We start from the raw sequence: 915,946 nt of genomic DNA on the forward strand, positions 1-915,946 counted from the left end.
GACTGCGTCGAGGTTGCGGCTGCGCCCGGCGCCGTGCACGTCCGTGACTCCAAGGACCTGTCCGTACCGGCGCTCGCCTTCGGGCAGGGTGCCTGGGCGGGTTTCGTTACGTACGCGGCCGAGCGCTGACCCTGCGAGCACCCACCCCCGCCGGTCGGCTGATGCCTGGGCGGGGGCGCGGTGCTGTCAGAGTAAGGCAACCGCAGACTTCGCTACCTCGGCACCCCCAAGAACGACACCTAGACCCTGACTCAGGCGACACCATGAAGCACGGAGGGCGGCCCGCCACCGGCGGCCCGCCCCCACAGCAAGAATTTCAGTGATCTTCTAGACGTCGAATTCGCCGTCGCGCGCCCCGAGGGCGAAGGCCGTCCACTCTGCTTCGTTGAATCGCAAGGGTGGATCATCTGGGCAGGCGGCATTCCGCACGGCTGCCGCTCCGCCGGGGAGGTGAGCGATCTCGACTCGGTCGTGCGGGTCACTTCCTGGCGCCCCCTTCCACTCCACGTCGCTCAGATCGAGCGCGTAGAGGTCGTCCTTCGGGCCGGGGTCGATGCTCATGTCAGAGGTCGCCCTCCGCCACCGCGCTGACGAACTCCTGCCAGACGGACGGAGCGAAGGCGTGTGCACCGAGCGCGCGGTTCTTGCTGTCGCCGACAGCAACTGCACCGTCGGCGGTCATCTGTCGCTCGACGCAGGTCCCCCCGTTGTCGCCGCTGTAGGAGGACTTCATCCACGCGTCCTCAGGGAGGTTGTGCCGCATCATTCTGGTGTACCTGCCTCAAGTTCTCTTCTTCAGATCCCGCGCTGCCTGCGAGATCAGGTCCATGGACTGCCGCGACGGTAGGGCAGCCGCTCGAAGGTCGTCAAAGGCCAGCTTGTACCGCTCAACGGGGCCATCTTCCTCCAGATAGAGGGCGCCGTCGAGGTAGTCCAGGTTGACCACGTCCAGGTCCATCGGGTCGGGGTACGTGTACAGGCTGAACGCGCCGTCGAGGCCCGCGTGCCAGCCCTGGCCGAAGGGGATGATCTGGATCGTCAGCTTGGGCGGATTGCTGACTTCGGTGAGCCTCTGGAGCTGCTCGGCCATCACCGCGGGACCGCCGATGTGCCGGAGCAGGTGCAGCAGTGGCACGTTTGGCTCAGGGAGGTCTGGGCCCTGGACGAAGTCTCCGAGGCCGTTGAGCAGGCCAGCCCCGCACTCGCGCGGCACATGGACACGCTGTGTGTGAAGGCGGGGCTTCCGGAGGCCCGACAGGTACGCCGGACCCTCATGTCGGTGATCCGGTACGTCCAGCGGATGACCGGCCGGGCGACACCGAACGGGCTCTTCGCCGGGGTCGCGCCGGCTGAGTTCGCGGAACAGTCCCAGGCCGAGTGGGGCCCGTGGCACAAGGCGGTGGCACGGCCGGACGCCGCATGGATGAATGGCTTGATCAGCGGCCTGGAGGCGTGCCCTGACCTTCTGCGCAGGCTGCCGGTCGTCGCCACGAATACGGCGTTCGTGCGAGGAGGTCGGCTGGTCGTCCCCTATCCGCCGCGCGCGGACAGTACGGGCAAGCCGACGGCGGAGGTGTCGCTCAGGTTCACCGCTGCGGTGCGAACAGCCCTGGACGCCGCCCGATCCCCGATCACGTACGGCCTGCTGGCCGACAAGGTGAAGGCCGAGTTCCCCGACGTGCAGGTTGATCGGGTCATGAACCTCTTGACCAACCTGATGCGAAACGGGGCACTCGTCAGCAGCCTGCACGCGCCCGCCGCCACACTCGACGTCCTCGACCACCTCGTACGGCAACTGGACGATGTCAACGCCCACGAGGTGCCGTCCGTTGCTGCCCGGCTGGGTGACTTACGAGCAGTACGGGACGGCATGGCCCAGCACAACCGCGCTCTCACGCCGGAGGACGGGCGACGCCTGCGCCGCGGGTTGCGACGGAAGATGATGGAGATCGTCGACACTGATCACCCGCTGGCGGTGGATCTCAAGGTGGACTGCTCCCTCGTGCTGCCCGACGCGGTAGCACGCGAGGCCGAGCGGGCGGCCACCGTACTGGCGCGTCTGTCGCCGGCGCCCTTCGGCACACCAGGCTGGAAGGAGTACCACACCCGCTTCTTCGAGAAATACGGAATCGGCTCCCTGGTGCCGCTGAGGGACGTCGTGGACCCGGATGTCGGCCTTGGATTCCCCGCCGGATTCATGGACAGCGAGACGGAATCGCGCGAGGCACTGACGCAGCGGGAACAGCGGCTTCTAGCACTTGCGCAGGCTGCCGCCCTTGATGGCCGCGACGAGATGGAGCTCGACGAGGAGCTGATCACCGAGCTTGAGATCGGCGAACAGGACCGCGTGCAGTTGCCGCCGCATCTGGAGCTCTCTTTCCGGATCAACGCCGCTTCCGCGGACGGCCTTGATTACGGCGAGTTCACGCTCTCCGCGATCCGCCCCTCTCGCGGTATCGGCACCGTGGCCGGCCGGTTCCTTGCGCTCCTTGAGTCCGACGACCAGGCCCGGGCCGCCGCCCTCCTGAAACGGCTTCCGGTCAACGCGTCGGGTGCGCTGCCCGTACAGGTCTCCTTTCCTCCGCTCGATCGGACAAATGCCCACGTCACGCGTGTGCCCGAGCTGCTTCCGGCCGTGGTCGCCATCGCCGAACACCGAACCGCGGACGAGCACACCATCGACCTGAACGACCTTGCGGTGGGCTGTGACCGCCGCAGGCAGTACCTCGCTTCCCTCTCACGGCGGTGCCTGGTGGAGCCGCACACCGTGCACGCTCTTGACCTACGCGCCCACACGCCGCCCCTGGCGCGGTTCCTGGTGGAGATCAGCCACGCTCAGTCCGCGATCGTCACCGCGTTCCACTGGGGGGCCGCCACGGTCCTTCCCTACTTGCCCCGCGTGCGCCATGGCCGTGCGATTCTCGCGCCGGGCCGCTGGCTGCTGCGCGCTGCGGACGTGTCAGGCGAGAGCGCTTCGTGGGAGGAATGGCACGCGAGCCTGAACGAATGGTGCGCTCGCCGACGGGTGCCGAAGGCCGTAGCGCTGACCGAAGGCGATCAGGTTCTTCCCCTGGACCTGTCCGAGAGCGCCCATCGCGCGGTGCTGCGTGCCCACCTCGCCCGGGCCGAGACCGCTGTGCTGACGGAAACCCTCGCTACCGGCGGCTGGTTCGCCGGCCGCGCTCACGAGATCGTCGTTCCCATGACGGTCCGACGAGCCCCGCAGTGGCCGACCGTGGCCCCCGTAACCGTCAACCGCCTGCTCACCCGCGACCACGGACACCTTCCGGGCGCCGGCCCGTGGCTCCTGGCCAAGCTGTACGGCCATCCGGAGCGTCACGCCGAGATCCTTTCCCGGCACCTCCCTGACCTGCTCGCCGAGTGGGAGACGCCACCGCCGTGGTGGTTCATGCGCTACCGCGACCCCCGACCGCACCTTCGCCTGCGCGTCGCCGTCCCGGAATCCGGTGACGTGGGACAGGTCGTCTCGCGGATCAGCGGCTGGACGGCGCGACTGCGCCGTTCCGGGCTGCTCAACGACATGCAGTTCGCCACGACCTACCCCGAGACCGGCCGGTGGGGAACGGGGCCGCTCATGTGTCTGGCGGAGAACGTGTTCACCGCAGACTCCCGGGCTGTTGTCGTGCAGCTCTCCCAGTCGGGCCGTCCCAATCCACGCTCCTTGGCCGCCGCGAACTTCGTGTCCCTCGCCGCGGCCTTCACCGGCAGCGTGACCGAAGCCATGGACTGGTTGACCATGTACGGGAAGATCACCGATCCGCGACCGCTCGACCGGCGCGTCCTTGCCGAAGCAGTCCGTCTGGCCGACCCCACCGAGGGGTGGGTGGCCCTGCGGAGCCACGCGGGCGGGGAAGCCATCACCGCGGCCTGGGCGGAGCGTGACCAGGCCATCGCGCGCTACCGGACTCGACTGCACGAATCCGATCTCGATCCACATCTCGTGCTCGACTCGCTCCTGCACGCCCACCACATCCGGGCCGTCGGCATCGACAAGGACGACGAGCGCATGTGCGTGCGACTGGCTCGCGCCGCAGCTCTGGCCTGGACAGCACGGAGGGGGAACGGCCATGGAACAGCGTGAGACCGCTCGGCGCGCCGCCGCAGTGATCGCCGACCGGCTCGCCTCGCCGGAGGACATGCGCGGCATCGATCTCAAGCAGGGCTGGTGGCCGCAGTCCCTCGCGCACGGCGCCGTCGGCGTGGCTCTTCTGCACATCGAGCGCGCCCGCGCCGAGGAGGGACCATGGCAGCGCGCCCACGACTGGCTCGCCTGCGCCGCCGCGGGCGGAGCCGTCGGCGGCCCTGACGCCCACCTCTACTACGGTGCCCCCGCACTCGCCTTCGCCTTGCATTTGGCGGCGGACCGGCCCGGACGGTACGCCCGCGCACGGGCCACGCTCGACACCCACGTGACCGCGCTGATCCGCCAGCGACTCCAGGCGGCACACGCCCGCATGGACTGTGGCCGCGAGTTCCCCGAGCTGGCCGAGTTCGACACGATCCGCGGACTGAGCGGCCTCGGCGCTCTACTCCTGCACCGCGACACGGACCCCACCCTGATGAAGGACATCCTCACCTACCTCGTGCGGCTGACGGAGCCGATTAAGTACGACGGTGAAGTCCTACCCGGCTGGTGGAGCCATCTCGGCCCCTCCGGTAAACGGTCCCCCGACTACCCCAAGGGCCACGGCAACAACGGAGTCGCCCACGGCATCACCGGCCCACTTGCCGTACTCGCCCTGGCCGCTCAGCGCGGCATCACGGTTCGTGGCCACGAGGAGGCGATCGAGCGCATCCTGTCCTGGCTGGACGGCTGGCGGCAGAACGGCGAAGCCGGACCGTGGTGGCCGTACTGGATCACCCGTGACCAACTCCGAACCGGACAACCCGGTCCCGGCCCATCCCGCCCCTCCTGGTGCTACGGCACCGCTGGATTCGCCCGCGCTCAGCAGCTCACGGCAATAGCCACAGGAGATCACGACCGCCGCCGTGCGGCCGAAACCGCACTGCTCCAGGCCATGACCGATCCCGGCCAGCGTGCGGCCACCACGGACCTGTCCCTGTGCCACGGCTTCGCCGGATTGACGCACATCACGCAACTCGCCGCCGCTGACGCGATCATCCCCGGCCTTGCCGAGTGCCTGCCCGACCTCCTCGCGCCGATCACCGACATGACGCCCGACCATCTCGTCAGCGCACTGCGCGGCCCGGTCGACGGCGGAGACATCGGACTTCTCGAAGGTGCCGCGGGCACGGCCCTTGCCCTCCACTCCTTCTCTGCCGGTAGCCCCTCCCTGTCGGGCTGGGACACCTGCTTCCTGATCGCCTGAACTGGAGAGTCACGCATGAAACGGGACGAATGGCCGCAGCGCATCCTCAGCTTCCCAGGTTGGGGCGAGGCGGAGGCCGCGGTTGTTGAGCACCTGCTCCCGGTGCTGGCCGCGAACGACGCCGAGATGACCCACTGGTCGTTCCTGCGAAAGGCCCCCGTCTGGCGCCTGCGCTACCACCCCGCCGGTCCGGCTGCGGCCAAGCGCTTGGACCTTGCGCTGGACGAACTGGTTGCCGCCCGCGTGCTCAGCGCCTGGACTCCGGGAATCTACGAACCGGAGGAGACAGCGTTCGGCGGCCCGGCCGCCATGGACGCCGCGCACGTCCACTTCCACGAGGACAGTCGGCACATCCTTGAGCACCTCGCCCGCCAGCGGTCGGGCAGTCCCGACCCCCTCGGCCGGCGCGAGCTGGCCGTCCTGACCCTCAGCACGGCCATGCGGGCTGCCGGTCTGGACTGGTACGAACAGGGCGACGTGTGGGCGAGGATCGCGGTGCAGCGCGACGGGGGCACCACTCCCTCCCCGCGGCTGAAGGCCGCCGTTCACCGGTTGATGACCGTGGACGTCAGCCCGTCCTGCAACCTCGTCCGCGACGGCCGCCTTGTGGCCCTGAGTGGCTGGATGAACGCCTTCGACACTCTTGGCCGCCGTCTGGCCGACCTCAACCGCCGGGGGGAGCTAGTACGTGGACTGCGCGCCGTCCTCGCACACCACGCCATCTTCCACTTCAACCGCCTGGGCCTCTCCCGTGCAGACCAGCACACCCTGTCAACACTCGCGAAAGAGGTAGTCATGGGAACGAGCGACAGCGTCGCGTCCACCCCCGACACGGCGTCGCCCACCGCTACGGTCGGCGACGTGAACAGTGACACCATCGAAGTCAGCGATGCCGACCGTCTCCGTGCCCAGCTCATTGACCGCCTGGTCGAGAGCGGCTCGGTGCGCACCTCCCGCGTGGAGGACGCCATGCGCACGGTGCCGCGGCACGTCTTCGTGCCCGACGCCCCGCTGGAGAAGGCGTACGGGAACGCGCCGGTCAACATCAAGTACGACGAGAGCGGCACGTCCATCAGCTGTGCCTCCCAGCCCGATATCGTCGGCATGATGCTCGAACAGCTCGAAGTGGAGCCGGGATACCGGGTGCTCGAACTCGGGGCCGGCACCGGCTTCAACGCCGGACTTCTCGGCTACCTCGTCGGGGACAAGGGCCATGTCACGACGATCGACGTGGACGACGACCTCGTGGAAGGTGCCCGCGCCGGGCTCGTCGCCGCTGGCATCGACAACGTCGAGGTGATCCTCGGGGACGGGGCACTCGGCCACGCCGACAACGCGCCCTACGACCGCATCGTGGCCACAGTCGGTGCCCACGGTGTGCCGCACGCCTGGCTCGACCAACTCGCCCCTGGAGGACGACTCCTCACCCCGCTTCGCCTCCGTGGCAGCGTCTCGCGCTCTATTGCCTTCGAGCGGGCCGATGGCGGGGCATGGCGGAGCATCGGCTCCGAGATGAACACCTTCATGCCGCTCAGGCAGGGCATCGCGGACGACGCGCGTCGCTTCGTGAAGCTGACGGACGACGGCTCGGTGACCCTCGTGACCAACGGTGACCAGGCTGTGGATGTCGAGGGCCTGGCCGGCGTGCTCACGCAGCCGCGCACCGAGGCGTGGACCGGCGTGAACTTCCGCGGGCCGGAGTCGGCCGAGTGGATGGAGTTGTGGCTGACCTGCACCATGCCGAACGGGCTCAGCCGGATGCCCGCCACGCGAGAGGCCATCGACCGCGGCGTGGTCACTGCTCCGTACGCCAGCTCGACCGCCACCTTCGAGGGCGGCACGCTCACGTACCTGACCCGCCGTACGGCCACCGAGAAGGCGCCGGACGGCGCCACGCTGTACGAGTTCGGTGTCATTGGCCATGGCCCCGACGCCGCATCGCTGGCCGACAGAGTCGTACAGCAGGTCCGCGTGTGGGACCGCGACTTCCGGGGACACGACGTGGTGTTCGAGATCCAGCCCCTCGACGCCGCACCCTCCACGACCGAGGCCGGCCGCTTCGCCTTCGACAACGCACTCAACCGCATGATCATCGAGTGGCAGTGAGATGGACGCCAGCCGGATAGCGCGGCGGTTCCCGTTGGTACCTCGGCCGCGGCCCGCGTGCCTGCCGCTTGCCGAGCGGGTACAGGAGATTCACGATCTCGCTCGGAGCGCGGAGCAGAACGGTGACCTCGGCACCTGTGCCGCGGCGCTGAACCGGGCAGCTTTGATCGCCAGCGACTGTGGATTACCCGACCTGGCCCGTGATCTGTGTTGGCGTCACGCGGAGATCTTCCTGCGCGCCCAGCCCCTGGGCGCGCAGGAAGCACGGTACGCACTGGAACCCCTCGTCAACCTTGCCCGGCTGAACATCCGAGACGGCGACGGTGAAGGCGCCTACCAGTTGCTCGACGCCCTGAACCAGGCGGTGAAGCGACAGTCGGACGTGGTGATCGACGGGCGCACCATCTCCTTCCGGGACCTGACCACGACGGCCGAAGACCGGCGAACGGTCTGCCAGTGGCTCTGGACGGTGCTGCTGGGCGACGGCACGCGCGCTCTCGTCGCGGCCAACCAGTGGGAACGCGTACGGGCACACGCCGTGCAGCACAAGGGGATCGGCCGCCGCCTCTTCGACGGCCGCCAGGTGGAGATCGTGTCACTCTGCCTCGGGGGCGACCCGACATCGGCGCTCCGGACTCTGGAGGAGAGCACGCCAGGCGAAACCTGGGAACGGCCCGTTGCCGAGTGCCTCGCGCTGCTGTGCCTTGCGACGGTCGGAGAGCCACCGGCAGAGGCGGCCTCGAAGGCGGCGGCGGAATACCTGAATCTCGAAGCGACCTCCGAGCTGGTCGTGTTCCGCACGCGCGTCGGGCTCACGGTGCTCGACCTCTGCCCGGATACCGGTCGCGCCGAGATCGCCCGCCGCCTCGTTCGCGATGCGGTGGCCTCCGGTGACGGATACGTTGCCCGGGAGGTGCTCGCGCACACGGTTTGCCCCGAGCGGATGAGCGAGAGAGACCGCTGCCTGCTGTCCGAGGCCGTCTCGACCGCTGGCCTGGGAGGCGGGAGTATGCCGTCCGCGCTGAAACGGAAACTCTTGGACGCCGTGCAAGTCGGTGGCGCAGCGGCGGAGCGAGTCATGCAGAAGCACAGCGCGTTGTGATTGGTCGAGATACCGGTCACCTCGGCACGGCGCCCTCTCAGCTCAGGTGTCGGGGCGGGCACCCGAGCTCAGCTGCGTGCAGGAGGAATCCTCGCTGCGCCGCCCGGTCGGGGGTGTGACGGTTTGGCGCCGGCAGCTCGAAAACTTGCTGCGATTGGGCGAGTCGCCCTTCGTGGACATCCAGGTGATGCCGACGTCCCGGTGGGTCCACCCAGGAACGGGGGGACGGATTCAGGTGCTTAAGTTCGCTGATGGGACGGCGATCGGCCGTGCGGACGACGAGTTCGTGGGAAGGCCGACCGCGCAACCCGAGCAGCTTCGTATCCTAAAGCTACGGTTCGGCATCATCCGGGCTCGGGCTCTGACGCCGGAGGAGTCCCTGGCCTTCGTTAAGCAAGTGCGGAGAGAAACATGATGCACAGGTCAAGTGCCGGGACAGCCTTCGAGCTGGAGTGGTTCAAGAGCAGTTACAGCAGCGGCAGCGAGGGGGACTCCTGCGTTGAGGTCGCGGCTGCGCCGGGCGCCGTGCATGTCCGTGACTCCAAGGACCTGTCCGTACCTGCGCTCGCTTTCGGGCAGGGCGCCTGGGCGGGTTTCGTCTCGTACGCGGCCGAGCGCTGAGCCGGTCGTAAGTGCGTCCGGCGCGGCGGCAGCCGCGCCGGCTCGACGCTCACCGGGTGCCGTGCGAGAATCGCACGTATGGCTAGCATCGACGCACGCGTGCTTGGTGAGCGCATCCGAGATGCCCGCAAGCGTGCGGGTATGAGCCAAGAAGACCTCGGGCAAGCTGTGGGCCTTGAGCGCACGGTGGTGAACAAGATCGAGGGAGGCGTCCGCCGGGTCACGGCTCTCGAGATGGCGGACATCGCCGGCGCACTCGGCGTTCGTATGTTCACGTTCTTCGAAGATCCCGTTCCGGCGCTGGTCTCCCATAGATCGAGTCAGGGTCTCGATACGGTCGACTCCCAGATTGACGCGCTCCTTGCGAACCTCGCCGGTGAAGTCGAGTTCGTCGATTCGTTGGGCGTCCAAGAACTCGGCCTTGATACTGTTGAGGCCGTCACCCGAGCCGGCATCACGCCCCCCTCCACCAACTCCGAGGCCGAAGCGCTCGCCGCGAAGGCGCGGGCGCTGATGGAGCTTTCGGAGGATGAACCGATCTGTCGGCTCTCGGACAGCGTTGCCACGCTTGGGCTCTTGGCCTTTTCCCGCAATATCGGAAAGGACACGGCCGACGCCGGGACGATCCTGCTGCGCCGTGGTGGCGTCAGTCTCGTCAACAGCCACATGAAAGTCGGGCGCAGGCGATTGGCGCTTGCGCACGAACTCGGCCACTACCTCGTTGCCGACGACTACACCATCGATTGGCGCGTGTCCTGGCACTCTGCCAGTGACGCCCCGATGGAGTCGCGTTTCGATCGCTTTGCGCGTGCTCTTTTGCTGCCTCGGTCCGCTGTCCGCCGAGAGTGGCAGAAGAAGGTCGAACAGTACGAGGTGCGTAACGCCGCCATTCTGTTGGCGAGCGAATTTCGTGTCGACATGGCCACACTGGCGACGCGGCTCAGAGAGCTGGACCTTGCGGACGGGGAGACGAGCAGTGCGGTGCGTGAATTCCGTACAACCCAGACCGACATCGTCGAGCTGAATCTGAAGGTTCCCATCGAGGAGCTGGAAGGCACGTCGATTCCCCGTGGTTTCGCACGTGCGGTGCTGCGGTTGGTGCGCGACGAGCGGATCAGTCGTGACCGGGCTCTGGAACTACTGCAGGGGACTTTTGACGACTCGGATCTGCCGCGTAATCGCGTGCGCCGTGCCGATGAGATCTGGCGGTTCGTGTCGTGACGGTGCCCGAGGACGCCTGGGTTTTCGACACAGGCCCCTTGCGCCACTTCGCTGCCCAGGGGTGGCTGGGGGTCTTACGGTTCCTCGCAGGGGAGCGGCCCGTGTACATTCCGCCCACCGTCAAGCGCGAGCTCTACAATGCCGCCGACCAGGTGCCTGCCGTTCGGCAGGTGGTCGAAGCCGACTGGATTCACGTTCATTCGGTAGACTCCATGGCATACACGGCCGCATTTTCTCGCTACTACGACCGGCTGGTCGCCGGTGGTAAGAATGTGGGCGAGTGCGAGGTTCTCGCCATGGGAAAGATCTACGGTTGCGAAATCGTGCTGGATGATGCCGCGCCGCGCCGGATCGCGGACGAGGAGGGGATTCGAGTCACAGCGACGGTCCCCATTCTGTGCGATGCGATCCGCGAAAAGAAACTGACGACAGTCATGGTCGAAGAGCTCGCCGATAATCTCCTTGAGGGAGATTACTTTCTGCCTTTCGGGCCGGGAGGCTTTCGGCAGCACGTGCTGGAGCACAGCCTCCTGGACTACGACGAGCTCTGAACGGCACGCTTCGGGCCACGGGCAGCAGAGCGGTCCATCACGCCCCCGGCCGGTCCGCCGGTCCCAGCGACGCATCCCTGATCCCGCGCAGCACCTCCGTGCCGATCTCCGTCAGGCGGGCCGGGGCCGGGGGCGTCGCGCCCAGGCCGATCGCGTAGCCCGTGCGGCCGTTCACCGACCGTACGCGGGGCCAGGCGCGGCAGTCCGGGGCGCCCGCCTCCGCCAGGGCGGCGGTCAGGGCCAGGAGGCGTCCGCGTAGGCGGCCCTCCTCGGGCGGGGCGGCCGACGCCAGGGCCCAGGCGGCGTGCTCCGTGAGCGGGGGCGGGGCGCAGAGTGCGTCCGGGTCCTCCGTGTCCAGGAGCTCCCACGCCCGGAACAGCTCCGCCGTGAGGAGGTCCCGGAAGGCCGGGGAGACCTGCGTCGTGCAGGAGCGGACCGGCGCGGTCGGCGTGTACACCGTGAGCGGGTCACCGGTCGCCGGGCCCTCGCCCACCGGTTCGCGCCAGTCCCACGCCGCCCACATCGCGAAGAAGTCCCGCAGGCCGCCGCCGCCCTCGCACACCGTGCGGGCCGCGAGCACCGCCCAGGCGATGCCCGGCAGGCCGCCGCACGGGGCGGAGTCCAGGCCCCTGGCCGCCGCCCACTCCTTGACCTCCCGCGCGAGCGCGGTGAACGCCTCCCGGTACGGGCCCGTCGCCCCGATCACCGCCTCCGCGTCGCTCACCGCGCTGAGCGCGAGCGCCGCCGCCTCGCTCAGCTCCGCGCGCCGCGCCACCGCCTCGGCCGGCGGCACGGGCCCCGTCGCCACGGTGACCAGGTCCACCCGCAGGCCGTCCACGTACCACCGCAGCCCCGGCACCCGCGCGCCCGTCACCTCGCGCAGGCCCCGCGCCTCCGGGAACGCGGCGGCGAGCCGTTCCCGTACGCCCGTGACGTCGGGGAGCGCCGCCACCAGGTCCAGGTCCGCGCCGGGGCGTGCGCAGCCCATGCGCCGGGAGCCCACGACGTGCACGCGCGCCCCTGGCAGGGCCGCCGCCACCCGGTCCGCGACCTCCTCGGCGGCCACGGCGGGCGGGCCCAGCTCCACCCGTACCCCGTAGTGGTCGGAGATCCACACCCCGCCGGGGCCCGCACGGTCCCCCGTCAGGGTCGCCGTACGCGCCCGAAGCCGGTCCGTGCGCAGCAGGACGCGGTCCAGGCGGGAGACCCGGCCCGAGAAGGACGAGATCGCGGCGAGGGGGTTGGCCGACGGGTCGAAGGTGGGCGTGCGGTCGGCCGGGCCGTGGACCTCCGTCCAGGCGTCCGTCATCGCGAGGCGCGACTGCGGGCGGTCGCCGCCGTCGTTGAAGTCGCCCACGAGCACGAGTTCGCCCGGCACCGCCGCCAACCCCGTGGCCAGATCGGCCAGTTCGGTGTCGCGGCGGGCAGCCCCCGCCGGGGAGTGGTCGCTGCTGAGATGGGTGACGGCCACCGTCACCGACCCGTCGCCCGTCTCCACGGCGACCGCCGCGACCGCCTTGTGCGGGCCCAGGACGTGCACGGCGGCCTCGCTCACCGGCAGCCGGCTGAGCAGCAGCAGCCCGTGGTCCGGCACGTCGTGCCCGGAGGGGTCGGCCGCGAGCGTGTAGTGGGCCCGTACCCAGCCGCAGCCCAGCAGCAGGGTGAGAAGCGCGGGCTCCACCTCCTGGAGCGCGATCACGTCGGCGTCCGCCGCGCGCAGCGCCTCCAGGAGAAGGGGGCGGCGCCGGGCGGTGTCGATGCGGTCGCTGTCGTAGCGGTCCCAGAGGGTGTTCCAGGTGAGGACCGTCAGCGGGCCGGCCGTTCCCGGCCCGGCTGCGGGCGCCGGTTCCCAGGCGCCCGTCGCGGGGGAGTACGCGTGCGGCGTCCGGGCCGTGAAGTAGGGGGACGGCAGGCGGCGCGCCTCCCGTATCCGGCCGGCCTCCGTCGCGTCGACGCGGTCCGTGCCGGTGGCCCGGTCCCACACCACCTCGCCGTCCGCCTCGAAGAACAGGACCCGGTGCCAGGGGATCTCGCCCCCTGGCGTGAACCGGTCCAGCGGCACCCGCTTCGGCTCCCGGCCGCGCTGCGCCACGCCCAGCACGAAGCGCGCCGGGTCGAAGCGGGCGTCCCAGCGGACCCGGTGGTAGATCTCCTCGCTCGTACGCATCAGGCCCAGTCCTCCACGGTTCCGCTGGTGCCGATGTACCAGGTGCGGTGCGCCTGGCCGGGGTAGGGCGGGACGAACCGGTGCAGCTGCGACGCCAGCACCTGCGGCGGCACGGGGTGCTCCCGGCGCCCGTTGCGCGCGGCCAGCTCCGCCTCGTCGATCCAGGCCACGGCGTGGGTGACCAGGGCGTCCCGGCGGTGGGCGACCGCGTGCGCCAGGGAGCGCTGGTGCGGGTTGAGCGAGGTGGCGTCCCAGACCACCGTCGCGCCGGGGACGAGGGCCGCGTCCAGCCGGTCCAGGCCCTCGCGCAGCACGTCACCGTTGGCGCCCTGGTCGGCGCGCGAGGCCCGCGCCTCGCGCAGATCATCCAGCGAGATGTACGTGGCGACGCCCGGCAGCGCGCGGCCGAAGGTGCTCTTGCCGCTGCCGGACGGACCGGCCAGCTGCACCAGGCGCGGGAAGTCCCCGGACCGCCACCGCCAGGTCGCGGCGACGGCCTCATCGGCGGTGGAGATCCGCCCGGCGGCGTACGCGTCCCGTGCCTGTGCCAGACAGCGCGCGGCGGCCTCGGGCCCGAGACCGGCGAACGCCTCCCGCAGCCCTTCGGGCTCCCGCACCTCCTCCGCGTGCAGGGCCGACCACTCGACCTGCTCCCGCGCCCCGGGGGTGTCCGCCAGCGCGCCGGACACCGCGTGCAGTACGGACAGGTCGGCGGCGAGCGCCATCCGGGCCAGCCCGGCGCGCCGCTCCTCGTCCGGGTAGGGGCGGTGGAGCGCCGGGTACAGCCCGACGAGGTCCGCGACGCGGCGGGCGAGCGGCAGGCCGAGGGGGCCGGCGAGGAGCGGGGCGAGGGCGGTGCGCCGGGTGGTGTGCAGCAGCGCGGCCAGGACCCCGGCGAGGCGGTGGTCCCCGGTGAGGCCGAGGGTGTCGAGGGCGTCGGCGGCGGCGAGGACCTGCTCCGGCGGGGCGTGCGGGGGTCCGTCGTGCTTGGGCGCGTCTGTAGGGCCGAGGCCCACCGCCGCGCGCAGGGCGCCCGCGTCGACCGGGGCCCCGGACCGTACGGCCCACAGCGCGGCCGTAGGGGCGAGCCCGTTCTCGACGACTTCCGCGTGCATCCAGTGCGTATCGGTCACCACGTGCCCCGGCCGCACCCACTTGCCGACGACGCGCCCGAACAACGCGGCCGGGAAGCCGGCGGCCGGCCGCACGACGTACCCCTCCTGCCGCCCCGTATCCGGCTTCAGCGCGCGCAGCGCCTTCGCGTCGAACACCCCGCGCCACAGCACGGGCGGCGCGGGGACGCCCAGGGAACGCAGGAACCCCACGGTCTCGTCCCAGCCCAGACAACGGTCGCCGTCCCACACGGAGAACCCGTAGAAGTGGCTCTCCAGCGCGTCGTACGCGAGGGAGTGCCGGGCGAACATGTTCTCCCCGCAGATCCGCCACCCCCGCGGCACCCGGGGACCGATCCGCGCCTGGAGGGCCTTCACCCACGTACGCGAGGGATGGTGCGCCGAATCCAGCGAACGGGCATGCAGCCCGTCCGCGTACAGCGTGGTGTTCTCCCCGTCCAACTTCTCCGTGACGACGACCTCGGTCCCGGCGAGCGCCGGGAGATCCGTCATCCGCACATCATCGGAGGAAGCACCGGGCGACCAGGGAAGATGAGGAGTCCGTGGATAGTGAATCCGCATGCTCCCCGCCCCCGTACCGTCGCCGCCTCCGGCCGGAAACTGTAGGGGCGGGAGCCCGTCCGTACGACCGATTAACGCGCACGTCAGTGCGGCAGCGCCACTCCGAACGCGTCACCGTCGCTGCCGGCCGAAAAGCCGAGGTCGCCCTCGCCGAGGGCGGTGGCCGCTTCCAGGGTGCCGGGCCGGACCTTGAGCACAGTAACGGTGCCGGCCGCGTTGCCGGGGGCGCCGACCAGCGGTTCGACGCGGCCGTTGCCGTCGGTGTCCAGGGCGCCTACCGTCCAGCCGAAGTGGTCGTGCGCGGCTATGACGCCAGGCACCTTGTCGGTGTCCTGGTCGATCCAGAGCGCGCCCTTGGTGGTGAGGCCGCCGGTCGCGTTGCCGAAAAGGACCATCGAGGCGCCGGCGCCGGTCGCGGAGTTGAGCGCCTCACTGCGCATGCCGACGACGAGGTCGTCCGTGCCGTCGCCGTCGAAGTCGCCCGCGGCCAGGCCGGACGCGAAGTAGTCCTCCATCTCGGGGGCGCCGGAGATACCGGGGGAGTCCTGGTCGAAGAGCTTCACGCGGCTGGTGGCGGACAGGCCCTGGGAGCTGCCGTAGAAGATCGCGAGGCGTCCGGCCGCGCCCTTTCCACCGACCTGCTCGTCGGACACGCCGACGGCGACATCCGCGTAGTCGTCGTCGTTGAAGTGGCCCACCGCCAGCGCGCTGCCCGCGAACTCGCCGATGCCGTCCACACTGCCGGAGTCGACGAATCCGCCGGCCGCCGGGGCGCCGCTCTTGAACGGGCCGTACAGGATGTGGAGCGAGCCCCGGTCGGAGCTGCCGGATATCTGTTCGCCGATGGTGGCGGAGATCAGGTCGCCGACACCATCGCCGTTGACGTCCGTCACGGCGAGCTGTTCACCGAAGCGGTCCCCCTTCTCGGGGACGCCGGGGACGTTGGCCGTGCCCTGGTCGATCTCGATGGTGTTCTTGGCGTTGAGGCCGGTGGACGTGCCGAACATGATCTTCACGGTGCCGGCGTTGGCCAGGCCGCCCGCGTTGTCGAGGGGCTGGCCGATGGCGAGGTCGCAGTAGCCGTCGTCGTTGATGTCTCCGGTGGCCAGGGAGTAGGCGAATATCTCGTCCTTGGCGACGGCACCTGGGTAGGAATCGGTGTCCTCGCTGAACACCTCGGTCGTGGAGTTGTAGATTCCGCCGGAGCTGCCGTAGTGGACTGTCAGCATTCCGGCGCCTTCGACATCCCCGAGGGCCTCCGTCGGTGAAGCCACCACGAGGTCGGCGTAGCCGTTGTTGTCGAAGTCGCAACTGGCCACCGACTGACCGAAGGCGTCGTCGGCTTCCGGGTCGCCCGATACGCCCGGAGACGCCTGGTCGATACGGACCGCGCTGTGGGAGGGCCCGGTGGACGTGCCGTTGGCGATGACGACCGAACCCGCCCCCGCGTGGCCCGACACGGTGTTCCCGGGCATGCCGATGACGAGGTCCGGCTTGCCGTCGCCGTTGAAGTCGTAGGGCTTGGCCGCATGACCGGAGCCGGCCGTGAGGGCGATCGTCAGGGCGGGAAACGGGGTTTCGCCCTCAGGGCGAAAGGCCGCCCGCATGATCGGGTAGGCTGGTCGGAGTGCGGTGCGAGAACCAAGCTCCGTACGCGTGCTGATCGAGAACCAAGACAGCACACGCACCTCCAAGCTTTGCCATGCCGAACCGGGCAGGTTTCGTCCCGGCTGGTGTTGAGCGTGGAAGACCTGCCGGGTCGCCGACCCGGCAGGCGGCGTGAGCCAGGAATCCCCCTGCTTCAGCTGGGGGAGGATTCAATTAACGTGTACGCCGCCGAGGGGTCTCCCTGATCTTCGGCGGGCCCGGCACCCCGCTTCCGGCCGATCGCTCCCCACGGGGGGCGGTCGGTTCTCGGTTTGAGGGAGTTCCGGGCCCAGCCGCCCCCGTCCGCATGCGGTCTTCCGGCACCCCCTCCGGTGGCGTTCCTCGCGCGCCGCCGCCCTGACGGCCGGCAGCGTGTTCCTGGCGCTCGGCGCGACTCTGCTGCCGGCCCCCGCCCTGACGCCGGTCGCGCGCGCCGCCGACGCCGCGGCGCCCTGGCCCGACACCGAGGCTCCCACCCAGCGCACCGGGACCGCGGCGGGCCGCGACCACGAGGTCGGCGCCGACCGCACCGACGCCACCGGCCGCAACGACCTCGACCCGGTGGACCTGGAGGCGGGCAAGGGCGCCCTGCCGCTGCACGACGGCGGCAACGGGTTCGCGACGGTCGAGCCGGAGGTGGCGCAGACCGCCCTCGAACCGGGAACCGAGACCGCCGACGCGGACGGCGCGACCGGCTACGACCCGGACAAGAGCATCGAGATACCCGCCGAACGGACGGCCACGTCCAAGGAGTTCGGCAACCCCGACGGCACCCGCACCACCCGGGTCTACACCGAGCCCGTGCACTACGAGGACGCCACCGGAACCTGGCAGGACATCGACACCTCGCTGGTTCCGGCCGACGAGGCCAAGGGCGTTCCCGAGGCCGCGAAGACGGACGGCGACCGGCTCGCCGCCGCCTCCGACGACACCGGACTCACCCTCGCCCCACAGGGCGACGACCCGGCCCTGGCCCGGCTGACCCTGGACGAGGGGAAGCACGCGGTCGGCTTCGGGCTCGACGGAGCGTCGGACACCACCGCACAGGTCGACGGCGACACCGCGCACTACGCCGGAATCCGGCCGGGCGCGGACGTGACCCTTCAGGCGACGCACGGCGCGGTCAAGGAGACCATCGTCCTCGACTCGTCCGACGCGCCGCACGTCTGGACGTTCCCGCTCGACCTCGACGGGCTCACCCCCTCCCTGGACGAGCACGGCGCGGTCCTCCTGAAGGACGCGGACGGCGCCGCCCAGGCCATCATCCCCAAGGGCTGGATGGAGGACTCCTCGCACGATCCGGAGACCGGCGGCCCCGCCCTCTCCGGCGACGTCGACTACGCCCTCACCGAGCAGGACGGCCACTGGTCGCTGAAGGTCGAACTGGACGACGCGTGGCTGGACGCGCCGGAGCGCGTCTACCCGGTCAAGGTCGACCCGAGCGTGGACGACATCGACAGCAACGGCGACGCCTTCGTCCAGAACTCCTGGCCGGACAGCAACTTCGCCGGCGACGACGAGCTGAAGATCGGCAGCTACGACGCGGGCACCAGCCGTGCCATGAGCCTGATGCGGTTCAACAACGTCACCAGCAAGCTCAAGCACCGGTACATCCTCAACGCGGACCTCGGCCTGTTCAACGTCTGGTCGTCCAGTTGCAGCGCCCAGAAGATGACCGTCAACCAGGTCACCGGCTCATGGAGTTCCACCACGGTCACCTGGAACAACCGCCCGGCGAGCTTCGACCACCTGATCGCCACCGACTCGTTCGCGTACGGCGAGAACTGCGGCGGCTCCAAGTGGCGGACCATCGACCTCGGCAACAAGGGCGTCGACCTCGTCCAGGGCTGGGTCGACGGCTCCATCACCAACAACGGGCTCGCGATCTGGGCCGACTTCGAGAGCTCCGGCCCCTGGAAGCGCTTCGGCAGCGCCAACTCCGCCAACAAGCCGTACCTCAGCGTCACCCACAGCGCCTACGGCGCGCAGTACACCGTCGGGTCGCAGACCGCCCCGCTGACCGGCGGCCAGAGCGGTGAAGTGGACGTCACCGTCAAGAACCTCGGTGACTTCACCTGGGAGCCGCAAGGCTGGAACGAGGTCCGCCTCGGCACCCGCGTCCGCAACTACAGCACCGGCGCCCTCATGGAACAGAAGGCGTTCACCCGCTTCGACGAGCGCCTGACACCGGGCGACGACGCCACCCTGAGCGCCCGCATACCCCCGCTTCCCCCGGGGAAGTACAAGCTCAACTTCGACGTACAGCGGCTGCGCGACCAGAAGTGGTTCTCCACCGAGAGCGTTCCCGTCGCCACCGTCGCCGTCACCTCCCAGGACGTCGGTCCCCGCGTCACCGATGTCTACCCGCACCCCGGCGGGCAGGTCGGCAGCCTCACCCCGACCCTGTTCATGGACACCGAGACCGTCGACCACTACCCGGCCGGCGCCGCGATCGACCACTACTTCGAGGTCTGCTCCGGTACGGCGGACGAGCCCACGGACTGCGTCAACTCCGGCTGGCGGACCAAGCGGACATGGAACGTCCCCGCGTCCCGGCTGACCTGGGGCAAGCAGTACATCTGGCGCGTCAAGGCCCGTGAGAACGGCCTGGCGACCGCGCTCAGCCCCTTCTACACCTTCACCACCGCCGTCGAGCAGCCCGCGATCACCTCGCACCTCGGCGACCAGGGACCGGCCGGCGACGGCCGCGAGGTCGACCCCGGCATCGGCAACTACACCACCACCGACACCGACGCGACCGTCGCCACGACCGGCCCCGGCCTGACCGTGGCCCGTACCTACAACAGCCGCGACCCGCGCTCCGACAACGCCTTCGGGGCCGGCTGGACCACCCGCTACGACATGCGGATCGCACCCGACGAAGACGGCACCGGCAACGTCGTCGCCACCCTGCCCACAGGCCGCCAGGTCCGCTTCGGCAAGAACCCCGACGGCAGCTACGCACCCCCGTACGGCAGCTTCTCCACCCTCACCTCGGTCTCCGGAGGCGGCTGGAAGCTGACCGACAAGGACCAGACCTCGTACGTCTTCGACGGCGACGGGCGCCTCACCCGGGTCACCGACTACCGCGACCGCGCGCAGACGCTCACGTACAACACCTCCGGCGAGCTGACCACAGTCACCGCGACCGGCGGGCGCGCCCTGCACCTCACGTGGACCGGCGGCCACGTCAGGACGGTCACCACCGACGCCCCGGCGACCGGCACCGACCCGCTGACCTGGACGTACACCTACGACAGCGACCGGCTGACCCAGGTCTGCGGCCCGGAGGACACCACCGGGCACTGCACCGTCTACAGCTACGGCGACGGCTCGCACCACCGCACCGTGGTCCACGACGCCGGACCGTTCTCCTATTGGCGCCTCGACGAGAAGGAGGGCGCCACCGACGCCGCGAGCGACCTGCCGCTCGACCGCGACGAGCACGCCGCCACCTACCGGGACGTGCGGCTCGGCACCGCCGGCGCGCTCGCGGGGAGCGCGGACACGGCCGTCACCTTCAACGGCACCACGTCCTACGTGCAGCTGCCGGACCAGCTGATCTCCGACACCCCCTACCTCACCGCCGAACTGTGGTTCCGCACCACCGGCAGCGGTGTCCTGCTCAGCTACCAGGACCACACCCTCGAAGAGGCCACCGCCGGCAAGAACACCCCCGCCCTCTACGTCGGAACCGACGGAAAGCTGCGCGGCGAGTTCTGGAACGGCAAGGCCGCTCCCATCACCTCGGCCACGACCGTCAACGACGGCACCTGGCATCACGCGGCCCTCACCGCCGCAGGCAACACCCAGACGCTGTACCTCGACGGCAAGAAGGCCGGCAGCCTCAGCGGCGACATCACCCAGTACGACCAGCGCTTCGTCTACCTCGGCGCCGGCTACTGGAACAACTGGCCCGCCACCACCGGCACCATCGGCCACCTCACCGGCGACATCGACGAGGCGGCCGTCTACAGCCGCCCCCTCGGCGCTAGCACCGTCGCCCAGCACCACGCCGCCGCCGAGGTCGCCCAGCAGCTCACCGGGGTGACCCTGCCCAGCGGGCGCGTGCACTCGGCGGTCGCGTACGACACCGTGCACGACCGGGTGTCCTCCTACACGGACGCGGACGGCGGCACGTACACGCTCTCCGACCTCGCGGCGACCGGGACCGACGCCAAGCCCGCCACCGACGACCAGGACGCCGTCGCCGGGACCACCACCCTCACTGTCACGGTCACCGACCCCGACAAGCGCGCGTCCGCCTACACCTACGACCCGCTCCAGGGCAACCGCCTCATCAGCCAGAAGGACGCGGCGGGCCACACCGGCACCTTCGCCTACGACACCGGCGGCTTCCTGGCCGCCACCACCGGCCCCGACGGCACCGTCACCCGCTTCGGCAACGACGAGCGCGGCAACAAGATCTCCCAGACAACCTGCCGGGACGCCGCCGACGAGGCCACCTGCCATACCTCGTACTACACCTACTACCTGAACGCGGACGACCCGCTCGACCCCCGGAACGACCAGCTCACCGCCGTCCGCGACGCCCGCTCGGCGAACGCGTCCGACAACGCGTACAGGACGACGTACGGCTACGACAGCCACGGCGACCGGACCTCCACCACCACCCCGGCCACCCCGGACTTCCCCTCCGGCCGCACCGAGTCCTTCACCTTCACCGACGGCACCGAGAGCGCGGCCGGTGGCGGCACGGTCCCGGCCGGCCTGCTCGCCACCAGCACCGACGTGCGTGGCGGGGTGACCGAGCGGACCTACACCGCAGCGGGTGACCTGGCCGAGGTGACCGACCCGAAGGGTGTCGCCACCGCGTACTCCTACGACGCCCTGGGGCGCGAGACCCGCAGCACGGTGGTCTCGGACGCCTACCCGGACGGCGTGAGCACGACCACGGTCTACGACGGGGAATCCCGTCCGGCCACGGTCACCGGACCGGTCACCACCAACGAGGTCACCGGTGCCGACCAGCGGGCGCGCACCACCTACACCTACGACGAGGACGGCCGGGTCCTGACGGAGTCGGTGGCCGACCTCCTCGGCGGCGCCGCCACCCGCACCACCACGCGCACCTACAACGCCCACGGCCGCGCCGCCACCCTCACCGGACCCGAGGGCGGCCGGGAGACGTACGCGTACGACACCTACGGCCACCAGACCAGCCGTACGATGCCCGGCCGGGGCACGTTCCGGTACACGTACACCGCGCTCGGTCAGCTGGCGACGATGACGCTCGCCGGCTACACGGGCGACCCGAACGACCCGTCCACCGCGCAGGACGTGGTGCTCGACTCCTACGCGTACGACCCGGCGGGCCGGATCGCCGAACACACCGACGCGATGGGCCGTACCACCCGCACCACGTACTACGACGACGGCCTCCAGGCCCAGATGGTCCTGGTCGGCTTCCACGACCCGAACGGCTCCACCCGCGACCTCGTGCTGAGCGACCGCACGTACGACGCGGCGGGCAACCTGGTCGGCGAGACCACCGGCAACGGCAAGGTCACCACGGCGTACGAGATCGACGCCGCCGGCCGCACCACCGCGGCGGTCCTGGACCCGTCGGGCCTGGCGCGCCGCATCGCGTACACGTACGACCCCGCGGGTGACGTGCTCACCGAGACCCACACGGGAGCGGGCGGCACTCGGACCGAGAAGGTCACCCTGAACCGAGACGTCACCGGCGCGGTCACCCGGCAGACGGTCGAGAACGGCGCCGACGACCTGGTCACCACGTACACGGTCGACGACCGGGGGCTGGCGGTCTCGGAGACCTCCCCGCGCGGCAACGCCGCAGGCGCCGACCCGGCCGCGTACACCACGCACTACACCTACGACGCCCTCGGTCGCCTGACCGGGACGCGTGCGGCCCCGGTAACCGCCGAGACCCGGCAGTCCGCGGCGGCGACCGTGCGCCCGACCATCACCGTCGGTTACAACGCCTTCGGCGAGACGGCAGACGTCCGCGACCCGGCCGGCCTCGTCACGCACACCGCGTACGACCGCCTGGGCCGCGCGACCGGCATCACCCTGCCGTCCTATACCCCGGCGGGTGCCACCACCGCGCTGACCAGCAAGGTCTCCCGCAGCTACAACGAGGCGGGCGACCTGGAGAGCGAGACCGACGCCCTCGGCAAGGTCACGACGTACACCTACGACCAGCTGGGCAACCTCGCCAAGGTGGAAGAACCCGCCCCCGAGGACGGCGCGGCCAACCCGGTCTCCACGTTCACCTATGACCTGCTGGGCGAGCAGCTGTCGGCCACCGGTCCGACCGGTGCCCGCACCGAGGCGACGTACGACGAGCTCGGCCGCCAGGTCACGGCCACGGAGATCGAACGCCACCCGGCCCAGGGTGTGTTCACCACAACCCTCGGCTACGACGACGCCGGCAACCTGCGGTCGACGAAGAGCCCGACCGGCCTGACGGCGACCGGGACGTACAACACGGCGGGCGACCCGCTCACCGCCACGGACACCGCGGGCGGTGTCACGGCCTACGGCTACGGCCCCACCGGCCTGCCCGTGACGGTGACGACCCCGCAGGGACGGACCACCCGCACGACGTACGACACGGCGGGCCGGACGACCGGGGTCACGGACGAGGACAGCGCGGGTACCGTCCTGCGGACGTCGAGTTCCACCTACGACGCGGACGGCAACCCGACCGAGGTCACGGACGCGCTGGGCCACACGGTCACGCAGACGTTCGACGCACTGGGCCGCCTCACCCGGCTGGTCGAGCCGGTCGACGCCGACACGGCGGTCACGACGACGTACGGCTACGACGCGACCGGTCACCGCACTCGCCTCACCGACGGCCGGGGCAACACGACCTGGTACGGCTTCACCAGCCACGGCTCGCTGGAGTCGGTGGTGGAGCCGTCCACCACCGCCCACCCGCAGGCGGCGGACCGCACCTGGACCACGGTGTACGACGCGGCCGACCGGCCGGTGAAGGAGCTCCAGCCGGGCGGTGTGACGGTGCAGCGCACCTTCGACGCGCTGGGCCGGCTGACCAGGGCCACGGGCTCCGGCGGCGAGGCGGCCACCACCCCGGACACCTTCGGCTATGACGCGGCCGGTCGCCTTGTTTCGGCGAGCGCGCCCGGCGGCACGGACACCTTCACCTACGACGACCGCGGTGACCTGCTGTCGGCGGACGGCCCCTCCGGCACGGCGTCCTTCGCCTACGACGAGGAGAGCCGCCTCACCACCCGCACGGACGCCGCAGGCCGGGCCGTCTTCGGCTACGACACGGCCGGCCGTCTGAAGACGGCAGCGGACCCGCTGACGCGGTCGACGGTGAAGTACGGCTACGACAGCGCCTCGCGCCTGACGTCGGTGGCGTACGGCTCCACGGGCGCGACCCGCTCGCTGGCCTACGACGTCCTGGACCGCCCGGCCTCGGACGAGGTGAAGTCCCCGGCCGGAACCACGACCGCGTCGACGGCCTACACCTACGACAAGGCGTCCCGCCTCACCGGGAAGACGACAACGGGCACGGCCGGCGCGGGCACCCAGTCCTACGGCTACGACTGGGCGGGCCGCATCACCAGCTGGACCGGTGTCAGCGGCGCGGTGACCGACTACACCTGGGACGCGGCGGGCAACCGCACCGGCGCGGGCGGCATCACAGCGACGTATGACGAGCGCAACCGGCTGCTGACGGCCGGGGACACGACGTACACGTACTCGGCGCGCGGCACCCGCACCGGCAGCACGGACGGGAGCGGTACGCACGCGGCGACGTTCGACGCGATGGGCCGGATGATCTCCGCGGACGGCACGGCGTACGCGTACGACGCGCTGGACCGTCTGGTCACCCAGGGCGGTCAGCGTCTGATCTACGGCGACCAGTCCAACAACCCCGTCGCCACGGCCGCGGGCCTGGTCTTCCGCGACCCTGCGGGCGAGGCGGTGTCCTCGGCCGCCGCCGACGGCACGGACGCGAGCGTGCTGCTGTCGGACGCGCTGCACGGCGACGTGACGGCTTCGGTGGACGCGGCCACGGGTGCTGTGGGCGGCTCGACGGGCTACTCCCCGTTCGGCGAGCTCACGGCGCGGTCGGGCACGGCAGCCCCGCTCGGCTACCAGGGCGAGTACACCGACCCGGACACCGGGCAGGTGAACATGCACGCCCGCTGGTACGACCCGGCCAACGGCGGCTTCACCTCCCGTGACTCCTGGACGCTGAACCCGGTGCCGTCCATCAACGCGAACCGGTACGGATACGGCGGCGGTGACCCGCTGACCAACACGGACCCGAGCGGACACGATGTGTGTGTGTTCGGCCACTGCGTCGACACCGACTGGATCAGCAAGGGCATCGACGAGGCCGAGCGCTATGCCAACACCGCAGGGCACGCGGCGACGAAGTACGGCAGCCGCGTACTGAAGTTCGGTACGAGGGCGCTGGGCGTCGTCGGACTCATCGTGGGCATCGTCTGGGATGCGACTCCCGTGGGTGACGACTCGTGCACGGCTGTCTTCGGGCACGAGTGCGGCAGCCAGCCGAGCACCGAGGGTAATCGTCAGCCGACGTTGTCATCTGGCTGCGGCTGGTACTGCTCTCCCCTCACGGGCGTCAAAGGCACCGGACCCACCGCCGGTGGACCTGGTGTCGGCGGGCAGGGCCCGGTCGGCCCGCCCCCGCCGCCGCCCCCGCCGCCGTGGGACAAGCTGATCGAGGACGCGCTGTCCCACAAGACGGCACGACCCTCCAGCAGTGCGACGACGGACAAGGGGCACCAGGAGTTCGTCGACGACTCCTTCACCAACGTGGTCAAGGACCTGGATGGCTTTACCGAAGGGTCTCTTAACGACTATTTCGACCTGCTTGGACTGAGTGGCGACTGCACGGGCGGCGGCCTCGGCTTTCAGTGCTCCAGTTACGGCAACCTCCTTGACCCCGATACCGGACTCGCCTACTGCAACCCTGCGACAGGACCAGCCGCCGGCAACACCTGCACGCCACTGCCCGCTGTCGGGGTCGGCTCTCCTGGGACGCAGAACAGGTCAGGCCCTCCGCACAAGACAGATGCACAGTTGCAGGCTGACGCTGACGCAATCCATGAAACATGGCGGACGCGGTATGGAGACCGTGCCTACAACGGAACGACTGTCACCACAGGCGTCCTTGATGGCGAGCTGGTATATGCGGTGAACAGGAGCAAGATCAACCCTGACGCAACGGACTTGGCTGAAAAGCAGCTTGGATACCGGCGAGTATTTGGAGTGCGACTCAAAGGGCCCAATCGAACTGATGCCGAGCAACTGCTGCTCAATGCGGTTGACCTGGGTGAGGTAGGCTCAAGCGGGCGCGTAGCGACGTCACGCGTACCGTGTGGGCCAAAGCGCCAGGACTGTGCTGGCAGGCTCGGCAGTCAGAAGTACAAGAACGTTCGAGTAGTTGGCCGCTGGGGCGTTGGAACTGGCCCGTGAAGTCAAAAGGCAGAATATGTATCTGTGGACTCAAGAGATGCGTTCATACCAGGGGCGGCTGCAGGATATCCTCCCTGCTGAAAGGTTGGTCATTGCCGTATCCGTGATGGATTGGACTCTGGAAAAGATGGGCCCAATGCAGCCTGGAGTGGTGAGGGATTACGTCAGCGTGAGCATGCGCGCTGCTCATGAGTGCGTTCGCTCAGGGGCTGAAGAGTTGGTGCTTTCTGATGAAATTCTTGACTCTTGGAATGACGTTGACGACCAGGCGGATGAGCCCGGTGCGACTCATTTCATGTCTGCCATTCTCGGGTGTGCGGATGCGCCTGAGGGGCTCTCGGGTGAAGTGCTGTATGGGGTTCTTGGTTTCTGCTACGAGGCGGTACGCGAAAGATTCGAAGAGCAGTTCGGGGTGGGGTTGGGGGCTGAGCTGAGTAGCCCTCAGTGTGGCGAAGCAATCGCATTTCAGAAATCAAGAATTGCGTACTTCCTTGCAGGGTGACCAGCGCGACAGAGGCGTGGCTGAGAGCCGAGAGCTGTGTCTCCGGCAGGGAAAGCTGACCAGCCACGACATCCAGCGTGCGGAGGTGCTTGTCTCCACGAGTTTGTGGGTCAGCACTGGAGGTCCCTGTGAGTATCGAGCGCCTGGCCCGTGACGCCGGGCTCGCCGCTCCCCGTCGCTACCGGGTGGACTGGGGCCGCGCCGAGGCGGCCGTGGGGACGTCGCTGCCGGCGGACTACAAGGAGTACGTGTACTGGTTCGGCCCCGGCGGCTTCGACGACTACTTGTTCGTCTGCGTGCCCGGCGTCGAGAACAGCAACACGGAGCTGGCGGCCCGCCTCGCCGCAGCGCACGAGGGTGCCCGAGTACGTGCTCAGCTCACCGGTGCGGCGCCTCGTGTGCCGTTGTTCCCGGAACCGGGCGGATGGCTGCCCTGGGGTTTCACCACGGGCAGTGACAGCCTGTACTGGGTCACGTCCGAGGGAGCCCCCGATCGCTGGACCATCGCGGGCCGCCCGGGCCGTGGGTCGGACCTCGCCTTCTTCGACGGGGGCTTCACCGCGTTCCTGCACACCTTCGTCCAGGACACCGTGGAGATGCCGTTCATCGCCGAGGCCGAGGGTGACGTCCCGGTTCCGTTCCAACCGGGCACCGGAGCGTGGCTTGAGGGCGGCGCGGGCACTCGCTCGGAGGCGTACGGCCTCTTCGAGTAGGCCCGGGAGCGGAATCCTGAGCGGGCGGGGCCATCGGACTCGCGGAGGGCGGCCCTGAGCCGCGGCCCTATTACCGCTCCAGCTTGAAGCGGCTTCTGACGACCGCGAGCATCTGGTGGTGTGCTTCCCAACCGGGCTGATCCATGAGGGGCACGGTGACGAAGACCTGTGAGCCGGTGACGTCGCAGACGCTCACCTCCGTGCACCCGCTCCCGTTCTCCTCCATCGGGCCGATCATGATTCGCGGGGAGCGCCCGCTTTCCAGCCAGGTGGCCTTCTCCCCGGCCGCGACAGACTCCACGACCTCGGCCCAACGGTCGAGGTCGTACGCGTTGATGTGTACGCATGGACCGCACGGTTGCCGCGGCCGCCGGTGAGCGGCCCGCCGGTCTCGGCCAAGTCGCTCACGTGATCAAGCATCGCCTCAAGAAGCTCTGGTAACGGCCGGACGCGATCGGAGGCCGTTTCGTGGCACCGGCTCGCACCGCTGGGCGATTTCCCCATACCGGGCGCCGGCTGCGACGATGTGCGGTCGGTAGGGAACGATATGGCCCACGCCGACTTACGAAAGCGAGCAACGTCATGATGGCACCGGCCCCGGTGGACCTGATCCACCTCGCCGATCCCGACGGCGACCGCTGCGTTGTGCGTGTCGCGGGGCGGTACCAGCCGGGCGTGCTGACCGGCCACGACATCTTGCGTGCGGAGGTTCTCGTCTCCACGAGTTTCGTGGACGCCCGGCTCGACCTCTACCTCTTCCACGACGACCTGGACTCCTGGGAGCAGCAGTTGTCCGATTTGGGGCCGGGCAGGACCGCCGGAATCGGCGGAGAGCGTGGCCTGAACCTGGAAATTCACGTACACGAGGACGGCGAACTGTCGATCCAGATCACCGACCCGGACCGCCTCTGGACTGTTCTGGGGACTCGGCCCCGGGAAGACTGGAGGGCGGAGCATCGCAAGAGTCTGGAACACGTCCGGAAGACCTGGCCCCGCGAAGTCATCGAGACGTCCCCCGGCGCCTATGAGTGGAACCCCGACCGCAAGCGCTGAGTCGTGAGAGCCGATCAATATCAACGGTCGACTCGGCATCGGCCACCCCGGAACCGAGCGAGGAAATCTCGGATACGACATCAGAGCGACCGTGGGAGCGTGGCAAGGTGCGCCGGACGGAGAAGGTCGCCACCATCCGTGTCGCTCGTCGGTCCAGGCGGCAGCCATCCGGGGACGGGATGCGGTGGGAGGCCGAGCGACACGTCGGCCTCCCACCAGTCCTGGACGATCTGCAGGCCTTCGACGATGCCGGCGTTCTCAGCGTCAACGCTGAAAGGGCTCAGTGCTGGTCGAAGACGTAGCCGTGCCCGTCACTGTCTGGGCAGGTGAAGACCCGGAAGTCGCCCCACCTGCCCACCGTGATTCCAGTGGTGTCGTCACTGGCCACGGTGAAGAGCAGACGGCACGGGGCGCCGCAGGTATGGCACGGGACTTCGCAAGGGTCTGTGAGGTGCCAGGTGGGCCATCCGCCGAACTTGATCCCGGCCACCCGGGTGATGACATCGCCTTCACCCCCAGTTGCCTCAGCGTATTTCTCGACAGACTTGACGAGTTCCCCGTCCGGCAGGGCCTGTGGGTAGGGGAAGTCGACGAGAGGCACCGCGGTGAGCGCGCACCGTACCGGGGTGTACCCGTAGTCCGGTTCCTCCTGCCGTACTGGCAGCGGGGGCGACCCGAGTACGCGCGTGACGTCGGCGCTGCTGCGCCAGCGGATCTCGACGACCGGGCTGACATCGGCATGCGGAGCGGGGGGATCCCAGTGCACGTTGGGACACCACAGAAGCTGAAACACATCCTTGCCCTCGGGCCACCAGTCACCCGGTGCGTCCCGCCGGTACACCTGCACCACCGCCACCATGGCCGTCGCCGGCGCCCCGGAACCGGACTTCTCGTCCGGGATGTCGCAGTGCGGCCAGGGCTCATCGGCAGGCCAGAGCAACGGTCCGCCCACAGAACTCTGGTGAACCGTCGGCTCCCCCGGTTCGGGGGCCAGTACCACCGCAGGCCGTGCGTACGGCGCGAGTCCGGGAACAGCCGCGACGATCTCCTCCGTCGAGGGCCTGGTGTTGTACGGCAGATCCATGGCCGGAGAGTAGCCCGCCCCTCCGACAATGAGCCATATCCGGACTCGGCCGTGCATCGATTCGATCGCGAGTTCGACGCGGTTACGGACACAGCGGGAGCGGTGACGACAATGTCCGGTGATCTTGTGCGGCCCCGTGCCGTCCCGTACTTACCGTGAAAAAGCGAACCCGTGAGCACCGTCCCGCCCCCCAAGCACCCCGACGACAGACCCGGTGACGGCCGGGAGCCGTCCTCCATCTCCGACGCGCAGTGGGAGGCGTTCCAGCGGGAGGCCGCGGAGGGTGGGGGGCAGGTGCCCAAGGAGCCTTCCGCGCGGGCGCGGATGGTGACGCGCCGGCTGCGTGAGCAGGACGAGGCGGCGGCCGGCCGCAGGCGGTGGTGGCAGCGGCGGAAGCGGACTCCGGAGCCGGCGCTTCCGCCGGGCTGGCGCACCGGCCCCGCCCGGCAGGAGACGCGGCGCGGCCCGTTGCGGACCGTGCGCACGGTGCTCGTGCTGGCGCTCGTCGCGGGGGTGACCCTGGTCGTCGTACGGCCGTCGCTCCTGCTGGACCGGCTCCCCGGCCACCACGCCGAGGCCGCCGCGACCGACGCCCCGCCGCTGCCCGCCGAGACGGCGCGGCCGTCCGCCGCCCCGGCGGTCCGGACCGGCCTGCCCACCCGCGCCCACCCCTTCCGCGGCTCGCCCGCCGAGCGGTGGGCCTCCGGGGCCGATGCCATCGAGCTGCCCGAGGCGAAGGCCACGGGCGGGATGAGCAAGGCCGACGTCGCGCTCGCCCTGCGCCTGACGAAGGAGTTCCTGGTCGCCACCAATCTGGACCCGGCCGTGCTGAGCGGCGGGCGGCCCGCCGCCGCGCTGGCCCTGCTCGACCCGAAGCAGCCCGAGATACTGCCGGACCTGCGGCGCGCCCTGCGCGACCCGGACGAGAAGCACGACCCGCTGGACCTGGTGAGCCGCTTCGACCCGGCCGAGGTGGCCCTGGCCGGTGACGTGGTCCGGGTGCGGGGGCGGATGACGTTCGCGGCGGGGGAGCAGCCGGGCGAGGTCCGGGTGCACGCCGACTACACCTTCGTCTACCCGCTGGTCCGGGCGGGCACGGACGGGGACGCGGACGACGTGGTGAGCCGCACGATCATCCGCCGGGACCTGACGACCTCACTGCTGGACCCGGGCAGGTGGCGGGCGACGCCGGGCAAGCTCACCCTCCACCGCTACGACAGCGAGTTCGGCAACAGCGCGTGCGACGTGTACGACGGCTACTACCACCCGGCGTTCCGCGACGGCGCGCCCACCGGAGCCCCCGCCACCGGGCCCGCCAAGGACCCGTACGACCGCAGCCGGCGCCTGTCCGCGACGGACGACGGCAGCTGCTGGAAGGCGAGCCGCACCTGATCGGGCGGCCGGTTCACGGCGCCCCGAAGCGTGCCTGCGTTTGAGCACCCACCCGGCCGGGGTAAGATCCCGGCCCGATTGGCCAGGCTCGTGACGCGTGTGGCACACTAGCCAGGTTGCTCGGTTGAGTGTCAATGCTGCGCGCCTCCCGCCGGGAGGACCGGAAGCGAGTCCCACAGTACTCGTCGGCCCCATGCGGGCCGGACGTACGGGAATCTTCCGGGAAGCGTAAGTGGGGCACCGGCCAGGCACCCGGTGGGGATTCGCCCCCGGCAGCGTGGTCTTCGGCCCGCACCCCCTTGGTTGGGAAATCCTTCGGGACTTCTACGTAGAGGGGATGCGACACGCCCGACCGCGTGGGTCGGAGACGGAGTTACCGAACCCCGGGTTCCAGAGCGTGAATACGAGAGACAGGACTACTAGTAGCCATGGCGGGACAGAAGATCCGCATCCGGCTCAAGGCCTACGACCACGAGGTCATCGACTCCTCGGCGAAGAAGATCGTCGAGACGGTGACCCGCACTGGTGCGTCGGTCGCGGGCCCGGTGCCGCTGCCCACTGAGAAGAACGTGTACTGCGTCATCAAGTCGCCGCACAAGTACAAGGACTCGCGCGAGCACTTCGAGATGCGCACGCACAAGCGCCTCATCGACATCCTCGACCCCACGCCGAAGACGGTTGACTCGCTCATGCGTCTCGACCTGCCGGCGGGCGTCGACATCGAGATCAAGCTCTGAGGTGACGCGCGAGATGGCTAAGAACATTAAGGGCGTCCTGGGCGAGAAGCTCGGCATGACCCAGGTCTGGGACGAGAACAACCGGGTCGTCCCGGTGACCGTCGTCAAGGCCGGGCCCTGCGTCGTCACCCAGGTCCGCACCAACGACAGCGACGGCTACGAGTCGGTCCAGATCGCCTTCGGCGAGATCGACCCGCGCAAGGTGAACAAGCCCCTCAAGGGTCACTTCGCCAAGGCCGACGTCACCCCGCGCCGCCACCTGGTGGAGCTCCGCACCCCGGACGCGTCCGAGTACACGCTCGGCCAGGAGATCACCGCCGAGGTGTTCGAGTCCGGCGTCAAGGTCGACGTCACCGGCAAGAGCAAGGGCAAGGGCTTCGCCGGCGTCATGAAGCGCCACAACTTCCGGGGCCTCGGCGCCGGTCACGGCGTGCAGCGCAAGCACCGTTCCCCCGGTTCGATCGGTGGCTGCGCCACCCCTGGGCGTGTCTTCAAGGGCATGCGCATGGCCGGTCGGATGGGTAACGAGCGCGTCACCACCCAGAACCTGACCATCCACGCGGTTGACGCGGAGAAGGGTCTGCTGCTCATCAAGGGCGCGGTCCCCGGTCCGAACGGCGGCCTCGTCCTGGTCCGTACCGCGGCCAAGGGGGCTTGAGGTAATGAGCACCATTGACATCCTTTCGCCGGCAGGCGACAAGGCCGGTACCGTCGAGCTCCCCGCGGAGATCTTCGACGCGAAGACCAGCGTTCCGCTGATCCACCAGGTCGTCGTCGCACAGCTGGCAGCTGCCCGTCAGGGCACGCACAAGACCAAGTCCCGTGGCGAGGTCCGCGGTGGTGGGCGCAAGCCGTACCGCCAGAAGGGCACCGGCCGCGCGCGCCAGGGCTCGACCCGCGCGCCGCAGTTCGTCGGCGGTGGCGTCGTCCACGGCCCGCAGCCGCGTGACTACTCCCAGCGCACCCCGAAGAAGATGAAGGCCGCCGCCCTCCGCGGTGCCCTCTCCGACCGGGCGCGTCACTCCCGCATCCACGTCGTCACCGGCGTGGTCGAGGGTGGGATCTCCACGAAGGCCGCCAAGACGCTGTTCGGCAAGATCTCGGAGCGCAAGAACCTGCTCCTGGTCGTCGACCGCAACGACGAGGCCGCGTGGCTCTCCGCACGCAACCTGCCCCAGGTGCACATCCTGGAGCCGGGCCAGCTGAACACGTACGACGTGATCGTCTCTGACGACGTGGTCTTCACCCAGGCCGCCTTCGAGTCCTTCGTGTCTGGCCCCCAGACCGCTGAGACCGAAGGGAGCGACGCCTGATGAGCGAGGCGACCGTTACCAGCAAGACCTACGACGACCCGCGCGACGTTCTCGTCAAGCCGGTTGTCTCGGAGAAGAGCTACGCGCTGCTCGACGAGAACAAGTACACGTTCATCGTCGCGCCGGGCTCCAACAAGACCCAGATCAAGCAGGCCGTCGAGGCGGTCTTCTCGGTCAAGGTCACCGGGGTCAACACGATCAACCGCCAGGGCAAGCGCAAGCGCACCCGCACCGGTTTCGGCAAGCGCGCGGACACCAAGCGCGCCATCGTGACCCTCGCTGAGGGCGACCGTATCGACATCTTCGGCGGCCCGACCTCCTAGTGAGGCCGAGTCGTCCAGGATCCGGGAATCTTCCGAGGACTGAGACATAATGGGTATCCGCAAGTACAAGCCGACGACCCCGGGCCGTCGTGGCTCCAGCGTCGCCGACTTTGTCGAGATCACGCGGTCCACGCCGGAGAAGTCGCTGGTCCGCCCCCTGCACAACAAGGGCGGCCGTAACAACACCGGTCGTGTGACCGTTCGCCACCAGGGCGGTGGCCACAAGCGCGCCTACCGCGTGATCGACTTCCGTCGTCACGACAAGGACGGCGTGCCGGCCAAGGTCGCGCACATCGAGTACGACCCCAACCGCACCGCGCGCATCGCGCTCCTGCACTACGCGGACGGCGAGAAGCGCTACATCATCGCGCCGCGTGGCCTGGCGCAGGGCGACCGTGTCGAGAACGGCCCCGCCGCCGACATCAAGCCCGGCAACAACCTGGCGCTGCGCAACATCCCGGTCGGTACGACGATCCACGCCATCGAGCTGCGGCCCGGCGGCGGCGCGAAGTTCGCCCGCTCCGCGGGTGCCTCCGTGCAGCTGCTGGCGAAGGAGGGCACCATGGCCCACCTTCGTATGCCGTCGGGTGAGATCCGCCTGGTCGACGCCCGCTGCCGCGCCACCATCGGCGAGGTCGGCAACGCCGAGCAGTCGAACATCAACTGGGGCAAGGCCGGCCGCATGCGGTGGAAGGGCGTCCGCCCGACCGTCCGCGGTGTCGTCATGAACCCGGTCGACCACCCGCACGGTGGTGGTGAGGGCAAGACCTCCGGTGGCCGTCACCCGGTTTCGCCGTGGGGTAAGAAGGAAGGTCGTACTCGTTCGCCCAAGAAGGCGTCGAACAAGTACATCGTCCGCCGCCGCAAGACGAACAAGAAGCGCTAGGAGCGGGTTTAGATGCCGCGCAGTCTCAAGAAGGGGCCCTTCGTCGACGGCCACCTCGCCAAGAAGGTGGACGCACAGAACGAGGCAGGCACCAAGAACGTCATCAAGACCTGGTCCCGTCGCTCGATGATCGTCCCGGCCATGCTGGGTCACACCATCGCGGTGCACAACGGCAAGATCCACGTCCCGGTGTTCGTCACCGAGTCGATGGTCGGCCACAAGCTCGGCGAGTTCTCGCCGACTCGCACCTTCCGCGGCCACGTCAAGGACGACCGGAAGTCGAAGCGCCGCTAACGCGGGGTGACTGACTATGACTTACACCGAAGGGACAACCATGGAAGCCAGGGCCCAGGCGCGGTACATCCGCGTCACGCCCATGAAGGCCCGCCGCGTGGTGGACCTCATCCGTGGCATGGATGCCACGGAGGCTCAGGCGGTCCTGCGTTTCGCCCCGCAGGCCGCGAGCGTGCCGGTCGGCAAGGTGCTGGACAGCGCCATTGCCAACGCCGCACACAACTACGACCACACCGACGCCTCTTCGCTGGTCATCAGCGAGGCGTACGTGGACGAGGGTCCGACCCTGAAGCGGTTCCGTCCGCGCGCCCAGGGCCGCGCCTACCGGATCCGTAAGCGGACCAGCCACATCACCGTGGTCGTCAGCAGCAAGGAAGGAACCCGGTAATGGGCCAGAAGGTAAACCCGCACGGGTTCCGGCTCGGCATCACCACGGACTTCAAGTCCCGCTGGTACGCCGACAAGCTGTACAAGGACTACGTCAAGGAAGACGTCGCCATTCGTCGCATGATGACGAAGGGCATGGAGCGCGCCGGCATCTCGAAGGTTGAGATCGAGCGCACCCGCGACCGCGTCCGCGTCGACATCCACACCGCTCGTCCGGGCATCGTCATCGGCCGCCGCGGCGCCGAGGCCGACCGCATCCGCGGCGAGCTGGAGAAGCTGACCGGCAAGCAGGTCCAGCTGAACATCCTCGAGGTCAAGAACCCCGAGACGGACGCTCAGCTGGTGGCCCAGGCCGTCGCCGAGCAGCTGTCCTCCCGCGTCTCCTTCCGCCGTGCCATGCGCAAGAGCATGCAGAGCACGATGAAGGCCGGCGCCAAGGGCATCAAGGTCCAGTGCGGTGGCCGCCTCGGCGGCGCCGAGATGTCCCGCTCGGAGTTCTACCGCGAGGGCCGTGTGCCCCTGCACACGCTCCGCGCGAACGTCGACTACGGCTTCTTCGAGGCCAAGACGACCTTCGGCCGCATCGGCGTGAAGGTCTGGATCTACAAGGGCGACGTCAAGAACATCGCCGAGGTCCGCGCCGAGAACGCCGCCGCCCGTGCGGGCAACCGCCCGGCCCGTGGCGGCGCCGACCGCCCGGCCGGCCGCGGTGGCCGCGGTGGCGAGCGTGGCGGCCGCGGCCGCAAGCCGCAGCAGTCGGCTCCGGCCGCCGAGGCCCCCAAGGCCGAGGCGACCGCCGCTGCTCCGGCTGCTGAGAGCACCGGAACGGAGGCCTGACCGAAATGCTGATCCCCCGTAGGGTCAAGCACCGCAAGCAGCACCACCCGAAGCGCAGCGGTATGTCCAAGGGTGGCACGCAGGTTGCGTTCGGCGAGTACGGCATCCAGGCGCTGACCCCGGCCTACGTGACGAACCGTCAGATCGAGTCCGCTCGTATCGCCATGACGCGTCACATCAAGCGTGGCGGCAAGGTCTGGATCAACATCTACCCGGACCGTCCCCTGACGAAGAAGCCGGCCGAGACCCGCATGGGTTCCGGTAAGGGTTCGCCGGAGTGGTGGATCGCCAACGTCAAGCCCGGACGCGTCATGTTCGAGCTGTCGTACCCCAACGAGAAGATCGCCCGTGAGGCGCTGACCCGTGCGGCCCACAAGCTGCCGATGAAGTGCCGGATCGTCAAGCGCGAGGCAGGTGAAGCGTGATGTCGGCCGGTACCAAGGCGTCCGAGCTGCGCGAGCTGGGCAACGAGGAGCTCCTCAACAAGCTCCGCGAGGCCAAGGAAGAGCTGTTCAACCTCCGCTTCCAGGCGGCGACGGGCCAGCTCGAGAACCACGGTCGGCTCAAGTCCGTCCGTAAGGACATCGCCCGGATCTACACCCTGATGCGCGAGCGCGAGCTGGGCATCGAAACGGTGGAGAGCGTCTGATGAGCGAGAACACTGTGACTGAGAGCAAGACCGCCGAGCGCGGCTTCCGCAAGACCCGTGAGGGCCTCGTCGTCAGCGACAAGATGGACAAGACCGTCGTCGTCGCCGTCGAGGACCGCGTGAAGCACGCCCTGTACGGCAAGGTCATCCGCCGTACGAACAAGCTCAAGGCCCACGACGAGCAGAACGCCGCCGGTGTCGGCGACCGCGTCCTCCTGATGGAGACCCGGCCGCTGTCCGCCACGAAGCGGTGGCGCATCGTCGAGATCCTCGAGAAGGCCAAGTAATTCCTGAGGGGACTTCCCCTCGGGTCAGTTCCGCCAGGCTCGGCAGGGGTTCCCGTCAAGGGACCCCTGCCGGGAACCGGCAGACGATCAGGAGATAGACGTGATCCAGCAGGAGTCGCGACTGCGTGTCGCCGACAACACGGGTGCGAAGGAAATTCTCACCATCCGTGTTCTCGGTGGCTCGGGTCGCCGCTACGCGGGCATCGGTGACGTCATCGTCGCCACCGTCAAGGACGCGATCCCCGGTGGCAACGTGAAGAAGGGTGACGTCGTCAAGGCCGTCATCGTTCGCACCGTCAAGGAGCGTCGTCGCCAGGATGGCTCGTACATCCGCTTCGACGAGAACGCCGCCGTCATTCTGAAGAACGACGGCGACCCCCGCGGCACCCGTATCTTCGGCCCGGTGGGCCGTGAGCTGCGCGAGAAGAAGTTCATGAAGATCATCTCGCTCGCGCCGGAGGTGCTGTAAGCATGAAGATCAAGAAGGGTGACCTGGTCCAGGTCATCACCGGCAAGGACAAGGGCAAGCAGGGCAAGGTCATCGTGGCCTACCCGGCTCAGGACCGCGTCCTCGTCGAGGGTGTCAACCGGGTCAAGAAGCACACCAAGGCCGGCCAGACCGCTCGCGGTTCGCAGACCGGTGGCATTGTGACGACCGAGGCCCCCGTCCACGTCAGCAACGTGCAGCTGGTTGTTGAGAAGGACGGCAAGAAGGTCGTTACTCGCGTCGGCTACCGCTTTGACGACGAGGGCAACAAGATCCGTGTTGCCAAGCGCACCGGTGAGGACATCTGATGACTACCACCACCGCGCCGCGTCTCAAGACGCGCTACCGCGAGGAAATCGCCGGCAAGCTGCGTGAGGAGTTCTCCTACGAGAACGTCATGCAGATCCCCGGTCTCGTCAAGATCGTGGTCAACATGGGTGTGGGCGACGCCGCCCGCGACTCCAAGCTGATCGACGGTGCCGTCAAGGACCTCACCACGATCACCGGTCAGAAGCCGGCCGTCACCAAGGCCCGCAAGTCGATCGCGCAGTTCAAGCTGCGCGAGGGGCAGCCGATCGGCTGCCACGTCACCCTCCGCGGTGACCGCATGTGGGAGTTCCTGGACCGTACGCTGTCGCTCGCGCTTCCGCGTATCCGTGACTTCCGCGGCCTGTCGCCGAAGCAGTTCGACGGCCGTGGCAACTACACCTTCGGTCTCACGGAGCAGGTCATGTTCCACGAGATCGACCAGGACAAGATCGACCGGGTCCGGGGCATGGACATCACCGTGGTCACCACGGCGACCAACGACGACGAGGGTCGTGCCCTTCTTCGTCACCTCGGCTTCCCGTTCAAGGAGAACTGACCGTGGCGAAGAAGGCTCTGATCGCTAAGGCCGCCCGCAAGCCGAAGTTCGGCGTCCGCGGGTACACCCGCTGCCAGCGCTGCGGCCGGCCCCACTCCGTCTACCGCAAGTTCGGCCTGTGCCGCGTGTGCCTTCGTGAGATGGCTCACCGCGGCGAGCTGCCGGGCGTGACCAAGAGCTCCTGGTAATTCTCCTTCGCCCCTTGGGCGTTGGGAATCACCGGAGACTCTCGGTAAGCATCTGGTCGGCAGGAGCCCGGCTCCGCATGCCGTAGGCTTGCAGGGTTGGGCGCCTGCCGCCCATGACCGACTTACTACGCCGTAGGTCCCCGCACCGCACCCGTCCCGCCTCTGAGCGGGGAGAGGGATGGCGCATACAGGAAACCCCGGCGAGAGAGGCCGAAGGCCAACTCATGACCATGACTGATCCCATCGCAGACATGCTCACGCGTCTGCGCAACGCGAACTCGGCGTATCACGACGACGTCGTGATGCCGCACAGCAAGATCAAGTCGCACATCGCGGAGATCCTCCAGCAGGAGGGCTTCATCACCGGCTGGAAGGTCGAGGACGCCGAGGTCGGCAAGAACCTCGTCCTCCAGCTGAAGTTCGGCCCGAACCGCGAGCGCTCGATCGCCGGCATCAAGCGCATTTCGAAGCCGGGTCTGCGTGTCTACGCAAAGTCCACCAACCTGCCGAAGGTCCTCGGCGGCCTGGGCGTGGCGATCATCTCCACGTCCCACGGTCTCCTGACCGGCCAGCAGGCTCAGAAGAAGGGCGTAGGTGGGGAAGTCCTCGCCTACGTCTGGTAGTCGGGAACGGAGGAACAGCTCATGTCGCGAATCGGCAAGCTCCCCATCCAGGTTCCCGCCGGTGTGGACGTCACCATCGATGGCCGTACGGTCAGCGTGAAGGGCCCCAAGGGCACCCTGACGCACACCGTCGCGGCGCCCATCGAGGTCACCAAGGGTGAGGACGGCGTCCTGAACGTCGTCCGCCCGAACGACGAGCGTCAGAACAAGGCCCTGCACGGCCTGTCCCGCACGCTGGTGGCGAACATGATCACCGGTGTGACCCAGGGATACATCAAGGCGCTCGAGATCAGCGGTGTCGGTTACCGCGTCCAGGCGAAGGGCTCCAACCTGGAGTTCGCCCTGGGCTACAGCCACCCGATCCTGATCGAGGCCCCGGAGGGCATCACCTTCAAGGTGGAGACCCCCACGAAGTTCAGCGTCGAGGGCATCGACAAGCAGAAGGTCGGCGAGACCGCGGCCAAGATCCGCAAGCTGCGGAAGCCTGACCCGTACAAGGCCAAGGGCGTCAAGTACGCCGGCGAGGTCATCCGCCGCAAGGTCGGAAAGGCTGGTAAGTAGCCATGGCATACGGCGTGAAGATCGCCAAGGGCGACGCGTACAAGCGCGCGGCTCGCAAGCGGCGCCACATCCGCGTCCGCAAGCACATCTCCGGCTCGCCGGAGCGTCCGCGCCTGGTCGTGACCCGTTCGAACCGTCACATGGTGGCTCAGGTCATCGACGACATCGCGGGCCACACGCTCGCGTCGGCGTCGACCCTGGACGTCTCCATCCGTGGCGGCGAGGGCGACAAGAGCAGCCAGGCCAAGCAGGTCGGCGCCCTGGTCGCCGAGCGTGCCAAGGCCGCAGGCGTCGAGGCCGTCGTGTTTGACCGCGGTGGTAACCAGTACGCCGGGCGGATTGCCGCTCTGGCTGACGCCGCCCGTGAAGCCGGGCTGAAGTTCTAGCCCCGGTTCCTACGCACAGCGGACGTAACAGAGAGAGGTAAATCCAATGGCTGGACCCCAGCGCCGCGGAAGCGGTGCCGGTGGCGGCGAGCGGCGGGACCGGAAGGGCCGTGACGGCGGCGCTGCCGCCGCCGAGAAGACCGCGTACGTCGAGCGCGTCGTCGCGATCAACCGAGTCGCCAAGGTTGTGAAGGGTGGTCGTCGCTTCAGCTTCACCGCGCTGGTCGTGGTGGGCGACGGTGACGGCACCGTAGGTGTCGGTTACGGCAAGGCCAAGGAAGTTCCCGCGGCCATCGCCAAGGGCGTGGAAGAGGCCAAGAAGAACTTCTTCAAGGTCCCGCGCATCCAGGGCACCATCCCTCACCCGATCCAGGGTGAGAAGGCCGCGGGCGTCGTCCTGCTCAAGCCGGCTTCCCCCGGTACCGGTGTGATCGCCGGTGGCCCGGTGCGTGCCGTCCTCGAGTGCGCCGGCGTCCACGACATCCTGTCGAAGTCGCTCGGGTCCTCGAACCCGATCAACATCGTGCACGCGACCGTGGCGGCCCTTCGTGGCCTGCAGCGTCCCGAGGAGATCGCGGCCCGCCGCGGTCTGCCCCTCGAGGACGTCGCCCCCGCGGCCCTGCTTCGTGCGCGTGCGGGAGCGGGTGCGTAATGGCTCGCCTCAAGATCACGCAGACGAAGTCGTACATCGGCAGCAAGCAGAACCACCGCGACACCCTGCGTTCGCTCGGGCTCAAGCGCCTGCACGACGTGGTTGTCAAGGAGGACCGTCCCGAGTTCCGCGGCATGGTGCACACCGTCCGCCACCTCGTGACGGTTGAGGAGGTCGACTGACATGGCGGAGAACAAGCCGCTGAAGGCCCATGACCTCCGGCCCGCCCCGGGCGCCAAGACCGCCAAGACCCGTGTGGGCCGTGGTGAGGCGTCCAAGGGTAAGACCGCCGGTCGTGGCACCAAGGGCACCAAGGCCCGCTACCAGGTTCCGGAGCGCTTCGAGGGTGGGCAGATGCCCCTCCACATGCGCCTCCCGAAGCTCAAGGGCTTCAAGAACCCGTTCCGCACGGAGTACCAGGTCGTGAACCTGGACAAGCTCGCGACGCTCTACCCCGAGGGTGGAGAGGTCACGGTGGCCGACCTGGTCGCCAAGGGCGCCGTGCGCAACAACCACCTCGTCAAGGTCCTCGGACAGGGCGAGATCTCCGTGGCGCTGCAGGTTTCGGTTGACGCCGTCTCCGGCTCCGCCAAGGAGAAGATCACCGCCGCCGGCGGTACCGTCACCGAGCTCGTCTGAGACAACTCGGACACATCGGTGTACTGAACATCCGACCGGGGATGCCCTCTCAAATGGGGCATCCCCGGTTGGTCGTTCCTAGGGGGGCGGGTGCGCCGGTAAGGTGGCGTCCGTTGCTGTGGTAACCCCTGGGCGTTCGCCGTCCGGGGACTTTGATTGTTACGTATCCGTCGATCCTCAAGACCGTCACCTCTACGCTCTGCGCGGGGGTCGCAGGAGGCACCGTGCTCACCGGCTTCGCCCGGGCGTTCAAGACGCCCGACCTGCGCAAGAAGCTGCTCTTCACACTCGGCATCGTCGTGCTCTACCGGCTCGGGGCGCACATCCCCGTACCCGGCGTGAGTTACGAGAACGTCCAGACCTGTGTCGATCAGGCAAGCAAGGGCAACAACAGCCTCTTCGGCCTCGTGAACATGTTCAGCGGTGGTGCGCTGCTGCAGATCACGATCTTCGCGCTCGGCATCATGCCCTACATCACGGCCAGCATCATTCTCCAGCTGCTGACCGTGGTCATTCCCCGACTCGAGGCGCTCAAGAAGGAGGGGCAGTCCGGCCAGGCCAAGATCACGCAGTACACGCGTTATCTGACCGTCGCGCTCGCCATCCTCCAGGGCACCGGCCTGGTGGCCACCGCCCGCAGCGGCGCGCTGTTCAGCGGCTGCCCGGTCGCCGACCAGATCGTCCCGAACGACTCGCTCTTCACGACCATCGTGATGGTCGTCACCATGACCGCGGGCACCGCCGTCGTGATGTGGCTCGGTGAGGTCATCACCGACCGCGGCATCGGCAACGGCATGTCGATCCTGATGTTCATCTCGATCGCCGCCACCTTCCCGTCCGCCCTCTGGGCCATCAAGACCAGCGGCAAGCTCGCCGACGGCTGGATCGAATTCGCCACGGTGATCCTCGTCGGCTTCGTGATGGTCGCCCTCGTCGTCTTCGTCGAGCAGGCCCAGCGCCGTGTCCCGGTCCAGTACGCGAAGCGCATGATCGGGCGCCGTTCCTACGGCGGTACATCGACGTACATCCCGCTCAAGGTGAACCAGGCGGGTGTGATCCCCGTCATCTTCGCCTCGTCGCTGCTCTACATCCCGGCCCTGATCGTCCAGTTCTCGAACTCCACGTCCGGCTGGGCGATCTGGATCCAGGACCACCTGGTCAGGGGCAATCACCCGTACTACATCACCCTGTACTTCCTCCTGATCGTCTTCTTCGCGTTCTTCTACGTGGCGATTTCCTTCAACCCCGAGGAAGTGGCCGACAACATGAAGAAGTATGGTGGCTTCATTCCGGGTATCCGGGCTGGTCGACCTACTGCCGAGTACCTGAGCTACGTGCTCAACAGGATCACTTGGCCGGGCTCGCTGTACCTGGGGCTGATCGCTCTTGTGCCGACGATGGCGTTGGCAGGATTCAACGGTGCTGACCAGAACTTCCCGTTCGGCGGGACGAGCATCCTCATCATCGTGGGTGTGGGTCTGGAGACCGTGAAGCAGATTGAGAGTCAGCTCCAGCAGCGCAATTACGAAGGGTTCCTCCGCTGATGCGAATCGTCCTCGTCGGCCCGCCGGGTGCCGGCAAGGGAACGCAGGCCGCGTACCTTGCCAAGAACCTGTCGATTCCGCACATCTCCACGGGCGACCTCTTCCGCGCCAACATCAGCCAGGGCACTGACCTTGGCAAGCAGGCCCGCGCCTACATGGACGCGGGGCAGCTGGTGCCGGACGAGGTGACGATCGGGATGGCCAAGGACCGCATGTCCCAGCCGGACGCGGTCAACGGCTTCCTGCTCGACGGCTTCCCGCGCAACGTGGGTCAGGCCGAAGCCCTGGACGTGATGCTCAAGGACGAGGGCGTGAAGCTGGACGCCGTGCTCGACCTGGAGGTCCCCGAGGACGAGGTCGTCAAGCGGATCGCGGGTCGCCGCATCTGCCGCAACGACAGCGCGCACGTCTTCCACGCCACGTACAACCCGCCGAAGACCGAGGGTGTCTGCGACATCTGCGGCGGCGAGCTGTACCAGCGCGAGGACGACAGCGAGGACACGGTCCGTACCCGGCTGGAGGTCTACCACACGCAGACCGAGCCGATCATCGACTACTACCGGTCCCAGGACCTCGTGGTCACCATCTCCGCGCTCGGCAAGGTCACCGATGTGACCGACCGGGCCATGGAGGCGCTGAAGAAGTCCGCAGAGGACTGAGCAGCCCCCCGTAGTACCGCAGTACGAGCCGGCCGCGGCGTCCTCGGACGCCGCGGCCGACTGCGTGCCGCCGCGTATCGTGGACTATCCGTCCCCCGTCACCGCCCTACCGGAAAGGCGCCGCAGCATGGTGCAGATCAAGACCCCCGAGCAGATCGCCAAGATGCGTGAGGCGGGGCTGGTGGTCGCTGCCATCCACGCGGCGACCCGCGAGGCCGCGGTCCCCGGCGCCACCACCCGCGATCTGGACCAGGTCGCCCGCAAGGTGATCGCCGACCACGGGGCGAAGTCGAACTTCCTGGGGTACGGCGGGTTCCCCGCGACCATCTGCACCTCGGTGAACGAGGTCGTCGTCCACGGCATCCCGGACGACGACACGGTCCTCAAGGACGGCGACATCATCTCCATCGACGCCGGCGCCATCGTGGACGGCTGGCACGGCGACGCCGCGTACACGGCCTTCGTCGGTACGGGGCACGCCCCGGAGCTGATCGAGTTGTCCCGGGTGACCGAGGAGTCGATGTGGGCCGGCATCGCCGCGATGAAGGTCAACAACCGGCTGGTGGACATCTCCAAGGCGATCGAGTCCTACATCCGCCGCCAGCCCCGCCCGGCCACCGGCAAGTACGGGATCATCGAGGACTACGGCGGGCACGGCATCGGCACCGAGATGCACATGGACCCGCACCTGCTGAACTACGTCTCCCGCAAGCGCGGCAAGGGCATCAAGCTGGTGCCCGGTGTCTGCCTGGCGATCGAGCCCATGGTGTCCCTCGGCACGGCCCGTACGGAGGTGCTGGAGGACGAGTGGACGGTCATCACGACGGACGGCACCTGGTCCTCGCACTGGGAGCACTCCATCGCGCTCACGGAGGAGGGCCCGCTCGTCCTCACCGCCCCGGACTGCGGCCGCGAGAAGCTCGCGCAGTACGGCGTCCAGGCCGCCCCGGACCCTTCCCCAAGGTCTTAAGGACCAGGGGAGACCCCATTGCTGAGCCGCAGGCCGATCCGCTCCGATCGGACGCGATCCGTTCCGGTCGGGAGGTCTAAGGATCTCCTCCGGTGGGCAAACTTGACGGATTCGCCTTTGGCAGTCCGCTGACGTAGACTGACTCGTCGGCTCTCGTGCATCCGTGTGTCCGCATGCGGCGGAGCGAGAGACGATCAAGGTAGCCGATTCGAAAGGCGAAGCGTGGCCAAGAAGCAAGGTGCCATCGAAATTGAGGGCACCGTGATCGAGTCCCTCCCGAACGCCATGTTCAAGGTGGAGCTCCAGAACGGTCACAAGGTCCTCGCGCACATCAGCGGCAAGATGCGTATGCACTACATCCGCATCCTTCCGGATGACCGGGTCGTCGTGGAGCTCTCTCCGTACGACCTGACGCGTGGCCGGATCGTCTACCGCTACAAGTAGATCTTGCCGCCGCCCGCCTCCGCGCGGCGTCGGCACTGACCCGGAGAACCTGACATCCCATGAAGGTCAAGCCGAGCGTCAAGAAGATCTGCGACAAGTGCAAGGTGATCCGCCGTCACGGCCGGGTCATGGTCATCTGCGACAACCTGCGCCACAAGCAGCGCCAGGGCTGACGCACGACCCCCTGCATCTCGCAGTTCTTCGCGCGACGCACGTAACACGTACATACGCAGAACCCGTCCAAGCCACGGCTGACGGCACCTCCGGCGGGGGCCGGGGACCCGGACGTACCACCTCTCCCAGCGAGGGGTCGGCGGTCGGGAGTGGTTCTGCGGAAGACCCCCGACTTAACAACTGGAGCCATTGAATGGCACGCGTTTCAGGTGTTGACATCCCGCGCGAAAAGCGCGTGGAGGTTGCCCTCACCTACGTCTTCGGCATCGGGCGCACCCGGTCCAAGGAGATCCTCGCCACCACCGGCGTGAACCCGAACACCCGCGTTCGCGACCTGGCCGAAGAGGACCTGGTCAAGATCCGCGAGTACGTGGACGCCAACCTCCGCACCGAGGGTGACCTCCGCCGCGAGATCCAGGCCGACATCCGCCGCAAGGTCGAGATCGGCTGCTACCAGGGTCTGCGTCACCGCCGTGGCCTCCCGGTCCACGGTCAGCGCACCAGCACCAACGCCCGTACCCGCAAGGGTCCGCGTCGCGCGATCGCCGGCAAGAAGAAGCCGGGCAAGAAGTAGTCCTCAGCGGACGCACTGCGAGCGACCGGAATCCCGGGCCTCAGCAGCAACCAGCGGTCTTCGCTGTAGGACCGATCACCTCCCCTCTCCATCTGGAGTCAAGACATGCCCCCCAAGGGTCGTCAGGGCGCAGCCAAGAAGGTGCGTCGCAAGGAAAAGAAGAACGTCGCTCACGGCCACGCGCACATCAAGAGCACGTTCAACAACACGATCGTCTCGATCACGGACCCCACGGGCAACGTGATCTCCTGGGCCTCCGCCGGCCACGTCGGCTTCAAGGGCTCGCGCAAGTCCACCCCCTTCGCCGCGCAGATGGCCGCCGAGTCGGCCGCCCGCCGCGCGCAGGAGCACGGCATGCGCAAGGTCGACGTCTTCGTCAAGGGTCCCGGCTCCGGCCGTGAGACCGCGATCCGCTCCCTCCAGGCCACCGGCCTCGAGGTCGGCTCGATCCAGGACGTCACCCCGACGCCGCACAACGGCTGCCGTCCGCCGAAGCGTCGCCGCGTCTGATCCGGCACGGCCGGTGACGGCCGTACGGCAGTAGCGTGGGTACGGGCGGTATGCCCCCTGCGGGGGTGTACCGCCCGTATCCTTGTTTCATCTGTCGGGTGTCAAATAGTGGGCGCCCACGACTGAAGGATTCACATCATGCTGATCGCTCAGCGTCCGTCGCTGACCGAAGAGGTCGTCGACGAGTTCCGCTCGCGGTTCGTCATCGAGCCGCTGGAGCCCGGCTTCGGCTACACGCTCGGCAACTCCCTGCGCCGCACGCTCCTCTCCTCGATCCCGGGTGCCGCCGTCACGAGCATCCGCATCGACGGTGTCCTGCACGAGTTCACCACCGTGCCGGGCGTCAAGGAGGACGTCACCGACCTCATCCTCAACATCAAGCAGCTGGTCGTCTCCTCGGAGCACGACGAGCCGGTCGTGATGTACCTGCGCAAGCAGGGCCCCGGCCTGGTCACCGCCGCGGACATCGCTCCGCCGGCCGGTGTCGAGGTGCACAACCCGGACCTGGTCCTGGCCACGCTGAACGGCAAGGGCAAGCTGGAGATGGAGCTGACCGTCGAGCGCGGTCGCGGCTACGTCTCCGCCGTCCAGAACAAGCAGGTGGGCCAGGAGATCGGCCGTATCCCGGTCGACTCCATCTACTCGCCGGTGCTCAAGGTCACGTACAAGGTCGAGGCGACCCGTGTCGAGCAGCGCACCGACTTCGACAAGCTGATCGTCGACGTCGAGACCAAGCAGGCCATGCGCCCGCGCGACGCCATGGCGTCGGCCGGTAAGACCCTGGTCGAGCTGTTCGGTCTGGCCCGCGAGCTCAACATCGACGCCGAGGGCATCGACATGGGCCCGTCGCCGACGGACGCCGCGCTCGCGGCGGACCTGGCGCTGCCGATCGAGGAGCTGGAGCTCACGGTCCGCTCGTACAACTGCCTCAAGCGCGAGGGCATCCACTCGGTGGGCGAGCTGGTGGCCCGCTCCGAGGCGGACCTGCTCGACATCCGCAACTTCGGTGCGAAGTCGATCGACGAGGTCAAGGCGAAGCTGGCCGGTATGGGCCTCGCGCTCAAGGACTCGCCTCCCGGCTTCGACCCGACCGCCGCCGCCGACGCCTTCGGCGCCGACGACGACGCGGACGCCGGTTTCGCGGAGACCGAGCAGTACTGAGTCGCCTCCCGGCTGGGGTGCGCCCTGTTGGCAGGGGCGCCCCGGTCCGGGCGAGGGCTTCTGTCCTCAATCGCCGGACGGACTTGATTTTCGGGCTGAGGCCCGCATGTCGAGTGCGGAGGCCGACTCGCGAGAGTCGGCACGGCGGACAGCACATACTTCCGCGCGGCGGCCGCCGCGCGGGAACTGACACCGGTACCTGATACGGCCGGTGCAGCACACAAGGAGAAAACCCATGCCGAAGCCCGCCAAGGGTGCCCGTCTGGGCGGCAGCGCCGCGCACGAGAAGCTTCTTCTCAACAACCTCGCGAAGTCGCTGTTCGAGCACGGCCGCATCACCACGACCGAGGCCAAGGCCCGCCGCCTGCGTCCGGTCGCGGAGCGTTTCATCACCAAGGCGAAGAAGGGCGACATCCACAACCGTCGCCTGGTGCTGCAGTCGATCACGGACAAGGGCGTCGTCCACACGCTCTTCACCGAGATCGCCCCGCGGTACGAGAACCGCCCCGGTGGCTACACCCGCATCACCAAGATCGGCAACCGTCGTGGCGACAACGCCCCGATGGCCGTCATCGAGCTGGTCGAGGCGCTGACCGTGGCGCAGCAGGCCACCGGTGAGGCCGAGGCCGCCACCAAGCGTGCGGTCAAGGAAGACGCGGCCAAGAAGGACGAGACCCCGGTCGAGTCCGTCGAGGACGCGGCTCCGGTCGAGGACGCGAAGGACGCCTGAGCGTTCCGGAACCACTGAACGGGTCCGCACCACCCTCCGGGGCGGTGCGGGCCCGTTCGGCTTGTACGGGATCTTGAGAGGATGCGCTGGTGAGTGACGAGGTGGAGCCCGGATTCGTCCGGGTGCGGCTGGACCTGGCCTACGACGGCAAGGACTTCTCCGGCTGGGCGAAGCAGACCGCCCGGCGCACGGTCCAGGGCGAGATCGAGGACGCGCTGCGGACCGTGACCCGGTCCCCGCGCACGTACGACCTGACGGTGGCGGGCCGCACCGACGCCGGGGTGCACGCCCGCGGCCAGGTCGCCCATGTGGACCTGCCGGCCGGGGTGTGGACCGAGCACGAGGAGAAGCTGCTGCGGCGGCTCGCCGGGCGGATGGCGCCCGACGTCCGGGTCTGGCGGATCGCGGCGGCCCCGGCCGGGTTCAACGCCCGGTTCTCCGCCTTGTGGCGCCGGTACGCCTACCGTGTCTCCGACCGGCCCGGCGGGGCCGACCCGCTGCTGCGCGGCCATGTCCTCTGGCACGACCGCCCGCTGGACGTGGCCGCGATGAACGCCGCCGCCGCCCGGATGACCGGGGAGCACGACTTCGCCGCGTACTGCAAGAAGCGCGAGGGCGCGACGACCATCCGCACGCTCCAGCGGCTGCACTGGGTACGCGACGGGGCCAGCGGGATCATCACCGGCACCGTGCAGGCGGACGCCTTCTGCCACAACATGGTGCGCGCCCTCGTCGGCGCGATGCTCTTCGTGGGCGACGGCCGCCGCCCCGACCCGTGGCCGGCCGAGGTGCTGGCGGCCGGGGTGCGCGACCCCGGCGTCCACGTGGTGCGCCCGCACGGGCTGACCCTGGAGGAGGTCGCGTACCCGGAGGACGGGCTGCTGGCCGCGCGGGCGGTGGAGGCCCGCAACGTGCGCAGCCTGCCCGGGGCCGGCTGCTGCTGAGCGGGCGCCCTACGTGGTGGTGAGGTTCGCGGCGGCCGACGCCTGGACCTCGCCCCGGTGGCGGATCTGCCGGAACGTGTGGTCCGTGAGGTCGTCGCCGGTGCGGTACACGTCCTGGTCGGCCTTGGTGACGTTCCGGCCGTCCGTGAAGCCGCCGACCGTGAAGTACGCGTACCGGCCGTACGAGTTCGCGGTGCGGCGGCAGATCACGCCGTCGCGGCAGAACACCGGGACGCCGGAGCCGCTGAGCGAGGCCAGCCCGCCGCTCGCCTGCCGGGCGGTCCGCTTGGCCTGCGCCTCGGTGTCGAAGACCGCGACGCCCACGGTGACCGCCACGCCGTCCTTGCTGTACGTGGCCCGGATGACCTGGTCGCAGCCGTTGTTCCGGAGGATCGAGCCGAGGGCGCCCTGGGTGGTGGCGGCGCAGTTCTCGGTGCGGTGGGTGGCGCCCCGGGTGTACGTACGGTCGCCGGCGGTCAGCTTCGCGTCGGGGAAGAACGCCCGCACGTCGACCGGCAGCCGGTCCTTCGTGACGTCGGAGACGTAGTCCCTGGGGTCCGGAGGGGGCGGCGGAGCCACCGAGGAGAAGGACGGCTCGGGCGCGGGGATCTCGCTGGGCAGGTCGCTCGCGGTCGGCAGCTCGCTCGTGTGCTTCCCGGCGGTGGCGTCGGAGCCGTTCCCGTCGGCCGCGATGACGGCAAGCGCCACGGCCGCGGCGACGGCTGCGGTGGCCACCGCGCCCCCGCCGATGAACAGCCACCTGCGCCGCCTGGCCCGAGCCGCGGAGGCGTCGGCGAGCGCCTCCCAGTCGGGCGTTCCGCCGTTCCCCGGCCCCGCGGACCCCCAGGGCGAGGGCCCCCCATCCCCAAAGCTCATGCCGCGCATCCTAGTGCCCCTCCCGGCAAGCTTTGCCCCGTCGCGCCGCCCAGCACGCACGCTCGCCGCGTTGGCCGAAAGCCCTGGTAGCTCCTTCCCCAAGCTCTTGACGAGCAGGGGAGACCCCATCCAAGGGCTCTCGGCCGCCTTGCGATCGCACGCACTGGACGACGCTCCTTGCGGGGCAAACATTGCCGGTCGCGGCACTGGACGCCCGGTAATCCGGTTGGGTCAACGCTTCGGTGGCCGTGACAATGCTGTGCATGGGACATCTCGAAGCGGGCCATCTTGAGTACTACCTTCCGGACGGGCGGGTGCTGCTCGGCGATGCCTCGTTCCGGGTGGCCGACGGGGCCGTCGTCGCGCTCGTGGGCGCGAACGGCGCCGGCAAGACCACGCTGCTGCGGCTGCTGGCCGGAGAGCTCCAGCCGCACGGCGGCACCGTCTCGGTGAGCGGCGGGCTCGGCGTGATGCGGCAGTTCGTCGGCTCGGTGCGCGACGAGCGCACGGTCCGCGATTTGCTGGTCTCCGTCGCGCAGCCCCGCATCCGGGAGGCCGCGCTCGCCGTGGACCGCGCCGAGGAGCGCATCCTCACCGTGGACGACGAGGCCGCGCAGATGGCGTACGCGCAGGCGCTGAGCGACTGGGCGGAGGCGCGCGGCTACGAGGCCGAGACCCTGTGGGACATGTGCACGATGGCGGCCCTGGGCGTCCCGTACGAGAAGGCGCAGTGGCGCGAGGTGCGCACGCTCTCCGGCGGCGAGCAGAAACGGCTCGTCCTGGAGGCGCTGCTGCGCGGCCCCGACGAGGTGCTGCTGCTCGACGAGCCGGACAACTATCTCGACGTCCCCGGCAAGCGGTGGCTGGAGGAGCGGCTCAAGGAGACCCGTAAGACGGTCCTGTTCGTCTCCCACGACCGGGAGCTGCTGTCGCGCGCCGCGCAGAAGATCGTCAGCGTGGAGCCGGGCCCGGCCGGCAGCGACGTCTGGGTGCACGGCGCGGGCTTCGACACGTACCACCAGGCCCGCAAGGAGCGGTTCGCCCGCTTCGAGGAGCTGCTACGTCGCTGGGAGGAGGAGCACAAGCGGCTCAAGGCCCTCGTGCACCGGCTGCGCCAGCAGGCCGCGATCAGCCCCGACATGGCCAGCCGGTACCACGCGATGCAGACCAGGTTCCGCAAGTTCGAGGAGGCGGGCCCGCCGCCGGAGCCGCCGCGCGAGCAGGACATCCGGATGCGGCTGCGCGGCGGCCGGACCGGGGTGCGCGCGGTGACCTGCGCCGGGCTGGAGCTGACCGGCCTGATGAAGCCGTTCGACCTGGAGGTCTTCTACGGGGAACGGGTCGCGGTGCTCGGCTCCAACGGCTCCGGCAAGTCGCACTTCCTGCGGCTCCTCGCGGGCGAGCCCGTCGCGCACACGGGGGAGTGGAAGCTCGGCGCCCGGGTGGTCCCCGGCCACTTCGCGCAGACCCACGCGCACCCGGAGCTGCTGGGCCGCACGCTGGTGGACATCCTGTGGACCGAGCACGCCAAGGACCGGGGCGGGGCGATGTCCGTGCTGCGCCGCTACGAGCTGGAGCGGCAGGGGGACCAGGCGTTCGAGAAGCTGTCGGGCGGCCAGCAGGCCCGGTTCCAGATCCTGCTCCTGGAGCTGTCCGGCACGACCGCGCTGCTCCTCGACGAGCCCACGGACAACCTTGACCTGGAGTCGGCGGAGGCGTTGCAGGACGGTCTGGAGGCGTACGAGGGCACGGTGCTCGCGGTGACGCACGACCGCTGGTTCGCGAAGAGCTTCGACCGCTATCTGGTCTTCGGCTCGGACGGGGTCGTCCGGGAGACCTCGGAGCCGGTGTGGGACGAGCGGCGGGTCGAGCGGGCCCGGTGAGGGGGAGCGGCGGGGGCGCGTTTTGACCCGTCCGGGGCGATGCGGGTAGGGTCGAGGACTGTTATGCGTATGGGCAGTGTCGTTTGGATGCGAGAAGCCCGTACGTAAGTTCTCTGGAGCAGTTACCAGTGGCTCGCATACGGGCATCGCCCCGGCATTGTGCGCCCCAGCTGCATGATCGCTTCAGAGGTGTCGTGTGTCTGGACCCCATCCACTGAAGAAGCGAAGGCTACGAAGTGCGTACGTACAGCCCCAAGCCCGGCGATGTGACCCGCCAGTGGCACGTCATTGACGCGCAGGACGTCGTCCTGGGCCGTCTCGCCACCACGGCTGCGAACCTCCTCCGAGGCAAGCACAAGGCGATCTACGCCCCCCACATGGACATGGGCGACTTCGTCATCATCATCAACGCCGACAAGGTTCACCTGTCCGGCAACAAGCGCACCCAGAAGATGGCCTACCGCCACTCCGGCTTCCCGGGCGGTCTGCGTTCGGTGCGTTACGACGACCTCCTGGCGAACAACCCGGAGAAGGCCGTCGAGAAGGCCATCAAGGGCATGATCCCCAAGAACTCCCTGGGCCGTCAGATGATCTCGAAGCTGAAGGTCTACGCGGGCGACCAGCACCCGCACGCTGCGCAGCAGCCGGTCCCGTACGAGATCACCCAGGTCGCGCAGTAGTTCCGGCCTCCCCCCAAGACATAAAGAAAGATCTGAGGAGAATCGTGGCCGAGACCACTGTAGACACCGTCGAGGGCACCGACGGCGACGAGAACTACGCCGAGGTGACCACCTTCGAGTCGGAGGTCCCCGTCGAGGGCGAGTACACCTCCGAGTCGCTCGCCGGCCGCTTCGGCGACCCGCAGCCCGCCGCCGGCCTGGGCCGCCGCAAGAACGCGATCGCCCGCGTCCGGATCGTCCCCGGCACCGGCAAGTGGAAGATCAACGGTCGCACCCTGGAGAGCTACTTCCCCAACAAGGTGCACCAGCAGGAAGTCAACGAGCCCTTCAAGGTGCTTGAGCTGGACGGCCGCTACGACGTCATCGCCCGTATCGCGGGTGGCGGCGTCTCGGGTCAGGCCGGTGCCCTGCGCCTCGGTGTCGCCCGCGCGCTGAACGAGGCGGACGTGGACAACAACCGTCCGACCCTGAAGAAGGCCGGCTTCCTCTCCCGCGACGACCGTGCGGTCGAGCGCAAGAAGGCCGGTCTCAAGAAGGCCCGCAAGGCCCCGCAGTACAGCAAGCGCTAAACCGCCTGCTCACCCGCGTTACACGTTCGCCCCGACGGCACACCTCGTGCTGCCGGGGCGTTCGTTTATCGACATCCTCGGGCATATAACGACATAAGGCGTTCATAGGCTTGTTGGTTGCTTGATCTGACTTTTGCGTTTCGGAGCACTTTCGGAGGACAACAGTGGGACGACTCTTCGGCACGGACGGCGTGCGTGGCGTCGCCAATGCGGACCTGACGGCCGAGCTCGCGCTCGGGCTCTCGGTGGCCGCGGCGCACGTACTGGCCGAGGCGGGTACTTTCGAGGGCCATCGGCCCACGGCCGTGGTGGGCCGTGACCCGCGCGCGTCCGGAGAGTTCCTGGAGGCGGCGGTCGTGGCCGGCCTCGCGAGCGCGGGCGTCGACGTACTGCGCGTCGGCGTGCTGCCGACCCCCGCGGTGGCGTACCTGACCGGCTCGCTGGGCGCGGACCTCGGGGTCATGCTCTCCGCCAGCCACAACGCGATGCCGGACAACGGTGTCAAGTTCTTCGCCCGCGGCGGCCAGAAACTGGCCGACGAGCTGGAGGACCGCATCGAGTCGGTGTACGAGCAGCACCGCACCGGTGCGCCGTGGTCCCGGCCCACCGGCGCCGGCGTCGGCCGCGTCACCGACTACGCGGAGGGCTTCGACCGGTACGTCGCCCACCTCATCGGCGTCCTGCCCAACCGGCTCGACGGCCTCAAGGTCGTCCTGGACGAGGCGCACGGCGCCGCCGCCCGCGTCTCGCCGGAGGCGTTCGCCCGCGCCGGGGCCGAGGTCGTCACGATCGGCACCGACCCGGACGGGCTGAACATCAACGACGGCTGCGGCTCCACCCACCTGGAGCTCCTGCGCGCCGCCGTCGTCGAGCACGGCGCGGACCTCGGCATCGCGCACGACGGCGACGCCGACCGCTGCCTGGCCGTCGACGCGACGGGCGCCGAGGTCGACGGCGACCAGATCCTCGCCGTGCTGGCCCTCGCCATGCGCGAGGCCGGCCGGCTGCGCGGGGACACCGTGGTCGGCACCGTGATGTCGAACCTCGGCTTCAAGCTCGCCATGGAGCGCGAGGGCATCCAGCTCGTCCAGACCGCCGTCGGCGACCGCTACGTCCTGGAGTCGATGAAGGCCGAGGGCTACGCGCTGGGCGGCGAGCAGTCCGGCCACGTCATCGTCCTGGACCACGCCACGACCGGCGACGGCACCCTGACCGGCCTGATGCTGGCCGCCAGGGTCGCCGCGACGGGCCGCAGCCTCGCGGAGCTGGCCGGCGTCATGGAGCGGCTGCCGCAGGTCCTGGTCAACGTCCCGGACGTGGACAAGTCCCGCGTGCACACCTCGCAGGAGGTCGCCGCGGCCGTCGCCCAGGCGGAGCGGGAACTGGGCGCCACCGGCCGCGTCCTGCTGCGTCCCTCGGGCACGGAGCCGCTGGTACGGGTCATGGTCGAGGCGGCGGACATCGAGCAGGCCCGCGCGGTGGCGGGCCGGCTGGCGGACGTGGTGAAGTCGGCGCTGGGCTGAGCGGTTGGCGGTTGGCGGTTGGCGGTTAGCGGGGGTGGGCCGGGTCCGGGTCTCCCCCGTCCGCGTCGCGCTCGCGCCTCAGCGCGTCCAGGATGCGGGCCAGGTCGCCGGGGGCGGCGGCCAGCCTGACCGGCTCACCGGCGTCGTCGATCTCGGCGATGTGCCAGCCGCGGGGCGCGAGGTCGCCGTCGCTGCCCCGGGCCCGCCGCACGTCCACCACGGTCAGGTGTTCCGCCGGGATGCGGTGGGCGGCGAAGCGGCCGGGACCGGGGTGCGGGGTCACGGCGGGCGGGCCGCCACCGATGACGACATGGGTGCCGTACAGGTTCGGGTTGTACGCGGTGTGCTCCAGGAACCGGGCGGACAGGAAGTGGTCGCGCCCGTCCGGTGCGACGACGGGGGTCTCGCCGGGGGCGCGGAGGCGGGTGGCGCGCCAGGCCAGGACGAACGCGACCGCGCTGCCCGCCGTGCCCGCCGCCGCCCAGACCACGGTGCCGGGCGAGCCCGGCGGGTCCGTGGGGCGCAGGGCGCACAGCGGCAGCAGCCACGCGGCCGTCAGGGCGAACGCTCCCGCGAACGGCAGGGCCGAGGGCAGCAGCTCGTCGTCCCGCAGCCGGCGCCCGCGCCTGCGGATCAGCAGCAGCGACCCCGCGTACCCCGCGCCGAGCGCGCAGGCGGCGGAGAAGACGGCCACCTCACCGGGGCCGGTCAGGTGGTCGCGCCACACGTGCCGCTCGCCGGTGACCGTACGCGGCCGGCCGTGCCAGAACACCAGCTCGACCTTCTCGCCCGAGCGGAACGCGGAGGCGTCGTCCTGGGCGACCGCCAGCCGGTGCAGGGGCTCGTCCCCGGTGAAGTACAGATAGCTGCTGCCCCTGCCCCCGTTGACGTCCGTCCGCTCGATGACCCCGGTGAACGTGGTCAGGCACGTGCGGCGGTCACCGGCCGGGGTGGCGTCGGTGCAGGGCACGGCCGCCCGCCAGGCGCGCTGCTCCGCCGCGGCGTCCGCCACGTAGGTGGCCGCGACGGCCGAGGCGGTGAGCAGCAGCGCGCACACGATCCAGGTGACGACGGGCCGGCGCCCCGCCGCCCGGTGCGTGATGACGGGCGCCTCGCCGTCCGGCGCGGGGCTCCCGTACCGGCGGTGCAGGGCGCGCAGCGCCTCCAGCTCCGCGTCGAACCGGGCGAGGTCGGTGCCGCTGATCGGCAGCGGCAGCCGGAACGACCGCCCGTTCTCCAGCAGCACGCTGACCCGGTGGATGTCGTGGTTCCTGCCGGGCTGGATGTCGCGGCGCAGCTCCGCGACGCGGGACCACGGCACCGAACGGCGGCGCAGCAGGGTTCGGGAGCGCAGCCCGTACGCGCCGGCGGTGAGCCGGGCGGTGGCCGGATACAGGAAGATCGGCCCCATCAGCGCGATCACCACGCACAGCCAGAACACGACGGCGGGTGCCTGCGGCCACTGCCGTACGAGCAGCACGGCCAGGACCGCCGCGACGGCACACACCCCCGTACCCCACCACGACACGTTCCGCGCGGGAACGCGGTGGATCACTTCCCCTGGTTCGGACATGGCCGCATCGTGTCAGCGCCCCGGCGTCCGGTGCTTGTGGGGGTTACGGCAGTCCGGACGCCCCCGATCCTGCCGGTACGTCACCCGGGGCTGCCGTTCGCCGCCGCCGGGGGCTCCTTGGCGCGCCGGCGGCGCTGGGCCGCGTGCCACAGCGCCTTCTGCGTGATCAGCGTCAGCGTGCCGGCCAGCACGATGCCGCCGAGGTTCTCCGCGAGCTGGCGCGCCGAGCCGGACATCTGGGTGTAGTCGCTGTAGCTGAAGGCCACCGCCGCGTTGGCCGCGGCCGGTACGGTCGTCACCGAGATGGCGACCCCGATCAGTGCGCCGGACTTCGACGAGGTGAGCGAGAGCGTGCCGGCGATGCCCGCCAGGAACGCCACGACGAACGACAGCCAGTCCGGCTGCCAGACGAACGAGGTGTTGGGCCGGTCGGCCTCGATCATGCTCTCCCGGAACAGCCCGAGCAGGTCCATCAGCCAGGAGAAGCCGGCGGTCAGCGCCATGGCCGCCGCGAAGCCGCCGACCAGCGCCCACAGCGAGCGCCACACCAGGTGCGGGGCACGCTGGACCAGGGCGGTGGAGATCCCGGCCAGCGGCCCGAACTCGGGGCCGACCGCCATCGCGCCCACGATGAGGATCGCGTTGTCGAGCATCACACCGCAGGCCGCGAGCATGGTGGCGACGGCGAGGAACGCCAGGTAGGTGACGCTGAACGTGGACTCCTCGTGGGTCGCCTCGGACAGCTCCTCCCACAGCACCGCGTCCGCGCCCTCGCCGGGCGCCTCCTCCTCGGCCCGGTCGGCGCAGGCGGAGAGCGTGAGGTCCAGGCCGTTCACCGTGATCGCCCCGTACCGGTCGACGCCGAGCCGCCGCAGCGCCCCGATCAGCTCGTCGCCCGCCTCGCGCGCCACATCGCACAGCACCACGTCACCGGACGGGTCGCGGGCCACGCCGGGCAGCACGGCGAGATGGGCGGTGCCGGGCGTCCGCTCCAGCAGGCGCACCACCTCGTCCGTACGGTCGGCGGGCACGATGAGGCGCAGATGCAGCACGGAGCACCCTTCCAGGAGCCGGACCCAGGGGTCAGAGCTTGCGCAGGGACAGCCGCTGGACCTTGTGGTCGGGCCCCTTGCGCAGCACCAGCGTGGCACGTCCGCGGGTCGGCGCCACGTTCTCCACGAGGTTCGGCCGGTTGATGGTCCGCCACATGGTGGCCGCGTACTCCATCGCCTCCGCCTCGGAGACCTGGGTGTACTTGCGGAAGTACGAGGACGGGTCCTGGAACGCGGTCTCGCGCAGCTTGCGGAACCGGTTGAGGTACCAGGTCTCGATGTCCTCCGGCCGGGCGTCCACGTACACGCTGAAGTCGAAGTAGTCGGCGAGCCCGACCCTGGTGCGGCCGTCCTTGCCGGGGAGGGCGGGCTGCAGGACGTTGAGCCCCTCGACGATCAGGATGTCCGGCCGCCGTACGGTGAGCCGCTCACCGGGCACGATGTCGTAGATCAGGTGCGAGTAGACGGGGGCGGTCACCTCGTCCTTGCCCGCCTTGATGTCGGCGACGAAACGGGTGAGGGCGCGCCGGTCGTACGACTCCGGGAACCCTTTGCGCGACATCAGACCGCGCGCCCGGAGCTCCTCCATGGGCAGCAGGAACCCGTCGGTGGTCACCAGCTCCACCCGGGGGTGCTCCGGCCAGCGCGCGAGCAGTGCCCGCAGGATGCGCGCGGTGGTGGACTTGCCCACGGCGACACTGCCCGCGACCCCTATGACGAACGGCGTCCCGCGCTGCGCGCCCTGCCCGTTCCCGGCGTCCCCGAGGAAGGTGTTGAGCGCCCCGCGCAGCCCGGAGGTGGCCTGCACGTACAGGTTCAGCAACCGGGACAGCGGCAGATAGACGTCCCGCACCTCGTCGAGGTCGATGACGTCCCCGAGCCCGCGCAGCCGCTCGACCTCCTCGGCGGTCAACGGCAACGGCGTCCGGTCGCGCAGCGCGCTCCACTCCGCCCGCGAGAGATCCACGTACGGCGTCGCCGCCTGCTCGGCGCGTCGGCCCGTACTCCGTGTCGGCGAGGTGATCACGCCTACATTGTCGCGGGAGACGCCGCCCCACGGAGGGTGGGCTCGGTCACGTGGCGGGACGGTGTCAGCCGAAAGCCTTGATGCTCTCCCAGCCGCCGTAGATCACGGTCTTCGCCGCAGGGTTCGTGTTGGTGGCGGACGGGTGGTAGACCTTCACCGATCCGTCCGCGGTGAACCGCGCCCACAGGTCCGGGATGCGGTCGCCGTTGACGTCCGGGATGCCCATCACGATGTCGATCTTGGCGCCGGTCCACCCGGTGCCGTACGAGGTGTCCTTCCCCTCGCGGGAGGCGGCGCCCGTCTTCAGGGAATTCAGGTCCACGCTGCCGGAGACGGTGCCGGCCTTGCCGTGCCGGATGTACATGTTCCCGTTGGACGTGTTCCGCCACAGGAGGTCGGGAGTGCCGTCCAGATCGATGTCGGCGACGTTGATGATGTCGCGCGGCTCCCACGCGGTGGCGCTCAGCCGGACCGCTTCCTGGAAGGTGCCCCCGGTGTAGCCGAGCAGCACCCAGAGGGCGTCGCCGGTGCGCAGGAAGACCTCGGGACGGCGGTCGCCGGTGACATCGCCGACGGCCTTGAGCTGAACCCAGCTCGCCGGGTCGGGGGCGTCGGCGGGCAGCCGGACCTCCAGGCGCTTGTCGACGTCGAAGCTGCCGTAGCCGTCGCCGGGGTAGAGCCAGAACCCGCCGTCCGGGGTGCGGGCGAACAGGTCGGTGACGCCGTCACCCGGGTACGCGTCGGCGTAGTGGGTGATCAGTGCGGCCTTGCCGGTGGCGGGGTCGTACCAGTGGCCGGTGGGATTCAGCTGCCCGTCCGAGGTGTAGCCGGCGGCGAGGGAGGTGTAGAGCTCGCCGCCGGACAGGCCGGGGTAGGAGCGCAGGTTGCCGCTCGGGTTGATGGTGAGCAGGTCGGCGCGTCCGTCACCGCTGAGGTCGCCCGGAGCGTCCTCGGTGTCCCGCGGCGGAACGTAGAAGACGTAGTCGGCGTACTCCTTCGACTTGTTGCCGACCGCGTCGTACGCGTAGACGCGCATGCTGTTGGGCCCGGCGCTGGGCGGGGCGAGGGTGAGGGTCAGTACGCCGACGGGGTTGCCCGCCTCGTCCGTGGCGGCGGTGGCGGCCTTGTCGGTGTAGTCGGCCCCGGTGAGCGTGTAGGAGAACTTCACGGCGCCGGGCGAACTGAAGGTGAAGACGCCGGGCGTGCCGAACTTCTTCTCGGACCAGGTGAGACCGTCCGGCGTGGCCTGGGGGAAGTCCACGCTGGTCACGTCGGGTGCGGGCGGCGCGGAGCCGTCCACGGTGAACTGGCAGGGCTGGTCGCCGGGCGGGAAGTAGGTGGAGACGGCGCCCTCGCTGTCCTCCGACCGGACGTCCCACTTGTAGGTGGTCTTGTCGGCGAGGCTGCTGGAGGGGATCGTCAGCGTCGCCTTGCCGCTGCTGTTGGGGGTGACCAGGGTTCCGGCGGGGGCGGTGGCTCCCGACTTCCACCAGCGGAAGCGCAGCTTGGAGAGGTTCTTGTCCGGGTCGGTCGCGGTCGCCGACAGCACGATGTTCGTCTTGGCGACGGCCCGGCTGGCCGGGGTGACCAGGCAGGCGCCGCCCGGAGTGGTGGTGCCGCCGGTCGGCTCGCTGGGCTTGCGGTTGTAGTCCACCTCCAGGGCGGCCGACGTGGCGCGGAACTTGCGCCAGGTGTAGGCGCTCGTCTCGGTGTTGGCCCGCATCCCCAGGGTGAGGGTCGAAGAGCCGGTGTCGGCCGCGTGCTGGGCACCGGCCTTCACGTTCCACAGGACGTAGTCGTCGGAGCAGGAGCTGTTGTAGCCGTGGGCGAACGACTGGGACTGGAGCAGCGACGACCAGCTCGGCTGCTTGTTCCACGTGGTGCCGGAGGAGATGGCTCCGGTGCGGTAGAGGTGGAACTGCCGGGCTTCGCAGGACCACGCGTGGTTGTTGAGGATCTTGAAGCTCGCCTTGGTGATGGTGGCGCCCTTCAGACCGCTGGAGAAGCCCATCGTCCAGAACGAACGTGCCAGACCCTTGGTGTCGCTCTCGTAACCGACGCGGGCGTCCGAGGTGCCGGAGCTGAAGTTGGTGCCGTTGTAGAAACTGGAGTTCGGGTACGGCTTGTAGGCGACGGTCCAGGACTTCCAGGCGGGCTTGATCGACGGGTCGATGAACAGCGGGTAGCGGACGTCGTCGCTCTGCAGCAGACCGGTGCCGGCCACGTCCAGACTGAGGCGCACCCCGTTGTCGGCATCGTCCAGGTCCGTCTGCAACAGGCTGCTGCGCGCGCCGGGTTCGATGCCGCTCAGCCCGGACAGCGCGAGTACGTCCCCGGCGGTGCCGGTGGCGGTGTGTACTGCGGTGCCCGGTTCCAGCTCGGGGTCCTGTCCCGATGAGTCCCAGGCGAACGGAGTGGGCACGGAACCGATCTCCCTGCCCTTCTTCGAGTCCAGCACCCGGACGGTGTCGGTCGTGGGGTTGTGCTCGAAGTACGCGGTGTCGGAGCGCAGCCCGAAGGTGAGGGTCCTCAGCTCCTCGTTCCGCGCGGCCTCGGGTGTCTTGACGACGAGCAGTTGGGCGAAGCCGCCCTCCTCACGGGCGACCAGCAGCATGTCGACGCCGGGGAAGACCTCCTGGTAGAGCGCGCGGGGGCCGTCGAGCACCGGTTCGGGCAGCGGCGCGGGCCAGGTGTAGGCCACGGTGTGACCCTCCAGCTCGACCTCGGCCAGGACACTGTCCCCGGCTGCGGGCGTGTCCCGGCGGAAGCCGCGGTCGGCGCGCTCGGGACGGCTTCCGGCCGCGAAGCGGACCGGTGTCACCGCGTTCGCCGGGGTGATGCCGTCCTTGGTGCGGTGCAGAGTCGTGTCGATCCGGGCCCATTCCCCGTCGGCGTTCTTCGCCCGTTGCGGGGTGGCGTGGATCTGCCGGCGCATCTTTCCGTCGGGCAGCGCCCAGGTGAGCGTGGTGGCGGTGGTGGCCGCCTCGACCAGGACCTTCTTGCCGGTGCGGCGGGCCGCGTCGATGGCCTCCGCCTCGGTGCGCGGGTGGTCTCCGGCCTGTGCCGCCTCAGTGCCGGGCCCTCCGGTCCGGGGCGCGGCGTTCCCGCCGCCGGGCCAGCCGGTGAGCAGGGGCAGCAGGGACGCGGTGAGCGCGGCCACGAGCAGGCCGAGGGTGACGGACAGCCGGGTGCGGCTGCGCACGAACGGTCTGAGCGGGCGTGGCACGGTCACGAGCTTCTCCGAGGGGGCCGGACGGATGGGCGGGGCGATATGTCGGGAACCCGCCCCCGGCGAGTGCGGGTACAGGCGCCCGCACGATCGCATGTGATCAGGTCAACCACCTAGAAGTAAAAACTTATTAGTTCGTGATCAATATGCAGTGTGACGGGCGAGAGGGAGGAGTTCGGGCGCGACCTGCCGGTTCCGTGGGGGGAATCGCTCCGGAGTGATGTGATACAGGGGGGGAAGATCCCTTTCGGCTCGTTGGGTGGGTTCAAGATCGATTCGCGCTGTGGCCGGAGTCACAGCTGACGCGTGTCGGTCACTCTGCGTGTCTTGATCATTTTCTGTAGTTCCTGTGAAGATTCCCGGCGCGCGCGCCCACATCGGGGCGCTGCTTGGCGTTCCCAATGACCGCCGTCCTTTGCCCGAGGTGGGAGTCGACGCATGCGTGCAGCAGGTCCGGGGTCCTGGTGGGAGCCCCGCCGACCGGCCTTGTCCGAAAGAAGCCGACGGAGACGTCGGCATCTCCGTACGACAGTGGTCGTCTCGTTGGCGTCGGCACTGACCTGGGGGACCCTCACGCTGGAGGCCGCGGCCCTTCCGCCGAAGCCCCGTGAGGAAATGGCCGTCCAGCTCCCCGACCTGCCCGAGAGCGCGCGGACGGACCAGGACGACAGCGCGGAGAAGCATCTGACGACCGCGCCCGAGCAGGTGACCACCCCCTACACACCGCAGGCGGTGGAGGAGTGGTCGCCGGGTGTGGGCACCGCGGACCTGACGGACGTGCAGCCGGGGCAGACGGTCCCGGTCGAGAACGTACCGACGATCTCGCTCGGCGTGCCCGAGGAAGGCGATGCGGCGGCGCTGGCGGGTGAGTGGACCGTCGACCTGAAGGCACCGGCGGACTCGCAGGCCGCCGAGGTCGACGGGCTGCTGATGGAGATCACCCCGCCGGCCACCGCCGACCCGGAGGCCGAGGTCACCGTCGGGGTCGACTACACCTCGTTCGCCGACCTGTACGGCCCCCAGGCCGCCGACCGGTTCGGCGTCGTCCTGCTGCCCAACTGCGTGGTCGACGCGCCCACCGAAGGCGAGTGCGCACCCGAGGCACCGGCCCAGGAACCGGCGGCCGGCACGACCGCCTCGGCGCAGCCGCTGGCCAGCGAGATCGAGGTGGTCCGCCCGAAGACCACCGCCAAGCTGCTCGCCGCCGCGGAGAAGCAGGGGGAGACCCTGCGGACCCGCAGGGTGGTCTCCGCCTCGGTGCCGGTGTCCGAACTCCTGGGCTCCGGCGCAGGTTCCAAGGCGTCCGGCGCCATGCGGGCCGCCGCGTCGGAGGGGACCGGCTCCCGCGCCGTGGGCGTGCTGGACACCGGAGCCTCGGCGGCCGGCGACTTCACGGCCACCCCGCTCCAGTCGTCCGGCTCCTGGGCGGCCGGTTCGTCCTCCGGGGCCTTCACCTACGGCTACCAGGTGCAGGTGCCCGAGGCGGCCGGCGGCCTGACCCCGCAGGTGGCTCTGTCCTACTCCTCCCAGTCGGTGGACGGCCGGACGTCGGCCACCAACAACCAGGCGTCCTGGATCGGCGACGGCTGGGACTACAACGCCGGCTCCATCACCCGCAGCTACGCCTCCTGCCGTCAGGACGCCAAGAAGGCGGGCGCCAACAACGCCTCCCACAAGACGGGCGACCTGTGCTGGGGATCGGACAACGCGACCCTGACGCTCGGCGGAACGACGACGGAACTGGTCTGGGACGCGGACCAGGAGAAGTGGTTCACCGCCAATGGTGACGGCTCCCGCGTCCAGGTCGTCAAGGACACGTCCAAGGACAACAAGGACGCCGACGGCGAGTACTGGATCGTCACCACCCGCGACGGCACCAAGTACCACTTCGGCCTGAATCACCTGCCGGGCTGGTCCACGGGCAAGCCGGTCACCAACTCGACCCTGACCGTCCCGGTGTTCGGCAACCACTCGGGCGAGCCCTGCTACAAGGCCGGCGACTGGAAGGGCTCCGAGTGCAAGCAGGCGTGGCGGTGGAACCTCGACTACGTCGAGGACGTCCACGGCAACGCCATGTCCCTGTGGTGGAAGAAGGACGCCAACTACTACGCCCGGAACTTCAACTGGAAGGCTCCGGTCTCGTACGACCGCGACGGCTACCTCCTGCACATCGACTACGGCCAGCGCAAGGACACCCTCTTCTCCGCACAGGCTCCCGGCCGCGTCGCCTTCGAGGTCGATGAGCGGTGCTACGCCGAGGGCTCCCTCACCTGCAGCCCGGAGAACTTCGCCTCCAAGGACCCGGGCAAGTACCGCATCTGGTACGACACCCCGGCCGACCTGCGGTGCACCGCCGGCAAGATGTGCTGGAACGCCGCGCCTTCGTTCTGGTCCACGAAGCGCCTGGACTCGATCCGGACCTTCGCGCAGCGCCGCACCGACACCACCGCCCGTCAGCTGGTGGACCACTACCGGCTCAAGCAGTCCTTCCCCTTCCTGCGGACCGGCCCGAACACCGCGCTGTGGCTGGAGACCATCACCCGCACCGGATACGCCCGCAACGGGGAGACCGATGCGAAGGTGCAGCTGAACCCGGTCCGGTTCGAAGCCAACGCGGACGACATGCCCAACCGCGTCATGCGGGGCGACAACGACCCGCGGCCCGGCTTCTCCCGCCTGCGCATCGGCCGCGTGATCAACGAGTACGGCGGCGAGACCGTCGTCAGCTACAAGCAGCCCGCGGGACAGTGCGCCACCGGCCAGGACCTGCCCGGCAAGTCCGACAAGGCCGCCCTGAAGAGCAACACGCGCCTGTGCTACCCCGTCTTCTGGCATCCGGACCCGGAGAAGGAGGACATCGACTGGTTCCACAAGTACGTGGTCCAGGAGGTCGAGGAACTCCCCAACGTCGCCGGTGCCTACTCGACCAGCACCAAGTACACGTACGGCACCGCCGGCTGGAAGATGGCCGAGCAGGAGTTCACCAAGAAGTCCACACGGACGTACTCCCGGTTCGCCGGTTTCGACCGGACCACCGTGATCACGGGTGCCGACGACAAGGCGATCGGCAGCAAGAGGACCAAGGCCGTCACCCGGTTCTTCCGGGGCATGGGCGACGACGTGGCGGTCAAGGACATCACCGGCGCGCACATCGCGTACGACCGTGAGCCGTTCGCCGGCCGCATAGCCGAGGAACTCACCTACGCCGAGGCCACCGACGCCGACACCGCCTGGAAGACCCGGTCCGTCACGGTTCCGGAGGCCACCGAACTGGCCTCCCGCACCCGGGGCGACGGTCTCGACCCGCTGAAGGCATGGCGGGTCACCGAGCCCCGCCAGCTGGCCTACAGCAAGGACGGCCAGGGGACCGTCCACACCTCGGAGACGAAGACCACCTACGAGTCCACGTACGGCCTGCCGGTCCGGATCGAGACGCTGGAGGACGCGGCCGACCCCGGCCTCGTCGGAGACGTCTCCTGCACCGACCTGTCCTACGTCCACCGCACGGACAAGAACCTCATCGGGCTGACCAAGCAGACACTCAGCTCCGCCACCTCCTGTTCCGCGGCCGACTTCACCGACCTCGGCTCGCTCGCCTCCGGTTCGCGCACCGCCTACGACGGCGGTGAGTACGGCGCCGCGCTCGGCGGCTCCACCCGGGGCCTGGTGACCCGGACCTGGTCGCTGAAGGCGGACGGGTCCGGCTTCCAGCCCGACGGCACGGTCGGGTTCGACTCCCTGGGCCGGGTGGTGAAGACCACCGACCCGGACGGCAAGTCGTCCACCACGTCCTACGCGATGACGAACGGCCAGACCTTCGGCGTCACCGAGACCAACTCCCTGGGCCACAGCTCCGTCCAGGAGATCGAGCCCGGCCGCTCCACCGCGACCAGGAGCACCGACGCGAACGGGCACGTCACCCGATTCGTGTTCGACGCCCTGGGCCGGATCGTCGAGGCATGGGCACCCGGCCGCACTCCGGAGTCGTCCGCGGTGCCGGACTTCGCCGCCGAGTACCACATCTCCAAGAACGACCCGGAGGAGGAGGACCGGTTCCCGCCCTACGTCGTCACCAGGAGCCGCGGGCACAAGGACCGAATAGAGACCTCCGTCACGCTCTACGACGGCCTCGGCCGCGAACGCCAGTCGCAGAAGGAGGCGACCGGCGGCGGACGGCTGATCACCGACACGCTGTACAACAGCTCGGGCGAGGTCTGGCAGACCAACAACGCCTACCTGGCCACCGGCAAGCCGAGCGGCCGGCTCTTCACCCCGCTCGCCGACACCGCCGTACCGAACGCGACCCGCTACACCTACGACGGCCTCGGCCGCGTGGTGACCGAACTGCCGATCCTCAACGGCAGCGAGATGCCGGCCCGTTCCACCCGCTACGAGTACGGCGCGGACTGGTCCACGGTCATCAACCCCTCCGGTGCGTCCTCCTACCGCGTCCGGTCCGACTCGATGGGCCGCACCACCCAGGTCGACACCTTCACCGACGCCGAACGGACCGAGTACACCTCGGTGAAGTACGAGTTCGACGACCGCGGCCTGCTCACGAAGGCGTACAGCGCGCAGAACCCCAAGCGGAGCTGGACCTGGACGTACGACGGACGCGGCCGGATGGTCTCCGCCACCGACCCCGACGCCGGTACCACCACCACGACGTACGACCACCGCGACCGCCCCGTCACCACGACCGACGCCCGCGGGGTCACCGTCTGGACCAAGTACGACGAGCTGTCCCGCCCCACCGAGCAGCGCCTCGGCGGCGCCACCGGCGAGCTGCTCACCCGGAGCACGTACGACACCGCGCCCGGCGGCAAGGGCCTGCCGGCCACCGCCGCCCGGATCACGGACGGCCAGGAGTACACGATGTCGGTCGGCGGGTACACCGCCGACTACCAGCCGCGTTCCACCACCCTGTCCCTGCCGGACACCCTCGCCACCACCTGGGGCCTGCGGAAGTCCTACACCTCCACGTACAACTACAGCGACACCGGTCTGCTGCTGGACGGCACCATCCCCGCGGCGGGGGCGTTCGACAGCGAGAAGCTCGTCGTCCGCTACAACGAGGACGGGCTGCCGCTCTCGGTCTCCGGCAAGGACTGGTACGGCTCCGAGGCCAAGTACTCCCCGTACGGCCAGCTGCTGCGCGCCACGCTGGGCGCCCAGCCGCACCGGGTGTGGGCGCTCGCCGGCTTCGACGACGCCTCCGGCGCCCTCACCGACCAGCAGGTGTACCGGGAGCAGAACGGCGACACCTCCCTCGTCGCCGGCAAGCTCGCCTCCCACCGTTCCTACTCGTACGACGACGCGGGCAACGTCACCGGCATCCGGGAGCGTTCGACCGGCATCCAGGAACGCCAGTGCTTCACCTATGACCCGATCGGTCAGCTGACCGAGGCGTGGACCTCCGCCGACCTCGGCAGCTGCGCCGACGGCCCGGTCAAGGCGGGCGGCGCACTCAACGTGACGGCCGGCCCGGACGACTCCGGCTACTGGCAGAGCTACGAGTACGACCTGCTCGGTAACCGGACGAAGCTCACCGAGAAGGACCTCACCGGCGCCACCGCCAAGGACGCGGTGACGACGTACGGCTACGGGAAGGCGGACGGCTCCCAGCCGCACACCCTGACCAAGGTGACCAAGAAGTACACCGCACCGTCCGGTGCCCAGGTCACGGCCGAGGCGGAGCGGCTCTACGAGCTCACGGGCGCGACCAAGCAGGTCAGTTCTCTGGAGAACGGCGACACCCAGGACATCAGCTGGACCTGGGACGGCCAGGTGGAGCGCCTCACCGGCCAGGGCAGCGGGGGCAAGACCTCCTACGTCGGCCTCGGCGGCAAGTGTCTCGACCTGAACGGCGGAAAGCCGGAGGAGAACCGGCCGGTCAACCTGTACTCCTGCAACGGAGCGGCTTCCCAGAAGTGGTCCTTCCAGGTGGAGCCGGGGCAGCCCGACCCGGACCTGGGCACGCTCACCTTCCACGGCGACACGTGGTGCGTCGCGCCGGCCGCGTCCGCGGCGGGGGCCGGTATGCGGATCAACGCGTGCGACGGTTCCGCCGGCCAGAAGATCAAGCGCAACGCGACGGGTCAGCTGGTGCACGTCGCCACCGGCCTGTGCGTCGCGGTCCAGGACGGTTCCACCGCCAACAGCGCCTCCACCGTCCTCACCACCTGCGCGGCCGGCTCGGCGGCGCAGAAGTGGGAGGCACAGAACGAGACCCGGTACATCTACGGCCCGGACGGCAGCCGTCTGCTGACCGTGCAGGGCAAGCAGGCCACGCTGCACCTGGCGGAGACCGAGGTCACCACGCAGGCGGCCGGCAAGCTGGTCTCCACGCAGCGCAACTACGGCGCCCCCGGCGGCAGCGTGGTGCGGCAGCAGTACGGCTACCAGACGACCAGCACGCTGGTCGCGGAGGTCGGTGACCACCAGGGCAGTACCTATGCCGAGGTCGCCATGACCGACGGGATGCCCGTGCGGGTCCGCAAGCAGGACCCGTTCGGCAACGAGCGCGGTGCCGCCGCCTCCGGTACCGGTCCGCGCACCCGGGCCGGCTTTCTGGGCACGTCCCCGGACGACGCCTCCGGCTACACCCAGCTGGGCGCCCGCATGTACGACCCGGCCGTCGGACGGTTCCTGTCGGCGGACCCGGTGCTGGACATCGCGGACCCGCTGCAGGCCAACGGGTACGCCTACGCCCACAACAACCCGGTCACGCTCTCCGACCCGACGGGTCTGGCGGTCTCCCTGACGGCCTCGGAGACGAAGGCGGCCTTGGCCGGCGTTGGGCTGACGGAGGCGCAGGTCTCCCAGGCACGGGCGATCATGGATCAGAGCATCACGTCTGTGATCCTTTCGGTCGCCTGGGATCAACTGGGTGAACTCATCGGCAAGGATGATGCATTGGGCTGCTTCGGGGGGAGCGTGAAATCCTGCATCAGCCTCGTCATCGGCGCGACTCCCGTGGGCAAACTCGGCCGCATTCCGTCCGCAATCAAGGCCATACACAAGACCGCCAAGGCTATCCAGGCGCTCAACAGGGCCAAGAAGAAGGCCGAAAAGGTGATTGCCGCGGCCAGAGCTGCGGAGAGGAAGGCGATCGCCGCAAAGAAGGCGGCGATCGAGAAGGTGAAGAAGGCGGCGCAGGCCGCGAAGAAGAAGGCGGCGGAGAAGAAGCAGACAACCAGTAACAAGGCCGTCAACGAGACCAAGAAAACCGGTAACCCGGTTCAGAAGCGGGCTCAGGCTGATTCGGCTCCGAAGGTCGCTTCGACATCGGCCACCCACAAGAGCTCCGCCGGCGGCAAGGCGGGTTCCGGGAAACCTGGTGGCTCGGCCGGTGGTTCCTCACGGAGCAAGGGTGGCAGCAGCGGAGATGGCGGCGCCGGCAAGGCGAGTCGTGGCAGTGATGAGGGATCAAGCCTGTCCCGCCCTAGCGGGCGTCCCGATAATGAGGAAGTTTTCGCCGGGCATGGTGACTGGTCGTTGAGGGACGGCTGGACGAGAATTCCCGAAAATACCTCTCTGGCTGTGTACGGGGAAAAGGGGTACACGATCAGTGATTACACCGGTTTCCGAGTGGAGGTGGGAGATCCCTCGGTTTTGCCCACCCGGGTCTACGGTCCGGGGGAGTGGGTAAGGAATTACCAGCTTCATCCAGTCTCTCCGGACCTTGTGGTACACAGTGCATCCACTACTGTGGACGCCAGAACGTCGCTGTCCGGTCTCCTGCGTCCAGGCATGGGCAGGGTGCATTGGGCGGCTTGCTTGGGAAGCAAGAGGCCATCGTGACCTACTATCGCGACCTGTCGCCGTACACGTATTCAGAATCTGTAATTCCGAATCGCAATGCCGGTTGGCTCGGATGGGGGCGCCCCTTCCGGAGAGGGGAGCTCCCTGGAGGGTTCCTCGAATCACTGGGGCGTCATGTGTTGATTCCGAGGGGTAAAACAAGGGGGTTCCACTCCTGTCGCCATTACGGGTGTCTCCGTAAAAGCAAGAACGGCCTCTTGGCTGAAATCGGTGGCGCATCTGTCGCGCTGGGAAGTGCTGAGATTCATGTTTTCGTCGAGAGTGGGGAATGTTTCGCTTCGCCCGACCTCATCTATCATTACGTGGAGAAGCACGGATACCTGCCTCCTGACGACTTCGTCAGAGCTATCACGAATGGATTGTCTGCGGCTGCGAAGCGCAGCGTAGCGACCAGGCTGCGGTCCATTGCGTTTGATGCGTCGAGGGTTGAGGATCGCGTTGATGCGGTAGCGGATCTCTTTGCTTGGGTGCCGGAGCGCGCGGCGGAACTGGCGACAGAGCTGATTGAGTTGCCAGAGTGCGATCCGTACGCGCGTGTGAAGTTTAAGGATTTGCTTGAGCACCGACGATGAGTTGGGAGGGGCCCAGACCGGCGGTGCTGCGTCGTGCTGTCCTGCTCCGGCGCGGTCCAGCACTTCGTCCCACGTCCGAGACTTTGCCGTGCGAGGCAATCGCTTCGGCGCTGCTCTTCGGGCGGGGACCGATCAGGCCGGTGGGGCCGGACGTCAATGTAGACGGTGGCGGTGACGCCGATCTGGGCGTGGCCGAGGAGCTCCTTGATCACGGCGAGTACGACTCCCTGCTCCGGGAACAGGTAGCCGGTGGAGTGCCTGATCCGGTCGAAGCGCTCGCCGACGGCACGGGGCGGGGCTCTTCAGGAGGTCCTCGGTGAGATTTGGGAGACGGACGCGGGCGCCTGCCTGTTCAGGGTGGCGGCAGGCTTGGTGGGCCAGGATTCTTCGGGGTGCTGGATGGGCCGGAAAGTCGTGTCTTCCCCAGGGAAGATCGGCACGCCGGATGACGGCCGGGTGTGGCCAGACGTTGTCCGGTGGCATGGGGCTGTCGGACTCGGGTTCGAGGAAGATCACGTACTGGGCTGGCCGCCAGGCTTCGGCGTAGTTGCGTGACGTCCGGTTCCTGGCGATCTGTCAGGCGGCAGTGCAACTTGAACGTGACAGGAGCGGACTTCCAAGATCATGGAGTTCTCCCCGCCCCGTGATCCGAGTGGAAGACCGTGCCTGCCGACGCTTGTCGGCCGCGTTCTTGCGGGTGGTGCCGTGCGTCCGCCGTCGATGGCGCGCGTGCAGCCCTGGCCCGAGCTGACCCGAGGCACGGCCACCCTCCCCGTTCTTCCCCCTGCCACCGGCCGTACCGGGGGCAGGGGGGAAGACCACATACTGGTGGGGCCGCCGCACCGGGGGTTCGGGTGGGGCGGGGTGTCATTCATCCACGCAGCGACGAGGTACGTATGAGATCAGGCAGAACCGGCGCCGTGGCCGCGCTCGTGGGGGCGCTGGCCCTCTCGGCGCTCACGGCGCCGACGGCGCGGGCCGCCGGCACGGGGGTCGAGGTGTCGCGGATCGTCATCAACGGGGGGAAGCCCATCGTGGCGGGCGCCATGATGAAGGAGGAGCCGACGGTCACGTTCCGGATCACCCTTCCTCCCGGCTACACCACGGACGACCCCTTCGCGTACGACGGGGAGCCGTTCCTCTACCGCAGGAGCACGCCGGCCAGAGGCTACGACGAGGACGGGCTCCGGATGGGGCTCTACACCTGCTACGAGACGGCCCGCCGGATCGCGGACTGCGAGGGAACCCTCTCGCTCGACCACTTCCAGTACCGGCTGACCTCCAACAGCGACGCGACGACGTGGAAGATCGGCGTCATGAAGCGCCTCTGGAAGAGCAGCGGCGGGCTCCTGGCCGAGGAGTACCGGGACACGTCGGAGCGCGTCCAGGTCAAGCGCCACGCCAAGGCCACCGTCGACGCCGGGCCGGAGCCGGTGAAGAAGGGGAAGCCGGTCACCGTGACCGGAAGCCTCAAGCGGGCGGACTGGGTGAAGCACACGTACACCGGGGTCGCGGACGCCACGGTCCGGTTGCAGTTCCGGCCGAAGGGGACCACCTCGTACCACACCGTGAAGACGGTGCGGTCCAGCTCCACGGGCGCGCTGAAGGCCACCGTCACGGCGACGTTCGACGGTGACTGGCGGTGGAACTTCGCGGGCTGGTCCACCACGGGCGGCGCCGTGTCGTCCGGCGACTACGTCGATGTGAGCGGCGCCGGCGGGATCGTCCGGAAGATGAGCGCCCACCGGAGCCGGTGACGCGGTACGGCGAAGGGCCGGGCGCCCCCTCGGGGTGCCCGGCCTTCCGTGTGCCGTGGGGTCAGTCCGTGCCGGACTCCATCGCGGCGCGGTCCAGCATCTCGTCCTTGTCCGAGACCTCGCCGCGCGAGGCGATCGCCTCGGCGCCGCCCTCCGGGAGGGAGCCGATCAGGCCGGTGGCGGCGGCCTGGGCCGCGCCGATCGCCGGGCTGGCGTTGCCGATCATGCCCAGGCCCGCGTACTGCTCCAGCTTGGCGCGGGAGTCGGCGATGTCCAGGTTGCGCATGGTGAGCTGGCCGATGCGGTCCACCGGGCCGAACGCGGAGTCCTCGGTGCGCTCCATCGACAGCTTGTCCGGGTGGTAGCTGAACGCCGGGCCCGTCGTGTCGAGGATCGAGTAGTCCTCGCCGCGCCGCAGCCGCAGGGTGACCTCGCCGGTGACGGCCGTGCCGACCCAGCGCTGGATCGACTCGCGGACCATCAGCGCCTGCGGGTCCAGCCAGCGGCCCTCGTACATCAGCCGGCCCAGGCGGCGGCCCTCGTTGTGGTACTGGGCGAGGGTGTCCTCGTTGTGGATCGCGTTGACCAGGCGCTCGTACGCGGCGTGCAGCAGGGCCATGCCCGGCGCCTCGTAGATGCCCCGGCTCTTGGCCTCGATGATCCGGTTCTCGATCTGGTCGGACATGCCCATGCCGTGCCGGCCGCCGATGGCGTTCGCCTTCATGACCAGGTCGACGGCGGTCTCGAACTTCTCGCCGTTGATCGTGATCGGCCGGCCCTGGTCGAAGCCGATCGTGACGTCCTCGGTCTCGATCTCGACCGACGGGTCCCAGAACCGCACGCCCATGATCGGGTCGACGGTCTCGACGCCCGTGTTCAGGTGCTCCAGCGTCTTGGCCTCGTGTGTGGCGCCCCAGATGTTGGCGTCGGTGGAGTACGCCTTCTCCGTGCTGTCCCGGTAGGGCAGGCCGTGGGCGACCAGCCACTCCGACATCTCCTTGCGGCCACCCAGTTCCGTCACGAACTCGGAGTCCAGCCAGGGCTTGTAGATGCGCAGGTGCGGGTTGGCCAGCAGGCCGTAGCGGTAGAACCGCTCGATGTCGTTGCCCTTGTACGTCGAGCCGTCGCCCCAGATCTGGACGTCGTCCTCCAGCATCGCCCGGACCAGCAGCGTGCCGGTGACCGCGCGGCCGAGCGGCGTCGTGTTGAAGTACGCCCGGCCGCCCGAGCGGATGTGGAACGCCCCGCACGTCAGCGCGGCCAGGCCCTCCTCGACGAGCGCGGCGCGGCAGTCCACCAGCCGGGCCAGCTCGGCGCCGTACGCCTGGGCGCGACCCGGCACCGACGCGATGTCGGGCTCGTCGTACTGGCCGATGTCGGCGGTGTAGGTGCACGGGACGGCACCCTTGTCGCGCATCCACGCGACCGCGACCGAGGTGTCGAGGCCGCCCGAGAAGGCGATGCCGACGCGTTCGCCGGTGGGCAGGGAGGTGAGGACCTTAGACATAGGAAGAGTATGCATGTTTGCGCATGGTCATGCAACGTCGATCGAGGAACCCGGCGGAAGAGACTCCTGGGAATACCCCTGGGGGGTATATGGTTGTGCTTGCGCGGACCGGGACACCCGTCCCCGTAACCGCTCGCACCTACGGAGGGAATCGCGATGGACCACGCACACGGACCGCACGGCCACCACGCCGGGCACGCGGGCCACGGCGAGCACGCGGGCCATGGCGAGCACGTCGACCATGGCGGGCACGGGCACCACCACGGACACGGGCCCGTCTCCTGGCGCATGGCCGCGCAGGCCACCCTCCACTGCCTCACCGGCTGCGCCATCGGCGAGATCCTCGGCATGGTGATCGGCACCGCCGCCGGGCTCCACAACGGCGCCACCGTCGCCCTCTCCGTCGCCCTGGCCTTCGTCTTCGGTTACGCGCTCACCATGCGCGGCGTCCTGAAGGCGGACGTTCCGCTGAAGCAGGCCCTCAAGGTGGCGCTCGCCGCCGACACCCTGTCGATCGCCGTCATGGAGATCATCGACAACACCGTCATGGTGACGATCCCCGGCGCGATGGACGCGGGCCTGTCCAGCGTCCTGTTCTGGGCCGCGCTCGCCGGCTCGCTGGCCCTCGCCTTCGTGATCACCACACCGTTCAACCGCTGGATGATCGGCCGGGGCAAGGGCCACGCCGTGGTGCACGCCTACCACTGACGGGCGTACGGGCTCCGAGGCGTACGGGCTCACTTCCGCCAGAACAGGTGGTGCGTCACCCCGCTCGGGCTCGGTACGACATCCAGGTGGAACCGGTCGCGCAGCTCGTCCGGGGACTCCCAGAGCCGCAGCCCCGACCCCAGCTCCACCGGCGACACCGCCACGTGCAGGGTGTCCACCAGATCCGCGTCCAGGAACTCCCGGACGGTCGTCACCCCGCCCCCGAGGCGGACGTCCTTGCCCCGCGCCGCCTCACGCGCCCGGGCGAGGACGTCGGCCGGTTCGCCGGACACGAAGTGGAACGTGGTGTCGGAGAGCGTGATCGAGGGGCGCTCGTGGTGGGTGAGGACGAACACCGGGGTGTGGAACGGCGGCTCGTCGCCCCACCAGCCCTGCCACTCGTGGTCCGTCCACGGCCCGCGCTGGGGGCCGAACTTGTTGCGGCCCATGATCTCGGCGCCGATGTTGTGCGAGAAGTCCCGCGTCATGTAGTCGTCCAGGCCCCGGCTGCCGCCCGGCTCCGTCCGGTTGGGCCAGCTCGCCGTCGCCCCGGCCCAGGCGAACATCTTCCCCGGATCGACGTGCCCGAAGGGCCGTTCCAGGGTCTGGTCCTCGCCGGCGGCGACACCGTCCGCCGAGACGTTGAAGTTCTGCACCCGTAGCAACTGAGCCATGGGATTCCTTCCGGTCTTCCGCTGGTGACGAACTTCCGCTGATGACGAAAGGATGACGCACCGGGCGCCCCGCTGCGATCCGTCCGGCGTACGGGCGGCGGCTCAGATCCAGAGCTGCGCCTTCATCAGCAGATGGCCGTGCAGCAGCGTGAGGTCCGGGTGCGGCGGGCTGCCTCGCCGGGTGGCCAGGTAGAAGGTGTTCAGCGGCGGGATCTCCGGCTCGATGAGCGGGGTGATGCCGCCGTTCGCCAGCTCCTCCGCGCACAGATACGTCGGCAGGACCGAGATGCCGGCGGACGACTTCACCGCCGCGAGCGCCCCGCGCAGATCCGGGATGACCAGGGCGGGCGGGGTCGTCAGGGAGCGGTCGAAGACGGTGTGCCAGTAGCGCCGGATGATCGGCAGGGACTCCGCGTAACTGATCATCGGGATGTCGCCCAGGACGTCCGGGCCGTCCGTCTCCAGCCGCGTCAGCGGCAGGCGGGCGGCCAGTTCGGCGGAGGCGACGAGCACGAACTCCTCGTCCACCAGCGGAGTCGCCGTCACCCGGCGGCCGCGCGGGCGGACGGTCGAGATGACCAGGTCGAACTCGTCGTCCTCCAGGCGCTCCAGCAGGTCGTCGGAGAGACCGAAGGTGAAGTTCAGCCGCATCCCGTCCGACGCGAGGTCGCTGATGGCGGGGATCACGCGGGTCGTCGTCAGCTCGACGGGGCCGGCCACGGTCAGCGGGCGGGCGGCCGGGTCGTCGCCGAAGGCCCGGTCCACGGCGTGGGTCAGCAGGTCGATGGGGCCCTGGACCTCGCGGATCAGGCCGTCCGCGGCCTGCGTGGGCTGTGCGCCGTGGGGGAGCCGTTCGAAGAGCGGGCGGCCCATCGCCTGCTCCAGGTTGCGGATCTGATGGGTCACCGCGGGCTGGGAGAGACCGAGCTGCTGGGCCGCCTTGGTGAAGGAACCGAGTCGGTAGACGGCGACGAACGTGCGCACCCAGCCAAGTTGTACGGACAAGCCATCCCCCCGGAAGCTCTGTCCCGGTCCGGCGCGACCCGAACCGGCGGTGAGCCCGACCCTACGCGATCAGGTGATGACCGTCAGGTCCGACGGCGGCGCCCGGGGCCGCTTCCGGCGGGCCCGCACCCGCGGCGTGGACGGGTGCCCGCCGCGGACTCCGGGGTTCCGGGTCCGGGCGGCACCCGCCCATGGGGCGCACGGTCAGCGGGCGGCGAGCTGCTCGACGACCAGCTCGGCGACGCGCGCGGCGGAGGCCGGGTTCTGACCGGTCACCAGACGCCGGTCGGCCACCGCGTGCGGGGCGAAGTTGTCGGTCTTGGTGATCTTCGCGCCGCGCTCGGCGAGGGTGCTCTCCAGCAGGAAGGGGACGACGCCGGTCAGGCCCACCGCCTCCTCCTCCTCGTTGGTGAAGGCCGAGACCTGCTTGCCGTCCACGAGGTAGCTGCCGTCGGAGAGCTTGATGTTCACCAGGCCGGCCGGGCCGTGGCAGACGGCGGCGACCGCGCCGCCCTGCTCGTAGATCGCGGCGGCCAGCGAGGCCAGCTCCTCGGACCCGGGGAAGTCCCACATCGTGCCGTGGCCGCCCGCGAAGTAGATCGCGTCGTACTCGGACGCCTTCACCTCACCGGCGGCGGGCGTCGCGGCCAGCGCCTTCGAGGTCTCCGGGTCGGCGAGGAAGTCGCCGACGACGGTGTCGTCGGGGTTGATGCCGTCCTGCGGGGCGGCGCCGCCGCGCACGGAGACGTACTCGATCTCGTAACCGGCCTTGCGGAAAACCGCCGCCGGGTGGGCAACCTCGGGCACGTAGAAGCCGGTCTTACGGCCGGTCGCGCCGAGTTCGTCGTGACTGGTGAGGGCGAACAGAACCTTCGTGGACATGGCGGAATCTCCCGAACGGGGTCATGGATGAGGGGCAGGTCTCCGGCGGCGGCCGCAGGGGCCGCACGGGACGGCGCATGGGGCGGGACGTGCGTCCCGGTGGCCGGCCGCATTGCTGTGTTCCGGACACCCAGAAATTTAGGCACCGGGCGGACCCCCGGCAAATAGACGAAGTCATGACCCGCATAAGCATGCCTATAGGCCCATTGAAATCCACCCCTTCTTCTTGCGGGAAGAACGGGGGAGTGGGTTATGGTCTCCCTTCTGTACCCCCCGACGGCATCGGCCGCAGAGAAACAACAGCTCTCCGGCGAAAGTGAGGCAAAGGTGCCCACACATTCCTTGAAAGGGCTCATCGTCCTCAGCAGCACCGAGCGTCTGCCCGGTGGCCGGTCCGCCGGGTTCTGGCTCCCGGAGGCCGCCTACCCGTGGCGGGCGCTGCTGGCCGGCGGATGGGACTTCGAGTTCACCAGCACCCGGTCCGGCCGCCCGCCCGCGGGCGGGATCGACCGGTCCGACCCACCGCAGCGCATGTTCCTGGAGGACCCGGTCGTCCAGGAGCGCCTGGAGCACACCCGGACCCCCGACCTGCTCACCCCGGAGGACTACGGCATCGTCTTCGTCGCCGGCGGGCACGGCGCGATCATCGACCTGCCCGGCGACGAACGGCTGACCGCCTTCCTCGCCGCCTACTGGGCGAGCCGGGAGACCGCCGTGATCGCGGCCGTCTGCCACGGCGTTGCCGCCCTCCTGGACGTACCGGGCCCGGACGGCGCCCCGCTCGTCGCCGGGCGCCGGATGACCGGCTTCACCCGGGACGAGGAGCGGGCGGTCGGCCTGGACCAGGTCGTGCCGTACTTCCTCGGCGACGCGCTGACCGAGCGCGGGGCGCTGTACGAGGCGGGCGAGCCGTTCCGCAGCCATGTGGTGGCCGACGGCGCGCTGCTCACCGGCCAGAATCCCGCGTCGGCCGCCGATCTGGCCCGCCGGGCGGTGGAGCTGGCCTCGGGCCGGCCGCTGCCCCGGCACTGGCTCCGCCGCTCGGCCCCGGTCACCCGGTAGGGGCGCGGGAGTGGACCCGGCCGCTCGAACGCCACGTGAACCCCCTTCGAAATCCGGTCGAACATGGCTGGAAAAGTCCCCGGTAATTTGTTCCGGGGGCTTTCGTGATGGGGCGGAAAATGGCCATTACTGAAGTCTGTGGAGCGGTTTCAGGACGCCATAGAAGATCTTATTCCGGCAAGGCTTCACGCTATTGGCGGGGAACTGTTGACACGTGATCTTCTGAGGTTGCGTGGCGCCTTCACGAAAAGCGTGCGGGGTCTGTGCAGGAATTGAGGAGAATACTATGAGTGTTACGGTCGTGGCCCGCTGGATCGCCGGTGAGGGTCACGCTGACCGCATCGAGGAACTGCTCGCCGACATCGCCGAGAAGAGCCTCGCGGAACCCGGATGCCTGGCGTACAGCGGCTACCGGGCGGCCGGCGGCGAGCGTGAATTCGTGCTCGTCGAGGAGTACGCGGACGCCGGGGCGCTGGAGCGCCACCAGGCGTCGGAGCACTACCGCGAACTGGTCCTGGGCGCGGTGGTCCCGCTGCTCACGGAGCGGCACGTGGGCCGCTACACGGCACTGCGGGCCGCCTGAATCCGGCCCCGGCACGGCCGTAACGCCGGGGCCGCCGGAAATATGGTTGAGGCCGCAAACAATATGGTCGAGGCGGCAAGCGATTTGTCCGGGCGCGCGGCCGGGGTTTCCCGGTCGGGCGTTTTGCGCGGGCGGCGGCCGGGAACGCCCGCGCAAATCCCGGACCGGGTCAAAGGCGCCCCGCCGCGGCCGCCCGGACCGCCTTGCGATGACACGCGCGGTAGAACGCCAGCGCCGGGCCGGACAGCCCGGAGCTGTCCGGGAAGACCGTCTCGAACTCCGGACCGCCGGCGCGTACGGCGTCCGCGTACGCACCCGTCAGGCTCGCGAAATAGCCGAGGTTGCGGTCGAGCAGCGCCGGGTCCGTCGTACCGCCGTGGGAGGGGAGCACCTGCTCCGGCGCCAGCGACCGCAGGAGTTCCAGCGAGGCGACGAGCTGCGCCGCCGACGACGCGTCGCCCTCCCAGAGTTCGGGCAGCGGGTCCTCGGCGGCGTCCCCGGCCAGACACACGCGCAGTTGCGGAATCCAGACGGCGATGTGGTCCGGGGTGTGGCCGGGAGTGTGCAGCAGCTCCAGGGTCAGATCCCCGCCGTCCAGGGTCAGCGAGGTGTCGAAGGTGACGGTCGGGGCGACGAGCCGCACCCGGTCGAAGCGGTCGTCCGCCGCGCGCTTGTCGCGCCAGGTGTCCCGCGCCCGGGCCGAACGGACGCGGGCGGCGGCCGAGCGGTGGCCGATGATCGGCGCCCGCCCCTCGACGGCCGCGTTCCCCCAGACGTGGTCCCAGTCGGCATGCGTGTTGACGACCAGGAGCGGCCGCCCCCCGGTCTCGTCCGCGATCAGTTCCAGGGCGCGTGCGCACAGTTCGGGCGTGGCGAGCGTGTCGACCAGGGCGACGAACCGTTCCGTGCGGACGACGAAGGCGTCCACCTCGTCCGCCACGCGCAGCGCGAAGATCCGGGGATCGACACCGGGCAGGAGGTGCCGGTGGACCTCGGGGCGGGCCGGGGACGTCATCCCGGGGCCCCGATGCGATGGGAGCGCACCGTGTCCAGATGGCCCTTGAGGTACCGCATGAAGGGCGTGCCGCCGGTGCCCACCGCGGTGGAGTTGGCGGCGGACCGCTGCGCCTGCTTGTGCACGTACATCGCCGCGTACCGCAGATGCAGCTCGCGGAAGTCGGCCATGGCCGTGACGCACGCGTCGTAGGCGTCGACCGCGCCGGCCGGCCGGTGGCGCAGCAGGAAGCCCCGCAGATCGACCCGTGGCCCCACCTTCTCGATGAACGCCCGGTGCCCCGGCGGGATGTACGCGCGCAGCGCGTGCATGTACGCGGCGAGCGGGTCGTCGTCGCCGGCCAGCCCGAGGACCTCGTCCAGGAACGGGATGATGGCACTCTGCGCACCGGTCTCGCCGCCGAACCGCTGCGGTCTGCCGCCGTAGGCGTCCACCCCCTCGTAGACGATTCCGTCCGGCAGCGCCGGATTGTTGTCCCAGCCGAAGAGGTAACTGCGCACACGGTTGTAGTAGATGTACGGGTCGCAGCGCTCCGGCATCCGGGCGAGCGTGCCGGACATCACGCCCAGCCCCGCGGCGATCTCGCCCAGCGCCCGCGTGAGGGCGTCGCCGTCGTCGTCGAGGACGGCGTCCTGCGCGGCGAGCGACGCGCGCAGCACCGGTGCGGCGGCCGCCTCGATCGCGACGTGGACGAGGACGAACCAGTCGTCGTCCATCCCGCCGAGGAAGCCCTGGAGCCGGTGGATGTTGCCGAGTTCGATGCGCGGATCGTCGGTGAGCCGGCCCCAGTTGTGCAACTGCTGGGTGGCGTACGAGAGAACCGGCGGCCGGCCCAGCAGACCGGCCGCACAGTGCCAGGGCACCGCGATGTTCGCCGGAACGGCACCGGCCGGGACGTCGCCGCCGAAGATGTACGCGTGTCCGAAGTAGGACAGCAGCAGCATCGCCCGTTCGCGCTCGGCCTGACCGGTCAGCGTCGCGGGGTCGAGCGGGGCGACATCGCTCAGCAACTCCCGCGCCCGGCCCGCCGCCAGGTGCTTCGGCAGCACCGCGCCGATCTCGTCCCACTCGGCGAACCGGCCCGGCAGCCGGGTCAGCGGAGCGGCGTCGGGCAGAAAGCCGTTGCTCTCGCTGACGCCGTACTCCCGCGGCGACACCCTGCTGCCCATGCCGTGCTCCCACCTTCCGGGACCGGTGCCCCCGCGGCCCGGTGAGCCGTCGTTCCGAAGCGCCGAACGCCGAAGCTACCCTCGGCATGGACCTCCACCAATGGCCAATAGAAGGCAGATCGAAGATGCCACCTGTGGAACGGCCGTTACCCGGCCCGCGGGCCAAACCCCATCTGGCCGTGCCCGTCGCCCTCGACCGCGACGGCGCCCGTCCGCTCGTGGCGCAGCTCGTCGAGGCGCTGCGTGAAGCGGTGCTCTCCGGACTGTTGCCGGCCGGTGAACGGCTGCCCTCGACCCGTACGCTCGCCCAGGACCTCGCCGTGTCCCGCACGGTGACCGCCGAGGCGTACACCCGGCTGGAGGCCGAAGGGCTCCTGGCGGGCCGCTCCGGCTCCGGCACCTACGTCGCGCGGCTCAACCGGGCGGCCCGGCGGACGGGCACCGCACCGGCGGCCCCGGCCCCGGCCGCGCCCGACCCGGCGCAGGCGCCGCCGCGCCCCGCGTTCGCCCTGCGCACCGGCGAGACCGGGCCGGTGCACGAGGGCAGCGACGGCTGGGCCCGCGCCTGGCGGGCGACGGCCCGCACAGCGGCCCCGACCCGCTACCAGGACGCGGCCGGGCTGCCGCGACTGCGCACCGCGATCGCCGACCACCTGGCCCGGACCCGCGGCCTGGTCTGCGCCCCCGACGACATCGTGGTGACCAGCGGCACGACGCAGTCCATGGACCTGGTGCTCCGTACGCTGCTGCGCGCGGGCGACACCGTCGGCTGCGAGGACCCCGGCCATCCGGTGGTCCGCTCCCTCATCCGGGTCCACGGTCTCGAAGCCGCACCGGTGCCGGTCGACGACGACGGCGCACGGGTCGATGTGCTGGCCGGCCGCGCCCACGCGCCCCGGCTGATGCATGTCACGCCCTCGCACCAGTTCCCGCTGGGGGTGCGGATGAGCGTCGGCAGACGGCTCGACCTCGTCATGTGGGCGCGCGAGCACCGCTCCTGGATCGTCGAGGACGACTACGACAGCGAGTACCGTTACAACGGGCCGCCGCTGCCGTCGCTGGCCGGACTCGACCGGGAGCGGGTCATCTACCTCGGTACCCTGTCCAAGGTCCTCACCCCGGCCCTGCGCTGCGGATACCTGGTGGCACCGGGCGGACTGCCCCGGCGCATCGCGGAGTTGAAGGACATCGTGGACGGCCCGCTCAGCTGGCCGGTGCAGCACACCGTGCTGCGGATGCTCACCACCGGCGCGCTGGAACGGCGCGTCCGGCGGACCCGGCTGCACTACGCACGCGCCAGGACCGTACTGCGGGAGGCACTGGAGCCGGTCGCCGACCTGGTGACGCCGACCGGTCTGGAGGCCGGGCTGCACGCCGTACTGCTGCTGGCGGACGGCCTCGACGGCGCGCGGGTGGCGCGCCGGGCCGCCGAACTCGGCGTGGAGGTCGCCCCGCTGTCCGCCTTCCGGCACGGCCCGTCCCCCACCGAGGGACTGGTGGTCGGGTACGGCGGCCTCACCCCGGATGATCTCGCCGAAGCGGCCGCGCTGCTCGTCCGGGCGATCGCCGAACACCGCCCGTAGCCCGGCGGTGTCCGTGTGCGGACTTGTCCTCACACGGACACGGAGAGTGTTGGACTGCGGCGATCGGGGTCCTCCAGACTTCCGTGCAGGGAGTTCTCTCGTATACGAGGCGAGGTCCCGTGCCGGGCACCGCCAGCCCGGAAGCGGGAGGCGCCTCAGCCCTTCGCCGGCCGACCGGGGCGCGCCGCCGTTGCCCGTCGCCCATGTCGTCGGCCCCTCCGGGGCCCTACGGAGTCCTCCGCGCCAGCGCTTCAGACCTCTTCACGACAAAGGATCGTCACCGTGTCGAATTTGACCGTGCCCACGGCCCCCGAGCTGACTCCGCGCGCCGCCGACGGGGTGCCGTGCCTGGAGCTCACGGACACCGAGCGGACCCGGGTCCAGGACATCGCGGACCACGTGCTGGACACCGAGCCCGGCCTGCCGCTGGAGCAGCGGCTCGACCAGCTCTCCCTTCTCGCCCACGAGCTGCCGGCGCGGGTACGGGCCACCTTCGGTCAATTCCGCCTCACCGGACGCCCGTTCGGCGGCTTCGTGATATCGAACCTGCCGATCGACGAGGCCGAGGCCGGCCCCACCCCGCTCAGCTACACGGACGTGCCGGACAGCCGGGAGGCCCAGCGGGCCGCCGCGTCCCTGCTGCTGCTCGGCTCGCTCCTGGGCGACCCGGTCTCCTACCTCACCCAGCAGCGCGGCCGGATGGTCCTCGACCTCTTCCCGATCGCCGGCCACGAGAACGAGCAGCTGGGCTCCAGCTCCACGGTCAACCTGGAGTGGCACAACGAGGACGCCTTCCACCCGCTGCGCGCGGACTGGATCATGCTCATCGGGCTGCGGAACCACGACAAGGTGCCCACCACCTTCGCCCCCGTCCAGGAGGTCGAACTCGACGACCGGACCCGCGAGGTGCTCTTCCAGGAGCGGTTCGTGATCCTGCCGGACGAGTCGCACACCGCGAGCTTCAACGCCGGCACCACCGGCGTCGAGGAGGGCGACTGGGTCGCGGAGGCGTTCCGCAAGATCGCCGAGATGAACGAGGAGCCCCGCCGCACCTCGGTGCTCTCCGGGAACCCGGACTCGCCCTTCATCTGCATCGACCCCGCGTTCATGCCGCGCGACCTCGACCCGGAGGCGGCCGCCGCCCTGGACGCCGTCGTCAAGGGCATCGACGCCAAGCTGCGCGACGTCTCGCTCGCTCCGGGCGAGATGCTGATCGTCGACAACAAGCGGGCCGTGCACGGCCGTCGCCCGTTCGCCGCCCGCTACGACGGGACGGACCGCTGGCTGCGCCGCATCAACGTGATGGCCGACCTGCGCAAGGCGGAGGGACGCCGCTACTCCGACCACGGCCGGGCCCTGGTCTGATCCCGCTTCCGGCCGGCCGGAACCCTCCTTCCGGCCGGCCCCGCTCCGCCCGCCGACCCGCACCACGGTTCAACACGAGAAGGAACGTCACATGTCAGACTCGCTCCCCGGCACCGGTGAACGGCGTACCAGGGTCCTCATCGTCGAGCCGGTCTCCTCGGGCACCAGAATGGTCGAGGACGCCCATCGGCTCGGGTTCGAGGTCGTCGTGGCCAGCGCCGGGGTGGACGACCGCAGTCTGCCGCCCGGGTTCGAGGGGTTCGTGGACACCCTGCTCACCGTCGACACCAACGACGAACGGGCGCTGGCGGACGCGGTGACGGCCTTCCACGCCGCACACCCGCTGGACGCGCTCGTGCCGGGTGCGGAGTTCTACATCCCGGCCGTGACCCGCCTGGTGCACCGCCTCGGCCTGCCGGGCCTGCCGCTGGAAGCCGTCGACCTCGTCCGCAACAAGGCCCTGATGCGGGAGCGGACCGCCGCGGCCGGGCTGCGGGTGCCGCGGCACGTCCGGGCCGGGACGCCCGAGGAGGTCGAGCGGGCCGCCGCGACCATCGGCTTCCCGTGTGTGATCAAGCCGGTCGAGTCCTCGGGCAGCATCCACGTCCGCCGCGCCGACACGGCCGGCGAACTGCGCGCGGCCTTCGAGGAACTGGCCGGCGACCGCCGGCTGGACCTGGGCTTCGCCATGGACACCCGGGTCGTCGTCGAGGAGTACGTGACCGGCCCCGAGTTCAGCGCCGACGGCTATGTGCACGACGGCGAGGTCGTGGTCCTCTCGGTGACCCGCAAACTCCTCGGCCCGGAACCGTACTTCGTGGAGCTGGGGCACATCGTCCCGTCCGCCGTCCCGGCCCCCGTCCTGGACCGGATCACGGAGTACGTGCGGGGCGTCACCGAGGCCGTCCGCATCACCTCCGGCCCGTTCCACTGCGAACTCCGGCTGCCCGGCGACGAACCGGTACTGATCGAGATCGCCGCCCGGCTGCCCGGCGACCGGATCACCGAACTGGTCCAGCTCTCCACCGGGACCTCGATGTCACGGGTGATGCTCGCCGCCTACCTGGGCCGGACGCCGGAGGAACTGCGCGCGGAGGTCGGACGGCAGGTGAAGTGCGCGGGCATCCGCTACTTCACCGCCCCCGGACTGACCAGCTACACCGAGCTGAAGGGCTGGGACGAGGTCGCCGCGCGCCCCGAGGTGACGGAGACCGGCGTGGTGATCGGTCCGGGCGAGGAGATCCCGCCCCTGCACGACTTCCGCGGCCGCATCGGGTACGCGCTGTTCGCGGCCGACTCGCCGGAACAGGCGCGGGAGATCTGGCAGAGCCTCGGCGAGACGGTGGTCCCCGTCTTGTAGACGGCCCCCCGAGCCCCACTTCCTCACGGAGCCTTCATGACCCCCCTCCCCTCGCGCCCGGCCGGTGCCGTGCACCGCTACTACGCGCTGCGCGCGGTCGGCTGGATGACCGACCAGCTCATCCAGTTCCTGCTGCCCGTGCTCGCCTACCAGGCCACCGGCGAACTCTCCTGGTCCGGGCTCGTCCTGGCCGCCCAGTGGGTGCCCCGGCTGCTGTCGCTGCCGGTCGCCGGGCATCTCGCCGACCGGTATCCCGAGCAGCGCATCTACCGGGCCAACGACCTCGTGCGGGTGGGGCTCGGCGTGGTGGCGGCCGTGCTCACCGTGGTCCTGGAGAGCCATGCCTTCGCCGTCGTGATCGTCTTCGCCCTGCTGGCCGGGATCTGCTGCGAGCAGGTCCTCGTGGCGGGCGAGAAGCTGGCGGGCACGCTCGTGGCGCCGGAGGACATGCACCGGGCGCAGAGCGTGCTGAGCGGGATCGAGCAGGGCACGCTGCTGCTGGCTCCCGTCGTCGGCGGGGCCCTGCTGCTGACCGGCCCGCTGCCGATCGTGGTGGTGGTCGCGAGCCTGTTCGGGGTGAGCCTGCTGCTCAGCCTCGGCCTGCCGCGCGCGGAACGGACCGCCGCGGCAGGCCCGGTCCCGGTCCCGGTCCTCGCCCCGGACCCGGTTCCGGGCGAGGGGAAGGGCGGGGGCAGGGGTTCCGCGGCGCGCCGGCTGCTGGGGGACTCGGTGACCGGAATCCGCAACGTGGTGCGGATTCCGGTGCTCAGGACCATCGTCCTGGCCACCATGTGCGTCAACATCATGCTGGGCCTGATCCAGGGCGTGGCCCCCGCCCTCGCGGACCGCTACGGCCACAACGAGGGCGCGCTGGGCCTCGTGTACTCGGCCGCCGGGCTGGTGGCCATGGTGACGCTGACCGCGGCGCCCCGGCTGATCCGGAGCTTCGGCTTCCTGGCGGTGGCCGCCGTCAGCACGGTGGTGCAGGGCGTCGTCTTCATCGCGCTGGGCCCCACCACCGGATTCCTCTTCTTCGCCGCCCTGGTCGCGGTGTTCATGGCGGGTGACAGCGTGTTCAGCGTCGTCATCCGCACGCTGCGGCTGCGGGTCGTGGTCAGCGAGGAGTTCGGGCGTACGGTCGCCGCCGTTTCCCTGCTGAACTTCCTGTCGCTGCCCCTGGCCGGTGGACTGCTCGCGGTGACCGGCCACGCGGTGCCGCTCGTGGTGCTCATCCCGGTGGTCGGCGCGGCGGCGATGGCCTGCCTCGCGGTGCTGATGGTGCGGCTCAAGCGGTACATGGCCGCCGAGCCGGCTCTGTACGCGACCGAGCGGCCCGCCGTCGAGGCGGACGGGCCGGACCGGGCCGCACATCCCGCCATGTGAGTTCATAGGCTGTTTTGGTTGCGAAATTATGTACCGATCCTCGAATATGGATGCGGCGTGACCGGGGTCGTGTTCAAGCGACTACTCTGCGTCACTCTCGCTGCGGCGTGCGGACGCCGGGCGATCTTCGTCGACCACGAAGTGGGGGAATGGCTCAAATGAGTACTGGGCAAAGTCTAGTGACTGCAGTGCGTGAAGGCGGCCGGGATGTTGCGGCGATGAACGGCGGTCCCGGCGGCGTCATCGTTCTCGGCGACCTGATCTGGGGCTGAGCCAACGGCCTCTCACGGCCTGCATATCTATGCAGGCCGTGAGGGCTGGGCGCGGCCTGTCACAGTTCGCCGACCTCACGGTCGGAGCCGGCCGCGGACAGCTCCCGCACATGGCGGACCAGTCCGCCGAGCGTGGGGTTCTCGACCACCGCGAGCATCGAGAGCGGGACGTCCAGCTCCTCCGAGAGGACCGTGACCATCCGCATCGCCAGGAGCGACGAGGCGCCCAGCGAGAAGAAGTTGTCGTCGTCCTCGATCCGCAGGCCGGGCTCTGCGAACAGATCACGCCAGACCGCCGAGATCCGTTCGCGGACCTCCTCGTGCGTCGTCTCGGCGGTGAGGGGCGGCAGGGGGTGTGCGGGCATCGAAGAGCCTTTCTCGTCACGTCCGTTGTTCAGCCGAGTCGTTCGGCGTTGTGCGTGTGGAGCTGGTCCGCGAAGTGCGCCGCGGAGTCGAAGGGGCGGCTGCGGAAGGAGTCGATCTGCGCGACGACGTCCTCCTCCTTCTTGTTCTGGCCGAACTTGAAGATGGCGTCGATCCGGTCGATGGGCAGCTCGAAGGCGACGATCATCGTGCGGAACCGCTCCACCAGCTCGCGCGGCACCCGGTCCAGCGTCCAGGGCTCCTTCGGCAGCCGGCGGGCCTCCTCCGCCGCGATCAGGTCCTCCAGCTGCCGGAACTCCTCCTCCGGGTCCAGGAGCCGGGGCCGCCCGTAGACGTGCACCGCCGCGTAGTTCCAGGTGGGGAAGTGCGTCTCGGTCGCGTAGTCGTCGGGGCAGATGTACGCGTGCGGCCCGACGAACGCGGCCATCACCTCGGCGCCCTCCGCGAGGACCGGCACCACCGGATTGACCTTGGCCAGATGGGCGCGGAGCCGGCCGCGCGAGCCCTGCCCCCTGTCGAGCACGAAGGGGATGTGCGTGCCGTGCGGCCTGCCGTCCACCGTCGCGGTGAGCATGCCGAAGGGGTGGGCCTCGATCAGCCCGTGCTGCTGGGCGAGTTCCTCGGAACGGTACAGCTCAGGTGCGTACATGGATGATCCTCGGGAGATGGGGCGGCTCAGCGGGGGCAGAGCCAGCGGGCCAGGGTGCCGGCGCCGTACCCGGTGGCACCCGCGTTGTAGTAGCCGTCGATCCTGGGGGACCACGCCGGTTCGGTGATCTCCAGATGGGCCCAGCCGGACGCCGGGGCGAACCGGCGCAGGAAGGCGGCGGCCGTGGCGGCGTCCCCGCTCTCCGGCCCGGCGGCCCGCAGATTGGCGAACGGCGCCCACAACTCGTCGTCGTACTCGTCGACCAGCGGGAGCCGCCACAGCAGTTCCCCCGCACCGCGACCGGCCGCGACGAGATCCGCCGCGAGCGCGTCGTGGGTGCTCCACAGCCCGGCCGCCTTCGGGCCGAGGGCCGCCGCGACGGGCAGGCCGAGCGCGGAGACGCTGACCGTACGGGCCGCCCCCAGCCGCTTGGCCAGATGCAGGGCGTCCGCCAGCAGCAGCCGGCCGTGCGCGTCCTCGTGGTTGACCTCGACCGTGGCGCCGGAGGCCGTCGTGACCAGGTCACCCACCCGCAGCGCGCCCGGCCCCGCGGCCTTCGCCGTCGCCGGGATCAGCAGCTGGACCTCCGTCCGGCCACCGAGCGCGGCCAGCGCCGCCGCCGCGCCGAGCACCGCACCGGCGCCCGCCATGTACTTCTTCGCACCCTGGACCGCGCCGCCGGACCGGAGCACACCCCGGTCGTCATGGGTCAGGCCCAGGCCGATCAGGGCGACGGGCGGACCTTCCGGGGCGGCGGGCCGGTAGCCCAGCCGGATGAACCGCGCCGGGTCCGCGCTGCCGGCCGCCGCGGCGGCGAAGCCGGTCAGCCCCTGCTCGGCGCCCTGGTCCGCGTCCCACACGTCGAGCGAGAACCGGTCGTCGGCGGCGGCGATCGCCGCCGCCTCACGGGCCAGCCGCTCGGGGGTGATCAGATTGGCCGGCGCGGCCACCAGCTCGCGGGCCAGCACCACGGCGTCGGTGAACACCCCGGCGCGGCGCAGCAGGTCCTCCGGCGCCGCACAGCCGAGCAGTTCGGCGCTCTCCGGCTCCCTCGGCAGGTCGGAGCCGTAGTCCGCGCGGAACCGGTCGGGCAGCACGTTCCACCGGCCGCAGTGGACGGCCAGGCTCAGCCCCTCCACGAGGTGCTCGACGATCTCCTCCCCGCCGGCCCGCCAGGACGCGAGCGCCACCGCCACCCGCCGGTTGGGTCCGGTGGTCAGGGTCCGGGCCAGGGCGGCGCCGGCCCGCCGCGCGGTGTGCGGCGTCACCTCGTCGCGCCGGCCCAGACCGATCAGCACCAGACGCTCGCACCGGCCCGGCACCCCGGGCCCCGTCACCAGCTCGTCGCGGGCCGCGCCGAACGAGTCGTACGCGAGCAGCCGGGCGACGGCCCCGCCGAGCGCGGCGTCGACACCGCTCAGCCACGGTTGGTCCGCCGGTGCCCCGCCCTCGTCGTACACGCCCAGGGCGAGCACGTCACCGGTCCAGTCGCCGGGCGCCGTCTCACAGGTCGTCAGTTTCATGGTTCCTCCCCGGAGACGGAGTTCAGGCGCGGGTGATGCGCAGGCCGGCCAGGTACAGCACGTCGAGTCCGGTCTTCAGGAAGAGGTCGAGCGCCTCCTCGGGCCGTTCGACGATCGGCTCCCCGGGGCCGTTGAGGGAGGTGTTCATCACCACGGGCACGCCCGTCCGGCGGTGGAAGGCGGCGATCGCCGCGTGGTAGCCGCCTGCCGAGGCGTCCACGGTCTGGATACGCGCGGTGCCGTCCACATGGGTCACGGCGGGTATCCCCGTCTGCCGCACCGTCGCGTTGAACAGCATGTACGGGGAGGGCAGCGGCACGTCCCCGAACCAGTCCGCCGCGTGCTCGGCGAGCACCGCGGGGGCGAACGGCCGCCACGCCTCACGGCTCTTGACCCGGTTCACCCGCGGCCAGTTCTCCGCGTTGCGCGGGTCGGCCAGGATCGACCGGTGGCCGAGCGCCCGCGGCCCCGCCTCGCTGCCCCCGTCGAACCAGGCCACCACGCGGTCGGCGACCAGATCGTCCGCCACCCGCTCCGCGACCGCCTCGCCGCCGCCCGGGTCCTCGACCGCGATCCGGTCGCCGGCGGCGGCGATCGCCGCGGCGATGCCCGCGGCCGTGGGGGGCGTGCCGAGGTAGGGCGAGGGGAAACGGCCGCCGTCGGCCGCGGCCGGGACCGGATGGTCGAGGATCGAGTGGTGGACGGCGAGCGCCGCGCCGATCGCGATGCCGCCGTCGTCGCAGGCGGGTTCGACGAAGACGCGCCGGAAGGGCCCCTCCTGGGCGATCTGGGTGTTGGACGGGCAGTTGAGCGCGGTGCCGCCGGACATGCAGAGCGCGGGCACCGCGAGGCCGGCCGCGCCCAGCGAGGCGTGCAGCGTACGCACCGCCTCCATCCGCACCTCCTCGAAGAGCTTCTGGGTGCTGGCCGCCACATCGGCGTTGACCGGGGCGGTCGCCTGCTCCGGGTCGCCGTACGGGGCGAGGTCGTACCCCATGCGCTCGGCCTCCCGGCGGCAGTGCCGCAGCCAGGCCGTCGCCACGTCCATCGGGAAGCGTTCGCGCAGGTCGGCGTGGTTGCCCAGGAACCGGGACGAGTAGAAGCGCGGGCGCCCGTAGGCGGCCAGGCCCATCAGCTTCCCGGCCGGGCCGACCAGGCCGAGGCCCAGCGCGGCGCCCACCCGGTCGTACAGGCCGCCCAGGCCCAGGTGGTGCGGGGCGAGCGGGTACAGCGCCTGCTCCCGGCCCAGGTAGAACATGCCGCTGTGGTAGCTCTCGCCCTCGGCGTAGCCGTCGTGCGTGAACACCGCGGCCTCCCGGAACCCGGAGGCGTAGTACACGCTCCCCGCGTGCGCCAGGTGGTGGTGGACGGCGTATCCGGGGATCGTGGTCCCGTCGAGCGTCACCCGCACCGGCAGGTGGAAGCCGTACCGGTTCCGCTCGTCGGCCGACACGGGCGTGGCCGCCAGCTCCGCGAGACCGCGGGTGCCCGCCCACTCGGGCACGGTGACGTAGTCGTCGACCCACGGGACGAACGGCACGTCCGCCCGGCTCAGCGTCGTGTGCTCCGGGTACAGGCGCGCGTAGGAGCGGCCCAGCCAGGTCGCGGACAGGCCGGGGTCGTAGAGGAAGTCGAGCAGGGTGCCGCCGCCCCGCCGTCCGGCCGCGCCGGGCTCCTCCTCCAGCAGCGTGCAGGGCCGGCCGAACGGGTCGTCCGCCGCGTAGGCGACGGACAGCGCCGCCGGGTCGTCGACGATCAGCTCCACCCCCTGGGTCGAGCAGACCGCGACCGCGTCCACCTCGTCGGCCCGCAGGCCGGCCCCGTCCAGGGCCCGGCGCACGGTGGCCACGTCGAGGGTGGCCGCGTGCTTGACCCGGGTGTGCCGCTCCCGCAGCACGTAGGAGACGACGGCCCCGTCACGAAGGACGGAGACGGCCGCGTCGTGGCCGAAATGAAGACCTAGGACGATCATCGAATCTCCAAGTGCTGCGCCCGGACGGGCGCGTCGATCGGTCTGCGAGAGGGGGTCGCCCCAGGGGGACGCGGTCACTTCAGGGTCAGTCCGCCGCCGCCGAGCCAGGTGTCGAGCGGCTCCCGCGCCGAGATCTCGGACGGCGGGTGGAAGGCGAGGCCCCGGCTCGCGGCCAGGGCGTCCACCCCCTGCGAGCCCGTCACGAACGGCATGCCGCCGGCGAGTTCCAGGGCCCGGTCGGTCGCCTCCGCGATGGCCCGCTGGGCGGTGTGGCGCACGAGCAGGGACCGGCCGAGCAGATCGTCGTCGCACCGGCCCTCGTCCACCTCCCGGGCCAGCGCCTCCAGGGCGGCGCACACCGTCTCCAGCGGGGCCAGCGCGGCCACCCGGTCGCCCGGGGTGCCGCGCTGCGCGGTGTGGAGCCGCTCCACCTGGCCGGTGGCGATGCCGAGGTAGGACGCGGTGATGAGCAGCTGGAACCAGAGCAGGTTGGAGGTGAAGCGGCCGGGCGAGAGCGCCGGGTCACCGATCGGGATGATCATGGAGTCCGGTACGAAGACCTCGTCGAGGAGCACCGCGTCGGTCTGGGTGGCGCGCAGCACCCGGTTGCGCCAGAACGGCTCACGCCGGATTCCGGGCGCGTCCGCCGGGATCACCAGCATCAGGAGCGGGCTCTCCGGGGCGCTGTCGTCCGGCGCGGTCGCCGTCAGCGTGAGCAGGCCCATGGAACGGGTCAGGGAGCACGGGCGTTTGGTGCCCGACACCGTCAGCCCTCCGTCGGCGGCGGCGACCCGGATGCCGGGCGTGAACAGGCTCCGGCCCACCTGGCCCTCCGCGCCGCAGGAGGCGACGAGATGCCGCTGCTCCGCGACCTCCCGGAGCACGGCGTCCGCGTCCGCGCCGAGCGCGGCGGCCAGCCAGGCGACCTTGTAGTGGTGCATGGTCGTCGCGACGGCCAGCGCCGGGGCGCGGGTCCCGACCGCCCGCTGGAGGCGTACGCCGTCGCGGCAGCCGAGCCCGGCGCCCCCCAGCTCCCGGGGGACGAACAGGTTGCCGCCGCCGGCCCGGCGGAACGCCTCGATCACGTCGCCCTCCGGGTCCTCGGCGCCGTCGATGCCCAGTTCGGCGAGCCATCCGTCGAAGCCGGGAAGGTGGGCTTCGAGCAGGGCGCGCTCGGCGGACAGTGTTCTCATTCCCGTGCTCCTCTCGGGCGGTCGGTGGTGGGGGCGGCGGCGCACAGGGCGCCGATCCGCCGGGCCAGCCGGGCGGCGGCCGCGGCGCGCACCACCGAGAAGTGGTCCTCGTCGACGGTGAGTACGGGGCCGGGGTCCGCCACGACCTCGTCGAGCGGCAGCAGTCCGGGGAAGGCGTGGCGCGAGGTCCGTCCGGCGCGGATCGACAGCCGGGGCGGCGGCCCGTCCGGTGCGGGCGGTTCCGCTGCCGGGCCGGGGTGCCAGGCGACCGGCGTGTGGCGCTCCAGGATCTCCGCGTTGTTGCGGTAGACGGCGAACAGCCGGGACAGCTCCGCCGGTTCGAGGGCCCTCCCGATGAGTCCCTGGGCGAACAGGGCGTCGTGGGCGGCGAGCAGCCGCTCCTCGTCGGACGCGTCCGGGCCCGCGTCCGGGAGCCGTGCGGCGAGGTCGCCCCGGCCGAGCAGATCGCCGAAGAATCCGGCGAGCCGGACGCCGGCGGCGGGCGCGCAGCCGTCCGGGCGCCCGACGAAGGAGTCGATCGTGGTCAGGGAGGCCACCGGCCGCCCCTCCCGCTCCAGGAGCACCGCCGTGTGCAGGGCCACGGTCCCGCCGAGCGACCAGCCCACCAGATGCAGCGGCCCGTCCGGCAGGCGCTCGGCGAGCGTGTGCGCGTAGTGCTTCGCCATGGCGTCGAGGCTGCTCGCGGGCTCCTCCGCGCCGTGCAGCCCGGCCGCCCGCAGGCCGTGCAGCGAGATCCGCGGGGCGAGTTCCGGGTCGGCCGTCATGGCGGAGACGGCCTCCTCGTAGCAGAGGACGTCGCCGCCGACCGGGTGGACGAACACCACGTGCTGCCCGCCGTCGCCGCCGAGGCCGACCAGCGGTCCGGTGTCGTCGCCCGTCGCTGTGCCGTCCCCGGCGGTGAGCAGGGCGGCCTGGGCGCGTACGGTTCTGCTCCGGAAGAGCGAGGCCAGCGGGAGCCGGCGCCCGAAGGCCGTCTCGATGGAGCGGAACAGCCGTACGGCGGTCAGCGAACTGCCGCCCAGCGTGAAGAAGTCGTCGGTGACGCCGCTCGCGGCCGGGCCCAGGAGGTCCTGCCACAGGGCGAGCAGCCGGGCCTCCACCGGCGATCCGGGGCGCTGCGCGCCGCCGCCCGCAGCGTCCGGCGCCCCGGCTGCCGGGGCCGCGCGCACCGTGTCGGCGAGCAGGGCCAGGAGCGCCTTGCGGTCCACCTTGCCGTTGCCGCTCAGCGGGAGTCCGGGCACCTCGACGACGGTGGCGGGCACCATGTACGGGGGCAGGGCGTCGCCGAGTTCCCGCAGCAGCCCCGGTGCGTCGGGCGCGATCCGGGCCCTCTGCGGGGCGGCGGCCGGCTCGTCGCGGGTGATGAACGCCGCCAGGTACGGCTGGCTGTGCGAGGTGTCGACCAGCGCGACGGAGGACCCCACCCCCGCGAGGCCGGACAACTGGGCCTCGATCTCGCCCAGTTCGACGCGGTAGCCGTTGATCTTGACCTGGTGGTCGGCCCGTCCGAGGAATTCCAGGATGCCGCCCGGCCGGTACCGGGCGCGGTCGCCCGTCCGGTAGAGCCGCTCACCGGTCACGGGGTGCCGCGGGAACGAGGCGGCGGTCCGTTCGGGCTCGCCGAGGTAGCCGGTGGCCAGGCCGGCGCCGCCGATGTAGAGGTCGCCGGGCACCCAGTCCGGGACGTCGGCCATGTTCCGGTCCAGGACGTGCATGGTCTGGTTGGCCAGCGGGGTCCCGTACGGCACGCTCTGCCATCCGGCGGGGACGCCGGTCACGGGGTACCAGTTCGACCAGATCGACGCCTCGGTGGCGCCGCCCATCGCGATGACCTGGGCGCCGGGGCAGTACGCGGCCAGCCGGTCCAGCAGCGGCAGCGGAACCCAGTCGCCGCTGAGCATGACCAGCCGCAGGGAGGCGAGGAGTTCGCGGGCCTGCTCGCCGAGGTACTCCAGGGTCAGGGCGAGCAGGGCGGGCACCGAGTTCCACACGGTCACGCCGTGGCGCCGTACGCACTCGCCCCAGGACTGCGGGTCCGGCACGGCGCTCTGCGGCGGGCACACCACGCTGCCGCCGCAGCCGAGCACGGCGAACTGGTCGAAGACCGACAGGTCGAAGGCGAGCGAGGAGACCGCGAGCACCTTGTCGTCGGGCGTCAGGGAGAACCGTTCGGCGAGGTCGCACAGGGTGTTGACGGCGGCCCGGTGCGGGATGACGACCCCCTTGGGGGTGCCGGTCGACCCGGAGGTGTAGATGACGTACGCGCTCCGGTCCAGGCTGCCGCCAGCCGGCGGCTCGGCGGCGCCGGGGAGCGGGGGCGCGGGTTCGCCGGGGGCGTCCGGACCGGGGGAGCGGCCGATGACGACCTGGTGCACCCCCTCGGGCAGCTCGCCCGGTGTCCCGAGTTCCGCCCCGGTGACCAGTGCGCGGGCGCCGCTGTGCCGCAGCACTGTGCGGACCCGCGCGTCGGGCCAGTGCGGGTCGATCGGTACGTACGCGCCTCCGGCGCGCAGCACCGCGAGGACGGCCACCGACTGCGCCCGGCCCCGGGGCACCCGTACGCCGACCAGCTCGGGCCGGTCCGGGTTCCGGCCGATGCCCAGCTCCCGCAGCCGGTCCGCGAGCGCGGCCGAGGCCGCGTCGAGTCCGGCCCGGCTCAGCGTGCCCTCGCCGTCGTGCACGGCGGGGGCTTCCGGCAGGGTGCGGCAGGAGCGCAGGGCGAAGGAGTGCAGCTCGCCGGTGGGCAGCGGCGTCGCCGTGTCGTTGGCCCGTACCCGGCCGGCCAGCTGGGCGGCCGGCAGCGGGACCGGGCCGGTGGCCGCCCACTCCGCGCCGTCGTCGGCCAGGGCCCGCAGCCGCCTGCGGTGGTAGGCCGCCAACTCCTCGATCAGGCCGGGCGGGTAGGCGCTCTCGGCGTGGTCGAGGTTGCAGACCAGCTCCCCGTCCTCCTCGTACACCTGGTGGTCGAGGAGGATCTGCGGCGTGCTGATGGAGCTGTGCACCAGTTCGGCGCCGGGCAGGGGCAGCAGGAAGCCGCCGGGGGCGCCGTCGACCAGGTCGAGCCCGCTGGTGAAGACCACGGGGGCCGGGCTGCCGGTCTCCGCCCGGCGCTTCTGGAGGGAGCGGCTGACCTCGACGCCGGAGACCTCCAGCGCGGACAGGTCGGCGTACAGGCCGCCCTGCAGTCGGCGGCACCGGTCGGCGAAGGAGAGCCCGGCCTCGTCCGGCCCGTAGCCGACGAGCACCGTGGTGCTGGCGTTGCCCCAGACGCGCGGCAGCTCCGGATGGCTTCCGGGGCGGTGCGCGGCCAGAACGGTGACGGCGCCGGCGGCCCCGTCGGACCACCGGTGCAGGGCTTCGGTGAACAGCGCGAACAGGGCGCTGCCCACCGGGAGCCCGGCGGCCGCGGCGTGGGCCCGGAAGCGGGCCCAGGACGGGGCGTCGAGGCGGGTGGACAGCCGGCGCAGCGGTGCGCCCGGACAGGGGTCGGCGGTCGGATCGGCGGCGGGGTCGGCGGCGGGCCGGGCCGGCAGGGCGGGGGCCGGCGGGAGCATGTCCGCCCTGCGCTCCCAGTAGCGCAGCGCGGAGTGGTGCGCACCGGAGGCGCGGCGCTCCTCCAGGCCCCGTACGTAGTCGCGGAAGGTGAGGCCCAGCGTGTCGGGGAGGTAGTCGGGCTCGACGCAGCACCGGGCCAGCTCGGTGAAGAACAACTGGGTGGTGACGCCGTCGAAGGCGATCAGCCGCAGGGCGATCTGGATGCGGGCGGTGCCGTCCGGCAGCAGCACGTGGCGGAGCAGGAAGGGGCGACCCTCGGCGTACGGGGGCAGATCGCCGGCCAGCCGTTCGCGCAACGCCAGGAGCTCCGCCCGCGCCGCCTCGCCGGACAGGCCGGTCAGGTCGTGGCGGTCGACCAGGCCCGGTTCCTCACCGCCGGCCGGGACCGGCAGGATGCGCTGGGTGCCGTTCTCGAACACCGCGAGGCGCAGCGCCCCGTGGGCCCGGCGCAGCAGGGTCAGGGCCGCGTGCAGCGTGTCGGCGTCCGGGAACGTCCCGGCGGCGAAGGCGTACTCGTGGACGAACACGGCGGGCGCCGGGTGGTCGTAGAAGTCCTGCTCGCCGATGAGATAGGCCTGTTGCAGATCGGTCAGGGGGAAGGCGGCGCCGGCCGAACCGGGGTCGGCGGCGAAGTGCCAGGAGTCCTCGGCGCGGGAGTCCGGGGCGCCGGGGCCCCGCGGCGCGCCGTCCGGTTCGCCCAGCAGCCCGATCAGGGCGTCGCGGCAGGCGCGCACCGATCGGCGCAGCTCCTCGGTGAGCGCGCCGGGCGGAGCGGAATAGCGGAGCGCTCCGTCCTCCAGGCGCAGGACGATTCCGGCGGCGTGCAACTCGTCGCGGACAGCCGCTGCCGCGGAGCGGGGTGAGCCCGGCATATTTCTTCTCCATAAACCGTCGGGGAACGATTGAATGCTGCTGCTCCGAAGAGGGGCTGTACAGGTTCGGAGCGTGTCCGTATGCGGTCACGTCCGCTGCCGGAATATCGATCGATTTCCACGTCCCCGCCGTGCCGGGCGGCCCGTGCTAGCATCCCGCCATGTCGATCGTCGAATTCAATGGAATGCGGGTGCGGCGCCCCGAACCCGACGACCATCCACGGGTGTTGAAGGTGCTCGACCGATGGTGGGGAGAGTTCGAGGGGAGTACCGGAAGTGTGCAGCGGGCGCTGCTCCTGCCGCGTCTTTACTTTCAGCATTTCACCACGGGGAGTTTCCTTGTGGAGCGGGACGGAGAATTGACCGGATTCCTTGTCGGCTTCCTGTCCCAGACGCGACCGGACGAGAGTTACATTCATTTTGTCGGCGTCGCTCCCGAGGAGCAGGGCCGCGGGCTCGGCACATTCCTCTACGAGCGGTTCTTCGCCTACGGCAGGGCTCACGGGCGCAGCGTGGTGCGTGCGATCACCTCGTCCGCGAACACGGGGTCGTTCGCCTTTCACACCCGGATGGGATTCACCGCGGAAGCGGGCCCGAAGGAGGTCGAGGGGCGGCCCGTCCAGCCGGACTACGACGGACCCGGTCTCGACCGGGTCTCCTTCGTCCGCCCCCTCTGAGGTCAGCCGCGCGCATCGGGGCGGACCATGCCGAGGATCGCGGTGTCGTACCGGACGCCCTTCACGTCCTCGTAGGCGCGCAGCACCCCCTCCGGGACGAAACCGGCCGCTTCCATGGCGCGGCGGCCGCGGGTGTTGCCGCTGAGGCACAGGGCCGCGATCCGCACCAGGCCCAGCTCGCCGAAGCCCCACGCGGTCATCAGGGCCATCGCCCGGCGGCCGATGCCCCGGCCGCGCGCGTCGGCCGCCAGCCAGATGCCGAGTTCGCCCCGCCGCTGCGGCAGGTCCAGGTCGTGCAGCCCGACCCAGCCGAGCACCCGGGTGCCGTCCGCGCGGTCGGTCACGATCAGGTCCACGGTGCCGGCCGCCTGCTGGGCGGCCATCCAGTCGCGGGCGTGCTCGGTCGTGAAGGGGGAGGGGAACGGCGTCCAGCGGGCCACCTCCGGATCGTCACCGGCGCGGGCCACGGCCGGCGCGTCCGCCGCCCGCAGGGGCCGCAGCCACACGACGCCGTCGGTCAGCCCGGCGGCCGGGGTGGGGAGGCGGTCCGGTGCCGGGGCACGGTCGGGAGCCATCTGCAGTTCCTGCCTTCGACGGGGCGAGCCACGGTCCGGGGGACGACAGCGCCCATCAAAGGGAGCGGCCGGGCCGGTGTCCATACCCGGCCCACTGGCCGGGAGAGGCCAGTGCCGTGACCGGACAGCGGGAGCGGTGACCGATGTCCGCTCACAGGTCCGCGGGGCCGCCGGGGGACGTCTCGACGAGTTCCAGCATGGCGGCCCTGACCCCTGCCTCGAACCGGCTCCGGGCGCCGATCTTCTCCAGGATCACGGTGGTCATCCGGCGCAGCGTACGGGTGGAGATGCCCAGGGCGCGGGCCACCGACTCGTCGGTGTACCCGGCCGCCAGCATCCGCAGCACGGCCCTCTCCCGGTCCGACAGATCCACCTCCTGGACGGCGCTCTCCCCCCTCGGCACGGCCCGGCCGTGCAGCCAGCAGTGCTCGAAGACCTGGCGCAGCAGCCAGCAGATCTCCTGCCCCCGGATCTCCAGCGCGGACAGCTGTGAGCCGGTGGCGGGCGCGGAGACGTAGGCGAGCACCCCGTCGACGAGGATCAGCCGGAAGGGCAGCGCCGGGGTCAGCCGGACATGGCACCCGAGATCCTCCAGCGCCTCCAGATGCGCCCGCGCGCTCGGCACCTTGTTCATGGCCTCCAGATGGAGCGAGCGCATGACGACGCCCCGTTCCAGCGCCGCGCGGTTGCGGTCCATGCTGTCCTCCAGGACCGTACGCGGCAGCGGCGAGCCCGGATGCATGCTGAGGATCTCCTGCTGCGCCGTCACCGAGACCCCGTTCAGGGCGGTGGCTATGGGTTCCTGACCCGTGAGCAGCTTGACCTGGGTGTCGGTGTCGGCCTGGGCCTGGAGCCGCATCATCTTGGAGCCGAGCGCGGTGAGCGTGGTGCGCCTCTCGTGCACGGAGGCCATCCAGCTCCTGGCGTCGTCCTCCTCCATCGCGAGCAGCCTGGCGACGGCGACCGCCGGCTCGACCGTCGTGGGGCGCGCCGCCTTGTCGCGGGTCGTCCGCAGCAGCCCGGCCTCCAGCAGCAGGTGCTGGGCCAGTTCCAGGTCGATCCGGGAGAACCCGAGACCGCGCCGGGCGCTCTCCGGCGTCCAGTCGGGGTGGTCGAGCATGAAGCGGAACAGCTCCTGCGCCTTCCCCTGCGCCGTGCCCTGTGCGTCCATGCGCCCGTGTCTCCCCGCGGTCGGCTTCGCTGTGCCCCCTCGAATGCTAAATCGCGGCCCGCCTCCCCGGTATGGGGTGTCCGGATGGGGCCAAGTCACGGGGTGGCCAGCGCGAACCCCTGTGACCCGGCCCCCGCCCGTGGCAGCTTGAGCCGGGCCCGGCCGACCCCCGATCCGCCGAGGTCCGCAGCGCGGCGGACCCGCCGGCCGGCCTGCCGCGGTGCCGGGTTCCCCCGGGCCACCCGTCGGTGACCGGGCGTCAGAAGAGGAGTATCCCGTGCCAGAAGTCCAGAGCTTCGCCATGCCGATGACCGATTCGGCGGACCTCGTGGTGGACGGCGGCCGGACCACGCGCCCCGGTACGGCGCACCGGGTGACCGTGCCCGGCGACAAGTCGGTGAGCCACCGGGCCCTGCTCGCGGCCCTGCTGCCCGGCGCGCCCGCGACCCTCACGGTGCGGGGCGCCAACACGGGCGGTGCGGTGCGCGCGCTGCTCCCCGCGATGCGCGCCCTCGGCCTCGGCGTCGGCACCGAGGGCGACGCGCTCGTGGTCCGGCGGCCCGCGGCGCCCCGGCCGCAGCCCGTACGGCCCCACCCGGACATCGACGCCTGGCCGCAGGACGTTCCGTATCTCCAGACGGAGGGGTCGAGCGCCGCCGCCCGCCTGCTGATCGGCGTACTGGCGGGCACCGGCACGCACGCCGTCGTCGACGGCGACGAGGTGCTGCGGCACCGGCCCATGGACTGGCTGGTGGACCCGCTGGCCGAACTCGGCGCGGACCTCACCTACCTCGGCGAGCCCGGCCGGCTGCCGGTACGGATCGCGGGCCCGGTGAGCCGCCCCGGCACGGTCGACCTGCGTGTCGGCAGCGCCCAGGCCCGCTCCGCCGTGGTGCTCGCCGCGGTGGCGGCCGGACTGCCGGTGACGGTCCGGCACCCGGTCAGGTCGCGGGACCACACCGAGCGGATGCTCGCCGCGTTCGGCGAGGGCCTGACCTCGACCGAACACGAAGTCGTCTGCGCGGGCCGGGGATACACCGTGCCCGCCGTCATCGACATCCCCGCCGACCCGTCGCTCGCCGCCTACCCCGTCGCCGCCCATCTGCTCTGGGGCGACGGCGGCACGCTCCGGGTGCCGCGGGTCTGCCTCAACCCGACCCGGCTCGGCTTCTTCGACGTGCTGCGCGCCGCCGGGGCCGACCTCTCCTACGAGGACCGGGGCACCACCGCCGGCGGGGAGCCGGTCGGCACCGTCGTCGCGCGCGGCGGACTGGCCGCGGTGACCTCCGTACGGGTCGACAGCCCGGCCCTGCTGCACGCACTGATCGACGAGGTCCCCCTGCTGGCCGCGGTCGCCGCCACCCTCCCCGGCGACTCGTGGATCGGCTGCGCCGGGGAACTGCGCTTCAAGGAGACCGACCGGCTCGCCACCACGGCCCGGATGGCCGAGGCGTTCGGGGCCACCGTCGACCTGGCCGGCGACGGACTCACCGTCCGGGGCGGCTCGGCGCTCGGCGCCGGTCCCGTACCCGGCTTCGAGGACCACCGGATCGCCATGGCGGCCGCGACCCTCGCCACGGGCCTGCCCGGCCGCACCACCGTCTCCGGCGGCGCCTGCCACCGCACGTCGTTTCCCGACTTCGCCGATGTGCAGCGTGCCGTCGGCGCCAGGATCTGCGAGGACAGCAACCGATGACGGAAGTGAAGGCCCCCGCCCCCGAGGCTCGCTCCACCGGCACCGTGCTCGGACCCGAGTTCGCCACCGGCAGCGGCCCCTGGCTCTACACCGAGGACGGCACCGCCTGGTTCGACGGCACGTCGGGCAGCGGCGCGGCGACCCTCGGCCACCAGCACCCCGCGGTCACCGGGGCCGCCGCCCGGCAGCTCGGCCGGCTCACCCACACCGGCTGCAAACTCGGCTCCGACGCCCGCGCCCGGATGGTCCGCGCCCTCGGCCGGATCAGCCCGTACGAGGACCCGGCCGTCCTGCCCACCACGACCGGCGCCGAGGCGGTCGAGTCCGCGCTGAAGATCGCCCGCGCGGTCACCGGGCACCGCGCCGTCGTCGCCTTCCGGCACGGCTACCACGGCAAGACCGCGGGGGCGCTCGCGCTGACCTGGCGGGACGCGTTCAAGACGTACAGCGGCCTGCCGTCCGGCTCCGTGGTGCGCGCGGAACTGCCCGACCCGCGCCGGCCCGGCCCGGACGACGCCCGCGACTTCGCGGCGGCCCTGTCCGCCGCGCTCGACGAGGCCGACCTGCTGGGCGGGACGGCCGCGGTCGTCCTGGAACCGGTCCAGGTCACCGAGGGCGTGCTCGTGGTGGCGCCGGCCCTGCTCGACGAGATCGCCCGGCAGGCGCACCGCCGGGGCGCGCTGCTCGTCCTGGACGAGATCTACACGGGCCTGGGCCGCGCCGGCCGGATGTTCGCCGCCGAGACGATGACCGAGCGGCCCGACCTGACCCTGCTCGGCAAGACCCTGGGCAACGGCTTCCCGGTCGCCGCCGTCGTGGGCGAGCGGCACGTCGTCGACGCCCTGCCCGCCGGGGTGCAGACCTCCACCTTCTCGGGCCACCCGGTCTCCTGCGCCGCGGCGGCCGCCGTGCTCGACACCGCGGCCGAGGTCGACCTGCCGGGCCGGGCCCGTGCCCTCGGCGCCCGGCTGCGGACCGACCTGGACGCGCTGGCCGGCCGCCACCCGTGGATGGACGCCGTCCGCACCGCGGGCGCGCTCGCCGCCTTCGACTGCGTACGCGACGGCCGGCCGGACCCGGCGCGGGCCCGCGCGGTGCTGAGGGCGGCCCTGGACGGGCGGCTGCTGCTGTTCGGCGGCGGCCCGGAGGACGCCACCGTCAAGATCGTCCCGCCCGCGCTGCTCGACGAAGACGCGTACCGACACCTCATGAACGGCCTGGCAGCCGCGGTCACCGCGGCCGACTCCTGTAGCGAGGAATCCCTGTGACGTTCCAGCAATTGCAGAAGGACGTACTCGACCTCGACCTCTGTACCGTGTGCGGGGCCTGCCAACTCGCCTGCCCGGCCGCGGTCATCGGCTTCGACGGGCTCGCCCCGGTGCTCACCGCCGCGTCCTGGACCGACACCGACTGCGGCGACTGCGCCGACTGCCTCGACGTCTGCCCCGGCGCCGACCCCGCCACCCCCGCCGCCGAGGAGCGGCTGTTCGGCCGCACCCGCACCCCCGGGGAGCGCTGGACCGGCATCTTCTCCGAGGTGGTCGCGGGACACTCCCTCGACCCCGACGTGTTCGAGGCGTCCGCCAGCGGCGGCACCCTCACCGCGCTCCTGCAGACCGCGATGGTCGCACTTGACGTGGACGTCACCCTCTCCATGGGCCGGGACCCGGACGAGCCGTGGCGCGCCGCCCCCGCACTGATATGGGACCCCGCCCGGCTGACCGAGACCGCCCAGTCCACCTACCAGCTGGCGCCCTACCTGGGCGCGCTGCGCCGGGTGATGGACGAGGAGCCGGACGCCAGGGTCGCGCTCACCGGTGTGGCCTGCCACATCCAGGCCCTGCGCAAGCTCCAGGCGATGGACACCGCGGCGGGCCGCTGGGCCCGCGACCACGTCGTGCTGGCCATCGAGCCCGCCTGCTCCTCCAGCACCCGCCCCGAGGGCACCGCCGCCGTCATCCGCGACCGGGCCGAAGTGCCCCTGGACTCGGTGGTACGGCTGCGCTACCGGGAGGGCGAGTACCCGGGCGACATCAGGATCGGTACGGACGACGGGGCCGAGCACCGGGTCGCCTTCTGGCAGGCCGTCAGGGACTTCGCCGGCAACAAGACGTACCGCTGTCTGTCCTGCGGCGACTGGATGTCGGGCCTGGCCGACGTCAGCGTCAGCGACGGCGACCCCAACATCTTCGCCGCCAGCGTGGGCGGCGGTGAACAGCCCAAGCACGGGCGGGCGTTCATCCGCACCGAGGCCGGCGCCCGGGCCGTCGCCGAGGGACTGGCCCGGGGGCTGCTCACCCACAGCCCTGTCGACCTCACCGGCCTCAACCTCGGACTGGAGCGCAAGCGCAACCGGCGCGCCTCGTACGAGAGATCGGGCAGGCCCACCCCGATGGGCCCCATCCCCGGCTTCCGCGAGGACCTGGAGATCGTCCCCGACGAGCGCTGGATCGCCGCCCCGGCCGCCCCCGCCGCCTCAGCCGCCCCCGCCGCCTCAGCCGCCCCCGCCGTCACCGAGGAGCGGCGATGACCGCCCCGCCCGCCGCCCGCGCGCTGCGCACCCGGCGCCTGGTCGCCGGCGGCGCCCCGCTCCCCGTGCTGGAGGAGGCCGACTGCCCCGCGCCCGGCCCCGGTGAGCTGCGCGTCCGCGCCTCCTGGAGCCTGGTCAGCCCCGGCACCGAACTGCACTACCTGGACCGCTCCGCGCGCACCGGCGAACGCTTCCCGCTCGGCTACTGCTCCGCCGGGGTCGTGGAGGCCGCCGGCCCCGACGCGCCCGGCTTCGCCCCCGGCGACCGGGTCATCGCGATGGGCTGGGGCGAGGCCGTGCACGCCGGGGTGATCACCGCCGGGTACCGGCTCTGCCGGAAGGTCCCGGACGGGCTCGACCTCGCGGACGCCGTCGTGGCCAACCTGGCCGCCACCGCCGTCCACGCCGTCGACCGCGCCGGACTCGCCCCCGGCGACGAGGTCGCCGTGGTCGGGGCGGGCATCGTCGGCCAGCTCGTCGCCCAGACCGCCGCCGCCCTCGGCAACCGGGTCACCCTCCTCGACCTGCGCCCGGACCGGCTGCGGGAGGCCGCCGCGCTCGGTGTCGAGGTCGCCGAGGCCGCCCCGTTCCTGGCCACCACCCGCACCTCCGCCGAGGGCGGCCGCTGTGTGCTGCTGTGCGGCACCGGCGACGCCGACGAGACCGTCGCCGCGGCGGTCCGCTGGGCCGGCCGGGCCCCCGGACGGCCCCGGCTGGTCGGCGTCGGCCGGTTCACGGCCCGCGTCGAGTTCAGCGTCGAGCTGGGCAACCTCGACATCCGGTACGCGGCCCGCTGCGGCGCCGGATACCGCGACGCCTCGTACGCGCGCGGCCTTGCCGACGTCACCGCGCCGGACGGCGAGGGCACCGTCACCGAGAACCTCCAGCGCGCCCTGGACCTGATCGTCGACGGCGGCATCCGGCCGGCGGCCATGAACCTGCCGCGCTTCCCGCTGGAACGGGCCGGCGAGGCGTACGCCCAGCTGCGCGCGAGGCCCGCCCACCCCGCGGTCCTCTTCTCCCACCGCACCGGCGACCGACCAGAGGAGCACCGCGCACCGTGACCACCGCAACGCCGTCCGGCGCGCCGGACACCGGCCACCGCCCGTTCCCCGCGGCCGAGCGGGCCGGCACCCTGGTCCACCGCTTCCTGGAGACCGCCGCCGCGCACCCCGGCCGGGAGGCGGTGGTGACCCCCGGCACCCGGTGGACGTACCGGGAGACCGAGCGGCTGTCCGCCCGCGTGGCCGCCGGGCTCGCCGGGGCGGGCCTGCGCCCCGGCCAACGGGTCGCCCTGCTCTTCTCGCACGGCGCCGAGATGATCGCCGCCCTCCTCGGAGTGCTGCGGGCCGGCCTGTCGTACGTGCCGCTGGACGCCGCCTACCCCGAACCGCGGCTCGCGTACATGGCCCGCGACTCCGGGGCCGCCGCCCTCGTCACCCTCCGCGCGAGCCTGCCGGCGGCGACGGCGCTCGCCGGGGGCCGGCCCGTGCTCGCGTACGAGGACCTGGCGCGCCACGACGCGGCCGGCCCCGAGGTCCGCGCGACGCCGGACGGCGAGGCGTACGTCCTCTACACCTCGGGCTCCACCGGCCGCCCCAAGCCCGTCACCCAGGTGCACCGCAACGTGCTGCACCACACCCGGGTCTGGACGGACGGCCTGCGGATCGGGCCCGGTGACCGGCTGACCCTCCAGTCCGCCTACAGCTGGGACTCCGCCGTCCAGGACACCTTCGCCGCCCTGCTCAACGGCGCAGCCCTCTACCCCGTCGACCTCAAGTCGCTCGGCGTGGCCGGACTGCTGGAGTGGATGGCGCGCGAACACCTCACCGTCTACCACTCGACGCTGCCCGTCTTCCGGGCCCTCGTACGGGCGATGGAGTCGCGCGGCACCGCCCTCCCCGCCATGCGCATGCTCGCGCTCGGCGGCGACACCCTCCACCTCGCCGACCTCGACGCCTGCCGGCGCGCCTTCGGACCGCACTGCCTGGTCGCCGGCGCCTACGGCTCCACCGAGTGCTCCTGCGCGCTGCTGCGCGTCGCGGACGCCGGCTACCGCCCGCCCACCGGCGTCTTCCCGCTCGGCCTGCCCGTCACGGGCACCACCGTCCACCTCCGGGACACCGAGGGCCGGACCGTGGAGGGGCCCGGCGAGGGCGAGATCGTCGTCGTCAGCCCCTACCTCGCGCCCGGCGCCGCCGCCCCCGACCTGTCGTATCGCACCGGCGACCTCGCCCGGCGGCTGGACGACGGCACCCTGCTGCTCATCGGACGCGTCGACTTCCAGGTCAAGATCTCCGGCATCCGGGTCGAGACCGGCGAGGTGGAGAGCGTCCTCAAGGACCTGCCGCAGATCCGGGAGGCCGTCGTCATGCCGTACACCGACCGGCTCGGCGAACGCCAGCTGGCGGCCCACCTGGTGGCCGCGCCCGGCACCCGGCCCCGCCCCGCCGCACTGCGGTCAGCCCTGCGCGGCATCCTCCCGGACCACGCCGTCCCCACCGCGTACGTCCTGCTCGACGAACTGCCGCTCACCGCCAACCACAAGATCGACCGCAGGGCGCTGCCCGACCCGCTGACCGCCGCGCAGCCGGCCGCGGGGCCCGGCCCGCACCCCGGCGGCTCCCTCGAACGCGCCATCGCCGACGCCTGGTACGAGGCGATCGGCATCGCGGACGCCGGCCCCGACGACAACTTCTTCGACCTCGGGGGCACCTCGCTGCGCATGGCGGCCGTCCACGAACGGCTGACCAGGACCGTCGCCCCCGGACTGCGGATGACCGACCTGTACCGGGCCCCGACCGTACGGAGCCTGGCCCGGCTGATCCGGCGGGCCGCCGGCCCCGCGGGGCCGGGCGGCGAGGACGCCGCCGCCGGCACGGCACGCGGCGCCCGCCGCCGCACGGTCCGCCGCCCGCGCCGCCCCGAGACCACCGCCCCCCACTCCCTGACACTCCCGCCCCCCGGCGGGGACCGAACCCTGGCCCCTGGAGGGACCCGTGACTGACCGCGCGTACGACGACTCAGCCCTCGATGGCCGGATTGCCGTCGTGGGCCTGGACTGCCGACTGCCGGGCGCCCGTGACCACACGGAGTTCTGGCGGGACCTGCTGGCCGGCACCGAGCGGATCGCCGACGTGGACGAGGACACGCTGAGCGCCGCCGGAGTCCCCCCGGAGTCGGCCGCCGACCCCCGCTACGTGCGCCGCGCCTCGACCGTCGAGGACGCCGACCTGTTCGACGCGTCGTTCTTCTACCTCAGCGCCCGCGAGGCCGAGCGGATGGACCCGCAGCTGCGGATGTTCCTGCAGTGCTCCTGGGCCGCGCTCGAACACAGCGGCCACGACTCGGAGCAGTACCCCGGCCGCATCGGGGTCTTCGCCGGCGCGCTCAACAGCACCTACCTCCTCAACAACGTGCTCACGGGGGAGAAGGGCTTCAACGGGTCGATCCGGCGGATGCGCCAGGACCTGCCCACCCTGATGGGCAACGACCCCAACTACCTCGCCACCCGCGTCTCCTACCACCTCAACCTCACCGGCCCCAGCATCTCGGTGCAGACGGCCTGCTCGACCTCCCTGGTCGCGGTGCACACCGCCGTCCAGAGCCTGCTGTCCCAGGAGTGCGACGTCGCGCTGGCGGGCGGCGTCGCCCTGCGCTTCCCGCAGGAGGCGGGATACCTCCACGAGGCCGACGGCATCGCCTCCGCCTCCGGCACGGTCCGGCCCTTCGACGCCGGGGCCGACGGCACCGTCTTCGGCAACGGGGCCGGTGTGGTGGTCCTCAAGCGGCTGTCCGACGCGCTCGCGGACGGCGACACGATCTGGGCGGTGGTCCGGGGCTCCGCCGTGGGCAACGACGGCGCCGACCGGGCCGGTTACGCGGCGCCCGGCGTCTCCGGGCAGGCCGCCGTCCTCGCCGAGGCGCTGGCCGTGGCCGGCGTGGACCCCGCCGACGTCAGCTACCTGGAGGCGCACGGCACCGGCACCCGGATGGGCGACCCGATCGAACTGGCCGCCGCGGCCCAGGCGTACGACGCCGAGGGCGCCCCGCCGCTCACCATCGGCTCGGTCAAGGCCAACCTGGGCCACCTCAGCGTGGCCGCGGGCGTCACCGCGTTCATCAAGTGCGTCCTGATGCTCCACCACCGCACCCTCGTACCGACCCCCCACTTCACCGCCTGGAACCCGGAGTGCGCCGTCGAGGGCACCCGCTTCCGCGTCGGCACCGCCGCCGAACCCTGGGAGGGCGACGGCCCCCTGCGCTGCGCCGTCACCTCCACCGGCATGGGCGGCACCACCGCCCACGTCGTCCTGGAGGAGGCCCCGCCCACCGGCACCCGGCCCCGCGCCGGCGCCGCGCCCGTGGTGGTGCTGCCGGTCTCGGCGAAATCACCGGCCGCGCTGCAAGCCGCCCGTACCGCCCTCGCCGACCACCTGGAGGCCACCGCCCCCGCCGAGCCGGGCGAGTGGGGCGACACCGGGCTCGACGACACGGCGTACACCCTCGCCACCGCCCGCCGCACCTTCAACTACCGGACCGTCGTCACCGCCCCGGACCGCGCCACCGCCGTACAGGCCCTGCGCAGCGGCGACCCGCGCCACAGCCACCAGGACTCCGGGCAGCCCGCCAACCGCCCCGTCGTCCTGCTGTTCCCCGGCCAGGGCACCCAGCACCCCGCCATGGGCCAGGGCTGGTACGAGCACCTGCCGGTCTTCCGCGCCGCCCTGGACGAGTGCGCCGAACTGCTCCTGCCCCACCTGGGGCTCGACCTGCGGGACGTGCTCTACCCGGCGCTGCGCGGGACCGGCGGCGCGTCCGGCGCCCCCAGCCTGGACCGCACCCTGCTCACCCAGCCCGCCCTGTTCGCCGTCGAGTACGCGCTCGCCCGGCAGTGGCAGGAGTGGGGCGTGCGCCCCGCCGCCCTCGTCGGCCACAGCGTCGGCGAGTACGTCGCCGCCACCCTGGCCGGGGTCTTCCGGCTGCCGGACGCCCTGCGGGTGATCGCCGAACGCGGCCGTCTGGTGGACGCGCTGCCCGGCGGCGTGATGGCCGCCGTCATGCTGCCGCCCGGCGAACTGGCCGCCTACCTCGGCGACGACGTCGCGCTGGCCGCGGTCAACGAGCCCGCCGTCTGCACCGTCGCCGGGACCAGGGAGGCGGTCCGCGAGCTGACCGCCCGGCTCACCGCCGACGGCGTCGCCCACCGCAAGGTCGTCACTTCCCACGCCTTCCACTCGCCGATGATGGACCCCGCCGTCGAACCGCTCACCGAACTGCTGCGCGGCATCGAACTGAACCGCCCCCGCATTCCGTTCCTGTCCAACCGGACCGGAACCTGGATACGGGACGAGGAGGCCACCGACCCCGCCTACTGGGGCGCCCACCTCCGCGACACCGTCCGGTTCGCCGACTGCCTCGCCACCCTGCTCGCCGACGACGACCACGTCTTCCTCGAAGCCGGCCCCGGCCAGACCCTGGCCACCTTCACCCGCCGCCACCCGGACCGCGAGACCGGCATACCGGTCATCACCTCCGCCGCGCGCGGCCGCGACGCCGGCGCCGACCTCACCGCGGTGCACGCCGCGCTCGGCCGGCTCTGGGCGGCGGGCCTGCCGGTGGACTGGGCGGGCCTCCACGCGGGCCGGGGCAGCGGCCGGGTACCGCTGCCCACCTACCCCTTCGAGGGCACCCGCTACTGGATCGAACCCGGCTCCGACACGCTGACCGCCGCGACCGGCCGGAGCGCCGCCGCCCCGGCCGGGAAGCTGCCGCTGGACGACTGGCTCTCGGCGCCCGTGTGGCGCCCGGCCGTCGGCACCCCGGACACCGGGGCCCGGCCGCTCACCGACCCCGTCCTCCTCTTCGCCGACCCGGACGGCACCGCCGAGCGCCTGAGCGCCCACGCCTTCGCCGGCGAGGTGCTCACGGTGCGCGCGGGCGACGCGTACGGCCGCGACGGCGACACCTGGACGGTGCGGCCCGACTCCGAGGAGGACCACGGCCGCCTCGTCGCCGACCTGCTCGCCGAGGACCGGCTGCCCGGCCACCTGGTGCACGCCTGGTCCACCGGCGCACTCCCGCCCGAGCCCGGCGTCGAGCGCTTCGAGCAGGCCCAGCGGGCCGGCCTCTACAGCCTGATCGCCCTCGTCAAGGCGCTGAGCGAGTACGGCGTGACCCGCCCCGTCCAGCTCGACCTGGTGAGCGCCGGAGCGTACGCGGTCAGCACCGCCGAGCCCGAACCGGCCGCCGAACTGGTCACCCTGGCCGTGGCCGCCCGGGTCATCGGCCAGGAGCACGGCAACATCGGCGCCCGCCACTTCGACCTGCCCGCCCGGCCCGACGAGCGGTCGCTGCGCACCCTCGCCGCCGAACTGGGCTCCTTCCGGCGCCCGGAGGTGGCCGTCACCCTGCGCGGCGCCACCCGCTGGGTCACCGAGATGGCCCGCGTCCGCGCGGACTGGAGCGCCCCGGCCGCGTCCCGGCTGAAGGACGGCGGCGTCTACCTGATCACCGGCGGGCTCGGTGAGATCGGCTCCACCATCGCGGCCTGGCTGCACCGCGAGTGCGGCGCCCGGCTCGCCCTGCTGACGCGCGAGGCGCTGCCCGCGCGGGCGGCCTGGGACGCCTGGCTGGAGGAGCATCCGCACGACGACGAGACGGCGCTGCGGATCAAGCGGCTGCGCGCCCTGGAGGCCGCCGGGGCCGCCCCCTTCCTCGTCAACGCCGACGTCGCGGACGCGGACGGGCTGCGTACCGCCGTCGAGAAGGTGAAGGCCCAGTTCGGCGGGCTCGACGGGGTGGTCCACGCGGCGGGCCTGCCGAGCGAGCAGTGGGACCGCGCCATCACCGCGGCCAGCGTCGAGCAGTGCCAGTGGCACTTCGTGTCCAAGGCGCACGGCCAGATCGCCCTGGAGAAGGTCCTCGCCGACCACCCCGTCGACTTCTGCCTCATGCTCTCCTCCCTCGCCGGGGTGCTCGGCGGTCTGCGGCTGCTCGGCTACGGCGCCGCCAACCACTTCATGGACGCGGCGGCCGAACGCGCCAACCGGGGCCTGGACCGCACCGTGTGGATCAGCGCCGCCTGGGACGTGTGGCAGCACCACCAGGACGAGAAGCGGGCCCTGTCGGCCATCGGACGCAGCATGGACGACAAGGCCATCCAGCCGGACGAGGGTCTGGAGACCATCCGCCGGCTCCTGACGCTGCGCGACGTCTCCCATGTCGCCGTCTCCACCTGGGACATCGACCACCGGCTCGACCAGTGGGTGCGCGACGAACGCATCGCCACACCGGTGGCCGGCGTCCCCGCGGGCGAGGCCGGCCCGGACGCCGCGGCCGGTGACCTCACCGACCAGGTGGCCCGGCTGGTGCGCGACGCGCTGGGCGCCGAGGAGATGCCGCTCGACGGCGACATCTTCGAGTTCGGCGGCGACTCGCTGCTGATCGTCCGGCTGCTCTCGAACGTGCGCGAGCAGTTCTCCGTCGAGGTGTCGCTGGCCGACGTGCTCGGCGACCCCACCCCGCGGGCGCTGGCCGGCCTGGTCGACGACCGGCTCCGGGCCACCGCCGCCACCGACGACGACGTCGCGCTGCTGGCCCGCGAGCTGGACGGGCTCGACCCGGCCGAACTCGAACGGCTGCTCGCGGCGGCCGAGAACGACCCGGCCGCGAACCCCCAGGCCGGGACCTCTCAGGAACAGGAGCGCTGACGGTGGACTTCAGTCTGATCTTCTTCTCGGGCGACGAGAAGAACAAGTACCGGTTCGTCCTGGACGCGGCCAAGTACGTCGACGAGAACGGCTTCACCGCCATCTGGACCCCGGAACGGCACTTCCACCGGTTCGGCGGCCTCTACCCGAACCCCTCGGTGCTCGGAGCCGGCCTCGCCATGGCCACCCAGCGCCTCCAGATCCGGGCCGGCAGCGTCATCCTCCCGCTGCACAGCCCGATCCGGGTCGCCGAGGAGTGGTCCGTGGTGGACAACCTCTCCCGAGGCCGGGCCGGCATCGCCCTGGCCACCGGCTTCAGCCCGGTCGACTTCGCCATCAACCCGGCCGGCTGGGAGGACCGGCGCCGGCGCACCTTCGACGCCGTCACCACCCTGCGCGAACTCTGGGAGGGGGCGCCGGTCTACGTCCAGGACGGCCTGGGCAACCACGTCGAGATCGAGCTGCACCCGCAGCCCGTCCAGCCCGAACTGCCCATCTGGCTCACCTGCACCAAGAGCCCGGAGACCTTCGAGGCCGCCGGCCGGCTCGGCTGCAACGTGCTGACCGCCCTCATCGACATGACCAACGAGGAGCTGGAGGACAAGCTCGCGCTGTACTTCAAGACCCTCCAGGAGCACGGGCACGACCCGGACGGCGTCACCGTCACGCTGATGCTGCACACGTTCATCGGCACCGACCTCGACGAGGTCCGCGAGACCGTCCGCGAACCCTTCAGCGACTACCTGCGCTCCTTCTTCACCGTCATCGACTCGCAGAAGAAGAACCTGGCGCCGGGCGCCGGCGTGCGGGACATGACACAGAGCGACCAGGACCAGCTGATCGAGTTCGCCTTCGACAAGTACTTCGGGAAGGGGGCGCTCCTCGGCACCCCGGACTCCTGCGGAGCCGTCGTCGACCGGTTCAAGGGGATGGGCGTCACCGAGATCGCCTGCCTCATCGACTTCGGCGTCGACGAGGACCTCGTCGTGGAGAGCCTCAGCCACCTCAACGAGCTGCGCGGGCGGTACGCATGAGTGACACGCTCGCCACCCGCCTCGCCGCCCTCAGCCCGGAACAACGCGCCCGGCTCCGCGCCGCCCTGCCGGGACAGCGGCCCGACACCGGCGAACCGACCCCCGGACAGCTCCGGCTGTGGCAGGTGCACCACCAGGTGGACGGCCGCCCGGTCGACGTGGTGTGCCAGGCCGTCCGGTTCACCGGCGCACCCGTCGACCTCGACCTCCTGGCCGCACGGATACGCGGCTTCGCGGCCGCCCACGAGGCCCTGCGCACCACCTTCGAGACCTCCGGCGACGGCACGGGTACGGTGCGCCGCGTCGTCCACCGGGAACTCGCCCCCCGCCTCTCCCGCATCCGCTGCGCCGACGAGGCCGAGGCCCACGCCGCCGCCGTACGCCTCGCGGCGGAACCGTTCGACCCGGCCACCGGGCCGCTGCTGCGCGTGGCCCTGGCCGAGGGCCCCGCGCCCGACCTGGCCTGGATGCTCGTCGCGGTGCACAACCTGGTCTTCGACGCCTGGTCGTTCGAGCTGCTGCTGGACGAACTGGCCGGCGAGACGGACCCGGCCGCGCCCGCCGGGCCCCGCCCGTTCAGCGCCTTCGTCCGGGACCAGGCGGACTGGCTGCGGAGCCCCGGGGGCCGGGCCGGCGCGGCGCACTGGGCGGCCGAGACCGCCGGCGCCCCCGGCCCGCTGCCGACGGACCGGCCCCGCGGCGGGCCGGCCCGCCGCGCCGGCGCACGGATCGGGTTCAGCCTTCCCGCGCCCGTCGCCGACGCCGTGGCCGCGTCCGCGCAACGGGAGGCGGCCACCGCCTACGCGGGCTGGCTGGCCGTCGCCTGGGCCGCCCTCGCGGAGTTCGGCGGCAGCGAGGACGTCCTGCTCGGCACCTTCACCACCGGCCGCAACCGGCCGGGCACCGACACCGTGGTGGGCTATCTGCTCAACGTCCTGCCGGTACGGCTGCGGGACGGCGGCACCGGATCGCACCGCGACCGGGTCCGCGCGGTACGCACCGCCACCCGCGCCGGCCTCGAACACGCCTCGTACCCCGGCGAACTGATCGACGCCGGCCGGCGCGTCCCCGGTACGCATCCGCTGTTCGACGCCGTCTTCGTCTTCGACAACCTCGGGGCCGACGAGCGGCGCGTCCAGGGCGCCCGGGTCACCACCGCCGACCTCGACAAGGGCACCGCGCGGTTCGACCTGACCCTCGCCGTCTACCCCGGCCCGGACGGGGTCACCGGCTGGCTGGAGTACGACACCGCCCTCTACGACGAGGCCACCGTGCGCCGGCTCGCCGAGCGGTTCACGGCGCTGGCGCACCTCGCGGCACAGGAGGCGGATCAGTGATCACCCCACGGTTGTGCGCCCCGGCGTACGAACTCGGCGAGTGCGCCGAGCCGGTGACGGGACTGCCCGAGCTGGTGGCCGACCCCGCGATCGCGGCCGAACTCACCGCGCCCGCGGCCGGGTTCGACACCTACCGATGGTCGGACGCCGGCATCACCGAGCTGATGGCCCTCGCCGCCGGCCGCACGCTCGCCGAGGCCCGGGTGCCGGGCGGCGACATCGACATGGTCCTCCTGGCGACGGACTCGCTGCCGCGGGACCGCACCGCCCACCGGGACGTCGCCGAACTCCTCGACGAGACGGGCATCGACCGGGCGACCGTGCTCACCGCGGGGCTCATGGACTGTGCCACGGCCATGGTCGCGGTGGGCACCGCCGCGTCGTACGTGCGCGACGGAACGGCCCGCAACGTCCTGGTCGTCACCGGCGACCTCGCGGACCGGGCGACGGGCGGGCAGCGCGTCGTGGCGGGCGGCGCGGCCATCGCCAGCGACGCCGCCGCGTCCGTCCTGGTGTCCGCCGACGCGCCCGGCCTCCCGGTCCGGGGCATGGCCCACCACTCGGCACCCGAACTGAACCTGGGCAGCGGGCCGCAGCAACAGCTGCTGTCCCGGATCAGGGCGCACCGCGAGCTGTTCGCGCGCCTCGCGGACCGCTGCCCGTCCGGCCTCGGCACCGTACGAGGTGTCCTGCCCAGCAACTTCGCCCGCAACGTCCTGCGGCTCTACCTCTCCGAGGTGGGCCTCGGCGGCGACGTGCTGTCGCTCGGCAACGTCGGCCGGATCGGCCACTGCCTCGGCAGCGACCCGCTGATCAACCTCGCGGACCGGCTCGCGCAGGACAAGGACGCCCCGGACGGGGCGGGCGACGACGACTCGCTCGTCCTGTTCGGCGCGGGCGTCTCGCACCTGGCGGCCGTCCTGCTCGGGGCGCGTCCGCTGCCCCGGCGGGCGGAAGGGGCCTCGTGAGGACCACCGGTGTGGAACCGGCGGCGGTCACCGCGTCCGAACTGCGCGCGGCGGCCCGCTGTCTGCCCGCTGGGGTCACGGTGGTGACCAGCGGCAGCGGCTCCTCGGTGCACGGCATGACGGTGAGTTCCTTCACCACGCTGTCGCTCGCCCCGCCCCTCGCGTCGTTCTCCGTCAAGGAGGGCGCCCGCATCCGGGGCCTCATCGAGGAGTCCGGCGCGTTCGTCGTCAACGTACTGGCGGCCGAACAGGCCCCGGTGGCGCGGTGGTTCGCCGACCCCGAACGGCCCATGGGCGCGGGCGGCTTCGCCCGCGCGGCCGGGCCGGCGGACGCGCCGTTCGCCGTCGGGTTCGTCCTGGCCGGCGCCATCGGCTACTTCACCTGCCGGCTCGTGCGGTTCGTCGAGGCGGGCGACCACGTCATCGCGATCGGCGCGGTGGAGCGCTGCGGAACCCTCCGGGACGCCCCGCCCCTGGTGTTCGAGGGCGGTGCGTTCCGCACGGTGAGACCCGTCCCGCCGGACTGACCCCCGGCGCCCGTCCCCCCTGTCAGCCGTGCCCGCCGGGTCCTCCCGGCGGGCACGGACCCCGTCCCCTAGGAAAGCCATGACCCAGCACCTCGACAAAGAACTCACCCGGGACGAACCCTCGCCCCGGTCCACCCCGCTCCCCGAGGCCCCCGCCGCCGGGGCGCCGGTCGCCCTCTCCCGCCGGGACCGGCTGGTCCTCTTCGTGCTGTGCGCCGCGCAGTTCATGATCGCGCTCGACTTCTCGGTACTGAACGTGGCCCTGCCGAACCTCGGTACGGACCTCGGCCTCGGCCAGTCCGAACTGCAGTGGGCGGTCACCGCGTTCGCCCTGCCCTCCGGCGGATTCCTGCTGCTGTTCGGACGGATGGGCGACCTGTACGGCCGCCGGAAGCTGTTCCTGGCCGGACTCGCCCTGTTCGGCGCGGCCTCGGTGCTCACCACCTTCGCCTGGGACCCGGCCTCCTTCCTCGCCGGGCGGGCCCTGCAGGGCGTCGGCGCGGCGGCGATCGTCCCGACCGCCATGTCGCTGCTCACCACCACGTTCCCCGAGGGCCCGCTGCGGGACCGGGCGCTGGGCATCAACGGCACGCTGCTCTCGCTCGGCTTCACCGTCGGCATGGTGCTGGGCGGCGTTCTGACCGACACCCTCGGCTGGCGCTCGACGATGGCCCTGCTCGCGCTGTTCGCCGTGATCGTCCTGCCGCTGGCCCCCTCGCTGCTCAGCGAGTCCCGGCGGCCCGAGCGGCCCCGCCTGGACGTGCCGGGCGCCGTCACCGTCACCGGTGGTCTGCTCGCCCTGATCTACGCCCTGTCGACGGCGGCCGACCGGGGCTTCGGCGGCGCCGACGTGATCGTGGCGCTGATCGCGGGCGTGGTGCTGCTGGCGGTGTTCGCGGTGGTCGAGTCCCGGACCGCCGAGCCGCTGATCTCGCTGCCGATGCTGAGGCGCCGCACGGTGGCCTGGGGCAACCTGGGCGGCCTGGTCACCTTCGCGATGATGAGCACCGTCGTCTTCGCCATGACCCTGTACTTCCAGGAGGTGCTGGAGCTCTCCGCGTTCCAGACGGGTCTGGTCTTCGGGTTCCAGGGCACGGCCGCCGCGGTCTCGGGCGCCTTCGTGCCGAAGGTCCTCGGCCTGCTGGGAGCCCGCTGGACCCTGGTCGTGTCCCTCGTCGTGCAGGGCCTCTCGGTGGCGGGGCTGCTGGTCGTCGGCACCGAGAGCTGGAGCGTGTGGCCGGCGGCCGTCTGCCTCGCGCTGGCCTGTGTGTGCAACCTCGGCGCGATCGTCGCCTACGGGCTGACGGTGACCTCCGGTGTGCCCGACGAGGAACAGGGGCTCGCGACCGGCCTGGTGACCTCCACCCAGCAGGTCGGCATCACCGTGGGCATCCCGCTGCTCGGCGTCGTCGCGACCACGACCTCGGACCGGCTGGCGGGCGTCCACACCGTGCTGGCGATCGACGCGGCGGTCGTGCTGGTCACCGCGGCCCTGGTCGCCGTCGGCCTGAGCGGCGGCCGGACGGCGGGACGCGGCCGGTAGCCGTACGGTCCGGCGGCCGGCGGGCACCCTGGGACGGCGGGCGGCACCACCGGGAGCCCTGGTGGTGCCGCCCCCGCGCGCTCAGGCCGCCAGGAGCGTGGCGACCGCCTCGCCGAGACCGCGCGCCGACGCCGGGTTCTGGCCGGTCACCAGGCGCCCGCTGACCACCACGTGCGCCTCCCGGTCCGGCGCGCAGCTGTAGACGGCGCCCCGCTCCTCCAGCGCGCTCTGCAGGGAGAACGGCACCACGGTGTCCAGCCCGCGCGCGGCCTCGCCCTCGTCGGAGAACGAGGTGACCCGGTGCCCATCGACCAGGTGGCGTCCGTCGCTCAGCCGCAGGTCCACCAGGGCGGCCGGGCCGTGGCACAGGGCGGCCAGCACACCGCCCCGCTCGTGCACCGTGCGGGCGATCTCCGTCAGCGCCGGGTGGCCCCGGAAGTCCCACATGGTGCCGTGGCCGCCGACGAAGTACACGGCGTCGTACCGGCCGGGGTCCACCTCCTCCGGACGCGGCGCCCGCTCGATGAGCGAGCCGCCCTCCGGGTGGGAGAGAAAGGCCGCGTGGTCCGCGTCGGCCGGATCGTGGCCGATCATGGGCGGCATGCCGCCGGCCACCGAGACGAACTCCACCCGGTGGCCCGCCTTCCGCAGGATCTCCCAGGGCTCGAACGTCTCGCCCAGATGGAAGCCGGTCGGCCGGCCCGTCGTGCCGAGTTCGCCGTGACTGGTGAGGACGAACAGCGCCGTCCTGCCGGTGGTGTGCTTCATGTCGCCTCCATGCGTACCGAATCGTCGAAGGATGGGGAAGGGGTAGCGGCGGCGCGGCTCACGGCCTGCGCCAGCTTCTGCCGTCGCGCGCCAGCAGCGCGTCCGCCTCGGCGGGCCCCCAGCTGCCCGCCGCGTACGGGACGGGCGCGCCCCGTCCCGCCCAGTGCCGCTCGACCGGGTCGAGGATCTCCCAGCACCGCTCGACCTCGGCGGAACACGGGAAGAGACCGGCGTCCCCGAGCAGTACGTCGAGGATGAGCCGTTCGTACGCCTGCGGGCTGGACTCGGCGAAGGAGTCCCCGTACGCGAAGTCCATCGACACCTCGCGGATGTCCATCGCCGGGCCGGGGGCCTTGGAGCCGAAGCGGACCGTCACGCCCTCCTCGGGCTGGACATGCACCACGATCGCGTTCTGCCCGAGCCCGGCCGTGGCCGCGGGCGCGAACGGGGAGTGCGGGGCGCGCCGGAAGACGACGGCGACCTCGGTGACACGTCGGCCCAGCCGCTTGCCGGCCCGCAGATAGAACGGCACCCCCGCCCAGCGCCGCGTCGCCACTTCGAGCCGGAGCGCCGCATAGGTGTCGGTCCGCGAGTCCGGAGCGACCCCGGCCTCCTCCCGGTAGCCGGGGACCGGCTCACCGCCCGGCCGGCCCGCCGTGTACTGGCCGCGCACGGTCGCGGCGGACAGATCGGCGGGCAGCCGTACGGCCCTGAGCACCTTCAGCTTCTCCGCGGTCAGCGCCGCGGGCTCGAAGGCGGCCGGCTCCTCCATCGCGGTGAGCGCCAGGAGTTGGAGCAGGTGGTTCTGGACGACATCGCGGGCGGCGCCGATGCCGTCGTAGTAGCCGGCCCGGCCGCCGATGCCGATGTCCTCGGCCATCGTGATCTGCACATGGTCCACGTAACCGCGGTTCCAGATCGGCTCGAACATCGTGTTGGCGAAGCGCAGCGCCAGGATGTTCTGGACCGTCTCCTTGCCCAGGTAGTGGTCGATGCGGAAGACCTGCTCCGGGGCGAACGCCTCGTGCACGACGGCGTCCAGCGCACGCGCCGACGCCAGGTCGTGGCCGAACGGCTTTTCGATGACCGCCCGCCGCCAGGACCCCGCCGGCGGCCGGGCCAGGCCGTGCTTCCCCAACTGCCGTACGACGGTCCCGAACAGCTTCGGCGGTACGGAGAGGTAGAAGGCGAAGTTGCCCGCGGCCCCGCGCAGTTCGCCGGTCTCCTTGGCCAGCAGCTCGAACACGTCGTCGTCGGCGAGGTCTCCCTGGACGAACGTCATCGACCGCGCGAGCCGCTCCCACACCTCCTCCCGGAACGGGGTGCGGGCGTGCCGCACGACCGACTCGCGCAGCAGCCCGGTGACGTCCTCGCCCTCCTGCCGGGGCAGGGCGACCCCGACCAGGGCGAACCCCGGCGGCAGCAGCCCGCGGTGGGCCAGGTCGTACACCGCGGGCAGCAGCTTCTTGCGGGACAGGTCCCCGGTGACACCGAAGACGACCAGCCCCGAGGGCCCCGCCGCCCGTGCGGCGGGGCGGCCCGGTCGGGGCAGTGTGCGCGCCGTTCCCAGTTCCCCCGTCATGGTCTCAGCGGGCGATCGTGGCGCGGAGGACGTTGGGGTCGTGCGCCGTGAAGTACGCGGCGCTGGTGACGGTGACCCGCCGGCCGCGCACCGTCACCGCGGTCGGGCTGGACAGGCCGTCGGAGCCGTTCAGCACGGTGGTGCGGGTGGTGCGCCACCTGCCGGGCGTGATCCGCGTCAGGGTGTCGGCCTTGATGTCGGTGACGTACACCTCGTCGCCCCGGCCGGTGAACGCGAAGTCGTCCACCGCGCCGAGACCGCCGAGCACCTGCCGCGCGGTTCCGGCCCGGCCGTCGTGGCGGACCGGGACGCGCAGCAGGGTGCCGGCGTCCAGGTTGGAGACCCAGACGGCGCCGTCGTGCAGCCGCAGCCCGTTCGCGCCCAGGAACCCGGCGGGCGCGAACTCCGGGCCGGACGCCCAGCGTTCGGCGCCGCCGCCCCGCAGGCCGACGGTCCAGATCGCGGAGCCGGTCGAGTCGGCCACGTACAGCCGCCGGTGCCGTTCGTCGAGGGCGACGCCGTTGAGCAGGCTGGTCGCGGGGAGGGCGGCGATCCGGACCGCCCTGCCGTGCCGGGGGACGCGCCAGATGCCGGTGTGCTCGGCGGTGCCGGTGCTCAGGGCCACGTACAGGGTGCCGTCGTGGGCGCGGGCGATCCCGGCGGCGAAGGTCTTGCTGTGCAGGACGGGCGTGTCGCCGTCCGCCGGTACCGGGAGCTGGGCGAGGACCCGGACCCGGCCGGTGCGCGAGACCTCGGCGACCTGGCCGGTCAGCGCGAAGGTGACGGCGGAGCCGCCCGAGGGGAGCGCGACGAGGTTCTCCGGCTGCTGCCCGCCGGCCAGGTCGAGGGGGGTGAGGACGGTCCGGTCGTGGTGGTGGCGGTGGTGGCCGTCGTGGGCGACGGCCTGGGCGGGCAGGCCCGTCACGGCCGAAGCGGCGAGCGGCAGGGCGAGCAGCGGAACGAGGACACGGCGGGTGCGCATGGCAAGGGACTCCTTGGAAGCGGGTGGGTACGGAGTTCGTACGGGTGTTACGGGTGTTACGGGCGGGGCGCGTGGGGCCGGCCGGCGGTGGCCACCGCGCGGGCGGCCAGGAGGACCGCGACGCAGAAGATCCCCAGCGTCGTGCGGTAGCCCGCGTACGCGGCGACGAGCTGGCCCGCCGACGCCCCGACGAACAGCAGGAAGGTGTTGAAGGCGACGGCGGTGCCCGCCGAGGCCGGGGCGATCCGGTGCAGCAGGCCCACCAGGCTGGGGACGGTGAGCCCGATCCCGGCGACGAAGACGACGCTCCCCAGCACCGGCAGCGCCAGGGCCCCGGTCAGCTGGGCGGTCAGCAGCCCGGTCGCCGCCGTCAGGAACCCGGCGACCGCCAGGAATCCGGGGCCCCGGCCGGCCGCGAGGCGGTGGGCCACCGGCGCCACGAGGAGGCCGGCCGCGCCGATCGCCTGCACGGCCAGGACCTGGCCGCCGCCCAGGCCGTGGGCGTCCGCGAGGTGCCGGTTGAGCACCGCGTACAGCGCCACGAAGCTCCCGAACACCGTGAGCGCCGAGGCGAAGACGGCGACGGCACGGCGGTCGCGCAGCAGGGCCCGCAGCACGCTCAGCGTGGAGCCGAAGGAGACCGAGGCGTCGGCCACCGGCGGGCGCAGCAGGGCCCGCAGCCCGAGGGCCGCGCCCGCGTACAGGACCGCGGCCGGCCAGAACACGGCCTGCCAGGGGGCGTGCCCCGCGACGCCCTGGCCGAGCACCTGGCCGGCGATGCCGGAGCCGAGCAGCCCGGTCGTCAGCACCGACAGGGCCAGCGGGCGCCGGGCGTCGCCCGCGGTGCGCGCGGCGTAGGCGAGCGCCACCGGGGCGAAGGAGGCGGCGGCCAGACCCTGGGCCGCGCGCAGCGCCAGGAACCAGCCGTAGCCGGGGGCGAGGCACAGGGCCGCCGTGGTCAGGGCCGTCGCGACCGTTCCGTGGACGAGGACCGGGCGGTGGCCGACGCGGTCGGCGAGCGGGCCGAACAGCAGGAAGCCGAGCGCGTAGCAGAGCGAGAAGCAGCTCCCGGCCCAGGCGGCGGCCCCGGCGTCCACGCCGAAGGCGTCCTGGAAGGGACCGGCCATCGGGATGGCGAGGTAGAGCTGGGCCGGTACGGCCACCGCGAGCACGGTCAGCAGACCGAGCTGGGCGGGGAAGGGGGCGCCGGGCAGGTCGGCGGCCGGTCCGCGACCGGTCCGGACGGCGAGCGGCGAGGGAGGCGCGGACATGGCTGTCTCTCCAGTCGGAAGGGGCGGGACGGGGCGGGTGGCAGGGGCGGACGCACGAGGACGGGGCCTCGCCCGCGGGTGCGGGCGGGGCCCCGTCCTTCACCGCGGGGGTGCGGGCGGCTCAGACCCCGGCGGGGACGAGGCCGGCCAGGCCGTCCAGGTGCAGCGGGGACACGCCCCACTCCCGGGCCTGCGCGCGGTGCTCGGGGGTCTGGTAGCCCCACTGGGCCCACCGGGACACGGCGCCGGTGCGGGCGACGCGGACCGCGTTGGTGAGGTTGTCGTCGACGAAGGTGACGTCCTTCAGCGCGACGCCCCACCGGTCGCTGATCTCCCGGACCGCCTCCGCCTTGCGGCCGCACTCGCCGTACACCGCCGCGACGGTGTCGTCCAGGCCGTGCCGGCCGAGGATCGCGTGCACCGAACCCTCGTCCTTGGCGGTGACGATCACGACCGACCCGCTGTGCCGGCGCAGCAGCTCCGGAACGCCCGGGTACAGCGTGTGCAGGTCCAGCCAGAAGTCGGACTCCCGGGTGCGGAACCACTCCCGCGCCGCGTTGGCCGCGTCGGTGAACTTCCGTACGTAGGACGAGGGGAGGGCCTCGTACAGCCGGTCGAAGTCGGCCTGGCCGCGCAGCGTGGCCGCCTCGGGGAGGTGGGCGGTCACGAAGTGGTCCAGGGTCCGCGCGTAGTCCCGCACGGTACGGAACCGCTCGACGAACTCGCGGGGGAGGAGGCGCAGTTGCTCCGGACCGGTGAGGGTGCGGTCGTGCGGGTGGATGCCGAGCCAGGTGACCAGCGCGCATTCCTCCAGGGCGTCGCAGATGACGCCGTCGAAGTCGAGCGCGAGGAAGGAGGGCCGCCCGGCCATCACACGGCCTGCTTCTCGGCGGCGAGCTTCTCGGCGGTCTCGAACACGGACCGCATGAACGCGCCCATGTAGCCGTAGTACGAACAGGTGATGATGTTGCCGTCCACGATGACGTCGCTGTCGACCACGTCGGCGCCGGCGTTGATGACGTCGTCGCGCAGGCCGATGTAGGCGCACGCCTTGCGGCCCTTGAGCACACCGGCGCTGACCATGATCCAGGGGCCGTGGCAGAGGCCGGCGACGACCTTGCCCGCGCGGTCCATGCCGGCGACGAAGTCGAGGACGTTGCGGTCCTGGCGGACCCGGTCCGGGGCCTCGTGGCCACCGGTGAGTATGACGACGTCGTACTGGTCGACCGCGAGGTCCTCGAAGGCGATCAGCGGACGGGCGGTCTTGTCCATCGGCAGCGGGATGCCGTACTTGCCGTTGACCGGGTCGGCGTTCTTGGTGGCGACGTCCACGTTCCAGCCCTCCTCCATGAGGCGGTAGTACGTGAAGACGACGTCGTGGTCCTGGAAGCCGGGGCCGGTGATGATGACCGCGTTGCCGGACATGGGAACTCCTTGGGTGTGAAGGTTCAGCCTCGATCCACCGCGTGAATTCTGATCTTCGGTATCGGGCGGGCTCGGGGTGATCTTTCGGGGTGCGGGCAGCGCGATGGGCCGGGTGGCCGTCCGGTGCGGGGTCTCCGAGGTTCTTCCAGGTCGTGGGCGGTCAGGTCGAGCGTGTGGTTCAGGTGAGCATGCGCTGGCCGGTGGCTGTCCACAGGTCGGTGAAGTCGTCGGCCCGGCGCCAGCGTTCGGGCAGGTGGAGGGTGACGCGGCGGGCGCCGGTGGCGATCCGGGCGGGGATGTTGATCAGGTGGCGTCGGATGGTGCCGGTCCTCGCCCTGGCGTGGAAGGCGGAGGCGAGGTGGCCGCTGGCGCGGGTGAGGTTGTAGGCGGTGGCTGCGAGGGTGAGCCAGGCGGCGTTCGCGGTGAACTTCCCCGACGGCAGGTGGGCGAGCGCGGAGTTTTCCAGGTCGGCGAAGACCTGCTCGATGACGGCGTGTTCGCGGTGCATGGGTTCGGCCTGGGCCAGGACGAAGGGGCTGTCGGTGAAGATGACGTGGTGACGCCAGACGCCGAAGAGCTGGGCCTGCCCCTCGGGCACGCTCTTGGGGTTCAGGCGCTTCACCCGGCGCACGATCAGCCGGGCGGTGGTGTGGAACGCCTTCTTCTTGCTGGTGAACGCGGTGAAGGGGACCTCGGCGATCTCCGCGTCGGAGATCCAGCGTTCCTCGTCGGCGTCCCAGACGGCGGCGGCGTACTTGATCGGTGTCCAGGCGTCCTCGGGAACGGTGGCGATGGCCTCGCGGATCTTCTTCCTGACCGCGACCGCGAGCGAGAACCGTGCGCCGGCCTTGCGGCAGACGTCGACGACCTTGTGGGAGAAGTACGCGGAGTCGGCGCGGACGATGATCTGTGCGGTGATGCCCATCGCCCGCACCACCGCAAGGGCCTCGCGCAGCAGACGTGCCGCACCCTTGCCGGAACCCGCCGAGCCCTTGCGCAGCCTGGTGGCCACGATCACCGGCGCGCAGGTGCCCGTCTTGACGGTGACGATCTGGAAGTGCAGGCCGCGCTGTTTGGTGTAGCCGAAGGAGGCGCCCTGCTTGGCCGGGCCGTAGACCTGCTTGACCTTGGAGTCGATGTCGACGAACACCACCTCGTCCGCGGTGGGGACCAGGCCGGTGTGCGCGGCGAGATTGCACGTGAACGCCCGGGCGGCGGACTCCAGTTGGCGTACGTGCCCCCAGGTGAACGCGCGCAGGAACGTGCCCAGCGTGGACGGGGCACGCACCCCGCCGAACAACCGGGCCAGCCCACCATGACGCAGCACATCCAGGTCATCGATGCTGTCCGCCCCGGCCACCATCCCGCCCACGATCGACAGCGCCTTCGCGTCGGCGGCCGTCCCGGCACCGTTCTTGGCGCCGGTGAGCTTCACCTTCTCGGCCACCAGGGCGGGCAGGCCGCACCGCTCGGCCAGCCGGATCGTGGGGATGAGCCCGGCATGCGCGATCAGGTCGGGGTCGTCGAACGCGGCGAACAGCGCCGCCGGACTGTGGAAGACTTTCACTTACGAGGTGCCTTGCTTCGTGGGACTGATGAGAGCCTAGGAACTCCCATCATCCCAGGTCAGCAGGCACCTCTTCTTATTTCCTCGTCCACAGACCCACTATCGCGCGGTGGATCCAGGTTCAGATGTTCTTGGCGGGTTCAGATGTTCTTGCTGATGCAGAGGTACTGCTTGTCGGTCTGGGGCCTGCGCCGGTCGTCGGGGTGGCCGGTCAGGATTTCGCAGTCGCTGCGGACCACTCCGGAAATATGCAGGGGGATATAGAAAAGGTCCCTCTCCTGCGGCCGGTAGAAGATGTCCATTCCGGTTCGCAGGTCGAATCGGAATCGCCGGTCCGGGGTCTGTGCGCGCATTTTCGCGTGGGGGAGCGAGTGGACCTTCCGCATTTTGTGCCGGGGCTCCTCGATGGCGGAGCTCTCGTAGGCGGTGCCGGCCCGGTTGTAGTCGTCGTGCAGCCGGATCAGGTCGAACTTGTTGCGCGGGACCTCGACCTCGATCAGCTCCAGCGGCTCGGTGCCGGTCGAGCGCGTCCCGTGGAACGCGCCGGGCGCGATGCGCAGGATCGTGCCCTCGGTGACCGGGATCTCCTCGCGGTCGAGGCCACTGGTGACGCCCTCGCCGCCCAGGCACAGCAGGTACGTCAGCTTGCGCGGGTGGACGTGGACCGAGGTGCTGTGGCCGCCGTCGATGTGGAGCGACCAGAAGTCGAAGAAGTCGTCCACGTAGGCCCGGTACTCGTAGCCCCAGGGCTTGGGGATCACCTCGTCCAGGTGCTCGTCCTGGTCGAACTGCTCGTTGGCCGGGCGGGCCCCGTCGCGCAGCAACCGGGTCAGCTTCGCGATATCGGCCCGGCCCGCGTCGACGCGTACGGGCATGAAATCGGCTCTCGGGGAGAGCTTTCCGGGCAGAGTTTCGATGCCCTCGGTGACGGTCATGTGATCCCCCTGTGGCTTGAATTCACCTTCTCGACTTCCGGGGTGTTTACCTCCCCGGCGTCTTCCCAGACTCAATCAGCGAGGGCCGGGGATGCTCAAATAGAAGTATCTTGAAGTCCCATAACCGCATTTTTGGCGCCTGGTCAGAGGCGTTCTCCGGGGCCTGCGGAGAGCGTGCCGGATTCGGAAGGTTCTGTTCCTCTGCGGTTCCGTTGACCTTCTTTTGACGTGGGCATGGGGTGAGGGGGCCGGTGGTGCGGGAGGGGGCGGCCGCCACCGGTCCTGGCTGGATGCGCAGTCGCCGCGCTGGGCTTGAAATAAGAGGCACTTCTGCGACTATGCGAAGAACAGGGGCTGATCTTCGGAAAGGGACCGGTATGTGCGGAATCGTGGGATACGTCGGCGGGCAGTCGGCGCAGGACGTCGTCGTGGCCGGCCTCAAACGGCTGGAGTACCGGGGCTACGACTCCGCCGGGATCGCCGTCCTCGCCGACGGCGGGCTGGCCGCCGCCAAGAAGGCCGGCAAGCTCGTCAACCTGGAGAAGGAGCTGAGCGAGCACCCGCTGCCCGCCGGCCACGCCGGCATCGGCCACACCCGCTGGGCCACCCACGGCGGCCCCACCGACACCAACGCCCACCCGCACCTCGACAACGCCGGCACCGTCGCCGTCGTCCACAACGGGATCATCGAGAACTTCGCCGCCCTGCGCGCCGAACTCCGCGACCGCGGCCACGACCTGCGCTCCGAGACCGACACCGAGACCGTCGCCCACCTCCTCGCCGAGGCGTACAGCCGCAGCGGCGATCCCGCCGAGGCGATGCGCCAGGTCTGCCGCCGCCTCGAAGGCGCGTTCACCCTGGTCGCCGTCTTCGCCGACGCGCCCGACACCGTCGTCGGCGCCCGGCGCAACTCACCGCTCGTCGTCGGCGTCGGCGACGGGGAGTCCTTCCTCGCCTCCGACGTCGCCGCGTTCATCGAGCACACCCGGTCCGCGATCGAACTCGGCCAGGACCAGGTCGTGGCGGCCCGCCGGGACACCGTCCTGGTCACCGGCTTCGACGGCGCGCCCGCCGAGGTCCGCGAGTACCACGTGGACTGGGACGCCTCGGCCGCCGAGAAGAGCGGCTACGCCTCCTTCATGCTCAAGGAGATCGCCGAACAGCCCAAGGCCGTCACCGACACCCTCCTCGGCCGCATCGACCCCGTGGGCACCCTCCACCTGGACGAGGTGCGCATCACGCGCGGCGAACTCCGCGAGGTCGACAAGGTGGTCATCGTCGCCTGCGGGACCGCCTTCCACGCCGGAATGATCGCCAAGTACGCCATCGAGCACTGGACCCGCATCCCCTGCGAGACCGAACTGGCCAGCGAGTTCCGCTACCGCGACCCGATCCTGGACCCGCACACCCTGGTCGTCGCCATCTCCCAGTCCGGCGAGACCATGGACACCCTGATGGCCCTGCGGCACGCCCGCGAACAGGGCGCCAAGGTGCTCGCCATCTGCAACACCAACGGCTCCACCATCCCCCGCGAGTCCGACGCCGTCCTCTACACCCACGCGGGCCCCGAGGTCGCCGTCGCCTCCACCAAGGCATTCCTCACCCAGCTCGTCGCCTGCTACCTCGTCGCCCTCTACCTGGGCCAGGTGCGCGGCACCAAGTGGGGCGACGAGATCCGCGCCGTCATCCGGCAGCTCTCCGAGATCTCCGGCTCCGTCGAACGGGTCCTGGCCACCATGGAACCCGTCCGCGAACTGGCCCGCTCCCTCGCCGGCCACGACACCGTCCTCTTCGTCGGCCGGCACGTCGGCTACCCGGTCGCCCTGGAGGGCGCGCTCAAGCTCAAGGAACTCGCGTACATGCACGCCGAGGGGTTCGCCGCAGGCGAGCTCAAGCACGGACCGATCGCCCTCATCGAGGACGGCCTGCCCGTCGTCGTCGTGGTGCCGTCCCCGGCCGGACGCTCCGTCCTGCACGGCAAGATCGTGTCCAACATCCAGGAGATCCGCGCCCGCGGCGCCCGCACCGTCGTCATCGCCGAGGAGGGCGACGACGAGGTCGTCCCGTACGCCGACCACCTCATCCGCATCCCCGCAACGCCTACGCTGCTTCAGCCGCTGGTCGCCACCGTGCCGTTGCAGGTCTTCGCCTGCGAACTGGCGACGGCCCGCGGCAACGAGGTCGACCAGCCGCGCAACCTGGCCAAGTCGGTCACCGTGGAATGAGACGAGCAACGAGGGTGGGAACGTGATCATCGGGGTCGGGATCGACGTGGCGGAGATCCAGCGGTTCGACGCGGCGCTGGAGCGCACGCCGCAGCTCGCGGCGCGCCTCTTCGTCGACCGGGAACTGCTGCTGCCCGGCGGCGAGCGGCGCGGCGTCGCCTCGCTCGCCGCCCGGTTCGCCGCCAAGGAGGCACTCGCCAAGGCACTCGGCGCCCCCCGGGGACTGCTGTGGACCGACGCCGAGGTGTACGTCGAGGAGAGCGGCCAACCCCGGCTGCGGGTACGCGGCACGGTGGCGGCCCGCGCCGCCGAACTGGGTGTGAAGCACTGGCACGTGTCGCTCAGTCACGACGCCGGCGTCGCCTCGGCCGTCGTGATCGCGGAGGGCTGAGCGGCCCCGGCCCGGCCGGGCGCCCGCGGCGGACACCGCATACGTTGGGAGGCATGCGTACCGCCTACAGCGTCTCCACCGTACGGGCCGCCGAACAGGCCCTGATGGCACGGCTTCCCGAAGGCGCGCTGATGCAGCGCGCCGCCGCCGGGCTCGCCGCCGCCTGCGCCGGACTGCTGCGCCGGGCCGGCCGGGTGTACGGCTCCCGCGTCGTCCTCCTCGTCGGCACCGGCGACAACGGCGGCGACGCCCTGTACGCCGGCGCCCGGCTCGCCCGGCGCGGCGCCGGCGTGGTCGCCGTCCGGGTCGTCCCCGGCCGCGCCCACGAGGGCGGCAGCGCGGCCCTGCGCGCCGCGGGCGGACACCTCGTCGACGGCGAGGAGAGCACCGTCCACGAGGACTGGGCCGGGCGCATCGACCTCGTCGTGGACGCCGTCACCGGCATCGGCGGACGCGGCGGACTGCGCCCCGGCGCCGCCGCGCTCGTCCGCCGGTACACCGCGCACGGCGCGCCCGTCCTCGCCGTGGACCTGCCCAGCGGGGTCGAGGCCGACACCGGCGAGGTCACCGGCGACGCGGTGCGCGCCGACGTCACCGTCACCTTCGGCGCCTACAAGCCGGCGCTCCTGGTGGACCCGGCCGCCGAACGGGCCGGCGCGCTCAGCCTCGTCGACATCGGACTCGGCCCGGAACTCCCCGCGGTGCCCGACCTGGAGTCCCTCCAGTACGCCGACCTCGCCGCGCTGCTGCCGGTGCCCGCCGCCGAGAGCGACAAGTACCGGCGCGGCGTCGTCGGCATCGCCGCCGGATCGGCCCGCTATCCGGGCGCCGCCGTCCTCGCCGTCTCCGGGGCGCTGCGCGGCGGTGCGGGCGCCGTCCGCTACGCGGGCCCCGGCGCCGACGCGGTCATCGCCCGGCACCCGGAGACCCTGGTCCACCCCGGCCGCCCCTCCGGAGCCGGACGCGTACAGGCGTGGGTCGTCGGACCCGGGCTCGGCGACGGCACCGACGCGGTGGACGCCGTCGCCGACGTGCTGGCCACCGATGTGCCGGTGCTGGTCGACGCGGACGGGCTGCGGCTCCTCGACCCGGCCGTCGTCCGGGGCCGGGACGCGCCCACCGTCCTGACCCCGCACGCCGGGGAGGCCGCCGCGCTGCTCGGCACGGCCCGCGAGGAGGTGGAGGCGGGGCGGCTCGCCGCCGTACGGGAACTCGCCGCCCGGTTCGGCGCCACCGTGCTGCTCAAGGGCTCCACCACCCTGATCGCCTCGGACGCCCCGCACACCCCGGTCCGGGTCAACCCGACCGGCACCCCCTGGCTCGCCACCGCGGGCAGCGGCGACGTGCTCTCCGGGCTGACCGGCTCCCTGCTGGCCGCCGGACTCGCCCCGCTCGACGCCGCGTCCGCCGGGGCCCATCTGCACGGGCTCGCCGCCCGCCGCGCGGCGGACGGCTCCCCGCTCGCCGCGCTGGACGTCGCCGACGCGATCCCCGCGGCATGGCGGGACGTCCGGGCCTGAGCGATCCTGGGGGCAGCATCCGCACACGAGAGGTGACCGACCGTGAGCAGCAGCGGTGAGATCCGTGTCCACCGGGTCTACGACGAGGTGGAGGACGACGACGGCACCCGGGTCCTGATCGACCGGCTCTGGCCGCGCGGGGTGTCCAAGGAACACGCCGCGATCGACCGCTGGCTCAAGGACCTCACCCCCACCGCCGAACTGCGGTCCTGGTACCACGAGGACCGCTCCGGCACCCGCTACGACGACTTCGTCGAGCGCTACCGCGCCGAACTGGCCGGACCCGCGCAGTCGGCGGCCGTGGACGAGCTGGCCGGCCTGTACCGCGAGGGCGGCCCGGTGACTCTCGTCACGGCCGTCAAGGACATCGAACGCAGCCATGTGCCGGTGCTCGTGGAGCATCTGGACCACGAGCTGCACCACCGCTGACCCGGCCCGCGACCGGCCCGCCCAGCCCCGCCACGGCCGCCGCGCGGCACGGCGGTGAGAGACTGGGCGCGATATGAACGAGACAGCGCCCCAGCAAGCCCGTGCCGAGATCGACCTTGCCGCACTCCGCGCCAACGTGCGCGAACTGCGTGCCCGGACGGCCGGGGCGCACCTCATGGCCGTGGTCAAGGCCGACGCCTACGGCCACGGAGCCGTCCCCTGCGCCCGCGCCGCACAGGCGGCCGGCGCCACCTGGCTCGGCACCGCGACCCCGCAGGAGGCCCTCGCCCTGCGCGCGGCCGGGCTCGGCGGCCGGATGCTGTGCTGGCTCTGGACGCCCGGCGGGCCCTGGCGCGAGGCGATCGAGGCCGACGTGGACGTGTCGGTGAGCGGCCGGTGGGCGCTGCGCGAGGCCGCCGGGGCCGCCCTCGCCGCCGGCCGGCCCGCCCGAATCCACCTCAAGGCCGACACCGGACTCGGCCGGGCCGGCTGCCGGCCCGCCGACTGGCCGGAACTGATCGCCGCCGCCCTGGCCGCCGAACGCGCCGGGACCGTCCGCGTCACCGGCCTGTGGTCCCACTTCGCCTGCGCCGACGAGCCGGGCCACCCCTCGATCACCGCCCAGCTGACCACCTTCCGGGACATGGTGGCGTACGCCGAGAAGGCCGGCGTCGAGCCCGAGGTGCGGCACATCGCCAACTCCCCGGCCACCCTCACGCTTCCCGAGTCCCACTTCGACCTGGTGCGCACCGGGATCGCCATGTACGGCATCTCGCCCAGCCCCGAGCTGGGCACCTCCGCCGACCTCGGACTGCGGCCCGTGATGACGCTCGCCGCGCCCGTCGCCCTGGTCAAGCACGTCCCGGCCGGGCACGGCGTCAGCTACGGCCACCACTACACGACCCCCCGCCCGACCACCCTCGGCCTGGTGCCCCTCGGGTACGCCGACGGCGTCCCGCGCCACGCCTCCGGCCGGGGCCCGGTCCTGATCGGCGGGGTACGGCGGACGGTCGCGGGCCGGGTCGCCATGGACCAGTTCGTCGTCGACCTGGACGGCGACGAGCCGGCCCCCGGCACCCAGGCGGTGCTGTTCGGCCCCGGCGACCGGGGCGAGCCGAGCGCCGAGGACTGGGCACGGGCCGCCGGCACCATCGCGTACGAGATCGTCACCCGGATCGGCGGCCGGGTGCCGCGCGTCCACCTCGGCGCGACACCCGAGGGCGCCGCGGCCGGCGGCGCGCTGCGGACGACGGGGAGCGCGGCGCGGTGAGCGGGGCCGGCGAGGCGATGGCCGCGGCCGGTCCGGCCGCTGGCTGGCGCCGGGCGGGAATCGCGGGCGCCGCCATAGGCGTGCTCGCCGCCGGAGCGGCCGCCGGGGTCGCGGTGGAGCGGCTGACGGTCGGCCGGAGCATGCGCAGGCGGGCCAGGCTGGCCCTGGACGCCACCGCCCCGTACGGCTCGCTGCGCGGCCGGCCCGGCCACGCCACCGCCGACGACGGCACCGAGCTGTACTACGAGGTCGACGAGGTGGACCCGGCCGGGGGCGCATCGGGCCCGGGGGACACCGCCGGCGCGGACCCCCGCAGACGGCGCCTCTTCGGGCGCAAGGCGCCCGCCCCCGTCACCGTCGTGTTCAGCCACGGCTACTGCCTGGGCCAGGACTCCTGGCACTTCCAGCGCGCCGCCCTGCGCGGGCTCGTGCGCACCGTCCACTGGGACCAGCGCAGCCACGGCCGCTCCGAACGCGGGCGCGCCCAGGCCGCCGCCGGAGGCGGGGTGCCCGTGGGCATCGACCAGCTCGGGCGCGACCTGAAGGCCGTCATCGACGCGGCGGCGCCCGAGGGCCCGCTCGTCCTCGTCGGCCACTCCATGGGCGGCATGACGATCATGGCGCTGGCCGAGCGGTACCCGGAGCTGATCCGGGACCGGGTCGCCGCCGTCGCCCTCGTCGGTACGTCGAGCGGCCGGCTGGACGAGGTCAGCTTCGGGCTGCCCGTCGCCGGCATGAAGGCGGTGCGGCGGGTGCTGCCCGGCGTGCTGCGGGCGCTGGGCTCGCAGCCGGAGCTGGTGGAACGGGGGCGCCGGGCGACCGCCGACCTGTTCGCCGGACTGATCAAGCGGTACTCCTTCGGCTCGAAGGACGTGGACCCGGCCGTCGCCCGGTTCGCGGAACGGCTCATCGAGTCGACCCCGATCGACGTCGTCGCGGAGTTCTACCCGGCCTTCGCGGAGCACGACAAGAGCGCGGCGCTGGCCCTCTTCCGCGACATCCCGGTCCTCGTCCTGGCCGGGGACAAGGACCTGGTGACGCCCGGCTCGCACAGCGAGGCCATCGCGGACCGGCTGCCCGACGCGGAGCTGGTCATCGTGCCGGACGCCGGGCACCTGGTGATGCTGGAGCACCCGGAGACGGTGACCGACCGCCTCGCCGACCTGCTGGTGCGGGCGGGCGCGGTGCCGGAGATCCGCTGACGTTCCCGGAGATCCGCCGGCATTCCCGGGGCCCCGGAATCCTCTAACGTTTCGGGCATGGAAGCAGCGCAGAACAGCCCGGCGGCCGGCGAGGCCGCCGCGTACCGGAACATCCCCGGCGCCGTCAGTATCGAGCTGGCCGTCGACTCCCCCGAACAGATGCGGGCCCTGGGCCGCCGGCTCGCCGCCGTGCTGCGCCCCGGCGACCTGGTCATGCTCACCGGCGAGCTGGGCGCCGGCAAGACGACCCTGACCCGGGGGCTCGGCGAGGGCCTGGGCGTGCGCGGCGCGGTGACCTCCCCGACCTTCGTGATCGCCCGGGTGCACCCCCCGCTCTCCGGCGGGCCCGCGCTGGTCCATGTGGACGCCTACCGGCTGGGCGGCGGGCTCGACGAGATGGAGGACCTGGACCTGGACGTCTCGCTGGCGGACTCGGTGGTCGTGGTCGAGTGGGGCGACGGGAAGGTCGAGGAGCTGTCGGACGACCGGCTCCAGGTGTTCATCGACCGCGCCGTCGGGGACACCGACGACGAGCGGCGCGCGGTGACGCTGGTGGGCGTGGGGGCGCGCTGGGCGGGGCTGCGCAACGAATCCTGGGCGCCCTGGGGCTGACACCGTTGTTTCCGACGCGGTGTCGGGAAAATGTTGCGCGGAACGGGGCAGGCGTGGTGACATGGAGGAAGAGAGCGTAGTTAGGTGTACCTAACCACGCCCCACCGGAGCTCCAGGAGGCTTCCATGCCGACGTCCGAGCGCGAAGCGCGGCCGCCGCGTGCGGCGGTACCGATGAGCGTCCTGCTGGCGGCCGGAGCGGCGGCCAACGCGGTGTCCACACCGCCGGTGGTGCCGCAGCCGGCGGACCGGCGCACGGCGAAAGCCGGACGAGCGCCCCGCTCGGGCCCGTCCGGCGACTGACCGCAGGGCCCCTACGGGACGACGACCACCTTCACGCCCACCGTGGCGAACCGCCACACCGCGTCGCCGTCCTCGCGGGACATGCGCACGCCGCCCGTCTTCACGGTCGGGTCCGGCTCCTCCATGGAGCCGTCCGTCGCGGCGCTGAAGCCGATCGTCACATCGTTCACCGTGGCGAACCGCACGACGTGCTCGATCGGCACCCCGTCCGAACCCTTCACGCTGCCGGACCGCGAGGTCACCGAGAACGTGCCGGGCACCGCGCTCACCGGGCTCGGCATCACCCGGAACGTGGCGGTGGCCCGGTTCTTCGCGTCCACCAGCCACACCCGGCGGTCCGCCAGCGCGTAGACGACGCGCTTGCCGGTGCCGGAGCCGGCCGGGACGGCGAGCGGGTCCTTCTTCGGCGCGGGCGCGGTGTGCTCGCCGGCCGGGGCCGACGCGCTGGCGGACGCCTCCGGCTTCGTGGCCAGGTCGTCCGGCACATTCGCGGACGCCTGGTAGGCCAGGAAACCGACCACCGCGACGGCCGCCGCGGTGAGCGCGGCCACGAATCCCGAGCTGCCCCTTGCCACCGTGCGTGCCTCTTTCGCCGTCGTCCGCCCATCAGGCGCGTGCCATAAGTCGTACAAGCGTTTACACGTACTCCGCGTACACCCGGTGACGGTAGCAGCCGGGGCCGCCCGGACCGGGACGCCGTACGGGGCACGGGGTGGGCCGCGCCGGAGCCGTAGGCTGTTTGCGTGCTCTTGCTCGCTATGGATACCGCCACCCCCGCCGTCACCGTCGCCCTGCACGACGGAACCCGAGTCCTCGCCGAATCCGTGCGGGTCGACGCCCGCAGGCACGGGGAGCTGCTGCTGCCCGCCGTGGACCGGGTCCTCGCCGTCTCCGGGGTGAAACTCGACGCCGTGACGGACGTGGTCGTGGGCGTCGGCCCCGGCCCGTACACCGGACTGCGCGTCGGCCTGGTCACGGCGGCCACCTTCGGCTCCGCGCTCTCCGTGCCCGTGCACGGCCTGTGCACGCTGGACGGCCTCGCGTACGCCGCCGGGCTCGCCGGCCTGGAAGGCCCCTTCGCCGTCGCCACGGACGCCCGCCGCAAGGAGGTCTACTGGGCGCGCTACGAGGACGGCCGCACCCGGACCGCCGGCCCTTCGGTCGACCGGCCCGCCGACATCGCGGAACAGCTCGCGGGCCTCCCGGTCGTCGGCGCGGGCGCGGTGCTCTATCCGGAGGCGTTCCCGGACGCGCGCGGCCCGGAACACCTTGCCGCGGGTGCCCTCGCGGGCCTCGCCGCCGAACGCCTCGCGGCCGGCGCGGAACTGCTGCCGCCGCAGCCGCTCTACCTGCGCAGGCCCGACGCGCAGGTCCCGAAGAACTACAAGGTGGTCACCCCGAAGTGACCGCCACGACCGCCGTGCTGCGCGAGATGCGCTGGTGGGACATCGATCCGGTGCTCGCCCTGGAACACGAGCTGTTCCCGGACGACGCCTGGTCGGCCGGCATGTTCTGGTCCGAGCTGGCGTACGCCCGCGGACCGGCCGCGACCCGCCGCTACGTGGTCGCGGAGGACCCGGCCACCGGCCGGCTCGTCGGCTACGCGGGCCTCGCCGCCGCCGGCGACCTCGCCGACGTACAGACCATCGCCGTCGCCCGCGACCACTGGGGCACCGGCCTCGGCGCCGAGCTGCTGACCGACCTGCTCCGGCACGCCACCGCCTTCGAGTGCGCCGAGGTGCTGCTGGAGGTCCGCGTCGACAACACCCGCGCCCAGAAGCTGTACGAACGCTTCGGCTTCGAACCGATCGGCTTCCGGCGCGGCTACTACCAGCCGGGCAACATCGACGCGCTCGTCATGCGCCTCCACGTACACGAAGAAGCAGAAGAAAACGGGACCCACTGATGGCTGACGAACCCCTCGTACTCGGCATCGAGACCTCCTGCGACGAAACCGGGGTCGGCATCGTCCGGGGCACCACGCTCCTCGCGGACGCCGTCGCCTCCAGCGTCGACACGCACGCCAGGTTCGGCGGCGTCGTCCCCGAGATCGCCTCGCGCGCGCACCTGGAGGCGATGGTCCCCACCATCGAGCGCGCCCTGAAGGAGGCCGGTGTCACCGGCCGCGACCTCGACGGCATCGCCGTCACCGCCGGGCCCGGCCTCGCGGGCGCCCTGCTCGTCGGCGTCTCCGCCGCCAAGGCGTACGCGTACGCGCTGAACAAGCCGCTCTACGGGGTCAACCACCTGGCCTCCCACATCTGCGTCGACCAGCTGGAACACGGCCCGCTCCCCGAGCCCACCATGGCGCTCCTGGTCAGCGGCGGGCACTCCTCGCTGCTTCTCGCGCCCGACATCACCAACGACGTACGGCCCCTCGGCGCGACCATCGACGACGCGGCCGGCGAGGCGTTCGACAAGATCGCCCGCGTGCTGGACCTCGGCTTCCCCGGCGGCCCGGTCATCGACCGGCTCGCCCGCGAGGGCGACCCGGCCGCCATCGCCTTCCCGCGCGGTCTGACCGGCTCCCGCGACCCCGCCTACGACTTCTCCTTCTCCGGCCTGAAGACCTCCGTCGCCCGCTGGATCGAGGCCAAGCGGGCGGCCGGCGAGGAGGTGCCGGTACGGGACGTGGCCGCGTCCTTCCAGGAGGCCGTGGTGGACGTGCTCACCCGCAAGGCCGTCCGCGCCTGCAAGGACGAGGGCGTCGACCACCTGATGATCGGCGGCGGCGTCGCGGCCAACTCCCGGCTGCGCGCGCTCGCCGAGGAACGGTGCGAGCGGGCCGGCATCCGGCTGCGGGTGCCCCGCCCGAAGCTGTGTACCGACAACGGGGCGATGGTCGCCGCGCTCGGCGCCGAGATGGTCGCCCGCAACCGGCCCGCCTCCGACCTGGAGCTGTCCGCCGACTCCTCCCTCCCGGTCACCGAGACCCACGTACCGGGCGCCCACACCCACGGGCACGGTCATGCGCACGACCACGACCACGTGCACGAGATCAGCAAGGACAACCTCTACTCATGAGCACCCCGGTCACCGCCCTGATGTGGGAGGCCCGCGCCGCCGAGGGGCGGGGCGGGGACCTGCTCGACTGGGCCCGCGCCCGCGCCGCCGAGCTGCCCCGCCCCCCGCTCCGCAGTGAACTGCTGCGCGCCCCGCAGGACCGGGTCCTGGTCATCACCTGGTGGCGGGCCGGTTACGCCGACGAGCTGCCGGAGCTGCCCGAGCCGGACGCGGCCCTGGTCACCCGCGCGGTCCACCGCTGGCGCTTCGAATCGCTGGGAGGCGCCGACACCCCGGCCGGGCGATGAGTTCCGGCCGTCCGCGCGGTCTACCCTTCACGGCACTTCGCCCCGTAGGTGCCCCCGTGTGAGGAGTGGACCATGCAGAAGGTCACCACGTTCCTGTGGTTCGAGAAGGACCAGGTCGAGGAGGCGGCCGACTACTACGTCTCCGTCATCGGCGGCGACTCGCGCGTCCTGGACGTCACCCGATGGACCGCCGCCGCCCCCGGCGAGGAGGGCCGGGCGATGACCGTGCGCTTCCGGCTGGACGGCGCGGAGTACGTCGCGTTCGACGGCGGGCCCGAGTTCCCGTTCACCGAGGCCGTCTCGCTCTCCGTGGAGTGCGAGTCGCAGGAGGAGGCGGACCGGCTCTGGTCCACGCTGTCCTCCGGCGGCGGCCAGGAGGGCCAGTGCGGCTGGCTCAAGGACCGGTACGGCCTCTCCTGGCAGATCGTCCCGCCGGGTCTCGGCGAGGCCCTGACCGACTCGGACCCGGAGAAGGCGGCCCGCGCCATGAAGGCGATGCTCGGCATGAAGCGCCTGGACATCGAGGCCATCCGCAACGCCTGAGCCCTGCCGCCCGCCTCCGGGTTGGTCCGGTCGGGGGACCGGCGGGGCCCGGCGGCGGTGTCGGCCAGGAAGCCTTTTGTCGTACTGGCAGTATCCGGCGCCATGCAGCCAGTACGACAAAAGGAAAAATTGACCATGAATGGTCGTGAACCGGGCACGGCGGCGGACGGGCGGCAGCGGCGGAGGCGGGGGCTCCTGCGGCGACGACCGGGCTACGCGGTCCTGGCCGGGCTCCTGGTCGCCGCCGCCGCGTCCGGCTGCGCGGCCGGTGACCAGGGCGCGGGCGCCGCCCCCGGGGCCGGGCTCCGCGCCGGACAGGCGGGCGCCCCGGCGGAACCGGCCGCCGGAGCCCTCGGCACCCGCGCCGAGCGGGCACACCGGGCGAAGCTCGCCCAGGCCGCCCGCGCGGTCGCGGCCAGGAAGTGGGGCCTGGTGGGCACCCCGCTGGCGGCCCCGGCCCCGCCGGCCGAGAAGCCGCACCTGACCACCCGCGAGGGCTTCGAGGTCGAGGGCCAGAACGACTCGCTGCCGCCGGTCTTCACCCGCGTCCCCACCAAGGACAAGGTCGTCTTCCTGACGATGGACGACGGGGACGACAAGGACCCCGAGCTGCTGCGGATGATGTCGGAGCTGAACATCCCGTACAGCGCCTTCCTCAGCGACTACCTGGTGCGCGACGACTACGCGTACTTCAAGGACGCCCAGGCGCGCGGGGTCGCGCTCAACAACCACACCCTCAACCACCGCTATCTGCCGGGCCTTTCCTACGAGGAGCAGAAGCACGAGATCTGTGGCCAGCAGGACGTCATCGAGAAGCGGTTCGGCAAGCGGCCCCGGATCTTCCGGCCGCCATTCGGCAACTACAACACCGACACCCTGAAGATCGCCGAGTCCTGCGGCATCACCGCCGTACCGCTGTGGGAGGCGGAGGCGTTCCCCGATCACATGGAGTGGCGCGAGGGCGAGGCGAAGCTGCACCCCGGCGACATCATCCTCACCCACTTCCGGGGCGAGAAGGAGTGGCAGGGCAGCATGCCCGACCTGATCCGGTCCGTGATGAAGGTCGTCACCGACCAGGGGTTCGCGGTGGCGCGCCTGGAGGACTACGTATAGGAGCGCTCCAGGCCCCGCCGGGACCCTGCCGGGACCCCGCCCGGACCCCGGTATCCGCCACGAGGGGCGTGAATTGGCACTCCGCTTGACCGAGTGCTAATCACGGTCATAGTCTCAGTGCTGGCACTCCCCACTGGAGAGTGCCAGCAGTACTGTGCGACCGGCAGGTCCGGCACCCGCGACGACGGGCTCACCTGGTCGCCATCCCAAAGACTGTTAAACCCCGTGAGATCTCCGAAGGGGGAGACCGGATCGTGTCGACCGCCAGCTCCAAGGTTGCGATCAAGCCGCTCGAGGACCGCATCGTGGTCCAGCCGCTCGACGCCGAGCAGACCACGGCCTCCGGCCTGGTCATTCCGGACACGGCGAAGGAGAAGCCCCAGGAGGGCGTCGTCCTGGCCGTGGGACCGGGCCGCTTCGAGAACGGCGAGCGCCTGCCGCTCGACGTCAAGACCGGCGATGTCGTGCTGTACAGCAAGTACGGCGGCACCGAGGTGAAGTACAACGGCGAGGAGTACCTCGTCCTCTCGGCTCGCGACGTGCTCGCGATCATCGAGAAGTAATTCACCCACGTTTGCTTCTGTTCTGCGCCCCTGGCCCCGTGCGAGATAACCAGCCGGGAGGCTGGGGGCGCAGTGCTTGTTCTTGAGAGGACAGTTCAGCTCCATGGCGAAGATCCTGAAGTTCGACGAGGACGCCCGTCGCGCCCTCGAGCGCGGCGTCAACAAGCTTGCCGACACGGTGAAGGTGACGATCGGCCCCAAGGGCCGCAACGTCGTCATCGACAAGAAGTTCGGTGCCCCCACCATCACCAACGACGGTGTCACCATCGCCCGCGAGGTCGAACTCGACGACCCGTACGAGAACCTCGGCGCGCAGCTGGTGAAGGAGGTGGCGACCAAGACCAACGACGTGGCCGGTGACGGCACCACCACCGCCACCGTCCTGGCCCAGGCGCTCGTGCGCGAGGGTCTGCGCAACGTCGCCGCCGGCGCCTCCCCGGCCGCCCTGAAGAAGGGCATCGACGCCGCGGTCAAGGCCGTGTCCGAGGAGCTCCTCGCGACCGCCCGCCCGATCGACGACAAGTCCGACATCGCCGCCGTCGCCGCGCTCTCCGCGCAGGACGCCCAGGTCGGCGAGCTGATCGCGGACGCCATGGACAAGGTGGGCAAGGACGGTGTCATCACCGTCGAGGAGTCCAACACCTTCGGCCTGGACCTCGACTTCACCGAGGGCATGGCCTTCGACAAGGGCTACCTGTCCCCGTACATGGTGACCGACCAGGAGCGTATGGAGGCCGTCCTCGACGACCCGTACATCCTGATCCACCAGGGCAAGATCGGCTCCATCCAGGAGCTGCTGCCGCTCCTGGAGAAGGTCATCCAGGCCGGTGGCTCCAAGCCGCTGCTGATCATCGCCGAGGACGTCGAGGGCGAGGCCCTGTCCACGCTGGTCGTCAACAAGATCCGCGGCACGTTCAACGCCGTCGCCGTCAAGGCGCCGGGCTTCGGCGACCGCCGCAAGGCCATGCTCGGCGACATCGCCACCCTCACCGGTGCGACCGTCATCGCCGAGGAGGTCGGCCTCAAGCTCGACCAGGCCGGTCTGGACGTGCTGGGCACCGCCCGCCGCGTGACCGTCACCAAGGACGACACCACCATCGTCGACGGCGGCGGCAAGTCCAACGAGGTCGCCGGCCGCGTCAACCAGATCAAGGCCGAGATCGAGGCCACGGACTCCGACTGGGACCGCGAGAAGCTCCAGGAGCGCCTGGCGAAGCTGGCCGGCGGTGTCTGCGTGATCCGCGTCGGTGCCGCCACCGAGGTCGAGCTCAAGGAGAAGAAGCACCGTCTGGAGGACGCCATCTCCGCGACCCGCGCCGCGGTCGAGGAGGGCATCGTCTCCGGTGGTGGCTCCGCCATCGTCCACGCCGTCAAGGTCCTGGAGGACAACCTCGGCAAGACCGGCGACGAGGCCACCGGTGTCGCCGTCGTCCGCCGCGCCGCCGTCGAGCCGCTGCGCTGGATCGCCGAGAACGCCGGCCTCGAGGGCTACGTCATCACCTCGAAGGTCGCCGAGCTGGACAAGGGCCAGGGCTTCAACGCCGCCACCGGCGAGTACGGCGACCTGGTGAAGGCCGGCGTCATCGACCCGGTCAAGGTCACCCGCTCCGCCCTGGAGAACGCCGCCTCCATCGCCTCGCTGCTGCTCACGACCGAGACCCTGGTCGTCGAGAAGCCGGCCGAGGAGGAGCCGGAGGCCGCGGGCCACGGCCACGGTCACAGCCACTGACGCACGGCTGACCGCGTGAAGCGGTGAAGGCCCGGTCCCCCACGCGGGGGACCGGGCCTTCACATGTGTACGGAAGCCCTAGGCGGAGCGGCCGAGATCCGCCGGGCGCACCGGCTCGGCGAACGGCAGGCCGTGCGCGTACCGCTCCAGTTCGTCCAGGGCGTGATCGGTCATCCGGTGCAGCTCGTTGCCGAGGGAGCCCGCCACATGCGGGGTGAGCAGCACATTCGGCAGCTCGTAGAACGGCGAGTCCGCGGGCGGCACCTCGGGGTCGGTCACATCCAGTACGGCGTGCAGCCGGCCCGGTACGACCTCGCGGAGCAGGGCCGCCTCGTCGATCAGCGAGCCGCGGGCCGTGTTGATGAGCGTGGACCCGGTCCGCATCAGGGCCAGTTGGCGGGCGCCGATCATATGGCGGGTGGCGGGGAGCTGGGGGGCGTGCACCGAGACGACGTCGGCGCGGGCGCACAGCTCGTCCAGCCCGACCCGCTCGACGCCCAGCCGCGCCGCCTCCTCCTCGCCGACGAACGGGTCGTACAGCAGGACCCGCAGGTCGAAGGGGCGGAGCAGCTCGATGACGCGGCGGCCGATGCGGGAGGCGCCGACGATGCCCGCGGTGCGGTGGTAGTTGCCGGCCCCGTCCAGCTCGGCGCGCCAGTCGTGGTCGGCGCGCACCTCGCGGTAGACGTGCGCGGAGTGCGGGACGCGTTTGTTGGCGAGCAGGATGGTGGCCAGGGTGTACTCGGCGACGGGCAGGGCGTTGGCCCCGGCCGCCGAGGAGACGGCGATGCCGCGGTCCCAGCAGGCGTCGGTGATGTGGTGCTTGACCGAGCCCGCCGCGTGGACGACGGCCCTGAGCCGGGGCGCGGCGGCGAGGACCTGCGGGGTGAGCGGGGTCGCGCCCCAGCATGTCAGCAGCACGTCGGCCTCGGCGAGGGCGGCGGCGACGCGCGGGTCGGGGGCGGCCAGGTCGTGGGCGACGAGGGCCGGGTCCGTACGGGCGAGGGCGGTGAGCCGGTCGCGGTGGCGCTGCTCGAACAGGCGCTCGTAGATGTCCGGGCCCATCGCGAGCAGGACCGAAGGACGGGGATCGGGGGTGGGCTGCATGGTGGTGGAGGCTCCCTCGGGTGAGCGGTGGGCTACTTGACGCTGCCGGCGGTGAGTCCGGCCTTCCAGTGCCGCTGCAGGGAGACGAAGGCGACGATCAGGGGGATGACGGCGAGGAGCGACCCGGTGACCACGAGCGGGTAGAAGCCGGGCTCGCTGTGGGTGTTGGTGTTCCAGGAGTACAGACCGAGGCTCAGCGGGAACAGCTCGCGGTCCGACAGCATCACCAGCGGAAGGAAGAAGTTGTTCCAGATCGCGGTGAACTGGAAGAGGAAGACGGTCACGAACCCCGGCATCATCATCGGCAGCCCGATGGAGAAGAAGGTGCGCAGCTCGCCGGCCCCGTCGATGCGCGCGGCCTCCAGCGCCTCGCCCGGAATGTATCCGGCGGCGAAGACCCGTGCGAGGTAGACGCCGAAGGGGTTCACCAGGACCGGGATCAGCACCGACCAGTAGGTGTTGACGATGCCCAGCTTGCTGGCCAGCAGGTACATGGGCAGGGCCAGGGCCGTCGTCGGGACGAGCACCCCGAGCAGGACGAGGCCGAAGAGCTTCTCCTTGCCCCGGAACTCGTATTTGTCGAAGGCGTATCCGGCGGCGACGCAGATCAGGGAGCAGACGGCGGCGCCCACGCCGGCGTACAGCAGGCTGTTGCCGTACCAGCGGAAGTAGACGCCGTCCCCGTACGAGGCGATGTCCGAGAGGTTCTTGGAGAGGTCGAAGCCCTTGAAGGAGAAGGTGTCCCCGGCGAGCAGCGAGCCGGTGTCCTTGGTGGCGGCGGTGACCAGCCAGACGAGCGGGAAGAGCATGTAGAGGACGGCCAGGAGCAGTGCTCCGTTGACGGCCGCCTTGGACAGCCAGGGGTTGTTCCTGCGCGGCGCGGAGGTGCTCATGCGTCCGCCCCCTTCCGGCCGGTGAGGCGGGTGACGACGAAGGACAGCAGCGCGGCGGCGAGCGCCAGGAGGACGGAGGCGGCGGCCGCGAGTCCGAAGTCGTTGCGGGAGAAGGCCGCGGTGTAGGCGTACATGTTCGGTGTCCAGGAGGAGGAGACGGCGGACCCGGAGCCGGTGTTGAGGATCAGGGGCTCGGTGAACAGCTGGAGCGAGCCGATGATCGTGAAGAGCACGACCATCAGGACCGAGGTGCGGATCAGCGGGAGCTTGATGCTGAGCGCGATGCGCCGGCCGCTCGCCCCGTCCACGGTGGCCGCCTCCAGCACGGAGCGGTCGATGGCCTGGAGCGCGGCGTAGAAGATGACCATGTTGTAGCCGAGCCATTCCCACAGCGCGATGTTGACGACGGACGGCAGCGCGCCGGAAGGCGAGAAGAAGTCGAAGCCGATTCCGCCGGAGTGCATGGCGGAGACGACGGGGCTCAGGCCCGGCGTGTAGAGGTACAGCCAGATCATCGCGGCGATGATGCCGGGCACGGCGTGCGGCAGGAACAGCGCGAGCTGGAAGAAGCGCTTGGCGCGGGCGAGCGCCGAGTCCAGCAGCAGCGCCAGTGCCAGGGCCCCGCCGACCATCAGCGGGATGTAGATGACGCAGTAGCCGATGAGGACGAGGAAGCCGTCGCGGAAGACCCGGTCACCCAGCGCCGCCGCGTAGTTGCCGAGCCCCGTGAAGACCGTCTCGGAGCCGCCGAAGCCGAGCCCCGACTGCTGTTCGGTGAAGAGGCTGAGCCAGACCGCGTAACCGATCGGGATCAGCATCACGACGGTGAACAGGACGAAGAACGGGGTCAGCAGGGTCGCGGCGGCGCGGGTGCGGGCCTTCATCCGGTCAGCCCTCGACCTTCAGGCCGCGCTTGGTCAGCTCCGCGACGGTCGCGTCGTGGGCGGCCTTCACCGCGTCGGGGATGGTGGTGCCGCCCCCGGCGACCTTGCCGAACTGGTCCTTCAGGACGGTGTTGGTGGTGCCCATCGAGGGGCCCCAGGTCCAGCCCTGCCGGATGGCGGAGCCGCCGTCCTCGAAGACCCGGTAGATGTCCTGGCCGCCGTAGAACCCGGTGTCGAACGCCTTCTTCGCGGCCGGGCGCAGCGCGAGCGCGGCCGGGAACGCGCTGGAGGTGCCGGAGGAGATACGGGCCTCGATGCCCTTCTCCGTGGTGGTCATCCAAGTGGCGAACTCGACGGCGGCGGCGGCCTTCTCGCTGTTCTTCGGCACGGCGAAGGTGGTGCCGCCGAGCATGCCGCCGGCCGGCTCGCCGTCCCAGGTCGGGATCGGGGCGACGGCCCACTTGCCGCTCTGCTCGGGCAGGGTGCCGCCCAGGACGCCGCCGCCCCAGGAGGCGCCGAGGTAGCCGATGGTGCCGCCGGTCTTGAGGGAGTTGGTCCAGGCGGGCGAGAAGGAGGTGTCGGAGCGGACCAGGCCGTCCTTCACCAGGCCCTGCCAGTAGTCGGCGACCTTGACGGTGGCGGCGTCGGTGGTGTCGACCTTCCAGGTGTCGCCGTCGGCCTTGAACCACTGGGCGCCGGCCTGCCAGACCATCGCCTCGAAGGTGGTCGGGTCGTCCGGGAAGAAGGTACCGATGCGGGCCTTGGCGTCGGCCTTCTTGACCTTCTCGGCGGCCTTGCGGAACTCGTCCCAGGTGGTGGGTACCGCGATGTCGTACTTGGTGAACAGGTCCTTGCGGTAGAAGAACGCCTGCGGCGCGGCGTCGAAGGGCACCGCCCAGCTCTTGCCGCCGAGGGTCGTCTGCTCGATCGCCTGCGGGAGGAACTTCTTCTTCACGTCGTCGGTCAGGTACGTCCCGATGTCCTGGAAGCCGCCCTGGCTGACGAACTCGGGGAGCTGCGGGTACTCGACGGAGACCAGGTCGGGGGCGTTGCCCGCCTTGATCGCGTTGGAGATCTTGGCGTAGCCGCCGGCGTTGCCGGACGGGGTCTCCTCGAACTTCACGCGGATGTTCTTCTGCGAGGCGTTGAACGCGTCCACGACCTCCTTGGTGCCCTTGGCCCAGCCCCAGAAGGTGATGGTCACCGGCTTGGCGGCGGTGCCGGTGCCGCCGCCGGACGAGTCGTCGCCGCTGCCGCCGCACGCCGTGACGACGGCGAGGGCGGTGACGGCTCCGGCTATGGAAAGAGTCGTTCTGCTCCAACTGCGATGCACGGCGAAGCTCCTGGGATCGGCGGCGACATTGACGTTGGGCGAGATCCTTGGCGCCGCGCTGTCCGAAGTCAAGAGCGAAAGATTGAATGATCGAGAAAAGATCAGAACGTTATCGAGTGGTCGAAGCCCGCACCCGCAGCCGGGGGAGCAGTGCCAGATGCCGCCCCGGCTCGTCGTCGTCCCGCCCGGCGCCGAGCCGGGTGAGCAGCAACTCCGTTGCGTGGCGCCCGATATGGCGCTTGGGCGGGCTGACCGCGGTCAGCGGTATGTCGCCGAGCGCGGCCACCTCGTCGTCGTACGCGATCACCGCCAGGTCCTCCGGGACGCGTACCCCCAGGTCGGACAGGCGCTGCACCAGATGGATCGCGTCCACGTCGTTGTGCACCAGCGCGGCCGTGGCCCGGCCGGAGACCACCGCCTCGCGCACCTCCCGCACCGCCGCGTCGAAGCGCTCCGGGTCGACCTCGGGGCCGGACGTGCCGATCATCGGCGGCGCGTCCGTGCGCCCCAGCACGGCCAGGGCGTCCTCGTAGCCGGAGCGCACCGCCAGCGCGGTCGGGCTGTCGGCGCGGGCGACGAGCAGCGGGGTGCCGTGGCCCAGGCCGACCAGATGGCGCACGGCGAGCAGCACCCCGTGCCGGTGGTCGGAGCAGACCCGGTCCAGGCCGTCCAGCGGCGAGCCCGGCTCCGGGGTGCGCTCCAGGAGCACGGCGGGCACCGGCAGCGCGGCCATCCAGTCCCCGTACGCCGCCTGGTCCCCGGCCCCCCGCCAGGCCGGGGCGATCAGCAGCCCGTCCGCCCCGGCGGCCAGCAGCCCCTCGGCGCGCGCCCGGTCCTCCTCCGGGCGGTAGTCGGAGATCCGCAGCACCAGCCGGGCCCCCGCCCGGTCCGCGGCCTCGTGCGCACCCCGGATGACCTCGGCGAAGTAGTACGTGGCCGAGGGGGCGATCAGACCTATCACCGGGCCGCCCGCCGGATCGGGCGCGGCCGGGCCGGACGCGGACGCGGGCCAGGAGACCGACCCGTGCACCCGGTCGAGCAGCCCGCGTTCGGCCAGCGCCTCGACATCGCGGCGTGCCGTGACGGGGGAGACCCCGAGCAGGCCGGCGAGATCCGAGACACGGGCCGAACCGCGCTCCCGCACCAGGGCCAGCAGTCGGTCGTGACGTTCAGCAGCACTCTCGCGCACGGCGGCAGTCCCCTTGCAAATCGCGATGTGATGGCTCGGCTGGCCAGACCTTATTACGCCGTGATCGATTGTCGGAAGTTTCGATCATTCGATACGCACGTCTTGACGTTCGATCGCTCCCCGGTCGAGGATTTCCGGCGACGCCGAAGTCCGCCTCCAGGGGAGCATCATGCCCAAGACGACCCCGTACCCGGCCCGCACCCGTGCCGACTGGGAGCGGACGGCCGACCAACTGCTGTGCGCGGTACGCCCCTACGCCTCGCCCCGGCACGGCCGCATCGACCTCCCGGGACCCCGCCCCAGCTGGTCCGGACCCGCGTCGGACGGCCTGGAAGGCTACGCCCGCACCTGGCTGCTCGCCGCCCTGCGCGTCGCCGGGGCCCGCGGCGACGACCCGCACGGCCACCTCGACCGCTACGCCGGAGGACTCGCCGCCGGCACCTGTGCCCCGGCCGGCGGCCCGGACGCCTGGCCGGACATGGCCGGCACCCGCCAGGCCGTCGTGGAGTCCGCCTCCGTCGCCCTCGGGCTGCGCCTCACCCGCCCCTGGCTCTGGGACACCCTCGACGACACCACCCGGCAGCGCGCCGCGGAATGGCTGCTGCCCGCCCTCGGCCCGTCCCCGGTGAACAACAACTGGTGGCTCTTCGGCCTCACCGTCGCCGGCTTCCTCCAGGACGCCGGCATCGAGACCGACCGGGCCCGGCACACCATCGACCGCGCCCTGGAACGGATCGAGGACTGGTACCTGGGCGACGGCTGGTACAGCGACGGCCCCAACCGCTCCTTCGACCACTACAACGCCTGGGCGATGCACCTCTACCCCGTCCTGCACGCCCACCTCGCCGGCGACCGCGACCTCCTGGACCGCTACGGCCCCCGGCTGCACCGCCATCTCGCCGACTACACCCGCATGTTCGGCGCGGACGGCGCGCCCATGCCGTTCGGCCGCTCCCTCACCTACCGGTTCGCCGCGGCCGCCGCCCCCTGGCTCGGCGCGCTGACCGGCCACACCCCGCTCGCCCCCGGCGCCACCCGCCGCCTCGCCTCCGCCACCCTCGGCCACTTCCTGGACCGGGGCGCCACCGACGCGAACGGCCTGCTCACCCTCGGCTGGCACGGCCCCTACGAGCCCCTGCTCCAGAGCTACTCCGGGCCCGCCTCCCCGTACTGGGCGTCCAAGGGCTTCCTCGGACTGCTGATGCCCGCGGACCACCCCGTCTGGACGGCCCCCGAGGAACCGCTGCCCGTCGAGCGGGAGGACGCCGTGACCCTCCTCGGCCCGACCGGCATGCTGCTCCAGTCCACCGCCGCGGACGGCCTGGTCCGGCTCCACAACCACGGCTCGAACCACGTGGGCGACGACGAGGACCCCGGCTACGCCCGCTTCGCGTACTCCACCCGCACCGGCCCCACCCACGGCGGCGCCGCACGCGACAACCACTTCGCGCTGCTCCTCGACGCCGGGCCCACCACCCGCCGCACCGCCGAACCCCGCACCGCGGGACCCGGCGCCGCCGTCTCCGCGCACACCCCGCACCCCGGCGTCCGGGTCGTCTCCGCCACCCTCGCCCACGGCCGCGCCGAGGTCCGCGCGCACCTGGTCGTCGGCGCGCCCGAGGGCACCCCCGTACGCCAGACCGGCTGGGCCACGGACGACCCGGCGCTCACCGCGCAGCTCCACCCGGTGCACGGCTACGGCGGCGCCGCGCACCGGTTCCCCGGCGGGTCCACGATGTTCGGCGAGACCTCCGGACTCCTCGCGGTGGACGGCGTCACCACCGGGGAGCGGTCCCTGTTCGTGGCCCTGGCCTCGCTCACCGGGGAGCCGGACCCGGACCCCGTCACCGCCCTCGCGGACGTGCGCGTCCAGGGCCCCGACGAGATCCGGGTGACCTGGCAGGACGGCACGACCGCCGTCCTCCGTGTCCCGGCGGAGTCCTGAGCGGACCGCGCCGGGACATCCCGCGCCGGGACATCCCGCGCCGGTACACCCGGCGCCGTCCTACTGGGGGCCGTACTTGCGGCCCGTACGCGAGCTGATCCCGCCCAGCAGGCCGCGCGGTGCCAGCTTCGCGGCGCCCATCAGGGCCTTGTAGCGCGGGTCCGGGATCGACACCGTCTTCCCGCGCGCCAGGTCGGCGAGCGCCGCGCTCACCAGCTTGTCCGCGTCGAGCCACATCCAGCCGGGGATGTTGTCCGTGCCCATCCCGGCCCGCTGGTGGAACTCCGTACGCACGAAGCCCGGACACAGCGCCATCAGCCGCACGCCCGACCCGGCCAGGTCCTTCGCCGCGCCCTGGCTGAACTGCACCACCCACGCCTTGGACGCCCCGTAGGTGCCGCGCGGCAGGAACGCGGCGACCGAGGCCACGTTGACGATGCCGCCCCTGCCGCGCTCGCGCATGGCGGGCGCGGCGGCGGAGGTCAGCCGCAGCACCGCCTCGCAGTGCACCTTCAGCATGGCCAGCTCGTCGGCCATCGGGACCTCCAGATAGCGGCCCCTGTTGCCGAACCCGGCGTTGTTCACCAGGAGATCGACCGGCTGTCTGCGGTCGCCGAGACGCTTCTCGACCGCGCCGATGCCCTTGTCCTCGGACAGGTCCGCCCGCAGCACCTCCGCCTCGATGCCGTGCCGGTCGTGCAGTTCGGTCGCCTGCTCGCGCAGCCGGTCCGCGTCCCGTGCCACCAGGACCAGGTCGTACCCGTCGGCGGCGAGCCGCCGGGCGAAGGCGGCACCGATGCCCGCCGTCGCGCCCGTGATCAGTGCAGTCGTCATACGCGGCACGGTAGAGCATCGGAATCCGGCCGTCCCCGGCCCCCGGCGCCGCTTCCGGAGCCGGGCGCCCGCGCCCCCGGAGCCCCCGCGTCAGGAGGCGGGGAGCCGCGCCTCGTACGCGCGCGCCTTGCGCAGCGACTCGGGGTGCAGGGCGGCCCCGGCCGGCAGCAGCAGCGGCAGCAGGTCGCGCCGCGTCGTCACCGCCCTGAACTGCAGCTCCACCGTCACCTCGTGGTCCGGCCGGTACACGATCTCGACCGGGTCGCCCGCCCGCACGGTGCCCGGCGCGACGACCCGGAGGTACGCCCCCGGCGCCGCCGCGCGGGTGAACCGCCGGACCCAGCGCTCCTCGCCCAGATGACCGGCGAACGTACGGCACGGAATCCGGCCACTGGTCACCTCCAGGACCAGGCCGTCGCCGATCCGCCAGCGCTCACCGATCAGCGCGGTGCTCACCGCCAGCCCGGCCGTGGTCAGGTTCTCGCCGAACGAGCCGTTGGGCAGCGGCCGGCCCAGCTCCCGCTCCCAGGCGTCCAGGTCCTCGCGTGCGAAGACGTAGACGGCCTGGTCGGAGCCGCCGTGATGGCGCAGATCGCACACCGCGTCCCCGGCGAGACCGCTGCCGCCCTCGCCCTTCGGACCCGGGTCGGCGACCCGGACCGGCCCGTCGACGGGCCGCTTGTCGATCCCCGTCCGGCCACCCGGCGCATCGGTGTAGGAGACCGGAGCGGGACGCCCCGCGTTCACGGTCAGCACAGTCATCGCGGTCATACCGGAACGCTACCCAAGGCCCGCCCAAAGTCGCTTGCGAATCATTCGCGAATGCCCCAAGTGACGCTTATGCTTGAAAGGTGATCGAAGCCCGCCACCTCCGCGTCCTGCGCGCCGTGTCAGCCACCGGCTCCTTCTCCGCCGCCGCCCGTGAACTCGGCTGCACCCAGCCCGCCGTCAGCCAGCAGATGAAGGCCCTGGAGTCCTCCGCCGGGACCACCCTGCTCATCCGCACCGGCCGCGAGATGCGGCTGACCGAGGCGGGCGAGGCGCTCGTGTGGCACGCCTCCGGCATCCTGGCCGGGCTCACCGCCGCCGAGGAGGAGGTCGCCGCGATCGCCGGGCTGCGGGCCGGCCGGGTCCGCCTGGTCTCGTTCCCCAGCGGCAGTTCCTCGCTGGTGCCCGGCGCCCTCGCCGCGCTCAGGGCCGCGCACCCCGGCACCCGCGTCTCGCTGGTGGAGGCCGAACCGCCCCGGTCCGTGGAGATGCTGCGCGCCGGCGACTGCGACATCGCGCTCGCCTTCCGTTACGGCGATCCGGGCGCCGAGTGGGACGACCTGGTGGTGCGCCCGCTGCTCACGGACCGGCTGACCGGGCTCGTCCCCGAGGGGCACGCGCTGGCGGGCCGGGACGCCGTGGGCATCTCCGAACTCGCCGGCGAGTCCTGGATCGCCGGGTGCCCCCGGTGCCGCGGGCAGCTGGTGGAGGTGTGCGAGGAGTCCGGGTTCACGCCGCGCATCGACTTCGCCACCGACGACTACCCGGCGGTGATCGGCCTGGTCGGCGCGGGCCTGGGCGTGGCGGTGCTGCCGGCGCTGGCGATCGAGTCGGTACGGCCGCGGGGCGCCGTGACCGTCACGGTGGAGCCGGCCATCGAGCGCGAGATCGTGGCGCTGACCCTGCCCGACCTGGCGCGGGTGCCGGCGGTGGCGGCCACCCTGGACCGGCTCGCCCTGGCGGCCGCGCGCTGAGGGGCGCGCACTGGGGGGCGCGCGCTGGCGGCGCGTCGGCTGCCCGGTGCGGGGCGGGCGTTTGAAGAAACGTTTCTGTGCTGTGGTGCGGCGGCGTGGGCCGTCAGTCGTGCCCGTGCGGGGAGGCGGGGGCCGCCGCCGTGATGAGCCGGTTGCGGGCGCGTCCCATCAGCTCCTCGCGCTCGTCCTCGGTCAGGCCGCCCCACACTCCGTAGGGCTCGCGGACGGCCAGGGCGTGGGCCGCGCACTCGGCGCGTACCGGGCAGCGCATGCACACCTCCTTCGCGGAGGTCTCGCGGGCGCTGCGGGCGGCGCCGCGTTCCCCCTCGGGGTGGAAGAAGAGCGAGCTGTCGACCCCGCGGCAGGCCGCGAGCAGCTGCCAGTCCCACAGATCGGCGTTGGGTCCGGGAAGGCGGGAGAAATCGGCCATTGCTTGTCCCCTCGAAACCGTGATGAGTCGATGACCGCGTACAAGACCGTACATCTACGGTGCTAGTAGATGTAAATATGACTGATTGCGAATCTAGCCACAGACACCACTAAAAGGGAAGAAATCCCGCTAAATGGGGCACTCGCTACGCCAAAATTTCGGTTGACGGCTGGACGACCCGTGGCGCTCTGCTCCGTGAACGCTTCCTCACGTAGAGTGCCGAACTCGCTCTTCCCACCCGTAACTCTTTCGAGTGACCGTCGTTGAACGTGCGGAGGCGGTTGACAGAAAGAGCGATCGGGCAGGTGTCCGAGAGCGTCAACCGCACAGGTGACGACTTGTAACAGCCTGGAGGCTCAAGGTGACGCGCATCAGCTGCGGAGGGCGGTCATGACTTCCGTCCTCGTCTGCGACGACTCCCCGCTTGCCCGAGAAGCGCTCCGTCGCGCGGTCGCGACCGTGCCCGGCGTCGAGCGTGTGACGACGGCCGCCAACGGCGAGGAAGTCCTCCGCCGCTGGGGCGCCGACCGTTCGGATCTGATTCTCATGGACGTACGCATGCCCGGACTCGGGGGGGTGGAGACGGTCAGGCGGCTGCTTTCCGCCGACCCCGGCGCCCGGATCATCATGCTGACCGTCGCCGAGGACCTCGACGGCGTCGCGCTCGCGGTCGCCGCCGGCGCCCGCGGCTATCTCCACAAGGACGCCTCGCGGGCCGAGCTGCGCGCGACCGTCACCCAGGCGCTGGCCGACCCGACGTGGCGGCTCGCCCCGCGTCGGCTGCGGTCGGCCGAGATGGGTGCGGCGCCGACGCTCACCGCCCGCGAGATCCAGGTCCTCGAAGGGATGAGCCACGGCCGCTCCAACGCGGAGATCGGCCGTGAGCTCTTCCTCTCCGAGGACACGGTGAAGACACACGCACGGCGGCTCTTCAAGAAGCTCGGCGCGTCGGACCGGGCGCACGCGGTGGCCCTCGGCTTCCGCTGGGGACTGGTCCGCTGACGACACGCCCAGGGGCCCGGCGGCCCCTGGGCGGGGGGTGCGGCGCGAGCCGTACCCCGCCGATCCGGCGGTATGTGACGCTTCCCGGCCGATGCCGCATCCTTGAGACGTGGAGTTCCTCGGGAACGATTCGGTCGCGCGGAAGGGGAGGGCGCAGGACATGACTTCCGGCGCACCCGCTCATAACGCTTCGGTGCACAACTACGGAGGCGGTGCCACGGACGACAAGGGGCCGGGGCACCATGGTTCGATGCGCGACGACGGAACGACGGTGATCGGTGCCCTGGTGCACCGAGCCGTCGAGGGCGACGCGCAGGCCACCCACGATCTGCTGGCCCACGTCCACCCACTCGCCCTGCGCTACTGCCGGTCCCGGCTCAGCCGGCTCCCCGGTGATGCCCGTCACTTCGTCGAGGACCTCGCCCAGGAGGTCTGCGTCGCCGTGCTCATGGCGCTGCCGCGCTACAAGGACACCGGCAGGCCCTTCGAGGCATTCGTCTTCGCCATCGCCGGGCACAAGGTGGCCGATCTCCAGCGCGCCGCGATGCGCCATCCGGGATCGACCGCCGTGCCCTCCGACGAGATGCCGGAACGGCCCGACGACTCCCTGGGCCCCGAGGAGCGGGCGCTGCTCAGCAGCGACGCGGCCTGGGCCAAGAAGCTCCTGGCCAACCTCCCGGAGAACCAGCGCGAGCTGCTCGTGCTGCGCGTCGCCGTGGGGCTGACCGCCGAGGAGACCGGACAGATGCTCGGCATGTCGCCGGGCGCCGTCCGGGTCGCCCAGCACCGGGCCCTGAGCAGGCTGCGCGCCCTCGCGGAGCAGTGAGCCGCGCGCTGCCGTAGGAAGCTACAGAAACCGCGGGTGATCTTGCTCGTGGAATGAGACGCCTCCCGAGGCCGTTAGCATGGACATCCGCACCGATCAAGGCCATTTGGGGAAGGTGTCATGACTGCAAACGTCGACGGAGTGCCCGAGAAATTCGCGACGCTCGGGCTGACATACGACGACGTGCTGCTGCTGCCGGGCGCATCGGAAGTGCTGCCCAACGCGGTCGACACCTCGACGCTCATCTCGCGCAACGTACGGGTGAACATCCCGCTGCTCTCCGCCGCCATGGACAAGGTGACGGAAGCCCGCATGGCCATCGCCATGGCCCGGCAGGGCGGCGTCGGCGTGCTCCACCGCAACCTCTCGGTCGAGGACCAGGTCAACCAGGTCGACCTCGTCAAGCGCTCCGAGTCCGGCATGGTCACCGACCCGATCACGGTCGGCCCGGACGCCACGCTCGGCGACGCCGACGCCCTCTGCGCCAAGTTCCGCATCAGCGGCGTCCCGGTCACCGACCAGGCGGGCAAGCTGCTCGGCATCGTCACCAACCGCGACATGGCCTTCGAGTCGGACCGCTCGCGCCAGGTGCGCGAGGTCATGACCCCGATGCCGCTGGTCACCGGCCGGGTCGGCATCTCCGGCGTGGACGCCATGGAGCTGCTGCGCCGCCACAAGATCGAGAAGCTCCCCCTGGTGGACGAGGCGGGCCTGCTCAAGGGCCTCATCACCGTCAAGGACTTCAAGAAGGCCGAGCAGTACCCGAACGCCGCCAAGGACGCGGACGGCCGGCTGCTCGTCGGCGCGGCCGTGGGCGCCAGCCCGGAGGCGCTCGACCGCGCCCAGGCGCTGGCCGAGGCCGGCGTGGACTTCCTGATCGTGGACACCTCGCACGGCCACAACAGCAACGCCCTGAACTGGATGTCCAAGATCAAGGCGGCCGTCGGCGTCGACGTGATCGGCGGCAACGTCGCCACCCGCGACGGCGCGCAGGCCCTGATCGACGCCGGCGTGGACGGCGTCAAGGTCGGCGTCGGCCCCGGCTCCATCTGCACCACCCGCGTGGTCGCCGGCATCGGCGTCCCGCAGGTCACCGCGATCTACGAGGCGGCGCTGGCCGCCCGCGCGGCGGGCGTCCCGGTCATCGGCGACGGCGGCCTCCAGTACTCCGGCGACATCGGCAAGGCGCTCGCCGCCGGCGCCGACAGCGTGATGCTGGGCTCGCTCCTGGCGGGCTGCGAGGAGTCGCCGGGCGAGCTGCTCTTCATCAACGGCAAGCAGTTCAAGTCGTACCGCGGCATGGGCTCGCTGGGCGCGATGCAGTCCCGCGGCCAGGGCCGCTCCTACTCCAAGGACCGGTACTTCCAGGCCGAGGTGGCCTCCGACGACAAGCTCGTCCCCGAGGGCATCGAGGGCCAGGTCCCGTACCGCGGCCCCCTCGCCAACGTGCTGCACCAGCTGGTGGGCGGTCTGCGCCAGACCATGGGCTACGTGGGCGCCGCGACGGTGAGCGAGATGGAGAGCAAGGGCCGCTTCGTCCGGATCACCTCGGCGGGTCTCAAGGAGAGCCACCCGCACGACATCCAGATGACGGTGGAAGCACCGAACTACAGCAGGAAGTAACGCGACAGCACAGGTGAGGGGCGGTCCGGGGTTCCCGGAGCCGCCCCTCCTTGGCGTGTCGGGGATACTGGACAGCGCAGACGCAGAGGGAAAGGCCACATCATCGTGACTGAGATCGAGATCGGGCGCGGCAAGCGCGGCCGCCGGGCATACGCATTCGACGACATCGCCGTCGTCCCGAGCCGCCGCACCCGCGACCCGAAGGAGGTCTCGATCGCCTGGCAGATCGACGCCTACCGCTTCGAGCTGCCGTTCCTGGCAGCCCCGATGGACTCGGTGGTGTCTCCGCAGCACGCCATCCGCATCGGCGAGCTGGGCGGTCTCGGCGTGCTCAACCTCGAAGGGCTGTGGACGCGCTACGAGGACCCGCAGCCGCTGCTCGACGAGATCGCCGAGATGCCGGCCGCGACCGCGACCCGCCGCCTCCAGGAGATCTACGCCGCGCCCATCCAGGCCGACCTGATCGGGCAGCGCATCAAGGAGGTCCGCGACTCCGGCGTCGTCACCGCCGCCGCGCTCTCCCCGCAGCGCACCGCCCAGTTCTCCAAGGCCGTCGTGGACGCCGGCGTGGACATCTTCGTCATCCGGGGCACCACGGTCTCCGCCGAGCACGTCTCGGGCGCGGCCGAGCCGCTGAACCTCAAGCAGTTCATCTACGAGCTGGACGTGCCGGTGATCGTCGGCGGCTGCGCCACGTACACCGCCGCCCTGCACCTGATGCGGACCGGCGCGGCCGGTGTCCTCGTCGGCTTCGGCGGCGGCGCCGCGCACACCACGCGCAACGTGTTCGGCATCCAGGTCCCGATGGCGACCGCCGTCGCCGACGTGGCCGGTGCCCGCCGCGACTACATGGACGAGTCCGGCGGCCGGTACGTGCACGTCATCGCGGACGGCGGCGTCGGCTGGTCCGGCGACCTGCCGAAGGCGATCGCCTGCGGCGCGGACGCCGTGATGATGGGCTCCCCGCTGGCCCGCGCCACGGACGCGCCGGGCCGCGGCCGGCACTGGGGCATGGAGGCCGTCCACGAGGACGTGCCGCGCGGCAAGCTGGTGGACCTCGGCACGGTCGGCACCACGGAGGAGGTCCTCACCGGCCCCGCGCACACCCCGGACGGCGCGATGAACATCTTCGGCGCCCTGCGCCGCGCGATGGCCACGACGGGCTACAGCGAGCTGAAGGAGTTCCAGCGCGTCGAGGTGACGGTCGCCGACTCCCAGCACCGCCGCTGAACCCCCCGTACACCCGGAAGGGCCCGGACCGCGACAAGCGGTCCGGGCCCTTCGGCGTTCCGGGGTTACGAGCCCTTGCGCGCACCGCCGACCGCGCCCAGCGCGCCGAGCGCCAGGAAGAGGTACGTCTTGCCGTCGGCCCCCTCGTTCCATGCCTTGGTGAGCACGTCGAAGTGGTCGAAGAAGACGCTGGTCACCGACTGGTCGACCATGTCCGAGAAGACGACCGCGATGCCCAGGAGCTGGCCGAGGTAGACGGCGCCGACCGACAGCAGGGCGCTGACCACGGTCATGACCGGGTTGGCGCCGCCGGACTTGCGCGCGCAGAAGCCGACGAGGAAGCCGACACCGACGGCGAGGTAGCCGATCTGGTGCTCGAAGTTGCCGAGGATGAGGCCGTAGACGATCGCGCCGACGAGGCCCGCCCCGACGGCGGCCACCAGACCGAGCCCGAAGTTGTTGCCGCGGGCCGGCGGGGCCGGGGGGAACGGGGTCGGGGCGCCGAAGGGGGCGCCGGGCTGCTGGCCGGCGAACGGATTGCCGCCCTGGGGCTGACCGCCGTAGGGCTGGTTCGGCGGTGGTACGGACTGGCTCATGCTGGGTTCTCCCCCTGGGGACGTCTACGCACTGCTGTGCGAGGAGTGACGCCGCAGGCTAGCAGCAGGCTCCGACATCGGCCCACCGGAATCCTTGGGGGAACTGGGCTGACAGCCCGTCATCAGAGCCGGTGGGCGGCTCCGGCGGGGGTCGCGCCACGGGTGTCGAGGAGGAGTTGCGCCTTCACGGCGAGGCCCTGGAGGTCGTACGTACGGTGGTGCTGGAGCAGCACCGTGAGGTCCGCGCCGGCCGCCGCCTCGTAGAGCGAGTCGGCGCGCGGCACCGACCGCTCGCGTACCCGCCAGTCCGGGACGTGCGGGTCGTGGAAGCGGATCTGGGCGCCCATGTCCAGGAGCCGGTTGGCGATCTCGCGGGCGGGGGACGCCTCCTGGTCGGCCAGGTCGGGCTTGTAGGTGACCCCGAGGAGGAGAATCCGGGCGCCCCGGACGGCCTTGCCGTGCTCGTTGAGGAGGGTGGCGCAGCGCTGGATCACGTACTGGGGCATGCGGCCGTTGATCTCCTGGGCCAGCGAGACCATCCGCAGCGGGGTGCCGGGGACGCGGCCGGGGTCCATCGCGGCGCCATGGCCGCCGACGCCGGGGCCGGGCCGGAAGGGCTCGAAGCCGAAGGGCTTGGTCTCGGCGCACCGGATGACGTCCCAGAGGTCGACGCCCAGGTCGTGGCAGAGCACCGCCATCTCGTTGACCAGGGCGATGTTGACATGCCGGAAGTTGGTCTCCAGGACCTTCGTCATCTCGGCCTCGCGGGTGCCGCGCGCCCGGACCACCTTGTCGGTGAGCCGGCCGTAGAAGGCGGCGGCCGACTCGGTGCAGGCGGGGGTGAGGCCGCCGATGACCTTGGGGGTGTTGGCGTAGACATGGGTGCGGTTGCCGGGGTCGAGCCGGCCGGGGGAGTGCGCGAGGTGGAAGTCGCGCCCGCCGCGCAGCCCCGAGCCCTGCTCCAGGATCGGCAGCAGGAAGTTCTCGGTGGTGCCGGGCGGCACGGCCGACTCCAGGAGCACGGTGGTGTGCGGGCGCAGCCGGACGGCCAGGGCGCGGGCGGCGTCGGCGACGGCACTCAGATCGAGGGCGCCGTCGGGGCCGGGCGGCGTCGGCGCGCAGATCACGGCGGTGCGGACCCGGCCCAGCTCGGCCTGGTCGGTGGTGGGCCGGAAGCCCCCGGAGAGCATGCGGCGGACGTCGGACGCCGGCAGCGATCCCTCGACCGGGGCGCGCCCCGCCGCGACCTCCGCGAAGGCGCGCGGGTCGGTGTCGTAGCCGATGGTCTGGATTCCGGCGTGGACGGCGGCCTGGGCGAGGGGCAGGCCGAGGTGACCGAGTCCGATGACGGCGAGGTCTGCAGGCACGTGGGTGGCCGTCCTTCCCTTAAGACCAAAAGACAGAAAGCGCAACCGCTGTGGACAGCGCTATGTCAGGTTAGGCGTAAATATGACCTGTATGTCGCATTGTCGGGCCGTTGTCGTCCGGGTGTTGTCCACAGGCGGTGGCTGAAGTCGCGCGGCGCGGACAGAATCGACCTGTGGGCACGGGCGCCGAACGAACGATCGGGGCCGTATTCCGTGCCGGACCACCCCGATCCACCGGGAGGCAGCAGTGAGGACAGCGACACTGGGACCTGCGGAGCGCGCCGAGGCGCTCGCCGCCATGGCCGAGCGCGAACTGGACGTGCTGGTCGTGGGGGCGGGCGTGGTCGGCGCCGGGACGGCGCTGGACGCGGTCACCCGAGGGCTCTCCACCGGCCTGGTCGAGGCCCGTGACTGGGCGTCGGGCACATCGAGCAGGTCGAGCAAGCTGATCCACGGCGGGCTGCGCTATCTGGAGATGCTCGACTTCGCCCTCGTACGGGAGGCGCTCAAGGAGCGCGGACTGCTGCTCGAACGGCTCGCGCCCCACCTGGTGAAGCCGGTGCCCTTCCTCTACCCCTTGCAGCACAAGGGCTGGGAGCGGCTGTACGCCGGTTCCGGCGTCGCGCTGTACGACGCGATGTCGGTCTCCTCCGGGCACGGCCGGGGCCTGCCGGTGCACCGCCATCTCTCCCGCCGCCGCGCCCTGCGGGTCGCCCCGGCCCTGAAGCGCGACGCCCTGGTGGGCGCCCTGCAGTACTACGACGCCCAGATGGACGACGCCCGCTACGTGGCCACGCTGGTGCGCACCGCCGCCGCGTACGGCGCGCGGGTGGCGAACCGGGCGCGGGTGACCGGCTTCCTCCGGGAGGGCGAACGCGTCGTCGGCGCCCGCGTGGAGGACGCCGAGGCGGGCGGCACCTACGAGGTCAGGGCCAAACAGGTGGTCAACGCAACCGGTGTCTGGACGGACGACACCCAGTCCCTCATCGGCGAGCGCGGCCAGTTCCACGTCCGCGCCTCCAAGGGCATCCACCTGGTCGTCCCCAAGGACCGCATCCACTCCTCCACCGGCCTGATCCTGCGCACCGAGAAGTCCGTGCTCTTCGTCATCCCCTGGGGCCGGCACTGGATCGTCGGCACCACGGACACCGACTGGGATCTGGACAAGACGCACCCGGCCGCCTCCAGCGCCGACATCGACTACCTCCTGGAGCATGTGAACTCCGTGCTGGCGACGCCCCTGACCAGGGACGACGTCGAGGGCGTGTACGCGGGCCTGCGGCCCCTGCTGGCCGGTGAGTCGGACGCCACCAGCAAGCTGTCCCGGGAGCACACCGTCGCCCACCCGGTCCCCGGCCTCGTCGTCGTCGCCGGCGGCAAGTACACGACGTACCGAGTCATGGCCAAGGACGCCGTGGACGAGGCGGTGCACGGCCTCGACCAGCGCGTCGCCGCCTGTGTCACCGAGGACGTGCCGCTGCTGGGCGCCGAGGGCTACCGCGCCCTGTGGAACGCGCGGGCCAGGACCGCCGCCCGCACCGGCCTCCACGTCGCCCGGGTGGAGCATCTGCTCAACCGGTACGGCTCCATGACGGAACAGATCCTGGAGCTGATCGTCGCCGACCCGGCCCTGGGCGAGCCGCTGCCCGCCGCCGACGACTACCTCAAGGCCGAGATCGTCTACGCCGCGTCCCACGAGGGGGCGCGCCATCTGGACGACGTGCTGACCCGGCGCACCCGGATCTCCATCGAGACCTTCGACCGGGGCACCCGCTCCGCCCGGCTCTGCGCGGAGCTGATGGCGCCGGTGCTGGGCTGGGACGCCGGCCAGATCGACCGGGAGGTCGCGCACTACGAGAAGCGGGTGGAGGCCGAACGCGAGTCGCAGCGCCAGCCGGACGACCTGACGGCCGACGCGGCACGGCTGGGGGCGCCCGACATCGCGCCGCTGTGACGGGCCGGTGCGCCGGCCGGGCCCTGTCCCCGCAGCACCGCCGGCCGCTCAGCGCGGGCAGAACTCCGCTTCCAGCAGCCCGGATTCCAGGACGTCCGCCCCGGTCAGGGTGTCCGTGTCCACGCGGAAGGTCAGGGTGTGGCGGCCGTCGCGGGTGGCGGCGGTGCGGACGTAACTGCCCGCGATGCGCCCGTTGTGGCCCCAGACGGTGACCCCGCAGGACAGCCGCTCGGGGTAGACGCCTAGGCCGTACACCCCGTGCGTGGCGGTGGTGTCCAGCAGGGCGGCCAGTTGAGCCGGTTTCAGCAGCCGGCCGCCCAGCAGCGCCGCGTAGAAGCGGTTGAGGTCGAAGAGCGTGGAGATCAGCTCGCCCGCGGCACCGGCGATCCGGGGGTCCAGCTCGGTGACGTCGGTGAGCCGGCCGTCCCCCGTGCGGGAGTAGGCCCGGCCGTGCGGTGCGGGCAGGGTGGTGCGGCTGCCGGGTAGCGAGGTGCCGGTGAGACGGAGGGGGTCGATGAGGCGGCGGATCTCCGTCGCGTAGTCGTGGCCGGTGACCCGGCCGACGACGAGACCCAGCAGGGCGTAGTCGGTGTTGGAGTACGCGTAGGTGCCCGGCGCGGCCGCCGGCCGGTGGGCCGTCGCGGTGCGGACGGCGGCCAGGGCGGAGAGGGGGCGGGCGGTGACGTCGTCGGTGTAGTCGTACAGACCGCTGGTGTGGTCCAGCAGGGCGCGCAGGGTGATGCGGCGTCCGTCGTTGCCGTGCCCCCGGACCAGCCCCGGCAGGAAGCGCTCGACCGGGTCCGTCAGCCGCAGCCGTCCCTCCCCGGCGAGTTGGAGGACGACGGCGGCGACGAACGACTTGGTGACACTGCCTGCCCGGAACCGGTCCGCGTACCGGATGCCGGGCCCCGTCGAACGGTAGGTGTCGTGGGGCGAACGCGCCGGATCGTGGGCCAGCAGCGCGGCGTCGGGGGCCCCGCCCCGCGCCGTGAACCGGGGGAGGTAGGACATGGCGGGGGTGAGGTGTGATTCGCTGGGCACGCGCGCCGTTCCGAGGCCGCACAGAGCCAGCACCACCAGGGCGGCGAGCAGCGACCTCGGCATCGGCATGACGGTATGTCCCTTCGTCGGGGACATCATGGCGGAGCGTGGACCCGGCACCGGGAGCGGTCTCGGGGTGAGGGACAATGAACGCTCTGCCAGGGCGGGTTGATCGCAGAGGGGACGCATGTCGGAGGCGGAGCAGGCACGGGAGCCCCAAGGGGACAAGGGTGGACGTCTCCTCGCGGGGCGCTACCGGCTCGGGGAGGTGCTCGGCCGGGGCGGTATGGGCACGGTCTGGCGTGCCGCCGACGAGACGCTGGGCCGCACGGTCGCGGTCAAGGAACTGCGGTTCCCCTCGGCCATCGACGAGGACGAGAAGCGCCGTCTCATCACGCGTACGCTGCGCGAGGCCAAGGCGATCGCCCGCATCCGCAACAACGGCGCGGTCACCGTCTACGACGTGGTCGACGAGGACGACCGGCCGTGGATCGTGATGGAACTGATCGAGGGCAAGTCGCTGGCCGAGGCGATCCGCGAGGACGGCGTCCTGCCGCCCAAGCGGGTGGCCGAGATCGGCCTCGCCCTCCTCGACGTGCTGCGCTCCGCGCACCGCGAGGGCATCCTGCACCGCGATGTGAAGCCGTCCAACGTGCTGATCGCCGAGGACGGCCGGGTCGTGCTCACCGACTTCGGCATCGCCCAGGTCGAGGGCGACCCCTCGGTCACCTCCACCGGCATGCTCGTCGGCGCCCCCTCGTACATCTCGCCGGAGCGGGCGCGCGGCCACAAGCCCGGCCCGCCCGCCGACCTCTGGTCGCTGGGCGGCCTGCTGTACGCGAGCGTCGAGGGCTGCCCGCCGTACGACAAGGGCTCCGCCATCGCGACCCTGACCGCCGTGATGACCGAGCCGCTGGACCCGCCGAAGAACGCCGGGCCGCTGGAGGAGGTCATCTACGGGCTGCTCGCCCGCGACCCCCAGCAGCGGCTCGACGACGCGGGCGCGCGCGCCCTGCTCAACGACGTGATCAGCTCCTTCGAGCAGCCGGAGCGCCCCGTTCCGGCCCCCGCCGACGCCACCCGAGTCATGGCGCTGCCCAAGGGCGGCGCGGCGTCCGGCGAGGCCGGCGACGGCACCCGCGACCGGCTGCGCGGCGCGCTGCGCTCCGCGCGGAGCGCCCGGGCGACACCCGTGGCCGCGCCCGTCGCGGCGCCGCCCGTCCCGTCCCGGCCCGCCGCGGCCCCCGCAGCCGTGACGCCGTCCGGGGCCGTGCCCCCGCAGCGCCCGGCCTCCTCGCCGGTCGCCCCGCAGCGCGCCTCGCTCACGGACGTGGTGCCGCGCCGCACCCTGGCGATCATCGCGGCCGTCATCGTGCTCGCCGTCCTCGGCACGGTGCTGGCGCTCACCCTCGGCGGCGGCGACGAGCCCGCCGGCGACAAGGGCGCGAAGAACCCCGGCGCGTCCGCCCCCGCCGAGGCGTCGGGCGACGGCACCGCCACCTCCGCCGAGACCCCGCAGGGCGGCAGCGGCAAGGAGCAGGGCGGCGACGAACCGGGCAAGGGCAAGGGCAAGGACGACGACGAGCAGGGCGAGGACGGCAAGAAGGGCGACAAGGGCGACGACGACGTGCCCGCCGGCTATCACACGGTCACCAACAAGCGCTTCCACTTCTCCATCGCCATGCCCAAGGGCTTCCGCTTCGACACCACGTCGGGCCAGGGCGCCGGAGCCATCTACAACGTGGACGGCGGCTTTCCCCGCCTCCAGGTCGACTACACCTCCTCGCCCAGCGGCGATGCTGCCGCCGCGTGGAACTCGGCGCGGGGCGGGGTCGCCGCCACCAGCAACCGCTACCACCACCTGGGCATCCAGAAGGTGCAGTACAACGGCTACCCGACCGTCGCCGACTGGCAGTTCGAGCGCACCCAGCAGGGCCGGCGCGTCCGGGTGCTCAACCGGGGGTTCAAGGTCGACGACGACCACGGCTACGCGATCATGATCAGCTGCAAGGCCGACGAGTGGGACGGCAAGGAGTGCCGGACGCTCCGCAAGACCGCGTTCGGTTCGTTCGAGCCGAAGGACTGACGGGCCGTCGGCGGGGTTCCGGGGCGGCCGGGTGGCCGGGATGCGCCGACCCTGCCGCGCGGTGGCCGCTCGCCACGTATGGTGAGAGACCGGAGACCGTACGCAGCCGAAACAGACAGTCGATCGCACTGCGGGCGACTGCGATTGACAGATTCGTCGCGGATTCCGTGACCGGGGGACAGCGCGCTCTGGGGAGGCGTCGTGGACGACTACGCGGGTCGGGTGCTCGCCGACCGCTACCGCCTTCCGCTGCCCTCGTCCGACGCGTACGAACTCGTCGAGACACGGGCCTTCGACACCTACAGCGGGCAGGAGGTGCTGGTCCGTCAGGTGCCGCTGCCCGAGGTGGTGGACGCCGAGTTCGTGGAGGGCGACGGCGGGCCGGTGCCCCCGCCGCGCGGCGGACGTGCGGTGCGGGGAGCCCAGGACCCGGCCGTGCGGCGGGCCATCGAGGCCGCGCAGTCGGCGGCCCGGGTGCCCGACCATCCGCGCCTCGACCAGGTCTTCGACGTGTTCGCGGAGGCCGGTTCGCTCTGGATAGTGAGCGAGCTGGTGGCCGCCCGCCCGCTGGCGGCGCTGCTCACGGAGCGCCCGCTCACCCCGTACCGGGCCGCCGAGATCGGCTCCGACGTGCTCACCGCGCTCCGCGTCCTGCACGCGCACGGCTGGATCCACCGCAACATCACCGTGCGCACGGTGCTCGTCTGCGACGACGGCCGCGTCGTCCTGACCGGCCTGGCCGCCGGCGCGGCGGAGGAGGCGCTCTGCGGCTACGACACGGTGCCGCGCGACGACGACGAGGACGAGCCGGACGGCCCCGACACGGGGCCGCTGCCCGCCTCCCGCGGCCCCGCCGCGATCGAGTCCGGCGCGTACGAGTCGGACGCGCACGGCTCCGGTGCGTATGGCTCCGGCGCGATCGAGTCCGGTGCGTACGGGGACGAGGCCCGGCCGGTGCCGCCCGCCGGGCTGTCCGCCCCCGGTGCCGACGAGGCCGCGCGCGCGAGGGCCGGCGCGATCGCCGCGTACCGCGCGGGCACCCGTGCGGCGGCCGCCGCCCGCCTCGGCCAGGAGGACCGCGAGAGCGCTGAGCAGGACCGCCGCGCGCTGCCGCGGCCCCCGGCCGGGGACTACCGCGACGGGCCCGACACCGCGCCCCTGCCCGGCGGGCCGGTCGGCGGCCACGAGGACGAGGCGCCCGGCCCCCGGGGCGCCCGCCCGCCCGGCCCGGACGCCGAGTACGGCGCCCCCGCGCCGCCGCGCCCCCGGCCCGAACTGCCGCAGCTGCCCGGCGGCTGGGTCCGCGACCCCGACGCGCCGGACCCGTACGACGGCCCCTCGCCGTACGACGGCCCCTCGCCGTACGACAGCGTGCTGCCGCCGTACGACGCCCGCTACGACGACGAGGACGACGGCGACGAGGACGACGACGGCGGGCCGCCGCCGCGCCGGCTGCACCTCACCGGGACCTGGGACGACGGCCCCGCCGCCGGCCGGCCCGTACCGGCGGGCGGCTCCCGCGACGACGCGCTGCGCGCCGACGCCGCCCGCCGTGCCGTCGCCCCCTACGCGCGCCCCGAGCCCCCGGCCCGCGGCCGGGACGGCTACGGTGACGCCCCCTACGACGAGGACGCCCACGAGGCACCGGCCCCCCGCCGCGCCTCCTCCGGCGGCTGGGACGACGACGAGGACGACGAGGGCGGCTACCGGGGCCCCGTCACCGCGCTCGCCGCCGAACGGGCGCGCCAGGCGCGGATCGCCGTCGTCGGCGCGGTCACCGAGCGCTGGGCGCCCGAGCAGGCCGGCCCCGTCCACGGCAACTGGCAGCTCGCCCCGCCCATCGGCCCCGCCACCGACCTCTGGGCGCTGGGCGCGCTGCTCTACCGCGCCGTGCAGGGGCACGCGCCCTACCCGGAGGACAGCCCGTCCGAGCTGGTCCAGATGGTCTGCGGCGAGCCGCCCGCCTTCGCCGAGGAGTGCGGCCCGCTGCGCCCGGTCGTCGAGTCGCTGCTCCGTCAGGACCCCACCGAGCGGCCGGACGTCGAGGAACTGAGCGGCTGGCTGCGCTCCCTCGTCCGCTCGGCCCCCGAACCGGAGGCCGGGCTCGACGTCGTCACGATTCCCGCCGACGACAACGGGCGGCTGCCCGTCGTCCGCAGGCGCGGCGAGCTGGTCCGCAGACGGCGGGCCCGGCGCGCCGCCGCGGCGCGGAACCGGCACCGCGACGACCTGGACGACCTGGACCGCACGGCCGTCACCCACCACGAGCCCCGGATCAAGGCGTCGCGCGCGCCCCGCGCCCCGCGCGAACCGCGCGCGCTGCGCCAGGGCGGCGAGCCGCGCCGGCTGGGCCGGACGCTGCTCGTGCTGATCCTGCTGGCGCTCGTCGGGACGATCGCGTACGCCGTGCTGTTCATGCCGAAGGACGGCGAGGACGGCACGTCCGGGGCCGCCCCCGCCGGTACGGCCGCCGCCACGCCCCCGGCCTCCGCGACGCCCGACCCCGCGCCGAGCGCGTCCGACGCGAAGAACCCGGCACCGGCCAAGCCCTCGGGGGCGCAGAAGCCGCAGACCAGCCGGTCCGCCGCCGCGCTCGCCCCCGGTTACACGCTCCGCAAGGACGCCGAGGGCTTCGAGGTCGGCCTGCCCCGCGGCTGGCAGCGCAGCCCGGCCAACGCGGAGCGTCAGATCCGCTACGGCAGCGACGGGTTCAGCGTGCTCATCGTGCCCGGCCGGGACAGCGCGAAGGCCAACGGCAGCGATCCGCTCGACTACCAGCGGGACAAGGAGCCGGAGCTGAAACCGTTCCGCGACTCCAGCTGGTCGTCGGCGAGTGGGCTGCGCCGTACGGACGTCGGCCGACAGGCCATGGCGGAGGGCCAGTTCACCTGGCAGGACGCCAACGGCCGCGAGGTGTACGTGCGCAACCTCGTGATGCTCGTCGACGGGCGCTACCACATCCTCCAGGTCATCGGCCCGGAGGACGAGCGCGACCGGGTCACCGAGATCTACCAACAGGCCAGCGTCTCCTACCGCGTGACGGGCTGACGCACGGGATCTGCATCACAGTGCGGTCTCGTGGGCGATGCGAGGTTCCGTGGCCGCGCGTCCCCTCCGTAACCTGTCTGCGAGGCAACGGGGGCGGGGACGACAAGTGGATCGATCACAGGGCACGGAAGCGGGGCTGCTGCTGGCCGGAAGGTACCGGCTGGCCGAGGTCCTGGGGCGCGGCGGCATGGGCAAGGTCTGGCGGGCCCACGACGAGGTGCTGCACCGCACGGTCGCCGTCAAGGAGCTGACCGCCGGTCTCTACGTGTCCGAGTCGGACCGGACCGTGCTGCACGCCCGGACCCAGAAGGAGGCCCGCGCGGCGGCCCGGATCACCCACCCCGGCGTCGTCACCGTGCACGACGTCGTGGAGTACGACAACCGCCCCTGGATCGTCATGCAGTACGTGGACGGCCCCTCCCTGGCCGACCGCGCGAAGGAGTCCGGCGAGGTCGAGGCGCGCGAGGCGGCCCGGATAGGGCTGCACGTGCTGGGCGCGCTCAGCGCCGCGCACGGGGCGGGGGTCCTGCACCGCGATGTGAAGCCCGGCAACGTCCTGCTCGCCCGTGACGGCCGGGTGCTGCTCACCGACTTCGGGATCGCCGCGATCGAGGGCGACTCCACCATCACCCGGACCGGCGAACTCGTCGGCTCCATCGACTATCTGGCGCCGGAGCGGGTCAAGGGCGGCGATCCGGGCCCCGCGTCCGACCTGTGGTCGCTGGGCGCAACGCTGTACACGGCGGTCGAGGGGCGTTCGCCGTTCCGCCGGACGTCCCCCATCTCCACGATGCAGGCCGTCGTCACGGAGGAACCGCCGCCGCCCACCAGGGCCGGGGCGCTCGCCCCCGTCATCACCGCGCTGCTGCGCAAGGAGCCGGAGGACCGCCCCACGGCGGCGGAGACCGAGCGGATGCTCCTGGAGGCGATGGAGGGCCGCACCCCGCGGGCCGCCCAGGCATACGTCCCGACCCAGCACATGTCCGAGGAGATGCTGCGCGCCGCCCCGGACGGGATACCCGGCGGCACGGCCCCGCTGCCCCGGCCCGTTCCCGCCGGACCGCCCGCGTCCGCCCCGGCGCCCCGCGGCGGACGGACCCGGTGGCGCACCCGGCTCCTGGTCGTCGCCCTGGCCGCGCTCCTCGGCAGCGCCGTGAGCATCGGCGCGGTCATGTACGCGAACCGCACCGAGGCCGCCGGAACCTCGACCGCCGGGACGAGCGGCGGCCCGGCCCCGCAGGGCACCCGCACCGGGAAGCCCGCCGACCCCGGGCCGACCCCGACCCCCACGCCGTCCCCCACCGGCTCGCCGTCCGCGGACCCGGGGGCGCCGAATGTGCCGGACGGCTGGCGCCGGGTCGAGGACCCCGCCGGGTTCAGCGTGTTCCTGCCGGAGGGCTGGGAGCGCGAGATGAACGGCACCAACATCGACTACTCGCCGGACGGCGGCGTGCACTACTTCCGGGTCAGCATCGATCCGTCCCCCGACTACGACAACTCCTACGACCACATGGTGGACATGGAGCGGCAGCTGAGCAGCCGGCTGCCCGAGTACCGGCGGGTGGAGCTGAACAGCAACATCTACCGCGACGTCCCCGGCGCGATCTGGGAGTTCACCTGGACCGAGAAGAGCGGCGAGGCGCGGCACGCCATCGACCAGATGTACTTCGCGAAGGAGGGCGGCCCGGAGTACGCGCTCTATATGACGGGCCCGGCGGACGACTGGGACGAGACCCTCGACCGGTTCCGGGCGATCCTGCGCAGCTGGCGCCCCCCGGTCGAGCAATAGCCCCTGATCAGGGCTTATGCCGCCAGTGATCACTGGCTGAGTCGCTGCGGGGGCGGCGGGCGGCCGGGGGAGTACCCGAAAAGCTGTTACCCACGGGTACCCAAAGCCTTCCGGCCGACGTACTCTCGCCCTCATGACGGACTCGCAGGCCCCCACGTCCCCCGCCGCCGCTGTCGGCACCAACCCCGTGGCCGCCGCCCCCGCGGGCGTGCGCACGGCCGCCGATGTCGTGACGCCCGAGGTGATCGCCCAGCTGACGCGCGGCGTCACCGGCTCCGGCCGCACCGCCAACCACACGCCGTTCACCGGCGAGAAGCTGGCCGACCTGCCGGAGTCCACCCCCGAGGACGTGGCCGACGCGTTCGCCCGCGCCCGTGCCGCCCAGCCCGCCTGGGCCGCCCTGCCGGTCCGGACCAGGGCCGCCGTCCTCCTGCGCTTCCACGACCTGGTCATCAGTCGCCAGTCCGAGGTGCTCGACCTCATCCAGCTGGAGACCGGCAAGGCCCGGCTGCACGCCCACGAGGAGGTCCAGGCGGTCGCCGTCGCCGCCCGGCACTACGGCCGCAGGGCCGGCGCCTATCTGCGGCCGAAGCGCCACACCGGCGTCGTGCCGACCCTCACCAAGGTCACCGAGCTGCGCCAGCCGCGCGGGGTCGTCGGCCAGATCGCCCCCTGGAACTACCCCCTCGAACTGTCCGTCGGCGACGCGCTGCCCGCCTTCGTCTCCGGCAACGCCGTCGTGATGAAGCCCGACACCGAGACCGCCCTGACCGCCCTGTGGGCCCGCGACCTGCTGATCGAGGCGGGGCTGCCGTCCGAGGTGTTCCAGGTCGTCCTCGGCGAGGGACCGGTCGTCGGCCCCGAGGTCGTCAAGCACGCCGACTACGTCTCCTTCACCGGCTCCACCCGCACCGGCCGCGAGGTCGCGCAGGGCGCGGCGGCCCGGCTCGTCGGCGTCTCGCTGGAACTCGGCGGCAAGAACGCCATGCTCGTCCTGGCGGACGCCGACGTGGAGAAGGCCGCCGCCGGCGCCGTCCGCGCCTGCTTCTCCTCGGCCGGCCAGCTCTGCATCTCCATCGAGCGGCTGTACGTCCACGAGTCGGTGGCCGACGCCTTCCTGGAGCGGTTCGCCGCCCGGACGCGCGCGATGCGGCTCGGCAGCTCCCTCGCGTACGGCGCCGACATGGGCTCGCTGGTGAGCGAACGGCAGCTGGAGACCGTCACCCGGCACATCGCCGAGGCCGTCGAGAAGGGCGCCACCCTGGTGGCCGGCGGGGTCGCCCGCCCCGACATCGGGCCGCTCTTCCACGAGCCGACGATCCTGGAGGGCGTCGAGGCGCCGATGGCCGTCTGCTCCGAGGAGACCTTCGGCCCGGTCGTCTCCGTCTACCGCTTCCGCGACGAGGACGAGGTCGTGGAGCTGGCCAACGCCACCCCGTACGGCCTCAACTCCAGCGTCTGGACCAGGGACGGCCGGCGCGGCCACCGCATCGCCGCCCGGCTGCGCACCGGCACCGTCAACATCAACGAGGGGTACGCCCCCGCCTACGGCAGCGTGCAGTCCCCGATGGGCGGCATGAAGGACTCCGGTCTCGGCCGCCGCCACGGCTCCGAGGGCATCCTCAAGTACACCGAGGCCCAGACCGTCGCCCAGCAGCGGCTCATCCCGCTCGCCCCGTCGTTCGGGATGGACGACGAGAAGTACGCGGCGTTCATGAGCCGCAGCCTCAAGGCGATGAAGGCGTTCCGGCTGCGCTGACGGCCCCCGCGCCACGCGCCCCGCACCACTTCTGTCCTTTTCGTACCGAGGAGTGCCATGTCCCAGGACAGCCCTGCCCAGAACCAGGACCGGCCGGCCGGTGCGGCCGACGACGACGCCGCGTACGACTACGACGTGCTCGTCGTCGGTTCGGGCTTCGGCGGCGCCGTCTCGGCGCTGCGGCTGACGGAGAAGGGGTACCGGGTCGGCGTCCTGGAGGCGGGCCGCCGCTTCACGCCCGGCACCCTGCCCAAGAACTCCTGGGACCTGAAGAACTACCTCTGGGCCCCCGCCCTCGGCCTCTTCGGCATCCAGCGCGTGCACCTGCTCGGCAAGGTGATGGTGCTCGCCGGCGCCGGGGTCGGCGGCGGCTCGCTCAACTACGCCAACACGCTGTACGTGCCGCCCGCCCCGTTCTTCCGGGACCGGCAGTGGGCGCACATCACGGACTGGCAGGCCGAGCTGAAGCCGTACTACGACCAGGCCGAGCGGATGCTCGGGGTCCGGCTCAACCCCACGACGACCCCCTCCGACGTCCACCTCAAGGCGGCCGCCGAGGCCATGGGCGTCGGCGACACCTTCCACCTGGCCCCGGTCGGAGTCTTCTTCGGTGACGGCCGGGACGCGGACGGCGCCGTACGCGCCGAGCCCGGCGGCACGGTCCCCGACCCGTACTTCGGCGGCGCGGGCCCGTCCCGCAAGGCATGCACCGAGTGCGGCGAGTGCATGACGGGCTGCCGCCACGGCGCCAAGAACACCCTCAACGAGAACTACCTCCACCTCGCCGAGAAGGCCGGCGCGGTCATCCACCCCATGACCTCCGTCGTCGCCGTCACCGAGCACCGCGACGGCGGCTTCCACGTCGCCACCGTGCCCACCGACAAGCGCCGCAAGGCGAAGCCCGCCACCCTGCGCGCCCGCCAGGTGGTCGTCGCGGCGGGCACGTACGGCACCCAGACCCTGCTCCACACCATGCGGGACAAGGGGCTGCTGCCGAGGATCTCCGCCCGGCTCGGGGAACTGACCCGGACCAACTCCGAGGGCCTGGTCGGCGCCCAGACCTCCGACCGCCGCTACCGCAGGAAGCACGGCACGAAGCCCGACTTCACCCGGGGCGTCGCCATCACCTCGTCCATCCACCCCGACGAGAACACCCACATCGAGCCCGTCCGCTACGGCAAGGGCTCCAACGCCATGGGCGGCCTCACCATCCTCCAGGTCCCGTTCAGCAGCCACCGGGTCCTCGCCTGGTTCGGCAACCTGGCCAAGCACCCCACGCTCGCCCTGCGCTCCCTGTCCAACCGGCGCTGGTCGGAGCGGGTCATCATCGGGCTCGTCATGCAGTCCCTCGACAACTCCCTCACCGCGTACCGCAAGCCGCGCGGCCTCGGCAAGGGCCTGCTCACCGCCCGCCAGGGCCACGGCGCGCCCAACCCCACGCAGATAGCCGAGGCGACACAGGGCGCCTCGCTGCTCGCCGAGGAGATCAACGGCTTCCCCGGCTCCAACATCGGTGAGCTGATGGGCACCCCGCTCACCGCCCACTTCCTCGGCGGCTGCCCGATCGGCGCCGGCCCGGACGAGGGCGTCATCGACCCGTACCACCGGCTGTTCGGGCACCCCGGCATCTCCGTCGTGGACGGCTCGGCGGTCTCCGCGAACCTCGGCGTCAACCCGTCGCTGACGATCACCGCCCAGGCGGAGCGGGCCATGTCGTTCTGGCCCAACAAGGGCGAGCCGGACCCGCGCCCGGCGCAGGGCGAGGCGTACGAGCGGCTGCCGGCGGTGGAGCCGCAGGCACCGGCGGTCCCGAAGGAGGCGTTCGGCGCGCTGCGGCTGCCGTTCCTGGGGATGCCGGCGATGCCGCCGAAGAAGGCGGAGACGGCCTGAGAACAGCAGAAGGGGCTGCACCCCCCTCCCAGTGCAGCCCCTCACGCTGTAACCGGCCGTCGTAGAAGAACCGACAACCGGTGTTCCGCATGCATGACCTGCCGGACCCCCCGATGGTTGTCCTCGTACTCACGAAATCCTTATGTGAGGTGGATCACTTCGAACGTCATGGCGTCCTTGTGCTCGATCCGTGATCTGAATTCGGGCAACTTTTCCCGGGTGCCCCCGGTCGTACCCGCTGTCGCCGCCCCAGCGGCCACACAGCTCCCGACGACCCCGAAGGCCCCGAGATGAGAAGCACGATTCCGTTCCGCCGTGCGATGGGCGTCCTGGCTTCGGCCGGTCTGCTGGCCGCCGGAACGCTCACGACGGCCGGTCCCGCGCACGCCGCCGGCCCCGAGTTCACGATCGGCGGCCCCGCCGAGACTGCCCTGCATCCGTACCCGGCGACGGGCGCCCCGCAGAAGGCGAGCCTCGCCCTCACGCTCACCAACCCGTCCGAGGACGAGGAGAACGGCGCCTACCAGGGCGAGTACACCGTGCGCTTCGACTTCGGCGGGCTGGCGGGCGTCGCGGACGTGGCCTTCGGCGAGGACGGCAGCCTGGACTGCGAGCGGACCGGGACCACCGCCGTCTGCCACGACTACGGGATCTGGCCGGGCGTCAGCACCCTCGCCGACCTGGAGGTCACCGCCGCCAAGGGCAGCGAGGACGGCGACAGCGGCACCATCGAGGTCACCGCCGAGGCGGCGGGCGCCACCTTCCGGCCGTTCACCGCGCGGGTCTCCGTCGGCGGGCCCGACCTGTCGATGAAGCGGCTGCCGTTCCGGACGGAGCTGAAGCCGGGCGACAGCCGGCCGGTGCCCATCTCGTTCACCAACCACGGCACCCGCGCCGCCCGGGGCGTCCTGCTCACGCTGCGCAACACGCGCGGCCTCGCGTTCACGCAGCGGTACCAGAACTGCGAGTACAGCGAGGACGAGGGAGGCATGGGCAGCCCCGGCGTCTGGACCACCGCCCTGTGCTCCTTCCCCGGCAGCTACGAGCCCGGCACCACGTACACGCTGGCCGAACCGCCCGTCCTGCGCGCCACCGGCCACGCGCTGTACGACTCCCTCCTGTACCGGATCAACGAGGACGGCACCGACGCCCGCGCCGCGCAGCGGGCCGGCGCCCGCTTCAGCCCCGGCAACGGCGCGGCCCTGGTCCTGCGCAAGGCGCCCACGCCCCGCTCGGGCGACCTGGAGCCCGGCGACAACCAGCAGGAGGCCGACTTCCGCACCGCCAACACCGCCGACTTCGCGGCCTACGGCGACCGCGCCGCGGGCAAGGCGGGCGACACCGTCGACGTGACCCTGGGCTTCCGCAACCGGGGCCCCGCCTGGATCGGTCACATCCGCTCCGGCGAGGACGTCGCCACCGTCGACTTCACCGTCCCGCACGGCTCGTACGTCGTCTCCAAGCCGGACGTCTGCCGGGGCGTGACCGCGCAGGGCGGATACCGCGAGAACCAGGCGAAGGCCCCGCGCTACTTCTGCTCCACGCCCATGTCCGTCCTGGAGGACGCCGACTTCGCGCTGCCCTTCCGGCTGAAGATCGTCACGGCCGACCCCGGCTCGACCGGCGCGGTCGTCGTCCGCAACATCCACCTCCAGGCCCCCGAGCTGCCCTTCGACCCGAAGCCCGCCAACAACAAGGCGTACGTGGAGCTGAACGGCGAGGAATCCGGCACGACCGGCGGAACCTCCGGCTCCGGTTCTGGCTCCGGTTCCGGCGGTACGGCGGCCACCGGCGGCTCCGGCTCCGCCGGGGCCACGGGCTCCACCGGCGGCGCCTCCTCGTCGGCCGGGGGCGGCACCTCCGGCACGTCGGGCGCCTCGGGCACGGCGGGCTCCGGCGGTTCGGACGGCGCGCTCGCCTCCACCGGCACCCTCGCGCTCGCGGCCTCCGGCGCGGCGCTGGCCGTGCTGCTCGCGGGCGGCGTCCTGTTCGCGACGGCCCGGCGGCGCGCGACGCGCTGAGCCGTGCCCGTACACGCGCCGAGCCGGTACACGTACGCGCGCGAAGGCGCCGTACGCGTGCACGCGTGAAGGAACGGCCGGCTCCGGGCGTCCCCGGAGCCGGCCGTTCCGGGAGAGACCTGGCGGTCCCTCCGAGTGACCGGACTGCTGTCCCCTGCCGACCGGTCACGCACGCCGGTGCGCGGTCCCACGACGTACACGCGGTACGCCACGCACCCCGGCGGAGCCACGCGTGGTTTCCATCGGGAGCCGCCCCTGGCTGGCACGGACACCGGGACCAACGAAGCCGCGCCGGAGCCGGTCACGCGCCGTACGGGTGAGACCGCGCCCGAACTGGGATACGTCCGTACAGCCCGGCGGGAGCGGCGGGGTGTCAGACCCGGCCCCGGCACAGCTCCAGGAGCGTCATCGCCAGCGGGGTGCCCGGCTTGCCCAGCGCGTCCCGGTAGCGGGTCAGGATCTCCATCTCGCGGGACAGGTTGACCCGGCGGCCGCCCGAGGAGATCCGGGCCTCCTGGATCACCGCCGAGACGGCCATCCGCTCCTGGACGAGCCCGATGATCCGGTCGTCGAGAGCGTCGACGCGCTCACGGGCGTCCCCGATCAGGGACGCGGCCTCGTCGGTGCGGGCGCCGGTCGCCTCGGTGGTGGTCGCGGTGGCGGGGGTGGTGCTGCTGCTCATGTCGGTCTCCCGGTGGGTGCGGCGCCCCCCGGGCCGGGCCCGGAACGCCAGAACGCCCCCGGGCCATGTGGCCCAGGGGCGCCTGGAACGTTGCTTGTCAGTTGCTCAAGCAGCACGACCATGGCAGCCGGCGGGCCGGATGCCATAGGTAAAGACGAAGATCGTGTGCTGACGCATGGGGACAGTATGGACCCATCCCGGCGCTGCCCCGCGCCGGGCCCGGATCGTGAGACGCCGCACATCGCCGGGACGGGACGCGCGGCCGTCCCCAGCACGGCCGGAACGTCCCGCTCCGGCCGCCGGTCCCCGCCCGCGGCCCGGCGAGACCCGCCGCCGGCCGCCGGTAGAATCGGGAGGACCGACCCCTCTCCACCGCCGGAAGGCCGCCCCGTGCCAGCAGCACCCCCCGCCGCCCCCGACACCGCCACCGACGTGGTTCTCGTTGTCGACTTCGGCGCGCAGTACGCCCAGCTCATCGCCCGCCGCGTCCGTGAGGCGCGGGTCTACAGCGAGATCGTCCCGTCCACCATGCCGGTGGCCGAGATGCTGGCGAAGAACCCCCGCGCGATCATCCTGTCCGGCGGCCCCTCGTCGGTCTACGCCGAGGGCGCGCCCTCGCTCGACCGCGCGCTGTTCGAGGCCGGGGTCCCCGTCTTCGGCATGTGCTACGGCTTCCAGCTGATGGCCACGGCGCTCGGCGGCACCGTGGACGACAACGGCGCCCGCGAGTACGGGCGTACCCCGCTCGCCGTCTCCCAGACCGGCTCCACGCTCTTCGCGGGCACCCCGGCCGAGCAGTCGGTGTGGATGTCGCACGGCGACGCCTGCTCCGCCGCCCCCGAGGGCTTCACCGTCACCGCGTCCACGGACGTCGTCCCGGTCGCCGCCTTCGAGAACGACGAGAAGCGGCTCTACGGCGTCCAGTACCACCCGGAGGTCATGCACTCCACGCACGGCCAGCAGGTCCTGGAGCACTTCCTGTACCGGGGCGCGGGCATCGAGCCCACCTGGACCACGGGCAACGTGATCGAGGAGCAGGTCGCCGCGATCCGCGCCCAGGTCGGGGACAAGCGCGCGATCTGCGGCCTGTCCGGCGGCGTGGACTCCGCCGTGGCCGCCGCCCTCGTGCAGAAGGCCATCGGCTCCCAGCTCACCTGCGTCTACGTGGACCACGGCCTGATGCGCAAGGGCGAGACCGCCCAGGTGGAGAAGGACTTCGTCGCCGCGACCGGCGCGAAGCTGAAGGTGGTCGACGCGGAGAAGCGCTTCCTCGACGCCCTGGCCGGCGTGTCCGACCCGGAGCAGAAGCGGAAGATCATCGGCCGCGAGTTCATCCGCGTCTTCGAGCAGGCCCAGCTGGAGATCCTCCAGGAGGACGGCCCCGAGGTCGCCTTTCTCGTCCAGGGCACGCTCTACCCCGACGTGGTGGAGTCCGGCGGCGGCACCGGCACCGCCAACATCAAGTCCCACCACAACGTGGGCGGCCTCCCCGAGGACATCGAGTTCCAGCTCGTCGAGCCGCTGCGCCAGCTGTTCAAGGACGAGGTCCGGATGGTCGGCCAGGAGCTGGGCCTGCCGGACGAGATCGTCCAGCGCCAGCCCTTCCCCGGCCCCGGCCTCGGCATCCGCATCGTCGGCGAGGTCACCAAGGAGCGGCTGGACCTGCTGCGCGAGGCCGACGCCATCGCCCGCGAGGAGCTGACCGCGGCCGGCCTGGACCGCGACATCTGGCAGTGCCCGGTGGTCCTGCTCGCGGACGTCCGCAGCGTCGGCGTCCAGGGCGACGGCCGCACCTACGGCCACCCGATCGTGCTGCGCCCGGTCTCCTCCGAGGACGCCATGACCGCCGACTGGTCGCGGCTGCCGTACGAGACGCTGGCCAAGATCTCCACCCGCATCACCAACGAGGTCGCCGAGGTCAACCGCGTGGTGCTCGACGTGACGAGCAAGCCGCCGGGGACCATCGAGTGGGAGTGACCCTCCCCGGGCTCCATGGGCCCGCAGACCCCGACGATGCCGCCGTCCCCGTGTGTGGGGCGGCGGCATCGCCGCGTCCGGGGCGGAAAACGCGTGGCGGGCGGGGCGTCGCCCCTGGCAGGCTCCGCCCGCATGTCGTCCGACGAGATCCGCGCCCTGATGTCCGCCGCCCGCAACGACCGCCTGACCTGGAACACCCCGCTCTGCGACGAGCACGCCGCCCGGCTCGTCGCCGCCTGCGCGCCGGAACCCGGCGCCCGGATCGCGGACCTCGGCAGCGGCTGGGGCGAGTTGCTGATGCGCCTGGTCGAGTCGGCGCCCGGCAGTACGGGGGACGGCGTCGAGACCGACCCGGAGGCGGTCGCGCGCGGCCGGGCCCTGGCGCGGGAGCGGGGCCTCGCGGAGCGCGTACGGTTCCACGGGGTGCCGGCCGCCGAGTGGCCGGGGGAGGACTACGACCTGGCCGTGTCCATCGGCGCCTCGCACGCCTGGCCCGGCGGCACCACCGAGGCGCTGGCCGCACTGCGGGCCGCCGTACGGCCGGGGGGCCGGGTGCTGTTCGGCGAGGGCTTCTGGGAACGGGAGCCGGACGAACGCGCCCTGGCCGGACTCGGCGCCCGGCCGGACGACTTCGGCTCGCTGCTCGAACTGATCCGGCACGCCGAGGCGGCCGGACTCCGCCCGCTCCAGGTGACCGTCGCCGACCAACGGGAATGGGACCTCTTCGAATCGCACGCCAACATCGGCCTCGGCGAACGCTGGGCCCTGGCCCACCCGGACCACCCCCTGCGCGACGGCGTCGTCGCCGCCGTCGACGAACGGCGCACCGGCTACTACGGCGGCTACCGGGGCACCCTCGGACTCGCCTATCTCGTCCTCGGCGCCTGACCGCCTTCGAACAGGCGGGCGAAGACGCCCCTCCGGTGCGCCCCGATGCGGCAACCTTCCGTCCCGTACGGCACAATTCGCAGCGATCACAGACGAGTTGGCCGGCCGATGGCGGCAACAGGGGCGGGGAAGGGCGGCGTTCTCGGTGGCGTTGGACGAGGCACGACAGGGCGCGCACGGCGGGGGCTGCACATGCGGCGACTGCCCGCACGGGGCGCGCCAGGGACACCGGCGCGCGGTGGCCGCCTTCCTGGCCAAGCGGGACGAGTTCGCGGCCGGCCAGGGGCTGCCCGCCGGGGTCGCCCGGTCGGCGTCGGCGACCCGGCAATGGGTCTCCGACGAGCTGACGGAGTCCGCCCGCGAGGTGGCCGACCGGGGCCGCGAGGCCGGTGACGCCTGGCTGTACCGGGTGTGGCAGCGCACCCTGGTGATCGTCTGGGGCGGCCTCGCCGTGCTGACCGTCGCCGAGGCCGCCACCGCGATCGGCGCCGGCTGGACCCACGCCCGCACCGCCGGACTCCTCGCCGGTCTGGTCACCGCGGCGCTGCTGACCGTCGCCGCCCATGTGCACCGCGCCCGCGGCGGCCTCCTCGCCCCGCTCATCGGCGAGGACAACCGGCTCTCCACCTCCCGCGCCGTCGCCGCGTCCTGGGTGCTGCTCGCCGTTTTCTCCGTGCTCGTCCTCGCCCTCCAGCTGGCCGCCGCCTCCGGGCACGAGCGCCGCGACGAGCTGATCGAGGGCCTGGACCTGGCCCGCGGCGCGGGCATCGTCTCCGTCCTGGCCCTGGTGTGCGCGGTCGCGGTGGCCGTGCGCCGGGTGGTGAGCGTACGGGTGCTGTCCGGCCGGCTCCAGAAGCTGCGCGCCGACCGGCCGCGCGCGGCGGACCTGCTCACCGACGACTCGGGGCGCGGCACCTTCACGGACGTGCAGTACGTCCTCGTGTCCACGGTCGCCGTGGTGTTCGCCGCGGTCCGCCTGGCCCGCAGGCCCGAGCAGCTGCCCGACCTGCCGTGGGGCCTGGCGCTCCTGGTGGCCGTGTCGGCGGCCGTCTACTTCACCGGCAAGTACGGCGAGGGCGGCCGGCCCGTCGTGCTCTCGGTCGTCCGGTCCCGCGAGGCGGGCGACCTGGACGCGCCGATCCGGACCGGCGACGACATCGAGATCCGGGGCGCCGGATTCGTGCCGCCGGGCGCGGGCGCCCCGGACCGGCTGGCCCGCGTCGTCGTACGGATCGGCACCGTGCACGTCCACGTCCCGCTGGTCCCGGTGAACGGAGGCTTCGCCAACCCCTCCGACACCCTGCTCACCGTGCCCGTGCCGGTCGAGGTGGAACCGGGCCTCGTCGAGGTCCAGGTCGTCACGGCCGCCGGCACGGAGTCCAACAGCATCTCCATCGACGTGACCGACTGAATCCACTGTCTCCTCCTGCCTCCTGCCTCCTGCCTCCTCCCTCCTGCCTCCTGCCTCCTCCGGCCGGTACTTCCTCCGGTGAACGCGGACCGCGCTGAACACTTCCGCCCGGTTCGTACGTAAGGTCGGGTGACGGGCCGCACGGCCCGGTGACAGCGGCCGGCGGGCCGCGACGGCACGGCCGCGGAAGGCGGGAGCAGCATGTACGGGTACGGCGGCGGTAACGGGCGGGGCCGGGGCCTCGGCGAGGCCAGGAGCCTGCGGGACCTGGCGCGGGAGCACGCCCTGCTGCCCCTGCGGATCTTCCTCGGCGTCACCTTCCTCTACGCGGGGCTCGACAAGCTCACCGACAGCGCCTTCTTCCACGCCGCCGGACCGGGGTCGATCGGCGACCAGATGCACGCGGTCCGCGACGCCGCCGCGATCCCCGGCCTCGTCGACCTGGCGCTGAACGCCCCCGCCGGCTTCGGCTACGCCATCGCCCTCGGCGAGCTGGCGGTGGGCATCGGCACCCTGCTCGGCCTGTGGTCCCGGATCGCCGCGCTCGGCGGGGCCCTGATCTCGCTGAGCCTGTGGCTGACGGTCAGCTGGCAGATCTCGCCGTACTACCTGGGCAACGACCTCGTCTACCTCATGGCGTGGCTGCCGCTGCTGCTGGCCGGGGCGCCGTCGTTCTCCCTGGACGCGCTTCTCGCGGCGCGGCGGCGGCGTATCCGGTAGCCGATCAGGGTGACGCAGGCGGCGGTCGCCAGGCCGCCGCACAGCACCGCGACGAAGAACTGCGGCGGGGCGTCCCACAGCTCCGCCGCGTCCGCCGTGTACCCGGCGGCCAGGGCCAGCATCACCAGGCCCGTGACCGCCCGGCCCGGCCGGAACTCATGACGCGGCACGGTTGACCTCCACCTGTCCGTAGTCCACTTCCAGATCCAGTTCGATCGTGCCGCCCGGGGCGCTGCCCTTGACCGGCGGGATCGTCCGGCGCTGGTCCTGCGTGGCGCGGATGTCCAGATCGCCCTTGTGCCGTCCGTCGATCAGCACCAGCGCCCCGACCTTCGTGCGCGCGTGCACCCGGACCGTGACCTCCGGCGGGACGTGCACCAGGACCCGGCCGGCCCGCGCCTCCACCCGGGTCCGCACGGTGTCGCCCTTCGGCACCGTGATCCCGGTCAGATCCAGCTCGGCTTGCCCGGAGCCGACCGCGTAACGCGGCTGGACGGCGGCGGCGGTCGCCGGGCGCCACTCCTCGCGCACCCAGTGCGTGCTGATGTCCTTGGGCAGCGCGGAGGCTCCCGCCAGCAGCCCGGCCGTGATCACCGCGAGCAGCAGCGTGCCGAAGCCGGTCCGTCCGACGAACGCGCTGAGCAGCATCGCCAGGCCGAACACCGCGAGGGCGGCGGCGAACCCGATCTGCAGGCTCGTGCCCAGCGGCTGTGAGTCCCAGCTCAGCCCCGTACCGAGGCCGCCCGCCACCAGGGCGACCAGGAACGCCACACCGGCGATGGACCGCGGACCCCGCACCTCCCGCGACCGGGGCGGCGGCGGCCGGAACGGCGCGTCGGGCGTCGCCCCGCGCGGCTCCCCCGAGAGCACCGCGTCATGCGGCCCCCACATGTAACCGATCGCCACCTTGCCCGTGGACCCGTCCTTGACGATCGGGTCCCGCCACCAGGACGGCCACGACAGCGTCGGCGGCGCCTTCACCTCCGGCGGCGCGTCCGACGCCGCCTGCGCCGCGGCCTGGTGCAGCGGGTCCTCCGGACCGGCCTTCTTGCGCGCCTGCGTCCAGATGGAGAGGCCCAGGACCGCGAGCGACAGCATCGCGGAGAAGGCGAGCGTCCCCCCGTTGCCCAGCATCGACAGGAACAGACCGCAGCCGATCAGCGCCAGCAGCACCGCGCTCAGCGAGGCCAGCTCGACCCGGCCCGACAGCAGCCGGCGCGCCTCGTTCTCGTCCTCGCCCTCCACCGGTATCAGCAGCCAGGCGAAGCCGTAGAAGATCAGCCCGAAGCCACCGGTCGCGGAGAGCACTCCGAGCACGATCCGGAAGATCACCGGATCGACGTCGCAGTACCGGCCGAGACCGCCGCACACCCCGGCCACCACCTTGTGCCGCGGGCTGCGGTGCAGGCGCGGAGCGGGGGCGGAGGGCGGTGCGGCGCCGGGCGGCGCGTCCTGGGGAACGGTCATGGCTCCATGGTGACGGGCCCCGGCCCGCTCCGGCACCCGCCCCGACCCTGGCCGGTCCCTGATATTGATCCACCCGGATCTCAGGGGCGCCGGAACCCTGCCCCGCCTGCTGCCCCGGGCGTCCCCCGGGCGTCTCAGGGTCGAAGTGGGGGCCGACCCTGATGCCGCCACCCGGACGGACATGTGACGATCGGGTCATGCCAGCCGCCACCACCCGAGCCGCAAGCTCCCACGCCCCCGACCCGGAGGAGCCCCCGCTGCGCAAGCTGTACCGCAGCGCCGACGGGCGGCTGCTCGGCGGAGTGGCGCGCGGGCTCGCCGGACATCTCGGACTCCCGGTCGTCTGGCTGCGCTTCGTTTTCCTCGGGCTGTTCTTCGCGGACGGCCTCGGCGCCCTGCTCTACGCGGTGTTCTGGATCGTCGTCCCGCTCGGCGTCGGCGGGGTCGACGGACCCCGGTCCGTCTTCGAAACCGCCCCCGACGGCACCCGCAGGCTCCGCAAACCCGACAAGGGCCAGATCTTCGCCCTCATCGCGCTGTTCATCGGCGCCGCCGTCTTCGTCGGCAACGTCGACATGGGCAGCAAGGCCGACCGCTACATCTGGCCCAGCCTCCTCATCGGCGCCGGCTCCGTCCTGGTGTGGCGCCAGGCCGACAACGCCCGCCGCGCCCGCTGGATGGAGGTCGGCCGCCGCCCCCGCGTGCTGCAAGTGGCCCGCGCCCTGGCCGGGGTCGCCCTGGTCGGCCTCGGCCTCGCCGTCTTCATGGTCGTCCGCGGCTCCGCCGCCCAGCTGGGCAACGTCATCACCGCGGCCATCGCCGTGCTCACCGGTATCGCCCTGCTCGCCGGCCCCTACCTCGTCCGCATGACCCAGGACCTCTCCGAGGAACGGCTCATGCGCATCCGGGCCCAGGAGCGCGCCGAGGTCGCCGCCCACGTCCACGACTCCGTGCTGCACACCCTCACCCTGATCCAGCGCAACGCCGACGACGCCGGAGAGGTCCGCAGACTCGCCCGCGCCCAGGAGCGCGAGCTGCGCAACTGGCTCTACAACCCCGAGGGCACCGGCAAGGACGAGGACGACGAACCGGAGACCCTGGCCGAGGCCGTCAAGCGGGCCGCCGCCGAGGTCGAGGACAAGCACGGCGTCCCGCTGGAGGTCGTCGTGGTCGGCGACTGCCCGCTGGACGAGAAGCTGTCCGCGCAGATGCAGGCCGCGCGCGAGGCGATGGTCAACGCCGCCAAGTACGGTGGCGAGGGCGGCGCCGTCCAGGTCTACGCGGAGGTCGAGGGCCGCACGGTCTTCGTCTCCGTGCGCGACCGGGGCCCGGGATTCGACCTGGACGCCGTACCGGGGGACAGAATGGGTGTACGGGAATCGATCATCGGCCGGATGCAGCGCAACGGCGGCACCGCCCGGCTGCGCTCGGTGCCCGGCGGGGGCACCGAGGTCGAGCTTGAGATGGAGAGGACGAGCGATGAACGGGACCAGTGAGGCGACCGGGGGCGGGCAGGACCCGGAGCGCCGGGTGCGGGTCGTCCTCGTCGACGACCACCGGATGTTCCGCACCGGCGTACAGGCCGAGATCGGCCGCACCGAGGAGACCGGCGTCGAGGTCGTCGGCGAGGCGGCCGACGTCGACCAGGCGGTCACGGTCATCACGGCCACCCGCCCCGAGGTCGTCCTCCTCGACGTCCACCTCCCCGGCGGCGGCGGCGTCGAGGTGCTGCGCCGCTGCGCGCCCCTGATGAGCGCCGCCGAGGACCCGGTGCGCTTCCTCGCCCTGTCCGTGTCGGACGCCGCCGAGGACGTCATCGGGGTCATCCGGGGCGGGGCCCGCGGCTACGTCACCAAGACCATCACGGGCGCCGACCTGGTGGACTCCGTCTTCCGGGTCCAGGACGGCGACGCGGTGTTCTCGCCCCGCCTGGCCGGGTTCGTCCTCGACGCCTTCGCGTCCACGGACGCGCCCCCGGTCGACGAGGACCTCGACCGGCTGACCCAGCGCGAGCGCGAGGTCCTGCGGCTGATCGCGCGGGGCTACGCGTACAAGGAGATCGCCAAGCAGCTGTTCATCTCGGTCAAGACGGTCGAGTCGCACGTCTCGGCGGTGCTGCGCAAGCTCCAGCTCTCCAACCGCCACGAACTCACCCGCTGGGCGACGGCACGACGGCTGGTCTAGGGCAGGGCCTGCGGCCGGGGCGGACGACGGTGACCTACGCGGGGGCGCCTTCCGGGTCGAGCGAGATGTTCAGCTTCTCGCCGACCCTGCGGTAGCCGATGGACGCGTAGATGCGCTCCACATCGGCGTCGCCCGGCTCCAGCCACACCACCCGGCAGCCCCGCTCGAACGCGGTGCGCGTCAGGTGGGCGGAGAGCGCCGCCCCGATGCCCCGGCGGCGGAACCCGGCGCCGACCGCGAGTCCGGCGAGTTCGCTGAGTCCGTCCACCGGGACCGAGCAGCCGCCCGCGCCCGCCGGGGTGCTGCCGACCGTCGCGAGCGCGGCGACCCCGCCGCCCGCCGCCGCGTTCCGCAGCCACTCCGCCGTGCCGTCCTCGGGCTCGCCCTCCCCGCCGTAGCCGAGGTGCTGGACGAGCGCGGCCGCCGCGAACTCCGCGTCGGTCGCCGGCTCCGCGACGACCAGGTCCACGACGGGCTTCGGCTCCACCAGGTCGCCGGGCGCGCAGGCCAGGATCGGGGCACGGTTCTCGACGGTGAACCCGGCCGCCAGCAGGGCCGGTTCGACGGCGGGAGCCCAGCCGGGCAGGAACTCGAACCGGGGCATCCGGTCCCGCTCACGGAACGCCGCTATGAGCGCGTCGAGTTCGTCAGGCGTCGGCTCCGCGTCCCGGTCCGGGATCGCGTAGTTGGCGTACTTGAGCGACCAGTTCGGGTTGTAGCGGATCACGAACGGCCCGACGCGGACATGGTCCGGGGAGCGCAGCGTGAGCGTGCGGGCATGGGTCTGGACGTCGGCGTCCATGGGCATGTGCGGTCGTCCTTCGGGCCGTTGCGGTCGGAGGCGGGGAGCCTACGCCACCCTGGTCGCCCCCGCGAAGGGCATCTCGTCGATCGGCGCGACGCGGACCGGGGCTCCGGGACGCGGCGCGTGGATCATCTGCCCGTTCCCGATGTACAGGCCGACATGGCTGATGCCGGAGTAGAAGAAGACCAGGTCCCCCGGTGCCAGCTGGGAGCGCGAGATCCGCTGACCGGCGTTGATCTGGGTGTAGGTGGTCCGGGGGAGCGAGACACCGGCGGAGCGCCAGGCGGCCTGGGTGAGCCCGGAGCAGTCGAAGGAGTTGGGCCCGGTGGCTCCCCAGACGTACGGCTTGCCCAGCGCGCCGTACGCGAAGGCGACCGCCTGCGCGGCGCGCGGGTTGGGTGCGCTGACGGCACCGCGCGGGGTGCCGCGGTCGGCGCGGGCCGGGCCGCGGCCGGCGTCGGCCGACTCGTAGGAGGCGCGCTCGGCCGGGGTGAGGCGGGCGAGCAGCCGGCGGGCCTCGGCGAGCTTGGCCCGCACGGTCGAGCGGTGCTTCTCCAGCGCGGCCTGCCGGTCGGCCAGCTCGGTCAGCTTGCCGGCCGCCTCGGCGCGTACCTGGGCGATCTCCGCGACCTGGCGCTGCACGGAGCGAACCTCGGTGGCCCGGCGCTCACCGGCCCGCTCCGCGTACGTGGCGCGGCGCAGGTACTGGTCCGGGTCGGAGGAGAGCGCGAGCCGCAGCGACGGGTCGAGCCCGGCGGAACGGTACTGCGCGGCGGCGTAGGCGCCGAGTACGTCGCGGGCGGCGTTGAGGCGCTCGGTCCTGCGGGCGGCCTCGTCGCGCAGGGCGTCGACCGACTTGGCGGCGGCGGCCGCCTCGGTCTTCGCGCCGTTGTACTTCTCGGTGGCGACCTCCGCCTCCCGGTACAGCCGGTCCACCTGGGCCTTGACCTGCGCCGCGGTGGGGGCGGGGTCGGCGTGCGCGGCTCCCGGCAGCACGGCGGCCGTCGCGGCCCCGGCGAAGGCGAGGGTCGCCGCGGTGCGTGCCGCGGAGGCGGTGGTGAAACGCTGCCTGGGTTTGCGATGCGCTGCCACGAGGGCGGGCGTCCTTCCGTGCGACTGCCCGGCGGGGTATACCGGCGGGCTCCTTCGGTGGTCCGGCGAGGACACTGCCTGGGCCTGCCACCGGGAATGGACGCTAATCCGAGGACACGGGCCGGAGTCGTAATGGCGGCTATTGCCCTCTCTTGGCGTGGCATTGTTGCCGAACGGCCGTGAATGACCGGAAGTGATCGGTGTAATTGCCGCAGATGCAGGCAAAAAGTGCATTCATCATTCAAGCGGTGAGTTATCCACACCCTGCCCGTGAGGGGCCGGGAGTGCCGCGGCTATGGTGCGGCACATGCGCGTACTCATCGATCTCGTCGTCGCCCTGCACATCATCGGCATCGCCGCCCTGCTCGGCGGGTTCCTCGGCCAGATGAAGGCGTTGAAGACCGGCACCGCCCGGTTCGTCCCCGGCATGCTGCACGGCGCGCTGACCATGCTGGTCACCGGCGTCGCCCTGGTCGGCCTCCACCAGGCCGAGGACCACTCGGTGAACAACATCAAGATAGGCGTCAAGCTGCTGATCCTGGTCGTCATCCTGGCGCTGGTCTACGTGAAGCGGGACGAGGAGAAGGTGGACAAGGGCTTCTTCGGGGCGGTCGGCGCCCTGACCCTCGCCAACATCTTCATCGCCACGCTCTGGACCTGACGGACGGCGGCCGCCCGGCACCGGGCCGGTCCCGCACGGACCGGCCCGTCGACCTCGTCCGCCCCGGTCAGGCCGGGCGCACGCTGCCGTAGATCGGCATGTAGTAGATCGACTCCTCGCGCACGTTCGCACCGGGCTTCGGCGCGTGGATCATCATCCCGTCGCCCTTGTAGATCCCGACGTGGCTGATGTCGTCGTAGAAGAACACCAGGTCACCGGGCTGGAGGTCGGCCGTGGCGACCCGGGTGCCGATGTTCACCTGGTCCCAGGTGGTGCGCGGGATGTCCACGCCCGCCGCCTTCCAGGCCGCCTGCGTCAGCCCCGAGCAGTCGTACGAGGCGGGCCCGGTCGCGCCCCAGACGTACGGTTTGCCGATCTGGGCGCGGGCGAACGCGAGGACCTTCTCCGCCTTCGTGGAGGTGCTGCTGCTGGAGTCCGCGCCGGACCCGGAACCCGTGCCCGAACCCGTCTCCGTACCCGATCCCGACCCCGTACCGCTCCCGTCCGACTTCGCGGCCTCGCGCGCGGCCTCCTCCCGGGCGGCGGCCTGCTTCTTCGCCAGCTCCTCCGCCTTCCGCCTGGCCTCCGCCTCCTTCTTGCGCTCCAGTTCCGCCAGGCGCGCCTTCTCCTCGGCGGTCAGCTTCGACAGCAGCGTCCGCGCCGCGGTCAGCTTCTTCCGGACGTCCTCCTTGCTGGTGCGCAGCGCCGTCTGCGACTCGGTCAGCGTCTCCAGGCTCTTCACCGCCTCGGCCCGCTGCTCGGACGTCTTCGCCTGCTGCGTACGGAAGTCCGTGACCGCCTGCTGCTGGCGCTCGGCCATCCGGTCCATGAGGTGCGTCTGGTCGAAGAACGACTGCGGGTCGTCGGCCAGGAAGAAGGTCGCGGTCGGCGCGAGGGCGCCGTTGCGGTACTGGGCGGCGGCGTAGTTGCCGAGCGTCCTGCGGGCGTCGTTCAGCTCGGCCGTGCGCTTGGCCACGTCGTCGAGCAGCGCGTCGACGCGGTTGCGCTGCTTGTCCGTGGCCTCCTTGGCCCGGTTGTACTTCTGGGTCGCGGTGCCCGCCTGCCGGTAGAGGTCGTCGACCCTCTTCTGCACTTCCTCGATGCTCGGCCGGGACGGCGCCGGGGCGGCCAGCGCGCTCTGCGAGGACAACAGGGTGACCGAGGCCAGCGCGGCCGAGGTGAGCCCCACGGCGGGAACGGTGGAGCGGACACGGTTACGCGGTTTGCGATGCGACGCCAAGGCCGGCATCTCCTTCCGTGGACCGCCTACCGGGTGAGGGCCTGTCCGGCGGATCATGGCCGGGGTCGCGACGCCTGGCACGGCACCTCGCCGCGTTGCCGAACCGCCCCGATAGCTCCGCTATCGCGACGCTCCGGCGCCTTGCGATGCACCGCACCAGACGCCGCGCCCTGTCCGACCCTGATCCGCCGGACAGGCCCTTGCTGTCGGGTTCGGGCGAAAGCGGAAGGTTGCCCTACGGTCCGGTGGGGGCGGACCGATTCACCCCGGTCATGCGTCTGGGTCCCCGGTTCCGGGCGGGCCCGGATTCGGCGCGGGGCCCGCTCGGCGTGGGTCGCCACTGGGGGTACGGGCCGTCCGAACGAGCACGCTAGCCAACGGGAGGGGCCGCTGTGAAGGTTGGTGTTCGATATGCCCGATACATTTTCGTGACCTTTCCGGAGCGGGGTCGGCTGTCAGTCGGGCGCCTTAGACTCGGACAGCGATGAGCAGCCTCTTTGACGACAGTTTCCTGGCCGGCCTCCAGCACGAGGAGGAAGGGCCCCCGCCGCCCCCCGAGGACTCCGCACCCGAAGCGGTGCCGGAGGACCTCTTCGCGGGCGTGTTCGACGGGCCCCCGCCGGCGCGCGACGCGTACTACCGCGACGGCGCGCACCGCCCCGTCATCGACCCCGAGGCCCTGCTCGACGGGCTGAACACCGAGCAGCGCGCCGCCGTGGTGCACTCCGGATCGCCGCTGCTCATCGTCGCCGGCGCCGGCTCCGGCAAGACCCGTGTGCTCACCCACCGCATCGCCCACCTGCTGGCCGAGCGGGGTGTGCACCCCGGCCAGATCCTGGCCATCACCTTCACCAACAAGGCCGCCGGCGAGATGAAGGAGCGCGTCGAGCAGCTGGTCGGGCCGCGCGCCCACGCCATGTGGGTCATGACCTTCCACAGCGCCTGCGTCCGCATCCTGCGCCGCGAGTCCAAGAAGCTCGGCTTCACCTCCTCGTTCTCGATCTACGACGCCGCCGACTCCAAGCGGCTGATGGCCCTGGTCTGCCGCGATCTGGAGCTGGACCCCAAGCGCTACCCGCCGAAGTCCTTCACCGCCAAGGTCTCCAACCTCAAGAACGAACTGATCGACGAGGAGACCTTCGCCGGGCAGGCGGGAGGGGGCACCTCCCATTCGAGCGAAGCCGAGAATGGGGGAGGGTTCGAGAAGACGCTGGCCCAGGCGTACGCGATGTACCAGGCCCGGCTGCGCGAGGCCAACGCGCTGGACTTCGACGACATCATCATGACGACGGTCCACCTCCTCCAGGCCTTCCCCGACGTCGCCGAGCACTACCGCCGCCGCTTCCGGCACGTCCTGGTCGACGAGTACCAGGACACCAACCACGCCCAGTACACCCTCGTGCGCGAGCTGGTCGGCCCGGCCGGCCCCGAGGACGCCCCCGCCGAACTGTGCGTCGTGGGCGACGCCGACCAGTCGATCTACGCGTTCCGGGGCGCGACCATCCGCAACATCCTCCAGTTCGAGGAGGACTACCCGGACGCGACGACGATCCTGCTGGAGCAGAACTACCGCTCCACCCAGACGATCCTCTCCGCCGCCAACGCCGTCATCGAGCGCAACGAGAGCCGCCGCCCCAAGAACCTCTGGACCAACGCCGGCACCGGCGCCCGCATCACCGGCTACGTCGCGGACACCGAGCACGACGAGGCGCAGTTCGTCGCCGAGGAGATCGACCGGCTCACCGACGCGGGCGACGCCAAGGCCGGAGACGTCGCCGTCTTCTACCGGACGAACGCCCAGTCCCGTGTCTTCGAGGAGATCTTCATCCGCGTCGGCCTGCCCTACAAGGTCGTCGGCGGCGTGCGCTTCTACGAGCGCAAGGAGGTCCGGGACGTCCTCGCCTATCTGCGCGTCCTCGCCAACCCCGAGGACACCGTCCCGCTGCGCCGCATCCTCAACGTGCCCAAGCGCGGCATCGGTGAACGCGCCGAGGCGATGATCGACGCCCTCTCGCTGCGCGAGAGGATCACCTTCCCGCAGGCGCTGCGCCGCGTGGACGAGGCGTACGGCATGGCCGCCCGCTCCGCCAACGCCGTCAAGCGGTTCAACACGCTGATGGAGGAGCTGCGCACGGTCGTGGAGTCCGGCGCGGGCCCGGCCGTCGTGCTGGAGGCGGTCCTGGAGCGTACGGGCTACCTCGCCGAGCTCCAGGCGTCCACCGACCCCCAGGACGAGACCCGCATCGAGAACCTCCAGGAGCTGGCCGCCGTCGCCCTCGAATTCGAGCAGGACCGGAGCGAGGAGGAGGGCACCGGCACGCTCGCCGAGTTCCTGGAGCAGGTCGCGCTCGTCGCCGACTCCGACCAGATCCCCGACGAGGACACCGACGGCTCCGGCGTCATCACGCTGATGACCCTGCACACCGCCAAGGGCCTGGAGTTCCCGGTCGTCTTCCTGACCGGCATGGAGGACGGCGTCTTCCCGCACATGCGGGCGCTCGGCCAGGTCAAGGAGCTGGAGGAGGAGCGCCGCCTCGCCTACGTCGGCATCACGCGCGCCCGCGAGCGGCTGTACCTCACCCGGGCCGCCATGCGCAGCGCCTGGGGACAGCCCTCGTACAACCCGCCGTCCCGCTTCCTGGAGGAGATCCCGGAGCAGCACCTGGACTGGAAGCGCAAGGGCCCGATGGCCGCCCCGGCCGGCCCCACCTCGGGCATCACCTCGTCGCTCTCCGCCTCCCGCGCCCGCTCCGGCCCGTCCGGCTTCGCGACCCGGCGGACCTCCGACAAGCCGACGATCACCCTGGTGGCGGGCGACCGGGTCACGCACGACCAGTTCGGCCTGGGCACGGTGACGACGGTCGAGGGCATCGGCGATCAGGCGAAGGCCACGGTCGACTTCGGCGACGGCCGACCGAAGAAGCTGCTCCTGCGGTACGCGCCCGTGCAGAAGCTCTGAGAGACGCGCAACGGCCGGAGCCCCCGAGGCTCCGGCCGTTCCCGGTCCCGACGGGCCCGGTGGTGCTCAGTTCGGGTTCACGCCGTGGCTGCGCAGCCACGGCAGCGGGTCGATCGCCGCGCCGCCGCCGGGCCGCACCTCGAAGTGCATGTGTGGGCCCGTGGAGTTCCCGGAGTCGCCGGAGTACGCGATGACATCGCCGGCCTTGACGTGGCCCGAGCGGATACGGGTGCTGCTGAGGTGGCAGTACCAGGTCTCCGTGCCGTCGGCCATGGTCACGATGGCCATGTTGCCGTAGGCGCTGTTGTACTGCGTACGGACCGTGCCGTCCGTCGCGGCCATCACCGGCGTGCCGTACTGGACCGGGAAGTCGATGCCCGTGTGCACGGACATCCAGTTGACGCCCGCCTGCCCGAAGTACGCGCTCAGCCCGTGCTGCTTGACCGGCATCACGAACTTGGGGCGCATGGCCTCCTTGCGGGCGGCCTCCTCCTCGCGCTTCTTCTTCTCGGCCGCCTGCCGCGCCTTCAGGTCGATGCGCTCCTGGGTGCGGCTCGCGCGGTCCGCGAAGTTCTCCGCGTCGGCGCTGAGGTTGGCGAGCTGGGTGTCCAGCTTGTTGTTGGCCACGGCCGGTTTGACCGCGTCGGCGGCGGCCATCGTCGTGGTCGAGTCCTTCTTCGCCTCGTCGCCGCCCATGCCGCTCACCGAGGCGGCGGCGATCCCGGCCACGCTCATCACACAGGCGGAGGGAACGGCGACGGTCAGGAGTGCGGAGCGCTTCGCGGGGGAACGCCTGCGGCTGCGGCCCGCGCTCCGGGGAGCGGGGCGGGCGGCGGGACGGTGGTCACCGGCCGGGCGCGTACCGTCTGCGGCGTCGAGAGCGTCGGGGGCGTCGAGAGTGTCGGCGGCTTCCAGAGCGTCGTGCGGGTCGTGCGTGGTGTCGTCGGCCGGTTCCGGGTGGCTTCCGGCCTCCTCGCCGCTCCCACCGGCGACGCGGTAGGGCTCGTACGGGTCGTAGTCACCGGAGCCGGGCGCGTAGGTCTCGTAGCCGCTCTCGTACGTCTCCGCCGGGGGATGCTGTTCGGCTTCGTTCGACACGACCGGATTTTGCACATTTTGCTCATCGTGTCCGGGCGTGGCGCCGGTGTTCCAGGCGGTGGCGTCGTACACGCCGGTGTCGTACGAGGCGGTGTCGTCGGACGGCCAGGCGGTGCCGGCGGTCCAGGTGGTGGTGTCCCACCGGCCGGAGGTCTCCGGGGCGCCGCCCTGGGACGGGATGCCGGGGGCGTAGCCCTCGCTCGGCAGCCAGGTCGTCGTGGTGTCGTACTGCGCCGATCCGTCGTACCGGGCGGCGTCGTAGGGGGCCGCGTCGTACTGCGGGTGCTGCTGCGCCTGGTCGGCGTAGGCCGGATACGCCCCGGACTCGTCGAACCCGCCGGTCCCGAGGGTCTGGTGGGCGCCCGTGTCCCACTGCGTGGTGTCGTACGCGCCGTATCCGGCCGCACCGCCCGTGTACGGGATGCCGTGGCCCTGCGAGGTGTCGTACGAGGCGTCGTAGCCGCCGTCGTAGCCGGTGCCCGTGCTGTTGCCGTCGCCGTTGCCGGGGAGGGAACCGAAGAGCGGGTCCGTCTCGAAGCTGCCCGTGGCGTCCAGGGTGCCGGTGGCGTAGCCGTCGTATCCGGCATACCCGGCGTGGGGGTGCTGGTCGTTCACCAACTTCTCTCTCGCCTCGGCAGCAGGACCAGTGCCCGGAACGTGGGGGCTCCGGGGGTGAGCAGTGGCCGCGACTGTACCCGGCGGTATCCGCCGTCGACAATCTTCGACGGCTCCCGGACGCATGGGAAAACGGGCAATCGGCCGTCTTTCGGCAGCGGGCGTACGCAGCCTTGGCCCTATGTTCGAAATTTGTTCGGTTTAACTGGGGGGCTTCCGGGAGGCCCGTATCACCACGCCGTGCGGCTGCCGGCGTGGTGATACGGCGACCCCGATGCGGGTCCTCGGGCCCCCGGCCCCGCACGGCGCACGCGCCGCGGGCTCCGGGACCGGTGCCCGTGAGCAACGTCCCAGGTGTGATTTCCCCCTCCCGGTCCACCGCGAAACGGCGGCTTGCGGGATGCTGTGGATAACGTTCGTTCACATCCCCGGCCCTTCAGGCACGGGAGACGCAGGTGGAGGCAGTGATGGGTGTGACCGGTCCGATCCGCGTGGTGGTGGCCAAGCCGGGCCTCGACGGCCATGACCGCGGGGCGAAGGTGATCGCGCGGGCGCTGCGCGACGCCGGTATGGAGGTCATCTACACGGGGCTGCACCAGACGCCCGAGCAGATCGTGGACACGGCGATCCAGGAGGACGCCGACGCGATCGGTCTCTCGATCCTCTCGGGCGCGCACAACACGCTCTTCGCGAAGGTCATCGAGCTGCTGAAGGAGCGCGAGGCGGCGGACATCAAGGTCTTCGGCGGCGGCATCATCCCGGAGGCGGACATCGCCCCGCTGAAGGACCAGGGCGTCGCGGAGATCTTCACCCCCGGCGCGACGACGACCGCGATCGTCGACTGGGTCAATGCCAACGTCCGCCACCCGGCCGAGGCGTAGCCCACCACGCCACCACGGCCTGCGGCGGATCACGCGACCGGGCCGCCCGCCCCGCCCCGCTCCGGCGGACCGGGGCACGGGGCGGCCCGCGCGCTCAGCCGGCCGGGCGCCAGGACAGCTCGCTGTCCATCGTGGCGCGCAGGCGCAGCGTCGAGACCAGGCGCTGGAACGCCTCCGACCAGTAGCCGTTCGCGCCCGGGGAGGCGTCCGCCGGCTCGTCCGGGGTGGTCGTCAGGACCTCCAGGCGGCTCGCTTCGGCCGGGTCCAGGCAGCGTTCGGCCAGGCCCATCACGCCGCTGAAGCTCCACGGGTAACTGCCCGCGTCCCTGGCTATGTCGAGGGCGTCCACGACGGCCCGCCCCAACGGCCGCGCCCACGGGACCGGGCACACCCCCAGCAGCTGGAACGCCTCCGACAACCCGTGCGCGGCGACGAAATCCGCCACCCAGGCCGCCCGCTCGTCCGGCGGCAGCACCGCGAGCAGCTTCGACCGCTCGGCCAGCGAGGCCGTGCCGGGGCCGTTCGACGGGGGCGTCGCCGGTGAACCGAGCAGCGCCCGCGCCCACACCGCCTCACGCTGCCGCACGGCGGCCCGGCACCAGGCCGCGTGCAGCTCCTCGCCCCAGCCGTCCGCCACCGGCAGCGCCACGATCTCCTCCGCGCCGCGCCCGCCGAACCGCACCGGCCACACGGACAGCGGCGACGCCTCCACCAACTGGCCGAGCCACCAGGACCGTTCGCCCCGGCCGGACGGCGGCAGGGCCACCACTCCGTCACGCTGCATCGCCTCGTCGCACTCGTGCGGCGCCTCCACCGCGACGAAGGGCTCGTCGCCGGTGAGGCCGGGGCTCACACACGTCAGCGCGCGCTCCGCCATCCGGCCGGCGAGCGCGGAACCGGGCAGCGCGGACAGCAACTCGGCGGCCGTCGCCCGGACATTGCGGCTGCGGTCGGCCAGCGCCTCCTCCAGGAACTCCTCGTCCGCCCCGGACAGCCCGGTGCGCAGCGAGTCGACGAACATCAGCCGGTCCTCGGCCCGTTCCGTCCGCCATGTGGTGGCCAGCAGCGCGCGGGCGGCGTCCGCGTCATGCGCCCGTACGACGCCGAGCAGCGCGATGCGCTCCGCGAACAGGCCCTCTTCCCACAGCTTGCGGACCGCCTCCGTGTCCTGCGGGGACGGCAGCAGGGCGCTCCCGGACGCGCCGCGCAGCGCGAACTTCCACTCCGGGTTCAGCCCGGCCAGCCACAGGCCGCGCGGCCCGGCGAACTGCAGGGTCTGCGGGCGCAGATCGGTACGGGCACGGGCCGCGTCCAGCAGGGCGGGGAGCGCGGAGTCCGGCGCCCGGTAGCCGTGCTCGTTGGCGGTGGCCAGCCACTGCGGGATCAGCTCCGTGAGGTCCGGGGCGGCTCCGCGCCGGCCGCCGGAACCCGCGGCCCGGTCCGCCAGGAGCTGCGTCAGCCGGTTGCGGGCGGCCTCCGGCAGGGGCGGCCGGGGATCGTCGGGCGCCGGGGCGGGGCGGGGGGACGCGGCGGCGGGCAGCAGCCCGGCCCGGCGCCGCACGGTGTGCAGCGCGGCGGCGTCCAGCACGGCCGACGCCGTACCGTCCGGGCCGCCGCCGGACACGCCCGCGGGCGGGCGCCGGTCCGTACCGAGCAGGGCCGTCGTGACCAGCTCCTCCCACGGCAGCCCCGCCGGTGCGCCACCCGGCCCGCCGGAATCGGAAACGGAATCGGAAACGGAGGCGGAAACGGAGACCGGAGCGGGGGACGGGGACACGGGTTCGGTGGGTGTCGCGGCCGTGGTCGGGTGGGACATTGCTCCTCCTCGGGAGGCGTACTGCGAAGTCGTCGGCAGGCGTACGGTGAGTCGTCGAGAGGCGACCGCGAGGGCGTCGGCAGGCGTACGGCGAAGGTCAGATGAGCGCCACGGTCTCGGCGGGCGTGTGCGCCCCCGCCGCCGCGGGCCAGGCCGCGAGCGGGTCGAAGCCGCGGTGGCCGCACTCGCCGAAGACGATGAGCGGGGCCCCGCCCGAGACCGCGGCGAGCTTCCAGAGCGCCGGCCGGTTCAGCGCGGCGGCGGCGACCGGCAGGGCCTCCCGGCCCTCCGTGTCCACCAGCTGCCAGCCGTCCGGGGCCGGCACGGGTATGACCTCGCGCAGCGTCACCGGCCAGGACTCCAGCCAGGGGTCCTCGGTCAGGGCCCGCCCGTACGCGGCGACCGCATCGGCGACCGTGCCCCCCGGTGGCGGAGGCGCCGCGTCCGCCGAGATGCCGAAGCCCTCGCCCAGCTCGGCGCGCAGCTGCCCGGCCCCCGGATAGGGCGTCAGCCCGGCCTCGATCGTCGTGCCCACGGGCAGGGCCAGGGCGGGGGAGCGGCCGGCCGCCCCGTAGGACAGCAGCAGCGCCGTGCGGCCCGACTCCTCCCCGTACAGCCAGATGCGGCGGGCGACGATCCGCCCCTCGTGCGTGTCGTACTGGGCGAGGACCAGCCAGCGGTCGTGGACCGGCGGGCCCTCCGGGGAGGCCGGCAAACCGACCCGCGTACGCACCGTGGCCGCCAGGGTGGGCGGCAGCCGGTCGCGGCCCAGCCACGCCGCGTCCAGCAGATGCAGCAGCGCGCACTCCTCCAGCAGCCGCACCGGCCAGCCGGGCCCGGACGCCGGGACCGCGCCCAGCTCCCGCACCCGGGCCGCGAGCCCGGGCGCCTGCGCGTCCACCATGCGGGCCGCCGTCTCCTCCCACAGCCCGTACCCCGACTGCTCGGCCGCGGCCAGCCCCCCGCGCAGCAGATCGGTCAGCCGCTGCTCCAACTCCCGCGCACCGCCGCCGATCCGCTCGGCCCGCTTCTCCGCCCGCTTGCGCGCGGCCTCCGGATCGGCGGGACCGCCCGACGCGCCGTCCGCCCCGGCGGGCCGCGCCTTGGCCTCCGCACGGGCACGCCGGCCGTCCAGCCACTCCCGCGCCCAGTCCGGCGGCGTCCCGGCCGGCACCGCGGCGTCGTCGGACGCGTGGAGCAGCAGCAGGCCCAGCGCGTGCTTGCACGGGAACTTCCGGCTCGGGCAACTGCACCGGTACGCGGGCCCGGTGGTGTCCACCACCGTCCGGTACGGCTTGCTTCCGCTGCCCTTGCACAGCCCCCACACCGCACCCGTCCCGTCCGCCCCGGTCTCCGACCAGGAACCGGACGCGCAGAGCTTGTTCCCCGCCTTGCGTGAGGCGTCGTCAGGAGCCAGGGCCAGGACCTGCTCCACCGTCCAGCGCGCGGCCGAGGCAGCGGCTCCCAAGGGTTCTCCCCCGTCAGTCAGCAGCATGCCAACGACGTTAGGACGCCCCACTGACAATCGCCCTGACCTGCGCAAAGGCCGATTGTCAGTGCCATGGTGCACGGTGGAACCACATCCGGCCGACCGATCCGTCGACCGATCCGGAGGGGGAGATCCATGACCGTGTCCGAAACCACCGAAGCAAGCTCCGGCGAGGCCCTGCGCCCGCACGCCGAGGACGCCTTCGCCGACGAACTCAAGGCGCTCGCCGCCGCCGACGACCGCCCCAGGCCCGAGCGCTGGCGGCTGTCCCCGTGGGCCGTCGCCCTGTACCTGCTCGGCGGGACGCTGCCCGACGGCACCGTCATCACACCCAAGTACGTGGGCCCGCGCCGCCTCGTCGAGGTCGCCGTCACCACGCTCGCCACCGACCGCGCGCTGCTCCTCCTCGGCGTCCCCGGCACCGCCAAGACCTGGGTCTCCGAACATCTGGCGGCCGCCGTCAGCGGCGACTCCACGCTGCTCGTGCAGGGCACGGCGGGCACCCCGGAGGAAGCCGTCCGCTACGGGTGGAACTACGCGCAGCTGCTCGCCCACGGCCCCAGCCGCGACGCGCTGGTGCCCAGCCCGCTGATGCGCGCCATGTCCCGGGGCATGACCGCCCGCATCGAGGAACTGACCCGCATCCCCGCCGATGTGCAGGACTCGCTGATCACGATCCTCTCGGAGAAGACCCTGCCCCTGCCCGAACTGGGCCAGGAGGTCCAGGCCGTGCGCGGGTTCAACGTCATCGCCACCGCCAACGACCGCGACCGCGGCGTCAACGAGCTGTCGAGCGCCCTGCGCCGCCGGTTCAACACCGTCGTCCTGCCGCTGCCCGCGACACCCGACGCGGAGGTGGACATCGTCTCCCGCCGCGTCGACCAGGTCGGCCGCTCGCTCGACCTGCCGCCCGCCCCGGACGGCCTCGCCGAGATCCGCCGCGTCGTCACCGTCTTCCGCGAACTGCGCGACGGAATCACCGCCGACGGCCGCACCAAGCTCAAGTCCCCCTCGGGCACGCTGTCCACGGCCGAGGCCATCTCCGTCGTCACCAACGGCCTCGCCCTCGCCGCCCACTTCGGCGACGGCGTGCTGCGCCCCGCGGACGTCGCGGCCGGCATCATCGGCGCCGTCGTCCGCGACCCGGCGGCGGACCGGGTCATCTGGCAGGAGTACCTGGAGACCGTGGTGCGCGAGCGGGACGGCTGGAAGGACTTCTACCGCGCCTGCCGGGAGGCGTCCGCATGACCGTCACCCGTGCGACGGGGCCGCTGCTGCTGGGCGTCCGGCACCACGGCCCCGGCTCGGCCCGCGCCGTCCGTGCAGCCCTCGACGCGGCGAACCCGCAGGCCGTGCTCATCGAGGGCCCGCCCGAGGCCGACGCGCTGCTCCCGCTCGCCGCCGACGAGGAGATGCGGCCCCCGGTCGCCCTCCTCGCCCACGCGGTGGACGACCCAGGACGGGCGGCGTTCTGGCCGTTCGCCGAGTTCTCGCCCGAGTGGATCGCGATCCGCTGGGCCCTCGCCCACGACGTGCCCGTCCGCTTCATCGACCTGCCCGCCGCGCACTCGCTGGCCATGGAGGAGCCGGACCGGGAAGCCGCCGCGACCGACCGGGACGGCGCCGACGGGGACGGGGAGACCGGCGAACAGCCCGCCCCCGCCCCCGAGCCCGTCACCGCCCCCGTCGACCCCATCCGGGTGCTCGCCGAGACCGCCGGATACGACGACCCCGAGCGCTGGTGGGAGGACGTCGTCGAGCACCGCGTACCCGGCGGCGACGAGGCGGCGGGAGCGCTCGACGCGTTCGCCGCCCTCGGCGAGGCGATGACCGCGCTGCGCGAGGCGTACGGCGACGGCGGACACCCCAGGGACGCCGTGCGCGAGGCGTACATGCGCCTCCAGCTGCGGACCGCCGCCAAGGAGTTCGGCGACGACTTCGCCGTGGTCTGCGGCGCCTGGCACGTCCCCGCCCTGCGCACGCGCACCACGCTCACCGCCGACCGGGCCCTGCTCAAGGGCCTGCCCAAGGTCAAGGCCGAACTGACCTGGGTGCCCTGGAACCACCGCAGGCTCGCCCGGCACAGCGGCTACGGCGCCGGCATCGAGTCGCCCGGCTGGTACGAGCACCTGTTCACCGCGCGGGACCGCCCCATCGAGCGCTGGATGACGAAGGTCGCCGGACTCCTGCGCGACGAGGACCGGTTCGTCTCGTCCGCCCACGTCATCGAGGCCGTCCGGCTCGCCGAGACCCTCGCCGCCATGCGCGGCCGGCCGCTCGCCGGGCTCAGCGAGACGACCGACGCCGTCCGGGCCGTCATGTGCGACGGCTCCGACATCCCGCTCGCCCTCGTCCACGACCGCCTCGTCGTCGGCACCACGCTCGGCGAGGTCCCCGACACCGCCCCCGCCGTCCCCCTCCAGCGCGACCTCACCCGCCTCCAGCGCACCCTGCGCCTCAAGCCGGAGGCGGGCGACCGGGACATCGAGCTGGACCTGCGCAAGGACACCGACGCAGCCCGCAGCCGCCTGCTGCACCGGCTGCGCCTCCTCGGCGTCGGCTGGGGCGAACCGGGCACCGGCCGCAACGGCACCGGCACCTTCCGGGAGAGCTGGCGGCTGCGCTGGGAGCCCGAGCTGTACGTCCGCGTCGCGGAAGCCGGCGTCTGGGGCACCACCGTGCTCTCCGCCGCCACCGCCCGCGCCGAGTCGGACGCCCTGGCCGCCACCGCCCTCGCCGAGGTCACCGCGCTGGCCGAGCGCTGCCTGCTCGCCGACCTGCCGGACGCCCTGCCCGTCGTGATGCGGGCCCTCGCGGACCGGGCCGCGCTCGACTCCGACGTCGGCCACCTCGCGGACGCCCTGCCCGCCCTGGCCCGCACCCTGCGCTACGGCGACGTCCGCGCCACGGACACCACCGCCCTCGCCGGGGTCGCGGCCGGCCTCGCGGAACGGATCTGCGTCGGCCTGCCGCCCGCCTGCACCGGACTGGACGCCGAGGGCGCGGAGGCGCTGCGCCGCCAGGTGGACGGCGTGCACACCGCGATCGGCCTGCTCGCCGGCACCGTCCCGTCGAGCGCGGACGGCCTGCGGACGCGGTGGCGCGCCGTCCTCCACAAGCTCACCCTCCGGGACACGGTGGCGGGCGTCATCCGGGGCCGGGCCGCCCGCCTCCTCCTGGACGACGGCCACCTCGACCACGACGCCGCCGCCCGGCTGATGGGCCTCGCCCTCTCACCGGGCACCCCGCCGGCCGACGCCGCCGCCTGGATCGAGGGCTTCGTCGGCGGCGCGGCGGGCGGCGGCATGCTCCTCGTCCACGACGAACGGCTGCTCGCCCTGGTCGACTCCTGGCTCACCGGCGTGCCCGCCGACACCTTCAACGACGTACTGCCGCTCCTGCGCCGTACGTTCTCGGCCTACGAATCCGGCGTCCGGCGCACCCTGGGCGACCTCGTGCGGCGCGGCCCGGTCGCGGGCCACCCGGCGGGGACCGGCTCCCCGGCGGGCGCGGCGGCGACGATGCCCGGATTCGCCCCGGTCCTGGACACCGCCCGCGCCGACGCGGTGGTCCCGGTCCTGCGCCTGCTGCTCGGCCTGGACGAGCGCCCCGCGCCCGGCGCCCCCGCCCACCACGACGACCCGCACCTGGGGGAGACGGCATGACCACGACCACCGACACCCCGGCCACCGACGCCGCGCGGGACGAGCGGCTGCGCCGCTGGCGCATGGTCCTCGGCGCCGACAGCGAGGAGAGCACCGGCCGCCGGCTCACCGGCCGCGACGCCGCGATGGACCAGGCCCTCACCGCCCTCTACGGCAGCGGCGGACGCGAAGGGGGCCGCAACAACGGGGGCCGTTCCGCCGGACTCGGCGGCTCCGCGCCCTCCGTGGCCCGCTGGCTCGGCGACATCCGGACGTACTTCCCCAGCTCCGTCGTCCAGGTCATGCAGCGCGACGCCATCGACCGCCTCGGCCTCTCCGCGCTCCTGCTCGAACCGGAGATGCTGGAGGCCGTCGAGGCCGACGTACACCTCGTCGGCACCCTGCTCTCGCTCAACAAGGCCATGCCCGAGACGACGAAGGAGACCGCGCGCGCCGTGGTCCGCAAGGTCGTCGAGCAGCTGGAGAAGCGGCTCACCACCCGCACCCGCGCCACGCTCACGGGCGCGCTCGACCGGTCCGCCAAGGTCAGCCGCCCCCGCCACCACGACATCGACTGGGACCGCACCATCCGGGCCAACCTCAAGAACTACCTGGAGCTGCCCGGCCAGGACGGCGCCGGCACGGTCGTACCCGAACGGCTCATCGGCTACGGACGGGCCGCGCAGTCGGTGAAGAAGGACGTCATCCTCTGCATCGACCAGTCGGGCTCGATGGCCGCCTCCGTCGTCTACGCGTCGGTGTTCGGCGCCGTGCTCGCCTCGATGCGCGCCCTGCGCACCCGGCTCGTCGTCTTCGACACGTCGGTCGTCGACCTCACCGACCAGCTGGACGACCCCGTGGACGTCCTGTTCGGCACCCAGCTCGGCGGCGGCACCGACATCAACCGCGCCCTGGCCTACTGCCAGTCCCGGATCACCCGGCCGGCCGAAACCGTCGTCGTGCTCATCAGCGACCTCTACGAGGGCGGCATCCGCAACGAGATGCTGAAGCGGGTCGCGGCGATGAAGGCGTCCGGGGTGCAGTTCGTGACCCTGCTCGCCCTGTCCGACGAGGGCGCCCCGGCCTACGACCGCGACCACGCCGCGGCCCTGTCCGCGCTGGGCGCCCCGGCCTTCGCCTGCACCCCGGACCTCTTCCCCGACGTGATGGCCGCCGCGATCGAGAAGCGGCCCCTGCCGATACCCGACAAGGAGCCCGTATGACCCGCGGCCCACGGCCCCACCAGGGCGGATCTGTGACCGTAATCACCGTCCCGGTGTGATCTGCGATTTAGGGTCACGCGGGGCGCGGGGATAACCTGCGAGATGGACATGCCGCGTATTCGGTCACCGTGTGCGCTTTCCCAGTGACACCGCAGTCACGTTGCCCCTCGCGGCACGCCCACGCAGAAAACCAACCGCGAGACCATTGATAAGGGACGGACGCGCGTGGACCTGTTCGAGTACCAGGCGAGGGACCTCTTCGCCAAGCACGGTGTACCGGTGCTGGCCGGTGAAGTCATCGACACGCCTGAGGCAGCCCGCGAGGCGACCGAGCGGCTGGGCGGCAAGTCGGTCGTCAAGGCCCAGGTGAAGGTCGGCGGCCGCGGCAAGGCCGGCGGTGTGAAGCTGGCGGCCGACCCCGACGAGGCGGTCGCCCGCGCGACCGACATCCTCGGCATGGACATCAAGGGCCACACGGTCCACAAGGTGATGATCGCCGAGCTGTCCCCGGAGATCGATTCGGAGTACTACGTCTCCTACCTCCTGGACCGCACCAACCGCACCTTCCTGGCCATGGCCTCGGTGCAGGGCGGCATGGACATCGAGGAGGTCGCGGAGAAGACCCCCGAGGCCCTCGCCAAGGTCCCGGTCAACGCCGTCGACGGCGTCACGATCGAGAAGGCCCGCGAGATCGTCGCCCAGGCGAAGTTCCCGGCCGACGTGGCCGAGAAGGTCGCCGAGACCCTGGTCACCCTGTGGGACACCTTCGTCGCCGAGGACGCCCTCCTCGTCGAGGTCAACCCGCTGGTGAAGACCAAGGACGGCCGCATCCTGGCCCTGGACGGCAAGGTCTCGCTCGACGAGAACGCCGACTTCCGCCAGCCCGACCACGAGGCTCTCGAGGACAAGGCCGCGGCCAACCCGCTCGAGGCCGCCGCCAAGGCCAAGAACCTCAACTACGTCAAGCTCGACGGCGAGGTCGGCATCATCGGCAACGGCGCCGGTCTGGTCATGTCGACCCTGGACGTCGTCGCGTACGCCGGTGAGAAGCACGGCAACGTGAAGCCGGCCAACTTCCTCGACATCGGTGGCGGCGCCTCCGCCGAGGTCATGGCCAACGGCCTGGAGATCATCCTCGGCGACTCGGACGTCAAGTCCGTCTTCGTCAACGTCTTCGGCGGCATCACCGCCTGCGACGAGGTCGCCAACGGCATCGTCCAGGCCCTCGAACTGCTCAAGTCGAAGGGCGAGGACGTCTCCAAGCCGCTCGTCGTGCGGCTCGACGGCAACAACGCGGAGCTGGGTCGCAAGATCCTCTCCGACGCGAACCACCCGCTCGTTCAGCGCGTGGACACCATGGACGGCGCGGCCGACAAGGCCGCCGAGCTCGCCGCGGCTGCGAAGTAAGGAAGAGGGACTCAGACCACCATGGCTATCTTCCTCACCAAGGACAGCAAGGTCATCGTCCAGGGGATGACCGGCGCCACGGGCATGAAGCACACGAAGCTCATGCTGGGTGACGGCACCAACATCGTCGGCGGTGTGAACCCGCGCAAGGCCGGCACGACCGTCGACTTCGACGGCACCGAGGTACCCGTGTTCGGGACCGTCGCCGAGGCGATGGAGAAGACCGGCGCCGACGTGTCCGTCCTCTTCGTGCCGCCGGCCTTCGCGAAGGCCGCCGTCATCGAGGCGATCGACGCCGAGATCCCGCTCGCCGTCGTGATCACCGAGGGCATCGCCGTCCACGACTCGGCCGCCTTCTGGGCGTACGCCGGCTCCAAGGGCAACAAGACCCGGATCATCGGTCCGAACTGCCCCGGCCTGATCACCCCCGGCCAGTCCAACGCCGGCATCATCCCGGGCGACATCACCAAGCCCGGCCGCATCGGCCTCGTGTCCAAGTCCGGCACGCTGACCTACCAGATGATGTACGAGCTGCGCGACATCGGCTTCTCGTCCGCCGTCGGCATCGGTGGCGACCCGGTCATCGGCACCACGCACATCGACGCCCTCGCGGCGTTCGAGGCGGACCCCGACACCGACCTGATCGTCATGATCGGCGAGATCGGCGGCGACGCCGAGGAGCGTGCGGCCGACTTCATCAAGGCCAACGTCACCAAGCCGGTCGTCGGCTACGTCGCGGGCTTCACCGCCCCCGAGGGCAAGACCATGGGCCACGCCGGCGCCATCGTCTCCGGCTCCTCCGGCACCGCCGCGGCGAAGAAGGAGGCCCTTGAGGCCGCCGGTGTGAAGGTCGGCAAGACCCCGACCGAGACCGCCAAGCTGGCGCGCGAGATCCTCGGCGCCTGACGCGGGCCGCCGCGCGTCCGCGCGGCAGCGCGTCACCGCACATACGACGCGGGCCCGTCCCCCAGCCGGGGGGCGGGCCCGCGTCGTCGTACGCCGGTCGGCTCAGCCCGCCTCGGGGATCAGCCGGGCCGGACCGTGGAACAGCTCGTCCCCGAGCTTCTTGCGCAGCTTCACGTCCTGCGGCGACAGCTTCTGCGGACCGCCGACCGGGGGCACCCCGCCGACCTTCTGGGCCGGTGCGGGCGGCGTCTCGTACTTGCGGGGCGCCGTCGCCAGCGTGATCAGCGTCAGTCCGACGATCAGCACCGTGAACGCGATGGCCGTCCTGGCCCACAACTGCGCCTTGCGCTCACTGCCCGTACGGATCAGTTCCGGCACGGGCAGCGGGGCGGCGGGGCCGCTGCGGGCGAGCGTGCCCAGCTGCTCGTGGATCAGCTCCGGCTCCGACACCTCGGGCAGCCGCTCGGCGAGGGCCGCCCGCGCGGTCAGCAGCCGCCCGGCCGCCGCCCGGGTGCTCGCCTCGGTCTCCGCCGCGGTCTCCGGCAGCCCCAGCCCCACGCCGTCGTGCAGCACCAGCGTGCGGCGGTACGCGGGCGGCAGGGCCAGCAGCGCGTCGAGCAGCGCACGGGGGACGGGCGCCTCCGGCGGCGGGTCGAGCCGCCGGTGCTCCCGGTTGAGCCGGCGCCACGGGGAGACCGCGTACTCGTACGCCGCCGCCCGCACCCAGCCCACCGGGTCGCGGTCCACCGCGACCTCCGGCCAGCGCTCCCAGGCCAGCTCGAACGCCTTCGCCACGGCGGTACGGGAGAGCGCCCGGCGCCCGGTGAGCAGATACGTCTGCCGGAGGAGGGGCGCGGCGGAGTACCGGTACAGCGCGTCGAACGCCTCGGCGGGGCCGGTGTCGGCGGGGTCGTCTCCGGCGGGGCCGTCCGGAACATCCGGCTCCACCACGGGCGCGGGCTGCGACTCCACCACGTGTCCCGGCTCCGGCGACGCCACCGACTCCGGCGTTACGGGCTCCGGCTTCGGCGGCTCCACCGGCTTCGGCGGCTCCGGCGGGGTGGCGACCGGGGCGGCCACAGGAGCGGCGACCGGGGCGGCCACCGGGGCTGTCACCGGGGCGGCGGGGGCTGCTTCGGCCGGGCCGAGCAGCAGGCGGGCGTACGCCTCCCGTTTGCGCCCCCGGGGGTTGGTCCGGCCGGTCTCCCAGGCGCGTACCGTCGCCCGGGTGACGCCCACGGCCGCCGCCACCTGGTCCTCCGTCAGCGACTTCGCCTCGCGCAGTCTCCGCCGCTCCTTCGGCGAGGGGAGCGGCGGCGCGGCGGCGGTTTCGGACGTGCTCTGCGTCATGAGGGCCGCCCAGACGACCCGCACCGGGTGAAAAAGTACATAAACGTATATTGATCGACACCCCGGCTGTTCGCCCGTTACACGGATTGAGCGCGTGTCGTTGGGAGCATGGCCGCGTGACCCAAGTGACCGAACGCAGCCCGTCGTTGTTACCTCCGCAGCAGGCGGGGCCAACCGTGCTGGTCGCGGCAGCGCTGCGCGGCGCGATCGCGGCCGGGCTCGGGCTGGGCTCCCTCGCCGTTCTCGTCGCCGCGCTCTGGATCAGCTCCCCGGCACCGGACAGCGGCCCCGGCGAGGCGTTCCACGCGGCGGCCGCGCTGTGGCTGCTGGCGCACGGCGCCGAACTGGTCAGGACCGCGACGCTGACCGGCGCCCCGGCGCCCATGGGGGTCGTTCCGCTGCTGCTCGCCGTGCTGCCGGTGTGGCTGGTGCACCGGGCGGCCAGGGACGTCCTCGAACCCGACGAGGGGCGCGTGGCCCCGTCGCCCGGCGCCGCGTTCGCCCTGGTGACGGGCGGATACCTGCTGGTCGGCGGGGCGGTCGCGCTCTATGCGCGGGACACCTCGCTGTCCGCCCGCCCGCTCTCGCTGCTCCTGCCCGCCGCGCTCGTCGTCGCGGCGGCAGCGGCGGCCGGGGTGTGGACGGCCTGCGGGCACCCGCTGGGCCCGCCGCCGTCCTGGGCGCCGGTACGGCTGCACGAGGCGATGGCGCGCACCCGGTTCCTGCGGCGCGCCGACGCGGTGGGCCGGTCGGCGGCGGCGGGCACGGCGGTGCTGCTGGGCGGCGGGGCGCTGGTCGTGGCGTCGGCGCTGGTCTGGCACGGCGGCCCGGCGCAGGACTCGTTCCTGCGGCTCGCCGACGACTGGGGCGGCCGGGTCGCCGTACTCCTGCTGGCGCTGGGCCTGGTGCCCAACGCGGCGGTGTGGGGTGCGGCGTACGGGCTCGGCCCGGGCTTCGCGCTCGGTACGGCGTCCACGGTCACCCCGCTCGCCTTCACCGGCCCGCCGGCCGTTCCGGACTTCCCGCTGCTGGCCGCGATGCCGGCCCAGGGTCCGGGTACCCCGCTGAACTGGGCGGCCGGGGCGGTTCCGGTGGCGGCCGCGCTGGCCGTCGCCCGGTTCGCGGTGGGCCGGGCGACGCCTCGGGACGGCGTACGCGAGGAGGCGTGGGGCGCGGGGGAGACCGCGCTCACCGCCGCGCTGGGGGCGCTGGGCTGCGGGGTCGGCGCCGCGGTGCTGGCGGCGGCGTCCGGGGGCCCGCTCGGCACGCACGCCCTGGCGGTCTTCGGCCCGGTGTGGTGGCTCACCGGCGCGGCGGCCGTGGCGTGGACGACCGTCATCGGCGTCCCGGCGGCCCTGCTGCTGCGGGCCTGGCGGCTGCGCGGCCGTACGCGGGAGGAGGACGGCGCTCCGGACACGGAGGACGCCCGGAAGCCCGGCGAGGCCCGTAAGACCAGGAAGGCGGCCGCACCCACGCCCGCACCCGAAGCCGCACCCGCGCCCGTACTTGCCCCCGTACCCGTACCCGCGCCCGCGACGGCGCCCGCGCCCACCGGGCCGACGGTCCCCGAGCCCCCCGAGGCTCCCCGCCGCCGCTGGTGGTCCCGCACCGGCCGCCGCGCAGCCGAGGAGGCCGCACCCCAGCCCGAGGGAACGCCCGCGCCCGCCCTCGTACCGCCGTTCGCCGGCGGGGCGGAGGCGGACCTCGACGCGTACGACTTCCTGCCGACCGACCCCTGGCACGCGCGGACCCTGGCCGCCGGTCCGGACGACGCCGGGCCGAAGGCTCCCTAGAGCATCGACGGCGGCCTCAGTGCTTGACGCCGAAGAACGGCTCCAGCGGCTTCGGCAGCAGGTCGTTGCAGGCCAGCTGGCCCGACTTGGTGAGTGCGTCGTTCACGCAGGTGTAGTAGTCGCGGTAGACCATCTGCACGGTGAACGTCGTCGCGACGATCACCAGCGCGACCACGCCCGTCACCAGACCGCTGACCGCGGCCGTGGTCTGCTGCCGGCCGCCGCGCTGTGCGGCCCGCGGGTTCGGCGCGGCCGGCCCGCCCTGCCCGGCGGCGGGCCCCCAGGCCCCGGTCCCCGGCCCCGGCGCCGGTGCCCCGGCAGCGCCCGGCGCACCAGCACCCGCGCCCGCTGCCGCGCCCGGTGTGCCCGCGGCCCCGCCCGGCGTACCCGGCACCGGCTCCTTCGGCCTGGCCCGCAGCGCGCTGACCGCCCAGTACGTGGCGAGCGCGCCGAGCAGCAGGGCGATCTCCGAGAAGTCGAAGATCGCGAAGAAGAAGGCCCACATGCCGGAGAGCAGCGCATAGCGGGCGCGCCGCTGCATGGGGTCGGTCGGGTCCCAGCGGGGGCCGGCCGGGGCGCCGTCCGGGCCGCCCCTGCCGTTCGGTCCGCCGGGCCCGGCGGGACGGCCACCGAAGGGGCCGTTCGCGCGGCCGGGCTGCCGGCTGCTCCACTGGCTGCCCCACACGGGCTTGTCGTCGGAGGAGGACCCGCCCTCGGGTCGGTCGCCGCCGCCGTCGCCGGACGGGTGGCGCGGCTGCCAGGGCTGGTCCGGCCGGCCCTCGGGCGGCGGCGCGAAGGGGTTGTCGTCGCCCTGCGGCCCGCCGGCGGAATCGGAGGAGCCGGAGGAGGAGGACGAAGACGAGGAGGAGCGCTCGCGCATCAGCAGGGTGGTCCGCTCGGGCAGCGGCTGGCGGAAGGCGGTGCGGCGGCGTCGGTCCGGCATGTGGTGAACGTCTTCCCCATCTCGTCGTTTCCGCCCGGCGGACGGTTCGCTGCCCCTGACGCTACCTTCCGGCGCGGAGGGGCCGAAAGCGGGGAGCGCGGGGGAGCGCGCCCCGATCCGCGCCGCCGGGCGTGCGGGGCTCGCTCCCCCTGTCGGACGAGGGGGCGGCGAGGTGCCGGTATCGTTGCTGACGGTCGGCCCGTTCGTAGAGTTCCCCGTATCAGGGAGCGCGCCTCTTTCGTAGGACCGTACACATCGCATGCCGTCGCCCCGGTGCCGTGGTGGCGCGGACCGGCCGATTCGAACCGCTCGCACGCGAGAAAGGGCCCAGCCGTGGCCTCCCCGCTTCCCTCCGCCGCCCCGGCCCGTGTGGTCGTCCTGGTCTCCGGTTCCGGAACGAACCTTCAGGCCCTGCTCGACACGATCGGCGACGACCCCGAGGGCTTCGGCGCCCGGGTCGTCGCGGTCGGCGCCGACCGCGACGGCATCGCAGGACTGGACCGGGCCGAGCGCGCCGGGCTCCCCACCTTCACGTGCCGCGTCAAGGACCACGCCACGCGCGCGGAGTGGGACGCGGCGCTGGCGGAGGCCGTCGCCGCGCACCGGCCGGACCTGGTCGTGTCCGCCGGGTTCATGAAGATCGTGGGCAAGGAGTTCCTCGCCCGGTTCGGCGGCCGGTTCATCAACACCCACCCCGCCCTGCTGCCCAGCTTTCCCGGTGCCCACGGCGTGCGTGACGCGCTCGCGTACGGCGTGAAGGTGACCGGGTGCACCGTCCACTTCGTCGACGACGGCGTCGACACCGGTCCGATCATCGCGCAGGGCGTGGTCGAGGTGACCGAAGAGGACACCCCGGAGGGCGAAGCGGCCCTCCACGAACGCATCAAGGAAGTCGAGCGCAAGCTGCTCGTCGAGGCCGTGGGGCGGCTCGCCCGCGACGGCTATCGCATTGAGGGACGAAAGGTTCATCTCGGTCATGTCGGTGAATAAGCCCATCCGTCGCGCCCTGGTCAGCGTCTACGACAAGACGGGGCTCGAAGACCTCGCCCGCGGTCTGCACGAGGCGGGTGTCGAGCTGGTCTCCACCGGCTCCACCGCCGGCCGGATCGCCGCCGCCGGTGTCCCGGTCACCAAGGTCGAGGAGCTGACCGGCTTCCCCGAGTGCCTCGACGGCCGCGTCAAGACGCTGCACCCCCGCGTCCACGCCGGCATCCTCGCCGACCTGCGCCTGGACGCCCACCGCGAGCAGCTGGCCGAACTGGGCGTCGAGCCGTTCGACCTGGTGGTCGTCAACCTCTACCCGTTCAAGGAGACCGTCGCCTCCGGCGCCACCCCGGACGAGTGCGTCGAGCAGATCGACATCGGCGGCCCTTCGATGGTCCGCGCCGCCGCCAAGAACCACCCGTCCGTGGCCGTCGTCACCAGCCCGGAGCGTTACGCCGACGTGCTCGCCGCCGTCGCGGCGGGCGGCTTCGACCTGACCGCCCGCAAGCGGCTCGCCGCCGAGGCGTTCCAGCACACCGCCGCCTACGACGTGGCCGTCGCCGGCTGGTTCGCCGCCGACTACGCCGCCGCCGACGACTCCGGCTTCCCGGACTTCCTCGGTACGACGTACGAGCGCCAGGACGTCCTGCGCTACGGCGAGAACCCGCACCAGCCCGCCGCGCTCTACACCTCCGGCACCGGCGGCCTGGCCGGCGCCGAGCAGCTGCACGGCAAGGCGATGTCGTACAACAACTACACGGACACCGACGCCGCCCGGCGCGCCGCGTACGACCACGACGAGCCCTGCGTCGCGATCATCAAGCACGCCAACCCCTGCGGCATCGCGATCGCCGACGACGTCGCGACCGCGCACCGCAACGCCCACGCCTGCGACCCGCTGTCGGCGTTCGGCGGCGTCATCGCCGTCAACCGTCCGGTGACCGTCGAGATGGCCGGGCAGGTCGCGGAGATCTTCACCGAGGTCATCGTGGCCCCGGCGTACGAGGACGGCGCCGTCGAGATCCTGTCCCGCAAGAAGAACATCCGCGTGCTGCGCTGCCCCGAGGCCCCGTCCGCCGGGGTCGAGGTCAAGCCGATCGACGGCGGCGCGCTGCTCCAGGTCGCCGACCGCCTCCAGGCGGACGGCGACGACCCGGCCAACTGGACGCTCGCCACGGGCGAGGCGCTCTCCGCCGACGAGCTGCGCGAGCTGGCCTTCGCCTGGAAGGCGTGCCGCGCGGTCAAGTCCAACGCCATCCTGCTCGCCAAGGACGGTGCCTCGGTCGGCGTCGGCATGGGCCAGGTCAACCGCGTGGACTCCGCGAAGCTCGCCGTCGAGCGCGCCGGCGAGGAGCGGGCGGCCGGTTCGTACGCGGCGTCCGACGCGTTCTTCCCCTTCCCGGACGGGCTGGAGATCCTGACCGCCGCCGGTGTCAGGGCCGTGGCCCAGCCGGGCGGTTCGGTCCGCGACGAGCTGGTCGTCGAGGCCGCGAAGAAGGCCGGCGTGACGATGTACTTCACCGGCACCCGGCACTTCTTCCACTGAGTCGGCACTGAGCCCGCACTGAGCCGGCCGGGGCCTGCCGAAGGCCCCGGACCCGGACCCGGTCCCGGTCCCGGTACGGCCGAGGGCCGTAACCCCACGCGATCCGCGTGCGGTTACGGCCCTCGGGTCCGTATGAGGGGAGGTCAGCCGACGCGCACCACGACGGTGGAGCAGACCTTGTCCGCGAACGTCTGGTTCTTGGAGTCCCACAGCGGCCACAGCCAGCCGATGTAGCAGGCGATGCTGTCCAGGAAGTGCGCGATCTGGCGGACGAAGGCCATGCCGAAGCCGAGCGGACGGCCGTCCTGCTCGCGCAGCAGGCTGATGCCGAGGGCCTTCTTGCCGATCCACTGACCGGTCGTGCCCTCCTTGTACAGCTTGAAGAGCATGCCGCCGACGAACACGAGGATGCCGAGGCCCATGATCGCGGCGCCGGCGCCGCCGCCCACGCCGCCGCCGATGCCCAGCAGGACGGCGTACGGGATACCGAGCACGATGATGTCGACCAGGTACGCGCCGACGCGGCGCCCCCAGCTGGCCAGCGGCGGACGGGCGCCGTAACCGGCCTGGCCGTAGTCGCCACCGGGGACCGGCGGGGCCTGCGGGTAGCCGTAGCCCTGCTGCGGCACGCCCTGCGGGGCCTGCGGATAACCGGGCTGCTGCTGCCCGTAGGGGTTGTTCGGGTTCGGGTCGCCGAAGCTCATGTGGCGTTCCTCCAACAGACGTACTGGGGACGGGTGCGGCCGCGCGGAGGAAAGAAAACGTCAGCGGTCAAGCCCCCCGGTGCACTGCTGCGGCACAGCGGCCTTCATCGTTATAAGCGGACAGTAAGTTTGTCCAGTCACGACCGGAGAAGTTGTCCAAGTGCAACCTTGCGTCCACGCCGGAGACCTGATTGGTCCGAGGGCGGGGTCATCCGCGAGTATGGAGCCATGACTGCCCAGATTCTCGATGGCAAGGCGACCGCAGCCGCGATCAAGTCCGATCTGACCGCCCGCGTGGCGGCCCTCAAGGCCCGGGGCGTCACGCCCGGCCTGGGCACCCTGCTGGTCGGGGACGATCCGGGCAGCCGGTGGTACGTGAACGGCAAGCACAAGGACTGCGCCCAGGTCGGCATCGGCTCCATCCAGCGCGAACTGCCCGACACCGCGACGCAGGAGGACATCGAGCAGGTCGTCCGCGAGCTGAACGAGGACCCCGCCTGCACCGGTTACATCGTGCAGCTTCCCCTCCCCAAGGGCATCGACACCAACCGCGTCCTGGAACTGATGGACCCGGCCAAGGACGCGGACGGGCTCCACCCCATGAACCTCGGCCGCCTCGTGCTCAACGAGACCGGCCCGCTGCCCTGCACCCCGCAGGGCGTCGTCCAGCTGCTGCGCCACCACGGCGTCGAGATCAACGGGGCGCACGTCGTGGTCGTCGGACGCGGCGTCACCATCGGCCGGTCCATCCCGCTGCTGCTCACCCGCAAGTCGGAGAACGCCACGGTGACGCAGTGCCACACCGGTACGCGCGACCTGGCCGCCCACCTGAAGCAGGCCGACATCATCGTCGCCGCCGCGGGCGTGCCGCACATCATCAAGCCGGAGCACGTGAAGCCGGGCGCCGCCGTGCTCGACGTGGGCGTCAGCCGCGACGAGAACGGCAAGATCGTCGGCGACGTCCACCCGGGCGTGACCGAGGTCGCGGCCTGGATCTCGCCGAACCCCGGCGGGGTCGGCCCGATGACCCGTGCCCAGCTCCTCGTCAACGTGGTCGAGGCCGCCGAGCGCGACGCCGACGCCGTCTCCGCCGGCTGACCGGGCCCGGGAGGAACCCCATGGGTGCGACGAGCCCGGCCGACGGTTCCGGTTCCACCGAGGAGGCCGTGCCCCCGCGGACGGCCCCCGCCACCGCGCCCGACCCCGGCGGCTCCTCCGCCGCCGGGACCCGGCGCGGACGGCGCTTCTCGCTGACCCGCGACACCGCGCGCCCCGAGGGCGGCGGCCGGGCGGCCGGCGGGGACGCGCCCGCCCCGGCCCGGCAGTGGCCGCTGCTCGCCGTGCTCTGCGTGGCCGCCGCCGGACTGCTCGTCGTGGCGGCCGACCCCTTCCACGAGGCGTTCCGCGTCGGCACGATCCTGATCGGCGCGGCACTCATCGGGGGCGCGGTGCTGCGCCTCGTCGTCCGTTCGGTGGGCATGCTCGCGGTGCGGTCCCGCTTCACCGACCTGGTCACGTACGGGCTGCTGGGCACCCTGATCGTGCTGCTCGCGCTGCTCGCCCAGCCCCGGCCGTGGCTGGACATCCCGTTCCTGGAGGACGCGGTCCACTTCACGATCCGCTGACCGGGCGGGGCCGCGGACCGTACGCCGCGAGCGGCCCGCGCCGAGGAGCCGGTGTCCGTCCCCTCCCCCGAGAAGGGACGGACACCGGAGCGGGGCGGGGGCAACCCGGAGCGGACTCCGGCGTGGCGTTCGAGCGGCCCTTGCCCCGGCCTGCGTCCAGCCTTGTGGACGCGCTCCCGCGATTCAATGGACGACTGTTCGCTGTGGCACGGAAGTGACCATTCCGCCACTGTGTGATCGTCGGGCAACGGGGGCCGGGCGGCCGCGGGCTTCCGGGTCGGATAGCCTGGCAGGCGGATATCTCTTCACATCAAGATTCAAGGGGATGTCCGCACAGGGGCCAGGTGCCCGGACGCCAGCTGTCTAACGGAGATCGTCATGACCCGCACTCCCGTGAATGTCACCGTGACCGGCGCAGCCGGCCAGATCGGCTACGCGCTGCTCTTCCGCATCGCCTCCGGCCACCTGCTCGGCCCGGACGTTCCGGTCAACCTGCGACTCCTGGAGATCCCCCAGGGCCTGAAGGCCGCCGAGGGCACCGCGATGGAGCTCGACGACTGCGCCTTCCCGCTGCTGCGCGGCATCGAGATCACCGACGACGCCAACGTCGGCTTCGACGGCGCCAACGTGGCCCTGCTCGTCGGCGCCCGCCCCCGCACCAAGGGCATGGAGCGCGGCGACCTGCTCTCCGCCAACGGCGGCATCTTCAAGCCGCAGGGCAAGGCCATCAACGACAACGCCGCGGACGACATCAAGGTCCTCGTCGTCGGCAACCCGGCCAACACCAACGCGCTCATCGCGCAGGCCGCCGCCCCGGACGTCCCGGCGGAGCGCTTCACCGCGATGACCCGGCTGGACCACAACCGCGCGATCTCGCAGCTGGCCGCCAAGACCGGCGCCGCCGTCTCCGACATCAAGAAGCTGACGATCTGGGGCAACCACTCCGCCACCCAGTACCCGGACATCTTCCACGCCGAGGTCGCCGGCAAGAACGCCGCCGAGCTGGTGAACGACGAGGCGTGGCTGGCCGACGCCTTCATCCCGACCGTCGCCAAGCGCGGCGCCGCGATCATCGAGGCCCGTGGCGCGTCCTCCGCCGCCTCCGCCGCCAACGCCGCCATCGACCACGTGTACACCTGGGTCAACGGCACCGCCGAGGGCGACTGGACCTCCATGGGCATCCCGTCCGACGGCTCCTACGGCGTGCCCGAGGGCATCATCTCGTCCTTCCCGGTCACCACCGAGAACGGCACCTACAAGATCGTCCAGGGCCTGGACATCAACGCGTTCTCCCGTGCGCGCATCGACGCCTCCGTCAAGGAACTGGCCGAGGAGCGCGACGCCGTCCGCGAGCTCGGCCTCATCTGATCCACGCACCACACACCGCGCCCCCGGCAGCCGTCGTGCTGCCGGGGGCGCGGTGCGTACGCGGTCAGAGCCGGCGCAGCCCGCCGGCGATCTCCCGGACCGCCGCGTCCGCCCGGCGCTGGAGGCCGGGGCCGAAGGTGATCCGCGTCGCCCCCAGCTCACCCAGGCGGCGCGGCCCCGGCCCGTCCGGGCGGGCCAGGGCGTTCACCGGCAGCCCCGGCAGGGCACCGGCCAGCAGCCCGAACACCGCCTCCGGGGCGAGGATCGGATACAGGCAGTCCGCGCCCGCCTCCGCGTACAGCCGCGCCCGGCGCAGGGTCTCCGCCTCCGGGTCCGTCCCGTCCGGGACGCCCGTCACGAAGGTGTCGATCCTGGCGTTGACGAACAGCGCGTCCCCGGCGGCCGCCCGGACCGCGGCCAGCCGGTCCGCCTGCCGCTCCGCCGCCACCAGGACGCCGTCCACGGTGTCCTCCAGGTTGCAGCCGACCGCGCCCGCGGCGAGCAGCCGCTCCACCAGCTCCCCGGCCGGCAGCCCGTACCCGGCCTCGATGTCGGCGGAGACCGGTACGGACACGGCCCGGACGATCCGGGCCACCGCCGCGAACATCTCACCGGCGGGCGTCGAGCCGTCCTCGTAGCCGAGGGACGCGGCGACCCCCGCGCTCGGCGTGGCGAGCGCGGGGAAGCCGGCGTCCGCGAAGGCGCGGGCGCTCGCGGCGTCCCACGGTCCGGGCAGGACCAGCGGGTCGCCGGGGGCGCGGCCGCGGTGCAGGGCCCGCAGGCCGGACGCGGTCACGGCGGTGCTCAGCGGAAGTCGCCGGGCGTGTAGTGGCCCGGCACCATGCGGGTGGACACGGCGAACCGGTTCCACGCGTTGATGGTGATGATCGCGGCGATGAGGTGGGCCAGCTCCTCCTCACCGAAGTGCTTCGCGGCCCGGTCGTACACCTCGTCCGGGACGAAGCCGTCCGTCAGGACGGTCACCGCCTCGGTCAGCTCGATCGCCGCGATCTCCTTCGGCGTGTAGAAGTGCCGCGCCTCCTCCCAGGCGCTGAGCTGGACGATCCGCTGCACCGACTCGCCCGCCGCGAGCGCGTCCTTGGTGTGCATGTCCAGGCAGAACGCGCAGTGGTTGAGCTGCGAGGAGCGGATCTTCACCAGCTCGGCGATCACCGGGTCGACGCCCCGGCGGGAGGCGGCCTCAAGGCGGGCCATCGCCTTGTAGACCTCGGGGGCGTGCTCCGACCAGACCATGCGGGGGGTGTGCTCGGCGCAGTACTCGGACGTGGTGGTGCTGTTCTCGTTCGTCGTCATGCCCTCGAGCCTATGAGGCAATGGCGCAGCTGTATGGTCCATTTCCATGACAGAAGCCCGGGCCACTTTCGGTGCCGACCTGCACATCGACCCGACCGGCTCCACCGGGCTGCGGGCCGGCCTCATGCATGCCCTGCGCGAGGCCGTGCGTACCGGCCGGCTGGCCCCCGGCACCCGGCTGCCGTCGTCCCGCACCCTCGCGGCCGACCTCGGCATCGCCCGCAACACCGTCGCCGACGCCTACGCGGAACTGGTCGCCGAGGGCTGGCTCACCGCCCGGCAGGGCTCCGGGACCAGGGTGGCGCGGCGCGCCGAACCGCGGCTGCCGGAGTCCAGGGCGCCGCGCTCCCGGCCGCCGCGCACCGCGCCCGCGTACAGCCTGATGCCGGGCACCCCGGACCTGGCGACCTTCCCGCGCGCCGAATGGCTCAAGGCCGCCCGCCGCGCCCTGTCCGACGCCCCGCACGACGCCTTCGGCTACGGCGACCCGCGCGGCCGCGTCGAGCTGCGCACCGTCCTGGCCGAGTACCTGGCGCGGGCGCGCGGGGTGTACGCCGCCCCGGACCGGATCATCGTCTGCGCCGGGTTCGTGCACGGACTGATGCTGCTCGGCAAGGTGCTGCGGGGTCGCCGGGTGCGGGAGGTGGCCGTCGAGTCGTACGGGCTGGAGATCCACACCCGGCTGCTCACCGAGGCCGGGCTGCGCATCCCGTGCCTGCCGCTGGACCACCTCGGCAGCCGCACCGGTGAACTGCACACCCTGCGCAACGCGGGCGCGGTCCTGCTCACCCCCGCGCACCAGTTCCCGACCGGCGTACCGCTGCACCCGGACCGGCGGGCGGCGGCGATCGACTGGGCGCGCTCCACCGGCGGGCTGATCCTGGAGGACGACTACGACGGCGAGTTCCGCTACGACCGCCAGCCGGTCGGCGCCCTGCAGGGCCTGGACCCGGAGCGCGTCGTGTACCTGGGCACGTCCAGCAAGTCCCTGGCGCCGGGGCTGCGGCTCGGCTGGATGGTGGTGCCGCGCGCGCTGGCCGCCGAGGTCGCCGAGGCCAAGGGGGCGAGCGACTGGGCGCCCAGCGCGCTGGACCAGCTGACGCTCGCGGAGTTCATGGCGTCGGGCGCGTACGACCGGCATGTGCGCTCCATGCGGCTGCGCTACCGCAACCGCCGTGACCAGCTCGTGGCGGCGCTGGCCGAACGGGCGCCGGGGATCAGGGTCAGCGGCATCGCCGCCGGGCTGCACGCCGTCCTCGAACTGCCGGAGGGCACCGAGGCCGAGGTGATCCGGGCGGCGGCCTGGCAGGGCCTCGCGGTCGAGGGCCTGTCCTGGTTCCGCCACCCGGACGCCGGACTGCGGCGCGAGGCGCTGGTCATCGGCTACGGCACCCCGACCGACAGCGCCTGGAAGGGCACGCTGGAGGCGCTGCTGCGGGTGCTGACCTGATGAGCCGCCGCCGCGGGTGCCGGCCCGGCGGGGGTCAGCCGCCCAGGACCTCGCGCAGCCGGTCCAGGCCCCAGTCCAGGTCGTCCTTGCTGATCACCAGCGGCGGGGCGATCCGGATCGTGGAACCGTGGGTGTCCTTCACCAGCACCCGGCGCTCCAGCAGCCGTTCGGAGATCTCCCGGCCCGTGCCCAGGGCCGGTTCGATGTCCACACCCGCCCACAGCCCGCGCCCGCGTACCTCGCGCACCGCGCCCTGGCCGACCAGCAGCCCCAGCTCGTGGTGGAGGTGGTCGCCCAGCTCGGCGGCGCGCTGCTGGTACTCGCCGGTGTTCAGCATCGCGATGACCTCCAGCGCCACCGCGCAGGCGAGCGGGTTCCCGCCGAACGTCGAGCCGTGCTCACCGGGCCGGAACACACCGAGCACCGCCGCCGAGGACACCACGGCCGACACCGGCACCACACCGCCGCCGAGTGCCTTGCCCAGCAGATACACGTCCGGGACGACGCCCTCGTGCTCGCAGGCGAAGGTCTTCCCCGTCCGGCCCAGACCGGACTGGATCTCGTCCGCGACGAACAGCACGTTCCGCTCGCGGGTCAGCTCCCGGACCCCGGCGAGATAGCCCGGCGGCGGCACCAGCACGCCCGCCTCGCCCTGGATCGGCTCGATGAGCACCGCCACGGTGTTCTCGGTCATGGCGTCGCGCATCGCGGTGAGGTCCCCGTACGGCACGATCTCGAAACCGGGGGTGTACGGGCCGAAGTCGGCGCGGGCCTCCTGGTCCGTGGAGAAGCTGACGATCGTCGTCGTCCGGCCGTGGAAGTTGTCGGCGGCGACGATGATCTTCGCCATGCCGTCCGGGACGCCCTTGACCTGGTAGCCCCACTTGCGGGCGGTCTTCACGGCCGTCTCCACGGCCTCCGCCCCGGTGTTCATCGGCAGCACCATCTCCATGCCGCACAGCTCCGCCAGACGCGTGCAGAAGTCGGCGAACCGGTCGTGGTGGAAGGCCCGAGAGGTGAGCGTCACACGCTCCAGCTGCGCCCGCGCCGCGTCGATCAGACGGCGGTTGTTGTGGCCGAAGTTGAGCGCCGAGTAGCCGGCCAGCATGTCCAGATGGCGCCGGCCCTCGACATCGGTCATCCAGGCGCCGTCGGCCGTGGCGACGACGACGGGCAGCGGGTGGTAGTTGTGCGCGCTGTGCGCCTCGGCGGAGGCGATGGCGTTGTCCGTGGTCGACACGGGATCTCCGTTCGTCGTGCGGTGGGAGCAGAGGTTGGCCCCACTTTGTATCGTCGGTCGGTTCTCCCGCGGGGAAACCTTCACTTCGCGGCGTGCCCGCGTTTTCCGCTGCGGGGCGTGGGCCGGTGCCCGGGCCTCCCGTAGTCCGAGACCGAAAGACCTCTTGTACCTACGGGCTGCGCGGGTAGCGTTACTTCACGCTACCGATGGGGATGCGGATGCAAAGGGGGATACATGTCGTTCAGGGAGGACGGGGCGCGGCTCAAGGCGGATGCCGTGCCTCGCGAGGAGGTGGCTCCGATGCGGCTTGCCTCTGCCGAGCCCGGACCCCTCACCGCTTGGAGCACGACGGGAACGGATTTAGGGCTGGCGGACGGGCCGATACGGACCAAGGCATCCGGAATTCGTGCTGCGAGCTCCGAAGCCAATGAGAAGTCGAAGCTCGACGACGCGGAAGCGGTGGGGAAGCTGCACTCCGGCTGGTTCGCCGGCGCCGCGAGCAACGACTGCGTGGCCGCCTGGCAGAGGCATCTGCACGGACTCGGCGAGCTTGTCGAGGACGCTGCCGCTGCCTTGACCAAGGCGATGGACAGCCAGATCGGCGAGGACGTATCCCTTGCCCAGCGGCTCAGGGCCCAGGCCGACTGGCTGGAGGATGCCTGATGGTTTCCGTGAGCGAACTGAGCAGCGCCCGACCCGGTAAGTGGCGAGATGCCGCCGACGACGCGATCGCCGCCGCGAAGCAGTGCGAAGGCATCAGTTCCTACGCCCGGGACGAAGTCGCTTCCACTCTCGGGCAGTGCTGGGTGGGGGACACCGGGCGCGCGGCACGCGGCCGTTTCGTGAAGCACGCCGACGACTACGAGGCGGCGTCCATGGCGCTGCGCGCCATGGCAAGGGCCTACGACGGCCTTGCCGACGACATCACCGACGCACAACGGGACCTGACCGGCGCCCTCGACTACGCCCGCACCCATGAGCTGAAGGTCGACGACAGCGGGCGGGTGCAACTGACCAGGACCGTGGCCGTACCGCCAGGCAGCACGGAGCACCTGGAACCACTGCGGTACGCCCAGGGCATCATCGACGACGCCCTGGCGAAGGCGAGCCGTGCCGATGTCGATGCGGCGCGGGCCCTGCGGACCGTCGAAGGGCTCACGGACATCGCCGACCCCGAGCTCGTCAAGGAGGCGCTCGACGGTGACAGCCCGTTGAGCATCGCGCTGCGTCTGGCCGGTGGAACGGACGGACTGCACCCGGTCAACGTGTCACCCGCCCAGTTGGCCGCGGTGGACAGAGCCGCCCGCGAGACGGGCATGAGCAGAAAACTGCTGCTCGCCATCCTCTGGCAGGAGCAGCAGTGGTACCAGAACCACGACCCCGGCCTGCGAGGGCCGCTCAGCTCGTTCGGCCGGTTCTTCGACTGGTCCCTTCAGCAGACCGTCAAGCCGGACAAGTCGCTCGGCATCACGCACATGAAGCTGGAGACCGCGAGGGCCGTCATCGCGGACAATCGGGGAGCGTTCACGCTCTCGGACGACACATATCTCGGGGACCTCGACGACTCCCAGCTCACCAAGTACATCGAGGAGAATCCCGATGAGGACGTCCGGCTGAGCGCCTATTACCTCATGGGGCTGCGGGACCAGCCCTACGGCGCTCGGACCGACAAGCAGCTGTTCACGCTCTATGCCGCGGACACCCCGGACGTCCGGGAGCGGAACGAGCAGTACGGTGACGAGTCCGGAGCGCGAGGGGGCGACATCAAGGTCCGGGGGGAGAACTGGGACAGGCTCGAGCCCCACCTCGACGATGCGATGGCCTGGGAGGCGCTGAGCGACGAAGAGCGTGCCAGGGCGATCCGGCAACTGGAGTCGGACACACCCGCCGGACACCATGTTTCCATCGAGCCGGTCTACGCGGCGGGCGCTCCCACGACAGGGACCGGCAGCGGTGACCCGGAACCGGGGACGCCGTCACCCGCACCCGGACCGGCGCCCACACCCCCTGGGAGCGACTGAGTACATGAAGAAGGCGAGCTTCATCTCCGTGGCCCTCGTCCTTGCCACCACCCTCACTTCATGCGGGTTGGTGAATACGGACAGTAGGCGCTCTCCCGTTCCGATGCCCAGCAATGTTCCCACCGGGCCGGTGTTCGCCACCGCGGTCGACGTGATAGAGGCGATGGGGGAGGGCGGGCTCGAGTGCAGGCTTCTCCGTCGCGTGCGGAGCAGCTTCGGCTCGAGAGCCGACTGCGTCGCTGAAATCATGGGCACGGAGGTGGAGAACGTGATCCACGTACTCGACCCCGTGCGGTTCAGCCGTGATGACATCGGCGATTCCATTGCCGCAGGGCGCGAGGTGTTCAGACATACGATTGTGGCTGCGGGCAACTGGTATATCTGGGTCACGTACGCCATGTTCGCCCCGCAGGTCGCCAAGGCCCTCCACGGTGTCGTCCTGCCCCCCACGGAACTGGGACAGCCGACGCCTCCCGGAGCCGGGTGAGCAGATGAAGAAGACGAGCCTTGTTCTCGCGGCCCTCGTCCTCGCCGCCGGCCTCACTGCCTGTGGGCCGTCGGAGACGAACAGTTCCCGTCCCCGCGTTCCGATGCCCAGCAGTGTTCCCACCGGGCCGGTGTTCGCTACGGCGGACGATGTGATGGAGGCGATGGGGGAGGGTGGGCTCGAGTGCAGGCTTCTCCGTCGTGCGCGGGCCAACTTCGGCTCGGGGCTCGACTGCGTCGCCGAAATCATGGGCACGGAGGTGGAGAACGAGATCCACGTACTCGACCCTGCCAGATTCAGCCGTGACGACATCGGAAACTCCATCGCCGGCAGGCGCGAGGTGTACGGACACACCATCGTGGCTGCGGGCAACTGGTACGTCTGGGTCAGGTACGCCATGTTCGCCCCGCAGGTCGCCAAGGCCCTCCATGGTGTCGTCCTGCCCCCCACGGACCGGGGGCGGCGGACCTGAGAACCGCGGACCGCGCCATGTCCCCGAGCCCCCGCACGGCTTCCTCGGGTCTTTCCTCCACCGGTTGCCCGAGAAGGGCCCGGCACCTGAGACAATGAGCCCATGGCCTCTGAACGTCCCCGTGTGCTCTCCGGAATCCAGCCCACCTCCGGCTCGTTCCACCTCGGCAACTATCTCGGCGCGGTCCGCCAGTGGGTGGCGCTGCAGGAGTCCCACGACGCCTTCTACATGGTGGTCGACCTGCACGCCATCACCGTCGCCCAGGACCCGGCGCAGCTGCGTGCCAACACCCGGCTCGCCGTCGCCCAGCTGCTCGCTGCCGGGCTCGACCCCGAGCGCTGCACGCTGTTCGTCCAGAGCCATGTCCCGGAGCACGCGCAGCTCGGCTGGGTGATGAACTGCCTGGCCGGGTTCGGCGAGGCCTCCCGGATGACGCAGTTCAAGGACAAGTCCGCCCGGCACGGCGCCGACCGCACCACGGTCGGCCTGTTCACGTACCCGATGCTGATGGTCGCCGACATCCTGCTCTACCAGGCCGACGAGGTCCCGGTGGGCGAGGACCAGCGCCAGCACCTGGAGCTGACCCGCAACCTCGCGGAGCGGTTCAACACCACCTACGGCGACACGTTCACCGTCCCGGACCCGTACATCCTCAAGGAGACGGCGAAGATCTACGACCTCCAGGACCCGTCGTCCAAGATGAGCAAGTCGACGGCGAACCCGAAGGGCCTGATCAACCTCCTGGACGACCCGAAGGCCACCGCCAAGAAGGTGAAGAGCGCCGTCACCGACACGGACACGGTGATCCGCTTCGACCGCGCCGAGAAGCCGGGCATCAGCAACCTGCTGAGCATCTACTCCACGCTCACCGGTGCGCCGGTGCCGGAGCTGGAGCAGAAGTACGAGGGCAAGGGCTACGGTGCGCTGAAGACGGACCTCGCCGAGGTGATGGTCGACTTCGTCACACCCTTCCGCACCCGCGCCCAGGAGTACCTGGACGACACCGAGACGATGGACGCCATCCTGGCCGAGGGCGCCGAGAAGGCGCGGGCCGTGGCCGCCGAGACCCTGGCGCTGGCCTACGACCGGATGGGCCTTGTGCCCGCGAAGCACTGAGTCCAAGGACCCTGGCGGCGAGGCGGGCGCAGGCGGCACACTTGCGGCGTGAAGCCTGCGGCCGTCCGTGGCTGAAACAGACCATCGAGGAGTGAAGGAGAACGACGTGGGGACCGTAACGCTCGGCGTTTCGATCGCGGTCCCGGAGCCCTACGGCAGCCTGCTCCAGGAGCGGCGCGCGAGCTTCGGGGACCCTGCCGCACACGGCATTCCCACCCACGTCACCCTCTTGCCGCCGACCGCGGCCGAGGCGGCCGAGCTGCCCGCCGTCGAGGCACATCTGGCATCGGTCGCGACCGGCGGCCGCCCCTTCCCGATGCGGCTGTCCGGCACGGGCACCTTCCGGCCGCTCTCCCCGGTCGTCTTCGTCCAGGTCGTCGAGGGCGCGTCCGCCTGCGCCTGGCTCCAGAAGCGGGTCCGGGACGCCTCCGGGCCCCTGGTGCGCGAGCTGCAGTTCCCGTACCACCCGCACGTCACGGTCGCCCACGACATCCCCGAGGAGGCGATGGACCGGGCCTACGCGGAGCTCGCCGACTACGAGGCGTCCTGGATCTGCGGCTCCTTCGCGCTGTACGAACAGGGCGCGGACCGCGTCTGGCGCAAGATCAACGAGTTCCCGTTCGGGGCGGGCGGCATCAACCCGGCCGTCCCCGCCCAGAGCGGCAGCTCCCTGGACGCCCCCTCCCTCCACCCGTAGGCGGGGGCGGCGGCCCCGCTCAGACCGGCAGGCGCCGGAACAGCGGGCGCGGCAGATGGCGCAGCGCCGACATCACCGCGCGCAGCGCCCCCGGCACCCACACCGTCTCCGAGCGCCGCCGCAGCCCCGTCACGATCGCGTCGGCCACCGCGCCCGGCGTCGTCACCAGCGGTGTCCGGGTGAACGGGACCGCCGCCAGCGGACCGCCCGCGCTCCGTACCGCCGCCGCGTCCGGCACCACCGGGCCGGGGCGCACCACCATCACATGCACCCCCGTGCCGTGCAGCGCGTCGCCCAGGCCCTGCGTGAACACGTCCAGGCCCGCCTTGCTCGACCCGTAGATGAAGTCCGCGCGGCGGGCCCGCTCACCGGCCACCGAGGACAGCACCACCAGCGAGCCGTGCCCCTGCGCCTGGAGCGCCCCGGCGCACACCAGACCGGCCGAGACCGCGCCCGTGTAGTTCGTCTGCGCCACCCGGACCGCGGCCGGCGGCTCCTCCTCGTCCCGCTCCTGGTCGCCCGGGATGCCGAAGGCGAGCAGCACCATGTCGATGTCGCCCTCGGCGAAGACCTTCCCCAGGACCGTCTCGTGGGACTCGGTGTCCAGCGCGTCGAACGCCACGGTCTGTACGTACGCCCCCCGGTGGCGCAGGTCCTCCGCCGCGGCCTCCAGGGCGGGCGACGGCCGGCCGGCCAGCCAGACCGTGCGGGTGCGGTGGGCGATCAGACGGCGTGCCGTGGCGAGCCCGATCTCCGACGTGCCGCCGAGGACGAGCAGGGACTGCGGGGCACCGAAGGCATCCTTCACGGGAACGCTCCTTGCAGAGGGGAAGAGGGATCTACAGCGACAGCCGGCGGGACAGGTCCGAGCGGAACGCCCCGGTCGGGTCCAGCCCGGCCCGCAGCGCCCGGAAGTCGGGCAGCCTCGGGTACATCGCGGCGAGCACGTCGGGGCGCAGCCGGGAGTCCTCCGTCAGCGACACCCGGCCGCCCGCCGCCGCCACCTCCTCGTCCAGCGAGTCGAGGAAGCGGGGGAGCCCCGGCAGCCCGGCCGGCAGGTCGAGCGCGAGGTTCCAGCCGGGCGCCGGGAAGGACAGCCAGCCGGGACCGCCCTCGCCGCAGTGCCGGAGCACGGCCCGGAACGAGGGGCAGCGGCTGCGGACGATCCGGCCGACGATCCGGCGCAGCGTGTCCTCGTGGCCGTGCCCGACCAGGAACGCGTAGTGCACGCGGCCGCCGGTGGGGGAGACCCTGTCGCGGTGCGGGGCGGCGTCCAGGGCGCGGAAGAAGGCGCTCAGCGGCCGCAGTTCGCCGGTGCGGTTGCGGGGCGCCGAGCGGTGGCCGAGTTCGCCCAGCGCGGTGGCGGACAGCCGGCCCAGCAGGCGGGACAGGAACGGGAGCCCGGCGGGCGCGCGGTGGGCCGGGCGGAGCGCGAGGGCGGTGCGCCGGGCGGACGCCGGGAGCGCGTCCAGCGGAACGTGGTCCGCGCGGACCAGGACGCCCCTGCCGGTGGCCCGGCCGCGGGCGGACAGGTCGAGCCGGGCGTACTCGTACGGGCGGTGGCCGCCGCGCGCCATCCGGGCCAGCAGCTCGTCGAGCCCGGCCGCCCGCTCGGTGTCGACCGCCAGCAGGGCTGTGGAGACGGGACGGAGGCGGAGCGTCGCCGCGAGGATCACCCCGGTCAGGCCCAGACCGCCCGCGGTGGCGTCGAACAGCGGGCTGCCGGGGCGCACCGTGCGCGCCTCGCCGTCCGCCGTGAGCAGGGTGAACTCCGTGACGTGACGGGTGAAGGAGCCGGCCGCGCGATGGTTGTCGCCGTGGGCGTCGGAGCCGATCGCGCCGCCCACCGTGACGTACCGGCCGCCCGGCACCACCGGGAGGAACCAGCCGAGCGGCAGCATCACCTCGCGCAGCCGGCTCAGGGTCGTACCCGCGTCGCACACCACCAGACCCGCCGCCGCGTCGATCGCCCGGACCCGGTTCAGCGCGGTCATGTCGAGCACCGAACCCCCGGCGTTCTGCGCCGCGTCGCCATGGGTCCGGCCCAGCCCGCGGGCGATCGAGCCGCGCGGCCCGCACCCCAGTACCGTCGCCGCGGCCTCCTCGTAACTGCGCGGGCGGAAACGGAGGGCGGTCGTCGGGGCGGTGCGGCCCCAGCCGGTCAGGGACACGGTGTCGACAGACATGGGGGTGACCGTATCGTCCGGGATAACACCTTTGAGGGATTTGTTACAGCGCTCACCGAAATGGGTGATTGAGCGGCCGTCATCTCCTCCATCCCGTACCGGGTTTCGGTTTTCGCGGGCCGGAAGGGTAGTCGTGACACATGGACTGGCTGAAGAAACTCCCCGTCATCGGGCCGCTCGTCTCCCGGCTGACGCTGACGCACGCGTGGCGCAGTTACGAGACGCTCACGCGGGTCCATTGGACCAGGCTCGCCGCGGCGATCACGTTCACCAGCTTCCTCGCGCTCTTCCCGCTGATCGCGGTCGGCGCGGCGATCGGGGCGGCGCTGCTCACCGACAAGCAGCTGAACAGCATCGAGGCCAAGATCGCCGAGCAGGTGCCCGGCATCTCCGACCAGCTCGGCATCGACAACCTCGTCGCCCACGCGGGCACGATCGGTCTGGTGGCCGGTGCGCTGCTGCTGTTCACCGGCATCGGCTGGATCGGCTCGATGCGGGACTGCCTGCGCGCGGTCTGGGAGCGGGACGACCTCGACGAGGGCAATCCGGTCGTCCGCAAGCTCACGGACGCCGTGCTGCTGTTCGGCCTGGGCGGCGCGGCCCTGGTGACCCTCGCCATCTCCTCGGTCGGTTCCGTGGCGGTGGGCTGGGTCGCCGATCTGCTGCACATCCCGGAGAACGGCGCGGGCGGGGTGCTGCTGCGGATCGCGGCCCTGCTGGTGGCGGTGGCCGCCGACTTCCTGCTGTTGCTCTATCTGCTGACCCTGCTGCCCGGCGTCGAACCGCCGCGCCGCCGCCTGATGGTGGCGGCCCTGCTCGGCGCGGTCGGGTTCGAACTGCTCAAGCTGTTGCTCGGCAGCTATATGAAGGGCGTCGCGTCCAAGAGCATGTACGGCGCCTTCGGGGTGCCGATCGCCCTGCTGTTGTGGATCAACTTCACGGCGAAGCTGCTGCTGTTCTGCGCCGCCTGGACGGCGACGCCCGGCAAGGAGGACGACCCGGCGGCGGTCGCGGAGGGCGACGACGCGGAGGAGGGGGGCTCCACGGTCGCCGCCCGGCGCGTCACGGGCGGGGGCGGCGGCGCATCAGGTCCGGCAGCGGCCAGCGCCGGTTGACCAGGAAGACCCCGCCGGCCAGCAGGACCAGCACTCCGCCGACGATGCCCAGGGCGATCCCGACGCCGCTGGAGCCGTCGGTGGTGGCCGCCGACCGGGCCGCCCGGTCCGGTCCGTGCCCGCCCTTGTTCCCGGCCCGGGTGTCCGCCTCGGCGCCCTTGCCGTTCCCGGCGGTGTCGCTGCCGGAGCCCACGACCGCGGACTTCGGCGGGACCAGCTCGCCCACCGGGGTGACCTTGCCGCTCGCGGCGAACCCCCAGTCGAGGAGCCGGGCCGCCTCCTTGTAGACCGCGTGCGTCTCGTCGGACGACGGGTTCATGACGGTGACCAGGAGGACCCGGCCGTCGCGCTCGGCGACCCCGGTGAAGGTGTTGCCGGCGTGCGTCGTGTAGCCGTTCTTGACGCCCGCGATGCCCTTGTACGGGGTGACGCCGTCGGCCCCGGTGAGCAGCCGGTTGGTGTTCTGGATGCCGAAGGTCTCCCGCTTCTTGCCCTTCTTCTTCTCACCGGGGAACTGGGCGGTGGCCGTCGAGCAGTACTCCCGGAAGTCCTCGTTCTGGAGTCCGTGACGGGCGAACAGCGAGAGGTCGTACGCGCTGGAGACCTGCTGGGGCGCGTCGTAGCCGTCCGGCGAGACCACGTGGGTGTCCAGCGCCTGGAGCTCGTCGGCCCGTGCCTGCATGGCCTGGACGGTCTTCGGGATGCCGCCGTACATCGCCGACAGGACGTGCACCGCGTCGTTCCCCGAGCGGAGGAAGACCCCGAGCCACAGGTCGTGGACCGTGTAGCTGTGGTCCTCCTTGATCCCCACCAGGCTGCTGCCCTCGCCCATGCCGGCGAGGTCCTCGTCCTTGACCGTGTACTCCAGCGTCTTCGGCAGGAGCGCCGGGTCCGCCAGCAGGGTGTCCGCGAAGAGCATCTTCAGCGTGGAGGCCGGGGGCAGCCGCCAGTGCGCGTTGTGCGCGGCCAGCACCTGGCCGCTCTCCGCGTCCGAGACCATCCACGAGCGGCCCGTCAGCTTCTTCGGCAGCACCGGGGCTCCGGGGCCGAGGTTGACCTGGGTGCCGGCCCGTCCCAGCTGCGCGCCGCCGATCTGCGACATGCTCGACGGGGGCTTGGGCGCGTCGTCGTCGTCCGCCGACGCGGGCGTCACGACGAACACGGACAGCAGAGCGGCAGAGGTGACCGCGAGCGCGGCCTTCTTGAGAGCTGGCACGGTCGAAAACGTACATGCAGTTGATATGAATATCGGCACCGATGGCCCAACCCGCCGGACGCGTCGCCGGGACGGACCACCCCGCACGAGCCGCCCGGAGCGGGACGGCGATACTGAGTCCATGAAGCTCAGCCGCCCCGTCTCCTGGTTCCTGCTCGCCTTCGGGGCGTGGTCGTGGATCATCTGGGTCACCTTCGTCAAAAACCTGTGGAAGGACGGCAGCGGCCTCGCCTTCGACGACGCCGGTGACCCGACCGCGTACTTCTGGGTGCATCTGCTGCTCGCCATCACGTCCTTTCTCCTGGGGACGGCCGTGGGCTGGATCGGGTTCCGGGGCGTCAGGGCACTGCGCGCCGAGAAGGCTTGAAAACGACGGTCCCCCTCCGGGGTTGAACCGGTCGCTACACGGACGAACAGGACAGGGGAGCGGACGTGCGGGTCGTGGGGTTCGTTCTGGTGATGCTCGCGGTGCTCGCACTGCTCGTGGCCGCGCACCGCTATGCGTGGCGCCGGCTCGTCGGTGACACCACGGCACCCGGCAGTCCGTGGCGCCGGGCCGGCACCGTCGCCGCGTACGTGCTGCCGCTGCTCACCGTCGGCGCCCTGGCCTCGGGACGCGTGGGCGCGCCCTTCCCGCTCCAGCAGATCCTGGCCTGGCCCGGCTTCCTGTGGCCGGCCGTCCTGCTGTACGTGACGCCGGCACTGCTGGTGGGCGAGGTCGTGCGGCCGCTGCTGCACCGGCGGCTCGCCCGCCGGGAGGGCCGCGGCGAGGCGCCCGCGCCCGAGGCCGGGACGCCCGCGCCCGAGATATCCGAAACGCCGGAGGCCGAGGCCGCGCCCGAACCCGCCGCCCCCGCACCCGCCCCCGTCTCCCCCTCGCGGCGGCTCTTCGTGGCGCGGGCCGTCGGGGGCGCCGCGGCCGTCGCCGGGCTCGGGACCGTGGGCTACGGCATGCACGGCGTGCTGAGCGGACCCAAGGTGAAGCGGGTCACCGTGCCGCTCGCCCGGCTGCCCAGGTCCGCGCACGGTTTCCGGATCGCCGTCGTCAGCGATATTCACCTGGGCCCGATCCTGGGACGGGCCCATACCCAGCGGATCGTGGACGCGGTGAACGCGACCCAGCCCGATCTCATCGCCGTCGTCGGTGATCTGGTCGACGGATCGGTCGCGGATCTCGGCCCGGCCGCCGAACCGCTCGCCCGGCTGCGCGCCCGGCACGGCGCGTTCTTTGTCACCGGCAATCACGAGTACTATGCCGGCGCCGCCCAATGGGTTGATCATGTAAGGGAATTGGGGCTGCACCCGCTGGAGAACGCGCGGGTGGAGACCGGCGGTTTCGATCTGGCCGGTGTCAATGACATCGCAGGTGAGAGCGAAGGGCAGGGTCCCGATTTCGCGCGGGCCCTCGGCGACCGCGATTCCGCCCGCGCGGTCGTGCTCATGGCACACCAGCCGGTGGTCGTCCACGAGGCCGTCGAGCACGGCGTGGACCTGCAGCTATCGGGCCACACCCACGGCGGCCAGCTGTGGCCGGGCAACTACGTCGCGGAGCTGTCCAACCCCACCGTCGCCGGGCTGGAACGGTACGGCGACACCCAGCTCTACGTCACGCGCGGCGCCGGTGCCTGGGGGCCGCCCGTACGCGTCGGCGCGCCCTCCGACATCACTGTCGTGCAGCTCGCCTCCCGGCAGGCGTAATCACCCTAGTACCCCTCCGGAATAGCGGATCAGTGACCGGTGGTGAACCCTCTGTATTCACTTGTATCGGCAGAAGGTTTCGACTGACGAACAATTGACTATGAGGTTCCGATCTCCCCTTCCCGATGTGAAAGTCGTGTGATTGGCTGAACGCGAACGTGCGGTGATCTGCGCATCTGAAGCGCGACACCGAGGTGGGGCAGTTAAGGGAGAGCACGTCAATGCGGTCGATCCGGCTACGGATTCTCGCGATTCTCGCGGTTTTGGTCATCGCAGGCGTGGTCGCCTGGCAACTGCTTCCCTCGGAGGAGGGCAGCTCCGACCCGGTCGTGGTCGGTACGACCGACACGGTGACCTCGCTCGACCCGGCGGGCGCCTACGACGCCGGTTCCTGGGCGATCTACAGCAACCTGTACCAGTCCCTGATGACCTTCAAGTCCGGGGCGATCGTGCCCGAGCCGGACGCGGCGGAGAGCTGCGGCTTCATCGGCGGCAAGCTCCAGACGTACCAGTGCAAGCTCCGTGACGACCTGACGTTCTCGGACGGCGAGAAGATCACCGCCGAGGACGTCAAGTACTCGTTCGACCGGATGATGGGGATCAAGACGGACGTCGGTCCGTGGGTCCTCTTCCCCAGCCTGAAGAACGTGGTCACCGAGGGCCGGACCATCACCTTCAACCTCTCCTCGCGTGACGCGACCTTCCCGCAGAAGATCGCCACGGGCGCCGGGGCGATCGTCCAGAAGGACTCCTATCCCAAGGACAAGCTGCGCGACGACGACAAGGTGACGGGCTCCGGACCGTACGTCCTGAAGTCGTACGAGCCCGGCGTGAAGGTCGAACTCGTGCCGAACTCGCACTACAAGGGCGCCCTCAAGAAGACCGGCGGCCCGGTCACCGTGCGCTACTACAAGCAGTCCGAGGACCTGCTCACGGCCTGGAAGTCCGGCCGGGTGGACGTCACCCACCGGCAGTTGCCGCCGTCCACGCTCGCCGGGCTGAACCCGGGCGACTCGGCGCAGCGCGTCACCGAGGCCGACAGCGCCGAGATCCGCAACCTCGTCTTCAACGTCCGTGAGGACTCCCCGCTCGCCGACCGCAGGGTCCGTCAGGCCATCGCGGCCGTCATCGACCGGGGCCCACTGGTGAGCGACATCTACAAGGGCACCGTCGAACCGCTCTACTCGCTGATCCCGCAGGGCTTCATCGGGCACAGCACCCCGTTCTTCGACGCCTACCCGTCGCCCGACCCCAAGCGCGCCCAGACCCTGGTGCAGGAAGCCGGCGTCCAGACGCCGCTGGCCGTCACCTTCGCCTACCGCGAGGGTAAGGAGGCCGGCAAGGAGGCCAAGGAGATCAAGCGCCAGCTGGAGGCGACCGGGCTGTTCAAGGTCAACACCAAGGCCGTGGAGTGGACGCGGTTCCAGAAGGGCTACGCCAAGGGCGAGTACGACATGTACACCGTCGGCTGGCTCCCCGACTACCCGGACCCCGACACCTTCAGCCAGCCGCTCGTCGGCCGCGACAACAGCCTCCACAACGGCTACACCAGCAAGAAGATGGACCAGCTGATCGACAACACGCTCCGGTTCAGCGACCGCAGCCGGGCGGCGGCCGACTTCAAGGCGCTCCAGAAGCTCGTCGGCGAGGACGTCCCGCTGGTCCCGCTGTGGCAGAAGAAGGACTACGTCGTCGCCAAGGCCGAGGTCTCCGGCTCGCAGTACCTCTCGGACGGCACCAGCCTGTGGCGCCTGTGGGAGCTGGGCTGGATCTGATCCGGCCCCGGCCGGTTCCGGCCGACGCGGACGCCCCGGCGCGGGCGGCCTACCCGGCCGCCCGCGCCGGGGCGTCCGCCCTTTCCGGCAGGAACTCCTCCAGCACCTCGTGCACCTGGTGCACCAGCGGCCGCACCACCCGGAACCGGGACAGCGCGATGATCCGGGCGGCGATCGGCACGGTGAGCGCGACCAGGCGGCGGCTCCGCTCGGCGCGCTCCGTCCGGTCGTACACCCAGAACAGCACCAGGCCCATGTGCATGAGCCACATCAACTGCGGGAGCAGCGGGGCGAGATCCGGGTCCGTCCGGGTGGTGGAGCCGGACAGGCAGCGCTCGTGGAGGGCGACGACCGCCTCCCGCGCGGGCAGCGACTCCGGTGAGAACGGGCTGAGCGGGCTGTCCGGGTCGGCGGCGTTCCTGAAGAACTGGGTGGCGAACGGACGGTACGGCTCCGCCACGTCCAGCCAGCTCAGCAGCACCCCGCGCAGCCGCGCCGCGAGGTCCGTCCCGCTCTCCAGGACCGGCCGCACCGCCGCCGCGTGCTCACCGGCGAGCCGGTCGTAGAAGCCCTGGACCAGGTGTTCCTTGGACGAGAAGTAGTAGTAGGCGTTGCCCACCGAGACGCCGGCCTCCTGGGCGATGGCCCGCATCGTCGTCCGGTCGTAGCCGCGTTCCCGGAAGAGCCGGAGGGCGGTCTCGAGGATCAGGGAGCGCGTCTGCTCGCTCTTGGGGGCCTTGACCGTCTTCACGTCCTTCGCTTCCTTCACCACGGCCCCGAGCGTATCCGGGCCGCCACCCCCGCCCGGTCGCGGGCTTTCGCTTCCGGGCGGTCAAGGGCGCCCGCGTACGCTGGGGCGCATGCAGCGACGCGACTGGACCGACGGACACGTCGAGCGGTGGAGCCCCGTGCTGCCCGACCTCGATCCGGAGGTCGAGGGCGCGGTGACCAGGATGAAGAAGCTCTCCGTCCATCTGCGCCGGGTGCGCGAGCAGTCGCTCCTCGACCTCGACCTGCACCGCCAGGAGTTCGACACGCTGCACAAGCTCGCCGGACGCGGGGGCACGGCCGCCCCCTCCGAACTGGCCGCCGACCTCGACCTCGCCCCCGCCTCCGTCACCGGCCGGCTCGACTCCCTGGAGCGCCGCGGCTTCGTCCGCCGCACCCCCTCCACCACGGACCGGCGGCGCGTGGACGTGGAGCTGACCGACGAGGGCCGGGCGATCTGGCGCGTCGCGATGGACTCCCTCGGGCACGAGGAGGAACGGCTGCTCGGCGTCCTGGACAAGGCCGAGCGGGCCCTGCTCAACGACATGCTGCGGCGCGTGATGGTGGCCGCCGAGTCCCGCGACGCCGACTGGGACTGACTCAGCCCTTTGAGCCGTCCTTCGCCGAGCCGTCCCTCTCCGGGCGTCCCTCGGCCAGTTGCCGGGCCAGTTCCTCGCGGACCCCGTCCACGCCCTGCTCCAGCAGCCCGGCCACCGCCGCGTTCCAGTGCTCCGCGGCCTGCTCCACCGCGTCCCGGAACCCCCGCCGCACCTGCCCGCCGGCCAGCAGCAGGGCGACCGCCGCGACCGGGCGCAGCAGCCACCGCCCCCGCACCGAGGCGGCCGCCTCGACCAGCCAGCGGCCGTCCCCGGCGTCGCGCGGCCGCAGATGGAGCCGCGCCTCGCCCAGCGGATGCCGCAACCGGGCCGTGGCCGGGGCACGCGCGGCGGGCGGGGCGCCCGGCGGCAGCGCCGCCGCCGACCACCACGCGCCCAGCTCGATCCGCGCCCGCCCGGACCCCCGACGAAGCGCCCCCGAGCCCTCCGGGCCCCACATCCGGCCGCGCGCCTCGAAGAGCCTGGGCCGGTCGGGCGCGGCCAGCCGCAGCGTCAGCCGGGCGTTGAGGTCCGGCGCGCCGATCGCCTGCTCCACCTCGACGGCGGCGGTGCGCCGCCACTCCCGTACGCGCAGCGCCATCCGCTCCGCGTCACCGGGCCCGCCGATCTCGTACCGCGCCCCCGCCCTGAGATGGCGTCCCTTCACCAGCCGCAGGTCCGGGACCGGCTGCCCGTCCGGCATGAGGACGGTCGTGCCGCGCGCCCGGGTCGACTCGGCCACGTCGCAGAGGAGCGAGGCGAGTGCGTCGACCAGCTCGGGGCCCACGGCCAAGACGGTGACGGAGTGGCGGAGGACGGCCATCGGCTGCGCCCCTCAGATGCTCAGCGAGCGGGCGGTGCCGACTCGCACGAAGCCCGTCGTCCGCACCCTGATGTCGTCCATGGACAGCACCGGCGTAGTTCTCCGCTCTCGTCCGGACCGCGCACCCCCGTGCGCGGGAAGCCCCGCACGACCGTACCCTCCCGGCCCGCGCGGGTCGGCAAGAGGCCCCGCCTCCCGCGGAGTTCGCACTCCGCGGGGGACGGGGCCCCGGCTGCCGCAGGCCGCGGCGGACGGATCAGAAGCGACGCGTGATCAGCGCGCGCTTGACCTCCTGGATCGCCTTGGTGACCTCGATGCCACGCGGGCAGGCGTCCGTGCAGTTGAAGGTGGTGCGGCAACGCCACACACCGTCACGGTCGTTGAGGATCTCCAGGCGCTGCTCGCCGCCCTCGTCGCGCGAGTCGAAGATGAAGCGGTGGGCGTTGACGATCGCCGCCGGGCCGAAGTACTGGCCGTCGTTCCAGAACACCGGGCACGAGGACGTGCACGCGGCGCACAGGATGCACTTGGTGGTGTCGTCGAAGCGCTCGCGGTCCTCGGGCGACTGCAGGCGCTCGCGGGTCGGCTCGTTCCCCTTGGTGATGAGGAAGGGCATGACGTCGCGGTACGCCTGGAAGAACGGGTCCATGTCGACCACGAGGTCCTTGAGGACCGTGAGGCCCTTGATGGCCTCGATCATGATCGGCTTCTCCGGACTGATGTCCTTGATCAGCGTCTTGCAGGCGAGCCTGTTCTTGCCGTTGATCCGCATGGCGTCCGAACCGCAGATGCCGTGCGCGCAGGACCGGCGGAACGTGAGTGTCCCGTCCTGGTCCCACTTGATCTTGTGGAGGGCGTCGAGGACGCGCTCCTTCGGGTCGATCTCCAGCTGGAAGTCCTGCCACTGGGCCTCGTCGGAGACCTCCGGGTTGAACCGCCGGATGCGGAACGTGACCGTGATGTCGGGCGAGTCCGCGAAGCCCGGCTCGGGCTCCGGCGCCTTGTCGGCCTTGTCCAGGGTGGGTGTAGCCATCAGTACTTACGCTCCATCGGCTGGTAGCGGGTCTGGACGACCGGCTTGTAGTCCAGCCGGATCGACTCGGTGCCGTCCTCGGCGACCTCGCGGTACGCCATGGTGTGGCGCATGAAGTTGACGTCGTCGCGGTTCGGGAAGTCCTCGCGGTAGTGACCGCCGCGCGACTCCTTGCGGGCCAGCGCCGAGGTGGCCATGACCTCGGCGAGGTCGAGCAGGTTGCCCAGCTCGATGGCCTCCAGCAGGTCCGTGTTGAACCGCTTGCCCTTGTCCTGGATGGACACGTCCAGGTAGCGCTTGCGCAGCTCCCCGATCTTGTCGACCGCGGTCTTGATCGTCTGCTCGGTGCGGAACACCATCACGTTGGCGTCCATGCACTCCTGGAGCTCCTGGCGGAGCGCGGCGACGCGCTCGGTGCCCGTGGAGTTCCGCAGCCGCTCGACCTGGTCGACGACGGCCTGCGCCGGGTTCTCGGGAAGCTCGACGAAGTCGCTCTTCTCGGAGTACTCGGCGGCGGCGATGCCCGCACGGCGTCCGAAGACGTTGATGTCGAGCAGCGAGTTGGTGCCCAGGCGGTTGGCGCCGTGCACCGAGACGCAGGCGACCTCGCCGGCGGCGTACAGGCCGGGCACGACGGTGGTGTTGTCGGCCAGCACCTCGCCCTCGACGTTGGTCGGGATGCCGCCCATGGCGTAGTGCGCGGTCGGCTGGATCGGGATCGGGTCCGTGTAGGGCTCGATGCCCAGGTACGTACGCGCGAACTCGGTGATGTCCGGGAGCTTGGCGTCCAGCTGCTCCGGCGGCAGGTGCGTCAGGTCGAGGTAGACGTGGTCGCCCTCGGGACCGCAGCCGCGGCCCTCGCGGATCTCCGTGTAGATGGAGCGCGAGACGACGTCGCGCGAGGCGAGGTCCTTCATGACGGGGGCGTACTTCTCCATGAAGCGCTCGCCGTCCTTGTTGCGGAGGATGCCGCCCTCACCGCGGGCGCCCTCCGTCAGCAGGATGCCCATGCGCCAGATGCCCGTCGGGTGGAACTGGAAGAACTCCATGTCCTCCAGCGGCAGGCCCCGGCGGTAGCAGGCGGCCTGGCCGTCACCGGTCAGGGTGTGCGCGTTCGACGTCACCTTGAAGAACTTGCCGGTGCCGCCCGAGGCGTAGATGACCGACTTGGCCTGGAAGACGTGGATCTCGCCGGTGGCCAGCTCGTACGCGACGACGCCGGCCGACTTCTTCACGCCGTTCTGCTCGACGACCAGCTGGTCCAGGACGTAGAACTCGTTGAAGAACTCCACGCCCTCCTTGACGCAGTTCTGGTACAGCGTCTGGAGGATCATGTGGCCGGTGCGGTCGCCCGAGTAGCAGGCACGGCGGACCGGGGCCTCGCCGTGGTTGCGGGAGTGCCCGCCGAACCGGCGCTGGTCGATGCGGCCCTCGGGCGTACGCCCGAACGGCAGGCCCATCTTCTCCAGGTCGAGGACGGCGTCGATGGCCTCCTTCGCCAGGATCTCGGCGGCGTCCTGGTCGACCAGGTAGTCACCGCCCTTGATCGTGTCGAAGGTGTGCCACTCCCAGTTGTCCTCCTCCACGTTGGCCAGCGCGGCGGCCATGCCGCCCTGCGCGGCGCCCGTGTGGGAGCGGGTGGGGTAGAGCTTGGTCAGCACGGCGGTGCGGCTGCGCTTGGTCGACTCGATGGCCGCGCGCATACCGGCTCCGCCGGCGCCGACGATGACGGTGTCGTACTTGTGGATCTGCATGGTTTACCTCTGGTCCTTCGGGCCCGGCGCCTAGCGGATGTTCGGGTCGAAGGTGAAGATCACCAGCGTGCCCAGCAGGACGGTGAACACCGTGGCGGTGTACAGCAGCATCTTCAGCCAGAAGCGGGTGTTGTCCCGTTCGGCGTAGTCGTTGATGACCGTACGCAGACCGTTGGCGCCGTGCAGCATGGCGAGCCACAGCATCGCCAGGTCCCAGACCTGCCAGAACGGCGAGGCCCAGCGGCCGGCCACGAAGGCGAAGCCGATCTTGGAGACGCCGCCGTCCAGCACCAGCTGGATCAGCAGGTGGCCGATGACCAGGACGACCAGCACGATGCCCGACAGGCGCATGAAGAGCCAGGCGTACATCTCGAAGTTGGTGCGCGAGCCCTTGGGGGTCTTGCCGGTCCGCTTGCGCGGCGGCTCGATGACGGGGGCCGGGTTGTCGACGTCGTAGAGGGAGACGCCTTCGACGGCGCCGATCGCGGAAGTCTCGGTGGACATGTGCCTCAGCTCCCGAAGAGTTCACGGACGGCGTGGCCGAGGACGGGGTACAGCGCCCCCAGCATCAGCACGATCCAGATGCCCAGCACGGTCCAGAGCATCTGCTTCTGGACGCGCGGGCCCTTGGCCCAGAAGTCCACGGCGATGATGCGCAGGCCGTTCAGCGCGTGGAAGAGAATCGCGGCCACCAGGCCGTATTCGAGGAGCGCGACGATGGGCGTCTTGTACGTGGCCACGACGTCGTCGTAGGCCTCGGGGGAGACGCGGACGAGGGCGGTGTCCAGGACATGCACGAACAGGAAGAAGAAGATGAGGACACCGGTGACTCGATGAGCCACCCAGGACCACATGCCTTCCCGGCCGCGGTACAGCGTTCCAGCCGGCACGGAAAAACCCTCCGGGAGCGGGGATCGGGGTCGGCCGGCTTGACTGTCGGTCTGACCCGGCCGGGTACGGTCCACCGGCCCCGGCCATCGTAGCGACGCTTTGTCGGTTCGATCGCGCGGGGCCCTCCGGTGTGATCAAAGTGGCAACGAAACAGGCACGGACGGGCTATGGACAGACCGCCGCGACCCCGTCGACCCGCTGTACGCCGGGGTTTCCGGGGCGCTCGCCCGGACGGCAACCCGTTATCGACTCGATACCAAAGCGATCAGCCGGCCCCGGGCGAGTCGCCGCATCTCGTCCGCCGCGACCGCCCGTTCCCGGTCCTCCTCGTGCCCGAGGCGGGCCCGGATACCGGCCAGCACCTGGTCCGGATGCTCCTCGGGGGCGTAGTCGTCCAGACAGATCACGAAGACGTGGCCGAACTTGCGTTCGTACTCCGCATGGGCGGCGGCCAGCGCCAGATGGGCGGAGCGCGGCGCGTCCGCCCGCAGCCCCGGCGACACCTCGGCGGCCAGCGCCGCGGCGTACCCGGCGGGGGAGAGGTCGTAGGCCGCCTCGTCGGCCGCCGCGAGCAGCGACTCCAGATCCGGGTAGGGGCGGTGTGCGGCCAGCCGGCGCGCCCAGACCCGGCTGCCGAAGCACTCCAGCAGAACGGCCTCCGCCTGCCGGACGGGCGCGGTGTTGAAACGGAGCAGCCCCCGGGCGGACGCGGCGGAGGCGCGCTTCTGCACGGGCACGGCGGTGCGCCGGGCGGGCCGGGGCGGCTGCTCGGGAAGGCCGGCGTGGGACTCGCTGGACCTGGACAGCGTGGGCTCCTGGGATCAACGGCATCGGTGAACCTGGACGGGGGAGAGATACGGGGGAGAGGGGGAGGGGGCGGGGAACCAGGCGGATGCGTGGGGCGAAAGGAGTGACGAATGGGGCTCAACGCTAGCGAGGCGGGGAAACGGCCGGGCGACGAATGCGCGAATTTCACCCGGACGGGAGAGTTTCGTGATGCCTGATGGGCGAACTTCCGGCAAAAATGCCCGACTATCGCCCCACATCCGCCCTGTTTCTCTTGACTTCTGACCTGTTTCCCCTTGAATCCGGAGGTTTCTGACCGATGTCGCCCTCACGCGGTGCCCTCGCGGCCGGCGCTGCCCTCACGGCGGCGGCCGCGGTCACCGTCACCGTGCTCGTCTGGCCCGAGGGCTCCGGCGGGCGGGGGGCGTCCGACGCCTCGCGCCCGCCCGCCACGTCCTCCCTGGCCCCCTCCCCCTCCCCCTCCTCCTCCCCGACTCCGTCGCCGACCCGGAGCTACCCGCTCTCGAAGGCGCCCCGCACCATTCCCGCCGTACGGGAGCACACCGCCGCCCGCGGCCCCGGCTGGCGGCCCGGAAAGGACAGCGCGGTGGTCGTCGCGGAGGGCAGCGGCGGGCTCGCCGACGAGGGCAGGCTGCTGGCCGGCGAGCTGCGGATCGACTACCGGGGCGAGGTGCCCGCCCGCGCCGGGGACGTCGAGCTGGCCCTGACCCCGAAGGCGTCCGGCGGGCCCGAGTCGTACACCCTGCGCACCGCCGACGGGCGCGTCAGGATCAGCGGACCCGGCGAGGCGGGCGTCTTCTACGGCACCCGCACGCTCAAGCAGTCGGTGCGCGCCGACGGCTCGATGCCCGAGGGCGTGGTGCGCGACCGGCCCGCCAAGCCGCAGCGCGGCCTCAACCTGGACATCGCCCGCAAGCACTACTCCGCGTCCTGGATCGAGGACCGGCTGCGCGAGATGGCCGACCTCAAGCTCAACCAGCTCGGGCTGCACTTCTCCGACGACCAGGCGTTCCGCGTCGAGTCCGACACCCACCCCGAGGTGGTCTCGCCCGACCATCTGACCAAGGCACAGGTACGGCACATGGTGGCGCTCGCCCGCCGGCTGCACATCGAGATCGTCCCGGAGATCGACTCGCCCGGCCACCTCGGCGCGGTGCTGCGCGCCCACCCCGACCTCCAGCTCCACAACGTCTCCGGCGTCGCGTCGACCGGCTCGCTGGACATCTCGAAGCCGGGCGCGGCCAAGCTGATCGACGAGCTGCTGGGCGAGTACACCGAACTGTTCGGCGGCGCGTTCTGGCATCTGGGCGGCGACGAGTACCGGGCGCTGATGGCGAGCGATCCGGCCGCCTCCTATCCGCAGCTCCAGCGCGCGGCCGTCCGGAAGTACGGTGCCGGCTCCGGCATCGCCGACCTCGCCACCGGCTGGCTCAACGACCGGGCCGACGTGGTCCGCGAGCACGACATGCGCCCCAAGGCGTGGAACGACGGACAGTTCCGGGACAGCAGGGTCCGCGCCGACAAGGACATCGAGGTCGAGTACTGGACGGGCAAGGAGTACGGCGCACGCCCGCCGGAGCAGTACCTCCGCGAGGGCCGCAAGCTCCTGAACCTCAACGACGAGTACCTGTACTACGTGCTCGGCCAGCCCAACGCCTTCGTCTACCCGACCGGCAAGCGCATCTACGAGCAGTGGACCCCTCTCGTCCTGCGCGGCACCACCCCGGTCCCGGCCCGTTACTCCGACCAGATCCTCGGCGGCCGCTTCGCCGTCTGGGGCGACCTGCCGAACGCCCAGACCCCCGCCCAGGTCGCGGCGGGCATCCGGATGCCGCTGCGGGCGACGGCCCAGAAACTGTGGGTACCGGGCGAGCCGAAAGCGAGCTGGGCACGGTTCACGGCCCTGGCCAAGGAGATCGACGCGGGGTGAGAGCCCCCTCGGGGCACCGCCGACCATGGACAACGCGGCCTGCGGACCACTACGGTCCGGTGGCCGCGCCGTCCGGGGAGGGGGCGCGCACCGGCGCCGTGCCGATGCCGGCACCGGATCGCCTACCTCATGGGGGTTCCTTTTCATGCCCAGTACGCTGCGTTCACCGGTGGGCCTCGGCACGGCGGTGTGCGTACTGCTCGGTGCGGTGGCCGTCACGGACGTGCTGTCGATCGCCGCCGGTGTCCACAGCCGCGTGCTGCTCGCGGACGGGTTGGACGACGGCTTCCTCGCGGTCGACGAGCGGGCCTGGACGCTCGCCGACAACATGTACGGCTCCGCCGGCGCCCTCCAGGGCATCGCCCTGCTGGCGACGGGCATCGTCTTCCTCGTGTGGCTGCGCCGGGTCCGGCGCAACGCCGAGGTGTTCGACCCGTACGCCCACTCGTTGCGGCCCGGCTGGGCGATCGGCGCGTGGTTCGTTCCCATCGCCAACCTCTGGCTGCCGTACCGGGTGGCGACCGGCGTCTGGACCGCGAGCGTCCCGGCCGACACCCTCGCGCGCCGGGCCGCCGCCCCGCGCGGGGTGCTGAACGCCTGGTGGACGGCGCTGGTCGCGACGCAGATTCTCGGCAGGGCCGCCGGCGGCTACTACGACCGCGCGGAGAGCGGGGACGAGATCATCCGCGGGCTCGACCTGGTCATGGCCGCGAACGCGCTGGACATCGCCGCGGCCGTCGTGGCGATCCTGTTCGTCCGCAGGCTGACGGCGATGCAGGACCTGCGCGCGAGGGCCGGCGGATTCCCCGCCCAGGAGACTCCGCCGCGTGTGCAGTGGGGCCGCGCGCACTGAGGCCACGTGCGCCCCGGTGGCGTTAATCAGCCAGTGGTAGTGACGCTTTTCGGCCAGTTGGCGCTGAATGGATAACAGGAAGCGCTGTGCCCTCCTGTGCCCCGGCATGGGTACGGGAGGGCCGACAGGAGATGTCGATGAGCCTGCTCGAACTGATCGCCGCGGCCGACGAGCGGGGGCTCGCCGCCAGTGCGGCCGCCTGCCTCGAACGCTGTCTGCCCCAGCCCGCGCCGGGCGCCGACCCCGACCCGCTGCGCCCGCTGTGGGCCGGATGCGCCGATCCGCGGCTCTGGCCCGACCGGCTCGCCGAGGCCCGCACCGCGCTGGACACCCTCGCGGACCCCGGCGAGGCCGTGCGGCGCGTCCGGGAGCTGCTCGCCGCCGCCCCCGCCGACCGGGCCGGTGAGGCGCTGCGGGCATGGGCCGACGCCTGTTCGGTGCTGGCGCTGGAGGTCCACCTCGGCCACGACGCGGCCGCCCCCGCCGCGACGGACCCGGTGGCCCGCTGCCGGGCGGGCGACCCCTCGGGGGCCGGACCGCTGCTGGCCGGCGAGGCGGCCCGGCAGGTCCTGATCCTGGAGATGCTGGCCGGAATCGACGAGACCGCCCCGGCGGGCGCCGGGCTGCGCCAGGTGATCGACGTCTCGGCGGAGGGCCAGCGAGTGCTCCGCGCGGCGGCCGCCCGCCGGGCCCGCGTACGCGGCTGAGCCGGACCCCCGATCGCCCGAGAGCGGCGCGCGGCTCACGGGCCGCGAGTGACGAGGACGACCGGGGCCGCCACCCCCCACAGGAGAGGCCCCGGTCGTCTTCCGCGGGGCCGCAGGACGACCCCGTATTCATCTCAGCGCCGTGGGTGCGTTTTCTGTCACACCGTCGTCAGCAGACTGAATGTTGCAGGTTGTACAAGTCATGGACGCGGCGCACGCCGAGGACGTAGCGTGCTGAATCGCGCAGGGTGGCGCGGGCAGTGGTGACCAGCTGCGATTCAGACAGCAGGGCAGGGTTGAGGTAGTTGCTGGGGGACGACGCGGGGCTTACTGCCGCGGTGCTCGCGGCACAGCACGGGGACGAGGACGCCTTCCGTACTGTGTACCGCGCTGTGCAGCCGCGGCTGCTGGGCTACATAAGAACGCTGGTGGGGGAACCGGACGCCGAGGACGTGGCGTCCGAGTCGTGGCTGCAGATAGCCCGCGACTTCGACCGGTTCAGCGGGGATGCCGACCGATTCCGGGGCTGGGCGGCGCGGATAGCCCGCAACCGTGCCCTGGACCATCTGCGGATGCGCGGCAGACGGCCCGCCATCGGCGGCGACGAGACGGAGCTGTCCGACAAGCCGGCCGTCTCCGACACCGCCGACGAGGCGATGGAGGCCCTGGCGACCGGCCGCACCATGTCGCTCATCGCCCAGCTGCCGCAGGACCAGGCCGAGGCCGTCGTGCTCCGCGTGGTCGTCGGGCTCGACGCGAAGAGCGCCGCCCAGACGCTCGGCAAACGGCCCGGCGCGGTCCGCACCGCCGCCCACCGGGGACTGAAACGGCTCGCCGAACTGCTGCGGGCCGACAGCGGGGGCGACCGCCCGGACGGCACCGAGGGACTGCCCGTCCCCGGCCCGGCCCCGGACGGCGGCCCGCGCGACGGGGTGCGGATACCCGAGGGCGGCGGCCCGCCCGAGGAGGCGCGGGCCTCGCGCACCGCGGCGGAGGACGACCCTCCGTGCCGTGCCGCACCCCGCCGCCCCGCCGGCCCCGAGGCCCCGCCGGCCTCCTTCCGGGACCGCCCCCCGCGCACCGGCCTGGTGGCTCCCGCCGGTGTGACGCATTCGCGTCTGTGGACGCAGAAGGACATGTGATGGCCGACGAGCAGTACGCATGGCTTGACAAGGAAGCGGCGGAGAAATTGCTCCGCGGCGACCCGGTCGTCCTTGCCGAAGGCCGTCCCCGTCAGGACGCCGAACGCCTGGCCGCCGCCCTGGACGCGGTGTCCCGCGCCGCCCTTCCCGCCGCCGGGCAACTCCACGGCGAGGCCGCCGCGCTGGCCGCCTTCCGCGCCGCGCCCCGCCGCCCCCGCCCGGCCACCGCCCACGCGGCCGACGGCGATGACTCCGGCACCGCCGTGCTCGCCCCCGTCCACCTGGGCCGGGCCCCCGCCACCGGGACCGCGAGGCCGCGCGGCCACCGCCCGTACCGCTGGAGCCGGCCCCTGCGCTTCGGCCTCGCCGCATCGCTGGCCTGCTGCGCCATAGGAGGGGTGGCCGTCGCCGCCGGGTCCGGTGTGCTGCCGGTGCCCTTCGGCCGGCACGACCCGGCCCCCGCCACCTCGGTCTCGGCCGCCGCCTCCCCGGAGGAACTCGGCTCCGGCGCCGTCGCCGGCGGGCGGACCACCGCCCCCACCCCGCCCGGAACGCCGACCCCGGACGCCCCGTCCCCCGGCAGCGGCACCGGCGACGACACCGCCGGCCCCGACGACGACACACCCCGGGCCGGGCACGACGGCGAGGACGGCACACAGGACACCGGCAGCACGGGCGACGGCGACGGCGGCGGCCCCTCCGGCGGCGACGGCCGGGAGTCCGGCACCGACACCGCCGGCGACAACCCCGGCAAGGGCTCCAAGGACCCGGGTCGGGGCAACGGCAGGTCCGGCTCCAACGGCGGCGCGACCGGCTGGTACGCCAAGACGGTCGCCGCCTGCCGCGACTACCGCGCCGGCCGCATCGACGACGAGCGCCGCGACCGCCTCGAAGCCCTGGCCAAGGGCGCCCGCAACCTGGACCGGTTCTGCGACCGGATGCTCGGCGACCAGGACGGGCAGGGCGCCCGTGAGAACGGCGGCCCGGCCGGCCGGGGGGACGACGACCAGGGCGACGAAGCCTCGGCCCCGCTGCCCTCGATCCGGTTCACCGAATCGCTCGGCCCCTCCACCGCGGCGATCGCCCCGGACCCGGTGCGGACCGGCGAAGGAGCCTCCTCCGAGACCCCCCGGCCCACCGCCGCGGCGGACGCCCGCTGACCATGCCTACCGGTCGGTGTGACGTTTTCCGGCCGGTTGACGCTGTACGGAATGAGCCGACTGGTCATCGGCAGCGCCGGAGCCGGGGTTCCCCCCGTACCTGCGGCTCGGCGCACATGGCGCGGGCGGGGCACGTTCCCCCGGTCCCGTCCGCGCCCCAATCCCCGGCGGGCCGCCCCGCGCCCGCCCGCTACTTGTAAACGACTACTTGTAGACGACGACCTTGTCGCCCGTGCGGACCTGGGCGAAGAGGGCCGCGATCTTCTTCTCGTCACGTACGTTCACACAGCCGTGCGAGGCCCCGTTGTACCCGCGGGCCGCGAAGTCCGACGAGTAGTGCACGGCCTGGCCGCCGCTGAAGAACATCGCGTACGGCATGGGCGTGTGGTAGATCGACGACACATGGTGGCGCGACTTCCAGAACACCGAGAACGTCCCCTCGCGGGTCGGCGTGTACTGCGAGCCGAACCGCACGTCCATGGACGAGACGACCTCGCCGTCGATCATCCAGGACAGCGTCCGGCTGTTCTTGCTGATGCACAGCACCCGCCCCGTCATGCACCGCTTGTCCGGCTTCGCCACCGGGCGGGTGGTCGGCGGCTTCAGCTCGGCGGCGGTCGGCCGGCGCGTCATCCCGAGCAGCTTCCGCCAGGTGAGGGTGTCCGTGCTGCCGGTCTGCGACAGGCCCCGCTCGGCCTGGAAGGACCGCACCGACGCGGCCGTGACGGAGCCGTAGTAGCCGGTGGGGTTGCGGTCGAAGTGACCTATCTGACGGAGCCTGGCCTGCAGTTCGCGCACCTGCTCGCCCTGCGACCCGTTCCGCATCAGGACCGTGCCCTGCGGATCGGCGGCCGGGGTGGTGCGGGTCGCGCTCGGCTCCGGGGACGGCCGCACCGACGCGCGCGCCGACTCCTCCGGCCGCGCCGTCGCGGACGGGCTCGGGGAGACGTCGCCCGGCTCGGCGTCGTCGCTCGGCCGTACGGTGGGCGAGTCGCTGCTCGCCGGTGCGGAGGGGGCGGCCGACGCGGCCCCGGCCGCCGGCTGCTCCTTGCAGCCCGCGGTCACGGCGGCCAGCGCCACCACGGCCACGGCGATCGTCGCCCGGCCGCCCCGCAGTGCGTGACCGCGCCGTGTCCTGCCCGTGCCTGTCATCCCGACCCCCTGCGTCCTCTGCTCGTGCGGCCTCGACTCCTGTGCGCGCGTATCTCATGGGACGGGTTCCCGCTCCGCCCGGTTGCCGAATCCCCGCGGTCGAGAGGAAAGCGTGACCTCCGCGCGTTCCGGGGGTCGCGGACGCGTGCGACACTCCGTTCCATGCTGGGTGTCACCGACCTTCCGACCTATCTCGCCGGCCTCGCGCTGATCGTCCTGTTGCCCGGCCCGAACTCGCTCTACGTGCTGTCCGTCGCCGCCCGGCGCGGTATACGGACCGGTTACGCGGCCGCCGCCGGCGTATGGACCGGGGACACCGTCCTGATGACGCTGTCCGCGCTCGGCGCCTCGTCGCTGCTGCGGACGACACCGCTGCTGTTCGCCGTCGTCAAGTACGCGGGCGCCGGCTATCTCACCTGGATGGCCATCGGCATGCTGCGGGCCGCCCTGGCGATGTGGCGCGAACGGCACCGCAGGGTCGCCGAGATCACCGGCGGGACGGACGGGACGGCGAACCGCACGGCGGACGGGGCGGGCGCGGTGCCGACCGTCGCGGCCATGGAACGGCCGTACCGGCGGGCGCTGGTGGTCAGCCTGGTCAACCCGAAGGCGATCCTGTTCCTGATCTCGTTCTTCGTGCAGTTCGTGGACCCCGGATACGCCTACCCGGCGCTGTCCTTCCTGCTCCTGGGCACCCTGCTCCAGATCGCCAGCTTCCTCTACCTCTCGGTGCTGATCTTCGGTGGCACCCGGCTCTCCGCCGCGTTCCGCCGGCGCAGGCGGCTCTCGGCGGGCGCCACCTCGGCGGCCGGAGTGCTGTTCCTCGGCTTCGCCGCGAAGCTGTCGCTCAGCAGCGTCTGACCGCCGGGACCGGGTCACCCCGCCCGCAGATACGCCGAGGTGGAGACCCGCCCCAGCAGCCGCAGCCGGGACGCGCCGCCCGCCAGATGTGCGTCCAGCGCCTCCTGGACCCCCGGCCACGCCGCGTCCCCGTAGTCGTCGAGCACCACCACACCGCCCGGAGCCGCGATCTCCTCGACCCACTCCAGATCGGCGGCCACCCCGGGCCCGGAGTGGTCGCCGTCCACCACGATCACCCCGTACGACCGGTCCCCGGCCTCGGCCCGGACCTCCGGCGCGCTGGAGAAGCCCCGGACGATCCGCGGGTGATGCGTCGTGCCGCCGCCCGTCAGCGCCAGGTTGGCGCGCACCACGTCCTCGCGCACCGGAGTGCCCGTCGGGTCGGCGGGCTGCGCGGTGCCCGGCTGGAGCTGCGAACCGGCCAGCGGGTCCACGATCGTCAGCTCCGGCTCGATGCCCGCCCGGTGCGTCATCCGGGTCAGCGCCGCGGCGAACAGCCCGTACAGCGTGCCGATCTCCAGGATGCGGCCGTTCGGCGGGGCCAGCAGCGGTACGGTCGCCAGCTTGCCGCACACATTGGTCGTGGAACCGGCCAGCCGCCCCACGCCGAGCGCCTCCAGCGCCACCACCGTCCGGTAGGCGGCCACCACGCTCCGGCGCGCCGCCGCCCCGTCCCCGGCCAGCGCCGCCACCTGGCCGACCAGCCGGTCCAGCTCGGCGGGCGGCGGCATGCGGTGCGCGCCGCGCCCGGTGCCGTCCAGCAGCAGTTCCACGGCGTACCGGGCACGCCGCTCGTCCTCGTACTCCCGTCGCAGCGCGGCCAGTTCCCCGCGCAGGGGCGCGGCGGCGCGCTCCACGCGCGACTGGATGCGGCGGTCGACGAGGGCGGCGGCGGGGCGCAGGGCCCGCTTCGCCAAGCGGTTGTTCAGCAGGGAGGCCATGGCTGGGAACGTACGCGGGAGCCCGGTCCCGCTCCCACCACGCGGAGATGAAGTCTCGGTGTCGCCCGGGCCACGCGCGGAATCCGTGCGCCGCCGCGCGGTTACGGGGCGGGCCGGCCGGGAAGCGCCCCGGTCACCCGGCCCTGCCCCGCCGCCGGCGTCCCAACCCTCCCCACCGTCCCGCCGCACCCACCGCGAGCAGCCCCGCCAGCGCCACCGCCCCCGCGAGCGAACCCGCCTTCAGGCCGGGCGGGCGGTAGGAGCAGTCCAGCACCGGCCGGTCGCCGCTCACCGGCACCGCGACCAGGCCCAGGTACGAGTCGGCCGGGTGGCCCGCGCAGCTCCAGCCGGCGATCCGGGGCGCGGAGAGCACCGCCAGCCCCCGTGTGTGCGGCGGGAGTTCGGCCCGTACCCCGCTCCCCGTGACCGAAACCGTCGTCGCCCCCGTCCGTTTCAGGCCGGCCACCGCGGCGGCCAGCCGGTCCCGGTCCAGGCAGCCGACCGCGTCGTGCGGGACCGCCCCCGCCCTGGCCACCCGCAGCGTCACGGACAGGCTTCCGCCCCCCTCGCCCAGGCTCCGCATCCCGGCCCGGCGCCCCGGCAGCTCGCCCCGGAAGTCCACCTCGTCGGCGGCCGTGCCCAGGCGGGCGTGGGCGAACAGGTCCGGCGCCCACAGGAACACCTCGCTGCCCGCCGGGCAGACCGCGCCCAGGGTGTATCCGCCGGGCCCCACCGCGTAGTCGTGCGCGCCCCGGTCGCGCGCGGCGCCGCCGCCCACCCGGCGCAGCGTGGTCGCCGGGACGGTGTACACGGACGCGCCGAGCAGCTGTTCCTGGTTCCGGAACGGCGAACGCCCGTACCGCTTCTTCCCGGCACCGGCCGGCCGTACCGTCACCAGCGGCGGCGCGTCCTCGCGGACCACCGTGACCGGGCGGTCGTCGGGGAGGTTCCAGCCCTGGTGCGGGTCGCGCGGCATGCGGACGCGGGCGCCCACGGCGAACACCGCGTCGGTCACCGGATTGTCCAGGTCGTGGAGGGCCCGCCCGTTCGACGTCCAGCCCGCGCCCAGCGCGGAGAGGGTGCGGGTCAGCACGTCCGGGGTGTGGCTGCTGTAGTACGCGCCGCCCTGGCCGCCGGTCAGGAGCGGATCGTTGGCGGTGCTCTGCTCCAGGCCGGGATCGGTCCGGTAGCGCGGCCAGCCGTCCGCGCGGGCCACCGCCGCCGACTGGAGCCGCTGGCGCTCACCCCAGGGCGCGTAGTCGTCCAGCCGGTTGAGCCGCTGCCGGTCCGCGTACGCGGTGGTCGCCGCGGCCTGCCCGGCCTGCGCCCCGATCAGCAGCAACGCCGCCAGCACCGCGAACCGGCCGCGCCGGGCGAGCACCAGAGCCCCGGCCGCGGCCGCCAGGCCCGCCGCGAGAAGCGGATACGTCCATACGGTGACCAGTTCGCCGGCGGCGGCCCCGGCGGCGACCGGCACCAGCACCGCGACCCCGCCCAGCAGGGCCCGCCGGTCCGGCCAGCCGGAGGCGACCGCCAGCCAGGCGGCGATCACCAGCAGCCCGGACAGCACGAACGTCTGGCGGTACGGGCTGCCGTTGGGCGTCGCGAAGGCATGCCACAGCAGATGTGTCGGCCCCCACTGGAACGACAGCGCGACGCCCGCCACGAGCCCCGCCCACACCAGCCGCTCGGTCCGCCGCACCCCCCGGTGGAAGACCAGGGCCGCCGCCAGGAGCAGCGCCCCGGTGCCCAGGAACACCGCCGGGGTGAAGAAGCCGTACGTGGCCGGCAGCAGCCGGGCCGCCACGTCGGACCAGTCCGCCGGGGCGAACGTCCGCGTCCAGCCCGGATAGGCGTGCCGCGTCCCCAGGTACACCGGCACCAGGACCGGCGCGGCGAGCCCGGCCCCGAGCAGCACCGCGCGCACCGCGCGCCCCAGCCCCCGTACCCGCTCCCGGCCCGTCGTGTCGTCGAGCAGCAGCCGTACAGCGAGCACCAGCGCGGCGCCCAGCGTGGCCATGTACGCGGTGTAGAAGTTCGACACCCAGGCGAGCGTCACCAGCAGCACGCCCAGGACGGGCCGCCGCCCCGTGCGCGCCCACTCGCCGGCCAGGCACAGCAGCGGGAAGGCGATCAGCCCGTCCAGCCACATCGGGTTGTAGACGGCCTCGATCACCGACCACCCGCACAGCGCGTAAGAAGCCCCCAGCACCGCCGCCGCCCACCTCCGGCCGCGCCCCCGGCGCAGTGCGGTGAGCAGCCAGGTCATCGCGGCCGCCGCCGCCCCCGTCTTGGCCAGGGTGACCGCGTAGACCGCCAGGTCGATCCGGTCGTGCGGGAAGACGCCGACGAGCAGGGCGAACGGGCTGCTCAGATACGTCCCGAAGTCCGGCAGGAAGCCCGTGCCGTAGCCGGACTGCCAGTTCAGCAGCAGCCCGCCGTCCGCCCGGCCGTGCAGCAGGTCCTGGAGCCGGGCGTGGAACGGCACGAACTGGTTGCCCAGGTCGTTGACGCTGCGGGTGTGCGGGCCGAAGGGGTAGCTGCGGGCGACCGCGTCCCCGGCACAGACGGTGAGGGCGGCGAGCAGGGCGGCCAGGGCGGACGCCAGGACACGCGGCGGCCCCGGTATCGGAAGCTTCCTCATGGCGTCGGGCGCGGCGGTCAGCCGGCCGCCGCCCGCTTCAGGACACGGGCCCGGCGCGCGAGCCGGCGGACGGTCGCGTTGCGCGGAATGAACGTGAGCTGCGCGGGAATGGCTCCGGGCAGCCCGAGCGCGGTCAGCCGGCGCCGCTTGAAGTAGCGCCGCACGCTGTCGTGATGGGCGCTCAGATAGCGCTCGGCGGCCGGGCGCATGGCGGCCTGGAGCTGCGGCTGCATCGCGTAGCCGACCGCCCCGACGAGCCCGGCGACCCCGCGCCCGATCTCGTCGGCCGGGGGCATCGACCAGCCGGTCACCGCGGCCGGGTCCGCCAGATCGGGCAGCAGCGCGTCCACGACGGTCACCGGGACGCGGTTGCTGTTCTGGTACGGGCTGAGCTGTTGCAGCAGCGGCCCGGTGCCCAGGCGGGCGACCGGCAGTCCGTAGAACGAGGCGGCGGTCAGCAGCGCGGTGGAGAAGCAGCCGACGACGAGCGCCGGGCGCATCGACTCGAACAGCGTCTCGGCCAGGACCGGGCTGTCGGCCACGGTGAGCGTCGCGCCGAGCCGTTCCGCCTCCTCCTCCAGGGCGCGCGTCCAGTGGGCGGGCGCGCTGGGATGCGGCTTGAAGACGATCCGGGTGTGGCCGAGGGCGACCACGCCGCGCACCATGTCCGCGTGCAGCTCCTCCTCCTGGCCGGGCGTCAGGATGCCCAGCGTGGACAAGTACTGTCCGAGCAGCAGCGCGGGGCCGGGCCCTTCCGCGGGCACGCCCGGCACCGCGGCGGCCACCGGATCGGTCAGTTCGCCCAGCACCTTCAGGAACACGTCGGTGGGGACGATCTCCGGCTCCACCCCGAACTCCGTGAGCAGCAGCGGCTTCAGACCGGGCACCAGGTCCAGGTGGAGCAGCCGGCGGATGCGGGTGCCGACGAGCTGGTCGAGCCGGCTGCGGGTCGGCCCGTAGCTCATCAGCCCGTCCGCGTACACATGGAGCGGGCTGTCCCCGAACACGGTCGCCAGGGCCTGGGCCGGGTTGGCCTGGATGGACTCGCAGGCCAGCTCCACGGGCGCGTCCCCGAGGTCCCAGGCGCTGCGCACCGCCCGCTCCCACAGCGGGGCGTCCTGATCCCGGGGCGACCAGCCGGCCGGGTGGAACGGGCTGATGAAGTCGTTCCACGAGCACACCCGGTCGAACTCCGCCGCCAAGGCGTCGAAACCGGGCCTGCGGTGCAGCGGGGTGCCCAACTCGGGGGTGGGCGAGGTGTCGCTGACGACGAGGATGCGCCGGTGCTCGGAGCGCGGCCCGAACATGCCGCTGCGCAGGGCCGCGACGAGCGTGGCGGCGGCGTACTGCGTGCACGCCGAGAAGATCTGGGTGGTGGACCGGCCGGCCGGCGCGGTGTACGTGCTGCCGGGCATCAGGCCGCGACCTCCCGCGAGACGGGACGGCGGCGCACCCGGCGCAGCCGGTCCGCACGGCGCTCGCCCAGCGAATTCAGCGTTTCCGCGAGAATGTCCTGGGGCATGCGCCGCAGAGAAGCCGCACTCATCGAGCGCAATTTCCTGGCCACTGCTGGTTCGAACCTTTCAATGGATTCCAAATGGTGCGCCATCACCGCGCAATACGTACGCACCGCCTTCGGCATCAGCTTCGCCGCCTCCGGGTCCGCGGCCGTTTCCGCGAGTACCCGGTCGAACGCGCGGATGAAATCGAGCTGGCGCACGTCGCCGATCTGGGTCAGCGAGGAGGCGACCCCGCGCCGGTAGAACACCCCCGGCAGTCCGACCGCCGCGAAAGAATCGGCCTCCCGGTGCAGCCGCCAGATCCACGGCCGGTCCTCCGCCGTGCGCAGCCCGTCCACGAACCGCAGCAGCCCCGAGTCCGCGAGCCTGCGGTGATAGGCGCCGGCCCAGGCGTACGCGTAGTCCACCGGCGTCGAGCGGTCGGCCGGCAGGATCGCCTCGCGCGGGCTGACCACGGTGTTCCGCAGCCCGAACGGGACGCGGTGGACCGTGCGCGCCCGGTTGGTGAACTGCACATGGTCCGTACGGACGAAGTCGCAGCCCAGCGCCGTGATCGAGGCCAGCAGCCGCTCGTAGTGACCGGGCACGACCCAGTCGTCGCCGTCCAGGAACGTCAGATACTCGCCGCGCGCCGCGTCGATGCCCGTGTTGCGCGCGGTGGCCAGACCGCCGTTCCGCTCGTGCGCGACGAGCACGGCACCGGGCAGCTCGCGCTCGGCGCGCCGCAGGATGTCCAGCGTCCCGTCGGACGAACAGTCGTCGACGAGGATGAATTCGACCCCCTCACGGGCATTGGCCCGCAGACTTCTCAGAGTGTCGGGGGCATAGGCCCGAACGTTGTAGAACGGCACGATGACGGAGAGCTTGACCACGCCGTACACGCTAGGCGCCGGTCCGGCATTTACCCTGGCGCCGATGGGTACGCCAGGTGAACGAAGAATGTCGGGACAATGAACCGGCCCGCCCAACCGCCCGGGAAGACCCATTTCGGCAGCTGATTCGCCAGGTGTCGGCAGGCTGTTAACCCGCTGTTGCCGTCACGTTGGGCCGCGAATCGGGATGCCTTCCTAAATTCGGAGACGTGCCACGACGTACCGAAAAGACGACCGCTCTCAGAGCAGCCGTGATCGCCGACTCCGACACCCGGTGGAAATGGGGCGCGCTCACCGCGCGCCGCCTCACCGCCCCCGTGTCCGGGACACCCGCCCAGCGGGTCGAGATCAGCGGACTGCTGCTGCGCGGCCGCGCGACGCCGACCCCCCGCCAGCTCGCCGAGGTCGGCGACGTGGGGATCTCCGGCGACCGGGTGCGCGAGGTCACCGCCACCGAATTCCTGCGCGACGTACGGGACGAGGGATACGACGTCGTCGTCCTCGCCCTCGTCGGCGGCGCCGTCCAGGCCATGCTGCACGGCATCGCCGCACTCCGGCTGCCCGCCCGGCCCGTCCTCGTCACCGGCTACGTCGGCGTCGTCTACGAGAAGCTCACCGACGGGCTCCTGCTCCGGCACGGCGCCGACGTCGTCCTCGCCAACTCCCGCCACGACGCGCAGCGCTTCCGCGCCGTGTACGAGGGCGTCGGCGCCGACGCGTCGGCCGTCACCGAAGCCGCGCTCCCGTTCCTCGGCGGCGACCCCTACCGCCCCGAACCCGGCCGCGACACCCTGGTGTTCGCCGCCCAGCCCTCCGTGCCCGAGAACCGCGCCGACCGCACCTACCTGCTGCGCAGGCTCGTCGAGCACGCCCGGCTGCACCCCGGCCGCGAAGTCCTCCTCAAACTGCGCTCCAAGCCCGGCGAACACACCACGCACATCGAGGAACACCCCTACCAGCGGCTCGCCGAACGGCTGCCCGGCGGCCTCCCGCCCAACTTCCGCCTGGTGTACGGGCACATGGGCGAGGTCCTGGACCGCACCGACCTGCTGGTCACCGTGTCCTCCACGGCCGCCCTGGAGTCCCTGCACCGCCGCATCCCCACCGCCGTCCTCACCGACCTCGGGGTCCGCGAGGCGCTCGGCAACCACCACTTCACCGGGTCCGGCCTGCTCACCTCCTTCGACCACCTGGACGCCGGTGCCCGGCCCCGCCCCGACCCCGGCTGGCTGGCCGGCCAGGGCGTCGCCGCGGACGGCGGCTACGCCACGGCCTACGACACCGCCCGCGCCCGCGTCACCGCACTGCTGGCCCGCGGCCGCCTTCCCGACCCGGCGCCCTACTACACCCCGGCCACCGCCCCCGGCTACCTCCCCGGCGTCCTCGCCCGCCACCACCTGGGCCCCGACGGCCACCCGCTGCCCGGCGCCGACGCGCCCCGCGAGGCCGGCCGGGTCAGGACCGCGGTCCGCGAGGCCGTCCGCGACGCGGCCCGGGGCGCGTACCGGCACGGCGTCCAGCGCGTCGCCCCGGTCGTCCGGCGGATGGGCGAGCTGTGAAGACCACCGACACCACACTCACCGGAGCACCGATGAAGCAACCCACCGTGCTCGCCGTCATCCCCGCACGCGGCGGCTCCAAGGGCGTACCGGCCAAGAACCTCGCACCGGTCGGCGGCGTCCCGCTCGTCGCCCGCGCCGTCCGCGCCTGCCTGGCGTCCGGCGAGGTCACCGACGTCGTCGTGACGACCGACGCCCCCGCCGTCGCCGAGGCCGCCCGCACCGCGGCCGAAGCCCTCGGCGAGAGCGCCCGGCTGCACTGCGTCCAGCGCCCCGAGGACATCGCCGGCGACACCGCGACCAGCGAAGCCGCCGTCCTGCACGCCCTCGACGCCTACGAGGCCATGAGCGGCCGCACCGCGGACGTCGTCCTGCTCGTCCAGTGCACCAGCCCCTTCCTCGCCCGCGAGGACATCGACGGGGTCGCCGCGGCCGTCGCCCGCGAAGGCGCCGACACCGCCGTCACCGTCGCCCCCTTCCACGGCTTCCTGTGGCGCGACGGCACCGCCCTGGAGGACCACAACTACGGCGTCAACCACGACAAACGGGTCCGCCCGCGCCGCCAGGACCGCCCCGAGGACCTGCTGGAGACCGGCGCCGCCTACGCCATGGACGCCGCCGGATTCCGCACCCACCGCCACCGCTTCTTCGGCCACACCGCGCTGGTGCGCACCGACCCGGCCCGCGTCCTGGAGATCGACGACCCGCACGACCTGGCCCGCGCCCGCGCGCTCGCCCCCCTCGTGGACCGGGCCCCGCTGCCCACCCGCGAGGACATCGACGCCGTCGTCCTCGACTTCGACGGCACCCAGACCGACGACCGGGTCCTCGTCGACTCCGAGGGCCGCGAGACCGTCGCCGTGCACCGGGGCGACGGACTCGGCATCGCCGCCCTGCGCCGGGCCGGCATCCCGCTGCTCATCCTGTCCACCGAGCAGAACCCCGTCGTCGCCGCCCGCGCCCGCAAACTGCGCGTCCCCGTACTGCACGGCGTGGACCGCAAGAACCTCGCGCTCAAGCAGTGGTGCGACGAGCAGTCCCTGGCGCCCGAACGCGTCATGTACGTCGGCAACGACGTCAACGACCTCCCCTGCTTCGCGCTCGCCGGCTGGCCCGTCGCCGTCGCGAGCGCCCACGACTCGGTCCGCGCGGCGGCCCGCGCCGTGACGACCACCCCCGGCGGCTTCGGCGCCGTCCGCGAGATCGCGGCCTGGCTCCTGGGCCCCACCCTCAACACGACCCCCACCAAGTAAGGAACACCTCATGAGCACCTCCCGCCTGCGCACCCTCGGCAACCGCACCGCCGGACCCGGCAACCCCGTCTACATCACCGGCGAGATCGGCATCAACCACAACGGCGACCTCGACAAGGCCCTCGCCCTCATCGACGTGGCCGCCGAAGCCGGCTGCGACGCCGTCAAGTTCCAGAAGCGCACCCCGGAGATCTGCACCCCCCGCGACCAGTGGGACATCGAGCGCGACACCCCCTGGGGCCGCATGACCTACATCGACTACCGCCACCGCGTCGAGTTCGGCGAGACCGAGTACCTGGCCATCTCCGAGCACTGCGCCGAGCGCGGCATCGACTGGTTCGCCTCCCCGTGGGACACCGAGGCCGTCGCCTTCCTGGAGAAGTTCGACGTCCCCGCCCACAAGGTCGCCTCCGCCTCGCTCACCGACGACGAACTGCTGCGCGCCCTGCGCGCCACCGGCCGCACGGTCATCCTCTCCACCGGCATGTCCACCCCGCGCCAGATCCGGCACGCCGTCGAGGTCCTCGGCTCCGACAACATCCTGCTCTGCCACGCCACCTCGACGTACCCGGCCAAGGCCGAGGAGCTGAACCTGCGGGTCATCCAGACCCTCCAGCAGGAGTACCCCAACGTCCCGATCGGCTACAGCGGCCACGAGACGGGCCTGCAGACCACCCTCGCCGCCGTCGCCCTCGGCGCCGCGTTCGTCGAGCGCCACATCACCCTGGACCGCGCCATGTGGGGCTCCGACCAGGCCGCCTCCGTCGAGCCGCAGGGCCTGACCCGCCTCGTCCGCGACATCCGCACCATCGAGGCGTCCCTCGGCGACGGCGTCAAGAAGGTGTACGAGTCGGAGCTCGGCCCGATGAAGAAGCTCCGCCGGGTCACGGGCGTCGTGGCGGAGAGCGACGCGGCGGCCCCGGCCGCCGAGCCGGTCGCGGTCTGACGGGCCGGCCGGTGAACCTCGCCTTCGTCGAGAGCCCGGTCCAGCTCCTGAACGTCCTGGAGTGGGCCGTCACCGAGGGAGGCGGCGGGCGCGTCCTCACGGACGTCACCGTCGTCGTCCTCCCCCCGGTCGACCCGATGTCGCGCGGCCAGCTGCGCCGGATGGCGGAGCTGGCCCGCGACGAGGGCATGACCGTGCGCTGGCAGGAGGCGCGCGGCGACTCGGGCACCCCCGTCAAGTCGCTGCGCGCCCTCACCCGGCTCATCCGCACCGCCGACCACATCGTCATCGGAGACCCGTTCTCGCGGTACGTACAGCTGCTGCTCTCGTTCGTACGGCCCCGCCGCCTCACCGTGGTGGACGACGGCACCGCCACCATGGAGTTCGTCGCCCAGCTCACCCGCGGCGAGCGGCTGGTCCGCTGGCACCGGCGCGGCGGGCGCGGCCCCCGCGACCTGGCGCTGGCCCCGGTGGCGGCCACCGCCCGGCGCCGCTTCACGCCGTCCCCGGCGCGCGAGGTCGAGCTGTTCACCGCCATGCCGGTGATCCCGCCGCCGGGCGTCGTCCTCATCCCGAACACCTTCGCCTGGACCCGGTCCCGCTTCGGCCCCCCGTCGCTGACCAAGGGCGCGGACCTGGTCGGCACCTCGCTGGTCGAGACGGGCGTGGTGGACCGGGCCCGCTATCTGGAGGCGGTCGGCGCCCTCGCCCGTACGCACGGCGCCACCCGCTACTTCGCCCACCGCCGCGAGTCCACCGAGAAACTGCACGCGCTGGAGGCGGCCACCGGCCTGGAGATCGTCCGGCCCGACCTCCCGCTGGAACTCATCGCCCGCCGCGGCCCCATCGGCCGCACGGTCCTGAGCTTCCCCTCGACGGTCGTCCACACCCTGCCGCTCGCGCTGACCGGCACCGAGGTGAAGGTCGCGGTCTGCGACATCGCCCCGGAGTGGCTGCGCGAAACCGCATCGCCGCGCGCCCAGGGCTTCCTGGCCGGCGTCACCGAAACGGCCCGCGACGCACAGCGGCTGGCCCCCTGGCGGGTCACCGCCGTGACGGGGGAGGCGTAGGGAGGAGCCGCGACGCGCGGGGGGCGTCCGGTCGAGCACGGCGCCGGCGCGAGGCGAGCGCGGCAGTTTACCCATCACAGCCGCGCCCCACACGCCGGGACGCGGCCAAAGAATCCCCTAAGTGGCTGAAGATTTCTTGTTTCATGGTCAGTTGAGGAGGGAAGAGGCATACCCTTCAACAGGTGAGCCAGTTGATCTGCCCCGAGTCCGCCGCCGGCCCGTCCCAGGACGGAACCCTGCCCGGTGCACTGCCCGACGCCCTGCGCGCCGAGCTGATCGCCTTCCGCAGGGACCTGCACATGCACCCCGAACTGGGCAACCAGGAGTTCCGCACCACCGCGGCCCTCAAGGCCCGGCTGGAGCAGGCCGGGCTCGCCCCGAAGGTGCTCGCCTCCGGGACCGGGCTCATGTGTGACGTCGGCACCCCCGGGGAAGACACCCGGCCCATGCTCGCGCTGCGCGCCGACATCGACGCGCTCCCCATCCCGGACAGCAAGACCGGGGTGCCCTACCGCTCCACCGTGCCCGACCGGGCCCACGCCTGCGGGCACGACATCCACACCACCGCCGTCCTCGGCGCCGGGATCGTCCTCGCCGAGCTGGACCGGCAGGGGCTGCTGCCCAACCCGGTGCGGCTGATCTTCCAGCCGGCCGAGGAGGTGCTGCCCGGCGGCGCGCCCGACGCCATCGCGTCCGGGGTCCTGGAGGGCGTCGGCCGCATCATCGGCGTCCACTGCGACCCCAAGGTGGACGTCGGCCGGATCGGGCTGCGGGTCGGCGCGATCACCTCCGCCTGCGACCGCCTCGAACTCGCCCTGGACGGGCCCGGCGGCCACACCGCCCGCCCGCACCTGACCACGGACCTGGTCACCGCCGCCGCCAAGATCGTCACCGAGGTGCCCGCCCTGCTGGCCCGGCGCGTCGACGCCCGCTCCGGCCTCGCGGTCACCTGGGGGCGCCTGGAGGCCGGCCACGCCTGCAACGTCATCCCGCAGCACGCCGAGCTGTCCGGAACCGTGCGCTGCCTCGACCTCGCCGCGTGGCGCGAGGCGCCCGACCTGGTGCACGCCGCGATCGACGAGATCGCCGGCCTGCACCGTGCCAAGACGGTGATCGACTACGTCCGGGGCGTGCCGCCCGTGGTCAACGACGCCGCGTCCATCGACCTCCTGGCCGGCGCGATGACCGCCCGCCGCGGCGCGTACGCCATCGAGGACACCGAGCAGAGCCTGGGCGGCGAGGACTTCTCCTGGTACCTGGAGCACGTCTCGGGCGCCATGGCGCGGCTCGGGGTCCGTACCCCGGGGGACACCCGCGGACTCGACCTCCACCGCGGCAACTTCGACGCGGACGAGGAGGCGATCACGGTGGCGGCCGAACTGTTCACCGCCTCCGCGCTGCTCTACGTCAACCAGCCGTAACCGGACAGGTCGCCCGGGGGATGCCCCTCGTTCGCGACGATCCGATAACGGCTTCCGTACAGGGCTTTATCTGACATCTACGCGCGTTACGATCGCCGCGAAACCAGCGCCGGAAGAGGCGCTTCGGTCAGGTTTGAAGGAGCCTTCCCTTGCGCCGGGTATCCAAGATCAGCGCCGCGATCGCCGTCACCGCGGCCCTCGCGCTCACCGCCACCGCGTGTGGCGAGTCGTCCGACGAGAGTTCCGGCTCGGACGACGGCAAGATGAAGATCGGCATGGCCTACGACGTCGGCGGCCGTGGCGACAACTCGTTCAACGACTCCGCCGCGCGCGGCCTGGACAAGGCCAAGGCCGAGTTCGGCGCCGAGACCAAGGAGCTGACCGCCAAGACCGGCGAGAGCTCCGCCGACCGCGACCAGCGCCTCCAGTCGCTCGCCGAGGGCGGCTACAACCCGGTCATCGCCATCGGCTTCGCGTACAAGGAGTCGGTCGACAAGATCGCGCCCAAGTACCCGAACATCTCCTTCGGCCTGGTCGACTCGGTCTCCGACGTCAAGAACGTCGACAACATCGTCTTCACCGAGGAGCAGGGCTCCTACCTCGCCGGTGTCGCGGCGGCGCTGAAGTCCAAGGACGGCAAGGTCGGCTTCATCGGCGGTGTGGACCTCCCGCTGATCAAGAAGTTCGCCGCCGGCTTCCGCCAGGGCGTCCTGGACACCAAGCCCAAGGCCACGGTGCAGATCCAGTACCTGTCCACCGGCTCGGACCTCTCCGGCTTCGGCAGCCCCGGCACGGGCAAGGCCGCCGCCAAGGGCATGCTCGACAAGGGCATCGACGTCATCTTCGCCGCCGCGGGCGGCTCCGGCGCCGGCTCGATCGAGGCCGTCGCGGGCAAGAAGGGCGCCTGGTCCATCGGCGTCGACTCCGACCAGGCCCTGGACCCGGCCCTGGCGAAGTACAAGGACACGATCCTGACCTCGGTCGTCAAGAACGTCGACTCCGGCGTCTACGACCTGGTCAAGTCGGTCAAGGACGGCAAGCCGATCACCGGCACCCAGACGTACTCGCTGGCCAAGGGCGGCGTCAGCCTGACCCCCACGGGTGACCACCTCAAGGACATCCAGGCCCAGCTCGACGAGGCGAAGAAGAAGATCGTCGACGGCACCATCAAGGTCAAGACCACGACCTGATCCCCACGTCGAGATCGGGGCCCGGCGAGCGGCTTCGGCCGCCCGTTCCGGGCCCCGATTCACGTACCCCCGGCGGGGCGAGGGCCACCTGTGATCAGGTGGCCAACGATTCGGCGACGCTACGCGCGTAGCGTCGGGACTGGAACCGGCCGGGCGCGATACGTTTTCCACCCCCCGCCTCCCCGTCCCCACCGCCCCCGCCCTCCGCTCCTGCCAAGGAGAGTGCGCCATCAACGCGTCCAGCAGTTCCAACGCCGTGGAGCTCCGCGGTATCACCAAGCGATTCCCCGGAGTCGTGGCCAACCACGACATCGACATCACCGTGCGCCGCGGCACCGTCCACGCCCTCGTCGGCGAGAACGGCGCCGGCAAGTCCACTCTGATGAAGATCCTGTACGGCATGCAGAAGCCGGACGAGGGCACCATCGCGGTGGACGGCGAACAGGCCGTGTTCTCCAACCCGGGCGACGCCATCGCCCGCGGCATCGGCATGGTGCACCAGCACTTCATGCTCGCCGACTACCTCACCGTCCTGGAGAACGTCGTCCTCGGCTCCGAGAAGCTGTACGGCATCGGGGACCGGGCCCGCGCCAGGATCAAGGAGATCTCCGACGCGTACGGCCTCGGCGTCCGCCCGGACGCCATGGTCGAGGACCTCGGCGTCGCCGACCGCCAGCGCGTGGAGATCCTCAAGGTCCTCTACCGGGGCGCCCGCACCCTGATCCTCGACGAGCCCACCGCCGTCCTCGTGCCCCAGGAGGTCGACGCCCTCTTCGACAACCTGCGCGAGCTCAAGGCCGAGGGCCTGACCGTCATCTTCATCTCGCACAAGCTGGGCGAGGTCCTGTCGGTCGCCGACGAGATCACCGTCATCCGGCGCGGCACCACCGTCGGCACCGCCGACCCCCGCAACACCACGACCAAGCAGCTCGCCGAGCTGATGGTCGGCAGCGAACTGCCGTCCCCCGAGACCCGCGAGTCGACGGTCACCGACGTCCCCATGCTCACCGTCGACGGCCTGCGGCTCACCGCGACCGACCCGGACGGCGCCGTGCGCGCCGTCCTCGACGGCATCACCTTCACCATCCACAAGGGCGAGGTCCTGGGCATCGCCGGCGTCGAGGGCAACGGCCAGTCCGAACTGGTCGACGCCATCATGGGCATGCGCTCCCCGGACGAGGGCGCCCTCACCCTGGACGGCACGGACATCTCCCGCACCCCGACGCGCAAGCGCCGCGAGGGCGGCATGGCCGTCATCCCCGAGGACCGCCACCGGCACGGACTCCTCCTGGAGGCCCCCCTCTGGGAGAACCGCATCCTCGGCCACGTCACGGAACGCCCCAACAGCAGGGGCGCCTTCCTCGACATCAAGGCCGCCCGCACCGACACCGAGCGGATCGTGCGCGACTACGACGTACGCACCCCCGGCATCGACGTCACCGCGGCCTCCCTCTCCGGCGGCAACCAGCAGAAGCTGATCGTCGGCCGCGAGATGAGCCACGCGCCCAAGCTCCTGATCGCCGCGCACCCCACCCGGGGCGTCGACGTCGGCGCGCAGGCGCAGATCTGGGACCAGATCCGCGAGGCGCGCGTCGAGGGCCTCGCGGTGCTGCTGATCTCCGCCGACCTGGACGAGCTGATCGGGCTCTCCGACACCCTGCGCGTCATGTACCGCGGCCGCCTGGTCGCGGACGCGGACCCGGCGACCATCACCCCCGAGGAGCTGGGCTCGGCGATGACGGGCGCGGCCGGCGGCCACCTCGAAGCGCCGGAGGAGGGCGGGACCGCCGCCGCCACGGACGACGACACCGACCCCCGCGAAGGGGGAGAGGACCGATGAAGAAGATCGACAAGGAGCGGCTGCTCCTGGGGATCGCGGCCCCCGTACTCGCGATCGTGGTCGCCTTCCTGGTGACGGCACTCGTGCTCGCCGCCACCGGCAAGGAGCCGTTCAACGCCTTCGGCATCATGTTCGACTACGGGCTGAAGTCGGACAGCCAGGTCTACATCCTGAACAAGGCGACGACGTACTACCTCGCGGGCCTCGCGGTGGCCGTCGGCTTCCGGATGAACCTCTTCAACATCGGCGTCGACGGGCAGTACCGCCTCGCCGCCTTCTTCGCCGCCGCGCTCGGCGGCGCGCTGACCCTGCCCGGCGCCCTCCAGATCCCGCTGATCATCCTCACCGCGATGATCGTCGGCGCCATGTGGGCCGGCATCGCCGGTCTGCTCAAGGTCACCCGCGGCGTCAGCGAGGTCGTCTCCACGATCATGCTGAACTCCATCGCGACCGCGGTCATCGGCTATCTGCTCCAGCAGAACCGCCTCGGCCACCTCGACGAGGCCGGCACCAAGATCTCCACCAAGCCGCTGCCCGAGTCCTCGCACTTCTTCGAGTTCCCGACGACGCCCACGCCCATCTGGGGCTTCATCGTCGTCGCCGTCGCCGCCGGCATCGCGTACTGGTTCACCCTCTCGCGCACCCGCTTCGGCTTCGACCTGCGCACGGTCGGCCAGTCCGGCTCCGCCGCCGAGGCCAGCGGCGTCAACGTCCGCCGCATGGTCATCACCTCGATGCTCATCTCCGGCGGCGTCGCCGGCCTCATCGGCATGCCGACGCTGCTCAACGACAGCCACGAGTTCAGCGGCGACTTCCCCATCGGCATCGGTTTCACCGGCATCGCCATCGCCCTCCTGGGCCGCAACCACCCCATCGGCATCGCGCTCGGCGCGCTGCTCTGGGGCTTCCTGGAGCGCGGCACCGGAAAGCTGGAGTTCGAGGGGTACGACAAGGAGATCGTCGGCGTGATCCAGGGCGTCATCGTCCTGTGCGTCGTCATCGCCTACGAGGTCGTCCGCCGCTACGGACTCAAGCGCCAGCAGAGCAAGGTCGGCGCGGAACTCGCCGCACAGGCCGCCCGTAACTCCGACCAGCAGGAGGTGTCGGCGTGACCGCCACGGCGACTTCCACCCCGCCCCCGGCGGCCCCCAAGGTCTCCGGCGGCAAGAGCGGCCGTTCCCGCCTCTCCTTCCCCGTACTCCTGCTGATCATCGCGGGCGTCCTGCTCGCGCTGTCCGCCGTACGCGCCATCACCGGCGCCCAGGACGTCACGTCCGCGGGCCAGATCAGCGCCGCCCTCGCCATGGCCGTACCGATCGGCCTCGCCGGTCTCGGCGGCCTGTGGTCCGAACGCGCCGGCGTGGTCAACATCGGCCTCGAAGGCATGATGATCCTCGGCACCTTCTTCGGTGCCTGGGCCGGCTGGCAGACCAGCCCCTGGATCGGTGTGCTCGCCGGTGTCATCGGCGGCATGCTCGGTGGTCTGCTGCACGCCGTCGCCACCATCACCTTCGGCGTCGACCACATCATCTCCGGCATCGCGATCAACATCCTGGCCCTCGGTTTCACCACCTACTTCGCCAAGCTCTGGTTCAACAGCGGCGAGGCGGCGGCCAAGGGCGGCTCCCCGAAGCAGTCCCCGCCGGCCGACGAGATCACCTCGGTGACCATCCCCGGCCTCTCCGACGCACTGCACTCCATCGAGAAGCACCACTGGTTCTTCGTCTCCGACCTGGCGGGCATCCTCGGCGGCCTGGTCACCAACCTCTCGCTGCTGACGGTCCTGGCCGTCGTCCTGTTCGTCGCGACCTTCTTCGTCCTGTGGAAGACCGCGTTCGGCCTGCGGCTGCGCTCCTGCGGCGAGAACCCGGTCGCCGCCGAATCGCTCGGCGTCAACGTCTACCTGTACAAGTACGCCGCGGTGATCGTCTCCGGCGGCCTCGCCGGACTCGGCGGCGCCTTCCTCTCGCTGGTCACCTCGCACATCTACAACGAGGGCCAGACCGGCGGACGCGGTTACATCGGTCTCGCCGCGATGATCTTCGGCAACTGGCGCCCCGGCGGACTCGCCATGGGCGCGGGCCTGTTCGGCTTCGCCGACGCGCTCCAGCTGCGCAACGGCGGCCAGTCCGTCCACGCGCTGCTCCTGCTGCTGTTCGTGGTCCTCGTCGGCATCGCCGGCTGGAAGCTCTACCGCAAGAGCTACACCCAGGGCGTCGTCAGCGCCGTCGTCGCGGCCGTCGTCCTGGTCTGGTACCTCGGTACGGACAGCGTGCCCACCGAGTTCGTCAGCGCCACCCCGTACATCGTCACACTGCTCGTCCTCTCCCTCTCCGCACAGCGGTTGCGGATGCCCAAGGCGGACGGCATGCGCTACCGCAAGGGCCAGGGCAAGTGACCGCCGCGGCCTTCACCGACGCCGACTGGGAGGCCCTGCGGGCCGCCGCGCGGGACGCCATGTCCCGCGCGTACGCCCCCTACTCCGGCTACCCGGTCGGCGTCGCCGCCCGCGTCGACGACGGCCGCACGATCACCGGCTGCAACGTCGAGAACGCCTCGTACGGGATCGGGCTGTGCGCCGAGTGCGGCCTGGTCTCCCAGCTGCACGCCACCGGCGGCGGCCGGCTCACCCACTTCACCTGCGTGGACGGGGCGGGCGAGATCCTGGTCCCGTGCGGCCGGTGCAGGCAGCTGCTGTACGAGTTCGGCGGCCCGGAAATGCTCCTGGAGACCCCGGACGGCCTCCGCACCCTGGACGAGATGCTGCCGCAGGCCTTCGGCCCGGCCCACCTCGGCTGAACCACCGCCGGGTGGACCCGCACAACGGGTCCACCCGGCAGCTCTTTCTCCCTCTATGCGCGTAGAGTCAGCCACTCACGCGTTTGTACGAACCGGCCGGAAGGACGCCTCACCATGGACGCCATCTCCGTCATCCGCACCAAGCGGGACCGCGGCGAGCTGACACCCGAGCAGATCGACTGGGTCATCGACGCGTACACCCGCGGCGAGGTCGCCGACGAGCAGATGTCCGCGCTGGCCATGGCGATCCTGCTGAACGGCATGAACCGTACGGAGATCGCCCGCTGGACCGCCGCGATGATCGCCTCCGGCGAACGCATGGACTTCGCCGAGCTCTCCCGCCCCACCACGGACAAACACTCCACGGGCGGCGTCGGCGACAAGATCACCCTCCCGCTCGCCCCGCTCGTCGCCGCCTGCGGCGCGGCCGTGCCCCAGCTCAGCGGCCGCGGCCTCGGCCACACCGGCGGCACGCTGGACAAGCTGGAGTCCATCCCCGGCTGGCGCGCCCACCTCTCCAACGCCGAGATGCTGGACGTCCTCGACACCACCGGCGCCGTCATCTGCGCCGCCGGCGACGGCCTGGCCCCCGCCGACAAGAAGCTGTACGCGCTGCGCGACGTCACCGGCACCGTCGAGGCGATCCCGCTCATCGCCAGCTCGATCATGTCCAAGAAGATCGCCGAGGGCACCGGCGCCCTCGTCCTGGACGTCAAGGTCGGCTCCGGCGCCTTCATGAAGAACCTCGACGACGCCCGCGAGCTGGCCTCCACCATGGTCGCCCTCGGCACCGACAGCGGCGTCCGCACGGTCGCCCTGCTCACCGACATGTCCACCCCGCTCGGCCTCACCGCGGGCAACGCCCTGGAGGTCCGCGAGTCCGTCGAGGTCCTGGCCGGCGGCGGCCCCAAGGACGTCGTCGACCTCACCCTGGCCCTCGCCCGCGAGATGCTGGACGCGGCCGGGCTCAAGGACGCCGACCCGGAGAAGGCCCTCACCGACGGCTCCGCGATGGACGTCTGGCGCCGGATGATCTCCGCCCAGGGCGGCGACCCGGACGCCCCGCTGCCGGTCGCCCGCGAGCAGCATGTCATCAAGGCGTCCGCCTCCGGCGTGCTGACCCGCCTGGACGCGTACGACATCGGCGTCGCCGCCTGGCGCCTGGGCGCGGGCCGCGCCCGCAAGGAGGACCCGGTGCAGGCCGGCGCGGGCATCGAGCTGCACGCCAAGCCCGGCGACGAGGTCACCGCCGGTCAGCCGCTGCTGACGCTGCACACGGACACCCCGGAGAAGTTCGACTACGCCCTCAAGGCGCTCCCGGACGCGTACGACATCGAACCGGCCGGCACCCCGTTCACGGCGACCCCGGTGGTGCGGGAACGTATCGCCTGACCTGCGCCTTCCCCGTACGGGTGAACGGGACCGGTGGACTGCCCCCGGTCCCGTTCGGCATGCTGGACTCGGTGACGCACCAATACGAGGAGAGACCGCCATGAGCGCACTCACCGTCGATCCCGCGCCGGGCCAGGGACAGGGCCAGGAGTGGGACGACCTCGTCCGGATCTGGGAGGAGACGGACGCGCCGGAGGGCTGCAAGGTGGAGATCATCGAGGGGATCGTCACTGTGTCGCCGCCACCGTCCAAGGACCACAACACCACTGCGGAGCTGCTCCAGCGCAGGCTCTACTCCGTGATCCCGCAGGACTGGGGTATTTATCAAACCCTGGGCGTCTCGGTCCCCGGACGGGCCGGGCTCTACATCCCCGACCTCGTGGTCGTCCCGCGGGCCGTGGCGACCGGGCCGGGCAACCGCGTCCCCGCGGAGGAAGCGCTGCTGGTCGTCGAGATCACGTCGCAGGCCAACGCCAACCACGACCGCATCGGCAAGGTGCACGGCTACGCGAAGGCGGGCGTCGAGCTGTTCCTCCTGCTGGACCCCTGGCACTCGGGCCGTCCCACCGCCACGCTGTACGGGGAGCCCCGGAGCGGTACGTACCGGCAGCTGGCCACGGTCGAGTACGGCGAGAAGCTGACCCTCCCCGATCCGTTCGGCCTGGACCTGGACACGGGGATCTTCCCGGCCGGCTGAGGAGCCCGCAGGAGCCCGCGGGGCTGCGGGCGCGGCGAGTCGCCCCGAGTCCGGGCGATGGACTCGGGCGATGAGTTCCGGCGATGAGTTTTCGATGCGGCCTGGGTCTGTCAGGGTATGGAAGCCCCGCGCCCGGCCGCGCTCGTCCTCTCCGGCCGCCTCACCCGCGCCGCCGGCCCGCGCCTGTGCGCCGAGCTGGAGGCCCTGCTCGCGGCGACCCCGGCCGCGGTCACGGCGGTCGACTGCGACCTGAGCGGGCTCGTCCACCCGGACCTGACCACGGTCGAGGTCCTGGCCCGCCTCTCCCTGACCGCCCGGAGGACGGGCAACCGCCGCCTGCGGCTACGGGGGACACCCCCGGAACTGGGGGCGTTGCTCAACCTGGTGGGGCTGGGGGACGTGGTGGGGGACGGGCGGCCGTGAAGCGGGCGCCGCCCGGCCCGCGCACCTTACGCCGCGTCCGCCTCCAGGCGGTCCGGGAGGCCGAACAGCGGGAACCAGCGGGGCGTGTCCAGGAAGCAGTGCATGCCCGTGATCGCGCCGTCCGAGATGTCGATGACCTGGACCGCCCACGGGACGAAGCCGGGGCCCTCCGGGTTCGGCTTGTAGTGGGCGAAGGCCGGGGTGCCGTTGGCGGAGGTCGCGACGAGACGGGAGCCGGCGCAGCCCGCGCCGATGGAGGTCATGAAGCCGGTGATGTCGTCGTGGCCCCGGAGCCAGAGGTCGAACGGCGGCATCGTCATCACCGCGTCCTCGTGGAGGAGGGCGGTCAGCGCCTTCATGTCGTAGCCCTCGAACGCCGCCACGTACCGCTCCAGGAGCTTGGCCTGCTCCTCGTCCAGCGGGTTCGCCGCGTCGGCGGCCACGGTCTCGTGGTCGGTGAGCGTCGCCCGTGCGCGCTGGAGGGCGCTGTTGACCGAGGCGACCGAGGTGTCGAGCAGCTCCGCCACCTCGGCGGCCTTCCACGCCAGCACCTCGCGCAGGATCAGCACGGCCCGCTGCTTCGGCGGCAGATGCTGGAGCGCGGCGACGAACGCGAGCCGCACCGACTCGCGCGCCACCGCCGCCTCCGCCGGGTCCTCAATCGTCGGCAGGATGCGGCCGTCCGGCATCGGCTCCAGCCAGGTGTTCTCCGGCAGCGGGTTGAGCGCGGCCTGCGCGAGCGGCGTCGGCCCCGACAGATCCACCGGCCGCGCCCGCTTCCTGCCCGCGTTCAGCATGTCGAGGCACACGTTTGTCGCGATGCGGTACAGCCAGGAGCGCAGCGAGGACCGGCCCTCGAACTTGTCGAAGTTGCGCCAGGCCCGGACCAGCGTGTCCTGGACCGCGTCCTCCGCCTCGAAGGCCGAGCCGAGCATCCGGTAGCAGTACCCGGTCAGCTCGACCCGGTGTCCCTCCAGCCGGCTGTCGAGGTCGTCGGCCGCCCCGGAGCCGGACCCCGCGGCCGCCGCCGCTGTCAGTTCACCCATCGCCCGTTCCACCCCTGTCGCGCTGTGACACCGCTCACTTCACCCAGCACTTCGGAAGCTACCGCAGGCCACTGACAACGGGGGCGGGAAGGGCGGAAACCGGTCAGGTCCCCGGCTTGCGGCCGTACACGTAGACGTCGTCGCCGTTCCTCAACAGGTTCCAGTATGACTTCGCGTCGGCGGTACGCATGTTGACGCAGCCGTGCGACCCCGGCGGGTTCCACATCTTCACGCCGACCGCGTGGAACGCCTGCCCGCCGTCGAAGAACTGCGAGTACGGCATGGCCACGTGGTAGATCGACGACACATGGTTCTTGTGGCGCCAGTAGATCTTCTTCGAGCCCGTCCGGGTCTCGTACTTGTCCCGCCCGGTCCGCACCGGAACCGGCCCGAACTTCAGCTTCTTGCCGTCCTGGATCCAGCTGAGCTGCCGCGTCAGGTCGACGCAGGCGATCCGCCCCTTGTTCGTGGGGCACTTCTTGGCCTTGTTCGGGTTCTTCCCGGCGGCCTTCTGCGCGGTGAGCGTCTGCATCGTCCGCCAGGTGACCGGTCCCGCATAACCGATGGCCGGAGTGACACCGTATTTGTTCTGGAACGACCGGATCGCCTTGCAGTCGGCCGACGACTGCTTGCCGTCCACCTTCAGGTGCAGGTACTTCTCGACCTGCTTCTGGTACGGCCCCTTCGACTTCGTGCAGGACGCCGCCTGCGCGCTGCCGCCCGTACCGATGACGAACGCCGGTATCGCGGTCAGCGCCGCGACGGACAGCACCAGCCCCCGCCGCACCCGTACGCCCCCGGCACTCCGAATGTTCCGCATGTTCTCCCCCACTCCCATGTACGCCAACTCCCCTTCGCGCGCACTGCGGTGATTCCGCCTGCTAGATGCGCGAAGGGGAGAGGTTGGTTGTGCGCCGAATGTCTCAGTTCTGTACGGACGCCACGGGGGAGAGCCGCAGCCGTTCGGCACGGGCGGCGCGCGTCCCGTACAGCGTGATGGTGACGACGCCGAGTACGGCGAACAGCCCCAGCGCCACCGTGCCCGCCCAGCCGCCGGCGTGGAAGGCGACCGCGCCCAGCGTGCCGCCCGCGCTGGAGCCCAGGTAGTACGCCGACTGGTACAGGGCCGACGCCTGCGCACGCCCCGTGGTCGCCGTACGGCTGACCGCCGAGGAGGCGACCGCGTGCCCCGCGAAGAACCCGGCCGTGATCAGCACCAGGCCGAGCAGGACGGCGGCCAACCGGTCCGCCAGCGAGAGCAGCAGACCCGCCGCCGTGGTCGACACGGCCAGGTACAGCGCGCCCCGGCGCCCGAGCCGCGCCACCAGCCGACCGGCCGCCGCGGAGGAGACCGTACCCACGAGGTAGACCAGGAAGATCGACCCGACGATGCCCTGCGGCAGGTTGAACGGCGCCTCCACGAGCCGGTAGCCGATGACCGTGTACACCGCGCCGAACACCGTCATGAACAGCGCGCCGATCGCGTACAGCCTGCGCAGCAGCGGGTCGGCGAGGTGCGAACCCACCGTCCTGGCCAGGGCCTTCGGGTTCAGCGTGCCCGGAGTGAAGTGCCGGGCGGGCGGGATCATGAAGTGGAAGACGACCGCGCACACCACGGCCAGCAGCCCGACCGCGCCGAGCGCCGCCCGCCAGCCCCACAACTGCGCGACCCAGCCGGTGAGGATGCGGCCGGTCATCCCGCCGATGCTGTTGCCGGCCACGAACAGTCCGATCGCGGCGACGAGCGCCTTGGGCCGCACCTCTTCCGCCAGATACGCCATCGCCGACGCGGGCAGCCCGGCGAGCGCGGCACCCTGTACGGCGCGCAGCGCGATCAGCCAGCCGAGCGAGGGCGCGAACGGCACGAACAGCCCGACCGTCACCGCGATCACCAGCGAGGCGGTCATCATCTGCCGCCGCCCGAACCGCTCCGACAACGCGCTCAGCGGCAGCACGCACAGCGCCAGCGCGCCGGTCGCCGCGGAGACCGTCCAGCTCGCCTGCCCGGCCGTGGCGCCGAAGGACGCGGACACGGCGGGCAGCAGCGCCTGCGTGGAGTAGAGGAGTGCGAACGTCGCGACACCGGCGGCGAAGAGGGCGAAGCTCATCCGGCGGTAGCCGGGGCGGCCGGGTTCGAGCCGGTCGGTGGTGTCGGTGACGGGGGACGGCTGGGTCGAGGCGGCCACGGTGAGGGTGACCGCCCCGGTACTGGCAGGAGGCATGCGACGAACGTAGGTCGGCCCCCCTTCATGCGTCCAATGCACAAACGGCGAATAATCAATCCCATGGCGCATCAGCACAGCTCACAGCCTCGGCTGTCACCGAGCAGTTACGAAGAAGACATCCGCGCGGTCCTCGCGCCGCGCCTCGCGTACTTCGCGGCGGTCGCCCGCCACGAGCACGTCACGCGCGCCGCGCAGGAACTGGGCGTCCCGCAGTCCACGCTGTCGCGCGCCATGGTCCGGCTGGAGGACGACCTGGGCGTCGCCCTGTTCGCCCGCAAGGGCCGCACCGTCTCCCTCACCCCGGCCGGCCGCACCTTCCTCGGCTCCGCCGAACGCGCCCTCGCCGAGGTGGAGAAGGCCGCCGAATCGGTACGCGCCGACGCGGACCCGGCCGCCGGCAAGGTGGCCTTCGGCTTCCTCCACACGATGGGCTCCGAAACCGTTCCGGCCCTGATCCGTGCCTTCCGGGCCGATCATCCCCGGGTCCGCTTCCAGCTCGTCCAGAACTACGGCGAGGCCATGATCGAACGCCTCCGCGCCGGCGGCCTCGACCTCTGCCTCACCTCCCCGGTCCCGGACGCCCCCGACCTCGTCACCCGCCGCCTGGACGAACAGCGCCTGCGCCTGGTCGTCCCCGAGGACCACCGCCTCGCCACCCGCCGCCGCATCCGCCTCGCCGAAGCGTCCGACGAAACCTTCGTCACCCTCGAACCCGGCTACGGCCTCCGCCGCATCACGGACGACCTCTGCGCCGAAGCCGGCTTCACCCCACGCGTCGCCTTCGAGGGCGAGGAGGCGGAAACCCTGCGCGGCCTGGTCGCGGCGGGCCTCGGCGTGGCCCTCCTGCCCCCACCCGCGGTGGCCCGCCCCGGCGTGGTCGAACTGACGGTGACGGCCCCGAGGGCAGCCCGCGAGATCGGCGTGGCCTGGCTGGACGGCCACCCGGACACACCCCCGGTGGCGGCATTCAAACGGTTCCTCCTGAGCCGCCGGGGAAACCTGCTGCCGGACTGAGGGGCGATGCCCTGCGGACGTGCCGGAATGCAGAGCGGCCCCAGCATTACCGTGATGATGCCGGGGCCATCCCCGCGGGTGCGGGGAGCAACTGAACCGCAGCTGATCCGCGACGGAATCGCCGGGGCCATCCCCGCTGTCGCGAGGAGTCTTGGGACCTACCTGTTCGATCCGAGTATGCCTCGCGTGAAGGCTCGGACGAGGCGGCCTCCTCGACCGCTTGCCTGCGTTCCGCAGCTAATCGGGGATCCTGGACACGGATGACGGCGTTGTCGCAGGTCACTGGGTTCCGGCCTGGTGGAACAACCGGAATCTCCTAGTAACACGTTCTGCGCGACTTCCCTGTATTGACCTGTGGTGTTGCTGTTAAGGTCTGGAACCATGTACGTACGGGCGACGACGCGGAAGAACAAGGACGGCTCGTCCGTGCGCTATCTGCAGCTGGCGCACAACCAGTGGGACGCTGCCGCCGGCACCTCGCGCCCGCAGGTCCTGCACAACTTCGGCCGCGAGGACCGTCTGGACCGGGCGGCCATCGAGCGGCTGGTCACCTCGCTGACCAAGCTGCTCGAGCCGGCTGCCGCACTGCGGGCCACATCCGGCTCGGAGCTGACGTTCCTGGCCTCCCGCCCGATGGGCGGCGCCCACGCCCTGGACGGCTTGTGGCACCGCATCGGGATCGACACGGTGATGAAGAAGCTCCTCAAGGGCCGCCGCCTGGACCCGGCCGCGGAGCGGGTGCTGTTCGCGCTGGTCGCCAACCGGGCCCTGGCCCCGAGTTCCAAGCTTGCCGCGACTCGCTGGATCGAGCACGACAGCCACATCCCCGGCCTGCCCGCCACCAGCGAGGACGCCTGCTACCGGGCGATGGACTGGCTGCTGACCATCGAAGACAAGCTTGCCGAAGAGGTCTACTGGTCCGTCGCCGACCTCCTCAACCTCGAAGTCGACCTGCTGTTCTTCGACACCACCAGCACCTACTTCGAGACCGGCGAGCCCGACACCCCCGCCGCCCGCGACGAGCACGGACGCCTCCTTCACCCGCAGACCGACCCGGACGCCCAGCCAGACAACCACGATCACGACGGCGACGGCGACGGCGACGGCGACGGCGACGGCGAGGAGAACGTGAAGTCGTTCCGGGCGTACGGCAAGAGCAAGGACCACCGCCCGGATCTTCCACAGGTCGTCATCGGCATGGCGGTCACCCGCACCGGCATCCCGATCCGCGTCTGGTCCTGGCCGGGGAACACCGGGGACTCCGCGCTGATCCGCCAGGTCCGCGAGGACCTGCGGGAATGGAAACTGACCCGGGTTGTCTGGGTCGCCGACCGCGGCTTCGCCTCCGAGAAGAACCGCCGCTTCCTGCAGCGAGCCGGCGGCCACTACATCCTGGGCGAGAAGATCCGCTCCGGCTCACCCGCCGCCCAAGCCGCCCTCTCCCGGCAGGGACGCTATGCTCACGTCGCCGACAACATGCAGGTCAAGCAGGTCCAACTCGACGACACCGCCGACCGGTTCGTGATCTGCCACAACCCCGAACAGGCCAAACGCGACGCCGCGATCCGCAGCGACCTCCTCGCCCAGCTCGGCGAGACGATCGCCGACACCGACAAGCTGAGCGCGACCAAGCGCGCCGAACTGCGCGGCCGGCTGTCCACCAAGCCCGGCCTGAACCGGTTCCTGCGCGTCACCCCGAAGGGGCTGCTGCGGATCGACAAGGCGGCGATCAAGGCCGAGGAGCGCCTGGACGGCAAGTTCCTCCTGCGCTGCAGCGACCCGCACCTGTCCCCGGAAGACATCGCGACCGGCTACAAACAGTTGCTGGAAGTGGAACGCGGCTGGCGCGACATGAAGACGATCATCGATCTGCGGCCCGTCTACCACCGCAAGGAAGACCGGATACGCGCCCATGTCCTGCTCTGCTGGCTCACGTTGCTCCTGATCCGCATCGCCGAGACCACCTGCGGCGACACCTGGCTGAACCTGCGCGAGGAACTCGAACGCATCCACGTCGGCACCTTCACCGGCCCCGCCGGGACCTTCCGCCAGCGCACCGAGACCAGCCCCACCCAGCGCGACATCCTCGCCAAGCTCAAGATCCCCGAGCCCAAGCGCATCATCACCCTGGAACCCGGCACACCCGCCTGACCTGCATGAACGCTCCCGCCTAGACACACGCCGATCCGGCGTGCGCTCTGGCATATCCGCAGGTCAACCCCCAGATTCGTGTACTAGAGCGCCACCTCAGCTGCGGAACTCAGGGCTTGGCGAGGAGAGGATGCCCAGCAGCACGCAGGTGCCGAGTAATTGTGCTACTTCACTGACGGGCACACCCGCCAGTGTCAGGACCGTGCCGGGTACGGCGAGGAGTCCTACCGTCGCGGCCCGGGACAGAAGGAGGTAGGAGTGCACGAAGTGCTCTTCGCCTTCCGCCCGTTGAGTGGGGACTACCTGACTGACGTTCACTGGACTCTGCCTATCTGCTTTGAGGGGCGCATGACGCGCATCGGTATGAGCCGAGGATAGACCCCTGGCTAAGGACAGCTACGGAATCGCCGTTGCCTTCATTTCTCTTGACTCGATCGTGCACAAAAGTTGGCAGGAAGCCGCTGCCGACGACTTGCCATGTCGACTCGTCCAGCACCCGCTCGGTGTCGGACGCTCCCACGCACAGGCAACCTCGGGTTGGGAGTATGACCGTAGGGGCGAACGAGGGGAAAACGAGCCTTCATTTGGGTGAGTTGATCGGTGCGCTGCCCGCCAGGGCTGATGAGCGGGTGATCCGCCAGTACCGCAGCCGGCTCGGAGGTCGGTCGTACGGCCAGTCCATCTGAAGCGCCGCGATCATCTCTTCGGCACCACCCCGGGCGCCGATCTTGTCGAGCCCGAATCTCTCGATTCCACGTACCACGGTCCGTTCGCGCCTCGATCGAGCGGCGTCTTCGTACGGTGGTGCCTCGATCCATGCAGGTCTGGAGAGGCCGTTCCATGTGATCGAGAATGCCTTCCACCGACTCGACCCGAAGGCCAACGGCGCGGGGCGTTGATTCCGGGAGCGGCATACGTGCGACCGTAGTACCAGGGCAACCCGAACATGCGTCTGGAGAGCTTACGTATGCGGGAGGGGCGGTTGCCGCTCCTCGGGTGTACTTGCGCTGGGCTGGATTCAGCTCACATTGACCAGTTCTGGGTGCTGACCGCAGAGCTCGGCAGCGGTGGCATGTCGGGATGGATGCAACGACGGCCCCCGCCAAGTGGCGAGGGCCGGTTGTCCGGGGGGATCACCCGTGGTTCTTGGCGAACTCCACGAGGCCGGTGAACCCGGCGGAAGAGAGGCTCAGGCGCGGGCCGTTCGGGTTCTTGCTGTCGCGGACCAGGAACTCGCCCGTCGCGTACGCGTGGTCGGGCGCCCACTCGATGCACTGGCCCTCGCCGGCGCTGTAGGTGCTCTTGGCCCAGCGCACGGACTGAGGGGCGGGTGTGCTGCTCATTTGGCGTGATCCTCCATGATCTTGCGAATCAGGGCCAGCGACTCGTCCTCGGACAGTGCCGCCATACGGAGCCGGTCCAAGGCGTCAATGGCTGTCGTCACCACGCTAGACGTGTCGTCGACCTGCCCGCCATGGGTGGGGCTCTCTGAGTAGACGGCGTGTGGTGCGCCGTTCAACGAGAGCAGCGTAAACGGCAAGTGGCTGGGAGCGGCACCGGCTTTGTACGGGAGCACTTGAACTGTGACGTGGGGTGATGCCATTTGTACGGCCAGGTGTTCAAGCTGCGCGATCATGACCGATGGGCTACCAATGCACGCTCGTAGGACGGCCTCGTGGATCACGACCCACAGAACCGGTGGGTTGGGACGCTCTATGACGGCCTGTCGCCTCATGCGCAGTTCCACCCGCTCCTTGATCTGCTCCTCCGTCTCGCGTGGGAAGGCGGCGCGGATGACGGCGGCGGCGTACTCCGGAGTCTGCAACAAGCCCATGAGGAACGTGCACGAGTAGTCCGTGATCCCGCTCGCGGACTCCTCAAGGGCGATGTACGGGATGAACCACTCGGGGTGCCCCCGCTTGCTCAGCCTGGTGCGGAGGCGCAGATACGTGCCCGGCGTTCCCGCCACGCGGTCCATGGCCACCGCGAATGCCTCCGACGCGAGCGCGACGCCGTTCTCGACCTTGCTGACCTGGGCCTGCTGGTAGTGGAGCTGGTCCGCGAACTCCGTCTGGGACAGCGCCAGCGCCTCCCGCACCGCCCGGACTTCCTCACCGAAGTAGGCCGCGCCGTTCGAGGGCTCCCGATCCTGCTCCGCCTGTTCGCTCATCTGTTCAACTCCCCGCGTCGGCTTCTGTGTTGGAGTGCCCACAGGCGTGTCGAGCGTACGCGCACAAACGCCGCTGCGTGAGTGATTCATTACACAGAGCACATGATTCGCGGAGGCCCCGGTGATGAGCGTGGCAGCCCCAAGGGGTTGTCCCTGCGAGTGTGGGGAGCAGAGCTGGGACACGCACCTTGACGCGCTCGTGTGGGGAGCAGCCCCACGCATGCCGGGAGCAGAACGTGTTCGGCCCGCTGCCCAAGACGTTCATGAGGACATCCCCCGAGCGGGGGGAGCAGCCGGCGGTGCGCAGGGTGTCGTCCGGCCGGTCGGGACCATCCCCGCGCGTGCGGGGAGCAGGTGGGGAGGGTCGAGCTCGGGCTCGGATGGTCGGGACCATCCCCGCGCGTGCGGGGAGCAGTACTCCGCGAGCACGCGGACCTTCGCCAGGCAGGGACCATCCCCGCGCGTGCGGGGAGCAGCAGCACTGCGACCGTTCCGTGGACGCCGGCCGGGGACCATCCCCGCGCGTGCGGGGAGCAGGAAATCGTGAAGACCTCGGACGCCTCCGACGGGGGACCATCCCCGCGCGTGCGGGGAGCAGGCCGCCGACCAGATCGCCTTGCGCCCCGACGAGGGACCATCCCCGCGCGTGCGGGGAGCAGGCATCTCGGGGTCACGCGGCGTCCCTCCTCTGCGGACCATCCCCGCGCGTGCGGGGAGCAGTCTCGGCACGCGGGAGTAGGCCATGGGATTCCGGGACCATCCCCGCGCGTGCGGGGAGCAGTTGGCCCCAGGGATCGTCATGGGCATCGGCGGCGGACCATCCCCGCGCGTGCGGGGAGCAGCGATTCCGCCCGTGCGCCGACTGCCACACCCCGGGACCATCCCCGCGCGTGCGGGGAGCAGGAATTCCCTGTCCGGAAAACTGGACACGCTCTGGGACCATCCCCGCGCGTGCGGGGAGCAGACGGAGTACAAGGAAGCTCTCGCGGACAAGGCGGGACCATCCCCGCGCGTGCGGGGAGCAGGGGCGGTCGCACTCCTGGCAGCGGGGGCCGGAGGGACCATCCCCGCGCGTGCGGGGAGCAGGAAGTTCCGGCGCGGGCCGACTCGGGCGGTGACGGACCATCCCCGCGCGTGCGGGGAGCAGTCTGCTGCCACGCCGGCCCGGAGCCTTTTGCCGGGACCATCCCCGCGCGTGCGGGGAGCAGTGGACGCAGTTTTGGAACGTGTCGAGTTGGCGAGGACCATCCCCGCGCGTGCGGGGAGCAGATGATCTGCGCCCAGGACCAGTCGCGGGTGTAGGGACCATCCCCGCGCGTGCGGGGAGCAGCTTGGCGTGGTCGACGCTGCGCGGGTCCAGCCGGGACCATCCCCGCGCGTGCGGGGAGCAGGACGACCTCGCCGCCGACGTGGTCGCCGCCCGGGGACCATCCCCGCGCGTGCGGGGAGCAGGAGTCCGGCCTTCTCGCCTGCGCACCGGCCACGGGACCATCCCCGCGCGTGCGGGGAGCAGGGCACGAACGCCGGGCTGATCGAGTCGAGCGTGGGACCATCCCCGCGCGTGCGGGGAGCAGCCCGTGCGGACCATGAGCATCTTGATCGTCTCGGGACCATCCCCGCGCGTGCGGGGAGCAGCGGCCTGCACAACCAGTTCGCGTCCTGGGCCGAGGGACCATCCCCGCGCGTGCGGGGAGCAGAAGAGCGCGTACTACGCCAAGGCGCGGTGGCTGGGACCATCCCCGCGCGTGCGGGGAGCAGGCATGCCGCCGGACGTCGTCGACCGGCAGCTCGGGACCATCCCCGCGCGTGCGGGGAGCAGGCGGCCCGTGGTGCGGACGACGACATCAGGACGGGACCATCCCCGCGCGTGCGGGGAGCAGTTGGGGTCCTTCTTGTATTCCCACGACCGCGCGGGACCATCCCCGCGCGTGCGGGGAGCAGTTGGGGTCCTTCTTGTATTCCCACGACCGCGCGGGACCATCCCCGCGCGTGCGGGGAGCAGTCGTCGAACGTCTGCTCGTCCTCGGCCGTCAAGGGACCATCCCCGCGCGTGCGGGGAGCAGGCGGCCCGTGGTGCGGACGACGACATCAGGACGGGACCATCCCCGCGCGTGCGGGGAGCAGAGTTCCTTGGCGAGGATGCGACCCTCGGTCAAGGGACCATCCCCGCGCGTGCGGGGAGCAGACTCCGTGACCTGCGACTTTATCCGGTGGGGAGGCGGTTTTTGACCACTTTCATTGAACCCGACATAACGGACCTTGCCTGGTTGCTGGTTGGAGTCGTGCGCAAGGTGGCGGGGTGCTCTGGCGGTTGGCTACCCCTCGTGAGGTCCACTTGCTCCAGCATCCGTCAAATTGGCTCAACTTTCATCCTGTGAGCGTCTCTTCCCCTTCTGTATCAATGGCCCATGACCACCGCAAGCCGTCCCACCTCCCGCCCCGGTCTCCACGTCACGCTCTCCGCCCCCACCCGCACCGTGTGGGCCAAGCATGACCGGGACTCGGCGGGGTGGCGGCACATGGAGGACAGCGCGGCCGTCGCCGGCCTGTTGTGGGACTCGTGGTTGCCGGCCGGCGTGCGGCGGGTCATCAGCGCCTCGCTCCCCGGAGGGGAGGACGACGGGCGGCGGCTTGCCGTTTGGTTGGCAGGGGCGCACGACATCGGGAAGGCAACGCCCGCCTTCCCCTCCCCGCGTCGGCTTTTGTGTTGGAGTGCCCACAGGCGTGTCGAGCGTACGCGTACAAACGCCGCTGCGTGAGTGGTTCATTACACAGAGCGCATGACTCGCGGAGGTGCCTGGTGATGATCGTGGCGGCCTCTGCGGGCTCGGCCGGGCGTCATCGGCGTGGACGTCGCCGACCTGGTGCGGGAGTAAGACCCTGGCCACCGTCGAGCGCCGCAGGCATTGAAGGCGGGCGGCGATCAACGGGATTCGATGTCCTGCTGGGGCGAATCGGGTCGGTCGGGGCGGGGTTTCGTACGACCCGCACTTCGTGCACCTCGCAGTACGCTTCGCCGTCGTGCTCGAACGAGACGAGGTGATCGTTTCCGATGGGGCAGAAGATCATCGGCGCGCCGCCCGCCAGGCGCGTCCGAGCCTTGTGGAGGACGTACAGGCCACGCCGGCCCGACAGGTGGGGCAGGCAACGGTGTGGCCGAGCCAGGTGCGGTACGCCGCATCGCCGACCGTCTTCCTGGGTCTCGTCTGTGCCGTCATGCTCGATCCTTTCGGCAGCTGGGGCAGCAGCGGGGGAACCAGTGCACGGAGGAACCGGGGACGATCTGGCGAGGCCCGAGATCGTGGGCGGCCGTGATGGTCAGCGAGGCGGCGCACCAGACACAGGCCGCTCCGCGCTGCTGCGCGTCCGACAACGAGACGGGATTCGGGAGAAGTAACTCAGTAGTGGTCATGGGCCGTCCCGGCTGTCGGTAGTCAGTGATCTGACGGTACGAACAGCCGAGACGCAGCAGGGGCACAGTCTGTGCCCCCTCGCTCACACAGCGATCACGCAGAGAGCAGGCCGAGCTTCACCGCCAGTCCGGCCGCCCGCTGCCGCCGTGCTGGCGCCTTGGCCTCTGCCTCTTCCAATACGATCCTCTTGGCGTGGCCGTTGTACTTAATGGTCTCGGGGGCTGACGCGTGCGCCTGCTCCAGCGTGGCCAGCGCGACGTCGGGCTGCCTGTCCAGGTGGTACGCCCTGGCCTCCTCGATCCGGTGCCGGGCGCGGCGCGGCCGCGACGGGATGGTGACGGCGTCCGAAGCCGCAGCTTGCCGTACGGACTCTCCGCCGGCGTGCAGTTCGACCGCCACCGTGACCGCGTGCGCCCCCATGACCGCCCGGGAGAAGCTGGTGACCGGGTGGAAGTACCTCTCAGGCAGGCGCCGGGCGATTGCGTCGGCTTGGTCCCAGTAACGCCAGGCCGTACCGCTTGCGCCACGCCGGGCCGCAGTGAGGCCGCTCTCGCAGCGCAGCGCGCCGACGACGGCCAGGACATCGTCGTCGGCGTCCGGCAGCATCGGCTCCAGGTAGGCGAGCGCCTCACGCGTCACCGCGTCCGCGGCGTCGTAGTGTGCCGCCCCGGCCTCGCGGTGGGCTTGGGCGGTCAGCCATGCGGCAACCCCGATCGCGCGCGGGTCCTCACTCTCCTGCGCGGCAACCATGCCGCGCTCGGCAACCCGCCACAGCAGGGCGGGATCTGGCTGGTAGGCGAGGAAGAACTGAGCGAGGGCATACGTCTGCGCGAGGGCGGCCTGAGCCGATCGCCGCTGGGCGGCTCGGTCGCTCTGCCGTACGGCCAGTTGAGCGTCCTGGATCAGGCCGGGTAGGAGGCCGCCGAGGACCTCTCGGTGGTTTGGTGCGGAGTGCCGGGCCGCCCACGCCCGACTGATCCGGGCCTCGATGTGCGCCGTCGGTGGTGCGGGCGAGTCCGAGGTGAGGGCGAAGGCGTCCACCGCAGACGCAACGGCAGCCAGCCGCGGGTGCCCCGGGCCGGTGAACAGCGCGGCTCGCACACCGACCTGGTCCCCGGTCAGGTCCGAGAGATCCCGCACACGGAGAACCTCAGCCAGGTGCAGGAGCACATCGAGCTTTGGTGTCTTGAGCCGACCGGACTCCAGCCCCTTCACCCACGACCCGGACCGTCCCATCAGCCCGCCGAGCGCCTCGCGGGTCAGGCCCCGGCGGGTGCGAAGGATCTGCAGGCGATGTCCGAATGGGATCGGGTTGGCGTACGGGTCCGGGGTAGCATCAAATCGCATGGCCTTGCCCCTCTCTGAACAGCTTCGACACCTGTCAGGGTATGAGGCAGGGCCCTATCTGTGTGCGCCGTCACATGATCCAGACACAGAACTGCGCCCCGCCGCCGACCGGAGCCGGCGAGGGGCATTAAGTTCACGGGGGCGGCTGCGGGCCGAGAACGTCCCTGCGGCTGCGGCGAGCAGGAAGCCGAGCCGGCCGTCGCTGTGCACCACCAGGGAACATCCCCGCGCGTGCGGGGAGCAGGCCGCTTCCGAGCCGGCCTCCGCATCAAGCGCGGGACCATCCCCGCGTGTGCGGGGAGTAGGTCTACGAGTTCTTCGCCCGGGAACGCCGCCGGGGAACATTCCCGCGCGTGCGGGGAGCAGGCCTCCGACCTGAACGTGAAGCGCCGCGCGAAGGGACCATCCCCGCGCGTGCGGGGAGCAGAGCGCGGTGAGCGGGCGGCCGCGCACCAGGGCGGGACCATCCCCGCGCGTGCGGGGAGCAGTCGGACTCATTGTCCGGCGACACGATGCCGGTGGGACCATCCCCGCGCGTGCGGGGAGCAGAAGACGATCCGCGAGTCCACCCCGGTCATGCAGGGACCATCCCCGCGCGTGCGGGGAGCAGCGGCGGGAACACAGCTGGCTGTTGCTGCCTCCGGGACCATCCCCGCGCGTGCGGGGAGCAGAACCGGCTGCGGCGCGAGTGCGGGTGCAGCCGGGGACCATTCCCCGCGCGTGCGGGGAGCAGCTCACCGCGGCGAGCGCCGCGGACCGCGAGGAGGGACCATCCCCGCGCGTGCGGGGAGCAGACGAACGTGCGGGTCGGGGTGGGACCATCCCCGCGCGTGCGGGGAGCAGAACGATGGGATATCCGGAGAAGCGCGGTGACTAGGACCATCCCCGCGCGTGCGGGGAGCAGTCAGGGTCTGCCACATGGTGTTCTCCTCCGTCGGGACCATCCCCGCGCGTGCGGGGAGCAGGGGATACAGGCCGGGGCGATGCCGCTGCTGCCGGGACCATCCCCGCGCGTGCGGGGAGCAGTCCTTCTTCGCCTGCCGCCACTGACGGCCTGCGGGACCATCCCCGCGCGTGCGGGGAGCAGGCCCTGGCCCTGCTTGACGTCGAGCCGAGTGAGGGGACCATCCCCGCGCGTGCGGGGAGCAGACGGAGTCCACTGCGTCCTTCAGACGCAGGGTGGGACCATCCCCGCGCGTGCGGGGAGCAGCCGGCGATGGCCCGGTGATCCGTGCCCGCGACGGGACCATCCCCGCGCGTGCGGGGAGCAGACACCCTGCCTAGACAACGCACCACTTGGTGCGGGACCATCCCCGCGCGTGCGGGGAGCAGCGGGCTCGGGCGGGGTCTCGGCTCCGGCCGGCGGGACCATCCCCGCGCGTGCGGGGAGCAGCTTCGAGCGCTGCTCGGCGTTGTACGCCTGGCGGGACCATCCCCGCGCGTGCGGGGAGCAGCGGATCGCGTACGCGGGGAGGGTGTGCGTCGGGGGACCATCCCCGCGCGTGCGGGGAGCAGCACCCCCTCGACGAGGCGGCCGAGGGGTGGGCGGGACCATCCCCGCGCGTGCGGGGAGCAGCTCGCGCCCCGGAGAGAGGCCGTCGTCGGGGAGGGACCATCCCCGCGCGTGCGGGGAGCAGTCGACGGCATGCCCGTCCTGGCCGAGGCGTTCGGGACCATCCCCGCGCGTGCGGGGAGCAGCAGTTCGCGCAGTCGCCGAGCCACCTGTTCTGGGGACCATCCCCGCGCGTGCGGGGAGCAGCAGTACAACAATTGGCGCCAAAGCGATCCCGCGGGACCATCCCCGCGCGTGCGGGGAGCAGATGTACGGGTTCGACTCGACCCCGTACGACCAGGGACCATCCCCGCGCGTGCGGGGAGCAGAGGGACCAGTGGACGGCGTCAAGGATCAGCGTGGGACCATCCCCGCGCGTGCGGGGAGCAGCGCATGATCGACCTGCCCGAGGGTGTCCCGATGGGACCATCCCCGCGCGTGCGGGGAGCAGCTCACGAAGACCGGCGGGTTCGAGCAGCGCCTGGGACCATCCCCGCGCGTGCGGGGAGCAGGCTTTGTGACCTGCGACTTTATCCGGTGGGGAGGCGGTTTTTGACCACTTTCATTGAAACCGACATAACGGACCCTGCCCGGTTGCTGGTTGGAGTCGTGCGCAAGGTGGCTGGGGACTGTAGCGGTTGGTTACCCCTCGTGAGGTCCACTTGCTCCAACATCCCTCAAAATGACTCAACTTTCATCCTATGAGCATCTCCTCCTCTTCTCCTCCTGTATTAATGGCCCATGGCCACCGCAAGTCGTCCCACCTCCCGCCCCGGTCTCCACGTCAGGCTCTCCGCCCCCACTCGCACCGTGTGGGCCAAGCACGACCGGGACTCCGAGGGGTGGCTGCCCCTGTGGCGGCACATGGAGGACAGCGCGGCCGTCGCCGGCCTGTTGTGGGACTCGTGGTTGCCGGGCAGTGTTCGGGCGGTCGTCAGCGCTTCCCTCCCCGGAGGGGAGGACGACGGGCGGCGGCTTGCCGTTTGGTTGGCCGGGGCGCACGACATCGGGAAGGCCACGCCCGCCTTCGCCTGCCAGGTCGAGCAACTCGCCGCCCGTATGCGGGATGCCGGGCTGGAGATGCGCTCCGCCAAGGCGCTCGGTCCCGACCGCAGGATCGCCCCGCACGGGCTCGCCGGCCAGGCGTTGCTGGGGGAGTGGCTGCGTGAGCGGCACGGGTGGACCAAGACGCAGGCTGGGCAGTTCACCGTGGTCGTCGGCGGGCATCACGGCGTACCGCCCGAGCGCGGGCAGATCACCGCGCTGAGCGGGCACGGGCACCTGTTACGCACCCCGGGCCCCAGCCGGGACGCCTGGCAGCGCGTGCAGGGCGAACTGCTCGACGCCTGCGCCGACGAGTACCGCGTACGGGACCGGCTGGACGCCTGGCGGGACGTGCGATTGCCGCAGACCGCACAGGTGTTGCTCACATCGCTCGTGATCGTCGCCGACTGGATCGCCAGCAACGCCGACCTCTTCCCGTACTTCCCGCAGGACGTCGCTCGCAGCGGCGAGGAGCGGGTGGCCGCCGCCTGGCGCGGGCTCGACCTGCCCGCCCCCTGGTCCCCGCCGGACCCCACCGAGGACGCTCAGCAGCTCATCGGGACACGGTTCGGGCTGCCGGAGGGGGCGAAGGCCCGCCCCGTGCAGGAGGCCGCCGTCGAGCTGGCCCGAGCCATGGAGCGGCCGGGACTGATGGTGATCGAGGCGCCCATGGGAGAGGGCAAGACCGAGGCCGCTCTCGCCGTCACCGAGATATTCGCGGCCCGCTCCGGTGCCGGTGGCGTGTTCTTCGCCCTTCCCACCATGGCCACCGGCAATGCCATGTTTCCCCGCCTCCTGGAGTGGATAAAACGGCTTCCGTCCACCCGGGACGCCGAGCACTCCGTCCTCCTCGCCCACTCCAAGGCCGCGCTGAACGAACGCTTCGCCGACCTCATGCGCGACAGTGGTCAGCGCATCGCCGCCGTCGATCTCGATGCTCAGGAGGTGCGGCGCGTCGCCCCTGCCGGGCTCGTCGCGCACGCCTGGCTGCGCGGGCGCAAGAAGGCCATGCTGGCGTCGTTCGTCGCCGGAACCATCGATCAGCTTCTGTTCGCCGGCCTGAAGAGCCGCCACCTGGCGATGCGTCATCTCGCCGTGGCGGGGAAGGTCGTCGTCATCGACGAGGCGCACGCGTACGACACGTACATGAGCGTCTACCTGGACCGGGTGCTGTCCTGGCTCGGCGCGTACGGGGTGCCGGTGGTGATTCTCTCCGCGACTCTTCCCGCCCGCAGACGACGTGAACTGGTCGAGGCGTACGCGGGGACGACCGGTACGCCGGAGGCGTTCGAGGGCGTGGCCGAGGCCACCGCCTACCCGTTGCTCACCGCCGTCACACACAACGGTTCGCCGGTCATGCGTGGTCCCGGTGCCTCCGGCCGCGGCACGGACGTCGTGCTGGAACCGTTCGACGACGACACGGACGCCGTCGTCGGGCGTCTCGCCCACGAACTGGACGGCGGTGGCTGCGCGCTCGTCGTACGCAACACCGTTGCCCGCGTGCTGGAGACGGCGAAGGCGCTCCGCGCCCGGTTCGGGGACGAGAACGTGACCGTCGCGCACTCCCGCTTCATCGACGTCGACCGGGCCGCCAAGGACGCCGACCTCCTCAAGCGCTTCGGGCCGCCCGGTACGGCGCAAGGGCGCCCGCCCGGGCCGCACATCGTCGTGGCCAGCCAGGTCGCGGAGCAGTCCCTCGACGTGGACTTCGATCTGCTGGTCACCGACCTCTGCCCGGTCGACCTCCTGCTCCAGCGCATGGGCCGCCTGCACCGCCACCAGCGCGGCGAGGGCCAGCGGGACCGCCCCGAGCGGCTTCGCCGCGCGCGGTGTCTGGTCACCGGCGCCGACTGGCAGCCCGAGGTGCCCGTGCCCGTACGGGGATCGGTCGCCGTGTACGGGGCGTACACGCTGCTGCGGTCGGCCGCAGTGCTGCTCCCGCACTTCGAGCAGGGCGAGGAACGTCCCGTACGGCTGCCCGACGACATCTGCCCGCTCGTCCAGGGCGCGTACGCGGACGACACCGAGGCGCCGGCGGGGTGGACGGACGCGATGGCCGACGCTCTTGAGCGTCACGAGGACCACCTCGCCGACCAGGCCGAGCGTGCGGCCGTGTTCCGGCTGGGGAAGGTGGGCACGGCGGGCAGGCCGCTGTTCGGATGGGTCGCCGCAGGGGTGGGCGACACCGACGACAGCCCGGCCGGGCGTGCCCAGGTCCGCGACACCAGGGACGGACTGGAGGTCCTGGTGGTGCGGCGACGGGCCGACGGGTCGCTGACCACGGTGCCGTGGCTCGCGCCGGACCGGAACGGCAAGCCGCTCGGGGGCCTGGAACTGCCCCTCGACCAGCTGCCGCCCCGGCGCACCGCACGGGCGGCGGCGAGCTGCGGGCTGAGACTGCCCACGCAGTTCTCGTACGGGGACGTCATGGACCGGGCCATCTCCGAGCTGGAGCAACTCTGGGTGCCCGCCTGGCAGGTGAAGGAGAGTTCCTGGCTCGCCGGCCAGCTGATTCTGGTGCTGGACGAGGATTGTCAGACCCACCTGGCAGGCTTCTCCTTGAGCTACAGCCAGTGCGACGGCCTTGAGGTGACCCGTGACTGAGACAGATGAGAACGCGGCCCGCGCGCTGTCGTTCGACCTCACCTCGGAGCCATGGATTCCGGTTCTGCGCCTGAACGGCGAGCACGCGGAGCTGTCACTGCGGCAGGTGTTCGGCGAGGCCCATCGGCTGCGGCGGATCGTCGGGGACCTGCCCACCCAGGAGTTCGTGCTGTTACGGCTGCTGCTCGCCATCGCGCACGACGCGCTGGACGGACCACGCGACGTGGAGCACTGGGCGGAACTACGGGCCGACGAGGCCCCCTTCGCGCCCATCGGCGGCTACCTCGACGAGCATCGCGACCGCTTCGACCTCTTCCACGCCCGTACGCCGTTCTTCCAGGTGGCCGGCTTGCACACGGCGAAGGGTGAAGTCTTCTCCCTGAACCGCATCGTGGCGGACGTGCCCAACGGCGCGCCGTTCTTCAGCTCGCGGATGCCGGGCGCGGAGCGGCTGACGTACGCGGAGGCCGCCCGCTGGACCGTGCACGCCCACGCGTACGACACCTCCGGCATCAAGACCGGCGTCGTGGGCGACGACCGGACCAAGGGCGGCAGGGTCTACCCGCTGGGCGTCGGCTGGGCGGGCAACCTGGGAGGCGTCTTCGCGGAAGGCCCCACCCTGCGGGACACCCTGCTGCTCAACATGGTGGCGCCCGCCGACACCGAGGGCCTCAGCGACTGGGACGCCGGCGACGACCTTCCCGCTTGGCGGCGCGACCCCTGCGGGCCGGGGGCCCAGCCCGTACGCCGCCCCACCGGCGTCCGCGACCTCTACACCTGGCAGACCCGCCGCATTCTGCTGCACGCGGACGGCGACGGTGTGCATGGCGTGGTCCTCGGCTACGGCGATCCGCTCAACGCCCGCAACAAGCACGGCTGCGAGCCGATGACCGCCTGGCGGCGCAGCAAGGCGCAGGAGAAGAAGCACGGCGAGGCGACCGCCTACATGCCGCGCGAGCACGACCCGACCCGCTCGGCCTGGCGGGGGCTCGAATCCCTCATCGCCAACAGAGGCGCGCCCTCGCAGGGGGCGGAAGCGGCGAACTACCTGCCGCCCCGGCTCTTCGAATGGATCGCGCGGCTGGTGACGGACGGCGAGCTGGACGAGCGCTTTCTGATCAGGGCACGGATCATCGGCGCCCAGTACGGGACGCAGCAGTCGGTGATCGACGAAGTCGTGGACGACCACGTGGCCATGGCGGTGGTCCTGCTCCACGCGCGCAGGAGCGAATACGCGGAGCAGGCGATCAGCGCCGTGAAGGACGCCGAGGAGGCCGTCACCGCGCTCGGGGACCTCGCGACGAACCTCGCCCGCGCCGCCCGGACCGAGAGCGACGGCCCCAGACTCACGGCACGCGACCAGGGCTTTCACGTCCTCGGTACGCACTACCGGACCTGGCTCGCCGCCCTGGACGGCAGCACGGACCCGTACGAATCACGTGCCGAGTGGCAGCGCCAGGTGCACCGCATCGTGTCCCGGCTGGGTGAGGACCTCATCGACCGGGCCGGCGATTCCGCGTGGCAGGGCGTGCTCATCACGGTCAAGTCGCGAACGGAATGGCTGAACGCCGGCCTGGCCGGCAACTGGTTCCGCCACCGCCTCGACACCTGCCTGGGCCATCCCCGGGATTCCGATCGATCCACGACGGACACCGGCGGCGAACCGGAGGCCGTCGCGCCCGCCGCTGCCGCGCCTGCCACCGAGGGACACGCATGACGACGACCACCACCCCCGCTCTGCTCACGCCCCGCAAGCAGGTCGAACAGCTTGCCGGTTCACTCATCGCCGGGTACCAGCGCGGGTACTTGGCGGACGAGCCGAGCGCAGTCGCCGCTCTCGCCCGGCTGCGCAGAGGCGCCGGCCAGAAGCCGGAACGCGTGCCCGACCTGTGGAATCTCATCGACACCTCGTCCCTGCACGCTCCCGACGAGGGCGCCCGGGAGCTGAGCGATCCCGAACTGGAACGCGCGGAGAACGCCCTCCACACCGCCCTCACGCTGTGGGCACTGCACCAGCAGTCCCGCAGGGAGGCGGGAATGCACGGACAGGGAAGCCGTGGAAGGCCTCGCGGGCTCGGAGCCGCCGTGCGCCGCATGATGAAGCCGGGCGAGATCGACGACCCGCTGCGCAAGCGGCTGGTCCGGGCCGGTACCGCGCCCGACCTGACCGTCCTCGCTCAACGCCTGAGAGACATCGTCCTCCTGCTGCGGCGCGAACGGTTCGCCCTCGACTACGCGCTGCTCGCCGGGCAGCTCTACACCTGGCAGTGGCCGGACGGCCCCGACCGGGTACGCAGGGAATGGGGGCGGTCCTTCCACGCCTGGCAGGCGGAGAACGCTGACGACGGCCAGGAACCCGGTGGCGACGCCACGGCGGACGACTGACGCGTCCACGGCGCCCCGCACTCCCCGAACGACCGGCATTCCGCCGTCCCGGCCTCGGCAGCCCCACACATCAGCCCGTACGACAAGGACGTCTCGTGAACCGCTTCTACCTCGATGTACACGCCCTGCAGACCGTTCCACCGAGCAATCTGAACCGGGACGACACCGGTTCCCCCAAATCCTCGGTGTACGGCGGCGTGCCCCGCGCCCGCGTCTCCAGCCAGGCGTGGAAGAAGGCCACCCGCGACTACTTCGAGGCGAAGAACCTTCTCGACCCGAGCGAACTGGGCGTCCGCACCAAGAAGGTCGTCGAGGTACTGGCCGCCCGCATCATCGAGCGGGACGACACCATCGAGGAGTCCGAAGCCCTGGAACTGGCGGCCGCCGTCATCGCGGCCACGGGGCTCAAGATCGAGGTCCCCAAGCGCAAGAGCGCCGCCAAGAAGTCGGCGGCGGCCGAGGACGCCGGTGACGAGGAGACGCAGGCAGAGGTGGCCCAGGCCAAGTACCTCGTCTTCCTCAGCGCACGACAGCTGGACGGGCTGGCCGGGTTGGCCATCGAGGGCGCCGCCGACATCGCGGCGTTCCTGAAGGCCAAGGAGAACAAGGACAAGGTGAAGAAGGCCGCGGACACCCGTCATTCGGTCGACATCGCCCTGTTCGGCCGCATGGTCGCGGACGCCACCGACTTCAACGTGGACGCGGCGGTGCAGGTCGCCCACGCCATCAGCGTCCACCGCGTCGACAACGAGTCCGACTACTACACGGCGGTCGACGACAAGAACGACGACTCGGAGCCGGGGGCCGGGATGATCGGCACCGTCGACTTCAACTCCGCCACGCTCTACCGCTACGCCGCCCTCGGCATCCACCAACTGGCCGCCAACCTGGGCGAAGGGCTCCAGGAGGACGAGCCCGGGGCCACCCCGGTGCGCCGGGCCGCCGAAGCGTTCGTACGGGGCTTCGTCGAATCCCTGCCCACCGGGAAGATCAACACGTTCGGCCACCACACCCTGCCCGACGCCGTCGTCGTCAAACTCCGCACCACCCGCCCCATCAGCTTCGTCGCGGCGTTCGAGGAGCCGGTGCGGGGGGACCTCGGCGGCCACATGTCCGAGGCGTGCGCGCGCCTCGCGGAGTACATCCCCGACGTGGAGCGGGCGTACGGCGACGCGGACTCCACCCTCACCTGGGTGCTCCGCGTCGGCCCGAACACCCGCGAGCTCGCGGAGATCGGGACCGAGTCCGCCAACATCGGCGAACTCGTCGCCTCCGTGGGACAGGCCGTCGCCGAGCGCCTGGAGAAGCCCGAGTGAGCGTGCTGACCATGCGGCTCGCGGGCCCCCTGCAGTCCTGGGGATCGTCCGCCCGCTTCGTTCGCCGCACCACCGAACCGGCACCGACCAAAAGCGGGGTGATCGGCCTGCTCGCGGCGGCGGCCGGCATCGAACGAGGCGACGACGACGCCCTGAGCACCCTGTCCCACCTGCGGTTCGGGGTCCGGATCGACCAACCCGGCAGCCGCGTGCGGGACTTCCAGACGGCCCACCACGGCGTCACGGGTGACTCGATGCCACTGTCCGAACGCTTCTACCTCGCCGACGCGGTGTTCGTGGCGGCGGTCGCGGGCGAGGCCGACCTCCTGGCCCGCCTGTACGCGGCCTTGCGAGCCCCCGCCTACCCGCCGTTCCTCGGCCGCCGCTCCTGCCCGCCCGCGCAGCCGGTGGAGCTGGGCGTACGCGACGGCGATTCGCCGCACCGGGCGCTGGCCGACGAGCCGTGGCAGGCCGCCGCGTGGTACCGCCGGAGGTTCCGGAAGGACGCGACGGTATCGCTCACCGTGCTGCGTGAGGCGGAGGAGCAGGAGGAGGACGCGGACCACCAGCGCGACCAGCCGCTCAGCTTCTCCGCCGCACAACGCCGGCACGCCCTGCGCACCGTGGTCAGCCGAACGGTTACCGTCCCCAACCCGGACGCCGTGCCCCGGCAGCCCGTACGTCCTCGGCACGAGCCGTTCGACGCCCTGGAGGAGGAGAGCGTCCGATGTTCCTGACCCGCTTCCGCATCAACACCGCGCGCACGGGTGCCCGGCGACTGCTGTCCTCGCCCCAGACGCTCCACGCGGCCGTCATGGCATCGTTCCCCGACCTCCTCCCCACAGCGGCCACCACGCCGGACGGCCCGCGAGTGCTGTGGCGCCTCGACCAGAACGCGCGGGCCGAAGTGCTGCTGTACGTGGTCGGCCCCGACAAGCCGGACCTGACCCATCTCGTGGAGCAGGCCGGCTGGCCCGCACTCGCGGAACCCGGATCACCGGGGTGGCAGACCCGGCCGTACGGTCCGTTCCTCGACCGCCTGGCGGCCGGCCAGCGATGGGCGTTCCGGCTGACCGCCAACCCCGTCCACCACATACGCCGAAAGCCCGACGAGCCGCGCAAACGCACGGCACACATCACCCCCTTCCACCAGACCGGGTGGCTCGTCTCCCGCCAGGAGAGCTGCGGATTCCGGATCGTGGAGAAGCCGCAGGACGAGCGACTGCTGCCCTCCGGGACCACCCACCAGGGCCACGAGCACGCCGGCGACCGGTACCGGCTGACGGTCGGCGACCGCAGGGGCCTCGCGTTCGACAAGGAGCGCGGCGCGGCACGGAGCGACGGGAAGCGGGCCGGCCGCGTCAGCATCGCGACCGTGACGTACGACGGCCACCTGGAGGTGGCGGACCCGGACGCGCTGCGCCGGGCGCTCACTCACGGCATCGGCAAGGCGAAGGCGTACGGCTGCGGCCTGCTGACGCTGGCCCCGCTCGACGAAAGAGGCTGAGCCCGTGGCGACGGTCTCCCAGCGCGGCGCCCTCACACCCCGCCACCTCACCCGCACCGGCGACCGGCTGTCCTTCATCTACCTGGAACGCTGCGTGGTGCACCGGGACGCGAACGCCATCACCGCCGAGGACGCGGAGGGCACCACGCACATCCCGTCCGCGACGATCGGCACCCTGCTCCTGGGGCCCGGCACCCGGATCACGCACCAGGCGATGAGCGTGCTGGGCGAGACCGGCGCCGCCGTGGCCTGGGTCGGCGAGCAGGGCGTGCGCTACTACGCGGGCGGCCGGGCACTGACCCGGTCGTCCGCACTCGCGGAGGCGCAGGCGGTCCAATGGGCCAACGCGCGCAGCCGCCTGTCCGTGGCCCGCGCGATGTACCGGCTGCGCTTCCCCGACGAGGACCCGGACGGCCTCACCCGCAAAGGGCTCCTGGGCCATGAGGGCCGCCGGGTCAAGGACTGCTACCGGGCCGAGGCGGCTCGTACGGGCATCCGCTGGCGGGGACGCAAGTACGTCCCCGGCGACTTCACCGCAGGCGACGCGGTCAACCAGGCGATCACCGCGGCGGCCCAGTGCATGTACGGGGTGGCCCACGCGGTGGTCTCATCGCTCGGCTGCAGCCCCGCCCTCGGCTTCGTCCACTCCGGCCACGAGCTCTCCTTCGTCCTCGACATCGCCGACCTGTACAAGACGGAGATCGGCATCCCGTTGGCCTTCGACGTGGCCGCGGAGAGCGAGGAGGACGTGGCGTCCCGGACCCGCAGGGCCCTGCGCGACCGCATCAACGAGACATCGCTGCTGGATCGGTGCGTGGACGACATCAAGGGCCTGCTGCTCCCCGAAGGCGCCGGCGCCGCCGCCGACCGGGACGTGGTCACGCTCCAGAGCGACGGCGGCGAAGTGGTCGCCGCAGGCCGCAACTACGGCGGGCCCGACGCCTACGAGGCCGAGGAGACGTCCTGGTGACGGTGATCGTGCTCACCAACTGCCCGGCCGGCCTCCGGGGCTTCCTCACCCGCTGGCTCCTGGAGATCTCGGCGGGCGTCTTCATCGGCAACCCCTCGGCGCGGGTCCGCGACGTGCTGTGGGCGGAGGTGCGGGAGTACGCGGACCAGGGCCGCGCCCTGCTGGCCCACACCACCGACAACGAGCAGGGCTTCACCTTCCTCACCCACGACCACAAGTGGCACCCCGCCGACCACGAGGGCCTGACGCTGATCCGCCGACCGAGCGAGGGCGCGCGGCGGTCGAGCCCTCCCGAGAGCCCGAAGCCGGGCTGGAGCAGGGCGGCGAAGCGGCGGCGGTTCGGGCGGGGGTGAGGAGGCGGTCCCCCGACCGTGCCCTACGTGCTCAGTGACTTTCCGAAGCCCACGGCCAGAGGCATGCGCAGGCCCAGTGGGGGCGGAGCCGCCAGGGCGTCGGTCAGGGGGCGGGCGTAGGGGTGGCCGAAGAGGGTGCCGCGGATGAAGTCGGCGGCCAGTGCCGTTACCTCCGAGCGGTGCTGGCGCAGGGCGTGGCCGTCCGAGTGGACCTCGAAGCGGCAGGTGTCGCGGTGGATCTTCTTGGCTCGCTGGGCCAGACGGAACGACAACTCCGGCTCGCAGCGGGCGTCGTTGGTGCCGTGGACCAGCAGGACCGGGCGGCCCACCAGGTGCTTGACCGGTTCCGGGTCGGCGGACGGGTCGCCCGGCAACCAGGGGGCCAGGGCCAGGACCGCGCCGACCGAGGGATGGCCGCCCGCCCGCAGGGCCGCGCGGGCGCCCATGCCGTGGCCGGCCAGGCAGACGGGGACATCCCCGTAGCGGCGTACGGTCTCCTCCACCGCCCACTCCGCGTCCGCCGCGAGCTGCGCGGCGTCCTCGTTCCAGCCGCGACAGCGGTAGCGCACCACATGGGCGGCGAGGCCGTCGCCGCGCCCCGCGTGCGCCAGTGCGCGGGCCAGCGGGAGCAGGCGGGCGTGGGAGAGGGAGGAGGGGCGGCGGTTCGAGTGGGGTTCGCCGTCCGGGAGCAGCAGGACCACGCCGCCGACCGTTGTTGTTCCGGCCGCCGCTCCGACGGCCCGTCCCAGCCTTGCCGCAGGCTGGGGGAGTGCGCGCTGTGCCATGGCGTAACAGTGTCAGACACCGGGGTGTACGCCACCCCTGTTCGCGGTGTCTGTTACGTGCGGGCTCCGCAGGGGCCCCGCCCGGACGCGCCCTTCCCGCCCCGCGTATCCGTTATGCAACGACAAGCGCGCTCTACGCGCGTAGGCGTTAGAGTGCGTGAATGATGAGCCCCACCCTCAACGTGCCCGGCCGGGACCAGATCCGGCGGGCCCCCAAGGTCCTTCTGCACGACCACCTCGACGGCGGGCTGCGACCCGGCACGATCGTCGATCTCGCCGCCGCGGTCGGTTACGACGCCCTTCCCGAGACCGAGCCCGACAAACTCGGCATCTGGTTCCGGGAGGCCGCCGACTCCGGATCGCTGGAGCGGTACCTGGAGACGTTCGCCCACACCTGCGCCGTCATGCAGACCCGTGACGCGCTGTTCCGGGTCGCCGCCGAGTGCGCCGAGGACCTGGCGGCCGACGGTGTCGTCTACGCCGAGGTGCGGTACGCCCCCGAGCAGCACCTGGAGGCCGGGCTGACCCTCGAAGAGGTCGTCGAGGCCGTCAACGAGGGGTTCCGCGAGGGCGAGCGGCGGGCCAGGCAGGACGGCAACCGCATCCGCGTCGGCGCCCTGCTCACCGCCATGCGGCACGCCGCGCGGTCCCTGGAGATCGCCGAACTCGCCAACCGCTACCGCGACCAGGGCGTCGCCGGGTTCGACATCGCGGGCGCCGAGGCCGGCTTCCCGCCCACCCGGCACCTGGACGCGTTCGAGTACCTCAAGCGCGAGAACAACCACTTCACGATCCACGCGGGCGAGGCGTTCGGGCTGCCGTCCATCTGGCAGGCCATCCAGTGGTGCGGTGCCGACCGGCTCGGGCACGGGGTCCGCATCATCGACGACATCGAGGTCGCCGAGGACGGCTCGGTGAAGCTGGGCCGGCTCGCCTCGTACGTACGGGACAAGCGCATCCCGCTGGAGATGTGCCCGACCTCCAACCTGCAGACCGGGGCGGCCACCTCGTACGCCGAGCACCCCATCGGGCTGCTGCGCAAGCTGCACTTCCGGGCCACCGTCAACACGGACAACCGGCTGATGAGCGGTACCAGCATGAGTCGCGAATTCGAGAAGCTGACCGAGACTTTCGGATACACGCTCGACGACATGCAATGGTTCACCGTCAACGCGATGAAGTCGGCGTTCATTCCTTTCGATGAACGTCTCGCGATGATCAACGACGTCATCAAGCCCGGATATGCCGAGCTCAAGTCCGAATGGCTTTTCGAGCAGACCGCTGCGACCAGCGTGTCTTCCTCGCTCGCCGGTTGACGAAACGGCAAGGGAAACGGCCGGGGAAAGGTTTTCCCGGCCGTTTTCCCGGGGGGGGCGATGTTTGCGGAGCGGGGCGACGGATGACTACGTTGCGAAGCCGCTCACATCCCCTTCCCCAAGGATGAATGTCATATGAAGCAGTCTGCTGCCCGGACTCTCGGCGTCGCCGCACTCGGTGCCGCCTTCGCCGCTGCCGCCGCCGGCACCGCCTCGGCCTCCGTGCTGCCGCTGGACACCGTGACCAGCGTGGTGCCCGTCGCCGGGGCCGTGGCCGACGCCACCTCGACGCTGCCGGTCCAGGACACCGCCGACCAGCTCCTCGGCACCAGCCAGACGAAGGTCCTGGGCGACGCCGCCACCCCGGTCAAGGGCCTCCTCGGCGGCCTGCCCGCCGGTGGGGTGACCGCCAACGGCCTGACCGCCAACGGTGTGCCGCTCGGCCGCTGATCCGGCAGCAGCCGCAGCACGCCTGTGGGCGGGCCCCCCGGTCGGGGCCCGCCCACGGTCATGTCCGCCGGACGATCACCAGGCGGTCGCCGACGACGACGGCCGCTCCTGGGGCAGCAGCAGCCACAGCGCCAGATAGAGCAGGAACTGCGGTCCCGGCAGCAGACACGAGACCAGGAAGACGACACGCATCGTCGTCGCCGACGTGCCGAAGCGCTTCGCCAGCGCCGCGCACACTCCACCGATCATGCGTCCGTCACGGGGGCGGGCAAGTGCGGCCATGGTGAGCTCCTTCGCGAAACGTTGCGGGGAGCAGTCCGTCGTGCTCCCGATGCATCCATCGTCGCGCGACGAACAGGGGCAAAGCGTCGCTCTACGGGGCCATCCCGACCCTGGAAATCGTCGGGGTCGAACCCTGAGCCGCCTCGTGCCCGGCCCGCGCCACCACCCGGCGCTCCTGCCCGGCGCGCCGGCGCAGCCGGGCCCGGCCCGCCGGCACCACCAGGACGTGCGCCAGCGCGACGCCCGCCGTGTTCAGGAACAGCGAGTCGACGTCCACGACCTGCCCCGGCACCCCGGTCTGCCCCAGCTCGATGGCCAGCGAGATCAGCGAGCCCGCCGCCACCGTACGGGCCAGCGACAGCCACGGGGACACGTACAGACGGCCCTCGGCCATCGGGAGCAGCACCCCCAGCGGCGCCAGCAGCAGCAGCGCCCCGCCGATCTGGCGGAACGCGGCGGCCGGGCCGAGGGACAGGTCGGCCTTGATGCCGGCGAGCGGCGAGAAGTTGGCGGCGGTCACCCACGGCACGTCCAGCGGGCGCAGAGTGAGCCACCCGACGATCAGCAGATGCGCGAGGAGCAGCGACACCCCTGCCGCGCGGAAACGGATGACGGCCTGGCCGTCCGTACTGTGACGCACGAAGCCCTAGACGCGGACGGCGGCAGGATCGGTTCCGCAGCCCCCGGGGAGACCTGCCTCACGGCGTTCCCCGCGCCGCCACCGCGAAACCCGCGCCCCTTACGGCGTTCCCACCATGTCCGGCATCTCCTTCGGGCTCGCCTTCGTCTCCGCCGTGCACAGATAGCCCCGCGCCGGATAGTCGCCCGGCCCGCCCAGCGTCACCATCTCGTCGGACGTCAGCGACTCGTGCTCCGTGAAGGTGCAGACGATCTGGGCCAGCGCCTCCGCCGACAGGTCCTCCGGCTGCACGCTGAGCCGCAGCACCCCCTTCGCGTCGCCCGCGCGTGGACCCGACACACGGAGCCCCTCGGGGACGTTCGTGGAGAACCCCGCCTGCCGCTCGTCCGCCGTGGGCGGCCTGCGCAGCTCGTCCAGCAGCCCGGCCGCGGTGCCCAGCCGGTCCCCGCGCGCCTCCTGGACCTGCGCCGCGCGGTCCACCGCCACCAGCTGCGAGGCGCACACCAGGTAGATCTCCACCGGGATGCCCCGCCCGGTTTGCGCCGCGTCCGAGGCGGGCATCGCGCACGGCACCCGGGACGGAGCGGCACCGGCGTCCACCGGCACCGAGGTCGTACGGATGCCGCAGCCCGTCGCCAGTGCGGCACAGAGTGCGGCACCTGCCAGGGCGGCGGCGGTTCGAAGCCCCCGGCGTTCGCTGCGCCTCACGTCGAGTCGTCCTCCTGGTGGTCCGGTATCGGTGCGTCGTGATCGCCGGCGGTACGGCTCGGCGCCCCTGCGTCGCGCGGCAGCCGCAGGACGAAGACCGCGCCGTCCCCGTCCGGCGAATTGTGCGCGGTGATGTCGCCGTTGTGGATGTGCGCGTTCTCCACGGCGATGGACAGCCCGAGCCCGCTGCCGTCCGAGCGCGGCCGGGAGGCGCTGGCCTTGTAGAAGCGGTCGAAGACGTGCGGCAGGACGTCCTCGGGGATGCCGGGCCCGTGGTCGCGGACCTCGATGACCAGCTCCTCGCCCTCGATGCGCACCGACACCCGCACCGGCGAACCGCCGTGCTTGAGCGCGTTGCCGATCAGGTTGGCCAGGATCACGTCGAGCCGGCGCGGATCGAGGCGGACCATCGTGCCGCGCTCGGCGTCCAGCTCCACCGCGTCCAGCCACGCACGGGCGTCGATGCAGGCGGTCACCTGGTCGGCCACGTCCACGGTGTCCAGGACCAGCCGGGCCGTGCCCGCGTCGAAGCGGGTGACCTCCATCAGGTTCTCGACCAGGTTGTTCAGCCGCCGGGTCTCGCTGACCACCAGGTTCACGGCGGGCGCGATCATCGGATCGAGGCTGTCGACCTCGTCCTCCAGCACCTCCGTGACCGCGGTGAGCGCCGTCAGCGGGGTGCGCAGCTCGTGCGACATGTCGGCGACGAAGCGGCGGCTCGCCTCCTCGCGCGCGCTCATGTCGGCGACCTTCTTCTCCAGCGAACTGGCCGTCCTGTTGAACGTGCGCGACAGATCGGCGAGTTCATCGGTGCCGGACACGTCGAGCCGGGTGTCGAGCTTGCCCTCGCCCAGCTTGCGGGCCGCGTCCCCGAGCCGCTGCACCGGCCGCAGCACGGTCGTCGCCGCCGCCTGCGCCAGCAGCGCCGAGCCGACCAGGGCGAGCGCCGTGGCGATGCCCAGCGACCAGGCGAGCGAGGAGAGGTCCTGACGCTCCTGGTCGAGCGACTTCAGCATGTAACCGGTCGGCCCGCCGCCGATGATCTTCGTACCGGCGACAAGATACGGCGTGCCGCGTATGGAGGTGCGCTGCCAGAACAGGTGGTACTCGTACTTGTTGCCCGCCTTGACCGGCTGCTTGCGGTTCACCTGCTCCTGGAGGGACAGCGGAACGTTGCTGCGGGTGAAGGTGTCCAGGTCGGAGTTGCCGACGATGGGCTTGCCCGGCTCGCGCTCGTCGATCAGCAGCACGCTGTAACCGGGGCTGCTGCTCGCCATCTGCACGGCGGCCGCTTGCAGGTCCTCCTTGGTGGGACGCAGCGGCAGCGAGGCGGCGCGCGTCTGCATCTCCTGACGGAAGTCCCCGAGCGCCGCGTCCTGCGTACGCGTCAGCACCGCCTCGCGGTTCAGCCAGTACGCGATCCCGGAGGCCGACGCGGCGGCGGTCAGGGCGACCAGCGCGAAGACGATGACGAGCCGCAGCCGCAGGCTGGTCCAGCGGAGCCCGGCGCGCAGACCCCGCCGCACAGCCGTGCTCACTGCGGAGAGTCCAGCCGGTATCCCACGCCCCGTACGGTACGGATCAGGGTCGGCGACGACGGAATGTCCTCGACCTTGGCGCGCAGGCGCTGGACACAGGCGTCCACCAGCCGGGAGTCGCCCAGGTAGTCGTGCTCCCAGACCAGACGCAGCAACTGCTGCCGGGACAGGGCCTGGCCGGGCCGGCGGCTCAGTTCGAGCAGGAGGCGCAGCTCGGTCGGGGTGAGCTGGAGGTCCTCGCCGTTCTTGGTGACGGTCATCGCGGAACGGTCGATCACCACGTTCCCGAACGTCGCGGAGTCGGTCGACTCCCGTTCGCCGCGGCGCAGCACCGCGCGGATACGGGCGTCGAGCACCCGCCCCTGTACGGGCTTGACCACGTAGTCGTCGGCGCCGGACTCCAGCCCGACCACGACGTCGATGTCGTCGCTGCGCGCGGTCAGCAGGATGATCGGCAGCTGGTCGGTACGGCGGATGCGGCGGCACACCTCGAAACCGTCGATTCCGGGCAGCATCACGTCCAGCACGACCAGGTCGGGGCGCTGCTCGCGCAGCAGGTTGAGGCCGTCCTCTCCCGTCGCCGCGGTGGCCACACGGTGGCCCTGGCGTGACAGCGAGAGTTCGAGGGCCGTGCGGATGGCGTCGTCGTCCTCGATCAGCAACAGGAAAGGCACTTGGTCATTCTGACCCATGGGGCGCCCCGGTTCGACAGTCGGTCCCCCCTGATACATGCCCCATACGTCCCTCATGCATCGGGAAACAAGGGTTCGTGCCGCCGCGGGGCCCTGTGACAGGCCTGTGACAGTCGGCGGACAGGGCCATGAAACTGCCCCGGCAAGCTCATTGGCACAGGGAACGGACGGACTCCACCGATGGGGGGCGCGGGATGAACGCAACTCACAGCATCAACGCGAGCGCAGTTGTCACGCGTCTGCACGATGTCGGTCGGAGCACGGAGAAGTCCGGCGCCGCAGTGAACGGACGGGGGTGCGTTCGAGGCGCCGGGCGTCAGCACACGTCATTCATGACGGTGGTTGACGCGGGGGGAAGCGCGTACGGGGAGGACTCGGGGGAGCGGAAGGCACCGGTCAGGTCCGAGGACGCCGAAGCGGCGTTCACGGCCTACGTCCGGGAGCGCCGCGCCTCCCTGTACGCCACCGCCTATCACCTGACCGGCGACCGCTTCGAGGCCGAGGACCTGCTCCAGAGCGCCCTCTTCTCGACGTACCGGGCCTGGGACCGCATCAGCGACAAGGCCGCGGTCGGCGGTTATCTGCGCCGCACGATGACCAACCTGCACATCAGCGCCTGGCGCAGGCGCAAGCTGAACGAATACCCGACCGAGGAGCTGCCGGAGACGGTGGGCGACACGGACGCGATGCGCGGTACGGAGCTGCGCGCCGTGCTCTGGCAGGCGCTGGCGCGACTGCCGGAACTGCAGCGCACGATGCTCGTCCTGCGCTACTACGAGGGCCGTACGGACCCCGAGATCGCGTCCATCCTCGACATCAGTGTCGGCACGGTGAAGTCGAGCATCTGGCGGTCGCTCCGCCGACTGCGCGAGGACGAGGTCCTCAGCTTCGGCCGTGACCAGGAGGAGTCCTTCGGCGAGCTGGTGGCCTGAAGGCTGGGGGGAAACGGGGGCGCCACCGTCTCGGGGGAGTCGGCGGCGCGAACAACGGGGGAGAGAACGGGGGCCCGGGGGGATACGGGGGACAACGGGGTACGGGGGAAAGCTGCGGGGTCGGACGGGCCGGGGGGGCCTGTCCGGCCCTGCGGCGTTTCTGTTGGGCACTCTGCTCAGGCATGCCGACCGGCTAGCTCAAGGCCCGGCTCGTCTCCATGGCGGCCGAACAGGGGCTTGCGATCATTGCGGTCGACCCCGCTTACACCTCGCGGTGGGGTGGGCAGCACTGGCAGAAGCCGCTGACTACGCCCCGCCGGAAGATGTCCCGTCACGATGCCGCCGGCATCGCGATCGGGCGACGCGCCCTCGGACACCCGATCCGGGATGGGGCATCCCCTGCTCGAACGAAGCTGATTCCCGGACCACGGACACGATCCGTGCCGCCGGAGACGGCGAGAACGCGGGCGACCAGGACACCCAAAACCGTTCGGGATGTCCGCAGCGAACAGGAATGGGTCCAAGACTCACTCCTGCGCACTGAATAGAAACGGTCCTGTCCGGCCCCGCGGAGCATTGTCTGCAAGCCCCTCCGGCGATTGACTTCAGCGGGGGACTTCACTCAGTTGCGCAGGTGGGCCAGCACGTCCTTCACCGGTAGGTCGTACTGGTCCTTGTCCCGTTCCCAGTGGCCCATCACGGTGGCCGTTGCGTCAGCCAGATCGGTCGGCAAGTCGGCCGCGCGGAGGGTGTCCGCGATCTCGCCCATCTCCGGTGCCCAGCGCCAGGCACGAGCGGCCACGCTTGGCAGGTACTCGGGGTCCGACAGGATCGCGGAGACCATGACCTCGGCCTCGGCCGTGAGCTGGTTGCCGACCCCGTGGGCGTCCGCGAGGGCGTGGGCGACGCCGGCGAGGGTGCGGGCGGCCTTCTGGTAGCTGGCAAAGGCCATCTTCAGGGCGGACGCGGAGCCGATGGTGTCGCCCGCCCGGCGCACGTGCACGGCAGTGTCGGCGAACAGCGACTCCACTTGGTCGACAGCCGAGCTGTCCCCGGCGAGGTAGAGGCGGGCCGAGCGCCCGTCGCGCGGCGGGGGACCGAAGATCGCGCCGTCGACGACTGCGGAGCCTGGGTGGATCTTCTCGGCGATGCGCTGCATGCGCTGGGGACTGATGGCGTTGGCGTCGACGTACACCCCGCAGAAGTTGTGCGCGGCCACGGTCGCCGCCACATCTTCCCCCGCCTGCGGCGGGCAGACGGAGAGGACGACCGCACTCCGGGACAGTGCCTCCGGGAGAGAGCCGCAGACCGTGGCTCCGGCCTTCTTCGCACGGCTGTGGGTGGCTTCGCTGCGGCCCTCCGGTACCCACAGCACCTCGTGGCCGGCGGCGACGGCCTGGGCGGCGACGGCGGCGCCCATGGAGCCGGGGTGCAAGAGGGTCACGGTGGTCACGGGCTGCCTCCTGGCGGGAGCTCGGCGATGGTGTGTTCCTGATGAGCAATGATCGACTCCCGCATACCGACCGCGACAGGGGAGCCCGCTCCAGGGTGCAGGGCAAGTCGACGGCTGAAGTGGCTGATGCGACGGTTGACGCTTTCCGTGCGGCGCCGGGCGCTGGTGTAGAGGACCTCCTGGATCTGCGTTGCGGCACCGTCGAGGTCGCCGCGGCCGAGGCGGGCCATGGCGAGGTCCATACGGGCCAGGGACATCTCACCGAGCCGTCGGCGCTCGGGCGGTGCGGCCTCGAACATCTCCACGGACTCGTCGGCACGGGCTTCGGCGTCGCTGAGGTGCTGGGGGCCGGCGAGCCAGAGGTGGGTGCTGCTGGCGTAGAAAAGCTGCTTCTCCGGGGGAAAGGCCATCATGCCGCCGGGCAGCTCGTCGGCATCGGTGAGCCGCTCGCGCAGCCGGTCGGCAGCGGAGAGGGCGCCGAGAGCGTCGTCTGCCCTGCCCAGCTGGCCGTAAGCGCGGGCTTTGATGCTCTCCAGCCGAATATGAGCCGTTCCGGATTCGGGGGTGAAGCCGCTGCCGGACTCGGTAAAACGTACGGCGTCGGCCGGGCGGCCGTCCCAGTACGAGATGAGTGCCTGGAGCCCGCGTACCCAGGCGCACAGACCGTTGTGACCCGCCTGTTCACCGAAGAGAAAGGCCGCGCGGGCCTGGGTCTCTGCCGCGTCGTAACGGCCCAGATCGAAGCTGGCGTTGGCCAGCACGCCGCACAGGACGCCTGCGCCGACGTACAGGTCGCGGGTGTACTTCGGCGGCTGGCGGCCTTCGAGGAGTTCGAAGGCGCGGTCGCGCAGGGCACGCACCTCGTGAAACAAGGGCCCCACGGGCCGGTTGGGGTACGAGTCGACGATGCGGCGGATGTCGGCTTCCATCTGTTCCAGCGTGTGCGGTCCCACGTTGCTGCTTTCTGCCTGGGCCGCGAACCGTGCCGACTCGGTGGCCGCCATCGTTACCACATCCTTAAGGCCGTACTCGGACGATTCCAGTGAATTGCCTCGGCTCGCGCCGGACCGTGGGGCCTCGGGCTGTGGCCCGGACGGTGCGGGGCCGAGGAGGCGGGTGGCGGGGATACCGGGGAACATGAACTCCAGGACCCGGCGCGCGACGGTCTGAGGAGTGCGGACCTCGCCGTGCGCGTACCGGAAGAACTGCCGCTTCTCGATCGTCGCGGTCGCGATCGAGGGCGGACCTTCCAGCTCGGCCAGCTGCCGGGCCGCCTGCTCATAGCGCCTCTTGAAGACCTGGTGGTCCTGCCAGCCGCGCTGGTTGATCAGGGTCTGGAAGAGGGTCTTCCCTGTTGCGTGCACGGCGTCTCCCCGGTGTCGGCGCCCGCTTCACCACCCACGCTAGACATCAATCAGTGGCCGATGAAGCCAAGTTCGCCGGAAAACGCTGCCGTGCGGCGATTAGACATCGGTTGGGCACGAAAGGGCTGCGTCAGACATCGCCCAGGGTCTCGTTCAGGCACGGGCAACGGAGAACACTGCTCTTCGCCCAGCGGTTCGTCTTCTCCGCTTCGGAGGCTTCGCCGCCGTGGTCTCGCACGCCTTGGCAGTTCAGGAGGCCCGCTCATGGCAGCGCACCACCAGCTTTCGTTCCCCGTCATCGATACCAAGCACGCTGTCCGTGAAACGCGCCACCGCCTCGTTGCCGCGGTCAGCGCGTGGGACATACGGCTCGGTGAGGAGCGGCTGGGCGGCACCGAGCCGGTCGTCGCCGTTCACGACACGGAGCCGTCCCTTCCCCGGGCGACCCCCGCCGGACCGCAGGCCGAGTCCGGGCGCGGACTGCTGTTGGTCGCCGAGTACGCCGATCGCTGCGGAACCGAGCCGACGGCGACCGGCAAGCGCTGCTGGGCCGTGTTCGATCTTTCCCCGTCATCCAACTCCGAGGAGGGTGCCATGACTCCGGCACCGGCTGTGCCCACCCCGTCCACCCGCGCCATCGACCGGTTCACCGGCCCGTGGGAGTTCCTGTCGAACTACTCGGCCGCCATGGTCCGGCTCGACGGGATCGAATACCCCACGGTCGAGCACGCCTACCAGGCCGCCAAGACCCTCGACCTTTCCATCCGTGCCCGGATTGCTGGAGAGCCGGACCCGGACGAGGCCAAGCGCCTGGGCCGGCGCCACGCCGACCGCCCCGACTGGGAGGAGGCGAAGGTGGCCGTGATGCGTTCGTTGGTCGAGCAGAAGTTCCAGGACGCGGAGCTGCGCGAGAGGCTACTTGCGACGGGCACGGCTGAGCTGGTGGAGGGCAACGACTGGGGCGATGAGTTCTGGGGTGTGTGCGCCGGGCACGGTCAGAACACGATGGGGCTGATCCTCATGGCGTTACGCGAGCAGGCCCGGCGGGAGACCTCGGAGTCCCACGAGGCGTGCGACGCGCGGACGACCGACCTTTCCGGCACTCTCGGCTGCGCCGCCCAGGCCCGTATCCCCACCGCCCATGGCATGTTCACCGCCTGGGGATACCGCAATGTGCTGGAGGGCGGGGAGCAGCTGGCGCTCACCCTCGGCCGAGTCCGGGGCGCCGAGCGGGTGCTCGTACGGGTGCACTCGGAGTGTCTGACCGGCGAGGCCCTCGGCTCACTGCGGTGCGACTGCGGGCCGCAGCTGGACGCGGCCATGGCCGCGGTGGCCGCCGAGGGCGTCGGGGTGATCCTCTACCTGCGCGGACACGAGGGCCGGGGGATCGGGCTGCTGGCGAAGCTGCGGGCTTACGCGCTCCAGGACGCCGGGTTCGACACGGTCGACGCCAACGCCTCGATGGGTCTGCCGGAGGATGCCCGTGACTACCGGGTCGCTGCCCGGGTGCTGGCGGATCTCGGTGTGCGGTCGGTACGGCTGCTGTCCAACAACCCGGACAAGGTCGAGGCCCTCACCGCACTCGGCGTCGACGTGGCCGAGCGGCTGCCATTGCTGGTGGACGCCAATATCCACAGCCTGGAGTACCTGCGCACGAAGCGGGATCGCATGGGTCACGACCTGCCGGGACTGCCCGAGGTGACGGATCTGGTCGGCGCGGAGTTCGCGTCGTGACCGCGCCACAGGACTTCCGCCTGACGAGCGGATCCGGCGAAGCGGCCCCGCTATGGGAGCGGTGCGGACATGCCCCGCTCGAAGTACTGGTCGAGGTCCCGATGCCTTCGGCCACGGTCCGTCTCGCCGCGCCAGGACGGCCGAGCTGGATCGGCCGGGGCGAAACCTGGAGGCACGCGCCGGCCCGGCACGCGTTGGCCGCCCTTGCCGACACGAACCAGGCTGCAGGGCCTGTCCGTTTGCTTCTGGCCGAGCGTGGTCATCGACGCGTCCTGGCGATCCTGGGCGAGGCCGACGTCTCACATCCCTGGGTGGTGACCGGCTGGCTCGGCTGGCCCGACACCAAGCCCATCGGCAGCCAAGGGCTTCGGATCCGAGAAGCGCTCGCGGCCCGCAGCAACGACTACTGGACGCTGGACCTGGCCGCCCGTGCCGTCGGATTCGGCCCCATGGACGTGGCTCATGCCCTGCCGTTGCCTTGGTGGGCGGGCATCAGCGTGGTGATCCCGGCCCGTGGAGTCCACGAAGTCCTGCCAGGCGTCCTGCACGCGCTCGCCGACGCCGCTGCCCGCCTCCCGGCCGGCACCCCGTGGGAGGCGATCGTTGTCGACGACGCCAGCGACCCGCTGCTCAGCCTTCCGTCCGGGCTGCCCCGCCAGATCCGTCTGGTCCGCTCCGACACTCAGCTCCACTGTGGCGGCGCCCGCAACCACGGCCTGGCCCGCAGCCGCCACGGCCTGATCCTCTTCTGCGACGCGGATACCCACCTCGCACCCGACTACCTGACCGAGCACGTCGCCCGCCACCTACTCGCCCCGAACCTGATCACCGTCTCACTGCGCGACCACGTCCCCGCCCACCTGCCCGTCCCGGCTCGGGCACCGGACGGCAGCCGCGACTCCCGCGTCTCCGCGCACTACAAGCCGGGGCGCCTCGGCCTCGCCCCCGTGCCTGAGCCGGTCACCGTCCACCCGATCCGGCAGACGCGCGGCTTCCGGGACCTCGGCAATGGCCGACGCCTCGGCCCGGTGGACCTGCCCTTCATGGTCAAGGGCAACAACCTGGCCCTGCCCGCCGCGACGGCACGCTCCATCGGCTTCCCGCCCGACTTCGCCGGCTGGGGACCAGAGGATGTGTGTTTCGCCGCCAAGGCCATCGCCCGAGGCTCGTACGTCGTGCCGGTGCTGTCCACCGGGGTGTTCCACCGCGAGCACCCGCCTCGCTCGGGTAGCGCCGCCCGCCGGGACGCCGAACTCGCCGCCAACCTCCACCGCTACGCCCACCACCTGGACGGACGCGCCGCGCTGCCCTGGCAGGCGCCGAATCCGGTCGAGGCGAGCCGATGACCTTCGACGTCACGGACGCCTGGCACCCCACCGTCAACCCGTCTGCGCGTATGCCCGTCCACCACCATCGTCACCCCGTGGTCCTCGGCCACGGCGACGGACTCCTCAACGAGTTCCCGCGCCATCGCGGCGGCACCACCATCCGCCTCCCGCGCGTCCGGGACGGGCGCCTCCACGTCGTGGAACTGGGCGGCGACAGCGTCTTCGCCCCGTGGTGGCTCCCGGCCTCCGAGCCCGACGCCGTACGGCACATCACCCATGTGTACGAGGCGGCGCTACGGCACCCGGAGCCGACGAGAGCGGAGCACCGGGTATTCGCCGGCGTACGAGACGACTTCGCAGCACGGTGCGCGGAAGGCAGCAACGGCCTCACCATCGGCGAGGCGCTGTGGCAGGCCACCGACGCCCTCCACCGCAGACTCACCCCGTCCCTGCCTCGCCTGACGCTCACCAGCCTCACCCGCTCCGACGCACGGCACACGCTGGCCCGGGCGCTCGGACACGTGCCCGGCGGGTTGCTCACTGCTCTCGTGCGCTGGGCCGAGCAGGAGCGGCGGCCGATGTGGCCACTGCTCGCTGTGGCCATCAGCCCCGAGGGCGTGCCGCTGCGCGTTCGTCTCCACGCCTTGGACGGTCGCTTGGACCTGTCGCCCCTGCCGACGACCAGCGACGCCCGCCCCCCGGGACGACCCGTCCCGCTCGGCGAGGACGAACTGATCAACCTCCTCGACGCCGGCCGACTGGTTCCCGGCTCCCGCCTGACCGCGCTCGCGGAAGTGTCCCTGCACCTTGTCGGCACCCCCGTGCGCCACTTCGGCAACACATACGGCGCCTTCGACATCGCGAGCACCCTGCTTGCTGCTCCGGAGGCGGCGGCCATCCCTTGCTGCCCGGACGACGAGGACTCCTGGCACTACGCCGACCTGCCGCACGGCGACGACCACCGCTACCCGCTCCACCTCGTCGAGCTGGCCGCCTGCACGACCGAGGCCCACGCCGCCGCCGAGGCGCTCATCAGCGCTTCGCTGGCCAAGGGCGGCCCCATCCCCCTGGAGCTGAAGGGAGGAGACCTGGATGCGACCGTACGCTCTGGAGGGGCTGGACTGCTCCGGTAAGAAGACGATCGCCGCCCTGGTTCAAGAACACCTGCGCGAGCAGGGGCTGGACACGCGGCTAGTGATCGGCCCCCTCCTCGGAGGCGGACTCGGGCGCCTCGACGCCCGGCTCGCCAACATCACCGCCGCCGTCCCCAGAAACACCCCGACCGATCTCCTTCGCCGCGGGCTGTACGTGGCCGAGCCCGCGCTCGATGGGTTCCTGTTCCGCCCCGGGCCGGTCCCGGTTCTGAAGGCCAGCACCCACTTTCGTGCCTGGGCCCGCGCCGCGGTCGAGAACGACCGGTGGATGGCCCGCGGCTACCGCTACACCCGCGCCGCCCACCTCCGGTACGCGGGAGCCACCCTCCTCCATACCGACTTCGGTACTCGCCTGGCCCGGCACCGGGCCGATGTTGCCGCCGGCCGCACCACCAAGGTCGAGCGCCGTCGGTTCCTCGGACCGGACCCCACGGCCTTTGCCGCCTGGCACGCCACTCTCGACCGCCTCATGTCTGCGCAGGTTCCGCACCTGCTGTGTCTGGACAGCACCGACGCGGACCCCCACGAACTCGCCGCGAAGATCGCTTCGCACGCGGCCTCGTGTTGGGAGGCCCGCCGGTGAGGTCAGCCGCGCAGCAGGCCGGCCAGGTAGGCAGCGTCCGGCCCGTCGCACACATGGACCAGGTTCCGCAGCAAGTACTCGCCGGGCTTGCGGTCCAGGAGCATGTGCCGGACGTACGTCTTCCACCACTGAAGCACGCACGGGTCCTGCCGTCCGGACAGCAGCCACACCTCCACAGGATCGGAGGCCAGGTAGTCCACGAGATCGGCGCGAACCCGCTCGAACTCCACCGTGGTGGTGGCCCCGCCGTACACCGCCTCGACTCCGCCCTCACCCAGCACGACTCGCCGCTCGGCCTCCACTTCGAACCCCAGCAGGCGAACGGCCCGCCGTACGACGCCACGGGTCTGCTCCGGCCCGTCCGCCAGCAACCGCCCTGCCTGCCGGAGCCGTTCGGCAGCGGCATCGGGAGTCACCACCGCGCCCCTGAACGCTTCCTCGGTTTGCGCCCGTTCAGCAATCTGGGTGGCGGCCCGCCGCGCGCTCGTACGCCACGGCTCGACCAGGCCCTCCGGGCCCTCACCAGCGCACTGGGCCGCCAGAGCCGCGTAGAAACCAGCAGCACGGTGACCGCGCACCGTGCTGTGCGGACCGTCGAGTGCGTCAGGCTTGCAGAACAACACAGGCATGCCCAGGACTTCACACCGAACTCCACCGCCGGGCAAGCCGTTTCCGAGAACTCGACCCACCACCAGGAGAAACCCCGTGGTCTCCTTCCGCTGGATCACCGCCCCCCTGCCCGAGGACATCCCCGTCCGCCAGGTGTACGGCTTCTGCTTCGACGACACCGGCCGCGTACTGCTCCGCGAGGACGCCGGCCGCTACGGCCTGCCCGGCGGCAAGCCGGAACGCGGCGAGAACGCCCCGGCCGTCCTCGCCCGCGAGTGCCGCGAGGAAAGCCAGATCACCATCGGTGAGCCGGTCTACCTCGGCTACCAGGAGGTCACCGAGGACGGGCTGCCGCCGTACGCCCAGCTCCGCCTGGCCGTCCGGATCACCGACTTCCTCCCGCGCGAGCCCGACCCCGACACAGGCCGCACCTACGGCCGACTGATCGCCCCGCTCAACAAGGCCCCGGCGCTTCTCGACTGGGGCATCGACGGACTCCTCCAGTCCGCCGCCGCTGTCCAGGCCGCATACCAGCTCGGCCTCGACCCGGCAGCGGTCCGCGAGGATACCTGGCGCAACTGACCCACCCACCCGAGGAACCCAGGGAGCCCCGATGCGATGGCAGTTCCATTACCCCAAGCGCACAAGCTTCTACCCGCCCGACTACGACAACCCCGGACTCGGCGGCTGCGAAGCCTCCCTGGTCCTCCTCACCCGTGCCCTCGCCGCGCGAGGCCACGACGTCGAGGTCTTCAACTGCTGCTACCACCCCGGCACTTACGACGGCGTGACCTGGCGCATGACCTGGGAACTCGACACCATCCCTGCCCCTGACGTAGCCGTCGCGGTCCGCTTCGACGAGGCCCTGTGGCCCGCCGACTCCAAGGCCGCACACCACCTCTTCTGGATGCTCGACGACCGAGCTCGGGGCCCGGCCGCCTTTGCCGACACCTTCCGCGACCGGGGCGGCCAGGTCGTCCTCGCTTCCCATGCCATGCGGCAGCGGGTCCAGGCGGCTGCCGTGGACATTCCCACCCACCTGATTCCGCTCCCCGTCGAGACCGAGCGCTACAGCCGTCCCCTCACCGGTCGCGGCCCCATCTGTCTCTTCGCCAGCATGCCCAACCGCGGCCTCGACGCAGCCCTCGCCCTCTGGCCACGCATCCGCGCCGCCGTCCCCGACGCCGAACTCTGGGTCACCAGCGGCTGGCAGCTCTGGGGCTTCACCAACTCCGAGTCCGACGACCGCTGGCACCAGATCCTCGGTGGTCGCCCCCTCCCCGACGGCGTCCGCCTACTCGGCACCCGCCCCCGCGCCGAACTGATCGAGATCCAGCAACAGGCCGCCGTCACCCTCTACCCCTGCCGATTCCCGGAGATGTTCTGCCTCTCGGCCGCCGAATCCGCCGCAGCCGGCACCCCCGTCATCACCAGCCCTATCGACGCCCTCACCGAACGCGTCCACCACAACCAGACCGGCATCCTCATCGAAGGCGACATCGACGAACCCGGCACCCAGTACGCCTTCGCCACCGCTGCCATCGGCCTCCTGACCGACCCCACCCGTCGCGCCGCCATGGCCCGCGCAGGCCGGGCAGACGCCGTGCGCCTTGCCCCGGACAGTGTCGCGGTGGCCTGGGAGAGCTTGATCACCTCCAGGACGTAGCAGTCCTTGAGTGGTGATGACCTCTCGCGCAGCATGGCCACTCGGTGACATGCGTGCGTCTGCACCGTACGAGCCCTCACCCGAACGACATGCGGTTCGTCTCGATGCCCCCAGTAGAGGTAGAGCGGGGTGGAAAGAATGGTGCGCCGAAACTACTGCGCGGCCGGGGTGCGGCGCCGGCCCGCGGCGGCTGCGGCCAGTCGGCCCAGTGCCTCCCGCTTCGCGCAGGGATGCGCCCCCAGCGCCGCATGGCGGGCCACGATGCGGCGTTCGGTACGCATCAGGCGCCAGCCCCGCCGCAGCAGGAACGGCACCGATTTGCGGCTCTCGCGCAGATCGCGCAGCAGACGGCGCCGGAACGTCGTCGAGGGGCGCCCGCGCAGGCAGAGCGCGTCGGCCAGCAGCCCTTGCGCCTGGCAGCGGTCGATGATGTCCGCCGCGAAGATGCCCTCCGCCACGAAGAGCGGGGTGCGCCCGATGTGCAGCGTCTCGTGCCCGGTGCGGGAACTGGTGGAGATGTCGTACACCGGGACATCGGCGCTGCCGCCGTCGCAGAGTTCCCCGATCGCGGCGACGGCCGCGTCCGCGTCCCAGGAGTCCGGGGAGTCCCAGTCGATGTCCGTACTGCCGGGGACGAGCGGCAGGGTGGGGTCGCCGGCCTCCTTGTAGAAGTCGTCGAGCCGCAGCACCGGAAGACCGGTACGGGCCGCCAGGGACGACTTGCCGGACCCGGAGGGACCGGTCAGCAGGACAACACGGGTCGGAAGCGCTTGGGAACTCACAGAACACGAGTTTGAGGCATTGACCCGCACAGGGGACCCCCGGAGGTCCTGTTGGTATCGCGCATCACATCTCAACTACTCTGTGCGCTCGGACGATTACCCGGTCGATGGTTTCATCGGCCCGATCAGGTGGGAAATCCATGGCACGTCACGCACTGTCCAAGTCCCGGCGCCGCACCCTGCTGCGGGCGGGGCTGACCGTCACCGCGGTGGGAGCCGCGCTCGGCGCCGGGGGTGCGGCGGCCCAGGCGGCCCCGCTGCCCGTCGTCCAGGACGCCGGCACCGACGCCGTCCTCGGGGAGGCCACCGGGGCGGTCGGCGGCGCGGTCACCGGGGCCCTGGGGCACGCCGTGGGGAACAGCGTCGCGCCCGTGACCCATCTGCGGCTCGACCCGCTGGCCGGCACCGGAACGGACCCGCTGGACAACGCGGTGGGCACCCAGGTCGCCGACTTCAAGCCGCTGTCCACCGCCCTGGTCACCGACCCGCTCACCAGCGGCGGCGCCATCAAGGACCTGCCCCTGGTCGGCCCGGTCGTGGACGGCCTGCACCACTGACGGCACCGTGCGGCACGGCGTACGGCCCGTTTCCCGGTCACGACGCGGGGAAACGGGCCGTACACGCGTCCGTCAGTACGAGGAGCCCGAGGCGCCCAGCGCGCCCGTGGGGTGCCACACCGTCTTGGTCTCCAGGAAGGCGGTCAGCCGGTGCGTCCCGGGATCGGCCGTCCAGTCGACGCCGTCGCCGTCCCCTTCCACAACCTGCGGGCGTGAAACCCGCTTCAGGTTGTCGGCCGCCGCGATCTCCAGCTCCTTCGCCAGGGCCGCGTCCGCGCCCGTGAGGTCGATGCCGTTCACGTCCTGGTGGGCGGCGAGCGGCGCGGCGATCTCCGCCGTCCTCCCCGACAGGACGTTGACCACACCGCCCGGCAGGTCCGAGGTGGCCAGCACCTCGCCCAGCGACAGGGCGGGCAGCGGGGACTTCGCGGAGGCCACCACGACCACCGTGTTACCGGTCGCGATCACCGGAGCCACCACCGAGACCAGCCCCAGGAACGACGACTCCTGCGGGGCGAGAACCGTCACCACGCCCGTCGGCTCGGGCGTCGACAGGTTGAAGAACGGGCCCGCGACCGGGTTCGCCCCGCCCACCACCTGGGCCACCTTGTCCGTCCAGCCCGCGTACCAGACCCAGCGGTCCACCGCCGCGTCCACGACGGCCGCCGCCTTGGACTTCGACAGGCCCTCCGCCTCGGCCACCTCCCGGACGAACTGCTCGCGGCGGCCCTCCAGCATCTCCGCGACGCGGTAGAGGACCTGGCCGCGGTTGTACGCGGTCGCCCCCGACCAGCCGCCGAACGCCTTGCGGGCGGCCACGACCGCGTCCCGCGCGTCCTTGCGGGACGACTGGGGCGCGTTCGCCAGCCACCTGCCCTTCGAGTCCGTCACCTCGTACACCCGGCCGCTCTCGGAACGGGGAAACTTGCCCCCGACGTACAGCTTGTAGGTCTTGAAGACGCTCAGACGGTTATCGGACATCGAGGTACGCCTCCAGGCCGTGGCGGCCGCCTTCGCGGCCGAAGCCCGACTCCTTGTAACCGCCGAACGGCGAGGTCGGGTCGAACTTGTTGAACGTGTTGGCCCAGACGACGCCCGCCCGGAGCTTGTTCGCCACCGCGAGGATGCGCGAGCCCTTCTCCGTCCAGATGCCGGCCGACAGGCCGTACTGGCTGTTGTTCGCCTTGGCGACCGCCTCGTCCGGCGTACGGAACGACAGCACGGACAGGACCGGGCCGAAGATCTCGTCGCGGGCGATCGTGTGCGCCTGGGTGACGTTGGTGAACAGCGTCGGGGCGAACCAGTAACCCGCCGAGGGCAGTTCGCACGGGGCCGACCAGCGCTCCGCGCCCTCCGCCTCGCCCGTCTCGGTGAGCGCGGTGATCCGGGCCAGCTGCTCCGCGGAGTTGATCGCGCCGATGTCGGTGTTCTTGTCCAGCGGGTCGCCGAGGCGCAGCGTGGTCAGCCGGCGCTTGAGGGCGTCCAGCAGCTCGTCCTGGACGGATTCCTGCACCAGCAGCCGCGAGCCCGCGCAGCACACCTGGCCCTGGTTGAAGAAGATGCCGGTCACGATGCCCTCGACGGCCTGGTCGATCGGGGCGTCGTCGAAGACGATGTTGGCGCCCTTGCCGCCCAGCTCCAGCGTGACCCGCTTGTCCGTCCCCGCGACCTGGCGCGCGATGGCCTTGCCGACGGCGGTCGAGCCGGTGAAGGCCACCTTGTTCACGTCGGGGTGCGAGACGAGCGCCTCGCCGGCGTCGCCGTACCCCGTCAGGATGTTCACGACACCCCTGGGCAGGCCCGCCTGGCGGCAGATGTCCGCGAAGAACAGCGCGGACAGGGGCGTCGTCTCGGCGGGCTTGAGGACCACCGTGTTGCCCGTGGCGAGTGCCGGGGCGATCTTCCACGCCAGCATCAGCAGCGGGAAGTTCCACGGGATGACCTGGCCGGCCACGCCCAGCGGGCGCGGGTTCGGCCCGAAGCCGGCGTGATCCAGCTTGTCGGCCCAGCCCGCGTAGTAGAAGAAGTGCGCGGCGACCAGCGGCAGGTCCGCGTCGCGGGTCTCCCTGATCGGCTTGCCGTTGTCCAGCGTCTCCAGGACGGCCAACTCACGGCTGCGCTCCTGGATGATCCGGGCGATCCGGAACAGATACTTGGCGCGCTCGGAGCCGGGCAGCGCCGACCACTTCTCGAACGCCCCGCGCGCCGCCTTCACGGCCCGGTCCACGTCCTCGGCGCCGGCCCGCGCGACCTCGGACAGCACCTCCTCGCTGCTCGGCGAGACCGTCTTGAAGACCTTGCCGTCCGCCGCGTCGGTGAACTCACCGTCGATGAACAGGCCGTACGAAGGGGCGATGTCGACGACGGAACGGGACTCCGGCGCCGGTGCGTACTCGAATGCGGATGCCATGGGTATCAGTCCACCGTCACGTAATCGGGGCCGGAGTAACGGCCGGTGCTGAGCTTCTGGCGCTGCATCAGCAGATCGTTCAGCAGGCTGGAGGCGCCGAAGCGGAACCAGTGGTTGTCCAGCCAGTCCTCGCCCGCCGTCTCGTTGACCAGCACGAGGAACTTGACCGCGTCCTTCGAGGTGCGGATGCCGCCGGCCGGCTTCACCCCGACCTGGACACCGGTCTGCGCCCGGAAGTCGCGCACCGCCTCCAGCATCAGCAGCGTGTTCGCCGGCGTGGCGTTGGTCGCGACCTTGCCGGTCGACGTCTTGATGAAGTCCGCGCCCGCCAGCATCCCGAGCCAGGAGGCCCGCCGGATGTTGTCGTACGTGGACAGCTCACCGGTCTCGAAGATCACCTTGAGCCGGGCGGAGCCGCACTCCGCCTTCACGGCGAGGATCTCCTCGTACACCTTCAGATAGCGGCCGGCCAGGAACGCGCCCCGGTCGATCACCATGTCGATCTCGTCGGCACCGGCCGCCACGGCGTCCCGGACGTCCGCGAGCTTCACGTCGAGCGCGGCGCGGCCGGCGGGGAAGGCCGTCGCGACGGACGCCACCTTGACGCCGGAGCCGGCCAGGGCGGCGGCCGCGGTGGCCGCCATGTCGGGGTAGACGCAGACCGCGGCGGTGCGCGGGGTCGTGCGGTCGGTGGGATCGGGGTTGACGGCCTTGGCGGCGAGCGCCCGGACCTTGCCGGGGGTGTCCGCGCCTTCCAGCGTCGTCAGGTCGATCATCGAGATGGCGAGGTCGATGGCGTACGCCTTGGCCGTCGTCTTGATCGACCTGGTTCCGAGGGCGGCGGCGCGCGCTTCGAGGCCGACCGCGTCGACGCCGGGCAGCCCGTGCAGGAAGCGGCGCAGCGCACTGTCGGACGCCGTCGCGTCGGCGAATGCGGGGAGGGTGGTGGGCATGGTCACCAGATGAGCATATCTACGCGCGTAGCGACCTGTACAGGGGCCCAGGTCATCGCCGCCTTCCGCACCGCCCCGCCGCGCCCCCGCGACGCGTCAGGCACAATCGGCCTCATGACGAGCCCCACGCCTCCCGACGAGCCCACCTACGCCGACCGGACCTTCCGGTCGCCCGCCGGGCCGGCCACGGGAGTCCTGCTCCTCGCGCTCCTCTGCTGGATCGGCGGCGACGCCGTCTTCCGGGGCGAGGGACGTGTGCCGTGGATGGCGCTCGCCGGGCTGCTGACCGCGGTGCCGCTGATCGTCGCCTTCACACTGCGCCCGGTGGTGTCCGTCAACGACCGGCGCATCCGCGTCCGCAACCCGTTCCGCACGATCACGCTGCCGTGGACCGACGTCGCCGACGTACGGGCCGGGTATTCGAGCGAGCTGTTCACCCAGGACGGCAAGAAGTACCAGCTGTGGGCCGTGCCCGTGTCGCTGCGGCAGCGCAAGAAGGCCGCCCGGCAGCAGTCCCGGCAGGCCGTGGACGATCCTTACCGCCGTACTTCTGTTACCACCGACGTACGAAACTCCAAGTCGCGTACCGCGCCCGCCGACCAGACCGTGGCCGATCTGCGCGAGCTGGCCGAGCGCGCGGGCGACAAGCGGCTGGACGGCGACCCCGCGGCGTCGGTGCGCTGGGCGTACGAGGTCATCGCGCCGTGCGTCGTGGGCGCGGTGCTGCTGGTGGTCCTCGGCGCGACCGGCTGATCCGGGGACGGGCCCGGCCCCCGCCCCCGTCGCCGCCGTCGTCAGATGCCGGCGGCGGTCGCCAGGTCGCGCTTGATGCCGTTCAGCAGCTCGGTGGCCCTGGTCCGGGCCGCGGGCAGCTCGTCGGCCGCGCCGACCGGCACCACGACCTCCAGATAGCACTTCAGCTTCGGCTCCGTGCCGCTCGGGCGGACGATCACCCGGGCGCCGTCGAGCCCGTAGCGCAGCCCGTCGGTCGGCGGCAGCCGGTCCGAGCCGCGCGACAGGTCCTCCGCCGACGTGACCGGCAGCCCCGCCAGGGCGGCCGGCGGCCGCTCCCGCAGCCGGCGCATGGCGTCCGCGATGACCGACAGGTCCTCCACCCGCACCGACAGCTGGTCCGTGGCGTGCAGCCCGTGCTCCAGCGCGAGGTCGTCCAGCAGGTCGGGGAGCGTACGGCCCTGCTCCTTGAGTACCGAGGCCAGCTCGGCGACGAGCAGCGCGGCCGTGATGCCGTCCTTGTCGCGGACGCCCTCCGGGTCCACGCAGTAGCCGAGCGCCTCCTCGTACCCGTATCGCAGCCCCTCCACACGGGCGATCCACTTGAAGCCCGTCAGGGTCTCCTCGTACCCCAGGCCCGCCTTCCCGGCGATGCGGCCCAGCAGCGAGGACGAGACGATCGACTCCGCGAAGACGCCGGTGGCGCCCCGGCGCACCAGGTGGGCGGCGAGCAGCGCGCCGACCTCGTCGCCCCGCAGCATCCGCCAGCCGCCGTCCACCGAGGCGTCCGGGACGGCGACGGCGCAGCGGTCGGCGTCCGGGTCGTTCGCGATGACGATGTCGGGGTTCGCGCGGCGCGCGGTGGTGAACGCGAGGTCCATCGCGCCGGGCTCCTCCGGATTGGGGAAGGCCACGGTGGGGAAGGCGGGGTCCGGCTCGGCCTGCTCCGCCACGAGCACCGGGGCGGGGAAGCCGGCCCGGTCGAACGCGGCGGTCAGCACGGAGGTGCCGACGCCGTGCATCGCGGTGTACACGACGCGGGCGGTACGGGGCGACGCGGCGTCGAGCACGGCGTCCGTACGGGCCAGATAGGCGTCCAGGACCTCCTCGCCCAGGGTCTCCCAGCCGGATTCGGGGCGCGGGACGCCGTCCAGCGGGCCGACCGCCGCGATGCCGGCGGCGATCTCGCCGTCCGCCGGCGGCACGATCTGCGAGCCGTCGCCGAGGTAGACCTTGTAGCCGTTGTCGCGGGGCGGGTTGTGGCTGGCGGTCACCTCGACGCCGGCGACGGCGCCGAGATGCCGTATGGCGTACGCGAGGACCGGGGTCGGCAGCGGGCGGGGGAGCACCGCCGCGCGCAGCCCGGCGCCGACCATCACCGCCGCCGTGTCACGGGCGAAGTCGGCGGACTTGTAGCGGGCGTCGTAGCCGATGACGACGAGGCCGTCCGGGTGCCCCTGGGCTTTCAGGTACGCGGCGAGGCCGGCGGCGGCGCGGATGACCACGGAGCGGTTCATGCGCATGGGGCCGGCGCCGAGTTCGCCCCGCAGTCCGGCGGTGCCGAACTGGAGGGTGCCGGCGAAGCGGGGGGCCAGCTCGTCGGTGTCCCGGGCGTCGATGAGCTTGGCGAGCTCGTCGCGGGTGTCGGGGTCGGGGTCCTCCGCGAGCCAGGCGCGGGCGCGGGCGAGGAGGTCCGGGGGCGTGGTCACGGTGGTCGCCTTTCGGGGTGGGGGCGCGGGGCGCTGCGCTGTGCGGTGGGTGGGTGGGGGCGGGTGGGGGTGGGCGCCTGCGGCGGGCCTGTTCCCCACCCCGCCCCTTCCCGAAACCGGGGCGCTGCCCCGGACCCCGCGCCTCAAACGCCGGCGGGGCTGGGGTTCGCGGGGCGCTGCCCCGGACGCCGGGCCTCAAACGCCGGGAAGTGGGTCCCGGCCTCGGTCAGATGCGGGCCAGGACCCGGGCCAGCAGGGTGCCCATGCGGGTTGCGGAGTCGCGGCCGGCCTGGAGGACCTCCTCGTGGTTCAGCGGTTCGCCGCTGAGGCCCGCCGCCAGGTTGGTGACCAGGGAGATGCCGAGGACCTCGGCCCCCGCCTCGCGGGCCGCGATGGCCTCCAGGACCGTGGACATGCCGACGAGGTCGCCGCCCATCACGCGGACCATGCCGATCTCGGCCGGCGTCTCGTAGTGCGGGCCGGGGAACTGGACGTACACCCCCTCTTCGAGGGTCGCGTCGACCTCCTTGCACAGGGCCCGGAGCCGGGGCGAGTACAGGTCGGTCAGGTCCACGAAGTTCGCCCCGACGATCGGGGACGCCGCCGTGAGGTTGATGTGGTCGCTGATCAGGACCGGCTGGCCGGGGCGCATCCCCTCGCGCAGCCCGCCGCAGCCGTTCGTCAGGACCACGGTCCGACACCCCGCGGCGACGGCCGTCCGCACCCCGTGGGCGACGGCGCCCACGCCGCGGCCCTCGTAGAAGTGCGTACGGCCCAGGAACACCAGGGCCCGCTTGTCGCCGATGACGTGCGAGCGGACCGTGCCGCCGTGGCCCTCCACGGCGGGGGCGGGGAACCCGGGCAGCGCGGTCACCGGGAACTCCGCTTCCGGAACGCCGAGCGAGGCGGCGGCGGGCGCCCAGCCCGAGCCCATCACGAGGGCGACGTCGTGAGTCTCGGCACCGGTCAGCTCGCGCAGGCGGGCGGCGGCGTCGGCGGCGGCCGCATACGGGTCGCCCTGGATGTGGTCCGGAATAACTGATGCGTTCACGCGGACGAGCGTAACCGCTGAACCCCTACGCGCGTAGATGCCCCTGTACAGAGTCTTGCGACATTTGTTCGTGCGTTCCGACAACCCGCGGCCGGGTCCGGGGACAAAGGGGCAGGTCGCCGCCGTTTCCACGGCGGCCACGGCCGCTCCGCTCAGCAGGGACGCTTGCGGAGTTCCATCACATAATCGTGCGGCGCGCCCGCCGACTCGGCCGCGTCCGCGATCTCGCCGAGGTAGCGGGCGGACGGCAGGCCGCCCTCGTAACCGTTCAGCACATAGATCCAGGCCGGCTCCTCGCCGTCCAGCGTGTGCACCCGGATGCGCATGCGGCGGTAGATGTCCAGGCCGACGCCCTCCCAGCGGTCCATGGAGTCCTCGTCCATGGGGGCCAGGTCGTAGAGGGCGACGAACACCTGCGAGCGGGGCGCCTCCACCACCGTGGCCAGCGCTCCCTCCCAGCCCATCTGCTCCCCGCCGAAGGTCAGCCGCCAGCCGTTCAGCCAGCCGGTGCCGCGCAGCGGTGAGTGCGGGGCGCGGCGCGTCATCAGCCGCGCGTCGAGGTTGCCGGCGTACGCGGCGTAGAGCGACATGTGATCGAGGGTACGGGAGTACGGGGCGTGGGCGGCGGGTTCCCGAGCGGAAGGGCCCGCACACACGGGTGGAATCAGGGGGTGGGGCGTGGCGGCGGACTCGGCGGCCGTGACCGTGCGCCGTGCGCTCCGGCGCACGTATGGAGGGCCCCGGGGAGAAGCACCTTGGCGCGTGCGGGACAATGAAGTACGTACTGCATCCACCGGGGCGATCCCCCGGACCCCGGCCGGGGAAGCAGACGGCCGTGGGACGAGAAACGCGAGGCGGACTTTTCGTGACCCGGATCGTGATCATCGGCGGCGGACCCGGCGGGTACGAGGCGGCACTGGTGGGCGCCCAGCTGGGCGCGGAGGTGACCGTCGTCGACTGCGACGGTCTCGGCGGCGCGTCCGTCCTCACCGACTGCGTGCCCTCCAAGACCCTGATCGCGACGGCCGAGGTGATGACCACCTTCGACTCCTCGTACGAGGAGCTGGGCATCATCGTCGCGGACGACACCCCGCACATCGAGCAGGCCGCCCGTGTGGTCGGCGTCGATCTGGGGAAGGTCAACCGGCGCGTGAAGCGCCTGGCGCTCGCCCAGTCCCACGACATCACCGCCTCCGTCACCCGGGCCGGCGCCCGGGTGATGCGCGGGCGCGGCCGGCTGGAAGGCCTGCAGGCCGCGGACGGCTCCCGCAAGGTCGTCGTCACGTCGGCGGACGGCACGGAGGAGACCCTCACCGCGGACGCCGTGCTGATCGCGACCGGCGGCCACCCGAGGGAGATCCCCGACGCCCAGCCGGACGGCGAGCGCATCCTCAACTGGACCCAGGTCTACGACCTCGACGAGCTGCCGCAGGAACTCATCGTCGTCGGTTCGGGTGTGACGGGCGCCGAGTTCGCCGGCGCCTACCAGGCCCTCGGCTCGCGCGTCACGCTCGTCTCGTCCCGCGACCGGGTGCTGCCCGGCGAGGACCCCGACGCCGCCGCCGTCCTGGAGGACGTCTTCCGGCGGCGCGGCATGAACGTCATGGCCCGCTCCCGCGCGCAGGCCGCCAAGCGCGTCGGCGACCGGGTCGAGGTGACCCTCGCCGACGGCCGGGTCATCTCCGGCACGCACTGCCTGATGGCCGTCGGCGCCATCCCGAACACCGCGGGCATGGGCCTGGAGGAGGCCGGCGTCCGGCTCAAGGACTCCGGACACATCCGCACCGACAAGGTCTCGCGCACCAGCGCGCCCGGCGTCTACGCGGCCGGTGACGTCACCGGCATCTTCGCCCTCGCCTCGGTCGCCGCCATGCAGGGCCGTATCGCGATGTACCACTTCCTGGGCGACGCGGTGGCCCCGCTGAACCTCAAGACGGTCTCCTCGAACGTCTTCACCGACCCGGAGATCGCCACCGTCGGGTACACCCAGGCCGACATCGACGCAGGCAAGATCGAGGCGCGCGTCGTCAAGCTGCCGCTGCTGCGCAACCCGCGCGCCAAGATGCAGGGCATCCGGGACGGCTTCGTCAAGATCTTCTGCCGCCCCGGCACCGGCATCGTGGTCGGCGGCTGTGTCGTCGCCCCGCGCGCGAGCGAACTGATCCATCCGATCTCGATCGCGGTCGACAACAATCTGACGGTCGAGCAGATCGCGAACGCCTTCACCGTGTACCCGTCCCTGTCGGGATCGATCGCTGAGGTCGCCCGCCAGCTGCACAGCCGCAAGCGCACGGGCGAGGCGTGACGAACGGCGGGACGCCGCCCGCCGGGCGGCACCCCGCCGGAGACCCCCGGAGAACACCCGCTGATCGCCGAGTGACAACCAGATGACTGCGTATACCACTTGGCGACCGGCTGTGTGTACAACTTCTGCTATTCGGCGCAAACTGCTGAAAACTCTCGTCCGGTCACGTTACTGTCAGTTTCGTGTTCGCTGCAGAACGTCGTCAGTTGATCCTCGAAATGGTGCGCGCCAACGGGGCGGTATCGCTCCGTGAGCTCGCCCGCGTCGTCCAGACCTCCGAAGTGACCGTACGGCGGGACGTGCGGGCGCTGGAGGCAGAAGGACTCCTCGACCGCCGGCACGGCGGTGCGGTATTGCCGGGCGGTTTCACGCGGGAGTCCGGCTTTCCGCAGAAATCCCATCTCGCCACCGCGGAGAAGACGGCCATCGCCGAACTGGCCGCCGGCCTCGTCGAGGAGGGCGAGGCCATCGTCGTCGGCGCCGGTACGACCACGCAGGAGCTGGCCCGCCGGCTCGCGCGCGTCCCCGGCCTGACCGTCGTCACCAACTCCCTGCTCGTCGCGCAGGCGCTGGCCCACGCGAACCGGGTGGAGGTGGTGATGACCGGGGGCACCCTGCGCGGGTCCAACTACGCCCTCGTCGGCAGCGGGGCCGAGCAGTCCCTCCAGGGGCTGCGGGTCTCCCGTGCGTTCCTGTCCGGGAGCGGGCTCACCGCCGAGCGCGGGCTCTCCACGTCCAACATGCTCTCCGCGAGCGTGGACCGGGCGCTGGTGCAGGCGGCGGCGGAGGTCGTGGTCCTCGCGGACCACACCAAGCTCGGCTCCGACACGATGTTCCAGACCGTGCCGACCGACCTCATCACCCATCTGGTGACGGACGAGCCCGCCGCGCACGACGACCGTGCGGCGGCGGAGTTGCAGGCCCTGGCGGACCAGGGCGTGCGGATCGCCGTCGCGGGCGGAGGGGCCGCGTCGGCGGCCCCGGCCGCCGGGGACGCGGGCGCGTCGGCGCGGGGTGCGCGGCGCGAGATGCCGCTGCCCGGCCAGCGGCGCACGCAGGGGCAGGGGTTGCGCGGTGTGCCCGGGGCGCCTTCGGCGCCGTTGGGCGAGGTGGAGCGGGACCGGGCGGCGCGGGTCGCGGACCTGCGGCGGCGCTAGCACGGGGGTGCGTCCGGGGGCGTCGCCCCCGGACCCCCGCTCCTCAGCCGCAGTCGCCTGCGGGGTTCGGGGCGCGTAGGCCCGTCAGGGTCAGTTGCAGGAGACGGTCTGCCAGGTCCGGGTCGTCCGGGGACTGTTCCGCTGCCAGCGCGATCGCGTTCGTCAGCTGCATCAGGTCGTCGATCGAGACGTCCGCGCGGACCGTGCCGCTCGACTGGGCGCGGCTCAGCAGCACCGAACCCGCCTCGCGCAGCGGAGTGTTGCACCGGGCCAGGGCCGAACTCTCGTCCCGGCACGTGGACATCAGGGCCTGCGCCAGTCCGCGGTACTCACCCGCATGAGTGACGATCGCACCCAGCCACTCCACCAGCGCGGCGCACGGCCGCTCCGCCCCGGCCAGTTCGCGGGAGCGGGTGATCAGCGCCGTCACCGCCTCCTGGAAGACCGCGCTCATCAGCGCGTGCCGGGTCGGGAAATGCCGGTAGAGCGTGCCGATGCCCACTCCGGCGCGCCGTGCGACGTCCTCCAGGGACGCGTCGGTGCCGTGTTCCGCGAAGGCGGTACGCGCCTCCGCCAGCAGCCGGCCGTAGTTGCGGCGCGCGTCGGCACGCATGGGCCGGGCCGGCGCCCCTGTCGTGCTCATCGCCATGGTGCGGTCCCTCCTGTCTCCCCGGTCTCCAGCATGCCATCGAGCGGAGGGTGGCCGTCCCCGAATGCACCGGTGCCCCGGTCACGTCCGACGACGCGACCGGGGCACCCGGGGACGGGCCCCGCGTCAGTCCTTGATCTCGCAGATGACGGCGCCGGAGGAGATCGAGCTGCCGACCTCGGCGGCCAGACCCTTCACCGTGCCGGAGCGGTGCGCGTTCAGCGGCTGCTCCATCTTCATGGCCTCCAGGACGACGATCAGGTCGCCCTCCTTGACCTCCTGGCCCTCCTCCACGGCGATCTTCACGATCGTGCCCTGCATCGGGGAGGCGAGGGTGTCGCCGGAGACGGCGGAGCCGGACTTCTTGGCCGCGCGGCGCTTGGGCTTGGCGCCCGCCGCGAGGCCGGTACGGGCCAGGCTCATGCCGAGCGAGGAGGGCAGCGAGACCTCCAGGCGCTTGCCGCCGACCTCGACGACCACCGTCTCGCGGCCGGCCTCGTCGTCGGCCTCCGCCTCGGCGGGCGCGGCGAACGGCTTGATCTCGTTGACGAACTCCGTCTCGATCCAGCGGGTGTGGACGTGGAACGGGTCGGCGGTGAACGCCGGGTCCGTCACGACCGCGCGGTGGAACGGGACGGCCGTCGCCATGCCCTCGATGGTGAACTCCGCCAGGGCGCGGGCGGCACGCTGGAGCGCCTGCTCACGCGTCGCACCCGTGACGATCAGCTTCGCCAGCAGCGAGTCCCAGGCGGGGCCGATGACCGAGCCGGACTCCACACCGGCGTCCAGGCGCACGCCCGGACCGGTCGGCGGGTCGAACTTCGTGACGGTGCCGGGGGCCGGCAGGAAGCCCCGGCCGGGGTCCTCGCCGTTGATCCGGAACTCGAAGGAGTGGCCGCGCGAGGCGGGGTCGTCGTAACCCAGCTCCTCGCCGTCGGCGATCCGGAACATCTCGCGGACCAGGTCGATGCCGGAGACCTCCTCGGTCACCGGGTGCTCCACCTGGAGGCGCGTGTTGACCTCCAGGAAGGAGATCGTGCCGTCCATGCCGACCAGGAACTCGACCGTGCCGGCGCCGACGTAGCCGGCCTCCTTGAGGATCGCCTTGGACGCCGCGTACAGCTCGGCGTTCTGCGCGTCGGAGAGGAAGGGGGCCGGGGCCTCCTCGACGAGCTTCTGGTGGCGGCGCTGGAGCGAGCAGTCACGGGTCGAGACGACGACCACGTTGCCGTGGGTGTCGGCCAGGCACTGGGTCTCCACGTGGCGCGGCTTGTCGAGGTAGCGCTCGACGAAGCACTCCCCGCGCCCGAACGCGGCGACCGCCTCGCGGACCGCGGAGTCGTACAGCTCCGGGATCTCCTCCAGCGTGCGGGCGACCTTGAGGCCGCGGCCGCCACCGCCGAAGGCGGCCTTGATCGCGATCGGCAGGCCGTGCTCCTCGGCGAAGGCGACGACCTCCTCGGAGCCCGAGACCGGGTCCGGGGTGCCCGCGACGAGCGGGGCGCCGGCGCGCTGGGCGATGTGGCGGGCGGCGACCTTGTCACCGAGGTCCCGGATCGCCTGCGGCGGCGGGCCGATCCACGTCAGGCCGGCGTCCAGCACGGCCTGGGCGAACTCGGCGTTCTCCGAGAGGAAGCCGTAACCGGGGTGGATCGCGTCCGCCCCGGAGTCCTTCGCGGCCTGAAGCACCTTGGCGATGTCCAGGTAACTGGCCGCCGGGGTGTCACCGCCCAGAGCGAATGCCTCGTCGGCCGCGCGGACATGCAGAGCGTCACGGTCCGGGTCGGCGTAGACGGCCACGCTCCCGATACCGGCGTCCCGGCAGGCCCGAGCAACACGGACAGCAATTTCGCCACGGTTGGCGATGAGCACCTTGCGCACGATGGCTCCCTCCTTGAAACAAGCTGAGTTTAGGGACAACCGACACGGTCCTACGACCCGTCCCCAATGGTGAGCTTGCCCACACGGAGTGTGATTCGAGGCGTGCTCGAGTCGTGAAATCCCTTGTGCCACCACGGTACGCCGGGTTCTGAAACCGCACAGTAGCGACCAGGTGTGGCCCAGGTCTCTATCGGCACGGGCAGCGACTTACGGTGATTCTTTGTGGAGTTCCCACTAAGGGGTGAGCAATTCTTTGCCCGCCGCGCGAAAGCCCGGACGCATAGGGGTGCACCGGGGTTCCGCACGACTCTTGTCGTGGCCATTACTCGTTAGTAAGGTCCGCGCTGTCGGACGTACTGCTGGTAACAGGGGGTGAGCTTCGTGGTGCGCAGACCGGCGGCCTTTCTGGCCGCCCTCGCGCTGGTCGTGGAAGCCGTGGGCATCGCGGTCGTCCACCTGGTCCTGGGCACGGTCGTGAAGAACCAGGAGATGTCCCTGGCCGGTTCCGACCCCGACCTGATGTCCAAGGGCACCTGGGCGCTCGGCGGTGTCTCCGGGCTGTTCCTGCTGCTGTGCGCCGTGCTCCTGCTCCTTGCGGGCGCGCGCGACCGGGCTCCTGGACGTCTCGCCCGTATCGCGCTGATCTGCTGCGCCGTCCTGCACGGGGTCCTCGGCGCGCTGACGGTCGGACTCGTCGGCTGGGCCGCGTTCGCCTGGATGATGGTGATGCTCGGGCTCATCGTGCTCGCGCTGGTGGCGTACGGCCCCCGGACCGCCGCGCCGGACGCCGGATCGGCCGCCGGGGCGAAGACCGGTCCCGGCCCGGAGCCCGAACAGCCGCCCGCACCCGCCCCGGCCTGAACCCGCGGGCGCCCCCGCTCAGGCCCAGAGATCGGTGACCGAGATCCCCAGCTCGCCCAGCAGGTGGCGCAGCAGCGGCAGCGACAGCCCGATGACGTTGCCCGGGTCGCCGTCGATGGACTCCACGAACGGCGCCGACCGCCCGTCCAGGGTGAACGCGCCCGCCACGTGCAGCGGTTCGCCGGAGGCCACGTAGGCGGCGATCTCCGCGTCGCTCGGCTCGCCGAAGCGGACCGTGGTGGACGCCGTCCGCGACACCGTCCGGCCGGTCGCGGTGTCCGTCAGGCTGTGCCCCGTGCGCAGCACCCCGGCGCGCCCGCGCATCGACTTCCAGCGGGCGACGGCCTCCTCGGCGTCGGCGGGCTTGCCGAGCGCCTCGCCGTCCAGCTCCAGCACCGAGTCGCAGCCGATGACCAAAGCGCCGGCGGCCTCGGGAAGGGCGGCGACGACGGCCGCCTTGGCCTCGGCGAGCACCAGGGCGAGCCCGGCGGGGGTGGCGGCGGTCAGGGCGTCCTCGTCGACGCCGCTGACGATGACCTCCGGCCGGAAGCCCGCCTGGCGCAGCAGGCCGAGGCGGGCGGGGGAGGCGGAGGCGAGGACGAGGCGGCGGGGTGCGGTCATGGCCGCCATCGTACGGAGACGGCCGGACGCGGGGGCGCCGGACCCGGCGAGGCCGGTCGCGGTCTCAGCGCGTACCCAGCACGAACATGGCGACGACCATCGCCAGCGCCAGCAGCAGACCGGCTCGGCGCATCATGTCCACCGCGTCGCGGAGTTCCTTGGGGGGCTTGTTCTCGGGGTCGGACCAGAGCATGACGCGATCCTCGCGGGCGGGCGTCGGGCGGCGCCTGAGTACGCGTACTCAACCACCGCCCCACGCGTCACCAGCGGCTATGCGGGCCAGTACGTACGGGCCCAGGCGCGCGGGCCCGGCAGCGGGCGGACGCGCCGGGCCAGCCGGCTCGGGTGCGACCAGCCGGCGGGCGGCTGGGGTGGGCCGGACGACACGGCGGACGCGGCCGCCGCCCGGGCCCGGACCACCGCGAGCGCGGCGGCCAGCTCCTCCGGGGTCGGGTTGCCCCGTACGACCTTGATCATGGCCAGGACCCTTTCTGGAGGGGATGTTTTCTAGAGGGGGATGTTGCCGTGCTTCTTGGGCGGCAGCGCCTCGCGCTTGGTACGGAGCTGGCGCAGCCCCTTCACGATGTGGGCCCGGGTGTCGGACGGCATGATCACCGCGTCCACGTACCCGCGCTCGGCGGCCACGTACGGGTTCAGCAGCGCGTCCTCGTAGTCCGCGATCAGCTCCGCGCGCGTCGCCTCCTGATCCTCGGCGGCGGCGATCGTACGGCGGTGCAGGATGTTGACCGCGCCCTGCGCGCCCATGACGGCGATCTGCGCGGTCGGCCAGGCGAGGTTGATGTCGGCGCCCAGGTGCTTGGAGCCCATCACGTCGTACGCGCCGCCGAACGCCTTGCGCGTGATCACCGTGATCAGCGGGACGGTCGCCTCCGCGTACGCGAAGATCAGCTTGGCGCCGCGCCGGATGATGCCGCCGTACTCCTGGTCGACGCCCGGCAGGAAGCCCGGCACGTCCACGAAGGTCAGCACCGGCACGTTGAACGCGTCGCAGGTGCGGACGAAACGGGCCGCCTTCTCACTGGCGTTGATGTCCAGACAGCCGGCGAACTGCATCGGCTGGTTGGCGACGACGCCCACGGGGTAGCCCTCGACGCGGCCGAACCCGGTGATGATGTTCGGCGCGAACAGGGCCTGGGTCTCCAGGAACTCGCCGTCGTCCAGCACGTGCTCGATCGCGGTGTGCATGTCGTACGGCTGGTTCGCCGAGTCCGGGATGAGGGCGTCCAGCTCGCGGTCCTCGTCGGTGACCGCCAGGTCCGCCTCCTCCGGGAAGGCCGGGGCCTCGGAGAGGTTGTTCGACGGCAGGTAGGACAGCAGCGACTTGACGTACTCGATGGCGTCCTTCTCGTCGCCCGCCATGTGGTGCGCCACCCCGGAGGTGGTGTTGTGCGTACGGGCGCCGCCCAGTTCCTCGAAGCCGACGTCCTCGCCGGTCACCGTCTTGATGACGTCGGGCCCCGTGATGAACATGTGCGACGTCCGGTCGACCATCACCGTGAAGTCCGTGATCGCGGGGGAGTACACCGCGCCGCCCGCGCACGGGCCGACGATCAGCGAGATCTGCGGGACCACACCCGAGGCGTGCACATTGCGCCGGAAGATCTCCGCGAAGAGCCCCAGCGCCGCCACGCCCTCCTGGATGCGGGCGCCGCCGCCGTCGTTGATGCCGATGACCGGGCAGCCGGTCTTCAGCGCGAAGTCCATCACCTTGACGATCTTCTCACCGTAGACCTCGCCCAGCGAGCCGCCGAAGATCGTGAAGTCCTGCGAGTACACGCAGACGGGACGGCCGTCCACCGTGCCGTAGCCGGTGACGACGCCGTCCCCGTACGGCCGGTTCTTCTCGATGCCGAAGTTCGTCGACCGGTGCCGGGCGAACTCGTCGAGCTCCACGAAGGAACCCTCGTCGAGCAGCAGGCCGACGCGCTCGCGCGCCGTCAGCTTGCCCTTGGCGTGCTGCTTCTCCACCGCGCGCGCCGATCCCGCGTGGGTGGCCTCGCCGATGCGGCGCTGGAGGTCCGCGAGCTTGCCCGCGGTCGTGTGGAGGTCGATCTCTTCCGGCTCGGACATCGGGTGGCGGCTCCCTGCCTGGTCACGGGGACGACTGTGCCGCTGATCCGCTGGGGAACGCCCCGCCGACCAACAGCTACTGAGCCGTAGCGTATCGGCGCGGATACCGTTCGGCAGTGCGTCGTTTGACACACCTAGGGTGGCTTGCATGACACCTTCGGATGCGCCACGGAGCCGTTGGTCGGACCTGGACCGGCCACCCCTCAACGTCCCCGCCCTGCGCCGCGGACTGCTGCGGGAGGGCTCGCTGTGGACCGCCCTCGACGTGGTCGACTCCACCGGCTCCACCAACACCGACCTCGCCGCCCGCGCGGCCGGGCTCGCCGAGGGCACGGTCCTCGTCGCCGAGGAGCAGACCGCCGGACGCGGCCGCCTGGAGCGCAGCTGGACCGCCCCGGCCCGCTCCGGCCTGTTCTTCTCCGTGTACCTGACCCCGAAGGGCGTACCGCCCGAACGGTGGGGCTGGCTGCCGCTGCTCACCGGCGTCGCCGCCGCCACCGGGCTGGCCCGCGCCGCGGGCGTGGACATGGCGCTGAAGTGGCCCAACGACCTGCTGGTCACGGTCGGGGGCGAGGAGCGCAAGACCGGCGGCATCCTCGCCGAGCGCGCCGGTGACGGCGTCGTCATCGGCATCGGCCTCAACGTCTCGCTGCGCGCCGACGAACTGCCTGCCCCCACCGCCGCGTCCCTCGCCCTGGCCGGCGCGGTCTCCACCGACCGCGAGACGCTGCTGCGCGGCGTCCTGCGCTCCCTGGAGCACTGGTACGGGCGCTGGCGCGACGCGAACGGCGACCCGCGCGCGAGCGGGGTGCAGGAGGCGTACGCGGCGGGCTGCGCGACCCTCGGCAAGGCGGTACGGGCCCAGCTCCCCGGCGACCGGGTGCTCACCGGCGAGGCGGTGGCCGTGGACGGCGACGGGCGGCTGGTCCTGGCCACCGGGGACGGGCTGCGCGAGCCGGTCTCGGCGGGCGACATCGTGCACCTGCGGGGAGCCGGGGGCGGCCTGACCTGAGCGGGTCCGGGGGTCCGGCCCTGGGGTGGTCACGTGACCGCCTCCGGCCCCGGACCTGCCCGTGCGGACGTGAGGTAGGGCACACCTGCCGTATCGTTGAGGTGATCCACCGACGGACAGATCGGCAGGGCAGTGCGCAGGGAACGGGCAGGAGGCGGCTGGTGACCGTCGACGACACGACCTCCGGCGATGGTGCGCAGCATTCGTCGGACCCCTCGGTGCACACCACCCCGCACCACGAAGTCGACCACACGGCCGAACCGACCGACGATCCCCTGGCGATCCGGCTGGAACAGCTGATCCTGGGCGCCGACCGGCGGTACACGCCCTTCCAGGCGGCCCGCACGGCCGGCGTCTCGATGGACCTGGCCTCCCGCTTCTGGCGGGCCATGGGCTTCGCGGACATCGGGCAGGCCAAGGCGCTCACCGAGGCGGACGTGCTGGCCCTGCGGCGGCTCTCCGGTCTCGTCGAGGCGGGGCTGCTCAGCGAGCCGATGGCGATCCAGGTGGCCCGCTCGACCGGGCAGACCACCGCCCGGCTGGCCGAATGGCAGATCGATTCCTTCCTGGAGGGCCTGACCGAGCCCCCCGAGCCCGGCATGACCCGCACCGAGGTCACCTACCCGCTGGTCGAACTGCTCCTGCCCGAGCTGGAGGAGTTCCTGGTGTACGTGTGGCGGCGCCAGCTCGCCGCCGCCACCGGCCGGGTCGTGCAGGCGGCGGACGACGAGGAGATGGTCGACCGGCGCCTGGCCGTCGGCTTCGCGGACCTCGTCGGCTTCACCCGGCTCACCCGCCGGCTGGAGGAGGAGGAGCTCGGCGAGCTGGTCGAGTCCTTCGAGACCACCTGCGCCGACCTCGTCGCCGCGCACGGCGGCCGGCTGATCAAGACCCTCGGCGACGAGGTCCTGTTCGCCGCCGACGACGCGGGCACCGCGGCCGAGATCGCGCTGCGGCTCATCGAGGCGATGACCGCCGACGAGACCATGCCCGCGCTGCGGGTCGGCATCGCCTTCGGCACGGTCACCACCCGGATGGGCGACGTCTTCGGCACCACGGTGAACCTCGCCAGCCGGCTGACCTCGATAGCCCCGAAGGACGCGGTCCTGGTCGACGGGGCGTTCGCCGAGGAGCTGACGCGTACCGGGGACGCCCCGGTCTCGGAGGCGCGGGCCGCCGAGGAGGCCGCGGCGGCGGCCGAGCGCGCCGCGAAGGAGGGCCCGGACGCGGAACCGGCCCCGGTGCCGAAGTACCGCTACGGGCTCCAGCCGATGTGGCAGCGCCCGGTGCGCGGCCTCGGCGTGGTCGAACCCTGGCTACTGGCCCGCCGCGGCACGTCCTGACCCGTCCCGGCCGCTTCCCGACCCGTCCCGGACCCCGTCCCCGACCCGTTTCGGACACCCTTTCGGGGCTGAGCCCTAGGATTCCTGCGGTAACGCTCGTTAACCGACAGGGGTGCAAGCATGACCGTCACGTCCGAGCAGCGGTACGGGGAGTTCGTCGTCGTGCGGGTCCACGAGGGCCTGGAGCACGTCGCCGAGCTGGTTCTCGACCGGCCGAAGGCCATGAACGCGGTGTCCACGGACATGGCCCGCTCGATCGCCGCCGCCTGCGACGCGCTCGCCGCCGACCGGGACGTACGGGTGACCGTGCTGACCTCCAGCCATGAACGGGCCTTCTGCGTGGGCGCCGACCTCAAGGAGCGCAACTCCTTCACCGACGCCGACCTGGTGCGCCAGCGGCCCACCGCGCGCGCCGCCTACACCGGGGTGCTGGAGCTGCCGATGCCGACGATCGCCGCGGTGCACGGCTTCGCGCTCGGCGGCGGCTTCGAGCTGGCGCTGTCCTGCGATCTGATCGTCGCCGACGCGACCGCCGTGGTGGGGCTGCCCGAGGTCTCCGTCGGCGTCATTCCGGGCGGCGGCGGCACCCAGCTGCTGCCCCGCCGGGTCGGTGCCGCCCGCGCCGCCGAGCTGATCTTCGCCGCCCGCCGGGTGGAGGCCGCCGAGGCGCGGGAGCTGGGCCTGGTGGACGAGCTGGTGGCGGTCGGCGAGGACCGGGCCGAGGCGCTGGCCCTGGCCGGCCGGATCGCGGGCAACTCGCCGGTGGGGCTGCGGGCGGCCAAGCGGGCGCTGCGGCTCGGGTACGGGCTCGACCTGCGGGCCGGCCTGGAGGTCGAGGACTCCGCGTGGCGGTCGGTGGCCTTCTCCGGGGACCGGGCGGAGGGCGTGGCCGCGTTCAACGAGAAGCGGAAGCCGAACTGGCTCGGGGAGTGACCCCGGGTGCCCGTCCGTAGCGGAAATGGTCACCCTCCGGAGTCGTCGGGTGATCACTTCGTGCATACCGCCCTAAACTGGCACAATGGGTGGTGACGACGCGCGGCTGCGGGCCGTGGTTTCGCTGGCGCAGACGATGGCCGCGGCGCACACCCCCCGGGGGTGCTGGCGAGCGGCGGCCCTGGGGGCCTGCGAGGCGCTGGGCGGCAGCTTCGCCGCGCTCTCGGTCTGGGAGCGCGGCCGGGGCAGGCTCAGGGTGCTGGTCAACGCGGGCGAGCGGGCCGACGGCGAGGAGGAGTTCCCCGACGAGGAGGTCTACCCCGTCCACCGGTTCCCGGAGATCACCGAGTTCCTGCACGAGCGGTGGGCCGGGGGCGGCGAGCCGGACGCCTGGGTGGAGACCGCGGCGGGACCGGAGCCCGGCGACGGCGGCGCGCACGGGTACGGGCCCGGCTACTGCCACCAGCGCGTGGCGGCCCTGCGCCGGCGCGGCCGGGGCTGCTGCGTGGTCGCGCCGATCGTGCTGCACGGGCGGGCCTGGGGCGAGCTGTACGTGGCGCGGCCGGTGGGCGCGCCGGTGTTCGGCCGGGCGGACGCCGACTTCGCGACGGTGCTGGCCGCGGTGGTGGCCGCCGGGCTCGCCCAGACCGAGCGCCTCGAAGAGGTCCGCAAGCTCGCGTTCACCGATCCGCTGACCGGGCTGGCCAACCGCAGGGCCGTGGACCTGCGGCTGGACGAGGCGCTGGAGCGGCACCGGGCGGACGGCGCGGTGGTCAGCCTGGTGGTGTGCGACCTGAACGGGCTGAAGCGGGTCAACGACACCCACGGCCATGCGGTCGGCGACCGGCTGCTGGAACGATTCGGCTCAGTGCTCTCCCGGTGCGGGGCCATACTGCCCGGCGCGCTGGCGGCCCGGCTCGGCGGCGACGAGTTCTGCCTGCTGGCCGCCGGACCGGAGGCGGACGAGGTGGTCGCCGTCGCCACCGAACTGTGCGAGCGCGCGGCCGGACTCGAACTCGGCAACGGGGTCGCCTGCGGGATGGCGTCCACCGGCGACCCCATCGGCCCCGACGTCTCGGCCCGGCGGCTGTTCCGGCTGGCGGACGCGGCCCAGTACCGGGCGAAGGCGGCCCGCTCCGCCCGCCCGGTGGTGGCGGGGCGCGACGGGGAGGTCATCCGGCTCGCCGACTCGCCGCCGAAGCCCCCGCACGACCGCCGCAGGCTGCGCGGCAGCCACCCCGAGGCATGACGTCCGGGCCGGCGTCCGGCGTAACCCGGGCCGGCTTCCCGCGTAATCCGGGCCGGTTTCCGGCGTAAGGGGCCGACCCGCCGACCACTGGTGACATGAAGGGTTTCAGTCCGTACGCTGCTGAATATGGATATGCACACAGTCGTGCTGGGGACGTCCGGCACCACCGCCCGGGACGTCGTCGCCGTGGCCCGCGGCAACGCCCGTGTCGAGCTCTCCGGCGACGCGGTGGAGGCCCTGGCCGCCGCCCGCGAGATCGTGGACGCGCTCGCCGCCAAGCCCGAGCCGGTCTACGGCGTCTCCACCGGTTTCGGCGCCCTGGCCACCCGCCACATCAGCCCGGACCTGCGCGCCCGGCTCCAGCGCAACATCGTCCGCTCGCACGCCGCCGGCATGGGCCCGCGCGTCGAGCGCGAGGTCGTGCGGGCGCTGATGTTCCTGCGGCTGAAGACGGTCGCCTCCGGCCACACCGGCGTACGGCCCGAGGTCGCGCAGACCATGGCCGACGTCCTCAACGCCGGGATCACGCCCGTCGTCCACGAGTACGGCTCGCTCGGCTGCTCCGGCGACCTGGCGCCCCTGTCGCACTGCGCGCTGACGCTGATGGGCGAGGGCGACGCGGAGGGCCCGGACGGCACCGTACGCCCCGCCGGGGAACTCCTCGCCGCCCACGGCATCACCCCGGTCGAGCTGCGCGAGAAGGAGGGCCTGGCCCTCCTCAACGGCACCGACGGCATGCTCGGCATGCTGATCATGGCCCTCGCCGACCTGCGGGCGCTCTACACCTCCGCCGACATCACCGCGGCCCTCAGCCTGGAGGCCCTGCTCGGCACCGACCGGGTCCTCGCCCCCGAGCTGCACGCCATCCGCCCGCACCCCGGCCAGGGCGCCAGCGCCGACAACATGCTGCGGGTCCTCGCGGGCTCGGGGCTCACCGGTCACCACCAGGACGACGCGCCGCGCGTCCAGGACGCCTACTCGGTGCGCTGCGCACCGCAGGTCAACGGGGCGGGCCGGGACACCCTCGCGTACGCCGCGACCGTCGCCGACCGCGAGCTGGCCGCAGCCGTGGACAACCCGGTGGTCCTTCCGGACGGGCGGGTGGAGTCCAACGGGAACTTCCACGGGGCGCCCGTCGCGTACGTCCTGGACTTCCTGGCCATCGCCGCCGCCGACCTCGGCTCGATCACCGAGCGCCGCACCGACCGGCTGCTCGACAAGAACCGCTCGCACGGGCTGCCGCCCTTCCTGGCCGACGACGCGGGCGTGGACTCCGGCCTGATGATCGCCCAGTACACCCAGGCAGCCCTCGTCAGCGAGATGAAGCGGCTCGCCGTTCCGGCCTCCGCCGACTCCATCCCGTCCTCCGCGATGCAGGAGGACCACGTCTCCATGGGCTGGTCGGCCGCGCGCAAGCTGCGCACCGCCGTGGACAACCTCGCCCGGATCGTCGCCGTCGAGCTGTACGCCGCCACCCGCGCCGTCGAGCTGCGCGCCCAGCAGGGCCTCACCCCGGCCCCGGCCACCCGCGCCGCCATCGAGGCGCTGCGCGCGGCGGGCGTGGAGGGCCCCGGACCGGACCGCTTCCTGGCGCCGGACCTGGCCGCCACCGACGCCTTCGTACGGGCGGGCGGGCTGATCGCCGCCGTGGAGCCGGTCACCGGTCCGCTGGCCTGACCGTCACAGGGCGGGGCGCGGGCCCGTCCGGCGCGCGGAGTACGCCACCAGGCCGGCGCCCATGCCCAGGAAGGCCGTGCCGCCGAGCAGATACGGCGTGGAGTCCGGGCCCCCGCCCGTCTCGGCGAGCGCGGCGGACCCCGGGACGTCACCGCTCGCCGCGGCACCGCCGGCCGCGCCGGAGGCGGCGCCCGTATCGTCCGAGGCGTTGGCCGAGGGGACGAACCACAGGGCGCACAGCAGCGCCCCGGCGGTGATGGCGGTCAGGAGCGGGCGGCGGGCGATGGCCACGGAATCGGTCCCCCTTGCGTCGACCGGGAATACGGATCGCCGCCGATGCTAGTGAGTACCGGGGGGCGCGCGGAAGGCGTGGAGGGAGCGTTCGGGAAGCCGGCCGGGCGTCCCGCACAATGGGAGGGAGGCCGACGGCTGCGGTGCCGCCGAACGGCGGGCCGGAGCTGCGGGAAAAAGGCCCCGCCGCCCCCGGCGGGCCGGAGCGCGGACCGGCGCCGATCCCTGCCGCGGACGCGGGAACCACCGCCCCCGGTACGGCGTCGATGAGTGGTGTTCCCCACACATTCGACGCACGTGGAACGGGAATCCCGTACAAGGGGTTCTTGGAACATTGACGGGGATTCGCCGCTGGGCGGCCTTGTCCGGGGTTTTCGGGGAATTCGGCAACGATGGAGAAGCGTGTGATGAGGGACAGCAAGCGGCGCAAGGGCCTGGTGGCCGCGTCCGCACTGCTCGGCGGCGTACTGGTGCTCTCGGCCTGTAACGACGACGGCGGCAGCGGCGACACGGGCGGTCCCAGCCCCGCGAGCTCGAAGTCCCAGGCGGCCGACGTGGACAAGGCGGCGGCCGAGGAGACCTCCGAGGCGCAGATAGCCATCTCGCCCAAGAACGGCGCGACCAACGCGAGCATCAACAACGCCGCCAAGGTCACCGTCACCAAGGGCAAGCTGACGTCCGTCGTCATGACCACCAAGGACGGGAAGAGCGTCCGGGGCACCATGGCCGCGGACGGCACCAGCTGGCAGCCCGACGGCCAGCTGGAGCGCTCGACCACGTACCGGATCAGCGCCACGGCCAAGGACGCCAAGAACCGCGAGGCGCACGAGAACTCCTCCTTCACCACCGTCTCGCCCGCCAACAGCTTCATCGGGAACTTCACCCCCGAGGACGGCTCCACGGTCGGCGTCGGCATGCCGGTCTCGATCAACTTCAACAAGCCGATCACCGACACCAAGGCCGTCCAGAACGGCATCCAGGTGACCTCCAGCAGCGGCCAGGAAGTCGTCGGCCACTGGTTCAACTCCCAGCGCCTCGACCTGCGCCCCCAGGAGTACTGGCAGGCCGGCTCCACGGTCACGCTGAAGCTGTCCCTGGACGGCGTCGAGGGCGCGGACGGCGTCTACGGAGTCCAGCAGAAGACGGTCACCTTCAAGGTCGGCCGCAGCCAGGTCTCCACCGTGGACGCCAAGACCCACATGATGACCGTCACCCGCGACGGCAAGACCATCAAGACGATCCCGATCTCCGCGGGCTCGCCCGAGAACCCCACGTACAACGGCCAGATGGTGATCTCCGAGAAGTACAAGGAGACCCGGATGAACGGCGCCACCGTCGGCTTCACGGACGACGACGGCAAGGGCGAGTACGACATCAAGGACGTGCCGCACGCCATGCGGCTGTCCACGTCGGGCACCTTCATCCACGGCAACTACTGGGGCAAGGGCATCTTCGGCAAGGCCAACACCAGCCACGGCTGCGTGGGCCTCGCCGACGTCAAGGGCGCCGGTGACGCCAACCAGCCCGGCGCCTGGTTCTACAACAACTCGCTGATCGGTGACGTCGTCATCGTCAAGAACTCCCCGGACAAGACGATCCAGCCCTCCAACGGCCTCAACGGCTGGAACATGAGCTGGGCCGAGTGGACGGCGGGCTCCGCCGCCTGACCGGCCGGCGCGCCGCGCCCCCCCCACCCCGTACGCCGAAGGCGGCGGCACCACGACCGGTGCCGCCGCCTTCGGCGTACACGCGCGCCCCGCCCACCGCCGCCCCGGCCATGACCTCACGGGTAATCGACGCCCCCGGCGCCCCCCGGCAGCATGGAACCCATCAGCCGAACGGACCGCCGTACGAACCGGAGGGCACGCCATGACCGCCTACGCCATCGCGCATCTGTACCCCCAGTACCCCCAGGGCCGCCCCGACGCCGAGGTCATCGACTACATCGACCGCATCCAGCCGACCATGGACCCCTACGGCGGCCGGTTCCTCGTCCACAACAGCCCGGTCGAGGTGATCGAGGGCGAGTGGCCCGGCGGGGTCGTCGTCCTCCGCTTCCCCGGTATGGCCGAGGCGCGTGCCTGGTACGGCTCACCGGCCTACCAGGAGCTGGTCCCGCTGCGGACCCGGAGCATGGCCGGTGACGTGGTGTTCGTCGAGGGCGTGGCGCCGGACTACGACCCCTCCGCGACGGCCGCCGCGCTGCGGGCGGCGGCGGCCGGGGTCACCCCGGTGGAGTAGCGCGCGGGGGCGCTCGCCGCCGTCCGGGACCTCACAGTCGAGGCCGGGCGACTGTGAGGTTCACCACTTCGGGGGGTTCGCCGGCAGGGCACCAACCCGGCCAATCATGCCCGGATACGGCCTCGCACAAGGCCGTTGGCCGGGTCGGAGGCATCCGCACGCGGGATCACCATGTGGATGGCAGGGGCCGGAGGGCCGACCCACTGGGAGAATCGATACGCCACGACGGTCCTGTACGCCGCAGTCGCGAGACGGTAAGCGCGATGTTCCGGCGACGCCCTCAATGGGGAGGGGGGACCTGGCGCCCCTCGGGACGGGGGCGCCCCGCGTATGAGACGACCCATGGAAGGTCTTGATCAGATGTCGGTCACCCCTGACTCCGCCACCTCCCACACCGCCGAGCACCGCATCATCGAGCCGCTGTACGCCGAGATCCTCCGCCGCAACCAGGGCGAGAAGGAGTTCCACCAGGCGGTCCGGGAGGTCCTGGAGACCCTCGGCCCGGTGCTGGCCCAGCGGCCGGAGTTCGTGGACGCCCGGATCATCGAGCGCATATGCGAGCCGGAGCGCCAGCTCATCTTCCGGGTGCCGTGGGCGGACGACTCGGGCGACATCCACGTCAACCGCGGCTTCCGCGTCGAGTTCTCCAGCTCGCTCGGCCCCTACAAGGGCGGGCTGCGCTTCCACCCCTCGGTCAACCTCGGCATCGTGAAGTTCCTCGGCTTCGAGCAGATCTTCAAGAACGCCCTCACCGGCATGCCCATCGGCGGCGGCAAGGGCGGCGCGGACTTCGACCCGAAGGGCCGCTCGGACGCCGAGATCATGCGGTTCTGCCAGTCCTTCATGACCGAGCTGCACCGCCACCTCGGCGAGTACACCGACGTCCCCGCCGGTGACATCGGGGTCGGCGGCCGCGAGATCGGCTATCTCTTCGGCCAGTACAAGCGGATCACCAACCGCTACGAGTCCGGCGTCCTCACCGGCAAGGGCCTCGGCTGGGGCGGCGCCCTCGTCCGCACCGAGGCGACCGGCTACGGCTGCGTCATGTTCACCGAGGAGATGCTCCGCAGCCGCGGCGAGTCCCTCGACGGCCAGCGCATCGCCGTCTCCGGCTCCGGCAACGTGGCGATCTACGCCATCGAGAAGGCCCAGCAGCTCGGCGCGACCGTCGTCACCGCCTCCGACTCCGGCGGCTACGTCGTCGACGACAAGGGCATCGACCTCGACCTGCTCAAGGAGATCAAGGAGCAGCGCCGCGGCCGCATCTCCGAGTACGCCGAGCGGCGCGGCGCCCACGTGAAGTACGTCGAGGGCGCCGGCGTCTGGAACGTCCCCGTGGACGTGGCGCTGCCCTGCGCCACCCAGAACGAGCTGCACGAGGCCGACGCGCTCACCCTGGTGCGCAACGGCGTCAAGGCCGTCGCCGAGGGCGCCAACATGCCCACCACCCCCGAGGCCGTCCGCGTCTTCCAGGACGCCGGAGTGGCCTTCGCGCCCGGCAAGGCGGCCAACGCGGGCGGCGTGGCCACCAGCGCCCTGGAGATGCAGCAGAACGCCTCGCGCGACTCGTGGACCTTCGCCCACACCGAGCAGCGCCTGGCGGAGATCATGCGCCACATCCACAACTCCTGCTTCACCACCGCGGAGAAGTACGGCAGCCCCGGCAACTACGTCGTCGGCGCCAACATCGCCGGCTTCGAGCTGGTCGCGGACGCGATGCTGGCCCAGGGCCTGATCTGACCGGGTCGCACGACGCGCACAACGGCCGGGAGAGCGCCTCTCCCGGCCGTTGCGCCGTTCTTCCACGCGGTACGGCGGTCAGCCCTCGGCGCGGGTCACGCCCACCGGGCAGGACACGCCCGTGCCGCCGATGCCGCAGTAGCCGGCCGGGTTCTTGTCCAGGTACTGCTGGTGGCCCGGCTCGGCGGGCCAGAACGTACGCCCCTCGGCCGGCAGGATCTCCGTGGTGATCTCGCCGTGCCCGGCGGCCGTGAGCACCCGCTGGTACGCCTCGCGGGAGGCCGCCGCGGCCGCCGCCTGCTCGGGGGAGTGGGTGTAGAGGGCGGAACGGTACTGCGTACCGACGTCGTTGCCCTGGCGGAAGCCCTGGGTCGGGTCGTGCGACTCCCAGAACAGCTTCAGCAGCTCGCCGTAGGAGACGACGGACGGGTCGAACACGACCCGGACCGCCTCCGTGTGCCCGGTCAGGCCCGAGCAGACCTCCTCGTACGCGGGATTCTCCGTGTAGCCGCCCTGGTAGCCGGCGAGCGTCGTCCAGACGCCGTCCGTCTGCCAGAACTTGCGCTCGGCGCCCCAGAAACAGCCCAGCGCGAAGTCCGCGACCGCCAGCCCCTCGGGGTAGGGGCCGAGCAGCGGGTTGCCGAGCACGGTGTGCCGGGACGGCACGGTGAACTCGGGGACGGGACGGCCGCGCAGGGCCTCCTCGCGGGTGGGGAGCTGCGGGGTGCGGCGGTGCGGGAACATGCGGGGGCTCCTCCTGGGTCGGCGTGCTGTCCGTACAACGCGCCGGGCGCGCCGCGGATTCCGGCGCCTCGGGTCAGGGCCTGTCCTCGCCCCGCTCGGCGGCGTCCACGTAGGCGGCGGCGCGCTTGCGGGCCTTGAACCAGAAGTAGAGGCCGAGGCCGATCAGAACCAGCGGTATCAGGCGTGCCACGGTGCATCTGTCCTTGCTGTGGAGTGCGGGACGGCGGGAAGTGCGGGACGGCGGGGAGTGCGGGACGGCGGGGAGTGCGGGACGAGGGGAGTGCGGGACGGGGCTCCACCGTCGCACAGACGCCGCCGATCCGGGAGGGCCCCGGCCGCCGGACACCCCCTAGCGCGGCAGCGTCGCCGGGCTGCCGCCGTTCGCCTCGTAGCCCGCGACCGCCAGCGCCCGGTACACCGTGTACTCGGCGGCCGGGTCCTCGCTCGCCGTCCACGGCAGCGCGCCGACATAGCCGTCGATGTGCACCACCTGGTGCACCGCCTCCGCCCAGCGCTCCATCCGCACCAGGAACAGCACCAGCAGATGGCGCACCTGCGCGAGCATCGGGTCGTCCGGCCGCGCCGCGTGCACCGCGAACATCGCGCCCTCCACGGCCCGCGTCACCACCTGGCTCTCGTAGAAGCCGCGCACCAGATTCACCTCGGGCAGATGCTCGTAGACCGCGAACAGCGGCAGCGCGGCCAGCAGCGAACCCTGCGGGGCGCGGGCCGCGGCGGCCGTCGCGAAGTGGTCCGCGTCCTCGCGCGAACCGTGCCACCGCTCGCTCCAGAAGTGCAGCGCCGCGATGTGCGCGCCCATGTGCGCCGGCGCCCGGTCGATGATCTTCGCCCAGAGCCGGTCGAACTCCTCGGCCCGGTAGCCCAGTCCGCGGGCCACCGCCAGCTCCGTGATGTACGGCACCGGGTCGCCGGGCGACAGCAGGGCCGCCTCGCCGATCACCGTACGGGCCTCGTCCAGGAGAATCCGGAAGTCGTCCGTACCCGCCGTGGACGAGCGCCACGCCTGCTGCACCAGGAACTCCGCGTGCACCGCCGCCGCGCCCGCGTCCTTCGGCGCCTCGGCCCGCCACTTGCGCAGCCACGCCCCGCCGGCGCCCGGCCGCGCCAGCAGCTCCAGCGACGCCGCCCCGGCGAACGCCTGGACCCGCTGCCGGCGCAGCTCGCCCTCCTTCGGCGTCCCGGCCAGCAGCTGGGACGCGGCCCGCCACTCCTGCGTCCCCTGCACGACCTCCAGCACGTCGATCAGGTCCCGGTCCGGGCCCGGCGTCCGCACGTCCAGCTCCTCCTGGCGCGCGAAGCCGTAGTCCTGCGGATCGGCGGCGTCGGGCGAGCCGGGAGCGGCCAGCCGGATGCCGCCCCCGCGCCGGCGCATCACATAGGGGCCGAGGACGGCGGCCAGCAGGCACAGCGCGAGCAGGAACAACAGAATCTCCATACCCCCATTGTCCCCGGACGGCAGGGTGGACCGTCAGCCCCCTCGTGAGGAACTACGCTCGCTCCATGAGCGACCAGCACAGCTTCGAAACCCGTGCGATCCACGCGGGGAACACCGCCGACCCCCTCACCGGCGCGGTTGTTCCGCCCATCTACCAGGTGTCCACGTACAAGCAGGACGGCGTGGGCGGGCTGCGCGGCGGCTACGAGTACAGCCGCAGCGCCAACCCGACCCGTACCGCCCTGGAGGAGAACCTCGCCGCCCTGGAGGGCGGCCGGCGCGGACTCGCCTTCGCCTCCGGCCTCGCCGCCGAGGACTGCCTGCTCCGTACGCTGCTGACCCCCGGCGACCACGTGGTCATCCCGAACGACGCCTACGGCGGCACCTTCCGGCTGTTCTCGAAGGTCGCGGCCCGCTGGGGCGTCGAGTTCTCCGTCGCCGACACCTCCGACGTGGCGGCGGTCCGGGCCGCGATCACCCCGCGCACCAAGGCGGTCTGGGTGGAGACCCCGTCCAACCCGCTGCTCGGCATCACCGACATCGAGGCCGTCGCCCAGGTCGCCCGCACCGCGGGGGTCCGCCTCGTCGTCGACAACACCTTCGCCAGCCCCTACCTCCAGCAGCCCCTGGCGCTCGGCGCCGACGTCGTGGTGCACTCCACCACCAAGTACATGGGCGGCCACTCCGACGTCGTCGGCGGCGCGCTGATCACCGACGACCAGGACCTGGCCGACGAGCTGGTGTTCCACCAGAACGCCATGGGCGCGGTCGCCGGGCCCTTCGACGCCTGGCTGGTGCTGCGCGGCATCAAGACGCTCGCCGTCCGCATGGACCGCCACAGCGAGAACGCCACCAAGGTCGCCGAGCTGCTGACCCGGCACCCCAAGGTCACCCAGGTCCTCTACCCCGGCCTGCCCGAGCACCGGGGCCACGAGATCGCGGCCAAGCAGATGCGCGCCTTCGGCGGCATGGTGTCCTTCCGCGTCGAGGGCGGCGAGCAGGCGGCCGTCGAGGTCTGCGACCGGGCGAAGCTGTTCACCCTGGGCGAGTCCCTGGGCGGCGTCGAATCGCTCCTGGAGCACCCCGGCCGCATGACGCACGCCTCGGCGGCCGGCTCCCCGCTGGAGGTCCCGGCCGACCTGGTCCGCCTCTCCGTGGGCATCGAGAACGCCGACGACCTGCTCGCCGACCTCACCCAGGCGCTCGGCTGAGCCACCAGGAGGGGCCGGTCCGCGCCGGCCCCTTCACCAGCCCGCCGGCGTCGTCGTCGCGGGCGGCGCCTCCCACGGCCGGGCCACCAGCGCCCACACCGTGAACGCCGCCACCCCGGCGACCAGCAGCAGCAGGCCCAGCCGGCGCAGCAGCCTCCGGCGCCGCAGCAGCCGGCCGCCCCGCCGGGCAGCCCGCGCCGCCAGCTCGGCGGGCACCTGCGGACGCGGGCCCTCCAGCATCCGCCGCACCTGCTCCTCGCGGCGCCCGGCGCCGCTCACGGCGCGGCCCCCGGGAGCCGGCCGGCCCCCCGGCGCGGGGCCGGGTTCCGGGTGCCGCACATCGTGGCCACCGAGCGGTTGCAGACGGCGCGCACCCGGTCCCGCCCGAGCCCGAGCAGGGCCGCCGTCTGCTCCTCCGGCACCCCCTCGTACAGCCGCAGCACCAGGACGAGGCGCTCCTGCGGGGTCAGCCGGTCCAGCAGGCCGCCGCGCGGGCGATGGTGGCGCCACGCCGCACGGGCGAACCGGGCCGCCAGATCCTGCCGGGTGCGGTTGTACGGGTCCTCCCCGCGCAGCCGCTCCCAGTCGGCGAACGTCCGGGCCAGCGAGGCCGTCAGCAGGCGCCGGGCACGCGGATTGGCGCCCGGCCCGTCCGCAGGTTCGGCCGTCAGCAGCGTGGCCGTGTGCAGCAGACGGCCGGCCGCGCCCGCGACGAACGCATCGAAGCCGTGGGCGCGGCTGCGCTCCCGGCCCGCCTGGAACTCCCGCACCCGCTCATCCGAACGCGCGCCGGGCTCCCGGTCAACCCCCGGCGCCCGGCGGCCCTTCAGCCCGCCTGCGTCGTCTGGTGCGCCGCCTGACGGGCGGCCAGCGCGCCGTTGAACCGGGTGAGCAGCGCGCAGAAGGTGTCCCGCTCCTCCTCGGTCCAGCCGTCCGTCACCTGCGACATCAACTCCCGCCGCGAACTGCGGACCTCGTCGAGCCGGGCCTGGCCGCGCGGCGAGAGCTGGAGCACGACCGCCCGGCCGTCCTCCGGATGCGAAGTCCGCTTCACCAGACCGGTGTCCACCAGCGGCGCCACCTGCCGGGTCACCGTCGAGGAGTCGATCCCCATCCCGGCCGCCAGCGCCTTGACGCCCATCGGCCCTTCCAGGTCCAGCCGGTTCAGCAGCAGATACGCCGCCCGGTCCATGGAGTTGCGCACCTGGCCCACCCCGCCGAGCCGGGTCTGCTCGGCGCGGCGGGCGAAGACCGCCACCTGGTGCTGGAGTGTGTCGAGGACGTGCTCGGGACCCGGATTTTCCGGGGCGGCGCCCCGGGAAGGAGACGAGACAGTCGTCATGTCCTGTGGGGGCATGGCCGGGGGCTCTCTTCGTATGTGACGGATGGGTGGGGGACAGAGTACGCGGCCACGGGGCAACGTGTACCAGTGCTGCACAAACCTGCGGACTTCGGCGCAGGGCGCCCGGTCGAGCGGCGGCCGGGGCCCCCGGGAGCTGCAAGACTTGCGGTATGAACTTCCCGTCGCCCGGCAGCTTTCCCCCGGTGATCCTCGACGACGTACGGGGTGCGCAGAAGATGCTCTCCGGGGTCTCCAGGGTCACGCCGCTGGAGGGCAGCCGTCATCTGTCCGGTCTGGTGGGCGCGCCCGTCCTGTTCAAGTGCGAGAACCTTCAGCGGACGGGCTCGTTCAAACTGCGCGGCGCCTACGTACGCATCTCCGGGCTCACCCCGGTCGAACGCGCCGCGGGCGTCGTCGCCGCGAGCGCCGGGAACCACGCGCAGGGCGTCGCGCTCGCCTCCGCGCTCCTGGGCGTACGCGCCACGGTCTTCATGCCGGTCGGGGCGCCGCTGCCGAAGGTCGCCGCCACCCGCGAGTACGGGGCGCGGGTGCGCCTGCACGGCACCGTCGTGGACGAGACCCTGGCCGCCGCCCAGGAGTACGCGCGCGAGACCGGGGCCGTGTTCATCCACCCCTTCGACCACGCCGACATCATCGCCGGACAGGGCACCGTCGGCCTGGAGATCCTGGACCAGTGCCCCGAGGTCCGCACCATCGTCGTCGGGGTCGGCGGCGGCGGGCTCGCGGCCGGGATCGCCGTCGCGGTCAAGGCGGTCCGGCCCGACGTGCGGATCGTCGGTGTACAGGCGGCCGGCGCCGCCTGCTACCCGCCCTCGCTGGCGGCCGACCGCCCCGTCTCCATCGGCTCCCTCCAGACCATGGCGGACGGCATCAAGGTCGGCCGCCCCGGCGACGTGCCGTTCGGCCTGGTCCGGGACCTGGTGGACGAGGTCCGCACGGTCTCCGAGGACCAGCTCTCCAGCGCCCTGCTGCTCTGCCTGGAGCGGGCCAAGATGGTCGTCGAACCCGCCGGGGCCAGCCCGGTCGCCGCCCTGCTCGCGGACCCGAAGGCGTTCCACGGACCCGTCGTCGCGCTGCTCTCCGGCGGCAATGTGGACCCGCTGCTGATGCAGCGCATCCTCACCCACGGCATGGCGGCGGCCGGCCGCTACCTCAGCCTGCGGCTGCGCCTCACGGACCGGCCGGGCGCGCTCGCCACGCTGCTGGGCGTGCTGTCGGTGGCCGACGCCAACGTCCTGGACGTGGGCCACGCCCGTACCGAACCCCGGCTCGGCCTCACCGAGGCGGAGGTGGAGCTGCACCTGGAGACCAAGGGCCCCGAGCACTGCGAGGACGTGAAGGCGGCGCTGCGGGACGCCGGGTACCGGGTGATGGGCTGAACGCGCGCGGTCGGCTTGTGTGTTTTACCGGGCATCGCACCACCGGGAAACCTAGGATCTGGGGTCTGAGAGGTAGCCAACCGAACGCACTGGGGGAATCCCATATGCCAGGCGCCATCCATGCCGAAGGGCTCGTCAAGACCTTCGGAGACGTGCGAGCCCTGGGCGGCGTCGACCTCGACGTGCCGGAAGGCACCGTCCTCGGACTCCTCGGCCCCAACGGGGCCGGCAAGACGACCGCCGTACGCGTCCTGACGACCCTGCTGCGGCCCGACAGCGGCAGCGCCTCCGTCGCCGGGATCGACGTGCTGAAGCGGCCCAACGAGGTGCGGCGCTCCATCGGGCTGTCCGGCCAGTTCGCCGCCGTCGACGAATACCTCACCGGCCGCGAGAACCTGCGGATGGTCGGCCAGCTCTACCAGATGAGCGGGCGCGCGGCGAAGGCGCGGGCGGGCGAGCTGCTGGACCGGTTCAACCTGGCCGACGCGGCGGACCGCCCCGCCAAGACGTACTCCGGCGGCATGCGGCGCCGCCTCGACCTCGCGGCGGCGCTCGTCGTCTCCCCGCCGGTCATGTTCATGGACGAGCCGACGACCGGCCTCGACCCGCGCAACCGCCAGCAGCTCTGGGAGGTCATCGAGGAACTGGTGGCCGGCGGCACGACGCTGCTGCTGACCACGCAGTACCTGGAGGAGGCGGACCACCTCGCCCACGACATCTGCGTCATCGACCACGGCCGGGTCATCGCCCGGGGCACCTCCGACCAGCTCAAGGCCCGCACCGGCGGCGAGCGCGTCGAGGTCGTCGTGCACCACCCCGACCAGATCGAACCGGCCCGCGCGGTCCTGGCCCGCGTCGGCAAGGGCGAGACCGCCGTCCTCCCGCACATGCGCAAGCTGACGGTCCCGGTCGACGGCGGTGCCAAGCTCCTCGCCGAGGTCATCCGCGACCTGGACGCGCGCGGCGTGGAGATCGACGACATCGGGCTGCGCCGCCCCACCCTCGACGACGTGTTCATCTCCCTCACCGGGCACGCTGCCGAACAGGAGAAGACCGAAGCCGAGACCCCCGAATCGGAGACGGAGAAATGAGCGCCCACAGCGAAACCGCCCCCACGAGCGCCCCCCGCCCGGGCGGCGGCATCGGCCAGTCGGCCCGCGACTCGCTGATCATCGGCAAGCGCAACCTCATCCGCATGACCCGGATCCCGAATCGTCTTCGCTCAGGTGGATTTCAGTTCAACTCGGTGGGACGTCATGACCTGCGCGTGAGCGCCACGACGAAGGGGACGCAGTGAGCAGCGCAGCGGACAGTCTGGTCATCGCCCGCAGGAACCTCATTCGGATGTCACGGATTCCAGAGATGCTGCTCTTTGGGGTCATTCAGCCAGTCATGTTCGTGGTGCTGTTCACCTACGTCTTCGGCGGCTCGATGAGCGTCGGGGGCACGACCGACCCGGACGTCTACAAGAACTTTCTGATGGCCGGCATCTTCGCGCAGACCGTCACCTTCGCCACTGCGGGGTCGGCTGCCGGGATCGCCGACGACATGCAGAAGGGCCTCGTCGACCGCTTCAGGTCCCTCCCGATGGCGCGGGGCGCGGTGCTCACCGGCCGGACCGTCGCCGACCTCGTACAGACGTGCATCACCCTGCTCGTCCTGGCGATCGTCGCGCTGATCGTAGGCTGGCGCACGGGCTCGGCGGAGCCGACCAACGCCGGCCGGGTCCTCGCCGCCTTCGGGCTGCTGCTTCTGTTGGGGTACGCCTTCACCTGGATCGGCGCCCTGATCGGCTTGTCCGTGCGTACCCCGGAGGCCGCGACCTCGGGCGGGATCATCTGGCTGTTCCCGGTGACGTTCATCTCGAACGCGTTCGTGGACACCGGGATGATGACGCCCTGGCTCCGGCACGTAGCGGACTGGAACCCGTTCAGCGCCACCGTGCAGGCGTGCCGCGTGCTCTTTGGTAACCCGGGCGTCTCGCAGTCCTCGGCTTGGCCGATGCAACACCCCGTGTGGGCGTCGATCATCTGGTCCGTGGTGATCATCGCAGTGTTCCGCACCCTGGCCGTTCGGAAGTACCGCAAGGCCGACAGCTAGTAGGGGTCGTACAGCCGACAGGCCCGGAGTCAGGACGTTCATCCTGCTCCGGGTCTTTCGTTCATAGGGGGCCCATTTTCTTCGAAACGCGACCGAACATATGTTCTTATCGGGTCGGGGTGGTCGCTGGTCGGCAGGCCTCCTGGGTGGGGCGCAGAAAAGTGGAATATTAATTCCGACCAGGGTGTCGGGCAACGTCGCTCTATTAGATGGCCGTCGCCATGTCTTTGAGTGTCGGTGACGTCGTTTCCTGCGGGGCGAGTTGCAGGGGTCTCGGCTTCGCCCGCGGCTTGCGTGGTCGTCGTTCTTCGGGGAAGAGCGAGAGGCTGATCGTGTGGGTGACCTTGGTGGTGGCGGGCTCGTCCGGTTTGAGGGTGCGGTATCCGGTGGTGCTGCGTTTGGTGGCGCGGGGTGCGGCACGTCCGGGGCGGGGACGGACGGCCTCGCGGGTCAGGTCGGCCTGGATGTCACGGATCCTGGCGGCCAGTTGCCGAGGGGGGAAAGTCCGCGCCGACGGAACGTCGGGCGGCGGCGAGGGTGTTCTTGAAGCTGATGTGCGAGACGGGGAGGTTCGCGTGGTGGGCGGCGTCCACGGCCAGGTCGTGTACGGCCTGGTAGACGCAGAGCATGGCCCACAGTTCCTGCTCGACCATGGCGGGACTGTTGGACCGGAGGGTCGCGGTGCGTCCTCCCCGCTGTTCGATCTTGATGTGCTTGAAGATCGTCTCGCTGGTCCAGCGGGCGGTGTACAGCTCTGCCAGCTCTGCGGCGGGTGCCGCCTCGGGGTCCAGGAGCGTGGTGATCAGGCAGAACAGCTCCGAGGTCTCCTCACTGTCGCCGTCCGCGCCGATCGTGGTGGTGACCACGGTGTACTCCACGGCGCGCACGGTGATCCGGGCGCCGCGCGGCCCGTTCAGGCGGGTGAGGAAGGTGCCGTCGGCCAGAACCTCATGCGGCCGCAGGGTGAAGGAATCCGAGACCCGCCACAGGAGTTCGGCCCCGGTGACCGCGGCTGCCCGCCACAGCTCATAGGCTGGAAAGCCCCGGTCGGCCATCAACAGGATGCCTTCCCGCAGGTGCACCAGGAGGCGGGCGGCCAAGGTGCGCTCGCCGACGGCGAAGGAGTCGAAGACCGCACCGATCAACGCCTTCGTGCCGCACTCCACCAGCGCGAGGAGCCTCACCTGCGGGTACGGTCCAGGCCGATTTCCGTTGGAGGCACGGGTGTAGGCGGCAGCGTTCGCCTCGCTGTCAGGAACGTCCAGCAGTGTGCCGTCCATGGAGGTCAGCCGCAGCCCGCGCCAGAAAGCCCCCGGCGTGGCCGCAGTGCCGGTGCAACCGGCGACCCGGTCGAAGAGCAGTCGCAGCGGCCCCGCACCCAGCCGGGCCCGCGCCGTTGTCAGAGACCCCGTGCGCGCCGGACGCCACACCTCCCGCGCCCGGCGCGGCCAGTGCTCCACCAACTCCCGCAGCACCAGGCCGTATCCGTCACCGCTGAACAGCCACATCGTCAGGACGAAATACACCATCAGCCGGGCCGGCAACGACCGGGTCCGCTCCTCGCGCGCCCCCGCCTCATCGACCACGAAGTCGACCAGCTCGGGCGTGAACGTACGCGACAGCACCCCCATCCGGACCCGCTCCGGGTACGTCTCACCAACTATGTGATCTCTCGGCACAAGACCGAGACTCTACGCGATCATGAACTAAGCGAGCGACGTTGGGGTGTCGGGTGTGTTCCTAGAGGTTGTCCCGTAAATGATCTGAGACGTGCAGGATGACCTGCTTGTTTGCCTGTCATCCGGTGAGGGTGAGGTTGTGCAGGCGGGCGATGCCGAGCATGGCGTGGTGGACGCCGTCGCCTTTGAGGCGGCAGTCGCGGAGGATCTTCCAGCTCTTCATGCGGGCGAAGGTGTGCTCGACGCGGGCCCGGACCCTGCGGTGGGAGGCGTTGTGCTCCTCCTTCCAGGGCGGTAGTTCCTCGTCCTTGTGCCGGCGGTAGTGCGGGATGGTCAGCCCGGTGCCCCGGTAGCCGCCGTCGGCGATCACCGTGGGGGTGGTGCCGACGGCGGCCTTCGTACCGGAGTCCTGCCAGGCCCGGCAGTCGTTGCGGTTGCCGGGCAGCGGTCGGCCGACGGCGACCACGAGGCGGGTGTCGGCGTCGATGACGACCTGGTGGTTGGTGGAGTAGCGGTAGTTCTTGCTGGAGGCGGCCACGGTCCGGTCGCGGGTGGGGACCAGCGTGCCGTCCACGATGAGCACGGCCTCCTTGCGGAACCGCCGCCGGGGATGGAGGGCGAGAGCCGGCCCGAGGTGGGCGACGATCCGGTCGGCCGCCGACTTCGATACGCCGAAGAGCGGGGCGAGTTGACGCACGGTGAGGTTGGTGCGCCAGTACGCGGCCACCAGCAGCACCCGGTCCTCCAACGGCAGCGACCACGGCCGGCCCCTGCGGACCGGGTCGGCCCCCTCGCGCCGCAGCGCGGTGACCAGCTTGCTGAACTGCCGAGGGCTCAGCCCGGTGAACGGGCCTATCCAGGAGGGCTCCGACGCCGTGATCACACCAGCCACAGCAAGATCATCTCACCTCTGGCCAGCAGTTACGGGACAACCTCTAGGGCGGGGTACTTGAACTCTGCACCAATCTTCTCAGGGGGCGCTTACGCCTGAACACCACCGAAGGAAGACTGGCCGGACAGGAACAGTCACAGGCGCCGCACCACTGGCGTTCGAGATGTCCTGGCTAGCTGTGGCGGGAATCCGCGGACCGCAGCATGACGACGTTCAGTCGCCGAGCGTCAGCCTTGACGATGCCTCGATCTCGGATCAGTGTGCGGACCGCGCTGCCCCCGATGCCGACGAGACCGCCGTCCCGGCCACAGTCGTTGTCGAGCAGGGGGACGCGATCGTCCAGCCCGCTCAGACCCCGGCGGTGCGTCCACCCGTGGCCCCGGACGCGGACGGCGAGAACCTGGAAGCGCAGACAGCCGCCAAGCCCGCAAGCCGGACGCCGGGCACTCCGGCGTCCGGCAAGGGCGCCTCGATGAAGGCCGAACCCAGGTCCGGACCGAAGCACAAGGCTGCGGCGAAGCCGAAGGCTACGCCCGGCGCCCCGGGAAAGGACCGGAACGTCGTGGTCGTACAGGGTGGCGGTGGAGGCGACAAGCCCCGCAGGGACAAGCCTGGCGCACTGGACCACCTGGACGAGTCCCTCAATGTCTGAACCTCTTCTTCGGGCCGTCCGCGTACTCCTTCGAGCTGCCCCTATCCGATTCCGGATGCCGAGCCTTACGTCGAGGTCGGCACGACTCCGCAACCTGACAAGTTCGAACAGCTCCTGCCGTTCGAGCTGCCCGTGGAGCCGAGTCAGGCCGCGGTGTAGGCAACGGTCATGTGAAGTCCCCTTCAACTGCACCTTGAAGGGGACTTCGCCATGCCGCGCCAGGGCATACGCTGATGTAGAGGTGATTCGATGTCGTCGCTGTCTGAGAACATCCGTAACCATCGCCGCCGGGTGGGCCTGAGCCAGGAAGGGCTCGCCGAAGAAGCCGGGCTGTCCGTTGGTGTCGTCCGCAAGGTGGAGCAGGGCGGCAACGTCCAGGTCGAGACGCTTCACATGCTCGCGCGCGCTCTGGGCACCACCACGTCCAGCCTCTTCGCGACCGAGGCGCCCGACCCGATCCATGCGAGCACAGGCGATGGCCCGAAACTGTCTGAGTTGCGCCGTGCACTCATGCCGCCGGTCGGGCTGCGAGAGGTGATCGTCGAGGAGGACCAGGCGCCGACCCTCTCCTCGATCCAGCGGGACATCGACGACAGCCATGCCTTCTATCACGCCGACCATTACGACAGCGTGGCCAAGAAGCTCCCTGCCATCCTTCGTTCCGCCGAGGCTGCCGTCTCCCTCGCCGAGGAAGGCAAGGCTCGCGAGAAGGCCATCGTCGTACGCGCCAGCGCCTTCCTGCTGGCCGGCAAGTACCTGACGCAGGTCAGGCGCTACGACATGGCGTATCACGCCCTCTCCCTGGGCATCAGGGACGCCCGCGAGACGGACAAGAAGCACATCGCCGCTACTGGCGTCGTCGGCATGGCCTGGCTGCTCCTTCGGCAGGACCGGTTCGACGAGGCTGAGCGCCTGGCCACCGTCACGGCCGAGGAGATCGAGCCGCGCATGTCATCAGCCACGGCCGGCGAGCTGGCTCTGTGGGGTGAGCTGCTTCAGCGGGTGGCTTCCTCTGCTATCCGGAACAACCGGCCCGACATCGCGAAGCAGGCCCGGCGCATGACGGCCACGGCTGCCAGCGCGCTGGACGTAGAACACGTCAACTTCCGTGAGCACTGGACCACGTTCGGCCCGGTGACGGCGGAGGCGAAGGCGATCGAAGACCTGTCCCTGGTGGGGGACTTCCGCGGAGTGCTTCGCAAAGCGGATGACGGTCCGGTCGGCTCGAAGGGGCTGAAGAGGTTCGGCCGGCCGAGCGCGAACAACTGGGACCGTCACCGCCTGGACGTTGCCAGGGCTCACGCGAAGCTCGGCTCCCACCAGGACGCGATGGACGAGCTGAGCACCATCAAGAACGCGTCCCCGGAGTGGCTGCGGCATCAGGCGATGGCCCGGTACATCATGACGGACATCCTCGAACGTCGTAAGCGCACGCTGACTCAGGACATGCGCGATATGGCCGTTCACCTGGGCGTAGCCGGGTAACTACCACGGTCCATGGCACTTCCGGACGTCCCGTCAGCAAACTGCTACGGGGCGTGCCTGGCCGGGTTTCGCTACCCTTTGTAACTTCGTCGTTATGGCGAGCAACCAGCAAGCCGAGCCCCGCATCGAGATCGGCTCGGTCATGAGAGACACGGAGACCGGCCGCATCGGGATCGTTCAGCGCTCTCCAGAGGGTCCGTTCCGCTTACACGCGCTGTCCAGTGACACTCACTGGGAGCCCGACCCGGACGACCTTCGACCGCTGACCCGCGCGGAGATGCTCAGCGCCCGCGTCGCGGTCGCCAACTTCTGGTCCAGGAACCGAGTATGAGCCCGGTCAGTGTCGTCGTCCGGCATGTCACGTGGACCCTCACTCCGGACCGGGAGCCGGACGCCGAGCCGGTCACGTACAAGCTCGGTTGCGCCGTCTGCCCCGAGGCGCCTGAGCCCTCGCAGGACTGGGTGAACCCGCCCCTGGCGTACCTGCAGGAACGCCGAGCCCGGAGCGCACTAGTGATCTAGCGGCTGATGGCCCGAGCGGCCGGCCCGATCCTCGCCCTGACGATCGCGGGCTCGGTCGGCTTCGTCCTCGTGGTCGGCTACCAAGCCCCCCGCCCCGGTCGTATCGAAACCCTGGACAGGTCGAGTGGTGACCGGGGCGGGTTGCAAGTCCCCATCAGTGACAGAGACGGGAGTAAGAGTAATGGCGAACTTGTACGAGCAGCAGGTTTCCGGCCCGTATGCCTCCTTCTGCGCGGGCGGTACGGACAACGACGGCAACATGGAGAGCTGCCTCACCCTCGCCGAGCTGGCGGGCGGCGGGTACTCCCTCGGCGACAGCAAGCCCGAGGGTGCCGGCCGCGAACTGCGCATGACGGCCGAGGAGATCACCACGTTCGCGAGGGGCTGGCTCGCCCAGAACGCCTCCGCCTGACGCTCCACGGGGCCCGCGCAGCCAGCTCGGGCCCCGCCATCGTTCGACTCACACAAGGAGCGCCAGATGCCGCTTGCTGACCTGGTCGACAACGTCCCTCAGATCCTGGAGGAGTGGCCCACGCAGCCGCTCCTCTTCCGCAGGAACCCGCACGACTTCACGAAGCTGCTGACGATCGACGAGGTCAACAGCCTCGTGGATCATGAGTGCCTAGCTGCCCGCAACGTCGTCCTGATCAAGGACGGCAAGGTCATGGAGCGGTACACCTACATCGACGGCGAGATGCCGCGCCCTGGGGCAGTCCGGGCGCATCTGAACGACGGGGGTACGATCTCCGTCCGGCAGCTCCAGACGGTCAAGCCGTCGCTCCGGGTCCTCCAGGAGCAGATCCAGGAAGAGACCGGCTGCCTCGCGCACGTGAACGCGTACATGACGCCGGCGGGCTCGCAGGGGCTGAAGTACCACTACGACCCGTACGTCACGCTCATCGTGCAGCTTGCCGGGCGGAAGACGTGGCCGTTGCATCGACCGTTCGTGAAGAACCCGATGAGGGAACACGGAAACTTCCTGGAGCGGGGCTTCACGTCCGACGAGCGGCACTTTCTGGCCAACACGAAGCCGGTCCACTCGTTCACCCTGGAGCCCGGCGATGTGTTCTGGCTGCCCCGCGGCTATGTCCACGCGCCTTACACGGAGGGCGACGAGACATCGCTCCACCTGACCTTCGCCCTGAAGGAGCGAACCTTCCACTGGCTTGCCGAGCGTATGGCGGAAGAGATCCTCGCCCAGGCCATCGTCGACCCCGCGCTCCGAGCCGAGATCACGCCCGCCGCACTGCTGTCCGCCCCGGACTCGGCCATCGAGTGGACGCGTAACTATCTCCTCGGAGCCCTGTTACTCCAGAATTCCGAAGAAGTGGCCGAACTTGCACGGAAGGCGGCCACAAGTGCAGCACGATGACGAGCCCCGGCACGACCACTCTGCCGCCGTGACGCAGCACTGGCACGCCTACTCGTACACCGGTCGGTCCTATTCGGACGGCCTGATCCGGCGCGGGGAGGTGCCATCCAACTATCCCCCCATCGAGATCAAGAACTGGCTCACCCGGCCGGCGGACCACGTCATGAACACGTTCCATGACGTCGAGAAGGCGATGACCTGGCTCGAAGAGGAGCTGTCGCAAAACCCCCACGTCGAGGAAGCGCTCTTCCCTCTCGCGGATCGCCTCCAGTACTCACGGGACACGCTCGACCAGACGGCCGGCAACGATGTGGTCCACGGGTACTACTCGAAGGCCCAGCAGTACATCTCGCGGGCCCTGATCGCCTGCCCGCGCGAGGGCTTCCCGATCTGCCCGTACGGGATCGCGTAGACCGGCTGAGCGCACACGAGAGCCCCCTAACCTGCGGTTAGGGGGCTCTCGTCACGCCAGCGCAAAAACGCACAGGCGCCCGTTCGTCGCCCTGTGCTACCTTGGATAGAGAAAGAACCCCCGCACAGTTGCGGGGGTTTCGGTGCACTTGGTATGCAACCGCCCGGTGCGCCCAAAGGCTTGACTGGCCCTCCTCTGAGCGGGGGCCGCACCACCCGCCACGCCCGAGCTTGTTGAAGGTTGCCAACAAGGCTCGACCCGAGGATTTCTCGACTCCCGCCAGGTCGCGATTCCTCAACCACCAACCGGTGGCTCAGGTCGAGTCTGTTGATCCGCAGGTTCACCGGCCACCTCCCTTACCTATGGAGGAAGAAGCACGGTGACTGCCAACCAGAAGAAGGCGTTTGCGATCATCGCCGACGTCATGTTCTCCATCCTCGTCGGGATCATCTGCGCGTTCTCTGTCGCTGCTCTTGGCGCATCAGCGCTGGGAAGCGTCTCGGCCGGGGGCGGGGCGTTCGGCCTTATCTGCGGGCTCGGCCTGGTGATCATCGGCATGTTCCACTTCACTGACGATCAGTCGGCGCCCCCCGTAGGTCCGCAGCAGGGGGCGCCGACGAGATGACTACCGGACCGGGCAGGCGCCCGACGCACAGTCCTCGTGCGTGGAGTCCTCGATCGCGGTCAGCTCGTAGGAGTCGAACTCTTCCTCGGTGATCCGCTCGTACGGACTCTGCGGACGGGCGCCTCCGGCATCAGGGGCGTCCCCTTGAGGGCCGGCAGCCATGACTCGACGATCTTCGGGTCGAAGCCCAGCTCCTCGACCTCGGCGACGAGCTTCTCCTTGGTCGGGAAGGCCACGACGTAGGTGTTGCCCGACTGGTCGTACACACACGACTCGACCGCGCAGCCCTGCGCCTCGAAGTCGCGGATGGTCTTGGTCTGTGCCGGGTCCGGCATCGAGAACCGGACGCGGCGGATGAAGTGGCGGGCGTAGATCGGGTGGATGCCCCTCGGTCACGCCCGGCAGCTTGGCGATGGATCCGGTCGGCGCCACGGTGGTGATATTGGCCGGCTCGGCTATCAGCAGCCCGAAAACGTACGTGTGCGGGCCTCTTTGTGGACCACGTCGCGCGGGGCATTCGAACACCGGACGCCCTGCTTGGCGCGGAATGCGTTATTCCGAAAGAGCGCTCACAGGCTGGAGCGCTACTTGTTGTTTTCCGTCTTACGGTAGTCCGTGTGCTCGTCAGCGTTCTTGCGCGTGGTTGCCTTTGAGTATCTGCTTCCAGCAGCATGACGATCGGGTACGGCCGACGGTGCTCCTTTTTCACGGCCCATGGAATGAGCTCGTCGTCCCGTGCGATCCGGCGGTCCATGCCTTCGCGATACCAGAAGTCGCCCCACATGGAGGGTCCGGTGTCGATTCCGTACTTACGCTTGTACTCCTCGGTCATCTCCTGATAAGTCCAGCCCTCTTCGAGCCATCTGATGACCGCATCCTTGTCCTGGATCTTGCGTACCCCGTGTCCTCTCCTTTCCTGAGCGTTCTACCGCAGGCATGCTTCCGGTGGCCCACGAACGCACCACTTACACTTCGTTTGTGTTTCGACCCTGTCAACTCTGCACACTTGCGGCAGTAGTGCTCGCTACAGAATCACACCGGAGCCCCGATGAAGATCACCGCTTGTGACCTCGACGAGCAGACCCCGGCGAAGACCTGCACCATCATGATCGAGGGTGATGCACCTGCGGACCGGGATCTCCGCGAGACGCACGCCGCGCCGATCGAGGAGCTAAACCAACAGGTGAAGGAGGAAGGAAGGCCGCCGGGCGCCGAAGATCACGACGCTGGAAGGAATCGAAGCCCAGAAGCAACCCGAGGCCGAGGCAGACTCGTTACTCATGCGGCAATGAACGACTTACACTCACAGTTACACAGTGCGGCGTAAGGAGATTGTGATAATGGCACTAATTGCTCTTCCCTGGCAGAATCTGCAGCAGAGTGCCATCCGGGTCGCGATCTACTTACGCGTTTCCACGACTCAGCAGCTCGAAGGCTATGGACTGAAGGTGCAGGAGGAGCAGTGCCGTAACTGGCTCGCCGCCTCCCTCAGTCATGTACCCCACCTCGTGGCCGATGTCTACGTGGACGGCGGCGTGTCAGGCAAGCCTGCCAGGCGCGAAGACCTCGACCGAATGACTAACGACATCATGGCCGGCGAGGTCGACCTGGTGATTGTCGGCAAGCTGGACCGCATCGGCCGGACCATGAAGAACATCCATCGCTGGGTTTATGACGTCAGCGACAGGGGCAACGTCGCTCTATTAGATGGCCGTCGCCATGTCTTTGAGTGTCGGTGACGTCGTTTCCTGCGGGGCGAGTTGCAGGGGTCTCGGCTTCGCCCGCGGCTTGCGTGGTCGTCGTTCTTCGGGGAAGAGCGAGAGGCTGATCGTGTGGGTGACCTTGGTGGTGGCGGGCTCGTCCGGTTTGAGGGTGCGGTATCCGGTGGTGCTGCGTTTGGTGGCGCGGGGTGCGGCACGTCCGGGGCGGGGACGGACGGCCTCGCGGGTCAGGTCGGCCTGGATGTCACGGATCCTGGCGGCCAGTTGCCGAGGGGGGAAAGTCCGCGCCGACGGAACGTCGGGCGGCGGCGAGGGTGTTCTTGAAGCTGATGTGCGAGACGGGGAGGTTCGCGTGGTGGGCGGCGTCCACGGCCAGGTCGTGTACGGCCTGGTAGACGCAGAGCATGGCCCACAGTTCCTGCTCGACCATGGCGGGACTGTTGGACCGGAGGGTCGCGGTGCGTCCTCCCCGCTGTTCGATCTTGATGTGCTTGAAGATCGTCTCGCTGGTCCAGCGGGCGGTGTACAGCTCTGCCAGCTCTGCGGCGGGTGCCGCCTCGGGGTCCAGGAGCGTGGTGATCAGGCAGAACAGCTCCGAGGTCTCCTCACTGTCGCCGTCCGCGCCGATCGTGGTGGTGACCACGGTGTACTCCACGGCGCGCACGGTGATCCGGGCGCCGCGCGGCCCGTTCAGGCGGGTGAGGAAGGTGCCGTCGGCCAGAACCTCATGCGGCCGCAGGGTGAAGGAATCCGAGACCCGCCACAGGAGTTCGGCCCCGGTGACCGCGGCTGCCCGCCACAGCTCATAGGCTGGAAAGCCCCGGTCGGCCATCAACAGGATGCCTTCCCGCAGGTGCACCAGGAGGCGGGCGGCCAAGGTGCGCTCGCCGACGGCGAAGGAGTCGAAGACCGCACCGATCAACGCCTTCGTGCCGCACTCCACCAGCGCGAGGAGCCTCACCTGCGGGTACGGTCCAGGCCGATTTCCGTTGGAGGCACGGGTGTAGGCGGCAGCGTTCGCCTCGCTGTCAGGAACGTCCAGCAGTGTGCCGTCCATGGAGGTCAGCCGCAGCCCGCGCCAGAAAGCCCCCGGCGTGGCCGCAGTGCCGGTGCAACCGGCGACCCGGTCGAAGAGCAGTCGCAGCGGCCCCGCACCCAGCCGGGCCCGCGCCGTTGTCAGAGACCCCGTGCGCGCCGGACGCCACACCTCCCGCGCCCGGCGCGGCCAGTGCTCCACCAACTCCCGCAGCACCAGGCCGTATCCGTCACCGCTGAACAGCCACATCGTCAGGACGAAATACACCATCAGCCGGGCCGGCAACGACCGGGTCCGCTCCTCGCGCGCCCCCGCCTCATCGACCACGAAGTCGACCAGCTCGGGCGTGAACGTACGCGACAGCACCCCCATCCGGACCCGCTCCGGGTACGTCTCACCAACTATGTGATCTCTCGGCACAAGACCGAGACTCTACGCGATCATGAACTAAGCGAGCGACGTTGGCGACAGGGGAGTCCGGATCGTTACGGCAGACGGCCGCATCGATTCAAACGACGACACGTTTGGTGTGCAGCTCTCTCTGCTCGCCTACATGGCCGAGGTCGAGCACGCCTTGATTCTTGAGCGGACCATGGGTGGCCGGAGGCAGAAGATCGCGGCCGGTGGTTGGCCATTGGGTGAGCCGCCCTTCGGCTTGACGCTCGCCGAGGATGGCGAGCCCATCCTGAATCCGGTCGAGGTCAAACAGGTCGAGGCCTTCGCTGACTACGTCCTTGACTCTCCTGAGTCCGTGACGCGCGAGGAGGCGGCTCGCCACCTGAATTCGAAGGGCTACCTGAGCCGTCAGGGCAGGCCCTGGGAGGGCGGCAACCTCGTCCGCCGAATCCGGGCCAGCCTGAAGGGCTACGTCGAGTTCAACTTCGACGGCGAGAACGAGGACGGTGAGGAGATCGCCACCACTTTCCGTATCGACGTGCCCAAGGCTCTGCCGGATGATCGCTCGGAAGCCGTGCTCGCCTGGCTGGAGCGCACATCCCGCCTGCGGAGCGCGGCAGTCTCCCAGTACATGCTGACCAACCGCCTGATCTCCGTGTGCGGAGCCCACCGGACCGGCACGTTCGTGTCAGAGGGACGCTCGAAGAACACAGCCGGCCGCTACTACCGGTGCATGGCCGGCAAGCCAGGCGTCCCGCTCGACGAGCGGCACGAGGACTGCTGGGAGCTTCCGGCCGATGCCCTCGAAGGGGCCGTCTGGTCCGAGATCGAGGGCCTGCTGAACAGCAAGAGCAAGCTGCAAGAGCTGGTCGAGGGCCGGCTGGGAAGCATCCCTGACCGCGCAGCGTCCTACCGTCGTCGCATCGCAGAGCTCGACATGCAGATCGAGAGAATGCGCACGGCTCGTAAGAAGAAGATCGCCCTGCTCCTGGCCTGCGTGGACGACGCCGACCAAGAAGACGCCGTGCTCGTTGAGGAACTGCAAACGGAGCTGAAGGCGCAGGAGGCCGAGCTGGTGGTGGAGAGGGGGCGCGTGACCGAGTGGCTTGAGGAGGCGGAGGCCCGGGAGGAGGTGGCTTCCAGTCTGCTCACGGCCGTGTGGGACATCGGCACCGAGCGCGACTTCACCCTCACGCAGAAGCTGGACCTGCTGGACCTGCTCGACATCCGCGTGCACATCACCGACAAGGGAGTGCCTCGGCACAAGGGTCTAGCCGACCCGATCACCGAGTGGCACCGCGAGACCGGAACCTCGGTGCCCGCGGGGCTGACGGGCGAGATGTGGGATCGGGTCAAGGGCATCCTGTCGGGCACACGCCAGTGGACGGACGTACGCGGGGCCTTCGACGTGATGCTGGAGAAGCTGCGCACAGGGAAGCCGTGGAATGAGTACAGCGGGTCCGAGAGGATCGGCGGCCGGGGCTACGCGACGCTGTACAGGCGAGTACGTCATTGGCACAGCTCGGGAGAGTACCAGGCCGCCCTGGAGGCACTGCAGGGCTTCGAGGCCGTGCCTGTGCCGCCCTCCTACCAGCTCCCGCACATGCTGGTGACCAGCGCGGTTGACCCCGAGTTCACAGCTTCCGGGGTGCGGACGGAGAGGCCAATTATTGCGTCGATCCAGGTGAACGCGTAGCCGAGCAGGAGGAGCGGTCCCAGGACACGGAGGAGCTCCGGCCGCGCGGTGCGGTCGGAGCTCCTTGCTGTCCGGTGCGGGCGGTCAGCCGGTGTACGGCTTCGCCGACAGGATCTTCACCGTGGCGGTCTTGCCGTTCGGCAGCTCGTACTCGGCGCTCTCGCCCATCTTCTTGCCGTTCACGCCCATGCCGAGCGGCGACTGCGGCGAGTAGGTCTCGATGTCGCCGCTGGCGTACTCGCGCGAGGCCAGGAGGAAGGTCGTCGTGTCGTCCTCATCGCCGTCGAAGGCGATCGTCACGACCATGCCGGGCTCGACCACGCCGTCGTCGGCCGGCGCCTCGCCGACCTTCGCGTGCTCCAGGAGCTGGGTCAGCTGGCGCACCCGGAGCTCCATCTTGCCCTGCTCCTCCTTGGCCGCGTGGTACCCGCCGTTCTCGCGCAGGTCCCCCTCCTCACGGGCCGCCGCGATCTTGACGGCGATCTCCGTGCGCGCGGGACCAGACAGGTACTCCAGCTCGGCCTTGAGCTGGTTGTACGCCTCCTGCGTGAGCCAGGTGACGTTTTCGCTGGTCTGAGTCACAGGGTGCTCCTCGTCGGTACTGGGAATACAAAGCAACGCCCTACCCGCAAGCATGCGCGCTCACGGGTGGGCGAAACCACGAGCCTAACAATTCACCGGGAAAAGGGGGAGAAGGTTAAAGTCGCGACCGAAGAAAACGCAGGTCAGAGCCTGTCAACTGAGGTTACGACGGGCGCGCTGCGGTCAACGCGACGCTCCGCCGTCCTCCGAGCAGCCCAGCAGCTCGACCGCGGTCGCCCGGGACGTCGTGCGCAGGGTCAGGATCTCGTCGACGCGGGAGGAGTCCCCGTCGAAGCGGAAGTCCTTGCGGGCCACGTCCGCACCGTCCTCGCGCTGCGCGCGCAGCGAGCAGTAGCCCTTGGCGCCGACGTCCTTGCGGACCTCCAGATGGATCTCGACCTTCTCGTCCGAGACCACCTTGAACTTGATCACCTCGGCGCTCAGGCCCTTGCCGGCCACATAGCCGTAGCCGATCCAGCCGATCACGCCCAGCAGCACGGCGCCCAGCACCGCACCGATGACCTTGAGCCTGCGGTCCGCGCGCTGGTCCGCGGAGCGGCCGTAGCGGTTCTCGGGAAGCGCCTCGCGCACCGCCGTCATGATCGTTCCTCCCGTGCCGGGGATCGAGGAATTTTCCATCCCCCGGTTCGGTCACTATAGAAGTCGCACAACGCGACCAATCACTGAGGATCGAGTCTTGACTGAGCAGCTTCGACTGATGGCCGTACACGCTCACCCCGACGACGAGTCGAGCAAGGGCGCGGCCACCATGGCCAAGTATGTGTCCGAGGGGGTGGACGTGCTGGTCGTGACCTGCACGGGCGGCGAGCGCGGCTCCATCCTCAACCCGAAACTCCAGGGCGACGCCTACATCGAGGAGAACATCCACGAGGTGCGCCGCAAGGAGATGGACGAGGCCCGCGAGATCCTGGGCGTCGAGCAGGAGTGGCTCGGCTTCGTCGACTCCGGCCTGCCCGAGGGCGACCCGCTGCCGCCGCTGCCCGAGGGGTGCTTCGCCCTGGAGGACGAGACCGTCGCGGCCGGCCGCCTCGTCGCCAGGATCCGCGCCTTCCGGCCGCAGGTCATCACCACGTACGACGAGAACGGGGGCTACCCGCACCCCGACCACATCATGACCCACACCATCTCGATGATCGCCTTCGAGGGCGCGGCGGACACCGAGAAGTTCCCCGAGGCGGAGTTCGGCCCCGCCTGGACGCCGCAGAAGCTCTACTACAACCAGGGCTTCAACCGGCCGCGCACGGTCGCGCTGCACGAGGCGCTGCTCGCCCGCGGCATGGAGTCCCCCTACGGGGAGTGGCTGGAGCGCTGGAAGGAGTTCGGCCGCGCCGAGCGCACCCTGACCACGCACATCCCGTGCGCGGAGTTCTTCGAGATCCGCGACAAGGCGCTGATCGCGCACGCCACGCAGATCGACCCGGACGGCGGCTGGTTCCGCGTCCCGATGGACATCCAGCGGGAGGTCTGGCCCACCGAGGAGTACGAGCTGGCGAAGTCTCTGGTCGATACCTCCCTCCCCGAGAGCGACCTCTTCGCGGGCATCCGCGACAATGCCTGATATGTACGCGACTCAGGCACTGACGAACCTCGTCCCGCTCGCCGAGGAACTCGACAAGAACAAGGTGACCCCCGGGGTCCTCGGCTTCATCGTCTTCGCGGTCCTCGCCGTGGGCGTGTGGCTGCTCATGAAGTCGATGAACCGGCACATGGGGCGGGTCGACTTCGAGGAGGCGCCGCAGGAGCCGGCGCCGGCCGAGCCGGCCGCGCCGGTGTCCGCGAAGCAGAAGTAGGCGCGACCACGCGGACGCGGGGCGCTTCGGCCGGGCGGGGCGCTTCGGCCGCGCCCCGCCCGCAGGCCCGTCCCGGCACCGGGCCTCAGAGCGTGACGCCCATGATCTCCCGCGTCCGGCGGGACGGCAGCAGCCCCAGCGTCCACGCCTGCCAGTCCGCCTCCAGGTCCACCCCGCGCTCCAGGACCACCCCGTAGGCGTCCGCGCAGTCGTTCACCTTGGGGTCCCTGGCCGGATGCGCCGCCGCCCGCAGCTCCGCCAGCTCCTGCCGCGCCACCACCGTGCCCACCTCGACCCCGCCGGGCGAGGCGTACGGCAGCAATGTGCAGCGCAGGAAGCGCGCCCAGTCCGCGCCCCGCGCGTCCCCGTACGACTCGAACAGCCCGGCCGCCTCGCCGCACAGCTCCAGGGCCTGCCGCGCCCGCTGGTTGCCCGCGTCGATCAGCGCGAGGTCCAGGCAGGTCCACGCCTCGCCATGGGCGACCCCGATCCGCCGGAAGTTCGCCCGCGCGTCCACCAGCAGCTGCCGGGCGAACCCGGAATTGCGCAGGTTGCCCGTCTGCGCGGCCCGCTGGTCGCGGCTGACGCGCCCCGAGTGCTGCCGGGCGCACGCCAGCCCGTAGACGTCCCGCATCCGGGAGAACATCGTCCGGGCCCGCTCCAGTTGCCGGACCGCGTCCACGGTGTCCCCGGACTCCTCCAGCGCCTGCCCCAGGTAGTAGAGCGTCCACGCCTCGCCGCGCGCGTCCTCGTTGTCGCGGTGGCGGGCCAGCGCCCCGGTCAGCCGCTCCACCGCCGGGCCCGCCTCGCCCGCCAGCAGCAGGGCCCGCGCCAGCTGGGTCGTCGCCCACGCCGTGCCGCGCTCGTCGTGCGTGCGCCCGTACAGGTCGAGGGCGGTGCCCAGGGCGGCCCCGGCCCGCTCCCGGTCGTCCAGCCGCAGCCACACCTGGCCCAGCTGGAACCACGTCCACGCCTCCCCGTGCAGCGACTCGCCCTCGCGGTGCAGGACGAGCGCGGTGTCCAGCAGCGCCACCGCTTCGGCCAGGTTGCCCCGGTCCCGCTCCACGGCCGCCAGCGCGTGCGCCGACCAGGCCCGGTCCGCGTCCTGCCCGGCCGCCGACTGGAGCCCCATCGCCTCGCGCAGCCGGGCCGCCGCCTCCGTGAGGTCGCCCTGGTGGTGCAGGGTGATCCCCAGCGAGCACAGCGCCAGCGCCGTACCCGAGTCGTTGTGCGCCTCCCGGTACAGCCCCACGACGGACGACAGCGTGGTGCGGGCCTTGTCCAGCTCGCCGAGCTGCCGGGCCGCGATCCCCGTACGCCACCGCACCGACCGCTCCAGCAGCCCCTGGTCGACCGCCTGCGTCAGCTCGCTGATCTCGCCCAGCCGGTACAGGTCGCCGCGCAGCAGGCAGTAGTCGCACAGCGCGCCCAGCAGCGCCAGCACCGCGCCCTGGTCCACGCCCTCGGCATGGCGCAGCGCGGAGGTGATGAAGCTCGACTCCTCGTCCAGCCAGCGCAGGGCCGCGTCCAGGGAGCCGAAGCCGTGCGAGCCGAACTGCCCGGCGCGGGTGGACATCTTCCCGTCCACCATCCGGATCACCGCACCGGCCAGATCCGCGTAGTTCGCGATCAGCCGCTCCTGCGCCGCCGCCCGCTCCGCCGGGTCCTCCTCGTCGCGCAGCCGGGCCAGCGCGAAGCCGCGTACCAGGTCGTGCAGCCGGTAGCGGGAGCCGCGCACATGATCGACGAGCCCCGCCCCGGCCAGAGCCGTCAGCAGCCGACCCGCCTCCTGCTCGTCGGTGGCCAGCAGCGCGGCGGCCGCCGCCGCGCCCAGGCTCGCCCGCCCGGCCAGCGCCAGCCGCCGCAGCAGCCGCCCGGCCTGCTCGGACTGGTCGGTGTAGCGCAGCCACAGAGCCCGCTCCACCGGTTCCACCGGCCCGTACGCGGCGAGATCGGCGGCCAGCGTGCCCGCCGTACGCGCCCCCAGCGAGGAACCGGCGATCCGCAGCGCCAGCGGCAGGCCGCCGCACAGCTCCGTGATCGCCTCGCTCGCCGGCCGGTCGTACGGGCCCGGCTCCGCCTCCTGCGACACCGCGCGCAGCAGCTCCTCCGCACCGGCCGGATCGAGCGCCCCCACCTCCAGCCGGTGCACCCGGGCCGGCAGCGAGCCGGGCAGGTCGAGCGGTTCGCGGGCGGTGACCAGGACCAGGCTGTCGGAGCGCTCCGGGACCAGGGCCGCGACCTGCTCCGCGTCCCGCGCGTCGTCCAGGACCACGGTCACCGGGGTGCCGGTCAGATGCCGGTGGTACAGCTCGCCGAGCCGGCGCAGCTGCTGCTCGTCGGACGCGCTGTCCCGGAACAGCAGCTGCTCGCGCGGGGCGCCCAGCCGGTTCAGCAGATGCAGCAGCGCGTCCCGCGTCGACAGCGGCGTCCCGCCCTCGGTGCCGCCGCGCAGATCCACCACGCACGCGCCCCGGAACTGGTCCTTCAGCTAGTGCGCCGCCCGCACGGCCAGCGTGGTGCGCCCGGAGCCCGGCGGGCCGTGCAGCACGACCACGGTCGGCTTCGTCTCCGTGGCCGCGCGGGCCGCCTGCACCCACTGGCCGATCCGGGCCAGCTCGGCCCGCCGCCCCGCGAACAGGCCCTCCGCCGCCGGCAGGTGCCCGAACGACTGGTCGAGCAGCGCGCGCGTCCGGGCGGCGGCGCTGCGGTCGCCCCCGCGCAGATACGCGGTACGGGCCTTGGCGGCCTTCTTCGCCGGGGCACGCGTGGCGGCGGCGAGCATTCGCCGCCGGTCCAGGAACGGCCGTATGCCCCGCACGTCCAGAGCCGTCAGCCACTGCAGCCGCAACTGCTCGGGCCGGCCGGGCGCGTCCTCGGCGGGCCGGGCGGACGGGCGCTGCCGGGTGGAGGCCCTGGCGGCGGTCGTGGTGGCGCCCGCCACGGCGACGACCGCCCCCGCGCCGAGCGCGAGCCCGGACTCCGTGCCGAGCGCCACATCGGCGCCGAAGGCCGCGACGGCGGCGACCCCGGTGACCAGTAACGGCGTCACCAGGCTCTCCCGGCGCAGCCGTCGGCCCTCCGCCGAGGCATCGAGCGCGCTCACGTACGCGGTGTACTCCGCCTCCGCCGCGGCCGCGATCGAGTCGAAGGCGGCGCGCGCCCGGTTCAGCAGCAGCGCCTCGTCCGTACGGCGGCCGGTGCGCCGCGCCTCCTCCTCCACGGCCCGTGCCAGCAGCCGTTCGGCATCCGCCCGGTGAGTGTCCCGTATCCGCATCCGCGTTCCCCTCCGGCTCCGGTGCCACGGCCCCGGCCCGCGTTCCCCGGTCCGCCGCGAGGTACCAGTGTCCTTCGTACGGCGTCCCGGCGCGAGGGAACGGGCGCGGCCCACCGGCGCGAACGCCGGTGGGCCGCAGGGGTGTTGGGTCAGTGCATCCAGCGGGAGCAGTCGTTGACCCACTTGTGCGACCGGATGTTGTTGTTCATGGTGTAGCCGTTGCTGAACGTGTTCCGGGACAGGTCGTCCACGAAGAACTCGCCCGGTGCCAGGCAGTTGTAGCCGCCCTCGTAGTTCTGCAGCCAGAAGAACTTCACGACGTCGAGGTCGCCGGTGTAGCCGGCGTTCATCACGGAGGACGCCTTGTCGCTGTCGTTCTCGAAGCCGCCGCCCGCCGTGTCCCAGTTGGCGTCGTTGCCGGCGGCGCTGCCCAGCTTGTTGTAGCAGTAGGTGGAGTCGTAGGCGTACATGTTGCCGTTGCGGCCCGGCCAGATGTCGTTGCAGTGGTTGGAGGCCGCGGCCGACGCGGACGACTGCGCGGACGCCTGCGCGGCCGTGGCGGGGACGACGAGTCCGGCGGCGGCCAGACCGAGTGCGGCAATGGACATGCCCAGCTTTCGCATGGTTCGCTCCTGTGTGTCTGCCTCGTCGGAGGCGTGCTGATCCACGGCCGGACGCCGTGGAGGTCTGTGGGTGGGGTGGGGGCGGGGCGGTGGGGCGGCTCGGTCAGGCGCGCGGGCCCGTGATGCGTTCCGCGCGGGCGTACGCCCGGCGCTCCAGCCGCCGGTGGGTGTCGATCAACTCGCGGTAACGGGCGGGCAGCCGGTCGCGGTAGTACGCCTCGCGCTCCCGCGCCACGGTCGCCAGCGCGCTGCTGCGGGCGCACCGCGCCTCCGCCACCGCGACGCGCTTCTCCGCCGCGAACGCCTCGCCCTCCGGCAGTTCCGCGGCCTGCCGTGCCACGGCCTCGCGCGCGGCGGGCGGATCGGCGTACGGGTGCCCGGCCCGGTCCATGCAGCGCGCCCAGTCCCTGAGCGCGGCGGTGAACTCGGGGTCGCGGGTGATCCGGGGCACGTAAAGGCCCTGGAGATTGCTGACGGCCTTGTCGGCGCGGAACCAGGCGGCCGGGTCCCCGTACAGCTTCTTCTCGGCCTCCGCCGAGCAGCCGCCGATCCGCTTGCTGATCTTCCCGGTGCCCTGCGGCGTGGGGATCTCGGCCGTCAGGACCGGGGTGTCGGGGCCGCCGCCCAGCGCCTCGTCGTAGGCGGCGCGGCGCCGCTGCGAGAGCTTCGCCCGGTACGTGCCATTCGGGTTGGCGCGCCGCGCCCGGTCGGCCTTCTCCTCGATGCGGCTGCCGTAGCCGTGCTCGGCGGCCCATGCGGTGTCGTCGTTGACGTACCCGGCGAGCCGGCTCTTCTCCAGGGTGAGCAGACTTCCCGGCCAGTACCGGAAGCCGTGCCGTCCCATGCAGCGCGCGGTGAGCGCCTGGAGGGCGTCGGAGATCCGCAGTTCCTCGGCGCGGGTGGCGTCCCGCTCCGGTCCGGCCGCCGGCGCCGTTCGCGCCGGGCCGGAGGAGCCGTTCCCCGCGCCCCCGGTCGCGGCGGCCGATACGGCCACCGCGACCACGCACGCGGCGATGAACCCCCGTTTCATGCCACCACCCCCCGTTGCCGTGCCGCCCCCCGGCGGCACACCCCTACCTTCCCGCCGGGGCGGTGGCGGCGGTACCTCGTACGTCAGAGGGTGCAGTTCTTCGCCCAGGTGTGGGACTGCACGCGGTCGGGAAAGGCGAGGTTGTAGCGCTGCCCGCGGCCGATGCAGCCGATCCGGTCGCGCAGTCCGTCCCGGACGAAGTAGGTGACGGCGACATAGCCGTTGGGATCGGCGATCCCGTTGTTGAAGATCGAGGCCGGAGCCCGCTCCGCGGCCCAGGCGCAGTCGTTCTCCCCGTCCGCCCAGTCGGAGTCGTCGCCCTCCCAGGCGCATATCTCCCCGCGGCCGTCCTTCTCCGGGAAGAAGCAGACGAAGCCGGGTTCGCAGCGGTCGTACCCGCTCGCGCCGGCGCTCTGCACGGGCGTACCGGGCTCCGACGCGCCCCCGCCGGGGCTCGCGGTGGTACCGGTGCCCGGCGCGTCCTCGCCGGGGCCGGCCGCGGCCCGTTCGTCCGGCCGGGCCGCCGGGGCTTCCTCCCAGGGCGCCCACGCCCCGAGGCCGGCCCCCGCCAGCGCGACGGCGGCGACGGCCGCCAGGCCCGCCCGGAGCAGCGGCCGGCCCGAGCGGCGGCGGCCCGGACCGCGGCCCTCCGCCACCGCCGTCACGCGCCGCAGCAGCGACGCCGCGTCGTGCGGGGCCCGCTCCGCGTGGGTGCGGGCCGGGCAGTCCCGTACGATCTCCCGCCACGTGGCGGGGAGTTCGTCCGCCGGACGCAGCTCCTCCTCGCCGCGCGCATAGCGCACGGCCGCGTCCCGGCGGGCGGTCGGCGTGCCGCCGGGCAGCGGGTGGGAACCGGTCAGGACGAGGTGGGCCAGCACCCCGAACGCCCAGATGTCGGCGGTCCTGCGGATCTGCATGCCCCGCTCGCCGACCTCGGACCACAGCAGCTCGGGCGGGGTGTAGTCGGCGGTCGAGAACGCGGGGGAGTAGGCGTGGGTGCCCTCCAGCTCGGCGGCCATGTTGAAGTCCCCGAGCCGGGCCGTGCCGTCCTTCATCAGGAGTACGTTGCCCGGCTTGAGATCGCCGTGCACCCAGCCCGCCTCGTGCAGCTGGCGCAGGCCCTCGCAGACCTGGACGAGCAGGGCGGGGCCCTCCTCGGGCGGACCGTCCGCCCGCAGCAGCGCGTCCAGCGAGCTGCGCGCCTCCTCCAGGACGAGGACGGTGGCGCCGTCGAGTTCGGGGTGGCCCGGGTCGTCCACGGTCAGCGCGTCGTGCATCCGGATCAGCCGGGGCGACCGGAGCCGGCGCAGCAACGCCACCTCGCGCTCGGCCAGTTCGTGCAGGTGACGCAACTGGCGGGGCGTGTGCGTACCGGTCGGCAGGAACTTCAGCGCGGCGCGCGGCGGTTGCGCCCCGGGGATCTCGTGCCGGGCCGCGTACACATTGCCGAAGGCCCCCGCGCCGAGCGGCTTCTCGACGATCCACGGCCCGACGCGGTAGCCGGGCGGCACGGAGGCGACGCCGTACGGCTGCCGCCCGCTCACCGCAGCGCGCCCTTCGCGGCGGGGCGCAGCGCGTCGAGGTCGTCCTCACGCACCAGGTCGAAGCGGAGCGCCAGCGCGACGAGGGTGTCCTTCTTGCCGTTGAGCCGGGGCCCGGACTCGCAGGACTCCGGCCCCGGTTTCAGACACAGCTTGACCGCGAGATAGTCGATGTTCCACTGCACGGCCGCCCGGTTGGCGGCCGGCCACACCGGGCGCAGCCGCTCCACGACCTGGTCGACGGTCGGCAGCGGCGCGTACGGTTCGCCGCGCAGCCGGGGCTCGCACAGCGCGGCCAGCACGGTGAAGTACCGCTTGGACCGGTCGAGCGGGAAGGCGAGCGCGGTCGCCTCCCCGTCCCGGCGCCCGGCCTCGTCCGGGGCGGCGTAGTCGTGCCGGGGCGCCCAGACGTCGAAGCTGACCAGCTCGTGGCCGGCCGGCAGGACGACCCGGGCGAACTCGAATGCGACGGGCGCCGCCAGCCTGCCGGGCGCCACCTTGATGTGTTCCCCGGCGCCCTCCGGGTTCTCGACGGCGTAGGTCGCCGTGCGGCTGAGATTGCTGAGCGACCAGTAGGTGTCCGTGGCGGTGATCTCCCCGGCGGCGCGCGAGACGCCCTCGTGCGGGATGCCCAGATACGCGCCGGCCGGCGCCCCGTCGGCCGCCTCCCGCCCGAACCGCAGCGTCTCACCGGGCGCCAGCCGGACCTTGTCGCGGGGCGCCATGCCGGGCCCCGGTACCACGACGACGGTGTACATGGACGAATTCCTTCCCCCGATGCGAGCCATGCGCCGCCAGGCTAGGAACTCCGGATAAATGTCCGCATGACGCGCAGACGGAACGGTGTCGGGAGCGAGCGGGGTCGGGCCGCGACCGGCGTCAGGCGGCGCCGTCCAGTGGCCGTTCGGCCGAGGGCGTCAGATGGGCGAGGCACAGGGAGGGGCCGACGAACGGCTCCAGGCGGTCGACCCGGAGGGGCGCACGTACCTCTTCCAGGGCCCCCCGCATGAGGCCGAGATGCAGGGAGCACACGATGTCCCGGTGCTCCCGCGCGATCTCCAGGAACGGGCAGTGGCGCAGCGGGACGACGACATCCGGCTCGCTCCCCTCCACGGGACCGGGCGCGAACCCGGCCTCGTCGAGCACGCGCGTCAGCCGGCCGATCGCCTCCTCGGCGGTGAGCCGCTGCGCGGGGGCGGGGGTGTCGGCGAGATAGCGGCCCCACGCCTCGCCCGTGCCGGCGGCGGCCTGCGCGGGCTGCTCCAGGCTCTCCGCCGCCAGGCCCGTCAGCATGTGCGCGAGCAGCTGGTAGCTGCGGCGGTCCGTGGTGGTCCGGGTCGCGGTGGCCCGGTACACGGCACGGGGCCGGCCGGGCCGGCCGAGCGCCTCGCTGTCGCGCTCGGCGAGCCCTTCGCCGACGAGGGTGTCCAGGTGGAACCGTACGGTGTTGGAGTGCAGCCCGGTGCTCTCGGCGATCTCCCGCACCCCCACGGGACCGGGAGCGGAGCGCAGGACGCCCAGGACATGGCCCCGGCTCTCGCCCACGGCGCCGGAGCCGCTCCCGGCCGGATCGCGGAACATCGACTCACTCATTCGGTCAATTTTACCCAGCGTGTGTCGGACAAACGAGGTCGTCACTCGTCGTCATCGAGGTCGTCGAGCCGGGCCGGCCAGGTGGTGAGCCGGTCCACCGGGACCTCGAAGTCGGGGTTCAGGTCGACGAAGTACCGCAGCTCACCGGCGAGCCAGGTGAGGTTCACGGATTGCGCGCCCCGGTTCGCCCGGAGCGTCTCCAGGGCTTGGTCGATCATGACCGCCGCCCGGCCCCGGAGTGCGCCGACGCCAGGGCCGACTCGGGGTGGGGACGGATCTGCATGCCCGGCCGGCGGCGGTGCACGGTGACATAGGTGAGGCCCTCGGGCCCCGCCGTGATGCTCCGCGTCGAACCGTGCGGCAGCCATGCGAGCGCCCCCTCGGCGAGGGACAGCTTCTCCTGCGGCGTGTGCATCGTGCCCTCACCGCCGACGACCAGGACCAGGACGTCGAGGTCGGGCTCGGCGTGGCTGCCGATGTGCTCCCCGGCCGGCAGCCGGACCAGGTTGGCGTCGAGCTGCCGCCCGGACTCGGCCAGCTTCCACAGCACACCGGAGGCGTCGGGGGTGCGGGCGGGGGCGTGTACGTCGCAGAGGAGCCGGGCGGCGGGGGCGGAGGTGTGCATCGGCTCGTGGGCCGGGTCGTGCGGCCGGGTCTCAGGCACTCGCGGCCACCCGCGTGATGCGGACCTGCCACTGCTCGGGCCCGGACTCGACGTACTCCCAGGTGAACGCGTCGGGGTGGGTGGCCTCGAACTCCCGGCGCAGCGGCTTGGGGTCGTGGTTGTTGACCAGGACGAAGGACTCCCCGTCCGCGAGTCGGGCGAAGCGGGTGAAGATGCGGGGGTGGCGGCGGCCGTGCGGGATCTCGCGGACGTCGACGACCGCCGAGTCCGCCGGCCGGCCGCCCTCCAGGACGGTGGTGAAGTCCTCGGCGAGCGCGGGCAGATCGACGCCCGGCAGGGTCCGGAGCGCGGGCAGCAATACGTCGCGCTCGGCGCCCAGGAGCACCGCGAGCCCGCCGCCGAGCGTACGGAGGGCACGCTCACGCCCGGTCCCGTCGCCTGCGGAGGCCAGCGCGTCGAGCTGCCCCTGGACCACCGCGACCTGGGCGCGCAGCGCGCGGACGGTCAGCCGGGTCCCGGCCGCGCCGGACGCAGCCGCGTACAGCGACAGATCGGCGGCCTCCAGATAGCGGCGCAGCTGCTCGACGAGCGGGGCGGCGGACTCCGCCTGCGACGCGTCCACCGCTTCGAGCCGCTCCAGCAACTGCCCCTGGGCGTGCTCGACGACACCTTGCGCCTGCACGTCCGGGTCCGTGCCGGTCGCCTGGATGAAGACCTCTGCGGCAGGTGACATGGGTGGCACTCCTTCGTCGTCGGACTGAGCACGGTCCGTGCTGCACGGAATTATTACATGCGCCCTCGTAAAAACCGGCGAAAGCGTGCGCCGGGTGGCCACCCCGCCCGGAACGGGCCTCTTTATTACCTGTACCGTTCGTAGAAACGAGACGTAGTCCGGACGCAGAGGAGAGGCGCGTTTCCATGAACGCCACGTCGGCCGCGATCGCGGGTGCCCTGACCTTCCTGTGGCTCGGGATGGTGCTGGCGATCTCCTTCCTGGAGGCGCCGCTGAAGTTCCGCGCCCCGGGAGTGACCATCCCCATCGGACTGGGCATCGGCCGCATGGTCTTCCGCGCACTGAACCGCGCCGAGGTCGCCCTGACCGCCGCCATCGCCGTAACGGTCGCCCTGGGCGACCCGCCCACCCCGGTGATCGCCCTCACCGCCGCCGTGGCACTCCTGCTCACCGTCCAACTGGCCGCCGTCCGCCGCCCCCTGAACCGAAGGTCGGACCGCGTCCTGGCGGGCGAAGACCTCCCCCGCTCCCGGGGCCACCTCTACTACGTGGCCTTCGAAGTGACAAAGGTGGCCGCCCTCCTGGCCCTGGGCATCACCCTGACAACGGCATAACGGGGGCCTGCCTGCGGGTCGGGCGGAGTATCGACGCCCCGTTCACGAGGTGTGTCCGCTCCCGCGGTGTTCTCGGACGGCCATGACGGCGCAGAGAAGGGTGAAGGCGATGCACGCGTAGATCAGCGGGTTCACGAACGCCGGGACGAAGCTGTAGGTGCCTCCCCCGTCCCAGTGGCAGGTGGCGGTCAGCGGGAAGGAGCCCTCCTCGAACCAGTCGGCGTTCCGGGGCGGGCGGACGGCTTCGTGGCCGCAGCCCTTGGCGAAGTCGACGAAGGCGACGAACCAGAGGAGCCCGACCGCGTAGACGACGATCGAGCCTCCTGCGGAGAACAGAAGACCGGCGGCCCAGCGGCTTCCTCGGCGCCAGAGGCCCAGCCCTCGTCCGACGAGCACGACCGGCGCGACGAGGGCCACCAGGATCACGGCGGCGACGAAGTTCAGCATGATGTCTCCCTACCGGACCGCTACGCGCTCTCCAGCTCGGCATCGCAGGGGTCACCTGGATGCCCAGAGGCCCCTGGCTGCGGACATGCCTCAGCCCGCAGGCATCGGAGGCGCCGGGGGCGCGGACGATTCCTCGTCGCTCACAGGGCCCCGAGTTCGACCGTGACAGGGAAGGGCGCGGTGGCCTTCACTGTGCCGGTGAACATCTCACCGTCCCTGTATGCCCTGGTGGCGGGGTCGAGGACGTAGGTGTAGATGATCGGGACGCCGGTGGCGGTCTGCTCGATGCGCCAGTAGAAGGGGATGCCGGCCTTGGCGTACTGGTCCACCTTCACGACCCGGTCCGTGGTCTCCGACCCCGGGGACACGACCTCGACGACCAGGAGCACGTGTTCGGGGCGGGTGGGTGTGAGGTCGATGGTCTCCGCCCGGTAGACGGTGACGTCAGGGCGGCGGTTGGTGAGGGGGACGTCCTGCAGGCGGACGTCGAAGTCAGTGTCGGCGTTCCAGTCCGGGCCCGCGGCGGCGTCCAGGGCGTTTGCCAGGATTCGGGCCAGCCGGTTGTGGCGCTTGGAGGCGCTCGGGCTCACGACGACCATCCCGTCCACGATCTCGATCCCGGCGCACTGTTCCTCGGACCAGGAGTCGTACTGCTCCGCGCTGATCTGCGTATGCATCCACGCGGGCGCCACCATCTCGGCGGTCATGGAGCACCTCCCTCGAGGAACCTCGGCGATCCGGGTGCCGCTGGGACTCAGCGTACTGTGCGGCCGGCGGCGCCGGTGCGATCCCGCGCGGGCGCCCTTGGCCGGGGGCGGCGTTGTGAGAGGCTGGCGCGTATGAACCGGTTGGCTGGTGTGACCTCGCCGTATCTGCTTCAGCATGCTGACAATCCGGTCGACTGGTGGCCCTGGTCGCCCGAGGCGTTCGAGGAGGCGCGGCGGCGGGACGTGCCCGTGCTGCTCAGCGTGGGGTACTCGTCGTGCCACTGGTGTCACGTCATGGCGCACGAGTCGTTCGAGGACGAGGCGACCGCCGCGTACATGAACGAGCACTTCGTGTCCGTGAAGGTGGACCGCGAGGAGCGGCCCGATGTGGACGCCGTGTACATGGAGGCCGTGCAGGCGGCCACCGGGCACGGGGGGTGGCCGATGACCGTGTTCCTGACGGCCGACGCCGAGCCGTTCTACTTCGGGACCTACTTCCCGCCCGAGTCGCGGCACGGGATGCCGTCCTTCCGGCAGGTGCTGGAAGGGGTCACCGCCGCCTGGACCGGGCGGCGCGACGAGGTCGGGGAGGTCGCCGGGCGCATCGTGCGGGACCTGTCCGAGCGGAGCCTGGCCCACGGCGGCGACGGGCCGCCCGGCGAGTCGGAATTGGCGCAGGCGCTGCTCGGGCTGACCCGGGAGTACGACGAGCAGCGCGGCGGGTTCGGCGGGGCGCCCAAGTTCCCGCCGTCCATGGCGCTGGAGTTCCTGCTGCGCCACCATGCCCGCACCGGGGCCGACGGCGCTCTCCAGATGGTCGTCGGCACCTGCGAGGCGATGGCCCGCGGCGGGATCTACGACCAGCTCGGCGGCGGGTTCGCCCGGTATGCCGTCGACCGCGAATGGGTCGTCCCCCACTTCGAGAAGATGCTCTACGACAACGCGCTCCTGTGCCGCGTGTACGCCCATCTCTGGCGCGTCACCGGGTCGGATCTCGCCCGCCGGGTCGCCCTGGAGACGGCCGACTTCATGGTGCGCGAGCTGCGGACCCCCGAGGGCGGGTTCGCCTCCGCGCTCGACGCCGACAGCGAGGACGCCACCGGCAAGCACGTCGAGGGCGCGTACTACGTGTGGACGCCGGCCCAGTTGCGCGAGGTCCTGGGCGAGGAGGACGCCGCCTTCGCCGCCGCGTACTACGGCGTGACCGACGAGGGCACCTTCGAGGAGGGCGCCTCGGTCCTCCAGCTGCCCGGCGACGCGGGAGATCCCGGAGACCCCGGTGACGGCAGTGACGGCAGTGACTCCCGCGCCGCCCGCGTACGCGAGCGGCTCCTCGCCGCGCGTGACGCTCGCCCTCGCCCGGGCCGGGACGACAAGGTGGTCGCCGCCTGGAACGGCCTCGCCGTCGCCGCGCTCGCCGAGACCGGTGCCTACTTCGACCGGCCCGACCTCGTCGAGCGCGCCACCGAGGCCGCCGACCTGCTGGTCCGGGTGCACATGGGCCCCGTCGCCCGGCTCGTCCGCACCTCGAAGGACGGGCGCGCCGGAGAGCACGCCGGGGTGCTGGAGGACTACGGGGACGTCGCCGAGGGCTTCCTCGCCCTGGCCGCCGTCACCGGCGAGGGGGCCTGGCTGGAGTTCGCCGGGTTCCTGCTGGACATCGTGCTCCAGCACTTCCGGGGCGAGGGCGGCCAGTTGTACGACACGGCCGACGACGCCGAGCAGCTCATCCGGCGCCCCCAGGACCCCACCGACAGCGCGACCCCGGCCGGCTGGACGGCCGCCGCCGGGGCGCTCCTCTCGTACGCCGCGCACACCGGCTCCGAACCCCACCGCACCGCCGCCGAGGAGGCGCTGGGCGTCGTCAAGGCGCTGGGCCCGCGCGCCCCGCGCTTCATCGGCTGGGGGCTCGCGGTGGCCGAGGCGCTGCTCGACGGCCCCCGCGAGGTGGCGGTCGCCGGACCGGTCGGCGGCGAGCTGCACCGTACGGCCCTGCTGGGCCGGGCCCCCGGCGCGGTCGTCGCGGCCGGCGAGCCGGGCGGCGCGGAGTTCCCGCTGCTCGCGGACCGTCCGCTGAAGGACGGTGCGCCGACGGCGTACGTCTGCCGCCACTTCGTGTGCGACGCCCCGACGACGGACCCGGGCGCCCTGGCCCACGCGCTGGGCGGGACGCCGTAACGGCCGGGCGGGCCGCGGCTCTCACAGCCGCAGCCCGCCCTCCAGCGTGCCCAGCGCCTCGTTCACCAGCGCAGGCAGGTCGCCCTGCTGGCCCCGGTCCGCCCAGTACAGCGTCGCCTCGCGCAGGGCTCCCAGGACCGCCGCGACGAATACCCGGACGCGCAGGTCGTCCGGGGCGCGGCCGGTGCGGTCGGCCAGGACCCGGGCCAGGGTCTTCGCGGTGTCCGACATCGTCTCGGTCATCCGGGCGCGGACCGCGGGGACCTCGGCCATCAGGCGGGTGCGGCGGCGCAGTTCCCCGTCGTCGGCGAGAAACGTGGTCAGCGCCTCGCGCATCATCAGCCGGACCGATTCGAGCGGCGGCTCGTCGGCCGGGCGCGCCCGGAGCAGGGCCTCCATGACCGGGTCGTATTCGTCGGTGAGGACGATGTCCTCCTTCGACGCGAAGTAGCGGAACACCGTGCTCGGCGAGACCTCGGCCGCCTCCGCGATCTGCTCGATGGTGGTGGCCTCGTAGCCCCGCTCGTCGATCAGGCGGTACGTCGCCTGCCGGATCGCCACCCGCGTCCGGTACTTCTTGCGCTCGCGCAGCCCCATGGGCGCGGGGTGGGACGGGGGACGGGACATGGCGGTCATGGGCCCATTGTCCGGTACCGCCCGCCGCCACGACCGGGCCGGACGTACGGGGCCGGAGGCAGCCGGCCGGCCGCGTCAGCTGTGGTTGTACGCCACCAGCGAGATGCCGACGTAGTGCACCACGAAGGCGGCCAGGGTCAGCGAGTGGAAGACCTCGTGGAAGCCGAACCAGCGCGGCGACGGGTTCGGCTTCTTGATGCCGTAGATGACGCCGCCCGCGCTGTACAGCACGCCGCCGACGACGACCAGCACCAGCACCGCGATCCCGCCGGTCCGCATGAAGTCCGGCAGGAAGAAGACCGCCGCCCAGCCCATCGCGATGTAGCAGGGGGTGTACAGCCAGCGCGGCGCGCCGACCCAGAAGACCCGGAACGCGATACCCGCCAGGGCCGCCGCCCACACCGCCCACAGCAGCGGAGTACCCGTGGACTCGGGGAGCAGCAGCAGGGTCAGCGGCGTGTACGTGCCCGCGATGATCAGGAAGATGTTGGCGTGGTCGAGCCGGCGCAGGACGGCCTCGCCGCGCGGCCCCCACGTACCCCGGTGGTACACGGCGCTCACGCCGAACAGCAGGCACGCCGTCAGAACGTAGATCGCACAGGCGATCCGGCCCCGCGTGCTGTCCGAGAGGGCGACCAGGAACAGACCCGCTATGACGACGGCGGGAAACATCCCGGCATGCAGCCAGCCGCGCATCCGGGGCTTGAGCGGGGCGTCGGCGAGCGTGGCCGGGCGAGGACCGGCGGTGTCGGGTGCGGCGGCGGCAGCAGTCATTTCCGCATCGTACCTACGCCGCCGTAGGTACCCGATATGGACCGGGGTACGTGCGGATGCTCACATGGGCGGCCCTCTGGACATATGGGCGCGAGCGGCGGATGATCAAATGAGTGCGGTCGGCACCGGATGAGCGCCAGGGGAATTCGAAGGGGTACACGCATCCGGGTCGCAGCCCCCACGGGGCACCAGGGCACAAGAGCACCAACCGAACACACCCTCACCAAGGAGCGATCGTGGCGCGCGACATCGCGGCTCCCCTCACTGTTCCCACCAACCACCAGGAGCTGATCTCCTGGGTGGACGAGATCGCGGCACTGACCGAACCGGACCGGGTGGTCTGGTGCGACGGTTCCGAGGCCGAATACGAGCGCCTGTGCGGGGAGCTCGTCGCCAAGGGCACGTTCACCAAGCTCGACGAGATCAAACGCCCGAACTCCTACTACGCGGCCTCCGACCCGAGCGACGTCGCCCGCGTCGAGACCCGTACGTTCATCTGCTCCGCGAAGGAGGAGGACGCCGGCCCCACGAACCACTGGAAGGACCCCGCCGAGATGCGGGAGATCTTCACGGGGGAGCGGGGTGTCTTCCGCGGCTCGATGCGCGGGCGCACGATGTACGTCGTCCCGTTCTGCATGGGCCCGCTCGGCTCGCCGCTCTCCGCGATGGGCGTGGAGATCACGGACTCGGCATACGTCGCCGTCTCGATGCGTACGATGACGCGCATGGGTAGCGCCGTGCTCGAAGAGCTCGGCGAGGATGGCGACTTCGTCAAGGCCGTCCACACCCTCGGCGCCCCGCTGGCCGAGGGCCAGGAGGACGTCCCCTGGCCCTGCAACGAGACCAAGTACATCTCGCACTTCCCCGAGGACCGCGAGATCTGGTCGTACGGCTCCGGCTACGGCGGCAACGCCCTGCTCGGCAAGAAGTGCTACGCGCTGCGCATCGCCTCCGTCATGGCCCGCGACGAGGGCTGGCTCGCGGAGCACATGCTGATCCTCAAGCTCACGCCGCCGCGCGGTGAGTCGAAGTACATCGCGGCCGCGTTCCCGAGCGCCTGCGGCAAGACGAACCTCGCCATGCTGGAGCCCACGATCTCCGGCTGGACCGTGGAGACCATCGGTGACGACATCGCGTGGATGCGGTTCGGCGAGGACGGCCGGCTGTACGCGATCAATCCGGAGGCCGGCTTCTTCGGCGTCGCGCCCGGCACCGGCGAGCACACCAACGCCAACGCCATGAAGACGATGTGGGGCAACTCCGTCTTCACCAACGTCGCGCTCACCGACGACGGCGACGTCTGGTGGGAGGGCATGACGGAGGAGCCGCCCGCGCACCTCACGGACTGGAAGGGCAACGACTGGACCCCCGAGTCCGGCACGCCCGCCGCCCACCCCAACGCCCGCTTCACCGTCCCCGCCGGGCAGTGCCCGATCATCGCGCCGGAGTGGGAGGACCCGAAGGGCGTGCCGATCTCGGCCATCCTCTTCGGCGGCCGCCGCGCCTCCGCCGTCCCGCTGGTGACCGAGTCCTTCGACTGGCAGCACGGGGTCTTCCTCGGCGCCAACGTCGCCTCCGAGAAGACCGCCGCCGCCGAGGGCAAGGTCGGTGAGCTGCGCCGCGACCCGTTCGCCATGCTGCCGTTCTGCGGCTACAACATGGGCGACTACATGAACCACTGGCTCAAGGTCGGCGCCGACAAGCCGGACCAGTCCAAGCTGCCGAAGATCTACTACGTGAACTGGTTCCGCAAGAACGACGCGGGCAAGTTCGTGTGGCCCGGCTTCGGCGAGAACAGCCGCGTCCTCAAGTGGATCGTCGAGCGCCTGGACGGGAAGGCGGAGGGCGTCGAGACGCCGATCGGCGTCCTTCCCGCGAAGAGCGCGCTCGACACCGAGGGCCTGGACCTCTCCGAGGCCGACCTCGACCTCCTGCTCGGCGTCGACAAGGAGGTCTGGCGCGAGGAGGCCGCCCTGGTCCCCGAACACCTGAACACCTTCGGCGACCACACGCCCAAGGAACTGTGGGACGAGTACCGCGCCCTGGTGAGCCGCCTGGGCTGAGCCCTGACACCCGTACGGCGACGGCCGGGCCCGGCCGTGCCCGTGCGGTGACGGGCTGGGTGGCTCCCGGTCCGCGCGTCCTGGGGGCGCGTGGACCGGGGCCGTCAGTGGGCGCCGACCAGGTCGGTCCGGGAGCCGGCCGGCAGCGCCTCCGTGTGGGCGTCCATGCGCTCGGCCGCGAGGATCGCGACCGTCGTGTCGGCGCGGGAGGCCGCCACCACCAGGGCCCGGCCCGCGAGGGCGTGGGCGCGGCGGTGGAGGACGGATGCGGGCGCGCCGCTCAGCCCGGCGTGCCGGACGGGCGGGGCGCCGCGCAGCCTGGCGACCTGCTCGGCGATGCGGTCGGCCGCCTCGTCGAGCCCCAGGTCGTCGGTGACCGCGAGCAGCGCGGCCAGGTGTCCCGCGAGCTGGATGTCCAGCTCCTCCTCGCGAGAGCGGCGCGGGAAGTCGCCGGCGTGGTCGGCCGGTGTGAGGACCGATTTGGGACGGATCGGTTCGTACATGGATGGCCTCCTGGTGGTGCTGTGAGGACCATCCTAGCTTGGATTCAGTCTAAAGTTATCCATCTTCGAGTATTGGGCCGGATCGGTGGTGGTTACACCTGGCTGTAACCGTCCAGGAAGTGGGCGATCCGGCCGATCGCGTCCGTCAGATCCTCGGTGGTGGGCAGCGTCACCACGCGGAAGTGGTCCGGGTCCGGCCAGTTGAACCCGGTCCCCTGCACCACCATGATCTTCTCCGCCCGCAGCAGGTCCAGGACCATCTGGCGGTCGTCCTTGATCTTGTAGACCTTCGGGTCGAGCCTGGGGAAGAGGTAGAGCGCGCCCTTCGGCTTCACACAGGTCACGCCCGGAATCCGGGTCAGCAGGTCGTACGCCGCGTCGCGCTGCTCCAGGATGCGGCCGCCCGGCAGTACCAGCTCGTTGATCGACTGCCGGCCGCCGAGCGCCGTGGCGACGGCGTGCTGCGCGGGCATGTTCGCGCACAGCCGCATGTTGGCCAGGATCGTCAGCCCCTCGATGTACGAGGAGGCGTGGGCCTTGGGGCCGCACACCGCCATCCAGCCCGAGCGGTACCCGGCGACGCGGTAGTTCTTGGAAAGCCCGTTGAAGGTGAGCACCATCAGATCGGGGGCGATCGCGGCGGTGGGCGTGTGCGTCGCGCCGTCGTACAGGATGCGGTCGTAGATCTCGTCGGAGCAGACGACCAGGTTGTGCCGGCGGGCGATCTCCGTCAGCCCGCGCAGCATCTCCTCGTCGTAGACCGCGCCGGTCGGGTTGTTCGGGTTGATGATCACCAGTGCCTTGGTGCGGTCGGTGACCTTCCGCTCGATGTCGGCGAGGTCCGGCATCCAGTCGGACTGCTCGTCGCAGCGGTAGTGCACGGCCGTGCCGCCGGCCAGCGCGACCGACGCCGTCCACAGCGGGTAGTCCGGGGCGGGGACCAGCACCTCGTCGCCGTCGTCGAGGAGCGCCTGCATCGACATCTGGATCAGCTCCGAGACGCCGTTGCCCAGATAGACGTCCTCGACGTCCAGTTCGATGCCCTTGGTCTGGTAGTGCTGCATCACCGCGCGGCGGGCCGACAGCAGCCCCTTCGCGTCGCCGTAGCCGTGCGCCCCGGCGACATTGCGCAGGATGTCCTCGAGGATTTCGGGTGGGCACTCGAAGCCGAAGGCGGCCGGGTTGCCGGTGTTCAGCTTGAGGATGCGATGCCCGGCCGCCTCCAGCCGCATCGCCTCCTCCAGCACCGGGCCGCGGATTTCGTAGCAGACGTTGGCGAGCTTCGTGGACTGGATGACCTGCATGCCGGCGAGCTTACGACTGTGATTCACGGCCTGCCCCGCCTTCGGTGACGGCCCGGCCCGGCCCGGCGGGGGCGCACGTACGTGCGGGCTTTCATCGCCATGCGCCCGCCTCCCGCGAGCCGTGGGAACGCTGGAAGCGGACGGCGCGCGGCTTGGAAACGGGTGGTCCGGCGGTGTGACGCACGGGGACGGGTGAGATACGCCACGGAGTGGTACGGAGGGGAGCCCCCGCGAGGTTCGCGTTGACGCTCGTCCGGGAAGCCGCGCACCCCCGGGCCCGGCGGACGGCCGGAATTCACCTCTTGTGCGGGCCACCCGCGTGCGCGAGCATGCGCATGTCAAACCGAAGGAACTTCGGTTGCAGAGGGCTGTCGCGCTCTGTTCATTCGCAAGAGGGGACCCCCACATGAAAAAGCCTCTCGTCGGTGCGCTCTTCGCCGTGCTGCTCATGGGCGCGGGCATCGCGCCCGCCACCGCCGCTCCCACGCAGGCCCCGGCCCCGGCTCCGGTCCGGGCCGCCGTCGGCTTCGCCGGCACCGTGGCGCTCAGCAACTGCTCGGGCTCCGTCGTCCGCACCCCCGCCTCGCAGCCGGACGACCCCGCCCTGGTGCTGTCCAACGGGCACTGCCTGGAGACCGGCTTCCCGGCCCCCGGCGAGGTCGTGTACAACCGCTCCTCCAGCCGGAGCTTCACCCTGCTCAACGCCTCCGGCCGGGGCGTCGGCACGCTCCGGGCGAGCAGGATCGCGTACGGGACGATGACGGACACCGACATATCGGTGTACCGGCTCACCTCCACGTACGCCCAGATCAAGAGCCGCTACGGGATCGACGCCCTGGAACTCAGCACCACGCACCCCGTGCAGGGCACCGCGATCACCGTCGTGTCCGGGTACTGGAAGCGCACCTACAGCTGCGACGTGGATGGGTTCGTCTACCGGCTCAAGGAGGGCTCCTGGACCTGGAAGGACTCGGTCCGCTACACCTCCGCCTGCCGGACCATCGGTGGCACGTCCGGCTCGCCGGTGATCGACAACGCCACCGGCAAGGTCGTCGCCGTCAACAACACCGGCAACGAGGACGGCCTGCGGTGCGCGGACAACAACCCGTGCGAGGTCGACGAGAACGGACAGGTGACGGTCCGTCAGGGCATCAACTACGCCCAGCAGACCTACGGCATCGCCGCGTGCGTCGGCACCGGCAACGTCTTCGACCTGAACCGCGCCGGATGCACCCTGCCCAAGCCGTGACGTGTGACGTGTGAGGGGGCGGGGCCGGGTCCGGCCCCGCCCCCTCACGTCTCCGCTCCGGTCAGATCCTGCGCCACCGCGCGTTCGCCACCGCGAAGACGAGCCCCCGGCTGACCCCGCCCGCGACCCCGACGACGTCCACCGCCCGCCGCACCGCCGCCGGCATCGCGTCCGTCCGCAGATGCTCGCGGAACTTCCGGAGCGCCGCCCGGCCCGCGATCCACAGCCCCGCGCAGGCGATGCCCACGCCCGCCGCGCCCACCAGCCGGCGGCCGCCCGGCAGGTCCAGGACGCGGGCCGTGACGTCCTGCGAGCGGGCGTCACCGCTGCCGCTCCCGCTGCCCCGGTCACCGGCCGCGAACATCAGGACCGAGGAGGCGACGAAGGCGTAGAAGACGGCCCGTCCGCCCGAGGCCGGCCGCTTGGGCGCCTTGCGGCCGTCCGGGCCGGCCGCGCCGAACGCCGCCTCGGACAGCCGCCACAGGGCCATGCCCGCCAGGGCCGGGCCGAGCACCCACAGCAGTACGTGGCCGAAGGGCTTCCGCGCGATCTCCGCGAGCGCCCCGCCCCGGTCCGCCTGCTCGCCGCCGCCGTCGAGGGCGATGCGCAGGGCGAGGAACCCGACGAGGAAGTAGATGACCCCGCGCGCCGCGAACCCGGCGCGGCCGGCCGCCCCCACGGCCCTACTGTTGCCCGCCCGCCGCGCCTTCCGGTGGCCCTTGGAGGCCGTCGCAGAGATGTCCATGCCGGCTCGGTTGCCCCGGCGGCGGCCGGGGAAACTACGCCGCGCCCGCCGTCCGGCGCACGGAGCGGCCGGCCAGTACCTGCGTACGCCTGCCGTCCTCGATCACGAAACGGCCGTCGATCAGCACGTGCGGGATGCCCGTCGGCAGGGCGCGCGGCTCGTCGAAGGTGGAGCCCGCCGCCACCGTGTCCGGGTCGAAGAGCACCAGGTCGGCGCGGTAGCCCTCGCGCACGAGCCCCCGGTCGGGCAGCCGCAGCCGGGCCGCCGGGCGCGCGGTGAGATGGGCGACGCACTCCTCCAGCGACAGGACGCCCAGCTCGCGGGCGTAGCGGCCCAGGTAGTGGGGAAAGGTGCCGTAGGCGCGCGGGTGCGGCTTGTCGCCCTGGAGGATGCCGTCGCTGCCGCCCGTGTGCACCCGGTGGCGCATGATCCGGCGGACGTTGTCCTCGTGGCCGACGTGCTGCAGGATCGTCGTCCCGAGCCGGTCCTCCAGCAGCAGCCGCCGCGCGACCGTCCAGGGCTCCTCGCCCCGCCGGTCCGCCGACTCGGCCACCGTGAGACCGATGTACGCGGCGAGGGCGGGCTCGCCGGTGCCGGAGATCTCGATGGTGTCCCACTCGATCGGCACCCCGTGGCAGCCGTCCGAGCCGGTGACCTCCAGGGCGTGGCGGATGCGGGCGGCCGTGTCCGGTCCGGCCAGCCGGGCCAGGACCGCCTCCGGGCCGCCCTCGCTCGCCCAGCCGGGCAGCAGCGCGGCGAGCGTCGTACAGCCCGGCGTGTACGGGTAGGTGTCCAGGGAGATGTCGGCGCCCGCGTCGAGCGCCCCGTCCAGCAGGGCGAGCAGTTCGGGGGCGCGGCCCTCGTTGACCCCGAAGTTCATGGTCGCGTGCGCCAGATGCAGGGCGCAGCCCGCGCTCCGGGTGAGCCGCACCATCTCCTCGTACGCCTCCAGCGCCCCGGCGCCGTACGAGCGGTGGTGCGGGCAGTAGTAGCCGCCGTGCGCGGCCACCACCCGGCACAGCTCGGTGAGTTCGGCGTCGTCCGCGTACATGCCGGGCGTGTACGTCAGCCCGGACGACATGCCGACCGCGCCCTCGCGCATGCCCTGGTCCACGAGCGCGCGCATCCGGTCCAGTTCGGCGGCGGTCGCGGGCCGGTCCTCCCAGCCGACCGCGTACATCCGGACCGTGCCCTGCGGGATCAGATAGGCGGCGTTGACCGCGATGCCCCGGCCGCCGAAGTTGCGGTCGAGCCGGTCGAGGTAGCCGCCGACCGTGCGCCAGTCGAAGTCGATGTCCTCGCCGTCGCCGTTCCACCCGGCGATGGAGCGGCGGACCTCGGCGAGCGTGCGGTCGTCCACCGGCGCGTACGACAGGCCGTCCTGGCCCAGGACCTCCAGCGTGACGCCCTGCGCGGCCTTCGCGCTGTGGTCCGGGTCGCGCAGCAGCGCCAGGTCGCTGTGGGCGTGCATGTCGATGAAGCCGGGGGCGAGGGCGAGCCCGCCGGCGTCCAGGGTGCGGGCGCCGGCGGGACGGGGGCCGGGGGAGTCCTCGCGGTGGATCTCCGCGATCCGGCCGCCGGAGACGGCCACGTCGGCGCGGTAGGAGGGCGTGGCGGTGCCGTCGACGACGCGGGCGTCGCGGATGACGAGGTCCATGGGGCCTGGGGCCTTTCTCGGGGGCGGGGGCCCGGCTCAGAAGAAGGTGCGGACGAAGTCGGTGACCGTGCCGTCCGCGTCGACGAGGGGGATCAGCTGCCACTTGTCGAAGCTGGTGCACGGGTGGGACAGGCCCATCCCCACCCAGTCCCCGACCTCCAGCTCCGCGCCCTCCTCCGTGCGCAGCCAGGTGTGCTGGTCGGACAGGCCGGTGACGGTGATCCCCGCGGCCGGCCGCACCGAGCCGTCCCGGCCGGAACGCACCACCTGCGCCTCGGGCAGATCCAGGTCGTACGCCGCGTCCCGCTTGCCCGCGTTGAGGAACGCCTGCCCGGCGGACGGGCGCGACACCACCTGCGCCCACAGCCGGAACGCCGGTCGCAGCGCGCCCTCGTCGGGCACCCGGTTGAACGGGGTGAGGTGGCGGTAGTGCCCGTCGTCGTGCGAGACGTACGCGCCCGAGCGCAGCAGCTTGAGCACGGGGGCGGACAGCTCCGGGATCTCGGCGAACACGTCCGCCACCGCGTCGAACCACGCGCTGCCGCCCGCGCTGATCACGATCCGCTCGCCGGGCCCCAGCGCGTCGAACCGGCCCGCCGCGTCGAACGCGGCGGCCAGCGCGACGAGCCGGCGCAGCCAGGCCCGGACCCGCTCGCCGGACGCCTCGGGCACCTCGCCCTCGTACCCGGCGACGCCCACCAGGCGCAGCGTCGCCGCCCCGGCCACCGCGTCGGCCACGGCGGCGCACTCGGCCTCGGTGCGGGCCCCGGTGCGGGCGCCCTCGCCGGCGCCCAGCTCCACCACCACGTCCACCGGGCGGGCGGCGCCCGCCGCGCGCAGGGCCGCGTCCATCAGCTCGACGCCGCGCACCGAGTCCACGTAGCAGACGAAGGTGAGGCCGGGGTCGGCGTTCAGTTCGCCGGCGAGCCAGCGCAGCGCGGCGGGGTCCACCAGCTCGTTGGCCAGGAAGATCCGGTCGAGGCCGAACGCGCGGTAGACGCGCGCCTGGTGGGGGACGGCCGCCGTGATGCCCCAGGCGCCGTGCTCCAGCTGGCGGGCGAACAGCTGCGGGGACATCGAGGTCTTGCCGTGCGGCGCGAACGCGAGGCCGTGGCGCTCGGCGTACGTCTCCAGGAGGGCGAGGTTGTGCTCGACGGACTCGGCGGACAGCGCGAGCACCGGGGTGGTGAAGCCGCCGTCGAAGAGGTTCCGGCGCTCGGCGGCCAGCGCGCCGACGGTCAGGCCCTCGGCGTCGGGCGGGAGGCCCTTGAACCGGTGGTCGACCGGTTCGTCGGCGAGAGCGGTCACGTGGGGCGCGGTGGCCATGGGGTCTCCTCGGTCCGGTCGGCTTACGATTGCAGCATATGCAACACCCATTGCGTATATCGCTCATGGCTGTCTAACATCCGAGCCGACGCCCGGTCAATGGTGAGTGCCGGTGCCGCCGCCCGACTGCTGAGGAGCCCCGCGTGTCCGCAACCGCGACCGCCGACGTCGTGTGCCTCGGCGAGTCCATGGTGACGTTCCTGCCCTCGTGCCCCGGACGCCTCGCCGACGTGCCGTCCTTCGCGCGCGGCATCGGCGGCGCCGAGTCCAACGTGGCCTGCGCGCTCGCCGCCGCCGGGCACCGCACGGCCTGGGTGAGCCGGGTCGGGGCGGACGGCTTCGGCGACCACCTGATCGGGGCGATCGCCGCGTACGGCGTGGACACCTCGTACGTACGGCGCGATCCGTCGCGGCCCACCGGGATCTACTTCCGCACGGCGACCGACCGGGCCGCGGACGTCCACGAGGTGGCGTACTACCGGGCCGGGTCGGCCGCCTCGGCGATGTCGCCGCGGACCGTGCCGTACGAAGGGCTGCCGCACGGGCGCGTCCTGCACCTCTCCGGGATCACGGCGGCGCTCTCGGCGGACTGCCTGGCGCTGCTCCGCGAACTGACCGCCCCCCGGCCGGGGCGACCGCTGATCTCCTTCGACGTCAACCACCGACCGGCGCTGTGGCGCGGGTCCGGCGAGTCGCCCGGGGTGCTGCTGGAGCTGGCGCGCCGGGCGGACGTGGTCTTCGTGGGCGAGGACGAGGCACAGGAGGCGTGGGGCGTCGTGGGCGCCGCCGCGATCCGGGAGGCGCTGCCGGAGCCGGGCGTGGTGGTCGTGAAGCGCGGCGCCGACGGCGTGACGGTGTTCTCCCACCCCGCCCCGTGCGGCGGCCCCGACACCGTCACCGATGTGCCGGCGCTCCGGGTGGACGTCGTCGCGCCCGTCGGCGCCGGGGACGCCTTCGCCGCCGGGTTCCTGTCCGGCACGCTGCGCGGCCTCCCCGTACGCGAACGGGCCCGGCACGGGCATCTGATGGCCGCCGCCGTGCTCACCGTCGCCGGAGATCTCACCGGGCCGCCCGCGCGGGAGCCGGCCGACCGGCTCGTCGCCCTGGACGACGACGCCTGGGGGAGACTGCGTCTCGGCCCCGGCTGGACGGGGGACGACACGGAGGTACGTACGCCATGAGCCAGACCGTCGACCGGGCACTGAGCATCCTGCCGCTCCTCGCCCAGGGGCCCGCCGACCTCGGACGGGTCGCCGACCGCCTCGGCGTGCACAAGTCCACCGCGCTGCGCCTGCTCCGCACGCTCCACGAGCACGGGCTCGTCTACCGCCAGCAGGACCAGCGCTACCGCCTCGGCGCCCGGCTGTTCGCGCTGGCGCAGGAGGCCGTCGAGAACCTCGACGTACGCGAGATCGCCCACCCCCACCTCGTCGCGCTCAACGAGAACTGCGGACACACCGTCCACCTCGCCGTGTACGAGGAGAACGAGGTCCTCTACATCGACAAGGTCGAGAGCCGCTACCCGGTCCGCATGTACTCGCGGATCGGCAAGCCCGTCGCGATCACCGTCGCCGCCGTGGCCAAGCTGCTCCTCGCCGACCTGAGCGAACCCGAGCGGCGCGCCATCGCCGACAAGCTCGACTACCCCATGTACACGCCCCGTTCGACGCCCGGCGCCGCCGCGTTCCTCAAGGAGCTGGCCGCCGTACGCGAACAGGGCTGGGCCACCGACCTCGGCGGCCACGAGGAGTCCATCAACTGCGTCGGCGCCCCCATTCGCGGCGCGGACGGGCGCGTCGTCGCCGCCATGTCGGTCTCCGCGCCGAACGTGGTGGTCACGGCCGAGGAACTCCTCACCCTGCTCCCCCTGGTCCGTCGCACCGCCGACACCATCAGCCGGGAGTACTCCGGCAGCAACCTACCCAAGAAGGCCTGAACCGCGATGACCGAAAAGACCGCCCTCACCCCGAGCACCCACACCACCCCGCCGGCGAAGTTCTCGCACGGCGTGCGCAAGGGCAACATCCTCCAGGTCGCCGGCCAGGTCGGCTTCCTGCCCGCCGTCGCGGGCCAGGCGCCCACCCCCGCCGGGCCCACCCTGCGCGAGCAGACCCTCCAGACCTTCGCCAACGTCAAGGCGATCCTGGAGGAGGGCGGCGCGAGCTGGGACGACGTGATGATGATGCGCGTCTACCTCACCGACGTGGACCACTTCGCCGAGATGAACGAGATCTACAACGCGTACTTCGCCGAGCAGGACCTGAAGCAGCCGCCCGCCGCGCGCACCACGGTCTACGTCGGCCTCCCCAAGGGCCTGCTCATCGAGATCGACGCCCTCGCCGTCCTCGGCTGATCCGGTCGCCCACGCCCGGCCGGGTACGGGTCAGGCGGCCGAGGCGCAGATGATGCTGCGGCCCTGGTTGACCGACCAGTACCAGAACCGTTCGCCGGGCCCCGCCGGGCAGGTCCAGTCCTGGCCCGCCTTCGGGGCCCGGTAGAAGCCGGTGATCCGCAGGATCGACTGGCCCGCCCTGGGCACCTTCGACGCGTCGCAGCGCCACACCACCGTCAGGTCCGCGTTGGTCTGCCCGTTCACCGTGGCCGGGAAGCACTGGCCCGCCCGGTAGACCCGGTCCAGGCACAGCGTCCGCGTGATCCCGTCGTCGCCCTCGCGGCTCCATGAGGTGAAACCCACCCCGGTGTCGCAGGAGCCGGAGCCGCCGGCCCGGGTGCTCACCCGGTTGACGTGCATGTACGCGTTCGAGGCGCCGCACCGCACCCGGACCGGGCGGTCGGCGCTCAAGTTGCCGTAGCCGTCGTTGTACACGTCGAGGCAGTCGCCCGCGCGCACGGCGGCGAACGCCCGGTCCGTCGCGTCCATGGTCGGCGTCGGGGTGGGCGTCGGCGTCGGCGTGGGGGTCGTGTCGTCCGTATCGGTGTCCGAACCGGACGAGACCCGCTCCGTCGAGCCGCCCCCGCCGCTCCCGGTGTCCGGGTCGGTGCCCGTGCTGTCGTCGGCGTGCGTGTCGAGGTCGCTGCCCGAGGTGACGGAGCCGGACGCGCTGCCGCCCGACGACGCACCGCCCCCGCCCGCCTTCTCCCACGGCTGCCACGTCAGCAGCCCGGCCACCACCACGAGCGCGACCAGCCAGCCCAGGACGGACGCCGCGGACGACGAGGAACCGGTGCGCGCGGGTGCGGGCGCCGGCGCGGGGGTGGGCCGGGCGGCCCGCTCCGCGCGCTGCCGGGCCGCCCGTTCCCGGTCCGCGCGCTCGCGCTCGGCCCGTTCCCGCGCGGCGCGGGCCCTGGCGGCGCGCTCGGCCTCCTGCCGGGCGGCCTCCCGCCGCGCCGCCTCCTGCCGGGCGGCGTCGCGGCGGGCCGCCTCCGCGCGCTCCCGTTCGGCCTGCCGCTCCGCCTCGGCCCGCTGCCGCTCCTCCCGGTCGGCCTGCCGGCGGGCCCGGATCTCGGCCTCCTCGCGCTCCGCCTGTTCGCGCTCGGCGCGCTGACGCTCGGCCAGCTGAGCCAGGGCCGCCATCTCGCGGCGGGTGCGGTCGCGGTCGGCCCGGGCCTGCCGCTCCGGCGAGTACACCAGGGTCGGCGGCGGCTGCGGGACGACACGGGTGCGCCGGGTGGTGGCCGGGGCCCGCGACGGGCCCGCGCCGCGGCCACCCGCCGACTCCCGGCCGCCCGCCCACTCCCGCCCCTGCGCGGCGTACGCCTCGATCAGCGCCGTCCAGCGCGGCGGCAGCCACCGGGCGCCGCTCGTCGTCGAGGGCTGCCCGGCCTGCTGCGCCCGGAAGCGGGCGAGTAACCCGGCGGGCGTCGGCCGGTGCCGGGGCTGGACGGCCAGGCACGGCCGGATCGTCTCGACCAGCTCCTTGGGCAGGCCGGTCAGGTCGAGCTCGCCGCGCTGCACCCGCGCCAGCAGCCGCAGCGTGTCGCCGTCCGCGCGGTAGGGCGCCCGGCCGGTGGCCAGCAGGAAGAGCGTGGCGCCCAGTGAGTACACGTCGGACGCGGCGGTGGACTCCTCGCCGCGCGCCTGCTCCGGTGAGGTGAAGGCGATCGTGCCCAGGGTGAGGCCGGTCAGGGTGAGGTCGCTGGCGTGCGAGATGCCGAAGTCGATGACGCGGGGCCCGTCCAGCGGCAGCAGCACGTTCTGCGGCTTCACGTCGCGGTGGACGATCCCCACCCCGTGCAGGGTGGCCAGGGCCTCGGCGGTGCCGGCCGCGATCCACCGTACGGCCGACGCGGGCAGCACCCCGCAGGAGCGCACCAGTTCGGAGAGCGGGGGCGCGGCGATGTAGTCGATGGCCATCCAGGGGCGCTCGGCGCGCGGATCGGCGTCCAGGACGCGGGCGGTGAAGGCGCTGTCCACCCGCTGGGCGACCGCCACCTCACGGGCGAAGCGCCGCCGGTCGGTGTCGCCGACCCGGCCCTCGGCGAGGAGCGTCTTGACGGCGACGAGCCCGCGGCCGTCGCCGCCGCGGGCCAGATAGATCCGGCCCATGCCGCCGGACGCCAGCCGCCCGAGCAGTCGGTACGGCCCGAGGGTCGCCGGATCGTCCCCGCCCAGCGCATCGATCCGCGCCCCGGCCATGTCACTCCCCTTGTCGCCCAGCATCGCGCCCCACCACGGTGCCACGTCCCGGCGCGGACAGTCAGCGATGAGGCAACTCCCGTACAGGACTGTTGCGTTACCGGTATCGAACACCTTCCGGGAACGCAGCAGCGCCGCCGGGGGAGCGGCGGCGCTGCTGGTCGGGGCTGCCGGCGGGGAGGCCGGCAAGCGGTGGTTACGGCAGGTTGTGGACGTGCGGGCCGACCGCGTTCGACCAGGCGTTACCGGCCGTGGCGTCCCAGTTGGTCGACCAGGTCATCGCACCGCGGAGACCGGGGTAGGTCTTCGACGGCTTGAAGTTGCCGCAGTTGGTGCCCTGGGTCAGGCAGTCCAGCGCCGCGTTCACGATCGACGGGGAGACGTAGCCGCTGCCCGCGCCGCGGGTGGAGGCGGGGACGCCGATGCCGACCTGCGACGGGTCGAGGCCGCCCTCCAGCTGGATGCAGGCGAGCGCGGTGAGGAAGTCCACCGAGCCCTGCGAGTAGACCTTGCCGTCACAGCCGAGCATCGCGCCGCTGTTGTAGTACTGCATGTTGACGACGGTCAGGATGTCCTTGATGTTGAGCGCGGTCTTGAAGTACTCGCCACCGGTGGACTGCATGTCGATGGTCTGCGGGGCCATCGTGATGACGAGGCCGGGGCCGGCCTTCTGCGACAGCGAACGCAGCGCCTTCGTCATGTACGTGGAGTTGAGGCCGTTCTCCAGGTCGATGTCGACGCCGTTGAAGCCGTACTCCTGGATCAGCGTGTACAGCGAGTTGGCGAAGTTGTTCGCGGACGCGTCGCTGTTGACCGAGACCGTGCCCTTCTCGCCGCCGACCGAGATGATGACGTTCTTGCCGGCCGCCTGCTTCGCCTTGATGTCGGCCTTGAACTGGGCGACGGTGTAGCCGTTCAGGCCGGCCGTGTCCAGGTTGAAGGTGACGGCACCCGGCGTGGACGTGGCGTCGGCGAAGGAGACCGCGATGATGTCGTAGTTCGCGGGCACGTCGCTGAGCTTCTGGACGGTCGCGCCGTTGTTGAAGTTCTGCCAGTAGCCGGTCACCGCGTGCTTCGGCACCGAGGTGTCGGGGATCGTGCCCCCGTCCTTGGCGGTGCGGCCGCTGACGGCCGCCGACTTCGCGGACTCGCCGACCTTGTTGGTCGCGCTGACCGCGAACTGGTACGCCGTGTCCGCGGAGAGGCCGCTGATGGTCGCCGAGGTGCCGGTGGTCGTGGTGGCCTTCACGCCGTCCTTGTAGACGGTGTAGCCGGTCGCGCCGGACACCGCGCTCCAGGACAGGTCGATCGAGGAGGCGGTGGTGGAGCCGACCGCCAGCCCGGCCGGGGCGTCGGGGACCGTCGGGTCGGGCTCCTCGGTGCCGCCGCCGCCGTCGGGGCCGGTGACCGAGAGGTCGTCCACGTAGTAGGCGGCCTGGCCGTACCAGCCGTGCGTGTACACGGTGACGGACGTGGTGTTGGCGCCGGTGGTGAAGCTGGTCTTCAGCTGGGTCCAGCCGGTGGAGCCCGGCGACCAGGTCGAGACGTCGGTGGTGCCGGTGCCGCTGGCGCCCAGGTAGACGTAACTGCCCTGCACCCAGGAGCTGAGCTGGTACGTCGAGTTGGGCTTGACGGTGACGACCTGCGAGCACTTGGCGTTGTCCAGGCCGGCCGGGGAGGCCTTGAGCGCGGCGGTGCCGCCGTGCACGGGAGAGGAGACCGCGGCACCGGAGTTGCCGGTGCAGGTCCAGTTGGCGAGGCCGGACTCGAACCCGGCGTTCTTCGCGACGTTGATGTCGGCGGCCTCGGCGCTGGTGACGAGCCCGGTGAGGGTCAGCGCGCCGGCGGCTACAACGGCCATGGCGGAGCCGAGGACCGGGCGCGTACGCCGTCGTCTCGGACTCGATGCGGGGGAACGATCCACTTGCTGCCTCCGGGGGGGAGTCGGGGATGGCGGGGGGACGACACGGGGGGTGCCGGGGTGTGTGGAATCGAGGAACGGTGGCCACCGCTGGCCGATAAACTGGTCCAGACCAATCGAGTTGTCAAGACCTCTGGCAGTCTCCGGCCCCACGAGGAAGGCCGGTTTGCCCGAAGAGTGTGGCGGGAAGACCCCGTTCTCCTTGCCCCGCAAGCTTCTTGAAGGTGTTCTCTCGTCCTGCCGTACGTGGATAAAGTGGTCGGCCCAAGGTTGGGAGCATCCGAGCGGACGCACCCGGCAGGAGCGAGTGCGGCCGGCGGTACGCGGCGGCCCGAGGAACGGGGAACGGCGTGCCGACAGCCATAGCAGTGACCGGTCCCGGCCTGGTCCTGCCCCCGCAGGACCAGCGGACGCCCCCCGCGGCCGTTCTGCGCTCCCCCGCCGAACAGCCGCTCGACCAGGCGCTGACCGATATGCAGATCCTCCTGGAGCAGCACGAACACGTCATCGCCGTCTACCCGGCCGGCCTCCCCGTCGCGCACGAGCGCCGGCTGCACACCGTCCGCGCCGTGCTGGAGAGCGACCGGATCGCCCTGCTCAAGTCCGACCTGCCGCCGCTCGGCGTGGCCGTCCTGGTGCGCCAGTTACGCCAGTTGTCCGTCTGCGACTTCAGCGCCGGAGTGGTCGCGTCCGCCGCCCGGCTGCTCTCCCACTACGTGTACGCCGGAGCGCTGCTCCACTCCGTGACCAGGCTGGACCGGGTGCCGGTCGGCCTCAAGTCGCACGCCAAGTCCTGGGTGCCCGGCTCGCAGTTCGCCGTCCTCGCCCACCCGCAGCCCCAGCTCGTCAGGGTCGGTGCGGGCGAACTCGCCGGACCCCGGTTCGCCACCCAACTCGTCGTCGCCCGGGGCCAGTCCGCCTCGGAGTGGGTGACCGGGACGCTGGCCCCCGCCTGGCAGGTGACGGCGGTTCACGAAGCGGTGCTGCCCGACGAGTCGGCCACCTGGTGGGGCACGCCGAAACTGGTCGAGTTCGCGGCCTTCCTGCCCGACATCTCGCTCATCCACCAACTGGTGTCCTCGGTGCGCAGAGAGGTCTGCACCTGGTGCGGGAACGAACTCATCGGCGACCGCTGCGGCCTGTGCAACGCCCCGCTGAACCCGCCCGAGGAACGCAGCCGCGGCCCCGCCGCGCTGAACCCCTGACGGGAGACGCCGAATCCCTCACGGGAGACCCCCGACCGCACCGCACCGCCCCGCCCGTCCCGGCCCCCAGATCCCAACGAGGTTGCCCCGCCCATGAATGCACGGCAGCGCCGCGGCGTCATCCTGATCCTCCTGTCGGTCCTGTGCGCCCTAGGGGCCTTCGCCGGCGTGCTGTCGGTGATCGGTGACGTGAACTCCAAGGTCGGCCCCGAGGTCACCGCGTACCGGGTGAAGACCACCATCGAGCCCTACCGTCCCCTGGAGGCGGGCCAGTTCGAGAAGATCTCGATCCCCGAGCGCTGGCTCTCCGAGAACGCCGTCACCGACCTCTCCGCCCTGCGCGGCAAGATCGCCGTCACCGAACTCCACAAGGGCTCGCTCCTCCAGGCCGACATGCTGGTCGACCGGCCCGCCCTGGAGAGCGGGCAGCAGGAGATCGCCATCATGATCGACGCGGAGACCGGCGTCGCCGGCAAGATCAGGCCGGGCAACCTCGTCAACATCTACGCCACCTTCGCCGGCCGCACCGACCGGGAGAAGTCCACCTCGCGCGTCATCGTCGCCAACGCCAAGGTCATCGACGTCGGCCGGCTGACCTCACTCGAACCCGACGCGGACGACCGCGGCGCCGGCCCCACCGAGGCCGTGCCGATCACCTTCGCGCTGAACACCGACGACGCCCAGCGCGTGGCCTACGCGGAGTCCTTCGCCGAGCACGTCCGCCTCGCCCTGCTCCCCGACGGCAGCCGCGCCACCCTGCGCCCGGGCGAGGGCAGCTACGACCTCGACGAAGACAAGAACAAGTGAGGACCGGATGAGCACACGCATCCTCCCGGCCGTCGGCGACGCCGACGCGGCCCGAGCGGTCGGCACGCTGCTCGGCCAGCTCCCCGACGCGGAGCCCGCCGCCCCGCTCGGCGACTCGACCTCACTGCTGGACACCCTCGCCCTGCTCGCCGCCGAATCCCTGGACGAGCTGCCCGAGGTCGTCCTCGTGCACGAACGGATCGGGCCCGTCCCGGCCCTGGAGCTGATCCGGGAGGTGGCGCTGCGCTTCCCGGCGGTCGGCGTCGTCCTCGTCACCGCCGACGCGAGCCCCGGCCTGTACTCCGCCGCCATGGACGCCGGCGCCCGCGGCCTGGTCGGCCTGCCCCTCTCGTACGAGGAGCTCGCCCAGCGCGTCCAGGCCGCCGCCGGCTGGTCCACCGGGGTCCGTCGCCACCTGGGCGCCGGGTCCGAGGTCTTCACCGGCCCCGGCGGCACCGTCGTCGCGGTCTGCGGCGCCAAGGGCGGCGTCGGCACCACCGTCACCGCCGTCCAGCTGGCCCTCGCCGCCGCCGCGTCCGGGCACACGGTCGCCCTGGTGGACCTGGACCTCCAGTCGGGCGACGTCGCCTCCTACCTCGACGTGCAGTTCCGCCGGTCCGTGGTGGACCTCGCCGCCATCCAGGACATCTCGCCGCGGGTCCTCCAGGACGCCCTCTACAACCACGAATCCGGCCTCGCCCTGCTTCTCGCACCCGCCGAGGGCGAGCGCGGCGAGGACGTCACCGACCGCGTCGTACGCCAGACGGTCAGCGGACTGCGCCACCGCTACGAGGTCGTCGTCGTGGACTGCGGTACGTACATGAACTCGGCCAATGCGGCGGCCGTCGAGATGGCGGACCGCACCCTGCTCGTCACCACCCCCGACGTGATCACCGTCCGGGCCGCCAAGCGCATGGTCCGGCTCTGGGACCGGCTCCAGGTCCGCAAGGCCGAGGAGACCACCACCCTGGTCAACCGGCACACCCGGCACACCGAGATCCAGCCCGCGCTCGTCGAGAAGATCACCGCCACCCGGGTCGCCCGGATCGCCGTCCCGGCCAACTTCAAGGAACTCCAGGCCGTCGTGGACGCCGGACGGCTCCAGGACCTGGACCCCAAGTCCGCGGTGAAGCAGGCCCTGTGGGGGCTGGCCGGCGAACTCGGCCTCGTCAAGAATGCGGAGGGAGCCGCCCGGACCGGCAGGACCAGGGGCGAGCGCGCCGCGTCGGGCGGCCGCCGGGCCCGGGCGAAGTGAACACGGGGCACCGATGACACCGAGGGGCGGCGTCGCGTCATGAACCTCTTACCCGCGCACCGGCGGCACCCGGCCGCGTACGGCGTTCCCGCCCGGTCCGCCGCCCCGCGCGACCGGGGCCAGACCGCGATCGAGTTCGTGGGCGTCGTACCGCTGATCCTGATCACCCTGGCCGTGCTCTGGCAGGCCGGCCTCGTCTGCTACACGTACGTCCTCGCCGGGAACGCCGCCGACAAGGCGGCCAGGGCCGCCGCGGTCACCGAGGGCAGCCAGTCCGCCGCCTGCGCACGGGCGGTCCGCGAGGACCTGCCCGGCTCCTGGAAGGCGAGCGTCCAGTGCGGCGGAGGGTCCGGCGAGTTCGTCACCGTCAAGGTGCGGCTCGACGTGCCGCTGCTGTTCCCCGGCGCGTTCAGCCTGCCCCTGCACGCCACCGGCGAGGCCAAGGCCAGGAACGAGAGGCGCGACGCATGGTGAACACGACCGGAGCGAGGGCGCGGCGCGGACATCCGCGTCCGCGGGGGCGGGGGCGGAGTGAGGGACAGGGGCAGCGCGGGCAGGCCGCCATCGAGTACGTCGGCGTACTCACCCTGCTCCTCGTCGTCGCCCTGGCCGTCGTCCAGCTCGGCCTCGCCGTCTACGCCGCCCAGCAGGCGGGCACGGCCGCGCGCACGGCCGCCCGCGTGGCCTCCACCGAGGACCAGGAGCACCGGGCCCGGTCGGTGGCCCTCGCCTCCATGAGCGGCTGGCTCGCCGACGGGGCCACCGTGACGCGGGAGACCGGCGCCGATGCGGTCACCGTCGAGGTACGGGTTTCCGTCCCCAGCCTGCTGCCCATGTTCTCCTTCGGCTCCGTCACCAAGAGCGCCACCATGCCGCGCGACTGACCCGGAACCGAAGCGTCCACAGGAATCGAAGGAGACCAGCGCATGAGCCTGCGGGCGCGCATCACCAGCCCCGAACCGGCCGGCGGCCTGAGCGAGGAGAACCGGCTCGTCGGCGTCTACCGCGCCAAGCTGCTGGAGGAGATCGACCTCGCCGAGATGTCCGCCCTCGCGGCCGCCGAACGCCGCGCCCGGCTCGAACGCGTCCTCGGCCACATCATCAGCCGCGAAGGCCCCGTCCTGTCCTCCGCGGAGCGCTCACAGCTCATCCGGCGCGTCGTGGACGAGGCACTGGGCCTCGGCATCCTCGAACCGCTCCTGGAGGACGCCTCCATCAGCGAGATCATGGTCAACGGCCCCGACCAGGTCTACGTCGAGCGCGGCGGACGCCTCGAACTCCTCCCGATGCGCTTCTCCTCCACCGAGCAGCTGATGCAGACCATCGAACGCATCGTCTCCACGGTCAACCGCCGCGTGGACGAGTCCAACCCGATGGTCGACGCCCGGCTCCCCTCCGGCGAGCGCGTCAACGTCATCATCCCGCCGCTCTCCCTGTCCGGCCCGGTCCTCACCATCCGGCGCTTCCCCCGCGCCTTCACGCTCGAAGAGATGATCGCCCTCGGCTCGCTGGACGAGCACATGCTGCTCCTGCTCGCCTCGTTCGTCCGCGCCAAGTTCAACGTGATCGTCTCCGGCGCCACCGGCACCGGCAAGACCACCCTGCTCAACGCGCTCTCCGGACTCATCCCCGGCGGCGAACGCATCGTCACCATCGAGGACTCCGCCGAACTCCGCCTCCAGCAGTCCCACGTCATCACCCTGGAGAGCCGCCCGCCCAACGTCGAGGGCAAGGGCCGGGTCACCATCCGCGACCTCGTCCGCAACTCGCTGCGCATGCGGCCCGACCGCATCATCGTCGGCGAGGTCCGCGGCGGCGAGACCCTGGACATGCTCCAGGCCATGTCCACCGGCCACGACGGCTCGCTCGCCACCGTCCACGCCAACAGCGCGGAGGACGCCCTGATGCGCCTCCAGACCCTCAGCTCCATGTCCGAGGTCGAGATCCCCTTCGCCGCGATCCACGACCAGATCAACAGCGCCGTCGACGTGATCATCCAGCTCACCCGGCACGGCGACGGCTCCCGCCGCGTCACCGAGATCGCCGTCGTCGACTCCTACGGCCGCGAGGACTACCGCATCGTCTCCGTCTGCCGCTTCGACGCCCTGCCCATGGCCGCCGACGGCCGCGTGTACGGGCGCTTCGCGTACTTCCCGGTGCCCCGACGGGTCGCCGAACGCTTCTACATGGCCAACGAGTCGGTCCCGGTCGCCTTCGGCATCGCCGACACCGACGAGCAACTGCTGGTCCGCACCTCGACCCCGTAGGCCCTCCCGCACCCCGCCCCGCCCGCCGCTCACCCAGAAGGCCCCCCGACATGGACAACCTCCCGCTCCTGACGGTCGGCGTGACCCTGCTCGCCTGCGTCCTCGCCGTCCTCGGCCTCCACGTCTTCGCCTCGGGCCGGGAACAGCAGCGCGCGCTCATCGAACGGCTGTCCCGGACCGGGCCGCCCGCGATCGAAGGCCGCGTCCGGCGCTTCCGTACCCTCGACCGCCGGCTGCGCCGGACCCGCCTCGGCAAGCGCATCGAGCGCAAGATCGCCGTCACCGGGCTCGACCTCACACCGGGGGAGTACGCCGTCTACGTCGCCGCCGCCCTCCTCGCCCTCTACTTCGTCACGGCGTCCGTCTTCGCCCCGTTCTTCGGGCTCGTCGCCGTCCTCGTCGGCGCCTGGGGCGGCAACGCCTTCCTCAACTGGCAGCGCGCCAAACGCACCGAGGCGTTCATCAACCAGCTCCCCGAACTCACCCGCGTCCTCGCCAACGCCACCCAGGCCGGGCTCGCCCTGCGCACCGCCATCTCCATGGCCGTCGAGGAGTTGGACGATCCCGCCCACGAGGAACTGCGCCGGGTCGCCGACCGGCTGGCCATCGGCCACTCCCTGGACGACGCCCTCAACGAACTCGTGGAACGGCTGCCCTCCCGCGAACTGACCGTCCTGGTCTCCACCCTCATCCTCTCCAACCGGGCCGGCGGCACCATCGTCTCCTCGCTGCGCAACCTCACCGACACGCTTGAGGAACGCAAGGAGACCCGGCGCGAGGTCACCACCCTCCTCTCCCAGGTCAAGGTCACCGCCGTCGCCGTCCCCGTCCTCGGCCTCGTCTTCCTCCTGCTCATCAACGGCATGCGCGGCGGAGCCCTGGACGACATGGCCGGCGCCGCGGCCGGCCGGATCGCGATCGTCGTGGCCGCCGGCCTGTACGGCCTCGGCTTCTTCCTCATCAGCCGCCTCACCCGCGTCCGCGTCTGACCGCCGCGAGTAGTAGTAGAAGAAGGAGGAGACAGAGATGGAACTGCTGCTCGCGGCCGTCGCCGGACTCGCCGTCCTCGGCGTCTTCCACGGCATCCGCATGTACCGCGCCGACGCCAAACTGCCCGGCGACCTCGCCATCGCCCTGGAGGTCGGCGCCACGCGCACCGGCGCGGCCGCCTCGGCGATCGACCGCATCGGCATGCCGTACGCGCCCCGGGTGCTGTCCCTGATGGGCCCCAAGCGCGTCGACCGCATGCGCCGGAAGCTGGACATGGCCGGCAACCCGCGCGGCCTGACCGTCGACCGCTACGCCGCCCGGCGGGCCGTCTACGGCGGCCTCGGCATCCTGGCGGCCTGCGCCATGCTGATGAACGGTCAGGTGCTGCTGGCCGTCGTCCTGCTCGTGTACGGCCTGTTCTGGACGGACGTGATCATCCGGGCCGCGATCAGCCGGCGCAAGGACGACATCGACCGTACGTTGCCGGACTTCCTGGACGTCCTGGCGGTCGTCGTCTCCGCCGGACTGGGCTTTCGGCAGGCCCTGGAGCGGGTCTCGGAGAAGTACACCGGGCCCTGGGCGGACGAACTGCGCATCACCCTGCGCCAGATGGACATGGGCGTCAGCCGGCGCGACGCCTTCGACCAGCTCCGCCGGCGCAACGAGTCCGAACAGGTGTCCATGTTCGTCTCCGCCCTCCAGCAGGGCGAGGAGCTGGGCGCGCCGATCGTGGACACGTTGATCCAGATCGCCAACGACATGCGGCGCACCGACGCCCAGAACGCCCGCCGCAAGGCGGCGAAGGCCGTACCCAAGGCGACGCTGATCGTGACGAGCTTCATGCTGCCGGGCACGATCATCCTGATCGCGGTCGGCTTCTACTACGCGGCGGATGTCGACATCAACGGCATCTTCGGCAGCTGACGCCGCGAAGTGGCTTCCCCGGGGGGTCATTTGTGGGACATTCGGAGCTGGGCATGCGGGAGGGGGAGGTGATGGGCAGTGAGACGGCGAAGGCGAAACGGTACGGCTTGATGAGGGGCGTCACACCGACGCACATTGCCGATGCCAGGCGGGCTCACGGATCAATGTCGACCGATTCCCGGTCGGTCGAACTCGGAGGGGGACATCCTCATGAAGAACATCACGCTCAAGGCGGCGGTGCGTACGCAGACTTACGTGACCCACTGGGCGAACACGACGGTGGCTCACATGCAGCGAAGGAAGGACAGGGGCCAGGGGGCGATCGAGTACGTGGGCATCACGATTCTGGTGGTGGCGATCGTGATTGCGTTGATCAACACCAAGATGGGTGCGACCATCGGAACCAAGTTCAAGGAAAAGATCAATTCGGTCCTCAACAAGTGACACCGGGGATCGGCGATGAATCGGGACAAGCCGCGCCGCTGTATATCACAGCGGTGGTCGGTCTTCTCTTCCTCGCGTTGGTCTTTTTTGCGTTAGGGGAAGCCGGTGTCCAGCGCAACGGCGCGCAGGGTGCTGCCGATGCCTCCGCGCTGGCGGTGGCGAAGGAATCGCGAAGCCTTCTCGAAGCGGATCTGAAGACGCATCTCGCGGACTCCGATTACTTTACTTCTGTGTTTAACGAGCCCTTTCCGGGAAGCTCCGGTAACGCCTGCTGGAAGGCATCCGCCTTTGCGGCCTTGAACAAGGCCGGAGATGTGCAGTGCGGAGAGTTGACCGATGGTCGATGGGGCTACCGGGTCCGACTGAAGTCGGACAAGGGGATGAGTGTGAACGTCGTTCCGGGTACCGAGGGCAAGAGGGCGGAAGCCGAAGCCGTGGCCGTTGTGGAGCCCCGCTGCACGTTCGTCTCGGAGCCGGTCCCGGATCCGTCGACCGAACCGGACCCGTCGACCGAACCGGCCCCATCCGCCGACCCGTCCCCAACTGTCGACCCGGACTCGGACGCCGTCGCCCCGTCGATCGGCAAAGTTCGCTGTGACGGTGGCCCGGTGTGGGTGGTCGATTCCGAGGACCCGACGCTTATGCCGGACATGGCCGACCTGTTCTCCGTGCACCTCGCCGAATAGTGATCGCGAACGAACGCAAAGGATCTCGAATGAATGTCCAGCACGTGAGGAAAGTGCGTCGCGCTGGGGCTGTCGCTCTCCTGGCTTTGTCTCTGGTGTTTTCCGTGGTGGCGTGCGGTGGTGACGACAAGGGCTCAGGCAAGGCATCCGCAGCCTCGTCGGACACAGGAAAGAACCAGGGCAAGCAGGGTGAAACGGGTGATACGCTGCCCGACCGCACTAAGACGCTCGCGACGCTCAAGAACGATGAGGGTATCGACATGGTCGTGTACTCAGCCAAGCGAGACAGCGGCGGCTTTCTCACCGTAAGCGGCGACTTCAAAAACTCCGGTGGTGGGAGCTTCACGACGCCGGTCGTGTGGAGCGGGGAGGAGGAAGCCGTGGCCGGCACCGGGCCGTCGCTCGCCGCGATGACACTGGTCGACTCGGTCGGCAAGAAGCGCTACTACGTCCTCCGGGACACGGACAACCGGCCGCTCACCACCAGCAACTATGCTTCGAGCATCGAGCCCGGGAAGAGCCTGAACTTCTTCGCCCAGTTCCCCGCCCCGCCCAACACGACCACCAAGGTCGATCTCCAGTTCCCAGGGTTCCCGAACGCGACGATTGAGATCTCAGGATGAGTGCCGGCTCCGACGCCACGAAGGGGAAAAGGGCCCGCTTCGTCATGACCGCGTGCGCCGTGGCGCTGGCGTTCGGGGTAGCCGAGGCAACGTCGGCGGTGGCCGACGACAGTCCCTATCCCTCCGCGTCGGCGGAACCACCGGTACAGGTCGACTCCAATGACTCCGACCTGAAGCTTCCGGACGGCGCCACCCTCGCGCCGCCCAAGGTGCTCGACATCAAGTCCGTCATCGAGGATCTCGGCGGTGAGGAGCGGCGCGAGGACACCAACGCCGACATCAAGTTCGCCCTCCAGGCCGAGGTGCTCTTCGGCAAGGACAGCGCCAAGCTCAGCGGCGAGGCCACGGGGCGCATCAACGCCATCGCCGAGGAGATCAAGAAGCAGGACGCCCGGAAGGTCCGCGTCTTCGGGTTCACCGACGACCTCGGCTCGGCCGAGCACGGCGACGTGCTGTCCAAGAAGCGCGCCGAGGCCGTGCACAACGTCCTGGACGAGGCCCTCGGCGGCACCGGGATCACCTTCGAGATCCGGGGCTACGGCGAGGACTACCCGATCGCCAGCAACGAGAACGAGGAGGGCCGCCGCAAGAACCGCCGCGTGGAGGTCTCCTTCCAGCGCGGCGAACCCGCCTCGCAGAGCTGACGCTCACTGCCCGCGTCTTCCGTTCGGGTCCCGGGCCCCGGGTCTCGGGGCCCGAGCTCCGGAACGGCTCCGTTCCCTCTTTCGTGTGTACGGAGAGGGCGCTCCGCCCGGGGCTCGGAACTCGGGACCCGGGGGTCGGGACCCGAGGCACGAGAGTCGAGCGCTGTTGTACAACCGGTAGGTAAAAGAGGGGGTTGGGGAAACCTTCCCGCCTTCCCTACCCCGTCACGGCGAGCAAGTATGACTATCGGTGACTGACTTGCGACGCGGTGTCGCGGCTGCTTACGGTGCGGCCAGACGCAAGCGACCCCGACGCAGTGTTGGCACACCGGCCGGGGTCTGACCCCAAGATCGCAAAACCAAGGAAAGACCGATCTCGTGGCTGTACAGAACCTTAGCCCCGCCCTGCCGATGTCCGCTCGCTCGGCTCCGTATCCGAAGGCCAGTCCTGGTTACGGCAAGCGTGCCGTTCCCGGCCAGCGCCCGCCTGCCGCCGACGACTTCGCGTTCCTGCCCGAGCGGGAGCGGTACATCGCCGGGTACGTCGACACGCTTCCCGACGGTGCGGCGATGAGCATCAAGTCCCTGGCCAAGTGCCAGCCCCTGTACGGGCAGATGGCCGTCGGCAGCGCACTGCGCGCCCTGGCCGTGGCAGGCCATCTGCGCCAGGTCCGCTGCGCGGTCGACGACGGCGAGGGCCTCCGCTGGGTCACCCGCACCTTCTGGTCGCGCACGGCCCGCGACAACGAGTGGTGGACCACCTTCCTCACCGCCGAGGAGACCCGCTGCGCCCCGCAGCCGGCCATGGGCCCGCCGCCGTCTTGGGTTCCAGTCGAACCCGCCGCCCCGGAGGCGGTGGAGGCCCCGGCGCCCGCCCCGGCCCTGCCGCGGCAGCGCACCGATGAGCCGCAAGGCCCCTCGCCCGCGTACCTCGCCCTGGCAGAGCTCGGCCGTACCGATCCCCGCCTGGTCCTGTCCGCCGCCGACTGCGTGGCGCTGGAACAGCTGGCCGCTCAGTGGTTCGCTCGTGGCGCGGACGCGAACCACCTCACCCGCGCCCTCACTGCCGGCCTTCCCGAAGCCGTCGACTCACCCGTCGGCTTCGTCCGCCGCCGCCTCGTCGACAAGCTCCCGCCGCATCTCCCCGCCCCCGTCACACGGGCCGCCCCCGCCCGCCACCTGATGATCGAGTGCGCCGACTGCCGCACACCCGGCCCGCCCGAGGTCTTCCGCGACGGCCTCTGCGGCCCCTGCCTCCGCAGCACCCCCGCCCCTGACGAGCCCCCCACCCCCGACCGCGACGTCCAATCCCACGTACAACATCTCCGCGAACAACTGAGGGCCCGCTGAACGCCTCCCCGGGTTCGATAGAAGTGATCATACGAGGCGTTTCCGCAGGCTCATTGGATTCGGTGCGGCCTGGCTACGCCGGGACCATGGCAGCAGAGGTGGCAGCAGCGAAAACGGATCTCAGAGTGCCCGTGAAGCTTCCTGACCGAACCGAGGCCAAGCTGAGCCCTGGTGAGCACAGCGAACTCATAGGGGCCGTCGTCGAACGCTTCGCATCGCAGTTCGCCCCCGGAGGTACGATCGTCTACCTGGGCGACACGGGCTCCAAGTGGATCGTCAACAAGCCCGAGTACCTCGCGGAGCTCGGCGTGATCGTGGATGCCCACGGCAAGATGCCCGACGTGCTCATCCACTACACGGACAGGGACTGGCTGGTGCTCGTGGAGGCGGTCACCTCCACCGGGCCGGTCAACGGTCTACGGGTCGCACAGCTCAAGAAGCTCTTCGAGGGGGCGCGCCCGGGGCTGGTTTTCGTCACCGCCTTCCAGACGAAAAAGAAGTTCCGACAGTTCGTGGCCGACATCGCGTGGGAAACAGAGGTCTGGGTCGCGGAGGAGGAGACACACATGGTGCACTTCAACGGCGAGCGCTTCCTCGGTCCCTACGGCGAGACTCACGAGTAGACGACGAGGGCCGCCCCGCGAGGCGGAGCGGCCCCAGGGTCCTGGCAACGTCGTCCGGTCGCTCTGCGACGTGAGGGTCGCGGGCAGGACCGGTATCCCGAAGCACACGTCGTGCCCGGAAGCGGACGTCAGAGCAAGTGGTCCGCCTTGCCGGCTTTGATGTCCTGGATCATCTGCGCGAGGGCCTCGCGGCTGTCAGTGAGGGCGTGCTCCTCGTCACCAGCGACGGCGATGTAGCTCCGCCCCTGGTTGTCGGTACCGATCCGGAAGCAGGAATTGCCCTCGCCGCAGAACGGCTCTTCCCATATGACGTCGGACATGACTGTCTCCTCAGAGCTGACGTGCGATGGCGTGAATGAAGTCCCGCGTGCGTTCCGGCGGCAGCGCGATGTTCTCCATCCAGTCCAGATGCGCCCGGTACTTGGCCAACTGCGCCTCCTCGTGCAGGAAGAGAGGGCCGTGGGAATTGTCGATCTGAACCGTGTCGAGCCGGGGCACCGGCCCCTCGGCGTACAGGACGGTCTGCCCGGCACCGGGAAACGCCCCTGCCTCGAAGGGGATCACCAGAACGGTCACGTTCGGCTGTTCCGACTTCTTCAGCAGATGGTCCAGCTGCGAGCGGGCAACAGCGGGCCCGCCGAACTGCGTGCGAAGGGCGGCCTCGTGAATGATGCTCGTATATGGGGGCGCCGCATCCCCGTCCAGGACTTCCTGGCGTTCGACGCGGTGCAGGAGCCTTTGCCGCACCGCTTCCTCCGGGAGTCGGGGGATGACCACGCGGAAGAGGGCCAGGGCATGTTCCGCGATCTGGAGGAGGCCCGGGATGTGCAGCGGGTACGCGGCTCGCATCCGTCGCGCCGATGACTCCAGTTCGGCGATGTCGAGCAGCCCCGGCGGCAGCGAGCCCCGGTACCCTTCCCACCAGCCCCGGCCGCTCGGCTGCGCCAGTTCGACGAGCCCGTCGACGTAAGTCTCATCCGTGCAGCCACAGTTGAGGGCAAGTTCGCGCAGGCGCTCCGCACTGATGGGACGTGTGCCGGCCTCGATGTTCGAGATCTTGGGCCTGTCGACGCCGAGCAGGCTTGCCGCGGATTCAGCTGACAGGCTGCCCGACATCCGCATTCGCCGCAGCTCGGCCCCGAGCCGTTTCTGACGCTCTGTCGGAGACCTCCTGGCTGACATGCCGTTCCTTTCTGCGCGCGATCACCGGCAGTCTGCCGCGTGAGCGGGCCCGATGCCCACGAAAGGGTGGGATTGGGAGATAGGCAGGGCAATTTTGCCCCTTCGGCGCTACATTCGGTAGCGCACTGCTCACGCAAAGGCGAGCCGAAGTGCATCGCGCGGTCCTGCCCGCAGCCTCCTTCCCTGGGAGGGGCGGTTCCGCGTCAGGGAGACAGGCCACAGCTCGTCCACGTACCGCACCGCCCTCGTCAGGGAGTCACCCATGCGCGTTTCGCCGCTCACTTCACTCTGCCCCGCCGCCGGAACCTCGTACGCCCCGCCGCCCGGCCCGCACCCCAAGGGGCGCACGCGAGGCGGGCCCGGCCTGAGCTTCACGCTCCCCGGTGACATCCGCAGCGCGTCCATCGCCCGTACGGCGACGGCTGTCGCGCTGAAGGCCAACGGGCTCACCGCGTACGTCTGGCCGGTGTCGCACGCGGTGAACGAGCTCGTGTCCGTCACCGCGAGGCTGACCCCGGGGCGTGAACTGTACGTATCCCTCCGGCACCGCGAGGACGCGGTCCGGCTTCTCGTCTGGGACCAGCACCCGCACCACGTCGAGCCGGACACGGCCGCGCTCTGCGAGGTGCGGCGTCGACGGGCGCTCTGGCTGCTCGCGGCGGTCGTCGATGACTGGGGAGGAGAGTGGGGTATGTGCGAGGCCCCGCAACCCATGCGGGGCTCCAAGTCCTGGGTCGAACTGCCGCGTTGACCCCGAGTTCCGCATGTTCGCGTGAGTTGGCCGGTGTCATGTGGCTGGCCCCCGAGGGCGGGTGCCTCGGCTCCACGCGTGTCCGCGCCCGAGCGCGTACGCCTCCGGGAGCGTCAGGCCGGGCGGCCACGGCGTCTCCTCCTGGCGCAGATGACCGACCCGCCCCCGCGTGCGCACCGTCCCCGCGTCGGGCCGCAGCTCACCGGCGAGCACCCGCATCAGCGTCGACTTGCCGGCCCCGTTGGGCCCCGTGACCAGCAGCCGTTCGCCGCCGCCGACGCGCAGCGCCGGAACGGACAGCCGGGCCCCCACCCGTACGCCGGTCAGCTCCGCCGCGACGGCGGGCGCGCCGCCCTCCGGGGTGGCGGTGACGATCGGCGCCGCGAACACCAGCGGGTCCGGCGGCGGCGCGACCGGCCGCTCCGTGAGCCGCTCGACGCGCTCCTTCGCGTTGCGGATGCGGACCATCGCCCCGTGTCCCCGCCCCCGCGCCCGGAAGCCGCCGTGCCCGAACACGCTGAGCGGCACCTTGCGCGGAATGGCGTCCAGCCGGCCCACGTTGGCGGCGGCCGGCTCCCGGTTGCGGGCCAGTTCCTCGCACCACCGCGCGTACTCCCGCAGCCGGCGCCGGCGCTCCGCGGCCTTCGCGGCGAGGTACCCCCCGTAGCCGTCGCCGTACCGGGTGACCCGGCCCTCGCCGACCTCCAGGATCGTCGTGGTGACCCGCTCCAGGAACACCCGGTCGTGGGTGACCGCGAGCACCGTGCCCCGGTGCGCCCGCAGATGCGCCTCCAGCCAGGCAACCGCCCGGTCGTCCAGGTCGTTGGTCGGCTCGTCCAGCAGCAGCAGCTCCGGCCGGGACGCCAGCGTTCCGGCGAGCGCCAGCCGCGCCCGCTCCCCGCCCGACAGGGTGGACAGCGGGCGGTCGCGGTCCAGGCCGGGCAGCCCGAGGCCGTGCAGGGCGATGTCCACCCGCGCGTCGGCCTCGTAACCGGCCCGCGCCTCGTACCGGGCGACCAGCTCGGCGTACCGGTCCAGCGCGGCGGCCGGCTCCGCCCCGGCCAGACCCGTGAGCCCGGCCTCGGCCCGGCGCATCCGGGCCTCCAGCGCCCGCAGTCCGGCGAGCGCGGCGTCCACCGCGTGCTGCACGGTGGCCCCGGCGGGCAGGTCGAGCGACTGGGCGAGGTAGCCGGTGCCGCCGGACGCGGCCACGGTCAGCTCGCCGTTGTCGGGCCGGTCCTGACCGGCGATCAGCCGGAGCAGCGTGGACTTGCCGGCCCCGTTGTCGCCGATGATCCCGGCCCGTTCGCCGGGCCGCACGCTGAAGGTGACGTCGTCCAGCACGACGTGGTCGTCGTAGCGGCGGGTGATGTTCTGGAGAGATAGCTGTGCGGTGTGCATGAAAGCCCCCTGTTCCCGGCCCAGCCGATCGGCGCGTGCCGACGGGCACGCGGTGATGCGGTGATGTGGTGTGCGAGAGGACGCGTTCCGCGGAGCGGTGCTCGACGCGGACGCGCGGGGGATGTCACAGAGAACCCATGGGTGCCAAGGTAGGCGGGGGCCGGAACCCCCGCAAACGCTTTTCCGAACCCTGACGACCCCTCAGCGGTTCAGCGTTCCCCCTCCGCCGCCAGCTCGGCCGCGAGGTCCGCGTCGCGCATGCCGGGCAGTTCGTAGCCGGCGGCCTCGTCCCACTCGATGTCCAGGTCGTCCATGTGCACATGCCACTCGGCATCGGGCAGCGCCCGGCGCAGCTCCGTGACGGAATCCAGCACATGGGCGACCACCGGCAGCAGCCGGCCGGGATCGAACGGCATCTTCGTGGAGCCGTCGAGGACGGTCCCCGGCTCCGCGGCGCGGGGGTCGTACACGTACAGGCTCTCCTCGTCCTCGTACGGGAACGATGCCTGGCGCGCGCCGGTGACGCGGGTGACGGCGGCCTGCTCGGACTCGCTCAGCGGCGTGGCCCGGCGGGCGGTGTAGTAGAGGGAGACGCTCATGGGAGGGAGCGTACGGGCGGGGTACGACAACGGGGCCGCGCTCCGGCCCCGATGACGCGTGCCCGCCCGGTGCGGGGCCGCGGTCAGTCCCCGGTCGTCCCGTCCAGGATCTCCCGGATGATGTCGATGTGGCCGTTGTGGCGGGCCGTCTCCTCGATGAGGTGCAGGACGATCCAGCGCAGATCGGGGCGGCGGCCGTGCCGCTCCCGCACGGCGAGGGTGTCCAGGTCGTGGGCCGCGACCAGCTCCCGGTAGCGGGCGCTCTGCTCCCGGTACTCGCGCAGCACGTCGGCGAGCGGCATGTCGACGGCGATCCGCATCTCGCGGTCCGGGTCCTCGTCCGTCCACGGCCCCTCGTCCTCGCCGCCGAGGAACACCACCTCGAACCAGTAGTACTCGACCCAGCGCAGATGGTTGACGATCCCCGCGAGCGTCATCAGCGGGGAGCCCGGCAGGGGCGAGCGGACGGCGTTCTCCTGGGAGAGCCCGTCGCACTTGGCCAGCGCGGTGGCGCGGGTGTAGTCGAGGAAGGTGGCCAGCTGGGTGCGCTCGTCGCGGGCGGGAGGTGAGTCGGTGCGTGTCATGGTCGTACAGCCTCACGGAGCGGCATGCCCGTGTCCAAGACATTTCGCCGCGCGCCAGACCCGCGCGCCGGACCCGTACTCCGCACCCGCACGCCGCACGCCGCGCGCCGCACCCGTGCGCCGGACCACGGGACCCGGACCAGGAGTTGGCTCTACGCTGGTGGTCCCGACCACGAGGTGACGCGCCGATGAGTGACGGATTCTTCTGCTCGTACCACCTGTGCTGGAGCCGCCCCGACGCGGAGTCCCTGCTCGGTGATCTGGAGGCGGCGGGCGTACGGGCCGACCACCCCGCCACCCGGCGCATCACGCTGATCAGCCCCGGCAGCGACCCGTCCGGCACCCAGTCCTGGGTGACCCGCGACCAGTTGGTGCTGCTGGCCGGGCTGCAACGCCTCGACCGGGTCGACTTCCTGCTCTGGCTCCCCGGCGGGGCGGAGATACGGGCCCGGATCAGCCGGGGCGAGGACGGCACCGTGGAACTGCGCTTCGGCCTGGGCCCGCTGGACCGCGCCGACGAGGAACGGCTGGTGCGCGTGATACGCGAGGCGATCGGGCGCGCCTCACTGCTCTGCGTCGGCTTCGTCCTCGACCGCGAGGGCGCCTCCGTGGCCACCGACTGGCGCGGCTTCATCGTCAAGGGATCGGTGTACTTCGACTGCTGGCCGGACACGCTCGCCGTCCTGCCCGAAGTGGCCGCCGCCCAGCCGCAGTTGTCCGGGGTGAACTCCTTCGAGCAGTCGCCGTGGGTGGTGTACGGCAGCGACGTGGCCCTCCGCTGACGGAAGGCCACGAGGCGCCCGTCAGCCGTCCACCGCATGCTGGACGATCCGCACCTGGCCGCCCGGCCGCATCCCCCACGCCGCCATCGCGCCCGCCTCCGCCTCGATCACATGGCGTCCGCGCGGCCGGGGCAGCCCCAGCCGGCCCGGCCGCATCGTGTGGATCTCCAGCACGTTGAACCTGCCGTCCAGGTACGCCACATCGATGGCGAACCGCATCCGGAACGAGTGCACACTCCCGCACGGCGTGATCATCAGCGCCCCGTCCACCCCGTCCCGCCCGAGCAGCCCGCGCGTCCGGTGCCGGAAGGAGGCCGCGATCCGGAGCGGCACATGGGTCTCCGTCACCCCGTCCCGGTCCGTGATCGTGAGCGTCCCCGTGCCGTCGCGCCATCGAGCCATGGCCCGACGGTAGCGGCGCCGGACGGACGGCGGAGCCGAATCGGTGCGGAAGGGGCACAAGGGGTGTCCGTCAGGCACCCCCCCCCGGGGGCCAAGGCCGTGCGCCCGTACGGAGATTAGGATCGCTCAGGTGTACGCCATGCTGACAGGGGCCGCCGCGCTCTGGGGTGCCCTGGCCGGACTGCTGGTCCCGCGCGCCGCCTACCGGTTCGCCGTGCCGCCCGGCGAACCCCGGCGGACCGCTCGCCCGGACGGCCGCCCCCTCACCGGCCCCGCGCGCGGCTGGCTGGGCACCGCCCCGTACGCCCCCCACCGCCTCGCCCCCGTCGTCACCGCCCTCGCCTGCGCCGCCCTCGCCGCCACCACCGGGACCCGGCCCGAACTGGCGGTGTGGCTGCTGCTCGCCCCGGTCGCCGTGCTCCTGGCGAGCATCGACCACCGCGTGCACCGGCTGCCGGACGGGCTGACGCTGCCCGCCGCCGCGGCGGCCGTCATGCTGCTCGGCCTGGCGGCCCTGCTGCCGGAACACGCGGGCTCCTGGCTCTCCGCGCTGCTCGGCGGGCTCGCCCTGGGCGCGTTCTACTTCCTGCTCTTCCTCATCAACCCGAACGGGATGGGCTTCGGCGACGTCAAACTCGCCCTCTCCCTGGGCACCGTCCTCGGCTGGTACGGCTGGGCGGTCGTCTTCACCGGAGGCTTCGCCGGCTTCCTGCTCGGCGCGGTGTACGGGGTGGTGCTCGTCGCCCTGCGCAGGGCGGGCCGCAGGACGGGCATCCCCTTCGGCCCGTTCATGATCGCCGGCGGGTTCCTGGGGCTGCTCTTCGGCGGCCTGGCGGCCTGACCGCGGCCCGCCGCCGGACGGCCCGCCGGCCCGGTCCGCGAGGGGTACGGCCCCGGTCCGCGCCCGGCGCGCCACCCCGTAATCCGGTCGCGTCCGGCCGCCCGCCCCTGCGACCATGGACCCATGCCCGCCACCCCCGACGACACCGCGCCCCTGCCCGGCGAGGACGACCGGTTCGACGCGCTGGTCGCCGAGGCCGACACCGTCTCCGTGGCCGGCTGGGACTTCTCCTGGCTGGACGGGCGGGCCACCGAGCAGCGGCCGTCCTGGGGGTACACGCGGGCCATGGGGGAGCGGATGGGCCGCGCGCGGGCGGCGCTCGACATCCAGACGGGCGGCGGCGAGGTGCTGGCCTCCGTACCGAAGCTGCCGCCGCTCACCGCGGCCACCGAGTCCTGGCCGCCGAACATCGCCCGCGCCACCGCGCTGCTGCACCCGCTCGGGGCCGTCGTCGTCGCGGACGAGGACGAGCCGCCGCTGCCGTTCGGCGACGCGGCGTTCGACCTGGTCGTCAGCCGCCACCCGGTGACCACCTGGTGGGACGAGATCGCACGGGTGCTGGCCCCCGGCGGCACGTACTTCTCCCAACAGGTCGGACCCGCCGGCGTCTTCGAACTCGTCGAGTACTTCCTCGGCCCCCAGCCGCCCGAGGTGCGCGGCGCGCGCGACCCGGAGCGGGCACGGGCCGACGCCGAGGCGGCCGGTCTGGAGGTCGTCGACCTGCGGGCGGAACGGCTGCGCACCGAGTTCTTCGACATCGGCGCCGTCGTCTACTTCCTGCGCAAGGTGATCTGGATGGTGCCCGGATTCACCGTCGAGCGCTACCGCCCCCGACTGCGCGCACTGCACCACCGGCTGGAGAGCGGGGGCCCGTTCGTCGCCCACACCAGCCGGTTCCTGATCGAGGCCCGCAAGCCCGCGTGAGCCCGCCGCCCGCGACCGGCCCGAAGGATGGCACTCTGGTCGCGAGCGCTCGGGGGTGTTGTGCCGAGGGGAAGGAGCAGGCCATGGACCGCGGCACCGACGAGGACACCGTGCCCGGCCCGCGCCGGGGCGGCGCCGAGTGGCTCAAGGGAGCCAGGATCATCGGCGTGCTCGGGATCTTCTACCGCCCCGAGGGCCGCATGGGCGAGCCCGAGGCCGTCTCCTTCGTGCTCGACGACGGCCAGTCGGTCCGGCTGACCTGCGCCTCCGACGGCACCCTGCACGTGGGCGCCGGCACCTGGCCGCACCTGCCCGACTGGTGTGTGCCCGCCGCGCAGTGGGAGTTCGCCGAACCGGCCGGGCTGCCGCAGCCCCCGGACGGCGGCTGGACCGTGCTCAGCACCGATGAGCGCAGGGACGAGCGGGGCGAGGTCCACGAGGCCGTGATCCGCTGCGAGGGCGGCCGGTTCGTCGTCGTCGGCGGGGACACCGTGGGCGTCCGTTTCACCCGCGGCCACCGGGGCGCGGCCGCCGCGACCTGACCGCCGCGCCGAACGGAATGTGGACATCCTGTGGACGTATCGTCCGCCGCCGCGGCACCGCTCCGGCACACGCGGGCATCCACGCAGGTCACAGCCGTACGAAGAGGCGGAGGTCGTCTCCGGAGCGCAGCCTTTCACTCTCGGAGAGTAATTATTCCGCGCCGCGGCGCCCACCATCCCTTACGAAGGGTTATGGTGGAAACCCCCCCTCGGGCCGGTCCGTAACCCCCCCCACGGACCGGCCCGTTTTCTCATGCCCCGCAAGGGGCAAGGCGGTTGGGCGCCGCCCTCAGCCGCGCGCGGCCCAGATGTTGGTGCCCTCGGTGTCCACCGCGAACGCGTCGATCTCCGTCAGCTCCCCGGCCGTCAGCGCCGGGCCCGCGAGCGCCGCCACGTTCTCCTCCAGCTGCGCCACGCTCGACGCGCCGATCAGGGCCGACGTCATACGGCTGTCGCGCAGCACCCAGGTCAGGGCCAGCTGCGCCAGCGACTGGCCCCGGCGGCGCGCGATGTCGTTCAGTCCGTTGAGCCGGCGGACCACCTCGTCCGACAGCAGCTCGGGGTCGAGCGACTTGCCCTGCGTCGCGCGCGAACCCTCCGGGATGCCGTTCAGATACTTGCCGGTCAGCAGTCCCTGGGCCAGCGGCACGAAGGAGATGCAGCCCATACCGGCCGCCTCCAGCGTGTCCAGCAGCCCGTCCTCCTCGGTCCAGCGGTTGATCATCGAGTAGGACGGCTGGTGGATCAGGGCCGGCACCCCCATCTCCCGCAGCAGCCGCGCCGCCTCGGCCGTCTGCGCCGAGTTGTACGAGGACACCCCCACGTACAGCGCCTTGCCCTGCCGTACGGCGGAGGCGAGCGCCCCCATCGTCTCCTCCAGCGGGGTCTCCGGGTCGAAGCGGTGCGAGTAGAAGATGTCGACGTAGTCCAGGCCGGTCCGCCGCAGCGAGGCGTCCAGCGACGACAGCAGGTACTTGCGGGACCCCCACTCCCCGTACGGGCCGGGGTGCATCTCGTACCCCGCCTTGGTCGAGATGAGCAGTTCGTCCCGGTACGGGGCGAAGTCCTGCCGGAACAGCTTGCCGAAGTTCAGCTCGGCGGAGCCGGCCGGCGGGCCGTAGTTGTTGGCCAGGTCGAAGTGGGTCACCCCGAGGTCGAAGGCGCGGCGCAGGATGGCCCGCTGGGAGGCGAGCGACCGGTCGTCGCCGAAGTTGTGCCACAGCCCGAGCGAGACGGCCGGGAGCTTGAGGCCGCTGCGTCCGCTGCGCCGGTACTCCATGGAGTCGTAGCGCGAGCCGGCGGCCAGGTAGGGGGAGGAGGAATCAGTCACGATTCTCTCCTTATCACGGAGTTGTGACAGGCCGGGTTGGGTGGGGGCGGGGCTCGCGCAGTAATGTGGTTGCCCTGACGGGACTGCCATGACACGGCGGGGCGATCCGCCCCCTTCCAGTGCGGCGATCCGATCCCCAGGGGACGACCCCGGACCCCTGACGCGGGGCCGGCGGGCCCGCACGGAACCGAGAGGTGGACTCAGTGAACTTGCGCGACCTGGTGTACGGGCTCTACGCGCGCCGGGTGGAGGGCCGCCTGGACCACACCCAGGTGCCCAAGCACATCGGAGTCATCCTCGACGGCAACCGGCGCTGGGCCAAGGCGTCCGGCGGCACCGCCGCCGAGGGGCACCAGGCCGGGGCGGAGAAGATCAAGGAACTCCTCGGCTGGTGCAGCGAGACCGACGTCGAGGTCGTCACGCTCTGGATGCTCTCCACCGACAACTTCGACCGGCCCGAGTCGGAGCTGACCCCGCTGCTCGGCATCATCGAGAACACCGTGCGCGGCCTCGCCGCGGACGGCCGCTGGCGCGTCCACCACGTCGGCACGCTCGATCTGCTGCCCGCCCACACCCAGACCGTCCTCAAGGAGGCCGAACAGGCCACGGTCGGGGTGGACGGCATACTCGTCAACGTCGCCGTCGGCTACGGCGGCCGGCAGGAGATCGCCGACGCCGTGCGCTCCCTGCTCCTCGAACACTCCGCCAAGGGCACCTCCTTCGAGGACCTCGCCGAGATCGTCTCCACCGACCTGATCTCCGAGCACCTCTACACGCGCGGCCAGCCCGATCCCGACCTGGTCATCCGCACCAGCGGCGAGCAGCGTCTTTCCGGTTTCATGCTCTGGCAGAGCGCCCATTCCGAGTACTACTTCTGCGAGGTCTTCTGGCCCGCCTTCCGCCGGGTCGACTTCCTGCGGGCACTGCGCGACTACGCGGCCCGCCACCGCCGCTACGGAGGCTGAGTCACCCCGGCTACGGAGGCCGAGGTACTTCGTTCGGCATGGCCGGACGTGTATGAGGGCATATCCCTGACAGGTCGGCGCCCGGTCACCAGCCAGGCGGGCGCCGTGTCCAAGCGAGCGGCATCGAGTCCGCTCGCCCGGGAGGCCCTTTGCACACGAAGGACCGTACATACGGTGCGGCTGACGTGGAGGGCCGGCGCACGGCCCGCGCGAGGTGGCCGGAGCCCGGCCCGTCCTCTCCCATTGGGATGCTCCGCGACGCCGTCGCACCCCAACCTCTTCCGAGGGGGTACGTCCTTCCGTGGTGACCAGCACCAAGCGCCGCATGCCCGACAGGCGCACCTACGTTCTCGACACCAGCGTCCTGCTGGCCGATCCGAACGCCATGGCCCGCTTCGACGAGCACGAAGTCGTGCTCCCGGTCGTCGTGGTCACGGAACTGGAGGCCAAACGGCACCATCCGGAACTCGGCTACTTCGCCCGCCAGGCCCTGCGCCTGCTGGACGACTTCCGGGTCCGCTACGGCCGGCTGGACGCGCCGATCCCCCTCGGGGACCTCGGCGGGACGCTCCGCGTCGAGCTCAACCACTCCGATCCCGGCGTCCTGCCCGCCGGCTACCGGTTGGGGGACAACGACTCACGGATTCTCGCGGTCGCGCGCAACCTCCAGGCCGAGGGGTACGACGTCACGGTCGTCTCCAAGGACCTGCCGCTGCGGATCAAGGCGTCGTCGGTCGGCCTGCTGGCCGAGGAGTACCGCGCCGAACTGGCCATCACCGACTCCGGCTGGACGGGCATGGCGGAACTGCCCCTCGCCGCCGACCAGATCGACCTGCTCTTCGCCGAGGAGACGCTGTACGTCCCCGAGGCCGCCGAGCTGCCCGTGCACACCGGCCTGGTCCTCCAGTCCGAACGGGGCAAAGCGCTGGGCCGGGTGACCCCCGACGGCAACGTACGCCTGGTGCGCGGCGACCGGGAGGCGTTCGGCATCCACGGCCGCAGCGCCGAGCAGCGCATCGCCCTGGACCTGCTGCTGGACCAGGAGGTGGGCATCGTCTCGCTGGGCGGCCGGGCCGGCACCGGCAAGTCCGCGCTGGCGCTCTGCGCGGGCCTGGAGGCGGTCCTGGAGCGCGGCCAGCACAAGAAGGTGATGGTCTTCCGCCCGCTGTACGCGGTCGGCGGACAGGAGCTCGGCTATCTCCCCGGCAGCGAGGCCGAGAAGATGAGCCCCTGGGCGCAGGCCGTCTTCGACACGCTGTCCGCCGTCTCCGGGCGCGAGGTGATCGAGGAGGTGCTGGGGCGCGGGATGCTGGAGATCCTGCCGCTCACCCACATCCGGGGCCGCTCGCTGCACGACGCCTTCGTGATCGTGGACGAGGCCCAGTCGCTCGAACGCAACGTCCTGCTGACCGTGTTGTCCCGGATCGGTACGAATTCCCGGGTCGTGCTCACCCATGACGTGGCCCAGCGGGACAACCTCAGAGTCGGCCGGTACGACGGAGTGGTCGCCGTCGTGGAGAAGCTGAAGGGCCATCCGCTCTTCGCCCATGTCACGCTCACGCGCTCCGAGCGTTCCCGAATCGCCGCACTGGTGACCGAAATGCTGGAGGAAGGCCAGATCTGATACGGATTGGGATACCGACGCCGCCCGGCGGGCCAAGCAGCCTAGCCGGGCGGCGGCGCGTCGCGGAGCCTTTTCCGAAATTCAGATGCTCCAAACGAGGTGTGACCTTTCACACGCAACGGAGAATTGCTTCCCGGTGTCTTGTTCCGGCAGAGTCTTGCTTCCGTCAGGCCCCGCATACGGCACACCGGCACCTCCAGAGGCGCCACGCACCACACAACTCAACAACCGCCGTCCGTATGCCGCCCGCGAGTACCATGCGGCGCTTCCTCCGGGGAGCCGCCCACCGGGCCCGTGCCTCCCGTGACCCAAGCTGTAGGGAGGCCAGTGCCAGGGGCACGATTGCGCCCGCGAGGTCACCTAAGCGGGCGATGCTGGAAGGACACCGTGTGAGCCGGATTTCGGTCCGGGGGTTCGCCGTGGCATCCGCCACCGCGGTCACCACCGTAGGCGCCGTCGTAGGCGTTGCAGCAGGCAGCACTCCCGCTGTCGACGACAACAACTTCGAGGCGACCGCAGCCGACACCACGCTGCTCGCAGACATTCCCGCGGGCCAGCAGGCCCAGGTGCAGACCGCTTCGCTGACGCAGCAGGCCGACGCGCAGGCGTCCGCCGCCGACGCGGCCGCGAAGAAGTCTGCGGAGGAGTCCGCCCGCGTCCAGGCCGCCAAGGACGCCAAGTCCAAGAAGCAGGCGGCCGAGGACAAGCTGGAGCGCGAGCGCGAGGCGGCGAAGAAGGAGCGCGAGGAGCGGGCGAGCCGTTCCCAGGTCCGCTCCACCACGTTCGCCCAGCAGAGCTCCTACACGGTGGCCGAGGTCAAGGCCATCGCCCGGCAGATCGTCCCGGCCGACCAGTTCCAGTGCTTCAGCAACATCGTGAACGTCGAGTCGAGCTGGAACTACCGGGCGACCAACCCCTCCTCGGGCGCCTACGGTCTCGTCCAGGCACTGCCCGGCTCCAAGATGGTGTCGGCCGGCGCCGACTGGATGACCAACCCGGCCACCCAGATCAAGTGGGGCCTCAGCTACATGAACAGCCCGCGCTATGGCAGCCCGTGCGCCGCCTGGAACTTCTGGCAGGCCAACCACTGGTACTAGACACCAGGGTTCACCCGCTCAACCACGTGAAGCCCCTCGCCGTCCTACGGTGAGGGGCTTCACGCGTGTACCGTCGTGCGGTACCGCTCCGGGGGAGTGGTGGGCAGAGCGGACGGGGGTAGAGGAACGGTTATGTCGAAACTGCCGGGATGGCTCGGACAACTGGGTGCCGAGCTGAGCAGGCTGAGCGAGCGCCTCGAAGAACGGCGGGTCGATACGGTGGCCGACGAGCCCCCTCTCACGGACCGGGACACACCGGTTCCGGCGGAGGGCGGCAAGGACGAGACACCGCCCGTCGACCAGGTGCCCGCCCCGCCGGCGTACGCCCCCACCGTCGCCGCGCGGCCCGATCCGGTCGCGGCGATCCCGTGGGGGATGCGGGTCGCCGCCGAGGCGGGCTGGCGGCTGCTGGTGCTCGCGGGAACCCTGTGGGTGCTGATGCGGGTCATCAGCGCCGTGCAACTGGTGGTGCTGGCCTTCGTCGCCGCGCTGCTCGTCACCGCGCTGCTCCAGCCGACCGTCGCCCGGCTGCGGCGTTACGGCCTGCCCAGGGGGCTGGCCACCGCGGTCACGGCGATCTCCGGGTTCATCATCATGGGCCTGGTCGGCTGGTTCGTGGTGTGGCAGGTCCTGGACAACATCGACACCCTGTCCGACAAGGTGACGAAGGGGATCGACGACCTCAAGAACTGGCTGCTCGACAGCCCGTTCCATGTGACCGACAAGCAGATCAACAACATCGCGCAGAACCTCAGCGACACCGTCGGCACCAACACCGAGGCCATCACCTCCGCCGGACTCCAGGGCGTCACCGTGGTCGTGGAGTTCATGACGGGCGCCCTGCTCGCGATGTTCTCGACGCTCTTCCTGCTCTACGACGGCGCCCGCATCTGGAACTGGGTGCTCAAGCTGGTGCCCGCCCAGGCCCGGCCCGGAGTGGCGGGCGCGGGGCCGCGCGCCTGGCGGACGCTGACCGCCTACATCCGGGGCACGGTCATCGTCGCTCTGATCGACGCCATCTTCATCGGGCTCGGGATCTACTTCCTCGACGTCCCGATGGCGGTGCCGCTGGCCGTCTTCATCTTCCTGTTCGCCTTCATCCCGCTCGTCGGCGCGGTGGTCTCCGGAGCGCTGGCGGTGGTCGTGGCGCTGGTCACCGAGGGCGTGTTCACGGCGCTGATGGTGCTGGCGGTGGTCCTCGCGGTGCAGCAGATCGAGGGCCATGTGCTCCAGCCGTTCATCCTGGGGCGCGCGGTGCGGGTGCATCCGCTGGCCGTGGTGCTCTCGGTGGCCGCGGGCGGCATGATCGCCGGCATCGGGGGCGCGGTCGTCGCGGTGCCGCTGGTCGCGGTGACCAACACGGTGGTCGGCTATCTGCGGGCCTACGGGCAGGAGGAGTCGCGCCGCCACTCGCCGCCGCCGCACGGCTCGACCGCGCTGGACGCGGCCCCGGTCGCGGCCCCCGGCGCCCCGCCGGGCGGGGACGACGGCGGACCGGAGCGGGACGCCCCGTAACGCGGACACGAAGAAGGGCCCCTCGGACGGTCGGTCGTCCTCGGGGCCCCTCTGGTATCCAGGGTACTGCGGTTGCCTACTCGGCGAGTACGCCCTCGGCCTCCAGGGTCACGCCCACCGCCTGGATCACCGAGGCGATCTTGACGGCTTCCTGGATGGTCTCACGGTCCACACCGGCCTTGCGCAGGACCTGCTCGTGCGAGTCCAGGCACTGGCCGCAGCCGTTGATCGCGGAGACGGCCAGCGACCACAGCTCGAAGTCGACCTTCTCCACGCCCGGCTTGCCGATGACGTTCATCCGCAGGCCCGCGCGCAGGTTCCCGTACTCGGGGTCCGAGAGCAGGTGGCGGGTCCGGTAGAAGACGTTGTTCATCGCCATGATGGCGGCGGCCGACTTCGCGGCGGTGTACGCCTCCGCGGAGAGGTTGGCCTTGGCCTCCGGCTCCAGCTCGCGCAGCACCTTCGGCGAGCGCGAGGCGATCGCGCAGGCCAGGACGGTGCCCCAGAGCTGCTGCTGCGGGAGTTCGCTGTTGCCGATGACCGAGCCGAGGTTCAGCTTCAGGTCCTTGGCGAAGTCCGGTATCGAGGACTTCAGTTCGTCGAGAGCCATGGTGGTATCAGCTCACTCGCCCGAGAGGAGCGCGACCGGGTCAAGGGTGTTCTCGCCCTTGGTCCAGTTGCAGGGGCAGAGCTCGTCGGTCTGCAGGGCGTCGAGGACCCGCAGGACCTCCTTGGGGTTACGGCCCACGGAACCGGCGGTGACCATCGTGAACTGGATCTCGTTGTTCTGGTCCACGATGAAGACGGCGCGCTGGGCGAAGCCGTCCTCGCCCTCGATGCCGAGCGCGCGCATCAGCTCGTGCTTGGAGTCGGCCATCATCGGGAAGGGCAGGTCCGTCAGGTCCGGGTGGTCCTTGCGCCAGGCGTGGTGCACGAACTCGGAGTCGCCGGAGAAGCCGAGGATCTGGGCGTCACGGTCGGCGAACTCGTCGTTCAGCTTGCCGAAGGCGGCGATCTCCGTCGGGCACACGAAGGTGAAGTCCTTCGGCCACGCGAAGACGATCTTCCACTGACCCTCGTAGGTCTTGTGGTTGATCTGCTCGAACTCCTTGCCGCTCTCCAGCGAGACGCAGGCGGTCAGATCGAACTCGGGGAACTTGTCACCGACAGTGAGCACGCGCTCTCCTTACAGCGTAGGCCCTCCCCTTTTGGGGGAGTTCCTGGGGGTTGGACGATCTCCACCATGGCACAGAGTGCATTGATCGCGGAAATTGGCTACATCGAAAGGATTGATCGAAGTGGGTGATCAGTGTTGGGCATTTGATGTGCACTTCGCGGCCTGCTCTTGAGAACTCCTGACGGAATGATCTTCGAGGTGTTTGGATTACTCCGGGACTGACGATTCGGGGGTGCGGGCCGGCTCGACCGAAGTTGTGGGAAGGTGATGACGAGTTGTGGGTGGTGATCGAGCCGTTGTTGCCCGAGGCCGAGCGTCGGATCCGGCATCCGGACGCAAGCGGCATCCGGACCGGCTCGTGTGCCAGGGCATCCTGTTCGTCCTGCACACCGGGACCGCCTGGGAACACCTCCCGCAGGATCTCGGCTTCGGCTCGTGCATGACCTGCCGGCGTTGGCTGGCTGGGTGGACCAAGGTCGAGGTGTGGCCGCGACTGCACGAGGCCCTTTCTCGATTCGAGACGGGATGACGTCCTGTCGACCGGGGCGTCCGTGCGCGGCAAGTGTGGTCGGTCCCGGCGCCGCCCGGACGTACTACTGGCCGACCGCGGCTACGACCACGACAAGTACCGCCGTCTCGTCCGGGGCCTCGGCGTGAAGCCGTTGATCGTATGCCGCGGCACCGGGCACGGCTCCGGGCTCGGCACTCAACGCCGGGTCGTGGAGAGAGAGTGTTTGCCCACCTGCGCTGGTTCCGCCGTCTGCGGATCCGCTGGGAGGTCCACGACGATGTCCACGAAGCCTTCCTCACCCTTGGATGCGCGCTCATCTGCTGGCGGCGCCTAGCCGCGGATCAGCGCCGCCACTCGTAGACACCCGGGGAAGACTCCAGCACCTCACGTGGCAACTCCTGCAGCACTTGCCCGAGCAGCTTGCGCTGCTCGTCGATCCAGCCCTCTTCAAGACTCATGGGAAGGAACACGGAGACGCATGAACTGCCCAGGTCCTCTACATGGACAGCGACAGTCTCGTGCTCTTCGTTGTACGGCTGGATCTTGATCTCGGGGCTGTGGCCGTCATCCCTCCAGCAGATGTCCTTACCGGCTGCAAGCAGGTCCAGAGCACGGGACCACTCCTCCAGGTCGGAAGGGAACAGGGACATGGCCGGCCGACCGCCGACGAAGCTGCTGGTCACGATGACCTCTGCGTCGAGCTGGTCGTGAAGATGCGGCACGCTCGGCGACCTGCGCCCCAGCACACGCACCCGGAAGCTGTTGTCGCCGTCCGAGAGGCTGATCAGTTCCACCCCGCACCCTCTGCCGTGCCCGATCACATCTGTCAGAGCTCAGGGTCCCCGAACCAGATCAACGGGCACAAGCAGGTTGTCCCGCCTCATTCCGTCAGGAGTTCTCAGCCCTCTGGTGCTGCGGAGTTTCTTCAGTTCCTCGGTGGCGAGCGCGTCGACGATCCCGCAGCGGGTTGGACAAGGGTGTCACCGCACCGAGTGCGAGTTTTCCGGTCAATTTGTGACGGAGAATGATCGTCTCCTCCCTGTCTCCCTTACATGCCTCACACATGTAAAGACAGGCTTGAGCGGGGAATCCAGGCGTGCTGAGCCGCACGGGACCGCGCAAGTGGATTTTCGTTTCGCGGACCGGATTCCGAAGTCGTCGCTTGCCAGGTCAAGTTGGCCCGTGTCTAAGGTGAGTGCCGCGCTCATGGGCCGGGCCTGGACCACCCTGCCGCGAAGAGCGCACGTCATTCGGCGGCGGGGGGAACGGTGCCGCCGTGGGGGAGGGGTGGTTCGTCATGCCGCGAAACCGGCTCGGTGTGAACGCGTGCTTCGCCGCTGTTGCCTACTGCCCCTGTCCCCGCGCCGGGGCAGAGGGCTGAGCCGCACGGTGTGCCACCTCCTCTCGGATCGGTCACCCCCGCCTGCCCTCGTTCCGCAACGAAGGATGATCCTTTGCGTCTGAGACTGGGGTTCTTCAGCCCCAGATCCCGAATATCCGTGACGTTCACCTCAGCAATGACGTCCGTCGTCGCCCTTGCCGTTCTTGGCGGTCTGGTCGTCCAGCCCGGTTTGCCCGGCCAAAGCGCCGAACTGCCTGTGGACCTGGTGGCCGACTCGTACGACGGCTACGACGCCAAGGCAGCCGAACAGCTGCGTGAGGACCAGTGCCTGGCCGGTGAAGCCCTGCGCAAGGGCGGACCGGACATGTACGCCCTTGCGCAGGAGGCGCTCGCACTGCCGCCCGATCAGCTTCACAAGAAGCTCGAGCGGGACATCTTCAACGACAAGACCCCGCTGCATGTGGCTGCCAGGGCGGACAGTGCGCGTACGGACCAATGGGTCGATAAGGTCCAGGAGCAGGGGTACGCGTGGTCGGGTGCCACCGGCGGCCTGGAGTCCTACCCCGGCGAACCCCGCGACGCGAACGAGATCTATGACCGGATCGGGCTGTTGCCGTGGTTGTGGCAGTCGTACGGGAGCGCGGTAGAGGGGGTTCTCAACCCGTTCTGGGACCCGTCGCCGACCGCTGACGACAAAGCCAAGGCCGCCGCGCTCGCGGTCGGCGATCCGCTGTACACCACAAGCGGGACGCCGCAGGAGCAGGAGGCGTGGAAGCTGTGGAAGAAGAACTCGGGCAAGGTCGAGCCCAACCAGTTCTTCGTTCCCAGGGTGTTCGCCGATGATGCCCGGATCTTCCTCGCCTCCGGCGGATTCCCCCGCACCGCCCCGGTGCCGGGCACGCCGGAGTTCCGCATCGCGGTCGAGGACCTGAAGGCCCGCTTCGCGTCCTGTGCATGGCACGATCCGATCGACCCGAACCGTGTTCTCGGCGCAGAGGTGGCGAAGGCGTCCATCGAGTGGCAGCAGGAGATTGCGGCTCAGGCCACACAACGGCAGCAGATCCTCGCTGCCGGCAAGGACGCCACAAGAGCGCTTCAGGACGGCACGTACACCCTGGGCCAGATCGTCGGGCAGTCGTGGCTGGCGGACTACTACACCCGGTGGCAGGACTACTGGTCGCCCGGCGGACTGGGCTGGATCGGTGACAGCCCGGCGGTCGTCGAGCTGCGTGGAACCGAGGGCAAATGTCTGGACGTCGAGGGTGGCAAGACGACCAACGGCACCCCTGTTCAGGTGTACAAGTGCAACGGTTCCGATGCTCAGAAGTGGCTGCTCGAGGGTGGCGACGGCGAGATGCACCTGCGCAACGTCAAGTCCTACAAGTGTCTGGACGTGTCGGGCAACGGATCGGCCGACGGCACGAAGATCCAGATCTGGACGTGCAACAGCAGCCCGGCGCAGACGTGGGAGGCCGACGTCCGTGCCACCACGACCCTGAAGAACACCGGTACGGGCAAGTGCCTGGACATGCCGAAGTACGACAACAGTGTCAATGCCCGGCTGTGGACGTGCGGCAGCACCGCGAGGCAGGAGTTCGGCGTTGAGCCGTCGGGCCACAAAGGCACGGACAGCCTGTCCTACCCGGAGCAGGCGCAGTTCGACAGGGTCAAGAAGGCCCTTGCCGGCACCAGGGTGGCGGCGAAGGAGCAACTGGCCGCGCTCAGGACCCAGCTGGAGAACGCAAAGAAATCGGCCACCGCGTCGGACACGGCCGAGCGGATCGCGTACGGGATCGCGGATGCCGCAGGTGCGCCGCGTGGGCGTGGTCTTCTGGTGGGTCAGCAGAAAGCACAGGTCACCAAGGGCTCGGTGGCCGCGCTGACGGCGATGGTGAAGGCCGGGGAGACCGCCGAGGCCGCAACTCGTGCCTCGGCTGCCGACAGCAGGACCATCGCCCAGCGCGCTCTGGCTCAGGCTGCGCAGGTCAACGCCGAGTTCCGCAAGGAGGCCGCGCACAAGGCGGAGTTGCAGGCGAAGGCAGCGGCCGACGCGGCCAAGCTGCACCGGGACAACGCCAAGAAGGACAAGGAGACGGCAGAGGCCAAGCTCGTGGTCATGCTGAAGGCGGAGGCCGACGCGAAGGTGGCTGCCGCCGAGGCGCACGCCAAGCGGCTCGCGGCCGAGGCCGAGGAGAAGACGGCCAAGGCGGAGAAGGCCACGGCCGACACCAAGCGGACCGAGGCGGCGCAGCACCGCCAGACCGCCAAGGCGGAGGCGGTGAAGGCGCAGAGCGCGAAGGAGAAGGCGGAGTCCGCCGAAGGCACGGCGGCCGCGAAGAAGAACGCAGCCGAGAAAGCCCGTGACAAGGCGCGAGATCTGCGGGACGACGCGTGGGACGCCGAACAGAAGGCGAACGCGGCGCGTGCGAAGGCCGCGGCGAAGGAGGCGTTCGCGCAGGCCCACGAGTCCGACACGAACGCGAAGGAGTCGAGGGCAGCGGCCAACGCGGCCGCATCCCATGCGGATGACGCGGAAGCGGCTGCGGGGCGGGCCCGTACGGCCGCGGACGCCGCGACCCAGGCGGCGGCTGACGCCGACGCCGCTGCCACCCGCGCGGAGGCGGCGGCCAAGCGAGCGCGTGCCGATGCCGATTCCGCTCAGGCGGCGAAGCTGAAGGCGGACGCTGCGGTACGTACCGCGACCAGCGCCGCAGCCGACGCCATCGACGCCTCCGAACACGCCTCCACGGAAGCGGCGACGGCGGTCAAGCTCGCGGATGAGGCCGAAGAGGCCGCCAAGGCCGCCAAGTCCCACGCCGACGTGGCGAGCAAGGAGGCCGGCAAGGCACTGGCCGCATCCGCGAAGGCCGCGGGCCTCGCCCACGTCACCGCGCAAGCCGCCGTCGACGCCGGTAACGCCGCAGCTCAGGTCGCGAAGCCTGCCAACGACGCCATCCAGCTCGGCTCTCCCTACGTCACCACCGACTCGGCCGCAGGCCTGGTCGTGCTGACCGGGCAGGCGTCCAAGTCGATCGCTGAGCAGCAGAAGGCCGTAGCCGCAGCCCACGCAGAGAACGCACAGGCTGAGGCAGCCGCAGCCAAGGACCTGGCAGCCCAGGCGGAGGGCGACGTGAAGATCGCCTACCAGCACGCCGCGAACGCCACGAGTCATGCTGCCCGTGCCCGCACCTACTCGAAGGAGGCCCTCGGCTACGCCGCCGACACCGCTCTGGCCGCCTCGAAGGCAGCGCAGTCCCTCGCCCGCACGATCGAGTACGACCGTAAGGCCACCGCGGACGCCGCTGCCGCAGGAAGGGCGGCCGGCCGCGCCGAAGGCTACGCCGCCGACGCCCGCGCATCTGCCGATGAGGCCGCGCTCGACGCCCAGGCCGCCCGCGATGCCGCAGCTACGGCCGAGCAGTCCGCCAAGGACGCCCGCGCGGCAGCCACCCGCGCTGCCGAGGCTGCCACCACGGCCGAGCAGGCGGCGAAGGACGCCCAGAAGTACGCCGAATCCGCTCAACAGGCCGCCGAGTCGGCCGAGCGGAAGCAGGCCAACCAGCAGGTGTCGACCGGAGCCGGTACCGGCATCGGCGGCACCTGGTACGTCGTCGACGAGGACAGCATCGAGGTCACCAGTGCCGAGCAACAGAACGACTGCGTCATCGAGATCGGCATCGGGGGCTGCACCGTCACCTTCGACGTGACGTTCACGGCGACTGTCGACTTCTACCTCTGCACCAACCCCGACGTCCCGGCCTCTGCGTCCGGCTGCCCGGCACAGGACACGCTGCATATCGAATCCAAAACCCTCCCGGGGCTGAAGAAGGAGGTCACCCGGTACTTCACCAAGCTCGACCTGATCCAGCAGACGGTCGTCTACCAGCTCATCAAGGCCATCCTGGTCCAGGACTTCGTCGACTGCTGGCACGGCAGCGTCAGCGGCTGCGCCTGGGCCGCGTCCAACTTCATCCCCGGCAAGGCCTTCGCCAAGATAGCCGAGGGCATCCGCGCCCTGGACGCCGCCATGAAGACCGGCGTCGGCGTCACCGACGCTTTCAAGGCCCTGAAGGCCCTGGATGTGGACCCGGCCACCCTGGCCAAGCTCGAACGCACGGTGAACGCTTACGAGGACGTCGTCGTCGCCTGCAGAGTCAACAGCTTCCCGGGTGACACACAGGTCCTGATGGCGGACGGCTCCCGGAAGCCGATCCGCGACATGCGCGAGGGCGACCTGGTGCAGGCAGTCGACGCCGGCACCGGGCGGCTCCGAGCTGAGCGCGTGACGGACACTTTCCGTCACGACACCGAGCACCTGGTGGACATCAGCGTCGGCTCTGGTCGGTTGAGCAGCACGCCCGGCCATCGCTTCTTCGTCGTCGACCGCGGCTGGACCAAGGTCGTCGACCTGCGGGTGGGGGATCGGTTGCTCACCCCGGACGGGACCCAGCAGACCGTCACTGCCCTGCGTGACAGGCGAGCTCTGACACCCCGCATGGTGTACGACCTCACCGTTGACGGGCCACACACGTTCTACGTGAGCACCGAAGGACCCCGGACGGCGGACGTGCTGGTGCACAACTGCATGAACCTGGGTGACGAGCTGCTTCCGAGCCTTCGGGCCTATGAAGACGTCATCCACACCCTGAAGGAGCACGTCACCCCCGATGCGGTCAGGGCATTCGAGCTCGCGGCGAAGAAGGGGAGGCCCAACACGGTCTGGACCAGTCAGGAGATCGCGCAGCAGGCCGTGGACCGGGTCGTGTCCGACTTCTTCCACACCACCAACAGGTATGGCCAGAAGGTACTGGACAAGAGGAAGTGGGATGCGTTCGAGAAGTGGCTGAGCAAGGCCAGGGACGGAGAGCAGTACCCGGTGACCATCACGGGAAAGTGGGACAAGTATTCCTCCCTCGGCAAGGCATACCATCCCGATGGCGTGACGGTGACGGACGCCGGGAACGAGGTCGTGGTGATTCTGATGAAGGTCAAGGGGCATAAGCGCGGCGGTGGCGGGTACGTCGTCAAGACCGCCTACCCGGTGTAGGGCGTGGTCCATGTCTGAGAAACGCTCCCCATACGCCGGACTCGGTCGTTCCGAGGACTTCGGGCTCACCGGTCTGGCGGAGTTTCTGGGTTCCCTGGGCCGCCGTTCCGATCGGGCGGACGCGCTTGAGGCCGTGGCGTGGCTGGCGGGCCGGTCCGACGGTGAGGAAGCGGTCGAGTTGGGGGAGGACGCCCGCTGCCTGCTGGCATCCTCCCTCCCCGACAAGGTTCTCCATACCGTGTGGCTCGCTTCCGTCGGCCAGCGGTTCGACCCGGCCGACCACGGTATGCACGGTCGTGCCTGGCTGGAGGAGATCTCGGATCTGTCCACCGAGCGGCTTCGGCAGGACAGGAGGTCCTCTGCGCCGCCACCGGTCCTGCCGGTACGGGACGAGGATCTGTGTCGGGCGGTCGCGGCGGAGGTCCGGAGTCTTGCTCCGGCCCTGGTCCGGGCCGACGCGCTGTCGGACCTCGCCGACTGCTTGGAGCAGGTCGTTGTGCGGGCCGACGCCGGCCTCGGGTTCCGCCTCTTCCTCCGAGTGCTGAAGGTCCGGTCCGTTCGGATCGAGAAGGAGAGATACGACAGGTTCCTCGGTATCGGTGAACGCTTGGGCCTTCCGGCCGCAGTGGTGCAGGACGGCCTGAACGTGCTCTGGCCACCGGTCGACACGACCCGTCGCGACGCCACGTGGGACTTCGGTTTCTCCCGGCTCACAGGCCTGTTCGTGGCGGGATGGCACACGACCGATGCGCGGAAGCACGTGCAGGACGCCGTCGCGGGCGACGGCCCCGAACGGACTCCGGGTTCGGAGGCGGCCATCCTGCTGGAGGACACGCTGAGGCTGTCGGAGTCTGAGCTGTCCTCCCGCACGATCGCCACGGTGTGGCTGGCGGCAACGCGCCGCGGCTACAGCATCGACCACTTCGCCATCGGAGGACGGGAGTGGTTGCGGCAGATCGAGGAGGTGTGCAGGGAGCGCCTGCGCCATGTCGCCCCGTCATACATCCCCGTCGTCGCACCGGCCCGGACCGAACTGGTACCGGAGGTGCTGCGTGAGCTCCGCGAGGTGATGCCGTTGTGCGCGGACAGGGCCGTCAGTCCCGACTGGCGCCCCATTCCTGCCGCAGAGTGCCTCGCAGCACTGGAGCAGGTTGTCGCGGAGGCCGACCCCGACCTCGGATTCAGGCTGTTCCTGCGGGTGCTGACCGTGCTGTCCGTACCGTTGACCGAGGAGCAGTACACGCGGTATGCGGGCATTGGCGCACGACTCGGCTACGGCGAGTATCACGTCTTCCAGGTGGAAGACCTGATCGGCCACAGCTGACAGCCGTCGGGTCGCGAGATCGGCGACACGGGCACCCCTCGTGGCGAGGGGTGCCCGTGCGACGAGCACATTGATCGCGGAAATAGCTACACTTGGTCGTGATGATCGGAGGTACCTATCAGTGACGCACGGTAATCAGGGCAACCGGCACAAACAGCCCAGCCTCTCGCAGCTGCGCGCCTTCGCGGCCGTCGCGGAATATCTGCACTTCCGGGACGCGGCCGCCGCGATCGGGATGAGTCAGCCCGCGCTCTCCGGTGCCGTGTCCGCGCTGGAGGAGGCACTGGGTGTCCAGCTCATCGAGCGTACGACGCGCAAGGTGCTGCTCTCGCCCGCCGGGGAACGGCTCGCCGTACGGGCCAGGGTCGTGCTCGACGCCGTGGGCGAGCTGATGGAGGAGGCGGAGGCCGTCCGCGCGCCGTTCACCGGAGTGCTCCGGCTCGGCGTCATCCCGACCGTCGCCCCGTACCTCCTGCCGACCGTGCTGCGGCTGGTCCAGGAGCGTTACCCGGCCCTCGACCTCCAGGTCCACGAGGAGCAGACCGCCTCACTGGTGGAGGGGCTCGGCGCCGGACGGCTCGACCTGCTGCTGCTCGCCGTGCCGCTCGGGGTCCACGGCGTCAGCGAGCTGCCGCTGTTCGACGAGGACTTCGTCCTGGTCATGGAGCGGGGGCACCGGCTGGGCGGCCGGACGGACATCCCCCGCCTCGCGCTGCGCGAGCTGCCGCTGCTGCTGCTCGACGAGGGCCACTGCCTGCGGGACCAGGCGCTCGACATCTGCCGCGAGGCCGGCCGCACCGAGGGCGCCCCGGTCACCACGACCGCCGCCGGGCTCTCGACCCTGGTGCAGCTGGTGGCCGGCGGCCTCGGGGTCACGCTGCTGCCGCGCACCGCGGTGCACGTCGAGACCGCCCGCAACGAGTCCCTGACCACCGGGTACTTCACGGACCCGGCCCCCACCCGGCGGGTGGCGCTGGCCATGCGGACCGGGGCGGCCAGGCACGAGGAGTTCGAGGAGTTCGCGGCCGCGCTGCGCGAGGCGATGCGGTCGCTGCCGGTACGCGTGACGGAGGGCGCCCGCGCCTGACCCGTACAGCTGTACGGACCAGGCCCGGCCGCCCTCCGCGACGCGTGCTCCCCGGTGCTTCCGGGGGGTTACTCGGAGCGCAGCCCGTCCGGGCGCATCATGCGCCACAGCGGCGGCAGCGAGAGCAGGGTGACGAGCAGGATCAGAGCCGCGCCGGCGCCGGCCAGCGGCAGGAACACCAGCCAGTCGGACACCTCCTTGTCGACCATCCAGCACAGCGCCGCGCCCAGGGTGAGGCCGCCGGCCACCGCGACCACGAGGCCGAGAAGCACCGGGACGGCGGTCTGCCAGAGCACCGACCAGCCCAGGGTGGTGCGCCGGGTGCCGAAGGCGACCAGGACCGAGAGCAGCCGCTTGCGCTCGCGCAGCTGTTCCAGCTGGGAGACCAGCATGGAGATGGCGATGAGCAGCAGCGTCACGGTGGCGCCGACCTGGAGACCGGTCTGGACGCTGGCGTACTGCCGGTCGCGCTCCACGGACATCATGGTGACCAGGCGCATGCCGGGGTCGATCTTCGCGGCCGTGTTGCGTACGTACTCGGCGGCGTCCGGGACGTCCGGGTCGATGCGGATCTGCGTGGCGGTGACGGCGCCGGGCAGGGTGGTCGCGTCGATGGCTCCGGGGGTGACCATGATGCCCGTTCGCTCCTGGCCGAGCGGGTCCTTGCGGCTGACCACGGTCTTCGTGTCGGCGGGCAGGGTCCAGCGCAGCTTCCTGCCGCTGCCCGACTCGAACTCGATCTCCTTGCCCTTGCGGGCGGTCTTGTCCATCCAGCCGGCCATGTCCTGGTCGTCCTTGGGGTGGACGACGAAGCTGTCGCCGTCCTCGCAGGAGTCGATGCGGGCGACCTCGCGCAGGGTGGCGCAGTCGCCGACGTTGAAGGACGTGGTGGGCTGCATCGCGTCTTCGGCGTAGGTGCCCGGCTTGGCGGCGTACGCCTCGATCATGCCGATGACCTGGGTGACACCCCGCGTGGCGCGGAACTGCTCGATGGTGTCGACGGCGGCGGTGCCGCTGACCTGCTGGGAGACCGCGTAGAACTGGGCGCGGTCGGTGTCCTGGCCGGTGATCTTGTTGAAGTCGGCGTTCATCGCGGCGAAGAGCATCTGCACGGCGACCGCGCCGGCCACCGCCACGGTGACGCCGCTGACCGCGCGGGAGGCGGCCCCGCTGCTGAGCTGGAGCCTGCGGGTGGCGAGCTGCCAGGGCACCGGGCCGCCGTGGAGCCGGCTCACGCACGCCTCGACCAGCCACGGCAGCAGCAGGGCGAGCCCGACGAGGACCAGGACCGCGCCGCCGGCGATGGCGTACGGGTTGACGACCTCGTACGCGCCGGACTTGCCGGTGAGCGCGAACACGCCGAGCCCCGCGAGCGGGAACAGCAGCCGCCACCACAGCCGGCGGCTGCGGGACCGGCTGTCGCGGACGACGCCCAGCGGCTCGATGACGACCGAGCGCATCGCGCTCAGCGTGACGAATACCGCGGTCAGCGGCACGGCGACCGCGATGAGCAGGCACAGCAGCGGATCGGGGGAGAGGTCGGAGGGGAAGGCGCTGACGTCCCACACCTCGATGTAGCTCACGAACTGTCGCCCCACCAGGAACATGACGAGTCCGATGAGCAGACCGAGGGTGGAGCCGAACAGGGCCTCACCGGCGGCGATCCGGCGGGTGGAGCGGATGTCCGTGCCGACCAGCCGCAACGCCGCCAGCCTGCGGTCGCGGCGGTCGCCGCCGAAGCGCACGGCGGTGGCGATGAAGATCGCGACGGGCGCCAGGAGCACCACGCAGCCCACGATCACCAGGACGACCAGGATGGGGGCGAGCGGTGGGGTGGGGGCCGGGTTGCCGTAACCGGTGATCCGGTGGCCGCCCGACGCCGTGGTCAGGGTGTCGCTGCCCGCGTAGAACCACAGTTCGTTGGGTGAACGCAGCCCGTCGTCGTTGATGGTGCCGGTGATCGTGTACGGATAACGCTCCTTGAGCAGGGCGTTGTCCGGATCGGCGAGCAGGTCCTTCAGCGCGGGGGAGACCACCATCTCGCCCGCCGCGGGCAGGGCGTCGATGCCCGGCGGGAGCACCGGGTGGCTGCCCTCGGCGCGCAGCAGATAGCCGTTGATGGAGCGGTCGTGGTACTCGGTGTCGGACGAGATCCGCAGGACGGAGGTGTCGGACTTCTTCCCCAGCGTTTCGGGGTTCTCGGACACCTTGGTCTCGCTGCGGGCCTGGCTGCGGTCGTTGCGTGCGTCGAGCGCGTGCGGGACGGAGGCGGCGAGGAACAGCAGCGTCACGCCGAGGCCGACGCCCACGGCGGTGAGCAGGGTGCGGGTCCAGCCGGCGCGGCCGCCGCCGGCGGCGAAGCGGATGCCGAGGGCGAGATCGCGCAGCCACGGTGCGGTGCGGGAGCGGCTGGGGGTGGGGGACTGGTGCATGGGGGTGGTGGTCCGTTTGTCGTCGAGGAGCGTCACGGGGTGTGTTCCAGGTCGGTGGCACGTCCGTCGCGGACGGTGACGTCGCGGTCGGAGTAGGCGGCGACGCGGGCCTCGTGGGTGACCAGGACGACGGCGACGTTGGTGGAGCGGGCGGCCTCGGTGAGCAGTTGCATCACGCGTTCGCCGTTGAGGGAGTCCAGTGCTCCGGTGGGCTCGTCGGCGAAGACGACCTTCGGGGAGGCGGCGAGGGCGCGGGCGACGGCGACGCGCTGGCCCTGGCCGCCGGAGACCTCGCCGGGGCGCTTGGCGCCGATGTCCTCGACCTCCAGGCGCTCCATCCAGGAGCGGGCGGTGCGTTCGGCGTCCTTGCGGCGGACGCCGTTGAGGCGCAGCGGCAGGGCGACGTTCTCGGTGCAGGTCAGTTCCGGGACGAGCTGGCCGAACTGGAAGACGAAGCCGAAGTCGCTGCGGCGCAGGGCGCTGCGTTCGGCGTCGGACATGGCGGACAGCTCGCGCCCGGCGTAGGTGATGGTGCCGGAGTCGGGGGTGATGATCCCGGCGAGGCAGTGCAGGAGGGTGGACTTGCCGGAGCCGGAGGGGCCCATGACGGCGACGACTTCGCCGGGGTGGACGGAGAAGGACGCGCCGTCCAGGGCGGGGGTCGGTCCGTAGGTCTTGCGCAGGTCGTGGGCGGCGAGGAGGGAGCCGTCGGGGGTCATGCGGTCACTGCTTTCCGGAGCTGGCCGAGGCGGGCGGCGGTGAGTTCCAGCCAGCGCAGATCGGCTTCGAGGTGGAACAGGGCGTGGTCGCAGATCAGCTGGTCCGCGAGGTCGCCGCGCCGTTTTCGGTCGGTGAGGATGCGCATCAGGCGCAGGTGTTCGGAGCGCTGGGCGTCCAGGACGTCGGCCGCGTCACGGCCGGTGAGCAGGGCCAGGACGACCTTGGTGTAGAGGGTCGACTGGAGGTAGGGCTCGGGTTTCTCGGGCTGCGCGAGCCAGGTGCTGACGTCGGTGATGCCGGCGTCGGTGATCGCGTAGCGCTTGCGTTCGGGGCCGCCCCCGCTCTCCACGCCGTCGACCTCCACGAGGCCGTTCTTCAGGAGCCGGGACATCGTCGAGTAGACCTGCCCGTAGTGCAGGGGGCGGTCGTGTCCGAACTTCTCGTCGAACGTCCGCTTGAGGTCGTAACCATGGCGGGGCCCCGATTCCAGGAGCCCGAGCAGGGTGAGGCCGATAGACATGCGGAGCACTCTACACGGTGTGTATACCTGCGATGTATACACACGGGGTGCACCCGAACGGCGCACGTCGGAGGCGTGTGCGGCCCCGGCTGCCGGGGAACGCCGACGGCCCGCCCCCTCGCGTGGCGAATTCCAGGGGGCGGGCCGTTCGCGGTCACTCGTCGTCGGGCGGCACCGGCGGGGCCTTGGGCGGGCGGCCCCGGCGGGGGATCGGGCCCGCCCCGCCGGGCAGCCGGCCCGCCTCGGCGAGCGCCCGCCGCAGCAGGAACTCGATCTGCGCGTTGGCGCTGCGCAGCTCGTCCGACGCCCAGCGGGCCAGCGCGTCGTACACGGCCGGGTCCAGCCGAAGCAGCATCTGTTTGCGCTGCCGCGACCGGGCGCGGGGTGTGTCCCCCGGGGTGTCCGCCGTCACTGGTAGAGCGTGCCCGTGTTGAGGACCGGCTGGGCCGCGCGGTCGCCGCACAGCACCACCATGAGGTTGCTCACCATGGACGCCTTGCGCTCCGCGTCCAGCTCGACGATGTCCTGCTCGGCGATCCGGGCCAGCGCCATCTCGACCATGCCGACCGCGCCCTCGACGATCTGCTGCCGGGCCGCCACGACCGCGCCCGCCTGCTGGCGCTGGAGCATCGCGGAGGCGATCTCGGGGGCGTACGCGAGGTGGCTGAAGCGGGACTCGATGATCCGCACCCCGGCCGCCTGCACCCGCGCCGTCAGCTCCACGGCCAGCTTCTCGGTGATCTCCTCGGCGTTGCCGCGCAGCGAGAGGCCGCCCTCCTCGTGGGCGTCGTACGGGTACTCCAGGGCGATGTGCCGGACGGCGGACTCGGTCTGGGTGGCGACGAACTCCAGGAAGTCGTCCACCTCGAAGAGGGCCTGGGCGGTGTCCTCCACCTTCCACACGACGATCGCGGCCAGCTCGATGGGGTTGCCGTAGGCGTCGTTGACCTTGAGGACGGCGGTCTCGTGGTTGCGGACGCGGGTGGAGATCTTCCGGCTGGAGGTCAGCGGGTTCACCCAGCGCAGTCCGTCGGTGCGGATGGTGCCCACGTACCGGCCGAACAGCTGGATGACCCGTGCCTCGCCCGGTGCGACCATCTTCACACCGCCCATGCAGAAGAACGAGGCGATGGCGAGCAGGATGCCGACGACGCAGACCGGGATGCCGACGGCGTTGTTCCCGTTCGAGCCCATGACGCCGCCCGCGACGGCCAGGGCGATGCCGGCGATCACGCCGAGCACGGTCAGCAGCAGCCCGAGGCCCCCGGCGATGCTGTGCGCCCGTGTCTCGCGGACCTGCGGTTCCGGCATCTGGGGAGCGTCCGGGGTGAGTCCGGCGGCGGGCTGGGGCGCGGGGTGCGCGGCGTGCGGGTCGGTCATGGTGTCCCCCCGTGGTGTTGAGCTAGCCGGTCGCTAGCAATGTGATTACACATTAACCGTTCTCGCAACCTTGCGCACCCCTGGGGAGTCGGTTCCATCGGAAGCGGGTGCTGATTCTCACGTCCGTAAAAAGTCGGATCGCCTGCTTTTCGGGCTTGCCAACGGTGTTAGCTGGCAGGTCCGAGCTGATCCGGCCGAGCAGAGAAACGGGAGCGACCAAGCGATGGGTCGAGCGGAAGCGCGACGAGCCCAGCGGCAGGCTGAGAAGAAGGGCGGCATACGCCGCTTCCTCACCTGGCGCAAACTACTGGGCACGGCCTTCGGGGTGATCCTCCTGGGCATGGGAGCCTTCGCGGTGCTCTACGTTGTCGTGGACGTGCCGGAGGGCAACCCCGAGATGGACTTGCAGGCGAACGTCTACAAGTACGCCGACGGGAGCCTGCTCGCCAGGACGGGCACGGTCAACCGCGAGAACGTGAGCCTCGCCGAGGTGCCCAAGGATGTCCAGGACGCCTTCGTCGCCGCCGAGAACAAGTCGTTCTACAACGACCACGGCGTCGACCTGAAGGGCATCGCGCGCGGACTGATCAACACCGTGTCAGGCAAGGGCAAGCAGGGCGGCTCGACCATCACCCAGCAGTACGTCAAGAACTACTACCTGGACCAGGACCAGACGGTCACCCGCAAGCTCAAGGAACTCGTCATCTCCCTCAAGGTCGACCGGAAGAAGGAGAAGTCGGAGATTCTCGCCGGCTACCTCAACACCAGCTTCTTCGGACGCCGCGCCTGGGGCATCCAGGCCGCCGCGCAGGCCTACTACGGTGTGGACGCCAAGGAACTGGACGTCTCGCAGGGCGCCTACCTCGCCGCGCTGCTCCAGGCGCCGAGCCAGTACGACTGGGCCGTCGCCGGCCCCAACGGCAAGCGGCTGGTCAAGGCGCGCTGGGCGTACGCCCTGGACAACATGGTCGAGGAGGGCTGGCTCGACGCCGGCAAGCGCAAGGGCCTGACGTTCCCGGTGCCGCGCGAGCCCAAACCGCTGGACGGGACGTCCGGGCAGAAGGGCTACATCGTCGACGCGGCCCGCAAGGCGGTGCTCAAGGAGACGGGCCTCAGCGACGACCAGTTCGACCTGGGCGGCTGGACCATCACCGTCAACATCGACAAGAAGAAGCAGCGGCAGCTGGAGAAGTCGGTCGAGGCCAAGCTGCTCGACAAGCTGGACCCCGAGAAGCGCGAGCTGGACCAGGACATCCAGGCCGGCGCGGTCTCCGTGAACCCGAAGACCGGCGCGGTGGTGGCGCTGTACGGCGGCCGCGGCCAGAGCGTGCACTGGACGTCGAACGCCACCCGTTCCGACTTCCAGCCGGCGTCCACCTTCAAGCCGGTCATCCTCGCCGCCGCGCTCGACCGGGAGTCGAAGACCCAGGACGGCGAGCGGATCACCGCGAACACCCGCTACGACGGCACCAGCAAGCGCCCGGTCGTCGGCAGCGACATCCCGTTCAACCCGGAGAACGAGGACGACCAGAACTACGGCCAGGTCACTGTCCAGACCGCGATGAACAAGTCCATCAACTCCGCGTTCGCGCAGATGGGCGTGGACGTCGGCATGGACGAGGTGATGAAGACCGCCGGCGAGCTGGGCATGGACGTGAAGGGGCTGGACGCCGTACCGGCGCAGACCCTCGGCTCCATGGGCGCCAGCCCCATGGAGATGGCCGGCGTCTACGCCACCCTCGACCACCACGGCAAGAAGGTCACCCCGCAGATCGTGAAGTCCGCGGTGCACCACGGCGACGCCCCGCTCAGCCTGCCCGACGCGGTCGGCGACCAGGTGATCTCCCGCCAGGCCGCGGACTCCGTGACCTCGGTGCTGACCGGTGTGGTCGACGACGGCACGGCCCGCGTGTCGGTCCGCAACGCCGAGGGCCTCCAGCGCCGAGACATCGCCGGCAAGACCGGTACCTCCGACGACAACAAGTCGGCCTGGTTCACCGGCTACACCCCCGACCTGGTCACCTCGGTCGGACTGTTCGGCGAGGCCGCCTTCGACCGCACCGGCGACGACGGCAAGAAGATCAAGAAGTACTCGCAGGTGACCCTCAAGGGCGCCGGCGGCGGCGGACGCGTCAACGGTGGCGGCTTCCCCGCCGAGATCTGGGCCGACTACATGGCGAACTCCCTGGGCGCCCCCAAGAAGTTCGACCTCGACACCGACATGGGCGCCGCGGTCAGCCCGCCGCCCACGTCCCACTCACCGAGCCCCAGCACCTCGCCGTCCGACGACCCCACCCCGTCGCACTCGCCGTCCAGCCAGGCCCCGTCCTCGGAGCCCCCGCCGGTCAGCCAGTCCCCGGAGAGCAGCCCGCCCGCCTCGCCCACCGGCGGCACATCGAGCGAGCCGGCCCCCGACCCGACCGCCGATCCGGGCCCCACGACCTCCGTGGGGCTCCCGGACCTCCCCGGCAACAACAAGCGCCCGGACGACGACAACGCGATGCCGCGCTGATCCCCGTACGCGGGGGCGGTCTCACCGCCCCCGCGTCGGCATCTCGAACCACACCACCTTGCCGGTCGACAGCCGGGTCGCACCCCACCGCCGGGCCAGCCGGTTGACCAGGAACAGTCCGCGGCCGTTCTCGTCCATGTCCTTGGCGCGCCGCTGCCGGGGCAGCTGCGGGGAGTCGTCGCCGACCTCGCAGCGCAGCGTCTCGGTGCGCAGCAGCCGCAGGCTCACCGGCCGCTCCGCGTACCGCACGGCGTTGGTCACCACCTCGCTGATCAGCAGCTCCACCGAGTCCGCCAGGTCGTCCAGGCCCCACCGGCCCAGCGCCCTGCGCGCCAGTCTGCGGGCCCGGCCGGGGGCGGACTCGTCCGGCTCCAGGTCCCAGTAGGCGACGTCGCTCGGCGCGATCCCGTCGAAGCGGGCGGCCAGCAGCGCGATGTCGTCGTCCCTGTCACCGGGCCCGAGCATGTCCAGCACGTCGTCGCACAGGGCCTCCAGCGGCGGCGAGTGGTCCGGGCCGGTCAGCCGGGCGGTCGCGGCCAGCCGCTCGCGCAGCAGCTCGATGCCCGTCCACACGTCCCGCAGCCGCGACTCCACCAGCCCGTCCGTGTAGAGCAGCAGCGTCGCACCGGCCGGCGCGTCCAGCTCGACGGCCTCGAAGTCCACTCCGCCCACGCCGATCGGGGCGCCCGGAGGCACCCGCAGCACCTCCGCGCGGCCGCCCAGGTGGAGCAGGACGGGCGGCGGATGGCCGGCGTTGGCGACGGTGATGCGGTGCGCGACGGGGTCGTACACCGCGTACAGGCAGGTGGCCATGCGGTCGCTGCCCAGCCGCTGTGCCTGCTCGTCCAGGTGGTGCAGGACCTCCTGCGGGGGCAGGTCGAGACCGGCCAGGGTCTGCGCGGTGGTGCGGAGCTGGCCCATGATCGCGGCGGACGTCATGGAGTGGCCCATGACGTCACCGACGACCAGGGCGACCCGGCTGCCGGGCAGCGGGATCGCGTCGTACCAGTCGCCGCCGACCCGGGCGGTCTCGGCCGCCGGGAGGTAGCGCGAGGCGAGTTTCACGCCGGTCGGCTGGGGAAGCGAGTCGGGCAGCATGGTGCGCTGCAGCTCGTCCGCGATGTACGCCTCGCGTCCGTAGAGCACCGCTTTGTCGATGCCGAGGGCGGTGTGCGTCGCGAGCTGGGCGGCCACCAGCAGGTCGTTGGCCTCGAAGGCGGGGCGCTCGGGGCCGCGCTGGAAGACCGCGGCGCCGATCACCCGCCGCCGGCCGCGCAGCGGGGCGAGGATCACCCGGTGCCCGGACGGCACCGTGCGCTCGGCGCCCAGCAGCTCGGGCAGGGCGACGCGGGCCGCGGCGGAGTCGCCGAAGACCGGCCGCACCCCGCGCAGCACCTCGGCGAGCGCGCTCCCGGCCCGTACCTCGCACAGCTCGGCGGCCGGCATCAGATCGCCCTGCGGGTCCAGGGCGGGCAGCCGCAGCCGTTCCGTCTCCGACAGGCTCTCGGGCTCGTCCTCGGTCAGCCGCAGCCGGTCCGAGCGGCGCAGCCGCAGCACGAACGGGTTGACGGGCCGCTCGTCGCCCACGGGCAGCGGGTCGCGCAGGTAGACGAGTATGGCGTCGGAGAACGTGGGCACACTGGCCCGGCACAGCCCCAGCACGATCTCGTCCAGGTCTATGCCGCGTGCGATCCGCCGGGTCGCGGCCCCCACGAAGCGCAGCCGGTCGCCCTCGCGCCGCGCCGCGGCCTGTGGGTCGGGCGCGGCGGCGGGGCCCTTGGCGGGGGCCGGGATGGCCGTGGCGGCAGCGGCGGCCGCCACGGCGGCGTCCCGCTGCCGCGGCCGGGTACGTTCCTGCGGCCGGGCGGCGAGAGGCTGCCGGCCTTCGTGGGAGGTGGAGTGCTCCGTCACGCGTGGGATTCCGTCCGTCCGGGCCGGTTGTATGAGGCAATCGCCTTGTGGGGCGCTACTGTGCCCCGGCAGGAGCGGCGATAACAACGGCTGACATCGCCTTCCCCGGCAGACGGGGCCGAAACCGAATGCCTGTGCCGGGTGTCGTTGACAACGTTTGCGAAGGGGCGGCAGCGGTCAGCGGACACGTCTCCACCCCCTCGTAGTGGCTCATGCGATGCGGACAACTCGTGCGACCCATGACGCCGATGCGGACCATGAGGGGGCGGTTCGTGCGACGAGCCGATGACTTGCGATCAGGTTCTGCGCCCCGCCTGCCGGTTGGGGCCCAGCCGCTCTCCTCGGGACGATCCTACGTTTGCACCCCTGGGGTGCATCAAGGGTCTCACGACGGCATGGCGGAAGCCGTGCGGTCGAAACCGCCCGGACGGCGGTCCCAGTCGTCCGGCAGTTCGGGCACCCGCCACGCCGGATCGGGCCGCCAGTCCTCCCAGCCGTCCCGGAACGGCGACCCCCAGTCGCGGATCAGCGCGACCGCCGCGAGCCCCGCCGCCCGGACCCGGCGGGCCGTCTCCGGCGACATCAGGCCCACCCGCTGGGCCTGCTCGAACTCGTCCTCGTCGCGCCACAGCCAGCTGTGGTCCGGGTAGACGGAGATGTCGAGGAAGTGGTCCTCGGAATCGACCCCTCCGGCCCATCTGGTGCGCGGTTCCTCCAGGTTCACGTACCAGCTGCGGAACTGCCAGCCGCGCTCCCAGAACAGCCACACGGACCACGGATCGCCGGGTCGGGCGAGCTTCAGCACCCCGTTCCCCAGCCAGGGCGAATGGGCCGTCGTACGGGGTGCGGTGTACCGGGTGGCGAGCGGCTCGGCGTGTACATCGGTGCCGTCGGCGAGGACCGGTTTGACGCATTGAGTGCCGGGCGCCACCCACACCGCGAGCAGTTCGTCGGTGTCCTGGACGACGGTGACCGGGCGGCAGATGTGGAACGCGTGAGCGGCGGAATCCGGCCGCCGGGGGCCGTTGCCCCGGTAACGCCACAGGATCTGGTCACCCGGCGCCCAGCGCGCGGTCCCTCCGGTACCTGTCATGGAGAGATCTTACGGAGCGAGCCGCGCCCGCACGACGGTGCCCGTCACGGACGGGTCATGCGCAGCACGTCCAGCGCCTCGTCGAGCTGCTGTTCGGTCAGGTCTCCGCGCTCCACATAGCCGGACTCCAGGACGACCTCACGGATCGTCCGGCGTTCCGCGAGCGATTTCTTGGCGACCTCGGCCGCCTCCTCGTAGCCGATGTACTTGTTCAGCGGGGTGACGACGGACGGCGAGGACTCGGCGTACTCCCTGGCCCGTTCCACGTGCGCGGTGATGCCGTCCACCGTGCGGTCGGCGAGCAGCCGGGAGGCGTTGGCGAGCAGCCGCACGGACTCCAGGAGGTTCTTCGCCATGACCGGGAGCATCACGTTCAGCTCGAAGTTGCCGGCGGCGCCCGCGGCGGCGACCGTGGCGTCGTTCCCCGTCACCTGCGCGGCGACCATCAGGACCGCCTCGGGCACGACCGGGTTCACCTTGCCCGGCATGATCGAGGAGCCGGGCTGGAGGTCGGGCAGCGAGATCTCGGCGAGCCCGGTGCGCGGTCCGGAGGCCATCCAGCGCAGGTCGTTGCAGATCTTGGTGAGCGAGACGGCGACGGTGCGCAGCTGGCCGGAGGTCTCCACCAGGCCGTCCCGCGCGCCCTGTGCCTCGAAGTGGTCCCGGGCCTCGGTGAGCGGCAGCCCGGTGGCGCGGGCGATCTCGGCGATCACGGCGGCGGAGAAGCCGGGCGGGGTGTTGATGCCGGTGCCCACGGCGGTGCCGCCGAGGGGGAGTTCGGCGAGCCGGGGGAGCGAGGCGCGCAGCCGTTCGACGCCGTAGCGGATCTGGGCGGCGTAGCCCCCGAACTCCTGGCCGAGGGTGACGGGCGTGGCGTCCATCAGATGGGTGCGCCCGGACTTCACCACCGTGGCGAACTCCGCCGCCTTGCGCTCCAGGGCGGCGGCGAGGTGGTCCAGGGCGGGGATCAGGTCGGCGGTGACCGCGGCGGTGGCGGCGATGTGGATGGAGGAGGGGAAGACGTCGTTGGACGACTGCGAGGCGTTGACGTGGTCGTTGGGGTGGACCGCGCGGCCGAGGCGCTCCGCGGCGAGCGTCGCCAGGACCTCGTTGGTATTCATGTTCGAAGAGGTGCCCGAGCCGGTCTGGAAGACGTCGACGGGGAAGTGCGCGTCCCAGCGCCCCTCGGCGACCTCCTCCGCCGCCTCCTGGATCGCCCGCGCGATGTCCGGGTCGAGCACCCCCAGTTCGGCGTTGACCCCGGCCGCCGCCGCCTTGATGCGCGCCAGCGCCTCGATGTGGGCCCGCTCCAGCCGCTGCCCGGAGACCGGGAAGTTCTCCACGGCCCGCTGGGTCTGGGCGCGCCACTTCGCGTCCGCGGGCACCCTGACCTCGCCCATCGAGTCGTGCTCGACGCGGAAGCCCTCGTCCGGGCCGGTGCCCGTTCCCCGATCCGTCATCGTCCAACCTCCTTGAAGCGGCCCAAAAAGATGAGCACTTGTCTTGTTCCATGTATTCCCAAGTCGCCTACCGACCAGTAAATACCGGGGGTAACCACAACCAGGGGAGGCGCGATGAGGCGCACCAGGCACAGAATCCGCTGTACCGTCGCGGCCGCGGCCGCCGTCGCGGCCGCGTTCGGCGGGATGACCGCGGCAGCCGGACCGGCCACCGCCCAGCCCGGTACCACCAGTACCGCATCGACGCCCCTGCCGCCCGAACTGGAGGCCATCCGCGCCGCGGAGGCCACCCGGCTGTACGGCGACCCGGCCGAGCGCCCGCTCGACGAGCGCAAGACCGGACTCATCTCGCTCGGCGACAGCGAGATATCCGGCGAGGGCGTCGGCACGTACGAACCCGGCACCAACGGCCCCGACAACTGGTGCCACCGCTCGCCCGACGCCGCCATCCACCGCACCGGAATACCGGCCGACGTCACGTACAACGTCTCCTGCTCCGGCGCGTACACCGGAAACATCGTCATCGGCGGCTCCAAGCAGTACGCCGACGAACTGGTCCAGAGCGACAACCTGGCCATCAAGGCGCGCAACACCCGCATCAAGATGATCGTGCTGGTGGCGGGTGCCAACGACGACCTCCAGTTCGGGCCCGTCATGACGGACTGCGTCACGCGCTGGGTCCTCTCGCAGGGCACCTGCGAGCCCAAGTACGCCCCCGGCTGGCAGGCCCGCGTGGACGGGCTCGTCCCCAAGGTCGAGAAGACCGTGCGCGACCTGCGCACCGTGATGACCGGCGCCGGTTACGCGAACAGCGACTACAAGCTCGTCGTCATGGGCTACCCGAGCCCCATCGGCCCGGACTTCTACGACAACCCGAACTTCCCCGGCAAGCTTCCCGGCGGCTGCGCCGGGTACGACTCCGACGCCGCCTGGGGCCGCAACGCCGCCGTACCCGCCTTCGAGCGGGGCATGCGCAAGGCGGCCGCCGACACCGGGGCCGTCTACCTGGACAACTCCCGGCTCTTCCACGGCCACGAGGTGTGCAGCGAGTCCACCTGGGCGCGCGGCCTCTACATCGACCTGTCGCACTTCCCGCCGGACTCCAACTCGGTGCGCCAGTCCTTCCACCCCAACGCGGCCGGGCACGGAGCCTTCGCCTCCTGCCTGACCCAGATCTACGACTCCGGCCTGCGCGAGGCGAGCTGCGCCGACCCGGCGAGCACCGGCCGGCCCGTCCTCCAGCCGGTCGCCTGGGACGACGTCTTCGAGCCGGTGCGCGGCGAGGCGACCTCCAGCTGCCTGGACGCCCCCGCCTCCGTCACCCGCAACGAGACCGGGGTCACCGGCTGGGAGTGCCACGGCGGACGCAACCAGGACTGGTGGTACGACTTCGGTACCCGGACCCTGCGCACCGCCCTGAGCCACGACCGCTGCCTGGACGTCCCCGGCGCCGACTACCGGGCCGGCGCCTCGCTCATCCTCTACAACTGCTCCGGCGCCGCCAACCAGCGCTTCGTCCGCCAGGCGGGCACCCTGCGCCCGGCCGCCGCGACGGGCCTGTGCGCGACCCTCGCGGGCGCCCATGCCCCGCTGAGGCTGCAGACCTGCGACGGCAGCGCGAAGCAGCGCTTCGCGTAACCCGCCGCATGACCTGTCGCACGCACGGGTAGGGGGAAGGGCCGCACCGGCCCTTCCCCGTACTCCGCTCGTGAACCCCGCCGATCAGCCCCGCCGATCGGTCCGGCCGATCGGTCCGGCCGATCGGTCCGACGTCATGAACGCGCGCAGGATCGACGCCAGATGGGCCGGGTCCGCCACCCCGCACAGCTCACGGGCCGAGTGCATGGAGAGCCCCGGAACGCCCACATCGACGGTCGGCACCCCCAGCCGGGCCGCGGTGAGCGGGCCGATCGACGTCCCGCACGGCATCGCGTTGTTCGAGACGAACGGCTGCCACGGCGCCCCCGCCCGCTCGCAGGCGGACGCGAACACCGCGATCCCCGTCGAGTCCGTGGCGTACCGCTGGTTGACGTTCACCTTGACCGTCGGCCCGCCGTTGGGCAGCGGCTGGTGGCCGGGGTCGTGGCGCTCCGCGTAGTTGGGATGCACCGCGTGCGCCATGTCCGCCGAGACGCAGTACGCCCCGGCCAGCGCCCGCGACCAGTCCTCCGGGCTGCCGCCCCGCGCCGTCACCGAACGGCTCAGCACCCGCTCCAGCAACGGGCTCTGCGCCCCCGTGTCCGAACCGCTGCCGACCTCCTCGTGGTCGAAGGCCGCCAGCACCGGCACGTACGCGGGCGGCTCGGCGGCCGTCGCCGCCGCCGTCAGCGCGGTCACCCCGGCGTGCACCGACACCAGGTTGTCCAGCCGCGAGGCCACCACGAACTCCCGCTCCGCGCCCAGATAGCCGGGCGGCTGCACATCGTGCAGCATCAGGTCCCAGCCCAGCACGTCACCCGGCTCCGCCTCGGCGGCCTCCGCCACCCGGCGCAGCAGCGCGCCCTCCTCGGCCGCGCCGAGCGACCAGACGGGGGCGAGGTGGCGCTGCCGGTCCAGGGCCAGGCCGTCGTTGACCGTGCGGTCCAGATGGATCGCCAGCTGCGGCACCCTCAGCAGCGGTTCGTCGATCTGCACCAGCCGGGACTCGGTCCCGCCGGGGCCGCGCAGCGCGAGCCGGCCGGAGATGCCCAGATCGCGGTCGAGCCAGGTGTTGAGCGGCACCCCGCCGTAGATCTCCACCGCCACCTGCCGCCAGCCCGCCGACGCGGTGTCCGGGGTGGGCTTGATCCGCAGGTTCGGCGAGTCGGTGTGGGTGCCGACGATCCGGAACGGGGTGTGGGCGGGCAGCGGTTCGGGAACGTACCAGGCGATCAGCGCGCCCCCTCGGGCGACGAACGAGCCACCCGTCGCGCCCGTCCAGTCGTCGGTGCCGCGCAGTTCCCGGAAGCCCGCCTTCTCCAGCCGCTGAACCGCGCTCGCCACGGCGTGGTACGGCGAGGGACTGGCGGCGATGAAGGTGAGCAGGTCGTCGGCGTGGCTGCGGTGGGGGACCGGCGTCATGCGGTGTCCGCCTTTCCGGAGTGGGACGGTGAGGGTGGCGCGGCCGCACGGGGGTGGGCGGCCGAACGGAGTGAGGGGGTCGGCAGGGGCGGGGACGGCGGCGGGCGCGGCGTCCGTCGGTGGCACCGGGCCGGCCGCCCGGCGGTGCGGAGTTCTCCGGCAACGCCGGACAACCCATCCCATGTGCACCGTCCCCCGCAAGTCCGGCAGGCGGCCCGGTGCGCGAAAGCGGCGGTGCGCCGCGGACGGCGCGGGAGGGCGGCCGGGCCTCCGGGGCCCCGGCCCGGTCCGTGGCGGCTCGGTGCGAACCCGGCCGGCACCGCCGGACGGCTGCCGCGCCGAACGCACGAGATTGGCTGATATTCGCTGTACGTGTAAGAGCCCGGTTTCCTGCCGGGGCGGGCGGGCTACGGCACCGACGGGGCGGTGCTCCGGGCGCGCGTCATCGCCGTACGGACGAGGAAGACCACCGCGAAGACGAGGGCCGCGCCGTGCGACCAGCCGACGACCGCGAGCGGGCTCGTGTGCTCCAGGGCCGCCGCCACGGCGATCATCCCCACGCCGAAGCCCAGGTTCTCCACCGTCGCGGACAGCCCGAAGGCGTGGGCGCGCGGCCCGGCCGGCAAGGTCTGGAGATGCGAGGTGTACGCCACCTCGGTCAGCCCGTCCGCCGCGCCCGCGACCAGCGCGACGACGGCCGCGGCCGCCGCCGGGAGCCCCGCGAACGCCAGGACGAACGCCGCCGACATGACACAGGTGCCGTAGCCGAAGGCCGCCGCGCCCGCGGACCGGCCGGTACGCCGCCCGTACCGCTGGATCACCTGCTGCGCCGCGATGTTGCCGACCGCCCACAGGCACCAGAAGGCGCTCACGAACAGCGCGGGGCGCGCGGCGTCCAGCGCGGCCGAGTACACCGGCAGCGCCGCGTTGTGCGAGGAGGAGCCCAGCGCGTCCACCCCGCGCAGCGCGACCATCAGCCCCAGCCCCGGCACCGCCGCAAGGGCCGCGAACGCGACCGGCCCGCGCCGCACCTTCTCGGGCCGCTCGCCGACCGCCGCGTCCCGGCCCTTCCCGCCGCCCGCGACCGGCAGCAGCGCCACCGTCAGCGCGCACACCGCGAACGTGCCCAGGTCGACGGCGAACGCGGCGGTGTACCCCACCAGGGAGACGACGACACCCGCCGAGGCGAACCCGGCCACCATGGCCAGCGAACGCCCGGTCACCGAGAGCGAGTTCGCCCAGGCCCGCCGCTCCTCACCCACCATCTCCGGTACGGAGCTGCGCAGCGCCACCATGAACAGCGTCCCGCAGCTCCCGGCCACCACGGAGACGGCGAACAGCGACGGCGTACGCCAGCCCTCGGGCGCCGCGATCAGCGGCACCAGCACCGCGCCCTGCGCGACATTCGTCCACAGCAGCACGCTCTTCGCCGACCGGCGCGCGAGCAGGGCCCCCGCGACCAGACCGGCGAGGAATCCGGCGCCCAGCCGGACCGCCATGAACAGCCCCATGGCCAGCGCCCGCCCCGTCGTCTCGTAGACGAAGAGATTGAGCGCCACCATATTGAGGAACGTGCCGTACGAGGAGACCGCGTACCCGGCCACCAGCAGACGGAACACGCGCTCGCCGCGCGGGGACCCGGCGGCGCCGGCCCCTTCCCGCCCGTGCGCGGAGGCAATCCGCATACGTCTGTGCACCCTCCCCCGGCAGAAGCGACGCCGCCGGAGGGGAAAGCCCCTCCGGCGGCGCGGAAATCAGCCCAGTCCGGGGCCGCGCACCGGAATGCTGGTGAACGTCGGCGCCGGAGCGGGCTCGGTGAAGAAGTCGTTGCCCTTGTCGTCCACGACGACGAACGCCGGGAAGTCCTCCACCTCGATCCGCCAGACCGCCTCCATGCCGAGCTCCTCGTACTCGACGACCTCGACCTTCTTGATGCAGTCCTGCGCCAGCCGGGCCGCCGGGCCGCCGATCGAGCCGAGGTAGAAGCCGCCGTGCGCCTCGCACGCGTCGGTGACCTGCTTGGAGCGGTTGCCCTTGGCGAGCATGACCTTGGAGCCGCCCGCCGCCTGGAACTGCGCGACGTAGCTGTCCATGCGGCCGGCCGTCGTCGGGCCGAACGAGCCGGAGGCGTAGCCCTCGGGGGTCTTCGCCGGACCCGCGTAGTACACCGGGTGGTCCTTGAGGTACTGCGGCATCTCCTCGCCCGCGTCCAGGCGCTCCTTGATCTTGGCGTGCGCGATGTCGCGCGCCACGACCAGCGGACCGGTCAGCGAGAGCCGGGTCTTGACCGGGTACTTCGTCAGCTCCGCGAGGATCTCGTCCATCGGCCGGTTCAGGTCGATCCGGACGACGTCGCCCTCGCTCTCCAGCTGCTCGTCCGTGGTGTCCGGCAGGAAGCGGGCCGGGTCCTTCTCCAGCTGCTCCAGGAAGACGCCCTCGGCGGTGATCTTCGCGGTGGCCTGGCGGTCCGCCGAGCAGGAGACGGCGATGGCGACGGGCAGCGAGGCGCCGTGCCGGGGCAGGCGCACCACGCGGACGTCGTGGCAGAAGTACTTGCCGCCGAACTGCGCGCCGATGCCGATCCTCTGCGTCAGCTCGAAGACCTTCTGCTCCAGCTCCTTGTCCCGGAAGCCGTGCCCGGTGGGGGAGCCCTCGGCGGGCAGCTCGTCCAGGTAGTGGGCGGAGGCGTACTTCGCGGTCTTGAGCGCGAACTCGGCGGACGTACCGCCGACGACGATCGCCAGGTGGTACGGCGGGCAGGCCGCGGTCCCCAGCGAACGGATCTTCTCCTCCAGGAACTTCATCATGGAGGTCTCGTTGAGGACCGCCTTCGTCTCCTGGAACAGGAACGACTTGTTGGCCGAGCCGCCGCCCTTGGCCATGAACAGGAACTTGTACGCGCCGCCGTCGGTGGCGTACAGCTCGATCTGCGCGGGGAGGTTGGAGCCGGTGTTCTTCTCCTCCCACATGGTCAGCGGGGCCATCTGCGAGTAGCGCAGGTTGAGCTTGGTGTAGGCGTCGAAGATGCCGTGCGACAGGGCCTCCTCGTCACCGCCCGCCGTCAGCACGTTCTGCCCGCGCTTGCCCATCACGATCGCCGTGCCGGTGTCCTGGCACATGGGCAGCACGCCCGCGGCGGCGATGTTCGCGTTCTTCAGCAGGTCGAGCGCGACGAACTTGTCGTTGGACGACGCCTCGGGGTCGTCCACGATCCGCCGCAGCTGCGCCAGATGCGCGGGCCGCAGGTAGTGCGAGATGTCGTGCATGGCCTCGGCGGCCAGGGTGCGCAGCGCCTCCGGCTCGACCTTGAGGAACGTACGCCCGTCGGCCTCGAAGGTGGACACACCCTCCGCGGTGACCAGACGATACGGCGTGGTGTCCTCTCCCAGCGGGAGCAGATCGGAGTACGCAAACTCTGGCATTACGGCCATTCCTCACTCGGCAGACAGTGGCTGACCACCCTTGGGCAGCGCACCCACCAGGGTAGGACGCGCCGGGAGCGCCGGGCTTGTGAGGTAGGGCTCACCGTGCGGCACGCCGTACGGCCCCTGTCGCGATCTATCGCGTTTCGGTACGCTGGGGAGGTGGACCTCGAGAAGCAGCCCCAGCAGCCCACCGTACCGGCGGACGGCGACGCCATCCGCGCCTCCGACGCGGACCGCGACCGGATCGCGGACATCCTGCGGGAAGCGCTGGCCGAGGGCCGGCTGACCGCCGACGAGCACGCGGAGCGGATCGACTCCGTCTACCGCGCCAAGACCGTCGGCGAGCTGGAACCGCTCGTACGGGACCTGCCGGCGCCGGCCCCGGCGCCCGGTGGCGCGACCGCCTCCCCGTACGCCTACGGCCCCGAGCCGGCGTCCGGCCCCGCCGAGAACCTGGTGGCGATCTTCAGCAGCTCGACGCGCAAGGGCCGTTGGCGGGTGGGCGCCCGTACCAACGCCTTCTCGCTTTTCGGCAGTGTGGAAATCGATCTGACGGAGGCTCTTTTCGGCCAGCGTCTGACGGTGATCAACGCGACCTCCGTCTTCGGCAGCGTCGACATCCGGGTGCCCGAGAACATCTCCATGCGCGGCAGCGGAACGGGTATTTTCGGCAGTTTCGAAGTCCGCACCCTGGAATCCGCCGACCCCGAGGCGCCGGTGGTCGTCGTCAATGGATACGCGGTGTTCGGCAGCGTCGAGGCGAAGCCGAAGCGCGGCAAGTTCATCGCCGACCTCCAGGACCGGGTGCGCAAGCACCTCGGTAAGCACCTCGACCACTGACGGCATTCGGCCAGGCGTTTCGGCGGCTTTCGGCAGCGATTCTTTCCGGCCGAAAAGGGGCTCGACCGCAATTGCGCGGGGCGGACTTGAGTACCACTCAGTGCATAGGCACACGCACAGCGGGTAGGGACTGCTGCATCGCATCTCGCTCGCGAAGCCGTCGTCAGGAGTGGACCGTGCTGCAACTGCCGCCTCAGCCCCTGCAGGTCGCCGCCGTCCCACCGCAGCGGGTCCCCGCTCGGGAGGACCAGGCCGGCCCCTGGCACTCGGAGGCGGTGTGCCGCCGGGACGAGGCCGGGCTGTTCTTCGCCCCGTCGAAGGAGCCGACCGCCGCCCGCCTCTCGCGCGAGGAGTCCGCCAAGCGGGTCTGCGCGCGCTGCCCCGTGATGGTGGAGTGCCGCGAGCACGCCCTGATGCAGCCCGAGCCGTACGGGGTGTGGGGCGGCCTCACGGCCGCCGAGCGCCGTGTGGCGCTGGCCCGGCGCAGGCGGCGCGATGTGGAACTGAAGGCGTCGGGCGCCACCGGCCGGATCGCGGCGGCCGGCTGACCGCCTGCCCCGGCCTGCCCCCCGCACATACGAAGAGGCGCCCCCACCGCACATGGGGGGCGCCTCTTCGGGCGGACGCGCGACCGCGGACCGGGGGACGGGCCCCGGCCGCTACTTCGCGCGGTCGAAGTCGATGGCGCTGTAGGCGCGCAGCTTCGACAGCCGGTGGGTGGAACTGATGGTCCGGATGGTGCCGGACTTGGATCGCATCACGATGGACTCGGTGGTCGCCGTCTCCGAGCGGTAGCGCACGCCGCGCATCAGCTCGCCATCCGTGATCCCGGTCGCCACGAAGAACACGTTGTCCCCGCCGACCAGGTCGTCCGTGGACAGCACCCGGTCCAGGTCGTGCCCGGCGTCCAGGGCGCGCCGGCGCTCCGCCTCGTCCTTCGGCCACAGCTTGCCCTGGATCACACCGCCGAGGCACTTTATGGCGCAGGCCGAGATGATGCCCTCCGGCGTGCCGCCGACGCCCATCAGCAGGTCCACGCCGGTGCCCTCGCGGGCGGCCATGATCGACCCGGCCACGTCGCCGTCGGAGATGAACTTGATCCGGGCGCCGGTCTCCCGGATCTCCTTGACGATGCCCTCGTGGCGGGGACGGTCCAGGACGACGACCGTGACGTCCTCGGGCGTGGAGTTCTTCGCCCTCGCGACCCGGCGGATGTTCGCCGACACGGGGGCGTTGATGTCCACGAAGTCGGCCGCCTCGGGGCCGGTGACCAGCTTGTCCATGTAGAAGACGGCGGACGGGTCGAACATCGCGCCCCGGTCGGCGGCGGCCAGGACGGCGATCGCGTTCGGCATGCCCTTGGCGTTCAGCGTCGTGCCGTCGATCGGGTCCACGGCGATGTCCACCTCGGCCCCGGTGCCGTCGCCCACGTGCTCGCCGTTGAACAGCATGGGCGCCTCGTCCTTCTCGCCCTCACCGATGACGACGACGCCGTTCATGGAGACGGTGGAGACGAGGGTCCGCATGGCGTTCACCGCGGCGCCGTCGGCCCCGATCTTGTCCCCGCGGCCGACCCAGCGCCCGGCGGCCATGGCGGCGGCCTCGGTGACCCGGACCAGCTCCAGCGCGAGGTTGCGGTCGGGGGCCTCCGGGGAGACCTCCAGTGGGGACGGCAGATGATGCTCGGACATCGGAGCGCACCTTTCTGTACGGCGACGACCGGATGAGGGTGATCTGACTCTATCGCCAGGCCGATAAAATGAGCAGACCGGGTCACGTTTGAGCGGGGTGGCCCCCGATTCGGCCGCGCGGGGGCTGATGCGACGATGGACCCGTGGCAAGCAAGCGAGGCAAGCAGACCGTCCGGGACATGATCCTGTCGTTGTTGGCGATCGCCGCCGTGTCGGGTGTCGTCTACATCTTCATTCCGCACGACGACTCCGGCGACCCGGTCAAGGCGGTCGACTACCGCGTCGAACTCGCGACGGCGCGGCGCGCCGCGCCGTACCCGGTGGCGGCCCCCAGCGGCCTGCCCGAGGGCTGGAAGCCCACGTCGGTGACGTACGACGGGCCCGGGGGCAACAGCTGGCACCTGGGCTTCCTCGACCCGGACGGCAGGTACGTCGCGGTCGAGCAGTCCACCTCCCCGGCCAGGGCCTATGTCAGCCGGGTGAGCCAGAAGGCCGAGGACACCGGGCGCACGCAGGAGGTCGCGGGGAAGACCTGGCGGCGCTGGGAGGGCCCGAAGTACGACGCGCTGGTGCGCGAGGAGGACGGCGCCACGACCGTGGTGACCGGCTCTGCGCCGCCGGAGCGGCTGGCGGAGATGGCCGCGGCGCTCAGGACCTCCTGACGCCCGCGCACACATACGGGGAGGCCCCCGGAGCGAACCGCTCCGGGGGCCTCCCCGCGTGGTGTCCGTGTCGGCGGACGGGGTTCAGACGGTCTGGATGACCTCGTCGTAGGCGAGGCGCGGCAGACGCGGGAACCAGGCGTCCTCGCCCGGCTTGCCGATGTTGACGACCATCAGCAGGCTGTGGTCGCCGTCGAGGAACTCCTTCTCGATGCCCGCGGCGTCGAAGCCGGTCATCGGGCCGGCGGCCAGGCCGGCGGCGCGCACGCCGATGATGAAGTACGCGGCCTGGAGCGCGGCGTTCAGCGAGGCGGCGGACTCGCGGACCGGGCGCTCCGAGAAGAACATGTCCTTGGCCTGCGGGAAGTGCGGCAGCAGGCCCGGGAGCTCCTCGTGGAACTCGTTGTCGGCGGCCAGGATCGCGACCAGCGGGGCGGTCGAGGTCTTGGCCTGGTTGCCCTCGGCCATGTGCTTGACGAGGCGCCCGCGGGCGTCCTCCGAACGCACCAGCACGACGCGCAGCGGCGACTGGTTGAAGGCGGTCGGGCCGTACTTGACCAGGTCGTAGATGGCCTGGACCTGCTCGTCGCTCACCGGCTCGTCGGTGAACGTGTTGGCGGTGCGGGCCTCACGGAAGAGGAGGTCCTGGGCGGCGGGGTCAAGAACGAGGGACATCGTGCGAGTTACCTTCCGGACGTACGCGGGGGGATCGGGCCGCGGCCACGGGGGGCCGGGCGACGTCGATCACCGTACGGGGAAAGTGCATTAACTTTCAACTAACTGAGGAGTGGGGAGGCTCACGCCGGGTCACCGGAATAAGCCCGACCGGGCTTCGCTCAGCCCGCGTCCGGGCCCCGGCCGTCCGCCTTCGGGCCCGCCAGCGCCGCGTCCAGCCGGGCGCGGGCGCCCTCCAGCCAGTGCCGGCACACCTTCGCCAGCTCCTCGCCCCGCTCCCACAGCGCGAGGGACTCCTCCAGCGAGGTCCCGCCGGCCTCCAGGCGGCGCACCACCTCGATCAGCTCGTCGCGCGCCTGCTCGTACCCGAGCGTGCTGTCCGCGGCGGCGGTCGCCGTTGCGTCGTCCGTCATGTGATCCACCCTATGCATCGGCCTGCGCCGGTCCGTGCCGGCCTGTACGTCGTCCTGACGGGGGTCGGGCCCCTGGGAGGGGCGCCCCCGGCGAGGGTCCGCCCCCTGGCGGAGGGTCCGCCCCCCTGGCGGAGAGGTCCGCCGGTTCCTACTCCGCGACCCGCACCGCGAACTCGCCCCCCGACACGCGGGCCCGCAGCGGCTCCCCGGCCGCGCCCGCGTCCGCGGGATCGCGGACCACGTGTCCGTCGGCGCGCTGGAGCACCGCGTACCCGCGCTCCAGGGTCGCGGCGGGCGACAGCGCGAGCACCCGGGCGCGGGTGTGGGCCAGCTCCGAGTCGGCCCGGTCCAGCAGATGGCCCAGGACCCGGCGGGCCCGGCCCGCCAGCGCGTCGACGTCCGCCTCGCGCTCGTCCACCATCCGCTGCGGATGCTCCATGCACGGCCGCCCCAGCGCATGGGCCAGCCCCCGCTCCTCCCGGTCGAGCAGCCCCCGTACCGTCCGCAGGGCCCGGTCGCGCAGCTGCCGCACCCGGTCCAGCTCCTCGCCCACGTCCGGCACGACCTTCTTCGCCGCGTCCGTCGGCGTGGACGCCCGTACGTCCGCGACCAGGTCCAGCAGCGGCGAGTCCGGCTCGTGCCCGATCGCCGAGACCACCGGCGTACGGCAGGCCGACACCGTACGGATCAGTTCCTCGTCCGAGAACGGCAGCAGATCCTCGACGCTGCCGCCGCCGCGCGCCACGACGATCACATCGACCTCCGGCATCGCGTCCAGCTCCCGCACCGCCCCGACCACCTGGTTCACCGCGTGCACCCCCTGCACGGCGGTGTTGCGGACCTCGAAGCGGACGGCGGGCCACCGGCGCCGGGCGTTCTCCAGCACATCGCGCTCGGCCGCCGACGCCCGGCCGCAGACGAGCCCGATCAGCTGCGGCAGGAAGGGCAGCGGCTTCTTGCGGTCCAGGGCGAACAGCCCCTCCGCGGCCAGCGACTTCTTCAACTGCTCCAGCCGCACCAGCAGCTCGCCGATGCCGACCGGCCGTATCTCCGTCGCCCGCAGCGACAGCTGACCGCGCGGCGCGTACCACTCGGGCTTGGCGAGCACGACGACCCGCGCGCCCTCCGACACGACATCGGCGATCCGGTCGAACACCTGCCGGAAACAGGTCACGCTCACCGAGATGTCGTGCGACGGGTCGCGCAGCGTCAGGAACACCACACCGGCGCCCGGCCGCCGCGACAGCTGGGTGATCTGGCCCTCGACCCAGACCGAACCGAGCCGGTCGATCCAGCCGCCGATCAGCCGCGACACGTCACCGACGGGCAGCGGCGCTTCCGGGGAAGTGTTGAGAGCCATGCGAGCGAGCGTAACGGCCCGCACCGACAACGGACCCGCCCCGCGAGCCCCCGGGACCCACGGCGTCACACCCACGGGACTACGCGCCTACGGGACTACGCGATTACGGGGACTTCGGGGTCACGCCACTACGGGACGAGGTCCGCCCGCCTCCGCTGCACCAGCAGCACCGCGAGCCCCACCACCAGCCAGCACGCGCCCACCACCTGCGAGCTCCCCGTCGCCTCCACGATCACCGCGATCAGCACCCCGGCACCGACCACCGGCACCAGCAGATGCCGCCACCAGCTCGGCGGCCCCTCCCCGCGCCGCACCACGAACCACCCCACCACCGACGCGTGCAGCAGCACGAACGCCGTCAGCGCCCCGATGTCCACGACCGACACCAGATGGTCCAGCCCGTCGTCGCGCCGGGCCGCCCACACCGCCGCCACCAGCGTCACGACGGCGGCGACCACGATCGCCACCCTCGGCACCCCGGACCGGGCGTCCACCCGCGCCAGCACCCCGGGCAGCCGCCGCTCACGAGCCATCGCGAACACCAGCCGCCCGGCCGCCGCCTGCCCCGCCAGCGCCGCGAACGCCGCCCCCACCGCCTTGCTGACCGCCACCAGATCGTGCAGCCAGGTCCCCACGGCCGCGTCCACCGTGTCGTAGAACGCCGCGCCCTGCGCCCCCGGATCGGCGGCCAGCTCCGCCGAGCTCATCGGCTCCAGCAGGGCGGCGAGATACGCCTGCACCACGAACAGCGTGCCCGCCAGCACCAGACAGAACAGCACCGCCCGCGCCACCTGCGCCGAGCCGCCCGTCACCTCCTCGGCGAACGAGGCGATGGCGTCGAAGCCGAGATACGAGAGCACCGCCACGGACACCGCGCCCAGCACGGCCGACGCGGAGAACCCCGAGTCCCCGGTCAGCGGCGTCAGCCAGCCCCGCTGCGCCCCGTCCCGTACGAGCACCACCGCGGCGGACACCACGAACACCAGCAGCACCACGATCTCCATCGCGAGCACCGCGAAACCCACCCGCGCGGCCGCACGCACCCCCCACAGGTTGAGCGCGGTCGTCAGGACCACCGCGAGCGCCGTCCATACCCACCGCGAGACCCCGGGAACCAGCGAGTTCATCGCGATCCCCGAGAAGAGGTACGCCACCGCCGGGATCAGCAGATAGTCCAGCATCGCCATCCACCCGGCGACGAAACCCGGCCCCTCGCCCAGCCCCTTGCGGGCGTACGCGAACACCGAACCGGCCATCGGGGCGACCCGCACCATCTGCGCGTAGCTGAACGCGGTGAACGCCATCACGACCGTCGCCGCCACGTACACCAGGGCGACCGCCCCGTCCGACTTCGCGTCCAGCGTCCCGAAGACCCCGACCGGGGCCATGGGGGCGATGAACAGCAGCCCGTAGACCACCAGGTCCCGGAACCCGAGGGTCCGCCGCAGCCGGGCGCGTTCGGTGGAACCGCCGCCCGAATCCGTACCGCCGCCGGCCATGAGCCCTCCGTGATTGGCGTCGGGTCCAGTCTCGCGACCCCGGACGCCGGGCGCCTGTTCGGTACGGCCTTACGGACTTTCCCGGCCGTTACGATGGGGCGCATGACTGCTACGACTCCCCGACGCGTCCTCCTCGCCGCTCCCCGTGGCTACTGCGCGGGCGTGGACCGTGCCGTGATCGCCGTGGAGAAGGCCCTGGAGCAGTACGGCTCCCCGGTCTACGTGCGCCACGAGATCGTCCACAACAAGTACGTCGTACAGACCCTGGAGAAGAAGGGCGCGATCTTCGTCGAGGAGACGGCGGAGGTCCCCGAGGGATCGATCGTCATGTTCTCGGCGCACGGCGTCGCCCCCACCGTGCACCAGGAGGCGGCGGAGCGGAAGCTCGCCACGATCGACGCCACCTGCCCGCTGGTCACCAAGGTCCACAAGGAGGCCGTGCGCTTCGCGCAGGAGGACTTCGACATCCTCCTCATCGGCCACGAGGGCCACGAGGAGGTCATCGGAACCTCCGGCGAGGCCCCCGACCACATCACCCTGGTCGACGGCCCCGAGGACGTCGCGAACGTCGAGGTCCGCGACCCGTCGAAGGTCGTCTGGCTCTCCCAGACCACCCTCTCGGTCGACGAGACGATGGAGACGGTCGGCGCCCTCAAGGAGAAGTTCCCGCTGCTGATCTCGCCGCCCAGCGACGACATCTGCTACGCCACGCAGAACCGCCAGACCGCGGTGAAGCAGATGGGCGCCGACGCGGACCTGGTCATCGTCGTCGGCTCGAAGAACTCCTCGAACTCGGTCCGTCTGGTCGAGGTCGCCCTCGGCGCGGGCGCCGGCGCCTCCCACCTGGTGGACGGCGCCGACGAGATCGACGAGGCATGGCTCGACGGCGTCTCCACGGTCGGCGTCACCTCCGGCGCCTCCGTGCCCGAGGTCCTGGTGGACGGCGTGCTGGCCTGGCTGGCCGCGCGGGGTTTCGAGGACGTCGAGATCGTGAAGGCGGCCGAGGAGTCGATCGTCTTCTCGCTGCCCAAGGAGCTGCGCCGCGACCTGCGCGCGGAGGCGGCGGCCCTCAACGGCGGCGGGTCCCCCGAGGGCGTCGCGTAGGGGCGCGGCGGGCCCGCTGCCCGTACCGTGGATCACATGGAGATCTTCGGTGTGGACATCGGCGGGTCCGGGATCAAGGGTGCTCCCGTGGACCTGGACCGCGGAGACCTGGCGCGGGAGCGCCGCAAGGAACTGACACCGCACCCGGCCACCCCTGACGACGTGGCCGGGTGCGTGGCCGAGGTGGTCGGCCACTTCGACTGGAAGGGCCCGGTCGGGATCACCTTCCCGGGCGTCGTCACGGGCGGCCTGACCCGTACCGCGGCCAACGTGGACAAGGGCTGGATCGACCTGGACGCCCGCACCCTGCTCGGCGACCGGCTGGGCCTCCCCGTCACCGTGCTCAACGACGCCGACGCGGCGGGCATCGCCGAGATGACGTTCGGCGCCGGCCGGGGCCGCAAGGGCACGGTGATCGTGCTGACCTTCGGTACGGGGATCGGGAGCGCGGTCTTCACCGACGGCAACCTCGTCCCCAACACGGAACTGGGCCACGTGGAGCTCCACGGCCACGACGCGGAGAAGCACGCCTCCACGAGGGCCAAGGAGGACGAGGACCTGAGCTGGCACCACTGGTCGCGCCGCGTACAGAAGTACCTGGCGCACGTGGAGATGCTGTTCTCGCCCGAACTGTTCATCATCGGTGGCGGAATCAGCCGCAAGGCGGACAAGTTCCTGCCTCTGATCGAACACATCCGGGCGGAAATGGTCCCGGCGGAGTTGCAGAACAACGCGGGAATCGTGGGCGCGGCGATGGCGGCCAAGGCCGCCGGGGACGCTCCGGGCTGAGTGACGCGGCGCGGGGGCTCCAGGGGCCTAGCGCTGCGAGGGGCGGCGTGGGGCCCGGGCCGTCGCGCGGGGGGCCGGTGACGCGGGCCCCGCGGGCCGGGCCGTCTGGGCGGCCAGCAGCATGCGCCGCTGCCGGGCCCGCATCAGCCGCACCTTGCGTACGGTCGCGATGAGGCCCGCGACGAGGGTTCCCCCGTACAGCCAGCCCGCGTGCACGGCGAGCGCCGTGACGACGGCCATCGTCCGGCCGCCGAAACCACCGGTGCCCCCGGAGATGGGGGCGATGCCGATCGCGAAGGCGATGGGCACGCAGATCGGCGCGGTCACCAGGTCCGCCGGCCGCACCCAGAGCGCGGCCAGGGCGCTGACGGGAAGGAACAGCACGCCGAAGACGGCCGCCGACTCGTCGAACAGCAACCAGTCCAGGCAGCCGATCAGGAACATCGCGGCAGCCGCGAAGAGCCCGGCGCCGATCCCGGTCAGCCGGGGGTTGGGCAGCCGGCGCAGGGCGAGCACGACGGGGGACACCGGCCTCTCGCCGCGACCGGCGGGGGCGCTCATCACCCGGTACCCGAGGGCCCCCGCGCCGCCGCCGGCCTTCCGGGCCCCCTTGGCCGCCCCCAGCGGGGACAACGGGGTCTGCGGGGTCTGCCTGCGCTGCGGGGGACGTGTCCTGTGCTGCTCCACCGGGACAACGTAGGTCGCGGGGAGGCGGGAACGGGGTGCGGGACACGCGCTTTGGCCGACCTTGGGAATGAGTTCGATGCCACACGGCGCAACGGGAACCGCGGAGCTACCCCGTGACCGCGGGCCGCAAGCCGTCGCGGCCCGCGATTCCGGACCCGTGACTTCCCGCCCCGGCCCGCCCGTAAACTGGAGAATCGGCCCACCATGGGCCCGACGTCCATTCGAGTCCGCCCACCCCCTAGGGAAGTCGCCACCGTGTCGCTCACGATCGGAATCGTCGGTCTGCCGAATGTCGGCAAGTCGACCCTGTTCAACGCCCTGACCAAGAACGACGTGCTGGCGGCCAACTACCCGTTCGCCACGATCGAGCCGAACGTCGGCGTGGTCGGCGTCCCGGACCCCCGCCTGGACACCCTGGCGAAGATCTTCGGTTCGCAGAAGATCCTCCCGGCGACGGTCGACTTCGTGGACATCGCGGGCATCGTGCGCGGCGCGAGCGAGGGCGAGGGCCTGGGCAACAAGTTCCTCGCGAACATCCGCGAGTCGGACGCGATCTGCCAGGTGATCCGCGCCTTCAAGGACGAGAACGTCGTACACGTGGACGGCAAGGTCTCGCCGAAGGACGACATCGAGACGATCAATACGGAGCTGATCCTCGCGGACCTCCAGTCCGTGGAGAAGGCGATCCCGCGCCTCCAGAAGGAGTCCCGCCTCCAGAAGGAGAAGGTCGCGGTCCTCGCGGCGGTCGAGGAGGCGCAGAAGATCCTCGAGGCCGGCGACACCCTCTTCCACGCGGGCATCACGGCCGCCACGGAGAAGGGCCGCCTCCTGCACGAGCTGCACCTCCTCACCACCAAGCCGTTCCTCTACGTGTTCAACGTGGACGAGGACGAGCTGGTGGACGAGGACTTCAAGAACGAACAGCGCGCCCTGGTCGCCCCGGCCGAGGCGATCTTCCTGAACGCCAAGATCGAGTCCGAGCTGATCGAGCTGGACGACGACGAGGCCCTGGAACTCCTCCAGTCCATGGGCCAGGACGAACCCGGCCTCGCCACCCTGGGCCGCGTCGGCTTCGCCACCCTGGGCCTCCAGACGTACCTCACGGCCGGCCCCAAGGAAGCCCGCGCCTGGACGATCAAGAAGGGCGCCACGGCCCCCGAGGCGGCCGGCGTCATCCACACCGACTTCCAGAAGGGCTTCATCAAGGCGGAGATCATCTCCTTCGAGGACCTGGTCGAAACCGGCTCGGTAACCGAAGCCCGAGCCAAGGGCAAGGCCCGCATGGAAGGCAAGGACTACGTGATGCAGGACGGCGACGTGGTGGAATTCCGCTTCAACGTCTAATACGTTCGGCAAAAGGCCGTCTGACCGGCGACGGAGCGGGTCGGGCGGCCTTCGCGGTCCGCGTACGCCTTGTCCACAGCGGCCCGGGTCCGCTCTCCTCGGAGTCGGGCCCCAGGTGGGTGTAGATGTTCAGCGTCATGGCCGCGTTGGTGTGGCCGAGACGCTCGGAGACCGTCTTCACGGACTCGCCGTGCTTGATCAGCAGGCTGGCGTAGTGGTGCCGGAGGGCGTGGGGTCCGGTGCCCTTCGGTATGCCGGCCTTCGCGCAGGCGGGCCGCCAGGACCCGTCCATGAAGTGCGTGTAGACCACGGGCCCGCCTTGCGGCGCCGTGAAGATCCGGCCCTCGGGCCCATCGGCGGGAAAGTCCCGCAGGTGGGCCTTCATCGCATCAAGCCTCGCCGCCCCCGGCGATACGAACGCCGCTGGCGAACCCGTCTGGTACGGCGGCTCCAAACTTGCCCCCGACCTCTCCATCAACCGTCAACCGCCTACACGAACACCTTCCCGACCAGGAGGTGGCCGACCGCCTCCGTACGTGGCGGACCCCACCGACCCATGGAGGCACACCACCACCGCCACGACCGGCCCACACCGGACAGGACTTCGAGCGGCGGCCATGGCGTTCAACCGCTCCCGCCGCTCCGCCACCCGCGCCGACCATCAGGCCGCCGCCGCCCTGCGCAAGGCCGCCAAGGAACTCGCCTACGCCTCCAGCGAGCCGGGCGGGCTAGCCATCGCCCTGCTCTTCGCCACCGTGCACTTGGCCTGCGCCGCCGCCAAGCGGCATGAGCAACACGGCCACTAACAACAGGCCGCGCAGCAGTCGAGGAAGCCTTCCGCCACCTACCAGACGGGCTACCAGCGGGCCGCCACACCCGTCTTGGCTGACCTGACCCGCCGCGCACCACGAGCACACCGCCCACCGCTACGAGCAAGACGTTCGCGCGGCCCACCCCAACCATGCCGACCGAATCCTCGCCGACCCCACTTGGACCGCCCTGACCACAACCCTCGCCCACGCCAAGACCGTTGGCCACAGCCCCCGACGGCTCTTGGCCGAAGTGGGCGCCCAGAGGGAACTCGACAGCGCCGAGCACCTCGCCGAGGTCCTCACCTGGCGCATCACCGCTCAACCGAACAGGCGGACACAAGCGGCTCGCAGCCGAAGCACGACCAGCGGAACGTCGTCCATGTCCGCCACGCCGCGCCATCCGGTCACACCAGTGGCTACGAGGCCCGAAGAGCGCTGTCGACAGTGCTGACCCCGATTTCTCCCAGGCAGATTCCCGACGAAGAGGCCGGCAGGCGAAGGCTGGTACAGCACCCTGGTGCGACACGTTTCCCGAGGGAACATCGGAAGTGGTCCTTCGGGGGTTCCGGATGGCGTACCTGATCAGCTGGAGCGCTGAGCGGTTGCCTGAAGGTGCTCGTAGAGGAAGGGGTCGTCGAGACGTGTGTCGATGACACGATCGCGCACTTCGGTGAGAAGCCAGCCCAGCAGCTCGGCCGTGGCGTCGTACTCATCGTAGAAGCCCATGCGCAAGTCGGTGATCTCGAACTCGAACATCACGTCGTTAACGAGATCTGCCAAGTGCGCGTCGGCGGCTGGGGTGTTGGTCACGGCCCATGTGTTCAGCCAAGGACGCAGGCTGTTGGTGGCCACGGTGATGAAGCTGAGGGAATCCCTGACGGGCACGGGGCTGGGGTGGGTATGCAGCGTGCTCTGCCACCAAGCGGACCAGACGTCCCGTAGGGCCTCGGCCAAGGGCAAGTCCCAGGTAGTCCAGCCCGCCTGAACCAGGCGGGAGGCGATGAGCTCCTCGTCGACGTGGAGCTGGCCGGTGACGAGTGGGCGAATGATGCGCGGGACGAGGCGGCGATAGAGACGAGGGAAGTCCCCCCAATGATCAGGCACCTCTGCGGCAACCGAGGAGATTAGGTCGTCGGCTATGAGGTGCAGTGGACCGGAGAGTTCCGCGAAGTCTTGCTCGACATAGCAGTACGTGCACCCTGTGACGAGGAAGGGATCTTCTGAGGCGAAGGCGTGGTCCAGGGCATCGAGAGCTGTCATGAGCTGCTCAGAGCAAGACATGAAGACCTGCCGGGGGACTCCGTCCGGGCGACCGGCGAAGATCGCAGGCTATCAGGCCGTCCCCCACCTCGCGCTCGATTCCTTGATGGTCCGAGTGGAGGGGGCCGAGGTTCCGTGAAGGATCTCTCTCCGATCCTCACACGGGCGACTCGATAGGATCGGGCCATGATGGAGAGTCCCGTGGTCGAGCTGCTTGAGGCCGAGTATCGACGCGTTTGGGACCGCTTCTACCTCTGATCTTGGCCAGTGCTCCGCCCTTCAGGGCGGGGGTGAAGGCCATCCTTGGCGCGGAGGCGCGCAGCGCCGGAGTTCGCTGCGAGCCTCCGGGGCAACGGTCAGATGGGCCGCTTCTGGTTCTCGATGTACTGCTTGACCGCGGTCAGCGGTGCGCCGCCGCAGGAGCCTGCGAAGTAGGAGCCGGACCAGAAGTGTCCGCCCCACAGATATCGGCGCACGTGGCTGTCGTACTCCTTGCGCAGCAGCCGGGCCGAGACTCCCTTGAGGCTGTTGACCAGCTTGGAGAGCTGGACCTTTGGCGGGTGGTGCACCAGGAGATGCACGTGGTCGTCCTCGCCGTTGAACTGTTTCAGCTCGGCCTCGAAGTCGCTGCACACCTCCCGCATGATCTCTTCGCACCGCGTCAGCATGGCGTCGGTCATGGCCTTGCGTCGGTACTTCGTTACGAAAACCAAGTGGACGTGCAAGTTGTAGACGACGTGACGTCCTGTGCGTACATCGGGATTGGGGTTCCATCGTGGTGACATAAACCTATGCTAGGGTGAAGATCATGGGTCAGGAAATCGCGTACGAGAAGCGGCAGTTCGGGCACCGCGCCCGACTGGCGCTCACTCCTGCGCAAGTCCGGCTCATGGACGACCAGGGCCACGCGGCGCGTACGACGTGGAACCTGCTGCACGACTTCTGGACGATGACGCCGAAGTACCGCCGCGACTTGAAGGCTGCGGACGAGGCGATCCGGCAGGCCCGCAAAGAGATCGACTGGCTCGGTGTGCTGCCCGCACAGGCGGCACAGGCCGTCCTCAAGACGTATTTCCAGGCATGGAAGAACTGCTGGGAAGGACGGGCGGACGAGCCGAACTTCAAGGCCCGCATCCGCACTCCGCTGACGGTGGACGTGCCGCAGGGCCGGGATCTGAACATCGTTCGGATCAACCGCCGCTGGGGCGAGGCCCAGATCCCGAAGATCGGACGGGTCCGGTTCCGCTGGACCCGCGACCTTCCCATCGGCAAGCGGGCCGACACCGACAACCGGATCACCGGGGCACGGCTGGTCAAGGACTCGCTCGGCTGGCACATCGCCTTCCGCGTCCAGACCCGAGAGGCCGTCCCGGCCCCGCACACCGGTCCCGAGATCGGCATCGACTTCGGCGTGAACCTCCCCCTCGCCCTATCGGACGGCAACCACCAGGACCACAGCCACGCGCCGCGCCTTCCCGACGGCACCGCCGACCGGGACAAGTGGCTCACCGAGAAGGAAAAAACCGTGCTGCTCCGCCTTGAGCAGCACGCCGCACGTCTCAAGCAGCACCGCAAGCGCGGAGAGAAGTTCTCAGGCCGCCTGCGCGCTGTGTACCGCCGGATCGGCAGACTCCGAGCAACAGCCACGCGACGAGCAACCGACTGGCAGCACCAGACCACCACCATGCTCGCCCGCACGTATGGCGTGATCGTGGTGGAAGACCTGCACATCACGAACATGACCAAGAGCGCCAAGGGCACCATCGAGGAGCCGGGCAGGAACGTCGCGGCCAAGGCCGGACTGAACCGCTCCATAGCCCAAGAGGCATGGGGCCGGACCATGACCATGCTCGGGTACAAGACCGCCCGAAACGGGGGCACCCTGGTCAAGGTCCCGGCCCCGTACACCTCCCAGCGCTGCCACGCCTGCGGGCTCGTCACACCCGGCAGCCGCGAGGACCAGGCCACGTTCGTGTGCAAGAACAGCATGTGCGGATGGACCGGCAACGCCGACGAGAACGCGGCCCGGAACATCCTGCACCTGTACCGGATCGGCCACACCGTGGTCATCCCGGCTGCCGGGAGGGCAGTCGTCAGGCGGCGTAAGCCGTCCAACCCACCGGCGCAAGCCAGGCGGGAATCTCCCTCGTTCACGACTCCGTTGGGGAATGCAGAAACGGGGCTGGTGGTCAGGCTGTCAGGGTGAGTGCGGCGAGGTGGGAGGTGCGTGTTGGGCCGAGGGGGGTGCCGTTCAGCCAGGCGTCGAGTCGGATGATGTTGATGGCGGTGGCTGCGAGGACGTTGCCGAGGTGGGTCTTGCGTTGCCCGGTGTAGCGGGTGTGGCGGATGCCGGTGCGGCGGACGGCTTGCGAGATCGTGCCCTCGACACCGGCCCGGATGTCGTACCGCTTCTTCCACTCCTCGGTTCGCTGTTCCCGGCGGCGCTGGTCGAGAACCTGCTGCTGCTCGCGGGGCAGCAGGGTGAGGCTTCGGCCCCACTTGCCGTTCGACGCCCTGGTGCACTTGTCCCGCACCGGACAGGCCGCGCAGTCCTGAGCGGTGAAGTGCACCCGCGAGACGGGTGTGCCGCTGCTCTTGCGCTGATCGGACCAGCTGGCACTGACCTTGCCCTGGGGGCAGACGGCCGTCTTGGCGTTCCAGTCGATGGTGAACGCGCTCTGTGTGAAGTGCTCGCCGTCATGGTTCTCGTGGCAGGTGTCCAGGCCGACCGGCCCCACCAGCTCGATCCCGTACTGGTCCCGGGCGGTGACGATGTGCGCGGCGGTGACATAGCCGGCGTCCACGTCGTGTTCGTCGGGAAGCAACTCCCGTTGTCCCAGGCCCTGGTGGACGGCCTCGGTGATCTCGGTGTCGGCGACGGTGGCGTCCGTGGTGCAGACATGGGTGATCAGGTGCGGGGCGTCGGGTTCGCAGGTCTCGCTCAGGTGGGTCTTGTAGCCGCACCAGCCCGATCCCCGCTTCACGCCGTAGCGGGCGTCGGGGTCGTAGGGCGAGGAGAGCCGACGTCTGGCCGGCGGGAGGTCCTTGCCCTCCCGCCAGTGCACCCCCTCGCTGTCGCGGTGGTACTGCTCGACCCAGGCCCGGCGCAGGACCTGGACGGCCGGGATCTGCCGCAGCCAGGAGGGGGCCCCGGGGGCATGGACGGCCTCAAGGACGGTGAAGCCGTCCCGGCCGACCTGCTCGGCCCACTGCGCGCGGACGTTCTCGCCCTTGGGGAACCGGTAGGAGTCGACCCGGGCGCCGTAGCGCTTGACCCAGTCGGCGGTGACCAACCCGCTCAGCCAGTCCGGGGCAGCCACGGCCAGCGCCTCCAGCGCGGCGCGCAGGGTCTCGCCGACGAACTCCATCCGGTTCAGTGTCCGCACCGCCGCCAGCACATGGGTGGAGTCGGTGCGCTGACGGCCCCCCGACCGCAGCAGCCCAAGCGCGGAGATCCGCTCCAGGACCAGGTCCAGGGCTTTCTCCTCCAGGCCGTGCTCGATCAGTCGGACGCGGAAGTCGCTCAGGACAGAGAAGTCGAACCCGGGGTCGTCCAGTTCCAGGCCGAGGAGGAACTTCCAGTCCATACGGGCCCGCACCTGGTCAGCGGCCTGCCGGTCGGTGAGCCCTTCTGCGTACTGCAGGACCGAGACCAGCGCCAGCGCGCCGGGCGAGACCGCCGGACGCCCCCGCTTCGCGAACGCCTCCGCGAAGGACCCGTCCTCGAACAGCGAGCCGAGAGCCTCGCGCACCCGCACCGCAAGCGTGCCCTTCGGGAACGCCGCCCGCACCACCCGAGCGGTCAGCTCCGGCACCCCACGGTCATCCCGGGACTCCAACGACACCCAGCCCACCCCTCGCTCCAACGAACAGAACGATCATGCCAACCACAACGAGTCGACGACGCCGGTTTCTGCATTCCCCAACGGAGTCGTTCACGAGGGAGTGAGCTTCAAGACGAGTTCAAGTTCCAGCCGAGTACGAGTTCTTTCAAGTGGCCCGCCATCAAGGAGCCCGTCGCATCGGTTACCTGGAGCCTTGCCGCGCTTGACGACGACCCTGAATACGAGCGTTTGGACCGCCTGGTCGAGGTGGTCGAGCAGGGGCTGACTTCCTGCATTGGCCCGAGCGGAACGCTGCTCGCGCTCGACTGGCAGCACACGTCGTATCGCTTCGCACCGCAGGGCGTCGGTGACCCTGGGCAGCCGGCATGGCCTTTGAGTCCGTACCCCGACGGGGATTACTACATCTACCTCTCGGAAGACTTCCGTATGGGCAGTTTTGGGCACCCCTGGGAAGAGTCCCTCTGTCTGTTCGGTCAGGAACTCCTCGACGCCGCATCCGCGGAGGTAGAGAAGCTTCTCGGCCAGCCGATCCGTAGGTCCGGCAGGGCAGTCGGCACCGCCTGAGTTGGACCCCGACTCCAAAGGCACCCAGGTAGTCAGACCCAACAACGCACCCTGATGCCCTCGCTGCTCGTGGCAGAGAGGGCATCAGTCGTCAGGCGGCGCGGGCTGTGGGAGCTGCGCGACCCACTTCGTCATCTCGGTCAGGTGGTCGGGCTGTAGACCGAGGTTTGGGTCGGGCTGAACGAGGAGGGTCGCCGTCCCGCGGGCGGCGCGCTCCGCCGCCCAGACGTGGTCGAGGCCAGTGAAGTCGTCGTCGATCCAGACGGCGGGGGCGTCGTCCAGCCAGGCGTCGACGTGGTCACGCTTCCACAGGTAGCCGTTGGGGTGGCTGGTGGTGATCTGCGGACGCGGGAGATCGACGTACGACAGGGTTGGAAGGCCGAGGAGCGGGCCGATGAGGGTGGTGGCGTCCTGGCGCCAGCTGGTGCACCAGACCGGGGTGACCAGGCCGGTGCGGATCACGTCCATGAGCATGGGGCCGTGGGCAGGGTCGAGCCAGACGGTGACCGGGTTGTCGGCGTTCCGGCCGGTGGGGACGACGTCGTGGCGGGCGTGGGTGGCCGGGGTCGAGCCGTCCGCGTTGGGGAAGGGTATGAGGACGCCGTCGATGTCGAGGAGCAGGTAAGGCGGGCGCATCGGTTCCTCCGGGGGAAGCCGGGGCGAATGGCTGGTCAGAGCTTGCGGGCGCGGATCAGCAGGGTGGTGGGCCAGTGGCCCATGCGGGGGTCGTTGAACTCCTGGGCCGAAGTGAGCCAGAAGCCCGCTCGGCTGAGGTGCCTCTCCCAACGGTCGGTATCGAACTCCCATCGGGCGATGGGGAGCCGAGTGCGGTCGGGCAAGGTGACGAAGTCGCGGCGGGGCCGGTCGTCGCCGGAGGGGCTTCGATCGCCGCGCTGCGGGTGGGGGACAGAGAAGGCCAGCACTCGCCCGGGCGTGAGGCGTTGGGCGATGGCCGGGAGCAGGAGCTCGGGCGCGACAAGCCCGACGGCGCCGAAGACGGAGTAGATCGCGTCGAACTGCTCGTCGGAGGCGTGCAGGTAGTGCAGGGCGTGGCCGGCGACGAAGGTGAGGTTGTTCAACCGTCCGTAGTGGGAGCGGGCGCGGCGGACCTGGAGGCCGACCAGGTCGACGCCCGTGACGTGCGCGCCGTGGCGGGTGGCGAGGTGGGCGGCGTTGTGGCCGGGGCCGCAGCCGAGTTCCAGGAGTCGCTTGCCCCGCAGGTCCGGGCCGAGGATCTCGGCCCCGGGACCTTGGCCGGGTCTCGTGGTCCACTCCATCCGGGCGGGCACGGACAGGGGTTCGGCGAGTCTGGCGGCGGTGCGCTGGAGGGCGTGGGCGTGCCAGGGGGATGCCTGGGCGAGCACGTCAGATCTCCAGGAGGTGGAGGACGTCGGTGAGGTGGCGGCGGACGGCCTTGATGTAGGCGGGGTCGGTGGCCGGGTCGTTGATCCAGCGGACGGTCTGCTCCATGAACCACTCGACGGCCCACATGCGGTGCCAGCCCAGGGCCCAGTTCTCGGCGGTGAGCCCGCCGCGCGGGGCGAGGGCGTCGGGGGTGCCGCCGGCGATGACGTACTGCTCCAGGAAGACGCGCAGGCGCACGGGGTGCGGGGGATCGATGGTTCCGTGCCAGCTCGCGAGGTCGAGCAGGCCGGGGCCGGTGAAGGCGCGGGCGAAGTCGAGCAGCCGCCAGCCGCGCTCGCCGATGTGGAGGCTGGTGGGATGAAACTCGGAGTGCACCCAGCCGAACGGCTCCAGCGTCGCTCCGGCCGAGCGAGCCTCGGCGGCCTGGGCGATCCGGTCGAGCGCGTCCTCGACATCGTCGGCATCCTGCCACCGGTCGGCCTTGCGCAGCCGTTCGAGATGCTCCAGCGCACGGGTCGGCAGCGTCCGCAGCCGCTCCTGGTCGAGGACGGGCAAAGGCGGAGCCGTATGGGTGCCGTGCAGGACCACGGCCGCGGCGACGCCGTCGAGGTCGTCGGCCTCGCGGACGGACGGTCCGAGGTCCTCCAGGAGCATGCCGAGCCAGCCGTCCAGGACTGCGGAGGCGTGGACCTGGGGGACGGGGACGCCGAGGGTGTGGGCCAGGCGGAGGGCCTGGTCCTCGCTGTCGAAGGGCTTCTTGGCGTACTTGAAGATGGCGGTGGAGCCGTCGGGGAAGGTCACGCGCTCGACGCCGGACATGGACCACACGCGTACCTCCTCCCGTACGGCAGTGGTCTGGCCGGTCGCGGTGAGCAGGTTGTCGAGGAGTTCGGCGCTGGGGTTCGTGGTCACGTGAGGGCTCCGGGGAGGGGTGGTGGCGTCCGGGGCGGGCGAGGGATGTCGGCCCGCCCCGGAGCCTGATCGGGTGGTGGTTACGCGGCGGGGTTCACGCGGTGGGCGTAGACCTGCTCGATCCAGCCCGCCTTGAAGGCCGCGAGGTCGTCGCGGAAGTTCGCCATCGAGGCACCGTAGGGCGCGACCACGCCGCCGGACTGGTCCGGCACGGACTGGCAGCCGTGCACGAGCCGGCCGCCGAGGGCGGCGTGGGCCTTGATGGACTCGATGCGGCGGTGCTCGTTGAACCAGCCGCCGTGGTAGACCTCGTCGAGCATCCCGCCCGTCTCGTCGTCCAGGTCGAAGACGACGGAGGTGGCGGCGGGGAAGAACCAGCACGGGCCGACGTTGGAGATGTGCCCGTCGAGCTCGACCTTGTTGAGTGCCATGAGCGTGGCGGCCTCGCGCAGCATCCGCAGGTGGTCGGCGGTGATCTGCGGCAGACCGAGGCCGGCCAGGTGCTCGTCGCGGAACAGGTAGGCGTACACCTCGTACGCGGTGGCCAGGACGCGGGCGGCGTCGGAGGTGGAGTCGCTGTGCTGCTTGATGAAGTCGAGCGCGAGCTGCTCGACCGCGCTCTCGGTCGTCTCGTCCACGTCGAGGAGCTGGGCCTTGACCAGCTCCCAGTCGGCGACGAACCAGGTGTTGGACTCGAAGCGGAAGAAGTACTCGGCCGGGTCGATCGTGATGCGTCGGCCGTCGACCTGGATGCCGGGCAGGCGGCTCCAGCGCGGGTCGAACGCCTCGGGCAGCTCGACCGTGATGGCCGTGGTGTTGATGGTGGTCACCGTGTCTCCGTCTCTGATTGGCCGGTCTCGGGCACAGGAATGCCCGAGCCTGGTGTGGGCGTACGGAACTTCGGGGTGCCGCCTGGACCAAGGGGGAGCCTGGATCACGGTCGCGCCGTTCCGGGCGGCTGCTGATAAGTGAACCGGTGGTCACGCTCAGTGGGTACGGTGGAAGGCAGTTGAAGCGGTATACGCGGTTTACAGCTCCAGGACGGAGGCGATCGTGACGGCGCAGCGAGAACCCAACTCCCGTCTGCGCGACGTCATCGCGGCGGTCGACTGCACCTACGAGGCCCTCGCCAGAGACGTGCGGCGCATCGCCGCCGAGAACGGCGAGATCCTCCAGACCAACAAGTCGGCCATCTCGCACTGGGCGAACGGCACCCGTGCCCCTTCGGGCCGGGTAGGCCAGTACCTGGCCGAGGCGCTGTCCCGACGAGCGGGGCGCACGGTCACCCAGACCGAGATCGGCCTCCAGGCCAGCGATGACGAAGCGCCGGCGGAATCCGACCCCGTCCTTGCCGCCACCGACCTGGGCCGCGCCGACGTCGAGCGCCGTCGCTTCCTCGCCATCGCGGCCTTCACCACCGCCGGCGTCGCCATGCCGCTCGGATACGACCACGAAGCCACCGCCCGCATGCTCCGCGCCCGCACCGGCACGTCCTTGGTCGGGGCAGAGGACGTGGACGTCGTACGGCAGATCACGGCGGCCTTCAGCGCCGCCGACGAGCGCCTCGGCGGCGGGCACGGACTGACCACCGTCACCGCGTACCTCGCCGACACCGCCGCCCCCATGCTGCGCGGACGCTTCCCCAATGAAGCCTTACGCCGGGCCGCCTTCGGCGCCGTCGCCGAACTCGCCTACCTCGCAGGGTGGAAGCACCACGACCTCGGCCAGGAAGGCGCCGCCCAGCGCTACTACCAGGTCGGCTACAAGCTCGCCTGCGAAGCCGACCCCCAGGGCCACGCCGCCTGGATGATGCGCGCCCTCGCCCACCAGGCCCTCAGCCTCAAACAGCCCCACCACTGCGTCGACCTCGTCGAAGGCGCCCTCCGCACAGGTCTCGGCCACGTCGACGGCCAGACCGAAGCGCTCCTCCACATCACGCACGCCCGCGCCTACGCCGCGGTCAACGAGAACCCCTTGGCCGCGCGCGCCCTACTCGCCGCCGAGGACGCCCTCCTACGAGACGACGGCCCCCAGCCCAGCTACTCCCGCGTGAGCGGCCCCGCCGCTGGCACCGTGGCCAGCCACACCGCCCGCACCCTGACCGACCTCGCCGACCACATCGGCACGGAGCAGCAGCACCGGGACGCCCTCACCCGCTGGGACCCCCAGAAGTACAAGCGCGTCCACGCCCTCACCCACGCCGACCTCGGCGACAGCCTCGCCGCCCAGGCCCGCGCCGACGAAGCCGTCGCCGCCTGGACCCAGGCCCTGGTCCTCATGGAGGGCATGACCTCCGACCGGACCCGGAAGGCGATCACGTCGATCCGCTCCACTCTCGCGGTCTACCAGCGCCGCCGCGTTCCCGGCGCCGCAGATCTCGCCCGCCGCGCCCGCGAGGCCCTCGCCTAACATGCCCAACAACCCGCCCGACGAAGGGAACCCCGTGGCCCAGCAGACCGACGACCGCTCCCAAGCCCTCGAGCCGGCGCTCGAGTCGATGACCCTGCTGGTTGCGGCCGTCATCGTCCACGACAAGGCGACCAACCGCGTCGTCCTCCTCCAGCGCAGCGAAAACGCGAAGTTTGCCCAGGGCATGTGGGACCTCCCGGTCGGCAAGAGCGAGCCGGGCGAGCCCATCACCGAAACCGCAGTCCGCGAGCTCTACGAGGAGACCGGCCTCACGGTGAAGCCCGAGTCCCTCAAGGTCGCCCACATCATCCACGGCGCCTGGGGCGTCGAAGCCCCCAACGGCTTCCTCACGGTCGTGTTCGCCGCCCACGAATGGACCGGCGAACCCGAAAACCGCGAACCCCGCAAGCACTCCCAGGTCCGCTGGGTCGACGCCGACGCCATCCCGGAAGCGTTTGTGGATACGACCGCGAGCGCCCTCCACCGCTACCTTAACGCAGGGCCGCAGGTATCGCTGGATGGCTGGTGATGTCGTAAAAGGTTCGTGGCTGGTTGCGGCGTTGATTTGCACTATCACCTAGCCTCGATCTTTCGTGACGGTCCGTCGGTTCCTCCGGCGGGCCGTTTCGGCTGTTCGGGCGGGTGGCGGGCAGGCTGATGGCCCGGCTGTCGCGTCGGGTGGGCGCCGGGTTCCACGGCTCCGGTCGGGGTGGTGCTGCTCGCAGGGGCGGGGACGTGCTGGTCAGCCGGGGTTCGGGAGAGCTTCGAGTCGGGCGATGGCGTCGGTGATCAGGTCGGTCCAGGGCCAGTGGCCTGCGAATCTCAGGTGTCGGCGGCGGGCGGTGGTGACGAGCTGAGCGGCGGCGGAAAACAGTCGGAGCCTCAGCCGCCGGGGCTCCCACCTGCGGGTTTGCCCGGTGAGGGCGAGCATGGGCATCCAGGCCAGCAGGTCGAGGGCGATTTGGACGATCTCCAGCCAGATCTGGTTCTGTGCGGCGTCGTGGAGTGGCAGGTTGCGCAGGCCGGTGGCGCGGGCGTTTCGGATGCGGTCCTCGGCTCTCGCGCGTTGGCGGTGCCGGAGTTCGAGTGCGGCGATCGGAACGCCGGTGGTGTTGGTCGCGAACGCCGTGAGCCGCAGTCCGTCGGCATCGGTGAGGCGCAACTGGGCGCCGGGGTGCGGGCGTTCCTTGCGGACGATCAGCCGCATCCCCTGCGGCCAGCCCTTGAGGACGTCACCGTCGAGTTCGGCGACCCAGGCGCCGTCACGGATCTCACCTTCCGGTTCGACGGCCACTGTCCAGGCGGCGGGCGGGATCTTGAGGACGGCCTGGTGGATGGCGTCGGTGATGGTCATGCCGACCGAGTACGACAGCCACCTGCCCCGCTGGGCGAGCCAGGCGACGAACTCGTGGGTGCCACCGCCGGAGTCGGTACGAATGAGCGTCTGGCGTCCGCGCCGGTACTTGTTCGGCAGTTGGGCCAGGGCGAGTCGGGCCGTGGTGATGTGGTCGGCGGCGGTGTTGCTGCCCGCGTTCCCGGGCCGCAGCAGCGCGGCCACCGGCTCGCCGGTGCCGCCGCTTCCGTGGTCGACGAAGCCCACCAGCGGGTGATGTCCGAAGGTCTTCTTCCAGGTCGCGGCCGCGTCCTGCTTGTCGGAGTGGGCCAGTACCAGCACCCCGTCCAGGTCGACGATCACCTGCCCGGAGGCGTCCGGCGACGAGGATCCCGCCAACTTCCATATTCGTTCGCGTACTTCGGCCCGCGCGGACCGGATCGCGTTCAGAGCCTTCGGGCCGGACTCGGCCAGGGTGTCGACGAGGCGGGAGACGGTCGGGTCGGAGGCCACCGGGCCGAACACGGCCGGCTCGGCCCGCAGCATCCCGGCATCGGCCAGGCAGTCGCCGCCCAGCGCGACCGCGAGGGCCACGTCCAGCAGGATCTTGCCCGGGTCGTGCACCGCCCGAGCCTTCCGCCACGGCGCCAGCGCCGCGGATATCGCGGTGTCCAGCCCGGCCTTGCGGACCGTCTCGACCAGCAGCACGCCCCCGGCCTGGGAGACCACCGCCCGGCCGCCGCCCTCGATGCGGATACGCGGGTACGACCCGATACGCTTCTTCACCTGAGAAGTGCTTCTTTCCACGGCACGATCTGGACCTTCGACAAGTCCCATCGTTGCAGGTCAGGAGCACTTCTCACGTTTTCGATCACGCTTCGGACAGCCCACCTCATGAAAGCCCGAGGCTAGTGTCTTGTGATCCGGTTCGTGTCAGTTCGAGTTGTTATTGACGAGTTTCCTCACTCTGGTCGCGACGCAACGTCGCTCTATTAGATGGCCGTCGCCATGTCTTTGAGTGTCGGTGACGTCGTTTCCTGCGGGGCGAGTTGCAGGGGTCTCGGCTTCGCCCGCGGCTTGCGTGGTCGTCGTTCTTCGGGGAAGAGCGAGAGGCTGATCGTGTGGGTGACCTTGGTGGTGGCGGGCTCGTCCGGTTTGAGGGTGCGGTATCCGGTGGTGCTGCGTTTGGTGGCGCGGGGTGCGGCACGTCCGGGGCGGGGACGGACGGCCTCGCGGGTCAGGTCGGCCTGGATGTCACGGATCCTGGCGGCCAGTTGCCGAGGGGGGAAAGTCCGCGCCGACGGAACGTCGGGCGGCGGCGAGGGTGTTCTTGAAGCTGATGTGCGAGACGGGGAGGTTCGCGTGGTGGGCGGCGTCCACGGCCAGGTCGTGTACGGCCTGGTAGACGCAGAGCATGGCCCACAGTTCCTGCTCGACCATGGCGGGACTGTTGGACCGGAGGGTCGCGGTGCGTCCTCCCCGCTGTTCGATCTTGATGTGCTTGAAGATCGTCTCGCTGGTCCAGCGGGCGGTGTACAGCTCTGCCAGCTCTGCGGCGGGTGCCGCCTCGGGGTCCAGGAGCGTGGTGATCAGGCAGAACAGCTCCGAGGTCTCCTCACTGTCGCCGTCCGCGCCGATCGTGGTGGTGACCACGGTGTACTCCACGGCGCGCACGGTGATCCGGGCGCCGCGCGGCCCGTTCAGGCGGGTGAGGAAGGTGCCGTCGGCCAGAACCTCATGCGGCCGCAGGGTGAAGGAATCCGAGACCCGCCACAGGAGTTCGGCCCCGGTGACCGCGGCTGCCCGCCACAGCTCATAGGCTGGAAAGCCCCGGTCGGCCATCAACAGGATGCCTTCCCGCAGGTGCACCAGGAGGCGGGCGGCCAAGGTGCGCTCGCCGACGGCGAAGGAGTCGAAGACCGCACCGATCAACGCCTTCGTGCCGCACTCCACCAGCGCGAGGAGCCTCACCTGCGGGTACGGTCCAGGCCGATTTCCGTTGGAGGCACGGGTGTAGGCGGCAGCGTTCGCCTCGCTGTCAGGAACGTCCAGCAGTGTGCCGTCCATGGAGGTCAGCCGCAGCCCGCGCCAGAAAGCCCCCGGCGTGGCCGCAGTGCCGGTGCAACCGGCGACCCGGTCGAAGAGCAGTCGCAGCGGCCCCGCACCCAGCCGGGCCCGCGCCGTTGTCAGAGACCCCGTGCGCGCCGGACGCCACACCTCCCGCGCCCGGCGCGGCCAGTGCTCCACCAACTCCCGCAGCACCAGGCCGTATCCGTCACCGCTGAACAGCCACATCGTCAGGACGAAATACACCATCAGCCGGGCCGGCAACGACCGGGTCCGCTCCTCGCGCGCCCCCGCCTCATCGACCACGAAGTCGACCAGCTCGGGCGTGAACGTACGCGACAGCACCCCCATCCGGACCCGCTCCGGGTACGTCTCACCAACTATGTGATCTCTCGGCACAAGACCGAGACTCTACGCGATCATGAACTAAGCGAGCGACGTTGGGTCGCGACGAGCCGGACCTTTGCGAGGATCTCGCCGGTGGTCGCGGTCCAGGTGAAGGGTTTCGGGTTCTGGTTCCAGGAGTTGATGTAGTCGCGGATCTGCTTGACCAGGACGTGGACACTGGAGAAGGTGCCGCGACGGATGGACTGCCGGGTGATGATCCCGAACCAGATCTCGATCTGGTTCAGCCAGGAAGAGCCGACGGGGGTGAAATGGAAGTGCACGTGAGGGTTCTTCTCCAGCCACGCCATCACGTCCGGGGTGGTGTGCGTGGACAGGTTGTCCAGCACGATATGGATCTCCTTGCCGGCGTGCGGTTTCACCACCTTCTTCAGGAAGGCCAGGAAGTTCGCCCCGTTCCGGTTCGGCTTGCATTCGCCGAGTACTTCGCCGGTGGCGATATTCAGCGCGGCGAACAGGTTCGTGGTGCCGTGCCGCACGTAGTCGTGCAACGTCGCTCTATTAGATGGCCGTCGCCATGTCTTTGAGTGTCGGTGACGTCGTTTCCTGCGGGGCGAGTTGCAGGGGTCTCGGCTTCGCCCGCGGCTTGCGTGGTCGTCGTTCTTCGGGGAAGAGCGAGAGGCTGATCGTGTGGGTGACCTTGGTGGTGGCGGGCTCGTCCGGTTTGAGGGTGCGGTATCCGGTGGTGCTGCGTTTGGTGGCGCGGGGTGCGGCACGTCCGGGGCGGGGACGGACGGCCTCGCGGGTCAGGTCGGCCTGGATGTCACGGATCCTGGCGGCCAGTTGCCGAGGGGGGAAAGTCCGCGCCGACGGAACGTCGGGCGGCGGCGAGGGTGTTCTTGAAGCTGATGTGCGAGACGGGGAGGTTCGCGTGGTGGGCGGCGTCCACGGCCAGGTCGTGTACGGCCTGGTAGACGCAGAGCATGGCCCACAGTTCCTGCTCGACCATGGCGGGACTGTTGGACCGGAGGGTCGCGGTGCGTCCTCCCCGCTGTTCGATCTTGATGTGCTTGAAGATCGTCTCGCTGGTCCAGCGGGCGGTGTACAGCTCTGCCAGCTCTGCGGCGGGTGCCGCCTCGGGGTCCAGGAGCGTGGTGATCAGGCAGAACAGCTCCGAGGTCTCCTCACTGTCGCCGTCCGCGCCGATCGTGGTGGTGACCACGGTGTACTCCACGGCGCGCACGGTGATCCGGGCGCCGCGCGGCCCGTTCAGGCGGGTGAGGAAGGTGCCGTCGGCCAGAACCTCATGCGGCCGCAGGGTGAAGGAATCCGAGACCCGCCACAGGAGTTCGGCCCCGGTGACCGCGGCTGCCCGCCACAGCTCATAGGCTGGAAAGCCCCGGTCGGCCATCAACAGGATGCCTTCCCGCAGGTGCACCAGGAGGCGGGCGGCCAAGGTGCGCTCGCCGACGGCGAAGGAGTCGAAGACCGCACCGATCAACGCCTTCGTGCCGCACTCCACCAGCGCGAGGAGCCTCACCTGCGGGTACGGTCCAGGCCGATTTCCGTTGGAGGCACGGGTGTAGGCGGCAGCGTTCGCCTCGCTGTCAGGAACGTCCAGCAGTGTGCCGTCCATGGAGGTCAGCCGCAGCCCGCGCCAGAAAGCCCCCGGCGTGGCCGCAGTGCCGGTGCAACCGGCGACCCGGTCGAAGAGCAGTCGCAGCGGCCCCGCACCCAGCCGGGCCCGCGCCGTTGTCAGAGACCCCGTGCGCGCCGGACGCCACACCTCCCGCGCCCGGCGCGGCCAGTGCTCCACCAACTCCCGCAGCACCAGGCCGTATCCGTCACCGCTGAACAGCCACATCGTCAGGACGAAATACACCATCAGCCGGGCCGGCAACGACCGGGTCCGCTCCTCGCGCGCCCCCGCCTCATCGACCACGAAGTCGACCAGCTCGGGCGTGAACGTACGCGACAGCACCCCCATCCGGACCCGCTCCGGGTACGTCTCACCAACTATGTGATCTCTCGGCACAAGACCGAGACTCTACGCGATCATGAACTAAGCGAGCGACGTTGGGCCAGAGCCCACGAAGGAGCACTGAAGCGTCTGGCCGGGTCAGCCAGGCGGTCGGCGTAGCACCGATCGCGTGCGCGAACGCGTACATCGCCCGGTGAACGATCCGGTCGGTGCGAGGCGCGTCGAGTTGGCTGCTGATCCGCTCGTTTGCGGAATCCAGCAAGAGGTGAGCGAGTTCGTCGATACCCATCGACGCCTGGTCCAGGGATAGCCGGGAGCCTTGCTTGAGGGCGTCACACAGTAGTCGCAGAAACAGGGGATTGTCGAACTCTCCGTGGATTGGCGGTGCGGTTGGCGGCTCCAGGCCGTAATAGTCGGCATACTCCGTCACGGCCTCGAACTCGACGCCTTGGAACCCGCGGTGGATGAAGGTCGGCATATCCAGACCGGACGGGACAATCTGCTCGGTGTAGTGAGATCGCAACGTGAATACGACGCGCAGGTTCTCAAAGCGGCTGATGATGCCGACCAGGCGGTCTAGCTCATCACGCCAGACTGTTCGCGGGCGTGTCTCGTTCAATGCGTCGATAACGACGAGCACCGGACTGCCCGAGCTTCGCCCGGCCTGATCCAGGATTGCGAGAACCTCCTCACCTGTGAGATCGGTCGGCAGGTGCAAGCGCTCGCGGAGCTGCGTCAGCAGGTCGCCATCGCGAAACCAGAGACCGTGGACGAACAGACTGGGGCGACGACGCGACAGGCGCCGTGCAACGGCATCGAGCGTGACGAACGTCTTGCCGCGGCCAGCATCACCGGGCAGGAGCATCGAGCGCGCGCCGGGCAGCCGTTCGAACGGGCCAGCGACGAAGGAGATTAGCTCTTGGACGGCCTGCTTTAGCCCCCGCAACGCGTCCACACGCGCTGCTGGGAAGGCCACCATGTATTCGGCCTGATGCTGCCGCCATGTAGGTGAGTCCCACTCGTCGCCATGCGCGGCAGTCAGTGCCTCGCTCTCAGCCTGCTCGGCGTCGGACACTGAGGCGTGGGAATTTTGAAGTGTTCTGTCAAGAACTTGGCGTGAGGCGTCGGAGGGTTGGTCTCGCCAGCGCTGCAGCGCCGTGACCACGTGGCGGACCGCGTCCCGTGCGTCAGTCAGGTCGATGGGCCGGCTGCCCCCGTAGGGCTCTGCATCGCGAAGCTGATCAATCTGCTGCCCAAGCAGGGAGGCGTGACTGTCCAACGTCGCATGCCACTCCGGATCGCCACACAAGGCAGCAATGGCATCCAGCGCTGGCACATCCACCGTGAGTTCCGGGACGTACCGAGGACGCGCAGCCCAGACTGCGTCGTCAAGGCGGTTTTGCCACCAGTGCTCCGGCAGGACGTCGGAGTCGAACCAGTAGCGTGCTCGCGCACCTGAAGGATCGCCCTTCCGTAGCCGGGTGACCAGGTTGGTGTACCACTCGATGCGGAATTCGACCGATACGCCTAGTTCTGTGGCTTCCTTCCGCCAGCTGCTCAGCCAACCGCCTTCCCCGTAGACCTTCTCCTGCAGAGACTTGCCCTTGCGTGCAGTGGGACCTGTCGGATCCACGGGGATGGCGATCGTGTACTGCACGATGCGGGGGTGCACCGTGAGTGCTGCTGTCACGGACTTGTTGAGCTGGCTCTCGTCCACGTCGTCCTGATGCACCCAGAACTTGGCCTGCCAGCCGACTTCGCTTCCGTCAGGCAGTGTCCAGAAACACTCGACACCGCCGTCTCCGCCAGAGCCGTTGAGGCTGACGAAGGTGGCGTCAGCATGCGGCGATTCTTCTGCCGCCAGTTCGCAGATGAACTGCTCGAACCCGTCCCTCTGCCCGCCGGCGCCCAGGGCGCGGATCCGAGTGAAGTCGAGATCGGGAAGATGCATCCCCACCACCCCTTGCCGCAACGTACGACCAGTGCCGCAGCGGAGCGCAGAAGTAAAGATTGCCCCATGCGGCTGGCAGAAGGGGACCCCGTTCCGCCTACACCTGGGGCACGACGATATACCGCACCAGAGGGCCTGGACCCCAAAAGATCCCAGGGTCCATCGAGTTCCGTGATCGGTGGGGTAAGAGGCAGGCCCAGGGTTGGGCCGGACCCGGTGTAGCGGGCCTACCGCCGCCTCTCAGCGTGGATCCCGAACCGAGTGATCTCGCAGCTCTCGAGGCGTCAACCGCGGGTCCAGCCGTTGGCGAAGTCGCATTGGAGGTCCGTCCAGCGGCGACGCTCGACGGGGGTGTAGGCGGGGTGGTCGCGGAGGTGGGCCAGGGCATTGACCCACTGCTCCCAGAGACCGTCAGGCTGGGTGAAGCGGTCCGCGTGGTGGGTGCCGAGGTGGGCGTCGAGGCGGAGGAGGGCGCCGAGGGCGGCGGGCTGGTCGTAGCGGAGGTCGGTGCGGGGGAGGTAGTGGTCGAGGTAGGCGGTGAGGACCTCGGCGTCCGCGTGGGTGCCGAAGCGGGCCAGGGCGAAGCAATAGGCGCTGCCGGAGAAGCAGAACTCGCTGGCCAGGAGCAGGTCGCCGATGCGTTCGCGGAACGTGGCGCGTCGGCCTGCGCCGATCAGCCAGGCGGCGGTGAGGCGTGAGCGCCACTCGTAGCCGAGAAGGGCCTCCAGCTCGACACCGGTGATCGTGGCCGAGTCGTCGATGAGGTGACGGGCGAAATGTTCGGCGTGAGGCCACTCGGGCCGCAGGAATCGACCACTTTTCAGGACGAGGTAGCGCGCGTGGCCTGAGTCCTTCCTCGCCGCGTAGCGCTCGATCACGTAGCCGTAGCCGATCTCCTTGGGGTGCTGGAACGGCATCGGTCACCTCTCCGGGTACAGGTCTGTACGGTCGATCCAGGCGGGGGCGGCGAAGATGTTGTCGCCGACGGGGGCCTCGGAGGCTTCCAGCAGGGACCAGGTGCGGGACTCTTCGACCAGGTGCTCCCAAGGCGCGGTCCAGTCGAGTTCCCAGTCCAGGCCAGTGCTGGAGACGCCGTATGTACCGCCGGCGTCCACTCGCCAGAACTGGGAGTAGAGGATCACCTGGGCGTGCTCGGCCAGGTCGTTGATGATCTCGGTGAAGTGGGCTGAAGGCCAGCCGGGGGCGTTGTCCGCAGTGATGGGTCGTAGGCGCGCGGTGAGCGGCGGGACGACGGGGGTGCGGGCGCCGAGTTCGGTCAGGGCCCAGCGGATGCCTTGCGGCTCGCTCCAGTCCGGTGGCGTCGCTCGTTCCAGGCAGGCGCGATAGGCGCGGCGCACGGGCTCGACCGCGCCGTCGATCTTCAGGCTCGCCAGGGCCATCGCCGCCCATTCTCGGACGGTGGAGTCGTCGCTGTGCAGGAGGGCGATCAGGGCGGGGCCGCAGCGTGGGTCCGCCACTTCTTCGAAGACCTCGATGGCGGTCAGTTGACCGAAGCGGTCGAGGGAAGGCAGTCCGTCGATGATGGCGGGGACGGCGTCGGGGCCGATGCCGATGAGTTCCGCGCGGGCGTCGTACGACGGGCCGGTCGAGTCGTCGAGCTGTTGGATGAGTCGCTCGATGTGGGTGCTCATGGGTGGTCCCGGCGCCAGAAAGTGGGGAGCCACCAGCAGAGCACCGAGCTGTCGTCGGGCCACGGGGCGCGGTCCTCGGCTGTCCAGTACTCGAAGGAGTCCCGGGTCAGGTCGATGGGGCGCCAGGCGGGGTCGAGCGGCTCGCCCTCGGCCGGAGGGCGGACATACCGGCGGCCGTGCTCGTCGCAGGCGCCGAAGTCCTGGTAGTTGCGCTGGGCCTCGATGAGGGAGACCTTGTTCGCGCCGCCAGCCATGGTGGGCCAGCGGAACTGGACCCCGTTGTCCTCCCAGAAGCAGACGGGGCAGATCTCGTACGAGCCGGGCATCGCGTCCAGCACGCGGTGCCCGCAGCAAGGACAGGGGTAGGAGTTGCTCACCTGCGCAGTCTCGTTGCAGGTCCTGCCCGTGTGCCATGGATTTCTCAGCCTCGGGACCCCGGCCAGTCCGCAGCCAGTCTGCGGGACACCCGTGAATGGCCGTCGGGGGCCAACGCATGTCAACGAGGAAAAGGCTGGTCAGAGCCCTGGAGGGGGCTCCGCCGCAGGTCAGGATCGGGCCGCAGACGTTCCGCTTCAACGTCTGACCCGTCCAGGGCATCGGTCCGGCTTCAGTGGCAGCGCTTCGGGATGGCGTTGCCGAAGTCGGGAAACTTCTGTGTGGTCTGCGCGGTGATCGCCGCTGTCGGCGTGCGGCGGCGATCGGGCCGGTGGACGTTTCACGGGTGGTTCCACTCCTCGTCTGGCAGTGCGTGCCACAGGTCCAGCCAGTCGTGGAGCAGGAAGAGGGGGCGGGTCAGGACGATGTCGCCGGCCCGCTGGGAGCGGATCGCCAGGCCTAGGTCGGCGAAGATCGGGTCGTCGGCGACGCTGTACGCCAGGGCGCCGGGCCGTGTGGTGCGGTGGGCGAGCCAGGCCTCGACGTGGGACGGTGCGCAGCCGGTCAGCGGGGCCGCGGCCAGTCTCACCTGGGGGCCGGTGAGGGCGTCTGCGGCGACGCACCCCAGGCGGCCGTTGCGGAAGAGGGCCCTGATCCCGCTCGCGGTGAAGTCGGCGTAGCTGAGCTGCGGGTCTTCGCCGTGGTGGGAGTAGGACGAGACGGCCGGTTCCTCGCCGAGGGCTCGGGTGATCTCCTCCAAGGTCATCCCGAAGTGCAGGGGGCCGACTCCCACGTACGGCGTGAACGTCCACTCGGCACGCTCCTCCTCCCGGGCGATCCGCCACGGGGCGGCCACGGGCGGCTCGGGTGCCGGCTCGGGCGCCGTCCGGTCCTCGCGTCGGCGGCCCAGTCGTTGCGGAGCCGCGGTGTCCTCGGGTTGCTCCTCCAGCCAGCGGATCGCCTGCTCCTGGGCCTCGCCGCCGAACGGGTCCTCCGCCAACTCGTGCGCCCGGTCCAGGGCCACGCGGCGCTCCTCCTCCGCGGTGATGAGCCCGGTGACGTCCTCTCCCCAAGCCGTCAGCCGTTCCCGGGCGATGCACCGGTAGTACGAGTCCGCGCTCACGGCAAGGACCTCGCGGACGGCGGGCGCGTACCGGGGGACGTGCGAGGCGAGGGCGGGGTCGGCCAGGAGCAGGGCGGTGGCGGCGAGCGCGGCCTCCCTCACCGGCGGATCGTCGGCGTCGTAGAAGTCCGCGATGCGGTCGTGGAGTAGTGGCCTCGCCGCACGGGCGGCAGCCAGATCCTGCGCCGTGCCGACGCCGTCCTCGACGTCCAGGCGGGCGAGGTCGGCGAACGAGACCAGCCAGTTCAGCAGTTCGGCGCGAAGCGACCGCCGACCGGCCCTGCGCTCCCAGCGGTCTTCGGAGAGGGTGCGCGGATCGTCCAGAAGACCTGCCAGGACCAAGGCTGCCGGAGCGGTCGCCGGAAACACCTGCTCCTGATGGAGGACCAGCCGATACAGATCGCCCACCGCCCGAACCCGGCGGGCCGGGTCGGTGGCGAGCACAGCGCCGAGGACGTCCGGTGTGTCGGGCACACCGTGCCGGCCGGTACAGGCGTGCGGCAGCCCTTCCCAGGGGGTGCCGGCGAGCGCCGCCTGTGCTCTGGGCGGCAGGGGGCCTGCGGGAGCACCGGCAGGACCCGGGGTCGTCTCGTCGATCACGACCGCAGTGTTCCAGCCGACTCCGACATCAGTACGCCCGCACCTCACCCGGCGTCGCCCGCCCCGCCGGGGTCGGCGGGGCGGACGCGGCGAAGGGTGGCGGCGGGATCAGTTGTCGGGGTCCTCCGGGGGGTGGGGGCTGTGCGGGGCGTCCCAGTAGTACGCGGAGGCGGAGTCGTCGGTCTCCGGTGAACCCCAGTCCCGCTCGGCGTCGTCCTCCGACGGGGAGGCAGCCGTGTACGAGGGGGCGTCGCTCTCGTCCTCGTCGTCAGGCAGCAGGAACGTCCGGCGGATCTCGTCGGCGGCGTCCTCCCGGCCGTTCGCTTGCAGTGTGCGCATCACACGGTGCACCAGGACCGTGTACCCGTCCGTGTCAGGTTTCAGGTCCGCGGCTTCCATCAGCAGGAGCAGGCGTTCGGAGACGCTCACTTGTTCCTCCCGGACGAACTCGTCCGTCGCCTCACCATGAGCGGCCACGGGTGGTACGAGGAGGTGACGGAAGAGGTCGGGCACCTCCTGGTCCTGGGCCGCCGCCGCGACCTGGGCGAGCGGGCCGATCATGTCGACCGCCTTCTCGATCTCCTCCTCGTGGCGGGCCAGCCACCACACCACCGCACTGCCTGTGCTCTTGAGCACATCGTCGCCCAGATAGCGCCGCTTGCTGCGCTCGTACTGGCGCTCGTGCTCCCACACCTCCTCGTCCTTGCGCAGATTGTTCAGCTTCCGCAGGCGCTCGCTGTCCTCGGAGGCGAGCGTCAGCGTCACGTCGGCGACCGTGCACTCCACCCGCCCGCTCCGGTCCGTGAACGGGAAGCCGAGCTCACCCTCCAGGAGGTAGCGCGCGAAGCTCGCCCGAGCGGGGTCCTCGTGGCGGACCACCGACGAAGCCCGGTTGACGACCGAGGACACGGCGAGAGCAGGCGAAACGCTGCCGGACCAGTCGGCGTGGTCGGGCACGGTCCGCCACCACACCGTGGCGGAGAAGAGGAAGTCGTAACCGTCCCTCGCACTGGGCAGCGGGGCCTCGCTCACACGGGTCTCCGCGTACGGCTGCTCCGGCGGCGCGGCCGGCTCGGGTTCCACGGGCTCATCCGTGCCGGCGGGCTCGCGCCCGTTGCCGGCGAACGCCATCACGAGCAGCAGGGAGCCCGAGACCGTGACCATGGACATGAAGCCCCACAGCCAGGGTGACCAGTGCTGCAGGCTCCCGACCAGTGCCGGTGCGAGGCCGCAGAGAGCCACGAACAGCATGCCGGTGAAGCGGTGTCTCATCGTGCCTCTTCCCTGGTCCGGGTTCCCGCACCCATGTCCGGTGCGTCTTCCGCGCGGTCGCACTGCGCGTCATCGATGTACCGCCAGAAGCGGCCTGCGACAGCCGACCGTTCGGGCCGGTGAGAGGTCCTCACCCAGTCGCATGCGAGGGTGTAGAGGCGCTGGAGGGCGGCCGGGCGGCCGCGTGTCGCACCGACCATCACACCCAGTGCCATTTCCCGCGAGGATTCCTCCGCCGCGCTGCTCAGCCAGCTGTTCACCATGGACGTCCACAGCTCGGTGGGTGGCTGGGCGAAGACCGCCTCCCAGCCCACGAACAGGTCGGGCCAGACGGGCGGGTCCGATGCGCGGTCGCTCGTCAGCAGTTCTGCGAGCAGCCGGAGGTGAGGTGCCGCCGCACGCGGCTCCTGGCGCGTTCGTTCGCGCAGGCGATCGATCAGCAGCCGGTGAAGCCGGCGGTCGCGACAGCTGAGTTCGAAGAGAGCGTCCCTCGCCTCTCGGGCCGCCGCCCCGCTGTTGCGTACGGCGAGGTGGTGCAGCCGTACGAGGGCCTGATCGGGGTGCGTCATCGCCAGGTACTGGCAACAGGCGGCGGTCAGCACGCGTACCAGACCGTCCGACAGAGCGCCCGACCGTACGTACTCGTAGATCTTCCGGCGGAACCAGCCGCCCAGCCCCTCGTGGCTGAGCCCGAGCCCGAGCGCCGTGACCGCGCGCTGATCGCGATGGGCGCCGGTCGAGCCGTTCGCCCATTGGACCGCGAGGGCGAAGAGGTGGTCGGGCCGGTCGACCGCCAGGGCGCACTCGCCGAAGCGGACGACGATGCCGACCCGGTCGTCGAGGGTCAGGTCCTGTTGCCCGGCCGCCTGGCCGATCCAGTCCCTGAGATCGTCGCGTACTCCCGGAAAGTTCGCCCAGAAGTACGTGCGGACCGCGTCGGCGTAGGCCAGGTGACCGAAGCGGAGCCGACCGCCGGCGTCCCGTTCGATGCCGAGCGCGGTCAGACGTTCCCCGAAGTCGCTTCCCGCGAGTTCGGTCGTCGTCTCGTCCTCGTACTTCACGGTCCGCAACAGGCCGCGCCATGCCCTGTACACGGTGTCGGCGCGAGCCTCTTCGAAGACGGCGGCCGCCAGTAGGAGCGCCCGTTCCGGGGTGGAGCGTGCTTCGGCCACTTGCCGGCCCACCTCACCGGCCCGGTCGGTCACCGCATGGATCGCCTGATCGAGCCATCCGGCGAAATCGCTTCCGAACCGGCGGCTGTCGCGCGCTTCTCCGACCAGCCGTGCGAGCTGCGCCAGTTCACGCATGGGGGAGCGGTCGCACAACTGCTGGAGGGCGGGGTTCGCGAGGTCCGCGGGGCGGAAGGCCATACGGTCCATACGGAGGTGCCGGGTGAGGACGGTGACACCTCTGGGACGCCCCAGCTTCACGATGTACGGTTCCAGGTCCGGCTTGCGGGCGTACTCCAGGCCGGCCGGAAGGACGGCCACCATACGGGCCCCGGCCTCCTGGACCCGGGACCGGCGAAGGTCCAGCTCGCGCTGGGCCCCGGCGTACTCCTCCTCGTCCGCGATCCCCGACAGGTCGAGGAGGAAGCGGTCGCCCTCGGCCGGCGCGAACGGGTTCTGGTCCTTGTCCATCGCCGGGAGTTCTTCGAAGCGCCCTTCGGCGGAACCGGAGGCGTCCTCGGTGCCCAGCTCGTGCAGCAGCATGATCGCCGCGGCACGTCGGCCACTTCCCGGTTCTCCCTCCAGTAACACCACCGCTCCGGGCCTTTTCAGACGGTCGGCGCCCACCCGGTATCCCGCCGGCCGGGCGAACCGGTCGGCCAGTCGCACCCGGTCCTCCCGGACGATCCGGAGGGTGTCGACACGCTTGCGGCGCATCCAGTCCGCGCCGACGCCGTAATAGTTGTTCTGCGGGCCGCTGCCGTTGTTGACGGGGCCATTCGGATCGTTGACCGTGACGTGGTCCTGATCGGTCATCGTTCGTCGTCCGCGCGCCGGCGCTCGCGCTCGAAGCGCTGATGGACCGTGCCGCTGTTGTCGCCCGCCGTGTACTGCACCCCGGTGTTGTCCCCCTCGAAGTGGGGCGCGTTGTACTGAGGCCCCCGCCCGGTGTTCACCGGGCCCTGCGGCTCGTTGACGAACGTACCGAGGTCTCCGTTGAGGTTGCCGATGCCACCACGAATGCGCTGCTTCACATCGCGTGTCCGCATCCGGGTGTGCCCGCCTTCTTCGCCCGGTTCCCGCACCGCGCGGGCGTCGCGATCCTCGTGGCCCAGCTCGGGCAGGAGCCTGGAGAGCGCGTCGCCCAGGGCCTTCAGATCCGCATCCGCGTTGCGGTGGTCGAACCGCTGGTACTGACAGTCGGCCAGTTCCCGCAGATCCTCCGGGAGGGCGGCGGGGTCGATGCGGGTGGCACGGCCGACGAGTACGGGGATGACGAGGACTCCGCGGCAGAGGGCGGTTTCGATCTCGCGTCGGGTCCAGTCCCGCTCGGATTCGAACGCGGGGCGTCCGTCGCTTCCTCGCACCTCGGCCCAGCGGGGTCCGATGACGGCCAGGAGTGCCTGGCACTCCTCCACGGCCTCGATCAGCTTGGCGGGGTAGCGCTGACCGGGTTCGATCGAGTCGCTGGCGAAGAAGATCCGCTCACGACCGAACCGCCGGGCGAGCTCCCGGTTGATCATGGCCGCCGTTGTTTCCTCGTCGCCGGTGCGGTAATTGACGAAGACATCGGGCATGAAAGGTCCTTTCACAGGGTGTGTTACGGGGTGAGTCGGGGCAGGGCGAAGCGGCGCGCTGCCGTCACGGCATGGCGATTTCGCGCAGGCGCGGGGAAGACGGCGCATCCCTGACGCCGGCGCACACGGGAGCCGGGGGCCTGGCGACGCGGGGAAGCCGGAGGGGGTGGTGAGGTGGTGTCAGGCGTGCGCGGACGCGAGGACGCGTGCCAGAGCCGGCTGCAGATCGCGTACGGCCCGGTTGCTCCGGAAGCGTGCGAGCTCGCGGGCCAGCCGCCGCACGTCGGCGTTCACCGTCGCCGAGGGAACGGCCGGCATCACGCCCAGCAACTCCCCGGCGATCGTGCACGCGTGCTCGACCTCGCCGGAAGCGGCGTGTGCCAGGGACCTGCGCAGGCCGTACCGGGCGCGGGTGCGCAGAGCGTGCGCCGGGAGACGCCGGCATTCCCGGTCCAGCACCTCGGCGGCCGCCGCCGGGCGGCCGAGGTCGTACAGGCACCATCCGGTCGTCATCGCGGCCGGATCGGTCACATGCGTGGTGCCCAGTACGGGCCCGGAGCCGCCACGGGCCCCGTCGCTCCGCAGGAGTTCCCGCGCACGGTCGAGACTCCGCAGACAGGCGCGCTCATCACCGGCGAGGGCGTGCCCCTGCGCCTCCCGCTGGGCCGCGAGTCCCCGGACGCGGGGCGGCAGGTGATGGCCCTGGGCCCGGCGGGCCAGCGCGATCGTGCTCGCGGCGTCGCCGCCGTAGAACGTGACCAGGGCGCGGCGCACCAGTGCGTACGAACCGAGGTGAGGGTCCCCGCCGGCGCGGGCCAGTTCGGCTGCCTCGTCGGTCCAGTCGAGCGCTGCCGCGCTGTTGCCGGCCTCCTGCGCCATCCAGCCGGTGAACTCCGCGAAGCGCGACGCCAGCACGAGGGCGGGGGCACGAGTGGCGGAAGAGGCCGCGGCAGCCAACCCGACGACCAGGCGCGTCTGCGTCTCCAGCAGAGGCAGCAGAGCCTTCGGAGCCGTGGACTGACCGAGCTTGCGCAGCTGGTCGAACTGGGCCTGGAAGGACAGCAGCAGCGGATCGGCCGCAGCGGCGGCCGGGCCGCCGAGCTTCAGCCCGAGCTCTATCAAGGAGCCCGTCCCCGCCGCGAGTACTTCACGTCGTCCGACCCGCAGGAGGTTGTCGGCGGGAGCGGCGGCATCGTCGGGATCGGAGTCGGACCGGACGACCAGGCGCCGCAACTCGCCGTTCGCGCCGAGGAAGGCGTCGCAGCGCCGGGCCAGTTCGGGCGACGCGGAACGCTCGCCGCGCTCCACCTTGCTGAGGTACCCCTTGTCGTAGTTGAGGGCTGCGGCCATGTCGCTCAGCGACAGTTCCGCCTCCATACGTAATCGGCGAAGCTCCGGGCCGAAGTGGGCCGGTGTGCTCGTCATCGGTGCTCCCCCTCGAAGAGTGGCCGTGAGAGCGGTACGCCCTCACGGGGGATCTGCGTTCGACGTTCACGGGAGGACGCGGCGAGCGGAAGCGGGCACTCTCCGTGAGAAGGTCGCTTCGCTCCGCATCCATGAGTGAGTCTTGCACGAGGTGGGCCGGGGGCATCGGGATTCGGCAGGGTTGCCTGTTGCCTGTTCGGGTGACGACGGGGTGGGTCAGGTTCGGGGGCCGGCTCCGTGCAGGAATGTGTTCACCACTCGGGCGGCCAGCGCGTCCGGGTCCGTGGTGGGGTCCGTCGGGTTGCCGTGCAGCGTTTCGCCCAGGAGGGCGTAGTAGACGCGCTGGAGCCACGAGAGGTCGGCGGACGCGTCGATCAGGTGCTCGGCGCGGGCGCGTTCCAGGACGGCGACGCAGTGGCGGGCCATCTCCTCGTGGAGGGCGGCCGCCTCGCTGCCCGGTGTGGCCGGGAGGCTCAGGGCGAAGGTCCAGGCGCCCTTGACCTGGAGGACGTTGGCCGTGATGCGGTGCAGCGCGACCAGGGGCGGGGCGGTCGCGGGGCGGCCGTCGTCCACCGCGCGGGCGAGTTGGCGGGCGGCCGACAGAGCGAGCGCGTCGATCAGTACCTGGCGGTGGGCGAAGCGGCGGTGGATCGTCGTCCGGGACACCCCCGCCTCGGCCGCGATCTGCTCCATGGAGGCGCCGGGGTCCCGGGAGAGCACGCGTTCGGCCGCCTCCAGGATCGCGCGCACGCTCCGCTCCGCGTCCGCCCGCAGCGGCCTCGCCGTCTTCTCTCCCACAGTGCCTCCCTGTTCCGTTCGGACTTCTCGCTAAACGATACAGGGGTGCTTCATTTTCTTAGTAAGTGGAGCAAGCTTGTTGCAGTTACCTCAAGAATCTGTACTCTATTGTTGCAGTTGAGTGCGTCCCGGACCCCAGTCAAGGAGACCTCCCATGCCCACCACCGCCCTCGTCACCGGTGCCTCCTCCGGGCTCGGCGCGGAGTTCGCCGCCCAGCTCGCCGCCCGCGGACACGACCTCGTCCTGGTGGCCCGGTCGGAGGACCGGCTCACCGCCCTCGCCGAGCGCCTGGCCGCCCGGTACGGCATAACGGCGCACGTCCTGGTGCGGGATCTCGCCGAGCCCGGCGCCGCCCGTTCGATCGCCGATCGGCTCGACGCGCTCGGCATCGACATCGGGCTGCTGGTCAACAACGCCGGCTTCGGGACCTGCGGGCGCTTCGAGGACATCGCCGCCGACCGGGACCACGACCAGCTGATGGTCAACGTCGTCGCCCTCGTCGGCCTCACCCACGCCCTGCTTCCGGGCATGCTGGCGCGCGGCGCGGGCGCGGTCGTGAACGTCGCGTCCACCGCTGGCTTCCAGCCCGCCCCGTACTTCGCGGTCTACGGCGCGGCCAAGGCGTTCGTGCTGAACTTCGGGCTCGCCCTGCGCCAGGAATGCCGGGGGAGGGGCGTGCGCGTGCTCACCCTGTGCCCCGGCCCGGTCGACACGCCGTTCTTCGAGGCCATCGGTACGCGTGAGGCGGCCGTCAACGGGTCGATGAGTACGCCGGAGCCGGTGGTGCGCGCCGCGCTGGCCGCTCTCGACCGCGATCGCGCCTACGTCACACCGGGGTTCGGCAACGCCCTGGCCGCGCATCTTCCGCCGCGCCGGCCGCGCGCCCTGGTCGCGGCGTTCGCCGAGCGCGTCACCCGTAAGGTCCTCGCGTCGGCCCCGAAGGCCGCGCAGGACGGGCCGGCCGCCGGGCCCGGCGCATCCGCCGAGCCCGCCGCACCGGTCACCCCGTACGCGGCATGAGCACCGCGCACGAAGGCGCCGCTCACCGCCTGTCCGGCGTGAGCGGCGCCCCGTTCCCCTCCGCAGCGGTCGTGAACCGCTGCGGAGAGGGGTGGTTCGTCACGCGTCAGCAGGCACCCAGGTCCTGCCAGACGCCCCACGTGCCCGACGTGCCGGGCTGCTCGCCCTGGACCCACCACTTGGCGCGCCAGTTGTGGCCGTTGTACGAGACCGTCTCGCCGCCGTTGTAGACGCGGCCCGCCTCCCAGGCACCGGCGGTGCAGTCGCCGGGGGTCCCGCCGTCGCCGTCACCGCCGGGGGTCCCGCCGATGTTCACGTCGATGCAGGCGTAGAACGCGTTGGCCGTGTCGGAGATGTTCCAGACGGCGAGCACCTTCTGCTTGCCGGTGAAGCCGCCGAAGTTCACCTGGTGGGTCTTGGTGGCGCCGGGCTGGGCGCCGTTGTCGTTGAACTCGGCGATCTTCGAGCCACCGATGTAGTACTGCCAGGTGCTCGTCGCGTGACGGGCCGTCAGGGTCCAGGAGAAGTTCGCGGAGCTCCCGACCGGGGTGGACTTCCAGCCCTTGGCGTCGTTGTCCAGATCGGCGAACTGGGAGTTGCCGCCGCTGCAGCTGCGCAGGCCCTTGGGGCCCTCGACGCTCTGCGGCTCGTACTTGATCTGGCCGCAGCTGACGGTGCCCGCCGCGCACTGGGCCTGGCGGCTCGGCGGCGAGGAGACGTATCCGTGCGCACTGGCCGAGGTGGCCGGCAGGGCCACCGCGAGCAGGGGGGCGACACCCGCACCGATCACGAGGGCCAGTTTTCGCTTCGCGTTCATGCCAACTCCTATGTTGGGAGCTGCCGCGGGGTGACGGCAGCGGTCGGACACGCCCGCACCGGTTGCGGCCTTGCCGGGGGGTGCTGGACACGGCGGGGCGGGGTACGGCCGGTGGCGAGGGGGTGCCGCCCGCAGTTCCCATCGCGCGCCGCGGTCACCCCTGGCAACCGAGACTCACCTGGGTCCTGTCCGGAGTTCCCCCGCGGCGTCGCGCTGGAACTCCGGACAGGACCTAGGTCTAGACCATACTCATAGGCGTGTACTCGTCAAGGGAGTCGGACGGTGCGGAAGGTGATGGGGTATCGGAAGCGGTGTCACGTTGCCGGACGGGTCATGACGATGCGGGTGATGTCCACCCGTGACTTCGCGCCCAGCTTGCGATAGGCGCGGGTGAGCGCCGCCTCGACCGTCTTCACACTCAGCGTCAGCCCCGCCGCGATCTCGCGGTTCGTCGCCCCCTGGGCCACCCGCGTCACCACACTCCGCTCCGTCGAGCTGAGCCGCTCCGGCCACGCGTCCCCGTCCAGCCGCGGCAGCGGCACCTCACCGCCCCGGTCCCGCTCCGCCCGCACCCCCGCCACCCAGGCCCGCGCCCCTGCGGCCGTGAACACGCGCAGCGCCTGGGCGTACGCCGCATGGGACGCGCCCTCCTCACCGAGGCGGCGGCGCACCCGGCCCAGCAGGACCCGGGTACGGGCCTCCTCCAGGACGTACCCGGCGGCCCGCAGCCGCGCCGCGGCGTCCTCGTACCCCGCGGCCGCCGCCTCCGGGCCGCCGCGCTCCTCCACGATCACCGCCGCCGCCCGGTCCAGCGTGGCCAGCACACCGGCGCGCCCCAGCCGGGCGGCCTGCCCGCGTGCCCGGTCCACGACCGACTCCGCCTCGTCCAGGGCACCGCCGCGGGCCAGCGCCTCCGCGAGGTCGGCGTGCCAGCGCCGGGTCGCAGGATCGCCCTGGCCCTGCCCGGTCTCCATCTCGGCCGTCCGGCGCAGCAGCCGCGCCGCGCTCGCGTACTGGCCGCCGAACAGCCTGATCCGGCCCTCCGCGTGCAGCGCCCTCGGCAGGAACAGCCGGTCGTCGTCGTCCTCGCTGTGCCGCCGCGCGGCCTCCGCCGCCGCCAGAGCCTGGCTCATGCTGCCGCCCGCGGTCTCGGCCAGCGCGACGGCGTACCACGCGGGCCCCTGGCTCAAACCGGCCCGCTCGGCGATCCGCAGGCTCTGCCGGGCCGTCGACAGGGCCTGGCGGCAGCGGCCGCGCTGGATCTCCAGCTGCGCCAGGCCGATCAGGCACTGGCTCAGACAGTCCGCCGAACCCCGCTGGCGCAGCGTGTACACGAGCGTCCGCAACTCCGCCCTGGCCTCGTCCAACTGGTCGTGCACCAGATGGAACCGGTGCTTGAGATAGATCGGCCCGTTGTGGTGGCTCATCGCGTACGCGTCGTGCGGGGCGGCCAGCGCGGCGGTGAGCGTGGACTCCGCCTCCGGCCGCCCGAGGAAGAGCTCCAGGGACGCCTGCTGCGTCAGCGCCAGCACCTCGGTGCGCCGGTCGCCCGCCCGCGCGGCGAGTCCGGCGGCCCGCGCGGCGTGCTCGCAGGCCCGCGCCGCCGACCCGCCCACCATCCACGCGTGCCAGCTCATCCGGTAGTGCAGCGGCGCCAGCAGTCCGGGGTCGTCGCCCGCGTCCCGCACCGCCTCCGGGAACACGTCCGCTATCTCCGACATCGCCTGGCCCGACGCGTCGACGACCACCGTCCAGGCACGCACCCGGTCCGCCGGCCGGTCCGCGTCACCCAGCACCTCGTACGCCAGCTCCCGCGCGAAGTCGAAGTCGCCCGCGTCCAGCCCGTCCTCGGCGGCGGCCAGCCGGCGGGCGGTGCCCGTGTGCGCCGCGTCCGCCGGGGTGCAGCGGGCCGCGAGCCGCCCCAGCCGGGCCGCCGTGCCCGGCGCGCCCCGCCGCCTGGCCGACGCCGCCGCCTCGACCAGCCGGTCCGCGACCGCCGCGTCCGGGCCCGCCGTCAGCCGGGCCAGATGGTGGGCCCGCTCCACCGGGTCGTCGGCCGCCCCGGCCAGGGCGCGGTGGGCGTCCATCCGCAACGCGTACGGGGCGCTCGCCTCCAGCACCATCGGGGTCAGCGGGTCGGCGAAGCGGAGCGCCCCGCGCTCCGGCGGGCACAGGAAGCCGTGCCGTACGCAGGTGTCGAGGTCGGCGGCCACCTGCCGGCAGCCCGCCCGGCGCAGCAGCTCGACGGTGGGGCGGGCGGCCGCGCCCGCGGTGAGCAGCAGATGGCGGGCGCGCGCCGGCAGGGCCTCCAGCCGGTCCAGCACGGGCCTGCTCAGCGCGTCGGGGACCGGCAGCGGCTCCGATGAGTCGGGCAGCCGCGCTCCGCAGGCCACCGACTCCTGGAGCCCGGCGGCCAGTTCGAGAGCGGTACGGGGATTGCCGGACGCGGCCTCGTGCAGCCGGGCGACGAGCTGCCGGGGCCAGGAGGGGCCGCCGTGCACGCCGTGCGTGTGGAGCACGTCCGTGATCTCCCACACGGTCATGGCGGGCAGCGGCAGGGTGCGCACCGGCTGCGGACACAGCTCACGCGCCGGGGAGGTGTCCGGGCGCCGGCCGGCCAGGGGCGAGGTGCGCAGCGTGGCGAGGACGGCGTGGCGCGGATCGGGGCGCCGGGCGAGGAACTGCAGGGTGCGGGCGGTCGGTTCGTCCAGCCACTGCACGTCGTCGACGACCAGCAGCAGCGGTTCGGCGGCGGCGAGGGCGGCCAGCACTTTGCGTACGGCCACGCGCAGCACCAGGGCGTCGCGGCCGGTGGCGGGATCGGTGCCGGCCGGCGGGGTGCGGCGCAGCAGCGCGCCTTCGAGCACGGCGCGTTCATGGGCGTCCAGCCCGGCCAGGGCCTCGTCGTCCGCGGTGGCCAGCAGGTCGATCAGGCCGAGGAAGGGGCTGTCCCGGTCGGCCGGGGAGGGCGAGCAGCGCAGCACCCGGTGGCCGCGGCCGGCGAGGTCGTCGGCGATCCGTGCGGCGGCCGTGCTCCTGCCGATGCCCTCGGGGCCGGTGAGGAGGATGCCGCCGCCGCCCTCCAGATGGGCGCGGGCGGTGTCGCACAGCGCGGCCCGGCCCGCGGAGCGGGTGCCGGAAGTGTGTGCGGCGGCGGTGCGGGGGCCGGCGGTGGGTGCGCCGGCGGGGGAGCGGTCCATGGTCGAGCGGGTCATTCGGGCCCCTTCGCGCGCAGCCTGTACTCCCACTGCCCGTGCAGCGGGGGCCCGCCCATGCCGTGCCCGAGGGTAGGACCGCGAGGTGGCGAGGTCAACGGCGGGCCGGCGCGGGAAGGCTGACGGGCGGGGTGCGCGCGCCGGGGACCGCATGCGTTCCCGTACCCGTATCCGGGCCCTTCACGCACACCGGTCACGGCGCGATGGTGCGTGCGCCGTGACCGGTGTTCCCGCGTCAGGGGGCGGGAAACCCCTCGGAACTCAGTCGCTCAGCGGTGACCGGTCCGGGTCAGCAGGTGCCCGACTCGGTCCAGACGGCCCAGGAGCCCGGCGCGCCCGGCTCGGCGCCGGTCGAGTACCACTGCGAGCTGTAGAGGTGGCCGTTGTAGGAGACCTGGTCGCCCGGCGCGTACGCCGTGGTGGAGCTCCAGGCCGGAACGTCGCCGCAGCCCTGGGGCGGGTTGCCGTCGCCGTTGACGGTCCAGGTGAAGGACGCCGTGCCCGTCGCGTTGTCGGTGTTCTTCGCGGTGACCGTCACGGACGAGGTGCCCTCGGTGGTCGGCGTGCCGGTGACGCGGCCGGTCGAGGAGTTGATCGACAGACCGGCGGGCAGGCCGTTCGCACTGTAGGTGAGCGTCTCGCCGCCGGGGTCGCTCGCCTGGATCTGCAGGGAGACGGCGGTGCCCACGGCGCTCGTCTGGTTGCCGGGGTTGGTCACCGAGGGGGAGCCGGGCTGGCTGTCGCAGTTGCCGGGGACCGGGTCCGCGCCGGTGACGCTGACGGCCGCCCAGGCGGCGTCGACGGTGTTGTACTCGGTGCAGTGCGCGCCGTAGAGGTCGGCCGCGGCCTTCAGCGAGTCGATGCGCGCCTGGTGGTAGTTCTCACGGCTGTTGGCGTACGAGGCCAGCGCCTTGTACCAGATCTTGCCGGCCTTGTCGTTGCCCAGGCCGTTGATCGTGGAGTTGTTGCAGGTCGGACTGTTGCCGTAGCCGTGGTTGCCGCTGCCGACGGCGGTGAGGAAGAACCAGTGGTTCAGCGGGCCCATCGAGTAGTGCGGGTCCAGGTTGCCGTTGTTGCTGTTCCAGCAGTCGGGCGAGGAACCGTCGAGCGAGGGCTGGTTCATCCAGCGCAGCGGCTGGTTGTTGCCGCTGATGTTGATCAGCTCGCCCATGGTGTAGTCGGGCTGGTCCACCGGGTTGTCGGCGTAGAACTCGACCAGCGTGCCGAAGATGTCGCTGGTGCCCTCGTTCATGCCGCCGGTCTCGCCGGTCTCGTCCCAGCCGGTGAGCGCGCCGCTCACGCCGTGCGCCATCTCGTGGCCCGCGACGTCGAGTTCGACCAGCGGGCGCTGGTTGCCCTGGCCGTCGCCGTACGTCATCTGGCTGCCGTCCCAGAAGGCGTTCACGTACGCGTTGCCGTAGTGGGTCCGCGAGGGCACGCCCCGGCCGTCGCCGAAGATGCCGTTGCGGCCGTGGGTCGTCTTGAAGTAGTCGAACGTCATGGCCGCCCCGTAGTGGGCGTCGGCACCGGCCGACGCGGGGTCACTGGGGGAGCCGTTGCCGAAGGTGCCGGTGCTGCTCGTGAAGAGGGAGCCCTGGCCGCTGGTGGCGTGGTTCAGGTTGGTCGTGTACCCGTTGCCGTGCGAGGGGTCCTGGAGGGAGTAGCCGCCGCCGGACTGCGTGGCGTCGAGCGAGACCTGGCCGCTGTAGATCGAGCGGCCGGTGACCGCGGTGGCGGCCGCCGACCGCGTGGACGAGGCGGAGGCGGAGGCGGCCGCGGCGGCCGGGGCGGTCCGGCCCTCGGGCGCGATGACGCTGACCTCGTCCCGGGTGGCCAGGACCTTGCCGGAGTTGGCGTCCACCAGGACGTGCAGCCGGCTCGGCGTCTGGTCCGCGCGCACCCCGCTGACCACGGTCTCCCAGACCAGCGCGGAGGCGTCGCCGTCCAGCCGGACGGCCAGATGCGGCTTGGAGACCGAGTCGGCCGGGCCCCCGAACTTCTTCTTGGACAGCTTCGCGGCGCGCGCGGCGGTCAGACCGGGCTCGGTGGACAGGGCGGGGGTCGTCACCTGGGCCGCGCTGGTCAGCGAGTCGAAGGTGCCGTCCTTCTTCAGCTGCACGATGACATCGCCGCCGTACGTCGGCAGGCCCTTGTACGTGCGGTCGAAGCGTACGGAGGCGGAGCCGTCGCGGTCGACGACCAGGTTGCGGACCTCGAAGGCGTCGGACGAACCGCGGAAGGCGGCCTTTCCGTGCGCCGAGAGCGCCTTCTTCGCGTCGGCCTCGACCTCGCGGCGGACCTCGGGCGACGGATTCGTCGTGTACGGGGCCGGGGCGAAGGCGTGGGGGCCGGCGGCGGGCGCCGGGGCGGCGGGGGCGGGGGACGCGGGTGCGGCCGTGGCGCCGGGGAGCGCGATGGCCGAGGCACAGGCGCAGGCCACAGTGGCCGTCAGAAGCCTCGCGGCTCTTCGTATGTACATAGGAACGGGGGTGTCCTTTCACCTCGTACAGGCGGTATCCGGCCACCGCCCCGCGGGGTGGTGAGGGCGGCGGCACGACGTGCGGCGCGGTGGACCGGCGGCTTCGCCCCGGTGGGAGCGGTGCCGACGCACGAGTGTGTGGAGCCGCCCGGCGCGGCTGCCAGGCACCGGGCGAATGCCGAGGGGTTTCCCTATGCGGGCCCGGAACCGGGGAGTCCCCGTGCCCGCCGGCGACCGTGCGCACGCCGAAGGGGCGGCCGCCGGGTGTACCGGCGACCGCCCCTCGGGCGTTCAGCGCGTGCTAGCGGCGGGAGGAGAGCCCGCGGTCGACGGCGGTCATCAGCTCGCCGTCCTCGGTGTCCCCGTCCAGCGACCAGAACATCGCGCCGCCGAGCCGGTGGTCACGGATGTACTTGGTCTTGGCGCGCAGCACCTGCGGGTCGTCGTACGTCCACAGCGTGGTGCCGTCGAACAGCCAGGCGCTGCCGTCGCGGACGTTGCGGTGCACCTTGTACGCGCCGGAGTCGGCCAGCTTCTTGAGGGCCTTGTAGTCCTCGGAGCCGGCACCCCAGGTGCCCTGGGCGGGGCCGGTCGCCGGCTGGTTCAGGCCGTCGCCGCCGCCGGTCACACCGGTCCAGCCCTGCCCGTAGAAGGGCATGCCCACGACCAGCTTGCGGGCGGGGGCGCCGCGCTTCAGCCAGTCGCGCACGGTCTGGTCGACGGAGAAGTCGCCCTTGCCCGCGTACAGGGCGGACTGCTGGGCCGTCGTCGCCTGGCCGGACACGTGGAAGTCGTAGCCCTGCAGGTTCACGAAGTCGAAGTCCCGCATGATGCGCGGGATGTCGAAGCCGGCGTCGATCTTCTCGGGGGACGTGGGGACGAACGCCGAGAGGTCGTAGTGCTTGGGCTTCGCCTTGTGGTGCTTGCCCTTGCGGTCCTTGGCCTTGGCCTTGGCCTCGCTCTTGGCGTAGGCGTCGAGCTGGACGCGGAACTCGTGGACCAGGGCGGTGAAGTTCCGCTTGTCCTCGGGGCGGTACACCGTGTCGGTGTCACCGGCCGAGCCCGGCCACTCCCAGTCGATGTCGATCCCGTCGAAGAGACCGGCCGCGGCGCCGTCGCCGCCGCGGGTCCCGTCCACCGGCAGGTTGCCCTTGATGTACAGGTCGATGCAGGAGGAGACGAGCGCCTTGCGCGACGCGGGGGTGCGGACCGCGTCGGAGAAGTGGGTGGACCAGCCCCAGCCGCCGAGCGAGATCATCACCTTGAGGCCGGGGTGCTTGGCCTTGAGCTCGCGCAGCTGGTTGAAGTTGCCCGCGAGCGCCTGGTCGTCGGTGTCGGCGACGCCGTCCACGGAGTTGGCGGCGTCGAGCGGGCGGACGTAGTCGGCCCAGGCGTCGGCCTCACCGGGGATGTTGCCCGTGAAGCACTTGCCCTCGGCGCTGACGTTGCCGAACGAGTAGTTGATGTGGCTGAGTTTGGCCGCCGTACCGCTGGTGTCCAGGTCCTTGACCTGGAAGTCGCGTCCGTAGACGCCCCATTGGGTGAAGTAGCCGATGCGCTTGTAGTCCTGCGCGGTGTTGTGGTGGCCGTGCTTGCCACCGTGCTTGCCGTGGCCGTTGCCATGTCCGTTGCCGTGCCCGGACGAGGCGTTGGCCGCGGGGGAGAGGGAGGCCGCGAGCGCGAAGGCGCAGGCGGCGATGGCGAGTGAAGACTGGGTTCTTCGACGCATGAGGCCAGAAGTTATTGGTCTGGACCAAACGCGGTCAAGGGTTTGGCAAAGGCGGTTTAAAGCCGTCCTGGCCGATCCGGTGCGGAACTATGCGCAGGCCCGCCCGATGTCATCACTTCGAGTGAAGTTATGGCCTGCGCTTGCGGTTCGGAACCCACGGTTGCGACGCTGTCGCAGTCCGTCAACCTTGGGGAGTGGCCTGTGGCTTTCGGTGAGCGGCCCGCCTATCTGCGCGTGGCGAGCGATCTGAGGGAGAAGATCGTCAGCGGCTTGCTGCCGCCGCACACGCGGCTGCCCTCGCAGGCGCGCATCCGCGAGGAGTACGGGGTCTCGGACACGGTCGCGCTGGAGGCGCGCAAGGTGCTGATGGCCGAGGGCCTGGTCGAGGGGCGCTCCGGTTCCGGCACCTATGTGCGCGAGCGGCCCGTCCCGCGCATGGTCGAGCGATCCGGCTTCCGGCCCGACGCGGGCGCCGGACCGTTCCGGCAGGAGCAGGCGGCCGAAGGGGTGCGCGGGACCTGGGAGTCGCGGAGCGAGCAGGAGGACGCGAGCGCCGAGATCGCCGCGCGCCTCGGGATCGAGCCGGGCGACCGGGTGATGCGCACGCACTACGTGTTCCGGGAGGCCGGCGAGCCCGTGATGCTCTCCACCTCCTGGGAGCCCCTGGCGATCACGGGGCGCACCCCGGTGATGCTGCCGGAGGAGGGCCCGCTGGGCGGCTGCGGGGTGGTCGAGCGGATGGCCGCGATCGACGTCGTCGTGGACAACGTGGCCGAACAGGTCGGCGCGCGCCCGGGGCTGGCGGAGGAGCTCCTGGCGCTGGGCGGCGTACCGGGCCATGTGGTGATGGTGATCGAGCGGACGTTCCACGCCTCGGGGCGGCCCGTCGAGACCGCCGACGTGGTGGTGCCCGCCGATCGCTACCGGGTCGGCTACCGGCTGCCCGTGAGGTGAACCGGCCGGTCCGGGCCACCTGATCGTCATGCTCTGAACCCGGTGACGCCTCGGGGGCGCATTCGCGAGAATGCGCCCCCGAGGCGTTGGTCTGTTCCTGGCCGGATCGGTACCTCTTTGTGTAAAGCCGTATCCGCTGCGTGAAGGTCAGGCGTACGCTCAGGCATATGCGTACTGGGGTTTCCTGGAGTTCCGTGGGGGCGTGCACATTGTTCAGGGGAGGGGCGCGATGCTCGGGAGAAACGCGATGAGCAACGACAGCGGTGCCGTGCTTTCTTGGCTGGTGATACGGCAGGACGACAACGGCAACCGCTACCGCGTGGGCAGGTACGCCACGCAGGGCGAGGCCCAGCGGGCCGCCGACAAGCTGCAGGACCGGGGGCGCGAGCAGTTGTACTGGGTGGAGCGCATCGGCCAGACCGCCCGGCCGTAAGGTACTGCCGACACGGTCGCGGGCGGTGGAGGCGGAGCGATGGCGGTCCTGATCGACACGGTGGCATGGGTCCGCATCGAGGGCGGCCGGATTCTCTGCGCCCGGCCGCGGGGGAAGGACGTCTTCTACATCCCGGGCGGCAAGCGGGAGGGCGCCGAGAGCGACCTCGACACGCTCGTGCGCGAGATCCGGGAGGAGCTGACGGTCCGTATCGACGCGGAGTCCGTCGCGCACGTGGGCACGTACGAGGCGGGCGGGCCCGGCTTGCCCGGCGACGCGGTGGTCCGCATGGCCTGCTACACCGCCGGTTTCACGGGCGAGCTGAGGGCCAGCAGCGAGATCGAGGACGTGGCGTGGTTCTCGTACGCCGACCGGGATCTGGTGCCGCCCGTCGACCAACTGCTTTTCGACGATCTCCGGGCGTGGGGCGACCTCGCCTGACCGCCGCCCCCGCTCGCGCCGGGACCCCGTTACCCGATCCGCGCCCGGTGCGCGCCCCGGCCGGCGGCGGACACCGGCGGCGCACGGTTGCGGGCGGGGCGCCCGCGGTGCGGAGCGCGGCGCCGGGTGCGTGCGCCCCCGCCTCCCGGGGCACCCGTACGTGCGCACCGCCGTACACCCGTACGCCCCGCGTGTCGAGCCCGGCGGTGTCCGGTGACGAATTTCGGGTATGTGCTGGTTTGTCCCCCGTCAGCAGGACGTCACCGTTGCCGGCTCTTGGGAGTGATCGGCGTGACCGATACCGAAGGCGATGGTGCCGAGTGGAGCTTTCCGGCCGTCCCCGGTGCCGTACGCGCCGCCCGGCAGGCGGTCCGGGGCGCGCTGCGCGAGTGGGGCCTCGGCGGGGCCGTGGTCGACGAGGCGGTTCTGCTGGTCAGCGAGCTGGTGACCAACTCGATGCGCTACACACCGGGGCCCGTCGGGGTGCGTGTGACGCACCCCCGGACGGCCGGTGGCCGCGCCGCCGCCCTCCCCGGACTGGTGGTGGAAGTCTCCGATCCGCTTCCGGAAGCACCCACCGAACGTACGCCGGGACCCGACGACGAGAGCGGCCGGGGACTGCAGCTCGTGGCCCGTGCGGCACGCCGCTGGGGCACCCGGCGGGGAAAGAGCGGCAAGACGGTGTGGTTCGAGCTGGCTCTGCCTGGTTAGGAGTGAGGTTGGGACGCACAGCGATCACCGGAGGTCGGGAAGAACCTGGCTGAAAGGGACTGAGACCGTGCTGTGATCGTGAACGCCGTGCCGGACGGGGCCGTAGTGCTGAATACTGCGGGCATGACCGGTCCGGTGTGTGAGCTGGAGGGGACGGTCGCGTGAGCGAAATACCTGGGACAGCGGGCGACGTCGTGTGGCAGAGCAGTCCGCCTGGCTCGATCTACGACTACATCAGAGTCGCCTCCTTCTCGATCGGGCCGGACGGGCTGATCGAGCAGTGGAGCCGCCGGGCCGCCGGTCTCTTCGGCGTGGCCGCGCGGGACGCCCTGGGCAGGGACCCGGTCGAGGCGTTCCTGCCGGGCGAGGTCCGCAGGGAGGGCCGCCGCAGGGTCGGCGAGGTGCTCGACGGCAAGGAGTGGACGGGTCTCGTCCCGTTCCGGATGCCCGGCGAGGGCGGGGCGCACGGCCTCGCCGAGATCTATGTGATGCCCAGTGAGACCGCCACCGGCGAGCGGGCGGCGGTCTGCATCGTCGTGGACGTCCGCGCCCTGCGCCGCATCGAGACGGATCTCGCCGCCTCGCAGGCGATTTTCGGCCAATCTCCCTTCGGTTTCGTGTTGTTCGGCACCGATCTCACGGTCGTCCGGGCCAACGAGCGCTTCGCCACCGTCTTCGGCGGCCGGGCCGACGACCACCGGGGCCGCACCGTCGCGGACTACCTCACCGGCACCGAGGCCGACCGCCTCACCGCCACCCTCGAACGGGTCCTGGAGACGGGCAATTCCGTCACCGACCTCCAGCTCGTCGGCACGGCCCCCGGCGACACCGAACGCCGCCACTGGTCGATGAACCTCTACCGGGTGCACAGCGGTTCGGGCCGCCCCATCGGCATCGCCGGACTCGCCACCGACGTGACGCGACGTCACACCGCCGCCCGCGAGGCCGCCAGCGCCCGCCGCAACCTCGCCCTGCTCAACGAGGCCAGCGCCCGCATCGGCAACTCCCTGGACCTGGAGACCACCGCCCGCGAACTGCTCGACGTGGCCGTCCCGGTCTTCTGCGACCTGGCCTCCGTCGACCTCTACCAGGCCCTGCTCACCGGCGACGAGGCGGCGCCCGGCAGCTGGAACGCGCTGCCGCAGGACGCGGTCGGCGGCTCCGCCGAACTGCGCCGGGTCGCCTTCGCCAGCGCCGTGTCCGACGCCGTGCCCGCCCACCCCGGACCGCCGGGCGGGACCACCGGACCCCCCGCGCTCGGCGCCGTCCACCGCTACCCCTTCGGCTCGCCCTGCGCCATCGCCCTGCGCACCGGCCGCGCGGCGGACGTGCCGGGCGACGACCGGGGCTTCGTGCAGTCCACGCTCGCCGTGCCGATGGTCGCCCACGACACCGCGGTCGGCCTGGTGCGGTTCTCCCGCACGAAGGGCAGTGAGCCGTTCGACGACCGGGACCGGACGCTGGCCACCGAGCTGGCCGCCCGCGCCGCCGTCTGTATCGACAACGCCCGCCTCTACCGCCGCGAGCACGAACGGGCCCTGATCCTCCAGCGCAGCCTGCTGCCCCCCGGCGACCCGGAGGCCGCCGGGCTCGACATCGCCTGCCGCTACCTGCCGGGCAACACCGCCAACGAGGTCGGCGGCGACTGGTTCGACGTGATCGAGCTGCCCGGGCACCGCACCGCCCTCGTCGTCGGCGACGTCATGGGGCGCGGCCTGCGCGCCGCCGTGGCCATGGGCGAACTGCGCACCGCCGTGCGCACCCTGGCCCTGCTCGACCTGGAGCCCGCCGAGGTGCTCTCCGCGCTCGACGAGGTCGCCCGCGGACTCGGCACCCCCGGCTCCGCCTCCTCCGCCGGCGGCGGGGGAGCCCAGTGGCCCGCCCGCGCCGCGCACAAGTCCCGCGAGGCGGACCTCTCCGAGGTGTACCTCGCGACCTGCGTCTACGCGGTCTACGACCCGGTCACCCGGCGCTGCACCTTCGCCAACGCGGGCCATCTGCCGCCGGTCGTGGTCGAGCCGGGCGAGGCCGCGCAGCTGCTCGACGTACCGCCCGGCATGCCCCTCGGCGTCGGCGGCGAACCCTTCGAGGAGGTCGAGGTCGAGCTGAAGGAGGGCGCCCTCCTCGGCCTCTACACCGACGGGCTCGTCGAATCACGCGACCATCCGCTGGACGAGGGCCTCGCCGCGCTCCGCAAGGCGCTCGTCGCCCCCGACCAGCCGCTGGAGGACGTCTGCGACCGGGTCCTCGGCTCGCTGCACACCCGGCACGGTGAGGACGACATCGCCCTGCTGATGGCCCGCATCCAGGGCCTGCCCGCCGACGCCGTGGGCGACTGGCGGCTGCCCCGCGAGCTGCGCTCGGTCGGCCGCGCCCGCGAACTGGCCCGCGACCAGCTGACCTCCTGGGGCCTGGACGAGCTGGTGGACACCACCGAGCTGCTGGTCAGCGAGCTGGTCACCAACGCCCTGCGCTACGGCGAGGGCGAGATCCGGCTCCGGCTGCTGCGCGACCGCACCCTGGTCTGCGAGGTCTGGGACGCCGGTCTCGTCCAGCCCCGCCGCCGGCGCGCCCGCGACACGGACGAGGGCGGCCGGGGCCTCCAGCTCGTCGGGCTGCTCAGCGCGGCCTGGGGGGCGCGGCGCACCCCGCGCGGCAAGACCGTCTGGTTCGAGCTGCCGCTGCCGGACGGCCGGCCGCCCGCCGAACGCTCGGTGGAGGAGCTGCTCAGCATGTTCTGAGCCGGGCCCGCCTCGGGCGCGCTCGCGTCACCGGGAACCTCCGAGGATGCCCCCGCCCTCAGGCCAGGGAGGAATCGGACTCCTGCGAAGTAGGGCGAGAAACGGGGTTTCGCCCCCAGGGCGAAAGGCCGCCCACGTGATCAGGTACGCTGGTCGGCGTGCGGTGCGAGAATCAAGCTCCGTACGCGTGCTGATCGAGAACCAAGACGGCACATGCGCCTCCAAGCTTTTCCGTGCCGAACCGGGCAGGTTTCGTCCCGGCTGGTGTTGATCGTGGAAGACCTGCCGGGTTGCTGACCCGCAGGCAGCGTGAGCCAGGAATCCCCTGCTTCAGCTGGGGAGGATTCAATTCGTGGTCTTCAGCGCGGCGAGGCGGGCCTCCACCTCGGCGCTGTCGCCCAGCGCGTCCAGCCGCTCGAACTGCGCGTCCAGCGAGGAGGCGGCCAGCTCCTGCTTGCCCAGGGCCCGCGCCTCCTCGCGCCGCACCTTGTCCTCGAACCGGCTCAGCTCGCTCGTCGGGTCGAGCACGTCGACGCTGCCCACGGCGTCCATCATCCGGTTCTGCGCCTCCGCGGACCTGGCCCGTGCCACCAGCTCGTCCCGCTTGGCCTTCAGCTCCGCCAGCTTGGCCTTCATCCGGTCCAGGCCCGCCCTGAGCTTGTCCACCACCTCGGTCTGCGAGGCGATGACCGGTTCGGCGGTCGCGGCCTCCTTCTCGGACTGGAGCTGGCGCCCGAGCGCGACCTTCGCCAGGTTGTCGAACGTGTCCGCCTCCGGGCCCGAACCGCCCGCCCGCAGCTCGTCCGCCTTCCGGCTCGCGGCCAGCGCCTTGCCGCCCCACTCCCGCGCCGCCTCCACGTCCTCCCGGTGGTCCTGCTCCATCAGCCGCAGATTGCCGATGGTGGCGGCCACCGCCTGCTCGGCCTCGGCGATGTTGGCCGTGTAGTCGCGGATCAGCTGGTCCAGCATCTTCTGCGGGTCCTCCGCCTGATCGAGCAGGGCGTTGATGTTCGCCTTCGCCAGCTGGGTGACGCGTCCGAGAATCGTCTGCTTGCTCATGGCACCTCTCCTGTGTTTCGCCGCGGCCGGACCGCGGCACGGGGTTTACGGGAACGTGGGGCGGGCTTTACGGGGACGGGGGACGGCGTTTACGCGGGCGGGGGACGGCGTATACGGGGAGCGGCCGCCCGGTCGAAAGGGACGGCGTACGGGTTTACGGGGACGGCGTACGGGAAGCGGCCGGCGCCCCGCCTCGGGGCCGGCCACCACCGCCCCGCCTCAGAAGCGGCCGCCACCGCCGCGCCGGCCGCGCGTCCCCCCGCCGCCGAAGCTGCCCGGCCCGCCCCCTCCGTAGCCGCCGCCCATGCCGCCGTAGCCACCGAAGCCGCCTCCCATGCCGCGCCGTCCGCCGCCCCCGCCCATCAGGCCGCCCAGGAGGATGCCGCCGAGGACCGCGCCGCCCATGCCCCCGCCACCGCCCGCCGTACCGCCGGGTGGTCCGCCGCGCCCGTAGTCGCGTACGTCCTGCTCGGCCAGGGCGCGCGCCTCGTCCGCCAGCGCGTCCGCCCGCTGCGCCTCGGCCAGCGCGGTCTGCGCGTCCCCGGTGCGCGCCAGCTCGGCGGCCCGCTCCAGGCGCCGCTGCCCCTCCGCCAGCCGGGTCCGGGCCGCGCTGCCCACCGCGCCCCGGTTCGTCGTGATGTAGTCGGCCGCCGCGGCGAGCGAGGAGCGCGCGGTGAGCATCGCCGCCTCCAGCAGCGAGCGGGCCCGGGTGTCGCCCCGCTCCCGCTCCCGCGCCCCGGCCAGCGCCTCGTCCAGCGCGGCGTCCGCCTCCTCCGCCCGGCGCAGCGCGTCGATCGGGTCGTAGCGGCCGCCCCGCTCCTCGCGCACGTCGTCGGCGACCGAACGGGCCCGGGCGATCCGGCCCCGCAGGTCAGCGGTGGACGCCCCCTCGGACACGCCCTCCAGCAGCCCGCCCGCGTCCGCGAGGTCGGTCTCCAGCTCGGTGAGCGCGGCCGGCAGCCGGTCCGCCGCCGCGTCCAGCTCCCGCCCCCGCCTCTCCACCCCGTCGATCAGGGTGGCCGCCTGGCCGATCGCGCCCTCGGCGGCCCGCACCCGTACGGCGGCCGCCGCGTGGTCGCCGCCGTCCACCGCCTGCCGGGCCGCGTTGAGCGAGGAGGTGGCGAAGGAGAGCCGGTCCCTGGCCCGTTCCACGTCACCGGCCACGGGGGCCGACGCCTGCTCCGCGTACCGTTCGCGCATCGCGGTGAGCGCGGACTCGGCGGCCGGGACGCGCCCGGTCAGCTCGCGGAAGGCGGTCTCGGCGGCGGCCAGGGCCTGCGGCGCGTCGCGCTCCAGCTCGCGCAGCCGGTCGAAGTCCTCGGCGACGGCGTCGAGCCGGCCGTCTGCGTTCGCGCAGCGGCTGAGGATCTCGTCCAGCATCCGGCGGCGGGCCGTGTCGTCCTCCGGGAAGGCGTCGTCGAGTTGCTGGCGCAGCCGGAACGCGTCCGTCAGCCGGCTTCTGGCGTAGGCGACCGCCTCGGCGAAGGGTGCGGCGGCCTCTTCCCCGAACTGCGCGGTCGCGAACCCCAGTTCCTCCTCGCTGGTGCGGACCGCGTCGTCGGTGGCGACCAGCGCCTCCTTGGCCCGCGCGTCGAGTTCCGGCAGCGGGGCGGCGCGCGGCGCGGCCCGGCCCCAGCCCGTCGCGCCGGGTGTCGTACGGGTGGCGGCCCGGCGCCTGCGCCGCAGGAAGGCGTACGCGGCGACGGCCGCGACCGCGCAGAGCAGGACGACCGGCAGCAGCAGGTCCCCGGTGCCGGTGCCGCCCGAGCCGCCGCCGGGGTCGGCCGGGCCCGGTGTGATCGCCGGGGTGGGCACGGCCCGGCCGGCCAGGACGGCGGCGCAGCCATCGGCGGCGCCGATCGCGGCACCCGCCCAGTCGTTCTGCCGGAGCGCCGGTTCGACGGCGGTGCGCGCGATCTCCTGGAACCCGGCGTCGGTGAGCGGCGCGTCCTGGTCGAGGGAGTAGCCGTACTGCCGGGCGTGGGTGGCGACGGCCAGCAGCACGTCGTCGCGGCCGAGTCCGTTGCGTCCGGCGGTGGCGTCGGCCCAGTCCTGCGGGGAGCGCCCGGAGAAGTCGCGTACGTACACCACGAAGAGCTGGACGCGGTGCGTGTCGTAGAGCCGGTCGAGGGCCGCGGTCACCCGGGGCTCGCGGTCTCCGAGCGCGCCCACCCGGTCGGTGATCTGCCCCTCGCGGGACAGGGTGACCGGATCGTCGGCGGACGCGGTGGGCGCGGGGGCCAGGGCCAGCCAGCACACCGCCAGCAGTGCGGCGAGCAGCGCCCGCCCCGGCAGCGGAATCCGGGTTCGGCTCACAGGCGGAGTCACGTTTGCGAGGCTATGTCCAGCTTCGGGGAGCCGCGACACGAGCAGGTCGCCGGGGCGGCCCGCAGGCAGGGGCCGGATGCGAGCGCCCTGCCCACCGCCCCCTGCGCCGCACGGGTGAGGTTTCGGGCGGCCGCGCCGTGTCGGGGCCGCCTTCCCGCGCGAGGGCGTTTTCAGTGGAGGGACGACATCAGTGTGATCAACTGCAAATTCCCCCGAAAACGCTCAATCCGGCTCATGCGTGGCGCGGGCCGGGCCGTCCCCGGAGGTACCAGCCATGTCCCACGTCGGCGTCCCGCGCGGGACGGCCCGAAAGCGCCGCCGCCTGCCCGCCCTCCTCACCGCGGGCGTGCTCACCCTCCCCGTGCTGGCCGGATGCGGTTCCGGCGGGGACAAGACGGCGGCCGTCGCCGTCGTACCGCAGGACGTGGCCCGCGCCGCGCGCGCCCAGGTCGCCGACGGCGGCCGGGTGACCTGGGCGATCGACGCCCTGCCCAGCACCCTCAACGCCTTCCAGGCGGACGCCGACAGCGCCACCACCCGGATCACCGGAGCCCTGCTGCCCACCCTCTTCCCGCTGGATGCCCGGGGCCGCCCGCGAATCAACCCGGACTACCTGGAATCCGCGAAGGTCACCGAGACCGAACCCCGCCAGGTCGTCGTCTACCGGCTCAACCAGCAGGCCGTCTGGAGCGACGGCCGCGAGATCGGCGCCCCCGACTTCGTCGCCCAGTGGCGGGCGCTGAGCGGCAAGGACTCCGCGTACTGGACCGCCCGCAACGCCGGGTACGAGCGCATCGAGAAGATCGAGCGCGGCGCCGACGACCTGGAGGTCAAGGTCACCTTCGCCAAGCCCTACGCGGACTGGCGCTCCCTGTTCTCACCCCTCTACCCGAAGCAGGTGACCGGCTCCCCGGACGCCTTCAACGAGGGCGCCCGCACCACCCTCAAGGCCACCGCCGGCCCGTTCCGGCTGCGCGAGGTCGACAAGAAGACCAAGGCCGTCACGCTGACCCGCGACCCGCGCTGGTGGGGCAGCCGCGCCAAGCTGGACTCCCTCGTCTTCAAGGCCGTCGAGCCCAAGGACCGTACCGAGGCCCTGGCCGAGGGCACCGTGGACGTCGCCGACATCGACTCCACCACCGCCCACCGCATCGCCCAGGCCGCCCGAGAGGGCGCCGCCGGAGCACCCGCCCAGGGCCCCGGCGCCCCGCTCTCCCCGGCCCAGGCCCTGCGCTCCTGGGCCGTCGCGCACGGCTCCGACGAGGAGGCGGCGGCCGAGGAGCAGGAGGTCAGGGACGAGCGGGCCGAGGCCGCCGAGGCGTACGCCGACGAGCAGAGCGGGCTGCGCGCGTACGTGGTCCGCAAATCGCTGGAGCCCGCCTACACCCAGCTCGCGCTGAACGGCGAGTCCGGGCCGCTCGCCGACGACCGGGTGCGCCGGGCCGTCGCCCGCGCCCTGGACCGCCAGGAGCTCGCCGACACCGTGCTCAAGCCGCTCGGACTGCCCGCCCAGCCGCTCGGCAGCCATCTGGCCGTCGCCGGGCAGCCCGCGTACCGGGACGGCAGCGAGGCGCTCGGCACGCAGGACACCGAGAAGGCCCAGGCGCTGCTCGCCGCCGCGGGCTGGACGCGCGAGGGGGCGCTCGACCGCAACGACGGCACCAAGGCCGGCAGCGAGGGCGAGAAGCAGAAGCCGGAGAAGGACGCGGAGAAGAAGAGCGCGGAGAAGGACGAGGAGGAGAAGGGGAGCGCGGCCGACGACGGCAAGTCCGGCGAGGCCGCGCGGGAAGCCGTCCCGGCCCAGGACCGGCAGCCCGGCGGCGCCGCCGGAGCCTACGCCCCGGCCGGTACCGCGGCCCCGGCACGCGGCGCCGACGCGGCGCGCGGTCCGCTCGGCAAGAACGGCAAGCCGCTGAGCCTGCGCTTCGTGCTGCCGTCCGGGCCCGGCTCCGCCGGTCTGCGCAGCGTGGGCGAGAAGATCGCCTCGATGCTCGACACGATCGGCATCCGCACGGTGATCACCAAGGTGTCCGACGACAGCTACTTCCGCGACCACGTGGCGTCCGGCGACTACGACATGGCCCTGTACTCCTGGCCGGCCACGGCCTACCCGGCCACGGACGACCGGCCGATCTTCGCCAAGCCGGTCCCCGCGTCCGACGGCTCGCTGCTCGTCGAGCAGAACTACACCCGGGTCGGTACGGACCACATCGACCAGCTCTTCGACCGGGCGGCCGCGGAGCTGGACGAGAAGGCGGCGCAGGACCTGATGCGGCAGGCGGACGCCCGGATCTGGGCCGCCGCCGGATCGATCCCGCTCTTCCAGCGCCCCCAGCTCGTCGCCACCGGAAAGGCCCTGGTGAACGTCGGTGCCTTCGGTCTCGGCGCCCCGCACTACCAGGACATCGGCTACAAGGCGCCGCGCGCCGCGGGGCCCCCGGCGGACGGTGCGCGGAAGTAGCCCGCCGGCAGCGGGAAACCGCCGGGGAAGCCGCAGTCGTGGCCGCCCCGTACCATGGAGGTCAGCCGTGGCGCGTCCGCCCGGCGGGCCCCGAACCGAGAGAAGCGCAAGCCACCCATGCCCACGCGCCACGACATCCGTAACGTAGCCATCGTCGCCCACGTCGACCACGGCAAGACGACCATCGTCGACGCCATGCTCAAGCAGGCCGGCTCGTTCGCCGCGCACGCGGCCGAGTCGCTCGACGACCGCATGATGGACTCGAACGACCTGGAGCGTGAGAAGGGCATCACGATCCTGGCCAAGAACACGGCGGTCAAGTACCACCCGAAGGATGGCGGCGACGTCATCACGATCAACATCATCGACACCCCCGGCCACGCCGACTTCGGCGGCGAGGTCGAGCGCGGTCTGTCGATGGTCGACGCGGTGGTCCTGCTCGTGGACGCCTCCGAGGGTCCGCTCCCGCAGACCCGCTTCGTGCTGCGCAAGGCGCTCCAGCAGCGCCTGCCCGTCATCCTGTGCATCAACAAGACGGACCGCCCGGACTCGCGCATCGACGAGGTCGTCAACGAGACCTACGACCTCTTCCTCGACCTGGACGCGGACGAGGAGCAGATCGAGTTCCCGATCGTCTACGCGTGCGGCCGTGACGGCGTCGCCTCGCTGACCAAGCCGGAGGACGGCACGGTCCCGGCGGACTCCACCAACCTGGAGCCGTTCTTCACCGCGATCCTGGAGCACGTCCCGGCCCCGACGTACGAGGAGGACGCCCCGCTCCAGGCGCACGTCACCAACCTCGACGCCGACAACTTCCTCGGCCGCATCGCGCTGCTCCGCGTCGAGCAGGGCGAGCTGCGCAAGGGCCAGACGGTCGCCTGGATCAAGCGCGACGGCTCGATCCAGAACGTGCGCATCACCGAGCTGATGATGACCGAGGCGCTCACCCGCAAGCCCGCCGAGGTGGCCGGCCCCGGTGACATCTGCGCCGTCGCCGGTATCCCGGAGATCATGATCGGTGAGACCCTCGCCGACCCGGAGAACCCGGTCGCGCTGCCGCTGATCACGGTGGACGAGCCCGCGATCTCGATGACCATCGGCACCAACACCTCGCCGCTGGTCGGCCGGGGCGGCACGGGCAAGGGCGCGGACGCCAAGGCCGCGGTCAAGGACCGCAAGGTCACCGCCCGCCAGGTGAAGGACCGCCTGGAGCGCGAGCTGATCGGCAACGTGTCGCTGCGCGTCCTGGAGACCGAGCGCCCCGACGCCTGGGAGGTGCAGGGCCGCGGTGAGCTGGCGCTGGCCATCCTGGTCGAGCAGATGCGCCGCGAGGGCTTCGAGATGACCATCGGCAAGCCGCAGGTGGTCACCAAGGACGTGGACGGCAAGGTCCACGAGCCGGTCGAGCGCATGACGATCGACGTGCCCGAGGAGCACATGGGCGCCGTCACGCAGCTCATGGGCGTCCGCAAGGGCCGTATGGACAACATGTCGAACCACGGCTCCGGCTGGGTCCGCATGGAGTTCATCGTGCCGTCGCGCGGTCTGATCGGCTTCCGTACCGAGTTCCTGACGAACACCCGCGGTACGGGCATCGCGCACTCCATCCACGAGGGCCACGAGCCGTGGTTCGGCCCCCTGTCGACCCGTAACAACGGTTCGCTGGTCGCCGACCGCGCCGGTGCCGTCACCGCCTTCGCGATGACGAACCTCCAGGAGCGCGGCGTGCTGTTCACCGACCCCGGCACCGAGGTGTACGAGGGCATGATCGTCGGCGAGAACTCGCGCTCCGACGACATGGACGTGAACATCACCAAGGAGAAGAAGCTCACGAACATGCGGTCCTCGTCGGCCGACTCGTTCGAGGCGATCGTGCCGCCGCGCAAGCTCTCCCTGGAGCAGTCCCTGGAGTTCTGCCGCGACGACGAGTGCGTCGAGGTGACCCCGGAGTCCGTCCGCATCCGCAAGGTCGTTCTCGACCAGAAGGAGCGCAACCGCGCCGCGTCGCGCGCCAAGCACGGCTGAGCCGTCACCGCCAGTCGCTTTTCGGCCGACGATCCGTCAGCTCCAGGCATTGCCCAGGCGCAGGGCCCTCACAGACACTGTGGGGGCCCTGCGCCTTGGTCAACCGGTTTTCGCGGCGATCCGTCCAGTATTTGAGACACAATAGTCCGATAATCGGAGGTTGCTCTCCGAAACATGTGTTAACAGTCCGTTTCGGGGGTGTCTGTCTGGGATCATTTTGTCCGGATTTTGATCCGCGCAAGTGACGGATGTTGTCAAACCGAGACCCTTTAAGTGTGGTTTACGGCCCAGACGTACTTAATAGTTGGCTCCGTTGAGCTCGGGTCAATGGGTCACGCACTGTGGGGAGTGCGCCGACTCACGAGCACACTAGGGGCACTGAACGATCACCGTCAGGGGTGTCGGTGTATCGACCCAGTGCCCTTCTTGTAGTCAAAAGTGGACTCATGAGGAGGAAACCCATGCGTGGTGCCAAGAGCGCCAAGTGGGTCGCGGGAGCGGCCATCATCGCCCTGGCTGCGACCGCCTGTGGTGGCGGCGACAGCGACGGTGACAAGGGCAACAAGAGCAGCGCCAAGGGTGCTGTGAACCCGGACGGCTTCTTCTCCGTCGAGGTCGGTGAGCCGCAGAACCCGCTGCAGCCGGCCAACACGATGGAGTCGAACGGCAGCATCGTCACCGACGCGATCTTCTCGCAGCTGGTGGACTACGACGCCTCCGGCAAGCTGGAGATGATCAACGCCGAGTCCGTCGAGACCACGGACAGCAAGCTCTGGACCGTCAAGCTCAAGAAGGACTGGAAGTTCCACGACGGCACCCCCGTCACGGCCGAGTCCTACATCAAGGCCTGGAACTGGGCCGCCAACATCAAGAACAACCAGACCAACGCGTCCTGGTTCGCCGACATCAAGGGCTTCGAGGACGTTCACCCGTCCGACGCGAAGGCCAAGCCGAAGTCGGACGTCATGTCCGGTCTGAAGAAGGTGGACGACTACACGTTCACCATCGAGCTCAACGCCCCGCTGCCGTACTTCTCGTACAAGCTCGGCTACACCGTCTTCTCGCCGCTGCCCGAGTCCTTCTACGCCGACCCGAAGGCCGCCGGTGAGAAGCCGGTCGGCAACGGCGCGTACAAGTTCGTCAGCTGGGACCACAAGAAGCAGATCAAGGTCGAGCGCAACGACGACTACAAGGGTGCCGACAAGGCGAAGAACGGTGGTGTGATCTTCAAGAACTACACCACCCTCGAGACCGCCTACGAGGACCTGAAGTCCGGCAACGTCGACGTGCTGCGCCAGATCGGCCCGAAGGACCTCCCGGTCTACCGGTCCGACCTCGGCGACCGCGCGGTGGACAAGGCGTACTCGGCGATCCAGACCATCGCCGTGGCCTTCTACACCGACCAGTGGAAGGACATCGACCCGAAGGTCCTCCAGGGCCTGTCGATGGGCATCGACCGCGACACGATCACCAAGACCGTGCTGCAGGGCACCCGCGAGCCGGCCACCGGCTGGGTCGCCAAGGGCGTGCTCGGCTACCAGCCGAACGCCACCGGCGACATCACCAAGTACGACCCCGCCAAGGCCAAGAAGCTCATCAAGGACGGCGGCGGCGTCCCGGGCAACAAGATCTCGATCCAGTTCAACGCCGACGGCGGCCACAAGGAATGGGTCGAGGCGGTCTGCAACAGCATCACGCAGTCGACCGGCGTCAAGTGCACCGGCGACTCGAAGGCCGACTTCCAGGCCGACACCAACGCGCGTGACGACAAGCAGGTCAAGTCCCTGTACCGCTCCGGCTGGGTGCTCGACTACCCGGTGAACGCCAACTTCATCTCGGACCTGTTCCGTACCGGCGCCGCGGGCAACCAGGGCGACTTCTCGAACAAGGGCCTGGACGCGGAGATCAAGAAGGCCGACTCCGCCGCCTCCCTCGAGGAGTCCGTCGCCGCGTACCAGAAGATCGAGAAGGAGCTGGTGAACTACATGCCCTCCATCCCGCTCTGGTACTACAAGGTCAACGCCGGCTACTCGGAGAAGGTCCAGAACGTCGACTACGCCCAGGACGGCGACCCGATCCTGACGCAGATCGAAGTCAAGAAGTAACCACACCGACGTAGTCCGCGCGCACGCGCGGGACCACTGCTGAAACGGTCCCGCGCCTGCCGCACGCAGTGGCCGGGGGGCCCTTCCACGCAACCGACCCACCCTTCAGGGGCAGTCGGCACGGGGAAGGGCCCGTTGGCTGCCGCCGCCTATTACATGGAGGCATGATGGGGCGCTATGTCGCACGACGACTGCTCCAGATGATCCCGGTCTTCCTCGGGACAACGCTGCTGATCTTCCTGATGGTCTACACGCTGCCCGGCGACCCCGTGCGCGGGCTCTTCGGGGACAAGGGGGCCGACCCGGCCACTCTGGAAGCGATGCGGCACAAGCTCGGTCTGGACCAGCCGATTCTGGTGCAGTACTGGGACTACATGAAGGGCATGATCCTTCATCAGGACTTCGGCGACCAGATAGCCAGCGGGCGCCCCGTCACCGACGTGCTCGGCGACGCCTTCCCGGTCACCCTGCGCCTTGCGGGCATGGCGTTCGTCATCGAGATCATCCTCGGCATCGGCCTGGGCATGATCGCGGGTCTGCGGGCCGGCCGGCTGGCCGACAACGCGGTCCTCATCCTGACGCTGCTGATCATCTCGATCCCGGTCTTCGTGCTGGCGCACATCGTGAAGTCCGTCTTCGCCGACCAGCTGGGCATCATCTCGCCCAACGTCTCCAACGAGGCGACCTGGAGCGAACTGGTGACACCGGCCATCGTGCTCGGCTCGCTCTCCCTCGCGTACGTGGCACGACTGACCCGTACGACGATGGCCGAGAACCTGCGGTCCGACTACATGCGTACGGCCGTCGCCAAGGGACTTCCCAAGCGCCGCATCATCGGTGTGCACCTGATGCGCAACTCGATGATCCCCGTCATCACCTTCCTCGGCACCGACCTGGGCGCCCTGATGGGCGGTGCGGTCGTCACCGAGTCCGTCTTCAACGTCAAGGGCGTCGGCGGCACCATCGTCGAGTCGATCACCCGGCGTGAGGGCACCACCCTGGTGGGCCTCGTCACCATCCTGGTGCTCGTCTACCTGTTCATGACCCTGATCGTCGACCTGCTGTACGCGGTCCTGGACCCGAGGATCCGTTATGCCTGACGTGACCAAGACCGCACCCGCGCCCCAGGACGTCAACGGACCCGTGACGGACCCGACCGCCGTCGTGAAGGCCGACAAGGCACGCAGCCTGTGGGGGGACGCCTGGGTCGACCTGCGGCGCAACCCCTACTTCCTGGTGTCGTCCGTCCTCATCGTCATCCTTCTGCTGATAGCCGTCTTCCCCGGCTGGTTCACGGGAGCTTCACCGACCCACGCGGATCTGGTGAACCACTACCTCAAGAAGCCGGAACTGAGCAAGATCGGCTCGGAGGGCTGGCTCGGCTACGACGGCCAGGGGCAGAGCGTCTACGCCCGCATCATCTATGGCACCCGCGCCTCGGTCACCGTCGGCATCTGTGTCACCTTGCTGGTGAGCATCTTCGGCAGCATGGTCGGCATGCTCGCCGGATACTTCGGGGGCTGGGTCGACGCGGTGCTCTCCGGTTTCTTCACCAACATCTTCCTCGGCATTCCCTTCCTGCTGGGTGCCATGGTCGTGCTGCAGGCGTTCACCAACCACTCCGTCTGGGTGGTCGTCTTCGCCCTCGCGTTCCTCGGTTGGACCCAGATCGCGCGCGTCATGCGTGGTGCGGTCATCACCGCCAAGGAGGCCGACTACGTACAGGCCGCCCGAGCTCTCGGTGCCGGCACCGTTCGGATTCTCTTCCGGCACATCTTGCCCAACGTCATGGCGCCGGTCATCGTGGTCGCCACCATCTCGCTGGGCGTGTACATCTCGGCCGAGGCGACGTTGTCCTACCTGGGTCTCGGTCTCGCCGATCCGACGATCTCCTGGGGTACCGACATCTCCGCCGGGTCCAGCTCGATCCGCGTCGCGCAGCACATCCTGCTGTACCCGTCGATCATGCTCAGCATCACCGTTCTGGCGTTCATCATGCTCGGCGAAGCCGTCCGCAACGCCCTCGATCCGAAGTCGCGATAGGAGGGCGAACGTGGCCACCATCAACAAGACCGCCGAAGTCCCGTCCGCACGCCGGGGGGACGACCACGTCGGTCCTCTGCTCGAAGTCCGTGACCTGCACGTGGAGTTCCACACCCGCGACGGTGTGGCCAAGGCCGTCAACGGTGTCAACTACAGCGTGGACGCCGGCGAGACCCTCGCCGTCCTCGGTGAGTCCGGCTCGGGCAAGTCCGTGACGGCGCAGGCCATCATGGGCATCCTCGACATGCCGCCCGGAAAGATCCCGCAGGGCGAGATCCTCTTCCGCGGCCAGGACATGCTCAAGATGTCCTACGAGGAGCGCCGCAAGATCCGCGGCCAGAAGATCGCCATGATCTTCCAGGACGCGCTCTCCTCGCTGAACCCGGTCCTCACCGTCGGCTACCAGCTCGGCGAGATGTTCCGGGTCCACCAGGGCCTGTCCAAGAAGGAAGCCCGCGCCAAGGCCATCGAGCTGATGGACCAGGTGAAGATCCCGGCCGCCGCGGCCCGGGTCTCGGACTACCCGCACCAGTTCTCCGGCGGTATGCGCCAGCGCATCATGATCGCGATGGCGCTCGCCCTGGAGCCGGACCTGATCATCGCGGACGAGCCGACCACCGCGCTCGACGTGACCGTCCAGGCCCAGGTGATGGACCTGCTCGCGGAGCTCCAGCGCGAGTACAACATGGGCCTGATCCTCATCACCCACGACCTGGGTGTCGTCGCCGACGTCGCCGACAAGATCGCGGTGATGTACGCGGGCCGGATCGTCGAGACCGCCCCGGTCCACGACATCTACAAGGCGCCCGCGCACCCGTACACCAAGGGTCTGCTGGCCTCGATCCCGCGCCTGGACCAGAAGGGCCAGGAGCTCTTCGCGATCAAGGGCCTGCCGCCCAACCTGCTGAACGTGCCCTCGGGCTGTGCGTTCAACCCGCGCTGCACCGTGGCCCAGGACATCTGCCGCTCCGACATCCCGGCCCTCCAGCCGGTGACCGGACAGGACGGCACCGAGCTGGCCGGCCGCCGCAGCGCCTGTCACTTCTGGAAGGAGACGATCCATGGCTGACATCTCGAAGGAGCCCGTGGACGCCACGCCCAACGTCTCCGACGTCGAGACCGTCGACGCGGCGAGCGAGGCGGAGGCCGTTGCCGCCATCGACGCGCCCGTGTCGAAGGGCGAGCCGATCCTCCAGGTGCGCAACCTCGTCAAGCACTTCCCGCTGACGCAGGGCATCCTCTTCAAGAAGCAGGTCGGCGCGGTCAAGGCCGTCGACGGCATCTCGTTCGACCTGTACGCGGGCGAGACCCTCGGCATCGTCGGCGAGTCCGGCTGCGGCAAGTCCACGGTCGCCAAGCTCCTGATGACGCTGGAGCGGGCCACCGCGGGCGAGGTCTTCTTCAAGGGCCAGGACATCACCAAGCTGTCCGGCCGCGCGCTGAAGGCCGTGCGCCGCAACATCCAGATGGTGTTCCAGGACCCGTACACCTCGCTCAACCCCCGTATGACGGTGGGCGACATCATCGGGGAACCGTACGAGATCCATCCCGAGGTGGCCCCCAAGGGCGACCGGCGGCGCAGGGTCCAGGATCTGCTGGACGTCGTCGGCCTCAACCCGGAGTACATCAACCGCTACCCGCACCAGTTCTCCGGCGGCCAGCGCCAGCGCATCGGCATCGCCCGCGGCCTCGCGCTCAACCCGGAGATCATCATCTGCGACGAGCCGGTCTCCGCGCTCGACGTGTCGGTGCAGGCGCAGGTCGTCAACCTGATGGAGAAGCTCCAGGACGAGTTCAACCTCTCCTACCTCTTCATCGCGCACGACCTGTCGATCGTGCGGCACATCTCCGACCGGGTCGGCGTCATGTACCTCGGCAAGATGGCCGAGATCGGTACGGACGTCCAGATCTACGACCACCCGACGCACCCCTACACCCAGGCGCTGCTGTCGGCGGTCCCGGTCCCCGACCCGGCCGCCCGCGAGGGCCGCGAGCGGATCATCCTCAGCGGTGACGTCCCCTCGCCGGCCAACCCGCCGTCCGGCTGCCGCTTCCGCACCCGCTGCTGGAAGGCGCAGGACAAGTGCGCCACCGAGGTGCCGCTCCTCGCGGTCCCCGAGCGCTTCAAGGACACGAAGTCGCCGGCCGCCCACGAGTCGGCCTGCCACTTCGCGGAGGAGAAGGACGTGGTCGGCGCGGCCTCGTAACGCCGCGCACGACGGAAGGCGCCCCGGAACCCATCGGTTCCGGGGCGCCTTCGTCGTCGTACCGGGGCCGTCCGGGCGGTCCGTCACCCTCCGCTGTTCATGACGGTTCGCGCCGGGCCCGCCGTGCTACTGGTACTGGATGCCCCAGAGGTTGTTGTTCCGCTTCACCGGGGCGATGTTGTTGCTCTTCTTCCAGACCTTGCTCTTCTTGCAGCCGCCGGTGTTCTTGGGCACCATCCGGTACTTCGTCACGCTGAAGCCCTTGGCCTCGTGGTACATCATCAGCCGGCCGCGGGTCTTGCCCTTCTTCTTCTCCACCTTGGCGGCATACGTCCAGGTGTCCGACTTGGACCAGGTCTTGCCGACGGAGACGCTGAAGGAGGTCGACGCCTTGGCGAAGATGATGCCCGCCTCGGCGCCGACGGTCGCCGTCCCGGTCGCGGTCCAGGAACCGGTCTTGTTCTTGGCGTAGGAGATGGTCACGCCGGGCTTCGCCCAGTCGCTGTGCAACTGATGACGCGCTTCACGCAGGTCCTCCTGTACGTGGGCCTTCTCGGGTGGTGCACGCGTCACGTTATGGATGAACACCGGTGATATGTAAGGGAATTGATGGAGTATTGAGGTTCTGTGCGGGGAAGCGTGGATTCCGTTCCCGCCGCCCCGCCGGGCGGGGGGGGGGGGGGGGGGGGGGGGGGGGGGGGGGACCGCTCCGGTGCCGCGCCCCTCGCCCCGGCCTCGTGGAGTGCGTCCGCACCCCCGCCCTACGGCCCCTTTTGCGCCCTTGATGACACGTATGGCGGGTGTATATATGCATCAGGACCGTTATGGGGTGATATTTATCCTCACGTGAGCCGGAGCACTATGAGGAGGCACTCCATGCGCGGAGCCACACACGTCAAGTGGGCCGCATGCGCGGCGGCCGTCGCCCTGGCGGCGACGGCCTGCGGCGGAAGCGACAGCGGCGGCGGCGGAGGTGGCGCCGACGGAATCGTGAGCTCCTCGTGGGGCGACCCGCAGAACCCCCTGGAGCCGGCCAACACCAACGAGGTGCAGGGCGGCAAGGTGCTCGACATGATCTTCCGGGGTCTCAAGAGGTACGACCCGAAGACCGGCGAGGCCCTGAACATGCTCGCCGAGAAGATCGAGACCAAGGACAACCAGAACTTCACCGTCACGGTGAAGGACGGCTGGACCTTCAGCAACGGCGAGAAGATCACCGCCAAGTCCTTCGTGGACGCCTGGAACTACGGTGCCGCGCTGAAGAACAACCAGAAGAACGCCTACTTCTTCGGCTACATCGACGGCTACGAGGACGTCCACCCGGAGTCCGGCAAGGCGAGTGCCACCTCGCTCTCCGGACTCAAGATCGTCAACGACATGACGTTCACCGTCAAGCTGTCGCAGAAGTTCTCGCTGTGGCCCGACACGCTCGGCTACCCGGCCTTCGCCCCGCTGCCCAAGTCCTTCTTCACCGACCACGCCGGCTGGCTCTCCAAGCCGGTCGGCAACGGCCCGTACACCATCGAGAAGTACACCAAGGGCTCCTCGATGAGCCTGCGCAAGTGGGACGACTACCCCGGCGACGACAAGGCGCAGAACGGCGGCATCGACCTCAAGGTCTACACCGACAACAACACCGCCTACACCGACCTGACCGCGGGCAACCTCGACCTCGTCGACGACGTGCCCGCCTCCCAGCTCAAGAACGTCAAGTCGGACCTCGGCGACCGCTACATCAACACCCCGGCCGGCATCATCCAGACCCTCGCGTTCCCGTTCTACGACAAGCAGTGGGACACCCCCGACGGGGCCAAGGTCCGCCAGGGCCTGTCGATGGCGATCAACCGGGAGCAGATCACCAACCAGATCTTCCAGAAGACCCGCACCCCCGCGTCCGACTGGACATCGCCGGTCCTCGGCGCGGACGGCGGCTTCAAGAAGGGCCTCTGCGGCAAGGAGTGCACCTACGACGCCGCCGAGGCCAAGAAGCTGATCCAGGAGGGCGGCGGCATCCCCGGCGGCCAGCTCAAGATCGCGTACAACGGCGACACCGGCTCGCACAAGGAATGGGTCGACGCCGTCTGCAACAGCATCAACAAGGTCATGGGCAACAACCGGGCCTGCGTTGGCGCCCCCATCGGCACCTTCGCCGACTTCCGCAGCCAGGTCTCCCAGCAGAAGCTGAACGGCCCCTGGCGCGCCGGCTGGCAGATGGACTACCCGCTGATCCAGAACTTCCTCCAGCCCGTCTACTACACCAACGCCTCGTCCAACGACGGGAAGTGGAGCAACCAGAAGTTCGACGACCTCGTCGACAAGGCCAACGCCGAGACGGACAAGGCCAAGGCCGTCTCCCTCTTCCAGGACGCCGAGCGGGTCATGGTCGAACAGATGCCCGTCATCCCGCTCTGGTACCAGAACGGCAGCGCCGGCTACTCGGAGAACATCACCGACGTCTCGCTGAACCAGTTCAGCGTCCCGGTGTACGAGCAGATCAAGGTCAAGTAGGGAACGGAGCCGGGCGGCCCGCGCGCGACGGCGCGGGCCGCCCGGCCGCTCCGCCGCCCGACTCCCCAGCCTCCGACCCCCGCGACCCCCGGAGCCCTTCATGGGACGTTATGTGATCCGGCGGCTGCTGCAGATGATCCCGGTCTTCTTCGGCACCACGCTGTTGATCTTCCTGATGGTGAACGTGATGGGCGACCCCATCGCGGGTCTCTGCGGCGACCGCCAGTGCGACCCGGCGACCGCCGCCCAACTCCGCTCCGAATTCGGCCTCGACAAGCCGGTCTGGCAGCAATACCTCACCTACATGGGCAACGTCTTCACCGGCGACTTCGGCACCGCGTTCAACGGGCAGAAGGTCACCGAGCTGATGGGCACCGCCTTCCCCATCACCATCCGCCTCACCCTCGTCGCGATCTTCTTCGAGATCGTCATCGGCATCAGCCTCGGCGTCGTCACCGGACTGCGCCGCGGCCGGCCCGTGGACACCACCGTGCTGATCCTGACGCTGATCGTCATCTCGATCCCGACCTTCGTCACCGGTCTGCTGCTCCAGCTGCTCCTGGGCGTCCAGTGGGGCGTCATCAAGCCCTCCGTCTCACCGGAGGCCCCCCTCAACGAGCTGATCATCCCCGGCCTGGTGGTCGCCTCCGTCTCCCTGGCGTACGTCACCCGGCTCACCCGCACCTCGATCGCCGAGAACACCCGCGCCGACTACATCCGCACCGCCACCGCCAAGGGCCTGCCCCGGCGCCGCGTGGTCGTCCGGCATCTGCTGCGCAACTCGCTGATCCCCGTCGTCACCTTCATCGGCACCGACGTGGGCGCGCTCATGGGCGGGGCGATCGTCACCGAGCGGATCTTCAACATCCACGGCGTCGGCTACCAGCTCTACCAGGGCATCCTGCGGCAGAACTCGCAGACCGTCGTCGGCTTCGTCACGATCCTGGTGCTCGTCTTCCTGGCGGCCAACCTGATCGTCGACCTGCTCTACGCCGTACTCGACCCGAGGATTCGCTATGCCTGACCAGACACCGGACGAGGCGATCTCGGCGGCCGGCACGGGCGGCCCGATGGACCTCGCGCTCGACGAGGGCGACAGCCTGGAGAAGACGCCCGGCGGCCCCGAGGGCACCGGACCCGAGACCAAGCCGCAGAGCCTGTGGTCCGACGCCCTGCGCGACCTGCGCCGCAACCCGATCTTCATCATCTCCGCCCTGATCATCCTCTTCCTGGTGGTCATCTCGATCTGGCCGCAGCTCATCGCCTCCGGCGACCCGCTCGACTGCGACCTCGGCAAGGCCCAGCAGGGCTCCCAGCCGGGCCACCCCTTCGGCTACGACGGACAGGGCTGCGACGTCTACACCCGCGTCGTCCACGGCGCCCGCAACTCCGTCACCGTCGGCATCTGCTCCACCCTCGGCGTCGCCCTCATCGGCAGCGTCCTGGGCGGCTTCGCGGGGTTCTTCGGCGGCTGGTGGGACGCGATCCTCTCCCGCCTCACCGACATCTTCTTCGGTATCCCCGTCGTCCTCGGCGGCCTGGTCTTCCTCTCCGTGGTGACCAGCTCCACCGTCTGGCCGGTGGTCGGCTTCATCGTGCTCCTCGGCTGGCCGCAGATCGCCCGCATCGCCCGCGGCTCCGTCATCACCGCCAAGCACAACGACTACGTCCAGGCGGCCCGTGCCCTCGGCGCCTCCAACAGCCGGATGATGCTGCGCCACATCGCGCCGAACGCCGTCGCCCCGGTCATCGTCGTGGCGACCATCGCGCTGGGCACGTACATCTCCCTGGAGGCGACCCTGTCGTTCCTCGGCGTCGGCCTCAAGCCGCCCGCCGTCTCCTGGGGCATCGACATCTCGGCGGCGTCCCAGTACATCCGCAACGCCCCGCACATGCTCCTCTGGCCGGCGGGCGCACTGGCCCTCACCGTGCTCGCCTTCATCATGCTCGGCGACGCGGTGCGCGACGCCCTCGACCCCAAGCTGCGCTGAGGAGTCCGCTGCCATGTTGCTCGAAGTACGCGATCTGCACGTGGAGTTCCACACCCGCGACGGGATCGTCCGGGCCGTCAACGGCGTCAACTACTCGGTGGCCGAGGGCGAGACGCTCGCGGTCCTCGGCGAATCGGGCTCCGGCAAGTCGGTCACCGCCCAGGCCGTCATGGGCATCCTCGACATGCCGCCCGGGAAGATCAGCGGCGGCGAGATCCTGTTCAAGGACCGCGACCTGCTGAAGATGAAGCGGGAGGAGCGCCGGAAGATCCGCGGCCAGGAGATGGCCATGATCTTCCAGGACGCCCTTTCCTCCCTCAACCCCGTCCTGACCGTGGGCGAACAGCTCGGCGAGATGTACGTCGTGCACCGCGGCATGTCCCGCAAGGACGCCCGCGCCAAGGCCGTCGAGCTGATGGACCGGGTCCGCATCCCGGCCGCCAAGGAGCGGGTCGGCAACTATCCGCACCAGTTCTCCGGCGGCATGCGCCAGCGCATCATGATCGCGATGGCGCTCGCCCTGGAGCCCTCCCTGATCATCGCCGACGAACCCACCACCGCCCTCGACGTCACCGTTCAGGCCCAGGTCATGGACCTCCTCGCGGAACTCCAGCGCGAACTCGACATGGGCCTGATCCTCATCACCCACGACCTCGGCGTCGTCGCCGACGTCGCCGACAAGATCGCCGTGATGTACGCGGGCCGCATCGTCGAGACCTCGCCCGTGCACGACATCTACAAGGCGCCCGCACACCCGTACACCAAGGGTCTGCTGGCCTCCATCCCGCGCCTGGACCAGAAGGGCCAGGAGCTGTACGCGATCAAGGGCCTGCCCCCCAACCTGCTGCACATCCCGCCCGGCTGCGCCTTCAACCCGCGCTGCCCGATGGCCCAGGAGGTGTGCCGCACCGACGTGCCGCCGCTGTACGACGTGGCCGAGCACCGACAGAGCGCCTGCCACTTCTGGAAGGAGACGCTCGATGCACGCTGACCACGCGGGGAGCACCCCGGCGCGTACGGGCGGCGAGCCGATCCTGGAGGTGCGCGACCTCGTCAAGCACTACCCGCTCACCCAGGGCATCCTCGTCAAGAAGCAGATCGGCGCGGTCAAGGCGGTCGACGGGGTCTCCTTCGACCTCGGGGCCGGCGAGACCCTCGGCGTCGTGGGGGAGTCCGGCTGCGGCAAGTCGACGGTCGCCCGGCTGCTCGTCCACCTGGAGAAGCCGACAGCCGGCTCCATCCGGTACAAGGGCGAGGACGTCACCAAGCTGTCAGGGCGCGCGCTCAAGGCCGTGCGCCGCAACATCCAGATGGTGTTCCAGGACCCCTACACCTCGCTCAACCCGCGCATGACGGTCGGCGACATCATCGGGGAACCGTACGAGATCCATCCCGAGGTGGCCCCCAAGGGCAGCCGCCGCCGCAAGGTCCAGGATCTGCTGGACGTCGTCGGCCTCAACCCGGAGTACATCAACCGCTACCCGCACCAGTTCTCCGGCGGTCAGCGCCAGCGCATCGGCATCGCTCGCGGTCTCGCCCTGAACCCGGAGATCATCGTCGCCGACGAACCGGTCTCCGCGCTCGACGTCTCCGTCCAGGCCCAGGTCGTCAACCTGCTGGACCGGCTCCAGGCGGAGTTCGACCTGAGCTACGTCTTCATCGCGCACGACCTGTCGATCGTGCGGCACATCTCCGACCGGGTCGGCGTCATGTACCTCGGCCGGTTCATCGAGATCGGCACGGACGCGGAGATCTACGACCACCCCACGCACCCGTACACCCAGGCGCTGCTGTCCGCCGTGCCGGTGCCGGACCCGATGGCGCGCGAGTTCCGCGAGCGGATCATCCTGCACGGCGACGTGCCCTCGCCCGCCAACCCGCCCTCCGGCTGCCGCTTCCGCACCCGCTGCTGGAAGGCGCAGAAGCGCTGCGAGCTGGAGGTGCCGCTGCTCGCGGTCCCGGCGGTCTTCCGCGACACGGACACCCCCGCCCGCCACGACTCGGCCTGCCACTTCGCGGAGGAGAAGCGGGTGGTCCCGCCGGAGGGCACGCTGGAGGCGGTACCGGGCGAGGACGGGGCGGCCGGGAAGGCGCTCCCCGGCAAGGAGCAGGGTCCGCCGCCGCCCTCCGGGAGCAGCCGGGTGCGCTGACGCGGCGTCAACCGGTGTACGGCACACCGTGATATGGGCGGTGTCGGCCCTCTTGTCCGGAGGGCGGGCGCACGGAAGTATCGACGGGATGATACTCACCCGCGGAGCGAGAGCCACCGGAGCCGTTCTGTCCGCCCTGCTCGCGGTGATCGTCGCGTGCTGGCTGATTCGGGACGTCCGAGCGACGAGTTTCGGCCAACTGTGGCGGTACTGGGCCGGATTCAACGAACCCGGCCTGTGGGTCATGCCCGCGACCTCCGCCATGGATGTCGTCCTGTTCGTGGTGTACGTCGCCGTCGCCGTGGCCTCCCTGCGCACCGCGGTCGCCGCTCCCGCGCTCGTCGCCGCCGGGGTGGTCACCATCGGCGTCCGGCTTCCCGGGCTCTGGACGATCGGCAACCGGCGCATGGAGTCCGGCTACTCCGACGACCTGCGCTCGCGGGCCCTGATCTGCGTCTTCGTGGCCCTCGCCGCGGGCGCCGCGATGATCATCACCGCCGGGGCGGGCCGCAGGCCCCCGGCCGACTCGTACGAGCCGCTGCCCACCAGGCCCGGACCGGGCGCGGGCGTCCTGGCGTTCCTGGCGCTGGGCGCGGCCGGAGCGGTGCTGATCGCCTGGGAGATCCGCCAGATGGCGCGGTATCCGGAGCTGTTCCCCGAGTGGTACACGGGCGGCGACCGGATCGGACAGCAGCTGACCGGTGCCCCGGCGGGCTGGGGCGCCGTGCTGCTGGCCCTGCTGTGCCTGTTCTGCGGGATCAGCGCCGTCGCGCGGGCCACGCACGCGCGCCCCTTCGGCCTGATCGCCGCCGTGCTGCTGCTGCCCGGCGCGGTACTCGGCGTGATGCGGATCGTGCACTTCGAGATGTTCGACCACTTCGACGTGCTGCCCGGCGAGATGCAACTCACCGTGCTCAGCTGGATGTTCCAAGGCTTCGCCGCCGTGGCCGCGCTGATCGCCCTCGCGGTGCCCGGCGGGGCCGGGGCGCCGGGACCGGGCCGCGAGCCGTGGGGCGGCGGACCGGGCTGGGGCCCCGGACAGGCCGCGCCCCCGTACCCCGCACAGCAGCCCCCCGGCTACGGCTACCCGCAGGGCGGCGGCGGCTTCGGCCCGCCCCCGCCGCCCTCCCAGCCGCCGCCCGGCTGGTAGCTCAGAGCCCCAGCGACCGCTTCAGGAAGTCCACCTGGAGCAGCAGCAGGTTCTCGGCCACATTCTCCTGCGGGGTCATATGGGTCACCCCGCTCAGCGGCAGCACCTCGTGCGGCCGGCCGGCGGCGAGCAGTGCCGAGGACAGCCGCAGGCTGTGCGCGACGACCACGTTGTCGTCCGCCAGCCCTTGGATGATCATCATCGGACGCACCTGCTTCTCCGGGTACGAAAGACCCTCGTCGGTGACCAGCGAGTTGTACGCGTACATCGCCGCCTGCTCCGCCGGGTCGCCCAGATAGCGTTCGGTGTAGTGCGTGTCGTAGAGCCGCTGGTCGGTCACCGGGGCGCCGACGACCGCCGCGTGGAAGACGTCCGGCCGCCGCAGCACCGCCATACCGGCCAGGAAGCCGCCGAAGGACCAGCCCCGGATCGCCACCCGGCCGAGATCCAGCGGAAACCGCTCCGCGAGCGCGTGCAGGGCGTCCACCTGGTCCTCCACGGTGAGCGCCAGCGCGTGCTTGACCGACTTCTCCCAGCCCGGCGAACGGCCGGGCGTACCGCGCCCGTCCGCGACGACCACGGCGAAGCCCCGGTCCGCGAACCACTGCGAGGTGAGGTGCGGATTGTGGGCGGCGAGCACCCGCCGGCCGTGCGGCCCGCCGTACGGGTCCATCAGCACAGGAAGCGGACCGTCAGACTCCGAATAGCCGGTGGGGAGCAGCACGGCGCACGGAATTCGCCGTGCGCCCCCTTCCGTCAGCACCGGCCGCGCGGACAGCACCGGCCGCTCCGCGTGACTCTCGACGACCGCGATCTCCGTGCCGTCGCGCAGCACCCTCGCCGTTGCGCCTGCCCGCTCCACCGACGTCGAAACCAGCACCGTCACCCGCCCGGACCGGACCGCCGTGTGCACGCCGACGCCCGCCGAGACCCGCTCGACGCCCAGCTCGTTGACCCGGTACACATGGCTCTCGCCGACCTCCGGAGCCTCCGCCTCCGCGCCCGCCGACGCCGACACCAGGACGTCCGAGTCCCCGATGTCCAGCACCGACTGAATGTGCAGCTGCGCCCCGGTCAGCGTCCGGTCGCCCACCGCGAGGACCCGCGCCCCGCCCTCGTCCGTGACCCGCACCAGCCGTCCGTCCGGCGCCCACGCGGGCACACCGGGGAACAGCTCCAGCCACACCTCGTCCTCGTCCACGTGCACGGTCCGGGTCGCGCCCGTCTCCGGCTCCACCGCGAGGTACAGCTGGCTCTGCTGGTCCCGCGCCTGGACGAGCAGGAGCGGAGCCCCGTACGAGGACCAGTGCACCCGCGCCAGATACGGGAACCGGGCCCGGTCCCACGTCACGTCGACCCGCTTGCCGTCCAGGCCCACGACCTGGAGCCCCACCACCGCGTTGGGCGTGCCGGCCGCCGGGTACGCGACCTCCGCCGGCCTGCGCTCCGGGTGCGCCGGGTCCGCGATCCACCACCGCCGGACCGGGCTCTCGTCCACGCGCGCCACCAGCAGCCGGTCGGACTCCGGCGACCACCAGAAGCCCCGCGAGCGGCCCATCTCCTCGGCCGCGATGAACTCCGCGAGCCCGTACGTGACCTGGTCGTCCTCCGGCTCGGCCAGCACCCGGTCCGCCTCGCCGTCCACCCCCACGACCCGCAGCGCACCCTTGGACACATAGGCGACGTGTCGCCCGTCCGGGGAGGGGCGCGGGTCGATCACCGGGCCTGGCACGGGCAGCGCACGCGCCGTGCCCGCCGGCAGATCGGCCACGTACACCTTGCCCGACAGCGCGAACGCGGCCAGCTCGGCCGCCGCGTCCACGGCGTAGCCCACGATCCCGGACGACCCCTCCCGGCTGCGCTCCCGGCGGGCGCGCTCCCGCGCCGACAGCCGCTCCGCCGAACCGCCGAGCAGCGCCCGCGGATCGGCCACCAGGCGCTCCCGCGGGGCCGCGTCCCCGGTCAGGTCCAGCACCCAGAGCCGGCCCGAGCGGTCCGTGCCGGAACCCGAGCGCAGGTAGACCACGCGTCCACCGTCGGGTGAAACCGTGAACGCGCGAGGTGCCCCGAGAGTGAATCTCATGGTCCGTGCCGACTGGAGCGGGAACGTGATCTCTGGCGAAGTCATGCGCCGAACCTATCGGCCCGCTCCGTCCGTGCGCCCCTCGTGCTGCTGTGCCCCGATCAATGCGGTGCCACGGATAGTTATGATCCGTAGCGCTCGGTGGGTATGAACCTGCTGGCTTCACGCGTGCTGCCCGTGCCCGACCGTACAGATGGAGGTGAACCGCTGTGGCGCTCTCGATTTCGGCGGTGGTGCTGCTGGCGATCATCGTCTTCCTGCTGATCCGGAAGTCCGGACTGAAGGGAGGACATGCGGTCGTCTGCGCGCTGCTCGGCTTCTATCTCGCCGATTCCACCATCGCGCCCACCATCTCCGAGCTGACCACGAACGTGGCCGGCATGATCGGGGGCCTGAAGTTCTGACGCCGGGGGCTCGTAGGGTGGTCCCCATGACGGACCTTCCCGCCCGGCGACTGCTCCTGGTGCACGCGCACCCGGACGACGAGTCGATCAACAACGGCGCCACCATGGCCAGGTACGCGGCCGAAGGCGCCCTGGTCACGCTGGTGACCTGCACACTCGGCGAGGAGGGCGAGGTCATCCCGCCCGCGCTCGCCCATCACGCCGCGGACCGGGACGACACCCTCGGCCCGTACCGCCGCGGCGAACTCGCCGCCGCCATGAGGGAGCTGGGCGTCACCGACCACCGCTTCCTCGGCGGCGCCGGCCGCTACCGGGACTCCGGGATGATGGGCGCCGAGCAGAACCACCGCCCCGGCGCCTTCTGGGCGGCCGACGTGGACGAGGCCGCCGGGCATCTCGTCGACGTCATCCGCGAGGTGCGCCCCCAGGTCCTGGTGACCTACGACCCGGACGGGGGCTACGGCCACCCCGACCACATCCAGACCCACCGGGTCGCCACCCGCGCCGCCGAACTGGCCGCCGACGCCGCGTACCGCCCCGGCACGGCCGCCCCGCACACCGTCGCCAAGATCTACTGGAACCGGGTGCCGCGCTCGGTCGCCGACGAGCGGTTCGCCGCCCTGCGCGCCGAGGTCCCCGACGCCTTCCTCGGCATCGCCGCGATCGGCGACGTACCGGGCGTGGTGGACGACGCCCTGATCACCACCGTGATCGACGGCACGGGCTACGAGCGGGCCAAGGCCGCCGCCATGCGGGCGCACGCCACGCAGATCGCCCTCCAGGGGCTCTACTTCGCCCTCTCCAACGACCTCGGCCAGCCCGTCTTCACCACCGAGTACTACGAGTTGGCCTCCGGCGCCCCGGGCGCCCCGGCCGGCGAGCACGAGGACGATCTGTTCGCGGGCGTGCCGGGAGCCGAGCGGTGAGCGGCAGCAGCAGGGCACGGGCCGGCGGCGACCGGACCGAAACGCAGAAGAGGGACATTCCGGCCACCGGCCTGGCCGCGCCCGTCAACCCCGCCCGGATCGCCGTCCTGTTCGGCCTGGCGGTCCTCGGAGCGGTCGTGGGCATCGCGGGCACGCTCGTCCAGGCCGCCTGGTTCCCCGGCGGGCTGCTGATCGCCCTGGTGGGCACGGCCGGCCTCTTCTGCGGCGGGCGCACGCTGACGGGCACCCAGCCCGGAGCCCTGGCCCCCGCCGCAGGTTGGCTGGTTTCCATCGTTGTTCTGCTCAGCGGGCGGCCCGAAGGGGACTATGTCTTCGGTGACGCGCTCGGCCTCGGGCTCTTCATGCTGGGTGGAATGGGTCTTGCTGTGATCTGCGCCACCATGCCGCGATCGCCCCGGCAGCGGGCCGACAGCGGCCGACCTGCCAAGTAGTGTGCCCCGTCATGCCCCCTGCCCGTCCAGGGGGTGCGCGGTCGTTTCCCCCGGTCGCGCGGTGTGCTTCGGCGGCGGCCAGTATGGTGGTTCGCGCGCCCGGGCTGTGGCACGGGGGAAGTACGGGCGGCGGAGCCAATCGGGAGAACCTGCTTTGAGTCGTGAAACTGACAGTTCGTCCTCCGGGCCCCAGGGTCGCGGGGGAGCCGCGTACCCCTCGGGTACGCCGCCGTACGGATCACGCCAGTATCCGTCGACGCACCCGTCGCAGGACGCCCCGGAAGGGGCCCCGGAATCTGCCGGTCCGGACCGCTCCGAAGAGCCGAAGACCGAGACGACCCTGACGACGCGTATCCGGATCAACATTCCGGGCTCGCGCCCCATCCCGCCGGTTGTCATGCGTACGCCCATGAGTGAGGCGGAGAGCGGCGCCGAGCGCACCGGCTCGACCCCGCGTCCGGGCGCCCCCGCGCAGGGCGGCGCCCCGGCGGCCTCCCCGGCCCCGGCCGCGGAGCCCGGCGAGGACGCGGCGGCGGACTCCGGCGAGAAGCCGGCCAAGGAGGGCGGCGGCAGCGACTGGTTCGCCCCGCGCAAGCCCCCGGCGGCCGGGAAGCCGTCGGCGGACGGACCGGGCGACACGGACGGCGCGGGCTTCACGGCGCCGGTCGTGGGCGGAACCGGTGCCGGGGCCGGTGGGCCCGCGGGTGCCGGTGGGCCCGGTGGCTCCGGCGGTCCTGCGGGTCCCGGCGGGCCCGGTGGCCTCGCGGGTGGTCCGGGTGGCCTTGCGGGTGCCGGTGGTTCCGATGCTCAGGCCGGTCCGGGTGCTTCGGGTGTGCCCGGCGGCCCGGTCGCCGGTGGCCCGGGGGGCACCCTGCCCCGGCGGGTCTCCCCGCCCTCGGGCCCCCGCACCGACCTGCCGTACTTCTCGGACGGCCCACAGCGCGACTTCCCGGCGGGTCCGGGCGGTACGGGGCCCGGCGCGGCCCCCGACGGTCCGCGTACCACCCCCGGCCTCGGCGTCCGTACGCCCGGCCCGGCCGGCCCCACCACGGGCCCGGTGCCCGGCATCTCGCCGCTCACGCCGAACCTCGACGGGCCCGGCCCGTTCCCGCCCGGCATGGGTCCGCAGAGCCCTGGCGGCCCGCTGACCGGCGGGGTGCCGCCGCGCATGTCCGACGACACCGCCATCCTCACCCCGCAGTTCGCGGCCCCGGCCGGCCCCGGTGAGAACGTCTCGGGCGACACGCTGAACAGCGGCATGCCCGTGGTCCCCGGCGACCCGAAGGGCGCGGGCCCGTCGGGCGCCGCTCCCGCGCAGCCCGCCCCGGCCGCCCGTCCCGCGCCGAAGCCGGCCCCCGCCAGGAAGGGCCGCTCCAAGCTGGTCCTCCTCGGCGTCGCGGCCGTCTGCCTGCTGGGCGTCGCCTACGGGGCCGGGCTCCTGATGAACCACTCCGACGTGCCCAAGGGCACCACCGTGCTCGGCGTGGACATCGGCGGCGGCACCAAGGAGGACGGCGTCGAGAAGCTGGACGCCGCGCTGGCCGGGCGGGCCGCGACCCCGCTCAAGCTGACCGTGGACGGCAAGGAGGTCGAGCTCGCCCCCGACAAGGCCGGGCTCTCGCTGGACAGCCAGGCCACCGTGCGCGCGGCGGCCGGCAGCGACTACAACCCGGTCTCCGTCATCGGCTCGCTCTTCGGTGGCGCGCGGACCGTCGAGCCGGTCTTCCCGATCGACGAGGAGAAGCTCGGCGTCGCGCTCCAGGACCTGGCCGGCGCCTCCGGCACCGCGAAGGACGCCACGATCAAGTTCGTACCGGGCAAGGCCGTCGCCGTACCGGGCAAGGCCGGCAAAGCGATCGACGTGAACAAGTCGATGGTCTCCGTCCGGGACGCCTACCGCGCCCAGGTCGAGACCGGCCGCACCAAGAGCGTCGAACTGCCCGTCATCACCAAGGAACCCACCGTCTCCCAGGCCGAACTGGACCGGGCGATGAAGGAGTTCGCGGAGCCCGCGATGTCCGGGCTGGTCATCATCAGGGCGGGCGGCAAGGAGATCCCCTTCGGCCCGGCCAAGTCGCTGCCGCAGATCCTGTCGATGGTCGCGGTGGACGGCAAGCTCGTCGACCACTACGACAAGAAGGCCATCGACCGGCTCTGCGCCGGGGTCTTCGACGGCGTCATGATCACCAAGGGCGACGGCAAGAAGCACCAGCTCAGCGCGGACGACATCGCCTACGCGATGAAGGGCGCGCTGCTCGGCAAGACCCAGGCCGAGCGCACCGTCACGATCGACCTCGAAGGCAACGGCTGACCTGCCGCGCACCCGCACGGCTGCCGCCCCCGACCGGACCCCCGGCCGGGGGCGGCAGCCGTTTCCGGGCCGCCCGCGCCCCGTGCCGTAGGGCCGCCCGCGCCGCAGGGCCGCCGCGTACCCGGCCCGCGCCCGTGTCACACCGGCGGCATGACATCTGTCATCCCCTTTCCACGACCGGCGGCTCTGCCGCGCACACCCCCCGTACGGCCAGGCTGGACGCATGACGACGACGACAGCCGGCGAAGCGACCGCGACGAGGACAGCGGTGGTCGCCTTCGAACAGGTGACCAAGGCGTATGGAGACGTACGCGCCGTGGACGGGCTCACCCTGCGCCTGCACCCCGGCGAGACCGTGGCGCTCCTCGGGCCCAACGGCGCGGGCAAGTCCTCCACCCTCGACCTTCTCCTCGGGCTGCGCCCGGCCGACTCCGGCACGGTCCGCCTCTTCGGGACGACCCCGCGCGAGGCCATCGCGGCCGGCCGGGTCGGCGCGATGCTGCAGAGCGGCGGGCTGATGGAGGACGTCACCGTCGAGGAACTGGTCCGGCTGGTCTGCGGACTGCACCCGCGCCCGTACCCGCTGAGCGACGTGCTGGCCCGCGCGGGCCTCACCTCGATCGCCGACCGGATGGTCAACAAGCTGTCCGGCGGCCAGGAACAGCGCGTACGGTTCGCGCTCGCCACCGCAGGGGCCAACGACCTCATCGTGCTGGACGAGCCCACCACCGGCATGGACGTCACCGCCCGCCAGGCGTTCTGGGCGACGATGCGGGAGCAGGCCGCGCAGGGCCGTACCGTCCTGTTCGCCACCCACTACCTCGAAGAGGCCGACGCGATCGCCGACCGCGTCCTGGTCCTCCACAAGGGCCGGCTCCTCGCGGACGGCACCGCCGCCGAGATCAAGGCCAGGGCCGGGGCCCGCCGGATCTCCTTCGCACTGGACGACGCCGTCGACGAAGCGGCCCTGCGCGCGCTGCCGTTCCTCTCGACGCTCGACGTCAACGGCCGCCGGGTGCGCATCCAGTCGCACAACGCCGACGCCACCGTGCACGCCGTCTACGGCCTCGGCCTCTACCCGCGCGAACTGGAAGTCGCCGGAATCGGCCTGGAGCAGGCATTCGTGGCCATCACCGAGGCCGAGGAGGCCAAGAACTCATGACGAACCCCTTCTCCTGGGCCCTGATCCGGCTCGAAGTCACCAGGACCCTGCGGAACAAGAAGTTCATGTTCTTCTCCGTCATCTACCCCTCGGTGATCTACCTGCTGATCTCCAGTACCCAGAACGACACCGACACGATCCCGCACACGGATCTGACGCTCCAGTCCTTCTTCATGGTCTCCATGGCCTCCTTCGGCGCGCTGACCGCCGTCCTGATGGGCAACAGCGAACGCATCGCCAAGGAACGCGAGAAGGGCTGGGTACGCCAGCTGCGGCTGACCGCACTGCCCGGCCGCAGCTACGTCCTGGCGAAGATCGCCGGCGCCGCCATGGTCACCCTGCCGTGCATCGTCGTCGTCTTCCTCGTCGCCGCCATGTTCAAACACGTGCGCTTCGACGCCTGGCAGTGGGCCGCGCTGACCGGCGTCATCTGGGCCGGCTCCCTGGTCTTCGCCGCGCTCGGCGTCGCCATCGGATACCTGGCCAGCGGCGACGCGGTCCGCCCGGTCACCATGATCATCTACTTCGGCCTCTCCATCCTCGGCGGTCTGTGGATGCCCAGCGCCACCTTCCCGCAGTGGCTCCAGAACATCTCCGAGTGGCTGCCCACCCACGCGTACGCTGCACTCGGCCAGGCCGTCGAAATGGGCGGCGCGCCGCACGCCCGGGACATCGCCGTCCTCGGCGCCTACTTCCTGCTCTTCACGGGCGGCGCGGCCTGGCTCTACCGGAAGGACACGTTGAAGGCGTGAGGGACGACGAGATGTCGGTGGGGTCGGGGCGGATGCCCGGTACCGCGCGTCAGGCCGGGGTGAAGCTGTTGTGGATCGGGATCTGGCTGGCGTTCATGAGCGCGCCGGTCAAGGATCTCGCGGACGGCAACCACACCCCGTGGGCGACCGCGCTCGGGGTGCTCGGGCTGCTGGTGTTCGTCGGCGCCTACCTCGTCCTGGTCTTCCGGCACACGTCGAAGGCGCTCGACGTCTTCCGGGTCCGGGCGTTCCTCGTGTTCCTCGGGGCGCTCGCGGTGCTGCTGTCGCTGACGTTCGGCACGCGCTGGCTGGTCCTGTTCGTGTACGTGTCGGTGTCCGTGGGCGCCACGCTGCCGCTGCGGACCGCGCGATGGCTGATCCCCGTCGTCACCGCCCTGCTGGTGGGGGTCGGCGCGACCCTGGAGAACCCGCGCGAGATCATCACCGCGCTGGTCTTCCCGGCCCTGCTCGGCGGCTTCGCGATGACCGGCGTACGGCAGTTGGTGCGCACCACGGTCGAGCTGCGCGAGGCCCGCGCGACGGTCGCCCAGCTCGCCGCGAACGAGGAGCGGCTGCGGCTCGCCCGCGATCTGCACGACCTCCTGGGCCACTCGCTCTCCCTGATCACCCTCAAGAGCGAACTGGCCGGCCGGATGCTTCCCGACCAGCCCGAACGGGCCGCCGCCCAGGTCGCCGACATCGAACAGGTCAGCCGCCAGGCGCTGGTGGACGTACGCAGCGCCGTCACCGGGTACCGCCGGCCGACCCTGCCCGGCGAACTGGCCGGGGCCCGCACCGCGCTGGCCGCCGCCGGAGTCACCGCCGACGTGCCCGCCGAGGTGCCGGACGGGCTGCCCGAGGAGACGGAGGAGGTGCTCGCCTGGGGGCTGCGGGAAGCGGTGACCAACGTCGTACGCCACAGCGGCGCCCGGCGCTGCACCGTCTCGCTCGCCCCGCGCCAGACGCTGGACGGGCGGGTCCTCGAACTCACCGTCGCCGACGACGGGCGCGGCGCGGCGGGCAGCGGCCCCGGAAACGGCCTCACCGGGATCACCGAACGCCTCTCCGCCGTGCGCGGCACCGTCAGCACCCGGGCCACCCATCAGCGTTCGGGCAAAGGCTTCACCATGGTCCTCAGCGTTCCGTTCGAATCCGGCCTAGTATCCCCGGAATGAGCATGATCAGACTTCTCCTCGCCGAGGACCAGTCCATGGTGCGCGAGGCCCTGGCGGCGCTCCTCGGCCTGGAGCCCGACATCGAGGTGGTCGCCCAGGTCGCCCGCGGCGACGAGGTCGTGGCCGCGGCGCGGGAGCACGCCGTGGACGTCGCCCTGCTGGACATCGAGATGCCCGGCATGACCGGGATCGACGCGACGGCCCGGCTGCGCGAAGCCCTCCCGGACGTCAAGGTCGTCGTCGTCACCACGTTCGGCCGGCCCGGCTATCTGCGCCGCGCGATGGAGTCGGGCGCCGACGCCTTCCTGGTCAAGGACGCCCCGGCCGCCCAACTCGCCGAAGCGGTACGCAAGGTGCTCGCCGGGGAACGCGTCATCGACCCCGGCCTCGCCGCCGCCGCCCTCGCCGACGGGGCCAACCCGCTCACCGACCGCGAACGCGAGGTGCTGCGCACCGCCGCCGACGGCTCCACCAACGCGGAGATCGCCGCCGCCCTCCACCTCTCCCAGGGCACCGTCCGCAACTACCTCTCCATGGCGATCCAGAAGACGGCCGCCCGCAACCGCGCGGAGGCCGTCCGCATGGCCCGCGAAAAGGGCTGGCTGTAGGGGGGGCACCCCCCTGCCGTCCGCCCTCGCCGCCCCGTCCGCCCCGCCGCTCACCGGCCGGGCGACACCAGGCCTGCCTCGTACGCCATGATCACCAGCTGCACCCGGTCCCGCGCTCCCAGCTTGGCCAGCAGCCGGGTCAGATACGTCTTGGCCGTGGCCACACTGATGACCAGGCGCTCGGCGATCTCCGCGTTGGAGAGCCCGCCGCCGACCAGCACCAGCACCTCCCGCTCCCGCTCGGTGATCGCGGCCAGCGGCGCCGGCGGGGACGGCGAGGCGACGGGACGGGCCGCGAACTCCCGGATCAGCCGCCGTGTGACGGCCGGGGCGATGAGGGCGTCCCCCGACGCCACCACCCGGACCGCCGCCAGAATGTCGTCCAGCGCCATGTCCTTCACCAGGAACCCGGCCGCGCCGGCGCGCAGCGCCCCGTACACGTAATCGTCGTCGTCGAACGTGGTCAGCACCACCACATGGGTGCCGGCCTCCGTGGCGGCGATGCGCTCGGTGGCCTCGATGCCGTCCATGCCGGGCATCCGGATGTCCATCACGACGACATCGGGGGCCAGTTCGGCGACCAGCCGTACGGCCTCCTCGCCCGTCCCGGCCTCGCCGACCACCTCGATGTCCGGGGTGTCGGCCATGACCATGCGCAGCGCGGTCCGCACCAGCGGCTGATCGTCCGCGAGGACCACCCGGACCGGCTCGGCGGCGTCGGCGCTCATGTGGCCACCGTCCCCACCGCCGGCAGCGGTTCGGACAGGGTCCCCGGCGGCGGCACCGGGAAGCGGGCCGTCACCCGGAACGCCGACAGCTCCAGCTCCGGCGGCAGGGCCCGCCGCTCGCCCCGCCACTCCACCTCGACCCGCACCCCCGCGGCGGTCGTGGCCCGCGCGAGGCGCCCGACGTCGGCCAGGCCCTCGGCGGGGCCCCGCGGCGCCTCCTCCTCGCCCGGCGCCGACTCCCGCAGGGCGCCCAGCATTCTGCGCAGCCCCGACAGCGTCTGGGACCGGCTGCGGGACGTGGCCCTGCCGCAGCCCCCGCCGGAGCTGTTCCCGTGGTCCGAGGCCGGTGCCTGGACCGTCTACGCCCTGTGGGCGCTGGCCGCCGGGGCGGTGGCGGTGTACGCGGTCCACCGGCGCGACCAGTGAGACCGGTGCGACCAGTGAGACCGGTGGGCCTGGCCGGCACCTCGGTCAGGTAGGTGCCGACCAGGAGCTGGGGGCGCGCGTGTTTCAGGCGCGCGTGATGCGGGAAATCGCCTCGGCCGTCAGGGCGCGGTCGTGCGGTTCGGTCTCCAGGGCGCGGTGAATGGACAGGCCCTCGATCAGCGCGTCCAGCTGACGGGCCGTCGCCGGGTCGAAGTGCCACTCCAGGGCGACCCGGCTGCGGCGCATCCACTCACGGGTCAGTTCGCGGTAGGCGGGTTTGCGGGCGGCGAGCGTGTACAGCTCGTGGGTCAGGACCAGCTCGCGCTGATTCCCGCCGGAGAGGTGGTGCACCAGATCGGCGACCGCCTCACGCGCCTCGTCGGGTGTGCCGGCGGCGCCCAGCCGCTCCTCGAAGACGGCGACGATCCCGCTGGAGAAGCGGGTGAACGCCTCCCGCAGCAGCTCGTCCATCCCGGCGAAGTGGTACGTCATCGAGCCGAGCGGCACGCCCGCGCGGGCGGCGACCTTGCGGTGCGAGGTCCCGGCGACCCCCTCGGCCGCGATCACGTCCAGCGCGGCGGCGATGATGCGCTCCCGCCGCTCGGGGTCGTTCTGTCCGGTCGCCACCCTGTATCCCTCGTCGCCCTCGTCTAGATCGAACGGATCACCCGGGCCGGATTGCCCACGGCGACCACGTCGGCGGGAATGTCCCTGGTGACGACGGCTCCCGCGCCGATGACGCTGTTGTCCCCGATGGTCACCCCGGCCAGCACGATCGCCCCGCCCCCGAGCCAGACATTGTCGCCGATGGTGATGGGACGCGCCGCCTCCAGTTTGGCCCGGCGCGGTTCCGGCTCCACCGGGTGGGTGGGCGTGAGGAGTTGGACGTTCGGCCCGATCTGGCAGTCGCGGCCGATGGTGATCGGGGCGACGTCCAGTGCGGTGAGGTTGTAGTTGACGAACGTGTCCTCGCCGACCGTGAGGTACGAGCCGTAGTCGACGTACAGCGGCGGCCGGATGTGCGCCCCCGCGCCCAGGCCGCCGAGCAGTTCCGCGACGACCGGCCGCGCCGCGTCCGGGTCCTCGGTGTACGCGGCGAGATAGCGGGCGGCCAGCCGCACGGCCCGCTTCTGCGCCTCGACGATCTGCGGGTCGTCGGCGATGTACAGGTCTCCGGCGAGCATCCGCTCGTGGTTCGTACGGGGGTCGCCCGCGAAGTGGTCCGTCATGGGTACGATCGTACACTCCAGGCGTACGATCGTACGCTCGTGGCGTCCGTCACCTTCGCCGCCACTTCGCACGCCCGCTCTCCGACCGTCTGACGAGGCCCCGCCGTATGGATGCCGCCACACGCCGCTGGCGTGCCGCCCTGTTCCTGTTCATGCTCGCCGCCGGTACGGGCATGGCCTCCTGGGTCGCCCGCACCCCGGCCGTCCGGGACGGGCTCGACGTGTCCACGGGCGCGATGGGCCTCGTGCTGTTCGGGCTGTCCACCGGCTCGATGGCCGGGGTCACGGCGTCCGGACCGCTGGTACGGCGCCGCGGCGGCCGGGCGACCATCCTCGGCGGCGTCCTCCTGATCGTCGCCGGGCTGCTGGTGGTCGCCGCCGGCACCGCCCTCTCGCAGGCCGCCGTGGTCTTCGGCGGGCTCGCCCTGTTCGGCGGCGGGATGGGGATGAGCGAGGTGGCGTTCAACATCGAGGGCGCCGCCGTCGAGAGCGCCATCGGCCGGCCCGTCCTGCCCGTGCTGCACGGATGTTTCAGCCTGGGAACCGTCGTCGGGGCGCTCCTGGGCATGGCCCTGACGGCGGCCGCGTTCCCCGTCGGATGGCATCTGACACTCGTCGCGGTGCTGATAGCCGGCGCCGGTGCACGGGCGGTCCTCGCCATCCCGCACGGCACGGGCAAGGAGGACGCACCGGCCGCCGGGTCCGCAGGGGGCGGGCTGCGCGGGCAACTGCACGTGTGGCGCGACCGGCAGCTCGTCCTCATCGGCGTGATCGTCCTGGCCATGGCCTTCGCGGAGGGCGCCGCCAACGACTGGCTGCCGCTGCTCATGGTCGACGGGTACGACGTGAGCGCCACGGCGGGTTCGCTGACCTTCCTGGTCTTCGCCGCCTCGATGACCCTCGGCCGGCTGGCCGGCGGCCCCTTCCTGGAGCGGTTCGGACGGGTGAGGGTCGTCCGGATCAGCGGCCTCACCGCCGCGCTGGGCCTCGTGGTGGTCGTCGTCGCCCCGAGCCCCTGGATGGCGGGCGCCGCCACCGTGCTGTGGGGGCTCGGCGCCTCCCTCGGCTTCCCGGTCACGGTGTCCGCCGCCGGTGACCACCCGCGCGACGCGGCGGCACGGGTGGCCGCCGTCTCCACGGCGGGCTACGGCGCGTTCCTGGTCGGCCCGCCCGCCCTGGGCTTCCTCGCCGACCACATCGGCCTCCGGCTCACGATGACGGTCGTCCTCGCCCTGGTGGCCGTGGCCACGGCACTGGCCGGGGCGCTGGACACCGGCCCCGGCCCCGACCGCGACGCCACCGGCGCCCGGGCGGCACCGGCGACACCGTGACGCCCCGGCGCGCCGCTCACTTCGCCCCGACCGAGTCCAGGTGGGCGAAGACCACCACGTTGTCCTCGTAGTCCTTCGCCTTCCGGTCGTAGTCGCCGCCGCAGGTGATCAGGCGCAGCTGCGCGTCCGGGGTGTCGGCGTACACCTTGTCGTCCGGGAAGTCCGCCTTGCTGAACGTCTCCACGCTGTCCACGGAGAACGAGGCCACCGTCCCGTCGGCGCGGGTGATGTCCACGGTCGCGCCGGGTTTCAGGAACCGCAGCTGGAGGAAGACGGCGGGCCCGGTCGTGGTGTCCACATGGCCCGCCACGATCGACGTCCCCAGCTCACCGGGCGTCGGCCCGTCCTTGAACCAGCCGACCAGGTTCTTGTCGTTCGGCGGCGGCGCGTCGAGCCGGCCCGACGCGCCGATCGACAGCGGCGTGAACGGCGCGTCCACCGCGATCGACGGAATGCGCAGCCGGGTCGGCTCCGAGCGGGGCAGCGACGGCGACTCGCTCGGCTCGTCGCCCTTCGCGCCGGCGGCGGAGGCAGAGGGGGAGGCGGCCGCGGAGACCGCCACCGAGGGCGGGGCGGGCGGCTTGTCGTCCACCGGCGAACCGATGGAGTGGTAGATCAGGACCATGCCGAGCCCGGCCACCGCGAGGGGCCAGAACAGGGCCCGGCTCAGCGGACCGGTGGGGGCCGCGGTTCCGGGGGTGGGGGATTCGGAGGTCTGCGGGGCGGCCATGGAGGAAGAGCCTTTCGTCCGGGCGGGTGCGGTACGAGGGGGAAAACGCGGGCGCCGCGGCCGCCGTCCGGAGGGACGGCGACCGCGACGGCTGGGGCGTCGCCCGGCAGGCGGGACCTTGCGGAACACGCCCCAGGGACCGCGGGCCGGTCAGGCCATCGCACCGCCGGACGCCTGGCGGCGGCGGAGCCGGTACGCCGCGACACCCGCGCCACCGAGGAGCAGCAGCGAACCGGCCGCCAGACCGCTGCCGGTCATCGCCATCGCGCCGCCACCCGTGTGCATACCGCCGTGCGGCTTCTGCTCGTCCTTGTACTTGCCGCCCTCGTCGCCCGGCTTCCACTCGCTCACCGTCTGCGCGAGAGCGCCACCGCCGGCGTGCACGCCACCGCTGGGCTTGTCCTCGTTCTTGTACTTGCCGCCTTCGTCGCCGGGCTGCCATTCCTTGGCGACGGTCTTGGCGAGGGCGCCGCCGCCGGTGTGCATGCCGCCGTGGGGCTTGTCCTCGTTCTTGTACTTGCCGCCTTCGTCGCCGGGCTGCCATTCCTTGGCGACGGTCTTGGCGAGGGCGCCGCCGCCGGTGTGGACGCCGCCGTGGGGCTTGTCGGCGTCCTTGTACTTGCCGCCCTCGTCGCCCGGCTGCCACTCCTTGGCGATCGTCTTCGACAGGGCACCGCCACCGGCGTGGACGCCGCCGCTGGGCTTGTCCTTCTTCCAGCCGCCGTCGGAGTCGTCGTGCTCGTGGGCGGCGGACGAGCCGCCGTGGTTCTGGTCGGCGGCCACGGTCATCGCGTAGGCCGTCGGGGTCGTGATGGTGAGTACCGCCGTGACGGCGGCCGAGGCGAACAGCGTGCGGGCAGAGCGCATCTGTCACAGGTCCTTTCGTCGCCCCTGCGAGGAGTGACGGTGTGTCGACTCCTGGTGACGCAGCGGCTACGTGATCCACCGTCAAGCCGAACCGGGAACCCCGCCATCGGAAGAGCGCCGCATGGGGGCCCTGCCATGGGCCCATCGAGTGGCGGAGAGCGGAACATCACCCATTGGACGGCACAGCGCACCCACCCGAGGTTTGGAATCGGCCCCGCCCCGCACGACCGCGTGCCCCCGGCCCGTCAGTTCAGCAGCGACCGCGCCGCCCGCGCGCTGTGCCGCACCGCCTCCGCCGTAGCCGGGTCCACCCCCTCGACGACCCGCGCGTACTCCTCCATCGCCGCCGCGCCCCGCAGGAACTGCCCGGCGCGCACCAGCAGCTGGGCGTGCTCGTAGCGCAGCGCCGCCGGGTGCGAGGGCAGCAGCAGGGACAGCTCCACCGCCCACAGCGCCACGTCCGTGTGCTCCGGGCGGGCCGCGGCCCAGGCCCGGATGTTGTTCAGGACCCGCAGCACCACCTCCAGCGGGCGCGCCGGCTCCAGCGACGACGGCTCCCACCGCTCCCCGGTCGAGCTCGTCACCAGCAGCTCCGCGTCCTGGTCCGTCAGCGGCCGCCCACCGGCGAAGGGATCGGCGAGCACCCGCTCGGCCGGATCGCCGAACCCGACGACGAAATGACCCGGCAGCGCCACCCCGTACACCGGGGCGCCCGCCCGCCGGGCGACCTCGATCCACACCACCGACAGCAGGATCGGCAGCCCGCGCCGCCGCCGCAGCACCTCGTGCAGCAGGGACGACTCCAGGCGCCGGTAGTCGGCCGCGGCGCCCTCGAACCCGTAGCGCTCACCGAGCAGTTCGGCCAGCGCCGACGCCCAGGCATGGGCGCCGCGCAGCCCGTAGGGGAGCTGCCCGGCGAGCCGGTCCAGCTCGATCTGCGCCTCGTCGATCCCGCGGGCGTCCAGCTCCGGGTCCGCCACCGCCGCCACCAGCAGGCACAGGAGCGCCAGATCGGGCCGTTCGGCGCGGGCCTCCTCCGCGAACCGGCGGCGCGGCTCCTCGCGGTCGTTCCCCTCGTCGGCCACGGTCACACCGGCCGGAAGTGGTGGTACAGGTGGTGGACCGCGAAGCCCATCCCCTCGTACAGGGCGCGGGCGCCCTCGTTGTCCGCCTCCACCTGGAGCCAGGCGGCGGACGCGCCCTCGTCCATCGCCTGCCGGGCCAGCGCGGTCATCACGGCCGTCGCCAGGCCCCGCCGCCGGTGCTCGGGGGCCACCTCGACGGCCATGAACCCGGCCCACCGCCCGTCGACCACGCACCGCCCGATCGCGGCGGGTGCCGACTCACCGGGCCCGCCGGGCACGGTGGCGAACCACACCGACGGCCCGGAGTGCAGCACCGCCGTCACCTCCGGGCCGGGCGTCCCGACCCGCTGGTAGCGGGCGAGCCACTCCGGACCGGCCGTACGGGACAGCCGGACGCGGGAGATCTCGGCCGGCAGGTCACCGACCGGGGCGAGCGCGGCGATGCGCAGCTCCGCCGTCACCTCGCGCCGCCAGCCGTGCTCCTCCAGGGCCGCGCACAGCTCCTCCTGCGCCCCCTCCGCGCCGGTCGCCGTCTGCACGTACGCCGGCAGGTCCCGGTCCGCGTACCACTGGCGGACACGCCCGAGCGCCGGGCCGAGCGGGAGTCCGGGGTCGCCGAGGGGCAGCACCGAGTTGGCGCGACGGGTGAATCCGGCCGAGGCGCGCAGCAGCCAGTCGCCCAGCGGCTCGCTCTCCACGGGCTGCCAGGCGCGCGCCGAGACGCGGGCGAGTTCGGCGAAGGTGGCGGCGGGTCCGCGCCGCCGGGCCGGGGCGGACGGCACGACCTTCCCCGCGACCAGGGTGGACTCGGGGATGCGCACCGAATCCCCGCCGCGGGGTGTGACGGACAGCACACCGTCGTCCCACGATGTGAGAACGCCGACCGTGTCGGTGAATTTCGGCCCGTGGGGGCCGTCTTCGGTCAAACGCCTGACTGATACCCGTTTGCCCACGTCAGCCGGTGCAATTCGGACCTCCAGCCGTCCGCCGATGGTGAATTCCACAGCTCTGTCCGCCCCTCCTGTTCGGTTCGTGCCCGCGAACGGAGATACTAGGGGCGGGCATCGACGACGCCGCGCTCCCGCGCGAGAGCCAACGCCCTACCGAGGAGGAACGACAGCGTGACCTACGTCATCGCGCAGCCTTGTGTCGACGTCAAGGACAAGGCCTGCATCGAAGAGTGCCCCGTCGACTGCATCTACGAGGGCCAGCGGTCCTTGTACATCCACCCGGACGAGTGTGTCGACTGCGGAGCCTGCGAGCCGGTCTGCCCCGTGGAAGCGATCTTCTACGAGGACGACACCCCGGACGAGTGGAAGGACTACTACAAGGCGAACGTCGAGTTCTTCGACGACCTCGGGTCGCCGGGTGGTGCCTCCAAGCTTGGTCTGATCGAACGGGACCACCCGTTCGTCGCCGCGCTGCCGCCGCAGAACCAGTAACAGCGCCCGGCACGTGCGCCGCCGCGGTCCCGTACGGCTCGTCGCCGTGCGGGACCGCGGTGTTTCCCGCCCGCCCTCCGGACCGCCCGCGTGACCCCCGTACGAGAAAGCAGAGAGCCGTGTCCGCAGTCTCCTCCCGCCTCCCGGTCTTCCCCTGGGACAAGCTGGCGCCCTACAAGTCGACGGCCGGGGCCCACCCGGACGGGATCGTGGACCTGTCCGTGGGCACGCCGGTCGACCCGGTGCCCGAGCTGATCCGGCAGGCGCTCGTCGCGGCCGCGGACAGCCCCGGCTATCCGACGGTGTGGGGCACCGCCGAACTGCGGGACGCGCTCACCGGCTGGGTGGAGCGGCGCCTCGGCGCGGCCGGGGTGGCCCACGAGAACGTGCTGCCCGTCGTCGGCTCCAAGGAGCTGGTTGCCTGGCTCCCGACGCAGCTGGGCCTCGGCCCCGGCGACAAGGTCGCCTACCCGCGCCTCGCCTACCCCACGTACGAGGTCGGCGCCCGGCTCTGCGGCGCCGAACCGGTGGTCTACGACGACCCGACCGCGCTCGACCCGGCCGGCCTCCGGCTGCTCTGGCTGAACTCGCCGTCCAACCCGACCGGCCGGGTCCTCGCCAAGGACGAGCTGACCCGGATCGTCGCCTGGGCCCGCGAGCACGGCGTGCTGGTCTTCAGCGACGAGTGCTACCTGGAACTGGGCTGGGAGGCCGAACCGGTCTCCGTGCTCCACCCCGATGTGTGCGGCGGTACGTACGAGGGAATCGTCGCCGTCCACTCGCTGTCCAAGCGGTCCAACCTGGCCGGCTACCGCGCCGCGTTCGTCGCGGGCGACGCGGCCGTGCTCGGCGAGCTGCTCCAGATCCGCAAGCACGGCGGGATGATGACGCCCGCCCCCGTCCAGGCGGCGACCGTCGCCGCGCTCGGCGACGACGCGCACGTGGCCGAGCAGCGCACCCGGTACGCCGGCCGGCGCGCCGCCCTGCGCGCGGCCCTGGAGGCGCACGGCTTCCGCATCGAGCACAGCGAGGCGAGCCTCTACCTGTGGGCGACCCGCGACGAACCGTGCTGGGACACCGTGGCGCACCTCGCGGAGCTGGGCATCCTGGTGGCGCCCGGCGACTTCTACGGACCGGCCGGCGACCGCTTCGTACGGGTGGCGTTCACGGCCACCGACGAGCGCGTCGCGGCCGCGGTCAAGCGACTGGGCTGAGCACGCGCGCACGCGGGGGCCGCGAGGAGTACGTACTCCCCGCGGCCCCCGCGTGCGGGGGCCGGGACGGTCTCAGCCGAGCGGCAGGCCCTTGGCCAGGGAGTCGGCGGACAGACCGCCGCCCTTGCCCTTGCCCTTGCCCGCCGTGCCCTTGCCGGCGACCTTCTGCGCCGTCGGGCCGGCCTTGGAGCCGAGGTCGGTGACCGTCTTGCCGGCCACCGGGAGCGTGGTGCCGACGACCTTGCCGCCGGTCTCGCCCGCGACGTCGGAGACCGGCTGGGCGGCCCCTTCGACCGTCTTGCCGAGACCGGAGCCCTCGACGCTGGTGAGACCGCCGAGGTCGGGGGCCTGCGGGAGCCCCGCGGCGCTCGCGGCGCCGGCCGCACCGACCACGGAGGTCGCACCCGCCGCGAACAGCAGTGCGGTACGGGCGATCCGGCGGGTCAGGGGGAGGGACATGATGCTCCTTCGACGGGAGGGAAATCTGGCTGTCCGTGGCTCGGACGCCCTGACAACCGCCGTGGGGGCGGGTGAGGTTGCGGTACGCCGACGTAAAGACCTGGCAATGCGTCGGATAATCCTCAATGGAGGAACCGGGGCAAACGGTGCGCGCCGCGCCCGACCGCGGAACCGTCACTCCCCTTACGGCACAAGGCTTACGGAGGACGGCGCGCCGATCGCCGGGCCACCGCTCGCGGGGCGCCCGCGGCACACGGCGGTACGCCCGCACGGGCGAGGGCTCGCACGCGTGCGCGGGCGGTCCGGTGTCGTCCGCCCCAGGGGTCAGCGCACCAGGCGCAGCCGTACCTCGTCCGTGTCCGAGGCCCGCAGCCGCGCCGCCTCGCGGGCCGTGTGCCAGCCCTCACCGGCCTTCCACACCCGGCCCCCGTAGGCGACTTCGTCGATGCCCAGCGCCTCGGACTGGGCCACCGCCCAGTGCGCCAGCTCCCAGCCCCGCCGGGGCACCCCGTCCCGCTCGGCGCGGCGGTCCGCGCGCACCGGGACCGTGAGCGCGTCCGCCGCCGCGCCGCCCGCCGCCGGGGCCTCGCCGCCCGCGCCGGACGGCAGGACGTCCTTGCCGAACGCGCTCGTCAGGGCGGCCCGCACCGCCGCCGCGTCACCCGTGCCGCCGGTGGTCCGGGGCGGCTCGCAGTCCAGCGCGGCCGGGGCGCGCCCGGTCAGCGCGGCGGCCAGCAGCGCCGCGTCCGGCTCGTGCTTCGCGTACGCCTGCGGGAAGCCGCTGCGCTGGACGCGCTGCGCGGCGACGGTGAGCGGCAGCCGCGAGTAGCCGGGCACCTCGGCCAGGTGCTCGTAGAACTTCCCGGACGCGTACACCGGGTCCATGATCTGCTTCGCGGTGCCCCAGCCCTGCGAGGGCCGCTGCTGGAACAGCCCCAGCGAGTCCCGGTCGCCGTGGCCGATGTTGCGCAGCGCGGACTCCTGGAGCGCGGTCGCCAGCGCGATGGTCACGGCACGTTCCGGCATCCCGCGCCGGGTGCCGACGGCGGAGATCGTCGCGGCGTTCGCGGCCTGCTCGGGCGTCAGCCGGTAGGTGCCGTCCACCGACCGCACCGTGCACTGGTCGGAACCCCGCCCGCCCGAAACGTACTGAACGGTCAGATAACCGGCCACCGCGGTGAGCACGCCGAGAGCGGCCACGACCCGCAGCCGCCGACTGCGGCCGGGACGTCGGGGAGCAGCGGAAACGGTCCTGGGCACGGGCCCACCGTACGACAGGCACTACCCTCCTAGCCATGGCCGAAAGCACGCTTGACCTCACCCTTGACGGGCCCGCCCTCACCGCCGCGCTCGTCGACCTCCCCTCGGTCAGCGGGGAGGAGAAGGACCTGGCGGACGCCGTCGAGGCGGCGCTGCGGGCCCTGCCGCACCTCACCGTCGACCGGTACGGGAACAACGTCGTCGCCCGGACGGATCTCGGCCGCGCCGAACGCGTCATCCTGGCCGGGCACATCGACACCGTGCCGATCGCCGGCAACGTGCCCTCCCGGCTCGACGCGGACGGCCTCCTGTGGGGCTGCGGCACCTCCGACATGAAGTCCGGCGTCGCCGTCCAGCTGCGCATCGCCGCCACCGTGCCCGAGCCCAACCGCGACCTCACGTTCGTCTTCTACGACAACGAGGAGGTCGCCGCCCACCTCAACGGCCTCGGCCACATCGCGGACGCCCACCCCGACTGGCTGAAGGGCGACTTCGCCGTCCTCCTGGAGGGCTCCAACGGCGAGGTCGAGGGCGGCTGCCAGGGCACCCTGCGCGTCTTCCTGCACCTGGCCGGGGAGCGGGCGCACTCCGCGCGCAGCTGGATGGGGTCCAACGCCGTGCACGCCGCCGCCCCGGTCCTGGCCCGGCTCGCCGCGTACGAACCGCGCCGACCGGTGATCGACGGACTCGAATACCACGAGGGCCTCAACGCCGTACGCATCGAGGGCGGCGTCGCCAACAACGTCATCCCCGACGCCTGCACCGTCGTCGTCAACTACCGTTACGCCCCCGACCTCGGCCAGGAGGAGGCGCTGGCCCACGTCCGCGAGGTCTTCGAGGGCTGCGGCGTCGCGGAGTTCACCGTCGACGACCACTCCGGCGCGGCCATGCCCGGCCTCTCGCACCCGGCCGCCAAGGCGTTCATGGACGCGGTCGGCGGCACCGCCCGGCCCAAGTTCGGCTGGACGGACGTCGCCCGCTTCGGCTCCCTCGGCATCCCGGCGGTGAACTACGGCCCCGGCGATCCGGTCCTCGCCCACAAGCGCGACGAGCACGTCAGGGTCGAGCGCATCACCCACTGCGAGGAGCGCCTGCGCTCCTGGCTCACCGCCTGACCCACGATCCGACCTCCCGCATTTCCCCGTCCGTAACCGGCGGCGATCTACGCTGGCGGGAGACGGGGGCGCCGCAGGGCGCCTCCGACACAGGCGGAGGGAGCAGATCATGGGCAACCGCGAGGACGCGCGCATCCCCGAGGGTGCGGAGATCCCCGAAGGCGCGGTACGGCCCGAGGAGCAGCGCCTCGGCCCCGTACTGCGCCGCAGGGAGCAGGTGCAGCCCGGCACGACCGATCAGCGGCTGCTGGACTCCGAGGACGACTCGGAGTGGGTGCACACCGACCCGTGGCGGGTGATGCGCATCCAGTCCGAGTTCGTCGAGGGCTTCGGCGCGCTCGCCGAACTGCCGAGCGCCATCAGCGTCTTCGGCTCGGCCCGGACGGCCGCCGGGACACCGGAGTACGAGGCGGGGGTACGGATCGGCCGGGCGCTGGTCGAGGCGGGCTTCGCGGTCATCACCGGCGGCGGGCCGGGCGCGATGGAGGCGGCGAACCAGGGCGCGCGCGAGGCGAAGGGCGTCTCGGTCGGCCTCGGCATCGAGCTGCCCTTCGAGTCCGGCCTCAACCCGCACGTGGACATCGGCGTCAACTTCCGCTACTTCTTCGTCCGCAAGACGATGTTCGTGAAGTACGCCCAGGGCTTCGTCGTCCTGCCCGGCGGCCTCGGCACGCTCGACGAACTCTTCGAGGCGCTGACCCTCGTCCAGACGGGCAAGGTCACCCGCTTCCCCATCGTCCTGTTCGGCACGGCCTACTGGAGCGGCCTGGTCGACTGGCTCCGCGACACGGTGGTCGCCGAGGGCAAGGCGTCGGACAGGGACCTGCTCCTGTTCCACGTCACGGACGACGTGGACGAGGCGGTGGCCCTGGTCACCAAGGAGGTCGGCCGCTGACGGCGCGCTACGCCAGGCCCCGGCGGGCCACCGCCGGGGCCCGCCACCCGGCGATCGACGCCACCATGTCGAGCACGTCCCGGGTCTCCGCCACCTCGTGCACCCGGTACACCCGCGCCCCCAGCCACGCCGACACCGCCGTCGTCGCCAGCGTGCCGAGCAGCCGCTCCTTGACCGGCCGGTCCAGCGTCTCGCCCACGAAGTCCTTGTTGGACAGCGACACCAGCACCGGCCATCCCGTCTCGGCCATCTCGCCGAGCCGCCGCGTCGCCTCCAGCGAGTGCCGGGTGTTCTTCCCGAAGTCGTGACCGGGGTCGATCATGATGCCGTCGGGCCGCACCCCGAGGGCCACGGCCCGCTCGGCCAGCCCCGTGGTCACCCGCAGGACGTCCGCCATCACGTCCTCGTACCCCACCCGGTGCGGCCGGGTCCGCGGCTCCGCGCCACCGGCGTGGGTGCACACGAGCCCCGCCCCGTACCGCGCGGCGACCTCCGCGAGCTTCGGGTCGACGCCGCCCCACGCGTCGTTCAGCACATCCGCGCCCGCCTCGCAGACCGCCTCGCCCACCTCGTGGCGCCAGGTGTCCACACTGATCACCACGTCCGGGTGCCGGCGGCGCACCTCGGCGACGAAGCCCACCGTGCGGCGGGCCTCCTCCTCGGCGGTGACCTCCTCGCCGGGCCCCGCCTTGACGCCGCCGATGTCGATGATCGCCGCGCCGTCGGCCACGGCCCGCTCGACGCGGGCGAGCGCCGGCTCGTCCTGGAAGGTGGCGCCCCGGTCGTAGAAGGAGTCCGGGGTGCGGTTCACGATCGCCATGACCACCTGCTCGTGCGCCCCGAATTCGCGCCGCCCCAGCCGGAGCGCACCGCTCGTCATGCGTGTCCCTTTCCTGTGAATCGGGCCCGGCGGAACCTGCCCGGGCCAACAGCCGACACTAGCCGCCGGTCCCGCATGGCACGATCGGACCCGGACGAATTCCGCTCCCAGGGGAGATGCGCGTGTTCTTGTTCTTGCTGCTGTCGATGGTGGTGGTGGTTGCCGCGGTCACCCTCGCGGTGGTCGGTGGGGGGAAGGGCGACGTCCTGCGGGACGTGGCGCCCGAACAGCTGACGGACCCGCTGCCCGTCTCGCGCCCGGTCGGCCGGGAGGACGTCGAGGCGCTCCGGCTGCCCGTGGGCGTCCGCGGCTACCGCATGGCCGACGTGGACGAGGCCCTGGCCCGCCTCGGCGCCGAGCTGGCCGAGCGGGACGCGCGGATCGCGGAGCTGGAGGCGGCGCTCGCGGGCGCCCAGGCCACCCGCACCGGCGGCCCCGACCTGTTCAAGGAGCCCCGCGACGAGGCGCCCGACGACGGGGCGCCGCACGACGGGGAGACCGGCCGGTGAGCGGCGAGGCGGTGGCGGCGGCGGACGGCGGTCTGCGCTGCCCGTGGGGCCTGTCCACCGAGGACTACCTCTGGTACCACGACACGGAGTGGGGCCGCCCGGTCCGCGGCGACGACGCCCTGTTCGAGCGGCTGAGCCTGGAGGCGTTCCAGTCCGGGCTCTCCTGGCTGACGATCCTGCGCCGCCGCGAGGGCTTCCGCAGCGCCTTCGCGGGGTTCCGCATCCCCGCGGTGGCGGCGTTCACGGAGGCGGACCGGGAGCGGCTGCTGGCCGACGAGGGCATCATCCGCAACCGCGCCAAGGTGGACGCGACCATGGCCAACGCCCGGGTGCTGGCCGGCTGGGCCGCCGGTGAGCTGGACGAGCTGATCTGGTCGCACGCCCCCGACCCGCTGGGCCGCCCGGCCCCGAAGACCCTCGGCGACGTACCGGCGGTCACCCCCGAGTCCACGGCCCTGGCCAAGGAGCTGAAGAAGCGGGGGCTGCGGTTCATCGGACCGACGACGGCCTACGCCCTGATGCAGGCGTGCGGTCTGGTCGACGACCACCTCGCGGACTGCGTCTCCCGCCCGACCCCGGTGTAACGGTCGGCCGGCTCCGGGGCGGCTACCGCCCGAGGTACTTCGGCTTCTCCTTGGCCAGGAAGGCGCGCACCGCGATCCCGTGGTCCTCGGAGGCGCCCGCCCTCGTCTGGAGTTCGTCCTCCTTCTCCAGGGCCTCGCTCAGCGAGTGCGAGGCCCCGAAGGCGAGGGACTCCTTGAGCGCCGCGTACGCCACGGTCGGCCCGTCGGCCAGGGCACGGGCCACGGCGGCCGCCTCGGCGGCGAGGTCGGCGGCGGGCACCAGCTTGTTGACGATGCCCAGCTCATGGGCGTCCGCGGCGGAGATCGTGCGCGGGAACAGCAGCAGGTCCGCCGCGCGGCTCCGGCCGATGAGCCGGGGCAGCGTCCAGGAGACCCCCGAGTCGGCGGTCAGGGCGACCCCGGCGAACGAGGTGTTGAACGAGGCGGTGTCGGCGGCCACCCGGTAGTCGCAGGCGAGCGCGAAGCCGAAGCCCGCGCCGGCGGCCGCCCCGTTGATCCCGGCCACGACCGGCTTCGGCATCTCGGTCAGCGCCCGCACGATGGGGTTGTAGTGCTCCCGGACGGTGCTCAGCGCGTTGCCCCCCTCCTGCCCCCGGGCCTCGGCGAGCTTGGCCAGGTGCTCCTTGAGGTCCTGGCCGACACAGAAGGCGCGCCCGCCGGCCGCGGTGAGCAGCACCGCCCGGACACCGGGGTCGGCGGCGGCCGACCGCAGGGCGTCGCGGAGCGCGACCTTGGCCGCGGTGTTCAGGGCGTTCATCGCGTCGGGCCGGTTGATCGTGATCGTCGCGAGCCCGTCGACGATGTCGTGGCGTACCGCGTCGTCGTGATCGGCCATGAGAGGTCCCCTTCGCGTGTCGTTCAGCAGCCTGTCCACCCGCAAGCATGGCCGACTTCGCCCTGGGCGGACATGTGACCTGCGTCAAACATTTTCGTGCCGCGAAGGGGCCGCAGGGGCGGGAGTATCCCAGTGAGGTCCCCGAATTGGGTGGTTTTGAGCGAGCGCGTTGCCCAAGCGATGCAGAGCGATGTTGGTCATCGGGGTCGATGATGCGGGATAATGGCGTGGAAGCACTGTGTTCGATGCCGGTGAGGCAGCGCCTGTCATGGGGCCGCCGGTTGCGATGAGCTGGTTTCAGGAAGGGGAACGAGCATGGCGGCCATGAAGCCGCGGACGGGCGACGGCCCGCTCGAGGTGACAAAGGAGGGGCGGGGCATCGTCATGCGAGTTCCGCTCGAAGGCGGCGGTCGGCTTGTCGTGGAGCTGACGCCGGACGAGGCCGATGCCCTCGGCGACGCCCTCAAGCAGGTCGTCGGCTGAGCTGAGCAGAGGCGCTCACAACTTCATCACTGCCCCGGCGCGGTCCCGTGCCGGGGCAGCGGTGTGTCCGGGGGCCGGTCGCCCCGCAGGCCGCCCGGCCGCCGCTCAGCCGCGCCGGACCGCGCAGAGCAGACCGTCGCCCACCGGCAGCAGCGTCGCCAGCAGCTCCTGGCTCTCGCGGACCGCGCGCAGCAGCTCGCGCAGCCGCAGCACCTCCGCCGGCTGGGCGGCCGAGTCGACCGTACGGCCGTCCGCGAAGACGCCTTCGAAGCAGACGAGACCCCCCGGCCGCAGCAGGCGCAACGATTCAGCGAGGCAGTCCAGGCTCTCCATCCGGTCGCCGTCGCAGAAGACGAGGTCGTAGCCGCCGTCCGCGAGCCTGGGCAGGACGTCGAGGGCGCGGCCGGGGATGAAGCGGGAGCGGTTGGCCGCGAACCCCGCCGCCCGGAACGCCTCACGGGCGAACTGCTGGCGCTCGGGCTCCGGATCGACCGTGGTCAGCACCCCGTCCGGCCGCATGCCGTGCAGCAGATAGATGCCGGACACGCCCGTGCCGGTACCGATTTCCGCGACGGCCTTGGCGTCCGTGGTGGCCGCGAGCAGACGCAGCGCGGCGCCGGTGCCTGGGGACACCGAGCGAAGTCCCGCATCGCGGGCCCGGTCCCGGGCCCAGCGCAGAGCTTCGTCCTCGGCGACAAAGGCGTCGGCGAACGCCCAGCTCGTCTGCCGGTTGGCGGTAATGACCCTCTCCTGTCCCCTTAGTTGGCGCAACGGTGACTGTATCCGCTGGAGTCGGGAACCCGCAGATGGGACCGGGCGTTGTGAAAGGGCGGGGACATCCTGCGGACCGGGCCCGGTGTACGGGCGCGGCGCGCGGGCCGAGTTCCGGGGCGATCCCCGGCCCCAGCTGGAAAAAGGCTTATCCGGAGCTAACGGGCGAGGTGGTTATGGTAGGGGCTCCACTGGACACCACCAGAGCCGATAGGGGAGGTGCGGCTGCGCCTGTGGATCGGGGAGGAGTGCTGCGGCGCTTTCTCAGGTCGGCGGGTGAGCCGAAATCCGTGACCGACATCGCTGACCGTTCTTCCAAAGACTCCGCACCGACCGCGACCTTCGCCTCCGATGCGGAATCCCAGGCGTGGACCCCGCCCACATGGGAAGAGATCGTCAGCACGCACAGCGGCCGCGTGTACCGCCTCGCCTACCGGCTGACGGGCAACCAGCACGACGCGGAAGACCTCACGCAGGAGGTCTTCGTCCGTGTCTTCCGCTCCCTGTCGACCTACACGCCCGGCACCTTCGAGGGCTGGCTGCACCGCATCACGACCAACCTGTTCCTGGACATGGTCCGCCGCAAGCAGCGCATCCGCTTCGACTCCCTCGGGGACGACGCCGCCGAGCGGCTGCCCAGCCGCGAGCCGTCGCCCCAGCAGGCCTTCAACGACACCCACTTCGACGCGGACGTCCAGCAGGCGCTGGACACCCTCGCGCCCGAGTTCCGGGCCGCCGTCGTCCTCTGCGACATCGAGGGACTCTCCTACGAGGAGATCGCCGCCACGCTCGGCGTCAAGCTCGGTACGGTGCGCAGTCGCATCCACCGCGGGCGCTCCCACCTGCGCAAGGCCCTGCGGCACCGCTCGCCCGAGGCGCGGGCCGAGCAGCGCTCGCTGGCGGGAGCCCTCCTAGCCGGGGAGGGCGGCACGGCGTGAGCGGCACAGATCCGACCCCCGCGGAACAACACCTGGGGGACCGCCTCGCCGCGCTCGTGGACGGCGAGCTGAAACACGACGCCCGCGACCGGGTGCTGGCCCATCTCGCGACCTGCGCCAGATGCGCGGCCGAGGCGGCCGCCCAGCGCCGGCTCAAGAGCGTGTTCGCCCAGGCGGCCCAGCCCTCCCCCTCCGAGGGCTTCCTGGCCCGTCTCCAGGGGCTCCCGGGCGGACCGCCGGGGGGTGACGACGAGCTGCGGGGAAGACCCGCGGGCGACTCCGGGCGATTCGGTGACGGCCTCTTCCCGGGTACGCGCCCGCCGGGCGGCCGGGCGGACCTCACCACCGCCCCCGGCCCCCTGGACGGCTTCGGCTACCTCCCCGCCGCGCACGGCGGGGCCACCGCGCTGCCCGCCTCACCGGCCGGCTCCGGCTTCCGCATCCACGAGGTGGGCCGCGAGGGCGACCGCTCGCCCTGGCGGGGGCGCAGGTTCGCCTTCGCCGCGGCCAGCGCCGTCTCGCTGGCCGCCATCGCGCTCGGCGGCGCCCTGCCGACGAGCAGCGGCTCCGACGCCCCCACCCGCGCCTCCGGCTCGGGCAACAGCGTGACGCCGGTGGGCGCCGAGGCCCGGTCCGGCGGCGGGGGAGTGCTCGGCCGGCGCGGCGGCCCGGGCCAGGGCTCGCGCACCGTCTCAGGCCAGGGCGACCGCCCGGCCTCCCTCGCGGTGAACACGGTCTCGGCCGGGTTCGCCCCGACCGCCCCCTCGCTGCTGGGCCACGGCCGGCTCACCGCCAACCCGTACGGCCTGTCCCTGCGCTTCGGCGTCTCCGCGCTGATAGGCCCCGGCGGGGCCGGTCCGCTGCTCGCCCGCACCCTGGGCAGCGGGCTGCGTCCGGTCCCGTCGTCCGAGCCGAAGCCCTCCCTGCCGCCCACATCGGCCGCCGCGAAACCGGCTTCCGGCGACCACGGGCTGCCCCTCGCTCCCCGCCGCTGACCCGGCGCCCCGTACGGGCCGCGCGGGTTCGGGCCAAACCTGGTTGAATTCCGGCAGGATTTTCGGGAGGGACGCCCCTGCGGGGGCGTGCGGAGGGCCGGTTGCGGCAGTTGCGGGGAGAGCATGGACGACGGGAAGCCGACCGGGCCGAAGGCGAAGTGGTGGAGCCGGCCCACACCGGGCGGCGGCGCGCGCACGGAGCCCCCGGCCGCGCCGGACGCCGTGACGGCACCGGACGCCCCGGCACCGGCCCCCACCGCCCCGGACACGCTCGCCGAGCCCCCGCAGGCCGCCGCACAGGCGCCCGCGCCCCACGCCCCGGCGCCGCAGGACGCCGTACCGCAGGACGCCGCCGCACCGCAGCCGCCCGCGCCGGACGCCGCCGCACCGCAGCCGCCCGCGCCGGACGCCGCCGCACCGCAGCCGCCCGCGCCGGACGCCGCCGCACCGCAGCCGCCCGCGCCGGACGCCGCCGCACCGCAGCCGGCCGCGCCGGACACCGCCGCCCCTGACGCCGCCGTGCCGCACGACGCCGTGACCGTGGCGCACGGTGTGCAGCCGCTGCACGACCCCGACCCGTACAGCACCCCGCCCTACGGCGGCCCCGGCCCCTGGGCGCCCGCCCCTCCCGTGCAGCGGCCCACACCGGCCCACGGCACCCCCGTGCCCCCGCCGTACGCGGGCACCGACGGGGCGGGCATCGGCGTCCCGGCCGACCCGGCGCGGGCGTTCCCGCCGCCGGTGGCCCCCGCCCCGGAGGCCGCGCAGCCCTGGCAGAGCTACGACCCCTGGGGCGCGCACCGCCGGCCCCTCGTCACCCAGCCCGGCCCCCCGCTCCCGGACGGACGGCGCGGCAGACGGCGCGGCGCCCTGCTGGTCGGCGCGCTGCTCCTCGCCCTGGTCGCGGGCGGGGTCGGCGGCGGCATAGGCGCGTACATAGAGCGCAACGGCGGCTTCACCAGCGTCGAACTGCCCCAGGACGAGCGCGACGGCGGCGGCCGGGCCCCGGACAGCGTGGCCGGTATCGCGGCCAGCGCCCTGCCCAGCGTCGTCACCCTGCACGTCAGCGGCGCCGACGAGTCCGGCACCGGCACCGGCTTCGTCCTCGACGAGCGGGGCCACATCCTCACCAACAACCACGTGGTGGCCCCGGCCGGCTCCTCCGGTGAGATCACCGTCACCTTCAGCGGCGGCGAGACCGCGTCGGCCGAGATCGTCGGCAAGGACAGCGGCTACGACCTGGCCGTCGTGAAGGTCAGCGGGGTCTCCGGGCTCAAGCCGCTGCCGCTGGGCAACTCCGACAACGTCCGGGTGGGCGACCCGGTGGTGGCCATCGGGGCGCCGTTCGACCTGTCCAACACCGTCACCTCCGGCATCATCAGCGCCAAGGACCGCCCGATCACGGCGGGCGGCGAGAAGGGCGACGGCAGCGACGTCAGCTACGTCAACGCCCTCCAGACCGACGCGCCGATCAACCCCGGCAACTCCGGCGGCCCGCTGGTGGACACCGACGCCCATGTCATCGGCATCAACAGCGCCATCCGCGCCGCCGACGGCGGTTCGGCCGGTGAGGGCGGACAGGCCGGGTCCATCGGCCTCGGCTTCGCCATCCCGATCAACCAGGGCAAGCTCGTCGCCGAGGAACTGATCAACACCGGCAAGGCGACCCACCCCGTGATCGGTGTCACGCTCGACATGAAGTACACCGGGGACGGCGCCAAGGTCGGCGCGAGCGCCCCGGGCACCTCGCCGGTCACCGAGGGCGGCCCGGCCGACCGGGCCGGCGTCCGGGCGGACGACGTCATCACCGAGGTCAACGGCAAACGCGTGCACAGCGGCGAGGAGCTGATCGTCAAGATCCGCTCGCACCGGCCGGGCGACCGGCTGGAGCTCACGGTGACGCGCGGTGGTAAAGACCTGTCCATAACTTTGACCCTGGGGTCCGCAACCGGCACCTGACGGCCACGGCGAGCTACCGCCCGGACAGATTGGCCGGGTACCGTGTTCGGGGTCCGGACCTCATCCGAGCTTGGTCGCGGAGAAGACGAGGAGCCGCAAGGTGTTCAACGACATAGGCGCACTGGAGCTGCTGGCGCTCGCGATCCTCGGCGTGCTCGTCTTCGGCCCGGACAAGCTTCCCAAGGTCATCCAGGACGCCGCGCGCTTCATCCGCAAGATCCGTGAGTTCTCGGAGAGTGCCAAGCAGGACATCCGCACGGAGCTGGGCCCGGAGTTCAAGGACTTCGAGTTCGAGGACCTCAACCCGAAGACGTTCGTCCGCAAGCAGCTGATGGACGGCAACGACGACATGGGGCTCAAGGAGATCCGTGAGAGCTTCGACCTGCGCAAGGAGCTGTCCGACGTCACCGACGCGGTGAACGGGCGCGGCAGCTCGTCCGTCGAGGCGAAGACCGGCGTGTCGGGCGGGGCGTCCGTCACCGCGGCCAACGGCTCCAAGGGCGCCCCCGACCTGCTGAAGAAGGGCGACCAGCCCCCGAAGGACACACCGCCGCCCTTCGACGCGGACGCCACCTGAGCCCGGCCAATCCCAGGTCGCCCGGACGGTGTCGCTATTCTCCATCTGTCCGGCTGTGAGGACGCCCGCGGGGGGCGGGCCGCTCCGGACCCTTACGGATCGAGGAGGCGGCCGCTGATGGAGACGACGAGTCGGGTGGGCGCACAGGACGCGCCGGACACGGTCACGGCGGAGGCGGTCCCGGCGGCCCGGCTCACGGTCGAGGGCTATCTGCGGGCGCCCTTCCCCTGGTACGCGCTGGACGAGGCGTTCACCGGCCCGCGCAGGCTGATGCCGCTGGGCACCGCCGCCGACGGCGAGGTCCAGCACGGTTCCATCGGCCACGGCGACGAACCCCTGGTCCGCGGCGACTCCGGCAACGACCGGCAGCGGTTCGCGGTCGTGGTCACCGTCGCCAGCAGCCCCGTACGGCGCAGCGGCGACGGCACCGGGGTCCTGGAGGCGACGACGGTCTCGTCGGCGGCCTGGCTGGCCGGCTCCGGCCTGCTCTCCTGCACCTGGCCCCCGCAGCTCGACCACACCCTGCGCGACGACTGGCTGGACCAGCAGACCGAGACGGCGTTCGAACTCGCCGACGATCTGGCCGGCCCCGCCTGGTCGGCGCTGTCCCTGCCGGTCGACGGCGTACCCGTCCCCTTCCACTACCGCGAGTCCGAGTTCGGCTGGGTGCTGGCCGGCTCCGCGCCCGGCGGGGTGCACATCGGCGCCTACGGGCGCGGCATGAGCGCGTACGGGCTGGGCTTCTCGGTGGTCAAGGACATCGAGTCGTACGCGTAACGGCTCCGGAGAAGCGGAAGGCCGGGGCTCGAGGGCTCCGGCCTTCCGCTGTCCCTGTACGCGTCAGAACTTGTTGCGCGGGGTGATGCCCAGGGACATGCCCGCCAGGCCGCGCTGACGGCCGCTCAGCTTGCCCGCGATGGTGCGCAGCGCCTTGCCGGCGGGGGAGTCGGGGTCGGACAGGACGACGGGCTTGCCCTCGTCGCCGCCCTCGCGCAGCCGTACGTCGATCGGGATGGCGCCCAGCACCGGCACCTCGGCGCCGACCGTGCGGGTCAGCCCCTCGGCGACCTTGGCGCCGCCGCCCGAGCCGAAGACGTCGACCATCTCGTCGCAGTGCGGGCAGGGCATGCCCGACATGTTCTCGACGACACCGGCGATCTTCTGGTGGGTCTGGACGGCGATCGAACCGGCCCGCTCCGCCACCTCGGCGGCGGCCTGCTGCGGGGTCGTGACGACCAGGATCTCCGCGTTCGGGACCAGCTGGGCCACCGAGATCGCGATGTCACCGGTGCCCGGCGGCAGGTCGAGCAGCAGCACGTCCAGGTCGCCCCAGAACACATCGGCCAGGAACTGCTGGAGCGCGCGGTGCAGCATCGGGCCGCGCCACACCACCGGGGCGTTGCCCGGCGTGAACATGCCGATGGAGATGACCTTCACCCCGTGCGAGGACGGCGGCATGATCATGTTCTCGACCTGGGTCGGCCGGCCGGCCACCCCCAGCATCCGGGGCACGCTGTGCCCGTAGATGTCCGCGTCCACGACCCCGACCTTGAGCCCGTCCGCCGCCATCGCCGCGGCCAGGTTCACCGTCACCGAGGACTTGCCGACGCCGCCCTTGCCGGAGGCGACCGCGTACACCCGGGTCAGCGAGCCGGGCTTCGCGAACGGCACCTCGCGCTCGGCCGTGCCGCCGCGCAGCGACGCGGCGAGGTCCTTGCGCTGCTCGTCGCTCATGACGTCGAGGGTGACGTCCACCCGGGTCACGCCCTCGACACGGGCCACCGCGTCGGTCACGTTGCGGGTGATCGTCTCGCGCATCGGACAGCCGGAGACGGTCAGATACACCGTGACAGCGACCGCACCGTCCGGACCGATGTCGACCGATTTCACCATGCCCAGCTCGGTGATCGGGCGGTGGATCTCGGGGTCGTTCACTGTCGCCAGTGCCTCAAGCACCGCGTCTTCCGTAGCCATACGGACGATGGTACGGCGCGTGCGCTCACCCCGTGGGCGGACCCGTCAGCGGTCTTCGTCACTCTCGGCGGACAGCAGGGCGCGCCGGTCGTCGAGGTCCTTCACCAGGTCCTCCAGCTCCGAGCGGATCCAGTCCCGGGTGGCGACCTCGCCCAGCCCGATCCGCAGCGCCGCGATCTCCCTGGTCAGGTACTCCGTGTCGGCGATGGAGCGCTCGTTCTGCTTGCGGTCCTGCTCGTGCGTGACCCGGTCCCGGTCGTCCTGCCGGTTCTGCGCGAGCAGGATCAGCGGGGCCGCGTACGACGCCTGGAGCGACAGCATCAGCGTCAGGAAGATGAACGGATACTGGTCGAACCGCAGATGATCCGGCGCGAACACGTTCCACGCCACCCAGAGGATGATGATCAGCGTCATCCAGACGATGAACCGGCCCGTGCCCAGGAAGCGCGCGATGCGCTCCGAGAACCGGCCGAACGCCTCGGGGTCGTACTCCGGCAGCAGCCTGCGGCGCGGTGCCTTCGGCTGGTCGAGCCGGTTGCGCGGCACCCGGGTCAGCGCCGTCGCGCCGTTCGACGCCCTGGCGCGGTCCTCACCGGCCACGGAGCACCCCCTCGCCGCCGTGGAAGTCCGTCTCCCGCCAGTCCTCCGGCAGCAGGTGGTCCAGCACGTCGTCCACGGTCACCGCGCCCAGCAGCGAACCGCTCTCGTCCACCACCGGCACCGACACCAGGTTGTACGCCGCCAGGTAACTGGTCACCACCGACAGCGGGGTGTCCGGCTGGAGCGGCACCAGATCGCTGTCGAGCAACGAGCTGACCAGGGTGAACGGCGGATCGCGCAGCAGCCGCTGGAAGTGCACGGTGCCCAGGTACTTGCCCGTCGGCGTCTCGTCCGGCGACCGGCACACGTACACCTGCGCGGCGAGCGCCGGGGACAGGTCCGACCGGCGGACCCGCGCCAGCGCGTCCGCGACCGTGGCGTCCGGGCGCAGGATGACCGGCTCCGTCGTCATCAGCCCGCCCGCGGTGCGCTCCTCGTACGACATCAGGCGCCGCACATCCGCCGCGTCACCCGGACGCATCAGCGTCAGCAGCCGCTCCTTGTCCTCCTCCGGCAGCCCGGCGAGCAGGTCGGCCGCGTCGTCCGGGTCCATCGCCTCCAGGACGTCCGCCGCGCGCTCCTCCTCCAGCTTGCCGATGATCTCCACCTGGTCGTCCTCGGGCAGCTCCTCCAGGACGTCGGCCAGCCGGTCGTCGTCCAGCGCGGCGGCGACCTCCGCCCGGCGCTTGGGCGTCAGATGGTGCAGCGCGTTGGCCACGTCGGCCGGGCGCAGCCGTTCGAAGGTGGCCACCAGGGACTCGGCGCCCTGCCCGTGCTCCTCCAGCGAGAAACCCTTCACCGCCGACCACTCGACGGTCAGCGTCTCGCCCTTGCGGCGCAGCGCCCCGCCCCGGCCCTTGCGGACGAAGTACTTGTCGATCTCCCAGTCCCGGCGGGCCGGCAGCTGCTGGATCGCCACGTCCAGGATGGTGACCTCCTCGTCCGTCTCCACCAGCCGCACCCGGCGGTCCAGGAACTCGCCGAGCACCAGGCGTTCGGTGGGCCGCTGTTCGAAGCGCCGCATGTTGACCACGCCGGTGGTGATCACCTGTCCCGACTCCACGCCGGTCACCCGCGTCATCGGCAGGAAGATCCGCCGCCGGCTCACCACCTCGACGACCATGCCGAGCAGCCGGGGCGGCCGGCCGCCGACCCGGAGCATCGCGACCAGGTCGCGCACCCGCCCCACCTGGTCGCCGTTGGGGTCGAACACCGGCACGCCCGAGAGGTGCGAGACGAAGACCCTGGGTGTGACCGGTGTCATTCCCGCGCCTCCTCGATCGTTTCCGGACGCCGGTGCCGCCCGCTTCCGACAGTTATCGCTCCGTTATGACGTGATCAGGCTAGCCGGTACGGTCCCGGACCGCCCCGGCGGACCGTCCGGACGGCTCTGGGTCCGATGGCGTAGGCCACCCCGGTACGCTGCCGTCTGCCAACCCCCACCATGGAGACGAGAGGCAGTGCGCCTGTGACCTCTTCCGCCCCGGCCGCCCGGGCCCGCCGCCGGACCGCAACCCTCGCCGTCGTGCTCTGCGCGGGGCTGACCGCGGCGCTGGCCGCGTGCGGGAGCGAGGACCCGGACAAGGGGACCAACGGGGTCGGCAAGCTCTCGGCGCCGGAGATCGAGAAGAAGGCGCAGACCGCGGTGGACTCCGCCGACGCGGTGCGCCTCGCCGGCACGCTGGTGAGCAAGGGCGGCACGTACAAGATCGACATGCGGCTCAAGGACCGGGGCGGGGCAGGCTCCGTCACCTCGAAGAACAGCTCCTTCACCCTGCTGCGCATCGGCGACGAGCTGTACCTCAAGGCCGACGCCGGCTTCTGGAGCCACGCCGACGAGGGGAAGACGGACACCGGCGAGGACGGCGCGGCCGCGGCGGACAAGCTGGAGGACAAGTACGTCAAGGTCCCCGAGGACGACCCCACCTACAAGCAGCTCAGCGGGTTCACCGACAAGAAGGTGCTGCTCGACGGGATGCTCACGCTGCACGGCGAGCTGTCCAAGGGCGACCGCGACGAGATCCGCGGGAAGCGCACGATCCGCATCATGGGCGGCGAGGGCGCGGGCGGCTCGCTCGACGTGTCGCTGGACGGCAAGCCGTATCCGCTGCGCTTCGCCCGGGGCGGCGGCGGGGGTGTGATCACGCTCGCCGACTGGGGCAAGGACTTCGCGCTGAAGGCCCCGCCGGAGGACGAGACCGTGGACTACGGCCGGCAGCTGCCCAGGACCTCGCCCACGGCCTGACCGGCCGCTACTTGCGCAGCGAGCGCTTGAGCAGCCGCGGCAGATGGGCCGGGACGGGCAGCCGGGTCGTCGCCGTCGTCGGCAGCGGCGCGGCCGCCCCGGAGGTCTGCGGCAGCTCGGTGCGCGCGTCCAGCGGCGTGAGCCGTACGACGCGGCACTCGCGGGCCCACCGCTCGGGCAGGTGCTCCGCGTCGGGCGCGTTCAGCCGCTTGCCCTTCAGCTCGGCGACGGCGGCCTCCCACGCCTCGGAGTGCGGCGCGAGCTCGGTGACGGCGGCGGACCAGGCGACGAGCCGGCCGCCCTTGTCCTTGCTGCGGACGGTCACCTCGGCCGCGGCGCCCTCGGTGAGCCCGGCCGGGAACGGCTGCTCGCCGGGGCCGTCGCCGACGAGGTGGACGGCGCCCTCGTGCCAGACGTGCCACAGCGCCCGCGCGTGGCCGGTACAGCGCACCCAGACGAGGCCCGACTTCTTGGCGGCCTCCTCGACGAGGGCCGTCCCGAGCAGCGTGTCAGCAGTCATGGGCAGAGCTTAGACCGGCCGGCGCGGGGGCAGCGGCGGCGCGGGGGAGGGCGGGACGGCTCAGAGCCAGCCGTTGCGCTTGAGCATGCGGTGGATGGAGAAGCAGACCACGCCGATGAAGCCGAGCACCATCGGATAGCCGTACGTCCACTTGAGTTCGGGCATGTGCTCGAAGTTCATGCCGTAGACGCCGCAGATCATCGTCGGCACGGCGATGATGGCCGCCCAGGAGGTGATCTTGCGCATGTCCTCGTTCTGCGCGACGGTCGCCTGCGCCAGGTTGGCCTGGAGGATGGAGTTGAGGAGTTCGTCGAAGCCGACGACCTCCTCCTGCACCCGTACGAGGTGGTCGGCGACGTCCCGGAAGTACTTCTGGATGTCCGGGTCGATCAGCCGCATCGGCCGCTCGCTCAGCAGCTGCATCGGGCGCAGCAGCGGGGAGACGGCCCGCTTGAACTCCAGCACCTCGCGCTTGAGCTGGTAGATCCGTCCGGCGTCCGAGCCGCGCGCGCTGCCCTTGTCCGGGGTGGAGAAGACCTCGATCTCCACCTCGTCGATGTCGTCCTGCACCGCTCCGGCCACCGCGATGTAGCCGTCCACGACGTGGTCGGCGATGGAGTGCAGCACGGCGGAGGGGCCCTTGGCGAGCAGTTCGGGGTCGTCCTCCAGGCGGTGGCGCAGGGCGCGCAGCGAGCCGTGGCCGCCGTGCCGGACGGTGATGACGAAGTCCCGGCCGGTGAAGCACATGACCTCGCCGGTCTCGACGACCTCGCTGGTCGCGGTCAGTTCGGCGTGCTCCACGTAGTGGATGGTCTTGAAGACGGTGAACAGGGTGTCGTCGTACCGCTCCAGCTTGGGCCGCTGGTGGGCGTGGACGGCGTCCTCCACGGCCAGCGGGTGCAGCCCGAACTCCCGGGCGATTCCCGCGAATTCCTCCTCGGTCGGCTCGTGCAGGCCGATCCAGGCGAAGCCGCCGTCCTCGCGCACCCGGAGCATCGCCTCGCGCGGGGAGTGACAGGTGCCCTCCGTCTCGGCGAGGCGGCGGCCGTCGCGGTAGACCGCGCAGTCGACGACCGCGCTGGAGGCGGACGGGTCGCGGGTGGTGTCGTAACTGTTGTGCAGGGCGGCGTTCTTGCGCAGGGAGGGGCGCACGACTGCGCGCAGGTCACGGATCATCGACATGGCTGGCTCCTTCACGGAGGGCCGTCGGCGAGGGCGTGGCACAGCCCGGAATGGGGACGTGGGCTCACATCCGCAAAGCGGGCGGCACCGCGGCGGCACGGTGACGGCGTTCGCTACAGACAGGCAAAGAGGGGCGCTCTTCCGTCACGCGCGACATGCCGTGGCGGCCTCGACCGGGTCATCGGGTCACGCGGAGAGGCGCCGGTCGGAAGAGCGGTCGGTACTGCACGATCGACTTCCATCCACCGCAGCCCCACCTCCTCCGGTCGGTCCCCCGTGGGGGACGACGTTGCGCGGGCTGAGAGCGACGCTTCTGCGTGCTGCCCCGCGACCGACACCCCAGGCTAGCAGCCGGTACAGGCCCAATCCCTTACTTTGCCCGTTCCATACGCGTCCTATGCTCGCCGCATGGCAGAAATTCTTGCTCAGGTCGAGGCCCGGCTACGTACGGCCCTGGGCGAACCGGACGCACGCGCGGCGGTGACCTTCCTCGGGACGGACCGGATCGAGGTGCTCCGTTTCATCGACGGCGACATCGTCCGGTACGCCACGCTCGGCATGTCCGGCCGGCCCATGTCCGACCCGACCGCCGTTCTGGCCGATCCGGTGAAGGGCCCGCGCGCCGAGCTGGTGCTCTCGGTACGGGGCGGGCTCGCCGACACCGACCAGGTGCTGCGCAAGCTGGCGGTGCTCGCGGCCGCGCCGCAGGTGGAGGGGCTGGTCGTGGCGCCGGGCGCCTCGCTGGACGTGGGCGAGCCGCTGTGGCCGGGGGCGCCGTTCAGCTCGGTGCTGGTCGCGGAGAGCGGCGGACTGGTCGAGGACCTGGAGCTGGACGCGCCCCTGGACCCGGTCCGCTTCCTGCCGCTGCTGCCGATGACGCCCAACGAGGCCGCCTGGAAGCGGGTCCGGGGCGCGCGGGAGCTCCAGGAGAAGTGGCTGGCCCAGGGGACCGACCTGCGCGATCCCCTGCGGCGTTCCGCCGCGCTGGACTGACGGGCCCGGACGGCGGGCCGGCGCGCCCCCGCCGCGCGCCGCGCGGGTGATCGTCCTTGACGTGGGGACGGCCGGGGAGGACCGTTGGGAGGTATGAGGGGCGAACCAAGCTGCCCGAAGTGCGCAGGCCGGGTCAGGGCGCCCGGACTCTTCGCCGACTCCTGGCAGTGCGATGTCCACGGCAGCGTGCATCCGCTCCAGCCGGTCGTCCCGCCGGGCGTCGAGGCGCTCGGCGTCGTGGTGAACCGGACCCAGGTGCCCGTGTGGATGCCCTGGCCGCTCCCGGTCGGCTGGCTGTTCACGGGCGTGGCCTGCGCCGGTGACGACCGCACCGGCGGCCGGGCCACCGCCGTCGCCTGCTCCGGACCCGGACCGCTCGGCGGCATGGGCGAGCTGCTGCTCGTCGCCGAGGAACCGGGCGTCGGGCTCGGCGCGCGCTACGCCGGCATCGACGGACCCGATCCGGGGCCCTCGCTGCGGGTGGACGGACCGCCCGACTCCAAGGTGCTGGCCGCCGGCCGCCCCACCCCGCTCTGGCAGGTCCGGGACGCCCCCGCCGACCGGGCCGTCTTCGCGGGCGAGGCCTGCGGCCTGTGGCTGTGGGCCATCGTCTGGCCCGAGCAGTCCGCGCTGCTGATGTACGACGAACTGGTGCTGACGGACCTGCGCGACGCCGGGGGAGAGGTGGACCTGGTCCCCTGCGGCGCCCTGACCCCCCGCCTGCTCACCCGCCCCTGACGGCGGCCGGAACGAGCCCGCGCGCCGGTTATCCTTGGGTGTCCCCCCGTCCGCCGTGAGCACTGGAGTCCGTGTCGTGCGCATCGATCTGCACACCCACTCCACCGCGTCGGACGGCACGGACACCCCCGCCGAACTGGTCCGGGGCGCCGCGGCCGCGGGCCTCGACGTCGTCGCCCTCACCGACCACGACACGGTGCGCGGGCACGCCGAGGCCATCGCCGCCCTGCCCGAGGGGCTCACGCTCGTCACGGGCGCCGAGCTGTCCTGCCGCATCGACGGCGTGGGCCTGCACATGCTGGCGTACCTCTTCGACCCGGACGAGCCCGAATTCGCCCGCGAGCGCGAACTGGTGCGCGACGACCGGGTGCCCCGCGCCCGCACCATGGTCCGCAAGCTCCAGGAGCTGGGCGTCCCCGTCACCTGGGAGCAGGTCGCCCGCATCGCGGGCGACGGCTCGGTCGGCCGGCCGCACGTCGCCACCGCCCTGGTCGAACTGGGCGTCGTCCCGACCGTGTCCGACGCCTTCACGCCCGACTGGCTCGGCGACGGCGGGCGCGCCTACGCCGAGAAGCACGAACTCGACCCGTTCGACGCGATCCGGCTCGTCAAGGCCGCCGGCGGCGTCACCGTCTTCGCCCACCCGGCCGCCGTAAAGCGCGGCCGTACGGTCCCCGAGGCGCGGATCGCCGAACTGGCCGCCGCCGGTCTCGACGGCATCGAGGTGGACCACATGGACCACGACGAGCCGACCCGCACCCGGCTGCGCGCCCTCGCCGGTGAAATCGGCCTGCTGACGACCGGCTCCAGCGACTACCACGGCGGCCGCAAGACCGTCGCCCTCGGCGCGTACACCACCGACCCCGAGATCTACGGCGAGATCACCCGGCGCGCCACGGGAGCCTTCCCGGTGCCGGGCGCCGGCGGACCCACCGCGTAACGTCGTACGGGCCGCGCCCGCGCCCGTACACCGCACATCACCCAGCGCACCCACGGCCGTCCGGCATGCCCGGCGGCCCTGCGGCGCGCGCCCTTCCCCGCGGCCACCCACCGCATTCCCGCTCACTCCCCACAAGGCTCACCCGTGTTCGACATCGCTGTCTTCGGATCACTCTTTCTCACCCTTTTTGTGATTATGGACCCGCCCGGGATCACGCCGATCTTCCTCGCCCTGACCGCGGGCCGCCCCGCCAAGGTGCAGCGCAGGATGGCGTTCCAGGCCGTCGCCGTCGCCTTCGGCGTGATCGCCGTCTTCGGCGTGCTCGGCCAGCAGATCCTGGACTATCTGCACGTCTCCGTGCCCGCGCTGATGATCGCCGGCGGTCTGCTCCTGCTGCTGATCGCGCTCGACCTGCTCACCGGCAAGACCGACGAGCCGACCCAGACCAAGGACGTCAACGTCGCCCTCGTCCCCCTGGGCATGCCGCTGCTCGCCGGCCCCGGCGCGATCGTCTCGGTGATCCTCGCCGTGCAGCACGCCGACAGCGCGGTGGACCAGGTCTCCGTCTGGACGGCCATCGTCGCCATGCACGTCGTGCTCTGGCTGACCATGCGCTACTCGCTGCTGATCATCCGCGTCATCAAGGACGGCGGCGTCGTGCTCGTCACCCGGCTCGCCGGCATGATGCTCTCCGCCATCGCCGTGCAGCAGATCATCAACGGCGTCACCCAGGTCATCCAGGGAAGCTGAACCCGCCGCCCACACACCGACGCCCCCGTACGGACGGTCCGTACGGGGGCGTTTCGTCTTCGTTGCGACGACCCTTCACAGCGGCAAGGCGTTATGAGGCCGGGCTTTCGGCCGGCCGGATGTAAATGCGCTGGCCCGTTGCTGCGGCCTGCTGCACGATCCGGTTGACGGAGGCGGCGTCCACGACGGTGCTGTCCACGGCGGTACCGTCGACATCGTCGAGGCGCATGATCTCGAAGCGCATAGGGCTTCCCTTCGTCTGATCCTCCTGCTGGAGAACTACTGGGAGGACGGTCTCCCGTCCGCAAGGATGAGGAGCGCCAGGCATGACAGTCGAGCGCCCCACACGGATGACAACGAGTTGCCCCCTGCAAACATTCCCTACGCTAAGGAAATTTTTTGGATGTCTAACTACCGATTGGTAATCAGGCCCGTGCCCCCGGCCGTCCGCGCGACGGACCGCCCATGAACGACCCGGAGATCGGCGAGCGCCTGGACCGCGTCATCGCCCTGCTCGAACGCGTACTCGCCGAGGTCTCGAAGACCCCCTCCACCCACGCGATCTTCGTCGACGCGGGCTATGTGTACGCCGCCGCCGGACTGCTCGTCACCGGCACCGAGGACCGGCGCTCCTTCGACCTCGACGCCGAGGGGCTGATCGAGGCGTTCATCGACAAGGCCCGCACCATCTTCGCGGACAGCCGGCTGCTGCGCGTGTACTGGTACGACGGCGCCAGGCGCCGCATCCACACCGCCGAACAGCAGGTCATCGCCGAACTCCCCGACGTCAAGGTCAGACTCGGCAACCTCAACTCCAACAACCAGCAGAAGGGCGTCGACTCCCTCATCCGCACCGACCTGGAGTCGCTGGCCCGCCACCGCGCCATCAGCGACGCCGCGCTCGTCGGCGGCGACGAGGACCTGGTGTCCGCCGTGGAGGCCGCCCAGGGCTACGGCGCCCGCGTCCATCTGTGGGGCATCGAGGCCGGCGAGGGGCACAACCAGGCGGAGCCGCTGCTCTGGGAAGTGGACAGCCGGCGCACCTTCGACCTGGACTTCTGCAGCCCGTACGTGACCAGACGCGCCGTCACCACCTACGAGGAGGACGCCCCCGCGCCCTCCCGTGAGGAGGTCCGGCTCGTCGGGGTGCGGATCGCCACGGCCTGGCTCGCCGCACGCGGCCGCGACTCGCTGGCGGAACTGCTGCCCGGCCACCCGTTCCTGCCGGGCCCGGTCGACCAGGACCTGCTGCACGAGGCCGAACGGCTCCTCCAGCGCTCGCTGCGCGGCCACCCGCCCCTGCGCAGAGCCCTGCGCGACGGCTTCTGGCAGCACCTCCAGTCGCAGTACTGACGCAGTGCGCGCGCCCCGGACCGGCCGGCCGCTACAGCCCCGACCAGAACGCGGCGAGCGCGGCGGCGGTCTCCACCGGCCGGCCCGTGTTGGGGGAGTGCTCGGCGCCCTCGATCCGGGTCCGGTGCGCGCCCAGCCGTACGGCCATCTCGTCGAGCACCGGCACCGGCCACACGTCGTCCCGCTCGCCCGAGACGACGTGCACCGGCAGCCCGGTGGCGGCCAGCTCGGCCACCCGGTCCGGCTCGGTGGCCAGTTGACGGCCCGTCTCGACCAGCTGGACCGGGTGGTGGCGCAGCCAGCGCCGCCGCAGGTCCTCGCCGCCCGTGTCCGCCTCGGCCGGCGGGTCGAAGGCGCGCATCGCCGCCCAGACGCCGTCCATCGTCATCGTCGCCAGCGCGTCGCCCAGGATCTTCAGCTTGATCTGCTGCGCCTCCACCACCTCCGCCGGCCCCGAGGACATCAGGGTCAGCGAGCGGAACGGCGAGGCGTCGAGCAGGACGGCGGCCCGGCCGATCTGCCCGCCGAGCGAGTGCCCCACCAGATGCACCGGATCTCCGCCGAGCGCGGCCGCCTGGGCGAGCACGTCGCGGGCCAGCTCCTCTTGCGTGTACGCGCGGGGGTCGTCCGTGCCGGGGCTCTCGAACTGTCCGCGCCCGTCCACGGCGACCGCGCGGTACCCGGCCCGCGCGAGCGGTTCGAGGAGGGCGATGAAGTCCTCCTTGCTGCCGGTGTACCCGGGCACCAGCAGGGCCGTACCGAGCGGCGTCCCGGAGGGGAGCGCGTCCAGCACGGCGAACTCCCCGCGCGGGGTGGCCAGCGCACGGGAACGGGCACAGGGGGGCGGGGTGAAGGTGGGTGGCCTGCTCATGGAACGAGGTTAAGTCGTCGCGCGAGGGGCGGCCCCCGGAAGCGGCGGGCGGCCCCCGGAAACGGCGGGCGACCTCCGGAAACGGCGGGCGGCCCCGGGGAGAGGTTCCCCGGGGCCGCCCGCCGACGCTGTCCGGTCCGGTCAGCTCTCGGCCTTCGCCGCCGTGCGCGGCTTGGCGGCCGTGCGCGTACGCCGGCGCACCGGCTCGGGCTCGGAGATCGGCGCGATCTGGAAGTCGACCTCGTCCTCGACGGGCTTGATCACCCGGGCGCGGCGGCGCGGCCGGGCGACCGGCGCCTCCGGCTCGGCCACGGCCGCGGTCCGGACCGCGGTCTCCTCGGCCACCGGCTTGGCGGCGGCCCGGCTGCGGCGGCGGCGCGGCCTGGTCTCCTCGGCCACCGGCTCGGCGGCCTCGGTCACCGGCTCCACGACGGTCTCCGCCACGGCCTCGGCCTTGGGCTTCGCCGACCGGGTCCGGGTGCGCTTCTTCGGCGCGGCCCCGGCCTCCGGGGCCTCCGGCTCGGCCACCACGGGCGCGGGCGCCTCCGCCACGGCGACCGCGGCCTCGGCGGCGACGGCCTCCGCCGCGTTGACCCGGGTGCGCCGGCGGCGGCGCGGGGTGCGCGGGGTCTCCGGGGCGTCGGCCTGTGCGGCGTCCGCCCCGGCGGCCGGGGCGGGCACGGTCGCGGCGCCCTCGGCGACGGTGGCCCCGCCACGGGTGCGGCGGCGCTGACGCGGGGTGCGCGGGGCCCGCTCCTCGCGGGCGGCCGGCGTGGCGGACTTGCGGCCCCGGCCGCCCGTCTCGCCGAGGTCCTCGATCTCCTCGGCCCCGAGACCGGCGCGGGTGCGCTCGGCACGCGGCAGGACACCCTTGGTGCCGGCCGGGATGGCGAGGTCCTCGTACAGGTGCGGGGAGGTCGAGTACGTCTCGACCGGGTCCGGGAAGTTCAGGTCCAGGGCCTTGTTGATCAGCTGCCAGCGCGGGATGTCGTCCCAGTCGACCAGCGTGATCGCGATGCCCTTGGCGCCCGCGCGGCCGGTGCGGCCGATGCGGTGCAGATAGGTCTTCTCGTCCTCGGGGGACTGGTAGTTGATGACGTGGGTCACACCCTCGACATCGATGCCGCGCGCGGCGACGTCGGTGCAGACCAGCACGTCGACCTTGCCGTTGCGGAAGGCGCGCAGCGCCTGCTCGCGGGCGCCCTGGCCGAGGTCGCCGTGGACGGCGCCGGAGGCGAAGCCGCGCCGCTCCAGCTGCTCGGCGATGTCGGCCGCCGTGCGCTTGGTGCGGCAGAAGATCATCGCGAGCCCGCGGCCCTCGGCCTGGAGGATGCGCGAGACCATCTCGGGCTTGTCCATCGAGTGGGCGCGGTACACGTACTGCGCCGTGTTCTTGACGGTCGTGCCCTCGTCGTCGGGCGAGGTGGCGTTGATGTGCGTCGGCTGCGACATGTAGCGGCGGGCCAGCGAGATGACCGCGCCCGGCATGGTGGCCGAGAAGAGCATGGTCTGGCGCTTGGCCGGCAGCATCGTGATGATGCGCTCGACGTCGGGCAGGAAGCCCAGGTCCAGCATCTCGTCGGCCTCGTCGAGGACGAGCGCGCGGACCCTGGAGAGGTCCACCTTGCGCTGGCCCGCGAGGTCGAGCAGCCGGCCGGGGGTGCCGACGATCACGTCGACGCCCTTCTTGAGGGCCTCGACCTGGGGCTCGTACGCCCGGCCGCCGTAGATCGCCAGGACCCGCACATTGCGCACCTTGCCGGCGGTGAGCAGGTCGTTGGTGACCTGCTGGCACAGCTCGCGGGTGGGTACGACGATCAGCGCCTGCGGGGAGTCGGTCAGCTCCTCGGGCTTCGCGCGGCCCGCCTCGACGTCGGCGAGGACGGTGACGCGTTCGAGCAGCGGAAGGCCGAAGCCGAGCGTCTTGCCGGTGCCGGTCTTGGCCTGGCCGATGACGTCGGAGCCGGAGAGCGCGACGGGGAGCGTCAGCTCCTGGATGGGAAAGGGGGACGTGATGCCGACGGCCTCAAGGGCCTCGGCCGTCTCGGAAAGAATCCCGAGGTCTCGGAACGTAGTCAGGGTGCTGCCTCTTCTGTGAGACGCGGTCCGAGGCGAACGAAGGGGGTCGTACCGTGCCGGGGGGTTGGTCATCCGGCCGGGAAGGGCCGGGTGGCGCGGGACCACTGCCGTCGCTCGAGCGCTCGTGCCGCTGAGGGGGCCCCTCATCTGCGGTCGTACATGAGCACGCACCGCGCGGAGGGCTGTCGGGTCGGAGCCGATCGGGCCACCGACCGGGCATCCTCATTCAATTTCGCGCCACGAGCAGATGCAAAGTGCTCAGTAAGCGCATTACCACTGTACCCCGGATTCGCGCATCTGTGTTGGGCGAATCCTTTGGAACGGTGTGATGTGGGTCGTCGGCCGAAACCCTTGCCCGGTGCGCGGGCGGGCTATTCTGCGCTGCATGGAGACGCCTGACAACGCCACTGAAACCCCCGCGACGACCAGAATCGCCGACCAGGACTGGGCCACCGCGTCCAAGGACCCGCAGTACCGGGCCGCCGTCGTCGATCTGCTGGGCGCCCTCGCCTACGGGGAGCTCGCGGCGTTCGAGCGGCTCGCCGAGGACGCCAAGCTGGCACCCACCCTGGCCGACAAGGCCGCACTGGCGAAGATGGCGTCCGCCGAGTTCTCGCACTTCGAGCGGCTCACCCGGCGGCTGACGGAGATCGAGGTCGAGCCGACCGGCGCCATGGAGCCGTTCGCCCGCGCGCTGGACGAGTTCCACCGCCAGACCGCCCCGTCCGACTGGCTGGAGGGCCTGGTCAAGGCGTACGTCGGCGACTCGATCGCCAGCGACTTCTACCGGGAGGTCGCGGTCAGGCTCGACTCCGACACCCGCTCCCTGGTGCTGGCCGTGCTCGACGACACGGGCCACGGCAACTTCGCCGTCGAGAAGGTGCGCGCGGCGATCGAGGCCGAACCCAGGGTCGGCGGCCGGCTGGCGCTGTGGGCGCGGCGGCTGATGGGCGAGGCGCTCTCGCAGGCGCAGCGCGTGGTCGCGGACCGCGACGCGCTCTCCACGATGCTGGTCGGCGGGGTCGCCGACGGCTTCGACCTGGCCGAGGTCGGCCGGATGTTCTCCCGGATCACCGAGGCGCACACCAAGCGCATGGCGGCGCTGGGGCTGGCCGCGTAACCGCGGGCCCGGTAACCGCGGGCCCGGCGCTCAGACGGCGGCCGAGCGACTGATCCGGCGGCCGCGCGGCCGGATCAGCAGGGACACCGTCACGGCGGCGATCAGCCCGGCGCCCACCACGGCGAGGGCCGCATGGCCGTCGCCCAGCACCGAGTGCATCAGGGAGGCGCCGAACACGGCGCCGGCCGCCCCGGTGCCGAACACGGTCCGCCGGGCCGGGAGCCGGCCCGGCAGCGAGCGCAGCCCCGCCCAGGACAGGAGCACCGAGAGCACGACGGCGCTCAACGTTTCCACGATCACGGACGATCACCTCGCAGGGATACGGAACGGGGCCTTCGGTCCTGCTGGTCCTACCCGTGAGCAGCCGTTCACAACCCTCCGGAGCCGGTCTTCGCCCGGCCGGACGGGAGCCGCCGCAGACGCGGAACGGCCCGGCGGGACACCCCCGCCGGGCCGTTCGCGGTCTCCGCGTCCGTACGCTAGTGCCGCGACCGGCAATGTTTGCCCCGTAAGGAGCGTCGTCCAGTGCGTGCGATCGCAAGGCGGCCGAGAGTCCTTGTAGCGGAGCTACCAGGGCTTTCGGCCAACGCAGCGAGCGTGCGTGCTGGACGACGCGACGGGGCAAAGCTTGCCGGGAGGGGCACTAGAGAGCGCCGAACCCCACCCGCCGGGCGCTGGGCTCGCCGATCTCCACGTAGGAGATCCGGTCGGCCGGCACCAGGACCTTGCGGCCCTTCTCGTCCGTGAGGCTGAGCAGCTGTGCCTTGCCGGCGAGAGCCTCGGACACCGTGCTCTCGACCTCTTCGGCGGAAAGCCCGCTCTCCAGAACGATCTCCCGGGGCGAGTGCTGCACCCCGATCTTGACCTCCACGGCTATGTCCCTCCGACGGTCATTCCCTGCGCGGTGAGCCGCGCCGTACGCAGCACACATTAGCCCGCTGAGGGGGCTCGTCAGGGCGCCCCCGGCCACGCCCGCAGCGAACACGGGGGAACGCCGGGCGGTCAGTGCTGATCGGTGCCGTGCAGGGGGAAGCCGGCGATGCCCCGCCAGGCCAGCGAGGTGAGCAGCTGGACCGCGGTGTCGCGCGGGATGGCCGACCGGCTGGACAGCCAGTACCGGGCGACCACCTGGGACACCCCGCCCAGGCCCACCGCGAGCAGCATGGACTCGTCCTTGGACAGGCCCGTGTCGCCCGCGATCACGTCGGAGATCGCCTCGGCGCACTGGAGCGAGACCCGGTCCACCCGCTCGCGCACGGCCGGCTCGTTGGTCAGGTCCGACTCGAAGACCAGCCGGAAGGCGCCGCCCTCGTCCTCCACGTACGCGAAGTAGGCGTCCATCGTGGCGGCCACGCGCAGCTTGTTGTCGGTGGTCGAGGCCAGTGCCGTGCGCACGGCCTGGAGCAGCGACTCGCAGTGCTGGTCGAGAAGGGCCAGGTAGAGCTCCAGCTTTCCGGGGAAGTGCTGGTAGAGAACCGGCTTGCTGACCCCGGCGCGCTCCGCGATGTCGTCCATCGCGGCCGAGTGGTAGCCCTGCGCGACGAAGACCTCCTGCGCGGCTCCCAGCAGCTGGTTGCGTCGGGCGCGGCGGGGCAGGCGAGTACCCCTCGGGCGCGCCGCCTCGGTCTGCTCGATGGCTGTCACGCCGCCTCCCAAAATCGTGGTCCGACACAGCTGTTCCGTACGTGCCGCGCCATACCGACATCGTACTTTTGGGTAACCCCGGTATGCGCGGCGCGGACGCAGAATTTCACGGACCGGACGGCTGCGGTAGCCGCAGATTGTCCGAGCGGGTGCGCAGAGCGGGACGTATCAGCGGTAATCGTCCTCATCCTGTGGAACCGTGCGCGCCTGGTCCGCCGCGTCCGCCTCGCTGGCGCGGTCGCGGTCGAGGTCCGTGAGCGGTTCGTCGTCCTCCGGGCGCAGCGCGGCGTGCTGCTCCGCGGCGTCCGCCTCGGGCGTCTCCTGGCCGGGTTCGTCCGGCTGGACGTCCTCGAAGGTCTCCGGCTCCCTCGGGTCGGCCGTCATGGTGACTCCCTTCATCGGGTCGCGCCTGCTGTCGAGCCTAGGAGGTACCCCCGGAAGACGCACGCGAGCGTGTGACGGCGAACACATGAAACGGCATGTGATCATCTCGTAACATTGCCGCATGTCTTCGACCGAGCTGCCGGGAATCAGCGCCGCCGCCGCGGCGGTGGCCCCCATGGTGAGCGCCGTCAGGGTCGCGGAGGGGGAGCGGTTGCGCTCCGTCGGGCTGCCCGGTCTGACGCTCACGCTCCGTTCCCGCCCGCCCCGGCGCTCCGGACTGCCGCCCGCCCTCTTCGTGCACGGGCTCGGCGGTTCCTCGCAGAACTGGACGGCGCTGATGCCGCTCCTGGACGGCGTGGTGGACTGCGAGGCGGTGGACCTGCCCGGCTTCGGGGACTCGCCGCCCCCGGACGACGGCAACTACTCCGTCACCGGGCACGCCCGCGCGGTGATCCGGCTCCTCGACGCGCAGGAGCGCGGCCCGGTCCATCTGTTCGGCAACTCGCTGGGCGGCGCGGTGGCGACCCGGGTCGCCGCGGTCCGCCCCGATCTCGTCCGCACGCTCACCCTGGTCTCGCCCGCGCTCCCCGAGATCCGGGTCCAGCGCACGGCCGCCCCGACCGCGCTCCTCGCACTGCCGGGCGTCGCATCCCTGTTCGCCCGGCTCACCCGTGACTGGAGTGCCGAGGACCGCACCCGCGGAGTCATGGCACTCTGTTACGGCGATCCGGCACGGGTCTCCGAGAAGGGCTTCCGCGACGCGGTGGCCGAAATGGAGCGCCGGCTGGAGCTGCCGTACTTCTGGGACGCCATGGCGCGTTCCGCCCGTGGGATCGTCGACGCGTACACGCTGGGCGGACAGCAGGGGCTGTGGCGCCAGGCCGAGCGGGTGCTCGCGCCGACCCAGCTGGTGTACGGCGGACGGGACCGGCTCGTCTCGTTCCGGATGGCCCGCAGGGCGTCCGCGGCCTTCCGCGACGCGCGCCTGCTGACACTGCCCGACGCCGGGCACGTGGCGATGATGGAGTACCCGGAGGCGGTCGCCCAGGCGTTCCGGGAATTGCTCGACGAATGCGGCGGGAGCTGATCCAGGGCGTGGGACGACACAGCCGGAAGGGCCCCGGGCCCAGCGCGCCCGTGACCGGGCAGGCGGAGACGAACGAGACGGGCCGCGCGGGCACCGGAGCCGCCCCCGGCACCGGGCGCCGCAGACGCGCCGCCGGACCCGCCGCCGAACCCTTCCCGGGCGCCCCCGAGGTCCGCGGCGGCCACCCCGAACAGCGCGAAGCCGGCGGTGGCTGGGGTGCGGGGCCGATGAGCTCCGCAGGCGCGCAGGCCCCGCCGCCCGGCCTCCGCCCCGGCGCCCCGCACCCCGCGCGCCACCCCCGGCCCGCCGGCGACCGGCCGCTCATACCGGGCCCGCGGCGCGAGTTCGTCGAAGCCTTCGACAGCCCGCCCGCCCCGCCCCGGCGCCCCGCCCCCGAGGACCCGTACCGCTCCGTCACCGAGTGGGACCCGCACGAGCCGGAGGTCGTCCGGCGCGAAGGGGCGGCTGCCGTCAGGGCGGCCAGGGGCGCCAAGGGACGCACGATCACCGGGATCGCCGCCGCCGCGGTGACCACCGTGCTCGCGGTCGTCGTGGCCGGCCAGGTCCCCCACGACCGCTCCACGGGGAACGAGACCCCCAGCACCACGGGCGTCGACCGGGAGGACACCGACGACGCCTCACGCTCGGACGGGCGTACGACCCCGTCCCCCGAACCGGCGTCCGTCAAGCCCCTTACGTATGAACAGAAAATGGCCAAGGCCTACCCGCTCTCACCGGCGCTGACCGGCTCGGGCACCTTCGAGACCGTGCCCGGCACCGCCGAGGCGCCCGGCAAGGGGACCACGCACCGGTACCGGATCGACGTCGAGAAGGGCATCGGGCTCGACGCCGACCTGTTCGCCCAGGCCGTCCAGAGGACCCTCAACGACGACCGCAGCTGGGCGCACGACGGCGACATGACCTTCGAGCGGATCTCCGAGGGCGAGCCGGACTTCGTCATCACCCTGGCCAGCCCCGGCACGACCGGCACGTGGTGTGCCAAGTCGGGCCTGGACACCATGGAGGACAACGTCTCCTGCGACTCGGCCGCCACCGAGCGCGTGATGATCAACGCCTACCGCTGGGCCCAGGGCGCGGCCACCTTCGGGCCGGAGAGGCTGTTCGCGTACCGGCAGATGCTGATCAACCACGAGGTGGGCCACCGGCTCGGCCACAACCACGCGAGCTGCGGCACCGAGGGGGCCCTCGCGCCGGTCATGCAGCAGCAGACCAAGACGCTGGACCTCAACGGCGTCAAGTGCCGTCCCAACCCCTGGGTGTACCCGGAGGACTGAGCGCGGGCGCATGCGGAGCACCGAGCGCCCCCGCATTGCTCCGCCCGTCACCCATTCGGTGACACCCCGCCTCCATAGCGCGACAGAACGCTACGGGGGCGCGAAAGTTACGCCGGTTCACCCCTTTCGGTGGCGCGACGGACAACCGTCCGTCGCGCCACCGGCGTATCCGCTTACGGTCGTCCCGCGAGTCGCCGATCCAGCGGCGGCCGCGTCATACGGCAGATCGGGGGTGCGCTCGTGCGGATCGGACTGCTCACCGACGGTGGTTATCCGTACGCGACCGGTGAGTCCAGGCTCTGGTGCGACCGCCTGGTACGCGGGCTCGCCCAGCACGAGTTCGACCTCTTCGCGCTCAGCCGCTCCGCCGAACAGGAGGCGCGCGGCTGGGTACGGCTCCCGGACCGGGTCCGCGGCGTACGCACCGCCCCCCTGTGGACCGCCGACGAGGAGACCCGCGCCCTGCACGCCCCCCGGGGCCCGCTGGCCCGGCTGCTCACCGGCGGCGGCGCCCACCGCTACGGCCGGCGCGAACAGCGCCTGTTCGCCACCCACTTCACGGACCTCGCCGCCGCCGTCTGCACCGCGGCCCCCCGCGTCGCGGACGAACGGTTCACGCGCGGCCTGAACGGCCTCGCCGACCTGGCCGCCGACCACGGCGGACTCCCCGCGGCGCTGCGCTCCGAGACGGCCGTCCGCATCCTGGAAGCCGCCTGCCGCGCCCCCGGCACCGGACGCACCGTGCAGACCGCCACCGTCGCCGACCTCCTCGCCTTCACCGAGGAACTGGACCGCGCGCTGCGCCCCCTCTCCCTCGACTGGTACGACGAGGACGGCCTCGCCGCCGTCGACCTCTGCCACGCCACGTCCGGCGGTACCGCCGCACTGCCGGGACTGCTGGCCAAACGCTTCTTCGGCACCCCGCTGCTGGTCACCGAGTACGCCGTACGCGTACGGGCGCACTACCTCGCGTCCGGCGACGCCCCGGCCGGTGCGCCGGTGCGCGCCCTCCTCGCCGGGTTCCACGGACTGCTCGCCACCGAGGTCTACCGGCAGGCCGCGCTCATCACCCCCGGCAACACCCACGCCCGCCGCTGGCAGCAGCGCTGCGGCGCCGACCCCGCGAAGCTGCGCACCGTGTACCCCGGCATGGAGTCCGCCCGGTTCGACGCGCTCGGCGAGCGCGAGAACGACGGCGGCCCGGACACGCTCGTCTGGGTCGGCCGCATCGAGCCCGCCAAGGACCTGGTCACCCTGCTGCACGCCTTCGCCCATGTACGCGCCGCCGCCCCGGACACCCGGCTGCGGATCATCGGCGCGCCCACCCCCGACCCGGCGGGCGCCGGCTGCCTGGAGCGCTGCCGCGCCGTGGCCGCCCGGCTGTTCCCCGACACGGACGCGGTCACCTTCGAGGAGACCGGCGGGCCGGGCGTCCCCGACGTCGCCGACGCGTACGCGGCCGGCGGGGTCGTGGTGCTCTCCAGCGTCGTCGAGGGCTTCCCGATCAGCCTGGTCGAGGCGATGTTCTGCGGCCGGGCCACCGTCTCCACGGACGTCGGCGCGGTCGTCGAGGTCATCGGCGGCACCGGACTCGTGGTCCCGCCACGCAACCCGCGCGCCCTCGCGGACGCCTGCCTCGCGCTCCTGCGCGACCCCGCGCGCCGGGCCCGCCTCGGCGCGGCGGCGCGCGCCCGCGCACTCGAACTCTTCACCGTCGAGCAGAACCTCACCGCGTTCGACGGCATCTACCTCGACCTGATCGCACGGGCGCCGGTACGCGACTGGGAGCCGCCGGCCGCCGACGGGGGCCCGCGTCCCTTCGCCACCCCGCCGGAGTTCCACATGCTGGACCACTGGCCGGACGGCGCCGACGAGGAACGCGCCGACCGCATCCCCAGCCGGGCGGGCGCCGGGAGCGCCCATGCCTGACCACGACACGGCGGACCGTCCGGACGCGCCCGCGCGCGCCCCCGAGGTGGCACGCCCCGAGCACCCCGCGCGCGCCGCCCACCCGCACCCCGTCCGCGCCGCCACCGCCCGCAAGAGCGCCACCGCCCGGCGGAACACCGCCGACCCGGTGCGCGCGCTCATGCGCCGCCACCGCGAGCTGTGCGAACGGGCCGTCGATCCGCTGGAGATCGCCGCCGGACTCGAAGCGCACGGGGTCACCGACCGCACCGCCGCCCGCTACCGGCACCGCGACGTGTTCTCGCTCGCCGAGGAACTTTTCGCACGGGTGCCCGCCGTCGTGGGGGAGCCCGCCGCGCCGGGGCCCGCTCCGGCGCGCGACGTCACCACGCGCGCCGCCTGGACCCTGCGCGCGCTGCTGCCCGGCGCCGCCTGCCTCACGACCCTCCTCGCCCTGCGGCTCACCGAAGGGGTGCTCGGCGGTGACGCCCGGCTCGCCCTCGGCTGCGGCGGCGCGCTGCTCACGCTGATCGCCCTACTCCTGGCCGTGCGCACCGGCCCGCTCGGCGCCGCCCCCGCCGCCTCCGGCACCGGCACGCTCCGCGTCTGCTGGCTGCTCGGCTACGTCCTGTACGGCGACGCCCTGCTCCATCAGGTCCTCAGCGGCGGCCCCGAGGGCCCCTGGGACCTGACCCCGGCACCGCTGCCGGCGCTCGCCCTCGCGGTGGTGCCCGCCGCCTGGTGCGCCCACCTCTTCTCGCTGCACGCCCACCGCAGACTGCTCGGCTCGCACGCCCTGGAGGAGTTCGCGGCCGGCGCCCGCCCCCTGCTCTTCGGCGTCGTCGCGCTCTTCCTCGGCGCCCTGGCCGTCCTCCAGTACCTGACCGGCCCGGTGTTCGGGCGCGGCGGGGCACCTGCCGGGGCCGCCGCCCTCGGGATGCTGCTCCTGCTGGCCCGGCTGCTCACCGTGCACGGCTTCCCGGAACCGGCCGCCACCGGACTCGCCGCCGCCGTCGCGGTGGAGGCCGCCGCCCCGGCCCTGATCCTGGCCGGCCGGCTGCCCGGTCTCGACGCGGTGGCCCGCCCGGTCGAGGCGCTGATCGAGGCGGGCGGCACCGGGGCCGTCCCCGCGCTGGCCTGCGGCGCGGCCGCCCTCGGCCTGCTGATCACCGCCACCCTCGCCCTCGCCAGGGCCTCCGCCCACACCGCCCCCTGATGGGGCGGCCCCCGAACCCGTCCGCGGAGCCGACGCCGCGGACGCGTCCCACCCGAACCGTACGCATCGAGCCGTACGGAACTGCCACAAGGAGACACACCGACATGACCCCCCAATCCCCCGCACCGGCAGCCCGCCGTCGGCCCCATGGCGGAGGCGGTGCGCGATGAGGGTGCTGCTGCTCGGAGCCAACGGATTCATCGGCCGGTTCGTGGCCGACCGGCTGCTCGCCGACCCCGCCGTCCACCTCACGGCGCTCGGCCGCGGCGACGACGCCGACGTACGGTTCGACCTCGCGACCGGCAGCCCCGGAGCGCTGACCCGCTTCCTGGACGCCGTCCACCCCGGAGTCGTCGTCAACTGCGCCGGGGCGACCCGCGGCGGCGCCCGCGACCTGACCCGGCACAACACCGTCGCCGTCGCCACCGTCTGCGAGGCGATGCGGCGCAGCCGCTGCACCGCCCGGCTGGTCCAGGTCGGCTGCGCGTCGGAGTACGGCCCCTCCCAGCCCGGCTCCTCCACGGCGGAGGACGCCATTCCGCGCCCCGGCGGCCCGTACGGCGTCAGCAAGCTCGCCGCCACCGAGCTGGTCCTGGGCTCCGGCCTGGACGCGGTCGTGCTGCGGGTCTTCTCCCCGGTCGGCCCCGGCACCCCGGCGGGCTCCCCGCTCGGCCGGCTCGCCGAGGCGATGCGCCGCACCATGCAGTCCGGCGACGGCGAGCTGAAGCTCAGCGGTCTCGGCGTGCAGCGCGACTTCGTGGACGTGCGCGATGTGGCGCGGGCCGTCCACGCCGCGTCCCTCTCCGCCGCGCAGGGCGTCGTCAACATCGGCACCGGGCGGGCCGTCCGGCTGCGCGACGCGGCGGCCGTCCTCGCCAAGGTCGCCGGATACGCCGGCGCGCTCCACGAGCTGGACACGCCCCCCGCCCGGCTGCCCATCGGCGCCCCCCGGACCTCCGCCGAAGCGGTCATCGAGCACCTCTCGGCCACCCCGTCGCCGTACCCGGACGGCTGCGGCGCCTGGCAGCAGGCCGACGTCCGCACCGCCCGCGACCGGCTCGGCTGGCGCCCCCGGATCAACCTGGAGGAGTCACTCGCCGACATCTGGATGGAGGCGGCGTGCCGTATCTGACCCGGCCCGGCACCGCCCGGTGCCCCGCCGGCACCGACGGGCCGGGTCTCGGGATTCCCGGCTACGCGCACCCGCTGCTCGCCCCGGCCGAGTGGGCCGAGCTGACCCGCCCCGGCACCCCGCTGCACTGGGCGGTCCTGGACATCGACAACGGCCCCGGCAGCAGGCCCGACCCGCACTGCCTGGAGGTGGCGGGCCGGCTGCGCAACGCCCGCGCCCGCGCGCTGCACGGCGCGGAGCCGCTGGACACCGTCCGGGCGGCGGGCGGCCGGCTGCTCGGCAGGCTCGACCTCGCGCACGGCGTGCGGCTCTTCGCGGAGCTGCTCGCCGACGCCCGGTCCTTCCTGGACTGGTACCGGGTGGACGGCTTCTACCTGGACCGCTGCCCGTCCGACCGGGGCGAGCTGCCCGGTGTCCGCCGCCTCACCGGCACCCTGCGGGCGCTGCTGGGGACGGACGGCGGGCATCTCGTACTGGGGCACGACACCCACCCGTACCCCGGCTACGCCGAGACGGGCGACCAGCTCGTCACGTTCCGGGGGGCGTGGAGCGACTACCGCTGGTCGCAGGTGGCGGAGTGGACCGCCGCCTACCCGCCGGAGAGGTTCGCCCACCTCGTGCACGGCGTTCCGCGCACCCATCTGGAGGAGGCGATGCGCATCGCCCGCTGGCAGGGCGCGGCCACGATCTTCTTCACCGACCGGGGCGGCGCCCCGGGCCCCGGAAACGGGCGCGGACAATCCGATCCATTCGCGACACTGCCCAAGTACTGGGACGAAATTGTCTCGCGGATCGGACCCGGTCTCTTGGAATGAGATGGGGCGTGGCAGTGTTACGGGAAGAACAACCGTACGTAGTCGAAGTACGTAGAAACCGACCACCTGCATTGTTGAGGTTCCTGTGTCGCTGCCACCCCTGGTCGAGCCAGCTGCTGAGCTCACCGTCGACGAGGTCCGCAGGTACTCCCGCCACCTGATCATCCCGGACGTCGGGATGGACGGGCAGAAGCGGCTGAAGAATTCGAAGGTGCTCTGTGTCGGCGCCGGCGGCCTCGGCTCGCCGGCCCTGATGTACATGGCCGCCGCCGGTGTCGGCACGCTCGGCATCGTCGAGTTCGACGAGGTCGACGAGTCGAACCTGCAGCGCCAGGTCATCCACAGCCAGGGTGACATCGGCAAGTCGAAGGCGCTGTCGGCCAAGGAGACCGTCCAGGGCATCAACCCCCTGGTCGAGGTGATCCTTCACGAGGAGCGGCTCGAAGCCGACAACGTGATGGACATCTTCTCCCAGTACGACCTGATCGTGGACGGCACGGACAACTTCGCCACCCGCTATCTCGTCAACGACGCCGCGGTGCTGCTGAACAAGCCCTACATCTGGGGTTCGATCTACCGCTTCGACGGCCAGGCGTCCGTGTTCTGGTCGGAGCACGGTCCCTGCTACCGCTGCCTCTACCCGGAGCCGCCCCCGCCGGGCATGGTTCCGTCCTGCGCCGAGGGCGGCGTCCTCGGCGTCCTCTGCGCCTCCGTGGGCTCGATCCAGGTCAACGAGGCCATCAAGCTGCTCGCCGGCATCGGCGAGCCGCTCGTCGGCCGGCTGATGATCTACGACGCCCTGGAGATGCAGTACCGCCAGGTCAAGATCCGCAAGGACCCCAACTGCGCGGTCTGCGGCGAGAACCCCACCGTCACCGAGCTCATCGACTACGAGGCCTTCTGCGGCGTCGTGTCCGATGAGGCCCAGGAGGCGGCGGCCGGTTCCACGATCACTCCCAAGCAGCTCAAGGAGTGGATCGACGCCGACGAGAAGATCGAGATCATCGACGTCCGCGAGCCGAACGAGTACGAGATCGTGTCGATCCCGGGCTCCCGGCTCATCCCGAAGAACGAGTTCCTGATGGGCACCGCCCTCCAGGACCTCCCGCAGGACAAGCGCATCGTCTTGAACTGCAAGACGGGTGTCCGCAGTGCGGAAGTTCTGGCGGTTCTCAAGTCGGCGGGCTTCGCCGACGCGGTCCACCTGGGCGGCGGTGTCGTCGGCTGGGTCAACCAGATCGAGCCCGAGAAGCCGATCTACTAGAACGACGCGAAGGGGCCGGTCCGCATGCGCGGGCCGGCCCCTTCGGCACGCCGGGAGCGGCTACGGGCAGGTCTTGCCGTCCGCCGGAACCTCCCCGTCCAGGAAGTACGAGTCCACGGTGGCCGTCACACAGCTGTTGCCGCCGTAGGCGCCGTGCCCCTCGCCCTTGTTGGTGAGCAGCACACCGACGCCCTCGCCCAGCTCGTCCGCCATCCGGCGCGCCCCCTCGTACGGTGTCGCCGGGTCGCCCGTGGTGCCCACGACCAGGATCGGACCGGCGCCCGGAGCGCTCGCCTCCGGATCGTCGTGCGCGCCCGCCACCGGCCAGCCCGAGCACCAGCCCGCCGTGTCCCAGGCCAGGAACGGCCCGAACACCGGGGACAGCTTCTCGAACTCGGGCAGCAGCGCCTTCGCCTCGGCGACCGTGGGCCTGGCCCTGCCGTCCGCGCAGGAGATGGCCCGCTGCGAGTGGTTCTGGGTGTCGTAGTGGCCGCTCCCGTCCCGCCCGTTGTACGAGTCGGCGAGCTGGAGCAGCGGGGCGCCGTCGCCGTCCTCGGCCTTGGCCAGGGCGCGGGTGAGCGTGGGCCAGCTCTCCCGGGAGTAGAGGGGGAGCACGATGCCGGTGATCGCCAGCGATTCGTTGAGCTCGCGATCGGTCCCGGTGGGCAGCGGCTTCGCGTCGATCCGCTTCAGCAGGGCGGCCACCCGCCGGGTGCCCGCCTCCGGGTCCTCGCCCCGGTCCGCGAAGTAGTTGTCCAGGGCGCGCTGGAAGCCGGTCGTCTGATTGCGCGCGTGCCCGGTGCTGTCGGCGGTCGGGTCGACGACCGCGTCGAAGACCGTACGCCCCACCCTCCGCGGGAAGAGGTGCGCGTACGTGCCGCCCAGCTCGGTGCCGTACGACATCCCGAAGTACGTCAGCTTCTCGTCGCCGAGCACCTGGCGGATCAGGTCCATGTCGCGGGCGGCGTTCACCGTGCCGACGTACGGCAGGACCCGGCCCGACATGCGGGCGCAGCCGGCCCCGAAGTCGGCACCGTCCTTCATGAACGCCGCCTCCTCGGCCGCCGTGTCCGGGGTCATGTCCACGCCCTGGTACGCGGTGTCCTGCTCCTGGTCGTCCCGGCAGCGCACCCCGGCGCTCCGCGCCACCCCGCGCGGATCGAAGCCGACCAGGTCGTAGCGGGTGTTCAGGGTGGTGTACGAGGCGGCGGCGCGCGGGAGTATGGAGACGCCCGAGCCGCCGGGCCCGCCGAAGTTGAACAGCATCGACCCCAGCCGCTTGCCCCGGTCCGTGGCCTCCTTGCGGATCAGCGCGATGCCCAGGGTGTCGCCCTTCGGCTTCGCGTAGTCCAGCGGGACCTTTACCGTGGCGCAGCGCCAGTCGGCGCCGGGTGCCTCGCCGCCCCCGGGGGCCTCGCAGCGCTTCCAGTCCGGGCGCTGCGAGGTGAGCGAGGCGGGCAGCCCGTCCGCGCCGGGCGGGGCGTCCGAGGCCGGCGGGGCGGGCGACGCGGCCGTGCCGCCGCCCTTGTCGTCCGAGCCGCCCTCGCAGCCCGCGAGCACCCCCGTCAGCAGCAGTGCGGCGGTGGCGAGTGCCCCGGCCCGTGCGTGTGCGACCACGTCGTACGTCCTCCCCGTCGAGCGCTGCCGGTACGGCAGTTCGCCCATCGTAGGCGGCGCACGACGAGGCCCCACGGGCCGATCCGGGCGGAAGGACCTAGCCGCAGACGGTGCCGTCCGCCGGGACCCGGCCGTCGAGCAGATAGCCGCCGACCGCCTTCTGTACGCAGGCGTCGCCGCTGTTGTACGCGCCGTGCCCCTCGCCCTTGTACGTCAGCTCCACGCCGACGTCCTCGCCCAGCTCCTCGGCCATCGCCTTCGCCCCCGCGTACGGGGTCGCGGGGTCGCCGGTGTTGCCGATGACGAGGATCGGGGCGGAGCCGGCGGCGCTGACGTCGGGGGTCTTCCAGGTGCCCGCGGCGGGCCAGTCGGTGCAGCCCATCAGGCCCCAGCCCAGGTAGTCGCCGAAGACGGGCGACGCCTCCCGGAAGTCGGGCAGCTTCGCCTTCGTCTGCTCCACCGTGAACCGCTCGCGCGAGTCGGCGCAGGTGATCGCGGTGTAGGCGGCGGCGGAGTTGTCGTAGCGGCCGTCCTCGGAGCGGCCGTTGAGGGAGTCGGCCAGGGCCAGGAGCAGGGAGCCGTTCCCGCCGTCGGCCTCGTCCACACCCTGTTCGAGCAGGGGCCAGGTCTCCTTGGAGTAGAGGGCCGCCGCGATCCCGGTGGTGGCCTGGGTCTCGGTCAGTTTGCGGGCGCCGATGCCCCGGATCGGCTTCTTCTCCAGCCGGTCCAGCAGCTCGGAGATGCCCTGTTCGACCTCCTGCCCGTCCGAGCCGGGCAGCTTGCAGGCGTCGCCCCGGTCCGCGCAGTCCTTCGCGAAGTTGTCCAGGGCGAGCTGGAAGCCCTTGGCCTGGCTGAGCGAGGACTCCTCGGCGTTCTCGGTCGGGTCCACGACCGCGTCGAGCACCGCCCGGCCGACGTTCTCCGGGAACAGGTGCGCGTAGACGCCGCCCAGCTCGGTGCCGTACGAGATGCCGAAGTAGTACAGCTTCTCGTCGCCGAGCACCTGGCGCATCAGGTCCATGTCGCGGGCGGCGTTGGTGGTGCCGACGTACGGGAGCTGCCTGCCGGACCGCTTGTCGCAGGCGGCGGCGAACTTCTCGGTGTCCCGGACGAACGCCTTCTCCTCCGCCGCGTCGTCCGGGGTGCCGTCCTCCTGGTAGCGGGCGTCGAGCTGCTTGTCGCTCTCGCACTCGACGCCGTCGCTGTTCCCCACGCCGCGCGGGTCGAAGCTCACCAGGTCGTAGCGGGCGCGCAGTTTGTCGTACTCGGTGCCGAACGCGGGCAGGGTGGCGACACCGGAGCCGCCGGGACCGCCGAAGTTGAAGATCAGGGAGCCGATCCGCTTTTCGGAGCTGATGGCCCTGGCCCGGATGAGCGCGAGTTCGACGGTGTCGCCGGTGGGCTTCGCGTAGTCGAGGGGGACCTTCATGGAGGCGCACTCCCAGTTCGCCCCGCCGGGCAGCGGCGACGGTGGTTTGCCGCCCCCCTGCGCCCGGGAAGGGGCGGGGCACTTCTTCCACGTCAGCTTCTGGTCGGCGAGGTCGGACGGGGTGCCGGTGGCGGCGTTCACCGCGCGGGGCTGCCTCGTCGTCGAGCGGTCGGCCGCTTCCCCGTCACCGCCGTCCGAACAGCCGGCGAGGGGGAGCAGCACGGTCACGGTGGCGGCGAGGGCCGCGGCGCGCAGGGCAGGGGAGGTCCGCATCGCTCCATGCTGCGGTGGTGCCGGGGCGGCCGCACGGGGTGCCGGTCCAAGCGGGTGGCCGGTGGGCCCTTCAGAGTTCGCCCTTGCGCGTGAGGTGGTTGAAGCACAGCCAGCCGGGAAGGACCGGCAGCCACAGGGTCATCAGCCGGAACAGCAGCACGGCCGGAGCGGCGACCTCCTTCGGCAGCCCGACCGCGATCAGACCCAGCGTCAGCGCGCCCTCGACGGCGCCCATACCGCCCGGCGTCGGGGCGGCCGAGCCGAGGGCGTTGCCGGCGAGGAAGACGACCGCGATGCTCGCGTAGCTGAGGTGCGGGGTGTCCGGACCGCTGAACGCGCGGATCGAGGCGTCCAGGCACATCACGAACACGCCGGTCAGCAGGAGCATCCCGCCGATGCCGGTGAGCAGTTTCTGCGGCCGCTGCACGACGTCGAGCATGCGGGGCACGACCCCGGCGAACAGCGACCGGACACGGGTCACCACGAACTTGCGCAGGAACGGGATCGCGGTGACGACCAGGACCAGCACGGCGACCGTCAGCAGCCCGGCGATCACGGTCCTGGACGGGGTGAGCGAGGAGGGCGTCTTCTCGGTGCCGGTCAGATAGCCGAAGGCGCCGAGCAGCAGGATGTGGCAGCCCAGACCGAACAGCTGCGAGGCGCCCACACTCGCCACCGCGAGGCCCGGCCGCACCCCGGAGCGCTGGAGGAACCGGGTGTTCAGCGCGACCCCGCCGACCGCGGCCGGGGCCACGATCTTCACGAACGACCCGGCGACCTGCGCGAGGACCGTCCTGCCGAACGACACCCGCTCGGGCACGAAGCCCAGCAGGCTCATCGCGGCGGCCACATAGCTCAGCGCCGAGAAGCCCAGCGCGGCGGCCACCCAGCCCCACTCCGCCTGCTCCACGACCGCCCCGAAGTCGGCCTCGGTGACCTGCGAGATCAGGAAGTAGGCGGCGATGGCACCGGCGATGAAGCTGAACAGGGTGCGCGGCTTGATGCGTTCCAGGCGGACCGGCTCGACCGGCGCCTGCGGCCGGATCAGCAGCACCTCGCGGCGGATCTGGGAGAGCAGGTCCTCCTCGCGCGCCTCTTCGAGGGCGTCGTCCATGGCCCGCTTCTCGGCCTGCTTCTCGGTGCGCAGCGACTTGCGGGCCGCCTTGCGGCCGGCGTCCCCGGCCGGATGCGCTTCCTCGGCCCTGGCCCGCTTGGCCGCGCCGGACGCCTCCAGGACGGCGTCGCGCTCGCGCTGGGACCGCTCACGGGCGAGCCGGCGCAGCTGCGCGCGGGTGGAGCGGCTGAGCGCGATCGGCTGGAGCAGCGGCAGGCAGTCGGCGACCGCGTCCGGCCCGAGGACGGCGAGCGCGGCGGCCACGGCCCGCTCCGGGCCCACCCGCAGACCGGTGGTGGTGAGCAGCTGCGCGATGTCCATCCGCAGCACCAGATCACCGGCCGCGATCTCGCCGCCGCGCAGATCGGTGACGAACACCTTGCCGAAACGATCCACCAGGATGGCGTCGCCCGTGAGCCTGCGGTGCGCGATCCGGCGCGACTGGAGGGCTTTCACCTGCTGCCAGGCACCCCGCACCACCTCGTCGGTGATCTCGGCGTCCTCCAGGGCGTCCAGGGACCGGCCGCCGATGTGCTCGTAGACCAGCATCACCGCGTCCGGGCCCAGCTCGCTGGTGGCGATGAGCTTGGGCGCGTTGGCCCCGGCGGCGATCGCCGCGTACGCGAGAAGTGCCTCCTGCTCCAGCGCCTGGCGCAGCGACTGGATGGACCGGCGCTGGGTGAAGCCGCGCAGCGTGAGCCTGCGCCACACCCGGTAGAAGAACCCCTGGGCCTGCTGTTCGCGGTCCACGACGGTCACGTCGAGCGGTGGCCCGTGCTCCAGCGACACCAGATAGCGGCGCCCCCGGTCGCTCTGGTCGCCGGAGTCGGGCGCGTCCTCGGCCCGCATCGCGGTGACCGGCCGGAAGCCCACGTGCCGCAGTCCCGCCATCAGGTGCTGGCCGGTCGGGCGGACATTCGGCGAGCCGACCGCGTACAGCGTGCCGTACGCCACCGTCCAGCCGATCAGCACCGTCAGCACGATGGAGAACGGGGTCGTGTAGCCGCCCACCAGCATCGCGAAGGCGTCCAGCAGCAGCACCACCCACAGCACGACCCGCCAGCGCGGCCGTCTCGCCATGCCGACCGCCGTCATGTACGCGATCACCGGCGCGAGGTAGCCGTGCACCGGATCGCTGAACGCGTCGCCGGGCTGCGGCTGGGTCAGCGCGTCCTGCACGGTGTCGGAGGCGGACTTGGCGACCCACAGGTCCGTGGCGAGCGTCACGCCGTGCGCCAGCACCGCGGCCAGCACCCCGTCCGCGATCCGCAGTCCGTCGCGTTTGATCAGCCGCTCGATGGCGAAGGCGACCGGCACGAGCAGTACGGCGATGCTGGAGACCAGCCCGGCCAGCTTGATGAGCAGGTCGGGGGCCTGACCCGTCCCCTTGTTGATGTCCTCCTCAAGACCGGTGGTCGTGCCGTGGGCGAAGGCGGCGACCGAGAACAGCACGACGACCGCCAGCACCCCGATGAGCAGGCGCAGCAGGTCGGAGGGGCGGTGCACCCGGGCGGGCAGCAGCGGTTCGTCGCCGGAGACCCGCTCGGCCTGCGCGGCGTCGGCGGAGGCGAGCGTCGAACCCGCGGAGTGCCCGGCGGGACTCTCCGCCTCCTTGTCCGGACGCGGTTCCGCGTCGGAGGCGTCGGCCGCCTTCGGTGGCTGCACGCCCTGCTCCTTCGTCGCCTCTGGTTGGTCTTCGTCTTCTCGTATCACCGGTCACCGCCCGCACGATGGTGGCACGGCCGACGGACGCAGGGGGGCATCAGGGTGCGATGCGGAGGCGTGCGAAGCGCAAGATACGCAACTTTCACGCCGCGCGCACGCTGCGTGTACGCGCGGACACGGCGCCGCCCCGGCTGTCGGTGGCGTACGACAGAATGGGGCGGGTGAGCGAACACCCGACGGGCGACGCGCTGCCGGAGTACGCGGAGCGCGTGCTCGACGTCGCCGAACTGATCCCGGCCGGCCGCGTCATGACGTACGGCGACATCGCGGAGTGGCTGGAGGAGGGCGGGCCGCGCCAGGTCGGCCGGGTCATGACGCTGTACGGGGGCGCGGTGCCGTGGTGGCGCGTGGTGCGGTCCGACGGCAGGCTGCTGCCGGGCCACGAGCTGCGCGCCCTGGACCACTACCGCGAGGAGAACACCCCGCTGCGGGAGGCCCCCGCGAGCGCGCAGGGCCATCTCCCGCGCCTGGACATGCGGCGCGCACGGTGGGACGGCGTGACGGGCGGCCCGGCGGACGCGCCCGCCGGCGGTGGGGGAGCTCACACCTGACAGCTTCGGCCATCCGGCGGCGGAACGGGCGCAGCCGGGTCGGCGCGGACGCCGACGCGGCGCGGGGGCGGACCGGCGGGGGACCGGGCCGTCCGGGGACGGCCGGACCGGAGCGGCCGGAGCCGCTTCCCGCGAAGAACGTGACGAGCTCCGCAGGCGTCCCGGCGCATTCCGGCAGCGTGCCGGAGTAGCGTCTTCAGTTCGCGGCCGATACCCCGCTCTCACCACCCGTACACCCACCAGGACCGGCGAACCCACGTGAGCACCTCCTCCACCACCCGGCACAGTCCTCACCGTGACGCACGGCCGGGGACCACGGGCCCGTACCGTCTGGTGCGCACCCTGCCGGGTTCGGTGGAGCCCCCTCTCCTGGACGCGGCGCAGCGCGCCGTGGTTGACCACCCCGGCGGGCCGCTGCTGGTCCTCGCCGGGCCGGGTACCGGCAAGACGACCACGCTCGTCGAGGCCGTCGCCGCCCGCATCGCCAAGGGCGCCGACCCGGCCCGGGTGCTGGTCCTCACCTTCAGCCGCAAGGCCGCCGTCGAACTGCGCGACCGGATGGCCGCCCGGCTCGGCGCAGCCCGGGGCCCGCAGGCCACCACCTTCCACTCCTTCTGCTACGCCCTCGTCCGCGCCCACCAGGACGCCGACCTCTTCGCGGACCCGCTGCGGCTGCTGTCCGGCCCGGAGCAGGATGTGACCGTCCGCGACCTGCTGGCCGGCCAGCTCGACCTGGAGAAGGAGGGGCGCCCGCACATCCGCTGGCCCGACGAGCTGCGCGCCTGCCTGACCACGCGCGGCTTCGCCGACGAGGTGCGCGCGGTGCTCGCCCGCAGCCGTGAGCTGGGCCTCGGCCCGGACGCCCTCGCCGCCTTCGCCCGGCGCACCGGCCGGCCCGACTGGGGCGCCGCCGCCCGCTTCCTCGCCGAATACCTCGACGTGCTGGACGCGCAGGGGGTGCTCGACTACGCGGAGCTGGTGCACCGCGCGGTGCTGCTCGCGGAGCGCCCCGAGGTGTCGGCACGGCTCGCCGGAACGTACGACGCGGTCTTCGTCGACGAGTACCAGGACACCGACCCCGCCCAGGTGCGGCTGCTGCACGCGCTGGCCGGCAACCGGGGCAGCACGCCGGGGGGCGGCGGCGGACGGGACCTGATCGCCTTCGGTGACCCGGACCAGTCGATCTACGCGTTCCGGGGCGCCGATGTGAACGGCATCCTGGACTTCCCCGAGATGTTCCGGCGCGCGGACGGCGCGCCCGCCCCGGTCGGCGTCCTCACCACCTCGCGCCGCTCCGGCGACCGGCTGCTCGCCGCCACCCGGCTGCTCACCCGGCGGATGCCGCTCACCCGGCTGCCCTCGGCGAAGGTCCGGGCCCACCGCGAGCTGGGCGCGGTCCGCGAGGGCGGCGCCGTCGAGGCGTACACCTACCCCACCGCCTCCACGGAGCTGGAGAACATCGCGGACCTGCTGCGCCGCGCGCATCTGGAGGACGGGGTGCCGTGGCACGAGATGGCGGTGCTCGTCCGGGCCGGCGGCCGTACGCTGCCCGCCCTGCGCCGGGCCCTGACCTCGGCGGGCGTGCCGCTGGAGGTGGACGGCGACGACCTGGCCCTGCGCCACGAACCGGCGGTGGGCCCCCTGCTGACGGCCCTGCGCGCGGTGGCGACGGCGGCACTGACGGCCGCAGCCGACTCCTCCGACGACCCCGCCGACTCCTCCGACCCCGCCCCCTGGCTCGACACCGAGACCGCGCTCACCCTGCTCGCCTCGCCCCTCGGGGCCATGGACGCCGCCGATCTGCGCCGGCTCGGCCGCGCCCTGCGGGACGAGGAGCGGGCTGCCGGCAGCCGGGTGCCCGCGCCCTCCGGCGCCCTGCTGGCCCGCGCGCTCGCCGAACCGGAACGGCTGGTGACGCACGACCCGTCGTACGCGCGCGGCGCCCAGCGGCTCGGCGCGCTGCTGCGTACCGCCCGCGAACTGCTGGAAGCGGGCGGCACGGCCGAGGAGGCCCTGTGGGCGCTGTGGTCCGGCACCCCCTGGCCGGACCGGCTGGAGCGCGCGGCCCTGCGCGGCGGCGCCGCCGGGCGCAACGCGGACCGGGACCTCGACGCGGTGTGCGCCCTGTTCGACACGGCCGCCCGCGCCGAACAGCGCACCGGCGGCCGGGGCGCGCTCAACTTCCTGGAGGAGGTGGACGCCCAGGACATCGCGGCCGACACCCTCTCCCGGCGCGTGGTGCGGCCCGACGCCGTACGGCTGATGACCGCCCACCGCTCCAAGGGCCTGGAATGGCGCCTCGTCGTCGTCGCCGGTGTGCAGGAAGGGCTCTGGCCGGACCTGCGCCGCCGCGGCTCCCTCCTGGAGGCGGACCGCATCGGCCGCGACGGACTCGCCGAACCCCTCACCCCCGGCGCCCTGCTCGCGGAGGAGCGGCGGCTGTTCTACGTGGCGGCGACCCGTGCCCGTGAACGCCTGGTCGTCACCGCGGTCAAGGCCCCCGCCGACGACGGCGACCAGCCCTCCCGCTTCCTCGCCGAACTCGGCGTCGAACCCAGGGACGTCACCGGCCGCCCGCGCCGCCCGCTGTCCGTCGCCGCGCTCGTCGCCGAACTGCGCGCCACCACCGTCGACCCGGCCGCCTCCGCCGCGCTGCGCGAGGAGGCCGCCCGCCGCCTGGCCCGGCTGGCCGCGCTCAGCGACGACGAGGGCCGCCCGCTGGTGCCCGCCGCCCACCCGCACCGCTGGTGGGGCCTGTACGAGCCGACCCGCTCCGCCGTACCGCTGCGCGACCGGGACCGGCCCGTCGCGCTCTCCGGCAGCGCCCTCGACCAGCTCGCCAACACCTGCGCGCTCCAGTGGTTCCTCGGCCGCGAGGTGAAGGCCGACGCGCCCGCGACCGCCGCCCAGGGCTTCGGGAACGTCCTGCACGTGCTGGCCGACGAGGTGGCCTCCGGCCGTACGCCCGCCGATCTGGCCGTCCTCATGGAACGCCTCGAATCGGTCTGGGACGGACTGGTCTTCGACGCCCCCTGGAAGTCGCGGCAGGAGAGGGAACAGGCGCGCGTCGCCCTCGAACGCTTCCTGCGCTGGCACGTCATGGACCGGTCCGGCCGCACCCCCGTCGCCAGCGAGCACGACTTCGACGTGACGCTGGAGGCGGGCGCGTACGAGGTGCGCATCCGGGGCTCCATGGACCGCGTCGAGAAGGACGCCGAGGGCCGCGCCTACGTCGTCGACTTCAAGACCGGCAAGCAGGCCCCGACGAAGGACGAGGTCGACCACCACCCCCAGCTCGCCGTGTACCAGCTCGCCGTGCGGGAAGGCGCGGTCGACGACGTCTTCGGCGGTACGCGGCCCGAGCCGGGCGGCGCCGAACTCGTACAGCTGCGCCAGGCCGCCCCCAAGAAGGAGGGCGGCGACACCGCGCCCAAGGTGCAGGCGCAGACGCCACCGGACTCCGCGTGGATCTCCGACCTGCTGGCCACCGCGGCCGGGCGCGTCCTGGACGAACGGTTCACGCCCACGACCGGCCGGCACTGCGGGCACTGCGCCTTCAAGGCGTCGTGCAGCGCCCGGCCGGAGGGCCGGCACGTCCTGGAATAGGGGGGGCGGCGGCGGCCCACCGGACCGGGCAGCGGCGGCCTACGCCTTGCGGGCCACCAGGCCGTACACACTGACGTCCGCGTCGGTGACGTCGTTGATGTCCCGGTAGCGCGTACGGTCCAGCTCGTCCAGGCCCGCCACGAACTCGGCGTCCGGATACCGGGCCTCCGGCAGGTCCACGACCCGCTCCGGCCGCCAGCGGTGCACGGGCACGATGCCGGGCTCCAGCAGCTCCAGGCCGTTGTCGGTGACGAAGCGCTCCATCTGGGCGTACGAGCGGCGCACCATGGCGAAGCCGCGCTCCTTGAACGCCTTGGTGACGCCGCCGACCTGCTCCTCGTTGAGGTCGGAGCTGACGTTGCTCAGGACCAGGACGCTGCCGGGCGCCAGCGAGTCCACGAGCGTGCGCACCACCGGGTAGGCCGTCTCGTCCTCGATGAAATGGGTCACGGCCGCCAGGACCAGGGTCACCGGGCGGTCGAAGTCGAGCGTGCGCCGGGCGGCCGCCAGAATCCGGTCCGGCTCCCGCAGATCCGCCTCGATGTAGTCGGTGCGGCCCTCGGGACCGCTGGTGAGCAGGGCCTGCGCGTGCACCAGGACGACCGGGTCGTTGTCCACGTAGACCACTCGCGACTCGGGCGCGATGCCCTGCGCGATCTGGTGCACGTTCTGCTGGGTCGGCAGACCGGTGCCGATGTCCAGGAACTGCCGGATGCCGTCGTGGGCCGCGAGGGTCACCGCCCGGCGCATGAAGTCCCGGTTGTGCCGCACGGTGAGGTAGCCGCGCGGATGGGCGGCCAGGGCCATCGACGCCGCCTCGCGGTCGGCCGGATAGTTGTCCTTCCCGCCCAGGAAGACGTCGTAGACCCGCGCGGGGTGCGCCTTCGTCGTATCGATGCGCTTCCTCGGCTCGGTGGCGTCAGGGGCGGATGCGTCGGCGCTCATATGACCGTCCTCATAAGGCTGTTGGTGTGACCAGCAGACAATTTAGACCCGTTCGGGTGTGACGGGCGCCACCGCGGCCGGGCCGGTCCGGGAAGTTCTCCGGCTTCGCGGGTTGTCGGCGGCGCCGGTTAGCCTCTGTGGAGTGTCCCCGCGCCTCACCGACCCCGAGCAGCTCAAGGAGCTCCTCGGCATCCCCTTCACCCCGGAGCAGACGGCCTGCATCACCGCGCCGCCCGCCCCGCAGGTGATCGTGGCCGGAGCCGGATCGGGCAAGACCACGGTGATGGCCGCCCGTGTGGTGTGGCTGGTCGGCACCGGCCGGGTCGCCCCCGAACAGGTCCTCGGGCTCACCTTCACCAACAAGGCGGCCGGCGAGCTGGCCGAACGCGTCCGCAAGGCCCTCGTCGCCGCCGGCGTCACCGACCCGGACGCGATCGACCCGGACGATCCGCCCGGCGAACCCGCCATCTCCACGTACCACGCCTTCGCCGGCCGGCTGCTGACCGAGCACGGGCTGCGCATCGGCCTCGAACCGGCCACCCGCCTCCTCGCCGACGCCACCCGCTACCAGCTCGCCGCCCGCGTACTGCGCGAGGCCCCCGGCCCCTACCCGGCCCTGACCAGGTCCTTCCCCACCCTCGTCAGCGACCTCCTCGCCCTCGACGCCGAACTCGCCGAACACCTCGTGGACCCCGAGCGGCTCGACGCGTACGACACCGAACTGCTGCGCGCGCTGGAGACCGCGAAGCTCAGCAACGAGGAGCTGCGCAAGATCCCCGCGACCGCCGAGGCCCGCCGCGAACTGCTCGCACTGACCCGGCGCTACCGCGAGGCCAAGCGCAGCCGCGACCTCCTCGACTTCGGCGACCAGATCGCCCTCTCCGCCGAGCTGGCCCTCACCCGCCCCGAGGTCGGCACGATCCTCCGCGACGAGTACCGGGTCGTCCTGCTCGACGAATACCAGGACACCTCCGTCGCCCAGCGCCTGCTGCTCTCCGCCCTCTTCGGCAGCGGCCCCGGCGACGAGCCCACCGGACACGCCGTCACCGCCGTCGGCGACCCCTGCCAGGCCATCTACGGCTGGCGCGGCGCCTCCGTCGCCAACCTCGACGACTTCCCCAGCCACTTCCCGCACGCCGACGGCACCCCCGCCACCCGCTACGCCCTCAGCGAGAACCGCCGCAGCGGCGGCCGCCTCCTCCACCTCGCCAACGGACTCGCCGCCCCCCTGCGCGCCATGCACGAAGGCGTCGAGGCCCTGCGTCCCGCCCCCGGCGCCGAACGCGACGGAATCGTCCGCTGCGCCCTGCTGCCCACCCACACGGAGGAGATCGACTGGCTTGCCGACTCGATCGCCCACCTCGTGCGCACCGGCAAGGCGCCCGGCGAGATCGCCGTCCTGTGCCGCACCGCCGGGGACTTCCCGGAGATCCAGGCCGCGCTGGTCGCCCGCGACATCCCGGTCGAGGTCGTCGGCCTCTCCGGGCTGCTCCACCTCCCCGAGGTCGCCGACCTCGTCGCCGTCTGCGAAGTCCTCCAGGACCCCGGCGCCAACGCCGCCCTGGTCCGGCTGCTCACCGGCCCCCGCTGGCGCATCGGCCCCCGCGACCTGGCCCTGCTCGGCCGCCGGGCCCGCCTCCTCGTCCACCGCGCCACCCACGGCGACGAGGACCACGACCCCGACCGCCGGCTCGCCGAGGCCGTCGAAGGGGTGGACCCGGCCGAGGTGATCTCCCTCGCCGACGCCCTGGACACCTTCCTGGACGGCGGCGGCGAGGAGGACGACGGGCTGCCGTTCTCCGCCGAGGCCCGCGTCCGCTTCGCCCGCCTCGCCGCCGAACTGCGCGAACTGCGCCGCTCCCTCGCCGACCCGCTGATGGACGTCCTGCACCGGGTCCTGGCCACCACCGGCCTGGAGGTCGAGCTGTCCGCGTCCCCGCAGGCCCTCGCCGCCCGCCGCCGCGAGACCCTCGGCAACTTCCTGGACGTCGCCGCCCGCTTCGCCGCCGTGGACGGCGAGGCCACACTCCTCGCCTTTCTCGGCTTCCTGCGCACCGCCGTCCAGTACGAGAAGGGCCTGGACAACGCGCTGCCCGGCGGCGAGAACACCGTCAAGGTCCTCACCGCCCACAAGTCCAAGGGCCTCGAATGGGACGTCGTCGCCGTGCCCGGACTGGTCACCGGACAGTTCCCCAGCACCAGGTCCCGCGAGGCATGGACGGCCCAGCCCCAGATCCTCCCGCACGCCCTGCGCGGCGACACGGCCACCCTGCCCGCCCTGGACGCCTACGACGCCAAGGGCCTCAAGGGCTTCAAGGCGGAGATGAAGGAGCACCAGCACACCGAGGAGCTGCGCCTCGGCTACGTCACCTTCACCCGCCCCCGCAGCCTGCTGCTCGGCTCCGGCCACTGGTGGGGCCCCAGCCAGAAGAAGCCGCGCGGCCCGTCCCCCTTCCTGCACGCGCTGTACGAGCACTGCGCCGCCGGACACGGCGAGATCGAGGCATGGGCCGACGCGCCCGCCGAGACCGACGAGAACCCGGTCCTGGCCGCGGCGTCCGCCGACCACGCCTGGCCGCTCCCGCTGGACGCCACCGCCCTGGCCCGCCGCAGGGCCGCGGCGGACACCGTCCTGGACCTGCTGTCCGGCCCGGCGGAAGCGGCGCCACCGGCTCCGGACGAGGCCCCGTTCCCCGACGACGCGCTCCCCCCGCCGGCCACCCACGTCCCGGCCCCCCGCCCGCCCGCCGACCTCACCCCGGAGGAGGCCCGCACCCTCGCCTCCTGGGACCGGGACCTGGACGCCCTCGCCGGAGAGCTGCGCCGGGCCCGCGCCACCGTGCGCGACGTCCTCGTCCCCGCCTCCCTCTCCGCCACCCAGCTGCTGCGCCTCGCCGACGACCCGGACGCCTTCGCGCGGGAGCTGGCCCGCCCCATGCCCCGGCCCCCGGCGCCGGCCGCCCGCCGCGGCACCCGCTTCCACGCCTGGGTGGAGTCCCGCTTCGAGGAGCTGCCGCTGCCCATGCTCGGCCCCGACGAGCTGCCCGGCGGCGACGAGACGGACGCCGACATCGCCGACGAGCACGACCTCGCCGAGCTGAAGGCGGCCTTCGAGCGCACCCCGTACGCCCGCCGCACCCCGTACCGCGTGGAGACGCCGTTCCAGATCACGCTGGCCGGCCGGGTCGTGCGCGGCCGCATCGACGCGGTGTACCGCACGGGCGACACGTACGAGATCGTCGACTGGAAGACCGGCCGCACCAACACCGCCGACCCGCTCCAGCTCGCCGTCTACCGGCTGGCCTGGGCCGAACTGCACGGACTGCCGCTCGACGAGGTCACCGCCACCTTCCTCTTCGTGCGCACCGGGGAGGCCGTCCGCCCGGCCTCGCTGCCCGGCCGCAGGGAACTGGAGCGCATCCTCCTGGACGAGCCACCTCCCTCGGCCCGATAAGCTGAAGGTCATGAGCGACACCCCGGACAGCGCCGTCCGTACGTACACCGAGCAGCACCGCACAGCCTTCCTCGACGACCTCGCCGAGTGGCTGCGCATCCCCTCCGTGTCCGCCCAGCCGGAGCACGAGGGCGACGTACGGCGCAGTGCCGAGTGGCTGTCCGCGAAGCTGAAGGAGACCGGTTTCCCGGTCACCGAGATCTGGGAGACCGACGGGGCGCCCGCCGTCTTCGCCCACTGGCCGTCCGACGACCCGGCCGCCCCCACCGTCCTCGTGTACGGACACCACGACGTCCAGCCCGCCGCCCGCGAGGACGGCTGGAGCGGCGAACCGTTCGAACCGGAGATCCGCGACGGCCGGATGTACGGGCGCGGCGCCGCCGACGACAAGGGCCAGGTGTTCTTCCACACCCTCGGCGTCCGGGCCCACCTCGCCGCCACCGGCCGCACCGGCCCCGCCGTGCACCTCAAGCTCGTCGTCGAGGGCGAGGAGGAGTCCGGCTCCCCGCACTTCCGCGACCTGGTCGAGCGGCACGCCGACCGGCTCGCCGCCGATGTCGTGATCGTCTCCGACACCGGCATGTGGAACGAGACCACCCCCACCGTCTGCGTGGGGACGCGCGGCCTCGCCGAGTGCGAGATCGAACTGCGCGGCCCGGACCAGGACATCCACTCGGGCTCGTTCGGCGGCGCCGTCCCCAACCCGGCCACCGAGATCGCCCGCCTCGTCGCCGCCCTCCACGACGCGGACGGACGGGTCGCGATCCCCGGCTTCTACGACGGCGTGGCCGAACTCACCGCCACCGAACGCGCCCTCCTCGCCGAGCTGCCCTTCGACGAGGCCGACTGGCTGCGCACCGCCAAGTCCCGTGCCGCGTCCGGCGAGGCCGGATACTCCACGCTGGAGCGGATCTGGGCCCGCCCGACCGCCGAGGTCAACGGCATCGGCGGCGGCTACCAGGGCGCCGGCAGCAAGACCATCATCCCCTCGTCCGCCCGCGCCAAGATCAGCTTCCGCCTGGTCGCCGGCCAGGAACCCGACCACGTCGAGCGGGCCGTCCGCGCCTGGGCCGAGGCCCGCACCCCGGCCGGGACCGACCTGCGGATCACCTTCCTGCCCGCCATCCGCCCCTGCCTGACGCCCCTGGACCACCCGGCGCTCCAGGCCGTGGCCCGCGCCATGGGCAGGGCGTTCGACCGGAAGGTCCTCTTCACCCGCGAAGGGGGCTCCGGACCCGCCGCCGACCTCCAGGACGTGCTCGGCGCGCCCGTCCTCTTCCTCGGCATCTCCGTACCGTCCGACGGCTGGCACGCCCCCGACGAGAAGGTCGAACTGGACCTGCTGTTCAAGGGCGTCGAGACCGCGGCCCACCTCTGGAGCGACCTGGCGGCCGCCCTCCGCTGAATTCTCTGAACGCCCGACCGGGGGAGTAGGAAGCACCTGTGAGCACCTTCGACATCGCCACACCGGACCGGCCCATCGGTCTGACCGCGCCGAGCGGCATCGACCGCGCCGCGCACCACCGCCTCGACGAGGCATGGCTGTCAGCCGCGTGGAGCCACCCGACGACCAGGGTCTTCGTCGTCTCCGGCGGACAGGTGCTGATCGACGACACCGACGACGGCACCGAGCTGGTGATGACGCCGGCCTTCGAGGCACCCGTCACCGAGACCCACCGCTACTTCCTCGGCACCGACGCGGACGGCGTCAGCTACTTCGCGCTCCAGAAGGACACCCTGCCCGGCCGCATGGACCAGTCGGCGCGCCCGGCCGGGCTGCGCGAGGCGGGGCTGCTCCTCGGCCCGCGCGACGCCGCCCTGATGGCCCACGCGGTGGCCCTGGAGAACTGGCAGCGGCTGCACCGCTTCTGCTCCCGCTGCGGCGAGCGCACGGTGATCGCGGCGGCCGGACACATCCGCCGCTGCCCGGCCTGCGGCGCCGAGCACTACCCGCGCACCGACCCGGCGGTCATCATGCTCGTCACCGACGACCAGGACCGCGCCCTGCTCGGCCGCCAGGTGCACTGGCCGGAGGGCCGCTTCTCCACGCTCGCCGGATTCGTCGAGCCCGGCGAGTCGATCGAGCAGTCCGTGGCCCGTGAGGTCTTCGAGGAGGCGGGCATCACCGTCGGCGAGGTCGAGTACGTCGCCAGTCAGCCCTGGCCCTTCCCGTCCAGCCTGATGCTGGGCTTCATGGCCCGCGCCGCGACGTACGAGATCAACGTGGACGGCGAGGAGATCGAGGAGGCGCGCTGGTTCTCCCGCGAGGAGATGACCGCCGCCTTCGAGTCGGGCGAGATGCTGCCGCCCTTCGGCATCTCGATCGCCTCCCGGCTGATCGAGCTGTGGTACGGCAAGCCCCTCCCGAAGCCGGTGCGCGCAGGGGCGTGAGGCCCACAACAGGCACCGCCGCCTCCTCCGGTGCGCTGACCGGAGGAGACGGCGGGTGGCTGCGCGGGCGCGGGGATCAGGCCCCGAGGGCCTGCTTCACCTGGGCCAGGCTCGGGTTGGTCATGACGACGTCCCCGCCGCCGTTCTCGGGAACCACCAGGACGGTCGGAACCGTCTGGTTTCCGCCGTTGGCCTTCTCGACGAACGCCGCCGACTCCGGGTCCTGCTCGATGTTGATCTCGGTGTAGGCGATGCCCTCGCGGTCCATCTGGCCCTTCAGCCGACGGCAGTAGCCGCACCACGTGGTGCTGTACATCGTCACAGTGCCCGGCATGTCTTCGCGCTCCTCTGTCTCAACGGTCCCGGTGCGGTGCCGCACATCAGGAGAACGTACGGCGTCCACCCACCATTCCCGGCACCGCGGGCCGGCGCCGCGACGGTACGGGGCCGGCTCCGCGCCGGTACGACAATCGCCTCGCCCCTGTGGATAGCCGCCGCGCCCGCCCCGCGCGACCTGGCAGCATGGCGGGGTGACATCAGCAACGCACTCCACCCTCTTCCCACGTGTCCCGGACACAGCGGACGCCGTCCTGGAAGGGCTCGACCCCGAGCAGCGCGAGGTCGCCACGGCCCTGCACGGACCGGTGTGCGTGCTGGCCGGAGCCGGTACGGGCAAGACGCGGGCCATCACGCACCGCATCGCGTTCGGGGTGCGCGCGGGGATTCTCCAGCCGTCGAGCGTGCTGGCCGTCACCTTCACCAACCGGGCGGCCGGGGAGATGCGCGGCCGGCTCCGCCAGCTGGGCGCCGGAGGCGTGCAGGCCCGCACCTTTCACTCCGCGGCGCTGCGACAGCTCCAGTACTTCTGGCCGAAAGCGGTCGGTGGCGAGCTGCCCCGGCTCCTCGAACGCAAGGTGCAGCTGGTGGCCGAGGCGGCGGCCCGCTGCCGGCTCCGGCTCGACCGCAACGAGCTGCGCGACGTCACCGGCGAGATCGAGTGGGCCAAGGTCACCCGGACCGTCCCTGCCGACTACCCGGCCATGGTCGCCAAGGCCCAGCGCGAGGCCCCGCGCGACCCGGCGGAGATCGCCAAGGTCTACGAGACGTACGAGGAGCTGAAGCGCGAGCGCACGGTGATCGACTTCGAGGACGTCCTGCTCCTCACCGTCGGCATCCTCCAGGACCGGCACGACATCGCCGACCACGTACGCCGCCAGTACCAGCACTTCGTCGTGGACGAGTACCAGGACGTCAGCCCGCTCCAGCAGCGGCTGCTCGACCTCTGGCTCGGCGACCGGGACAGCCTCTGCGTCGTCGGAGACGCCGGGCAGACCATCTACTCCTTCACCGGCGCCACCCCCGAGCACCTGCTCGACTTCCGTGTCCGCCACCCCGGCGCCACCGTCGTCAAGCTCGTCCGCGACTACCGCTCCACCCCGCAGGTCGTCCGCCTCGCCAACGGGGTGCTCGCCCAGGCCACCGGCCGCGCCGCCGAACACCGGCTCGACCTGGTCTCGCAGCGCGACGGCGGCCCCGAGCCCGCCTTCGTGGAGTACGCGGACGAGCCCGCCGAGGCCGAGGGGACCGCCCGCCGCGTCCGCGACCTGATCGCCGCGGGCGTCCCGGCCGGCGAGATCGCGGTGCTCTACCGGGTCAACGCCCAGTCCGAGGTGTACGAACAGGCCCTGGCGGACGCCGGGGTGCCCTACCAGCTCCGGGGCGCCGAGCGGTTCTTCGAGCGCCCGGAGGTCCGCGAGGCGGGCGTCGCCCTGCGCGGCGCGGCCCGCGCCGGGGGCAACGACTCCCTCCTGGACCACGCGGACGGGCTGTCCGCCGAGGTCCGGGCCGTGCTCTCCACGAAGGGCTGGCACGGCGAGCCGCCCGCCGGGTCCGGAGCGGTGCGGGACCGCTGGGAGTCCCTGGCCGCCCTGGTCCGCCTCGCGGAGGACTTCGAACGGGCCAAGCCGGGGGCGACCCTCTCCGACCTGGTGGCCGAGCTGGACGAGCGGGCCGCCGCCCAGCACGCCCCCACCGTCCAGGGCGTCACCCTGGCCTCGCTGCACTCGGCGAAGGGCCTGGAATGGGACGCCGTGTTCCTGGTCGGGCTGACCGAGGGCATGATGCCGATCACCTACGCCAAGACGCCGGAGCAGATCGAGGAGGAGCGCCGCCTGCTCTACGTCGGCGTCACCCGCGCCCGGCTCCACCTCACCCTTTCGTGGTCCCTGTCCCGGTCGCCCGGCGGCCGCCCCGGACGGCGGCCCACCCGCTTCCTGAACGGTCTGCGCCCCGGCTCCACGGGCCCCGGCGGCCGGGGCACGGCGGGCGCGCAGGGGGGCGCGGGCGTCTGGAGCGGCAGCGGCTCCCCGGCCGGCTCGGGGAGCGACGGCCGGCCGGCCGCGGTCCGGCGCAGGGCCAGGGGGCCCGCCCGGTGCCGGGTCTGCGGCAAGACCCTCACGGTCGCCGGCGAGATGAAGCTGATGCGCTGCGACGACTGCCCCTCCGACATGGACGAGGCGCTGTACGAGCGGCTGCACGACTGGCGGGCGGCCCGCGCGAAGGAGATCGGCCAGCCCACCTACTGCGTGTTCACCGACCGCACCCTGATGGCCATCGCGGAGGCGGTGCCGGGCACGGCGGGCGAGCTGGCCGTGATCTCCGGGGTCGGCGCGCGGAAGCTGGGCCGCTTCGGCGCCGCCGTTCTGGACATCTGCGCAGGTGGCGACGGACGCACGGACGGCACGGATGGTTGCGGTGAAAGGTGAGAAAAACTCGTCGGAAAAATAGTTTGCGCCCGCCCCAGTCGTCACCATAGGTTCTTAACCACGGAAACAGCGGCTTCTCTGGAGCCCTGGCTCTGTGCTGTACTTATCCGAATACGCAGGACCGGCCCGCCGGTCCCCCGAGACGCCGAGAGGAGGCGATTGAAGTGATCAGCATCATCGAGAACCAGAAAATGACCGATCTCTCGGTCGTCTCCGCCTGCTCGCTCGGCGATCTCGCCCGCTCCTCGAAGTCCTCCCTGCGCGCCACCGGTGTGTCCGGCATCTTTGCCGTCGCTCCGATGTCCCTGGCCGGTCTTCCCGTGCGGGAGCGCAATGAGCGACCGACCCAGGCACCGGCAGCAGCAGTAGCGAAGGGACAGGCTCCGGCCTATGCCTTTGCGGCCGTCGGTGCGGGAGCGGAAGCCGGCGTCACCGAGCAGACGAAGCACCACCACACGATGTGGGCCTTCCGTGGGCCTGAACCCTGGAGTGATCCAGCCTGATCAAGATCAGGCCGGCGCCTTCAGGGCCGCGGAACCCCACTCGGGAACCGCGGCCCTTTTGTTTTGTCCCAACGGACGAGACGACGTGAAGGAGCCTCGGGAAAGCAGGACCTGGTACCCAGCCGCCCCCCGGCCAACAGGCCGGAAACGACCAGACGAGGACACCACCACCGTGCAACTCGACACGCACGCCCCGTCCGTACCGCCTTCCGACACGATCTCCCCGCCCGGCCTCACGGAGGACTCCACCTTGACCCCCCTCACCGCGCTCACCGCGCTCACCGCGCTCGACGACGCCATCGAGAACCTCGGCGTGCCCGTGCCCTGCCGTGCCTACGACCCGGAGGTCTTCTTCGCCGAGTCCCCGGCCGACGTCGAGTACGCCAAGTCCCTCTGCCGCACCTGCCCGCTCGTCGCGGCCTGCCTCGCCGGCGCCAAGGAGCGCCGCGAGCCGTGGGGTGTCTGGGGCGGCGAGCTGTTCATCCAGGGCGTCGTCGTCGCCCGGAAGCGGCCGCGGGGCCGTCCGCGCAAGAACCCGGTCGCAGCGTGACCGCCGATCTGGGGGTCCCGGCCCCCAAGCCCATGAAGCGCATCGGAACCATCGACCGTCCCCTCACCCGCGATCCCCGAAACCAGGCCCCCATGTCCCTCCCCACCGCCGAGCCCGCAGGCTCCGCGACCCAAGACGTCACCATCATCGGCGCGAGCGACTCGCGTCAGAACAGGACCCGCGAAATGCAACTCATCCCAGAAGCCCTGGCGCGTGCGCATATGCACGACCGCATGCGTGAAGCCGACGCGGACCGCCAGGCCGTGCGCCTGATCTCCGCGCGGCGGATGCAGCGCCGGGCGGAGCGCGCCTCGATGCGCGCCCGCCGGGCGCTGGCCATGGCCGTCATGCACTGAGCCGACGGCCGGCCACGGAGGCTCCCGCCGGAGCGCAGCCGCTCTCTGCGCCCCGGCGGGTCACACACCTCCGGCGACACCACGCATCGGTACCCCTGCCTCGGGGCCGGTCCCTCCACGGGGACCGGCCCCGAGGCCGTTTCGGGACGCCCCCGCTAGCCCGCGTCCACGGCTTCGGCCGGGGTGTCCTCCGCGCCCGCGTCCTGCTGCGCGGGCAGGCTCTCCCGCGCCCCCGCGCGGTCCTCCTCCGCGTCCTCGGGCGGCAGGAAGCCCGGCAGCCAGGACTCCAGTTCGTCGCGCAGCCGGACCGTCGCACCCAGCTGGCACAGCACCCCGATCGTGCTCAGCGTCACCCGGTGTATCAGCAGATACGACGGCGGCAGGTTCAGCTGCTTGCCCAACTGGTGGGCGGGGGAGCGCGGATCGGCTATCCGGGCGGCCTGATTGCGCATCCAGCCCCGGCTGAACGTGAACTCCTCCACCTCGGCCGGCTCGATGATCGGCAGCAGATAGTCCAGCACCGCGTCCGGCTCCAGGTCGATGGATTCCTTGACGAACCCCTCCGCCCGCAGCCTCTCGTACACCGCGTCCGCGTCGCCCCGCAACGCCAGCCGCAGCGCGTCCCCGATGGTCTGCGGCAGCCCGCCCGGCAGCCGGTCCACCGTCCCGAAGTCGAGCACCCCCAGCCGCCAGGAACCGGCGTCCCCGGCCTCCAGGTCCGCACCGTCCGCGCCCGCGCCGGCCTCCTCGTCGACCGCGGCCTCCGCGCCCGCACCGGCCGGTGGCAGCAGCCGGAAGTTGCCCGGATGCGGGTCGGCGTGCAGCAGCCCCGTGCGCGCGGGGCCGGAGAAGAGGAACCTGGCCAGCAACTGGCCGGCCCGGTCACGCTGCTCGGCCGTACCCCCGGCGATCACCTCGGCCAGCGGCACACCGTCGATCCACTCGGTGACCAGCACCTGCGCGGACTGATGGACCACCTCGGGCACCACCACATCGGGGTCGTCCGCGAACTCCTCGGCGTGCGCCCGCTGGGAGAGGGCCTCCTGCTCGTAGTCCAGCTCCTCCGACACCCGGTCGCGCAGCTCGGTGATGAGCGGCTTGATGTCCATGCCCGGCACCAGCGGGCCCAGCAGCCGGGCGAACCGGCTGAGCTGCGTCAGGTCCGACAGGAGCGCCTCGCCCGCGCCGGGGTACTGCACCTTCACGGCCACGTCCCGGCCGTCGTGCCACACCGCCCGGTGCACCTGGCCGATCGAGGCGGCGGCCGCGGGCTTGTCGTCGAAGGTCAGGAACAGCTCGCGCCACTCCTCGCCCAGCCGCTCCGCCAGCACCGCGTGCACCGTGGCACTCGGCAGGGGCGGGGCCGCCTCCTGGAGCTTGGTCAGGGCCGCGCGGTAGGGCCCCGCGACCTCCTCGGGCAACGCGGACTCGAAGACGGACAGGGCCTGGCCCAGCTTCATCGCCCCGCCCTTCAGCTCCCCGAGGACCTTGAAGAGCTGGTCGGCGGTGCGCTGCTGCACCTCCCGGGCCACCAGCTCCGCCGACTTGCCGCCGATGCGCTTGCCCAGGCCCCAGGTGGCGCGGCCCGCGAACCCCAAAGGCAGCGCGGCCAGCTTGGCGGTACGGGTGACCGCCTTCCGGGGAAGATCAGACATATGCCCCTCCAGTTCCCAGACTGCCGCGCTGCGTGCGGCGGTTACCCGGCCATTGTGTCGTGCGCCGTACCGGCTGCGGAGGCTCGCACCCCCTCAGTCTGACCGGCCGCCCCACAGGGACAGTCGAGATGCGCCCCGATCCGCTGCGACCGCCAGTCCAACAGCGGCAACGCGGCCTCCCACCGGGCGCCGGTGCTCGCGGGCAGCTCGCCGTCGAGGAAGGACAGCGCGTGCGCCGCCGCCAGCCCGGCCACCGCCGTCGCCAGGCCCAGGTCGCACGCCTGCACGGCGCGCCGCCGCCCGGACTGCCACTGCGCCAGCATCCGCGGCCACTGCGGGTCCCGGTCGCGCCGGTTCAGATGGAGGCAGCTCGCGCAGGCCGTGCCGCCGGGCAGGACCAGCGGCCCGACGAACCCGGTGGCCTCCAGCACACCCGCGTACAGATGGGGGGTGCCCGAGGCGACCCACGGCTCGGCGGTGCCCGGATCGGGGACGTACCCGCCGAAGCCGTCGCGCGGGGCGACCACGATCAGCGAGAGCCCGGGCTCCCGTGCGCCCGGTCCGGCGCCCCCGGCCCCCGGCGCCCGCGGTCCCGGACCGGGCGCGGCGCGGCGGACCAGCTGCCGGGCCGCCACATCGCGGCGCTCCCCGACCGCCGAGGCCGGCAGCCCGCCCGGCGCCACATCGCCCGGCTCCGCACAGCCGCCGTCCAGCACCTCGACCCGGCCCACCCCGGCCCCGGAGAGCACCGCCGCGACGGCCGCCCCGACCCGGCCCGCGCCGCGCACCTGCACCCGCATCGAGCGGCGGGCCGCCAGTCTGCGCGCCCCGCCACCGGGCTCGGAGTGCACCACGGAGAGCGACGCCAGATCCGGGCGGTGACGCTCCAGGACATCCGCCCGTTCGCGCAGTGCGTCCGCCTCCGGGCCGCCCGCCCGTACGTCGTCCACCAGGCCCGCGTCCATCAGCCGCAGCACCAGCGTGTCCACATGACGCTCGCTCAGGTCCATTGCTCTCGCCTCCTCACGCAGCAGGGCCATGCCTCTGGTGCCGTCGAGCAGTTCCATGAAACAGCCCGTCGCGATATCCATCGGGCCGACCTTCACCGCATGTGCGGGCGTCACTCCGAATTGCACGGTGTCCCCGTCCCGCCATGCGCGGCGCAGTGCGGGCTTCAACATCGGATGCACGGCTTCCCCCGGTCTGTGCGGCCGCTCTGTCACGGCTGTGCGAGTTCCATTGACAGAATGCGACGGCCCGCCGGGACGTGCGGAAAGTTATCCACAGGTGCGGGGTATTAGTCGTTCAAATGGTGCATGGTGTGGAGTCGATCACGGCTGACCGTGCCGGAGGCGGGACTTCCCGCAGGTGCAGCGGGTAACGTCGAGGTATGCCAGCGGACCCGTCGCCCGGCCTCGCCGGGGAGCCTGCCGTGCCCGAATCCGGATCACGCCGGCGCGGTGCCGACCCGGCCCGCCGCGCCCCGGCGACGAGCGCGGTCGAGGTCCGCAGGAGCGCCCGGCGCAGCAGAACCGTCTCCGCCTACCGCGAGGGCGATCGCACGATCGTGCTCATCCCGGCCCGGATGTCCGAGGCCGAGGAGCGGCGCTGGGTGGATGTGATGCTGGGCAAGCTCGCCGCCCAGGAGAGCCGGCGCATCCCCGGCGACACGGAGCTGGCCGAGCGCGCGGAGCGGCTGTCCGCCCAGTACTTCGGGGGCCGGGCGATGCCCGCGTCGGTGCGGTGGGTGACCAACCAGAACACCCGGTGGGGCTCCTGCACCCCGGCCGAGGGCAGCATCCGGCTGTCGCACCGGCTGCAGGGCATGCCGGAGTACGTCGTGGACTATGTGCTGGTCCACGAGCTGGCACACCTCCTGGTGCCGGGGCACGGGCCGCGGTTCTGGCGGCTGCTGGACGCCTACCCGCGCACCGAACGGGCCCGCGGCTATCTGGAGGGTGTGGCGGCGGCCGGACGGCTGCCGCATCTGCCGGCCGCGCGCGGCGAGTGACGTGTGGTGGCACCGGGTGAGCGGGGTCGGTTGTTTGTGTACCGGGTCTGTACCGGCTTCGCCCGGGGCCGGAGTTTACGGATAGCCTGACGCGACGCATTCACCTTCCGGATGGGGGACGGTCGTTACGCATGGCCAGGGAATTCCAGCGCGGCCACAAGGCCAAGATCAGCGATCTCACACCGGGGACGGACCTGTACGTAGGGGTGCAGATCGCCGGACCGGGGCTGAGTTTTGACATCAGCTGCTTCGGGCTCGACGCCAATGAGCAGCTCTCCGACGACCGGTATTTCATCTTCTTCAATCAGCCGAAGTCCCCGGAGGAGTCCATTCAGCTCCTCGGCGCGCAGGCCGGTGACACCGAGTCGTTCCGCGTCACCCTGGACCGCATTCCGGCGAACATCCAGAAGCTCTCGTTCACCGCCACGGTGGACGGTGCCGGGCAGATGTCCCAGGTCGGGCCCGGTTACATCCGGATCGTGGCGGGCGGCGAGGAAGTCGTCCGGTACGCGTTCAACGGCTCCGAGTTCAGCACCGAGCGCGCCGTCATGCTCGGCGATTTCTACCTGAAGGACGTCTGGCGGTTCGCCGCCGTGGGCCAGGGCTTCGACGGCGGTCTGGAGGCGCTGCTGAAGAACTTCGGCGGCGAGGTCGCCGAGGAGACACCGGCCGCAGCGCCGCCGCAGGCCGCGGCCCCGTCGTTCGCGCCGCCCGCCCAGGCGGCCCCGGCGCCGTCGTTCGGCGCCCCGGCCGCCCCGCAGGCACCCCAGGCCCCGCAAGCGCCGCAGCCTCCGCAGCCCGCGCCGTCCTTCGGCGCGCCGCCCGCCCCCGCGCCCGCCCCGCAGATGCACGCCGCGCCGACGATCATCGCCCCGATGACCCCGCCCGGCGGCACCGTGCCGCCGCCGCCCGCCCCGGCCCCGTACGGCCAGCCGGGCCAGCAGCCCCCGCCGCCCCCGCAGCCGCAGTTCGGCCAGGTGCCGGGACAGACGCCCCCGCCCTACGGGCAGCAGGCACCCGCCCCGTACGGGCAGCCCGCGCCGTCCCCGTACGGTCAGCAGCCCGCCGGTATGCCGCCCGGCCAGCCCGGCATGCCCGGTATGCCCATGCCCGGTGGTGCGCCGCAGGCCGCCGGTGCCGGGCTGGCGGCCGCGCTCCAGCCGTACAAGGAGACCGCGACCGGCCAGCGCTGGACGCCGCAGAACCAGCAGCTCATGCGCGTCGACCTGTCCATGGGCGGCACGCCCGTGCTGGCCCGGCAGGGCAGCATGGTGATGTACCAGGGCAAGATCGACTTCAGCTACAAGGGGGCGGGTTTCGCCGGCCGCATGGTCGGCAACGCCACCGGCCAGGAGATGCAGCTGATGCGCTGTACCGGCCGGGGCCAGGTCTTCCTCGCCGAGGAAGGCTCCCACCTGCACTCGATCGAACTCCAGGGCGACGGCATCTGCGTCTCCGCCGAGAACGTGCTCGCCTTCGACGAGACCCTCCAGTACGAGGTCCGCCGCATCGAGGGCCACGGCATCCCCGGCGGCGCGCTGTTCACCATGCAGTTCCAGGGCAGCGGCACCATCGTGGTCAAGACCCACGGCGTCCCCGTCGTCCTGCCGGTCACCCCGACCACCTTCGCCGACTGCAACGCCGTGGTGGCGTGGTCGTCCGCCTCCCAGGTGATCATCTCCAGCCAGGTCCGGCTGCGCCGCAACGCGTACCCCGGCCACAGCGGGGAGACCGTGAACCTCCAGTTCCGGGGCGCCCCCGGCAACTTCATCGTCGTCCAGCCCTACGAGGTCTGAGGGAGCCCGTCATGAACCAGCAACTCGCGGGCTACGCCCCGACCCCCGTCACGGCACGGATGGAGAACCACGGCCATTCCATGCTGAAGGTCGCCATGGCGACCGGCCAGGACCTCTACGCGCGCACCGGATCGATGGTCGCGTACGAGGGCTTCATCCAGTACGAGCCCAACCCGCCCGCCGTCCGCCAGATCGCCTCGCAGTGGATCACCGGCGAGGGCGCGCCCCTGATGAAGTGCACCGGCGACGGTCTGCTCTACCTCGCCGACTACGGCGCCGACGTCGTCGTCATCAACCTCAACAACGACTCCCTCTCGGTCAACGGCACCAACGTCCTCGCCTTCGACGGCCACCTCACCTGGGGCGTCGAGCGGGTCAAGGGCCTGGCCAAGTTCGCCGGCCAGGGCCTGTGGAACGTCTGCATCTCCGGCACCGGCTGGGTCGCGATCACCTCGCGCGGCACGCCGATCGTCGTGGACTGCGGGCGCGGCGAGGACGAGACGTACGTCGACCCGGACGCGCTCGTCGCCTGGTCCCCGAATCTCAAGGTGAAGGGCAAGCGCAGCTTCAAGGCGTCCTCGCTCATCGGGCGGGGCAGCGGCGAGGCGTTCCAGATGGCCTTCTCCGGCCAGGGGATCGTCGTCGTCCAGCCGAGCGAGGACAGCACCGACCGGCTGCGCGTCCGGAACTGACGGGGGAGGAAGACAGATCATGCAGAGTTCGCTTTTCGGCCTCACGGAAGCGCAGTCCCAGGAGCGCTACGCCCTCCAGAACCCGCAGCTGCTGCGGGTCGCGCTGACCGGTCACGACGACGTCCTCGCCCGCAAGGGCGCCATGGTCGCCTACCAGGGGCTGATGGAGTTCGACGGCGAGTACCAGTCGAGTTCCCAGCGCCGCTCCCGCGCCCACACCGGCGAGGGCCTGGACCTGATGCGCTGCTCCGGGCAGGGCACCGTCTACCTCGCCAACCTGGCGCAGTACATCCACGTCGTCGACGTGGACCACGACGGTCTGACCGTGGACAGCTCCTACGTCCTGGCCCTGGACTCCTCGCTGCACACCGAGGTCATCGCCGTGGACAGCCAGTACGGCATCTCCGGCACCGGCAAGTACCAGCTCAACATCTCCGGCACCGGCAAGGTCGCCCTGATGACCTCCGGCCAGCCGCTGATGATGCAGGTCACGCCCGACAAGTACGTCAGCGCCGACGCCGACGCCATCGTCGCCTGGTCCACCTCGCTGCGCGTGCAGATGCAGGCCCAGACGCACTCCTCGGGCGTCTTCCGCCGGCGCGGCAACACCGGCGAGGGCTGGGAGCTCAGCTTCCTCGGACAGGGCTTCGCCCTGGTGCAGCCGAGCGAGCTGATGCCGCCGCAGAACGCCCAGATCGGACAGGGCCTCGCCGCCCAGTACGGCATGGGCCAGCACGGCGCGCACGGCCAGAACCAGAACAACTCCTGGAACTGAACCGCGGCGACAGCGAAGCGGAGTAAGGGGCGGCCTCCCGGAGGCCGCCCCTTACCGCTGCGGTCGTACGTACGCGGACCGCTCGGCCCGTGCGGGCGGCTACCGGCCGCCTTCGAGCACCGCGCGCGTCCGCTCCACCAGCCGCACCACCGACGCGTCGGCGACGCCGGCCACCTCGTCGTAGGCGAACCAGCGCAGGTCCATCGACTCCTCGCTGATGCTCTCCGTCGCCCCCGACGGCGCCAGCGCCGCGTACTGCACGTCCAGATGCCAGTGGCAGGGGGCGGGAATCCGGTGCCGGTCCAGCACCACCGGCCCGCCCGGCAGCAGCGACAGCCCGGCGATACCGGACTCCTCCGCGGCCTCCCGCAGCGCGGCCGAGGCCAGCGTGGCGTCACCGGGCTCGCAGTGGCCGCCCATCTGGAGCCACATCCGCAGCTTCCGGTGCAGCGTGAGCAGCACCCGGCCGCGCTCCGGATCGACCACCAGGGCGCTGGCCGTCAGATGCCCGGCCCCGCAGGACTTCCACATCCCGTCCGGGTGGAGCGCCAGGTGCTCCAGATACGTGTCGCGCAGCTCCTCCTGGGCTGCGCCGGCCCCCGCCCCGTAACCCTTCAGTACGAGGACGGCGTCGTCGTGCAGGCTCACTTGTCGGTGTCGTCCTTGCCGTCGCCGTCGCCCTCGTCCCCGCCGGCGCCGTCCTCCGGGGCGTCCGCACCCGGCTCCGGCTTCCGCGGGCCGTTCGCCGCCTCGCCCAGCATCTTGTCCAGCTCGGAGAAGTCCAGCTGCTCGTGGTGGACGAAGCCGTCAGGGTCGTCCAGGTCGTGGGCGGTCGGCAGCATGTCGGGGTGCTCCCAGAGCGCGTCGCGGCCCTCCAGACCGCGGGCGTCCGTCAGCGAGGCCCACAGCCGAGAGGCGTCCCGCAGCCGGCGCGGACGCAGCTGGAGACCGATCAGCGTGGCGAACGTCTGCTCGGCGGGGCCGCCGGACGCGCGCCGCCTGCGCATCGTCTCGCGTAGCGCGTCGGCCGAGGTCAGCCGGGACTTGGCCGCCGCGTGCACCACGGCGTCCACCCAGCCCTCGACCAGCGCGAGCGCCGTCTCCAGCCGGGCCAGGGCCGCCTTCTGCTCGGGCGTCTCCTCCGGCTGGAACATGCCCTGCTGGAGCGCCTCCTGCAACTGCTCCGGCTGCGACGGGTCGAACTGGCCGACCACGTCCTCCAGCCTGCTGGTGTCCACCTTGATGCCGCGCGCGTAGCCCTCGACGGCGCCGAAGAGATGCGAGCGGAGCCACGGCACATGGGCGAAGAGACGCTGATGGGCGGCCTCGCGCAGGGCCAGGTACAGCCGCACCTCGTCCTGCGGGACGCTCAGGTCCTTGCCGAACCGCTCCACGTTCAGCGGGAGGAGCGCGGCCCGGCCCGCCGGGCCCAGCGGCAGCCCGATGTCCGTCGAGCCGACCACCTCACCCGCCAGCACGCCGACCGCCTGCCCGATCTGCTGACCGAACATGGCGCCGCCCATCGACCGCATCATGCCGATCAGCGGGCCCGCCATCGCCTGCATCTCCTCGGGCAGCACATCGCCCATGGCGAGCCCCACCCGCTCGGCGACCGGGTCCACCAGCTGCTGCCAGGCCGGAAGCGTCGCCTCCACCCACTCCGCGCGGCTCCACGCCACACTGGAGACGGCACCGGAGGGCATCGACGTCACCCCGTCCAGCCAGAGATCGGCCAGCCGCAGCGCCTCGTCCACCGCGGCCCGCTCCGCCGGGCCCACGCTCGTGTCCTTGGAACCGTCCGGGGTGCCCTGCGACACCGTCTGGCGGGCGATCTGCTTGGCCATGTCCCAGTTGACGGGACCGCCCTCGTAGCTGAGCATCTGCCCGAGCTGCTGGAACGCCGCGCCCAGATCGGCCGGGTTCATCGAGCCGAACATGGCGGCGAAGGGATTGTCACCGCCCGCGCCGGGGCCGAAGCCGAACGGGTTCGCCGGACCGCCCGAACCCTGCCCGCCCCGGGAGGGGTCGTTCTTCTTGCCCTGGTCGCCGTCGTCCGGCTCCTCCGGCGGAAGGCCGAATCCGAATGGGGTGTCACTCACGGGTTTCCTCGGCTCGTAGGGCCGCCGGTGGGAACCGACGGCGACTGCCCGACATCACCATCCAGCGTAGACACCAAGTCCGCTCAGGGCCTCAGTGCTCCGCCGGCACCGGCCCTGCGGCAGGATGGACGCCACCTGGTACGTACGTGTCACGCGGGTACGTACTGAAGACAACCGCTGGAGACGCCCGGTGAGTTCCCCAGATCCGCAGGTTCGCGCAGCGCGAAACCTGGCCGACCAGTCACCCGAGAAGAAGTCCGTCCCCGGCCGTCACCGGAGCCGCGGCCCGGTCGTGGCCGTCACCGGCGCAGCGAAAGGCGTCGGTGAGCTGCTCACCGCACGTCTCGCGGCGTCCGACGAGATCAAGCAGGTCATCGCCATCGACGAGCGCCGGGGCGAGGTCTCCGACGCCACCTGGCACCTCCTGGACGTACGCGACCCCGCCATCGCGGAGAAGCTGCGCGGCGCGGACGTCGTCGTGCACCTGGCCCTCGACCTCGACCTGGAGACCGACCCGGCCGCGCGCACCGCCTACAACGTGCGCGGCACCCAGACCGTGCTCACCGCGGCTGCGGCCGCCGGTGTCCACCGCGTCGTGCTGTGCACCTCCGCCATGGTCTACGGGGCGCTGCCCGACAACGACCTGCCGCTCGCCGAGGACGCCGAGCTGCGGGCCACCGCCGAGGCGACCGGCGTCGGCGACCTGCTGGAGATCGAACGGCTCGGCCGCCGCGCCCCGCGCGCCCACCCCGGCCTCCAGGTCACCGTGGTACGCCCCGCCGTGCTCGTCGGCGGCACCGACACCGCGCTGACCCGCTACTTCGAGTCGCCCCGGCTGCTCGTGGTGGCCGGGTCCCGCCCCGCCTGGCAGTTCTGCCACGTCGAGGACCTGGTCACGGCGCTGGAGTACGCCGCCCTGGAGAAGATCGACGGGGAGTTCGCGGTCGGCTGCGACGGCTGGCTGGAACAGGAGGAGGTCGAGGAGCTGAGCGGGGTGCGCCGGATGGAGCTGCCCTCCGCCGTCGCGCTCGGCGCCGCCGCCCGGCTGCACCGCATCGGCCTGACCCCCTCGCCCGCCGGTGACCTCGCGTACACCATGCACCCCTGGGTGGTCAGCGTGAGCCGGCTGCACGACGCGGGCTGGCGCCCGAGCTGGACCAACGAGGAGGTGCTCGCCGCACTGCTGGAGGAGGTGGAGGGCCGCCACACCGTCGCCGGCCGCCGCCTCGGCCGCAAGGACGCCACCGCGGCCGGTGCCGCCGGCGCGACCGTCGCCCTGCTCGGCACCGCCGCCCTGGTGCGCCGCGCCCGCAAGGCCCGCCGCCGCATCTGAGCGCCCCGCCGGACGGGCCCGCTGTAGGAGGCTCCAAGGCGCGGCGCGCCCCGCCGGGCGATCCGGCAATACCGCGTCGCCGGTGCGGTACGGCACGATGGGGGTCATGGCACTCACCCACGACCACCCCGGCGAGCAGGCGGCGCAGGACCCGATCCGGCTGCTGGAGATCCGTGACACGCCGCTGTCGGTGGACGAGGTCTTCCGCGCGGTCGGGGACGACGCCGCGGGCGGCACCGCGCTCTTCGTCGGCGCCGTGCGCGACCACGACGGCGGGCAGGACGTGGCCGGGCTGGGCTATTCGTGCCACCCCTCGGCCGTCGACGAGCTGCGCCGGGTGGCGGAGAAGGTCGTCGCCGACTTCCCGGTCCGGGCGCTGGCCGCCGTCCACCGGGTGGGTGAACTCCAGGTGGGTGACCTCGCCGTGGTCGTGGCGGTCTCCTGCCCGCACCGCGCGGAGGCGTTCGCGGCCTGCCGCAAGCTCATCGACGACCTCAAGCACGAGGTCCCGATCTGGAAGCACCAGCGTTTCTCGGACGGCACGGAGGAGTGGGTCGGAGCCTGCTGAACGCAAGCCGGAACGGCGGCCCTCCGCCCCGATTTGCGTAACCGCACCCCTGCCACCAGCGTTGGTTTTCCACACGGTTAATCTGCTGATCGGTCAGCGTGACCGCTCAGGGGTAGGGAGGTCGGCATGGCAGTGCTCGCCTGGTTGTTGATTCCGCTTGTCGCCGCGCTCGGCGCCGCGATATGGGGAGGCTGGGCCGCCCGCAACCGCACGGCCGGGGACGTCACCGAACTCGCCGGGTACGCGCGATTCCGCGAAGCGATGGAGAAGTCGCACTCCGGTTCCGAACCGGTCGAGCAGATATCCAACGTCTGACGCGGAAACCCCTGCCCGCTCCGGGCCCGTACGGACCGGCCCCGGCAGTGCACTGACAGGCTCTTCCCGTACTGTCGTTCCATGCCACGCCGCACCGCGACGATGCTCGCCTCCTCGCTGATCCTGATCGCGCTGATCTTCGCAGGCTTGTTCTTCAAAGTGCCGTACTCGGAAATGTCCCCCGGCCCCACCGTGAACACCCTCGGCGACGTGGACGGCGAGCCCGTGCTGAGCATCTCGGGGCACAAGACGTACAAGACGTCCGGCAACCTCAACATGACGACGGTCCGCGTCACCGGCGCCGACTACACCATGAACCTCGTCGAGGCCTTCACCGGATGGCTGGGCCACGACAGCGTCGTCGTCCCGCACGACACCCTCTATCCGAACGGCAAGACGGAGGAGGAGTCGACGCAGGAGAACGCCGAGGAGTTCAGCCAGTCGCAGGAGAGCGCCAAGGTCGCGGCCCTCGACGAGCTGGGCATCCCCGTCACCTCTTACGTCGTGGTCTCCACCGTCGTCAAGGACAGCCCCGCCCAGGGCAAGCTGCACGCGGGCGACATCATCGAGGACGTGGACGGCACGAAGGTCGAGAAGCCCGAGGACGTCGCGAAGCTGGTGACCCGGCACAAGCCCGGCGAGGACGTCGTCTTCACCGTCGTCCCGGCCAAGACCGCGGCCGCGGCCGAGAAGGCCGGCAAGAAGCCCGAGGGCACCGAGAAGATCACCGTCACCACGGCGAAGGCCCCCGAGGGCGACCGCGCGATCGTCGGCATCCAGGCGGGCACGGACCACACCTTCCCGTTCGAGATCGACATCAAGCTCGCCGACGTGGGCGGCCCGAGCGCGGGGCTGATGTTCTCCCTGGGCCTGATCGACAAGCTGACCCCGGGGCAGCTGACCGGCGGCAAGTTCATCGCCGGCACCGGAACCATGAACGACCAGGGCGAGGTCGGTCCCATCGGCGGCATCACCATGAAGCTGGTCGGCGCGCGCGACGCGGGCGCCCGCTATTTCCTGACCCCCGACGAGAACTGCAAGGCCGCCGCCGCGGACACCCCCGACGGGCTCACCCTGATCCGGGTCAAGACCCTGGCCGACGCCCGCGCGTCGCTGGAGAAGCTCCGCACGGGGGACACGGCCGGTCTGCCGAGCTGCTCGACCGGCTGACCGTGTCCCGCCGCACGGAACGGACGGGTCAGGACTCGAACGTGGCGGCCAGCGCCTCGGCAAGACCCGGCACCAGGCCGGACCCGGTCAGCACCTCGCTCGCCGAGTCCTTCTCCCGCAGCCGTACGGCCGACTCGCGCGCCCCGTCCCGCAGCACCGCGACCGTCATCCGCACCTCCTGCCGGTCCGGGTGCCCGGCGACCCACGCGGTGAGCCGCTTCTCGTCCAGGCCGTCCGGCACGGACGCCTCGGCGGACGGCGGCAGCATCAGCCGCTCCACGGTCATCGCGCAGCCGGCGACCGCGTCGGGCCAGGCGATCGTGGCGAGGAACTCGTCCAGCGCCGTGCCGGCGGGCAGCTCCTCCTGCTCGACCGGGGTCAGGACGGCGGCCTTGGCACCGTCGTCCTCAAGGCCGAGCTGGGCGGCGAGGCCGGGCTCCTGGGCCCGCAGCCGCGCGGTGTCGACCAGGGCGAAGAGGCGGGCGGGCTGGTCCCACCCGAGGTTGGAGACGTACTCGTCGATTTCGAGCACCGCGACGGTGAGCGGGCTCGCGGCCATCGGGGGGCCGGAGGGGGAAACGTTGGACATGGAGAACATCCTGCCTCCTTCCGCCCCGGTAACGGGAACTAGGTAAAGCGTCAGTAAGTTGAAGGGATGGGCTCTACGATCGCTGGGCCCGCTCCACACGACCCGCGAACTTCGAGGTGCGCACGTTGGCTTTCCAGATGCCGGACCGCGGCGGAGGCCCGACCGGGCCACGGATCAGAGTCGGCCGCCCGTCCCGGCGCGCCCGAACCCTGCTCATGACGCTCGGCGTCCTGGCGATTCTCGCCATGGCGTTCGTCATGTTCGCCGGGTTCTGGACGGACTGGCTCTGGTACCGGTCGGTCGCGTATTCGTCCGTCTTCACCACCACTCTGTGGACCAAGATCGGACTGTTCCTCGTCTTCGGACTGCTGATGGCCGTGGCCGTCGGCCTGAACATCTGGCTCGCGCACCGGCTCCGGCCGCCGCTGAGCGCGATGTCGCTGGAGCAGCAGAGCCTGGACCGCTACCGGATGAGCCTCGCCCCGTACAAGAAGTGGGTGCTGCTCGCGGTCACCGCGCTCGTCGGTCTGATCGCCGGGGCGTCCGCCTCGGGCCAGTGGCGTACCTGGCTGATGTATGTGAACGGCGTGTCGTTCGGCCAGAAGGACCCCCAGTTCCACCTGGACGTGTCGTTCTACGCCTTCGACCTGCCCTGGTACCGCTTCCTGCTGGGCTTCGGCTTCGCGGCCACGGTGCTCTCGCTGATCGCCGCCGCGCTGACCCACTACCTGTACGGCGGGCTGCGCGTCACCAGCCCCGGCGCGCGGGCCACCGGCGCGGCCACCGGCCATCTGTCGGTGCTGCTCGGTGTCTTCGTCTCGCTGAAGGCCGTCGCGTACTGGCTGGACCGCTACGGCCTGGCCGTGAAGTCCAGTGACTTCAAGGCCACGGACAACTGGACGGGTCTGCGGTACGTCGACGCCAACGCCTACCTCCCGGCGAAGACGATTCTGTTCTGCATCGCCGCGATCTGCGCCGTGCTGTTCTTCGCGACGCTGTGGCGGCGCACCTGGCAGCTGCCGGTGATCGGCTTCGGTCTGATGGTCCTGTCGGCCATCCTGATCGGTGGGCTCTACCCGGCGATCGTGCAGAAGTTCCAGGTCCAGCCGAACGAACAGGCCAAGGAAGCCCCGTTCATCCGGAAGAACATCGAGGCCACGCGCGACGCCTACGGCATCGACGACGCCCAGGTGTCGGACTACACGGGCAAGTCCACCGAGGACGACGGCGGCAAGCTCCGGGCGGCGGCGAATGACGCCGCGAGCTACCGGGTGATGGACCCCAACGTCGTCTCGCCGGCCTTCCAGCAGCTCCAGCAGAAGAGGAACTACTACCAGTTCCCCAAGACGCTGGACGTCGACCGCTACAAGGACGAGTCCGGCAAGGAGCAGGACACGGTCATCGGTCTGCGCGAGCTCAACATCGAGGGCATCCCCAAGCGCAACTGGATCAACGACCACTTCACGTACACCCACGGTTACGGCGCCATCGCCGCCCGCGGGACCACGACCGGCAAGAACCCGAAGGGCTCTCCCGACTTCACCGAGTCCGGCCTGCCGACCACCGGCGACCTGGGCACGTACAAGCAGGAGATCTACTACGGCGAGAAGACCGAGCAGTACTCCATCGTCGGCGGGCCCCAGAAGGAGCTCGACTACGAGGACGACGGCGAGAAGACCACCAGCTACAAGGGCGACAGCGGGGTCAGTCTCTCCAACGCGTTCAACCGCGCCGCCTACGCGGTCGCGTTCAACGAGCCGCAGATCCTGTACTCGGGAGCCATCGGCGAGGGTTCGCGGATTCTCTACAACCGCACGCCCAAGGAGCGCGTCGAGGCGGTGGCCCCCTGGCTCACCATCGACGGCGACGCCTACCCGGCCGTGGTGAACAAGCGCATCCAGTGGGTGGTCGACGCCTACACCACGACCAACGGCTACCCGTACGCCTCGCGCACCACGCTCGGCGACACCACGGCCGACTCGCTGACCACCAACCAGCGCGCCGTCGTCGCCCAGCAGAACCAGGTCAACTACATCCGGAACTCGGTGAAGGCGACCGTCGACGCGTACGACGGCACCGTCACGCTGTACGAGTGGGACACCCAGGACCCGGTCCTCAAGACCTGGCGCAAGGCGTTCCCCGGCACCGTGAAGCCGAGGGCGGACATCCCGCAGGACCTGATGGACCACCTGCGCTACCCGCAGGACCTGTTCAAGGTGCAGCGCGAGCTGCTGACCCGCTACCACGTCACGAGCCCCGCCCAGTTCTACAGCGGCAGTGACGCCTGGCAGGTCCCGGACGACCCGACCAACAAGGAGTCCGGCTCCGTCCCGCCGTACTACCTGAGCATAAAGATGCCGGGTCAGACGGCCCAGAAGTTCTCGCTGACCACGACGTTCACCCCGAAGGGACGGCCCGACCTGGGGGCGTTCATGGCGGTGGACGCCGATGCGGCCAGCAAGGACTACGGGACGATAAGGCTGCTCAGGGTCACCGGTGCGGTGAAGGGGCCCGGCCAGGTACAGAGTGAGCTCAACGGCAACGACGACGTCGCCGAGTTCGTCAGGAACCTCAAGGGCACCGACTCCGACATCGAGTACGGCAACCTGCTGACCGTTCCGCTCGAAGGGGGCTTCCTCTACATCGAGCCGGTCTACACGCGCGGTGGCACGCAGAACTACCCGCTGCTGCGCAAGGTCGCCGCCTCGTACGGCTCGAAGATCGTCTTCGAGAACAGTCTCGGTGAGGCGCTGAACGCCGTCTTCGGGGCCGAGGGCGCCGATACGAGCGAGCCGCCGGGCGACACCACCGAGCCGCCGGACACCACGCAGCCGCCGGCCACCGGCGACAGCGCGCTCAAGAAGGCCATCGCCGACGCGCAGAAGGCCTACACCGAGGGCGAGGCGGCCCTGAAGAAGCAGGACTGGGCGGCCTACGGCAAGGCACAGGCCGATCTCCAGGACGCGCTGGAGCGTGCGGCGGCGGCCCAGTCCAAGGCCGCGGACGACGGCAAGAACGACGCCGGGGCCGATAAGCCGGACAGCGGTGACAAGGCCGACAAGGCCGATAAGAGCAAGAAGACCGATGCGTCCGCCGCATCGGACAAGTCGGGCGATACGGGCGGCGACTGAGCAACCCGGTCAAGCTCCGTCCCGCGTCGTGATACGGTTGTGAACACAACGACGCGGGGTGGAGCAGCTCGGTAGCTCGCTGGGCTCATAACCCAGAGGTCGCAGGTTCAAATCCTGTCCCCGCTACTGCAGACGAAGGCCCGGATCTCTCCAGGGAGATCCGGGCCTTCGTCGTGTCATGGGACTCTGCCGTGAACCGGGCGTGAAGTGCGGTTCACGGGGCACGAGTTGGCCACGAACGTGTTTGACTTGTCTCTCTGTGGGCATGTCGACAAAACGCCGAAGTGACCTAACTGGCCGCGCAATACCAGGTGTGCGCGGGTTGCGGGTGGTGCGACGATGGTATTTATGGGGGACAGGGCAACTCTGTTGAAGACAGGGCGGTTTGCGCGGGGTCACGTCCATCCGGCGGAAAAGATGGCGGACGAGGTGTTTGCCGCTGCCGCCGAGCAGTACAAAGACATCATCGAGAACACCGAGACCGCCGAGCCCCCGGAGAGTGTCGCGACCACCGAGACCGCCCGGAACGCGGAGAGCCACGAGCCCGCGGAAGACTTCGAGACCGCCGACGGCGTGGAGAACGCCGATGCGGCGGCCACGGCCGAGAGCACGGACGGCGCCGACAGCACGGACGAGGCCGAGGCCCGCCACCGCCGCGCCGCCGACGCAGGGGACACCGCGTCGATGAGCGTGCTCGGCGCGCTCCTGCTGCGCCGGGGCGACCTCGCCGGCGCCGAACCCTACCTGCGCGCCGCCACCGCCGACGGCGACCGCGCCGCGGCCAACAACCTGGGCGTCCTGCTGCACCAGCGCGGCTACCCCGAGGAGGCGGCCGGCTGGTGGCGCACCGCCGCCGTCGCCGGGTCCGCCGCCGCGGCGCACGCCCTGGGCCGGCACTTCCGCGAGCGCGGCGACGAACCCGCCGCCGAGTACTGGCTGCGCCAGTCCGCCGAGCAGGGCCACGCACTCGGCGCGTACGCCCTCGCCGACCTCCTGGAGCACCGCAGCGACGTCGGCGCCGAGCGCTGGCTGCGCGCCGCCGCCGAACAGGGCCACCGCGAGGCGGCCTACCGGCTGGCCCGCCTGCTGGAGCACGACGCGGCCGACACCGCCCACGACGCGTTCGGCCGCCCCGCTCCCGGCTCCCGCGGCACACAGCCGGCCGCGCCCCGCCGCACCGCCCGCAGCGCCGGCGAGGGCCCCGCGCCCTCCCGAACCGGCGAGGCCGAGCAGTGGTACCGGCAGGCCGCGGCGCGCGGCCACCGGCGCGCCGCCCTGCACCTGGGCGCCATCCTCGAACGGCGCGGCGAGCTGAAGGAGGCCGGCCGCTGGTACCTCATCGCGGCCAAGGCCGGTGAGGCGCGGGCCGCCTGCGCGCTCGGCTTCCTGCTGCGCGACGCGGGCGACCGGGAGAGCGCCGCCGTGTGGTGGCTGCGCGCCGCCCAGGACGGCGACGGCAACGCGGCCAACGCCCTCGGCGCACTGCACGCGGCCCGCGGTGAGCAGCAGACCGCCGAACGCTGGTACCGCGCGGCGATGGACGCGGGCGACGTCAACGGCGCGTACAACCTCGGGCTGCTCTGCGCCGCCCAGGACCGCACCGCCCAGGCCGAGCAGTGGTACCGCCGCGCCGCCTACACCGGACACCGCGAGGCCGCCAACGCCCTGGCCGTGCTCCTGCTCCAGGCCGGTGACCCGGTCGGCGCCGAGCCCTGGTTCTCCAAGGCGGCCGAGGCCGGCAGCGTCGACGCCGCCTTCAACCTCGGCATCCTCTACGCCGGGCGCGACGAGGACCGCACCGCCCTGCTCTGGTACGAGCGGGCGGCGGCGGCCGGGCACACCGAGGCGGCCCTCCAGGTCGGCATGGCGCTCCTGCACCACGGCGAGGAGCAGGAGGCCGAACGGCATCTGCGCTGCGCGGCGGGCGGCGGCAGCGCGGAGGCCGCGTTCCGGCTGGCCGGGCTGCTCGACGCGCGGCAGCCGCCGCCGGGCCCGCCCGCCCTGGGCGAACCGCTGCCGGAGAAGTCCGAGTGCGAGGAGTGGTACGAGCGGGCCGCCGAGCAGGGGCACCGCCGCGCCCAGGTCCGCGTCGGCATGCTCGCCGCCTCCCGCGGGGACATGGAGAGCGCCGGCCGCTGGTACCGCGAGGCGGCCGAGTCCGGCAGCCGCAACGGCGCGTTCAACCTCGGGCTGCTCCTGGCCCGCGAGGGCAGTGAGCGCGAGGCCGCCCTGTGGTGGACCCGCGCCGCCGCCGACGGGCACGGGCGGGCCGCGCTGCGCCTCGCGCTGCTGGCCGCCCGCCGGGGTGAGCTGGCGGAGGGGCAGCGCTGGTGTGCGCGGGCGGTCGAGCTGGGCCCGGCGGAGGTCGCGGAGCGGGCGGCGCGGCTGAGCGAGGCCCTGCACCAGGAACTGACGGCGTAAGGCACCAGGAACTGACGGCGTAAGCCCCGCGAGGCCGCGCCGGGCCCGTACACCCGGCCGAACGCACCCGGCCGAACGCGACCGGCCGGGTGCGCCCCGCAGCCCCGCCGGGCGGCCCCCGCCGCCCCCGCCACCCCTGCCGGAACGAATTTGCACTGGTCCGGAGCGTGCCGTAGGGTTGTGAACACAACGACGCGGGGTGGAGCAGCTCGGTAGCTCGCTGGGCTCATAACCCAGAGGTCGCAGGTTCAAATCCTGTCCCCGCTACTGAAGACAGAGGCCCGGATCTTTTCGAAGATCCGGGCCTCTGTCGTATGCGCGCATGCGAAAGCCGCCCCCGGCCGGAACAGGAATCCGAGGGGGCGGGACGCGCCCGCTCGTTCAGGCGCTCGCGGCGCAGTCCGGGCAGATGCCCCGGTACGTGAGCTCGACACCGGAGATGGTGAAGCCGAAACGCTCACCGGCCGGCAGGTCCGCCAGCGGGTCGCCCGCGGGATGGACGTCGCGGATCGCGCCGCACTGCGCGCACACCAGATGGTGGTGGGCGCGGTGCGCGTTGGGGTCGTAGCGCTTGGCGCGGCGGTCGGTCGAGACCTCGATGACCTCGCCGAGGCTCACCATCTCGCCCAGCGTGTTGTAGACGGTGGCGCGGGAGATCTCCGGCAGCTTGGCCACCGCGCGTGCGTGGACCTCGTCGGCGGTCAGATGCACATGCTCCCCGTCGAGGACCTCGGCCACGACGCGACGCTGCGCGGTCATGCGCCAGCCGCGTCCTCGAAGTCGTTCCAGCAGGTCACTCATGACCGACATTCTAGCAGCGCACGAGCCATGTCTTGAATGGGTGCGACTTTGGATACCCATTTGACTTGGACTTTGTCCAATGTAGGATCGCTTGCGACGACGGCCGGTGGACAGGAAGGCCGGAGCCGAGCACGGCATGAACGCATGACGTGCGGATACGACGCAGGAGGCGCACGTGACGCAGGGACCGCTCACGACGGAGGCCGGCGCACCGGTCGCGGACAACCAGAACAGCGAGACCGCCGGGGTCGGCGGACCGGTCCTGGTGCAGGACCAGTCGCTGCTGGAGAAGCTCGCGCACTTCAACCGGGAACGCATTCCGGAGCGTGTGGTGCACGCCCGGGGCGCGGGCGCGTACGGCACCTTCACCGTGACCCGTGACGTCTCGCAGTGGACGCGGGCGAAGTTCCTCTCCGAGGTCGGCAAGCAGACCGAAACGTTCCTGCGGTTCTCCACCGTCGCGGGCAACCTCGGTGCGGCCGACGCCGTACGGGACCCGCGCGGCTTCGCGCTGAAGTTCTACACCGAGGACGGCAACTACGACCTCGTCGGCAACAACACCCCGGTGTTCTTCATCCGGGACGCCATCAAGTTCCCCGACTTCATCCACACCCAGAAGCGCGACCCGTACACCGGCTCGTCCGAGGCGGACAACATCTGGGACTTCTGGAGCCTGTCGCCCGAGTCCACCCACCAGGTGACCTGGCTCTTCGGCGACCGGGGCATCCCCGCCTCGTACCGGCACATGGACGGCTTCGGTTCGCACACCTACCAGTGGCAGAACGAGGCCGGCGAGGTCTTCTGGGTGAAGTACCACTTCAAGACCGACCAGGGCATCAAGAACCTCACCGCCGACGAGGCCGCCCGGCTGGCCGGGGCGGACCCGGACAGCCACCAGCGGGACCTGCGCGAGTCCATCGAGCGCGGCGACTTCCCGTCCTGGACCGTGCAGGTGCAGATCATGCCGGCGGCCGAGGCGGCGACGTACCGCTTCAACCCGTTCGACCTCACCAAGGTGTGGCCGCACGCGGACTACCCGCCGATCGAGATCGGCAAGCTGGAGCTCAACCGCAACCCGGAGAACATCTTCGCCGAGGTCGAGCAGTCCGTCTTCAGCCCGGCGCACTTCGTGCCCGGCATCGGCCCGTCCCCCGACAAGATGCTCCAGGGCCGCCTCTTCGCGTACGGGGACGCGCACCGCTACCGCGTCGGCATCAACGCCGACCACCTGCCGGTGAACCGTCCGCACGCCACCGAGGCGCGGACCAACAGCCGGGACGGCTACCTCTACGACGGCCGCCACAAGGGCGCGAAGAACTACGAGCCGAACAGCTTCGGCGGCCCCGCCGAGACCGGCCGTCCGCTCTGGGGCGCCGTCGACGTCACCGGCGGCACGGGCAACCACGAGACCCCGAGGCACGCCGAGGACGACGACTTCGTGCAGGCCGGGAACCTCTACCGGCTGATGACCGAGGACGAGAGGGACCGGCTGGTCGCCAATCTCTCCGGATTCATCGCGCAGGTCTCGCGCGCGGACATCGCCGAGCGCGCCATCGGCAACTTCCGCAGCGCCGACGAGGACTTCGGCAAGCGCCTGGAGGCCGCGGTGCAGGCGCTGCGCGCCTGAGCACCACCTGCCGTACACGACCGGCCCGCCCCCGCGACGCGCGGGGGCGGGCCGGTCCCTTTCCGTCGGAGGTCAGCTCACCAGCGAGGCCGGCCGGGGGCGGGCCGGGGTCCAGCAGCGGATGATGTCGCGCACCGACACGACCCCGACCGGCCCGTCCCCGTCGAGGACGATCAGATGGCGGAAGCCGCCGTGCGTCATGGCCGCCGCGGCCTCTTCGAGCGTCCAGGCGGGCGCGGCGAAGACCACATCGGTGGTGGTGTGGGCGGAAGCGGTCTCGGAGTCCGGGTCGAGACCCGAGCCCACCGCGTCCAGGACGTCGCGCTCGGTGAGGATGCCGAGCCCGCAGGTATCGGGGTCGTGGACGACGGCCGCCCCGACCCGGCGCGCCGACATCAGCCGGGCGGCCTGGCGCAGCGTATGGGCGGGGCCGATGGTGAGGATCATCGTGGTCATGGCGTCACGGACGAACATGAAGGGGTGCCACCTCCTCGGCGAACCGGCGCGTGCGCCGATTCACAAGTTCACAAGTGGGGGAAACCTCAGAGTGGCACCGAAGGGGAAGGCCGACAAGGGGTCGCGGAGATCAGCGGAGGGGCGCGCGGACGCGCGGCACGCCCCCCCCGGTGACCCGGCACGCCGACCGGCGTACGGAGGAGCGCTCAGTAGCGCTGGTTCAGATAGCCGAGCAGCTCGCGGTGGAGCGCGCCGTTCGACGCGGCGCCGTTCCCCCCGCCCGGCCCGTCCACACCGTCCAGACTGGTGAACCGGCCGCCCGCCTCCTGGACGATGATCGCGTTCGCCGCCATGTCCCACAGCGACAGCTCCGGCTCCGCGCAGATGTCCACGGACCCCTCCGCGACCATCATGTACGGCCAGAAGTCCCCGTAGCCCCGGGTCCGCCAGCAGGCGCGCGTCAGGTCCAGGAACCCGTCCAGCCGGCCCTGCTCCTCCCAGCCCGTCAGCGAGGAGTACGCGAAGGAGGCGTCCGCGATCCGCTCCACCTTCGACACCGCGATCCGGGTCGCCGAGGTCAGGCTGCGACCGGTGTACGCGCCGGCGCCCTTCGCCGCCCACCAGCGCCGGTTCAGCGCCGGCGCCGACACCACGCCCACGACCGGCTGGAAGCCGTGCTCCCCGGCCTCCATCAGCGAGATCAGCGTCGCCCAGACCGGCACGCCCCGCACATAGTTCTTGGTGCCGTCGATCGGGTCGATCACCCAGCGGCGGGGGCCGGTGCCCTCGATCCCGTACTCCTCGCCCAGGATCGCGTCGCGCGGACGCGCCCGGTGCAGATGGCCCCGGATCAGCTCCTCGGCGGCCTTGTCGGCCTCGCTCACCGGCGTCATGTCCGGCTTGGTCTCGACCTTGAGGTCCAGAGCCTTGAACCGGTCCATCGTCGCGGCGTCGGCGGCGTCCGCCAGCACATGGGCGAGGCGCAGATCATCGTGGTAATCGGGCATGCCGTCACAGTATCGACCGGCCGGTGACCGGGGCCACACGGGCTCGGAGGGCGGACGGTCAGTGGGCGGAGCCGGAGAGCTGGAGCCCGATCACACCGAGGATCACCAGCGAGATCGACACCAGCTTGAGCGTGGAGACCACGTCGTCGAGGAAGATCATCCCGTAGATCGCCGTCCCGGCCGCGCCGATGCCGGTCCACACGGCGTACGCGGGCCCCACGTCGAGCTTCTTCAGCGACAGGGTCAGCAGACCGAAGCTGCCCAGCGCGAAGACGCAGAACGCGAGGGTCGGCCAGAGCCGGGTGAAGCCGTGCGAGAGCTTCAGACAGACCGCGAAACCGGTCTCCAGAAGTCCCGCGACCACGACCAGCAGCCACGCCATCGTCCGCACCCTCCGCATCGGTGACCGCCCGGCACCAGCCGGTGCCGTTGGGCGTGATTATGCACTTACCGCATGCGAGTGATCGCAAACGTGCACGGCCGGCCGGAGATCAGTCGCCTTCGCGCCGGCCCCGTGTGGACAGCAGCCGCCGCAGCGAGTCCAGCCGCGCCGGATCCGCGTGCCCCTCCGCCACCCAGGCGTCCAGCGCGCATTCCGGTTCATGGCTGTCATGGGTGCAGCCGCGCGGACACTCCTCGGTACCGGGCTGGAGGTCCGGGAAGGCGTTGATCACCCGCGACGGATCGATGTGGTTCAACCCGAACGAGCGCACACCCGGGGTGTCGATCACCCAGCCCCGGTAGCCCGGCAGCGGCAGCGCCAGCGCGGACGTGGTGGTGTGCCGGCCCCGCCCGGTGACCGCGTTGACGACCCCCGTGGTGCGCCGCTTCTCCTTCGGCACCAGCGCGTTGACCAGCGTCGTCTTGCCGACGCCGGAGTGCCCGACGAACGCCGTGACACGGCCGTCGAGCTGCTCGCGGACCCGGTCGGCCGCGTCCCCGTTCTCCAGCTCCTCGCGGCTGGTGACGACGAACGGCACACCCAGCGGGGTGTACGCGCCCAGCAGTTTGTCCGGGGACGCCAGGTCCGACTTGGTCAGCACCAGGAGCGGCGAGAGCCCGCCGTCGTACGCGGCGACCAGACAGCGGTCGATCATGCGCGGGCGGGGTTCCGGATCGGCCAGCGCGGTGACGATCGCCAGCTGGTCCGCGTTGGCCACGACCACCCGCTCGAACGGGTCGTCGTCGTCCGCCGTCCGGCGCAGCACCGAGCGGCGCTCACCGATGCGGACGATCCGGGCCAGCGTGTCCTTGTCGCCGGACAGGTCGCCGACGAGCGACACGGTGTCGCCGACCACCGCCGCCTTGCGGCCCAGCTCGCGGGCCTTCATCGCGACGATCGTGCGCCCGTCGACCAGGCAGGTGAGGCGGCCCCGGTCCACGGTGAGGACCATGCCCTCCTCGGCGTCCTCGTGCTTGGGCCGGATATGGGTGCGCGGACGGTTGCCCTTGCGGTTGGGGCGGACGCGGATGTCGTCCTCGTCGGGGTTCTTGCCGTAGCGGCGCATGTCTCAGACCCCGAGCATTCCGGTCCACATCTGCGGGAAGTCCGGCAGGGTCTTGGCGGTCGTCGCCACGTTCTCGATCTCCACTCCGGGGACGGCAAGGCCGATGACCGACCCCGCGGTGGCCATCCGGTGGTCGTCGTACGTATGGAAGGTACCGCCGCGCAGCGGGCGCGGGCGGATGTGCAGGCCGTCGGCCGTCTCGGTGACGTCGCCGCCCAGCTCGTTGATCTCCTTGGTGAGCGCGGCCAGCCGGTCCGTCTCGTGCAGCCGGAGATGGGCGACGCCGCTCAGCGTGGACGGGGAGTCGGCCAGGGCGGCGACGGCGGCGATGCCCGGCGTCAGCTCGCCGACCTCGCCGAGGTCCACGTCGATGCCGTGGATGCGGCCCGAGCCGGTGAAGGTCAGCCCGTGCTCGGTCAGCTCGCAGGAACCGCCCATCGCGGTGAAGATCTCGCGCAGCGCGTCACCGGGCTGCGTGGTGTGCGCCGGCCAGTCCGGGACGGTCACCCGGCCGCCCGTGACAAGCGCGGCGGCCAGGAACGGCTGGGCGTTGGACAGGTCCGGCTCGATGGTCAGGTCCCGGCCCAGCAGCGCGGAGGGGGAGACCCGCCACACATTGGGCTCGCCGCCGGTCTCCGGCTCGTCCACCCGGGCGCCGACCGCCCTGAGCATGTCCACGGTCATCCGGATGTGCGGCATGGAGGGGAGCCGGCCGCCGGTGTGCCGGACCTCCACGCCCTGGTTGAAGCGCGGCGCGGACAGCAGCAGCGCCGAGACGAACTGGGAGGACGAGGAGGCGTCGATCGCGACCGGACCCCCGTCCAGCGCGCCGCCGCCGTGCACCGTCATCGGGAGCGAGCCCCGGGAGTCGTCCTCGATCCGGGCGCCGAGCACCCGCAGGGCCTCGATCACCCCGGTCAGCGGCCGCTCGTAGGAGCGCGGGTCGCCGTCGAAGCGGACCGGGCCGTCGGCGAGCGCGGCCACCGGGGGCAGGAAGCGCATGACCGTACCGGCGTTGCCGACGTCCACCGTGACCGGGCCGCGCAGCGGGGCCGGGACGACGCGCCAGGTCTCGCCGGAGAACTCCGGGCCGGTGGCGTCACCGGTCGCCGACGCGCTGGAGGACACCGTCTCCTCGATGCCGACGCCCATCGCGCGCAGCGCGTCCGCCATCAGCAGGGTGTCGCGGGAGCGCAGCGGGCGGCGCAGCCGGCCCGGCTCGGAGGCCAGCGCGGCGAGCACCAGCGCGCGGTTGGTGACCGACTTGGAACCGGGCACGGTGACGGTCGCGTCGACGGCCCCGCTCGCGACGGGGGCGGGCCAGAGGGCGGGATGCACGGCACTTTCGGTCATGCGCTCACTTTACGGGCTCCGGCCGCACGGGGCCGGGCCGCGGGTTCCCGTCCGCGAGCGGGGGGAACCGGCCGGGTCACAGCCCCAGCAGCCAGCGCCCGCCGCCGATCAGCGAGCACAGCGACACCGCGTGGAAGAGGAACAGCCACAGCGCCGCCGGGACGTCCGTCAGCCGGGACAGCTGGTCGGCGTCCGAGTCCGGCGCCCCGCCGCGCCGCCGCTTCGACTGGAGCTCGAACACCGGGCGCACCCCGCCCATCAGCAGGAACCACACCACGCTGTACGCGAACAGCGACTGCCAGGCCGGCGAGGCCAGCCAGGACACCAGCAGGAACAGCGAACCGGTAAGAATCACCGTCAGCGCCCCGTACACATTGCGGATCGCCACCAGCATCACCGCGAGCAGGCCCGTGGCCAGCCACAGCAGCAGCGTGATCCTGCCGTCCACCAGCAGCCAGGCACCGCCGAGCCCGAGCAGCGAGGGCGCGGTGTAGCCGGCCGCCGCCGTCAGGACCATGCCGATACCGGTCGGCCTGCCCCGGCTCACCGTCAGCCCGCTGGTGTCCGAGTGCAGCCGGATGCCCGCGAGCTGCCGGCCGGTCAGCAGGGCCACCAGCCCGTGGCCGCCCTCGTGGGCGATGGTGATGGTGTTCCGGGACAGCCGCCACACGACGTTCGGGACGACCGCGATCAGCGCCGCCGTCGCGGTCACCACCACCAGCCACTGCTCGGGGGCGGGCTGGGTACCGACGACGCGGTCCCACAGATGGCCGAGATCGGTGCTGTCCATGGGGCGGGCGGCTCCTTACGGGAGTGGGGTCCGGACCGGGAGGCTGTCGTGGCAGTCTGGCACTCATGTGCGGACGGTATGCAGCGAGTCGGCGGCCCGAGGACCTGACCGGACTCTTCCAGGTGGAGAAGTGGGAACCGGCGGAGGTGCTGGAGCCCGACTACAACGTGGCGCCGACCAAGGAGGTCTACGCCGTACTGGAGCGCCCCCTGAAAGACGCGGACGACCAGCGGCCGGTTCGCCAGATGCGCGCACTGAAATGGGGACTCGTCCCGTCCTGGGCCAAGAGCCCGGAGGGCGCCGCCCGGATGATCAACGCACGGGCCGAGACCGTCCACGAGAAGCCGTCCTTCCGCCGCCCCTTCGTCTCCCGGCGCTGCATCCTGCCCGCCGACGGTTATTACGAGTGGGTGACCGGCGCCGAGGAACGGGAGCTGGAGGAGAAGGGCCGGCGCAAGCGCCCCCGTAAACAGCCCTACTTCGTCACGCCCGCCGACGGCACGGTCTTCGCCATGGCCGGGCTGTACGAGTTCTGGCGCGACCGCACCCTGCCCGACGACCACCCGCAGGCCTGGTGGGTCACCTGCACGGTGATCACCACCGAGGCGGAGACCACCCCGCTCGGCGTCGCCCCCGCCGAGGGACCGGCCTCGCTCGCCGACATCCACCCCCGGATGCCCCTGATGCTCACCCCGGACCGCTGGGACGCCTGGCTGGACCCCTCGCACACCGACCCGGAGGCGCTGCGCGCCCTGCTCACGCCCCCGCCGCCGGGCCTGATGCGCGCCTACCCCGTGGCGACCGCCGTCAGCAACGTCCGCAACAACGGGCCCGAGCTGAAGGACGAGCTGGCCGCGCCCGAGGTGAGCACCCTGTTCTGAGCGCCTCTGTTGGTTGGATGGGCCCGTGACCACCGACACAGCGACACCCCGCACCGAAACCGTCGAGACCGCGACCGGCACCGCGCGCATCACCTGGCTGACGGCCCCCGCCCCGCGCCTCCTGCTCGCCCTCGGCCACGGCGCCGGCGGCGGCATCGAGGCCCGCGACCTCACCGCCCTGGGCGCCGCCCTGCCCGCGCACGGCGTGAGCGTCGCCCTGGTGGAGCAGCCCTGGCGGGTCGCCGGCAAGAAGGTCGCGCCCGCCCCGAAGACGCTGGACACCGGCTGGCACGGGGTGTGGCCGGCCCTCGCCGCCGCCGGACTCCCGGTCGTCGCGGGCGGACGCAGCGCCGGGGCCCGCGTCGCCTGCCGCACCGGCGCGGCGCTCGGCGCCCGCGCGGTCCTGGCGCTCGGCTTCCCGCTGCACCCGCCGGGCCGCCCCGAGAAGACCCGCGCCGCCGAACTGCTGGACTGCGGCCTGCCCGCGCTCGTCGTCCAGGGCGGCAACGACCCCTTCGGCAAGCCCGCCGAGTTCCCGCCGGGCGACTACCGGATCGCCGAGGTGCCGTACGGGGACCACGGCTTCGCCGTACCGAAACGGTCCGGGCTCACCGGCGAACGCGCGATGGAGATCCTCACCGGCGCCGTCACCGGATGGCTGGCCGGAATCGGCTGAACCGGAATCGGCCGCGCGGCCGGGAATGCCCGGCGGGGGACCGCTGTTGTTGCGGACATCGGTACGCCAACGTCGTAAGTGGAGAGGGAGTCCGTCGCATGGGTTCGACCATCTGCCCGCGTCGCACAGATACCGCTGACCTGGAGTGGACGGTCCTGCACGCGGCCACCACCACCCATGAGCGGTCACCCGGCGGCACGGAACGACAGCCCGCGCGGGACCAAGGTCGACTATTCTCCGATTCGAGCGGGTCCGGTGCGGGCTCCGCCCCAGCGTTGGAGGAGGTGGGTCCGGTCACTGGGACCGACACAGGGACCGACGACGGCCGCCCGCAGGAGACGACGGCCGAGCGCAACGCGCGTTTCGAGCGCGACGCCCTCGGTTTCCTGGACCAGATGTACTCGGCCGCCCTGCGCATGACGCGCAACCCCGCGGACGCCGAGGACCTGGTCCAGGAGACGTACGCCAAGGCGTACGCCTCCTTCCACCAGTTCCGTGAGGGCACCAACCTCAAGGCGTGGATGTACCGCATCCTCACGAACACCTTCATCAACTCGTACCGCAAGAAGCAGCGCGAACCCCAGCGCAGCGCCGCCGAGGAGATCGAGGACTGGCAGCTGGCCCGCGCCGAGTCGCACATGTCGACCGGGCTGCGCTCCGCCGAGTCGCAGGCCCTCGACCACCTCCCCGACTCGGACGTGAAGTCCGCGCTGCAGGCGATTCCCGAGGAGTTCCGCATCGCGGTCTATCTCGCCGATGTAGAGGGCTTTGCCTACAAGGAGATCGCGGACATCATGGGGACACCCATCGGTACGGTGATGTCCCGACTGCACCGGGGCCGCCGTCAGCTGCGCGGCATGCTGGAGGATTACGCCCGCGACCGCGGGCTCGTCCCCGCGGGCGCCGGTAAGTCGGACGATCGGAAAGGCTCGGGCTCATGAGCTGCGGAGAGCCGCACGAGACGGAATGCTCAGAGGTCCTCGACCACCTCTACGAGTTTCTCGACCGGGAGATGCCCGACAGCGACTGCACCAAGTTCGAGGCGCATTTCGTCGAGTGTTCCCCCTGCCTGGAGAAGTACGGCCTGGAACAGGCCGTGAAGAAGCTGGTCAAGCGCTGCTGCGGTCATGACGACGTACCGGCCGACCTGCGGTCCAAGGTGATGGGCCGGATCGACCTCATCCGCTCGGGACAGGCCGTGCCGGACCAGGACGTCACGGTCTCCGACACCGAGGTGCCGACCGCCGCCGGAGACTGAACCTTCCGCCGCTTCACCCGAACGTGCTAATCGCCCCCATCGGCCCCCGCCCGGCCCGCCCCGCTCGTTAGCGTGGCTCCTTCACGAGCGGAGCTGGGGGGCGAGCGACGGTGGAAGCCACACGCCGGGCCACGCGGGCCCACATCGGAGCCGTCGCCCTCGCGGCGGCCCTGTGCGCCGGGCCCGCCCTGCGCCCCGGCGCCGACACCCCGTGGGCCACGCTCGCACTGCTCACCGGGCTCTACCTCGTCTGCGAACTCCCCGGCCGCTGCCCGTCCTTCGGCGGCTCCGTGCCGCTCGGCGCCGGCTCGTTCTTCCCGCTGCTGCTCGCGGCGGCCTTCCTGCTGCCGCCCCCGGCGGCCGCGCTCGTCGCGATCCCCGGCTCCCTCGCGGGCCGGGTGGACGAGCCGCCCGCCACCGCCCGCCGGATCTGGCGCGCCGCCGAACTGGCCGTCGCCGTATGGGCCGCCGCCTGGGCGCACACCCTGCTCGGCGGCCCCGCCCCCGGCGCCCCGCCCGCCCTGCCGTACGCGCTGCTGCCCGTCTGCGCGGCCGTCCTCGCCTTCGGCGCGGTGCTCGCCGCCCTCGACGGCTCGATCCTGCTCGTCGCGGAACACCTGCCCGCGCGCCGCGCCTGGCACGGACTGCTGACGCGCTCGCTCGCCCCCCACCTGGTGCACGGCCTCGCCGGGCTGATGATGGCCGTCCTGTGGAACAGCCCCTACGGGCCGCTGGCCGCGCTCTTCGTCCTGCTGCCCATGTACATCTCCTGCTGGGCCTTCGCGCAGTACCACCGCGAACACGCCGCCCACCGGGCCACCATCAGGGCCCTCGTCCAGGCCGTGGACCTCAAGGACACCTACACCCGGGGCCACAGCGAACGCGTCGGCCGCGCCTCCGTCCTCATCGCCCACGAACTGGGCATGGACCGGCACCGCGTCGAGGTGCTCCGGTTCGCCGGCATCCTGCACGACGTCGGCAAGCTCGGCGTGCCCACCCGCGTCCTGCGCAAGGACGGCCCGCTGACCCCCGAGGAGCGGCGCGTGATCGAGCTGCACCCGGAGTACGGGCACGAGATCGTCCGGGGCATCGGCTTCCTCGGCGAGGCCCGCGCCGCGATCCTGCACCACCACGAACGCCTCGACGGCAGCGGCTACCCCTACGGGCTCTCCGGCCGGGGCATCCCCGAGTGCGCCCGCGTCGTCGCCGTCGCCGACGCCTTCGACGCCATGACCTCGACCCGCTCCTACCGGCGCGCCCGCCCCGTCCCGGCCGCCGTCGAGGAGCTGAAACGCTGCGCGGGCACCCAGTTCGACCCCCGGATGGTCCGGGCGCTGGCCCGCGGCCTGGAACGCTACGGCTGGTGCGCGGCGGTCACCTCGGACGACGCGCCGCCCGTCCCCGCGCCCCGCGAGGAGACCCCCGGCGGACACGGCACCGGCGCCGCCGCCGGGCGGGCGCCCGGCCGGCCGCCCGAGAGCGGGGAACCCCGGTGACCCCCCGGTGGGCCCGGCAGGCCCCCGCAGCCCGCGCCGTGCACGCCGCCGCCCTCCTCCTCGCCGCCACCGGCCTCGCCCACACCCTCTGGTACGGCATCGGCGAACCGGGCCACGCCCTCGCCTTCGGCGCCCTCGTCACCATCGGCGAACTGGCCCGCCGGGGCGCCCGGCCCGGCGAGCGGGAACCCGCGCCGCTCGGTGCCGCCGGGGCCCTCGCGTACGCCCTGCTGGGCCGCAGCGACGGACAGCCCACCAGCCACGGCGTCCTCCAGGTCGTCGCCGTGCTGGCCGCCGCCCAGCTCGTCGCCTCGGTGCCGCAGCTGGCGCGGGGCGACGGACCGGGCGCCGACCAGGTGGCCCGGCGGCTGCTCACCGTGACCTTCGCGGCGGTGTGCTTCCAGCCCCTGTTCAACACCGGCCGCTGCGAGCGCTGGCTTGGCGACGGCCCGTACTACGCGGCGTTCCTGCTGCTCCTCCTCGGCCTGACCGCCCTGTGCGACGCCGTCCTCGCCGCCCTCCTGCTGCGCGCCCGGACCCTGCCCCGCGGCTCCCGCGCGACCCCCGTCCCGTACGGGCCGCTGCTCCGCGACGAGCTGCGGGCGCTGAGCGGGATCGGTTCGGCGGTGTGCGCGACCGGGGCCGTCATGGCGCTCGGCGTGGCCGCCGCCGGACTGTGGGCACTGCCCGTGCTGTGCGTACCGCTGCTGCTCACCCAGCTCTCCTTCCGCCGCTTCGCCGCCGTACGCACGACCTACCGGCAGACCATCGCCTCCCTCGCCAGGGCCACCGAGATCGCCGGCTACACCCCGCACGGCCACGCCCGCCGGGTGGCCGAGCTGTGCACGGCGGTCGGCCGCGAGATGGGGCTGACCGGGCCCGAGCTGACGGTCCTGGAGTACGCCGCGCTGATGCACGACATCGGCCAGCTCTCGCTGGTCGACCCGGTGCCGGACGGGGCGACGGCCCTGCTGTCGGCCGCCGAGCAGCGCCGGATCGCGCTGCTGGGCGGGGCGGTGGTCCGGCAGACCGGGGTGGACCCCAGGGTCGCCGTCGTGGTGGAACGGCAGGCCGACCCCTATCGCGAGCAGCCGCTGTCCGCCAGGATCGTCCGGGCCGTGAACGCATACGACGACCTGTGCGGGGAAAGTCTCTCCGGGCCGCTGGACGCGCTGGAACGGCTCAGGCTCGGAACCGGGCACGACTACCAGCCGCAGGTGGTGGAATCACTGGCCCGGGTTCTGGCCAGGGGCGGTGCGGCCCCTGTCCCGCTGGGGTAACCGATGGGTAATGAGCGGGCGTCCGGCCCGGCATGGTTGGATGCGAAGAGAGCGGTAGAACGAGGGTGTCCAGTCGGGACAGGCGGGAATCGTGAGGATCTTCGGGAAGGTACGGCATCGGCCGTCCGCCTCTTGGCGGCAGGCCACGGACCGCGCGTTCACGCTGATCGGCGACGGCCGGTACGAGGACGCGGGCGCGCTGTTGACGCGTGCGGCGGACCTGGAACCCTGGCTCTCCGAGTCGTGGTTCAACCTGGCGCTGCTGCACAAGTTCCGGCACGACTGGGAACAGGCGAGGGCCGCCGGGCTGCGCGCCGTCGCCCTGCTCGACAAGGAGTCCGGCGCCCCGGACTGGTGGAACGTGGGCATCGCCGCGACCGCCCTCCAGGACTGGCCGCTCGCGCGCCGCGCCTGGCAGGCGTACGGGCTCAAGGTGCCCGGCGGCGGCCGACAGACCCCGGCCGCGGGCAACGAGCCGGTCGGCATGGAGCTGGGCAGCGCGGCGGTACGGCTGTCGCCGGAGGGCGAGGCGGAGGTCGTCTGGGGCCGCCGGCTCGACCCGGCCCGGATCGAGGTGCTGTCGATCCCGCTGCCGTCCTCCGGGCGGCGCTGGGGCGAGGTCGTCCTGCACGACGGGGTGCCGAACGGCGAGCGGATCACCGCGGCCGGCCCGTCCTACCCGGTGTTCGACGAGATCGAGCTGTGGGCGCCCTCGCCCGTGCCGACCTGGGTGGTGCTGCTCGAAGCGGCCACCGAGGCCGACCGGGACGCGCTGGAGCAGCTGGCGTCGGACGCGGGCTTCGCCGCCGAGGACTGGTCCTCGTCGGTGCGGCTGCTGTGCCGCTCCTGTTCGGAGAGCCGGATGGAGAGCGACGAGGGCGACGGCGAGCACCTGGACCCGCACGACCACAGCGAGCCCGGCCACCCCGGCCCGCTGGGGCACCGCACGGCCGGTGAGCTGTGGGTACCGGAGCGCGAGTGCGGCCTGGCGGCCCCGGCCGGTCTGGTGCGCGGCCTGCTCGACGGCTGGGTGGCGGACAGCCCGGACAGCCGCGAGTGGCGGGATCTCGAAGAAGTCTGCTGACCGCTGCCCGTAGGCTGTACGGGCACCGATTCGGGTTTTGAGGAAGGCGTACGGCGGACATGGCGCAGCAGGAGACGGACGAGCAGGTCAGCGTCGACGAGGAGGGCTTCCTCGTCGACACCGAGGACTGTGAGGCGCGCGAGACGGCACACCGCGAGCGCGGCACCTCCCGTCCGATCACGGTCGTGGGCAACCCCGTCCTGCACAAGGAGTGCAAGGACGTGACGGAGTTCGGCGACGAACTGGCCGCGCTCATCGACGACATGTTCGCGAGCCAGCGGACGGCGGAGGGCGTCGGCCTGGCCGCCAACCAGATCGGCGTGGACCTCAAGGTCTTCGTCTACGACTGCCCCGACGACGACGGTGTGCGGCACGTGGGCGCCATCTGCAACCCGGTCCTGGAGGAGCTGCCGCCCGGGGCGCGGGCCCTGGACGACTCCAACGAGGGCTGCCTCTCCGTCCCGTCGGCGTACGCCTCGCTGGCCCGCCCCGACTACGCGGTGGTGCGCGGCCAGGACGCCGCAGGCAACCCCGTCCGGGTGCGCGGCACGGGCTACTTCGCGCGCTGCCTCCAGCACGAGACGGACCACCTGTACGGCTACCTGTACATCGACCGGCTCTCCAAGCGCGACCGCAAGGACGCGCTGCGGCAGATGGCGGAGAACACCCCGCGCTACGAGGTCGTCCCCAACGACTGACCGGCGCCCACGCGCGCACGCGCGGGCCCGCCCGGTACGCCGGGCCGGGCCCGCCTTTCGTTTCCCGGGATGTCAATTGCCATTTCTACACGCGTAGTTGACGCGCGTCGACTCGTCCGCCAGGCTCGGGGCCACAACCTCCACAGCGGTAGGGAGCCCCCGTGATCAGACGATCCGCACGACTGCTGCTCAGCCTTGTCATGACCATGGCGTTCGCTTGGGGTGGTGCGGTGGTCACCGCCGGCCCCGCCCAGGCGGACGGCTGCTACACCTGGACGCGCACCCTGCGTCCGGGGGCCACCGGCAACGATGTCGCCCAGCTCCAGATCCGGGTCGCCGGCTACCCCGGATACAACTCCGTCCTCGCCGTCGACGGCTCGTACGGCCCCGCCACCACGGCCGCCGTCAAGCGCTTCCAGGCCGCCTACGGGCTGGCCGCCGACGGCATCGCCGGCCCCGCCACCCAGTCCAAGATCTACGCCCTCCAGGACGGCGACTGCACCCCGGCGCACTTCAGCTACGCCGAGATGAACCGCTGCAACAGCACCTGGTCCGGCGGCGCGGTCTCGGCGGCCACCGCCAAGCAGAACGCGCTGACCACCATGTGGAAACTGGAGGCACTGCGCCACGCGCTCGGTGACCGGCCCATCAACATCAACAGCGGGTTCCGGTCGAGGGCCTGCAACAGCGCGGTGGGCGGCGCGTCCAACAGCCGCCATCTGTACGGCGACGCGGCCGACCTCGGCGGGATCGCCTTCTGCACCCTCGCCAAGCAGGCCCGCTACCACGGGTTCCGGGGCATCCTCGGCCCGGGCTACCCCGACCACAACGACCACGTCCACGTGAACCAGGGCCCCAGCCACTTCTGGTCGGCGCCCAACTGCGGCATCTGAACCCGGGTGGGGCCGCCGCTGCCCGGCGGCCCCACCCGCTCGGCGCCCAGAGGTCAGGCCGCCTCGACGACGGCGGACGGCCCCCGGAAGGTGCGCCGGTACGCCTGCGGAGTCGTACCCAGCGCCCGGACGAACTGATGGCGCAGCGCGGCCGCGTTGCCGAAGCCGGCCCGCCCGGCGATCGTGTCCATCGTCTCGTCGGACGTCTCCAGCAGGTGCTGAGCGAGCAGGACGCGCTGGCGCAGCAGCCAGCGGTACGGCGTGGTGCCGGTCTCCTGCTGGAAGCGGCGGGCGAAGGTGCGCGGCGACATGTGCGCCTGGGCGGCGAGCTGCTCGACGGTCATCTCCCGGTCGAGGTGGCGCTCCATCCAGGCCAGCGTGTCGCCGACCGTGTCGCACCGGGTGCGGGGGAGCGGCCGCTCGATGTACTGGGCCTGGCCGCCGTCCCGGTGCGGCGGCACCACCATCCGGCGGGCGATGGTGTTGGCCGCGGCCGGCCCGTACGCCTGGCGGACCAGGTGCAGACAGGCGTCGATCCCCGCCGCCGTCCCCGCCGACGTGGTGACCGGCCCGTCCTCCACGTACAGCACGTCCGGCTCGACGCGGGCGCGCGGGAAGCGGCGGGCCAGGTCGTCGGCGTGCCGCCAGTGCGTGGTGCAGCGGCGGCCGTCCAGCAGCCCGGCCGCGCCCAGCAGATACGCCCCGGAGCACACGCTGAGGACCCTGGCCCCCCGGTCCACGGCCCGGCGCAGCGCGGTGAGCACCTCCTCGGGGAACTCCCGGTCCGCGAAGCGGCTGCCGGCCGGCACGGCGACCAGGTCGGCCTCCTCCAGCCGGTCGAGGCCGTGGGGGGTGTCGATGGTGAACCCGGCGTGGGTCCGCAGCCGGGGCCCCTCGCCGGAGACCACGGCGAAATCGTGCACCGGCAGCCCGTCATCGCTGCGGTCGAGGCCGAACACCTCGCAGATCACGCCGAGTTCGAAGGGATGGACATCGTCGAGCATCAGAGCGGCGACATTGTTCAACATGCCACCAGTGTGGCAGTAATTCGATGCTGTGTGACAGTCCTGCCACTGCCGCCGTGTGCTCCGGACGAGGACAGTAGAGGCATGAACACATTCCTGAACCTCCTCGGCGTCTCCGCTCTCCTCGCCCTCGTCCTGCTGCCGGCCCTGCTCGGCGCGGCCCGCGAGCGCCGCATCGACCGCGAACTGCGCGAAGCCGAACAGGACCGGAGCACCCGCCCCCCGCACACGGCGGACGCCGCACGGCCGGTCGCGGCCGCACGGCGTCCGTACGTCAGGAGCTGGGCAAGGGTCTAGAACTCGTCGTCGAAGGAGACGGTGCCCTCCACCGCCACCTGGTAGGCGGACGGGCGCCGCTCGAAGAAGTTCGTCAGCTCCTGCACCCCCTGGAGCTCCATGAAGGCGAACGGGTTCTGCGAGCCGTACACCGCGGGGAAGCCCAGCCGGACCAGCCGCTGGTCGGCGACGCACTCCAGATACGCGCGCATCGACTCGGTGTTCATACCGGGCAGCCCGTCCCCGCACAGATCGCGCCCGAACTGCAGCTCCGCCTCCACGGCCTCCCGCAGCATGTCGGTGACCTGCCGCTCCAGGGCGTCGTCGAAGAGGTCCGGCTCCTCCTTGCGGACGGTGTCCACGACCTCGAACGCGAAGTTCATGTGCATCGTCTCGTCGCGGAAGACCCAGTTGGTGCCCGTGGCGAGGCCGTGCAGCAGACCGCGCGAGCGGAACCAGTACACGTACGCGAAGGCGCCGTAGAAGAACAGCCCCTCGATGCACGCCGCGAAGCAGATCAGGTTGAGCAGGAAGCGCCGCCGGTCCGCCTTCGTCTCCAGCCGGTCGATCTTCTCCACCGAGTCCATCCAGCGGAAGCAGAACCGCGCCTTCTCGCGGATCGAGGGGATGTTCTCCACGGCCGCGAAGGCGGCGGCCCGGTCGTCCGGGTCGGGCAGATAGGTGTCGAGCAGCGTCAGATAGAACTGGACGTGCACGGCCTCCTCGAACAGCTGCCGCGACAGATACAGCCGCGCCTCCGGGGAGTTGATGTGCTTGTACAGCGTCAGCACCAGGTTGTTGGCGACGATCGAGTCACCGGTCGCGAAGAACGCCACCAGCCGGCCGATCAGATGCTGCTCGGCGGGCGTCATCCTCGCCAGGTCCGCCACGTCGGAGTGGAGGTCGACCTCCTCCACGTGCCAGGTGTTCTTGATCGCGTCCCGGTAGCGCTCGTAGAAGTCCGGGTAGCGCATGGGCCGCAGGGTCAGCTCGAAGCCCGGGTCGAGCAGGTTCTTCGTGGTGTTCTCGGCGGTCATTACTGGCATGCCTCGCAGGACTCGGGGTTTTCCAGGGAGCAGGCGACGGCGTCCGCGTCGGGAGCCTGCGCCTGCTGTACGGGGACGGGGGCGGCGGCCGACGCGGTCCCGGACGCGGCCCGGGCGATCCGGGTCGCCGGGCGGGACCGCAGGTAGTACGTCGTCTTGAGGCCCTGCTTCCAGGCGTACGCGTACATCGAGGAGAGCTTCCCGATCGTCGGCGTCTCCAGGAACAGGTTGAGCGACTGGCTCTGGTCGAGGTACGGCGTACGGGCCGCCGCCATGTCGATCAGGCCGCGCTGCGGGATCTCCCACGCGGTGCGGTACAGCGTCCGCACCTCCTGGGGAATCCAGGCGAAGTCCCGTACCGAGCCGTTCGACTCGCGCAGCGCCTCACGCGTCCGCGCGTCCCACACGCCCAGCCGCTTCAGCTCGTCCACCAGATAGCCGTTGACCTGGAGGAACTCCCCGCTCAGCGTCTCGCGCTTGAACAGGTTCGACACCTGGGGCTCGATGCACTCGTAGACGCCCGCGATCGAGGCGATCGTCGCCGTCGGGGCGATGGCCAGGAGCAGCGAATTGCGCATCCCGGTCCGCGCGATCCGGGCGCGCAGCGCCTCCCAGCGCTCCGGCCAGGCCGGCTCCGTGTCGTAGTGGTCGGGGTGCAGCACCCCGCGCGCGGCCCGCGTCCCGGACCAGGCGGGCAGCGGACCCGACCGCTCCGCGAGGTCGCAGGATGCCTCGTAGGCCGCGAGCATGATCCGCTCCGCGATCTTCGTGGAGAGCGCACGGGCCTCGGGGGAGTCGAACGGCAGCCGCAGCCGGAAGAAGACGTCCTGGAGCCCCATGGCGCCCAGGCCCACCGGCCGCCAGCGGGCGTTGGACCGGCCGGCCTCCTCGGTCGGGTAGAAGTTGATGTCCACCACCCGGTCCAGGAAGGTCACCGCCGTCCGTACGGTGGCGTCCAGGCGCTCCCAGTCCATCGAGCCGTCCGCGACGAACGCGCCCAGGTTGACCGAACCGAGGTTGCACACGGCGGTCTCGCCGTCGTCGGTGACCTCCAGGATCTCGGTGCACAGGTTCGAGGAGTGCACCACCCGGCCCGGCTCGGCGGTCTGGTTGGCGGTGCGGTTGGCGGCGTCCTTGAACGTCATCCAGCCCTGGCCGGTCTGCGCCAGGGTGCGCATCATCCGGCCGTACAGCTCGCGGGCCGGCAGCGTCCTGCGGGCCAGGCCCCTCGCCTCGGCCGCCCGGTACGCGGTGTCGAACGCCTCGCCCCACAGGTCCACCAGTTCCGGCACGTCCGCCGGGGAGAACAGCGACCAGTCGGCGTCGGCGTCGACCCGGCGCATGAACTCGTCCGGAATCCAGTGCGCGAGGTTCAGGTTGTGCGTGCGGCGCGCGTCCTCGCCGGTGTTGTCGCGCAGCTCCAGGAACTCCTCGATGTCCGCGTGCCAGGTCTCCAGGTAGACGGCGGCGGCGCCCTTGCGCCGGCCGCCCTGGTTCACGGCGGCGACGGAGGCGTCCAGCGTCTTGAGGAACGGCACGATGCCGTTGGAGTGCCCGTTGGTGCCCCGGATCAGCGAGCCGCGGGCGCGCACCCGGGAGTAGGAGAGGCCGATGCCGCCGGCGTGCTTGGAGAGGCGGGCGACCTGGTGGTAGCGGTCGTAGATGGAGTCCAGCTCGTCCAGCGGCGAGTCCAGCAGATAGCAGGAGGACATCTGCGGGTGGCGGGTGCCGGAGTTGAAGAGGGTGGGCGAGGAGGGCAGATAGTCCAGCCGGCTCATCAGCCCGTACAGCGCGGCGACCTCGTCCAGGGCCCGCGCGGACTCGTCCTCGGCGAGCCCGGCGGCGACCCGGAGCATGAAGTGCTGGGGCGTCTCGACGACCCGGCGGGTGTGCGGGTGGCGCAGCAGATAGCGGCTGTGCAGGGTGCGCAGCCCGAAGTAGCCGAACCGGTCGTCGGCGCCGTCCGCGAGGGACCGCTCCACCAGGGCGTCCAGCGCGGCCGCGTGCGTGGTGACGAAGGCGGCGGTGCGGTCCGCGATCAGGCCCTCGCGGTGGCCCGCGACGACGGACGCGGAGAACGAGGTGGCGCCCTGGCTCGCGGCCTCGTCCGCGATGGACCGGGTGAGCAGCCGGGCGGCGAGCCGGGAGTAGGCGGGGTCCTCGGAGATCAGGCCCGCGGCGGCCTCGGTGGCCAGGGCGCGCAGCTCGGCCGCGTCGGACCGGGCGCTGCGGCCGCGCAGGGCGGCGGCCGCGACCCGGCCGGGGTCGGTGTCGGGCAGGTCGGCGGTGAGGTCGGTCAGGGTCCGCAGCAGTGCGGTGCCGGGCCCGTCGCTCGCGGGTCCGGTGGTGCCGGAACCGGCCGCCGCGGCCGGTTGTGCGGGCGCGATGGTCACGTGGTGCTCTCCCTCGCTCGGCTCTGGGCCGGCGGGGAGCGGGGGCAGCCGGGCAGGAGCGGGCCCGGCGCGGGGCGGCACTCCGTACGGCGTCCACCGGCCCATCCCACGAGGCCCGGACGTCTGGGCGCCCGGTTCGGTCGAACCGGACGCGCTGTCGGCAGGTCCTCGGACTCATGGGTGCGCGAAAGCGCACCGAATACACCGTTGCGGGACAGTTCCGGATTCGCACCGGATTCCCCTGCGGCGACAGCGAGGATGAGCATACATGTGGGGGCTGCCCGATCGGGCAGCCCCCACATGTTGTGTCGTACGGTTCGGACGCAGCCGGTCAGTGGCCGCCCGGCGCCCCCGCGGTGGCCGGCGGGAGCTCGGCCTCGACGCCCGGATCGCCCGCGTCCGCGGTGTAGTCGGCCGGCGAGGTCTCGTCGATGCCGGCGGGCGCCTTGACGGCGTTCAGGACGAACGTCAGCACCACGGTGACCAGGACGTTCAGCGCGAAGGCGGTCAGTCCGATGTAGCCGATCTCACCGAGGCCGGGGATCTCGTCGGATGAGCCGCCGAAGTGCTTCTGGGTCGGGCCGGCGACCCCGTACGCGGCGGCCGTGCCGTAGATCATCCCGGCCGCCCAGCCGGCCAGCAGCGCCCAGCGGTGGAACCAGCGGGTGAACAGGCCGCCGACCAGGGCCGGCATCGTCTGGAGAATCCAGATCCCGCCGAGCAGCTGGAAGTTGATCGCGACCGTCTTGTCCATGGTGAGGACGAAGGCGAGCGCGCCGACCTTGACCAGCAGCGAGACCACCTTGGAGACCTTGGTCTCCTGCTCGGGCGTGGCGTCCGGCCTGAGGAAGTCCTTGTAGATGTTGCGGGTGAACAGGTTGGCCGCGGCGATGGACATGATCGCGGCCGGCACCAGGGCGCCGATGCCGATCGCGGCGAACGCCACCCCGGCGAACCAGTCGGGGAACATGTTCTCGAACAGCTGGGGGATGGCGAGCTGCCCGTTGTCCACGTCGACACCGGCCGCGATCGCCATGAAGCCGAGCAGCGCCAGCATGCCCAGCATCAGCGAGTAGAGCGGCAGGATGGTGGTGTTGCGGCGGATCACCTCACGGCTGCGGCTGGAGAGCGTCGCCGTGATGGAGTGCGGGTACATGAACAGGGCGAGCGCGGAGCCGAGCGCCAGCGTGGCGTACCCCCACTGCCCGGCCTCGGCGGGCACCAGACCGCCCTTGCCCGACTCGGTGAACTTGTCCTGGGCGGCGGCGAAGATGTCGTCGAAGCCGCCGAGTTCGATCGGGATGTAGATGACCGCCACCGCGATGACGAGGTAGATCAGCCCGTCCTTGACGAACGCGATCAGCGCGGGCGCCCGCAGCCCCGAGGAATAGGTGTACGCGGCGAGCACCGCGAACGCGATGAGCAGCGGCAGGTCCTTGACGAACCAGTGGGTGTTCTCGCCGCCGCCGACGCCCATCACGTCCAGCACCGCCTGGATGCCGACGAGTTGCAGCGCGATGTACGGCATCGTGGCGAGGATGCCGGTGACCGCGACGGCCAGCGAGAGCCCCTTGGAGCCGAAGCGGCCGCGGACGAAGTCCGAGGTGGTGACGTAGCCGTGCTTGTGCGAGACCGACCACAGCCGCGGCAGGAAGGTGAAGATCAGCGGGTACACCAGGATGGTGTAGGGCACCGCGAAGAAGCCGGCCGCGCCCGCCGCGTAGATCGCCGCCGGGACCGCGACGAAGGTGTACGCGGTGTAGAGGTCGTCGCCGAGCAGGAACCAGGTCACCCAGGTGCCGAACGACCGTCCGCCCAGGCCCCATTCGTCGAGGCTGGCCTCGTTGGCGGCCCGGCGCCAGCGGGCGGCCATGAAGCCCATGACCGTGACGGCCACGAAGAAGAAGATGAAGACGGCGAGCGCGACGCCGTTGACTCCGTCCGTCATGCCGACGCACCCCCCTTGCGGGCGCGCTGGTCACGCTGCCACAGCTTGTACGCGATCATGGTGAGCACGGTGGAGATCAGCACCCAGAGCATCTGGTACCAGTAGAAGAACGGGATGCCGATGAAGGCGGGGTCGGTCTTCGCGTACGAGCCCACCCAGAGCATCGCCACGAACGGCGCGACGAGACAGAGCGCGATGACCACTCTCATCGGTGTGACGACGGGTGGCTTTCCTTCTGGTTCCTCCGGCATGGCGGTGTCTCCGTCCCCTCGTTGATCATCTGTGATGCGCAGGGAATCTAGGGGGAGGGCCCGGCAGGCGTCACCCCCTGTCGGGGCCGCCGTGCGGTGAACGGTCGTTACGGAACGCCGAACGGCCCCCGGAGGTGGGTCCGGGGGCCGTTCGCAAGGACATGCGTGCGAGGGGTCAGTCCAGCGGCCGCTTGAGCCGGGCCACGAACTTGTAGCGGTCGCCGCGGTAGACGGAGCGCACCCACTCGACCGGCTCGCCCTGCTCGTCCAGCGAGTGCCGGGAGAGCATCAGCATCGGCAGGCCCACGTCCGTGCCGAGCAGTCCGGCCTCGCGCGGAGTGGCCAGCGAGGTCTCGATGGTCTCCTCGGCCTCCGCCAGCCGGACGTCGTACACCTCGGACAGCGCGGTGTAGAGAGAGGTGTACTTCACCAGCGAACGGCGCAGCGCCGGGAAGCGCTTGGCCGAGAGGTGGGTGGTCTCGATGGCCATCGGCTCACCGCTCGCCAGACGCAGGCGCTCGATGCGCAGGACGCGTCCGCCGGCGCTGATGTCGAGCAGCCCGGCGAGGGTGTCGTCGGCGGTGACGTAGCCGATGTCCAGGAGCTGCGAGGTGGGTTCGAGCCCCTGGGCGCGCATGTCCTCGGTGTACGAGGTGAGTTGCAGGGCCTGGGAGACCTTCGGCTTGGCGACGAAGGTGCCCTTGCCCTGAATGCGCTCCAGCCGGCCCTCGACGACCAGTTCCTGGAGCGCCTGGCGCACGGTGGTGCGCGAGGTGTCGAACTCCGCCGCCAGGGTCCGTTCCGGGGGAACGGGGGTACCTGGCGGCATGGTGTCCGTCATGTCGAGGAGATGTCGCTTCAGCCGGTAGTACTTAGTGGTCGGCTCCGTAAGTCCTTCGGGGGTTGACTTCGGATCCGGCGTTGTGCCTGGTAGTGGGTCAGATGTCGACTGCAGCGATGTGGAGCTCGCAGGCGCAGTCGAGCGCCTCCGCGGGGGTGCCGGTGGGGCTGCCGGTGGGCAGCAGGGAGTCTTCGTAGCGGTCGCCACTGGCGTAGTAGGGGGCGAAGCCCCACCTCTTGCTGACGGTGCCGGTGTAGCGCAGTCGCATCAGCTTGACCCGTTCGCCGTCGGCCAGTTCGGCCTCCACGTAGGCGAACGCTCCGCGGTGTCGGACATGCAACTGCGCAATCTGGGGCCAGACGGCGCGGGCCTGCTCGCCGAGGCGGGCTTCCAGCGAGAGGCGGGTGTGTTCCGAGGGCGTGGGCATGGCGCCCATCCTGCCCGAGGGGCCACGGACCGGATACGGCAAGCTTCGGCCTGTTGTGATCCACTTCTCCGGATTGGCCCGCCTGCATTGCCTGTTGCCGTCGCCCGCACGATCACCCTGCGCGCCGCCGAGCGCGAGCGACTGAAGCTGATGGCCTACGGCCACAAGACCGAGTACCGGCTGCGGATGCGCGCGCAGGTGGTGCTGCACGCGGCGCGCGGACGCGCCAACGCGCGCATCGCCCGGGAGACGGGTCTGCATCTGGACACGGTCCGCCGCTGGCGCGGCCGGTTCGCCGAGCACGGGCTCGCCGGGCTGGGCGACCTCGACCGGTCGGGCAGGCCCCCCTCGTTCACCGCGCTCCAGGCCGCCCAGGTCAAGGCTCTGGCCTGCCGGCTGCCCGCCGAGACAGGGGTGCCGCTGGCGCGTTGGTCGTGCCCGGAGCTTGCCCGCGAAGTCGTCGCCCGGTCCATCGCCAGCTCGATCTCCGCCTCCACTGTCCGTCGCTGGCTGGGCGACGACGCGATCAAACCGTGGCAGTACCAATCCTGGATCTTCGTCACCGACCCGGACTTCCGCCCGAAGGCCGAGCGTGTACTGGACCTGTATGCCCGTACCTGGCGGGGCGTCCCGCTCGGCGACGACGAGTACGTCATCAGCGCGGACGAGAAGACCTCCATCCAGGCCCGCTGCCGCTGTCATCCGACCCTGCCGCCCGGCCGGGCCCGCGCGATGCGCGTGAACCACACCTACCGGCGCGGCGGCGCCCTGGCCTACCTGGCCGCCTACGACGTCCACTCCGCGAAAGTGTCCGGCCGCTGCGAGCCGACCACCGGCATCACCCCGTTCATGAACCTGGTCACCCAGGTCATGACCCGCGAGCCCTACGCCAGCGCGAAACGCGTGTTCTGGATCGTCGACAACGGCTCCTCCCACCGCGGCAAGAAGGCCGCCGACCGACTGTCGGACGCGTTCCCGAACGCGGTCCTGGTCCACACCCCGGTGCACGCCTCCTGGCTGAACCAAGTGGAAATCTACTTCTCCGTCGTCCAGCGCAAGGTCGTCTCGCCCAACGACTTCACCGACCTCACCCAGGTCACAGACCGGCTCCGAGAATTCGAAGACCGCTACAACGCCACGGCACAGCCGTTCCAGTGGAAGTTCACCACCTCCGACCTGGACGATCTGCTGGCCAGACTCGACCAGCACCCCGCCGGCCGACACGAAGAATCCTCCGCCGCCCCGGCACCATGATCAACCCCCGAAGGACTTACGGAGCCGACCACTTAGGGACACGCGCGGTCCGCGTACCGGCTCCCGCGCCCGTCTCACTGTCCGTACTTCCCCCGTCGGCACCCATGGCCCGCCTCCCCGACTGCTGCGTTGCTGCCGTCACCGGCTCCTCCGTCTGTCGCGGCTCACATGGTGACACGGTCCCGTCACGGCTGGTCGCCCTCCCTCAGGTGTCGGTCCTATAACGGACGCGAGTGCACTTCTTATACACCCTTGACACCCCTAAAGGTCTAGGCCAAGCTCCCGGTAACTGGTCTAAACCATTAAAGACCAGGTCCCAGCCCCAGAGGTACTCGTCGACGTTTTCGCGCGGTGGGGAGGGGGTTGCAACATCCCTGAGGAGGGTGGCGTGAAGCGCAAGCTCATCGCGGCGATCGGTGTCGCGGGCATGTTGGTTTCTGTTGCGGCGTGTGGTGGCTCCGACAGCAAGGAGTCGTCGAAGGACCCGAAGGACCGCAAGGAAGACCTGACTGTCTGGCTCATGGGCGAGGCCCAGACGACCTGGCCCGAGCTGGTCAAGGACGTCAACGCCCAGTTCAAGAAGAAGTACCCGAACGTCAACGTCAAGGTGCAGTACCAGGGCTGGGCCGACAAGGTCAAGAAGCTCGACACCGCGCTCGGCGGCGACAAGTTCCCGGACGTTGTCGAGCTCGGCAACACCGAGACGATGCAGTACATCCTCAATGGTGCTCTCGGCGAGATCGACCCCTCGAAGTACGAGAACTCCGACACGTGGATCAAGGGCCTCAAGGACACCTGCTCCTACGAGGGCAAGATCTACTGCGTGCCCTACTACGCCAGTGCCCGCCTGGCGGTCTACAACAAGGACATGCTGAAGGACGCCACCGGCAGCGACGCCCTTCCGCAGACCGAGGACGAGTTCCTCAAGGCCATGGACAAGGTCCAGGCCAAGCTGGCGAAGAAGGACAAGCGCGCTTCGTCCCTCTACTACCCCGGTCGTTACTGGTACGCCGCGATGTCCTACGTCGCTGCTGAGGGCGGCCAGATCGCCAAGTACGACGAGGGTGCGAAGGAGTGGAAGGCCTCGCTCTCCACCCCGGAGGCGCAGAAGGGCATCCAGCACTTCATCGACCTGGTCAAGAAGTACAACAAGGCCGACCAGACGAAGGACGAGCAGGACCACGCCAACGTCATGGCCAACGAGAAGGCCGCGGTCATCTACGGCCAGGCCTGGGAGGCCGGCAGCGTCACCACGGGCGAGAACGGCAACCCGAAGCTCGAGGGCAAGATCGGAACGGCCGGCATGCCCGGCCCGAACGGCAAGGCGCTCCCGTCCTTCATCGGTGGCTCGGACCTCGCGACCATCTCCAAGTCGAAGGTCCAGGACCTCGGCCAGGAGTGGATCTCGCTCTTCACGAACGCGAAGTCCATGGAGGTCCTCGCGTCGAAGAACATCCTCCCGAACAACGAGAAGCAGCTTGAGCCGCTGAAGGCCAAGCCGGAGACGGCCGCCATCGCCAACGCGGTGCCGGACGCCTGGTTCACGCCGATCGCGCCGGGCTGGGCCTCCATCGAGAAGGAGGAGATCCTGCAGAACATGCTGCTCTCGGTCCTCAAGGGGACGTCCGTCGCCGACGCCACGAAGAAGGCCGACGGCGAGATCGACGCGCTGATCAACAAGAAGGCCTGAGCCTTCTGATCGCCAGGCGGGGGCCCGGCACAGCCGGGCCCCCGCTCCTTTTGCACAAGAACACCGCATTTTCCGGGGCCCTCCCCGGACCCGCGATTGGAAGGTCAGCCACGTGACTGCCGCCGATACCAAGGCCGCCGGGCCACCGGTCCCTGTACCACGTGATCCGAAGGCGGACGGGGGCCCGCTGTCCGAGCAGGGCGGCAACGGCCCCCTCAAGCAGAAGAGGAAGCGGAAGAAGGGCGAACTGCTGCCCTATCTGCTGATCCTCCCGGCGATCGTGGCGATCGCCGCCGTCTATCTCTACCCACTCGCCAAGACCGTCATCATGTCCTTCCAGGACATGGGCCGGCGTGAGCTGTGGACCGGAGATCCCGCACCCTGGGTCGGCTTCGACCAGTTCACCAACATCCTCGGTGACTCCGAGTTCTGGTGGGTGACCTTCCGTACCGTCGTCTTCATGGCCGTCTGCGTGACGCTCACCATGGGCATCGGCCTGCTGATCTCCCTGCTGATGCGCCGGCTGTCCAACTGGGTGCGGCTCGTCCTGACCTTCTGCCTCATCGCCGCCTGGGCGATGCCGCTGATGGTCGCCGCCTCCATCTTCCGGTTCATGGCCGACTCCGACTACGGCCTCATCAACACCCTCATCGCGAAGGTCGTCGGTGAGGACTGGCTCGGCCACAACTGGTACCTGGACCCGGTCCAGGGCTTCGGGATCATCACCCTGCTGGTGGTCTGGGGTGCCATCCCCTTCGTGGTCGTCACCCTGTACGCCGCCCTCACCCAGGTCCCCCAGGAACTGGAGGAGGCCGCCTCCCTCGACGGCGCGACCAGCTTCGGCATCTTCCGCTACGTGACCTGGCCGGTCATCAAGCCGGTGTTCAGCATGGTCGCCACGCTGTCGGTGATCTGGGACTTCAACGTCTTCGGCCAGATCTGGCTGCTGCGCGGCAACAAGCCCGAGCCCGAGTACGAGACCCTCGGCCTCTACTCCTACTCGAAGGCCTTCGAGTCCACCTCCTTCAGCCAGGGCACCGCGATCGCCCTGATCACGGTGCTCCTGCTGTCCGCGGTGGCCGTGTACTACCTGCGCCAGCTCATGAAGACGGGAGAGGTCGAATGAGCACCACGACCGACACACCACAGGTCCTGCGCCCGGACCGCAAGAACACCCGCTTCGGGCTCAACGTCCTCGGCCTCGTCATCTCGGCCGTCATGGTCTTCCCGGTCTACTGGCTGGTCGTCAGCGCCCTGCGGCCCAGCCGCGAGATCCGCTCGTACGACCAGACACTGTGGCCCTCCTCGTTCACCTTCGACAACTTCGTCAAGGCCACCGAGCAGCCGAACTTCTACACCGCGATCCAGTCCAGCCTGATCGTCTCCATCACCGCCGTCGTCGGTGGCATGATCATCGCCACCCTGGCGGCCCTGGCCATCGGCCGGTTCCGCTTCTTCGGCCGCAAGTCCCTGGTCCTCATCCTCATCCTGGTCCAGATGCTGCCGCCGACGGCGATGCTCATCCCGATCTACGCCCAGCTCAACGCCATGGGCGGCATCGACGAGTACTGGAGCCTGATCGTCGTCTACCTGGTCTCCACCCTGCCGTTCGCGACGATCATGATCCGCGGCTTCGTGGTGAACATCCCGGTGGAGCTGGAGGAGTCCGCCATGGTGGACGGCTGCACCCGCTTCGGCGCCTTCCGCCGCGTGATCCTCCCGCTGCTGGCGCCCGGCCTCGCCGCCGCCTCGATCTTCGCGCTCGTGAACGCGTGGAACGAGTACCTCTTCGCCTACATCCTGATCAACGACAACTCCAAGTACACGCTCAACGTGTGGCTGATGACGTTCACCAGTGAGCGCGGTACGGACTACGGTGCCCTGATGGCGGCGTCGACCATGATCGCCCTTCCGGTCGTCATCTTCTTCATGTTCGTGCAGAAGAAGATGGCCGCGGGTCTCACCTCCGGCGCCGTGAAGGGATAACGCCGCCCCATGACCACCCTCGTATCCACCACGGACACCGTCACCCGCGACGCTCTCGCCGTCCTGCAGCCCGGCTTCACCGGCACCACGGCACCGGAGTGGCTGCTGCGCCGGGTCGGCGAAGGACTCTCCTCCGTCGGCCTGTTCGGCCGGAACGTCGAGACGCCCGAGCAGGTCGCCGCGCTCACCGCCCAGCTCAGGGCCGAGCGGGACGACGTGCTCGTCGCCATCGACGAGGAGAGCGGCGACGTCACCCGCCTGGAGGTCCGCCAGGGCTCCTCCTTCCCCGGCAACCTGGCGCTCGGCACGGTCGACGACGCGGACCTGACCCGCGCCGTCGCCCACGAGCTGGGCCGCCGGCTCGCCGAGTGCGGGGTCAACCTCAACTGGGCCCCGTCCGCGGACGTCAACTCCAACCCCGGCAACCCGGTCATCGGCGTCCGCTCCTTCGGCGCCGAACCGGAGCTGGTCGCCCGGCACACCGCCGCCTACGTCGAGGGCCTCCAGGCCGCCGGCGTGGCCGCCTGCACCAAGCACTTCCCCGGCCACGGCGACACCGCGATCGACTCGCACCACGCGATGCCGCGCATCGACGTGGACCTGGAGACCCTGCACGCACGGGAACTGGTGCCCTTCCGGGCGGCCATCGCGGCCGGCTCCAAGTCGGTGATGAGCGCGCACATCCTGCTGCCCGCGCTCGACCCGGACCGCCCGGCCACGCTCAGCCCCCAGATCCTCACCGGGCTGCTGCGCCGGGACATGGGGTACGAGGGGCTCATCGTGACCGACGCCGTGGAGATGCAGGCCATCGCCTCGACGTACGGGATCGAGCACGGCTCCGTCCTCGCCATCGCGGCCGGGGCCGACGCGCTCTGCGTCGGGGGCGGGCTCGACGACGAGGACACCGTGATCCGGCTGCGCGACGCGCTGGTCGCCGCGGTGCGCTCCGGTGAACTTCCCGAGGAGCGGCTCGCCGACGCCGCCGCACGGGTACGGGCCCTCGCGTCCTGGACGCGGGAGGCCAGGGGGGCCGGCCGGGAGCCGGGCGCGGCAGTGCAGGAGGGGACCGCGCCCGGCACCGCACGGAGCACCGGCGTCGCCTCGGACATCGGCCTGGTGGCCGCCCGCCGCGCGGTGAGGGTGACCGGCACGCCGGAACCGCTCACCGGCCCGGCGTACGTGGCCGCCTTCACCCCGGTCGCCAACATCGCGGTCGGCGACGAGACCCCGTGGGGCCTCGCGGCCGAGCTGGAGCGCCTGGTCCCGGGCACCGGAACCGACACGTACGACAGCGAGTCCGAGGCCCCGGCCGCGGCCGCGCTGGCGGCGGCGGGGGAGCGGCGCATCGTCGCCGTCGTCCGTGACGCGCACCGTCACCCGTGGATGGGCGAGGCCCTGGAGGCGCTGCTGGCTGCGCGCCCGGACACCGTCGTGGTCGAGATGGGCGTGCCCCAGGCCGAGCCGCGGGGCGCCCTGTACATCGCGACGCACGGCGCCGCCCGTGTCTGCGGCCAGGCGGCCGCGGAGATCATCGCGGGTACCGCGTAACAGCGCATACGAAAGGGCCGGGACACCTTCGCGGTGTCCCGGCCCTTTCGTATGGCGCGGTGTGCGCGGGCGGCGAGGGAGCCTACAGCCCCTGCCAGGCCGGCTTCGCGGCCCAGGTCGCGCGGAAGTAGTCCGCCAGCTTCAGCTTCGACGCGGCGGCCTCGTCGACCACCACCGTCGCGTGCGGGTGCAGCTGGAGCGCGGAGGCGGGCACGACCGAGGCGACCGGACCCTCCACCGTCGCCGCCACCGCGTCCGCCTTGCCCTCGCCGGTGGCGAGCAGGATCGGGTGGCGGGCCTCCAGGATGGTGCCGATGCCCTGGGTGATGACGTGGTGCGGCACCTGCTCGATGTCGTTGTCGAAGAAGCGCGCGTTGTCGATCCGGGTCTGCTCGGTGAGCGTCTTGATCCGGGTGCGGGAGGCGAGCGAGGAGCACGGCTCGTTGAAGCCGATGTGCCCGTCGGTGCCGATGCCGAGCAGCTGGAGGTCCACCCCGCCGGCCGCGGCGAGCGCCTTGTCGTACGCCTCGCAGGCCGCCTGGACGTCCTCGGCGGAGCCGTCGGGGCCCATGAACGCGTCCTCGGACAGGCCGAGCGGTTCGACGACCTCGCGCAGCACCACGGAGCGGTACGACTCGGGGTGGCCCACCGGCAGCCCCACGTACTCGTCGAGCTGGCAGACGCGGGCGCGCGAGGCGTCCACGGCCCCGGAGCGGACCTGGTCCGCGAGGGCCTGGTAGATGGGCAGCGGGGTAGAGCCGGTGGCAACGCCGAGCAGGGCGTCGGGCTTGCGGCTCAGCAGGGCGCCGATGGCCCCCGCGATCAGTTCGCCGCCTGCCTTGGCGTCCGGGACGATGACAACTTCCACGCGGGGCCTGCCGATCCGATCGAAGAGTGACGTCTGTGGTATAGACCAATCAAGCTCCTAATCTAGCAGACTCGGGCCGCCCGGACACGGCCGTCCCGGCCCCCGGACCGCGCCCCGCGGACCCCGCCCGCCATCCCTCCGGACCCCGCCCGCTGGCGGCCCCCGCGCGCCCCGTGCTCGACTGGGCCGATCCATCGCGACCACCGGGAGGCACCAGACATGTCCGCCACGCACCCGGCCGACGACCGCGAGCGGCCCGGCCGCATCATGTCCGGTGAGATGGCCGAGCAGCCCGCGATGCTCCGCCGCATCCTGGAACGCGGCGCCCCGGCCATCCGCCGGACCGCCGAGCTGATCGCGGCCCGCAGCCCGCGCTTCGTCCTGCTCACCGCCCGCGGCACCTCCGACAACGCGGCGCTCTACGCCAAGTACCTGCTGGAGATCACGATGGGGCTGCCCTGCGGCCTCGCCTCGATGTCCACCACCACGGCCTACGGCGCCCGGCCGGACCTGCGCGACGTCCTGGTGATCACGGTCAGCCAGTCCGGCGGCTCCCCGGACCTGGTGGCGTCCACCACGGCCGCGCGGGAGGCCGGTGCGGTGACCCTGGCCGTGACCAACAACCCGGACTCGCCGCTCGCGGCGGTCTCCGAGTACCACATCGACATCCTGGCCGGCCCCGAGAAGGCCCTGCCGGCCACCAAGACGTACACCGCCTCCCTGCTCGCGCTGTATCTGTTCGTCGAGGGGCTGCGCGGCGGCGACGGGGCGGCGGCCGCGGTCCTGCCCGAGCGCGCCGAGGAGGTGCTCGCCCGCAAGGACGAGGTACGGGCCCTGGCCTCCCGGTACCGCTTCGCCGAGCGCATGGTCATCACCTCGCGCGGCTACGGCTACCCCACGGCCAAGGAGGCCGCCCTCAAGCTCATGGAGACCAGTTACATCCCGGCGCTCTCCTACTCGGGGGCCGATCTGCTGCACGGCCCGCTCGCCATGGTCGACAACATCTCGCCGGTGATCGCCGTGGTGACCGACGGCCGGGGCGGCGAGGCCCTGCAGCCCGTCCTGGACCGGCTGCGCGGCCGGGGCGCCGACCTGTTCGTCGTCGGCCCCGAGGCGCAGGTCGCGGCGGCCAGCGCGGGCTTCGTGCTGCCGACCGCCGGCGTGGCCGAGGAGGTCCAGCCGGTCCTGGAGATCCTGCCGCTCCAGATGCTGGCCTACGAGGTGACGATCGCGCGCGGCCAGGACCCGGACGCGCCGCGCGCGCTCGCGAAAGTCACCGAGACCCGCTGAAGGGGGCTGCGTGAAAGGGGACGGCCCGCGGAAAAACCCGCGGGCCGCGGCGCCGGGCCGGGACCCTCAGCCCGACCAGCACCGCAGCCCGGAGTAGGGCCGCCCTCGCGGGCGGCCGGCTCGGCCGGCGGTGTGCGGTGCCCCCGGCCGGGGGGGAGGCGCCGGCGCAGTCAGGGCAGAAGGCGCGGCACCTCGGTCCGCTCTCCTGTGCGGGGAGAGCGGAGGTTCGTACAGTCATCATTGTGGACTAGACCAATAGCCCCTGTCCATCCGCAGGACACGGCGATACGGGCCCTTCTTCCCTGCGCGTACGGGCAGGGTTTCCGGTTCGGAACGGCACGCGTCCACGGGTACGCTCGCACACGTGCCCTCCATGAACGACCTCGTACGCCAGCACACCGCCCTGAGCGACACCGACCTCGAGTGGCTCCATCTGCTGGTCTCGGAGTGGCAGCTGCTCTCCGACCTCTCCTTCGCCGACCTGGTGCTGTGGGTCCCCACCCGCGACGGCACCCGCTACGTGTCCGTCGCCCAGATGCGGCCCAACACCGGCCCCACCTCCTACCAGGACGACATGGTCGGCCATCTGGTGCCGCGCGGCCGGCGCCCGCTGCTCGACGCCGCCCTGGACGAGGGCCGCATCGTGCGGGAGGGGGACCCGGAGTGGCGCGAGGAGGTCCCGGTCCGGGTCGAGTCGATCCCGGTGCGCCGGGAGGGCCGGGTGCTCGGCGTCATCGCGCGCAACACCAACCTGCTCACCGTCCGCACCCCTTCGCGGCTGGAGCTGACCTACCTCCAGTCCGCGTCCGACCTGGCGCAGATGATCGCCGCCGGGGCCTTCCCCTTCCCCGGCCAGCAGGTGGACATGGACGCATCGCCGCGCGTCGGTGACGGCCTGATCCGGCTGGACGCCGACGGCGTGGTGCACTACGCCAGCCCCAACGGCCTCTCCGCCTACCACCGCCTCGGCCTCGCCTCCGATCTGGTCGGCCAGCACCTGGGCCAGATCACCGCCGAACTCGCCCCGTCCCGGGGGCCGGTGGACGAGGCCCTGGTCAAACTGGCCAGCGGTTACGCGCCCCGTGAGTTCGAGGTGGAGTGCTCGGGCGGGGTGATCCAGCTCCGCGCGATCCCGCTCAAGCCGAAGGGCGTCCGCATCGGGTCTCTGGTCCTCCTCCGGGACGTGACCGAACTGCGCCGCCGCGAGCGCGAGTTGATCACCAAGGACGCCACCATCCGGGAGATCCACCACCGGGTGAAGAACAACCTCCAGACGGTCGCCGCCCTGTTGCGGCTCCAGGCCCGCCGGATGGACTCGCCGCAGGGCCGCGAGGCGCTCAACGAGGCGGTCCGGCGCGTCGGTTCGATCGCCATCGTCCATGAGACGCTGTCCCAGAATCTGGACGAGCGGGTGGAGTTCGACGAGATCGCGGACCGGGTCCTCGCGATGGTCGCCGAGATCTCGCCGGGCAAGGTCACCTGCCGCCGCACCGGACGCTTCGGGGTGCTCGACGCCGAGGTGGCCACCCCGCTGGCGATGGTCCTCACCGAGGTGCTGCAGAACGCCCTGGAACACGCCTTCTCCGTCGCCGAGTCGGGCACGGTGGAGGTCTCCGCCGTACGGGGCGGCTCGCCCACCGAGGGACGGCTGCTGATCACCGTCCAGGACGACGGCTGCGGACTGCCCGAGGGGTTCGACCCGCAGCACGCCGGCAACCTCGGCCTCCAGATCGTCCGCACGCTGGTCGAGGGCGAGCTGGGCGGCTCGTTCGGCATGGTCCCGGCGCCGGAGCGCGGTACGCAGGTCGTCCTCGACATCCCCGTCCGCAACGAGAAGTAGCGGCCCGCCGCGCACGGCAGAGAGCCCGGACCGTCGGTGACGGTCCGGGCTCTCTGGTCAAACGTGCGCTTCGGGGGTACTGCGCGCTGCGACTCGGGGGGCTGGGTGGTGCGTACGTGCTGTCTACGGAGTGATGCCGTCAGGCACACGCACCGCCTGGCTGAGGTTCGTAGCGGTGGCGTCGGTCAGGCGCTGGCGTTGCGCGCCCGGTTGCGAGCGGCGCGGCGCTTCATTGCGCGGCGCTCGTCCTCGCTGAGGCCACCCCAGACGCCGGAGTCCTGGCCGGACTCGAGCGCCCACTGCAGGCACTGCTCCATGACGGGGCAGCGACGGCAGACGGCCTTGGCTTCCTCGATCTGCAGCAGCGCAGGACCGGTGTTGCCGATGGGGAAGAACAGCTCCGGGTCTTCCTCACGACAAACGGCGTTGTGACGCCAGTCCATGGCTGCTACCTCTCCTTGGTATTACGTACTGTGGCTTGTGAATGTGAACGCTTTCACGAATCCCCCCGCAGGTGTAGGGCCGACGACCAGAAGGACTGGTTGTGGTCCTGTGAAGTGAGGAGGGGTTCTGGCTCTCAGTGGAGGCCGTTGTTGCGGGCCGTCCCGATCGCCATGTAGAGATTCGCAAACCTCGGCGACGGATACAACCCCTTCTGGAAAGTTTTTTTTGATTCCTCGGTGTCGGCTAGGTCACAGCCGTACTTCTAGAGGGTGGAAGCCAGTCCAAACGTTCGAGTTAAAGGACTTTGGTCCCTTCCACTCACACAATCACACGCAGTGCACGGCGTACGCCTGTGAACGTCACACTCGTACGCACTCCGAGGTGGTCACCGTCCATCTGGAAAGGCAGTGGCACCTTGGAATGCAAGGTGAAGTCCGTCAGGTCGTGCCGGGATACCGCGTGCTTGCCGCGAGGGCCCTTCTCGGGGCTCGACGTGAGCAGCTGGGTGGCGTAGCGGCTGACCGCGGGAGTGGAGAGTTTCCGCAGGCCAAGCACGTCGAGAGCGGTGTCGAAGGACGCCTGCGGGGCCGCGTAGATCGGCCGGTTCCCCAGGTACGTCCAGGGGGCCGTGTTGCAGATTATGGAAAGCGCGAGATCGGTGACCGGTTCCTCACCGGGCACGTCGAGCGTTATGACGCCCTGTCTGCGGTGCGGCTCGTCCAGGAATTGCCGGACGACCTGCCGGACGTAGAGCGCGTGCGTCGAACGCTTGCCGCGCTCCCGCTGCTGTTCGACCCGGCCGATCACTCCCGCGTCGAAACCGAGGCCGGCGCAGAAGGTGAACCAGCGCTCCGGCACGGATTCGTCCTCCGTGCCCGGCGTACCACCCGCCAGGCCCAGGCCCACCGTACGTTCGGTCCGGTTCGCCAGGGCGTCCAGAATGGCGCCGGTCGCCTCCACCGCGTCGTTCGGGAGCCCCAGGGCGCGCGCGAACACATTGGTGGAGCCGCCGGGCACCACGGCCAGCCTCGGCAGCCGGTCGAGGTCCGGGCCCCGGTGCAGCAGGCCGTTGACCACCTCGTTGACCGTGCCGTCGCCGCCGAGCGCCACCACCAGATCGATGTCGTCGCTGTCGGCGGCCCGCCGGCCCAGATCGCGGGCGTGCCCCCGGTACTCCGTGGACACGGCCTCCAGCTTCATCTCACTGGCCAGCGCGTGGATCAGCACATCACGGGTCCGCGCACTGGTGGTGGTGGCTGCCGGGTTGACCACGAGAAGTGCGCGCATGACTGCCAGCCTACCTACCACGGGGTACCGCCCTGAAGTCCTTCCCGCACACCCTCACGCTCGGTGACGGCTCGGGAGCGGGGCGGCGGCGCGCCGACCCCGGCTTTCCCTTCCGGGCGCCGGGATGCCAACCTGCAAGGGTGAGTACTCAGCAGAACGCGCCCTCCCCGGCCCCCTCGGCGGACCCGGCGAAGCCCGTCAGGATCACGCTGGTGGCCGGGGTGAACGCCCTGGAGGGCGCCGCCCTCGTCGCCGGCGGGATCTACATGCTGGTGATGGGGCTGCTGGGCCGCCCCGACAGCCCCCAGCAGGCGGAGATGGGCGGTCTGACCGTGATCGCCCTCGGCCTGATCCCGCTCTTCGCCGCGCGCGGACTGCTGCTGCGGCGCAGCTGGAGCCGGGGCCCCGCGCTCATCACGCAGATCATCGCGCTGCCGGTGGCCTGGACCCTGCTGCGCTCCCACGACCTGCTCATCCCGGCCGGGATCGTGCTCGCGGCGCTCGCGCTGACCGCGCTCTACCAGCTGGCGAGGCCGGCCACCGTCGAGGCCCTGGGCATCCGCAGGCCGGGCTCCGCGCCCGAGACGGACTGACCCGGCCCGCTGCGCGGCGGAGGCCGCCGGGGACGTCCCCGGCGGCCTCCTTCGCGTACGTACGGCAGGGCCGCGCCCTACTCCTCGACCAGCAGCCGCTCGCGCAGCTGCGCCAGCGTGCGGGCCAGCAGCCGCGAGACGTGCATCTGCGAGATGCCGACCTCCTGCGCGATCTGCGACTGGGTCATGTTGCCGAAGAACCGCAGCAGCAGGATGCGCTTCTCGCGGGGCGGCAGATCCTCCAGGAGCGGCTTCAGCGACTCCCGGTACTCGACGCCCTCCAGCGCCTCGTCCTCGGAGCCCAGGGTGTCCGCCACGGCCGGCGACTCGTCGTCCGTGTCCGGCACGTCCAGCGAGAGCGTGCTGTACGCGTTGGCCGACTCCAGCCCCTCCAGGACCTCCTCCTCGGAGATCCCCAGCCGCTCCGCCAGCTCGTGCACGGTGGGCGAGCGGCCGTGCAGCTGGGACAGCTCGGCGGTCGCCGAGGTCAGCGAGAGCCGCAGCTCCTGGAGGCGGCGCGGCACCCGCACCGCCCAGCCCTTGTCGCGGAAGTGGCGCTTGATCTCCCCGACGACCGTGGGCGTCGCGTACGTCGAGAACTCGACGCCCCGCTCCGGGTCGAACCGGTCGACGGACTTGATCAGCCCGATGGTGGCGACCTGGGTCAGGTCGTCCAGCGGCTCCCCGCGGTTGCGGAAGCGCCGGGCCAGGTGCTCCACCAGCGGCAGATGCATCCGCACCAGCCGGTTGCGCAGCTCGGCCCGCTCCGGCGAGCCGTCGGGCAGCGCGCGCAGCTCGACGAACAACGCCCGCGCACCGCTGCGGTCGTTCGGATCGTGGTGCCCGTGCTCGCTCATCTGGCCTGCCCGCTCCGCCTGCGACTGCTCCACCGCGACCGTAGTGCCGGCCGGCACGTCCACCCCGCCCAACGCACGGGGCAGGTCGTCCCCGTCCACCGGATGAGGCAGTGCCTGCTGGTCCGGGATGCCCGCCGCGCGCACCACCCCTGGTCGGATCGTCTCGTCCCGCACAGGACCGTCCCCGTTTCCGTCGCTCACGCCGGCCCTGGTCCCGCGCCGCGCTGTTTGTACAGGCTGATGCTGACCGTACGGTCGTCGGCGACCGAGGAGTCGACCTTCCCGGCCAGTGCGGAGAGCACCGTCCAGGCGAAGGTGTCGCGCTCCGGGGCGCGGCCGTCCGTGGTGGGGGCCGCGACCGTCACCTCGAGTGAATCGTCGATGAGACGGAACACGCAGCTGAGGACGGAGCCCGGCACGGCCTGCTGGAGCAGGATCGCGCACGCCTCGTCCACCGCGATGCGAAGGTCCTCGATCTCGTCGAGAGTGAAGTCCAAACGTGCTGCGAGACCGGCCGTGGCCGTGCGCAGCACCGACAGGTAGGCACCCGCAGCGGGCAGCCGGACCTCCACGAAGTCCTGATTGCCGGGCTCGCCTGCGATCTGGGACACCCTCACCTCCAAGGTGGCACAAACTCATTCGAGGTTCCGGGAAGAACGCCCGGAGCCATGCGGTACGTCTTCGGTTCCAGTCCGGCGACGCTATCGCGATCCATGATGCCGTGTCGCAGGAACCCCTCCCCGTGGACGTCACTCATGGTAGGTCCATGAGTACACACAGTGGCTAGAGGTCTGCGTCGCCCAATTGCGAACACCCGACGCCGGTTTGACGTACCCGGACCTCAGACGATCGAACCGTCGACAAAGCACCATCGCCACTTCTCGCCGGGCTCGAAGCTCCGCATCACCGGGTGGCCGGTCTGCTCGAAGTGGCCGGTCGCATGCCGTCCCGGCGACGAGTCGCAGCAGCCGACGTGGCCGCAGCTCAGACACATCCGCAACTGCACCGGGTGGGTGCCGGCCGCCAGGCACTCGGGGCAGGTGGCACCGAGCGGCTCGGGTTCGGGGCGCGGCAGGTCCGGGACATGCGGGCACACACTCATGTGGCCAGGTTACGACGGATGCGAGGATCGCGGGATGGACGCATTGCCCCTGGTGGCGCTGGTCGCGGGCAGCGCCGCGACGGCCGGTCCGGCCCGCCGCACCCCGGTCCCGGCACCCCTGCTGCTGGTGGCCGCCGGGCTGATCGCCTCGTACGTGCCGGGGGTGCCGGCGTACACCCTGGACGCGCACATCGTGCTCCCGCTGCTGCTGCCGCCCCTGCTCCACACCGCAGCCGTGGACAGCTCCTACCTCGACCTGCGGGCCAACCTGCGGCCGGTGGCCCTGCTGTCGGTGGGCTACGTGCTGTTCGCCACCGTCGTGGTCGGATGGCTGGCCCACCTGCTGGTGCCCGGTCTGCCGCTGACCGCCGCGCTGGTGCTGGGCGCCGTGATCGCCCCGCCGGACGCGGTCACCGCCGCCGCGATCGCCCGCCGGGTGGGCCTGCCCGCGCGCGTCACGACGATCCTGCAGGGCGAGTCCCTGGTGAACGACGCCACCGCGATCACCGCGTTCAAGGTGGCGCTGGCCGCCGCCGTGGGCGAGGGCGTGAGCTGGGGCGCGGGGATCACCGAATTCCTGCTGGCCGCGGTCGGCGGGGTCGGGGTCGGCCTGCTGCTGATGGTCCCGCTGCACTGGCTGCGCACCCATCTCGAGGAGGCGCTGCTCCAGAACACGCTGTCGCTCCTGATCCCCTTCGTGGCGTACGCGGCGGCCGAGCGGGTCCACGCCTCGGGGGTGCTCGCCGTGGTCGTCGTCGCGCTGTACCTGGGCCACCGCTCCTGGCAGGTGGACTTCGCCACCCGGCTCCAGGAGGCCGCCGTCCGGAAGATGGTCGCCTTCGTCCTGGAGTCCGCGGTGTTCGCCCTGATCGGCCTCCAGCTGCCATTCGTCCTCAAGGGGCTCGGCGCCTCCTCGGTGGCGGACGCCTTCGGGTACGCGGTGCTGGTCTTCCTCGCCGTCGTCGTGGTCCGGTTCGTCTGGGTCTACCCGGCGACCTATCTGCCCCGGTGGCTCTCGCGGCGCGTCAGGGAACGGGAGCCCGGCACGGACTGGACCTCGCCGCTCATCGTCGGCTGGGCCGGGATGCGCGGCGTCGTCTCGCTCGCCATCGCCTTCTCCATCCCGCTCGTCACGGCCGACGGAGCCGCGTTCCCGGCCCGCAACCTCGTCCTGTTCCTGACGTTCACCACCGTCATCGGCACCCTGGTGGTGCAGGGGCTCACGCTGCCGGTCCTGGTACGGGTGCTGCGGCTGCCCGGCCGCGACCGGCAGGCCGAGACCCTGGCCGAGGCGCAGGCCCAGAGCGAGGCGTCGGCGGCCGCCGAGGCCCGGCTGGACGACCTCCTCGCCGACGAGCGCAACCGGCTGCCCCAGCCGCTGGCCGACCGGCTGCGCACCGTGCTGGAACGCCGCCGCAACGCGGTGTGGGAGCGGCTCGGCGCGGCCGACCCGGTCACCGGCGAGTCGGCCGACGACACCTACCGGCGACTGTCCGGCGAGATGATCGAGGCCGAGCGCGAGGTCTTCGTACGGCTGCGGGACGAGCGCAGGATCGACGACGAGATGATGCGGACCCTGCTGCGCCGCCTGGACCTGGAGGAGGCGGCGGCCTACCGCGAGGAGTCGGGCTAGGGGGTGTCCGCCTCGTCGGGGCGGCCGGTGATCACGGCCGCGACCGCGCTGCCGGCGGGGAAGGCGCCCTCCGCCACCAGCTCGGTGAGCGCGTACAGCATTTTGGCCACATACAGTCGCTCCACGGGCAGCCCGTGGCGGTCCTCGAAGTCCTGTGCGAAGGCGTGCAGGGCCGGGGTCGTACGGGCGTAGCCGCCGAAGTGGAACCGCTCGTCCAGCCACCAGTCGCCCGCCGGACCGCCGAACGCCTCCCGCTGGAGCTCCCGTACCGCCTCGCCCAGGAAGCCGCCGCGCAGCACCGGGACGCCGAGGGCGCGCTGCCCCGGCGCCAGTCCCGCGGCCAGCCCGGCCAGCGTGCCGCCGGTCCCGCAGGCCACCGCCACCACGTCGGCCGCGCCCCGCAGCTCCCGCCCGAGCGCGGCGCAGCCCCGGGCCGCGAGGGCGTTGCTGCCGCCCTCCGGGACGACCGCGCAGTCGCCGTACACGTCGAGCAGCCCGGCCAGGACCGCCGGGTCGGTCTTGGCGCGGTACGTCGCCCGGTCCACGAAGTGCAGCCGCATGCCGTCCGCCGCGCACCGGGCGAGCGAGGGGTTGAGGGGCCGGTGCGCCAGCTCGTCACCGCGTACGACACCGATGGTGCCGAATCCGAGGAGCCGGCCCGCGGCGGCGGTGGCCCGCAGATGGTTGGAGTACGCGCCGCCGAAGGTCAGCACCGGGCGCCCGGCGGCGGCCCCCAGATTGGGCGCGAGTTTGCGCCACTTGTTGCCCGGAGGGTACAGCTCCGCTGGTCCAAACGCATCGGTATCCCAGTCCGGCGCGGAGTGGATCAGGTCGTCGCGCTTGAGCAGCAGCCGGACGCCCCGGCGTGCGAACCGGCTGTCACGCGCCTCTTCCAGGGGCGAGGGGGGCCGGGGCCGGAACGCGAGGGCGGGGTCTACGGGCAGGTTCACCCTCCCATTGTCTTCGCGCCGTCACGGTGTCTGTGGTACGCCCCGGTCCCACAGCTCCTCGGCGTGCTCCGCGAACCGGTCGAACATCCCGTTGTCTCCCTGGCGGCGCAGGTGCATGAGGGGCGAGTCATGGCCGACGAGCCGAGCCAGGTGGGGGGTCACGAGGGCGTCATGATCGAACTTGAACACGGACAGGGACACATGGTTCACGGCGTCCGCAGGGCTGCTGAAGCGCGTCTCAAGCCCTTCCAGGGAGCCGAGGCGTCCCAGGTGCTCCAGACTGATCCGGATGCGGGTGCTGACGCTCAGCGCCACGTCTTCGATGGCCTCACGCTGCCGGGTCACCTCCCCGTCGGGATCACCCAGGAGAAAGCGCACCCGGCACCCCGCAGTGATCTTCCGGCGCAGTGTCTCGGTGAACGTCGGTTGCTCCAGCCAGACGAAGTAGTTCGTGTATCCCGCGAACAGGAGGTCCGTGGAGGCTCCTGAGATCAGTTCGCCCCACGCGGTCGAGGGACAGGCGGACCGGTACGGGTAGGCATGGACCAACTCACGGTCATGACCGGTCTTCACCCGTTCCTGAACAGCCTTGGGCCAGATCATGTCTTCATCCACCTTCAGCGCGCGGCACGCGTCGACGCGGTTTCTCGCATGCGGTAACAGCTCGGCGTCGGCCAGCCACCGTTCCACCGTCTTGGGCGCCACACCGATGCGGGTGGCAAGTTTCCGGGGCGTGAGCTTGGCGTCTTCCATAGCTGATCGTAGAGCGGCGTTCAAGACTTCCCCCTGCGACATTTGGGCGTTCTTGAACCGTAGTGCTGAACGGTACAACTGTCCCTGATTCGGGGAGGGATACGTCCTTCGGGGGCATGGAGCATCACTTCCATGAAGACCTCAGCCACAGCGATGAGCCCGCCCGTGCATCTCATGTCCTTCCCGGAGCCTTCGCAGCCGGTGGAAGGGTGCGATGTGTGTCAGGCGCTGGATGTCCAGCGGCGGGAAGCCGGAAGCCGGGGCGACTACTCGGCGGCGACGGACGCGAGCGTGGAGATCCGGCGGCATCCGCACGCGAACAGGAAGCGTCGGTGACCGTGCAGCAATGGTGCGATGACCGCAAGACGGCGGAGAGAGCCCACGGCGTGCTGGGTGGCCGGTCCGCGTGGGCTTCCTGATGTGGAGGGGGTGGAAACGCCACCGGTCTCTCGTCCGCTCCAAAAGAGGCCGACTCCTTGTGCTGCACAGCGGCGGGACTCTGTGCGCATCTGCCTTGACTTGTGTTCTCTTCCGTTGTCAGCGGGGGATGTCAGCTTGCGGATCATGACGACGGCTGCGGTGGACGGGCAGGTTTCCGGGCATGCCCGGTACACGTTCCGACTCCGTGTGTCGTCATCCGCGCTCACGGGTCTTGAGGCCGAGTGGGCCCGCTGTCGGTGGGTGTGGAACGAGTGCGTGGCGATGTCCCGGAAGGTCCACGGTCTGAACCGGGGCTCCGGAGAGAAGGTCACGTGCGGTCCGGCGCAGCTCGACAGGATGCTGACCGAGGCCCGGCAGTCGATGGCGTGGCTACGTGAGGGCGCTTCGGTGCCGCAGCAGCAGATCATCCGGGACTTCGCCAAGTCCCGTGCGAGGGCGCTGAAGGACATCGCGGCGAAGGCTCCTCGGCGGCAGCGGGTCGGCATGCCCCGGATCAAGCGCAAGCGTGAAGCTGCCCCGTCGCTGAACTACACCACCCGCGGATTCCGCATCAGGGACGGGAATCTGCACCTGGCGGGCGGGATCGTGCTGCGTGTGGTGTGGTCTCGTAATCTTCCGTCCGCGCCGTCGTCGGTCCGGGTGTATCGGGACAGCCTCGGGCACTGGTACTGCTCGTTCGTTGTTGCCACCGAGACCATCCCGCTGCCCGCTACCGGCCGGGCGATCGGCATCGACTGGGGCGTGAAGGAGACCGCGACCACCACCTCCGACGCCCACGACCTCCCGCACGCCCAGCACGGGAAGACAGCCGCGCCGAAACTTGCCCGCTATCAGCGGATGATGGCCCGCAGGAAGACACCGAAGAACCGGTCCGAGAGCACCGGATACCGCAAGGCCCGCAAGGCCGCGGCGAAGCTCCAGAAAAGGATCGCCCGTCAGCGGACGGATACCGCACGCAAGTGGGCCAAGAGCATTGTGCGTGACTTTGACCGGCTCGCCGTCGAGGACTTCCGCCCGAAGTTCCTCGCGAAGACCACGATGGCCCGCAAGGCCGCCGACGCCGCGATCGCCGCCACCAAGACGGCACTGATCGAGCAGGCCCGCAAACACGGCAGGACCGTGCACCTGATCCACCCCGCGCACACCACCATGGATTGCGCACAGTGCGGAGCGAGAACCAAGCACGCACTGCCCCTCTCCGAACGAACGTACACGTGCACCGCGTGCGGAACCGTGTCTCCCAGGGACAAGAACTCCGCCCGTGTGATGCTCGTCCGGGCTGGTCTCACCCCGGCTGGTGCTGATCTCGTAAGCCCTGCCCCCTGCTAGGGGAAGCTCCTATAGATCGTCAAGCGGTCTGTGGGAGCGGTTTGGTGGTGTGGATCACATGGGGTAGGTGGCGGTAGATCTCGCGGGCGATGAACCGTTTCAGGCACCGGATGACGTCCTTCTTGACCATGCCTTCGGCGGTGCGTCGGGCGACGTAGTCCCGTGTGCGCTGGTCGTACTTCATGCGGACCAGGACGATGGTGTGGAGGGCGTTGTTGGCCTGGCGGTCGCCGCCGCGATTGAGGCGGTGGCGGTTGGTGCGGCCGGAGGAGGCCGGGACCGGTGCGGCCCCGCAGAGGTGGGCGAAGGCTGCTTCGGAGCGGAGCCGGTCGGGGTTGTCGCCCGCGCTCGTCAGCAGCTGGCCGGCGGTTTCGGGGCCGAGGCCCGGCAGGGCGATGAGCCTCGGGGCCGCCTTGGTGACCAGCGGTCCGATCTCCTTGTCCGCGTCCTTGATCTCCTCGTCCAGCGCCTGGTAGCGGCGGGCGAGCCGCCGCAGGACGGTCTTCACCGCGCAGGCTGGATCGTCGAGTTCACCGGCCGGACGGGAGCGGGCCAGGGTGTCGATCAGCTCCCGCGTGGACAGTCCCCGCAGCTTGTCCCGCACCACGGAGGGAGCGGTGACGATGAGGGTGCGGATCTGGTTGATGGTCTGGGTGCGGGCCTTGACGGCGCTCTTGCGGACGACCCGCAGGGCGCGGATCGCCTCCACGATCCCGTTGCGCGCCTTGGGTGTTCCTCCGGCCCGGCCGGAGAGGACCGCGGTCGCGGCCCCGTAGGCGTCGATCGGGTCGGATTTGCCGTTGTCGCGCCTCGCCTTGCGGTCCGGCCGGTCCACCTCGACCACTGCGACCCCGTTCGCGGTGAGGAAGCGTGCGATCTCGGCGCCGTAGGCACCGGTCCCCTCGACCCCGACGGCAAGGACCTCACCGTGGGACCGGAGCCAGTCCAGCAGCCGCCGGTATCCCTCCGGCGTGGTCTCGAACCGCTTGGTGGCCAGGTGCCGGCCAATGCTGTCGATGACCGCTGCCTGGTGGAGGTCGGTGTGGGTGTCGATCCCGCCGACCACCGCTATCTCGTCTGCCATGCTGGTGTGTGCTGCCCTTCCAACGCTCAACGGTGGGAGGGCGCGAGCCGGTCGGGCAGACGGACAAGACAGTGATGGGACCTTTGGCCGGGCTCCTATGAAGTCACGGAAGCCCGACCGGCCACGCGCCAGACGGCATCGCCCGGCAGGCCGACGATTCCCCAGAAGGACAACCGAAGCGTCAGTCAGGCGGAGAGTCAGACCCCCGGGCGATGCCATGGCTAATCCTCACTGTCAGGCGGAGTGAGCCAGGAATCCTCTCCCGCCAGGGAGGGGAGGTTTCAATTGAGGCGGTCGTGGACCCGGGCCCGCAGGTCGTCCATCGAGAAGCCGCGCGGGTCCACCTTGCCGGGCTGCCACTCGCGGTGCCCGATGATGGACCGGGCGGTCCAGCCGTGGTGCCGGCAGATCGCCGCCGACACCCGCTCGACGGCTTCGAGCTGCTCGTCGGGCCAGGGGTCCTCGCCGTCGCCGAGGTTCTCGCACTCGAAGCCGTAGAAGTGCCGGTTCCCGTCGGTGTTGGCCTCGTTGTCGTGGGGGAGGCGCTTCTTCTCGGCGATCACCGCGCGCAGCACGTCGTCGTCGCCCATGCCCGCGTGGTTGGTGCGCCCGTAGCCCACCAGATGGACCCGGCCGTCCTTGGCGATGACGCCGTGGCACAGGGGGCCCGGCAGATCGGGATGGCCGTCGCGGCAGACCCGTACGGTGGCGCCGGTGCCGCGGGTGGCCGAGTGGTGGATCATCACACCGTTGACGGGGCCCCAGGGGCCCTTGTGGTCGCGATTGTGGCTGCGCCAGTCGTCCACCTCGACGACGGTGAGCCCTTCCTTCCTGAGGGCGGCGAGGAACGCGCTCGCGGACATGGGTGAGGACATGGCCGACTCCTTACGGTGCGTGGGGGGAGGGTGTCCTGATGGAGCCCTACCCGGCCGCGAGGGCCCCGACCTGTCGCGGAGCGACAGCGGGGCCCTGTTCGGATGCTGTGCGAGCCGATCCGGTCACCTCGGCGCGCGGGGTCGGTTCAGGAGGCCAGCCACAGGTCGGGGCCGAACACCTCGTAGTGGATGTCGGAGGCCGGGACGCCCTTGGCGAGCAGCTGGGTGCGCACCGCGCGCATGAAGGGCAGCGGGCCGCAGAGGTAGGCGTGGGTGCCGGAGGGGATGACGACGTCGCTCAGGTCGACGAGCCCGGTGCGGTCGGCGGGGTGGCCGTCCTCGGGGTCCTCGTACCAGAAGTGGGCGGCCGCGTCGGGGAGCTTGGCGGTCAGCGCGATGTGGTCGGTGCGCAGCGCGTGGTCGGCGGGGGAGCGGTCGCCGTGCACGACGGTGACCGGGGCGCGGTGCCCGGAGACGGCGAGGTGCTCCAGCATCGACAGGATCGGGGTGCAGCCGATGCCCGCGGAGGCGAGCAGCAGCGGGGCGTCGTCGGACTTCAGCACGAGGTCGCCGTACGGGGCGGAGACCCGGATGCGGTCGCCGGCGCGGACCTGGGCGTGCAGGTGGCGGGAGACCTCGCCGTCCGGCGCGTCGTTGCCGTGGACCCGCTTGACCGTGATGGAGCGGAGCGGCGAGCCGGGGGCGCTGGAGAGGCTGTACTGACGTATCTGGTGGGCGCCGTCCGCCAGCTCGACCTGCACGGAGACGTACTGGCCGGGGCGGAAGGCGGGAGCCGGGGAGCCGTCGGCCGGGCGGATGCGGAACCGGGCGACGTCGTCGGTCTCCTCGGAGCGCGAGACGACCTCCCACTCGCGCCAGACGTCACCGGCGACGACGCCCTGCTCCGCGTACAGCCGCTCCTCGATGGCGATCAGGGCGTTGGCCATCAGCCAGTAGACCTCGTCCCAGGCGGCGGCGACCTCGGGGGTCACCGCGTCGCCGAGGACCTCGGCTATCGCGGCGAACAGGTGGGTGTGGACGACGTCGTACTGGGCGGGGGTGATGCCGAGCGAGGCGTGCTTGTGGGCGATGCGGCTGAGCATCACGTCCGGGCGGGTCTCGGGCTGCTCGACCAGGTGCGTGGCGAAGGCGGCGATGGAACCGGCCAGGGCCTGACGCTGCGCGCCGGACGCCTGGTTGCCCCGGTTGAACAGGTCGCGCAGCAGCTCCGGGTGGGCGGTGAACAGCTTGCGGTAGAAGAGATCGGCGATGTCTCCGATGGCCGCGCCTACGGCGGGCAGGGTGGCACGAACGGTGGCGGTCGACGACTCGGAGAGCATCGGTGACTCCTCGGAGGTTGAATTGGCATCTCGGATGCGCATTTAAGAGCAGTGTAGGACCAGGTCCGGCGGGCCCTCGCGGCGGGGGTCAGTTTTCGGACGGGCGGCGACTGCTGAGGCTGATGAGGAGGGGGCCGGTCGGCCCGGCGGTCAGCTGTGTGACGGTGAGCGGGTCCAGCGAGGCGTAGAACGCGTCCTGGGCCTGGCGCAGGGCCATGCGCAACTGGCAGGCCGAGCGCAGCGGACACGGCGTCGAGCCCTCGCAGTCGACGACGTCGCCCGGCTCCTCGGGCTCCTCCAGCTCGCGGACCAGGGCACCGACCGACGCGGACCGGCCGGCCTCGGTGAGCGTGAGCCCGCCGCCCCGGCCGCGGCGGGCCTCGATCAGGCCGAGGTGCTGGAGGCGGGCGACGACCTTCGCGGCGTGCGAGTACGGCACCTGCATGGTGGCCGCCACCTCGCGGGTGGTCGGCGGGTCCTCGTGCTTCACGACGGCGAGGCGCATGAGCACGCGCAGGGCCACGTCGGTGAACCTGGTGAGCCGCATGGATGCCAGGCTAGGTTAATTGGCATTACGCATACAAGTTACTGGCCATCAGAGTGCCGTCGACGGGGCATCGCGCGACGCGATGCCCACTCCAACGGCCGATTAATCACACTCTTTTGTGTAATGGCGCGCCCCGCCCTCGTGCTGCAAGTGTTCTTCCCGCAGGTCAGCCGATAGATCGAGAGGGCGAAAGATGTCCGTTGGTGAAGAGGTTCAGAACACGCAGGTGCCGCCGCAGCAGAGTCTCGGTACGGCGGCCGCGCGGAACCTCGCGACGACCACCAAGTCCGCTCCGCAGATGCAGGAGATCACCTCCCGGTGGCTGCTGAAGATGCTGCCGTGGGTCCAGGTGCAGGGCGGTACGTACCGGGTGAACCGCCGGCTGAGCTACGCGGTCGGCGACGGTCGCGTCACGTTCGTGCAGACCGGCGACCGGGTCGCGGTCATCCCCGCCGAGCTGGGCGAGCTCCCGGCGCTGAGGGACTTCGAGGACGAGGAAGTACTCGCCGAACTGGCCCGGAGGTGCGAACAGGTCGAGATCCCCGCCGGAGAGGTCCTGGCCGCGGCCGGCGACCCGGCGGACCGGGTCTACCTGCTGGCGCACGGCAAGGTCGAGAAAGTCGGCAGCGGCCCCTACGGCGACGAGACGGTCCTCGGGGTCCACGCGGACGGGGCCTACTTCGGCGACCAGTCCCTCATCGAGGGCGACGCCGTCTGGGAGTACACGGCCCGCGCCGTCACCGCCTGCACGGTGCTCACGCTCCAGCGGGCGGACGTGCTCAACCTCGCCGAGCGGGCCGAATCGCTCAACAACCACCTCACCGGCCTGCTCGCCCTCCCGCAGCAGCGCACCAACAAGTACGGCGAGGCGGCGATCGACCTCTCCGCCGGCCATGTCGGCGAGGCCGTCGTCCCGCACACCTTCGTGGACTACGAGGCCGCGCCCCGCGAGTACGAACTGAGCGTCGCCCAGACCGTCCTGAAGGTGCACAGCCGCGTCGCGGACCTGTACAACCAGCCGATGAACCAGACCGAGCAGCAGTTGCGGCTCACGGTCGAGGCGCTGCGCGAGCGCCAGGAGCACGAGCTCATCAACAACCGCGAGTTCGGCCTGCTCAACAACTGCGACTACGGCCAGCGCCTCCAGCCGCACGACGGGGCGCCCAGCCCCGACGACATGGACGAGCTGCTCTCGCGGCGGCGCGGTTCCAAGCTCTTCCTCGCCCACCCCCGCGCCATCGCCGCCTTCGGCCGCGAGTGCAACAAGCGCGGACTGGTGCCGGAGAGCATCGACGTCGGCGGCCACCGCATCCCGACCTGGCGCGGCGTGCCGATCTTCCCGTGCAACAAGATCCCGGTCAGCGACGCCCGCACCACGTCGATCATCTGCATGAGGACCGGCGAGTCCGAGCAGGGCGTCGTCGGCCTCCAGCAGTCGGGCATCCCCGACGAGATCGAGCCCAGTCTCTCGGTCCGCTTCATGGGCATCGACGAGCAGGCGATCATCTCCTACCTCGTGACGGCCTACTACTCCGCGGCGGTCCTCGTCCCGGACGCCCTCGGTGTCCTGGAGAACGTCGAGGTCAGCCGCTGGCGGTGAGCCACGGGGCCCGGACCGGCAGCGGTCCGGGCCCCCGGCCCCGGCGCACCACCACAGCAACGACAGGGGTGACCGATTGACCATGACCCGAACAGACGCCGCGACCGAGGGCAATGAGGCCGCGGCCCTGCTGGAGTACACCCGGACCCTCGTCGATCCGCATCTGCGGGCGGCGATCGCCTCCCTCCCCGGCTCGATCCGGCGGGTCGCGATGTACCACTTCGGCTGGGAGCACGCCGACGGCAGCCCGGCGTCGGGCGGCGCGGGCAAGGCGATCCGGCCGGCGCTCGTCCTGGCGGCCGCCCGCGCCCTCGGCGGCGACCCCGAACAGGCCGTACGGGCGGCCGTGGCCGTGGAGCTGGTCCACAACTTCACCCTGCTCCACGACGACGTCATCGACGAGGACCACACCCGCCGCCACCGGGCCACCGCCTGGACGGTGTTCGGCGTCCCGGACGCCGTCATCGCGGGCGACGCGATCCTGGCCCTCGCCCAGCGGCTGCTCGCGGAGGACGGCGGAGCGGTGTCGCAGCTCGCCGCCGCCCGCCTCTCCACCTGCGTCATCGAGCTGTGCGCGGGCCAGCAGGCCGACTGCGCCTTCGAGGAGCGCGACCCCGAGCAGGTCACGCTCGACGAGTGCCTCACCATGGCGACGGCCAAGACCGGCGCCCTGCTCGGCTGCGCCTGCGCGCTGGGCGCGCTCTACGCCGGCGCCGACGAGCGGGCCGTGGGGGCGATGGACGGCTTCGGCCGGGAGGCCGGGCTCGCCTTCCAGCTGATCGACGACCTGATCGGCATCTGGGGCGACCAGGCGCGGACCGGGAAGCCGGTCGGCGCGGATCTCAGCGCCCACAAGAAGTCGCTGCCGGTGGTGGCCGCGCTCACCGCGGGCGGCCCGGCGGCGGCGGAGCTGGCCGCCCTGTACCGGGGCTCGATGAGCACCCGCGCCGAGGTCGGCCGGGCCGCGGAGGCCGTGGACCGGGCCGGCGGCCGGGACTGGGCGCAGAGCTGCGCGGCGGACCGGATGGCGCGGGCCGTGCACCACCTCTCGCGGGCGGTCCCGGACCTCTCGGCGGCGGGGGACCTGCTGGCCCTCGCGGAGTTCGTCACGCGCCGCACGTACTGAGGGCGGCAGGGCCGGTGTCGGAGGCAGGGGCTACAGTCCCTGCTCATGACAGATGAGTCGTGGGCAGGGTGGTACCGGGACCGACAGGGCTCCGACGCCGTCATCCTCACCACAGACGGGCAGCAACTCCGCCTCCGCGTCAGGGGCGTGGACTTCGAGGGCGGCAGCTTCGACGGTCTGCGCCCGGTGGCGGCGGGCCCGGCGGAGAGCGGGATGTTCGCACTGACGGACGGGGTGCTGGGGGACTGCGTCCTGGAGTGGGATCTGCCGTTCCCCGTCCTGGCGGAGGGGGTGGAGCGCCAGGCGACCCTCAGCTGCCTGCTGTCGCTGCGCAGGCCCGACCCGTACCTCTACCTCGAACTCCGGTTCGGCGGGGCGGCCTTCGCGTCGCGGCGCGCCGAGAGCGACTTCGGCTCCGCGCTGGCCACGATCCAGCGGGAGCTGCCGCCCGGAGTCCACCTGCGGACCTGCATAGCCTGCGCGTTCTCCGACTACTTCCCGGCTCCGGAGCGGGCCCGCGGCCTCTCCGGCGGCCTCGCCTGCTTCCGGGGCGCCAAGGAGGCGTACCGGGACGCGGCCGGGGAGCAGGACCTGCTCGGACTGTGGGACCGGCGGACCGGTTTCGTCCAGGAGGTCTGGAGCTGCCGGGAGTTCGAGCCGAGGCCCACGGAGGGCGCGGGCACCGGCCACCGGGGAGCGTTCCCGCTCGAAACCGCCTGACCGCTCCGGCGGGACCTGTTCGGCACGGCGCTTCCCCGCCGCAGCCGGCTTCGTCGTTGCCGTTACCTTCATTGTTCTACTAGCATGCGAACAATGGAGGTTTTGATGAACCGTAACTCCATCGGTCGCGCGGCCCTCGCCGCGCTGCCGTTCCTGCTCGCGCTCGCCGCCGACCTGCTCCTCTTCGCCACCCGCCGGGACCGGCTGCCCGAGCAGCTGGCCAGCCACTTCGTGGGCAACGGCCGGGCCGACGACTACGCCGGCCAGACCTCGTACGTCGTCCTCACCACGCTGGTCCTGCTCGGCATCGGCCTGCTGGCGGTGCTGATGGTGGCTCTGGGCACGTTCACCCGGCGGTCCCACCGGACGACCCTCGGCTTCACCTACGCCATCGCCGGGTTCCTCGGCTACCTCCTGGCCGCCCTGCTGCTGATCAACGTGGACGCCGTCGAGGACGCGCAGGGCCGGGGCCAGGACGTCACGTTCCCCCTGTGGCATCTGGCCGCCGCCCTCGGGGTGGGCGTGGCCGCCTACGGGCTCGGCCTCCTCGCGGCCGCGCTGCTGCCCGTACCGGAAGCGTCCGGGGACGACGGGCCGCAGGGCAGGGGGGAGGGGCCGCGCATCGCGCTGCGCCCCGGGGAGGTCGCCGGATGGGCCCGCAGCGCCGGGTCCTGGCCGCTGCCGCTCGCCGCGCTCCTGCTCCTCGGGACCGGCGTCCTCCTGGTGTTCACCTCGGGCTGGCCGATCGCCGTACCGGCCTTGGTGCTCGGGCTGCTGATCGCCGCCTTCGCCCGACCGCACGTGACCGTGGACCGGCGCGGAATCACCGTCTCCGGACTGCTCCCCCGGCCCCGCGTCCGGGTCCCGCTGGACCGGATCGAGGCGGCCTCCAGCCGCGAGATGAAGCCGCTCGGCGACTACGGTGGCTGGGGCTACCGGGTGCGGCCCGGACGCACCGGAGTCATGATCCGCTCCGGCGAGGGCATCGTGGCCCGGCTGGCCGGCGGGCGGGACTTCGAGGTCACCGTGGACGACTCGGCGACCGCCGCGGCGCTCCTCAACACCCTGATCGACCAGCGCCGAACGGACCATTGACGATGCTCTTCCGGGTCGATCCCACCTCCACCGTGCCGCTCGGAGACCAGATCGCCGCCTGTGTGCGCCGCGCCGTGGCCGACGGCGCGGCGGCCCCCGGCGAGCGGCTGCCCGCCGCACGGGTCCTGGCCGAATCGCTCGGCGTCAACGTCCACACCGTGCTGCGCGGCTACCAGCGGCTGCGCGAGGAGGGCCTGATCGAACTGCGCCGGGGCCGGGGCGCCGCCATCGCCGACGGAGCCTCCCCGCACCGGGCCCGCCTCCTCGAACGGGTCCGTGAGACGGTCGGCGAGGCGCGCGGCCTCGGCCTGACCCTGGACGAACTCCTGACCCTGGTGCGTACCGAATACGGCGCCGGCTGACGGCGATGGGCCGCCTCGTCCTGCGAGGCGGCCCATCGGTGCGAGCGGTGCTTCCGGGAAGCGTGCTCCCCGGAAGCCTGCGGTCAGGAAGCGGTCTTGGTCAGCGTGGCCGCGAAGCCGTACTGCCACAGGTAGTTCACCCGGTTCCGCTCCGCGGCGTTCGGGTACGGGTTGGTGCAGGACGTGCCGGGACCGCCGCCCGACATCAGCTCGCTGCACGGACCCGAGTAGTGGTCCGGGAGACCCAGCACGTGGCCGGTCTCGTGGGCGGTGACGCGGGTCGAGTTGTACTGCCGGTTCTGCGCGTAGTCCAGGAGGATGTAGCCCCGCCCGTGGCCGTCCGTGCTCGCGTAGGAGCCGCGCGGGTCGCTGCCCTCGTAGTACCGGAAGTCGGCGTTCGAGCCCTCCTGGAGCCGGACGGTGGAGACCGAGCTGTTCCAGATCGACGCGCTGCTGGATATCTGGGAGCGGAAGCTCGGCGCGTTGGCGGCGCTGTAGACGACCGTGACGGCCAGGGCGTTCGGATTGGCCGCCCGCTTCTCCGCCACCGACTTCGCGACCGCCTCGAAGAACGCCTTGTTGCCCGCGGCGTTCTCCTGCGTACCGGACTTCGCCGTGTACGCCAGGTGGGCGGACGGGGCGGGGGCGGCCACCGGCGCGGCGATCGCGGGGGCGGTGCCCAGCGTGGCGGCGAGCGAGAGGCCGAGGCCGAACACGGCCGACATGACGGTCCTGGGGTGTCTCATGTGGGGGGTCTCCTACCAGTTACCTGTCAGGGGAACCCGTCCGCTGATCGGACTCGGACGGGAGTGGTACGGAGAGAGTTTCGGGGAAGCGGAGCCCGCGCGGATGATGTCAGCCGGTGATAACGCGGCCCTATCACCTCCGCGCGCCCCTTTCGTGCACACCGGCTTTCCGGTTGCCCAACGCCCGGTGAATCGCCCGCCTTTGGCAGGGTTACGGCCCATGGTGCGGCCGGACGGGCCGCCCTAACCTCGGCAGCATGGAGCTTGAGGTGAGACACCTCAGGGCGCTGTGCGCCATAGCCGACACCGGCAGCCTGCACCGGGCGGCCCGCACCCTGGGCGTGAGCCAGCCCGCACTCACCACCCAACTTCGCCGCATCGAGAACGCCGTGGGCGCCGAACTCTTCAGCCGCGAACGCACCGGCTGCCGCCCCACCCTCCTCGGTCGCGCCGTCCTCAGCCGCGCCCGCCCCCTCGTCGACGGCCTGTCCGCCCTGGTCAGCGACGCCAGGGCGGAGGCCGCCCACGCCGAGGGCCCCCGGCTGCGCATCGGCTGCACCGCGAGCCGGGTCATCGGCGGCTGGCTGCGCCGGCTGCGCCTGCGGCTGCCCGGCACGGACATCTCGCTGCGGGTGGACGTCTCCGCGCACGCCCTGCTCCGCGCGGTCGGCACCGGCGGGCTGGACGTCGCCTTCGTCCACGAGGTGGAGGGCTGTCCGCTCACCGTCCCGGACGGGCTGGAGCAGCGGGTCCTCGTGGAGCGCGAACCGCAGTTCGTCTCCATGGCCCGCGACCACCCCGCCGCCGCCCTGCCCGTCGTCGACCTGGCCGACCTGGCCGCCGACCGGTGGATGGTGGACCCCACGGTGGACGGTGAATGGGACGGGCTGCGCCGGATGTTCAGCGAGGCGGGCGTGGCGCCCGTCGTGCTGCACGGCGACTACCTCACCGCCGCCTCCCTCGTCGTCCTGGGCGAGGCGGTCGCCCCCTGCCAGCCGACCTCGGGCCCCCGCGACGACATGGCGATCCGCCCCCTGCGCGACGACCCCCTCGCCGTACGGCTCCTGCTGGTCTCCCGGCCCGGCACGGACATGACCGCCGCCTACGAGGAACTGGAGGCGGCCTACCGGGAGGCGGCGCGGCGCGTGGCCGGATACCACCAGTGGCTGCTGCGCCACCGCAGCCCGCTCGCCCGCTCCTGACCCCTGGTGGGAGTTCCCGGTTCCGGCGGATTCAGCCGAGAGCGTGGCCGGTTCCGCACCGGCCCGGTACGGGGCAGAGTCGTCCCATGAGGCTTCTGATGCTGGGCGGTACGCAGTTCGTCGGACGGGCCGTCACGGAGGCGGCCCTCGCGCGGGGCTGGGAGGTCACGGTCTTCCACCGCGGCCACCACGCGCCTCCGCCCGGTACGGCCGAACTCATCGGAGACCGCACCGCCGGGGACGGCCTGGCCGCGCTCGCCGCCGCCGGGGCGCCGGACGGCGGGGGCCCCACCTGGGACCTCGTCGTGGACACCTGGAGCGGCGCGCCCTCCGCGGTACGGGACGCGGCCCGGCTGCTTACCGCACGGGCCGCCCGGTACACCTACATATCCAGCCGTTCCGTGTACGACTACCCGGCACCGGCCGGTCTCACCGAGGACGGCCCGCTGGTCGGGGGCGCCTCGCCGGACGCCGGGGACGGCGAGTCGTACGCGCTGGCCAAGCGCGGCGGCGAACTGGCCGCGCTGGACGCCTTCGGCGACCGGGCCCTCCTCGCCAGGGCCGGGCTGATCCTCGGCCCCTGGGAGAACATCGGCCGGCTGCCCTGGTGGCTGAACCGGATCGCCCGCGGCGGCCCGGTCCTGGCCCCCGGCACCCCGGACACCGACATCCAGTACATCGACGTGCGCGACCTCGCCGGCTGGGTGCTCGACGCGGCGGAACGCGGACTGCACGGCCCGTACAACCTGGTCAGCAGGCCGGGCCACACCACCATGGGCGGACTGCTCGACGCCTGTGTGCGCGCCACCGGCTCCGGCGCCGAGCTGCGCTGGACCCCGGCGGAGACGATCCTCGCGGCGGGCGTCGAACCGTGGACCGACCTGCCCGTTTGGCTGCCGCCGGGGGAGCTGTACGACATCCTCCACCAGGGCGATGTCGGCCTGGCGTACGCGGCCGGGCTGCGCTGCCGCCCGGTGGCGGAGACCGTCACCGACACCTGGACCTGGCTGTGCGGACTGGGCGGCACGGCACCCCACCGCCCGGACCGCCCGGCCACCGGCCTCGACCCGGAGACGGAGGCGAAACTTCTGGCCGGTTAGGGGGAGTCGTCCGCGCTGGACGGGGACGCGCCGACGCGGTCAGGAGTTATCCACAGGGCCCGGCCCGGTGGCCGCCGCCGCGTTAGCCTCGGGCCATGGCTGAACTGCTGCACATCACCGAAGGCCCGCTCTGGGAGGCGGCCCGCGGGATCGGGACGTACGAGATGTCCACCCGCGGCCGCACCCTGCACGAGGAGGGCTTCATCCACTGCTCGCTGCCCCACCAACTGCCCGCCGTGGCCGAGGCGCTGTACGGCGCGGGGAGCCGGCCCGCAGCCGCGGAGCAGGACCTGGTGGTGCTCGTCATCGACTCCGACCGGCTCACCGCCCCGGTGCGGTACGAGCCCGGCGAACCCGGCGGCGAGGACTTCCCGCACCTGTACGGGCCCCTCCCGGTCGACGCGGTCGTGGACGTGCGCCCCTGGCGGCCCGAGGGAGGCGCCCGCGCATGAGCCCCGCCCCCGACACCCCGTCCGAGACGGTCACCGGCGGCCCCCTCACCGCCGTCACCGGCGCGAGCGGCGCCCTCGGCGGCCGGGTCGCCGCCCGGCTGGCCCGCGCCGGAGTCCCCGTCCGGCTGCTCGGCCGCGACCCCTCCCGGCTGCCCGACCTCCCCGGCGCCGACCCCGCGCCGCCCGCCCCCTACGGCGACGGCGAGGCCATGCGCCGCGCCCTGGCCGGGGCCCACACCCTGTTCCTGGTCTCGGCGCACGAGAGCCCCGACCGGGTCCACGAGCACACGACGGCGGTGGACGCGGCGGTCGCCGTCGGCGTCGAACGCATCGTCTACGTCTCCTTCCTGGGCGCCGCCCCCGACGCCACGTTCACCTTCGCCCGCGACCACTGGCAGACCGAGGCGCACATCCGGACCACCGACGTCCGGTACACCTTCCTGCGCGACAGCTGGTATCTCGCCGGGCTCCCGGCCATGACCGGCGCCGACGGAGTGCTGCGCGGCCCCGCCGGTGACGGCCGGGTCGCCGCGGTGGCCCACGAGGACATCGCGGACGCCGCCACCGCCGTCCTCCTCGCCGGCACCGACGCCACCGGCCCCTCGCACGACGGACGCACCTACGACCTGACCGGCCCCGAGGCGTTCACCCTCGCCGAGGCCGCCGAGGAGCTGAGCCGGGTCACCGGACGGGCCGTCACCTACGAACCCGAAACCCGCGAGGAGGCGTACGCGTCCCGGCAGCACTACGGGGCCGCCGACTGGGAGGTGGCCGGCTGGGTCACCTCGTACGAGGCCATCGCGGCCGGCGAGATGGCCACCGTCTCGGACGCCGTACCGACCCTCACCGGCCGCCCCGCCATGGACCTGGCCACCTATCTGCGCGAACACCCCGACAGCTACCGCCACCTGCTCCGGGACTGACCCGGTGCGCACGGAGACCCCCTGGGGCCCCTGGGACCCGCCGCCGCTCGCCGAGGCCGTCCGCCTGCTCACGGCGCTGCGCTCGCCGTGGTGGATCGCCGGCGGGTACGCGGTCGAGCTGGCGGTGGGCCGTGCCTTCCGGGACCACGGCGACATCGACGTGCTCGTGCCGCGCGACGCCCAGCCGGAGGTGCGGCGGGTCCTGCCCGGCTGGGACTGGTGGGCCGCCGACCCGCCCGGCACACTGCGGCCCTGGCACCCCGGTGAGACGCTGCCCGCCGCCGTCCACGACCTCTGGTGCCGGCCGGGCCCGGACGAGCCGTGGCGCTTGCAGTTCATGCTGGACGAGGTGGCCGGCGGGGACTGGGTCTTCCGCCGCGACCCCCGCGTCCGCCTCCCGCTCGCCCGGCTGGGCCGGGTGTCGGACGAGAGCATCCCCTACCTCGCCCCCGAGGTCCAGCTCCTCTACAAGTCCAGGTCCCGGCGCCCCAAGGACGAGCGGGACTTCGAGGAGGCGCTGCCGGCCCTGGACGACCATGCCCGCGCCTGGCTGGCGGAGACGATCACCCTGACGGAGCGCGCGGACCACCCGTGGGCGGCACGGCTGCGGGCACTGCTGGCGGGCTGAGCCGGTCGGGTTGCCAGCCGACAGGCGTTGGTAGAGCGGCGCCGACACGGCGCGTACGACCGCGTCCGGGTCGGTCCCGGCCGGGAGTTCGCCCCGCTCGACGGCCTCGGTGACACAGTTACCCCACTCCTTGACGCGGATCGCGTAGAACGGGAGCAGCGGCCGCGCCACCGGTCCGGGCGCCGGCAGACGGTCGTCGACCTTGTACCCCTTCGGTACGGGGCCGACCCACGCAATGCGTGCGATGACACTTCGGTGACCTCGTCGGTCGCTCGGGAATGCGGTCGCGGGAGGGGCCACGTAGGCAGGACTCCGCGAAATCCGCAAGGGCATACGCAAAGCGGTCACATCGCGATGAAAGGCATAACTGCCGTCATTGTTGGGGCAGTTGATGTACACTCAAGCATTATCGCGGGGGGCGGTCTGTCAATGCGACCTTCAACCAATTCGCCTCGTGATGCACACGCGTGCCCGCAATTCCAAATGAGAGGTGCAACTGTGCGTAAGTTCGGAACCCGTAATACTTGGAAGCGAGTCGGTATGGTTGCTTCCGTCGCGACCCTCCCGTTGGCTCTCGCGAGCCCTGCCTGGGCTGTCGTGAAGTACTCATACATAACGGGTGGAGTCGCCGGCTTCACCTCGAAGTATGTGACCGATGATGGAGGCACCGGCCCGAACAAGGTCGACTTCACCGGATGTCATACGGGCGTGACGAAGAGTGTGACTGTTCAGTTGCGACGTGCTGTCTTCGGGCCCGACATCGGATTCGACACGAAGACCTACACGGCATGCTTCAATGGCGGAACCTCGTCCGGCGAGTGGGGTGCCGGAAGCGAAGGTCACGACTACTACTTCCGCATTACCAAGGTCGGCGGCAGTTCGGTAGTGGGCCCGACGATCAGCGTCGATACGACCCGTATGTCTTTCTGAGAACTGTCCGTCAGGAATCGCGGGTCAGTCCATAGGTGACACTGGATTCTGAATGCCTGGGTGGAGACCTGAAACGCGGGTCTCCACCTGCCTCTTTTTGAAACAGAGAGAGGCGCCCCACACTGAAACACCAAGGTGTCGCATGCCCATTTCGATGTTCGAGTGTTCCTTCTCCTATCGGCGTAGACGCCCGGTGCTGCGTGATTTCAGTTATACGCTGCCGCCCGGGCGCACCGTGCTTCTGGGGCCGAACGGAGCGGGAAAAAGTACCCTGTTGGGCTTGTGCGCATCTGCGCTGCGCCCCGATTCCGGTTCCGTCACCTACGACGGCCTGAGCACTGGCCAGCGCCGTGCGCTGCCCGCGTTCCGCAGGCGTGTGGCGTGGATGCCTCAGCAGGTGGAGCAGGTGCCGGGGCTCACGGCCCGGGATCAGGTCGCGTACTCCGGCTGGCTCAAGGGGATGTCCCGGCGCGCGGCGTGGCGTGAAGCTCTCCGGGCCCTGCGCCGCGTGGAGTTGGCCGATCGGGCGGATGACAAGGTGCAGGAGCTCTCCGGGGGGCAGCAGCGGCGCGTCGCAGTGGCTCAGGCCCTCGTGCATGACGCGGAGGTCCTTCTCCTCGATGAGCCGACAGCGGGTATGGATCCCCGGCAGCGGCAGGTCTTCCACCAGATTCTCGCCGATCTGTCGAAGGAGGTGCACATCGTTCTCTCCACCCATGACACCTCCGACATCGCCAACTCCTACGACTCGGTCGCAGTTCTGCTGGACGGCCAGGTGCGCTTCTCGGGGACGGTCGCGGACTTCCTTTCCCACGCGAGCGCGACGGCGGCGTCCGACGAGCAGCGGGCCACCTCCGCCTATCAGGCCTTCACCGAGATCGATGGGGCGATCTCGTGGTGAACCGATTCCCCTTCGCCCGGCACTCGGCCGTCATCGGGCTCGGAGCCCCGACGGTGGCTCTCGCCGCATACTTCACCGCCTACCAGCCCAGGCCGCTGACCGGTGAGGATTCCATCGTCATGGTGTCGGGGGCCATGAGGGTCGCCGCGCTGGGAATTGCCTTGGCGGCTGCCTGGGACGCGGGAAGGCTTCGCCGGGCTCGGATTGCGGCAGCCCCGTCCAGCCGTCACCTGCTGCGCGTATTCGTCGATGCGCTGGCCCCCAACCTGGCCCTGGTGATCATCAGCTGGGTGGCGTCCTTCCTGCTCGTGATCAGCTATCTGGGAGGCCCCGCACCAGGGTTGTACGACACCGTTCCCGTGGTCCGGAGCTTTGCGGTCCCCCTCAGCGCGGTAGCGGTCGGCTTCTTCCTCGGGCTCTTCCTTTCGCCCGTTGTCGCCCGCCCCCTTGCGGTGGTGATCACGGCGCTGTGGGTCTTCGTCGCCTATGCGCTGGGTGTCCCATGGCTGCGGGCGATATCCGGATTCGACATGAGCACTCCGACCTATACGGATGTCGTGGACCGCGCCTACCTCATGGCACCGGCGATCCTGGCTCTCGGACTGCTGCTCGGCCTTGTCGCGCTCAGCCTGTTCTCACGTCCGGCGCTGCGCGCCGCCGCCATGGCCTGCTGCGTCCTCGCGGGCTTCGGGGCGTCGTACCCCCTGGTGAGTGACGCCCCGCGCTACGCCGACCCCACCGTTCCCCGCACCTGGGCGACGACGTGTGAGCGAACTGCTCCGGTGATCTGCGTGCCCGGCGAGTTCGCCGACGACATCCCCGCGCTGCATCGCTCCGCTCGACAGGCGCTGCCCCGCCTGCGAGAGGCCGGGTTCACCCCACCCCGGAAGCTGGCCTTCGTCTCGGAGGATCTGCCACTGGCACGCGACACCTGGCGAACCCATCTCCAGAAGCCGGTGACCCGGCACCGCAGCCGGGGCATCTACATCAGCGCCTTGGTTCCGTCAGGGCTCCACGACTGCCCCCGCCTTCCTGATGACTACGTCTACCCGGGGCGCGGAGCCGCCTTCGCCTGGGTCGGCCTGACGGTCGGGATGTCGGAGGAAGAGGTCACCCGCAGCTACGGCCCCACTGGCGCGTACCGGGCACGCTGGGTGCGCAGCCTCCCCAAGGCCAAGCAGTACGCCTGGTACAAACAGGAGTTGAGCTACCTCAAGTCCTGCGACGAGCAGGTCCATGAGAAGGCCCGGGCGGGAGCCAAGGCCGAGAAGGAGCGGGGCCGAGCGCTGGGCCCCGAGTTGGAGAACCCGGCGGACACGGCACCGGGGGCGAACCGTTGACCCTCTGGGTGCGTACGCGAAGAATCTGGGTGCTGCCTGTGGCGCTGGCCGCCTGGATGCTCCTGCTTGTGCTCGTGCGCGACGATGTGGCGAAGGTTCCACAGATCGCCGCACAGGGCACCTTCTCGGTCAAGCTGATGAACTTCGTCCCGCTCATCCTGTGCATCCCGACGATGTACTGCATGAGCCGGCGCCTCATCGCCACCGAAACCACAGCGGCGCGGCCGGTCGCCGTCGTCGACCGGCTGGCTCTCCTGCTCCTGGGGGCGAGCGCGGCGGGGCTGGGGTTTGCACTCGGGGAGTTCCTGGACATGCCGACAGCGGTGGCGGGCGGCCGGAACACCGTCATGGTGCTGGGCCTCGCCCTCCTCGTACACAGCTGGTACGGCCCGATCGCCGGTGGCGCGGCGGCGACCATGTTCGTGATGTTCAGCATCGTCACCGGCCTGGCAGGAGACCAGAGGCCGTACCCGTGGGCGGTTCTGCTGATGGAGTCCACCAGCGTCGTGGCCGCAGTCGTGGCGGCGGTCAGCTTCACTGCCGGGCTGATCACGATGGCGTACCGCCGGCGGATACCGGGCTGACCTGAAAAGACCGCACCCGGTCCGTGAGGGACGCCGTTCTCGGCGGCCTGCGGACCGGGTGCGGACCGGTAGGGAGTCCGACCAGCGAAACCGCAGGTCAGACGGCCTAACCAGAGATCAGGCCTTCTTGGTCTCCCAGAAGATCTTGTCGATCTCCGCGATCAGGTCCAGCGCCTTCTGGCCGGTGGCCGGGTCGGTGGAGCCCTTGGCGGCCGAGAGGGCCTTCAGGGTGTCGTTGACCAGCTGGTGCAGCTGCGGGTACTTCTCGAAGTGCGGGGCCTTGAAGTAGTCGCTCCACAGCACCGAGATGTGGTGCTTGGCGAGCTCGGCACGCTGCTCCTTGATAACCACCGCGCGGGCCCGGAAGTGCGGGTCCTCGTTGGCCTGGTACTTCTCCTGGACGGCCTTGACGGACTCCGCCTCGATGCGGGCCTGGGCCGGGTCGTACACGCCGCAGGGCAGGTCGCAGTGGGCGCTGACCTTCACCTTGGGGGCGAACAGGCGGGAAAGCATTGAGCTGTCCTTCCTCGTGATCGTCTTCTCAGGTGGGACATTACTCCGTGAGAAGCCTCTTTCAGCGAGTGCCCCCAGGGGCTTAGGCCAAAAGTCCGGGAAGAGGATGGGACCCACGGCCGAATGTACGAAAGCCTGTCGTGGACGGTGTACTGGACGGATGGGGAAGGTGCGGGAGGAGATGAGCGAGGTGCCGGAGGTGCCGGAGCCGGCCGGTGAGCGGCCCGCGCGCGGGCTGTCGGCGCGGGTGCCCTTCCAGGTGGTGGAGGTGACGGGCCCCTCGATGGTGCCCACGCTCCATCACGGGGACTGGCTGCTCGTGCGGTACGGGGCGCCGGTGCGCCCCGGGGACGTGGTGATCCTGCGTCATCCGTTCCAGCAGGACCTGCTCGTCGTGAAGCGCGCCGTGGAGCGCCGGGCCGGCGGCTGGTGGGTGCTGGGCGACAACAGTTACGCGGGCGGCGACTCCACCGACTACGGAACCGTCCCCGAGGAACTCGTGCTGGCCCGGGTCAGCGCGCGGTACCGGCCGCTGACCCGGGATCAGCGCACGGTGCGCGGCGTACTGGGCTGGGCGGTCTCCGCGCTGCGCCCGGTCTCCGCGGCGCGCTCGGTCTCCAGGCGCTTGCGGGCCCGGTAGGCCGCCACGTTGGCCCGGGTGGCGCAGCGGTCCGAGCAGTAGCGGCGGGAGCGGTTGGTCGAGGTGTCGAGGTACGCGTTGCGGCAGGGCGCGGCCTCGCACAGGCCCAGCCGGTCCACCCCGTACGAGGTGAGGTGGAACGCCAGACCCATGGCCGCGATCGCCGCGTACCCCGCCGTGGCGTTGGACGGGTGGTCCGCGAGGTGCATGTGCCAGTCCGGCGTGCCGTCCGCGTCGCGCACGTCGTGGCCGGAGATCTGCGGGCTCACCGGGAACTCCAGGAGCAGCGAGTTGAGCAGGTCCACCGCCAGCCGCTCGTCCCCCTCGTCGGCCGCCTCGAAGACCGCGCGCAGCCGGGCCCGTACCGAACGGAACCGGGTGACGTCCGCGTCGGCCGCGCGCCGGGCCGCCTGGGCGTTCTCGCGGAACAGGTCGCGGACGGCCTCCACCGACGTCAGGGTGTCCCTGTTCCGGGCCGGCTCCTCGGTGTTGACCAGGCGTACGGCGTAGTCCGAGTACAGGGCCAGTTCCACGAGTCGTCCTTACGGCGTCGGTCCAGGGCGGGGCGGTACGGGATGGTGCGGGGCGGTACGGGGTGACGTAATGGGTGGTTAAAGCTACAGGGTATTACATAGTGGGAGGGGATGCGGCCCATCCGCATTCCTCCGCGCACACCGCAACCCGCCGTGCCGCCCACCGCACTGGAAGGGTGAGACGGTCCGCGCCCGCGGGCCGGGGGAAGGACACCGAGGATGCGGAGCGATGACCATGCCGCGCTGCACGCCTTCGTCGAGAGCAGACGCACCGCCCTGTTCCGCAGCGCGTTCCTGCTCTGCGGCGACCGGGACGAGGCCGAGGACCTGGTCCAGACGACCCTGGTCAAGGTCGTGCTCGGCGGGCGGCGGCACGGCCGGCTCGACAACATCGAGGCGTACGCGCGCAAAACCCTGGTCAACACCTTCATCGCCGCCCGCCGCCGGTTCTGGCGCCGCGAGCAGGCGTACGGGGAACTGCCCGAGCGGGCCGCGCGGACACCCGACACGGACACCGGCCTGGCGGTCCGGGCGGCGCTCGCCCGGCTCACGCCCAGGCAGCGGGCGGTGCTGGTGCTGCGCTACTGGGAGGACCTGAGCGTCGAGGCCACGGCCGCCACGCTCGGGATGCGGGAGAACACGGTCAAGAGCCACACGGCTCGGGGATTGGCGGCGCTGCGCGCCGAGATGGCGGAGGTATGGGTATGAGCGACGACGTGCGCGAGCTGCTGGGGCGGGCCGCCGAGGACGCCGGGCGGCCGGTCATCAGCACGGAGGCGGTCTACGCCAGGGCCGCGCGGGTGCGGTGGCGCCGCCGGGCCGCCGTGTCGGCGGCGGCGGTCTGCACGGTGGCGGCGGGGGCGTTCGTGGTGCCCCGGCTCTCCTCCTCCGCGACCGACACCCCGCAGACCTCGTCGGTGGCCTCGTCCGCCAAGGCGCCCGGCGCCACCGACCGGGCCGCCCGGCTGACCGAACTGCTGCCCTCCGGGGTCGGCGCGGTCGAGGAGGTGTCGTTCGCCGACATCATCAAGCACGCCTCGCCCCTGCCCCCCGAGCCGCCCAGGACCGGGCCGCTGGACGGGCAGTACGCGGTCCGCCGGGACGGCGGCGTCGGCTACCTCACCGTGGACGTCATGGACGCCGACGCCGTACGCAAGAAGCTCGGCGGCGGAGCGCCGGACGCGAACCTGTGCGTGCCGGAGAAGGGGGCGCCCGCCCGTACCGACTGCGTGCGCGAGGAGCTGTCCGGCGGCCGGGTGCTCACCATCTGGAGCGACGCCATGGACTACGGCGAGGGCGGCACCCCGCTGTGGGGCCCCGAGCTGGCCGCCCGGCTGGTCCTCGCCGACGGCAGCCTGCTCGGCGTACGCGACAGCACCGGTTTCGAGGCCGATGTGGTGCAGGGGCCGCTGCTGGACAGCCCGCCGCTCACCCGTGCGCAGCTGCGCGAGCTGATGCTGCGTACGGAGCTGCTGCCGGCGACATGACCGGCGCGCGTGAAGGGGTGGTACGGGCCGCACCGGCCCGTACCACCCCTTCACGCATCCGCTGGAGCACCTTCTAGAGCACCTTCGACAGGAACGACTTCGTCCGGTCGTGCTGCGGGTTGGTCAGGACATCGCGAGGATGGCCGGATTCGACCACTACGCCGTCGTCCATGAAGACCAGCGCGTCGCCGACCTCGCGGGCGAAGCCCATCTCATGGGTGACGACGATCATCGTCATCCCGTCCTCGGCGAGCCCCCGCATCACGTCGAGCACATCGCCGACGAGCTCCGGGTCGAGCGCCGATGTGGGCTCGTCGAAGAGCATCAGCTTCGGCTCCATGGCCAGCGCCCGCGCGATGGCCACCCGCTGCTGCTGTCCGCCGGAGAGCTGCGAGGGGTAGTTGCGCGCCTTGTCCCCGAGGCCGACCCGGTCCAGCAGCCGTTCGGCGCGGGCGCGGGCGACCGCCTTGGCCTCGCGCTTCACCTGGACGGGCGCCTCCATGACGTTCTCCAGCGCCGTCATGTGCGGGAACAGGTTGAAGCGCTGGAAGACCATGCCGATGTCCCGGCGCTTCAGGGCGACCTCGCTGTCCTTCAGCTCGTACAGCTTGTCGCCCTTCTGGCGGTAGCCCACCAGCTCGCCGTCCACGTACAGCCGGCCGGCGCTGATCTGCTCCAGGTGGTTGATGCACCGCAGGAACGTGGACTTGCCGGAACCGGACGGGCCGATCAGGCAGAACACCTCGCGCGGGGCCACCTCCAGGTCGATGCCCTTGAGGATGTGCGCGGCGCCGAAGGACTTGTGGACGCCCTCGGCCTTGACCATCGCGGTCATGCGATGCCTCCCTTCGGGCGGCCGACCGACAGCACCGTCGACCGCAGCTTCTGCAACGGGGTGGGTGGCAGGCTGCGGCTCGATCCACGCGCGTAGTAGCGCTCCAGGTAGTACTGCCCCACGCTCAGCACCGAGGTCATGATCAGGTACCAGGCGGCCGCGAGGAAGTACATCTCCACCGGTGCTCCGGACGCCTGCCCGATGTCCTGGGCGTTCTTGAAGAGTTCGTAGAACTGCACGGCCGCCACCAGCGAGGTCGTCTTGAGCATGTTGATGACCTCGTTGCCCGTGGGCGGCACGATCACCCGCATGGCCTGCGGGATCACGACGCGCCGCAGGGTCTTGCCGTGGCTCATGCCCAGCGCGTGGGACGCCTCCGTCTGGCCCTCGTCCACCGAGAGCAGACCGGCCCGGCAGATCTCCGCCATGTACGCGGCCTCGTTGAGTCCGAGCCCGAGCAGCGCCGTCAGCAGCGGCGTCATGAAGCTCGACCAGTAGTCCTTGTAGATCGGCCCGAGGTTGATGTACTCGAAGACCAGCCCCAGGTTGAACCACACGAACAGCTGGACCAGGACCGGGGTGCCCCGGAAGAACCAGATGTAGAACCACGCGATCGACGACGTCACCGGGTTCTTCGACAGGCGCATGACGGCGAGCAGCACGCCGCCGACCACGCCGATCAGCATCGACAGGACGGTCAGCAGCAGCGTCTGGCCGACGCCGTCGATGATGCGGTCGTCGAAGAAGTAGTCCGGTACCGCACCCCAGTTGATCCTGCCCTGGCTGAAGGCGTACACGATCGACGCGAGCGCGGCGATGGCGATGAGCGCCGAGACGTAGCGGCCGTAGTGCCGCACCGGGACGGCCCTGATGGCCTCCGGCGCGGACCCCGCCTCGGTGGCGGACGCGGGCGGCCCGTCGGCCGGTCCCGTCTTCTTGATGTCAGTCACGGCTGATGCCTTTCAACTGCCTCTCCGCACCGGACGCCGGTCAGGAACCGCCGTTGATCCTGGCCTCGGTGACCGCGCCGGCCTCGACGCCCCACTTCGCGATGACCTTGTCGTACTCACCGCTCTTGATGATCGCGTCCATGGCCGCCTTGATGGCCTGGGTCAGCTTGTCGTTGCCCTTGGCGACGGCGATGCCGTACGGGGCCGCCTCGACCTGGTCGCCGACGAGCTGGAAGTCGTTGCCGCCGCCCGAGGTCTTCACCGCGTACGCGGCGACCGGGAAGTCGGAGGAGCCGGCGTCGGCACCGCCCGAGCGCAGCCGGGTCTGGGCCTCCAGGTCGTTGTCGAACGCCTCCATGGCGATCTTCTTGCCGTCCGGGCACTTCTTGGACTCGGCCTTGGCCAGGTCGTGCGAGACGGTGTTGCGCTGGACGACGATCTTCTTGCCGCAGAGGTCGGCCCAGGTCTTGATGCCCTGGTCGTCGCCCTTCTTGGTGTAGAGCGAGACGCCGGCGGTGAAGTAGTCGATGAAGTCGACGCCCTCGCCGACCTTCTTCCGCGTCTCCGGGTCGATGCCGTTCTGGCGCTCCTTGGTGTCCGTCATCGCCGACATCGCGATGTCGTACCGCTTGGAGCGCAGGCCGGTGATCAGGGTGTCGAAGGTGCCGTTCTCGAACTTGAACTCCACGCCCAGCTCCTTGCCGAGCGCGGCGGCGAGGTCCGGGTCGATACCGACGGTCTCGCCGGACTTGTCCTTGAACTCGACCGGCGGATAGGCGATGTCGGAGCCGACCCGGATGACGCCCTTGGAACGGATCTCCTCGGGCAGCATCTCGGCGGGCGTGAGGGTGCCGCTGGAAGCGGTGGCGCCGGTCTTCGCCGTCGCCGAGCCGCCGGCGTCGTTGTTCTTCGTCTGGTCGCCGCAGGCGGTCAGCAGCATGGTGCCGGCGACCGCGATGGCGCCGACCGCGGCGATGCGGGTCTTCGCGGCCGTACGACGGGCGATACGTGCGGTCATGTTCGGGTTCCTCCGGCAGGGTGGGGACGAGTGACCGGGCGGCGTTGGCACGCAGTGTCGAGTGTCGTCGCCTTGTGTGATTACGGCATGTTGCCATGCGGATTAGCCCGAACAGGGGGCCCGGCATGTCAAAATCGGATAACGGGCGATCCCCGAACCTTCTGAGGCCGGCCCACCGGAGCCGGACCATCTCAGGGGTTCACGCGTCGCGGCCGGAGGATCTCCGGCGCGTCCCGCGTGGCGGACTCAGGCAGGGCACAAGGCCGACCTGTTCAGATAGGCGACTATGAGTCATGTCACGGAGTCGATATCGGCTCGTCCGTGGCCGGGTCCGTCCGGTAAGAAAGATCTTTACACCCCTCATCCGGGGCTCAGGGCGCGTGTGCGGCGCGCCCGCGCGTACGTACCTCCCCCTGCCGGGGCGGCCAACCGCCAGGCGCAGGGCACGTACGCGGTGCCCGCCCACCCCTCCTCAACCAGGAGTGGCCACCCTCAAACGATGAAGACTTAAGGGGTCAACACCATGGCAGCGGAGATCGTCAATCCTCGCAGCGACAGCACCACCGACAGCACCACCGACGAGCCGTTCGATCCGGCCTTCGCCCTTCACCGGGGCGGGAAGATGGCCGTGCAGGCCACCGTCCCGATCCGGGACAAGGACGACCTGTCCCTGGCGTACACGCCGGGCGTGGCGAAGGTGTGCTCCGCGATCGCGGAGCAGCCCGAGCTGGTCCACGACTACACCTGGAAGTCCCAGGTCGTCGCCGTCGTCACGGACGGGACGGCGGTGCTCGGCCTCGGCGACATCGGTCCCGAGGCGTCCCTCCCCGTGATGGAGGGCAAGGCGATCCTGTTCAAGCAGTTCGGCGGCGTGGACGCGGTGCCGATCGCGCTCGCGACCACCGACGCGGACGAGATCGTGGAGACCGTCGTCCGGCTCGCCCCGTCCTTCGGCGGGGTGAACCTGGAGGACATCTCGGCGCCGCGCTGCTTCGAGATCGAGCGCAGGCTCCAGGAGCGGCTGGACATTCCGGTCTTCCACGACGACCAGCACGGCACCGCCGTCGTCACGCTGGCCGCCCTGCGCAACGCCGCGAAGCTGTCCGGGCGCAACCTGGGCGACCTGCGTGCCGTCATCTCGGGCGCCGGCGCGGCGGGCGTGGCCATCGCCAAGTTCCTGCTGGCGGCGGGCCTCGGCGATGTCGCCGTGGCCGACCGCAAGGGCATCGTCAGCCGGGACCGCGAGGACCTGACCGACGTCAAGCGCGAACTGGCCGGGCTCACCAACCGGGCGGGCATCTCCGGCCCCCTGGAGGTGGCGCTGGCCGGCGCCGACGTCTTCATCGGCGTCTCCGGCGGTACGGTCCCGGAGGCGGCGGTCGCCTCGATGGCGCCGGGCGCGTTCGTCTTCGCGATGGCCAACCCGAACCCCGAGGTCCACCCCGACATCGCGCACAAGTACGCGTCCGTCGTGGCGACCGGGCGGTCGGACTACCCGAACCAGATCAACAACGTGCTGGCGTTCCCGGGGATCTTCGCGGGGGCGCTCCAGGTCCGGGCCTCCCGGATCACCGAGGGCATGAAGATCGCGGCGGCCAACGCGCTGGCGGACGTCGTCGGCGACGAGCTGGCGCCCGACTACGTGATCCCGTCGCCGTTCGACGAGCGGGTCGCCCCGGCGGTGACGGCCGCGGTGGCGGCGGCGGCCCGTGCGGAGGGCGTCGCCCGGCGCTGAGGCGTTGCGGGGGCCGCCGCCCCCGTACCCCCGCTCCGAGGACGGCCTTGCCGGCGTTCGGGGAGCGGGGGCCGGGGCGGCGTCCCCGGTGCGCGGTGCGTGTCACACCCGCAGCCGGTTACGCGCCGGTACCCCGGCCCCTATCGTCGGCGGCATGTTCGCCGCCTACGCAGCCAGCCTGGACCCCGCCCACCCCCTGAACGGCCTCGAACTGGGCGATTGCCCGGCGCCGCGGGCCCGCCAGGGCTGGACCACCGTCAACGTCCGGGCCGCCTCCCTCAACCACCACGACCTCTGGTCCCTGCGCGGCGTCGGCCTCGCCGCGGACAAGCTCCCGATGATCCTCGGCTGCGACGCCGCCGGGATCGACCAGGACGGCAACGAGGTCGTCCTGCACTCCGTCATCGGCCAGACCGGCCACGGGGTCGGGCCGGACGAGCCCCGCTCCATCCTCACCGAGCGCTACCAGGGCACCTTCGCCGAGCAGGTCACCGTGCCCGCGTACAACGTGCTGCCCAAGCCGAGGGAACTCAGCTTCGAGCAGGCCGCCTGCCTGCCCACCGCCTGGCTGACCGCCTACCGCATGCTCTTCACCAACGCCGGGGTGCGGCCGGGGGACTCCGTCCTCGTCCAGGGCGCCGGTGGCGGGGTCGCCACCGCCGCGATCGTGCTGGGCCGGGCCGCCGGGCTCCGCGTGTACGCCACCAGCCGCGACGCGGCCAAGCGCGCGCGGGCCGTGGAGCTGGGCGCCGCGGAGGCGTTCGAGGCGGGCGCGCGGCTGCCGCACCGGGTGGACGCCGTCATCGAGACGGTCGGCGCCGCCACCTGGTCCCACTCCGTCAAGTCGCTGCGGCCCGGCGGCACCCTGGTCATCTCCGGCGCGACCAGCGGGGACCGGCCCTCGCACGCCGAGCTGACCCGGATCTTCTTCCTGGAGCTGAAGGTCGTCGGCTCGACCATGGGCTCCAAGGACGAGCTGGAGGACCTGCTCACCTTCTGCGCCACGACCGGGGTGCGCCCCGTCATCGACGAGGTGCTGCCACTGGACCGCGCCCGCACGGGCTTCGAACGGCTTGCCGCGGGCGACCACTTCGGGAAGATCGTGCTCACTGTCAACAATGGTTGACGTGGCCGGGGTGTCAATGTAGGTTGACATCATGACCGAAGCAACGGATCTCGCCGAGCGTGCGGGCGACCGCGACCCCCGTGTGGGGCTGCGGTCGGTCGCCGCGCTCCGGCGGCTGCTGGAGCAGCTGGAAGCCGTACAGGTCAGGAGCGCCCGCGCCAAGGGCTGGTCCTGGCAGGAGATCGCCGCCGAACTGGGCGTCAGCCGACAGGCCGTGCACAAGAAGTACGGGAGGCATTGATGTTCGAGCGATTCACCAAGGACGCCCGCGCCACGGTGACCGAAGCCGTAGCGCACGCCGAACGGACCGGGGCCGACACGGTCACGGAGGAACATCTGCTGCTCGCCCTGCTGGACCGGGACGGCGGCCGGGCCGCGTTCGCGATCACCGCCCTGGGCCTCGCGGACCGCAGGGACTCCGTGACCGCGGCTCTCGCCGACGTACGCCGGCGGGGCGGCATGACCAGGGCCGACTCGGAGGCGCTCGCGGACATCGGCATCGACGTCACCGCGGTCGTCGCCCGCATCGAGGAGGCGCACGGCGAGGGAGCCCTGCGCGGCGACCGGGGCGCCCGGCGGCGCTGGTCGGGCGGCCCGTCCTACTCCCGGAGCGCGAAGAAGATCCTGGAGAAGTCCCTGCGCGTCGCGCTCGGACGCGCGGACCGGACCATCGGCGCGGAACACCTCCTGCTGGCCCTTGCCGCCACACCGGGGCCGGTCGCGGAGGTGCTCGCCGATCACGGGACCGCCTACGGGGCGGTGGAACGCGCGCTGTTCGGGGCGGGCGGCGGCACGGAGGGCCACCGCAAGGCGGGCTGACCCGCCGCCCAGCCACCCCGCCTCGGCGCCCCGGTTCCGCGCCGTCCCGTTCCGCCCCCGCCGCGCCCCGAACAGCGCGCTACTTCGCGCCGTCCCCGCGCAGTGCCGCCGCCATCCGGGCCGCCGCCGTCGCCAGATGGCCGCGGATCTCGCTCAGCTGGGGCTCCGTCACTCCGTGGTCGCGGGCCGTGTCGCGGATCTCGTCGCGGAAGCGGTCGAGCAGGCGGTCCAGATCGCGGGCCGGGTCGCCCGTGCCGCCGGCGTCCATGCCCCAGTCGGGGTCCGGGTCCGCGTCGGCCGGGTCCGGCTTGAGGTACGGGGCGGCCCAGTTCCCCGTACGGGCGAAGCCGCCGAGCTGGCCGGTGATCTCGGCCAGGCCCTCGCGGACCCCGGCCGGCCAGTCGCCGCGGGCGAAGTGCTCCTGGACCTGGCGGGCGGCGTTCTGCATCTGCTCGCGCGCCCTGTCCTGGGCTTCTTTCGCCTGGCGGCGGGCCTGCTGGGCGTCCTGGCGGGCGCGCCGGGACTCGTCCTTCGCGCGGCGGGCCTGCTCCTTCCACTCCTGCTTCGCCTTGCGCAGCTCCTCCTTCGCGGTGCGCCACGCCTCCTTGTCGCCCAGGTCGCCGAAGGCCGGGTCCTTGAGCCCCGGACCGGCGCCGGGGCCGGCCCCCATACCGGCGCCGGAGGTGTGGCGCGACTCGTCGGCCGCCGCCCGCATCTCGCTGCGCAGCTTGCCCGCCGCCCCGCGCACGTCGTCCCGCATCTCGGCGGCCAGCTCGGCGACCGACTCGCGGATCTCCAGCTCCAGATCGGCGAGTTCACCGGTGCGTCCGGCCAGCTCGGCGCGGCCCTCGTCGGTGATCGAGTAGACCTTGCGGCCGCCCTCGGTGGCGTGGGTGACGAGGCCCTCGGCCTCCAGCTTGGCCAGCCGCGGATAGACCGTGCCCGCCGAGGGCGCGTAGAGGCCCTGGAACCGCTCCTCCAGCAGGCGGATCACCTCGTAGCCGTGCCGGGGGGCCTCGTCGAGCAGCTTGAGGAGGTAGAGGCGCAGTCGGCCGTGGGCGAAAACGGGAGGCATGTCAGAGCACCTTTCCGGCCGGCTGGGCCTCGTACGGTTCGTCTTCGGCCGGTGGGCGGCGCAGCAGCGCGATCGACCCGGAGACGGTCGTCGCCCGCAGCGTTCCGGTGCCGGAGCCCAGCGTGCCGGTGATCTTCTTCGAGCCCCACTGGCCGCTGACCCGCAGGTCCTCGAAGCCGTTGGAGACGGAACCGCTCGCGGTATTGGCCTCCACCCTGGCGTCGGCCGGGTGCGGCAGCCGGATGGCGATCTCGCCGGAGACCGTGGTCAGCCGGATGTCCGTGGGCTTCCCGGTCGGGTTCAGATCGAGGACCATGCCGCCGCTGACGGAGTCCGCCTTCACCGAGGCGCCCGCCCCCTCGACGACCGTCAGATCCCCCGACACGGAGTGGAACCGCAGGTCACCGGTGACGGACTGGGCCTCCACACTGCCGGACACCGTCTCCGCGCCGACCGGCCCGGAGAGCTTGACGAGCGTGGTGTCCCCGGTGACGCCGCGCACCTCGGTACGGCCCCGGACCCCGGAGACGAAGGCCCCGGCGCCCACGACCCCGACCTCCACGGTCGAGCCGGCCGGGACCGCCAGCGAGACGACCGCGGTGCGCCGCCATTCCTTGCGGTCCAGCCATTTCAGCAGGTTCTGCCAGGCCAGGTCCTCGTAGGCCACGGTCAGGACGCCGTCCTCCTGCGTCACGAGCAGCGGCGGTCCCTCGACGGAGGAGACCTCCAGGCGGGCGGTCGGCTCGTCGGTGCCCACGACGTTGACCGTGCCGTTGACGATGCGCACCTTGAGCGCGGTCACGGGTTCGTCGAAGGTCAGCTTCTGAGGCTCGGCGACGGCCCACGTCGAGACAGGCATGGATCTGACCTCCCGGATAGACGGACGACGCAACATATCGCGTCTCTTGAACAACACGATATATCGCGGATTCGGGAAGTCAAGGCGTGTGATGGGTTCCCCGGTGGGTTCGGCAGTTGTATAAAGTCGCCTGAAATATCCGAAAAGTCGGCTAAGTGTCCTACCGTGTGATCCATGGACGCGACCTCACCCGTGGGTGCCCTGCTGCTGTGCCGGACCGTGCCGGACGCCGTGCGCCCGGTCGCGCACCTGCTGCGCGAACCCCTGCTGCTCGCACCGGCGGGGGAGGGCTGGACCGTCTTCGTACCGGAGGGCGAGCCCTGGCAGGGCGGGCGCCGCGCGCGGGCCGGAGAGGGGGAGCGCGCCGAACCCGTCGACCGGGTCCTGGGCGGCTGGGCCACCGCGCTCGCGGTCGGCTCCACCTGGCCGGTGCTCGCGCTCTGGTGGGATGGCGACCGGGCCGGATACACCCTGGCCGCCGGATTCCGCCGCCCGGTGGGCTACGTATGGCTGGCGGACGGCACCCCGGCCGGTGAGGACGAGGCCATGCGCACGTTCGCCGAGCGGCTCGGGCTCGACCCCGTACTCGACGTGCAGGCGCTCGAAGCGCTCACCCGGCCCGACCCGGACGCCGACGCCCGCGCCAGGCTGCGCGGACTGCTCGCCGTACTCACGCGCACCGGTCTGACGCTCCCGCCCGGTCTCGACCCCGGCGAGCCGCCCGCCCGGCCGGTGCCGGGCACCGGGGCATGGGAGAGGGCCGAACGCATCGAGTGGACCGGCTGGCGGGACGCGGTCAGGGTCGACCTCGGCGCCGTGGAGAGCAGTCGGCTCGGTCCCTGGGTGCGCGGGCCCCGGGCGCGCGCACTGGCGGGCGTCCAGCTCGCCGCCGGGCTGCCGCTCGCCCTGTGGGGAGCGGCCAGGCGCAGCGGCGGCTGGGCCTTCGCCGGGGTGCTGCTGATGGCGCACGGCGCGCTGGGACTCGCCTACGACCGCATCCGCGACGGCGGGCCCGAGGCGGACGGGACGGGCTGACTACTCGTCGTCCTCGTCGTCGTCCAGCCGGGCCAGCCAGGTCGCCAGGCGCTCGACCGGCACCTCGAAGTCGGGATTCAGATCGACGAACGTACGCAGCTGCTCGGCGAGCCACTCGAAGGTGACCTCTTCCTCGCCCCGCCGCTTCTCCAGTTCCTCGATACCGCGGTCCGTGAAGTACATGCCACAAGTCTAGAGCGGCTCCCGGACCCCTCCGCCCCGCCCGTCCACCTCCCGGGGTGTCCTCGTCGATCTACCCCGCATCCGCCGACTACGGCCGTTAATCTGCGGGTAATTGGCGAACGGGGGGTTGTCATGAGCGACGGTGGGTCCCGGATCACGCGCATCGAACTGCCGGACGGAACGCCGGTGTGGGCCCGGATCTCCGGGGCGGAGGAGCTGACCGGGCCCTCGCCCGGCGGCGGGCCGACCTACACGGACACCGGGTTCGGGGACTTCGCGGACCAGGTACAGGCGCGGGTCGAGAGCCTGCACTCCGTGGTGACCGGTGTGGCGCGCTCGCTCGCCGTGCCGCTGCGCGCGGTGCGGCCGGACGAGGTGAGCGTCGAGTTCGGCATCGAGCTGACCGCCAAGGCCGGCAAGATCGTCGGACTGCTCGCGGACGGCGAGGCCAAGGGCGCCATCACGGTCACCCTCACCTGGAACGGCGGCGGCCCCCCGGTGGACGCGCCCCCGCCCGCCCCCGTGCCCGCGCAGACCTCCGCACCGCCCCCCGGGCCAGGCCCCGCGCCCGCGCCCCCCGTCCCCTTCGCGCCCCCCGTGCCACCCCCGGGCGCCCCGCCGGGCGCGGGCGCACCCCCCGGTCACCCGTCCGCCGGGGCACCCCCCGGCGCACCGGCACACCCCGGTGGTGCGGACGACACGGACGGCGGCCGGGCATGACCTCCGAGGACCGAGGGGGCGCAGAGGGGGTGCTGACGCCCGCCCAGGCCGCTCTCATGGACCTCGTGCAGGACGCCACCGTGCGCATCCATCGCCCGCCCTCCGGGTATGCCCAGGACGAACCGGCAGGGGACTTCCTGGGCAGCGGCTTCTTCGTCGCACCCAGCTGGGTCCTCACATGCGCGCACGTGGCGACGCGGGGGGAGGACGGCATGGTGGGCGTGTGGTTCAAGGCGGACCGCTACGGCACCGAACTGACCGAGGTGCCCGGCAAGGTCGTCGCCGCCCTGCCCGCGGCCCGGCCGCCGGGACCGGGCGGCTGGCCCGCCCCCGACCTCGCGCTCATCCAGCTCCAGCGCCCCGTCGAACACCCCTGCGTCTACGTCACCGAGCGGTCCGAGGCGATGCTCCGCAGCCGCGAGGTGCGCTGCGTGGGCTGGGCCCCCGGCCAGGGCGGCGGACTCCAGAACCGCAGCGGCGTCTGCACCGTCAAGGGCTCGTACGGCGGCTCCGGCGACGCCGAGCAGGTGGTGCGGCTCGACGGCGACTGGGTGGAGCTGGGCATGTCCGGCGGCCCGCTGGTGGACCTCGTACGCGGCGAGGTCGTCGGCGTCGTCAAGTCGCGGCTCGACGGCCACCAGGGCGGCACCGCCGTCGGCATCGAGCGGCTGCGCACCCTGGAGGTGCCCGCCACCCCCGTGGAGACCGAGACCGACGACATATACCAGGCCGTCTTCCACGCCCACGACCGCTACCACGCCGACCGGCACACCAGCGCCGCCGGCTCCGAACGGACCTGGACCGACGCACAGAGCGAACTGGCCGTCCCGCCCGGCGGCGTCCTCGGACCCAAACTGCGCGTGGACCTGCTGGGCCGGCTCGCCGAACTGCCGCCCCCGGCCAGCACCCGCGCCCTGCTGATGCTGCTCGACCGGCTGCCCGGCGTGTACGCCCGCGACCACCGCCCCGCGCCGCGCGGCTGGCGCGACGGCCTCGGCGCGCTGTACGACGCCCGCGCCCGCGACCGCGAGGCCCGGTTCGAACTGATCGTGCGCTACTGCATGGGCGTCCTCGCCGCCGAGCGGCCCTGCGGCCAGCTCTCGGTGCGCAACGCCAAGGCACTGTGGGGCTGGGTCAAGCGCATCGCCGACGTCGAACTCCCCAGGGACCTGCGCCGCCTGCTCGACGTGGAATGGGCCGGCATCCGGCTGCGCCTGGAGCAGAACCGCCAGAGCTCCGCCCGCGCCCCGGCGGCCGAACCCGTCCTGTACGGCGACCGCGACCGCGTCGTCCTCCATGTGGACCTCCAGGGCTGGTCCCGCGACCAGTACGACTGGCGGGTCGCCGTGGACCGCAGGGGCGGCGAGGCGGAACCGGTGGACGAGGACAGCCGCGGCGCCCCCCTCGGCACCGTCCCGGACCGGCTCGCCGCCGCGCTCACCGAGGCGTTCCGGCGGTGCGACGAACCGGGCAGCCCCGCCATGCTCCAGGTCGTCGTCGCGCCCGCGCTCTTCGGCCTCCCGGTCGACGACTGGGTGCTGCCGCAGTCCGGGCAGCGCCTGGGCGCCGTACGCCCGGTGGTGCTGCGCAGCCCGTACCAGGGCCCGGCGCCGGAGCGCCCGGCCCGCTGGAACGCCGGGCTCGCCACCGGCATCCGGGCCGAGGTCGTCGACTGCGAGGACGAATTGCGGGTACGTGTACCGGAGTCGTCGTGGCTGCGCACCCTGGCCCACGAGACCGTGCCGGTCCTGTGCCGCTACGGGACCGTGCCCGACCCCGACGTCACGGCGGGGGTAGTGCGGCTGCTCGACAGCGGCTTCGGCGTGGCCCTGCTCCAGCGGCGCACGACCGAGGCCGACACGGTCTGCAAGGAGTTCCACCGGCGCGTCGCCGAGGCGGTCTCGGACACCCGCACCCACGACCGGCTGCCGTGGAAGATCCACGAACTGCGCAGAGGGGTGAGCGCCGGGCGGACGGAGATGTACTGGTCCGCGGGCGCCGCTCTCTACTACGACGACCCGCACCGACCGCTGCCGGGCACCGACTTCCTGGAGGCGCCGTGAGCACACCCGTACCGCACCACAAGGTCAGGCGAACTCGGCTTCCTCTTACGGGGGTTGAACGGGATCGCTACGGTAAGGCACGTTCGGCGGCGGCCGCCGGCGGCGGACGAGTGACAACGAGGAACACGCTATGAGTGAACCCAGCGAGTGGCTCATCTACCGGGGCATCGGCGAACCGCACGACGAGACGCCGCAGCTCCCGCCCCCGCCGCCCTGGCGCGACTTCACCGGCGGGCCCGGCGGGGCGGACAGCGCCGACACCGCCGACCGCCGGCTCGGCATCCCCGGCCGCGTCGCCGAGGAACACCGCCCCGGCGCCGAGGAACTGGAGATGATCAACGCGGCGCTGTACCTGCGGCGCCCCCTGCTGGTCACCGGCGACCCCGGCGCGGGCAAGAGCACCCTGGCCCACTCGGTGGCCCGCGAACTGGAACTGGGCAAGGTGCTGCGCTGGCCCGTCGTCAGCCGCACCACCCTCCTCGACGGCCTCTACCACTACGACGCCATCGCCCGGCTCCAGGACGTCCAGATCGCCTCGCACGCGGCGGCGGGCGGCGCCGCCGGGGCCGACGCGGCCCAGAGCGTCGGCAGCTACATCCGGCTCGGGCCGCTCGGCACCGCGCTGCTTCCCTCGGACCGGCCGCGCGTCCTGCTCATCGACGAGCTGGACAAGAGCGACATCGACCTCCCCAACGACCTGCTGAACGTGCTGGAGGAGGGCGAGTTCGCCATCCCCGAGCTGGAGCGGATCGCCGACCGGCTGCCCGACGGCGAGGCGGACGTCCTCGACCACGACGGCAACAAGGTCCGCATCAAGGGAGGCAGGGTGCAGTGCCGGGCCTTCCCCTTCGTCGTGCTCACCAGCAACGGCGAACGGGACTTCCCGGCCCCGCTGATGCGCCGCTGCATCCACCTGGAGCTGGGCCGCCCCGACCACAAGCGGCTGGCCTCCTTCGTCAAGGCCCACCTCGGCGAGGAGGCGGCCCGCGCCAGCGACGACCTGATCGCCCACTTCCTGGAACGCTCCCGCACCGAACTCCTGGCCACGGACCAGCTGCTCAACGCCATATACCTGACCCACGCCGCCTCACCGGCCGGCCGCGACCGGCTGGCCGACCTGCTCATCCAGCGACTCGACCGGCCGAGGTGAGACCGCGATGTCCGATGGTTCGCAGGCGTACGAGGCCGGGCTGCTGCCCGAGCTGGTCGCACGGCTGCGCGGAGCCGGGCTCGACCCGGACGTCGAGCAGCTCTGCGACGCGCTCTGGCTCGCCCGGTGGACCCGCGGCACCGCCGCGGCCGACGCCCCCGGCGAACGCGCGGACGGCGATCCGGGCGAACCCGACCCCGGTGAGCGCACCGCGCCCGGCCGCGCCACCACCCCGGCCCGCCCGGACGGACGCGCTCCGGAGGCGGACGCCCGGCCCGGCGACCCCCGCGTGCCCGGGGACGGCGAGCGGATCTCCCTGCACCCCGTCCCCGGCCGCGCCCGGCCCGGCGGCACCCCGGCCCACGAGCCCGGCGCGCCCGACGGCGGACAGCCCGGCCCCGACGCCCGCGCCACCGCGCTGCCGCTCGGCGTACCGGCCGCGCCCGTGCTGCCCGCACCCCTCGAACTGACCCGCGCCCTGCGCCCCCTGCAGCGCTACCGGACCGTCTCCGCGCCCAAGCGCCGGGTGCTGGACGAGCGGGCGACCGCCGAACGCAGCGCCCGCGCCGGCGGCATGGTCATGCCGGTGTTCCGGGGGGTCCGCCGGGGCGACGCCGTCGTCCAGTGCGTGATGGACGCCTCCTCATCGATGCTGGTCTGGGACCGGCTGTTCGAGGAACTCCAGCAGATCTTCGCCCAGCTCGGCGCGTTCCGGGACGTGCAGATGCGCTATCTGCACCCCGGCCCGGACGGCGGCTGCACCGTCAGCCGCAGCCCCGACCCCGCCGCCGCCCCGCTGCACTCGGCGGACCGGCTCAGCGACCCCACCGGCCGCCGGGTCACCGTCGTCGTCAGTGACTGCGCCGGCCCGCTCTGGCGCAGCGGCCACGCCCACCGCCTGCTGCACCAGCTCGCCCGGCTCGCCCCGGTCGCCGTGCTCCAGCCGCTGCCCCAGCGCATGTGGAACCGCACCCGCCTCCCGGTCACCTTCGGCTCGCTGACACGGGGCGAGGGCCCGGCCGGGGCCACCCTGCTCAAGGTCACGGGCGACGCCGGAACGGGCCCCGCCCACCCCGGCGCCCTCGCCGTCCCCGTACTGCCCCCGGCGGCGGACGCGCTCGCCGCCTGGGCCCGGCTGCTCTCCGGGACCGGCGCGGCATCGGTGCCGGGCGCGGTCGGCTGGGTCCGGGCCGACCAGCCGCCCGCCCCCGCCCGCCGGCCGGGCGACGCCCCGTCCTCGCTGCAACTGGTCAGCCGGTTCCGCTCGACGGCCTCCCCGGTCGCCGGACAGCTCGCCGTCTACCTCGCGGCTGCCCCCCTCTACCTGCCCGTCATGCAACTCGTACAGCGCACCATGCTGCCCCACTCCGGCCCCTCCGAACTGGCCGAGGTCCTGCTCAGCGGGCTGCTCAGGCGCACCGGGGGCGGCACCGGACGCGGCCAGTGGTACGCCTTCGAACCCGACGTGCAGGAGGCACTCCTCGGGCCCCTCGGCCGCGACGAGGCTCTGCTCGTACTCAAGCACTGTTCGCAATACATAGAGCAGCGGTTCGGCAAGGGCGGCCCCAACTTCCCGGCCCTGGCCTACGCCCAGCTCGGCGACGGCACCCCGCACGACGCCACCACCGGCCCGGCCCCCGCCTGGCCGGCTCCCGGCGAGGCGGACCCGGACGCCGAAGCGGAGGACGCCGACGAGAGTGAGGAGACCGAGGGGAACGGGGGAGACGAGAGACGCGGCGGTCCGCGCGTCCCCCACGCCTTTGCCGAAGTAGCGGCCCGCGTACTGGAGCGATTCATGCCCGTACCCCCCAGATTCGTCACCCGCGAACCCAAGACCTCCGGAAGCCCGCAGACCGGCGGCCTCGCCGTGCACCGCGCCCGCGAACTCGTCCGCCTCTTCGAGGCCGACAAGATGGTGCAGCGCCTGATCGACGCCGTACAGCTGCTCAGGGGCGCCGCCGAGCACACCCCGCCGCCGTCCGACGACACCGAACTCTGGGCGGAGTACGCCCGCTGCGTGCTGCGCCTGTGGGAGGTGCAGGGCGGCGCCGACCTCCTGGAGGAGGCCGAACGCGCCGCCGAACGGGCCGCCGCCCGCCCCGGCGCCGTACGCGAACGCGCCGTGCTCGCCAAGGTCCTGCACGCCGCCGCCGACGACCGGCGCAGGCGCGGCGACCGGCGCGGCGCGCTGGAACTGCTGCGCCGCGCCGACCGCGAATACACCGCCGCCTGCGCCACCCCCGGCCTGGAACCCGGCGAAGCCCTGCGGCTCACCCTGGAACGGGTACGCGCCCTGGAGGCGCAGTGGCGGCTCGACGGCGACACCGCCCTGCTGCAGAGCGCCTGCGGGATGCTGGAGGCGTTCGCCGACGCCTGGCCCGACCAGGAGAACCGCCCGGCCGTCCTGCCCCTCCAGCACGGCCGCACCCTGCTGAAACTCGCCCGCGCCACCCAGGACGGCGAACAGTCCCGCGCGTACGCCCGCCAGTCGGCCCGCTCCCTGCGCACCGCGTTCGCCCAGGGCGGCCGGCACACCATGGGCACCGAGAACCGGATCGTCCTCGACCTCGTGGACGCGCTGCTCGCCTCCGGCGCCGAACCGGAGGAGGCCGCCACCCTCACCGCCCAGGCGCTGGAGACCGTACGCGACCAGCGCCAGCGCGCCCAGCTCCAGACCAGGGCCGGCCGCGTCCGGGTCGCCCGCTACGAACACACCGGCGACCCCGCCGAACTCGTCGCCGCCACCGAATGGTTCGCCCGCGCCGCCCGGGGCATCCCGCGCGACTCCCGCGCCTACACCGACCTGCTCGCCGAATGGGGCGCCACCCTGCTGCGGCGCGCCGAACTCCCGGACGGCCGCGCCTTCATCGGCGCCGCCGTGCGGGTGCTGCGCGACTGCCGCTCCGAGATGCCGGCCGGCGGCGCCCACCAGTCCGAGCGCCTGCTGATGCTGGGCCGCGCCCTGATGCTGCGTCACCGCGCCACCGCGGACCGGGTGGACCTGCGCGAGGCGGAGTACCTGTTCAAGCTGGCCGCCGAGGAGGCCACCGTCCCGCTCACCGCGGCCCGCTGCTGGCTGGAGCTGGGCCGCGCCCTCCTTCAGGCGGCCGGGGTCCTCGACCGCCCGGCCCGCCGCGACGAGGCGGCGGAGGCGTTCCGGTCGGCCGCCGACTCCGCAGGCGACGCGCAATCGGAGCTGGAGACTCCGCAACAGCTGCGGGAAGCCGTGGAGTTGGCCGCTACAGCGAACCACTGGCGGGGTATGACGTACGAGAGAGCGGGCCGGCCCAGGGCCGCGCGGGACGCGTACCGGGCGGCCCGGCAGGAGTGGCGCAAACTGCCGGACGGCGGCGGCGCGGCCGGTGAGGCGACCGCCGAGCGGCTGGCCGAGCTGGAACGGTGAGCGGGCGCGGACGCGCCCGGTGACGAGCGGGCCGCCGGCCCGCCGCTTCGGTACGGGGAGGCGTGATGAGCGAGTCGACACGGAACGACGGAACGCGCGCGACGGGACCGGCTGAACTGCCCGACCTGCTGGGCCTCGACCTGGCGACCCTCCGGACGACGGACCATCCGGTGCTCGCGGAGGTCGTCGCGGACCTGCGGGGACGGGCGGAACAGCCGCAGGAGATGCTCTGGGGGTTCAACAGCGCCTTCTGAACGGGCGACCGCCCACAGCGGCGACCGCCCGCGGGCGACCGGCCCGGCGCGCGGGCCGGGCCGGCCCGCGTACCGCACGGCCGGTCCGCGTACCGCACGGTTTTGGCCGGGGGTGCGCCCAATCAGGACATCGTCGTCCGGGACCAGCCTGGTCCCTCCGGCTCCGGGAACACTCACTCCGGGTCGGCACCGGGGAGCGCCCCGGCCGACGTACAGCACGGGGGTGCTTGAGTGGCTGGACGCACGACGCCCTGGCGGCGGCGAACCGAACGGCCGGCGGAACGGACACCGCGGCCGGACCCCGGCACGCGCCGGACCACCGGCACGGCACCGCACGTCCCGGCCACCGCCCCCGTCCCCTTCGGCCAGTTCATCGTGAAGGTGCACGGCCGCTGCAACCTGGCCTGCCGCTACTGCTACCTGTACGAGGGCCCCGACCGCACCTGGCGCGACCGCCCGTCCGCCGCCCCGCCCGCCGTCCTCGACCGCACCGCCGCCCGGATCGCCGAACACGCCGCGACCCACCGCCTCGGCAGCCTCGCCCTCGTCCTGCACGGCGGCGAACCCCTGCTCGCCGGGCCCGGCCGGCTGGCCGCCCTCGCCGACGCCGTCCGCGACCGCGTACCCGCCGACTGCGCCGTCCACGCCACCGTGCAGACCAACGCCACCCTGCTCACCGACACCGGCATCGCCACCCTCGCCGACCACGGCATACGCGTCGGCATCAGCCTCGACGGCGGCCTCGCCGCCCACAACACCCTGCGCACCGACCACGCCGGCCGCCCCTCCTGGCCCGCCGCCTCACGCGGCGCCCGGCTCCTGGCGGACCGCCACCCCGGCGCGTACGCGGGCATTCTCACCGTCGTCGACCCGCGCACCGACCCGGTCGAGATGTACGAATCCCTGCTCGCCCTGCGCCCCCCGGCCCTGGACCTCCTGCTGCCGCACGGCAACTGGTCCAGCCCGCCGCCCGGACTGCCGGACCCCACCGGCTCCGGGCAGGCCCGCGCCACCCCGTACGGCGACTGGCTGTGCGCCGTCTTCGACCGCTGGTGGCCCGCACCCCGCCGGGAGACCCGCGTCCGCCTCTTCGAGGAGTGCGTCGCCCTGCTCATCGGACTGCCCGCCGCCACCGAATCCCTCGGCCTCGACCCGGTCAACGCGGTGGTGGTCGAGACGGACGGGTCCATCGAACAGGTCGACTCGCTCAAGTCCGCGTACGACGGCGCCGCCACCACCGGCCTCGACGTCTTCCACCACACCTTCGACGAAGCGCTGCGCCACCCCGGCGTGGCCGCCCGGCAGGCCGGAGCCGCCGCCCTCGCCGCCGACTGCCGCGCCTGCCCGCTGCTGACCGTGTGCGGCGGCGGCCACTACGCACACCGCTACCGCGCAGACAACGGCTTCCGCAATCCCTCCGTCTACTGCGCCGACCTCGAACGGCTGATCCGCCACATCGCGGCCCGGCTGGCCGAAGCAACCGCTGGAGACCCCCCATGACCCCCACCGTCCCGGACCACGTCCTGCGCGCCCTCGGCCGCACCGAGGGCGACGCCGACAGCCTCGGACTGCTCGTCCGCGACCAGGACACCCGCCGCCTCGTCCTCCTGCGCGCCCTGCTCGACGCGGCGGCCGCCGCCCCCGCCGCCGTCTGCCCCCCACCCCTGCTGGACCGGCTCCACGCGGACTGGGCCCTCCTCGAAGCCGCCGAACGCGCCGACCGGGCCGCCACCCGCACCGTCCTCTTCCACCCCCTCGCCGGCCCCTGGGCCCAGCGCCTCCTCGCCGGCCTCATCACCCCGGCCGCCGCCCCCGGCCCCGACCTCCGCGCGGACCTGGCCCACTTCACGGCCCTCGCGGCAGCGGCCGCCGTACGGGCCGGAGTGCCGTTCGACCTCCGGCTCACCCCGCGCGAAGGACTGGTCCCGCTGCCCACGCTCGGCGCCGTCCGGACCGGACCCGACCCCGTCCGCCTCGTCCACCGCGACGACGAACTGACCCTCACCCCCGGGCACGGGCCGCCGTTCACCCTCCGCCGCCAGCCCGACCGGACCCTCGACGCGGCCGACCCGCGCTGGCTCCCGGTGCTCACCCTCCGCCCCGTCGTACCCGGCGCCGCGCCCGTCGCCCTCGACGACGTGGACCCCTACGGCATCGGGGCCGGCGACCTCTCCCGCTACGGGCTCAGCGGGGCCGCCCGCGTGGACGACCACCAGCGCAAGGAGTGGGCCGGGTCCTGGGCCGGGGTCGAGCCCCTGCTCCGGATCGGCGGCGACCACCGCGTCGCCGAGGCCGCCGCGCTGCTGCGCTGCGTCGTGCCCCTCGGGCACCCCGCCGGAGCCGGGCCGGACGGCGAGGGCGCCGCGCACTGCAGCGGCACCCGGCGGGAGGCGTTCGGGGCCGTGCTCAGCAGCAAGCCCGCCACCCCGGCCTACTTCGCCTCCACCCTCGTCCACGAGCTCCAGCACACCAAACTGGCCGCCCTCGCCACCCTCGTACCGCTCCACCGCGAAGACGCGGCCCCGCGCCACTTCGCCCCCTGGCGCCCCGACCCCCGGCCCTTCGACGGCCTGCTCCAGGGCGCGTACTCGCACCTGGCGCTCGCCGACTACTGGCAGCGGTTCGCCCTCCGGGCCCACCGGGTCACCCACCGGGACCTCGCCTGGGCCGAACACGCCCGCTGCCGCGAACAGGTCGGCGCCGCGCTCCCCGCACTCGCCGGATCGGCGGCACTCACCCCCGAAGGCCGGACCCTGGTCAACGAGATGATCTCCGTCTACCACCGTCTGGACGACAATCCGCCCCCCTCGGGGCACCTCGCGCGCGCTCAGGCGTACGTGAGCACCGCCAAGGTGATATGGCAGCAGAGGAACGGCTCGCGAAGGCAGTGAGAAGCCTGTGATTCCCATCGGTGCCGCGAGCGCTCCGGTGTATGTTGACAAGGCTCGTATCGAGGCAGGGAGACGGCTGAATGCCCGGAACGCGTAAGCCAGTTGGAGTAGCCGGGGCGAACACCGTCACGATCAGTTTCGCCGGCTTCAACCGCGCCTGGGCGGCGTGGATCGCGGACCGCCTGGAGCGGCGCGGAGTGGTGGTCGTCCAGCAGCGCTGGGACCCGCCGGTCTCCGTCCCGCTGGAGGAGGCGCTGCGCGACCTGACGCTCGCGCGCGGCCGGGTCCTCGTCGTCCTCAGCGACTGGTACTTCCAGCTCGGCCCCCGCAGCCACGACGAGTGGAACCGCGCCCTGCGCTCCGAAGTCGCCCCCGACCCCGACCGGTTCGCCGCCGTGTGCGTCACCACCTCCGCGCTCCCCGGAGCCACCTCCGCCTTCGGCGCCGCCGACCTCACCAACGTCGGCGCCGAGGAGGCGGAGCGCAGGCTCCTGGTCCGCCTCGGGCTCCCCACCGACCCGCTGCCCGACGCCGGCTCCGGACCGGGCCCCCGCTTCCCCGCCGACACCCCGCAGGTGTGGGGCGGGGTGCCGCGCCGCAACATCCGCTTCACCGGCCGCGAGGAACTCCTCACCGACACCTACCGGGCGCTCCAGGAATCCGGCGCCGGCGCCGGCGTCGTCGCCCTGCACGGCATGTCCGGCGTGGGCAAGACCCAGCTCGCCGCCGAGTACGTCTACCGCTTCGGCTCCGAGTACGACGTGGTCTGGTGGGTGCCCGCCGACCGGCGCGCGCTCTACCGCCAGAAGCTCGCCGAACTCGCCCCGGAACTGGGCCTGTCCACCGGCGCCGAATACGGCGAACGGCTGCGCGCCGTACGCGACTCGCTGCGCCGGGGCGACCCGCACGCCCACTGGCTGCTCGTCCTGGACGGCGCCGACGAACCCGACCAGATCTGGGACCTGGTCCCCACCGGCCCCGGCCACGTCCTCATCACCTCCCGCAACCCGGAGTGGGGCGAGCACAACAGCAACCTCGTCGAGGTCCCCGTCTACCGGCGCGACGAGTCCGTCGCCTTCATCCGCCGCCGCGCCCCGCGCCTGACCCAGGCCGAGGCCGACCAGCTCGCCGAGGCCCTCGAAGACCTCCCGCTGCTCCTCGACCAGACCGCCGGCTGGCTCAACGACTCCGACCTGTCCGTCGAGGAGTACATCGAACTGCTCGAAGGCGGCATCGACCAGGACGTCGTCAAGGTCTCCGCCGACTTCCCGCTCGCCTTCCAGACCGCCTGGTCGATACTGCTCAACAAGCTCCGGGACACCGTCCCCGAGTCCGTCGACCTGCTGCGCCTGTGCAGCTTCTTCGCCCCCGGCTCCATCCCGGTGCGGCTCCTCAAGGACATGCCCCCCGGCGACCTGCCCGAACAGGTGTCCGGGCTGATGAGCGACCCGCTGCTGTGGAACAAGGCGATCAACCAGCTCCGCCAGTACTCCGTGGTCCGGCTGGAATCCCATGAATCGGGCGTCGACCCCGCGTCCTCCGGCGAATCCCTCTACATGCACCGCATGGTCCACCAGATCGTCGGCCTCGACATGACCGAGGAGAACCGCCGGGAGTTCATCGACGTCGTCCGCCGCGCGCTGGCGGCGGCCGATCCGGGGCGCCCCACGGACACCCGCCTGTGGCCCGCGTACGCCGAGATCACCCCGCACCTCAAGTGGGCCGACGTACTGAACAGCACCGAACCGGCCGTGCAGAACCTGGTGCTCAACTGCCTGCGCTACATGTACCTGTCGGGGGAGTACCGGGCCGGCATCAAGCTGGGCGAACGCGCCATGACCGCCTGGCGCGAGCTGCTCGGCGAGGACCACCCCAGGATCTGGGACGTCAGCTACCACTACGCCAACCTGCTCCGGGCCGTCGGCGACTACGCGGCCACCGAGGCCATCGAACGCGCCGCCGTGGAGCATCTGCGCGCCGAGCGCGGCACCCAGGACCTGGAACACCTGCGCGCCGCCACCGGGCTCGCCGCCGACCTGCGCGGACTCGGCCGCTACGACGAGGCGCTGGAGATCTCCACCTGGGTGCTGGCCGGTTACCAGGAACTCCTGGGCGACCAGGACTCCCGCACGCTCAACGCGCAGAACAACCTGGCGGTGACCGTGCGGCTGCTCGGCAGGTACGCCGAGTCCCTCGAGCTCAACGGACGCACCCTGGACGCCCGCCGCCAGCTCCTGCGCCAGCGCCACACCTGGACCCTCTTCTCCGAGATCCACTACTCCACCGACCTGCGGCTCCTCGGGCGCTACAACGAGGCGCTGTCGCTCCAGAACCAGAGCGTCCAGGTGCACCGGCGCGTCCTGGGCACGGACAACCCGCAGACCCTGCGCGCCGAGCACAACCTCGCCCTGTGCCACTACCGCAACGGCGAACGGGCCAAGGCGACCACCCTGTTCACCCGCGTCCTGGAGCGCTGCGAACGCGTCCTGGGCGAGAGCGACCCGCTGACGATGATGTTCGCCGCCGGGCAGAGCTGCTTCGCCCGCGAGCACGGCAACATCGACCAGGCCAGGGCCATAAGCGAAAAGGTGGTCAGCGGATACGCGGACATGCTCGGCGAGGCGCATCCGTACGCCGCGGGCACCCGCTCCAACCACGCGATGATCCTGCGCAACGTGGGGGAGCGGGACCACGCCCACGTGCTGCTGGAGGAGTCGCTCGCCACCATGACCCAGGCCGTCGGCGAGAACCACCCGTGGACGCTGGGCTGCGGCATCAACGCCTCGGCGTTGCGGAACCTCGTGGGCGACCCGGAGGGCGCGGCCGCGCTGACGGACTCCGTCATCACCCGTGCCACCGAGGTCCTCGGCCGCACCCATCCGCTGACGCTGTCGGCGCGCATCGCGCACGCCGCGGACCTGCGGGGCCTGCGCGACCGGCAGAAGGCGGAGAAGGTCGAGAACGAGGCGCTGGAGGACCTGGCGAGCACGCTCGGCGCCCAGCACACCCACACCGTGTCGGCCCGCTCCCGCAACCGCCCGTACTGGGACTTCGAGCCGCTCACCATCTGAGCCGCCCGGACCACGCCGAAGGGGCCCGCCCCGCGAACCTCTCGCGGGACGGGCCCCTTCCGGCGTACTGCGTACCGTCTGCCGTGCGGGCAAGCCGGGTCAGGCGTCGAAGACCTCGCTGACCAGCTGGGCCTGCTCCGCCTGGTGGCGCTTGGCCGAGCCGACCGCCGGGGACGAGCTGTGCGGACGCGAGATGCGGCGCAGGCGCTCGCCGTGCGGCACGTCCGCGCCGACGGCCAGGTCCAGGTGGTCGATCAGGTTCAGCGCGATGAACGGCCAGGCACCCTGGTTGGCCGGCTCCTCCTGCGCCCACAGGTACTTCGCGGCGTTCGGGTACTTGGCGATCTCGGCCTGGATCTCGGCACCCGGCAGCGGGTACAGGCGCTCCAGACGGATGATCGCGGTGTCCGTGACGCCACGCTTCTGGCGCTCGGCGTCCAGGTCGTAGTAGACCTTGCCGGCGCAGAAGACGACCTTGCGGACCGCGCTCGGGTCGACCGAGTCGTCGCCGATCACCGGGCGGAAGCCGCCGGTGGTGAACTCCTCCGCCTTCGACGCGGCCGCCTTGAGGCGGAGCATCGACTTCGGGGTGAAGACGATCAGCGGCTTGTGGTGCGGGTTGTGCACCTGCCACCGCAGGAGGTGGAAGTAGTTCGACGGCAGGGTCGGCATGGCGACCGTCATGTTGTTCTGCGCGCACAGCGTCAGGAAGCGCTCCGGGCGGGCGGACGAGTGGTCCGGGCCCTGGCCCTCGTAGCCGTGCGGCAGGAGCAGCGTGACGCCGGAGGTCTGGCCCCACTTCTGCTCGGCGGAGGAGATGAACTCGTCCACGACGGTCTGGGCGCCGTTGACGAAGTCGCCGAACTGGGCCTCCCAGATCACCAGCGACTCCGGGCGGGCCAGAGAGTAGCCGTACTCGAAGCCCATCGCCGCGTACTCGCTGAGGAGCGAGTCGTAGACGTTGTAACGGGCCTGGTCGTCCGTGAGGTACAGCAGCGGGGTGTAGTCCTCGCCGGTGACCTGGTCGACGAGCACCGCGTGGCGCTGGCCGAAGGTGCCGCGGCGGCTGTCCTGGCCGGCGAGCCGGACCGGGGTGCCCTCCATCAGCAGCGAACCGATGGCCAGGGTCTCGCCCATGCCCCAGTCGATCGTGTCGTTCTCCACCGAGGCGGCACGGCGCTGCATCTGCGGCATCAGCCGCGGGTGCACGGTGATCGACTCGGGGATGTTGACCTGGGACTCGGCGATCCGCTTGACGACCTCGGCGGAGACCGCGGTCGACACGGCGACCGGGAACTCGGCCTGCGGATCGGAGATGTGCGGCTGCGCCGGCTGCGAGGTGGCCTCGCGGACCTCGGCGAAGACCTTCTCCAGCTGGCCCTGGAAGTCCTGGAGCGCCTGCTCCGCCTCTTCCAGGGTGATGTCGCCGCGACCGATGAGGGACTCGGTGTAGAGCTTGCGCACCGAGCGCTTCCGGTCCACCAGGTGGTACATCTGCGGGTTGGTGAACTCGGGGTTGTCGGTCTCGTTGTGACCGCGGCGGCGGTAGCAGATGAGGTCGATCACGACGTCCTTGTTGAACGCCTGCCGGAACTCGAAGGCGAGCCGCGCGACGCGGACGACGGCCTCGGGGTCGTCGCCGTTGACGTGGATGATCGGCGCCTCGATCATGCGCGCCACGTCGGTGGCGTACATCGAGGAGCGGGAGGACTCCGGGGCGGCGGTGAAGCCGACCTGGTTGTTGATCACCACGTGCACGGTGCCGCCGGTGCGGTAGCCGCGCAGCTGCGACATGTTGAGCGTCTCGGCGACGACGCCCTGGCCGGCGAAGGCCGCGTCGCCGTGGAGAGCGACGGGCAGGACGGTGAAGTCCGTGCCGCCCTTGTTGATGATGTCCTGCTTGGCGCGGGCGATGCCCTCCAGGACCGGGTCGACCGCCTCCAGGTGCGAGGGGTTGGCGGCCAGCGAGACCTTGATCTGCTCGCCGTCCAGGCCGGTGAAGGTGCCCTCGGCGCCCAGGTGGTACTTCACGTCGCCGGAGCCGTGCATCGAGCGCGGGTCGAGGTTGCCCTCGAACTCGCGGAAGATCTGGGCGTACGACTTGCCCACGATGTTCGCGAGGACGTTCAGGCGGCCGCGGTGGGCCATGCCGATGACGACCTCGTCGAGGCGGGCCTCGGCGGCGGAGTCGATGACCGCGTCGAGCAGCGGGATGACGGACTCGCCGCCCTCCAGCGAGAACCGCTTCTGGCCGACGTACTTGGTCTGCAGGAACGTCTCGAACGCCTCGGCGGCGTTGAGGCGGCGCAGGATGCGCAGCTGCTCCTCGCGCTCGGGCTTGGGGCGCGGACGCTCCACCCGGTCCTGGAGCCACTTGCGCTGCTTCGGGTCCTGGATGTGCATGAACTCGATGCCGGTGGTGCGGCAGTACGACTCGCGCAGCACACCGAGGATGTCGCGGAGCTTCATCAGCGACTTGCCGGCGAACCCGCCGACCGCGAAGTCCCGCTCCAGGTCCCACAGGGTGAGGCCGTGCTCGGTGATGTCCAGGTCGGGGTGCTTGCGCTGGTGGTACTCCAGCGGGTCGGTGTCGGCCATGACGTGGCCGCGGACCCGGTAGGAGTGGATCAGCTCGAAGACCCGTGCGGCCTTGGTGACGTCGTCGTCGTGCGAGGCGTCGATGTCCTTGAGCCAGCGGACCGGCTCGTAGGGGATGCGCAGCGCCTTGAAGATCTCGTCGTAGAACTCGTTCTCGCCGAGCAGCAGCTGGGAGAGGATGCGCAGGAACTCGCCGGAGGCGGCGCCCTGGATGACCCGGTGGTCGTACGTGGAGGTCAGGGTCATGACCTTGGAGATGCCCAGCTTGTTCAGGGTGTCCTGCGAGGTGCCCTGGAACTCGGCGGGGTAGTCCATCGCGCCGACGCCCATGATGAGGCCCTGGCCGGGCATCAGGCGGGGCACCGAGTGGACGGTGCCGATGCCGCCGGGGTTGGTCAGCGAGGCGGTGACGCCGGTGAAGTCGTCCATGCCGAGCTTGCCGTTGCGGGCGCGGCGGACGATGTCCTCGTAGGCCTGCCAGAACTCGAAGAAGTTGAGCGTCTCGGCCTTCTTGATGGCCGCGACGACCAGCTGGCGGTCGCCGTTCGGCTTCACCAGGTCGATGGCGAGGCCGAGGTTGACGTGCTCCGGCTTGACCAGGGTCGGCTTGCCGTCCTTCTCCGCGAAGGAGTGGTTCATGGACGGCATGGCCTTGAGGGCCTGGACCATCGCGTACCCGATGAGGTGCGTGAAGGAGATCTTCCCGCCGCGGGCGCGCTTGAGGTGGTTGTTGATGACGATGCGGTTGTCGAAGAGCAGCTTCACCGGGACGGCGCGCACGGACGTGGCCGTGGGCAGCTCCAGCGAGGCGTTCATGTTCTTCGCGACCGCGGCGGACGGGCCGCGCAGCGTCACGTACTCGGGGCCGCCCGGGGCCTCGGTGTCCGCGCCGGCCTTGGCCTTGGCGGCCGGGGCCTTCGCGGCGGGGGCGGGCGCGGCCTTCGCCGGCGCCTTGGGCGCGGCGGGCGCGGCCGGTGCCGCCGGGGCCGGGGCGGCGGCGGGCGCTGCCGGGGCCGGGGCCGCGGGCTGCGCCGGTGCGGTGGTGGTGGCGGCCGGGGCCGCGGGCGCTGCAGCCCCCGCGGCTGCGGCGCCGGTCTTGTCCGCCGTGCCGGTCTTGCCCGGCTTGTAGTCGGCGAAGAAGTCCCACCAGGCGCGGTCGACCGAATTCGGGTCCTGGAGGTACTGCTGGTAGATCTCGTCGACGAGCCACTCATTGGCGCCGAAGGCGGCGGCCGGGTTGGTGCCCGGACCGGCCTGGTCGGTCGAGATGCTCGAGTTACTGGGGGACTGAGACGACACGGCGGCAACCGCCCTCTTCCGCTTCACAAGGTGATGGACAGCGGGAATCAAGGCTACGCCTCCGCGACCGTTCCCTGCAGTCCGGGGACGCCTTCGTCGTGCAAGTCACATCGAAAGTCGGGTTTCGGCGCAGGAAATGGCGGGAAACAAGCATGGTTCCGCTTCACTCCGGGTACGCGCGGCCGCAACAGCCGCCCCCTGGACCGTACCCCGTGCACAGAACACGCAGAACGCGCCCTTCCGGTTCGAACCCTATGTCAACCGCGCGGTTGGGGAATCCCCGGAAGGGTGACACGGATGCGACAGCCGCGAGCGGATTCGGCCACTCCGATCCGGCCGCCGTGCAGATCCACCGCCCAGCGCGCGATCGCCAGCCCCAGACCCGTTCCGCCGTCGCTGCCCGGACCGTGCGGGGAGGCCACCTCGCCCCGGTTGAAGCGCTCGAAGACGCGGTGCCGCTCGGACTCCGGAATGCCCGGCCCCTCGTCCAGCACCTCCAGGTGCAGGGACTCCGGCTGCGGGCCGCGCCGGGCCAGCACCGTCACCCGGCCGTGCGGCGGGCTGTGCTTGACGGCGTTGTCGATGAGATTGGCCACCACCTGGTGCAGCCGCTCCGCGTCCGCGTGCGCCGTCAGCTCCGGCGGCGACACGTCCAGGTGCAGATGGACGTCCGTACGCGAGTGGTTCCCGGACCCGGAGGAGAGCCGGCGGTGCGCGGAGGCGAGGTTCGCCTCCTTGAGGACGCCCGAGAGATACGGCCACACCTCGAAGCGGCCCGCCTTCAGCGTGACCACGCCGTTGTCCAGCCGGGACAGGTCGAGCAGCGTCTCCACCAGCCTGCCGAGCCGCTCCGTCTGCGTCAGCGCCGTCCGCATCGTCTCCGGGTCGGCGGAGGACACCCCGTCCACGACGTTCTCCAGGACGGCTCTCAGCGCCGCGATGGGCGTCCGCAGCTCGTGCGAGACGTTGGCCACCAGCTCCTTGCGGTGCCGGTCCACCGCCGCCAGGTCGTCGGCCATCAGATTGATGGTCTGCGCCAGGTCCCCCAGCTCGTCGCGCCGGCCCGCGCCGTTCACCCGGCGGGTGTAGTCGCCGTGCGAGATCGACCGGGCCACCGCGCGCATCTCGTCCAGCGGCGCGGTCAGACCGTGCGCCACGAACTGGGTGATGAGCAGGGTCGCGATGACCGAGAACACGGTGATGAACCGCAGCTCGGTCCGGGTGCGCAGGGCCACCATGAGCAGCCCCGTCGTGATGAAGACCGACACCACCACCAGGGTGCCCAGCTTGGCCTTGATCGAGAACGGCCGCAGCCCCGGCCCGGGGGCGCTCATGGCGCGGGGGTCTCCAGCGCGTAGCCGACCCCGTGCACGGTACGGATGCGCTCCGCGCCGATCTTCCGGCGCAGCGCCTTGATGTGGCTGTCCACCGTCCGGGTGCCCGAGGCGTCCGCCCAGTCCCACACCTCGGCGAGCAGCTGCTCGCGGGAGAGCACCGCGCGCGGCGTGTTCGCCAGGCAGACCAGCAGGTCGAACTCGGTCGGCGTCAGGTGCACGTCCTCGGCGCGGACCCGCACCCGGCGCTGCGCGTGGTCGATCTCCAGCTCGCCGAGACGCAGTATCCCGCTGCGCGGGGTCACGGCGGCCAGCGCGGCCCGCTCCACCCTGCGCAGCAGCACATGCACCCGGGCCGCCAGCTCCCGCATCGAGAACGGCTTGGTCATGTAGTCGTCGGCGCCGACCCCGAGCCCGACGAGCATGTCCGTCTCGTCGTCCCGCGCGGTCAGCATCAGCACCGGCACCGGCCGCTGGGCCTGGACCCGGCGGCACACCTCCAGGCCGTCGAAGCCCGGCAGCATGATGTCGAGCACCATCAGGTCCGGCTGCCACGCCTCGGCGGCGTCCACGGCGGCCGGGCCGTCGAGGGCGGTCTGCACGAGGAAGCCCTCCGCCCGCAGCCGGGCGGAAATGGCGTCCACGATCGTGGCGTCGTCCTCGACCACCAGTACGCGGCGCTGTGCGCCAGGGGTGGCCGCCACGCCGTTGTGGGTGGTGTGTGTCTGTTCCATCGCCCCGCCCCTGCCCGTTCTCACGGAGGCCATTCCCCCGGACGTACGGTTTTCGCTCGTGAATTTCGTGGGTGATCTCGCTATCGCTCAGCAGCGTAGAGGCAGCGGAGGGTTTCCGGCTACGCAGGGTGCAAGGCCGAAGCACCCCGGCGGGTCGCCGGGGGCGGGCGGACTGTCGCGCTTGTGGCGCTTGAACCCCCGGTGCCGGGGCCCATTCGGCACCCGGCGGGGGGTGTCAGTCCCCTCGAATTGCGAGATGGACCACGTCGGGCACACCTCGGGCAACGCCCACTTCTTCCGTCCGTACCCCCTGGAACCCGGCATTCTGTAGGGCCTGGTCGAACGCGGCGGACGGTTGTGCCGACCATACGGCGAGCACGCCGCCCGGACGCAGCCGCGCCCGGCAGTCGGCGAGTCCCGCGGGCGAGTAGAGGTTCCCGTTCTCCTCGGTGACCGTCCAGTCCGGCCCATTGTCGATGTCCAGGCACAGGGCGTCGTAACGGTCCGTAGTCGTGCTCAGGTAGGTGACGAGGTCGGTGGTCAGGATCTCCGTACGCGGATCGGCGAGCGCCGGTCCGGAGATCGCGGCCAGCGGACCGTCCAGGTGCCAGCCCACGATCGCCTCCTCGCGCTCGGCGACCGCGATCCGGCCCCAGCGCGGCTCACCGGCGGCCCGGACGAGCGAGAACCCGACACCGAGCCCGCCGATGAGCACGGAGGGCGCGGGGCGGTCGGCCGGCAGCGCGGCGAGCGCGGCGTCGATCAGCAGCCGCTCGGACCGCCCGTCCGAGGTGTCCATCAGGAAGCAGCCGTTGGCGATGATCTCGAAGTCCTCACCCCGCCTGCGCAGGACCACCTCCCCGTACGGGCCCTCGCGGCGGTCCAGGGTGACGGGGGCGTCGGCGGCGGGGCCGAACGTGTGGGGCATGGCACTGATCTCCGGTGGCCGGGGTCGATGTCGTCCCCGCCATCCTGGCCCGCCGGGGCGGAGGGGTGCCACCGCGTTGCGCGCGCGGGACGCGGACGCGCGTGCGGGACGCGGGATACGGGACGCGGGCCCCGACCTCCCGGCTCAGCCCCGCTCGCGGCGGGCCCCGCGCACCGCGTACAGCGCCACTCCCGCCGCGAACAGCGCCGACGCGGTGGCCCACGCCCCCACCTGCGGCCCCGGCTGCATCGGCCAGGCCCACACGGAGGCCGCGCCGCCCGGTGTACGCGGCGCCGCCAGATAGACCGCGCCGCCGTAGACGGTCATCGGCAGCCAGCTGAGCCGGGCCCCGATCAGGGCGGCCGCCGCGGCGGTGACCCCGGTCGCCCCGAGCACGTTGCGGATCATGCCCGGCGCCCCGAACGCCTCGGGATGCCCGGGGACGGCGAGCGCGAGGGCCGCCCCGGCCGGGACGGCGAGCGCCAGCAGATGCAGCAGCCGCCGGGGCCACCAGCGCCGCACCGCCGTCCGGTCGAGCTCGTCGGCGGCGGCGTACAGGCTCGTGCCGATGGCCGAGGCGGCCAGCAGCGGGGCGAGGACCAGGACCGGCACCCGGGCGCCGTGGTCGAAGTTCGGCTGTGCCACGAGCCAGTGGGCGGCCCAGGCGGCCAGCAGGACGACCCCGCCGAGGGCGGCGGCGGTACGGGGGAGGGCCCGGGAGCGGAGATAGAGGGAAGCCGGGTGACGGTTCACAGGATCGGCACCTCCGAGAGGTCGCAGCTCCTGCGGGCGGTCAGGTAGCGGCCGAGCCAGGCGCGGCGCTCGGCGTCGGGCATGGCTTCGAGGCGGAGCAGCTCGGGGGGCTTCTCGGAGCCGGGAGCCAGGCCGGCGGGGGCGAGCCAGGTCGCGACAGTGCCGTCCGCCGACTCCACCGGAGGGCCGCCGGAGCTCTCGTGATGGTTGTTCGGACAGTCCCGCATGGTCAGGTTGGCGGCCACCTGCCAGGCGAAGTCCTCCGTGTTCTGCAACCGCCCGCGCAGGAGGTACCAGCCGGGGTGGGGCGCCGGCATCCACGCCTCGTCCGGGCCGTGCAGCGGAAGCCGGTCGACGTAACGCTTCGGCGCGCCCCGTACCCCCTCCAGCCGCCCGGTCAGCCCCGACAGCGCCTCCGCGACCTGGGGCAGCAGATGCTCCTGGCGCCCGCTCAGGCAGATCTGCGGGCTGCCCTCCGTGCAGACGAGGCGGTCGGCCGCCGGGTCCGCCCGGAACAGCCCGTCGCCCGTGGACACGATGAGCGGGGCTACGGCGGCGGCCACGGCGAGCGGCACGAGGGCGGCGAGCCGGCGCCGGGCCGCCACGGCGGTGAGCGCGGCGACCGCGAGTCCGCAGGTCCAGAGCGCCATCGCGGGGGCGTACCACCACACCGGCAACAAGTGCTCCAGGGGATACTCCAGGGCCGGATCGAGGTACCGGGCGGCGGACTCCGAGTACGTGGGCACGCCCAGGGCCAGATACATCAGCGCGGCGAGGACGGGCGCGGCCAGCCGCCACCGGCAGAGCACGCCCGCGGTGAACCCCAGCAGCGCCGCGGCCACCAGGAACGCGCCGTCCACCACCGCGACGGACGGGGACGGCCCGCCGCCGCCCGCGTAGGGCCAGGTCGCCGACAGCGAGGCGGCCAGCGCGACGGCGTATCCGGCGACCGCCCACAGCGCGAGCGGCAGCGCGGCCGCCGCCTGACGCGACCAGCGGGCACGCGGGGTCGAGGCCCACAGCCCGCCCGTGCGGCGCCGGTGGTCGCGGGCGCCCTGCCAGCAGGCCGCGGCGGCCACCAGCGGGCCGCCGAGCAGCGTGGCGCCGGAGTGCAGGAGGTCCTGGGTCGCACCCCAGTCGCCCTGCCAGGAGTCGGCCTTGGCGGCCATGGTGACGATCAGCGTGAGCGCCGTGCACACCCCGGTCCACGGGGCGACGCCCCGGCGCGCCTCGGTCCGGAGCACGGGGAGCGCGGTGCGGAGGGGGCCGCGGCGGGCCGGGCCGTCCCGGCGCTCGTCGGCGGCCGGGCGTTCGGTGAGGGTCATCGGGCGCCCGCCGCCGCCCGGTGGGAGCGCAGGGCCAGGGTGTAGCCGCGCTCGATGGGGCTGCCGCCGTACTCGTGCGGGTCGCCGTCCGCGCCGAGGGCCGCCAGCTCGCGCGTCGTGCCCCGGTACGCGACCCGGCCCGCCTCGATCAGCGTCACCCCCTCGCAGGCCGTGGCCACGTCCTCCACCAGGTGCGTGGACAGGATGACCGTGGCGTGCTCGCCCAGGCTCCGCATCAGGGTGCGGAACTCCACCCGCTGTTCCGGGTCGAGGCCGGCGGTCGGCTCGTCGAGCAGCAGCAGCTCCGGTTCGTTGACGATCGCCTGCGCGATGCCGACGCGCCGGACCATGCCCCCGGACAGCGTCCTCATCCGGGAGTCGATCCGGTCCGCCAGGCCCACGCGTTCCACGGCCCGCTCCACGGCGGCCGGCGTCCGGGCACCGTCCATCTCCTTGAGCCACGCCACATAGCCGACGAACTCACGGACCGTGAACCCCGCGTAATGGCCGAATTCCTGTGGCAGATAGCCCAGCCTGCGCCGCACCCCGGCGCGGGCGCGGTGGTCCGAGGCGGCGCCCACCTCGGCGCCCAGCAGCTCCACCCGCCCGGCGTCCGGCGCGGCGGCCGTGGACAGCACCCGGATGAGCGAGGTCTTGCCCGCCCCGTTGGGGCCGAGCAGCCCGTGCACACCGGGCCCGAAGTCGAGATCGACGGAGTCCAGGGCGGTTCTGCGGCGGTGCCGCACCGTCAGCCCGGACACCACGACGGTCCTGTTCACGCGATCACGCTCATGACGTCTCCAGATGGTCGAAGGATCGGCGGCGCAGGGCCAGCAGCCCCGCGCCGAGCACGGCCGCCGCCGCCCAGGCGCCCTGGGCGGGGGTCCCGGACAGCAGCCGGGCGGCCGTTCGCGCCGCCTCGGCGAGCGGGGTGTGCGAGCTGCCGAGCCCCGGTACGGTCACGGCCGCCGCCCAGGCGGCCGCGACGGCCCAGGACCCGGCGCGGCATCCCACGTACGAGCCGAGGCTCAGCGCCGCCAGGGTCAGCGCGAGGCCGGGCAGCAGCCAGGACAGGGCGCCGGGCCCGCCGGCCGACGCGGGCAGCACGGCCCAGGCCAGCGTCGTCACGGGGACCGCCGTCCCGAGCACGGCGGCGGTCCTGACCAGCAGCAGCCGCAGCCCGCCGCCCGGCGAGGTGGCGATGATCTCGTGCATCGGGTCGGCGGAACGCCCGTACGAGAGGCCCACCCCGGCGACCGGCAGCACCGGTGCGAGCAGCAGCAGCACCGGCCGCGCCTGCGTGTCCGGCCCGCCCCCGAACGCCAGCGCCACCGCCGCGCCCACCACCAGCAGCAGGGCCCCCAGCCAGCCGCCCCGGAACGCGGGCCCGGCCGCCCACAGCACCCGGCCGAACCGGCGCGCACCGGTCATCCGCCGCCACGGGTCCGCTACCGGAACGCGCTCCGCCGAAACGCCCTCGGCCTCGGCCGCGGCCGTCGCCAGCACCGCCGCGCGGATCTCGTCCAGGAGGGGGGCCGCGGCCCCCCGCTCGCGTACCGCCGCCGTCACCCGCCGCGCGCACGGCGCGCAGGACTCGACGTGCTTCTCCAGGGACCAGGCGTCCGTCTCGGGGGCCGTGCCCGCCGCGTACCGCCGGGCGAGGTGGTCCGCCACATGCCAGGCCGTCGTCATGCTGTGCCTCCCAGGGGGCCGTTCTCCACGACCAGGCGGTCCAGCGCGGCGCGCAGCTCGCGCCGGGCCCGCAGCGCCCGGCTCTTGACGGTGCCTTCCGGTATGCCGAGCAGCCGGGCGGCCTCACGGGTCGTCAGACCGTCGACGACCGTCGCCCGCAGGACCTCCCGCAGTTCCGGCGAGATCCGGTCGAGCGCGGCGCCCACGTCCCCGTACTCCAGGCCGGCCAGCACCCGGTCCTCGGCGGACGGCACGGGGGCGGCCCACCGCGCCCCGTCCGCCCGCTCGGCCGCCGCCGCGCGCTCCGTCCGGCTCCGGGCCCGCCGCGCGTCCACCAGGCGCCGGGCGGCGATGACCCAGAGCCAGCCCCCGGCCTCGGCGCCCCGGTGGGAGCCGGCGGAGCGCCAGACCGTCAGGAAGGTGTCCTGCACGACCTCGCGTACCGTCTCCGCGTCCGGGCAGCGGCGGTTCAGCCGGGCCAGCAGCCAGCCCGAGTGCCGGTCGTAGAACGCGCCGAGGGCGGCGGTGTCCCCCTGCGCGACGGCACGCAGCAGCGCCTCGTCGCTCCGGTCGTCCCCCGAGGGATGCACATCGCTCACACTCCCTCTATCGCGAACCGGGCGCCGCGCGGTTCACGCGCGACGCCCGGTTCGGTGTTCCCCCGCCCCTCTCAGGGCCGGGGCATAAGAACCTCGCGCAGGCGGTTGATCTCGGTGTGCCAGGGGCCCTCGTCCGTTTCCTCCCAGAGCTCCAGGGGCTCCGACGGCTCCGTGAGGACCCGGTCCAGCGCCTGGAGCGCGAGGCCGCGCAGCGCGGTCAGGTCCGGCAGGGGCTCGTCCGGGCCGTACGCGGAGTCGACCGGCGCCCCGCCGGGGCACTGGGCCGCGACCAGGGCGGCCGCCGCTATCGCCTCGTCGGCGACGTCCGAGTCGAGGTAGTCCGTCGTGTCGGCGGTCTCGGCGAGAGCGGCCCGCACCTTCTCCGCGCGCTCCTCCGGCGTCGCGTCGTCGAGGCCACCGCACCAGTCCGCCGCGGTGTCGTTGTCGAAGGGGCCGACGTCCCACGCACCCATGTGTTTCTCCCTGCCGATCGTTCCGATGCCCGCATCGTGACAGGCACCAGTCAACTTGACCCGGCCCCGAAGGGCCGGGCTTGGAGGTAGAGCCCAGCTGGGTGCGGGGTTGTCTCCTCCGTCCAGACACCCCTACGGGGTGGCAGGGACGCGTGACTCACGCCCCGCGGTCCACACGGCCTCGCCCTTGCGGGCGAGGTTGTGGGACGCGTTGTCGTCCGCGTTGGCGAGGAACCCGCAGGCCCTGCACGCGAACGTCGCTTGATCGACTCGGTTCTTCCGGTCGGTGTGTCCGCACTGGGAGCATCGCCGACTGGTGTACGCCGGATCGACGTACACCAGCGGCACCCCGGCCCGGCGTGCCTTGTACTCAAGGAAAGAGCCGAGCTGGTGGAAGCTCCACGCGTGCAGTTGTGCCCGCTGGTCCTTGCGGAGCCGTACCCGGTCGCGGATGCCCGTGAGGTCTTCCAGGGCGATACCGGAGCCGGTGCGTTCAGCGGTGGTGACGATCTGCTTCGAGATGATGTGATTGATGTTCGCGGCGTGCCGTGCCTCTTTGCGGCTGCGGTGCTTCAGCAGGCGTTTGGCGGACTGGGTGCCTTTGGCCTGGAGCTTGCGGCGGAGTGCGAGTTGCCGCTTTCGGTGCCGGTTGAGGCCCCGCCCGGCGGCCCGGTAGCCGGTGGAGGCAGTGGCAATATTGACGATGCCGAGGTCCACACCGATGAACCCGGACGGATCTTCGTTGACCGGGGCTGCGGGAACCTCGCATACCGCGAGCAGGTAGAATACTCCGTCGCGTTCTATGAGGTCCGACTCGCCCTTGCGGTACTCGCGGAGCGTCTTGAGCGCATCCGGGGAACAGGCGAAGCGGACATCCTTCAGCCGTCCCGCAGTGCTCCAGACCGACACTGTCTGTGCGTCGTACTGCCAGGACAGGCAACGGTCGTCGTACGGATGCGCCGCATCCGGCCGGAACATGATGGGCTTCGACTCCGCCTTGACGCGCCGCCTCGATCCCGGCCTGCCCAGATTCCCGGCCCGGATGTTCGCCTTCAGCGTGGTGTAGGCGTCGCGGACCTTCTTGATCGTGTGCTGGGCGGCCTGCGCCCCGAGACCGGAGGCCTTCAGCTCGGCGTAGGTATGTTTCCGTAATTCGTACTCACGCGGTACACCGTGTGCGAATGCCACACTCGATACCCACGTGGCGCAGTCGTTGACCGTGCGCAGGGTCGCACCGATGGCCGACGCCTGTACAGCGTCCGGCATCAGCTTGACCTGCACGACGATCTTCATGTAGAGCATGGTAATACAGTTGGCCTATGTCGCCGTGCTGGGAACCAAACCCCAATATTCGCAGGGGTCACACGGTTATTCACACCCTCCATGCTTATTTGATCTTCACGCCGAAGTACCGGCGTGGGTCTTTCACCGACGACATTCTTCGCCGCTGCGAGGAGGTCTCTCCAAGCTGGTGGGCTCCCTCAAGGGCGTGTCCGCCCGCAGGCTTCGCCAGGAGTACCCGGACCACATCCGCCGCTACCTGTGGGGTGCGCACTTCTGATCGCCCTCATACTTCGCGGCGAGCTGTGGCGGAGCACCGCCGTCCGCCATCAAGGAGTACAGCGAGCAGCAGAAGCGCCCGTCGTGACCTGTACGTCAGAGCAATCTCGGGCATCTCGACACCCGGAATGACGGAGCGTCCGGCAGTGACAACCAGGGCGGAATCGGTCCGGCTCCCTGCGATGATGTCTGATGCCCCCGCCCTCGCTCGCTATGTTGCAGCACTTCCCTGCTCGCTGCCTCCAAAGTTCCGTGCACCCCTCTGCTGACCTCCGAGCGGCGCCCTGGTACCCGGTGCCAGAGAGACGCTACAAGGCGCTCACGGGCCGTCTGCGGCTTCCTGGGGGCGGCGTAAAGGGCTCCCGCCCGGATCGGGATCGATCTCCGAGCGGGTTCTGATGTTGACTTGAGCATGCGGCCATATCCTCGGCCTCGTCGGGATCGTGCCCGTGCCGAGTGCTGTGCGGTGCGAGCCGGACACGTTGGTCTACGTAGACCAACGACATGCACAGCGCTTCGGGACAACGGATGGTGGCGATGGCCCCTCGCGGGTCTCGGAACACCTGGTGTGCGTATCCGAGATCCCGCACGCTCGGCGTGACTACTACCCAGCGGGTCATGTCTCGTCCAGCCCGTCCGTGAACATCTGCCGCACGTGCCGGCGGGCTATGTCTTCCAGCAGTCGCCCGAGCGGGTCTCTGACGTTCCACGAGTGGGCGGCGGGGTGTCCGGCGTAGAAGACACACGCCTCGCAGTGTTCAACCGAGTCGGGGCGGTACAGCGCAGGGCACGGTGTCAGCTCGGTGAATCTGTATGCGCGGTTGGCGTCGGTCCCGTTCCAGAGCAGCCATAGGTCCCGCTCGGCGGGGATCTCGGCGGACCAGAGTTGTGCGGCGTGCTCCTGGTGGTCGTCGTGCTCGCCGAGTTCGCACATCAGGTGGTCGCCGAAGGCGAGGGCGTCCGGAGGCTGTTCGGGGCCCCCTTCCATGGTGGTCAGCGCAACGAGTGCGTCCAACTCGGGAATCTTGGTGTAGGCGGTGCACTGCAACACGTTGGGGCGTTCCTTGGCAGGGGAAGGGGGGCGGCCCCGCCCGCAGGTGGACGAGCGGGGCCGCGAGGGGCAGCGAGTCAGCTACCGAGTGCGGCAGCTACGGCGGACTTTCCGGGGAAGTCCTCGGGCACGGCGTCCATGAGTAGTTCGTCCACGGGTTCGCCGAGCCAGAACCCCGAGCGGCGGAGCCGACCGGCGGGGCGGAACCCGGCCTTCTCGTACGCGCGGGCTCCGGCCTTGTTGGGCTCAAGCACCTTGAGCCACACAGTCCGCAGGTGTGCGAGGTGGAACGCCCAGTCCAGCGTCAGGCGAGCCGCTTCGGTGGCGTAGCCCTTCCCGCGTTCCTCGGGGGCGAGGACCATGACGAACTCGGCCGTACGTACGTAGGTGTTGACTTCCAGGATGGTCATGCCCACGGGCGTGCGGTCGTCCAGCCGGATTACCTCGAACTGTTGGAAGCGGTCGTTCCCGCGTTGCCGCTCGTATCCGGCGGCGCGAACCTCCCAGGCTTGCGCCCACTGGTTCCCGTACCCGGTGATCGTGGCGGGGTCGTTTTCCCACTTGTGGTACTCGGGCAGCATGTCCGCGCGGGGCATGGCGAGGGCGAGGGTTTCGCCGCTCAACAAGATGTGCGGGTCACTCATGGTCGTACCTTCCTGGTGGCCCGTGCCGATCCGGGCCCATCTGGCGTGTAGGCGGGGGTATACAGGGCGGTGTCTGCCGGTTCCTCGACCGGAGTCCCGTCCGGGCCGGCTATCCATGCGTGCAGCCGTACGGGGTCGAGAGCTACCCCGTGTCTCCACTCGGCGCGGCGTCGGACAGCCGTCAGCACGAGTGCGGCAGCTGTCGAGTCCTCCAGGCACGCCCAGCGCATCGGCAAGAGCTGTGCGGCCCAGCGAACGGAGCGGACAGCGTAACGAGCCTGTACGGCGGTGGCCGGGGGCAACGCGCGCCCCGAGCACGCAAGGCGGACGAGCCGCGAGAACCGGTTCCGGCGACGACCAGCAGCCCATACGGCGGCGGTGGCGAGGACGACCGGAACGGCGAGGGCCCGCCACCGCAACGGGACCGGAGCCGGCTCGGGCGGGGCTGCCGACTGTTCGACGGTTCCCCACGTCAGAACCGTGTCCGGCACGTCAACGACGGTCGCACCCATGGCGGTTACCGCGTCGGACGTGGGGCGTAGCTCGGTTGTGCCCGTGTCGTAGTCGAGTACGACGGACGCGTAAGAGGACCGCACGACCACGGTGTTGGTTCGGCTCACCGCGCACCCGCCGGGGTCGGGGCGGTGTATGTCCACTCGGTCCCGGGGGACCGCTCGACCGCCTCTAGCCATGCCTCGGCAGCAAGAACGGACAGCAGCGGGGGCCAGATCGTTTCCGCGCCGAGGGCAGCCGCGTGAAGGGTGGCGCACAGCGGCGCGGGGTTGACGAGCCCGAGGGCCGCCAGACGACCGTCCGCGAGGCGGAGCAAGCGCGTTCGGTTCCTGCGTAGTCCTAGGTGGAAGTCGCCGACCATGAGCCCTTTGGCAGCCCTGGTGCGGTGCTCGGCGGGCAGCAGATCGGCGAACGTGTCGGCAAGCATCGGCTTGTATCGCCGAGCCGAGTAGCGCTGTTCGATGGGGGCCGAGACCACCGCGTCCAGGACCGAGCCGTCAAAGTAGGGGTTGTGCAGCGCGAGGCCGAGTGAGTCCGCGAGCTGGAGTTCCGAGTACGCCGCGCGTGCCACCGTGCGCAGCTCGGCGACCAACACCATGTCGGGGTCAGGGCCTGTTACGGCGCTCACTTTCGGTACGGGTGCGGTGAGCCACGTCGGCCGCCCGATGTTCGCTCGGCCGATCCGGTACGCGTTGCCCCGCAGCGCGGCGGCGATCAACGGACGGGGACTTTGGCGACGGAGCCGAGCCCAGTCCCGTGCTTCCCCCCACATGCGGAGCCAGTTCCCGCTACGGGCGAGGCTCGCAAGGTGTGCGGGCGTGGACAAGAACAGGTTGTCTCCGCCGTCGCCGGTCAGGTGGCAGACGGAGCCGGCGGCGGCCATCGTGCCGAGCTGGTCCGCAAGCATCGCCCATACCGCCGTTGACGGGGCGGGCTCGTCCGTTGCGGGCAACGGCACGTCGGTTTCCGTGAACGGAAGGTGTCGAGTGCTGAGCGGGAACGGGGATCGTGTCAGGCGGGGGACGTCCAGCGCTTGCGCGTAGCGCATGTCCCCGCCGCTGGTCACGCCCGCCGGATGCGCGGTCATGCCGGTAACGGGTCCGTACTGTGCGGCGAGCAGCGTGACCGTGGTCGAGTCCATGCCCGCAAGATCGGTGGTCGCGGATACCCCCTCGACCCGCACGCGGATACCCTCGCCAAGAGCCTGTCGCAGAGCTGCCGATGCCTCGCGCGGGGTGCGCTTGCTCGGTGACCACCAGGGCGTAAGAGTCGGGCCGCCCTCGGTTCCGAGCGTCAGCAGATGACCGGCGGGAACGGGGGCCACGCCTGCCCACGGGCTACGGTCCGCGGCGGGGCTGTGCTTGTCCCGCAGGTACGCGGCGAGCCATCCGGTGTCCACACGCCCGCCGGCAAGCGAGGACAGCGCGAGCGAACTGGACCCCCACACGGGCCCGTCCGGGGTGGTGACCGTATAGAGGGGCGAGGCAGCCCCCGTGTCCGCGAGGACTTCCACACGACCCCGCTCTGTCAGCCGGACAACGGTGTGCGAGCCCGCCCACGTCCGCGCGAGCGTCGGCAGATCAGGGACCACCAGCGCACGGCCCAACTCATGGTCGGTGGCCGAACACGGACCGAGCACAGCCAATCGCGCACTGCCGAGTTCCAGGATCCGGACGTGCTCGGGCTGCCAGTCCCCGCAGACCCACAGCGCAGGGTCATGCCAGAGCAAACGTGCCCCTACCGGGGTTGCGGCGGGTCGGCTTCCGGGTGCGCGCCCGCCGTACCACCGCGCCTTGCGGTCTTTCATTTCGTCACCTCTTCCACCGCTGAAACCAGGGAGCGGCCCCCGTTGGGATCTCTCCCGCAGGGGGCCGCCCTGGTGCCGGTCTAGCTGTACGGCGTCTGCTTGCTTTCCACCGACGTGGACGAGCTGCCACGCGTCAGCGCGGCGGCGTCGCCGAGTACGACGACTGCCGGAACGTCGGTCTCCTCGGACGTGCCGGGGGTGACTTCCTGGGCCATGTGCGTTCCTCCTCTCCGCATGAGACGGGTTCTCGGTTTTCCCCTGCCGAGTAGGGACGCCCGCTCTGACGGGCAGGGGAAGTCTGGGGCCCGCCCTGGTCGTCGGGGGAACCGTTGGCACGACCAGGGCGGGGGCTTGAGGGCTACCGGAACAGTCGCCGCGGTGCCTTGTGGCGGGGGCCCGAGCGGATCGGCAACCCCTCGGTCGTGACGGTCCGGGTAGGTACCGCATCGCGAGCGTGAGCAACGATCCGGGCGTGAAGACGCTCGATGCACGGTCCGCAGTAGTACAGATCAGCGACTACATGCCCGGTCGTCTGCGCGGGGCCGAGCCACAGCACCCGGGCCCGTTCCCGCAAGCACCAGCCCCAGCACGGGCCCCACGTCCAGCGGTTCCCGTCGTTCGTGCTCGCCGGCTCGGGAACGCCCGACACGTCGGGGTGCAGGATGCCGGACGGCAGGGTGACGCTCACGAGCCGAACCGGATGGAGCGGCGCAGCCCGTTTTCCTCGGTGACGCGCTCCCGGAGGGCGATCAACAGCGGGGAGTCCTCGCCCGTCTCGTCGCCCTTGTGCTCGGCGTCGGCCTGGTCGTCGCGGTGGGGGTGCGCCTCGATGATCGCGTTGTAGTGCCGTACCCCGCCCTCGTTGCCGTGGATGCGCGACGCCGAGCGGCCCCGGTGAGCGGCGGTGCAGATGCGGCACTCAGCGTGCGCGACCGGCTCAAGCTCGGGTTTGTCGCGCGTCCTGGCGCTCTTAATGACCTCGGGCATGGGGTACCTCGGTTCGGGGGGATGCCTTCTCGCAAGCGGTACAACACCTAGAGTGACGTCCCGGCGGCACTCTCAACAGGGCAAACATGTTTCCAACGCATGTGGAAATGTGAGGAGTTGAACAGGTGAGCGAACAACCGAGACGACCCGGGAACGGGTTGGAGTGGTTCGGAAATGAGCTGGAGGAAGCTCTCAGGCACTCAGGGAAGACGGGGGCGGCACTTGCCGCGTTCACGGGTTACAAGCCCCCGTACGTGAGCAAGGTCAAGAACGGGCAGGCACTCCCGTCGCCTGAGTTCGCCGAGGGTTGTGACCGGTTCTTCAACACGTCCGGGTACTTCGCGCGGACGCTGGTCCGAGTGAGCGAGCGCGCACACCCGGAGTGGTTCGTTCCGTACGTCAACCTGGAGAGACAAGCCCGGCAGATCGAGGACTACTCCAATGCCCTGATCATGGGCATGTTGCAGACGTGGGAGTACGCGGAAGCCACGTTCCGGGCTACGTTCCCGTACGAGACCGACGCCGAAATCAAAACCAGAGTTGAAGCACGGTTGGCCCGGCGCGAGGTCATAGAGCGCGACGACCCGCCTGTCCTGTGGGTGATCTTGCACGAAACGACCCTGCGCACGCTGGTGGGCAACCATGCCGTCATGGCTGAACAGCTCCGCCACCTCGCTGCCGACGCAGAAAAACCCCACGTCACGCTTCAAGTTCTCCGCTCCCTGGCGGGTGCCCCTGCATCAGGTACACCCTTTACGCTTCTCACACCAGACGACGGACCGACCGTCCTCTACACAGAAGCCATGGGGCAGGGGCACGTAACGGACTCGGCACAGGTGGTGAGTCACGGACGTGCTTCCTTCGAGCGTTTGCGGGCATCCGCGCGTGACCCCGAAGAGTCCGTGGCGCTGATTCGCAAGATCGCGGAGGAGTACGACAGATGAGTAGTACGCACGGCCCCCGACCGGACCAGTGGGTCAAGAGCACGTACAGCGACGGAAACGGCGGCCAGTGCATCGAGTGGGCCCCCGAGCACGCTGCCGCAACCGGCGACTACCTCGTACGGGACAGCAAGAACCCGGAAGGACCTTGCCTCACCCTCACAGCCGACCAGTGGGCGGGGCTGGTCACATTCGCCCGTAAGAACGGCTGACGAACCTGCTGCCCGGGCCCCGCCCCTCCCCTCGGAGCGGCGGGGTGGCACGCCCTGCGCTGTACGTCCAGCGACGTTGACGCGTCGTCCGAGCGGGACAGACGGAGGCTGATAGCGATGCGGGGGGCGGGCTGGAAGGTGGCGGGCACAGCGTGCGCGGTGGTTTGCATGGTGGCGTAAGGACCACGGGATTCCCCTATGTCTCCAGGGGTGCACCGTTCCGGGGAACGGGCACGCTCGGGAGATTCGATCTCTCGAGGGGCTTACAGTTCCCTGGAGGTCGAACTCGACCTCAGCGACGTCGTCTTCCTGGCCACCGCCAACGTCCTGGAGGCCATTCCGGAGGCGCTGCTCGACCGGATGGAGCTGGTCAGGCTCGACGGCTACACCGAGGACGAGAAGGTCGTCATCGCCCGCGACCACCTGCTCCCGCGCCAGCTGGAGCGGGCCGGTCTGGAGAAGGGCGAGGTCACGCTCGACGAGTCGGCGCTGCGCAGGCTGGCCGGCGAGTACACCCGCGAGGCCGGGGTGCGGAACCTGGAGCGGTCCGTCGCCCGGCTGCTGCGCAAGGTCGCGGCCCAGAGCGAACTCGGCGACCGCGAGCTGCCGTTCGCGGTGGGCGCGGACGACCTGCGCGGGCTGATCGGCCGTCCGCACCACGTGCCCGAGTCCGCGCAGGACCCGGCCGAGCGCCGCACCGCGGTGCCGGGTGTGGCCACCGGGCTCGCGGTGACCGGGGCCGGCGGGGACGTCCTGTTCGTGGAGGCGTCGCTGGCCGATCCGGAGACCGGGGCGTCCGGACTGACCCTGACCGGTCAGCTCGGTGACGTCATGAAGGAGTCGGCGCAGATCGCGCTGAGCTTCCTGCGGTCGCACGGCGCGGAGCTGGAGCTGCCGGTCGCGGACCTCAAGGACCGCGGGGTGCACATCCACTTCCCGGCGGGCGCGGTCCCCAAGGACGGCCCGAGCGCCGGCATCACGATGACGACGGCGCTGGCCTCGCTGCTCTCCGGGCGGCAGGTCCGCACGGACGTGGCGATGACGGGCGAGGTCTCGCTGACCGGGCGGGTGCTGCCGATCGGCGGGGTGAAGCAGAAGCTGCTGGCCGCGCAGCGCGCGGGCATCACCACCGTGGTGATCCCCAAGCGCAACGAGGCCGACCTGGACGACGTCCCGGCCGAGGTGCTGGAGAACCTGGAGGTGCACCCGGTCACCGACGTCCGCCAGGTGCTGGAGATCGCCCTCGCCCCGGCGTCGGCCCCGGCGGAGCGGAGGGTCGCGGCGGCGGCGTGATCCCGCGGCCCCGCCCGTACCCGGCCCGCTTCCGCCACCCGGCCCGCTTCCTCTCGTACCAGGCCCGCTTCCGCTCGTACGAGGGGGAGCGGGCCGCCGCGCGGTTGCCGGGTCAGGGGCGGTAGATCGTGCCGGGCACCGGCTCGGCGGGTGCCATCAGCTGGGGGACCGTCACGAAGGTGTAGCCCTCCTTCTTGAGGGCGTCGATGATGCCGGGCACCGCGGGCACCGTGCCCTTGTAGATGTCGTGCAGCAGGATGATGCCGTCCTTGCTCGCCTGGTCGAGTATCCGCTTCTTGATCAGCGCGGAGTCGTTCGTCGAGTAGTCCTTGGCGGTGGCGCTCCACAGGATCTGGGAGAGCCCGAGGTCCTTGCTGATCCCGGAGACGGTGTCGTCGGTGCGGCCCTGCGGCGGGCGCATCAGCCGCGGCTTCTTGCCGGTGACCGCCTCGATGGCGTCCTGCGTCTTCTCCAGCTCGGCGCGTATCTCGGCCGGCTTCTTGTCCGTGAGGATCTCGTGCGACCAGGTGTGGTTGGCGACCTCGTGGCCCTCGGCCGCCAGTCGGCGGACGGTGTCCGGGTGCTTCTTCACATGGTTCTTGCCGAGCAGGAAGAACGTCGCGTGGACCTTCTTCTCCTTGAGGATGTCCAGCAGCCTGGGGGTGTCCTCGCCCGGTCCCGCGTCGAAGGTCAGGGCTATGCACTTGGCCTTGCGGCAGTCCACCGGACCGAACGCCCCCTTGGCGTCGTCACCGGCGTCCGCGCGGGCCGAACCGGGCGCGGTGGTCTCCATCGAGCAGCCGCTCAACGTCAGCGTGAGGGCTGTCACAAGGGCAACGGCCAACCCCGTACCGATCGACTTCGTCCTACTGGGCACGGCGTGCCACTCCCTCGGGTAAATGGTCGCACTGGTGTGCGACGTAGGACGATGACTATACACGTGGGGTATACACCGAATTTATAGTGGGGGTGGGGTCTCCGGGTTCGGTACGGGGGAGCGCCGGTTCCGGCCCGTGGACGCGGCGAAGCCCGGCGACCCTTGCGGTCACCGGGCTCAGGGGAGGGCGGGGCTGCCGCCGCTATCCGTTGGCGAGCGCCCGTACGCGGTCGAGAGCACCGTTGAAGTGATTGTGGTCACCCACCGTCGGTCCGGACGACGTGTACTGCCACATCGTGTAGAAACCCCAGCCGGCGGGAAGCGTGCCGACCGTCGAGCTGTAGCGGGCCACCCACAGCGGGTTGGTGGTGCCGAAGCTCGCGTTGTTGCCCGTGCAGGTCTGCCACCAGCTGGTCGCGGTGTAGATGACCGCGTCCCGTCCGGTGCGCGCCTTGTACGTGTTCACGAAGTCGCGTATCCACGCGACCATCTGGGACGCGCTCTTGCCGTAGCACTGCGCGCCGTACGGGTTCCACTCGATGTCCAGCACGCCCGGCAGGGTCTTGCCGTCCCTGGACCAGCCGCCGCCGTGGTCCACGAAGTAGTTGGCCTGGGTGGCGCCGCTCGTGGTGTCGGGCGTGGCGAAGTGGTACGCGCCCCGGATCATCCCGACGTTGTACGAGCCGTTGTACTGCTGGGCGAAGTAGGGGTTGGTGTAGTACGTGCCCTCGGTCGCCTTGGCGTAGGCCCACTTGACGCCGCTGTTCCACAGCGTCGACCAGGCCACGTTGCCCTGGTGGCTGCTGACGTCCACGCCTTCGGTCTGGGTGACCAGGCTTCTGGCGGGCGAGCCGCCCTGGCCGTCGTGGGCGATCACGCCCATGCCCATGGTGGCGGAGCCGCGGGCCGGGCCGGTGGGTTTGCCGCCGGCCGCGTTCGACGCGCCGGGCAGGGCTATGAGGAGGGAGAGGGCTGCGAGCAGGGTGCCGGCCGCGGCGAAGCGCGAGCGGCGGGCCCTGGAGGAACCGGATCTGCGCACGGGCATTGCGTGCCTCCGAGTCTTGGTGGGGGGAAGCGAGGGGGAAAGCTCAGTGGGGGGATTCCGCTGACCCGTGGGGCGCCGCACGGCGACCCCGGAGGCATGTCATGGTGTGAACATGCCACGTATGACGCTACGCACGTAGACCCGCTCGCGGAAGGGGGTCCGCGCTGTGCCGTTGGTCTAATCCTGCGAAATACTGGCCGAGCTGCGGCGATGACCGGCGGCGTAAGGAAAGTTTCACCGGCAGGAAAGCTCAAGAGGGGTGTTGACGTGCACGGGAGCGAAAGAGGGCGTGAACCCGGCGCTACCGGAGGAAGTGGTGTGGACCACGAATTCCTCGCCCTCGAACGCGAGTTGGCCGTCTTCCTGCGTCGCGCACGGGCCAACTCCGGGGAAATGGCCCGCGAGGTGCATCCGGAGCTGGAGGCCGCCGCCTACGGGCTCTTCGTCCGCCTGGAGTCCGCGGGCCGTCAGCGGGCCACCGACCTCGCCGCCTACTTCGGCGTCGGCAAGGCCACCATGAGCCGTCAGCTCCGCGCCCTGGAGAACCTCGGCCTGGTGGCGCGCGAGCCCGACCCGGCCGACGGGCGCGCCTTCCTCGTCCACCTCACCGACGAGGGCCTGGCCCGCTTCCGCGGCGTCCGCGACGCCCGCCGCGACCGCTACGTCCGCAAGCTCGCCGACTGGGACCGCGCCGAGGTCGCCGAACTGGCCCGGCTGCTGCACCATCTGAACGCCCGGGCCGAGGACTGAGCCGACCGGCGGGGTGCCGGGTGCCCGGCGGCGGGATGCCTCACAGGCGTACGAAGACCGCCGTGGCGTCGTCGTGCGTCTTGCCCCGCAGATGCTTACGCTCCGTGTCCGCGTCCTCCAGGGCGCGGACCCGGTCGATCAGCCCCTGCGGGCCCTCCTTCTCCAGGACCCCGAAGCACGCCGCCCAGTCGCCCTCGCCGAACATCTCCGTCCAGCGGCTCGCCCCGTCCGTCATCGCCGCGAGGCCCCGTACTCCGGCGCGCGGGGCCTGCCCCACGACCGCCCGCGCCGCCACGGCCGGGTCGGCGGCGGCCGTGAAGAACCCGCCCTCCTTGTTGCGCGCACGGGCGTCCGCCACCGCGTCGGACACCAGCAGCTCGGGCGCCAGCCGGTCGAGCCGGTCGTCCAGCACGGCGCGGACCTCTCCCTCGGGCGACTCGAACAACAGCACCGAATCGGACAGCACCAGGTACTCCACGGCGGCCTCGTCCCAACGCACCACGACCACCGTCGCCTGCGGCGTACGTACGTGAGAAAGGTCACACGAGGAGCGATGGGCGTTTGCGGTGCGCCGGATGGACTCCGCGAGGACCTCCCGCAGGGTCGGATCCCGTCGCGAACCGGACAGTTCGACCAGCGCCCCGCCCAGCCTCGCCGTGAACCATGGAACCGAATGCACACAACCGTCGTCGCCCTCCGGCGGCGTCACGCCGTCCAGGAGCACCAGTCCGCCGCCCCGGCCGGAGGCGGGGAGGACCGATGCGGTCCAGTCCTCGTTCGGTCGATCGGGGGCTCCGGCGGCGGTCGCGAGTTCGATACGCATGCGTTCAGTCTGCACGACGCCTTCACCGCACCTGCATCCTGCGGGGATCGGCGCGTACCGGCAGGTCAGCGGCCCGACCGGGCGGAAGCGGCCGCTCCGCCCCCGGATGCGGGCGGGCATCCTGCCAAAGCGGGCGCCGAAGTTCCAGCCGGTGGCCGCACGTGACTCCGGCGTGCGCCGGGGAAACTTGTTCGCCAACTCCGGAGTGATGTTCACTCGTTCAGGTGGCGGAGCGGTTGATGCGCGCCCCCTCCCCAAAAGCGCTGGAATGGTCGGAAGCCGTACCAGGGGGCGGGGCGCTCGTTCATGTGACCGTGCGTCACCTCTGCTTCAAGGGCGGACGAGTCAAGATTGCGAGCACCGGTGCAGAAGAAGCGGCCTCGGAGCAAGGGCGGCAGCAACAGCGGTTCCGGGGCGGCGCCGACGACCCCGGCCGGCGGCGGTCGCACCGTACGCGTCCGCAGCCGGCTGGTCGCGGGCGTCGCCGTCGTCGGGATCACCGTCATAGCGGCGGGGACACCGGCCGTGCTCGCCGCCTCGGCCGACCTCAACGACTCGCAGCACCTGGTCACCCTCGCCGAGCTGAACCAGCAGGCCGTCTCCCTGGCCCACTCCCTCGCCGACGAGCGCGACGAGATCACCGTGTACATCGCGGGCGGCCGGGACGGCGAGCCGGGCAACCGGGGCGCCCGGGTCGACCAGCAGGTGGACGAGATCCGCGAGGCGGCCCCGCCCGACCTGCTGCGCGACCTGTCCACCATCCCCTCCCTGCGCCGGGACGCGGTCAGCGGCAAGGGCACCGCCCTGGCGGCCCACCAGGCGTACTCCGAGGTCATCGCCAAACTCCACGGCCTGGCCGACGCGCTCGCCCGTGACACCCCGCCGCGCGCTGCCGACGGCGCCCGCACCCCGCGCGCCCTCGGCCGGGCCACCGACCAGGCGTCCGCCACCCGCGGGCTGCTGCTCGCCGCACTCGCCGTGCCCCGCCCGGAGCCGGCGCCCCCGCAGACCGACCCGTTCACCGGGCTGCCCGTGCAGCAGCGGGACGAGGGCGAGACCAAGGGGGACCGCGCCCGCGACGCGCTGAGCGCCGCCGCGCAGCGGGCCAGGGTCGGCGAACTCGCCGCGCTCGCGGAGTTCGACCAGTCCGCCGGGGCCACCGCCCGCGACAAGCTGGCCTCCCTCGTCACCGGACCCGAGGTCAACAGCGCCGAGAAGTACCTCGCCGAGCTGACCGACCGCCCCGAGCTGTCCGACGCCGACCTCAAGGTCAGTGAGAAGAAGGTCGCCGCCGCGCTCACCGCCCGCGTCGACCGGATGCGCTCCGTGCAGTCCGCGCTCGCCACCACCCAGGTCCAGCGGCTGGAGCAGCTGCGCGACGACGACGTCACCGCCCTCGAACTGCGCATCGCCCTCCTCGGCGGCTGCCTGCTCGTCGCCGTCGGCGTCTCCACCGCCGTCGCCCGCACCCTCACCCAGCCGCTCGCCGTGCTGCGGATCGGCGCCGCCCGGCTGGCCGCCGAACCCGCCACCGCCGAACCGGTCCGCTACACCGGCCGCAACGACGAGTTCGCCCAGGTCGTCCGCTCCCTCAACGCCCTGCACGGCCGGTCGCGCGAGCTGCTCCAGGACCACGAGGGGCGCGCCGAGAAGCTCGCCGCCGAACGCGCCGGCCTCATCGGCGAACGCGAGAAGCTCGCCGCCCGGCGCACCGAACTCCAGGCCCACACGGACGAGCTGACCGCCCAGCTGGAGAAGCTCCGCGGCACCGTCCACCACACCTTCGTCAACCTCTCGCTGCGCACCCTGGGCCTGGTCGAGCGGCAGCTCGGCGTCATCGAGTCCCTGGAGGAGCGCGAGCAGGACCCGGAGCGCCTCGGCACGCTCTTCAAGCTCGACCACATGGCCACGGTCATGCGCCGGCACAGCGAGAACCTGCTGGTCCTGGCCGGTGCCGAGCACGGACACGGGCACCCGGGCCCGATCCCGCTGGTGGACGTCCTGCGCGCCGCCGTCAGCGAGATCGAGCGGTACGAGCGGGTCACCATCCAGTCCCTTCCGCCGCACGCCCAGATCGCCGGGTTCGCCGCCGACGACCTCAGCCACCTGGTCGCCGAACTCCTGGAGAACGCGACCTCCTTCTCGCCGCCCGACTCCCCGGTCCAGCTCTCCGGCTGGCTCCTGGAGAGCGGCGAGGTGATGCTCTCCGTCCAGGACGAGGGCATCGGCATGTCCGCCGAGCGGATGGACGAGCTGAACACCCGCCTCGCCGACCCGGCCCTCTTCGAGGCCGGCGAACGGAACGCCGCCGGGGAGGGGGCCGGGGCCGGTCTCGGCCTCCAGGTGACGTCGCTGCTCGCCGCGCGGCACGGCGTACGGGTGGAGCTGCGCGAGCAGAAGGGGAACGGGATCACGGCGGTCGTCGTGCTCCCCGAGGCCCTGCTGCCGAAGGCCCTCCCCGCCGCGACGCCCCCCGCCGTCACCACGCCGGGTGAGGCGCCCGCGCTCAACCTGCCGGGCTCGGTCGCGGAGGCCAACTCCAACACGCTGCCGGGCCGCGGTACGGAGTCGTCGGACGATCCGATGATCGCGGCGGCGGAACGGGTGCTCGCCCAGGCGCAGGCGGCCGACGACCCCGAAGAGGCCCCCGAGGCGGTCACCGAACCGGACCCCGAGCCCGACGCCCTCGACGCCGAGGCCACCCTCCAGGTGCGCCTGCCCCGGCCCCCGCAGGCCCCCGAGCCCGCCCCGGAACCCGAGCCCGCCCCGGAATCCGCCGCCACCGTCACCGACAAGGGGCTGCCCAAGCGGACCCCGAACATCGTCCGGCCCGCCGGGGCGCCCGCCGCCGAGCGCCGGGGGAGCGTCGACCGCGAGGCCCTGCGCCGCCGCCTCGACAACTTCCAGCAGGGGGCCAGGGACGGCCGCAGAGACGTCGAGGCGGAACTCGCCGGAGACACACGTACCGAACAGGCCGAGCCGGCAGGCCGTACCGATGGCCGGACCGGAGACACGGGGGAAACAGTCGAGGAGGCACGTAGTTGACTGCGCCCAGCACATGCGGGCTGAGTAGCGAGGCCCGGAACCTGCAGTGGTTGCTCAGCAATCTCGTGGAGGAGGTGCCAGGGGTCCACTCGGTCACGGTCGTGTCGTCGGACGGGCTGATGCTGCTCTCCTCCGACCCCGGCCACCGCACGGCGGCCGCCGCCGAACCGGCCCCGCCCAGCGGACCACGCGGTTCCAGCGCCGATCTGGCGACCATCGTCTCGGGCATCGGCAGCCTCACCGCCGGCGCCGCGACGCTGATGGAGGGCGGCGGCGTCAAACAGACCATGGTCACCATGGAGGAGGGCAGCGTCTTCGTCATGTCGATCAGCGACGGCTCCCTGCTCGGGGTGCACGCCGCCCCCGACTGCGACATGGGCGTCGTCGCGTACCACATGGCGCTGTTCGTCGGCCGGGCCGGGCACGTACTCACCCCCGAACTCCGCAGGGAACTGCGCACGTCGTTGGAGAGCGCCCGGTGAGCCCGGCCGCCACCGGACCCGCCGGCAGGCTCCCCGTACGCGGGGCGGGCAAACGGCCCGCACGGGTACGCCCGTACTCGCTCACCGGCGGCCGCACCCGCTTCGGACACGTCCTGCTCGTGGAGACGTTCGTCGCCGCGCTGGAGGCACCGCAGGAGCGCCGCGAACTCACCGACGGCAACCCGTCCCGGGTGATGCCGGAACTCAGGGCGATCGTGGAGATCTGCCGCCGGATGCGCACCGTCGCGGAGGTCTCGGCGCTGCTGAGAATGCCGCTCGGCGTGGTCCGGGTACTCCTCAGCGACCTGGCCGACCAGGGAAAGATCCGCGTGTACGGGACCGGGCACGGCCCCGGCAGACCCGACCGCGCACTGCTCGAAAGGGTGCTCGATGGACTCCGTCGTCTCTGAGTCGCCGCTGTTCGCCCCGCGGCAGCCGGGGCCGGACACCCGGCCCGAGGAGCAGACCCAGCCCTGGCAGCTGGACACCACCAGGGCTCCGATCGCCACGAAGATCGTGGTCGCGGGCGGCTTCGGCGTCGGCAAGACCACGTTCGTCGGCGCGGTCTCCGAGATCACCCCGCTGCGCACCGAGGCGATGATGACGCGGGCGAGCGAGGACACCGACGACCTGGACGCCACGCCCGACAAGCTCACCACGACCGTCGCGATGGACTTCGGCCGGCTGACGCTGGACGACGACCTCGTGCTGTACGTCTTCGGCACACCGGGCCAGCAGCGCTTCTGGTTCATGTGGGACGACCTGGTGCGCGGCGCGATCGGCGCCGTCGTGCTGGCCGACACCCGCCGCCTCGCCGACTGCTTCCCCGCCCTCGACTACTTCGAGAGCTGCGGACTGCCGTACATCGTCGCCGTCAACCACTTCGAGGGCACCCCGGCCTTCGAGGCCGACGACGTCCGCGAGGCACTGACCGTACCCGCGCACGTCCCCGTCCTGATCATGGACGCGCGCAGCCGGATCACGGTCGTCGAGTCCCTGCTGGCCCTCGTCGGCCACGCCCTCGACGCCGACCCCGCGTAACCCGCACCCCCACAACGGAGAACCGCGATGCGGAAGATACTGATAGTCGGAGCCGGTCAGTCCGGGCTCCAGCTCGCCCTCGGACTCCAGTCCCGGGGATACGAAGTCACCCTGATGTCCAACCGCACGGCCGATGAGATCCGGTCCGGCCGGGTCATGTCCACGCAGTGCATGTTCCACACCGCGCTCCAGCACGAGCGGGACCTCCGGCTCAACTTCTGGGAGTCCCAGGCCCCGCGCATCGAGGGCCTCGGCGTCTCCGTCGCCGCCCCCGACTCCTCGCGGGCCGTCGACTGGGTCGGCCGGCTCGACGGCTACGCCCAGTCGGTGGACCAGCGGGTCAAGATGGCCGGCTGGATGGAGACCTTCGCGCAGCGCGGCGGACAGCTCGTCATCCACGGCGCGGCCGTCTCGGACCTGGACTACTTCTCGCGTGCCTACGACCTCGTGCTGGTCGCGGCCGGCAAGGGCGAACTGGTCTCCATGTTCGGCCGGGACGCCGCCCGCTCGCCGTACGACGCCCCGCAGCGCGCGCTGTCCGTCGCGTACGTCCACGGCATGGGCCCGCGCCCGGAGCACCCGGAGTTCGACGCCGTCCGCTGCAACCTGGTCCCCGGCGTCGGCGAGCTGTTCGTGATGCCGACCCTCACCACCTCGGGCCGGGCCGACATCCTGTTCTGGGAGGGCGTCCCCGGCGGGCCGCTCGACGCGTTCCAGGGCATCAAGGACCCCTCCGAGCACCTGGCCAAGACCCTGGAGCTGATGGAGCGGTTCACCCCCTGGGAGTACGCCCGCGCCACCAAGGTCGAACTCACCGACGCCAACGGCACCCTCGCCGGCCGGTACGCCCCCACCGTCCGCAAGCCGGTCGGCCGGCTGCCCGGCGGCGGCCTGGTCCTCGGCGTCGCGGACGTCGTCGTCGCCAACGACCCGATCACCGGCCAGGGCTCCAACTCGGCGTCCAAGTGCGCCGCCGCCTACCTCGACGCGATCGTCGAGCACGGCGACCGGGAGTTCGACGAGGCATGGATGCGGGCCACGTTCGACCGCTACTGGGCGACCGCCCAGCACGTCACCAAGTGGACCAACGCCATGCTCGGCGCCCCGCCGGAGCACGTCCTGAACCTGATCGGGGCGGCCGGGCAGCTCCAGCCGGTCGCGGACCGCTTCGCCAACGGCTTCGACGACCCGGCCGACTTCGAGAACTTCTTCTTCGACCCGGAGAAGACGAACGCCTATCTCACCTCGGTGACCGGCCCCGCCGCCTGACCGGGCCCCGCCGCGGCCCCCGGTCCTACGAGGCCGGGGCCGCGGCGGAGCCGTAGCCCTCGTCGGAGCCGTCGGTCGCCCCGGCGGGCAGCTCGGGGCCCCGGTACGAGGTCAGCGGCGTACCGGCCGGGTCGGGCCGGACCGCGCCGAGCACCGGGTTCGACGCCACGGGGGAGACCTTCACCCGCGAGCCGGGCCGGGGCGCCTGCACCACCAGGCCGTTGCCGAGATACAGCGCCACATGGGTCGCCTTCGGGAAGTAGACCACCAGATCGCCGGGGCGCAGCGCGCTCATCGGGATACGGGTCAGCTGCCGCCACTGCTCCTGCGAGGTGCGCGGAACGGCGCGGCCGGCGCTCGCCCACGCCCGCGAGGTGAGCCCGGAGCAGTCGAAGGAGTCGGGCCCCTCCGCCCCCCACACGTACGGCTTGCCGATCTGCCGGACCGCGTACCGGACGGCCGCGCCGCCCTGGGCGGTCGGCGGCCGGGTCGAGGACAGCGCCCCGGAGGCGGCGAGCGCGCTCTGGGCCCGGTCCGTGTTCTTCCGCTGGAGGCCGTTGACGTCGGCGAGCTGGTCCGGGGAGAGCGTGGCGAGCATCGCCTCGACCTGTTTCAGCCGGGTGCGTACGGTGTCGCGCTCCTTCTTCCGGCGCGCGGTCAGCGTCCGCTGCTCGGCCAGCACCTTGCGGGACTCCCGGGCCAGCTCGTCGGCCCGCTTCTCGGCCGCGCCCAGCCGCCGCACGGCCGCCGCACGGCCGGCGGTAAGACGCTGGATGACCTGGCCCTGCGTCAGGGCCGCCTCCGGATCGCGCATCAGCAGCAGCCGCAGATACGCGGAGAGCTCGGACCGGCCCTGGTACTGCTCGCGGGCCAGCCGCCCCGCCGCGTCGCGGCCGTCGGCCAGCGAACGGCGGGCGGTGACGAGGGCCGCGTCGAGCTTCTTCGCCCGCGCGGCCCGCTTCTTCAGCTCGGCCGCCGTGCCGTTGTAGCTCTCGGTGGCCTCTTCGGCCTGCTGGTAGAGCCGCTGCAACTCGCTCAGCAGCCCGGCGACATCACCGGGCGCGGGGGGCGGGGCGGGGGCCGCGACGGCGGTGGCCGGTGAGACCACGACGACGGCGGCCAGCACCGCCGTACCGAGGGTACGCACCAGAGTGCCCGACGCCACGACATCACCTCCGGACCGGGGCGAATCGTGCGACTACCCCATGAGTGAGCGCATTTCGTACACACGCTCACGCCGTGCGGGGTGCGATGCAAGGACCCGGGGGTGTGGCGGCGGGCCACCGCCCCCGGAATCGCCCGGAAGGCGGTGGTCCCGTCCGCCGGACGGGTGCGCTCAGGCCACCGGGAACGCGTAGACGGTCCCGCCGCGCCGGACGACCGCCGTCCCCTCGTACGCCAGCACCTGGTACCCGGCGGTGACGGTCTCGCCCCCGGGGTCCTGGTTGCCGATGTCCTGGAACTTCCACAGCCGCTTGCCGTCGGCCGCCGCGAACGCGGTGACCTGGCCCCGCTCGGCGGCGAGGAGGGTCTTCCCGGTGGAGCTGACGGTGATCGCGGGCGTGCCGTCGCCCGCCGCCTCGGTGGAGCGCTGCCAGACCGCCTTGCCGCTCTCCCGGTCGAGCGCCCCGACGACATGGTTCCGGTTGGTGGTGTACAGCGTGTCGCCCTTCGGCACCGGGACCCCGAAGACGGAGTCGCGGCCGCCCTTGAGCGTCCACCGCGCCTTGCCGCCGGGCGTCGCGAAGGCCCGCAGACCACTGCCCTCCGCCGCGTACAGCATGCCGTCGTCCCCGCCGGCGGCCGCCGCGTCCGGCGTGACCCGGCCGAGCGACTTGGTCCACTGCGCCTTGCCGGTCGCCCGGTCGTAGCTGATGAACCGCGACTTGTTCCGGGCGGCCTTCACCTGCTTCGCCGTGCGGGAGGCCGGCCGCTGCCGCACCACCACGGCGTCCTCGCGGACCGCGATCAGCTGGTACGCGGGCGCCGCGTCCCCGCGCCCGTTGGGCAGCGCCGAGCGCCACAGCTCCTTGCGCTCCGCGATGTCGTACGCGAACAGATACGACGTGACGACCTTCTTGTCCTTGCCGCGCTTCTTGCCCTTCTTCGGCTTCGGCGCCTTCACCGTCACCCGGTGCGACCCGGTGAACCAGATGCTCGACCCGTCCGCGCCGACCAGGGTGGCGAGCGTGAGGCCGGGCAGGTCCTCGAAGCCGTCCTCGTACGCCAGCCGCTCGGCGACCTTGCCGTCCTTCGCCGAGATCCACAGGAACCCGGACGCGCCCACCACGAAGCAGTGCTCGTCGTCGGCGGGCAGCGCGGCCCGGTCCCCGGCGCCGTCCGGGCACTCCCAGACCCGGCGCCCGGTGCGCAGGTCCACCGCGCTCGCCCGCTTCTCGTCGGTCAGGACCAGCAGCCGGTCCTTCCAGAGCGCGGCCGTCAGCGGCGCGGGCTCGCCCTCGGGATGGGTGTGGATCCAGCGCGGTTGCGGGGCGGTGCCGGCCAGGGTCGGCCGGGTGTTGCTGGGCGCGGGCTTCGGCTTCGGCTCCGGGGCCGCCTTCGCGTCGTCGCCGGACCCGGTCGCGTAGACCGCCCCGCCGCCGATCAGCAGGCCGGCGAGCCCGGCGGCGCCCCCGACCAGCAGCGACCGCCGGTCGAGACCGGAGCGCGGGGCCCCGGCCGCCGGCGCCGGGGGCGCGGGTACGGGCAGCGGCTGGGGCGGGAGCTGCGCCGGCGGGTACGCCCCCGAGCCCGGCCACGGCGCGGGCGGGGCGGCGGGCACGGGCTGCGCGGGGGCCGGCCGGCCGATGACCCCGAGCTGCGTGGTGCGGGTGTCCAGGGTCGGCGCGGGGGCGGCGGGCGGCTGCTGCCGGGCGGGCACGGCCGGCACGGCGTCCTGGACATCGACCCCGGCCACCGCCTCCGGCACGGGCGCCTGCGCCCCGGACTCCTGCGGCGCGGGCGCGCCGGGCGCGGGCCCCTGCGCCTCGGGCCCCTGCGCCGATCGGCGGGCCTCGGCGCCCTGCGCGGCCACCGCCGCCGCGAGCCGGTCCGGAAGCCAGCCGGCCGCCGCGAGCGCAGCCGCGCCCTCCAGCGCGAGTTCGGCGGCCACCGCGCCCGCGTTCGGCCGGTCGGCCGGGTCCTTCGCCAGGCAGCGGGCGATCAGGCCGCGCAACTCCTCGGGCACCCCGCCCAGTTCCGGATCGGCCTGCGCGATGCGCTCGGCGGCCTCGGCGGGCGGGCCGTCCGCCAGCGGCGTGGCGCCGGTCGCCGCATAGGCCAGCAGCAGCCCCAGCACGAAGAGGTCGGACGCCGGACCGGCCTCCTCGCCCGCGAGCTGTTCCGGAGTCAGATGCCCCAGGCGCACGGACAGCCGGCCGTCGCGGCCCGCCGCCTCGGCCGCCGCGCCCAGCGGGCCGAACGCGGTCAGCCGGGGGCCGTCCCCGGCGAGCAGCACGGTGCGCGGGGAGAGGCCCTGGAGGGTGGCGCCGGTGGCGTGCACCCGGGCCAGCGTCTCGGCCAGGCCCGCTCCGAGCACCCGGACCGCGCGTTCGGGCAGCGGCCCCGAGGTCCCTATCGCCTCGTCCAGGGTCAGCGCCGGCACATAGGGGGACGCGGTCCAGGGCCGCTCGCCCTCGCCGGTGCCCAGCAGCTCGGCGACCCAGCCGCCCGCCAGCCGGTCGGCGAGGCGCGTCTCCGCGTCGAAGCGGTGCCGGAAGGCGGGCAGCGAGGCGAGTTCGGGGCGGGCGGCGGTGACGACGACGAGGTCCTGTGCGCCGGCCCCGTGCGCCAGGTACTGCACGGCGGTGGCCGTCTCGCGCAACCGCGCCAGCACGGTGTAGGGCCCGAAACGGCCTGGCTCGTCCTGACGTGGCGCCTCCATGGCGCATCCCCCCTCGTGACCCACCCGGCCTTCCCCGCACCGGACGACCGATCCTAGGGCCTGTCGTCACATTGCCGTCTGCCGGGCGGCGTCTGGCACGCACGCTCGCGGCGTTGCCGAAATGCCCTGGTAGCTCCTTCCCCAAGCTCTTGACGAGCAGGGGAGGCCCCATCCAAGGACTTTCCGGCGCCTTGCGATCGCACGCACCAGACGCCGCCCGGCCGCCCTTCGGGCGACGACGGCAATGTGACGACAGGCCCTAGTGCGGCGGTTCCTGGCCTCCGTGTCCGCCGTCGCGCTCCGGCCTCGACCACGGCCATCGCACGCGGTGCCGGTCGCGGCCGTCCGGGGCGTACTCGTAGACCCAGCCCCGCTGGATGCCCAGCCGCTTGGTGTGGCCGGCCGGGGTGCGGCGGTACGCGTACACGGTGGGCGGGCCGCCCGCGGCGTCCGGGACCGGGACCTCGTACCACTTGGGCGGGTGGCCGGTCGCGCCGGTGAGGACGGGCAGGACCCGGCCGTCCAGCGGGCCGCCGACGAAGGCGGTGTTCTCGCTTCTCACCGGGCCAGTCTGACCGATCGGCCCGGCCGGTCAGTCACGCGGCAGCAGATGCTCCGCCGCGCCGACCAGCGGGGCCAGCCGGTCCGCGAGCCGGCCGGCCGGGCCCCGCTCCGTCTCCAGCGGGAGCAGCGCGGCCACGGCGGCGGCGGTCTGCGGGTCCGACGCGGAGGTGACCGCGAGCAGGCCGATGAACTGGTCGACCAGCCAGTCGCGCAGCTCGCCGGCGTCCGGCCGCTTGCCCTCGTCCAGCCAGATCAGCGAGGCCGCCTCGACGGCCGCGATCCAGGTGCGCACCATCATGCTCATCCGGGGCGCGGGCTCGTCGCGCCCGTCGTGGCCCAGATGCAGCAGGATCTGCTCGGCCGCCGCCCGGCGCACCTCGTCCACGATGGTGCCCGTCCGGGACGTCTCGGCGACGCTGCCGCCGCGCAGCAGGGCGCTGAACCCGGCGTCGTGCTCGTCGACGAAGGCCAGATAGCGGTCCAGGACGCGCGTGACGCGCTCGGTCGGCGGGCCCTCGGCGGGCTCGGCGAAGCACAGCTTCAGCTGCTCGGCGGCCGACCGCAGCGCCGCCTCGTACAACTGCTGCCGCCCACCGGGGAAGTAGCGGTAGACCAGCGGCCGCGACACCCCGGCCACGGTCGCCACCTCGTCCAGCGAGACCTCGTCGGGGGCCCGGTGGGCGAAGAGGGTGAGCGCCGCGCCGAGCAACTGGGCGCGGCGCTCCTCGACGCTGAGCCTTCGGTACGCACGGCCGGGCGGCGCGGCTGCGGCGGCTGGGGTCATACCCCCCAGCGTAAGCGCTCCCACCGTCAGGCCAGCAGGCCCGAGCTCTTCCACAGCCTGCGCCCCACCCCGTTCAGGACACCGATGTCCTCGAAGAAGTCGGTCAGCCGTTTGGCGCCCGTCCGCATGACCTCCGTGCGGTGTCCGCCGGCCCTGACCTGGGCGACGGCCTCGTGGCGGTTCAGCCCCACGTTCTCGTACACCTGCGGGTTGATGAAGCAGACGGAGAAGACGCGGGCCGCCTGGCCGCAGCTCACCCGCGCCAGTTCGCGTTCCCAGCGGGGCGCGGTCACCATCTGGCGGCGCAGCTCCTCGCGGGCGTAGCGGACGTGCCGGGCCTCCTCGATGACGTGGATGCGGGTCACGCCGCGCACCAGCGGCTGCACGCGCTCGTCGGGGAAGGTCAGCCGCTGCATCCAGTCCAGGATCTCCTCGCCGAGCAGCGTCCCGGCGAAGGAGCCGGGCGTGGTGGAGACGCTCTTCAGGACGCGGGCCATGTTGTGGTAGCGGCGTGGCACGGTGTACGTGGGACCGTTGCCCCAGGTGATCATGCGGCCGAACATCATCGAGTGCCGGCACTCGTCGGCTATCTCGGTGAGCGCGTAGCGGACGTGGCTGCTGGTCGCGGGCTTGTCGTAGATGTGTCGCACCAGCAGCTGCATGAGGATGATCTCGAACCAGATGCCGAGCGAGGCCAGCGAGGCCGCCTCGTGCCGGGCCAGTTCGAGCCGCTGGTCGTGCGACATCCGCTTCCACAGCGGGGTGTCGTACAGGGAGACCAGCTCCGGCGGCCAGAACCACTTGCCGTCCACGGGCAGGGTGTCCCAGTCGAGTTCCCGGTCCGGGTCGAAGGAGTGCTTGGCCGAGGCCTCCAGCAGCCGCTCGGCGATCTGCTCGCGGCCGCGCAGCGGGCCGAGTGCGTCGCGGAGCGTCTGCAGGTCGCTTTCGGTGACGGTCGTCATGGCTGGGGGCACCTCACACATGGGTTACCGGCGGTCACTCATTATGAGACTGCCTGTCAGCAAGACCGTCAATCCCCTCGGCACGACTTGTTGACCGAGCGTCTACCAGCGTGTGAACCTGCCAACTGGGCCGGGAGCCCGCCGACTTCCCGATATCCGCGAGGCGAAGGAGCCGTCCGTGTCGACCCACGACCTCTACACCACCGCCCCCGAGGAACCGCTGTGGACGGTGCCGGCCACCGGCGCCGCCCGCTTCAGCTGGGACTACGACGACGGCCGCGAACGCCTCCTCGCCCTCTACCAGAAGGGCAAGGACAAGCAGTGGGACGGCAACAAGCGCATCGACTGGAGCCTGGAGGTCGACCCGTCCGACCCGCTCGGCACCCCCGACGAGGCGCTCACCCTGTACGGCACCCCGCACTGGGCGAAGATGACCGAGAAGGACCGGGGCGAACTGCGCAAGCACTACACCGCCTGGCAGTTCAGCCAGTTCCTGCACGGTGAGCAGGGCGCGATGATATGCGCCGCCCGCATCGTGGAGTCCGTCCCCGACCTGGACGCCAAGTTCTACTCCGCGACCCAGGCGATGGACGAGGCCCGGCACGCCGAGATATACGGCCGGTTCCTGCACGAGAAGGTCGGGATGCTCTACCCGGTCAACGACAGCCTCCAGGGCCTCCTCGGCGACACCCTGCGCGACTCCCGCTGGGACATGCCCTACCTCGGCATGCAGGTCCTCATCGAGGGCCTGGCGCTGGCCGCGTTCGGCATGATCCGCGACACCACCACCAAGCCGCTGCCCAAGCGGATACTCGCCTACGTCATGCAGGACGAGGCCCGCCACGTCGCCTTCGGCCGGATGGCGCTGCGCGACTACTACAAGCAGCTCGGGGACGCGGAACGGCGCGAGCGCGAGGAGTTCGTCATCGAGGGCTGCTACCTGATGCGCGACCGGCTCAGCGGGGTGGAGGTGCTGGAGAACTTCGGCATCGGCCGGAAGGAGGCCAAGGACCTCTCCGAGCACTCCGAATTCCTCCAGCTCTTCCGCAAGCTGCTGTTCAGCCGCATCGTCCCCTGCGTCAAGGACATCGGCCTGTGGGGCGAACGGCTCCAGAAGGCGTACGTGGACATGGGCGTCCTCGAACTCGGCGACTCCGACCTGGACCTGCTCATGGCCCAGGACGAGGAGATAGCCGAACGGCTCGACCGGGACCGCTTCGCGGCCGAGGAGGAGGCCAGGGTCGCGGAGGTCGCCGAGGCGATCGCCCAGGGGGACGCCGGCGCCTGAGCCGGACGCGTCGCCCTACTCCGAGACCTCCACGATCTTCCCGTCCTCGTCCAGCGTGTGGGTGTTCCAGTACGTCCACCACGTGTCGTCCACATGCTCCGGGACCTTGCCCTCGGGGTAGCGGGCGTACCCCTTCGGCGGCTCCTCGCCGTCCTTGACGCACGCGCTGCCGGTGCTGCCCACGTACAGCACCGGGTACTCCCCGCCGGAGCAGACCGCGTCCGCCGTCGAGCAGGCGGAGGTGAGCAGGGCCAGCGCCCCGCCCGTCACGGCGAGGGCGGCGGCGGTCCGCAGACGGCGGCGGGCTGTACGCATGATGACTCCTGGTTCAGGGGGTGGCTCGTCGCACTCCAGGCTGCCGCCTCGGCGCCGGACCGCCCTGAGTACGCGTACTCACGTACGGAAACGACGTACTCCCGCCGACAGGGCACGCTCCACCGCGCGGGCCGCGCCCAGCAGTTCCGCGTCCCGGCCCCGGTCGGCCACCAGCTGGAGCCCGACCGGGCAGCCGTCCGCCGTGAACCCGGCGGGCACACTGGCCGCCGGATGCCCGCTCAGATTGAACGCCCAGGTCAGCGCCGTGGAGAAGGTCTCGCCCGGACCCTCGTGGCCGTGCGGGCGGTTGGGCGTGACGGGTGTGAGCAGCAGGGGCGTACGGGCGAAGAAGGCGTCGAGGCGGCGGTCGTTCTCCGCCCGCGACTCCGCCTCGCGCGGTGTCACGTTCCCGCCCCGCACCGCCGTCCAGGCGTCCACCGGGTCCAGCAGAGCGCAGCCGCCCACGGCCGTCCGCACCACCCCGGCCGCCTCCAGCCGCCGCACCGCCCCCCGCACCACGGCCGCCACATCCGGCTCGGTGTCCGCGAAGCCCAGGTCAGGGCTGTACACGGCGGCGAGCGGAAGCCGCGGCGCCACCGGCGCGTACCCGTCCAGGACACAGCGCAGATACGTCTCCGCCGCGTCCGTCGACGCCGCCAGCACCCCGGCCGACGCCAGCCCCGAGCGGTCCGGCGAGGGCAGCAGCCCGTTCGTCGTCTTCAGCCCGAACACCCCGCACCAGGCGGCCGGGATACGCACCGAGCCCGCCCCGTCGCTGCCGGTCGCCAGCGCCACCAGGCCCGCCGCGACCGCCACCGCCGAACCCGCCGACGAACCGCCCGGCGTCCGGTCGGGCCGCCACGGGTTGACGGTGCGGCCGTGCGCGCCGAGCCCCCATGTCTGCCAGTACGTCCCCGGACCGGGCACCGAGGTCGAGCCGACCGGGACGCCACCGGCCGCGATCAGCCGGCCGGCCGCGTACGAGCGGATGCCGGACGGGCCCTTCACCGCGAACGGCAGCCCGGCAAGCGGGAGTCCGGACGCGGCCGACAGCCGGGCGAGCGCCTCCTCGGGCCAGACGTCGAGGAAGGCGCACAGCCTCCGGTCCTCGCGCTCGATCGCGGCCAGCACCGCGCGCAGTTCCCCGCGTATGTCCTCGTGAGCCGTCACCGGTTCAGTCTCGCAGGGCCGCCTCCATCACGGCACGGGCGATCGGGGCCGCGCTGCCGCCGCCGCTGATGTCGGCGCGGTCGGCCTCGGCGTCCTCCACGACCACCGCGACCGCGAGGAGTTCGTCATCGAGGGCTGCTACCTGATGCGCGACCGGCTCAGCGGGGTGGAGGTGCTGGAGAGCTTCGGTATCGGCCGGCAGGAGGCCAGGGACCTCTCCGAGCACTCCGAATTCCTCCAGCTCTTCCGCAAGCTGCTGTTCAGCCGCATCGTCCCCTGCGTCAAGGACATCGGCCTGTGGGGCGAACGGCTCCAGAAGGCGTACGTGGACATGGGCGTCCTCGAACTCGGCAAGGGGGACGCCGGCACCTGGGCCCGTCTCCGCCGGGGGACCGCCCCCTGGTCCCCGATCCGCCTGCCGTGCCCGCTTCGTTCCCGGTGCCCGGATTCCTGCTCAGTGCCCCAGATCCGTCGAGGCGCGGACGACGAGCCGGGGTGCGAACCGCTCGACCCGCTCGGCCCGTTGGCGGACGGGTGCGGCAAGCAGCGACAGCGCGCGTTCCGCCATGGCGGACAGCGGATGCCGGATGGAGGTGAGGGGCGGGTCGAGGAGCCTCAGTATCTCGGTGTCGTCGAATCCGGTGACGGCGATCTCGTCGGGGACGGACACCGACGCGCGATGCAGTGCGGTCACCAGACCCACGGCCAGGACGTCCGCGCCGCAGACGACCGCGTCGACCCGGTCGCGTTCCTCGACGATGCGGCGGGCCGCCGTGCGACCGGCGTCGGTCGTGAAGCTGGGCTGGAGAATGGTGGTGGCGTCCTTCCCCAGCAACTCGGTGAAGGCGGCGAGTCGTTCGGCGCCGGATGAAGACGCCTGGTCGGCCGCCACAAGTGCGATCCGGTCCCGTCCGATGCCGCGCAGATGCTCGACGAGGAGTCGTACGGCGGCCGCGTTGTCGAGCGTGACGGCGACGGTTCCCGAGTCCTCGGCCCATCGGTCGAAGAGCACGACGGGGCGGCGGGTGGCCGCCTTCCTCAGAGCGGGGCCCGACTCGGCCGCGGACACGGGGACGACGAGCAGGCCGTCCACGGGGCCGCTCAGCAGGGCGTCGATCTGCTCGGCCTCGATCCCGGGATCATTCGCCGCGTCCGAGAGGACGAGCGTGCCGCCCGCCGCCCGCACCCGGCGCGCGATGGAGTCGGCGAGCTGGACGAAATAGGGGTTGGCGAGCGAGGGGACGACGACGCCCACGGTGCCGGTGGTCCCCGTACGCAGCGCCCGTGCGGAGTGATTGGTCCGGTAGCCGAGGCGGCGAGCGGCCTCGGCCACCCGGCGCGCGAGTTCGGGGTCGACGTTGCGCGGGGTGCCGGCGAGGACGCGTGACGCCGTTGCGCGGGAGACGCCGGCGGCCTCGGCCACGTCGATGAGTCGGGGCGCAGGCACGTGAACGTGTCCTTCCCGGTCGGTGAACTGGACGGTGAACGGATCACGGCGGGCGCCGAGAGATCTTGGCAGAGAGTACTTGACGGCCGGGATGCCCTGATGGAGCATGTGGGAGATCGATCTCCCAAGGAGTGCACATGCCGTCCATCACCGTTGTCGGTTCGGTGAACCGCGACCTTGTCCTGACTGTCGAGGACCTGCCGCGCCCCGGCGAGACGGTGCTCAGCAGCCACTTCGTGAAGGGGGTCGGCGGCAAGGGGGCCAACCAGGCCGTTGCCGCCGCCCGCCTCGGTTCGCGGGTCCGGCTTGTGGCCCGGACCGGCACGGACGGCGCCGGCATCCTCGGCGCGCTGGAGTCGGAAGGCGTGGACGTCGCCACCGTGCGTACCGACAAGGAGGCCCCGACCGGGATCGCCGCCGTGGTCGTCGACGCGGCCGGTGAGAACTCGATCGTCGTGCATGCGGGTGCCAACGCCCGGCTCGGTGTCGGGGACCTGCCCCAGCGACTGGTTCGCGTGCCGGGCGAGGTTGTCGTCGTCCAGCACGAGATCGCTTCCGAGGTGGTGGACGCAGCGGTTCTGCGCGCCCGCGGGCAGGGCGGTATCGTGGTACTGAACCCCGCCCCGGCCCGTCCGGTGGCGCGGGAGACGCTCGCCGCCGTCGATGTCCTGGTCCCCAACCAGGGCGAACTGGCCACGCTGCTCGGTGTCGACCGGCCCGCCACGGTGGACGCCGTCCGCGTCCTGCTGGAGAACGCGGACCTGCCTTGCCGGGCCGTCGTGGTGACACTGGGCGCGGACGGAGCGGTCCTCAAGGAAGCCCACAGCACACAGACCACACATGTTCCCGCGCCGCTCGTGGACGCCGTCGACACCGTGGGTGCCGGCGACACCTTCTGCGGCGCACTCGCGGACGCCCTCGGGCGCGGCGAGGATCTCGCGTCCGCCGTCGCACGCGCGGTGCGCGCGGCCTCGCACGCCGTCACCGGCCTCGGCGCGCAGTCGTCCATGCCGTATGCGGCACAACTGGACGCACCGGCGGTCATCGCCGCCTCCTGACCCCCCGCAGGGCATCAACAGCACAACGGAGAACCACCCATGAGGAACCTCAAGATCGGCGTGTTCGAGAACGCGCAGACCAACGCGAGCGGCACCGCGACCTGGCGTCACCCCGACAGCAAGCGGCACCTGTTCGACACCTTGGAATACTGGCGCGAACTCGCCGCTGTCTGCGAGGACGCGAAGCTGGACTTCCTGTTCCTCGCCGATGCCTGGGGCTGGTCGGAGATAGCCGGTACCCGTCCCCCGATCGCCACGGAGGAGACGCTCGACCTGCCGCGGCTCGACCCGATGGTGGTGGCGTCGGCCCTGCTGTCGACCACGAAGAACCTGGGCCTGGTCATGACGGGGTCGGTCCTCGTGGAGCCGCCGTACGCCTTCGCGCGACGCATGGCCACGATCGACCAGCTCTCCGGCGGCCGGGTCGGCTGGAACGTGGTGACGACCGGCACCGCCGACACCGCCGTCAAGGCGTTCGGCATGGACATGGTGGCCCATGACGACCGGTACCGCATGGCCGAGGACTTCCTCGACCTGGTCTACAAGTACTGGGAGGGCGCCTGGGAGCCGGACGCCCTGGAGAAGGACAAGAACGGCCGGTTCGCCGACCCGGACAAGGTGCACCTGATCAAGCACGAGGGCCCGTTCTTCCGCTCGGAGGGGTACGGCAACACGGCGCGCTCCCCGCAGGGCACGCCGGTGCTGTTCCAGGCGGGCGCCTCGCCGGCCGGCCGCCGTGTCGGCGGACGACACGGCGAGTGCATGTTCGTGGGCAGCGGCTCGATCGAGCAGCTCGCGGGGCACACCTCCTCCATCCGCGAGGAGGCGGTCAAGGCGGGCCGCCGCGCGGACGAGGTGAAGGTGATGTCGGCCTTCTCCTGCGTGGTCGGTGCCACGACTTCCGACGCCGAGCGGCGCTACCAGCGGATTCTCGACGCCCAGCGGCCGGAGGTGACCGTCGCCAGCTACGCGATGTTCACCGGTCTGGACCTGTCCTCGTACGCTCCGGAGACACCGATGACGGAGCTGTCCACCGAGATGTCGCAGACGCAGGTGGCCCGTTTCGCCGGCAAGACGGTCGGTGACGTCCTCGCCGACTGGCACACCCATGGTGTCGGCGCGCGCCCCGTGGTGGGTACCGCGGAGGAGATCGCGGACGAGATCTGCGCGCTCGCCGAGGGTGCGGACCTGGACGGTTTCCTGCTCTCCCCGGCGATCCAGCCGGCCTCGACCACGGACTTCGTGGAGTCGGTTCTGCCGATTCTGCGGGAGCGCGGCGCGTTCCGCGGCGAGTACACGGAGGGCGAGAGCCTGCGCGAGCGGCTCACCGGCGCCTCGGACCGTGCGCTGCCGGCCAGTCACCCCGCCGCGCAGTACCGGCACTGAGCAACACCCAGCGGCAACGAGAGAAAGTCGAACACCATGGTCACGTCTGCCCCACACCAGTCCGGCGCCCTGGCACCGGTACCCCTGGATGCGGCCACACTGCGGCAGGCATTCGGGGCGTTCCCGACCGGCGTCGTCGCGATCGGCGCGGTGCGCGGCGACGAGCCGGTGGGCTTCGCGGCGAGCTCGTTCGTCTCCATTTCGCTGGAGCCACCCATGGTGGCCATCAGTGTGGCCCGCACCTCGACCACCTGGCCGCGTCTGTCGTCGGCGCCCGTCGTGGGGCTCAGCGTGCTCAGCGGTGAGCAGGGTTCCCTCTGCCGGCGGCTGGCCTCCAGGAACGCGGACCGTTTCGAGGGTGTCGCCTGGCGGGCCACGCCCGAGGGGGGTGTCCTGATCGAGGACGCCGCGCTCTGGCTGACCGCACGCGTGGGGGCGAGCTACGACGGTGGTGACCACGAGATCGTGCTCCTCGAACTGCTGACGGTGGAACTGTTCTCCGGTGTGGAACCGCTCGTCTTCCACACCAGTCAGTTCCGGGAGCTCGCCCCCCATGTGTAACCGCCCGGACGCCCGCGCGCCTCTCACCGGTTCCGTGGTGCACGGTGCCGGCCGAGGCCGCGGGCTCGGGTTCCCCACCGCCAATATCGCGGCCGACCCCGGATCACCGGTCCCGCCGCCCGCGATCTACAGCGGCTGGTTCGTACGGCGATCGACCGGCGGAGTCCACCGCGGGACGATCAGCATCGGGTCCAATCCCACGTTCTGCGACACGACGGACGTACACATCGAGGTGTACTGCCACGACGCGGCCGGTGAGCTGTACGGAGAACGTGTCGTCGTGTGGTTCGTGGAACGCATCAGGGACACCGTCAAGTTCTCGTCGGTCGATGCCCTGGTGCGCGCCGCACGGCAGGACGTGGTCCGGTCGGACGCTCTGCTCGCCTCCGATCGTGGACAGCGCGTCCTCGCCGAAATCCGCACCGCTCTCAGGCCGGCCGCGTCCGCCTGAGACTCATTCCCCGCTGGGTCCGGCACTTCCGCCGGACCCGGCGCACCCCTACCCGGCCCCACCCGGACACCCATCTCAGCCCTGCTCACGGACAAAGGTGTTATTCATGAGCGCACTCGAGTGGTTGAACCAGCAGTTCGACCTGTTCGGCATTCCCGTCTACTGGTCGGACTTCCTGGGCAACATCCTGGCCCTTGCCACGGTCTGGCTGGCGTTGAAGCGTTCGCTCACGGCCTGGCCGGTGCAGATCCTCGGCTCAGTCCTGCTGCTGATCGCAAGCCTCAACGTGCATCTCGGAGGCAACGCGGCGCGGCAGGTCGTGATCATCATATCAGCCTCGTGGGGCTGGGCCACGTGGAAGCGGAGCAGGGAGAAGGAGGGCTCGATCAACGTTCGCTGGGCCTCCGGCCGCGAGCGCCTGGTCCTGATCGCGGCCATGGCTCTGGGCACCTTCGGCTTCTCGGCTCTGCTCAACGCGACCGACGCCTCGTTCTATCCGGGCGCTCCCATGTGGATGATCCTCGCGGATGCCTGGATCTTCATCGGCTCGATTCTCGCGATGTACACACAGGCGCGGCGTTACATCGAGTTCTGGTTCGTCTGGCTCGCCGTCGATCTCGTCGGAGTGCCGCTCGCCATCTACTCGGAGCTGTACTTCTCCGGCATCGTCTACGCGATCTTCTTCGTCATGGTCGTCATGGGCATCCGCGACTGGGCCTCCCGCAGCAAGGGCCAGGACGTGTCGTCACCGATGGAACCCACCGTCGTGCTGGAGAGCCGCACCGGAGCGTCGGCCGTCTCCTCGCCGGCCGGCGGCCGGACGGAGCCCGAACCCGCAGGCGACGCCCGTCCCGCGGGCTGACCCCGGACCCCGGTAGCCCGTGCCCGTTCGCCGGTCGGCCCCAGGGCCTGTATCGAGTTCCCCGTCGTTCGCCCGCCGTGCGGACGGGGAACTCGATACAGGCCCCGGAGCGTGTTCCGAACGTGCCGCCTGCCGGGCGGACGGCGCTACTCTCCGAACACGCCCTGGTCGCGCAGGGCCGCCTCCATCACGGCACGGGCGATCGGGGCCGCGCTGCCGCCGCCGCTGATGTCGGCGCGGTCGGCCTCGGCGTCCTCCACGACGACCGCGACCGCGACCGCCGGGCGGGCCGCGCCGTCCGCCTGCGCCCAGGAGATGAACCAGGCGTAGGGCAGGTCCGAGTTGTCCACGCCGTGCTGGGCGGTGCCGGTCTTGCCGCCGACCGTCGCCCCGTCGATCGCCGCGTTCGTGCCCGTACCGTCCCGCACGACGTCCACCATCATCTGCCGCAGCCGCGTCGCCGTCAGCGGGTTCATCGCCCGGTGGTACGCACGCGAGCCGGTGGTGCGGACGGTGGCGCCGTCGTGCCGGGTCGTCCGCTCCACCAGATGCGGATACATCAGCTCCCCGCCGTTGGCGACGGCCGCCGCCACCAGCGCCATCTGGAGCGGGGTCGCCGTGGTGTCGAACTGCCCGATCGAGGACTGGGCCAGCTGGTCGTCGCTCATGTCCGTGTCGAAGTTGCTCGCCGCCACCCCGGACGGGATGCGCAGCCCGGCGTCGTTGAAGCCGAACCGCTCGGCCGCCGCCACCATCCCGTCGAGCCCGACCTCCACACCCAGATGTGCCATGACGGTGTTGCAGGACACCCGGATCGCATCGGCCAGCGACGCCTTCTCGCAGCCCCGCGACTCGTTGGGCAGCACGGTCGACGTGCCCGGCAGCACGTACGGGGAGGGCGTGTCGGTCGCCGCGTCCGGATCGGTGACGACCTCCGCGTCCAGCGCCGCCGCCGCCGTCACGATCTTGAACGTGGAGCCGGGCGGATACGTCTGCCGGATCGCCCGGTTCAGCATGGGCCGGCTCGCCGCCCCGTTCAGCTCCCGCCAGGCGTCCGTGACGGACGAGCCGGTCCCGGAGAGCCGCCCGGGATCGTACGACGGGGTGGAGACCAGGGCCAGCACGCGCCCCGTCGCCGGTTCGACGGCCGCGACCGCGCCCCGCCGGTTGCCGAGCCCCTCGTACGCGGCCCGCTGCACCGCGTCCCGGACCGTCGTGACGACGTCCCCGCCGGGCTGCCGGTCCCGGCTGACCTCGCCCCACAGGGGGAGCGGGGCCAGCAGCGGATCGGTGCCCGAGAGCACCGGGTCCTCGGCGTTCTCGATGAGCGTGGTGCCGTACGTCTGCGAGGCGTAGCCGGTCACCGGCGCGTACAGGGGCCCGTAGCGGTAGGTGCGTTCGTACGCCAGCTGCTCGCCGGTGTCCACCGAGCCGGTGACGGGCCGGCCGTCCACCAGGATGTTGCCGCGCGGCTGGTCGTAGCGGGCGATGGTGGTGCGCCGGTTGGCCGGGTTGGCGTCCAGCTCGTCGGCCTCGAAGACCTGCACGCGGGCCGCGTTCGCCAGCAGGGCCACGAGCAGCAGCAGGCAGAACGCGGCGGCGTGCCGGATGTAGCGGATCACCACCCGCCCTCCGCGACCGGCGCCACGATCCCCGCGTCCGCCTCCTGCGGCGCGGGTCTGCGGGCCAGGTCGCTCACCCGGATCAGCAGGGCCACGATGATCCAGTTGGTGACCACGGACGAACCGCCCTGCGCCAGGAACGGCATCGCCATCCCGGTCAGCGGGATCAGCCCCATCACCCCGCCCGCGATCACGAACACCTGGAGCGCCAGGATCGACGCCAGCCCGATCGCCAGCAGCCGCCCGAACGCGTCGCGCAGGGCGAGCCCGGCCCGGAACCCGCGCGCCACCAGCAGCGCGTACAGCAGGAACACCGCCGTCAGGCCGACGTACCCCAGCTCCTCGCCGGCCGTCGCCAGGATGAAGTCGGACTTGGCGGCGAACCCGATGAGGACGGAGTGCCCGAGGCCGAGCCCGGTACCGAGCATCCCGCCGGCCGCGAACGCGAACAGCGACTGGGCGAGCTGGCCCGGCCCCCGCCCGGCGTCGATCGAGGCGAACGGATCGAGCCAGTCCTGCACCCGGCTGTGCACATGCGGTTCGAACGAGCCCACCACGAACGCGCCGACCGCCGCGAGCAGCAGCCCCACCGCGATCCAGCCGGTCCGGCCCGTCGCCACGTACAGCAGGATCACGAACAGGCCGAAGAACAGCAGAGAGGTGCCCAGATCGCGTTCCAGGACCAGCACCCCGACACTGATCAGCCAGATGGCCACGATCGGCCCGAGCACCCGCCCGGTGGGCAGCTGGAGCCGCCAGATCCTGCGCCCGGTGTACGCGAGGGCGTTGCTGTTGGCCGCGAGATAGGCGGCGAAGAACACCGCGAGCAGGATCTTGGCGAACTCACCCGGCTGGAAGGAGAACCCGGCGACCCTGATCCAGATCTTCGCCCCGTTCACCGCCGGGAAGAAGATGGGCACGATCATCAGGACGAGAGCGGCGGCCACCGAGAGATACGCGTAGCGCTGGAGCACCCGGTGGTCGCGCAGGAACACCACCACCGCGATGAAGAACGCGACGCCGATCGTGGACCAGATCAGCTGCGTCGTCGCCGCCCGGTCGCCCGGCGTCTCCAGGTCCAGCCGGTAGATCAGCACCAGGCCCAGCCCGTTGAGCAGCACCGCGATCGGCAGCAGCAGCGGATCGGCGTACGGGGCGCGCAGCCGCACCGCGAGATGGGCCAGCAGCGCGAGCAGCCCCAGACCGCCCGCGTACCCCGCGACATCGGGCGGGACCGCGTCGTCGTGGGCGAGACCGACCGCGGCGTAGCCGTAGACGGAGATCAGGACGGCCCCGATGAGGAGCGAGAGTTCCACGCCGCGCCGCCTGGGCAGGCGCGGTTCGGGCGGGCGCGCGTCCGCCGTCGATGCGGTCATGCCCCGCAACGTAGCAAGAGGTGGGGGTCATATCGGTCATGTCGGGACGCGGAGCCGCCGGGTGCGGGGCTCGCGTCTCCGCCGGTCACCGCTGGTACGGGTTCTGCCCCTGGCCCGGCGCGCCCGGCGCGTACCCCGGCTGCGGCGCCCCGCCGAACGGGTTGCCGTCCTGCGACGCCACGTGCTGGGACAGCAGCTGATCGGCCTGCTCCGCGGGTATCCGCTGCTCGCCGCCGCAGAACGTGCACTGCGTGGCGAACTTCGTCGAGATCGGGAACAGCGGCACGAAGAACAGCGTGAACTTCGTGATCCGCTTGCGCAGCGTGTGCGCCGCCGGATTCCCGCACCAGCCGCACACCAGCGTCAGGATCGCCAGCTGGTACAGATAACCCCGCGTACCGAAAATGATCATGTGGGTTCCTTCCCCGTCTTCCCCGCGAGCGCCCGGCGGCACAGCGCCAGCAACTTCTCGTCCGTGTACGTGTCATGGCTGCCGTGCACCCCGTCGGTGGCGTTGTGACGGCGTACGGAGGCGAGTTCGGCCCGCAGCACCCGCGCCGCGTCCGGCTCCGCACCGGCGGGCCTCATCCGCGCCAGGCACTCCGCCACCCGGACCCGGACGTGCCGGTTCTCCTCCCAGGCCGCCAGCAGCACCGGAAGGGACTCGGCGGCCCGCCCGGAAACCTCCCACAGCGCGATCGCCGCGTCCACCCGCAGCCACAGCTCCCGGTGGCGCAGCAGCCCCCGCAGCCGGGGCACGGCCGTCGCCGCCCGCTCGCCCAGGCCGCCCAGCGCGTCCGCCGCCGCACGCCGCGCGTACACGTTGTCCGCCCTCAGCCCGCCCAGCAGCGCGGGCAGCACCGCCTCGGCGTCCCCCTCCACCGCCCACAGCGCCCCGGCCGCCTCGACCGCCTCCTGCGAGCCGTCGCCCCGCACCAGCCGCCGCAGCTCGGGAACCGCGCAGCCGGCCGCGGGCCCGAACGCGGCGAGGGCCCGCAGCGCCGCCGTACGCAGCCACTCGCCCCGGACCTCCGGCGCCTCGCGCAGCACCCGCAGCACCTCCGGCGCGGCCTCGCCCGCCCGCAGCGCCGTGAGCCCGCTCAGCAGCGGGCCGACCCGGTCGTACGCCCGCTCGTCCAGCGCCGCACCGGCCAGCCGGCGCCGCAGCACCCCGGCCAGCGGCCGGGCCACCTCGCCCAGCCGCGCGATGCCCGGCCCCACGTCGTACGGCACCAGTGGCTCGTCCAGGGCCGCCGCCAGGACCGGCAGGGCGCGGGCATCGCCCAGCCGGGCCAGGGCCCGCGCCGCGCCGCCCAGCTGGGTGCGCCCGTCCGGCCACCGCCTGACCCAGCCGGCCGGGTCGGACGCGACCTGTTCCGCCAGCGCCTCCGCCGCCGGGGCGGCCAGCCCGAACAGCCCCTCCAGCACATGCGCGGCGGCCTCGGCCAGCTTCGGCTCGGGCGCGGCGAGCTGCTCGCCCACCAGCCGGACCAGCTCCGTGTACGAGCCCCGCCAGCCGCCGATCAGCCCGTTGGCCATGCGCACCGCGTCGACGCGCTGCCAGGGGTCGGGGCTGCGCAGCTGGTCGGCCAGGAGCACCGTCCGGTCCGCGACCCGGTCGTCCAGCCCGGCGTGCAGGGTGCGCAGCAGATCGGCGGTCCAGGGCGCCGTCCGTCCGGCGCTCTCCTCGGTGGACAGCGCCCGGATCTGCCCCAGCAGCGTCACCGGGGCGGCCTCGGCGGCGGACCCGGCCGGCTCCGCGCCGCGCGTCCTGGGCCCGCCCGGACCGGGGGAGGCGCGCAGCTCGGCCAGCAGCCCGGTGACCACGGGCACCACATCGCCGGGCAGCGCGCGCGGTGCGCAGCGGGCCAGCTGGGCCAGGGCGGCCAGCCGCAGCCCCGGCGGGTTGGCCTCGGCGACCAGCCGGCCCAGCCAGTCACCGACCGCCCCGGCCAGCGGGCGGTGCCGCAGCGCGAGCCGCCCGGCCGCCTCGACCAGCGCCAGCCGTACCTCCTCGTCCCGCTCCGCCGCCTGCCGGGCCCGCAGCAGGGTCAGCACCCTGGCGGGGTCGTCGTGCAGGGCGGCCAGGGCGAGCGGGGCGCTCTGCCGTACGCCCGGATCGTCGTCGGCCAGCAGTCCGAAGAAGACGCCGGCGCCCGCCGAGACGGCCGCCGCCGCCATCGCGTAGTTGGCCGCGCCCTCCGCCTCGTCCTCGCCCAGCTCCGCCTCGTCGTCCTCACCGAGGTCGATGCCGCCGATGCTGGTCAGCAGCTCGACTATGTCGCCCCGGTCCGGGACGGCGGGGTCGGTGACCAGTTCCAGCAGGAAGGGGATGCAGGCGAGCGTGCACGGATAGACGTCGCCCTGGTGGTGCACCGCCCCGTACATCCCGTCCAGGGCGCGTTCGCGTTCCGCCGGATCGGGGGAGGCCAGCCCCCGCAGCAGGGCGGGCACATCGTCCGCCGGCCCGTAGGCATGCTCCATCGAGGCCCAGTCGACCTCGTCGATCCCCGCGAACACGCCATCGCCTCCCCACCGACGTCACGCAAGCAGTGTCTGCGCAGAGTGTGCACCACGGGCCGGACAATCCGACCGGCCCCGGCGAGCATTTGCCCTGCGGCATGACAAGACTCCCGCCGGTGCGATATGGCTGCGGCGTGAACCGGCCAACCTGGGGGCGCCGCCCGGGGCGCGGGGAACGCCGTTACGGTGCCGGGATCGGGCAGGACCGGGCGGGATCGGACAGCGGCGCCAGCAGATCGCCGTACCGGTCCAGCCGGCCGGCCAGGTCGCCCGCGAGGAAGACGAGAGCGCCGGGGGAGCGGCAGTCCTCGATCTCCGCCCAGGTGACCGGCGCCGACACGGACGGTTCGGGCCGGGCGCGCAGCGTGTAGGGCGTGGCGGTCGTCTTGGCAGCGGCGTTCTGGCTGAAGTCCACGAACACCTTGCCCGGCCGCAGCGCCCGCCGCATCCGGTGCACCACCAGGTCCGCCAGCTCCCGTTCCGCGCGGACGGCGAGGCCCTTCGCGTACGCCGACACCGCCGCCGAGTCCGTGGGGGTGATCGGGACCAGCAGATGCAGGCCCTTGGAGCCGGAGGTCTTCCCGTACGCCGTCAGGCCGTCCTCCGCCAGCCGCTCCCGCAGCCAGAGCGCGACCCGGCAGCACTCCACGACCGTCGCGGGCGCCCCGGGGTCGAGGTCGAACACCAGCCGGTCGGCCACGGCGGGGGTCGCGGCCCGCCACTGCGGGGTGTGGAACTCCACCACCAGGTTGGCCGCCCACATCAGCGAGGCCAGATCCTGGACGACCACCTGCTCGGACGGCTCGCTCGCCCGGTGCGGCACCGGGGTCCGGTGTACCCAGGACGGCGTACCGGGCGGCGGGTTCTTGGTGAAGAACCGCTGCCCCCGCGGGCCGTCCGGATAGCGCAGGAACGACACCGGCCGGTCCCGCAGCTGGGCGAGCAGCACCTCGGACGCCGTGGTCGCGTAGTAGTGCAGCACCTCGCCCTTCGTGGTGCCGGTGGCCGGATACAGCACCTTGTCCAGGTTGCTCAGGGACAGGCGTCGCCCCTCCACCTCCGTGATCGGCGTCATACGATAAGAATCACACGCACAAGGGATTTTCTTCGCCTCTCCACCACCCGCGACTACCCGCACCTTCCGATCCAAGGGGTGAACCGGTGAGATCCATCTGGAACGGCGCCATCTCCTTCGGGCTGGTCAGCATCCCGATCAAGCTGGTCAACGCCACCGAGAACCACTCGATCTCGTTCCGGCAGATCCACACCGAGGACGGCGGCCGCATCCGCTACCGCAAGGTGTGCGAGCTGGACGGGGAGGAGGTGACGTCCGCCGAGATCGGCAAGGCGTACGAGGACGCCGACGGCACGATGATCCCGATCACCGACGAGGATCTGAGCCGGCTGCCGCTGCCCACCGCCAGGACCATCGAGATCGTCGCCTTCGTCCCGGCCGACGCGATCGACCCGCTCCAGATGGACGCGGCCTACTACCTCTCCGCCAACGGCGTACCGGCGGCCAAGCCGTACACCCTGCTGCGCGAGGCCCTGAAGCGGAGCCGCAAGGTGGCCCTCGCCAAGTACGCCCTGCGCGGGCGCGAGCGGCTGGGCATGCTGCGCGTGGTGGACGACGTGATCGCCATGCACGGACTGCTCTGGCCGGACGAGATCCGGGCGCCCGAGGGCGTCGCCCCGGAGTCCGACGTCACCGTCCGCGACGCGGAGCTGGACCTCGCGGACGCCCTGATGGACACCCTCGGCGAGGTCGACATGGACTCGCTGCACGACGACTACCGGGAGGCGGTCGAGGAGCTGATCGCCGCCAAGGCGTCCGGCGGGACCCCGGAACCGGCCGGCGAGGGCGCCGAGGGCGGCGGCAAGGTCATCGACCTGCTCGCGGCCCTGGAGAGCAGCGTGCGCGCCGCGAAGGAGGCACGGGGCGAGGAGGAGGGGGAGGAGAAGACGGCCGGGAAGACGGCCAAGAAGAAGCAGTCGGGCTCCAAGCGCACCGCACCCCGCAAACGTGCCTCCGCCTGACCGCGTACCGCGTACGACCGTTGCGTGCCCCGTGCGTACCGGGCCCGGCGCGACGGGCGGAAGCCGGTACAGGGCGAGGAGGGTCCCGCATAGACTGCGGGCTGGTCCGGGTGGGACTGCCTCGCGCGATCGCGGGGAGGACGGGCCGCGAAGGGGGAGCGTGGCGCCGTGGAACCGCTGACCGACGACGACCCGAGGGAGATCGGGGGCTTCACGCTCGTGTGCCGGATCGGCTCCGGCGGCATGGGGCAGGTGTATCTGGGAGAGTCCGCCGCGGGCCACCAGGCCGCCGTGAAGGTCATCAGATCGTCGGTGCTCGACGAGGACACCCGGGCACGTTTCATGTCCGAGGTGGAGAGCCTGCGCACGGTCTACGGCCCGTTCGTCGCGGCCTTCGTCGGCGCGGACGCGGCCGCCGAACGGCCGTGGCTCGCCGTGGAGTACGTCCCGGGGCCCGATCTGCGGACTCTCGTCGCCGCGCGGGGGCCGCTTCCGCTCACCGAGGCGGCCAGCCTCGGCGCCCTGCTCGCCGAAGGGCTCGGCACGGTCCACGAGGCCGGGCTGCTGCACCGCGATCTCAAGCCGCAGAACATCCTGCTCTCGCGCTACGGCCCCAAGGTGATCGACTTCGGTCTGGCCGTGCTGGCCGAACGCCGCACCACCCTGACGGCCACGGGCTTCGTCGTCGGCAGCGTGCTCTGCATGCCCCCCGAGCAGGCCCGGGGCGAGCAGCGGCTGGACCGGTCCGCCGACGTGTACGCACTCGGCGCCGTACTGCTCTTCGCCGTGACGGGCCACTATCCGTACGACGGACCGACCTGGCAGGCCGTCGCCCTCAAGATCGAGGACCGGGCGACCCACCCGGATCTGACGGGCGCCCCGCCCGAACTGGTCCCACTGATCACGGACATGCTGGCATCGGACCCCGCTGCCCGGCCCGCCCTGCCCGAGGTGACCGACCGGCTGGTGGGCGTCATCCGGGCCCTGGGCCTCACCGCGCTGCAGGCCAAACGGCGCCTCACGGACCTCACGCCCGAGATCAGCGTGCCCCAGCTGCCCGCCCCCGCGCCCGCGCCCGGGACGGACCGGCCCGCCTACACCCCCACCGTGATCGACCAGGCGGCGGTCGAGGACGACGAGCATCCCGGTCCTCCGGCGGCACCCGGTACCGCGGACCCCACCACCACCGGCGAGGCCACCGAGGAGGACCTGACCGCCGATGAGCCACCCGCTCCGGAGGGGCACCCCCGCCGCCCGCCGGGACGGGGGGCCGCGCCCCGCCCCGCCGCGCCCCTGCGGATCGCCGAACGCATGCGCGCCGCCTACGCCCGGGAGGCCCGCTTCTGAGCGGGACGGGGCCCCGGCGGCACCCCCTACGGCCTCCCGTCTCCCCGTGACAGACTTGCCGTGGCGAAAAGCACGGCGTACGGGAAGCGAAGGGGTCGCGGGTGACCGACCAGGGGGCGACGCAGGAGGGCACCCGGTTTCCGCCGGGGGCGCAGATCCTCGTACGGGACGAGGAGTGGCTGGTCCGCAACACCGCCACGACCGACTACGACGGGGAGAGGATCGAGGCGGTCGGCGTCTCCGAGTTCGTCCGGGACGAGGAGGCCGTCTTCTTCAGCGGCATCGACCGGGTGGAGCTCCTGGACCCGGAGAAGACCGTCCTCGTGCCCGACACCTCGTCGTACTTCCGGCGCAGCCGCCTGTTCCTGGAGGCCGCCCTGCGCAAGACCCCGCTGCCCCAGTCGGAGCGGGGCCTCGCCCTCGCCGACCGCTTCCTCCTGGACCCGCTCGTCTACCAGCGGCGTCCCGCCGAGCTCGCGCTGTCCATGCGCAACCTCCGGCCCCGGGTCCTGATCGCGGACGTCGTCGGTCTCGGCAAGACCCTGGAGATCGGGCTGACGCTGGCCGAGCTGATCCGCCGGGGCCGGGGCGAGCGCATCCTCGTGGTGACTCCGCAGAGCATCCTGGAGCAGTTCCAGCACGAGCTGTGGACGCGTTTCTCCATCCCGCTCGTACGGCTCGACTCGCTCGGCATCCAGCGCGTCCAGCGTGAACTACCGGCGGGACGAAACCCGTTCACGCATTACAAGCGCGTGATCATCTCCGTGGACACCCTCAAGAACATCGGCCAGTACCGGCACCATCTGGAGCGCATCCGCTGGGACGCCGTCGTCATCGACGAGTCGCACAACCTGATCAACCCGGGCAGCCAGCGCCGCGCCCTCGCCGAGACCCTGGCGCCGCGCACGGACGCCCTGCTGCTCGCCAGCGCGACCCCGCACAACGGCGACAAGCGGTCCTTCGCCGATCTGATCTCCCTGCTGGACCCGGCGGCCATCGCGGACCGGGACCGCTACGACCCGGTGGCGGATCTGGGCCACCTCTTCATCCGGCGGACCAAGATCAGCCCCGAGGTCCGCGACGAGATGGGCACCGAGTGGCCGGACCGGGGACCGACCGACTCCCGCCACTGCACGGCCACCGAAGCGGAGGAGCGCGTCTTCGCCGAACTGGCCGAGCACTGGATCCCCGCCCCGCCGGCGAGCACGGAGTTCGGGACCGCCGACCGCGACGCCGTATCGGTCGCCGTGGAACCGGTCTTCGCCTACAACCTGCTCAAGACCTTTCTGTCCTCCCATGTCGCCCTGGGCGAGACGGTCGCCCACCGGATCACCTCCCTGACGGACCGGGCCAGGAGGGCCGAGGAGAAGGGGCTGACGCCCGACCCGGCCCTCGCCCGCGAGCAGTCCGCCCTCGCCAGGCTCCGGGACATCGTCTCCGGTATGGGCGACGGCACCGCGCCCGGCGACTCCGCCAAGCTGGACGCCCTCGTCGCCCAGCTCAAGGAGATCGGCGTCGGCCCCCGCTCCACCATCAGGGCCGTGGTCTTCTCCGAACGGGTCCGCACCCTGACCTGGCTCGCCGAGGTCGTTCCCGCCCGCCTCGGCTTCCCGGCGGGCCCCGACGCCACGTCGAAGGCCGTGGCCGTGATGCACGGCGGCCTGAGCGACGAGGAGCAGGGCAAGGTCCTGGAGGCGTTCGGTCTCGCCGACACCCCCGTCAGGCTGCTGTTCACCGGCGACGTCGCGTCCGAGGGCGTCAACCTGCACCGTCAGTGCCACCACCTCGTGCACTACGACATCCCGTGGTCCCTGATCCGCATCGAGCAGCGCAACGGCCGTATCGACCGGTACGGGCAGAAGCACGAACCCCGGTTCCACGCACTGATCCTCACCTCCGCCGTCCCGGGCGCGAAGGACGACCGCACGGTCGCCGAGAAGCTGCTCCGGCGCGAGGAGGAGGCCCACAAGCTGGACGGCACGGCCGAAGCCGTCTCCGGTCTCTACCGGGCGGAGGAGGAGGAGCGCCGGCTCATCAAGGAGCTGGTCAGGGGCGGCTCGGTCGAGGAGTTCCTGGAACAGGCCCCCACCGAGGACACCGGGCTCGCCGACCTCTTCGGCCAGGTGGACGCGATCACCGAACAGGAACCGCCCGCCCGCGCGGAGCTGATCTCGCTGTTCGACGGGGACACGGCCGACTTCGTCGCCACCGCCTTCGACGAGGTCTACCAGGACCGTGCCGAGGAGCTGATCGGGCTGGCGTCGGGCACCGACGCCCAGGGCGGCGCCTGGTTCTCCCTCTCACCCGCCCTGGCCCCGGACCTCCTGCACCGGCTCAAGGCCCTCCCGCCCTCCTACCTCAAGGAGCAGCGCGTCGCCGAACGGATGCTGGTCACCTTCGACCGGGCCCTCGCACAGCGCAAGCTCACCGAGGCCAGGGACAGCGGCAGCACCCTGTGGCCGGAGGTCTCCTTCCTCACCGACATCCACCCGGTGGTGGAGTGGCTGACGGACAAGGTCCTGGTGGAGTTCGGCCGGCAGGAGGCCCCGGTCATCACCACGCCGCATGTCGACGGCCCGGTCTTCCTCGTCCAGGGCATCCACTCCAACGCCCTCGGCCGCCCGACCGTGGTCCGCTGGATGGCCGTCACCGGCATCCGGCCCGACGGCACCGGGACCCCCGAGGTGCGCCCCATGGCCGACGCGCTGCGCGAGGCGAAGGTCGGCCCGAGGCTCGCCCGCACCGGGGACCCGGACGACCTCGCCCGGCTCCAGACCCTCGTCCCGGCGGCCGTCGCCGCCGCCCGGAGCCACCTCGACGCGGGCCGGGACCAGTGGGAGGAGCGGATCAGCGGGCCGCTCGCCGCCTACCGCGCACACGTGGCCCGGTGGCGTACCGACTCCCTGCTGCCCGGTGTCACCGGACGCCGCGAGCGCGTCGTCGAGGAGACCGCCGACGAACTGGCCCGTCTCCTGGACCAGCTGCGCACCACCGGCCGGCCGCTGCTCCGGGTCCTTGCCGTCCTGGACCGCCCCGGCGGCCCCGCTCCCTCTACCGAAGCCCAGGCGGAGAACTGACGTGACGTACGACTCGCTGGTCAACCACGGCGACTACCTCTCGCCCCACTACCTCGCCGAGGTCTTCCCCAAGGACCTCAAGGCCAAGGACGGACTCCTCACCCGCTGGGCCGCCTTCGAGGAGGCCGAGCGCCGCCGCCACGCGGACGCCGTGGCCGACGCCGCCCGCCGGGGCCTCGGCCCCGACACCGTCCCGCCGCGCGTCCGCACCCCCCGCGAGGGCCTGCGTGCCCTGCACGGCCCCTACTTCGCGGGCCGGGCCGCGCTCGCCCAGGACGCCGCCGCGCTCGCCGAGCCGGACGCCCCACTGCCCGAGGGGTGGCGCGAGAGGTGCACCGGGAGCCACCTCGACACCCTGCACGCCCTCGGCTACACGGGCGCCCACGAGCAGACCGTGACGGTCCACCGCGCCGACCGCGCGTACGCCGTCCAGGTCCTCCACGCCGAACCGGGGGTCTACGCGGTCGGCTGCGGCTGGACGACCGAGCCCGACGCCGCCCTGGATCCGGACGGCGCGGGCCGGCTGCTCCATCCCGTCGAGACGGAGACCTCCGCGCCCGACCTGCTCGACGCCAAGGCCCTCACCGACTTCTTCTTCGGCTGCGACGTGCCCCCGCGCCACGTCCTGCTGCTCGTCGGCGGCGTCGTCGTCCTCGCCGACCGTCTCACCTGGCCCGAGGGCCGCTACCTGGCGGCCGACCTGGACACGGCCCTGCACCGCCGCGACGACCGCCACGGCGGCGAACTCGACACGCTGGCGGCGCTGTTCGGCGCGGACGCGCTGCGGGTCCCCGCCGAGGGCGGCACCGCGCCCCTCGCCGTCTGCCTCGACCGCTCCGGCAAGCACGCGGTGGGCGTCTCCACGGAACTGCGCGAGGGCCTGCGCCTCAGCGTCGAGTGGATCGCCAACGAGGTCCTGGACCGCCTGCGGGAGCCGGGGAACGGCATCCGCCCGGCCGAGCTCGACGACCCGGCGCTCCTCGCCAAGGAGCTCAGCCGCGAGTCCCTGCGCTACCTGTACCGCATCCTGTTCCTGCTGTACGCGGAGGCGAGCCCCACCCTCGGCATCCTTCCCTCCGACTACCCCGAGTACGAGCGGGGCTACGGGCTCCAGCGCCTCGGCGACCTCGTCCTGCGCGACCTCGTCGGCGAGCGCTCCCGGCGCGGCTTCCACCTCTACGAGTCGCTGGACCTCCTCTTCGAGAAGGTGGAGAACGGTCACCGCCGTTACGGCACCGAGCCCGAGGACCTCGTCGCGGAGGCGGCGGCCCGCGAGGCGGCGGCGTCGGAGAGCCGGGCCTCGGATCTGCTGGCCGCCGGCACGATCGGCCGGGGCGAGTACACCGAACGCGTCCGGGAGGCCGACCGCGCCCGCCGCGCCGCGGCCCGCTCCACGAGCGAGGGTCTGCGCTTCGAGGCGCTGCGCTCCGAGCTGTTCACCAAGGACGCCGTCCGCCTCATCTCGGACGACCGGGTCGAGAACCCGGCGTACCGGGGCGGCGAGGGCGAGAAGCGCCGCCCCTTCCTGGACACCCGGCTGCGCAACGAGACCCTGCACAAGGTGCTGCGCCGCCTGATGCTCACCCGGGGCAGGGGCCGGGAGCGCGGCGGCTTCATCTCGTACGCCCAGCTCGGCATCAACCAGCTCGGCGCGGTGTACGAGGGCCTGATGTCGTACACCGGCTTCATCGCCCAGGAGGAGCTGTACGAGGTCGCCAAGGGCGGCGACCCCTCCGGTGGCAGCTGGATGGTGCCCGCCTCCCGGGCCCGGGACTACGAGGACGCCGTCTTCGTGAAGCGGACCGACGAGGAGACGGGCCGCAAGGAGCGCGTCGTCCACCCCGAGGGCTCCTTCGTCTACCGGCTGGCCGGCCGCGACCGCCAGACCTCCGCCTCCTACTACACCCCGAAGTCCCTCACCGAGGTCACCGTCGAACTGGCCCTCAAACACCGCCTCGACCAGGACGGCTCCACGACGGCGGCCAGGGAGCTGCTGGGGTGGAAGATCTGCGAACCGGCACTGGGCTCCGGCGCGTTCCTCAACGAGGCCATCGACCAGGTGGCCGCCGAGTACCTGCGGCGCCGTGAGCGCGAGCTGGACCGCCGGGTGGACCCGGAGCTGCGGCAGGTCGAGCTCCAGAAGGCCAAGGCGTACATCGCCCTGCACAACGCCTACGGCGTGGACCTGAACGCCACGGCGGTCGAGCTGGCCGAGGTCTCCCTCTGGCTCAACTCCATGCACCCCGGCATGCGGGCGCCCTGGTTCGGTTTCCACCTGCGGCGCGGCAACTCGCTCATCGGCGCGGGCCGCAAGGTGTACGAGGCCGGCGTCCTCCCGCACGGCCAGTGGCTGGCCAAGAAGGGCACCCTGCCCCCGAAGGACCTCCCGTTCCGGGACGGCCCGCTGCCCGAGGGCGCGGTGCACCAGTTCCTGCTGCCCGCGATCGGCTGGGGCGCGGTGGCGGGCGAGTCGGAGGCGAAGAAGCTCGCCCCGGACGAGGCGACGGCACTCGCCAAGTGGCGCAGGGCCGTCCAGAAGGCCCCGAAGGGCGGCAAGCCGTTCCAGGAGCGCGGCGACGAGCCGGCCGACGCCCGGCGGAAGCGGTACGACCGCTGGCGCAAGTCCGCCGACAGGACCGAGCTGGGCCGCCTCCAGGGCGTGGCCCGGCGCGCCGAGTTCCTGTGGTCGCTCGTCGCGACCCGCCTCGAACTCTCCGAACGCGCCGTCGCCCGCCGCGTCGACGTCTGGGGCGCGGACTGGCTCGGGCAGTCGGAGGAGGCCGAGGACAAGCAGAAGGTCCTGGACGACCTGACCCGCGAGGGCACGCCGTACTGGCGCCTGAAGAAGGTCATGGACGCCTGGTGCGCGCTGTGGTTCTGGCCGCTGGACCGCGTCGGCGAGCTGGACGGCACCGACGCGGCGTACGCCCGGGGCGGCGCGCTGCTCGACGAGGCGTCGGTGTGGGGGCGGCTGGGCGGTACGCCGGAACCGGCGGCGCCCGCGGAGCCGGTCGCGTCCTCGGCCCCCGGGGACCAGTTGTGGCGGAGGGCCGGCCTTTTCGACGACCCGGACGGTGAGCAGGGGGAGCTGGGCGAGGACGCGCCCGCCGGGAAGCCGAAGAAGGCGGCGGGCAAGCCGGCCGGCCGGAAGCCGGAGCGGACCACCGTCCCGTTGCAGACCCTGGGTGACTGGCTGGACTTCCTGGAAGCGTTGCTCGGTACGTCGGACATGCCGGAGGAGTCGCTGCTCTCGGGCATCGACAAGCTGGCCCCGGACGAGGCGCTGGGCGTGCTGGGCGATGTGGAGGACCGCCTGGAGGGGTTCCTCGGGATGAGGCCGGCGGCGCTGCTGCCGTTCCGCTACCCGTGGCTGAACACGGTCGAGGACATCGCGGGCACCACGGAGAAGGACATAAAGGCGGAGGACGGCCACGGCTTCTTCCACTGGGAGCTGCACTTCGCGCACGTGTTCCGGGGGCCGAGCGGCGGGTTCGACCTCCAGGTGGGGAACCCGCCGTGGGTGCGGCCGAGGTGGGAGGAGAACCCGGTACTGGCCGAGCACGAACCGTGGTTCATGCTCACCGAGAAGCCCTCCAAGGCGGAACGCGTCCGGCGGCGCGAAGCGCTGCTGGAGTCACCGCGTGCACACGCCTACCTCCTCTCGGAGCTGGCATCGACGAGCGGTACGAGCGAGATCCTGGGCTCCGGCGCGATGTACCCGCTGCTCACGGGCACCCAACCGGACCTGTACCGGGCGTTCATGTGCCAGACCTGGCGCCACACGGCCCGGCACGGCTCCGTGGGTCTCGTCCACCCGGACTCGCATTTCAGCGGGGACAAGGAGGGGCGGCTGCGGGAGGCGGCGTACGCGCGACTGCGGGTGCACGGGGACTTCGTGAACTCCGGCAACCGCTTCTTCCCGCCACCTGTCGGCCGGTCCAGCCACTTCGGGGTGCACGTCTACGGCGAGGCGGGCGAGATCGGCTTCGACCATCTGTCCTGGCTCTTCTCCGTGGACGCGTTGCGTCTGTCGGCGGACGACGACGGTACGAGCCCCGACCCCGGCGTTCGCTACGGTGACAGCTGGGACGAACGCCCGCACCGCAAGCGGATCGTCCGCGTGGACGAGAGCGTGCTCGCACGGTGGCAGAGGCTGACGGGCGACGACGCACAGCCAGTGCGGCAGGCCCGGCTGCTGTCGCCGGTGAGTACGGCGGAGGCCCAGGCGATCGACGCGCTGGCGGACTATTCGCTGCGCCTGGCGGAGTACGAGCCGCAGATTGCTCGCGGTTACGACGAGAGCGGTGCCAAGGCGGCCGACCTCATCGACTACAACAAGCCGGACGCGGCCGGTGTGGTCAAGCAGCCGGCCGACTGGTCCGAGGTGATCCTCAAGGGCCCGCAGATCGGCCTCGCCAACCCCATGTTCAAGCAGCCGAGCCAGGGCGGCGGCGAGGTGCTGGGCCTGAACCCGCAGACCCTCGCGGACGACGCCGTTCCGGAGTCGGAGTACGTGCACGTCGCGCAGCCGGAGGTGTACCGGGCCGCGCAGGACGTGTGGAGCGACGGCAGGACGCTGGAGGAGCTGAAACAGTCCGAGCGCGAGGTGACGCGGGCGCGTGATCTGGCCTCGCGGCGCTTCGGCGTGGAGGCGTCGCAGGTCACGGACGACCAGCTGGAGGCGGAGCTGCTGCGGCGGCTGCGTCGGCCGTACACGGAGTTCTACCGGGTGGCGTGGCGGGAGTTCATCGCGCCGGACACCGAACGCAGCCTTTACGCCGCGATTGTTCCACCGGGCCTTGCGCACATTCACGCGGTTCGAAGTGCTGACGTGCACGACCTGCGGACCACAGTGCTCACCGCAGGCTTCTGGTCGGCCATCCCAGTGGACTACCTACTCCGCACAACCCGTGTGGGGCATCTCGATGTCGCGCAGGCTCGACGTCTCCCCGCACCGGTGCCGGACCATCCGCTGGCGTCAGCCCTTCTGCTCCGCACCCTCCGCCTCAACTGCCTTACCAATGCCTACGCGGATCTCTGGGAGGAGTTGTACGACTCCACCTGGCCCGCCTACGAGCCCTGGGCGTGTGCCTGGCCCGAGTTGCAGCCGCTCCACGCCGTTGGACCGACGTGGACGCGGAACACGCCTCTGCGCACCGAGCGAGCCCGGCGCGCGGCCCTCGTGGAAATCGACGCGCTCGTAGCCGTCTGGCTCGGTGTCAGTGCCGATGCCCTAGTAGCCATGTACAAAGCCCGGTTTCCGATCATGCAGGACTTCGACGCCGTGACGTGGTTCGACTCCGCTGAGCGGAAGATCGCGGGGAACCGCTACACCTACGGTTTCGGCCAGACCAAGGCGCACTACGAGCAGTTTCTCGCCTACCAGAAGAAGGAACGGTCCGAGCCTCCCGAGGGCTACACCGCTCCCTTCTACAAGGCGAACCGCGAGGCGGAGATGCGCGAGGCGCACGCGTACTTCTCCGCGCGCCTCCAGGAAGCCATCGACAAGGGCACCCGGGCGCCGTGAACCGACAGTGCCCCGCACTGGAGTTGTCCGGTGCGGGGCACTGCGTACGCCGTCAACTCTGGGACGCGTACGCGATGAACTCGTTCCAGGTCGTGGGGGAGAGGGCGAGTTCGGGGCTGTGCTGGTCCTTGGAGTCCCGGACGTGGACCGCCGTGGGGCAGGAGGCCACCTCGACGCAGTCGTCACCCTGAGAGCCGCTGTAGCTGGACTTGTGCCAGTCCATGGCCACCTCGACGCAGGCGTCCCCCTGCGAGCCGCTGTAACTGCTCTTGAACCAGGTCAGGCCGGACGTGCTCATAGCGCTCCTCGCATTCGCTTCAGCAGGCTCAGCGAGTCCTCGGGAGTCAGAGCCTGTGAGCGCAGTTTCGCATAACGCTGCTGGAGCACGCTGATCTCTTTCGGATCGGAGATCAGCCGTCCGTTCTGCTGACCCTCCGAGTACGCGAACCAACGGTGGTCCGGCGTTTCGGCCAGACGGACGGGGCCATCCAGTCCCGCGTGCGTCGGCCGACGCAACGGCATGATCTGAAACTCCACATTCCAGTTGCTCTCAATCAACTCGATCAGGTGGTCCAGGAGTTCGCGCGTGACGTCGTCCCCGCCTGTGTGGCGCTCCAGCACCGCCTGTTCCACGATGAAGCTGAACGCGGTTGGCGGTTTCCGGTTGACGGACAGCAGCTCTTGGCGGGCCATCCTCGCCGCGATCCGCTGTTCCAACTCCTCCGGGTCCGGCAGGGGCGGGACGTCGAGTGAGACGGCTCGTGCGTACGCCTCGGTCTGCAACAGGCCGGGGATCACCCGGCACTCGTAGGTGTAGAGGCTGATCGCCGTCGCCTCCAGGCGCGCCCACTGCACGAACCAGCTCGCGAGCCCGGGCTGCCGGGTCAGGTAGGGCGCGGCCTTGCGAAGGGCTCCCGTGTTGCCGAGCAAAGGTTCCGCGCTCTCCACGAAGCCGCGCTCCGGCCACCGGCGGCCCTGCTCGATGGAGGCGATCGTGTGCTTCGAGTAGCCGACCCGTTTGCCGAACTCCTCGCGGCTCAGGCCGACGTGTTCGCGCAAGGCATGGACAACCGCGCCGAACGTGCGCAAGCTGTCCGAAGTCTCCGGCTCCGCGCCGCCCGCCGATCCCGTACCGCCGTCCGTGTTCCCGTAGGCCATCGTGGCCACCCTTCGCGCCGCACCCCGCTGTACCGCTTCTGACTCGGGGTCATCGTCGCGGCGGGGACTGCGTACTGTCCACCAGGCGTGTGCGTACGCTGACGCAGCGTACGCGGTGCGGGGCTGGTGCGAGCGGAGACTTCGGCGTTGCGTGCGAAGGTTCACGTCGAGGCGTCGATCGCATGTACGTTCCCGCCATGGACATGGACAAATCGAGTGGGAACGGGGAGTCGCGGTTCTCCGCTCTCCTCGCCGCTGCGGCGAAGCTTCCCGGCGTACGGATCGACCGGGACGCGTACCTCCGGACGGCACTGCGCCGCCACTGCTCGGAGGAGGACATACGCAGGGCGACGGAGGGGACCCCGGCGGCGGCGGGGATACCTCTCGACGTCCTGGAGCGGGTGGCGAACGAGTCCATCCGCTACGAGACCGCCAAGGTGAGCGCGATCTCGGCGGCCACCGGCCTTCCCGGGGTCCTCGCCCTGCCCGCCACCGTGCCGGCGGACCTCGCCCAGTACGTCGGCCACATGCTGCGCGTCTCGCAGAAGCTCGCCTACCTCTACAGCTGGCCCGACCTGTTCTCCGGCGAGGACGATCTCGACGACGAGACCAGAAGCATGCTCACGCTGTTCTTCGGAGTGATGTTCGGAACCCAGGTCGCCAACGACGCTGTCGGGAAGGTGGCGGCGGCCATGGCCGAGCACGTCGCCAAGCAACTGCCGAAGAAGGCGCTGACCCAGGGGGTCGTCTATCCGGTCGTGAAGAAGGTCGCGGGATACCTCGGCGTCGAGATGACGAAGCAGACGTTCGCCAAGTCGGCCTCGAAGGCCATCCCCGTCATCGGAGCCGTGGTGTCCGGCGGGTTTACCCTGGCGACCTTCCTCCCCATGGCGAAGCGGCTCAAGAAGCATCTCGCCGGCCTGGAGATCGCGGTGCCGACCGGGCAGGTCCTGGTGGGTGAGGTCGTACGGGACGAAGAGCCCCCGGCCGCCGACGAGGCGAAGATCCCCAAGCAGGGCCGCGACTGGCGGATCGGGCGGCGCCGGAAGGAAGTCGAGGGGTGACCGGTGCTCGGATCTCGCATCCCGAAGCTCGGGTTCCGAGTGCCGTGGGGAGCCTCCTCCGGTGCCCGGCACAGGGCTTGAGCTCCGAGCTCCGAGATCCGAGCGGTGTTTTTCATCCGGCGGGGAAAAGCAGGAAGGGGAAACCCTCCCACCCTCCCTACCCCGTCACGGCCAGCAAGTATGACTAATAGTGAGCGAGTTGCAGCGCAGTGTCGCGGCTGCCTACGGTGCCCCCAACGAAACGACCCCGACGCGGTGTTAGCGCACCGGCCGGGGTCTGACCCAAGATCGACCCACTAGAAAGTCCCGATCTCATGGCTGCCCCGCACTTTAGTCCCGCCCTGCCCGCCTCCGCCGCAGGCCCCCGTTCGGCCCGCACCGGCTACGGCAAGCGCTCCGCGCCCGGCCAGGACTCGCCCCGCCCCGCGGACTTCACCGGCCTCCCCGAGCGCGAGCGCTACGTCGCGGCGTACGTCGACCGCCTGCCCGAGGGGGCCGCGATGGACATCAAGTCGCTGGCCAAGGACCTGCCCCTGTACGGCCAGATGGCCATCGGCACCGCCCTGCGCGCCCTCGCCGTGGCCGGACACCTGCGCCGCGTACGCCGCCGGGTCGAGGGGGACGGCACGTGCCGGTGGGTGACGTACACCTACTGGTCCCGGACCGCCCACGACAACGAGTGGTGGGCCGCCGCGCTCTGCGGCGAGGCCGCCGCCCCGGCGCCCGAGCCGACCGCCGAACCGATTGCCGAGCCGATCGACGTGCCCCCGCAGCGCACCGCCCCCGAGCCGCCCGCGCCGCCGGAGTACAGGGCTTCCGGCGCGCCCTCCGCCGCCTACCTCGCCCTCGCCGGTCTCGGCCGCCGCGAGCCCCGGCTGACGCTCTCCGCCGCCGACTGCGCCGCCCTGGAACCGCTCGCCGCCGCCTGGCTCGCACGCGGCGTCGGCGCCGACCGCCTGGCCTCGGCGCTCACCGCCGGGCTTCCCGAGGACGTCGTGTATCCGCGCGGCCTGGTCCGCCGCCGACTGGGCGACAAGATGCCGCCCCGGCTGCCGGAGCCGCCTCGACAGGGCCACCCCGCGAGCGGGCTCCGGGTCGAGTGCGTCGAGTGCGGTCGCCCCGGTCCGGCGGACGCCCTCCCGGACGGCCTCTGCCGCCCCTGCCGGGGCCCGGGGCCACGGCCGTCGGCACCGGACGGCCGGGACGGGGTCGCGGACCGCGTCGCCGGGCTCCGCGACCTGGCGCGCACACGCTGAGTGCGTACGCTCACGCAGAGTACGCGGTGCGACTCTGGCGCGGGCCCCGGACGTACCGCCAGATTGGGGGCATGACACCACAGCCCACCACGCTCGCCCCCCGCACCCAGGTCACCCCGAGCGTGTTCACCCAGCGTTTCAGCTCCACCCCGCGCGGCGCCCGCCTCGCCCGGCGGCTCGCCCTGCACCAGCTCGACGCCTGGGGAGTGCCGCACGGCAGCACCGCGTCCGACACCGCCGCCGTGCTGGTCGCCGAACTCGCCGCCAACGCCGTCACGCACGGCCGCGTCCCCGGCCGCGACTTCGAACTGGTCATGCGCCTCACCGGCCGGACCCTGCGCGTCGAGGTCTCCGACACCCGTGGCGAATGCCGCCCGCCCGCCGGGGACGTGGCCGAGCCCGCGCCCCTGGCCGAGGAGGGCAGGGGCCTGCTCCTGGTGGCGGCGCTCGCCGACCGGTGGGAGGTGCTGGACCGCGTATCCGTGGGCAAGACGGTCGCGGCCGAACTGGAGCTGCCGCACTGACGACGGGGTTGTCGAGGTGCACGGACTACGGAAGATCCGCACGGACCAGGCGTGGTTCTGGACGGAGCGGTGGCAGGCGGGTGAGCGCGAGGCGAGCGAGGACATCGCCGCCGGGCGCACCACCCGGCATGCGGACGTGGACGCGATGTTCGCGCACCTCGCCGAGGAGAACTGACCCCGGCCCCTGGGAGGCCCATTGCCGACTTTCGAGACGACCGCTCGCTTCGACCGCGACTTCAAGAAGCTCCTCCCCGAGGAGCGGGCGCGGTTCCAGGACTGCGTCCGGAAGAAGTTCGTGCCGGACGCGGCCGGCGGGCGTGCCACCTGGCAGTACGCGGACGAGGTCCGCGCGGGTGAGCCGCATATCGTCTGGCGCCGGGTCGGGGGGCACGAGATCTTCGATCCCGGTCCCGCTTGAGGGGCGGAGGGCCGCACGTCGTGACGTGCGGCCCTCGACGCCTTCCGGCGGCACGGAGTCCGACGCCGCCGCTGTGCTGGTCGCGGAACTTGCCGCCAACGCCGGTGCGCACGGCCGCGTCCCCCGACAGGCCCTAGGCTGAGCCGCGTACGGCATCGGGCTACGGAGGGCTACGGAGGGCGACGAGGGGCATGGCAGAGGCCGAGGACCACGGGGGCGGCAGGAGCGCCGCCGAGAGCCGCCCGTACGCCACGGCGGAGGACGTCGACCAGCCGGACTCGCTGTTCCTGCCCGCGAGTTCCGGGCGGCCATGCGGTGCGCGCGGGAACTGTTCGGTGAACATGCCTTCCGCAAGTGGCGCGGCGAGGCACGCAGCGCACCCGTGATCAACAAGGCGCTGTTCGAGACAGTTTCCGTCACTCTCGCCCTTCTCGACGATCAGGGGCGGGCGCGGCTGGTAGCTTCGCGGGCGAGGGTTCTCGACAGGTTCTTCGCGCTGATGAAGAACTGGGACTTCGAGCGGGCGATCTCCGTCGGTACGACCAACCCCGAGAAGATCCGCACCCGATTCCTGCACATGGGACCAGTGTTCCGAGGGGGGGGCCGAACAGTGATCGACCGACTGACGCTGCACAACTACAAGGCGTTCCGGCACGCGGAGATCCCCCTGGGCCCGCTGACCCTCCTCACCGGGCTCAACTCCTCCGGCAAGAGCAGCGTCCTGCAATCCCTCGCGCTGCTCAGGCAGTCGCACGAGGCGGGCGACCTCGAAGCCGGCTCGTTCATGTCCGCCGCGCAGGAGGCGGGCCTCCGTACGAGCGTCGGCAACCAGGGCTTCCTGCTCAACGGTGAGCTCGTGAGCCTCGGCACCGGCGAGGACGTCCTCCACGAGGACTTCACGGAGGACGAGCCCAGGATCGGCCTCGCCGTCGACGAAGGGCCGTACCACTACGGGTGGACCGCCGAATACGAGGGTGAGCAGAACCTGCTGCCCCTGCTGGACGTGGAGCTGCCGCGCGACGCGGAGGGGGCCGCCACACCCACCGGCCCGGAGGCCGTCACACCCGCGTTCCTGACCGCGCCCTTCCAGTACCTCCACGCCGACCGCATCTCGCCCGCCGAGTTCTACCCGCGCGACCACCACGCGGCCATCGGGCGCGGGTTCCTCGGCGTGCGTGGCGCCGGAAGCTGTGCTGGTTCCCCGACACCGACGGCGAGAGCCGCCTCTTCGACTGGCACTGCGACTTCCTGCCGACGCCCGGCCGGATGCACTTCCGGCTGCTCCACGAGGAGCGCACCCTGCGCATCGCGTACGTCGGGCGGAAACTCGGCATCAAGTGATCCGCCCCGGATCCCGCCCGCGTGCCCCGGATAACGTAGCCCCTGACGGCCGGTTGTCGGCCCGACCCGCCCCAAGGAGGAACCGCGCGTGCGTCCCACCCTCGCCGCCGAACAGGTACGGGCCAGCCTGAGCCAGTACCTCGCGACGACGTACGCGCTGGCCGACGAGTCCACCCGGCGCGCCCTGGAGGGCTTCCTCGGCGACCCGGACGACGGCATCTTCCGCGGCCCCTACCTCCGCGTCCGCACGCCGTTCCGGACGGCCGACGGCGACGACTGGCAGCGGCACCTGACCTGGCACCCCGACCTCACGCCGTACCGCCACCAGGAACGGGCCTGGGAACGGCTGTCCACCCTCCACGGACCCGCGCGGCCCACCCTCGTCACCACCGGGACCGGATCGGGCAAGACCGAATCGTTCCTCGTCCCGATCCTCGACCACTGCCTGCGCGAGCGCGAGGCCGGCCGCGAGGGCGTCAAGGCGATCCTGCTCTACCCCATGAACGCCCTCGCCACCGACCAGGCCCACCGGATCGGCAAACGCCTCGACGACCCGAAGGACACCCGGCTGCGCGACGCCGGGGTACACGCCGCGCTGTACATCGGCGACCGGCCGTCCCAGGAGTTCAAGCAGGCCAACCCCGCGATCACCGTCGACCGCGACGAGATCCGCCGTACCCGGCCCGACATCCTGATCACCAACTACAAGATGCTCGACCTGCTCCTCCAGCGCCCCGAGGACCGGCGGCTGTGGCAGGACTCGCCCCTCGCCTACGTCGTGCTCGACGAGTTCCACACCTACGACGGCGCCCAGGGCACGGACGTCGCCATGCTGCTGCGCCGCCTCGGGTCCGTCACCGGGCTCGCCGAACCCGGCCGGCCCCTGGGCCCGGTCTGCCCCGTCGCCACCTCCGCCACCCTCGGCGAGAACAGCGGGGGCGAGGCCGGCCGGCCCGGGATGCTGGAGGTCGCCGAGCAGGTCTTCGGCGTGCCGTTCCCGCCGGACGCGGTCGTGGGGGAAGACCGCAGGGCCACCAGGGACTTCACCGGCGAGAGCGACTTCACCCTGCCGTTCCCGTCGCCGCAACAGGTCGACTCCCTCGGCGACCCCACCCGGGACCCGGACGCGATGGACCGCCTCATCGCCGAGTTCACCGGCCTGAGCGCGCCCACCCCCGAGGAACTCGGGGACGTCCTGCGGCGGCACCGGCTCACCTCCGCCGTCCTGGACATCCTGGACGGCACCCCCAAGACCCTCGCCGAGATCACCGAGGTGCTGCCCCGCTACGCCTACCACTGGGGCATGGCCGTACAGCGGCAACCGGGCCTCGCCGCCCGCGCCCTCGCCCGCTACCTGGCCCTCCTGTCGTACGCCCGCGACCCGAGGCACCCCGGCCGGCCCCTGCTCTCCATCGAGATCCACCACTGGGTGCGCTCGGTCTCCCGCGTCCTGCGCGGCATCAGCGCCGCCCGCGCCGAATTCCGCTGGGACGACGAACGGGTCACCTCCGGCGGCGCGCTCATCCGCTCGGGCCGGACCTCCGACGCGCGGCCGTCGCCGTACGACGGGGAGGGGGCCGCAGGACCGTCCGCGGCCGAGGGGAACGCCGTCCCGGCCGACGACAGCGCACCGCCGCCCGCCCAGGTGTTCCTGCCCGCCGTGTTCTGCCGCGAGTGCGGACGCTCGGGCTGGGCCGCGTACTCGCCGGAGGTCGACCCCACCCAGCTCGACCTCGACGCGACGAAGATCCGCCGGGCCTCCGTCGGCCGCGACAAGCGCCGGGTCCGCAACATGATCGCGGCGACCCCCCGCGAGGTACAGGAAGCCGCCTTCGCCGCGGGGGCGGACCGCAGGCGCGGCGGGCCCTCCGTCATGGTCCTGGAAGGCACCGAGGGCCGGCTGCGCCCCCTGGCCCCCGAAGCCGACTTCAGCGCACCCGAGGAGGGCGGGGGACCGCGCCGACCCCTGCCGCTGCGGAACGCCGCCTTCGTCCACGCCGACCTCGACGGCGACCGGGCGGCCGAGCGCGACCAGTGTCCGGCCTGCCGCACCTTCAACTCCATCCGCTACCTCGGTACCGGGCTCGCCGCACTCGCCGCCGCGGCCGTCACCCAACTCTTCACCGGCGGCGAACTGGACAAGAACCTGGGCGAGGACAAGACCCTCCTCTTCAACGACTCCGTCCAGGACGCCGCCCACCGCGCCGGCTACGTCGCCAGCCGCTCGTACACCTTCTCCCTGCGCTCCCTGCTCGCGAGCCGCATCCGCGAGGACGAACCCGTCGCCCTCAACGACCTCGCCGCCGACCTCATCGCGGACGTCGTCGACAGCAAGGCCGTCCAGGCCGCCGTCATCCCCCCGGACCTCCACCTCGTCCGCGGCGTGGACACCCTGCTCTCCGGGCGCAGTCGCGGTTCCCAGGCCACCTGGCAGCTGATCGCGCAGCGCCTCGCGTTCGCCACCGTCATGGAGTTCGGCCTGCGCTCCCGGCAGGGACGCACCCTGGAACTGACCCGTACGGTCGCCGCGGACGTGCCCCTCCAGGACCCCGACGCCGTGGCGGACCTCGTGCGGGAGATCCTGCTCACCACCCCCGGCGAGGTCGCCCTCCCCGACGGCTCGGCGCCCGGCCCCGACCAGTACACCGGCTTCGTCCGGGGACTGCTGGAGCGCATGCGCGTCCGGGGCGCCGTCCGGCACGCCTGGCTCGACCCCTGGCTGAAAGAGGCCGGCGTGCGCCGGTGGGCGATCTGGGGCGGGCGCGCGCCGGGGATGCCCGCGTTCCCCCGAGGGGTCTCCGCACCCGCCTTCGTACTCGGTGCCCCCAAGCACGGCAGCGAGGACTTCGACGTCCTCACCGGCCGCCTCGGCTGGTACCAGGACTGGGCCGTACGCGCGCTCGGGCTGCGACCCGAAGCGGCGGCGGTCTTCCTGAGCCGGCTGCTCCCCGCGCTCACCGAAGCGGGTGTGGTGTCCGCACGCACGGCCGACGACGGCGCCACCCGCGTGTACGGACTCCAGCCGGGACACGTCCAGGTGCGCGCCCTCGCCGACGAAGCGCTTCCCGACGCCACCGCGCACTGCCCCAGGTGCTTCTGGGAGCAGACCATCCACCCCGACCTCGCGGACCACTGGCACGGGCAGCCGTGCCCCCGCTACCGGTGCGGCGGCACCCTGGGCACCGGACGCCACCTGGACAGCGGACTGCGCCAGCGGGACTTCGCCGACGACTTCTACCGCCGCATGTACCGCGAGGCCGGTGTCTTCACCATCAACACCGCCGAGCACACCGGCACCCTCAGCCGCGCGAAGCGCGAAGCCGTGGAGAAGGCGTTCCGCGACGGCACCCGCGTCCACTACGCCAACCCGCAGGTGCTGTCCTGCACCCCCACCCTGGAACTGGGCATCGACATCGGCGACCTGTCGGCCGTCGTGCTCGCCTCGCTGCCCAAGGGACCGGCCAACTACATCCAGCGCGTGGGTCGCGCCGGGCGCTCCACCGGCAACGCCTACCTGCTCACCATGGTCGACCGCGGCCCGCGCGACCGCTACTACCTGGAAGACCCCCGGCTCATGATCGCCGGGGACGTCCTGCCGCCCGGCTGCTACCTGTCCGCCGTCGAGATCCTCCGCCGCCAGTACGTCGCCCACCTGCTCGACCTCGCGGGCGGAGGCAGGCTGAACGCCCCGGACGGAACACCCCTGCGCCCCCTGCCGGGACGCGCCGCGGAACTCTTCGGAGCCTCCGCGTGGCAGGCCGAGTTCGCCGAAGCCGCGTTGACCGACGGCGAACGGCTCGTACACCGGTTCCTCGCACTCTTCCCCCCGTACGACGAGAGCCGGGGCACCGGAGTCAGCCCCCAGGCCCGCGCCGCCCTCGTCACCTACGCGACCGATCCCGGCGAAGCCGGGCTGGGTGCCGCCCTCGACACCGCGCGCCGCCGCTGGGAGGACCGCCGCGCCGACCTCCAGCGCCGGACCGAGGCGATCGACCGGGCGCACGGACTGCTCGTCGCCGGAGACCCCGACCACGAGCGGCAGGGACGCGAACTGCGCGCCGAGCGGCGCGATGTGGCGCGTGTGTCCCGCGAGATCAGCCGCACCACCGCCCACGGGGCCCTCGTCGATCTCGGCCTGCTCCCCAACTACAGCCTGATCGACTCGACCACCGAGCTGGAAGCCACGCTCACCTGGACGGAGAAGGACGCCGACGACACCCGCAGGAGCCACACCAAGACCCTGCGACACAGCCGTCCGGCCCGCCTCGCCCTCTCCGAGTTCGCCCCCGGCAACCACTACTACGTCCAGGGATACAAGCACCGCGTCACCGGACTGGACATCGGCACCCCGGGACGGCCGGCCTGGCTCTGGTGGCGCGTCTGCCCCGACTGCGGCCACGTCCGCACCCACCGCGCCGAGCAGGACGCCTCGCCCTGCCCGCGCTGCCGCTCCGCCGCCATCGGCGACATAGGCTGCCTGCACAAGGTCCTCGTACCGCGCCGCGTCACCTCCCGCGACGAACGCGACGACGTCCGCGTCCGCGACGACAGCGACGAACGCGAGCGGCGGCACTACACCGTCGTCCCGGCCGTGGACATCGACGGACACGACATCGAGCAAGCCTGGAAGCACGAACACGCCACCTTCGGATGGGAGTTCACCCGGCAGGCCCGGATCCGGCACTTCAACGTCGGGGCGACCCGGGTGGACGGCGGTACCGACACGGCCTTCGCCGGACACGAAGTCCGCCTCAACCCGTTCTGGGTCTGCGACGCGTGCGGCTTCGCGGACCCGGACGGCGGGCCCGTCGCCCACGACACACGCGTCACCCCGGACCGGTACCACCGGCCCTGGTGCCCCCGGCGGCGCGCTGAGGCCGACACCGCGCGGCGGGGGGAACGAGTCCTCCTCGCCCACGAGCTGCGCACCGACGCCCTGCGCATCCTCATCCCCGCCGTCACCGCCCACACCGCGGAACGGCTCGCCTCCTTCAAGGCGCTGCTCCTGGCCGGTATCGCCCGCAGCTACGGCGGAGACCCGGACCATCTCGCGGTCGTCACCGACTCCATGCCCGAGGAGGGCGAGGGCGCGCTGCGCCGCCACTACCTCGTCCTGTACGACACGCTGCCCGGGGGCACCGGATACCTTCACCGCCTCGCCGGTCAGGACGGGCTGCGGAGCGTCCTGGAAGACGCCCGCCAGGTGATCGAGACCTGTGTGTGCGTGGGCCGGGGAAGGACCGCCTGCCACCGCTGCCTGCTCCGCCACGTCACCGACGGCGAGTACGAGCTGGTGAGCCGCGAGCACGCCCTCGACATGCTCGGCGAGCTGTTCGGCCGCACGGCGGACCACTGGAGCGCCGAGCCCGTGGCCACCACCCGGGACATCACCCTGGTCCACCAGGTGGAGAGCGAACTGGAGGCGCTCTTCCGGCGCGGGCTGCTGGAGTGGGCCGACCGGGTGGACGAGGTCAGTGTCCGCACGGCGCTCACCGCCGACGGCACCAGGGACACCACACTCCGCTTCACCGCACCGGACGGAACCGTCCGCGGCTGGCAGATGGAGACCCAGACACCGCTCGGCTTCACCCGGCCCGACGTCGTCTTCCGCAGCACCGACGACGACCGCAGGGCGGCCGTCTACCTCGACGGCTACCGCTACCACGCGAGCCCCGACAACCTCACGGCCGAGGACGACGCGGCCAAACGCACCAGGCTGCGCGCCGAGGGCTGGCAGGTCTTCCAACTCACCTGGGACGACGTACAGGCCTGGACCGGGCGCACCGCGCCGCAGGCCGACCCGGTGTGGAAGCCCTATCCGAACACCGCGCAGAAGACCGCCATGGACGTACACCGGCGGATGCACGCCGGGGACACCCGCGACCTGCCCCGCCTGGTGTGGGCCAACCCGGTCGAGACGCTGATCGGCTACCTCACCGATCCGGCCCCGGGCACATGGCGGCTCCGCGTCCAGAGCGCCCTCGCGGGCTTCGCGGCCGTCTCGGCGACCAGCAGGGCCCTGGCCGACGGCCCGGAGACCGGACGCCGGATCAGCGAGGCGCTGCACGGGCAGCGGCTCTCCGGCGGCCAGGGAGCCGTGCAGGTCATGGCCACCCGGGACGCCTCGGGCTGCCCGCTCACCATCGCGCTCGACCTGCGCCGGGGGCAGAGCGGTGCGGCCTGGACCGCGCTGACCGTCCTCGACGACAGCCCCGGAACGGTCGCGGGCGACGAGGCGGCCCATCGCAGGCGCTGGCAGGCATGGCTGTACTGGAGCAACCTCCTCCAGTTCCTCGACGCGGGCGAGGGCGACGGGGTCCAGCTCACCACGTCCATGCTGCCCGGATTCGATCCGGCCGAACTGGCGGTCACCGGCGGGGGCGGCCGGCTCACCTCACGGCCGCGCGCACACGCGTCCGGGCCGGAGACCCCGGAACCACCGGCGGACCAGCGGCAGACCGGGGCGCCCGGCCGCGACCCCGCCTGGGACGAGGTCATCGACCTCCTCGTCGACGACCCGGGCCTGGAGGCCCTCGCCGCCGCGCTCGCCGACCGCGGCGTCCCCGTCCCCGTAGCCGGCCACGAGCTGGGGACGGCCGCCTGGCCCGCCGAACTCGCCTGGCCCGCCCGTCGTGTGGGCATCGTCCTCGCCCCCCGCCCGGACCCCGGCAACGGCCGGGACGTCGAGGCCGAACGACGGGACGAGGCATACCGGGACGCCGGCTGGCAGGTGCGTACGGCGCCCGAATGGGACGCCGACGAACTCGCCGCGCTCGTGAGCGGCGACGCGAACGGGACCACGAACGACCAAGGAGAGAATCAGCGATGACGGTCACCAGTACGCCGCGGACGGGCGTGACCCTGCGTCTGCTGGACAAGGCGGACAAGGAGATCGTCAAACTCGACCGCGCGGTGCTCGGGGCGTTCTACAAGTTCCAGCACGACTTCCGCCGCAACCCGGACGCCGGCGGCCTCGACCTCAAGCCGCTCGAGGGCCACGACCGTCTCTGGTCGGCGCGCGTGAACCGGGAATGGCGCGCGCTGATGATCCGCCTCGGGGGCGACGACTGGCTCCTCGTCTCGGTCAAACACCGAAGCCACGTCCACAAGAATCTGGACCGCTTCAACTACGGCATCAACCACATCACGGGCGCCATCGAGTACGTCGACCTCCAGGTCGTCGAGGAGAGCCTGCTGCGCCGCGGCCCGAAGCCGCCGGCCGCTGCCACGCCCCTTCCGGCTCCCGTCCCCCCTCCGGCCGCTCCCGGGCCCTCGGAGACGCCGCTCTTCGCCGCGTACACCGACCAGCAGCTCGCGGACCTCGGCGTCACCACGCCTCTCATCCCCATCGTCCGGAAGCTCACCACCGACGACGAACTGCTCGGCCTCGCCGAGTACGCGCCCCGCCACACCGGGGAAGTGCTCCTGCGGCTGCGCGACGGCGTGTCCTACGACACGGTCATGGAGCAGGTGACCGCTCCCGTCGCGGTGCCCGAACCCGAGCGGAACCTCGACGCGGACGACTGGCGAGCGGCCGTCGACCGTTCCCAGGCCGTCGTGATCACCGACGACGAATCCCTGCAGAGCATCCTGGAGGAGGGTGACTTCGGCCGCTGGAAGGTCTTCCTGCACCCGACCCAGGAAAAGCTGGTCCACCGGCGGTACTCCGGCCCCGCCCGGGTCGGCGGCGGGCCGGGGACGGGCAAGACCATCGTCGCCCTCCACCGTGTCTGCCACCTCGTGGGCGGACTCTCCCCGGGCCACACGAAGCCCGTGCTCCTCACCACGTTCAACCGGAACCTCGCCGCCGACCTGCGTGCCCGATTGCTCTCCCTCGGCGGTCCCGAGGTGCTGGCACGCGTCGACATCGCCCATGTCGACCAACTCGCGACCCGGATCGTCAGCGAGGCCGACCCGGGCAACGCGAAGCGCCGGATCGATGACGCGACCGCCCTCCGCGAGTGGCGGGAACTGCTGGTGGAGACAGGGGAAACCCGCTGGAGCGCCGAGTTCCTCAGCGACGAGTGGAACCAGGTCATCCTGGGCCAGGCCGTAACCTCCCGCAGTGACTACTTCACCGCCCGCCGGGCGGGGCGGGGCCGCAGCGTCACCCGCGCCGAACGCGCGGGCATCTGGCAGCTGGCCGAGCGCTTCACCCAACGGCTGGAGACGAAGGGCCTGGAGACCCACCGGCAGGTGGCGGAGCGGGCCGCCAAGCTGGAGATGGCCCGCAAGGCGCGCATCGACCGGCGCGCGGAGGAGCAGGAGCAACGGGGCGGCCTGCGCAACCTCCACGTCGAGGCAGGCTCCGGCGCCTGGCTGCGCTACCGGTACCGCCATATCGTGGTCGACGAAGCGCAGGACCTCAGCGCCGCCCACTGGAAGATGCTGCGCGCCATGGTCCCGGCCGAGCCCGACGACATCTTCCTCGTCGGCGACACCCACCAGCGCATCTACGACAACCAGGTCACCCTCGGCAGCCTCGGCGTCCACATCCGCGGCCGCTCCTCACGGCTGACCCTCAGCTACCGCACCACCCGGGAGATCCTCCGGGGCGCCGTGCGGGTCCTGGACGGCGCCGCCTACGACGACCTGGACGGCGCCGCGGACACGCTCGCCGGATACCGCTCGGTCCTGCACGGCACGGAACCCTCGTTGCGCGGGGCACGCGGCTGGGAGGAGGAGATGGACCTCGTCGTCGAGCAACTGAGGGCCTGGCACGACGTACCCCGCGAGGCCACGGCGATCTGCGTTCCGACCAACGACATGGTCTCCCAGCTCGCCGCCCGGCTCGTCAGGAACGGCATCACTCCGTCGGAGATCACGCAGGACGGGCCGCGCGGCGACCGAGGCGTCAACATCGGCACCATGTATCGCTTCAAGGGGCTGGAGTACCGCTGCCTGATCATCGCGGGGGCCGCCGAGGGGCTCGTCCCGCGGTCTTCCGTGGACGACTGGGAGCACAAGGACCCGAGCCGCCACGAGCGGGAACTGCACCGAGCCCGCTCACTGCTGTTCGTCGCGGCGACCCGTGCACGAGACGCGCTCGCCATCACCTGGCACGGTGAACCGAGCAGGTTCCTGGCACCGCTCCTGCCCACGAAGTAGCGAGGCGTCCCCGCCGGCCCACCTGGGCAGTAGGTCGGCGGGGTGTCTGGGCAGCAGGCCGGCGGGTTACGCAAAAGGTCGGCACAAACGCGAAGACCTCGCATTCAGCCATTCCGCTGATTACGAGGTCTTCAGGCACTTCCTGCGAAGTGCCCCCGGCAGGATTCGAACCTGCGCACCCGGCTCCGGAGGCCGATGCTCTATCCCCTGAGCTACGGGGGCGTTTCGCCGTGTTGCTCGGCGACGGGTGAAACACTACCAGCTTCCACGGGGTGCCCGTGAACAGGTATTCCGCGTCATCGCGCGAGGTCGGTACGCCCCTCGCACACACATCCGGCCATCCTCGCCGTCCTCCGTCCGGGGACGGAAGTGGGCAAAACCCGGACGCAGCTCCTGCGGCCCGCCTACTCTCGAAGGGTGTCTGGCGCTTGCGGCCGCGTGCTTGTTGTCGACGACAACAAGGTCATCCGGCAGTTGATCAGGGTCAACCTCGAGCTGGAGGGCTTCGAGGTCGTGACCGCGGGCGATGGTGTCGAGTGTCTGGATCTGGTGCACCGGGTCCGGCCCGATGTGATCACCCTCGATGTCGTCATGCCCCGGCTGGACGGCCTCCAGACCGCCGGCCGGCTGCGGTCCGACCCGCGCACCGGGCATCTGCCGCTCGCGATCGTCAGCTCCTGCACGCCGTACGAGGTGGACCACGGGGTCGCCGCCGGGGTGGACGCCTTTCTGGCCAAACCCTTCGAGCCCAGCGAGCTGGTACGGCTGGTGCGCCGGCTCATGGAGCGCGGCCGGCCGCCCGTACTGGACTGCGGGCAGGGCGGCGGGCTGGCGGAGAGCGCCGCCGGCTGACCGCATGGCGAAACCGGTTCGCGAAGGGCCCCCCTCCCTCCCATACGCTTGTGCCGTGACCCCCGTCGATCTCTCCACGACCGTGCTGCGCGCCGTGCGCCGCGCGGTCCGCGAGGACGCCCTCCGCGTGCCCGTGCCCGCGCGCGTCCGGGTGGAGCGGACCCGCCCCGGCGGCCGCGGGGAGTACGCCAGCGCCGTCGCGCTCCAGCTCGCCGGACCCGCCGGAATCGGCGCCCGCGAGGTCGCCGCGATCCTGCGTGACCGGCTCACCGGAACCCCCGGCGTCGCCGGCGTCGAGATCACCGGACCCGGCTTCCTCAACTTCACGCTCGACGCCGGTGCCGGCGCCGCCGCCCACCGCGACCTCGTGCACCGCGTCCGCGCCGAGGGCGAGCGCTACGGCTGGAGCGACGCCCTCGCCGGACACCCCGCCCGGCTCCACCACGCCCACGAGGTCCGGGCCGCCGTCACCGCGGACGCCGTCCGCCGCCTCCTGCACACCCAGGGCGCCCCCGTCCACCTCAGCCACGACGGCGGCGCGCCGGACCCCGCCTGGCAACGGCTCGGAGTGAGCCCCGACGCGTACGGGCGGCCGGAGGCGGAAGCGGCGGCGCAGGCGGCGGCCACGCCGGTACGGCCCGTCCCCGCCGGGCACACCGCCGCCGAACTGCTCCGCCGGCTCGGCCCCGACGCCACCCGCTGGGGGCTGCTGCGGCCCGCCGGCCACGACCACGCGCCCCTCGGACCCGAGCTGATCGTCCAGACCGCGGCCAACCCCCTCTTCCGCGTCCGCTACGCACACGCCCGCGCCCGCGCCCAGCGCCGCGGCGCCGACCGGCTCGGCCTCACCGCCGCCGCGCCCGGCGAGGACATCGACACCACCGGCGCCGCCCCGCTGCTCACGCTGCTCGACGCGCACCCCGCCGTACTCGCCGCCGCCGCCCGGCAGCACGCCCCGGACCGGCTCGCCCGGCACCTCGAAGCGCTCGCCGGCGCCTTCTTCGACTTCCACGACGCCGCACCTCCGCTGCCCGCCGGGGAGGAGAAACCCTCGGCCGCCCACCGCTCCCGGCTGGCCATCGCCGAAGCCGCCGGGACGGTGCTGGCCGGCGGCCTGACCCTGCTCGGCGTCAGCGCGCCCGAACACCTCTGAGAATCCGAGAGAGCAGAGCCACTCACAATGAGCCGATCCGCCCACCCCGCCGGACCCCGTCACGCCGACGTGCTGTCCGAGGGCCACTACCTCGCCCCCGCCGACAACCTCAACGCCCTCGACACGAAGGTGTGGTCCAGCACCGTCACCCGCGACGAGCAGGGCGCCCTGACCGTCGCCGGGCTCCCGGTCGCCCGCCTCGCCGAGGAGTTCGGCACCCCCGCCTACTTCCTGGACGAGGCCGACTTCCGGGCCCGCTGCCGCGCCTGGGCCGACGCCTTCGGACCCGGCGCCGACGTCTTCTACGCCGGCAAGGCGTTCCTCTCCCGCGCGATCGTCCGCTGGCTCACCGAGGAAGGGCTCAACCTCGACGTCTGCTCCGGCGGCGAACTGGCCACCGCGCTCGACGCCGGCATGCCCCCCGAGCGCATCGCCTTCCACGGCAACAACAAGACCGTCGAGGAGATCGAGCGCGCCGTCGCCGCCGGCGTCGGCCGCATCGTCCTCGACTCCTTCCAGGAGATCGTCCGCGTCGCCCACACCGCCCAGCGCCTCGGAAAGCGCCAGCGCGTCCAGATCCGCGTCACCGTCGGCGTCGAGGCGCACACCCACGAGTTCATCGCCACCGCCCACGAGGACCAGAAGTTCGGCATCGCGCTCGCGGGCGGACAGGCCGCCGAGGCCGTCCGCCGCGCCCTGACGCTGGACGGGCTGGAACTCGTCGGCATCCACTCCCACATCGGCTCCCAGATCTTCGACATGGCCGGCTTCGAGGTCTCCGCCCGCCGCGTCGTGCAGCTCCTGGCCGAGGTGCGCGACGAGCACGGCGTCGAACTGCCCGAGATCGACCTCGGCGGCGGCCTCGGCATCGCGTACACCTCCGAGGACGACCCGCGCGAACCGCACGAGATCGCCAAGGCCCTCGGCGACATCGTGACCCGCGAGTGCGAGGCCGCCCGGCTCGCCACCCCCCGCATCTCCGTGGAGCCCGGCCGCGCCATCGTCGGCCCGACCGCCTTCACGCTCTACGAGGTCGGCACGATCAAGCCGCTGGACGGCCTGCGCACCTACGTGAGCGTGGACGGCGGCATGTCGGACAACATCCGCACCGCGCTCTACGACGCCGAGTACAGCGTCACGCTCGCCTCGCGCACCTCGGACGCCGAGCCGATGCTCGTCCGCGTCGTCGGCAAGCACTGCGAGAGCGGCGACATCGTGGTCAAGGACGCCTACCTGCCGTCCGACCTGGCCCCCGGCGACCTGATCGCCGTGCCCGCCACCGGCGCGTACTGCCGCTCCATGGCGAGCAACTACAACCACGCCCTGCGCCCGCCGGTCGTCGCCGTGCGGGACGGCGCGGCGCGCGTGATCGTCCGGCGCGAGACGGAGGAAGATCTCCTGCGTCTCGATGTCGGCTGATGCCGTATTTCCGGGGCCGTACCACGGTATCCCCGTAAAGGTCTCACGATCCGGACGGGTGGCGGGAACACCCGTCCGGTGAGTGAGACTGGTCCGTACAACAGCTGTAAAGGAAACGAGGTCGGATGATGCGTACGCGTCCGCTGAAGGTGGCGCTGCTGGGCTGTGGTGTGGTCGGCTCAGAGGTGGCGCGCATCATGACGACGCACGCCGACGACCTCGCCGCGCGCATCGGCGCGCCGGTGGAGCTCGCCGGTGTGGCCGTGCGCCGGCCGTCCAAGGTGCGCGAGGGCATCGACCCCGCGCTGATCACCACCGACGCGACCGCCCTGGTCGAACGGGGCGACGTCGACGTCGTCATCGAGGTCATCGGCGGCATCGAGCCCGCCCGCACCCTGATCACCACCGCCTTCGAGCACGGCGCGAGCGTCGTCTCCGCCAACAAGGCGCTGCTCGCCGAGGACGGCGCCGCGCTGCACGCCGCCGCCGAACGGCACGGCCGCGACCTCTACTACGAGGCCGCCGTCGCCGGCGCCATCCCGCTCGTCCGCCCGCTGCGCGAATCCCTCGCGGGCGACACGGTCAACCGGGTGCTCGGCATCGTCAACGGCACCACCAACTTCATCCTCGACAAGATGGACACCAGCGGCGCCGGCTACTCCGAGGCGCTCGACGAGGCCACCGCGCTCGGCTACGCGGAGGCCGACCCCACCGCCGACGTGGAGGGCTTCGACGCCGCCGCCAAGGCCGCGATCCTGGCCGGCATCGCCTTCCACACCCGGGTGAGGATCGGCGACGTGCACCGCGAGGGCATCACCGAGGTCACCGCCGCCGACATCGCCTCCGCCCGCCGCATGGGCTGCACCGTCAAGCTCCTCGCCATCTGCGAGCGCGCCGCCGACGGAGCCTCCGTCACCGCCCGCGTGCACCCCGCGATGATCCCGCTGAGCCATCCGCTCGCCTCCGTCCGCGAGGCGTACAACGCGGTGTTCGTCGAGGCGGAGGCCGCCGGGCAGCTGATGTTCTACGGCCCCGGCGCGGGCGGCGCGCCCACCGCGTCCGCCGTCCTCGGCGACCTCGTGGCCGTCTGCCGCAACAAGCTCAACGAGGCCACCGGACCCGGCGAGTCCGCCTACACGCGGCTGCCCGTCAGCCCCATGGGCGACGTCGTCACGCGGTACCACATCAGCCTGGACGTGGCCGACAAACCGGGCGTGCTCGCCCAGGTCGCCACGGTCTTCGCCGACCAGGGCGTATCCATCGATACGGTCCGCCAGCAGAGCCGGCCGGACAGCCAGGAATCCGACGGCGAGGCATCGCTCGTCGTCGTCACCCACCGCGCGCCCGACGCCGCCCTCTCCGGGACCGTCGAGGCGCTGCGCAAGCTCGACACCGTGCGCGGTGTCGCCAGCATCATGCGTGTTGAAGGGGAGTAAGGACCCATGACCACCAAGGGCACCCACCAGTGGCGCGGCATCATCGAGGAGTACCGGGACCGCCTCCCGGTCACGGACACGACCCCGGTCGTCACGCTCCGTGAGGGCGGTACGCCACTCGTACCGGCCCAGGTCCTCTCCGAGCGCACGGGCTGCGAGGTGCACCTCAAGGTCGAGGGCGCCAACCCCACCGGGTCCTTCAAGGACCGCGGCATGACCATGGCCATCACCCGTGCCAAGGAGGAGGGCGCGCAGGCCGTCATCTGCGCCTCCACCGGCAACACCTCCGCCTCGGCCGCCGCCTACGCGGTCCGGGCCGGCATGGTCTGCGCCGTCCTCGTGCCGCAGGGCAAGATCGCGCTCGGCAAGATGGGCCAGGCCCTCGTGCACGGCGCCAAGATCCTCCAGGTCGACGGCAACTTCGACGACTGCCTGACGCTGGCCCGCTCGCTCTCGGACAACTACCCGGTCGCGCTGGTCAATTCGGTCAACCCGGTCCGCATCGAGGGCCAGAAGACCGCCGCGTTCGAGATCGTCGACGCCCTCGGCGACGCCCCGGACATCCACGTCCTCCCCGTCGGCAACGCGGGCAACATCACCGCGTACTGGAAGGGCTACACCGAGTACGCCGGCGACGGCATGGCCACGCACAAGCCGCGCATGTGGGGCTTCCAGGCGTCCGGCTCCGCGCCCATCGTGCGCGGCGAGGTCGTCAAGGACCCGTCGACCATCGCCACCGCGATCCGGATCGGCAACCCGGCCTCCTGGAACTTCGCGCTCGCCGCGCGCGACGAGTCCGGCGGCTTCATCGACGAGGTCACGGACCGTCAGATCCTGTCCGCCTACCGCCTGTTGGCCTCGCAGGAGGGCGTCTTCGTGGAGCCCGCGTCGGCCGCGTCCGTCGCCGGTCTGCTCAAGGCCGCCGAAGAGGGCAAGGTGGACCCCGGCCAGAAGATCGTGTGCACGGTCACCGGGAACGGCCTCAAGGACCCCGACTGGGCCGTCGCGGGCGCCCCGCAGCCGGTGACCGTCCCGGTCGACGCGGCCGCCGCCGCCGAACGGCTGGGCCTGGCCTGACCCGCCGGTCCGGGGGCCGGTCCGCACGGACGGCCCCCGGACCACACGGACGGCCCCGGCATCGCACACGCCACCTCGTCCGCACGCGCGACACCCCGTCAGAAACGGCGCCCGACCGGCCCTTTCCGCCCGGGAGAGCGCATCACGGGCGTGCGACACGCATCGTGCGCCTCCTGTGCGCCCTATGTCGCCACAGAACCTTCCTTCGATAAGCTGTACCCAACCCGCCCCGCCGCGTCTGCCGGGGCGCCACCGGGCCGTTGCGGCTCCCCCGAAGAATCCCCGCCCGCAGCTCCTCGGATTCCCCGCCGCCTCACAAGGAGAGTCGTCACAGCGATGGCCGGTCCCGCCTTCCGAGCCGCCGCCGTCCGGGTGCGCGTCCCCGCGACCAGCGCCAACCTCGGCCCCGGTTTCGACGCCCTCGGCCTGTCGCTCGGCCTGTACGACGACGTCGTCGTCCGCGTCGCCGACTCCGGACTGCACATCGACATCGCCGGCGAGGGCGCCCAGACCCTGCCCCGCGACGAGAAGCACCTGCTCGTACGCTCCCTGCGCACCGCCTTCGACCTGCTCGGCGGGCAGCCGCGCGGCCTGGAGATCGTCTGCGCCAACCGCATCCCGCACGGCCGCGGCCTGGGCTCGTCCTCCGCCGCCATCTGCGCCGGAATCGTCGCCGCCCGCGCCGTGACGACCGGCGGGGACGCCCGGCTCGACGACGCCGCCCTGCTGGAACTGGCCACCGAGATCGAGGGCCACCCGGACAACGTCGCGGCCTGCCTGCTCGGCGGATTCACCCTCGCCTGGATGGACGGTTCCTCCGCCCGTGCGATCAGGATGGACCCCGCCGATTCCATCGTTCCGGTGGTTTTCGTCCCCGGCAAGCCGGTCCTCACCGAGACCGCCCGCGGCCTCCTGCCGCGCACCGTTCCGCACGTGGACGCCGCCTTCAACGCAGGCCGCGCCGCCCTGCTCGTCGAGGCCATGACCCGGCGCCCCGAGCTGCTGCTCACGGCCACCGAGGACCGGCTGCACCAGGACTACCGCGCGCCCGCCATGGCCGAGAGCGTCGAGCTGGTGGGCCGGCTGCGCGCCGAGGGCGTCCCGGCCGTCATCTCCGGGGCGGGCCCGACGGTGCTGGCCCTGGCCGGGGACGGCGAGGCCGACAAGGTCGCCCGGCTGGCGGGCGAGGGATGGGCGGCCAACCGGCTCGCCCTCGACGCGCAGGGCGCGAGCGTCCTGCCGCTCACGTCGTCGTAACCGGCAGACCGCCGGCCGAGAAGTGATTGCCGGTGAGCGAGAGGGGGAATGTTTGTTGGAGCCGGTAGTGTTAACCTCAAGTCTGCAATCGACGTCCATGAGGCGCGTTGCTTCGTGTCCCCTTCGGGACCACCATTTCTTCCGGGAGCCTCCCCAACTGTCAGAGCAGCCTGCCTGAGCAGTTGCGAGCACGCTCCGGAACCGGCACGACACCCCTCGCTCCTCCAGAGAGTGGGCCGAGCAGGGGGATGCTCGCGCCGGGCCCATGCACACCTCATCTCTCCGCCGTTCCATCCGGCGGACCACCGCCCCGGCACGGGCCGCACCAACCGAGGACCGCAGCCGGACAGCACAACCGGTCGCCGAGCCAGAAGGCCGACGTCCGCTCCAGGGAAGGACCCTTCGTGAGCGACACCACCGATCTGATGGGCGTGACTGCCGACAAGAGCGTCGACAGCGCCGCGCCCGCCGAAGGTGCTGCCACTGGCACCACCGCACGGCGCCGCCGCTCCGGCACCGGCCTTGAGGGCATGGTCCTGGCCGAGCTGCAGCAGGTCGCGTCCGGCCTCGGCATCAAGGGCACCGCGCGGATGCGCAAGGGCCAGCTGATCGAGGTCATCAAGGAGGCCCAGGCAGGCGGCGGCGCACCCGCCGCCCAGGCCAGGGCCACCGCGGCCCCCGCCGAGGCGACGGAGACGAAGCCGAAGCGCCGCGTCACCTCCAAGGCGCGCACCATCGCCGCCGACGAGACCCCCGCCGCCGAGCCCGCCGAGAAGGCCGCGGCCCAGCAGCAGATCGACATCCCGGGCCAGCCGGCCAGCGACGACCAGCCCGCGGGCGAACGCCGCCGCCGCCGTGCCACCGCCCAGGCGGGCAGCCCGGAGACCAAGCCGGACACCAAGGCGCAGACCCAGATCCAGACCAAGGACCGCGTCCAGGACGAGCCCAAGCACGAGCAGAAGCACGAGGCGCCCGCCGAGGACCGCTCCGAGGCCAAGGCCGAGAACGCCGCCGACAACGCCGAGGGCCGTCGCGGCGACCGCCAGGACCGCGGCCAGCAGCGCGGTGACCGCGGCGAGCAGCGCCGCGACCGCCAGCGCGACCGCCGGGGCAAGGGCGACGACCAGAGCGGCCGGCGCCAGGGCGGCGGCCAGAGCCAGGGCGGCAACAACGGCCCCCAGGACGACGGCTTCGACGACGAGGGCGGCCGGCGCGGCCGGCGCGGACGCTACCGCGACCGCCGCGGCCGCCGCGGGCGCGACGACTTCGCGGGCGACGCCCCGCCCGTCAGCGACGACGACGTCCTGATCCCCGTCGCGGGCATCCTGGACATCCTCGACAACTACGCGTTCATCCGGACCTCCGGCTACCTGCCCGGACCGAACGACGTGTACGTCTCGCTGGCCCAGGTCCGCAGGAACGGCCTGCGCAAGGGCGACCACGTCACCGGTGCGGTCCGCCAGCCCAAGGACGGCGAGCGCCGCGAGAAGTTCAACGCGCTGGTCCGCCTCGACTCGGTCAACGCCGGGGCGCCGGAGTCCGGCCGCGGCCGGCCCGAGTTCCAGAAGCTCACGCCGCTCTACCCGCAGGACCGGCTCCGCCTGGAGACCGACTCCAACGTCCTGACGACGCGCATCATCGACCTGGTCGCCCCCATCGGCAAGGGCCAGCGCGGTCTGATCGTGGCCCCGCCGAAGACCGGCAAGACCATGATCCTCCAGGCCATCGCCAACGCGATCACGGTCAACAGCCCCGAGTGCCACCTGATGGTCGTCCTGGTCGACGAGCGTCCGGAAGAGGTCACCGACATGCAGCGGTCGGTGAAGGGCGAGGTCATCTCCTCGACCTTCGACCGCCCCGCCGAGGACCACACCACCGTCGCCGAGCTGGCCATCGAGCGCGCCAAGCGCCTGGTCGAACTGGGCCACGACGTGGTCGTCCTGCTCGACTCGATCACCCGCCTGGGCCGCGCGTACAACCTCGCAGCCCCGGCCTCCGGCCGCATCCTGTCCGGTGGTGTCGACTCCACCGCGCTCTACCCGCCGAAGCGCTTCTTCGGCGCCGCGCGCAACATCGAGGACGGCGGCTCGCTGACCATCCTGGCCACCGCGCTGGTCGAGACCGGCTCGCGGATGGACGAGGTGATCTTCGAGGAGTTCAAGGGCACCGGCAACATGGAGCTCAAGCTCGACCGCAAGCTCTCCGACAAGCGGATCTTCCCCGCGGTGGACGTCGACGCGTCCTCCACCCGCAAGGAGGAGATCCTGCTCGGCGGCGAGGAGCTGGCGATCGTCTGGAAGCTGCGCCGGGTGCTGCACGCCCTCGACCAGCAGCAGGCCATCGAGCTGCTGCTGGACCGGATGAGGAAGACCCAGTCCAACGCGGAGTTCCTGCTCCAGATCCAGAAGACCACCCCGGCGCCGGGCAACAACGACTAGTCGGGGCCCCGCCGCCGTCCAGGGCCGCCCCCGCACTCCGGTGCGGGTGCGGCCCTGCACGCGTACCCCCGTACCCCCGCCCCGGCGGGCCGGGGAATAGCCGGGGGCCGACCCTCGTTTTGGGAGATACGGCCGGTCCTGGCAGACTGGTACGTCGGCCCCGGTTCACGGACGCGCAATCCGCGCGTGCGACCCGGTGCCCTCCCGAACCTAGGAGAAACCCTTGAAGCGCGACATCCACCCCCAGTACGTCGAGACGCAGGTCAGCTGCACCTGTGGCGCGTCGTTCACCACCCGCTCCACGCTGGACAGCGGCACCATCCGTGCCGAGGTCTGCTCCGAGTGCCACCCGTTCTACACGGGCAAGCAGAAGATCCTCGACACCGGTGGCCGTGTGGCCCGCTTCGAGGCCCGCTTCGGCAAGGGCGCCAAGGCCTCCGGCAAGTAGCGAGCCGTCCGCGCCGGTCCGCGACGCCCTCATCCGGGGGCGCCGTGGCCGGCGTTTTTTTCCGGTCCGGGACGGGGCCCGTATACCCCCGCCCCGGCAGGCAACCACCGGCCGGCAGGCACGACCAGCGAAGGAACCAGGAGCCGAGATGTTCGAGGCGGTCGAGGAACTGATCGGCGAGCACGCCGATCTCGAGAAGCAGCTCGCCGACCCCGCGGTCCACGCCGACCAGGGCAACGCGCGCAAGCTCAACAAGCGCTACGCCGAGCTGACCCCGATCATCGCCGCGTACCGCTCCTGGAAGCAGGCCGGGGAGGACATCGAGACCGCCCGCGAGCTGGCCGCCGACGACCCCGACTTCGCCGCCGAGGTCAAGGAGCTGGAGCAGGAGCGCGAGGAACTCACCGAGAAGCTCCGCCTGCTCCTCGTCCCGCGCGACCCCAGCGACGACAAGGACGTGCTCCTGGAGATCAAGGCCGGGGCGGGCGGCGACGAGTCCGCGCTGTTCGCCGGCGATCTGCTGCGCATGTACCTGCGCTACGCCGAGCGCGTCGGCTGGAAGACCGAGATCATCGACTCCACCGAGTCCGAGCTGGGCGGCTACAAGGACGTCCAGGTCGCCGTGAAGACCAAGGGCGGCAACGGGGCCACCGAGCCCGGCCAGGGCGTCTGGGCCCGCCTGAAGTACGAGGGCGGGGTGCACCGCGTGCAGCGCGTGCCCTCCACCGAGTCCCAGGGCCGCATCCACACCTCCGCCGCCGGCGTCCTCGTCACGCCCGAGGCCGAGGAGGTCGACGTCGAGATCCACGCCAACGACCTGCGCATCGACGTCTACCGCTCGTCGGGCCCCGGCGGCCAGTCCGTCAACACCACCGACTCCGCCGTCCGCATCACCCACCTGCCGACCGGCGTCGTCGCCTCCTGCCAGAACGAGAAGAGCCAGCTCCAGAACAAGGAGCAGGCCATGCGCATCCTGCGCTCCCGGCTGCTCGCCGCCGCCCAGGAGGCCGCCGAGCAGGAGGCTTCGGACGTACGTCGCAGCCAGGTGCGTACGGTCGACCGGTCCGAGAAGATCCGGACGTACAACTTCCCGGAAAACCGGATCTCCGACCACCGCGTCGGCTTCAAGGCGTACAACTTGGACCAGGTGCTCGACGGAGACCTGGACGCGGTGATCCAGGCGTGCGTCGACGCCGACTCCGCGGCCAAGCTCGCCGCCGCCTGAGCCCCACCCGCCCGCCCCGCTTGTGAACCCGTACGGAGAACCGCGATGAACCTGCTGCTCGCCGAGGTGGCCCAGGCCACCCAGCGGCTGGCCGACGCCGGTGTTCCCTCACCGAGATTCGATGCCGAGGAACTCGCCGCGTTCGTGCACGGCGTCAAGCGGGGCGAGCTGCACAACGTGCCGGACGCCGACTTCGACGCCCGCTACTGGGAGACCGTCGCCCGCCGCGAGGCCCGCGAACCCCTCCAGCACATCACCGGACGCGCCTTCTTCCGCTACCTGGAGCTCCAGGTAGGACCCGGCGTCTTCGTGCCCCGCCCCGAGACCGAGTCCGTCGTCGGCTGGGCCATAGACGCCGTCCGCGCGATGGACGTCGTCGAGCCGCTGATCGTGGACCTGTGCACCGGCTCCGGCGCCATCGCCCTCGCCATGGCCCAGGAGGTGCCGCGCTCCCGCGTGCACGCCGTGGAGCTGTCCGAGGACGCCCTGAAGTGGACCCGCAGGAACGCCGAGGACTCGCGCGTCACCGTCCACCAGGGCGACGCCCTCACCGCCCTGCCCGAGCTGGACGGCCAGGTCGACCTGGTCATCTCCAACCCGCCGTACATCCCGCTCACCGAGTGGGAGTACGTGGCGCCCGAGGCACGCGACCACGACCCCGGGATGGCGCTGTTCTCCGGCGAGGACGGCCTCGACACCATCCGGGGCATCGAGCGCACCGCCCACCGCCTGCTGCGCCCCGGCGGCCTCGTCGTCGTCGAGCACGCCGACACCCAGGGCGGCCAGGTCCCCTGGATCTTCACCGAGGAGCGGGGCTGGGCCGACGCCGCCGACCACCCCGACCTCAACCGGCGCCCCCGGTTCGCCACGGCCCGCAAGGCGATGCCGTGACACGGGCCCCGCGCGCCCAGAACCCGCCCCACCCGTACACGCTTGAGGAGGCCGGCTGATGGCACGGCGATACGACTGCAACGACGCGACGGACCGTACGACGGGGCTGCGCGAAGCCGCGTCGGCCGTCCGCCGCGGCGAGCTCGTCGTGCTGCCCACCGACACCGTGTACGGGATCGGCGCGGACGCGTTCGGTTCGGAGGCCGTCGGCGACCTGCTCGAAGCCAAGGGCCGGGGCCGCAACATGCCCTCGCCGGTCCTCATCGGCTCCCCGAACACCCTGCACGGCCTGGTCACCGACTTCTCCGAGCAGGCGTGGGAGCTGGTGGACGCCTTCTGGCCGGGCGCCCTGACGCTCGTCGCCAAGCACCAGCCCTCGCTGCAGTGGGACCTCGGGGACACCCGCGGCACGGTCGCCGTCCGGATGCCGCTGCACCCGGTCGCCATCGAACTGCTCACGGAGGTCGGCCCGATGGCCGTCTCCAGCGCCAACCTCACCGGCCACCCGGCGCCGGAGGACTGCGACGCCGCCCAGGAGATGCTCGGCGACTCCGTCTCCGTCTACCTCGACGGCGGCCCGACCCCCGGCATCGTGCCGTCCTCGATCGTCGACGTCACCGGCAAGGTGCCCGTCCTGCTGCGTGCCGGGGCCCTCTCGGCGGAGGAGCTGCGCAAGGTGGTACCCGACCTCGAGGTGGCCAATTGACCGCCCCCGAGGGGCGTGGCATAGCGGGGCGGTCCAACACTTTCCGCATCCTCCACGTCAGCACCGGCAACGTCTGCCGCTCGCCGATCACCGAGCGGCTGACCCGGCACGCCCTGGTGCACCGGCTGGGCGACCCGCTCCAGGGCGGGCTGATCGTGGAGAGCGCGGGCACCTGGGGCCACGAGGGCGCCCCGATGGAGGCCAACGCCGAGGTGGTGCTCGCCGACTTCGGGGCGGACGCCACCGGGTTCACCGGCCGTGAGCTGCTCGACGAGCACGTCATCCGCGCCGACCTGGTGCTCACCGCGACGCGCGACCACCGCGCCCAGGTCATCTCCATGGGCCACTCGGCCGGACTGCGCACCTTCACGCTGAAGGAGTTCACCCGGCTGGTCCGCGCGATAGACCCGGCGACCCTGCCCGACGCCCGCGAGGAGGGCGTCGTCGAGCGCGCCCGCGCTCTGGTCCGGGCCGCCGCCGCGCTGCGCGGCTGGCTGCTGGCCCCGACCGCCGAGGCCGACGAGGTCTACGACCCGTACGGGGCCCCGATCACGTTCTTCCGGTCCGTGGGCGACGAGATCAGCCAGGCCCTGGACCCGGTCGTCACCGCGCTGACCGGCGTCTCCGCGCCCCGCTGACGTCCGCCGTGCAACCATCGCGGCCGACTCCGTGTCCTCAACCATGGGACCGACGTAGTTAAGGTGTGGGCTGGGAGCGTGTCCGCCAACACACTCCGAGATGGCCGGCGACATTTGTGGGGCAGCCCGTGCGTGATTACTTGCTGACACTCTGCGTCACGGCCGCTGTGACCTATCTGCTCACCGGTCCGGTGCGCAAGTTCGCCATCGCGGTCGGGGCGATGCCCGCGATCCGCGCGCGCGACGTCCACCGCGAACCGACGCCGAGACTCGGCGGCATCGCCATGTTCGGCGGGCTGTGCGCGGGGCTGATCGTCGCGAGCCACCTGGCCAACCTGGACGGTGTCTTCGAGCTGTCCAGCGAGCCGCGGGCGCTGCTCTCCGGGGCGGCGCTGATCTGGCTGATCGGCGTCCTGGACGACAAGTTCGAGATCGACGCCCTGATCAAGCTCGGCGGGCAGATGCTGGCCGCCGCCGTCATGGTCCTCCAGGGCCTGACGATCCTGTGGCTGCCGATCCCCGGCGTCGGCACGGTCGCCCTCACCCCGTGGCAGGGCACGCTGCTCACGGTGGCGCTGGTCGTCATCACGATCAACGCGGTGAACTTCGTCGACGGCCTGGACGGCCTGGCGGCGGGCATGGTCCTCATCGCCGCCGCCGCGTTCTTCCTGTACACCTACCGGCTCTGGTACGGGCACACCATCGAGGCCGCCGCCCCGGCGACGCTCTTCGCCGCGATCCTGATGGGCATGTGCCTGGGCTTCCTGCCGCACAACATGCACCCGGCCCGGATCTTCATGGGGGACTCGGGCTCGATGCTGATCGGCCTGGTCCTTGCGGCCGGCGCGATCTCGGTGACCGGGCAGGTCGACCCGGACAACATGCGGCTCTTCGAGGGCAGTGAGCGCCAGGCGACCCACGCGATGCTCCCGGTCTTCATCCCGCTGCTGCTGCCGCTGACCATCATCGCGATCCCGGCCGCCGACCTGGTGCTGGCGATCGTGCGGCGCACCTGGAACGGCCAGTCGCCGTTCGCGGCGGACCGCGGCCACCTGCACCACCGGCTGCTCAACATCGGCCACTCGCACAGCCGGTCGGTGCTGATCATGTACTTCTGGTCGGCGCTGATCGCCTTCGGCGCGGTGGGGTACTCGGTCCACTCGACGTCCCTGTGGATCGTCCTGGTGATCGTGGGCCTGAGCGCGCTCGGCCTGATCCTGCTCCTGATGCCCCGCTTCACCCCCCGCGCCCCGCGCTGGGCGGAGAGCTTCGTACCCCCGCGCTACCGCCGCCGGCGGCGCCGGGGGGAGGATGCCACCGGAAACGGTGCCGTGGAGGACCAACAGGGGCCCGTGGACGGCCAGATGGACCCGGCAGGACCCGAGGGGCCGGGGGACGGCGGGAACGAGCCGGAGGGGGCTCCTGCGGCTCCGGTCACCGCCGGGGTCTCGGGCGTCAACGGAGCGACGGCGATCAGCCATCGTTCGCGTATTTCCGAGCGCCGCGCGGCTGGTTCCACACGTCGCTGAACCGGTCGTGGACGGCCATTAGCAGACAAATCGAAAGAGTTCTGCGCTCACACGTGCTCGTTAGTCCTCACGTGTGACGGCAAGCACACTTTCTTGGTAAAGACCTCATCAAATAGTTTGTGATACCGTTCACGAAGCCCGGTGACGGAGCCGAAGGACCTGATGTAGCGCGGTTCATCGGCGGGAAACATCGACTCGAACCGGGCCTACGCTCGTCCATGACGACACTTTGCCCACCCCCTTGCAAGCGGAGCTGCCCCATGCCGTCCAGCGACGTCCGGACTCTCCTCCAATCCGCCGTACCCACCGCTGCCGCCGGCCTCGTCGCCGCCGCGGTCAGCGCTGGTGTCGCGGGCGGAAAGGGAGCCCTGGGCGCGATCGTGGGGACGGTCGTGGTCATCCTCTTCATGGGGATCGGCCTTGTGGTCCTGCAGCGGACCGCCAGGTCCCTGCCGCATCTGTTCCAGGCCATGGGGCTGATGCTGTACACGGCCCAACTGCTTCTGCTGTTCATCTTCGTCGCCGTATTCAAGAACACCTCGCTGTTCAACCCGAAGGCCTTCGCGATCACCCTGGTCGCGACGACCCTCGTCTGGATCGGCGCACAGGCACGTGCGCACATGAAGGCCAAGATCCTTTACGTGGAACCGGAGTCCGACAAGGGCGACAAGCCCGGAAACCCGGGGTCCGAAGCGTGAAGGGTAGGGGCGGAATAAGTGCGGGGTCAGGACCCTGCTATCGTCCGGTTCCAACTGCGGCACTGCGGGCGCGTGCATGTGAGCTGACGCCTGCGCGATCGCGAGGCTCACATGCCTGACTGCCGCTCACACATCCGAAACACCAGTCCAGTGCCGAACCGCGGCCGCGCGCCGCGCCGACACAACGAGGTTGCCGTACCTATGCGCCACGCTGAAGGAGCCCGCGGTGAGTGCTGACCCGACACAGGTGCTCGCCTTCGAGACCGATTGCCACATCTTCGACGGTTGTGGTTTCCCGGCACCCGGCCTGCACTCGTTCCTGTTCGAGCCCATCTGGGGCGACGCGGACAGCAACTTGTACTTCAACAAGACGATGCTGCTGGCCCTGCTCGGCTCGATCATCATCGTGGGCTTCTTCTGGGCCGCCTTCCGTAAGCCGAAGTTGGTGCCCGGCAAGCTCCAGATGACCGCCGAGGCCGGTTACGACTTCATCCGTCGCGGCATCGTCTACGAGACGATGGGCAAGCGCGAGGGTGAGAAGTACGTCCCGCTCGTCGTCGCGTTGTTCTTCTTCGTCTGGATGATGAACCTCTGGTCGGTCATCCCGGTCGCCCAGTTCCCGGTGACGTCGATCATCGCGTACCCCGCGGTACTCGCGATCATCGTCTACCTCGTGTGGGTCAGCCTGACCTTCAAGCGCCACGGCTTCGTCGGAGCGCTCAAGAACTTCACCGGCTTCGACAAGTCGCTCGGTGCGGTGGCCTACCTCGCCGCCTTCATCGAGTTCTTCTCGAACCTCCTGGTGCGCCCGTTCACCCACGCGGTCCGACTGTTCGCGAACATGTTCGCCGGCCACACGCTGCTGCTGCTGTTCACGATCGCCAGCTGGTACCTGCTCAACGGCATCGGCATCGCGTACGCGGGCGTCTCGTTCGTCATGGTCATCGTGATGACCGCCTTCGAGCTCTTCATCCAGGCGGTCCAGGCGTACGTCTTCGTCCTCCTGACCTGCACCTACATCCAGGGCGCGCTCGCCGAGCATCACTGAGCAAGGCACTCGCCCCCCAATCGTCCGGTGGCCAACCCCCACCGGTCCGTAAAGAGAAGGAAGAACTGGCATGTCCCAGACCCTTGCTGCTGTCACCGGTGACCTCGGCTCCGTCGGTTACGGCCTCTCCGCCATCGGTCCCGGCGTCGGTATCGGCATCATCTTCGGCAACGGCACGCAGGCGCTCGCCCGCCAGCCCGAGGCCGCCGGCCTGATCCGTGCCAACCAGATCCTCGGCTTCGCCTTCTGTGAGGCGCTCGCCCTCATCGGTCTGGTCATGCCCTTCGTCTACTAAGACGAGCTGCGACTAGTCCGTACCGACGAAAGGCACTGACGTGAACCCCCTGGTTCAGCTCGCGGCCGAGGAAGCGGAAAACCCGCTCATCCCGCCGATCCCTGAGCTCGTCATCGGCCTCATCGCTTTCCTCATCGTCTTCGGCTTCCTCGCCAAGAAGCTCCTCCCGAACATCAACAAGGTTCTGGAAGAGCGCCGCGAGGCCATCGAAGGCGGCATCGAGAAGGCCGATGCGGCCCAGACCGAGGCCCAGAGCGTCCTTGAGCAGTACAAGGCGCAGCTCGCCGAGGCCCGTCACGAAGCCGCTCGTCTGCGCCAGGAGGCGCAGGAGCAGGGCGCCGTGATCCTGCAGGAGATGCGCGCGGAGGGCCAGCGCCAGCGCGACGAGATCGTCGCCGCCGGCCACGCCCAGATCGAGGCCGACCGCAAGGCCGCCGCCGCCGCGCTGCGCCAGGACGTGGGCAAGCTCGCCACCGAACTGGCCGGCAAGCTCGTCGGCGAGTCCCTCGAGGACCACGCCCGGCAGAGCGGCACCGTCGACCGTTTCCTCGACGAGCTCGAGGCGAAGGCCGAGGCCGTCCGATGAACAGCGCGAGCCGCGAGGCACTGGCTGCCGCACGCGAGCGCCTCGACGCGCTGACCGACAGCACGTCGGTCGACGCGGCGAAGCTCGCCGAGGACCTGGCCGGCGTCACGGCGCTGCTGCACCGCGAGGTGTCGCTGCGCCGGGTCCTGACCGACCCGGCGCAGCCGGGCGAGGCCAGGGCCGAGCTGGCAGGCCGCCTGCTCGGCGGCCAGGTGGGCGGCGAAGCCGTCGATCTGGTCTCCGGCATGGTCCGCTCGCGCTGGTCGCAGTCGCGCGACCTGGTCGACTCGGTCGAGGAGCTGGCGAACACCGCGGACCTCACCGCCGCCCAGCGCAACGGCGACCTGGACGACGTCGAGGACGAACTCTTCCGGTTCGGCCGCATCGTCGCCTCCGACACCGCTCTGCGTGCCGCGCTCAGCAGCCGGACCGCGACCCCCGCCGCCAAGGGCGAGCTGCTGCGCAGCCTGCTCGGCGGCAAGGCGCGGCCCACCACCGAGCGCGTCATCGTGCGGCTTGTCACCCAGCCGCGTGGACGTAGCCTGGAAGCGGGACTCGACTCGCTCTCCAAGCTCGCCGCGGAGCGCCGGGAGCGCATGGTCGCGATCGTCACCTCCGCGGTGCCGCTCACCGACCGGCAGAAGCAGCGCCTGGGCGCGGCCCTGGCGAAGATCTACGGCCGGCAGATGCACCTCAACCTCGACGTGGACCCCGAGGTCCTCGGCGGGATCGCGGTGCGGGTGGGCGACGAGGTCATCAACGGCACCATCGCGGAGCGCCTCGACGAGGCGACCCGTCGCATGGCCGGCTGACACGAGCGCAGCCCAACAGAGACAGAGCAAGACCAGCGGCCCGGTTGGGCCGTGCAGAAATTGCAGAAGATTCCTGGGGGTCGGCCCCCAGACCCCCTTAAGAAACTTCGGGCCCAACAAGGAGAGCAGGGAACCCAGATGGCGGAGCTCACGATCCGGCCGGAGGAGATCCGGGACGCGCTGGAGAACTTTGTCCAGTCGTACAAGCCGGACGCGGCCTCGCGCGAGGAGGTCGGTACGGTCAGCGTTGCCGGCGACGGCATCGCGAAGGTGGAGGGCCTGCCCTCCGCCATGGCGAACGAGCTGCTGAAGTTCGAGGACGGCACCCTCGGTCTCGCCCTCAACCTCGAGGAGCGCGAGATCGGTGCCATCGTCCTCGGCGAGTTCAGCGGTATCGAGGAGGGCCAGCCGGTGCAGCGCACCGGTGAGGTGCTCTCCGTCGGCGTCGGCGAGGGCTACCTCGGCCGCGTCGTCGACCCGCTCGGCAACCCGATCGACGGTCTCGGCGAGATCGCGACCGACGGCCGCCGCGCCCTCGAGCTGCAGGCCCCTGGCGTCATGGTCCGCAAGTCGGTGCACGAGCCGATGCAGACCGGCTACAAGGCCGTCGACGCCATGGTCCCGATCGGCCGCGGCCAGCGCCAGCTGATCATCGGCGACCGCCAGACCGGCAAGACCGCCCTGGCCGTCGACACGATCATCAACCAGCGCGACAACTGGCGCTCGGGCGACGTGAACAAGCAGGTGCGCTGCATCTACGTCGCCATCGGTCAGAAGGGCTCCACCATCGCCTCCGTGCGCGGTGCCCTCGAAGAGGCCGGCGCCCTGGAGTACACGACCATCGTCGCCGCCCCGGCGTCCGACCCGGCCGGCTTCAAGTACCTGGCGCCGTACACCGGCTCGGCCATCGGCCAGCACTGGATGTACCAGGGCAAGCATGTCCTGATCATCTTCGACGACCTCTCGAAGCAGGCCGACGCCTACCGCGCCGTGTCCCTGCTGCTGCGCCGCCCGCCGGGCCGTGAGGCGTACCCCGGTGACGTCTTCTACCTCCACTCGCGTCTGCTGGAGCGCTGCGCCAAGCTCTCCGACGACATGGGTGCCGGTTCGATGACGGGTCTCCCGATCGTCGAGACCAAGGCGAACGACGTGTCGGCGTTCATTCCGACCAACGTCATCTCCATCACCGACGGCCAGTGCTTCCTGGAGTCCGACCTGTTCAACGCCGGTCAGCGTCCGGCCCTGAACGTCGGTATCTCGGTCTCCCGCGTCGGTGGCTCCGCCCAGCACAAGGCGATGCGCCAGGTCTCCGGCCGCCTCCGTGTGGACCTCGCCCAGTACCGCGAGCTGGAGGCGTTCGCCGCCTTCGGTTCCGACCTGGACGCGGCCTCCAAGGCGTCGCTGGAGCGCGGTAAGCGCATGGTCGAGCTGCTGAAGCAGCCGCAGTACGCCCCGTTCCCGGTCGAGGAGCAGGTCGTCTCCGTCTGGGCCGGCACCAACGGCAAGATGGACGACGTCCCGGTCGAGGACATCCGCCGCTTCGAGACGGAGCTGCTGGAGTACCTGCGCCGCGAGCGCAAGGACCTCCTCACCAGCATCCGCGAGGGCGCCAAGATGTCCGACGACACGCTGCAGGCGATCGCTGACGCAGTCGCCGCGTTCAAGCAGCAGTTCGAGACCTCGGACGGCAAGCTCCTGGGCGAGGGCTGATCGATGGGCGCTCAGCTTCGCGTTTACAAGCGCCGCATCCGCTCCGTCACCGCCACGAAGAAGATCACCAAGGCGATGGAGATGATCGCCGCCTCGCGCATCGTCAAGGCGCAGCGCCAGGTGGCGGCGTCGACGCCGTACGCCACCGAGCTCACCCGCGCGGTGACCGCGGTGGCGACCGGCTCCGCCACCAGGCACCCGCTGACCACCGAGGCCGAGACCCCGGCCCGGGCCGCGATCCTGCTCATCACGAGCGACCGCGGTCTGGCCGGCGGTTACTCCTCCAACGCCATCAAGGCCGCGGAGAGGCTGACCCAGCGGCTGCGCGGTGAGGGCAAGGAGGTCGACACGTACGTGATCGGCCGCAAGGGCGTCGCCTACTACGGGTTCCGGGAGCGCAAGCTCGCCGACTCGTGGACCGGCTTCACCGACAGCCCCACGTACGCGGATGCCAAGCGGGCGGCCGCTCCGCTGATCGAGGCGGTCAGCAAGGAGACGGCCGAGGGCGGCGTCGACGAGCTGCACATCGTCTTCACGGAGTTCGTGTCGATGATGACGCAGAACCCGGTCGAGGACCGGATGCTGCCGCTCAGTCTCGGTGCCACGGAGAAGAAGGACGGCCAGGGCGAGATCCTGCCGCTCTTCGACTTCGAGCCGTCTGCGGAGGACGTCCTCGACGCCCTGCTTCCGCGGTACGTCGAGAGCCGCATCTACAACGCGCTGCTGCAGGCCGCTGCTTCCGAGCACGCCGCCCGCCGCCGCGCGATGAAGTCGGCCACCGACAACGCCGGTGAGCTCATCAAGACGCTCTCCCGGCTTGCCAACGCGGCCCGCCAGGCCGAAATCACCCAGGAAATCAGCGAGATCGTCGGTGGTGCCAGCGCGCTGGCCGACGCGACCGCGGGGAGTGACAAGTAATGACGACGACAGTTGAGACGGCCGTTGCCACGGGCCGCGTCGCCCGGGTCATCGGCCCGGTCGTCGACGTGGAGTTCCCCGTCGACGCGATGCCGGACATCTACAACGCGCTGACCGTCGAGGTGGCCGACCCGGCCGAGGACGGCAAGCTCAAGACCCTGACGCTCGAGGTCGCCCAGCACCTCGGCGACGGCGTGATCCGCGCGATCTCGATGCAGCCCACCGACGGCCTGGTCCGCCAGGCCCCGGTGACCGACACGGGCACGGGCATCACCGTCCCGGTCGGTGACATCACCAAGGGCAAGGTCTTCAACACCCTCGGCGAGATCCTGAACAAGCCCGAGGCCGAGGCCGAGGTCACCGAGCGCTGGTCCATCCACCGCAAGGCGCCCAACTTCGACCAGCTCGAGTCCAAGACCGAGATGTTCGAGACCGGCGTCAAGGTCATCGACCTCCTCACCCCGTACGTCAAGGGTGGAAAGATCGGCCTGTTCGGTGGTGCCGGTGTCGGCAAGACCGTGCTGATCCAGGAGATGATCTACCGCGTCGCCAACAACCACGACGGTGTGTCGGTGTTCGCGGGCGTCGGTGAGCGTACCCGTGAGGGCAACGACCTCATCGAGGAGATGGCCGAGTCCGGCGTCATCGACAAGACGGCGCTCGTCTTCGGCCAGATGGACGAGCCGCCGGGGACCCGTCTCCGCGTCGCCCTGGCCGGTCTGACCATGGCGGAGTACTTCCGCGATGTGCAGAAGCAGGACGTGCTCTTCTTCATCGACAACATCTTCCGGTACACCCAGGCCGGCTCCGAGGTGTCCACTCTGCTCGGCCGTATGCCGTCCGCGGTGGGTTACCAGCCGAACCTGGCCGACGAGATGGGTCTGCTGCAGGAGCGCATCACGTCGACCCGCGGTCACTCGATCACCTCGATGCAGGCGATCTACGTCCCCGCGGACGACCTGACCGACCCGGCGCCGGCGACCACCTTCGCCCACCTCGACGCGACGACGGTTCTCTCCCGTCCGATCTCCGAGAAGGGCATCTACCCGGCCGTGGACCCGCTGGACTCGACGTCCCGCATCCTCGACCCGCGGTACATCACCGCGGACCACTACGGCACGGCCATGCGCGTCAAGGGGATTCTCCAGAAGTACAAGGATCTCCAGGACATCATCGCGATCCTCGGTATCGACGAGCTGGGCGAGGAGGACAAGCTCGTCGTCCACCGTGCCCGTCGCGTCGAGCGCTTCCTGTCGCAGAACACCCACGTCGCCAAGCAGTTCACCGGCGTGGACGGTTCGGACGTGTCGCTCGACGAGTCGATCGCCGCGTTCAACGCCATCTGCGACGGTGAGTACGACCACTTCCCCGAGCAGGCGTTCTTCCTGTGCGGTGGCATCGAGGACCTGAAGGCCAACGCCAAGGAGCTCGGCGTCTCCTGAGCCCCGGCTCACCGAGGGGGACGGGTGCTGTCCCGTCCCCCTCACCACGCCCCGTAGAATTGACCCAACACCCGGCACGACCGCCGGGTGGTGACCCGAGGAGCCACCCTTGGCTGCTGAGCTGCACGTCGAGCTGGTCGCCGCGGACCGCAGTGTCTGGTCCGGCGAGGCCACCCTTGTCGTCGCGCGCACCACGTCCGGCGACATCGGCGTCATGCCCGGTCACCAGCCGCTTCTGGGTGTGCTGGAATCGGGCCCGGTGACGATCCGTACGAGCGACGGCGCGACCGTCGTCGCCGCGGTGCACGGCGGTTTCCTCTCGTTCGCCGACGACAAGCTCTCGCTTCTCGCGGAGATCGCGGAGCTGGCCGACGAGATCGATGTCGAGCGCGCGGAGCGTGCGCTCGAACGTGCGAAGTCGGACACGGACGCCGCTTCCGAGCGGCGCGCCGAAGTACGACTGCGTGCGGTGGCCGCACACTAGCCACCCCGCGACATGGCTTTACCCTCAGCCGCGGCCCGTGCCGGAGACGCCTCCGGACCGTGTCGCGGCTGAGGCGATGCAGGTGCAGGTGAAGTTCCGGACGGTATCCGTTTACTCGACGACGCGAGGAGGTCGGTGGAGATGTTCCTCGCACTGTGGGTGGGCGGACTGCTCGTCGCACTGATCGTGGTGGGGCTCTTCGTCTTCGGCCTGCGCCGGCGGCTGATCCAGCGCTCCGGCGGAACGTTCGACTGCAGTCTGCGGTGGAACGTGCCGGCCGAGCCCGATCTGTCGGGCAAGGGCTGGGTGTACGGCGTCGCCCGGTACAGCGGCGACGAGGTCGACTGGTTCCGGGTCTTCAGCTACTCGCCCCGGCCGCGCCGGGTCCTGGAGCGCTCCGCGATCGAGGTGGAGGGCCGCCGCATGCCGGAGGGCGAGGAGGAGCTCGCGCTGCTCTCCGACGCCGTCGTGCTCTGCTGCCGCCACCGGGAGACCCGCCTGGAGCTGGCGATGAGCGAGGACGCGCTGACCGGCTTCCTCGCCTGGCTGGAGGCGGCCCCGCCCGGCCAGCGGGTGAACGTGGCCTGAGCCGCGCGTACGCACACCACGTACAGGCACACCGCGTACAGACATACGAAAACCGGGGAGACAGGGGGCGGACCTGTCTCCCCGGTGCTTTCGGGGGTGAGCCTCGGTTGTGCTACCGGCCTACTTCAGGCCGGAGTTCATCGCGCTCACGAGTTCACCGTTGCTGGTGTCCCCGCTGAACTCCCAGAAGAACGCGCCTCCCAGGCCCTGGTTCTTCGCCCAGGCCATCTTCGCCTCGATGGTGGCCGGGGTGTCGTAGCTCCACCAGTTGGTGCCGCAGTGCGCGTACGCCGTGCCGGCGATGGTGCCGGTGCTGGGGCAGGTGTTCTTGAGGACCTTGTAGTCCTCGATGCCGGACTCGTACGTGCCCGGCGCGGGGCCGGTCGCCGTACCACCCGGGGCGGCCTGCGTGACGCCGGTCCAGCCGCGGCCGTAGAAGCCGATGCCGAGCAGCAGCTTCGAGGCGGGCACGCCCTGGGCCTTCAGCTTGGCGATCGCGGCGGCGGAGTTGAAGCCGTCCTTGGGGATGCCGTTGTACGACGTCAGCGGGGAGTGCGGGGCGGTCGGGCCCTGCTTGTCCCAGCCACCGAAGAAGTCGTACGTCATCACGTTGTACCAGTCGAGGGACTGCGCGGCGCCGGCGTAGTCCGCCAGGTCGATCTTGCCGCCCTCGGAGCCGTCGGCCGTGATGGCGGCGGTGACCAGGTAGTCCTTGCCGAACTTGGCACGCAGCGCCGTGGTGAGCTTCTTCAGCGCGTCCGGGCCGCTCGTGTCACAGGTCAGGCCACAGGCGTTGGGGTACTCCCAGTCGATGTCGATGCCGTCGAAGACATCGGCCCAGCGGGGGTCCTCCACCAGCTTGTAGCAGGAGTCGGCGAACGCGGCGGCGTTCTGGGAGGCCTGGCCGAAGCCGCCGGACCAGGTCCAGCCGCCGAAGGACCAGAGGACCTTGATGTGCGGGTACTTCGCCTTGAGCTTGCGCAGCTGGTTGAAGCTACCGCGCAGCGGCTGGTCCCAGGTGTCGGCGACGCCGTCGACGGACTGGTCGGCGGTGTACGCCTTCTCGTAGTCGGCGTAGGAGTCGCCGATGGTGCACTTGCCGCCCTGGACGTTGCCGAAGGCGTAGTTGATGTGCGTGATCTTCGCGGCCGAACCGGACGTGTCCAGGTTCTTGACGTGGTAGTTGCGTCCGTAGACGCCCCACTCGGCGAAGTAGCCGAGGTTGACCTTGTCGCCGGTCTGGTTGTCGTCGTCGCCGCCACCGCCGGTGGTGTGGACCTTGACCGCGCCGCTGACCGGGCCGGTCTGGTCGGCGGTGTCACGCGCCTGGACCGTGTACGAGTAGTCCGTACCGGCGGTCAGGCCGCTGTCGGTGTACGTGGTGCCGGTGACCGTGGAGACGACCGCGCCGTCCCGCAGGACGTCGTAGTTCTTGACGCCGTGGTCGTCGGTGGCGGCCGTCCAGCTCAGCTTCGCCGAGGTGTCGGTGATGTTGCCGGCGGTGGGGGTGCCCGGCGCCGAGGGGGCGTTGTCGCCGGGAATCTCCGGCCCGCCGTCGCAGGAGGCGCCGTTCAGCTTGCAGTTGGTGGCCGAACTGCCGCCGGAGCCGGTGCCGTTGAAGCCGAAGGAAACGCTGGCACCGGGGGCGACGGTGCCGTTCCAGCCGACGTTCTTGGCGGTCCAGTGGTCACCCGTGTGGGTGACGGTGGCGTTCCAGGCGGAACCGACCGCGGTGCCGCTGGGGAAGTCCCACTCGATGGTCCACGAGCTGAGGGCGGTGGTACCGGTGTTCTTCACCGTCCACGAGCCCTCGAAGCCGGAGCCCCAGTCGGACTTCTTGACGTACGTGGCCGTGGCGGAGGTCGCCGCCTCGGCGGGGGAGGCCAGGCCGACCATGACGGCCAGCGGCAGGAGCATCGCGGTGAGGCCCGCGACTGCTCGGGTTCTGGTGGCTTTCCCGGACCCGATTCTGAATCGGGTCCGGTGGGGGGTCTCAGTGCTCAACGGTGCTCCTCGGGTGAGGTCCGGACATACGAGGTGGTCCGTGGACTACTGACTCTGCGTCGCCCTGAGCCCGCTTTTGTCATGAGCAAGCTCACCGCAGTGTGCTCGGTGAGATTAGGAAGGTCTGGACCAATCGTCAAGAGGTCTGGACCAAAGAACGGGGTCGCTCCCCGAATAAACCTCACACGCCCAACTCCTGTGCCAGCACGGCCGCCTGGACCCTGCTCCGCAGTTCGAGCTTCCCCAGCAACCGGCTGACATGCGTCTTCGCGGTGGCCTCAGCCATGGACAGCCGGACCGCGATCTCCGCGTTCGACAGCCCCTCGCCCAGGCACCCCAGCACCTCTCGTTCCCGCCTGGTCAGCGACTCCAGCACCGACGGGTCCGGCACCTCCGGCGCCCGTACGACCGGCGTCCCCGCGAACTCCGCGATCAGCCGGCGCGTCACGGCCGGGGCGATCAGCCCCTCGCCGCGCGCCACCGTACGCACCGCGTCGAGCAGCCCGGCCGCCTCCGTGTCCTTCAGCAGAAAGCCGGCGGCGCCCGCCCGCAACGCCCCGAACACATAGGCGTCCAGGTCGAACGTCGTCAGCACCAGCACGTCCGCCAGCCGCTCCCCGGTCACCTGCCGGGTCGCCGAGAGCCCGTCCAGACGCGGCATCTGAACGTCCATCAGCACCAGGTCAGGACGCAGCTCACGGGCGAGCCGCACCGCCTCCTCGCCGTCCCCCGCCTCCCCGACGACCTCGATGTCCGGCGCGCTGCCCAGGATGAGCACCAGCCCCGCCCGTACCGCCGTCTGGTCCTCCGCGACCAGCACCCGGATCGTCATGTCCCCACCTCACCCTGCCTTCCGTGTACCGGACACGGGCAGCGCCGCCCGCACCCGCCAGATCCCGTCGCGCGGCCCCGCCGCGAACTCCCCGCCGAGCAGCGCCACGCGCTCCCGCATCCCCACCAGGCCGGCCCCCGACCCCGGCGCACGCGGCCCCGGCCGGTCGCCGAGCGCACTGGTCACCTCCACCGTCAGCACGTCGGCCGCCCGCGCGAGCCGCACCGCGACCCGGCCCGGCGCGGCGTGCTTGAGCGCGTTGGTGAGGGACTCCTGCACGATCCTGTACGCGGCCAGCTCGACCGGCGCCGGCAGCGGCTCACCGGCGGCCCTGGTGTCCTCCAGGACACAGCTCAGCCCGCCGGCCGCGGCGGCGGCGCGGTGCTGCTCGATCAGCGCGTCCAGCGAGCCGAGCGTCGGCGAACCGGTGGGCTCCGGATCGCCCGCGCCGGTGCGCAGCAGCCCGATGAGGCGTCGCATTTCGGCCAGACCCTCGACGCTGTTCTCCCGGATCACGCCGAGGGCGGTGCGGGAGGTCTCCGGGTCGCCGATGGAGAGTGCGGCGGTGGAGTGGATCGCGATCGCGGAGAGGTGGTTGGCGACCAGGTCGTGCAGTTCGCGCGCCATCCGGGCCCGCTCCGCGGTGACCGCCTGGGCGCGGTCCATCTCGGCGAGCAGGGCGGTCTGGTCGGCGCGCAGCCGCGCGGTCTCGGCGGCGTCCCGGTGGTCGCGGACGCTCACCCCGGTGAGGGCGGGCACGAAGACGACGAGGGCGGTGACGATGCCGATGAGCAGGGCATCGGCGCTGCGGAACCAGGCCAGCGAGCCGATGGTGACGACGAGGGTGACCAGGAACGTGACCACCGGGATGCGCCGGGCGGCCGCCGGGGTCCCGTACAGCACCGCCGCGTACATGATGTCGGTGTACATCGCCACGGTGGCGAGATTGCCGTGGGTGCACTGGTCCGCGGCGAGCGCGACGGTGCCGAGGGCGAGCGCGGTGCGTGGCGCGGTCCTGCGCAGCAGCTCCGCCGCCGACATCACGACGAGCGGGATCAGCGGCAGCCGGGTGTCCCCGAGGACGTACCCGGTCCGCATGTAGAGGTCGAGCAGCCACAGCACCAGGCCGCCGAACAGCCCGCAGGCCGCGATGAGCACATCGTCGCGGTGGGGGCGGGACAGGGGGAGAGCCGGCATGCGTCCATCCAACACGTCCCGCCCGACACGCCGCGTCGGCGCCGGGGGCGACCCGCCACTACATCGAAGTATGCAGTCGGGATTCCTCACCGGGGCCGATGATCCGGGCCGGGGCGGCGGCCAGGCTGGAAGGGACCGAAAAGGAGCGGACCGTGATCGTCACACTGATCGTCGCCTGCGAGATCGCCTTCTGGGTGCTGCTCGCCACCGGCCTGGCGCTGCGCTACGGGGCGCGCAAACCGCGGCTGGGGGCCGCCGTGCTGCTGTGCGAGCCGGTGCTGGAACTCGTGCTGCTCGTGGTGACCGCCGTCGACCTGAAGAACGGCGCGGAGCCCGACTGGAAGCACGGGCTCGCCGCGGTCTACATCGGCTTCACGGTCGGCCTCGGCCACTCCACCATCAAGTGGGCGGACGCCCGGGTGGCGCACCGTTTCGCGGGCGGCCCGCCGCCGGTGAAGCCGCCGAAGTACGGGAAGGCGCGGGCCGTGTACGAGTGGGTGACCGCCGCCCGGTGGTGCGCCGCCGCGGTGACGGCCCTGGTCCTGCTCCAGGCCGCCGCCTGGTACGTCGGGGGAGACGGGGACGTGTCCTCGCTGCGGTCCTGGCAGCGCACGATGCTCCTGGTGATCGGGATCAACCTGGTGATCGCGGTGAGCTACACGCTCTTCCCCAAGCGGGAACCCGCGGACCGGGACCGGGAGAAGAGCCCGTCCGCGAGGTGAACCGGCTCGCGGACGGGCCTGCGCTCAGCGCTCGCCGCCCGGCACCCACAGCACGTCGCCGACCTCCTTGTTCGCCACCCGCGCCAGGATGAACAGCAGGTCGGAGAGGCGGTTGAGGTAGGTCGCCGTCAGCGGGTTCATCACCTCGCCGTGCACCTCCATCGCGGCCCAGGTGGAGCGCTCCGCGCGGCGGACCACGGTGCACGCCTGGTGCAGCAGGGCCGCGCCGGGGGTGCCGCCCGGCAGGATGAAGCTGCGGAGCTTCTCGACCTGCTCCAGGTAGTGGTCGCAGTCGGCCTCCAGCTTGTCGACGTAACTCTGCTCCACCCGCAGCGGCGGGTATTTCGGCTCCTCGACGACCGGTGTGGACAGGTCCGCGCCCACGTCGAACAGGTCGTTCTGCACGCGGACGAGGACCTTCACGACGTCCTCGCCGAGCTGCCCGAGGGCGATCGCGGTGCCGATGACCGCGTTGGCCTCGTTGGCGTCGGCGTACGCGGAGATCCGCAGATCGGTCTTGGCGGTGCGGCTCATGTCACCGAGGGCGGTGGTGCCGGTGTCGCCGGTACGGGTGTAGATGCGCGTCAGATTGACCATGCGCCCAGAGTAGTTATGCCCCGGCCTTCGCGAAGGCACGTGTGCCCACCGTCACGGCCCTGCTGATGACGGGCATGTTCCAGCAAAACAGCGTGAGGCCAAAAACGCAGTGAATCCAAACTTTCATGAACCCCATTCGATCTACGATGGGGGCATGGCCGAGGGACTCAGAGAGCGCAAGAAGCGGCAGACCAGGCAGCAGCTGTCGGACGTGGCCACCGGTCTCTTCCTGGAGCGCGGCTTCGACGCGGTCACGATCGCCGAGATCGCCCAGGCCGCCGACGTCTCCGTCAACACCGTGTACAACTACTTCCCCGCCAAGGAGGACCTCTTCCTGGACCGCAGTCAGGGCGTGGTCGAGCGCCTCTCGCGCTACGTCCGGGGCCGCGACAGGGGCGAGTCCGCGGCCGACGCCGTGCTGCGGGAACTGCGCCTCCAGGTCGAGGGCGTCTCGCCCGCGGTCGGGCTGATGGAGGGCTACGAGCGCTTCATGTGGGTCATCGAGGGCGCCGACGGCCTCAAGGCCCGCCTGTGGCACATCCAGCAGGAGACCCAGCGGCATCTGGAGGCCACCTTGCTGGAGGAGAGCGGCGCCGGGGCCGGCGACCCGCTGCCGGTTCTGGTGGCCGGCCAGCTCTCCTGGGTCCACAGCACGCTCATGGCGTACATCGGGCGCGAGATGGTGGCCGGCCGCCGCCCCGCCGAGGTCTCGCGGGACGCCCTGGTACTGCTCGACGACATCGAGGATCTGCTGGGCGAAAAGGTACTCAACTACGCCCGACGCGCCGCCGAATGACACCTGCCGGTGTGATGTCCGTCATTTGAGACGTGACGCGCATCTCTTCGCAGCCCCAGCGCGCGCCACGGGTACTAACCTCCGCCGGAGGGCATGGACCAGAACCACCGACACATACAGAGGGGTGCCAACGTGGCCAGGAAGCTCGCCGTCATCGGAGCCGGACTCATGGGGTCCGGTATCGCGCAGGTCTCCGCCCGGGCGGGCTGGGACGTGGTGCTGCGCGACGTCACCGACGAGGCCCTGACCCGCGGCCGCGACGGCATCAAGGCCTCGTTCGACAAGTTCGTCTCCAAGGGCCGGCTCGACGCCGCCGACGCCGAGGCCGCCCTCGGCCGGATCACCACCACCACCGACCTGGACGCCGTCGCCGACGCGGACGTCGTGGTCGAGGCAGTCTTCGAGAAGCTGGAGGTCAAGCACGAGATCTTCCGGTCCCTCGAAGGGATCGTCCGGGACGACACCGTGCTCGCCTCCAACACCTCCGCCATCCCGATCACCAAGATCGCGGCCGTGACCGCGCGGCCCGAGCGTGTCGTCGGCGTGCACTTCTTCTCGCCGGTCCCGATGATGCAGCTCTGCGAACTCGTACGCGGCTACAAGACCAGCGACGAAACCCTCGCCACCGCACGGGAGTTCGCCGAGTCCGTCGGCAAGACCTGCATCGTCGTCAACCGCGACGTGGCCGGCTTCGTCACCACCCGGCTGATCTCGGCGCTCGTCGTCGAGGCCGCCAAGCTGTACGAGTCGGGCGTCGCCACCGCCGAGGACATCGACATCGCCTGCAAGCTCGGTTTCGGCCACGCCATGGGACCGCTGGCCACCGCCGACCTGACGGGTGTGGACATCCTGCTGCACGCCACCGGCAACATCTACACCGAGTCCCAGGACGAGAAGTTCGCCGCCCCGGAGCTGATGCGCCGGATGGTCGATGCAGGTGACATCGGGCGCAAGAGCGGGCAGGGCTTCTACACCTACTGATCATTTCCGGTCCGGTCCGGCTGATTCGCTGTCAATCACGCCGGGGCGCCGTTCGGGGAACACCGTCCGGAACCAGCGGCTCCGCCAGGGGCCGCAACCGTCCCGCATCACTCCCCGGAGTGAATTCGGTATCGGTTCGCTTACGGACGGCAACTACCCTGTCGCTGCCGCAGTCAGTTGGGGCAGTAACAGTTTCGGACAGACGGACCGGGCCACGGAGCATTCCAGGGGAGCGCATATGCACATCAGGGGCGACCACGCCGAGCTGGTCGTCGGGGGCCGCCTCGACGTCCGAAGCGCGGCGGACGCCCGTACGGTCCTGCACACGGCCCTCGACGACGGCGTCGGCGATCTGGTGCTCGACCTGACCGAGCTGGATTCGTGGGACGCCACCGGACTCGGCGTCATCATGGGCGCACACCGCAGGGCCGGGCGCGCCGGACGCCGCCTCGTGCTGCGCGGCGTGCCTCCGCAGATGCAACGCCTCCTGGTGGCCACCCGGCTGCACCGCATCCTCGCCATCGAGGGCGGCATCGCCGCGGAGTCCCTCCCACGCGTCTGAGCATCCGGACGGGGACGCCGCGTACCCCCGGGCGGACCCTCGGTGACCGTACGGCCGAAGCCGCACAATCCTCACGAGACCGTGATCTGTGGGGCGGCGCGCCACCCCGGCTGTTCGTAGATACTGTGCGAAGGTTTAGGGTTCGGCCGTCTGCCGATTGACGGACCCACCCGGCGGACACCGGACCGTGAACGGCATCTGGACGTGCGAGGCCGGGAGGGACAACCGCGCTCGACGCGTCTTGGGGGCTTTGGCGATGGACCCGATACACCGGGGGCCGGAAGAGTTCGGCCACGACAACGAGGGCTCCGCGGAGGATGCCGTACGGCGCCGCCCCTCCCGCGATCCGCTGACTCCGGATTTCGGTCAGCAAACACCGCAACAGGCCCGCGTGGTCACCCTCGTCGCCGGTGATCTGCTGCTCACCATCAACCCGGTCGACGGCAGCGAGGTCGAACTGTGCCCGCCCGGCGGGCAGCCCGCGGACCCCGTCCGCCGCACCCCCGCCGAGCGCGCCGACCGCGCCCGCGCCGCCACGCCCCCCGGCCCGCCCCTGCCCGAACTGCCCCTGCTGCGCCGCGACGCCGAGCGGGAACGGCTGACCCGGCTGCTCGCCCGCGGCCGCTCCGTCCGGCTCACCGGACCGGCGGGTTCCGGCCGGACGGCGCTGCTCGACGCCGTGGCCGCCGCCTGCGCGGACTTCGCGCCGGACGGGGTCGTCCGCCTCAGCGGCCACAAGCGCACGGCCGCGGACCTGCTGTACGGACTCTTCGACGCCGTCCACGACGCACCCCGCTTCCGGCCGGACCGGGCCCAGCTCCTGACGGCGCTGCGGACCACCGGGGCCGTCGTCGTCCTGGACGACCTGGAGTTCGGCGGCGCCGCCCTGGACGAACTGCTGGACGCCACCCCCGAGTGCGCCTACCTCCTCGCCGCCACGCCGGACGTCGCCGCGCCCGGCCCCGACGCGCACCTCGAAGAGATCCCCCTCGCCGGCCTGGACCGTGCCGCCTCCGTCGAACTCCTGGAGCGGGTCGTCGAACGCCCGCTCACCGAGGAGGAGGCCAACTGGGCCGGAGACCTCTGGTTCGAGTCCGAGGGCCTGCCCCTGCGGTTCGTCCAGGCCGGCGCCCTGCTGCGGCAGCGCGACGCCCTGCGCGTCGACCCCACCGCGTACGACGAGTACGGCTATCTCGCGACCCGGCCCGCCCCGGCGCCGGACCCCGAGGACGCCACGAGCGTCGAGGACGCCACCGGCACCGAGGACGCCACCGGCACCGAGGACGCCGCGAGCACCGAGGACCCCACGAGCACCGAGGACGCCGAGGCCGCAGACGTACCGCTGCCCGGCCTCGGGGAGGCGGTCGCGCCCGCCGCCCTGCTCGCCTCCCGGCTCGGCGAGGCCGCCCGCGAGACGCTGAGGTTCGCCGTCGCGCTCGGCGGCGAGGTGCCGCACCAGGCCCACCTCCCGGCACTCATCGGGGACACCCACGCCGACGCCGCACTCGGTGAACTGGCCGGCTGCGGGCTGCTCTCCCCGGCCGGCTCCCGCTACCGGCTGGCCGCCGGGGTGACGGCCCAGCTGGTGGCCGCCGGCTACGACGAAGGCGCCGCCGTCCGGGCCCGTACCGCCGCCCAGCACTACACCTGGTGGACCGGGCACCCCTCCGTCACCCCCGCACGGGCCTGCGCCGAGGCCGACGCGATCGTCGCGGCCATGAACCAGCTGGTGCCGGGGGAGGGGGCCGGCCGGACGAGCGCCGCCGTGCTCCTCGCCCGCAGCGCGGCGCCCGTGTTCGCGGCCGGGCTGCACTGGGGCGCCTGGGAGCGGGCCCTGCGGATCGGCCAGGAGGCCGGCCGGCTCGCCGGGGAGGTCGCGGAAGAGGCGTACTTCCACCACGAGTTGGGTGTGCTGGCGCTCTGCACCGGCCACCCCGACCGGGCCAGGACCGAGCTGGAGACCGCGATCGGGATGCGCGGGGCGCTGGCCGACCGCAGGGGCGCGGTGGCGGGACGGCGGGCCCTCGCCCTGGTCGCGGACCGCTCCGGCGGACCGGGCGCGGGCATGGTGCCGGGCGGCCAGGGTGCGGCCGGGACGTTCGAGGCGTCGCCGCCGCTCGGTGTGCCGGCCCTCGCCCCGGCCCCGGCGCGGCGTCCGCTCGACGACACGGCGGTGGTGCCGCGGCAGCCGGCGCCCGGACCGGCCGGGTCCGGCAAGGGGTCCGGCCGGCGCGTCGGCGCGCTGGCGTACATCGGCGGGGCCCGGCGCAACCTGGTCGCCGCCGGGGCGGGGGTGCTGCTCGCCGGTGTCCTCGGCACGGTGGTGACGCTCGGGCTGACGTCGAGCAGCGACCCGCAGGGCGGCGCCGGTACGTCGACCGAGCAGGAGGTGCCGCAGGACGACAGCATCTACGACGCCGAGGTGACGACCGGTGAGCCGGCGGACGGGAAGCCGACGACGGTCTCGTCCCCGGGGTCGCCGTCCGGGTCGGCCTCGACGGCCGTGACACCGGGGGCCACGGACAGCGCCACGGCCTCGCCGGGCGGGGAGTCGCCCAGCACGACGCCCTCGGCACCGGACGCGTCCACGTCGTCGAGCAGCACGGCGCCGGAGCCTTCGGAGACCGTGTCGTCGGGTAAGCCGATCGCCACGTCGCCGGGCATGTCCGGTACGACGCCGAGCGGGTGGACGCCCCCGAACCCGGACCAGGACCCGGGCACCGGGCCCCCGGAGCCCACGCAGACGCCGACGGAGGACCCCGGGGCCGGAGAGGGCGCGGTGGAGTCCGCGAGCGGTGGCCCCGGTCCCGACCCGGCCCTCGCTCAGAACAGCCGGAGTTTGTCGTCCTCGATGCCCCTCAGCGCGTCGTAGTCCAGGACCACGCAGCCGATGCCGCGGTCCGTGGCCAGCACGCGGGCCTGGGGCTTGATCTCCTGGGCGGCGAAGATGCCCCGGACCGGGGCCAGGTGCGGATCGCGGTTGAGCAGTTCCAGATAGCGGGTCAGCTGCTCGACGCCGTCGATCTCGCCGCGCCGCTTCAGTTCGACGGCCACCGTCTGCCCGTCCGCGTCGCGGCACAGGATGTCCACCGGGCCGATGGCCGTGAAGTACTCGCGGCGGATCAGGGTGTAGCCCTCGCCCAGCGTCTCGATGCGGTCCGCGAGCAGTTCCTGGAGGTGCGCTTCCACACCGTCCTTGATCAGTCCTGGATCGACGCCCAGCTCATGGGACGAGTCATGGAGGATTTCCTCCATAGTGATGATCAGTTTTTCGCCCGCCTTGTTCACCACGGTCCAGACGCCCTCGGTCTCACCGCCGCCCTCCTTGAGGGTGCAGGGCGGCGACATCCAGTTGAGCGGTTTGTACGCCCTGTCGTCGGCGTGAATCGACACGCTCCCGTCCGCCTTGACCAGGATGAGGCGGGGAGCGGAGGGCAGGTGGGCCGTGAGCCGACCCGCGTAGTCCACGGAGCAGCGGGCGATGACGAGACGCATGGTCGGCAACGCTACTCGACGTCGGGGACTCGACGCGATTCCCCCATCCGGGGGCCCCAGCGCTTTCGGACCTGACACTTTCTGTCTTGCCCCTCTTTGAACCCCTTCGTTATTGGCCGGTTGTGTTCCCAATCTCCTGGTGCGGCCCGGACTGCGCCCTTACCGTGGATGCGGGAGGTCGCCGCATGTGCACGCTGCGTCGCCGCCCTCCTTCCCTGCCCGTAAGGCTTCGGCAGCCCGCCGGGGCCGCGAGAGGAGAACCCATGTCGCTCGACGTCTCACCGGCTCTGTTGGAACAGGCCGAGCGAGGCGAGGTCGACGAAGCCGACTTCGTCGACTGCGTCCGGACCTCCCTGCCCTACGCGTGGGAGATGATCAGCTCGTTGGTGGCTCAGCTGAAGGTGGACGGCGGGCAGTTCGCCGACAACCAGACGCCGCCGCCCGACGAGCAGGCACGTGGTCAGCTGCTGCGCGCGCTCGCGAGCGATGCGATACGCGGCGCGCTGCAGCGGCACTTCGGGGTGCGACTCGCATTCCAGAACTGCCACCGCGTCGCGGTGTTCCCGCTGGACGCGTCGGTCGACGACCGGCTGGCCAAGTTCACCTCGGTGAGGGGCCAGTTGCTCAACCAGTCGCCCGAGCTCCGGGACTGCTGAACGCCTCCGTCGCCGTTCCGGGCCGCGGGAGGTGCAACTGGTCCGGGGCGGCGGCTCCGTGAGTACCCCGCCGTACGTACATCGCGGTACACCGCCGTGCCTGTGCGCGGGGTCATTCCAGGAGTGGCAGTACCTCCTTGCCCAGCCGCGCCACGTTCTCCTCCGTGGTCACGAGATCCCCGGAACCCTCCACCAGGAGCGCGAAGCGGGTGATGCCCGTGCGCTCGGCGGTGGCGGCGAGACGGTCGGCCGCCAGCTCCGGTGTGCCCACCGGATGAAGGCCGCAGAGCAGCTCCGCGTACTCGACGGGGTCCCGCATGACGCGGTGCCGGCCGTCGACCGTCACATGCGCGTCGAGCCCCTGCCGCAACCAGCCCGGCATCGCCTTCACCAGCGTCTCGACGGCGTCCTCCGTGCGGTCGGCGATCTGGGCCACGCCCGCCGAGACGTGCCCCGCCGCGCGCACCCGCTCCGGGCTGTGCCCCGCCGCCAGCGCGCGGGACCGCCACAGCGCCACCATCTCCGCCTTGTCCGCGTCCCCGCAGTGCATGCCGAGCAGCATCGGCAGGGCGTGCTCGGCGGCCAGCTCGACCGTCTTGCGCGAGGTGCAGGCGACGACCACCTCGGGCCCGCCCGCGCCGTCCGTGCCGTCCGCGTCGAGCAGTTCGCCGGCCCGGGGGACGACCGCCACCTCGCGGAACCCGTACCGCCCGCCCCGGCCCGCCACGCGCGGCTTCCGCAGCCAGTCGAGCAGCAGCTCCAGGGACTCCGGGAAGCCCTTCTCGTACGCCTCCAGGCCGCCGCCGAACACCTCCAGGTCCACCCAGGGGCCGCCCCGGCCCACGCCCAGGCTGAACCGGCCGCCGCTGGTGAGGTGGAGCAGCGCCGCCTGCTCGCCGAGCGCCACCGGGTGCTGCGTGGGCAGCACGCTCACCGCCGTGCCGACGCGGATGCGCCGGGTGCGGCCGAGCAGCTGCGCGGCCAGCGTGACGGCGGACGGGCACACCCCGTACGGCACGAAATGATGTTCGGCCAGCCAGACCGCGTCGAGCCCGGACTCCTCCGCGACCTCGGCGGACCGGATCGCGCGGTGCAGCGCTTCCCCCGGTCCCTGGCCCGGAAACTGGGCCGCCAGTACGAACGTTCCCACACGCATCGCGAATTGCCTCCTTGCGGCCGACGCGGCTCTCCCCATGCCGGCAACAACGTCTGACACGTGCCAAAGGCACGGTCCGGCCCGCAGTTGTTGCGATTTTCCGGTAACCAGTGGCATCACCGGACCCCGTAACGACCGGCCCACCGCCCGAATGGCCCGAGGGGGTGTCTCGCCGGTCGGGGGCGGGTCCGCGGCGTCCGGCACGGCACCTCGCGGCGTTGTCGTCAATCACCAACGCTCCGCGTTGACTCAATCCTCCGCCTTGCGATGCACCGCACCGGACGCCGCGGCCTGATCCGCCCCCGACCGGCGAGACACCCCCTAGGCTTGAAGCAACCTGCCCGCCCGTTTCCGTGAGGTGAAACACGTGTCCCCGCGCCGTAACCGCCCCAAAGGCGGCGAGAGCCGCAACGACGACAGCGCGAGCGGAGCGGGCGACCGGTACGGCGGGGGCGGGCGTACCGAGGAGTGGCAGGGCGAGGAGTGGTCCGTGCGCCCGGTCAGCGGGGCGAGCGCGGCCGGCAAGCGCTACCGCTGCCCCGGCTGCGACCAGGAGATCCCGTCCGGCGTCCCGCATCTGGTGGCCTGGTCCGAGTACGGCGGGGTGGACGACCGCAGGCACTGGCACAAGGCCTGCTGGAACGCGAAGGACCGCCGCACCACACGGGTGCAGCGGTCCAGGAACGCGCCTCGCCACTGAGCGGCGGCGGGGCTCAGACGTCGCGCTGGTTCATCGACAGGTACGCGCCGCCCATGGCGACGGCGGTGACGCCGATGATGATCCACAGCGGCTCCCAGCCGGACGGGCCGGACGACGTGACCGCGTTGTCGTAGAAGACGCTCAGCTGGTTCGGGATCGAGTACTCCAGCAGGGCGTCCCGGAGCTTCTCCAGCGAGCTGCCGAACATGAAGATGGCCAGCACGAGCGGCAGCAGCACCACGCCGATCATGATGGTGATCGCCCCGGCCGAGTGCCGGATCAGCGCGCCGACCGCGAGCGCGAGCAGCCCCAGCGTCGCCACGTACAGGCCGACGCCGACCGTGGCGCGCAGCCACTCCTCGCCGGTGGGCGACGCCGCGTCCAGCATGGACGTCTGGATCAGGGCCACCAGCGAGGTCATCACCGCGGTCAGGACGAAGGTCAGCAGGAAGAACACCAGGGCCTTGGCGCCGAGCACCCGGCCCCGGCCGGGGCAGGCCGTCAGCGTCGTACGGATCATGCCCGTGCCGTACTCCGAGGCGATCGTCATCACGCCGAGCGTGATCACGCAGATGGTGCCGAGCAGCACGCCGAAGAAGCCGAGGCTCAGCACCGGGGTGCCGCTGATGTCCTGGTCGGAGGCGGACACCGCGACGGCCGCGAGCACCCCGATGACCAGCAGCAGCGCGGTCATGATGCCCAGCGTCCACATGGTCGAGCGAACGGACTTGATCTTGGTCCACTCGGAGGCGATCGCGTCGCCGAGCGTCGCGGGGCGCACCGGGATCGGCGAGGTGTAGAAGCCCTGTGGCTGCTGGGGCGCCTGCGGGTACGCCTGCTGCGGCGCGGCCTGCTGGTACGGCGCCTGGGGCGCCGGCGGCGTGGACGGCGTGGTCATCGGGGGTCCTCGCTGGTGTCGCGCTTGGTCAGGTCTGCGGGAGCCGCGGCGGGCGCGGGCGGGGCCGGAGCGGCGGGCGCCGGGGCCGCGGGCGCGGCCGGCGCGGGTGCCTGCGCCGGGGCGGCCGCGTACGGGTTCTGGCCGGGCGGCGGCGGGGCGTACCAGCCCTGCTGCGGCATGTCCGGGACGGGCTGCTGCTGCGGCGGCGGGGTGTGTCCGGGCGGCTGCCCGTAACCGGCGTACGGCGGCTGCTGCTGGAGGTGGGCCTTCTGGTCCACCGTCGAGCGGTAGTCCACGGCGCCCTGCGTCATCCGCATGTACGCCTCTTCGAGGGACGCCTGGTGCGGCGACAGCTCCCACAGCCGGACGTCCGACTCATGGGCGAGATCGCTGATCCGGGGGAGGGCGAGACCGGTGACCCGCAGGGCCCCGTCCGGCTCGGACAGCACCTGGCCGCCCGCCTCGGTCAGCGTCGCGGTCAGCTTCTCGCGGGCCTCGGGCTTCTCGTCCGGGACGCGCACCCGGGCGAAGTCGGCCGAATTGGCCGAGATGAAGTCCTTGACGCTCATGTCGGCCATCAGCTGGCCGCGGCCGATGACGATCAGATGGTCGGCGGTCAGCGCCATCTCGCTCATCAGATGGCTGGACACGAAGACCGTGCGGCCCTCGGACGCCAGCATCTTCATCAGATTGCGGACCCAGAGGATGCCCTCCGGGTCGAGACCGTTGACCGGCTCGTCGAACAGGAGCACCTGCGGGTCGCCGAGCAGCGCGGCCGCGATGCCCAGGCGCTGCCCCATGCCCAGCGAGAAGCCCTTGGAGCGCTTGCGGGCCACGTCCTGGAGGCCCACCACGCCCAGCACCTCGTCCACCCGGGCCTCGGGGATGCCGGCCAGCTGGGCGAGCGACAGGAGGTGGTTGCGGGCGCTCCGGCCGCCGTGCACGGCCTTGGCGTCGAGCAGGGCTCCCACCTGGCGGGGCGCGTTCGGCAGGCTCCGGAACTCATGGCCGCCGATGGTCACCCGGCCCGCCGTCGGCCGGTCCAGACCGAGGATCATCCGCATGGTGGTGGACTTGCCGGACCCGTTGGGACCGAGGAAGCCGGTGACGGCCCCCGGCCGCACCTGGAAGGAAAGGTTGTACACGGCCGTCTTCGCGCCATAGCGCTTGGTCAGGCCGACTGCCTCGATCATGCTCCAGCCCCATCGACTAACTGTCGTCGGGGCACACGCCGTCCTGCCGTACGCCCCCCGTACGAGCCTGTGTGCGAACCCGCGCCCGGGTCCGGGGCGCCTGGCACCTCCGCCTCCGGCGTTGTCGTCGGTCGCGATGGCTCCGCCATCACTCCCTCCTCCGCCTTGGATTCGAAGGCACCAGGCGCCCCGGCCTGATCCGGACGAGGGTTCGCACACAGGCTCCAAGAGTTAGGAGCATATCCATGCCTTGACGGTTCCGACCAAGTCGGCAAAGCCGGGTCCGACCAAGTCGGCGCAGCCGGGTCCGGCCCGGTGAGCGGGCCGGACCGTGCTCACGCGTCCCGCGTCCTCAGCACGAGGTAGCCGCCGATCAGCGCCGCCGCCACCCACGCCACCATGATCAGCAGCCCGGTCCACGGCCCGTACGGCCCCGGGGAACTGCCCATCGCGTCCGGCACCACCTGCATGATCTTGGAGCCCGCCTGGTCCGGGAAGTACCGGGCGACGTCCTTGGCCTTCGGCACCGCCGACAGGATCTGCGAGACCAGGAAGAAGAACGGCATCAGGATGCCCAGCGACAGCATGGAGCTGCGCAGCATCGCGGCCACCCCCATGGAGAACACCGCGATCAGCCCCATGTAGATCCCGGCGCCGAACACCGCGCGCAGCACATTGTCCGCGCCGATCGTCGTCCCGTGGTCGCCCAGCAGCGCCTGGCCCAGGAAGAACGAGACGAAGCTGGTGACCACGCCGACCACCAGGGCCAGCACGCCGGCCACCAGAACCTTGCTGAACAGGAAGGAGCCTCGCCTCGGCACGGCGGCCAGCGAGGTGCGGATCATGCCCGAGCTGTACTCCGTACCGACGACGAGCACCCCGAACACCACCATCGCCAGCTGGCCGAGGATCATCCCGGAGAAGCTGATGAACGTCGGGTCGAAGGTGGCTTGTTCCTCCGGCTTGAGATCGCCGAACTGCGTGTTCATCAGCGCGCACAGGGCCGCGCCCATCGCGACGGTGACCGCGAACGCCGAGATCAGCGTCCAGGTGGTGGAGGAGACCGTACGGATCTTGGTCCATTCGGACGTCAGGACCGCGGAGACCGAAGCCATCGTCATGCCCCCTCTTCCCCGTCGCCGGGCCGCTGGACCCAGCCCTCGCCCCATGGCCGGTCCGGCGGTGGCGCCCCGGGACCGCCGGGCTCCGAGTGCGCGTGGTACTCCACCGCGCCCGCCGTCATCTGCATGAACGCCTCCTCCAGCGACGCCCGCTGGGCGCTCAGCTCGTGCAGCGTGAGGGAGTGCCGGGCGGCCAGGTCACCGAGGTCCTCGGTCGCCGCACCGTCCACCTCCAGCGAGCCGTCCCCCGCCTCGATCGCGACGACGCCCTCCTCGTGCAGCACATCGCGCAGCCGCTCCTGCTGCGGGGAGCGCAGCCGGACGTAACTGCGCGAGTTCTCGTGGATGAAGTCGGCCATCGACGTGTCGGCGAGCAGCCTGCCCTGGCCGATCACGATCAGATGGTCGGCGGTCAGCGCCATCTCGCTCATCAGATGCGAGGAGACGAAGATCGTCCGGCCCTGCCCGGCGAGCGTCTTCATCAGATTCCTGATCCAGTGGATGCCCTCCGGGTCGAGACCGTTGACCGGCTCGTCGAACATCAGGATCTGCGGATCACCGAGCAGCGCCGACGCGATGCCGAGACGCTGGCCCATGCCGAGCGAGAAGCCCTTGGACTTCTTCTTCGCCACGGCGGTCAGCCCGACCGTCTCCAGCACCTCCGCGACCCGGCGCTCCGGAATGCGGTTGCTCTGCGCCAGACAGAGCAGATTGTTGTACGCGCTGCGCCCGCCGTGCATCGCCTTGGCGTCCAGCAGCGCCCCGATGTATTTCAGCGGCTCGGACAGATCCCGGTACGGCCTGCCGTCAATACGCACGGAACCGCTCGTGGGGTGGTCGAGATCGAGCATCATCCGCATCGTGGTGGACTTGCCCGCCCCGTTGGGCCCCAGAAAACCCGTCACCATGCCTGGTTTGATCACGCACGACAACTCGTCGACGGCGACCTTGCTCCCGAAGCGCTTCGTAAGGCCATCCAACTCGATCATGCGTTCACGCTAGAACGTCGGCGTGCCCGGCGCCACCACAAAGGCGGAACCGGGCACACACGTCATACAACCGGAACCGGCGGAACAACCGGAACCGGCGGAACGGCCGGACTCAGCGGGTCTGCTGGGCCGGGACGCCCCGGGAGGCGGGCTCCTCGTCGGCGGGGGAGCCGGCGGCGGCCACCGCGGCACCCGTCAGCGTCGCCAGCATCTCGCGGACGTTGGTCAGCTGCGCGTTGATCGAGTCGCGGCGGTTGGTGAGGGCCGCCAGTTCGCGCTCCGACTCGCTGCGGATGCGGTCCGCCTTCGCGTTGGCGTCCGCCACGATGTCCTCGGACTGACGCTGCGCGGTCTCCACCGTCTGACGGGCCCGGCGCTCGGCGTCCGTACGGAGCTTCTCGGCCTCCAGACGGAGCTGCTCGGCGCGGTGCTCGATCTCGGCGAGGCGCTTCTCGGCCTTGGCCTGACGGGACGCGAGGTCGCGCTCCGACTGGTCGCGGCGCTTGGCCAGGTTGGTCTCGAAGTCCGCTGCGGCCTGGGCGGCCTTGGCACGGGTCTCCTCGAAGAGGGCGTCGGCCTCCTCGCGCTTCTGCGCCGCGTCCTTCTGCGCGTCGGCACGCAGCGTGGTGGCCTCACCCTTGGCCTTGTCGACGATGCGGACGCCGTCGTCCTCGGCCTTGGCCTTGCGCTCGGCGGCGAAGGTCTCGGCATCGTTGCGCACCTGCTGGGCGGCGGACTCGGCGAGCTCACGGTGCTGCTCGGCGGCGCGACGGGCCTCCTCGCGCAGGTCCTTCGCCTCCTCCTCGGCCAGGCGCAGGATCTTCTCCACACGCGCGCCGAGACCCGCGTACGACGGCTCCGCGTCGGTCACCTGGGCCTGGGCGTTCTGCGTCTCGAGGTGCAGCTCCTCGATGCGCTTTTCCAACGACGTGATACGGGCGAGAGCACTGTCACGGTCGGCGACGAGCTTGGTAATGCGGTCGTCCACCTGACCGCGGTCGTAACCACGCCGCACGAGTTCGAAGCCGAAGGGGGAGGAAGGGTCACTCATGAGGTTCCTGTCGAAGTGAGACCGGTGAGGTGATAGAGGGAATCCTAGGGGCCGGAACGGCGTGTCATCGAGTGGATGCGGTTTTGGTCCGGAGAATGACACCCCTTTTGAGTGGCGGACCCCCGTTTCCGAGTGGCGGACCCCCGAAACCCCCGCCACCCGGACGAATGAAGAACCGTGCGGAACCATGAACGACAGCCGGCCGGCTACCCATCGGACGACTTGCCGCCCGATCGAGTGCCCGCCGAGGCACCCGCCTTGACACCGTTGGCCGGAGCGGAGCCCCCGCCCTTGCCCCCGGCCGCCGGGGTCTCGAAGGACTCCAACGCCTCCAGCACGTCCTGGACACGCGAGATCTCCGTGTTGATGTCCTCGCGCCGGCGCACCAGGACCTCCAGCTCGTGCCGGCCCTCGTCCACCACCCGCTTCGCCTCGGCCTCGGCGTCGGCCCGCAGCTTCTCGGCCTCGCGCACCAGGCTGGCCTTCTTCTGCTCGGCCTCCTTCAGCAGCGACTCCGCCCGCTTCACCGCCGCGATCCGGACCTTGCTCGCCTCCGAATTCGCGTCGGACAGCAGCTCCTTGGCCTTCGCCGCCGCCTCGTCGCGCTGCTCGGTCGCCGCCTTCATCAGCTTGTCGACGCGCTCGCCCGCCGTCTTCATCTGCTCGGCCGTCTCCCGGCGGGCCCGGTCGTGCAGCTCCTGGATCTCGCCCTCCAGACGGGTCCTCAGCTCCTCGGCCCGCTCCCGGATCTGCGTCGCGTCCCGGCGCGCGCCGACCAGCAGCTCGTCCGCGTCCGTCCGGGCCCGCTCCACCAGCGAGTTGCCCTCGACCGTCGCCGCCGACGTGATCCGCACGGCCTCCTTGCGCGCCGCGCCGACCATCGTGTCGGCCTGCTCCTCGGCCTCCGTGGCGACGCGCAGCGCCTCCTCACGGGCCTTGTCGATCAGCTGGTCCGCCTGCTCCGCCGCGTCCGCCCGGCGCTTCGACGCGGCCTCCCGCGCCTCGTCGAGCAGCCGGTCCGCCTCCTGCCGCGCCTGAGCCCGCATCTGCTCGGCCGCCGCCTCGGCATCCGCCCGCAGCCGCTCCGACTCCTCACGGGTGCGCGCCGCGTGCTCCTGCGCCGAGCCCACGGTCGCCGAGGCCTCCGCACGCATCCGCTCCGCGTCGCCCGCGGCCTCCTCGCCCGTCCGGGCCGCCTGCCGCTCCGCCTCCGTGCGCAGCCGCTCCGCCTCGGCGGTCGCCTCGGACACCAGCCGGTCGACCTGGGCCGCCGCCTCCGACCGCATCCGGTTGGCGTCCTCGCGCGCCTCCGCCCGGCTGCGCGCCGCGTCCTGTTCGGCCGACGCCAGCGCGTCCGACGCCTCCGTACGCATCCGCTGGCTGTACTCGGCGGTGTCCGCCCGCAGCCGCTCGGACTCCGAGATCGCCTCGGAGACCGTACGCTCCGCCATCGCCTTCGCGGCGTCCGTCTCCTCCTTGGCCACCTCACGGATACGGGAGGCGTCCTCGCCGGCCCGCTCCCGCTCCGCGTGCGCGTCGGCCCGCAGCCGGTCGGCCTCCTCCTGCGCCTCGGACTTCGTCCGCTCCGCGACATGCTCCGCCGCGGACCGCAGCCCGGCGATCTCCTCCTCGGCCTGCTCCTGGAGCCCGCTGACCGAATCCCGCACCTGCTGGGCGGTCTGCTCGGCCGCCGCGACCAGCTCGGCCGCCCGCGTCTCCGCCTCGCCCGTCAGCCGCTGCGCCTCGGCCTGCGCCTCCTCGACCCGCTTGCGCGCGGAGGCCAGCAGCTCCTCGCCGCGCTCACGGGCCTGCTCGCGCTCCCGGCCCGCCTCGGTCCTGGCCGCGTCCAGCGTCTCCTCGGCCGCCCGCCGGCGCCGGTTCGCCTCCTCCTGCGCGGCGGCCAGCGCCTCCGCGGCCTCCTCGCCCACCCGCTCGGCCGCGGCAGCGGCCTCCGACCGCATCCGGTCGGCGCTCTCCCGCGCCTCCGTCTTCAGCCGCTCCGCCTCGGTGGCCGCATCGGTACGCAGCCGTACGGCGACGGCCTCGCCCTCCGCACGGGACTGCGAGGCGTCCGCCGCGGCCTCGTCGCGCAGCCGCTGCGCCTCGGCCTCCGCCTGCTCCCGGAGCGAGCGGACCCGCTCGGCCGCCTCGGTGCGCAGCCGCTCGGACTCCTCGCCCGCCTCGCGCCGGATGCGCTCCGCCTCCGTACGCGCCTCGGCGAGCGCCTGCTCGGCGGCGGCCAGCCGGGTCTCCGCCTCGCCCTGCAGCCGGGCCAGCTCCTCGGCGGCCTCCGACTGCCGGGCCGCGACCGCGCGCTCGGTCTCCTCGCGCAGCGCGGCCGCCGCCTCGTCGGCCGCGGTCCGCGCCGCCTCGGCCTGCTCCTCCGCCTCCGAGCGCAGCTGCTCCGCCTCGGCGCGGGCCCGCTCCAGCGCCTCCTCGGCCTGCTTGCGCAGGGCCGCCGAACGCTCGGCCGCCTCGCCCCGGACCCGCTCGCTCTCGGCGGTCGCGGCGCCGCGCAGCTCCTCCGCGTCGGCCTTGGCCTTCGCGAGCAGCTCCTCGGCGGTCTTCGCGCCCTCCTCGATCTGCTGAAGGGCCTCCCGGCGGGCCTCGCCCCGGATGCGCTCGCCCTCGGCGACCGCCTCGGAGCGCAGCTGCGCGGCCTCGCCCCGCAGCCGGCGCGCCTCCTCCTGGAGCTCGACCGTCTTGGCCCGGTACTCCTTGGTGTCGTCCTTGGCCGCGCCCTTGAGCTGGTCGGCCTGCTCGGCGGCCTCGCCGCGCAGCCGGTCCGCCTCGGCCTCCGCCTCGCGGCGGATGCGCTCGGCCTCCTCCGCCGACGCCCGCGTGGCCGACTTCGCGTCCTCGGACGCTTTGCTCAGGATCTCCTCGGCGGACCGGGCCGCCTTCGCGAGCTGGGCCGCCGCGTCCTCGGCGGCGGCGGTGCGCGCGGCCTCGGCCGCCTCGGCACGCAGCCGCTCGGCCTCGGCACGGGCGTCGGCGAGCGCCTGCTCGGCCTCCGCCTTGAGGGTCTCGGCCTCCTTGGTGGCCTCCCCGACCAGCCGGGCGATCTCCGACTTGGCGGTACGGGTGCGCTGCTCGTTCTGCGACTCGGCACCGGCCAGCCGCTTGGCCGCCGCCTCCTTGGCCTCCGCGAGGACCTTCTCGGCCTCCAGGCGGGCCTCGCGCAGCTGGGTCTCCGCCTCCTGCATGCGCTGCTCGGCGGCCCGGTTCAGCTCGGTCGTCCGCTGCCGGGTCTGCTCGGTCTCCGCCGTCGTCGTCAGCCGCAGCTGCTCCGCGTGGCTGGTGGCCTCCTGGGCCTGGCCCGCGGCCACGCCGATCATCCGCTCGGCGTCCTTGCGGGCGCGCAGCAGGATCGCCTCCGCCTCGGCACGGGCCGCCTCCGCCTCCGAGCCGACGCGCCGGCGCGTCTCCTCGGCCAGCCGGGCGGCCTCCGCGCGGGCGCCGGTCAGCGCCTGCTCGGCCTCGGCACGGGACTCCTCCAGGAGCCGGCGGGCCTGCGACTCCGTCCGGGCCCGCAACTGCTCGGCCCAGGCGACGTTCTCGTTGACGTGCGACTCGACGGTCTGGCGGCGCTCCGCCAACTCCTGGTCGAGCTGCTGCCTGCGTTGCACGGCCTCGTTGTGCAGCTCGGCCTGGAGGCGGGCCTGGTGCTCCGCGTGCTCCTGGAGGATGCGCTGCGTCTGCGCCCGCGCCTCGCGCAGCTCGCGCTCGGCGTCACTGCGCAACTGCTCGGCCTGGACCTGGGCGTTACGGAGCATCTGCTCCGCCTGGTAGCCGATGTCCGCGCTGTCGTAGGCGGGACGCATCGCCAGACTGCGCCGCGCCTCGTGCAGCTTGGCGCGCAGGACTTCGACCTGGTAGCCGAGGTCCTCTGCGTGCTGGACGGCCTTCTCCCGGTCGGTCCTGAGCCGGTCCATCTCGGCCTCGAACCGCGAGAGGTGGTCGTCTTCAGCTCGGTGGCTCTCCTGGCGTTCGTAGCCCCGCACTGCGCGGTCCCATCCTTCCCCGAGCTCTCAACACGTTCGGGGAATGGTGACAGATCAACGGCTGGGGACGCGGCGCGCCCCCGACCCGGCCCCGGCCCGGAAGAGCCCACTCTACCGGGCCCGGTAGGGCTCGGGTCAGTGCTCCTTCCTCGCCGTGACGAGTTCGGTGAGGACCCCGTGGCAGTCCTTGGGGTGCAGGAAGGTGATCCGGGACCCCATCGACCCCGTCCTGGGCTCCTCGTACAGCACCCGGACGCCCTTGCCGCCGATGTCCGCCGCGTCCGCGTCCACGTCGGCCGTGCCGAACGCGATGTGATGCACGCCCTCCCCGTTCCTGGCCAGCCACTTGCCCACGGCGGAGTCCTCGCGGGTGGGTTCGAGGAGCTGGAGGTACGAGGCGCCGCCGTCGGACGTATCGTTGATCTTGAGCATGGCCTCCCGCACCCCCTGCTCCTCGTTGACCTCGGAGTGGTGGACCTCGAACCCGTAGGTCGAGCGGTAGAACTCGACAGTCGCGTCGAGGTCGAAACAGGCGATCCCGATGTGGTCGATTCGCGTCAGCATGGCTCCAGTGCAACGCGCTCCCGATGGTTACGCAACGTGCGCGCGATCACACCCGTGGGCGGATGACGGGGCGGGTACCGCTCAGTACATTCAAGTAAACCCTCGTTCACATCTACTCCAAGGGGCTGTGCCTCATGTCAGGAACGACCGGTACCACCTCCGTGATCGTCGCGGGCGCCCGGACGCCCATGGGCCGGCTCCTCGGCTCCCTGAAGAGCTTCTCGGCGGCCGACCTCGGCGGCTTCGCCATCAAGGCGGCGCTGGACCGGGCCGGCATCGGCGGCGACCAGGTCGACTACGTGATCATGGGGCAGGTCCTCCAGGCCGGCGCGGGCCAGATCCCGGCCCGCCAGGCGGCGGTCAAGGCCGGCATCCCGATGAACGTCCCCGCGCTCACCGTCAACAAGGTGTGCCTCTCCGGGCTCGACGCCATCGCCCTGGCCGACCAGCTCATCCGCGCCGGTGAGTTCGACATCGTGGTGGCCGGCGGCCAGGAGTCCATGACCAACGCCCCGCACCTGCTCCCCAAGTCCCGCGAGGGCCACAAGTACGGCGCGATCGAGATGCTCGACTCCATGGCGCACGACGGTCTGACCGACGCCTACGAGAACATCCCGATGGGCCAGTCCACCGAGCAGCACAACACCCGCCTCGGGCTCGACCGCGCCGCCCAGGACGAGATCGGCGCCCAGTCCCACCAGCGCGCCGCCGCCGCCCAGAAGAACGGCCTGTTCGAGGCCGAGATCACCCCGGTCGAGATCCCGCAGCGCAAGGGCGACCCGGTCCTCTTCGCCAAGGACGAGGGCATCCGCCCCGAGACCACCGTCGAGTCCCTCGGCAAGCTGCGCCCCGCCTTCGCCAAGGACGGCACGATCACCGCGGGCACCTCCTCGCAGATCTCCGACGGCGCCGCCGCGGTCGTCGTCATGAGCAAGGCCAAGGCCGAGGAGCTGGGCCTGGAGTGGATCGCCGAGATCGGCGCCCACGGCAATGTCGCCGGCCCCGACAACTCCCTCCAGTCGCAGCCGTCCAACGCCATCCGGCACGCCCTCGCGAAGGAAGGCATCGGCGTCGAGGACCTCGACCTCATCGAGATCAACGAGGCGTTCGCGGCCGTCGCCGTCCAGTCCATGAAGGACCTCGGCGTCGACTCGGAGAAGGTCAACGTCAACGGCGGCGCCATCGCGCTGGGCCACCCCATCGGCATGTCCGGCGCCCGCCTGGTGCTGCACCTGGCGCTGGAGCTCAAGCGGCGCGGCGGCGGCACCGGCGCGGCGGCCCTGTGCGGCGGCGGCGGCCAGGGCGACGCGCTGATCGTGCGCGTCCCCCGCAAGTAGCAGAGCACCCGGTACGAGAGACACGCGGCGACGAGACGGAGCGGTGATGGTGGACGTCCCCACCCTGGTGGAGCAGGCCCGCGCGGGGCGACCTCGGGCGGTGGCCCGGCTCATCTCCCTGGTGGAGGGGGCCTCGCCGCAGCTGCGCGAGGTGATGGCCGCCCTCGCGCCGCTGGCCGGCGGCGCGTACGTCGTCGGCCTGACCGGCTCGCCCGGCGTCGGCAAGTCCACCTCCACGTCGGCGCTCGTCGCCGCGTACCGGCGCCAGGGCAAGCGGGTCGCCGTCCTGGCCGTCGACCCGTCCTCGCCGTTCTCCGGCGGCGCGCTGCTCGGCGACCGGGTCCGGATGTCGGACCACGCGTCGGACCCCGGCGTCTACATCCGCTCCATGGCGACCCGCGGCCACCTCGGCGGCCTCGCCTGGGCGGCCCCGCAGGCGATCCGGGTGCTGGACGCGTCGGGCTTCGACGTGATCCTGGTGGAGACCGTGGGCGTCGGCCAGTCCGAGGTGGAGATCGCCTCGCAGGCCGACACCTCCGTCGTCCTCCTCGCCCCGGGCATGGGCGACGGCATCCAGGCCGCCAAGGCGGGCATCCTGGAGATCGGCGACGTGTACGTCGTGAACAAGGCCGACCGGGACGGCGCCGACGCCACCGCCCGCGAGCTGAACCACATGCTCGGCCTCGGCGAGGCCCGCGGCCCCGGCGACTGGCGCCCGCCCATCGTCAAGACGGTCGCCGCACGGGGCCAGGGCGTCGACGAGGTCGTCGAGGCCCTGGAGAAGCACCGGGCCTGGATGGAGGAGCACGGCGTCCTGACCGAACGGCGCACCTCCCGCGCCGCCCGCGAGGTCGAGACGATCGCGGTCACCCGCCTGCGCGAGCGCATCGGCACCCTGCACGGCGACCGCCGCCTGGACGCCCTGGCCGCCCGCATCGTGACGGGCCGGCTGGACCCGTACGCGGCGGCGGACGAACTGGTCGCGGGCCTCACCGGCGAGGACTGACGGGGCAGGACGCGCGAGCGGCGGGCACGGGCCGGTCATGGGCGTCCCGGCCGGGTGGACGGAGGACGCCGTGACCCCGGCCGTGATCAGCCGGACATGCTCCAGTGTCCCGCCGCCGGTTTCACACCCCCGCCCGCAAGGTCTCGGCAGGCAGGACCCGGGCAGCGGCGAGGGCCGGGTACAGGCCCGCGAGCAGCCCTACGACGAGGCCCACCAACGGCCCCATCGATACGACCGAGGGGTCGAGAACCACGAGCCAGTCCTTGGCCAGACAGGTCACCGCGGTGATCTGGATGCCCAGTACCGTCCCCACGACACCGCCCAGAACGCCCACCAGGCCGCTCTCGACACAGAACTGGCCCGCCACCGCACGGCGTGACGCGCCGAGTGCCCTGCGCAGCCCGATCTCGGACCGGCGCTCCAGGACCGAGACATAGGCGGTGTTGCTCACGCCGAGCGCGCCCACCCCGAGCGAGACCGCGGCCAGGCCGAGAAACAGGGCACGAGTCTGCGCCTCGACCCCCTGTCGCAGGGAACGGGGATCCGGCGGAACCAGCGCGACGAGCTTGTCCGGTGCCCTCGGCGCGAGGGCGAAGGGCGCCTCGCGGCCGATCTGATCGGCCGCGCCCAACTCGGTGGCGAGGATCATTTCCGCCGGAGCGAACTTCAGCCGGGCGGGGTCCCGCAACGCAGTCCAGTAGGGCAGCACGACCGCGCTCGTCAGATCGGTGTCGCCGTCCGGCGCACGGAACACTCCGACGACGGTGAACCTCACTCCGTTGATGTGGATCACCGATCCCGTCCGTCCGCCGCCCACGGTCAGGCGTGCGGCGGCGGCGGTGTCGATGACCGCCACACGCTCATGGCGCGACTCGTGCCCCGCGTCGAACCACCGTCCACGCACGAGTTCCGCGGACATCGCCTCCAGAGCCTCGGACTGCGCGGCCATCACGGTCGCTTCGGGCAGCGCGGTCGCCTCGGAGCCGGCCAGCCGCGAGACGTCCGCCTGCTCGCTCGCCTTGCTGATCAGCCCGGCCGCGCGGACCCCGTTCAGCTCACGGGCACGGTCGGCGGTCTCGGGGGCGGGCCTCGGACGGACGCCGGACACGGCCTCGGACGGGTATTTCACCGTCACCCGAGTCGCCTTGAGCGCGTCGAACTGGTCCGAGACGGCTCCTGCGGCACTTGCGGTGATACCGAGGGTCGCCAGGGCGGCTGCCAGACCCACCGAGATTCCCGCCATGGTCAAGAAGGTGCGGAAACGGCGTCCGAAGAGCGCCAGGAACGCTTGCACGAGCAGGTCGACGGCCGAGGTACGAGGGCCGTTCGACGTGCCGCCCCGCTTACCGCGTACGGACCTACGCCGCGCCGCGCGCCTGGGAGACATGACCGTCCACCACCTTGAAAACACGATCCGCGCGGGAAGCGACGTCCGGGTCGTGAGTGACGACGACCACCGCGCGGTCCTCCTCCACGAGATCGGCCAGTAGATCCATGACACGAGCGGAGTTGGCCGTGTCGAGATTTCCGGTCGGCTCGTCGCACAGAACCACCGCCGGCCGGTGCACGATGGCCCGGGCGACCGCGACTCTCTGACGCTCGCCGCCGGACAGCGTCACCGGCCGGACGTCCAGCCGGTGACCCAACCCCACTGATCTCAGTGCGGCCTCGGCACGCGAGCGCCGTCGTGACCGCGGAACGCCGAGGTGCACCAGCGGAAGAGTGACGTTCTGCACGCACGTCAGATGGGGGACGAGGTGAAACGCCTGGAAGACGAATCCCAGTGTCCCGGCGCGCAATGCCGTCCGGTCCCGTTCCGAAAGGTCCGTGGCGTCCTCACCCCGAAGCAGATAGCGGCCGCCGGTGGGGGTGTCGAGCAGCCCGAGGACACTGAGCAGTGTCGACTTTCCGCTGCCGGAAGGGCCCACCACGGCCACGAGCTCCCCGGGCAGGATCGTCAGATCCACGCCCCGCAACGCCTCCACGGGCGGCGGCCCCTGGTACGTCTTGGTGATCGCGGACAGCGCGATGACCGGCGCACGATCAGCCATCGGTGCCCCCCGCGGCCGAACTGTCTCCCCGTCGCGTCAGCATGACCTTCTGGGAAGCGCGCAGACCGTCGTCAAGAGCTCTGACGGCGGTCAGTCCGTCGTAGGTGAACAGCACTTCCACGGACACGTCCCGCTTCGACCCGTTCTCCAGGACCGTGACCGAAGCCGAGCCGCCCAGGTCGGTCCAGACCGCGGAGACCGGCACCGTCAGAGAGTCAGCGGGGCTCTTCCGGAGCTCGACCGTGATCTGCTGACGGGCACCGTCCTTGGCCGTTCCGGCAGGCGGGACGAACAGCGCCTCGTACGTGTCGCTCTTGCCCTCGTCCGCACCCTCGTCCCCCTTGCCCTCGCCCGCCACCGCTCTGAGAGAGCCCAGCGAGCCGGTTCGCCCGTCGTACGGCCCCTCACCGAAACGGATCACGGCGTCGTCGGGCATGTCACGCAGCCGTGTGCGCTGGTCGGCGGTGAGCGTGGCCCGCACCTGGCGCCCCCCGCTTCCCACTGTCACCAGCGGTCCATCGGCGGTGTCGCCGACCTCGGCGCTCACCCGCACCACGGTGGCGGGAACTGCGGCGACGTACGTCACCTCGGCGGCGGGCAGCGTTCCGCCGACGGTGTCCTGATGCTGTTCGGGCGCTCGCGCGGCGGACGTGGCCCGGTCCGAAGCCTCGTCCCCGGAGGCGGGTGGCTGCCCCGTCCCGCCGTCCGTCTCGGCTCCACCGCGTGCCCGGGTACCGGGGGAGGCGTCGGCCGACGCGGCTTCGTCTCCGGACTCGGCGGCTTCCGGCGGGGCGGTCGACCGAGGGGCCTCGTAGCCCGCGGCCGCGTAGAGACGACGCACCGCGTCAGCCGTCGCAGGGCCGTAGGTGCCGGTGACCGCGACGCCGTACAGCGGCCGCAACGCCCGCTGCAACTGCCGGACGTCCGGCCCCTTGTCGCCGATGCGCAGATCCCGGTACGCCGGAAAGCGGCCGGGAAGCAGCAGCACCGGGCGACCGGAGACCTCCGCGACGACGGCGCCGCCGCGCAGGCTCTCGCCGGCCTTCGCCGGGAGCCCGGTCACCACGGCACGACTGGTGCCCTCCGGCCGCACCCCGCTGATGGTGGTGCGCGACGAGGTCTGGACACGTCCCGTCAATTCCAGACGTTCCACGATCCGCTGGTCCGAGACGGTGGCCGTCACATCGGAAGGTGGCGGCGGTCCGGCGTTCGCCGCGCGCTGTTCGGGTGTCCTCGCCTGGGAGGCGATCCACCAGACGGACCCGCAGCTGCCGAAGAGCGCGAGCACCACGACCGCGATGACGAGGCCGCGCCGTGATCCTCTGCGGCCACGATGTCCGGACGGCTGGTCCCTGGACGATTCTTCAAGGGGTTCCGGGCTCATTGTCAGTTCTACGACGTCTTCCGAAGGAGCTGCTGGGCCTTGTCCTTGGCCTTGGTGATGAGTTCGAGCCAGGCCGTGATCTCGGCCTCGTGCTCGACCAGCGATGTCGCGGAGGCACGGCTCTTGGCCTCTCGGGCCTTGGAGTTCAGCGCGGTCTTCTCGCCGCACGCCGCGTCGGCCTTCGCCTGCTTGATCTCGGACCGCTGCGCCTCGTCGAGGGCGTCCGTGTCGCCGTCCGGAATTCCGGCGTAATACGACATCGCCGTCTTCCGCGCCTTCTCAGGCGTATCCACTTCGCCGTATCCCTTCGCCTTCAGGCAGGTCGCCCAGGCGGAAAGCGCGTTCTGATAGTCGTCGTCCTCCGCGAGGATTTCCGCGCTGTTCTGTTTGACGGTGTTGTAAACCGTCCAGTTCAGGCGAAGGTATTCCTTGACGTCGCCGTAGACGGCCTTGAGGGTCTCGCCGCGGCACCCCTTCGACGGCACCATGACCTTGCCGCCTCCGAAGTCGAACTCGACCCCGCCCTCGGGCCTGTCCACATACCCGTCCATCGCCATGGAGTGCTTGCGCTTCACCTCGGTGGGCAAGGCGTCGAAGGAGTCGGTACTCTCCTCCACCTTCTGGTTCTCCGGTCGGCGGGGGTCCACGCCGTACCCGACTTTCCGGGCGGTCTCCGCGGTCGGCGACAACTCGATGGCACGGCCTGCGGCGTCGCCGGCACCACTGCTTCTGCCCTCGTCCGGGAAGACCGTGAATCCCTTGGCCGCCATGCATTTGCGGATCAGCTTGGTTTCGGCGGCGCGTTCCTGGGCCAGCGCCGCGTTGGCGCTGTCGAGCGCGGACTGGGCCCTTCGAGCCGTCGCGAGGTCCTCCGCCGAGGTTTCGGAGGAGCATCCGGAGATCAGCGACAGCAATGCCGCGCCCGAGATCGCGGCTGTGCGCGCCGTACGCTTGTTCATGGTCGGTGCCCTTGTCGTGTGTGCGGCCGGGGCCGCCACCCGGGACCGGGTGGCGGCCCCTCATTCAGCGGTTCAGCAGCCGGAACCGTCGTTCAGGGTGTTGCTGGCACCGTCGTCGTTGGCGTCCCAGTAGTAGTCCACGGACCCGCCGGGGACGAGGCAGACCTCGACACCCAGCGACATCCAGCGGCCACCGTAGGTCTTGGAGGACTGGCTGCGGCGGTTCCACCAGGAACTGTCGTTCTCATACACGGCGGGCATGTCGATGTCCCAACGCGCGGACTCGTACTTCGTCCGGTACATCGAGTTGTTCGTGCTGAAGTTGCTGTCCTTGTATATGCAGAAATTTCCGCTGTAGCACGTACGGTCCACCGCGGCGGCCGACGAGGCCGTCCCGATGACGCCCGCCACAGCCAGGACAGCCACAAAGGCAGCCGAGATCTTCTTGAACATGTTCACTCTCCCACGTAAATCCTGAACAGGTCTGTGGAAGGGGAATTGGGCAGCCGCAACCCCGCCCCCCCGGCGGCTTTCATGATCATACGATGCGCACAGTTGACCCACAACTCAACTTTTGTGTGAGCGTGCCTGATTGGCGCTGCTGTCCTGTTTGCCTGCAATGGTCTGCCGCCCACGCGAACAAGGTGCCGGATGTGGTGGTGTCAGCCCTTTTGGCCGAGTGGTGTGCGTTCCGCGTCGCCCGCGTTCGGTGTTTCACGCGAGTGAGCGCGCGCCGGGAAGTCTCCGGCGCGCGCTCACTCGTGTCGTCAGCGGCCTTGATTGTCAGGCGTTGAACCCTTCGGTCCGGGTGCCGTTGATGAATGCCCGCCACTCGGTCTCGGTGAAGGCGAGGAACGGGCCACTCGTGTCCTTGGAGTCACGAACCGCCCGACCGCCGCCGGGGAGGCCGGCGACCTCCACGCAGTTGCCCTGGTTGCCGGAGTACGAAGACTTCGCCCAGGCGAGGTCTTCCGTGGGGATCGGGTTCGTGTGCGTCACTTGTCTGCCGTTTCTGCTATGGCCCTGCGAATCAAGGCCCTGGATTTGCTCACATCGCACGCTGCCACGTTGAGACGTCGAAACAGCGTCCGGTATTTCTCGGTGTCGGCCTTCTCCTCGTAGTACACGGTGCCGGTGGTCGACTCCGCGTAGGCGACATCCGACTCCGAGGACGAGGGGAAGCCCATGATGACGAACGGGCCGAACAGCGCCGCGTTCAGCGCGCTTTCGCCGGGCAGGATCTGCAGCTCCACGTTGGTCTCCTCGCCGGCCGCGAGGAGGTGTTCCAGCTGTTCGCGCATGACTTCCGCGCTGCCGACAGCGTGTCTCAGTATCGACTCCGAGAGAATGACCCGCAGGTGGATGGGGTTGTCTCCGCCGAGAACCTTGCGGCGCTCCTCGCGCACCTTGACCATCGTGCTGATGTGTTCGTCCGAGGCGTCCGGCACCTGGACCTTGATGACGGCCTCTGTGTAAGCGGGAGTCTGCAGGAGCCCCGGAATCAGGCTGGTCTCGACGTCATAGATCTCGGAGGCGTCCGACTCGATCGCGATATAGGCCGCGTACGCCGAGTCGACGAGGTTCCCGTACTGGGCCCACCAGCCCTTGCGTTTGGCGTCCCTCGACAGCTTCTCGATCTCGGCGCGCTGCGTGCCGTTCGTGACGTTGTACGCGTCGAGCAGCGCTCTGAGGTCGAGCAGCCGGATTCCGGACTGGGCGTTCTCGATCCTGGTCATCTTGGATTCCGCGCAACCGAGGACCTCTGCGGCGTCCGAGTGTTTCAAGCCCGCTTTCAAGCGTAGATCCCGCAACGTTCGCGCCAGCCGCCGTTGCCGGATGGTCGGGTTGTACGTGATCGGCACTCCGCGACCTCCCCTCTGTCCGGGGGCCAGTCTGCCCGACACCGCCCCGCCGCAGCAACGTCCAGCAGAGACCACCGGAATGGGTACTTGACACTTTGGTGCCCCCAGGGTGCATGGTGGCTAGGTGCTTGCCGATGGGTCCGATTCATGGGCGACACAAGGAAGGTGACGTTCCGTCACGCGAGACAGCACCCGCGTCAGGGGGCCACATGAGCAGTACCCATCGGTTAAGTGTTCGGTATCCGCGAGCCAAGGCGAGCGTCGGAAGGCGCGTGAGTTCGCGCGCACCTTCATCGGCGGGGCCGGGTGCGCCGGGTTGTCGGAAGACCTCGTGCAGGTCGTCTCGGAGCTGGTCGCGAATGCCGTGGTGCACGGCAGAACGGCTCGCGGCCGGCAGGTCGAGGTCACGATCGACGGGGACGCGGAGCGCGTACGGGTCGAAGTCCGGGACGTCGGCGACGGAATGCCGCGAATGCCGCGGGACCGGCGCCCTCTGGCGGTGTCCGGCCGAGGGCTCGGGATCGTGGACGCCCTGTCCACCTCATGGGGTGTGACGGAACGGGTCATCGGTAAGACGGTCCGGGCCGAGATCCAGGCCGAAGGAGCCGTGTGAGGAGATGAGGTCCGTCATGCGGTACGTGGACCACACGCTGGGTCCGGACCCCGACGCCCAGCAGGACCTGGCACACGCGTGGTGCATGTCGTGCGGCGAGAGGTCCCCGGAGACGCTGGAGAAGGGCACCGTCCAGGACTGGTGTCTGAGACACAGCGGGCGGACACGGCACACCAGCTACCGGGCCGTAGTCACGAACTACTTCGTCGTTCGGCCCGCGGATGAGTTCATGTAGTACGCCTTCGAGGCCGGCGGTCCGCATCCGGTCGGCACCGGAGCCGCCACGGGGGCCGTTGGGGCCGGGGCGGAGCGGGGCAGAGCGCGTGCTCGTGCCTCCGCCCCTTCCGCCGGCCCGTCAGCCCCGGACCGTCCCCGATTCCGTGTCCACGGTCAGTTCACGCTCTCCGCCGCGCTCGGTCCGCACCTCGACCTCCCAGTGCGGCGCGCCGTCCCCGTGCTCGTCGTCCAGCTCCACCGACGTCACCGCGCCCGGCGCCGACTTCAGCGCGGCGGCCACCGCGTCCCGCAACGACACGGAAACGCTCCGGGGCGCACGCCGGTCGCGATCGTCGTCGTCCCGGTCGATCTGCCGGCCGAGCACCTTTCCGCTCTCCGCGTCCACCGTCACCTCGTGCCAGGCCCGGTCGGAGCCGTACACGTCCAGCTCCCAGACCGGCCCGCCGTCCTCGTCGTCCAACTCCGCCTCCGTGACCGTGCCGGGGACGGCCTTGACCGCGGCCGCGACCGCGTCGCCGACCTCGATCCGGGCGGTGGCATCGTCGCTCGCGGCGGCGCTCCGGCCGGTCCCGCGCCCGTCGCGGCCGTCGTGGTGGTCGCCGTCCGAGAGGGCGGCGGCGGTGGCGGCCCCGCCGCCGGCGAGCACGGCCGCGGTCACGACACCGATGACGATCTTGCGCTTCATGAGGGTTCCTCCCCGTACAGGTGGGCTGACTGGCTTGCCCACCACCCTGCCGGGGCGATGCTGAACGCAGCCTGAAGCCACCTGAAACCTTCTTCAGCTCAGTCGGGACGCTTCTGGCCCGTGATGTACTCCTTCACCGCAGTGAGTGGCGCTCCGCCGCAGGATGCCGCGAAGTAGGACGGGGACCAGAAGTGTGCGCCCCACAGGTACTTCCGGATGTGGTCGGGGAACTCTTGCCGGAGTCGGCGGGCGGACACGCCCTTGAGGGAGCCGACCAGTCGGGACAGGGCGACCTTCGGCGGATAGTGCACCAGGAGATGTACGTGGTCGCGTTCGCCGTTGAACTCCACCAGCTCGGTCTCGAAGTCCGCGCACACGGCCCGCATGATCTCTTCGCAGCGCGTAAGGATCTCGTCCGTGAACGGTCCGCGTCGGTATTTGGGTGTGAAGACCAAGTGGGCGTGGAGGGTATAAGTGACCGTTCGACCCCTGCGGATATTGGGGTTTGGCTCCCAGCGAGGTGACAAAGACCAACTGTAGTACGATGCCCGCATGAAGCTCGTGACGCGGGTGAAGCTGATGCCGGAGGCCGGTCAGGCCGCCGCGCTGCGCTCCACCCTGCGCACGGTCAACGAGGCCGCCTGCTGGGTGTCGGCGGTGGCGTTCGATCATGGTGTGCCGCGTGAGTACGAGCTGCGCAAGCACACCTACACCGAGTTGAAGGCCCGGGGGCTGGGGGCACAGGCCGCCCAGCACGTCATCAAGAAGACCCACGACGCCTACACCACGTTGAAGGCGAACATCAAGGCGGGGAACCTGGGAAAGCCGGGTTCGAAGCGGCGGATCAGGGCGGAGTCGAAGCCGGTCACGTTCCGGCCCGGGGCCGCGCAGCCGTATGACGATCGTTGCCTGTCCTGGCAGTACGACGCCGCAACGGTGTCGGTCTGGACGGTGGCCGGACGTCTCAAGGGCGTGCGGTTCGCCTGCTCGCCGGACGCGTTGAAGATGCTGCGCGAGCACCGCAGGGGCGAGTCGGACCTGATCGAACGCGACGGCGTGTTCTACCTCGTCGCCGTCTGCGACATCCCCGAGCCCGAGGTGTACGAGCCGGACGGGTTCGTCGGCGTCGACCTCGGCATCGTCAACATCGCCACCACGTCCACCGGGTACCGGGCCGCCGGCCGGGGCCTGAAGCGGCACCGCAAGCGACAGCTCGACCTGCGGCGCACGTTGCAGGCCAAGGGCACCAAGTCCGCGAAGCGTCTCCTGAAGAAGCGTTCGCGGAAGGAAGCCCGGCATACCGCCAACGTCAACCACATCGTCTCGAAGAAGATCGTCACCACCGCTGAACGCACCGGCTCCGGTATCGCCCTCGAAGACCTGACGGGCATCCGCAGCCGGGTACGGCTCCGCAAGGACCAGCGGTCATCTCTGCACTCGTGGAGCTTCCACCAGCTTGCCTCCTTCGTGGAGTACAAGGCACGCCGGGCCGGGGTGCCGCTGGTGTACGTCGATCCGGCCCACACCAGCCGGCAGTGCTCCGAGTGCGGTCACATCGACCGGAAGAACCGTGTCGGTCAAGCGACGTTCGCGTGCCGGGCCTGCGGGTTCCTGGCCGACGCGGACGACAACGCGTCCCACAACCTCGCCCGCAAGGGCGAGGCCGTGTGGACCGCGGGGCGTGAGTCACGCGTCCCTGCCACCCCGTAAAGGGGTGTCTGGACGGAGGAGCCAACCCGGCAGCCAGTCGGGCGCTACCTCCAAACCCGGTCCTCCAGGACCGGGTCAAGTTGACCTCCGGTCTGGGACGCTGGGCGCATGCGTCTGTTGATCGTGGAGGACGAGAAGCGGCTGGCGGTCTCCCTGGCCCGCGGCCTCACCGCCGAGGGGTTCGCCGTCGACGTCGTCCACGACGGCGCCGAGGGCCTGCACCGGGTGCTGGACGGCGCCTACGACCTGGTCGTCCTCGACATCATGCTGCCCGGCATGAACGGCTACCGCGTCTGCGCCGCCCTGCGCGCCGCCGGACACGACGTGCCCGTCCTGATGCTGACCGCGAAGGACGGCGAGTACGACGAGGCGGAGGGCTTGGACACCGGCGCCGACGACTACCTGACCAAGCCGTTCAGCTATGTGGTGCTCGTCGCCCGCGTCCGCGCCCTGCTGCGCCGCCGGGGCGGCTCCGGCTCGCCCGTGGTCACCGCGGGCGCCCTGCGCATGGACACCGCGGCCCGCCGCGTCCACCTCGGCGACGACGAGATCGCCCTCACCGCCAAGGAGTTCGCGGTCCTCGAACAGCTCGCCCTGCGCGCCGGACAGGTGGTGAGCAAGGCGGAGATCCTGGAGCACGTCTGGGACTTCGCCTACGCGGGCGACCCCAACATCGTCGAGGTGTACGTCAGCACCCTGCGCCGCAAGCTCGGCCCGGCCGCCATCCGCACGGTACGCGGCGCCGGATACCGGCTGGAGGCGTTGTGAGGTCCGTACGCGCCAGGGCCGCGCTCGGCGCCACCGTCGTCGTCGCCCTCGCCCTGGGCGCCGCCGGGCTCGCCGTGCTGCTCGTCCTGCGCGCCAACCTCACCGACCAGGCGGGCCTCCAGGCCGAGGTGGCCGCCCGCGAGGTCGCCGGGCAGCTCGCGCTGGGCGTTCCCTACGACGAGCTGGACACCGGCGACGAGGAGGAGCACCCGGTCCAGGTCACCGACGAGGACGGCCGCGTGGTCGCCGTCTCCAAGGACCTGGAGGCGATCTCCGGCACCGGCACCGACCGGGTCGCCCCACAGCCCCCGCAGCCGCCCCGGCCCGCCCCCGCGCCGGACGACGACGACCGCGACGGGGACCGCGACGACGACGGCGGCGCAGCCCCGGACCGGGGCGAGGTCTCCGCGGACGACCCGGACTTCACCAACGGCACCGCCACCGTGGACGGCGACCGCGCCGACTACCGGTTCGCGTCGGTCGAGGCCACGGACCCGGACGGGCGCACCCTGACCGTGCACGCCGGCGCCCCGCTCGCCGCCGAGCAGCGGGCCGTACGCAGTGTGCGCTCCGCGATGCTGACCGGGCTGCCCGTGGTGCTGCTGGTCGTCGCCGGGGTGACCTGGCTGGTGACCCGGCGGGCGCTGCGGCCGGTGGAGGGCATCCGGCGCGAGATGGCGGCGATCACGGCCTCCGAGGACCTGGGCAGGCGGGTGCCGGAGCCGGACTCGCGGGACGAGGTCGCCCGGCTGGCCCGTACGACCAACGAGACGCTGACCGCGCTGGAGGCGTCCGTCGAGCGGCAGCGGCGCTTCGTGGCGGACGCCTCGCACGAACTGCGCAGCCCCATCGCCTCGCTGCGCACCCAGCTGGAGGTGGGGGCCGCGCATCCGGAGCTGCTGGACGTGCCGGGGGCGGTCGCCGACACCGTACGGCTCCAGGCGCTCGCCGCCGATCTGCTGCTGCTGGCCCGGCTGGACGCGGGGGAGCGGCCGGGCCTGACCGGGCTGGAGCTGGGGGCACTGGTCCGGGAGGAGGTCTCCCAGCGGGTCGGCGACCGCGTGCCGGTCGCGGTGTCGGTGCGGGGCGGCGGACTGGAAGTGGCCGGGTCGCGCGGACAGTTGGCCCGGGTGCTCGGCAACCTGCTGGACAACGCCGAGCGGCACGCGGTGCGTTCGGTCACCGTCACGGTGGGCCGGGAGGGCGACGGGGTCGTCGTCGCGGTCGAGGACGACGGGGCGGGGGTGCCGGAGGCGGAGCGCGAGCGGATCTTCGAGCGCTTCGTGCGCCTCGACGACGCCCGCGCCCGCGACGACGGCGGGGCGGGCCTGGGCCTGGCCATCGCCCGCGATGTGGCCGCGCGGCACGGCGGCCGGCTCACCGTGACGGATGCGCCGGGGGGCGGGGCCCGCTTCGAACTGTGGCTGCCCTCGCGTACCGGCTCCCCGGCGGCCGGAGGGGCGTGAGCCGGGGCCCGCGTCAGACCCGCTGACCCCGCAGATGCTCCGCCACCGGTGTGAGCGCGGCGTGCAGTTGGGCCAGGGCCTCCGGAGAGAGCAGATCCATGAAGTGCTTGCGGACCGACGCGACGTGGTGCGGCGCGACCTTGCGCATCGTCTCCGCGCCCTCCTCCGTGAGCACCGCGTACAGGCCCCGGCGGTCCGACTCGCAGTTCTCCCGGCGGACCAGGCCCGCGGTCTCCATACGGGTGATCTGGTGCGAGAGCCGGCTCTTGGACTGCAGGGTGGCGCCCGCGAGATCGCTCATCCGCATCCGCCGGTCGTCCGACTCCGAGAGGTTGACCAGGATCTCGTAGTCGTTGTTCGTCAGCCCGAACGGCTGGAGGTCCTTCTCCAACTGGTGCATCAGCAGCCTGCTGACGTCCAGGTGGGTGCGCCAGGCGCACTGCTCGGCGTCGCTCAGCCAGCGGGTGGCCGTCTCGGTCTCCATGTATGGATTCTACCTAAGAAGTTGAAAGCCGGACCAACTAAGAATGTGTGACGCCCGGCACACACGACGGGGTGCAGGAGTTCGACATCACACTCCGCAGACTACCGTTCACAACCCGAAGCGACGCTGGAGGTCCCCCAGCTGACCGGGGGCGCGGGGGGTGGACCCGTGTTGACCGCCGCCGGGGACGCCCGCCTGGTGGGGGACCGGGCCCGTCGGCTGTTCGGGCATCAGCGCCTCGGTGGACTGGAGCAGCACCGTACCGGCGCCCGCGAACTCGAACTGGTGCTCCTCGCCGGAGGCGCCGCCGATTCCGGTGAGCGCGCGCAGCCCGCCCAGCACGCCGGTCATGTAGCCGTGGTCGTAGTGGTGGCAGGGGGAGGGGCAGTCCGCCCAGCCCACCAGTGCCTGCGGGTCGACGCGCAGCGGCGGCTCCATGAACACCACCGGGCCGTTGGACGCGGCGACGAACTTGCCCGTGCCGATCAGCGTCAGGAACCCCGGCACGATCGACTGCTTCAGCGCCAGCGACGGCTGGTACGCGAGCAGGTTCCCGGACCGGATCGTCAGGTTCCCGTCGTCCAGGTCGTAGGAGTTCACATCGAACGCCCGGTCGGCGAGCAGCATCTTGCCGCTGCCCTCGGCGACCACCCAGTCGCCCGCGTGCAGCGGGGAGTGGAAGCTCGCCCGCACCAGCCGCTCGAACCGGCCGTGCCCGACGCCGTCGAAGTTGATCTGCCCGTAGTAGGCGATCATCTTGCCCTTCTGCAGGAACCACTGGCTCCCCTTGAGCTCCACGCAGAAGGTGTACGCGTTGACGTTGTCGTCCGCCGGCAGCGTCATCGGATCAAAGACCACGGGGGCGTTCACTGAAGTCCTCCGAGGGTGCCCCTGCCTTCAGGCCGGGGAGGAATCGGACCCCTGCGGAGCGGGGCAGGGGTAGCCGAATCGCCGTCAGAGCGATTTGGCGTCTGCCGCGGCGGCGGCGCGCTCGCCCTCAAGGCGGTGGACGGTCTCGGCGTTGACCGACCGGTGAGCCGCGCGGGCCTGGTCGGCGAGCCACTGGTGGAGGTCTTCGGGAAGGCGGAGGGTGGTGCGTTTTTCATCATTTATGCCTCAACTGTAGTGTTAGGGTGACGTCATGATGACAATGCAGGAGACAGGCGAGGAGTCCGGGCGCGCCCGGTACACCTACCGCCTCCGCGTGTCGTCCACCGCCCGCACCGCACTGGAAGCGGAATGGGCGCGGTGCCGGTGGATCTGGAACGAGTCCGTTGCCCGGTCGAAGAAGGCCCACGCCCAGGACGAGAAGTGCGGCCCGGCCCGCCTCGACAAGATGCTGACCGAGGCGCGTGGCGCGAACGCGTGGCTGCGTGAGGGTTCCTCGGTGCCGCAGCAGCAGTTGATCCGGGACTTCGCGAAGTCCCGCGCCAAGGCACTGAAGGACATCAAGGCACGTGTGCCGATGGTGCGGCGGGCGGGGATGCCCCGGTACAAGAAGAAGCGCGGTGCTGAGCCGTCGCTGAACTACACGCGGCGCGGGTTCCGGCTCAAGGACGGACGCCTGCACCTCGCCGGCGGGACCGTGGTGACGGTGGTGTGGTCGCGACAGCTCCCGGCCGTCCCGTCCTCGGTGCGGATCTACCGGGACGGCCTCGGCCACTGGTATGCCTCGTTCGTCGTCGCGGTGGCCACCGAGCCCCTGCCCGCCACCGGCGCGGTGATCGGGATCGACTGGGGCGTCAGGGAGACCGCGACCACCACCAGCGACCGGCACGACCTTCCCCACCCCCGGCACGGCAAGACCGCTGCCGCCCGCCTGGCCCGGTACCAGAAGCGGATGGCCCGCCGGAAGCCCGCGCGCGGAAAGGCCGTGTCGAGGGGCTACCGGATGGCGTCGCGCGCGGTGGCCAAGGTCCACAAGAAGGTTGCCCGGCAGCGCCAGGACACCGCCCGTAAATGGGCCAAGGCCGTCGTCCGGAACTTCGACCAGCTCGCCGTCGAGGACTTCAAGCCGAAGTTCCTGGCGAAGTCCACGATGGCCCGCAAGGCCGCCGACGCCGCGATCGGTGCGACCAGGACCGCTCTGACCGAGATGGCACGCAAGCACGGCCGTATCGTGCACCTGGTTCACCCGGCCCACACGACGATGGACTGTTCCCAGTGCGGTGCGAGAACCAAGCACGCACTCCCCCTTTCTGAACGTACCTACGCGTGCACCGTGTGCGGAGTGGTGTCCCCCAGGGACAAGAACTCCGCCCGCGTGATGCTCGTCCGGGCTGGTCTCAACCCGGCTAGTGCTGATGGTGGAAGTCCTCGGGGAGCGCCGCTCCCAGAGGCAGCCTGAGCTAGGAATCCCCCTGCCTTCAGCTGGGGGAGGATGTCAAAGCTTCTCCTCCGACGCCTGGACGTACACCGCACCACTGCCGCTCAGCTCCAGCTGGAAGCCCTCGCCCGAGCCGCGGCCCACCATCTCGCGCCAGCCGAGCGCGGTGGAGAGCTTGTTGCGTACGTCGCCGTGGTGGGCGACGTACGCCTGGGGGTCGACATGCACCGCGCGGCCGGGTGTGATCGGCAGTTCGATGACGCCGCCGTGTGCCATCACCGCCACCGCGCCGTGGCCCTGGAGCGTCGTCGTGAACAGGCCCTGACCGGTCACCTGGCCGCGCACCATGCCCATCACGCCGCCCTGCGAACCCATGAACATCGTGCCCTGCCGGAGCGTCCCGTCGAAGGCGAGCAGCCGGTCGGCCTCCACGTACAGGGTGTCCCCGGAGAGGTTGATCACCTGGATGTGATGGCCGCCGTGGCCGAACATCACCGTGCCGTTGCCCTCGACCGTCATCAGCGGGGTCGCCTCGTTCGCCAGTCGGCGCCCGATCATCGACATCACGCCGCCCTGGCCGCCCTGGATGTTCGGGGTGAACGACACCTCGCCCCGGTAGGCGAGCATCGCCCCGCGCTGGCTGAACATCTTCTGGCCGGGCGCCACCGTCGCCTCGACCATCCTGGAGTTGATCTCCCGGAACGGCATCAGACGTTCCCCCCGATCGTGTTCCGCTCGCTGGGCTGCACGTAGACCAGTCCCTCGCCCTCGAAACGGATCTGGAAGGACTCGCCCGAGCCCTCGCCGATCAGTGTCCGGAAGTTCACCCCGGACTGGAAGTGCTGCTGGAGATTGCCCTGGTGGGCGATGTACGCGCCCGGGTCGACGAACAGCGGGTACTGCGCCGAGACCCGCAGCACCACGGCCGTGCCGTCCGACATGATCGCCGCCTGGCCGGTCCCCTCCACGGTGGTCGTGAACAGGCCGTTGCCCGTCGCGCCGCCGCGCAGCCCGGTGAACGTGGTGCCGGTGCGCAGCCCCGCGTCGGTGCAGAGCAGATTGCTCGCCTCCACGTACAGCTTGTCGCCGTGCAGCGAGACGAGGTTGATCTCGCTCGCCCGGTCCGCGAAGTAGCAGGTGCCCTGCCCGGTGACCTGCATCACGGCCATCGACTCACCGGTCAGCCTGCGCGTCACCATGCCGCGCAGTCCCTCACCGCCGCCCGTCATCTTCTTGAACGACATCTGGCCCTCGTACGCGACCATCGAGCCGTTCTTCGCCTTGACGGCATCGCCGGCCAGATCGACCGCGAGCGTCTTGCTTCCCTCAAGCCGGAACATTGCCACCCGGCGAAAATAGCGCCGGGTACCGCCGGCGGAACAGGGGTGACCCTGCGATCGGCCGTCCCGGAGCGCCCCTGATACGCATCCGGTACCGGACCCGTACGCAATCGGGACGTACTCCTCGCGCCACCGGGGACATGCCCGCCCGGCCGCGTCCGGGACCCCCCGCCCGGCCGTCCGGGCCGCGATGTCACAATGGTGCCGCTTGTGCGTTCGTTCACAAGCCGTCACGACCCTCCCACCGAAGGTGCCCCCGTGGACATCAAGACCGCCACCGCCCTGCACCGGCTGCGCCTCATCTCGATTCCCGAGGCGCTGTCCTTCCCCGCCCTGATCCTGTTCGGCTCGGTCCTGAGCCGGGTCTCGGACATCGACTTCCTGATGATGCCGCTCGGCATGCTGCACGGTGTGCTCTTCGTCATCTACGTCGTGCTGCTGCTCGACGTGTGGTCGAAGACCAAGTGGCCGCTCAAGCGCGTCGCGTTCTTCTTCGTGCTCTGCGTGCTGCCGTTCGGCGGCCTGTACGGCGACAAGGTGCTCAAGCGCTACGAGGCGGACAGCGTCATCGCCGCCCGGGCCCGCCGGGAAGGCACGGTCAGCGCATGATCGTCGCGTTCTCCGTGAGCCCGCTCGGGGTCGGTGAGGACGTCGGCGAGTACGTCGCCGACGCCGTCCGCGTCGTCCGCGAGTCCGGTCTGCCCAACCGCACGGACGCCATGTTCACCTCCATCGAGGGGGAGTGGGACGAAGTGATGGACGTCGTCAAGCGCGCCGTGGCCGCCGTCGAGGCACGGGCCGGGCGGGTCTCGCTCGTCCTCAAGGCGGACATCCGCCCCGGTGTCACGGACGGGCTGACGTCCAAGGTCGAGACGGTGGAGCGGTACCTCGCGCAGTGATCCCGCGCGCCCCGCGACGAGCCCCCGCCCGCCCGGACGGGGGCTCCCGCCGTTTCCGGGCGGCCGACGCGTTCCGGTCCCCGGCCGCCGCGTTCCGTCCCCCGGCCGCCGCGTTCCGTCCCCCGGCCGCCGCGTTCCGTCCCCCGGCCGCAGGCGCCGCGCGTCACTCCTGGGCGGCCAGCGCGATCCCCAGCGGCGTCCGCTCGTACAGCACCTGGTGCCCGTAGCGGCGCGAAGTCAGCAGCCCGGCCGCCCGCAGCACCGACAGGTGCTCCGACACCGACGACGGCGCCAGGCCCAGCCGGTGCGCCAGCACGGTCGGCCCGGCCGGCTCGTCCAGCGCGCACAGCACCTCCGCCCGCCCCCGCCCGAGCAGCCGGGCCAGCGCCTGCGGGGTGCTCGCGCCCGGCTCCGTCCACAGGCCCCCGATGCCGCGCGCCGGGTAGATCACGGCCGGCAGCCAGGGGTCCTCGAAGCCGCCCACCGTGTCCGGCCAGACGAACACGGACGGCATCAGGACCAGCCCCCGCCCGCTCAGCACCCGTGAGTGGGCGCTTCTGGTCCCGCTGACCGTGAGCGTGGAGCCCGACCAGCTCAGCCGCGGGCTCAGCTCACCGAGCAGCCGCTCGAACCCGACCGCCGCCAGCCGGCGCGAGTGGTACGCCACGTCCGCCTCCAGCAGCGCGCGCAGCCGGGGCCAGTGCGGTTCGATCAGCAGCCGCCAGGCCCGCTCCAGCAGGTCCGCCAACTCCCGCACGGCGCGCGCCGGGTCGGCGAGCAGCGCCCGCCCCGCGGCCGAGTCCCGCGCCTGCGGCCGCTGGTCGAGCGAGGCCGCGATGTCCTGCCGGGCCAGCTCCGGATCGACCGACCGCACGGCGGCGATCTCCTCGTCGAAGGAGGCGAGCGGGCCCATCGGCGGCGGCGAGAAGAAGTCCGGGCAGTGCCCGCCGTCCGGCATCAGCAGCCACAGCGGGTCCAGTTCGAGACCGGCCGCCGCGTCCCGGATGCTCCGCAGCCACGGCAGGTGGTAGCCCTGCTGGGCGGGCCGCGCCAGCACCCGTACCGCCGCCTGGGTCTCGAACAGGGGCGAGAGCGCGAAGCGGCAGCGCAGCAGATCGCTCTCGTCGAAGTGCAGCTGGAAGGACATGGGCGGACCCCGCGAAGATTCGGCCGGTGCCGAAAGTCTACGGGGCGGGCGGGCCGGTACCGCAGGCTGCGGCCATGCCGAGAGACACCACCGATCCCCGGCCGGGCAGCCCCGGCGACCCCGGAACCCCTGCCCGGCCCACCGGACCGGCCGCACTCCCGGCCCCGCCCCCGGAGCGCACAGGCCCCCCTGACCCGAGCCGGCCACCGGCGCTCCGGGCCGGCGGCGGAACACCGGAGACGCGCGAGGCGCGCGAGACGCCTGATACGTCCGAGACACCCGTGACTCTCGGGACACCCGACACACCCGACACACCGGCGCCGCGCGGGTACCAGCCCGTCTTCGCCGTCCGCGAGTTCCGCGCGGTGTTCGCCGCGCATCTGCTCTCGCTCCTCGGCGTCATCGTCAGCGAACTCGCGCTCACCGTCCTCGTCTACGACCTCACCTCCTCGCCCCTGCTCAGCGCGCTGACCTTCGCGCTCGGCATGCTCCCGTACCTCGTCGGCGGCACGCTCTTCGCCGGGATCGCCGACCGCTACCCCGCCCGCCGGGTGCTGGTCGGCTGCGATCTGGTCTGCGCGGCCTGTGTCGCCGTGATGGTCCTGCCGGGCACCCCGGTCGCCGGACTGCTGGTGCTGCGCTGCCTGGTCGCGGCCGTCTCGCCGGTCTTCACCGGGGCCCGGATGGCCGCGCTCACCGACATCCTGGGCGAGGGCGAGCTGTACGTCCTGGGGCGCTCGCTGCTGCGGATCGTCTCGCAGGGCTCGCTGCTCGCCGGATTCGGCGTCGGAGGGGTGCTGCTGACCGTGGTCTCGCCGCGCGGCGCGATCACCGTCACCGCCGTCACCTTCCTCTGCTCGGCCGCGCTGCTGCGCTTCGGCACCCGCGACCGGCCCGCCCGTACGCGGGACGGGTCCGGCTCCTCGCTGCTGCGCGACTCGCTCTCCGGCGCCCGGCTGGTCCTCGGCCATCGCCGCGTCCGCGCGCTGATGCTGCTGTTCTGGCTGCCCCCGATGTTCGTCGTCGCGCCGGAGGCGCTGGCCGCGCCGTACGCCGACGAGATCGGCGTCGGCCCGGCCGCGCTCGGGCTGCTGATGTGCGCGATGCCGGTCGGGCACATCGCCTCCGAGCTGTACGCGGGTTCCGCGCTGCGGCCCCGGACCCGGGAGCGGATCGTGCTGCCGCTCGCCGCCGCCGGTCTGCTGCCCCTCCTGGTGTACGGGCTGACGCCGGGCGTCGCCGGGGCCGCCGCCGCGCTCGTGGTGGCCGGCGCCTCCTCCGCGTACGTGATCGGCCTCGACCAGTGGTTCGTGGCGGCCGTCCCGGAGGAGCTGCGCGGGCGGGCGATGACCCTGCTCACCGCCGGGCTGATGACGATCCAGGGCGTCGGGATGGCGCTCGCCGGGCTCGCGGCGGAGTTCTTCCCGGTGCACGGGGTGGTCGCGGGGGCGGCCGTGCTGGGCACCCTGTGCCTGTTGCCGCTGGTGGCCGAGGTACGCAGAACGGCGCCCGGTGCCGGTCCCGTAATCGCACCCGGGGACGGGACCCGGACCGAAGTACGAGACAGGGAGGACCGGCAAGTTCCCCATGGGTAAGGTCGTGGCCGTGCCGAAGCCGCTCAGCCTTCCCTTCGATCCCATCGCCCGCGCCGACGAGCTCTGGCAGCAGCGCTGGGGCCCCGTCCCGTCCATGGGCGCGATCACCTCGATCATGCGGGCGCAGCAGATCCTGCTCGCCGAGGTGGACGCCGTCGTCAAGCCGTACGGGCTGACCTTCGCGCGCTACGAGGCGCTGGTGCTGCTCACCTTCTCCAAGGCCGGCGAGCTGCCGATGTCCAAGATCGGTGAGCGGCTGATGGTCCACCCGACGTCGGTGACCAACACGGTGGACCGGCTGGTGCGCTCCGGCCTGGTCGACAAGCGCCCCAACCCGAACGACGGCCGGGGCACGCTGGCCTCGATCACCGACAAGGGCCGCGAGGTCGTCGAGTCGGCCACCCGGGACCTGGTGGCGATGGAGTTCGGGCTCGGGGTGTACGACGCCGAGGAGTGCGCCGAGATCTTCGCGCTGCTGCGGCCCCTGCGCATCGCCGCGCAGGACTTCGAGGAGATCTGAGAGACGCGGTTCCGGAGCCCGGCCCGCTGCAAGATCGCCCGGGACGTCCGGTTACGCTCGATGGCATGAAACGCAGTGTGCTGACCCGATACCGGGTGATGGCTTACGTCACCGCCGTCATGTTGCTGATCCTCTGCGTGTGCATGATCTTCAAATACGGCTTCGACAAGGGTGAGGGCCTGACGCTCGTCGTCTCCCAGATCCACGGCGTGCTGTACATCATCTACCTGATCTTCGCCTTCGACCTGGGGTCCAAGGCGAAGTGGCCGATGGGGAAGCTGCTCTGGGTGCTGATCTCGGGCACCATTCCTACGGCCGCGTTCTTCGTCGAGCGCAGGATCGTCCGTGAGGTCGAGCCGCTGGTCGCCGACGCGACGCCCGCAGCCCCTGCGAACGTCTGAGCGATTCCTGACGAACCGCCCCGCGCGAAGCGCCGGGCGGTTTGTCATCGACATTTACTAGGACGTCCTAGTAAATTGGCGGGCATGGACGCTGAAGCGATCGAGGAAGGCCGCCGCCGCTGGCAGGCCCGTTACGACAAGGCCCGCAAGCGTGAGGCCGACTTCACCACGCTGTCCGGGGACCCGGTCGAGCCCGTGTACGGCCCCCGGCCGGGCGACGCGTACGAGGGCTTCGAACGGATCGGCTGGCCCGGTGAGTACCCCTTCACCCGGGGGCTGCACCCGACCGGATACCGGGGCCGCACCTGGACCATCCGCCAGTTCGCCGGCTTCGGCAACGCCGAGCAGACCAACGAGCGCTACAAGATGATCCTGGCCGCCGGCGGCGGCGGGCTGAGCGTCGCCTTCGACATGCCGACCCTGATGGGCCGCGACTCCGACGACGCCCGCGCCCTCGGCGAGGTCGGCCACTGCGGCGTCGCCATCGACTCCGCCGCCGACATGGAGGTCCTGTTCAAGGACATCCCGCTCGGCGACGTCACGACGTCGATGACCATCAGCGGCCCGGCCGTCCCCGTCTTCTGCATGTACCTGGTCGCCGCCGAACGCCAGGGCGTGGACCCGGCCGTCCTCAACGGCACGCTCCAGACGGACATCTTCAAGGAGTACATCGCGCAGAAGGAGTGGCTGTTCCAGCCCGAGCCCCATCTGCGCCTCATCGGCGACCTGATGGAGCACTGCGCGAGCTCCATCCCCGCCTACAAGCCGCTCTCCGTCTCCGGCTACCACATCCGCGAGGCCGGGGCGACGGCCGCCCAGGAGCTGGCGTACACCCTCGCCGACGGCTTCGGCTACGTGGAGCTCGGCCTCTCGCGCGGCCTCGACGTCGACACCTTCGCGCCCGGCCTCTCCTTCTTCTTCGACGCGCACCTCGACTTCTTCGAGGAGATCGCCAAGTTCCGCGCCGCCCGCCGGATCTGGGCCCGCTGGATGAAGGAGACGTACGGCGCGAAGACCGACAAGGCGCAGTGGCTGCGCTTCCACACCCAGACCGCCGGTGTCTCGCTCACCGCGCAGCAGCCGTACAACAACGTCGTACGCACCGCCGTCGAGGCGCTGTCCGCCGTCCTCGGCGGCACCAACTCGCTGCACACCAACGCCCTCGACGAGACCCTGGCGCTCCCCTCCGAGCAGGCCGCCGAGATCGCGCTGCGCACCCAGCAGGTGCTGATGGAGGAGACCGGCGTCGCCAACGTGGCCGACCCGCTGGGCGGTTCCTGGTACGTGGAGCAGCTCACCGACCGCATCGAGGCCGACGCGGAGAAGATCTTCGAGCAGATCAAGGAGCGCGGCACCCGCGCCCACCCGGACGGGCAGCACCCGGTCGGCCCGATCACCTCCGGCATCCTGCGCGGCATCGAGGACGGCTGGTTCACCGGCGAGATCGCCGAGTCCGCCTTCCGCTACCAGCAGGCGCTGGAGAAGGGCGAGAAGCTGGTCGTCGGCGTCAACGCCCACCACGGCTCGGTCACCGGCGACCTGGAGATCCTCCGGGTCAGCCACGAGGTCGAGCGCGAGCAGGTCCGCGCGCTCGGCGCCCGCAAGGAGGCCCGCGACGACGCCCGCGTCCGGGCCGCCCTGGACACGATGCTGGCCGCCGCCCGCGACGGCTCCAACATGATCGCCCCGATGCTCGACGCGGTCCGCGCGGAGGCGACCCTGGGCGAGATCTGCGGCGTCCTGCGCGACGAGTGGGGCGTCTACACAGAACCGGCAGGCTTCTGACCGTACGGGCGCGGCAGCGCACCGCCTGCCGTGCCCAGGCCCGCCAGTAGGAGCAGGGTGAAGCGGTGGGCCCAGTCGGCGTCGACGGGCTCGCCGCTCACCAGCGTCCGGTGCACCACCGCGCCGGCGATCACGTCGAAGACCAGGTCCGCCGTCAGCGCGGCCGTGGCCTCGTCCGGCTCGACGGGCAGCTCGCCGCGCTCCTGGGCGCGCTGCCGGCCCTTGAGGACGAGGCGCTTCTGCCGGTTGACGATCGAGTCGCGGATGCGGGCCCGCAGCGCCTCGTCCCGTGTGGACTCGGCGACCACCGCCATCAGGGCGGTCCGGGTCTCCGGCCGTTCCAGAAGGGCGGCGAACTGGAGCACCACCGCCTCCACATCGGCGGCCAGACTGCCCAGGTCCGGCATCTCCAGCTCGTCGAAGAGCACCGCGACCGCGTCCACGACCAGTTCGTTCTTGCCCGCCCAGCGCCGGTAGAGGGTCGTCTTGGCGACCCCCGCCCGCGTCGCCACGTCACCCATCGTCAGCTTCGACCAGCCGAGGTCCACGAGCGAGGCGCGGGTGGCCTCCAGGATGGCCTCGTCGGCCTCGGTGCTGCGCGGACGTCCCGATCGTGCGGGTTTGGGGTGGCTGCGGCTGAGCATGCCGTGACCATACCCGCCAGTAGGTAAATCCGACCGGGACCGCTCCCCGTGAGAGAGATCACCGAACACTCTTGTGCATCAGGGGGCGTGGCCAGTTACGCTACGGGTCGTAGCGTAAGGCGACGGTCCGGACCGTCCCGGACGTCACGACGAACGACAGCCACAGGCGCCGGGTGGGGACCGGGTGCCGACCGGGCCATTCAGGGGCCCATGAACCGTGTCTGTCCGGCCACCCCGCACACCGGCGGGGATCGTGGACGGGCGCGGTTCCCGTAGCGCTTTCCGGAACTGCACACCGAGGGGTGAACAACTGTTCCTGCTTCTTTCTGCAGTTGTATGGCATTTTCCGTGCATATGCTGATGTGGTGATGCTGTGGAACTGGTCTTGGTGCCCCACTGGGGGGTGTGCGTGAAGAAGTTCACGCCGCGGCAGGGCTCTGCCGTATCCGCATACAGGCTGGCTCTGGATCCGAATGTGACGGCCATGGGGCGTCTGCACTCGCATGCGGGTGCTGCGCGGGCCGCATACAACTGGGTCATCGCTCACGTCACGGCGGTGTGGCGACAACGCCAGGCCGAGGTCTCCTACGGCATTGCGGAGGACGGGCTGACGGCGTGGCGGTCGTGGTCGCTGCCGTCGTTGCGGAAGGCGTTCAATGAGGACAAGCACACCGATCCGCGGTTTTCGGGGTGGTGGGATGAGAACTCCAAGGAGGCTTACAACACTGGCCTCGCCAACGCATCGGCCGCTTTCGATACCTATGCGAAATCCAGGAATGGTAAACGCAAGGGCGCGCGGGTGGGTGTGCCGCGCTTCAAGTCCAAGCGGAAGGCACGTCTGACGTGCCGGTTCACGACCGGGGTGATCCGTATCGAGGCAGACGGCAGGCATGTCACCCTGCCCAGGATCGGCAAGATCCGCCTCCACGAGCCCCGTCCCGACCTGCACGCCCGTATCGACTCAGGCACGATACGAATTCTGTCCGCGACAGTGCGCTTGGACCGGGGGCGCTGGTTCGTCTCGTTCCAGGTCGAACAGCGAAGCGAACTGGTGCGGGTCGCGCGCCCGGATGCTGCGGTCGGGATCGACCTGGGCATCAAAACTCTCGCTGCTCTCGCGGACAGCGACGGAACCGTGACCGAGGTGACCAACCCCCGCCACCTTGACCGCGCCCAGAAGCAGCTGCGTCGTGCCAGCCGTGTCGTCTCACGTCGGCGAGGCCCCGACCGCCGCACCGGGCAGCAGCCCTCACGTCGGTGGAGGAAGGCCAACTGTGCCCGGAACAGGGTGCATCACCGGGTGGGGAACCTGCGCGAGGACAGCCTTCACAAACTGACCACCCGCCTCACGGCCGAGTACGGCACCCTTGTGATCGAGGACCTGAATGTGGCGGGTATGAGCCGCAACCGGCGCCTCTCGCGCCAAGTCGCGGATGCCTCGTTCGGTGCGATCCGGCGCCAGCTGACGTACAAAACCCGCCGGCATGGGACACGCCTGGTCGTGGCCTCCCGGTGGTTCCCCTCCTCGAAGACGTGCTCACGCTGTGGTGCGGTGAAAGCCAAACTGCCCCTGGCCGTACGCGTTTTCGAGTGTGACGCCTGCGGGCTCGTCATGGACCGGGACGAGAACGCTGGACGCAATCTGCTCGCCCTCGCGACAACCTCCACCACCAGCAGTACAGGTACCGGAGTGGCCGGAGACCTGGGCCCCACCATCGCGGTGGGGCCGAAGCCCCGTGGAGCCGACCGTAAGACCCGCACCACCCTTCCCGGCCGCAAGGCCGGTAGGGGGCGGGCAGGTGGCACAATCCCCAGCCCCAGAGCCGGGACAGAAACGGGAGACCGTCAACAGGACATCAGAACGCAACTCGCGCTCTGGTGACACCGTCACGGACTATTCCGGCAGAAACGCCGGGATTGCTGATATCTACTGATGATTAAAGCAACGGAGGATGTACGCATGCAGCCCAGAAACATGTCCATGAGCGGCGTCGTCGACCTCGCCGCGGTGAAGGCGGCCGGTGAGGCCAAGGCGAAGGCGGAGCAGGCCCGTGCCGAGTCCGCGCGCCAGGGCGGCCCGGCGGCCGTTCCCGCCTCCTCCCTCGTCATCGACGTCAACGAGGCGGGCTTCGAGAACGACGTCCTCCAGCGCTCCGCAGAAGTGCCCGTCGTCATCGACTTCTGGGCCGAGTGGTGCGAACCGTGCAAGCAGCTGGGCCCGCTCCTGGAGCGCCTGGCCCACGAGTACAACGGCCGCTTCGTGCTGGCCAAGGTCGATGTCGACGCCAACCAGCTGCTGATGCAGCAGTTCGGCATCCAGGGCATCCCCGCCGTCTTCGCGGTCGTCGCCGGACAGGCGCTGCCGCTGTTCCAGGGCGCGGCGCCCGAGGCCCAGATCCGCCAGACCCTGGACCAGCTGATCCAGGTCGGCGAGGAGCGCTTCGGCCTCACCGGCATCGCGGTGGACGCCGCGGCGCCCGGCGAGGCCCAGGCGGCGGCCCCGGCTCCGCCCGGCCCGTACGACTCGCTCCTGGAGGCGGCCGCGCGGGCGCTCGACGCCAACGACTTCCCGGGTGCGGTCCAGGCGTACAAGAACGTCCTGTCCGACGACCCCAACAACACCGAGGCCAAGCTGGGCCTGGCCCAGGCCGAGTTGCTGGCCCGGGTGCAGGCGACGGACCCGCAGCAGGTCCGCCGGGACGCCGCCGAGAAGCCGGCCGACGCGGACGCCCAGCTGGCGGCGGCCGACCTGGACCTCGTCGGCGGCCATGTGGAGGACGCCTTCGGCCGGCTCGTGGAGACGGTGCGCCGCACGTTCGGCGAGGACCGCGACCGGGTCCGGCTGCGGCTGCTCGACCTCTTCGAGGTCATCGGCCCGGAGGACCCGAGGGTGGGCGCGGCGCGCACCGCGCTCGCGCGCGTCCTGTTCTGACCGGTTGGTCCGGTCCGATTGTGCTGAACTGACAACACGGCCGCGGCGGCCTTCGGGCGCCGCAGCCGTTTTCACGATCAGGCGATAAGAGTAGGCCCCGCTTTACCAAATCTTGATAAAAGCGCGGCCTGTTACTCGCAGTAAATCGATCTTGGCGATGTGCCCCGTTTCACTCGCTGTTACCCTCTTTCGTCCGCCGATCCTGGGCCACCCTGTGTGGCCGCTCGACGCCGGCAGGTCGTGGCCCGGCGAGGGGGCATTACCAGCGAGTAACGAACCCTCTTGTGTCCCGGCCGGGAATGGACCACGATCGGCCACGCTCGGTCCAATAACGCCAGTCCGGCTGCCAGTCGGGTGGGGCGGCTCCGTTGGGTCCCCACCGAGTGGGTCGGCGGCAGTGACGCCGGCTCCGGACAGGGGGGTTCCTGCCGGTCGGCAGGGCCTGTCCGATCAGGTCGCGCACACGCGTGACCCGTGGTTGTCGCTCGGGGGTGATCGCCGGTGGTGCGGACGCGTGACACGCCTCCGCTCGCGGGCGCTCTCCTTTCCGAGGACGTAGCACTTCTCCCATCCCAGGTCGGGCAGGATGCCGGACCGGAGATGTACGTCCGAGAAGGAGGAAAAGTATGAGTTCCCAGGTTCGCGGTGGCACGAGATGGAAGCGCTTCGCTGTCGTCATGGTGCCGAGCGTCATAGCCACCGCCGCGGTCGGCGTCGGCCTGGCGCAGGGCGCGCTCGCCGCGTCGTTCAGCGTCTCGGGGCAGGAGTTCAAGGTCACGGCCAAGGAACTGAACGGTGAGAACTTCGTTCAGTACGGCAGCATCGCGACCGAGGGCGGCGCCGACCCCATGAAGGACGGCAAGGGCCACGCCGTTGCCGTCTCCGGGTTCAGTCACGCCACCATCAACACGATGTGCCAGTCGATCGTCACCCCCAACCTGCCGTTCGGGCTGGGCAACGTGACGCTGCGGCTGACCGCCGGTGACCCGGGGAATGCCACGGGCGAGGAGAAGAAGAAGAAGCTGGTCGACGCCACCGGCCTCTACCTCGATGTCTCGGACCTCCAGGCCAACGCCGAGTTCACGGGCATGGACATCGGTGTCCGCGCGGGTGATCTGCAGAATCCGGGCATCCAGCCCGGTGCCGACAAGTGGGTCAACCCGAACGGGTTCGCGCAGCGGGCCAAGACCGCCAAGCTGACGGACGTCAAGCAGCGGGCGTGGGCCACCACAGCGGGCACGTTCAAGCTGCCGGGTCTGCACCTGGCGCTGTCCAGGGGCGTCAACGAGTGCTACTAGGGCGCTAGCCGGCCCTGGGCGGCCGGGAGCACGCAGTGGTTCCCGGCCGCCCACCCCTCCTCCTCGCAGCAGTACCGGTTCCCAGGGAGCTGTTTTCCATGAGCCCCGAATCCCAAGGGCAGAACGAGCACTACCTCACCGTCGCCCGGCGCGGCTTCCGTACCTGGCGGGGTAACCGGCCGTTCTGGGCCGGACTGTTCACCATGCTGGGCGGCTTGCCCATCATGTACTTCCCGTACGCGAACATGCACCTCGGCAACGTGACGCTGGCGATGTCCACCACCGCCGGCGCCGGTTCGCTGATCATCGGTGTCCTGCTTGTCACGCTGGGCCTGACGATGTGGTTCCACAGCATCGTCCGCGTGTTCTCCGGTGTCGCGGCCATTCTGCTGGCCCTCGTGTCGATACCGGTCGCCAACATCGGCGGCTTCCTGATCGGCTTCGTCTTCGCCCTGCTCGGCGGCGCGCTCTCCGTGTCGTGGATGCCGGGCGAGGAGCCGACCGCGGAGGCGCCCGAAGCGGCCCCGGAGACCGTCTCGTTCGCGAAGGACGAGCAGCCGGCGGCCCCGCTCCCCGAGGGCGCGCTGCACGGTGCGGGCCTCCCCGAACAACAGCAGGCCCCGTACGACGCGGTGGCCGAGACCGACGGCGGGGGGCATCGTGCGGGGTGATGACGTGAACCGCGCGGACGAGTCCGGGCTCCGGGAGGAACGCCGGGGACCCCGCCACGCCGCGCCCAGGAAGTCGCTGCTGACGAAGCTCCACATGCCGTCCGGCAAGAAGGCGTTCGCGCTCGCCGCGATGCCCACGGCGGTGTTCGTCGGGATGGGGCTCACCCCCCGTCTGGCGATGGCCGACGACGCGACGGACATCCCCTTCGCGCCCGGCCCCTGTGTGACCCGCTCCGACGAGCCGAGCGAGTCGGTGGAACCGACGCCCTCCGCGTCGAAGACGCCGTCCGCCTCCGCGAGCCCGACCAGCACACCGGCCCCGACGACGAGCGGCGCGGCGACCCCGAAGCCGACCGCCACGGGCGCGCCGGCCGACACCGCGAAGCAGACCACCGAGGTCGCCACGGCCGACACCCCGGCCGACACCGCGGCCGAGACCCCCGCCGCCACGCCCTCGCCCACCAAGTCGGTCAACCCGCTCGACCCGCTGGGCCTCGGCGACGCGCTCAAGGACCTCTTCGACGGCCCGGACAAGGACCCCGGCAAGGACGCGGAGACGGCGAGCCCGTCCCCCACGCCCACCACCGCGAGCCCGAAGCCGACGGCGTCCGCCGCCCCGGACACCGCCCCGGACACCGCCCCGGAGAGCACCCCGGACCCGAAGGACGAGCCCGCCGAGAAGGCCACCGACACCACCACCGACGCCATCCGCGAGGCGGCCGGCCGGGCGGGCCGCACGGTCGAGGAACTCGACGAGGACGTCAAGGGCACCGACGCCAAGAAGGACGAGGACATCCCGGACGGCGCCAAGCAGCCGTTCCCGTGCCCGACCGCGGACCCGGAGGCTCTGGCCAACGCGAAGCTGGAGCCGGGCATCCCGAACCTGCCCAGCGACCCGTGGATTCTGGAGAGCTCGCTGCTCACCCTGAACGGGCTCGACTACAAGGGCATCGTGGAGGTGCGGACGGGCGAGGGCACCATCAAGAAGGTGCTGAAGTTCACCGCGTCCTCGATCGACATCAAGGACCTGCACCAGCTGACGGTCGGGCCGATGCCGGGCCTCACCGGCCATGTGCAGGCGCGGAAGGGCTCCACCTCCACCATCAGGAACGGCACGGTGACGATGTACACGGAGGAGCTGAAGGGCAACCTCTTCGGCCTCATCCCGATCACCTTCAGCCCGCAGTCCCCGCCCCCGCTGAACGTGCCCTTCGCCTTCTTCACCAAGGTGAAGGTCACCCAGGCCGGTCAGTTCGGCGGCACCCTGACGATCCCCGGACTGCACAACTACTTCACCGAGGACGGCGCCTGACGCACGCGGTGGCACGACGACGGCCCGGCACCCCCGCAGGGGTGCCGGGCCGTCGCGCCGCTCGGGGTCAGCCCTGGTCCTGGCCGCCCACGTGGTGGACGCGGACCATGTTCGTGGTGCCGGGGACGCCGGGGGGCGAGCCGGCCGTGATGACCATCGTGTCACCGGCGTTGTAGCGGTTCAGCTTCAGCAGCTCCGAGTCGACCAGGTCCACCATCGCGTCCGTGTTGTCCACGTGCGGGACGACGTGCGCCTCGACGCCCCAGCTCAGGGCCAGCTGGTTGCGGGTGGACTCGTCCGTGGTGAAGGCCAGGATCGGCTGGGCGGCGCGATAGCGGGACAGGCGGCGGGCCGTGTCACCGGACTTGGTGAAGGCGACCAGCGCCTCGCCGCTGAGGAAGTCCGCGATCTCGCAGGCCGCGCGGGCCACCGAACCGCCCTGGGTGCGGGGCTTCTTGCCCGGCACCAGCGGCTGGAGGCCCTTGGAGAGCAGCTCCTGCTCGGCGGCGACCACGATCTTCGACATGGTCTTGACGGTCTCGATCGGGTACGCGCCGACCGAGGACTCCGCGGAGAGCATGACCGCGTCCGCGCCGTCCAGGATCGCGTTGGCGACGTCGGACGCCTCGGCGCGGGTCGGGCGGGAGTTGGTGATCATCGACTCCATCATCTGGGTCGCCACGACCACCGGCTTGGCGTTGCGCCGGCACAGCTCCACCAGGCGCTTCTGCACCATCGGGACGCGCTCCAGCGGGTATTCGACGGCGAGGTCGCCGCGGGCGACCATCACACCGTCGAACGCCATGACGACGCCCTCCATGTTCTCGACGGCCTGCGGCTTCTCCACCTTGGCGATGACGGGGACCCGGCGGCCCTCCTCGTCCATCACCTTGTGGACGTCCTTGACGTCGTTCGCGTCCCGGACGAAGGAGAGCGCGACCAGGTCGCAGCCCATCCGCAGCGCGAAGCGCAGGTCGTCGACGTCCTTCTCGGACAGGGCCGGCACGTTGACCGCGGCACCCGGCAGGTTGATGCCCTTGTGGTCGGAGATCACCCCGCCCTCGATGACGATGGTGTGGACCCGGGGGCCCTCCACGGAGACGACCTTCAGCTCGACGTTGCCGTCGTTGATCAGGATCGGGTCGCCCTTGGCGACGTCGCCGGGCAGACCCTTGTAGGTCGTGCCGCAGATCGACTTGTCGCCGGGGACGTCCTCGGCGGTGATGACGAACTCGTCCCCGCGGACCAGTTCGACCGGGCCCTCGGCGAACTTCGCGAGGCGGATCTTCGGGCCCTGGAGGTCGGCGAGCACGCCGACCGCCCGCCCGGTCTCGGCGGCGGCCTTGCGGAGCCGGTCGTAACGACCCTGGTGTTCCGCGTGGGAGCCGTGACTGAAGTTGAAACGGGCCACGCTCATGCCGGCCTCGATCAGAGCGACGAGCTGCTCATGGGAGTCGACGGCGGGGCCGAGGGTGCAGACGATTTTCGAACGGCGCATGGGGCGAATCCTATCGGTTTGTTTCGCTGCGGAATATTCCGGCTGGCGGAAGATACAAAGGGGCGGGGGTCCGCTCAGTTGTCGACCAGTGCGAAGGTCTGCGTGGCGATCTCCAGTTCCTCGTCCGTCGGCACCACGGCGACGGCGACGCGTGCGTAATCCGGTGAGATCAGCCGCGGCACCGCGGACCGTACGGCGTTCAGATCCGCGTCCACCGCCAGGCCCAGCTCCTCCAGACCCGCGATCGCGGCCTCCCGCACCGGGGCGGAGTTCTCCCCGACCCCCGCGGTGAAGACGACGGCGTCCACCCGGCCGAGCACCGCCGTATAGGCGCCGATGTACTTCTTCAGCCGGTGGATGTAGATGTCGAAGGCGAGCGCGGCCCGCTCGTCGCCCTCGTCGATCCGGCGGCGGATCTCCCGCATGTCGTTGTCGCCGCACAGCCCCACCAGGCCGCTCCTCTTGTTGAGCAGGACGTCGATCTCGTCCGCCGACATCCCCGCCACCCGCTTCAGATGGAAGGTGACGGCCGGATCGATGTCCCCGGACCGGGTACCCATGACCAGCCCCTCCAAGGGGGTCAGCCCCATCGACGTCTCCACGCACCGGCCGCCCGCGACCGCCGAGGCCGACGCCCCGTTGCCCAGGTGCAGCACGATGACGTTGACGTCCTCCGGTTCCTTGCCCAGCAGCGCCGCCGCCTTGCGCGAGACGTACGCGTGCGAGGTGCCGTGGAAGCCGTAGCGGCGGATGCGGTGCGCGTCGGCCGTCTCCACGTCGATCGCGTACCGCGCCGCGTGCTCCGGCATCGTCGTGTGGAACGCCGTGTCGAACACCGCCACCTGCGGCAGGTCCGGCCGCAGCGCCATGGCGGTGCGGATGCCCGTGATGTTCGCCGGGTTGTGCAGCGGCGCCACCGGGACCAGCCGCTCGATCTCCTCGAGCACGTCGTCGGTGATCACGGTCGGCTCGGTGAACCGCAGCCCGCCGTGCACCACCCGGTGCCCGATCGCCGCCAGGCGCGGCGAGTCCAGGCCGAGCCCGTCCGCCGCCAGCTCCGCGGCCGCCGCGCGCAGTGCCTCGTCGTGGTCGGCGATGCGGCCCTCGCGCTCCCGGGGGCCGCCCCCGTCCCCGGTCAGCGGGGTGTGCACGAGCCGGGAGGTCTCCTCGCCGATCCGCTCCACCAGCCCGGCCGCCAGCCGGGAGCGGTCGCTCATGTCGAGCAGCTGGTACTTCACCGAGGACGAGCCCGAGTTGAGCACGAGCACCCGGCCCGGCTTCCCGGCCGCCGTGCCTTCGGTGGTGTTCGGGGTGGTCATACGGGTCACTCCTCGCCCTGGGCCTGGATCGCCGTGATGGCCACGGTGGTGACGATGTCCTGCACGAGCGCGCCGCGCGACAGGTCGTTGACCGGCTTGCGCAGCCCCTGGAGGACCGGGCCCACCGCCACGGCACCCGCCGACCGCTGCACCGCCTTGTACGTGTTGTTGCCGGTGTTCAGGTCCGGGAAGATCAGGACCGTCGCCTGCCCCGCCACCTCGGAATCCGGCAGCTTGGTCGCCGCGACGCTCGGCTCGACCGCCGCGTCGTACTGGATGGGGCCCTCGATCAGGAGGTCCGGCCGGCTCCCGCGCACCCGGTCCGTCGCCGCGCGCACCTTGTCCACGTCCGCGCCGGTGCCCGAGGTGCCCGTCGAGTACGAGAGCATCGCGATCCGGGGGTCCACGCCGAAGCGGGCGGCGGTGGCGGCCGACTGGACCGCGATGTCCGCGAGCTGCTCCGCGTCCGGGTCCGGGTTGACCGCGCAGTCGCCGTACACCAGCACCCGGTCGGCGAGGCACATGAAGAAGACCGACGAGACGATCGAGGCGTCCGGCTTCGTCCCCCCATCGCCCGCCGCCGCCCTGCCCGACGAGCTGCGCTCGGACCCCTTCGTTCTTATGATCTCGAAGGCGGGCCGGATCGTCGCCGCCGTGGAGTGCACCGCGCCGGAGACCATGCCGTCGGCCAGGCCCTCCTCGACCATCAGGGTGCCGAAGTAGTTGACGTCCGAGACGACGTCGTACGCCAGCTCCACCGTCACCCCGCGATGCGCCCGCAGGGCCGCGTACCGCTCGGCGAACGACTGGCGCAGCTCCGAGGTCTGCGGGTCGATGAGCTGGGTCTCGGCCAGGTCGATGCCCAGGTCCGCGGCCTTCTTGCGGATGACGTCGGGGTCGCCCAGCAGCGTGAGGTCGCAGACGTCGCGCCGCATCACGACGTCCGCCGCGCGCAGCACCCGTTCCTCGGTGCCCTCCGGCAGCACCACCCGGCGCCGGTCCGCGCGCGCCTGCTCCAGCAGCTCGTGCTCGAACATCATCGGGGTGACCCGGCCGCTGCGGGCGACGGATATCCGGTCGAGGAGGGCGGCGGTGTCCACATGGCGCTCGAAGAGCCCGAGGGCGGTCTCCGCCTTGCGCGGGGTGGCCGCGTTCAGCTTGCCCTCCAGCGCGAAGAGTTCCCCGGCGGTGGGGAAGGAGCCGCCGGCCACCGACACGACCGGGGTGCCCGGTGCGAGCCGCGCGGCCAGCGTGAGTATCTCCTCGCCGGGCCGCTCGTCCAGGGTCAGCAGCACCCCGGCGATCGGCGGCGTCCCGGCGCTGTGCGCGGCGAGCGAGCCGACCACCAGGTCCGCGCGGTCCCCGGGCGTGACCACCATGCACCCCGGGGTCAGCGCCTTCAGCAGGTTCGGCAGCATCGCCCCGCCGAAGACGAAGTCCAGCGCGTCCCTGGCGAGCCCGGAATCGTCGCCCAGCAGCACCGTGCCGTTCAGGGCCGCCGTGATCTGGGCGACCGTCGGCGCCGCGAGGGCCGGCTCGTCGGGCAGCACCGAGCAGGGCACGGGCAGTGTGGCGGACAGCCGTTCCGCGATGACGTCGCGGTCGGCGGGGGCCACCCGGTTCACGATCATCGCCAGCACGTCGCAGCCCAGGCCCGAGTACGCACGGTAGGCGTTGCGGGTCTCGGCGCGCACCGATTCGGCGTTCTGGTCCTGGCCGCCGACGACCGCGATCACCGAGGCGCCGAACTCGTTGGCCAGCCGGGCGTTGAGCGCCAGCTCGTCGGGGAGCTGGGTGGCGGCGAAGTCGGTGCCGAGGACGAGCACCACCTCGTAGTCGACGGCCACCCGGTGGAAGCGCTCGACGAGCCGGGACACCAGCTCGTCGGTACCCCGCTCCGCCTGGATCGCGGACGCCTCGTGGTAGTCCATCCCGTACACCGTGGACGGGTTCTGGGACAGCCGGTAGCGGGCCCGCAGCAGCTCGAACAGCCGGTCGGGGTCGTCGTGGACCAGCGGGCGGAACACCCCGACCCGGTCCACCTGGCGGGTCAGCAGCTCCATGACGCCCAGGTCCACGACCTGGCGGCCGTCCCCCCGGTCGATCCCGGTCACGTACACGCTGCGCGTCACGCGTGCTCTCCCGTCGTCTCTGGTCCGGTATGGTGCCCGGTTCGAGTGGCAATCGCCCGTTTGACGATACCCATGGGGCGGGCGGCGCCGCCCGCCGGACTACTGCCCCGCGAGGGCCCCGGCAGGCGGCCCCCGGACGGCCGGGAGCGCGAGCCGTGCGCCCGGCGTGGGACACTCGTCGTGACTCACGGTACGGGGGAAGAGGAAGAAGCCCCGTTCCGGATGCCGACGGACGGGCCCAGCGAGCAGGAGATACAGCAGGATGCGCATCGGAGTTCTCACCGCAGGCGGCGACTGCCCCGGCCTGAACGCAGTGATCCGTTCGGTCGTCCACCGGGCCGTCGTCGGCCACGGAGACGAGGTCATCGGCTTCGAGGACGGCTTCAAGGGCCTCCTCGACGGCCACTTCCGGCCCCTCGACCTGAACGCGGTCAGCGGCATCCTCGCCCGCGGCGGCACGATCCTCGGCTCGGCCCGCCTGGAGCGCGCCCGGCTGCGCGAGGCCGCCGAGAACTGCGCCGAGCTGAGCCGGCGCTACGGGATGGACGCGCTGATCCCGATCGGCGGCGAGGGCACGCTCACCGCCGCCCGGATGCTGTCGGACGCCGGGATGCCCGTCGTCGGGGTGCCCAAGACCATCGACAACGACATCTCCTCCACCGACCGCACCTTCGGATTCGACACCGCCGTGGGCGTCGCGACGGAGGCCATAGACCGTCTGAAGACCACCGCCGAGTCCCACCAGCGCGTGATGGTCGTCGAGGTCATGGGCCGCCACGCGGGCTGGATCGCGCTGGAGTCCGGCATGGCCGGCGGCGCCCACGGCATCTGCCTGCCCGAGCGCAGGTTCGAGGTGGACGACCTGGTCAAGATGGTCGAGGAGCGCTTCGCCCGCGGCAAGAAGTTCGCGGTCATCTGCGTCGCCGAGGGCGCGCACCCGGCCGAGGGCTCCATGCCGTACGCCAAGGGCGAGATCGACCAGTACGGGCACGAGCGCTTCCAGGGCATCGGCAACCGCCTGGCCGTCGAGCTGGAGAAGCGGCTCGGCAAGGAGGCCCGGCCGGTCATCCTGGGCCACGTCCAGCGCGGCGGCACCCCGACCGCGTACGACCGCGTCCTCGCCACCCGCTTCGGCTGGCACGCGGTGGAGGCGGCGCACCGCGGCGACTTCGGCCGGATGACCGCGCTGCGCGGCAACAACATCGAGATGGTCCCGCTCGCCGAGGCGGTCACCCAGCTCAAGACGGTCCCGCTGGACCGGATGCACGAGGCCGAGTCGGTCTTCTGACCGGCCCGCCGGGCGGCGCCCCGCGGCCGTGACGGCTGTTACGCCGCGGGTGCCGCCGCCTCCCAGAACCGGGGCACGATCCGGTCCAGGAAGGCCCGGCCCCCGTCGCCGGAGCCACTGGGCCGGTCCGTGCCGGTGCTGCTCCAGCTGAGCGTGGTCACCATCAGCGCCTGGTAGTCCGCGTGCAGCCGCTCCAGGGTGTCCTGGACGTGGCGCCGCTCCAGCGGCACCAGCTTGGCCACCGGCCGGGTGTACGCCTGCCAGCGCGTCGTCACCGCGCTGCGCAGCAGGCCCGCCAGCTCCTCGTCACGCCCGGTCGCCGTCACGAAGTCGGCGGGCGTCAGGCCCAGCGCCTCGCCCAGCGCCGCGGACTGGCGCTCGTTGCCCCGCCACCGCCCCGACTCCTCCATCCGCAGATACGCGCCGGCGGCCATCCCCACCCGCGCCGCCAGCTCGTCCGGGGCCAGCCCCCGCGCGACCCGGTGCTCGCTCAGGCTGCGCGCGGCCGTCAGCAGCTCGCCCGGCGCACACCACAGCACCCCGGCCAGCGCGGTCAGCTCGTACTCCGAGGGAACGGCCAGGCCGCGTTCCCATTCGGCCACGGTCTCCGGGGTGATCCGCAGGCCGTACTGGGCGCCGAGGCCGTAGGCGACATGGCCGGGAGCCATTCCCAGGGCCTCGCGGAGTCTTCGGGCGGCGGGGGCGTTGAAAGGAGGGGTGGGGTGCACGCGCCCACCGTAAGGAGGTCGGGGCCTGTCTGACTACGGTGTGTTCGCCCGAGAATACGGCTCATAGGAAGGTCCTAGGCACAAAAGCCGCACGGCGGGACCGAACGCCTCGCCCCGCGCCCGCCGCCGCCCTCCGGTTCAGCGCTTCTCGGGCTGCCGGCGGTAGTGCAGCTCGGGCCGTCCCACCTGCCCGTACTGCGGACTGCGCGCCGCCCGCCCCAACGTCACCAGGTATTCCAGATAGCGGCGTGCGGTGATCCGCGAGATGCCCAGCTCCAGCCCGGCCGCCGCCCGGAACTCCGCGTACCGCGCCAGCCGGTCCCGCAGGGTCGCGAAGGTGAACGGCTTCAGCACGTACTGGACGACCCCCAGCGAGACCCCCTCGCGAACCACCGCCAGGTCACGGGCCGAGGTCACCGCGATCACGTCCGCCGTGTGCCCGGCCGCCCGCAGCGCGCGCAGCAGGGCCGGCCCGTGCCCGTCCGGCAGATAGAGGTCCAGGAGCAGCAGATCGACCGGGACCCGCTCCAGCACCCGGACCGCCTCGGCGCGCGAATGCGCCACGGCGGCCACGGCGAAGCCGGGCACCCGGCCCACGTACAGCCGGTGCGCGTCCGCCGCGACCGGGTCGTCCTCGACGACCAGCACCCGGATCACGCCCGGACCCCCGCGCCCAGCGGCAGCCGCACGGTGAACTCCGCGCCCCCGTCGGGCCCCTGCTCCAGGGCCACCGTGCCGCTGCCCCGGTGGGCGGCCTGGCGCACCAGGGCCAGGCCGAGCCCGCGCCCGGCGCCGTGCGTCGACCAGCCGCTGCGGAACACCTCGGCGGCGAGTGCCGGATCGACCCCGGCGCCGTTGTCCGCGACCCGCAGCAGCAGTTCGCCGTCCCCGGCGAGCGCGGTCACCGTGACCCGGCCCCGCTGCCCCGGCACGGCCGCCTCCGGCGCCCCGGTCACCGCGTCCACCGCGTTGTCGATCAGATTGCCGAGGATGGTCACCACATCGCGGGCGGGCAGCGTCGGCGGCAGCGCGCCGTCGTCGATCAGACTGTCCTCGGCGAGCACCAGCTCCACGCCCCGCTCGTTCGCCTGGGCCGCCTTGCCGAGCAGCAGGGCCGCCAGCACCGGTTCGGCGACCGCTCCCACCACCCGGTCGGTGAGCGCCTGGGCCAGCTCCAGCTCCGCCGTCGCGAAGCCCACCGCCTCCCGCGCACGCCCCAGCTCGATCAGCGAGACCACGGTGTGCAGCCGGTTCGCCGCCTCGTGCGCCTGGGAGCGCAGCGCCCGGGAGAAGCCGCGCTCCGAGTCCAGCTCCCCGGACAGCGCCTGGAGCTCGGTGTGGTCGCGCAGGGTCACCACGGTCCCGCGCCGCTCGCCGCCGACCACCGGACGGGTGTTGACGACGATGACCCGGTCCGCCGTCAGATGCACCTCGTCCACCCGCTTCTCGGAGGCGAGCAGCGCCCCGGTCAGCGGGGCCGGCAGAGCCAGATCGGCGACCCGGCGGCCGACCGCGTCCGGGCCCAGGCCCAGGAGCTCCCGGCCCGCGTCGTTGACCAGGGCGATCCGGCGCTGCCCGTCCAGCATCAGCAGCCCCTCACGCACCGCGTGCAGGGTCGCCTCGTGGTAGTCGTGCAGTCGGCTCAGCTCGGTGGCGTTCATCCCGTGGGTGTGGCGGCGCAGCCGCGCGTTGATCACGTATGTGCCGAGGCCGCCGATGACCAGCGCCGCGCCGGCCGCCGGCCCCAGCGCGCCGAGCTGCGCCCGCACCTGCGAGGAGACCCGGTCCACGGTGATCCCCGCGCTGACCAGCCCGGTGATCCGGCCGCCGTCCCGGACCGGGGTGACCACGCGGATGGAGGGCCCGAGCGTGCCGGTGTACGTCTCCGAGAAGGTCTCGCCGCGCAGTGCCCGCGCGGTGTGCCCGAGGAAGGTCTCGCCGATGCGGTCGGTGACCGGATGCGTCCAGCGGACCCGGTCCGGGCTCATGATCGTGACGAAGGCGATCCCGGTCTCCCTGCGGACCCGCTCCGCGTACGGCTGGAGCGCGGCGGACGGGTCGTCGGTGCGGATCGCCTCCCGGACGGACGGCGATCCCGCCACCGCCAGGGCCACCGCCCGCGCCTGCCGCGCCGCCGTCTCCTCGGCCTGCCCCCGCCCCGACTCGTACGCGAAGAACGCGCATCCGGCCACCACGGCCGCCACCAGCACCACCTGCATGGCGAACAGCTGCCCGGCGAGGCTGCGCGGACGAGTACGGGGAAAACGCATGCCGACCAGTGTGCCTGTCCGAAAACGCGGGCCGGTCCGGCCCGTGAACGAAATGCACGCAACGGTGACCGGCGTCACAGCGGGCGGGATAGTCGCCGGGGCCCCCGGCGCGGGGGCGGGACGACGACGACCCGAGGAGACCCCGTGGCAGCGACCGCCGCCGAGCCGGAACGCACGACGCCGGACCGTACGAAGCCCGACCGGACGAAGTACCTGTATCTCGCCGTGATCGTGGCGGTGGGGCTGGGCATCCTCGTCGGCTTCGTCGCCCCGGACGCCGCCGTCGAGCTCAAGCCCATCGGCACCGGCTTCGTGAACCTGATCAAGATGATGATCTCGCCCATCATCTTCTGCACGATCGTGCTGGGCGTCGGCTCGGTCCGCAAGGCCGCCAAGGTCGGCGCGGTCGGCGGGCTCGCCCTCGGCTACTTCCTGGTGATGTCCACGGTCGCCCTGGCCATCGGCCTGGTCGTCGGCAACCTCCTGGAGCCCGGCGCCGGCCTCCACATCACCGAGGCCGTCCGCGCCGCCGGTGAGAAGCAGGCGTCCGGGGCCGGCGAGTCCACCACGGACTTCCTGCTGGGCATCATCCCGACCACCCTGGTCTCCGCCTTCACCGCGGGCGAAGTGCTCCAGACGCTGCTCGTCGCCCTGCTCGCCGGCTTCGCGCTCCAGGCCATGGGCGCCCACGGCGAACCGGTGCTGCGCGGCATCGGACACATCCAGCGCCTCGTCTTCCGCGTCCTCGCCATGATCATGTGGGTGGCCCCGGTCGGCGCGTTCGGCGCGATGGCGGCGGTGGTCGGCGAGACCGGCGTGGACGCGCTGAAATCGCTCGCGGTCATCATGATCGGCTTCTACGTCACCTGCGCCCTGTTCGTCTTCCTGGTGCTGGGCGCGATCCTGCGCCTGGTGGCCGGGCTGAACATCCTCACGCTGCTGAAGTACCTGGGCCGCGAGTTCCTGCTGATCCTGTCCACCTCCTCCTCCGAGTCGGCGCTGCCCCGGCTGATCGCCAAGATGGAGCACCTGGGCGTCAGCAAGCCCGTCGTCGGCATCACCGTGCCGACCGGCTACTCCTTCAACCTGGACGGCACCGCGATCTACCTCACGATGGCCTCGCTGTTCATCGCCAACGCCACCGGCGACCCGCTGAGCATCGGCGAGCAGATCTCACTGCTCGTCTTCATGGTCATCGCCTCCAAGGGCGCGGCCGGGGTCACCGGCGCCGGCCTCGCCACCCTCGCCGGCGGCCTCCAGTCGCACCGCCCCGAACTGGTGGACGGCGTCGGCCTCATCGTCGGCATCGACCGCTTCATGAGCGAGGCCCGCGCCCTGACCAACTTCGCCGGCAACGCGGTCGCCACGGTCCTCGTCGGCACCTGGACGGGGGAGATCGACCGCGAACGGGCCGGCCTGGTGCTCGCCGGCACCCTCCCGTTCGACGAGAAGACGCTCAGCGACGAGGGGCCGGCCGAACCGCACGTGCCCGAGGCCCGCGACGGCGACCGGCCCTCCGCGTCGCACCGCCTCACGCCGGGGTGAACCACACCGTCGCCAGCGGCGGCAGCGTCAGCACCACGCTCGACGCCCGGCCGTGCGACGCCACCGCCTCCGGCCGCAGCGGCTCCGCGTTGCGCACATCGCCACCCCCGTACCGGGCGGCGTCCGTGTTCAGGGCCTCCGCCCACAGCCGGGGGCCCTCCGGCACCCCGAGCCGGTAGCCGTGCCGCACGACCGGCGAGAAGTTGGAGACCGCCAGCAGCGGCGCGCCCTTCGCGTCGTGGCGCAGGAACGCGAACACGTTGTCCTCCGCCGCGCCCCCGTCCACCCAGGAGAAGCCCTCCGGACGGGTGTCCCGCTGCCAGAGCGCGGGCGTCGCCCGGTACACCCGGTTGAGGTCGGCCACCAGATCCCGCACCCCGCGGTGGTCGGCCTCCGCCCCGTACGACGGGTCCAGCAGCCACCAGTCCGGGCCGTGGCCCTCCGACCACTCCGCGCCCTGCGCGAACTCCTGTCCCATGAACAGCAGTTGCTTGCCCGGATGGGCCCACATGAAGCCCAGGTACGCACGGTGGTCGGCGCGCCGCTGCCACCAGTCGCCGGGCATCTTGGAGACCAGCGCCTGCTTGCCGTGCACCACCTCGTCGTGCGAGATCGGCAGCACGTAGTTCTCGCTGTACGCGTACACCATCGAGAACGTCATCTCGTTGTGGTGGTACTTGCGGTGCACCGGCTCCTTGGAGACGTACACCAGCGAGTCGTGCATCCAGCCCATGTTCCACTTCAGGCCGAAGCCCAGCCCGCCGCGGTCGGTCGACCGGGTCACGCCGTCCCAGGCGGTGGACTCCTCGGCGATGGTGACCACCCCCGGATTGCGCCGGTAGACCGTGGCGTTCATCTCCTGGAGGAAGGCGACCGCGTCCAGGTTCTCCCGCCCGCCGAACTCGTTGGGCGACCACTGGCCGTCCTCGCGCGAGTAGTCCAGGTAGAGCATCGAGGCGACCGCGTCCACCCGCAGCCCGTCGATGTGGAACTCCTCGCACCAGTACGTGGCGTTGGCGACCAGGAAGTTGCGCACCTCGGTCCGCCCGTAGTCGAACTCCAGCGTGCCCCAGTCCGGATGCGCCGCCCGCCCCGGGTCGGAGTGCTCGTACAGCGGCCGGCCGTCGAACTCGGCGAGCGCCCAGTCGTCGCGCGGGAAGTGCGCGGGCACCCAGTCCATGATCACGCCGATGCCGGTCCGGTGCAGCGCGTCCACCAGGAAACGGAAGTCGTCCGGCGAACCCATCCGCGAGGTCGGCGCGTAGAAGCCGGTGACCTGGTAGCCCCAGGAGCCGCCGAAGGGGTGCTCGGAGACGGGCATCAGCTCCACATGCGTGAAGCCCAGCTCCTTCACGTACGCCGGCAGCTGCTCCGCCAGCTGCCGGTAGGTGAGCCCCGGCCGCCAGGAGCCCAGATGCACCTCGTACACCGAGAACGGCGCCTCGTGCACCGGGACGTCCCCGCGCCGCTCCATCCACTCCCGGTCCCGCCAGACGTGGTGCGAGGCCGTCACGACCGACGCGGTGGCGGGCGGCACCTCGGTGTGCCTCGCCATCGGGTCCGAACGCGTCGTGTGCGAACCGTCGGGCCGGCAGATGTCGAACTTGTACAGCGCGCCCTCGCCGACGCCGGGCAGGAACAGCTCCCACACCCCGGACGAGCCCAGTGAGCGCATCGGGAAGCCGGTGCCGTCCCAGTAGCTGAAGTCGCCGCACACCCGCACGCCGCGGGCGTTGGGCGCCCACACCGTGAACCTGGTCCCGGCCACGCCCTGGTGGACCATCGGCCGGGCCCCGAGCGCGGTCCACAGCTCCTCGTGCCGGCCCTCGCCGATCAGATGCAGATCCAGCTCACCGAGCGCCGGCCAGAAGCGGTACGGGTCCTCCGCCTCGATCTCGTTGTCGTCGTACGCCACCAGCAGCCGGTACTCCGGCACCCCGGGCAGCGCCAGCAGCCCGGAGAACAGCCCGTCCCCCTCGCTGTCCAGCGGCACCCGCAGCCCCTCGGCGAGCACGGTCACGGCGCGGGCGAACGGGCGCAGCACCCGCACCCGCACCCCGCCGTCCACCGGGTGCGCGCCCAGCAGGGCGTGCGGGTCGTGGTGCTCACCGGCCAGCAGCCTGCCCCGGTCGGCCCCGTCCAGCGGCGCGGCCGGGCGCGGGTTCGGGCCGGTGGCGGTGCGCGGTCGGGGCGGTGCCGCGGCCTTCCTGGCGCGCCGGGCGGGTGCGGCGGCGGGGGTGCCGGTGGCCGCGGTCTTCTTCGGGGGGCGCGTGGTGCGCTTCTTGGCGGGCGCCGCGGCCGGCGGGGTGGGGAGGACGGCGGCGATCGGGGGCTCGGGGAGCGGGGTCCCGGTGTCGGCCGGGGCGGTGCGGGCGGGCGTCGCGGGCTTGGCGGTGCGGGACGGCTTGCGGGCGGTCACGGGGGACTGACTCCTCGGAGGTGGGGGTGGGGAGCGGGGCGGGTCGGGGGATGCGGGGGAGCGAGGGCGGTCCCGGCCGGTCTCGGCCGGTCTCAGCCGGGGGAGCCGGCGGCCAGGCGGTGGATCGCGGCCATCGGGACCGGCAGCCAGTCGGGCCGGTGCCGGGCCTCGTACAGCACCTCGTACACCGCCTTGTCGGTCTCGTGGGCGCGCAGCAGCTCCGGCTCGGCGCGCGGGTCGGTGCCCGCCGCCTCGGCGTAGCCGTCGCAGTAGGCGTCCCGGCAGCGGGCGGCCCACTCCGGCTTCCAGGGCCGGTGGGTGCGGGCCGCGTAGTCGAAGGACCGGAGCATGCCGGCCACGTCGCGGACCGGGGGCTGCGGGCTGCGGCGCTCCGGGAGCGGCCGGGCCGGCTCGCCCTCGAAGTCGATCAGCGACCAGAAGCCGTCGGCGCCGCGCAGGGTCTGGCCGAGGTGGAGGTCGCCGTGCACCCGCTGCGCGGCCCAGCTGCGCCCCCGGTGGCCCAGGGCCGCGACCGCGTCGAACGCGGTGCGCAGTCCGGGGACGTACGGGACGAGTTCCGGCACCGCGTGGGCGGCCGCCTCCAGCCGCTCCACCATGGCGGCGGCCAGCTCGTCGGTCTGGGACCGGCGCAGCACCGGGGTGGGCAGCGCGCCGGCGAGCGCGGTGTGCACCTCGGCGGTGGCGCGGCCGAGCGCCCGTGCCTCGGGCAGGAAGTCGTGCCCGGTGGCGAGGGCGCGCAGGGCGAGCTGCCAGCCGTCCTCGGCGCCGCGCAGGAACGGCTGGAGCACCCCGAGCGTCAGCCGCTCCGGTGTCGCCGCCTCGAACCAGGCGACCGGGGCCGGGACGCGGCCGCAGCCCTCGCGGGACAGCACGAGCGGCAGTTCGAGGTCGGGGTTGGTGCCGGGGAAGACCCGGCGGAAGATCTTGAGGATGTACGCGTCCCCGTACACCAGCGAGGAGTTGGACTGCTCGGCGTCCAGCACCCGGGGCGGCAGCCGTTGCGGGATCGGTTCCGCACCGCGGTCGAAGCGCACGGCGCCGAGTCGGCCGGGGGTGCGAAATCGTTCCAGCAGCAGCGCGGCGAGGCGGGCGTCGTGCAGTCCGTCGTAGACGGTGAGCCCGGCCAGCGGCCCGTGCGGGACCCGGCCGATGGCGGCGGGCGCCAGGTGCGGGGGGAGCACCGGGCGTACGCCGAGGAGCAGTTGGTAGCAGTCGACGGGCGGCTGGGCGGGCATGGTGGGCTGATGGGCCCGGACCAGCAGGTGCAGGAGCCCCGGCGCGGAGCCGCTGCCGTCCACCGGCAGCATCTCGGTGGCCGCGACCAGCGAGAAGGCGGTGATGGGCCGTCCCTTGCCGGCGAACCACCGCTGCCGGGGCAGCCATTCGTGGAGCAGCGGCCCGAGGGACGGGATCAGGGCCGTGCCGTCCGCCGTGGTGACCTGTGTGTCCGTGCGCGAGCCCGCGTCCGGGGCCGAGGCGTCTGGTGCCTCCAACATGGCATCGCGTCCTTTCCCCGGGGCACACCACAGGATGCGAAGAGTGTCCCGGATTGCGGCATGGGCTGTCCGGCTGTGCGGGACGTGTCGGGTCAGGATGATCCGTACGGACTCGGCAGGGGGGGCATCGGTGGGTGCCCCGTGCGGGGCGGCGCGAACCGCCCCGCCGGTGGCCCGGCCCGTCAGCTCGGCGGCGCGTCCTTGCGCAGCCGGAACCAGTAGAAGCCGTGTCCCGCGAGCGTCAGCAGATAGGGCCACTGACCGATGGCGGGGAAGCGCACCCCGCCGGTCAGCTCCACCGGATGACGCCCGTTGAAGGACGTGAGGTCCAGCTCCGTCGGCTGTGCGAACCGCGAGAAGTTGTGGACGCACAGCACGAGGTCGTCCCCGTGCTCACGGGTGAAGGCGAGGACGGCCGGGTTGGACGACGGCAGTTCGCTGTAGGTGCCGAGGCCGAACGCCGGGTTCTGCTTGCGGATCTCGATCATCCGCCGCGTCCAGTGCAGCAGCGAGGACGGCGAGGCCATCGACGCCTCGACGTTGGTGACCTGGTAGCCGTAGACCGGGTCCATGATCGTGGGCAGGTAGAGCCGGCCCGGATCGCTGGAGGAGAAGCCCGCGTTGCGGTCGGGCGTCCACTGCATCGGGGTGCGTACGGCGTCCCGGTCGCCCAGCCAGATGTTGTCGCCCATCCCGATCTCGTCCCCGTAGTAGAGGATCGGGGAGCCCGGCAGCGACAGCAGCAGCGCGGTGAACAGCTCGATCTGGTTGCGGTCGTTGTCCAGCAGCGGGGCGAGCCGGCGGCGGATGCCGATGTTGGCGCGCATCCGCGGGTCCTTGGCGTACTCCGCGTACATGTAGTCGCGTTCTTCGTCCGTCACCATCTCGAGCGTCAGCTCGTCGTGGTTGCGCAGGAAGATGCCCCACTGGCAGTTGTCCGGGATCGCCGGGGTCTTCGCCAGGATTTCCGAGACCGGGTAGCGGCTCTCGCGCCGCACCGCCATGAAGATCCGCGGCATCACCGGGAAGTGGAACGCCATGTGGCACTCGTCGCCGCCGCCGGCGTAGTCCCCGAAGTAGTCCACGACGTCCTCCGGCCACTGGTTGGCCTCGGCGAGCAGGACCGTGTCCGGGTAGTTGGCGTCGATCTCCTTGCGGACCCGCTTGAGGAAGTGGTGGGTCTCGGGCAGGTTCTCGCAGTTGGTGCCCTCGCGCTGGTAGAGGTAGGGCACGGCGTCGACCCGGAAGCCGTCGATGCCCAGGTCCAGCCAGAACCGCAGCGCGGAGATGATCTCCTCCTGCACCGCCGGGTTCTCGTAGTTGAGGTCGGGCTGGTGCGAGAAGAACCGGTGCCAGTAGTACTGCTTGCGCACCGGGTCGAAGGTCCAGTTGGACGTCTCCGTGTCCACGAAGATGATCCGGGCGTCCGGGAACTGCTTGTCGTCGTCGGCCCAGACGTAGTAGTCGCCGTACGGCCCGTCCGGATCGGTCCGGGACTGCTGGAACCAGTCGTGCTGGTCGCTGGTGTGATTCATGACGAAGTCGATGATCACGCGCATGCCGCGCTGGTGGGCGGCGTCGACGAACTCCACGAAGTCGGCCAGGTCGCCGAACTCCGGCAGCACGGCGGTGTAGTCGGACACGTCGTAACCGCCGTCGCGCAGCGGCGACTTGAAGAACGGCGGCAGCCAGAGGCAGTCGACGCCCAGCCACTGCAGATAGTCCAGCTTGGCGGTGAGGCCCTTCAGGTCCCCGATGCCGTCGCCGTTGGAGTCCTGGAAGGACCGGACGAGGACCTCGTAGAACACGGCACGTTTGAACCAGTCGGGATCGCGGTCCTTGGCCGGGGTGTCCTCGAATGTGTCGTGGACGGGCTCATTGACGATCATGGTGTGGGTGACCCTCCGGTCTGCGGGGACGGTCGCAGAACGGCGATGTGCGCGGGTGTCACACCCGGTTCGAGGCGCACATAGAACGTCCTGCCCCAGTGATAGGAAGTGCCGGTGAGCTCGTCACGCACCGGCACGCTCTCGTGCCGGTCGAGGCCGAGTCGCGGCATGTCCAACGAGACGGTCGCCTCCTGGGTGTGGTGCGGGTCGAGGTTGACGACCACCAGAAGGATGTTCGAACCGGAACGCTTGCTGTACGCGATGACCGCGTCGTTGTCCGACGTGTGGAAGTGCACGTCGCGCAGCTGCCGCAGGGCCGGGTTGCGGCGCCTGATCCGGTTGAGCGAGGTGATGAGCGGGGCCAGCGACCGGCCCTCGCGCTCGGCGGCTTCCCAGTCCCTGGGCCGGATCTCGTACTTCTCCGAGTCGAGGTACTCCTCACTGCCGTGATGGATCGGGGTGTTCTCGCACAGCTCGAACCCCGCGTACACCCCCCAGGAGGGGGAGAGGGTCGCCGCGAGCACCGCCCGTGCCTCGAAGGCCGGCCTGCCGCCCTCCTGGAGGTATCCGGGAAGGATGTCGGGGGTGTTCACGAAGAAATTGGGCCGCATGAACGCGGCGGTCTCACCGGCCAGTTCGGTCACGTAATCGGTGATTTCGCGCCGCGTGTTGCGCCAGGTGAAATACGTGTACGACTGCTGGAACCCGATTGCCGCGAGCGTACGCATCATCGCCGGGCGGGTGAACGCCTCGGCCAGGAAAATGACATCCGGATCGGTCCCGTTGATCTCCGCGATGACCTTCTCCCAGAAGACCACCGGCTTGGTGTGTGGATTGTCGACCCGGAAGATCCGCACCCCGCGGTCCATCCAGAAGCGCAGAATACGCACGCTCTCCGCGACGATCCCCGCGAAGTCCTCGTCGAAGGCGATCGGATAGATGTCCTGGTATTTCTTCGGCGGATTCTCCGCGTACGCGATCGAGCCGTCGGCCCGGTGCCGGAACCACTCCGGATGCTCCCGCACCCACGGATGGTCCGGCGAGCACTGGAGCGCGAAGTCCAGGGCCACCTCCATCCGCAGAGTGCGGGCCGTCTCCACGAAGTGGCCGAAGTCCTCCAGCGTGCCCAGGTCCGGGTGGACCGCGTCGTGCCCGCCCGCGGCCGAACCGATCGCCCACGGCACGCCCACGTCCTGCGGACCGGGGGCCAGCGAGTTGTTCGGGCCCTTGCGATGCGTCGTGCCGATGGGGTGGACCGGCGGCAGGTACACCACGTCGAAGCCCATCGCGGCGACCGCCGGCAACCGCTCCGCCGCCGTGCGGAACGTACCGCCGACCAGCCGGGGCGCCCCCGCCGCGGCCGACTTGGCAGCGCGCCCCCGGCGCGGCTTCGCCGGCTCGTACCTCGCCCCCTCGGAGCGCGGGAACAGCTCGTACCAGGAGCCGTACAGCGCCCGCCGGCGCTCCACCACCAGCGGATGCGGGCGCGACGCCGTGACCAGCTCCCGCAGCGGATGGCGGTCCAGCGCCCCGCGCGCCTCCGGCGCCAGCGCCGCCGCCAGCCGCTCCCCGGCCGGCCGGGACGCGTCGCGCAGCGCGTCCACCGCGGCCAGCACCGCCTCGCGCCCGTCCCGCTTCGGCACGCCCTCGGCGGCCCGCTCGTACAGCTCGGCGCCCTCGGCCAGCGTCAGCTCGGTGTCGATACCGGCCGGGATCTTGATCCCCGCCGTGTGGCGCCAGGTGGCGACCGGGTCGCTCCACGCCTCGACCGTGTACGTCCACCGCCCCTCGGCGTCCGGGGTGACCTCGGCGCCCCAGCGGTCGGTGCCGGCCGCCAGCTCGCGCATCGGCGTCCAGGGGCCCGGCCGGCCGCCCGGACCGCGCAGCACCACATTGGCCGCCACCGCGTCGTGACCCTCCCGGAAGACGGTCGCGGTGACCTCGAACGTCTCACCGGCGACGGCCTTGGCGGGCCTTCTGCCGCAATCGACGAGCGGACGGACGTCGAGAACGGGAATGCGACCGATCAATGGAATCACCTGGGGACTGGAGGAGCACGAGGGTGGAGTCGTGTTCTTTCTAGTCGCTCGGTGGACGACTCACGGGGGGTGGGCGTGGCCACTTCCGTACGCATTCACTCGAATGGCAGTCCAAAGCCGTCCGGTCGTTCCCGCGTGCCGCCCCGATTCCCGCCTCCCCTGTAAAGCTGGAATACGTGAAGGCCATTCGTCGATTCACCGTGCGTCCCGTCCTCCCGGACTCCCTCCAACCCCTCAGCGACCTGGCGCGCAATCTGCGCTGGTCCTGGCACGCCGAGACCCGCGAGCTGTTCCGGGCCGTCGATCCGGCGGCCGGCCCCCCGGCGGAGTGCGACCCCGTCCGCCTGCTCGGCTCCGTCTCGGCGGGGCGGCTCGCCGAGCTGGCCCATGACGAAGCGTTCCTGCAGCGGCTCGCCGAGGCATCCGCCGACCTCCGGGACTACCTCGAAGGGCCCCGCTGGTACCAGGAGCGGCGTGAGCGGGACGGCGGACTCCCCGCCGCCGTCGCCTACTTCTCACCCGAATTCGGGGTCACCGCCGCCCTGCCCCAGTACTCCGGCGGACTCGGCATCCTCGCCGGCGACCACCTCAAGGCCGCCAGCGACCTGGGCGTGCCCCTGATCGGCGTCGGCCTCCTCTACCGCCACGGCTACTTCCGGCAGAGCCTGTCCAGGGACGGCTGGCAGCAGGAGCACTACCCCGTCCTCGACCCCAACGAGCTGCCGCTCACCCTGATCCGCGAGCCCGACGGCACCCCGGCCCAGATCGTCCTGGCCCTGCCCGGCGGCCGCTCCCTGCACGCCCAGATCTGGCAGGCCCACGTCGGCCGGGTCCCGCTGCTCATGCTCGACTCCGACGTCGAGGAGAACGCCCCCGGCGAACGCGAGGTCACCGACCGGCTCTACGGCGGCGGCAGCGAGCACCGGCTGCTCCAGGAGATGCTCCTCGGCATCGGCGGCGTCCGCGCCGTGCGCGCGTACGCCCGGCTCACCGGCCACCCCGCCCCCGAGGTCTTCCACACCAACGAGGGCCACGCCGGCTTCCTCGGCCTGGAACGCGTCCGCGAACTGGCCGGCACCGGCCTGGACTTCGACGCCGCGGTGGAGTCCGTGCGCGCCGGCACCGTCTTCACCACCCACACCCCCGTCCCGGCCGGCATCGACCGGTTCGACCGCGCCCTGGTCGCCCGCCACTTCGGCGAGGACGGCGAACTGCCCGGTGTCCCCGCCGAACGCGTCCTGGAACTCGGCACGGAGACCTACCCCGGCGGCGATCCGGGCGTCTTCAACATGGCCGTGATGGGGCTGCGCCTCGCCCAGCGCGCCAACGGGGTCTCCACCCTGCACGGCGCGGTCAGCCGGGAGATGTTCGCCGGGCTCTGGCCGGGCTTCGACGCCCCCGAGGTGCCGATCACCTCCGTCACCAACGGCGTCCACGCCCCCACCTGGGTCGCCCCGGAGGTGCTGCGGCTGCGCGCCGAGTCGGGCGGGGTGCCCGGCCGCTGGGACTCCGTCGCCGAGGTCCCCGCCCGCCGGCTGTGGGAGCTGCGCCGCACCCTGCGCGGACAGCTGGTGGACGAGGTCCGCCGGCGGCTGCACGCCTCCTGGCGCCACCGGGGCGCCGAGCCGGCCGAACTGGGCTGGATCGACGGTGTGCTCGACCCGGACGTCCTGACGATCGGCTTCGCCCGCCGCGTCCCCTCGTACAAGCGGCTGACGCTCATGCTGCGCGACCGCGAACGGCTGCGGACGCTGCTGCTGCACCCGCAGCGGCCGGTCCAGATCGTCGTCGCGGGCAAGGCGCACCCGGCCGACGACGGCGGGAAGCGGCTGGTCCAGGAGCTGGTCAGGTTCGCCGACGACGCACGGGTCCGCCACCGCATCGTCTTCCTGCCCGACTACGGCATGGCGATGGCCCAGAAGCTCTATCCGGGCTGCGACGTCTGGCTGAACAATCCGCTGCGCCCGCTGGAGGCGTGCGGGACCAGTGGGATGAAGGCCGCGCTCAACGGCTGCCTCAACCTGTCGGTGCTGGACGGCTGGTGGGACGAGTGGTACGAGCCGGACTTCGGCTGGGCGATCCCGACGGCCGAGGGCGCGGCACTGGACGAGGACCGGCGCGACGACCTGGAGGCGGGCGCCCTGTACGAGCTGGTCGAGGACCGGATCGCGCCGCACTTCTACGACCGGGGCGACGAGGGGCTGCCCGCCCGCTGGATCGAGATGGTCCGGGCCACCCTGGGCACCCTGGGGCCCAGGGTCCTCGCGGACCGGATGGTCGCGGAGTACGTCGAGCGGCTGTACGCCCCCGCGGCGGCGGCCGGGCGCGCCATGGACCCGGCCCGCTCGCGGGAGCTGGCGGGCTGGAAGGCGAAGGTCCGGGCGGCCTGGCCCCGGGTGGCGGTGGACCATGTGGAGGCGGTGACGCCGACCGGCTCGGGTACGACGGCGGAGCTGGGTTCCACGCTGGGGCTGCGGGTGCGGATCTCGCTGGGGGCGCTGGCGCCCGGGGACGTGGAGGTGCAGGCGGTGGCCGGGCGGGTGGACTCGTCCGACGCGATCACCGACGCGCAGGTCTTCCCGCTGAAGCCGGCGGGCGGCCAGGACCTGGAGGGCCACTGGCTGTACGAGGGCCCGCTCGCCCTGGACCGGACGGGGCCCTACGGCTACACGGTGCGGGTGCTGCCCGCGCACCGGCTGCTGTCCTGCGGCGCCGAACTCGGGTTGGTCGCCCAGCCCGCCGGGGCGGCGAACGAGGGCGGCGGGGTGCTGCTGCGCTGAGCCGGGGCCCGGCATGGCGGAACCGCCCGGAGGGGAGTGGACTCCCTCCGGGCGGTTCCGTGTCAGCGGCGGGTCGTGCGGTGACCCGTGCGGCGCGGCGCCTTCGTTCAGAAGGTCAGCTTGAAGCCGTTGATGGTGCCGCCGTAGTAGTAGTAGATGTCCTGGACGCGGAGCTTCCAGGTGCCGTTGGCGTTCTCCGAGGACGCGTTGACGGTGTACGTCGTCTTCACGTCGCTCGCCGAGTCGTAGTACGAGGCGTTCTTCAGCCGGTAGGCGGTGCCGTCCGGGGCGATGAGGTCGATGACCAGGTCACCGCGCCAGCTGTGGGTGATGTCCACGCCGACCTTGAGGGCGCTGGGCGCCTTGCCGGAGCGGCCGGTGACGGTGATCGCGCTGGTGACCGCGGAGCCCGCGTCCGGGATGGTGACCGGGGTGTTGTTCTGGAAGACGGTGCCGTCTCCGTCGCCGTCACCCGGGTCGGGGTCGCCGCCGGGGCGGGAGCCGACGTTGATGGCGGCCCAGGCGTCGGCCACCGACTTGTACTCGGCGCTGGTCGTGCCGTACAGCTCACCGGCCACCGCGAGCGTGCCGGTGCGGGCAGCGGCGTAGTTGGTGGTGGAGGTGAACTTCGTGCTGAGCGCCTTGAACCAGATCTGCTCGGCCTTGGCGCGGCCGATGCCGGTCACCGGCAGGCCGTCCGAGGTCGGGGAGTCGTAGTTGACGCCGTTGATGGTCTTCGCGCCGCTGCCCTCGGACAGCAGGTAGAAGAAGTGGTTGGCCGGACCCGACGAGTAGTGCACGTCGATGTTGCCGATGCCCGAGTACCAGGAGTCCTTGGACATCCCGTCGCGGCTCGGCTTGTCCTGGTAGCGCAGCGGGGTGCCGTCGCCGTTGATGTCGATCTTCTCACCGATGAGGTAGTCGCCCTTGTCGGTGGAGTTGTTGGCGTAGAACTCGACGGCGGTGGCGAAGATGTCGCTGGTCGCCTCGTTGAGGCCGCCGGACTCGCCGCTGTAGATCAGGCCGGCGGTGTTGGAGGTGACGCCGTGGCTCATCTCGTGGGCGGCCACGTCCAGCGAGGTCAGCGGGTTGGAGTTGCCGCTGCCGTCGCCGTACGTCATGCAGAAGCAGCTGTCGTCCCAGAAGGCGTTGACGTAGTTGTTGCCGTAGTGGACGCGGGAGTACGCGCCGACGCCGTCGCCCCGGATACCGCTGCGGCCGTGGACCTCCTTGTAGTAGTCCCAGGTCTCGGCCGCGCCGTAGTGGGCGTCGGCCGCGGCGGTCTCGGCGTTCGAGGGGCTGCCGTTGCCCCAGACGTCGTCGGAGCCGGAGAAGAGGGTGCCCTTGCCGGACGTACCGTGGTTCAGGTTGTACGTCTTGTGGCTGCCGCGGGCGGTGTCGGTCAGGTTGTACGAGCCGGAGGACCCGGAGGTGCCCAGGGTGACCTGGCCGCTGTACTCGGTGTTGCCGACGCCGTTCTCGATCGCCTGCCACTCGAAGAGCTTCGCTCCGCTGGAGGCGTCGGTGATGACGTGCAGCGCGTTCGGGGTGCCGTCCTCCTGGAGGCCGCCGACGACGGTCTCGTAGGCGAGCTGCGGGGTGCCCGAGGCCATCCAGACGACCTTGCGGGGGGCCCGGTCGGCCTCGGCCTTGTCCGAGCCGGCCGCCTTGGCCGCGCCGAGCGCCTGCTTGGTGGCGGTGGCCGGGGCGATGTCCGCGACCGTGTCGACGGCCTTCAGCTGGGCGGCGGTGGCCTTGGACGCCTTGACGACGCTCTTGGTGGCGCCGGCCTTGGTCTCCTGGACGACCAGGTCGCCGCCGAGGACGGGCAGGCCGTCGAAGGTGCGCTCGTAACGCGTGTGGGTGGTGCCGTCGCGGTCCTGGACGACATCGCGGACGACGAGCTTCTCCTTGGCGCCGAGGCCGAGCTCCTTGGCCGTGGCGGCCCGGCTCGCGTTGGCCTCGCGGATCAGCTCGGCGCGCTGGGAGGGCGAGAGCTGCTTGGGCAGGGCGCCGGGGTTGGTCTCGGAGGCGGTGGCGGTCTTGCCGTTTCCGTTGTCCGGGGCGGCCGTCGCCGATCCGGTCTGGACGCCGACGAGGAGGGCTGCGGCGGCTATGAGAGCGCCGGTCGCGGTGGCACGACGGCTGTGCGTGGATCTCACGCGGACTCCTTCTGCGAGGGGGGTACCGGCGGCTGGGTGAGCCGGCCGGTCAAGCAAGCAGTGCGCGGAACGGGGTGAAGAGTGTCAGGAGTCGGCCACTTCTGTCAGGACCGCGTCAACAACTTGGCCGGAACTGGTTCGTTGCCGGACCATGTGTGTTCGTTAAGCGGACGTTTCCGGGATCTTCACGCGAGGGCGCCGCGAGGCCCCCGTCGGGCCCGGTGCCCCCAGGGACCTGGAGCCTGCCGGGATGACGGGCCCCGCCACGCGGTGCGAAGGGAATGTGAACAACCGGAAAGTTCCCACCTGTCGAGACGGAAGGTGGGTGTGGCGCAATCTCGCCCGTCCGTTCGATGATCAAACGACCGAACGGACGGGCGGGAGTCGCGGTGTCAGGCCAGGCTCTCGCGCCAGGCGCGGTGCAGTCCGGCGAACCGGCCCGTGCCCGCGATCAGTTCGTCCGGCGCACCGTCCTCCACGATCCGCCCCCGCTCCATCACGAGCACCCGGTCCGCCACCTCCACGGTCGACAGCCGGTGCGCGATCACCACGGCGGTGCGGCCGCGCAGCACGGTGTCCATGGCCTCCTGCACCGCGCGCTCGCCGGGGATGTCCAGCGAACTGGTCGCCTCGTCCAGGATCAGCACCGCCGGGTCGGCGAGCAGCGCGCGGGCGAAGGCCACCAACTGGCGCTGCCCGGCCGAGATCCGGCCGCCCCGCTTGCGCACATCGGTGTCGTAGCCGTCCGGCAGCCCGGTGATGAAGCCATGGGCGCCGATCGCCTTCGCGGCCCGCTCGATCTCCTCGCGGCTCGCCTCCGGCCGGCCGATCGCGATGTTGTCCGCGACCGTCCCGGAGAACAGGAACGCCTCCTGGGTCACCATGACCACGCCGCGCCGCAGTTCCGGCGTGGCCAGGTCCCGCAGATCGGTGCCGTCCAGCAGGACCCGGCCCCCGGACGGGTCGTAGAACCGGGCCAGCAGCTTGGCGAGCGTGGACTTGCCGGCGCCCGTGGAGCCGACCACCGCGACCGTCTGCCCCGCCGGGATCGTCAGGTCGAAGCGCGGCAGCACCTCGCCGCCCGTCCGGTAGCCGAAGCTCACCCCGTCGAACACCACCTCGCGGCCCGGCAGCGAGCCCGGACGGGCCGGCAGCGCGCGCGGTTCGACGGCCTCGGGGACCGTCGGCGTCTGGGCCAGCAGCCCGGCGATCTTCGCCATCGACGCGGCGGCGGACTCGAAGGAGTTCAGGAACATGCTGAGCCGGTCGATCGGGTCGTACAGCCGCCGCAGATACAGCACCACCGCGGCCAGCACCCCGAGCGCCAGGTCCCCGGCGGCCACCCGGTACGCGCCCCAGAGCACGATCCCGGCCACCGCCGTGTTGGCGACCAGCCGCGAGCCGACGACGTACCGCGCGTTCTCCAGCATCGCGTCGCCGTTGGTCCCCCGGTGACGTGCGTTCAGCTCCGCGAACGCCACGTCGTTGACCGGCTCCCGGCGGAACGCCTGGACGGGCCGGATGCCGTTCATGGTCTCCGCGAACTTCACGATCACCGAGGCGATCGCCGACGAGCGCGCGGAGAAGATCACCGAGGAGCGCCTGCGGTACTGCCGCACCAGCAGATACAGCGGAAGGAAGGACAGCACGGCCGCCGCGCCCGTCGCCAGGTCCAGCCAGAGCAGCACCACGGCGATCGAGAGGAACGACAGGAAGACGTGGATCAGCTCCTGGAGCCCCTCCTCCAGCAGTTCCCGCAGCGCCTCCAGGTCCGAGGTGGACCGCGAGATCAGCCGGCCCGAGGTGTACCGCTCGTGGAAGTCCACGCTCAGCGCCTGCGCGTGCCGGAAGATCCGGCCGCGCAGATCGAGCAGGACGTCCTGGCTGATCCGCGCCGACACCTGGATGAACGCGTACTGGAGGACGCCCGCGCCGACCGAGCAGAGCGCGTAGCCCAGCGCCACCGCGATCAGCGGCCCGTAGTCGTGGTCCCGGAAGGCCGGCACCCCGCTGTCGATGGCGTACGCCACCAGCAGCGGGCCCGCCTGCACCGCCGCCTGCTGCAACAGGATGTACAGGGCGGCGACCACCACCCGCCCGCGCGACGGGCGCAGCAACGAGGCGAGCAGCTGCCGGGTGGCGCCGCGCGGGGACGGCAGGTCGTCCCGGTCGAAGGGATCGCCGGGAGCCTTGGCCAGGCCGTCCGCGTCCGCCTCCGGCGCTGTGTTCTCCGGGGCCGTTCCGTCCGGGGTCGTTTCCTCCCGTGCCGGGTCCTTCTCGTCGCCCGGTTCGGCGGGGCGGCCGGTCGTGGTGCTCGTCATCGGGTGCTGCCCTCCTCGGCAGGGGCCTTCGCGCCCAAGTCCTCGTTCTCACCGGGGCCGGAGCCCGCCCCGCCGGTCTCCCGCGTACCGGTCTCCCGCTCCTCGGCGGCATGCTCCGCGCCGGACATCAGCCACGCGTACTCCGCGCTGGTCCGCAGCAGCTCCTGATGGGTGCCGACCGCCGCGATCCGGCCCTCCGACAGCAACGCCACCCGGTCCGCCAGCATCACGGTGGACGGCCGGTGCGCGACCACCACCGCCGTGGTCTCCGCGAGCACCTGGCGCAGCGCCGCCTCCACGAGGGCCTCCGTGTGCACGTCGAGGGCCGAGAGCGGGTCGTCCAGCACCAGGAAGCGCGGCCGGCCCACCACGGCCCTGGCCAGGGCGAGGCGCTGGCGCTGGCCGCCGGACAGGCTCAGCCCCTGCTCGCCGACCTCCGTGTCCACGCCGTGCGGCAACGTGTCGACGAACCCGGCCTGGGCGACGCCGAGCGCGCGCCGCAGCTCCTCGTCGCCGCCGTCCGCCGCGCCCATCAGCACGTTCTCGCCGACCGATGCGGAGAACAGCGTCGGCTCCTCGAACGCCACCGACACCAGTTCCCGCAGCCGGGTGCGCGGCATCGCGGTGATGTCCTCGCCGTCCAGCGTGATCCGCCCGGCGGTCGCCTCGTACAGCCGGGGCACCAGCGCGGTGAGCGTGGTCTTCCCGGAGCCCGTCGCGCCGACCAGGGCCATCGTCTCGCCCGGCCGGATACGCAGATCGATCCCGGCCAGCACCGGCGGCGAGCCCTCCTCCGCGTCCGGGTAACGGAACTCGACGCCCTCGAAGACCATGCCGCCCGGCTCCCGGTCCGTGTCGCCGGACCGGGCCGGGAGCGCGGCGTCCGCCTCCTCGGCGACGTCCATCACCTCGAAGAACCGCTCCGTCGCGGTCGCCGCCTCCTGGCTCATCGCCAGCAGGAAGCCGATCGACTCGACGGGCCAGCGCAGCGCGAGCGCCGTGGAGAGGAACGCCACCAGGGTGCCCGCCGACAGGCCGCCGTCCGCGACCTGGATCGTGCCGAACACCAGCGCCGCCCCGATGGCGAGTTCGGGCAGCGTGGTGATCAGGGTCCAGATCCAGGCGAGCAGCCGGGCCTTGTTCAGCTCCGTGGTGCGCAGCCCCCGGGCGAGGACCCGGAAGGCGTCCGCCTGGCTGCGGTGCCGGCCGAACCCCTTGATGATGCGGATGCCGAGCACGCTCTCCTCGACGACCGTGGTCAGATCGCCGACCTGGTCCTGGGCCCGGCGCGCCACCTTCGCGTACTTCGCCTCGAAGACCGAGCAGACGATGACCAGCGGCACGACGGGGGCCAGCAGCACCAGTCCCAGCGTCCACTCCTGGAACATCAGGACCACGAATCCGACCAGGATCGTGGTCGCGTTGACCAGCAGGAAGGTCAGCGGGAAGGCCAGGAACATGCGCAGCAGCGACAGGTCCGCGGTCCCGCGCGACAGCAGCTGCCCGGACGGCCAGCGGTCGTGGAAGGCCACCGGGAGCCGTTGCAGATGACGGTAGAGGTCCGCCCGCATCGTCGCCTCGACCCCGGCCAGCGGACGCGCCACCAGCCATCGCCGCACCCCGAACAGCACCGCCTCGACGAGGCCCAGGAGCAGCAGGACCAGCGCGCCCAGCCAGACCCCGTCCGGATCGCGGCCGGCGACCGGTCCGTCGACGATCCACTTCAGGACGAGCGGGATCACCAGACTCAGGCAGGAGGCGACGACCGCCACCAGGGCGGCGCCGAAGAGCCGGCCGCGTACGGGCCGTACATACGGCCACAGCCGCAGCAGGGAACGTACGGCCGAACGGTCCTTGGGGTCTACATGTTCCTGGCGCATCAGGAGGAGCCTACGGTCCGTCCGGATATCGGTCCTGTGGTTTTGTGCCGCCGGCCCCCTCCCGCCCAATGCCCGCCCCGGTACGCGGGGTCGTAGGGCGGCATCAGCCGATCGGTGGATGCCGGTTCGAGCGTGATGGCCGATACCCCGGCCGGCCGCCCGCGCCGACACTCGTGCCATGGCAATCATCGAAGCGAACGGGCTGCACAAGGCGTACGCCGGCCGCCCCGTGGTCGACGGGATCGGCTTCTCCGTCGACGAGGGGGAGATCTTCGGGATTCTCGGCCCCAACGGCGCGGGCAAGACCACCACCGTGGAATGCGTCGCGGGACTGCGGGCCCCCGACGCCGGAACCGTCCGGGTCGCCGGACTCGACCCGGTCGCCGACCGTGACCGGGTGACCAGGCTGCTCGGCGCCCAGCTCCAGGAGAGCGAACTCCAGCCCAAGATCACCGTGCGCGAGGCCCTCGACCTGTACAGCGCCTTCTACCCGGACCCCGCCGACTGGCGCCCGCTCGCCGAACGGCTCGGACTGAACGGCAAGCTGGACACCCGCTTCCAGCGGCTCTCCGGCGGCCAGAAGCAGCGGCTGTCCATCGCGCTCGCCCTCGTCGGCCGGCCCCGCGTCGTCATCCTGGACGAGCTGACCACCGGCCTGGACCCGCGCGCCCGGCGCGACACCTGGCAGCTGATCGAGGACGTGCGCGACGGCGGCGTCACCGTCGTGCTCGTCACCCACTTCATGGCGGAGGCCCAGCGCCTCTGCGACCGGATCGCCGTCATCGACCGGGGGCGTCTCGTCGCGCTCGACACCCCGGCCGGGCTCGTCGCCGGAGCCGACGGGTCCACGGTCATCTCGTTCACGCCGTCCGAACCGCTGCCCGAGGCCGAACTCGCCGCACTGCCCGGCGCGGTCTCCCGCGAGACACGGGACGGCCGGGTCCTCGTCCACGGCACCGACGAGACCGTCAACGCCGTCATCTCGCTGCTGGCCCGGCGCGGCGTCACCGCCCATCGCCTCCGCGTCTCCGAGGCCACCCTCGACGACGCCTTCCTCGACCTCACCGGCCCCGAGGACGGGCCCGGACTCACAGAACGGGCGTCCTGAAATGGCCACAACACCCACAACAGACACAGCACCCACCACCCCCGCCGCGCCCCGGACCGCAGGCGCCGGGTCCCGCGCGTACCTCGCCGTCCTCAAGGCGGAGTACCGGCTCTTCCTGCGCGAACCCGGCAACCTGTTCTGGATCGTCGTCTTCCCGACCGTGCTCCTGGTGATCCTCGGCTTCGTCCCCTCCTTCCGGGAGCACGACGACGGGCTCGGCGGCCGGCGGGTCATCGATCTGTACGTCCCGGTCTCGGTGCTGCTCGCCCTGATCATGGCCGGGCTCCAGGCGATGCCACCGGTCCTGACCGGCTACCGCGAACGCGGCATCCTGCGCCGCATGTCCACCACCCCGGTACCGCCCGCCGCGCTGCTGGGCGCGCAGATGGTGCTGCACGGCGCCGCCGCGCTTGTCTCCGCGCTGCTGGTCGTCGCGGTCGGCCGGACCGCCTACCTCTGATCTTGCGCAGTGCTCCGCCCTTCAGGGCGGGGGTGAAGCGCATCCTTGGCCCGGAGCCGCGAAGCGGCGGAGTTCGCTATGGCTCCGGGGTGACGGTCGGATGGGCCGCTTCTGGTTCTCGATGTACTGCTTGACCACGGTCAGCGGTGGGCCGTCGCAGGAGCCTGCGAAGTAGGAGCCGGACCAGAAGTGTCCGCCCCACAGGTGCCGGCGGACATGGGAGTCGTACTCCTTGCGCAGCAGCCGGGCCGAGACGCCCTTGAGGGAGTTGACCAGCCTGGAGAGCTGGACCTTGGGCGGGTAGTGCACGAGAAGGTGCACGTGGTCGTCCTCGCCGTTGAACTGTTTCAGCTCGGCCTCGAAGTCCGAGCACACCTCACGCATGATCTCTTCGCGCCGCGTCAGCATGGCGTCGGTCATGGCCTTGCGCCGGTACTTCGTAACGAAAACCAAGTGGACGTGCAGGTTGTAGACGACGTGACGCCCGGTGCGAACGTCCGGATTTGGATTCCATCGTGGTGACATAAACCAAAGGGTATAGTGATCAACATGCAGCTTCGGTACTCGTTCCGCGTGTACCCGGGCGCCGGTCAGCGCATGGCGTTGGCACGGGCGTTCGGGTGTGCTCGGGTTGTCTTCAACGACGCGCTTCGCGTCCGCGAGACCGCCCGCGCCGCCGGGCTGCCGTTCGTTCCCTCCGGGGAGCTGTCCAAGCAGCTCACCGCCTCGAAGAAGACCTCCGAAAGGGCATGGCTCACCGAGGTCTCCTCGGTCGTGTTGCAGCAGTCCCTCCGGGACCTCGACACCGCCTACAAGAACTTCTTCGACGGCCTCAAGGGTAGGCGCCCCCGCATGGGGGCACCCCGGTTCAGGTCCCGCAAGGACAACCGGCAGTCGATCCGCTTCACCGCGAACGCCGGGTGGAAGATCACACCGGGCGGGAAGCTGCGCCTGCCGAAGATCGGCGACGTGGTCGTGAAGTGGTCACGCTCGCTGCCGTCGGTGCCGTCAACGGTGACCGTGGTCAAGGACGCCGGCGGCCGGTACTTCGCAAGCTTCATCGTGGAGACCGACCCGAACACCGACCTGGACCGGATGCCCGCCACTGACAACGTGGTCGGCATCGACCTGGGGCTGTCGCACTTCGCGATCCTCTCCGACGGCACGAAGGTCGACAGCCCCCGCTTCCTGCGCCGAGCCGAGAAGCGGCTCAAGAAGGCGCAGCGGAACCTCAGCCGCAAGGCCAGGGGATCGAACAACCGGAGCAAGGCCCGCGTCAAGGTCGCCCGCGCCCACGGCCGGGTGGCTGATGCGCGGCGCGAGTTCCACCACCAGCTCTCCACCAGGCTGATCCGCGACAGCCAAGCGGTCGCAGTGGAAGACCTGGCGGTCAAGGGACTCGTGCGCACGCGCCTGGCCAAGTCCGTCCACGACGCCGGATGGTCGGCGTTCACCACGATGCTGGAGTACAAGGCCGCCAAGTACGGCCGCACCCTCATCCGCATCGGCCGTTTCGAGCCCACGTCCCAGGTGTGCTCGCAGTGCGGCGTCAAGGACGGCCCCAAGCCGCTGAACGTCCGTGAGTGGACGTGCGGGGCGTGCGGGGCTGTCCTCGACCGGGACATCAACGCGGCGGTCAACGTCGCCAAGGCCGCCGGACTGGCGGTATCAGCCTGTCGAGCGCGGGTAGGACCGGGAGCAATCCCGGCGCGGCGCGAAGAAGCAGGAACCCACCCGAAGGTGAGCCGAGCATCCGGCAGCCAGGCGGGAATCTCCGTCCTTTAGGACTCCGTTGGGGAATGCAGAAACCGGCGTCGTCGACTCGTTGTGGTTGGCATGATCGTTCTGTTCGTTGGAGCGAGGGGTGGGCTGGGTGTCGTTGGAGTCCCGGGATGACCGTGGGGTGCCGGAGCTGACCGCTCGGGTGGTGCGGGCGGCGTTCCCGAAGGGCACGCTTGCGGTGCGGGTGCGCGAGGCTCTCGGCTCGCTGTTCGAGGACGGGTCCTTCGCGGAGGCGTTCGCGAAGCGGGGGCGTCCGGCGGTCTCGCCCGGCGCGCTGGCGCTGGTCTCGGTCCTGCAGTACGCAGAAGGGCTCACCGACCGGCAGGCCGCTGACCAGGTGCGGGCCCGTATGGACTGGAAGTTCCTCCTCGGCCTGGAACTGGACGACCCCGGGTTCGACTTCTCTGTCCTGAGCGACTTCCGCGTCCGACTGATCGAGCACGGCCTGGAGGAGAAAGCCCTGGACCTGGTCCTGGAGCGGATCTCCGCGCTTGGGCTGCTGCGGTCGGGGGGCCGTCAGCGCACCGACTCCACCCATGTGCTGGCGGCGGTGCGGACACTGAACCGGATGGAGTTCGTCGGCGAGACCCTGCGCGCCGCGCTGGAGGCGCTGGCCGTGGCTGCCCCGGACTGGCTGAGCGGGTTGGTCACCGCCGACTGGGTCAAGCGCTACGGCGCCCGGGTCGACTCCTACCGGTTCCCCAAGGGCGAGAACGTCCGCGCGCAGTGGGCCGAGCAGGTCGGCCGGGACGGCTTCACCGTCCTTGAGGCCGTCCATGCCCCCGGGGCCCCCTCCTGGCTGCGGCAGATCCCGGCCGTCCAGGTCCTGCGCCGGGCCTGGGTCGAGCAGTACCACCGCGACAGCGAGGGGGTGCACTGGCGGGAGGGCAAGGACCTCCCGCCGGCCAGACGTCGGCTCTCCTCGCCCTACGACCCCGACGCCCGCTACGGCGTGAAGCGGGGATCGGGCTGGTGCGGCTACAAGACCCACCTGAGCGAGACCTGCGAACCCGACGCCCCGCACCTGATCACCCATGTCTGCACCACGGACGCCACCGTCGCCGACACCGAGATCACCGAGGCCGTCCACCAGGGCCTGGGACAACGGGAGTTGCTTCCCGACGAACACGACGTGGACGCCGGCTATGTCACCGCCGCGCACATCGTCACCGCCCGGGACCAGTACGGGATCGAGCTGGTGGGGCCGGTCGGCCTGGACACCTGCCACGAGAACCATGACGGCGAGCACTTCACACAGAGCGCGTTCACCATCGACTGGAACGCCAAGACGGCCGTCTGCCCCCAGGGCAAGGTCAGTGCCAGCTGGTCCGATCAGCGCAAGAGCAGCGGCACACCCGTCTCGCGGGTGCACTTCACCGCTCAGGACTGCGCGGCCTGTCCGGTGCGGGACAAGTGCACCAGGGCGTCGAACGGCAAGTGGGGCCGAAGCCTCACCCTGCTGCCCCGCGAGCAGCAGCAGGTTCTCGACCAGCGCCGCCGGGAACAGCGAACCGAGGAGTGGAAGAAGCGGTACGACATCCGGGCCGGTGTCGAGGGCACGATCTCGCAAGCCGTCCGCCGCACCGGCATCCGCCACACCCGCTACACCGGGCAACGCAAGACCCACCTCGGCAACGTCCTCGCAGCCACCGCCATCAACATCATCCGACTCGACGCCTGGCTGAACGGCACCCCCCTCGGCCCAACACGCACCTCCCACCTCGCCGCACTCACCCTGACAGCCTGACCACCAGCCCCGTTTCTGCATTCCCCAACGGAGTCCTTTAGGGCGGAGAGGATGTCAATTCGCGATGATGTTCACCGCGGGCGTCTGGGTGCCGGTCCAGGCCATGCCCGAGGCGCTCCGCCGCGTCGTCCAGGCCACCCCCTTCGGCGCCGCGTCGCAGGCCCTGGACCAGGCCGTTCGGGGCGGCTGGCCGGGCTGGGCCCACCTGGGCGCGGTCGCCGCCTGGACGCTCGCCGTGGCCTCCCGGCTCGTCTCGGCGGTCCGCGCCCCGGTCGCTCCCGGCAACGAGACGCTGTCCGCCCGCGAGCGCGAGGTGCTGACGCTGGTGGCGCGGGGCACCTCCAACCGGGAGATCGCCGCCGAGCTGTTCATCAGCGAGGCCACCGTGAAGACCCATCTCACCCATATGTTCGCCAAGTTGGGCGTCAAGGACCGGGCCGCCGCCGTCGCCGCCGGCTACGACCGGGGCATCCTGGGCTGAGCCGCCCCCCGCCCGGACGGCCCGCACCCACGTTTCCCCCGGCCCGCCCCCGTCGTTGGCGGGTCATGAATCACGTAGCGAAGAAGGCGGCGGCGCACCGGACCGCCGCACCGGCCGGGCCGGGGACGCTCGCCGTACTGGTCCTGCTGGCCGTGCTCACGGCGTGCTCGGGCGCCGGCTCGTTCCTGGGCGGGAAGTCCGGGGAGCGGCGGGAGGCGATCCGGATCGTCCCCGCCGACCGGGCCGAGGACGTCCGCGCGGACGGGCCGCTGGAGGTGCGGGTGCCGGACGGGCGGCTGGAGAGCGTCCGGGTGCGGCGGATCGAGGACGCGCGGGAGGAGGAGGTGCCGGGCGGCATCGCCGGGGACGGCCGGTCCTGGGCGCCGGAGAAGGGCACCCGGCTGGCGCTCGCCGCCAAGTACGCCGTGGACGCGGTGGCGGTGGACGGCGACGGCCACCGCGCGGCCCGGCACACCACCTTCACCACAGCGGTCCCCGGGCACCGCTTCATCGGCTACTTCAAGCCGGAGAACCGCTCCACGGTCGGTACCGGGATGATCGTGTCGTTCGAGTTCAGCCGCCCGGTGACCCGGCGCGCGGCGGTGGAGCGGGCGATCCGGGTGACCGCCGATCCGCCGGTGGCCGTCGTGGGGCACTGGTTCGGCCGGAGCAGGCTGGACTTCCGCCCGGCCGCCTACTGGGAGCCGGGCACCGAGGTCACGGTGGACATCGGGCTGCGCGACGTGGAGGGCGCGCCGGGGGTGTACGGCAGTCAGGACAAGACCGTGCGGTTCACGGTGGGCCGGGAGCAGATCTCGCGGGTGGACGTCGCCGCGCACACGATGGAGGTGCGCCGCGACGGGGAGCTGGTCTCCACCCTCCCGGTCACCGCGGGCTCCGATTCCACCCGCACGTACAACGGGAGGATGGTGGTCAGCGAGATGCGCGAGGTGACGCGGATGAACGGCGACACGGTCGGCTTCGGCGGCGAGTACGACATCAAGGACGTGCCGCACGCCATCCGGCTGACCAGGTCCGGCACGTTCCTGCACGGCAACTACTGGTCCGGTGACGAGGTGTTCGGCTCCACCAACGTCAGCCACGGCTGCATCGGGCTGCGTGACGTCCGGGGCGGCAGCGGCTCGACCCCGGCCGGCTGGTTCTTCGACCGCACCCTCGTCGGGGACGTGGTCGAGGTCGTCAACTCGGGGGACAGGACGGTCGCGCCGGACAACGGCCTGGGCGGCTGGAACCTCACCTGGAACCAGTGGCGGGCGGGCTCCGCCGCGCGCTGACCACTTGGGACGGAACGGTGACATTTCCGGGGCGATCTGCCCACAGTCGGTGTGATTATCTCTTTACTGAGCGCGCAGGTGCAGCGCGCGGGGGCGGGAACCCGCGGGTTCCCGGGGCCTTGGCGGGGCCAGGCCGTGTGAGGGGAGACGACCACATTGAACGGGCAGCCGATATCGGGGACATCGGCCGTGGCGGGCGGCGGACGACGGGTGCGCAGGGCCACCGGTCTGCCGGCGCTGGCGATGGGCGCGCTGCTGCTGCTGGTGACGGCGTGCGGCGGGGGCGGCACCGACGCCGGCAAGGCGGGGTCCGCCAAGGCGGGCGGGGTCGCGGAGCAGGACACCAGCGCCTCGCAGGCCGTGGTGACCGTCGCGCCCGAGGACGGGACCGACGACGTCGCCACCAGCGGCGCGCTGAAGATCACGGCGGAGCGGGGGAAGCTGACCACCGTCAAGGTCTCCGACCCCAAGGGCGGCGAGGTCGAGGGCACGATCGCGGCGGACGGCGCGAGCTGGACGCCCGAGAGGCACCTGGCGGCGGCGACCAAGTACAAGGTCCACGCGGTGGCCAAGGATGCCAAGGGCCGCGAGTCCGCGAAGGACACCACCTTCACCACGCTCGTCCCCAAGAACACCTTCATCGGCCAGTACACCCCGGAGGACGGCTCGACGGTCGGCGTCGGCATGCCGGTCTCCATCCACTTCACCCGGGGCATCACCGCCCCCGAGGCCGTCGAGAAGGCCATCAAGGTGACCGCCGAACCGGCCGTCCCGGTCGAGGGCCACTGGTTCGGCAACGACCGCCTGGACTTCCGCCCCGAGAAGTACTGGGCCGCCGGCACCAAGGTGACCGTCGAGCTCAACCTCGACGGCGTGGAGGGCCGGCCCGGCGTCTACGGCAAGCAGGCCAAGACCGTCTCCTTCACCATCGGCCGCAGCCAGGTCAGCACGGTCGACGCCAAGTCGCACCGGATGAAGGTCGTCCGCGACGGCGAGCAGATCAAGGACATCCCGATCTCGGCGGGCGCCCCGGCCACCACCACGTACAACGGCCAGATGGTCATCAGCGAGAAGCTGCGGGTCACCCGGATGAACGGGGACACCGTCGGCTTCGGCGGCGAGTACGACATCAAGGACGTGCCGCACGCGATGCGCCTGTCCACCTCGGGCACCTTCATCCACGGCAACTACTGGGGCGGGCCCGGCGTCTTCGGCAGCGCCAACACCAGCCACGGCTGCGTCGGCCTCCAGGACGTGCGCGGCGGCGGCGACTCGAAGATGCCCGCGGCCTGGTTCTTCGACAACTCGCTCATCGGCGACGTCGTCGTCGTGGAGAACTCCCAGGACAAGACGATCAGTCCGGACAACGGCCTCAACGGCTGGAACATGAGCTGGTCGGAGTGGACCGCCTGACCGGCGCTCCTGGACCGTACGGCGGGCCCGGCACCGGACACCCGGTGCCGGGCCCGCCCGCGTCCGCCGCCCCGCCCGCGTCCGCCGCCCCGCCCGCGTCCGCCGCCCCGCCCGGTGCCGCACGGGTTAGCGCCGGTTAACCTGCCTCCCATGACCGTAACCCTCGAAGCAAGCGGCGGCGTCGGCACCATCCGGCTGGACCGCCCGCCGATGAACGCCCTGGACGTCGCGACCCAGGACCGGCTGCGCGAACTGGCCGAAGAGGCGTCCCGGCGCGACGACATCAGGGCCGTGGTGCTCTACGGCGGCGAGAAGGTGTTCGCGGCCGGCGCGGACATCAAGGAGATGCAGGCCATGGACCACGCGGCGATGGTGCTGCGCTCCAAGGCCCTCCAGGACTCCTTCACCGCCGTGGCCCGCATCCCCAAGCCCGTCGTCGCGGCCGTCACCGGGTACGCGCTGGGCGGCGGCTGCGAACTGGCCCTCTGCGCGGACTTCCGGATCGCCGGGGACAACGCGAGGCTCGGCCAGCCGGAGATCCTGCTCGGCCTCATTCCCGGCGCCGGCGGCACCCAGCGGCTCGCCCGGCTGGTGGGCCCCGCCAAGGCCAAGGACCTCATCTTCACCGGCCGCCACGTCAAGGCGGACGAGGCCCTGACCATGGGCCTGGTGGACCGCGTGGTGCCCGCCGCCGAGGTGTACGAGCAGGCGCACGCCTGGGCGGCCCGGCTCGCGAAGGGCCCCGCGCTGGCCCTGCGCGCGGCCAAGGAGGCCGTCGACGCCGGACTGGAGACGGACATCGACACCGGCCTCACGATCGAGCGAACCTGGTTCGCAGGTCTGTTCGCCACGGAGGACCGGGAGCGCGGAATGCGCAGCTTTGTGGAGGAGGGTCCGGGCAAGGCCGAGTTCCTCTGACCGAACACCGATGGAGAACGCGTACGGGCGCGTTCATCCGTGCGGGCGGATTGGCGAAAGCGCGGGGGGACCTCGGGAACCGCCGGGGCCCCCTCTCGCGTGAATTCCGAAAGGGGCATCGTCGCCGCAGGTCAGAAGGCGTATTCCGAGCCACGACATGCCGCTGGCATATGCCGGTTGCCGCTCGGGGGAGGGCTGATTGCCGGTCGGGGATTCCCCCGGAACGGCCCCGGAGGGCCCGCCGTGCGGCCATGATGGTGTGCATGGCGGGCCTGGAGGGTGTGGAGCAGCCGCGACCGCGCAGCAGCGCGACAGCGGCACGGAGATTGCCGGCCGTCGAGGACGAACAGGCGTTCAAAGCGCTGGAGTTGTTCGGAAACCCGACGGAGGAGGAAGTGCGGCTGCCCTCCCGTCCGGAGTCAGCCGCCACCGCCCGGCGGCTCACCGGATGCGTCATCCTGCATCAGTGGGCGCTCTCCCCGCAGGCCGCCGAACACGCCGTGCTGCTCGTCTCCGAACTCGTCGGCAACGCCGTGCGGCACACCGGCGCCCGCGTCTTCGGGTTACGCATGCTGCGCCGCCGCGGCTGGATCAGGATCGAGGTGCGCGACCCCTCCCGGGGGCTGCCCTGTCTGATGCCGGTCCGCGAGATGGACATCAGCGGGCGCGGCCTGATGCTCGTGGACAAGCTCTCCGACCGCTGGGGCGTGGACCTCTTACCGCGCGGCAAGACCACCTGGTTCGAGATGCGCATCTCCGACCGCTGACCCCGCCCCCCGTTCGGGCCCGCGGAAGAACCCGCCTCCGGGAACGCGGAAGCCCCCGGAACGGCCGTGGTGCGGCGCCTCGGGGGCTTCTGTGGGGGACCGTGAAATGGGGGGTGTGTTCACGGCCGCATGTGACGACCTGGCTCGGGTCGGAGGAGGTCGTGACACCGACTATGACAGAGGGGCGACCCTCTGGCCAAAGCAGCAAATGCTTCACTTCTATGACAAAAGCGGACAGTTTAGAGGTGAAATGTAGGTGTGTTGGGTCACTTGCCTGCAAATCCATGAATATTCATGAATGCTCCGGCATGTTCTTTTGATCATCCACGATGTGGGCAGTGGCCGCCGAGGTGATCCACCGGCCGCCGAATGGGCCGCGCGGGGCGCCCGTTAATCTGAGCATCGTCAGACAGTCCTACGAAGGGGCGGAACAATGGCGGACATCGAGTCGGCGCGCAAGGCGTTCGAGCGGTACGACCTGAACGGCGACGGGTTGATCTCGGCTGCCGAGTACAAGAGCGTCATGGCCCAGCTGGGTGACCCCTACGTCACCGAGCCGGTCGCGCAGGCCGTGATCAACTCGCACGACACCAACGGCGACGGGCTCCTCACCTTCGACGAGTTCTGGGCCGCGCAGAACAAGGGCTGACCGCGACCGGACACCCCTGACTCAGGGGGTGTTCCGGCGCCCGCCCCGCCGGTACGGGGGCCAGCCGCGCAGTTCGTCGTCGCGCGGGGCCCGGACCACCGCCGGGGCACCGGGCCCGAAGCGCATCACCGGGCGCGAGGCGTCCCACCCCGGCCAGCCGGGCGCGCCGGACACCGCGAACCGCACCCACGCCGCGTGCATCGCGCCGGCCAGCTCCTGCGGCGCGTCGTACCCCGCCAGCGCCACCGCGTCCTGGGTGCGCAGGGTGTCGAAGACGAAGCCGATCTCCAGCCCGTGACAGGCCCCGAGCCCCCCGACCGGGGACGGCCAGCCGAACTCGTACAGATGCGTGGTGCCGGGGGCGCGGGCGTCGGCCAGCCGGTTCAGCGGCACCCGCAGCAGCAGATCGGTGGCGAGCGCGCCGAGCAGCTCGCCGCGCGTGGCGCCGGGCCGGTTGGCGCGGTACGTACGGACCGTGGCGCGCGGCACCCGGGACTTCAGCAGCGCCAGCCGCAGCCTCGTACGGGAGAGCCGTTCGGTCAGCCCGCTCGGCACGAACCACAGCCGGTACTCCTCGGTGTTCGAGCCCATCAGCAGCCCCACCCCGGCCCCGGCCCCGTCGAGCAGGGCCTCCAGCGGGTCGCGGGGCAGCAGCTCGCCGTCCACCACCAGCCGGAACGCGTGCCCGCCGGTCAGCGGCGAACCCCCGTCCGTCACGGCGCCCTGCGCGGCCAGCAGCGCCGCCGGGTCCACCCCGGCCAGAGCCCGCGCCGTCGCCGCCACCCCGAGCCGCCGCGCGACGAGTTCCGTGGTCCGCCGCGCCTCGGCCACCGGCAGCGCCGAGGGGACGCCGCTCTGCAGCACCGCCCGCCGGAACAGCCCGCGCGCCCGCGGCGCGGACAGCAGCGCCCCGATGCCGATGGCGCCCGCCGACTCGCCGCACAGCGTGACCCGGTCCGGATCGCCGCCGAACGCCGCGATGTTGTCCCGCACCCAGCCCAGGGCGGCCAGCTGGTCGAGCAGCCCCCGGTTGGCCGGCGCGTCCGGGAGCACGGCGAACCCCTCCATGCCCAGCCGGTAGTTGACCGACACGCACACCACCCCGTCGCGGGCGAACGCCGTGCCGTCGTACAGCGGAAGGGCGGAGGAGCCGTGCAGCAGGTTGCCGCCGTGCACCCAGACCAGCACCGGCAGCCCGGCGCCCGCCGGGTCCGGCGTCCACACATTGAGGTTGAGGCAGTCCTCGCCCGGCACCGAGGGGTCGGCCAGCAGCCGGTCGAGCGGCGGGGCGTAGGGCCGCTTGGGCGCGGTCGGCCCGAACGCGGTGGCCGCCCGCACCCCGGTCCAGGGCTCCGGCGGCGCGGGCGCCCCGAAGCGCCGGGCGCCGACCGGGGCCGCCGCGTACGGGATGCCCCGGAACACGGCGACCCCGCGCTCGTACGTGCCGCGCACGGGGCCGTGGACCGTCTCGGCGTACGGCGCGGGCGGCGGGGACGGGTCTGTCATGGCCTGCCGCCCCTTCCGCGCTCGCCGGACGTGGGCTCCAGCAGACCACGGTCCCGCCGGGGCGGCCAGGGGGGAGGCCGGCGGTCCCCGGCGTACCGCGTGCCGGCTACTGGGCGCCGAAGCGCGAGCGCCAGGTCTCCAGGTCCTCGTCCGTGATCTTGGCGAAGAGCACCGGCGGCACCGTGAAGGCGGTCCCGGCCGGCACCGACGCCAGGGCGCGCGCCTCGTCCGCGCCGACCCACGTCGCCGAGTCGTCCGCCAGGGCGAACGCCTCGCGCATGGCCCGCGCCGACGCCGGGATGAACGGCTCCGAGACGACCGCGTACAGGTGGATCAGGTTCATCGCGGTACGCAGGGTCAGCGCGGCGCCCTCCTGGTCGGTCTTGATCTCCAGCCAGGGGGCCTTCTCCTCCAGGTAGGAGTTGCCCGCGCTCCACAGCGCGCGCAGCGCCTGGGCGGCCTTGCGGAACTGGAGCGCCTCCAGATGGCCCTCGTACTCCGCGAGCAGCCCCGCGATCTCCTCGCCCAGCTTGTGCTCGGCCTCCCCGGCCTCCTTGCCGGCCGGGACCTCGTCGCCGAAGCGCTTGCGGGAGAAGGACAGCACCCGGTTGACGAAGTTGCCGAGGGTGTCGGCCAGGTCCTTGTTGACCGAGGTGGCGAACAGCTCCCAGGTGAACGACGTGTCGTCCGACTCGGGGGCCTGCGCCATCAGGAAGTAGCGCCAGTAGTCGGCCGGCAGCAGTTCCAGGGCCGTGTCGGAGAAGATCCCGCGCTGCTGCGAGGTCGAGAACTTCCCGCCGTAGTAGTTGAGCCAGTTGAACGCCTTGACCAGGTCCACCCGCTTGACCGGCTCACGGGTGCCGATCTGCATCGCCGGGAACATCACCGTGTGGAACGGGACGTTGTCCTTGGCCATGAACTGCGTGTACCGGACGTCCGCGGCGTCGTACCACCAGGACTTCCAGTCGCGGGACTCCGGCTCCAGGTCCGCCCACTCCTTCGTCGCCCCGAGGTACTCGATGGGGGCGTCGAACCAGACGTAGAAGACCTTGCCCTCGGCCGCCAGCTCCGGCCAGGTGTCCGCGGGGACCGGCACGCCCCACTCCAGGTCGCGGGTGATCGCCCGGTCGTGCAGGCCCTCGGTGAGCCACTTGCGGGCGATCGAGGAGGCCAGCTGCGGCCACTCCTCACCGGTCTCGTCGATCCACGCCTCGACCTCGCCGGACAGCTTCGACTGGAGCAGGAAGAGGTGCTTGGTCTCCCGGACCTCCAGCTCGCTGCTGCCGCTGATCGCGGAGCGCGGCTCGATGAGGTCGGTCGGGTCCAGCACGCGCGTGCAGTTCTCGCACTGGTCGCCGCGCGCCTTGTCGTAACCGCAGTGCGGACACGTGCCGACGATGTAGCGGTCCGGCAGGAAGCGGTCGTCGGCGATCGAGAAGACCTGGCGGATCGCCCGCTCCTCGATGAAGCCGTTCTCGTGGAGCTTGCGGGCGAAGTGCTGGGTGATCTCGCGGTTCTGCGCGGAGGAGCTGCGGCCGAAGTAGTCGAAGGAGAGCCCGAAGCCCTCGTAGACCGCCCGCTGCGCGTCGTGCTGCCGCGCGCAGAACTCCGCGACCGGCAGCCCGGCCGCCTTCGCGGCCAGCTCGGCCGGGGTGCCGTGCTCGTCGGTGGCGCAGATGTACAGCGCGTCCTCGCCGCGCTGGCGCAGGTACCGTGTGTACACGTCCGCCGGGAGCATCGACCCGACCAGGTTCCCCAGGTGCTTGATCCCGTTGATGTAGGGAAGCGCGCTGGTGATCAGGTGTCGAGTCATCGTCGGATGCTCCCAATTTCTGCTGCGTAGAGCCGGCTGCGGCCCGGCACGGAGTCGAGGTCGGATTCCTGCCGCGGTGCACCGGTCGGACGCGGGAACGTGCCGGTGGCGCGCTGTTGCAGGCCGCATCCATCCTAGCCAATACCCGACAGCCGCCCTCACCGCATTTCCGGGCCCGCCACGACCCCCGCCCCGGCGAGAACCGCGGCCTTCCCACGAAGCGTCCTGATCTACGGTGGGGCGGGTTGCCGGACGAGGGGGAGGGGTTCTCGGGGCTGGCGATGACCGGGATGGAGGCCGGGCACCACGGGCTCTCGGTGGACTTCGAGGACTTCTGCGAGCGCTGGGAGTGGGGGGTGCGGGCTCTGGTGCGGGACGCCAGTGGGCTCGCGAATCTGCTGGGTCTGGCGGCGGGTACGCAGTGGGAGCACGACCAGTACCTCGCGGGCACGCTCAAGGTGGGCGCCAACGCCCTGTTCGGCGGGAACCCGCACGCGAGCGAGGAGGAGATCGCCCGGCAGGACTGGGGCGACGTCCTCACGCCGGACTACCTGGACCCGGACTACAGCCCGGAGTCGTTCCAGCGGGCCGGCCAGGACATGGGGCAGACCTGGAAGGACACCGGCCGCACGGTCCTCACCGAGGGCACCGGCGGCCGCCGGGCCGACATGTTCAACAGCGCGCTGGGGATCTCCGACGAGCAGTTCGACGGCATGCTGGACGAGACGTTCGGCCCGTCCCCGGAAGAGCGCGCACAGCGGGCACAGCAGCGAAGTGAGCCGGGGGGCGACTGACCGTGGGCATAGGCGACGTCATCAGCGACCTGACGCCCGACCCGGTCGAGAACGCGGTCGAGGACGGTATCGAGTGGGCCGGCGACCGGGTCGAGGACGTGGGGAACTGGACGGCCGACCGGCTGGATGACGTCGGCTGGCAGTCCGGCGCGGACTGGGTGCGTGAACAGTCCCGTTCCGTCGCCAACCGGATGGGCGCCGAGGTCGACGAGATGGACCTCGGGCAGACCGAGGACAGGACCGAGCTCGTCTACGGCAGCCCCGCCGAGATCACTGCCACGGTCGCGAAGCTCCGGGCCTTCCGGGCCGCGTTCGACGGCACCGGGGACGGGCTGAAGGGGCTGGACTCCGGAGAGCTCAAGGGCGAGACGGCCGACGCCCTGCGCACCGCGGTGAGCACCCAGCCGCCGAAGTGGTACGCGGCCGCCGACGCCGCGGCCGGGGCGCTGGGGGCTCTCGACGCCTTCGCGGACACCGTCACCTGGGCACAGGGCCAGGCGCAGACGGCGATCGACAAGTGGAAGGCGGGCGTCAAGGCGTCCGAGGACGCCGCGGACGCCCACCGCAAGAAGGTGGACGACTACAACAGCGCCGTCGACCGCTGCAACGCCCTGCCCGCCGACCGGCGTGACCCGTCCTCGCTGCCGCCGCGGCCGCCGTCGACGTTCACCGACCCCGGGCAAGCAGCTGATGCAGGACGCGCAGGACTTACTCGCCGCCGCCCGCGAGCAGCGCAACTCCGCGGCCGAGACCGCCCGGACGGCGGTCAGGGCCGCCCGCGACCTGGCGCCGCGGAAGCCGTCGTACGCCGGGCAGGTGCGGGACGGGTTCGAGGAGTCCCAGGTCATGGGCATGCACCTGGACGGCGGGATCATCAAGGCGTCGGCGGGCATCGTCAACTTCGTGCGGGGTGTCAACCCGATGGACCCGTACAACCTGACGCACCCGGCGCAGTACGCCACCTCGCTCAACAGCCTGGCGGCCGGGCTGGTGGTCGCCGCGAACGACCCGGCCGGCACCGGCAGCCGGATGGTCCAGGACTTCATGAAGGACCCGGCCGAGGGCGTCGGCCGGCTGATCCCCGACCTCGCGCTGACCGCCGCCACGGGAGGCGGCGGCGCCGCGGTCAAGGGCCTGCGCGTCGTCGACGAGGCGTCCGACATCGCCCGGCTGCGGCGACTGGCGGACGACGCCCCGGAGGGCACCCACACCCGGTCGGACGGCCGGCGCGTCACCGACGGCACCGACCCCGTCGACCTGGCCACGGGCCGGATGTTCCTGCCGCAGACCGATGTCGCGCTCCCCGGCATCCTGCCGCTGCTGTTCACCCGCCGCACCGAGTCCGGCCTGACCGCCGGCCGCTTCCTGGGCCCGTCCTGGACCTCCACCGTCGACGAACGCCTCCAGATCGACTCCGTCGGCGTCCTCCACGTCACCGCGGACGGCCTCCTGATCCGCTACCCGCACCCGGCACCCGGCGCGCCCGTCCGGCCGGAGTCCGGGCGGGCCCGTACGCTGCTGGCCCGCGACGCGAACGGCGACTACACGGTCACCGACCCCGACAGCGGCCTGGTCCTCGACTTCGACGCCCCGCCCGGCGCGGAGCCCGGGGGCGACGGCGTCGCCTGGCTCGGCGAGATCACCGATCGCAACGGCCACCGGATCACCGTCGAGCGCGCCGAGGGCGGCCTGCCGCTGGCCCTGGTCCACTCCGCGGGCCGGCGGCTCGGCCTGACGACCGCCGACGGCCGGATCACCGCCCTGTCCCTGACGGGTGCGGGTGCGGACGCCACGGACCTGCTCCTGATGAGCTACGGCTACACGGACGGCGACCTCACCGCCGTCACCAAGCCGTCCGGCGCCACGACCACCTTCGTCTACGACGACCGCCACCGCGTCACCGCCTGGATCGACTCCAACGACAGCCGCTACGACTACGTCTACGACGACCGGGACCGCGTCGTCGCGGAGGGCGGCGAGGCCGGCCACGTACAGATCACCCTCGCCTACACCGACCCCGACCCCGACAGCGGCCACCGCACCACCGCGCTCACCACCGCCGACGGCCACACCACCCGCCACCTCTTCGGCCCCGGCTGCCTCCCGCTCGCCGTCACCGACCCACTCGGCCACACCACCCGCTTCACCCACGACCCGCACGGCAACACCCTGACCCGCACCGACCCACTGGGCCTGCGCACCGCCTTCACCTACGACGGGGACGACCGGCCGGTCGCGACCACCGCCCCGGACGGCGGCGAACTGCGCACCGTGCGCGGCCCGTCGGGCCTGCCGGTCGAGATCACCGGCCCGGACGGCAGCCGGGTGCTCCAGGAGTTCGACGAACGCGGCAACCGCACGGCCGTCACCGACGCGGCCGGGGCCACCACCCGCTACACCTACGACGACGCGGGCCGCCTCACCTCGGTCACCGACGCCCTCGGCGCCACGACCCACGTCGAGTGCGACGCCGCCGGCCTGACCGTACGGGTGACCGGCCCCGGCGGAGCCGTCACCCGCACCGAGCGGGACCCCCTCGGACGGCCCGTCCGCATCACCGACCCGGTGGGCGCCGTCACCCGCCTGGAATGGCACCCCGACGGCGAACTCGCCCGGCGCACCGCACCGGACGGCGCCACCGAGTCATGGACGTACGACGGCGAGGGCAACGCGCTCACGCACACCGACGCGGCGGGCGGGACCAGCCGCTTCGAGTACACCCACTTCGACCTCCTCGCCGCCCGCACCGGACCGGACGGCGCCCGCTACGCGTTCGAGCACGACCGGGAGCTGCGCCTCACCCGCGTCACCAACCCGCAGGGCCTGACCTGGGACTACGCGTACGACGCGGCGGGTCGCCTCGTCGCGGAAACCGACTTCGACGGCCGCACCCTCGCCTACGAGACGGACGCGGCGAACCGGATCACCGCCCGCACCGACGCCCTCGGCGGGACCATCACCTTCGAACGCGACCCACTCGGCCGGGTGATCCGCAAGGACGTCGGCGGCCGGGTGACGACGTACGCCTACGACCGGGCGGGGCGGCTGCTCGAAGCGGTGGGCCCGGACAGCGAGATCCGCTACCGGTACGACCGCCGGGGCGCGGTCAAGACCGAACTGGTGGACGGCCGTGCCCTCTCCTACTCCTACGACGCGCTGGGCCGCCGTACCGGGCGCGTCACACCCACCGGCCACGCCACCTCCTACACGTACGCTCCCGACGGCCGCGCCCGCAGCCTCACCAGCGGCGGCCACCGCATCGACTTCACGCACGACGACGCCGGCCGCGAACTCACCCGCGCCTACGACGACGCGCTCACCATGACCTCCGCCTGGGACGAGGCCGGCCGCCTCACCGCCCAGCACATCGACGCCGGACCCCGCCGCGTCAACAGCCGCGCCTACACCTACCGCGCCGACGGCCACCTCGTGTCCGTCGCCGACCGGAAGTCCGGCACCCGCACCTTCGACCTCGACCCGGTGGGCCGCGTCACCGCCGTCCACGCCAAGGACTGGACCGAGCGCTACACCTACGACGACGCCGGCAACCAGACCTCCGCCACCTGGCCCTCCGGCCACCCCGGCGCCGAAGCCACCGGCTCCCGCGCCTACACCGCCACCACCCTCACCCGCGCCGGCGACACCCGCTTCGAGCACGACGCCCTCGGCCGGGTCACACTGCGCCGCAGGACCCGGCTGTCCCGCAAACCCGACACCTGGCACTACACCTGGGACACGGAGAGCCGCCTCACCTCCGTCACCACCCCCGACGGCACCCGCTGGCGCTACCACTACGACCCGCTCGGCCGCCGCACGGCCAAACAACGCCTGACCGCGGACGGGGACGTGGCCGAGGAGACCCGGTTCACCTGGGACGGCCTCACCCTCTGCGAACAGACCACCCACCGGCCCGACACCCCGACCGCGGTCGCCCTCAGCTGGGACCACCACGGCCCGGCCCCCCTCGCCCAGACCGAACGCATCCTCACGGCCGACGACCACCACACGGAGATCGACCGCCGCTTCTTCGCCATCGCCACCGACCTCGTCGGCACCCCCACCGAACTCATCGACGAGACCGGCCACACCGCCTGGCACTCCCGCACCACCCTCTGGGGCACCACCACCTGGCCCCGCACCAGCACCACGTACACCCCCCTCCGCTTCCCCGGCCAGTACTACGACCCGGAAACCGGCCTCCACTACAACGTCTTCCGCCACTACGACCCCTCCACAGGCCGCTACACCTCCCCAGACCCCCTGGGCCTGACCCCGGCCCCCAACCCGAACACGTACGTGGACAACCCGCACCGGTGGACGGACCGTCTGGGGCTGGCCCCGGACTACATCCCGATCTACCGGACTCCCAAGGGAGCCCACGCGCAGTACGAACTCGACAACGGTCCGAACCCGGCCAACCACCAACCGGGCGTGGACATCGGCGGCGGATACATCTCGAACGGGAAGGTCTACTTCGGTGAAGAGGCCGTCGCAGCCGAGTACGCCGGGCCCACAGGCATCAACTTCGCGAAGGGAATGGTGAAGTACGAGATGCATCCGTCGTTCCTGGAGGAGTTCGGCGAGTATGCGAAGATCATCGACAGAAACGGCCCCGGCGGAGCGCCGCGCCTGGAGTTCGAAATTCCTGTGGAGAAGCTGGACCGATTCAACGAGCTCACACAGAACCGCAGCTGGATCTCGATCTTCGGAGGACCTGAATGATGTTTCACGACGATCAGGAACTGGATGTCACGGTGACCGGGGTCGCTCCGGTGGGCTCACGCGTCGAAGCCGACGGCGTGACCGGGTTCATCGACCAGGTGAAGCACCCCTCATGGTGGGACGAGGACGCCGCACCGCCCCGGGTCGGGGACCGGCTGCACGTAGTCGTGCTCGACGCGAGCCGGGAACCGCCCCGCTTCAGCGCGCTGCAATGTGACATCGACAGGGCGCGCGGCTCCCGGCGCGCCGTTGACGACTCCGCCGGGGAGCTCCAGATCTCTTCCGTGGAGGAACGAGGTGCCGGGACCGCAGTGTGCGTGGCCCGCTGTGTCGGTGGCGTGGTGCGCGCCGGGGCAGATTTCGAAGTTCGTCTCCCCGACGGCGCGGCCGGCGGAGCCCCGGTGGTGCTGAGACTCGACCGGATCGAGCGCGACGGGCAGACGGCGGAGTCTCTGCATCCGCCCTACGGCGCGACCGTCCGGGTCTCGGGCGACGGCGTGGACCTCCTGAAGAAAGGCGTCACCCTCACCGCCGCCGGCGAATGAACGTCCTCAGCACTCGATGATGTTCACCGCGAGCCCGCCGCGTGCCGTCTCCTTGTACTTGACGGACATGTCCGCGCCCTGTCGCACTATGCCTTTGACCTGCATGTTCGGGGGTATATGAGCTGCCCTGCATGCCAGCAGGGACTTCTCAGGGACTTTCGGCCGGGAGGGGCCCCGCAGCCAGGCGTCCATCGCGGCGATACCTCGCTGTCCCGCACCGGGCATGAAGTGAGCGTAGTGGTCGAGGGTCACCTTCGGTGTTGAGTGCCCGAGCCACTTGGACAGGCTGACGACCGACTCGCCGGCCTCCAGTTGCACGCTCGCGTAGGTGTGGCGGAGGACGTGGAACATGTCCTCGCGTGGGGCGGCGTAGAGCAGGACCCGGCGAACCCGGTTGCCGTCGTGCCGTACCTTCTCGCCCACGGGCTTGATCAGCCCGGCGGCGGCGAGCGCACGCTTCCAGCTGCGGTCGTTCCAGGTGCGGTAGTAGATGCGGTTGCCGTGGGACGAGGTGAGGACCAGTGCGACCGTGATCGGCTTCCGCTGGCGCTCCTCGAGCGCGGTGGTCGGGGCCTCCGGGTTCCGCCAGGGCAACGTGCAGGAAGTCGGCGGGAACCGGCTGAAGTGAGCTCGGGCCCGGAAGGCGAGGTTGGCCGGCAGGGGGACCTCACGGGTCTTGCGCCCCTTGGGGAGCGAGAAGTAGGGGCGGCCTTTGATGTCCCACCTGAGCTGGCGGCGGATGTGGACGACTCCAGCCGCGAAGTCGAAGTCCTCTTCGGCGAGACCGAACGCTTCGCCTTGGCGCAGCCCGAGGCCGATGCCGAGATCGACCGCGATCCGGTAGCGGTCCTGCAACTCCGAGCGGACGGCGTCGACGACCTCACGTGACCATGCCTTGGCCTTGCTGTCGATTGCTCGTGGGGGCTTGACGCTGTTCTTCGCCTTCATCGGGTTGCGCAGCAGACGCTGGTCGTCGACGGCGCTGCCGAGGATCGAGGACAGGTGTCCCCAGATCACCTCTGCCGTCGACTCTTCGACCCTCGTGAGCAGTGCTGCCTTGAAGGTCCGTAGAGCGGACGCGTCGATCTCACGCAGGGCGTAGTCGCCCACCAACGGGATGATGTGGTTCCAGATGCGGCTGCGCATCGGGTCCGCCGTCGAGGGCTCGTCGGAACGGCCCGCCCACCAGTGCTCGACGATGTAGTCGGCGAGAAGGATCTCCCCCTTGCGGGGATCGACGAACTCGCCGCGGCTGGAGTCCGTCTTGGCGCTGGCGAGCCACTGCTTCGCGTCCTCGCTCGTGTGGAACGACCGGTCCTGGATACCGGGAATCCCCTTGACCCGGTAGCGCTTCCCGGTGCCATAGATCGCGGTCCGCTCCCGCTTCCCGGTCAGCTTGTCGGGGCGCTTCTTCAGCCATCGGTCTTCTATGTAACCCGCCATGATGGGGCCCTCCAGTGGTGCGTGATCATGAGCTGGTCGGTGTTAACGCGATCTGCGGCACGATCCAATCCCCGTGCGGAGAACTTCTTCTCGGGGAAGACCGGACGCGTAGACCACCGCGCTACTTCACGACCTTCGAGCGCCGTTGCGGCTTCCGGTTCAGCGGGTCAAGGGCGCTGTTGGAGCGGGAGTCCGCTCGCTCCTGATCGCGGACCCACTCGTCGAGCGCCGTGATCCGGTACATCACACGCCGTCCCATGCGGAAGCTGGGAGGCCCCTGTCGACGGTGTCGCCAGACGTACAACGTGTTGGGTGAGATGCCGAGGTACTCGGCAGCACTGGGGCAACGTCGCTCGCTTAGTTCATGATCGCGTAGAGTCTCGGTCTTGTGCCGAGAGATCACATAGTTGGTGAGACGTACCCGGAGCGGGTCCGGATGGGGGTGCTGTCGCGTACGTTCACGCCCGAGCTGGTCGACTTCGTGGTCGATGAGGCGGGGGCGCGCGAGGAGCGGACCCGGTCGTTGCCGGCCCGGCTGATGGTGTATTTCGTCCTGACGATGTGGCTGTTCAGCGGTGACGGATACGGCCTGGTGCTGCGGGAGTTGGTGGAGCACTGGCCGCGCCGGGCGCGGGAGGTGTGGCGTCCGGCGCGCACGGGGTCTCTGACAACGGCGCGGGCCCGGCTGGGTGCGGGGCCGCTGCGACTGCTCTTCGACCGGGTCGCCGGTTGCACCGGCACTGCGGCCACGCCGGGGGCTTTCTGGCGCGGGCTGCGGCTGACCTCCATGGACGGCACACTGCTGGACGTTCCTGACAGCGAGGCGAACGCTGCCGCCTACACCCGTGCCTCCAACGGAAATCGGCCTGGACCGTACCCGCAGGTGAGGCTCCTCGCGCTGGTGGAGTGCGGCACGAAGGCGTTGATCGGTGCGGTCTTCGACTCCTTCGCCGTCGGCGAGCGCACCTTGGCCGCCCGCCTCCTGGTGCACCTGCGGGAAGGCATCCTGTTGATGGCCGACCGGGGCTTTCCAGCCTATGAGCTGTGGCGGGCAGCCGCGGTCACCGGGGCCGAACTCCTGTGGCGGGTCTCGGATTCCTTCACCCTGCGGCCGCATGAGGTTCTGGCCGACGGCACCTTCCTCACCCGCCTGAACGGGCCGCGCGGCGCCCGGATCACCGTGCGCGCCGTGGAGTACACCGTGGTCACCACCACGATCGGCGCGGACGGCGACAGTGAGGAGACCTCGGAGCTGTTCTGCCTGATCACCACGCTCCTGGACCCCGAGGCGGCACCCGCCGCAGAGCTGGCAGAGCTGTACACCGCCCGCTGGACCAGCGAGACGATCTTCAAGCACATCAAGATCGAACAGCGGGGAGGACGCACCGCGACCCTCCGGTCCAACAGTCCCGCCATGGTCGAGCAGGAACTGTGGGCCATGCTCTGCGTCTACCAGGCCGTACACGACCTGGCCGTGGACGCCGCCCACCACGCGAACCTCCCCGTCTCGCACATCAGCTTCAAGAACACCCTCGCCGCCGCCCGACGTTCCGTCGGCGCGGACTTTCCCCCCTCGGCAACTGACCGCCAGGATCCGTGACATCCAGGCCGACCTGACCCGCGAGGCCGTCCGTCCCCGCCCCGGACGTGCCGCACCCCGCGCCACCAAACGCAGCACCACCGGATACCGCACCCTCAAACCGGACGAGCCCGCCACCACCAAGGTCACCCACACGATCAGCCTCTCGCTCTTCCCCGAAGAACGACGACCACGCAAGCCGCGGGCGAAGCCGAGACCCCTGCAACTCGCCCCGCAGGAAACGACGTCACCGACACTCAAAGACATGGCGACGGCCATCTAATAGAGCGACGTTGAGCACTGGGGAGGGTCAAGAAAGCGGTCTGGGATGCTCCGCGCGGCTCCGGCATGGGTCGACTCCTGTCGTGTGGGGCGATGACAGGACGAGATTCCAGGGAAAGGCCGAGTTGGACGAACCGGGTTCTTGCGATAGAGAGGGCGTTGCTGAAATGGATCTTGTGATGCCGAAGCAGCTAACGGTGGTTGTCCGCTGCGCTAAGGCCGAGGCATGGGTCTGCAAACGAGAGCAGGACTGGCCACCCGTCGGACAGCCCGGTTCATGAAGCGCGAGGTTAGCGGTCAAACTGTGGGTCGGCGCATAACTGACCTGGAACGGAGACGCCGTGACGGACCCCCTCACAGACGGCCAGCCCATCGAAGCCGTACCGACGGAGTGCAGCGGCACCACTTTCCGTTCTCGACTCGAAGCCGACTGGGCCTGCACCCTCGACACTCACAGCATCCTCTGGCAGTACGAGCCTGAGCGAATCACCCTGCTGTCAGGGGCGCATTACCTGCCGGACTTCTGGCTGCCTGAGATCGGGACATGGCTTGAGGTCAAGGGACCATCCACGCCCCGTAAGGAAAAGGCCGTCGAGCTGGGCAAGGCGCGCGCCTGCCACTGCGACGGCCCTTGCGCCTGTGCGTGGCCCGCGGTAGCTGTCAAGTCAAATGAAACGATTGTGCGGCTATGAACTGTGTTGTTGTGATTCGTGTCGTCGGGTGGGGTCGTTGATCCATGCCTGCTGGGGGATCTTCGGTGGCACGGGCCGGTGGTTGAAGCGTTCGGGGTGCTGCTCGAACGCGACCGTGAGGGTGGTCGCCCGTTGCTCGCGGACGAGGTCGGCGGTGCCGAAATGGACGCTGGCCGGGGTGTGGTAGCCGATCCCGGAGTGCCGGTGGACGTGGTTGTAGTGCGAGATGAACGCGTCCATCCACTCGCGTGCGTGGGCGAGGGAATCGAAGCGTTCGGGGTAGTCCGACTGGTACTTCGTGGTGCGGAACCGGCTCTCGCTGTACGGGTTGTCGTTGCTGACCCTGGGTCTGGAGTGGCTTCGGGTGACGCCCAGGTCGAGAAGCATCTGGGAGACCTGCCTGGAGGTCATCGAGGTGCCGCGGTCGGCGTGAACGGTGTGCGGCACGATCCCGTTGCGGTCGATCGCCTCTTGGATCAACTCCTCGGCTCGCGCCGCTGATTCGGCCTGCTCGACGGTGTGGCCGACGACATAGCGGGAGTAGATGTCGAGGATCACGTAGCCGTGGAACCAGACTCCCTTCGCCGGGCCGGCCAGGCGGGTGATGTCCCAGCTCCAGACCTGGGAAGGCCCGTCGGCGACGAGTTCGGGAATGGTGCGGGGAGGATGGGTGGCCCGCCGGCGGCGTTCGCCGTCCTGACCGGCTTCCTTCAGGATCCGGTACATCGTGCGCTCGGAACAGTGGTAACGGCCCTCGTCCAGCTCGCGGGCATAGACCTGCGCGGGCGGCAGGTCCACGTACTCGGGCCGGTTCATCAGCTCCAGCACCGCCCGCCGCTCGGCCGCCGACAGCGCGTTGACCGGCGCCGGACGCGGAGCCTTCGGCCTGGGCGGGGCCGGGTTGAGCCGCCGGTGGTGGGTGGCCCGGGAGCGTCCCGTCAGACGGCACGCCACCACGATGCCCACGTGCGGAGCGAGCTGCTCGACCAGGGCGTGCAGATGATGTTCGAGGACGTCGTTCAGTCCGCGCTGTCGGAGACCGATTCCAACAGCGCGACAGCTTTTCCCAGCACCTCCACCGCGGCGCGGTTCTTCGCCAGCTCCTTCTCCAGCCGTTCCACCTGCCTGCGCAGCCTGTCGTTCTCCGCCTCGGCCGGGTGCTTCCTCGGGCGGGCGGGGCTGGTGCGGTGATCGGTCAGCTTCTCCAGCGCGCCCGCATCCCTGGCCTGCCGCCACTCGATGATGTGCGAGTGGTACAGCCTCTCCCGGCGCAGGACAGCGCCCTTGTCCCCGGCGGGGGCCGCGTCGTACTCGGCGACGATCCGCAGCTTGTACTCGGGGGCGAAACGGCGGCGCTTCGGCTTCGGCGCCGGATCCTGCCCGGCGGGCTTGGTGCTGGTCATGCGGGTGGTTCTCCTGTCGTACCCGCCCACAATATCTGATCATTTCGGGGCGTCTCACCCAACGGTGTCAGAGAGGGCGGTGGCGAGATGGTCCTCCTTGGCTGGGTCGCGGAACGCACCCATGGCGACATCAACGTGGCTCGCAGCCGTTCGGGCTATGCCAGCTGGGCCGCCGCTCACGGGCCCAGCGCGTACTTCGTGTTGTGCCCCTGGTGCGGGCGCAGACAGTGGATCACTCTGCGCCGTCCGTGGAGGTGTCGTGCTTGTTGTCGCAGTCTGGAAAGCGAGGAGCTCTACCAGCCCCACGACCGTGTGCTGTCTTTCGGGAGCGGATCGGTGTGGTCGCCTGCGGACACGGCGGCCATCCGCAGGGAGATCGCCGAACAGATAGCCGAGGCAGAGACCGCCGACTTGGAGGACTTTCGCTCGGAGGCCTCGTACGAAGAGTGAGGGCGCGGGCGCGTAGTGCTCGCTCACTTGCGAGTGAAGGTCCACCCTCGGCCGGGCACCGAATGGGCGCCGTGCGGTCGCCACAAGGCGGCGGCACTTCGACGGCTCTCCAGGGGCGGTCGGCCGAGGGCGCTGAACCCCACAGGTCTGGAACAGATCCGCGCGCCCGGCGTCTTCACAACATGGCGGCCCGAACACTGCGGGCCGCCTTCGCCGAAGGAGGCTCATCATCCGCGTCTACCGCCGATATCCCTACGCCGTCTTGGTCGACGCCGTCACCCTTCTCAATCAGGACCTGAGCCCCACCGCCCGCCTTACATACGCCGTCCTCACCGCAGACCAACAGGTCGCCGAGGGCAGCGACACCTTCGACCTGGACCACATTGCCCGCGTTGTGGGCCTGGCCGGCTCGGACGCGCTGCTACCATTCCTTGCTGAACTCACCGCGGTCGGTGTAGTCGACAAGCGTGAGCACCACGGCCTGGGTCTTGTCCTCTCCGTGAACCTCGAGGCGATACCTCCAGCCGACCAGCAACCGTGCGTGCCCTGCGACGACTGCGGCCAGTGCTCGTGCAGTGGCCTGAGAGAGGTTTGCCAGTCCTGCTCAGAGGTCCGGGCATCACGTGTCCCCGAGGCGGAGAGCACCAATGAGATGGACTCCCGGTGGGTCTATGCCGTGTCCACTGAAGCCGACCCGCAGTCCATAAAGATCGGTGTTGCCGGGAACATTCAGAAGCGCCTTAAGCAGCTTCAGATTGGGTCGGCGTCTCCCATAGTGCTGCGCTGGCAGTCGCCGGGCGGATTTCCGTTGGAGAGCCACCTCCACGAGAAGTTCACCCGGCTGCGGATCGTAGGGGAGTGGTTCAACTTCCAGCGCACCGCAGACCCAGTGAAGGCCATCAACAAGGCGGCGCGGATCTTCCTTCAGCAGTACGACGCCACCCATTGAGCTTGTTCTTTATCTACCAAGATCTTCCGGGTCAACCGATGGCCTTGAGAGTCTCAGGGCGATTGACGGTCTTGCCGACGTTGTAGCGGGTTGCCCGGTGCTCGTTCTTGGCGCCGGGTGGCCGTCCGGGTCCGGTGCCTCGGGGTTTGGGAACACGGGCCGGGCAGGCGAGGTGAGCGCGCGGATGTTCTGAACCCCCGGCGAACCCGGGCCGGGGTGAGCCGGTCGGAGCCCGTGGGTTTGTCCCAGGGCCGGGGGAGGTCCGTGGCAAGGGGCCGGGCGAGCCGGAGCTAGGCGTGGGCGACGATCAGGATTCAGGTCCAGCGGTCCGCGGGCCTTGACCCCAGATGTTGGACACACGAGACACTGGATCCTGAGGACCTGAGGACGGACATCTCGTGTTCAGGCGTCGGCAAGTTCGAGAGCCCGCGGGCTGTCGGTCGCCCATGTCATGGTGACGGCAGCGGTGTGCGCGTGCGCGTGCGCGGTGGCATCCTGAGCGAGGACTCCGCCGGCGAGGAGGCTCTCGTCGTCGGGATGGGCTTGTGGACTCCGTTTAGAACTGACCACTGACCGTCAGCAGACGAACCTGCAGCAAGTCCCAGCCACTTATCACGTATCAGCCCCCGGCCGCGCACCTGACCGAGGGCTGCTTCGAGGATCGGGTTGGATCAGAATCCAGCGTGCTGAAGCAGTCTTCGGACGATGCTGGTGATGGCCCGGCGGGGCTGTGTGCCCGGCGATGCGCGCATGGAGAAGGGGCTCTCTCTCCGCCACGGCAGTGACGAGGAGGGAGCCCCCCCTGAACGCTCGGGCTATGACGTGATAAAGCGCTCCTCGCTCACGCCGCTGATGAACTCGCGCCAGGAATCGGCCGGGAACACGACGGCCGCACCGTGGGGGACCTTGGAGTCCCGGATGGCCATCCGCCCGTTGGGCAGCCGGCCGCCTTCCACGCATGCGCCTCCCTGGTCGTTGCTGTAGCTCGATCGGAACCAGCTGACCCCAAGATCATCGGCCCTGGTCTGCATCAAATCTCCTTGCTTACGCGGTGGATCATGCTCAGAGACTCCTGATAGCCCGGAGCAAGTGCTTGAAGTTCACTGAATGCCGTCTCGTACTTCTTCACGTCATCATCGCGACGCGAGACGCCGGCGCCGACCAGGTTCTCGAGGTACACCATCGGTCGGAGGTTGGGGACTGGCGGCCCAAACCGCAGCAGAATGAAGGGACCGTTCATGCCGGGGTGATAGCCCAAGCTGAACGGTACGACCTGCACCTTGACGTTGGGCAGGGAGCTGGAGATCTCCATGATGTGCTCCAGCTGCCCCTTCATCACCGAGCGGTCGGCGACCACGCGTCGCAGGACCGCCTCGTTGATGATCGCAACGAAGTCGAGTGGGTCAACCTTGCGATGCAAAACTTCCTGACGAGTCATGCGTACCGCGACCAGGCGGTCGATCTGGTCGCTGGGAAGGCCCGCGTGGGCCCTCTGGTGGATGGCTCGGACGTACGGTTCGGTCTGAAGCAGTCCAGGAACGAACTCGGCCTCGTAGCATCCCATCTTCTCGGCGGTGGCCTCCAAGCCGAGGTACGCCTTGAAGCCCGGCTGGATGACGTCACGCACTTCGGGGGACTGCCACCAGTCCTTCTTCGTCTTCGTGACTGTGGCGTACCCCGCCAAGACTCGCTGCTTCTCGGGTGCTGCCCCGTAGATGTGGCACAGCGCTATGACGTCAGCCGGCTCAACTGATCCGCTGTCCGCCGTC

At 71.7% G+C, this 915,946-nt stretch carries 804 protein-coding genes, 3 tRNA genes, 22 pseudogenes, 2 CRISPR repeat arrays and 1 riboswitch (2 of these 832 only partly in view); of the genes and pseudogenes, 474 read left to right on the forward strand and 355 right to left on the reverse strand.

The window, feature by feature from the left end; all coding sequences use genetic code 11:
* A protein-coding gene (locus tag DNK56_RS22075) for a DUF397 domain-containing protein (RefSeq protein ID WP_111337364.1) crosses the window boundary here: on the forward strand, positions 1–129 show its 3' portion. The gene continues 81 nt to the left of window position 1, outside the view; the window shows 129 of its 210 coding nt (coding positions 82–210); its start codon lies beyond the left edge, outside the window; its stop codon occupies positions 127–129.
* A gap of 198 nt (positions 130–327) precedes the next feature.
* Here the strand turns inward: DNK56_RS22075 and DNK56_RS22080 are convergent, their stop codons facing one another.
* From DNK56_RS22080 to DNK56_RS22090, 3 genes are read right to left on the reverse strand one after another with little or no spacing between them, the layout of a single operon-like run.
* Positions 328–561, reverse strand: coding sequence for a DUF397 domain-containing protein (locus DNK56_RS22080; protein WP_111337367.1), 234 nt, complete (start codon positions 559–561; stop codon positions 328–330).
* Between the two features lies 1 nt (position 562).
* Positions 563–733 (reverse strand): DUF397 domain-containing protein, encoded by a 171-nt coding sequence (locus DNK56_RS22085; protein WP_342211047.1) that lies wholly within the window; start codon positions 731–733, stop codon positions 563–565.
* A gap of 48 nt (positions 734–781) precedes the next feature.
* Positions 782–1,135 (reverse strand): DUF5753 domain-containing protein, encoded by a 354-nt coding sequence (locus tag DNK56_RS22090; protein ID WP_241990052.1) that lies wholly within the window; start codon positions 1,133–1,135, stop codon positions 782–784.
* On the opposite strand from DNK56_RS22090, the gene DNK56_RS22095 reads away from it, so the two are divergent.
* The 8 genes from DNK56_RS22095 to DNK56_RS22130 all read left to right on the forward strand — a co-directional run bounded on the left by DNK56_RS22095 (position 1,109) and on the right by DNK56_RS22130 (position 10,952).
* A complete protein-coding gene (locus DNK56_RS22095; protein WP_241990053.1) occupies positions 1,109–4,102 on the forward strand; it encodes a lantibiotic dehydratase in 2,994 nt (997 codons plus the stop codon). The two genes, DNK56_RS22090 and DNK56_RS22095, sit on opposite strands and share 27 nt — an antisense overlap.
* A complete protein-coding gene (locus DNK56_RS22100; protein ID WP_111337372.1) occupies positions 4,089–5,351 on the forward strand; it encodes a lanthionine synthetase C family protein in 1,263 nt (420 codons plus the stop codon). Before DNK56_RS22095 ends, DNK56_RS22100 begins: the two co-directional genes overlap by 14 nt.
* A 15-nt stretch (positions 5,352–5,366) precedes the next feature.
* Positions 5,367–7,457, forward strand: a complete 2,091-nt coding sequence (gene fxlM / locus DNK56_RS22105) for a methyltransferase, FxLD system (protein ID WP_111337374.1) — start codon at positions 5,367–5,369, stop codon at positions 7,455–7,457.
* Position 7,458: 1 nt separating this feature from the next.
* A complete protein-coding gene (locus DNK56_RS22110; protein ID WP_111337377.1) occupies positions 7,459–8,559 on the forward strand; it encodes a hypothetical protein in 1,101 nt (366 codons plus the stop codon).
* The gene (locus DNK56_RS36170; protein WP_274543558.1) at positions 8,513–8,974 is read left to right on the forward strand and encodes a Scr1 family TA system antitoxin-like transcriptional regulator; all 462 of its coding nucleotides are present in this window, start codon (positions 8,513–8,515) and stop codon (positions 8,972–8,974) included. Before DNK56_RS22110 ends, DNK56_RS36170 begins: the two co-directional genes overlap by 47 nt.
* On the forward strand, positions 8,971–9,180 hold the full coding sequence (locus tag DNK56_RS22120; protein ID WP_111337380.1) for a DUF397 domain-containing protein: 210 nt from the start codon (positions 8,971–8,973) through the stop codon (positions 9,178–9,180). The genes DNK56_RS36170 and DNK56_RS22120 overlap by 4 nt, the downstream gene beginning before the upstream one ends.
* A gap of 78 nt (positions 9,181–9,258) precedes the next feature.
* Complete coding sequence (locus tag DNK56_RS22125) at positions 9,259–10,401, forward strand: helix-turn-helix domain-containing protein (protein WP_111337382.1); 1,143 nt, start codon at positions 9,259–9,261, stop codon at positions 10,399–10,401.
* 101 nt (positions 10,402–10,502) lie between these two features.
* A complete protein-coding gene (locus DNK56_RS22130; RefSeq protein WP_241990054.1) occupies positions 10,503–10,952 on the forward strand; it encodes a nucleotide-binding protein in 450 nt (149 codons plus the stop codon).
* Between the two features lie 37 nt (positions 10,953–10,989).
* On the opposite strand, the gene DNK56_RS22135 is transcribed toward DNK56_RS22130, so the two are convergent.
* From DNK56_RS22135 to DNK56_RS22145, 3 genes are all read right to left on the reverse strand, one after another.
* Positions 10,990–13,119: an RNA repair domain-containing protein gene (locus tag DNK56_RS22135; protein WP_111337387.1), complete on the reverse strand. Its 2,130-nt coding sequence runs from the start codon at positions 13,117–13,119 to the stop codon at positions 10,990–10,992.
* The gene (locus DNK56_RS22140; protein WP_111337390.1) at positions 13,119–14,813 is read right to left on the reverse strand and encodes an RNA ligase family protein; all 1,695 of its coding nucleotides are present in this window, start codon (positions 14,811–14,813) and stop codon (positions 13,119–13,121) included. The genes DNK56_RS22135 and DNK56_RS22140 overlap by 1 nt, the downstream gene beginning before the upstream one ends.
* 83 nt (positions 14,814–14,896) lie before the next feature.
* Positions 14,897–16,420 carry an FG-GAP and VCBS repeat-containing protein gene (locus DNK56_RS22145; protein WP_111337393.1) on the reverse strand — a complete coding sequence of 508 codons (1,524 nt, stop codon included), beginning with the start codon at positions 16,418–16,420 and terminating at the stop codon, positions 14,897–14,899.
* A gap of 412 nt (positions 16,421–16,832) precedes the next feature.
* On the opposite strand from DNK56_RS22145, the gene DNK56_RS22150 reads away from it, so the two are divergent.
* From DNK56_RS22150 to DNK56_RS22155, 3 genes are all read left to right on the forward strand, one after another.
* Positions 16,833–25,928: a DNRLRE domain-containing protein gene (locus DNK56_RS22150; RefSeq protein ID WP_111337395.1), complete on the forward strand. Its 9,096-nt coding sequence runs from the start codon at positions 16,833–16,835 to the stop codon at positions 25,926–25,928.
* A complete protein-coding gene (locus DNK56_RS34780; RefSeq protein ID WP_146610440.1) occupies positions 25,897–26,430 on the forward strand; it encodes a hypothetical protein in 534 nt (177 codons plus the stop codon). The genes DNK56_RS22150 and DNK56_RS34780 overlap by 32 nt, the downstream gene beginning before the upstream one ends.
* 128 nt (positions 26,431–26,558) lie before the next feature.
* The gene (locus DNK56_RS22155) at positions 26,559–27,143 is read left to right on the forward strand and encodes a hypothetical protein (RefSeq protein WP_111337397.1); all 585 of its coding nucleotides are present in this window, start codon (positions 26,559–26,561) and stop codon (positions 27,141–27,143) included.
* A gap of 70 nt (positions 27,144–27,213) precedes the next feature.
* On the opposite strand, the gene DNK56_RS22160 is transcribed toward DNK56_RS22155, so the two are convergent.
* The gene (locus tag DNK56_RS22160; RefSeq protein ID WP_274543565.1) at positions 27,214–27,480 is read right to left on the reverse strand and encodes a DUF5959 family protein; all 267 of its coding nucleotides are present in this window, start codon (positions 27,478–27,480) and stop codon (positions 27,214–27,216) included.
* A 245-nt stretch (positions 27,481–27,725) separates the two neighbouring features.
* Here DNK56_RS22160 and DNK56_RS22165 point away from each other — a divergent pair, with 245 nt between their 5' ends.
* Complete coding sequence (locus DNK56_RS22165) at positions 27,726–28,196, forward strand: DUF5959 family protein (protein ID WP_111337403.1); 471 nt, start codon at positions 27,726–27,728, stop codon at positions 28,194–28,196.
* Between the two features lie 280 nt (positions 28,197–28,476).
* On the opposite strand, the gene DNK56_RS22170 is transcribed toward DNK56_RS22165, so the two are convergent.
* Positions 28,477–29,280, reverse strand: a complete 804-nt coding sequence (locus DNK56_RS22170) for a hypothetical protein (protein ID WP_241990055.1) — start codon at positions 29,278–29,280, stop codon at positions 28,477–28,479.
* A gap of 171 nt (positions 29,281–29,451) precedes the next feature.
* Between DNK56_RS22170 and DNK56_RS22175 the strand changes: the two genes are divergently transcribed.
* The 32 genes from DNK56_RS22175 (at position 29,452) to truA (ending at position 48,496) form a co-directional block, all read left to right on the forward strand.
* A complete protein-coding gene (locus tag DNK56_RS22175; RefSeq protein ID WP_111337406.1) occupies positions 29,452–30,672 on the forward strand; it encodes a hypothetical protein in 1,221 nt (406 codons plus the stop codon).
* A 428-nt stretch (positions 30,673–31,100) separates the two neighbouring features.
* Positions 31,101–31,409, forward strand: a complete 309-nt coding sequence (rpsJ, locus tag DNK56_RS22180) for a 30S ribosomal protein S10 (protein WP_003948644.1) — start codon at positions 31,101–31,103, stop codon at positions 31,407–31,409.
* Positions 31,410–31,422: 13 nt separating this feature from the next.
* Positions 31,423–32,067 carry a 50S ribosomal protein L3 gene (rplC, locus tag DNK56_RS22185; RefSeq protein ID WP_111339468.1) on the forward strand — a complete coding sequence of 215 codons (645 nt, stop codon included), beginning with the start codon at positions 31,423–31,425 and terminating at the stop codon, positions 32,065–32,067.
* A 4-nt stretch (positions 32,068–32,071) separates the two neighbouring features.
* Complete coding sequence (gene rplD / locus DNK56_RS22190; RefSeq protein WP_111337409.1) at positions 32,072–32,722, forward strand: 50S ribosomal protein L4; 651 nt, start codon at positions 32,072–32,074, stop codon at positions 32,720–32,722.
* Positions 32,722–33,045 carry a 50S ribosomal protein L23 gene (gene rplW, locus DNK56_RS22195; protein WP_111337412.1) on the forward strand — a complete coding sequence of 108 codons (324 nt, stop codon included), beginning with the start codon at positions 32,722–32,724 and terminating at the stop codon, positions 33,043–33,045. The genes rplD and rplW overlap by 1 nt, the downstream gene beginning before the upstream one ends.
* Positions 33,046–33,094: 49 nt before the next feature.
* Positions 33,095–33,931 carry a 50S ribosomal protein L2 gene (rplB, locus tag DNK56_RS22200; protein WP_111337415.1) on the forward strand — a complete coding sequence of 279 codons (837 nt, stop codon included), beginning with the start codon at positions 33,095–33,097 and terminating at the stop codon, positions 33,929–33,931.
* A 12-nt stretch (positions 33,932–33,943) separates the two neighbouring features.
* Positions 33,944–34,225 carry a 30S ribosomal protein S19 gene (rpsS, locus tag DNK56_RS22205; protein ID WP_073964433.1) on the forward strand — a complete coding sequence of 94 codons (282 nt, stop codon included), beginning with the start codon at positions 33,944–33,946 and terminating at the stop codon, positions 34,223–34,225.
* Positions 34,226–34,265: 40 nt separating this feature from the next.
* On the forward strand, positions 34,266–34,613 hold the full coding sequence (gene rplV / locus DNK56_RS22210) for a 50S ribosomal protein L22 (RefSeq protein WP_004571827.1): 348 nt from the start codon (positions 34,266–34,268) through the stop codon (positions 34,611–34,613).
* Complete coding sequence (rpsC, locus tag DNK56_RS22215; RefSeq protein WP_111337418.1) at positions 34,613–35,449, forward strand: 30S ribosomal protein S3; 837 nt, start codon at positions 34,613–34,615, stop codon at positions 35,447–35,449. Before rplV ends, rpsC begins: the two co-directional genes overlap by 1 nt.
* Before the next feature lie 5 nt (positions 35,450–35,454).
* Positions 35,455–35,874, forward strand: a complete 420-nt coding sequence (gene rplP, locus DNK56_RS22220) for a 50S ribosomal protein L16 (RefSeq protein ID WP_018101222.1) — start codon at positions 35,455–35,457, stop codon at positions 35,872–35,874.
* The gene (gene rpmC / locus DNK56_RS22225; RefSeq protein WP_014047786.1) at positions 35,874–36,098 is read left to right on the forward strand and encodes a 50S ribosomal protein L29; all 225 of its coding nucleotides are present in this window, start codon (positions 35,874–35,876) and stop codon (positions 36,096–36,098) included. The genes rplP and rpmC overlap by 1 nt, the downstream gene beginning before the upstream one ends.
* On the forward strand, positions 36,098–36,385 hold the full coding sequence (rpsQ, locus tag DNK56_RS22230; protein ID WP_111337420.1) for a 30S ribosomal protein S17: 288 nt from the start codon (positions 36,098–36,100) through the stop codon (positions 36,383–36,385). The genes rpmC and rpsQ overlap by 1 nt, the downstream gene beginning before the upstream one ends.
* A 100-nt stretch (positions 36,386–36,485) precedes the next feature.
* Positions 36,486–36,854 (forward strand): 50S ribosomal protein L14, encoded by a 369-nt coding sequence (rplN, locus tag DNK56_RS22235; RefSeq protein ID WP_003966950.1) that lies wholly within the window; start codon positions 36,486–36,488, stop codon positions 36,852–36,854.
* Positions 36,855–36,856: 2 nt separating this feature from the next.
* The gene (gene rplX, locus DNK56_RS22240; protein ID WP_111337423.1) at positions 36,857–37,180 is read left to right on the forward strand and encodes a 50S ribosomal protein L24; all 324 of its coding nucleotides are present in this window, start codon (positions 36,857–36,859) and stop codon (positions 37,178–37,180) included.
* The gene (gene rplE, locus DNK56_RS22245; protein WP_018101220.1) at positions 37,180–37,737 is read left to right on the forward strand and encodes a 50S ribosomal protein L5; all 558 of its coding nucleotides are present in this window, start codon (positions 37,180–37,182) and stop codon (positions 37,735–37,737) included. The genes rplX and rplE overlap by 1 nt, the downstream gene beginning before the upstream one ends.
* Positions 37,738–37,739: 2 nt before the next feature.
* Positions 37,740–37,925: a type Z 30S ribosomal protein S14 gene (locus DNK56_RS22250; RefSeq protein ID WP_003948630.1), complete on the forward strand. Its 186-nt coding sequence runs from the start codon at positions 37,740–37,742 to the stop codon at positions 37,923–37,925.
* A gap of 224 nt (positions 37,926–38,149) precedes the next feature.
* The gene (rpsH, locus tag DNK56_RS22260; RefSeq protein WP_018101219.1) at positions 38,150–38,548 is read left to right on the forward strand and encodes a 30S ribosomal protein S8; all 399 of its coding nucleotides are present in this window, start codon (positions 38,150–38,152) and stop codon (positions 38,546–38,548) included.
* 21 nt (positions 38,549–38,569) lie between these two features.
* A complete protein-coding gene (gene rplF / locus DNK56_RS22265; RefSeq protein ID WP_111337426.1) occupies positions 38,570–39,109 on the forward strand; it encodes a 50S ribosomal protein L6 in 540 nt (179 codons plus the stop codon).
* A gap of 2 nt (positions 39,110–39,111) precedes the next feature.
* On the forward strand, positions 39,112–39,495 hold the full coding sequence (gene rplR, locus DNK56_RS22270; RefSeq protein ID WP_111337428.1) for a 50S ribosomal protein L18: 384 nt from the start codon (positions 39,112–39,114) through the stop codon (positions 39,493–39,495).
* Positions 39,496–39,541: 46 nt separating this feature from the next.
* Positions 39,542–40,147 (forward strand): 30S ribosomal protein S5, encoded by a 606-nt coding sequence (gene rpsE / locus DNK56_RS22275; protein WP_111337431.1) that lies wholly within the window; start codon positions 39,542–39,544, stop codon positions 40,145–40,147.
* Positions 40,147–40,329 (forward strand): 50S ribosomal protein L30, encoded by a 183-nt coding sequence (rpmD, locus tag DNK56_RS22280; protein ID WP_018550611.1) that lies wholly within the window; start codon positions 40,147–40,149, stop codon positions 40,327–40,329. Before rpsE ends, rpmD begins: the two co-directional genes overlap by 1 nt.
* Before the next feature lies 1 nt (position 40,330).
* Positions 40,331–40,786, forward strand: coding sequence for a 50S ribosomal protein L15 (rplO, locus tag DNK56_RS22285; RefSeq protein ID WP_018519290.1), 456 nt, complete (start codon positions 40,331–40,333; stop codon positions 40,784–40,786).
* A 224-nt stretch (positions 40,787–41,010) separates the two neighbouring features.
* Positions 41,011–42,330, forward strand: coding sequence for a preprotein translocase subunit SecY (secY, locus tag DNK56_RS22290; protein WP_111337434.1), 1,320 nt, complete (start codon positions 41,011–41,013; stop codon positions 42,328–42,330).
* Positions 42,330–42,989, forward strand: a complete 660-nt coding sequence (locus DNK56_RS22295) for an adenylate kinase (protein WP_111337436.1) — start codon at positions 42,330–42,332, stop codon at positions 42,987–42,989. The genes secY and DNK56_RS22295 overlap by 1 nt, the downstream gene beginning before the upstream one ends.
* Before the next feature lie 127 nt (positions 42,990–43,116).
* Positions 43,117–43,959 carry a type I methionyl aminopeptidase gene (gene map / locus DNK56_RS22300; protein WP_111337439.1) on the forward strand — a complete coding sequence of 281 codons (843 nt, stop codon included), beginning with the start codon at positions 43,117–43,119 and terminating at the stop codon, positions 43,957–43,959.
* Between the two features lie 222 nt (positions 43,960–44,181).
* Positions 44,182–44,403 carry a translation initiation factor IF-1 gene (infA, locus tag DNK56_RS22305; protein WP_003956442.1) on the forward strand — a complete coding sequence of 74 codons (222 nt, stop codon included), beginning with the start codon at positions 44,182–44,184 and terminating at the stop codon, positions 44,401–44,403.
* A gap of 59 nt (positions 44,404–44,462) precedes the next feature.
* Complete coding sequence (gene rpmJ, locus DNK56_RS22310) at positions 44,463–44,576, forward strand: 50S ribosomal protein L36 (protein WP_003956441.1); 114 nt, start codon at positions 44,463–44,465, stop codon at positions 44,574–44,576.
* Between the two features lie 194 nt (positions 44,577–44,770).
* A complete protein-coding gene (gene rpsM / locus DNK56_RS22315; protein ID WP_018519286.1) occupies positions 44,771–45,151 on the forward strand; it encodes a 30S ribosomal protein S13 in 381 nt (126 codons plus the stop codon).
* Positions 45,152–45,256: 105 nt separating this feature from the next.
* Positions 45,257–45,661: a 30S ribosomal protein S11 gene (gene rpsK / locus DNK56_RS22320; protein WP_003948617.1), complete on the forward strand. Its 405-nt coding sequence runs from the start codon at positions 45,257–45,259 to the stop codon at positions 45,659–45,661.
* A gap of 138 nt (positions 45,662–45,799) precedes the next feature.
* Complete coding sequence (locus DNK56_RS22325; protein WP_073786804.1) at positions 45,800–46,822, forward strand: DNA-directed RNA polymerase subunit alpha; 1,023 nt, start codon at positions 45,800–45,802, stop codon at positions 46,820–46,822.
* 235 nt (positions 46,823–47,057) lie between these two features.
* Positions 47,058–47,552: a 50S ribosomal protein L17 gene (gene rplQ, locus DNK56_RS22330; RefSeq protein WP_111337441.1), complete on the forward strand. Its 495-nt coding sequence runs from the start codon at positions 47,058–47,060 to the stop codon at positions 47,550–47,552.
* 89 nt (positions 47,553–47,641) lie between these two features.
* Positions 47,642–48,496, forward strand: a complete 855-nt coding sequence (gene truA / locus DNK56_RS22335; RefSeq protein ID WP_111337444.1) for a tRNA pseudouridine(38-40) synthase TruA — start codon at positions 47,642–47,644, stop codon at positions 48,494–48,496.
* A gap of 9 nt (positions 48,497–48,505) precedes the next feature.
* Here truA and DNK56_RS22340 read toward each other — a convergent pair whose 3' ends face one another.
* Complete coding sequence (locus tag DNK56_RS22340) at positions 48,506–49,372, reverse strand: hypothetical protein (RefSeq protein WP_111339470.1); 867 nt, start codon at positions 49,370–49,372, stop codon at positions 48,506–48,508.
* A 254-nt stretch (positions 49,373–49,626) separates the two neighbouring features.
* Between DNK56_RS22340 and DNK56_RS22345 the strand changes: the two genes are divergently transcribed.
* The 4 genes from DNK56_RS22345 (at position 49,627) to glmM (ending at position 54,027) form a co-directional block, all read left to right on the forward strand.
* A complete protein-coding gene (locus tag DNK56_RS22345; RefSeq protein WP_199563712.1) occupies positions 49,627–51,255 on the forward strand; it encodes an ABC-F family ATP-binding cassette domain-containing protein in 1,629 nt (542 codons plus the stop codon).
* A 236-nt stretch (positions 51,256–51,491) separates the two neighbouring features.
* Positions 51,492–51,935, forward strand: coding sequence for a 50S ribosomal protein L13 (gene rplM, locus DNK56_RS22350; protein ID WP_111337447.1), 444 nt, complete (start codon positions 51,492–51,494; stop codon positions 51,933–51,935).
* Between the two features lie 44 nt (positions 51,936–51,979).
* Positions 51,980–52,504, forward strand: coding sequence for a 30S ribosomal protein S9 (gene rpsI, locus DNK56_RS22355; RefSeq protein WP_111337449.1), 525 nt, complete (start codon positions 51,980–51,982; stop codon positions 52,502–52,504).
* A 164-nt stretch (positions 52,505–52,668) separates the two neighbouring features.
* Complete coding sequence (gene glmM, locus DNK56_RS22360; RefSeq protein WP_111337451.1) at positions 52,669–54,027, forward strand: phosphoglucosamine mutase; 1,359 nt, start codon at positions 52,669–52,671, stop codon at positions 54,025–54,027.
* A gap of 25 nt (positions 54,028–54,052) precedes the next feature.
* Here glmM and DNK56_RS22365 read toward each other — a convergent pair whose 3' ends face one another.
* The 4 genes from DNK56_RS22365 to DNK56_RS22380 all read right to left on the reverse strand — a co-directional run bounded on the left by DNK56_RS22365 (position 54,053) and on the right by DNK56_RS22380 (position 60,911).
* Positions 54,053–55,600, reverse strand: coding sequence for a PH domain-containing protein (locus tag DNK56_RS22365; RefSeq protein ID WP_111337454.1), 1,548 nt, complete (start codon positions 55,598–55,600; stop codon positions 54,053–54,055).
* A gap of 80 nt (positions 55,601–55,680) precedes the next feature.
* Positions 55,681–56,652, reverse strand: a complete 972-nt coding sequence (locus tag DNK56_RS22370) for a DUF389 domain-containing protein (protein ID WP_111337457.1) — start codon at positions 56,650–56,652, stop codon at positions 55,681–55,683.
* Between the two features lie 31 nt (positions 56,653–56,683).
* The gene (gene coaA / locus DNK56_RS22375) at positions 56,684–57,679 is read right to left on the reverse strand and encodes a type I pantothenate kinase (RefSeq protein WP_111337459.1); all 996 of its coding nucleotides are present in this window, start codon (positions 57,677–57,679) and stop codon (positions 56,684–56,686) included.
* 64 nt (positions 57,680–57,743) lie between these two features.
* Entirely contained in the window at positions 57,744–60,911 is a 3,168-nt protein-coding gene (locus DNK56_RS22380) for an FG-GAP-like repeat-containing protein (protein ID WP_111337462.1), read from the reverse strand.
* Positions 60,912–61,523: 612 nt separating this feature from the next.
* Between DNK56_RS22380 and DNK56_RS22385 the strand changes: the two genes are divergently transcribed.
* The 3 genes from DNK56_RS22385 to DNK56_RS22395 all read left to right on the forward strand — a co-directional run bounded on the left by DNK56_RS22385 (position 61,524) and on the right by DNK56_RS22395 (position 71,061).
* A complete protein-coding gene (locus DNK56_RS22385; RefSeq protein ID WP_111339474.1) occupies positions 61,524–68,711 on the forward strand; it encodes a ricin-type beta-trefoil lectin domain protein in 7,188 nt (2,395 codons plus the stop codon).
* A complete protein-coding gene (locus DNK56_RS36830) occupies positions 68,708–69,304 on the forward strand; it encodes a DUF7919 family protein (RefSeq protein ID WP_446750404.1) in 597 nt (198 codons plus the stop codon). The genes DNK56_RS22385 and DNK56_RS36830 overlap by 4 nt, the downstream gene beginning before the upstream one ends.
* A gap of 896 nt (positions 69,305–70,200) precedes the next feature.
* Positions 70,201–71,061 carry a hypothetical protein gene (locus DNK56_RS22395; RefSeq protein ID WP_241990056.1) on the forward strand — a complete coding sequence of 287 codons (861 nt, stop codon included), beginning with the start codon at positions 70,201–70,203 and terminating at the stop codon, positions 71,059–71,061.
* A gap of 61 nt (positions 71,062–71,122) precedes the next feature.
* On the opposite strand, the gene argG is transcribed toward DNK56_RS22395, so the two are convergent.
* The gene (argG, locus tag DNK56_RS22400; RefSeq protein WP_111337469.1) at positions 71,123–72,568 is read right to left on the reverse strand and encodes an argininosuccinate synthase; all 1,446 of its coding nucleotides are present in this window, start codon (positions 72,566–72,568) and stop codon (positions 71,123–71,125) included.
* Positions 72,569–72,724: 156 nt separating this feature from the next.
* On the opposite strand from argG, the gene DNK56_RS22405 reads away from it, so the two are divergent.
* A complete protein-coding gene (locus tag DNK56_RS22405) occupies positions 72,725–73,276 on the forward strand; it encodes a DUF4396 domain-containing protein (RefSeq protein ID WP_111337472.1) in 552 nt (183 codons plus the stop codon).
* A gap of 29 nt (positions 73,277–73,305) precedes the next feature.
* Here the strand turns inward: DNK56_RS22405 and DNK56_RS22410 are convergent, their stop codons facing one another.
* The 3 genes from DNK56_RS22410 to DNK56_RS22420 all read right to left on the reverse strand — a co-directional run bounded on the left by DNK56_RS22410 (position 73,306) and on the right by DNK56_RS22420 (position 75,837).
* Positions 73,306–73,950: a dihydrofolate reductase family protein gene (locus DNK56_RS22410; protein ID WP_111337475.1), complete on the reverse strand. Its 645-nt coding sequence runs from the start codon at positions 73,948–73,950 to the stop codon at positions 73,306–73,308.
* Positions 73,951–74,052: 102 nt separating this feature from the next.
* Positions 74,053–74,934, reverse strand: coding sequence for a LysR family transcriptional regulator (locus DNK56_RS22415; RefSeq protein ID WP_241990057.1), 882 nt, complete (start codon positions 74,932–74,934; stop codon positions 74,053–74,055).
* Positions 74,935–75,159: 225 nt separating this feature from the next.
* Positions 75,160–75,837, reverse strand: coding sequence for a type 1 glutamine amidotransferase domain-containing protein (locus tag DNK56_RS22420; RefSeq protein ID WP_111337480.1), 678 nt, complete (start codon positions 75,835–75,837; stop codon positions 75,160–75,162).
* Positions 75,838–76,164: 327 nt separating this feature from the next.
* Between DNK56_RS22420 and DNK56_RS22425 the strand changes: the two genes are divergently transcribed.
* Both DNK56_RS22425 and DNK56_RS22430 read left to right on the forward strand, forming a co-directional pair.
* The gene (locus DNK56_RS22425; RefSeq protein ID WP_158564901.1) at positions 76,165–76,899 is read left to right on the forward strand and encodes a type 1 glutamine amidotransferase domain-containing protein; all 735 of its coding nucleotides are present in this window, start codon (positions 76,165–76,167) and stop codon (positions 76,897–76,899) included.
* Positions 76,900–77,185: 286 nt separating this feature from the next.
* Complete coding sequence (locus DNK56_RS22430; protein ID WP_111337485.1) at positions 77,186–77,482, forward strand: putative quinol monooxygenase; 297 nt, start codon at positions 77,186–77,188, stop codon at positions 77,480–77,482.
* Positions 77,483–77,651: 169 nt separating this feature from the next.
* Here the strand turns inward: DNK56_RS22430 and DNK56_RS22435 are convergent, their stop codons facing one another.
* Both DNK56_RS22435 and DNK56_RS22440 read right to left on the reverse strand, forming a co-directional pair.
* Positions 77,652–78,497, reverse strand: a complete 846-nt coding sequence (locus DNK56_RS22435) for an MBL fold metallo-hydrolase (RefSeq protein WP_111337487.1) — start codon at positions 78,495–78,497, stop codon at positions 77,652–77,654.
* Positions 78,494–79,666, reverse strand: a complete 1,173-nt coding sequence (locus DNK56_RS22440; RefSeq protein WP_111337489.1) for a hypothetical protein — start codon at positions 79,664–79,666, stop codon at positions 78,494–78,496. Before DNK56_RS22440 ends, DNK56_RS22435 begins: the two co-directional genes overlap by 4 nt.
* A gap of 134 nt (positions 79,667–79,800) precedes the next feature.
* On the opposite strand from DNK56_RS22440, the gene pdxR (DNK56_RS22445) reads away from it, so the two are divergent.
* The 4 genes from pdxR (DNK56_RS22445) to DNK56_RS22460 all read left to right on the forward strand — a co-directional run bounded on the left by pdxR (DNK56_RS22445) (position 79,801) and on the right by DNK56_RS22460 (position 85,357).
* Positions 79,801–81,249: a MocR-like pyridoxine biosynthesis transcription factor PdxR gene (gene pdxR, locus DNK56_RS22445; protein ID WP_158558484.1), complete on the forward strand. Its 1,449-nt coding sequence runs from the start codon at positions 79,801–79,803 to the stop codon at positions 81,247–81,249.
* Between the two features lie 282 nt (positions 81,250–81,531).
* Complete coding sequence (gene gntD, locus DNK56_RS22450; RefSeq protein ID WP_111337493.1) at positions 81,532–82,614, forward strand: guanitoxin biosynthesis L-enduracididine beta-hydroxylase GntD; 1,083 nt, start codon at positions 81,532–81,534, stop codon at positions 82,612–82,614.
* Between the two features lie 91 nt (positions 82,615–82,705).
* Positions 82,706–83,974 (forward strand): ATP-grasp domain-containing protein, encoded by a 1,269-nt coding sequence (locus DNK56_RS22455; RefSeq protein WP_111337495.1) that lies wholly within the window; start codon positions 82,706–82,708, stop codon positions 83,972–83,974.
* A gap of 36 nt (positions 83,975–84,010) precedes the next feature.
* Entirely contained in the window at positions 84,011–85,357 is a 1,347-nt protein-coding gene (locus DNK56_RS22460; RefSeq protein ID WP_111337497.1) for an MFS transporter, read from the forward strand.
* A gap of 331 nt (positions 85,358–85,688) precedes the next feature.
* Here DNK56_RS22460 and DNK56_RS22465 read toward each other — a convergent pair whose 3' ends face one another.
* From DNK56_RS22465 to DNK56_RS22490, 6 genes are all read right to left on the reverse strand, one after another.
* Positions 85,689–85,994, reverse strand: coding sequence for an acyl carrier protein (locus DNK56_RS22465; RefSeq protein ID WP_111337498.1), 306 nt, complete (start codon positions 85,992–85,994; stop codon positions 85,689–85,691).
* A 29-nt stretch (positions 85,995–86,023) separates the two neighbouring features.
* Entirely contained in the window at positions 86,024–86,662 is a 639-nt protein-coding gene (locus DNK56_RS22470; protein WP_111337500.1) for an FMN-binding negative transcriptional regulator, read from the reverse strand.
* Between the two features lie 26 nt (positions 86,663–86,688).
* Positions 86,689–88,185 (reverse strand): leucyl aminopeptidase family protein, encoded by a 1,497-nt coding sequence (locus DNK56_RS22475; RefSeq protein ID WP_111337501.1) that lies wholly within the window; start codon positions 88,183–88,185, stop codon positions 86,689–86,691.
* A gap of 22 nt (positions 88,186–88,207) precedes the next feature.
* On the reverse strand, positions 88,208–90,157 hold the full coding sequence (locus tag DNK56_RS22480) for a carbamoyltransferase C-terminal domain-containing protein (RefSeq protein ID WP_111337503.1): 1,950 nt from the start codon (positions 90,155–90,157) through the stop codon (positions 88,208–88,210).
* A gap of 74 nt (positions 90,158–90,231) precedes the next feature.
* Positions 90,232–91,350 (reverse strand): acyl-CoA dehydrogenase family protein, encoded by a 1,119-nt coding sequence (locus DNK56_RS22485; RefSeq protein ID WP_111337505.1) that lies wholly within the window; start codon positions 91,348–91,350, stop codon positions 90,232–90,234.
* Positions 91,347–95,798: a non-ribosomal peptide synthetase gene (locus tag DNK56_RS22490; RefSeq protein WP_111337507.1), complete on the reverse strand. Its 4,452-nt coding sequence runs from the start codon at positions 95,796–95,798 to the stop codon at positions 91,347–91,349. Before DNK56_RS22490 ends, DNK56_RS22485 begins: the two co-directional genes overlap by 4 nt.
* A 161-nt stretch (positions 95,799–95,959) precedes the next feature.
* Here DNK56_RS22490 and DNK56_RS22495 point away from each other — a divergent pair, with 161 nt between their 5' ends.
* A complete protein-coding gene (locus tag DNK56_RS22495; protein ID WP_199563656.1) occupies positions 95,960–96,475 on the forward strand; it encodes a GNAT family N-acetyltransferase in 516 nt (171 codons plus the stop codon).
* A gap of 2 nt (positions 96,476–96,477) precedes the next feature.
* On the opposite strand, the gene DNK56_RS22500 is transcribed toward DNK56_RS22495, so the two are convergent.
* Together DNK56_RS22500 and DNK56_RS22505 are read right to left on the reverse strand one after the other, a co-directional pair.
* Positions 96,478–97,050: a GNAT family N-acetyltransferase gene (locus tag DNK56_RS22500; protein ID WP_158558483.1), complete on the reverse strand. Its 573-nt coding sequence runs from the start codon at positions 97,048–97,050 to the stop codon at positions 96,478–96,480.
* Between the two features lie 151 nt (positions 97,051–97,201).
* Positions 97,202–98,221, reverse strand: a complete 1,020-nt coding sequence (locus tag DNK56_RS22505; protein ID WP_158558482.1) for a helix-turn-helix transcriptional regulator — start codon at positions 98,219–98,221, stop codon at positions 97,202–97,204.
* Between the two features lie 277 nt (positions 98,222–98,498).
* On the opposite strand from DNK56_RS22505, the gene DNK56_RS22510 reads away from it, so the two are divergent.
* The 11 genes from DNK56_RS22510 to DNK56_RS22565 all read left to right on the forward strand — a co-directional run bounded on the left by DNK56_RS22510 (position 98,499) and on the right by DNK56_RS22565 (position 115,568).
* Complete coding sequence (locus DNK56_RS22510; RefSeq protein ID WP_241990058.1) at positions 98,499–99,917, forward strand: 3-phosphoshikimate 1-carboxyvinyltransferase; 1,419 nt, start codon at positions 98,499–98,501, stop codon at positions 99,915–99,917.
* Positions 99,914–101,185: an aminotransferase class III-fold pyridoxal phosphate-dependent enzyme gene (locus DNK56_RS22515; protein ID WP_111337515.1), complete on the forward strand. Its 1,272-nt coding sequence runs from the start codon at positions 99,914–99,916 to the stop codon at positions 101,183–101,185. Before DNK56_RS22510 ends, DNK56_RS22515 begins: the two co-directional genes overlap by 4 nt.
* Entirely contained in the window at positions 101,182–102,447 is a 1,266-nt protein-coding gene (locus tag DNK56_RS22520) for a Coenzyme F420 hydrogenase/dehydrogenase, beta subunit C-terminal domain (protein ID WP_111337517.1), read from the forward strand. The genes DNK56_RS22515 and DNK56_RS22520 overlap by 4 nt, the downstream gene beginning before the upstream one ends.
* Positions 102,444–103,511: a zinc-dependent alcohol dehydrogenase gene (locus DNK56_RS22525; RefSeq protein WP_111337519.1), complete on the forward strand. Its 1,068-nt coding sequence runs from the start codon at positions 102,444–102,446 to the stop codon at positions 103,509–103,511. The genes DNK56_RS22520 and DNK56_RS22525 overlap by 4 nt, the downstream gene beginning before the upstream one ends.
* The gene (locus DNK56_RS34790; RefSeq protein ID WP_146610437.1) at positions 103,508–105,454 is read left to right on the forward strand and encodes a non-ribosomal peptide synthetase; all 1,947 of its coding nucleotides are present in this window, start codon (positions 103,508–103,510) and stop codon (positions 105,452–105,454) included. Before DNK56_RS22525 ends, DNK56_RS34790 begins: the two co-directional genes overlap by 4 nt.
* Entirely contained in the window at positions 105,447–110,159 is a 4,713-nt protein-coding gene (locus tag DNK56_RS22540; protein ID WP_111337522.1) for a type I polyketide synthase, read from the forward strand. Before DNK56_RS34790 ends, DNK56_RS22540 begins: the two co-directional genes overlap by 8 nt.
* A gap of 2 nt (positions 110,160–110,161) precedes the next feature.
* Complete coding sequence (locus DNK56_RS22545; protein ID WP_111337525.1) at positions 110,162–111,193, forward strand: MupA/Atu3671 family FMN-dependent luciferase-like monooxygenase; 1,032 nt, start codon at positions 110,162–110,164, stop codon at positions 111,191–111,193.
* The gene (locus DNK56_RS22550; RefSeq protein WP_111337527.1) at positions 111,190–112,530 is read left to right on the forward strand and encodes a condensation domain-containing protein; all 1,341 of its coding nucleotides are present in this window, start codon (positions 111,190–111,192) and stop codon (positions 112,528–112,530) included. The genes DNK56_RS22545 and DNK56_RS22550 overlap by 4 nt, the downstream gene beginning before the upstream one ends.
* Positions 112,527–113,498 carry an acyl carrier protein gene (locus DNK56_RS22555; RefSeq protein ID WP_111337530.1) on the forward strand — a complete coding sequence of 324 codons (972 nt, stop codon included), beginning with the start codon at positions 112,527–112,529 and terminating at the stop codon, positions 113,496–113,498. Before DNK56_RS22550 ends, DNK56_RS22555 begins: the two co-directional genes overlap by 4 nt.
* Positions 113,495–114,025 carry a flavin reductase family protein gene (locus DNK56_RS22560; RefSeq protein WP_111337533.1) on the forward strand — a complete coding sequence of 177 codons (531 nt, stop codon included), beginning with the start codon at positions 113,495–113,497 and terminating at the stop codon, positions 114,023–114,025. Before DNK56_RS22555 ends, DNK56_RS22560 begins: the two co-directional genes overlap by 4 nt.
* 79 nt (positions 114,026–114,104) lie before the next feature.
* Positions 114,105–115,568 carry an MFS transporter gene (locus tag DNK56_RS22565; protein WP_111337535.1) on the forward strand — a complete coding sequence of 488 codons (1,464 nt, stop codon included), beginning with the start codon at positions 114,105–114,107 and terminating at the stop codon, positions 115,566–115,568.
* 81 nt (positions 115,569–115,649) lie between these two features.
* Here the strand turns inward: DNK56_RS22565 and DNK56_RS22570 are convergent, their stop codons facing one another.
* The 8 genes from DNK56_RS22570 to DNK56_RS22605 all read right to left on the reverse strand — a co-directional run bounded on the left by DNK56_RS22570 (position 115,650) and on the right by DNK56_RS22605 (position 124,098).
* Positions 115,650–116,336 carry a type 1 glutamine amidotransferase domain-containing protein gene (locus tag DNK56_RS22570; protein ID WP_111337538.1) on the reverse strand — a complete coding sequence of 229 codons (687 nt, stop codon included), beginning with the start codon at positions 116,334–116,336 and terminating at the stop codon, positions 115,650–115,652.
* Between the two features lie 58 nt (positions 116,337–116,394).
* Positions 116,395–117,918 (reverse strand): glucose-6-phosphate dehydrogenase, encoded by a 1,524-nt coding sequence (zwf, locus tag DNK56_RS22575; RefSeq protein WP_111337541.1) that lies wholly within the window; start codon positions 117,916–117,918, stop codon positions 116,395–116,397.
* A gap of 4 nt (positions 117,919–117,922) precedes the next feature.
* Complete coding sequence (locus DNK56_RS22580; RefSeq protein WP_111337544.1) at positions 117,923–118,900, reverse strand: hypothetical protein; 978 nt, start codon at positions 118,898–118,900, stop codon at positions 117,923–117,925.
* A 56-nt stretch (positions 118,901–118,956) separates the two neighbouring features.
* Positions 118,957–120,171, reverse strand: coding sequence for an MFS transporter (locus DNK56_RS22585; RefSeq protein ID WP_111337547.1), 1,215 nt, complete (start codon positions 120,169–120,171; stop codon positions 118,957–118,959).
* Positions 120,172–120,292: 121 nt separating this feature from the next.
* Positions 120,293–121,042 carry an HAD family hydrolase gene (locus DNK56_RS22590; RefSeq protein ID WP_111337549.1) on the reverse strand — a complete coding sequence of 250 codons (750 nt, stop codon included), beginning with the start codon at positions 121,040–121,042 and terminating at the stop codon, positions 120,293–120,295.
* Positions 121,042–121,596 (reverse strand): DJ-1/PfpI family protein, encoded by a 555-nt coding sequence (locus DNK56_RS22595; RefSeq protein ID WP_111337552.1) that lies wholly within the window; start codon positions 121,594–121,596, stop codon positions 121,042–121,044. The genes DNK56_RS22590 and DNK56_RS22595 overlap by 1 nt, the downstream gene beginning before the upstream one ends.
* A 178-nt stretch (positions 121,597–121,774) precedes the next feature.
* Positions 121,775–123,163: an IS1380 family transposase gene (locus DNK56_RS22600; protein ID WP_111334087.1), complete on the reverse strand. Its 1,389-nt coding sequence runs from the start codon at positions 123,161–123,163 to the stop codon at positions 121,775–121,777.
* Positions 123,164–123,303: 140 nt separating this feature from the next.
* Positions 123,304–124,098, reverse strand: a complete 795-nt coding sequence (locus tag DNK56_RS22605) for a cupin domain-containing protein (RefSeq protein ID WP_199563655.1) — start codon at positions 124,096–124,098, stop codon at positions 123,304–123,306.
* 377 nt (positions 124,099–124,475) lie between these two features.
* Between DNK56_RS22605 and glmS the strand changes: the two genes are divergently transcribed.
* The 8 genes from glmS to DNK56_RS35515 all read left to right on the forward strand — a co-directional run bounded on the left by glmS (position 124,476) and on the right by DNK56_RS35515 (position 132,049).
* Complete coding sequence (gene glmS / locus DNK56_RS22610; RefSeq protein ID WP_111337555.1) at positions 124,476–126,323, forward strand: glutamine--fructose-6-phosphate transaminase (isomerizing); 1,848 nt, start codon at positions 124,476–124,478, stop codon at positions 126,321–126,323.
* Between the two features lie 22 nt (positions 126,324–126,345).
* A complete protein-coding gene (locus DNK56_RS22615) occupies positions 126,346–126,714 on the forward strand; it encodes a holo-ACP synthase (RefSeq protein WP_111337557.1) in 369 nt (122 codons plus the stop codon).
* A 53-nt stretch (positions 126,715–126,767) separates the two neighbouring features.
* Positions 126,768–128,234: an NAD(P)H-hydrate dehydratase gene (locus DNK56_RS22620; protein WP_111337560.1), complete on the forward strand. Its 1,467-nt coding sequence runs from the start codon at positions 126,768–126,770 to the stop codon at positions 128,232–128,234.
* A gap of 42 nt (positions 128,235–128,276) precedes the next feature.
* A complete protein-coding gene (locus DNK56_RS22625; RefSeq protein WP_111337563.1) occupies positions 128,277–128,663 on the forward strand; it encodes a DUF488 domain-containing protein in 387 nt (128 codons plus the stop codon).
* Between the two features lie 73 nt (positions 128,664–128,736).
* Positions 128,737–129,933, forward strand: a complete 1,197-nt coding sequence (gene alr / locus DNK56_RS22630) for an alanine racemase (RefSeq protein ID WP_111337565.1) — start codon at positions 128,737–128,739, stop codon at positions 129,931–129,933.
* Positions 129,934–129,950: 17 nt separating this feature from the next.
* Positions 129,951–131,135, forward strand: coding sequence for an alpha/beta fold hydrolase (locus DNK56_RS22635; RefSeq protein ID WP_111339478.1), 1,185 nt, complete (start codon positions 129,951–129,953; stop codon positions 131,133–131,135).
* Positions 131,136–131,192: 57 nt separating this feature from the next.
* The gene (gene tsaE, locus DNK56_RS22640; RefSeq protein ID WP_111337568.1) at positions 131,193–131,747 is read left to right on the forward strand and encodes a tRNA (adenosine(37)-N6)-threonylcarbamoyltransferase complex ATPase subunit type 1 TsaE; all 555 of its coding nucleotides are present in this window, start codon (positions 131,193–131,195) and stop codon (positions 131,745–131,747) included.
* A 125-nt stretch (positions 131,748–131,872) separates the two neighbouring features.
* Entirely contained in the window at positions 131,873–132,049 is a 177-nt protein-coding gene (locus tag DNK56_RS35515) for a hypothetical protein (protein WP_199563654.1), read from the forward strand.
* 11 nt (positions 132,050–132,060) lie between these two features.
* Here DNK56_RS35515 and DNK56_RS22645 read toward each other — a convergent pair whose 3' ends face one another.
* A complete protein-coding gene (locus DNK56_RS22645) occupies positions 132,061–132,600 on the reverse strand; it encodes a hypothetical protein (RefSeq protein WP_111337570.1) in 540 nt (179 codons plus the stop codon).
* Between the two features lie 207 nt (positions 132,601–132,807).
* Between DNK56_RS22645 and tsaB the strand changes: the two genes are divergently transcribed.
* From tsaB to groL, 8 genes are all read left to right on the forward strand, one after another.
* Complete coding sequence (gene tsaB / locus DNK56_RS22650) at positions 132,808–133,455, forward strand: tRNA (adenosine(37)-N6)-threonylcarbamoyltransferase complex dimerization subunit type 1 TsaB (protein ID WP_111337572.1); 648 nt, start codon at positions 132,808–132,810, stop codon at positions 133,453–133,455.
* The gene (gene rimI / locus DNK56_RS22655) at positions 133,452–133,955 is read left to right on the forward strand and encodes a ribosomal protein S18-alanine N-acetyltransferase (protein ID WP_111337574.1); all 504 of its coding nucleotides are present in this window, start codon (positions 133,452–133,454) and stop codon (positions 133,953–133,955) included. The genes tsaB and rimI overlap by 4 nt, the downstream gene beginning before the upstream one ends.
* A complete protein-coding gene (gene tsaD, locus DNK56_RS22660) occupies positions 133,955–135,073 on the forward strand; it encodes a tRNA (adenosine(37)-N6)-threonylcarbamoyltransferase complex transferase subunit TsaD (RefSeq protein WP_111337576.1) in 1,119 nt (372 codons plus the stop codon). The genes rimI and tsaD overlap by 1 nt, the downstream gene beginning before the upstream one ends.
* Positions 135,070–135,360, forward strand: coding sequence for a hypothetical protein (locus tag DNK56_RS22665; RefSeq protein WP_111337578.1), 291 nt, complete (start codon positions 135,070–135,072; stop codon positions 135,358–135,360). The genes tsaD and DNK56_RS22665 overlap by 4 nt, the downstream gene beginning before the upstream one ends.
* 72 nt (positions 135,361–135,432) lie before the next feature.
* Positions 135,433–135,903 carry a VOC family protein gene (locus DNK56_RS22670; protein ID WP_111337581.1) on the forward strand — a complete coding sequence of 157 codons (471 nt, stop codon included), beginning with the start codon at positions 135,433–135,435 and terminating at the stop codon, positions 135,901–135,903.
* A 135-nt stretch (positions 135,904–136,038) separates the two neighbouring features.
* Positions 136,039–137,016 (forward strand): polysaccharide deacetylase family protein, encoded by a 978-nt coding sequence (locus tag DNK56_RS22675; protein ID WP_111337584.1) that lies wholly within the window; start codon positions 136,039–136,041, stop codon positions 137,014–137,016.
* 254 nt (positions 137,017–137,270) lie between these two features.
* Entirely contained in the window at positions 137,271–137,579 is a 309-nt protein-coding gene (gene groES / locus DNK56_RS22680) for a co-chaperone GroES (protein WP_018101172.1), read from the forward strand.
* Between the two features lie 103 nt (positions 137,580–137,682).
* Positions 137,683–139,308 (forward strand): chaperonin GroEL, encoded by a 1,626-nt coding sequence (gene groL / locus DNK56_RS22685; protein WP_111337586.1) that lies wholly within the window; start codon positions 137,683–137,685, stop codon positions 139,306–139,308.
* A 78-nt stretch (positions 139,309–139,386) separates the two neighbouring features.
* Here the strand turns inward: groL and DNK56_RS22690 are convergent, their stop codons facing one another.
* The 5 genes from DNK56_RS22690 to DNK56_RS22710 form a co-directional block, all read right to left on the reverse strand.
* Complete coding sequence (locus DNK56_RS22690) at positions 139,387–140,415, reverse strand: hydroxyacid dehydrogenase (RefSeq protein ID WP_111337588.1); 1,029 nt, start codon at positions 140,413–140,415, stop codon at positions 139,387–139,389.
* 32 nt (positions 140,416–140,447) lie between these two features.
* Entirely contained in the window at positions 140,448–141,308 is an 861-nt protein-coding gene (locus DNK56_RS22695; RefSeq protein WP_111337591.1) for a carbohydrate ABC transporter permease, read from the reverse strand.
* Complete coding sequence (locus DNK56_RS22700; RefSeq protein ID WP_111337593.1) at positions 141,305–142,192, reverse strand: carbohydrate ABC transporter permease; 888 nt, start codon at positions 142,190–142,192, stop codon at positions 141,305–141,307. Before DNK56_RS22700 ends, DNK56_RS22695 begins: the two co-directional genes overlap by 4 nt.
* 4 nt (positions 142,193–142,196) lie before the next feature.
* Positions 142,197–143,525, reverse strand: a complete 1,329-nt coding sequence (locus DNK56_RS22705; protein WP_111337595.1) for an ABC transporter substrate-binding protein — start codon at positions 143,523–143,525, stop codon at positions 142,197–142,199.
* Positions 143,526–143,634: 109 nt separating this feature from the next.
* Positions 143,635–144,714: a substrate-binding domain-containing protein gene (locus DNK56_RS22710; protein ID WP_111337598.1), complete on the reverse strand. Its 1,080-nt coding sequence runs from the start codon at positions 144,712–144,714 to the stop codon at positions 143,635–143,637.
* A gap of 169 nt (positions 144,715–144,883) precedes the next feature.
* Between DNK56_RS22710 and DNK56_RS22715 the strand changes: the two genes are divergently transcribed.
* Positions 144,884–146,659, forward strand: a complete 1,776-nt coding sequence (locus DNK56_RS22715) for a DUF2264 domain-containing protein (protein WP_111337601.1) — start codon at positions 144,884–144,886, stop codon at positions 146,657–146,659.
* A 60-nt stretch (positions 146,660–146,719) separates the two neighbouring features.
* Here the strand turns inward: DNK56_RS22715 and DNK56_RS22720 are convergent, their stop codons facing one another.
* A complete protein-coding gene (locus DNK56_RS22720) occupies positions 146,720–147,493 on the reverse strand; it encodes an SDR family NAD(P)-dependent oxidoreductase (protein WP_111337603.1) in 774 nt (257 codons plus the stop codon).
* 90 nt (positions 147,494–147,583) lie between these two features.
* Positions 147,584–148,255 carry an MOSC domain-containing protein gene (locus DNK56_RS22725; protein ID WP_111339480.1) on the reverse strand — a complete coding sequence of 224 codons (672 nt, stop codon included), beginning with the start codon at positions 148,253–148,255 and terminating at the stop codon, positions 147,584–147,586.
* An 89-nt stretch (positions 148,256–148,344) separates the two neighbouring features.
* Between DNK56_RS22725 and DNK56_RS22730 the strand changes: the two genes are divergently transcribed.
* Positions 148,345–149,235: a LysR family transcriptional regulator gene (locus DNK56_RS22730; RefSeq protein WP_111337606.1), complete on the forward strand. Its 891-nt coding sequence runs from the start codon at positions 148,345–148,347 to the stop codon at positions 149,233–149,235.
* A gap of 103 nt (positions 149,236–149,338) precedes the next feature.
* On the opposite strand, the gene DNK56_RS22735 is transcribed toward DNK56_RS22730, so the two are convergent.
* Positions 149,339–149,665, reverse strand: coding sequence for a WhiB family transcriptional regulator (locus DNK56_RS22735; RefSeq protein WP_111337608.1), 327 nt, complete (start codon positions 149,663–149,665; stop codon positions 149,339–149,341).
* A gap of 390 nt (positions 149,666–150,055) precedes the next feature.
* On the opposite strand from DNK56_RS22735, the gene DNK56_RS22740 reads away from it, so the two are divergent.
* The 4 genes from DNK56_RS22740 to DNK56_RS22755 all read left to right on the forward strand — a co-directional run bounded on the left by DNK56_RS22740 (position 150,056) and on the right by DNK56_RS22755 (position 154,346).
* Complete coding sequence (locus DNK56_RS22740; RefSeq protein ID WP_003948568.1) at positions 150,056–150,667, forward strand: response regulator transcription factor; 612 nt, start codon at positions 150,056–150,058, stop codon at positions 150,665–150,667.
* Positions 150,668–150,917: 250 nt separating this feature from the next.
* A complete protein-coding gene (locus DNK56_RS22745) occupies positions 150,918–151,493 on the forward strand; it encodes a sigma-70 family RNA polymerase sigma factor (RefSeq protein WP_111339481.1) in 576 nt (191 codons plus the stop codon).
* Between the two features lie 120 nt (positions 151,494–151,613).
* On the forward strand, positions 151,614–153,116 hold the full coding sequence (gene guaB, locus DNK56_RS22750; protein WP_111337610.1) for an IMP dehydrogenase: 1,503 nt from the start codon (positions 151,614–151,616) through the stop codon (positions 153,114–153,116).
* A gap of 105 nt (positions 153,117–153,221) precedes the next feature.
* On the forward strand, positions 153,222–154,346 hold the full coding sequence (locus DNK56_RS22755; RefSeq protein ID WP_111337612.1) for a GuaB3 family IMP dehydrogenase-related protein: 1,125 nt from the start codon (positions 153,222–153,224) through the stop codon (positions 154,344–154,346).
* A 65-nt stretch (positions 154,347–154,411) separates the two neighbouring features.
* Here the strand turns inward: DNK56_RS22755 and DNK56_RS22760 are convergent, their stop codons facing one another.
* Entirely contained in the window at positions 154,412–154,942 is a 531-nt protein-coding gene (locus DNK56_RS22760) for a hypothetical protein (protein ID WP_111337614.1), read from the reverse strand.
* Positions 154,943–155,064: 122 nt separating this feature from the next.
* A complete protein-coding gene (locus DNK56_RS22765) occupies positions 155,065–156,309 on the reverse strand; it encodes a nucleotide sugar dehydrogenase (protein ID WP_111337616.1) in 1,245 nt (414 codons plus the stop codon).
* Positions 156,310–156,556: 247 nt separating this feature from the next.
* Here DNK56_RS22765 and DNK56_RS22770 point away from each other — a divergent pair, with 247 nt between their 5' ends.
* Positions 156,557–158,263, forward strand: coding sequence for a glycerol-3-phosphate dehydrogenase/oxidase (locus DNK56_RS22770; protein WP_111337618.1), 1,707 nt, complete (start codon positions 156,557–156,559; stop codon positions 158,261–158,263).
* Positions 158,264–158,311: 48 nt separating this feature from the next.
* Here DNK56_RS22770 and DNK56_RS22775 read toward each other — a convergent pair whose 3' ends face one another.
* The gene (locus DNK56_RS22775) at positions 158,312–159,373 is read right to left on the reverse strand and encodes a serine hydrolase domain-containing protein (RefSeq protein ID WP_111337619.1); all 1,062 of its coding nucleotides are present in this window, start codon (positions 159,371–159,373) and stop codon (positions 158,312–158,314) included.
* A 118-nt stretch (positions 159,374–159,491) separates the two neighbouring features.
* Between DNK56_RS22775 and DNK56_RS22780 the strand changes: the two genes are divergently transcribed.
* The 6 genes from DNK56_RS22780 (at position 159,492) to DNK56_RS22805 (ending at position 171,897) form a co-directional block, all read left to right on the forward strand.
* A complete protein-coding gene (locus tag DNK56_RS22780; RefSeq protein WP_111337621.1) occupies positions 159,492–161,390 on the forward strand; it encodes a serine/threonine-protein kinase in 1,899 nt (632 codons plus the stop codon).
* A gap of 201 nt (positions 161,391–161,591) precedes the next feature.
* Positions 161,592–164,438, forward strand: coding sequence for a protein kinase (locus DNK56_RS22785; RefSeq protein ID WP_111337623.1), 2,847 nt, complete (start codon positions 161,592–161,594; stop codon positions 164,436–164,438).
* 106 nt (positions 164,439–164,544) lie between these two features.
* Positions 164,545–166,227: a serine/threonine-protein kinase gene (locus DNK56_RS22790; protein WP_199563652.1), complete on the forward strand. Its 1,683-nt coding sequence runs from the start codon at positions 164,545–164,547 to the stop codon at positions 166,225–166,227.
* Between the two features lie 133 nt (positions 166,228–166,360).
* Positions 166,361–167,986 (forward strand): succinic semialdehyde dehydrogenase, encoded by a 1,626-nt coding sequence (locus DNK56_RS22795; protein ID WP_111337625.1) that lies wholly within the window; start codon positions 166,361–166,363, stop codon positions 167,984–167,986.
* A 57-nt stretch (positions 167,987–168,043) separates the two neighbouring features.
* A complete protein-coding gene (locus DNK56_RS22800) occupies positions 168,044–169,876 on the forward strand; it encodes a GMC oxidoreductase (RefSeq protein ID WP_111337627.1) in 1,833 nt (610 codons plus the stop codon).
* A gap of 320 nt (positions 169,877–170,196) precedes the next feature.
* Positions 170,197–171,897: a peptidase gene (locus tag DNK56_RS22805; protein ID WP_111337629.1), complete on the forward strand. Its 1,701-nt coding sequence runs from the start codon at positions 170,197–170,199 to the stop codon at positions 171,895–171,897.
* A gap of 373 nt (positions 171,898–172,270) precedes the next feature.
* Here DNK56_RS22805 and DNK56_RS22810 read toward each other — a convergent pair whose 3' ends face one another.
* Positions 172,271–172,579: a chorismate mutase gene (locus DNK56_RS22810; RefSeq protein WP_111337631.1), complete on the reverse strand. Its 309-nt coding sequence runs from the start codon at positions 172,577–172,579 to the stop codon at positions 172,271–172,273.
* Positions 172,580–172,969: 390 nt separating this feature from the next.
* Between DNK56_RS22810 and guaA the strand changes: the two genes are divergently transcribed.
* The 4 genes from guaA to DNK56_RS22830 all read left to right on the forward strand — a co-directional run bounded on the left by guaA (position 172,970) and on the right by DNK56_RS22830 (position 177,575).
* The gene (gene guaA, locus DNK56_RS22815; protein WP_111337633.1) at positions 172,970–174,556 is read left to right on the forward strand and encodes a glutamine-hydrolyzing GMP synthase; all 1,587 of its coding nucleotides are present in this window, start codon (positions 172,970–172,972) and stop codon (positions 174,554–174,556) included.
* A 132-nt stretch (positions 174,557–174,688) separates the two neighbouring features.
* Positions 174,689–175,444: an SAM-dependent methyltransferase gene (locus tag DNK56_RS22820; RefSeq protein WP_111339484.1), complete on the forward strand. Its 756-nt coding sequence runs from the start codon at positions 174,689–174,691 to the stop codon at positions 175,442–175,444.
* A gap of 145 nt (positions 175,445–175,589) precedes the next feature.
* Positions 175,590–176,855, forward strand: a complete 1,266-nt coding sequence (locus DNK56_RS22825) for a hypothetical protein (protein WP_199563651.1) — start codon at positions 175,590–175,592, stop codon at positions 176,853–176,855.
* Between the two features lie 201 nt (positions 176,856–177,056).
* A complete protein-coding gene (locus DNK56_RS22830; RefSeq protein WP_111337637.1) occupies positions 177,057–177,575 on the forward strand; it encodes a DoxX family protein in 519 nt (172 codons plus the stop codon).
* Here the strand turns inward: DNK56_RS22830 and DNK56_RS22835 are convergent.
* Entirely contained in the window at positions 177,482–177,745 is a 264-nt protein-coding gene (locus DNK56_RS22835) for a hypothetical protein (protein WP_111337639.1), read from the reverse strand. The genes DNK56_RS22830 and DNK56_RS22835 overlap by 94 nt on opposite strands.
* Complete coding sequence (locus DNK56_RS22840; RefSeq protein ID WP_111337641.1) at positions 177,732–179,042, reverse strand: PspC domain-containing protein; 1,311 nt, start codon at positions 179,040–179,042, stop codon at positions 177,732–177,734. The genes DNK56_RS22835 and DNK56_RS22840 overlap by 14 nt, the downstream gene beginning before the upstream one ends.
* A gap of 197 nt (positions 179,043–179,239) precedes the next feature.
* On the opposite strand from DNK56_RS22840, the gene DNK56_RS22845 reads away from it, so the two are divergent.
* A complete protein-coding gene (locus DNK56_RS22845; protein ID WP_111337643.1) occupies positions 179,240–180,538 on the forward strand; it encodes an ATP-binding protein in 1,299 nt (432 codons plus the stop codon).
* The gene (locus DNK56_RS22850) at positions 180,522–181,226 is read left to right on the forward strand and encodes a LuxR C-terminal-related transcriptional regulator (protein ID WP_111337645.1); all 705 of its coding nucleotides are present in this window, start codon (positions 180,522–180,524) and stop codon (positions 181,224–181,226) included. The genes DNK56_RS22845 and DNK56_RS22850 overlap by 17 nt, the downstream gene beginning before the upstream one ends.
* 34 nt (positions 181,227–181,260) lie before the next feature.
* On the opposite strand, the gene DNK56_RS22855 is transcribed toward DNK56_RS22850, so the two are convergent.
* Together DNK56_RS22855 and DNK56_RS22860 are read right to left on the reverse strand one after the other, a co-directional pair.
* Positions 181,261–182,034 (reverse strand): GNAT family N-acetyltransferase, encoded by a 774-nt coding sequence (locus DNK56_RS22855; RefSeq protein ID WP_111337647.1) that lies wholly within the window; start codon positions 182,032–182,034, stop codon positions 181,261–181,263.
* A 42-nt stretch (positions 182,035–182,076) separates the two neighbouring features.
* Positions 182,077–183,123: a C40 family peptidase gene (locus DNK56_RS22860; protein WP_111337649.1), complete on the reverse strand. Its 1,047-nt coding sequence runs from the start codon at positions 183,121–183,123 to the stop codon at positions 182,077–182,079.
* A 307-nt stretch (positions 183,124–183,430) separates the two neighbouring features.
* Here DNK56_RS22860 and DNK56_RS22865 point away from each other — a divergent pair, with 307 nt between their 5' ends.
* Positions 183,431–183,784, forward strand: a complete 354-nt coding sequence (locus tag DNK56_RS22865; protein WP_111339486.1) for a hypothetical protein — start codon at positions 183,431–183,433, stop codon at positions 183,782–183,784.
* 67 nt (positions 183,785–183,851) lie between these two features.
* Here DNK56_RS22865 and DNK56_RS22870 read toward each other — a convergent pair whose 3' ends face one another.
* Positions 183,852–185,033, reverse strand: a complete 1,182-nt coding sequence (locus tag DNK56_RS22870; RefSeq protein ID WP_111337651.1) for a C40 family peptidase — start codon at positions 185,031–185,033, stop codon at positions 183,852–183,854.
* 475 nt (positions 185,034–185,508) lie between these two features.
* On the opposite strand from DNK56_RS22870, the gene pcrA reads away from it, so the two are divergent.
* Positions 185,509–187,983 carry a DNA helicase PcrA gene (gene pcrA, locus DNK56_RS22880; protein WP_111337653.1) on the forward strand — a complete coding sequence of 825 codons (2,475 nt, stop codon included), beginning with the start codon at positions 185,509–185,511 and terminating at the stop codon, positions 187,981–187,983.
* Between the two features lie 66 nt (positions 187,984–188,049).
* Here the strand turns inward: pcrA and DNK56_RS22885 are convergent, their stop codons facing one another.
* Positions 188,050–189,696 carry a M23 family metallopeptidase gene (locus tag DNK56_RS22885; RefSeq protein WP_111337655.1) on the reverse strand — a complete coding sequence of 549 codons (1,647 nt, stop codon included), beginning with the start codon at positions 189,694–189,696 and terminating at the stop codon, positions 188,050–188,052.
* Between the two features lie 467 nt (positions 189,697–190,163).
* On the opposite strand from DNK56_RS22885, the gene DNK56_RS22890 reads away from it, so the two are divergent.
* Positions 190,164–190,577, forward strand: coding sequence for a cobalamin B12-binding domain-containing protein (locus tag DNK56_RS22890; protein ID WP_111337657.1), 414 nt, complete (start codon positions 190,164–190,166; stop codon positions 190,575–190,577).
* A gap of 94 nt (positions 190,578–190,671) precedes the next feature.
* Here DNK56_RS22890 and DNK56_RS22895 read toward each other — a convergent pair whose 3' ends face one another.
* Together DNK56_RS22895 and DNK56_RS22900 are read right to left on the reverse strand one after the other, a co-directional pair.
* The gene (locus tag DNK56_RS22895) at positions 190,672–192,393 is read right to left on the reverse strand and encodes a DUF5691 domain-containing protein (RefSeq protein WP_241990059.1); all 1,722 of its coding nucleotides are present in this window, start codon (positions 192,391–192,393) and stop codon (positions 190,672–190,674) included.
* A gap of 97 nt (positions 192,394–192,490) precedes the next feature.
* Positions 192,491–193,888, reverse strand: coding sequence for an SWIM zinc finger family protein (locus DNK56_RS22900; protein WP_199563650.1), 1,398 nt, complete (start codon positions 193,886–193,888; stop codon positions 192,491–192,493).
* A 129-nt stretch (positions 193,889–194,017) separates the two neighbouring features.
* On the opposite strand from DNK56_RS22900, the gene DNK56_RS22905 reads away from it, so the two are divergent.
* From DNK56_RS22905 to sucD, 5 genes are all read left to right on the forward strand, one after another.
* A complete protein-coding gene (locus DNK56_RS22905) occupies positions 194,018–195,130 on the forward strand; it encodes an ATP-binding protein (protein WP_111337661.1) in 1,113 nt (370 codons plus the stop codon).
* Positions 195,127–197,547, forward strand: a complete 2,421-nt coding sequence (locus DNK56_RS22910) for a DUF5682 family protein (RefSeq protein WP_111337663.1) — start codon at positions 195,127–195,129, stop codon at positions 197,545–197,547. Before DNK56_RS22905 ends, DNK56_RS22910 begins: the two co-directional genes overlap by 4 nt.
* The gene (locus DNK56_RS22915; protein WP_111337665.1) at positions 197,544–198,749 is read left to right on the forward strand and encodes a VWA domain-containing protein; all 1,206 of its coding nucleotides are present in this window, start codon (positions 197,544–197,546) and stop codon (positions 198,747–198,749) included. Before DNK56_RS22910 ends, DNK56_RS22915 begins: the two co-directional genes overlap by 4 nt.
* 225 nt (positions 198,750–198,974) lie before the next feature.
* Positions 198,975–200,156 (forward strand): ADP-forming succinate--CoA ligase subunit beta, encoded by a 1,182-nt coding sequence (gene sucC, locus DNK56_RS22920; protein ID WP_111337667.1) that lies wholly within the window; start codon positions 198,975–198,977, stop codon positions 200,154–200,156.
* A 21-nt stretch (positions 200,157–200,177) separates the two neighbouring features.
* Positions 200,178–201,062, forward strand: a complete 885-nt coding sequence (gene sucD, locus DNK56_RS22925) for a succinate--CoA ligase subunit alpha (RefSeq protein WP_111337669.1) — start codon at positions 200,178–200,180, stop codon at positions 201,060–201,062.
* A gap of 102 nt (positions 201,063–201,164) precedes the next feature.
* On the opposite strand, the gene DNK56_RS22930 is transcribed toward sucD, so the two are convergent.
* Positions 201,165–202,412, reverse strand: coding sequence for a helix-turn-helix domain-containing protein (locus DNK56_RS22930; protein WP_111339491.1), 1,248 nt, complete (start codon positions 202,410–202,412; stop codon positions 201,165–201,167).
* A 125-nt stretch (positions 202,413–202,537) separates the two neighbouring features.
* Here DNK56_RS22930 and DNK56_RS22935 point away from each other — a divergent pair, with 125 nt between their 5' ends.
* The gene (locus tag DNK56_RS22935) at positions 202,538–204,205 is read left to right on the forward strand and encodes a cell division protein PerM (protein ID WP_111337671.1); all 1,668 of its coding nucleotides are present in this window, start codon (positions 202,538–202,540) and stop codon (positions 204,203–204,205) included.
* Between the two features lie 16 nt (positions 204,206–204,221).
* Here the strand turns inward: DNK56_RS22935 and DNK56_RS22940 are convergent, their stop codons facing one another.
* Complete coding sequence (locus DNK56_RS22940; protein WP_111337673.1) at positions 204,222–205,148, reverse strand: hypothetical protein; 927 nt, start codon at positions 205,146–205,148, stop codon at positions 204,222–204,224.
* 333 nt (positions 205,149–205,481) lie between these two features.
* Here DNK56_RS22940 and purN point away from each other — a divergent pair, with 333 nt between their 5' ends.
* On the forward strand, positions 205,482–206,138 hold the full coding sequence (purN, locus tag DNK56_RS22945) for a phosphoribosylglycinamide formyltransferase (RefSeq protein ID WP_111337675.1): 657 nt from the start codon (positions 205,482–205,484) through the stop codon (positions 206,136–206,138).
* Entirely contained in the window at positions 206,125–207,678 is a 1,554-nt protein-coding gene (gene purH, locus DNK56_RS22950; protein WP_111337678.1) for a bifunctional phosphoribosylaminoimidazolecarboxamide formyltransferase/IMP cyclohydrolase, read from the forward strand. Before purN ends, purH begins: the two co-directional genes overlap by 14 nt.
* Before the next feature lie 143 nt (positions 207,679–207,821).
* Here purH and DNK56_RS22955 read toward each other — a convergent pair whose 3' ends face one another.
* Positions 207,822–208,382, reverse strand: coding sequence for an RDD family protein (locus DNK56_RS22955; protein WP_111337681.1), 561 nt, complete (start codon positions 208,380–208,382; stop codon positions 207,822–207,824).
* Positions 208,383–208,610: 228 nt separating this feature from the next.
* On the opposite strand from DNK56_RS22955, the gene DNK56_RS22960 reads away from it, so the two are divergent.
* The 3 genes from DNK56_RS22960 (at position 208,611) to DNK56_RS22970 (ending at position 211,375) form a co-directional block, all read left to right on the forward strand.
* Positions 208,611–209,480 carry a bifunctional methylenetetrahydrofolate dehydrogenase/methenyltetrahydrofolate cyclohydrolase gene (locus DNK56_RS22960; RefSeq protein WP_111337683.1) on the forward strand — a complete coding sequence of 290 codons (870 nt, stop codon included), beginning with the start codon at positions 208,611–208,613 and terminating at the stop codon, positions 209,478–209,480.
* Positions 209,372–210,007: a DUF3017 domain-containing protein gene (locus tag DNK56_RS22965; RefSeq protein WP_446750417.1), complete on the forward strand. Its 636-nt coding sequence runs from the start codon at positions 209,372–209,374 to the stop codon at positions 210,005–210,007. Before DNK56_RS22960 ends, DNK56_RS22965 begins: the two co-directional genes overlap by 109 nt.
* A 378-nt stretch (positions 210,008–210,385) precedes the next feature.
* Positions 210,386–211,375, forward strand: coding sequence for a malate dehydrogenase (locus DNK56_RS22970; protein ID WP_111337686.1), 990 nt, complete (start codon positions 210,386–210,388; stop codon positions 211,373–211,375).
* Between the two features lie 64 nt (positions 211,376–211,439).
* Here the strand turns inward: DNK56_RS22970 and DNK56_RS22975 are convergent, their stop codons facing one another.
* Together DNK56_RS22975 and DNK56_RS22980 are read right to left on the reverse strand one after the other, a co-directional pair.
* Positions 211,440–212,171, reverse strand: coding sequence for an isocitrate lyase/PEP mutase family protein (locus DNK56_RS22975; RefSeq protein WP_111337688.1), 732 nt, complete (start codon positions 212,169–212,171; stop codon positions 211,440–211,442).
* Positions 212,172–212,179: 8 nt separating this feature from the next.
* Positions 212,180–212,689 carry a carboxymuconolactone decarboxylase family protein gene (locus tag DNK56_RS22980; RefSeq protein WP_111337690.1) on the reverse strand — a complete coding sequence of 170 codons (510 nt, stop codon included), beginning with the start codon at positions 212,687–212,689 and terminating at the stop codon, positions 212,180–212,182.
* A 46-nt stretch (positions 212,690–212,735) separates the two neighbouring features.
* Between DNK56_RS22980 and pdxR (DNK56_RS22985) the strand changes: the two genes are divergently transcribed.
* On the forward strand, positions 212,736–214,139 hold the full coding sequence (gene pdxR / locus DNK56_RS22985) for a MocR-like pyridoxine biosynthesis transcription factor PdxR (RefSeq protein WP_111337692.1): 1,404 nt from the start codon (positions 212,736–212,738) through the stop codon (positions 214,137–214,139).
* A 34-nt stretch (positions 214,140–214,173) separates the two neighbouring features.
* Here the strand turns inward: pdxR (DNK56_RS22985) and rocD are convergent, their stop codons facing one another.
* Positions 214,174–215,379, reverse strand: a complete 1,206-nt coding sequence (gene rocD / locus DNK56_RS22990; RefSeq protein ID WP_111337694.1) for an ornithine--oxo-acid transaminase — start codon at positions 215,377–215,379, stop codon at positions 214,174–214,176.
* A gap of 234 nt (positions 215,380–215,613) precedes the next feature.
* Here rocD and DNK56_RS22995 point away from each other — a divergent pair, with 234 nt between their 5' ends.
* The 6 genes from DNK56_RS22995 to DNK56_RS23020 all read left to right on the forward strand — a co-directional run bounded on the left by DNK56_RS22995 (position 215,614) and on the right by DNK56_RS23020 (position 220,172).
* Positions 215,614–216,042, forward strand: coding sequence for a hypothetical protein (locus DNK56_RS22995; protein WP_111337696.1), 429 nt, complete (start codon positions 215,614–215,616; stop codon positions 216,040–216,042).
* Positions 216,042–217,400, forward strand: a complete 1,359-nt coding sequence (locus DNK56_RS23000; protein ID WP_111337698.1) for a hypothetical protein — start codon at positions 216,042–216,044, stop codon at positions 217,398–217,400. The genes DNK56_RS22995 and DNK56_RS23000 overlap by 1 nt, the downstream gene beginning before the upstream one ends.
* Positions 217,401–217,404: 4 nt before the next feature.
* Positions 217,405–217,887 carry a hypothetical protein gene (locus DNK56_RS23005; protein ID WP_241990060.1) on the forward strand — a complete coding sequence of 161 codons (483 nt, stop codon included), beginning with the start codon at positions 217,405–217,407 and terminating at the stop codon, positions 217,885–217,887.
* Positions 217,888–217,990: 103 nt separating this feature from the next.
* Positions 217,991–218,359, forward strand: coding sequence for a hypothetical protein (locus tag DNK56_RS23010; protein ID WP_111339495.1), 369 nt, complete (start codon positions 217,991–217,993; stop codon positions 218,357–218,359).
* A gap of 102 nt (positions 218,360–218,461) precedes the next feature.
* Entirely contained in the window at positions 218,462–219,475 is a 1,014-nt protein-coding gene (trpS, locus tag DNK56_RS23015; RefSeq protein WP_111337700.1) for a tryptophan--tRNA ligase, read from the forward strand.
* 106 nt (positions 219,476–219,581) lie between these two features.
* On the forward strand, positions 219,582–220,172 hold the full coding sequence (locus tag DNK56_RS23020; protein WP_111339498.1) for a 2'-5' RNA ligase family protein: 591 nt from the start codon (positions 219,582–219,584) through the stop codon (positions 220,170–220,172).
* A gap of 19 nt (positions 220,173–220,191) precedes the next feature.
* Here the strand turns inward: DNK56_RS23020 and DNK56_RS23025 are convergent, their stop codons facing one another.
* Both DNK56_RS23025 and DNK56_RS23030 read right to left on the reverse strand, forming a co-directional pair.
* Positions 220,192–220,980 (reverse strand): decaprenylphospho-beta-D-erythro-pentofuranosid-2-ulose 2-reductase, encoded by a 789-nt coding sequence (locus tag DNK56_RS23025; RefSeq protein ID WP_111337702.1) that lies wholly within the window; start codon positions 220,978–220,980, stop codon positions 220,192–220,194.
* Between the two features lie 31 nt (positions 220,981–221,011).
* Positions 221,012–222,358, reverse strand: a complete 1,347-nt coding sequence (locus DNK56_RS23030; RefSeq protein ID WP_111337704.1) for an FAD-binding oxidoreductase — start codon at positions 222,356–222,358, stop codon at positions 221,012–221,014.
* A 140-nt stretch (positions 222,359–222,498) separates the two neighbouring features.
* Here DNK56_RS23030 and DNK56_RS23035 point away from each other — a divergent pair, with 140 nt between their 5' ends.
* Positions 222,499–223,473: a YihY/virulence factor BrkB family protein gene (locus DNK56_RS23035; protein WP_111337706.1), complete on the forward strand. Its 975-nt coding sequence runs from the start codon at positions 222,499–222,501 to the stop codon at positions 223,471–223,473.
* Here the strand turns inward: DNK56_RS23035 and DNK56_RS23040 are convergent.
* The gene (locus tag DNK56_RS23040; protein ID WP_241990061.1) at positions 223,421–224,689 is read right to left on the reverse strand and encodes a D-alanyl-D-alanine carboxypeptidase family protein; all 1,269 of its coding nucleotides are present in this window, start codon (positions 224,687–224,689) and stop codon (positions 223,421–223,423) included. The genes DNK56_RS23035 and DNK56_RS23040 overlap by 53 nt on opposite strands.
* Positions 224,690–224,810: 121 nt before the next feature.
* Between DNK56_RS23040 and DNK56_RS36175 the strand changes: the two genes are divergently transcribed.
* The 3 genes from DNK56_RS36175 (at position 224,811) to DNK56_RS23050 (ending at position 228,162) form a co-directional block, all read left to right on the forward strand.
* Entirely contained in the window at positions 224,811–225,056 is a 246-nt protein-coding gene (locus tag DNK56_RS36175) for an SCO4848 family membrane protein (protein WP_239227572.1), read from the forward strand.
* Positions 225,057–225,121: 65 nt separating this feature from the next.
* Positions 225,122–226,387, forward strand: a complete 1,266-nt coding sequence (locus tag DNK56_RS23045; RefSeq protein ID WP_111337710.1) for a metallophosphoesterase — start codon at positions 225,122–225,124, stop codon at positions 226,385–226,387.
* A 221-nt stretch (positions 226,388–226,608) separates the two neighbouring features.
* The gene (locus tag DNK56_RS23050) at positions 226,609–228,162 is read left to right on the forward strand and encodes an ABC transporter substrate-binding protein (protein ID WP_111337712.1); all 1,554 of its coding nucleotides are present in this window, start codon (positions 226,609–226,611) and stop codon (positions 228,160–228,162) included.
* Positions 228,163–228,211: 49 nt separating this feature from the next.
* Here the strand turns inward: DNK56_RS23050 and DNK56_RS23055 are convergent, their stop codons facing one another.
* Complete coding sequence (locus DNK56_RS23055) at positions 228,212–228,934, reverse strand: TetR/AcrR family transcriptional regulator (RefSeq protein ID WP_111337714.1); 723 nt, start codon at positions 228,932–228,934, stop codon at positions 228,212–228,214.
* An 88-nt stretch (positions 228,935–229,022) separates the two neighbouring features.
* Here DNK56_RS23055 and DNK56_RS23060 point away from each other — a divergent pair, with 88 nt between their 5' ends.
* Complete coding sequence (locus DNK56_RS23060) at positions 229,023–229,529, forward strand: MarR family winged helix-turn-helix transcriptional regulator (RefSeq protein WP_111337716.1); 507 nt, start codon at positions 229,023–229,025, stop codon at positions 229,527–229,529.
* Between the two features lies 1 nt (position 229,530).
* On the opposite strand, the gene DNK56_RS23065 is transcribed toward DNK56_RS23060, so the two are convergent.
* The 6 genes from DNK56_RS23065 to DNK56_RS23090 all read right to left on the reverse strand — a co-directional run bounded on the left by DNK56_RS23065 (position 229,531) and on the right by DNK56_RS23090 (position 234,764).
* Positions 229,531–230,349, reverse strand: a complete 819-nt coding sequence (locus DNK56_RS23065) for a hypothetical protein (RefSeq protein WP_111337717.1) — start codon at positions 230,347–230,349, stop codon at positions 229,531–229,533.
* 256 nt (positions 230,350–230,605) lie between these two features.
* Complete coding sequence (locus DNK56_RS23070) at positions 230,606–231,382, reverse strand: succinate dehydrogenase iron-sulfur subunit (RefSeq protein ID WP_111337718.1); 777 nt, start codon at positions 231,380–231,382, stop codon at positions 230,606–230,608.
* Positions 231,382–233,136, reverse strand: coding sequence for a succinate dehydrogenase flavoprotein subunit (gene sdhA, locus DNK56_RS23075; RefSeq protein ID WP_111337720.1), 1,755 nt, complete (start codon positions 233,134–233,136; stop codon positions 231,382–231,384). The genes DNK56_RS23070 and sdhA overlap by 1 nt, the downstream gene beginning before the upstream one ends.
* A gap of 30 nt (positions 233,137–233,166) precedes the next feature.
* Positions 233,167–233,640: a succinate dehydrogenase hydrophobic membrane anchor subunit gene (locus DNK56_RS23080; RefSeq protein ID WP_073964328.1), complete on the reverse strand. Its 474-nt coding sequence runs from the start codon at positions 233,638–233,640 to the stop codon at positions 233,167–233,169.
* A gap of 5 nt (positions 233,641–233,645) precedes the next feature.
* Entirely contained in the window at positions 233,646–234,026 is a 381-nt protein-coding gene (gene sdhC, locus DNK56_RS23085; RefSeq protein WP_111337721.1) for a succinate dehydrogenase, cytochrome b556 subunit, read from the reverse strand.
* Between the two features lie 243 nt (positions 234,027–234,269).
* Positions 234,270–234,764: a 2-oxo-4-hydroxy-4-carboxy-5-ureidoimidazoline decarboxylase gene (locus DNK56_RS23090; RefSeq protein ID WP_111337723.1), complete on the reverse strand. Its 495-nt coding sequence runs from the start codon at positions 234,762–234,764 to the stop codon at positions 234,270–234,272.
* A gap of 368 nt (positions 234,765–235,132) precedes the next feature.
* On the opposite strand from DNK56_RS23090, the gene DNK56_RS23095 reads away from it, so the two are divergent.
* The 5 genes from DNK56_RS23095 to DNK56_RS23115 all read left to right on the forward strand — a co-directional run bounded on the left by DNK56_RS23095 (position 235,133) and on the right by DNK56_RS23115 (position 240,626).
* A complete protein-coding gene (locus DNK56_RS23095) occupies positions 235,133–236,764 on the forward strand; it encodes a beta-N-acetylhexosaminidase (RefSeq protein WP_111337724.1) in 1,632 nt (543 codons plus the stop codon).
* A gap of 145 nt (positions 236,765–236,909) precedes the next feature.
* Positions 236,910–237,617, forward strand: coding sequence for a DUF4328 domain-containing protein (locus DNK56_RS23100; RefSeq protein ID WP_111337725.1), 708 nt, complete (start codon positions 236,910–236,912; stop codon positions 237,615–237,617).
* Between the two features lie 137 nt (positions 237,618–237,754).
* Positions 237,755–238,324 carry a hypothetical protein gene (locus tag DNK56_RS23105; RefSeq protein ID WP_111337727.1) on the forward strand — a complete coding sequence of 190 codons (570 nt, stop codon included), beginning with the start codon at positions 237,755–237,757 and terminating at the stop codon, positions 238,322–238,324.
* 305 nt (positions 238,325–238,629) lie between these two features.
* A complete protein-coding gene (locus DNK56_RS23110) occupies positions 238,630–239,466 on the forward strand; it encodes an RNA polymerase sigma factor (protein ID WP_199563649.1) in 837 nt (278 codons plus the stop codon).
* A complete protein-coding gene (locus tag DNK56_RS23115) occupies positions 239,466–240,626 on the forward strand; it encodes a hypothetical protein (protein ID WP_111339500.1) in 1,161 nt (386 codons plus the stop codon). The genes DNK56_RS23110 and DNK56_RS23115 overlap by 1 nt, the downstream gene beginning before the upstream one ends.
* 204 nt (positions 240,627–240,830) lie before the next feature.
* Here DNK56_RS23115 and DNK56_RS23120 read toward each other — a convergent pair whose 3' ends face one another.
* The gene (locus tag DNK56_RS23120) at positions 240,831–241,778 is read right to left on the reverse strand and encodes a L,D-transpeptidase family protein (protein ID WP_111337728.1); all 948 of its coding nucleotides are present in this window, start codon (positions 241,776–241,778) and stop codon (positions 240,831–240,833) included.
* Positions 241,779–241,940: 162 nt separating this feature from the next.
* On the opposite strand from DNK56_RS23120, the gene leuE reads away from it, so the two are divergent.
* Positions 241,941–242,639 (forward strand): leucine efflux protein LeuE, encoded by a 699-nt coding sequence (gene leuE, locus DNK56_RS23125; protein WP_111337730.1) that lies wholly within the window; start codon positions 241,941–241,943, stop codon positions 242,637–242,639.
* 14 nt (positions 242,640–242,653) lie between these two features.
* Here leuE and DNK56_RS23130 read toward each other — a convergent pair whose 3' ends face one another.
* From DNK56_RS23130 to DNK56_RS23145, 4 genes are all read right to left on the reverse strand, one after another.
* Positions 242,654–243,580 (reverse strand): class I SAM-dependent methyltransferase, encoded by a 927-nt coding sequence (locus DNK56_RS23130; protein ID WP_111337731.1) that lies wholly within the window; start codon positions 243,578–243,580, stop codon positions 242,654–242,656.
* 133 nt (positions 243,581–243,713) lie between these two features.
* Complete coding sequence (locus DNK56_RS23135) at positions 243,714–246,224, reverse strand: YfhO family protein (RefSeq protein ID WP_111337733.1); 2,511 nt, start codon at positions 246,222–246,224, stop codon at positions 243,714–243,716.
* Positions 246,225–246,241: 17 nt separating this feature from the next.
* A complete protein-coding gene (locus tag DNK56_RS23140) occupies positions 246,242–247,639 on the reverse strand; it encodes a polysialyltransferase family glycosyltransferase (protein WP_111337734.1) in 1,398 nt (465 codons plus the stop codon).
* Positions 247,639–248,616, reverse strand: coding sequence for a glycosyltransferase family 2 protein (locus DNK56_RS23145; protein WP_111339502.1), 978 nt, complete (start codon positions 248,614–248,616; stop codon positions 247,639–247,641). The genes DNK56_RS23140 and DNK56_RS23145 overlap by 1 nt, the downstream gene beginning before the upstream one ends.
* 209 nt (positions 248,617–248,825) lie before the next feature.
* Between DNK56_RS23145 and DNK56_RS23150 the strand changes: the two genes are divergently transcribed.
* The 13 genes from DNK56_RS23150 to DNK56_RS23210 all read left to right on the forward strand — a co-directional run bounded on the left by DNK56_RS23150 (position 248,826) and on the right by DNK56_RS23210 (position 263,206).
* Positions 248,826–250,175 (forward strand): DUF6716 putative glycosyltransferase, encoded by a 1,350-nt coding sequence (locus DNK56_RS23150; protein ID WP_111337736.1) that lies wholly within the window; start codon positions 248,826–248,828, stop codon positions 250,173–250,175.
* Positions 250,176–250,207: 32 nt separating this feature from the next.
* Positions 250,208–251,428 carry an acylneuraminate cytidylyltransferase gene (locus DNK56_RS23155; protein WP_111339503.1) on the forward strand — a complete coding sequence of 407 codons (1,221 nt, stop codon included), beginning with the start codon at positions 250,208–250,210 and terminating at the stop codon, positions 251,426–251,428.
* Positions 251,429–251,438: 10 nt separating this feature from the next.
* On the forward strand, positions 251,439–252,374 hold the full coding sequence (locus DNK56_RS23160) for an N-acetylneuraminate synthase family protein (RefSeq protein WP_111337737.1): 936 nt from the start codon (positions 251,439–251,441) through the stop codon (positions 252,372–252,374).
* An 11-nt stretch (positions 252,375–252,385) separates the two neighbouring features.
* Positions 252,386–253,444, forward strand: coding sequence for a hypothetical protein (locus DNK56_RS23165; RefSeq protein ID WP_111337739.1), 1,059 nt, complete (start codon positions 252,386–252,388; stop codon positions 253,442–253,444).
* A 191-nt stretch (positions 253,445–253,635) separates the two neighbouring features.
* Complete coding sequence (locus DNK56_RS23170; protein WP_111337740.1) at positions 253,636–254,865, forward strand: amidohydrolase; 1,230 nt, start codon at positions 253,636–253,638, stop codon at positions 254,863–254,865.
* A gap of 149 nt (positions 254,866–255,014) precedes the next feature.
* A complete protein-coding gene (locus DNK56_RS23175; protein ID WP_111337742.1) occupies positions 255,015–256,055 on the forward strand; it encodes a BMP family lipoprotein in 1,041 nt (346 codons plus the stop codon).
* A 256-nt stretch (positions 256,056–256,311) separates the two neighbouring features.
* Complete coding sequence (locus DNK56_RS23180; protein ID WP_111337744.1) at positions 256,312–257,895, forward strand: ABC transporter ATP-binding protein; 1,584 nt, start codon at positions 256,312–256,314, stop codon at positions 257,893–257,895.
* Complete coding sequence (locus DNK56_RS23185; protein ID WP_111337745.1) at positions 257,892–259,007, forward strand: ABC transporter permease; 1,116 nt, start codon at positions 257,892–257,894, stop codon at positions 259,005–259,007. Before DNK56_RS23180 ends, DNK56_RS23185 begins: the two co-directional genes overlap by 4 nt.
* Complete coding sequence (locus DNK56_RS23190) at positions 259,004–260,293, forward strand: ABC transporter permease (protein ID WP_111337747.1); 1,290 nt, start codon at positions 259,004–259,006, stop codon at positions 260,291–260,293. Before DNK56_RS23185 ends, DNK56_RS23190 begins: the two co-directional genes overlap by 4 nt.
* Positions 260,290–260,694, forward strand: coding sequence for a cytidine deaminase (locus DNK56_RS23195; protein WP_111337749.1), 405 nt, complete (start codon positions 260,290–260,292; stop codon positions 260,692–260,694). Before DNK56_RS23190 ends, DNK56_RS23195 begins: the two co-directional genes overlap by 4 nt.
* Before the next feature lie 114 nt (positions 260,695–260,808).
* Positions 260,809–262,086, forward strand: coding sequence for a thymidine phosphorylase (locus tag DNK56_RS23200; RefSeq protein WP_111337751.1), 1,278 nt, complete (start codon positions 260,809–260,811; stop codon positions 262,084–262,086).
* Between the two features lie 100 nt (positions 262,087–262,186).
* On the forward strand, positions 262,187–262,783 hold the full coding sequence (locus DNK56_RS23205) for a Uma2 family endonuclease (RefSeq protein WP_111337753.1): 597 nt from the start codon (positions 262,187–262,189) through the stop codon (positions 262,781–262,783).
* Positions 262,784–262,900: 117 nt separating this feature from the next.
* A complete protein-coding gene (locus DNK56_RS23210; RefSeq protein WP_111337755.1) occupies positions 262,901–263,206 on the forward strand; it encodes an STAS domain-containing protein in 306 nt (101 codons plus the stop codon).
* 26 nt (positions 263,207–263,232) lie between these two features.
* On the opposite strand, the gene DNK56_RS23215 is transcribed toward DNK56_RS23210, so the two are convergent.
* From DNK56_RS23215 to DNK56_RS23225, 3 genes are all read right to left on the reverse strand, one after another.
* Positions 263,233–264,252: a sigma-70 family RNA polymerase sigma factor gene (locus DNK56_RS23215; protein ID WP_111337757.1), complete on the reverse strand. Its 1,020-nt coding sequence runs from the start codon at positions 264,250–264,252 to the stop codon at positions 263,233–263,235.
* 103 nt (positions 264,253–264,355) lie between these two features.
* Positions 264,356–265,072, reverse strand: coding sequence for a L,D-transpeptidase family protein (locus DNK56_RS23220; RefSeq protein WP_111339505.1), 717 nt, complete (start codon positions 265,070–265,072; stop codon positions 264,356–264,358).
* 103 nt (positions 265,073–265,175) lie between these two features.
* Positions 265,176–266,474 (reverse strand): MFS transporter, encoded by a 1,299-nt coding sequence (locus DNK56_RS23225; RefSeq protein WP_111337758.1) that lies wholly within the window; start codon positions 266,472–266,474, stop codon positions 265,176–265,178.
* Between the two features lie 63 nt (positions 266,475–266,537).
* On the opposite strand from DNK56_RS23225, the gene DNK56_RS23230 reads away from it, so the two are divergent.
* Together DNK56_RS23230 and DNK56_RS23235 are read left to right on the forward strand one after the other, a co-directional pair.
* The gene (locus tag DNK56_RS23230; protein WP_111337761.1) at positions 266,538–267,491 is read left to right on the forward strand and encodes a LysR family transcriptional regulator; all 954 of its coding nucleotides are present in this window, start codon (positions 266,538–266,540) and stop codon (positions 267,489–267,491) included.
* Between the two features lie 381 nt (positions 267,492–267,872).
* On the forward strand, positions 267,873–269,642 hold the full coding sequence (locus DNK56_RS23235; protein ID WP_111334132.1) for an IS1634 family transposase: 1,770 nt from the start codon (positions 267,873–267,875) through the stop codon (positions 269,640–269,642).
* A gap of 96 nt (positions 269,643–269,738) precedes the next feature.
* Here DNK56_RS23235 and DNK56_RS35075 read toward each other — a convergent pair whose 3' ends face one another.
* From DNK56_RS35075 to DNK56_RS23245, 3 genes are all read right to left on the reverse strand, one after another.
* Positions 269,739–269,906: a hypothetical protein gene (locus DNK56_RS35075; RefSeq protein ID WP_158558481.1), complete on the reverse strand. Its 168-nt coding sequence runs from the start codon at positions 269,904–269,906 to the stop codon at positions 269,739–269,741.
* Between the two features lie 869 nt (positions 269,907–270,775).
* Positions 270,776–270,985 (reverse strand): DUF397 domain-containing protein, encoded by a 210-nt coding sequence (locus DNK56_RS23240; RefSeq protein WP_111337763.1) that lies wholly within the window; start codon positions 270,983–270,985, stop codon positions 270,776–270,778.
* Positions 270,982–271,812 carry a helix-turn-helix domain-containing protein gene (locus DNK56_RS23245; protein WP_111337765.1) on the reverse strand — a complete coding sequence of 277 codons (831 nt, stop codon included), beginning with the start codon at positions 271,810–271,812 and terminating at the stop codon, positions 270,982–270,984. Before DNK56_RS23245 ends, DNK56_RS23240 begins: the two co-directional genes overlap by 4 nt.
* Before the next feature lie 325 nt (positions 271,813–272,137).
* Positions 272,138–273,997: a CRISPR direct-repeat array (repeat unit 29 nt; unit sequence GGGACCATCCCCGCGCGTGCGGGGAGCAG).
* A 223-nt stretch (positions 273,998–274,220) separates the two neighbouring features.
* Between DNK56_RS23245 and DNK56_RS35080 the strand changes: the two genes are divergently transcribed.
* The gene (locus tag DNK56_RS35080; protein ID WP_158558480.1) at positions 274,221–274,571 is read left to right on the forward strand and encodes an HD domain-containing protein; all 351 of its coding nucleotides are present in this window, start codon (positions 274,221–274,223) and stop codon (positions 274,569–274,571) included.
* A gap of 747 nt (positions 274,572–275,318) precedes the next feature.
* On the opposite strand, the gene DNK56_RS23260 is transcribed toward DNK56_RS35080, so the two are convergent.
* On the reverse strand, positions 275,319–276,572 hold the full coding sequence (locus DNK56_RS23260) for a helix-turn-helix domain-containing protein (RefSeq protein WP_111337773.1): 1,254 nt from the start codon (positions 276,570–276,572) through the stop codon (positions 275,319–275,321).
* Between the two features lie 215 nt (positions 276,573–276,787).
* Positions 276,788–278,636: direct repeats of the CRISPR family, unit length 29 nt; unit sequence GGGACCATCCCCGCGCGTGCGGGGAGCAG.
* A gap of 229 nt (positions 278,637–278,865) precedes the next feature.
* On the opposite strand from DNK56_RS23260, the gene cas3 reads away from it, so the two are divergent.
* From cas3 to cas2e, 8 genes are all read left to right on the forward strand, one after another.
* The gene (cas3, locus tag DNK56_RS23265; RefSeq protein ID WP_158558479.1) at positions 278,866–281,772 is read left to right on the forward strand and encodes a CRISPR-associated helicase Cas3'; all 2,907 of its coding nucleotides are present in this window, start codon (positions 278,866–278,868) and stop codon (positions 281,770–281,772) included.
* Positions 281,765–283,489 (forward strand): type I-E CRISPR-associated protein Cse1/CasA, encoded by a 1,725-nt coding sequence (gene casA / locus DNK56_RS23270; protein ID WP_111337775.1) that lies wholly within the window; start codon positions 281,765–281,767, stop codon positions 283,487–283,489. The genes cas3 and casA overlap by 8 nt, the downstream gene beginning before the upstream one ends.
* On the forward strand, positions 283,486–284,157 hold the full coding sequence (gene casB / locus DNK56_RS23275; RefSeq protein WP_111337777.1) for a type I-E CRISPR-associated protein Cse2/CasB: 672 nt from the start codon (positions 283,486–283,488) through the stop codon (positions 284,155–284,157). Before casA ends, casB begins: the two co-directional genes overlap by 4 nt.
* A 95-nt stretch (positions 284,158–284,252) precedes the next feature.
* On the forward strand, positions 284,253–285,473 hold the full coding sequence (gene cas7e, locus DNK56_RS23280) for a type I-E CRISPR-associated protein Cas7/Cse4/CasC (protein WP_111337779.1): 1,221 nt from the start codon (positions 284,253–284,255) through the stop codon (positions 285,471–285,473).
* Positions 285,470–286,210, forward strand: a complete 741-nt coding sequence (gene cas5e, locus DNK56_RS23285) for a type I-E CRISPR-associated protein Cas5/CasD (protein ID WP_111337781.1) — start codon at positions 285,470–285,472, stop codon at positions 286,208–286,210. The genes cas7e and cas5e overlap by 4 nt, the downstream gene beginning before the upstream one ends.
* Positions 286,201–286,980, forward strand: a complete 780-nt coding sequence (cas6e, locus tag DNK56_RS23290; RefSeq protein WP_111337783.1) for a type I-E CRISPR-associated protein Cas6/Cse3/CasE — start codon at positions 286,201–286,203, stop codon at positions 286,978–286,980. The genes cas5e and cas6e overlap by 10 nt, the downstream gene beginning before the upstream one ends.
* 4 nt (positions 286,981–286,984) lie before the next feature.
* Positions 286,985–287,950, forward strand: a complete 966-nt coding sequence (gene cas1e, locus DNK56_RS23295; RefSeq protein ID WP_111337785.1) for a type I-E CRISPR-associated endonuclease Cas1e — start codon at positions 286,985–286,987, stop codon at positions 287,948–287,950.
* Positions 287,947–288,303 (forward strand): type I-E CRISPR-associated endoribonuclease Cas2e, encoded by a 357-nt coding sequence (gene cas2e / locus DNK56_RS23300; RefSeq protein WP_111337787.1) that lies wholly within the window; start codon positions 287,947–287,949, stop codon positions 288,301–288,303. Before cas1e ends, cas2e begins: the two co-directional genes overlap by 4 nt.
* A 23-nt stretch (positions 288,304–288,326) precedes the next feature.
* Here cas2e and DNK56_RS23305 read toward each other — a convergent pair whose 3' ends face one another.
* The gene (locus DNK56_RS23305; RefSeq protein WP_199563648.1) at positions 288,327–289,088 is read right to left on the reverse strand and encodes an alpha/beta hydrolase; all 762 of its coding nucleotides are present in this window, start codon (positions 289,086–289,088) and stop codon (positions 288,327–288,329) included.
* A 161-nt stretch (positions 289,089–289,249) separates the two neighbouring features.
* Between DNK56_RS23305 and DNK56_RS23310 the strand changes: the two genes are divergently transcribed.
* Positions 289,250–290,404 carry an adenosine deaminase gene (locus DNK56_RS23310; RefSeq protein WP_111337792.1) on the forward strand — a complete coding sequence of 385 codons (1,155 nt, stop codon included), beginning with the start codon at positions 289,250–289,252 and terminating at the stop codon, positions 290,402–290,404.
* A gap of 135 nt (positions 290,405–290,539) precedes the next feature.
* Positions 290,540–290,854 carry a hypothetical protein gene (locus DNK56_RS23315; RefSeq protein ID WP_111337794.1) on the forward strand — a complete coding sequence of 105 codons (315 nt, stop codon included), beginning with the start codon at positions 290,540–290,542 and terminating at the stop codon, positions 290,852–290,854.
* Between the two features lie 75 nt (positions 290,855–290,929).
* Here DNK56_RS23315 and DNK56_RS23320 read toward each other — a convergent pair whose 3' ends face one another.
* From DNK56_RS23320 to afsQ1, 5 genes are all read right to left on the reverse strand, one after another.
* Positions 290,930–291,136 carry a PspC domain-containing protein gene (locus DNK56_RS23320; protein WP_111337796.1) on the reverse strand — a complete coding sequence of 69 codons (207 nt, stop codon included), beginning with the start codon at positions 291,134–291,136 and terminating at the stop codon, positions 290,930–290,932.
* A 91-nt stretch (positions 291,137–291,227) separates the two neighbouring features.
* A complete protein-coding gene (locus DNK56_RS23325) occupies positions 291,228–291,776 on the reverse strand; it encodes a VanZ family protein (RefSeq protein ID WP_111337798.1) in 549 nt (182 codons plus the stop codon).
* 99 nt (positions 291,777–291,875) lie between these two features.
* On the reverse strand, positions 291,876–292,484 hold the full coding sequence (locus DNK56_RS23330; RefSeq protein ID WP_111337799.1) for a hypothetical protein: 609 nt from the start codon (positions 292,482–292,484) through the stop codon (positions 291,876–291,878).
* Positions 292,481–294,022, reverse strand: a complete 1,542-nt coding sequence (locus DNK56_RS23335) for a sensor histidine kinase (RefSeq protein WP_111337812.1) — start codon at positions 294,020–294,022, stop codon at positions 292,481–292,483. The genes DNK56_RS23330 and DNK56_RS23335 overlap by 4 nt, the downstream gene beginning before the upstream one ends.
* A complete protein-coding gene (gene afsQ1, locus DNK56_RS23340) occupies positions 294,019–294,696 on the reverse strand; it encodes a two-component system response regulator AfsQ1 (protein ID WP_199563647.1) in 678 nt (225 codons plus the stop codon). Before afsQ1 ends, DNK56_RS23335 begins: the two co-directional genes overlap by 4 nt.
* A 212-nt stretch (positions 294,697–294,908) precedes the next feature.
* On the opposite strand from afsQ1, the gene DNK56_RS23345 reads away from it, so the two are divergent.
* Positions 294,909–295,646, forward strand: a complete 738-nt coding sequence (locus DNK56_RS23345) for a SigE family RNA polymerase sigma factor (protein WP_111337814.1) — start codon at positions 294,909–294,911, stop codon at positions 295,644–295,646.
* 170 nt (positions 295,647–295,816) lie between these two features.
* A pseudogene (locus DNK56_RS36185) lies at positions 295,817–296,194 on the forward strand (IS200/IS605 family accessory protein TnpB-related protein); the annotation flags it as partial.
* Between the two features lie 74 nt (positions 296,195–296,268).
* Here the strand turns inward: DNK56_RS36185 and DNK56_RS23355 are convergent.
* Both DNK56_RS23355 and DNK56_RS23360 read right to left on the reverse strand, forming a co-directional pair.
* The gene (locus DNK56_RS23355) at positions 296,269–297,099 is read right to left on the reverse strand and encodes an NAD(P)-dependent oxidoreductase (protein ID WP_111337815.1); all 831 of its coding nucleotides are present in this window, start codon (positions 297,097–297,099) and stop codon (positions 296,269–296,271) included.
* Positions 297,096–298,463: a hypothetical protein gene (locus DNK56_RS23360; RefSeq protein ID WP_111337816.1), complete on the reverse strand. Its 1,368-nt coding sequence runs from the start codon at positions 298,461–298,463 to the stop codon at positions 297,096–297,098. The genes DNK56_RS23355 and DNK56_RS23360 overlap by 4 nt, the downstream gene beginning before the upstream one ends.
* Positions 298,464–298,727: 264 nt before the next feature.
* On the opposite strand from DNK56_RS23360, the gene ribA reads away from it, so the two are divergent.
* Genes ribA through DNK56_RS23380 form a run of 4 tightly spaced genes read left to right on the forward strand, consistent with a single transcriptional unit; the run spans position 298,728 to position 303,262 of the window.
* Positions 298,728–300,197, forward strand: a complete 1,470-nt coding sequence (ribA, locus tag DNK56_RS23365; protein WP_199563646.1) for a GTP cyclohydrolase II — start codon at positions 298,728–298,730, stop codon at positions 300,195–300,197.
* Positions 300,194–301,543 (forward strand): glycosyltransferase family 2 protein, encoded by a 1,350-nt coding sequence (locus DNK56_RS23370; RefSeq protein WP_111337817.1) that lies wholly within the window; start codon positions 300,194–300,196, stop codon positions 301,541–301,543. Before ribA ends, DNK56_RS23370 begins: the two co-directional genes overlap by 4 nt.
* Positions 301,540–302,658, forward strand: coding sequence for a hypothetical protein (locus DNK56_RS23375; protein WP_111337818.1), 1,119 nt, complete (start codon positions 301,540–301,542; stop codon positions 302,656–302,658). The genes DNK56_RS23370 and DNK56_RS23375 overlap by 4 nt, the downstream gene beginning before the upstream one ends.
* Complete coding sequence (locus DNK56_RS23380; protein ID WP_111337819.1) at positions 302,618–303,262, forward strand: hypothetical protein; 645 nt, start codon at positions 302,618–302,620, stop codon at positions 303,260–303,262. The genes DNK56_RS23375 and DNK56_RS23380 overlap by 41 nt, the downstream gene beginning before the upstream one ends.
* 2 nt (positions 303,263–303,264) lie before the next feature.
* Here the strand turns inward: DNK56_RS23380 and DNK56_RS23385 are convergent, their stop codons facing one another.
* Positions 303,265–303,891 (reverse strand): hypothetical protein, encoded by a 627-nt coding sequence (locus DNK56_RS23385; protein WP_111337820.1) that lies wholly within the window; start codon positions 303,889–303,891, stop codon positions 303,265–303,267.
* Positions 303,892–303,967: 76 nt separating this feature from the next.
* Between DNK56_RS23385 and DNK56_RS23390 the strand changes: the two genes are divergently transcribed.
* Positions 303,968–304,453 (forward strand): NUDIX domain-containing protein, encoded by a 486-nt coding sequence (locus DNK56_RS23390; RefSeq protein WP_111337821.1) that lies wholly within the window; start codon positions 303,968–303,970, stop codon positions 304,451–304,453.
* Between the two features lie 31 nt (positions 304,454–304,484).
* Entirely contained in the window at positions 304,485–305,537 is a 1,053-nt protein-coding gene (locus tag DNK56_RS23395; protein WP_111337822.1) for a glycosyltransferase family 4 protein, read from the forward strand.
* A 152-nt stretch (positions 305,538–305,689) separates the two neighbouring features.
* On the opposite strand, the gene DNK56_RS23400 is transcribed toward DNK56_RS23395, so the two are convergent.
* Complete coding sequence (locus DNK56_RS23400; protein ID WP_241990063.1) at positions 305,690–306,319, reverse strand: uridine kinase family protein; 630 nt, start codon at positions 306,317–306,319, stop codon at positions 305,690–305,692.
* Between the two features lie 140 nt (positions 306,320–306,459).
* On the opposite strand from DNK56_RS23400, the gene DNK56_RS23405 reads away from it, so the two are divergent.
* Entirely contained in the window at positions 306,460–306,876 is a 417-nt protein-coding gene (locus DNK56_RS23405) for a hypothetical protein (RefSeq protein ID WP_111337823.1), read from the forward strand.
* A 72-nt stretch (positions 306,877–306,948) separates the two neighbouring features.
* Here DNK56_RS23405 and DNK56_RS23410 read toward each other — a convergent pair whose 3' ends face one another.
* From DNK56_RS23410 to deoC, 3 genes are read right to left on the reverse strand one after another with little or no spacing between them, the layout of a single operon-like run.
* Positions 306,949–307,857 carry an aldehyde dehydrogenase family protein gene (locus DNK56_RS23410; protein WP_111337824.1) on the reverse strand — a complete coding sequence of 303 codons (909 nt, stop codon included), beginning with the start codon at positions 307,855–307,857 and terminating at the stop codon, positions 306,949–306,951.
* A complete protein-coding gene (locus DNK56_RS23415; protein ID WP_111337825.1) occupies positions 307,847–309,286 on the reverse strand; it encodes an aldehyde dehydrogenase family protein in 1,440 nt (479 codons plus the stop codon). The genes DNK56_RS23410 and DNK56_RS23415 overlap by 11 nt, the downstream gene beginning before the upstream one ends.
* Positions 309,287–309,291: 5 nt before the next feature.
* On the reverse strand, positions 309,292–310,239 hold the full coding sequence (deoC, locus tag DNK56_RS23420) for a deoxyribose-phosphate aldolase (RefSeq protein WP_111337826.1): 948 nt from the start codon (positions 310,237–310,239) through the stop codon (positions 309,292–309,294).
* A 114-nt stretch (positions 310,240–310,353) separates the two neighbouring features.
* Here deoC and DNK56_RS23425 point away from each other — a divergent pair, with 114 nt between their 5' ends.
* Entirely contained in the window at positions 310,354–310,992 is a 639-nt protein-coding gene (locus DNK56_RS23425; protein WP_111337827.1) for a PH domain-containing protein, read from the forward strand.
* A gap of 41 nt (positions 310,993–311,033) precedes the next feature.
* Here DNK56_RS23425 and DNK56_RS23430 read toward each other — a convergent pair whose 3' ends face one another.
* From DNK56_RS23430 to DNK56_RS23440, 3 genes are all read right to left on the reverse strand, one after another.
* Complete coding sequence (locus DNK56_RS23430; protein WP_111337828.1) at positions 311,034–312,680, reverse strand: phospho-sugar mutase; 1,647 nt, start codon at positions 312,678–312,680, stop codon at positions 311,034–311,036.
* A 226-nt stretch (positions 312,681–312,906) separates the two neighbouring features.
* Entirely contained in the window at positions 312,907–313,731 is an 825-nt protein-coding gene (locus DNK56_RS23435; RefSeq protein WP_111337829.1) for a purine-nucleoside phosphorylase, read from the reverse strand.
* 152 nt (positions 313,732–313,883) lie between these two features.
* Entirely contained in the window at positions 313,884–314,321 is a 438-nt protein-coding gene (locus tag DNK56_RS23440) for a gamma-glutamylcyclotransferase (RefSeq protein WP_026171252.1), read from the reverse strand.
* A 275-nt stretch (positions 314,322–314,596) separates the two neighbouring features.
* On the opposite strand from DNK56_RS23440, the gene DNK56_RS23445 reads away from it, so the two are divergent.
* Both DNK56_RS23445 and DNK56_RS23450 read left to right on the forward strand, forming a co-directional pair.
* A complete protein-coding gene (locus tag DNK56_RS23445; RefSeq protein WP_111337830.1) occupies positions 314,597–316,036 on the forward strand; it encodes an NAD(P)H-quinone dehydrogenase in 1,440 nt (479 codons plus the stop codon).
* A gap of 218 nt (positions 316,037–316,254) precedes the next feature.
* The gene (locus DNK56_RS23450) at positions 316,255–317,193 is read left to right on the forward strand and encodes a DeoR/GlpR family DNA-binding transcription regulator (protein WP_241990170.1); all 939 of its coding nucleotides are present in this window, start codon (positions 316,255–316,257) and stop codon (positions 317,191–317,193) included.
* Between the two features lie 43 nt (positions 317,194–317,236).
* Here the strand turns inward: DNK56_RS23450 and DNK56_RS23455 are convergent, their stop codons facing one another.
* Positions 317,237–317,842, reverse strand: coding sequence for a TetR/AcrR family transcriptional regulator (locus tag DNK56_RS23455; protein WP_111337832.1), 606 nt, complete (start codon positions 317,840–317,842; stop codon positions 317,237–317,239).
* 126 nt (positions 317,843–317,968) lie between these two features.
* Entirely contained in the window at positions 317,969–319,723 is a 1,755-nt protein-coding gene (locus DNK56_RS23460) for an acetyl/propionyl/methylcrotonyl-CoA carboxylase subunit alpha (protein ID WP_111337833.1), read from the reverse strand.
* A 372-nt stretch (positions 319,724–320,095) separates the two neighbouring features.
* On the opposite strand from DNK56_RS23460, the gene DNK56_RS23465 reads away from it, so the two are divergent.
* Positions 320,096–320,584: a hypothetical protein gene (locus DNK56_RS23465; RefSeq protein ID WP_111337834.1), complete on the forward strand. Its 489-nt coding sequence runs from the start codon at positions 320,096–320,098 to the stop codon at positions 320,582–320,584.
* Positions 320,585–320,602: 18 nt separating this feature from the next.
* Here the strand turns inward: DNK56_RS23465 and DNK56_RS23470 are convergent, their stop codons facing one another.
* From DNK56_RS23470 to DNK56_RS23480, 4 genes are all read right to left on the reverse strand, one after another.
* Positions 320,603–321,214, reverse strand: coding sequence for a Maf family protein (locus DNK56_RS23470; protein ID WP_111337835.1), 612 nt, complete (start codon positions 321,212–321,214; stop codon positions 320,603–320,605).
* 55 nt (positions 321,215–321,269) lie between these two features.
* Complete coding sequence (mmpB, locus tag DNK56_RS36505) at positions 321,270–321,398, reverse strand: morphogenic membrane protein MmpB (RefSeq protein WP_274543556.1); 129 nt, start codon at positions 321,396–321,398, stop codon at positions 321,270–321,272.
* 77 nt (positions 321,399–321,475) lie between these two features.
* Entirely contained in the window at positions 321,476–321,682 is a 207-nt protein-coding gene (locus DNK56_RS23475; protein WP_111337836.1) for an acyl-CoA carboxylase epsilon subunit, read from the reverse strand.
* Positions 321,683–321,712: 30 nt separating this feature from the next.
* Positions 321,713–323,296, reverse strand: coding sequence for an acyl-CoA carboxylase subunit beta (locus tag DNK56_RS23480; RefSeq protein WP_111337837.1), 1,584 nt, complete (start codon positions 323,294–323,296; stop codon positions 321,713–321,715).
* Positions 323,297–323,444: 148 nt separating this feature from the next.
* Here DNK56_RS23480 and DNK56_RS23485 point away from each other — a divergent pair, with 148 nt between their 5' ends.
* The 5 genes from DNK56_RS23485 (at position 323,445) to hutH (ending at position 329,510) form a co-directional block, all read left to right on the forward strand.
* Positions 323,445–324,308: a biotin--[acetyl-CoA-carboxylase] ligase gene (locus DNK56_RS23485; RefSeq protein ID WP_111337838.1), complete on the forward strand. Its 864-nt coding sequence runs from the start codon at positions 323,445–323,447 to the stop codon at positions 324,306–324,308.
* Positions 324,309–324,469: 161 nt separating this feature from the next.
* Entirely contained in the window at positions 324,470–325,651 is a 1,182-nt protein-coding gene (locus DNK56_RS23490; protein WP_111337839.1) for an adenylate/guanylate cyclase domain-containing protein, read from the forward strand.
* Positions 325,652–325,771: 120 nt separating this feature from the next.
* Complete coding sequence (locus tag DNK56_RS23495) at positions 325,772–326,584, forward strand: enoyl-CoA hydratase/isomerase family protein (RefSeq protein WP_111337840.1); 813 nt, start codon at positions 325,772–325,774, stop codon at positions 326,582–326,584.
* 85 nt (positions 326,585–326,669) lie between these two features.
* The gene (locus DNK56_RS23500; protein ID WP_111337841.1) at positions 326,670–327,833 is read left to right on the forward strand and encodes a GGDEF domain-containing protein; all 1,164 of its coding nucleotides are present in this window, start codon (positions 326,670–326,672) and stop codon (positions 327,831–327,833) included.
* Positions 327,834–327,959: 126 nt separating this feature from the next.
* On the forward strand, positions 327,960–329,510 hold the full coding sequence (gene hutH, locus DNK56_RS23505; RefSeq protein WP_111337842.1) for a histidine ammonia-lyase: 1,551 nt from the start codon (positions 327,960–327,962) through the stop codon (positions 329,508–329,510).
* A gap of 3 nt (positions 329,511–329,513) precedes the next feature.
* Here the strand turns inward: hutH and DNK56_RS23510 are convergent, their stop codons facing one another.
* Positions 329,514–329,801 (reverse strand): hypothetical protein, encoded by a 288-nt coding sequence (locus DNK56_RS23510; RefSeq protein WP_111337843.1) that lies wholly within the window; start codon positions 329,799–329,801, stop codon positions 329,514–329,516.
* Positions 329,802–330,193: 392 nt separating this feature from the next.
* Here DNK56_RS23510 and DNK56_RS23515 point away from each other — a divergent pair, with 392 nt between their 5' ends.
* The 3 genes from DNK56_RS23515 to gdhA all read left to right on the forward strand — a co-directional run bounded on the left by DNK56_RS23515 (position 330,194) and on the right by gdhA (position 333,782).
* Positions 330,194–331,468 (forward strand): L,D-transpeptidase, encoded by a 1,275-nt coding sequence (locus DNK56_RS23515; protein WP_111337844.1) that lies wholly within the window; start codon positions 330,194–330,196, stop codon positions 331,466–331,468.
* Between the two features lie 202 nt (positions 331,469–331,670).
* Entirely contained in the window at positions 331,671–332,042 is a 372-nt protein-coding gene (locus DNK56_RS23525) for a DUF1330 domain-containing protein (protein ID WP_111337845.1), read from the forward strand.
* A 360-nt stretch (positions 332,043–332,402) separates the two neighbouring features.
* Entirely contained in the window at positions 332,403–333,782 is a 1,380-nt protein-coding gene (gene gdhA, locus DNK56_RS23530; protein WP_111337846.1) for an NADP-specific glutamate dehydrogenase, read from the forward strand.
* Positions 333,783–333,860: 78 nt separating this feature from the next.
* Here the strand turns inward: gdhA and msrA are convergent, their stop codons facing one another.
* Both msrA and DNK56_RS23540 read right to left on the reverse strand, forming a co-directional pair.
* The gene (gene msrA / locus DNK56_RS23535; protein ID WP_111337847.1) at positions 333,861–334,526 is read right to left on the reverse strand and encodes a peptide-methionine (S)-S-oxide reductase MsrA; all 666 of its coding nucleotides are present in this window, start codon (positions 334,524–334,526) and stop codon (positions 333,861–333,863) included.
* A 349-nt stretch (positions 334,527–334,875) separates the two neighbouring features.
* Positions 334,876–335,982, reverse strand: coding sequence for a hypothetical protein (locus DNK56_RS23540; protein ID WP_111337848.1), 1,107 nt, complete (start codon positions 335,980–335,982; stop codon positions 334,876–334,878).
* Positions 335,983–336,047: 65 nt separating this feature from the next.
* On the opposite strand from DNK56_RS23540, the gene DNK56_RS23545 reads away from it, so the two are divergent.
* The gene (locus tag DNK56_RS23545) at positions 336,048–337,193 is read left to right on the forward strand and encodes a cystathionine gamma-synthase (protein WP_111337849.1); all 1,146 of its coding nucleotides are present in this window, start codon (positions 336,048–336,050) and stop codon (positions 337,191–337,193) included.
* Positions 337,194–337,226: 33 nt separating this feature from the next.
* On the opposite strand, the gene DNK56_RS23550 is transcribed toward DNK56_RS23545, so the two are convergent.
* Genes DNK56_RS23550 through DNK56_RS23560 form a run of 3 tightly spaced genes read right to left on the reverse strand, consistent with a single transcriptional unit; the run spans position 337,227 to position 338,550 of the window.
* A complete protein-coding gene (locus tag DNK56_RS23550; RefSeq protein WP_111339514.1) occupies positions 337,227–337,472 on the reverse strand; it encodes a hypothetical protein in 246 nt (81 codons plus the stop codon).
* A complete protein-coding gene (locus DNK56_RS23555) occupies positions 337,469–337,963 on the reverse strand; it encodes a sigma factor-like helix-turn-helix DNA-binding protein (RefSeq protein WP_111337850.1) in 495 nt (164 codons plus the stop codon). Before DNK56_RS23555 ends, DNK56_RS23550 begins: the two co-directional genes overlap by 4 nt.
* 56 nt (positions 337,964–338,019) lie before the next feature.
* Positions 338,020–338,550: a MarR family winged helix-turn-helix transcriptional regulator gene (locus DNK56_RS23560; protein WP_111337851.1), complete on the reverse strand. Its 531-nt coding sequence runs from the start codon at positions 338,548–338,550 to the stop codon at positions 338,020–338,022.
* Between the two features lie 155 nt (positions 338,551–338,705).
* On the opposite strand from DNK56_RS23560, the gene ilvA reads away from it, so the two are divergent.
* The 4 genes from ilvA (at position 338,706) to DNK56_RS23580 (ending at position 342,035) form a co-directional block, all read left to right on the forward strand.
* Positions 338,706–339,935, forward strand: a complete 1,230-nt coding sequence (gene ilvA / locus DNK56_RS23565) for a threonine ammonia-lyase (protein WP_111337852.1) — start codon at positions 338,706–338,708, stop codon at positions 339,933–339,935.
* A gap of 104 nt (positions 339,936–340,039) precedes the next feature.
* Positions 340,040–341,026, forward strand: a complete 987-nt coding sequence (locus DNK56_RS23570; protein WP_111337853.1) for an ATP-binding cassette domain-containing protein — start codon at positions 340,040–340,042, stop codon at positions 341,024–341,026.
* On the forward strand, positions 341,023–341,232 hold the full coding sequence (locus DNK56_RS36190; RefSeq protein WP_241990064.1) for a hypothetical protein: 210 nt from the start codon (positions 341,023–341,025) through the stop codon (positions 341,230–341,232). The genes DNK56_RS23570 and DNK56_RS36190 overlap by 4 nt, the downstream gene beginning before the upstream one ends.
* Entirely contained in the window at positions 341,229–342,035 is an 807-nt protein-coding gene (locus DNK56_RS23580) for an ABC transporter permease (protein ID WP_111337854.1), read from the forward strand. The genes DNK56_RS36190 and DNK56_RS23580 overlap by 4 nt, the downstream gene beginning before the upstream one ends.
* 467 nt (positions 342,036–342,502) lie before the next feature.
* Here DNK56_RS23580 and DNK56_RS23585 read toward each other — a convergent pair whose 3' ends face one another.
* Positions 342,503–343,666 carry an IS4 family transposase gene (locus DNK56_RS23585; protein WP_111329449.1) on the reverse strand — a complete coding sequence of 388 codons (1,164 nt, stop codon included), beginning with the start codon at positions 343,664–343,666 and terminating at the stop codon, positions 342,503–342,505.
* Between the two features lie 166 nt (positions 343,667–343,832).
* Positions 343,833–344,606 (reverse strand): transposase, encoded by a 774-nt coding sequence (locus DNK56_RS23590; protein WP_111337855.1) that lies wholly within the window; start codon positions 344,604–344,606, stop codon positions 343,833–343,835.
* A gap of 178 nt (positions 344,607–344,784) precedes the next feature.
* Here DNK56_RS23590 and DNK56_RS23595 point away from each other — a divergent pair, with 178 nt between their 5' ends.
* The 8 genes from DNK56_RS23595 to DNK56_RS23630 all read left to right on the forward strand — a co-directional run bounded on the left by DNK56_RS23595 (position 344,785) and on the right by DNK56_RS23630 (position 349,674).
* On the forward strand, positions 344,785–345,258 hold the full coding sequence (locus DNK56_RS23595) for a hypothetical protein (RefSeq protein WP_146610436.1): 474 nt from the start codon (positions 344,785–344,787) through the stop codon (positions 345,256–345,258).
* Positions 345,259–345,507: 249 nt separating this feature from the next.
* Complete coding sequence (locus DNK56_RS23600; protein ID WP_111337857.1) at positions 345,508–346,743, forward strand: helix-turn-helix domain-containing protein; 1,236 nt, start codon at positions 345,508–345,510, stop codon at positions 346,741–346,743.
* Positions 346,744–346,837: 94 nt separating this feature from the next.
* Positions 346,838–347,074, forward strand: a complete 237-nt coding sequence (locus DNK56_RS23605; RefSeq protein WP_111337858.1) for a hypothetical protein — start codon at positions 346,838–346,840, stop codon at positions 347,072–347,074.
* Positions 347,071–347,265 (forward strand): DUF7848 domain-containing protein, encoded by a 195-nt coding sequence (locus DNK56_RS23610; protein WP_111337859.1) that lies wholly within the window; start codon positions 347,071–347,073, stop codon positions 347,263–347,265. The genes DNK56_RS23605 and DNK56_RS23610 overlap by 4 nt, the downstream gene beginning before the upstream one ends.
* Before the next feature lie 181 nt (positions 347,266–347,446).
* Positions 347,447–347,677, forward strand: coding sequence for a DUF397 domain-containing protein (locus DNK56_RS23615; protein ID WP_111337860.1), 231 nt, complete (start codon positions 347,447–347,449; stop codon positions 347,675–347,677).
* Between the two features lie 66 nt (positions 347,678–347,743).
* Positions 347,744–348,637: a JmjC domain-containing protein gene (locus DNK56_RS23620; RefSeq protein WP_111337861.1), complete on the forward strand. Its 894-nt coding sequence runs from the start codon at positions 347,744–347,746 to the stop codon at positions 348,635–348,637.
* A 28-nt stretch (positions 348,638–348,665) separates the two neighbouring features.
* The gene (locus DNK56_RS23625; protein WP_146610435.1) at positions 348,666–349,049 is read left to right on the forward strand and encodes a hypothetical protein; all 384 of its coding nucleotides are present in this window, start codon (positions 348,666–348,668) and stop codon (positions 349,047–349,049) included.
* A 379-nt stretch (positions 349,050–349,428) separates the two neighbouring features.
* Positions 349,429–349,674: a hypothetical protein gene (locus tag DNK56_RS23630; protein ID WP_111337863.1), complete on the forward strand. Its 246-nt coding sequence runs from the start codon at positions 349,429–349,431 to the stop codon at positions 349,672–349,674.
* Positions 349,675–349,733: 59 nt separating this feature from the next.
* Here the strand turns inward: DNK56_RS23630 and DNK56_RS35520 are convergent, their stop codons facing one another.
* A complete protein-coding gene (locus DNK56_RS35520; RefSeq protein WP_199563645.1) occupies positions 349,734–350,009 on the reverse strand; it encodes a hypothetical protein in 276 nt (91 codons plus the stop codon).
* Between the two features lie 1,005 nt (positions 350,010–351,014).
* Between DNK56_RS35520 and DNK56_RS23640 the strand changes: the two genes are divergently transcribed.
* The gene (locus DNK56_RS23640; RefSeq protein ID WP_111337864.1) at positions 351,015–351,413 is read left to right on the forward strand and encodes a recombinase family protein; all 399 of its coding nucleotides are present in this window, start codon (positions 351,015–351,017) and stop codon (positions 351,411–351,413) included.
* A 226-nt stretch (positions 351,414–351,639) separates the two neighbouring features.
* On the opposite strand, the gene DNK56_RS23645 is transcribed toward DNK56_RS23640, so the two are convergent.
* Positions 351,640–352,803 carry an IS4 family transposase gene (locus DNK56_RS23645; protein ID WP_111329449.1) on the reverse strand — a complete coding sequence of 388 codons (1,164 nt, stop codon included), beginning with the start codon at positions 352,801–352,803 and terminating at the stop codon, positions 351,640–351,642.
* 100 nt (positions 352,804–352,903) lie between these two features.
* Between DNK56_RS23645 and DNK56_RS36510 the strand changes: the two are divergent.
* A pseudogene (locus tag DNK56_RS36510) lies at positions 352,904–353,050 on the forward strand (recombinase family protein); the annotation flags it as partial.
* Positions 353,051–354,453: 1,403 nt separating this feature from the next.
* Here the strand turns inward: DNK56_RS36510 and DNK56_RS36200 are convergent.
* The 3 genes and pseudogenes from DNK56_RS36200 to DNK56_RS23660 form a co-directional block, all read right to left on the reverse strand.
* Positions 354,454–354,546: pseudogene (locus DNK56_RS36200) on the reverse strand (ABC transporter permease); the annotation flags it as partial.
* 61 nt (positions 354,547–354,607) lie between these two features.
* On the reverse strand, positions 354,608–355,105 hold the full coding sequence (gene greA / locus DNK56_RS23655) for a transcription elongation factor GreA (RefSeq protein WP_111337866.1): 498 nt from the start codon (positions 355,103–355,105) through the stop codon (positions 354,608–354,610).
* A 183-nt stretch (positions 355,106–355,288) separates the two neighbouring features.
* Positions 355,289–355,705 (reverse strand): DUF4307 domain-containing protein, encoded by a 417-nt coding sequence (locus DNK56_RS23660; RefSeq protein ID WP_111337867.1) that lies wholly within the window; start codon positions 355,703–355,705, stop codon positions 355,289–355,291.
* A gap of 97 nt (positions 355,706–355,802) precedes the next feature.
* Between DNK56_RS23660 and mca the strand changes: the two genes are divergently transcribed.
* Positions 355,803–356,684, forward strand: coding sequence for a mycothiol conjugate amidase Mca (gene mca / locus DNK56_RS23665; protein WP_111337868.1), 882 nt, complete (start codon positions 355,803–355,805; stop codon positions 356,682–356,684).
* Position 356,685: 1 nt separating this feature from the next.
* On the forward strand, positions 356,686–356,916 hold the full coding sequence (locus DNK56_RS23670; protein WP_111337869.1) for a hypothetical protein: 231 nt from the start codon (positions 356,686–356,688) through the stop codon (positions 356,914–356,916).
* Positions 356,917–357,001: 85 nt separating this feature from the next.
* Here the strand turns inward: DNK56_RS23670 and DNK56_RS23675 are convergent.
* The 9 genes and pseudogenes from DNK56_RS23675 to DNK56_RS23710 form a co-directional block, all read right to left on the reverse strand.
* Positions 357,002–360,193, reverse strand: a pseudogene (locus DNK56_RS23675) (tetratricopeptide repeat protein).
* 149 nt (positions 360,194–360,342) lie between these two features.
* The gene (locus DNK56_RS23680; protein ID WP_111337870.1) at positions 360,343–360,816 is read right to left on the reverse strand and encodes a hypothetical protein; all 474 of its coding nucleotides are present in this window, start codon (positions 360,814–360,816) and stop codon (positions 360,343–360,345) included.
* Positions 360,817–360,919: 103 nt separating this feature from the next.
* Positions 360,920–361,846: a hypothetical protein gene (locus DNK56_RS23685; RefSeq protein WP_111337871.1), complete on the reverse strand. Its 927-nt coding sequence runs from the start codon at positions 361,844–361,846 to the stop codon at positions 360,920–360,922.
* Between the two features lie 83 nt (positions 361,847–361,929).
* On the reverse strand, positions 361,930–363,390 hold the full coding sequence (locus DNK56_RS23690; RefSeq protein ID WP_111337872.1) for a serine/threonine protein kinase: 1,461 nt from the start codon (positions 363,388–363,390) through the stop codon (positions 361,930–361,932).
* Complete coding sequence (locus DNK56_RS23695) at positions 363,387–364,145, reverse strand: FHA domain-containing protein (RefSeq protein ID WP_111337873.1); 759 nt, start codon at positions 364,143–364,145, stop codon at positions 363,387–363,389. Before DNK56_RS23695 ends, DNK56_RS23690 begins: the two co-directional genes overlap by 4 nt.
* A gap of 121 nt (positions 364,146–364,266) precedes the next feature.
* Positions 364,267–364,980, reverse strand: a complete 714-nt coding sequence (locus DNK56_RS23700) for a helix-turn-helix transcriptional regulator (protein ID WP_111337874.1) — start codon at positions 364,978–364,980, stop codon at positions 364,267–364,269.
* 41 nt (positions 364,981–365,021) lie between these two features.
* Complete coding sequence (locus tag DNK56_RS35530) at positions 365,022–365,198, reverse strand: DUF6104 family protein (RefSeq protein WP_199563644.1); 177 nt, start codon at positions 365,196–365,198, stop codon at positions 365,022–365,024.
* On the reverse strand, positions 365,195–365,605 hold the full coding sequence (locus DNK56_RS23705) for a cupin domain-containing protein (RefSeq protein ID WP_111339517.1): 411 nt from the start codon (positions 365,603–365,605) through the stop codon (positions 365,195–365,197). Before DNK56_RS23705 ends, DNK56_RS35530 begins: the two co-directional genes overlap by 4 nt.
* A 31-nt stretch (positions 365,606–365,636) precedes the next feature.
* Positions 365,637–366,338 carry a DUF2249 domain-containing protein gene (locus DNK56_RS23710; RefSeq protein WP_111337875.1) on the reverse strand — a complete coding sequence of 234 codons (702 nt, stop codon included), beginning with the start codon at positions 366,336–366,338 and terminating at the stop codon, positions 365,637–365,639.
* Between the two features lie 185 nt (positions 366,339–366,523).
* Here DNK56_RS23710 and DNK56_RS23715 point away from each other — a divergent pair, with 185 nt between their 5' ends.
* Positions 366,524–366,952, forward strand: a complete 429-nt coding sequence (locus tag DNK56_RS23715) for a hypothetical protein (RefSeq protein WP_111337876.1) — start codon at positions 366,524–366,526, stop codon at positions 366,950–366,952.
* 42 nt (positions 366,953–366,994) lie between these two features.
* Here DNK56_RS23715 and DNK56_RS23720 read toward each other — a convergent pair whose 3' ends face one another.
* Positions 366,995–367,399: a hypothetical protein gene (locus DNK56_RS23720; RefSeq protein WP_111337877.1), complete on the reverse strand. Its 405-nt coding sequence runs from the start codon at positions 367,397–367,399 to the stop codon at positions 366,995–366,997.
* A gap of 140 nt (positions 367,400–367,539) precedes the next feature.
* Positions 367,540–368,106, reverse strand: coding sequence for a Uma2 family endonuclease (locus tag DNK56_RS23725; RefSeq protein WP_111337878.1), 567 nt, complete (start codon positions 368,104–368,106; stop codon positions 367,540–367,542).
* Positions 368,107–368,238: 132 nt separating this feature from the next.
* On the opposite strand from DNK56_RS23725, the gene DNK56_RS23730 reads away from it, so the two are divergent.
* Positions 368,239–370,284 (forward strand): thioredoxin domain-containing protein, encoded by a 2,046-nt coding sequence (locus DNK56_RS23730; RefSeq protein WP_111337879.1) that lies wholly within the window; start codon positions 368,239–368,241, stop codon positions 370,282–370,284.
* A gap of 21 nt (positions 370,285–370,305) precedes the next feature.
* Here DNK56_RS23730 and DNK56_RS23735 read toward each other — a convergent pair whose 3' ends face one another.
* Positions 370,306–370,920, reverse strand: a complete 615-nt coding sequence (locus DNK56_RS23735; RefSeq protein WP_111337880.1) for a TetR/AcrR family transcriptional regulator — start codon at positions 370,918–370,920, stop codon at positions 370,306–370,308.
* Positions 370,921–370,995: 75 nt separating this feature from the next.
* The gene (trhA, locus tag DNK56_RS23740; protein ID WP_111337881.1) at positions 370,996–371,694 is read right to left on the reverse strand and encodes a PAQR family membrane homeostasis protein TrhA; all 699 of its coding nucleotides are present in this window, start codon (positions 371,692–371,694) and stop codon (positions 370,996–370,998) included.
* Positions 371,695–371,930: 236 nt separating this feature from the next.
* Between trhA and DNK56_RS23745 the strand changes: the two genes are divergently transcribed.
* Entirely contained in the window at positions 371,931–373,757 is a 1,827-nt protein-coding gene (locus DNK56_RS23745; protein WP_111337882.1) for a phosphoenolpyruvate carboxykinase (GTP), read from the forward strand.
* Positions 373,758–373,861: 104 nt separating this feature from the next.
* On the opposite strand, the gene DNK56_RS23750 is transcribed toward DNK56_RS23745, so the two are convergent.
* Both DNK56_RS23750 and DNK56_RS23755 read right to left on the reverse strand, forming a co-directional pair.
* Complete coding sequence (locus DNK56_RS23750; protein WP_111337883.1) at positions 373,862–374,260, reverse strand: SCO4983 family protein; 399 nt, start codon at positions 374,258–374,260, stop codon at positions 373,862–373,864.
* A gap of 92 nt (positions 374,261–374,352) precedes the next feature.
* Positions 374,353–375,564 carry a pyridoxal phosphate-dependent aminotransferase gene (locus DNK56_RS23755; RefSeq protein ID WP_111337884.1) on the reverse strand — a complete coding sequence of 404 codons (1,212 nt, stop codon included), beginning with the start codon at positions 375,562–375,564 and terminating at the stop codon, positions 374,353–374,355.
* 406 nt (positions 375,565–375,970) lie between these two features.
* On the opposite strand from DNK56_RS23755, the gene DNK56_RS23760 reads away from it, so the two are divergent.
* Positions 375,971–376,813 (forward strand): S1 family peptidase, encoded by an 843-nt coding sequence (locus DNK56_RS23760; protein WP_111337885.1) that lies wholly within the window; start codon positions 375,971–375,973, stop codon positions 376,811–376,813.
* A gap of 85 nt (positions 376,814–376,898) precedes the next feature.
* Here DNK56_RS23760 and DNK56_RS23765 read toward each other — a convergent pair.
* From DNK56_RS23765 to DNK56_RS23775, 3 genes and pseudogenes are all read right to left on the reverse strand, one after another.
* Positions 376,899–377,558, reverse strand: a pseudogene (locus DNK56_RS23765) (DUF1206 domain-containing protein); the annotation flags it as partial.
* Positions 377,559–377,592: 34 nt separating this feature from the next.
* Positions 377,593–379,215 carry an N-acyl-D-amino-acid deacylase family protein gene (locus DNK56_RS23770; protein WP_111337887.1) on the reverse strand — a complete coding sequence of 541 codons (1,623 nt, stop codon included), beginning with the start codon at positions 379,213–379,215 and terminating at the stop codon, positions 377,593–377,595.
* Positions 379,216–379,251: 36 nt separating this feature from the next.
* Positions 379,252–380,541 carry an alanine racemase gene (locus tag DNK56_RS23775; RefSeq protein ID WP_111337888.1) on the reverse strand — a complete coding sequence of 430 codons (1,290 nt, stop codon included), beginning with the start codon at positions 380,539–380,541 and terminating at the stop codon, positions 379,252–379,254.
* Positions 380,542–380,684: 143 nt separating this feature from the next.
* On the opposite strand from DNK56_RS23775, the gene DNK56_RS23780 reads away from it, so the two are divergent.
* Genes DNK56_RS23780 through DNK56_RS23790 form a run of 3 tightly spaced genes read left to right on the forward strand, consistent with a single transcriptional unit; the run spans position 380,685 to position 382,894 of the window.
* The gene (locus DNK56_RS23780) at positions 380,685–381,722 is read left to right on the forward strand and encodes a sugar kinase (protein ID WP_111337889.1); all 1,038 of its coding nucleotides are present in this window, start codon (positions 380,685–380,687) and stop codon (positions 381,720–381,722) included.
* Complete coding sequence (locus tag DNK56_RS23785; protein ID WP_111337890.1) at positions 381,719–382,477, forward strand: IclR family transcriptional regulator; 759 nt, start codon at positions 381,719–381,721, stop codon at positions 382,475–382,477. Before DNK56_RS23780 ends, DNK56_RS23785 begins: the two co-directional genes overlap by 4 nt.
* Before the next feature lie 6 nt (positions 382,478–382,483).
* Positions 382,484–382,894, forward strand: coding sequence for a RidA family protein (locus DNK56_RS23790; protein WP_111337891.1), 411 nt, complete (start codon positions 382,484–382,486; stop codon positions 382,892–382,894).
* Between the two features lie 30 nt (positions 382,895–382,924).
* Here DNK56_RS23790 and DNK56_RS23795 read toward each other — a convergent pair whose 3' ends face one another.
* Together DNK56_RS23795 and DNK56_RS23800 are read right to left on the reverse strand one after the other, a co-directional pair.
* The gene (locus DNK56_RS23795; RefSeq protein WP_241990065.1) at positions 382,925–385,162 is read right to left on the reverse strand and encodes a serine/threonine-protein kinase; all 2,238 of its coding nucleotides are present in this window, start codon (positions 385,160–385,162) and stop codon (positions 382,925–382,927) included.
* Positions 385,163–385,334: 172 nt separating this feature from the next.
* The gene (locus DNK56_RS23800; RefSeq protein ID WP_342211046.1) at positions 385,335–387,062 is read right to left on the reverse strand and encodes a chitinase; all 1,728 of its coding nucleotides are present in this window, start codon (positions 387,060–387,062) and stop codon (positions 385,335–385,337) included.
* A 365-nt stretch (positions 387,063–387,427) separates the two neighbouring features.
* On the opposite strand from DNK56_RS23800, the gene DNK56_RS23805 reads away from it, so the two are divergent.
* The 14 genes from DNK56_RS23805 to DNK56_RS23870 all read left to right on the forward strand — a co-directional run bounded on the left by DNK56_RS23805 (position 387,428) and on the right by DNK56_RS23870 (position 398,877).
* Complete coding sequence (locus tag DNK56_RS23805; RefSeq protein ID WP_111337893.1) at positions 387,428–388,264, forward strand: hypothetical protein; 837 nt, start codon at positions 387,428–387,430, stop codon at positions 388,262–388,264.
* A gap of 93 nt (positions 388,265–388,357) precedes the next feature.
* The gene (gene cpaB / locus DNK56_RS23810) at positions 388,358–389,071 is read left to right on the forward strand and encodes a Flp pilus assembly protein CpaB (RefSeq protein WP_111337894.1); all 714 of its coding nucleotides are present in this window, start codon (positions 388,358–388,360) and stop codon (positions 389,069–389,071) included.
* Positions 389,072–389,078: 7 nt separating this feature from the next.
* Positions 389,079–390,326, forward strand: a complete 1,248-nt coding sequence (locus DNK56_RS23815; RefSeq protein ID WP_111337895.1) for an AAA family ATPase — start codon at positions 389,079–389,081, stop codon at positions 390,324–390,326.
* A 39-nt stretch (positions 390,327–390,365) separates the two neighbouring features.
* Complete coding sequence (locus tag DNK56_RS23820) at positions 390,366–390,800, forward strand: TadE/TadG family type IV pilus assembly protein (protein WP_111337896.1); 435 nt, start codon at positions 390,366–390,368, stop codon at positions 390,798–390,800.
* The gene (locus tag DNK56_RS23825; RefSeq protein WP_111337897.1) at positions 390,794–391,210 is read left to right on the forward strand and encodes a TadE/TadG family type IV pilus assembly protein; all 417 of its coding nucleotides are present in this window, start codon (positions 390,794–390,796) and stop codon (positions 391,208–391,210) included. The genes DNK56_RS23820 and DNK56_RS23825 overlap by 7 nt, the downstream gene beginning before the upstream one ends.
* Before the next feature lie 42 nt (positions 391,211–391,252).
* Positions 391,253–392,593, forward strand: a complete 1,341-nt coding sequence (locus DNK56_RS23830) for a CpaF family protein (RefSeq protein ID WP_111337898.1) — start codon at positions 391,253–391,255, stop codon at positions 392,591–392,593.
* Positions 392,594–392,643: 50 nt separating this feature from the next.
* Positions 392,644–393,582, forward strand: coding sequence for a type II secretion system F family protein (locus DNK56_RS23835; RefSeq protein WP_111337899.1), 939 nt, complete (start codon positions 392,644–392,646; stop codon positions 393,580–393,582).
* 37 nt (positions 393,583–393,619) lie between these two features.
* Positions 393,620–394,507 carry a DUF5936 domain-containing protein gene (locus DNK56_RS23840; protein ID WP_111337900.1) on the forward strand — a complete coding sequence of 296 codons (888 nt, stop codon included), beginning with the start codon at positions 393,620–393,622 and terminating at the stop codon, positions 394,505–394,507.
* Positions 394,508–394,717: 210 nt separating this feature from the next.
* Positions 394,718–394,951, forward strand: coding sequence for a hypothetical protein (locus DNK56_RS23845; protein ID WP_111337901.1), 234 nt, complete (start codon positions 394,718–394,720; stop codon positions 394,949–394,951).
* A complete protein-coding gene (locus tag DNK56_RS23850; RefSeq protein WP_111337902.1) occupies positions 394,948–395,637 on the forward strand; it encodes a pilus assembly protein TadG-related protein in 690 nt (229 codons plus the stop codon). The genes DNK56_RS23845 and DNK56_RS23850 overlap by 4 nt, the downstream gene beginning before the upstream one ends.
* Positions 395,638–395,666: 29 nt before the next feature.
* Positions 395,667–396,260 (forward strand): hypothetical protein, encoded by a 594-nt coding sequence (locus tag DNK56_RS23855; protein ID WP_241990066.1) that lies wholly within the window; start codon positions 395,667–395,669, stop codon positions 396,258–396,260.
* Complete coding sequence (locus DNK56_RS23860) at positions 396,257–396,904, forward strand: OmpA family protein (RefSeq protein ID WP_111337903.1); 648 nt, start codon at positions 396,257–396,259, stop codon at positions 396,902–396,904. The genes DNK56_RS23855 and DNK56_RS23860 overlap by 4 nt, the downstream gene beginning before the upstream one ends.
* Positions 396,905–397,282: 378 nt before the next feature.
* Entirely contained in the window at positions 397,283–398,254 is a 972-nt protein-coding gene (locus DNK56_RS23865; protein WP_199563643.1) for a MarR family transcriptional regulator, read from the forward strand.
* 86 nt (positions 398,255–398,340) lie between these two features.
* The gene (locus DNK56_RS23870; protein ID WP_241990067.1) at positions 398,341–398,877 is read left to right on the forward strand and encodes a BsuBI/PstI family type II restriction endonuclease; all 537 of its coding nucleotides are present in this window, start codon (positions 398,341–398,343) and stop codon (positions 398,875–398,877) included.
* Positions 398,878–399,005: 128 nt separating this feature from the next.
* On the opposite strand, the gene DNK56_RS23875 is transcribed toward DNK56_RS23870, so the two are convergent.
* Complete coding sequence (locus DNK56_RS23875) at positions 399,006–399,197, reverse strand: hypothetical protein (protein ID WP_111337905.1); 192 nt, start codon at positions 399,195–399,197, stop codon at positions 399,006–399,008.
* A gap of 10 nt (positions 399,198–399,207) precedes the next feature.
* Complete coding sequence (locus tag DNK56_RS23880; protein WP_111337906.1) at positions 399,208–400,059, reverse strand: helix-turn-helix domain-containing protein; 852 nt, start codon at positions 400,057–400,059, stop codon at positions 399,208–399,210.
* Positions 400,060–400,321: 262 nt separating this feature from the next.
* Here DNK56_RS23880 and DNK56_RS23885 point away from each other — a divergent pair, with 262 nt between their 5' ends.
* On the forward strand, positions 400,322–400,810 hold the full coding sequence (locus DNK56_RS23885; RefSeq protein ID WP_111337907.1) for an ATP-binding protein: 489 nt from the start codon (positions 400,322–400,324) through the stop codon (positions 400,808–400,810).
* Between the two features lie 84 nt (positions 400,811–400,894).
* Here DNK56_RS23885 and DNK56_RS23890 read toward each other — a convergent pair.
* The 3 genes and pseudogenes from DNK56_RS23890 to DNK56_RS23900 form a co-directional block, all read right to left on the reverse strand.
* Positions 400,895–402,211, reverse strand: a pseudogene (locus DNK56_RS23890) (ABC-F family ATP-binding cassette domain-containing protein); the annotation flags it as partial.
* Positions 402,212–402,420: 209 nt separating this feature from the next.
* Positions 402,421–402,810 (reverse strand): hypothetical protein, encoded by a 390-nt coding sequence (locus DNK56_RS23895; protein ID WP_111337908.1) that lies wholly within the window; start codon positions 402,808–402,810, stop codon positions 402,421–402,423.
* An 83-nt stretch (positions 402,811–402,893) separates the two neighbouring features.
* Positions 402,894–403,394, reverse strand: a complete 501-nt coding sequence (locus DNK56_RS23900; RefSeq protein ID WP_111337909.1) for a DinB family protein — start codon at positions 403,392–403,394, stop codon at positions 402,894–402,896.
* A 188-nt stretch (positions 403,395–403,582) separates the two neighbouring features.
* Here DNK56_RS23900 and DNK56_RS23905 point away from each other — a divergent pair, with 188 nt between their 5' ends.
* Positions 403,583–404,176 carry a hypothetical protein gene (locus DNK56_RS23905; protein ID WP_111337910.1) on the forward strand — a complete coding sequence of 198 codons (594 nt, stop codon included), beginning with the start codon at positions 403,583–403,585 and terminating at the stop codon, positions 404,174–404,176.
* A 21-nt stretch (positions 404,177–404,197) separates the two neighbouring features.
* Here the strand turns inward: DNK56_RS23905 and DNK56_RS23910 are convergent, their stop codons facing one another.
* Positions 404,198–404,578, reverse strand: a complete 381-nt coding sequence (locus DNK56_RS23910) for a DUF192 domain-containing protein (protein ID WP_199563642.1) — start codon at positions 404,576–404,578, stop codon at positions 404,198–404,200.
* A gap of 130 nt (positions 404,579–404,708) precedes the next feature.
* Here DNK56_RS23910 and DNK56_RS23915 point away from each other — a divergent pair, with 130 nt between their 5' ends.
* The 3 genes from DNK56_RS23915 (at position 404,709) to DNK56_RS23925 (ending at position 406,885) form a co-directional block, all read left to right on the forward strand.
* Complete coding sequence (locus tag DNK56_RS23915; protein ID WP_111337911.1) at positions 404,709–405,419, forward strand: prepilin peptidase; 711 nt, start codon at positions 404,709–404,711, stop codon at positions 405,417–405,419.
* A 123-nt stretch (positions 405,420–405,542) separates the two neighbouring features.
* Complete coding sequence (locus DNK56_RS23920) at positions 405,543–406,343, forward strand: class I SAM-dependent methyltransferase (protein ID WP_111337912.1); 801 nt, start codon at positions 405,543–405,545, stop codon at positions 406,341–406,343.
* A gap of 83 nt (positions 406,344–406,426) precedes the next feature.
* Positions 406,427–406,885: a hypothetical protein gene (locus DNK56_RS23925; protein ID WP_111337913.1), complete on the forward strand. Its 459-nt coding sequence runs from the start codon at positions 406,427–406,429 to the stop codon at positions 406,883–406,885.
* Between the two features lie 289 nt (positions 406,886–407,174).
* Here the strand turns inward: DNK56_RS23925 and mgrA are convergent, their stop codons facing one another.
* On the reverse strand, positions 407,175–408,215 hold the full coding sequence (gene mgrA / locus DNK56_RS23930; RefSeq protein ID WP_111337914.1) for an L-glyceraldehyde 3-phosphate reductase: 1,041 nt from the start codon (positions 408,213–408,215) through the stop codon (positions 407,175–407,177).
* Positions 408,216–408,418: 203 nt separating this feature from the next.
* Here mgrA and DNK56_RS23935 point away from each other — a divergent pair, with 203 nt between their 5' ends.
* The 4 genes from DNK56_RS23935 to DNK56_RS23950 all read left to right on the forward strand — a co-directional run bounded on the left by DNK56_RS23935 (position 408,419) and on the right by DNK56_RS23950 (position 413,416).
* Complete coding sequence (locus DNK56_RS23935) at positions 408,419–409,180, forward strand: isoprenyl transferase (protein ID WP_111339535.1); 762 nt, start codon at positions 408,419–408,421, stop codon at positions 409,178–409,180.
* Positions 409,181–409,481: 301 nt separating this feature from the next.
* On the forward strand, positions 409,482–410,804 hold the full coding sequence (locus DNK56_RS23940) for a PhoH family protein (RefSeq protein WP_111337915.1): 1,323 nt from the start codon (positions 409,482–409,484) through the stop codon (positions 410,802–410,804).
* 389 nt (positions 410,805–411,193) lie between these two features.
* Positions 411,194–411,901: an aggregation-promoting factor C-terminal-like domain-containing protein gene (locus tag DNK56_RS23945; RefSeq protein ID WP_111337916.1), complete on the forward strand. Its 708-nt coding sequence runs from the start codon at positions 411,194–411,196 to the stop codon at positions 411,899–411,901.
* Positions 411,902–412,033: 132 nt separating this feature from the next.
* Complete coding sequence (locus DNK56_RS23950; RefSeq protein ID WP_111337917.1) at positions 412,034–413,416, forward strand: AI-2E family transporter; 1,383 nt, start codon at positions 412,034–412,036, stop codon at positions 413,414–413,416.
* Positions 413,417–413,492: 76 nt separating this feature from the next.
* Here DNK56_RS23950 and DNK56_RS23955 read toward each other — a convergent pair whose 3' ends face one another.
* Complete coding sequence (locus DNK56_RS23955; RefSeq protein ID WP_111337918.1) at positions 413,493–414,026, reverse strand: alkyl hydroperoxide reductase; 534 nt, start codon at positions 414,024–414,026, stop codon at positions 413,493–413,495.
* Between the two features lie 12 nt (positions 414,027–414,038).
* Positions 414,039–414,593, reverse strand: coding sequence for a peroxiredoxin (locus DNK56_RS23960; RefSeq protein WP_111337919.1), 555 nt, complete (start codon positions 414,591–414,593; stop codon positions 414,039–414,041).
* A gap of 224 nt (positions 414,594–414,817) precedes the next feature.
* Here DNK56_RS23960 and DNK56_RS23965 point away from each other — a divergent pair.
* Positions 414,818–415,464: pseudogene (locus tag DNK56_RS23965) on the forward strand (transposase).
* On the opposite strand, the gene DNK56_RS23970 reads toward DNK56_RS23965, so the two are convergent.
* Positions 415,446–415,898, reverse strand: a complete 453-nt coding sequence (locus DNK56_RS23970) for a DUF5959 family protein (protein WP_146610434.1) — start codon at positions 415,896–415,898, stop codon at positions 415,446–415,448. The pseudogene DNK56_RS23965 and the gene DNK56_RS23970 overlap by 19 nt on opposite strands.
* A gap of 723 nt (positions 415,899–416,621) precedes the next feature.
* On the opposite strand from DNK56_RS23970, the gene DNK56_RS23975 reads away from it, so the two are divergent.
* The 3 genes from DNK56_RS23975 to DNK56_RS23985 all read left to right on the forward strand — a co-directional run bounded on the left by DNK56_RS23975 (position 416,622) and on the right by DNK56_RS23985 (position 423,904).
* Positions 416,622–421,493 (forward strand): RICIN domain-containing protein, encoded by a 4,872-nt coding sequence (locus tag DNK56_RS23975; RefSeq protein WP_111337921.1) that lies wholly within the window; start codon positions 416,622–416,624, stop codon positions 421,491–421,493.
* 10 nt (positions 421,494–421,503) lie between these two features.
* The gene (locus DNK56_RS23980; protein WP_111337922.1) at positions 421,504–422,817 is read left to right on the forward strand and encodes a hypothetical protein; all 1,314 of its coding nucleotides are present in this window, start codon (positions 421,504–421,506) and stop codon (positions 422,815–422,817) included.
* A 121-nt stretch (positions 422,818–422,938) separates the two neighbouring features.
* Complete coding sequence (locus tag DNK56_RS23985; protein WP_111337923.1) at positions 422,939–423,904, forward strand: hydrogen peroxide-inducible genes activator; 966 nt, start codon at positions 422,939–422,941, stop codon at positions 423,902–423,904.
* Positions 423,905–423,972: 68 nt separating this feature from the next.
* Here the strand turns inward: DNK56_RS23985 and DNK56_RS23990 are convergent, their stop codons facing one another.
* The 5 genes from DNK56_RS23990 to DNK56_RS24010 form a co-directional block, all read right to left on the reverse strand.
* On the reverse strand, positions 423,973–426,372 hold the full coding sequence (locus tag DNK56_RS23990; RefSeq protein ID WP_111337924.1) for an ABC transporter permease: 2,400 nt from the start codon (positions 426,370–426,372) through the stop codon (positions 423,973–423,975).
* Positions 426,369–427,055 carry an ABC transporter ATP-binding protein gene (locus tag DNK56_RS23995; protein WP_111337925.1) on the reverse strand — a complete coding sequence of 229 codons (687 nt, stop codon included), beginning with the start codon at positions 427,053–427,055 and terminating at the stop codon, positions 426,369–426,371. The genes DNK56_RS23990 and DNK56_RS23995 overlap by 4 nt, the downstream gene beginning before the upstream one ends.
* Positions 427,052–427,576, reverse strand: coding sequence for a PadR family transcriptional regulator (locus tag DNK56_RS24000; protein ID WP_111339537.1), 525 nt, complete (start codon positions 427,574–427,576; stop codon positions 427,052–427,054). The genes DNK56_RS23995 and DNK56_RS24000 overlap by 4 nt, the downstream gene beginning before the upstream one ends.
* Before the next feature lie 154 nt (positions 427,577–427,730).
* The gene (locus DNK56_RS24005; protein WP_241990175.1) at positions 427,731–427,931 is read right to left on the reverse strand and encodes a hypothetical protein; all 201 of its coding nucleotides are present in this window, start codon (positions 427,929–427,931) and stop codon (positions 427,731–427,733) included.
* 53 nt (positions 427,932–427,984) lie between these two features.
* Positions 427,985–428,956 carry an SPFH domain-containing protein gene (locus DNK56_RS24010; RefSeq protein WP_111337927.1) on the reverse strand — a complete coding sequence of 324 codons (972 nt, stop codon included), beginning with the start codon at positions 428,954–428,956 and terminating at the stop codon, positions 427,985–427,987.
* 223 nt (positions 428,957–429,179) lie between these two features.
* Here DNK56_RS24010 and DNK56_RS24015 point away from each other — a divergent pair, with 223 nt between their 5' ends.
* Complete coding sequence (locus DNK56_RS24015) at positions 429,180–431,468, forward strand: transglycosylase domain-containing protein (protein ID WP_111337928.1); 2,289 nt, start codon at positions 429,180–429,182, stop codon at positions 431,466–431,468.
* 21 nt (positions 431,469–431,489) lie between these two features.
* Here DNK56_RS24015 and DNK56_RS24020 read toward each other — a convergent pair whose 3' ends face one another.
* The 3 genes from DNK56_RS24020 to DNK56_RS24030 all read right to left on the reverse strand — a co-directional run bounded on the left by DNK56_RS24020 (position 431,490) and on the right by DNK56_RS24030 (position 435,932).
* Positions 431,490–433,379, reverse strand: coding sequence for a SpoIIE family protein phosphatase (locus DNK56_RS24020; RefSeq protein WP_111337929.1), 1,890 nt, complete (start codon positions 433,377–433,379; stop codon positions 431,490–431,492).
* A gap of 385 nt (positions 433,380–433,764) precedes the next feature.
* Positions 433,765–434,472, reverse strand: a complete 708-nt coding sequence (gene fomD / locus DNK56_RS24025) for a cytidylyl-2-hydroxypropylphosphonate hydrolase (protein ID WP_111337930.1) — start codon at positions 434,470–434,472, stop codon at positions 433,765–433,767.
* Between the two features lie 44 nt (positions 434,473–434,516).
* The gene (locus DNK56_RS24030; protein WP_111337931.1) at positions 434,517–435,932 is read right to left on the reverse strand and encodes a class II fumarate hydratase; all 1,416 of its coding nucleotides are present in this window, start codon (positions 435,930–435,932) and stop codon (positions 434,517–434,519) included.
* Positions 435,933–436,046: 114 nt separating this feature from the next.
* Between DNK56_RS24030 and DNK56_RS24035 the strand changes: the two genes are divergently transcribed.
* Positions 436,047–437,570, forward strand: coding sequence for a ricin-type beta-trefoil lectin domain protein (locus tag DNK56_RS24035; RefSeq protein WP_111337932.1), 1,524 nt, complete (start codon positions 436,047–436,049; stop codon positions 437,568–437,570).
* An 84-nt stretch (positions 437,571–437,654) separates the two neighbouring features.
* On the opposite strand, the gene DNK56_RS24040 is transcribed toward DNK56_RS24035, so the two are convergent.
* From DNK56_RS24040 to DNK56_RS24050, 3 genes are all read right to left on the reverse strand, one after another.
* Positions 437,655–438,992, reverse strand: a complete 1,338-nt coding sequence (locus DNK56_RS24040) for a M18 family aminopeptidase (RefSeq protein WP_111337933.1) — start codon at positions 438,990–438,992, stop codon at positions 437,655–437,657.
* A 407-nt stretch (positions 438,993–439,399) separates the two neighbouring features.
* Positions 439,400–440,596, reverse strand: coding sequence for an MFS transporter (locus tag DNK56_RS24045; RefSeq protein ID WP_111339539.1), 1,197 nt, complete (start codon positions 440,594–440,596; stop codon positions 439,400–439,402).
* Between the two features lie 150 nt (positions 440,597–440,746).
* Complete coding sequence (locus tag DNK56_RS24050; protein WP_199563640.1) at positions 440,747–442,414, reverse strand: fumarate hydratase; 1,668 nt, start codon at positions 442,412–442,414, stop codon at positions 440,747–440,749.
* Positions 442,415–442,576: 162 nt separating this feature from the next.
* Between DNK56_RS24050 and DNK56_RS24055 the strand changes: the two genes are divergently transcribed.
* Both DNK56_RS24055 and DNK56_RS24060 read left to right on the forward strand, forming a co-directional pair.
* Positions 442,577–443,257 carry a DUF1707 SHOCT-like domain-containing protein gene (locus DNK56_RS24055; RefSeq protein ID WP_111337935.1) on the forward strand — a complete coding sequence of 227 codons (681 nt, stop codon included), beginning with the start codon at positions 442,577–442,579 and terminating at the stop codon, positions 443,255–443,257.
* A 176-nt stretch (positions 443,258–443,433) separates the two neighbouring features.
* Positions 443,434–443,805: a WhiB family transcriptional regulator gene (locus tag DNK56_RS24060; RefSeq protein WP_111337936.1), complete on the forward strand. Its 372-nt coding sequence runs from the start codon at positions 443,434–443,436 to the stop codon at positions 443,803–443,805.
* Between the two features lie 111 nt (positions 443,806–443,916).
* Here the strand turns inward: DNK56_RS24060 and glpX are convergent, their stop codons facing one another.
* On the reverse strand, positions 443,917–444,948 hold the full coding sequence (gene glpX, locus DNK56_RS24065; protein WP_111337937.1) for a class II fructose-bisphosphatase: 1,032 nt from the start codon (positions 444,946–444,948) through the stop codon (positions 443,917–443,919).
* Between the two features lie 143 nt (positions 444,949–445,091).
* Here glpX and DNK56_RS24070 point away from each other — a divergent pair, with 143 nt between their 5' ends.
* The gene (locus tag DNK56_RS24070; protein ID WP_111337938.1) at positions 445,092–445,610 is read left to right on the forward strand and encodes a DUF4245 domain-containing protein; all 519 of its coding nucleotides are present in this window, start codon (positions 445,092–445,094) and stop codon (positions 445,608–445,610) included.
* An 84-nt stretch (positions 445,611–445,694) separates the two neighbouring features.
* On the opposite strand, the gene DNK56_RS24075 is transcribed toward DNK56_RS24070, so the two are convergent.
* The 4 genes from DNK56_RS24075 to DNK56_RS24090 form a co-directional block, all read right to left on the reverse strand.
* Positions 445,695–446,285: a malonic semialdehyde reductase gene (locus DNK56_RS24075; protein ID WP_111337939.1), complete on the reverse strand. Its 591-nt coding sequence runs from the start codon at positions 446,283–446,285 to the stop codon at positions 445,695–445,697.
* Positions 446,286–446,446: 161 nt separating this feature from the next.
* A complete protein-coding gene (locus DNK56_RS24080) occupies positions 446,447–446,698 on the reverse strand; it encodes an exodeoxyribonuclease VII small subunit (protein ID WP_111337940.1) in 252 nt (83 codons plus the stop codon).
* 148 nt (positions 446,699–446,846) lie between these two features.
* A complete protein-coding gene (gene xseA, locus DNK56_RS24085) occupies positions 446,847–448,058 on the reverse strand; it encodes an exodeoxyribonuclease VII large subunit (protein ID WP_111337941.1) in 1,212 nt (403 codons plus the stop codon).
* 128 nt (positions 448,059–448,186) lie between these two features.
* On the reverse strand, positions 448,187–449,557 hold the full coding sequence (locus DNK56_RS24090) for an APC family permease (RefSeq protein WP_111337942.1): 1,371 nt from the start codon (positions 449,555–449,557) through the stop codon (positions 448,187–448,189).
* A gap of 93 nt (positions 449,558–449,650) precedes the next feature.
* Here DNK56_RS24090 and DNK56_RS24095 point away from each other — a divergent pair, with 93 nt between their 5' ends.
* Positions 449,651–450,661 (forward strand): 4-hydroxy-3-methylbut-2-enyl diphosphate reductase, encoded by a 1,011-nt coding sequence (locus DNK56_RS24095; RefSeq protein WP_199563639.1) that lies wholly within the window; start codon positions 449,651–449,653, stop codon positions 450,659–450,661.
* A 36-nt stretch (positions 450,662–450,697) separates the two neighbouring features.
* Positions 450,698–451,450: a polyphosphate--glucose phosphotransferase gene (gene ppgK / locus DNK56_RS24100; RefSeq protein ID WP_111337944.1), complete on the forward strand. Its 753-nt coding sequence runs from the start codon at positions 450,698–450,700 to the stop codon at positions 451,448–451,450.
* Between the two features lie 27 nt (positions 451,451–451,477).
* Here the strand turns inward: ppgK and DNK56_RS24105 are convergent, their stop codons facing one another.
* Positions 451,478–452,011: a DUF6542 domain-containing protein gene (locus DNK56_RS24105; protein WP_111339541.1), complete on the reverse strand. Its 534-nt coding sequence runs from the start codon at positions 452,009–452,011 to the stop codon at positions 451,478–451,480.
* A 381-nt stretch (positions 452,012–452,392) separates the two neighbouring features.
* On the opposite strand from DNK56_RS24105, the gene ychF reads away from it, so the two are divergent.
* Positions 452,393–453,481 carry a redox-regulated ATPase YchF gene (ychF, locus tag DNK56_RS24110; RefSeq protein WP_111337945.1) on the forward strand — a complete coding sequence of 363 codons (1,089 nt, stop codon included), beginning with the start codon at positions 452,393–452,395 and terminating at the stop codon, positions 453,479–453,481.
* On the opposite strand, the gene DNK56_RS24115 is transcribed toward ychF, so the two are convergent.
* Complete coding sequence (locus DNK56_RS24115; RefSeq protein WP_241990068.1) at positions 453,471–453,866, reverse strand: tyrosine-type recombinase/integrase; 396 nt, start codon at positions 453,864–453,866, stop codon at positions 453,471–453,473. The two genes, ychF and DNK56_RS24115, sit on opposite strands and share 11 nt — an antisense overlap.
* Positions 453,867–454,098: 232 nt before the next feature.
* Between DNK56_RS24115 and DNK56_RS36835 the strand changes: the two genes are divergently transcribed.
* A complete protein-coding gene (locus DNK56_RS36835) occupies positions 454,099–454,287 on the forward strand; it encodes a hypothetical protein (RefSeq protein WP_446750403.1) in 189 nt (62 codons plus the stop codon).
* A 588-nt stretch (positions 454,288–454,875) separates the two neighbouring features.
* Here the strand turns inward: DNK56_RS36835 and DNK56_RS24125 are convergent.
* Entirely contained in the window at positions 454,876–455,574 is a 699-nt protein-coding gene (locus DNK56_RS24125; protein WP_111337946.1) for a hypothetical protein, read from the reverse strand.
* A 335-nt stretch (positions 455,575–455,909) separates the two neighbouring features.
* Positions 455,910–456,338: an IS200/IS605 family transposase gene (gene tnpA / locus DNK56_RS24130; protein ID WP_111337947.1), complete on the reverse strand. Its 429-nt coding sequence runs from the start codon at positions 456,336–456,338 to the stop codon at positions 455,910–455,912.
* A 23-nt stretch (positions 456,339–456,361) separates the two neighbouring features.
* Here tnpA (DNK56_RS24130) and DNK56_RS24135 point away from each other — a divergent pair, with 23 nt between their 5' ends.
* Positions 456,362–457,759: an RNA-guided endonuclease InsQ/TnpB family protein gene (locus tag DNK56_RS24135; RefSeq protein ID WP_274543546.1), complete on the forward strand. Its 1,398-nt coding sequence runs from the start codon at positions 456,362–456,364 to the stop codon at positions 457,757–457,759.
* Here DNK56_RS24135 and DNK56_RS24140 read toward each other — a convergent pair.
* Positions 457,743–459,398, reverse strand: coding sequence for an IS1182 family transposase (locus DNK56_RS24140; RefSeq protein WP_111335593.1), 1,656 nt, complete (start codon positions 459,396–459,398; stop codon positions 457,743–457,745). The genes DNK56_RS24135 and DNK56_RS24140 overlap by 17 nt on opposite strands.
* A gap of 72 nt (positions 459,399–459,470) precedes the next feature.
* On the opposite strand from DNK56_RS24140, the gene DNK56_RS24145 reads away from it, so the two are divergent.
* Positions 459,471–459,962: a DUF2716 domain-containing protein gene (locus DNK56_RS24145; RefSeq protein ID WP_111339543.1), complete on the forward strand. Its 492-nt coding sequence runs from the start codon at positions 459,471–459,473 to the stop codon at positions 459,960–459,962.
* An 84-nt stretch (positions 459,963–460,046) separates the two neighbouring features.
* Here the strand turns inward: DNK56_RS24145 and DNK56_RS24150 are convergent, their stop codons facing one another.
* The 4 genes from DNK56_RS24150 to DNK56_RS24165 form a co-directional block, all read right to left on the reverse strand.
* The gene (locus DNK56_RS24150; RefSeq protein ID WP_111337948.1) at positions 460,047–460,598 is read right to left on the reverse strand and encodes an HAD domain-containing protein; all 552 of its coding nucleotides are present in this window, start codon (positions 460,596–460,598) and stop codon (positions 460,047–460,049) included.
* Between the two features lie 35 nt (positions 460,599–460,633).
* Positions 460,634–461,326, reverse strand: coding sequence for a class I SAM-dependent methyltransferase (locus tag DNK56_RS24155; RefSeq protein ID WP_111337949.1), 693 nt, complete (start codon positions 461,324–461,326; stop codon positions 460,634–460,636).
* Between the two features lies 1 nt (position 461,327).
* Positions 461,328–462,239 (reverse strand): phosphotransferase, encoded by a 912-nt coding sequence (locus DNK56_RS24160; RefSeq protein WP_111337950.1) that lies wholly within the window; start codon positions 462,237–462,239, stop codon positions 461,328–461,330.
* An 80-nt stretch (positions 462,240–462,319) separates the two neighbouring features.
* A complete protein-coding gene (locus DNK56_RS24165; RefSeq protein WP_111337951.1) occupies positions 462,320–463,069 on the reverse strand; it encodes a hypothetical protein in 750 nt (249 codons plus the stop codon).
* 223 nt (positions 463,070–463,292) lie between these two features.
* On the opposite strand from DNK56_RS24165, the gene DNK56_RS24170 reads away from it, so the two are divergent.
* Positions 463,293–464,648, forward strand: coding sequence for a tetratricopeptide repeat protein (locus DNK56_RS24170; RefSeq protein ID WP_111337952.1), 1,356 nt, complete (start codon positions 463,293–463,295; stop codon positions 464,646–464,648).
* Between the two features lies 1 nt (position 464,649).
* Positions 464,650–465,177 carry an NUDIX domain-containing protein gene (locus DNK56_RS24175; protein WP_111337953.1) on the forward strand — a complete coding sequence of 176 codons (528 nt, stop codon included), beginning with the start codon at positions 464,650–464,652 and terminating at the stop codon, positions 465,175–465,177.
* 213 nt (positions 465,178–465,390) lie between these two features.
* Here DNK56_RS24175 and DNK56_RS24180 read toward each other — a convergent pair whose 3' ends face one another.
* The 14 genes from DNK56_RS24180 to DNK56_RS24245 all read right to left on the reverse strand — a co-directional run bounded on the left by DNK56_RS24180 (position 465,391) and on the right by DNK56_RS24245 (position 482,316).
* Entirely contained in the window at positions 465,391–466,767 is a 1,377-nt protein-coding gene (locus DNK56_RS24180) for an IS1380 family transposase (protein WP_111329981.1), read from the reverse strand.
* Between the two features lie 468 nt (positions 466,768–467,235).
* Entirely contained in the window at positions 467,236–468,399 is a 1,164-nt protein-coding gene (locus tag DNK56_RS24185; RefSeq protein WP_111329449.1) for an IS4 family transposase, read from the reverse strand.
* Between the two features lie 68 nt (positions 468,400–468,467).
* A complete protein-coding gene (locus tag DNK56_RS24190) occupies positions 468,468–469,169 on the reverse strand; it encodes an IS630 family transposase (RefSeq protein ID WP_274578663.1) in 702 nt (233 codons plus the stop codon).
* 47 nt (positions 469,170–469,216) lie between these two features.
* Entirely contained in the window at positions 469,217–470,380 is a 1,164-nt protein-coding gene (locus DNK56_RS24195; protein WP_111329449.1) for an IS4 family transposase, read from the reverse strand.
* A gap of 22 nt (positions 470,381–470,402) precedes the next feature.
* Positions 470,403–472,325 carry a hypothetical protein gene (locus DNK56_RS24200; RefSeq protein WP_111337954.1) on the reverse strand — a complete coding sequence of 641 codons (1,923 nt, stop codon included), beginning with the start codon at positions 472,323–472,325 and terminating at the stop codon, positions 470,403–470,405.
* Between the two features lie 284 nt (positions 472,326–472,609).
* A complete protein-coding gene (locus tag DNK56_RS24205; RefSeq protein ID WP_199563638.1) occupies positions 472,610–473,242 on the reverse strand; it encodes a DUF6000 family protein in 633 nt (210 codons plus the stop codon).
* A gap of 3 nt (positions 473,243–473,245) precedes the next feature.
* Positions 473,246–473,977, reverse strand: a complete 732-nt coding sequence (locus DNK56_RS24210; protein ID WP_111337955.1) for a HEAT repeat domain-containing protein — start codon at positions 473,975–473,977, stop codon at positions 473,246–473,248.
* Positions 473,974–474,354 (reverse strand): CPCC family cysteine-rich protein, encoded by a 381-nt coding sequence (locus DNK56_RS24215; RefSeq protein WP_111337956.1) that lies wholly within the window; start codon positions 474,352–474,354, stop codon positions 473,974–473,976. The genes DNK56_RS24210 and DNK56_RS24215 overlap by 4 nt, the downstream gene beginning before the upstream one ends.
* 338 nt (positions 474,355–474,692) lie before the next feature.
* Entirely contained in the window at positions 474,693–476,075 is a 1,383-nt protein-coding gene (locus tag DNK56_RS24220) for a hypothetical protein (protein WP_111337957.1), read from the reverse strand.
* 108 nt (positions 476,076–476,183) lie between these two features.
* Complete coding sequence (locus tag DNK56_RS24225; protein WP_111337958.1) at positions 476,184–477,347, reverse strand: hypothetical protein; 1,164 nt, start codon at positions 477,345–477,347, stop codon at positions 476,184–476,186.
* Positions 477,344–479,332, reverse strand: a complete 1,989-nt coding sequence (locus DNK56_RS24230) for a hypothetical protein (RefSeq protein ID WP_111337959.1) — start codon at positions 479,330–479,332, stop codon at positions 477,344–477,346. The genes DNK56_RS24225 and DNK56_RS24230 overlap by 4 nt, the downstream gene beginning before the upstream one ends.
* On the reverse strand, positions 479,329–480,093 hold the full coding sequence (locus tag DNK56_RS24235) for a toll/interleukin-1 receptor domain-containing protein (protein ID WP_111337960.1): 765 nt from the start codon (positions 480,091–480,093) through the stop codon (positions 479,329–479,331). The genes DNK56_RS24230 and DNK56_RS24235 overlap by 4 nt, the downstream gene beginning before the upstream one ends.
* Before the next feature lie 180 nt (positions 480,094–480,273).
* On the reverse strand, positions 480,274–481,518 hold the full coding sequence (locus DNK56_RS24240) for a helix-turn-helix domain-containing protein (RefSeq protein WP_111337961.1): 1,245 nt from the start codon (positions 481,516–481,518) through the stop codon (positions 480,274–480,276).
* 216 nt (positions 481,519–481,734) lie between these two features.
* On the reverse strand, positions 481,735–482,316 hold the full coding sequence (locus DNK56_RS24245; RefSeq protein ID WP_241990070.1) for a TetR/AcrR family transcriptional regulator: 582 nt from the start codon (positions 482,314–482,316) through the stop codon (positions 481,735–481,737).
* Between the two features lie 154 nt (positions 482,317–482,470).
* On the opposite strand from DNK56_RS24245, the gene DNK56_RS24250 reads away from it, so the two are divergent.
* Entirely contained in the window at positions 482,471–483,337 is an 867-nt protein-coding gene (locus tag DNK56_RS24250; RefSeq protein WP_111337962.1) for an SDR family NAD(P)-dependent oxidoreductase, read from the forward strand.
* 106 nt (positions 483,338–483,443) lie between these two features.
* Here DNK56_RS24250 and DNK56_RS24255 read toward each other — a convergent pair whose 3' ends face one another.
* The 4 genes from DNK56_RS24255 to DNK56_RS24270 form a co-directional block, all read right to left on the reverse strand.
* Positions 483,444–484,154, reverse strand: coding sequence for a lytic polysaccharide monooxygenase (locus DNK56_RS24255; RefSeq protein WP_111337963.1), 711 nt, complete (start codon positions 484,152–484,154; stop codon positions 483,444–483,446).
* 314 nt (positions 484,155–484,468) lie between these two features.
* Positions 484,469–487,369 carry an AAA family ATPase gene (locus DNK56_RS24260; RefSeq protein ID WP_111337964.1) on the reverse strand — a complete coding sequence of 967 codons (2,901 nt, stop codon included), beginning with the start codon at positions 487,367–487,369 and terminating at the stop codon, positions 484,469–484,471.
* 289 nt (positions 487,370–487,658) lie between these two features.
* On the reverse strand, positions 487,659–489,848 hold the full coding sequence (locus DNK56_RS24265) for a M4 family metallopeptidase (RefSeq protein WP_111337965.1): 2,190 nt from the start codon (positions 489,846–489,848) through the stop codon (positions 487,659–487,661).
* A gap of 301 nt (positions 489,849–490,149) precedes the next feature.
* Positions 490,150–491,577: a glycoside hydrolase family 18 protein gene (locus DNK56_RS24270; protein ID WP_111337966.1), complete on the reverse strand. Its 1,428-nt coding sequence runs from the start codon at positions 491,575–491,577 to the stop codon at positions 490,150–490,152.
* 201 nt (positions 491,578–491,778) lie between these two features.
* On the opposite strand from DNK56_RS24270, the gene DNK56_RS24275 reads away from it, so the two are divergent.
* The 5 genes from DNK56_RS24275 (at position 491,779) to DNK56_RS24295 (ending at position 496,857) form a co-directional block, all read left to right on the forward strand.
* A complete protein-coding gene (locus tag DNK56_RS24275; RefSeq protein WP_111337967.1) occupies positions 491,779–492,531 on the forward strand; it encodes a GntR family transcriptional regulator in 753 nt (250 codons plus the stop codon).
* 247 nt (positions 492,532–492,778) lie between these two features.
* Positions 492,779–492,964: an SPOR domain-containing protein gene (locus DNK56_RS24280; RefSeq protein ID WP_111337968.1), complete on the forward strand. Its 186-nt coding sequence runs from the start codon at positions 492,779–492,781 to the stop codon at positions 492,962–492,964.
* A 39-nt stretch (positions 492,965–493,003) separates the two neighbouring features.
* Positions 493,004–493,405: an NUDIX hydrolase gene (locus DNK56_RS24285; protein WP_111337969.1), complete on the forward strand. Its 402-nt coding sequence runs from the start codon at positions 493,004–493,006 to the stop codon at positions 493,403–493,405.
* A 282-nt stretch (positions 493,406–493,687) separates the two neighbouring features.
* Complete coding sequence (locus DNK56_RS24290; RefSeq protein ID WP_111337970.1) at positions 493,688–494,116, forward strand: ATP-binding protein; 429 nt, start codon at positions 493,688–493,690, stop codon at positions 494,114–494,116.
* Positions 494,117–494,310: 194 nt separating this feature from the next.
* Positions 494,311–496,857, forward strand: a complete 2,547-nt coding sequence (locus tag DNK56_RS24295; RefSeq protein ID WP_111337971.1) for a SpoIIE family protein phosphatase — start codon at positions 494,311–494,313, stop codon at positions 496,855–496,857.
* Positions 496,858–497,202: 345 nt separating this feature from the next.
* On the opposite strand, the gene DNK56_RS24300 is transcribed toward DNK56_RS24295, so the two are convergent.
* Positions 497,203–497,916, reverse strand: coding sequence for a PspA/IM30 family protein (locus DNK56_RS24300; RefSeq protein WP_111337972.1), 714 nt, complete (start codon positions 497,914–497,916; stop codon positions 497,203–497,205).
* 219 nt (positions 497,917–498,135) lie between these two features.
* Positions 498,136–500,232: a TPM domain-containing protein gene (locus DNK56_RS24305; protein ID WP_111337973.1), complete on the reverse strand. Its 2,097-nt coding sequence runs from the start codon at positions 500,230–500,232 to the stop codon at positions 498,136–498,138.
* Positions 500,233–500,518: 286 nt separating this feature from the next.
* On the opposite strand from DNK56_RS24305, the gene DNK56_RS24310 reads away from it, so the two are divergent.
* The 7 genes from DNK56_RS24310 (at position 500,519) to DNK56_RS24340 (ending at position 511,085) form a co-directional block, all read left to right on the forward strand.
* Positions 500,519–502,705: an ABC transporter family substrate-binding protein gene (locus DNK56_RS24310; protein ID WP_111337974.1), complete on the forward strand. Its 2,187-nt coding sequence runs from the start codon at positions 500,519–500,521 to the stop codon at positions 502,703–502,705.
* 117 nt (positions 502,706–502,822) lie between these two features.
* Positions 502,823–504,730, forward strand: a complete 1,908-nt coding sequence (gene typA, locus DNK56_RS24315; protein WP_111337975.1) for a translational GTPase TypA — start codon at positions 502,823–502,825, stop codon at positions 504,728–504,730.
* A gap of 461 nt (positions 504,731–505,191) precedes the next feature.
* Positions 505,192–506,835, forward strand: a complete 1,644-nt coding sequence (locus DNK56_RS24320; RefSeq protein ID WP_111337976.1) for a peptide ABC transporter substrate-binding protein — start codon at positions 505,192–505,194, stop codon at positions 506,833–506,835.
* Between the two features lie 167 nt (positions 506,836–507,002).
* Positions 507,003–507,935, forward strand: coding sequence for an ABC transporter permease (locus DNK56_RS24325; RefSeq protein ID WP_111339549.1), 933 nt, complete (start codon positions 507,003–507,005; stop codon positions 507,933–507,935).
* Entirely contained in the window at positions 507,928–508,878 is a 951-nt protein-coding gene (locus DNK56_RS24330; RefSeq protein WP_111337977.1) for an ABC transporter permease, read from the forward strand. Before DNK56_RS24325 ends, DNK56_RS24330 begins: the two co-directional genes overlap by 8 nt.
* 10 nt (positions 508,879–508,888) lie before the next feature.
* The gene (locus DNK56_RS24335; RefSeq protein WP_111337978.1) at positions 508,889–509,947 is read left to right on the forward strand and encodes an ABC transporter ATP-binding protein; all 1,059 of its coding nucleotides are present in this window, start codon (positions 508,889–508,891) and stop codon (positions 509,945–509,947) included.
* A complete protein-coding gene (locus DNK56_RS24340) occupies positions 509,940–511,085 on the forward strand; it encodes an ABC transporter ATP-binding protein (protein WP_111337979.1) in 1,146 nt (381 codons plus the stop codon). The genes DNK56_RS24335 and DNK56_RS24340 overlap by 8 nt, the downstream gene beginning before the upstream one ends.
* Before the next feature lie 126 nt (positions 511,086–511,211).
* Here DNK56_RS24340 and DNK56_RS24345 read toward each other — a convergent pair whose 3' ends face one another.
* Positions 511,212–511,658 carry a hypothetical protein gene (locus tag DNK56_RS24345; RefSeq protein WP_241990071.1) on the reverse strand — a complete coding sequence of 149 codons (447 nt, stop codon included), beginning with the start codon at positions 511,656–511,658 and terminating at the stop codon, positions 511,212–511,214.
* A gap of 303 nt (positions 511,659–511,961) precedes the next feature.
* Between DNK56_RS24345 and DNK56_RS24350 the strand changes: the two genes are divergently transcribed.
* The 6 genes from DNK56_RS24350 to DNK56_RS24375 all read left to right on the forward strand — a co-directional run bounded on the left by DNK56_RS24350 (position 511,962) and on the right by DNK56_RS24375 (position 518,884).
* Positions 511,962–513,593 (forward strand): peptide ABC transporter substrate-binding protein, encoded by a 1,632-nt coding sequence (locus DNK56_RS24350; RefSeq protein WP_111337980.1) that lies wholly within the window; start codon positions 511,962–511,964, stop codon positions 513,591–513,593.
* A 100-nt stretch (positions 513,594–513,693) separates the two neighbouring features.
* On the forward strand, positions 513,694–514,617 hold the full coding sequence (locus tag DNK56_RS24355) for an ABC transporter permease (RefSeq protein WP_111337981.1): 924 nt from the start codon (positions 513,694–513,696) through the stop codon (positions 514,615–514,617).
* The gene (locus DNK56_RS24360; protein ID WP_111337982.1) at positions 514,610–515,584 is read left to right on the forward strand and encodes an ABC transporter permease; all 975 of its coding nucleotides are present in this window, start codon (positions 514,610–514,612) and stop codon (positions 515,582–515,584) included. The genes DNK56_RS24355 and DNK56_RS24360 overlap by 8 nt, the downstream gene beginning before the upstream one ends.
* 13 nt (positions 515,585–515,597) lie before the next feature.
* A complete protein-coding gene (locus DNK56_RS24365) occupies positions 515,598–516,575 on the forward strand; it encodes an ABC transporter ATP-binding protein (RefSeq protein ID WP_111337983.1) in 978 nt (325 codons plus the stop codon).
* A complete protein-coding gene (locus tag DNK56_RS24370) occupies positions 516,565–517,734 on the forward strand; it encodes an ABC transporter ATP-binding protein (RefSeq protein WP_111337984.1) in 1,170 nt (389 codons plus the stop codon). The genes DNK56_RS24365 and DNK56_RS24370 overlap by 11 nt, the downstream gene beginning before the upstream one ends.
* Before the next feature lie 88 nt (positions 517,735–517,822).
* A complete protein-coding gene (locus DNK56_RS24375) occupies positions 517,823–518,884 on the forward strand; it encodes a hypothetical protein (RefSeq protein ID WP_111337985.1) in 1,062 nt (353 codons plus the stop codon).
* A gap of 1 nt (position 518,885) precedes the next feature.
* Here the strand turns inward: DNK56_RS24375 and DNK56_RS24380 are convergent, their stop codons facing one another.
* Positions 518,886–520,967: a prolyl oligopeptidase family serine peptidase gene (locus tag DNK56_RS24380; protein ID WP_446750415.1), complete on the reverse strand. Its 2,082-nt coding sequence runs from the start codon at positions 520,965–520,967 to the stop codon at positions 518,886–518,888.
* A 209-nt stretch (positions 520,968–521,176) separates the two neighbouring features.
* On the opposite strand from DNK56_RS24380, the gene DNK56_RS24385 reads away from it, so the two are divergent.
* The 8 genes from DNK56_RS24385 (at position 521,177) to DNK56_RS24425 (ending at position 528,757) form a co-directional block, all read left to right on the forward strand.
* Positions 521,177–521,371: a hypothetical protein gene (locus DNK56_RS24385; protein ID WP_111337987.1), complete on the forward strand. Its 195-nt coding sequence runs from the start codon at positions 521,177–521,179 to the stop codon at positions 521,369–521,371.
* Positions 521,372–521,397: 26 nt separating this feature from the next.
* Positions 521,398–522,297 carry an N-acetyl-1-D-myo-inositol-2-amino-2-deoxy-alpha-D-glucopyranoside deacetylase gene (gene mshB, locus DNK56_RS24390; RefSeq protein ID WP_111337988.1) on the forward strand — a complete coding sequence of 300 codons (900 nt, stop codon included), beginning with the start codon at positions 521,398–521,400 and terminating at the stop codon, positions 522,295–522,297.
* The gene (locus DNK56_RS24395) at positions 522,294–522,749 is read left to right on the forward strand and encodes a DUF6113 family protein (RefSeq protein ID WP_111337989.1); all 456 of its coding nucleotides are present in this window, start codon (positions 522,294–522,296) and stop codon (positions 522,747–522,749) included. The genes mshB and DNK56_RS24395 overlap by 4 nt, the downstream gene beginning before the upstream one ends.
* Positions 522,750–522,903: 154 nt before the next feature.
* Positions 522,904–525,060: a peptidoglycan binding domain-containing protein gene (locus DNK56_RS24405; protein WP_199563636.1), complete on the forward strand. Its 2,157-nt coding sequence runs from the start codon at positions 522,904–522,906 to the stop codon at positions 525,058–525,060.
* A gap of 223 nt (positions 525,061–525,283) precedes the next feature.
* Positions 525,284–526,222, forward strand: coding sequence for an ABC transporter ATP-binding protein (locus tag DNK56_RS24410; RefSeq protein WP_111337991.1), 939 nt, complete (start codon positions 525,284–525,286; stop codon positions 526,220–526,222).
* A complete protein-coding gene (locus DNK56_RS24415; RefSeq protein WP_111337992.1) occupies positions 526,219–526,974 on the forward strand; it encodes an ABC transporter permease in 756 nt (251 codons plus the stop codon). The genes DNK56_RS24410 and DNK56_RS24415 overlap by 4 nt, the downstream gene beginning before the upstream one ends.
* Positions 526,971–528,149 (forward strand): sensor histidine kinase, encoded by a 1,179-nt coding sequence (locus DNK56_RS24420; RefSeq protein ID WP_111337993.1) that lies wholly within the window; start codon positions 526,971–526,973, stop codon positions 528,147–528,149. The genes DNK56_RS24415 and DNK56_RS24420 overlap by 4 nt, the downstream gene beginning before the upstream one ends.
* Positions 528,146–528,757 carry a response regulator transcription factor gene (locus DNK56_RS24425; protein ID WP_111337994.1) on the forward strand — a complete coding sequence of 204 codons (612 nt, stop codon included), beginning with the start codon at positions 528,146–528,148 and terminating at the stop codon, positions 528,755–528,757. Before DNK56_RS24420 ends, DNK56_RS24425 begins: the two co-directional genes overlap by 4 nt.
* 50 nt (positions 528,758–528,807) lie before the next feature.
* On the opposite strand, the gene DNK56_RS24430 is transcribed toward DNK56_RS24425, so the two are convergent.
* Positions 528,808–529,485, reverse strand: a complete 678-nt coding sequence (locus tag DNK56_RS24430) for a response regulator (protein ID WP_111337995.1) — start codon at positions 529,483–529,485, stop codon at positions 528,808–528,810.
* A 71-nt stretch (positions 529,486–529,556) separates the two neighbouring features.
* Positions 529,557–529,766, reverse strand: a pseudogene (locus tag DNK56_RS24435) (sensor histidine kinase); the annotation flags it as partial.
* Positions 529,767–529,782: 16 nt separating this feature from the next.
* On the opposite strand from DNK56_RS24435, the gene DNK56_RS36515 reads away from it, so the two are divergent.
* Complete coding sequence (locus tag DNK56_RS36515; RefSeq protein WP_274543554.1) at positions 529,783–529,911, forward strand: hypothetical protein; 129 nt, start codon at positions 529,783–529,785, stop codon at positions 529,909–529,911.
* 84 nt (positions 529,912–529,995) lie between these two features.
* Here the strand turns inward: DNK56_RS36515 and DNK56_RS24445 are convergent, their stop codons facing one another.
* Positions 529,996–530,538 carry a TetR/AcrR family transcriptional regulator gene (locus DNK56_RS24445; RefSeq protein ID WP_111337996.1) on the reverse strand — a complete coding sequence of 181 codons (543 nt, stop codon included), beginning with the start codon at positions 530,536–530,538 and terminating at the stop codon, positions 529,996–529,998.
* Between the two features lie 23 nt (positions 530,539–530,561).
* Positions 530,562–531,140 carry a sugar O-acetyltransferase gene (locus tag DNK56_RS24450; RefSeq protein ID WP_111337997.1) on the reverse strand — a complete coding sequence of 193 codons (579 nt, stop codon included), beginning with the start codon at positions 531,138–531,140 and terminating at the stop codon, positions 530,562–530,564.
* A gap of 38 nt (positions 531,141–531,178) precedes the next feature.
* Between DNK56_RS24450 and DNK56_RS24455 the strand changes: the two are divergent.
* Positions 531,179–532,471 (forward strand): annotated as a pseudogene (locus tag DNK56_RS24455) (MFS transporter); the annotation flags it as partial.
* 16 nt (positions 532,472–532,487) lie between these two features.
* Here DNK56_RS24455 and DNK56_RS24460 read toward each other — a convergent pair.
* The 4 genes from DNK56_RS24460 to DNK56_RS24475 form a co-directional block, all read right to left on the reverse strand.
* Positions 532,488–533,201, reverse strand: coding sequence for a class F sortase (locus tag DNK56_RS24460; RefSeq protein WP_111337999.1), 714 nt, complete (start codon positions 533,199–533,201; stop codon positions 532,488–532,490).
* 150 nt (positions 533,202–533,351) lie between these two features.
* Complete coding sequence (locus DNK56_RS24465) at positions 533,352–534,068, reverse strand: hypothetical protein (protein WP_111338000.1); 717 nt, start codon at positions 534,066–534,068, stop codon at positions 533,352–533,354.
* A 245-nt stretch (positions 534,069–534,313) separates the two neighbouring features.
* A complete protein-coding gene (locus tag DNK56_RS24470) occupies positions 534,314–535,153 on the reverse strand; it encodes a transglutaminase family protein (RefSeq protein WP_111338001.1) in 840 nt (279 codons plus the stop codon).
* Between the two features lie 2 nt (positions 535,154–535,155).
* On the reverse strand, positions 535,156–536,157 hold the full coding sequence (locus DNK56_RS24475) for a GNAT family N-acetyltransferase (protein WP_111338002.1): 1,002 nt from the start codon (positions 536,155–536,157) through the stop codon (positions 535,156–535,158).
* 117 nt (positions 536,158–536,274) lie between these two features.
* Here DNK56_RS24475 and fdxA point away from each other — a divergent pair, with 117 nt between their 5' ends.
* Together fdxA and DNK56_RS24485 are read left to right on the forward strand one after the other, a co-directional pair.
* On the forward strand, positions 536,275–536,595 hold the full coding sequence (fdxA, locus tag DNK56_RS24480; protein WP_028438930.1) for a ferredoxin: 321 nt from the start codon (positions 536,275–536,277) through the stop codon (positions 536,593–536,595).
* 119 nt (positions 536,596–536,714) lie between these two features.
* On the forward strand, positions 536,715–537,809 hold the full coding sequence (locus DNK56_RS24485) for a bifunctional succinyldiaminopimelate transaminase/glutamate-prephenate aminotransferase (RefSeq protein ID WP_111338003.1): 1,095 nt from the start codon (positions 536,715–536,717) through the stop codon (positions 537,807–537,809).
* 72 nt (positions 537,810–537,881) lie between these two features.
* Here the strand turns inward: DNK56_RS24485 and DNK56_RS24490 are convergent, their stop codons facing one another.
* Positions 537,882–538,268: an ATP-binding protein gene (locus DNK56_RS24490; RefSeq protein WP_111338004.1), complete on the reverse strand. Its 387-nt coding sequence runs from the start codon at positions 538,266–538,268 to the stop codon at positions 537,882–537,884.
* A 324-nt stretch (positions 538,269–538,592) separates the two neighbouring features.
* Positions 538,593–539,528 carry a hypothetical protein gene (locus DNK56_RS24495; protein ID WP_274543553.1) on the reverse strand — a complete coding sequence of 312 codons (936 nt, stop codon included), beginning with the start codon at positions 539,526–539,528 and terminating at the stop codon, positions 538,593–538,595.
* A gap of 35 nt (positions 539,529–539,563) precedes the next feature.
* Between DNK56_RS24495 and dapE the strand changes: the two genes are divergently transcribed.
* Complete coding sequence (gene dapE / locus DNK56_RS24500) at positions 539,564–540,643, forward strand: succinyl-diaminopimelate desuccinylase (RefSeq protein ID WP_111338006.1); 1,080 nt, start codon at positions 539,564–539,566, stop codon at positions 540,641–540,643.
* A 109-nt stretch (positions 540,644–540,752) separates the two neighbouring features.
* Positions 540,753–541,538: an LOG family protein gene (locus DNK56_RS24505; protein ID WP_111338007.1), complete on the forward strand. Its 786-nt coding sequence runs from the start codon at positions 540,753–540,755 to the stop codon at positions 541,536–541,538.
* A 7-nt stretch (positions 541,539–541,545) separates the two neighbouring features.
* On the opposite strand, the gene folP is transcribed toward DNK56_RS24505, so the two are convergent.
* Positions 541,546–542,418, reverse strand: a complete 873-nt coding sequence (folP, locus tag DNK56_RS24510) for a dihydropteroate synthase (protein WP_111338008.1) — start codon at positions 542,416–542,418, stop codon at positions 541,546–541,548.
* 122 nt (positions 542,419–542,540) lie between these two features.
* On the opposite strand from folP, the gene DNK56_RS24515 reads away from it, so the two are divergent.
* Positions 542,541–542,927 carry a DivIVA domain-containing protein gene (locus tag DNK56_RS24515; protein WP_111339551.1) on the forward strand — a complete coding sequence of 129 codons (387 nt, stop codon included), beginning with the start codon at positions 542,541–542,543 and terminating at the stop codon, positions 542,925–542,927.
* Positions 542,924–543,511 (forward strand): DNA-3-methyladenine glycosylase I, encoded by a 588-nt coding sequence (locus tag DNK56_RS24520; RefSeq protein WP_111338009.1) that lies wholly within the window; start codon positions 542,924–542,926, stop codon positions 543,509–543,511. The genes DNK56_RS24515 and DNK56_RS24520 overlap by 4 nt, the downstream gene beginning before the upstream one ends.
* Positions 543,512–543,533: 22 nt before the next feature.
* Here the strand turns inward: DNK56_RS24520 and chcB are convergent, their stop codons facing one another.
* Positions 543,534–544,346: a 2-cyclohexenylcarbonyl CoA isomerase gene (gene chcB, locus DNK56_RS24525; RefSeq protein ID WP_111338010.1), complete on the reverse strand. Its 813-nt coding sequence runs from the start codon at positions 544,344–544,346 to the stop codon at positions 543,534–543,536.
* 315 nt (positions 544,347–544,661) lie between these two features.
* Between chcB and DNK56_RS24530 the strand changes: the two genes are divergently transcribed.
* Positions 544,662–544,829 (forward strand): DUF3117 domain-containing protein, encoded by a 168-nt coding sequence (locus DNK56_RS24530; protein WP_018105485.1) that lies wholly within the window; start codon positions 544,662–544,664, stop codon positions 544,827–544,829.
* A 105-nt stretch (positions 544,830–544,934) separates the two neighbouring features.
* Here the strand turns inward: DNK56_RS24530 and DNK56_RS24535 are convergent, their stop codons facing one another.
* Positions 544,935–545,600, reverse strand: a complete 666-nt coding sequence (locus DNK56_RS24535; RefSeq protein ID WP_111338011.1) for an O-methyltransferase — start codon at positions 545,598–545,600, stop codon at positions 544,935–544,937.
* Positions 545,601–545,890: 290 nt separating this feature from the next.
* On the opposite strand from DNK56_RS24535, the gene sigE reads away from it, so the two are divergent.
* The 5 genes from sigE (at position 545,891) to DNK56_RS24560 (ending at position 550,846) form a co-directional block, all read left to right on the forward strand.
* Positions 545,891–546,538, forward strand: coding sequence for an RNA polymerase sigma factor SigE (gene sigE, locus DNK56_RS24540; RefSeq protein ID WP_111339552.1), 648 nt, complete (start codon positions 545,891–545,893; stop codon positions 546,536–546,538).
* The gene (locus tag DNK56_RS24545; protein ID WP_111338012.1) at positions 546,535–547,533 is read left to right on the forward strand and encodes a zf-HC2 domain-containing protein; all 999 of its coding nucleotides are present in this window, start codon (positions 546,535–546,537) and stop codon (positions 547,531–547,533) included. Before sigE ends, DNK56_RS24545 begins: the two co-directional genes overlap by 4 nt.
* 123 nt (positions 547,534–547,656) lie before the next feature.
* Positions 547,657–549,492: a S1C family serine protease gene (locus tag DNK56_RS24550; RefSeq protein ID WP_111338013.1), complete on the forward strand. Its 1,836-nt coding sequence runs from the start codon at positions 547,657–547,659 to the stop codon at positions 549,490–549,492.
* A gap of 100 nt (positions 549,493–549,592) precedes the next feature.
* The gene (locus DNK56_RS24555; protein WP_111338014.1) at positions 549,593–550,069 is read left to right on the forward strand and encodes a sec-independent translocase; all 477 of its coding nucleotides are present in this window, start codon (positions 549,593–549,595) and stop codon (positions 550,067–550,069) included.
* Between the two features lie 117 nt (positions 550,070–550,186).
* Entirely contained in the window at positions 550,187–550,846 is a 660-nt protein-coding gene (locus DNK56_RS24560) for a hypothetical protein (RefSeq protein WP_111338015.1), read from the forward strand.
* Positions 550,847–550,909: 63 nt separating this feature from the next.
* On the opposite strand, the gene DNK56_RS24565 is transcribed toward DNK56_RS24560, so the two are convergent.
* Genes DNK56_RS24565 through DNK56_RS24575 form a run of 3 tightly spaced genes read right to left on the reverse strand, consistent with a single transcriptional unit; the run spans position 550,910 to position 553,907 of the window.
* Positions 550,910–552,043 (reverse strand): Mrp/NBP35 family ATP-binding protein, encoded by a 1,134-nt coding sequence (locus DNK56_RS24565; RefSeq protein WP_111338016.1) that lies wholly within the window; start codon positions 552,041–552,043, stop codon positions 550,910–550,912.
* A 45-nt stretch (positions 552,044–552,088) separates the two neighbouring features.
* Positions 552,089–552,643 carry a DUF1003 domain-containing protein gene (locus DNK56_RS24570; protein ID WP_111338017.1) on the reverse strand — a complete coding sequence of 185 codons (555 nt, stop codon included), beginning with the start codon at positions 552,641–552,643 and terminating at the stop codon, positions 552,089–552,091.
* The gene (locus DNK56_RS24575) at positions 552,633–553,907 is read right to left on the reverse strand and encodes a magnesium transporter MgtE N-terminal domain-containing protein (RefSeq protein WP_111338018.1); all 1,275 of its coding nucleotides are present in this window, start codon (positions 553,905–553,907) and stop codon (positions 552,633–552,635) included. Before DNK56_RS24575 ends, DNK56_RS24570 begins: the two co-directional genes overlap by 11 nt.
* Positions 553,908–554,111: 204 nt before the next feature.
* Between DNK56_RS24575 and DNK56_RS24580 the strand changes: the two genes are divergently transcribed.
* A complete protein-coding gene (locus DNK56_RS24580; protein ID WP_111338019.1) occupies positions 554,112–554,888 on the forward strand; it encodes a hypothetical protein in 777 nt (258 codons plus the stop codon).
* Positions 554,889–554,895: 7 nt separating this feature from the next.
* Here DNK56_RS24580 and DNK56_RS24585 read toward each other — a convergent pair whose 3' ends face one another.
* On the reverse strand, positions 554,896–555,408 hold the full coding sequence (locus tag DNK56_RS24585) for a hypothetical protein (RefSeq protein WP_111338020.1): 513 nt from the start codon (positions 555,406–555,408) through the stop codon (positions 554,896–554,898).
* A gap of 60 nt (positions 555,409–555,468) precedes the next feature.
* Complete coding sequence (locus tag DNK56_RS24590; RefSeq protein ID WP_111338021.1) at positions 555,469–556,590, reverse strand: magnesium and cobalt transport protein CorA; 1,122 nt, start codon at positions 556,588–556,590, stop codon at positions 555,469–555,471.
* A gap of 408 nt (positions 556,591–556,998) precedes the next feature.
* On the opposite strand from DNK56_RS24590, the gene DNK56_RS24595 reads away from it, so the two are divergent.
* From DNK56_RS24595 to DNK56_RS24610, 4 genes are all read left to right on the forward strand, one after another.
* Positions 556,999–557,583, forward strand: coding sequence for a suppressor of fused domain protein (locus DNK56_RS24595; RefSeq protein WP_111338022.1), 585 nt, complete (start codon positions 556,999–557,001; stop codon positions 557,581–557,583).
* A gap of 93 nt (positions 557,584–557,676) precedes the next feature.
* The gene (locus DNK56_RS24600) at positions 557,677–558,321 is read left to right on the forward strand and encodes a DUF6758 family protein (RefSeq protein ID WP_111338023.1); all 645 of its coding nucleotides are present in this window, start codon (positions 557,677–557,679) and stop codon (positions 558,319–558,321) included.
* Between the two features lie 76 nt (positions 558,322–558,397).
* Positions 558,398–559,261: a PHP domain-containing protein gene (locus DNK56_RS24605; RefSeq protein ID WP_111338024.1), complete on the forward strand. Its 864-nt coding sequence runs from the start codon at positions 558,398–558,400 to the stop codon at positions 559,259–559,261.
* A gap of 144 nt (positions 559,262–559,405) precedes the next feature.
* On the forward strand, positions 559,406–560,011 hold the full coding sequence (locus tag DNK56_RS24610) for a MarC family protein (protein WP_111338025.1): 606 nt from the start codon (positions 559,406–559,408) through the stop codon (positions 560,009–560,011).
* A gap of 91 nt (positions 560,012–560,102) precedes the next feature.
* Here the strand turns inward: DNK56_RS24610 and DNK56_RS35540 are convergent, their stop codons facing one another.
* The gene (locus DNK56_RS35540) at positions 560,103–560,255 is read right to left on the reverse strand and encodes a hypothetical protein (RefSeq protein ID WP_018520873.1); all 153 of its coding nucleotides are present in this window, start codon (positions 560,253–560,255) and stop codon (positions 560,103–560,105) included.
* 221 nt (positions 560,256–560,476) lie between these two features.
* Here DNK56_RS35540 and DNK56_RS24615 point away from each other — a divergent pair, with 221 nt between their 5' ends.
* The gene (locus tag DNK56_RS24615) at positions 560,477–561,364 is read left to right on the forward strand and encodes an NYN domain-containing protein (RefSeq protein WP_111338026.1); all 888 of its coding nucleotides are present in this window, start codon (positions 560,477–560,479) and stop codon (positions 561,362–561,364) included.
* A gap of 31 nt (positions 561,365–561,395) precedes the next feature.
* Here DNK56_RS24615 and DNK56_RS24620 read toward each other — a convergent pair whose 3' ends face one another.
* Together DNK56_RS24620 and DNK56_RS24625 are read right to left on the reverse strand one after the other, a co-directional pair.
* Positions 561,396–562,235 carry an alpha/beta fold hydrolase gene (locus DNK56_RS24620; RefSeq protein ID WP_111338027.1) on the reverse strand — a complete coding sequence of 280 codons (840 nt, stop codon included), beginning with the start codon at positions 562,233–562,235 and terminating at the stop codon, positions 561,396–561,398.
* Between the two features lie 141 nt (positions 562,236–562,376).
* Positions 562,377–564,386, reverse strand: a complete 2,010-nt coding sequence (locus tag DNK56_RS24625; RefSeq protein WP_241990072.1) for a DEAD/DEAH box helicase — start codon at positions 564,384–564,386, stop codon at positions 562,377–562,379.
* A 313-nt stretch (positions 564,387–564,699) separates the two neighbouring features.
* Between DNK56_RS24625 and DNK56_RS24630 the strand changes: the two genes are divergently transcribed.
* Positions 564,700–565,434 carry a ferritin-like fold-containing protein gene (locus DNK56_RS24630; RefSeq protein ID WP_111338028.1) on the forward strand — a complete coding sequence of 245 codons (735 nt, stop codon included), beginning with the start codon at positions 564,700–564,702 and terminating at the stop codon, positions 565,432–565,434.
* A gap of 30 nt (positions 565,435–565,464) precedes the next feature.
* On the opposite strand, the gene DNK56_RS24635 is transcribed toward DNK56_RS24630, so the two are convergent.
* The 4 genes from DNK56_RS24635 to DNK56_RS24655 form a co-directional block, all read right to left on the reverse strand.
* Positions 565,465–565,734, reverse strand: coding sequence for a hypothetical protein (locus DNK56_RS24635; protein WP_111338029.1), 270 nt, complete (start codon positions 565,732–565,734; stop codon positions 565,465–565,467).
* 343 nt (positions 565,735–566,077) lie between these two features.
* Positions 566,078–566,305, reverse strand: coding sequence for a DUF3107 domain-containing protein (locus tag DNK56_RS24645; protein WP_199563634.1), 228 nt, complete (start codon positions 566,303–566,305; stop codon positions 566,078–566,080).
* A gap of 131 nt (positions 566,306–566,436) precedes the next feature.
* Positions 566,437–567,078: a TetR/AcrR family transcriptional regulator gene (locus tag DNK56_RS24650; RefSeq protein WP_111338031.1), complete on the reverse strand. Its 642-nt coding sequence runs from the start codon at positions 567,076–567,078 to the stop codon at positions 566,437–566,439.
* Positions 567,079–567,246: 168 nt separating this feature from the next.
* The gene (locus tag DNK56_RS24655) at positions 567,247–567,462 is read right to left on the reverse strand and encodes a hypothetical protein (RefSeq protein WP_111338032.1); all 216 of its coding nucleotides are present in this window, start codon (positions 567,460–567,462) and stop codon (positions 567,247–567,249) included.
* A gap of 121 nt (positions 567,463–567,583) precedes the next feature.
* Here DNK56_RS24655 and DNK56_RS24660 point away from each other — a divergent pair, with 121 nt between their 5' ends.
* The 7 genes from DNK56_RS24660 (at position 567,584) to moeZ (ending at position 576,179) form a co-directional block, all read left to right on the forward strand.
* The gene (locus tag DNK56_RS24660; protein ID WP_111338033.1) at positions 567,584–568,549 is read left to right on the forward strand and encodes an alpha/beta fold hydrolase; all 966 of its coding nucleotides are present in this window, start codon (positions 567,584–567,586) and stop codon (positions 568,547–568,549) included.
* Positions 568,534–569,844, forward strand: coding sequence for a DUF3152 domain-containing protein (locus DNK56_RS24665; RefSeq protein WP_111338034.1), 1,311 nt, complete (start codon positions 568,534–568,536; stop codon positions 569,842–569,844). The genes DNK56_RS24660 and DNK56_RS24665 overlap by 16 nt, the downstream gene beginning before the upstream one ends.
* Before the next feature lie 240 nt (positions 569,845–570,084).
* The gene (locus DNK56_RS24670) at positions 570,085–571,773 is read left to right on the forward strand and encodes a glycosyltransferase (RefSeq protein WP_111338035.1); all 1,689 of its coding nucleotides are present in this window, start codon (positions 570,085–570,087) and stop codon (positions 571,771–571,773) included.
* Positions 571,766–572,968, forward strand: coding sequence for a hypothetical protein (locus tag DNK56_RS24675; RefSeq protein WP_241990073.1), 1,203 nt, complete (start codon positions 571,766–571,768; stop codon positions 572,966–572,968). Before DNK56_RS24670 ends, DNK56_RS24675 begins: the two co-directional genes overlap by 8 nt.
* A 166-nt stretch (positions 572,969–573,134) precedes the next feature.
* Positions 573,135–574,100 (forward strand): NAD-dependent epimerase/dehydratase family protein, encoded by a 966-nt coding sequence (locus tag DNK56_RS24680; RefSeq protein ID WP_111338036.1) that lies wholly within the window; start codon positions 573,135–573,137, stop codon positions 574,098–574,100.
* The gene (locus tag DNK56_RS24685) at positions 574,088–574,915 is read left to right on the forward strand and encodes a spherulation-specific family 4 protein (protein WP_111338037.1); all 828 of its coding nucleotides are present in this window, start codon (positions 574,088–574,090) and stop codon (positions 574,913–574,915) included. The genes DNK56_RS24680 and DNK56_RS24685 overlap by 13 nt, the downstream gene beginning before the upstream one ends.
* Positions 574,916–575,000: 85 nt before the next feature.
* On the forward strand, positions 575,001–576,179 hold the full coding sequence (moeZ, locus tag DNK56_RS24690; protein ID WP_111338038.1) for an adenylyltransferase/sulfurtransferase MoeZ: 1,179 nt from the start codon (positions 575,001–575,003) through the stop codon (positions 576,177–576,179).
* 60 nt (positions 576,180–576,239) lie between these two features.
* On the opposite strand, the gene DNK56_RS24695 is transcribed toward moeZ, so the two are convergent.
* The 3 genes from DNK56_RS24695 to DNK56_RS24705 form a co-directional block, all read right to left on the reverse strand.
* On the reverse strand, positions 576,240–577,844 hold the full coding sequence (locus tag DNK56_RS24695) for an alpha/beta hydrolase (RefSeq protein ID WP_446750472.1): 1,605 nt from the start codon (positions 577,842–577,844) through the stop codon (positions 576,240–576,242).
* Positions 577,845–577,893: 49 nt separating this feature from the next.
* Complete coding sequence (locus tag DNK56_RS24700) at positions 577,894–579,498, reverse strand: alpha/beta hydrolase (RefSeq protein WP_111338039.1); 1,605 nt, start codon at positions 579,496–579,498, stop codon at positions 577,894–577,896.
* 70 nt (positions 579,499–579,568) lie between these two features.
* Complete coding sequence (locus DNK56_RS24705; RefSeq protein WP_111338040.1) at positions 579,569–582,277, reverse strand: lysylphosphatidylglycerol synthase transmembrane domain-containing protein; 2,709 nt, start codon at positions 582,275–582,277, stop codon at positions 579,569–579,571.
* A gap of 212 nt (positions 582,278–582,489) precedes the next feature.
* On the opposite strand from DNK56_RS24705, the gene DNK56_RS24710 reads away from it, so the two are divergent.
* Both DNK56_RS24710 and DNK56_RS24720 read left to right on the forward strand, forming a co-directional pair.
* The gene (locus DNK56_RS24710) at positions 582,490–582,888 is read left to right on the forward strand and encodes an MGMT family protein (RefSeq protein ID WP_241990179.1); all 399 of its coding nucleotides are present in this window, start codon (positions 582,490–582,492) and stop codon (positions 582,886–582,888) included.
* Positions 582,889–583,146: 258 nt separating this feature from the next.
* Entirely contained in the window at positions 583,147–586,494 is a 3,348-nt protein-coding gene (locus DNK56_RS24720; RefSeq protein ID WP_111338042.1) for an ATP-dependent helicase, read from the forward strand.
* A gap of 39 nt (positions 586,495–586,533) precedes the next feature.
* On the opposite strand, the gene DNK56_RS24725 is transcribed toward DNK56_RS24720, so the two are convergent.
* The gene (locus DNK56_RS24725) at positions 586,534–587,439 is read right to left on the reverse strand and encodes an SAM-dependent methyltransferase (protein ID WP_111338043.1); all 906 of its coding nucleotides are present in this window, start codon (positions 587,437–587,439) and stop codon (positions 586,534–586,536) included.
* A 142-nt stretch (positions 587,440–587,581) separates the two neighbouring features.
* Between DNK56_RS24725 and DNK56_RS24730 the strand changes: the two genes are divergently transcribed.
* Genes DNK56_RS24730 through nudC form a run of 3 tightly spaced genes read left to right on the forward strand, consistent with a single transcriptional unit; the run spans position 587,582 to position 593,284 of the window.
* Positions 587,582–590,893 (forward strand): ATP-dependent DNA helicase, encoded by a 3,312-nt coding sequence (locus DNK56_RS24730; protein WP_111338044.1) that lies wholly within the window; start codon positions 587,582–587,584, stop codon positions 590,891–590,893.
* 10 nt (positions 590,894–590,903) lie between these two features.
* On the forward strand, positions 590,904–592,298 hold the full coding sequence (locus tag DNK56_RS24735) for a dipeptidase (RefSeq protein ID WP_111338045.1): 1,395 nt from the start codon (positions 590,904–590,906) through the stop codon (positions 592,296–592,298).
* Positions 592,299–592,336: 38 nt separating this feature from the next.
* Positions 592,337–593,284, forward strand: coding sequence for an NAD(+) diphosphatase (nudC, locus tag DNK56_RS24740; protein WP_111338046.1), 948 nt, complete (start codon positions 592,337–592,339; stop codon positions 593,282–593,284).
* 76 nt (positions 593,285–593,360) lie between these two features.
* Here nudC and DNK56_RS24745 read toward each other — a convergent pair whose 3' ends face one another.
* On the reverse strand, positions 593,361–593,618 hold the full coding sequence (locus DNK56_RS24745; protein WP_073964075.1) for a mycoredoxin: 258 nt from the start codon (positions 593,616–593,618) through the stop codon (positions 593,361–593,363).
* Positions 593,619–593,814: 196 nt separating this feature from the next.
* On the opposite strand from DNK56_RS24745, the gene DNK56_RS24750 reads away from it, so the two are divergent.
* From DNK56_RS24750 to DNK56_RS24765, 4 genes are all read left to right on the forward strand, one after another.
* Positions 593,815–596,049, forward strand: a complete 2,235-nt coding sequence (locus DNK56_RS24750) for an ATP-dependent DNA helicase UvrD2 (RefSeq protein ID WP_111338047.1) — start codon at positions 593,815–593,817, stop codon at positions 596,047–596,049.
* A 164-nt stretch (positions 596,050–596,213) separates the two neighbouring features.
* Complete coding sequence (locus tag DNK56_RS24755) at positions 596,214–596,552, forward strand: hypothetical protein (protein WP_111338048.1); 339 nt, start codon at positions 596,214–596,216, stop codon at positions 596,550–596,552.
* Positions 596,553–596,724: 172 nt separating this feature from the next.
* Positions 596,725–597,102, forward strand: coding sequence for a WhiB family transcriptional regulator (locus tag DNK56_RS24760; protein WP_111338049.1), 378 nt, complete (start codon positions 596,725–596,727; stop codon positions 597,100–597,102).
* A gap of 32 nt (positions 597,103–597,134) precedes the next feature.
* Positions 597,135–597,458, forward strand: coding sequence for a hypothetical protein (locus DNK56_RS24765; protein WP_199563704.1), 324 nt, complete (start codon positions 597,135–597,137; stop codon positions 597,456–597,458).
* 155 nt (positions 597,459–597,613) lie between these two features.
* Here DNK56_RS24765 and DNK56_RS24770 read toward each other — a convergent pair whose 3' ends face one another.
* Together DNK56_RS24770 and DNK56_RS24775 are read right to left on the reverse strand one after the other, a co-directional pair.
* Complete coding sequence (locus tag DNK56_RS24770; RefSeq protein WP_111338051.1) at positions 597,614–599,113, reverse strand: ABC1 kinase family protein; 1,500 nt, start codon at positions 599,111–599,113, stop codon at positions 597,614–597,616.
* 41 nt (positions 599,114–599,154) lie between these two features.
* Complete coding sequence (locus tag DNK56_RS24775) at positions 599,155–600,303, reverse strand: ThiF family adenylyltransferase (RefSeq protein ID WP_158558478.1); 1,149 nt, start codon at positions 600,301–600,303, stop codon at positions 599,155–599,157.
* A gap of 200 nt (positions 600,304–600,503) precedes the next feature.
* Between DNK56_RS24775 and DNK56_RS24780 the strand changes: the two genes are divergently transcribed.
* From DNK56_RS24780 to DNK56_RS24795, 4 genes are all read left to right on the forward strand, one after another.
* Positions 600,504–601,124, forward strand: coding sequence for a M48 metallopeptidase family protein (locus DNK56_RS24780; protein ID WP_111338053.1), 621 nt, complete (start codon positions 600,504–600,506; stop codon positions 601,122–601,124).
* Positions 601,125–601,255: 131 nt separating this feature from the next.
* Positions 601,256–602,920: a TerD family protein gene (locus tag DNK56_RS24785; protein WP_111338054.1), complete on the forward strand. Its 1,665-nt coding sequence runs from the start codon at positions 601,256–601,258 to the stop codon at positions 602,918–602,920.
* Positions 602,921–602,931: 11 nt separating this feature from the next.
* Positions 602,932–603,612 (forward strand): AIM24 family protein, encoded by a 681-nt coding sequence (locus DNK56_RS24790; protein WP_111338055.1) that lies wholly within the window; start codon positions 602,932–602,934, stop codon positions 603,610–603,612.
* A 19-nt stretch (positions 603,613–603,631) separates the two neighbouring features.
* The gene (locus tag DNK56_RS24795; protein ID WP_111338056.1) at positions 603,632–604,387 is read left to right on the forward strand and encodes an AIM24 family protein; all 756 of its coding nucleotides are present in this window, start codon (positions 603,632–603,634) and stop codon (positions 604,385–604,387) included.
* Positions 604,388–604,486: 99 nt separating this feature from the next.
* Here the strand turns inward: DNK56_RS24795 and DNK56_RS24800 are convergent, their stop codons facing one another.
* The gene (locus tag DNK56_RS24800; RefSeq protein WP_111338057.1) at positions 604,487–605,035 is read right to left on the reverse strand and encodes an NUDIX hydrolase; all 549 of its coding nucleotides are present in this window, start codon (positions 605,033–605,035) and stop codon (positions 604,487–604,489) included.
* Positions 605,032–606,486 carry a zinc-dependent metalloprotease gene (locus DNK56_RS24805; RefSeq protein WP_111338058.1) on the reverse strand — a complete coding sequence of 485 codons (1,455 nt, stop codon included), beginning with the start codon at positions 606,484–606,486 and terminating at the stop codon, positions 605,032–605,034. The genes DNK56_RS24800 and DNK56_RS24805 overlap by 4 nt, the downstream gene beginning before the upstream one ends.
* 190 nt (positions 606,487–606,676) lie before the next feature.
* Here DNK56_RS24805 and DNK56_RS24810 point away from each other — a divergent pair, with 190 nt between their 5' ends.
* The 4 genes from DNK56_RS24810 to DNK56_RS24825 all read left to right on the forward strand — a co-directional run bounded on the left by DNK56_RS24810 (position 606,677) and on the right by DNK56_RS24825 (position 609,872).
* The gene (locus tag DNK56_RS24810) at positions 606,677–607,819 is read left to right on the forward strand and encodes an SDR family oxidoreductase (RefSeq protein ID WP_111338059.1); all 1,143 of its coding nucleotides are present in this window, start codon (positions 606,677–606,679) and stop codon (positions 607,817–607,819) included.
* Between the two features lie 106 nt (positions 607,820–607,925).
* A complete protein-coding gene (locus DNK56_RS24815; protein WP_111338060.1) occupies positions 607,926–608,387 on the forward strand; it encodes a molybdenum cofactor biosynthesis protein MoaE in 462 nt (153 codons plus the stop codon).
* Between the two features lie 126 nt (positions 608,388–608,513).
* The gene (locus DNK56_RS24820; protein WP_111338061.1) at positions 608,514–608,702 is read left to right on the forward strand and encodes a hypothetical protein; all 189 of its coding nucleotides are present in this window, start codon (positions 608,514–608,516) and stop codon (positions 608,700–608,702) included.
* 81 nt (positions 608,703–608,783) lie between these two features.
* Positions 608,784–609,872 carry a YlbL family protein gene (locus DNK56_RS24825; protein ID WP_111338062.1) on the forward strand — a complete coding sequence of 363 codons (1,089 nt, stop codon included), beginning with the start codon at positions 608,784–608,786 and terminating at the stop codon, positions 609,870–609,872.
* 28 nt (positions 609,873–609,900) lie between these two features.
* Here the strand turns inward: DNK56_RS24825 and DNK56_RS24830 are convergent, their stop codons facing one another.
* A complete protein-coding gene (locus DNK56_RS24830; protein ID WP_241990074.1) occupies positions 609,901–610,470 on the reverse strand; it encodes a PPA1309 family protein in 570 nt (189 codons plus the stop codon).
* Positions 610,471–610,598: 128 nt separating this feature from the next.
* Here DNK56_RS24830 and DNK56_RS24835 point away from each other — a divergent pair, with 128 nt between their 5' ends.
* The 4 genes from DNK56_RS24835 (at position 610,599) to DNK56_RS24850 (ending at position 616,280) form a co-directional block, all read left to right on the forward strand.
* Positions 610,599–613,592, forward strand: a complete 2,994-nt coding sequence (locus DNK56_RS24835; protein WP_199563703.1) for a UPF0182 family membrane protein — start codon at positions 610,599–610,601, stop codon at positions 613,590–613,592.
* Positions 613,593–613,644: 52 nt separating this feature from the next.
* Positions 613,645–613,718: transfer RNA gene (locus DNK56_RS24840), tRNA-Met, on the forward strand.
* A 291-nt stretch (positions 613,719–614,009) separates the two neighbouring features.
* Complete coding sequence (locus DNK56_RS24845) at positions 614,010–616,013, forward strand: tetratricopeptide repeat protein (RefSeq protein ID WP_111338064.1); 2,004 nt, start codon at positions 614,010–614,012, stop codon at positions 616,011–616,013.
* Between the two features lie 193 nt (positions 616,014–616,206).
* Positions 616,207–616,280: transfer RNA gene (locus DNK56_RS24850), tRNA-Met, on the forward strand.
* 114 nt (positions 616,281–616,394) lie between these two features.
* Here the strand turns inward: DNK56_RS24850 and DNK56_RS24855 are convergent.
* Positions 616,395–616,814 (reverse strand): Fur family transcriptional regulator, encoded by a 420-nt coding sequence (locus DNK56_RS24855; RefSeq protein ID WP_111338065.1) that lies wholly within the window; start codon positions 616,812–616,814, stop codon positions 616,395–616,397.
* 175 nt (positions 616,815–616,989) lie between these two features.
* Between DNK56_RS24855 and DNK56_RS24860 the strand changes: the two genes are divergently transcribed.
* Complete coding sequence (locus DNK56_RS24860; RefSeq protein ID WP_111338066.1) at positions 616,990–618,441, forward strand: catalase; 1,452 nt, start codon at positions 616,990–616,992, stop codon at positions 618,439–618,441.
* A 72-nt stretch (positions 618,442–618,513) separates the two neighbouring features.
* Here DNK56_RS24860 and DNK56_RS24865 read toward each other — a convergent pair whose 3' ends face one another.
* The 6 genes from DNK56_RS24865 to DNK56_RS24890 all read right to left on the reverse strand — a co-directional run bounded on the left by DNK56_RS24865 (position 618,514) and on the right by DNK56_RS24890 (position 623,555).
* Positions 618,514–618,915 carry a CBS domain-containing protein gene (locus tag DNK56_RS24865; protein ID WP_111338067.1) on the reverse strand — a complete coding sequence of 134 codons (402 nt, stop codon included), beginning with the start codon at positions 618,913–618,915 and terminating at the stop codon, positions 618,514–618,516.
* A 188-nt stretch (positions 618,916–619,103) separates the two neighbouring features.
* Positions 619,104–619,904 carry a histidinol-phosphatase gene (gene hisN, locus DNK56_RS24870; RefSeq protein ID WP_111338068.1) on the reverse strand — a complete coding sequence of 267 codons (801 nt, stop codon included), beginning with the start codon at positions 619,902–619,904 and terminating at the stop codon, positions 619,104–619,106.
* 58 nt (positions 619,905–619,962) lie between these two features.
* A complete protein-coding gene (locus DNK56_RS24875) occupies positions 619,963–620,286 on the reverse strand; it encodes a DMT family transporter (RefSeq protein WP_111338069.1) in 324 nt (107 codons plus the stop codon).
* Between the two features lie 109 nt (positions 620,287–620,395).
* A complete protein-coding gene (gene rsgA, locus DNK56_RS24880; protein ID WP_111338070.1) occupies positions 620,396–621,412 on the reverse strand; it encodes a ribosome small subunit-dependent GTPase A in 1,017 nt (338 codons plus the stop codon).
* A 3-nt stretch (positions 621,413–621,415) separates the two neighbouring features.
* On the reverse strand, positions 621,416–622,765 hold the full coding sequence (gene aroA, locus DNK56_RS24885) for a 3-phosphoshikimate 1-carboxyvinyltransferase (protein WP_111338071.1): 1,350 nt from the start codon (positions 622,763–622,765) through the stop codon (positions 621,416–621,418).
* Between the two features lie 76 nt (positions 622,766–622,841).
* Positions 622,842–623,555 (reverse strand): M50 family metallopeptidase, encoded by a 714-nt coding sequence (locus DNK56_RS24890; protein WP_111338072.1) that lies wholly within the window; start codon positions 623,553–623,555, stop codon positions 622,842–622,844.
* Positions 623,556–623,620: 65 nt separating this feature from the next.
* Between DNK56_RS24890 and DNK56_RS24895 the strand changes: the two genes are divergently transcribed.
* The 9 genes from DNK56_RS24895 to DNK56_RS24935 all read left to right on the forward strand — a co-directional run bounded on the left by DNK56_RS24895 (position 623,621) and on the right by DNK56_RS24935 (position 631,821).
* Positions 623,621–624,436 carry an SOS response-associated peptidase gene (locus DNK56_RS24895; protein ID WP_111338073.1) on the forward strand — a complete coding sequence of 272 codons (816 nt, stop codon included), beginning with the start codon at positions 623,621–623,623 and terminating at the stop codon, positions 624,434–624,436.
* Between the two features lie 25 nt (positions 624,437–624,461).
* The gene (locus DNK56_RS24900; RefSeq protein WP_199563632.1) at positions 624,462–625,112 is read left to right on the forward strand and encodes an alpha/beta hydrolase family protein; all 651 of its coding nucleotides are present in this window, start codon (positions 624,462–624,464) and stop codon (positions 625,110–625,112) included.
* Positions 625,113–625,396: 284 nt separating this feature from the next.
* Positions 625,397–626,053, forward strand: a complete 657-nt coding sequence (locus DNK56_RS24905) for a sigma-70 family RNA polymerase sigma factor (protein ID WP_199563631.1) — start codon at positions 625,397–625,399, stop codon at positions 626,051–626,053.
* Positions 626,050–626,370 carry a mycothiol system anti-sigma-R factor gene (gene rsrA, locus DNK56_RS24910; RefSeq protein WP_111338076.1) on the forward strand — a complete coding sequence of 107 codons (321 nt, stop codon included), beginning with the start codon at positions 626,050–626,052 and terminating at the stop codon, positions 626,368–626,370. The genes DNK56_RS24905 and rsrA overlap by 4 nt, the downstream gene beginning before the upstream one ends.
* Before the next feature lie 110 nt (positions 626,371–626,480).
* Complete coding sequence (locus DNK56_RS24915) at positions 626,481–627,866, forward strand: HD-GYP domain-containing protein (protein ID WP_111338077.1); 1,386 nt, start codon at positions 626,481–626,483, stop codon at positions 627,864–627,866.
* Positions 627,863–629,146 carry an HD-GYP domain-containing protein gene (locus DNK56_RS24920; protein ID WP_199563630.1) on the forward strand — a complete coding sequence of 428 codons (1,284 nt, stop codon included), beginning with the start codon at positions 627,863–627,865 and terminating at the stop codon, positions 629,144–629,146. Before DNK56_RS24915 ends, DNK56_RS24920 begins: the two co-directional genes overlap by 4 nt.
* 91 nt (positions 629,147–629,237) lie before the next feature.
* A complete protein-coding gene (locus DNK56_RS24925) occupies positions 629,238–630,230 on the forward strand; it encodes a tetratricopeptide repeat protein (RefSeq protein ID WP_093706389.1) in 993 nt (330 codons plus the stop codon).
* 59 nt (positions 630,231–630,289) lie between these two features.
* Positions 630,290–630,928: a peptide deformylase gene (gene def, locus DNK56_RS24930; RefSeq protein ID WP_111338078.1), complete on the forward strand. Its 639-nt coding sequence runs from the start codon at positions 630,290–630,292 to the stop codon at positions 630,926–630,928.
* Positions 630,929–631,089: 161 nt separating this feature from the next.
* Positions 631,090–631,821 (forward strand): D-Ala-D-Ala carboxypeptidase family metallohydrolase, encoded by a 732-nt coding sequence (locus tag DNK56_RS24935; protein WP_199563629.1) that lies wholly within the window; start codon positions 631,090–631,092, stop codon positions 631,819–631,821.
* A gap of 53 nt (positions 631,822–631,874) precedes the next feature.
* Here DNK56_RS24935 and DNK56_RS24940 read toward each other — a convergent pair whose 3' ends face one another.
* On the reverse strand, positions 631,875–632,849 hold the full coding sequence (locus DNK56_RS24940) for a GlxA family transcriptional regulator (RefSeq protein WP_111338080.1): 975 nt from the start codon (positions 632,847–632,849) through the stop codon (positions 631,875–631,877).
* A gap of 81 nt (positions 632,850–632,930) precedes the next feature.
* On the opposite strand from DNK56_RS24940, the gene DNK56_RS24945 reads away from it, so the two are divergent.
* A complete protein-coding gene (locus DNK56_RS24945) occupies positions 632,931–633,143 on the forward strand; it encodes a hypothetical protein (protein WP_111338081.1) in 213 nt (70 codons plus the stop codon).
* Here DNK56_RS24945 and DNK56_RS24950 read toward each other — a convergent pair.
* From DNK56_RS24950 to DNK56_RS24975, 6 genes are all read right to left on the reverse strand, one after another.
* Positions 633,140–634,159: a ribonucleotide-diphosphate reductase subunit beta gene (locus tag DNK56_RS24950; protein WP_111338082.1), complete on the reverse strand. Its 1,020-nt coding sequence runs from the start codon at positions 634,157–634,159 to the stop codon at positions 633,140–633,142. The two genes, DNK56_RS24945 and DNK56_RS24950, sit on opposite strands and share 4 nt — an antisense overlap.
* Positions 634,159–636,561: a ribonucleoside-diphosphate reductase subunit alpha gene (locus tag DNK56_RS24955; RefSeq protein ID WP_111338083.1), complete on the reverse strand. Its 2,403-nt coding sequence runs from the start codon at positions 636,559–636,561 to the stop codon at positions 634,159–634,161. Before DNK56_RS24955 ends, DNK56_RS24950 begins: the two co-directional genes overlap by 1 nt.
* Before the next feature lie 142 nt (positions 636,562–636,703).
* Positions 636,704–636,827, reverse strand: a riboswitch (cobalamin riboswitch).
* 65 nt (positions 636,828–636,892) lie between these two features.
* The gene (gene mctP / locus DNK56_RS24960; RefSeq protein WP_111338084.1) at positions 636,893–638,509 is read right to left on the reverse strand and encodes a monocarboxylate uptake permease MctP; all 1,617 of its coding nucleotides are present in this window, start codon (positions 638,507–638,509) and stop codon (positions 636,893–636,895) included.
* Positions 638,506–638,760: a DUF3311 domain-containing protein gene (locus DNK56_RS24965; protein WP_111338085.1), complete on the reverse strand. Its 255-nt coding sequence runs from the start codon at positions 638,758–638,760 to the stop codon at positions 638,506–638,508. Before DNK56_RS24965 ends, mctP begins: the two co-directional genes overlap by 4 nt.
* Positions 638,761–638,935: 175 nt before the next feature.
* The gene (locus DNK56_RS24970) at positions 638,936–639,808 is read right to left on the reverse strand and encodes a GntR family transcriptional regulator (protein WP_446750473.1); all 873 of its coding nucleotides are present in this window, start codon (positions 639,806–639,808) and stop codon (positions 638,936–638,938) included.
* Positions 639,699–640,028 carry a hypothetical protein gene (locus DNK56_RS24975; RefSeq protein ID WP_111330414.1) on the reverse strand — a complete coding sequence of 110 codons (330 nt, stop codon included), beginning with the start codon at positions 640,026–640,028 and terminating at the stop codon, positions 639,699–639,701. Before DNK56_RS24975 ends, DNK56_RS24970 begins: the two co-directional genes overlap by 110 nt.
* An 87-nt stretch (positions 640,029–640,115) precedes the next feature.
* On the opposite strand from DNK56_RS24975, the gene DNK56_RS24980 reads away from it, so the two are divergent.
* From DNK56_RS24980 to DNK56_RS25005, 5 genes are all read left to right on the forward strand, one after another.
* Positions 640,116–641,282: an IS630 family transposase gene (locus DNK56_RS24980; RefSeq protein WP_241989748.1), complete on the forward strand. Its 1,167-nt coding sequence runs from the start codon at positions 640,116–640,118 to the stop codon at positions 641,280–641,282.
* 388 nt (positions 641,283–641,670) lie between these two features.
* Entirely contained in the window at positions 641,671–642,972 is a 1,302-nt protein-coding gene (locus tag DNK56_RS24990; RefSeq protein WP_111338086.1) for a sugar ABC transporter substrate-binding protein, read from the forward strand.
* 112 nt (positions 642,973–643,084) lie between these two features.
* Positions 643,085–644,098, forward strand: coding sequence for a carbohydrate ABC transporter permease (locus tag DNK56_RS24995; RefSeq protein WP_111338087.1), 1,014 nt, complete (start codon positions 643,085–643,087; stop codon positions 644,096–644,098).
* Complete coding sequence (locus DNK56_RS25000; RefSeq protein WP_111338088.1) at positions 644,095–644,958, forward strand: carbohydrate ABC transporter permease; 864 nt, start codon at positions 644,095–644,097, stop codon at positions 644,956–644,958. Before DNK56_RS24995 ends, DNK56_RS25000 begins: the two co-directional genes overlap by 4 nt.
* 9 nt (positions 644,959–644,967) lie before the next feature.
* The gene (locus DNK56_RS25005; RefSeq protein WP_111338089.1) at positions 644,968–646,506 is read left to right on the forward strand and encodes a glycoside hydrolase family 3 protein; all 1,539 of its coding nucleotides are present in this window, start codon (positions 644,968–644,970) and stop codon (positions 646,504–646,506) included.
* Positions 646,507–646,588: 82 nt separating this feature from the next.
* Here DNK56_RS25005 and nagB read toward each other — a convergent pair whose 3' ends face one another.
* Positions 646,589–647,374, reverse strand: a complete 786-nt coding sequence (nagB, locus tag DNK56_RS25010) for a glucosamine-6-phosphate deaminase (protein ID WP_111338090.1) — start codon at positions 647,372–647,374, stop codon at positions 646,589–646,591.
* 219 nt (positions 647,375–647,593) lie between these two features.
* On the opposite strand from nagB, the gene DNK56_RS25015 reads away from it, so the two are divergent.
* Together DNK56_RS25015 and DNK56_RS25020 are read left to right on the forward strand one after the other, a co-directional pair.
* A complete protein-coding gene (locus DNK56_RS25015) occupies positions 647,594–648,664 on the forward strand; it encodes an SIS domain-containing protein (RefSeq protein WP_111338091.1) in 1,071 nt (356 codons plus the stop codon).
* 373 nt (positions 648,665–649,037) lie between these two features.
* Positions 649,038–650,504 (forward strand): sensor histidine kinase, encoded by a 1,467-nt coding sequence (locus tag DNK56_RS25020; protein ID WP_111338092.1) that lies wholly within the window; start codon positions 649,038–649,040, stop codon positions 650,502–650,504.
* 185 nt (positions 650,505–650,689) lie between these two features.
* Here the strand turns inward: DNK56_RS25020 and DNK56_RS25025 are convergent, their stop codons facing one another.
* The gene (locus DNK56_RS25025) at positions 650,690–650,947 is read right to left on the reverse strand and encodes a WhiB family transcriptional regulator (RefSeq protein WP_003953983.1); all 258 of its coding nucleotides are present in this window, start codon (positions 650,945–650,947) and stop codon (positions 650,690–650,692) included.
* A gap of 319 nt (positions 650,948–651,266) precedes the next feature.
* Positions 651,267–652,235, reverse strand: coding sequence for a diacylglycerol/lipid kinase family protein (locus DNK56_RS25030; RefSeq protein ID WP_111338093.1), 969 nt, complete (start codon positions 652,233–652,235; stop codon positions 651,267–651,269).
* A gap of 140 nt (positions 652,236–652,375) precedes the next feature.
* On the opposite strand from DNK56_RS25030, the gene DNK56_RS25035 reads away from it, so the two are divergent.
* Complete coding sequence (locus tag DNK56_RS25035; RefSeq protein WP_446750402.1) at positions 652,376–652,828, forward strand: hypothetical protein; 453 nt, start codon at positions 652,376–652,378, stop codon at positions 652,826–652,828.
* 77 nt (positions 652,829–652,905) lie between these two features.
* On the opposite strand, the gene DNK56_RS25040 is transcribed toward DNK56_RS25035, so the two are convergent.
* From DNK56_RS25040 to DNK56_RS25050, 3 genes are all read right to left on the reverse strand, one after another.
* The gene (locus DNK56_RS25040; RefSeq protein ID WP_446750401.1) at positions 652,906–653,886 is read right to left on the reverse strand and encodes an RNA polymerase sigma factor SigF; all 981 of its coding nucleotides are present in this window, start codon (positions 653,884–653,886) and stop codon (positions 652,906–652,908) included.
* Positions 653,883–654,296 (reverse strand): anti-sigma regulatory factor, encoded by a 414-nt coding sequence (locus tag DNK56_RS25045; protein WP_018105584.1) that lies wholly within the window; start codon positions 654,294–654,296, stop codon positions 653,883–653,885. Before DNK56_RS25045 ends, DNK56_RS25040 begins: the two co-directional genes overlap by 4 nt.
* 230 nt (positions 654,297–654,526) lie before the next feature.
* The gene (locus tag DNK56_RS25050; RefSeq protein WP_111338096.1) at positions 654,527–654,787 is read right to left on the reverse strand and encodes a UBP-type zinc finger domain-containing protein; all 261 of its coding nucleotides are present in this window, start codon (positions 654,785–654,787) and stop codon (positions 654,527–654,529) included.
* 34 nt (positions 654,788–654,821) lie between these two features.
* On the opposite strand from DNK56_RS25050, the gene DNK56_RS25055 reads away from it, so the two are divergent.
* On the forward strand, positions 654,822–656,420 hold the full coding sequence (locus tag DNK56_RS25055) for a Na+/H+ antiporter (protein ID WP_111338097.1): 1,599 nt from the start codon (positions 654,822–654,824) through the stop codon (positions 656,418–656,420).
* Here the strand turns inward: DNK56_RS25055 and DNK56_RS25060 are convergent.
* Both DNK56_RS25060 and DNK56_RS25065 read right to left on the reverse strand, forming a co-directional pair.
* Positions 656,417–657,370 (reverse strand): 1-aminocyclopropane-1-carboxylate deaminase/D-cysteine desulfhydrase, encoded by a 954-nt coding sequence (locus DNK56_RS25060; protein WP_241990075.1) that lies wholly within the window; start codon positions 657,368–657,370, stop codon positions 656,417–656,419. The two genes, DNK56_RS25055 and DNK56_RS25060, sit on opposite strands and share 4 nt — an antisense overlap.
* Positions 657,371–657,391: 21 nt before the next feature.
* Entirely contained in the window at positions 657,392–658,123 is a 732-nt protein-coding gene (locus DNK56_RS25065) for an XRE family transcriptional regulator (RefSeq protein ID WP_199563628.1), read from the reverse strand.
* Between the two features lie 564 nt (positions 658,124–658,687).
* Between DNK56_RS25065 and DNK56_RS25075 the strand changes: the two genes are divergently transcribed.
* Positions 658,688–659,893, forward strand: a complete 1,206-nt coding sequence (locus DNK56_RS25075) for an RNA-guided endonuclease InsQ/TnpB family protein (RefSeq protein ID WP_111339572.1) — start codon at positions 658,688–658,690, stop codon at positions 659,891–659,893.
* Positions 659,894–659,912: 19 nt separating this feature from the next.
* Here DNK56_RS25075 and DNK56_RS25080 read toward each other — a convergent pair whose 3' ends face one another.
* The 4 genes from DNK56_RS25080 to DNK56_RS25095 form a co-directional block, all read right to left on the reverse strand.
* Positions 659,913–660,977, reverse strand: coding sequence for an IS110 family transposase (locus tag DNK56_RS25080; RefSeq protein ID WP_111338099.1), 1,065 nt, complete (start codon positions 660,975–660,977; stop codon positions 659,913–659,915).
* A gap of 281 nt (positions 660,978–661,258) precedes the next feature.
* Positions 661,259–661,852, reverse strand: a complete 594-nt coding sequence (locus tag DNK56_RS25085; RefSeq protein ID WP_111338100.1) for an N-acetylmuramoyl-L-alanine amidase — start codon at positions 661,850–661,852, stop codon at positions 661,259–661,261.
* A gap of 146 nt (positions 661,853–661,998) precedes the next feature.
* Positions 661,999–663,192: a globin domain-containing protein gene (locus DNK56_RS25090; RefSeq protein ID WP_111338101.1), complete on the reverse strand. Its 1,194-nt coding sequence runs from the start codon at positions 663,190–663,192 to the stop codon at positions 661,999–662,001.
* An 88-nt stretch (positions 663,193–663,280) separates the two neighbouring features.
* Positions 663,281–663,739: an RrF2 family transcriptional regulator gene (locus tag DNK56_RS25095; protein ID WP_111338102.1), complete on the reverse strand. Its 459-nt coding sequence runs from the start codon at positions 663,737–663,739 to the stop codon at positions 663,281–663,283.
* Between the two features lie 193 nt (positions 663,740–663,932).
* On the opposite strand from DNK56_RS25095, the gene DNK56_RS25100 reads away from it, so the two are divergent.
* The 5 genes from DNK56_RS25100 (at position 663,933) to DNK56_RS25120 (ending at position 668,642) form a co-directional block, all read left to right on the forward strand.
* Positions 663,933–665,339, forward strand: a complete 1,407-nt coding sequence (locus DNK56_RS25100; protein WP_111338103.1) for a family 2B encapsulin nanocompartment shell protein — start codon at positions 663,933–663,935, stop codon at positions 665,337–665,339.
* Positions 665,340–665,421: 82 nt separating this feature from the next.
* Positions 665,422–666,465 (forward strand): family 2 encapsulin nanocompartment cargo protein polyprenyl transferase, encoded by a 1,044-nt coding sequence (locus DNK56_RS25105; RefSeq protein ID WP_111338104.1) that lies wholly within the window; start codon positions 665,422–665,424, stop codon positions 666,463–666,465.
* Between the two features lie 45 nt (positions 666,466–666,510).
* A complete protein-coding gene (locus tag DNK56_RS25110; RefSeq protein ID WP_111338105.1) occupies positions 666,511–667,185 on the forward strand; it encodes a DUF6304 family protein in 675 nt (224 codons plus the stop codon).
* A gap of 105 nt (positions 667,186–667,290) precedes the next feature.
* Positions 667,291–668,280 (forward strand): DUF1648 domain-containing protein, encoded by a 990-nt coding sequence (locus DNK56_RS25115; RefSeq protein WP_111338106.1) that lies wholly within the window; start codon positions 667,291–667,293, stop codon positions 668,278–668,280.
* 2 nt (positions 668,281–668,282) lie between these two features.
* Positions 668,283–668,642, forward strand: a complete 360-nt coding sequence (locus DNK56_RS25120) for a GntR family transcriptional regulator (protein ID WP_111338107.1) — start codon at positions 668,283–668,285, stop codon at positions 668,640–668,642.
* Between the two features lie 83 nt (positions 668,643–668,725).
* Here the strand turns inward: DNK56_RS25120 and snpA are convergent, their stop codons facing one another.
* The gene (gene snpA, locus DNK56_RS25125) at positions 668,726–669,388 is read right to left on the reverse strand and encodes a snapalysin (protein WP_446750400.1); all 663 of its coding nucleotides are present in this window, start codon (positions 669,386–669,388) and stop codon (positions 668,726–668,728) included.
* 257 nt (positions 669,389–669,645) lie between these two features.
* On the opposite strand from snpA, the gene DNK56_RS25130 reads away from it, so the two are divergent.
* The 5 genes from DNK56_RS25130 (at position 669,646) to DNK56_RS25150 (ending at position 673,693) form a co-directional block, all read left to right on the forward strand.
* Positions 669,646–670,590 carry a LysR family transcriptional regulator gene (locus DNK56_RS25130; RefSeq protein ID WP_111338109.1) on the forward strand — a complete coding sequence of 315 codons (945 nt, stop codon included), beginning with the start codon at positions 669,646–669,648 and terminating at the stop codon, positions 670,588–670,590.
* A 98-nt stretch (positions 670,591–670,688) separates the two neighbouring features.
* Positions 670,689–671,690 (forward strand): NAD-dependent epimerase/dehydratase family protein, encoded by a 1,002-nt coding sequence (locus tag DNK56_RS25135; protein ID WP_111338110.1) that lies wholly within the window; start codon positions 670,689–670,691, stop codon positions 671,688–671,690.
* Positions 671,691–671,785: 95 nt separating this feature from the next.
* On the forward strand, positions 671,786–672,142 hold the full coding sequence (locus tag DNK56_RS25140; protein ID WP_111338111.1) for a DUF952 domain-containing protein: 357 nt from the start codon (positions 671,786–671,788) through the stop codon (positions 672,140–672,142).
* The gene (locus DNK56_RS25145) at positions 672,139–673,065 is read left to right on the forward strand and encodes an SDR family oxidoreductase (RefSeq protein WP_111338112.1); all 927 of its coding nucleotides are present in this window, start codon (positions 672,139–672,141) and stop codon (positions 673,063–673,065) included. The genes DNK56_RS25140 and DNK56_RS25145 overlap by 4 nt, the downstream gene beginning before the upstream one ends.
* A gap of 4 nt (positions 673,066–673,069) precedes the next feature.
* Positions 673,070–673,693 (forward strand): nucleotidyltransferase domain-containing protein, encoded by a 624-nt coding sequence (locus DNK56_RS25150; protein ID WP_111338113.1) that lies wholly within the window; start codon positions 673,070–673,072, stop codon positions 673,691–673,693.
* Here DNK56_RS25150 and DNK56_RS36205 read toward each other — a convergent pair.
* Positions 673,688–673,861 (reverse strand): annotated as a pseudogene (locus DNK56_RS36205) (TetR-like C-terminal domain-containing protein); the annotation flags it as partial. The gene DNK56_RS25150 and the pseudogene DNK56_RS36205 sit on opposite strands and share 6 nt — an antisense overlap.
* A gap of 480 nt (positions 673,862–674,341) precedes the next feature.
* Between DNK56_RS36205 and DNK56_RS34805 the strand changes: the two are divergent.
* The 4 genes from DNK56_RS34805 (at position 674,342) to DNK56_RS25170 (ending at position 677,448) form a co-directional block, all read left to right on the forward strand.
* Positions 674,342–674,623, forward strand: a complete 282-nt coding sequence (locus DNK56_RS34805) for a hypothetical protein (protein WP_146610431.1) — start codon at positions 674,342–674,344, stop codon at positions 674,621–674,623.
* 142 nt (positions 674,624–674,765) lie between these two features.
* Positions 674,766–675,524: an ATP-binding cassette domain-containing protein gene (locus tag DNK56_RS25160; RefSeq protein WP_111338114.1), complete on the forward strand. Its 759-nt coding sequence runs from the start codon at positions 674,766–674,768 to the stop codon at positions 675,522–675,524.
* Positions 675,518–676,864 (forward strand): DUF7224 domain-containing protein, encoded by a 1,347-nt coding sequence (locus DNK56_RS25165; protein ID WP_111338115.1) that lies wholly within the window; start codon positions 675,518–675,520, stop codon positions 676,862–676,864. Before DNK56_RS25160 ends, DNK56_RS25165 begins: the two co-directional genes overlap by 7 nt.
* 8 nt (positions 676,865–676,872) lie before the next feature.
* On the forward strand, positions 676,873–677,448 hold the full coding sequence (locus DNK56_RS25170; RefSeq protein ID WP_146610430.1) for a hypothetical protein: 576 nt from the start codon (positions 676,873–676,875) through the stop codon (positions 677,446–677,448).
* Positions 677,449–677,565: 117 nt separating this feature from the next.
* Here DNK56_RS25170 and sodN read toward each other — a convergent pair whose 3' ends face one another.
* The gene (gene sodN / locus DNK56_RS25175; protein WP_111338117.1) at positions 677,566–677,961 is read right to left on the reverse strand and encodes a superoxide dismutase, Ni; all 396 of its coding nucleotides are present in this window, start codon (positions 677,959–677,961) and stop codon (positions 677,566–677,568) included.
* A 160-nt stretch (positions 677,962–678,121) separates the two neighbouring features.
* Here sodN and sodX point away from each other — a divergent pair, with 160 nt between their 5' ends.
* Complete coding sequence (sodX, locus tag DNK56_RS25180) at positions 678,122–678,601, forward strand: nickel-type superoxide dismutase maturation protease (protein WP_446750399.1); 480 nt, start codon at positions 678,122–678,124, stop codon at positions 678,599–678,601.
* On the opposite strand, the gene DNK56_RS25185 is transcribed toward sodX, so the two are convergent.
* Positions 678,505–679,134 (reverse strand): CGNR zinc finger domain-containing protein, encoded by a 630-nt coding sequence (locus DNK56_RS25185; protein ID WP_111338118.1) that lies wholly within the window; start codon positions 679,132–679,134, stop codon positions 678,505–678,507. The two genes, sodX and DNK56_RS25185, sit on opposite strands and share 97 nt — an antisense overlap.
* A 219-nt stretch (positions 679,135–679,353) precedes the next feature.
* On the opposite strand from DNK56_RS25185, the gene DNK56_RS25190 reads away from it, so the two are divergent.
* Both DNK56_RS25190 and DNK56_RS25195 read left to right on the forward strand, forming a co-directional pair.
* Positions 679,354–679,842, forward strand: coding sequence for a SigE family RNA polymerase sigma factor (locus tag DNK56_RS25190; RefSeq protein WP_111338119.1), 489 nt, complete (start codon positions 679,354–679,356; stop codon positions 679,840–679,842).
* A complete protein-coding gene (locus tag DNK56_RS25195) occupies positions 679,839–680,621 on the forward strand; it encodes a hypothetical protein (protein ID WP_111338120.1) in 783 nt (260 codons plus the stop codon). Before DNK56_RS25190 ends, DNK56_RS25195 begins: the two co-directional genes overlap by 4 nt.
* Positions 680,622–680,694: 73 nt before the next feature.
* On the opposite strand, the gene DNK56_RS25200 is transcribed toward DNK56_RS25195, so the two are convergent.
* From DNK56_RS25200 to DNK56_RS25210, 3 genes are read right to left on the reverse strand one after another with little or no spacing between them, the layout of a single operon-like run.
* Positions 680,695–681,456: an amino acid ABC transporter ATP-binding protein gene (locus DNK56_RS25200; protein ID WP_111338121.1), complete on the reverse strand. Its 762-nt coding sequence runs from the start codon at positions 681,454–681,456 to the stop codon at positions 680,695–680,697.
* Positions 681,453–682,406, reverse strand: a complete 954-nt coding sequence (locus DNK56_RS25205) for an amino acid ABC transporter permease (RefSeq protein ID WP_111338122.1) — start codon at positions 682,404–682,406, stop codon at positions 681,453–681,455. The genes DNK56_RS25200 and DNK56_RS25205 overlap by 4 nt, the downstream gene beginning before the upstream one ends.
* A gap of 40 nt (positions 682,407–682,446) precedes the next feature.
* Positions 682,447–683,424: an ABC transporter substrate-binding protein gene (locus DNK56_RS25210; RefSeq protein ID WP_111338123.1), complete on the reverse strand. Its 978-nt coding sequence runs from the start codon at positions 683,422–683,424 to the stop codon at positions 682,447–682,449.
* A 523-nt stretch (positions 683,425–683,947) separates the two neighbouring features.
* Between DNK56_RS25210 and DNK56_RS25215 the strand changes: the two genes are divergently transcribed.
* The 4 genes from DNK56_RS25215 to DNK56_RS25230 all read left to right on the forward strand — a co-directional run bounded on the left by DNK56_RS25215 (position 683,948) and on the right by DNK56_RS25230 (position 687,104).
* The gene (locus tag DNK56_RS25215; RefSeq protein WP_111338124.1) at positions 683,948–685,159 is read left to right on the forward strand and encodes an NAD(P)-dependent malic enzyme; all 1,212 of its coding nucleotides are present in this window, start codon (positions 683,948–683,950) and stop codon (positions 685,157–685,159) included.
* Between the two features lie 154 nt (positions 685,160–685,313).
* Positions 685,314–686,285 carry a zinc-binding dehydrogenase gene (locus tag DNK56_RS25220; protein ID WP_111338125.1) on the forward strand — a complete coding sequence of 324 codons (972 nt, stop codon included), beginning with the start codon at positions 685,314–685,316 and terminating at the stop codon, positions 686,283–686,285.
* Between the two features lie 31 nt (positions 686,286–686,316).
* A complete protein-coding gene (locus DNK56_RS25225; RefSeq protein ID WP_018102716.1) occupies positions 686,317–686,526 on the forward strand; it encodes a helix-turn-helix domain-containing protein in 210 nt (69 codons plus the stop codon).
* The gene (locus DNK56_RS25230; RefSeq protein WP_111338126.1) at positions 686,526–687,104 is read left to right on the forward strand and encodes a Clp protease N-terminal domain-containing protein; all 579 of its coding nucleotides are present in this window, start codon (positions 686,526–686,528) and stop codon (positions 687,102–687,104) included. Before DNK56_RS25225 ends, DNK56_RS25230 begins: the two co-directional genes overlap by 1 nt.
* Before the next feature lie 79 nt (positions 687,105–687,183).
* Here the strand turns inward: DNK56_RS25230 and DNK56_RS25235 are convergent, their stop codons facing one another.
* Both DNK56_RS25235 and DNK56_RS25240 read right to left on the reverse strand, forming a co-directional pair.
* Positions 687,184–688,179 carry a PadR family transcriptional regulator gene (locus DNK56_RS25235; RefSeq protein ID WP_111338127.1) on the reverse strand — a complete coding sequence of 332 codons (996 nt, stop codon included), beginning with the start codon at positions 688,177–688,179 and terminating at the stop codon, positions 687,184–687,186.
* Position 688,180: 1 nt separating this feature from the next.
* Positions 688,181–689,038, reverse strand: a complete 858-nt coding sequence (locus DNK56_RS25240; protein WP_111338128.1) for a DUF4097 family beta strand repeat-containing protein — start codon at positions 689,036–689,038, stop codon at positions 688,181–688,183.
* Between the two features lie 174 nt (positions 689,039–689,212).
* Here DNK56_RS25240 and DNK56_RS25245 point away from each other — a divergent pair, with 174 nt between their 5' ends.
* On the forward strand, positions 689,213–690,073 hold the full coding sequence (locus DNK56_RS25245) for a hypothetical protein (RefSeq protein WP_111338129.1): 861 nt from the start codon (positions 689,213–689,215) through the stop codon (positions 690,071–690,073).
* Here the strand turns inward: DNK56_RS25245 and DNK56_RS25250 are convergent, their stop codons facing one another.
* Complete coding sequence (locus DNK56_RS25250; RefSeq protein WP_019058231.1) at positions 690,074–690,256, reverse strand: DUF6104 family protein; 183 nt, start codon at positions 690,254–690,256, stop codon at positions 690,074–690,076.
* A gap of 132 nt (positions 690,257–690,388) precedes the next feature.
* Between DNK56_RS25250 and DNK56_RS25255 the strand changes: the two genes are divergently transcribed.
* The 8 genes from DNK56_RS25255 to fxsT all read left to right on the forward strand — a co-directional run bounded on the left by DNK56_RS25255 (position 690,389) and on the right by fxsT (position 703,808).
* Complete coding sequence (locus tag DNK56_RS25255) at positions 690,389–690,976, forward strand: CU044_2847 family protein (RefSeq protein ID WP_111338130.1); 588 nt, start codon at positions 690,389–690,391, stop codon at positions 690,974–690,976.
* Positions 690,973–693,039, forward strand: coding sequence for a VMAP-C domain-containing protein (locus DNK56_RS25260; protein ID WP_241990076.1), 2,067 nt, complete (start codon positions 690,973–690,975; stop codon positions 693,037–693,039). The genes DNK56_RS25255 and DNK56_RS25260 overlap by 4 nt, the downstream gene beginning before the upstream one ends.
* Positions 693,040–693,169: 130 nt before the next feature.
* Positions 693,170–694,189: an AAA family ATPase gene (locus tag DNK56_RS25265; protein ID WP_111338131.1), complete on the forward strand. Its 1,020-nt coding sequence runs from the start codon at positions 693,170–693,172 to the stop codon at positions 694,187–694,189.
* A gap of 7 nt (positions 694,190–694,196) precedes the next feature.
* Positions 694,197–697,592: an SAV_2336 N-terminal domain-related protein gene (locus DNK56_RS25270; protein ID WP_111338132.1), complete on the forward strand. Its 3,396-nt coding sequence runs from the start codon at positions 694,197–694,199 to the stop codon at positions 697,590–697,592.
* Between the two features lie 65 nt (positions 697,593–697,657).
* The gene (fxsA, locus tag DNK56_RS25275) at positions 697,658–697,846 is read left to right on the forward strand and encodes an FxSxx-COOH cyclophane-containing RiPP peptide (protein WP_111338133.1); all 189 of its coding nucleotides are present in this window, start codon (positions 697,658–697,660) and stop codon (positions 697,844–697,846) included.
* Between the two features lie 372 nt (positions 697,847–698,218).
* Complete coding sequence (locus tag DNK56_RS25280; protein ID WP_241990181.1) at positions 698,219–699,346, forward strand: FxsB family cyclophane-forming radical SAM/SPASM peptide maturase; 1,128 nt, start codon at positions 698,219–698,221, stop codon at positions 699,344–699,346.
* On the forward strand, positions 699,343–700,737 hold the full coding sequence (locus DNK56_RS25285; RefSeq protein ID WP_111338134.1) for an aKG-HExxH-type peptide beta-hydroxylase: 1,395 nt from the start codon (positions 699,343–699,345) through the stop codon (positions 700,735–700,737). Before DNK56_RS25280 ends, DNK56_RS25285 begins: the two co-directional genes overlap by 4 nt.
* Positions 700,738–700,817: 80 nt before the next feature.
* On the forward strand, positions 700,818–703,808 hold the full coding sequence (gene fxsT, locus DNK56_RS25290; RefSeq protein WP_111338135.1) for an FxSxx-COOH system tetratricopeptide repeat protein: 2,991 nt from the start codon (positions 700,818–700,820) through the stop codon (positions 703,806–703,808).
* A 99-nt stretch (positions 703,809–703,907) separates the two neighbouring features.
* On the opposite strand, the gene DNK56_RS25295 is transcribed toward fxsT, so the two are convergent.
* The 11 genes from DNK56_RS25295 to DNK56_RS25345 all read right to left on the reverse strand — a co-directional run bounded on the left by DNK56_RS25295 (position 703,908) and on the right by DNK56_RS25345 (position 716,836).
* Positions 703,908–707,705 carry a multifunctional oxoglutarate decarboxylase/oxoglutarate dehydrogenase thiamine pyrophosphate-binding subunit/dihydrolipoyllysine-residue succinyltransferase subunit gene (locus tag DNK56_RS25295; protein WP_111338136.1) on the reverse strand — a complete coding sequence of 1,266 codons (3,798 nt, stop codon included), beginning with the start codon at positions 707,703–707,705 and terminating at the stop codon, positions 703,908–703,910.
* Positions 707,706–707,962: 257 nt separating this feature from the next.
* Complete coding sequence (locus DNK56_RS25300; RefSeq protein ID WP_111338137.1) at positions 707,963–709,039, reverse strand: HAMP domain-containing sensor histidine kinase; 1,077 nt, start codon at positions 709,037–709,039, stop codon at positions 707,963–707,965.
* The gene (locus DNK56_RS25305) at positions 709,036–709,773 is read right to left on the reverse strand and encodes a response regulator transcription factor (protein ID WP_030079431.1); all 738 of its coding nucleotides are present in this window, start codon (positions 709,771–709,773) and stop codon (positions 709,036–709,038) included. The genes DNK56_RS25300 and DNK56_RS25305 overlap by 4 nt, the downstream gene beginning before the upstream one ends.
* 235 nt (positions 709,774–710,008) lie before the next feature.
* Positions 710,009–710,701, reverse strand: coding sequence for a spermidine synthase (locus tag DNK56_RS25310; RefSeq protein ID WP_111338138.1), 693 nt, complete (start codon positions 710,699–710,701; stop codon positions 710,009–710,011).
* A 144-nt stretch (positions 710,702–710,845) separates the two neighbouring features.
* Complete coding sequence (locus DNK56_RS25315) at positions 710,846–711,454, reverse strand: hypothetical protein (RefSeq protein ID WP_111338139.1); 609 nt, start codon at positions 711,452–711,454, stop codon at positions 710,846–710,848.
* Complete coding sequence (locus tag DNK56_RS25320; RefSeq protein WP_241990077.1) at positions 711,451–712,779, reverse strand: hypothetical protein; 1,329 nt, start codon at positions 712,777–712,779, stop codon at positions 711,451–711,453. The genes DNK56_RS25315 and DNK56_RS25320 overlap by 4 nt, the downstream gene beginning before the upstream one ends.
* Entirely contained in the window at positions 712,776–713,558 is a 783-nt protein-coding gene (locus DNK56_RS25325; protein WP_111338140.1) for an ATP-binding cassette domain-containing protein, read from the reverse strand. Before DNK56_RS25325 ends, DNK56_RS25320 begins: the two co-directional genes overlap by 4 nt.
* 10 nt (positions 713,559–713,568) lie before the next feature.
* Positions 713,569–714,471 (reverse strand): hypothetical protein, encoded by a 903-nt coding sequence (locus DNK56_RS25330; protein WP_111338141.1) that lies wholly within the window; start codon positions 714,469–714,471, stop codon positions 713,569–713,571.
* Positions 714,468–715,070, reverse strand: a complete 603-nt coding sequence (locus DNK56_RS25335; RefSeq protein ID WP_111338142.1) for an RNA polymerase sigma factor — start codon at positions 715,068–715,070, stop codon at positions 714,468–714,470. Before DNK56_RS25335 ends, DNK56_RS25330 begins: the two co-directional genes overlap by 4 nt.
* 71 nt (positions 715,071–715,141) lie before the next feature.
* Positions 715,142–715,543 (reverse strand): DUF4259 domain-containing protein, encoded by a 402-nt coding sequence (locus tag DNK56_RS25340; protein WP_111338143.1) that lies wholly within the window; start codon positions 715,541–715,543, stop codon positions 715,142–715,144.
* Positions 715,544–715,675: 132 nt separating this feature from the next.
* Complete coding sequence (locus DNK56_RS25345; protein ID WP_111339585.1) at positions 715,676–716,836, reverse strand: RNA-guided endonuclease InsQ/TnpB family protein; 1,161 nt, start codon at positions 716,834–716,836, stop codon at positions 715,676–715,678.
* A gap of 26 nt (positions 716,837–716,862) precedes the next feature.
* Here DNK56_RS25345 and DNK56_RS25350 point away from each other — a divergent pair.
* Positions 716,863–717,191, forward strand: a pseudogene (locus DNK56_RS25350) (transposase).
* A 528-nt stretch (positions 717,192–717,719) separates the two neighbouring features.
* On the opposite strand, the gene DNK56_RS25355 reads toward DNK56_RS25350, so the two are convergent.
* From DNK56_RS25355 to DNK56_RS25385, 6 genes are all read right to left on the reverse strand, one after another.
* Entirely contained in the window at positions 717,720–718,154 is a 435-nt protein-coding gene (locus tag DNK56_RS25355) for a hypothetical protein (RefSeq protein WP_111338144.1), read from the reverse strand.
* A gap of 77 nt (positions 718,155–718,231) precedes the next feature.
* Positions 718,232–718,798, reverse strand: coding sequence for a GNAT family N-acetyltransferase (locus tag DNK56_RS25360; protein WP_111338145.1), 567 nt, complete (start codon positions 718,796–718,798; stop codon positions 718,232–718,234).
* Positions 718,795–719,490, reverse strand: a complete 696-nt coding sequence (locus DNK56_RS25365; RefSeq protein ID WP_111338146.1) for a lasso peptide biosynthesis B2 protein — start codon at positions 719,488–719,490, stop codon at positions 718,795–718,797. Before DNK56_RS25365 ends, DNK56_RS25360 begins: the two co-directional genes overlap by 4 nt.
* Positions 719,415–721,118 (reverse strand): albusnodin/ikarugamycin family macrolactam cyclase, encoded by a 1,704-nt coding sequence (locus DNK56_RS25370; RefSeq protein WP_111338147.1) that lies wholly within the window; start codon positions 721,116–721,118, stop codon positions 719,415–719,417. The genes DNK56_RS25365 and DNK56_RS25370 overlap by 76 nt, the downstream gene beginning before the upstream one ends.
* A gap of 80 nt (positions 721,119–721,198) precedes the next feature.
* Positions 721,199–721,333: an albusnodin family lasso peptide gene (locus DNK56_RS25375; RefSeq protein WP_146610428.1), complete on the reverse strand. Its 135-nt coding sequence runs from the start codon at positions 721,331–721,333 to the stop codon at positions 721,199–721,201.
* Between the two features lie 469 nt (positions 721,334–721,802).
* Positions 721,803–722,105 carry a hypothetical protein gene (locus DNK56_RS25385; protein WP_111338150.1) on the reverse strand — a complete coding sequence of 101 codons (303 nt, stop codon included), beginning with the start codon at positions 722,103–722,105 and terminating at the stop codon, positions 721,803–721,805.
* Between the two features lie 125 nt (positions 722,106–722,230).
* On the opposite strand from DNK56_RS25385, the gene DNK56_RS25390 reads away from it, so the two are divergent.
* From DNK56_RS25390 to DNK56_RS25400, 3 genes and pseudogenes are all read left to right on the forward strand, one after another.
* Positions 722,231–723,049, forward strand: a complete 819-nt coding sequence (locus tag DNK56_RS25390; RefSeq protein WP_111338151.1) for a helix-turn-helix domain-containing protein — start codon at positions 722,231–722,233, stop codon at positions 723,047–723,049.
* The gene (locus tag DNK56_RS25395) at positions 723,046–723,258 is read left to right on the forward strand and encodes a DUF397 domain-containing protein (protein WP_111338152.1); all 213 of its coding nucleotides are present in this window, start codon (positions 723,046–723,048) and stop codon (positions 723,256–723,258) included. Before DNK56_RS25390 ends, DNK56_RS25395 begins: the two co-directional genes overlap by 4 nt.
* 273 nt (positions 723,259–723,531) lie before the next feature.
* A pseudogene (locus DNK56_RS25400) lies at positions 723,532–724,551 on the forward strand (S16 family serine protease); the annotation flags it as partial.
* A 112-nt stretch (positions 724,552–724,663) separates the two neighbouring features.
* On the opposite strand, the gene DNK56_RS25405 reads toward DNK56_RS25400, so the two are convergent.
* Together DNK56_RS25405 and DNK56_RS25410 are read right to left on the reverse strand one after the other, a co-directional pair.
* On the reverse strand, positions 724,664–725,344 hold the full coding sequence (locus tag DNK56_RS25405; protein WP_199563700.1) for a polysaccharide deacetylase family protein: 681 nt from the start codon (positions 725,342–725,344) through the stop codon (positions 724,664–724,666).
* 286 nt (positions 725,345–725,630) lie between these two features.
* Positions 725,631–726,473 (reverse strand): lysozyme, encoded by an 843-nt coding sequence (locus DNK56_RS25410; protein ID WP_111338154.1) that lies wholly within the window; start codon positions 726,471–726,473, stop codon positions 725,631–725,633.
* Positions 726,474–726,791: 318 nt separating this feature from the next.
* Here DNK56_RS25410 and DNK56_RS25415 point away from each other — a divergent pair, with 318 nt between their 5' ends.
* Entirely contained in the window at positions 726,792–727,223 is a 432-nt protein-coding gene (locus DNK56_RS25415; protein ID WP_446750398.1) for a MarR family winged helix-turn-helix transcriptional regulator, read from the forward strand.
* Positions 727,224–727,263: 40 nt separating this feature from the next.
* Here DNK56_RS25415 and DNK56_RS25420 read toward each other — a convergent pair whose 3' ends face one another.
* Positions 727,264–728,046 (reverse strand): protein phosphatase 2C domain-containing protein, encoded by a 783-nt coding sequence (locus DNK56_RS25420; RefSeq protein ID WP_111338156.1) that lies wholly within the window; start codon positions 728,044–728,046, stop codon positions 727,264–727,266.
* Positions 728,047–728,409: 363 nt separating this feature from the next.
* Here DNK56_RS25420 and DNK56_RS25425 point away from each other — a divergent pair, with 363 nt between their 5' ends.
* The 5 genes from DNK56_RS25425 to DNK56_RS25445 are packed head-to-tail and all read left to right on the forward strand — an operon-like array spanning position 728,410 to position 733,883.
* Positions 728,410–731,091 carry a sensor histidine kinase gene (locus DNK56_RS25425; protein ID WP_111338157.1) on the forward strand — a complete coding sequence of 894 codons (2,682 nt, stop codon included), beginning with the start codon at positions 728,410–728,412 and terminating at the stop codon, positions 731,089–731,091.
* Positions 731,088–731,573, forward strand: a complete 486-nt coding sequence (locus DNK56_RS25430) for a roadblock/LC7 domain-containing protein (RefSeq protein WP_111338158.1) — start codon at positions 731,088–731,090, stop codon at positions 731,571–731,573. Before DNK56_RS25425 ends, DNK56_RS25430 begins: the two co-directional genes overlap by 4 nt.
* A complete protein-coding gene (locus tag DNK56_RS25435; protein WP_111338159.1) occupies positions 731,570–731,983 on the forward strand; it encodes a DUF742 domain-containing protein in 414 nt (137 codons plus the stop codon). Before DNK56_RS25430 ends, DNK56_RS25435 begins: the two co-directional genes overlap by 4 nt.
* Positions 731,964–732,614, forward strand: coding sequence for a GTP-binding protein (locus tag DNK56_RS25440; protein WP_111338160.1), 651 nt, complete (start codon positions 731,964–731,966; stop codon positions 732,612–732,614). Before DNK56_RS25435 ends, DNK56_RS25440 begins: the two co-directional genes overlap by 20 nt.
* Before the next feature lie 27 nt (positions 732,615–732,641).
* Positions 732,642–733,883 carry a styrene monooxygenase/indole monooxygenase family protein gene (locus DNK56_RS25445; protein WP_111338161.1) on the forward strand — a complete coding sequence of 414 codons (1,242 nt, stop codon included), beginning with the start codon at positions 732,642–732,644 and terminating at the stop codon, positions 733,881–733,883.
* Positions 733,884–733,908: 25 nt separating this feature from the next.
* On the opposite strand, the gene DNK56_RS25450 is transcribed toward DNK56_RS25445, so the two are convergent.
* The 5 genes from DNK56_RS25450 to DNK56_RS25470 all read right to left on the reverse strand — a co-directional run bounded on the left by DNK56_RS25450 (position 733,909) and on the right by DNK56_RS25470 (position 740,076).
* Positions 733,909–735,048, reverse strand: a complete 1,140-nt coding sequence (locus DNK56_RS25450; RefSeq protein ID WP_111338162.1) for a C40 family peptidase — start codon at positions 735,046–735,048, stop codon at positions 733,909–733,911.
* Between the two features lie 171 nt (positions 735,049–735,219).
* A complete protein-coding gene (locus tag DNK56_RS25455) occupies positions 735,220–737,766 on the reverse strand; it encodes an outer membrane protein assembly factor BamB family protein (RefSeq protein ID WP_111338163.1) in 2,547 nt (848 codons plus the stop codon).
* A gap of 259 nt (positions 737,767–738,025) precedes the next feature.
* On the reverse strand, positions 738,026–738,328 hold the full coding sequence (locus DNK56_RS25460; protein WP_111338164.1) for a hypothetical protein: 303 nt from the start codon (positions 738,326–738,328) through the stop codon (positions 738,026–738,028).
* Between the two features lie 30 nt (positions 738,329–738,358).
* A complete protein-coding gene (locus DNK56_RS25465) occupies positions 738,359–739,114 on the reverse strand; it encodes a TetR/AcrR family transcriptional regulator (protein WP_111338165.1) in 756 nt (251 codons plus the stop codon).
* 26 nt (positions 739,115–739,140) lie between these two features.
* On the reverse strand, positions 739,141–740,076 hold the full coding sequence (locus tag DNK56_RS25470; RefSeq protein WP_111338166.1) for an AurF N-oxygenase family protein: 936 nt from the start codon (positions 740,074–740,076) through the stop codon (positions 739,141–739,143).
* A 178-nt stretch (positions 740,077–740,254) separates the two neighbouring features.
* On the opposite strand from DNK56_RS25470, the gene DNK56_RS25475 reads away from it, so the two are divergent.
* A complete protein-coding gene (locus DNK56_RS25475) occupies positions 740,255–741,364 on the forward strand; it encodes a ferritin-like domain-containing protein (protein WP_111338167.1) in 1,110 nt (369 codons plus the stop codon).
* A 15-nt stretch (positions 741,365–741,379) separates the two neighbouring features.
* Here the strand turns inward: DNK56_RS25475 and DNK56_RS25480 are convergent, their stop codons facing one another.
* On the reverse strand, positions 741,380–741,679 hold the full coding sequence (locus DNK56_RS25480) for an SCO0607 family lipoprotein (RefSeq protein ID WP_111338168.1): 300 nt from the start codon (positions 741,677–741,679) through the stop codon (positions 741,380–741,382).
* Positions 741,680–741,757: 78 nt separating this feature from the next.
* Entirely contained in the window at positions 741,758–742,849 is a 1,092-nt protein-coding gene (locus DNK56_RS25485) for an amidase family protein (protein WP_446750397.1), read from the reverse strand.
* Positions 742,850–742,955: 106 nt separating this feature from the next.
* Between DNK56_RS25485 and DNK56_RS36210 the strand changes: the two are divergent.
* Positions 742,956–743,201, forward strand: a pseudogene (locus DNK56_RS36210) (aminobenzoate oxygenase); the annotation flags it as partial.
* Positions 743,202–743,303: 102 nt separating this feature from the next.
* Here DNK56_RS36210 and DNK56_RS25495 read toward each other — a convergent pair.
* Positions 743,304–744,296, reverse strand: coding sequence for a LacI family DNA-binding transcriptional regulator (locus tag DNK56_RS25495; RefSeq protein ID WP_111339590.1), 993 nt, complete (start codon positions 744,294–744,296; stop codon positions 743,304–743,306).
* Between the two features lie 137 nt (positions 744,297–744,433).
* Between DNK56_RS25495 and DNK56_RS25500 the strand changes: the two genes are divergently transcribed.
* The 5 genes from DNK56_RS25500 to DNK56_RS25520 all read left to right on the forward strand — a co-directional run bounded on the left by DNK56_RS25500 (position 744,434) and on the right by DNK56_RS25520 (position 748,614).
* Positions 744,434–745,354 (forward strand): ribokinase, encoded by a 921-nt coding sequence (locus DNK56_RS25500; protein WP_111338169.1) that lies wholly within the window; start codon positions 744,434–744,436, stop codon positions 745,352–745,354.
* 39 nt (positions 745,355–745,393) lie between these two features.
* A complete protein-coding gene (locus tag DNK56_RS25505; protein WP_111338170.1) occupies positions 745,394–746,740 on the forward strand; it encodes an NtaA/DmoA family FMN-dependent monooxygenase in 1,347 nt (448 codons plus the stop codon).
* Positions 746,741–746,776: 36 nt separating this feature from the next.
* Entirely contained in the window at positions 746,777–747,301 is a 525-nt protein-coding gene (locus DNK56_RS25510; RefSeq protein WP_111338171.1) for a flavin reductase family protein, read from the forward strand.
* Complete coding sequence (locus tag DNK56_RS25515) at positions 747,294–747,752, forward strand: riboflavin kinase (RefSeq protein WP_111338172.1); 459 nt, start codon at positions 747,294–747,296, stop codon at positions 747,750–747,752. Before DNK56_RS25510 ends, DNK56_RS25515 begins: the two co-directional genes overlap by 8 nt.
* A gap of 106 nt (positions 747,753–747,858) precedes the next feature.
* Positions 747,859–748,614, forward strand: coding sequence for a nicotinamide mononucleotide transporter family protein (locus DNK56_RS25520; RefSeq protein WP_111338173.1), 756 nt, complete (start codon positions 747,859–747,861; stop codon positions 748,612–748,614).
* A 146-nt stretch (positions 748,615–748,760) separates the two neighbouring features.
* On the opposite strand, the gene DNK56_RS25525 is transcribed toward DNK56_RS25520, so the two are convergent.
* From DNK56_RS25525 to ligD, 5 genes are all read right to left on the reverse strand, one after another.
* The gene (locus DNK56_RS25525) at positions 748,761–750,236 is read right to left on the reverse strand and encodes a penicillin-binding transpeptidase domain-containing protein (RefSeq protein WP_111339592.1); all 1,476 of its coding nucleotides are present in this window, start codon (positions 750,234–750,236) and stop codon (positions 748,761–748,763) included.
* A complete protein-coding gene (locus tag DNK56_RS25530) occupies positions 750,233–751,612 on the reverse strand; it encodes an FtsW/RodA/SpoVE family cell cycle protein (RefSeq protein WP_111338174.1) in 1,380 nt (459 codons plus the stop codon). Before DNK56_RS25530 ends, DNK56_RS25525 begins: the two co-directional genes overlap by 4 nt.
* Before the next feature lie 85 nt (positions 751,613–751,697).
* On the reverse strand, positions 751,698–752,024 hold the full coding sequence (locus DNK56_RS25535; RefSeq protein ID WP_111338175.1) for a zinc-ribbon domain-containing protein: 327 nt from the start codon (positions 752,022–752,024) through the stop codon (positions 751,698–751,700).
* Positions 752,021–754,132, reverse strand: a complete 2,112-nt coding sequence (locus DNK56_RS25540) for a PBS lyase (protein ID WP_111338176.1) — start codon at positions 754,130–754,132, stop codon at positions 752,021–752,023. The genes DNK56_RS25535 and DNK56_RS25540 overlap by 4 nt, the downstream gene beginning before the upstream one ends.
* Before the next feature lie 184 nt (positions 754,133–754,316).
* Positions 754,317–755,210, reverse strand: a complete 894-nt coding sequence (gene ligD / locus DNK56_RS25545; RefSeq protein ID WP_111338177.1) for a non-homologous end-joining DNA ligase — start codon at positions 755,208–755,210, stop codon at positions 754,317–754,319.
* 86 nt (positions 755,211–755,296) lie between these two features.
* Here ligD and ku point away from each other — a divergent pair.
* From ku to DNK56_RS25565, 4 genes and pseudogenes are all read left to right on the forward strand, one after another.
* Positions 755,297–756,169 (forward strand): annotated as a pseudogene (gene ku / locus DNK56_RS25550) (non-homologous end joining protein Ku); the annotation flags it as partial.
* Positions 756,170–756,340: 171 nt separating this feature from the next.
* Positions 756,341–757,519, forward strand: a complete 1,179-nt coding sequence (locus DNK56_RS25555; RefSeq protein ID WP_111338179.1) for a serine/threonine-protein kinase — start codon at positions 756,341–756,343, stop codon at positions 757,517–757,519.
* Positions 757,520–757,620: 101 nt separating this feature from the next.
* Complete coding sequence (locus DNK56_RS25560) at positions 757,621–760,596, forward strand: SNF2-related protein (protein WP_111338180.1); 2,976 nt, start codon at positions 757,621–757,623, stop codon at positions 760,594–760,596.
* 1 nt (position 760,597) lies between these two features.
* Positions 760,598–766,123, forward strand: a complete 5,526-nt coding sequence (locus tag DNK56_RS25565; protein ID WP_111338181.1) for a hypothetical protein — start codon at positions 760,598–760,600, stop codon at positions 766,121–766,123.
* Between the two features lie 52 nt (positions 766,124–766,175).
* Here the strand turns inward: DNK56_RS25565 and DNK56_RS25570 are convergent, their stop codons facing one another.
* A complete protein-coding gene (locus tag DNK56_RS25570) occupies positions 766,176–766,421 on the reverse strand; it encodes a DUF397 domain-containing protein (protein ID WP_111338182.1) in 246 nt (81 codons plus the stop codon).
* A complete protein-coding gene (locus DNK56_RS25575) occupies positions 766,418–767,281 on the reverse strand; it encodes a helix-turn-helix domain-containing protein (protein ID WP_111339594.1) in 864 nt (287 codons plus the stop codon). Before DNK56_RS25575 ends, DNK56_RS25570 begins: the two co-directional genes overlap by 4 nt.
* 197 nt (positions 767,282–767,478) lie before the next feature.
* On the opposite strand from DNK56_RS25575, the gene DNK56_RS25580 reads away from it, so the two are divergent.
* From DNK56_RS25580 to DNK56_RS25600, 5 genes are all read left to right on the forward strand, one after another.
* Positions 767,479–768,345, forward strand: coding sequence for an EcsC family protein (locus DNK56_RS25580; RefSeq protein WP_241990078.1), 867 nt, complete (start codon positions 767,479–767,481; stop codon positions 768,343–768,345).
* A 314-nt stretch (positions 768,346–768,659) separates the two neighbouring features.
* Positions 768,660–769,601 carry a MarR family transcriptional regulator gene (locus DNK56_RS25585; RefSeq protein WP_111338184.1) on the forward strand — a complete coding sequence of 314 codons (942 nt, stop codon included), beginning with the start codon at positions 768,660–768,662 and terminating at the stop codon, positions 769,599–769,601.
* Positions 769,602–769,672: 71 nt separating this feature from the next.
* Positions 769,673–770,125 (forward strand): ATP-binding protein, encoded by a 453-nt coding sequence (locus DNK56_RS25590; protein WP_111338185.1) that lies wholly within the window; start codon positions 769,673–769,675, stop codon positions 770,123–770,125.
* Between the two features lie 16 nt (positions 770,126–770,141).
* Positions 770,142–770,300 carry a hypothetical protein gene (locus tag DNK56_RS25595; protein ID WP_241990079.1) on the forward strand — a complete coding sequence of 53 codons (159 nt, stop codon included), beginning with the start codon at positions 770,142–770,144 and terminating at the stop codon, positions 770,298–770,300.
* Between the two features lie 21 nt (positions 770,301–770,321).
* Complete coding sequence (locus tag DNK56_RS25600; protein WP_111338186.1) at positions 770,322–770,543, forward strand: hypothetical protein; 222 nt, start codon at positions 770,322–770,324, stop codon at positions 770,541–770,543.
* 438 nt (positions 770,544–770,981) lie between these two features.
* On the opposite strand, the gene DNK56_RS35085 is transcribed toward DNK56_RS25600, so the two are convergent.
* Entirely contained in the window at positions 770,982–771,122 is a 141-nt protein-coding gene (locus DNK56_RS35085; RefSeq protein WP_158558477.1) for a hypothetical protein, read from the reverse strand.
* A gap of 31 nt (positions 771,123–771,153) precedes the next feature.
* Between DNK56_RS35085 and DNK56_RS25605 the strand changes: the two genes are divergently transcribed.
* From DNK56_RS25605 to DNK56_RS25615, 3 genes are read left to right on the forward strand one after another with little or no spacing between them, the layout of a single operon-like run.
* A complete protein-coding gene (locus DNK56_RS25605; RefSeq protein WP_241990080.1) occupies positions 771,154–771,918 on the forward strand; it encodes an AAA family ATPase in 765 nt (254 codons plus the stop codon).
* A gap of 54 nt (positions 771,919–771,972) precedes the next feature.
* On the forward strand, positions 771,973–778,713 hold the full coding sequence (locus DNK56_RS25610) for a DEAD/DEAH box helicase (protein ID WP_111338187.1): 6,741 nt from the start codon (positions 771,973–771,975) through the stop codon (positions 778,711–778,713).
* Positions 778,710–780,992, forward strand: a complete 2,283-nt coding sequence (locus tag DNK56_RS25615; RefSeq protein WP_111338188.1) for a UvrD-helicase domain-containing protein — start codon at positions 778,710–778,712, stop codon at positions 780,990–780,992. The genes DNK56_RS25610 and DNK56_RS25615 overlap by 4 nt, the downstream gene beginning before the upstream one ends.
* A gap of 150 nt (positions 780,993–781,142) precedes the next feature.
* Here DNK56_RS25615 and DNK56_RS25620 read toward each other — a convergent pair.
* Positions 781,143–781,214: transfer RNA gene (locus DNK56_RS25620), tRNA-Arg, on the reverse strand.
* Positions 781,215–781,430: 216 nt separating this feature from the next.
* Here DNK56_RS25620 and DNK56_RS25625 point away from each other — a divergent pair.
* From DNK56_RS25625 to DNK56_RS25735, 23 genes are all read left to right on the forward strand, one after another.
* Positions 781,431–781,844, forward strand: coding sequence for a response regulator (locus DNK56_RS25625; protein WP_111338189.1), 414 nt, complete (start codon positions 781,431–781,433; stop codon positions 781,842–781,844).
* A 55-nt stretch (positions 781,845–781,899) separates the two neighbouring features.
* Positions 781,900–782,997, forward strand: a complete 1,098-nt coding sequence (gene nrtL, locus DNK56_RS25630; RefSeq protein ID WP_111338190.1) for an ArgS-related anticodon-binding protein NrtL — start codon at positions 781,900–781,902, stop codon at positions 782,995–782,997.
* A gap of 27 nt (positions 782,998–783,024) precedes the next feature.
* Entirely contained in the window at positions 783,025–784,416 is a 1,392-nt protein-coding gene (gene lysA, locus DNK56_RS25635) for a diaminopimelate decarboxylase (protein WP_111338191.1), read from the forward strand.
* A 125-nt stretch (positions 784,417–784,541) separates the two neighbouring features.
* Entirely contained in the window at positions 784,542–785,852 is a 1,311-nt protein-coding gene (locus DNK56_RS25640) for a homoserine dehydrogenase (RefSeq protein ID WP_199563627.1), read from the forward strand.
* Positions 785,853–785,858: 6 nt separating this feature from the next.
* Complete coding sequence (thrC, locus tag DNK56_RS25645) at positions 785,859–786,929, forward strand: threonine synthase (RefSeq protein ID WP_111338192.1); 1,071 nt, start codon at positions 785,859–785,861, stop codon at positions 786,927–786,929.
* A gap of 336 nt (positions 786,930–787,265) precedes the next feature.
* A complete protein-coding gene (gene thrB / locus DNK56_RS25650; protein ID WP_111338193.1) occupies positions 787,266–788,186 on the forward strand; it encodes a homoserine kinase in 921 nt (306 codons plus the stop codon).
* 404 nt (positions 788,187–788,590) lie between these two features.
* Positions 788,591–790,624: a transcription termination factor Rho gene (rho, locus tag DNK56_RS25655; protein ID WP_111338194.1), complete on the forward strand. Its 2,034-nt coding sequence runs from the start codon at positions 788,591–788,593 to the stop codon at positions 790,622–790,624.
* A 223-nt stretch (positions 790,625–790,847) separates the two neighbouring features.
* Positions 790,848–791,072 (forward strand): 50S ribosomal protein L31, encoded by a 225-nt coding sequence (rpmE, locus tag DNK56_RS25660; protein WP_111338195.1) that lies wholly within the window; start codon positions 790,848–790,850, stop codon positions 791,070–791,072.
* 148 nt (positions 791,073–791,220) lie between these two features.
* Entirely contained in the window at positions 791,221–792,297 is a 1,077-nt protein-coding gene (gene prfA, locus DNK56_RS25665) for a peptide chain release factor 1 (protein ID WP_111338196.1), read from the forward strand.
* A 45-nt stretch (positions 792,298–792,342) separates the two neighbouring features.
* Positions 792,343–793,188: a peptide chain release factor N(5)-glutamine methyltransferase gene (prmC, locus tag DNK56_RS25670; RefSeq protein ID WP_111338197.1), complete on the forward strand. Its 846-nt coding sequence runs from the start codon at positions 792,343–792,345 to the stop codon at positions 793,186–793,188.
* Between the two features lie 58 nt (positions 793,189–793,246).
* Positions 793,247–793,894, forward strand: a complete 648-nt coding sequence (locus DNK56_RS25675; protein ID WP_111338198.1) for an L-threonylcarbamoyladenylate synthase — start codon at positions 793,247–793,249, stop codon at positions 793,892–793,894.
* On the forward strand, positions 793,891–794,532 hold the full coding sequence (locus tag DNK56_RS25680; protein WP_111338199.1) for an arsenate reductase/protein-tyrosine-phosphatase family protein: 642 nt from the start codon (positions 793,891–793,893) through the stop codon (positions 794,530–794,532). Before DNK56_RS25675 ends, DNK56_RS25680 begins: the two co-directional genes overlap by 4 nt.
* A gap of 116 nt (positions 794,533–794,648) precedes the next feature.
* The gene (locus DNK56_RS25685) at positions 794,649–796,061 is read left to right on the forward strand and encodes an MraY family glycosyltransferase (RefSeq protein ID WP_199563626.1); all 1,413 of its coding nucleotides are present in this window, start codon (positions 794,649–794,651) and stop codon (positions 796,059–796,061) included.
* A 260-nt stretch (positions 796,062–796,321) separates the two neighbouring features.
* Positions 796,322–796,759 carry a hypothetical protein gene (locus DNK56_RS25690; RefSeq protein ID WP_111338201.1) on the forward strand — a complete coding sequence of 146 codons (438 nt, stop codon included), beginning with the start codon at positions 796,322–796,324 and terminating at the stop codon, positions 796,757–796,759.
* Between the two features lie 211 nt (positions 796,760–796,970).
* Entirely contained in the window at positions 796,971–797,807 is an 837-nt protein-coding gene (atpB, locus tag DNK56_RS25695; protein ID WP_199563699.1) for a F0F1 ATP synthase subunit A, read from the forward strand.
* A 70-nt stretch (positions 797,808–797,877) separates the two neighbouring features.
* A complete protein-coding gene (locus DNK56_RS25700) occupies positions 797,878–798,102 on the forward strand; it encodes a F0F1 ATP synthase subunit C (protein WP_111338203.1) in 225 nt (74 codons plus the stop codon).
* A gap of 40 nt (positions 798,103–798,142) precedes the next feature.
* A complete protein-coding gene (locus DNK56_RS25705; RefSeq protein WP_111338204.1) occupies positions 798,143–798,688 on the forward strand; it encodes a F0F1 ATP synthase subunit B in 546 nt (181 codons plus the stop codon).
* The gene (locus tag DNK56_RS25710; RefSeq protein ID WP_111338205.1) at positions 798,685–799,500 is read left to right on the forward strand and encodes a F0F1 ATP synthase subunit delta; all 816 of its coding nucleotides are present in this window, start codon (positions 798,685–798,687) and stop codon (positions 799,498–799,500) included. Before DNK56_RS25705 ends, DNK56_RS25710 begins: the two co-directional genes overlap by 4 nt.
* 138 nt (positions 799,501–799,638) lie before the next feature.
* Positions 799,639–801,210, forward strand: coding sequence for a F0F1 ATP synthase subunit alpha (gene atpA, locus DNK56_RS25715; RefSeq protein WP_111338206.1), 1,572 nt, complete (start codon positions 799,639–799,641; stop codon positions 801,208–801,210).
* A gap of 3 nt (positions 801,211–801,213) precedes the next feature.
* Positions 801,214–802,128, forward strand: coding sequence for a F0F1 ATP synthase subunit gamma (locus tag DNK56_RS25720; protein ID WP_111338207.1), 915 nt, complete (start codon positions 801,214–801,216; stop codon positions 802,126–802,128).
* Positions 802,128–803,570: a F0F1 ATP synthase subunit beta gene (gene atpD, locus DNK56_RS25725; RefSeq protein ID WP_111338208.1), complete on the forward strand. Its 1,443-nt coding sequence runs from the start codon at positions 802,128–802,130 to the stop codon at positions 803,568–803,570. The genes DNK56_RS25720 and atpD overlap by 1 nt, the downstream gene beginning before the upstream one ends.
* A 109-nt stretch (positions 803,571–803,679) precedes the next feature.
* The gene (locus tag DNK56_RS25730) at positions 803,680–804,054 is read left to right on the forward strand and encodes a F0F1 ATP synthase subunit epsilon (RefSeq protein ID WP_111338209.1); all 375 of its coding nucleotides are present in this window, start codon (positions 803,680–803,682) and stop codon (positions 804,052–804,054) included.
* A gap of 141 nt (positions 804,055–804,195) precedes the next feature.
* Complete coding sequence (locus tag DNK56_RS25735) at positions 804,196–804,642, forward strand: DUF2550 domain-containing protein (RefSeq protein WP_111338210.1); 447 nt, start codon at positions 804,196–804,198, stop codon at positions 804,640–804,642.
* Positions 804,643–804,762: 120 nt separating this feature from the next.
* Here the strand turns inward: DNK56_RS25735 and DNK56_RS25740 are convergent, their stop codons facing one another.
* The 3 genes from DNK56_RS25740 to DNK56_RS25750 all read right to left on the reverse strand — a co-directional run bounded on the left by DNK56_RS25740 (position 804,763) and on the right by DNK56_RS25750 (position 808,675).
* Entirely contained in the window at positions 804,763–806,646 is a 1,884-nt protein-coding gene (locus DNK56_RS25740) for a glycoside hydrolase family 18 chitinase (protein WP_111338211.1), read from the reverse strand.
* Positions 806,647–806,827: 181 nt separating this feature from the next.
* On the reverse strand, positions 806,828–807,478 hold the full coding sequence (locus DNK56_RS25745; protein ID WP_111338212.1) for a response regulator: 651 nt from the start codon (positions 807,476–807,478) through the stop codon (positions 806,828–806,830).
* Between the two features lie 9 nt (positions 807,479–807,487).
* Complete coding sequence (locus DNK56_RS25750; RefSeq protein WP_111338213.1) at positions 807,488–808,675, reverse strand: sensor histidine kinase; 1,188 nt, start codon at positions 808,673–808,675, stop codon at positions 807,488–807,490.
* A 152-nt stretch (positions 808,676–808,827) separates the two neighbouring features.
* Between DNK56_RS25750 and DNK56_RS25755 the strand changes: the two genes are divergently transcribed.
* Positions 808,828–809,397: a hypothetical protein gene (locus DNK56_RS25755; protein WP_111339600.1), complete on the forward strand. Its 570-nt coding sequence runs from the start codon at positions 808,828–808,830 to the stop codon at positions 809,395–809,397.
* A 24-nt stretch (positions 809,398–809,421) separates the two neighbouring features.
* On the opposite strand, the gene DNK56_RS25760 is transcribed toward DNK56_RS25755, so the two are convergent.
* Complete coding sequence (locus DNK56_RS25760) at positions 809,422–809,994, reverse strand: cob(I)yrinic acid a,c-diamide adenosyltransferase (RefSeq protein ID WP_111338214.1); 573 nt, start codon at positions 809,992–809,994, stop codon at positions 809,422–809,424.
* Between the two features lie 154 nt (positions 809,995–810,148).
* On the opposite strand from DNK56_RS25760, the gene DNK56_RS25765 reads away from it, so the two are divergent.
* The 4 genes from DNK56_RS25765 to DNK56_RS25780 all read left to right on the forward strand — a co-directional run bounded on the left by DNK56_RS25765 (position 810,149) and on the right by DNK56_RS25780 (position 815,205).
* Positions 810,149–810,790 carry a TetR/AcrR family transcriptional regulator gene (locus tag DNK56_RS25765; protein WP_111338215.1) on the forward strand — a complete coding sequence of 214 codons (642 nt, stop codon included), beginning with the start codon at positions 810,149–810,151 and terminating at the stop codon, positions 810,788–810,790.
* A 132-nt stretch (positions 810,791–810,922) separates the two neighbouring features.
* On the forward strand, positions 810,923–811,771 hold the full coding sequence (locus DNK56_RS25770) for a 3-hydroxyacyl-CoA dehydrogenase family protein (RefSeq protein ID WP_111339602.1): 849 nt from the start codon (positions 810,923–810,925) through the stop codon (positions 811,769–811,771).
* A 238-nt stretch (positions 811,772–812,009) separates the two neighbouring features.
* Positions 812,010–812,333 (forward strand): STAS domain-containing protein, encoded by a 324-nt coding sequence (locus DNK56_RS25775; RefSeq protein WP_111338216.1) that lies wholly within the window; start codon positions 812,010–812,012, stop codon positions 812,331–812,333.
* 256 nt (positions 812,334–812,589) lie between these two features.
* On the forward strand, positions 812,590–815,205 hold the full coding sequence (locus DNK56_RS25780) for an ATP-binding protein (RefSeq protein WP_111338217.1): 2,616 nt from the start codon (positions 812,590–812,592) through the stop codon (positions 815,203–815,205).
* Here the strand turns inward: DNK56_RS25780 and nucS are convergent.
* Positions 815,157–815,828: an endonuclease NucS gene (gene nucS, locus DNK56_RS25785; RefSeq protein WP_111338218.1), complete on the reverse strand. Its 672-nt coding sequence runs from the start codon at positions 815,826–815,828 to the stop codon at positions 815,157–815,159. The genes DNK56_RS25780 and nucS overlap by 49 nt on opposite strands.
* Positions 815,829–816,091: 263 nt before the next feature.
* Between nucS and DNK56_RS25790 the strand changes: the two genes are divergently transcribed.
* Positions 816,092–816,484: an SCO5389 family protein gene (locus DNK56_RS25790; protein ID WP_111338219.1), complete on the forward strand. Its 393-nt coding sequence runs from the start codon at positions 816,092–816,094 to the stop codon at positions 816,482–816,484.
* A gap of 112 nt (positions 816,485–816,596) precedes the next feature.
* On the opposite strand, the gene DNK56_RS25795 is transcribed toward DNK56_RS25790, so the two are convergent.
* Positions 816,597–817,640 (reverse strand): LLM class flavin-dependent oxidoreductase, encoded by a 1,044-nt coding sequence (locus DNK56_RS25795; protein ID WP_111338220.1) that lies wholly within the window; start codon positions 817,638–817,640, stop codon positions 816,597–816,599.
* 367 nt (positions 817,641–818,007) lie between these two features.
* Here DNK56_RS25795 and DNK56_RS25800 point away from each other — a divergent pair, with 367 nt between their 5' ends.
* Positions 818,008–818,340, forward strand: coding sequence for an ATP/GTP-binding protein (locus DNK56_RS25800; protein ID WP_111338221.1), 333 nt, complete (start codon positions 818,008–818,010; stop codon positions 818,338–818,340).
* 13 nt (positions 818,341–818,353) lie between these two features.
* Here the strand turns inward: DNK56_RS25800 and DNK56_RS25805 are convergent, their stop codons facing one another.
* The 7 genes from DNK56_RS25805 to mce all read right to left on the reverse strand — a co-directional run bounded on the left by DNK56_RS25805 (position 818,354) and on the right by mce (position 828,160).
* Positions 818,354–819,238 (reverse strand): ABC transporter permease subunit, encoded by an 885-nt coding sequence (locus DNK56_RS25805; protein ID WP_111338222.1) that lies wholly within the window; start codon positions 819,236–819,238, stop codon positions 818,354–818,356.
* Complete coding sequence (locus tag DNK56_RS25810) at positions 819,235–820,431, reverse strand: ABC transporter ATP-binding protein (RefSeq protein WP_111338223.1); 1,197 nt, start codon at positions 820,429–820,431, stop codon at positions 819,235–819,237. Before DNK56_RS25810 ends, DNK56_RS25805 begins: the two co-directional genes overlap by 4 nt.
* A 335-nt stretch (positions 820,432–820,766) precedes the next feature.
* Positions 820,767–821,546, reverse strand: a complete 780-nt coding sequence (locus DNK56_RS25815) for an ABC transporter permease subunit (RefSeq protein WP_111339605.1) — start codon at positions 821,544–821,546, stop codon at positions 820,767–820,769.
* 2 nt (positions 821,547–821,548) lie between these two features.
* Complete coding sequence (locus DNK56_RS25820; RefSeq protein WP_111338224.1) at positions 821,549–822,541, reverse strand: ATP-binding cassette domain-containing protein; 993 nt, start codon at positions 822,539–822,541, stop codon at positions 821,549–821,551.
* 112 nt (positions 822,542–822,653) lie between these two features.
* Positions 822,654–823,592: a cellulose-binding protein gene (locus DNK56_RS25825; protein ID WP_111338225.1), complete on the reverse strand. Its 939-nt coding sequence runs from the start codon at positions 823,590–823,592 to the stop codon at positions 822,654–822,656.
* Between the two features lie 206 nt (positions 823,593–823,798).
* Positions 823,799–827,596 (reverse strand): polarized growth protein Scy, encoded by a 3,798-nt coding sequence (gene scy, locus DNK56_RS25830; RefSeq protein WP_111338226.1) that lies wholly within the window; start codon positions 827,594–827,596, stop codon positions 823,799–823,801.
* Positions 827,597–827,731: 135 nt separating this feature from the next.
* On the reverse strand, positions 827,732–828,160 hold the full coding sequence (gene mce, locus DNK56_RS25835) for a methylmalonyl-CoA epimerase (RefSeq protein ID WP_111338227.1): 429 nt from the start codon (positions 828,158–828,160) through the stop codon (positions 827,732–827,734).
* 134 nt (positions 828,161–828,294) lie between these two features.
* On the opposite strand from mce, the gene DNK56_RS25840 reads away from it, so the two are divergent.
* Both DNK56_RS25840 and meaB read left to right on the forward strand, forming a co-directional pair.
* Positions 828,295–829,497 carry an acetyl-CoA C-acetyltransferase gene (locus DNK56_RS25840; protein ID WP_111338228.1) on the forward strand — a complete coding sequence of 401 codons (1,203 nt, stop codon included), beginning with the start codon at positions 828,295–828,297 and terminating at the stop codon, positions 829,495–829,497.
* A 46-nt stretch (positions 829,498–829,543) separates the two neighbouring features.
* Positions 829,544–830,503 carry a methylmalonyl Co-A mutase-associated GTPase MeaB gene (gene meaB, locus DNK56_RS25845; protein ID WP_111338229.1) on the forward strand — a complete coding sequence of 320 codons (960 nt, stop codon included), beginning with the start codon at positions 829,544–829,546 and terminating at the stop codon, positions 830,501–830,503.
* A 121-nt stretch (positions 830,504–830,624) separates the two neighbouring features.
* Here the strand turns inward: meaB and DNK56_RS25850 are convergent, their stop codons facing one another.
* From DNK56_RS25850 to DNK56_RS25880, 7 genes are all read right to left on the reverse strand, one after another.
* Positions 830,625–831,746: an ABC transporter permease gene (locus DNK56_RS25850; RefSeq protein WP_158558476.1), complete on the reverse strand. Its 1,122-nt coding sequence runs from the start codon at positions 831,744–831,746 to the stop codon at positions 830,625–830,627.
* A gap of 115 nt (positions 831,747–831,861) precedes the next feature.
* Positions 831,862–832,470 (reverse strand): ABC transporter ATP-binding protein, encoded by a 609-nt coding sequence (locus tag DNK56_RS25855; protein WP_241990081.1) that lies wholly within the window; start codon positions 832,468–832,470, stop codon positions 831,862–831,864.
* Between the two features lie 76 nt (positions 832,471–832,546).
* Positions 832,547–833,845 (reverse strand): peptidoglycan-binding protein, encoded by a 1,299-nt coding sequence (locus DNK56_RS25860; RefSeq protein WP_158558475.1) that lies wholly within the window; start codon positions 833,843–833,845, stop codon positions 832,547–832,549.
* A 101-nt stretch (positions 833,846–833,946) separates the two neighbouring features.
* Positions 833,947–834,897, reverse strand: a complete 951-nt coding sequence (locus DNK56_RS25865) for a hypothetical protein (protein WP_111338233.1) — start codon at positions 834,895–834,897, stop codon at positions 833,947–833,949.
* Positions 834,898–834,969: 72 nt separating this feature from the next.
* Positions 834,970–835,350, reverse strand: a complete 381-nt coding sequence (locus DNK56_RS25870) for a peptidase inhibitor family I36 protein (RefSeq protein ID WP_146610427.1) — start codon at positions 835,348–835,350, stop codon at positions 834,970–834,972.
* A gap of 330 nt (positions 835,351–835,680) precedes the next feature.
* On the reverse strand, positions 835,681–835,896 hold the full coding sequence (locus DNK56_RS25875) for a DUF397 domain-containing protein (protein ID WP_111338235.1): 216 nt from the start codon (positions 835,894–835,896) through the stop codon (positions 835,681–835,683).
* Positions 835,893–836,759, reverse strand: a complete 867-nt coding sequence (locus tag DNK56_RS25880) for a helix-turn-helix domain-containing protein (protein WP_111338236.1) — start codon at positions 836,757–836,759, stop codon at positions 835,893–835,895. The genes DNK56_RS25875 and DNK56_RS25880 overlap by 4 nt, the downstream gene beginning before the upstream one ends.
* A 256-nt stretch (positions 836,760–837,015) precedes the next feature.
* Here DNK56_RS25880 and DNK56_RS25885 point away from each other — a divergent pair.
* Both DNK56_RS25885 and DNK56_RS25890 read left to right on the forward strand, forming a co-directional pair.
* A pseudogene (locus DNK56_RS25885) lies at positions 837,016–837,372 on the forward strand (ATP-binding protein); the annotation flags it as partial.
* Between the two features lie 4 nt (positions 837,373–837,376).
* Positions 837,377–837,607, forward strand: coding sequence for a DUF7848 domain-containing protein (locus DNK56_RS25890; RefSeq protein ID WP_111338238.1), 231 nt, complete (start codon positions 837,377–837,379; stop codon positions 837,605–837,607).
* Positions 837,608–837,727: 120 nt separating this feature from the next.
* Here DNK56_RS25890 and DNK56_RS25895 read toward each other — a convergent pair whose 3' ends face one another.
* Both DNK56_RS25895 and tnpA (DNK56_RS25900) read right to left on the reverse strand, forming a co-directional pair.
* Positions 837,728–838,294 (reverse strand): PepSY domain-containing protein, encoded by a 567-nt coding sequence (locus DNK56_RS25895; protein WP_111338239.1) that lies wholly within the window; start codon positions 838,292–838,294, stop codon positions 837,728–837,730.
* 98 nt (positions 838,295–838,392) lie between these two features.
* On the reverse strand, positions 838,393–838,848 hold the full coding sequence (gene tnpA / locus DNK56_RS25900; RefSeq protein ID WP_111338240.1) for an IS200/IS605 family transposase: 456 nt from the start codon (positions 838,846–838,848) through the stop codon (positions 838,393–838,395).
* Here tnpA (DNK56_RS25900) and DNK56_RS25905 point away from each other — a divergent pair.
* From DNK56_RS25905 to DNK56_RS25915, 3 genes are all read left to right on the forward strand, one after another.
* Entirely contained in the window at positions 838,847–840,004 is a 1,158-nt protein-coding gene (locus tag DNK56_RS25905) for an RNA-guided endonuclease InsQ/TnpB family protein (protein WP_111338241.1), read from the forward strand. The genes tnpA (DNK56_RS25900) and DNK56_RS25905 overlap by 2 nt on opposite strands.
* A 108-nt stretch (positions 840,005–840,112) precedes the next feature.
* A complete protein-coding gene (locus DNK56_RS25910) occupies positions 840,113–840,772 on the forward strand; it encodes a response regulator transcription factor (protein WP_111338242.1) in 660 nt (219 codons plus the stop codon).
* The gene (locus DNK56_RS25915; RefSeq protein ID WP_111338243.1) at positions 840,769–842,238 is read left to right on the forward strand and encodes a sensor histidine kinase; all 1,470 of its coding nucleotides are present in this window, start codon (positions 840,769–840,771) and stop codon (positions 842,236–842,238) included. Before DNK56_RS25910 ends, DNK56_RS25915 begins: the two co-directional genes overlap by 4 nt.
* Positions 842,239–842,251: 13 nt before the next feature.
* On the opposite strand, the gene DNK56_RS25920 is transcribed toward DNK56_RS25915, so the two are convergent.
* The 3 genes from DNK56_RS25920 to DNK56_RS25930 form a co-directional block, all read right to left on the reverse strand.
* Positions 842,252–842,722 carry a MarR family winged helix-turn-helix transcriptional regulator gene (locus tag DNK56_RS25920; protein WP_111338244.1) on the reverse strand — a complete coding sequence of 157 codons (471 nt, stop codon included), beginning with the start codon at positions 842,720–842,722 and terminating at the stop codon, positions 842,252–842,254.
* Positions 842,723–842,830: 108 nt separating this feature from the next.
* Entirely contained in the window at positions 842,831–843,592 is a 762-nt protein-coding gene (locus DNK56_RS25925; protein ID WP_111338245.1) for an AIM24 family protein, read from the reverse strand.
* Between the two features lie 84 nt (positions 843,593–843,676).
* Positions 843,677–843,835 carry an Arc family DNA-binding protein gene (locus DNK56_RS25930; protein WP_111339607.1) on the reverse strand — a complete coding sequence of 53 codons (159 nt, stop codon included), beginning with the start codon at positions 843,833–843,835 and terminating at the stop codon, positions 843,677–843,679.
* Positions 843,836–843,863: 28 nt separating this feature from the next.
* Here DNK56_RS25930 and DNK56_RS25935 point away from each other — a divergent pair, with 28 nt between their 5' ends.
* Positions 843,864–845,069: an RNA-guided endonuclease InsQ/TnpB family protein gene (locus DNK56_RS25935; protein ID WP_111338246.1), complete on the forward strand. Its 1,206-nt coding sequence runs from the start codon at positions 843,864–843,866 to the stop codon at positions 845,067–845,069.
* Positions 845,070–845,105: 36 nt separating this feature from the next.
* Here DNK56_RS25935 and DNK56_RS25940 read toward each other — a convergent pair whose 3' ends face one another.
* The gene (locus DNK56_RS25940) at positions 845,106–845,756 is read right to left on the reverse strand and encodes an AIM24 family protein (RefSeq protein ID WP_111338247.1); all 651 of its coding nucleotides are present in this window, start codon (positions 845,754–845,756) and stop codon (positions 845,106–845,108) included.
* Positions 845,756–846,388 carry an AIM24 family protein gene (locus tag DNK56_RS25945; RefSeq protein WP_111338248.1) on the reverse strand — a complete coding sequence of 211 codons (633 nt, stop codon included), beginning with the start codon at positions 846,386–846,388 and terminating at the stop codon, positions 845,756–845,758. The genes DNK56_RS25940 and DNK56_RS25945 overlap by 1 nt, the downstream gene beginning before the upstream one ends.
* A gap of 258 nt (positions 846,389–846,646) precedes the next feature.
* Here DNK56_RS25945 and DNK56_RS25950 point away from each other — a divergent pair, with 258 nt between their 5' ends.
* Together DNK56_RS25950 and DNK56_RS25955 are read left to right on the forward strand one after the other, a co-directional pair.
* Positions 846,647–846,997, forward strand: coding sequence for a DUF3817 domain-containing protein (locus tag DNK56_RS25950; protein WP_111338249.1), 351 nt, complete (start codon positions 846,647–846,649; stop codon positions 846,995–846,997).
* The gene (locus tag DNK56_RS25955) at positions 846,994–847,287 is read left to right on the forward strand and encodes an MTH1187 family thiamine-binding protein (protein ID WP_018102591.1); all 294 of its coding nucleotides are present in this window, start codon (positions 846,994–846,996) and stop codon (positions 847,285–847,287) included. The genes DNK56_RS25950 and DNK56_RS25955 overlap by 4 nt, the downstream gene beginning before the upstream one ends.
* A 163-nt stretch (positions 847,288–847,450) precedes the next feature.
* Here the strand turns inward: DNK56_RS25955 and DNK56_RS25960 are convergent, their stop codons facing one another.
* A complete protein-coding gene (locus tag DNK56_RS25960) occupies positions 847,451–848,434 on the reverse strand; it encodes an ArsR/SmtB family transcription factor (RefSeq protein WP_111338250.1) in 984 nt (327 codons plus the stop codon).
* A gap of 74 nt (positions 848,435–848,508) precedes the next feature.
* Here DNK56_RS25960 and DNK56_RS25965 point away from each other — a divergent pair, with 74 nt between their 5' ends.
* From DNK56_RS25965 to DNK56_RS25980, 4 genes are all read left to right on the forward strand, one after another.
* The gene (locus DNK56_RS25965) at positions 848,509–850,029 is read left to right on the forward strand and encodes an MFS transporter (protein ID WP_241990082.1); all 1,521 of its coding nucleotides are present in this window, start codon (positions 848,509–848,511) and stop codon (positions 850,027–850,029) included.
* Between the two features lie 10 nt (positions 850,030–850,039).
* The gene (locus DNK56_RS25970; RefSeq protein WP_026171455.1) at positions 850,040–850,549 is read left to right on the forward strand and encodes a MarR family winged helix-turn-helix transcriptional regulator; all 510 of its coding nucleotides are present in this window, start codon (positions 850,040–850,042) and stop codon (positions 850,547–850,549) included.
* A 65-nt stretch (positions 850,550–850,614) separates the two neighbouring features.
* Positions 850,615–850,950 carry a DUF3817 domain-containing protein gene (locus DNK56_RS25975; protein WP_111338252.1) on the forward strand — a complete coding sequence of 112 codons (336 nt, stop codon included), beginning with the start codon at positions 850,615–850,617 and terminating at the stop codon, positions 850,948–850,950.
* An 84-nt stretch (positions 850,951–851,034) separates the two neighbouring features.
* Entirely contained in the window at positions 851,035–852,735 is a 1,701-nt protein-coding gene (locus tag DNK56_RS25980; protein WP_111338253.1) for an acyl-CoA mutase large subunit family protein, read from the forward strand.
* Here DNK56_RS25980 and DNK56_RS25985 read toward each other — a convergent pair.
* Positions 852,711–853,379: a TetR/AcrR family transcriptional regulator gene (locus DNK56_RS25985; RefSeq protein WP_111338254.1), complete on the reverse strand. Its 669-nt coding sequence runs from the start codon at positions 853,377–853,379 to the stop codon at positions 852,711–852,713. The two genes, DNK56_RS25980 and DNK56_RS25985, sit on opposite strands and share 25 nt — an antisense overlap.
* Positions 853,380–853,788: 409 nt before the next feature.
* Here DNK56_RS25985 and tnpB point away from each other — a divergent pair, with 409 nt between their 5' ends.
* From tnpB to DNK56_RS26015, 5 genes are all read left to right on the forward strand, one after another.
* Positions 853,789–855,261 (forward strand): IS607 family element RNA-guided endonuclease TnpB, encoded by a 1,473-nt coding sequence (gene tnpB / locus DNK56_RS25990; RefSeq protein ID WP_111339608.1) that lies wholly within the window; start codon positions 853,789–853,791, stop codon positions 855,259–855,261.
* A gap of 78 nt (positions 855,262–855,339) precedes the next feature.
* A complete protein-coding gene (locus DNK56_RS25995) occupies positions 855,340–856,311 on the forward strand; it encodes a tetratricopeptide repeat protein (RefSeq protein WP_111338255.1) in 972 nt (323 codons plus the stop codon).
* 626 nt (positions 856,312–856,937) lie between these two features.
* On the forward strand, positions 856,938–857,609 hold the full coding sequence (locus DNK56_RS26005) for a DUF6230 family protein (protein WP_241990083.1): 672 nt from the start codon (positions 856,938–856,940) through the stop codon (positions 857,607–857,609).
* A gap of 98 nt (positions 857,610–857,707) precedes the next feature.
* Entirely contained in the window at positions 857,708–858,280 is a 573-nt protein-coding gene (locus DNK56_RS26010; protein WP_111338258.1) for a DUF6114 domain-containing protein, read from the forward strand.
* A complete protein-coding gene (locus DNK56_RS26015; RefSeq protein ID WP_111338259.1) occupies positions 858,270–859,592 on the forward strand; it encodes a hypothetical protein in 1,323 nt (440 codons plus the stop codon). The genes DNK56_RS26010 and DNK56_RS26015 overlap by 11 nt, the downstream gene beginning before the upstream one ends.
* A gap of 67 nt (positions 859,593–859,659) precedes the next feature.
* Here DNK56_RS26015 and pyk read toward each other — a convergent pair whose 3' ends face one another.
* The 3 genes from pyk to pta form a co-directional block, all read right to left on the reverse strand.
* Complete coding sequence (gene pyk, locus DNK56_RS26020; RefSeq protein ID WP_111338260.1) at positions 859,660–861,090, reverse strand: pyruvate kinase; 1,431 nt, start codon at positions 861,088–861,090, stop codon at positions 859,660–859,662.
* A gap of 74 nt (positions 861,091–861,164) precedes the next feature.
* On the reverse strand, positions 861,165–862,409 hold the full coding sequence (locus DNK56_RS26025) for an acetate kinase (RefSeq protein ID WP_111338261.1): 1,245 nt from the start codon (positions 862,407–862,409) through the stop codon (positions 861,165–861,167).
* A gap of 5 nt (positions 862,410–862,414) precedes the next feature.
* A complete protein-coding gene (pta, locus tag DNK56_RS26030) occupies positions 862,415–864,541 on the reverse strand; it encodes a phosphate acetyltransferase (RefSeq protein WP_111338262.1) in 2,127 nt (708 codons plus the stop codon).
* A 262-nt stretch (positions 864,542–864,803) separates the two neighbouring features.
* On the opposite strand from pta, the gene DNK56_RS26035 reads away from it, so the two are divergent.
* Positions 864,804–865,829: an ATP-dependent 6-phosphofructokinase gene (locus tag DNK56_RS26035; protein ID WP_111338263.1), complete on the forward strand. Its 1,026-nt coding sequence runs from the start codon at positions 864,804–864,806 to the stop codon at positions 865,827–865,829.
* A 38-nt stretch (positions 865,830–865,867) separates the two neighbouring features.
* On the opposite strand, the gene DNK56_RS26040 is transcribed toward DNK56_RS26035, so the two are convergent.
* The 3 genes from DNK56_RS26040 to DNK56_RS26050 form a co-directional block, all read right to left on the reverse strand.
* A complete protein-coding gene (locus tag DNK56_RS26040; RefSeq protein ID WP_111338264.1) occupies positions 865,868–866,497 on the reverse strand; it encodes a helix-turn-helix domain-containing protein in 630 nt (209 codons plus the stop codon).
* Between the two features lie 198 nt (positions 866,498–866,695).
* Positions 866,696–867,214, reverse strand: coding sequence for a response regulator (locus tag DNK56_RS26045; RefSeq protein WP_111338265.1), 519 nt, complete (start codon positions 867,212–867,214; stop codon positions 866,696–866,698).
* Positions 867,211–868,827 carry a sensor histidine kinase gene (locus DNK56_RS26050; RefSeq protein WP_111338266.1) on the reverse strand — a complete coding sequence of 539 codons (1,617 nt, stop codon included), beginning with the start codon at positions 868,825–868,827 and terminating at the stop codon, positions 867,211–867,213. Before DNK56_RS26050 ends, DNK56_RS26045 begins: the two co-directional genes overlap by 4 nt.
* 144 nt (positions 868,828–868,971) lie before the next feature.
* Here DNK56_RS26050 and DNK56_RS26055 point away from each other — a divergent pair, with 144 nt between their 5' ends.
* Positions 868,972–870,372: a cation:dicarboxylate symporter family transporter gene (locus DNK56_RS26055; protein ID WP_111338267.1), complete on the forward strand. Its 1,401-nt coding sequence runs from the start codon at positions 868,972–868,974 to the stop codon at positions 870,370–870,372.
* On the opposite strand, the gene glgB is transcribed toward DNK56_RS26055, so the two are convergent.
* From glgB to DNK56_RS26075, 4 genes are all read right to left on the reverse strand, one after another.
* Entirely contained in the window at positions 870,359–872,791 is a 2,433-nt protein-coding gene (glgB, locus tag DNK56_RS26060) for a 1,4-alpha-glucan branching enzyme (protein WP_111338268.1), read from the reverse strand. The genes DNK56_RS26055 and glgB overlap by 14 nt on opposite strands.
* Before the next feature lie 92 nt (positions 872,792–872,883).
* The gene (locus DNK56_RS26065) at positions 872,884–874,308 is read right to left on the reverse strand and encodes a maltokinase N-terminal cap-like domain-containing protein (RefSeq protein ID WP_111338269.1); all 1,425 of its coding nucleotides are present in this window, start codon (positions 874,306–874,308) and stop codon (positions 872,884–872,886) included.
* A gap of 182 nt (positions 874,309–874,490) precedes the next feature.
* Positions 874,491–876,197, reverse strand: a complete 1,707-nt coding sequence (treS, locus tag DNK56_RS26070; protein ID WP_111338270.1) for a maltose alpha-D-glucosyltransferase — start codon at positions 876,195–876,197, stop codon at positions 874,491–874,493.
* Positions 876,194–878,227, reverse strand: a complete 2,034-nt coding sequence (locus DNK56_RS26075) for an alpha-1,4-glucan--maltose-1-phosphate maltosyltransferase (protein WP_111338271.1) — start codon at positions 878,225–878,227, stop codon at positions 876,194–876,196. Before DNK56_RS26075 ends, treS begins: the two co-directional genes overlap by 4 nt.
* Positions 878,228–878,412: 185 nt before the next feature.
* On the opposite strand from DNK56_RS26075, the gene glgP reads away from it, so the two are divergent.
* Complete coding sequence (gene glgP / locus DNK56_RS26080) at positions 878,413–881,016, forward strand: alpha-glucan family phosphorylase (protein WP_199563625.1); 2,604 nt, start codon at positions 878,413–878,415, stop codon at positions 881,014–881,016.
* Positions 881,017–881,123: 107 nt separating this feature from the next.
* Here the strand turns inward: glgP and DNK56_RS26085 are convergent, their stop codons facing one another.
* The 3 genes from DNK56_RS26085 to DNK56_RS26095 all read right to left on the reverse strand — a co-directional run bounded on the left by DNK56_RS26085 (position 881,124) and on the right by DNK56_RS26095 (position 887,379).
* On the reverse strand, positions 881,124–883,178 hold the full coding sequence (locus DNK56_RS26085; RefSeq protein WP_111338273.1) for a M4 family metallopeptidase: 2,055 nt from the start codon (positions 883,176–883,178) through the stop codon (positions 881,124–881,126).
* Between the two features lie 392 nt (positions 883,179–883,570).
* Entirely contained in the window at positions 883,571–885,499 is a 1,929-nt protein-coding gene (locus DNK56_RS26090; protein ID WP_111338274.1) for an ABC transporter ATP-binding protein, read from the reverse strand.
* A complete protein-coding gene (locus DNK56_RS26095) occupies positions 885,496–887,379 on the reverse strand; it encodes an ABC transporter ATP-binding protein (protein ID WP_111338275.1) in 1,884 nt (627 codons plus the stop codon). The genes DNK56_RS26090 and DNK56_RS26095 overlap by 4 nt, the downstream gene beginning before the upstream one ends.
* A gap of 178 nt (positions 887,380–887,557) precedes the next feature.
* Here DNK56_RS26095 and DNK56_RS26100 point away from each other — a divergent pair, with 178 nt between their 5' ends.
* Positions 887,558–888,487, forward strand: coding sequence for an ABC transporter ATP-binding protein (locus DNK56_RS26100; protein WP_199563624.1), 930 nt, complete (start codon positions 887,558–887,560; stop codon positions 888,485–888,487).
* A gap of 1 nt (position 888,488) precedes the next feature.
* A pseudogene (locus DNK56_RS26105) lies at positions 888,489–888,941 on the forward strand (ABC transporter permease); the annotation flags it as partial.
* Between the two features lie 108 nt (positions 888,942–889,049).
* Here DNK56_RS26105 and tnpA (DNK56_RS26110) read toward each other — a convergent pair.
* Positions 889,050–889,472: pseudogene (gene tnpA / locus DNK56_RS26110) on the reverse strand (IS200/IS605 family transposase); the annotation flags it as partial.
* A gap of 24 nt (positions 889,473–889,496) precedes the next feature.
* On the opposite strand from tnpA (DNK56_RS26110), the gene DNK56_RS26115 reads away from it, so the two are divergent.
* The 9 genes and pseudogenes from DNK56_RS26115 to DNK56_RS26155 all read left to right on the forward strand — a co-directional run bounded on the left by DNK56_RS26115 (position 889,497) and on the right by DNK56_RS26155 (position 897,999).
* A complete protein-coding gene (locus DNK56_RS26115) occupies positions 889,497–890,732 on the forward strand; it encodes an RNA-guided endonuclease InsQ/TnpB family protein (RefSeq protein ID WP_111335883.1) in 1,236 nt (411 codons plus the stop codon).
* 88 nt (positions 890,733–890,820) lie between these two features.
* On the forward strand, positions 890,821–892,476 hold the full coding sequence (locus tag DNK56_RS26120; RefSeq protein ID WP_111335593.1) for an IS1182 family transposase: 1,656 nt from the start codon (positions 890,821–890,823) through the stop codon (positions 892,474–892,476).
* A 58-nt stretch (positions 892,477–892,534) separates the two neighbouring features.
* Positions 892,535–892,720 (forward strand): annotated as a pseudogene (locus tag DNK56_RS26125) (ABC transporter permease); the annotation flags it as partial.
* Positions 892,709–892,957: pseudogene (locus DNK56_RS26130) on the forward strand (response regulator transcription factor); the annotation flags it as partial. The pseudogenes DNK56_RS26125 and DNK56_RS26130, both read left to right, overlap by 12 nt.
* Positions 892,958–893,022: 65 nt before the next feature.
* A complete protein-coding gene (locus DNK56_RS26135) occupies positions 893,023–894,252 on the forward strand; it encodes a L,D-transpeptidase (RefSeq protein ID WP_111338277.1) in 1,230 nt (409 codons plus the stop codon).
* A gap of 156 nt (positions 894,253–894,408) precedes the next feature.
* Entirely contained in the window at positions 894,409–895,665 is a 1,257-nt protein-coding gene (locus DNK56_RS26140) for a L,D-transpeptidase (protein WP_199563622.1), read from the forward strand.
* A 150-nt stretch (positions 895,666–895,815) separates the two neighbouring features.
* The gene (locus DNK56_RS26145; protein WP_111338279.1) at positions 895,816–896,583 is read left to right on the forward strand and encodes an enoyl-CoA hydratase/isomerase family protein; all 768 of its coding nucleotides are present in this window, start codon (positions 895,816–895,818) and stop codon (positions 896,581–896,583) included.
* Positions 896,584–896,834: 251 nt separating this feature from the next.
* On the forward strand, positions 896,835–897,350 hold the full coding sequence (locus DNK56_RS26150; RefSeq protein WP_111338280.1) for an ATP-binding protein: 516 nt from the start codon (positions 896,835–896,837) through the stop codon (positions 897,348–897,350).
* A gap of 433 nt (positions 897,351–897,783) precedes the next feature.
* Positions 897,784–897,999, forward strand: a complete 216-nt coding sequence (locus DNK56_RS26155) for an EF-hand domain-containing protein (protein WP_037690105.1) — start codon at positions 897,784–897,786, stop codon at positions 897,997–897,999.
* A gap of 21 nt (positions 898,000–898,020) precedes the next feature.
* Here the strand turns inward: DNK56_RS26155 and DNK56_RS26160 are convergent, their stop codons facing one another.
* A complete protein-coding gene (locus DNK56_RS26160; RefSeq protein ID WP_111338281.1) occupies positions 898,021–899,505 on the reverse strand; it encodes a carboxylesterase/lipase family protein in 1,485 nt (494 codons plus the stop codon).
* Positions 899,506–899,611: 106 nt separating this feature from the next.
* Complete coding sequence (metG, locus tag DNK56_RS26165; RefSeq protein WP_111338282.1) at positions 899,612–901,318, reverse strand: methionine--tRNA ligase; 1,707 nt, start codon at positions 901,316–901,318, stop codon at positions 899,612–899,614.
* A 281-nt stretch (positions 901,319–901,599) separates the two neighbouring features.
* On the opposite strand from metG, the gene DNK56_RS26170 reads away from it, so the two are divergent.
* The 3 genes and pseudogenes from DNK56_RS26170 to DNK56_RS36215 all read left to right on the forward strand — a co-directional run bounded on the left by DNK56_RS26170 (position 901,600) and on the right by DNK56_RS36215 (position 907,379).
* Positions 901,600–902,112, forward strand: coding sequence for a hypothetical protein (locus DNK56_RS26170; protein WP_241990184.1), 513 nt, complete (start codon positions 901,600–901,602; stop codon positions 902,110–902,112).
* Positions 902,113–902,114: 2 nt separating this feature from the next.
* Positions 902,115–906,453: pseudogene (locus DNK56_RS26175) on the forward strand (putative T7SS-secreted protein); the annotation flags it as partial.
* 380 nt (positions 906,454–906,833) lie between these two features.
* Positions 906,834–907,379: a hypothetical protein gene (locus tag DNK56_RS36215; RefSeq protein WP_241990084.1), complete on the forward strand. Its 546-nt coding sequence runs from the start codon at positions 906,834–906,836 to the stop codon at positions 907,377–907,379.
* A gap of 6 nt (positions 907,380–907,385) precedes the next feature.
* Here DNK56_RS36215 and DNK56_RS26185 read toward each other — a convergent pair whose 3' ends face one another.
* Positions 907,386–908,822, reverse strand: coding sequence for a tyrosine-type recombinase/integrase (locus DNK56_RS26185; protein ID WP_111338283.1), 1,437 nt, complete (start codon positions 908,820–908,822; stop codon positions 907,386–907,388).
* Between the two features lie 121 nt (positions 908,823–908,943).
* The gene (locus tag DNK56_RS26190) at positions 908,944–909,225 is read right to left on the reverse strand and encodes a helix-turn-helix domain-containing protein (protein ID WP_111338284.1); all 282 of its coding nucleotides are present in this window, start codon (positions 909,223–909,225) and stop codon (positions 908,944–908,946) included.
* A gap of 33 nt (positions 909,226–909,258) precedes the next feature.
* On the opposite strand from DNK56_RS26190, the gene DNK56_RS26195 reads away from it, so the two are divergent.
* The gene (locus DNK56_RS26195; protein WP_111334507.1) at positions 909,259–910,422 is read left to right on the forward strand and encodes an IS4 family transposase; all 1,164 of its coding nucleotides are present in this window, start codon (positions 909,259–909,261) and stop codon (positions 910,420–910,422) included.
* Between the two features lie 602 nt (positions 910,423–911,024).
* Entirely contained in the window at positions 911,025–911,375 is a 351-nt protein-coding gene (locus tag DNK56_RS34815) for a hypothetical protein (RefSeq protein ID WP_146610425.1), read from the forward strand.
* Here the strand turns inward: DNK56_RS34815 and DNK56_RS26200 are convergent.
* Positions 911,370–912,778: pseudogene (locus DNK56_RS26200) on the reverse strand (IS3 family transposase). The gene DNK56_RS34815 and the pseudogene DNK56_RS26200 sit on opposite strands and share 6 nt — an antisense overlap.
* Before the next feature lie 712 nt (positions 912,779–913,490).
* Between DNK56_RS26200 and DNK56_RS26210 the strand changes: the two are divergent.
* The gene (locus DNK56_RS26210) at positions 913,491–914,177 is read left to right on the forward strand and encodes a GIY-YIG nuclease family protein (RefSeq protein ID WP_111338286.1); all 687 of its coding nucleotides are present in this window, start codon (positions 913,491–913,493) and stop codon (positions 914,175–914,177) included.
* A gap of 31 nt (positions 914,178–914,208) precedes the next feature.
* Here DNK56_RS26210 and DNK56_RS36220 read toward each other — a convergent pair.
* From DNK56_RS36220 to DNK56_RS26225, 3 genes and pseudogenes are all read right to left on the reverse strand, one after another.
* A pseudogene (locus tag DNK56_RS36220) lies at positions 914,209–914,509 on the reverse strand (NF041680 family putative transposase); the annotation flags it as partial.
* A 483-nt stretch (positions 914,510–914,992) separates the two neighbouring features.
* Complete coding sequence (locus DNK56_RS26220) at positions 914,993–915,208, reverse strand: DUF397 domain-containing protein (protein ID WP_111338287.1); 216 nt, start codon at positions 915,206–915,208, stop codon at positions 914,993–914,995.
* A protein-coding gene (locus DNK56_RS26225) for a helix-turn-helix domain-containing protein (RefSeq protein WP_111338288.1) crosses the window boundary here: on the reverse strand, positions 915,208–915,946 show its 3' portion. Its footprint extends 161 nt past the window's final position; the window shows 739 of its 900 coding nt (coding positions 162–900); its start codon lies beyond the right edge, outside the window; the stop codon is at positions 915,208–915,210. Before DNK56_RS26225 ends, DNK56_RS26220 begins: the two co-directional genes overlap by 1 nt.

The organism is Streptomyces sp. AC1-42W, assembly GCF_003248355.1.
Taxonomy (GTDB): Bacteria; Actinomycetota; Actinomycetes; order Streptomycetales; family Streptomycetaceae; genus Streptomyces.

Bases quoted from the DNA above. Each gene is read 5' to 3' on its own strand.
- DNK56_RS26170 (WP_241990184.1), top strand. From the start codon at position 901,600: ATGACCGGGATGGAGGCCGGGCACCACGGGCTCTCGGTGGACTTCGAG.
- typA (WP_111337975.1), top strand. From the start codon at position 502,823: ATGCCCACGCGCCACGACATCCGTAACGTAGCCATCGTCGCCCACGTC.
- DNK56_RS25470 (WP_111338166.1), bottom strand. From the start codon at position 740,076: ATGACGACCGTCACCGAAAGCGACCTGCAGACGCTCCGCGACGCACTC.
- DNK56_RS22550 (WP_111337527.1), top strand. From the start codon at position 111,190: ATGAGTGACACGCTCGCCACCCGCCTCGCCGCCCTCAGCCCGGAACAA.
- meaB (WP_111338229.1), top strand. From the start codon at position 829,544: ATGGTGGACGTCCCCACCCTGGTGGAGCAGGCCCGCGCGGGGCGACCT.
- hisN (WP_111338068.1), bottom strand. From the start codon at position 619,904: ATGCCCGATTACCACGATGATCTGCGCCTCGCCCATGTGCTGGCGGAC.
- DNK56_RS25895 (WP_111338239.1), bottom strand. From the start codon at position 838,294: ATGAAGCGCAAGATCGTCATCGGTGTCGTGACCGCGGCCGTGCTCGCC.
- xseA (WP_111337941.1), bottom strand. From the start codon at position 448,058: ATGGCTCTCAACACTTCCCCGGAAGCGCCGCTGCCCGTCGGTGACGTG.
- rpmD (WP_018550611.1), top strand. From the start codon at position 40,147: ATGGCTCGCCTCAAGATCACGCAGACGAAGTCGTACATCGGCAGCAAG.
- rpsM (WP_018519286.1), top strand. From the start codon at position 44,771: ATGGCACGCGTTTCAGGTGTTGACATCCCGCGCGAAAAGCGCGTGGAG.
- rplQ (WP_111337441.1), top strand. From the start codon at position 47,058: ATGCCGAAGCCCGCCAAGGGTGCCCGTCTGGGCGGCAGCGCCGCGCAC.
- DNK56_RS23050 (WP_111337712.1), top strand. From the start codon at position 226,609: ATGCGGTCGATCCGGCTACGGATTCTCGCGATTCTCGCGGTTTTGGTC.
- cpaB (WP_111337894.1), top strand. From the start codon at position 388,358: ATGAATGCACGGCAGCGCCGCGGCGTCATCCTGATCCTCCTGTCGGTC.
- DNK56_RS25365 (WP_111338146.1), bottom strand. From the start codon at position 719,490: ATGGCTAGAGGCGGTCGAGCGGTCCCCCGGGACCGAGTGGACATACAC.
- DNK56_RS25590 (WP_111338185.1), top strand. From the start codon at position 769,673: ATGACACCACAGCCCACCACGCTCGCCCCCCGCACCCAGGTCACCCCG.
- DNK56_RS22915 (WP_111337665.1), top strand. From the start codon at position 197,544: ATGACCACGACCACCGACACCCCGGCCACCGACGCCGCGCGGGACGAG.
- rplX (WP_111337423.1), top strand. From the start codon at position 36,857: ATGAAGATCAAGAAGGGTGACCTGGTCCAGGTCATCACCGGCAAGGAC.
- thrC (WP_111338192.1), top strand. From the start codon at position 785,859: ATGACCACCAAGGGCACCCACCAGTGGCGCGGCATCATCGAGGAGTAC.
- DNK56_RS23615 (WP_111337860.1), top strand. From the start codon at position 347,447: ATGGCGAACTTGTACGAGCAGCAGGTTTCCGGCCCGTATGCCTCCTTC.
- DNK56_RS25105 (WP_111338104.1), top strand. From the start codon at position 665,422: ATGACCCGAACAGACGCCGCGACCGAGGGCAATGAGGCCGCGGCCCTG.
- DNK56_RS22725 (WP_111339480.1), bottom strand. From the start codon at position 148,255: ATGACTGTGCTGACCGTGAACGCGGGGCGTCCCGCTCCGGTCTCCTAC.
- DNK56_RS25055 (WP_111338097.1), top strand. From the start codon at position 654,822: ATGGACGCATTGCCCCTGGTGGCGCTGGTCGCGGGCAGCGCCGCGACG.
- DNK56_RS23395 (WP_111337822.1), top strand. From the start codon at position 304,485: ATGCGATGGCAGTTCCATTACCCCAAGCGCACAAGCTTCTACCCGCCC.
- DNK56_RS23410 (WP_111337824.1), bottom strand. From the start codon at position 307,857: ATGTCCGATAACCGTCTGAGCGTCTTCAAGACCTACAAGCTGTACGTC.
- DNK56_RS25110 (WP_111338105.1), top strand. From the start codon at position 666,511: ATGACAGATGAGTCGTGGGCAGGGTGGTACCGGGACCGACAGGGCTCC.
- DNK56_RS24655 (WP_111338032.1), bottom strand. From the start codon at position 567,462: ATGACGGCCGACCCGAGGGAGCCGGAGACCTTCGAGGACGTCCAGCCG.
- DNK56_RS25095 (WP_111338102.1), bottom strand. From the start codon at position 663,739: ATGCGGCTCACCAGGTTCACCGACGTGGCCCTGCGCGTGCTCATGCGC.
- DNK56_RS23875 (WP_111337905.1), bottom strand. From the start codon at position 399,197: ATGTCCGACGTCATATGGGAAGAGCCGTTCTGCGGCGAGGGCAATTCC.
- DNK56_RS24965 (WP_111338085.1), bottom strand. From the start codon at position 638,760: ATGCCGGAGGAACCAGAAGGAAAGCCACCCGTCGTCACACCGATGAGA.
- DNK56_RS26185 (WP_111338283.1), bottom strand. From the start codon at position 908,822: ATGGCGGGTTACATAGAAGACCGATGGCTGAAGAAGCGCCCCGACAAG.
- DNK56_RS22145 (WP_111337393.1), bottom strand. From the start codon at position 16,420: ATGCGGGCGGCCTTTCGCCCTGAGGGCGAAACCCCGTTTCCCGCCCTG.
- DNK56_RS23820 (WP_111337896.1), top strand. From the start codon at position 390,366: ATGAACCTCTTACCCGCGCACCGGCGGCACCCGGCCGCGTACGGCGTT.
- DNK56_RS24975 (WP_111330414.1), bottom strand. From the start codon at position 640,028: ATGCCCACGCCCTCGGAACACACCCGCCTCTCGCTGGAAGCCCGCCTC.
- DNK56_RS25050 (WP_111338096.1), bottom strand. From the start codon at position 654,787: ATGAGTGTGTGCCCGCATGTCCCGGACCTGCCGCGCCCCGAACCCGAG.
- DNK56_RS24185 (WP_111329449.1), bottom strand. From the start codon at position 468,399: ATGGGGGTGCTGTCGCGTACGTTCACGCCCGAGCTGGTCGACTTCGTG.
- rplC (WP_111339468.1), top strand. From the start codon at position 31,423: ATGGCTAAGAACATTAAGGGCGTCCTGGGCGAGAAGCTCGGCATGACC.
- metG (WP_111338282.1), bottom strand. From the start codon at position 901,318: ATGACTCGACACCTGATCACCAGCGCGCTTCCCTACATCAACGGGATC.
- DNK56_RS25405 (WP_199563700.1), bottom strand. From the start codon at position 725,344: ATGGAGACCACCGCGCCCGGTTCGGCCCGCGCGGACGCCGGTGACGAC.
- DNK56_RS23215 (WP_111337757.1), bottom strand. From the start codon at position 264,252: ATGGGTGAACTGACAGCGGCGGCGGCCGCGGGGTCCGGCTCCGGGGCG.
- DNK56_RS24630 (WP_111338028.1), top strand. From the start codon at position 564,700: ATGGAGACGCCTGACAACGCCACTGAAACCCCCGCGACGACCAGAATC.
- DNK56_RS36215 (WP_241990084.1), top strand. From the start codon at position 906,834: ATGTTTCACGACGATCAGGAACTGGATGTCACGGTGACCGGGGTCGCT.
- DNK56_RS26035 (WP_111338263.1), top strand. From the start codon at position 864,804: ATGCGCATCGGAGTTCTCACCGCAGGCGGCGACTGCCCCGGCCTGAAC.
- DNK56_RS25675 (WP_111338198.1), top strand. From the start codon at position 793,247: ATGGCACGGCGATACGACTGCAACGACGCGACGGACCGTACGACGGGG.
- aroA (WP_111338071.1), bottom strand. From the start codon at position 622,765: ATGACCGAAAGTGCCGTGCATCCCGCCCTCTGGCCCGCCCCCGTCGCG.
- DNK56_RS23440 (WP_026171252.1), bottom strand. From the start codon at position 314,321: ATGTCGCTCTACGCCGCGTACGCCGGCAACCTCGACGCGCGGCTGATG.
- DNK56_RS36835 (WP_446750403.1), top strand. From the start codon at position 454,099: ATGGCGTTCAACCGCTCCCGCCGCTCCGCCACCCGCGCCGACCATCAG.
- DNK56_RS25575 (WP_111339594.1), bottom strand. From the start codon at position 767,281: ATGGCCTACGGGAACACGGACGGCGGTACGGGATCGGCGGGCGGCGCG.
- DNK56_RS23305 (WP_199563648.1), bottom strand. From the start codon at position 289,088: ATGGCACAGCGCGCACTCCCCCAGCCTGCGGCAAGGCTGGGACGGGCC.
- DNK56_RS23790 (WP_111337891.1), top strand. From the start codon at position 382,484: ATGACCGAAAAGACCGCCCTCACCCCGAGCACCCACACCACCCCGCCG.
- DNK56_RS25780 (WP_111338217.1), top strand. From the start codon at position 812,590: ATGGACCCGATACACCGGGGGCCGGAAGAGTTCGGCCACGACAACGAG.
- thrB (WP_111338193.1), top strand. From the start codon at position 787,266: ATGGCCGGTCCCGCCTTCCGAGCCGCCGCCGTCCGGGTGCGCGTCCCC.
- DNK56_RS23695 (WP_111337873.1), bottom strand. From the start codon at position 364,145: ATGTACACCGTCGTCGTGGTACCGGGGCCCGGCATGGCGCCCCGCGAC.
- DNK56_RS24425 (WP_111337994.1), top strand. From the start codon at position 528,146: ATGAGCATGATCAGACTTCTCCTCGCCGAGGACCAGTCCATGGTGCGC.
- DNK56_RS26095 (WP_111338275.1), bottom strand. From the start codon at position 887,379: ATGCGCCAGGAACATGTAGACCCCAAGGACCGTTCGGCCGTACGTTCC.
- mctP (WP_111338084.1), bottom strand. From the start codon at position 638,509: ATGACGGACGGAGTCAACGGCGTCGCGCTCGCCGTCTTCATCTTCTTC.
- DNK56_RS24270 (WP_111337966.1), bottom strand. From the start codon at position 491,577: ATGCGTCGAAGAACCCAGTCTTCACTCGCCATCGCCGCCTGCGCCTTC.
- DNK56_RS24460 (WP_111337999.1), bottom strand. From the start codon at position 533,201: ATGGCCGCCCCGCAGACCTCCGAATCCCCCACCCCCGGAACCGCGGCC.
- DNK56_RS24615 (WP_111338026.1), top strand. From the start codon at position 560,477: ATGAACGACCCGGAGATCGGCGAGCGCCTGGACCGCGTCATCGCCCTG.
- DNK56_RS23610 (WP_111337859.1), top strand. From the start codon at position 347,071: ATGAGCCCGGTCAGTGTCGTCGTCCGGCATGTCACGTGGACCCTCACT.
- DNK56_RS22080 (WP_111337367.1), bottom strand. From the start codon at position 561: ATGAGCATCGACCCCGGCCCGAAGGACGACCTCTACGCGCTCGATCTG.
- DNK56_RS23715 (WP_111337876.1), top strand. From the start codon at position 366,524: ATGAACGCCACGTCGGCCGCGATCGCGGGTGCCCTGACCTTCCTGTGG.
- rpmC (WP_014047786.1), top strand. From the start codon at position 35,874: ATGTCGGCCGGTACCAAGGCGTCCGAGCTGCGCGAGCTGGGCAACGAG.
- DNK56_RS26195 (WP_111334507.1), top strand. From the start codon at position 909,259: ATGGGGGTGCTGTCGCGTACGTTCACGCCCGAGCTGGTCGACTTCGTG.
- DNK56_RS25020 (WP_111338092.1), top strand. From the start codon at position 649,038: ATGAACGACCTCGTACGCCAGCACACCGCCCTGAGCGACACCGACCTC.
- DNK56_RS25710 (WP_111338205.1), top strand. From the start codon at position 798,685: ATGAACAGCGCGAGCCGCGAGGCACTGGCTGCCGCACGCGAGCGCCTC.
- DNK56_RS25030 (WP_111338093.1), bottom strand. From the start codon at position 652,235: ATGCGCGCACTTCTCGTGGTCAACCCGGCAGCCACCACCACCAGTGCG.
- DNK56_RS22820 (WP_111339484.1), top strand. From the start codon at position 174,689: ATGTCGTCCGACGAGATCCGCGCCCTGATGTCCGCCGCCCGCAACGAC.
- DNK56_RS25345 (WP_111339585.1), bottom strand. From the start codon at position 716,836: ATGAAGATCGTCGTGCAGGTCAAGCTGATGCCGGACGCTGTACAGGCG.
- DNK56_RS24790 (WP_111338055.1), top strand. From the start codon at position 602,932: ATGAACCAGCAACTCGCGGGCTACGCCCCGACCCCCGTCACGGCACGG.
- DNK56_RS23835 (WP_111337899.1), top strand. From the start codon at position 392,644: ATGGACAACCTCCCGCTCCTGACGGTCGGCGTGACCCTGCTCGCCTGC.
- DNK56_RS23545 (WP_111337849.1), top strand. From the start codon at position 336,048: ATGAGCGACCAGCACAGCTTCGAAACCCGTGCGATCCACGCGGGGAAC.
- DNK56_RS25100 (WP_111338103.1), top strand. From the start codon at position 663,933: ATGTCCGTTGGTGAAGAGGTTCAGAACACGCAGGTGCCGCCGCAGCAG.
- DNK56_RS23470 (WP_111337835.1), bottom strand. From the start codon at position 321,214: ATGGCGGCCATGACCGCACCCCGCCGCCTCGTCCTCGCCTCCGCCTCC.
- DNK56_RS23485 (WP_111337838.1), top strand. From the start codon at position 323,445: ATGACACCTTCGGATGCGCCACGGAGCCGTTGGTCGGACCTGGACCGG.
- DNK56_RS24080 (WP_111337940.1), bottom strand. From the start codon at position 446,698: ATGACGGACGACGCAACGGCGACCGCCGCCGCGGACAGCACGCTCGGG.
- argG (WP_111337469.1), bottom strand. From the start codon at position 72,568: ATGTCTAAGGTCCTCACCTCCCTGCCCACCGGCGAACGCGTCGGCATC.
- DNK56_RS24075 (WP_111337939.1), bottom strand. From the start codon at position 446,285: ATGTCCCTCGTTCTTGACCCCGCCGCCCAGGACCTCCTCTTCCGTGAG.
- DNK56_RS23605 (WP_111337858.1), top strand. From the start codon at position 346,838: ATGGCGAGCAACCAGCAAGCCGAGCCCCGCATCGAGATCGGCTCGGTC.
- DNK56_RS24280 (WP_111337968.1), top strand. From the start codon at position 492,779: ATGAGCAACGACAGCGGTGCCGTGCTTTCTTGGCTGGTGATACGGCAG.
- DNK56_RS22595 (WP_111337552.1), bottom strand. From the start codon at position 121,596: ATGTCCGGCAACGCGGTCATCATCACCGGCCCCGGCTTCCAGGACCAC.
- DNK56_RS24005 (WP_241990175.1), bottom strand. From the start codon at position 427,931: ATGCTGCTTCGGCTGGACCCGGCCGTGTACGACGCGCTGGCCCGCTGG.
- DNK56_RS23900 (WP_111337909.1), bottom strand. From the start codon at position 403,394: ATGACACGCACCGACTCACCTCCCGCCCGCGACGAGCGCACCCAGCTG.
- treS (WP_111338270.1), bottom strand. From the start codon at position 876,197: ATGATCGTCAATGAGCCCGTCCACGACACATTCGAGGACACCCCGGCC.
- DNK56_RS22430 (WP_111337485.1), top strand. From the start codon at position 77,186: ATGAGTGTTACGGTCGTGGCCCGCTGGATCGCCGGTGAGGGTCACGCT.
- DNK56_RS23230 (WP_111337761.1), top strand. From the start codon at position 266,538: ATGGCGCATCAGCACAGCTCACAGCCTCGGCTGTCACCGAGCAGTTAC.
- DNK56_RS24465 (WP_111338000.1), bottom strand. From the start codon at position 534,068: ATGCGCTCTGCCCGCACGCTGTTCGCCTCGGCCGCCGTCACGGCGGTA.
- DNK56_RS23095 (WP_111337724.1), top strand. From the start codon at position 235,133: ATGTCGCCCTCACGCGGTGCCCTCGCGGCCGGCGCTGCCCTCACGGCG.
- DNK56_RS25420 (WP_111338156.1), bottom strand. From the start codon at position 728,046: ATGCGTATCGAACTCGCGACCGCCGCCGGAGCCCCCGATCGACCGAAC.
- DNK56_RS23310 (WP_111337792.1), top strand. From the start codon at position 289,250: ATGATGAGCCCCACCCTCAACGTGCCCGGCCGGGACCAGATCCGGCGG.
- DNK56_RS25085 (WP_111338100.1), bottom strand. From the start codon at position 661,852: ATGTCCTCACCCATGTCCGCGAGCGCGTTCCTCGCCGCCCTCAGGAAG.
- DNK56_RS22955 (WP_111337681.1), bottom strand. From the start codon at position 208,382: ATGAGCTTCGGCGACCCGAACCCGAACAACCCCTACGGGCAGCAGCAG.
- DNK56_RS22930 (WP_111339491.1), bottom strand. From the start codon at position 202,412: ATGACGCAGAGCACGTCCGAAACCGCCGCCGCGCCGCCGCTCCCCTCG.
- DNK56_RS24150 (WP_111337948.1), bottom strand. From the start codon at position 460,598: ATGCGCCCGCCTTACCTGCTCCTCGACATCGACGGCGTCCTCATACCC.
- DNK56_RS24560 (WP_111338015.1), top strand. From the start codon at position 550,187: ATGGAGACGACGAGTCGGGTGGGCGCACAGGACGCGCCGGACACGGTC.
- DNK56_RS22460 (WP_111337497.1), top strand. From the start codon at position 84,011: ATGACCCCCCTCCCCTCGCGCCCGGCCGGTGCCGTGCACCGCTACTAC.
- DNK56_RS22140 (WP_111337390.1), bottom strand. From the start codon at position 14,813: ATGCGGATTCACTATCCACGGACTCCTCATCTTCCCTGGTCGCCCGGT.
- DNK56_RS22500 (WP_158558483.1), bottom strand. From the start codon at position 97,050: ATGGCTCCCGACCGTGCCCCGGCACCGGACCGCCTCCCCACCCCGGCC.
- DNK56_RS25515 (WP_111338172.1), top strand. From the start codon at position 747,294: ATGTGTAACCGCCCGGACGCCCGCGCGCCTCTCACCGGTTCCGTGGTG.
- DNK56_RS23705 (WP_111339517.1), bottom strand. From the start codon at position 365,605: ATGCACACCTCCGCCCCCGCCGCCCGGCTCCTCTGCGACGTACACGCC.
- DNK56_RS23225 (WP_111337758.1), bottom strand. From the start codon at position 266,474: ATGCCTCCTGCCAGTACCGGGGCGGTCACCCTCACCGTGGCCGCCTCG.
- DNK56_RS23725 (WP_111337878.1), bottom strand. From the start codon at position 368,106: ATGACCGCCGAGATGGTGGCGCCCGCGTGGATGCATACGCAGATCAGC.
- DNK56_RS25720 (WP_111338207.1), top strand. From the start codon at position 801,214: ATGGGCGCTCAGCTTCGCGTTTACAAGCGCCGCATCCGCTCCGTCACC.
- zwf (WP_111337541.1), bottom strand. From the start codon at position 117,918: ATGACGGGGGAACTGGGAACGGCGCGCACACTGCCCCGACCGGGCCGC.
- DNK56_RS24035 (WP_111337932.1), top strand. From the start codon at position 436,047: ATGAGGCGCACCAGGCACAGAATCCGCTGTACCGTCGCGGCCGCGGCC.
- DNK56_RS25305 (WP_030079431.1), bottom strand. From the start codon at position 709,773: ATGGAACAGACACACACCACCCACAACGGCGTGGCGGCCACCCCTGGC.
- DNK56_RS23795 (WP_241990065.1), bottom strand. From the start codon at position 385,162: ATGCTGGGCGACAAGGGGAGTGACATGGCCGGGGCGCGGATCGATGCG.
- DNK56_RS23525 (WP_111337845.1), top strand. From the start codon at position 331,671: ATGACCGCCTACGCCATCGCGCATCTGTACCCCCAGTACCCCCAGGGC.
- DNK56_RS26065 (WP_111338269.1), bottom strand. From the start codon at position 874,308: ATGTTGGAGGCACCAGACGCCTCGGCCCCGGACGCGGGCTCGCGCACG.
- tnpA (WP_111338240.1), bottom strand. From the start codon at position 838,848: ATGCGGGCATCGTACTACAGTTGGTCTTTGTCACCTCGCTGGGAGCCA.
- DNK56_RS22900 (WP_199563650.1), bottom strand. From the start codon at position 193,888: ATGCTGCTGACTGACGGGGGAGAACCCTTGGGAGCCGCTGCCTCGGCC.
- leuE (WP_111337730.1), top strand. From the start codon at position 241,941: ATGCTGGGTGTCACCGACCTTCCGACCTATCTCGCCGGCCTCGCGCTG.
- DNK56_RS23405 (WP_111337823.1), top strand. From the start codon at position 306,460: ATGGCACGTCACGCACTGTCCAAGTCCCGGCGCCGCACCCTGCTGCGG.
- DNK56_RS22890 (WP_111337657.1), top strand. From the start codon at position 190,164: ATGGGTGTGACCGGTCCGATCCGCGTGGTGGTGGCCAAGCCGGGCCTC.
- DNK56_RS23620 (WP_111337861.1), top strand. From the start codon at position 347,744: ATGCCGCTTGCTGACCTGGTCGACAACGTCCCTCAGATCCTGGAGGAG.
- DNK56_RS22135 (WP_111337387.1), bottom strand. From the start codon at position 13,119: ATGCGTACGAGCGAGGAGATCTACCACCGGGTCCGCTGGGACGCCCGC.
- DNK56_RS22805 (WP_111337629.1), top strand. From the start codon at position 170,197: ATGGGCGTCCTGGCTTCGGCCGGTCTGCTGGCCGCCGGAACGCTCACG.
- DNK56_RS26050 (WP_111338266.1), bottom strand. From the start codon at position 868,827: ATGCGTTTTCCCCGTACTCGTCCGCGCAGCCTCGCCGGGCAGCTGTTC.
- DNK56_RS24240 (WP_111337961.1), bottom strand. From the start codon at position 481,518: ATGACGAGCACACCGGCCCACTTCGGCCCGGAGCTTCGCCGATTACGT.
- DNK56_RS25510 (WP_111338171.1), top strand. From the start codon at position 746,777: ATGGTCACGTCTGCCCCACACCAGTCCGGCGCCCTGGCACCGGTACCC.
- DNK56_RS23995 (WP_111337925.1), bottom strand. From the start codon at position 427,055: ATGACCCCCGACGGCTCCCTCCTCGCCGCCCACGACCTGCGCAAGACC.
- DNK56_RS23105 (WP_111337727.1), top strand. From the start codon at position 237,755: ATGAGCCTGCTCGAACTGATCGCCGCGGCCGACGAGCGGGGGCTCGCC.
- DNK56_RS23380 (WP_111337819.1), top strand. From the start codon at position 302,618: ATGCGACCGTACGCTCTGGAGGGGCTGGACTGCTCCGGTAAGAAGACG.
- sdhA (WP_111337720.1), bottom strand. From the start codon at position 233,136: ATGCAGATCCACAAGTACGACACCGTCATCGTCGGCGCCGGCGGAGCC.
- DNK56_RS24700 (WP_111338039.1), bottom strand. From the start codon at position 579,498: ATGCGGACCTCCCCTGCCCTGCGCGCCGCGGCCCTCGCCGCCACCGTG.
- DNK56_RS25805 (WP_111338222.1), bottom strand. From the start codon at position 819,238: ATGACCACGCCGTCCACGCCGCCGGCGCCCCAGGCGCCGTACCAGCAG.
- DNK56_RS23815 (WP_111337895.1), top strand. From the start codon at position 389,079: ATGAGCACACGCATCCTCCCGGCCGTCGGCGACGCCGACGCGGCCCGA.
- DNK56_RS23065 (WP_111337717.1), bottom strand. From the start codon at position 230,349: ATGGCCGTCCTCCGCCACTCCGTCACCGTCTTGGCCGTGGGCCCCGAG.
- prmC (WP_111338197.1), top strand. From the start codon at position 792,343: ATGAACCTGCTGCTCGCCGAGGTGGCCCAGGCCACCCAGCGGCTGGCC.
- DNK56_RS25005 (WP_111338089.1), top strand. From the start codon at position 644,968: ATGACCACCCTCGTATCCACCACGGACACCGTCACCCGCGACGCTCTC.
- DNK56_RS22325 (WP_073786804.1), top strand. From the start codon at position 45,800: ATGCTGATCGCTCAGCGTCCGTCGCTGACCGAAGAGGTCGTCGACGAG.
- dapE (WP_111338006.1), top strand. From the start codon at position 539,564: ATGGCCGAAAGCACGCTTGACCTCACCCTTGACGGGCCCGCCCTCACC.
- DNK56_RS23455 (WP_111337832.1), bottom strand. From the start codon at position 317,842: ATGGCGATGAGCACGACAGGGGCGCCGGCCCGGCCCATGCGTGCCGAC.
- DNK56_RS23120 (WP_111337728.1), bottom strand. From the start codon at position 241,778: ATGACAGGCACGGGCAGGACACGGCGCGGTCACGCACTGCGGGGCGGC.
- rsrA (WP_111338076.1), top strand. From the start codon at position 626,050: ATGAGCTGCGGAGAGCCGCACGAGACGGAATGCTCAGAGGTCCTCGAC.
- DNK56_RS25115 (WP_111338106.1), top strand. From the start codon at position 667,291: ATGAACCGTAACTCCATCGGTCGCGCGGCCCTCGCCGCGCTGCCGTTC.
- DNK56_RS22995 (WP_111337696.1), top strand. From the start codon at position 215,614: ATGTCGTTCAGGGAGGACGGGGCGCGGCTCAAGGCGGATGCCGTGCCT.
- DNK56_RS23585 (WP_111329449.1), bottom strand. From the start codon at position 343,666: ATGGGGGTGCTGTCGCGTACGTTCACGCCCGAGCTGGTCGACTTCGTG.
- DNK56_RS24330 (WP_111337977.1), top strand. From the start codon at position 507,928: ATGCCTGACGTGACCAAGACCGCACCCGCGCCCCAGGACGTCAACGGA.
- DNK56_RS26160 (WP_111338281.1), bottom strand. From the start codon at position 899,505: ATGACAGACCCGTCCCCGCCGCCCGCGCCGTACGCCGAGACGGTCCAC.
- DNK56_RS22800 (WP_111337627.1), top strand. From the start codon at position 168,044: ATGTCCCAGGACAGCCCTGCCCAGAACCAGGACCGGCCGGCCGGTGCG.
- DNK56_RS22740 (WP_003948568.1), top strand. From the start codon at position 150,056: ATGACTTCCGTCCTCGTCTGCGACGACTCCCCGCTTGCCCGAGAAGCG.
- DNK56_RS22420 (WP_111337480.1), bottom strand. From the start codon at position 75,837: ATGTCCACGAAGGTTCTGTTCGCCCTCACCAGTCACGACGAACTCGGC.
- DNK56_RS23495 (WP_111337840.1), top strand. From the start codon at position 325,772: ATGACCGTCACGTCCGAGCAGCGGTACGGGGAGTTCGTCGTCGTGCGG.
- mce (WP_111338227.1), bottom strand. From the start codon at position 828,160: ATGCTGACGCGAATCGACCACATCGGGATCGCCTGTTTCGACCTCGAC.
- DNK56_RS25690 (WP_111338201.1), top strand. From the start codon at position 796,322: ATGCCGTCCAGCGACGTCCGGACTCTCCTCCAATCCGCCGTACCCACC.
- DNK56_RS25200 (WP_111338121.1), bottom strand. From the start codon at position 681,456: ATGACCGCGATGGTCAAGGCCGAGGGCGTCCACAAGTCCTTCGGCGCC.
- rplB (WP_111337415.1), top strand. From the start codon at position 33,095: ATGGGTATCCGCAAGTACAAGCCGACGACCCCGGGCCGTCGTGGCTCC.
- DNK56_RS22570 (WP_111337538.1), bottom strand. From the start codon at position 116,336: ATGAAGCACACCACCGGCAGGACGGCGCTGTTCGTCCTCACCAGTCAC.
- DNK56_RS23480 (WP_111337837.1), bottom strand. From the start codon at position 323,296: ATGTCCGAGCCGGAAGAGATCGACCTCCACACGACCGCGGGCAAGCTC.
- DNK56_RS22435 (WP_111337487.1), bottom strand. From the start codon at position 78,497: ATGACGTCCCCGGCCCGCCCCGAGGTCCACCGGCACCTCCTGCCCGGT.
- DNK56_RS25250 (WP_019058231.1), bottom strand. From the start codon at position 690,256: ATGTACTTCACGGACCGCGGTATCGAGGAACTGGAGAAGCGGCGGGGC.
- DNK56_RS22695 (WP_111337591.1), bottom strand. From the start codon at position 141,308: ATGAGCACCTCCGCGCCGCGCAGGAACAACCCCTGGCTGTCCAAGGCG.
- fxsT (WP_111338135.1), top strand. From the start codon at position 700,818: ATGCCCGGAACGCGTAAGCCAGTTGGAGTAGCCGGGGCGAACACCGTC.
- DNK56_RS24115 (WP_241990068.1), bottom strand. From the start codon at position 453,866: ATGAAGGCCCACCTGCGGGACTTTCCCGCCGATGGGCCCGAGGGCCGG.
- msrA (WP_111337847.1), bottom strand. From the start codon at position 334,526: ATGTTCCCGCACCGCCGCACCCCGCAGCTCCCCACCCGCGAGGAGGCC.
- DNK56_RS25310 (WP_111338138.1), bottom strand. From the start codon at position 710,701: ATGCCCCACACGTTCGGCCCCGCCGCCGACGCCCCCGTCACCCTGGAC.
- DNK56_RS23425 (WP_111337827.1), top strand. From the start codon at position 310,354: ATGACGAGCCCCACGCCTCCCGACGAGCCCACCTACGCCGACCGGACC.
- DNK56_RS22720 (WP_111337603.1), bottom strand. From the start codon at position 147,493: ATGACGACTGCACTGATCACGGGCGCGACGGCGGGCATCGGTGCCGCC.
- DNK56_RS23005 (WP_241990060.1), top strand. From the start codon at position 217,405: ATGAAGAAGGCGAGCTTCATCTCCGTGGCCCTCGTCCTTGCCACCACC.
- DNK56_RS26115 (WP_111335883.1), top strand. From the start codon at position 889,497: ATGCAGCTTCGGTACTCGTTCCGCGTGTACCCGGGCGCCGGTCAGCGC.
- DNK56_RS23140 (WP_111337734.1), bottom strand. From the start codon at position 247,639: ATGCCCGGCAGCACGTACACCGCGCCGGCCGGCCGGTCCACCACCCAG.
- DNK56_RS23825 (WP_111337897.1), top strand. From the start codon at position 390,794: ATGGTGAACACGACCGGAGCGAGGGCGCGGCGCGGACATCCGCGTCCG.
- casB (WP_111337777.1), top strand. From the start codon at position 283,486: ATGACGACGACCACCACCCCCGCTCTGCTCACGCCCCGCAAGCAGGTC.
- glpX (WP_111337937.1), bottom strand. From the start codon at position 444,948: ATGTCCGAGCATCATCTGCCGTCCCCACTGGAGGTCTCCCCGGAGGCC.
- DNK56_RS25975 (WP_111338252.1), top strand. From the start codon at position 850,615: ATGAAACGCAGTGTGCTGACCCGATACCGGGTGATGGCTTACGTCACC.
- DNK56_RS22635 (WP_111339478.1), top strand. From the start codon at position 129,951: ATGGCCGCGGCCGGTCCGGCCGCTGGCTGGCGCCGGGCGGGAATCGCG.
- rpsE (WP_111337431.1), top strand. From the start codon at position 39,542: ATGGCTGGACCCCAGCGCCGCGGAAGCGGTGCCGGTGGCGGCGAGCGG.
- DNK56_RS25240 (WP_111338128.1), bottom strand. From the start codon at position 689,038: ATGCCTGTCTCGACGTGGGCCGTCGCCGAGCCTCAGAAGCTGACCTTC.
- groL (WP_111337586.1), top strand. From the start codon at position 137,683: ATGGCGAAGATCCTGAAGTTCGACGAGGACGCCCGTCGCGCCCTCGAG.
- DNK56_RS23845 (WP_111337901.1), top strand. From the start codon at position 394,718: ATGAAGAACATCACGCTCAAGGCGGCGGTGCGTACGCAGACTTACGTG.
- pdxR (WP_111337692.1), top strand. From the start codon at position 212,736: ATGACAGAAGCCCGGGCCACTTTCGGTGCCGACCTGCACATCGACCCG.
- DNK56_RS35080 (WP_158558480.1), top strand. From the start codon at position 274,221: ATGACCACCGCAAGCCGTCCCACCTCCCGCCCCGGTCTCCACGTCACG.
- DNK56_RS22110 (WP_111337377.1), top strand. From the start codon at position 7,459: ATGGACGCCAGCCGGATAGCGCGGCGGTTCCCGTTGGTACCTCGGCCG.
- DNK56_RS24300 (WP_111337972.1), bottom strand. From the start codon at position 497,916: ATGAGCAAGCAGACGATTCTCGGACGCGTCACCCAGCTGGCGAAGGCG.
- DNK56_RS25270 (WP_111338132.1), top strand. From the start codon at position 694,197: ATGTCCGATGGTTCGCAGGCGTACGAGGCCGGGCTGCTGCCCGAGCTG.
- DNK56_RS22565 (WP_111337535.1), top strand. From the start codon at position 114,105: ATGACCCAGCACCTCGACAAAGAACTCACCCGGGACGAACCCTCGCCC.
- DNK56_RS24105 (WP_111339541.1), bottom strand. From the start codon at position 452,011: ATGAGCGCCCCCGCCGGTCGCGGCGAGAGGCCGGTGTCCCCCGTCGTG.
- DNK56_RS24815 (WP_111338060.1), top strand. From the start codon at position 607,926: ATGGCACTCACCCACGACCACCCCGGCGAGCAGGCGGCGCAGGACCCG.
- DNK56_RS25815 (WP_111339605.1), bottom strand. From the start codon at position 821,546: ATGGCTTCGGTCTCCGCGGTCCTGACGTCCGAATGGACCAAGATCCGT.
- DNK56_RS23980 (WP_111337922.1), top strand. From the start codon at position 421,504: ATGTCTGAGAAACGCTCCCCATACGCCGGACTCGGTCGTTCCGAGGAC.
- DNK56_RS25870 (WP_146610427.1), bottom strand. From the start codon at position 835,350: ATGTTCAAGAAGATCTCGGCTGCCTTTGTGGCTGTCCTGGCTGTGGCG.
- DNK56_RS24430 (WP_111337995.1), bottom strand. From the start codon at position 529,485: ATGAGCGCCGACGCCGCCGAGCCGGTCCGGGTGGTCCTCGCGGACGAT.
- DNK56_RS22405 (WP_111337472.1), top strand. From the start codon at position 72,725: ATGGACCACGCACACGGACCGCACGGCCACCACGCCGGGCACGCGGGC.
- DNK56_RS22870 (WP_111337651.1), bottom strand. From the start codon at position 185,033: ATGCCGGCCTTGGCGTCGCATCGCAAACCGCGTAACCGTGTCCGCTCC.
- DNK56_RS22490 (WP_111337507.1), bottom strand. From the start codon at position 95,798: ATGCCGGGCTCACCCCGCTCCGCGGCAGCGGCTGTCCGCGACGAGTTG.
- DNK56_RS25920 (WP_111338244.1), bottom strand. From the start codon at position 842,722: ATGGAGACCGAGACGGCCACCCGCTGGCTGAGCGACGCCGAGCAGTGC.
- DNK56_RS23955 (WP_111337918.1), bottom strand. From the start codon at position 414,026: ATGGCTCTCGACGAACTGAAGTCCTCGATACCGGACTTCGCCAAGGAC.
- DNK56_RS25320 (WP_241990077.1), bottom strand. From the start codon at position 712,779: ATGACCCTCACCGAACGCCCGGCCGCCGACGAGCGCCGGGACGGCCCG.
- DNK56_RS25735 (WP_111338210.1), top strand. From the start codon at position 804,196: ATGTTCCTCGCACTGTGGGTGGGCGGACTGCTCGTCGCACTGATCGTG.
- DNK56_RS23750 (WP_111337883.1), bottom strand. From the start codon at position 374,260: ATGTACGAACCGATCCGTCCCAAATCGGTCCTCACACCGGCCGACCAC.
- DNK56_RS23155 (WP_111339503.1), top strand. From the start codon at position 250,208: ATGAAGCAACCCACCGTGCTCGCCGTCATCCCCGCACGCGGCGGCTCC.
- DNK56_RS22525 (WP_111337519.1), top strand. From the start codon at position 102,444: ATGACCGCCCCGCCCGCCGCCCGCGCGCTGCGCACCCGGCGCCTGGTC.
- DNK56_RS25700 (WP_111338203.1), top strand. From the start codon at position 797,878: ATGTCCCAGACCCTTGCTGCTGTCACCGGTGACCTCGGCTCCGTCGGT.
- DNK56_RS25220 (WP_111338125.1), top strand. From the start codon at position 685,314: ATGTTCGCCGCCTACGCAGCCAGCCTGGACCCCGCCCACCCCCTGAAC.
- DNK56_RS23515 (WP_111337844.1), top strand. From the start codon at position 330,194: ATGGAGAAGCGTGTGATGAGGGACAGCAAGCGGCGCAAGGGCCTGGTG.
- DNK56_RS24950 (WP_111338082.1), bottom strand. From the start codon at position 634,159: ATGACCGCCGAGAACACCACGAAGAACCTGCTCGACCCGGGCTTCGAG.
- DNK56_RS22605 (WP_199563655.1), bottom strand. From the start codon at position 124,098: ATGACCGTCACCGAGGGCATCGAAACTCTGCCCGGAAAGCTCTCCCCG.
- DNK56_RS23240 (WP_111337763.1), bottom strand. From the start codon at position 270,985: ATGAGCAGCACACCCGCCCCTCAGTCCGTGCGCTGGGCCAAGAGCACC.
- chcB (WP_111338010.1), bottom strand. From the start codon at position 544,346: ATGGCCGATCACGACGACGCGGTACGCCACGACATCGTCGACGGGCTC.
- DNK56_RS35520 (WP_199563645.1), bottom strand. From the start codon at position 350,009: ATGCCGGACCCGGCACAGACCAAGACCATCCGCGACTTCGAGGCGCAG.
- DNK56_RS25795 (WP_111338220.1), bottom strand. From the start codon at position 817,640: ATGCGTGTGGGAACGTTCGTACTGGCGGCCCAGTTTCCGGGCCAGGGA.
- DNK56_RS24235 (WP_111337960.1), bottom strand. From the start codon at position 480,093: ATGCCCGATGTCTTCGTCAATTACCGCACCGGCGACGAGGAAACAACG.
- DNK56_RS24255 (WP_111337963.1), bottom strand. From the start codon at position 484,154: ATGAACGCGAAGCGAAAACTGGCCCTCGTGATCGGTGCGGGTGTCGCC.
- DNK56_RS24205 (WP_199563638.1), bottom strand. From the start codon at position 473,242: ATGCCGTTCCAGCACCCCAAGGAGATCGGCTACGGCTACGTGATCGAG.
- DNK56_RS22165 (WP_111337403.1), top strand. From the start codon at position 27,726: ATGATGGCACCGGCCCCGGTGGACCTGATCCACCTCGCCGATCCCGAC.
- DNK56_RS22810 (WP_111337631.1), bottom strand. From the start codon at position 172,579: ATGAGCAGCAGCACCACCCCCGCCACCGCGACCACCACCGAGGCGACC.
- DNK56_RS25905 (WP_111338241.1), top strand. From the start codon at position 838,847: ATGAAGCTCGTGACGCGGGTGAAGCTGATGCCGGAGGCCGGTCAGGCC.
- DNK56_RS23925 (WP_111337913.1), top strand. From the start codon at position 406,427: ATGGACCGCGGCACCGACGAGGACACCGTGCCCGGCCCGCGCCGGGGC.
- DNK56_RS23080 (WP_073964328.1), bottom strand. From the start codon at position 233,640: ATGTCCACCGAGACTTCCGCGATCGGCGCCGTCGAAGGCGTCTCCCTC.
- DNK56_RS35530 (WP_199563644.1), bottom strand. From the start codon at position 365,198: ATGATCGACCAAGCCCTGGAGACGCTCCGGGCGAACCGGGGCGCGCAA.
- DNK56_RS23735 (WP_111337880.1), bottom strand. From the start codon at position 370,920: ATGACCGCCATGTCCCGTCCCCCGTCCCACCCCGCGCCCATGGGGCTG.
- lysA (WP_111338191.1), top strand. From the start codon at position 783,025: ATGAGCCGATCCGCCCACCCCGCCGGACCCCGTCACGCCGACGTGCTG.
- DNK56_RS24595 (WP_111338022.1), top strand. From the start codon at position 556,999: ATGGCAGAAATTCTTGCTCAGGTCGAGGCCCGGCTACGTACGGCCCTG.
- DNK56_RS22980 (WP_111337690.1), bottom strand. From the start codon at position 212,689: ATGACGACGAACGAGAACAGCACCACCACGTCCGAGTACTGCGCCGAG.
- DNK56_RS24780 (WP_111338053.1), top strand. From the start codon at position 600,504: ATGCCAGCGGACCCGTCGCCCGGCCTCGCCGGGGAGCCTGCCGTGCCC.
- rpsJ (WP_003948644.1), top strand. From the start codon at position 31,101: ATGGCGGGACAGAAGATCCGCATCCGGCTCAAGGCCTACGACCACGAG.
- fxsA (WP_111338133.1), top strand. From the start codon at position 697,658: ATGAGCGAGTCGACACGGAACGACGGAACGCGCGCGACGGGACCGGCT.
- DNK56_RS24010 (WP_111337927.1), bottom strand. From the start codon at position 428,956: ATGACCGACCCGCACGCCGCGCACCCCGCGCCCCAGCCCGCCGCCGGA.
- rpsK (WP_003948617.1), top strand. From the start codon at position 45,257: ATGCCCCCCAAGGGTCGTCAGGGCGCAGCCAAGAAGGTGCGTCGCAAG.
- DNK56_RS25375 (WP_146610428.1), bottom strand. From the start codon at position 721,333: ATGGCCCAGGAAGTCACCCCCGGCACGTCCGAGGAGACCGACGTTCCG.
- DNK56_RS23830 (WP_111337898.1), top strand. From the start codon at position 391,253: ATGAGCCTGCGGGCGCGCATCACCAGCCCCGAACCGGCCGGCGGCCTG.
- DNK56_RS25935 (WP_111338246.1), top strand. From the start codon at position 843,864: ATGATGACAATGCAGGAGACAGGCGAGGAGTCCGGGCGCGCCCGGTAC.
- DNK56_RS25225 (WP_018102716.1), top strand. From the start codon at position 686,317: ATGACCGAAGCAACGGATCTCGCCGAGCGTGCGGGCGACCGCGACCCC.
- ppgK (WP_111337944.1), top strand. From the start codon at position 450,698: ATGGAGATCTTCGGTGTGGACATCGGCGGGTCCGGGATCAAGGGTGCT.
- DNK56_RS23540 (WP_111337848.1), bottom strand. From the start codon at position 335,982: ATGGAGATTCTGTTGTTCCTGCTCGCGCTGTGCCTGCTGGCCGCCGTC.
- DNK56_RS23450 (WP_241990170.1), top strand. From the start codon at position 316,255: ATGGTGCGCGCCAACGGGGCGGTATCGCTCCGTGAGCTCGCCCGCGTC.
- rplP (WP_018101222.1), top strand. From the start codon at position 35,455: ATGCTGATCCCCCGTAGGGTCAAGCACCGCAAGCAGCACCACCCGAAG.
- DNK56_RS24260 (WP_111337964.1), bottom strand. From the start codon at position 487,369: ATGACCCGCTCGACCATGGACCGCTCCCCCGCCGGCGCACCCACCGCC.
- DNK56_RS24875 (WP_111338069.1), bottom strand. From the start codon at position 620,286: ATGGCGTGGCTGCTGGTCGTGGTCGCGGGACTTCTGGAGACCGGTTTC.
- DNK56_RS23785 (WP_111337890.1), top strand. From the start codon at position 381,719: ATGAGCCAGACCGTCGACCGGGCACTGAGCATCCTGCCGCTCCTCGCC.
- DNK56_RS24040 (WP_111337933.1), bottom strand. From the start codon at position 438,992: ATGACGCCGGTCCCCCACCGCAGCCACGCCGACGACCTGCTCACCTTC.
- DNK56_RS35540 (WP_018520873.1), bottom strand. From the start codon at position 560,255: ATGCGCTTCGAGATCATGCGCCTCGACGATGTCGACGGTACCGCCGTG.
- DNK56_RS23500 (WP_111337841.1), top strand. From the start codon at position 326,670: ATGGGTGGTGACGACGCGCGGCTGCGGGCCGTGGTTTCGCTGGCGCAG.
- DNK56_RS23130 (WP_111337731.1), bottom strand. From the start codon at position 243,580: ATGGCCTCCCTGCTGAACAACCGCTTGGCGAAGCGGGCCCTGCGCCCC.
- sucD (WP_111337669.1), top strand. From the start codon at position 200,178: ATGGCTATCTTCCTCACCAAGGACAGCAAGGTCATCGTCCAGGGGATG.
- DNK56_RS25140 (WP_111338111.1), top strand. From the start codon at position 671,786: ATGGCTGAACTGCTGCACATCACCGAAGGCCCGCTCTGGGAGGCGGCC.
- DNK56_RS24225 (WP_111337958.1), bottom strand. From the start codon at position 477,347: ATGAGACACCGCTTCACCGGCATGCTGTTCGTGGCTCTCTGCGGCCTC.
- DNK56_RS24210 (WP_111337955.1), bottom strand. From the start codon at position 473,977: ATGAGCACCCACATCGAGCGACTCATCCAACAGCTCGACGACTCGACC.
- DNK56_RS24125 (WP_111337946.1), bottom strand. From the start codon at position 455,574: ATGTCTTGCTCTGAGCAGCTCATGACAGCTCTCGATGCCCTGGACCAC.
- DNK56_RS22845 (WP_111337643.1), top strand. From the start codon at position 179,240: ATGCCAGCCGCCACCACCCGAGCCGCAAGCTCCCACGCCCCCGACCCG.
- DNK56_RS24355 (WP_111337981.1), top strand. From the start codon at position 513,694: ATGGGACGTTATGTGATCCGGCGGCTGCTGCAGATGATCCCGGTCTTC.
- DNK56_RS24745 (WP_073964075.1), bottom strand. From the start codon at position 593,618: ATGCCGGGCACTGTGACGATGTACAGCACCACGTGGTGCGGCTACTGC.
- DNK56_RS25300 (WP_111338137.1), bottom strand. From the start codon at position 709,039: ATGAGCGCCCCCGGGCCGGGGCTGCGGCCGTTCTCGATCAAGGCCAAG.
- DNK56_RS25215 (WP_111338124.1), top strand. From the start codon at position 683,948: ATGGCAGCGGAGATCGTCAATCCTCGCAGCGACAGCACCACCGACAGC.
- DNK56_RS22580 (WP_111337544.1), bottom strand. From the start codon at position 118,900: ATGCGCACCCGCCGTGTCCTCGTTCCGCTGCTCGCCCTGCCGCTCGCC.
- DNK56_RS24795 (WP_111338056.1), top strand. From the start codon at position 603,632: ATGCAGAGTTCGCTTTTCGGCCTCACGGAAGCGCAGTCCCAGGAGCGC.
- DNK56_RS26155 (WP_037690105.1), top strand. From the start codon at position 897,784: ATGGCGGACATCGAGTCGGCGCGCAAGGCGTTCGAGCGGTACGACCTG.
- DNK56_RS24015 (WP_111337928.1), top strand. From the start codon at position 429,180: ATGGGTCGAGCGGAAGCGCGACGAGCCCAGCGGCAGGCTGAGAAGAAG.
- rpsS (WP_073964433.1), top strand. From the start codon at position 33,944: ATGCCGCGCAGTCTCAAGAAGGGGCCCTTCGTCGACGGCCACCTCGCC.
- DNK56_RS23070 (WP_111337718.1), bottom strand. From the start codon at position 231,382: ATGGCTACACCCACCCTGGACAAGGCCGACAAGGCGCCGGAGCCCGAG.
- DNK56_RS24735 (WP_111338045.1), top strand. From the start codon at position 590,904: ATGAGCGACACCCCGGACAGCGCCGTCCGTACGTACACCGAGCAGCAC.
- rplW (WP_111337412.1), top strand. From the start codon at position 32,722: ATGAGCGAGGCGACCGTTACCAGCAAGACCTACGACGACCCGCGCGAC.
- DNK56_RS22670 (WP_111337581.1), top strand. From the start codon at position 135,433: ATGCAGAAGGTCACCACGTTCCTGTGGTTCGAGAAGGACCAGGTCGAG.
- DNK56_RS25985 (WP_111338254.1), bottom strand. From the start codon at position 853,379: ATGCTCAGCCGCAGCCACCCCAAACCCGCACGATCGGGACGTCCGCGC.
- DNK56_RS24945 (WP_111338081.1), top strand. From the start codon at position 632,931: ATGAACACATTCCTGAACCTCCTCGGCGTCTCCGCTCTCCTCGCCCTC.
- DNK56_RS23570 (WP_111337853.1), top strand. From the start codon at position 340,040: ATGCCAGGCGCCATCCATGCCGAAGGGCTCGTCAAGACCTTCGGAGAC.
- DNK56_RS35085 (WP_158558477.1), bottom strand. From the start codon at position 771,122: ATGTGCAGGAATCGGGTGCGGATCTTCTCGGGGTTGGTCGTACCGACG.
- DNK56_RS25820 (WP_111338224.1), bottom strand. From the start codon at position 822,541: ATGATCGAGTTGGATGGCCTTACGAAGCGCTTCGGGAGCAAGGTCGCC.
- guaB (WP_111337610.1), top strand. From the start codon at position 151,614: ATGACTGCAAACGTCGACGGAGTGCCCGAGAAATTCGCGACGCTCGGG.
- tsaB (WP_111337572.1), top strand. From the start codon at position 132,808: ATGGATACCGCCACCCCCGCCGTCACCGTCGCCCTGCACGACGGAACC.
- DNK56_RS23115 (WP_111339500.1), top strand. From the start codon at position 239,466: ATGGCCGACGAGCAGTACGCATGGCTTGACAAGGAAGCGGCGGAGAAA.
- rplE (WP_018101220.1), top strand. From the start codon at position 37,180: ATGACTACCACCACCGCGCCGCGTCTCAAGACGCGCTACCGCGAGGAA.
- DNK56_RS25230 (WP_111338126.1), top strand. From the start codon at position 686,526: ATGTTCGAGCGATTCACCAAGGACGCCCGCGCCACGGTGACCGAAGCC.
- DNK56_RS22775 (WP_111337619.1), bottom strand. From the start codon at position 159,373: ATGCCGATGCCGAGGTCGCTGCTCGCCGCCCTGGTGGTGCTGGCTCTG.
- DNK56_RS23685 (WP_111337871.1), bottom strand. From the start codon at position 361,846: ATGAAACGGGGGTTCATCGCCGCGTGCGTGGTCGCGGTGGCCGTATCG.
- mshB (WP_111337988.1), top strand. From the start codon at position 521,398: ATGACGGACCTTCCCGCCCGGCGACTGCTCCTGGTGCACGCGCACCCG.
- DNK56_RS24370 (WP_111337984.1), top strand. From the start codon at position 516,565: ATGCACGCTGACCACGCGGGGAGCACCCCGGCGCGTACGGGCGGCGAG.
- DNK56_RS25955 (WP_018102591.1), top strand. From the start codon at position 846,994: ATGATCGTCGCGTTCTCCGTGAGCCCGCTCGGGGTCGGTGAGGACGTC.
- DNK56_RS24365 (WP_111337983.1), top strand. From the start codon at position 515,598: ATGTTGCTCGAAGTACGCGATCTGCACGTGGAGTTCCACACCCGCGAC.
- DNK56_RS22585 (WP_111337547.1), bottom strand. From the start codon at position 120,171: ATGTCCGCGCCTCCCTCGCCGCTCGCCGTCCGGACCGGTCGCGGACCG.
- DNK56_RS24410 (WP_111337991.1), top strand. From the start codon at position 525,284: ATGACGACGACGACAGCCGGCGAAGCGACCGCGACGAGGACAGCGGTG.
- DNK56_RS24695 (WP_446750472.1), bottom strand. From the start codon at position 577,844: ATGGGCGAACTGCCGTACCGGCAGCGCTCGACGGGGAGGACGTACGAC.
- DNK56_RS24090 (WP_111337942.1), bottom strand. From the start codon at position 449,557: ATGGCCGGCGGCGGTACGGATTCGGGCGGCGGTTCCACCGAACGCGCC.
- DNK56_RS22495 (WP_199563656.1), top strand. From the start codon at position 95,960: ATGTCGATCGTCGAATTCAATGGAATGCGGGTGCGGCGCCCCGAACCC.
- DNK56_RS23260 (WP_111337773.1), bottom strand. From the start codon at position 276,572: ATGCGATTTGATGCTACCCCGGACCCGTACGCCAACCCGATCCCATTC.
- DNK56_RS24710 (WP_241990179.1), top strand. From the start codon at position 582,490: ATGGGGCGGGTGAGCGAACACCCGACGGGCGACGCGCTGCCGGAGTAC.
- rsgA (WP_111338070.1), bottom strand. From the start codon at position 621,412: ATGCGCCGCTACGGCAAGAACCCCGACGAGGACGACATCCGCGTCCGC.
- DNK56_RS24095 (WP_199563639.1), top strand. From the start codon at position 449,651: ATGGGGCGCATGACTGCTACGACTCCCCGACGCGTCCTCCTCGCCGCT.
- map (WP_111337439.1), top strand. From the start codon at position 43,117: ATGGTGCAGATCAAGACCCCCGAGCAGATCGCCAAGATGCGTGAGGCG.
- DNK56_RS23860 (WP_111337903.1), top strand. From the start codon at position 396,257: ATGAGTGCCGGCTCCGACGCCACGAAGGGGAAAAGGGCCCGCTTCGTC.
- DNK56_RS22515 (WP_111337515.1), top strand. From the start codon at position 99,914: ATGACGGAAGTGAAGGCCCCCGCCCCCGAGGCTCGCTCCACCGGCACC.
- DNK56_RS25480 (WP_111338168.1), bottom strand. From the start codon at position 741,679: ATGCGTACAGCCCGCCGCCGTCTGCGGACCGCCGCCGCCCTCGCCGTG.
- DNK56_RS25285 (WP_111338134.1), top strand. From the start codon at position 699,343: ATGACCCCCACCGTCCCGGACCACGTCCTGCGCGCCCTCGGCCGCACC.
- DNK56_RS24565 (WP_111338016.1), bottom strand. From the start codon at position 552,043: ATGGCTACGGAAGACGCGGTGCTTGAGGCACTGGCGACAGTGAACGAC.
- DNK56_RS25825 (WP_111338225.1), bottom strand. From the start codon at position 823,592: ATGAGTGACCCTTCCTCCCCCTTCGGCTTCGAACTCGTGCGGCGTGGT.
- DNK56_RS24490 (WP_111338004.1), bottom strand. From the start codon at position 538,268: ATGTCCCTCCCCCTGACCCGCCGGATCGCCCGTACCGCACTGCTGTTC.
- DNK56_RS23670 (WP_111337869.1), top strand. From the start codon at position 356,686: ATGTACGCGACTCAGGCACTGACGAACCTCGTCCCGCTCGCCGAGGAA.
- DNK56_RS22295 (WP_111337436.1), top strand. From the start codon at position 42,330: ATGCGAATCGTCCTCGTCGGCCCGCCGGGTGCCGGCAAGGGAACGCAG.
- DNK56_RS25750 (WP_111338213.1), bottom strand. From the start codon at position 808,675: ATGCCGGCTCTCCCCCTGTCCCGCCCCCACCGCGACGATGTGCTCATC.
- DNK56_RS24820 (WP_111338061.1), top strand. From the start codon at position 608,514: ATGGCAGTGCTCGCCTGGTTGTTGATTCCGCTTGTCGCCGCGCTCGGC.
- DNK56_RS25960 (WP_111338250.1), bottom strand. From the start codon at position 848,434: ATGTCCTTCCAGCTGCACTTCGACGAGAGCGATCTGCTGCGCTGCCGC.
- DNK56_RS24940 (WP_111338080.1), bottom strand. From the start codon at position 632,849: ATGTTGAACAATGTCGCCGCTCTGATGCTCGACGATGTCCATCCCTTC.
- DNK56_RS23760 (WP_111337885.1), top strand. From the start codon at position 375,971: ATGAAAAAGCCTCTCGTCGGTGCGCTCTTCGCCGTGCTGCTCATGGGC.
- DNK56_RS22590 (WP_111337549.1), bottom strand. From the start codon at position 121,042: ATGGCCGGGCGGCCCTCCTTCCTCGCGCTCGACTTCGACGGCGTCATC.
- DNK56_RS22690 (WP_111337588.1), bottom strand. From the start codon at position 140,415: ATGCAGCCCACCCCCGATCCCCGTCCTTCGGTCCTGCTCGCGATGGGC.
- DNK56_RS22940 (WP_111337673.1), bottom strand. From the start codon at position 205,148: ATGCCGGACCGACGCCGCCGCACCGCCTTCCGCCAGCCGCTGCCCGAG.
- DNK56_RS24505 (WP_111338007.1), top strand. From the start codon at position 540,753: ATGGGCAACCGCGAGGACGCGCGCATCCCCGAGGGTGCGGAGATCCCC.
- DNK56_RS24855 (WP_111338065.1), bottom strand. From the start codon at position 616,814: ATGAGTGACCTGCTGGAACGACTTCGAGGACGCGGCTGGCGCATGACC.
- DNK56_RS23680 (WP_111337870.1), bottom strand. From the start codon at position 360,816: ATGCGAAAGCTGGGCATGTCCATTGCCGCACTCGGTCTGGCCGCCGCC.
- DNK56_RS22100 (WP_111337372.1), top strand. From the start codon at position 4,089: ATGGAACAGCGTGAGACCGCTCGGCGCGCCGCCGCAGTGATCGCCGAC.
- DNK56_RS23720 (WP_111337877.1), bottom strand. From the start codon at position 367,399: ATGCTGAACTTCGTCGCCGCCGTGATCCTGGTGGCCCTCGTCGCGCCG.
- DNK56_RS25015 (WP_111338091.1), top strand. From the start codon at position 647,594: ATGTCCGCCACGCACCCGGCCGACGACCGCGAGCGGCCCGGCCGCATC.
- DNK56_RS23880 (WP_111337906.1), bottom strand. From the start codon at position 400,059: ATGTCAGCCAGGAGGTCTCCGACAGAGCGTCAGAAACGGCTCGGGGCC.
- rpsQ (WP_111337420.1), top strand. From the start codon at position 36,098: ATGAGCGAGAACACTGTGACTGAGAGCAAGACCGCCGAGCGCGGCTTC.
- DNK56_RS23135 (WP_111337733.1), bottom strand. From the start codon at position 246,224: ATGAGGAAGCTTCCGATACCGGGGCCGCCGCGTGTCCTGGCGTCCGCC.
- DNK56_RS22760 (WP_111337614.1), bottom strand. From the start codon at position 154,942: ATGAGCCAGTCCGTACCACCGCCGAACCAGCCCTACGGCGGTCAGCCC.
- atpD (WP_111338208.1), top strand. From the start codon at position 802,128: ATGACGACGACAGTTGAGACGGCCGTTGCCACGGGCCGCGTCGCCCGG.
- DNK56_RS24680 (WP_111338036.1), top strand. From the start codon at position 573,135: ATGAGGGTGCTGCTGCTCGGAGCCAACGGATTCATCGGCCGGTTCGTG.
- DNK56_RS22735 (WP_111337608.1), bottom strand. From the start codon at position 149,665: ATGGCCGATTTCTCCCGCCTTCCCGGACCCAACGCCGATCTGTGGGAC.
- tnpA (WP_111337947.1), bottom strand. From the start codon at position 456,338: ATGTCACCACGATGGAACCCCAATCCCGATGTACGCACAGGACGTCAC.
- DNK56_RS26090 (WP_111338274.1), bottom strand. From the start codon at position 885,499: ATGACGAGCACCACGACCGGCCGCCCCGCCGAACCGGGCGACGAGAAG.
- DNK56_RS22910 (WP_111337663.1), top strand. From the start codon at position 195,127: ATGACCGTCACCCGTGCGACGGGGCCGCTGCTGCTGGGCGTCCGGCAC.
- DNK56_RS23645 (WP_111329449.1), bottom strand. From the start codon at position 352,803: ATGGGGGTGCTGTCGCGTACGTTCACGCCCGAGCTGGTCGACTTCGTG.
- DNK56_RS24620 (WP_111338027.1), bottom strand. From the start codon at position 562,235: ATGAGCAGGCCACCCACCTTCACCCCGCCCCCCTGTGCCCGTTCCCGT.
- folP (WP_111338008.1), bottom strand. From the start codon at position 542,418: ATGACGAGCGGTGCGCTCCGGCTGGGGCGGCGCGAATTCGGGGCGCAC.
- DNK56_RS25520 (WP_111338173.1), top strand. From the start codon at position 747,859: ATGAGCGCACTCGAGTGGTTGAACCAGCAGTTCGACCTGTTCGGCATT.
- rpsC (WP_111337418.1), top strand. From the start codon at position 34,613: ATGGGCCAGAAGGTAAACCCGCACGGGTTCCGGCTCGGCATCACCACG.
- rplF (WP_111337426.1), top strand. From the start codon at position 38,570: ATGTCGCGAATCGGCAAGCTCCCCATCCAGGTTCCCGCCGGTGTGGAC.
- DNK56_RS24585 (WP_111338020.1), bottom strand. From the start codon at position 555,408: ATGACTGCTGACACGCTGCTCGGGACGGCCCTCGTCGAGGAGGCCGCC.
- DNK56_RS23700 (WP_111337874.1), bottom strand. From the start codon at position 364,980: ATGAGTGAGTCGATGTTCCGCGATCCGGCCGGGAGCGGCTCCGGCGCC.
- DNK56_RS25910 (WP_111338242.1), top strand. From the start codon at position 840,113: ATGCGTCTGTTGATCGTGGAGGACGAGAAGCGGCTGGCGGTCTCCCTG.
- fomD (WP_111337930.1), bottom strand. From the start codon at position 434,472: ATGACAGGTACCGGAGGGACCGCGCGCTGGGCGCCGGGTGACCAGATC.
- DNK56_RS23010 (WP_111339495.1), top strand. From the start codon at position 217,991: ATGCCCAGCAGTGTTCCCACCGGGCCGGTGTTCGCTACGGCGGACGAT.
- deoC (WP_111337826.1), bottom strand. From the start codon at position 310,239: ATGCCCACCACCCTCCCCGCATTCGCCGACGCGACGGCGTCCGACAGT.
- DNK56_RS25790 (WP_111338219.1), top strand. From the start codon at position 816,092: ATGTCGCTCGACGTCTCACCGGCTCTGTTGGAACAGGCCGAGCGAGGC.
- DNK56_RS24325 (WP_111339549.1), top strand. From the start codon at position 507,003: ATGGGGCGCTATGTCGCACGACGACTGCTCCAGATGATCCCGGTCTTC.
- DNK56_RS25090 (WP_111338101.1), bottom strand. From the start codon at position 663,192: ATGCTCTCCGAGTCGTCGACCGCCACCGTTCGTGCCACCCTGCCCGCC.
- DNK56_RS22795 (WP_111337625.1), top strand. From the start codon at position 166,361: ATGACGGACTCGCAGGCCCCCACGTCCCCCGCCGCCGCTGTCGGCACC.
- DNK56_RS23220 (WP_111339505.1), bottom strand. From the start codon at position 265,072: ATGCGGAACATTCGGAGTGCCGGGGGCGTACGGGTGCGGCGGGGGCTG.
- DNK56_RS25945 (WP_111338248.1), bottom strand. From the start codon at position 846,388: ATGTTCCGGCTTGAGGGAAGCAAGACGCTCGCGGTCGATCTGGCCGGC.
- DNK56_RS25025 (WP_003953983.1), bottom strand. From the start codon at position 650,947: ATGGACTGGCGTCACAACGCCGTTTGTCGTGAGGAAGACCCGGAGCTG.
- ligD (WP_111338177.1), bottom strand. From the start codon at position 755,210: ATGACGCCGATCACGGAGGTGGAGGGGCGACGCCTGTCCCTGAGCAAC.
- DNK56_RS22665 (WP_111337578.1), top strand. From the start codon at position 135,070: ATGAGCACCCCGGTCACCGCCCTGATGTGGGAGGCCCGCGCCGCCGAG.
- DNK56_RS23855 (WP_241990066.1), top strand. From the start codon at position 395,667: ATGAATGTCCAGCACGTGAGGAAAGTGCGTCGCGCTGGGGCTGTCGCT.
- DNK56_RS23375 (WP_111337818.1), top strand. From the start codon at position 301,540: ATGACCTTCGACGTCACGGACGCCTGGCACCCCACCGTCAACCCGTCT.
- DNK56_RS24175 (WP_111337953.1), top strand. From the start codon at position 464,650: ATGCCCAACAACCCGCCCGACGAAGGGAACCCCGTGGCCCAGCAGACC.
- DNK56_RS24450 (WP_111337997.1), bottom strand. From the start codon at position 531,140: ATGACGGACCACTTCGCGGGCGACCCCCGTACGAACCACGAGCGGATG.
- DNK56_RS23950 (WP_111337917.1), top strand. From the start codon at position 412,034: ATGTCGAAACTGCCGGGATGGCTCGGACAACTGGGTGCCGAGCTGAGC.
- DNK56_RS23755 (WP_111337884.1), bottom strand. From the start codon at position 375,564: ATGCAGGTCATCCAGTCCACGAAGCTCGCCAACGTCTGCTACGAAATC.
- DNK56_RS24550 (WP_111338013.1), top strand. From the start codon at position 547,657: ATGGACGACGGGAAGCCGACCGGGCCGAAGGCGAAGTGGTGGAGCCGG.
- DNK56_RS24265 (WP_111337965.1), bottom strand. From the start codon at position 489,848: ATGTACATACGAAGAGCCGCGAGGCTTCTGACGGCCACTGTGGCCTGC.
- DNK56_RS24250 (WP_111337962.1), top strand. From the start codon at position 482,471: ATGCCCACCACCGCCCTCGTCACCGGTGCCTCCTCCGGGCTCGGCGCG.
- pcrA (WP_111337653.1), top strand. From the start codon at position 185,509: ATGAGCAGCCTCTTTGACGACAGTTTCCTGGCCGGCCTCCAGCACGAG.
- DNK56_RS35515 (WP_199563654.1), top strand. From the start codon at position 131,873: ATGCCGACGTCCGAGCGCGAAGCGCGGCCGCCGCGTGCGGCGGTACCG.
- DNK56_RS25465 (WP_111338165.1), bottom strand. From the start codon at position 739,114: ATGACCCCAGCCGCCGCAGCCGCGCCGCCCGGCCGTGCGTACCGAAGG.
- DNK56_RS22345 (WP_199563712.1), top strand. From the start codon at position 49,627: ATGCTGTGCATGGGACATCTCGAAGCGGGCCATCTTGAGTACTACCTT.
- DNK56_RS24310 (WP_111337974.1), top strand. From the start codon at position 500,519: ATGTCCCACGTCGGCGTCCCGCGCGGGACGGCCCGAAAGCGCCGCCGC.
- DNK56_RS23730 (WP_111337879.1), top strand. From the start codon at position 368,239: ATGAACCGGTTGGCTGGTGTGACCTCGCCGTATCTGCTTCAGCATGCT.
- DNK56_RS26010 (WP_111338258.1), top strand. From the start codon at position 857,708: ATGAGCCCCGAATCCCAAGGGCAGAACGAGCACTACCTCACCGTCGCC.
- DNK56_RS25370 (WP_111338147.1), bottom strand. From the start codon at position 721,118: ATGAAAGACCGCAAGGCGCGGTGGTACGGCGGGCGCGCACCCGGAAGC.
- DNK56_RS24835 (WP_199563703.1), top strand. From the start codon at position 610,599: ATGCCGGACCGCGGCGGAGGCCCGACCGGGCCACGGATCAGAGTCGGC.
- DNK56_RS23660 (WP_111337867.1), bottom strand. From the start codon at position 355,705: ATGACGGCGGTGCGCGAGGCGCTTCCCGAGAACCGCTACGGCCGCTCC.
- prfA (WP_111338196.1), top strand. From the start codon at position 791,221: ATGTTCGAGGCGGTCGAGGAACTGATCGGCGAGCACGCCGATCTCGAG.
- DNK56_RS22385 (WP_111339474.1), top strand. From the start codon at position 61,524: ATGGCCGTCCAGCTCCCCGACCTGCCCGAGAGCGCGCGGACGGACCAG.
- DNK56_RS24340 (WP_111337979.1), top strand. From the start codon at position 509,940: ATGGCTGACATCTCGAAGGAGCCCGTGGACGCCACGCCCAACGTCTCC.
- DNK56_RS22475 (WP_111337501.1), bottom strand. From the start codon at position 88,185: ATGAAACTGACGACCTGTGAGACGGCGCCCGGCGACTGGACCGGTGAC.
- DNK56_RS22440 (WP_111337489.1), bottom strand. From the start codon at position 79,666: ATGGGCAGCAGGGTGTCGCCGCGGGAGTACGGCGTCAGCGAGAGCAAC.
- DNK56_RS23160 (WP_111337737.1), top strand. From the start codon at position 251,439: ATGAGCACCTCCCGCCTGCGCACCCTCGGCAACCGCACCGCCGGACCC.
- trpS (WP_111337700.1), top strand. From the start codon at position 218,462: ATGGCCTCTGAACGTCCCCGTGTGCTCTCCGGAATCCAGCCCACCTCC.
- DNK56_RS22700 (WP_111337593.1), bottom strand. From the start codon at position 142,192: ATGAAGGCCCGCACCCGCGCCGCCGCGACCCTGCTGACCCCGTTCTTC.
- DNK56_RS25500 (WP_111338169.1), top strand. From the start codon at position 744,434: ATGCCGTCCATCACCGTTGTCGGTTCGGTGAACCGCGACCTTGTCCTG.
- DNK56_RS22085 (WP_342211047.1), bottom strand. From the start codon at position 733: ATGAAGTCCTCCTACAGCGGCGACAACGGGGGGACCTGCGTCGAGCGA.
- DNK56_RS23640 (WP_111337864.1), top strand. From the start codon at position 351,015: ATGGCACTAATTGCTCTTCCCTGGCAGAATCTGCAGCAGAGTGCCATC.
- DNK56_RS25615 (WP_111338188.1), top strand. From the start codon at position 778,710: ATGACGGTCACCAGTACGCCGCGGACGGGCGTGACCCTGCGTCTGCTG.
- DNK56_RS25980 (WP_111338253.1), top strand. From the start codon at position 851,035: ATGGACGCTGAAGCGATCGAGGAAGGCCGCCGCCGCTGGCAGGCCCGT.
- DNK56_RS24415 (WP_111337992.1), top strand. From the start codon at position 526,219: ATGACGAACCCCTTCTCCTGGGCCCTGATCCGGCTCGAAGTCACCAGG.
- DNK56_RS24770 (WP_111338051.1), bottom strand. From the start codon at position 599,113: ATGTCTGATCTTCCCCGGAAGGCGGTCACCCGTACCGCCAAGCTGGCC.
- DNK56_RS22340 (WP_111339470.1), bottom strand. From the start codon at position 49,372: ATGAGCTTTGGGGATGGGGGGCCCTCGCCCTGGGGGTCCGCGGGGCCG.
- DNK56_RS23000 (WP_111337698.1), top strand. From the start codon at position 216,042: ATGGTTTCCGTGAGCGAACTGAGCAGCGCCCGACCCGGTAAGTGGCGA.
- DNK56_RS23870 (WP_241990067.1), top strand. From the start codon at position 398,341: ATGGCAGCAGAGGTGGCAGCAGCGAAAACGGATCTCAGAGTGCCCGTG.
- DNK56_RS25995 (WP_111338255.1), top strand. From the start codon at position 855,340: ATGCAGCCCAGAAACATGTCCATGAGCGGCGTCGTCGACCTCGCCGCG.
- rpmJ (WP_003956441.1), top strand. From the start codon at position 44,463: ATGAAGGTCAAGCCGAGCGTCAAGAAGATCTGCGACAAGTGCAAGGTG.
- DNK56_RS23185 (WP_111337745.1), top strand. From the start codon at position 257,892: ATGAAGAAGATCGACAAGGAGCGGCTGCTCCTGGGGATCGCGGCCCCC.
- DNK56_RS24230 (WP_111337959.1), bottom strand. From the start codon at position 479,332: ATGACCGATCAGGACCACGTCACGGTCAACGATCCGAATGGCCCCGTC.
- DNK56_RS25340 (WP_111338143.1), bottom strand. From the start codon at position 715,543: ATGGGTGCGTGGGACGTCGGCCCCTTCGACAACGACACCGCGGCGGAC.
- DNK56_RS25965 (WP_241990082.1), top strand. From the start codon at position 848,509: ATGCCGAGAGACACCACCGATCCCCGGCCGGGCAGCCCCGGCGACCCC.
- DNK56_RS25580 (WP_241990078.1), top strand. From the start codon at position 767,479: ATGGACATGGACAAATCGAGTGGGAACGGGGAGTCGCGGTTCTCCGCT.
- DNK56_RS25135 (WP_111338110.1), top strand. From the start codon at position 670,689: ATGCTGGGCGGTACGCAGTTCGTCGGACGGGCCGTCACGGAGGCGGCC.
- DNK56_RS24575 (WP_111338018.1), bottom strand. From the start codon at position 553,907: ATGACACCGGTCACACCCAGGGTCTTCGTCTCGCACCTCTCGGGCGTG.
- DNK56_RS22675 (WP_111337584.1), top strand. From the start codon at position 136,039: ATGAATGGTCGTGAACCGGGCACGGCGGCGGACGGGCGGCAGCGGCGG.
- DNK56_RS25065 (WP_199563628.1), bottom strand. From the start codon at position 658,123: ATGGAAGACGCCAAGCTCACGCCCCGGAAACTTGCCACCCGCATCGGT.
- DNK56_RS25190 (WP_111338119.1), top strand. From the start codon at position 679,354: ATGCGGAGCGATGACCATGCCGCGCTGCACGCCTTCGTCGAGAGCAGA.
- DNK56_RS24050 (WP_199563640.1), bottom strand. From the start codon at position 442,414: ATGCCAGAGTTTGCGTACTCCGATCTGCTCCCGCTGGGAGAGGACACC.
- DNK56_RS24675 (WP_241990073.1), top strand. From the start codon at position 571,766: ATGCCTGACCACGACACGGCGGACCGTCCGGACGCGCCCGCGCGCGCC.
- DNK56_RS25890 (WP_111338238.1), top strand. From the start codon at position 837,377: ATGAGGTCCGTCATGCGGTACGTGGACCACACGCTGGGTCCGGACCCC.
- DNK56_RS25745 (WP_111338212.1), bottom strand. From the start codon at position 807,478: ATGACGATCCGGGTGCTGGTCGCGGAGGACCAGACGGCGGTACGGGCG.
- DNK56_RS22465 (WP_111337498.1), bottom strand. From the start codon at position 85,994: ATGCCCGCACACCCCCTGCCGCCCCTCACCGCCGAGACGACGCACGAG.
- DNK56_RS24665 (WP_111338034.1), top strand. From the start codon at position 568,534: ATGCGGCGGGAGCTGATCCAGGGCGTGGGACGACACAGCCGGAAGGGC.
- sodX (WP_446750399.1), top strand. From the start codon at position 678,122: ATGGGGAAGGTGCGGGAGGAGATGAGCGAGGTGCCGGAGGTGCCGGAG.
- DNK56_RS23905 (WP_111337910.1), top strand. From the start codon at position 403,583: ATGAGTGACGGATTCTTCTGCTCGTACCACCTGTGCTGGAGCCGCCCC.
- rplV (WP_004571827.1), top strand. From the start codon at position 34,266: ATGGAAGCCAGGGCCCAGGCGCGGTACATCCGCGTCACGCCCATGAAG.
- DNK56_RS24195 (WP_111329449.1), bottom strand. From the start codon at position 470,380: ATGGGGGTGCTGTCGCGTACGTTCACGCCCGAGCTGGTCGACTTCGTG.
- DNK56_RS25940 (WP_111338247.1), bottom strand. From the start codon at position 845,756: ATGCCGTTCCGGGAGATCAACTCCAGGATGGTCGAGGCGACGGTGGCG.
- DNK56_RS36175 (WP_239227572.1), top strand. From the start codon at position 224,811: ATGAAGCTCAGCCGCCCCGTCTCCTGGTTCCTGCTCGCCTTCGGGGCG.
- cas6e (WP_111337783.1), top strand. From the start codon at position 286,201: ATGTTCCTGACCCGCTTCCGCATCAACACCGCGCGCACGGGTGCCCGG.
- alr (WP_111337565.1), top strand. From the start codon at position 128,737: ATGAACGAGACAGCGCCCCAGCAAGCCCGTGCCGAGATCGACCTTGCC.
- purH (WP_111337678.1), top strand. From the start codon at position 206,125: ATGTCGGTGAATAAGCCCATCCGTCGCGCCCTGGTCAGCGTCTACGAC.
- DNK56_RS25760 (WP_111338214.1), bottom strand. From the start codon at position 809,994: ATGGTCAATCTGACGCGCATCTACACCCGTACCGGCGACACCGGCACC.
- DNK56_RS24825 (WP_111338062.1), top strand. From the start codon at position 608,784: ATGCCACGCCGCACCGCGACGATGCTCGCCTCCTCGCTGATCCTGATC.
- DNK56_RS22715 (WP_111337601.1), top strand. From the start codon at position 144,884: ATGCCCAAGACGACCCCGTACCCGGCCCGCACCCGTGCCGACTGGGAG.
- DNK56_RS22620 (WP_111337560.1), top strand. From the start codon at position 126,768: ATGCGTACCGCCTACAGCGTCTCCACCGTACGGGCCGCCGAACAGGCC.
- DNK56_RS23385 (WP_111337820.1), bottom strand. From the start codon at position 303,891: ATGCCTGTGTTGTTCTGCAAGCCTGACGCACTCGACGGTCCGCACAGC.
- DNK56_RS24030 (WP_111337931.1), bottom strand. From the start codon at position 435,932: ATGACGGATCGGGGAACGGGCACCGGCCCGGACGAGGGCTTCCGCGTC.
- DNK56_RS25810 (WP_111338223.1), bottom strand. From the start codon at position 820,431: ATGATCGAGGCAGTCGGCCTGACCAAGCGCTATGGCGCGAAGACGGCC.
- glmS (WP_111337555.1), top strand. From the start codon at position 124,476: ATGTGCGGAATCGTGGGATACGTCGGCGGGCAGTCGGCGCAGGACGTC.
- DNK56_RS23770 (WP_111337887.1), bottom strand. From the start codon at position 379,215: ATGGACCTCGTCATCCGCGACGCCCGCGTCGTCGACGGCACCGCCACG.
- DNK56_RS25360 (WP_111338145.1), bottom strand. From the start codon at position 718,798: ATGAGTGACCCGCACATCTTGTTGAGCGGCGAAACCCTCGCCCTCGCC.
- DNK56_RS23840 (WP_111337900.1), top strand. From the start codon at position 393,620: ATGGAACTGCTGCTCGCGGCCGTCGCCGGACTCGCCGTCCTCGGCGTC.
- DNK56_RS26135 (WP_111338277.1), top strand. From the start codon at position 893,023: ATGAATCACGTAGCGAAGAAGGCGGCGGCGCACCGGACCGCCGCACCG.
- DNK56_RS24765 (WP_199563704.1), top strand. From the start codon at position 597,135: ATGAAGCGCATCGGAACCATCGACCGTCCCCTCACCCGCGATCCCCGA.
- DNK56_RS23320 (WP_111337796.1), bottom strand. From the start codon at position 291,136: ATGGCCGCACTTGCCCGCCCCCGTGACGGACGCATGATCGGTGGAGTG.
- DNK56_RS25395 (WP_111338152.1), top strand. From the start codon at position 723,046: ATGAGTAGTACGCACGGCCCCCGACCGGACCAGTGGGTCAAGAGCACG.
- DNK56_RS23910 (WP_199563642.1), bottom strand. From the start codon at position 404,578: ATGGCTCGATGGCGCGACGGCACGGGGACGCTCACGATCACGGACCGG.
- tsaE (WP_111337568.1), top strand. From the start codon at position 131,193: ATGGAAGCAGCGCAGAACAGCCCGGCGGCCGGCGAGGCCGCCGCGTAC.
- DNK56_RS24360 (WP_111337982.1), top strand. From the start codon at position 514,610: ATGCCTGACCAGACACCGGACGAGGCGATCTCGGCGGCCGGCACGGGC.
- DNK56_RS22745 (WP_111339481.1), top strand. From the start codon at position 150,918: ATGCGCGACGACGGAACGACGGTGATCGGTGCCCTGGTGCACCGAGCC.
- DNK56_RS24890 (WP_111338072.1), bottom strand. From the start codon at position 623,555: ATGGACAGCACCGATCTCGGCCATCTGTGGGACCGCGTCGTCGGTACC.
- DNK56_RS26150 (WP_111338280.1), top strand. From the start codon at position 896,835: ATGATGGTGTGCATGGCGGGCCTGGAGGGTGTGGAGCAGCCGCGACCG.
- DNK56_RS23600 (WP_111337857.1), top strand. From the start codon at position 345,508: ATGTCGTCGCTGTCTGAGAACATCCGTAACCATCGCCGCCGGGTGGGC.
- DNK56_RS25000 (WP_111338088.1), top strand. From the start codon at position 644,095: ATGAGCACCACGACCGACACACCACAGGTCCTGCGCCCGGACCGCAAG.
- DNK56_RS25440 (WP_111338160.1), top strand. From the start codon at position 731,964: ATGGACTCCGTCGTCTCTGAGTCGCCGCTGTTCGCCCCGCGGCAGCCG.
- mmpB (WP_274543556.1), bottom strand. From the start codon at position 321,398: ATGCTCTGGTCCGACCCCGAGAACAAGCCCCCCAAGGAACTCCGCGAC.
- DNK56_RS25120 (WP_111338107.1), top strand. From the start codon at position 668,283: ATGCTCTTCCGGGTCGATCCCACCTCCACCGTGCCGCTCGGAGACCAG.
- DNK56_RS23030 (WP_111337704.1), bottom strand. From the start codon at position 222,358: ATGTCTGTCGACACCGTGTCCCTGACCGGCTGGGGCCGCACCGCCCCG.
- DNK56_RS26220 (WP_111338287.1), bottom strand. From the start codon at position 915,208: ATGCAGACCAGGGCCGATGATCTTGGGGTCAGCTGGTTCCGATCGAGC.
- DNK56_RS23775 (WP_111337888.1), bottom strand. From the start codon at position 380,541: ATGGCCACCGCGCCCCACGTGACCGCTCTCGCCGACGAACCGGTCGAC.
- DNK56_RS22840 (WP_111337641.1), bottom strand. From the start codon at position 179,042: ATGACCGTTCCCCAGGACGCGCCGCCCGGCGCCGCACCGCCCTCCGCC.
- DNK56_RS24350 (WP_111337980.1), top strand. From the start codon at position 511,962: ATGCGCGGAGCCACACACGTCAAGTGGGCCGCATGCGCGGCGGCCGTC.
- DNK56_RS23710 (WP_111337875.1), bottom strand. From the start codon at position 366,338: ATGTCACCTGCCGCAGAGGTCTTCATCCAGGCGACCGGCACGGACCCG.
- DNK56_RS25210 (WP_111338123.1), bottom strand. From the start codon at position 683,424: ATGACCGCACGTATCGCCCGTCGTACGGCCGCGAAGACCCGCATCGCC.
- DNK56_RS22780 (WP_111337621.1), top strand. From the start codon at position 159,492: ATGTCGGAGGCGGAGCAGGCACGGGAGCCCCAAGGGGACAAGGGTGGA.
- DNK56_RS23895 (WP_111337908.1), bottom strand. From the start codon at position 402,810: ATGAGCGTCTCCCTCTACTACACCGCCCGCCGGGCCACGCCGCTGAGC.
- DNK56_RS25195 (WP_111338120.1), top strand. From the start codon at position 679,839: ATGAGCGACGACGTGCGCGAGCTGCTGGGGCGGGCCGCCGAGGACGCC.
- DNK56_RS24375 (WP_111337985.1), top strand. From the start codon at position 517,823: ATGATACTCACCCGCGGAGCGAGAGCCACCGGAGCCGTTCTGTCCGCC.
- atpA (WP_111338206.1), top strand. From the start codon at position 799,639: ATGGCGGAGCTCACGATCCGGCCGGAGGAGATCCGGGACGCGCTGGAG.
- DNK56_RS22895 (WP_241990059.1), bottom strand. From the start codon at position 192,393: ATGTCCCACCCGACCACGGCCGCGACACCCACCGAACCCGTGTCCCCG.
- DNK56_RS25145 (WP_111338112.1), top strand. From the start codon at position 672,139: ATGAGCCCCGCCCCCGACACCCCGTCCGAGACGGTCACCGGCGGCCCC.
- DNK56_RS22365 (WP_111337454.1), bottom strand. From the start codon at position 55,600: ATGTCCGAACCAGGGGAAGTGATCCACCGCGTTCCCGCGCGGAACGTG.
- DNK56_RS25410 (WP_111338154.1), bottom strand. From the start codon at position 726,473: ATGCCCGTGCGCAGATCCGGTTCCTCCAGGGCCCGCCGCTCGCGCTTC.
- snpA (WP_446750400.1), bottom strand. From the start codon at position 669,388: ATGAGACACCCCAGGACCGTCATGTCGGCCGTGTTCGGCCTCGGCCTC.
- DNK56_RS25245 (WP_111338129.1), top strand. From the start codon at position 689,213: ATGGACGCGACCTCACCCGTGGGTGCCCTGCTGCTGTGCCGGACCGTG.
- DNK56_RS22905 (WP_111337661.1), top strand. From the start codon at position 194,018: ATGACCGTGTCCGAAACCACCGAAGCAAGCTCCGGCGAGGCCCTGCGC.
- DNK56_RS25330 (WP_111338141.1), bottom strand. From the start codon at position 714,471: ATGACGACGGCCTGGCATGTGGCGGACCACCTCGCCCGGCGGTACGCG.
- DNK56_RS22830 (WP_111337637.1), top strand. From the start codon at position 177,057: ATGTACGGGTACGGCGGCGGTAACGGGCGGGGCCGGGGCCTCGGCGAG.
- DNK56_RS22485 (WP_111337505.1), bottom strand. From the start codon at position 91,350: ATGAGAACACTGTCCGCCGAGCGCGCCCTGCTCGAAGCCCACCTTCCC.
- DNK56_RS24285 (WP_111337969.1), top strand. From the start codon at position 493,004: ATGGCGGTCCTGATCGACACGGTGGCATGGGTCCGCATCGAGGGCGGC.
- DNK56_RS23060 (WP_111337716.1), top strand. From the start codon at position 229,023: ATGCAGCGACGCGACTGGACCGACGGACACGTCGAGCGGTGGAGCCCC.
- DNK56_RS23235 (WP_111334132.1), top strand. From the start codon at position 267,873: ATGTACGTACGGGCGACGACGCGGAAGAACAAGGACGGCTCGTCCGTG.
- DNK56_RS26005 (WP_241990083.1), top strand. From the start codon at position 856,938: ATGAGTTCCCAGGTTCGCGGTGGCACGAGATGGAAGCGCTTCGCTGTC.
- DNK56_RS22865 (WP_111339486.1), top strand. From the start codon at position 183,431: ATGCGCGTACTCATCGATCTCGTCGTCGCCCTGCACATCATCGGCATC.
- DNK56_RS22455 (WP_111337495.1), top strand. From the start codon at position 82,706: ATGTCAGACTCGCTCCCCGGCACCGGTGAACGGCGTACCAGGGTCCTC.
- DNK56_RS24660 (WP_111338033.1), top strand. From the start codon at position 567,584: ATGTCTTCGACCGAGCTGCCGGGAATCAGCGCCGCCGCCGCGGCGGTG.
- rplD (WP_111337409.1), top strand. From the start codon at position 32,072: ATGAGCACCATTGACATCCTTTCGCCGGCAGGCGACAAGGCCGGTACC.
- DNK56_RS23210 (WP_111337755.1), top strand. From the start codon at position 262,901: ATGGAAGCCCCGCGCCCGGCCGCGCTCGTCCTCTCCGGCCGCCTCACC.
- DNK56_RS24000 (WP_111339537.1), bottom strand. From the start codon at position 427,576: ATGTCTATCGGCCTCACCCTGCTCGGGCTCCTGGAATCGGGGCCCCGC.
- DNK56_RS22120 (WP_111337380.1), top strand. From the start codon at position 8,971: ATGATGCACAGGTCAAGTGCCGGGACAGCCTTCGAGCTGGAGTGGTTC.
- sodN (WP_111338117.1), bottom strand. From the start codon at position 677,961: ATGCTTTCCCGCCTGTTCGCCCCCAAGGTGAAGGTCAGCGCCCACTGC.
- DNK56_RS22970 (WP_111337686.1), top strand. From the start codon at position 210,386: ATGACCCGCACTCCCGTGAATGTCACCGTGACCGGCGCAGCCGGCCAG.
- DNK56_RS24530 (WP_018105485.1), top strand. From the start codon at position 544,662: ATGGCGGCCATGAAGCCGCGGACGGGCGACGGCCCGCTCGAGGTGACA.
- DNK56_RS23560 (WP_111337851.1), bottom strand. From the start codon at position 338,550: ATGCCCCCACAGGACATGACGACTGTCTCGTCTCCTTCCCGGGGCGCC.
- DNK56_RS25265 (WP_111338131.1), top strand. From the start codon at position 693,170: ATGAGTGAACCCAGCGAGTGGCTCATCTACCGGGGCATCGGCGAACCG.
- DNK56_RS25570 (WP_111338182.1), bottom strand. From the start codon at position 766,421: ATGAGCACGTCCGGCCTGACCTGGTTCAAGAGCAGTTACAGCGGCTCG.
- DNK56_RS26040 (WP_111338264.1), bottom strand. From the start codon at position 866,497: ATGGCTCCCGGCCATGTCGCCTACGGCCTCGGCGCCCAGTACGGCCTG.
- fxlM (WP_111337374.1), top strand. From the start codon at position 5,367: ATGAAACGGGACGAATGGCCGCAGCGCATCCTCAGCTTCCCAGGTTGG.
- DNK56_RS22470 (WP_111337500.1), bottom strand. From the start codon at position 86,662: ATGTACGCACCTGAGCTGTACCGTTCCGAGGAACTCGCCCAGCAGCAC.
- DNK56_RS23920 (WP_111337912.1), top strand. From the start codon at position 405,543: ATGCCCGCCACCCCCGACGACACCGCGCCCCTGCCCGGCGAGGACGAC.
- DNK56_RS24200 (WP_111337954.1), bottom strand. From the start codon at position 472,325: ATGCATCTTCCCGATCTCGACTTCACTCGGATCCGCGCCCTGGGCGCC.
- DNK56_RS24380 (WP_446750415.1), bottom strand. From the start codon at position 520,967: ATGAGATTCACTCTCGGGGCACCTCGCGCGTTCACGGTTTCACCCGAC.
- DNK56_RS24895 (WP_111338073.1), top strand. From the start codon at position 623,621: ATGTGCGGACGGTATGCAGCGAGTCGGCGGCCCGAGGACCTGACCGGA.
- DNK56_RS22170 (WP_241990055.1), bottom strand. From the start codon at position 29,280: ATGGATCTGCCGTACAACACCAGGCCCTCGACGGAGGAGATCGTCGCG.
- DNK56_RS25075 (WP_111339572.1), top strand. From the start codon at position 658,688: ATGACGACGGCTGCGGTGGACGGGCAGGTTTCCGGGCATGCCCGGTAC.
- trhA (WP_111337881.1), bottom strand. From the start codon at position 371,694: ATGACTGCTGCCGCCGCCGCACCCGACACCGCCGGTCCTCGCCCGGCC.
- def (WP_111338078.1), top strand. From the start codon at position 630,290: ATGGCGCAGCAGGAGACGGACGAGCAGGTCAGCGTCGACGAGGAGGGC.
- rplO (WP_018519290.1), top strand. From the start codon at position 40,331: ATGGCGGAGAACAAGCCGCTGAAGGCCCATGACCTCCGGCCCGCCCCG.
- DNK56_RS24725 (WP_111338043.1), bottom strand. From the start codon at position 587,439: ATGAGCGCCGACGCATCCGCCCCTGACGCCACCGAGCCGAGGAAGCGC.
- DNK56_RS23315 (WP_111337794.1), top strand. From the start codon at position 290,540: ATGAAGCAGTCTGCTGCCCGGACTCTCGGCGTCGCCGCACTCGGTGCC.
- DNK56_RS26145 (WP_111338279.1), top strand. From the start codon at position 895,816: ATGACCGTAACCCTCGAAGCAAGCGGCGGCGTCGGCACCATCCGGCTG.
- DNK56_RS24590 (WP_111338021.1), bottom strand. From the start codon at position 556,590: ATGTCGATGATCCGTGACCTGCGCGCAGTCGTGCGCCCCTCCCTGCGC.
- DNK56_RS23100 (WP_111337725.1), top strand. From the start codon at position 236,910: ATGCCCAGTACGCTGCGTTCACCGGTGGGCCTCGGCACGGCGGTGTGC.
- rpsH (WP_018101219.1), top strand. From the start codon at position 38,150: ATGACCATGACTGATCCCATCGCAGACATGCTCACGCGTCTGCGCAAC.
- tsaD (WP_111337576.1), top strand. From the start codon at position 133,955: ATGGCTGACGAACCCCTCGTACTCGGCATCGAGACCTCCTGCGACGAA.
- DNK56_RS25775 (WP_111338216.1), top strand. From the start codon at position 812,010: ATGCACATCAGGGGCGACCACGCCGAGCTGGTCGTCGGGGGCCGCCTC.
- DNK56_RS23035 (WP_111337706.1), top strand. From the start codon at position 222,499: ATGGACTGGCTGAAGAAACTCCCCGTCATCGGGCCGCTCGTCTCCCGG.
- DNK56_RS25765 (WP_111338215.1), top strand. From the start codon at position 810,149: ATGGCCGAGGGACTCAGAGAGCGCAAGAAGCGGCAGACCAGGCAGCAG.
- DNK56_RS25640 (WP_199563627.1), top strand. From the start codon at position 784,542: ATGATGCGTACGCGTCCGCTGAAGGTGGCGCTGCTGGGCTGTGGTGTG.
- hutH (WP_111337842.1), top strand. From the start codon at position 327,960: ATGGATATGCACACAGTCGTGCTGGGGACGTCCGGCACCACCGCCCGG.
- DNK56_RS25235 (WP_111338127.1), bottom strand. From the start codon at position 688,179: ATGCCTCCCGTTTTCGCCCACGGCCGACTGCGCCTCTACCTCCTCAAG.
- DNK56_RS23885 (WP_111337907.1), top strand. From the start codon at position 400,322: ATGCGCGTTTCGCCGCTCACTTCACTCTGCCCCGCCGCCGGAACCTCG.
- DNK56_RS25455 (WP_111338163.1), bottom strand. From the start codon at position 737,766: ATGGAGGCGCCACGTCAGGACGAGCCAGGCCGTTTCGGGCCCTACACC.
- DNK56_RS22480 (WP_111337503.1), bottom strand. From the start codon at position 90,157: ATGATCGTCCTAGGTCTTCATTTCGGCCACGACGCGGCCGTCTCCGTC.
- DNK56_RS24865 (WP_111338067.1), bottom strand. From the start codon at position 618,915: ATGTTCGTCCGTGACGCCATGACCACGATGATCCTCACCATCGGCCCC.
- DNK56_RS24625 (WP_241990072.1), bottom strand. From the start codon at position 564,386: ATGACCAACCCCCCGGCACGGTACGACCCCCTTCGTTCGCCTCGGACC.
- DNK56_RS36190 (WP_241990064.1), top strand. From the start codon at position 341,023: ATGAGCGCCCACAGCGAAACCGCCCCCACGAGCGCCCCCCGCCCGGGC.
- DNK56_RS25840 (WP_111338228.1), top strand. From the start codon at position 828,295: ATGTCAGGAACGACCGGTACCACCTCCGTGATCGTCGCGGGCGCCCGG.
- nucS (WP_111338218.1), bottom strand. From the start codon at position 815,828: ATGCGTCTCGTCATCGCCCGCTGCTCCGTGGACTACGCGGGTCGGCTC.
- DNK56_RS22410 (WP_111337475.1), bottom strand. From the start codon at position 73,950: ATGGCTCAGTTGCTACGGGTGCAGAACTTCAACGTCTCGGCGGACGGT.
- DNK56_RS25530 (WP_111338174.1), bottom strand. From the start codon at position 751,612: ATGACCGCATCGACGGCGGACGCGCGCCCGCCCGAACCGCGCCTGCCC.
- DNK56_RS26025 (WP_111338261.1), bottom strand. From the start codon at position 862,409: ATGACCACCCCGAACACCACCGAAGGCACGGCGGCCGGGAAGCCGGGC.
- DNK56_RS25260 (WP_241990076.1), top strand. From the start codon at position 690,973: ATGACCTCCGAGGACCGAGGGGGCGCAGAGGGGGTGCTGACGCCCGCC.
- DNK56_RS23475 (WP_111337836.1), bottom strand. From the start codon at position 321,682: ATGATCAAGGTCGTACGGGGCAACCCGACCCCGGAGGAGCTGGCCGCC.
- DNK56_RS25385 (WP_111338150.1), bottom strand. From the start codon at position 722,105: ATGCCCGAGGTCATTAAGAGCGCCAGGACGCGCGACAAACCCGAGCTT.
- DNK56_RS24135 (WP_274543546.1), top strand. From the start codon at position 456,362: ATGGGTCAGGAAATCGCGTACGAGAAGCGGCAGTTCGGGCACCGCGCC.
- DNK56_RS26100 (WP_199563624.1), top strand. From the start codon at position 887,558: ATGGCAATCATCGAAGCGAACGGGCTGCACAAGGCGTACGCCGGCCGC.
- DNK56_RS25865 (WP_111338233.1), bottom strand. From the start codon at position 834,897: ATGAACAAGCGTACGGCGCGCACAGCCGCGATCTCGGGCGCGGCATTG.
- DNK56_RS22505 (WP_158558482.1), bottom strand. From the start codon at position 98,221: ATGGACGCACAGGGCACGGCGCAGGGGAAGGCGCAGGAGCTGTTCCGC.
- DNK56_RS22855 (WP_111337647.1), bottom strand. From the start codon at position 182,034: ATGCCCATGGACGCCGACGTCCAGACCCATGCCCGCACGCTCACGCTG.
- DNK56_RS24830 (WP_241990074.1), bottom strand. From the start codon at position 610,470: ATGTTCTCCATGTCCAACGTTTCCCCCTCCGGCCCCCCGATGGCCGCG.
- DNK56_RS24600 (WP_111338023.1), top strand. From the start codon at position 557,677: ATGAGGGGCGAACCAAGCTGCCCGAAGTGCGCAGGCCGGGTCAGGGCG.
- cas3 (WP_158558479.1), top strand. From the start codon at position 278,866: ATGGCCACCGCAAGTCGTCCCACCTCCCGCCCCGGTCTCCACGTCAGG.
- ribA (WP_199563646.1), top strand. From the start codon at position 298,728: ATGGCAGCGCACCACCAGCTTTCGTTCCCCGTCATCGATACCAAGCAC.
- DNK56_RS23205 (WP_111337753.1), top strand. From the start codon at position 262,187: ATGAGCGCACTCACCGTCGATCCCGCGCCGGGCCAGGGACAGGGCCAG.
- DNK56_RS25585 (WP_111338184.1), top strand. From the start codon at position 768,660: ATGGCTGCCCCGCACTTTAGTCCCGCCCTGCCCGCCTCCGCCGCAGGC.
- DNK56_RS22960 (WP_111337683.1), top strand. From the start codon at position 208,611: ATGACTGCCCAGATTCTCGATGGCAAGGCGACCGCAGCCGCGATCAAG.
- rplR (WP_111337428.1), top strand. From the start codon at position 39,112: ATGGCATACGGCGTGAAGATCGCCAAGGGCGACGCGTACAAGCGCGCG.
- DNK56_RS23245 (WP_111337765.1), bottom strand. From the start codon at position 271,812: ATGAGCGAACAGGCGGAGCAGGATCGGGAGCCCTCGAACGGCGCGGCC.
- DNK56_RS22125 (WP_111337382.1), top strand. From the start codon at position 9,259: ATGGCTAGCATCGACGCACGCGTGCTTGGTGAGCGCATCCGAGATGCC.
- DNK56_RS25850 (WP_158558476.1), bottom strand. From the start codon at position 831,746: ATGGCGGGAATCTCGGTGGGTCTGGCAGCCGCCCTGGCGACCCTCGGT.
- DNK56_RS25080 (WP_111338099.1), bottom strand. From the start codon at position 660,977: ATGGCAGACGAGATAGCGGTGGTCGGCGGGATCGACACCCACACCGAC.
- DNK56_RS23975 (WP_111337921.1), top strand. From the start codon at position 416,622: ATGACGTCCGTCGTCGCCCTTGCCGTTCTTGGCGGTCTGGTCGTCCAG.
- DNK56_RS25505 (WP_111338170.1), top strand. From the start codon at position 745,394: ATGAGGAACCTCAAGATCGGCGTGTTCGAGAACGCGCAGACCAACGCG.
- ilvA (WP_111337852.1), top strand. From the start codon at position 338,706: ATGAACTTCCCGTCGCCCGGCAGCTTTCCCCCGGTGATCCTCGACGAC.
- gdhA (WP_111337846.1), top strand. From the start codon at position 332,403: ATGTCGGTCACCCCTGACTCCGCCACCTCCCACACCGCCGAGCACCGC.
- DNK56_RS23345 (WP_111337814.1), top strand. From the start codon at position 294,909: ATGAACGCAACTCACAGCATCAACGCGAGCGCAGTTGTCACGCGTCTG.
- DNK56_RS23200 (WP_111337751.1), top strand. From the start codon at position 260,809: ATGGACGCCATCTCCGTCATCCGCACCAAGCGGGACCGCGGCGAGCTG.
- pyk (WP_111338260.1), bottom strand. From the start codon at position 861,090: ATGCGCCGTTCGAAAATCGTCTGCACCCTCGGCCCCGCCGTCGACTCC.
- DNK56_RS24845 (WP_111338064.1), top strand. From the start codon at position 614,010: ATGGCGGACGAGGTGTTTGCCGCTGCCGCCGAGCAGTACAAAGACATC.
- DNK56_RS25535 (WP_111338175.1), bottom strand. From the start codon at position 752,024: ATGATCATTTTCGGTACGCGGGGTTATCTGTACCAGCTGGCGATCCTG.
- DNK56_RS24320 (WP_111337976.1), top strand. From the start codon at position 505,192: ATGCGTGGTGCCAAGAGCGCCAAGTGGGTCGCGGGAGCGGCCATCATC.
- DNK56_RS25130 (WP_111338109.1), top strand. From the start codon at position 669,646: ATGGAGCTTGAGGTGAGACACCTCAGGGCGCTGTGCGCCATAGCCGAC.
- DNK56_RS23415 (WP_111337825.1), bottom strand. From the start codon at position 309,286: ATGGCATCCGCATTCGAGTACGCACCGGCGCCGGAGTCCCGTTCCGTC.
- DNK56_RS25445 (WP_111338161.1), top strand. From the start codon at position 732,642: ATGCGGAAGATACTGATAGTCGGAGCCGGTCAGTCCGGGCTCCAGCTC.
- DNK56_RS25255 (WP_111338130.1), top strand. From the start codon at position 690,389: ATGAGCGACGGTGGGTCCCGGATCACGCGCATCGAACTGCCGGACGGA.
- DNK56_RS24785 (WP_111338054.1), top strand. From the start codon at position 601,256: ATGGCCAGGGAATTCCAGCGCGGCCACAAGGCCAAGATCAGCGATCTC.
- DNK56_RS25160 (WP_111338114.1), top strand. From the start codon at position 674,766: ATGCCCATTTCGATGTTCGAGTGTTCCTTCTCCTATCGGCGTAGACGC.
- DNK56_RS22395 (WP_241990056.1), top strand. From the start codon at position 70,201: ATGAGATCAGGCAGAACCGGCGCCGTGGCCGCGCTCGTGGGGGCGCTG.
- DNK56_RS22850 (WP_111337645.1), top strand. From the start codon at position 180,522: ATGAACGGGACCAGTGAGGCGACCGGGGGCGGGCAGGACCCGGAGCGC.